Here is a 922,746-nt window from a genome sequence, read left to right on the forward strand (position 1 = left end):
ATGGTCGGGTGTGGTGAGGTTGTCCAGGATGAGCAGCCATTGGTCGTGGGTGGCCAGCCACCGCAGGCTGAGTTCGGTGCGCTGTTCCAGCGGCAGGGTCGCTGTCTGTGGGGCCAGTGCGGTGGCGAGGTCGGCTAGTCCGGTGTCGAGTGCGGTCGGGGAGTCGGCGGGGATCCACCAGATCGGGGTGTAGCGGGTGGCGTGCTGGTGCGCGAAGCGGGCGGTCAGAGTGGATTTGCCGACTCCGCCCAGGCCGTGGACGGCGACGACGACCGCCCGGCCCGACCCTGTCACCGCGGCATCAATGAGGTCCAGCTCGCTGGTGCGGCCGACGAAGAGGTCGGTGTCGGCTGGGATACGGGCCAGGCCGGGGGGTGCAGTGAGAGATTCCATGGCGGGCACCCCCGGCTCGCCCACATTCAGGCCGCTACGCGGTGGCAACGCGCCGAAACGGCGCCGCCCCTCCAGCTCGGGGGTAGTGGCGCGGCTGGCGGTGGTTGAGCCCACCGTACGTGGCAGGGTCTGGTCGAGCGTAGACGCGAGGGCCGCGTGGTGATGTCTCCACTGCTCGAGCAGCACCTCCTGTGGCGGCATCGCCAGGTTCTTGCTCGTGCCGATCTGCACGCACGCGATCACGAAAGCCCGGATCCGCTCCCAGGACGGTGACCGTTTGAAGTCTTCGTTGAGCAACCTGGAGACGGTTTGCGGCACAAGCCAGACCGGATCTTGTGCTTCCAGCGCGGCCAGCGATGGGTGTCCGGCAAGTTCGCGCAACTGCTTGAGCTGGTCGACGAACCGCGCTCGCGGATCCGGCCCCAATCGCAGCAACCCCCTCGTTGCTTCTCCCGAGTTCTCCCGACTCCCAGAACGGGAACTGTAGCGCGACCTGGGACAACAGGTCAGGTGTTCCAGGGTTCGCCCGGAAAGAGGTACCTGACTGGCTGAACGGCCCATCGTGATCACCAGCAGGCCGACTCCCTTTGGCTACCAGGGGGACAGCGGAGCGAGAGATCCGGTGCGGTGGCCTGCGTGGGTGATCTGGTGGGAGGTGAGTGGCGTGATCGAGTTCGTGGAGGTCGAACCGGAGCCGACCTACAGCGGCAACAACCAGAACAGCTGATCTGAGAGGAGGGTGAGCGCTATGTGGCGTCCGAGGATCAAGTTCGAGCACCGGCCGGTGCGGTACGACGATGGGCTGGTGCGTATCGGTGGCAATGTGCCTGGCATCGCACGCGGTTTGCGTGATCCGGACGGGTCGGTGTGGGCGCTGCTGGCGCTGCTGGACGGGTCGCGGACGGTGGGCCAGATCGTGGCCGAGCTGGCCCACCGTTTCCCGGCCCGCACGCCCCGCGAGGTCAAGGAGGCGATCGGCGACCTGAACGACGCGGGCTACCTGGAGGATGCCTCCGAGACGGAGCTGAGCGAGTTCGAGCGGGAGCGCTACAGCCGCAGCCGGGCGTTCTGGCGATCAGTGGATCGCACGCCCGGGCGGGGCCGCTGGGATGCGCAGCTGCGACTGCGGCAGGCGCGGGTTGTGGTGATCGGCGTGGGTGGTGCGGGCTGCGAGGCGGCGCTGGCGCTGGTGATGTCGGGGGTGGGGCAGCTGCATTGCGTCGATCCGGACGTGGTGGAGGTGTCCAACCTCAACCGGCAGGTGCTGTTCACCGAGCAGGACCTCGGTCGGGCGAAGGTGGATGCCGCGCTGGACCGGCTCCGGCGGCACAACTCCCACGTCGATGTGACCGGGACCAGGGAGCAGGTTGAGGGCCCGGAGCAGGTGCGGGCGCTGGCGGTGGCCTGCGACGTGGTGCTGGTGGCCGCGGATCAGCCCTCGGCGGGGCAGATCCGCTCGTGGACGAACCAGGCGTGCCAGGCCACAGGCACGGCGTGGGTGCACAGCGGGTATGACGGGCCGCAGGTCAGTGTCGGGATGTACCGGCCCGGTGCGGGGCCGTGTTACGACTGCGCTCGCGCCGCCGAGCAGTACCGGCTCAGCGTGGTGTCCCCGCGCACCGCGTGGGCGCCCGCGGAGCCGATGGAGCGCGAGCACCCGGCCACCGCGTCATCGGCCAAGTTGGCAGGCGCGCTGGCAGCGCATGCGGTGATGAGCCTGATCACCGGGGTGCCGGCGTTGCCGGTCGACCAGGTGTACGGCATGAACATGGTGTCATTGCGTGGCTACGAGCCGCTGCGGCTGGAGCAGCCCTGGCCGGGCTGCCCTACCTGCGGCCACGACGACGGTTAGCTGCTCGGCGGGGCGGTGGCGCGGGCAGTGACCTCGCGCCACCGCTCTTCCGTGGCCTCCGCGGGGAGCCCGAGCTCGATGTACAGGGTGACGGCGCACTGGAGGTAGTCGGCCGCGCGGGGGAGGTCACCGGCGTGGTCGAGGCAGGTCGCGGCCAGCTCCAGCACCGGTGCGACCAGCTTGCCGGTGCCGGGCAACTCCCGATACCCGGCTAGTGCCTGCTCGGCCAGCTCCAGCGCCGCGGTGTGGTTACCTTGGGCGAGCTGTGCGGTCGCCGCGCGGTAGAAGCTGTAGGCGTGGCCTACTTGGTCTCCGGCTTGGTGACGCAGAGCGCGTTCGCGGTCGATGTGAACCAGGGCCTGTGCGTACTCGCCCAACTCGATGGCGATGGTGGCCAGGTTGCCCTCGATGACCGCCTGAGTGCGCGGCAGGCCGTGGAAGCGTGCCAGCGGAAGCGCTTGCTGGTAGTAGTCGCGGGCTCGCTGGAGTCGTCTCTGCTCGAGGTTGACCTGGCCCAGACCGATGAACGCGGTGTACCGCTCGGGGTTGCGGGGTGTGTCGAGACTGGCGAACCCGGCTTCTGCCTCGTCCCACCGCTCCAGCGTGCTCAGCGTTTCGCTGTGCCGTTCGCGCAGGGAGAACTCGGCGGCGGGATTGTCCAGGGCGCGCGCCGCGGTGATGCCGAGCGCTTCGATCTCCAGCCGCACGGTCCACAGCGGGCGGGGCAGATAGGTCAGGAAGCGCGAGGCGGCCGCCAGCGCCAGCACCGGCGCGTAGATCTCGTACTCCAGCGCGGCCCGCGCCGCGGCGTGCAGTGTGGGTTGTTCGGCCGTGAGCCAGGCCAAGGCCTGGCCCCGGTCGTCCAAGGTCGGGGCAACTCCCACCTGATTCAACTCGACATCCAGCGACGGAAACCCCGAGTAGAGCACCTGGTCGGCGCTCTGCGCGACGTAGGCGTACCAGGTCAGGACCCGCTCGCTCGCGGCGTGCTGCTCGTCAGCGGTGTCGAAGTGGGCGCGGGTACGAGCGTAGGCGTGCAGCAGATCGTGCATCCGATACCGGTGCCGGCCCACCGGTTCGACCAGGTGCAGCTCGGCCAGCGCCTCCAGGCATCTGGTTGTCTCGCGGGGCCTGAGCCTGGACAGGGCGGCCACCGCGGCCACGGAGAACTCCGTGCCCGGATGCCACCCGAGCCAGCGGAAAACCTGGGCCTGCCCGGGGGCGAGACGGGCATAGGACCAGTCGAACACCGCCTGCACCGCTTCCCCCACCATCCCGCTGGTGCCGTCATCAGCGAGCTGATCGTCCCTAATCTCGTCGACGACATCGGCGATCTCCCAATGCGGGCGTGACGCGACCCGAGTGGCCGCGACGCGCACGGCAAGCGGCAGCCCAGCGCAAAGTTCGACTAGCTCGCTCGCGGCGTCCGGCTCATGCTCAAGGCGAGCTGGGCCGAGCACGGCCTGCAGCAAGGCATAGGACTCGGCGGTGGCCAGCAGGTCAAGGCTGATGCGGTGGGCTGATTCAAAGACGAACAGGTCGGTGAGGCTGTCGCGGCTGGTCACCACTGCCATGCACCCCGCTGTCGTGGGCAGCAAGGGGCGCACCTGCTCGGCGGTAGCGGCGTTGTCCAGCACCACCAGAACCCGGCGGGTTGCCAACAACGATCGGAACAACCCGACAGCGGCCTCGAGTTCGGCGGGGACCTGATTCTGCGCCACACCGAGTGCGGCCAGGAAGGAACCGAGCACGACTACGGAATCCAACGGCGCGCTCGGACCGTAACCGCGCAAGTTGACGAACAACGTGCCGTCACGAAAGTGTTCTTGGACCCGGTGTGCCCAGTAGGTGACAAGGGTGGTCTTACCTACCCCGCCGGTGCCGCCGAGAACAACGACCGTGCTGTGGGCGGCGGCGTCATTCGGCAGCATGCTGTCCAGCGCGGCCACCTGGCGCTCGCGGCCGGTGAAGTCCCGTACCGAGGCGGGCAGCTGCCGCGGCACCGGCACGCTTCCCTGAACCGGGACAGGGACGATGACCTGCCCAATGCTGCCCGCTTGCCCTTCCGATCCGGCTACGGACACGCTGGTCGTGTCGCTGCCGGCGCGCTGATCCCCCATGCAGCCAGTCTGACCAGGTGGCGCACACGATGCGACGTGCCTCTTCAGCACCACTCTGATGGAGTATCACGAGGTAGGCCGATCAGCCAGCGCGATGTTCCCACACGGCCGTCGGCCAGGGTGACATCGTCGCGCAATGCGCGGCGCTCGCGGACCGGCGTCCAGCCGCCGGGCCGCAGCCGCCGCCTCATCCAGCGCGGCAGGACCGGCGGGGACGGTCTGGCTGAGCGTGTATACGCGGTAGGTGAAGAAATCGGTGCCGGTCTAGACCCGCACGCACAGCGAGCCACTAGGCAGGCGGTTGCTGGAGCCGCGAGCACCGCGGCGGAGGACAGTAGTACCGCCACGCACTATCGCGAAAATAGTGCAACGATCCTTGCCCTATGACCGTCCAGCGTAGCCCGTTGAACAGCGTTGCTCTAATCAGAAGTGCGCCCTCGGCTGGATTCGAACCTGCGACACCTGCCTCCGAAGAGGAAGGTTCGATCATGGAGGGCCGGAGCAACCCGCGGGTGCCGGGTCCGCGCTAGACAAGTCGTGACTAAGGCTGCGGCAGAGTCGCCGGATCGCGTCGTCGACGTCCGTGCTCCACAGGATGATGGTTTGGTCAGCGCTAGCACTGGCCAGGATTCCATTGCCTTTCCAGCGCGCGCTGGTGATATTTCCGGAGTGGCCGGACAGCGTCGCCCAGCGACTTTCCGTGACTGTATCCCAAATTATGACTACGTCGTCGCTGGAATCGAATGACGCGATGTATCGTCGATCTGGACTGAAATGTATGGAGTTCAGATACGCACCCGGGGTATCTATTTCGGCAACCTTGGAAAATGCGACAGTTTCCCATATGGTTATCTTTCCAGAGGAGAGAAGCTCCGGACTGTTCACCATGAGTCGCGATCCGTCGTCGCTAAATCTATACGTCGGCCATTTAGTGAAAGACACATCGCTGCCCACGACCGTCAAGGTTGCCATTGGAGAGAGGTCGTTGGCGTTGAGAACATTTAGCACTCTGCCATCGGTGACATAAGCAAACATTCGCCCATCTGGACTGTATTGCATGTTGCCGACATCTTGCCCCTCCGCCACCCTATGCGTGTAGCGTTTCTCCTTCAGGTCGTAGAACCAGATGCCTCCCCCGTGCACTCTAGCAAGAGCCAGGATGCGCGAATCGCTGCTTATCGAAGCCGAAATCAAAGAACGACCGTCGACACTGGCGGGCACTTGGGAAACGATAGCAAGGGTGTTCGCGTCGCGGACCAGGCGCTCACCCTTACTCCCGGCAGTGATGACAAAACGTCCATTTGGAGACAACAACGGATATCTCTTGAGCATGTCATCACTGCCGTGGTCAGGCGATGCTGCAGACGCTCGGATCGTCCTGCTGTCGATATTCCATACGGTTGTCGTGCCGTCAGTTTGCCCGGCGACGACTGCATGATCGGAGCCACTGACCTCGACGTGCGACAAAGGCCCGGTGCCGCCGATAAGCGGCAGTTCCGCGCGATCCCATAGAGCAATCCCGTGACTGATCACGCTAGCGATGTATCGCCCGTCCGGGCTCACTGCGCTACGCGAGGCCCATAATGACGCGTCAAGCGTGTTCAGGCGTTTTCTGTGTTCGATGTCCCACAGCGTCACCTTCCCCTGTGTATCGGTCGTGATGAGCCTTGCGTTCGCACGGTCGAGTACCACGCTGGTGTGGGTGGCGGTGGCCCCGGTGAGATCGGTGAGGTGCTGGCTGGTCGCCACGTCCCACAATCGAATCATCGGCGTGGTAGCACTCGTGGTCGCGAGAACACGCCCGTCGGAGGTGAATGCGGCGGAATTCGTCCAGGCGTCGAGAGATGGCAGGGTTCCCGCGCGCGTGCCCGTACGAACGTCCCACAGTGCAACCGCGCCGGTGGTATCGGTGAACGCGAGTAATCCCCCGTCGGGGCTGAAGACCGCGGCCGCGGCGCTGCTGACAACGAAGGACGCGTGAGGTGCCTGATGATTTGTTGCGAGGGTGAGCGGCTCGGCAGGCTTTTCGGTGTTCCACAGGATTACGGCGTTACCCATATCGACGGAGGCGAGCAGTGGCCCATCCGGACCGAATTGCACAGTTCGGATCGCGGTGTTCGTGTCCGCCGCGACCAGAGTGGTGGCGATCATGCGGGAGGCCACGTCCCAGATGTAGATATGTCCGTCGGTCGTTCCTGCCGCCACGCGCTGGCCGTCAGGGCTGAACCCGACCGCGGTGATCCGGCCGGACGGGACAACCACGGTGATCGCGGGGCGGCGGGTGGGCACATCCCACAGTGTGAGTTGGGGCGGTTCTCCTGCTGCGGCGAGCCACCGCCCGTCGGGACTGAACGCGAGATCCATGGTCGTGGCAGGAGGCGAAGGCAAGAGGGCATGGTAGCCGCGTTTGGAGGCCAGGCTGAGCACTGCGCCACGTGCCTCGGGGGTGGGGTAGGCGTGGTAGGCGTCGAGGCCTTTCCGGATCGCTGTCGCGACATCGTATTCGGCTTCGGTCCGGGATTCGACGGCGAGATGGCGAGAGGTGGCGATGCGTTCCTGGGTGAGTGCGCGTTCGCGTTGCTGGACGGCCACGACCGCGACGGTGGTGGCGGCTATCAGGAGCATGGCCAGGCTAGCAGCGAGCCAGCGTAGTTGCCGGGTGCGTCGCCGCTGCCGGAGGTGTTCGAGGGCTTCGGCCGCGCGGCTGGCGTCGAGGAATCGCCGTTCCCGGGTGGTGAGTCGGCCGTTCGCGCTTTGTGCCCATTCCTGGGCGGATGCGAGGCGCTCGCCTCGGTAGAGCACTCCGGGGTCACGATTGAGGTCGTCCCAGATGCCGGCGTCGTCGGTGAGCCGGCGTTGCAGCCGAAGGCTGTCGCGGTTGTCGTCGAGCCAGCCGCGCAGCCGGGGCCATGCGCGGATGAGGGCTTCGTGGGCGATCTCGATGGTGTCGTGGTCGAGTACGATCAGCCGCGCGCTGGTAAGTTTGTCGAGCACCGCTTCCAGGTCGGCGCCGGGCAAATCGAATTCACTGCGACGCAGGCGGCGTTTCGTGTCTTCAGTGCCCTCGCCCAACGCGGTCAGCCGGATGAACAGTTCACGGGCAGTTTGCTGCTGAGCTGGGCTGAGGTCGTCGAACGCGGCCTCGGCCGTCTGGGCCAGCGCGTGACGGATTCCGCCGGCGGCCTGGTAGCCGGTCAAGGACAGCACGGTGCCGCGGCGGCGGCGCCAAGTCTGCAACAAAGCATGGGACACCAGCGGCAGCGCGCCGGGTTCCCCCAGCGCGTCGGCGGTGACCTCGGCCAGCAGAGCGCTTTCGACGCTGAGCCCGGCAGCGGCGGCGGGTCCGAGGACGGCGGCGCGCAGTTGGCCTGACGTCATGGGCCCGACCACGATGTGAGTGCCGTTCATCGCCTGGGCCAGCTCAGGTTGGGCGCAGCAGTGCGTGTAGAAATCCGCCCGGACTCCGGTCACTATGCGGGCACGGCTGGTTTCGGTGGTTGCGGCGGTGATCAGCGCGGCGAGGAAAGCTGCCCGTTCGGCGGCGTCATCACAGAGGGTGAACAGTTCCTCGAACTGGTCGACCACGATCAGCAGGTCACCCTCGATCTCTCGGGCTGCCAGCACTTGCCGGACACCATCGTGCAGGCCGGTGGGATTGCTGGCGACGGCCTCGCGCAATGCGGTGACCGACGCGCCGGACAGGGCGGCTACGGCGACTGAGATCTCTTCGATCGGGTGCGAGCCAGGAGTGATGGCCACCGTCTGGCGCCCGGCCTGCTCCGCGGTGGCGAGGAGACCCGCATGCAGCAGCGACGACTTTCCCGCACCGGACGCTCCGACCACCGTAACGAACCGGTGCCTGCCGACCGCGCCGTGCAACTGGGCGAGCAGGTCGTCTCGACCATGAAACAGCGATACATCGTCCGCGCGGTAGGCGCGCAAACCCAGATACGGTGCCTCGTGCTCGTCCACGCCTCCAGCAGATTCCGCTGTTTCTCCCGGTGAAGTCTGCGTGGCGAGGGCCGAAGCGGCAACGTGCCAGCGCCGTGCCCCCTCATCAACGTCACCACCACATGCCCTCACATATGCCAGCGCAACCTCAAGACTCGGCAACCGGCGCCCACCAGCCGCATCCGACAAGGTCGTCGATGAGTAATGCGCACGCCGCGACAGTTCCCGATACGACGGACTGCCCGCCTTCTCACGGAGTTTTCGCAGCTCAGCAGCAAACTCCGACTGTGGAGACCCATCCTGCTCGAGTGGGCGTTCAGCACGTGGCATTCCCCCTCACCTCCTCCCCGAGGCCGGTAACCGATTGTCCGGACATTGATGTCCGGCGTCCAGCCCACGACACCGGACAACCCATCCGCACTACACCAGGCACAGTGCCTCGCTTCCTCGAAGCACGGCACCGCCCGGACCACCGGGCCACGAAAACATCACGAAAGGTGAAACTCATGCGTTCGCTCAAGGCCGTACCCGCAGTACTCGGGCTCGTCGCGCTGGCCACAGTCGCCCCGGCAACCGCGGCGCAGGCCGCCCCTACGACCCAGAATGACGGCGGTGTGTCGATCACCGCGTACTCGGACTGCCCGTCCGGCTGGTTCTGCGTGTGGGAGCACGCCGACGGCCAGGGCAGGATGGCGCGCTTCCAGATCGGCACACCCCACCTCGGCAACTACAACCTCAACGACCAGGTGTCCTCGGTCTGGAACCGCACCAGCAGCATCTGGTGCACCTACCTGGACATCAACTACGGAGGCGCCGGCTGGCGCGTGTCCTCGGGCTGGCAGGGCAACACCTCGCTGTACAGCCGCAACGACAACATCAGCTCACTGCGCGGCTGCTGAGAACGGAGGCACAGCGATGCACTGGCATACCGGCCTCTCCATCGCAGCAGGGATGGCCGCACTGGCAAGTATGTTGCCGACGAGCGTGGCACAGGCGGGGCCAACGCCGTACCAGCCGGGATTGTCGATCACCGCCTACTCCGACTGTCCCGCCGGCTGGTTCTGTGTCTGGGAGCACCGCGGAGGGACCGGCAGGATGGCCCGGTACCAAAACCCCGTGTTCGACCTGGGAGCGATGGACAACACCATCTCCTCGCTGTGGAACCGGACAGCGGTGACCTGGTGTGCCTATGCCGACGCCACCGGCATCGGTGGCAAGATGCGAGTCGGACCCAGCTGGCAAGGTGACGTTCCCGGGTCGATGAACGACAACATCAGCGCCCTTCGCCCTGGAGGATGCTGACAGTCCGCCACCGGAACGAACACAGGTGGCGTCGAGTGCAGCGGGAAACGCCTCCCAGAGCCACTCGAGGCCAGCAGCGCGGCCCGCGGTCTCCCCGATCGGCCACCGCCAGGTCTGGCTGGCGCGTCCCATCTTTTGTCGGGGCAATTCTTCTCCGCGAGACACTTGAGTCACTTCCTCCACGAACGGTGATCGATTGCTCGCCAGCGCCGGGGAATCTGCGGGCCGCAGACTCTCACGCGGTCTCTGCTGTAGCGAAGGAACACAGCAACAAAGTGAAGGAGGAACACCCATGCGTCCAGGCTTCTGGGCAGCCCTCGGGCTCGCCACAGTGGTCGCCATCGCCTCGGGAACACCGGCGCAGGCGGCGTCCCCGGTGACGCGAGCTGGCGACGTGTCGATCACAGCGTGGTCGGACTGCCCCTCCGGCTGGTTGTGTCTGTGGGAACACGCCAACGGGCAAGGCAGGATGGCCCGCTTCCAGAGCGGAACTGTCGATCTCCGGGACTACAACCTGCAAGACCAGGCCTCGTCCCTCTGGAACCGAACCGAAGTGGCGTGGTGCGCCTACTCCGGAAGCGGCCATATCGGCGACCGCTTGCTCATCGGAGCTGGACAAAGGATCAACCTTGCCGACGTCGGCTGGGACAACAAGATCGACTCAGTGCGTCGTGGAGGTTGCTAGCAGTCCTCTCAGGGAGAACGACTTCCGCAACAAGCGCCGAGTGGGCAGCGGGCGAGGTCCGGCCCACTCGGCGCTGCGGTCGCCAGGGCTGTCCACCGGCACGCCAACCGTGGATCGCGGACCATTACCGCCCAGCGGAAGTTGCGATGAGCGTGCCAGGGCTCGTTGTCTGCTCATGTCGATGTGCGTGCGTCGCGTGAACAAGTATCCCCCGCACACGATCGAGCGGGCATGATCCAAAAGCTTAGTATCCTGGTCCCAACGCATCGAGGTCTGCACGTAACCGGATCACGACAGCGAAGTGGCCCAGTGTCGGAGGGCTCGCTCGGCAAGGAACCGGATGAGTCGGAGATCTGAACCCATGTCGCGAGCCTCGCGGCTATAAGGCTGGATGACCTCTGTCTGATTGGGGCCACCGCCCTCCTTCGCATGAACTATCCGGCATCGGATCTTGTACACGCGCTCCGCGACGTCGGGTCGATAGTCCAATCCTGAAAACGGATTAGAGTTGACATTCGCCTTCAATTCGGGGACATCTGTTATGAGGTTTTTGTCGGCCAGTTTGCTCAATAGAGCGTTGCCGCGGAGGAAACCTTCCAGCTGTGCTGGAGTAATCGTCATCACAGCCAGGGCGCGCAACTTGTCCAGTTCAAATCGAGCTTGATTGCCTTGCGCCGTAGCGTGCTTAGCAGCTCTCGGCATGAAGAATTCCAGTACTTGATAGTACTTCAGATACCTCTCGAGAGGATCGCGTCCTGCAGAATTGGCGGCCGCGTACAGGGTGACAGGGGTGGCGTCGTAGCGCTCGTGAGGAAACCGGATCTTACCGACACTGATCTGTGAAGAATGCCGATACGACGGGTAGTTCGCCTTCCATAGTCGCAGAGATACCCCTGTTGCCCGGACGATCTGGTGAAGGTAGCTGTTGCCGTAGTCGGCCAGCAGGTTTCGTGCGGCGTCGGCATCGGTGGCCTCGAACCCTTCCATCGCCAGCGCAATGGCGGGAGCTGTGCGCAGCCGGTGGGGATACAGCGTCGTGAGCTCCTCGGTCGCCAACATAAGCTTCAGTGTCCGGCCCCCAGGCTTCGAGCCTGCCACGGCCTCAGCTGTCACAAAAGCTCCGCCACTAGCGAAAAGACTATGCACATCTCTGCCGAGCGGGCTGTCCGGAACGGCGTCACCACGTCTTACCTTCGGTAACATTGTTCTCGCGAGGGCCAAGATCAACTGGTCATAGTCGCCTACGACACGAGCTGTGATCACTTTCTTGCTCTGGTCCCACAGCCCTTGATGTTCCGGCAGAGGGTAGGTCGAGTCGAGGACCCTGGTGAGCACGTCCAGTTGATCAGCTGATCGGAAGCGCACCCTGAGCTTGGGAACCCCCGCTCCGTCCAGGAAGACCAGACGCGCATCACCACGCGGTCCACGGCCACCGTACCAGTCGAGGTTAACGTCTCGGCGCACTCGAAGCAGACCTTGTAACTTCTGGATCGCCTCGTGGTACGTCGTCCTTGGCTCGTCCGGCCAGAGTGCGCCATCCCAATCGTCGTCATCGATCCATTGCGGCTGTTCCACGACGCCTCACGGTTCACTCGATTCCATCGTCTGTTGCCACAACTATGACAGGTGGTGGAAACAGGAGTCTCACACTTGGCCCGCCCAGCGACCAAGGTTGCTGCCCTGTCAGCGGGCCCAACTGAGGGCACTCGCGAACGCGCGCTCATGCCGCAGATCGTATGCTGACCGGGTGCGCGCTCATGCCGATGTCAGCGCATTCGGTTCGAGTCTCCACGCGGCCGCGTTCGCGTGCCGACTGTTCCAATGCCGCCCGATCTTTGGCGCTCCGACGCCCCGAGCCAGAACGGCATGTGGTCCTTAAGGGGCCATGCTCGAAGTTGATGCTGTGTAGTAGAGCTCGTACGGCTGGAGGTCGACCACGCGGTTGTGGCTGTCGAGGCAGGCCGCCCGCAGAAACCGCCAGGCATCACCGGTGGTGGACAGCAACGTGTCGCTGACAAGCGACCATGACGCCGTGGAGTTGCTGGTGAAGGATGCCACCAGCAAGTCTGGCTTTCCTGCGTCTGCGTACCAGATCCGCGCCGTGCCGTCGTCACTGGCGGTGGCGAGCCGGGCCCCGTCCAGGCTGAACGCGACACCCTCGACCGAGCCGGCGTGCCCGGTGAGGGTGTGCAGGGTCTCGCCGGTGGCCGCGTCCCAGATCCGCGCCGTACCGTCGTCACTGGCGGTGGCGAGCCGGGCCCCGTCCAGGCTGAACGCGACACCCTCGACCGAGTCGGCGTGCCCGGTGAGGGTGTGCAGGGTCTCGCCGGTGGCCGCGTCCCAGATCCGCGCCGTACCGTCGCCACTGGCGGTGGCGAGCCGGGCCCCGTCCGGACTGAACGCGACACCCTCGACCGAGCCGACGTGCCCGGTCAGGGTGTGCAGGGTCTCGCCGGTGGCCGCGTCCCAGATCCGCGCCGTACCGTCGCCACTGGCGGTGGCGAGCCGGGCCCCGTCCAGGCTGAACGCGACACCCAAGACCGAGCCGGCGTGCCCGGTCAGGGTGTGCACGGTCTCGCCGGTGGCCGCGTCCCAAATCCGCGCGCCGTCGCTACCGGCGGTGGCGAGCCGGGCCCCGTCCGGACTGAACGCGACACCCATCACCAAGCCGACGTGCCCGGTCAGGGTGTGCAGGGTCTCGCCGGTGGCCGCGTCCCAAATCCGCGCGCCGTCGCCACTGGCGGTGGCGAGCCGGGCCCCGTCCAGGCTGAACGCGACACCCCTCACCAAGCCGACGTGCCCGGTCAGGGTGTGCACGGTCTCGCCGGTGGCCGCGTCCCAAATCCGCGCGCCGTCGCCACCGGCGGTGGCGAGCCGGGCCCCGTCCGGACTGAACGCGACACCCATCACCAAGCCGACGTGCCCGGTCAGGGTGTGCAGGGTCTCGCCGGTGGCCGCGTCCCAGATCCGCGCCGTACCGTCGCCACCGGCGGTGGCGAGCCGGGCCCCGTCCAGGCTGAACGCGACACCCATCACCAAGCCGACGTGCCCGGTGAGGGTGTGCACGGTCTCGCCGGTGGCCGCGTCCCAGATCCGCGCCGTACCGTCGCCACTGGCGGTGGCGAGCCGGGCCCCGTCCGGACTGAACGCGACACCCTCGACCGAGTCGGCGTGCCCGGTGAGGGTGTGCAGGGTCTCGCCGGTGGCCGCGTCCCAGATCCGCGCCGTACCGTCGTCACCGGCGGTGGCGAGCCGGGCCCCGTCCGGACTGAACGCGACACCCTCGACCGAGCCGACGTGCCCGGTGAGGGTGTGCAGGGTCTCGCCGGTGGCCGCGTCCCAGATCCGCGCCGTGCCATCGTTACTGGCGGTGGCGAGCCGGGCCCCGTCCAGGCTGAACGCGACACCCAAGACCGAGCCGACGTGCCCGGTGAGGGTGTGCAGGGTCTCGCCGGTGGCCGCGTCCCAGATCCGCGCCGTGCCATCGTCACTGGCGGTGGCGAGCCGGGCCCCGTCCAGGCTGAACGCGACACCCTCGACCGAGCCGACGTGCCCGGTGAGGGTGTGCAGGGTCTCGCCGGTGGCCGCGTCCCAGATCCGCGCCGTGCCATCGTCACCGGCGGTGGCGAGCCGGGCCCCGTCCAGGCTGAACGCGACACCCCTCACCCAGTCGGCGTGCCCGGTGAGGGTGTGCAGGGTCTCGCCGGTGGCCGCGTCCCAGATCCGCGCCGTACCGTCGTCACCGGCGGTGGCGAGCCGGGCCCCGTCCGGACTGAACGCGACACCCTCGACCGAGGCGGTGTGTCCGGTGAGTGGCTGGAGTCGGGTTCGGACGGGTGGCGGCGGGGGCTGTAGTTTGTCGCCGCTGTGAATGTGGCGAAGTTTGTGGGTGTTCGCTCCGGTCAGGTCTGTGTTGTCCAGGCGGCAGTGGTGGAGGAACGCACCGGTGAGGTCGGCGTCGCGAAGGCTTCCGTCTACGAGGGTGGCCTCGTGTAGCACGGCTCGTTCGAGGCGGGTGGCCTGAAGGGTCGCGTGGGTGAGGTTGACGTGGTCCCAGCGGGTGTCGCGCAGATCTGCGCCGGTCAGTGTGGCGGCGGTGAGCACAAGCGGGTTGGCCGGCGTACCGATGAATTGCCAGCCTCGTAGTCGGGCACCGCTGAGGTCGCTGCCGATCAGTGTGGGATGCGGTAGCTCGTGCGCCCGGGCGTGGAGCGCGTACCGGAGCCAGAGCTCGCTGGCTCCTTGCAGGTACGGCGTACGCCACCGGTTCAGGGTGGCCCGGAGTACCTCTTGATCGTCATCGTCGATGATCAACTGGCCCAGGAAGTCCAACGTCTCCACCGACGGGATGGGAAGGCACCAGTCCTCACGGCGGTCATCACGTAGCGCGTCGCACAGGTATTGGGCGAGGAAGTATTCGTGGATGGAGCTGTGCGCGAACTGGAAGTCGGGGCGGTCAGGCCCGTTACGGTCGCTGCGGACCACGAACGTGGCGGTGCGCAGGTCTTCCTCGAGTTGGTCGCGGGAGATGTTCCCGTAGCGCCTGCCCAGCACGGGATCGGTGGCGAGCTGTTCATCGAGCCAGTCGTCCAGATCGGTGCTACCGACCCGCCGGTCACCCCGCCTCCACGACCACGCGGCCAGTCGGGCCATCAAGGTGAGCTTGTGGTCGGGTCGCAGCCGGTGCTTGCCGAGGTCGCGCGCCAGCCAGTCGCGCAGGACCTGCCGGTAGATCGTGGCCGCGTGCACCGGGCGTCGCTGCGAGAGGCGGTCCTCGATGAACGGGACCTGCGCGGCGACCTTGGTCAGGGTGTACGGGCGTGTAGCCAGATCGGACAGGTCGTGTACCGCTCCCAACATGTCCATTACCTGGGTGACGTCCTGGTCCGGTAGCGCCTTCTCCAGGTATCCGCGGATTTGCTCGTGGGTCAACGGCAACAACATCAGCGCGAGGTAGTCCTCGGCGGTGGCGAGATCGCGGTCGTGTTCGAGGAAGTGCCTGGACTGTTCGCGCAGCGAGCGGAAGTAGTGGGTCCGGCAGGACAGCAGGACCTTGGTGTGCTCCCCGGCGAATGGGGCGTGGACCGAGCCCTTGCCCTTTACGCGGATCGGCCGGAGCTTGAGCAACTCGTGAGTGAAGGCGACACCCTGCGCGGCGTCGAGCCGGACCAGGACCTCATCCAAGCCGTCGATGACGAACAGGGTGGGTGCCGTCCTGGCACGTGCGATGACCTCCTCCCCGGACGGTAGCGGCGTGTCGCCGGAGGCCCACCCGTGGTTGATGCACTCGGTGAGGATGGTGGGCAGAGTCGGCACCGCGTCGCTCAGGTTCCCGAGGCGCCGGAGGTCGAAGTACAGCGGCTCAGGCCGCTGCTCGTCTGGCTGGGCCCGCAGTCGTTCGGTCAACTCCTGGCAGGTGATCGTCTTGCCGGTGCCGTACTCTCCCAGCAGCGCGGCAAGCGGAGCGCTGTCCTTATCACGCGCCCACTCCGCGAGGTACGCCACGACGTCCGTGACCCGCTGCTCCTGATCGTGGGCGCCCGCCGCCGTGTCCGGATCCATGCCGCTGGGATGGCCGTGCAGGTTGAAGAACTGGTCCTCGCACTTCTCCTTGAGCGCGCGCCGGTCTTTCGTGCCCATGTCGAGCGGTTTCGTGCTCCTGCGGCCGAGTTGGCGGTGGATGTGCTCGACGAGGCCGTTCACCCAGTTGTCTCGCGCCGCGGGGCTCCTCAACTCACTGAACGCGACGCCCTGAGACGGGCCGGAGTAGACGGTCTTGGTCTCGAACCCACCCGCATGAGGACTCGACGACCGCAGCAGCACCGGCATCACCGTCGGGCCGGAGGAACCGCTGTGAATGCGCAACATCTCACCGAGCGTGTGATCTGCATACCAGGCGTTGCTCACCGCGAGAACCACCAGCTCGCTGTCCGCCACTTCCATGCGGAACCGCTGTTCCCTATCGTCGCCGGTCAGCACATCCTTATCGGACCGCCACACTTCGATTCTGTGCCGGTCGCCGGCCAACGCTTCGACCAGCAGGTCCCACAGTCGTTCAACTCTGCCGTCGTCCGCCGTGGCGTTGCACAGCACGATCCGTCTCGGCCCGAGCACGGTCGCCTGCCGATCCTCGATGAGCACGTCACGAACCGCTTCGCGCTCCCGCAAAGGCGCACCGGCCGCGTCGGCATGCTCTGCCCAGAAGGACAACGTGCGACCGCGCGCGCCGGACTTCTTCGCGCCGTGCACCTGCACCTCAAGGTCCACGCTCTCATCTGCCGCGGCCGAGTTCACCCGCTTGACCCAACGCTCCAACGCTTTCGTCGCGGCCACCGGGGTCCGCTGAGCGAACAGCAGATCTTGCACCTGCTCCACGGACAACTCGTCCGCCGTTCCCATCGCGTCCAGCAACACGCTCATCGCCTCGCGGTCGGCCGCGCTCAACGACACCCGCAGCAACCGGGCGCGAGCCGTGGCGGGAGGTATCCGTCGCATCGTGGGATCACCCTCGCCCGTCGTCGCGCACCGCGTACCGGGCGAGTACCCGGTGCATCTCGGCTACCAAGCCGTTCACCCACGTGTCCCGCGCCGACATCCCGCGCGCCTCGCTGAACGGTCGCCCGTAGCCGTAGATCTGCTTGCTCTTCAACCCGCGCCAGTCCGCCTGCTTGCCGACCTGCCGGAGCAGCACTGGAACCACCCGCTTGCCCGCCACGTCGACGAGCGCGGGCAGTTCCACACCGGTGACGTACTCGCTGGCCAGGAAGGCGTTACTCAACGCGACAACCCCAACGTCAGCCGCCGACAACGCGCCGCGGATCCGGACGTCCCAGTCTTCACCGACCAGAATCGCCTCGTCCGATCGCCAGAGCTGGAACTCATACACCCGATCGATGACCATCGCCTCAGCCAGCAGGTCCCACAAGCGCAGTACCAGCGCTTCATCCCGCCCGGCGAAGCTGAGGAACACCCGCACCAGCGGCTTACCCGAATCCCCCATCTTCAGGCACACCTCGGCTTCGTCCGTGCTCACACTGACCTCCCGCCGGGCCCTGTCGAAATATGTCGCAATAATGTCCGGTTGGTCAAGGCTACTGCATTGGGGAGGTGGCAGGCTGCCCGGACCGGGTGCTATCGGGACAGAGCTTTCTGAGAGCGGTCCACCGCAGCCAACAGGCGCTGCTGATCCTGCTTGAGACGGAGAAAAGCCTCGCGCACGTAATTTACGAACGGGGTACCAGGGTGGCCGATGAGGGCCTTGTCTTGCACGCCTTCGGCCTCGGCCGCCAACACGATCTCCAGCGAGGTCACGTGGGCGCAGAAGTCGCGCAGCGGCCGCGGAAGATCAGGCTCGACCAGGAGGTCGGCGTGCTCGACAATCAAGTCGCGCATCTGGAGATTGACCGGGCGCAACGCCTGGTCCCTCCACCGCCGCCAGTCGCCGTCGGCCCGCAACGGATTCCGATCCGCCTTACCGGGCAACCCTGATTCGCGCAGGGCCTCCCAGACGCGCTCGTTGACCTCCACGAGCGCGTTGAGCGGGCCATACAACTCCCGAAGCTGGCTGTTGACCCTGACCAGCCGGGCCTGCCGCCGTTCCTGCCGGATCTGTGCACGCTGGTTCAGAACAAACACGAGAACCGCAACCAGCACGCTCGCGCTCGCGGTAATCACTGCTGCCGACACGAGCACAGCTTGCCGCATCCACCGATCGGTCACCAACGGCACGTTCCCGACTGACGGAGTGTGATCGCTCACGAACGTCCGCTCATGCCGCAGTGCGGGCTGCCGACAAAATTCGCTCAACAATCGAGCGCGCTGAGTCGGCTGACGCGGAACTCGGGCATGTCTCGGGCCAGAAGTGTGGTGTGGGGCCGAACGCACGTCGACCGGCTGGCCTGGCGTCAGCCTGCGGTGATCCACTCCGCCGGGACCAGGGCGCCTTGGCCATCACGCCACCGCTGGATCACCGCAGATGCGAAGACCGGTTGCTCCAGGTCTGCGTGTTCCATGGCGATGACCTGGAGCTTGCCGTCCGCGGTGGTGATGGTGTCGGCGATGGCTTGGTACGCGCGCAGGAGAGCTGTCCGGTCGGACTCTGCGGCTGGCTGTAGGTCTGTTCCTTTGTAGTCGGCGGGGAAGTAGACCTGGGAAGGCTGGTCGAGAACGAGCAGCTGCGGCACTGGCCGATTATGGTCGATGAACCACTCGTGCAGGCTCAAGAACGCGGCCAGGTGGTAGCCCAGCCAGTTCTGCCCGCCGCCGATCTCCTTGAGGGGGACTGGTCCGTCGTCGGTGTCGGCCACGACGGTGAGGCGGCGCAGGTTGAACCGGATGGAGGCGTCCGAGTGCTCGAGGGCGAGTGCGCGGGCCTTCGCGGTGATCTTCTGGTTGATCAGTGAGAGGCTGCTGTCGACCCGGTCGGCCTGCACGTCGTGGCCGAGGGCGTCCTCCAGTTCCTCGATGGCCGCGCGCATCTCTTCGCGCTGGTCGCGGATGCGGGGGGCGACTGTGTAACGTGCGGCGTTCTCCAGGAACAGGCTGATGCGCCCGCGGACGGCGGCGGCGCGTAGCGTCGTGTCGCGGTACCGTGCGGCCTCGCGCATGCCTGCCTCGAGTGCGTCGCGTTCGTCGTGGTTGGCGCCGAGTGCGCGGCGGTGCTCGCGGAGCAATTCTTCTTGCTCGTCGATGAGGGCCTGGATTTGCGGGGTGTCGTCGCTGACGTGGACGACGTTGGCGTTGAGCTCCTCCAGGTCTGTCCGCAGTGCGGTCGCGACGGCGCTCGGGGCGGTCACTTCGCTGTTGCAGACCGGGCATGCTTCCAGAGAGGTGTCAGGGCTGACTTTGAGCAGTGACAAAGAAGTCAAGCGTTCGCGGTGGTCGAGTGCTTGCGTCAGGAACTCGCTGCGGTCGCGGAGTGCGCTTCTGAGTTCAGCGAGCCGGGCGCGCGTCTGCTGGAAGGCGATGCGCAGTCGATCCCGCTCCTGCGAGAGGGTGGCCAGGGGATCGTCTTCGTCCTCGGGGATCTCGGGCAGACCGGGCAGGGGTGCCGAGGCGGCGGTGTCGAGCAGCGCGAGCGCGTCGTCCAGCGTGAGTTCGTCGGTGTTCAGAGGGTCGAGCAGCGAGGTCTCGACCGCTTCCCTGACCAGGGCGCGGGCCTGTCCGGACGCGGGCGCTGCGGATTCCTGCTGGTTGAGATCTCGTTCATGGTTCCGCAGTTCGGACTTCATCCGTTGCAGCTGTGCACGTTGCACGGCCTGTTCGGGATCCACGGCACCTATGAAGTAGGGGAAGATGTCGCGGATCGTCCTGGGGCCGTGATCTTCCCCCTGCGAGTGGAACAGGTGGTCGGGATTCGCCACCACGTTTTGGGCTTGGATGCAGAAGTACAGGGCATGGCGGATGGACGGGGCCATGGTGTTGCCTCGGGTGGTGGGCAGGCGGATTGAGAGGTCGATGCCCGTGAACTCGGCGAGCAGGCCGCGCGCGGCCTCGATGGTGAAAGTGAACTGCATCTGCTCTGCAGCCAGCGGGAGATCCCCTGGCTGCTGGAAGACCAGGCAGAGCTGGGGGGATGGGGTGGTTCCGCGCGCTGCCGGGCGGGCCACGAACAGCTGGCGGTCGCCGCGGACGATTTGCACCGCGAAAACGTCGACGTACTCGCGCAGCTTGCCCGCGCTGATGGGGTAGTTGTCGCCGCTGCTGGCCATGCAGTAGTTGGTGACGTTCCAGATGGAGGTCTTGCCCGTGAGGGAGTCGCCGGTGACGATGTTGAGTTCGCCGAGGTTGAACTCCAGGCTGCGCACCTGGCCGGGCTGCTTGCCGTACAGGGTGAGGGACTTGAGCTGCCAGGTCACGGTCGTACTCCAAGCAGGGTGAGGACGGTGGCGGTGGGTCCGCCGGTGGGCAGCCACCGGCCGAGCATGTGGGCGGCCTTCTGGACCGCGGCGGCTTCGGCTGACCGGTTCCGGATTCCCTTCGAGATGGCCTTGTCGCGCAGGGTGAGTGCGGCCCCATCTAAAACGAGGACCCGGGTCTGCAGTGCGAACAGCAGTCCGGGTCGCACCACGGTGAGAAGTCCGGGGGCGTTGGCGGACATGTGAACTTTGATGGTCCCGTTGTTTTCCGCCCACTGGGCCATGTTGGCGTTGGCGTTCGGCAGCAGGTCCCGGACCGCGGGTTGCAACGCCATGACAGCGGAGGCGACCACGAGGGGCAGCGGACCGGGGCGTTCGTGCGCGTCCAGGTGGCCTTGGACGACGCGGGCGCAGACCAGGGCGGTGAAGGCCGGGTTGTACAGCGCCCGCTCTTCCCTGCTCCACTCGACAGGGCTGCTCATTTGCTCGACACCGACCCGAGCAGCGCCATGAGGCGCTCCTGGAACTCGGGGTGCCAGCCGACCCGCCGCTCGTCAGCGAGGATCTGGTACGAGCCCTTGGTGACGAACGGCTCGTCGCATCCCGGCCGAATGGGGAACCGAGCATGGTGATCGACCCATCGGTAGATGGCGCGGGCCTCGCGGACCTTGGCCTCCTCCGCGGCCTCTTGCCCCAACTCCTCGCGCATCTCCTCGAAGCGGCTTGACCACTCCTCGACGAGGCGCTTCTCGTACTTGCCCAGCTCACCCGGCCGGAGCAGGTTGTCGTTGACCCACCTCGACCGCTGGGTGAATGCCCGCAGGTAGTCGCTGACCGCCTGCTGGATCCGGCTGTCGCCGACATTCACGAGGCGCAGTTGCCGGACGTAGACCTGTTCTCCGCCGTCGGGGTCCCCGCCGCCTGTCTCAGGCAGGTCGTCGTCGATGGGCAGGCTGTCCGGGCCGAAGCCTTTGCGGCGGTCGCTGAACACCACGTCGAACTCCAAGCCGGTCACCGGCCCCGACGCAGGGTCGCGCAACTGGGCGACGACCCTGCGGAAGAACCACCCGTCCAGGCGCTCCAGAAAGACCTTCGCGTGTTCGTGGCCCACGGCGAGGCCCAGCAGGCGCTGGAGGCGCTCGGTCGTCTCGTCGATGTCAGGCGCCGCGTCGAGCACGCGAATCCGCTCGAGCAGGGATCGACGCTGGTCTGCCGTCAGCCTGTCCCACGCCTCGTACGCGGACTTGTTGGTCTCGTTCCTGGAGGTGCGACGGGCTTCATCTAGCAGCCCAAGCGCCTTCGCTTCGTCCCGGGGGCTGCCAGGGCCCGGAGGCCGGAGATGGTAAGCGGCGCCCTCCGCGGCGGCCTCGGCGGTCGTGAGCAGGAAAAAGGTGAGGCGATCCTGGCTGGCTGCAGACTCGGCCCAACCGGTGGCCCAGATCCGCAGGCTCTTCCACAGGTCAGTGGCCTTGTCAGTCATCTTGGTCCCCGGGGCGCGGTGCTTGAGCTGGTAGAGACCCGGTCCCGCGTCCTCATGGACCTCGATGTCGTCGCCCGCTTCGATGGCCACGGACCAGTCGGGACCGGCTCCTGTCTGTTCGACGCAGAAGTAGAGCGCCTTGCGGAGCTGATAGAGGTAGCCGACCGCCGACGCCGACGCCTCGAACAAGTCGATCTGCTCACCCATCCCGAACCTCCCCGCCGCGTCGCCCGCCGATCACATGATCCGGCCGTCCCGCCGTTAACCGTGGCGAGGCACTCGCGTGTTACACGGCGTTATAGCAGCGATGCACGTGAGGATGGTGCGGACAGGCGTCCAGGACGTCCCCGCCCAGGTTCGTGGCCTGCAGGCTCGCGGTTGACGAGGCAATCGGAGATCGTTGCCGCTGGCTGCTTGATCGCCGCGACGCGCGTTCGGCGTCGACCTCGCGGCGCCGGTTCTCGGCACTGACGCCTGGCCACCACCACCCACCCCGCAGGGGCCGCGCCTGACAACCCCGGCGACCAAGCCGCCCGCCCCGCGCCCAAGCCCACCAGCACGCCCGTCACCACAGCCCTGGCGACCACGCCCCACCTTGCCCTTCAGCACTCGAACATTGTGTGCCACCCGAGCACACATCGATCAACCACCGAACAAGCGAACATCCGCTTCTGCCGCTGAGCGGGCGGCGGTCTGGCGGACGTGGTGACCCGCCCGGTGCTTCTCGGTCAGAGGCACGCCGACGCTGACCTGACAGCGGTAGTTCGCGCTCGACAGAATTTTCCTTGGCCGGGCTGGACGTGGCGGCGGTCTACTGCGGCTGTATGGCTGTGTAGAGCTGTGTGGCCAAGTCTGTCGCACGTGCCCGGCATTGCTCGCCTCGTGGCGGATCCTTCTCGCCGGAGACGTAGAACACGCTGATCACCGCGTTGTCGTCGAGCACCGCCAATCGGCAGCCGGCCCTGCCGCCATCGGGGTCTGACCAGCGGGCCTCCGCTCCGATGCCGAGGTCGCTGAGCTGCTCGTCCTGTGGGGTCGCGCGCCGGTTGAAGTCTTCTTTGGCCCGCTTGTTCCCTGGCTGGGGGCCGTAGGCGTTCTCCGAGTACTCCCAGGCCGCGACACTGAGGTCAGCGTAGGACTCGTCATCGCCGATGCCCCGGAAGGTGCAGCTTCGCCCGGGCGCAATGCCGTTGTCGGTCGAGTCGTTCACCCGTTCGGGCGGCGGTAGCCCGGGTACTTCGGCGTGGATTGTAGCGCAGTTGGGTAATTGGGCGGAGTTGTACTTCAGTGGTGGCGCAGGCGTGGTCGAGGTGGTGGTCGCGAGGGGTGCGGGCCTGGATTGCGGCGGACCGCTGGGCCGGCCGCAGCCGCCGACGAGCGCCGCGATCACCAGGCCAAAGACCGCCCAGCGCCAGGTGCGGGAGAGATGTGTACGCATGACTCCTTCTCGACTATCGCGGGTCAGCCCTCGACCGCCTGCGGCCAGGCCCGGTCGGGCAACGCGGTGTCGGTCATCAGGCTCATGAGCTCGCGCACCTTGCTGAGCGCGGCGACGAACCGCCCCACGATTCCCACCAGATTGTTCATCATGTCAGTGGCGAGTTGGCCGATCGCGCCCGCGAGCTTGTCCACGGCGAACGGGATCTCAATGACCGTAGCCGTCTCGATCGCGACCGTGACGAGCTGGCCCAGGAAGCTGGTGACCACCTCAGCCAGCTTGGTCATGTACTCGACGTTGTACTGGGCGATCTCCATGAGCCATTTGCTGACACTGTCCGACTTGGCCGAGTAGGCCTTGATCGCCTCGTTCTGTGCCGTGACCTTGTCCTGGTACTTCGCCGCGGCCTTGCCCTCCCACTGGTAGGCCAGGTCGGTCTTCTGGTGGGCCAGCCCGTTCACCGGCGCCTGGATCTTCGCCACCCAGTTGAAGGACTGGACGATCAACGACACCACCGGCGCGTGGTGAGTGACCGCGGTCTGGACCAACTGGCCCACTTTGGCCAGATGTTCCCGGATCTCGTCCATCGCCGGTTTGATGAGGAACATCGCCGGACCGAGCATGAACTGCCAGTTCATGATGTGCTGGACAGCGGCGTTGTATTTATCGCCGCACTCGACCACCTTGTCCTCAAGGCCGTTGAACTTGTCGTTGAGCAGGGAAATCATCTCGTCGGACGTGGACATGTCGATCACCCAACCCTAGGCCTCGTAGAACTTGCCGATGTCGATCTCAGTGATGCTCTCGGTGCGGTCGTACTCGTCAGCGATCCGCCGCAGTACGTCACTGATCTGGTTGAACTCCGTGGCCGCACCCTGAAGGGTCTGCTCCATGCAGGCGCGGAACTCCTCGTACTGGTGGGCTTGAATCTGGGCGTTGGCCAGCGCCGGGAACACAGCGACGTCGATCACCGAAAACGCTGTCCAGGTCAGGTAGGTCTCCTTGACCGCTTGCACGACCGGCTCAGTCTGGTCCGCCTTCTGCTGCCAGAGCATGGCCTCGGCCCGCAGCGCGTCGGTGACCACCTTGAAACCATCAGTCATCGTCAGTCCTCGTCATCGAACACGTCGAACTCCGCGAAATAGTCGTCATCCGCCTCGTGGGACACGCTGCGGGTTGCCCGCTCCGGCGCCGGCCGGACCTCGCCCGCCACGCCGAGGCCTGCTCGCGAGAACAGCTGCAGCGCGTCCTCGCCCAGTGCCTCCGCGGAGGGGTTGTCCAGGGCGCGGGGGTCACCGTGTAGCGCCAGTGGGCCGCCGCCGCGCATGCGCAGCGTGAGATAGCCCAGCGGGCTGCGGACCTCGTGGATCTGCGCAAGCGGGGTGTGCTGCCTGCGTCGGATCGCCTCGTACTGCGCGTTGATGGCCTCGGAACGTGCCCGGGTCCGGGACAGGAATTCCTCCACTGACAGCGCCGCCGGGTCCAGCGGGTCCGGGGCCGCGGTGCGCGGCGGGGGCTTCGGGCGATGGATGAGCTCCACCGCGAGCGCCCGCTGCAGCGCCGTCACATACGTGTTGAACACAGCAGCCGGCAAAGCCGCCGGGCCCACCTGACCAACCCAACCCGGCCGGATCCGCACATTCGTGACTTTCGCGGCCTTGTTGACCGTGACGATGACAAACCCACTCGGGTCACGCGCCTCGTAGGTGTCCGCAGGCTCCAGCGGCACGCCACCCGGACGGGTGAGCTCAGCGAAACGAGCTCTCATCCGCGGGTCATCACGAACAGTCACCGTGGCCAGCTCAACGCGCTCAAACGCCATGCCACCACCCCCTTGAACCCCCGACAACTCACCAGGCGACCGTACCCAAACACGCTTAGTGATGGGTGTGGATCACGGGTTCTCACCCTCAACTCGACGACCGAGAACAGGCCGTCATCCGACTAGCGTGTCTGTCCCACCGCGCCGCCTGAAGATCACCCGGGGATGAGGTCCGCGCCGCCGGGCCGAGCAACTGAAGTTGATGACCCTGTTGCCGCGTCGACGACCGACGCGCGACACCGCGAGGCCCTGTTGCCGTGGTGCCCTGAGGAGGGCATCGTGCAAGCACAGCAACGCCAGTGCTCCGCCACTGGTCGCCAGTGGAGAATTCCGGAGAGCCACACATGCGATCAGACACGGCGACCGTGCGGTGGCCCTGGGGTGGTCGTGGGTCGGTCGGCGATGTAGCAGGGCACTAGGCCGCGACGTTCACTGGCTTCGATGCCGGGCGAAGTGGTCGGTGGCGGCGATGATCGCAGCCTGAGTCGGCGCCTGCTGCGAGCTAGTCCGCCTGTTTTCGACCTGGTCAAGGATGATTGCACATTCGGTTCACACCTCTCCGGTCTCATACCCCCGCATGGCCACCACCCTCATCGCCCTCGGGTACCTGCACTGCACAGTGCCCCGCCGCCCGCACATCGAAGACGTGCGCGACCGGCTACGTACCCCGCCGCCGCGGCGCTAGCGCTCGCGCTGACTATTTCCACTCTGTGGAGGTGACGGACGAAACGGCACCTGACCGCGGTAGGACCTGGTTCGGACGCAGCCGGGATGCCGTGGTGGCCCGGTGGCGTGCGGCACCGGTGGCGACCGCGGTAACGGTGTCGCGCTCGTGGGCAGGCTCGTGCTGGTGGGCGCGGTGTCCCGGCCGTGGTGGGGGCCGGTGGCCCGATGGCTGAACCGGTGGTGGCCGATCCCGGTGGCCGTGGTGGGGTTCGCCCTGGTTCCGGCGTTGGTGCCTTATCTGTCCCGTGCGGCGCGCGCCGGCACCTCCACCGGGATGGCTGACGTGGTGAAGCCGGAGCCGATGCGGATGCTGTCGCCGCGGGCAATCACGCTGGGCGCAGTGGTCATCCTCGGGGTACGCGTGGTGGCCGCGGTGACGCTGCTCCACGCCTTTCCCTGCGCCACCCCCAGTTGGACGTGCTACGGACCGCGGCGACCTTCGTCTCCGGAACCGGGGGCGCCGCGGCGCTGTTGCTGGCCGCACGCCGGCAACACTCCACCGCCCTGCCCCTGGCCCACCAGCAGCAGGGCGGGTTGTGCAGGTGCGTCGGCTCGCCAGCAACTCATCGGCCAGAATCCCGCTGGGAGTCGCCGCGTCAGCGGCGGAGTCCGGCTGGGCCGTCGCCGACCTCCTGCTCCGGCCCCATGCCCGGATATCGGCGGCCGGCGCACCGTCGTTGACGTCAACAATGTGCTCAGCGTCGCTCACCGCGCCCCGCTGGCCATAGGCTACTGCGGCGTCGTACATGGCTCATTGTTGTGGGCCGTGATCAGCCACTGCTCCCCAGGTACCGGGCTTCCGGTTTCGTCGACACGCTGCCGAGTAACGGTGAAGGTTCCCAATGGACGGCCGCCCCCCTTGATCTGATACGCACAAGAACTGATCGTGACAACATCACCGGGCAACTCGCCTGGGAGATTGAAAGGCATTGATTCCGCATATTCGGTACGGTTCGAGACCAGCATACTCAGCTCCCGCACAGCCTCTTGACAGTCGCGAAATCCGAGATTTTTAGCGAACTGATTTCGCGTGGCTTCGTCCATGTTATTACAGGCAAGGTCAGGGCGATTCTGCGCGACCTGCTGATATACGAGCTGAACAGCACGGTACGGGTTGGGCTGCAACAACTCCCTTTCGCTGTAAGTGCCGCGGCCAACCTCGGCCGCCGGGAGTTCATTATCAACTTCGGGAGCGCCGAAGAGTTCGGTGTACCAGACTGGTCGGTTGATGCTGACTATTACATAACTGGCGGTACTAACGATTGCCAGCCCGACGATCGCCGCGATGGCCAGCAGCCAGGGCGCACGGATTCCGGCGATGGTCTTGTGGTTAAATGACCCCTTAATTCGTCCGGTATTGGTGCCCACAGCGGAGTTATGCAATCCGTAGGAGCTGGCAGTAACGTTCGTGGTCTCGCTGATTCGGCTGGGGTTGAATTCAGCACGTGCAGCACTAACTGCGTCGGCCAACTCTGCGGCGAACTGGGGATCTTCAGCGACTTCGTCCCTCAGGTATGTGACGACTGTACGTTGGACCTCCTCGTCCCGAGGCTCACGGCAGAACCGGCCCACGGCCTCGCTGGGGACACGACGACGCCCCAATCGATCTTTGATCAAGTCGAAAAGGCGCTGGGACGCATGCTCTTCGGCCTTCTCGACAACCCCGTCCAAAACTGCGCTGGCGTAGCCGGTTAGTAACGAAACCGCATCCCCCGCCAGGTCGCTGATGTCCATCGCTCTCCCCTTCACGATGTAATCGGTCGATTACACATGGCAGGATACTCGCTGAGCAGTCTCGCCGGGTCGCAGGCGAAAGACCAAGTGTCTCCTTCGGCACTCTTCGCCACCGGCCCTCTGCGGCGAAGCATGTTCTGACGCCTGCTCGGCAGTTGATTTCGGATTCTGCGGGAACTTCGACTGATGCATCGCAGTTCGCCGGTCAAATCGAGGGCATCGACCAGCACGGCCAGGTTGTGCGTGGTCAGAATCTGGCTCTGCTCGAGCAGCATGCCGTTCGCCGCGACGGAACCACCCGGGGTACCCGCCCGCGTGCGGCACACAGCTGTGAAGTCCGCGGCGGCCCGCTTGCCCCAGCGCAGGACCGTCTTCGGGGGCTCGGACCAGTCCGCGGGCAGGTCGTAGTAGTTCGCGTAGAGCGTGCCGGCCAGCAGACGGCTCGCCACCGCGGCGGCGTCGCGCCATTTAGTGGTGAACGTGCCCATGAAGATGTCCGCGGCCACTTCCTCCACCAGCGGCAGCTCCAATCCGGCCTGCTTCGCCAGCGTTCTCAGCTCGGACACCAGCGGATTCGGCAGCACGGCGTGCGGGAACGCGGTGAGCGCGAGCATCGTGGTCTGGCGCAGGACGCGGAGTGCGGCCGCGGCGGTGCCCGGCTCGGGTGAGTGGCACGGGGCGAGCGCGTCCACCCACGGCAGCTCGCTGAACCGCACCTGGTGCTCGAGGTTGAGCAACAGCAGGCTGCGGCGGCGCCGGAACGCCGTGTAGGTCTGCTCGTGCAGCCAGGCCACGACCGGGTCCTCGATCCGTGAGGTCAGTTGCGGCAGCACGAGCGCCAGCGTCTCCCCCGAGGCGATCACGCCGAGGCCCACCAACTCGTCCGCCGGTGCTTCCAGCGCCCGTGCTGCCTTGCGCACCAGGTGGCCCGGCATCGGTGTACCGCAGGGGATGGTGGCGGTCGTCTCGGTGTCGGAGACCGCGGCCGTCGCGACCTCGAGCGAGGGCAGACCGCTCTCGGCCGGGTAGCGGTCCAGCCTGCCGGCGAGCACAGCGGCGAGTGCTGCGTTCGTCGGCGCCGTGACGGTAGCGGCCTGGGCGCATCGGGGTTAGGACCGCAGCCCGCATCCTGCTCGAGATCGGCGACGCCTCCAACTTCGCCAGCTCCGCCCACCTGGCCGCCTACGCCGGCATCGCCCCGGTCACCCGCGCCTCGGGCACCAGCATCAAAGGCGAACACCCCGCCCGCACCGGCAACCGCAAACTCAAACGCGCGTTCTTCCTCGCCGCCTTCGCCGCACTGCACGACCCCGCCAGCCGCACCTACTACGACCGCAAAAGAGCCGAAGGCAAGAAACACAACGCCGCCCTCATCTGCCTCGCCCGACGCCGCTGCGACGTCCTCTACGCCATGCTCCGCACCGGCACCCACTACCGACACCCCGAACCAACCCACACCCCAGCAGCCGCTTGACAAACCCATAGGGACACCCCCGCATCGGCGCCGAACACGGTCGGGAACCGTCACCAAGCACGTCCACTCACCGACTCCGACTACGCTCGTCAAGTCCCTCGGGGGCGACAACTACCCCGTACCGAACCGGTTAAGACCTGATCATCAAGGATCTGTCCGAGCCACTGGGGGCGCCCGTCGACGTTAGCAACCAATGCAGCCCGATGCCCTTCCCAATAGTCGCGCTCCGTGGCGACTACGCCGGCGCCGAAACACCATGCCGACCTATCAGGGGTGTCCTGATGGCTGGGAGCGCTTTCGACGACACCGCCGCTGGACAACATGGCCGCGCTGCTCTAATTTATGTTCCACTACTGTCTTCCGCGAGGCGATCCTGCAGCCGTGCGTGCCTGAACTGGTAGACTGGACCGACGGTGCGTAGAACACCGCGGGCACTGGCGTCCTCCAGGAACCGGATCATTCGCAGTGGACCCGACCCGGAGGTTTTCAGCTGGAGAAAGGTCAGGCGTGCTGCCCAGGTTTTTGAAGACACCAGGCCGAACATGAGGCCATAGGGGATTGCACCAGACATGCCGTCGAAGATCTGCATGACGAGGCGGGGGTCAGCTCTAGAATCGAGCCAGTTGGCCCACATCACGACCATGCCGAACGTGAGACCGAGCGCTAGGCCGAAAGCCAGGCGGTACCTTTGTTCGCGGTCCCAACAGGTTTTTGGAGAATTCGGGCTCAGCGGTTCCACCGATGGACGTGCTGCAGAGTAGAAGAACCAAGTAACGACGCCGCAGCAGACCCCTGACAATAGCCCTGCGCGGACTCCGTAGGGATAGCCGAACCAGAAGGTGAACATCGCAGAGAAAACTGAGCCGATGGTCAGCATGAACAGGCCCGCGGTGCGAATGTTCGCAGGCGAGTGAACCTCTGACCAGCGTATTCTCGACCACTGCCTGGGTTGCCCCATCCCCGACCCGTATACGAGTCCCAGCAGGACGCCGACCGCCACGGCATAACTGATCACGACAATGGAAACTCGACCCCCGACGACCAGACTTAGCCCGAACCCCAACGTCAGCAAAATGATCATGCTGGTGGCGACCGCTCGCTGCCAGCGCGGTTGCCACTGCGACATCGTCCACCATGCGAGATTTCGAGTACGGTGTGCCTGCATGTGCGCCGCGATCGTACCGAGCCATCGACTCGCTTCCTCTGGTGTGTAGCGAGGTTTGTCCCGGCCTGGATGTGCGGTATACGCAGTTGTGACGATGCGGTTGAGCAGTTGGTCCTCAACAGCCCTTCGGTTCCTGAAACCGCCAAGGGGAAAGAGGTCTGCTGTGCCCTCGCCTGGCTCGTAGGTGTCTCGTACCAGGCTGAGCATCAACGGATTGTCCAGGGCCTGCGTAAGTGCAGGGTCTCTTTGGTCGCGGATGTGCTCCACGAGTTTGCGCCAATCGGGCGGTGCTGGGTCGATGCGGCAGCGCTGCAGGTAATCCGCCGCCTGCTGAGGCGTCACCGGTTGCAGCTCCAACATGGCTGCTCCTGCGAAATGGACACCTACCCTGACTGCTGCTGCCAGTTTGGTGCTGCGGCTGAGCAGTACTAGTCGTCCGCACGCCTGGTCGTTCAGAGCGCGCAACGCTACCGGTCGCAGTTGCTTCGGCAGATCGTCGAGGCCGTCCAGCAGCAAGGCGACTCGGCCGTTGTCCACGAGCTCCTTGGCGGTGTCACGGCCGAACTCCGCAGCCAGAAGGAACGGGTACTCCAGTTCCATGCGTGCGGATGCCCACGAGCTCAGCGTCTGCCGAGTGGCATCCCATCCAGAAAGACTGAGCATCACTGGAACAGGCGTGCGGCGGCGGTCGGTTGGTTCGACGAGGCTCGCCCGGTGCTCCAACGCGTCCAGCAATAACATGATCGCAGCGCTCGACTTGCCCGAGCCCGCGGCTCCGAGCAGCACGATCCGGCCGGATTCGAGCCCGCCAAAGACCCTGAACAGATCTGACAGGCCACCGTCGTCCGCCTCCAGCGGCCCGATCGGCCCGAGGCCAGGCAGCGCAGAAGTCCTCGTAGGTGTGGAAGGATCTCCGAACACGTCGGTTCGTGGACCTCCGACGATGCGGAAGGACCAGGACCAGCGCACCGGAATCGGCGTCGGATACCGCAGACGACGCTCAACTGCGGCCCGCTCCCACTGGGCTCTCACAGCGATCGCCAAGTTGTCGGCCGCATCGTCCAAATCGATTGTTCCTGTCGCAGAACGCTTCCGGAGCAGCCACATCGCCATTGCTGCGGACGGAACCAGGACTGCTGAGGCGGCCTGAATGACTGTGGCGGTCAAGCTCCGATCCTTTGCCGTGAAAAGGAGCCATAGGACACTCGTCGTCGCCAACGCGAGAAACAGAAACCCGGCTCCTCGCAGCGGGTCGCTGTATCTGGGCTTGGACATGAGGCAGCTCGATCCGATCGTCAGGCTCGGATGCTTCGTGGTCAGCACGAAGCGGTGATCCGACCGCGGGCTGTCATGCCGACCTGGTGCGACATGCTCCCACATCTGTGCCCGCAGGGGCGATCTGTCACCTGAGCGGCCGAGCGCGCGCACGTATTTGCAATGTCACGGAGCAGCTAATTGCGGTAGGTGCAGTAGTACCGCCCTCATCCAGCTCGCCGCCGACTTTCCTGCCGCCGTGTCAGCCGACCTGCTCGGACTCCACATCAACACCGCAGTGCGCTGGAGCGTCATCACCGCTCGGGATCGCTCACACTTCCTCCACGCCCGGCACTCGACCACACACGCAGCCGCGCTGCCGACTTCAGCGGGGCGCCCGGCAGTAATGGACTCCCGTGGCGATGAGCGTGGTGATGTAGCACCGGCTGTACTTGATGCGACTATGGGAGTAATGGTCTGCAGGCGTCGTTGCCCGCAGGGTGAGGGGGAGTATCATGGCGGTGGGGCGGAGTCGTGCCTGGCGGGTGGCCGGTAGCGCTGTCATTGTCGGTGCCATTGCGTGGGCGTTGCTGCAGTTCGGCGTACCAACCGTCCTGTCCGATCCAGAGCATCCGGCGAGGCCCCCACTCGAGGCATCGAGCTGGATCGCCGGGATCGCCAGCCTGGTGGTGGCCTTGGTCGCACTGGTGGTGGCGCTGCGACAAGACCGGCGCCGCCTGACCGAGGACGAGCCCGCCCCGTCCTCGATCTCGCAAACCGCCAGCGGCCACGGAGTAAACTTTGTCGGCAACGTAACCGGCGGCCCAGGACCCGGCTCGACCACGGGAGTGCAGATCAATCAGAGTGGTGGACCGCCGGACCCTCCAATGCCGACGCGGCCCTGACCCCTGCCACGTCGGCGCAACCGTCCCTCACCACACCTCACACCTCGTTCGCCGGAACCGTGACCGGATCCGGACCCACCGTGGGGGTACTTCATGGCGACCTAAACGTCGGCGCGCCGAGGGTACCCGCCATGGAATTCATCACCGCGCCTCCCGGCCTCGCCCGAATCCCCGCCGAAACCGGCCTCTTCGTCGGCCGCACCAGCGAGCTGGACCTCGTGGAAGCCGCAGTGACCAGTTCAGGCCGGGCAGTCGTCGTCGCTGTCCACGGGCTAGGCGGAGTCGGCAAGACCACCCTGACCGCCCGCTTCGCGCACCTGCACGCCACCCGCTACACCCCGGTCTGGTGGATCCCGGCCGACTCCCCGACCGCACTCGACACCGGACTAGCCGACCTCGCCACCGGCCTGACTCCGCAGAGCGCGGCCCTGCCGCTGGAGCAGCGCACCGAACTCGGCCTGCGGTGGCTGGCCACTCATGACCAGTGGCTACTGATCCTGGATAATCTCCCCACACCCGGCCATGCGGCGCCGCTGCTTGATCGCGTCCGCACCGGCACCATCGTCATCACCTCTCGCCACAGTGGGGGCTGGCGAGGCATAGAGACGATCCGGCTCGACGTTCTCCCCCCAGACAAAGCGGTCGAACTGCTGACCCGCCTCGTCCGAGCCGACTGGGCAGACGCGAATCTGGACGGGGCCGAGCAGTTGTGTGGCGAGCTGGGGTGGCTTCCTCTGGCCATCGAGCAAGCTGGTGCCTACATCGCCCAAACCCGCATCGCCCCGCACGCCTACCTCGGCCTGCTGCAGCAGTACCCGGCGCAAATGTTCACCGCCACCGCCGAAGGCGGCGACGCCCAGCGCACCATGGCCCGCGTCTGGCACCTCACCCTCGACAAACTCACCGACACCCCACTCGCCGGGCAGCTCCTGCGCCAACTAGCCTGGTACGCCCCCGACAACATCCCTCGCCACCTCCTCCCCACCGGCTCAGCCGAGCCCCACCTGCTGCACGCCCTGGGCAGACTCGCCGCCTACAGCATGATCACACTCAATGCCGAGACCATCAGCGTTCACCGCGTGGTCCAAGCCGTCAGCCGCACCCCCGACCCCGACGACCCCCACCGCCAGCCCGCCGACATCGACCACGCCCGTGAGACCGCCACCGCGGCGCTTACCGAGGCCCTCAGTGAAGTCGATCCTGGTCGCCCTGCCCACTGGCCAAAGTTCACAGTGGTCATGCCCCACGCCCAGGCACTCCTCGACCAGACCGCCGACGCCACTGACGATGAAACGCGTTGCGATCTCGCCGGATACCTCGGCTGTTATCTCCAGGAACAGGGCGACAACTCAGCGGCGATCACACTGCTCACGCGCGCCACCCGAGGTCGCCAACGTCTCAATGGCCCCGACCACCCTGGCACTCTGGCCTGGCGCGTCCATCTAGCCAGCGCCTACACATCAGCCGGTGACCTCACCCGCTCGATCCCGCTCTTCAAAGCAATACTTACTGACTGCGAACGGGTTCTCGGCCCCGACCACCCCCGCACGTTAGCTTCCCGCAGCAACCTCGCCAGCGCCTACACATCGGCTGGCGACCCCGCCCGAGCCATCCCCCTCTTTGAGGCAAACCTCGCCGACTGCGAACGGCTTCTCGGCCCCGACCACCCCCACACCCTGGTCTCCCGCAACAATCTCGCCGGCGCCTACGAGTCGATCGGCGACCTCACCCGAGCCATTACTCTCCACGAAGCAGCCCTGGCCAACGTCGAGCGAGTTTTCGGCGCCGAACACCCCATCACGCTAGCTTCCCGCAACAACCTCGCCTACGTCTATAGATCGGCTGGCAACCTCACCCGAGCCATCCCCCTCTCCAAAAGAGCCCTCGCCGACTGCGAACGTATCCTGGGCCCCGAGCACCCAGACACCCTGAAATCCCGCAACAACCTCGCGCACGCCTACGATTCTGCCGGTGACCTCACCCAAGCCACCCCCCTCTTTGAGGCAAACCTCGCCGACTGTGAACGGCTTCTCGGCCCCGACCACCCCAGCACCCTGGTCGCCCGCAACAACCTCGCGCACGCCTACAATTCTGCCGGTGACCCCGCCCGGGCCATTCCTCTCCACAAAGCAGCCCTGGCCAACGCCGAGCGAGTTTTCGGCGCCGAGCATCCTCATACCCTGAGCTTCCGCGACCACCTCGCCGGTGCCTACAGGTCGGCTGGCGACCTCACCCGAGCCATCCCCCTCTACGAAACAGCCCTCGCCGACCGCGAACGGGTTCTCGGCGCCGAGCATCCTCACACCCTGGTCTCCCGCAACAACGTCGCCGGTGCCTACGAGTCGGCTGGCGACCTCACCCGAGCCATCCCCCTCTACGAAAAAAACCTCGCCGACTGCGAACGGCTTCTCGGCCCCGACCACCCCAGTACCCTCGCCTCCCGCAACAACCTCGCCGGTGCCTACGAGTCGGCCGGCGACCTCACCCGAGCCATCCCCCTCTACGAAAAAAACCTCGCCGACCGCGAACGGGTTCTCGGCCAGCATCCCAGCACCCTCGCCTCCCGCGACAACCTCGCCGGCGCCTACGAATTGGTCGGCAACCTCACCCGAGCCATCCCCCTCCGCGAAGCAAACCTCGCCGACCGCGAACGGGTTCTCGGTGCCGAACACCCCATCACCCTAGTTTTCCGCGACAACCTCGCCAGCGCCTACGAGTCGGCCGGCGACCTCACCCGAGCCATCCCCCTCTACGAAAAAAATCTCGCCAACGCCGAGCGGGTTCTTGGCCCTGAACACCCCTCGACTGCGACAATCCGCTCTAACCTCGAAGCCGCCGTCGCCAAGCAAGCTAGGTAGGTGTCCGGCGCGAGGCAGACTGCCTTCCCGACGCCTTCGTGGAGGGTGCTCTGCGCGATCAGGCAGGCCCACTACCGTCTTGCCGCCGCCGGTGTTCTGCTTGATCACTACGTCGCGATCGTTCCTGTGGGTGAATCAGCCCTCCAGCACCTCGCCTTGCTCCTGGCGCATGTAGGAGAAACGGCTTGTTCGGCAACGCCGCGAAGATGTCGCGCGGCTGCAGGAGCGGCTGGGGGCTGGTCGAGCCGATCCGGCTCCAGTCCAACGGCACGGGAGCATCCTTTCGCCGGTGCGAGCTGTCGAGGTCGCCGGGTGGGGTTGAGGCGTGATCGTGGTCGCCTGGCGCCGTAGCGGTTCCAGGTGGTGCCGACCTGTGCGGCGATTCTAGTGGTGGGGTAGTCGCCGGAGGAGTCGGCGACCACGGGTGCGGGCGCGGAAGGCGTGAGCGGCTTCTGCGTGGCTCGGCTGCGCAGCCGGCTCAGGACTTCCCACGTAGCGGACCGGCGCACAGGACGCAGCAGTACTGGCGCTGGCGCAGCAGATGCGACCAGCCGTTGTTCGGCCCGGCCGCCCCGAGCCGGTGCCCGGCCGGGCACCTCGGTGCCGGACGCAGGTGACGCAGTCGCCCGAACTCGCCGCGCAAGCCCGACACACCCGCCCCGAGTCGAACGTGTGAGCGAGTAAGCGCTAGTCTGTACTGCAGGCGGGTCGGGACGGGGAAGGTCCCGACCCGCCTCCCTACTGCCGCGCGTCCCTGCCGGGCAGGAAGCCGCGGTGTGGCCGATGACGAGGCCGTGCCCGCCGCCAATGCCGACCTGCGCCACAACGACCGACGAGAACACTAGGCTGGGTGCGACACGCCCGGACCATGCGGAAATTTTGTGACATCAAACGTGACGCGAAACCGGGTTGCCTTGCGGGCCCATAGCGCCTTCTGATGCACTCCCTGTTGATAAAGGCGCAGGTAGGAGCCTTGAGTGGCTCCGTAAGTAACACTTCTAATCTCTAGGTCGCAGGTTCGAGTCCTGCCGGGGGCACCAGAAGGATGGGAACGGGTGTGGTGGTGTTGGACATACCACCCTCCTCGTTCTCGTCGTCGTGTTTGCGCTGGTCATGCTGCCTTTTTGCGTCGAAGGGCAGCACCATGGCCTCTCTGGCCGCCTGACGGGCAGCGGGGACCACCGGACCGATCAAGGTGACCTTGCACCTGAGCTGGTTAGTGCGTTTGTCGTAGTGCAGCTCGAGCCGGAGCGCTTCGAAGAGTCGTCGGGCGACGTCCTCGGGCAGCTCTTCGATCTGGACATCGCTGACGGGGAGCGCGTCGAGCAAGTCCGGGTTCGGCGCCTGCCGGCGCTCGTCCTCGGCCTTGGCGAGGCCAGCTTCCAAAGCGGCCTTGCGCTCACGCAGCTCGGCACGTTGCGCGTTGATGTCGCGCATCAGGTCTTCGGTCGGTTCGTCGATCAGCGCGAAGCTGCGAACGACGTTCTTGATCATGCGGTCGGTGTCATCAATCTCACGTCGCAGGGCAGTGAGGCGCTGTTCACGTTCCCGTTGAGCGGCGACACCGAGGTCTCGGATCGAGCCGTCGAGCAGAGCACGGCGGTAGGTGCCGAAGACGTGGGTCGCGAGGAACTCATTCAGCCTGCCAACGATGACCTCCTCGCGCACCCAGAAGCTCGCGGGGTGGCCGTCCGGGACCTGCCCCTGCTTGGGCGCACACGCGTAGTAGGTGAAGCCGCGGCGGGTCTTGCCATGCATACGTCGTACGCAGGCGCCGCAGAACAGGTAGGTGCGCAGCAGGTACGACCGCTTGGTCTGGGGGTGCTTGGCGTTGATGTTGCTGGTGCTGCGAGAACCGAAGCGGTGGCCGCTGACGTCCTGGGCTTTTAACCACTCCTCTAGCGACACCAGGGGCTCGTGCACCGGAGACTTCGACCAGATCCATTCGGTGATCGGATTGACCTTGTTGTTGCCGGTCTTCCGGGCCTTGCGGTTCCACACCATGTGCCCGGTGTACTTCGGGTTGATGAGGACGTCACGCACAGTGGAAGAGGTCCAGCGACCCACGGCGCGTGTCGCGGGGATCGGGACGGGAGGTGGGTAGCTGGCGAGGTCGCGGTTGAGGCGATCAGCGATGGCTTGGTACCCGAGCCGGTTGTTGACGCGCCACTGGTACATCGTCCGGACGGCAGGTGCCCGGGTAGAGTCGACTTCGAGGAAGGTCTTCTTGACGCCCTTGGCCCGTTTGGCGGGGACAGGGTGCGGAACGTGGCGGGCTCGGTACCCGTAGCAGGGTTTGCCGACGTTGTACCCGGCTTCGGTGTGGATGGCGAAGCCGTCCCACGACTTCTCCAGCATGTCGACGACGTAGAACTCGGAAATGCTCTGCTTGACCCGGCGAGTGAGCAGTTGCGTCGCGACCTTGGGCTTGCGTCCGTCGACACTGCCGAGTTGGAAGTGCTCGTCTGCGGCGAGCAAGCGCACTCCGGCGCGTTCGAGACGGTGCTCGATGGTGGTGCCGTAGTACATGTGCCGGGCGGTGCGCTCGATCGATTCACAGATGACGTAGTCGAAGCGCCGGTCCAGACGTTCGGCTTCGGCGAGCAAGTCCTGCAGACCGCCGTCGCGCTGGATGGGGATGTCGAACTGTTCATGGGCACGGCCGCTCCCGCGAAGGTTCAGGTCCATGCGCCCGGATTCCACGTCGTAGAAGTAGGCCACGATCAGGGCGTCCTCGGGCAGAGCGCGCTGAGACGACCCCAACTGTCGGGGCAAGGACAAGGTCGGGTCCTGCATGTCCTTGGTCGACACCCGGCCGAGCCACGCGAAACGCAACAAGACTGGTTGCGTCGAGCCAGCAGGAGCGTTCGTACCTGCCGCTTCCCCGCCATAGGGGCTTCGGGGGCGCCCTACGCCGCGTTGCCCTGCCCAGACGAGAACCTGTTCCGGACCTGCCATTCGGTCACCTCCCACAGCACTCGTGCCTGCTCGGCAAGCAACCGTTGAGCTTCGACACCCTCGATCATTGTGATCTCGGCCAGCAGAGTCGGCGGGTCGTCAGGAACGAGCCGACCGGTGACCTCGTCACGGAGGTCAGTTCGTCTGCCATGTCCCACTCCCTCCCGCTTCCGCTGAGTCCCCGACCTCTTCACCGCGGACATGGATCGCTCCTCCGTTCCTCGATAACACCGCCGGAAGCGGGCCCTGGAGAGTAGTCGGCGAACTGGGCGGCCCGGAGGCCCCCGATCGGGTGGGCCCGGTCAGGGCAGCGTGGTCAGGCGCCGGAGCGCGATTCGGTGGTATTCGGCGTTGGTGTCGATGCCGGTGAATCGGCGGCCGAGTTCGCGCGCCGCGATGCCGGTGGTGCCGCTTCCGCTGAACGGGTCGAGCACGTGACCGCCCGGCGGACATCCCGCTGCGATGCACCGACGCGGGATCTCGACCGGCGATGGTGCTGGGTGGCCGGAACGCGACCGATCGGGCGAGATGGTCCACACATCGCCGGGTTGTCCGCGCGCGCCCCAGGATCGGCGAACCGAGCCGGTATCGAAGTAGTAGTCGAGCTGGCTGACCAGCAGGAAGATCAACTCGGAGCGGGTGGCCAGCCGGTCTTGGACTTGGGTGGGTGTGGTGTGCGGTTTGTGCCACACGATCGCCGATCGCAGGAGCCAGCCGTCCTGCTGCAGGGCGAACGCGACGCGCCAGGGCATGCCGAGCAGGTTCTTGTGCGGCACGTCAGCGCGCGGCCGGTAGTGCGGCTGGCGATCCTGACCCCGAGCGGCGCACCAGTAGCCGTCGGAGTTGGTGGAGTAGCTGTCACCGAGGTTGAGCCACACCGTCGCCCGCGGAGCCAGCACACGTCGCGCCGCGGCGAACACTGCGCGCAGCGCTGCCACGTACCCATCAGCCGTCTCTTCGAGCCCGATCTGCGAGTGCCCGCCGGCACGCACGCTCGGCGCGTAGTCGCGGAGTCGCCAGTACGGCGGGCTGGTCACCAAGCAGTCGACAGAGCCGTCAGGCAGTTCTGCCATGCTGGCCGTAGCGTCCGCGGTGTACAGGGCGACACCCTCGCTTCGGTGGTACATCGAAGCTTTCATGCCGCCTGGTCTCCGGTGGTGAGACCGAGGCGGCGCAGCCCGATGTCGTGAAATTCCGGATTCAGATCGATGCCGATGTAGGAGCGGCCGAGCTGGCGCGCGGCGAGGCCGGTTGTGGCGGCGCCGCTGAACGGGTCGAGCACGGTTCCGCCGTCGGGGCATCCTGCGGCGATGCACCGTAGTGGGAGGTCGATCGGGAAGGCGGCGAAGTGCGCTTCCCGTAGCGGGCGGGTGGTGATCGACCAGACGTCGCCGGGGTTCTTGCCGCGCGGGTGCGCCGCAGCGTGGCGGGCTCCGGTCGGCACCATCGCCACGCCGTGCTCTTTGCTGACGAAGGGGTCGCGGTGGTGGTACTTGCCGTACACACTTTGCCCGCGGCGGCGGGCGGTGGCGTCGACTCCTGCGCGGCGTCCTTTGTTGGCTCCGCCGATCACGCTGCCTTCCTCGAGTGCCTCGGGGCGGGCGAGTGGCTCGCGGATCGGGTCGAGGTCGAAGTGGTAACGCTGCTGCTTGGCCAGCAAGAACACCATCTCGTACCGGTTCGACAGGCGGTCACGCACGGACTCGGGCATGGCGTTGGGCTTGTGCCAGACGATGGCGTTGCGCAGGATCCACCCATCTTTCTGCAGTGCGAACGCGACGCGCCAGGGCATGCCGACAAGGTTTTTCCTCGGCAGTGCCCGGGTGCGGTGCACTCCGGCGCGGCGGACGGATTCGCGCAGTGTGGCCGCCGCGGCGCGCCCGGACAGGGTGCTCGCGCGCATGCCATCGGCGACGTGTCCGGGCGGTTCGGCGGAGTAGGAGTCGCCGAGGTTCAGCCACACCGTTCCGGTGTCGACCAGGACCCGGGACAACTCGCGGAACACTCCGCGCAGCCGGTCGACGTAGTCCTGCGGAGAGGGTTCCAGGCCGTGCTGCTCGTCCTCGCGGCGGGCCCCGCAGTGGCGGCACTTCGCCGAGTTCGGACGCTGTTGACTCGAGTGTTCGGCACGAGCGGCGTTGTCACCGCGGTCGAGCACGGCCAGGTGTGGGCAGGCAGAATTCCCCCCGGTCCAGCGCGCTGTGCCGTAGTCGCGCAGGCCCCAGTACGGCGGGCTGGTGACCACACAGTGCACCGAGCGGTTGGGCAGGTCGGACAGCACGGTGGTGGCATCGCCGGCGTAGAGCGTGATGCCGTCGTCCTGGAAATAGGGCTGGGACATCGCTACCTCCTTCGATTTCGGTTGAGTCGTGAGCTGGGATAGAGCGCCGCACGTCAGCCAACCGAGCGAGTGCCACTACGGCGGCTGCGACCGGGCTCGCGACGGCGCGTCGAGGTGGCTCGCCGGGCCGGGGCGTGTCGCGGGTCGACCGGCGCGTGGCAGGACACGTGGTGCAGGTGGGCTACGTCGTCGAGGAGCAGACTGAGCGCGTAGGCGGCTTGTGCGGGCATGACGCCGTTGCCCAGCGCCCGCAGTTGTGCGGTACGTGGAAGCCCGAGGTGCTCGGCGGTGACCCAGCCCGGTGGCAGGCCCATCAGCCACTCGACGAAGACGGGTGCGAGGACCGGGCGGCCGTGCCGCCCCGGCTGTGTCGGGTGGGGGGCGGGGCGTCGCAGGAGCAATTCCCAGCGGTGCACAGCGGCGGCGTACTCGCCCCACCGGGCCGGGCCCGGTTCACCGCGGGATGTTCGGGCCGCGGTCACGCTCGCTCACGTCCTTGTCGAGGGCGGGGTGTGGTGACCGCGATGACGACCGGTGGCAACATCAAGTCGCCCTTCGAACCGCGTTGCGCGGGGCAGCCCTTCGTACCAAGGGTCGCGCGTGGAGTCGGCAGGAACGTAAACTGTCCAGCAGGGACGGTCCTCCCCGTCGTGTGGCAGCGGAGATACCGTTGGAAGAACCGTCGTGCGCGGTCGGTGTCGGCAGCAGCGCCCCACGCGCCCGGGGAAAGACAGCTACGAAGCCCCCCCCCCCCCCCCCCCCGAACTTTGTTGCCGCGCAACAGGTTTCGCCCGGCATGTCGGTCGGCGCCGGGCGGGTGAGCTCGGGTTGGGACGGTCCGCCGCCGTGCGCGGTGCAGCCGCAGTTCTTCGCGGCCGAGGCCGTCGAAGTCGACTTTGATTCGGTCAGCATCGCGCAGCCAGCCGACATCGCCCCTGGGTTCAGCACGGGCTGAGCCGGCTCATGCGGCGTCACGACGGAGTTCACCGCGTCGTTGAGATTGACTTGATGACCGCCGGCGCGTCGTCGCGTCGGATCCACCGGTCCGCGGGGTTCGCCGTCGCGGGCTTGCGGGGTGGGCATCATTCGCGTTCCGTCGCGGCTGGGGGACGGCACACAGGAACACGCGTTCACGTCGGTGGGCGGCGCCGATGTCGGCGGCGCGTACGCAACGCCAGACCGCGTCATACCCCGCTTCGGCCAACCCTCCGAGTACACGGTCGAGACCGCCGTTGCGCCAGCGCAAGGCACCGACGTTCTCCACGACGACAAACCTGGGTCGAAGTACGCGAATGGCGTCCAGGATGTTCGTCCACACTCCACTGCGTGCGCCTTTCTCGATACCCGCGCGCCGACCGGCTGCGGAGATGTCCTGACACGGGAAGCCCGCGGTGAGCACCTCGATCGGCTCCACCGCGGCGAAGTCGACGGCACGCAGATCGCCCAGGTTAGGCACGCCGGGCAGGCGGGCGGCGAGGACTCTGGCGGCGTGGGAGTCGATTTCGCTGTACCAGGCGATCCGCCCACCCAGTACCGCGGCGACGCCGATGTCCAATCCGGCGACTCCCGTGCACAGCGACCCGATGACCGGGCCTTCGGTCGCCACGAATCGCAACGTCTCGGGCCTACTAACACTCTGGGGGCTGGCCGGTTTGGGCGAGTTCATCACTGCCGCCGCGTTCAAACGGGTGAATGTCTGCGGCTGCCGGTGTGTGCCAGTTCCGGTTCGGCGCTGGCAGCGATCATGGCTGTCGCGTTCGGCCATGAAACCTCCTCGGAGTCGGAGTCATGAAGAATTCGAGCGGTTCTCCGCGAGGCGACGATTGGGTGCGGATGGATGAGCGGCGTTATTCGAGCCGATCTGGTGTGCGTTCCTGCACGCAGCGACCTTCACGCCGCACGAAGCTCGCTGGGAGGTGCCGTGTCCAGTGCGCGGACAACACGGTCGTGCCAGGCGAGAGCAAACTGCAGGCAGTTGGATTCGCTGCGGTGGCTGGATGCGCAGCCTGGCACGTGCCGACCGCGCAGACTCCACGCTGCTGAATCACTGGATGCGAGTGCGTCGGCATAGCGGGCGAGACCGGTGATCTTGACACCGAACCCGTGCAAGGACAGTCCTCGGGCGGCGAGTGCACGGATGATGCCTTCGACCTCGTTGGTGTGCTGGCTGCGGTTGTCGCGGCAGTGGCCGTGTCCCGTTGTGAGCGTGTCGCGTTGCGACCAGCCAGTGAAGCCCATTGGAGCCGTGTGCGTCCACGTTAGACGATCGGACTTGCGGTCGGTGGGTGGGTGATGTCGTGTCGCGGTACTCCTTTGGAACAGATCTTCGTTCAGCCGCATGGTCCGGTGATCCTCGACTTCCTGGCGGTGGGGAGGGTGCGGACGTTGTTCGGCGAGTCGGCGCGTTGTCGAAGCCGGAGGATCTCTTCGTGCTGCGCGGCGAGTTGTGACAACGCGCGCTCCTTGAACTCGATGAGCTCGGTGATCCGTGCATCGCGTTCCCGGACGCGTTCACGGAGCTTGGCGTTCTCGTCTTGCAGCCTGGTGATCTGCAGTTCGCGCGGGTCTGAGACGGTGCCCGCCTCGCGGAGATCGGCCAGCCGACGCTGAAACTCCTCGGCCAGGTGCTGATAGGGCCCTGGCCGCTGGTTGCCCTGCGGGTCGGTGCGTGCGTAGAAGCCCGTTCTGGCGACGCCGGCTTCTCGTGCGAGAGTCTTGAGGTCGCAACCGCCGCGGGCTGGAAGCTGCCCCAGCAGTAGGCGGTCCATCGCAGCACGGATGCTGGCCTCGTTGCGGCGGCGCTGTTCGGTGGTCAACGGCATGATGTGCTCTCCTGCATTGCGGTCTGCGGAAACATGGCGGAGTTCTGGGCCAGTTGGCGGCCGATGATCGGTCTCTCTGCGTCGGCCGTCCACGAGGTCGTGATCATGGAATATCGTGCCGGTCATGACCACGGATGACTGGTTGGCCGACACCCGAACCTCCTATGACACGGTCGCGGTCAGCTATGCCGACCAAGTGCGCGGCGCCCTCGCCGGACACCAGTACCTGCGCGCGGCTCTGGCGTTGTTCGCCGACAGCGTGCGGATCGCTGGCGGCGGGCCGGTCGCGGACATCGGCTGCGGCCCCGGTGAAGTCACCGCCCACCTGCATGAGCTCGGTGTCGACGCCTTCGGTGTCGACCTCTCCCCTGGGATGATCGACGTGGCCCGGCGCGACCACCCCGGCCTGCGGTTCGAGGTGGGCTCGATGACGGACCTGGACCTCCCCGTCGCTTCGGTGGCCGGCCTGCTCGCCTGGCAGTCGTTGATCCACATCCCTGACGACGAGGTACCGACAGTCTTCGCGCACTTTCGCCGAGTAGTGCGTCCCGGCGGACCGCTGCAGCTCCTGTTTCACGTCGGCGACGAGTCGCGGTTGAAGACGGAGGGCTATGGCGGTCACCCGATGAAGGTCCATGTCCACCGCCGTCAGCCTGACCAGGTGGCATCCTGGCTGCGCGATGCCGGATTCGTGGTCGAGGCTCAGATGCTGCTCGACCCGGATGCGGAAGCTCAGCAAGCGATTCTTTTTGCACGCAGTAAGTCCTAACTTCTGCATATGCCGGGCTCGCCAGTCGGAACCGGAGGACATGCGGGTGTGCTCCCAGCGGTGCTGGTGGCCTCGTCGATGCTGTCGAGCACTCGTTGGACACGGTCGTGCTCGCGCCGAAGCCGGGTCTTCTCCCCCGTGGGGACTCTGGGGTTGCAGGTTGATGTGCGCTGAGGTAGACCTTCATCGGACGAAGACCCGTCGTAGGGCCTGGGCGATGGCGACCACGGCTACGGCGACCAGCGTTGCCGCGACCTTGCCGACGATCTGACCGTCGACTGCCTCCCACGTGCCGAAGGCCAGTGGGGTGAACACCACGCTGTCGACCAGAAGGCCCGCGGCATTCGAGCCGATCATGGCCATCAACCGCGGCCGGTTGCGCAGTGCGAGGTAGACGGTGAAGTCCGCGACCTCAGAGGTGGCGAACGCTGCTGCGCTGGCCATGGCGACGGCTGGCGATGCCAGCAGCCAGGACAGGCCGATGCCGGCCACCATGGCGGTGAGCGCTCCGCGCCAACCGCACCGTTCGTGGACCAGATCCCGCAGGCTGAACGCCAGTCCGGCGCACACGGCTCCGGCCGGCACGTCGAGTTCGCCGAGCGGCACCATTGGCCAGGAGGCAGATGCCCAGTTGGCTGCCGCGATGGTGCCGATGTACGCGACCAACGCGAACGAGGCAGGGCCGAGCGAAAGCTGGATCGAGCGAGTTGTCACGCTGCCACCGCGACCGGCTCAGGGTTCGCTGTCCGCGACCGCCGGCGAGGAACGCCCAAGGGCGGGATCGGCTGGGTCAAGGCCGGATCGGCGGCCTCGGGATCGACTCGGAACACCAGCGCGGTGTGGTGCGCAGGCAGTGCGATTGGGTGGCCGAGTGCGCGTTCGGCGCGGGTGGCCGCGCGTCGTTGGGTGAGGGTGGCGTGGGTGTACACGCGTCCACTGCGGAGTTCGGCGGTGAGGGCGAGGCAGCGCGCGACCGGTAACAGCCCTGCGGTGCTTCCGGCGTCGATGATCTGGCTGGGGACGTCGAGCAGGAAGTGCTGGGTGGGGTGGCGTTGTGGCGGGCAGGTGATGACGACGTGGCCGCCGGGGCGGACGAGCTGCCGGTACTGCGACAGCAACGTCGCGAGCCGGTTCACCGCGTCGCCGGGGCGGGCTGGGCGCAGGGTGGTCAGTATGAGGTCGATACGTCCGGTCAGTCCTGCCGTTGCCGCCGCGGCAGCCGTTGTGGGGCGTCGATCGAGGACGAGGACCATGCCGTCGGCGAACGCGCCGCGGGCTTTGGTGGCGGTGACGTTGGCGCGGGCCAGGCGCCACCATCGGTGCTGGCCGGTCAGCCCGATCGCGTGCCGCCCGGCGCCCAGCGCTTCGACGATGGTCGTCCCGGCTCCGCAGTCCGGGTCGAGCACGATGCCGCCGGGGCGGGTGAACGCCGTGATGGCGTAGCGGGCGATGGCGGGCGTCATCAGGACGTTGTCGGAGTTGGTGGCGGGGTCGTATCCGCCCTCGTTGAGCTGGGTGGTCAGCCTGGTCGTGCCGGTAGGCCACACCGAGGTCACCAGCGGCTCAGTCATCCGAGTTCTCCGGCCGGTCGGTGGCCTCGCCCGTGGTCGCGGTGGTTGCGGGGCGGGTGAACAAGAGGAGGTCGTGGTGGTTCCGGCCGGCTGGCGGGTGCGGTCCGTCGGAAGGCCGAGGAAGTGGTGCGTCGAGCACGGCGATGTGGTCGAGCATCCGGAAGCCGCGATCACCCAGGGTGTTCACGATCGCGGAGTGCGGGTGCAGCAGTCGCGAACCGTGTCGGTGACCGTGCGTGAAAGCCGCGATGAGGCCGCGGGGGGCGACGAGGGTGTCCCAGTCGGTGTGGTGGAGCCAGTCGGCGGAGTCCGGATTGACCGCGGTGACGATCAGAGTGAAGCGGCCGCCGGGGTGGCGGTCGGTGCGCTGGGGTCCGTGTGCCGACTCGACGGCCGACTGGCACGCGGCGGGCTGACCGGGCCGACTGAGTCGGGGTCGCGACGCCGACTCGGCATCGGTGATGCTGGACGGGTCGGCTAGACCGGGTGCGTAGTCGGGTGCGGCTGCAGCGGTCGCGGTGTCTGCGTCGCGGCCGAGCCGTGTCACGTTCCACACGGCCTCGGCGAGGCCTGCGTAGGACTGCTCGCTACGGGCTCGGATCGGGGCAGGCGGTGCGAGGAGAAGGACGCGGTCGCCGGGTCGTGTGTAGGTGGTGACGAGGGTGATGATGGCGCGGCCGAGCCACCCGGCGAGCCGGGCGGTGCCGGGCAGCGGTTCAACGTCGGCGAAGGGCCACAAAGTGGCCGGGCGAAGCCCTCGGTTGGCGGCGGCGCGATGCCAGTTGTGACCGGCGGGCAGTGGTCCGTGGGTACGGCGGTGCAGCGTTCGGACAGGACGGCGACGGCGCGGTGGTGAGGTCATCGGCGGCTCTCCTCGCGGTGTGGTCGGCGTGGTTCGCCAAGTCATCTCAAGAGGCGGTCATCGGGCCCGTTTTTCGACACCGGATTGACGATCTTATGAACGCCCAGCCCGTCGAACTTGATTGACGTCGACCTTAGCAGCGACAAGTTCAGAGACATATTGATTCGCCAGACCGTCTACCGACAAACTCATTAAGACTTGACTAAAACAAATGGTCAGCGCGATCTGCAGACGTCTCGAACATCCGCGCCAGCCTCACGAGATGTGCGCGATTTAGTAAGCTGAGTTCATATTAAGAAGATCATCATTGGTCTTTTCTTGTTGCCGTTCTGGCGTCCTGACTGAGTCGATCACCCGACCCGAACAGGAGCTAGGAAATGTCGAACGAGGGACACGAGTGGCTGCCGCTGGACACAGCGCGCGATGCCTTCCAGTGGCTGGTGACCGGGCCGGAGCCGATGGCCGTGGACGGTGTTCGATTCGCCGGGTTGCCGCGGCGGCCGGTGCCGTTGGATGAGTTGCGGGATCGGTTGCTGAGCAGGCAGTGCCCGGCGCGCACGCGCGATGACGTCTGGGCCTATCTCGTGCTGCAATCGCGGGCGCATGGTGGAGCGTGGACGGTGGCTTGTGCGGGCATGGCGTTGCCGTCGCTGGCGGCGAGTGCGCGGTGGATGGCTGCGCGGTATCGCGGCGATCGAGCTGACGTGCACGCGGCTGTGCTCGCCGGGTTCCTGCAGGCGTTGACGACGGTGGATCTGGCCGATCCCGGGATCATCGTCCGGTTGCACTACGCGGCTCGGCGTGCCGGGCAGGCGGCGTTGGAGGAGTCGCTCGACGCGCCGCTGCCGGTCGGTTCGGGGTATCGCTCGGCGGTGCCGCGGCAGCCGTACGGGCACCCCGACTTGGTGCTCGCGCAGGCGGTCGGTGAGCAGATCCTGACGCCCGTCGAAGCGGAATTGGTCTCGGCCACGCGGCTCGGCGGGACGTCGATGACCGACTGGGCACGCGAGCACGGCAGTGCGCTCAAGACCGCCTTCAAGGCGCGCGATCGGGCCGAGGACCGACTCGTCGCCTGGCTGCGTGACCGCGTCGCCAACACCGACTCGGACGACCCCGTCGCCGACGCCGCGATGGCAGCGGCGGGTGCACGGCGCGCCACCGCCCTTCTCGACGCACCGGAGCCCAAGTCACGGTCTGTGAGTGGTCGTCTGCGCAACGGCCGCCCGGCGAGCCGCGCGAAATCGTCACGGTCGGTGTCGAAAAACGGTCCGGATTCCGGCCTCTTGGGGTGCGGGGAAAGCCGACCCGGTTCTCCGCGTACCGCCGAGCACGAGCCGACTTCGGAGGTGCGCCGATGCGCGTGACACCCCACCACCCGACCGCGGGCACTCCGCCGTTGCAGCGCCGAGCGCGCTCGGTGCCGATGTGGCGCGCCGTCGGCCGGATGGCCGCCGCGGCGGTGCTGGCCGCGGTCGTGCTCAGTACCGCGACGGCGGACTCGGCGCAGGGAGCCACCCACGTCCTGGCGCTCGCGCAGACCGTGAGCGAGGTCTTCGACAACATCCGCAACTGGCTGGTCGGGATCTTGGCCGGGCTGGCGACGGTGTTCCTCACCGTCGGCGGCGTGCGCTACCTGATGGCCGGCGGTGATCCCGGCGAGGTGGAGAAGGCGAAGCAGGCGTTCAAGTCGGCCGGGTGGGGGTACGGGCTGGCCGCGCTGGCGCCGCTCGTGGTGGAGATCCTGCGCGGGATTGTCGGGGCTTGAGGTCATGGTCGAGCCCGACACGGACGCGCCGCGGGGCCGGGTTCTGCTGGCCCCGCCAGTTACCGAGCGGACTGGTTCCCGGCGGCGACTGGTGGCGTTGGTTCTGGCCGTGGTGGCCGTCGGCATCCTGGCGGTCGGCGCCTGGGCGTCGCCGGGCACCGCGGCGCAGCCGCCGGATCTGCCGGTCCCTCCGGTTGACACCTGTGCACCGGGCTCGGTCGAGCCGTGGTGTAAGTTCCCGCCCGCGACTCCCCCGCCGTCGATCCCGCCGGTTCCGCTGCCCCCGATCACCGATGTGCCAACACCGCCAGAGTGCTTCCCGGGTCAGGTCGATTGCGCGCCCGGCGCGCCGCCCCCGCCGTGCGTGGGCGAGGACTGCATTCCGCAACCGACACCTCCGGGGCCGGGCACCGGTGAGCAACCTGGTGGTCCCGATGCGGACGCCGACGACGCCTCCTGCGGGTTGACTGACATCTCCGGGTGCATGGCGAAGGCGATCAGCTCGCTGTTCCGCGACGTCGTCAACGCCGCGCTGGACCCGATCCTCGAACTGCTCGGCAACACGGTGCTGACCACTCCGACGCTGGACCAGCTGCCCGGCGTCGGCGAGTTGTGGAACTCGTCGTGGGAGATCGTGCTCGCCACGTACGGCATGCTGATACTGGTCGCCGGGATCGTGGTGATGTCGCACGAGAGCGTGCAGAGTCGGTACTCGATCAGGGAGATCGGGCCGCGGATCCCGATCGGGTTTCTGGCCGCGACGCTGAGCCTGTTTCTCGTCGAGAAGTTCATTCGCCTCGCTAACGCCCTCTCGATGGCGGTGCTCGGCGACGGGGTCGACCCGCCTTCGCTGGCTTCCACTCTCGATGGCGCGCTCGAAGGGGCGCTGTCGGGCGGGCTGTTCATGGTCATGCTCAGTCTGGTGCTGGTCGTGCTCGGGCTCGGGCTGCTGATCGTCTACGGGGTCCGGGTCGTGGTCACCTTGCTGCTGATCGTCGCGGCTCCGCTGTTCCTGGTGTGCCACTGCCTGCCGCACACCGACGGCATCGCCTGGTGGTGGTGGAGGGCGACCGGGTTGTCGCTCGCGATCCAGGTCGCGCAGTCGCTGACGCTGATCACCGCCGTGCGCGTGTATCTGGCCGGCGGCAGTCACCTGCTCGACTCGCCCCTGTCCGCCGTCGGCATGCTGCTCGCCGCGATCGCCCTGTTCTACATTCTGTTCAAGATCCCGTTCTGGTTCCTGTCCGCGGCCAAGGTCGGCAACGGCCGTTCCTTCATCGGCGGACTGGCCAAGGCCTACATCGCCGCGAAGACGTTCGGCATGGTCACCAACCAGTCCGGAAGACTCGCCCACGCCCGTGCGATGAGCGGAGGCGGAAACCACCAGGGTCGCCGGAACCCGGTTGTCCCGGCGCCGCAGCCACGGCTCGCCTCCACTCCGGCTGCGCTGAATGAGCGGTTGCAGGCGGCGTTCGACGCCGACCGGGCACACGCCGCCCAGCGGCCACGGCCGCCGTCACCACGGCCGAAGTTCCTGCAGCCCGGCCCGCAGGAAACCGTGCACGACCCCGCCGTCGCGCCGGCCGATCCCGTGCCCGCCACTCCCGTCTTCAGCGCTCCGCCGAAGCCCGCTACCCCGCTCCCGACAGCGGGAAAGCGGCCAGTCGCAACGCCCCGGTTCCAGGCACCCGGCGCCCCGGCGCGCAGGCAACGGACTCGACCTCCGGCACGGCCGGTTGCCGTCGCCGCCGTACCGCCACAACTGCGGTTCCGGGCACCCACAGCGGAACCGGGCCACGCCTCGACGCCGATCCGGCCCGCGACACCACCACCGGCCACGCCGGTATTCCGGCCCGCACGCCCCGAACCTCGCATCGGCGACGCCCGCCCGCGCACACAGTCCGTGCCGCCGGTCCTGTTCCGCCCGCCACCGAAGTCCCCGTCTCGCGGAGGTGAGAAGTCATGACTCAGCCTGTGCGCATCCCCGCCGACGTCGACCGCGAAGACCGCGTGCTCGCGAACTTGACCGCGCGCCAGCTGGCGATCCTGGCGGTCACCGGGATCCTGCTTTACGGCGGCTGGACGTTGACCCGCGCCGCCGTGCCGCTGGTGGTCTTCCTCGTCGTCGCGATCCCGATCGGGGTGGGTGCCGCGGTGCTGGCGCTGGGGCAGCGTGACGGCGTCAGCCTGGATCGGCTGCTGCTCGCCGCGGTCCGTCAGCGGCTGCAGCCGCGGCGCCGGGTGGCCGCTCCCGAAGGGGTGCGCGCCGCGCCCAGCTGGCTCGCCGGGCAGACCGAAGCGGAGGTGTCCCCGGCCGCGCTGCGGCTGCCCGCCGAAGGCGTCACCGAAGCCGGTGTCATCGATCTCGGCACGGACGGGGTCGCGGTCGTCGCGGTGGCCAGCACCGTCAACTTCGCTCTGCGCACTCCCGGCGAGCAGGAAGCGCTGGTCGCCGGGTTCGGCCGCTACCTGCATTCGATCTCCGCCCCGGTCCAGGTGCTGATCCGGGCCGAGCGGCTGGACCTGAGCCGCCAGATCGGCGAGCTGCGCGAGGCGGCGGCCAGCTTGGCGCACCCCCGGCTCGAGGCCGCCGCGCGGGAGCACGCGGCCTACCTCGACCAGTTGTCTCGCACCACTGATCTGCTGCGCCGCCAGGTGCTGCTGGTGCTGCGGGAACCGGTGCGTGCGCCGGGACCGGCCGACGGGCTGGGCGGGCCTTCTCCGCTGGCGAGGCTGCGTGCCCGCCGCTCTCGCGCTGCCGAGGTCAGTGACAGCGCCCGCCGGTCGGCGGAGACGCGGCTCGTGCGCCGGCTCGCCGAAGCCGGCGAGTTGCTCGCCCCGGCCGGGATCACGGTCACCACCTTGGATGCCGGGCAGGCCACCGCCGTGCTGGCCACCGCCTGCAATCCCGATTCGCTGCTGCCGCCGTCGGCGGAGCTGGCCGGTGCGGACGAGGTCATCACCACCCCCGGCCACGGCTGGGAAGGCGGTGAGCTGTGAATCCGGATGCCAGCGCGTTCACACCCGACTCGCTGTCCGTCGCGCCCCGGCACCTGGAGATCGGCGGTGACTGGGTGGCCTCGTTCGCGATCACCGGCTATCCGCGCGAGGTGCACCCTGGGTGGTTGCAACCGCTGCTGTCCTACCCCGGCCGGATCGACGTCAGCCTGCACATCGAGCCGATCGACCCGGTCACCGCCGCGAACCGGCTCAAGCGGCAGCTGTCCAAACTGGAGTCCGGGCGCCGGCACACCAGCGAGAAGGGCCGGCTGCTCGATCCGATGGTCGAAGCGGCGACCGAAGACGCCTACGACCTGTCCGCGCGCGTGGCCCGCGGCGAGGGCAAACTGTTCCGGCTCGGGCTGTACCTGACGGTGCACGCCACCAACGAAGACGACCTCACCGAGCAGGTCGGCGCGGTCCGCTCACTCGCCGCGTCGCTGCTGATGAACGCCCAGCCCGCCACCTACCGGTCGCTGCAGGGCTGGGTGTCCACGCTGCCGCTGGCGCTGGATCTGCTCGGGATGCGCCGTACCTTTGACACCAGCGCCCTGGCCGCCGCGTTCCCCTTCACCAGCCCCGACCTTCCCCCTGCGGATCCGGCCAGCGTCGCTGCCCCGGCCGGTGTGCTCTACGGGTTCAACCTCGGTTCGCAGGGGCTGGTGCACTGGGACCGGTTCACCGCGGACAACTACAACAGCGTGATCCTCGGCCGCTCCGGCGCGGGCAAGTCCTACCTGGTCAAACTCGAGGTGCTGCGGTCGCTCTACCGCGGCGTCGAAGTCGCGATCATCGACCCCGAAGACGAATACCGGCGGCTGAGCGAGGCCATCGGCGGCACCTACATTCACCTCGGCGAACCCGGCGTGCGCATCAACCCGTTCGACCTGCCCATCGCGCGGCGCCCCGACGGGCGCCGCACCGCGCCGAAAGACGCCCTCACCCGCCGCGCGCTGTTCCTGCACACCGTGCTCGAAGTGCTCTTGCGCACCGAACTGTCCGCCGCGCAGCGCGCGGTGCTCGACCACGCCATCATGACCACCTACCAGCGCGCCGGTATCACCAGCGACCCGCGCACCTGGTCACGCCAGGCCCCGCTGCTGGCCGACCTCGCCGCCGTCCTCGACCAAGCCGCCGACCCGGTCGCGGCCGATCTGCGCGCCCGGCTGCACCCCTTCCTCGACGGCGCCTTCTCCGCGCTGTTCTCCGGACCCACCACGACCCGGCCCGAAGGGCACCTGACGGTGTTCAGCCTGCGGGACCTGCCCGACGAGCTGCGCCCGATCGGCACCCTTCTCACCCTCGACACGGTGTGGCGGCGGGTGAGCAACCCCGCGATCCGCAGGCCGCGCCTGGTCACCGTCGACGAGGCGTGGCTGCTCATGCAGGACCCGGCTGGAGCGCGGTTCCTGCATCGCCTGGCCAAGTCCGGCCGCAAACACTGGGCCGGGCTCACGATCGCGACCCAAGACGTCGGCGATGTTCTCGGCACCGAGCTGGGCAAGGCGATCATCGCCAACGCCGCCACCCAGATCCTGCTGCGCCAAGCGTCCCAGGCGATCGACGAGATCGTGGCGACCTTCACCCTGTCCGAGGGCGAGAAGCAGTTCCTCATCGCCGCCGACCGGGGTCAGGGCCTGCTCAGCGCGGGCACCCAGCGAGTGGCCTTCCAGGCACTGGCGTCCCCGCAGGAGAACGCGCTCATCACCACCGATCCCGCCGAACTCGCCGCCTCCGCCGAGCAGGACCCGGCCGACACCGACGGTCACGTCGACATCGCCGCTTGACCACCACTCCCCCGCTTGTTCGTGAGGTGCTCCATGCCGTCATCCGAACCCCACCGGCCGGCTCGGTTGCTGACGCAGAACCGCGAGATGCGCGCGATCGGCGTCTGGAACTGGAGCCTGCCCGCCCTCGCCGCCCGGCTGCCTGATGGCCGCACCCAGGTGACCTGCCCCGCGGCCGGGGCGTGCGCCCGGATTTGCTACGGCCGCAACGGAACCTACCGATTCCCCGTCGTGCAAGCCCGCCACCAAGCCAACTTGGCGTTCGTCCTCGACGATCTGCCCGGCTGGGAAAGAGCCATGATCCGCGAACTGTCCGAACGCCGGTTTGGGGGACGGTTCGTTCGCGTTCACGACGTCGGCGACTTTTTCAGTGACGCCTACACCCTGGCCTGGTGCCGCGTGATGCACGCCAGCCCGGCAACAACGTTTTACGCCTACACCAAGGAAGTCCGCCGGTTCAAAAGGCTCATCGAGCCGGATCCGCCACCGAACTTCCTGTGGGTCTACAGCTACAGCGGCCGCGAGGACTCCTTCATCGACCCCGACCGGGACCGGGTCGCCGACGTCTTCCCCGACGAGGACGCCATCGCCGCGGCGGGATGGTCCTCGCAGGAGGCGTCCGACCTGCTGGCCGTGCTCGGCCCGCGCTTGGTCGGGGTGCCCGCGAACCGGATCCCGCAGTTCCTCACACGCCTGGGACAGCGCCGCTTATCGGAGTGGCAGGCCGAACTCGACGCTCAGCGCCGCCGCCGTCACCTGCGTCTCGTTCCCGCCGCCGAGCCTGCTGAACAGCGAGCTGCGTGATGTCCACCCCGGTGCAGGACTATCTCCGCGATCCCGGTGCCGCACTGCGCGCTGTTCTCGCGACGTTGCGGGAGTTCGCCGTAACAGTGGCCCCCATCGCGGGACCCGTGCTTGTTGTTGCCGCAGCGGGCGTGATAGTCGGCCGCCGGTGGTGGGTTCGCCGCTGCCATGACCGGATGGCTGCCGACGCCCGCGTGGTCACGGTGCTCGCACCCCCCACGGTCGACCCCGACGGCGCGGCGGCGCTGTATGCCAACCTCGTCGGCTTACTGCGCCCCGGCTGGAAACGGCGAGTGTTCGGCCAGCCGCATCTGGTGTGGGAATACGTCTTCTCCCAAGCCGGGGTCGCCTTGCGACTGTGGCTGCCGGGAATCGTGCCGCCCGGGATGGCCGAACGCGCGATCGAGGCAGCGTGGCCCGGCGCGCACACCCGCACCACACCCGCCAAGCCGCCAATCCCGCTGTCCGCCCCACCCGGCAAAGTCGTCGAAGCCGTCGGTGGTGAACTGCGGCTGGCCCGCAGCGAAGCCCTGCCCATCCGGTCGGACTTCCCCACCGACCCGGTCCGTGCCTTACTGGGCGCCCCAGCCGGGCTGGCAGCCCACGAACGCGCCGTCGTGCAAATCCTGGCGCGCCCAGTCACCGGAACACGAGTGCGCAAAGCCCGCCGCGCCGCCCGCCGAGTCCGAGCGGGCCGCTCGACCAAGCTCCCCAACCGCCTCCTCGACCTGGCCACCCCCCACAGTGACGCGCGGCGACCGCCAAGGAAGCCGCTGCTGGACAACCAGACGTCACTGGAGAACTCGGCCCAGGACCGGGCGATCGTGGCCAAACAGCGCGGCGCCCAGTACGAAACCCGGATCCGGTACGCCGTGGCCACACTGCTCCCCGAGGGCGCCGAGCAGACTCCCGTGCGCGAGCACCTGCGCGGCCGCGGCCACGCGATCGCCAGCGCCTTCGCCGCGTACAGCGAACACAACTACTACCGCCGCGCCCGACTCCCCCACCCCATCCACGCGGTCGCCGAACGACGCCTGAATACCGGCGACCTACTCTCGATCGCCGAACTGGCCGCGCTGGCCCACGTACCCACCGACGAAGCCATCCCCGGCCTGCAACGCGCCGGCGCCAAAGCCGTCCCACCGCCCCCGGGCATCGCTGCCGAAGGCGCCGGGATCAAACCGGTCGGGGTCAGCGACTCCGGGCACCCGCGGCCCGTCGGGCTCCGGGTTTCCGACGCCCGGCACCACCTGCACATCCTCGGCGCCACCGGGTCCGGCAAGTCCGAGCTGATGGCGCGGATGATCCTCGACGACGCCGAGGCCGGACGCGGGCTCGTGGTCGTCGACCCCAAGGGCGACCTGGTCACCGACGTCCTCATGCGCCTACCGGCGGCGCTCGGCGAGAAGGTCGTCCTCCTCGACGCCGACAGCCGCTCCCGCCCACCGGTGCTCAACCCGCTCGAAGGCCCGGACACCGCCCGCACCGTGGACAACCTGGTCAGCATCTTCGCCCACGTCTACGCCTCCAGCTGGGGCCCGCGCACCGAGGACATCCTGCGCTCCGGGCTGCTGACCCTGCGCGAGCTGCCCGGCGCCCCCACGCTGACCGACCTGCCGAAACTGCTCACCGTGCCCGCGTTCCGCACCCGCGCGCTCGAGCAAATCTCCGACGACGTGCTCACCGGATTCTGGGCCTGGTACGACGACCTGTCCGACGCCGCCCGCGCCCAGGTCGTGGCGCCGCTGATGAACAAGCTCCGCGGCCTGCTGCTCCGCCCCTTCGTCCGCGCCTCCCTCGCTGGTGGCGAGTCCACCGTCGACATGGACCAAGTGCTCGATGGCGGCATCTGCCTCGTCCGGCTGGGCAAGGACGCGCTCGGCATGGACACCGCCAAGCTGATCGGCTCGATCGTCGTCGCCCGCACCTGGCAAGCCGCCACCCGCCGCGCCCGCATCCCCCAGCGCGACCGCCGCGACTGCGGCCTCTACATCGACGAGTGCCACAACTTCCTCAACCTCGCCTACCCCATGGAGGACATGCTCGCCGAAGCCCGCGGCTACCGGATGGCCATGACGCTGGCCCACCAGTACCTGCGCCAACTGCCCCGCGAGCTGGAAGAAGGCATCTCCGCCAACGCCCGCAGCAAGATCATCTTCTCGGCGTCGCCCGAAGACGCCCGCGCACTGGCCCGACACACCGCACCCCGGCTCTCCGAACACGACCTGGCCAACCTCGGCCGCTTCCACATCGCCGCCCGGCTCGTCCTCGACAGCGAGGAAACACCGCCCTTCACCGCCGTCACCAAGAAACTCCCGCCCGCCATCCCCGGCCGCGCCAAAGAAATCCGCCGCCTCGCCCGCATCAACACAAAACCCCGAGCCGCCACCGCACCCAGCGACCGCGCCCGGCCCACCGCGGTCGATCCCCGCCGCGCCGCCTGAACTCGGATCGGCAAAGCGCAAGTATTCCACCCTGTGATATTCACGGGTCGGCCACCAGAGGATTCGCCGCTTAGGACAGTCCGGTTTGGTTCCAGCTGCGCACTGGAAATCGACCGGACATCTGCAAGACGAGCGCGGTGGACAATACAGCGGCAATCAGTCCAAAAGTCCACACAACGATAAGACCGAAACGCGGGAGTGCTGCCACACCAGTTCCGGCAAAGACATACCCGGCAGTCCATCCGAGCGCCAGCACACTCGCACCAACGAAGGTCAGCAGCAGCGGTAATGTCGAGCCCAAGAAGTGAGGACGCCTGCCTTGCCGATCATCCAGCCAGCGCTCCCAGTGTAGCCCTCCAGGAACCCGGCCACTTAACTCTTCCTTAATATACTTCGCCACCCTCAAGGTGCCGAAGTGATGCGCCACGAGACGTCCGCACAGTAGGTACGAACTGAACGGAACTATGAGCAAAAGAGCTGACATGCCGGCCCGTGAGATCGCGAACCCGAATACGGCAGCGGAGAGCGTGAGCTGAAGGGAGAGCATGTGTTGTTGCGATTTGACCCGTTCTTGAATCTCGTCGCGGAGCGCCGAGAACTCAGCTAGCGGACCCTCATGTCCTTCAGCGCCTGCTTCAGGAAGCGTTGCCATGGCGGCAAGGATACGGGCCTGACCCGCAGCAAACCATCACGCGACATGAACCCTACGACGCGCAAACGCACCTTTCACGGCCCGTGTGCGCTGGGCAGTGCAATCTCACCCATTTCCCTGGAGGTGCCGTCCATCATGGTCAGCAACCCGACCCCGCAACGACAACTGCGCGGGCACCGCCCGCAACGCCCGGCACCGCGGGTGCTCAACTCCGCCGAGCACCACGCCTGGCTCACCGGGCATCTCACCGACCGCGACCGGTGGCTGTGCCGGATGCTGTTCGAACACCACGTGCTCACCAGCACCCAGATCGTCGACATCGCCTTCCCCAGCCGCCGCGCCGCGAACCTGCGCCTGCGCGACCTCTACCGCTGGGGAGTCCTGCACCGCTTCCAGCCCCACCGCGACTTCGGTTCGCACCCGATGCACTACGTGCTCGACACCGCGGGCGCCGTGGCCATCGCCCACGAAGCCGGTCTCGACCCGAAGGAACTCGGCTACAACCGCGAACGCGAAGTCGGCCGCGCCTACTCCCTGCAGCTCGGCCACACCATCGGCTGCAACGGCCTGTTCACCGCGCTCATTCGCCGCTCCCGCCAACCCGGCGCGACCGGCACCCTCACCGCCTGGTGGTCGGCCACCCGCTGCGGCCGGCACTGGGGCGACATCGTCAACCCCGACGGCTACGGCCGCTGGCGGCAAGACGGCCGCGATGTCGAGTGGTTCGTCGAGTTCGACTTCGGCACCGAGCAACTGTCTCGCCTCGCAGACAAGCTCACCCGCTACGCACGCCTGGCCGACACCACCGGCATCACCACACCGATCCTGCTGTGGTTCCCGACCGCCACCAGGGAAGCCAGTGCCCGCCGAGCCCTGGCCGATGCACTGCGCGCATTGGACCACCCCGGCCGGGTGCCGGTCGCCACCACCAGCGCCGAGGCCGCCACCGACCCGCTCGACATGGCCGAAGCCCGCTGGCGCCGCGTCGGCGACACCAGCGACGGCCGGACCGCGCTCGCCGACCTGTCCACCCTCTGGCCCGCGCTCCTCCAGCACACCGAACACCGCCCCGCAGCCGATACAGCCCCGAGTACTGGGTTGGCGCCGCCGTCGCCGCAACCTCCGCCCGCCCCCGTGCACCGCTGGTCGTGAGCCACCGTGGGCAAGACCGCGACGTCCATCGCGGCATTCGGCGTCGCGCTCATCATCCTCATCGGCGCCAGCATCATCGCCGTCGTCAAGGCCGTCTTCGACTCAACCGCTGGTACGGGCTGCACACTCGCCGGGCCGGTGGCCAGCGGGCCCACCGGATACGGGCCCGAGCAGATGACCAACGCGGCCACCATCGTCGCGGTCGGCAAGCAGATGGGCGTGCCCGAACGTGGCTGGGTCGTGGCCATCGCCGCCGCCCTCCAGGAATCCGGGCTGCTCAACCTGCACCACGGCGACCGCGACTCCCTTGGCCTGTTCCAGCAACGCCCCTCCATGGGCTGGGGCACACCCGAACAGGTCACCACCCCCACCTACGCCGCCACCAAGTTCTTTGAACACCTGCTGGCCACGCCCGGCTGGCAGCAGATGAGCATCAACGACGCCGCCCAAGCCGTCCAGGGCTCCGGCTTCCCCGACGCCTACGCCAAACACGAACTCGCCGCGCAGGCCATCGTCGCCGCCGTCGCCGGCGCCCATTGCGGCCCGGCTGCTCTGGCAGGCACCGGCACCTGCGACGACATCCAAGCCCCCACCGCGGCGGCCATGGCCGCCATCAACTACGCCTGCGGCCAACGCGGCCTGCCCTACGTCTGGGGCGGCAACGGCCCCGACGGCGGCCACACCGGCTTCGACTGCTCCGGCCTCACCAAAGCCGCCTACGCCGCCGCCGGCATCACCCTGCCCCGCACCGCCCACACCCAGTTCCACGCGGGACCCCACGTCCCGGACGGCCAGCCGCTGCTGCCCGGCGACCTGGTGTTCTACGGCACCCCCGCCAAGGTCCACCACGTCGGCCTCTACATCGGCAACGGCAAGATGATCAACGCACCCACCTTCGGGCAACCCGTTCAGATCGACAATCACCGCCACCCCGACGACGACTACGTCGGCGCCACACGCCCAAGCGATCCGACTTAAGCGATCGGACCCAACGTCACACATGTTGACGAAGCAAAGTCGTGACCTCGAGTTATCCTGCACGACCTCATTTCCGAACCCGGGTCGGGGTGGTTGATCTGGACGACGTTGCCAAAGCACAACCGGTCGTAACCGCGGGCGAGCTGGTCGAAGTTCCAGCCGTCGTTGAGCGGGTGGCACACCGGTATCGGGTTCAGGCCGAGGTCGTGCAGTCGCTGGCGTGTGCGGATCTTGTTGTCTCGCCCACCCTGATCGAGTTCGATGTAGCCCCAGAGCCGGTTTTAATACCGTGTACTGGGAATAGGAAGTCCCCGACGAAGACGGCACCGAGGCGTGGACCATCTCGGCCGAGTACGACGGCAACGCCAAGGACTATTGGGCCGAGATCATCGGCAGCGGCCCGTACGCGTGAGAGGTCGGCGAGTGCCTCCCCGGTGGCCGCATACTGGAGACTGGCAAAGCCGACTCGCTGGAGGCGGCGCAGCGCTAGGCCGAGCAGGCGTTCACGCGGGCGCTCGGTCAATGAGCTGCCCGCCCCGAGGGCAAGCGGGATGGCCAGCGCGTGTCGCCGCCAGACCGCCGCCGCGCCCGGCCTCGACCTCTAGCGGAAAGAATACGGTGGCAAAGTGGACACCCCGGACGATGTGACACGTAGCCTGCTGCTTAGCGCGTCTCGCGCAGCGGCTGGTGACTTCGGAAGCTTCGTCGAAGCCGCACACAACCTACGCGAAGCCGCTGAGGGTCTCGACAAGCCGGACGAGCTGATACTCGACAGACGAGACGACACCACACCCGAGTCGCAGTAATTCAACCCATGCGAGAGCCCCACGGAATTCCTGGGGGCTCTCGCATACCTTCGGCAGCCGATCAGTCGTCGAGCAGCGCCGCCCGGACACAGCAGTCTTTCGCCTCCAGCAACTTGCGCGCCCCGGCCATCAACTTCCGAGTACCGCTGGGCAAGACCGCGCGAGCCTCGTCGGCGGGTTGCCCGGTCAGCGATCTAGAGTGGCCGCACTTCTTCCGCCTGCGGTCCCTTATGCCCTTGAGTGATTTCAAACTCCACGGGCTGTCCCTGCTCCAACGGCCTGTAGCCCGACGCTTGGATCTTGGTGAAGTGGACGAACACATCCGGGCCACCGTCGTCCTGCTCGATGAAGCCATATCCCTTATCGGCGTCGAACCACTTGACTTTGCCCGTCTCTTTTACCTGCTGAATGGCTGCGTGCGAGCGAGGAACAACCGAATCGATGGTTGACATCGCCGCAGCGCTCGACACGCCCGCCACCGGCATCGCCGCGGCAATGGCCACAGCAGCCGCGATCCGCTTCACTGTCCGCATAACACCCACCTCCGTGGGATCGGTCTGTGCGTACTGGACATCCATCGAGTTGCCATCCCCACATGCGGTCAACCATCACACAGCTCTGGACCCACCGAAGGTGTGTACATCACCGAGTCTCTCGGTCGGGTGCCTTCGGTACCGAGTTGGCGAAAGGTGGGACGCCACAAGCGGCGCCACCGGCGCGGTCTGGGCGCCGCCTCCCCCTGGCGATCCCGCCCCCTACCAGAGTCTTCGCTAGTTTGACGTGCCTGTGGTGCGGGTGCCGGTCGACGAGGTGGGACATGGCGCCCGGGTGCTGCGACTTGCCCATGCCTCCGGCTTAAACAGCCAGGCCGGGGGCGCCATCCATCTTCGGCGCCCGGTCGCGGGGGCAGCTCGGCGTCGGGTTCCCGTTCGGGGGCGTTCATCTGGGCTGGTCAACGCTCGTTGGGCGCTCGGCTGTTCCGTACCCGCTTGATCGGCGGCTGGTGTTCGTCGAACCACTGCTCGATCTCGGCGCGGACGTTCGGCTCATCGTCGGAGTCGGTGACCTGGAGCCGCCAGAGGGCGGCCTTCCGGTGGCGCGTTGCGACCTCGGCGCGCAGCAGTTCGGGCAGGCCCGCGCCTTTGGGCGGTCCGCCGTAGAGCAGGCCCTGCAGGGCCAGTGTTCGCCGTTGACCAGGGCGCTGATGATCCACGTGTACGCCGACTGGCCGTCTTCGAGGCGGACACCATTCGGGGGTCGTCCAGATCGCCATGCCGTCTAGTCGAACACTGTGCGGGCGATCGGTAAGGGGTGGCCTATGTGGCTAGGAGTAGAGCCGTGTGAGGAACAACGCTGCTGCTTGCCGCCTGATCACGGTATCTGCCACCGAGTAATCAGCTTGCCTGCGTGGCCAGTACGCATAAGGCCCCGTCTCCCTTGGGCGGCGGGGCCTTTGCGTTTGCACGGTCCCTAGAGAAGGCTGTCCAGGAGGCCACCGACGAGACCGTCTCCACCAAGGAGGCCGCCGACGAGACCGTCTTCACCAAGGAGGCCGCCGACAGGTCCGCTGCCGACCCGGCCGTCTTGCGGGGTGGATGTTGTGGCCGCGCTAGCGGCCGGCGAGAACACGGCAATCGCAGCGGCGGTGAGCGCCGTGGCGGCGACTGCCTTCTTCACGATGTTCATGGTTGGTAAACCGGCTTTCCCTTAGAAGTACGTGCCGGAAGGTCGGCACGCGGCAATCCTTCAGGCCGATCCACAGGGCGTCGATTCCCTGACAGCGTGATCACGCGGCACGCAAGAGTGACTCAGCGCGCGGCCGAAGCGGGTTAGCTGTTCGGGCGTCCGTTGTGGCTGGTCCGGGTGGGCGCAAGGTATCCGGCCACGGCGGACAGCACGACGGGTGACCGCGAAGGTAACGGCTGGCGGCATCTCGATGTGGGCGAGGTCGACAGGGTACACAAAGCTGGTTCATAACCGAAATGAACATTACTGCTGCACAAATTGTCGAAAGTATCGCTGGCATACGCCGCAGCAGCAACTGCAACCGAGATATCGATGGGACAGCAACCCGACCGCCTAAGCTATGCCTTACGAGGCATTGTCATCGGGCTAGTGATGGCGGGCGTTGTAGCACTCGGCATCCTATATTTGGCGACCCGCTAGCAAGGTCAAATCGACCTGAGAAGGACGATACTCCCTAGGTCTCGTTTGATTCCGGTCGCCAACTGGCGTAGCTCTTCTCGTTGAGCGAGCGCACGGCTTTGCCAGTTCGGGGTCAGCGCGTTTCCTGCGTGGAAGACTATGTCGGTGCCGAGTCCCCAGATCATGCTGTTCACGGTGGCGCAGGCGACCGCGAGTTCGTCGAGGTCGCAGCCAACCCACTGGACGCTGCGGGGGTCGTGACCGCGTTCTCGCAGGACTTCGGCGGCGGCGCGCAGCATGCCGCCGGTGCCCATCATCGGCTCCAGTATGGTGCTGCGTCCTTCCAGGTCGGACATTCGGGCGATCAGCTTGGCGACGTCGCCGGGTGTGTAGAACTGGCCGCGGGCTTGCAGGGCGGACTTGGACCGGAGGCCCATGAGGACGTTGCCGAGCAAGTCGGTCTCGAAGCGTCGGTCGGTGCCGGTCAAGTCCGGTTGACTGGTTCGCAGGGCGGCCTGTGCGACGGCTTGCGCGTGTGGGTGCACGGCGGTTTCGGCGTTGTCGAAGAGCCAGGCGATCAGGGGGTAGAGCAGATGCGTGGTTTCCGGCCGTGCGCGGATTATAGATCGCCACGTATGCCGGGCGTATTCGATAAACCCGTCCGTGTTCCACGCGCCCATGGAGGCCACGACGTCATTACCCTGCGAGTCCTTTTGTGGTAGCGCTGCGATCGTCGCGACGGCCGATACCGGTACATCGAGTCGACCGGTTCCGTGGGCGCTGTGCCACGCGGCTTCCACTGCTTCGGCGATCTTACGGGCGTGTGCCTCCGGGTTGGCTGGCGGCGCGGTTCGTTTGTGCAGCCGCGACGAAGTGTGTTGCGTAGCATTCTTCCTGGGTTTGGGCATCGTTATTCAGTCCTAACGTGCGCAAGGAGGCGGTATCCAGAAAGGCGGGGCTCGCGGCACGTCGGCAACCGCCGGGCCGTTCTATGACCGGGTGCGGTGCACTAGAGTGGGAGTCCGCGCACCCTTTTGTTGGTGAGCGGTGTTGGATGCCCGGCGGGTGGGTGTGCCGCACCTCCTCGGAGGTGTTCTCACCCGCCGGGTCCCGCCTTCCGGTCAGACGACCGTGGTAGCCAGTATGTGCGGCGAAGCGTCGGCGGACGGGGGACGTGGCTTGGCGTCCAGGTGGCTGAGGATGGTGTCGGCGACGGCGAGCACCCGTTGTGCGGAGGCCCGTGCGGTGTCGCGGTCGACGGCCCATCCGGCGACGTAGGGCACGGAGTACGCCAGCGTGTCCAGGCCGCAGACGGCGGCGACGATGCAGGCCACCGATTCTGCTTCGACTTCGCCGAGGTGGCGGGGCGCGTCGGTGCGGGTTTCGTGGTCGCAGAGGATGTGGGCGATTTCGTGCGTGAGCGTCTTGGCCGCTTGCGCGGGGTCGATGTCTGCTCGCACACTCACTCGTCGTTCACTCCAGATCGTCCGGCCGTAGGCGTCGCCGCAGTCGTCACGGTCGACCGTATAGCCGCGGTTGGTGATGATCTCGTGGATGCCGTCCCAGAGTCCGGCGGGTGCGTCGCCGGACAGTTCGATCGGTTGCGGCGGTGCCGGGCGGTGCGCCGAGGGATTGCCGTCCAGCTGCGACACGTCGACTACGGGGACCAGCATGAATCCGTGTAGTGCCGTTTTCGCGGTGTTGTCGGTGCTCTGGGTCGTGCTGCTTTCGGTGCTGGCAGGCTCGCCGTCGGCGGCTTCGACCTTGTGGAAGCGTGGTTTCCAGATTTTGATCTTGTGGGTTCCCTTGCGCATGAGGGGGTATCCCTCGCGCTTCCATTCGGACATCGGGCGCACGTCGGTCGCGTGGGGGCACTGCTGCAAGATCATCAGGATGTTGCTGAGGCTGTAGCGGCGCAGCCAGGCGCGGGAGGTGATCAGCTGTTCCCAGCCGTCGGCTGTCATGAGTGTGTCGATTCCGGCGAGCAGCTGTTCCCGTGCGGCGGAGAGCCGTTCGGCGCGTTCCTCGGGTGTGAGAGCGCGCCGAGTTCGCCGGCGTGTTGTGGGCGTGCGACGTCCGGGTGTGCGAGTCATCGCGATCACTCCTGTTGGTGTTCATGCGGTGTTGGTGGTTGCGGCGTGGCGGTCGGGTGTGCCGTTCCCGGTGCGTCACGCAGTGGGCGAAGGCGCGTTCAGAGTCCGTTGTGGCGGGTGTTCGGAGCGGGTGCGGTTGTGGTGCGTTCCCATTCGAACTCGGCGCCGATGGCGTATCGGCCGTCGAGAGGGGCGATGCGCGTGGGCAGGTAGCCGTTTTCGTATCCGGCCAGTCGATCGACCAGGACGAGGACTTCACCTTCCCAGTACGCCACCGCTCCTCCGCCGGGGCAGCGGCGTTCGGTGTCGTTGAGCCAGGCGACCACGACTTCGGCTACTTCCGGCCGGAATCGGGGTGTGCCCGCGCGGCTCCAGCCGAAGTCGGGATCGGGTAGCGCCGGAAACAAGGGGTCGTCGCCGGTGACACCGATGGTCACGAGGATTTCGGCGTCTTCGGGAACGAGTCGCGTGGTGTCGGCCAGCAGAGCCGTTTCAGCGGCTTCGTCCGGTGCCGGGAGACTCAAGTCCCACACCCACGCTGCGGCGCCGAGTGCATAGCGGCCATCCGCTCCGGGCTGGATTCGTTCCGTGTGCTTTTCGTAGGTGTCGGTGAGGACCAGCGTGTCACCGTCGAAGGTGGCGTGGTAGTTGCCGCTGGTGGGATCGTTGCTGGGCTGGCTGTTCAGCCATGTCGCGATGGCTTCGGCGACGTCGCGGGTGAAGTGCGGTTTGACGAAACCGTTCCAGCGCTTGTCGTCGATCACGGCGGGGAAGGCCGTGTTCGTGTCGGCGATAGCGACGTAGACTTCGCCCTCCTGTGCGCGTCGGACGTCTGGCGTGTTCATCGTTTCCTCCTTGGTGTGCTGACTTCAGTTCCCGGATTCACGTATCGGCATGAGCAGGTGGAGAAAGGCGGCGGGGTCGCTTCGTCCGTCGGCGGGGTCGGTGAGCAGCACCGGGCGGTTGGTGTTGGCCTGGACGTGCAAGGTGACGCTGTCTCCGGTGAAGCTGCCGAGTGCGTCGGCCAGGTAGGTCGGGTGGAAGCGGATCAGTGTCCCGTCGGTGATTCCGGCGACAGTGGCTTCTTGTACAGGGGCGGTGACTGCGTCGGCGTGGTCGTTCACCAGCGGCGTCACGGACACTGAGTCGCCGCTGATGGTCAGGCCCACCGGGTGGCCAGCCTGCTTCTTGGCGTCGAGCACTGCGGCGGCCCTGCGGGTTGCAGCGAGGAGTGCGGCACGGTCGGTGTGCACGAGCCCGGCGACGGTTTCCGGGATGAGCTGTCGGTAGGGCGGGAACTGGTGCGTCAAGGTGCGCAGGGAGACCGTGACCGTCTCACAGGTGAGCGCGACGGTTGCCGGGTCGTCCGGGTTGTCGAGTCCGATCCGGACGCGGTCACCGGTGAAACGCTTGACCACGGCGGCAAATACGCTTCCCGGAACCAATGCACGCGCGCTTGCGGCCGCGTGGGCGGATGAGACGGCCGCGATCGGCGCGACGGCCAGTCGGTAACGGTCGGTTCCGGCCAGGGTGACCGTGCCGGGCTCAATTTCCAGATTGATTCCGGCGAGCATGGGGATGGTCGGCTCGTTGCCCACCGCGACCATCACGCGTGCCAAGTCCCGAGCGAGCGCAGCCCGGTCGACTTGGGCCAGCGTTGGCGCCGGAGCCTGGATAGGCGGGTAGTCCTCTACCGGGTATGCCGTGACCGGCATGGTGTATCCGCCGAGTTCGACAACGGGGGTGCCGTCGTCAAGGGTGCGCACGGTGAGCGGAAGCGCGTCGGCGTCCCGTTTGCGAGCGCCCTTGACCAGCGCGCCGAGCAGCTTGGTGATCTCCGCGTGATCTAAAAGCAGGGTGCCGCCGGTGTGGACGGTGCCCGGGACACGGACGGTCACAGCGGCGTCGTGATCGGTGGCGCTGACGGTGAACTGTCCGTTGGCGGCTTGCAGCAGCGCGCCACCGAGCAGGGGTACCGCCGGACGTTTCAGCACGGCGAGGCCCACTGTGGTCAACGCGTCGACCAGCGTTGCGCGGGTGGTGGTGAAGGCCAGCCGGGCGGCCGGAGCGTGCTGGTTCGCCCGAGTGTCGGTGATGGCGGTCATGGTTCCTCCGTGAGTCAGGACGCGTTCGGCGAGTAGGAGCCGACGACGTAGGTTCCGTCGTGCAGCGGGGTGAGTTCCATGTGCGGCGACGGCTGTGTCGCGTACGGGGTGTGCATGATCAGGTGCCCGGCGAGGTGGTTGTCGGCGTCGTCGGGCACGCGGCGAATGGTGAGGGTGAAGGCACCTCGTACGTCGCCGACCGAAATGGAGACGGTGACGGAGTCCTCGGCTTCGTCGGTGTGCACGGCGGCGCTGTTGCACCACGAGACGGGGACGCGTTCCGGATCGTGCGGTGCCTCGCCGGAGTCGATGTCATCGGGCGGTTCGAAGTCGGGGCAGAGGGTGCCGCCGAACTCGTCTTCGTAGCCGTGCGTGGTTTCGTGCAGTTCCGAACCGCAGGCACGGCACCGATGCGTGGCAGCGTCGATACCGAGTTCGAGTGTCACGGTTTCGGGAGGGTCGTCGGGCAGGTCGGCGGGGGTTCCGTCCACAGTGAGTGCAGCAAGCATCACGGACCTCACAGTTCATAGAGGGGGTTCAGGGCAGGAAGCTCAGTGGATGGCGAAGCCCACGCGGCCAGCGCTACAGGCCGGGCATGAGACCGTGCCTGTGGTCTCGTCAACGTCGGCGTCATCGAAGTTCCAGCCGTCGGCGTCGCATTCCTCGGCCCGGAAGTGCCACGAACCGCTCTCCGCCGACCAGCGGGCGCCGCAGCTGCCGCACTCCGCCGAACAGGTCGAAGCGCCGAACCCCTCGAGTTCGAACACGAACCCGTCCGGATCGGCGTTCATCCCCGCCACGCCGGACAGCTCGGCGCGGTAGTCGCCGACTTCCCCGACCAGATACCACCCGGTGGGCACGATGTACGACCGGTCGGTGATGTTCCACTGGTCGGCGTACGCGTGCCCGTACCGGATCGCCCTGCTGTCGGCCTCTCGGGAGAAGCGGTAGTGAACGGCAACCAGCGCGAACGGGCGGACGACGTGCACGGCGGTCACGGCGCGGCCGTCGGACAGATATCCCTCAGAGGAGGTTTCGTGCAGCACGGTCCGCGCGGTGAGGTGTCCGGCCGCCTGCAGGTTGCCCAACACCCCGGAAACGGTGCGGTCGGCGACGTCTGGCCACTGGGGCGCGTCCGGCCGGAAGTCCCGCAGTCCCACGTTCGCGTACGGGCCGACCACGTACGCACTGTCGGCGTAGGTGGCGAGCGACAACGCGTCGTACAACCGCCGTCCCCACGGGTTGTCGGCACCGTCGACCATTACGGCGATCGTGTCGGACGCGTCCACTGAGAGGGAGTAGCGCTCTACTGAAGGTTCAAGGACAGTCATGGCGAGTCACCGTTTCATCGATCGGTGTTGGAGTGGTGAACGAGATTTCGGGTGTGCCGCCCCGTCATCCGCTACACATCAGCCTAGCCGCCGCCAATCGAGAATCAAGGCACTGAGCAGAATTCGCACATGATTCACCCGTTTCGCGAATTTGACAATGTGCGATCAATTCACCATCGCCGACGCTGGAAAGCACTGCACACGCCGGCCGATTCAAGAAAAACAAACTCAAGAGACCAAGGAAGAGAGATGGACATTCCGCAGCAAATAATGAAGCACCCAGCGCGCAGGCGAGGCATAGGTACACAACGCCACCACCGGACACAGACCGGGCAGCCACCAGAGCCGACTGGTCACACGCTTGCCAGCAGCCCAGTTGGAGGGCACGCGAGCAGTACTGAGGGCAAGTCGACCAGGGTTTCGGAGCCCGGCACAGGCTACCCCTCTAAGGGGAAGCACGACAGGAACCAGGACAGGAAGTAGCGCAGGAAGCTCGATGAGAAGCTTGCGACTGAGCACCGCGCACACTCCGCGCCGGCGTCGCCAGCGAGCGAATTCCGTATCGCAGATACGGCGACGAATGCGCTTAATCATGCCGAACTGACAAAAGTCTCAGAAAGATTGTCGGCCAGTATCAGTGTATCCCGACTAGGCCGTTGTTCCAATTCAGCTAGAGAGGTGGCGAGTAGGTGCATTGTTCGCGGGACACTGTCATGTCGGCCAAGCCGAGCCTGTGTTCGCATGAGGTCTCGGTAGATCGCTTCGTTGTACGGGTCGAGATCGCGAGCTCGTTCGAGTAGCGAGAGGGCCTGTTCGGGTTCGTCGTCTCGAATGGCGCGGATCAGAACGCTCATTGTGTCGAGGACGTCGCGGCGAAGTGCCTCTCGGGGGCCTTCGATCCACTCCGCGGAGATGCTGTCGGCGAGTTCGCCCCGGTACAGTTCGACTGCGCGCCGCATCGCCTCGGTGCACTCGGCCGGAGTCGCCGCGTGGCGTCGGGCGGTGAGCGCGTCTTGCAGAGGCCAGAGGTCGACCGTCACGGCCGTGCGGTCGAGGCCGTAGTGGCCGTTCTGGTTGACCACGAAGTTCGCGGTTGCGTCGCCGGTGGCCTCGCGTAGGGCGCGGCGGAGTTGGGACAAGGTCGCGTGGAAGGCGTTGAAGGGGCGGTTGCCCGGAGCGTCCGGCCAGAGCGCGGTGGTGAGGGCCTCGCGGCGGCAGCCGTCGCGGTGCAGAGCGAGGTAGACCAGGACTTCGCGCTGCCGCGGCGCGAGGCGGCCGATGAGGTCATCAGCATCGCGTCCCTGGTGAATCAGGCGAAGTCGCCCGAGGACCTGCAGGTGAAGCATCGATTGCAGACGCTCGGGAGGCCGGTCGGGCTGGGACAGCCGCTCGGGGAGGTCCTTCCTATCGCTACTCGGAGCATCGGCCTTGGCGGGTACCGATTCGATGAACTCGAAGTCGAGGTCAGATCGTGGTTGAGGGGCGTCATGCTCGACTTCTGCGGCGCGCAGCAGGGTGAGCAGGTCGGTGGTGTCGTCGCCGGGCAGGGTGAACAGCCGGGCGCCGACAAGGTCGGTCAGTGTGGGGCTGGTGGCGCCGACGGTGCCGTCGGCGTGAATTCGGGCGGTTTCGCCTGGGCGCCATTGGCCGAGCAGCAGGCCTGCCAGGCCATGGCCGGCGCCGTTGTCGAGGATGGCCTGGGTGCGTCGTGCGGTTTCGGCGCTGGGCGTGGCGACCAGCACGAGACGTCCGTCGTCCGCTGTGTTGTCGTCTCGGAGGCGAGCGAGCAACTCGGTCTCCAGGGAGTCGAGAGCGGCAGCTACATCGTCGACCACGCGTAGTCGCGTGGGCCCGCGATTCGGCTCGGCGCCGAACAGCAAGTGGGCATCGGCTGCCGGGATCACGACCTGGGCGGAAGCCTGCGCGAGCAGCGTGACGATCAGCGCGCGGGCGGCGGCGTGCGCGCCGGGACCGACGAGCCCGAGACCGTGACCGCGGGCCAGGTCGAGCGCGACGGTGTGTCCGTCGCGGATGCCGACCGATGTCTCCTCGTCGTCAGGCAGGACCGCACGCGCGGTGGCCAGCGCGCGGTCGCGGATGGCCGCTTCAGCAGGACGTCTGGCGCCGGGTGGCTGCGCAGGAGGAACTAATTGGCCGTCTTCGTCGCGCGGCAGCGAGGCCGAGTCGTGCGCGATCCGCAGCGCACGCACGACAGGTGCTGCCGTTGGGTCGGCGGGCCGGGGTGATCCGGGTCGGTACCAGCGTCGCTGGTGCAGGCGCACGCTGACCATGGCGAGGGTAATCAGGGCAGCGAGGCCGAGTCCGACGAACGCGCCGGTCGGCAGCGACAACCCCCTGTCGGCGTCCGCGGTAGGCGCGGAGGGCCGTTGCGGGTGTGGCGGCTCGGGGTTCGTGGAGTTCGGTAGCGGTGGCGGTACAGGAGGGTCGAGAACCGGCTGGGGCGAGGTTGGCAAAGTGAGGTGCCAGCCCGGCCGGATGAGGCTCGGGGTGGTGAAGACGGTCCCGTCGCTCTGCCGGATGCCCTGGTTGAGCTGCCAAATCTCCGGCCAGCGGTTGCCGTCGCCCAGGCGACGCCGTGCGATGCGCCAGAGGCTGTCGTGGACGCCATGCTCGGGCAGCCGGACAGTTTCGATGTCGTGCGGGTAGGGCTCCACGTTCCGCAGGTGCACGTCGGCCGTGACGAGTTCCTGCGCAGCATCACCAGCAGGTCGGTAGGGCGCGGTGGCGACTGCGGAGCGGCCGCCGGTGGGGATCTCGAAGGGTGGCGACTGCACCGTGGTGGCTGGTGCGGCGGTGGCGGCGCGGCCGACCACGGCGATCAGCAGGGTGCCCACCAGCACGCCGGCGATCCTTCGCAGCGGTCCGGCTTGCAGCTCGGACCAGCGAGTTCCACGAGCGACCTCCACTGCGCACGCCGCGACGTCGATGGCGAAGGCGGCCCACAGAACCCAGGCCAGGCACGCGAGCACGTCGAGCAGCAGCCTGTTCGTCATCGGTGCCATGAGCACCGCTTCGACTTCGTCCAGCGTGGGGATGCGCTCGGGAAGCGGCCAGCCGACACCGTGAACCAGCGCCCAGGGCAAACCGGCCAGTAGCGCCAGCAGCACCGTTGACGCCAGGATTCCCCGTACTGCTCGCCCCGCGAAGCGGACTGCCGAGGCCATTACGAGTCCGCGGCGATGGGCTTCGGCGAACTGACCGGGCTCCGGTTGTCCCGATCGGCCGGGCGCCGGGCGGGGTGGCTCTCGACGCTCTTTGTGCTCGACCGTCGCCTGCGGTTGCCACGGGCGGGCTTGGCCCCGTCACGCCATCGGGTGAGGGCGCTGGCAGGGACGTCGGTGAACCTGGCCAGCTCGTCGACGTCGATGACGTCGCCGGCCGCGGCCACGGTCTCCCCCAGCTGACGCTCGAGTTCGGCGAGTTGTGCGGCGAGCGCGGTGTGGCGGCGGGCGAGGTCGCCGACCGTCGTGGCTGCTTCGGCGCGGCGCGCCTGGCGGGTGGTATCGGCCTCGTCGACCCGCCGGGCTATCTCCTCCGTTGAACTGACCATCTCGAGAACTCCCTCCTCGTGGACTTCACGGCTCGACTTCGGTCACGCCGCGCTGCGGGTGTGCGGAACCCTGCCCGTGCACCTGGATGTCGTCGATGCCCACGAGCGAAAGCAGCTGCGTCCGGTAGCTGGCGGTGACCTGCACGATCACCGTGTTCCCGGCCACCTGGACCGTGCCGGTGGCGGGGAGGGCGGCGAGATACCTTCGTGCTGCATCCCGCGCCTGCTCCGGTGCGAGCCGGACCTCACCGGTGGCGCGGTAGGCGGCCAGGTCGAGTGCCTGGGCACCGGCGCGGGCCGCTGATTCGGCCTGCCCGCTGGCTCGGACCTTGCTCGCGAGGGCGAGCCCGCCGTCCAGGCTCAGGCCCGCGAGGGCGAGCAGGCCGATCAGCAGGGCGAGGACGAAGGCGGTGATGTGGCCGTCCTCACTTCTCCACCGGTTCATCCTGCGGCCCTCGCGGATCGGTGGGTGTCGACCACTTCGCTGGCCATCGCTTCGAGGTTTTTCGTACCGGGGACCCCGAGCAGGAGCGCTTGCCCGAAGTCCACAGTGCACCGCACGCTCACCGTGACGGTGCTGCCCGGCTGGAGCGTGCCCGTCATGCTCGTGGTCACGTCCCGGCACACCAGTCCGGCGTGCGCCAGCGCGATCGCCGCGGTCTCGCGTGCGGCAGCGAGAGCTGCCGCAGGGTTTCGTTGCAGGCTGGCGGCCCGTGCTGCTTGATGTGCCGCGTCGTCCAGGCGCAGGTGGGCATCGACGCCGCGGTGGACCACGACCGCGACGAACACGAAGAGCATGACCAGCAGCGGTGCCAGCAACGCCGCTTCAGCGGTGATCGAACCGCGCTCATCGAGCTTCCGGTTGGTCACGATGACCTCGCCGGCGTGTGGTTTGTCCGCAGGTGCCGCCGAACTCGGCCGACCCAGCTCTTCGCCGGAGACCGCATCTCCCAGGGGAATGGTCCGGCGTTGGTTACATCGTTGGCGGCGGTGATGTAGGCGAATACGTTCTGGGGCAGCGTTTCGGCGGTGTCGAGCAGGCGGCCGACGACATCGGTGCCCGGTAGCTCGGCGAGCGTGCGGTTGGTGCGTGCAGCGAGATCCGCGTGGCGCAGTTTGCTTTCCCACGACCGTGTGAGCACCAGGCAGCCGTGGACGTGGTTGAGGACTCCTTCGATGCCGCGGTCGATGGTGGAGAGCGCTTCACGTGCTGCCGCGGTCAGCTCCCCGGCCGCCGGGTCGGCGGCGAGTTCCTCGGTGAGGGCGCGGGCGTCACGGGTGCGGTCCAGGCAGGACAGCGCTTCCCAGACGACGCGGTGTACCGCGTCCGGCAAGTCGGGATCGAGCCAGGCGCGTACCGGGGTGCGGTGCAGCTCGTCCAAGGCGGTGAGCAACCAGTGGGCGGTCTCCGTGCCAGCGTGACCGGGTCGCCGGAAGTCGGCGGTTCGGTAGAAGTACGCGCCGCGAGCGCGTTCGAGCCGGCAGTCGACGCCCGGGTCGTGGCAGTGCTCAGTGATCAGGAAGGTCGCTGAAACCCACGCCGAGAGCGCGCTCGCGCCGACGATGACAGCGCCGGCACCGGTCAGCAGAGCGGCCGCGAATCCTGTCGCCGAGCCGATACCGATCGCGATCAGGTGCACGCCGATCAGTCCGATTAGGATGATCGCCGGTCGGCAGGCGGCGCGGAGGCGTTCCTGTCGCCAGCGACTCGGTGCTACTTCGGGGTTGAGCAGGATCAGATCGGGACCGTCGGAGAAGAATCCCCGGTGCACTGGCGAATTCACTTCGTGTCGATTGCCTGACGGCATGGCTTTCTCCTGGCGTGGGAGTGTTGTCACGGCACCGGAGTGGTGTCGGGTAGGAACCGTTCGACTTCGCCGGCGGCTTCGGCGTGCACGGGCAGCCGGAGGCCGGGCAGGACCGCGGCGGCTTCACCGCGGATGCTGACCGATACCGCGGTCGCGCCGCGGGAGACCGTGAGGTGGCGTTCTCGGAGTGGGCCGTTGGCGAGGTCGTCGAGCAGGCGCTCTCCGGCGGTGTGTCCTGAGCTGGCCGTGCCGTTCTGCACCCGTGCGGCGGCGAGGGCTTGCGAGGCCGCCGCCTGCGCCACGTGCGTGGCGTGCGACCACAACGCGAACTGGATGATCCCCAGCAGGGCCAGCAGGAGCAACGGCGTGGCGATGACCAGTTCGACCGTGACTTCACCTCGATCCCCGTTCAGGGCTCGCCGCAGGCGCTCGCGGGAGGGCATGTCAGCCGCCGAGGCCGAGGTCGATCGAGTTCGCTTTGGCGGTGAGCTTCGCGACGATGATCGCGATGATGGCGATGGCCGCGATGGCCATCAGCGCGGTCACGATCACCGTCGTGGTGATCTCGCCGCGGTCGGGCTCGGCGCGCAGCAGGGTAACGCGCGCGCTGATCAGCTTCCGGACAACGTTGACGGAGTGCATTACTTGTCCTTCCTAGAGTCCATTGAGAACCTGAGTGACCGCCGGGTAGGCGATGAATCCGAGGAAGCCCAGGAACAGCAGCGTCACCGGGAGCGCCATGCGTTCGGTGGCGGCCTGTGCTTCGGCCTCGGCGTCGGTGACCTGGTGGACACGCAGAGCTTGGGCTTTCGCGGCCAGCGAGGCGCGGACGCGGGCGCCTTCCGTGCCGGCCAGGGAGATCGAGGCGGCCAGCTCGCTCAGTTCCGCGATGTCGAGTTCCTCGCCGAGTTGGCGCAGGTTGTGCCAGGGTGTGGAGCGCACCAGCTGGGAGTTCTGGAGGGCTTGCCGCAGCAGCCCGAACGAGGGTCCCTGCCCGACTGCCGCGGCCGCGAGCAGCGCGGACTCGACGCCCGATCCTCCGGCGAGGGTGATCCACACCAGGTCCAGGAACGTCGACAGGGCGCTGCGGAACTGGCGGCGCTGCCGAGCCGCCCGTGCTCGAACCTGAACGTCCGGCACGACGAAGCCGAGGGCCGCCAGCGCGAATCCCGCTACCAGCGGCAACTCCAGACTCGGCGCGCCCCCGACGAGGACGAGGCTGGCTTGCAGGAGCCACGGCGTAAGCAGTCCGGCCATGGCCAGCAGGGCCTTCGCAGCGAGGTGGGTGTCGCGTCCGCGGCCGACGAGGCGCAGGTCGCGTTCCAGCTTCGTGCCTGGCAGGCCGACCGCGCGCAAGAACGGTATGAAGGGCCGCCCCCAGGCGGTGACCCATGTGATGTCGGCGGGAGCAGCGATCGCCACGGGAGACGGCTGGAACGTGGCCCCGGCAAGGCGAACACCGAGTGGTTCTCGCCGCGGCAGCGCCCAGTTCAGCACCAGCCACAGGCCGATGCCGCTCCCGGCGCCGAACAGAACAGCCGGGATCATGGGTGCTCACCTCCACGGCCGTCGAGCGAGAGCACCCGAGCCTGCCCACCGCTCTTGGCGATCCTCGTGAGCCAGGTGAAGCCCGCGGCGAAGCACCCACCGAGGGCCAGCAGCACGAGTTGGCCGACGGCGGTGTCGTAGCTGGTCAGGTAGCTGCGGTTGAGCAGCACGACGCCGGTGGCGAAGGCCAAGGTCGTGAGGACGATGACCCGCACCGACGTGCGAGTTCGCGCTCGGCCGGTCTCCACGCGCATACGCATCGCGGCCTGTTCGCGGGCGGTGGTCGCGAGGGAGCCGAGCAGGTCGCCGAGTTGGCGGGCCTGGTGTTCCGCGGCGAGCACCAGCGCCGCGAGCACGAGGTCCGCGGTCGGGTCGGCCAGGTCGCCTGCCAGCCCGCGCAGCGCCGGGGCCAGGCGCTGCCCGCTTTCCAGCTTGGCCGCGAGCGCGCTGATCTCGCGGCGGATCGGGGCAGGTGCGAGTGGTGCGGTGGCGAGGATGGCCTGCTCGAGTCCGGCCGCTGCCGACAGCACATCGCGCAGCATCTCGGTCCAGGAGGCGATTGCTTCGATCCGCGCGACCCGGCGCGCGTGAGCCCTGTCGGGGCCGACCAGCCGGGGAAGGAACCATGCGGCCACACCGGCCAGCACGGCCCCAACCACCCAGCCGGTCGCCACGCCGGCCAACAACCCCGCTCCGGCGGCGATCGCCAGCTTCAGCCTGTTGCCCTGGCTCCACGTTCGGCGCCGCCACGACCAGCGCCCGTTCGCATCGGCAGGCCGTCGCCACGCGGTCGTGACGAGCAGCGTCCCCGCCGCTGTTCCGAGCCCGCAGGCGGCGAGCACGAGCGAGCCGGTGTCGACGGTCATGGTGCCCACCAGCCCTCGGAACGGGTCAGCAGAGTCGCGTCGAACCCGGCTGCAACCAGGTCGTCCAAGGTGTCCGCCCGCAACGCACCGGCGACCGGGACAGCGCGCCGGTCCGGGCCACGGCGGTACACCTCGTTGGACACCACCGTGCCGCCATCGGCATCGACCACTTCCCGGATCGAAGCGACGACCCGGGTCGTCCGGTCCGCAGCGCGGTCTAGGTGCACCACGAAATGCACGGCCGAGGCGACCAGCAGGGCGGTGGCTTCCAGCGGCAGTCGCTCCGGCCCCTGGGCCGCGTAGGAGGCGAGCCTGGTGAAGGCGATTTTCGACGAGGAGGCGTGCAAGGTGGCCATCGAGCCGTCGTTGCCTTGGGACATGGCGTTGCACATCGGGATGACCTCAGCGCCGCGGATCTCGCCAACGATCACCCGGTCCGGGCTCATCCGCAGCGCCCAGCGCACCAGCTCGGCCTGGGTGATCGCGCCGGTGCCCTCCACATTCGGCTCGCGGGCTTGCAGCGCCGTGACGTCGGCGTGCAGCGCCGGGTTGAGGCCGAGTCCGAGTTCGAACGCGTCCTCGATCGTGACGATGCGCTCCAGCGGATCCATCTCGGCCGCCAAGGCGCGCAGCAGGGTGGTTTTCCCGGCTCCGGTCCCTCCGGTGATCATCACGTTCTTCCGCGCCCGCACCACCGCGCGCAGGAACCGCTCCAGTCCGGGGTCGAGCGAGCCGCGCTGACGCAACTGGGCGAGGGTGGCGGTGAGGTAACCGTGCCGGCGGATCGTCAGCGCGGTGACCCCGTCCGCGGTCAGCCCCAGCACCGCGAACAGGCGCTCCCCGCCGGGTAGCTGCAGGTTCAACGCCGGCGCGCCGCGATCGAACCGCCGTTCCTCCGACGACGCCCGCGCGGCAAGCGTGCGCACCAGGTCGGTCAGTTCCTCGTTCGACGACGCAACCGGCGCCACCTGGGCCCGGCTCCCGTCGGAATACTGGACGAAGACCCGGTCGAAGCGGTTCACCGCGATCGTCTCCAGAGAGGGATCCGCCAGCAGCGGCTGCAGCCCACCCAAGCCGAAGACCTCATCGAGCGTCTGCTCGACCAGCTGCTGCTCCACCACCGCATCCAGCAGAGTTCGCCCAGCGAGCAGTTCAGCAGCGGTGTGCGCGTCCAGCGCCTCCTCCAGCACTTCTCGGCCAGTGTCCCGGCGCTGGACCAGGCTCAGCGAACTGCCCGCTGCATCCACCCGGCGAGGCAGCTCGGTAGCGATTGCCTCGCGCAGACGGGCGCGAAGACGCTGCGAGGCAGCGTCACCCAGCGGCTCAGAAACGACGGACTCGGATTGTTCACTGAGACTCATGCCCGGGACCTCGTTCCCTGCTCACCCATCAGCCGATACCCATTGCCGCGGGCGTCCGGTGCGCCGAACACGACACCACCGGGATGGCGCACTTGCTGCGCAGGCACACCGGGCACCGCGGAAAACCCCACCCCCGGAAGCGGTGTGCTCAATGCCCGAGCCACCGCGGCGGTACTGCGAGCGAAAGCGCCACCGCGCCACCGCGCCGAACGGAGCTGGCCCGGCAGAGCCGCCGCGGCGGACTCGTCGTAGGGAACGCGGCCGATCACCGGCACGCCCAGTTCCCGTTCGACCTCATTGGTCGGATAGCCGCGGCCGGTGAGCAGCAGGCCCGAACGCGGGGTCCAGGCAGTGAGTTCTCCCAGGCGGGCCGAAGTGCGAGCAAGGTCTTCGGCACGAGTTCCGCTCACGAGCAGCAGCGCGTCGGCCCGACGAGCGACGGCTTCGGCCGGGGAACCGGGATCACCACGTCCGCAGTCGGCCAGCACCACCGCCCCGGGCTCTCGGCCCGCCGAATCCAGCAACGGACCGACCGGAGCTGCGACCAGGGCTCGCAACGCAGCGTCCGCGTGCGCAGTGACTGGTGGAGCCACCAGCACACGAACCCCATTATCCAGAGCCTGGCTGTGCTGCCACACCACCTCAGGTTCACAAGTACGGCGTGCCGCGGCGGCCAGGCTGACCAGCCCCGGCGCGAGCGGGAGCCCGAGACGCACCGCCAGATCACCACCCGATGGGTCCACCTCGGCCACCAGGCGGCGGACGCGCGCGGCCTCGGGCCATTGCACGGCCAGCGCCACCGCCAGCGTCGTGACACCGGGCGATCCCTTGAGGCTGAGCAAGGCGACAAGCATCAGCGACCACCGCCCGCGGACTGCAACACGAGCACGAGCTGACCGGCCGGCACCTGCGCCAGCTGGACAGCAGAGACAGCGTCCAGCTCCAGCGACACCACGGGAGCCTGATCGGTGCCAGCAGGGATCACACCGACGACCGTGGTGCGCCACAATCGGCCCGGGACCTGCGCTTCGCTCGGAGTCGCTGCGCCGCCCGCGGCGACCACTGCGGCAACCGGGCTTCCCGCTGCCAGCTCAGGTGGGACCTGACCGGGTTTCACCGCCACCACCGCCCGGCCTGCCGCCGGGATCAACGCGTTGCCGACACTGTCCGGGGGCAGAAGCGCTCCGCTGGGAAGGCTGGTCGCCATCGGACGGCCCACCACGGCCACCATCCGCTCGGCCGGCACCGTCGCCACCCCGACCGAGAAGGAGACATCGACGATGCGGACGTCCGCCTCGGAGAGAACGTGGCCGACCATGACCGGTCGCGCCATCGCGAGCACCGCCGACCGATCATGGGCAGCACTGGACCACCACAGCGCTCCCCCGACGCACATCACGATCAGCAGCGCGCCGAGCAGCAACTGCGGAAGCCGGCGCCGGGATCGCCGCGGCGATCCCGGCGAGCCGGTCGAATCCAGCCACGAACCCTGCCGACCGGCAGCCGTATCAGGAGTGGTGTCAGTGCTGATCACGTTGCGCCTCCAGGCATAGCTCACCCACGCCACGATTCCTGCGCGGTCGAGAAAGGAAAAACTGATTCGGTTGAAGTGCGGCGTCAGCCGATTCCGAGCGCCTGCGTTTCGGCGACCCTGAACGCGGTCGACGCGCTGGTCGTCAAGTCGGGCAGCGTGCCGGACGCGCCGGCGCCGGACCAGGTGATCGTCCAGTGCACCGTGGCGATCACAGCGAAGTTCTCGTCCGGGACACCGGCCGACGACCGGTGATAGGTGTGCCCGCAGTCCGGCGACGCGGCATGCGGGCCACCGCCCTCCTGGAACGACGTTCCCGGGCCGGTGCAGGTCAACGTGCTCCCGTCACCCATCGACCACACCGCCTCGGCCGGAGTCGCGGTCACCGTGACCGAAACCCCAGGGACGGACGCGGTCGAGGAATACGGACGCCACGACGCACCATCCAGCCACAGCCACGTCGGCAGCCGCACGAGCTGCGTACCGGCTGGACTCGATGCAATCACGGGACTGGGCAAGCGCAGTTGACCCCGCGCGATACGGGCTACCTCGCCCGGGCTGAGCTGCGGAATCTGCACCGGCAAACCAGCTGCTGACCCGCCCATCGTGCACTCGTGCATGTACCAGGGACCGGACGTCGAGCCCGGCGGTCCGGTGTAGCCGCTGGCGACGTACGTGCAATTCGACGCCGGCGGCCCACCTCCACTCGCCGCCTTCTGTCCGGCGGCGGGCGGCGTCGGCCCGGAATGTCCCGGCGATCCAGAAGTTCCGGCCGCCACATCACACGTGGGCGACGAGCTTTGGCTGCAGTCGATGACTCCCCATGGCCCGGCGGCGGCAGCGATTCCTGCGCCGACCAAGGACAGACCGAATGCGCACGCGGTGGCGCGCATCGCCGCGGTCAACATGAGCCCGGCTCGTGGATGCCGAAGTCCGTAACCCGCCAAGCGCCGTCAGGTTGCCGCTCGACGACGGCGTTGATGTGCCGTCGACCGTCGGGCTCCTCATCCGAGAGTGCCCCGGTGTCCGCGCGGTAAAGCAGCCAATTGCTGCTGTCGCCACAGTCCTCGAGGACGAACTTGCCGGACTCGGCCGTGAGAACCCGAGGGGCATTCACCGGTCGCCCCTTGCTGACGAGCCCCTTGGTCTGGTTCGTGTACAGACCGCGGGTGATGTTGGTGAGCGCGATACTCGTGGCGTTACGACCCAGCCGAGGGTCTTGCCAGTTCGAAGTTTCGCCTGCCACGGCCATGTCGTTCCACATGCCCAGGTAGGCGGCGATGGCTTGCTGTTCGGGAGCAGCCGACCCCTTCGACGAGCTGGGTGGTGTGGTGCTCGACGGAGGCGGCACTGGCATGGCCGATGTCGGTTCTGGAGCTGGCGCCGAGCTACAGCCCGCCGCCATGGTCAACGAGAAGGCAACTCCGATCGTGTTTGCGACCGTCCGGCGCATGTTCCCTCCCACGCTCTCCCCTGCCCTCCACATCACCAGGAGAATCTCGACCCGCTGGCCGATTTGTCCGGCGGTCCACACCTTCGGGTGAACGTTCAAGTGACGGCCAGCGCAAGAAACGTTCCGCCAAGGAGGCCCGGTCCGAACGGAGCCACGCACTTCCCCGACGACGTGTGCTTCACAGTCAGGTACCCCCATGTCGCTGTCGAAGCGACCAGGACCGCCAGCAACGTGGTGGTCCAGCCGCTCCAGCCGGTCACCATTCCCAGAACACCTCCGAGCTTGATGTCGCCCGCGCCGACACCACTCGCGATCAGCACGCCAAGCCCGAACAACAAAGTCGCCAAAGCGATCATCACGGCCGCCGCCCTGAGCATCTTCTCCGGCGCGGCGAACGCCAGACTGGTCAGCAGTATCGGATACAGAGGCATGACCAGCACGTTGGGAAGCCGCTGCTCGACCACGTCGATCACCACCAACGGCCCGGCTACGACCGCCAGCACGCTGAACCCAAGCAGTTCCGGTCGCAAGCCCGGTCGCCACGCGAGCAGCGCGAACAACACCATGGTCGCGACCGCAGTCGATTCGGGCGCCACAGCCCATGGAGGTGGAGACGTAGTGTGCAGCAGGCGCCGAGGAACGGCAGAGCTGAGTGCACCGAGGGCTGCTCCGGCAGCTACGTACCCGGCCGCCCACAGCGAGGTGGTCATCAACACGCCAGCCAGCCAACTGCCTGAGAACGTACATCACTATCTCCAATTCGAGAGATGTTCGTCAGCACCAAACTCCGCCGTTCCACCACGCGCCGGTAACCCGGTACGTCATATACGGCTGGAGGTCGGTCACGCCTGGCCAGACGCAAACTTCACGAATGTTTCCCCAGAGGTCTTGAACGTCGAGCGTCACCGTCGCACCGGAACCCCCGTCACAATGACGGTACTTCGCCCAACCGAGGTAGCCGCACTTCTCCTCCACCCCAGCAATGGAGTTCTCTTCCCCGGCGATGGCCGCTTGCGAGCTCGACAGCAGCAGGAAAGCCACCGACACCGAGACAAGAAGTGAGGACAAGAAAACCGTTGATGACACAGAAGAACGCATAATGATCACCCACAAAGCAGATCGATCCGAGTTCCCGACGCCGATTGATCGCGTCGAGCTGATGACTCAATCATCCACCCGGAACCACGGTCTTCGAAGGCGCGAACGCGCACAGAAATCACACAAATCAGAGAGTCTCTCAACAGGAATAGCATTTCGATCGCCAGGACGTCCTCGAGCGTCGAGGGCTCGTCATGTAGGCATCTGAGGTCGGAGCGCTTGGCGGCGACCCGGTTGGCTCGCGGAGTCAGCAGGCGCGCGGGCGGCCGGTCAGCCCTGTGCTGCGAATCGCGGCCAGACGGGCGCGCGCTTCAAGCGCTCGAGGGTCCCGCAGTTCATCGAACGCCACGACAGCAGCTTCTAATGCGCTTTGCGCGGAGTGTGCATCTTCAATCCCGTTGAACGCATCACTGCGAGCGAGTTGAACATCGGCCTCAGCCCAGCGTTCGCCCGTCGCCCGCCGAAGCGCGAGCGCACGGTCGAGCTGCACGAGTGCCAGCCGGAACTCCTGCTTCGCCAGGTAATGCTCGCCGATCAGGTGGCGGACCAAACCCTCGGTTGGCCTGATCCCCGCCGTGATCGCCAACTCCAGCGCCTGAGTGAGCACTGGCAGCGCATCTACGTCGTTCTGCTGGTCCAACGCCCTGCCCTGCAGCGAGCGTGCTACAGCGGCCCCGAAGGGCAAGCCGGTCTTGAGAAACAGGTGGGCGGCCTTATCGAGCTCCTGGATCGCGGCGACGACCTCGCCTCGCTGGGAGTCGGCACCGCCGAGCCCGAGCAGTACCCAGGCGAGACCGCGGTCGTCACCTGCTTGGACCAGCAGCGGAAGGGCTTCGCCAAAGTTCTGCCGTGCTTCAGGCTCTCGCCTGAGTTCGAGCTGGGCCCAGCCGAGGCTGTGCAGGCTGCGACCGAGACCGACGGGGTCACCGGCTTGTCGAGCTGCTGAGACGCCCATCGCGCCGAGCCGGAGCCACTGCTCCCAAGCTTTGGTGAGATAGAAGTACGGCATGAAGGCCAATGCCAGCTTCCAGACCAGGCCCGACAAGCCGGCCTGCTCAGCTCGTCGTGCGAGCCGGACGGCGGTCCACGCTGATCGTTGGCACCAGGACAGAGCCGACCTGTAGTCGCGCACCCCGGCTGGCCGAAGTGGGGCTTGAACGATGGCGCCACCATCCCAGGCCGGCGCCAAGAGGTCGTTCGCCCCGACGGAGGCGGCGACGAACCACCTCAACAGCCGAATGAGCGCGGCGTGGAGTGCCTCGTCGCCATCTTCGTCGGCTGCCCGGATAGCGGCGAACTCGCGCAGGGGCGCCGCCAGGTCGAAGGTCTGCTTACGCTGGTCGATCAGATGCGAGGCGAGCAGGTACCGGAGAGACTGGCGAACGACATCGCCTTCCTTGCCGACGAGAGCCACGATCACGTCCTCAGTCAGGGGGCCCAGACGGAGGCCGCCGACGAGCCGGAACACCGAGGCCGCCATGGGCCCAAGCGACCGATATGCCTCGCCGAAGCGGCCTTCGGGATCGACTGGAATGGTCGACCGCAGCTCTGCGGCCACCTTCGTCAGTGAGCGGTGCGGCTGGTTGCGGAGGCCTTCCCCGACCGCGCGGATCGAGGCGGGCAGACCGCCGCACGAGGCGACGAGGCGACGTGCCGCAACCGGCTCGGCCTCCATGCGTGCCACACCGACGACTCCGGCGAGCATCGCGTAGCTGACGCTCTGCGCCAGCGGTGGCAGAACGACGTGGGTCGCATTTGATCCCATCGTCACCGGTCCCGAGCGAGTGCTGATCAGGGCCGCCCCTCCAGCCGCCGGTGTCAACGCTCGCACCTCGTCGACGCTGGTGACGTTGTCCAGGACCACGAGCACTCGGTGGCCCGCTGTTGCCGTGTGGAATCGCTCGGCGAGTACGTCGACGTTCAAGTCGCGGCCCGGGTGCTCGCCGAGCGCGCTCAGGAAGCGGAGGAGGACCTCAGCTCGCGTCGGTCGCACACTGGAGGCGGCGAAGTCGGCGTAGAGGCAGCCGCCTCCGAAACGCCAGCTGATCCGGGACGCTAGGTGCAGCTGGGTCGCGCTTTTTCCGACCCCGGGGGCACCTTCGATGACGATCGTCGGCACCTTTGGCCCGGCCGGGTCGGCCACCGATAGTGCCTGGTCCAGTCGATGCAGGATCTCGGTGCGCCCGATGAGGTCGCCGGAAATCGCCGGCAGTTGCTGTGGCCGGCCGAGGCGCTCCGCGTTGGCGCTTCGCTCGGAGAGCCGGCCACCGGCGTGAAGTGCTGTATCGAATTGGTCGACCAGCGCCGGTGTCATCGGACGCTGGCCGGTCAGGAGTTTCGAGAGGTAGCTGACGCTGACGTCCAGCTCGCGAGCGAGGCTCGCCTGCGTGCGGCGTTGCCGCCTCATCAGTGCCCGCAGGGCCATCCTGAATTCTTCTTCTCCCGGCATGTCGTCCTCGAGTCGATCGCACGGCGGCCGACCAAATCCACGGTCGGCCGCCGCTTCCCTCGCGTCACCAGGCAGTCCGTTCCTGGCAGGACTACCTCTACCGGCTCGGGGCCGACTTACCGCAAGCAAAGTGCCCACAGAGTTCGGCCTCCGTGGGCACTTCTCACCCATTCGAGTGCTTCGAAGCCGGGTGGGTGTCGGGATCGGCACGCAGACGGGCAGCAACTCGACTGATCGTGTTAGGTGAGCCTGGTGGAGGGGTGGGATGTTCCGTACCAGCGTGAGTTGAACGACGCGCTGGATGTGCTGCGGCGCCGGTGGACCGTTGCCGTGCTGGCCGCGCTCGCCGGACGCAAGCGCCAGTACACGGACCTGCTGACGGCGATCAACGAGATCGAACAGCGCGCATCAGGGAAGGGCACCAGCGCTCGGCTGTCGGACCGGGTGCTGACTGATACGCTCCGCCGGGCGCGCGAGGACGGGTTGATCAATCGCGAGGCGGAGCCCGGCAACTTCGGCGCCGTCTGGTATCGCCTCACTCCCGCCGGTCGCGAGTTGCTGCGCGCTCTACGGCCGCTGCTGGCGTGGTCGCGCGAACATCGACTGCGCCCGCGCTGAAGGCAACACTTTCAATGCACGTCTCCGACCGAGACGACTTGGTCCCGGCCTAGATTCTTGGCGCTGAAGAGCGCATTGTCGGCCGCCAGGAGCAACTCCTCCAACGATCCGCCGGCACCTGGATAGGCGGCCACGCCGACCGAGGCACAGATCGTGGCCGCAGTGCCCGAATCGCCGATGACCGCGACCGCCTTGATCGCGGCGCAGATCCTCTCGGCGACCCGCACCCCCTCGGCTTCCCCGGCTTCGGGGAGGAACACGACGAACTCCTCGCCACCGAAGCGACCGGCGATGTCGTGCTTGCGCGCCTGCCGTGTGATCGCGTCGGCAGCAAGGCGGAGAACCTTGTCTCCGACAAGATGGCCGTGCTGGTCGTTGATGCGCTTGAAGTGGTCCAGATCGAGCATGAGCACGGCGCAGACGCCGCCGTGTCGATGAGCACGGCCGAACTCCTGCTCGGCCAGCCGATGCCAGCTGATGGCGTTGAGCAGGTCGGTCTTGCTGTCGGTGGTCGCGGCCTGTTCCAGCTGCTTGACCAGCACGCTGCGGTGCAGCACGTACAGCGGCAGCAAAGTCAGCACGACGAGTTCGGGCCGAATGGTCAGCGCCACGGCCACCAGCGCCCCCAACGAGAGAGTGGCGCACTCCAGGGCGTTGTCGCTCCAGCTGCCGACCAGTCGCTTCACCGTCCGATCGCTGCGGGACAGGCCGATCACCACGGCGATCGGCAAGGAGTTGGCGACCCAGTAGACGGCCATCACCACCAGCAGCCCGATCAGCCCTACTGGCCACTGGGCTTGGAGCAACTGCCCTTCGGGGAGCACGCTGGCCGCGGCGGTCGCCGCGAAGCAGGACAGCACCACGACGCCCGTGTTGAAGACCGCTCGGTAGGCCGCCATTCCGGTGATCTCACGCCAGGTCCGCCACCACAAGTGCAGGTACAGCACCACCGCGGTCGCCGCTGCCAGCGTCGGCGCCGTGAGCAAGGCAGCCGAGAAAGTCCATACCGAGCTCAGGTTGACGTGCGGGGTGTCGGAGAACTTCTTGCGGACCCGCTCGACATGCCGGGTCACCTCGGCCGAGGCCAAGCCCAATCCCACCAGGATCGCGAAGGCTTTCCAGTCCGCACTCGTCACCTGGTGCATGGTCGTAACGAGGACCGTAGCGAAAAGGCCGATCAGTTCGATCGCAAGAACAAAGAAGAGCACCTGCGGGGGTAGCGACCACAGTTTCCAATCGCGCGCCCGCCAATACCGACGTCGCGAGTCGTCGGCAACCTTTGCCGCCTGGTCGCACCGCCTGGCCTGCATACTGTTTGTGCTCGCGTCATCAGACAGCTCGCTGGCAGGCGAACTGTCCTCGCAGTCCGTTATCCGGGAGGGGGTTCCAGAGATGTCGAACAAGGAATGGTGATCTGCCCCAGCCGACGGCGCCCCTTGCTCGCTCCCGGCATCACGACGGGAGCGAGCAGCCGACGGCTCTCCCGCATCGTCCTGATACATCGCACCCCCTTACCTCTACCTCAGACAACAACCCACCCCTGGCCGCGGAAGCGCAGGGAACTACGGTAAGCGCGGATCCGCCAAGAATCAGGGACTCAAAACGATGTTCACCCAGACGAATCAGAGTGAACACGTAGAGTTACCTAACACCTAGTGGCCAGTGAAAGCACCTTCATTTGGCTCGCCCCGTCCGCGATTCCGTCACCGACCTCGGTACCACGTCCTCGCCCGGTGTCGCACGACGAGCGCTAGCCTGTCTTTCTTAGCCAACTATTAGCCTGCGGAGCCGTGCACCTGGTTCCGCCGAACGTGGATGGCATTCGTATCGGATGACACTACCGCTCTTCCGCTCAGTGACAGCATCGTCAGGCAAAGCTCGGGACGACGCCTGCGTGCACCAGCCGGTTGCAGGCGGCGATCAAGGGCGCTGGGACGTCCTACTCGATGATGCACCCGGCTGCGGCGTGGCACCAGATTCGATTGCAGGTTGCCCACCATCCTCACGCAGGTTGCATAGCCGGCGCTGCCATGAACGTGCTGATCAGCACCATACTGTCCACCTCGGCGCTCCGCTGTCGCAGCAGTCGCCCGCGAAAACTCGCCCCCTGACCGGTCTTCGCCGCACGCGATTCGACCAGGATTACCTCGTCCGGCACTCCGAGGGCCGAACCTTGCTCTCGCTTCTCGACCCCTCCGCGCAGGAACCGTCGACGGTGGAAGCAATGGCCACCCCGGTGAACACGAGCACCGGGGAGTACTCGCGTGCTGGCCGCCCAAGTTGAACCTGCACAGAGCGGTCGCGACTGACACCGGCCAAGCTGTTGGGCCGAGGTGATGGTAGGCACCCAAATCGCCCGAACATCAGCCCAGTCCTGTGCCGCGACTCCCTGCCGGCCATGCGTGCCGTGCCCCTCGTTCTGCCCCTTGCTCCACGGGTAGGTGCGCCGCTGATCAGCATGCAACCTGGCACTGTGATTCTTCACGGAGTGCCCGACCCCTGGTCGCTGTGCCGCGAACTCCGGCTACCTGCCCGTCCACATCCTGGGGCAGGTGACCGCGGGAGGTGACACAGCCTGCATCACCCCGCGACCGGCCACGCCGTAGTTGCAGCGCGGGCCGGATCCCCGGCGTGCCGCCGAAACGAACAGCACGGCCCGCCACGCGCGCCCACCGCCCGTCGCGCAACGGGCGAACCCCGTGCGGCGGCGTGACCGAGATGACCTGCGCTCCAGTGAGTAGTGAGTACCCTGGGGACCGTATCTCTTCGCGGAGTACATGTCCCCGGTCGACGGGCCGGGGGCTTCGCGGAGAGGTCAACTCCGCGAAGGTGGTGGTCCTGGTGACCGAAGGAACGTTCGGCCAACGGCTGCGGGAATTGCGCGATCGAGCAGGCATGTCCAGGCCGGTGCTCGGCGGCCTCGTGGGCAAGTCGGCGGAATGGCTGAAGGGCGTCGAGAACGGGCGACTCCTGCCCCCGCGGCTACCGATGGTGCTGCAACTAGCGGCGGCACTCGGAGTGAACGACCTCAGCGAACTCACTGGTGACGAGCGGCTGACCACGGCCGCGTTCGGCAAGGCCGCCCACGAGCAACTGCCCGACATCGCGCGCGCCCTTGCCAGCTACCCGGTGGTGCCCCGCGAAGATCCCGTAGACGTGTCTGGCCTGCTCGCCCGCGTGGCCCAGGCCTGGGAGTTGTGGCACGGCACCCGCCGACACCGCAGCGCCATCGCCAGCTTGCTCCCCGGGCTGCTGCACGACGCCCGCACCACGGTGCGCCGGGTCGAAGGCAACGAAAGGCGCGCGGTCCTGGTCGCGCAAGCCCAGGTTTACCACCTGTGTCAGCTCTACCTGTCCTTCCAACCCGTACCCGAGCTGGTGACGCTGACCGGCGACCGGGCGATGACGGCCGCGCAGGACGCTGACAACCCGCACGCCATGGCGGCGGCCGCTTGGTACATGAATCACGTCTACCGCGACGCCGGGCAGCAGCACGAAGCCCGGGTCGAGCTGGCCATGGACACCACCAGCTTGCTGAGCCCAGAGCGCAGCCAGGACGACCGCGCCGCGTACGGACTGCTACACCTCGCGGTCGCGCTGTCACACGCCAAGGTCGGCCATGACGGCGACGCCTGGCGCCACTGGGACGAGGCCGACCGTGCTGTCAATGCTCTGCCGGTCGGCTACACCCACCCGTGGCTCGTGTTCGGGCGCGGCATGGTCGACGCGTACGTCATCACGATGCTGAACGACTTGCAGCGGCCGGGCGAGGCGATGAGGCAGGCTGACGAAGTCCACTTGGAGCGGATGCCGTCCGCCACCCGGCGGAGCTTCCACACCATCGAGGCGGCAAGGGCGTTCCACCAGAACCGGGAACCGGTAGCCGCGCTCCACCTGCTCCGCAGGGCGGAAGCCGAGTCGCCGGAAACGGCGCGGTTCAACCTCTTCACTCGCGCTGCGGTGGCCGACCTCGCGGCGAACGGCGGCGCGACGGTGCGCAGCGATGCACAAGCGCTTTCGCAGCAACTCGGACTAGCCATCGTGTGATGGGGTCCAGTCTGTACCCCATCACGGTCGGGTAATTCTGTACCCGGCGCAACCCCGGCGAGCATTTAACGTGACCTCTTGACCACAGGGAGGTGCGCAAGTTGAGTGCGAGACTTGGTATTGATAAGGCCGGAAAACTGACCGCGCCCGCTTTCTGCCCCCTCCTCATGCACGCCTCACGTGAAATGTGAGCGAGCGACGTTCTGTCGCAAATTTCACGCCCGTCTTGTATTGAATCCGGTGTTTGAGCCCTCCAAATGCCGGATTACATGCGTCTCCGTCGTTTCCTGCGCTGGATTTTCGACGGATGCCTGTACGAGGTAACACACCGTTCGTAGAGCGAATCGAAGGAGCGAGCCGATGTCGGGGGTGCCCGTGGACCCGGAGTTCGACAAGCCGTTACGGGAGGCGCTTGGCCTCCGGCTGCGGTTGCTCCGGCGGGGTCAGGGCCTAGACCGGGAATCGGTATGCGCGCAACTCCACAACGGGATGGCCATCGGCACGCTCGGCGCCTATGAGAGCGGTGCCCGGCGGCTGACCGTGTCGCGGTTCATCGAACTGTGCGACGTGCTCGGCACGCCCGCGCACGAAGTCCTCGCCATGGTCCACCGCGACCTGCAGCGGCAAAGCGGTAGCCGCCTCAGCATCCGGCTGAAAGTGATCGCCGAGGTGCCGGATGCGGAGTTGCGTCCGCTGCGCGAGTGGGCGATAGCCAGAGTCGCGGCCATTCCCCCCACCGTGGACCGGTCGGTCGAGCTGGACGCACACTCCATCGGGCACCTGGCAGCCCTGTGCGACGTGCCCCCGGAGCAGCTGCGTGTGCAGCTGCGGTATCTCGCTGTCGGAGCGGGCCATGACGGCATCGAGTGATCGGACATGGGTCGGCCGTTGCGTGGCACCGATCCGGTTCGCGGTGATGCAGCCTGCATCACCGGCGCCCAGTAAGCGCCCGATACGGCGTCAGCCCGACGAACGCCCTCAGCCCCCGGCGGGTGCGCGCGGTACCCCGACCCAGTGCGCATCCGCCGGGTTCCACACCGGGAGGCGAGTCCGGTGACCACAGACGCCCAGAAGTTGATCGCCGAGCTCGATCAGTTCATGAGCGATGGTGGCTGGGAAGCGATGACCCCGCCCGTCGCCTGCGGACAAGGCCTGACACACGCTTTCGCATTGCGTCCCCACAGCGACGGCACGATCGACGTTCTCGTAGTGCACGCCGTGGGAGCGATAGCCCGCAGGGAAAGCCCGACCGGCCAGCTCTTGTGGTCGTGCCCCGGCCGCCTCGGTGACGTCTTGCAAGCCCTGCGCAAACTTCCCGATCCCGGGCACCCTGACGCACCGAGCGACCCGATGCGCGATCGTGGGGAGGAAGGGCCATGACTCCCGCATCCCGCGACGCGAGCCGGCGGCCGAGTTCTCCCCCGCGTCCGACGCTCGCCGATCCCGAGCGCTGTCCCGGCGTGTTCCGGCCCTTCTATCACCGGATCAGCGCCGAGCGCTTCCTCGTCTACCGGCTTGACGGCCCCGCTGCGGTAGCCCTGGGCTGGGGCGGTCGCTACGTGGTGTTCGCCGCCTGCGGCGCTCCCTGCTGGCCGAATCGCAGCGGCTCCGACATCGCAGACCTGCAGCACTGCCCGACTTGCTGGAGCGCCGCCGGAACGAACGACACGGCCGCCGGGGCGCGGCCGCCGCTGCGACACGCGGACACCGGCGCCGAACCATCCGCCCGCGTAACCGGCGAACTGCGCGCACCGGCGATGATCCCCGCGGCCAGCGCGGTGGCGACCGCGCCACACCGCCCGAGCCCGCGCCCCGGAGCGCTGCCGCTCGGCCACCGCCGCGGCGTCACCCGCCAGTTTTCCCTCTCACCACACCGGACGGGCACCTTCACCATGACCATCCCCGCGCCTGATGCACGCTGCATCACCACCCCACGTACCGCCCCCGACCAGCAACTCGTTGCCGCCGCGCGCAGCGGCAGCAACGACGCATTCGCCGAACTGTTCTCCCGCCACCACCAGGCCATGCTCAGATACGCCCGCTCCCGCTTCCCGCACGTCGCCGAGGACGCCGTGGCAGCCGCGTTCCTGGCCACCTACCTCGCCATTCGCTCCGGGCGCGGCCCCACGGACGACTTCCGGGCCTACGTCACCGCCGTCGTCCGGAACACCGCGAGCAGCTTCGCCGCCGACGCCCAGCGCGCCGTGCCCGTCGAGAACGCCGGCGACCTCATCACCGACGTCTCCTCGCCCCTCGATGAGCTGGTCCTCGTCCGGCTCGACCACGTCCGGCTCGCCATCGCCTACCGGCACCTGCCGCAGCGCTGGCGCACCGTACTGAAGCTGACCGCCCTCGATCGCTTACCGCGCGAGGAAGTCGCGGCCCTGCTCGACCTCGAACCCAACACCCTCTCCGTGCTCGCCCGCCGGGCTCGAAACGGCCTGCGCGCCCAGTACGAGGCCATCGCGGAGAACGTTCCCGACGTTGCTCGGCACCTGCGCACCTGCGGCGACTGCGAACACGCGGCCGCCTGAACAACGCCCCCGACCACACGATGCAGCCCGCATCACCAGGAGCTTCGATGGACGACCCCCAGTTCTCCCACCTCGCCCCCTCCACCCCGTTGCTCCAACGGGTCTCCGGTGTGGCGCTTGCCGAGCGCTGGCCCACCGACGACGACCTCAGTGCCGCCGAGCGCAGGGCGGCGATCGAAGACGCCGCGCCCGACATCGGCTTCATGAAGCGCGTCTACGGCTTGCTCAGGGCATTACCGACCGAGCCGGAGCCGGACGAGCCGCACCCCGGCAGGCATCGCCGGTGACCCGCTTCCCGGGCGCGGTCGCACACGGAGCAAGCTCCCGCAGCCCCGCTGCGCCCCCGGGACATGCCCGGCCTTACCGAGTTCACCGGTAAGGCCGGGCCCCAGGCCACACCACACGAAAGGACACCGACAATGGCTGTGAGCGCTCTCCTGCGCGCCGGCGTGCTTGCCCGCGCTGACACATCCGCGAGGGCCAGCGTGCAGGTCATCGAAGTAGCGACTCGCCACGGCTGGAACAACAACGACTACCGCGACAACGCCCTCATCGGCCCCGCCGTCGCGGGCTCCCCCGACCCCGACCTCGACGCCCGGCTTACGCGCAGCCGCGGCGAAGCGCTCGCCTGGCTGCGCGCACACGCCGTACCACCCGGATACGTGATGATCGACCGCGACAACCTGATCGTGCTGGACCGGCCCGCATGATCGCTCAGGCCTCGCCCGATGAATCCGGCTTCCCTGCCGCCGCGGTGAACGCCACCGCCGACACCGCGATGTACAGGTCGCTGATGCGCAAGATGATCCCCGGCATCGTCCTCACGCGCCTGCTCTCCACCGTCAACTTCGCGCTCTACGTGACCATGGTCTTCATGGCCTGCCTCGCGGTCGGCGGCCTCACCGCCGGACCTCGCGAGCTGGCCCTGGCCTGCCTCGCCCTCATCGCCGCTACCGTGCTCGTCAGCAGCTACCGAGATGCGCAAGAACTACGCGCGGCCCTCGATCAGCCCCAGGACCCGGCTTTACCCGCCGACTGGAAAGAAGCCGCCGCCGAACTCGACAGCCGCCGGGCATGGCGCGGCCGCGCTCTCACCGCTCCCCTGGCCCTGCTGCTCAGCATCCGCCTCACGCAGAGCGGGCTCGTGATCCACCACGCCGCGTTCAGCGCCTTCGCCGTGTGGCTCGCCCCCGACCTGATCAGGCTGTTCAAGGCGAGTGCCCGCATCCGGCTGCACCCGATCGCGTCGATGCTCGAACCCCCAGGGGCCGGAACCCCTCAGAGTCAGAAGCCCTGATGCCCGCCCGCAGTGATGCAGCGCGCATCACCGCGCCTGATCGACGAGAGACCAGCTACGCATGAACTACCGGCAGAACACCGTCCTTTTCGAGATTATCCTCGGTGCTCGGCTGCGCCAGCTCCGTGTGGAGAAGAAGCTGAGCGCCGAGGGCGCGGCCAAGAAAATCCGCGGGCTCAGCACGGCCACGCTCACCGAAATGGAACGGGCAAACCGCCGCCTTTCGGTGAGCCAACTGCACCAGCTCTGCCTGCTGTACGAGCACGGCACCTCCCAGCTCCTGGCGGCTGTCGAGAAAGACATGGAGCGTTGTCCCCTGGTCTGGGTGCGGGCGGAACTCCTGGCCACCATCGACGATCCCGCACTCGCACCGCTGCGCGAGTGCGGGAGGGCCTCCCGCCGACTGGTGCGGCTGGACCGCCCAGCTCTGCAGGACGTGGCGAGCCAGTGCCAGATGGGACCCGCCGACCTGCTGCAGCGAGTGCTGCGTCTCTCCGGCGACGTGGTGGCCACGCACGACATCTGGCCACAGCACCTTCCACGCTCCCCCGCCCACCCGGCCGGATCAGCAGCTTCACGCCGATGCCAGCGCCTTCCGGGTGGTGATGCAGCGTGCATCACCTGAGTAGTCCTGCTGCACAACCTCAACAACGACGCAGACTGAGAGGACGCGACGACATGCCATCCACCCCAGCGCTGGAGAGGGCCGAACTCGTGACCACCGAACCGCTTCGCTTCTATGACGACCCTCTCGCCCCGGTCAGCGCGCAGTTTCCCCTCACCCGGCCCGGCCTGGCCGAGGTCGACAGCATCGAAGGGCCGTCCGGTCCGGACACGCGCCCGTTCGGCCTGCGCCACGTCCGGCCGCTGCCGGCGCCGAAGGTGCCCGCCTACACCTACAGCCACGTGCAGCAGGTCTCCGTCGCCCCAGACGGGAGCGAGCAGCCGATGGTGGAGTTGACCCCCAACGCGGAATGGTCATCGATCACCGACAACGACGGGGACGAAGGTGCCTCCGAGGACTGGGGCAACGACTTCCACCAGGACCACCCGGTGCGAGCATGATCCTCGTATTCGCACAGGACTTCGACCGCACCGCGGATCAGGTCGGGCTCACGTTGAACGAGCGAGACGTCCCGGTGCTGCGGATCGACACGAGCTGGTTCGCATCCACACGATCACCATCCGGAACAGGGGAGTGGGGCGCTCCGAAAAGCGCGAGTTCTGCATCGCCGGTTGAGTGAGCCCAGCGAATCCCGGTCCCGGCTTCTCCGGCGGCCCCGTAATCACCAACGACGGGGCCCACCACCTCCGCACCGGCTGGCTTCTCGTCCAGCAGGTCCGATCTTGGAAACGGCGGCCGAGACGCTGGTCTGTAGCAGCCATCGCGCATCGGATCTCTCTCGAAACGACGGAGCGGCCGGTGCGCTGGCCCAGAGCCGACCCCGACCACGGGCGCCTCGGCGACAACCGCCCATCGCCACGGACGCAAGCCCCCCGCACTCGCCCCTACGTCAGTCGAAGATCGATGCCACGTCCACGCACGACCCCACCACGCTGAGCACGTCACGAAAGGCACATGGCCACACCATCCCCGAGCCCTCCGTCAGCTGAACTCGCCGCGCTACTCAAGCAACTCCGTGTGCGAGCCGATGTCGCACGCCACCAAGCTGCTGAGATTCTCGGCTGTACACCTTCGAAGATCGGCGACCTGGAGACGGCGCGCTCCAGACCGAAGCCGGCGGAGGTCGAAGCCCTGCTGAACCTTTACGACGTTCCGCTGGACAGGCGGGCTTCGATCATGGCGCTGGTGCGCCGCGGAACTGGACGCAGATCCCGTGGTGCCGCCAACGAGGTCGAGGCCTCACCACAGCTGCGCCGGACGGCCGAACTCGAAGGACAAGCCGTCGCCGCCTTCTACTACTCCGGCGAGGTGATCGCTCCGCCCCTGCAAGTGCGCTCCTATGCCGAAGCGCTGTTCAACTGCAGCGAGTCCCAGCCGGACAGAGCACGGAGACTGGCCAACTTCCAGGTGACCCGCCGAGCCCACATCGACGCCGCCGACCGGCCGGGCCTGCGGTACTTCTGTTTCCTCGGGGAAGCAGCACTGCACGCCAGTATCGGAGGACCCGCCACCATGCTCGAGCAGCTCACCTGCCTGCGGGCTCTCGCGGTCCGGCTGTCGCACCTCGAAATCCGCCTGGTGCCCTTCGGCACCAGCAGCCATCCCCTACTCGGCGGCACCACCACGCTGTACCTCTTCAAACGGCCCGCCCCGCCACGAGTCATCTCCGAAGCACCCGAACCACAATTCGCCGACCGCCGCGCCGGCTCGATCAAGCAAACGCTTGCCTCATTCGATCAGCTCGACGCGAAAGCAGTCGGCCGCACCGAAACCGTCGACCGGCTCGACGAGCGAATTTACATACTCAGAGGCACCGTCCGTTCGATCAAGAACTCGGCGAGCCTCCTCAAGAAAATAGGTTTGGGTGGTCCCGTGGACCAAAACGCCTACGAGTCCTGACTTGGTCTTCCCCGCAGTCCATCGAGGGCTAGCCGTCCGGAGCCGACTCGCCGAATTGCGCCACCGCTGGGGTGACAAGTACTTTGCGGTGTACGACCTCGCGGGCTGACGCTTACTCGCGCTCGGCTCCGTCCGGCCAGACGATGGTGACCGGCAGGCCGCGTTCGCGAGCGGCGTCGACCACGTCAGCGGTTCCGCCGTGGCCGCTAGACGGGCCGCCGTCCCAGACTGCCAGCACCACCGGCCTGCCGAGACGCCTGCAGCAGCTCGACACCCGTGTCACCGCGCCCTCGCGCTGCGCTGACGCCGCACTATCCGCCGCCGAAATCTGCACCGCCACCCCTCCGGGACCGACGCCGCCTGTTACGGAGATTCCGGCGGGCCCGCCCGCGTACCAGCTCGTCGGCGGCGCCAGCCGCTCCGCGACCGAGTTCTGCAGCACCGCGCCGGAGGTCCACACCAGCCCGCCGGACTTCCGCGACTGTATCTACCACGTCGCCCGCGCTGACAGCGCCACTTGACCCACGCCCGGGGTCACCGCTCGTCGTCCACGCGGCGCGCGGTGCCCCCGGGCCTGCCGACCTCACCTTCGGGACACCGACGCCGATGAACCACCTCGTCAGCAGCTCACCGACCGCCGGCCCGCGATGGCCAGCACCAAACTTCACCCAGTTCGAAGACCCCAATACCGCCCGCATCTACGACTGGGCCGCCGGGGGCAGCTTCAACACCGCCGCCGACCGGTGCTTCGGCGAACAATTCGCCCTCGTGTTGCCCGTCACGGTCATGGCGCGTCGCAACCTCACCTTCGTCGCCGAAACACTGCACCACGCCCTCGACCACGGCGTCCGGCAAATCCTGGACCTCGGATGCGGCATGCCCACCGGACCCGCCTGGCATTACCGAGCCGCGAGCACACCCGACGTCTGCGCGGTCTTCGTCGACTACGACCCCATCGTTACCAATGCCTGCTCCATCGCGCTCGAACGGAACCCCAACCCGGCCGCCGCCGTGGTCAACGCCGACCTGCGCGACGCCGACACAATCCTGGCCAGCCCGCAGGTGCACGCCACCCTCGACCTCGCACAACCGGTGCTCCTGCTGGCCACCGCCGTGCTCCACCACGTTCCCGACGAACACCGCCCCGGCGAGATCCTCGCCCGCTACCGCGACGTCCTCGCCCCCGGCAGCTACCTCACGCTCTCCCACCTCACCAACCCCGACGACCCCGGCGACCCCGGCGACCACCTGCGCCTGTCGGCCGCACAGAACCTCTACCGCAGCATCGGCCAGCCACTCACCGACCGCCCCGCGTTCGTGCTCCGCGACTGGCTGGCCGGACTCGACTCCGTCCCGGTCAGCCAGGAGGACCCCTACCTGCACTTCGCCGCCGCCCGCGTCCCCAACGCCAGCGTCCCGCGCCGGTGATGGGCAGCCGGGCCGCCAGCGCCGCCGCCCTTGGCACGCGGCTGCCGCCACCGGGCCTGACCGTCCGCTACGAAGCCGGGGAATCCCTGCAGAGCCCCAATTGCAAGGGAAGTGTCGAGTCGGCTACTGTAGGTGGCGAGTCAAGGCGCGTACGCTCTCCGTCGCTGTCACCGCCGACCACGCTGGCCAGGTGACGATGTCGACCCAAGGTCCCTGCGGTCCCGCGTAGCAATAGCTGAACACCTCACGTCCGTACAGATCTCGTCACGGCAGGGTGTGCGTGGTAAACCCTGCAGGAACAGGCGACGATCATGTCCACGAACGACCACTCTGCGCGACGCCAGGACGCCCGGCACCTGGCCCTGCTCGCAGACCTCTCACACCGTGAGGCAGTCAAACGTCTCGCAGATGCCAACGAGACCGAACCTGCGGACGAGACTCGGCGCATCATCGAAAGGTTCCACCAAGAAGCTCGTACGCGTGCAGCGGCCACCGGGCAGTCCGTACGGTCGGCGAAGGAGAGCTTGCTGCACGAACGCGAATTGCTCCCCGCTGACAAAGACTTCCCCATTGTGTACGACGGTGATATCGCCTGGTCTGCCCTGTACGGCGTCCACGTGCGCTGCGAACGTCATATCGAGAACCTCACCAGGGCCCTGGCCGGAGTCGTACTTCCCCCACTGCCCGGCCAACCCGGCTACCAAATGCGCATCGCCTTGACAGCACCGGCCCGCGGCCGAGCGCCCGGAGCGGTGATTGCCACGGACCTGCGCCGCTGGACCATCAATCCCAGCCCGGGTCAACTGCTGGACACGACGTCCCAGTGGACACGCTGCCTCGCGGGCCGGCCGCTGTACACCGAGCAAAGCCTGCCGGTCGGCATCCTCGCCACCACCCGGATGCTTCGTCGCCGGCGACTGATTCCGGCCCGAACCCAGCCACCGATCGCCACCCTGCGAGCCAGGTCGGGGCGGGCTACGCCGCTGTACGCCTCGGCCGATGCGGTGTCTATCCCGGCGACGACCCTGCGGCAGGCCAAGTCGATCCAGCGCTCGCGCACCTGCTCGACCTGCAGCATCACCTCGGCCGAACCTTTCCGCAGTGCGCGCGACGGCCGCCACTACTGCGACGCCCACATCGAAGCTGCCATCGACCGCGTGCGACTCGCCGAGCTGGCCCGCGCACGAGCAGTGAGCACCGTCTGGGCACGCCAGGTACGCGACGACCCGGAGTCCGTGCTGATCGCCCTGCTGGGCAAGCGCCACAAAGACCTCATCGTGCGCATCGAAGACGTCCACGGCGCTGTCCTCCTCGACCAGCGCATCGCTGCCGCGGACCTCCCCGGCGACCGGGACGAGCTGTCAGGGACAGATGCGAGTCGGCGGCTGCCGACGTGGGTAAGCGACCCGATCGTGCAGAACTTGTTGGGGCGACGGCGCTTGCTCTTGGTGGACGCCGGTGCGGACGAACGGTTCGCCAAAGTTCTCAAGGCCGCGGGTGCCACACTGTCCTTCTCCCGGTTTTCCTTGATGCCTCGGAGGGGCGATGAACTGCGGTATCGTTACCGGATCTGGCTGGGAGAACTTGAGCCGCCCCATTACATGACGCGGTGTATCTTTGGGCCAGAATGGGTGCATCCGCCCTTCAGCCGACAGCTGACGGTTCCTGCAGCTGACGCGGTTATCGCGGAGATGCGCACCATGCTCTCCACGATGGCGGCAACCCAGCTGACTGAAGACGAGACAACACAAGCAGAACGCTACCTCCTAGAAGAGTCCAAGCTAGTGGACAGCTCCTCCTCGGGGCGACAGGCGCGAGCGCTCCATGCGGCCGATCTGATGCGCATATTCGGTAGGAGTAACGGTTAGCCAGACTGCGAATACCGAACGGAGGCGCATCCCGAGAATGGGATGCGCCTCCATTCTGCAGCAGGTCTAATTGTGGAATCATCGGACTCCCGATCTACTGGAACCGAGGTAGCCAAGGTCACAGGGGACCTTCAGACCAGGCACTACGCTTCTCACGTGCTAAGAAAGACCCTGCGGCACTTGGAGAGCCTCGACTTGGTCGAGCGCGTCATCGACGAGCACGGCACGCACGTCACAGTCACCGACCGGCACAGACTCGCCGCACTGCGCCGCCGCTGGAATGACAAGTACTTCGCGGTGTACGACTCCGCGGGCTGACGCTTACTCGCGCTCGGCTCCGTCCGGCCAGATGATGGTGACCGGCAGGCCGCGTTCGCGAGCGGCGTCGACCACGTCAGCGGTTCCGCCGTGGTCGCCGGACGGTCCGCCGTCCCAGACTGCGATCATCGCGTCCACGTGGTCCAGGACGTACTCGGAAGCGGCCATATACGCTTCGCGGTTCGACTCGGCGAACGGCATGGTGTGCACGGTCGCCTTGCCGATCAGCTCGTCGAACTCGGCGGCGTTGCTTGGCTTCACCTTGCGCTCGCGGTAGTCGGCCGCAGGCAGTACCACCTCGAACGTGCCGCCGAGGTCGAGCACGACGCGGGCGAATACCTGATCGGCACCGCGGGCCAGGCAGGTCACGCCAACCAGTTCGGTGCCGGAGTGCTCGGCCAGGGCGGCGCGGAGGCCGTCGGCGATCAGCGGCACGGTGGCGGCGGTCAGGTTCGAGTGGCCGGTGATTCCGATACGGGGCAACAGGGTTCCTCTCCTACGCGGCGATCAAGTCAGCGATGTTCTCACGAGCCTCGCGCATGGCGGCGACGCTGGCGAACGGGGCGGCTTCGCGGTGGAAGTCGCGCAGCTTCACCCCGACCCGGCCGGAGGCCCAGGCGCCGGCCAGCGGCACCGCGACTGCGATCAGCTCGGCGGCCCGGTCGGGCTCTCGGCTGACCAGGTGCGCGCGGGCGAGCCCGATCAGGTCGAAAGCGCGGTTCCGGGCGCGGCTGGTGTGGCGCAACTGCAGCGCCCGGCCGATGTAGTTCTGGGCCTGGCGCGCGTGCTTGGGGTCGTAGCGGGCCAGGTCCCGGTAGCGGGCGCCGATCACCCCGGCCAGCTCGGCAGCGTCGAGGCTGCGCGCGGTGGGCGTGGTGGCGTCGCTGTCCTGGGCGCCTTCGGCGTGGTAGTCCTCGGCCAGGCCGACCGCCCGCTGGAAAGCGCGTGCGTCGCCCTGCTGGGCGTAGGCCCAGGCTTCTCGGGTCGCCAGCACAGCCGCAGCGCCTGGGCGGCCTCTAGGAAGGACGGATCGCTGAGCCAGTTCAGTGCCGTTCGAATGATCAGGTCGACCGCAGATACTCTATCTTCCAGCTCGGACTAACTTCACCGTCAGCACATAAGCCATAGCTATTAATCTTGTCCTCCATTCCCACCCTGCCGTGATGTTTGAGGTAATCTTCTAAGGCGGGCACAGCATCCTTGAGACCGCATACAACCGCCAACGTGAGATTACTCAAAGCTTCATCGTGCTGATTCATCCGAGCCAGCAATTGCCCCAGAATGGAAACAGCACTAGGCTCCTTTAATTGAATGGCACGGCGAAGAAGTCGAACCGCAAGCGAGAGTCGCTGAAGTTCATTACGCTCAGCATCAGCATCAGCGGTCAGCTCACTATACGAGAGAGGTTTCGTGATCAATTGAACAAATGATACCACCGCCCCAGCATTACTGAGACTTAACTGCTCTTCAACAAGTTCCAGAATGCCGTCGTAGTTGCCACCAGCACCTCTCCCTTGATTCATGTATACCATAGCTCTAATATAAAGGCTTTCCTCTGCCAACCCTCGCGGACAGAGTTTTCGAAGCAGCCATATGGCATCAGTCGCCCTCCGCAATTCCACCAAGCTACTTGCACCTCGACTGTAGGCTTCCAACAGGCCGTCACTCCCTGCCGATGCAAACAATGAGATCGCGGCGGTTACTTCGCCCGCGGTCATCATAATCTCAGCGACGCGCATTCGAGCATGCGCACGACTGGTCATTGTTGCGTGGACCAGTCTTTCAACCGCGTCATCAACCCGATTAGCTCTAACCAGAGCTGACGCGATGGGAAGTAGCTCATCGGGCTGCGTAGGATTACCATGCCTAAAACCAAATGCAATGGCTTCGTGGTCGTGGCCGTGCTTGCAGAGAAGCGCTGATATATCAGCGCACGAGGGCGCCGCGTCGATCCTGCATGCACGTTCGTGCCAGCCCCGAAGATCTTCAGTCCATCCCCGACGTGCCGCCATTTTTATGGCAGCCGCATAGGCCCCCTTGAAGCCTCCAGCCGCACTGGTTGCATAAGATTCGAAGGCGTTCGCATACATGCCAACTTCCGCAAAAGCATCGCCGACGGTAACATAGCAAGAATAGTCACCAAGTGCAGCGCCCTGCTTCGCGAGATTGTATGCACGGTCCAGCATCCGAGCAGCAACGTATGCCATTACACCAACTGATGCACAGTGGACGATCCCGTATTCACAGCCAGTCGAACTCCAATCAATAGCTTCCGCGAAGCGTTTCTCAGCGAGCAGCATTTCCGCGCCAACCAACAAACATTGCCGCATCTCTTTTTCTACTTGCTCTTGAAGCCAAGTCAGAGCGACTTCCAATCCTTGCCTTTCAGCGATGAGGTCGGCTGCCTCTCTGACGGCTGAAAGACGCCCCGACTTTCCTTCAGAAAGGAGCCATTCTACGGCTTCGGTCAGATTCCCGCGACTGGCCATTAAGAACGCCGCCATGCGCATTGCGGGATCATCGCCCTGTGCGGCAGCCGCCCGAAAGTCAGCAATAGCATCTACATGGCGCCCCAGCGCCATTTTTGCCTGCCCGCGCGTTGTCAACACCTCCCTGGTACACGAGACATCAGGTTCGGAGAGAATTCCAATCAGGTCATTGAAGGAATTGTTTCCTTCACATAGTCGAAAAGCTGGGACGAGCGCTTCCTGGTCACCGCTTTCAATCGCAGACCGATAGCAATTAATCGCAGAGTCGTAAACGCCCAGCTCATGCAGCAGCAAGCCGGCGTTCCTCCAACCCGACCTGTCAGGCCACCGCTCATTACTGTAGAATCTCAGCGCATCTCGATACAACATTCTTCGCTTGACTTCGACCGCCATCGCCGGAAAGAACTCGACCAGACCGTGCGACACAAGCGCATCAATAAGTTGGCGATTTGGCGGTTTCAATACCGACTCTCGAAGTTCACGCTTCTCGATGAAGTCGTGCAGCCTGAATAAGCGGACGGATTTCGGATCTACCGACTCTGCCGAGTCATCCTTTGCCCTTGCCACGACTTCGGCACTGGTTACTACAGCGGCACCTCCATGGCGAATTTCCTCGAGTTCCGCGACAGTTCGGTCGAACCAACCCACACCTAGCGACCTTCTGTCACGTTCTTGGAGGAATGCAGGCGCCGCCGCTTTGATGACTCCCTCGGGTACCCACTGGCCGTGGAGCAGGCTCCTTGCGCCAACCATCACAGCAATGAAGGCCTTCGCTGCCGGACTGGCATAGAGAACGCGGTTAAGAAGATCCGGCACAGCCACTAGGTACTGAACTACTTCATTATTATCGCAGTTTTTCGCCGCTTCTAGTATTCGAGGGTCTGATGACGCAAGCGCCCTGTTGAGTTCATCCGAAGTAAACGCTTCGTCGACCGTAAGGTCGCTTCCTTCGAATATAGCCCGGGTATGAGCACGGTTGTCCCGATGATAGGGCCTTGGGTGCGCTACCAGCTTTTGCCATTCATGAGGTCGCGCGGTCGCGAGAACAAGCACCGGCTCTAGACTTTTGTCGTTGAGGACGTCGCGCAAAGCAATTGCTACCTGCTCACGGAGGTCCGGACGCTCGTCGGGAAAGTAGCCGATCACGTCAGGGAGCCACAGGATACTGAATCTTTTTAGCTCGCTCAGCACAGCAAGCAAGCGATCAGGCGTACTTGGATGATAGGTGGGCCAGACATGCCACGATTCCAAGGAAAGATCGACTTCGTGAAGGGCCTCCCAGAAGCTGCGCTTTTTCCCGGAGGTCGCGTTACTCGTTAACGTAATGACGGTGCTGCGCCGCTCAGAGACCGCGTGCCTAAGCTGCGCTCTGAGCATCTTGTCGTGCTCGCGCTCGACGTAAGAGGTCAGTTCAGGAAGACCATCTTGACCGAGAAATCGTCCTACATCCGCAATTGACAACGACCGGGGCGAGATGTTCTCCGCCGCTGGCAAGCCACTGACCGCGCCCCTCATGCCCTCCTTGTCCAGCCCCAAGCCCCCCTGGCCACTCATTTGATCTTCGCTAGCTGTCGGGCGGCACCTGAGCGGTATGCCGACAGCGTGTCCGGCGCCGAATGCACGTGCATCCTCATATGCAATTCATACCAGAGGGTGATTTTGATCACTAAAGTGGGTGGAGAAAGTGTACTGCCTCGGGCTCGAGGGAGACACACGACCCAGCTCGCCGAGGCAACTCCCCCGTGGCAACAGGGTGCGCCTGCTGCGCGCCGACCACCAGCATGGCGACGCAGGATCACCCGGTTGTGTCGCACCGAGGCCGGGGCTGCCCTGGCCGACGAGGTCGGCTTCGAACGGCTCAGCATGGGCATGGTGGCCGAACGGCTCGGGATCAAGACGCCCTCGCTGTACAAGCACGTCGCCAGCCAGGCCGACCTCGCCCACCGGATCGCCGTCCTGGCCATGACCGAACTCGCGGACGCCATCCGCGACGCCACCCAGGGGCGTTCCGGCAAAGAGGCCCTTGTCGTCGGTGCGCAGGCGATGCGGAACTACGTGGTGGAACACCCCGGCCGCTCTGCCGCCGGCAACGCCGCCATCGTCACCGGGCCGCACGACCCACTGGTCCCGGCCGTCGGCCGCGTCTTCGACTCCTGGACGGCCATGCTGCACGGGTACCAGCTGGACCCCCCAGGAGATCCACGCGCTGAGAATGCTGCGCAGCATCCTGCACGGATTCTCGACCTTGGAAGCGATCGGCAGTTCCCAGCTCAACACCGACGTCGATGACAGCTTCACCTGGATACTCGGCTTCATCGACCAGGGCCTGAAAGCGAAATGGCCCTCGAATCCGCGCGCGAACGAGGCAAACCCCAGGTCACCCCGTGTCGCTGGGCATCCTTGAGCACAGCAGGAAAAAACGGAGACATAACGGAGCCCAGACCGGTCATCAGCAACCACAACATGATCTTAAAGTCCTGAAAGTCGCAGATAGAAGCCTTGTAACCGAAGGCCTTTTCAAGATCACCGCGATCGAACCCGCGGGCTTTTAATCCATAGGTTCCGGGTTCGAGCCCCGGGCGGCCCACAAGTTTCCGCAGGTCACGCAGCCTTCGGGTTCAGTTGGCGCGGTGGCCTCGTCGCGTCAAGTCAGGGCTTGGTGGGCGATCGCGGCCAGTCCGAGCGCGCGGGTCGGTGCCGGTGTGGTCAGAGCAGAGTGGGCTGGAACATAACGGGCGGTGCTCTCGTCAATGTCCGTGGCGGCTGTGACGTCGGCATAGGCTGTGTCAGGTGATTGACCAGTTGACCGTGGAAGCGGCGGTCGCCGATGCCCGCCGTGCCGCGATGGAGTTCGATGATGCTCAGGCGTGGCTGTGCGCCCATCAGACGCTGTTGGAGCCGCTCGCGGCGGAGGTCTGGGTCACCGACCCGACGTACAGCCACGTCCTGCTGGTGCGGCATCGCGTGCGTGGATGGGTCCCGCCTGGCGGCAAGGTCGAGCCGGGCGAGACGCCGCGGGCAGCCGCGGCCCGTGAACTCGTGGAGGAGGCCGGCATCGCGGGCGAGCTGCTGCCTGTCCCGGCCGCAGTCGCCGTCCGCTCCTTCCGTGCCGACTGGGCGCGGACGCTGAGCTTGTCCTACGGCGCCGTCGTCGGCCGTGATGTTGCGCTCGGCGGAGAGGCTGGGCAGCCGTCGAAGTGGGCCGATCTAGACAAGACGTGGGAGAGCGTGTTCCCCGAGGACCGCGAACGTATCCGCGCTTACGTGCGCCGATTGGCAGCGGGGAACGTAGTGGGGGCGCACTGAGGCCGTGGCCGGTCCACGGTCAGAGGACCTTCTCGATCACTTCTTCGGTGACCTCAATGTGGGCGGCTTGCTCGGGCACTGCGTGCTGGTCGACATGACCGGCGACCGGTGCGATCCCCGCCGGGGGCCTCGCCCGTTCGAAGGCCAGCAGACCGGCCGGTGAGGGGCGAGCACACCGACGGCCGCGTGGTCGCAGTACGTTGTCCCACTGCCGCAGCTACTGACCTGCGGTGGGGCGGTCAACGTTGTCCTCTGGGTCGCTGCGCGACCACCACGAGCCAGCTCGTCACGGTCGGCGTGTCGGGTGTGGTCAGCGCGTACGCCTTGTCGAGGATGTCCGTCCGCTGAGCGTGTGTGAACTCGCCGTCGGGGCGAGCGAAGACCGGAATCGACAGCCACGCCTTCTTCTCGGCCATCGTGCTGTGCTGGGCGACGACCTCGGTGTCAAGCACGGTCAGCCCGGCGACTGCCAGGTGCCCGGCGATCGTGTCCACCGACAGCTTGGGAGCTGCCCCGGCGGCTGGAGGCGGCGGGGCGTAGCCGTAGTCACGGGCCGCGACCTGATGGATCAAGGTGTTCAGCGACGGTCCGGTGCGCACGCTGGTCTCGTCGCGGTGGCGAACGCCGGTAAAGCCGCCGCCGACGTTGAACACGAACCGGCCGCCAGGGCGTAGGACCTGATGGACGGCGGCGAACACCTGTGGCACGTCGGTCTTCCAGATCGCGGAGTTACACACCACCGCGTCCACCGCGCCGGGAACGTGGTCGGCCAGTTCTTCGGCTGAGGCGGTGACCCAGGTCAGGCGCGGGTCGGTCAGGGTGCGTCGGCCAACGCGCTGCATGGCAGCGGCGTTGTCCAGGGAGACGACCTGGGCGTCGATCGGGACGAGTTCGAGAATTGCCTCTGCGGTCGCGCCGGCTCCGCCGCACAGGTCGACCACCCGGCGGCCGTCGGTGAGCTCAGCGCGGCGGGCAAGGTCTCGGCTGGTGGCCGCGTACATGGGGAAGTCACGGGTGAAGGCGGCGTACGCCTCTGCGGTGGTGTCTTCATCCCAGCCGAGAAGGGCGTCCAGGGGCGCCATCGTGGCTACCTCGATTCAGGGGGGCAGACCGGGCTCCCGCGGAAGGACGCGACGAGCCAGGCGGAGGCGGCTAGAAGAGAGAGTCCTGGAAGGCGACGACGGGCGAGGTGAACGGGCCGAGCGTGATACGGCGCCCCTTGAGCGTGCCGAGGTCGAGCACGTAGTCCACCCCGTCGGCCCCCTCGACGTCACCGTCCAGGACGGCCAGCACCTGGGTGCCGACACACGAGACGACGGTGAAGCCGTGCTCGCCGCCGCCCAGGTCATGTGGATACAGCACCCGTACACCGCCGGCGACGCGCATTCGGTCGCCTTCGGCCGGAGGAGCCCACTCCTCCAGCGTTGCCGGGGTGTCCATGGCGGCGAGCGCGTCAGCGGCCCGGGCGACGTGGTGGTCGTGGGTCTCGCTCGCGGCGGACAGGTCGGTCAGGTTGGCCAGTGCCTTGAGCTTGGTGGAGGCCCGGACGGTCTGGGGTACCTGCAGGCCGCGGGCGAGGGCGTCTTCGAGGTGCCGTACGGCCCGGCCGTCGGGGCTCTTGGTCAGGTAGGTGGCGATCAGAGCGCCCTGTTCGTCGAGGCGGGATTGCTTGCGTGGTTCGGCTGCGGTGCCGACCTTGGTGATGCCGTCGGCGAAGGTGGCGAGGTAGAGCCAGTGCGGTTGGTCCATGTACTGGCGCAGGGCCGCGGGGACGTTGCCGTCCTGGTGGAACTGGTGGGCGAAGCGGAACTCGTCCTGGCGCAGGCACCGGGCGCACTGGTCGCTCTGCTCGGCCGGCGCGCGGTCGGGGCACGCCAGGGCCTCGACGCGCACCGTGTCGGCGAACCGGTACTGGCCGGTGCACCACCGGCCCCTACCAACCGCAAAGCCGAGTCGCTGGTTCATGATCTCGGCGTACACCAGCGGCCCGCCGGGCAGCGGGGCCAGCAGCAGCCGGGGGTCTCCCCTCGCCCAGGTGATGCCGTGGCACACGTACTCGCCGTCGGTTGGTCGGGTCGCTGGCATGGTGCGTTCCTCGTGGTGGCTGCGGGCGGGGTCAGATGGCGAGCTGGAGGCGGTCGGCGAGCGCGTCGGCGGCGGTCTTGAAGACCGCGTCGCGGTCCATGTCGGTCACGTCCATCGACAGCCATCCACCGCGCTGCTCGTGTTCGTGCAGCTTCGCGAGAACGATGTCCTGGTAGCGGATGAAGTCCTCGTCCGCGCCGCCGGAGTGGCCGGTTTCCAGGGAGCTGAATTCGCCTTTGCGGGTGAGCGCGTCGCGGGCGCTGATGCGCAGGAAGAACACCAGGTCGGGTTCGGTGAGGTGGGCGAAGACCTGCTCGGCCAGGCTGGTGGGGACGTCGGGGTTCACGGCGTAGCGAGCGAGGATCTTGTGGTGGGCGTTGTCGAGGACCACGTGGGTTCCGGCGGCGAGGGCGGGCTGGATGACGAGTTCGTCCTGGAGGGTGTACCAGGCGGCCAGCGCCAGGAGCCAGTAGTGGTCGCCGCACGCCTGGGCGACGCGTGCGTCACGGCGATAGACCAGGGCGTTGAGCCGATCGACGTAGGCGGACAACTCCGGGTCGTTCGGGACTTCGGTGCTGTGCTTGCCGATCAGGATCGCTTCGTGGCCGGCCTCGTTGAGTGCTTGGTGCAGGCGGGCGGCGAGGGTGGACTTGCCCGCGCCGTCGATGCCGACGACGGTGATCTCTCGTCCGCGCGTGGTGTTGAAGGGTTTCGCGTTCGTCATGTGGTTCTCCTTCACGGGGTTCAGGTCGGCCGGGCGGCAAGCCGGTTGGCGATGATGTTTTGGATCTGTCTGATGAGGACGGTGCGCCGTCGGACAACGTCGCGGTGGCGCTCGTTGGACAAGTCCGCGGGGTAATGGCGCGCGAGGTTGTTGGAAATGACATGCAGATATCCGAAGTGGATTCCGGCGTCGCGTGCGGCCATCCCCATGGGGCCGATCTCCGGATCCACGAAGGCGTGCTCGGCGTGCTCGCTCAGCCAGTCCCGGTTCTCCAGCAGGATCGAGGGCGAGGTGACGTGGACGCCGGTGTGCACGCCCGGCTGGGCGGTGGCGAAGTCACCGAAGAAGTCGGGCCACGTGACGACGCTGCCGCCTACGAGGCTTGTGTTTCCAGTGGCCAGTCGCGTGTTGGGCTCGATGTCGGGATTCAGGGCGCCGACTTTGCCGACGTAGACGACGTCGCGGGCACCGAGTTCCGCCAGGCGCGTGACCACGCGCCCGGCGACGTCGCCCCAGATGCTGTGCAGGAAACCGAGGTAGACCACGCGGCGGCCGTGGACCTCGGTGCGTTGCCAGGCGTAGCCGTGCTCGTGGTTCCACACCCCGTCCGGCGGGGCGAGGTGCGCCAGGCCCCAGCCGACGATCACGAGATCGCCGTCGAGGTCGAGGGTGAGTCGCTTCACCGCTTCGCGGGATACCGCGGGGTCGGGAAGCGCGTAGGTGACGGTATCGGCTGCGTTGCCCGTCATGGCCAGGTACGTGGTGATGATCAGCGCGTAGTGATGGACGTAGTCGGTGCCGGGGAATGCCTTGACGATGAGGTCGCGGCCTTGGACGTCGGCGGTGGGGCGTTCGGAGTTGAACAGCTTGCCGGTCTTTTCGTGCGCGGAGATCACCGCGTGGCGGTCGTAGTTGCCGACGACGTGAATGCTGTCCCAGTCGTGGTCTTGGATCAGGTGGTGCACCTTGATCTGGAGGTAGCGCAGAAGGCGGCCCGGGGCCATGGTGTGCCGGTGCACCGCGATGGGGGAGCTGCGCAACGCCGAGTCGGGGTGTGCGGGCAGGACCGCGTTGGCGAGCAGATTCATCAGGCGGCCCCCGGGATACGGACGCTGCTGCCGGCCGCCTCGCGGACGACGGCGATGTTGCGCCGGATCAGGTCGAACCGCTCCTCGGGGATGGGGCCCAGGGCCTCGATCCGAGGAGTTGTGGGCTTCTCGTAGGGGCCGCCGGGCAGCATCGCGATGCCCATCGCGCCGAGGATGACCGGGGCGGCCCCGTCGACCGAGGCGATCCATTCGTGCTCGCGCTGTTCGACAAGTTCGAGATGTCCGGTGCGGCCGAGGCCGAGCAGCCGATAGACGATCCTGTCCTCGATCATGCCGTGGTCTTCCAGGTATCGGGTGGCCGCCCAGCGGGTGCGGCAGAGATGGTCTTCGGGCGCGGGACGCCGGGATGCGGGCAGCGCGATCGCTCCGACGTAGTCGCTGGAAGCGAAGTAGTCGTAGCAGCGCAGCCACGCGTGATCGTCTGCCGCGTGCAGGACGACGCACAGGCGGAACTCGTCGCTGAGGTCGAGGATGTCGCGGGCGGCTTCGTCGCTGGCTTTGATGGTGGCGAGCCCGTCGCCTATGACGTCCGGGAGGATGATCTCGCGGGCGTCGACGATGCGGGCCGCCGCGACCAGGTCGGCGGCCGGCAGGGCGTGGCCGAGATCGAAGGCCCCGTTGTCGACGATGATCTCCGCCCCCCGCTGGGCCTCGCGGTGGAAGAACGCGCGGTAGGCGGCGTCGGTCAGTACACGCTGGGCCGCCACGTGGTGGACGCTGGCGGGTTCCTGGGCGACGAAGGCGTTCAGGTAGTCGGGCGGCGCGATCGCGGAGAAGGCGATGCTCTTGGCCATCAGGCGGCCCTCCACCTGTCGGTGGCGAGGGTGAGGAATTGTTGGGAGAGCACAGGGTCGCTCTCGAATCGGCCACCGGCCTGCAGGGTGGTGGTACGAGTCGCCTCCATGCGCACGCCCCGCGCACTCATGCACAGGTGCGTGCCGCGGACCGCGACGGCCACGTCGGGACTGCCGATCACGACGGCGATCTCGTCCGCTACCTGCCGGGTGAAGCGCTCCTGTATCTGAAGACGACCCGCGTACTGCTGTGCGATGCGGCCGAACTTCGACAGGCCGATCACCTCGCCGTCCGGCACGTAACCGACGGCGAGGTCCAGGTTCATGGGCAGCAGGTGGTGCTCACACAGCGACCAGACGCTCATACCGCCGATCACGACCAACTGGCCGCTCAGTTGCTGCTCGGTGAAGCACGTCGGTGCGGCCGACGGTTCCGGGGACAAGAAGCCGCTCCACCATGCGGCGACCCTGGCCGGCGTGTCTGACAGGCCCTCCCGTGCGGGGTCCTCGCCGATCGCGGTGAGGAGCTGGCCGACAAGATCGGCGACGCGCTCGGTGTCGACCGGGCCCGGCGACACTAGCTCCTGGCTGTCACGGGGAGCCAGCCTGTCGAGGGTGTTGGTCACGGAGTTCGCCTCGCTTCCGGGTTCTAATGGGCCACATGTCAGCAGCGGCGGCTCGTGGTGGCGCGTAGGCGCTGGGCGGCGTGCCAGCGCAGCGGCGCCGATCGCGAGCATCAGGTGGTCTCGGTCTGGTCCTGGGAAAGCGTCCTTCAACAGGAGGTCGCTGAGGTTGTGGACTGGTGCAGGGAAACCGCGTGATCCGGTGCTCGGTATGGGAGTCGGTGTCACCGCGCTCCGGTCAGGATGTGCAGGCGGGTGGAGACGTTCCACCCGCGTGCAGTGGCCGGGCCGTAGAGAGCGTCCATGCCGGCCAGAACCTTTTCCCGGCTGGCGCCTTCCGGCATCACCCACACCGGAGCCAGCTGGTGCTCCTCGACGAGCTGAGCGATCTCGTCGAGGTCGCGGTGGAGTTCGGGTTCGGTGACAACGAATTTGAACACCGCACGGTCTGTCGCGGTCAACCCCGAGAGGGCATCGGGCTTGATTCGGGTGGAGTAGGTCATGCCGGAGTTCGCGAGTTTCGGACTCACCACCCAGAGGTCGACCAAGGAGGCAAGTTCCGGTGTGGGCGCGATCGTGCCGTTGGTTTCGACCTGCACCCGCACGTCCGCCAGGCCGCGGGCGAGGGCGGTCATGGCGGGCTGCTGCAACATCGGCTCCCCACCGGTGATCACCATCATGTCCACGCCGCGCTCACGCACCCACGACACCAGCTCTGCGATGGGGACTTTGTCGCTGACCTCGGCCGGGTTGTATCTGTTCCAGTCCCAGCTCTCCGGGGTGTCGCAGAAGCCGCACCGGAGGTTGCACCGGGAGAACCGGACGAAGACGCAGCGCTGCCCGGTCCATGGGCCTTCGCCCTGGAACGAGGCGAACTTCTCCGTGAGGATTGCGGAACCCTCTCCGAGTTCCGGGGGCATCGCCAGCTTAGTCATGCTGCGGCACCCCGTTCCCACAGCCCCGTAGTAGTCCGTTCCTCAATGCGCAGCGATGCCAGTCTGCCGTGGATGTCAGGTTCGACGTTGTCGATGAACCACCCGGCCAGGTGCGCAACGAGCGCGGGTCCGGCGTGGCGCAGCCTCGTCTCCGTGGAGGGAGATCGGAGATGACGCGCGAACGGTGCCAAATCCCCGAAGTCGGTGACGAATCCGTCATGGTCGAGGGTGTCCGCGCCGAGTACCAAGGTCGCCTCACCGTGAATGGTCTCGAAGCTCTTCGCGATGGTGACCTTCCGGGTGGCGCCATCACACCGGGCCGAAGTGGTCTCGGTCTCCGACACCACCACCTCGCCCAGCGACATCGGCGTCACCGCGGCGATGGTGGCGTCGAACCACTCCGCTAGGTGCACGGCGAGCAGTTCGCTAGTCGGATGGAAGCTCACCTGGTCGTTGAGCAGACGATGGTCGAAGCGCGCGTCCAGGTACTCGCCGAGCGAAGCCAGCGTCTCGGATGCCGCGGCGTCGTGTACCCGAGCCACGACGGTGACCACGTAGTTGTGTCCGTGATTGCGGCGGCATTTGTGTTCCGTAGGCAGCTGCCACAGCTCGTGACTTGCGCTGAACGAAAAACGACGCGTCAACATCATCATCTTTCCCTGCTCATGAGGGTCGTGATCGACGAATTCCATGCAATCTCCCCCGTTCGCGAGGACAACCGATAGGTCAAACACCGCAGCGGGTGCGGCTGGGCCATCCCGGCGGCAGCGATCTCACCAGGCCCCGCCAGTAGCACCGGCTGCACCACAGCACCCGCGTCCGGAGCACTACCCACCGCGCGAGTAACCGTCCCGACAGGACAGTCGCAGGCCGGCGCACGGCTAACCCAGGAATGACAGAATCTCCACGTGCGTTCAAGCCAGCACCCAGCACCAGGGACACGCTGGCCGAGACGCAGCACCTCGCCGCTGTTCCAGGGCGCCCGCTGTAGCTATTCGAGGCGATGCAGGCCGTCGAGGACACGGCAGAGCGTGTCGTGATCAGGAGCCGGCGACCGTGACCCGGCCCGCGGGGGCGGAATGGCTTGCGCGACTCGGCGCGGGAGCGAGCCCGGCTCGGCGCGCGGGCACGGCGGAGGCGTGTAGATCTCTGCCCAGATGACCTTCCCGCCCTCGCGGCACCGGAACACCCCGGTCCGGGCACTGACCTGCTCGACAGCGGATAGCCGACCGGGCGGGGCGGGGTCGGCGTCCCAGACCTCGACGATCAGGCCGCGCCGCGCACGGCATAGTCGAACCTGGATCATGTTTAACTCGTGGAGATTTGACCAGTCTGGGCGCGCGCCAGGCACGCCGGTGGTGGTCACGGCGCGGCGCACGAGTTCCACGGTGACCAACTCCGCCGCTCTCGCCAGTGGCTGTAGCCGCCACGCGTCGACAGTGTGGGCGGTGTGCAGGCGTGCGACCGTGACCGCGGTATCGAGCGCGGCCAGTGTCAGGCCGCTGGTGACCGGGTGAGAATGCGGCGACGACCGCACAAGTGAAAGGTCACCGGCGAGGCGGATCACGGCAGTGGTCACAACGAACTCTCCGAACCGGTAGGCGCGACGCCAGCAGTGGACACGAGCTTGGCTGGTGGGAAGCGCGCGAAGGTGAGGGCGGTCTGTACCGTGCACGTCGACCGGCGCCGCCAGGGCCACCACCAAGTGCGAGGCTGCGGCCGGCACACGGTGCACCGGCGTCGCTCGTCGACGTGGTGCAGTCTCAGCAGGTGCGCCAGCGCCGCCACCATCGCGACGAGTCGCCGCTCGGCCGCCGCGTGCTCGCCGGTGCCGTACTCCCCGGCGAGCAGGTAGGCCAACAGAGCGTCCAACTCGCGTTGCTGCTGGAGATGGCTGACTCTGGCCATGGCAATGCTCATCGCCGCTCACCCGCGCGGAGGCGCTGCCCGCGAGGAGCTGCGCCAGTCGCCCGTGAAGCGGCAGTGACGCAGCGGACACGGAATACACGCGAGATGGGCGCCTCCGGCAGCGGGCGGGATGGTCGCGCCGGAGGCACCCAGTACAGGCGACAGCTCATGACAGCACCGCCAGGTCGTGCTCGGCCAGCCGTACCCGCTCACACGGCCAGGCCAGACCGCAGCAACGGCACCCGCCCCCTGCGTCCGATGGGGCGTTGATGATGTCCACGGCGACCGCCCCGAACCTGTCCAGACCCGCCGGCGGGCGGATGTCCGGCACTGAGGGCGGCGGGGCGACGCTGGTCATGGCGGGCCTTCCGGTGAGTGATCGGTGGGGTGTGGCTGACGCTACGACCGACCGCCTCGCAGACTCCAGAAGTTTGCTACAGTTTGCTCGAATCAGCCCATGATCGATCGCAGATATTGACGGATATACGCAGGTGAAGGCACGATCGATGCTGTTCGAGCAAACTCGCGCACATCGATAGCGGAGGATTCGCCATGCAGTTAACGTTTCTGGGCAAGGCCACACAGGGCGGTGGTTCACCCACGCTGTACGCCACCGACCGGGATACCTACGTGGTGCAGGGGTGGAGGGTGCCAGGTCGTGACGATCACGTCGAGGTTCCGCACCGGCTACTGGTGCACGTGCAGCCGGGCACGTACCTCGGTGCCCGGATGCACGACACCGGGCGCGGCAGCTTCACACTGACCGGACAGCCGGTCGACGACGCGGCGCTGGCGCAGATGGACATCCCGGGACACGAAACCTGCGTCGAGGTCCCGAAGAAGGCAGAGGAGTACTTCGGTGGAGCTGCTACAGGCTGAGGCATTCGACGCGTTGTTCGCCGAGTTCGCACGCGACGCGTTCCATCTGGAAGTTCAAGACACCTACCACACCCCGGACGAAACCGGCCCGTTCCAGCTGTTCTTGACCGGGCAGCCCGACGACTTCGCGTGGCACCGGCCGTGGCTCGATCTCGTCCGCGCTACCACCGCTGCCGGGCGAAACATCCGGCGGGCTCGGGTGGTGTCGGTGCCCCACGTGGACTACACCCGCTGGGGCCTGGCCGTGGCCGAGCACAACATCGCCGCGGGCGAGGACATCCGCTACCTGCCGCGGCACCTCATCGACGCCAGCGCCTTGACCACGGATGATTTCTGGTTGTTCGACGATGACCGCGTGGTGTTCACGGTGTTCGAGCCCGGCGGCCGGTTCGCCGGCGGCGCCGCCACCACCGACCCGGCCATCGTCGGCCACTGCCGCACGGTGCGCGACACGGTCTGGAAGGCCGCTATCAGTCACCGAGACTATCTGGACAGCGAGTACGTCAACGCCTAGATCTCCACGTCGTCGTGACCAGCTCCGTGCACCAAGCCCAGCAAGCGCTGGGCCTTCGGCTGCGTGATCTCCGCAAAGACGCAAAACTCACCGGCCGGCAACTGGCCGACCTTGCCGGGTGGCGGCACAGCTCGAAGGTGACGAAAATCGAGTTGGGCAACCAGAAACCCACCGATGATGACATCCGAGTGTGGTGCCGCCATACCGGCGCAGAGGGTCAGGTCGCCGACCTCATCGCCACCGCGCGCCACATCGAGGCGATGTACATCGAATGGCGACGCAACCTGGGCACAGGCACCAAACGCCGCCAGAACGCCTCTCGCACCCTTGAGGCAAAAACCAAGCTCATGCGCTGGTACGAACCCGTGCTCATCCCCGGCCTGCTACACACCGCCGAATACGCCACGGCGGTCATGCGCCGCGTCATCGACTTCTACGACATCCCCGACGACCTCGACGCCGGCGTCGAAGCCCGCATGCAACGCCAGAAAGTCCTCTACCATCGTGGTGACCGCCGTTTTCATTTCCTCATGGCCCAGCAAGCCCTCGTGACCACCGTCGGCGACGACGAGGTCATGATCGGACAACTCGACCGGCTCCTCGCTGTCATGTCGCTGCCTCGCGTCCACCTCGGCATCATCCCCGCCGACGCCGAGTACCGCGTACCCACGCACAACTTCATCATCTACGACCACCGCATCGTCCACATCGAAAATATCTCCGCAGAGGTGACGATCAACCAACCACGTGAAATCGCCTTACACGAACGGGTTTTCACCGAACTCGCCACCCAAGCAGCCACCGGCCCTACTGCCCGCAACCTCATCACCACAGCCTTAGAGCAACGACGACACAGCCAGCAGATTCGCAAGCGGAGCCTGCCATCATCAGGCAATCAGGTCGAGTAGAGAACGACCTCGACAAGGTCATCGACACCCCTCAACTCCCACGGCTCCGCCTGGCCGCTCATCATCGAAGTCACCGCACCACAGAGGCACCGCCTCCGCCACCCGGCATGTGCCCGTTCCGGCGATCCCGCCAGTCACCTCATAGGGCTTCGTTCTCGGCATCGTCGCCGGTCGGCGCGGGCGCGGGTGTGGCATTGCGGTGGTACTTCGGCGCTGCCCTGCCGCGGCATTCTGTCGGTCGCCGTGTGCTCGACAGCGCATGAAACCTGGCAGAACACGAAAGACGAGGCGGCAATTCAGTGGATGGTCCGATCACGCAGCTGTACATGCAGGTATTCCCCGTTCCCGATCGCGCCCTTGCGGGGTTGGCATTGCTGGTGGGCGTGTGCACCGGGATCACCGTGTGGCGGATGGCGTGGCGCGCCTACATTCCGGGGTTGACGCGCAGCTGGTACTGGTCGCACGTCACACGAGCGGTGCTGCTGACCGGCGTGGCGGTCGTGGCCTGGCCCGCCGTGATCGTCCTGATCACCTTGTGTCAGTTCGACGGCCCGCGAGCGCTGATCGAGCGGTTCGTGTTCGGCAAACGACCGACCGCCGAGGATCCCGGGCAGGCGTGACCGCCCGCTCGTCGTCGCGCGACGTGTCCGCCAAGCGGGGGCGCCGGTGGCGGTCGGAAGGGCTTCTGGTTCAGAGCTGGATTCCGGCCCAGCGGGCGAAGGTGGCCAGGGAGTCGGAGCGGCGGCGGTCGTGGTGGGCGAGGGTGACCACGGTTTCGTGGACCTGCGGGTGGTAGCGGGTCAGCTGCGGTGCCAGGGCGCGGGCGGTGTTGAGTTCGGCCAGGACCTGGTCGCGGCGTCCGTGCAGCAGGGCCGCGCGGGCGAGGTCGACGTGGTGGTGTCCTTTCCGGGAGGCCAGGGTGCCGGGAGGCAACGGGGTGTTGCGGGCCAGCGCGGTGGCGCCGTCGCCGAGTTCGACGGCGGCGGCCACGGAGTGGATGGTCACGTTGGCCGGGTCGAACGCGGTGTCGTAGTAGTCAGCGCCGGGCTCGAGGATGCGGGCGCAGTCGGCGGCTTCGGTCAGGTGTGCGTCGGAGGTGGCGCGGTCGCCGGAGCGGGCGGATAGGATCGCCGAGCGCAGGTGGAGATAGCCGCGCACGGTCAGCGACGCCGGATTGGTGGGCTCGGCCTCGGCCAGGGACCGTCCGGTCGCGGCGAGGCGCTCGGCGGCGGCGTAGGCGCCTCGGTGCATCAAAGGCAGCCCGATCTCGCCCTCGCACAGCGCGGCCAGCAGCGGATCGCCCGAGGCGCCCGCGGCGGTGGCCGCGCGTTCGGCGGCTTGCCCGGACAGTGGTGACCCCATGCGGTGCAGGCAGATCGTGACGCACTGGTAGAGCTGGGTCAGCAACGCGTGCGCCCGCTCGGCCTCGGCTCCCGCACGCGCGTGCGCGGCTGCGGTGTGCAGGGCGGCGAGCAGATCGGGCATCACCGCCGACGAGCGGTCGTACCGCGACCTCCGCTGTAGTTCGGCGACAGTGGCCACCGCCCGCGCCAGCCCGTTCAGGGGGCTTGGCGGGTCATCGGTGGCCAGGGCGGGGCCCGCGATCACGGCGGTTTCCAGCTCGGCGATGCCCTCGCGTTCAGTGCCGAACTGCGGGCTGGGCTGCTCGTAGAGGTCGTAGACGGTCAGGTTCAGCGCCCGCGCCGCCGCCGCGACGAACGATGGAGACGCCGGTTTGCGGCCCTGCTCGACCTGGCGCACCAGCGATACCGACACATGCATCCGGGCGGCGAGCTGCCGCTGGCCCAAATCCGGGTGCAGCTTGCGCGCGGCGCGCACTCGCCGCCCGACACCCGCGGGCCCGCGGTCCTCCTCGGCTGCCATGGCCACGCTCCCTTCCCGGGACACCCCCGCCATTACCCGTCAGGGTAGCTCCGCCGCCCGAAAAACTTCGCCCATGTTGACACCGAACGTGCTGAATAAGTGTCATAGCGTGAGCGATGGTGCTGCTGGCGCTACCGACAGGGTCAGCGGCGGAATCCGCGCTCGGGGTCGCGGGTGGGCACGTTGCCGAACTCGCCGAACCACTCCTCGGCGTCGTCGTAGGACAGCGGGACCGGGTGAGCGAGCAGCCCCTCGTAGTCCTTGTCCTGGAACAGAACCTCCTGCAGGATCGGCCAGTCATAGTCGAACCGGGAGCTTGGGTGCGCCGCCACAAAATCGGCGTGCAGGTCGGGCTCGTCGCGCTTGCACCGTTCGGCATCCTGGATCGCCAGATCCAAGGCGACCTCCTCGGCGGTGCACGCCGGGGTCGGGCGCCTCCCGGCAGCCAGGTCGCAGGCCAGGTCGTCGAAGGCCCGCGCGTAGCGGCGCGAAAACCACGGGTCACGCTCGGCCACGCACGGCGGGACCGTGGTGTCCGCGTCCGCTGCGGGCCCACCGCCGGCCAGGGAAGTCTGCTCGGCGATGTCGTAGACCTCGTCGGCCAACCTGCCCAGGGCCGCGTCCAACGCGGCGGCGGTGCGGGGAGTGATCACCACCGGCAGGCACACCTCGCAGTCGAAGTCGCGGCACCGGGGACACTCGGCGCAATCGTTGCGGCAGGTCCCGCACACCGTCGAGGAACCCATCCCCCCGAACACCACAAAGTCACGCCCTCCACCCCAACAGCCGAGCTCGCCAAGGAGCCGCACTCGAGCGGGCCGGAGCGGACGCTGGCACCCAACACGAGCCACCAGGCCGCGAGGCACACCAGCCGCAGGTCGTTCGCGGTGGTACCGGTGCCGGTCCCAACCGCAACGAGCGCCCGGCACCGGCCAATTCGTCGTCCAACCCGGCCAGCAGCGCAGCCGCGCTCCCGCCGCGCAGGCACACCTGGGCGAGAGATCGACGACCCCCTCGTCCAGCCCGGCCTTCCAACGCCGTCGACCAGGTCAGGGGGACGGTGGGGCGATGCGCTGCAGGCAGGCGGAGAACACCCAGCCGGTGTAGGGGAACCGGACCGGGATCCAGGTGTCGATCGGGACAGTCTGCGCGCTGCACGTGGTGCCGGACTCGGCGTGCTGTGGGGTGCATGCGCCGATCACGACCTGCTCCACCTGGCTGATCGTGTGGAACTCTGTGCCCGTCTTGAAGGTCGGCCTGGGGCGTACCCGGATCGGCGCTGCTACCGGTGAGTAGGCGCACTCGCCGGCAGCTTGCCCTGTGGGGGTGGGTGTGGGTGTGGGCAGAGTAGTCGGCTTTTCCGAGGACAACAGCGCCATCATGCTGGTGCCACCGGCCAGGAGGGTGGCTGCCACGACTGCCGTTCGCCACAGCGGCCACCGTCGGCGCCCTGGCGGTCCGGCGTCGGTGCGGGCCGCCGGCGCGGCGGGCGCGGGGTGGTGGCCGGGGCCGGAGTTGTGGTCATGGACGCGGTCCCAGGCATTCGCCCAGGCCGACAGTTCCGCATGGGGGATTCCGAGCGCTCGCAGGATCGATTCGTAGGCTCCTGGTGGGGGCAGTGTGCGCCCGGCGAGGTAGTTGGCGAGCGTGCTGCGCGGGATGGTGCAGTCCTCGCTTCGGCTCAGCCGGCGAGCCAGGTCCTGGACCGACAAGCGTTCTTTGCCGAGATGACGGCCCTGCGTTCGGCGAAGGGAATCGAAGGCTTCTTTCAGGTCCGGCAGTGAATGGATTCCGGACGGCTCCGTCCCGTTGCTCACTTGAAGTCTCCCCTACCTCATCGTGCACCGTTTCGGCGAGTGGCTGATTTCAGGATGAACGCGGCTGTGGCTCGTTTCCGGCGAAGGCGAGTTCATCACTCGTACGGGCGACCCTGGGTCAGCAGGGCGGCCGACGCCCAGGCGGGGGCGTCCAGCAGCGTCCAGTCATGTCCAAAGGTGTCCAAATCGGCCTGATGAGCAGGGGAAACCGTGTGCTGTGGGCGCGACGGTCATTGCCGTCCCCCACGCACTCAGACCGGCGAAACGGATCACCATGGAAACGGAGAAGGCACTTTGTCCTGCCCAGCGATCGACCCCTCCCCCGGACCTGCGCGGGGAACGACTTGAAATACTCCAGCAACGTTTCGAGGACAGCCACTGGCGTCGTCCGGGTACGGTTCTGACGTTCCACCCAGCTTGCCGGGGCTGTTCGGTTTCACCGAGTGGAACACCTCATGTCTCGTTCTCCTCGGTGGTGGCGGCCGGACTGAATCCGGCCGCCCCGGTAGAATCACACCAAGGCTTCGAGATGGTCCTGGCTCCGTGGACGACGTCTTTCGTGGACCGCGATCTACTCGGATCACCCATCGACGTCCGCCTTGACGGGGTCCCCCGGTTCACCGCACTCCTGGAAGCGATGTGCGGAACCAGTAGCCATTCGGCGCGCCGCCGACTCATCTCCGATGTCCTGATTCCCGGTCATCACCCCACACCATCTGCGCCGGCCATCGTGGCCTCGGGGTGGCGCGTGCTGATGCGCGAACACGGCAAGCGGTCCATCGCTGATCTCACCGCTGAAGTCGGCTGCAGCCATCGGCAACTGTCACGTTTGTTCACCCAGCACATCGGCCTTTCACCCAAACGGGCAGCACGGGCACTTCGCCTGCGCCGCGCCCTGTGCCTGCTGATGCGCGGAATGGACGCGGCGACGGTCGCGGCACAGTGCGGTTTCAGTGATCAGGCGCATTTGAGCCGTGAGTGCCGTCAACTCGCGGACCGATCGCTGCGGCAGTTGAGGTCGGACGGCGACGGTGGCCATTTTCTTCAAGACCTGGCTAGTGATTGACGGTGATTATCTCCTTGTCGGCCCGCCCGGGCCGGATCCCGAAGTGAAGATCCGAGAATTGAGGAGTACGTGATGGACGAGATCTACGAGGCGCCCAGCATGGTGGAAGCCGGCGAATTCGCCGAGGTCACCCAGCTCACCCACGCTGGCTACTGGGCGGACGGCATCTGGGGCTACTTCTGGTTCTGACCCTCGGTCAGCAGGCGGGCGTGGCCGTGTTCGCGCGGCCACGCCCCACCCAAGGAGTACTCGACGAACGGAGTGAAGATGCGATTCCTGGTCCTGCCCGATCACCCCGGCGCCGCCACGGTGATCGGCGGCATCGACCTGGACGATCCAGGGACCCGGATCGTGGCGCACCCTTCGGGAAAGCCGTGGATCGTGGGCCGCTGGCACGAGCGTGATCTGCTCGTCGCCACCGCCGGGGAGGTTTCGGTCGCATTGCTCGGCGCCGCCCTGATCGCCCCCGACGAGCTGGAGCGGCGGCTGCGGTCGATCACCTCGCCGCGTGACCTGGACACTCTCGCCGGTTCGATGGCCGGCGGCCACCACTTCGTCGCGTCGGTGGCCGGCACGGTGCGGGTCCAGGGTTCGCTGTCCACCGCCTTCCAGGTTCACTACGCCACCTGGCACGGCGTGACCGTGGCGTCGAACCGGGCTGAGCCGCTGGTGGACCTGATCGGCGCCGGGATTGACGAGGAACGCGTTGCCCTGGAGTTGCTGGTGCCGTTCGGACCGCCCTGGCCGCTCAACGACCGGCCGCCCTGGCGCGGAGTGCACGTTCCCCAGCTCGGCGAGTGCCTCGAGATCGGGCCCGACGGCGCCGGGCGCACCCGGCGGTGGTGGTCACCTCCGCCCCCGCACCAGCGGCTCGGAAACGGCGCCACCATCGGTCAAGCTCTAGTGGACGCCGTCACCGCGCGCACCCGCGGAGAGGACACGGTGAGCACCGACCTGTCCGGTGGCGTCGATTCGACCACCCTGACCTTCCTGGCCGCCCGGACCGGGACGCGGCTCGTGACCTCGCACTTCCAGGCCGACGGCCGGACCACCGACGACCTGGCATGGGCGCGGCTCAGCGGGCGCCACCTCACCGGCGCCCGACACCTGGTCACCTCGCCGCAGGAGGCACCCGACTGGTACGCACAACCCGACCACGCCCCCCTCGACCGGGAAGGCCCCCACGTACTGGCCCGCGCCTCGGCGGCGACGGACCACTTGGCCGCGCTGGTGGCAGCCGAAGGGTCTCGCCGGCACCTGCAGGGCGTGGGCGGCGACGAGATGTTCCAGCCGGGAACCATGTGCCTGTCCAGCATCGCCCGCCGGAGACCGCTGCTGGCCCTACACCACGCTCGGGCACTGAGGGCACGACGCCGCTGGTCCATGCGTGCCACCGCGGCCGTGCTCGGCTACAGCCAGTCCTATGCCGACTGGCTGACCGGCTGCGCAACCGGGACACCGGACGCCGCGCGAAAGCTCGGCGCGCCAGCGTGGGAGGTGTCACCGACGCTGCCACCGTGGATCACCGCCGACGGCGCCGCCACCATCCACCGGTCCCTGCGCGCCGCCGCCGGTTCCCGCCCCGAACCGCTGTCCACGCTGCCCGTGCAACACGAGATGATCCGGATCAACTGCGTCAACGGGCGCATGCTACGACGGCACTCCCACCTCGCCTCCGCGCACGGGGTCACCTTCCATGGCCCGTTCACCGACGACCGGGTCCTGGAAGCGGCGCTGAGCATCCGCCTGGAAGACCGCATGGACCCCCACCGGTTCAAGCCCGCCCTGGTGACCGCGATGACCGGACTGGTGCCCGGCGACATCCTCGCCCGCACGACCAAGAACGAGGCCAGCGCGGCGATGTACGCCGGAATGCGCAACCGCCGCGAGGAACTGGTGGACCTGATGGCCGACTCGCGACTGGCCCGCATGGGACTGATCGATCCAGCCGCGGTCCGCGCGGTCCTGCGTGGTGCCCACGCCACCGCCCTGACCCTGATGCCCCTCGACGCGACCTTGGCCTGCGAACTGTGGCTGCGAAACACCGGCGAACCCGCCTTGGCGAATCCGGGAGGAACCCCATGGGCTTGACCTTGTCCGCGCACGTGACCATGACACCGGCCGACCGCGGCATGGTGCTGCTCGACGAAAGAACAGGCCGCTACTGGACGATGAACCACACCGGCGCCACGGTCCTGCGCGCACTGCTGACTGGTTCCGACACCGCGAGCATCGTGGCAGATCTCCGCGCTACCTACCCCGCGGCGGGCGACCACGTCGCCGCGGACGTGACGGCGCTGCTGCGCGCACTCGACGACGCGGGGCTGGTCGCGCGATGAGCGGCGTCGAGATGACGCTGGAACCTCGCGTTCGGGTCCCCCTCATCCAGCGGCCCGCCGCCCTGGCCGCGGCCCTCGCCGGTCGGCTGCTGGCCACCGCCTCACCCTCCCGCCTGCGGAAGCTGCTTCAACTCGCCGCCCGAGGAGCTACCCCGGCCACCGCCGAGCAAGCCCTCCGGGCCCGCCGGGCCGTGGTCGCGGTCAGCATCGCCTGCGCGGGCCCTCGTTGCCTGCAACGCTCGATCGCCACCGCACTGCTCTGCCGGTTGCGGGGCACCTGGCCACAGTGGTGCACCGGCGTCGTGACCGAACCCTTCGCCGCACACGCCTGGGTCGCGGTGGACGGGCAGCCGATCGGTGAGGACCCGGACATGGTGAAGCACTTCCACGTCGTCATGTCAGTCGACAGCTAAGCAGTCCGGCGGCACGGCGCCATCGCCGACACAGCGGACCTTAACCACGGCGCCGACGTCGCGGCCTAGCGATCCGGTCAGCAATGTCTGAGCGCCGTGCGGGTGTGCGTCTCCTGCCGCAGCTGGAGCTGGTCCTGGTGGTCAGGCTGCGCTGGCTGATGCTGCGCGTGCTGTTAGTGCGCGCCGCGCTCGGCGCGGTGACCGCATCCGCCGGACTCGCGGTCGGGGTGAGGTGCGGCGATGCACCTCACCCCGATCGGTTCATGCTGTTGGTGCGGTGACCAGCAGGCGGTCGAGCAGGTCCCGCAGGGTGACCAGGCCGATCAGCTCGCCGCCGGATTCGACCAGGGCGAGGTGGTTGCGGCTGTCGCGCATGGTGTTCAGCGCCCGGTAGATCGCGGTGTCGGCGTCGAAGGTGAGGACCGGCCGCATCAGCTCGCCCGCCGTGCCGCCCGGTGTGAGCGCGTCGCGTACGTGGACGACCCCGATCGGGGTGCTGCCGTCCAGCACGACGAGCCGCAGGTGCCCGCTGGTGCGTGCCGCTTCCCGGATGGCCTCCACCGACGCGTCCGCCGGCACGCCGACGAGTTCGTTCCGGGGCCGGGTGATGTCGCGCAACGGCCGGGAGTTGAGTTCCAGCGCGGTGGCGAGCTGGTCGCGCCGGTCGGCGTCCAGTGCGCCCGCCTTCGCCGAGTGGTCGACCAGCTGACGCAAGTCCTCCGGGGTGCGGCCGGCACTCATTTCGTCGACCGGCGCCACGCCGACGCGGCGCAGGCACCAGTTCGCCATGTTGTTCAACGCCACCAGCAACGGCCGTGTCACGCGCATGAAGCCGCGCATCGGGATGGCCAGCATGGTCGCGAACTTCTCCGGGTGCGCGATGGCCCACGACTTGGGTGCCATCTCCCCAACCACCAGGTGCAGGAAAGTGACCACCACCAGGGACAGCACGAACGCGACGATGTCGGCGGTGGCCGCGGGCAGGCCCCAGCCCTCCATCACCGGGGTCATCATGTCGTGCACCGCCGGTTTCGCGATGGCACCCAGCGCGAGGGTGCACAGCGTGATCCCCAGCTGCGACCCGGCGAGCAGCAGCGACAGTTCACGGGCGCTCTTGAGGGCCGCGCGGGCCGACGCGCTGGTCTCCGCGGCCTCTTCCAGGCGGTACCGGCGAGCGGCCATCAAGGCGAACTCGATGGCGACGAAGAACGCGCTCAACGCGATGATCGCCGCCGAGATCAGTGAGGCCATCAAATGAACCAACACCGGAACCCTCTTCGTTTCCCCCGTCCGCGCGGTGCGGTACCGGCCAACCCGACACCGACCATCGAGTACTCGACCGTCGGCATCGTGCTGGCGGCAGTGTCGCGGCCGGTCATGCCGTTCCCGTCCTACGCGCAGCGCCGACCGGACACGAGCTACCGACTCCAAGCCCCTCAACTGCAGTATTCGCCCGCAGGAGAGTTCCCTGTCGATCGCGAAACCGCCACATCGCAGTCCGACCGGGCGCGATGATCACCCGCTTATCCAGGAGGCGTCCGCACCGGGGCTCGGACCGGCGCATGCAGGTCCCCGTGCGGATCGTGCGTCAGTGCTTGTGCAGGAAGGCCGTCGTGACCAGTTCGGCGGCGTCCACGAGCGGGCCGGCGGGGACGGCCATCTCGCCCTGGGTTGTCAGGTCGCTGCTGTCTTCGGTCAGCACCCAGGTCACGCGCACGGAGGTGGCCTGCGGGTCGCGGGCCACGAGCACGTAGTCGCCCTGATCGGTGCGCCACTCCACGTTCGGCCGCAACGACTCCGGCGTTAGCGTTACCTCTGCGCATCTCCGCACTGTGCCACGATTCGTTGCGCGTGTATGCATCACAACCATGGCAGCGTTGGCTGTAGCCACAGCGGCAAACGGGCCGCTTCTTCCGCTAGCCTTCGCCCTGGCAATTTTACTCGGACTGACCGGCGGCATTCTTCTGCTTGTCAGAAGGCCAGATGTCGAACCGGTCAAGCGCCTAACGGAGCTCAATGCGCCACGGTGGGCATCCCCGAATCGGGATGGGACGTCGAGTCGCGCCTACCGAGTGGATGCCAACTTCGTATCCTTCGAGGCCCGCTGATGAACAGGCTCAGCGAGGTGGGACCTAGCGGTGAGCGTCTTCCAGAGGGGTCAGCCCGGGCGCTGGCGGATCTGGCCCGAGCCGCATACCTGCTCCTGAACAAGCCCATGATGCAAGTGAACTTCGAGGTCCACCATGCCGTTGACAACCCCGGCTACCTTAACCGCCTGATATCGACGAAAGAGGAAACGACATTCGTCGAGACAATTTCTTCTCGGGCGAACGGTATAGCCTTAGTCGTGGGCACGAGCGTGGACACATTGCCTGCGGAACTGCTGCATCGAGACCACGGAGGCGGCGCCGTTGTTGAACTCAAGGAGCGTGGCAACGAACGAGGAAAGGCGTTCAGGGGGATCGCGCGTCCGAATTTGACTTTTCTCTACGAGTCCTATCCGCGCATAGAGGGAATTATTGTGGTCGAGGACGAGCCGCGGAAACTTCTTCTCCGTCATGGCCTCGCGGTTCGGGAGGTGCTACGCGAAGTCGCGGAGACCGCAGCGAGGCGACAGCGTCCACTTCTTTCGTTGCAGTGCCCCGTGCAGGTGCCACCTCATGACTACACCGTCGAACGGGATGGCCCGCAGGGAGCTTTCGGAACCTCTCCCCGTGTCGCATCTCTGGCAGTTCGTTTCTCGATCGCTCTGGACACTCCAGGCGCCAAGGTTGGTATAGAGATGTCGGAAAGCCTGTCCAAATTCTGCGAGTCACACGGATACGGGTTCTTTCTGGCGGACACCCGTCCGGGCTACCGGACGGGGAACTGGTTTCTGGTTCGTGCTCATGACCGGAAGCGCGCGCGTTCGAGTTTCAGCCTGGCGGCGGACAGAGGGGCGGTGAGCGGTGCGGAAGGGTGCGTTCCGGTAACTTTTGTTGGCCCCGCCCGCTGGGGGTCAACGCACGCCGTGATCGCATTCCTTAGCCAGTTCCCTGAGGTTGGAATTCTAGCTTGCTCCATCACTCTTCTCGATGATCTAGCCTTTATTCACCTGCAACTGACAATCAATGGCGCATCACGCCCGCTACTCGCAAAATTGAACGAAAAGATAACTAGCTTTGGTGAGCCCGGTGGTGAGCCCGCCGACGTTCTTCGGAAGCTACTTCCCGAACTGACGTACGGAGCTGCCCTTGGCTCACGCGCCTCGAACCTGGAAAAACAACTCGCCGAGAAGGCTGGTGACTTCCACACGATCGTAGGCCCTGCCCTGCCCGTGGTGTCCGACCACAGGTCGCGTCGCGTCGCGGTATGGTTCTCATGGCAGATGCGCCAATCGGACCTCGGCCTGAAGGTGCCGCTCGGCGCATTGTTACGGGCAATTGACACGATCGGCCTGTCTGACGATGTTCCGGCCGACGCCGCAAGTATCGAATATCTAATGAGTCGACATCTAGGAAATGCCGTAATCCGAGGGAAAGGAAAACTTTCCATAGCGCCTGGTGTAGTCGACCGCACGTTCCACGGGTTTCCGCTACAAAGCTCGTTGGCGCGCTTGTGCGTGAGGCTTGAGGAGGCATGGCGGGCGGAACTTCCCCACACGAAAGCCTCCAGCGTCATCGAGGTATCAGTAGAACGACTTGAAAACTGCCTTGGCCATTGGAGCTCGTGGAGTCGGGGGGACGATTGACCGTGGCCAGAAGGTGATGCTCGACAGGGAGATCGTTGGATACACGAGGCCGCGCAGACCGACTCAGGCTGCTGCCACGCCACAACCTACGCCAGGATCACCGTCTATTAGGCCGTAGGCCATTTGAGCTGATCGACAATCGCTTCACGGGGCAGCTTTCTGGGAGGCGGTGGAAACGCGTTGCTGGGTCTGCTTCTTGCCCAGAATTGCGTGTGCCGCAGGGTAAATTTCTGCTCGGCGACTTGCACGAACTCCCGGTGGCCGACTCCGCGGTGGATCTGGTCGTCTGCGCTCTGGCGCGACGTGCTCCGGCAGCAGAGCCGCGGTGCCTGCGACCGACGCGGTCCCCGGGCAAAGCGTGGATCGGGGCATCTCTCTGACACCGTGACTGGGTTGTTCGGCTGCTTGACCGTTTGGCGGGGGTGTGAGGCGCGCTGAGCGGGGTTACTCGCCGAGGACGCTGGGGTAGGCCGGGGCGATGTCATCCATGAGGTCGAGTCCGTCGACCCACCGCACCCGGTGTTCGGTGTCTTGATTCTGGTTGGCGTTCTGCCCGCCCAGCGGCGGGTAGAAGCCCGCGCCGCCGGCAGCGCTGCCACCGCGTGGACTCGCCGCCGCGCTGATGTTGCCTGACCCGGTCAAGGCGGCCGGGCCGCCGGGCTGCCCGGCCAGCGCTCCGGGACCAGCGCCGAGGACGGGGTTGGCGCCCGGCGCCCAGTTCGGGCCGCTGCCGGGGCGCGCGAGGCCGTCGGCGCCGATGAGGCCTGTAGGACCAGGTGTGCCGCCGGGTGCCGTGGTGGTCGCGGCGGCGTGGGTGCTGCCGAAATCCAGATTCTCACCCGCGGCGTCGTCAGCGTCGTTCCTGCGCGGCGGAACGTTCGGCGCGGCGTCGTCGGGCCGTGGCTCAGGCGGGGGCGCTGGTGGCGTGGGTGCCGGGTCGGTGGTGATGACGGGGGTCGCGGCGAACGGTTGCGGCAGGCCGCGGTGGGTGTCGCGGCTGGCGTCCTCGTATTCGGTCATCACCCGTACTGCGTCGTTCTTGGCGTCGGCGGCCTGCTGTTTCTTGGGTAGATGATCGTCGAGCAGGTTGTTCATGAAGTACAACCCATCAGGCCCCTCGAGCGGGCTGACCCCGCGCCCGTCTTTGAACCAGCGTTCAGCGTAGTAGTGCACCGGTTCCGGCATCTTGCGCTGGGCTTCGGAGATGGCCGAGTTGTAGCTGTCCAGGCCGAGGCCCACGCTGCGGGCTTGGTCGCTGGCTGTGCTGGCCCACTGGGTCAGCGTGGACACCGACGCGGCGGCACGCTGCGCGGATGGGCCCTGCCAGGCGAACATCAATTCCTGCATGGTGGCCTGGATGTCGCCGGTAGCGAGGCTGAGTTCGCGAGCGAGAACACCCCAGTGGTGCGCGACCGTACCCACCGCGCCGGGTTCTGCGGATTTGATCATCTTCCACAGTTCGTAATGCTTGTAGAACCGCCAGTTGATCGGTGCGAACACATCGGCGTCGCGTAGATTCTGTTCCCGTTCCCGTTCCCGTTTCCGCTTGACCCGCCGCTTCTTCGCGCGGCGGCGCTCCCGTGCCGACAGCCCCTCGTGGGCGGACTGATCCCGCGCGACGTCGCCTGGATGCCGGGCGTGGCTGGGGCTCACGTCCGCTGTTCCGCTGCCGCGCGGCGCAGGCCGGCGGCCGCGCTCTGGTCGTGCTCCTCATGAGCGGCCCGGACCCCGGCGAGTGTGTGCCGCAGTGACGCCAACTCGGCCAGGTAGCCCTGGAGCGAAGCCTGCACCCCGCCGGGCGCGGCGCCGCCGCGCAACCCGAATGCCTGCCGCATCGGGCGGGTCACCGGGCTGGACCCGTCCTGCAACCTCGCCCCGAGCTGCTGAGCTCCAGGCAAGAAACTCGACAGGTGGTCGTAGTGACGGGCCAGCGCCGTCTCCGCCGCGATCACCTGGTCATAGTCCATGGCCAGCACGTCGGAATACGACGGCACGACCCCAGCTTCGCCTGCCCCGCTCGGGCATTCCACATCAGCAGCCCGCGCCCGGTTGTCGCGCTCGCGCTTCTCGCGGCCGCGCTCGACCCGAGCTTGATCGCGCCCCAGCTCGGCATCTTCTCTGGTCCGCACCCTTGCCATAACCACCATCTTCACATCTCAGCTACCTGAGATGGCACCTTTGCTGCACACGCAGGCACGACCCCTGCACACCTGATCGCCCCAACCCGGCATCCACAAGATCGCCGAGCGCCAGCCACCGCCTCGCCCCGGCGGACGAGGTCGATCAGGTCCGGGATCATTGGCTCCAGGTTTTCGCGTCACGAGGGCGGGGTAAAGGTCCACCCATGTGGTTCGCACTGAGCTTGCCGTTGATCTTGATGGTGGTAGCACTGATGATGGACGGGGTGGAGCGGCGTGTCACCCCCGCCCGAGCCCGCCGTCACTGACCAGACCGGACAACCGCTGACCAGTCGGCAATGCTGGCAACTACTGCACCGCACAGCCGTCGGCAGACTGATCTACACCCGCCACGCACTCCCCGCGGTCTGCCCGGCCCGGTTCACCGCGATAGCCACCCGCATCCTCATGCCCACCACCGAACAACCATGGCTACCCGACCTCACCGACAGATCATCGCAGTGCACGCAGACGAACTGTCGGACACCGGACCACTGTGGACAGTCGCCGTGGTCGGCCACCGTAACTGAAGGACGCCCAGCGAGAAGACAACTTTGGCCGGACAAAAGATCGCCTGACCTGCGAATACGCGCAGGTCAGGCGATCTTGAAAACTGTGGACCTTGGGGAACTTACTACAACACAAAACCCCAGGTAGAAGCCCTGAAGGCGCTGCCGGAAGCTGCCCGACCCCGCCGCGCCCGCTCCGCCGCCCGCTGACCGGTCGAAACCAGGTCGTGCTCGGTAACTCGACGCCGTCCAGGTCAAGGACCTCATCGCTGGATAAAAGCCGGAGCAACCGTGTATGAGCTGGGTATCCGGTTCGGCATCGAACGGCGCACGGTCAGCAACATCCTCAAACGGCACTACGTGCCGATGCGCCGCCGTGGACTCTCCCCCGAGCAGGTCGACGAGGCGATCCACCTCTACAACCTCGGCTGGTCACTAGCTCGAGTTGGCGAACACCTGGGCGTCGTCCGCACCACCGTGCTGTCCAAACTCCGCGAACGCGGTGTCCCCACCCGCGACACACCCATGGACGACCACGATCGTGAACCGGTCAGTTCAAATTTCGGATCCCTCCCAATGTGGCGGCCCGCGACTAACGGGACACGGCTTGCTTGGCGACGCCAGTGGTGTTGTATCGGAAGCGCGCCATCTCGATGGTCACGTCGTACTGATTGGCGATCTGTTCGATCGAGGCTTGGCGCCGCGCAGCACTCAGAAGTAGAGGTCGAGGCAGGAGGAGTGTTCCCCCGAAGGCGGTGGCCTCTTCCTCTTCGTCCGGCTTGCAGGTCCGGAACGGCATCCCGTCGACTTCGCGGATCTCGGACAGATCGTGCTTGAGCATGACGTGCGCGAGTTCGTGTGCGATGTCGCTGTTCTGGCGGCCAGTGTTGCGTAGCGGGCTGACTACGATGATCTTGCGCTGCTCGATCTCGAAGGTGGCTGCGGAAAAGGCAAACGCCTGGAGGCGTTCCAGATCTTCAAGCTCTGCAATGTCTACAAGCTCACCCGCGTCAACGATCGAGACACTGAGGTGCTTGGCGAGCTCTCGCGGGTCAAGGCGATCGTGCGAGGCGAGACCCAGCTCGTTCCGGACCCTTGCCGCCTCTCGTTCGGCTTCAGCCTTGAACCCGCGGCGTAGCGTCACAGCTCCCCGCCGGCCACGCGAGCTGCCAACTTGTCGTGCATCTCACCGAGGAGCGAGTTGAGGCGATGGGGAACCCCAGGGCGAAGTACAGATGCGGCGCGGAGGTGACACGCCACTACCTGCCGCTGCACCGGCGCCTTGGCGAGTACGTCGTACATGTTGCGGAGGACGTCCGCAATCTTCGAGGCGGCGTCCGGCGCCAACCGCGGGTCGGCGGCGAGGTGTGCGATCGCCTCGTCGATCGGGGCGACCTGGCGTTCGGTAACGGGCGTAAAAAACTGCCCCGGGGAGACGCCGAGCCATGCGCATAGGAGGGTGAACGAGGTGAGGTCGGGCTGAGCACCGGCTTCAACGCGAGTGAAGGTACTGAAGCTGACGCCAGCCTCGGCTGCGGCTTGGCGCAGGGACAACTTCCCTCGGCGCTCGCGGAGCATCTCGCCCAGCCGGGCGAGATCGAGCCCCTCCACGCTCGCAGAGGTGTCGGAGGCGCTTGTCACGCTGTCCATGCTGGGCATGCCGACGCTACGAAGTTCCGTTCCATGAAGGTGAGCTTAGCGCGGACCTGTCGCCCCAGTGACACGCCATAGCGTGTCTTGTACTGCGCATTGACGCTTTACTGATACAGTCTGGGCAAAGCCCCACCAGGGGCTCTAGCGCAGGGAGGGGCTATGAGTCCCAGCGGCAACAACCATCCTGGTCACGGCAAGCCCGCCGTGACGATCTTCGTCAACACCCGCGAGTTCCAGTGGGACGAGAAGGAGATCTCCTACGAGCAGGTCTACAACCTGGCATTCCCGAACGAGCCGCTCAACGACGGAGACGTCGCGCGTATCGAGTACTCGCGCGGGCACAACGGCGGCGGGGATGGGTCGCTCCAACCCGGAGGCACCGTCAACGTCAAGAAAGACATGGTCTTCGATGTCTACGTCACCGTTCGATCGTGATCCGTCGACTCGTCGACTGCTCGACGAGGACTACTGCCTCTCGTTCGAGGGCAACCACCTGATCGTCGAGCGAGTCCCGTACGTCACCGCCGCCAAGGCGGTGGCGTACGGGCGGCTCGCCTTGCCGGTCGTGTTCAGCGGCGACATCGTCCAGGACGGCTCCGGCGACCACAGGATCTGGTTCATCGGCGAGCAGCCCTGCGATCAGCGCGGGCAGCCGATCCCGGGTCCATCACCCGAAGGTCACGCCATTACCCCGGAACTCAGCGCGAACTTCATGATCTCCAGCAAGCCGAAGAACGCCGGCGCCTACGCCAACACCTATGACAAGATCACCTCGTACGTGCGGATTCTGAGCCATCCCGCAGAGGCACTCGACCCGACCGTGAAGGCGACGCCGGGTGCAGGCTGGACTGAGGTTCCAGACGACCTGCCGTTCGTGTACCCCGACACTGGCACTGCTCGCGCGGGTCTCGCTGAGATGAACGCGAAGTTCCGAGGCCACCGCATCGGCATCATCGGCCTGGGCGGCACCGGCAGTTTCATCCTCGACCAGGTGTCCAAGACCTGGGTCGACACCATCGAGTTGTTCGACGGCGATGTGTTCGACAACCACAACGCCTACCGCGCTCCAGGCGCTGCCGACATCGAGAACCTCAAGTTGCGTCCGAACAAGGCCGAACACTTCGCCCGCGTCTACTCCCACATGCACACTGGTATCACCGCGCACCCGGCCTTCATCACCGCCGACAACCTTGAACTCCTCAGCAACTGCACCTTCGTTTTCATGGCCGCTGCCGATGCGGACGACAAGACCGCGATCCTCGCTTGGCTCCACGAGCGAGACATCCCCTCGATCGAGGTCGGCATGGGCATCCGAGACGAAGGCGGGAGCCTCTCCGGGCTCTTGGCCGTCGTGAACCACTTCCCCGGGATGTCAGACAGCGCGATTTCCACCGCGACCGGTAGGCCCGACGAGTACGACCGCAACATCCAGACCGCCGACCTCAACTGCCTCAACGCAATGCTCGCGGTGATCAACTGGAAGAAGTTTCTCACGTACTACGCCGAGCTCGAGTCGGTCGATGAGACCGTATACCGGATCTTCACGGGAACCATCCGCAACGGAAATGGGGATGTAGAGGAGGATGCAGCTTGAGGGAGACGCGGATCGTTCCCGAGTTCGTGACGTCGTTTCCCACAGAACTGGAGCCAGGCCACCTCTACGTGTCAGCCCGGTTCTCGACCGCCGCACACCTGTGTGCCTGCGGTTGTGGTCGCGAGGTCGTCACGCCCCTCTCACCGGCTCAGTGGGTGCTCACGTTCGACGGCACGGTCACGGTATGGCCATCGATCGGGAACTGGGTGTTGCCGTGCCAGTCCCACTACCTCATCGATCACGGCAAGATCAAGTGGGCGCGCAACTTCACCCGTGACGAGATCCAGCTGAACCGCGAGTCAGACCACCGCATCCTCAATGCCCTCCCTGCATCCCAGGCCCCTTGGTGGGGTCGCCTGCTTCGACGTCTGACTGGTCGCTGATCCCAGCCGCAGCGGACAGCGACCACAATCGTGAGCCGCTCACCGACTGTCCGACCGGCGGCGACCAGGTCCTCGGTTACGTCCTGCACCACGTCGGTGCTCTGGACTTCAGCAAGGAACTGGCAGCGAAGTCCTCGGCCGGCTTCCGCTCGCTCGGACACGCTTGGGGCACAGCCGTGACCACCAGCCTGCGTGCTCATCACACCATCACCCGAGGCGACCTGCCGACCGCGGCAGACCTCGCCGAGGAGGCGCTCGCGCAATTCCGCGCCCTCGACGACCTGGGCGGCGAACTGCTCACCATCTACCCCAGGGCCGCGTTCGCGGAAGCCATCGGAGACCACGACACCGCTGAGCGGCTGCACCGCGACGGGCTCCGCTTGGCCGAAGAGCTGGGCATGTGGGCCGAAGCCGCGGACCGGCTGTCCGGGCTCGGCAAGCTGGCGATGCTGCGTGGGGACCACGACACCGCGCGCCGCTTCTACGAGCGGGCCAGGGCACTCGCCGCGGAACACAGTTTCAAGCCCGCCGAGGTGGTCGCCATCACCGGCCTCGGCCTGACCGCCCGTCGCACCGGCGACCTCGCCGAAGCCGAAGAGCACCTGCGTGAAGCCGAGAAGTGGCACCGCCGGGCCGAGCGAGCCCCGGGCCATCCGGCTGTTGTCGTCGAACTCGGCCTGCTCGCCCAGCAAGGCGGCGACCACGCCGCAGCGGCGTCTCAGCACAGCTCCGGCACGCGGGGCGAGGGCACTTGAGCAGTTGTCACACCTGCTGATCGGCGCCCGACCAGCCTGCTCACCACGCTCATGTCCTCACTGCACGGCCGGCACGACAACGTCCTGGGCATGCGGCGGCCGTCGCATACGGCGCCGACCACTACCCGCCCTGTTCGCCGACCTCCGCGACGCCGTCAGCTGATGGACACCGTGCCGGTCACCGGGCGCTTCAGCCAAGGATGCCGGGGTGGTCGGCGGGCTCGTGGTGGCGACCGGCGTGCCAGGGTCGGGCAAGTCGGCGCTGCTCGGCGCCCTGGCCTGCGCGGGCCACCCGGACATCGTCGAGGCCGCGCTCGACATCCGTGCGTACCTGGTGGCCCCGTGCGCGGAGGGCACCCCGTCGACCAACGTGTGAAGGGGATCTGATGGTCGCTGTGTGCGACAACGGTCCTTAAGAACTCGGTCCCACAACCGGCTGCACTGCTCGGTCCCCCGACCCCGCCCGTGTCGACACCGACGACGCCTTCGACGAGGCATCCCGGGACTTCGCCGACCGGTTCGACCGCCGGGGCCCCGCTGTCCGCTTCCCTGAAGGTGACCAGGACTGACACCAATGTCAGGCACATTGAGCCCGCCAACCTGCCCCCGCAGCGACGTTGACCAGGTCAGCTCGACAGGCGTTCTGCTGAAGCTGACCGAGCCGCAACTGCTGGCCCGTTCATAGAGCGAACCACTGCCACCAGCTCCCGCGATGTCGCCGCGCCGACCCGCAACTCCTTCCGGAGAGTCTCCGCCGAGATAGGCCGCCGACAACGACGCCAATGCTCAGCGTCCGCGCGACGAGCCAGCTCCAAGAGGGCACCATCCAGCTTGCTCGCTTGGCGACATGCGGGATCCGTCGTTTTGGCGGACTGAGCGACCGCATCTCCAGCCGGTTCCTCCGCTACCTCGTGAACCAACGGCTCTGGCACGTCACTCAGGGCGCGAAGCAAGCCGGGCCCTGCCTCGGCCCACCCGATCAGCAGCAGCGGGCCGACGGCATCGAATGCCGCTTTACCCCAGTGGCCAGCGGCCACCGGGTCGGCGACGTTCAACAGCAAGGTCACCAAGCTCGCCGCCAGGAGCAGGCGGCGAGCTGGTCGTAGAACGTCGTCGCCAGCGCCCGACAACGCCAGGTGACGAGTACCGACGAGTAGACCGAGCACCGTCAGGTCCACAGCCGGCGCCACCAGCGGAGCCACGTAGACCGGCACCCCCAGCTTCAACGCCAGGTTCAGGACGTTGCCGAAGCCGAACAGGAAGGTCAGCCCGATGACCATCCCCATGGTGACCGTGACGAACCGAGCCACCGTCCGCGAGTTCGTGCTCATGACCGGCTCCCCGGCGCCGGAAGATCGAAGACCGCCTCCACCGTCAACGTTCCAGTGAAGAATCCCTGGTCAGGCCCGTTCCCATCCTTCTCGGGTCCCGCCGGGGGCACACGCTTCACCTGCGGTTTCGCCCCGTCCACCAGGACGGGGCGAGGTCGCATGACATCAAACGTGACGCGAACTTGCCTACACTCGCGTCATGGCGACCTACACGCGCTCCAAGACACGGGCCCGCGGCAGTATCGACGTACTGGCCAGCGGCGCCCTCCGTGTGCGCGTCTTCGCCGGTTACGACACGGTCACAAAAAAGCGCCTCTACCTCACAGAGATCATCCCGGCAGGCCCAGACGCTGAGACCTTGGCAGAGAAGGCGCGCGTCCGGTTGGTTCATGACGTCGATGAACGGCGGCACCCGCGCACCACCGCGACCCTCGGCCAGCTCATCGAGAAGCACATCGCCACGGCCGAGCTCGATCCGGGGACTCGCCGCCTCTATCGGCGCGACCTCAGAAACCACATCCAGCCTCGTATCGGCAAGATCAGCCTTGCTTCCCTCGACGTCCACCAACTGGAGTCGTTCTACGCGGAGCTACGACGGTGCCGAGCCCACTGCAACGGCAGCCCACAGGTAGATCACCGCACACCCCGCGAGCACACGTGCGACGACCGTTGTGGCCCACATCGCTGCAAGCCCCTCCAAGCATCGACCGTTCGGAGCATGCACTTCCTCATCAGCGGAGCGCTCAGCCGCGGTGTCAGGTGGAAGTGGGTTTCAATCAACGCCGCCCAGGCCGCGGAGCCACCGCCTGCCCCGAAACCGAATCCGGATCCACCTACAGCCGCCGATGCGGCGCGGATCTTGAACGCCGCCTGGCAAGATCCCGATTGGCACGCGTTTCTCTGGCTCGCCATGACCTCCGGCGCGCGACGAGGAGAGTTGTGCGCGCTGAGGTGGAAGCATGTCGACCTCGAGCGTCGCACGTTGACTGTCCGATACACCATCGACCAGCACGGCGCCACACTGACCGAGAAGCTCACGAAGGATCACCAACGGCGCCAGATCGCCCTCGACCCGGAGACGGTGGCTGTCCTCGAGGCATTGCGCCAACGCAGCCTCGACACCGTCAGCAAGCTCGGCATCACGCTGAGCCTGGATGCCTTCATCTTCTCTGGGCTACTGAGTACAACGACGCCTCCTCAGCCCGACACCTGCACGCAACGGTACGGGCGCCTGGTCAAGCGCTTGAACATCGCCACCTCACTACACAAGCTCCGGCACTACAGCGCGACCGAACTCATCTCGTCGGGCGTGGATGTGCGCACCGTGGGTGGGCGCTTTGGCCATGCTGGCGGCGGAACAACCACCCTCAGGGTCTACGCCGCCTGGGTAGCCGAGGCGGACCAGCGGGCCGCCGCCACACTCGTTGGCCGCATGCCCGAACGACCCACGGTCCCGTTCGACAGGGTTGAGCATGCGAAGACAGACCCTACGACCCCATACGAGCAGGTCGCCGCCGACATTCGCAGCAGAATCCTCGCAGGTGAGCTCCCACCAGGGCAGCCTGCACCTACACAGCTTGAGATCCGCTCGCAATACGCCGTATCGGCTGGCACCGCTAACCGGGCCGTGGACCTCCTCAAGCGGTGGCATCTGATCAACACGTCCAGAGGTCGGCGAGCAACCGTTCTTGCGCCGCCAGTCAATGCCTCGATAAGCCGAGGCGCGGCGCCTACCGGACCGAAGCTGCAGGATGGCCCTGAGGGCATGGCAGACCGAGACTCCGATCCCCTCATCAACACTCCGAAGACGGACACCTCTGGACGTCCCCAGCTACTCGAGGCGCGCCTGCTGGAGCTGGGCTCGGTTGTCAAGGTGTTCACAGCTCAGATCGACTCCGGTGACGCTAATCAGCTGACGCACGTTCTTCAAGGCGCGATACGACGCCACCGGGGCCCTGACGCCGACATCGATGACTTCGAACTCGAAGTGCGCCGGACTGATAGTCAGGAGCTGATTACAACTTTTGCCACCTTCTAGGGCTCTTCGGACGTGGGTGACAAGCCCGGCCAGTTACGGCGGATACCGGGCGAAGCTCCCAGCTGCTCGCTGGCCTCCAGCTCGACCGCGCCTCGGCCTGGCCGGCGCATCCTTCGCAACCGTTCAAACCGCCTCGATGCCGTTGCAGGCAGCTGGATACGCAGCCACGCTCGAGCTGGCACCAGGGAGATCAGCGTGAAGCATGGGCAAGTGCGCCCGTCACGCCTCCTCACCCGGTCACGGGTATGCCACCTAACAGCCCTCCTTCACACAAGTTGGCCAGCCATAACGCTGTTTCGTCTCGTATCATTGCAGGTCACGAAGTGTGGTCCCCGCGCGTGCGGGGGTGGTCCTGACCGGCGCGTTCGGTGGCACCCGCCGGGCTGGTGGTCCCCGCGCGTGCGGGGGTGGTCCGTCGTCGGCCTGGCCCCGCACGTGCGGCACCAGGTGGTCCCCGCGCGTGCGGGGGTGGTCCGCCCAGCAGAGCGTGGCCAGCGCTCGCGCTGACGTGGTCCCCGCGCGTGCGGGGGTGGTCCCATCACACCGGTGAACTCACCACGGGTGCCGGTGTCTTCCCCGCGCGAGCGGGGGTGGTCCAGACAGCACCGCGACCCTGCGGGTCCCTGCAAAGCTTTCACGTCTGGATCTGATGGGGCTTGAGACCGAATGCCCGCCAGATCCGCGACACCGTCGACTGCGACATGCCGATAGCCGCGGCCATCGACCGGGTCGACCAGTGGGTGTCCTGATTCGGTGGTGACTGTTCCAGGGTCTTCACGATCACCGCGTCGACACGTTCGTCGGTGACCGTGCGCGGCGCACCCGGCCGCGGTTCGTCCGACAGACCCTCAAGCCCATCGGAGACGAACCGCGACCGCCATTTCGCCACGGTGTGACGCTTCACTCCGAACTCGGCGGCCACGTCCAAGTTCGACCCGCCATCCGCGCAGCGCAGCACGACCCGCGATCGCAGAGCCAACGCCTGCGCGGTCGTTCGGCGACGCGCCCACCGCAGCAACGTCTCGCATTCCTAGTCGCTCGACACCAACGGTGACAGCTTCGGGTTCGGCATCACAGCACCCTAGCCGCTAGCCCCGAAGTTAAGACTCAGGACACTAGTGTCCTGAGTCGTTGATTCGTTGACAGTATCGGGCGAGGTTGTCGAGGATCTCGTCGGCGGTCTTGGTCCAGACGAAGGGTTTCGGGTCGTCGTTCCAGACGTCGATCCAGGCTTCGACATCGGCTTCGAGTTCGGCGATGCCGCGGTGGGCGCTGCGGCGGAGTTTGCGGTTGGTCAACTCGGCGAACCAGCGCTCGACCAGGTTGAGCCAGGACGATCCGGTCGGGGTGAAGTGCAGGTGGAACCGGGGATGGCGGACCAGCCAGGTCTTGATCTCCGGGGTCTTGTGGGTGGCGTAGTTGTCGCACACCAGGTGCAGATCCACATCGGGCGGGGTGTCGGCGTCGATGGTCTTGAGGAACCGCAGGAACTCCTGGTGGCGGTGGCGGCGCTGGTGCCGGCCGATGACTTTGCCTGTGGCGACGTCCAGGGCGGCGAACAGGCTGGTGGTGCCGTGCCGGACGTAGTCGTGCGTGCGGCGGGCCGGAGTGGTGGGCATGATCGGCAGCGTCGGGGCGGTGCGGTCCAGCGCCTGCCTCCCGGACTTCTCGTCCACGCACAGGACAAGCGCCTTGGCGGGCGGGTCGAGGTAGAGACCGACGACGTCACGGACCTTGTCGATGAACAGCGGATCGGTGGACAGCTTCCAAGTCTGCACCAGGTGTGGTTTGAGCTCGAAGGCCCGCCAGATCCGGGAGATCGCAGTCTGCGACATGCCGGTGGCCCGCGCCATCGACCGGGTCGACCAGTGCGAGTCGTTGCTGGGCGGCGCCTGTTCGAGTGTCGTCACCACGACGTGCTCGACCTGGGCATCGGTGATCTTCCTCGCGGCGCCGGGCCGAGGCTCGTCGGACAATCCGTCCAGGCGGTGCTCGACGAACCGGCGCCGCCACTTGTTCACCGTCGGCGGCGACACACCCAACCGCCGCACCACGTCCATATTGGACACACCCTCGGCGCACGCCAGCACGATCCGCGACCGCAACGCCAACGCCTGCGCCGTCGACCGACGACGCACCCACCCCTCCAGCGTCTGACGCTCGATCTCGGTCAACACCAACTCGGGTAACGCCGGTCCACGACGAGCCATCGCAACAACCTACAACGAATCAACGACTCAGGACACTAGTGCACCGCTGCCATGTGGCAAGCTCGCCGGTGGCCTCTGTGCACTGTCTGGCATGAAGGTCGAAAAGTCAGTTCTCGCGTGCTGGCGTCGGTGGAGTAGATTTCGGCGTCTTGTCCGCGCGGTGTTTCTTGTCGAGTGCGTAGACGACTGCGGGTTTCCCGTCACCGAGGTCGCGTCGGTCCAGTTCGAATAGGGTGGTCGCGGCGATCAGGTCACTGAGTTTGGTGTAGCCGTAGTTTCGTGCGTCGAAGTCCGGACGCTGCTTGGTGATGATGTGACCGACTGTGGCAAGTGCGGCCCATCCATCGTCGTCGGAGGCCGCTTCGACCGCGTTGCGCAACTGCCGGATTAACGCGGTGTCCTGCTTCAGCTGTGCAACCGAGGCACGCAGAAGTGGCTTGCCTACGAGATCCGCCGGGGCCGTCTGGCTTGCGCTGTAAGTAAGATTTTCGGTGTAGATGAACTTGTCGCACGCCACGACGAACGGTTTCGGTGTCTTGCGTTCACCGAACCCGTAGACAGTGACGCCGGACTCGCGCAACCGCGCGGCCAGTCTGGTGAAGTCGCTGTCGCTGGAGACGATGCAGAAGCCGTCGAACCGTTGCGAGTAGAGCAGGTCCATGGCGTCGATGACCATCGCCGCGTCGGTGGCGTTCTTTCCGCTGGTGTAGGCGAATTGCTGAATCGGCTGGATCGACTGCGCGAGCAGTTGGTCCTTCCACCCCCGCAGGTTGGTGCCAGTCCAGTCGCCGTAGGCGCGTTTGACATAGGCCGTGCCGTACTTGGCGACTTCGGCCAACAGCCCGTCAACGATCGTTGGCTGCGCGTTGTCCGCGTCGATGAGGACCGCCAACTTCGCAAGGTTCGCACTCACGAGGTACACGCTCCCTGCGCATCGACCGCCACCGTCTCGACCAACAGTCACAGACTATCGGCGACGCGCACCGCTGACGGGCTTCGACCGACAAACCGGGCGTGTCGACAAAGGAAGCTCCATTTCTAGCGCGGATGCTCGGCAGGGCCGCGTCCCCAAGCCACCTTCACCACCACACGTATTACTGCACGCCACCGATCCCTCCGCCGGTCAGACGTTCCTGTACTCGCCCCGGAACGCGCGCCATGGTGCCGGCCTTGTGCCCTTGCCGACGCAGAGCATCCTGGTTTCTTCTCCTCGGCGAACTCGGCAGCCAGGTCAATGCCGAGGCCTAGATGAGTGATTCCGTGAAGTTGGTGTTAGTGGTCGTAGGCGATGAGTGATCGTTTGCTGGTCAGGCCGGTGGTCCAGTTGTGCCAGATGGCTGCGGCCATGGCCAGCAGGCGCTGGGCGACGCGGGTGAACACGCCGTGCGGGGTGCGTCCGCCGTGCGCTTCGAGATCGAGTTGTCCTTTGAGGGTCTGGTTCACCGACTCGATCCGCTGGCGGACGCCGCCGAGGTTGCCGTTGCGGGAGGTCTCGTCCTTGCGGTCCGGGCGCAGCAGTTCCAGTCCCATCGCCTCGGTCAGCTGCTTGAACTGCTTCCCGGCGAACCCTTTGTCCGCCAGCAAGATCTGGCCGTATCGAATGAGGTGCTGGTTGTCCTCGAGGAGGGCGGCGAGTACCTCGCGTTCGCCGATCTTGGGGGCGGCCAGGCACCACATGATCGGTATTCCGTCTCCAGCGCACACCAGGTACAGCTTCAGTCCCCAGTACCAGCGGGAGTGTGACGCGCAGTATCCGTATCCGGCGTGCCCGGCCAGGTCGGAACGCTTGACCGTCTCGCGGGACATCCCGCAGGGTACGGCGGTGGCGTCGGTGATCCACAGGTCGTCGAACCAGGATGGGCAGCTCATGGCGAGAACGAGGATTGCTTTGCGCAGCAACGGCTCCGCCGTTTTCAGCCGCTTGTGGTAGCCCGATTGCCGGGGCAAGTGAGCGAACCATTCGCGCCAGCGGAGGTCGGTGTGGAGATGACGGATCCACCGTCGCTCGGAGTTGTACCGCAGCAGCACCTGGGCCACCACCAGGGTGATCAGTTCACTGTCCGTGATAACCGGTCGGCGGCCTCGGCCGGTCCGAGGTGGGACCACGTGGTCATCGACCAGCACGTAGAGTGCGGTGAGGAGGGTGTTCAGGTCGTTCGTCACAAAATGATCATGAACACCCTCCGTCTGCTACCCGAACCCGGGCCATCACACATGATCTTCACGGAATCACTCATCTAGTACTCCAGCCGCAGTTCGTGATGCTTGCGGTGTAGTGTGTCGATCTTGCGCTGAGTGATGATGATCTGGCGGCCTGGGTGGCCGGGCTGGACGACCTGTTCGCCCAGGTCGCGGGACAGTTTCATCGGGCCGAACCTCGGCGCAGGGCTCGAGCTTACGTGCGGGGGCTTGCTGGCGCCGCTGGCCGGCAAGAACGGCTGGACGCTGGCTGAGGCCGCCGGTGACATCACCCCGGACGGGATGCAACGCCTGCTCAATGCGGCGGCCTGGGACGCCGACGGCGTCCGTGATGATGTCCGCGACTATGCGATCAGCCATCTGGGTGAGCGTGACGGTGTGCTGATCGTGGACGAGACCGGATTCCTCAAGAAGGGCAGCAAATCCGCTGGGGTGCAACACCAGTATTCCGGCACTGCCGGACGCATCGAGAACTGCCAGCTCGGCGTGTTTTGTGCTTACGCCACAAGCAAAGGCCGCACATTGATCGACCGTGAGCTGTACGTGCCGAAATCCTGGACCGCCGATCGGGAACGCTGCCGCGAGGCGGCGGTTCCCGACGAGGTCGAGTTCGCCACCAAGCCCGTGCTCGCCCAGCGGATGCTCGCCCGCGCCCTGGACGCCGGGGTCCCCGCCACCTGGGTCAGCGCCGACGAAGCCTACGGCGGTGACTCGAAATTCCGTCGCTGGCTGGAAGATCAGCGGATCGGCTATGTCGTGGCTGTGCCCAGCAACCAGACCATCCCCGCGGTAGCCGGCACATCCCGCGCCGACGCGCTCGTCGCCCACGCACCCGATGACGCGTGGAAACGCCGAAGCTGCGGCAACGGTGCCAAAGGCCCACGCATGTTCGACTGGGCCGTCGCCGAGTTGCCTACCCATTCCGACACCACCGCGTCCGACTGGGGACGCGCTGGCTGCTGGCCCGCCGTTCGCTGATCCGAAACGGCAAGGGCAGGCACGAGATCGCCTACTACTTGTGTTGTGCCCCAACGGGAACTTCCGACGAAGAACTAATCCGAGTAGCCGGAACGCGGTGGGCGATCGAGGACTGTTTCCAGACCGCGAAGACCGACATCGGCCTGGACCAGTACCAAGTTCGCCGCTACGACGCCTGGTACCGGCACATCACCCTGGCCATGCTCGCCCACACCTACCTGGCCGTCACCGCCGCGACAGCCCCAAAAGCCCTGGCAGCGGCCTCATCACAGTCACACTGGGCGAGGTCAAGCGTCTCCTGGCACACCTGATCACCACCCCGCTCGACCGCCTCGCAACCTGGGCCTGGTCACACTGGCGCCGACGACATCAGTACCGGGCTCAGCAAGCCCACTACCAGCGAAGACGCACCACCAATCACGAAGTGCGGCTGGAGTACTAGGTCCCTCTCGGCCCCGCAAGGTGGTCCGGGCACCGGTAAGGCTGGTTGCCCGGACCTACCTTGCGGGGCCGAGAGGGACTCCGCTGGGACTGACTATTCGTCCTCTAGAACCGCGATCCCGTTGAACAATCCGCCCTCGCAATAACCGTCGCTTACATGCCCTTGTCCCCACTCGCACGTAGCCGCTGGAATACCCTGGTCCTCGGTGGCTACGGCCGGAGCAGCCGACATCGCCGCACCCCCGGCTGTCATCGCCAGAGCTGCCGTCGCGGTCAAAAGCATCCGTCGAATCATCGTCGCTATTCCTTTTATGCCTTGGGTAACGGCCCTTGAAACCCGTGGCGGGGCTCTTTGATCGGGCCGCTGTGGCTAGTTAATGGGTGCTCCGTCGAACCTTCCGCCGGAACAGTAGGCATCATCCCCATGGCCCGCGATCTGGCCGCCCCCGTGTATGCATCGCATGGGAGGGATCTCCTCAGTGGTCTGCTCGGCCATGGCCGGAGCGGCCGAGACGAGCGCAGCTGCCGCCACCCCGCCTGTCATTGCCAGTGCCGCCGCTGCGGTCGCGAGCATTCGTCGAATTACCATCGCGGTTCCTTCCATCCCTCGGGGGAGGGTTCCCGGAACCCGTGGTGAGGGTTCCTGTCCATCGGCTACCCTGGCCCTCCCGCACCCCTAACCAGCACCCACCACATCCAGCGACACCGACCACGACAGTGGTCCGCCCTGCCTGATTGTCGGTCCCACCCGTTACGCCAGCAGGAATCAAGCGGAATGGACGCAGCGCAAGGGCACGCCGAGGTCACCCAGCCGAGTTCGCGCTGAGCGCGCGGACGAGAACGACAACCGCCGCTTTGGTCTTCAGCGGAGCTGACACGTGCCCGACCGGACATGTCCGGTCCACGCGCAGCTTGCGGATGGGTAGGCCCCTGACTTGCGACACGCAAAGTAGGTCCGGACAACTCCCGGCCGACTGTCCGGACCTACTTTGCGGATTCGGCGTCCAGCGCGGCGGCCTGGGCACACGCAGGCGGCAGCTCGGCCAACGGGACAGTGTCCGGCCGGTGTGCGCCTGACAACCGGCACTGACCAGCTGCAAGACCTAGTGTTCTCGGCTTCACGACCGACCCGGCGCAGCGATGGCCACCTGAACATCAACCGTGGGGAAATTCACCTCTGTAACAACTATCTTGCCTTCTTTTAGGCGTCCTCAACCAATGTCACCGACGAGATCACTGGTGTCGACGTCCCAGTCGTTCTCGTAGTCCGTCTGGAAATTCTTCACGTACAACGCGTACCTGTACTCATCATCTCGCGGACCCCGTTCCCATCGACCTTCGCAACGGTAACCGGACCACCGCTCCCCAAAGTATCCGTTGCTTGCACCTGTCGCGTGGCAGCTGCTCTTGGATTCGTACGAACCCATATATGTCTCACTCGGATCCCAGGCCATAGCGGTTCCGCTTGCGCCCACCATCGTCAACAACACGCCGACTGTCACCGCCGTAATTCGACGAGTATTCATGTTCTTCACCTCTCCAGTATTGGCCAACCGGGTTCCTGGCACGTTGCCTGTTGACCGAAACTTGCTGACATCTCTCAGGTACCCATTACCCTGGCGGCGATTCGCCCAGATCGCCGCATTACGCGCGTACTACCCGAAAGTGGCAGGCCGAAAGCGAGTCCTTCCAGCGCGGGAATAGCCGGAGATCGACCGGAGGCGGTCAAAATCTCTCGACGAGAGAGGTTTTCTCCCTCGGTCACCGGCCCGCAAACTAGACCCGAACCCCGCAGTCGACCCGCAAACTAGGTCCGGAACCCGCAAGGTTCACGCGGACAGGACAGGACATATCTGCTGGTCGGGCACACTTTCACACTAGAGTGACGACGTATGTTGTCAGTGACAACGCACGTAGTCAGAGGGGCAGGGGCACCGTGGACGAGCAGGGTATGGGCCGGAGGAGTCACACGCGCATGGCACAGGATCCGCCTGTCCGTGCTCGACCGCGACCGCTGGGTGTGCCAGCTCTGCGGGCCCGTGAGCAACTCAGGCCTGTGCCCGCCTCACCCGCAGAGAGCCACCGTCACCACACCCGCCTGTCCGACGCGCAGACGTGCCGTTCGGCGTGCGTGTACGCGGCCGCCCGGGTGCTGCCCGGCGACCCGCCGCTCGTGGACGGCCGGATATCTCCCGGTAGATCGTCCGGGTTGTCGTGCGGTGAGGCTGCGCGGCGTGAAGAGCAGCAGGGAGATCATGGAGATCCTCGAGGCGTTTGACCTCACGGGGAGTTATCGTGCGGCGGCGGAGTTGGCGGGGTGTGACCATCACACCGTCGCGCGGTATGTGGCCCTGCGGGAGGCCGGTGAGCCGCCGGTGGCGCGGGAGCATCGTGTCCGCGCGATCGACGAGTACTTGCCGAAGATTGAGGAGCTGGTGGTGCGTTCCAACGGCCGGGTTCGCGCCGATGTGGTGCATCAGCGCGGATCACCGCGATGGGATTCACCGGTGGTGAGCGCACTACCCGTCGGGTGGTGGCGCAGGTGAAGCAGCGGTTGCGGGCTGGTCAGCGGCGGGTGTTTCGGCCGTGGATCGTGGAGCCGGATTTGTGGTTGCAGTGGGATTGGGGCCATGGACCGAAAATTGCTGGCCGGCAGACGCAGTTGTGGTGCGCGTGGCTGGCGTGGTCGCGGTTTCGGGTGGTGATTCCGGTGATGGACAAGACGCTGCCGACGATTCTGGCGTGTCTGGACACCACGCTGCGGCGGATCGGTGGTGTTCCTACGTATGCGTTGACAGACAACGAAAAGACGGTGTCGGTGGACCATGTCGCGTCGCTTGCGGTCCGCACCCGGACATCGTCGAGGTGGGCAGGCATTACGGGATGACGATCCGCACCTGCGTCCCGGCGGATCCGCAGTCCAAGGGCGGGTCGGAAGCGACGGTGCGGATCGCGAAGGCGGATCTGGTGCCCACCGATACCAATCTGCTCGCCGACTACCGCAGCTTCGGCGAGCTCGAGGCGGCCTGCCGCGAGTTCTGCGAGCAGGTCAATGACCGGCCGCACCGCGAGACCCACCGCCGCCCGGTCGAGGCGCTCGCGGAACAGCGAACCAGGTTGCATCCGCTGACCCGTAAGCCTTTCACTGTCGCGTTCGGCACCACCCGACGCGTCAACTGGGACGGCACCGTCTCGGTCGAGGGGGTGCGGTATTCGGTGCCGCACCAGCTGGTCGACTCGCGGGTCTGGGTCCGCTTCCACGGCGACGACCTGATCGTCACCTCCGTCGACGAGAACGGCCCTGCCGAGGTCGCCCGGCACGTCCGCTCAACACCGGGCAATCCCTCGATCCAGGACGAGCACTACCCACCCCGGCCTGATCACCACGGCGACCGCGCACCACGGGCGACCTCGGCGGAGGAAGCGGCCTTCCTGGCACTGGGCAGCGGCGCGGCGGCATGGCTGACCGAGGCCGCGGCCACCGGCGCCCGCCGGATCCGTCCGAAGATGGCCGAAGCGGTCACCCTGGCGAAACTCCATCCCGCTGAGGACGTTGATCGGGCGCTGGGGATCGCGGCGATTGCCGAGCGCTTCGCCGAGAACGACCTGATCCGCATCCTGACCCACAACACCGGCCGCGACGCGGGCGAAGCCTCCCGGGCCAGCGAGGACCACAGCCTGCAGCCGGGCACCTCGGCCTGGTCCCACTTCGGCCTCCCTGTCAGCGACAACGACTCCGAAAGTGATCTGTGATGACCTCTGGACTGCGCGTCGCCGGCCCCGCCGGTGACCCTCTTGCCGAAGCCGTCGAGGTTCATTCCAGACGAGGAATACCACAGCGCACGTTGACCGCGGTCCAGCGGAAGAAGGGTAAGCGGAGCAGGACCGTCTCACGACACGGGCGATTCGTCCAGTTGTCGTCGAGCACGATGGGCGGGATCGGATGGCCGGGCACGGCATCGGGGTCGACGGCGTCGACGATCTTGGAAATTCGCTCGTACACGCGCTGAGCGACAGCTTTCCACGTGAGTCAGAGGGGGCCAAGCGTGGACTGGGCGGGATTGGGGCGCTGAGCAGTGAAGGCAGGTTGTGCCCGGAGAGCGTCACCTCGACCATGCCGTCCGCGCGGGAAGCAACGCGATCTTGAGGGACTTTCAGCACGTACTGGCCCAGTTTCGTCAGGGCAGCCCACGTGTCGCCGTGGCACACCAGGCTCACCGTGCCGATTCCCGCTGCGCGCTGCATCCGCTGTTTGTGCTCCCGCCCGGCGGTTCCCAGGTCGTCGATCAGGTCACCAAGCCACGAAAACAATCCCATGGCCTTGGCTGCTGCCGCACCGCTTCGACCTGGCGTGCCCAACGCGCCACTGTTGTTCCCGGCACGAGGGACCGGCGCAGTCCCAGCACGATGCGTTCCCCGGTACGCGCGAGCAGGAACCGGCCGGCCGCGGTGGATCGAAGCCTGGGTCAGGAACACCGCGGCCAGGTGCCTACGAGCATCCACGGGATGGCCCTGTTCCGGCGTCGGTGACGGCACGGGTGGCCAGCAACGGCTGGAGAAGCCCAGCCCGGGTCAGCGTGAGCACCACCGCCGGCCCCACGACACCCCGGTGACCGGGGACGAACCCCGGCAGGTTCCGGATGCGAGCATGGGTCGCCACGCTGGTCACGCCGACCCCGCTGGTGCTGACCGCGGTGGCACGCTGACCAGGAGGTGGTAGCTGGCGGTGTGCTGCGGTTCGCCGATGGGGTGGCCCTCGACCTGGATCCAGGCGTGGGCGGCGAAGGGGTGGGTGCGCACACCGGTGCACCAGGTGGGCCAGGTGCCGTGGGCGCGGCAGTACAGGGCGGCGGCGATGGAGCGTTGCAGGCAGCCCCGTCCGGCGCAGCGCAGGCTGACCGCGACCACCGCGGTGCGGGCGGCGAGGGCCTGCTCGGCGGTGGCGGGGCGGGCGGCGCGTCGGGCGAACTCCAGTACCCGGCGCAGTCTGGCCGGGGGCAGGCGCAGGAGCAGGCGGGCGGCGCCGACCGCGAGCAGCGCCGGCACCCGGCGGCGCAAGGGCAGGCGGGCACGGGGTTCCAGGGTGACGGGGACGCTCATCGGTCGATCACCAGGTTCGCGGTCCGCAGGCGGTCGACAAGCCCGGTGACGTCGCGTTGTGCCTGGCACGGGTCGACGTGGTGGGTGGTGGCCAGGTTGTCGGCGATCTGGTCGGTGCTGTGCCCGTCGAGCAGGGCACGCAGCACCTGGGTACCGGTGGTGTTGAGTTGGAAGTAGCGGCCGCTGCGTTCGTCGAGCAGGACGGTGCCGTGTTCGGTGTCGGTGGTGGCCACCTCAGTGCGCAGGCGTGGGGTCATCGATGCTCCCGGGTCTGATGGCCCTCGGCGCGCAGGAGGTCGTCGCGCCGGTGGCCTGGATAGTGGTCGTGGTGTGGCGCAGCCAGGTTTCGCAGCCGAGCAGGCCTTCCAGGGCGAACATGGCGGTGTTGTCGCGCTGGGGTGCGAGCAGAGCGGCTCGGAGCTTGTCCGGGTCGATCAGTCCGGCAGTGGCCAGGGCGGAGTCGGCGAAGACCTCCAGCACGGCCGGGAGGTTGCGGGCCAGCCCGTCGCGCACGTCCTGGCCGAACTCGCCCTTGGTGCTCCGGCCGGTGATCGAGGGCGGCAGGATGTCCCGCAAGGCCTCGGCCAGCAAGGGCCGGTACCGCCACGGGCTGCGCCGCTCGTGCGGGAGCACCGCCAGGGCGGTGTCGATGACGCGGTCGTCGAAGAACGGCATCTCCAGGCGCACCCCGGCGGCGTCGAACACCCTGGCCAGTTGCCGGTAGGCCGGTGCGTTGGTGCCGATCGTGGTGAGAGTGGCGTGCTGCCCACGCTGGGGGGCCAGCGGCCGGGCGTGTGCGGCGGTGTCGCGCAGCACCCGACCGGCGGCGGCGAGCGCGGCAGGGGTAGCCCAGGACGGGGCGCGCAGGGGCTGACCCCAGTCCAGATCGGTCGGGGCATACCGCGAGGGCGGCGGATCGGTGAGCCGGTCGGCCTGACGATGCCACCAGCTGTTCAGACCACGCGGGTCGGCCAAGGCTTTCAAGGTTGCCGGCCACGACCAGCTTGCCAGCGCCCGGAAACCACGCACGTGACCCAAAGCACCTGGTAGCAGCCGCCCCCGCCGACGAACACGATCGCGATGTCGGTCGCCCGGTCGTCCCACAGGTGGCGCCAGTACTCGAAGCACTCGCGCGAGAGCCACTGCGCCTCGTCGCACACCAGCACCCGGAACCGCTGGGAGAGCGCCTTCTTCAGCACCGCGTCGAACTCGATCGGCTTGCCCGGCGGCGGCCCGCCGATCTGCAGCGCGTCGTAGAGCACGTGGCGGATGTCGCGCGGGGTCGGCCGGGCCCGGAACGGTCTTCCTGGGATCGCCGTAGTACTCGGCAAAAAAGGGCGGATATGGCACGGCCGCAGCAGGCCGCGCGGGAAGTACGGGCGGAGTCCCTGCGCCGCGCTCCCTCAGACGAGTGAACACCACTCCCGCGCCCGGCTGCTCGCCCGCCGCTGACCGGCCAGGACGGGGCTCGGCCGGTGGCGGGTCACCGTGGTGCCCGGTGTCGCTGGATGGGGTGGGCGCCGGTTGGTGGCGGGGACTGGAGGTAGCCCCACCACAGGAACGCCGCCACGGGGTTCCGGGAACCTTCCGGAAGGATGAAAGGAACCACGATGAGGATTCGACGAATGCTGGTCCCGGTGGTGACCGGCGCGGCAGCGCTGGCGATGACAGGCGGCGCCATGGTGATGGCAGCCGCTCCGGCCGCGGCCTGGGACAGGGTTTCGGCCGTGGACTGCGTGAAGGGAGGCGGCCGGGTCGAAGGCTCCCACACCTTCACGTGGTGCGAAGGCGGGGAACTCCACGGAAGGCGTATCGGCGGGGGATTTCGTCCTCCCATGCCCAACTAGGTGTATGAGGCCATGACGTTGGTGACGCCGGTGTGGAGCCTGGAGGCTGGTGGCTGATCTCCTGCGGCAGTGTGGTAGGTGGTAGCTCCTCTCTGTCAAGCCGCAGCGGGTGTTCCGGCCCGCTGGTCGGCTGTGAGATCCCCACCGACCGGCTGCGCGGCCTGATCGATCGAGCCGACGGCCCGCTGGCTAAGACCGTGTCTCACGTGGCGAGTTTGGTGAGTTGTTTGAAGCAGGTCAGTGCTGCGGCGAGGGTGGCGAAGGCGCCGTAGTTGTCGGCGTGGCGTTCGTATCGGATGGTCAAGCGGCGGTAGCCGGTCGGCCAGGAGATGGTGCACGCACCGGTCATCGATGACATGAGCGCTCTGCAGGGCCCGCTGTTGACCCTGTCGAAAGTGCTGGTCGACAGCCTAGATTCGGCGCAGCTCAGGGCCTCACTGGCGACACCACCGGACAAGCAAACCGCCAGCCTGGGACTGCTGCAGCTCTACCTCGCCCAGCGAGGCGGCCAGCCAGAGACTGTCCAACCCCTCAAGGACCTTCAGCGGCTGCGTTCAAAAGGTGGATTCGCTCACTACGTCGGGGGAGCCGTCAACCTGGAACTCGACGCGATAGCACCAGGCCTCCGCACAGCCGCTGAAGTCTTCGGACACCTCTGCCGTAACCTCATTAACGCGCTCAACGTTGTAACCGAAACGATCTCCACCTTCGCGAAACACAGTCGTAGGAGCTGACAAGACGATCACAGAACGGACGACGCGCCGCACCATCGGTGCCGCTCTAGGTCGAACCCCTGGCCGCGATTCGCGGGGCGGGAAACCGCAGCTCACGGAGCCGATGAACGCATTCCGTGGAACGCTGGGGCCAAGGCAACTAGCGATCGTCCTGCGACAGGAAATCGGCGGCTGCGCGAGCCCGGTCAGCGGCGTACTCGATTCCGAGTTCGGCCAGCCTCGATCGCCACCGTGCCCGCCAAGCGACGCGCTGTGCGTCGTCGGTGAACACGGCATCGATCGTGGATTTCGAGGTGAAGGGCCAGAGTGGATCCGGTTCCGCGGCAAGGCACAGTCGAGCCAGGATCGCGCGCCGGACGAGGTCGCGCATGCGATCGACGGCACGGTCGACGGCGACGCCGAAGGCATGTTCTACTTCCTGGCCCGGCACGGTAGATATCCCGCTGATGGCCCCGCGCAGCTTGTTCAACGAGATTTGGCCACCGTGGACCAGCAGTGAACGCAGTTTGTAGAGGTGCCCGACGTCGTCGAACAACGCCGTTGCCGGATCGGTGTCGGTCGCCAGCAACGTCGCTACGCGGGTCCGGAGGCGTAACGTCACCTCGTCCTTCGGATCCCCTTCGCCGATGAACACGGCCTCCAGCGCCGTGGCAAGGTCGACCAGATGTTCGTACGGGCTAGCGGTGCGGTGTGAGTGGTTGAACTTGGTCAAAGCGACGTCGAAGGAGGTCGCGGCCATCTTGTCGCGCTTGACGTCGGCCGCGTCGATCATGTTGCCGAGTGCGGTGAATGCATCGCCTTCGTGTCCCGTCAGGCGTACGGTGCGCCTGACGGTGGCGCTGCCGAGAATTCCCTTGCCGAAGGTGCGCATGCGCGGAGTCACCCGCGTAACCAGGGTCGTCGTACCCGTCACTTCATAGCCCGACTGCACAGTGCCGGCCGTAACCAGGCGAGCAAGGAACAGGAACCGCTCAAGTCGCTCGGACAAGCGGACGTCGACTGCGTTGTGGTCGGGCTCGTCGGTGGTCTCACGGGTGATCAGCAGCGCATGAGGTGGGTCGTAGACGTGGGGAACCTCCCGATCCCATGCCCGCGAAGCACCGTTGATCTCACGCTGGATGCGGCCGGTGAACTGCCCGAAGACGCCGTCCTGCTCGGGGACGACAGTGATCCCGCTGACCTCCACTTCCTCGCCGCTGGTTGTGGTCAGGTGGGACACGTGGCGGGTGGTGACGATCTCAATGGTCGTGGTCCCCAGCACCGTCAGCAGTTCGCTGATCGACTCGTCGATGCCCGGTGCGTCAAGGTCGAACCTGTCGACGCGTGCGCAGCGGGCGACGCAGGCCTCAAGGAGGGTGAAGATGTACTGCGAGGCGAACTCGCTGTGACGGCGCTTGAGCGGCTCGGCAAAGCGTTCGGGGTAAGTCTCGTCGAGCAGAGCTTCCAATGCTTTGTACTCGGCGAGCGCCATGATGTCGGGGCCGGCGTAGTCATGGCCAGCCGTAATGTAGGGCTGGTAGGTGGAGGGCGGGATGACATGGTCATCCCTGAGTACGTCGAAGGCCCTGGTGATGAAGGCTCGGCAAGCCGCGAGGATGTCTCGTTGTTCGACGACGTCGTTCATGGCCGTGAAGTGTGGCACTGGTCTCCGCCATGCCCCAAGCAGGTGAACCGAGCGTTGGCGGAGCTGTGCCGCGACCGGTGAAGGGGAAGCATGGTCGACGGGCAGCACGGTCGGTTCGACAAGGGAAGTGCCATGACCAGCGGCGGTGGTGACCGATTCGGTTTCGTCACCCTCCAAGACGATCTTGAAGACCAGAACCAATCACTCGGCAGCCACGTCGTCATCATCGACCGAGTACAGCTCGCACCGGCCTGGCGCGGCCTCGGCGGAGTTGGACGGCTGGGCATCAGTTGGGTTCCGCCCCAGCACCGGCAAGCTGTGGATCATGGATCCCGCAGACGGAACCCACGAGAACGCCGTCACCCAAATCGAGAAACCCTTGGAGTATAAAAGCTCCAGCTAAATGTAGGACCACATCCAGATCCTGGTATCGGGTCGATCTGTACGTTCGCGCCTTCACCTTGTCCTTGACACCGACTGAATCGCTTTCTTGGACGGCCTGGCGTAGACGCAATCCCGCCGAGTTCCCCGGTTCCATTGGCGGCGAAGAGTGAACCCGAGGAAATCGAAGCCCTCGTCGATGTGGACCACCCGGGCCCCACACCGCGGACCGAACGCGCCGGGCGTCGAACCCTCCGCATTCGGTGCAGGCCAACCCAGCCGGCCTCGCCTCGACTGCCGCCCGGCCCCTCCGCAGGGTGCTAGCGTCGGTCCATGGTCACCACGGAGGCAACCGAGCGCGCGCGTCACACCCGACATGCACTTCCGTCGACCGGCGCAAACAACACCTGTTCGTCGTTTCCGAAGGGCTGGTGAAATGGCCGGCGGCACGACCAAGCGGCTCGACCTGTCCACCCCGGTCAAGAACCTGCTGTGGTCCGAATCCGGCGGACACTGCCAAAACCCGCAATGCCGCGCCGACCTGCACGTTCTCATCGAACAGCAACACCTGCACCTCGGCGAGCTCGCTCACATCATCCCCGCCCAAACCGGCGGCCCCCGAGCCGACGAGAATCCCGAGCTCACCGAGTCCGACCGAGCACAGCCAGAGAACATTCTCCTGCTGTGCGCAACCTGCCACACCATGATCGACAAGGCTTCACACGCCTACCCAGCCACCCTGCTGCACGAGTGGAAGCAGCGCAGTCAGAACGCCCGAACGCAAGCCTTCGGCACCCCAACTTTCGACACCCGCGCGCAGGCTCGCGACCACATCGAACCGCTGCTCGAGGCCAACAAGGCCGTGTTCGACCGCTACGGCCCCCGCTCCGGAGACTTCGACGACGACCGCGCCGATCAGTGGCAGCGGCACGTCGCTGCCACGATCATCCCCAACAACCAGCAGCTCCAGCGGGTGCTACTCGCCAACCGCCACCTGCTCACCACGCAGGAGAAGACCACATTCCACACGTGGGCGATCCACGCGCAGGAACTTGAAGAGCGTCACCTCAAGGGTGACTGGACCGCCGGCTCGACCCGGTTCCCTCCGGCGATGGGCACCATCCTGGAAGACGAGCAGTGAACAGCCGCGACTGGGTCGTCCAGCAGCTCCGCGAAGACGAGCACGTCGTCGTGCCCATCGGCGACAACGGACTGGCCGTCTCGCGTCCAGGCCGCCCCGACGCCGTCGCCTACTGCTGCGAACGCTCCACCATCAAGATCGTCACCACCGCGGTGGTAGCCCGAGCACTTATCGACCTACCCCAAACACAGATGGTCCTCGTCTTTCTCAGCCAGCAAATCCACACCGACACCTACGAATTCGCCGGCGACCACGGATTGGCCATCGGAACCCTCGGCAATCTGCACGGTGCGCTCCACAGCTGCGACAACATCGGCACCTACCAGGATCGCGAAGAGGCGTACGTGCGCCGACGCATGGCTAGCTTGCGTGCGGTCACTCGTGTACGGCGCAAAGGCCACAGCGCATGGGTGCTCGAACGACCTGGCAAGCTCCGGTCAATCACGATCGTCACCAGCGACGCCTACGAAGTCACCGACCTGGAATTCACCAACGCGTTGAACCAATACTCCACACTTGCCCCGGACGCGTTCGTCGCAACCAGTCCCATCGTTCGGGGCTTCAGCGATCGTGTGTCGGCAACAGCCCGCGACGCTGGCATCAAGCTCCTCACCATGAACGATTTCGTCCGAACGCTGCGCGAGCCATGGACTTAAAGCAGCGTTGGCCGATCCTCGACGAGCTGTGCACATGCGCGACACAGTTTCCCGACCTGCAACTCTGGGTCTTCGGATCCATGCTGCGCACCGACCACCCTCGAGACCTCGACGTGCTGATCATCTACACCGACCCCCAGCACGTCACAGACCTGTACGGCATGCGTCAGTGGGAAGCAACGCTGCCACCACTGCACTTCATCGCGATGAAGCCAGACGAAGAACACGACTACCGCTTCATCCACGGCACCAGAGCAGTCCCGCTGCACCCACCACCGCCCACCCCAAACTCACCGGACTCCGCCACAAAGCCACGAGGTCAGCTAAGCTAAGCTGAGTCGATTTTGCCTGGCCAGAAGCAACAACGTGTCACGTCAATCACGTGCAGGCCGCGGACTCGGCGTACCGGTCCACGATGCCAGCGCACCCAGATCGGCACGCCACCCGCCTCGCGCACGAAGCTCAACTTCTGCGCGCTCCACCCCTTGTTCGTCGAGTCGATCACGATCACCACGTCCGGTAAGGCGGGACGCTCGATAACCAGATCAACGATGCCAGACAACGAGCCACCCTCCCGTATCGTCGGCACGAATACCTCGCGATGACACCGCCACCTCCGCTCACCTCGCCCATGGGCACCCGCCCACCGTTCAATCATCTGCGTCAGCGCGGCCGTACCAGCGGCAACACCATCGCCGGCCACGGCGTTGACCACGAGTTCAGCCCGCGCGCGCAACCGCTGACCAAGCTTCGCCGCCACCACCGAGCCGTCACTGGGAACCGGAGCGTCGACGCCAGCGATGTGGCGGATCCCGGCCATCCAAAACAGCTTGTCCGTTACTCCGACATGCGCCACGCACGGCTGCAGTTCCTCGATACTCGACAGCTTCGCCGCGGCGTCGACGATCTGCTCGCTCGCGCGACGGACAAACCAGCCGAACCCTCGACAGTCTCCCTGCTCCACGCCCACCAGGGCCTCGTCGCCTCGATGCCACCAGAACGAGTGCCACTCGCGGTACAACGAAGCTGGCAACACGGCTGATGCCTTTGCGGCCAGCTCCGCTTTCCACTGTTCGGCCTCTGCCAGCGAGATCTCGAACACCGCGGAACCGCCGTCCGCGACTCGCGTGTACGGGGCGCTGAGCCGTGTCCATGCGTTCTGTGCACACTTCGAACAGCAGCGTTCAGGCCGCGCCTGATACGACTCGACAGTCAACTGGTGCCCACACCGATAGGCCACGGTCCGCCAGCGCCCGGCGCAGTGCGGGCACGCCGCGACATCGCCATTCTTCCACCAATCTGGCCGTACGCGGTCGACGACCGGCTCACGCCACTCGTGCCCGGCGCGGCAACGCCACCACGCGTTGAGGATGCTAGTCGCCGCGGTGTCCGATGGCGGTTCTTCGTCGGGTGCCACGTTGTCGACACCGACGGGTGCAGCGCCGCCAAGGTCTGCTCGGGCTTCAACCCCATGGCCGTGAACGGTACAAGTCGGCACCGACATAACCCTGCTGTCACCGCAATGGGCTACCCACCCTGGCGAAACCGCCTGCGCACCGCTACCGACCCCACCCAAGGCGACCGGCTACGCCACCGCATCGACGACGCCCGCGCCTAACCCGTCAGCCCGATATCAGAGCTGTTGCTTGGTGCGGAGCACGACCGGATCTGGAACTGTTGCACGCACCCTGCGCCTGGCGAAGGCGCGAGCTACGGCAACCTCAAGTTCGAGCGAGGCACTGTGACCAGACCCCACGATATTCCACGCGATCCGCTGCCCGTGTGGGAAGACAACTTCCCCGAACGGCAGCGGCGAGCCGTCGCGGCCGCGCACCGGCTCTCAGCTGACGACCTCGCCGACCACGATGCACCGGTTCTCATCCATACGATCCTGGAGGAACATGCGGCGGCGCCCATCGTCCCGCGGTTCGACCTGAAGTGGTTCCAGGAAGTCGCGCATCCGCCGACTCGCAGCGCTGCGGAAGCACCGACAGCGAGTCCCATGCAGATCGAGCTTGGTGTTCCGATGGAAGGCGCAGGTGCAGTCTTGTTCAGGTTGCCCGATCGCGTCTTATCCTCCGGTGGGAACAACAGAGTACCCGTCGGCGCAGACCATGACTATCCCGTATGGCACGGACTGCTTGTGTTGCCCGTAGCCGATGGCGAGCAGGTGTGGGCCAGCTTCGAACTCTGGCTACGCCAGACCTGGCGGGCATGGGAAGAAGCCCTGACTACCTGCATCGAGACTGCCAACAGCATGATCTATCAGCACCAGGCCGAGGTCGTTGCTGCTATCGCCCCCATCGTCACAACCCGACGGTCACGAGTCGTGGCCCTCCGCTCGGCATCAGCCAACCTGTCGATTCCACTGTTCCCAACTCCGAGATCCTCGGTTACCGTGCCGGTCAAGGCCCGCCAACTGACGCTGGAGCGCGTTGAGCAATTTCGGGCTTCTGGCGTCCCCGAGTACACCCTGGCAGGCGAGATCGCCGACAGCCTGATCGGCATGATCACCTCCTTCGGCCGCGCTCTGGAGCGGCTTCCCAGCGCAGCCGACCGGATCGCCGGCGAGAACGAAGAAGGCATCCGCGACCTACTGCTGTTCATCCTCAACGCCAACTACGGCGGGTTGGCAACCGGCGAAACCTTCGTCGGGAAGGGAAAAACTGACATACTACTGCGCTGGCGCGACAAAGACGCCTTCATCGCCGAGTGCAAATTTTGGAACGGCCCCGCCAAGTTCACCGATGCTATCGACCAACTACTCAGCTACACCGTCTGGCGCGACACGCGCATCGCACTCGTGCTGTTCATCCGAGACCGAACCGACATCACGGCCGTCATCGACAAAGCCAGTGAGTGCCTCCGCCAGCACGAACAGTGCCTATCCCACACCGCCTCCGCGAGCGAAGATGATCCGCCCGAGTTCACGCTCTCCTCGACCAGCGACGCCCGGCGCGCCATCCGGCTCACCCTGCTCACCGTCGCCATCCCACGGCCAACCTCACCGTGACTCCATCCGACGCGGGTCCCGGCAACAGGCGCCCCTTGCGGCTACAGGTCGGTATCCGGCGAGCGCCGGTTTTTGTCCGCACCAGGCAATTCACGAGTCTCATAAGAAGGGCCGATAGCGTGATTATCGGGCCGAGTCACGGACTTGAGGCCTCCGTCGCCCGAACGGCCCAATGTCCGCCCGTGGCCAACCCCAGAGCCGACCTCGATGCCCCTCCCGGCTGGCACCCATCTCGGCTTTGCGGGCATTCTGACCGGCATCACCACCGAACAGGAAGCCCAGCACGCTACCCACGGGATCCAGCATCTCCCCGACGGCACCAGTCTGAGACGGAAAGCACTAGCAAGCGTAACCGGTTGCCCGAAACGAGTGACGATCACCGAAAACGATGTGCCGAGGACAGCGTAGCATGTAGATACATCGGAGTGGACGAAGACGACGAACTACTGGAAGCATGGGATTCTGCAGGGGCGAAGATCCTCATGCTCGCCGAAGCGGGTGTGTTGCCCGGTCGGATGCCAGTCGTCAGGTACTTGGGATTGAAAGCGGCACCATTCTACCGGGTCGTACTCGAGGTACTTGTCGATGAGGAGTCACGACTCGGGCTTCAGCTCCCGACGGCAACCATCGCTCAACGGGTGACGGAACGGCTCGAAAAGGCCGCCGGCGGCCCCATCGACTATCCTCCGGTCGCGAAACTGCTTGAGCAGCTGTGTGAGTGGGGCAACGTCGACCGGATCCACAACACGCACCGCAAGGGCAGCCCTCAGGAATACCTACGGCAGGACTACCTCTACCAGATGACGCCCGCCGGCACGGTCGTCCACCGCGAGCTCACCAAGATCGACCAGGAGCTCGGGATGACCGGCGCGCTCCAAGCATCGATGCTGCCTGAGGTGCGCCAGGCACTGCTGGAACTGGTCGCTGCACTCGGCGAGCCCAGCGCGGCAGACCGCGACCAGCGAGCCTACATCGCCTTCACCCGTGTCGTAAACGGGTTCACGCAGCTGTCGGAGAACGCCAAGCTGTTCGTCCAGGGCTTGAACCGGTCGCTGCATCTCGACTCCACGGCGAAGGCCGAAAGGTTCTTGGCCTACAAGCGGCTCGTGGTCGATTACCTGCAGACCTTCTCGATCGGGATCGCGAAGTTCGCGGCGGGTATCGCCGAAGGGATCGAGGCCGCCGAGCAGCGCGGCATTCTGGCCGTCCTTCCCGATATCGCCGCAGTCGAGGCCGCACCCACGCTGAATGTGTCGACGGAAGAAGCAGCTGTCCGCGACGCAGAGGTGATGCGCGCACAATGGCTCGGGCTGCGGCGGTGGTTTTTTCCAGACGGCGACCGGCAACCGGTGGTGACCACGCTGGCCGACCGTTCCGTCGAGGCCGTCAGCCGGATCATGACCACGGTGCGTCAGCTGAACGACGAGCGCTTCCGGCGGGTGAACCGCAAGGCGGACTTGGTGGCGATGGCGCGGTGGTTCTCCTCGGCCGGCACTGACGTGACCGCCCTGTGGCACGCCGGTTTCGGGCTCTACTCCGCACGTCATCTGGGCGCGCCGCACCCGGCGGAGGCCGAAATCGACATCCGGCAGGGTATCGGATGGTGGGAGGGCGTCGCCCCGCCGATTTCACCGCGCCTGCGCACGCAAGGCCCCCGAGCGAGCGGAGGGGTCGCTTCGCGCCTGCCGAACCAGCGCATGGCGAAGAAGCTGCTCCGGATGAAGCAGGAAGCGGAGGATGCCGCAGTGGAGGCAGCCGCCAAATCTCTCGCCGGTCGTAGCCCATGCTTGTTGTCCAGTCTCACCCATCTCCCGGCCGCGGAGTTCGACCTGCTGCTGCGATGCCTCGACGTCGCGCTCGCCAGCCCTGAGCACAACGGAATCCGGTACGCGGAAACCAGCGATGGGTTGATAAGGGTGACGCTGCGGCAACCCGAGTCCGACGACGTCGCCACGATCACCACACCACGTGGCACCATGGGCATCGCCGACCTCCACATCACGCTGGAGGACATGGGGAGCGCCTCGTGATCCTGGAGGAAACCACACGGGAAGAGCTTCGCCAGGCCACCCGGTTCCTCGTGCTGAACCCCTTACTGCACCCAGGTGGACGTCACGCCAAAATGGCAACACTGGTGCACAGCCACGCCAAGCCGCTCAAGGCCTGGTTCGATGAGTACCTGGGCTGGCCACTGGTGATCGAACGTGACGTCATACGCCTGGTCAAGGTGCCCGAGCCGCAGACCGTGACGCACAGGGACGACGCCCCAAACGCCCGATGCTGTGCCCTGTTCTGCCTCGTGCTGGCCACGCTCGAAGATGCAGGCACGCAGACCGTCATCACCGAACTCGCCGATGAGGTCACCACGATTATCGCGGCCACCGAGGGAATTCCCGCCTACGACTCGACGGAGTACTCTGAACGCAAGGCGTTCATCCAGGCGATCCGGCTGCTGACGACCCATGGTGCGCTGGTTCCCGTGCAGGACAGCGCTTCGACCCACGAAGACGAGAACAGGTACGTCGAGTCCGAGGGAAACGCGCTCTACGACGTGGACCACCGCACAGCGGCATTGCTCCTCGCTTGTCCCACTCCCCCTGCGCGAGCCGCGATCTACCAGCACATCACTCGGCAGTCCTATCCGGACACGGTGGAAGGCGCCAACAGACGACGGCGCCACGCCGTCATGCGGCGGCTCGTCGACCATCCGGTGATGTACTTCGACGAGCTGACCGATGACCAGATCGATTACTTCCGCAACCAGCGCGCCCTCTTCGTCCGCCAGTTACGGGAAATGCTGGACACCCGCCTCGAAGTGCGCGCCGAGGGCGCCGCCATCATCGACGACGAGCTGACCGACCTCGCCTTTCCCAAGGATACCAAGGACCAGTTCGCCGCCCTGCTCTTCGCGCACGCTCTCGCCGACGAACCGAACGCGACGGAGCCGGGGAATCAAGTGGCGGACGAAGTCCTGCACCGAATCGCGGACCAGGTAGCACCACAGCTTGCGGCCCGCGCGATCAGAGCGAGCAGTCCGAGGGAGGTTCGGCAGGCAGCACTCACGGTGCTCACCAAGCTCCGGCTGGTCGAGCCCCTCGACGAAGGTGGCGCCCGTACCCTGCCCGCGCTCGGCCGCTACCGCAACGTCCGAGAACCCATTACAGCACAGCAAGAACCGGCGGCGGCGCTGTTCGCACTGCCCGGCGACGAGGAAACCGATGTCACCCAGTCCTGACTCCCCACACTTACGCGACGCCCAGCTCTCCGCGTTGCTCTCCGGTACTCCCCCGACTCCGACCGGCTCGCGATTCAAGCCATTGCGTATGGGCCTGATGGGAATCTGGCAGTACGCCAACGAGGAGTTCCGCTTGCACGACGGACGGCTGATCCTGCGCGGCCGTAACGGCAGCGGCAAGACCAAGGTGCTGGAGGTGACCAGCCCGTTCCTCCTCGACGCGAACCTCTCGGCGCGGCGGCTCGACCCGTTCGGCAACAACGCCCGGTCCATGCGCGAGAACCTTCTGTACGAGGGACGCACCCACCAGATCGGTTACGTCTGGTGCGAATACGGGCGCATCACCGACGACGGCACCGCCGAGTACCGGACGATCGGGGCGGGCATGCGTGCGCGAGAGACCAAGTCCGGCAGCCCGGAATCCTGGTACTTCATCACGCCGCTGCGCGTCGACGTCGACTTCAGACTCTGCGACCACGCGCAGCGGCCACTCGACGGCAGCGACCTCGCCAAGCGACTCGGGGACTCGGACGACACTGTGTTCACGAAGGCCGAGGACTACCTGGCCAAGCTCGCACGCGAGCTGTTCGGGCTGAGCCCGCAGCGCCTGCACAGCCTGGTGGAGCTGCTGATTATCCTGCGCAGACCCAAACTGAGCGAGAACCTCAGCGTCGAACGGCTCAAGGAGATCCTCTCCAACGGCTTGCCGCCGGTCGACGACGACCTCGTCTCCGGGCTCGCCAAGAACTTCGACGAACTCAAGCAGGACGAGGAAGACCTTAGGAAGTTCGTCAAGGCGCAGGAGGAAGTCGACCTCTTCCTCACCAGCTACCGTGTCTACGCGCGGCGGATGATCCGGCACCTCACCCACGACGTCATCGACGCCGCGGAGAAACTTCAGAAAGTACTCGGCCGTGGCAACCGCGCGGCACAGAATCTCACAAAGACCGAAACCGCCCTCGACGAAGCGGAAACCGAGCTGCGGCGTCTCGGCGCCCAGCAGAACATGCTGCGCGGCCAGATCCGCGCACTCGAGACCAGCCCCGAGATGAAGAACCGTGAGGCGCTCGACCGGCTCAAGTCCCGAGTATCAGATGCGACGAGAACTGCGGGGCAGGCGAAAGGCCGCGCCACACAGACAGGCAACCTGCTGGCCATCGAGCGACGAAGGCTCGAAGAAGCAGTGAACAAGCTCGCTGATGCGCGCGGGAACGCGGCCGAGGCTGAGGCCGAAACGCGGACCCACGCCTCGGCGGCAGGACTTCTCGCTGTTTTCGAGGCCGAGCTGGACGGATTGCGAGAGGGCATGGCGAGCGCACGGAACATCGTGGAGGGCTACATCTCGGCACGCCGTGTGGCTGTGCAAGAGACCCGACGGTTGTACGACCACCGGCAGGAGGCCCAGGTCGTCGCAGACCGGGTGCAGACCACTCACGACGACTTGTCCGCTCGCCGAGTCACCGCGACGGAGCAGGTGGAGACGCTCGAAACGACGTTCGACGACCAGGTGTCGCTGCTGTCGCAGGCGATCGTCTCGTGGTCTGGGGAATGCGTCGAGTGCCCCCTCAGCGACGAACAGGTAGCGCGGCTGGTCTCAGCGGTGGAACGGATTGGAGACGCCGACGTTCCCCGGCTGGCCGATTCGATCGCGGAGCACGTGGACACCGCCCGTGCCAGGTTGCAGGAAAAGCGCAGCACCGTGAAGGCCGGCCGGTCCCGGTTGGCGGCCGATCATGAGAACGTCACGCTGCAACGGGAGCAGGTCGAGGCTGAGACGGACCCGCCACCTCCGGATCCCTTGGTCGCCCGTCGCGACCGCACCGGGGTGGCGGGCGCGCCGTTGTGGCGCCTGGTGGACTTCCATCCCGAGGTCCCGGATGACGCGCGGGCGGGCATCGAGGCCGCGCTGCTCGGATCGGGACTGCTGGACGCCTGGGTCACCCCAGACGGCGCCTTAGTGGACCAGGACAGCTGGGACGCGATCCTGGTGCCGGGTCCGGCCCTGCCCGGCGGTGACTCGCTGGCGAGCCTGCTGCAGGCCGTGCCGCATGAGCATGTCGCGGAGAGTGTGGTCACCGTGATGCTGGCCAGGATCGCGGTGAACGGTGACGATCAGCCGTGGGTCTCACCGGACGGCCGGTGGGCAATCGGCCCGGTTCGCGGGCGTTCTGGGCAGGAAAAGGCCAGTTACATCGGTACGACCGCACGGGAAGCCGCCCGGCAACGCAGACTCGCCACGCTCGACGCCCGGCTCGCCGAGCTCGACGTGCTGATCTCAGGCCTGGACACCGACCTGGAGGTGTTCAACGATCGACTGCACGCACTCGCCGAGGAACAGCGGAAGCAACCCACCGACACCATCGCCCGCGACGCGCTCAGCGAACTCACCGCCGCACGCAAGCAAGCGGACCAGCTCGGCCAAGAGCTCGAGAAATCCGCGACTCGGCTGGGCATCGTCAAACGCACACTCGCTGAAGCCGCCGAGGCACTTCGCGCCTACGCCCACGCGCACCTCACCCCGACGACACCCGACCAGCTCCGCTCGGCGGACTCTGCCCTGACCGACCTCCATCTTGCACTGGAGCGACTCGTGGCCAGGATCGGCACCACCCTGCTTCTGGCCGAGCAGCACGGCGAAACGGAGAGCCGCGTCAACCAGCTAGCGGAAAACCTCAACGAGCAGCAAGAAGAGTCGACGGCCGCGGCGGACCACGCGACCGAACTCCGAGAGGAGTTGGACGAGACGACGCGGTCGCTCGGCTTGGGTATCCGGGAGATGTTGCAGCGGCTGGAGGGCAAGCGCAATGAGCTGGCCGGGACCGAAGGGGCGAGCGGGAAGCTCACCGTCCGGTTACGACAACTGGGTGAGAACCGCGGTGCGTTCAAGCAGGAGGTCAGCACGGTCGGCGAAGAGGTCGCGCGCCTGCTGGAAGTCCGGCAAGCCGCGGTAGCGGAGTTCCGGCGAGCCGGTGACAGAGGGTTCGTCGCGCTGGTCGGCGTACCCGGCGACGACGAGCAGGAACCCGACGCCCTCGCCGAGGCTACCCGGGTCCACACGCTGCTGAACGGCGAAGAGTTCGACGAAAACGCCAGGAACACCGCCCGCAACGACGTCGACCACCAGTTCCGCGACCTGCAGAGAGAGATCGAAGGGCCGGACTGGCGGCCCTGGGGTGACAACGAAGGCGATCTCTTCGTAGTCCAGGTGACGTTCAACGGTGCCGACCACTCCGTGCCCGACCTGCGGGAGCTGATCGCGGCCGAGATCGAAACCCGCAGCACGTTCGTGCAGGCCAAGGAGCGCAAGCTGTACGCCGAGGTCCTGCTCGGCAAGGTGGGTGAGCACCTGCGCCAGCGCCGCTTGGACGCGAGCAGGCTCGTGCGGGAGATGGACGAACAGCTCAAACGCCACCCGACCGCGTCCAAGATGCGGATGAGCATCCACTGGAAGCCCGCGGCGAACGCCGGTAAAGATGTGCACAACGCGATCAAGCTGCTCGACCGAGGGTCCACGAACTTCCTCGCCGAGGAAGCGCGCGACACGCTCATTGAGTTCCTCGGCGAGCAGGTCCGTGAAGCACGTCAGCAAGCCGAGTTCGGTGACTGGAAGACTCACCTCGCCGAGGCTTTGGACTACCGCCGCTGGTCTGAATTCGAGCTCCAGGTCCTGTCCCACGACAATCCCAAGCCGGTAGAGGTGACCGACGAACTGCACAAGAAGAAGTCGGGCGGCGAGAAGGCCGCGATGTTGCAGCTGCCGATGTTCGCGGCGGCCGCCGCCCACTATGCGGGCGCAGCGCCTACCTCGCCCCGGCCGATCTACCTGGACGAAGCGTTCGCAGGCATCGACGCCGAGATGCGGGCGAGCTGCATGGGGTTGTTGACGGGATTCGATCTCGACTTCGTCATGGCCAGCCACGACGAGTGGGGATTCCATACCACCGTGCCCGGTCTGATGACGTACGTGCTGCGCCGCGATCCAGAGATCTCCGGTGTCCTCGCCACCCCGATCGTATGGGACGGAACCCGGCGGCACAGACTGGAGGACCGGTCGCTCAAAGCTGGGCCGACGCCGTCGATTCTCGACACGGACGAACAGGAGTAACTGTGCGACGTGCGGTGGACCCCGCTTTGCTCGCCTGGACAAAAACGGCTGGTGGCAGGGAGTTCTGCACGAAGGCGCGTGAGAAGCTCGTCCGAGGTCGCAAGCTCGACAAGTGGCTCAACTACACCGTGAGCGAGAAGAACCTCGAAGACCTGCAGGCGTTGTTCGGACACGACGAAAATGTCGTCAAGCCAACAGGCATTCAACTGCGCAAGGCGGACTTCGCGCTGCGCCGTACCCGGTTTGGCATCGGCTTACACCAGCTCCTCATCGCCGTCGACGGACCGGTCATCAGCGCGCGTGCGCGGAAACGCTACGACGACCGCGTAAATCTGTTACGCGTGGCAGGACAACGAGCCGACCTATGGCAGGTCATGGTTCCCGTACCGCAGCTCGACCGAGAACGCCGGCTGCTGGAAGCGCTCGAGCTGGCGCCAACCTCGCAGGTGCCACCGGAATCAGCGACCGAGACAAAATCATGGTCTACCTACGAGGCCGCAATCAGAGCCGCAGCCTACTGGTACCCGGAGTCACGGACGCGAGTGCCGTGGGAGAAAGAGGTGGCGTCCAACGCGCTCAGCGGCTCCAAGAGATGGACGATGGCCCAGCTCGAAGCATTCTCCCGGTTGGTGGATACGGGCCTCAAACAAGCTCTGCAGTGGACCGACGCACTGATCCGCGTCGCCGGCCCGCTGTCGTGGACCAACCAGGCCCCTATCGCCGACGCCAGCCTCGCCACACCGTGGATCGACATCCCCGCCCAGGGCTCACTCGAGTCCGGCGAGCTGGTCTGCCCGGCGGACGGGGTATTGCTGGTGGAGAACCAAACGACATTCGAACACCTGCGCCGCAACACCGATCTGACGAGGACATGGCTCTGCGTCTGGCTCGAAGGTAACATCAGCAAGGGACTTATCCCCTTCCTGCGGCACATCGCCCCGCGGCACGTCGCCGCATGGTGCGACCTCGACCCCGACGGCATCGAGATCGTGCAGAGCGTGGAGAACGGACTCGAACGCCGAGTACTCCCGGTAGGCATGACACCCGAGATCTGGGCCAAGGGCAATAAGCTAGCGGAGAAGAAACCGGAAGATCACACCACCTGGCAGCACGCCGCAGCCAAGCTCGCCGACCACGGCCCCGAGTTACTGCGCCCGCTTGCAGCCGCCATCGCGACCAACGGTCACCGCTGCGAGCAAGAGAGCATTCAGTTCGAGACCACACCGATCGTAGTACGGCAGCTCAAGCAACTCGTCGCTTCGCCTGGCGGCTTATGAGCTTACTTGAGATGGCAGTCGGAATATCCGAAGCGTATGGGCCCGCGACGAGGAATGCCACCGCAGAACACAGGTGACAGTCGAGGCGATCGTCCAGATCACCAGTTCGGCATAACCCGACCCGCACACCCATGAGGAGTCCGAGACATCAACGGTTGCATCGCGAAGTTGCTAACCCAGCATGGCCAAGGCCCAGGTCGGCGAGCGCGGGCGGTAGAGAACGAGCGCGCCGTCGAATTCCTGTTCTCGGTGAGTGTACCGAAGGGCGATAAGCCAGCGGCACGAATCGCGCAGGCCGTGGATTGGGAGTACCGCACTCCTGATTGGCCAGTCTTGATCGTGCGCTGCCCGGCCGCCACGTGGTCCCACGCGAGCGGGGGTGGTCCCGGCGCTTGACGCAGCAGTTCGTCAGCCAGGTCGTGGTCCCCGCGCGAGCGGGGTGGTCCCGTGAAGCAGTTGCCAGGTAGGTTCACCCACGGTGGTCCCGAGCTCGAGCCGACCACGCGGGTCACTGTCGATGTGGTCCCCGCGCGAGCGGGAGTGGTCCCGTGGCCGAGTGCCTGACCGGCGCCACCGCGGTGTCGTCCGCGCGAGCGGGGGTGGTCCTGAACGAGATCGCCCTCAACAGCCTTCGGCGACGTCGTCCCCGCGCGAGCGGGGCTGGCCCCTGCGCGTTCGCCCGCTTCGCCACCGATCCGAGGTCGTCCCCGCGCGAGCGGGGGCGGTCCCTCGGGTCCCCGATGAAGGCCAGGCCGATGTCACCCTCCCCGGTAACGGAATGGCGAGGAAGACGCCCCTGACGGGACCTGGCTGGACGACCCGAGGCCACTCCCGCTAGCGTTGGGAAACCTCGGGGCGTGCAGAGCCCGCCAACCTGCCCCGCAACAGCGACGTTGACCAGGTCAGCTCGACAGGCGTTCTGCTGAAGCTGACCGAGCCGCAACTGCTGGCCCGTTCATAGAGCGAACCACTGCCACCAGCTCCCGCGATGTCGCCGCGCCGACCCGCAACTCCTTCCGGAGAGTCTCCGCCGAGATAGGCCGCCGACAACGACGCCAATGCTCAGCGTCCGCGCGACGAGCCAGCTCCAAGAGGGCACTATCCAGCTCGCTCGTGTGGCGGCGTGCGGTACCTGTCGGCTTGATGGACTGAGCGATTGCCTCCCCAGCCGGTTCCTCTTCCATCTGGTGAACGAACGGCTGCGGCACGTCGTTCAGGGCGCGAAGTAAGCCGGGCCCTGCCTCGGCCCACCCGATCAGCAGGAGCGGGCCGACGGCGTCGAACGCTGCCTTGCCCCACTGCCCGGCGGCGACCGGGTCAGCCACGTTCAACAGCAGCGTCACCACGCTGGCCGCCAGCAGCAGGCGGCGCGCTGGTCGCAGAACGTCGTCGCCAGCGCTCGACAACGCCAGGTGACGAGTACCGACGAGTAGGCCCAGCACCGTCAGGTCCACAGCCGGCGCCACCAGCGGAGCCACGTAGACCGGCACCCCCAGCTTCAACGCCAGGTTCAGGACGTTGCCGAAGCCGAACAGGAAGGTCAGGCCGATGACCATCCCCATGGTGACCGTGACGAACCGAGCCACCGACCGCGAGTTCGTGCTCATGACCGGCTCCCCGGCGCCGGAAGATCGAAGACCGCCTCCACCGTCAACGGTCCAGTGAAGAGTCCCTGGTCAGGCCCGTTCCCATCCTTCTCGCGTCCTGCCGGGGGCACCAGCCAGGCGAGTTGATCGCCGGCACAGGAAGCGATCGACCAGGGAGAGCCACCGCGCTCTCCCTGGCGACGACAGATCGTTATTTCGTCGTGCGCCGAGTCCGGCCGCGCCTCTCTTACGTGGAATCTTCCGGCTGATGCCACGCGCGTCCAGTCGGTCACCCTCTGTTGCTCACGAGGAGCTGAATCATGAACTCCGGCAACCCGCCGTGTGGTCGGCGGGCAGGCAACCGGGCCGCCCGCGCGGCGTTCGAGGAGGCCAGGCGCGCCGGTCTCGCTCAACGGCACCTGCACAAGCTCCACTACCTCAGCCATCACCCGCATCGCGCCAGGCTCCCGCCGGAGCCGTCCGAAGCGCGCCCAGTCATCCACCGGCCGCCTGACGGTGTGGACGCATCCGGAACGCGACGACCAGTGTGAGGAGGACGATCACGGCCATGGCCAGGAAGACGTCGGAGAACGCCGCGCCTTCGTGGCTGGTGAACCAGGGGTTCAGAGCGCTGCTGCCGCTTTGCTGCCTCGCGGTCACCAGTACCCCGAACAGGGCCGGGCCGGTGCCGGCACCGAGGAACTGCGCGCCCTGGAGGATCCCCATGCCGACACCGACCTGATCAGCGGGCAACGCACCGGCCGCGGCGCTGATGATCGGGGTGAGCACGGAGATGAAACCCGCACTGAGCCCGAGGATGCCCGCCGCGGCGGGGAGCACCGAGTCGCTTCCGGTGAAGGTCGCGAGGAAGAGGCTGAACAGGCCCATGACCGCCAGGCCGGTCAGCACCAACGGCCGGGTGCCGACGCGGTCGGTGATGCGGCCGATCAACGGTGAGAGGAGGGCGACAGCGATCCCGGCCGGGATCATCACCAGGGCACCCGCCCCCGGGCTGAGGCCGTTGACGTCGACGACCAGCAGCGGGACGAACACCAGGCCGCCGAGATTGACCAGCATGGCGAGGAAGGCGACCACGACGGCGACCCGGTAGACGCGATTGGTGAACAACGCGGGCGGGACGAACGGCTGCGCCACGCGGACGGTTCGCCGGCCGAAGAGCGCGAGCGCGACGATCGCCACCACGAGGCTGGCCCAGGACGAGGGTGCCGAGAACCCGGCGACCTGCGCCTGGGTGATGCCGAAGAGCAAGAGACCGGCGCCAAGGCCCAGAAGGATGCCGCCGGGCAGGTCGAACCGTCCGGTGGCTGCCGGGGGTTCGCCAGGGAGCACCCGCAGCGCGGCGGGAAGCAGGGCCAACGCGGCTACGAGCATGAGCCAGAACAACGCGGGCCAGCCGAGGAGCTGACCGATTCCGCCGCCGATGGCCGGTCCGGCGGCGGTTCCGATCCCGGCGGCCGCGGAGACGACACCGATGCCGGTACCTCGCTTGTCCGCCGGCATCAGCTTGGTGACGGCGATGATCGAGAGCACCGGGATGGCGGCCGCGCCCACCCCCATGACGATCCGGCCGAGCACGAGCACCAGCAGGTCCGGGGCGAGTGCGCAGACCAGGCTCCCGACGGCATAGGCCACGAGGGCGAAACCGAACAGACGCCGCAGGCTCACCCGGTCCGAGATGCGGCCGTAGAACGGGATGCCGACCGCGAACACCAGTAGGAAGCCGGTGACGACCCAGGCGAGTTCCGCCTCGGAGGCGCCGAACTCCGCCCCGATCGAAGGGAGCACGAGAGTGACCATGTCGCTGGCGATGACAGTGACGAGCATCGACGGCAGGAGCACCGCGAGCAGGGCCACCGAGCCGGTGCGGCCAGCGGTGGCCGAAGTGGATGACATAGGGAAGCGTCCTTCCGGGCAGCGCTTACTGCCACCGTTGTGGTTACAGTTTGGGCAAAAAATGAACGGCGGAGGGTTCCGCCGTTGCTCGGTTACGCGTGGGTCTGTTCGATGGCCACTACCTGCCGTGCCAGGTGGGCGATGGTCGTTTTGCCGAGCCGGTCCTCCATGGCGCGTTCCGCGTCCCGGAATTCCACTTCGAGCAGGGCCTGCATGTTGCGGCCGACCTCGCACGCCTCGCTGGGCGGGTGGGCGTGCCTCGAGAGCACCGGACCCTCTTCGACCGCGGTATAGGCGTCGTACAGCGTGATCTCGCGCGCCGGGCGGGCCAGCGACCAGCCGCCGCCACGACCCTCGGTGGCCCACACCAGGCCGGCGTCGCGCAGGTTGCCGAGGATGCGGCGCACCAGCACGGCGTTGCTCGCCAGGCTTTCCGCGATCTCCGCGGAGGTGAGCGAGCGGTCGTCCCAGCGCGCCAGCAACGTCAGGGCGTGGATGGCGACCGCGCTCCTGCTGCTGAGACCCACCACGTTCCTCCCCATGCTCGGCCGAACTGCAATCAACGTAGTTGCAGTTTCAGTGGGCTGTCAATCAGGTTGCTCGATTTCCGGGACGATCACAGTGGGGGTTGACACTTCGCGCCGGGTCACCGTTCGTCACTAAGATCGGTTCGGTGCCCAGCGGAGACAGACGGACCTTGATCAGCACGCTGGTGGCATTGGCACTGGCGATCGCCGCGGTGTCCACCCTGGGGGCGACCGGCACGGTCACCTTCGGCGAAGACCCGGTCGCCGGGCGCGCGGAGGCGATCCTCGCCGAGATCCCGGGGCCGGAGACCGGGCCGGTTTGCCCGCTGGACAAGCGGTACGTCGACGAGCAGGTCGCCGGACTGCGACCGGACGTGCTGGCGGCCTGGGAGCGGCTGCGGGCAGAGGCCGGGGCCAAGGGCATCCAGTTGTGCGTCAACGACAGCAAGCGCAGTCTGGCCCAGCAGCAACGGGAATTCGACCAGGCGGTGGAGAAGTTCGGCACGGCGGAACTGGCCGGGCGATACGTCCTGCCGCCGGAGAAGTCCATGCACGTCCAGGGCATCGCGGTGGACATCCAGCCGCTCGCGTCGGCTGCCTGGGTGGAGCGCAACGGACCGGCGCTGGGCTGGTGCCGCCGGTACCAGAACGAAGAGTGGCACTTCGAGTACAACGCGGACTACCAGGTGTCCGGCTGCCCGGCCATGCTGCCGAGCGCGACGGGCAACTGAGTACCGCGGGCTGGAAGCGCTGACGGCGACCCTGCGTGGGCTTACCGGCGCGCGACCTGCCGGGGGCGTGAGCCGGTGCACCGGGCGCGATAACCCAGCGTGCCCAAGGCAAACTTGCCGCCGGTGCTGTGGACCACATCACATCGGGGCATCCGGCCCCGAGGCACCCCCGTCGAGTTAGATACCTCCTGCCCCGCCCCCGCGAGCCGAGAAAGTTGTCTGTTGGCGACCGAGACCCGCTTCCGTACCGACATCCAGGCACTACGGGCCATCGCCGTTCTCGCCGTGGTGCTCAACCACCTGTGGCCGCTGGGGCTGACCGGCGGTTATGTCGGTGTCGACGTGTTCTTCGTGATCTCCGGCTTCCTGATCACCGCGCACCTGCACCGGGAAGTCGACGGCACCGGCCGCATCCGGCTCGCGAAGTTCTACGCGCGGCGGGCCCGGCGGCTGCTGCCCGCGGCCTTCCTCGTGCTCGCCTTCAGCGCGGTGACCGCCTACTTCCTGCTGCCCTTCCCGCGCTGGGAAGCGAATGCCGGGGAGATCCTCGCCAGCGCCTTCTACGTGGAGAACTGGCTGCTGGCAGCCAATTCGGTGGACTACTCGGCGCTGTCCGCCTCGGCGAGCCTGGCCCAGCACTACTGGTCGCTCTCGGTCGAGGAGCAGTTCTACCTGTTCTGGCCGCTGTTGCTCCTGCTGCTGTTCCGGCTGCGCGGTCGTCGTGCGATGACCGTCGGGATCGCGATCGCGGGCCTCGCGTCGCTGATTTACTGCGTCCACCTCACCGCGGTCTCGAAGGCCGCAGCGTACTTCGTCACGCCGGTGCGCGTGTGGGAGTTCGCCATCGGCGCGCTGATCGCGTTGAGTGCGGCGAAGCTGCGGCTCTCCAAACAGCACGCGGGTATCGCCTCAGGCGTGGGTTTCGCGCTGATCGTCGGCTCGGCGGTGTTCTTCGACCACCACACCCACTTCCCCGGGCTGTTCGCGCTGCTGCCGACGATCGGCACCGGGCTGGTCATCCTCTCCGGGCCGCAAACCCAGTGGCACACCAGGTTCACCGCCGTGCGGCCGGTGCAGTTCCTCGGCGGCATCAGCTATTCGCTCTACCTGTGGCACTGGCCGTTGATCGTGCTGGCGCCGTTCGCGCTGGGATCGCCGAGCCTGTCGCTGTGGCAGCAACTGGGCCTGCTCGCCGTCTCCGTGGTGCTGGCCTGGCTGACGAAGGCCGTAATCGAAGACCGCGGCATGGCGTGGCGGCCGCTGGCGGAGAGTTCGAGGATGACGCTGACCGCGGTCGTCGCCGGTATGGCCGTGATCGCGCTGGCGTCGACCAGCCTCACCTGGGCCTACGACAGCCAGGTCAAGCAGAGCGAGCTGGCCGCGAAACGGGAAGCCGTGAAGACCTGCCACGGTGCTGCCGCGCTGGTGCCGGAAAACGAGTGCGAAGCCCCGTTCGGCCCGGCCAAGGTGCCCCACCTGGGGCCGTCGAGCGAATACCACCAGCGCCCGCCCGAATGCGGCGAATGGCTGGGCACGCACCTGGCCGGGGACAAGAAGACCGTCAGCGTCTGCGACTTCAGCGGTGGCACCCCGCAGCCGAAGGTCGTCTGGCTGGTCGGTGACTCCCACGCGCAGCAGTGGCAGGCACCCGTGTTCGACCTGGCGCGCGAGCACGGCTGGGTGGTCAAGCTCGGCCTGCTCGGCGCCTGCCCGATGGCCGACATCTCCTACCGCGGCTTCCGCGGTGCCACCGGCGACACCGATGTGCCGAAGTGCACGCACTGGTCGCGGGATCTGGCGTCGGCGATCGCGGTCGAGCGGCCCGCGTACGTCTTCACCTCGTTCTACGCCCGGCAGGAAATCGCCGACGACGGCACCGGCCGGTCACAACTGGCCCAGTACCGCGAGGGCCTCGACACCTACTGGAGCGCCTGGACCGCCGCGGGCGCCCAGGTCTACGTGCTCGCTGATCCGCCGCTGAACGGTGACGTCCGAGAAGCCGACTGCGTCAGCATCAACTCCCAGCAGCCCGCCGCCTGCGCGGTGGAACGCAGGCTCGCGCAACCGCCGGATCCGCTCACCGAAGCCGCGCGCACGAGCCGGAACCCGGGCGTCAGCCTGATCGACCTGACCGACTACTTCTGCGACGCGAACCAGTGCCACGGCGTGGTCGGCAACGTGGTCGTCTACTACGACTCCGACCACCTGAACCGCGAGTTCGCCCGCACCCTTACGCCGATGATCGCCGCGGAGGTCGGGCTCACGGAGCGGTGACCCCGGCGCAGGGACGACCGGCGACCTTCGCCCCGGCCGAGGTGGTGATGATGGCGTCGAGCCGGGCCCTGGCGTGTTGCAGGTTCAGCAGCTGGCCGTCGATGCGGTCGCGTTCGGCGGTGAGCCGCTCGAGCAGTTCCGGGGTCACCTCACCGCTGACCACGCACGGCAGCAGCCCGGCGATGGTCCGGCTGGCCAGGCCCGCCGCGTAGAGCTGCTGGATCAGTTCGACCTGCCGGACGGCCTTCTCCGGGTACAATCGCTGCCCGCCCGCGCTGCGCGCCGAGGTCAGCAACCGCTGCTCCTCGTAGTACCGCAGCGCGCGCACGCTCACGCCGGATCGCGCGGCCAGTTCACCGATGCGCATGGACCGTCCTCCTGTGATCGGGATCGCAGCTGCTTGCCTCTCACGCCGGTGTCAGGTTTTAGCGTAGCCAGTGATCCCGTTGTTCCCCGGAGGAGATGATCATGACCTTGGTCCATGGCACCGCCGATGCCCGGTTCGCCGCCGTGCGCGCCACGTTCGAGCAGCACGTCGAGTCCGGTGAGGAACTGGGTGCCTCGCTCGTGCTCGACCTCGACGGCGAGCGGGTGGTCGACCTCTGGGGCGGTTACCGCGACCAGGCGCGGACCACGCCGTGGGACGAGCACACGATCGCCAACGTCTGGTCCTCCACCAAGACCGTGACCAGCCTGGCCGCGCTGGTGCTCGCCGACCGCGGTGAGCTGGACGTCTACGCGCCGGTCGCGCGCTACTGGCCCGAGTTCGCCGCGAACGGCAAGGAGAACGTCGAGGTCCGGCACCTGCTCTCGCACACGTCCGGGGTGTCCGGCCTGGAACAACCCGCCGTCGTCGAGGACCTCTTCGACCTCGAAGGGTCGACCGCTCGCATGGCCGCGCAGGCGCCGTGGTGGACGCCGGGCACGGCTTCCGGTTACCACGCCGCCAACTTCGGGCACCTGATCGGCGAGGTCGTCCGCCGGGTGAGCGGGAAGTCGCTGAAGCAGTTCATCGCCGACGAGCTCGCCGGCCCGCTGGGCGCCGACTTCCGGCTGGGTGCCGAAGAGGCCGACTGGCACCGGATCGCCGACGTGGTCCCGCCGCCCGCGGCGAAACTGGACTTCGCCGCGCTCGGGCCGGACAACATCATGGTGAAGACGCTCAGCGGACCGGCGATCGACCCGAACATGGCCAACACCCCCGCCTGGCGGCAGGCCGAACTCGGCGCGGTCAACGGTCACGGCAACGCGCGTTCGCTGGCGCGCCTGCTCTCGGCGATCCCGCGCGGCGGCACGGTCGACGGGGTGCGCCTGCTCGGCCAGGAGACGATCGAGCTGATCTTCGACGAGCAGGCCAACGGCGTGGACCTCGGTCTCGGCATCCCGCTGCGCTGGGGCATCGGCTTCGGCCTGCCGCGCCAGGACGTGCTGCCGTGGATCCCGGAGGGCCGCATCTGCTTCTGGGGCGGCTGGGGCGGCTCGATGGTGATCATGGACCTGGAGCGGCGGATGACCCTGACCTACATGATGAACCGGATGGCGCCGGGCATCATCGGCTCGGACCGCAGCGCCGCCTACACCCAGGCGGTCTACGACGCGCTGGGCTGAACGACCGGGAGGCGGGCGCAGTGGCGGCAGGCTCGGGCCGATGCCGCCACCACCCCGTGCGACACCACGGTCAGCAGCGCGGCGAGCAGCACAAGCGGCCAGCCGTCGGACGGTGCCGCGATCGCGAGCACCACGGTGGCCAGCGGCATCGCCACGCTGGCGGTGGTGCCGGTCCACGCGGCCACCATCGGCAGCAGCGGCGGCATCGGCAACCGCCGCGCCAGCGCGCCGGTGGTGACCAGGGTGAGCCCGGCGGCCAGCACGGCCGTCACCCCGATCGCGGCCAGCACCTGCGCGGCTTCCGGTAGTTCGGGGCCGCTCCACACGGCCAGCCAGCAGATGATCAGCACCGGCACGACCACCGCCACCATCCGGGCGGTGGCGCGGGTCTGGCCGATGGTCAGTTCACGCTGACAACTCGGCACCAGTTCCTCGACGGTGCCGAACTCGCGCACCGCCAGCTCCGCGGCCTCCCGGGACGACAAGCCTGCGCAGGCGTGATCCGCGACAGCGTCCGCGAGACCCTCACGGATGTCCCCGACCAGCGTGGCCTTGGCGCGGGCGGGACCGTGCAGGGCGGCCGAAAGCGCGGCGGCGTACTCGTCGACCGGATCGCTCACCGCGCACCCCCTGGGTTGAGCACCGACCCTATCGCGCTGGTGAACGCGGCCCATCCGCTGCGTTCGGCGGTCAGCGCGCGCCTGCCCGCGTCGGTCAGTTCGTAACACCGGCGCCTCCGCTCCCCCTCCGCCTGCCAGCCGCTGCGCAGCAGGCCGAGTCGTTCCAGTCGGTTCAGCGCCGGGTAGACGGTGCCCGTGCGCAGCTCCAGCACACCGCCGCTGCGCTGCTGCACCGCGGCGATGATCGCGTACCCGTGCAGCGGTTCCGCTTCGAGCACCGCCAGCAGCAGGCCGTCCAGGTGCCCGCGCACCGCGTCCGCCCTCATAGGTAGACAGTCTACCCATCGATGCAGTAGGAAGGGTACATATTGGCAGCCTACATATAGAGGGGTCCCGTTGACCAAGTTCCTGCTGTCCGTGCACGTGCTCGCGTCCATCCTGGTGGTCGGGCCGATCGCCGTGGCCGCGTCGCTGTTCCCCCGCTACGCGCGCGCCGAAGGCGGCGCGGGCGCGCTGCTGCACCGGATCTGCCGCGGGTACACGGTGGTCGGCATCGCGGTCCCGGTGTTCGGCGTGGCCACCGGCGCGGCGCTCGGCGTGCTGACCGACGCGTGGCTGCTCATCTCGGTGGTGCTGACCGCGGCCGCGGCCGGCATCCTCGCGCTGGCCATCCTGCCCGGTCAGCAGAAGCTGCTCGACCTCCCGGAAAAGGCCGAGCCGGGCCGCATCGCGGCCCGGCTCAGCATGCTCACCGGTGTGTTCAACCTGCTCTGGGCGGTGGTCGTGGTGCTGATGATCGTCCGGCCGGGCTCGACCACCGGCGCCTGAGCGTCAGGGGATGTACACGCCGAAGTCGGCGTTGGCGGTGGCGAAGTCCTGGAAGCCCATCCGCGCACCGGCCGCGCGGGTCACCGTGCCCGCCGCCCGGACCCCGCCGTTGACCTTGAGGTAGACCGAGCCACCGCTGTCCCCGCCGCGCGCACCCGGCTGCCCCTGCTGCTGCTCCACCTCGACGAGGTCCTCCGCGTCCTGCCAGAAGAACAGCACCTTCAGGTCGCACACCGGGTTGCCGGTCTGCTCGGCGCTGGTCACGCCGCTCTGGCAGAGCAATTGGCCGACGAAGACGTGCGTCCAGCCGAGCACCTGCTCGGTGGTGTTGCTGCCGCCGTTGCCCACGTACATGCGGTTGCTCGCCTGGGACGTCGGGATCAGGGCGATGTCGTGGTCGTTGTGGCCCTGCCCGACGTTGCCGATGAACTCGCCGACGCCGTCGGTGATCCGGTGCCCGTGCTGGCCGCAGTGCTCGGCGGTCAGCACGAACTGGTTGCCCGCGCCGTTGCGCACGCCGAACCCGGCCGTGCAGATCGTGCTGGCGGTCTGGTTCCAGGTGCGCGCGCCGCCCTTCCACGGCGGGGAGTCGTCACCGCGGGACACCGGCGCCAGCGGTTCCTCGTGCAGCACGCGCAGCGGAACTCCCGCGACCGGGTCGAGCGCGCTCAACGCGGTGGCGACACCGGGTTTCGCGGCGAGCACGAGTCCGCTGCCGTCACCGGGGCTCTTCACGCCGTACGCCCCGGAATCGGGGTTCTCTTGCAGCCACCGGTTGACCCGGTCGGCGGCGACATCGAGTTCGCGTTCGCTGTAGGCGGCGGAAGCGACCCGGACGGGCGCGAATCCTCTGGCCACGCTCAGGGCTTCGTCGACCGCGGGTGTGGTCGCGCCTTTCCACCACAGCACCACATCCGAGGCTTCGAGCACGATGCCCGCGTAGCCGTCGGCGGAGTCGGCCAGCCGGGCGCGCAGCGCTTCGGCCGCCCCGACGAGCGGCTGCTGGTCCAGCACCCGCTGTTCGGCCGCGGACAGCGTGCGCACGGGCTCCGCCTGCGCGGCAGGCAGCGCGGAAACCGCGGTGAGCACGGCAAAACCGAGGGTCAGTGCGCTGAGTTTCTTGGACAGCACGGAATGCACGGTTCGCTCCTTGGGGACGGGGAGGGGGAACGAGCTGCACCGGCGCGGGTAACAGATTGGCACGAAACGGGGCTGTGGCGTGGAAAAGCACCGTCTTCCGACAAAACCGGCCAGACGAAAGTCGGGTGGATCGGCACCCTAAACCCGTGGGTCGACGTGCACCTTCGGCCCGGGCCCCGGTGGGCGCGCGCCTGCCAGCACCCCGGCGACCTCGTCGAGCCCGACGGTCGCGGCGACCAGCGGCCGTGGATCGACGTGCCCGCTCGCGTAGTGCCGGATCGTCTCGGCCAGACCCGGCGACGCACTCAGCACCCCGACCGCGGTCACGTCCTTGAGCACCAGTTCGCGGGTGTCGATCCGGCTCGGCCGCCCGGCGAGTCCGATGTAGACGATCCGGCCGGATGGTTCGACCACCTCCAGGGCCCACGCGGGCAGCTCGGCCGCGTTGGCGGCGTCGACCACCGCGTCGAACGGCAGCCGGGGCAGCTCGCCGGCGGTCCACACGCCGTCGAAACCCAGTGACCGCGCGAAGTCCAGGGATTCCGGGTGGTTGCCGACCAGGTGCACCTCGGCACCCGCCGCCCTGGCGAACATCGCGGTGAGCAGGCCGATCGTGCCCGGCCCGAGCACGAGCACCCGGGTGCCGGGCCGGGCATTCGCCGCCCGCGCCGCCCGCAGCGCGTTGCCACCGGGTTCGACCAGGGCGCCGAGCGTCGCGTCGACCGAATCCGGCAGCTCGTGCAGCGAACTCACGGGCACCGCCAGCCGTTCGGCGAGCGCACCCGCACGGCCACCGCGGATGCCGACCTCCTGCCTGTCCGCGCAGACGTGCTGGTTGCCGCCGAGGCACCGGCGGCAGCGCCCGCAGCCGAGCATGGTGTCGCCGATGACCCGCCGCCCCAGCCACGCGCGGTCGACGCCCTCGCCGGCTTCGGCCACCGTGCCGGTCCATTCGTGACCGATGCGCACCGGGTAGCTCGCGTGCCCGTCCGCGAGGTACTGCATCTCCCCGCTGAAGAACTCGGCGTCCGTACCGCAGACCCCGGCGCGCTCCACCACGACCACGGCCTCACCCGGCGCCGCCACCGGTGGTTCGACCTCCAGCACCGACGCCTCGCCCGGCGCGGTGACGGCGAACGCCCGCACCCCGTCAGCCCCAGATGAGCGCCGCCGTCTCGACGATGCGTTCCAGCTTGGCCTTCTGCTCGTCCAGGGTCAGGTCGTTGCCCTCCTCGGTCGAGGAGAACCCGCACTGCGGTGACAGGCAGAGCTGGTCGATGTCGACGTACTTGGCCGCGGCGTCCACCCTGGCGCGCAGGGAATCCACGGTCTCCAGCTCGCCGCGTTTCGTGGTGACCAAGCCGAGCACGACCTGCTTTCCCTTGGGCACGAAGCGAAGCGGTTCGAAGCCACCCGAACGTTCGTCGTCGAACTCGAGGAAGTAGCCGTCCACGTTCAGCTCGTTGAACAACGCGTCGGCGACGAAGTCGTAGCCACCGGTGGCGATCCACGACGAGCGGAAGTTGCCGCGGCACAGGTGCGTGGTCACCCGCAGGCCGTCCGGGCGGTCGCGCAGCGCGGCGTTCATCGTGGCGATGTTGCGCACGTGCTGCTTGTCCGGATCCCCGCCGGCCCTGGCCACCATCGCCCGCTGCTCGGGATCGTTGAGGTAGGCGAGGCTGGTGTCGTCGAGCTGCAGGTAGGTGCAGCCGAGCCCGGCCATGCCGGCGATCTGCTGGGCGTAGGCGGTGGCCAGATCGGCGTAGAACTCCTCGAGGTCCGGGTACGCCGTCTCGTCCACCGCGGCGCGCCCGCCGCGGTAGTAGACCATGCTCGGCGACGGGATGGTCTGCTTCGGCGTCACCGACTCGTCCACAGTGGACTTGAGGTAGGTGAAGTCGTCGGCGAAGACCACCTCGTTCAGCCCGATCCGGTCGTTGACGCGGAACGCCGACGGGCTGAACTCGAGGTCGCCCTGCTCGTTGTGGAAGGTGACGTGCAGTTGCTCGTCGCTCTTGCCGATGCCGCGCAGGCGGTAGATGAAGTCCATGTGCCACGAGCCGCGGCGGAACTCCCCGTCGGTGGCCGACCGCAGCCCGGCCGAGCGCTGCAACTCGACCACCTCGCGGATCGCTTCATCCTCCACGGTCCGCAGCTCGACCGCGGTGATCTCGTTCTTGGCGCGTCTCTCGCGGGCGGTTCGCAAGGCGGGTGGGCGGAGGAGGCTGCCCACGTGGTCGGCACGGAACGGCGGTGTCTCGCGCGGAGTCATCACCCCATCGTCGAGCAGGCACGCGCGCCGATCAACCCCCGCTCGGCTTCGTCGAAGTCGGGCAGAACTCCGCACGGTGCTCAGCGGCCCACTGGCGGAACGTCCGCGGCAGGTGCCCGGTGAACCGCTCCACCGTGTTGTTGACCGGGGCGGGCATGGCGATCGCCCGTTCGGCACTGTCCATCACCGATTCGAGGACTCGTTCGGGCATCCAGGGTTCGCGGCGATCTTGGGCCTCCTGCCTGGTCAGCGCGTCGACCGTGAGCGGGCGGCCGAGTTCGCCTGCCAGTATCGCGACGATCTCCGCCTGGGTCAGCGACTCCGGTCCGGTGAGGGCGAGCGTGGTGCCCGGGTAGCGGTCGGTGGTGAGCAGTTCGGCCACCACTTCGGCGATGTCGTCCTCGTGGATCGGGGTGAACTGGCCTTCCGGGTAGGCGATGCCCACGCGGTCCCCGATGCGGATCTGCGTGCCCCAGTCGCGACTCGCGTCGGTGGCCAGCCAGCCCGGGTAGATCACCGTGTACCGCAGTCCGGACTCGCGCACCGCCTGCTCGGACGGCAGGTGACCGAGGCGGATCGGGTTGTCGATCGCGCCCTCGTAGACATCCGGTGAGGACAGCAGCACGACGTAGCGAACGCCCGCTTTCCCTGCTGCCTCAAGGAACTCCGTCGGCGCCGCCCGGGCTGTCGGGTACAGGAAGATCGCTTCCACCCCGGCCAGCGCGGCGTCCGCATTGCTCGGGTCCAGTAGGTCCAACTGCACGGGCTCGACGCCGTCGGGTAGCTCCAGCCCTGTCACGTCTCTCGCCGATGCCCGCACGTGGTGGCCACGACGAGCCAACTCGGCGACCACCCGGCTGCCGACGTTGCCCCGCGCTCCGGTGACGAGAACGGTCATCACGACTCCCTTTTGCTTTGTCTGCAAAATACCTTTGCAAACAAAGCTATACCGTGGACACCAGTTCGTCCAGTACGGACAGCGCCTCGGCCAGATCCGGCTGAGCGGCGCTACCCCGTCGCACGCAGGCGATGAGCTTGCGGACCGGGCGCGGATTCCCGGTCAGCGGCACCCGGACCACCGCGTGCTCGGCCGGGATCGGCACCAGCCTCGGGAGCAGGCAGACACCCAGCCCGTCGGACACCAGCCGGGAGATGGCGAACCACTCCTTCACCTGGTGCGCGACCGCGGGCGTGAAACCCGCGGTGGCACAGGCCGAGAGCAGCAGGTCGTAGGTGTCGTTCTGCCGCGGCTTGACGATCCAGCGCTCGGCGCGCGCGTCGGCGAGGGTGACGCCGGGGCGGCCGACCAGCGGATGTCCTTCGGGCACCAGCAGGTCCTGCGGATCTTCGTGCAGCACCCGCTGCTCGAACCGCGGGTCGTCGACCGGCGGGCTGGCCGGTGTCGGCAGCACCACGGCGAGATCGGCCTGCTCGGCGAGCAGGAGGCGGAAGCAGTCTTCGCTCTCTTCTTCGAGCAGCTCGATGTGACGGCGTTCGTTGCGCAACCTGACCGCGGCGGGGGAAAGGAACGCCGCGATGGCCGAGGACACCCCGCAGAAACGCAAGGTCCGGCGGGCTCCGCCGAGGTCCGCTCGAGCGCGCTCCCAGTGCTCCTGCAACGCGTCCGCGTGTTCGAGCAGCGCATGAGCGGCTGCGGTGAGGCGGACGCGGCGGCCGTCCCGGATGAGCAGTTCGACACCGAGGTCGCCGGCCAGCGCCCGCAGTTGCTGGGACACCGCCGAGGGCGTCACGTAGAGAGCTTCCGCGGCCGCGGTGACCGTGCCCCGGTCGGCCAGTACGCGAAGCACCTGCACCCGTCGAAGGTCCATCATGTAGCCCACGCTAAACGAATTCGGTCGTGAATCCTCGATGGACCTGAACGGTGTGCGGGCGTGAAGCTGGCGGCATGGTTCCCGCACCGCTCCTCGTGCTCACCGCGGCGATCTGCACGCAGACCGGCCAAGCCTTCGGCAAGCAGCTCTCCGGCGAGATCGGCGCGGGCGGGGTGGTCGCGCTGCGACTGGGTTTCGCCGCGACCCTGCTGCTCGTGTGGTTCCGGCCGAAGCTGCCCGAACGGCGGCACCTGCCGTGGATCCTCGGCCTCGGCACCGCCATCGCGGGCATGAACCTGGTCTACCCGGCGATGCGGTACCTGCCGGTCGGCGTGGCGAGCACCCTGCAGTTGCTCGGGCCGCTGGTGCTCGGCCTGTGCACGTCGAGGCGGCTCGCCGACCTCGGCGCCGCCGTGGTGGCCGGTGCCGGGGTCTGGCTGCTGAACGACCCGGCGGGCGGGGCGCTGCCGTGGCAGGGCGTGGTGCTCGCCCTGCTCTCCGCCGTCGCGATGGGCGCGTACCTGGTGCTCAGCCGCAAGGTCGCGCTGCTCACCGGCGGGCCGTCCGGGCTGGCGTGGGGTGTCGCTTTCGCGGCCGTACTCGGCATACCGACCGGACTGCCGGCCGAGCCGCTGGACTGGGCGCCGGGAGTACTGCTGGCGGGCGCCGCCGTCGCGACGTGCACCGCAGTACTCCCGTACACCCTCGAACAGTCCGCGTTGCGGCGGATCAGCGCCGGCACCGTCGGCGTGCTGCTCAGCCTCGAACCCGCCGTCGCCGCGGTCGCCGGGCTGCTCGTACTGGACGAGCAGCTTTCGGCGCTCCGCTGGCTGGGCCTCGGCTGCGTCAGCCTGGTCGCCGCGTGGACGGCTACTTCGCGGCGAGCGCGAGCTCCGGCTCCGCCACCCGCGAACGCTTGACCACCCCGGAGATCGCGACCAGCAGGCCGAGCACGGCGATCCCGGTGACCACGACCAGCGCGGGCGTCAGGCCGTCGAGCACCCCTGCGCCCTCGCCCGCGTTCGCGGTCAGCACCGCGGTCACCACGGCGAGGCCGATGGCGCCGCCGACCTGGACCGAGGTGTTCAGCAGCCCGCCGGCCAGGCCCTGTTCGTTGTCGCTGATACCGGCCGTGGCCTGGATGTTCAGCGAGGAGAACGCCAGCGTGAAGCCGACGCCGAGCAGGATCATGCTGGGCAGCACGGCACCGGCGTAGCTGGAACCCTCGTCGATCCCCAGGAACAACGCGTAGCCCGCGACGTGCGCGGCGACGCCGGCGAGGATGGTGCGCGGGGTGCCGAGGCGGTCGATCAGCGGCTCGATCTTCGGCGAGCCGAAGGCGACGATCAGGGCCGCGGGCAGGAAGCCCAGCGCGGTCTGCAGCGCGGACCAGCCCAGCACTGACTGCAGGTAGAGCATCACGACGAACTGGAAACCGATGTAGGCGCCGAAGAACAGCGCGCCCCCCAGGTTCGCGCGGGCGAGCGGGCCCGAGCGGAGGATGCCGAGGCGCAGCAGCGGGTGCTTCGAGCGCTTCTCGATCAGGATGAAGGCGGCCAGCAGCCCGATGGCGAGCGCGAAGGAGATCAGCGTGCGCGGCGAGGCCCAGCCGATCTCCGGCGCCTCGACCACGGCGAAGACCAGCAGCAGCGACCCGGCGGCGCCGGTGATCGCGCCGGGGAAGTCGTAACCGCCACCGGTTTCCGGGCGGTAGCGCGGGATCAGCTTGACCGCGGCGACCAGCGCGGCGAGCGCGATCGGCACCGGGAGCAGGAAGGTCCAGCGCCAGCCGACCTCGGTGAGCAGGCCGGAGAAGACGAGCCCGGCGGAGTAGCCGCTGGCGCCGAACACGGCGAAGATGCTGATCGCCTTGTTGCGCGCGGGACCCTCGTGGAACGTCGTGGTGATGATCGACAGCGCGGCGGGGGCGGTGAACGCGGCCGCGAGGCCCTTGATGAACCGGCTCGCGATGAGCAGCGGGCCGCTGTCGACCAAGCCGCCGAACAGCGACGCGACGGCGAACACCGCGACCGCGACGAGGAAGACGCGGCGTCGGCCGAGCAGGTCGGCGGTGCGCCCGCCGAGCAGGAGCAGACCGCCGTAGCCGAGCACGTAACCGCTGATGATCCACTGCAGCGAACTGGTGGAGAGGCCGAGTTCGGCCTGGATGGACGGGAGGGCGACGCCGACCATCGACACGTCGAGCGCATCGAGGCCGACGACGGTGGAGACGGTGAGGAGCACGCCCCACAGGCGTGCGTCCCACCGGGTCGAGGAGGTGGACAGGGGTGCGGAAGAGCTCATGACCGAGGACGATACATGCGCGCGCATCTAATGCCAACGCATTAAATGCGTTTGCATCAGATTCGTGTGCATGTTATCTTGGGGCGGTGAGCGATGTGGCCGAGCGAACCCTGGTGCAGGAGTGGCGCGAACTGTTCGCGCGGCACGCCACGGTGTTCAACGCGCTCGAGTGCCGGCTGCAGGAGCAGCACGGGATCGGCATCAACGAGTTCGAGGCGCTGGAGCGCCTGGCCACCTGCGAATTCAAGTGCCGGGGGACGGACCTCACCGAAGCGGTACACCTGAGCCAGAGCGCCACGTCACGCCTGGTGGCCCGGCTGGAGCGGGAGGGCCTGGTGGAACGCGCCATCTGCGACCAGGACCGCCGGGGCATCTTCATCTCCCTCACCGACGCCGGCCGCCAACGCTACGCGGAAGCCAAACCCACGCACCGCGCCGTCCTAGCCAAAACCCTCCCCCACCACTGACCCCGCCCATCCCCACCTCCAGGCACCCGAACCCCACACTCGCGCAGCCGAACCCCGCACTCGCGCACGCGAGTCCCACACTCAGACAGCCGAACCCCGCACTCGGCCAGCCGAACCCCGCACTCGGGTAGCCGAGTTTCACGTTCAGGCAGCCGAACTCCACGTTGGTGCAGCCGAACCCCACACTCAGGCACCCGAGCCCACACCGGGACGCCCGAGTCCCACACTCGGGCAGTCGAACTCCACACTCAAGTAGTCGAACCCCACGTTCGTGCAGCTGAATTCTGCGTTCGGTGGCCGAGTTCCACACTCGGGCAGCCGAGCCCCGCACTCGGCGCGGGATTTGGGAGCGCGCGAGCCCGAGTTCCACGTTCAGGCAGCTGAGTTCCACACTCGGGTAGCCGAAGTCTGCACTCAGGCAGCCGAGTTCCACGCTCGAGTTCTCGTTCGAGCGCGGTCGATCGATTGAGCCCTACGTTCGGGGCCAACTGACGGCTCGCGAGGTTGTTCCGGTCGGCACTTGAGCCTTGGGGACGACACCCGCGCCAACGTGGAGTTCAGCTGCCCGAACGCAGAACTCACGAGCCCGAATGTCGAACTCGGGCTCCCGAACGTGGGGTTCGGAGGTCCGAGTGTGGGACTCGCACACCCGAGTGTGGGATTCGGATGCCCGAGTGTGGAACTCGGGTGCGTGAGTGTGGGGGTCGGGTGCGTGAGTGTGGGACTCGGGTGCGTGAGTGTGGGACTCGCGTGCCCGAGTGTGGGACTCGGGTGCGTGAGTGTGGGACTCGGCTGCCTGAGTGTGGAACTCGGGTGCGCGAGTGTGGGGGTCGGGTGCGGGAGTGGGGTTAGAGGTGGGGGACGGCGGTGAGGGGGCGGTGGTTGAGGGGTTGGGTGGGGCGCGCGTTTCCGGTGGTGAACAGGGATTGGAAGCGGGTGATGGTGGCGGGCGAGACCGTGAGTTCGGCGGTCAGGAACCACTGGACGTCTTCGCTGAACGGGTAGGTCGTCAGCGAGCCGTTGTACCGCAGGGTGCTCAGGTTCGACGGCAGCAGGGACTTCAGGTCGACGTCGTGGATCGCGACCGGGTCGCCGCATTCGGGGGCCAGGGCGGCCAGCACCTTGTCCACTGTGGACGGTGCACCCGCGCGCAGCGGGACGCCGATGACCAGCAGCCTGCCCGCGGCGCTCCGGTGGACGAAGTGCATTTCCAGCGGGTCCGCGTGCCCGGCGAAGTGGTGCTCCGAGGGCGTGTGGAAGTGGAACTGCTCCAGCTCGTACCGCACCCCGGCCACGGTCACGTGCCCGGCACCCGGCGTCACCACGGCTTCTTCGGTCTCTTCGTGGTGCCGCGTCGTGCAGCCCGCCGGGTCGGCCGCGTCTTTCCGGACGTATTCGAGTTCCAGCTCCGAGTGCCCATAAGCGACGTTCAGCCGCGGCTGGTGCGGGTCGAACTTGATGGCACCCGGGGTGACGTTGATCGGGCTCTGCATCGGCAGCTGCGACTGGGCGGCGGTACCACCGGCGGTCAGCGTTGCCAAGGCGAGCCCGAGCGGAAGGAGGATGGCGGTGAAACGTCTGCGTGTCACGCTCAGAACCTTTCGGGGACCCGAAGTCGGTTCACTCTTCAGGAGGAACTCGATCAGGAGCCCATATCCTTCTCCGCCCTCGATCGTTCCCGCAAGCACCCGTAAGCCGGGCAATTGCCCTCATCCGCACCAATTCGCCCGAACGTTTCCGGCATTCGGAAGTGATCTGCGCAACACTCGCCCGGGCTGCACTATTAACAGAACAGCCGTACTGTCCGATTTGTGGCTGTTCTTCCTTTGCTCACCTCCGTACTGCTGACCCTGCCCACCCCGGTCACTCCGGCGGCGGCACCACAGGCCTGCGACGGCGTGACCGTCGCCGTCGCGCTTCCCGGTGAACTGCTGGTCCGCTGCTCGAGCGGGGCCACCGCCCGGGAAGCCCTCGACAACACCGGCCTCGACATCGAGACCGGCCGCAACACCGGCGGCTACGACGAACCCGACTACGTCTGCCGGATCGACGGCTATCCCCAGGCCGACGACTGCGCCGGCCACGAGGACGGCGACCTGTACTGGAAGGTGTGGCGCGTCGGCATCGACCCCGTCGCCTGGCGCGCCTCCCAGACCGCCGGCGGCCCGGCCGCGGTCCCGGTCTGCCCTGGCAGCCTCGTCGGCTTCAGCTTCGGCGGGCAGATGCCGGTCGACCCCACCGGCGTGGTCACGACCCCCGGCTGGCTACCGCCGAACTGCCGCTGAGCCGGGCGACCGGCGTGGCCACCTGTTCCACGGTCACCCACACCGCCAGCACCAGCGCCGCCAGCATCACCATGGCCAGCACGCGGAAGTCCACAGTGGCCAGTGCCGATCCCGGGACCAGGTACGGCAGGTAGGAGAACAGCGACGCGAACTGGGTCAGGATCGGCAACGGCCACAGCACGCGGGGCAGGCAGAACGCGGCGACCACGGTCAGCACGTCGGCGAGGAAGAAGTACCGCTCGTGCATCGCAGGCAGCAGGAACGGCACGAGCAGCGCCGAAACCGTTGCCAGCAGGACCATCCGCGTGGTGGTCAACTCGGTGGCCCTGGCCAGGACGGCGATGATCCCGCCGAGCACCAGCAACCCGGTCAGCGCCACCCCGGCGGCCTTGATCACCTCCGTGCCGGACGCCCCGGTCAGGAACTGATAAGCATTCGGCGCGTTCAGCGTCAACTGGCCGTACGTTTCGGTCTGCGTGGCGTAGATCGTCAGCAACGGCACCGGATCGGCGCCGATCAGCAGCGCCGGGACGTCCAGCACCAGGTAGACCCCCGGCACCAGCAGCAACGCCCGCCACGGGACGCGCTTGCCGAGCACCAGCAACAACAGCACCGGGAACAGGAAGATCGCCTGCAACTTGAACGCCAGCGCCAGGCCGAAAAAAGCACAGGCGAGATACGGCCGGTGACGCAGGGCGAAGTACAAGCCGCCGAGCGCGAACGCGGAGTAGATCGAATCCGCCTGTGCCCACATCGAACTGTTCAGCACCACGGTCGGCAGGAACACCACCACCGCGCCCGCCAGGACCGGCCACCAGCGGCCCGGGTAGCGCAGGTCGACGATGCGGTAAACGAAGTAGGCCAGTAGGAAGTCGAACACCACCGAAATCGCCTTGATGCCGATCAGCGGCGGCACCGGCAGGTAGCTCAGCACCACGAGCAGGTACAGGTACGGCGCGTTGTAGTTGGCGAACTCGTGCCGCAGCGCGCGCCAGCCGCCGTTCTGCTCGATGAACTCGTACCAGCGCAGCAGGAACGCGTTGTAGTCCCCGGAGCGGTGGTCGAAGAACAGGGTGCGCACGGCGACCGCCGCCAGCACCAGGACCACCAGCGCGCCGATCTTCTTAGCCATGGCGGTCAGTCAAACGCGGTCCGCTGTGAACCGGCTGTGCGCCGGGTGTGCGCGAGCTCAGCGGAACAGGTGCTCGATCCGGCTGGAGACCGCGGAGACCAGCGGGGCGAACCGGGGACGGCCGCCGAGCAGGGACTGCACCTTGGACCAGCGGCTCAGCGTCAGTTCGGGGTGCGCCGTGCCCGGCACCCCGCGTTGCAGCGCGCGCATGTCGTCGGCGAGCAGGTTCAGGTTGTCGTCGATGACCTCGCGCTTGGGCACGTCTTCGCGACCGGTCTGCGCACGCAGCCGGTCGAGCAGCACCAGTACTTCGGTCGCGGAATCCGCGGTCGTCCCGGCCTCGATGCTGATCACCCCGCTCTCGCGCCGACGCCGAGCACAGACGTTACCGCGCGCGAAAAGTCGAGGGAACAGGCGGCGAGAAATCACTGCCACCACAATCGAACGGTTACTCACCGCCACCGGCCGGGGTCCTAAGCGGACTGTCCGGTTTGGTAACAGGAATTGCGGTGTCCTCTTCGGACGGGGGAGGGCGAACGGGTGGAACCCAGCGGAACGGACGGGTCGGGGGTCAGCCCGTTCCACCGGGGGCTGTGGGAGCGGTGGCGAACCACGCGCTGGGGTCGGCGTCGGTCTGCGGCCACGGCGTACCACCGCCGTCGCCCGCGCACCGGCATTCGTGAAAGAGGCAGGTCCAGGCGTCGGAGAAGCGCCTGCCGCACCACCGGCAGGTCCGGAAGACCCGGCTGACGAACTCGGCGGGGCTCTCGCCTTCCCCGCGTCGTGGCTCCGGTCTTTCGCCAGGCACCAGCACCTCCCGTGATCGCGTCATCACGCTAGGCGCGGCCGGTGGTGGTTTTGTGCACCAGGAGTGCACACCGGGGGTGGTCTACCCGGTTGGGGCAACGCCCATTCGCCAGGCGAGGCCGCGCAATTCGCGGCCACCGGCATCACGGCGCGCGCTGCCGAGCAGGTCAGCGACGGCCTCCCGAGCGAAAACATTGTTTCGGACCTTTTGCGGCGCCAGCTCTTCCGCTTTCAGCAACGCCGAAAGCCCTTGTTCGCGAGTCTTCCGCTCAGTGAGCAAACCGCGGCCCAGATCCATCCAATAGGCTGATTGCCGCGCCCGCGAAACCCCGACCGGCCGCACCTCGCGGGCCAGCTCGGCGACACCGGCACCCAGCCCGAGTTCGAGCCCGATGGTCACCTGCCAGATACCGACGTTCGTCCGGCCGAAGTTGGTGTCCATCCACGGGCTCACGTCCGGCCCGAGCTGCCCGGCCAGCGCGGCGGCCTCGGCCAGGTGGGTCCGCGCCTGCTCGGCCTGACCGCGGGTGGCCGAGGCCAGTGCCGCGGTCAGGTGCGCCAGCCCCGCCGTTTCGGTGCGCCCGCCGGGCATTTCGGCCACCCGGACGGCCAGGTCGTACTGCCGCTGCCGGTTCGCCCCGGACAGCAGCTGGGCCCGCTGGTAGGCGGCGTAGGTGGTCCACACCGGGTCGTCCAGCCGCTCGGCGGCCTGGTGCATCCGCTCCACCGCGAGCGCGGGCAGCCCGGCGAAGCCGAGGTCGTGCACCAGGTAGGCGGCGGCCTTGTAGGTGCCGATCAGGCCGATCAGCGCCTCCCGGCGGTGTGCCGGGTCGGCCGAGACGACCAGCAGCTCGCGGATCAGCTGCGGGATGAGCACCACCTGCGCGGCGAAGTCGGCGTCCGGCCGGAGCACCTTGTTCAGCCGCCGCACGTCCGCGGCCACCTGCGGCCACGGCCGGACCGGCTGCTCCGGCACCTCGCCGACCCACCAGCCGGTCAGCGCCGCCTCCACCTCCGGCACCCCGGCCCGGATGTCGTCGTCCCGCGGATCCCGTGCCACATAGGGCTTCCCGGTCAGCTCGGTGGGTGAGACGCGCAGGGTGCGGGCCAGCGCTTCGAGCACGCGCCTGCTGTTGACCGGTTTCTCGCCGCGCTCGATCTGACCGAGGTAGGTGAAGGAGTAGCCGGAGAGCTGCGCCACCGCCCGCAGGCTGAGCTGACGCCACCCGCGGATCTCCCGGAGCCGCCGCCCCAGTTCCATCGCGGGTTCCATCGCCCTATGCCACCCTTCGGTCGAAGTGCCACCACCTCCAGGGTAGCCAGCCCTAGATCAGGTGAACACTCCCACCGGGTTACTACGCGTGGTCATCCGGGTACACACGATCGCGTAAAGTACGCAACGCAGACGCTTCTACGACGCCGACGCGATGGCGGCGTCGACATCGGAGCGACGCGGGTTCGGGCGGCCAGTGCCGGTCTCGATCAGCTCACGCAGGCTCGTGCCGATGTAGTGGGTCCACGCGCTGAAGCAGATGTCGTAGCACTCGTAGGCGGGCACCAGGCCGTGGTGGGTGAAGCGGACCCCGGTGCGCTCACCGGCAGGCTCGACCTCGAAGTCGATCGTGGTGCCCACCCATTCGGTCTTGTCCTCGGTGAACTGGAAGTGGTTTTCCAGCACCAGCCACGAGACCTTCCGGCCGGGCACCACCTCGGTCACCCGCACGCGGCAGGTGTGCAGGTCGCCGTTGCGGTAGTCGAACTCGCCACCGACCCGGTCGGTGTCGCCGTCGATGTCGGCCGACCACCAGCCGCGCACGTCGACCACGGCGGCGAAGACCTCCGCCGGGGCCTTGTCCACGGTGATACCGGTGGTGAAAGCGGTGTCGCTCATGAATTCTCTCGTTTCTCTTCGAGATGCGATTTCAGTGCGTCCAACTGGCCGTCCCAGTCACGCGCCAGCGCGGCCAGGAACTGCTGCGCCACCCGCATCGGGGCCGAACGCAGCCGGTACCGCACCCGGCGGCGCTCCCCCGGTTCGGCGGTGACCAGCCCGGTTTCGGTGAGCAGAGCCAGGTGCTTGGCGATCGCCTGCCGGGTGATCGGCAGGCGGCTCGCCAGTTCCGTCGCGGTGGCCGGGCCCCCGGCCGCCAGCGCGGCGAGGATGGCGCGCCGGCTCGGATCGGCCAGCGCGGTGAAGACCTGCTCGGCGACGGCCTCCGGATCAGGCTGCGGCATCGAGGTAGGTCACCAGTTCGCCCAGTTCGGCCGCCCAGCCCTCGGTGTTGCCGTTGAACGCCTTGTCGTAGGCGTCGTCGGTGAGCTGCGCGAAGCCGCTCTCGATCACCGTCAGGCGCGTGCCGGGACCGGCCGGTTCGAGGGTGAACTCGACGTAGGTGCGGCGGGGATCCTCCTCGGGCAGCCCGTAGATGTGCCAGGTGAAGCCGAAGACCGACGGCTCCTCGACCCGCTCCACCCGCAGGTTGGCCTGGTCGCCGCTGTCCCACTTCAACTGCCCGGAGCCGCCGGGGCGCAGGTCGATCGACGCCTCGTTGCCGAACCAGGCACCCAGTCCTTCGGCCGTGGTGAGCGCGGCCCAGACCTTGGCCGGGGGCTGCGCGACGTCGACGGTCCGCTCGATGCGATCGGGGAAAGCCATGGTGTCCTCCACTAAGTAGCAACCAACTGGTTGCGACTCTATGGCAACCAATGGGTTGCGTCAAGCTTCTAGGCATAGACCTTCTAGGCATAGACCCAGCGGCGGCCTGGCTAGCCTCGCCCCATGGCGCACGTGGTGGTCCTGGCCAGCGGGAGCGACGGCGACGTGCTGCCCTACCTCGGCCTGGGCAGGCGGCTCACCGAAGCCGGGCACCCGGTGACCGTGGCGGCGGCGGAACGGTTCGGCAAGGCGATCACCGGAGCCGGGCTGGGCTTCCACCGGCTGTCCTCGACCGATCCGCGCGAGGTGACCGCGGCTAGCCGGAAGTCACCGATGCGGTTGATGGTCGACGGCCTGCGCGAACAGGTGCCGGAAATGATCAACGCCGCCGAGGGGGCTGACGTCCTGTTTTGCCCGATGTCCACGTTGATCTTCGGTACCAGCCTTTCCGAAGCACGCGGCATCCCGTGCCTGGCGGTGCCGTTGCAGCCCGCCGCGCCGACGCGTGAAATGTCGCCCGCGTTGTTCGGCGGCCGCGACCTCGGCCCGTGGCTCAACCGCGGGACCGGCGAGCTGTTCGTCCACTGGGGACCGCGGATGTTCGCGAAACCGCTGGCGGACCTGCGATCGCGACTCGGCCTGAGGCACAAACTCAAGCCGGACCCCCATCGGCGCATGCTGCACGGGGTCAGCCCGAGCGTCGTACCGCGTCCGCGAGACTGGCGGCCGGAACAGGAGCTGACCGGCTTCTGGTGGTCGCACACCACCACCGAACCCCCTGCCGAGCTGGTCGAGTTCCTCGAAGACGGCCCTCCCCCGGTCTACTTCAGCTTCGGCAGCGTGGTCGCGCGCCAGGCCGGTCGGCGACAGCAGGCGATCAGCGAAGCCATCCGGCACACCGGGGTCCGCGCGATCGTCCACTCCGGATGGGGCGAGCTGGACGCCACCGGCGACAACGTGCTCACCGTCGGCCACGTCCCGCACGAATGGCTGCTGCCGCGCGTCGCCGCCGTCGTGCACCACGCCAGCGCCGGGACCACCGCCGCGGTGCTGCGCGCGGGCGTGGCCTCGGTGCCGGTGCCGTTCTCGAGCGACCAGCCGTTCTGGGCGAACCGCCTGGTCGCGCTGGGCGCCGCGCCCGGAGTCGTCCCGGCGCGCAAGCTCACCGCGAGCGGGCTCTCGGCGAAAATCGCCGAGGCGGCCGGAAAGCCTGCCTACACTGAACGAGCCGCGGCGGTCGCGGCGAAGCTGCGGAACGAGGATGGAGCCGCGCGCGTGATCGAAGTCGTCCAAGAGGTCACCGGCGGATGACCGCACGCAGCGCTCGCAGCTGGCGGCGAGCCGCCCGCAACCGATCCGCCGGCGGCGCGGGCATGTACACCCCGCAGCGGCGCAAGCTACTGGCGGACCTCACCGGAACCGTGCTGGAAATCGGCCCCGGCGCCGGTGCGAATGCCACGTACTTCCCGCGCGACGTCCGCTGGCTCGGCCTCGAACCGAATCCCTACTTGCACGATCGCCTGCGTCAGCAGGCCAAGGGCGAAGTCATCGGCGGGACGGCGGAGGAAATCCCGCTGGCCGACCACAGCGTGGACGCGGTCGTCGGCACGATCGTGCTCTGCTCGGTCGAAGACCAGCACCGGGTGCTCGCGGAGATCGTGCGCGTGCTGCGACCCGGTGGGCGGTATGTGTTCCTGGAGCACGTCGCCGCGCCGGAGGGCACCTGGTCACGCCGGGCTCAGCAGGCCGTCGCGCCGGTTTCGCGCTGGCTCGACGGCGGTTGCGACCCCGCACGCGAAACCGGCCGCGCCATCGACGCGGCCGGGTTCGAGCGAATCGAAACCGAGGAATTCCAGCTCCACGGCCCGTTCGGGGTGAAGATCCCCCACCTGACCGGCTGGGCCAGTACGGCCAGGTGAGGGCGGGGCTCACATCCCGAACTTGGACCGCACGTCGGCGACGATCAGGTCGTGGTCGATGCTGAGCGCGACCATGGCGCCCAGCGCGGCGCTGGTGACCGCGTGGATCCACGGTGACGGCCAGTTCGGCAGGCGGGCGGCCTCGCCGGCGGCGTAGATCCGGTCGACCGAGGTGTGCCCGTGCTCGTCGATCCGCACCGAGCCGTCGTCCATCAGTTCGCAGCCCAGCGCTTCGGCGAGTTCGCCGTGCGCGTCGAGCGGCGTCTTGAGGAACATCGCGTCACGGGCCACGGTCTCGCCCGCGATCCGCACGCCGGTGAGCCGGCCATCGGCCCCGGTGACCTGCTCCACCGGCTCCGTCCGCACCTCCACCTCGCACACCTTCAGCGCCGCCGCCGCTTCCTCGTCGAAGTCCGGCGCGCCGTCGGTGAACAGCACCACGTCCGGGCTGTACCGGGTCAACTGCACGGCCAGGTGCGCGGCGGAGGTTTCCGCGCCCAGCACGGCCAGCTTCTGCCCGCGGACCTCGAACCCGTGGCAGTACGGGCAGCCGTAGACGCCCTGGCCCCACAGCTCGGCCACGCCGTCTACCTCGGGCAGCCGGTCGCGGCGGCCCACGGTCAGCAGCACGCTGTGTGCCTGCTCGGTGGTCCCGTCGGCGAGCTCCACCGACGCGCCCGCCTCACCAGCCGAAACCGACGAGACCGCCACATCGCGAACGGTCACCGTCTCGTACTTGGCCAGGTCCTCCCTGGCGATCCGGCGGAACTCGGCGGGGTCGATCCCGTCCCGGCTGAGGAAGCCGTTCATCGCGTGCGCCCGGGCGTTGCGCGGCTCACCGGAGTCCACCAACAGCACCTTCCGCAGCGCGCGGCCCAGGATCAGCGCCGCGTTCAGGCCGGACGGCCCGGCACCTACCACGATCACGTCGTACATTCTTCTCCTCTAATTCCGGGACTAGTCCGGGATCCGGGTGCCGAGTTCGCGGGCGATGCGCTGCACGCCGGGGGAACTCAGCACGGTCTGGTGGTTGCCGGGCACGCCGATGATCTCGAGGCTGCCCTTGACGGTGTTCTCCCAGCCGTACGCGGGCTGGGTGACCGGGGTGTCCGCGGCGCGGAAGAGCACCACGTCCCCGTGGTACCTGGCGGCACGGTGGGAAACCAGCGCCGCGATGTGTCGCTTGTGGACTTCCCGCATGCGCAGCAGCCGGGTCGCGTCGAGCCCGGCAGGCAGCGCGCTGACCGCCGCCGCCTGCTCCATCGCCGCGCGGATGGCCTCGTCGGGCGTCAGCGTGCGCAGGTGCTCTAGGTCGAGCGGCACACCGGCGAAAAACTCGGCGATCACGTCGACGTCGTCCACGTCGCCGTCGACCAGTTCGGGCGCCACCGAGTCGATCATCGCGACCAGCTCGACGCGCTCGCCCTCGTCTTCCAGCCGTGCGGCCATTTCCAGCGCCACCACCCCGCCGAGCGACCAGCCCGCCAGGTGGTACGGGCCGTGCGGCCGGACCGCGCGCACCTCGGCGAGGTAGCGCTCGGCCATCACGCCGATGCTGTCGTCGGCCTCCTGCCCTTCTTCGAGCCCGAGCGGTGCCAGCCCGTAGAACGGCCGGTCGCGGCCGAGTCGCCGGGCCAGTTCGCCGTAGCAGAGCACGCTGCCGCCCGCCGGGTGCACGCAGAACACCGGCGTGCCCTCGCCCGCGGTGATCTCGACCAGTGGCCGCCAGGCCGCGCCACCCCCGCGGACCAGCTCGGCCTCCTGCTCGACCGTGCGGGCGGACAGCTGGTCGGCCAGTGTGATCTTCACGTCGAAGGCCCGCTGCACCTCGGTCGCCAGCCGGATCGCCACCAGCGAATCGCCGCCCAGTTCGAAGAAGTCGTCCAGCACGCCGACGCGTTCAACGTCGAGCACCTTCTCCCAGGTCCGGGCCAGCCGCAGTTCGACCGCGTCCCTCGGCGCCACATAAGGCTTTTCGGACAGGTGCGCGCCACGCGTGGCCCGCAGCGCCTTGCGGTCGACCTTGCCGGAGGTGGTCATCGGCAGGGCGTCGAGCACGGTCAGCGCGGACGGCACCATGTGCGCTGGCAGCTTCTGCGCGAGCTTCTCCAGCAGTCTGCCGCGCAGGTCGGCGCCGAGTTCCTGACGCACCGGCATGTTCGCCGGCTCCAGCAGTTCTTCCGCGGCGGCCGGTGGGCGGAAGTCGGCCCGTGGCTGTCCGGCCCGGCGCAGGATCACGTCGAACGCGCCGTCGGGGTATCCGGCGGCCCAGCTGATCTCGACCTCATACCCGCACGAACGCCCGAGCGCGCGCAGCTTCTCGGGATCGACGGCATCCTCGTCGGTCCCGGCGAGTGCCTCGCTGATCGTCGCGTCTCCGGAGGCGCCGAGCAGGCGTTGCCAGCGGTCGTGGTGCCGCCGGACCCGCGCGTTCGGCACGCGGGCGAGCGCGATCAGTTCCCTGGCCCCACCGCGAACCATGGTGGCCACCGCGTCCCAGGTCAGTTCGCCGCGCTCCCAGCCGAGCCAGCGCGCGTCCACCTGGACGTGCGGGGTGGCCGCCTTCTCCAGCACCACGTCGTAGCGGAACCGGCTCAGTTCATTGTCGTACGAGCCCTCCTTCGGGCTGATCTCGATCCGGCCCAACTCCGGCACCTTCTCGCGCAGGCGGGTGAAGAAGCCGGGATCGACCAGCAGCTCGTTCTCCACCCGCGCCAGGTGCCGGACCCGCTGCACCACGTCAGCCGCGAGCACGTCACCCGGCGCCTGCGCTACCTGCACCGAGGCGTGCAGGGTTTCCAGCAGCCGTAGGTTCCGCACGTCACCGATGAACATCGCGCCGCCGGGGACCAGCGCCTCCATCGCGCCGCGGATGACTTCGACCAGGTAGGCCACGTCGGGGAAGTACTGGGTGACCGAGTTGAGCACCACCACGTCCACGCTGTCCGGCCGGATCCCGGCGAAGTCGACCGCTTCGCGCTTCTCCAGCACCACGTGTTCGTCACCGTGCTCGGCGAGCCTGCCGCGCACGTAGTCGATCGCCGTCGCCGACATGTCGGTGCCGTGGTACGCGCTGACCTTCGGCGCGATCCGGGTGAGCAGGATGCCGGTGCCGCAGCCGATCTCCAGCACGCGCTTCGGTTGCAGGCCGAGGATCCGGTCGACCGTGCGATCGCGCCATTCGAGCATTTCGCCGGTCGGGATCGGCCGGCCGGTGTAGCTGGACAGCCAGCCGGCGGTGTTGAAGTCCGCGTCGACCTCGATCACCGGCTCGGTGTAGATCTGCTCGTACAGCGACTGCCACTGGTCGACGTGCCGCCGCAGCCACGGCGCCGAGGACAGCGACTGGTCGGTGACCGCGGTGAAGTCCGGCTCGACGAACGCCGCGAGCACGTCCTGGTCGGCCACCACGACCGCGTGCTTGACCATCTCGTCGGCCTGCAGCACGGCTTCGATCTCGCCGGGTTCGACGCGCTGACCGCGGATCTTGACCTGGTCGTCGTTGCGGCCGAGGAATTCGATCTCGCCGTCGGCACGCCAGCGCGCCAGGTCGCCGGTGCGGTAGAGCCTGCCATCGGAGAACGGGTCCTTGACGAACTTCTCGCGCGTCAGCTTCGGCCGGCCGAGGTAACCCCTGGCCAGCCCGATGCCGCCGAGGTAGAGCTCACCCGGAACGCCGATCGGGGTCTGCTGTCCGGCGTGGTCGAGGATGCGGCAGGTGGTGTTCGCGATCGGGCGGCCGATCGGCACCACCGGATCACCGGCGTGCTCCGGCAGGCACCGCCAGTACGTCACGTCGATCGACGCCTCAGTGGGGCCGAAGAGGTTGTGCAGCTCGGCCTCGGACAACTGGAAGAACCGGTCACGCAGGTCCGCCGTCAGCGCCTCACCACTGCAGAACACCCGCTTCACCGAAGGCAGATCGGAGACTCCCTCGGCGGCGAGGAAGTACCGCAGCATCGACGGTACGAAGTGGAGGGTGGTGACGCCTTCGTCCCGGATCAACTCGGTCAGGTAGGCGGGATCGCGGTGGCCGTCCGGCTTCGCCAGCACCATGCGTGCCCCGGTCATCAGCGGCCAGAAGAACTCCCACACCGACACGTCGAAGGTGTACGGGGTCTTCTGCAGCACCACGTCCGCCGCGCCGATCGGGTACTCGGCCTGCATCCAGCGCAGCCGGTTCCACACCCCTCGGTGTTCGAGCATGACGCCCTTGGGCTGACCGGTGGACCCGGAGGTGTAGATGACGTACGCCAGATCGGCGGGCTCGCCGACACCCGGATCGGTCTCCGGGCCGTCGAGCTCGGCGACGTCCAGTGCCAGCACGGGACCGGGCAGCCGGTCGCGCAGATCGTCCTGGGTGAGCACCAGCTTCGCGCCCGTGTCGCGGACGAGGAACTCCAGGCGCTCAGCCGGGTATTCCGGGTCGAGCGGCACGTACGCACCGCCCGCCTTGAGCACGCCGAGCAGCGCCACCACCAGCTCGACCGAACGCCGCATCGCGACGCCGACCACCTTGTCCGCGCGCACGCCCTGGCCGATCAGGTGGTGCGCCAGCTGGTTCGCCCGGCGGTCCAGTTCGGCGTAGCTCAGTTCGTCCTGTCCACATCGGACCGCGACCGCGTCCGGGGTCGCCGCGGCCTGCCGGGCGATCACCTGGTGCAGGCACTCGGGTTCGCCGTAGTCGACCGCGGTGTCGGCCCACCGCTCGAACAGCTCCGCCTCGGGTGCGGTGAGCAGGCCGATCTCCCCGACCGCCCGGGTTTCGTCGCCCGCGAGTTCTTCGAGGAGGCCACGCAGGTGCCCGAGCAGTCGTTCGGCGGCCCCGGCGTCGATCCGGGTCTGGTCGAACCAGACCTTCAGCGTGGTCTCCGGCCCGGGGATGATCACCACGGTCAGCGGGTAGTTGGTCTGCTCCATGCTGTGCAGATCCGCCACGCGCAGGCGGCGGACCTCGTCGAGCACGGAGAAGTCGGCCGGGTAGTTCTCGAACACCAGGATGCTTTCGAACAGCGGGACCCCGGCCGGGACCTCGCTCCACTCCTGCACCTTGGTCAGCGGGCTGAACTCGAACTGGCGCTGGTCGATCTGCGCCTGCTGCAGCTCGCTGAGCCAGGTGCCGAGCCGCTCCCCGGCCGGGCACGTGACCCGGGCGGGCAGGGTGTTGATGAACAGTCCGGCGATGTGCTCGGCCCCGGCCAGATCGACCGGGCGGCCCGAGGAGGTCACGCCGAACACCACGTCCTCGGTGCCGGAGTACCGCGAAAGCAGCAGCGACCAGGCGGCCTGGAACAGGGTGTTCACCGTCAACCGGCGGCGGCGAGCCACTTCTTCCAGTTTCGAGCCCAGTTCCGCGGGCAGCACGATTTCGCGGCGGTCGTAGTCCTCGTCCCGGCGTTCACCCTCGGACGGCCGGTCCACCCCCAACGCCGTCGGCTCGGAGACACCGGCCAGCAACTCTCGCCAGTACCGTTCCGCGGCTTCGAGATCCTGCTTCTGCAGCCATTCGATGTAGTCGTGGTACTGACGGACGGGCGGCAGTTCGGGGGGCCGGCCATCGCACAACGGCACGTAGATCTCGAACAGCTCCCGCAGCACGCCCGCGGAACTCCAGCCGTCCAGCAGCAGGTGGTGGAAGTTCCAGACCACCTGCCACGCCTCGTCTTCCAGCCGGAACAACCCGACGCGCAACAGCGGCGCGCGGTTCAGTTCGAACCCGTCCTCGCGCTGCTTGGCCAGCAGCGCGGACAATCGCTCGGCCTGTTCCGAGGCATCCAGATCGCGCCAGTCCTCTTCGGACCACGGCAGCTCGATCGAGTCGAACACCACCATCAGCGGCCGGTCGAGGCCCTCCCATTCGACCGCCGAGCGCAGCGCTTCGTGCCGGTCGACCAGCCGCTGCCAGGATTCCCGGAAGGCTGCCGGATCCAGCTCGCCTTCGAGCCGGACGCTGAACTGTTCGAAGTAGACACCCGAGCCGGGCGCGGACAGGGTGTGGAACAGCAGGCCCTGCTGCATGGTGGTGGCCGGGTACAGGTCGCCGACCAGGCCGTGCGTGGCGGTGATCTTCGCCAGCTCACCCGCGCCGATGCGGGCCAGCGGGAAGTCGCCGGGCAGGTAGGCACGGGCCGTGGACTCGCCCGCGGTGACGGTCAGCGCGTCCAGGTGACCGCGGATCTCGGCGAGCAGGATGTCTACTGTGGACTGTTCGTAGCGGGCACCGGGATAGGTGAGTTCGAGGGTCAGGGCGCCGTCGTGGATCGCGGCGTTGATCTCGACCGGGTGGTGCCGGGTGTTCGACGGCGCGTGCGCTCCCTCGGAATCATCCAGCGCCAGGGTGAATTCACCGCTGCTCACGCCGTCGAGCTGGCCGAGGAAGTTGAACAACACCGCCGGGTTGCCCGGCAGCCGGTCACGGAGCAGGCCGTAGCCGAGACCGTTGTTCGGCGCCTCCCGCAGCGAGTGCTTGACCGCGCGCACCGCGTCGACCTCCTGGGCCGCGCCGACCGGCAGGTGCACCGGCCGCATCACGGTGAACCAGCCGACCGTCCGCGAGAGGTCGATGTCGTCGAACAGCTGCTCGCGGCCGTGGCCTTCGACGTCGACGGTGATGCCGGCGTCACCGGTCCAGTCGGTGAGGCCCTGCGCGCAGGCGGTCAGCACCAGTTCGTCCACCCGCGCCTTCATCCGGCGCGCGGTCTCGGCGAGCCGGGCGGTTGCCTCGGCGGGTAGCGAGATCCGCCTGGTCACGGCGGTTTCCTGGGTGTCGGGGCCTTCGTAGTCGACCGGGAGCGGGGTGATCGTCTCCACCACGCCGCGCCAGTAGTCCTCCTCGGCGGACACGTCGTAGGAGGCGAGCCGCTCGGTCCACTGCGCGAAGGCGGTGGTCTTCGGCGGGAACTCGCCCTGCTGTGTTGTCTGCTCGGGGGACGACCCCCGGACCCCCGAACTGCCGAGGTAAGCGCGTTCGAAGTCCTCGACGATGAACCGCCAGCTCACCGCGTCCACCACGAGGTGGTGACAGGCGAGCACGAGCGTGGTGCCGTGAACCGCCGCCTTCAGCAGCGGACCGCGCTCGATGTCGAGACCGGTGTGTGCCGCCCGGACCGGGTCTTCGCTGACCACCACCGGCACGTCGATCTCGTCGATGCCGACCTGACAAGCGCCTTCCCCGGTGAACCGCGACCGGAGCACGTCGTGGTGCGCGAGCACCCGCTCCAGCGCGGACCGCACGCGTTCCGGCTCGAAGCCGGTGCGCGAGCGCAGGGTGACGCCCTGGTTCCACTGGTCGCGCACCGGCAGGTCCAGGTCGAAGAACCAGCGCTGGATCGGCCCCAGCTCGACCGGCCCGGTCACCGGCTCCTGCGGTGCCAGCACGGCGGGCCCGTGCCCGGCCACCTCGACCAGCCGTGCCACGGTCTGCTCGCGGAACACCTGCGCGGGAGTCAGGTGGATACCGGCTTGCGCGGCCCGCGACACCATCTGGATCGACAGGATCGAATCACCGCCGAGCGCGAAGAAGTTGTCCAGCACACCGACGCGTTCCACCCCGAGCACCTCGGCCCAGATCGCGGCCAGCTCCTGCTCCAAAGAGGACCTTGCCGGGATGAACTCCTCACCGCCCTGCCAAACCGGCTCGGGCAACGCCCCTCGGTTGAGCTTCCCGTTGGAGGATAAGGGAAGACGATCCAGCATCGTGACACCCGCCGGGACCATGTACTCGGGCAGCCGCTGCCGCACCCAGTCGCGCACCTCGTCCGCGTCGACCGCGGGCACCACGTACGCGGCGAGCTGCTGCTGTCCCTCGACCTCGTGCACGGTGACCGCGGCCTCGTGCACGGCGGGGTGGGTCAGGATGACCGACTCGATCTCCCCCGGCTCGACGCGCTGACCGCGGATCTTGACCTGGTCGTCGTTGCGCCCGAGGAACTCGATCACCCCGTCGGCACGCCAGCGCGCGAGGTCACCGGTCCGGTAGAGCCTGCCCTCGGCGAACGGGTCGTCGATGAACTTCTCGGCGGTCAGTTCGGGACGGCCGAGGTAGCCCCGCGCGACGGCGACACCGCCCAGGCAGAGTTCGCCCGGCACGCCGACCGGCACCTGCTGCCCGGCCTGGTCGAGGATGCGGCAGCGGACGTTCGCGATCGGCCGTCCGATCGGCATCACCGGATCACCGGCGTGCTCCGGCAGGCACTGCCAGTACGTCACCTCGATCGAGGCTTCGGTGGGCCCGAACAGGTTGTGCAGTTCGGCGTCGAACAGCTCGAAGAAGCGGTCGCGCAGTTCCGCCGTCAGCGCTTCTCCGCTGCAGAACACCCGCTCGACCGACGGCAGCTCGGAAACCCCGTCGGCGACCAGGAAGTACCGCAGCATCGACGGCACGAAGTGCAGCACGGTGATGGCCTCGTCGCGGACCAGGCGCACCAGGTAGTCCGGGTCCTTGTGCCCCTCGGGCCGCGCGAGCACCAGCTTCGCGCCGACCATCAGCGGCCAGAAGAACTCCCACACCGACACGTCGAAGGTGTACGGCGTCTTCTGCAGCACCACCGCCGAGGCGTCCAGGTCGTAGTGGTGCTGCCCCCAGCGCAGCCGGTTCCACACGCCCGCGTGCTCGACCATCACGCCCTTGGGGTTGCCGGTGGACCCCGAGGTGTACATGACGTACGCGAGGTCGGTCGCGGTGCTGCGCGGGCCGGGCGCCACTTCGGGGTGCGACCCGTACCACTCGCGGTCCATGACGAGCACGGGCACCCCATCCGGCAACCCGGCACGCAGGTGTTCCTGGGTCAGCACGAGGGCGGCACCGGTGTCGCGGAGCATGAACTCCAGCCGGTCCACCGGGTGGTCGGGGTCCAGCGGCAGGTACGCGCCGCCGGCCTTGAGCACGCCGAGCATCGCGACCACCAGCTCGGTCGACCGGTGCAGGCACAGGCCCACCACGCGGTCCACGGTCACGCCCTGGCCGATCAGGTGGTGCGCCAGCTGGTTCGACCGCCGGTCGAGTTCGGCGTAGGTCAGCTCCTCGCCTTCACACCGGACGGCGATGGCGTCCGGTGTCTTCGCGGCCTGGCGCACGACGAGCTCGTGCAGGCATTCCGGGGTGCCGAAGTCCACGCCGGTGTCCGCCCACTGGTCGAGCTGCCGCCGTTCGGGCTCGGTGAGCAGCCCGATCCCGGCGACCGGACGGCCGGGGTCGCCGATCAGCTCTTCGATCAGCGTGCGGAGGTGCCCGAGCAGGCGTTCGGCGACGTCGGCGTCGATCCGGGTCTCGTCGAACCAGACCTTGAGCTTGGTCCGCGCACCGAGTTCGATGAGCAGGGTCAGCGGGTAGTTGGTCTGCTCGATGCCGAACAGTTCGGTCACCCGGAGATCGCGTACTTCGTCGAGCACGGAGAAATCGGTCGGGTAGTTCTCGAACACGAGAATGCTCTCGAACAGCGTGCCGCCCGAAGGCACCTCGCTCCAGTCCTGCACCTTGGCCAGCGGGCTGAATTCGAACTGCCGCCGCTCGGTTTCCTCGCGCTGGAATTCCGGCAGCCAGTCGGCGATCGTGCGCTCGCGCGGGATCTTCACGCGTGCGGGCAGGGTGTTGATGAACATGCCCGCGATCTCTTCGACGCCCGGCAGTTCCACCGGACGCCCCGACGAGGTCACGCCGAACACCACGTCGTCACTGCCGGAATACCGCGACAGCAGCAACGACCACGCGGCCTGGAAGATCGTGTTCACCGTGAGCCTGCGCTGCCGCGCGACCTCGTCCAGCCGGGTGCTCAGCGAGGCAGGGAGCACCAATTCGCGCCGGTCGTAGTCGTCGTCACCGCGGAAGCCGTCCGCGGGACGGTCGATCCCGAGCACGGTCGGCTCCGAGACCCCGGCGAGCAGATCGCGCCAGAACCGTTCCGCGGCACCGAGATCCTGCTGCTGCAACCAGCCGATGTAGTCGCGGTACTGCCGCACATTCGGCAACCGCGGTTCGTCACCCGCGCAGAGCGCCACGTAGATCAGGAACAGCTCCCGCAGCACGGCCGCGGAACTCCAGCCGTCGAGCAGGAGGTGGTGGTAGTTCCAGACCACCTGCCAGGCGTCGTCGGCCAGCCGGTACAGGCCGATCCGCAGCAGCGGCGCGCGGCCGAGGTCGAAACCCTCGACCCGTTCCGCCGCCAGGGTTTCCGACAACCGGGCGGCTTGCTCCTCCTGGTCCAGTCCCCGCCAGTCCTCTTCGGACCACGGCAGCTCGATCCGGTCGAACACCACCAGCACCGGGGTGTCCAGGCCCTCCCACTGCACCGCCGAGCGGAGCACGTCGTGCCGGTGCACCAGCCGTTCCCAGGCACCGCGGAAGGCCCCGGCGTCCAGCGAACCCTCCAGGCGCACGCTGAACTGTTCGAAGTAGACCCCGGAATCCGGCGCCGACAGGGTGTGGAACAGCAGGCCCTGCTGGACCGGGGAAAGCGGGTAGATGTCCTTGATGGTCCTAGGCACCGGCGTTTCCTTCCATCTTGGCCATGAGGTCTTCGAGTGCCTGCTGACTGAGCCCGGCGAGCGGGAAGTCACTGGTGTGCGCGGCGGTGTTGGTGGCGTTGCCGACGCCGGTGTGCTCGTGACCGGCCAGCGCGTCCAGCCGCCGGCGGATGCCGTCGAGCAGTTCACCCGCGGTGGCGTCGCCGTGCCGTTCGGTCGAGTAGGTCAGGTCGAGCACCAGTTCGGTCTCGTGGATGCCCGCGTTGATCTCGAGCGTGTGGTGGCGGGTGTTCTCCGGCGCCTGCGCGGCCCCGGCCCACGCCGGGTTGTCCAGCAGCAGCCGGAACGCCGAGTCGCCGGTCGACTGCTGGTCGACCTGCCCGAGGTAGTTGAACAGCACCGGCGCGTCCGGGAGGCCGAGTTCCTCCCGCAGGAGACCGAATCCGATGCCGTTGTCCGGTGCCGCCCGCAGCGCCTGCTTGACCACGCGGACGGCGTCGGCCGCCTCCGCCTCGCCCACCGGCAGGTGGACCGGGCGGATCACGGTGAACCAGCCCGCGGTCCGGGACAGGTCGATGTCTTCGAACAGCGGCTCGCGGCCGTGGCCTTCGACGTCGATGGTGACGTCCGCGCGGCCGCTCCACTCCGCCAGCCCTTGCGCGCAGGCGGTGAGCACGAGTTCGTCGGTGCGGGCTTTGACCCGGCGGGCGCTGTCCACCAGTCCGGCGGTGACCTCCGCGGGCAGCACCAGACGGCGGGTGACCGCGCTAGCCTGCACGTCCTGCCCCGCGCGGTCCACCGGCAACGGGGTGATGGTGCTCGCCACCTCGCGCCAGTAGTCAGCCTGGTCGCTGACGTCGTGCTCGCGCAGACGCGAAGTCCACTCCGCGAACGAGGTGGTCTTCGGCGGGAACTCACCTTGAAGCTGTGTTGTCTGCTCGGGGGACGACCCCCGGACCCCCGAACTGCCGAGGTAAGCGCGTTCAAAGTCCTCGACGAGGAACCGCCAGCTCACCGCGTCGATCACCAGGTGGTGGCAGGCGAGCACGAGCCGCTGGGCGTCGTCGAGGTCGACCACCACGGCTCGCAGCAGCGGCCCGTTCTCGATGTCCAGCCCGGAATGCGCGGCCTTGACCGCCTCGGCCATCACCACGTCGGGGTCGCGTCCGCTGCCGTCGACCAGTTCGACCGGCACCTCGTCGGCTTCGAGCTGCTCCTGGACCCACTCGACCCCTTCGCGGGCGAACCGCGACCGCAGCACGTCGTGGTGCGCGAGCACCCGGCCGAGCGCCTGCCCGACCAGTTCGGGGTCCAGCTCGATACTGGAATCCAGCACCACGCCCTGGTTCCAGTGGTCCTGGTTTTCCAGCTCCAGGCCGAAGAACCAGCGCTGCACCGGCCCGAGTTCGACCGGTCCGACCACCGGGCCCTGTTCGGCGACCACCACCGGGCCCTCACCGGCCACCTCGACCAAGCAGGCCACCGTCTGCTCGCGGAAGACCTGCGCCGGGGTCAGGTGGATGCCGTGCTGGGCGGCTCGCGACACCATCTGGATCGACAGGATCGAGTCACCGCCGAGCGCGAAGAAGTTGTCCAGCACGCCGATCTCGTCCAGGCCGAGGACTTCGGCCCAGATCGCGGCGAGCACGCGCTCCTGCTCGGAGCGGGCTTCGACGAACTCGTCGGCCGCCTGCCACACCGGCTCGGGCAGCGCCGAGCGGTCCACCTTGCCGTTCGACGACAACGGCAGCCGGTCCAGCACGGTGATCCCGGCCGGGACCATGTACTCCGGTAGCCGCTGACGCACCCACTCGCGCACTTCGGCGAGATCGACTTCGCCGGCGACCACGTAGGACGCCAGCCGCCGGCCGGTGCCTTCGCCGTGGACCACGGTCACCGCGTCGGCGATGGCTTCGTGGGCGGTGAGCGCGGAGTCGATTTCGCCCAGTTCGACGCGGAAACCACGGATCTTGACCTGGTGGTCGACGCGGCCGAGGAACTCGATCACGCCATCCGCACGCCAACGGCCCAGGTCACCGGTGCGGTAGAGCAAGGCACGCGGGTCGTCGGAGAACGGGTCAGACAGGAAGCTGGCGTTCGTCCGTTCCTCGTCGCCCCAATAACCCCGGGCCACACCGATTCCGCCGATGCACAGCTCACCGGCCACGCCGACCGGACACAGCTGCTGCGACTCGTTCAGGATGTAAAAGCGCTGGTTGGACAGCGGACGACCGTAGGGAATGCTCGTCCAGCTCGGGTCCACATGGGTAATCGGATACGAGATCGACCAGATGGAGGCCTCGGTCGCGCCACCACCGCTGTAGATCATCATGTCCGGGTTGATCGCCCAGACCTTGTCCGGCAGCGACACCGGAATCCAGTCACCCGAAAGCAACCCGACCCGTAGTGAGGCCAGGGTGGCGGTGTTCGCCTCCGGCGCCTCGACCAGCAGTTGCAGCAACATCGGCACCGAGTCCCAGACGGTCACCTCGTGCCGGTCGACCAGCTGAACCCAGTGCGATGGGTCCTTGACCCCGTCCGGCGCGGGCAGCACCAGCGCCGCGCCGACGGCCAGCGGGCCGAAGATGTCGTACACCGACAGGTCGAAACTCAGCGACGCCAGCCCAAGAACGCGATCTTCCGGCGTCACGTCGAAACGCTGATTGATGTCGACCACGGTGTTCAGGACCCCGATGTGGTCGATCATCACGCCCTTGGGCACCCCGGTCGAGCCCGACGTGAAGATCACGTACGCCAGGTCGGTCGGGGCCTGCACCACTTCCGGCATGTCCGTCGAGAACTCCGTCAGCTCCTCCACGTCCAGATCCAGCCGGGTTACGCCCGCGGGAACCTCGATCTCGGAGGCCGTCAGCACCTTCGTGACACCGCCGAGTTCGATCAGTTCGGCCAGTCGCGCCTGCGGCAGCCCCGGATCGAGCGGCAGGTAGGCGGCACCGGAAGCGACCACCCCGAGCACCGCGGCGACCTGGTCGGCGCACTTCGGCAGGCAGATACCGACCAGTTCGTTCGTCCGGGCGCCCTGCTCCCGCAACCACCAGCCGATCCGCGACGACCGCGCCAGCAACTCGCGATACGTCAGCTGCCCGTCATGCGCGATGACCGCCGTCGCCTCCGGGAAACGCGCCCCGGCCGACCACACACCCTCGTGCACACACCCAGCCGCCGCGTCACCGAAGTCCACATCGGTGTCATTCCACTCGCGGACCACCTGATCCCGCTCAGCCGGGCTGAGCAACGGCACCTCGCCGACCGCCCGATCCGGGGCCGCGACCACGCCGTCCAGCAGCACGCGGAAGTGCTCCAGGAACCGGTCGACCGTGCTCTCGTCGAACAGATCGGTGTTGTAGTCGACCGAGACCAGGAACCCGTCCTCGGCTTCGGCGACCATCCAGGTCAGGTCGAACATGGACCAGTTGCGCTGGACGGTCGCGGGCTCGACCACCAGCGAGTGCAGCTCGATGGCTTCGCCTTCGCCCACTTGCAGGCGGTTCCCGGCGCCGACGGCCAGCGGCGCCAGCCCCTCGTTGTCGAAGGCCTGCGCCCGCTGCATCACGAACATCGTCTGGTACAGCGGCGAATACGACGAGTCGCGTTCCGGCGCGAGCCGTTCCACCATCTCGGCCATCGGGAAGTCCTCGTGCTCGAAGGCCCCGAGCACCACCTCCTGCACCTGACGCAGCGTGTCCTCAAAGGACATGCCGGCGGTGAAGTCGGTGACCATCGGCAACGGGTTGATGAAGTAGCCGACCACGTTGTCGATCTCCGGCTGCCCGCGTCCCGCGGTCGGCGAGCCGACCACGATCCGGTTCTGCCCGGTCTCGCGGTGCAGGAACAACTGGTAGGCGGACAACAGCACCACGAACGGCGTCACCCCGAGCCGGGCACCGAGTTCCTTCAGCCCCTCGGAAATCTCGGCTCCGACGGTGAAGACCCGGTTCGCCCCACGGAACGACTGGACCGCCGGACGCGGGCGATCCGCGGGCAGGGCCAGCACCGGCAGGTCGCCGTCCAGCCGCTCGCGCCAGTACTCCCACAGGCGCTCGCCGTCCGCCCCGGCCAGGAGTTCGCGCTGCCAGTCCACGAAGTCGGCGTACTCGACCGCCGGCGACGGCATGGTGGCCTCACCCCGGTACTCGAGCGCCAGTTCCTCCAGCAGCACCACGCACGACCAGAGGTCGACGACGATGTGGTGCGCGCAGATCAACAGCACGGACTCGCCGTCGGATCGCTCGAACACCCGGAGGCGGACGGGTGCGCCGCCGTCGAGCACGAACGGGCGGTCGGCCTCGTCCGCGACCATGCCGTCGAAGTCGGCCACTTCGCGGGCGTCCACCACGTCGAAGTCGGCGGCGGCGTTCGGATCGACTCGGTAGTACGGGCCTTGATCGTCCTCTCCGAACACCGCGCCGAGCAGGCTGTGCCGGGAAACGACGGACTGCCAGGCGGTTCGCAGCAGCTCTACGTCCAATGGGGACAGAACGCGCATCGCGGTGGCGACGTGGTAGGCACCTGACTCGTCGGCGAATCGATAAATGGACCAGAGCGCTTCCTGACCGCGTGAGAGCCGGGAAACCTCGCCGGGCGTACGTTCGCGCCGCCGGATCGCCGAATGCTCACCGCCGACCGTCGCCGCCAGGCGCGCCACGGTCTGCTCGCGGAACACCTGCGCCGGGGTCACGTGGATCCCGGCTTGGGCCGCGCGCGACACCATCTGAATGGACAGGATCGAATCGCCGCCGAGCGTGAAGAAGTTGTCGTGGATGCCGACGCGCTCGACGCCCAGCACCTCGGCCCACACCGCGGCCAGCGCCTTTTCGGTGGCCGAGCGCGCTTCGACGAACTCGCCGTCGGACTGCCATACCGGCTCGGGCAGCGCCGAGCGGTCGACCTTGCCGTTGGAGGACAACGGCAACCGGTCGAGCAAGGTCACGCCCGAGGGCACCATGTACTCGGGCAGGCGCTCACGGACCCACTCCTGCAAGGCGAAAACGTCGGCCGACTCGGCGACCACATAGGACGCCAGCCGCCCGCCGTGCACCACGGTGACCGACTCAGTGACCGTTGGATGGGCTGACAGCACCGAGTCGATCTCGCCCAGCTCCACGCGGAAGCCGCGGATCTTGACCTGGTGGTCGACGCGCCCGAGGAACTCGATCACCCCATCCGCCCGCCAGCGCCCCAGGTCACCGGTGCGGTAAAGCAGAGCACGCGGGTCGTCGGAGAACGGGTCGGGCAGGAAGCTCGAATTCGTCCGTTCCTCGTCACACCAATAACCCCGGGCTACACCGATCCCGCCGATGCACAGCTCACCGGCCACGCCGACCGGACACAGCTGCTGCGACTCGTTCAGGATGTAAAAGCGCTGGTTGGACAGCGGACGACCGTACGGAATGCTCGTCCAACTCGGGTCCACGTGCGTGATCGGATACGAGATCGACCAGATGGAGGCTTCCGTCGCGCCACCACCGCTGAAGATCCGCATCTCCGGGTTCAGCGCCCACACCTTGTCCGGCAGCGACACCGGAATCCAGTCGCCGGAAAGCAGCCCCACCCTCAGCGATCGGATCTTCTCGCTGATGGCTTCCGGTGCCTCGACCAAGAGCTGCAACAACATCGGCACGGAGTCCCAGACCGTCACCTGGTGCCGGTCGATCAACTCCACCCAGTGCGACGGATCCTTGACCCCATCCGGCGCGGGCAGCACCAACGCCGCCCCCACGGCCAGCGGACCGAAGATGTCGTACACCGACAGGTCGAAACTCAGCGACGCCAAGCCGAGCACGCGATCTTCCGGCGTCACCTCGAAACGCTGATTGATGTCGACCACGGTGTTCAGCACCCCGAGGTGGCCGATCATCACGCCCTTGGGCACACCAGTCGATCCGGACGTGAAGATCACGTACGCCAGATCCGTCGGCTCCTGCACCACCGGCGGCATCTCCGCCGAATACTCCGCCAGATCGGCAGAGTCCAGATCCAGCCGGGTGACGCTCGACGGCACCTCGACACCGGAGGCCGTCACCACCTTCGACACGCCACCGAGTTCGATCAGTTCGGCGAGCCGCGCCTGCGGCAGTCCCGGGTCCAGCGGCAGGTAGGCCGCGCCCGAGGCCACCACGCCCAGCACGGCCGCGACCTGATCGGCGCACTTCGGCAGGCACACGCCGACCAGTTCATTCGGCCGGGCGCCCTGCTCCCGCAACCACCAGCCGATCCGCGACGACCGCGCCAACAGCTCGCGATACGTCAGCTGCCCGTCATGCGCGATGACCGCCGTCGCCTCCGGGAAACGCGCCCCGGCCGACCACACACCCTCGTGCACACACCCAGCCGCCGCGTCACCGAAGTCCACATCGGTGTCATTCCACTCGCGGACCACCTGATCCCGCTCAGCCGGGCTGAGCAACGGCACCTCGCCGACCGGGCGGTCCGGGGCCGCGACCAGGCCGTCCAGCAGCACTTCGAAGTGCCCGAGCAGGCGGTCCACGGTGTCCGCGGTGAGCCGGTCCGGGTCGTGGCGGGTGCGCAGGGTCAGCCGGTCCAGCGGCTCGACCACCAGCGCGAGCAGGTAGTTCGTCTGTTCGTAGGACTGGTGGTCCGAGACCCGGAGGACTTCGTCGACCTGGAAGACGGACTCGTCGAGCAGGTAGTTCTCCACCACGAAGATGTGGTCGAACAGCGGCGTGCCCCCGGCCACGTCGCTCCACTCGTGCACCTTGGTCAACGGCGTGTTCTCGTGCCGCCGGCGCTCGGTCTCCCCACGTTGCAGGTCACGCAGCCAGTCGGCGACCCGCTGCTCGGCGGGCACCCCGACCCGCGTCGGGAGCGTGTTGATGAACAGGCCGATCATCCGCTCCACTTCGGACACTTCGGCCGGACGCCCGGCGGAGGTGACACCGAAGACCAGGTCCCGCTGGCCGGAGTACCGCGACAGCAGCAGCGACCAGGCGCCCATCAGCACGGTGTTCAGCGTGAGCCCGTGTGCACGGGCGAACTCACGAACGCGGTCCGACAGGTCCTCCGGCAACTCCACAGTGGACTCGGCCGCCTCGGGACGGCGTGCGGTCGAGGCGATGACCTGCTCGATGCCCAGCCGGGTCGGCTCGGTGAACCCGCCCAGATGGGTCCGCCAGTACTCCTCGGCCGCACCGAGGTCCTGCGCTTCCAGCCACGCCACGTAGTCGCGATAGGACGGTGCGGTCACCGCGGGCGGTTCGTCACCGGCCACCAGCGCGCGGTAGACGGCGAAGAAGTCCTCCAGCACCAGCGCCGCGCTCCACCCGTCGAGCACCACGTGGTGGTGCGACCAGACGAGTTCCCAGGTCTCGGCGTCGGTGCGGATCAAGCGCAGGCGCATGACCGGCGCTTCGGACAGCGTGAACCCGGCCGTGCGGTCCTCGCGCAGCAGGTCGCCGAGGTCGTCGCGTACCTCGATCACGATCGGCGCGGCGACCTTGGCGTGCACCACCTGGTACGGCGTGTCGAGGTCCTCCCAGGCGAGGGCGGTCCGCAACGCCGGATGCCGCTGCACGGTCCGCTCCCACGCTTCACACAACGTGGACACCTGTAGCTCGCCGGAAAGCCGCAGCCGAATCTGTTCGATGTAGACACCCGAGTCGGGCGCGGACAACGTGTGGAACAGCAGCCCCTGTTGCATCGGCGTCGCCGGGTACAGGTCGTCGATCGGCCCGTGGTCCGCGGTGATCCGCTCCAACTCGGCCTCGGTGACCCGCGTGAGCGGGAAATCCTCCGGGATGACGGCGGGCCGTGTCGCCTCGGTCAGCGTCGCCAGGTGCCGCCGCACGCCTTCGAGCAGGGCGTCGATAGTGGCCGCGTCGTGCCGTTCGGCGGAATAGGTGAAGTCGATCAGCAACTGCTCTTGGTGCAGCCCGGCGTTGATCTCGAAGGTGTGGTGACGGCGGTTCTCCGGCGCGTACCCGGCGTCGTTGACCGCCGGGTCGTAGCGCAGGGTGAACGCCTCGCCCGACTGGTCGATCTGGCCCAGGTAGTTGAACAACACCGGCACCGGGGGCGCCACCGGCAGCAGGTCGGTGGTGAACCGCAGCACGCCGTAGCCGATGCCCTGGTCGGGCGCCGAGCGCAGCGACCGCTTCACCGCCCGCAGAGCGGCGATCTCGTCAGCACCACCGACCGGCAGGTGCACCGGGCGGATCGCGGTGAACCAGCCCGCGGTCCGGGACAGGTCGATGTCGTCGAACAGCGCTTCGCGGCCGTGGGCCTCGACATCCACGGTCACGCCTTCGCGGCCCGTCCAGTCGGTGAGCGCGCGGGCCCAGGCGGTCAGCACGAGTTCGTCCGGCCGCGCCTTGAGCCGCCTGCCCGCGTCCAGCACGGACGCGGCGGGCAGCAGCACGCGTCGCGTGACCGCGCTGCCGTGCACGTCGTCGCCGGTGCGGTCGGTGGGCAGCGGGCTGACCGTGCTCAGCACTTCGCGCCAGTATTCGACCTGGCCGGTCGCGTCGTAGCCGGCCAGCCGCGAGGTCCACTCCCGGAACGAGGTGGTCTTCGCGGGCGGCTCGCCGAGGCCGAGGTAGGCACGCTCGAAGTCCTCCACCACGAACCGCCAGCTCACCGCGTCGATCACCAGGTGGTGGCAGGCGAGCGTGAGCGTGTTCCCGTCGATCGCGGCCTGCAGCAGTGGCCCGTTTTCGAGGTCCAGTCCGAGGTTCGGGTCACCGGCGACCACCTTGGCGACGGCTTCGGCCAGCTGCTCTTGCTGCCATTGGCCGTTCTCGCGGGTGAAGCGGGAACGCAGCACGTCGTGCCGGTCGAGCACGGTCTCCAGCGCCAGTGCCACGCGCTCGGCGTCCAGTTCGACGCTGGATTCGAGCACCACGGTCTGGTTCCAGTGATCGCGGTCGGCCAGGTCGAGACCGAAGAACCAGCGCTGCACCGGTCCCAGCTCGACCGGCCCGACCACCGGCCCCTGCTCGGCGACCACCACCGGGCCCGCACCGGCCACCTCGACCAGCCGGGCCACCGTCTGCTCGCGGAACACCTGCGCCGGGGTCAGGTGGATACCGGCCTGCGCGGCCCGCGACACCATCTGGATCGACAGGATCGAATCACCGCCGAGCGCGAAGAAGTTGTCGCGCACACCGACGCGTTCGACGCCCAGCACGTCGGTCCAGATCGCGGTCAGCACGCGCTCTTGCTCGGACCGGGCCTCGACGAATTCATCGTCGGACTGCCACACCGGCTCCGGCAACGCCGAGCGGTCCACCTTGCCGTTCGACGACAACGGCAACCGGTCCAGCAGCGTGACGCCGGCCGGAACCATGTACTCGGGCAGGCGGGAGTGCACCCAGTCCCGCAGTCCGGCCGAGTCTGCCGCCCCGACCACATAGGACGCCAGCCGTCCTCCGTGGACCACGGTCACCGACTCGTCGACCGCCGGATGCGCCGACAACACCGAGTCGATCTCACCCAGTTCGACGCGGAAACCACGGATCTTGACCTGGTGGTCGACGCGGCCGAGGAACTCGATCACCCCGTCCGCACGCCAGCGTCCCAGGTCGCCCGTGCGGTAGAGCAAAGCACGCGGGTCGTCCGAGAACGGGTCGGGCAGGAAGCTCGCGTTCGTCCGCTCCTCGTCCCGCCAGTAACCGCGGGCGACACCGATGCCGCCGATGCACAACTCCCCCGCCACGCCGACCGGACAGGGCTCCTGCGCGCTGTTGAGGATGTAGAAGCGCTGGTTGGACAGCGGACGGCCATAGGGAATGCTCGTCCAGCTCGGGTCCACGTGCGTGATCGGATAGGAGATCGACCAGATGGAGGCTTCCGTCGCGCCACCACCGCTGAAGATCCGCATCTCCGGGTTCAGCGCCCACACCTTGTCCGGCAGCGACACCGGAATCCAGTCGCCGGAAAGCAGTCCGATCCGCAGGGAAGCAAGCGTTTGCGCACTGGCTTCCGGGGCTTCGACCAGGAGCTGCAGCAGCATGGGCACCGAGTCCCAGACGGTCACCTGGTGCCGGTCGATCAACTCCACCCAGTGCGACGGATCCTTGACCCCATCCGGCGCGGGCAGCACCAGAGCCGCCCCCACCGCCAGCGGACCGAAGATGTCGTACACCGACAGGTCGAAACTCAGCGACGCCAGCCCGAGCACACGGTCTTCCGGAACGACATCGAAGCGGCGATTGATGTCGACCACGGTGTTCAGCACCCCGAGGTGATCGATCATCACGCCCTTGGGCACACCAGTCGAACCCGACGTGAAGATCACATACGCCAGATCCGTCGGCTCCTGCACCACCGGCGGCATCTCCGCCGAGAACTCCGCCAAGTCGGCATTGTCCAGGTTCAGCCGGGTCACGCCGGACGGCAGTTCGACACCCGAGCGCGTGAGGACCTGCGTCACCTCGCCCAGCTCGATCAGTTCGGCGAGCCGCGCCTGCGGCAGTCCCGGGTCCAGCGGCAGGTAGGCCGCGCCCGAGGCCACCACGCCCAGGACCGCGGCCACCTGGTCGGCGCACTTCTCCAGGCAGATGCCCACGAGCTGGTTGGGCCGCGCGCCCTGTTCCCGCAGCCACCAGCCGATCCGCGACGACCGTGCCAGCAACTCCCGGTAGGTCAGCTCGCCGTCGTGCGCGATGACCGCGGTCGCATCGGGGAAGCACGCCCCGGCGGCCCACACGCCCTCGTGCACCCGCCCGGCCGCGGCGGCACCGAAGTCCACCGCGGTGTCGTTCCACTGCCGCACCATCAGGTCGCGTTCCGCGGGCGCGAGCAGCGGCACGCGGTCCACGCCACGCTCCGGCGCCCCGGCCACCCCGTCCAGCAGCACGCGGAAGTGCTCCAGGAACCGGTCGACCGTGCTTTCGTCGAACAGGTCCGTGTTGTAGTCGACCGAGACCAGGAAGCCGTCCTCCGACTCGGCGACCATCCAGGTGAGGTCGAACATCGACCAGTGGCGCGGCACCGTCACCGGCTCGACCACCAGCGAGTGCAGTTCGATCGCTTCGCTCTCGCCGACCTGCAGGCGGCTGCCCGCGCCCACGGCCAGCGGCGCGAGGCCTTCCTGGTCGAACGCCTGCGACCGCTGCATCACGAACATCGTCTGGTACAGCGGCGAATACGAGGAATCACGCTCGGGCGCGAGCCGTTCCACCATCTCCGCCATCGGGAAGTCCTCGTGCTCGAACGCGCCGAGCACCACGTCCCGGACCTGCGACAGGACGTCCTCAAAGGACATACCGGCAGCGAAGTCGGCGATCAGCGGAACGGGGTTCACGAAGTACCCGACGGTCCGCTCCAGCTCACTCCGGCCACGGCCGGAGATCGGCGAGCCGACCACCACCCGCTCCTGCCCGGTCTCCCGGTGGAGCAGCAACTGGTAGGCCGACAACAACACCACGAACGGCGTCACTCCACATCGGACACCGATGTCCTTGAGCCGTTCGGTCAGCTCGCGGCCGACCCCGAACACCCGGCTGGCACCGCGGAACGACTGCACCGGCGGACGCGGGCGGTCGCCGGGCAGCGCGAGCACGGGAAGATCGCCAGAGAGCCGGTCACGCCAGTAGTCCCACAGCCGGTCGCCCTCGGGACTCGCCAGCAGTTCGCGTTGCCAGTCCACGAAGTCGGCGTACTCGACCGCCGGACGCACCGCCTCGGCGTCACCGCCGTACTCCAGCGCCAGTTCTTCCAGCAGCACCACGCAGGACCACATGTCGACAACGATGTGGTGCGCGCAGATCAGCAGGACCGACTCACCGTCCCCGCGCTGGTAGACGCGCAGCCGCACCGGCACGCTGTCTTCGAGCACGAACGGGCGGTCGGCTTCGTCGGCGAGCACGCGCTCGAAGTAGTCCTGCTCCCGGGCGTCGACGCACTGGAAGTCGATCGCGTGACCGGGCCGGTAGAACGGGCCGCGGTCGTCCTCGCCGAAGGTCGCCCCCAGCAGTCCGTGCCGGGAAACCACGGCTCGCCAGGCTTCTTCCAGCGCGTCAGTGTCCAAAGGCGACAGGACGCGCAGCGCGGTCGCCACGTGGTACGCGCCGGACTCGGCGGCGAATCGGTGGATGGACCACAGCGCTTCCTGGCCGCGGGAGAGGCGGGAGATCTCGTCGGTTCCGCGATCGCGGCGGGAGATGCGGTTCGCCAATCCATCGGCGAACCGCAGCGCGACGTCGTCGGCGAGCGTCTCCACGCTGCGTCCGTCGAAAAGCAGCGTCACCGGGATATCGATCTCCCAGTGCCGCTGGAGCAGTGCCTTCAATTCCATTCCCATGAACGAGTCGATGCCGTAGGAGCGCAGTTCCCGGCTGGGGTCGAGTTCGTCGAGGTCGATTCGCATGACCTGGGCGAGCCACCGGTGCAAAGCCGCGTGAATCGTGCGCTGCCGATCGTCTTCGGCCATTTCCCGGATCTCGGTGCCGGTCGGCGGCTCCAATCGCGGTGGGCACAGTTCACCCGCGCTGAAGGTCCGCATCCGCACGCCGGTCAACTCGGCGACCACGTATCCGTCGACGTCCAGCAGGCCGATGTGAAAGAGCGCCATGCCGGGCAGATCCTCACCGGCATCGGTGCGCACCACGTGGGTCCACGCGACCGTGGCGCCCTCCCGGTGGATTTCGAACCGGTCGATCCCGCCGAGGTACCAGCCACCGTTTTCCCGAGGGCTGAGAAGTGCGAACGCGGGTTGCAGCGCCGCTTCCAGCATGACAGGGTGTAAACGGTAAATCTCGGATTCGGCTTCGGAGACCGCGGAACGCACGGCACCCAGTATTTCCTGGGAGCCACGCCAAGCCGTTTCCACGCATCCGAGCGCGGGCCCGCAGGAAATGCCGAGATCCGCGAGATCGGCGTAGAACTCGGCACGCGAAACGGGCTGCACGCAGCGACGGCGGATGTCAGTCAGCGAAATCGGGTCGGCGGTTTTCTCGGCACTGCTGCCGGGCGCGAACAAAGCCTGCAGGTGCAAGGTCCGCGCCCAGTCGGCGCGGTGGATGCGCACCCCGTACGCGCCGGTCGAGTTCTGGTAAAGGTCCGCCACCAAGCCGACCGTGGAGTTCTCGTCGTGGTCCGTGTGCACCACGGGCTCGGGCAGGCGCACCTCGACCATCGCTTCGCCCTGCTCGGCGATCGCCGCGGTGGCCCCGGCGATCTCCAGCACCACGGCCGACGGCACGACCGGAACGCCCGCCAGCCGGAGGTCCCGCAGGTAGGGCACGGACTCGGCGTCCAGCTCGGTTTCGATCCGGTCAAGGGAGCGCATCAGGTCCCAACCCCATTCCTCTAGCCCTCGCGTGCAGGTTCAGCGGCCGCGCAGCAGCGGGTGCGCGGCACGCGGTTTGACCGGCCGGGTCGCCGGTGCCGGCCGGTGCCGGCCGATCGGCCACCGCTCGTGGTGTTCGAACGGCGTGGCAGGCAGGTGCGTCAGCGGCCGTTCGGCGCCGAGCGCGGCCCAGTCCACCTCGACACCCCGGCAGTGCAGGCCGCCGAGCAGCCGGGGCAGCCCGTCACCGGCGAAGTCGCCGCAGAAGCGGACGACGTGGTCGTGGTCGTGAAGGTCCTGTCCGCCCAGGTGAAGCGGGGTGTCGGGTTCGCCGAACTCCCCGTCGAACTCGTGGGGGTTGATCGCGCCCGCGACGGCGGCCGCGGCCAGTTCGCCCGAGCCGTGGCCGATGACCAGATCCGGGTAGACGCCCCACTCCGCCAGCAGGGTCGCGAGCGCGTACTGCGGCACGAAGCCCGGTGCGTCGATCGTGCCGTCAAGGTCTTCGACGATCAGCTCCAGTGCGGGAATCCGGCGGCACAGGACGTCGAACCAGTCACCGCCGGGCTTGTCGTCGGTGAACTCGAACGCGAGCACCGGCGCCTCCGCGGCCACGAACTGCTCGGCTTCCGCGAGGCTCTCCAGCAGTTCTTCATGGCTTGAGCCCACCGCGAAGAGCCGGTGCGGGTAGTGCGTGCGTGCGACCCGCGCGGTGTGGGCGATGTCGGCGAGCGGCACTTCCGGATGCTCACGCAGAAAGCCCTGGTACCGCAGGGACAGGTCAGTCAGCGAGGAAGCCGAACGGGCCGACAGGACCAGCACTTCCGGACCCTCACTCGGTTCGGCGGTCTCTACGGTTGCTTCGCCGACCACGAGGTGCACGTTGTTCCCGCCGTACCCGAAGGAGTTGATACCCGCGATCCGCGGACCGTCCCAAGTGCACGGTTCGGCCGGGATCTCCACCCCGGACCCGAGGCGGACCTGCGGGCTCAGCCGTTCGACCGCGATCGGCGGGATCCAGCCGTGCCGCAGCACCAGGATCGTCTTGATCAGCGAGATGACGCCGGAGGCCGCTTCCAGGTGCCCGATACCCGCCTTGACCGAACCCAGCCGCAGCGGAGTTTCACGGGTACCGCCGAACACCCGGGACAGGGCGCCGACCTCCACCGCGTCACCGATGGCGGTGCCGGTGGTGTGCGTCTCGACGTACCCGACCTCGCCGGGGTCGACGCCCGCCTTGCGCAGGGCCAGCCGGACGACCTCTTCCTGTCCGGCCGCGCTCGGCGCACCCAAGCCGTTGCCGCGCCCGGAACCCGCCATCGCGGACCCCTTGAGCACCGCACGCACCGGCCCCGGCTCGTCACCGCGGCGCAGGACCACCAGCCCGCAGCCCTCACTGCGCACGAACCCGTCGGCGGCTTCGTCGAAGACCTTGCTGCCACCGGTCGGCGAAAGCAGGCGGGCGTGCGAATTCGCGATGTCCACTTCGGGCGACAGGCACAGGTTCACCCCGCCCGCGATGGCCAGATCGCATTCGCCGTCGAGCAGGCTGCGCATCGCCTGGTGCACCGCGACCAGCGAACCGGAGCACGCGGTGTCCACCACCACGCTCGGGCCACGCAGGTCGAGGGTGTAGGACAGCCGGTTGGCCAGCAGGCTCAGCCCACCGCCGACCAGCGAGTAGATGTCCACTTCGGACCGGTCCTGCAACAGCATCCTGGCGAAGTCGCTGTTGCCGGCACCGATGAACACGCCGGTGCGACTGCCCGCCAGGTCCGCCGGGACCAGCGCCGCGTCCTCCAGCGCCTCCCAGGCGACCTCCAGCACCAGCCGCTGCTGCGGGTCCAGCCGTTCCACCTCACGCGGGGTGATGCCGAACAGATCGTGGTCGAACCGGTCCACATCGGACAGCAGGCCGCCCCAGCGGGAGCAGGTCTTGCCGACCACACCGGGCCGCGGGTCGTAGGTCGCTTCGACGTCCCAGCGCGAGGACGGCACCTCGCCGACTTCGCTGCGGCCCTCGCGGATGAGCCGCCAGAACTCGTCCGGTCCGGCGATCCCGGGCAGGCGGCAGGCCATCCCGGCCACCACCGTGCCGGTCACAGCGCGTCCCCGGTCCCCTCGCCCGCGGCCGCTCGTTGTTCGACCAGGTGGCGGGCGAGATCGCGGATGGACGGGTATTCGTACAGCGCGGCCGCGGGCACGGGCACGCCGAGCAGCACCGAAAGATTGCCGGTGAACTCCGCACCCCGCACCGAGTCCAAGCCCTGCGTGCTGAACGGCTGGGCACGGTCGATCGCGGCGCTGTTCGCGCCGAGCACCCGGCCGACGTTCTCCGCGAGCAGGATCTCCATCGCCTCGGCGGTGCCGGACCAGCCGTCCTCGAGTTCGACCGGACCGCCCGAGCGCTCGCCCGTGCTCGCCCGCCACTCGTGCAACGCCTCCAGGCTGCCCGCGAGGAAACGCGCGCGGCAGGCACGGCGCTGGATCTTGCCGCTGGTGGTCTTCGGCAACGCGGTCGGCTTGGTCAGCACCACCACGTCGACGGTGATCTCCAGTTCCTCCAGCACCCGGCGGCGGACCGCTTCGACGATCGCTTCGAAGTCGCTGTCCCGGCGGGTGCGGACCTCCTGCACCACGACGAGCCGCTCGGCCCCGGCCACGGGAACCGAGAACGCGGCCGTGCCGCTGGCGCGGTTGCGCGGGTGGCACGGGCCGACCAGGTGCTCGATGTCGGAGGGCGCGTAGTTGCGGCCGCGGATGATGATCAGGTCCTTGTACCGCCCGGCGACGTAGAGCTCACCGTCCTGCACCAGGCCCATGTCGCCGGTGCGCAGGTAGTGCGCGTCCCCGCCCGGCAGGGCGGCGCGGAAGGTGCGCTCGGTTTCCTCTTCGCGGTTCCAGTACCCGGCGGGCAGGCTCGGGCCGGTGACCCAGATTTCGCCCAGCGTGCCGTCGGGGCACCGGTCGAGCCGCTCCGGATCGACGATGGCGAGTTCGTGGCCGTCCAGCGGGACACCGCAGCCGACCAGCCGCTTGCCCGCCGCTTCCGGCTCGTCGGTGTCCCAGGTGCGCTCGATGATCACCGGACGGCTGCCCGACAGCGGGACCGCGGCGGCCAGCGTCACCTCGGCCAAGCCGTAGCAGGGCCGGAAGGTCTCGGGCCGGAAGCCGCGTGGCGCGAACTTCTCGGTGAAGCGCTCGATGGTCTCGGCACGCACGGGCTCGGCACCGTTGCAGGCTTGGCGCCAGCTCGACAGGTCCAATCGGGACAGTTCTTCGTCGGTGACGCGCTCGACGCAGAGTTCGTAGGCGAAGTCCGGTGCCGCCACCATCTCACCGCGGTACTCATTGATCGCCTCCAGCCAGCGCGCGGGCCGGGTGACGAAGTCGCGCGGGGTCATCAGCACGGCGTGGTAACCCATCACCGCGGGCATCAGGATGAACGCGATCAGGCCCATGTCGTGGAACGGCGGCAGCCAGGACACCGCCACGCTGTCCGCGGTCAGCTCGAACCGGTCGTACATGTGCCCCACGTGCCGCACGATGTCGCGGTGGCGGACCATCACGCCCTTGGGCGCGCCGGTGGAGCCGGAGGTGTACTGCAGGAAGGCGAGGTCGTCGCCGCCGATCTCCGGCGGGGTCCAGGAGCCGGTCAGCTCGTCGTCCACCGTGTCCACGTCGAGCACGAGGAAGTCCCGCTCTTCCACGGTTTCGGCGAACCGCTCGGCGACCGTGGCCGCCATGCCGCCCGCGGTCAGCACCGCGCCGGCCCCGGAGTCGACCGCGATCGCCGCCAGTTCCCGCGACCGGCCGTGCCGGCGAGGCGGGTAGCACGGGACCGCGGTGGCCCCGGCGTAGAGGCAGCCGAAGAACGCGGCCACGTAGTCCGGGCCGGGGTTGATGGCGAGCAGCACCCGCCCGCCTGCCAGGCCGTCCGCCTGCAAGCGGGCGGCCACGCGGCGGGCGGCGGCGTCGAGACCGGCGAAATCGTAGCGCGCGCTTTCGCTCTCACCATTTTCGAGAAAGGTGAAGGCGGGTTTTCCCGGGGTCGCGTCCGCTGTTCGGCGGACCGCGTCGACGACGGTGGAAAACGGCATGGCACGGCCCCTGTCCCCAGTGGTGGATCGGTTTACGAGCGCGGTTCGCCCAGCGGCAGCACGACCCGGCCGTAGCTGCCGTTGATCAGGTAGGCGGCCCCGGTGTAGAGCCCCAGCAGGGCCGCCACCAGCGCGAACACCCCGCCCACCAGGTCGACGGGCGGCGCGACGGCGTACTGGCCGATGGTGATGAACAAGTACATCAGCGTGGTCAGCACCATGAGGCCGAACACCGCCCGGTTCTGCCGCCGCGCGGCGACGGTGACGAAGAGCGCCACCAATCCCCACGCCAGGGTGAAACTACCGGTGGCGGCAGTGACAGAATTACCAAAGTTCGCCACCAGCTGCGGCAGGAACAGCCAGGTGTAGAGCGAGTAGCTGAGCCAGAACGCGGCGAACGAGGTGAAGGTGACCGCGGCGAAGAAGTTACGCTGGGAAAACGCCCAGATTCCGGCGATGAACTGCGCTACCCCACCGAAGAAGATCGCCGTCGGGAACACCGCGACGATGAAGTTGAACGACACCAGCCCCGCGTGGAACACCGCCAGGATGAACAGGGTCGTCGAGAAACAAAGGTAACCCAGCGCCAGGTAGGCCGAACTCGGCCTGCTCGACGGCGCCGGTTCGGGAATGGGGATCTCGACCGGTGACCCGGCCTGCCGGGGCTCGGCCTGCACTGTTCCTTCGGCCTGCACTGTGGTCATGGGGTTCGCCTTCCGCCGCGGGAAATCGCCGCGGGAGGGCCCGGACCGGTGCTACCCCCAATGCGGCGTTCCTCGATTCGATGCGGCCGATGCTAGGGCGCCGGAAGACGGAACCGAGAGCTACGAAGGCGCGCCCTATTCGTCTCAATCCGTCACCCCGTCGGCGCGCCCCGGACGGGGCGCCCCATCCGGACCCGCGCTCTCCCAGAGCACGCTGAGCATCCGGTGCAGGTTCGCCCGGTCGTCCCCGTCGAGCGGCGCGAGCAGGTCCTCGGCGAGCCGGTGCTGGGCGTCGAACAGGCGCGACATCCGGGCGCGGCTGTCCGCGGTGAGCCGCAGCAGGGTGGCGCGGCGGTCCTCGGGATCGGGCTCCCTGGTGATCAGCCCGTCGCGCTCCAGCGCGTCGACCATGCTGGTCACCGAGCGCGGGCTGACGCCGAGATCGCTGGCGAGCCTGCCCATCCGCGCGGGCTCCAGCTCACTGACCGTGACCAGCAGCCGGGCCCTGGCCTCTGACAACCCGATGGTGGCGCCGAGCAGGCGGTCGGACTGCAGGCACAGCCGGCGCGAGGTGTCGAAGAGGAGCGCGACGATGTCCCTGGCGGGGACTTCGTCACGCACGGTGCCGGGTTGACGACCGGAAGCGGGGGCGGACATACTCCCGATATTAGTGTACTTCCTCACTATCTACTAGTTCACAATGAAATCCACGACGAAATGAAGCCAGGAAGGGGCTCGCCATGTCCGACCAGACACCAGCGCTGGTGGTCGACGGCCTGCACAAGCGCTACGGCGACGTCGAGGCGGTCAACGGGCTGAGCTTCTCCGCCCGGCGCGGCACCGTGCTCGGCCTGCTCGGGCCGAACGGCGCCGGCAAGACCACCACCGTGCAGATCATCTCCACACTGCTCCCGTTCGACCGCGGCACGGTCACCGTGCTCGGCAAGGACGTGGTGCGCGACGCCAGGGCGTTGCGCTCCGAAATCGGCCTGACCGGCCAGTACACCGCGCTCGACGAATACCTCACCGGCTACGAGAACCTGGAGATGATCGGCCAGCTGTACCACCTCGGCGCGGCCGACGCCAAGCGCCGGGCGAACGAACTGCTGGCCCGCTTCGAACTCGTCGAAGCCGGGAAACGGCTGGTCAAGACCTACTCCGGCGGTATGCGGCGGCGCCTGGACCTGGCCGCCAGCCTGATCGTCAACCCGGCGCTGCTCATCCTCGACGAGCCGACCACCGGGCTCGACCCGCACAGCAGGCTGACCGTCTGGCAGATGGTCCGCGAGCTGGTCGCCGGGGGCACCTCGCTGCTGCTGACCACGCAGTACCTCGAGGAAGCCGAGGAGCTGGCCGACGACATCGTGGTGATCGACGGCGGCACGGTGGTCGCACAGGGCACCCCGGATTCACTGAAGACGCAGGTCGGCGGCGCGCGCCTGGAGGTGCACCTGGCGCCGGGCAGCCGGACCACGGTCGCACTGGAGGCGCTCGAGCGGTTCAGCACCGCGCCCGCCGAGGTCCACCCCGGAACCGGGGTGATCACCGTGCCCGCGCTCAAGGAACCGCGCCTGCTGGCGAAGGTGATCCGCGAACTCGACGACCAGGAGATCGAGGTCGAGGACGTGCGCCTGCGCGAACCGACGCTCGACGAAGTTTTCCTCACCCTGACCGGCAAGAACGCCGCCCCCGCCGAACCGCAGCAAGCCTGAGCCCGACCGAGGAGACACCGTGACCACGGCCGAATCCCTCGCCCCCGTCCGCCCGCTCCAGCGCGGCCGGCTCCAGTGGGCGATCACCGACACCCTGGTGCTGACCAAGCGCAGCCTGCGCCACATCCCCCGCATCCCCGACCAGCTGATCTTCGCCACGGTCAACCCGATCATCTTCGTGCTGCTCTTCCGCTACGTCTTCGGCGGCGCGATCGGCACGCCAGGCATGACCTACCCGGACTTCCTGATGGCGGGCATCTTCGTGCAGACCGTCGCCTTCGGGGCGGTCAACTCCGGCGTCGGCCTGGCCGAGGACATGCACCGCGGGCTGGTCAACCGGTTCCGCTCGCTGCCGATGGCGCCGTCGGCGGTGCTCACCGGCCGCATCCTGGCCGACGTGGTGCGCAACTCGATCATCATCGTCACCGGCGTGCTGATCGGGCTGGTGGTCGGTTTCCGGCCGACCGCGGGCATCGCCGGCTGGGTCGGCGCGATCGCGCTGTTGCTGCTGGTCAGCCTCACCTTCTCGTGGGTGTCCTCGACGATCGGGCTGATGGTCCGCAACGCCGAGGGCGCGCAGTCGGCGAACTACATCTGGCTGCTGCCGCTGACCTTCGCCAGCAGCGCCTTCGTGCCGACCGAGTCGATGCCCGCCGGGCTGCGGGTCTTCGCCGACTACCAGCCGATCACGGTGATCGTCGACGCGGTCCGCGGCTTCCTGCTCGACGAGCCGCTCGGCTGGCGCGGCTGGGGTGCCTTCGCCTGGTGCGCGGTGATCGTGGCGATCTGCGCGCCGCTCGCGGTGCGCAAGTTCCAGCGGCGCGCGATGAGCTGACCCCATCCCCCCGCGAACACACCAAGCCCTCCCGCTCATCATGTGGGAGGGCTTGGTTTTCGCTGTGCCAACGTGTTGTTGTGAGTGGAGTGCCCACGCCGTTGAACAATGGTAAGACGACATTTCCGGCGGAGCTGCTACCAAGAGCGATTGCCTGATTACTGCATACCACAGCGCCCACCCGAAGAACAGAGGAAATCTCTCACACCTTCGGGGGTAGGAATGAAAATCAATCCTGCTTTGGGGGCAGGCGTTGTGAATGGGTGAATCCGATGAATCAGGAGAGCTCGAAGAGCATTTCGGTCATCGCTGGGGCTGGAGTGGACATCCGCATTCTCATCGTTGGGCAGCACGAGGTGGTGCGGCGCGGGATCGAGGCGATGCTGCACTCGATCGCCAACGTCCGGAACGTGCTGAGCTGTACCGACCACGACGAAGCCGGGCGGCTGATCGCCGCGCACCGGCCCGACGTACTGGTGGCCGGCCTCGGGGGCGGCCCCGGGCTGGAGCCGCTGCTGGAGCAGGCGCGTCGCGCGCGCACCAAGATCCTGTTGCTGATGCGCGATCCCGGTGAGGCGGAACTGTCGGCCGCCGCGCAACTGCCGGGTGACGGCTACCTGGTCGAAGCGGACCTGACCGTCCCGGTGCTGGAGGACACGCTGCGCCGGCTGCTGGTGGACGAGGTGCCGATGCCTTCGGCGATGGCCCGCGAACTGTTGCACCGGGCCGGGCGCGGCACGTCCGCGGTGCCGACCCCGCGCGGCACCTACCACTCGCGGCTGACCCGCCGCGAACTGCAGGCGCTTTCGCTGCTGGTGGAAGGGATGAGCAACAAGCAGATCGCCCGCGGGCTGGAGATCTCCGACCACGCGGTCAAGCGGGTGATGGCCAGCATGCTGGTGAAACTGAACTGCGCCAACCGGACGCAGGCGGTGGCACTGGCGCTCAAGGGCGGCCTGGCCGGCGCCAGCACGAGATGACGGGGGCCGGCATGGATTTCAGCCTGCTCTACTTCGCCAACCGCGAAGTGACCGATCCACCGAAGGAATACGACCTGCTGCTCGATTCGGCGCGGTTCGCCGACGAGCACGAATTCACCGCGCTCTGGTTGCCGGAGCGGCACTTCCACCCGTTCGGCGGCGCGTACCCGAACCCGGCGCTGGCCGCCACGGCGCTGGCCGTGTCGACCAGCCGGGTCCGGCTGCGGGCCGGGAGCGTGGTGCTGCCGCTGCACGATCCGCTGACCGTGGTCGAGGACTGGTCCTTCGTGGACAACCTCTCCCGCGGCCGGGTGGACCTCGCGCTGGCCACCGGCTGGAACGCCAACGACTTCGCGCTCGCACCGGACCGGTACGCCGGGCGGCGCGAGTACGTGTTCGACCACCTGGACACGCTGCGCGACCTGTGGGCGGGCAAGCCGATGACCCGGGTCAACGGCGAGGGCGCGGAAGTGGAGATCACCACGTATCCGCGCGCGGTGCAGCCGGACCTGAACCTGTGGCTGACCTGCTCGTCGAACCCGCGGAACTTCGCCGAGGCCGGGGCGCGCGGGATCAACGTGCTGACCGCGCTGCTGTTCCAGGAGGTCGACGACCTGGTGCCGCGGATCGAGGCCTACCGCGAGGCGCGGACGGCCGCCGGATTCGACCCGGACGCGGGCACGGTGACGGTCATGCTGCACACCTTCGTCGGCGAGACCGACGACGCCGTGCGCTCGACGATCCGCGAACCGTTCCTGGGGTACCTCGAGTCCTCTGTGGACCTTTGGCGGAGCAAGTGGCCGGAGCTCGACGATGCCAAGCAGGGCAACCTGCTCGACCACGCCTTCGAGCGGTACTTCCGGTCTTCGGCGTTGTTCGGCTCGGTCGCCCGGTGCGCGGACTTCGTGCGGAACCTGTACGAGGTGGGCGTGGACGAGGTGGCGTGCCTGATCGACTTCGGCGTACCGGACCGGCTGACCCTGTCCTCGCTGGAGTACCTGGACCAGGTCCGGCTGGCGGTCAACGCACCGGGAGGGCTGCCATGTCGGTGACCACCGCGTACGTCAGTGACCTGCCGCTGGAGTGGACCTCGCCGGTGCTCACTTCGCGGCCCCAAGCCGAGCCGGGGGTCGTGCTGTGGGACCTGGATCTGGTGCTGCTGCCCTCGCGGAGGCTGGACCGGGAGGCGCACCGGGTCGCGTTCGCCAGGGTGACCGGGAAGCGGCCGGTGCACGAACCGCCGATGCTGGACCAAACGGATCCGCTGTACGCGGTGGACCTGTTGTGCCAGAACGGTTTCGCCCGCATCCAAGCCCGGCGGACATTGCCTGTCTATTTGCCCGCGTTGACAACCGCGTACCGCGCACTGGCGAAGCGACGCCCCTGGCTGCTGCCTCGCCCGTGCCCGGACGCCTTCGCCCGCCTGCGCCGGAGCGCGACGGTACCGGGCGCGTTCATCACGACGAAGCTGCGGCCGAACGCGCTCCTGACCCTCTCGGCGACGGGCTTGGACCAGTACCTGGATCCGTCGGCGGGCGCCTACGGCTCGGACCACGTGGACCGGGCGAAGCTGGCCGAGATCGCGCTGGCCAGGGCGGAACGGAAGTACGGCGTGGAGCGGCTAGTCCTGTAAGCGTGGTCGCTTCGTGATCCAGGGGTTCCTGGCGGTGCGGGCGATTCGGCCTCGTACTGGCCGTACTCGGCCGTGCCGCCAGGGACACCGCCTGGGCGCGGAGAGCGCGACCTCGACTTACCGGTTCAGAGCCTAAGCGCCTGACCCCTCGCCGGTCTCGATGTGCAACGCGCCCTGCTCCGGCCCGGCTGCCTGAGCGCGCCCGGCGTCCTCGGCGATCTCGTCCCTCTCGTTGTCCAGGGGCAGGCCGTCCTGGGTCGGCTGCAACTGCTGGGCAGGCGCTTCGGTGTCACCGGTGGCGACGTCCGGGTCGTCGGCCCAGGCGTCGCGATCGCCCAGCTCGAGCCCCTCGTTCTGCTCGGAACGCATTGCGCGCCCTCCTTCCACTCTTGCGCTCGACTACCACCTCGATGGCGGGGCGAAACCCTCCGGCGGGGACACGAATGTGGCTTTGGGGGCGGATTCCGCCCCCAAAGCCACATTCGTGTCCCCCAGCTGTCCACAGGAGGCCGGTTGTCCACAGAGGCGTCGCTGACCAGCGGCTTCGGAGAGTGGGACGGGATAGGATGGCTGCAGGGGCCGCCCCCAAGGGAGGGTGGGGGGCCGTTCTGGGAGTGGGTGCTCCGTGCAGCAGGGGTGCGCGTCGGGTCGTGAGGGCCCCGGCACGAAGGCGTCAGCTGAAGGTTTTGGTCAGTTCGGCTACCAGGGTGGCGGCGTTCGCGCTGAAGGCGACGTGGGCGTTCGGGGTGCCGGTGGCGTTCGGGCGGGTGTCCATGACGGTGCGGCCCACCGTGAGCGTGCTTTCCGTGTCCACGGTGACGTGCACGTGCTGCGTGCTGACGATGTCCGGGCGCACCAGGTAGGCCGTGCAAACGGCGTCGTGTACTGGAGCGGCGTCGGTGGCGGAGATGCCGCTGCCCGCGCGGTAGGCGTCGATGCGCCGGGTGATCAGGTCCGCGGCGGCGGCGCCTGCCGGGGTGCCCAGTGCCGCCATCGCCGCGCAGTCCGCGCGTGTGACCAGCGCTTGGTGCGTGGCGTCCAGCGGGACCAGTGTCAGCCGTTCGAAGCCTGCGGTGAAGACCATCGCGGCGGCTTCCGGGTCGGCCCAGATGTTGAACTCCGCCGAGGCCGTCACGTTGCCGTGGGCGTGCGCGCCACCCATGACGACCAGCTCATCGACCGCGTCCACCAGCGACGGGTCGATCGCCAGCACGGTCGCGATGTTGCTCAGCGGACCCACCGGCACCAGGGTCAGCTGCTCGGTCGCCGACCGCAGGGTCTCCAGCAGGTACTCCACCGCCGTGACATCCTGTGCCGTGGACCGCGCCTCGGGTAGTGGCAGCGAGGTGCCGTGCATGTCACGAGCGGTGTCGCGCTCGTAGTGCTTCTGGCCGGGGAACCCGCGCCGGGCGATCGGGTGCGCCAGGCCCGCGTACACCGGGACGTCCGAGCGCCCGATCACGTCGAGCACTCGTAGTGTGTTGTCCGTGGTGTTGGCGAGCCCGACGTTGCCGTTGACCGTGGTGACCCCGATCAGCTCCAGCTCCGGGTGCAACGCCGCGTGCATGATCGCCACGGCGTCGTCGGTGCCGGTGTCGACGTCCAGAATCAGCCTACGTACCAACGAAACCCCGTTCCAACCGTGGCCGGACCGCGCGTTCCACCAGCACCGGGATGAAGCTCAGCACCCGGGCACCGGCGAACCGGCCCGCCTCCTGCACCACGCACCGGTGCACGGCTCGCGCCGGGACGTCGGCATAGTCCCGTGAGAGCCGTTCCTCCAGGGCGCGCAGCTGCGTCGACAACTGTTCTCCGTGTAGATCATCCATGGTGGTCACCCGAACCGGTTACCCCCGGTTCTGAACTCAGTATGAACGGCCGGTGAACGCCAGGGGCGAGGTTTCACCCGCGACCGAACGGGAACGCCTTCGCCATGCGATTCGGGTACACACTGATGACCGAGCAGGCCGGCCCCAAGGAGCTGGTGCGCTTCGCCGGGGAAGCGGAGCGGGCCGGGTTCGACTTCGAGGTGATGAGCGACCACTACTCGCCGTGGCTCGACGAGCAGGGGCACGCGCCGTACGCCTGGAGCGTGCTCGGCGCGGTCACCCAGTCGACCGAACGCGTCGAGCTGATGACCTATGTGACCTGCCCGATCATGCGCTACCACCCGGCCGTGGTGGCGCAGAAGGCGGCGACCGTGCAGTTGCTCGCCGACGGCCGGTTCACCCTCGGCCTCGGCGCCGGCGAGAACCTCAACGAGCACGTCGTCGGCCAGGGCTGGCCCCCGGTCAACGTCCGGCACGAGATGCTCGGCGAGGCGCTCGACATCATCAACGGCCTGTTCGAGGGCGGTTACTTCAACTACGCGGGCGAGCACTACCGCGTCGACTCCGCCAAGCTGTGGGACCTGCCCGAGACCAAGCCCGGCATCGGCGTCGCGGTTTCCGGTGAGCAGTCGATCGCCGCGTTCGCACCCAAGGCGGACACGCTGATCGCCGTCGAGCCGAAGGCCGAGCTGGTCCGGTCCTGGGACAAGCACACGGGCGGGAACGGCCGCAAGGTCGGCCAGCTCCCGATCTGCTGGGACCCGGACCGCGGCGCCGCCGTCGAGCGCGCCCACGAGCAGTTCCGCTGGTTCGGCGGTGGCTGGAAGGTCAACGCCGAGCTGCCGGGGACCGCCGCGTTCGCCGGGGCCACCCAGTTCGTGCGGCAGGAGGACGTGGCCGGATCGATCCCGTGCGGCCCGGACGTGGAGCCCATCGTGGAGGCGTTCAAGGGCTTCGCCGACGCCGGGTTCACCGATGTGGCGCTGGTGCAGATCGGCGGTGACCACCAGGACGGGTTCTTCGGCTTCGCCGAGCGCGAGCTGCTGCCCGCCCTGCGCGAAAAGCTGGGGTGAGCGCAGCGGATAATGGGGGCTCCTAGTCCAACCTGGTGAGCCCGAAAGGAATCCGGTGGAAACGCTCGAGTTCCAGGCCGAATCGCGCCAGCTGCTGCAGTTGATGGTCCATTCGCTCTATTCGAACAAGGACATCTTCCTGCGCGAGCTGATCTCCAACGCGTCCGACGCCCTCGACAAGCTCAAGCTCGAGGCGTACCGCAACAAGGATCTGGACGTGGACACGGCCGATCTGCACATCCGGCTGGAGGTCGACAAGGAGGCCCGCACGCTGACCGTGCGGGACAACGGCATCGGCATGTCCCGCGACGACGTGGTCGAGCTGATCGGCACGATCGCCAAGTCGGGCACCGCCGAGGTGCTGCGCAAGCTGAAGGAGGCCAAGGACTCGACCGCTTCGGCCGACCTGATCGGCCAGTTCGGCGTCGGCTTCTACTCCAGCTTCATGGTCGCCGACAAGGTCACCCTGGTGACCCGGCGGGCCGGCGAGAGCCAGGGCACCAGCTGGGAGTCCACCGGCGAAGGCACCTACACCATCGACGAGGTCGCCGACGCCCCCGTGGGCACCGCGGTCACCCTGCACCTCAAGCCCGAGGACGCCGACGACCACCTCTACGACTACACCGCCGACTGGAAGCTCAAGGAGATCGTCCAGCGGTACTCCGACTTCATCACCTGGCCGGTCCGGTTCGGGGACGACACGCTCAACTCGATGAAGGCGCTCTGGGCCCGGTCGAAGGACGACGCGACCGAGCAGGAGTACCACGAGTTCTACAAGCACATCAGCCACGACTGGACCGATCCGCTGGAGACCATCCAGCTGCGGGCCGAAGGCACCTTCGAGTACCAGGCGCTGCTGTTCCTGCCGTCGCACGCGCCGCTCGACCTCTACCTGCGCGAGCGCAAGCGCGGGGTGCAGCTCTACGTCAAGCGCGTGTTCATCATGGACGACTGCGAAGCGCTGATGCCGGAGTACCTGCGGTTCGTCAAGGGTGTGGTGGACGCGCAGGACCTCTCGCTCAACGTCTCCCGCGAGATCCTGCAGCAGGACCGCCAGATCCAGCTGATGCGCCGCCGCCTGGTGAAGAAGGTGCTCAGCACGGTCAAGGCGATGATGAGCACCGAGCCGGACAAGTACGCGACCTTCTGGAAGGAGTTCGGGCCGGCGGTCAAGGAGGGCCTGGTCAACGACGCGGACAACCGCGAGACCCTGCTCGAGATCTCGTCCTTCGACTCCACGAACGACGCCGAGAAGCCGACCACGCTGCGTGAGTACGTGGAGCGGATGAAGGACGGCCAGGAGCACATCTACTACCTGACCGGCGCGTCCCGTTCGATGATCGAGCACTCGCCGCACATGGAAGCGTTCCGCGCCAAGGGGTACGAGGTCCTGGTGCTGACCGACGCGGTGGACGAGATGTGGGTCGAGTCGGTCACCGGGTTCGACGGCAAGAAGTTCCAGTCCATCGCCAAGGGCCAGGTCGACCTCGACTCCGAGGAGGAGAAGAAGGAGGGCGACGCCCGGCAGAAGGACTTCGCCGGGTTGCTGGGCTGGATGGGCGAGACGCTGACGGAGCAGGTGAAAGAGGTCCGCCTGTCCTCGCGGCTGACCACCTCGCCCGCCTGCATCGTCGGTGACGCGAACGACATCTCGCCGACGCTGGAGAAGATGTACCGGGCGATGGGTCAGGAGATGCCGCAGATCAAGCGGATCCTGGAGCTGAACCCGGACCACGAGCTGGTCAGCGGCCTGCGCAAGGCGCACGAGGAGCGCAAGGACGACCCGGCGCTCGCGGAGACCGCGGAGATCCTCTACGGCATGGCGCTGCTGGCCGAGGGCGGCGAGCTGAGCGACCCGCCGCGCTTCATGCGGCTGCTGGCGAGCAGGCTCGCCAGTTCGATCTGACCGGCGGCCCGGGGTGCGATCGCCTCTCGCACCCCGGGCCCCCTGGTCACAGGTGCAGGTAGCCCTGTTCGAGCAGTTGCTCCCCCATCCCCCGGTAGGCCTCCTGCGCCGGCGGCGCGACCGTGGCGAGCCCGTCGACGTAGCGGTTGAACATGCAGAACGCCGCCGCGATGAGCACGGTGTCGTGGATCTCGACGTCGGTCGCGCCCTCCGCGCGGGCTGCCTCGACCAACTCGGTCGTCACCGCCTGGCCGCTTTCCCGGACCGCCAGCGCGATCCGCAGCAGCGCTTTGAGCTTCGCCGGAACCGGGGCCTCGTCGACACTTCGCCAGGCCGCCTCGACCACGCCGAACCCGCCGTCGAGCGCGGCCGCGGCCACCGCGCCGTGGCCCGACGAGCAGAACGTGCAGTCGTTCCCCTTGGACACCACCGCCGCGATCAGCTCGCGCTCACCGACGGACAGGCTGTTCGGCCCGCGCAGGAGTGCCTCGGCGAGGCGCCCGAGCGGATCCGCCGTTTCCGGGCGGAAGGCGAACAACGCGCGGATACCGGGGAGCTGGGGATCGAGTTCGATGTGCGGCAACGGTCCTCCTGGTGTCGGCGGAACTCGCCGATCACCCTAGGGCCGGCCGCACGCGCCGGACTCGAATCAAGCGTCCGGAGATCACCTCAGCTTCTCGCCGTAGACGCGGTTCACCGCCAGCTTCATCAGCACCCGGCGGTCGGAGACCATCACCGACCGGTACTCGTCCCAGTCGGGGTGCTCGCCCGCGGCCTTGCGGTAGTACTCGACCAGCGCTTCGACCTCCGGGCCCCGCGGGTCGGTGCCCGGCCCGACGAGCGTCACCGGGCCTTCGGCGGTCGCCCACGTCCAGCCGTCGGCACTGGTGACCTCCAGCGCGGCCCGCGGGTCCCGGCGCAGGTTCTTCGTCTTGGCCCGCGCCTCGGCCAGCGAGACGTAGACGATGTCGGCCTCGCGGTCGTAGTACGGCGTGACCGGCGAAAGCTGCGGGAGACCGTCGGACTTGATCGTCGCGAGCACCCCGATCTTGCTCTCGGCGAGCAGGTCGCGCGGGTCGTACGGGTCGGCGTTCAAGCCCCCACCTCCGACGGTGTGCGGAACACTTCGATCATGGCAGCGTATCCGTCACCGCCGCGGCCCGCCGCGATGGCGCGGTCGGCGAACGCCTTGATCGACTTCGGCAGTTCCGCGTTGATCCCGAGCGCCTCGCTCTCGTGCACGAGGTGGTCCATGGCGGCCAGGTGGGTGTCGATCGTGGAGTCGTACGCGGGGTAGGCGCCCTCGTCGATCTGCTTCGCGTAACCGGGGGTCCAGTCGGCGACGGTGGCGGCCATCCGCGTGGCCAGGTCGGCGAACGCCGAGGCGGGCACCCCCGCGCTGCCGAGCAGGGCGGCACCCTGCAGGAAGCCGTTCAGCACGCTCCACATCAGCCCGAGCACGGCGACGTCGTGCAGGGCCGACAGGCCGTGGTCGGTGCCGAGGTGCGTGGTCGGGCCGAGACTGCGCAGCACCGGTTCGTACTGCTCGAAGGCCTCCGCCGGGCCACTGTGGAGCAGGACGGCGTCGGGCGTGGCGATGGCCTGGGGCACGGCCAGGATCACGCCGTCGAGGTAGGTGGCGCCGAGCCCGGCCGCCCAGGTGGCGGTCTCGCGGGCCTGCTCCGAGGTGCCGGAGGTGAGGTTCACCAGCACGCGGCCTTCGAGCATGTCACCGTGCGGGTCGAGCAGTGCGTGCAGGGCTTCGTAATCGGAGACGCAGACGACGATGAGCGGGTTGGCGGTGAGGGCGTCCTGGAGCGAACCGGCGAGCGTGGCGCCCTCGGCGACCAGGTCGTCCGCCTTGGCCGCCGTGCGGTTCCACACGGTCGTGGGGTGCCCGTCACGCAGGAACGCCCCGGCCAGTGCCCGGCCCATCAGTCCGAGGCCGAGCACTGTCACCGGGTGCGTGGAGTTCTTGGTGGTCATGGAGCCATCGTGAACCTTCACACCGGTATGAAGGTCAAGGGCAGAAGCTGTCCGATTCCTGGAGCTGCCCGGTGAGCAGGTAGCGGGTCACGGTGTCGTCGCCGCAGGCGTTGCCGTTGGCGCGGTAGGCGCCGTGCCCGCCGGAGTCCACGGTGACCATGCGCGCCCGGTCGCCCAGCGCCCGGCGCATCTCCCGCGCACCGGCGAGCGGGGTCGACGGGTCGCGGGTGTTCTGCACCATCAGCACGTTCGACGGCCCGTCGTCGCTGATCCGCACCGGCTTCACCGGCTCGAACGGCCAGAACGAGCACGGCGTGATGTTCACCGGCATGCCGCCGGTCAGCGGATACCGTTCGCGGCTCTCGGCGACAGCGCGTTCGTGTGCCTTCACCGAACCCGGCCAGTCGACGTCGTTGCACACCGTCGAGACGGCCATCGCGCTGTTGTTCTGCAGCACGTCCTCGGGCGGCTGCGGCTGCGGAGGAACGGGCGAGCCGTCCCTGGCCGCGATCATCAGCTTGGCGAGCGGCTCGAAACCCTTGTCGGTGTACAGGTTCCGCAGCAGCGCTTCCCGCAGTCCGTTGCCGGTCAGGCCGGGGAGCGGCGTGCGGTCCAGTCGCGCGGCGAGGTCCAGGAACAGCGGGCGGATGGCCGCCGGATCGTCGGCCAGGCGCAGTGCGTTGGCCGGATCCGCCGCCCAGCGCGCGAAATCGGGGAACCGGTCCTCGACGCCGATCTGGTAGTTCGCCAGCCAGCCGCGGGCCACCGTGCGCGGGTCGCCGGTGCTGTCCAGCACCACCCGGTCGGTGTGCTGCGGGAACATCGTCGCGTAGACCGCGCCGACGTAGGTGCCGTACGAAAGGCCCCAGTACGAGAGCTTCCGCTCCCCGAGCGCCTGGCGCAGGCGGTCGAGGTCACGCACCTCGTTCTTCGTGCTGATGTGCGGCAGGACCTCGCCGCCGTTGCGCCGGCAGGCGTCGGCGACCCGCTTGCCCTGCGCGACATTGGCGTCGATACCGCCGTCGGGCGCCGGCCACGGCATCGTGCGGCCGTTGTCCTCGGGCGACAACGCGCAGCTGATCGGCGTGCTCTTGCCGACCCCGCGCGGGTCGAAGCCCACCACGTCGAACCGCTCGCGCAGCTCGGCCGGTAGGTCCAAAGTAGAGGGACGATTCAGGCCGGAACTCCCCGGCCCGCCGGGGATGAGCAGCAGCACGCCGTGCCGCGCGTCCGGCCGCTTCGCCGGGATGCGCGACACCCGGACGTCGATTTCCTTGCCGTGGGGCTTCCGGTAGTCCAGCGGAACCCGCAGCGTGGCGCACTCCTGCGGTTCGGCACTACCGGCGACCGGGCACGGCTCCCACCGCAGGGGCCCGGGCGGCGACGCACCCGCAGCCGTCACCGGAACCGCCAGACCCACCAGGCACAAGGCGCTGAGCAAAACCATTCTCATGGGCCCAACCCTGGCCCGGCGCCCGCGCCGAGCCCACCGGGCCAGCCACAGGGTTTACGGTAGGGCGGGCCCCACCGGCATCTGCCGCAGCACGTCCAGCACCACGTCCTCGGGCACATCGCGGACCAGTTCGGCGCCGTTCGGGCCGTCGAGCGTGAACGCCAGGCCCGAGGTCGCCTTCTTGTCCAAGGTCATCAAGCGGACCAGCTCGGCCAGGTCCATCCCGGGTGGCAACTCCGACGGGCAGCCGTATGAGAGCACCACTTCGAGGTGTTCGTCCACGCGGTCCTGGTCGATCCGGCCGAGTGCGCCGGCCAGCCGTCCGGCGAACACCGTGCCGATCGCGACGGCTTCCCCGTGCCGCAGCCGGAAATCGGTGGCCCGTTCCAGCGCGTGCCCGAGGGTGTGCCCGTAGTTCAGGATGTGCCGCAGCCCGGAGTCGCGTTCGTCCTGGGACACGATCTCGGCCTTGCGGCGCACGCTCGCGGCGATCTGGTCGGCCAGCGGCAGCGATCGCAACTCCCCCGCGCCGATGAAGTGCGCGCGGGCGATCTCGCCGTAGCCGTTGATCCACTCGCGTCGCGGCAGCGTCTCCAGGAAGTCCGTGTCGCACAGGACGGCGGCGGGCTGCCAGTACGCGCCGACGAGGTTCTTGCCCTCCGGCAGGTTCACCGCGGTCTTGCCGCCCACACTCGCGTCCACCTGCGCCAGCAGCGAAGTCGGCAGGTGCACCACCGGGATCCCGCGGTGGTACAGCGCCGCGGCCAGCCCGGCGACGTCGGTCAGCGTGCCGCCACCACACGACACCACCGCGTCCGAGCGCGTCAGGCCGAACCCGGCGAACCGGCGGCAGAGGTCCTCCACCGTCGCCAGTGTCTTGTCGTCTTCGCCCTCCTGGCCGGTCAGCACGATCGACTCGACCCCGGGATCCGGCAGCGATTCGGCCGGCCGGGCCGACACGATGGCGGCTCGCCGAACCCCCAGGCCGGCGAGCACACCACCGAGCAGGTGCCGGGTTCCCGCGCCGACGTGCACCGGGTACGACCGGTCACCGAGGTCGACGTCGATCCGCTGCGACATTAGGCACTCGCCTCCACCGCGACCGCGGACGGGCACAGGGCGAGCAGTTCCTCCGGACGTTCCAGCACCACGTCCGGCCCCGCGGCCAGCAGGTCGGCGGTGTTGCCTTCGCAGCCCCACACCGCGGCGATGGCGGTGACCCCGGCGGCCTGCGCGCTCTGCAGGTCGGTGACCGCGTCGCCGATCATCATCGACCGGTCCGCCGGCACGTCGAGCACGTCCATCGCGTGCAGCACGATGTCCGGGGCGGGCTTCGGGTGGGCGATCTCGTCCGAGCCGATCACCACGTCGAACAGGTCGATCAGGCCGAGGGTGGTCAGGAGCGACCGGGCACGCGGCCCGCTCTTGCCGGTGGCCACCGCGATCCGGTGCCCGCGCTCGCGCAGGGTGGCGATCGTGTCGCGCACCCCATCGTGCACCTCGACCTCGCCGGCGAGCCGGTAGCTCTCGCGGACGAACGGCTCCTCCATCGCCAGCGGCAGGCCCATGATCCGCATGATGTCCGGGAAGTACCGGCCGAGGTGCTTGTTGTACTCCTCGAACGGCGGGTGCCCCTCGCCGACGACCTCGGCGTAGGCCAGGTCGAAGGCCTGGCGCATCACCGCGAAGCTGTCCACGATCACGCCGTCGAGGTCGAAGACCACCCCGAGCGGCCGGTTGAGCTGCATCGTCATGCCGACCTCCTGGTGAGGCGCCGCACCGAGCCGTACACGCCTTCGATCACCCGCACGGTCTTGCGGGCGTCCTCGATCGCCCTGCCCTGCGCCGCCGGGTCCGCCAGCAGGCCGGGCAGTTCGTTGAGCTGCCGGTCGTACTCCGAGCCGATCGGCTCGTCGGGCACCGGCAGCACCACGGTTTCGCCGTCGCAGGTCAGGCTCAGCACCGGCCCGTCCTCGCGGTTCGGGCTGAAGCCGAAGGTGCAGCGCAGCCGGGCGGTGCCCTCGCTGCCGTGCACGGTCACGCTGGTCACGTCGCGTTCCTCGTGCGACGCCCAGCTCGCGCGGACCAGCACCGAGGTGCCGTCGTCGGTGACCAGGAAGGCGTTCGCGGTGTCCTCGACGTCGCCGGTGGCACCGGCACCCGCGTCGTGGCGCCACACCGCGCCCCGCGAGCTGTCGTTCACGAAGTCGGCGGACACCGAGCCGATGACCTGGTCGATCTCGGCGTCCCCGAGCAGCGGCCCGGCCACGTCGAGCAGGTGCCAGCCGAGGTCGACCAGCGCGCCGCCACCGGCGTAGCGGCGATCGGTGAACCAGCCGTCGCCGGAGGGGACCCCGCGGGCACGGATCCAGCTCAGCTCGATGTGCCGGATGTGGCCGAGTTCCTTGCGCAGGTCGTGCAGGGCGAGGATGTCGGCGCGGAAGTTGGCCGCGCTGCCCGCGAGCAGGGTCGCCCGCCCGGCGCGCTCGGCGGCGGCCAGCGAGTCGACCTCCGCGGTGGACAGGCAGACCGGCTTCTCCAGGAACACCGAGACCCCGTCGAGCAGCAGGCCCTTGGCCACGTCGTGGTGCAGGTGGTTCGGCACCGCGACCACGGCCAGGTCGACCGGGATGTTCTTCAGTTCGTCCACACTGGACAGCAGGCGGAGGTCTTCGCCGGCTTCGCGGCGCACGGTGCTGCGGATGACCGCCTCGGGATCGACCGCGGCGACCACTTCGAAGGCGGGGTGGGCCAGCAGGCGGGGCAGCCAGATCGACCGCCCCGCCCAGCCGAGGCCGACCACCGCGACGTTGTATCGCCCGGGGGACGACCCCCGAACCCCCGCGAAAGACGAGGAGTTCATCGCGCGGCCAGCACTTCGGCGACGATGGCGGCGGTGTCGTGCATCTGCTGCTCGGTACCCAGCAGGGTCCGGTGGTGCAGCCACACGCAGTCGCGGTAGAGCTCTTCGGTGACCGGGCAGCGCGCGGCGATCTCCTCGACCGTTTCCGCGGGCGCGCCCTTCTCCCAGAAGCCGTCGACGCGGTAGATCGCGCGGAAGGCGGCGAACGCGGGCACGCCGCGCTCGATCAGCGCGTCGACCAGTTCGTTGCGCTGCTCCTCGGTGATGCCCGGGATGCGGATCATCGCCATGTAGTGCGGATTGCGTTCGCAGCGCTCGTCCCGCGACTGCGCGACCACGCCGGGGATCTCGCCCAGCAGTCCGCCCAGCAGGCGCCAGCGCTCTTCGCGGGTGTCGATCTGGCTGTCGAGACGGGCCAGCTGCGCCCGCAGCACGGCGGCGGTGAACTCGTTCATCCGGAAGTTCGAACCGGAGGTCTGGTGCAGGTAGCGGCGGTCGGTGCGCGGGCGGCCGCAGCTGTGGCGCAGGAACGCCTGCTCGTAGGACTCGGAGTCGGGGAAGGTGACCGCGCCGCCTTCACCGGCGGTCATCAGCTTGCCGTTCTGGAAGCTGAACGCGGCGATGGAACCCAGTTCGCCGACGCGCTTGCCCTGCCAGGTGGCGCCGTGCGCGTGCGCGGCGTCCTGGATGATCGCCACCCCGGCGTCGTTGGCGATCTTGGCCAGACCGTCCATGTCGGACATGTGGCCTGCCATGTGCACCGGCATGATCGCACGGGTGCGGGTGGTGATCAGTTCGGCCGCGGCGCTCGCGTCGATGCAGTAGGTGTACGGGTCGACGTCCACCGGGATCGCGGTGCCGCCGAGGCGCTGCACGGCCTGCGAGGAGGAGATGAAGGTGAAGGCGGGCACCAGAACCTCGGTGTCCGGGCCGACACCGAGGACCTCGAGCGCGAGTTCCAGCGCGTGCGTGCCGTTGGTGACGGCGAGCGCGTGCGGGGCGCCGTGGTAGTCGGCGAACTCCTGCTCGAAGGTGTCCACCTCCTTCCCGCCCATGCGCCACCAGCCGTCTTGTTCGAGCGCACGCAGGAGGCCGTCGCGTTCGCCGTCGTCGAACTGCGGCCACGCCGGGTATTGGGGGGCAGGGGTCGGACGAGCATTCATCGGGCTACTCCGGTTCGGGTCGGCTTTGGTGAAAGCTGCAATTCCGCGGTTGTGATCAAGCGTAAGCGCGGGTCAGCGCACCCCCAACCCCGACGACCCCCCTAGGCGATCCGTCCGGCAATTCGTCCGCGATATTCACCAGGAATGGCGATGACTAGTGTTTTCCCCAGTGCTGATTCGCGGCGAGCAACACCGCGCCCTGCAGTGAGGACAGTCCACCGAGGGCGGCCGGCTGGATCGGCACCACCGGTTTTCCTTGGGCGGCCAGGGTTTTCGCCTGCGCCGCGACCTCGGCGGCGAAGCCGGGCAGTGCCGCGGCGAACCCGCCGCCGATCAGCACCCGGGAGGGGTGCGCCAGCTCCGCGATGCCGACGGCGGCGGCCGCCAGCGCGGCACAACTCTCCTGCACCGCGGCCAGCGCCCAGCCGCGGGCGTCCTGATAGGCCTGGTAGAACTCGTCGAATTCCGGTTCGTGGCCGAGGAGTTCGGCGGCACGGCGGAGAGTCGCCGGGCCCGAGGCCAGCGCCTGCACGCAGCCCGAACGCCCGCAGCCGCACGCGGGCCCGTTGCGGTCGACGATGAGATGACCCAGCTCACACGAGCCGCGGGTCAGGCCGGGCCAGGGCCGTCCGCCGGAAACGATGCCGCCGCCGATCCCGGTGCCGACACCGAAGTAGACGAGGTCGGCGCACCCGGCCGCGTCCGCTTCGGCGACCGCGGCCAGGTCGCCGTCGTCGGCGAAACTCACCGGAGTACTAGGGAAAATCTCGTCGAAGAGGGTGTAGAGGTCGGCGCCCGTCCAGCCGGGGCGACTGGGCCAGGTGGTCACCCTGCCGGTGTGGTCCACAGTGGCAGGCATGGCCACGCCGACCGCGTCCGGCTCGCCGAGTTCCCGGACGGCTTCGGCGATTCTTGCCAGGTCGTCGCGGATATCGCGAAAGGGGTTCCAGCGCATTTCACCGGAGCGCTCCCCCATGCGGAAGGCGACTTTGGTGCCGCCGACGTCGATACCGAGGTGATTGGTCATGGCCTTCCCAGCGGACTGAGCGAATTCGGGCGTGGTGCGTGTTAGGACTGCGAGTATGGACGAACTACTGCTGATGAACGGCCCCAATTTGGGCATTCTGGGAAAACGCGAGGTCGAGGTCTACGGCTCCAGCACCCTCGCCGACATCGAGGCGATGGTCGCCGCCGAGGTCGCGGAGCGGGGCTGGCGCGTCACCTCGGTGCAGAACGACTGCGAGGGTGAGCTGATCCGGACGCTGCAGGACAGCTACGACACCGTCGGCGCGATCATCAACCCGGGGGCGCTGATGATCGCGGGCTGGTCCCTGCGGGACGCACTGGCGAACTACCCGCGGCCGTGGATCGAGGTCCACCTGTCGAATGTGTGGGCCAGGGAGCAGTTCCGGCACGAATCCGTCCTGGCCCCACTGGCCAGCGGCGTCATCGTCGGCCTCGGCGCCGACGGCTACCGCCTGGCCGCCCAAGCCCTCCTCCGCACCATCCCCACCTGACCCACCCCCAGTGCGGAACTCAGCCTCCCGAACGTAGGTTTCGCCTGCCTGAACGTGGAGTTCGCCTGCCTGAGTGTGGGGTTCGGCTTCCTGAACGTGGTTCTCACCTGATGCGAACCCCACACTCCCGCACCCGAGTTCCACACTCAGGCACCTGAAACCCACGTTCAGGCACCCGAACCCCACACTCGCGCAGCTGAACTCCACGTTCGCGGGGGGCAATGAATGTGGGTGGGTGTGGCCACATCCATTGCGTGGCCCCCGTGGCACCCCGTGGGGGCTGCGGCCGGGCGGGCGTCCTGGTGGGGCCTCGCGCCGGCCGCGGGTGGGCCGTCCGGTCAGGACATGCCCAGCTCCTCGTCCAGCAGGGCGAACACCTCGTCGTCCGACGCCGAGTCCAGATCGAGTTCGGCGTCTTCCGGCTTGGCCCCGGCACGCTGCGACGCCCACCGCGTGCGCAGCACCTCGAGGCGGCCCGCCACCTGCTTGAACGTCTGGTCGTCGACCGCGGCCCGGCCGATCGACTGCTCCAGTTTCGCCAGTTCCGCCAGCAACGCCGCCCCGGCGTCCACTGTGGACTCCGGCACCAGCTGTCCCCGCAGCAGGGCGACCAGCTCGTTGGGCGTCGGGTAGTCGAAGACCAGCGTGGCGGGCAGTTTCAGGCCCGTCGCCCCGGTCAGCCGGTTCCGCAGTTCGACCGCGGTCAGCGAGTCGAAGCCCAGCTCCTTGAACTGCCGATCCGGCTCGACCTCGCCGCCGTCGGCGTACCCGAGCACCGCGGCCACCTGCTCCCGCACCAGCGCCATCAGCGCTTCCTCGCGCTCCGCGTCGCTCAGCCCGGCGAGCCGCCGCAGCAGGGTGTCCGCCGTTTCGACCCCGGCCGCCGACCGCTTCGCCCGCGTCCGGATCAGGCCCCGCAGCAACGGCGCGACCTCCGGCTGAGCCCGCAGCACCGAAAGGTCCAGCCGCACCGGCAGCAGCGCAGGCTCGGCTGCGGCCAGCGAAGCGTCGAACAACGCCAGGCCCTGCTCGACCGTCACCGCCGGCATGCCCGAGCGCGCCATCCGCTCGGCGTCGGCGCCGGACAGCATGCCCGTCTGCGCCCACGCGCCCCAGCCCAGTGACAGCGCCGGGAGCCCGAGGTCACGCCGGTAGGCCGCGAAGGCGTCCAGCCAGGCGTTCGCCGCCGCGTAGTTGCCCTGACCCGCGTTGCCGAAGACTCCGGCCGCCGACGAGAAGACCACGAACGCCGACAATTCACCGCCGAGCGAGTGCAGGTTCCACACCGCGTCGACCTTCGGCCGCAGCACCGCGCTCAACCGTTCCGGTGTCAGCGAGCCGATCGTGCCGTCGTCCAGCACACCCGCGGTGTGCACCACGGCCCGTACCTCGTGCTTGCCGAACAACGCGGCGACCGCGTCCCGGTCGGTCACATCGCAGGCTTCGATCGACACCGACGCACCCAGCGCGGTCAGCTCGGACTCCAGTTCGGCAGCGCCGTCCGCCGCCGGACCGCGGCGGCTGACCAGCAGCAGATCCCGAACGCCCCGCGAGGCGACCAGGTGCCGCGCCAGTTCCGCGCCCAGCCCGCCGGTACCACCGGTGATCAGCACCTGGCCGTCCCAGGCGAACGGCTCCGCGGTGACCTCGGCCCTGGCGATCCGCGCCGCCAGCGCCAGCCCGTCGCGGATGGCCACCTGCGGTTCCTCCACGGTCAGCGCCTGCGGCAGCACCGCCACCGACAGCCCGCCCGCGTCGAGGTCGATCAGCCCGAACCGGCCGGGGTTCTCCGACTGCGCCGAGCGCACCAGGCCCCAGACCGCCGCGGCCGCCAGGTCCGGCGAGTCGCCGTCCTCCGCGGCCACCGCACCCCGCGTGACGAAGACCAGCCGCGAATCGGCGAACCGCTCCTCGGTCACCCACTGCTGCAGCATGCCGAGCACCCGCGCGGTCACCTCGTGCGCCGAAGCCACCACGTCCTCGGTGCCGGTGATCGGCGCGACCACCGTGCCCGGCACCTCACCGTCCACAATCGAAGACAGATCGGCGTACGGCTCACCGGCCGCCAGCGGCTCCGCGAGCCCCAGCTCATCCGGCCCGACCACGGCGACGGCGAGCATGCCCGGCTCCATCGCCACCGGGACCCAGTCCAGCTTGAACAGCGAGTCCCGCGAAACGTCGGTCACCTGCTCGGCGGACACCCCGCGCACCACCAGCGACGCGATCGAGGCGACCGGCTGCCCGGAGGTGTCGGCCGCGGCGATCGCCATCGTGTCGCCCGCGGTGCGGATGCGGACCCGCAGCGTGCGTGCCCCGGTCGCGTGCAGCGAGACGCCTTCCCAGGAGAACGGCAGCCCGCCCTCGCCGGAACCCGCCAGCAGGGACGCGTGCAGCGTCGAGTCCAGCAGCGCCGGGTGCAGCCCGAAGCCGTCGACCGAGACCTCGTCGTCCAGCGTGACCTCGGCGAAGAGGTCCTCGCCGTCCTTCCAGACCGACCGCAGGCCCTGGAACACCGGGCCGTAGCCGAAGCCGATCTCGGCGAACTTCTCGTAGCAGCCCTCGACCGAGACGGCCTCCGCACCGGCAGGCGGCCAGACGGTGGCGTCGAACTCGGCGCGTTCCACGCCCTCGGCCAGCGAACCGCTCGCGTGCTCGGTCCACGGCAGGTCGACCGCGTCCTCCGGCCGCGAGTACACCGCGACCGAGCGGCTGCCCGACTCGTCCGGCAGCCCCACCGCGACCTGGACCTGCACGGCTCCCGACTCCGGCAGCACCAGCGGCGCGGCCAGGGTCAGTTCCTCGACGCGGTCGCAGCCCAGTTCGTCGCCCGCGCGCAGCGCCAACTCCACGAACGCGGTGCCCGGCAGCATCGGCCGTCCCATCACCGTGTGCTCGGCCAGCCACGGGTGCGAGCCCAGCGAAAGCCTGCTGGTGAACAGCACCCCCTGCCCGGCGGCCAGTTCGACGCCCGCGCCCAGCAGCGGGTGCTCCATCGAGACCAGGCCCAGCCCGGAGGCGTCGCCGCCACGGGAGACCGAGCCCGACGGCCAGAACCGCTGGTGCTGGAAGGCGTAGGTCGGCAGCTCCACCTGTCGTGCCCCCGTTCCGGCGAAGAACCTCCGCCAGTCGACGTCCACCCCGTGCACGTGCAGCCTGCCCAGCGCGGTGACCGCGGCCTGCTCCTCGTCACGGTCCTTGCGCAGCAGCGGCACCAGCACCGCGTCCTCGGGCGCCGACTCGGCGGCCATCGCCGAGACCACGCCGTCCGGGCCCAGTTCCAGGAACGCCGTGACGCCGTGGGACACCAGCGTCTCCACGTTCTCGGCGAACCGGACCGCGTCACGCACGTGCCGCACCCAGTACTCGGGCGAGGTGACATCGCCGCTGGTGACCACCGGGATCTTCGGCTCCGCGAAGGAAAGCCCGGAGACGACCGTGCGGAACTCGTCCAGCATCGGGTCCATCAGCGGCGAGTGGAACGCGTGCGACACGGACAGGCGGCTGGTCTTGCGGCCGTCGGCCTGGAACTTCGCCGCGATCTCGGTGACCGGGTCCTCGGCACCGGCGATCACCAGCGAGGTCGGCCCGTTGATCGCCGCGATCGACACCTGGTCGGTGAGCAGCGGCGTGACCTCGTCCTCGGCGGCCTGGATCGCCACCATCGCCCCTCCGGCAGGCAAAGCCTGCATCAAGCGAGCCCGGGCCGAGATGAGCTTGCACGCGTCTTCCAGCGAGAGCACCCCGGCCACGTGGGCCGCCGCGACCTCGCCGATCGAATGCCCGGCGACGTAGGAAGGCTTGAGCCCCAGCGATTCCGCGAGCCGGTACAGCGCCACTTCGAGCGCGAACAACGCGGGCTGCGCGTTGCCGGTCTGGTTCAGCGCCGCCTGGTCCCGGCCCCACATGGCCTCGCGGACGTCCAGGTGCGCCAGCACCTCGTCCAGCGCGGCCTTGAACACCGGGAACCGCTCGTAAAGCCCCTGACCCATACCGATCCGCTGCGCGCCCTGCCCGGAGAACAGGACCGCCAGCGTGCGGTCGTCGGCCACGCCACGAGCCGCCTCGAACACACCGTCCTCAGTGGACAGCAATACCGCCCGGTGTTCGAAGGAAGAACGTGAGGTGACCAGCGAGAGGCCCACGTCGACCGCCATCCGGCCGTCCGCGAACTCGGTGATCCGCTCGATCTGCCCGTCCAATGCGGCGGGTGTCTTCGCCGAGACCACCAGCGGCACGACCTCCGGCTCGATCTCCGGGACCTCCAGCGGCGCAGTGGTCCGCGGCGCCTGCTCCAGGATCACGTGCGCGTTGGTGCCGCTGATGCCGAACGACGACACCGCCGAACGCCGGGGCCTGGCCACCTCCGGCCATTCGGTGACATCGGTGAGCAGCTCGACCGACCCGGCCTCCCAGTCCACATGGGACGAAGGTGTGCCGACGTGCAGCGTCTTCGGCAGCGTGCCCTGGCGCATCGCCATGACCATCTTGATCACGCCGGCGACCCCGGCCGCGGCCTGCGTGTGCCCCAGGTTCGACTTGATCGAACCGAGCAGCAGCGGGTGGTCGCGGTCCTGGCCGTAGGTGGCCAGCAGCGCCTGCGCCTCGATCGGGTCACCCAGCGAAGTACCGGTGCCGTGCGCCTCCACCGCGTCCACGTCCGAAGTGGACAGACTGGCCGAAGCCAGCGCCTGCCTGATCACGCGTTGCTGCGACGGACCGTTCGGCGCGGTCAGGCCGTTCGACGCGCCGTCCTGGTTCACCGCGGAACCCTTGACCACCGCCAGCACGGTGTGCCCGTGGCGCCGGGCGTCGGAAAGCCGTTCCAGCACCACGAGACCGACGCCCTCGGACCAGCCGACCCCGTCGGCGTCGTCGGAGAACGCCTTGCACCGGCCGTCCGGCGAAAGCCCGCGCTGCCGCGAGAACTCCACCAGCGCCGACGGCGTGGACATGACCGTGACACCACCGGCGAGCGCCAGCGAGCATTCACCGGCCCGCAGCGCCTGCATCGCCCAGTGCATCGCGACCAGCGAAGAGGAGCACGCGGTGTCGATGGTGACCGCCGGGCCTTCGAAGCCGAAGGTGTAGGCGACCCGGCCGGACGCCACGCTCGGCGAGGACCCGGTGCCCTGGTGGCCTTCCATGTCGCCGCCGCCCATTCCGGCGCCGTAGTCGTTGTACATAACCCCGGCGAACACCCCGGTGGAGCTGCCGTGCAGCGAGGTCGGGTCGATCCCGGCCTGCTCGACGGCCTCCCACGCGGTCTCCAGCAGCAGGCGCTGCTGCGCGTCGGTGGCCAGTGCCTCACGCGGGCTCATCCCGAAGAACGCCGGGTCGAACTCGCCCGCGTTGTGCAGGAAGCCACCCGAACGCGAGTACGAGGTGCCGGGGTGGTCGGGGTCCGGGTTGTACAGCCGGTCCAGGTCCCAGCCGCGGTCGGCCGGGAAACCGCTGATCGCGTCGGTGCCGTCGAGCGCGAGCTGCCACAGGTCCTCGGGCGAGGACACCCCGCCCGGGTAGCGGCAGGCCATGCCGACGATCACGATCGGGTCGTCGGTGACCACCTTGGTCACCTGCTCCGACACCACCGCTTCGGCGCCGAGCAGTTCGTCCCGCAGGTAGCCGGCCAGCGCGCCGGTGTTCGGGTAGTCGAAGACCAGCGTGGCGGGTAGCCGCAGGCCGGTCACCGCGCCGAGCCGGTTCCGCAGCTCGACCGCGGTCAGCGAGTCGAAGCCCAGCTCCTTGAACTGGCGGGTGGCCTCGATCTTGGTGCCTTCGGCGTGCCCGAGCACCGCCGCGACTTCGCCGCGCACCAGCTCCAGCAACGCTTCCGTGCGGCCCGCGGTGTCCAACGCGGACAGTCGCTGGACCAGCGAGGCGGCCGTCTGCGAACCGGCCGCCGACCGCCGCGAGCGGGTGCGGATCAGCCCGCGCAGCAGCGGCGGGATCTCCGGTTGTGCCCGCAGCACCGGCAGGTCGAGCTTCACCGGCATGACCATCGCCGCGTCACCGGAAAGCGCCGCGTCGAACAGCGCCACACCGGTTTCCGCGTCGATGGCGGGCATGCCCGAGGGCGCCATGCGGTCGGCGTCGGAGGCGACCAGCATGCCGGTCCCGGCCCACGCGCCCCAGGCCAGCGACAGGCCCGGCAGTCCGGCGGCACGCCGCTGCTCGGCCAGTGCGTCCAGGAAGGCGTTGGCGGCGGCGTAGTTGCTCTGCCCCGGCGTGCCGAACACCCCGGCGGCCGAGGAGAACACCACGAACGCCGACAGCTCGCGCTCCCTGGTCAGTTCGTGCAGGTGCCAGGCCGCGTCCACCTTCGGGCGGAACACCAGGTCCAGGCGTTCCGGGGTCATCGAGCCGAGCACACCGTCGTCGAGCAGACCGGCGGTGTGCACCACCGCGGTCACCGGGTGCTCGTCGAGCAGCGCGGCGACGGCGTCCCGGTCGGCCACGTCGCAGGCCACCAGGTCGACGCTCGCACCGCGTGCTTCGAGGTCGGCGACCAGCTCGCCCGCGCCCTCGGCGTCGTGCCCACGACGGCTGACCAGCACCAGGTCGGTCACGCCGTGCTCGGAGACCAGGTGCCGCGCGAGCACCCCGCCGAGCCCGCCGGTGCCACCGGTGATCATCACGCGGCTGCCGGCGGCCCATTCGACGCGCTGCTCGGGTGCGACCACCCGCGCCACCCGTGGCGCGAACAGCTTGTCCCCGCGGATCGCGAGCTGCGGCTCACCGGCGGCCAGTGCCAGGGTCAGGAGTTCGCCGTCGCCGTCCACCAGCGAGAACCGGTCCGGGTTCTCCGCCTGGGCGACCCGCACCAGGCCCCAGACCGCCGCGGTCACCGCGTCGGGCACCTCGCCATCGGCGGCGGCCACGGCGCCCTGGGTGGCGATCGCCAGCCTGGCGTCGGCGAACCGGTCGTCGGCCAGCCACTCCTGGAGCAGCGTGAGCACCCGGCCGGTCACCTCGCGCACGGCCTCCGGCGCTTCACCGGAAGGCGCCTCGATCCGCGCGATCACGACTTCAGGTATGTCCACAATGGATGCCAGCGAGCCGATCAGCTCGGCGGTCAGCGGGCCCTCTTCGGGCACCGAGACGGGGGTCCAGTCGACGGTGAACAGCGAATCACCGGTGCTGTCCGCGGTCACGACCTCGGCGGCCTTCAGCGCCAGCGTCTCCACCGAAGCGACCGCGCCACCCGACGGGTCGACCGCGGCGATCGAGATGCCGTCGGCCTTGCGGGTCAGGCGAACCCGGAGTGCCGAAGCGCCGGTCGCGTGCAGGGACACGCCCTCCCACGAGAACGGCAGGCCGCCTTCGCCGGAACCGGCGAGCAGCAGGGCGTGCAGCGTGGCGTCCAGCAGTGCCGGGTGCAGGCCGAACCCGCCGGGCTCGACCGGCAGCTCCACCTCGGCGAACGTGTCGTCACCGCGCTGCCAGACCGCACGCAGGCCCTGGAACACCGGCCCGTAGGCGAATCCCGTCTCGGCGAAGGCTTCGTAGCAGCCTTCGACCTCGACCGGTTCGGCGTCGGCGGGTGGCCATTCGCCGGTGTCGAAGGCGAGCTGCCGCTCCCCCTCGGCCAGCACACCGGTCGCGTGCTGCACCCACGGCTGGTCGAACGCGCCTTCCGGCCGCGAGTACACCGCCACCGTGCGACGGCCCGACTCGTCGGGCGCCCCCACCGCGACCTGCGTCTGCACCCCACCGCCCGCCCGTCGCCCACCGCCACCCTCAACGGAGTCGCTCCGCGACGCAGCTCCACCCACCGGCAACACCAGCGGCGCGGCCAGGGTCAGTTCTTCGATCCGGTCGCAGCCGACCTCGTCCCCGGCCCGCAGCGCCAGCTCGACGAACGCCGTGCCGGGCAGCAGCACCTGACCCATCACGGCGTGGTCGGCGAGCCACGGGTGCGTGCCGAGCGACAGGCGGCTGGTGAACAGCTGCCCCTCGCCCTCGGCCAAGCCGACCGCGGCGCCGAGCAGCGGGTGCTTGATCGCCTCCATGCCGAGCCCGGAGGCGTCACCGGGGCGCGAGACCACCGGCGGCCAGTAGGACTGGCGGCGGAAGGCGTAGGTCGGCAGGTCCACGCGCTGGGCGCCGGTGCCGGCGAAGAACGCCTTCCAGTCCACCCGCACGCCGTTGACGTGCAGGCGGGCCAGCGCGGTGACCGCGCTCAGCTCCTCGTCGCGGTCCTTGCGCAGGATCGGCACGGCGATGGCTTCGGGCGCGATCTCGGCGGCCATCGCCGACAGCACGCCGTCCGGGCCGACCTCGACGAAGTGCGCGTCCCCGGCCGCGGCCAGGTTGTCGGCGAACCGCACGGTGTCGCGGACGTGGTTCACCCAGTAGTCCACCGTGGTCACGTCGCCGGTGGTGCGCATCGGGATGCGCGGCTCGTTGAGCGTGATGCCGTCGATGGCGGCACGGAACTCGTCGAGCATCGGATCCATCAGCGGCGAGTGGAACGCGTGCGAAACCTTGAGCCGCGAGGTCTTCTCGAAGCCTTCCGCGATGGCCAGGACCGCGGCTTCCTCACCCGCGATGACCACGGACGACGGCCCGTTCACCGCCGCGATCGAAACGCCTTCGCGCAAAGAGATGTCAGCTTCGGCGGCCTTGATCGCCACCATGGCCCCACCGGTGGGCAAGGCCTGCATCAAGCGAGCACGGGCGGAGATCAGCGTGCAGGCATCCTCCAGCGAGAACACCCCGGCCACATGAGCCGCGGCGATCTCGCCGATGGAGTGGCCGACCAGCTGATCGGCCCGGACGCCCCACGACTCCAGCAGGCGGAACATCGCCACTTCGAGGGCGAACAACGCGGGCTGCGCGTTGCCGGTCTGGTTCAGCGCGTCGGCGTCCTCACCCCACATGACCTCGCGGACGTCCAAGTGCGCCAGCACCTCGTCCAGCGCCGCCGCGAACACCGGGAACCGCTTGTACAGCGCCCGCCCCATGCCGATCCGCTGCGAGCCCTGGCCGGTGAACAGCAGGACCGTCGGCCGGTTCACCGCCGTGCCCCGCGCGATCTCGTCGATCCCGTCCTCTGTGGACAGCAGGACCGCGCGGTGCTCGAAGGTGGACCGGGTGGTCGCCAGCGAGTACCCGATGTCGACCGGGACGCGGCCGTCGGCGAACTCCTCGATCCGCTCGACCTGGGCGTCCAGCGCCTCGGCCGACTTGGCCGACACCGGCAGCGGGACCACCTCAGGCTCGACCTGCGGTGCCTCGATGGTCCGCGAGGGCTGCGGCGGCTGCTCCAGGATCACGTGTGCGTTGGTGCCGCTCACGCCGAACGAGGAGATGCCCACCCGGCGCGGCTTCTCGTCCTGCGGCCACTCGGTGACCTCGGTGAGCAGCTCGACCGAACCGGCTTCCCAGTCCACATGGGACGAAGGTGTGTCGGCGTGCAGGGTCTTCGGCAACAGGCCCTGGCGCAGTGCCATGACCATCTTGATCACCCCGGCCGCACCGGCGGCGGCCTGCGTGTGCCCGAAGTTCGACTTGACCGACCCGAGCAGCAACGGCCGCTCGCGGTCCTGGCCGTAGGTCGCCAGCAGGGCCTGCGCCTCGATCGGGTCGCCCAGCGTGGTGCCGGTGCCGTGCGCCTCGACCGCGTCGATGTCGTGTGTGGACAGACCGGCTGAGGCCAGCGCCTGCCGGATCACCCGTTGCTGCGAGGGGCCGTTCGGCGCGGTCAGGCCGTTCGAAGCACCGTCCTGGTTCACCGCGGAACCGCGCACCACCGCGAGGATCGGGTGGCCGTTGCGCTTGGCGTCCGAGAGCCGCTCGACCACCAGCAGACCGGCACCTTCCGACCAGCCAACGCCGTCGGCCGAGTCGGAGAACGCCTTGCAACGGCCGTCTTCGGAAAGCCCGCGCTGCCGGGAGAACTCGACCAGCGCCGACGGCGTCGACATGACGGTCACGCCACCCGCGAGCGCCAGCGAGCATTCACCGGACCGCAGTGCCTGCGCGGCCAGGTGCAGCGCGACCAGCGAAGACGAGCACGCCGTGTCGACCGTGACCGCTGGCCCCTCGAAGCCGAAGGTGTAGGAGAGACGGCCGGAAACCACGCTGGGCGAGGTGCCGGTGCCCTGGTGCCCTTCGAAGTCACCGCCGTGCAGGATCGACGAGTAGTCGTTGTACATGACACCGGCGAACACGCCGGTCTGGCTGCCCTTGAGCGACAGCGGATCGATGCCCGCGCGCTCGATCGCCTCCCACGAGGTCTCCAGGAGCAACCGCTGCTGCGAGTCCGTCGCCATCGCCTCACGCGGGCTCATCCCGAAGAACTCGGGGTCGAACTCGCCGGCGTTGTGCAGGAACCCGCCGGAGCGCGTGTACGCGGTGCCGGGGTGATCGGGGTCCGGGTGGTACAGCGCGTCCAGGTCCCAGCCGCGGTTGGCGGGGAACTCCGAGATCGCGTCGGTGCCGTCGAGGACCAGCTGCCACAGCTCGTCCGGCGTGGTGACCCCGCCGGGGAAGCGGCAGGCCATGCCGACGATGACGATCGGGTCGTCGGTGACCGCCCTGGTGACCTGCTCGGGGATCGCCACTTCGGCGTCGAACAGTTCGTCGCGGAGGTAGTCGGCCAGCACGACCGGCGTCGGGTAGTCGTAGACCATGGTGGAGGGCAGGCGCAGGCCGGTCGCCCCACCGAGCCGGTTGCGCAGCTCGACCGCGGTCAGCGAGTCGAAGCCGAGCGACTGGAAGGTCTGCTCGCGGTCCACGGCCTCGGCCCCGGCGTGCCCGAGCACGGCCGCGACCTCCGCGCGCACCAGATCGACCAGCAACTCCGTGCGCTCGGTCTCGGTCAGCGTGGACAGCTTCTGCACCAGCGAAGACGCGGTCTCGGTACCGGAGACCGACCGCCGCGAGCGCGTGCGGATCAGCCCGCGCAGCACCGACGGGATCTGCCCGAGCGACCGCAGCGTGGCCAGGTCCAGCCGCAGCGGCACCACCACGGATTCCCCTGTGGACAGTGCGGCGTCGAAGAGGGCCACGCCGTCCTCGGCGGTCAGCGGCGGCATCCCGGTGCGGGCCATGCGCTCGGCGTCCGAGGCGACCAGCATGCCGGTGCCCGCCCAGGCACCCCACGGCAGTGACACCGCGGGCAGGCCGGCGGCCCGCCGGTGCTCGGCGAGCGCGTCCAGGAAGGTGTTCGCGGCGGCGTAGTTGCCCTGCCCGGCGTTGCCGAAGATCCCGGCGACCGAGGAGAACAACACGAACGCGCTCAGCTCCCGGTCGCGGGTCAGCTCGTGCAGGTTCCAGGCGGCGTCCACCTTGGGGCGGAACACGAAGTCCATGCGCTCGGCGGACAGCGAGCCGATCACGCCGTCGTCCAGCACCCCCGCGGTGTGGATCACCGCGTCGACCGGGTGCTCGTCGAAGACCGCGGCGAGCGCGTCCCGGTCGGCCACGTCGCAGGCGACCAGCCGGACCGAGGCACCGCGTCCGGTGAGGTCCTCGACCAGGTCGTCGGCCCCTTCGGCGTCGTGCCCGCGGCGGCTGACCAGCAGCAGGTTCCGCACACCGTGCTCGGACACCAGGTGCCGGGCGAGCACGCCGCCCAGCCCGCCGGTGCCACCGGTGATCATCACCAGGCCGTCGGGGTTCCACTCGAACCGCTGTTCGGGCGCGGGCACCCGGGCGATGCGCGCGGCCAGCACGGCACCGGCACGGACCGCCACCTGCGGTTCATCGGTGCCGAGCGCCTGCGTGGCCGCCGAATCGTCGTCTGTGTTGTCAACGTCGACCAAACCGAAGCGCCCCGGGTTCTCCGACTGAGCGACGCGAACCAGGCCCCACACGGCGGCGGTGGCCACGTCCGGCACGTCACCCTCGGCGGCGGCGACCGCGCCACGGGTGACGAAGACCAGCCGCGAGTCGGCGAACCGGTCCTCGGCGAGCCATTCCTGGAGCAGCCCGAGCACCCGTCCGGTGACCGTCCGCGCGTCGTCACCGGCGACCGGCACGAGCACGACCTCCGGAACGTCCACAACGGACTCCAGCTCGCCGTCCAGCTCGACCGTGGTCGGGAGTTCGCCCGACGCGGACACCGGGGTCCAGGTCAGCTTGAACAGCGAGTCACGTTCGACGCTCTGCTCGGCCAGCTGCTCGGTGGACACGGCCCGCACGATCAGCGACTCGACCGACGCGACCGGCTGCCCGGAGGTGTCGGCTGCCGCGATCGACACGGCCTCGCCGTCCTGCTTGAGCCAGACCCGCAGTTTCGACGCGCCGCTGGCGTGCAGCGAGACGCCTTCCCAGGAGAAGGGCAGCCCGGCGCCGCCGTCACCGGAAGCGGCGAGCAGAGAGGCGTGCAGCGTGGCGTCGAGCAGCGCCGGGTGCAGACCGAACGGGGACGGGTCCACGTCCTCGGGCAGCGAGACCTCGGCGAACAGTTCGTCCCCGCGCTGCCAGACCGCTTCGAGGCCCTGGAACACCGGGCCGTATTCGAACCCGGCCTGGGCGAACTTCTCGTAGCAACCGGCCACGTCGAGGGACTCGGCGTCGGCGGGCGGCCAGGTGGTGGCGTCGAAGGGCGCGGTGTACTCGCCGACGGCCAGCACGCCGCTCGCGTGCTGGGTCCACGGCAGATCGACGGCGTCCTCGGGACGGCTGTGGATGGTGATCGTGCGGCGGTCCCGCTCGTCCGGCGTGCCGACGCGCAGCTGGACCTGGACCGCCGAGTCCTCCGGCAGCACCAGCGGCGCGGCCAGGGTCAGTTCCTCGATGCGGTCGCAGCCGAGTTCGTCGCCCGCGCGCACGGCCAGCTCGACGAAAGCCGTGCCCGGCAACAGGACCCGGCCCATCACCACGTGATCGGCCAGCCACGGGTGCGACTTCAGCGACAGGCGGCTGGTGAACAACGCGCCCTCGTCGTCGGCGAGTTCCACCGACGCGCCGAACAGCGGGTGCGACACCGAGACCAGGCCGAGCCCGCTCGCGTCGCCCGGCCGGATGACCACCTTGGGCCAGAAGCGCTCGCGCTGGAACGCGTAGGTCGGCAGGTCGACGGTCCGTGCGCCGGTTCCGGTGAAGAACTTCGCCCAGTCGACGGTGATGCCGTTGACGTGCAGCCGGGCCAGCGCGGTCAGGAAGGCGAGTTCTTCGCCGCGGTCCTTGCGCAACGCCGGGACGGCGACCTCGGCCACCTCGGCGGCCATGGCCGACAACGTGCTGTCCGGCCCCAATTCCAGATAGGCGGCATCGGGACTCAGCTGCTCGGCGAACCGGACGGTGTCGCGAACGTGACGGACCCAGTAGTCCACGCTCGTGACATCGCCGGACATCGTGATGGTCGGCTCGTGGAACGTCAGGCCCTCGATGGCTGCCCGGAAATCCTCCAGCATCGGATCCATGAGCGGCGAGTGGAACGCGTGCGAGACCTTCAACCGCGAGGTCTTCTCGAATCCGGCTGCGATCTCCAGGACCGCGGCCTCATCACCCGCGATGACCACGGACGAAGGCCCGTTGACCGCGGCGATCGAGACACCGTCCCGGAGCGGGATTTCGGCTTCGGTGGCCTTGATCGCCACCATCGCGCCACCGGTCGGAAGCGCCTGCATCAGCCGCGCCCGAGCCGCGATGAGCGTGCACGCGTCTTCGAGGCTGAGTACACCCGCCACATGGGCGGCGGCGATCTCCCCGATGGAGTGCCCGGCAAGCGACTGCGGCTTGACGCCCCACGACTCGATCAACCGGAACAACGCCACTTCCAGCGCGAAGAGTGCAGGCTGCGCGTTCCCCGTCTGGTTCAGCGCGTCGGCATCCTCACCCCACATGACGTCACGGACGTCCAAGTGCTCGAAGACTTCATCGAGGGCCGCGCGGAACACCGGGAACCGGTCGTACAGCTCACGGCCCATGCCGAGCCGCTGTGAGCCCTGACCGGCGAACACGATGGCCAGCGGGCGGGCCTTTGCCTGACCCCGCGCGATCTCGGTGCTGTCGAGCAGCACAGCCCGGTGGTCGAAGGTCGCGCGCGCGGTCAGCAGGGAGTAACCGACGTCCAGCGGCGATTCCTCGACCGCACGGATGCGCTCGACCTGCGCGCCCAGAGCCTCTTCGGTCCGCGCGGACACCAGCCACGGCACCAGCGCGGGCTCGTCGCGGCGCTCCGGCACCACCATCGGCGGCGCCTGCTCGAGGATGACGTGCGCGTTGGTCCCGCTGAACCCGAACGAAGACACCGCCGCCCGGCTGGCGCGCCCGACCTCGGGCCACGCCGTCGCGGAGGTGAGCAGGTCCACCGATCCGGCTTCCCAGTCCACATGGGACGAAGGAGTGCCGGCGTGCAGGGTCGGCGGCAGTTCGCCGTGCCGCATGGCCATCACCATCTTGATCACGCCGGCGACCCCGGCGGCGGCCTGCGTGTGGCCCATGTTCGACTTGACCGAGCCGACGAGCAGCGGCCGTTCGCGGTCCTGGCCGTAGGTCGCGAGCAGCGCCTGCGCCTCGATCGGGTCACCGAGCGTGGTGCCGGTGCCGTGTGCCTCGACCGCGTCCACGTCCTGGGTGGACAGACCAGCCGACGCGAGCGCCTGGCGGATGACGCGCTGCTGCGAGGGACCGTTCGGCGCGGTCAGGCCGTTCGACGCGCCGTCCTGGTTGACCGCGCTGCCGCGCACCAGCGCGAGGATCTGGTGTCCGTTGCGCTTCGCGTCCGACAGTCGCTCCAAAACCACGAGGCCGACGCCCTCGGACCAGCCCACACCGTCGGCGTCTTCGGAGAACGCCTTGCACCGGCCGTCGACCGCGAGCCCGCGCTGCCGGGAGAACCCGATGAACGCGCTCGGCGTGGACATCACCGTCACACCACCGGCCAGCGCCAGCGAGCATTCCCCGCTGCGCAGGGCCTGCATCGCCCAGTGCATCGCCACCAGCGAAGACGAGCACGCCGTGTCGACCGTGACCGCCGGTCCCTCGAAGCCGAAGGTGTAGGACACCCGGCCGGAGACCACGCTGGAGGACGCACCGGTGCCCTGGTAGCCCTCGTTGTCGCCGCCACCGTCCAGGATGGAGACGTAGTCGTTGTACATGACGCCGGTGAACACGCCGGTCTGGCTGCCGCGCAGGGTCGCCGGGTCGATGCCCGCGCGCTCCAGCGCCTCCCACGAGCTTTCCAGCAGGAGCCGCTGCTGCGAGTCGGTCGCCAGTGCTTCCCGCGGGCTCATGCCGAAGAACGCCGGGTCGAACTCGGCGGCGTCGTGCAGGAAGCCGCCTTCGCGGGTGTACGAGGTGCCGGGGTGGTCCGGGTCGGGGTCGAACAGGTTGTCCAGGTCCCAGCCGCGATCAGCCGGGAACTCGGTGATCGCGTCGGTGCCCTCGGACACCAGCCGCCACAACTCCTCCGGCGACCCAACCCCACCGGGGAACCGACACGCCATCCCCACGATCACGATGGGATCGTCGGCGATGCCGTGAATGTGGCTTTCACGGCGCTTTTCGCCGTGAATGTGGCTTTCACGGCCCAGCAACTCGTCGATGACGTAGGCGACGAGGGCGTTGGCCGTCGGGTAGTCGAAGATCAGGGTGGCCGGCAGGCGCAGCCCGGTCACCGAACCGAGGCGGTTGCGCAGTTCGACCGCGGTCAGCGAGTCGAAGCCCAGTTCCTTGAACGGCCGGGCGGGGTCCACCGCCGCGCCGTCCACGTGCCCGAGCACCGCGGCCACCTGACCGCGGACCAGGTCGAGCAGGATCTCGGTGCGCTGCTCCTCGCCGACCGCGAGCAGGCGGCCGACCAGCGACGCGGCCGTCTCCGAGCCCGCGACCGAGCGCCGCGAGCGGGTGCGGATGAGCCCGCGCAGCAGCGGCGGCACCTCGGCCTGCGCCCGCAGCACCGGGAGGTCCAGCCGCACCGGCAGGACCACCGCGCGGTCGCAGGCGAGCGCCGCGTCGAACAGGGCCACGCCGAGTTCCGGGTCGACCGGCGGCATGCCGGACCTGGCCAGCCGGTCGCCGTCCGCGCCGGCGAGCATGCCGGTCCCCGCCCACGCACCCCACGCCAGCGACACGCCGGGCAGCCCGGCGGCACGGCGGTGTTCGGCGAGCGCGTCGAGGAAGGCGTTGGCCGCCGCGTAGTTCGCCTGCCCGGCGGCGCCGAAGACCCCGGCGGCCGAAGAGAAGACCACGAACGCGGACAGCTCGCCGGTCAGTTCGTGCAGGTTCCAGGCCGCGTCGACCTTGGGCCGCAGGACCGTGTCCAGCCGGTCCGCGTCGAGCGAACCGACTATGCCGTCGTCGAGCACCCCGGCCGCGTGGATCACGGCCTTCACGTCGTGCTGCGACAGCAGTTCCGCCAGCGCCTCGCGGTCGGCCACATCGCAGGCCGCGAGGCGCACGTTGGCGTCGATGTCCGAAACGTCGGCCTGCCCGCGGCGGCTGACCAGCAGCAGGTTCCGTACGCCGTGCTCGTCCACCAGGTGCCGGGCGATGGCGCGGCCCAGCCCGCCGGTGCCACCGGTGATCAGCACCAGTTCGTCCGGGTCCCAGGCGACCGGCTCCTGCGGCGCCACCCTGGCGATCCGCGGCACGAGCACCTGACCGTCGCGGACGGCGACCCGCGGCTCGTCCACGCCGAGCGCTTCCGGCGTCGCTTCCCCTTCGACCAGCCCGAACCGGCCGGGGTGCTCGGACTGCGCGGAACGCACCAGCCCGGCGACGGCGGCCGTCGGCAGGTCGGCGGGGTCACGCAGGGCGAACACCAGGCGTGTGTCGGCGAACCGCTCGTCGGCCAGGAAGTCCTGGACCAGGCCGAGCGCCCGGGCCGTCACCGCGTGGGTCGCGCCGACCACGTCACCGGACGGCTCGATGCCCACCACCACGATGCCCGGAACGTCCACAATGGACGCTAGGTCGCCGTCGAGCCGGACCACGGCCTGCTCGGTCGCGGTGGCGGTGACCGGGGTCCACTCGACCCCGAACAACGCGTCCCGCTCAGCCCGGTGCTGGTCGAGCTGCTCCGCCTCGACCGCCCGGACCAGCAGCGAGTCGATGGACGCGACCAGCTCGCCCGCGGTGTCGGCGACCGCGATGGCGACCGCGTCCTCACCGAGCGGGGTGAGGCGGACGCGGATGCTGCTCGCCCCGGTGGCGTGCAGCGACACGCCTTCCCACGAGAACGGCAGCCCGCCCTGGTTCAGCGGGCCGAACCCGGCCGCGTGCAGGGTGGCGTCGAGCAGAGCCGGGTGCAGTCCGAAGCCGTCGCGATCGGCTTCCTCGGGCAGCGCGACCTCGGCGTAGGTGTGCTCGCCGTGCCGCCAGACCGCTTTGAGGCCCTGGAACACCGGGCCGTAGTCGAAGCCGTTCTCGGCGAACTGCTCGTAGCAACCATCGATGTCGACCGGCTCGGCGCCCTGCGGCGGCCAGACCGCGACCTCGAAGTCCGCGCGCTGCTCACCGGTGGACAGCGCACCGGTGGCGTGCGGGGTCCACGGCAGGTCGACCGCGTCCTCCTGCCTGCTGTGGACGGTCAGCGTGCGGCGGCCGTGCTGGTCGGCGTCGCCGACCCGCAGCCGCACCTGCACGGCTCCCTGCTCGGGCAGGACCAGCGGCGCGGCCAAGGTCAGCTCGTCGACACGGTCGCAGCCGAACTCGTCCCCGGCCCGCAGCGCCAGTTCGACGAACGCGGTGCCGGGCAGCAGTACGCGCCCGAGAATCGTGTGGTCCTCCAGCCACGGGTGCGACCACAGGGACAACCTGCTGGTGAACACCACGTCGCCCTCGGCCAGCTCGACGGCGGCGCCGAGCAGCGGGTGATCGACCGAACCGAGCCCGGCACCACGCACGTCACCCGGCCCGCCGAGCGCCCGCGAGGGCCAGAACCGCTGGTGCTCGAAGGCGTAGGTCGGCAGTTCCACGCGTCGGGCACCGGTCCCGGCGAAGAACGCGGTCCAGTCCACGCGCGTGCCGTTGACGTGCAGGTTCGCCAGCGCTGTGACGATGGACAGCTCTTCGCCGCGGTCCTTGCGCAACGCCGGAACGGCGACCTCGGCCACCTCGGCGGCCATGGCCGACAACGTGCTGTCCGGCCCCAACTCCAGGTACGCGGCATCGGGATTCAGCTGTTCGGCGAACCGGACGGTGTCGCGAACGTGACGGACCCAGTAGTCCACAGTGGTCACATCGCCGGACATCGGGATGCGCGGCTCGTGGAACCTCAGGCCCTCGATGGCGGCCCGGAAATCCTCCAGCATCGGATCCATCAGGGGCGAATGGAACGCGTGGGAAACCTTGAGACGGCTGGTTTTCTCGAAGCCAGCCGCGATCTCCAGCACCGCGGCTTCCTCACCCGCGATGACCACAGACGACGGCCCGTTGACCGCCGCGATCGAGACGCCCTCGGTAAGGGTGATTTCGGCTTCGGTGGCCTTGATCGCCACCATCGCACCACCGGTCGGCAGCGCCTGCATGAGCCGCGCCCGAGCCTCGATGAGCGTGCACGCGTCTTCCAGGGAGAGCACCCCGGCGACGTGGGCGGCGGCGATTTCGCCGATGGAGTGCCCGGCGAGCGACTGCGGCTTGATCCCCCACGACTCGATCAAGCGGAACAGCGCGACTTCCAGCGCGAAGAGTGCAGGCTGCGCGTTGCCGGTCTGGTTCAGCGCGTCGGCATCCTCGCCCCACATGACGTCACGGACATCGAGGTGCTCGAAGACCTCATCCAGGGCGGCGCGGAAGGCGGGGAACCGGTCGTACAGCTCCCGGCCCATGCCGAGCCGCTGGCTGCCCTGACCAGCGAAGACGATCGCCAGCGGGCGCTCGACGGCGACACCCCGCGCGACCTCGGCCCCGTCGATCAGCACGGCCCGGTGGTCGAACAGCGAACGCGTGGTGACCAGCGAGAAACCGGTGTCCACCGGCGAAGCCTCGAAGTCGCGGAGGCGCTCGATCTGACCGTCCAGCGCGGCGGCCGACTTGGCCGACAGCGGCAGCGGCACCACCGCGGGCTCGACCGCCGGCTCTTCGAGCTTGCGCAGGAGTTGCGGCGGCTGCTCCAGGATGACGTGTGCGTTCGTGCCGCTGATGCCGAAGGACGACACCCCGACACGGCGCAACCGGTCGACCTCCGGCCATTCGGCCGGCGCGGTGAGCAGCTCGATCGAACCGGCCTCCCAGTCCACATGGGACGAAGGCGCGTCGACGTGCAGGGTCGGCGGCAGCAGGCCGTACCGCATGGCCATGACCATCTTGATCACGCCCGCCACCCCGGCGGCGGCCTGCGTGTGCCCGAAGTTCGACTTGACCGAGCCGAGCAGCAACGGCCGCTCACGGTCCTGGCCGTACGTGGCGAGCAGTGCCTGGGCCTCGATCGGGTCACCCAGCGTGGTGCCGGTGCCGTGGGCTTCCACCGCGTCGATGTCCGTTGTGGACAGACCGGCCGAAGCCAGCGCCTGGCGGATGACCCGCTGCTGCGACGGGCCGTTCGGGGCGGTCAGGCCGTTCGAAGCGCCGTCCTGGTTCACCGCGGAACCCCGCATCACCGCGAGGATCGGGTGCCCGTTGCGCTTGGCGTCCGAGAGGCGCTCCAGCACCAGCACACCGACGCCCTCGGAGAACCCGGCACCATCGGCCGAATCGGAGAACGCCTTGCACCGGCCGTCCGCGGAAAGCCCGCGCTGGCGCGAAAGTTCGACCAGGGTGCCCGGGGTGGCCATCACCGTCACACCACCGGCGAGCGCCAGCGAGCACTCCCCGCCACGCAGTGCCTGCGCGGCCAAGTGCATGGCCACCAGCGAGGACGAGCACGCGGTGTCGACGGTGACCGCCGGGCCTTCGAGGCCGAAGGTGTAGGACAGGCGACCGGAGACCACGCTCGGCGAGGCACCGGTGCCCTGGTAGCCCTCGAAACCGTCACCGTCGATGATCGACGAGTAGTCGTTGTACATGACCCCGGCGAACACGCCGGTCTGGCTGCCCTTGAGCGAGGCTGGGTCGATGCCCGCGCGCTCGATCGCCTCCCACGATGTCTCCAGCAGCAACCGCTGCTGGGCGTCGGTGGCCAGCGCCTCACGCGGGCTCATGCCGAAGAACGCCGGGTCGAATTCGGCCGCGTCGTGCAGGAAGCCGCCGGACCGGGTGTAGGAGGTCCCGGGGTTGTCCGGGTCCTCGTTGAACAGCCGGTCGAGGTCCCAGCCGCGATCGACCGGGAAGCCGGTGATCGCGTCGGTGCCCTCGATCACCAGGTTCCACAGCTCCTCGGGCGAGCCGACCCCGCCAGGGAAGCGGCAGCCCATGCCGACGATGACGATCGGGTCGTCGGCGACCGCCTTGGCGGCCTGCCGCGGGATCACGACATCCGCGTCGAACAGTTCGTCACGCAGGTAACCGGCCAGCGCGGCCGTGGTCGGGTAGTCGAAGATCAGCGTGGCTGGCAGGCGGAGCCCGGTCGCCGTGGTGAGCCGGTTGCGCAGTTCGACCGCGGTCAGCGAGTCGAAGCCCATGCCCTGGAACGCCTGCTCCGGGTCGACCGACTCCGGCCCGGCGTGCCCGAGCACCATGGCGACCTGGCTGCGGACCAGGTCCAGCAGTGCTTCCGTGCGCTCGGTCTCGCCGAGCACCGAGAGCCGCTGCACCAGCGTCACCGCGGTTTCCGCACCGGCGACCGAACGGCGGGCCCTGGTCCGAATCAGCCCACGCAGCAGCGGGCGGACCTCGCCCTGCGCACGCAGCACCGGCAGGTCGAGGCGCATCGGCAGCACCGCGGGCGCACCCGAGCCGAGCGCGAGGTCGAACAACCGCAGGCCCTGTTCGTCGGACAGCGGTGGCATCCCGCCCCGGCCGAGCCGTTCGACGTCGGTACCGGCGAGCATGCCGCTCTCCGCCCAGGCACCCCAGGCGAGCGAGACCGCGGGCAGCCCGGCGGCCCGGCGGTGTTCGGCGAGCGCGTCGAGGAAGGCGTTCGCGGCGGCGTAGTTGCCCTGGCCCGGCGTGCCGAAGACCCCGGCGCCGGAGGAGAACAGCACGAAGGCGGACAGGTCACCGGTGAGTTCGTGGAGGTTCCACGCGGCGTCGACCTTGGGCCGCAGCACGGTGTCCAGCCGGTCGGCGTCGAGCGAGTCGAGCACGCCGTCGTCGAGCACACCGGCGGTGTGGATGACGGCCTTCACGTCGTGCTGGGACAGCAGTTCCGCCAGCGCGTCGCGGTCCGCCACATCGCAGGCGGCGACCTGGACGTCGGCGTCGATGCCGGAGACGTCCGCCTCACCGCGGCGGCTGACCAGCAACAGGTTCCGTACGCCGTGCTCGTCCACCAGGTGCCGCGCGACGGCCAGGCCGAGCCCACCGGTGCCACCGGTGATCAGCACGAGTTCGTCCGGGTTCCAGGTGGCCCGCTCGCGGGTCTCGATCCGCGCGAGCCGCGCGGCCTTCGCCACGCCGTCACGGACGATGACCTGCGGTTCGTCGATCCCGAGCCCGGGTGCCGGGTCGGCGTCGGTGTCCACCAGGCCGAAGCGGCCGGGGTGCTCGGACTGCGCCGAGCGGACCAGGCCGTGCACGGCGCTCGCGGCCAGGTCGGTGCTCCGGGTGACGAAGACGAGCCGCCCGGTCCGCTCCTGCGCCAGCCACTCCTGCATGGCGCCGAGCACCTCGGCGGTGGCCGCGTGCGCGGCTTCCGCCACGTCACCGGCGGCTTCGACGTGGTACGCCTCGTACTCGTCCAAAGTAGACGAATTCACCGGCACCCAGTCGACGCGGAAAAGCGAGTCGCGGTCGGCATCGGGCTCTTCGACCGAAACCGCGCGCACGATCAGCGAGCCGATCGACGCGACGGGCGCACCGGCGGCGTCGGCCACGGCGATGGACACCGCGTCCTCGCCGGTGGCGGTGATGCGCACGCGGATGGTGGTCGCACCGGTGGCGTGCAGCGACACGCCTTCCCAGGCGAACGGCAGGCCACCGCGGCTGATCACGCCGAGGTCGGCGAACCCGACCGCGTGCAGCCCGGCGTCCAGCAGAGCCGGGTGCAGGCCGAAGTTCGCGCTCTCGGCACCGTCCGGAAGGGACACTTCGGCGAACAGCTCGTCCCCGGCCCGCCACACCCCGCGCAGACCCTGGAACATCGGGCCGTAGTCGAAGCCGTCGGCGGCGAAGCGGTCGTAGGCGCCGGTGAGGTCGACCGGCTCGGCGCCGGCGGGCGGCCAGGCGGTGGCGTCGAAGTCGGCACGCCGCTCGCCGGTGCCCAGCACACCGGTGGCGTGCTGCACCCACGGCGCGTCCACGTCGCTGCGCGAGTGGATGGCGACGGTCCGGCGGCCGCTCTCGTCGGCCTCACCGACGCGGACCTGCAGCTGAACAGAGCCGAGTTCCGGCAGTACCAGGGGCGCGGCGAGGGTCAGGTCCTCGATGCGGTCGCAGCCGACCTCGTCACCCGCACGCAGCGCCAGTTCGACGTAGGCGGTGCCGGGCAGCAGCACGCGGTTCATCACCGTGTGGTCGGCGAGCCACGGGTGCGTCCGCAGGGACAGGCGGCTGGTGAACACGCTTTCGCCGTCGGCCAGCTCGACCGCGGCGCCGAGCAGCGGGTGTTCCACCGACACCAGGCCGAGGCCGGTCGCGTCGCCGGGCCGGACCACCACCGGCGGCCAGAACCAGCGGTTCTGGAAGGCGTAGGTGGGCAGGTCGACGCGCTGGGCGCCGGTGCCGTCGAAGAACCGCCGCCAGTCCAGGGACACGCCGTTGACGTGCAGGCGGGCCAGCGCGGTGGCGAAGGCGGTTTCCTCGTCGCCGTCCTTGCGCAGCGCCGGGACCGCGACCTCGGCCACCTCGGCGGCCATCGCGGACAACGTGCTGTCCGGCCCCAGTTCGAGGTAGGCCGCGTCGGCGGCGAGGTGGTCGGCGAACCGGACGGTGTCGCGGACGTGGCGGACCCAGTAGTCCACGTTGGTGACGTCACCCGGCATCGGGATGCGGGGTTCGCGGAAGGTCAGGCCCTCGATAGCGGCCCGGAAATCCTCCAGCATCGGGTCCATCAACGGCGAGTGGAACGCGTGCGAAACCTTGAGACGCGAGGTCTTTTCGAACCCGGAGGCGATGGCCAGGACCGCGGTTTCCTCACCGGCGATGACCACAGAAGAAGGCCCGTTGACCGCGGCGATCGAAACGCCCTCGGTGAGGGTGATTTCGGCTTCGGTGGCCTTGATCGCCACCATCGCACCACCGGTCGGCAAAGCCTGCATCAGCCGCGCCCGAGCCTCGATGAGCGTGCATGCGTCTTCGAGCGACAGCACCCCGGCGACGTGAGCCGCGGCGATCTCACCGATCGAATGGCCCGCAAGCGATTGCGGCTTGATGCCCAGCGATTCGACCAGCCGGAACAACGCCACTTCCAGCGCGAACAACGCGGGCTGCGCGTTGCCCGTCTGGTTCAGCGCTTCCTGGTCGTCACCCCACATGACGTCACGGACATCAAGGTGCTCGAAGACCTCATCCAGCGCGGCGGCGAACACCGGGAAGCGGTCGTACAGCTCGCGACCCATGCCGAGCCGCTGCGAGCCCTGGCCCGCGAACAAGAACGTGAGCGGACGCTGGATCGCGGTTCCCCGCGCGACCTCGGTGCCGTCGATCAGCACGGCCCGGTGCTCGAAGGTCGTTCGTGTGGTGACCAGCGAGAAACCGACGTCGACCGGCGGCGCGTCGAAGGCGCGGATGCGCTCGACCTGGCCGTCCAGCGCGGCGGCCGTCTTCGCCGAGATCGGCAGCGGCACCGCCTTCGGCTCCACCACCGGCTCGATCACCCGCGGTGCCACCGAGGTCGCCTGCTCCAGCACCACGTGCGCGTTGGTGCCGCTGACCCCGAACGAGGACACCGCGGCCCGGCGCGGGCGGCCGGACTCCGGCCAGTCGGCCGGCGCGGTGAGCAGGTCGACCGCCCCGGCCTCCCAGTCCACATGGGACGAAGGCGCGTCGACGTGCAGCGTCCGCGGCAACTGGCCGTACCGCATGGCCATGACCATCTTGATCACCCCGGCGACACCGGCGGCGGCCTGCGTGTGCCCGATGTTCGACTTGATCGAGCCGAGCAGCAACGGCGTTTCGCGATCACGGCCATAGGTGGCCAGGAGCGCCTGCGCCTCGATCGGGTCACCGAGGGTGGTCCCCGTGCCGTGCGCCTCGACCGCATCCACGTCCGAAGTGGACAGACCAGCCGACGCGAGCGCCTGGCGGATGACGCGCTGCTGTGAGGGGCCGTTGGGTGCGGTCAGGCCGTTGGATGCGCCGTCCTGGTTGATCGCCGAACCGCGGACGGTGGCGAGGATGGTGTGCCCGTTGCGCTGGGCGTCGGACAGCCTCTCCAGCACCAGCAGGCCGACGCCCTCGGACCAGCCCACGCCGTCGGCGGCGTCGGCGAAGGACTTGCACCGGCCGTCCTGCGCGAGCCCGCGCTGGCGGGAGAAGGCGATGAACGAACCCGGCGTGGCCATCACGGTCACGCCACCGGCGAGCGCGAGCGTGCAGTCCCCGCTGCGCAGCGCCTGCGCGGCGAGGTGCAGCGCGACCAGCGAAGACGAGCAAGCCGTGTCGACGGTGACCGCCGGGCCTTCCAGGCCGAGCGAGTAGGCGACGCGGCCGGACAGCACGCTGCCCGCGGTGCCGGTGCCCTGGTAGCCCTCGAACGCCTCGTCGTCGATGAGGGTGCTGTAGTCGCTGGACATCACCCCGGCGAACACCCCGGTCGCGCTGCCGCGCAACGAGGCCGGGTCGATGCCGGCGCGCTCGAAGGCTTCCCACGCGGTGGCGAGCAGGAGCCGCTGCTGCGCGTCGGTCGCCATCGCCTCCCGCGGGCTCATCTCGAAGAACTCGGGGTCGAACTGCCCCGCGCCACCGAGGAAACCGCCGTAGCGGGTGTAGGAGGTGCCGAAGTGGTCAGGGTCGGAGTTGTAGAGCGTGTCGAGGTCCCAGCCGCGGTCCGCCGGGAACTCGGAGATCGCGTCGGCGCCCTCGGACACCAGGCGCCACAGGTCCTCCGGCGAGTCCACCCCGCCCGGGTAGTGGCAGCCCATCCCGACGATCACGATGGGGTCGTCAGTGCCGTGAATGTGGCTTTCACGGCGCGACTCGGTGCCGTGAAGGTGGCTTTCACGGCCGTCGAACAGCTCGTCGGCCAGGTAGGCGGCCAGCGAGGCGGTGTTCGGGTAGTCGAAGATCAGCGTAGCTGGCAGGCGCAGGCCGGTCGCCGTGCCCAGGCGGTTGCGCAACTCGACGGCGGTCAGCGAGTCGAAGCCCAGGTTCTGGAAGGCCTGCTCGGGGTCCACCGACTCCGCGCCGAGGTGCCCCAGCACGGCGGCGACCTGACCGCGGACCAGGTCGACCAGCGCGTCGGTGCGGTCGGCCTCGGACAGGGCGGAAAGTCGCTGCACCAGCGAAGTCGCGGTCTCCGAGCCCGCCACGGCCCGCCGCGAGCGGGCGCGGATCAGCCCGCGCAGCAGTGGCGGGATCTCCGCCCGGCCCCGCAGGACGGGCAGATCAAGCCGCACCGGCAGCACGGCGGCGTCCGCCCCGGCCACCGCGAGGTCGAACAGTTCGAGCCCCTGCTCGATCGACAGCGGCGGCATGCCGGAGCCGGTGATCTTCGTCAGCTCGGCTTCGGACAGCCCGCCGGTGAGCCCGATCGACGGGTCCCAGGCACCCCAGGCCAGTGACACCGCGGGCAGCCCGGCAACCCGGCGGTGAGCCGCGAGTGCGTCGAGGAAAGCGTTTGCGGCCGCGTAGTTGCCCTGGCCCGGCGTGCCGAAGGTGCCCGCCGCCGAGGAGTAGAGCACGAACTGGGACAGGTCGCTGGTGAGCTCGTGCAGGTTCCAGGCCGCATCGACCTTGGGCCGCAGCACGGTGTTCAGGCGGTCCGCGTCCAGCGAGCCGATCACGCCGTCGTCGAGCACCCCGGCCGTGTGGACGACGGCCTTCACATCGTGCTGCGCCAGCAATTCCGCGAGTGCGTCCCGGTCCGCCACATCACAGGCGACGACCTGCACGTTGGCATCGATGTCCGAGACGTCCGCCTCGCCACGGCGGCTGACCAGCAGCAGGTTCCGCACGCCGTGTTCGTTCACCAGGTGCCGGGCGAGCACTCCGCCCAGACCGCCGGTGCCACCGGTGATCAGCACGAGTTCGTCCGGGTCCCAGGTGGCCCGCTCGCCCGCTTCCGTCCGCGCCACCCGCGGCGCGAGCACGCTGCCATCCCGGACGGCGACCTGCGCTTCTTCGGTGGCAAGCGCTTGCGCCACCGACGCGCCGGGCTCGAGTTCCACCAGCCCGAAGCGGCCCGGGTTCTCCGACTGCGCCGAGCGCACCAGACCCCAGACCGCGGAACCCACCAGGCCCGCTTCGGTGGCGAAAACCAGACGGGAGTCGGCGAACCGCTCCTCCCGCAACCACTCCTGCAGCACGCCCAGCACCCGGGCGGTCACCTCGTGCACGGAGGCGACCACGTCGTCCCGCGGGGTTTCCACCGGGAACACCACCACCGGCGGCACGTCCACAATGGACGCGAGATCGGTGTGGGTGGCGAACTCCGGCTCGGCCGCGGCACGCGCGGGCACCCAGTCGAGCTTGAACAGCGAACTGGCCGCGACGCTCGGCTCGGCGATCGCCGTGGCCGCCCGTGCCAGCAGTCCTTCGACCGACGCGACCGGACCACCGGCGGTGTCGGCCACCTCGATCGCCACGGCGTCACCGGCGCCGCGCGCCAGCCGCACCCGCAACGCGGTCGCCCCGGTGGCGTGCACCGAAACGCCTTCCCAGGAGAACGGCAGCCCGCCTCGGCTGACCTCGCCGAGGTCGGCGAATCCGGCGGCGTGCAGGCTCGCGTCCAGCAGCGCGGGGTGCAGCACGAACCGGCCGGCGTCCCGCTCGGCCGACTCCGGCAGCGCGACCTCGGCGAAGAGCACGTCCTCGCCCTGCTTCCAGGCGGCCTTGAGCCCCTGGAAGGTCGGTCCGTGGCGGAAGCCCAGCTCGGCGAAGCGCTCGTAGTGCCCGGTCACGTCGACGGGCTCGGCACCGGCGGGCGGCCAGGCGGTGAAGTCGAACGCGGGTGGCTGCGCGCCCTCGGCCAGGAAACCGGTGGCGTGCGGGGTCCAGGGCAGCTCGGTTGCGCCCTCGGGCCGCGAGTACACCGCGACCGAACGCCGTCCGCCCTCGTCGGGCGCGCCGAGGTGCAGTTGGAGTTGCAGCGCGCCTTCCTCGGGGATGACCAGTGGCGCGGCCAGGGTCAGCTCGTCGATCCGGTCGAGACCGAGGTCTTCCCCGGCCCGCAGTGCGAGTTCGACGAAGGCGGTACCCGGCAGCAGTACGCGGCCCTGCACGTTGTGGTCGGCCAGCCACGAGTGCGTGCGCAGCGACAACCGGCTGGTGAACAGCAGTCCTTCACCGGCGGCGAGGTCGATGGTCGCGCCCAGCACCGGGTGCTCGACGGCCCCCAGACCGGCGGCGCGGACGTCACCCGAGGTGCGCGCGGCCGAAGCCCAGTACCGCTGCCGCTGGAAGGCGTAGGTGGGCAGGTCGATCTTGCGCGCGCCCGTGCGGGCGAACAGCGGCGCCCAGTCCACGGTGACGCCGCTGACGTGCAGCCGGGCCAGCGCGGCGACGGCGGCCGACTCCTCGGGACGGTCCTTGCGCAGCAGCGGGACGGCCACCGCTTCGACGCTTTCCAGCGCCATCGCGGACAGCACGCCGTCCGGGCCCAGCTCCAGGAACGCGGTCACGTCCTGCTCGGCCAGCCTGCGCACGTTGTCGGCGAACCGCACGGTGTCCCGCGCGTGGTTCACCCAGTAGTCCACTGCGGTCACATCGCCGGTGGTGACCAGCTGGAGCTGCGGCTCGTGGAAGGTCAGGCCCTCGATGGCCGCGCGGAAATCGTCCAGCATCGGGTCCATCAGCGGCGAGTGGAAGGCGTGCGAGACCTTCAACCGCGAAGTCTTCTCGAAGCCAGCCGCGATCTCCAGGACCGCGGCCTCCTCACCCGCGATGACCACGGACGAAGGCCCGTTGACCGCGGCGATCGAAACGCCCTCGGTGAGGGTGATTTCGTCCTCGGTGGCCTTGATCGCCACCATCGCTCCACCGGTTGGCAAGGCTTGCATCAACCGGGCGCGGGCTTTGATCAGCGTGCACGCGTCTTCCAGGTTGAGCACCCCCGCCACGTGCGCGGCGGCGATCTCACCGATGGAGTGCCCGGCGAGGTAGTCCGGCTTGATGCCCAGCGATTCGACCAGGCGGAACAACGCCACCTCGATGGCGAAGAGCGCGGGCTGCGCGTTCCCGGTCTGGTTCAGCGCTTCCTGATCGTCGCCCCACATGACGTCGCGGACGTCCAGGTGCTCGAACACCTCGTCCAGCGCGGCCTTGAACACCGGGAAGCGCTCGTACAGCTCACGGCCCATGCCGATCCGCTGCGAACCCTGGCCGGAGAACAGGAAAGCGGTCAGCCGGTCGGACGCGGCGTCCCTGGCGACCTCGGTGAAACCGTCCACCAGCACCGCGCGGTGCTCGAACGCCGAGCGGGTGGTGGCCAGCGAAAGGCCGATGTCCAGCGGCGAGGCCGTCGACAAATCCACAAAGGACCGAAGTCGCCCGATTTGCGCGTCCAGCGCTTCGGCGCTGCGGCCGGAAACCAGCCACGGCACCACCGCGGGCTCGACTTCGGCGGGCTCCTCGACCACCTCGGCGGCCGGGGCCTGCTCCAGGATGATGTGCGCGTTGGTCCCGCTGACGCCGAACGACGAGACACCGGCGCGACGCGGGTGGTCGGTCTCCGGCCAGTCCCGCCGCTCGGTCAGCAGCTCGACCGAACCCGCGTCCCACTCCACATTGGACGAAGGCGCGTCGATGTGCAGGCTCTTCGGCAGCACGGCGTGTTGCAGCGCCATGACCATCTTGATGATCCCGGCGACCCCGCCCGCCGCCTGCGGGTGCCCGAGGTTCGACTTGATCGACCCGAGCAGCAGCGGGATTTCCCGCTCCTGTCCATAGGTCGCGAGCACAGCCTGCGCTTCGATCGGGTCACCCAGGACCGTGCCGGTGCCGTGGGCTTCCACGGCGTCCACATCGGCCGGGTTCAGGCCCGCGTTCGCCAGTGCCGCGCGGATCACGCGCTGCTGAGACGGGCCGTTTGGCGCGGTCAGGCCGTTCGAGGCACCGTCCTGGTTGACCGCGGAACCCCGCACCACGGCGAGGATCTTGTGGCCCTTGCGCTGCGCGTCGGACACCCGCTCCAGCGCGAGCACACCGACACCCTCGGACCAGCCCGTGCCGTCGGCGGCCTCCGCGAACGACTTGCACCGGCCGTCCCCGGCGAGCCCGCCCTGCTGGGTGAACGCGGCGAACCCGGTCGGCGTCGACATCACCATCACGCCACCGGCCAGCGCCAGCTCACACTCGCCCTGCCGCAGCGCCTGCACGGCGAGGTGCAGCGACACCAGCGACGACGAGCAGGCCGTGTCGACGGTGACCGCCGGGCCTTCGAGCCCGGAGGTGTAGGAGACGCGGCCGGAGATCACACTCGCCACCGAGGCGGTGGTGGTGAAGGCGTCACCCTCACCGGACTGCGCGGTCAGAGCTCCGTAGTCCTGGCCGGTGGTGCCGAGGAACACGCCGGTCTGGCTGCCCCGCAGGGAAAGCGGGTCGATCCCGGCGCGCTCCAGTGCCTCCCACGCGGTTTCCAGCACCAACCGCTGCTGCGGGTCCATCGCCACGGCTTCCCGCGGCGAGATGCCGAAGAAGCCCGCGTCGAAGTCGGCCACATCGGACAGGAACCCGCCCTCGAAGGTGGCGCTGCGCAGGGCTTCGACGTCCCAGCCGCGGTCGAGCGGGAAGCCGCCGATCGCGTCGCGGCCCTCGGCGACCAGGTCCCACAACTCTTCCGGGCCGCTCACCCCGCCCGGGTACCGGCACCCGATGCCGACGATGGCGATCGGCTCCACGGCGGACGCCACCAGCTGCTGGTTCTGCTTGCGGAGACGCTCGATCTCCTTCAAGGACGAGCGCAGCGCCTCGACGTACTGGTTGGTGGAGTCGGTCATCAACCCGTCCTTATCCGTCAATTCCGTCGGTAGCCAGCCTCAGCAGGCTTTCGGCGTCCATGTCGTCGAGCGAAACGTCACCGTTGGTCCCCGCGTCGGCCGCGGCGGCTTCCGGTTCGGCTTCTTCGCCCGCCAGCTGGAGGACCATGTCGAGCAGACCGGCCTTGCGCAGCCTGCTGACCGGGATCGAAGCCAGGGTTTCGCGGATCCGCGCGTCCGGGTCGTCGGCGGCGGCCGCGTCCTCCCCGAACAGCTCGGCCTTGAGGAACTTCGCGATCGCGGCCGGGGTCGGGTGGTCGAACACCAGCGCCGCGGCCAGCGACAGCCCGGTGGCCGCCTTGAGCCGGTTGCGCAGTTCCACCCCGGTCACCGAGTCGAAGCCGACCTCGCGGAACGCCCGGTTCGCCGGGAGCGCGTCCGCGTTGTCGTAGCCGAGCGTGGCCGCGGCTTCGTTCCGGACCAGTTCGAGCAGGGCTCGGCCGCGTTCGGCGTCCGGCATCGCGGTGAGGCGCTGCTTGAACTCCGATTCGCCGGACTCGGCCTGGCCGTCCGTCTCCGGCTCGGCCAGCACCGCCGCCACCTCGGGCAGTTCCGAGAGCAGCGGGCTCGGGCGGTTCGCGGTGAAGCTCGGCGCGAACCTGGTCCAGTCCGTGTTCGTCACGGTCAGCGCGGTCTGGTCGTCTTCGAGTGCCTGCCGCAGCGCGGTGATCGCCAACTCCGGCGCCATGGTGAGCAGCCCGCGGCGGGTCAGGTGCTCCCACATCGACGGGTTGTCGTGCACCATGCCCGCCTCGGCCCAGGCACCCCAGGCGATGGCGGTCGCCGGACGGCCCTGCGCCCGGCGGTACTGCGCCAGCGCGTCGAGGAAGGCGTTGCCCGCCGCGTAACCGGGCTGCCCGCCGCTGCCCCAGTTGGCGGCACCGGAAGAGAACAACACGAACGCGTCGAGGTCCATCTCCGCGGTCAGCTCGTGCAGGTGCCACGCCGCGGTCATCTTGGCCTGGAGCAGGGCGTCGAGCTGGTCCATGGTCAGCGCTTCGATCGCCGCGTCACCGACCCCGACCCCGGCGGCGTGCACCACCGCGGTCAGCGGCGTCTCCGCCGGGATGGCGCCGAGCACCGCGGCCACACTGTCGCGATCGGACACATCGCAGGCGGCCACCGTCACGCGGGCGCCGGAAGCTTCGAGTTCCTCGCGCAGTTCCACGGCTCCCGGCGCGTCCAAGCCACGACGGCTGGTGAGCACCAGGTGCTCGGCGCCGCTGGCGACCGCCCACCGGGCCACGTACCCGCCGAGACCGCCGGTGCCACCGGTGATCAGCACGGTGCCGCGCACCTTCCACGGCTCCGCCGGCCGCTCAGCGACCGGGGCCGCGTGCACCAGGCGCCTGCCGAACGTCCCGGCCGAGCGCACCGCGACCTGGTCCTCGCCGGTGCCGGTGAGCACGCCGGACAGCCGGTCGGCGGTCCGCTCGTCGAACTCCTCGGGCAGGTCGACCAGGCCACCCCAGCGACGCGGCAGTTCGAGCGCGGCCACCCGGCCCATACCCCAGAGCGCGGCCTGTTCCGGACGGCTGACCTGGTCGGCTTGGCCGACCGAGACCGCTCCCCTGGTCACGCACCACAGCGGGGCCTCGATACCGGCGTCGCCGAGCGCCTGCACGATCAGCAGCGTCATCGCCAGGCCGACCGGCACGTTCCCGACCGCGGGCGCCTCCGCGATGCCCGCCAGCGAGACGACCCCGGCGAACTCGTTGTGCGCGACCTCGGCGAGTTCCTTGGCCAGCTTGGTCCGGTGGGTGTCCCCGACCTCGACCAGCACCGCGTCGTCGCCCAGCACCGCCAGCACCGCGGTGACCCACGGGTCGCCGGTGTAGCCGGACGGCACCAGCGCCAGCCAGGAGCCGGTGAGCGCCTCGGTCGCGGTGAACGGCGTCCAGGACTCGCGGTACCGCCAGGAATCCACTGTGGACTGCGTGCGCTGACGGCTGCGCCAGCCGGCGAGCGCGGGCACCACCAGTGCCGCGGTGTCGTCGTCCAGTGCCAGTGCCTCGGCGAAGTCGCCGTCCTCGACCAGGTCCCAGAACGCCGCGTCCACCGGATCGGCGGTGGCGATGGCCTTCCGCTTGGCAGGCTCCGGCCAGAACCGCTGCCGCTGGAAGGCGTAGGTCGGCAGGTCGATCCGCCGCGCCCCGCTCCCGGCGAAGAACACGGTCCAGTCCACCGGCACCCCGGCGACGTACGCCTCGGCGAGCGAAGTGGCGAACCGCGCCGGGCCGCCCTCGTCGCGGCGCAGCGAGCCGACCGCGACAGCCGGGATCTCCAGGTCCTCGGCGGTGGCCTGCACGGCCATCGTGAGCACCGGGTGCGCGCTGGTCTCGACGAACGCGCGGAACCCGTCGTCGAGCACGGCCTTGACCGCACCGGCGAAGTTCACCGGCTGACGGGCGTTGTGGAACCAGTACTCCGGCCCGAGTTCGGCGCTGTCGACAAGTCCACCGGTCACCGTCGAGTAGAACGGGATTTCGGCTTCACGCGGGGTGATCTCGGCGAACATCTCCAGGATTGCGTCGCGCAGCGGGTCCACCTGAGCGCAGTGGGAGGCCACTGTGGACGGGACCACGCGAGCCCGGATCTCCTCGGCGACGCAGGCGGCGACGAACTCGTCGAGCAGGTCGACCGGACCGGCGACGGTGAGTGCCTTCGGTCCGTTGATCCCGGCGATCGTCAAGCCCTCCGGCAGACGCTCGCGGAGTTGTTCCTCGGTCAGCGCCACCGAGGCCACAGCGCCATTGCCGACCAACTCGTCGGCGAACAACTGACTGCGCAGCACCACGATCTTCGCCGCGTCTTCGAGACTCAGCGCCCCGGCGATGTAGGCCGCCGGGATCTCACCCTGCGAGGACCCGACCACCGCAGCGGGCTCCACACCCACGGACCGCCACAACTGCGCCAGCGACACCATCACCGCGAACAACACCGGCTGCAGCACCTCGATGCGCTCCAGGCCGTCCCCGCCTTCACGGGACTCCCGCAGCACCTCGACCACCGACCAGTCGACCATGGTCCCGATGACGCGGTCGCATTCGGCCATCCACTCGGCGAACACCGGCGACGAGTCCAGCAGCTCCAGCGCCATCCCGTTCCACTGGGCGCCCTGGCCCGGGAACACGAACACCGGCGCGGAAGCACCCTCCGCGACACTGCCGCGCACCACGTCCGAACCGAGCAGGACCGCTCGCGAGTCGAAGGTCGTGCGGGTGGTGAGCAGGGACGCGCCGATGTCGACCGGATCCGCGTCCAGCGCCCGGATCTTGTCCAGTTGCGCGTCGACCGCGGCTTCGGTCTTGCCGGAGAGCACCCACGGCACCACACCGTCGATCGGCGAGCGCGTGCCCTTCAGCGGCAGCTCCACCGGCTCGGCTTCGGGTGCCTGCTCCAGGATGATGTGCGCGTTCGTCCCGCTGATGCCGAACGAGGACACACCCGCCCGGCGTTCCCGGTTCACCTCGGGCCACGGCACGGTTTCGGTCAGCACGCTCACCGCGCCCGAGTCCCAGTCCACATGGGACGAGGGCTCGTCGGCGTGCAGCGTCTTCGGCAGCACGCCGTGGCGCAGGGCCATGACCATCTTGATGATGCCCGCGACACCGGCCGCCGCCTGCGTGTGACCGAGGTTCGACTTCACCGAACCCAGCCACAGCGGGTGCTCTTGGCGGTGTTGTCCATAGGTGGCCAGCAACGCCTGAGCTTCGATCGGGTCGCCCAGTGCGGTTCCGGTGCCGTGTGCCTCGACCGCATCGACGTCCGTTGTGGACAGGCCGGCCGAAGACAGTGCCTGCCGGATCACCCGTTGCTGCGATGGCCCGTTCGGCGCGGTCAGGCCGTTCGAAGCACCGTCCTGGTTCACCGCGGAACCCTTGACCACGGCGAGGATGTTGTGGCCCTTGCGCTTCGCGTCGGACAGCCGCTCGACCACGAGCAGGCCGACACCCTCCGACCAGCCGGTGCCGTCCGCCGCGTCGGAGAACGCCTTGCAGCGGCCATCGGCGGCGAGCGCCCCTTGCTTGGACAGCTCGGAGAACACCAGCGGCGTGGACATCACCGTCGCGCCACCGGCCAGCGCCAGATCGCACTCGCCCTGCCGCAGCGACTGGACCGCCAGGTGCAGCGCCACCAGCGAAGCTGAGCAGGCCGTGTCGACGGTGACCGCCGGGCCCTCGAAGCCGAAGGTGTAGGACAGGCGGCCGGAAATGACGCTGGCCGCGAGGCCGGTCGCGCCGTGGCCGCCGGTTTCCTGGCCGGTGTTGGCGATCAGCGTGGCGTAGTCCTGGCCGTTCGTGCCGACGAACACGCCGGTCTGGCTGCCGCGCAACGCCGCCGGGTCGAGCCCGGCGCGCTCCAGCGCCTCCCACGAACCTTCGAGCAGCAGGCGTTGCTGCGGGTCCATGGCCAGCGCCTCACGCGGCGAGATGCCGAAGAACGCCGGGTCGAACTCGGCCGGGTTCGGCAGGAAGCCGCCGTAGCGGGTGATGCTCGGGTTCTCGCCGCCGAACACCTCGTCGAGGTCCCAGCCGCGGTCGGCCGGGAAGCCGGTGACCCCGTCACGCCCGTTGACCAGCAGCTCCCACAGTTCCTCGGGCGACCGAACATCCCCAGGGAACCAACAGGACATCCCGACAATCGCGATGGGTTCGTCGGTCCCGCCGTGAATGTGGCTTTCACGGCCGATTTCGCCGTGAATGTGGCTTTCACGGCGACCCAGCAGCTCGTTGAGTAGGTGGGCGGCCAGGGTTCGTGGCGTTGGGTAGTCGAAGACGAGGCTGGCGGGCAGCGCGAGGCCGGTCGCCTCGTTCAGCTGGTTGCGCAGTTCGACGGCGGTCAGCGAGTCGAACCCGAGGTCGCGGAAGGCGTTGTCCACGCCGACCGCACTCGCGCTCGCGTACGCCAGCACCGAAGCGACCCGCGCGCGGACCACGTCGAGCACCGCGTCGAGTTGCTCGGCGTCGGACAGCTCCAGCAGTTCCCGGTGCAGCTCGTTCGCCACGGTTTCGGTGGAGCGGCGAGCGGCTTCGGCCTCGTCCAGCAGGCGCCGGGCGCCGGGCAGGTCCGCCAGCGACGACGTCGGCCGCATCCCGAGCAGCCAGCCGAGCATCTGCGGCTGCCGCAGGTCCGCGACCACCATCGTGGCCGCACCCTCGGCGACGACCTGCCGCAGCGCGACGACCGCCAGCTCCGGATCCATCACCGGCGAGCCCTCGCGGTGGGTCTCCCCCGTCTTTTCGCGGGGGTTCGAGGGTCGTCCCCCGGGCATTCCGGAATCCACGGCCATGCCCGCCCCGGCCCAGGCACCCCAGGCGATCGAGGAGGCGGCGAGGCCGAGCGACCGGCGCCGCCGCGCCAGTGCGTCGAGCACCGCGTTGGCCGCGGCGTAGTTGCCCTGACCGGGGTTGCCGACCGTGCCGGCGACCGAGGAGAACACCACGAACGCGGTCAGGTCCAGCTCACGCGTGAGTTCGTCGAGCACCACCGCGGCGTCGACCTTCGCGCGGTAGACCGTGGCGAAGCGTTCCGGGGTGAGGCCTTCGAGCACGCCGTCGTCGAGCACACCCGCGGTGTGGACCACACCGGTCAGCGGCTGCGCGGCCGGGATTCCGGCGAGCACCTGCGCCACGCTCTCGCGGTCGGCGACATCGCAGGCGGTGATGGTCACGTCGGCACCCAGGCCGGTCAGCTCGTCCCACAACTCGACCGCGCCCGGCGCGTCCGGCCCGCGGCGGCTGAGCAGCACCAGCCGCTCGACACCCCGCCGAGCCAGGTCCCGCGCCACCTGCGCGCCGAGCGCGCCGGTGCCACCGGTGATCAGCACCGTGCCCGAGGGCACCCAGTCACCGGCACCGTCCGGCGCGGGGATGACGCGGCGGCCGTAGAGCCCACGGGAGCGCACGGCGACCTGGTCCTCCCCGGCCGCCCCGGACAGCACGTCGGCGAACCGCTGCGCGACCTGCTCGTCGATCACCTCGGGCAGGTCGACGAGCCCGCCCCACTGCCGCGGCAGTTCGAGCGCGGCCACCCGGCCCAGACCCCAGACCCCGGCCTGCCACGGGTCGCTGACCTGCTCGGACTCGTCGACCGCGACCGCGCCACGGGTGATCGCCCAGACCGGCGCCAGTATCCCGGCGTCGCCCAAAGCCTGCACCAGCGACGCCGTGGCGGTGACCCCGCCGAGGTCGGCGTCCAGCGCGAGCAGCGAGATGACGCCCGCGAAGCCGCCCTCGAAGTCACCGGGCAACCGGGCCGCGATCTCCTCGCGGCCGATCCCGGCCACCTCGACCCGCAGCATGTTCGGGCCGAGCACCGCGCTGAGCCACTCACCGTCGCTGTACCCGGTCGGCACGACCACCAGCCAGGTGCCGGACAGCGCGCCCGACGCCGAGCCCGGCAGCGCGCGCCAGGTCTCGCGGTACCGCCAGGAATCCACAGTGGACTGCACGCGGCGGCGGCTGCGCCACGAGGACAACGCGGGCAGCAGCGCGCCCAGCGAGTCGCGTTCGGACTCGACCCCCAGCTCGGAGGCCAGGCTTTCCAGGTCCTCGCGCTCGACGGCCGCCCAGAACTCGGCGTCGACCGTGTCACCGGCTTCGACCTCGGCCACCGCCTCAACCGGCTCCGGCCAGTAGCGCTCGTGCTGGAAGGCGTAGGTCGGCAGGTCGATCCGGCGCGCACCGGTCCCGGCGAAGATCGCCCGCCAGTCCAGTTCCACGCCGCTGACGTGCAGCTTCGCCAGTGCGCTCACGGCGGCCAGTTCCTCGCCGCGGTCCTTGCGCAGCACCGGCACGGCCACCGGACCCGGCGTGGTCTCGGCCGCCATCGCGGACAGCACGCCGTCGGGACCCAGCTCCAGGAAGGTGTCCACGCGCTCGCCGGTCAGCGTGCGCACCCCGTCGGCGAACCGCACGGTCTCGCGCACGTGCCGCACCCAGTACTCGGGGTCGGCCAGCTGTGCCGGCGTGGCGATTTCACCGCTCGAGGTGGACACGACGGGGATCCTGGGCTCGCCGAACGACAGGCCCGTCACCACGGTCCTGAAGTCGTCGAGCATCGGGTTCATCAAGGGTGAGTGGAACGCATGGCTGACCGGCAAACGCCTAGATTTCCGCCCGCGCTCGGTGAAGCTCGCCGCGATCTCGGCCGTGACCTGCGCGTTTCCGGAGATCACCAGTGAGGTCGGCCCGTTGATGGCAGCGATGGACACCTCGTCGGTCAGCAGCGGGGTGACCTCCTCCTCGGTGGCCTCGATCGCCACCATGGCGCCCCCAGCAGGAAGGGCCTGCATAAGCCGGCCGCGTGCCTCGACGAGCTCGCACGCGTCTTCGAGGCTGAGCACCCCGGCCACATGGGCCGCGGCGATCTCGCCGATCGAGTGGCCGGTCAGGTAGTCGGGCCGGATGCCCCACGACTCGGCGAGCCGGTAGAGCGCCACTTCGAGGGCGAACAACGCGGGCTGCGCGTTGCCGGTCTGGTTCAGGGCCTCCTGATCCTCGCCCCACATGACCTCGCGCACGTCGAGGTGTTCGAGCACCTCGTCCAGCGCCGCCGCGAACACCGGGAACCGCAGGTACAGCTCACGGCCCATGCCGATCCGCTGCGAACCCTGACCGGAGAACAGCACCGCCAGCGAACGCTCACCGGCGACGCCACGGGCGAGTTCGGTGGACCCGTCCACCAGCACCGCCCGGTGCTCGAACGCCGAGCGGGTGGCGGCCAGCGAGAAGCCGACGTCCAGCGGCGAGACCTCCGGGTTGCCGGCCACGAACGCTTCGAGGCGGGCGAACTGCGCGCCCAGCGCCTCGGCCGACCGGCCCGACACCAGCCACGGCACCACGGCCGGTTCCAGGTCGGCCTGCTCGATCACCGGCTCGACGGCCGGTGCCTGTTCCAGGATGAGGTGCGCGTTCGTCCCGCTCACGCCGAACGACGACACCCCGGCCCGGCGCGGGCGGCCGGTCTCCGGCCACTCGGTGCGCTCGGTGAGCAGTTGCACCGAACCCGCGTCCCACTCGACGTTGGACGAGGGCGTGTCGATGTGCAGCGTCTTCGGCAGCACACCGTGCCGCAGCGCCATCACCATCTTGATCACCCCGGCCACGCCACCGGCGGACTGCGGGTGCCCCAGGTTCGACTTGATCGAGCCGAGCAGCACCGGGCGTTCACGATTTTGGCCGTAGGTCGCCAGCACCGCCTGCGCTTCGATCGGGTCACCCAGCACGGTGCCCGTGCCGTGGGCCTCCACCGCGTCGACGTCCGAAGTGGACAGACCGGCGGCGGCCAGCGCCGCGCGGATGACCCGCTGCTGCGACGGCCCGTTCGGCGCGGTCAGCCCGTTCGAGGCGCCGTCCTGGTTGATCGCCGAGCCCTTGACCACGGCGAGGATCGGGTGGCCGTGGCGCTGTGCGTCGGACAACCGCTCCAGCGCGACCACCCCGACGCCCTCGGACCAGCCGGTGCCGTCGGCCGCCTCGGCGAACGACTTGCACCGGCCGTCGGTGGCGAGCCCGCCCTGCGAGCTGAACGCGTTGAAGGCGCTCGGCGTGGACATCACCGCGACGCCACCGGCCAGCGCCAGGTCGCATTCACCCTGGCGCAGGGCCTGCGAAGCGAGGTGGATCGAGACCAGCGAGGACGAGCAAGCCGTGTCGACGGTGACCGCCGGGCCTTCGAGACCGGCGGTGTAGGAGACCCGGCCGGAGATCACGCTGGCCACCGAGGAGGTGGTCGCGTAGACGTCCATGTCACCGTTGTTGCCCGGCAGGTTCGGGTAGTCCTGACCGGTGGTGCCCATGAACACGCCGGTCTGGCTGCCGCGCAGGGACATCGGGTCGATGCCCGCGCGCTCGATGGCTTCCCAGGTGGTTTCCAGCACCAGGCGCTGCTGCGGGTCCATCGCCAGCGCCTCACGCGGTGAGATGGCGAAGAAGCCCGCGTCGAACCCGGCCACGTCGGTGAGGAAGCCGCCCTCGCGGGTGGCGCTGTTGATCGCGTCCAGCGCCCAGCCGCGGTCGGCCGGGAACCCGGCGATCGCGTCGGTCCCGCTGTCGACCAGCTGCCACAGCTCCTCGGGCGTGGTCACCCCACCCGGGTAGCGGCAGGCCATGCCGACGATCACGATGGGGTCGGTGTTGTCCCCACTGCCGTGAAGGTGGCTTTCACGGCCGATTTCGCCGTGAATGTGGCTTTCACGGCTTCCGAACAGCTCGTCGAGCAGGTGCTCGGTGAGGGCCCGCGGCGTCGGGTAGTCGAAGACCAGCGCGGCGGGCAGCGCCAGGCCCGTCGCGGCCTTGAGCTGGTTGCGCAGTTGCACCGCGGTCACCGAGTCGAAGCCGACCTCGCGGAACGCCTTGCCGGCGGGCAGGTCCTCGGCCGCGTCGAAGCCCAGCGTCGCGGCGGCCTCGGTGCGGACCAGGTCGAGCAGCACCCGCGTGCGTTCCGACTCGCCCAGCCCGGCGAGCCGCTGCTTGAGCGCCGACTCCTCCTCCGGCTCGTCGTCTTCCAGCGCCCGGACCTCGGGGAGCTCCGAGAGCAACCGGCTCGCGCGCTGGCTGGTGAAGCTCGGCGCGAACCGCTCCCAGTCGGTGCTGGTGACCGTGATCAGCGTGCGGTCCTCTTCGATGGCCCGCTGCAGGGCGCTGAGCGCCAGCTCCGGCTCCATCGACAGGAGGCCGCGCCGCACCAGGTGCTCGGCCATGTCCTCGTGGGTGGCCATGCCCGCCTCGGCCCAGGCGCCCCAGGCGATCGAGGTCGCGGTGAGGCCCCGCGCGCGGCGGTACTGGGCGAAGGCGTTGAGGAAGGTGTTGCCCGCCGCGTAACCCGGCTGGCCACCGCTGCCCCACATCGCCGCGCCCGAGGAGAACAACACGAACGCGTCCAGCTCGCCGGTGAGTTCGTGCAGGTTCCAGGCCGCGGCCAGCTTCGACCGCAGCAATCCGTCCAGTTGCTCGACGGTCAGCGACTCGGCCGGGGCGTCCCCGACGCCGACACCGGCCGTGTGCACCACGGCGGTCACCGGGTGCTCGGCGAGCAGCTCAGCCAGCGCGTCGCGGTCGGCCGCGTCGCAGGCGGCGATGGTGACGCGGGCGCCCATGCCTTCGAGCTCGTCCCGCAGTTCCGGCGCGCCGGGCGCGTCGAGACCACGGCGGCTGGTGAGCAGCACGTGCTCGGCACCGGTGGTGACCGCCCAGCGAGCGACGTACCCGCCGAGGCCGCCGGTGCCACCGGTGATCAGGACGGTGCCGCTCGGCTGCCACCGGCGCACCTGCCCGGCCGGGGTCGCGTGCACCAGCCGTCGTCCGTAGGTGCCTTCGGCGCGGATCGCCACCTGGTCCTCGTCGCCGGTCAGCACGGCGGCCAGCCGGTCTTCGAGGCCGGCGGGCACATCGACCAGACCGCCCCAGCGGCGCGGTTGTTCGAGGGCCACGGCCCGGCCGAGGCCCCAGAGCGCGGCCTGATCGGGCTCGGTGACCTCGGCGGCCTCCGCGACCGAGACCGCACCACGGGTGACATTCCACAGTGGAGCTTCGAACTCCGCGTCTCCCAGCGCCTGCACCAGGGTCAGCGAACGAGCCAACCCCGCCGGGACGGCGCCGACGCGCGGCGCGTCCGTGGTGCCCAGCAGCGACAGCACCCCGGCGAACTCGCCTTCGAGGGCCCGCAGCGTCTCGGCCAACTCGGCGCGGTCGACGTCACCGACTTCCAGGGTGACGGTCTCCACGCCCAGGTCGACGGGCTCGCCACCCTCGGGCACGACGACCAGCCAGGTGCCGGAGAGCACCCCGGACGGCTTGATCGGCGTCCACGACTCGTCATACCGCCAAGAATCCACAGTGGACTTCGCCCGGCGGCGGCTGCGCCAGCCGGCCAGTGCGGGCACCACCAGCGCGGCGGTGCCGGTGTCCAGGTCCAGTTCGCCGGCGAAGTCCCCGTCCTCGACCAGCTCCCAGAACTCGGCGTCCACCGGGTCCACCGTGGTCGCCGGGGCGAGCGGCTCCGGCCAGAACCGCTTGTGCTGGAAGGCGTAGGTCGGCAGGTCGACCCGGCGGGCCCGCGTACCGGCGAAGAACACCCGCCAGTCCACGCGCACCCCGGCCACGTACGCCTCGGCGAGCGAGGTCATGAACCGCGCCGGACCGCCCTCGTCCCGGCGCAGCGAACCCACCGCGACGGTCGGCACGTCCAGCGACTCGGCGGTCTGCTGCGCCGCCATGGTCAGCACCGGGTGCGCGCTCGGCTCGAGGAACACCTTGAAGCCGTCGTCGAGCAGCACCTTGACCGCACCGGCGAAGTTCACCGGCCGGCGGGCGTTCTGGAACCAGTACTCCGGCCCCAGCTCGCTGCTGTCGACGAGTCCACCGGTCACCGTCGAGTAGAACGGGATCCGCGCTTCCAGCGGCGTGATGTCCGCGAACATCTCGAGGATCGCGTCGCGCAGCGGGTCCACCTGGGCACAGTGAGAGGCCACTGTGGACGGAACCACCCGAGCCCGGATCTCCTCGGCGACACAAGCGGCGACGAACTCGTTGAGCGGCTCCAGCGGACCGGCCACCGTGACCGCCTGCGGGCCGTTCACCCCGGCGATCGTCAATCCTTCCGGCAGGCGCTCGCGCACCTGCTCCTCGGACAGCGCCACCGACGCCACCGCGCCATTGCCGACCAGCTCGTCGGCGAACAACTGACTGCGCAGCACCACGATCTTCGCCGCGTCTTCGAGACTCAGCGCGCCCGCGATGTAGGCCGCCGGGATCTCACCCTGCGAAGAACCCACCACCGCGGCGGGCTCCACCCCCACCGAACGCCACAACTGCGCCAGCGACACCATCACCGCGAACAACACCGGCTGCAGCACCTCGATGCGCTCCAGCAGCGTCGCCGCGGCCGCACCACCGCTGCGCGAGTCACGCAGGACGCGCACCACCGACCAGTCGACCAGCGAACCGACCACGCGGTCGCATTCGGCCATCCACTCGGCGAACACCGGCGACGAATCCAGCAGCTCGACGGCCATCCCGGCCCACTGCGCCCCCTGACCCGGGAACACGAACACCGGCGCCGACGCACCCTCCGCGACACTGCCGCGCACCACGTCCGAACCGAGCAGCACCGCCCGCGTGTCGAACTCGGCCCGCGTGGTCAGCAGCGAAGCGCCGATGTCGATCGGGTCGCCGTCCAGTACGCGGATCCGGTCCAGCTGGGCGTCCAGCGCGGCGGCCGACTTCGCGGACACCACCCACGGCGCCTGGCCCCCGATCGGCGCCGGGTCGCCCGGCAGGTCGAGCACCGGCGCGTCCGACTTGGGCGCCTGCTCCAGGATCACGTGCGCGTTGGTCCCGCTGATGCCGAACGAGGAGACCCCCGCGCGGCGCACCCGGTCGACCTCCGGCCAGTCCGTCGGCCGCATCAGCACCTCGACGTCACCGGCTTCCCAGTCCACGTGGGACGAGGGCGTGTCGACGTGCAGCGTCTTGGGCAGCAGCCCGTGCCGCAGGGCCATCACCATCTTGATCACCCCGGCGACCCCGGCCGCGGCCTGGGTGTGCCCGAGGTTGGACTTCACCGAGCCGACGTACAGCGGCCGGTCCTGACGGTCTTGTCCATACGTGGCCAGCAGCGCCTGTGCCTCGATCGGGTCGCCCAGCGTGGTGCCGGTGCCGTGCGCCTCCACCACATCGACGTCCGAAGTGGACAGACCGGCGTTGGCCAGCGCCTGGCGGATCACGCGTTGCTGCGAGGGACCGTTCGGCGCGGTCAATCCGTTCGACGCGCCGTCCTGGTTCACCGCGGAACCCCTGACGACAGCGAGGATCTGGTGCCCGTTGCGCTTGGCGTCGGACATCCGCTCCAGCACCAGCAGGCCGACACCCTCGGAGAACCCGGCACCGTCGGCGGAGTCGGAGAACGCCTTGCACCGGCCGTCCACCGCGAGACCGCGCTGACGCGACAGCTCGACGAAGGTGCTCGGCGTGGACATCACCGTGACCCCACCGGCCAGCGCCAGATCGCATTCACCCTGGCGCAGCGACTGCGCGGCGAGGTGCATGGTGACCAGCGAGGACGAGCAGGCCGTGTCGACGGTGACCGCCGGGCCCTCGAAACCGAAGGTGTAGGACACCCGGCCGGAGGCGACGCTCAGCGAACCACCGGTCGCCTGGAAGCCTTCGGAGGTCTCGGCGTCCAGGATCGTGGCGTAGTCGCTGTACATGACCCCGGCGAACACGCCGGTCTGGCTGCCGCGCAGGGATGCCGGGTCGATGCCCGCGCGCTCCAGCGCCTCCCACGAACCTTCGAGCAGCAGGCGCTGCTGCGCGTCGGTGGCCAGCGCCTCGCGCGGGCTCATCCCGAAGAACACCGGGTCGAACTCGCCGGCGTCGTGCAGGAAGCCGCCGAGGCGGGTGTAAGAGGTGCCGGAGACCTCGGGGTCCGGGTTGTAGAGCGCGTCGAGGTCCCAGCCGCGGTCGGCCGGGAAGCCGGTGATCGCGTCGGCGCCCTCGGACACCAGCCGCCAGAGGTCCTCGGGCGACCCGACGTCCCCGGGGAAGCGGCAGGACATGCCGACGATCACGATCGGGTCGTCCGAGACGGCCCGCGTGACCTGCCGCGGCACCACCGCGCCCGCGTCGAACAGTTCGTCACGCAGGTGCGCGGCGAGCACCATCGGCGTCGGGTAGTCGAAGACCAGGGTGGCGGGCAGCTTCAGCCCGGTCGCCGTGGTCACGCGGTTGCGCAACTGGACCGCGGTCAGCGAGTCGAAGCCCATGCTCTGGAAGGCCAGCATCGGGTCCACGGCCTCGGCGCCGGAGTACCCCAGCACCACCGCGACCTGGCCGCGCACCAGGTCGGCGAGCGCGTCCGTGCGCTCGGCCTCGCCCAGCGACGCGAGCCGCTGCACCAGCGTCATCGCGGTTTCCGCCCCGGCGACCGTGCGCCGGGAGCGGCTGCGGACCAAGCCGCGCAACAGCGGCCGGATCTCGCCCTGCGCTCGCAGCGCGGGCAGGTCCAGCCGGATCGGCACGAGGGTGGCCTCGGCGGCACCCATCGCGTCGTCGAACAGCGCGAGCCCCTGCTCGACGGTCATCGGCGGCATCCCGGCCCGCGCGAGCCGTTCCAGGTCGGTTCCCGCGAGCATGCCGGTCTGGTCCCAGGCGCCCCAGGCCAGCGACACCGCGGGCAGCCCTTCGGCCCGGCGGTGCTCGGCGAGTGCGTTGAGGAAGGCGTTCGCGGCGGCGTAGTTGCCCTGCCCGGCCGTGCCGAACACGCCGGCGGCCGAGGAGAACAACACGAAGGCGTCCAGGTCGCCGGTCAGCTCGTGCAGGTTCCAGGCCGCGTCGACCTTGGGCCGCAGCACGGTGTCCAAACGGTCCGCGTCCAGCGAGCCGATCACGCCGTCGTCGAGCACCCCGGCCGTGTGGATCACGGCCTTGACGTCGTGCTGCGCCAGCAACTCGGCCAGCGCCTCCCGGTCCGCCACATCACACGCGGCGACCTGCACGTTGGCATCGATGTCCGAGACGTCCGCCTCACCACGACGGCTGACCAGCAACAGGTCGCGCACGCCGTGCTCGGCCACCAGGTGCCGCGCGACGGCCAGGCCGAGCCCACCGGTGCCCCCGGTGATCAGCACCTGGCCGGACCAGGTGAACTCCCTTTCCGGCTGGGTGCGGGCCAGGCGCGGCACCAGGATTCCGCCGTTCTGGACCCGGACGTGCGGCTCGTCCACCGCGAACGCTTCCGCGGGCACGTCCGCGTCGGTCTCGATCAGCCCGAACCGGCCGGGGTTCTCCGCCTGCGCGGTCCGCACCAGGCCGCCGACCGCGGCCGCGGCGAGCCCGCCGTGGGTCACGATCACCAGCCGCGAGTCGCGTTCCTCGGCCAGCCACCGCTGGAGCACGCCGAGCACTTCGGCCGTCGCCGCGTGTGTTTCCGCGGTCTCGACGTGGTAGGTCTCGTACTCGGCCACTGTGTCCAATTCGGACTGTGAAGTGGCGGGCACCCAGTCGATGCGGAACAGCGGGTCGCGCTGCGCCACCGGCTCGGCGACCACCCGCGTGACCAGCGACCGCACGGAGGCGACCGGCGCACCGGCCGGGTCGGCGACCGCGATCGAGAAGCCGTCGCCGGTCGGGGTGAACCGCACGCGCACGGCGGACGCGGCGGTCGCGTGCAGCGAGACGCCCTCCCACGAGAACGGCAGGCCGCCCCCGGCGCCGTCGGTCACGCCGACGAGCAGCGGGGCGTGCAGGCTCGCATCCAGCAACGCCGGGTGCAGGCCGAACTTGCCGGGCTCGGTGCCCTCGGGCAGCGCGGCTTCGGCGAAGATCTCGTCACCGAGGCGCCAGGCCGCGCGCAGGCCCTGGAAGACCGGGCCGTACTCGAAGCCCAGCTCGGCGAACCGCTGGTAGCAGCCGTCCACCTCGATCGGCTCCGCCCCGGCCGGTGGCCAGGCGGTAGTGAGTTCGGCTCGGTACTCCCCTACCGCGAGCACACCGGTGGCGTGCTCGGTCCACGGCTCGTCCACCGCTTCTTCCGGACGGCTGTGGATCGTGATCGGGCGGCTGCCGCCGTCGTCCGCGGCGCCGACGCGAACTTGCAGGCGCACGGCCTGTTCGGTCAGCACCAGCGGTGCCGCGAGGGTCAGTTCCTCGATCCGGTCGCAGCCGACCTCGTCCCCGGCCCGCACGGCGAGTTCGACGAACGCCGTGCCCGGGAGCAGTGCCTGCCCGTTGACCGCGTGCTCGGCCAGCCACGGGTGCGACCGCAGCGAGATCCGGCTGGTGAGCACCTCTTCGCCCTCGGCGAGGCCGACGGTCGCGCCGAGCAGCGGGTGCTCGACCGCACCCAGCCCGGCGGCACGCACGTCGCCCGCGCTACCGGCGGCGTCCGGCCAGAACCGCTCGTGCTGGAAGGCGTAGGTGGGCAGGTCGACCTGCCGCGCGCCCTCGGGGAAGAAGGCGGTCCAGTCCACCCGGACGCCCCGCACGTGGGCTTCGGCGACCGAGGTGGCGAACCGCCGCCAGTCGCCGTCGTCCCGCCGCAGCGTGCCGAGCACGATCCCGGCGATCCCGGCGGCTTCGAGGGTCTGCTCGACCCCGACGGTCAGCACCGGGTGCGCGCTGGGCTCGACGAAGACGCGGTAGCCGTCGTCGAGCAGCTTGCGGGTGGCGCGCTCGAACTCGACGGTCTGCCGCAGGTTGGTGACCCAGTACCCGGCGTCGAGGCGGGCGGTGTCGATCGGCTCGCCGGAAACCGTGGAGTAGAACGGCAGGTCACCGGTCCGCGGGCTGATCGGGGCCAGGTCGGCGAGCACGCGCTCGCGAATGGTCTCCACCTGCGGGGTGTGCGAGGCGTAGTCCACCGAGATGCGGCGGGCGCGGATGCCGTCGGCTTCGCAGGCGGCCTTCAGCTCGTCGAGCGCGGCCCCTTCACCGGCGACCACGGTCGCGCCGGGTCCGTTCACCGCGGCGATCGAGATCCGCTCGCCCCACAGCTTCAGCCGCGGGCGCAGTTCGTCCACCGGCTGGGCCACGGACATCATGCCGCCGTGCCCGGCCAGGAACTCCGCCACCGCGAGGCTGCGCAGGGCGACCACGCGGGCGGCATCCTCCAGGCTCAGCGCCCCGGCGACCACGGCCGCCGCGATCTCGCCCTGGGAGTGGCCGACCACCGCGTCGGGCGCGACCCCGGCCGAGCGCCACAGCTCGGCGAGCGACACCATCACCGCCCACAACACCGGCTGGATCACGTCGACCCGCTCGAGGTCTTCCCGGCCGCGCAGCGCGTCGAGCAGGTTCCAGTCGACGAACGGCTCGAGCGCCGCCGCGCATTCCGCGATGCGCTCGGCGAACACCGGCGAGGATTCGAGCAGCGCCTGGCCCATGCCGAGCCACTGCGAACCCTGACCGGGGAACACGAACACCGTCTTGCCGACGGGACCCGCGACGCCGGTGACCACGCCACCGGCGGGCTCGTCGAGCGAACGCAGCAGTTCGGCCCGGTTGTCCCCGAGGACGACCGCGCGGTGCTCGAAGGCCGTGCGCGTGGTCGCGAGCGAGTAGCCGACGTCGACCGGGTTTTCATCCAAAGCGGACAGACGCATGGCCTGGTCTCGCAGTGCCGCCGCCGACTTCGCCGAGAGCACCCACGGCACGACACCGGCGACCGGCTCCACCTGCTCGCTCGGCCGTGACTCGGGCGCCTGCTCCAGGATCAGGTGCGCGTTGGTGCCGCTGACGCCGAACGACGAAACCGCGGCCCGGCGCAGCCGCTGCACCTCGGGCCAGTCGGTCCGCTCGGTCAGCAATTCGACGGAACCGGCCTCCCAGTCCACATGGGACGAAGGCGCGGTGGCGTGCAGGGTTTGCGGCAGGACGCCGTGCCGTAGCGCCAGCACCATCTTGATGACCCCGGCGACACCGGCCGCGGCCTGCGTGTGCCCGAGGTTCGACTTGACCGAGCCCAGCAGCAACGGCCGCTCGCGGTCCTGGCCGTACGTGGCGAGGAGCGCCTGGGCCTCGATCGGGTCACCGAGCGTGGTGCCGGTGCCGTGCCCTTCCACCGCGTCCACGTCCTGAGTGGACAGACCGGCGGCGGCCAGCGCCTGGCGGATCACCCGCTGCTGCGACGGCCCGTTCGGCGCGGTCAGGCCGTTCGACGCGCCATCCTGGTTCACCGCGGAACCCTTGACCACCGCGAGGATCTGGTGCCCGTTGCGCTTGGCGTCCGAGAGCCGTTCCAGCACCACGAGCCCGACGCCTTCGGACCAGCCCACACCGTCGGCGTCGTCCGAATACGCCTTGCAGCGGCCGTCTTCCGCAAGACCACGCTGCCGGGAGAAGGCGATGAAGGTGTTCGGCGTGGACATCACCGTCACGCCACCGGCCAGCGCCAGCGAGCATTCCCCGCTCCGCAACGCCTGCATCGCCCAGTGCATCGCCACCAGCGACGACGAACAAGCCGTGTCGACCGTGACCGCCGGGCCTTCCAGCCCCAGCGTGTAGGCGACCCGGCCGGAGGCGACACTCGGTGAGGTGCTGGTCGCCTGGTAGTTCTCGAAGTCGTCACCGTTGAGCAGCGAGGCGTAGTCGCTGTACATGACGCCGGTGAAGACCCCCGTCTGGCTGCCCTTGAGCGAAACCGGGTCGATGCCCGCCCGCTCCAGCGCCTCCCACGAGCTTTCGAGCAACAATCGCTGCTGCGAGTCGGTCGCCAGGGCTTCCCGCGGGCTCATGCCGAAGAAGGCCGGGTCGAACTGGGCCGCCTCGTGGAGGAAACCGCCCTCACGGGTGTAGGAGGTGCCCGGCCGCTCGGGGTCCGGGTCGTAGAGCGAGTCCAGGTCCCAGCCGCGGTCGGCGGGGAACTCGGTGATCGCGTCGGCACCCTCGGACACCAGGCGCCACAGGTCTTCGGGCGAGCTGACGCCGCCCGGGAACCGGCAGGACATGCCCACGATCACGATGGGGTCGTCGCCGTGAATGTGGCTTTCACGGCTTACCGCGGTGCCGTGAATGTGGCTTTCACGGCCCAGCAACTCGTCGGCCACGTAGCCGACCAGCGCGGTCGGGGTCGGGTAGTCGAAGATCAGCGTGGCCGGCAGGCGCAGGCCGGTGACCCCGCTGAGGCGGTTGCGCAGCTCGACCGCGGTCAGCGAGTCGAACCCGAGGTCGGAGAACTGCTTGGACGGCTCGATCTCGGTGGTATCGGTGTGCCCGAGCACCCCGGCCACCTGCGTGCGCACCAGGTCGAGCAGCAAGTCCAGCTGCTCGGCTTCGCTTCGCCCGGACAGCCGCCGGACCAGGCTCACCGCGGTCTCGGCACCGGCGACCGACCGACGGGTCCGCGTCCGGATCAGGCCCCGCAGCAGCGGCGGGACCTCGTCCTGCGCCCGCAATACCGGCAGGTCGAGGCGCACCGGGAGGACCAGCGGCTCCCCGGCCACGGCGGCGTCGAACAACCGCACGCCCTGCTCGACCGGCAGCGGCGGCAGGCCCGCACGCGCCAGGCGTTGCGTGTCCGCGTCGCCCGCCATGCCGGTTTCCCAGGCGCCCCAGGCTATCGAGACGCCCGGCAGGCCCTGGGCCCGGCGGTGGGCGACGAGCGCGTCGGCGAAGGCGTTGGCGGCGGCGTAGTTGCCCTGCCCCGCCCCGCCGAGCACCCCGGCGATCGAGGAGAACACGACGAACGCGTCCAGCTCACCCGTCAGCTCGTGCAGGTTCCAGAGCGCGTCGACCTTGGGCTTCAGCACGGCGTCCAGGCGCTCGGGCGTGAGCGAGCCGATGACACCGTCGTCGAGCACGCCTGCGGCGTGGATGACGGCCTTGACGTCGTGCTGCACCAGCAGCGAGGCCAGCGCGTCCCGATCGGCCACGTCACACGCGGCGACCTGCACGTTGGCGTCGATGTCCGACACGTCGGCGCGTCCGCTGCGGCTGACCAGCAGCAGCTCACGCACCCCGTGCTCGGCCACCAGGTGCCGCGCGATCTCCAGGCCCAGACCACCGGTGCCCCCGGTGATGAGCACCTGGCCGTCCCAGGCGATCGGCTCCCCCGCGGCGGCACGGGCGATCCGCGGGACCAGGATCTCGCCCTCGCGGATCGCGACCCGCGGCTCGTCGACCGCGAGAGCCCGCGGCAGCAGGTCATCCGAGTCGGTTTCGATCAGGCCGAACCGGCCCGGGTTCTCCGCCTGCGCCGAACGCACCAGTCCGCCGATCGCGGCTCCGGCCAGGTCACCGGGCTTGGTCACGAACACCAGGCGCGACTCGGCGAACCGGTCGTCACCCAGCCATTCCTGGAGCAGGCCGAGCACCTGGGTGGTCAGCTCGTGGGTCGAGGCAACCACGTCGGCGGCACCCGCGACCGGCAGCACCAAGGTGGCCGGTACGTCCACAATGGACGACAGTGGGCCGTCCAGCGTGACGACCGGCTCCTGCGCCGTCGCGGTGACCGTCCGCCACTCCAGGCCGTACAGGTCGCTCGCTCCGGCGGGCCGCTCGGCCGAGACCGGTCGCGTGACCAGGGATTCCACCGAGGCCACCGGCTCACCGGCGGGGTCGGCGAGCGCGATCGACAGCGTGTCGCCGTCCTGGGCCAGCCGGACGCGCACGGACTTCGCGCCGGTGGCGTGCAGCGACACCCCGGTCCACGAGAACGGCAGGCCCGGGGTCCCGGAACCGGCGACCAGCACGGCGTGCAGGCTCGCGTCCAGCAGCGCCGGGTGCAGGCCGAAGCCGTCTACCGAGGTGTCCTCCGGCAGCCAGACCTCGGCGTAGATCGCTTCATCGGCTCGCCACACGGCCCGCAGGCTTTGGAAGACGGGCCCGTAGGCGAACCCGTTGTCGGCGAAAGTGTCGTAGCAACCGTCCACCTCGACCGGCTCGGCGCCCTGCGGCGGCCAGACCGTGGCGTCGAAGTCGGCGCGGTACTCGCCGGTGGCCAGCGTGCCGGTGGCGTGCTGGGTCCACGGCAGGCCGTCCGCGCTTTCGGGCCGCGAGTACACCGCGAACCCGCCTGCTTCGTCGACCGAAACCTGCACCTGGACCGCGCCCTGGTCCAGGACGAGCGGCTCGGCGAGGGTCAGTTCGTCCACGCGGTCGTGGCCGAGTTCGTCCCCGGCCCGCAGCGCCAGTTCGGCGAACGCCGCGCCCGGCAGGATGACGCGGCCGTTGACCGCGTGCTCGGCCAGCCACGGCTGGGTCCCGGTGGAAAGACGGCTGGTGAACAACGCGCCTTCGCGCTCGGCGAGGTCGACGGCCGCGCCGAGCAGCGGGTGCTCGACCGCGGTCAGGCCCAGGCCGGAGGCGTCGCCGGGGCGGGTGCGCGCCGACGGCCAGAACCGCCGCCGCTGGAAGGCGTAGGTCGGCAACTCGACCTGGCGGGCCCCGGTCCTGGCGAAGATCGGCGCCCAGTCCACCGCGATGCCGTTGACGTGCAGCGCGGCGAGCGCGGTGACGGCGGCCAGTTCCTCGCCGCGGTCCTTGCGGTGGATCGGCACGACCAGCGCGTCGGGGGTGGATTCGCCCGCCATCGCGGCGAGCACCCCACCGGGTCCGAGTTCCAGGAAGGCGGTGATGCCCTCGCCGGTCAGCGTAGTGATGTGGTCGGCGAAGCGCACGGTGTCGCGGACGTGGCGGACCCAGTAGTCCACAGTGGTCACATCGCCGGGCATGGGGATGGTCGGCTCGTGGAAGGTCAGGCCCTCGATGGCGGCCCGGAAGTCATCCAGCATCGGGTCCATCAACGGCGAGTGGAACGCGTGTGAAACTTTGAGGCGCGTGGTCTTCTTGAAGCCCGCCGCGATTTCCAGGACCGCCGCTTCCTCACCGGCGATCACGACCGAGTTCGGACCATTGACCGCGGCGATCGAAACACCCTCGGTCAGGGTGATCTCGTCCTCGCGAGCCTTGATCGCCACCATGGCGCCACCGGTCGGCAACGCCTGCATCAGCCGCGCCCGAGCCGCGATCAGCGTGCACGCGTCTTCCAGGCTGAGCACCCCGGCCACGTGCGCGGCCGCGATCTCCCCGATCGAATGCCCAGCGAGCCGATCCGGCTTGATGCCCCACGACTCGACCAACCGGAACAGAGCCACTTCCAGCGCGAACAACGCAGGCTGCGCGTTCCCAGTCTGGTTCAACGCCTCCTGGTCGTCACCCCACATGACGTCACGAACGTCGAGGTGCTCGAAGACCTCATCCAGCGCGGCGGCGAAAACCGGGAACCGCTCGTACAGTTCACGGCCCATGCCGAGTCGCTGCGAACCCTGGCCCGAGAACAGGAAGGCCAGCGAGTGTTCGCCCGCCACTCCCCGCGCGACCTCGGCGCCGTCGACCAGCACCGCGCGCTGTTCGAAGGTGGACCGCGAGGTCAGCAGCGAGTAGCCGATGTCCAGCGGCGAAGCCTCCAGCGACCGGACGCGTTCGGCCTGCTCATCGAGCGCGGCCTCGGTCCGGGCGGACAGCACCCACGGCACCACGGCGGGTTCGACCTCGGCCGCCGCCGGGGTCACCGCCGTCTCCGGTGCCTGTTCGAGGATCACGTGCGCGTTCGTGCCGCTGACCCCGAACGAGGACACCCCGGCCCGGCGCACCCGGCCGACCTCGGGCCACTCCGTCCGCTCGGTCAGCAGCTCCACCGAACCGGCTTCCCAGTCCACGTGGGACGAAGGTGTACCGGCGTGCAGGGTTTGCGGGAGCACCCCGTGCCGCAGCGCCAGCACCATCTTCATCACCCCGGCGACACCGGCCGCGGCCTGCGTGTGCCCGAGGTTCGACTTGACCGAGCCCAGCAGCAACGGCCGCTCACGGTCCTGGCCGTAGGTCGCCAGCAACGCCTGCGCTTCGATCGGATCACCCAGCGTGGTCCCGGTGCCGTGACCCTCGACCACATCGACGTCCTGAGTGGACAGTCCAGCCGACGCGAGCGCCTGGCGGATGACCCGCTGCTGCGACGGCCCGTTCGGCGCGGTCAATCCATTCGACGCGCCATCCTGGTTCACCGCACTGCCCCGCACCACCGCGAGGATCTGGTGTCCGTTGCGCTTCGCGTCCGAAAGCCGCTCCAGCACCACCAGCCCGACACCCTCGGACCAGCCCACACCATCCGCGTCGTCCGAGTACGCCTTGCAGCGGCCGTCCTCCGCAAGACCACGCTGCCGGGAGAACGAGATGAACGTGCTCGGCGTGGACATCACCGTCACACCACCGGCCAGCGCCAGCGAACATTCCCCGCTCCGCAACGCCTGCATCGCCCAGTGCATCGCCACCAGCGAAGACGAACAAGCCGTGTCGACCGTGACCGCCGGGCCTTCCAGCCCCAGCGTGTAGGCGACCCGGCCGGAGGCCACACTCGGCGAAGTGCTGGTGCCCTCGTAGCCCTCGTCACCGTCGACGAGCTGGCCGTAGTCGTTGTACATGACCCCGGCGAACACGCCGGTCTGGCTGCCCCGCAGGGAAACCGGGTCGATCCCGGCCCGCTCGATCGCCTCCCACGAGGTCTCCAGCAACAACCGCTGCTGCGAGTCGGTCGCCAGTGCCTCCCGCGGGCTCATGCCGAAGAACGACGGGTCGAACTCGGGCGCGTTGTGCAGGAAGCCGCCTTCTCGCGTGTACGAGGTGCCGGGGTGGTCCGGGTCCGGGTGGTACAGCTTCTCCAGGTCCCAGCCGCGGTCGGCCGGGAAGCCGGACACCGCGTCGGTGCCGTCCACCGCCAGGCGCCACAGGTCTTCCGGCGTGCCGATGCCACCGGGGAAGCGGCAGGCCATGCCGACGATCACGATCGGGTCGTCGGTGACCGGCGGCAGCGTCCGCAGCGGCACGCCGGCGTCCGCGTCGGCACCGAGCAGTTCGTCCCGCAGGTATCCGGCGAGCGCGGCGGTCGTCGGGTAGTCGAAGATCAGCGTGGCCGGCAGCCGCAGGCCGCTCGCCGCACCGAGGCGGTTGCGCAGTTCGACCGCGGTCAGCGAGTCGAAACCGAGGTGCTTGAACTGCCGCGACGGCTCGACGCGGGTGGTGCCGCTGTGCCCGAGCACGGCGGCGACCTGGCCGCGCACCAGCTCGATCAGCACCTCGCGGCGTTCGTCCTCGCCGAGCGTGAGCAGGCGGCGCACCAGCGAATCGGCGGCCTCGGCGCCGACGGCGGATCGGCGCGCACGGGTCCGGATGAGGCCGCGCAACAGCGGCCGGACCTCGCCCTGCGCCCGGAGCGCGGGCAGGTCCAGGTGGACCGGGAGCACCAGCGGCTCCCCGGCCAGCGCGGCGTCGAACAGTGCGACGCCTTCCTCGGCCGACACCGCGCGCATCCCGGCGCGGGCCATCCGCTTCGCGTCAGTTCCGGCCATCATGCCGGTGTCCGCCCATGCGCCCCACGCGAGCGAGACGCCGGGCAGACCGGCGGCCCGGCGCTGGGCGGCGAGCGCGTCGAGGAAGGAGTTGGCGGCGGCGTAGTTGCCCTGCCCGGCGGTGCCGAAAGTCCCGGCGACCGAGGAGAACAACACGAACGCGTCGAGGTCGCCTGTCAGCTCGTGCAGGTTCCAGGCGCCGTCGACCTTGGGCCGCAGCACCTTGTCCAGGCTCTCGGGCGTGAGCGAGTCGACCATGCCGTCTTCGAGCACGCCTGCCGTGTGGATGACGGCCTTGACCTCGTGCCGCGCCAGCAACTCGGCCAGCGCCTCGCGGTCGGCCACATCGCAGGCCGCGACCTGCACGTCGGCGTCGATGTCCGACACGTCGGCCTGACCGCTGCGGCTGACCAGCAGCAGATCACGCACCCCGTGCTCGGCGACGAGGTGACGCGCGATCGCCAGGCCCAGACCGCCGGTGCCCCCGGTGATCAGCACCTGACCGGTCCACGTGATCGGCTCCTGCGCGGCGACCCGCGTGAGGCGCGGCACCAGGATTTCGCCGTCCTGGACCCGCACGTGCGGCTCGTCCACCGCGAACGCGTCGGCGGGCACGTCCGCATCGGTCTCGATCAGGCCGAACCGGCCCGGGTGTTCGGCCTGCGCCGAGCGCACCAGGCCGCCGACCGCGGCCGCGGCGAGCCCGCAGCCGGTCACGATCACCAGCCGCGAGTCGCGCTCCTCGGCCAGCCGGCGCTGGAGCACCCCGAGCACCTCGGCCGTCGCCGCGTGCGTCTCGTCGGTTTCGAGGCGGTACACCTCGTAGTCATCCGAAGTGGACTGAATGGCGGCGGGAACCCAGTCGATGCCGAACAACGCGTCGCCGCGCACGCCGGAGGCGCGATCGATCGGCCGGGTGGCCAGTGCGCCGATCGTGGCGACCAGCTGCCCGGACGGATCGGCGACGGCCACCTCACCGGAAGCGGAAAGCCGCACCCGCAACGAGGTCGCCCCGGTCGCGTGCAGGGAGACGCCTTGCCACGAGAACGGCACGCGAGCCTCACCACCACGGTCGGCGAAGGCCGCGGCGTGCAGACTCGCGTCCAGCAACGCCGGGTGCAGGCCGAAGTCGTCCACCTCGACGTCTTCGGGCAGGGACACCTCGGCGAAGAGATCGTCACCGCTGCGCCAGGCGGCACGCAGGCCTTGGAACACCGGCCCGTAGTCGATGCCGAGTTCGGCGAAGCGCTCGTAGCAACCGTCCACATCGAACAGTTCGGCCCCGGCGGGCGGCCAGACCGTCGCGTCGAAGGAGGAGCGTTCGGCGCCGGTGGCCAGCCCGCCGGTCGCGTGCTCGACCCACGGGGAGCCGTCCTCGGTGCGGCCTCGGATGGTCACCGACTGGCCGCTGACCCGCACCTGGAGCTGGACCGCGCCCTGCTCGGGCAGCACCAGCGGGGCGGCGAGGGTCAGTTCTTCGAGCCGGTCGCGGCCGATCTCGTCGGCGGCCCGCAACGCCAGCTCGACGAACGCGGTGCCGGGCAGCAACACCTGCCCGCCGACCCGGTGGTCGGTGAGCCAGGGGTGGGTCCACCGCGACAGCCTGCTGGTGAACAGCACCTCGTCTTCACCGAGTTCGACCGACGCGCCGAGCAGCGGGTGCTCGGCGGAGGTCAGGCCGAGGCCGGAAGCGTCCCCGGTGCCGAGCGCACCAGCCGGCCAGAACCGCTGGTGCTGGAAGGCGTAGGTGGGCAGCTCGATCCGGTGGGCACCGGGGTAGAACGGCTGCCAGTCGACCGGCACACCGTGGACGTGCAGCCGGGCGAGCGCGGTGATGGCCGAGGTTTCCTCCGGCTGGTCCTTGCGCAGGAGCGGCACCGCGAGCGCGGTCTCGGCGACCATCGCGGACAGCACGCCAGCGGGGCCCAGTTCGAGGAAGTACGCGTCACCGATGGCGGCCACGTTGTCGGCGAAGCGCACGGTTTCCCGCACGTGCCGCACCCAGTACTCCACGTTCGTGACGTCGCCCGCCATCGGGATGCGGGGTTCGTGGAAGGTCAGCCCCTCAATGGCTGCCCGGAAGTCGTCGAGCATCGGGTCCATGAGGGGCGAGTGGAACGCGTGCGAGACCTGGAGACGGCTGGTCTTCTCAAAGCCCGCCGCGATTTCCAGCACCGCGGCCTCATCACCGGCGATGACCACCGAGTTCGGGCCGTTCACCGCCGCGATCGACACGCCCTCGGTCAGCGTGATCTCGTCCTCCGCGGCCTGAATGGCGACCATGGCGCCACCGGTCGGCAGCGCCTGCATCAGCCGGGCACGGGCCTCGATGAGCGTGCACGCGTCCTCAAGCGAGAGCACACCTGCCACATGGGCGGCGGCGATCTCCCCGATCGAATGCCCGGCAAGCGACTGCGGCTTGATCCCCCACGACTCGACCAACCGGAACAACGCCACTTCCAACGCGAACAACGCGGGCTGCGCGTTGCCCGTCTGGTTCAGCGCTTCCTGGTCGTCACCCCACATGACCTCACGAACGTCGAGGCGCTCGAAGACCTCATCCAGGGCGGCGGCGAAAACCGGGAAGCGCTCGTACAGCTCACGGCCCATGCCGAGCCGCTGCGAACCCTGGCCCGAAAACAGGATGGCCAGCGGGCGCGACTCCGCCCGGCCCCGCGCGATCTCGGTGCCGTCGAGCAGCACGGCACGGTGGTCAAATGTCGAGCGCGAGGTCAGCAGGGAGTACCCGATGTCGGCCGGGGAGTCGGTCAGCGCACGGCCGCGTTCGAGCTGGTCGTCGAGCGCGGCCTCGGTCTTCGCCGACACCACCAGCGGAACCGCGTGCTCGACCGGAGTCGGCTCAGCGGGCTCCGCCGCCGAAGCCTGCTCCAGGATCACGTGCGCGTTCGTGCCGCTGACGCCGAACGAGGACACACCCGCCCGGCGCATCCGATCGACCTCGGGCCATTCCGTGCGCTCGGTCAGCAACTCGACCGAGCCGGTCTCCCAGTCCACATGGGACGAAGGTGCGTCGACGTGCAGGGTCTCGGGCAGCACCCCGTGACGCATGGCCATGACCATCTTGATCACGCCCGCGACACCGGCCGCCGCCTGCGTGTGGCCGAAGTTCGACTTGATCGAGCCCAGGAGCAACGGCCGCTGACGGTCTCGACCGTAAGTCGCCAGCAGCGCCTGCGCCTCGATCGGGTCGCCCAGCGTGGTGCCGGTACCGTGTGCCTCGACCGCGTCCACGTCCTGAGTGGACAGACCGGCCGACGCGAGCGCCTGGCGGATGACGCGCTGCTGCGAGGGACCGTTCGGCGCGGTCAGGCCGTTCGACGCGCCATCCTGGTTCACCGCGCTGCCGCGCACCACGGCCAGGATTTCGTGCCCGTTCCGCTGCGCGTCGGACATGCGCTCCAGCACGAGCAGGCCGACACCCTCGGAGAAACCCGCCCCATCGGCCGCGTCGGCGAACGCCTTGCAGCGGCCGTCAGCGGAAAGCCCGCGCTGACGCGAGAAGGTGACGTAGGTGCTCGGGGTGGACATGACCGTCACCCCACCGGCAAGCGCCAGCGAGCACTCGCCGGCCCGCAGTGCCTGCGCGGCCAAGTGGAGCGCGACCAGCGAAGACGAGCACGCCGTGTCGACCGTGACCGCCGGGCCCTCGAAGCCGAAGGTGTAGGACAGGCGCCCGGACGCCACGCTCAGCTGCGCGCCGGTGCCCTGGTAGCCCTCGTCGTTCTCGATCAGCGAGCCGTAGTCGTTGTACATGACCCCGGCGAACACACCGGTCTGGCTGCCCTTGAGCGAGGCCGGGTCGATGCCCGCGCGCTCGATCGCCTCCCACGAGGTCTCCAGGAGCAGGCGTTGCTGCGAGTCCGTCGCCAAGGCTTCACGCGGGCTCATGCCGAAGAACTCGGGGTCGAAGTCGGCGGCGTCGTGCAGGAAGCCGCCGGTCCGCGCGTAGGAGGTGCCGGGGTGGTCGGGGTCCGGGTGGTAGAGCCGGTTCAGATCCCAGCCGCGGTCCTCGGGGAACCCGCTGATCGCGTCGGTCCCGTTGAGCACGAGGTCCCAGAGTTCCTCCGGCGAGCTGACGCCACCGGGGAACCGGCAGCTCATGCCCACGATCACGATGGGGTCGTCGGCAACCTGGAGGACCTCGGTGCCGTGAATGTGGCTTTCACGGCCACCGAACAGCTCGTCGCGCAGATAAAGAGCCAGCACGGCGGGCGTCGGGTAGTCGAAGACCATGGTGGCGGGCAGCCGGAGTCCGGTCGCCGCGGTCAGCCGGTTGCGCAGTTCCACGGCGGTCAGCGAGTCGAAGCCCAGGTGCTGGAAGGTCTGCGCCGGGTCGACCGCCGCCGCGCCCGCGTACCCGAGCACCACGGCGACCAGCCCGCGGATCACCTCCTGCAGGGACTCGACGCGCTCGGCGTCGCTGAGCCCGGCGAGCCGCTGCACCAGCGAGTCGGCGGCCACTTCACCAGCGGCGGCACGCCGTGCGCGGGTGCGCACGAGCCCCCGCAGCAGCGGCGGCACCTCGCTGCGCGCCCGCAGCACCACCAGGTCCACGTTCATCGGCAGGATCACCGGCTCGCCGGTGGCCAGCGCCGCGTCGAACAACGCGACACCCTGCTCGGCCGACAGCGGCGGCATGCCGTCCTGGGCCAGGCGCCGCAGGTCGGCGTCGGTCACGCTGCCGGTCAACCCGATCGCGCGGTCCCAGGCGCCCCACACCAGCGAGACGCCGGGCAGTCCGGCGGCCCGCCGCTCGCGGATCAACGCGTCCATGGCGGCGTTCGCGGCGGCGTAGTTGCCCTGACCAGCGCCGCCGAACACCCCGGCACCGGCCGAGTAGACGACGAAGGCGGACAGGTCGCCGGTGAGTTCGTGCAGGTTCCGCGCGGCGTCGAGCTTCGGGCGGAGCACGGTGTCCAGGCGGTCCGGCGTCAGCGAGCCGATCACGCCGTCGTCCAGCACACCCGCGGCGTGCACCACGGCCTTGACGTCGTGCTGGGCCAGCAGTTCGGCGAGCTGGTCCCGGTCGGCCACGTCACAGGCCGCGACCTGCACGTGGGCCTCGATGTCGGACACGTCGGCCTGGCCGCTGCGGCTGACCAGCAGCAGGTTGCGCACGCCGTGCTCGGACACCAGGTGCCGGGCGAGCACCCCACCCAGCCCGCCGGTGCCGCCGGTGATCAGGACCAGTTCGTCGGGGTTCCAGGTGAACCGCTCCGCCGCGGCGGGCACGCGCGCGAGGCGCGGCACCAGGATTTCACCACCACGGATCGCGAGCTGCGGCTCTCCGGTGGCCACGGCCGACGCGACCAGCGCGAGGTCCTCGGCTTCGACCAGCACGAACCGGCCGGGGTTCTCCGACTGCGCCGAGCGCACCAGGCCCCAGACCGCCGCCGTGGCCTCGGTCTGCCCACGGGTGAGCAACACGAGCCGCGAATCGGCGAACCGCTCGTCGGCCAGCCAGCGCTGGAGCAGGTCGAGCGCGTGCGCGGTCAGCTCACGCACCGGGTCCAGCTCCGGCAGCGGCAGGACCACCGCTTCCGGAATGTCCTCAATAGACTCCAGCGTCTCGTGCACCGCCAGTACCGGCTCCGGACCGGCAGCGGGCGCGGGCACCCAATCGACCCGGAACAGGCCGTCGCGCGCGACATCGCCGAACTGGTCGGCGGACACCTCGCGGAGCACCAGCGAGTCGATCGACGCGACCGGGGCACCCGCGGCATCCGCGACCTCGACCGACAGGCCGTTGCCCTCGGCACGCAGGCGCACCCGCACGGTGGCCGCGCCGACCGCGTGCAGTGAGACACCTTCCCAGGAGAACGGCAGCGCCCCACCGCTCAGCACACCCAGCTCGGCGAGGCCCGCCGCGTGCAGAGCGGCGTCCAGCAGGGCCGGGTGCAGGCCGAAGCCGTCCGGCGAAACACCTTCCGGCAGGGAGACCTCGGCGAACACCTCGTCGCCGTGCTGCCAAGCCGCGCGCAGGCCCTGGAAGACCGGACCGTAGGCGAACCCGTCGTCCGCGAAGCGTTCGTAGCAGCCCTCCACCGCGAGGGCTTCGGCACCGGGCGGCGGCCAGTTCACGTGGTCGAAAGTGGACGGACGGCTGCCGTTGCTCAGGAACCCGGTGGCGTGCTCGGTCCACGGCAGGTCGACCGCGTCCTCCGGCCGGCTGTGCACGGTGAGCGGGCGCCGCCCGTGCTCGTCGGCCAGGCCGACGCGCAACTGCAACTGGACGGCCCCCTGCTCCGGCAGCACCAGCGGCGCCGCGAGCGTGAGTTCGTCGACCCGGTCGCAGTCCAGTTCGTCCCCGGCCCGCACGGCGAGTTCGACGAAGGCCGTGCCGGGCAGCAGCACCTTGCCGAGCACGGTGTGGTCGGCCAGCCACGGGTGCGACCGCAGCGAAAGGCGGCTGGTGAACACGTTCTCGCCCTCGGCCAGCTCGACCGCGGCGCCGAGCAGCGGGTGCTCCACCGCGCCCAGCCCGGCCGCCCGCACGTCACCGGCGCCGTTCGCCGCCGACGGCCAGTACCGCTGCCGCTGGAAGGCGTAGGTGGGCAGGTCGACGCGTTTCGCGCCACCGAAGAGGACCGGCCAGTCGACGCGGACCCCGGCGGTGTGCGCCTCGGCGACCGAGGTCAGGAAGCGGAGCGCGCCACCGTCGTCGCGGCGCAGGGAACCGAGCACCACCCCGTCCACCCCGGCGGCTTCGAGCGTCTGCTCGACCCCGACCGTGAGCACCGGGTGCGCGCTCGGCTCGACGAACACGTCGAAGCCGTCGTCGAGCAGGCGGCGCGTGGTGCGCTCGAACTCGACGGTCTGCCGCAGGTTCGTGTACCAGTACTCGGCGTCCAGCCCGGCCGTGTCGATCGGCTCGCCGGTCACCGTGGAGTAGAAGGAAATTTCCCCGGCCCGGGGCGTGATCGGCGCGAGGTCGGCGAGCACGCGCTCGCGGATCGCCTCCACCTGCACCGAATGCGACGCGTAGTCCACCGAGATCCGGCGGGCGCGCACGCCGTCCGCCTCGCACGCGGCGAGCAGTTCGTCGAGCGCGGCCACTTCACCGGAGACCACGGTGGCGCCGGGGCCGTTGATCGCCGCGACGGAAAGCCGGTCGTCCCAGCGCGTGAGGTCCACTTCGGCGGCCGGGAGCGCGACCGAGACCATGCCGCCGTGCCCGGCCAGGGAGTCCGCGACAGCCAGGCTGCGCAACGCGACCACGCGGGCCGCGTCTTCGAGGCTCAGCGCGCCGGACACCGCGGCCGCCGCGATCTCGCCCTGCGAGTGCCCGACCACCGCCTCCGGCTCGACGCCCATCGAGCGCCACAGCTCGGCGAGCGAAACCATCACCGCCCACAGGACCGGCTGCACCACGTCGACGCGATCGAGATTTCCCTGCCCGCGCAGGACGTCCACCAGTGACCAGTCGACGAACGGCTCCAGCGCGGCGGCGCACTCACCGATCCGGCGAGCGAACACCGGCGAGGCGTCCAGCAGTTCACGGCCCATGCCGACCCACTGCGAACCCTGGCCGGGGAACACGAATGCCGTCCGGCCGACAGCCGAAGCCACCCCGGTGACCACCTCGGCGGTGGTCTCCCCGGCGGCGAACGCGTCCAGCGCTTCGCGGTCGAGCACGACCGCACGGTGGTCGAGCGTCGCCCGGGTGGTCGCCAGCGAGAACGCGATGTCCTCAATGGACCCCTGAGCCTCGCGGATGCGCGCGGCCTGCGCGGTCAGCGCGGCTTCGGTCCTCGCCGAAAGCAGCCACGGCACCACTCCGGTCACCGGCGCTTCGGCAGCCGGCTCGTCCTCGACCGGCTCGGGCTCCGGCGCCTGCTCCAGGATGACGTGCGCGTTGGTGCCGCTGACGCCGAACGACGAGACACCGGCCCGGCGCTCGCGGTCCGGGCGCGGCCACGGGCTCTGCTCGGTCAGCAGTTCGACCGCACCGGCGGACCAGTCGATGTGCGAGGACGGCCGCTCGGCGTGCAGGGTCTTCGGCAGTGCGTCTTCGCGCATCGCCATGACCATCTTGATCACCCCGGCGACGCCGGCCGCCGCCTGCGCGTGCCCCAGGTTCGACTTGATCGAGCCCAGCTTCAGCGGGTGCTGCCGGTCCTGGCCGTACGCGGCCATCAGGGCGTGCGCCTCGATCGGGTCGCCCAGTGCGGTCCCGGTGCCGTGGGCTTCGACGGCGTCCACATCGGATGGCTTCAGGCCCGCGTTCGCCAGTGCCGCCCGGATCACGCGTTGCTGCGACGGGCCGTTCGGCGCGGTCAGGCCATTCGACGCACCGTCCTGGTTGACCGCGGTACCGCGGATGACCGCGAGGATGTTCCGCCCGTTGCGCTGGGCGTCGGAAAGCCGTTCCAGCACCAGTTGCCCGGCGCCTTCGGACCAGCCCATGCCGTCGGCGTCGTCGGAGAACGCCTTGCTGCGCCCGTCCGCGGCGAGCGCGCCCTGCTTGGTGAACTCGGTGAACGCACCCGGCGTGGACATCACCGCCACGCCACCGGCCAGCGCGAGCGAGCATTCCCCGCTTCGCAGCGCCTGCACGGCGAGGTGCAGCGCGACCAGCGAGGACGAGCACGCGGTGTCCACCGAAACCGCCGGACCCTCGAAGCCGAAGGTGTAGGAGACGCGGCCGGAGATGACGCTCGCGATCACGCCGGTGGTGGCCTCACCGGCGAGCAGGTTGGCGTAGTCCTGGCCGTTCGTCCCGGTGAACACGCCGGTTTGCGTGCCACGCAACGACTGCGGGTCGATCCCGGCGCGCTCCAGCGCCTCCCACGAGGTCTCCAGCAGCAACCGCTGCTGCGGGTCCATGCCCAGCGCCTCGCGCGGGGAGATGCCGAAGAAGCCCGCGTCGAAGTCGGCGGTGTCGTGGACGAAACCGCCTTCGGTGGCGCGGCTGGCCCCGGTGCGGAACAGGGTGTCGAGGTCCCAGCCGCGGTCGCCGGGGAACTCCCCGATGACGTCGCGGCCGTCGGCGAGCAGGTCCCAGAGCTGCTCCGGCGAGCGCACCCCACCCGGGTAGCGGCAGGCCATGCCGACGATGGCGATGGGCTCGGTGTGCTTGCGCTCCAGCTCCTGGACGCGCTCGCGGGCCCGGCGCAGGTCGACGGTGACCCGCCTCAGGTATTCGACGACCTTGTCCTGCTGCTCATCCTGCTGCACTGGTCCATCCTCTTTCTGCTGACTAGCCAGGAGGCATCACGAGAGGTCGGAGAGTTCCCCGTCGATGATGTCGAGTAGCCGGTCCACCGGGACCGAGTTGATGTCCTCTTCGGACGGACGAGCCGGGGCGGAACCGCGCAGCCGCTGCAGGATCGCCTCCAGCCGCTCGCCGATGGCCCCGCTGTCGGCGTCCTCGGCCCACAGCGCCGCCTCGAACCGGTCCAGTTCGCTGGCCGCCGATCCGCGCGGCTGCCCGGTCACCAGGTTCTCCGCCAGGTAGGCGGCCACCGCCCGCGGGGTCGGGTAGTCGAACACCAGCGCCGCGGGCAGCGAGATGCCCGACTTGGCCCGCAGCCGCTCGCGCATCTCCACCGCGGTCACCGAGTCGAACCCCTGCTCGCGGAACACCTTGTCCGCCGGGATCGCTTGTGGACGGTCGTGCCCGAGCACCGCCGCCGCTTCCGCGCGCACCAGGTCGAGCAGCACGCGGCCGCGGTCGGTCTCCGGCAGGCCCGCCAGCCGCTGCCGCAGTTCCGGCTCCTCGACGGGCTCCGGTTCGACGGTCACTTCCGGCAGGTCCGACAGCAGCGGGCTCGGCCGGGTCGCGGTGAAGCTGGGCGCGAACCGCTTCCAGTCCGTGTTCGTCACCGTCAGCAGGGTTTCGCCGTCCTCCAGCGCCTGCTGCATCGCCACCAGCGCCAGGCGCGGCTCCATCGGCAGCACCCCGATGCGGCGCATGTGCTCGGCCATCTCCGGGTTGTCGGCGCCGAGTCCGGCGTCGGCCCAGGAACCCCAGGCGATCGAGGTCGCCGCCCGGCCTTGGCCGCGGCGGTGCATCGCCAGCGCGTCCAGGAACGCGTTGCCCGCCGCGTAACCGGGCTGGCCACCGCTGCCCCAGCTGCCCGCGCCCGAGGAGAACAACACGAAGGCGTCCAGGTCGCCGGTGAGTTCGTGCAGGTTCCACGCGGCGGCCAGCTTCGACCGCAGCATGCCGTCCAGCTGCTCAGCGGTGACCGAGCCGATCGGCGCGTCTCCGACGCCCACCCCCGCCGCGTGCACGACGGCGTTCAGCTCCAGGCCGTCCAGCAGCGCGCGCAGAGCTTCCCGATCGGCCGCGTCGCAGGCGGCGACGGTCACCCGCGCGCCCTGGCTTTCCAGCTCGGCCCGCAGTTCCGCGGCTCCCGGCGCGTCCGGCCCGCGACGGCTGGTGAGCACCACGTGCTCGGCACCGCTGGCCACCGCCCAGCGCGCGACCTGTCCGCCGAGGCCACCGGTGCCGCCGGTGATCAGGACCGTCCCGCGCAGGCGCCAGTCCTCGGGCCGCGCGCCCGTGGCGGGGGCGTGCACCAGGCGGCGGCCGAAAGCACCGCCGGACCGCACGGCCACCTGGTCCTCTTCGCCGGTCAGCGCGGTGGTGAAGCGCTGCGCGGCCCGCTCGTCGAACTGCTCGGGCAGGTCGATCAGGCCACCCCAGCGCCGCGGCAGCTCCAGCGCGGCCGAGCGGCCGAGGCCCCACAACGCGCCCTGCTCGGGACGCAGCACCTCACCGGGGTTCGCGACCGCCACCGCACCACGGGTGACCAGCCAGACCGGGGTTTCGATCCCGGCGTCCCCCAAGGCCTGCACGACTTCGACGGAGTAGAGCAGTCCGGCCGGGACGGCACCGACCGGCGGCGCCTCGCTCAGGCCGGCCAGCGAAACGACCCCGGCGAACTCCTGCCCGGCGAGGTCCTCGAACCTGGCGGCCATCGCCTTGCGGTCGGAGACCTCGACGCGCACCACGTCCGATCCGAGCGCGGCGAGCACGGCGGTGGTCCACTCGTCCTCGCGGTCCAGCACCGCCAGCCACGGCCGGCCGGGCTTGGTGGAGCGTTCGGGCAGCTTCACCCACGATTCGCGGTAGCGCCAGGAGTCCACAACGGACTGCGCGCGCCGCCGGTTCCGCCAGGTCGCCAGCGCGGGCACCATGGTCGCGGCCGTCTGGGGGTCGACTTCGAGCGCGGAGGCGACGGTGTCCAGGTCGCCGTCGTCGACCAGGCTCCAGAACGCGGCGTCCACCGGGTCCGAGCCCGCCGCGGCGGCCGGGGCCGCGAGTTCCGGCCAGAACCGCTGCCGCTGGAAGGCGTAGGTCGGCAGGTCCACCCGCCGCGCACCGGTGCCGGCGAAGATCGCGCGCCAGGTCACCGGCACCCCGCTGACGTGCAGTTTCGCCAGCGCGGTCACTGCCGCGGTCTCCTCGCCCCGGTCCTTGCGCAGGACCGGCACCAGCGTCGCGTCCGGCGCGGAGTCGGCGGCCATCCCGGACAGCACGCCGTCCGGGCCCAGCTCGAGGAACACGTCGGCGCCCGCTTCGGCCAGCGTCCGCACGCCGTCGGCGAAGCGCACCGTGCCCCGCACGTGCCGCACCCAGTAGTCCGGCGAGCACAGTTCGTCCCCGGTGGCGACGCACCCGGTCAGGTTCGACACCACCGGCACCCGCGGCGCGGTGAACGACAGCCCCGACACCACCGCCCCGAAGTCATCCAGCATCGAGTTCATCAAGGGTGAGTGGAACGCATGGCTGACCGGCAAACGCCTAGATTTCCGCCCGCGCCCGGTGAACTCCGCCGCGATCCGGGCCGTGACCTGCGCGTTTCCGGAGATCACCAGTGAGCTCGGCCCGTTGATGGCGGCGATCGACACGTCGTCGGTGAGCAGTGGCGCGACCTCGTCCTCGGTGGCCTCGATCGCCACCATGGCTCCGCCCGCCCGTCGCCCACCACCACCCTCAACGGAGTCGCTGCGCGACGCTGAATCAACTCCAGGAAGGGCTTGCATGAGCCGAGCCCGCGCGTTGACCAGCGTGCAAGCGTCCTCCAGGCTGAAGACCCCGGCCACGTGCGCCGCGGCGATCTCGCCGATGGAGTGCCCGGCCAGGTAGTCCGGCTTGATGCCCCACGACTCGACCAGCCGGAACAGCGCCACCTCGATGGCGAACAACGCGGGCTGCGTGTGCCCGGTCTGGTTCAGCGCTTCCTCGTCCGTTCCCCACATCACGTCGCGGACGTCCAGGTGCTCCAGCACCTCGTCCAGCGCCGCCGCGAACACCGGGAACCGCTGGTACAGCTCACGTCCCATGCCGATCCGCTGCGAACCCTGCCCGGAGAACAGGATCGCCACCGACCGGTCGCCCGCTTCACCGCGCGCGACCTCGGTCAGCCCGTTCTCCGTGTCGTTGTCGGACAGCAGCACCGCGCGGTGCTCGAAGGCGGACCGCGAGACGACCGTGGAGAAGCCGATGTCGAGCGGGTCGCTGTCGACCGCACGCAGCCGCTCGGCCTGCGCGTCCAGCGCCGCCGCGGACCGGCCGGAGACCAGCCACGGCACCACCGACGGCGTGACCTCGGCGCGCTCGGCCACCTGCGGCTGCGGGGGCGCCTGCTCGATGATCACGTGGGCGTTCGTGCCGCTGATGCCGAACGAGGACACCCCGGCCCGCGCCGGGCGGTCCCGCACCGGCCAGTCCCGCGGCTCGGTGACCAGCTCCACCGCCCCCGCCGACCAGTCCACATAGGAGGAGGGACGATCCACGTGCAGCGTCTTGGGCAGCTTGCCGTGACGCAGCGCCTGCACCATCTTGATCACCCCGGCGACGCCCGCCGCGGCCTGCGTGTGCCCGAGGTTCGACTTCACCGAGCCCAGCAGAAGCGGCTGTTCGCGGTCCTGGCCGTAGGTGGCGAGTAGCGCCTGCGCCTCGATCGGGTCCCCGAGCGTGGTGCCGGTGCCGTGTGCCTCCATGGCGTCCACATCGGACGGCTTCAGCCCGGCGTTCGCCAGCGCCTGCAGGATCACCCGCTGCTGCGACGGCCCGTTGGGCGCGGTGAGCCCGTTCGACGCGCCATCCTGGTTGACCGCGCTGCCGCGCAGCATCGCGAGGATCTGGTGCCCGTTGCGCTTGGCGTCCGACAACCGTTCCAGCACCACGAATCCGACGCCCTCGGACCAGCCCGTGCCGTCCGCGGCCTCGGCGAAGGACTTGCAGCGGCCGTCCGGCGCGAGCCCGCCCTGCAGGGAGAACTCCACGAAGGTCTGCGGGGTCGACATCACCGCGACACCACCGGCCAGCGCCAGGTCGCATTCGCCGTCACGCAGCGACTGCCCGGCCCAGTGCATCGCGACCAGCGACGAGGAGCAGGCTGTGTCCACGGTGACCGCCGGGCCTTCGAGGCCGAGCGCATAGGCGACCCGGCCGGACACCACGCTGCCCGCGTTGCCGATGCCCCAGTACGCCTCCGAACCCTCCGGCGGCTCGGCCAGTCCCCAGCCGTAGTCGTGGTACATCACGCCGGCGAACATCCCGGTCTTGCTGCCGCGCAACGAAAGCGGGTCGATCCCCACCCGCTCGACCGCCTCCCAGGAGGTCTCCAGCACCAGCCGCTGCTGCGGGTCCATCGCCAGCGCCTCACGCGGGGAGATGCCGAAGAACCCGGCGTCGAAGTCGGGGGCGTCGTAGAGGAAACCACCCTGCTGGCAGTAGCTGGCGCCGGACTCGGATCCGAACAGCCGGTCCAGGTCCCAGCCGCGGTCGGCGGGGAAGTCCGAGACCACCTCGGCGCCCTCGGTGACCAGCCGCCAGAGGTCCTCCGGCGAGCGCACCTCACCGGGGTACCGGCAGGCCATGCCGACGATGGCGATCGGCTCGTCCGGGCCGGTCACCGGCTCGTCCACGACGATCGGCGCGGGCTTCTCGTCGAGCAGCACGGCCCGCAGGTGCCGGGCCAGCGCCACCGGCGTCGGGTAGTCGAAGGCCACCGTGGCGGTCAGGTTCAGCCCGGTCGCCGTGGCCAGGCGGTTGCGCAGTTCCACCGCGCTGACCGAGGTGAAGCCCAGTTCGCGGAAGGTCTTACCGGCGTTTGCCGGGGGTACGGGGGTCGTCCCCCGGGAATCACCGGCGTTTGCCGGGGGTACGGGGGTCGTCCCCCGGGAATCACCGGCGTTTGCCGGGGGTACGGGGGTCGTCCCCCGGGAATCACCGGCGTTTGCCGGGGGTACGGGGGTCGTCCCCCGGGAATCACGAGCTCCGGCCCGTTCGCCACCCGAGATACCGGGGATGGTCGCCACCTCGGCGCGGATCAGGTCGACCAGGAAGGTCTCCCGCTCCTCCACCGCCATCGCGGCGACCCGCTCCTTGAGGGACGCCGAATCCGGCTTGGGCGCGGTGTCGACCAGGCCCCGCAGCAGCGCGGGCACGGTCCGCGCGGCGGTCTGCTCGTTCACCCGCATCACCACGGCGTGCGGCAGGTCCATCGCGGTGACCGCGTCGAACATGGCCAGGCATTCCTGGGTGGACAGTTCGGCGGCCTGCGCGGCGGTGCCCAGCGCGACGCACACGGCAGGCAACCGGCGGGCGCGCCGGGCCTGCGCGAGCGCGGTCAGGAAGGCGTTGGCGGCGGCCTGCTCACCGCGCCCGGCGGCGCCGAGCGCACCGGCGACCGAGCCCAGCAGCACGAACGCGGCCAGCTCGGTGTCCTTGGTCAGCTCGTGCAGGTTGACCGCACCGTCCACGACGGACCGGAACGCCAGGCGCCGGTCCCCCGGCGGCGCGGCCGGGTGCTCCACCTCGCCGTCGCAGTGCAGCACGGCGGTGATCGGCCGCTTCAGCCCGCCGAGCACCTCCGCCAGTGCCGCGCGGTCGCCGATGTCGCAGGTCGCCGTGGTGACCCGGGCGCCGAGCTTCACCAGTTCCGCTTCGAGATCGGCGTTCGCCGGGTTGAGCAGCAGCAGGTTCCTGGCGCCGTGCGCGGTCACCAGGTGCCGGGTGAGCGCCACGCCCATCGGGCCGGTGGCGCCGGTGACCACGACCGTCCGCTTGGGATCGAGGTTCATCGGCTCGGCGTCGGTGGTCGCGGTGACGCGCATCAGGCGCGGGCGGAACGCGATCCCGCTGCGGATGGCCAGTTGCGGCTCGTCCGAGCCGACAGCGAACGGCAGCACCGGTGGGGAGTGCTCGTCGAGGTCGACCAGCACGAATCGGTTCGGGTACTCGGCCTGCACGGACCGCAGCAGCCCCCACAGCGACGCGTGCACCAGGTCACCGACGTCCTCACCGGCACCCGTGGCCAGCGCTCCCCTGGTCACCACGACCAGCTTGCACCCGGCCAGCCAGTCGTCGTGGGCCCACGACCACAGCAGGTCGGACAGTTCGCGCATCGCCTCGTGCGCGGCGTCGGTCCCGGTGCGGCCGCTGGGGCAGCACAGCACGGCGACCTCCGGCACCGGCTCGCCCAGCGACGCGGCCACATGCAACGCGGCGGCGTCGGCGTGTCCCGCCACCGACATGCCCGCGGCCACCAGGCCCTCGGCCAGTCCGAAGTGGTCGGTGCCGAGCACGGCCCATTCGGTCGGCAGCGGCTCGGTGCTGGTGCGGACCGACGGCAGCGGCACCCAGTCCGTGCGCAGGAGCGATTCGTGCCTGCCGCCGCTGGCCGCACGCAGGCGCGCCGGCCGGTCGAGCAGCACGTGCCGGGTGATCTTGCCCGACGGCGTCCGCGGCACCTCGTCGATCTCGTACAGCTCTTCGGGCACCTTGAAGTTGGACAGCTGCTCGCGGCAGGCGTCGAACAGGCGCTCGGGGTCGAGGCCGGGACCCGGGACGACGAAGGCGATCGGCACCTCGCCGAGCACGTCGTGCGGCCGCCCGACCACCGCGACGTCGGCCACGCCGGGCACGGTCCGGAGCACTTCCTCCACCTCGCCGGGGTGGATGTTCTCGCCGTTGCGGATGATGAGTTCCTTGATCCGCCCGGTGATCGTCAGGTACCCGGCTTCGTCGCTGCGGGCCAGATCGCCGGTGCGGTACCAGCCGTTGACCATCGCCTCGGCGGTCGCCTCCGGCTGGTTGTGGTAGCCGACCATCACGTTCGGGCCGCGGACCCACAGCTCACCCTCGTCGCCGGGTGTCACGTCCATGCCGGTGTCCGGGTCGACCAGGCGTACGGCCAGGCCGGGGATCGGCAGCCCGCACGAACCGTCCACCCTGGTCCCGGTGATGCTGTTGACCACGAAGGAACCGCAGGCCTCGGTGCTGCCGTAGCAGTCGAGCAGCGGCACGCCGAACACGCGCTCGAAGTCGTGGCGCAGGGCGGCCGGGCACACCGTGCCGCCGGTCATGCAGGCGCGCAGGCTGCTCGCGCGGACCTCGATGCCCTCCGCGGCTTCGAGAAGGTAGTGGTAGAGCGCGGGAACACCGGCCAGGAAGGTGTAGTCGTCCTCGCCGAGGGTGCGCAGCACGTCCTCGGCGGCGAAGCCGTCCATCAGGTGCGCGGTCGCACCCACCGCGGTCACGCCGAGCACGGTGAAGATGTGCGCGAGGCTGTGGTGCAGCGGCAGCGGCCAGAGCACCAGGTCCTCTTCGGACAGTCCGATGACCGGCGCGTAGCAGGCGGCCACCGACCACAGGCAGTTGCGCTGGGTGGACAGCACGCCCTTCGGTTTACCGGTGGTGCCGGAGGTGTAGAGCATCCAGGCGACGTCGTCGAGTTCCTGGTCGTCACGCGCGGGCAGGTCCGGCGGGGTGCTCATCAGGTCCTGGTAGGACACCACGGAACCGTGCTCGGGCAGCGGCTCGTCGCCGGTGACCACCACGCGCAGGTACGGCCGCCCTGGCAGCAGCGCGAGCACCTGCTCCAGGTGCCCGGGATCGGTGATGATCACGCTGGCGCCGCTGTCGTCGACCACGTGCTCGAGTTCGGCGGCCGCCGAGTGCGGGTTGAACGGCACGCCGACCCCGCTGGCCCTGGCGATGGAGAGGTAGCTCTCGATCACCTCGACCGAGTTGCCCAGGTAGATCAGCGCCCGGTCGCCGGGCTGCAGCCGCAGGCCCGCGAGGTGCCCGGCCAGCCGCCCGGTCCGCCGGTGCAGTTCCGCGTAGGTCACCGCCCGCCGGTGGTCGCGGAAGGCGACCTTGGCCGGCAGTCGCTCAGCGTGCGCGGCCAGCAGTTCGGGCAGTGGCCGGATCAGCTCTGTACGCAACATCAGCGGAACTCCCGGAGTAGGCGGTGCAGTTCACCAGCGCGATGCTGCCCGCCGCACAACGGTTATTTCCCTGCATCACCCCCTTATGACCCCCCTATCTTCTGCGGGGTGCAGTCATTTCCCTAGTGTGTGCGCGCTCGCGCCGATCCGGGCTCCGGTGGCTGGTAGCGTCCGTTTTCGTGCACATTTTCCACCGTTGACAGCCCACCAACCGTGTCGAAAAAGGTCAGTGCCAACGCAGGAGATGGTGCCGAATGCAGCCCACCATGCGCCGGATCGGCAGCGGCCTCGATCCGCTTCCCGCGGCCGAGCAGCCGAACTGGCGGCACCACCCCGACTTCGAGCGCACGCAACGGCGGCTGGCGGCAGCCGAACCACTGGTCACCGCGGGGGAACTGGCCGAGGTGAGAGCCGCGCTGGCCGCTGTCGCCGAGGGATCCGCGCGGATGCTGCAAGCGGGCGACTGCGCCGAAAGCTTCGGTGACGCGAGCCTTTCCCGCACAGCCGCCAAAGTCACCGTGCTCAACGACCTGGGCGACCTGTTCGGCAAGAAGCTTTCGCAGCCGGTGGTCCGCTTCGGACGGATGGCGGGGCAATACGCGAAACCGCGGTCGAACGCGTTCGAGACGGTCAACGGCGTCGAAGTGCCGGTGTTCCGCGGGCACCTGATCAACTCCGCCGAACCGGACCACGCGAGCAGGCAGCACGATCCGCGCCGCATGCTGTGGGCCTACCACGCCAGTTCCGAGGTGCTCGGCGCGTTGCGCACGCACTGGGAACCCGAGTCGCACAGCGGCCCGTGGACCAGTCACGAGGCTCTGGTCCTCGACTACGAACGCCCGCTGGTCCGCAGTGGACCGGGCGGCGACTTCCTCGGCTCGACCCACTTCCCGTGGATCGGCGAGCGCACGCGCCAGCTCGACCACGCCCACGTGCACCTGCTGGCGTCGGTGACGAACCCGATCGGCTGCAAGGTCGGCCCGGGCACGGACCCGGAAACCGCGCTGCGGCTGTGTGAACTGCTCGATCCCGACCGCGAGCCCGGCAGGCTGACGCTGATCGTGCGGATGGGCAGCGCGATCGAGCGGGCGCTGCCACCGGTGGTGCGGGCGGTGCGCCAGGCCGGGCACCCGGTGGTCTGGCTGAGCGATCCCATGCACGGCAACACCGTCCGGGCCGAAACTGGGCAGAAGACCAGGTACCTGAGCGACATCATCGACGAGGCCGCCGCGTTCACCCGGATCGTCGAGGAGCAGGGCGCCCACCCGGGCGGGCTGCACCTGGAGGTGGCGGCCGAGGACGTGACCGAGTGCGTCGGCGGGCCGGTGGCCGGCGAGCGGCAGCTCGGTGCCCGGTACCGGTCGCTGTGCGATCCGCGGCTGAACCCGGAACAGGCCTTCGAACTGATCGACACCGTCTACTGATACTGACGCGAGCGGGATGGAACTCATGCCAGAACCCAGGACGACCGCCGACGTGGTGATCGTCGGCAACGGACCGGCCGGTCAGACCCTGTCCATGCTGCTCGCCCAGCGCGGGTGGCGGGTGATCGTGCTGGAGCGCTGGCCGGAGCCGTACCCGTTCCCGCGCGTCAAGGGGTTCGACGGGGAGACCGCGCGCAACTTCGCCGCCGCGGGCATCGGCGAAGCCCTGCCGGAGATCTACGAACGGCTGGGCGAGTACGAGTTCCTCAACGCCGACGGCCAGCGGCTGATGCGCTTCGACGTCCCGTTCGAAACCGGCCGTGACGGCTGGCCACCCGCCGTGGTCATCCACCACCCCACCCTGGAAGCCGCGCTCTCCGAGCAGGCCGCGAAGCTGCCGACGCTGAAGGTGCTGACCGGCCACACCGCCATCGGCCTGGTCGACCACGAAGACCACGTCGAGGTCGAAGCGCCTGGGCCGAACTCCGAATACGACCGGATCACCGCGTCCTGGGTCATCGGCTGCGATGGCGCGAACAGCTTCGTGCGCGAGCACATCGGCTCCACGAACACCGATCTCGGCTTCAAGCAGGACTGGCTCCTGTGCGACGTGCTGTTCAACGAGCCGCGCGAGTTCCACCCGAACGACCGCCAGATCTGCGACCCCCTGCGGCCCACGACGATGGTGGCCAGCGGCCGGGGCCACCGCCGCTGGGAGTTCCGGCGGCTGCCGGGTGAGACGGTCGAGCGGATGAACCGGCCGGAAAACGTGTGGCGCCTGCTCAAACGCTTCGACGCGACGCCGGAGAACGCGACGCTGTGCCGGCACACCATGTACACCTTCCAGGCGCGGATCGCCGACAAGTGGCGGGAAGGCCGAGTCCTCATCGCGGGCGACGCCGCCCACCTCATGCCGCCGTTCGCCGGTCAAGGCATGTGCTCCGGTGTGCGGGACGCCGCGAACCTGGCGTGGAAACTGGACCTGGTCCTGCGCGGCGTCTCCGACCCCGCCCTGCTCGACGAGTACCCCGCCGAACGCGACCCGCAGGTGCGGCACGCGATCAACGTGTCGGTCGAGATGGGTAAGATCATCTCGGAACTGGACACCGTCGCCGCCGCCAACCGGGACGCCCACCTGCTCGGCATGCAAACCGCACCGTCCGCCGACGGCTCCTCCTCGGAGGACTCGTCCTCGTTCTACTCGCTGGAAGCCGGCGTCATCCGCCTGAACTCCTCCGGCGCCCCCTTGGGCCCCGCCGGGGAACTGAGCCCGCAAGGCCAAGTCGCCCGAGGCAGCGCGGTAGGCCTCTTCGACGACATCGTCGGCCGAGGCTTCGTGTTGATTTCGACTTTTGATCCTTTCTCGGTGCTGGACAGCGAAGACCTGGAGTTCCTGGACAACATCGGCGCCCACCTGGTGCGCGTCCTCCCCTCGGACACCTCGCCGGACGACGTGAAACCCCACGAGGTGGTCGACGTGCAGAACGTCTACCTGCCGTACCTGGCCGCGGCGAAGCAGGTCGGTGCCCTGGTACGCCCGGACTTCTACCTCTTCGGCGGCGCCACCGACCGCGCCGACCTGTCCACCCTGGTCCGGGAGCTGCGCACCCACCTCACCGCCCCCGCCAAGGTCCCCGCCCTACCCTGATGTCCCGAAAGCCACATTCGTGACACCGCCGGCCCCCTCCCGCGACACGAATGTGGCTTTGGGAGCCGATTCCGCCCCCAAAGCCACATTCGTGTCATCAGGTGCCCCCGATGCCACATCCGTACCCAGCGCACCCCTAGCCACATTCGCGCCCAAGGCTCGCTCCCGAGCATCCCAACGAAACCACGCTCCCACCGAAACCCAAGCACCCCACCAGCACCACCCACATTCCCCCTTCCCCACCCCGGTCCAAAGCCCAAAACACGGCGCAATAAAAAACCGGGGTGGAGCACCCAATCAAGCCGTCCCAGCCAAATCCGTCAGCAAATCCGCCGGTAAATCCTTCCGGTACTTCACATTCAACTTCCGGTAAACCCGCGTCAAGTGCTGCTCAATAGTACTAGGCGTAATGAACAGCTTGTTCGCGATCTCCCTATTCGTATACCCCACAGCCGCCAGCGCAGCCACCCTCCGCTCAGCGTCAGTCAGGGCATCGATCCCCTTGGCAGCAGGCGTCTTCCGCTTCGACATCTCCGGCTTCGAAGACCGGCTCGGCAACAACTCCTCACACAACTCCGCCGCATCACAGGCGTTCGCCACATGCCAAGCGCGCCGCGCGATCGTCCAAGCCCGGCGATGCTCACGCAGCGCTTGGTGCGTACGGCTCAAGTCGGCCAACGCCAGAGCCAGCTCGTACTGATCCCCGTGTTCCTCCAAAATGGACACGGCTTCCGCCAGCAACTGCGGTCGCGTGTGCGGCTGGCTCGTCGCGGCCAGCAGGCGCAACGCGGTTCCCCGCGTTCGCGAACCGCCCGGGCCCAGTTTCGCCAGTTGCTCGTTGATCAGCCGCCGGGCCTCGTCGCGGTTGCCGTGCCGCAGCCACGCCTCGGCCGCACTCGTCCGCCACGGCACCAGGCCCGGCATGTCCAGGCCCCAGCTCGTCATCAGTTCACCACAGGCCAGGAAGTCCGCCAGTGCCGCGTAGTGCCTCGTCGTGGCCAGGTAGTGCGTCCCGCGCGCGGCCAGGTAGTGCAGTCCGTGCCGGCTCTGGAACATCGCCTCCGGCACCGACTGCTCCAGCTGCTTCGCCGCGTCGGTGTGCCTGCCCATCCGCGTCAGCGCGGTGATCAGCGAGCCCAGCGGCAGGCCCGCGCCCACGCCCCAGCCCGTCGGCGGCAGCAGGTCCAGCGCGGTCTGCGCCTGATCGACGGCCACCGGCAGCTCACCCCGCCGGACCGCGATCTCCGCCCGCGCGGCCGCGAACAAAGCCCGGCTCACCGGCGTCCGCGACTCCGCCAGCAACCGCTCGCATGCCGTCTGCGCGACCTCCAGCCGGTCCGCGTAGACCAGCGCCAGCAACGCGGACATCGCCGTTTCCGGTCCCCACGACAGGCTGTCGCTCGGCCGCGCCGCCTCCAGCACCTGCTCGGCGTCGGTCACCACCTGCTCGCCCGGCCCGTACGCCAGCACGCCCGCCAAGGCCGCGGTCGCCTTCAACGAGGGCCTGGTCGTCAGGTCGAGCGATCGCCTCGCCGAATCGACCGGCACCTGCCCCCGCGTCGCCAAAGCCGGGTGCGAACAGGCCAGCCACAGCTCCATCGCCCGCGCGTCCTCGCCACCCCGACCATCCCACAGCACCGGCCGGTCCTGCTTCTCCACCACTTCCAGCGCCCGCTTGGCCTCGGCGAACCGGCCGTCCCACAACAACTGCCGCACCAACGCCAGCACATCGGGCTCGGCGAGCCGGTCCACCACCTGCACCAGCGGCGGCAACCGCCGGGCCGCCGCCGACGGGTTCACCCGCCACTCCGCGCGCGCCAGCCGCGCCGCGATCGCCGCCCGCTCCTGCGTCCCCGGGCACACGCGGTGCGCGAGTTCGAGGAACCGCACCGCCTCCTCGATCCGCTCGTCCCGCAGAGCGTGATCCGCCGCCTCCACCAGTACCGGCACCGTCCACGGGCTGTGCACGTCCTCGGCGTCGAGCAGGTAGGGCGCCACCTCACCGGCCGACGCACCCTGGTCGTGTCGCAAGCGCGCGGCCGCGAGGCTTCGCGCTCGCCGGTCCTCTGTGGACATGTCCGCCAGTACGGCCGCCCGTGCTTCCGGGTGCCGGAACTGTCCGTGTTCGAGCAACTCCGCCGCGTTGAGCAGCTCGATCGCCGACTCCACCGCGGCCACGCCCAGGCCACCGAGGTCCGCGATCATCGCCGTGCTCGCGGTGTCGCCGAGCACGGCCAGCGACCGCGCCACGGTCAGCACCTCGGGCTCACACCGATGCAGGCTGCTCAGCAATCCCTCGCGAAAGCACGGCCCCGGCACCACCTCGCCCGGCTGCTCCGGCAGATCCGCCAGGATCGCCCGCACCAGCAGCGGACTGCCCCCGGTCACCGGGTACAACTTCGGCGCGAGCCGCCGTGCCCGCCGTCCACCCAGGTGCTCGGCGGCCAGCGCACCCACGCCCTCTTCTGACAACGGCGGCAGCTCCAGGTGCACGCAGCCGTGCCGGGCGAGTTCGTCGTGCAGTGGGGAGTGCCCGGTCCGTGGAGTGTCCACTTCGGTCAGCACGAGCAGGACGTCCGCGTCATCGAGCCGTCGCAGCAGGTAGCACAGCCACTCGACCGATTCGGCGTCCGCGTGCTGGACGTCGTCCACGGTGACCAGGATCGGTGCCTGGTCGAGCAGGATGCGGCACAGCGAATGCCGCACCCGGGCCAGTTGCCGCTCGTCGGCTTCCCCGGCACCGATCTCCAGGACGCGGTCGAGCCGATCCGCGGTTTCCGGCGGCAGGCTCAGCCCGCGGAACAACTGGTGCACCACGCCGAACGGCAGCGCCCGTTCCGCACGCGAGCACGAAGCCGCACAGTGGGGCCGATCCACCGCGTCGGCCAGCGCGCCCAGCAGCTCCGTCTTGCCGGTGGCGACCGGTCCGGTGAGGCGCACCACGTGGCCGCCCGTCCCGAGCAACCCGGTCAGGCGGTCCCACTGGGCTTCGCGCTCGACCAGCCCGGCGGGCAGTTCAGCGCCCCGGTCCGCCATGTTCGCGCACCCCTTGGAATCGACAGGATCGACACCCCTCCACCTGCACTGAATCATGTATTCTCCCAGCACACCCGGGGTACTAGGGGTTTTCCTCGAGTTGCCGTGAGCCCCACGACAAGGCTCCGGCGGGTGCGCCATGCTCCCGGTCATGGCGTCGTCCGAGTACCCGAGTCAGCGCCCCATCCTGTTCGTCAGCTACTCCGAAAGCGGACTGCTGAACCCGATGCTCGTCCTGGCCGAGGAGCTGTCCCGCCGGGGTGTCGCCGACCTCTGGTTCGCCACCGACGAGAACCGCCGCGCGGCCGTCGAGGGCCTGAACGCGGGCGCCCCGGTCGAGTTCTTCTCCCTCGGCGAGCCGATCCACGAACTCTCGTCGACCCAGTGGGATGACGAGACCTACCGCCTGGTCACGCAGAAGTCGAAGTTCAAGGCCCGGCGCGCGGTCATCGAGCAGACCGACGACCCGTGGTTGCGCGTGCCGAAGTACCGCAAGCTCGAAGAGGCCATGGACAAGATCAACCCGGCGCTGCTGGTGATCGAAAGCATGTGCCGGTTCGGCATCGAACTGGCGATCACCAGGAAGATCCCGTACGTGCTGAGCGTGCCGTTCGTGCCGAGCAACGTGCTCACCTCGTACGTGCCGATCGGCAAGTCGTACACCCCGAAGGGTTTCCCGATCCCGCACTCCGGCCTGCCGTTCCGCGGTTCCCTCGCGCAGCGCGTGAGCAACAAGCTGTTCGGGTGGCGCACGCTGACCATGGCGATGTCCAAGGACATGAAGGCACGCCAGGGCGAGGACGCGAAGGTCCGCGCGGAACTCGGCGTCGCTCCGGAGGCGTACGGCCAGTTCGTCCGCGTGGAGCAGGCGGAACTGGTGTTGTGCAACACGATCCCGGAGCTGGACTACCCGTTCGAGCTGCCGGAGAAGGTGCGCACGGTCGGCGCGATGATGCCGCCGCTGCCCGAATCGGCCGACACCGAGATCACGGACTGGCTGTCCGCTCAGGATTCGGTGGTCTACATGGGTTTCGGCACCATCACCCGGCTCACCGCCGAGCAGGTCGGCGCGCTGGTCGAAGTGGCGAGGCGCCTGGACGGCGAACACCAGGTGCTGTGGAAACTGCCTACCGAGCAGCAGAAGTGGTTGCCGCCGGCCGACCAGCTGCCGGGCAACCTGCGCATCGAGAACTGGGTGCCTTCCCAGCTCGACGTGCTCGCGCACCCGAACGTGAAGCTGTTCTTCACGCACGGCGGCGGCAACGCCTACAACGAGGGCGTCTACTTCGGCAAGCCGCAGGTGATGCGGCCGCTGTGGGTCGACTGCTACGACCAGGCCGTGCGCGGGGAGTCCTTCGGCATCAGCCTCACGCTGGACAAGCCGCGGGAGATGGACGTCGACGACGTGCTGGACAAGCTGACCAGGGTGCTTTCCGACGACTCCTTCCGCGCCGAAGCCGAACGGCTCGCCCGGTTGCAGCGCGAAGCGGGTGGCCGCGAGGCGGCCGCCGACCTCATCCTCGGCCTCCCGGCGATGGCGAAGGACTGAACGACGATGGCTTACAAGTACCCGGTTTCCCAGCCGTGGCTGGAAGGCCGTGAGCTGGAGTACGTCACCCGGGCCGTCACCGACAACTGGATCTCTTCCCAGGGCCCGTACGTCCGGCAGTTCGAAGAGGCTTTCGCCGCCTACAACGATGTCGAGCGCGGTGTGGCCTGTTCTTCGGGCACCACCGCGCTGACGCTCGCGTTGCGCGCGCTCGGCATCGGGCCCGGCGACGAGGTGCTGGTGCCGGAGTTCACCATGATCGCCTCCGCGTGGTCGGTCACCTACCTCGGTGCCACGCCGGTGTTCGTCGACTGCGGTGACGACCTGAACATGGATCCCGCGCTGATCGAGGCCAAGATCACCCCGCGCACCAAGGCGATCATGCCGGTGCACGTCTACGGCAGGCGCTGCGACATGGACGCGATCATGAACATCGCGTTCGAGTACAACCTGCGCGTGGTCGAGGACACCGCCGAGGCGCACGGGGTGAAACCGGTCGGTGACATCGCCTGCTACTCGCTGTTCGCGAACAAGATCATCACCTCCGGCGAGGGCGGCATCTGCCTGACGAACGACCACCGGCTGGCCGAGCAGATCGCGCACCTGCGCGGCATGGCCTTCAGCAAGGAACACAACTTCCTGCACAAGAAGCTCGCCTACAACTTCCGCATCACCAACCTGCAGGCCGCGCTGGCGCTGGCGCAGGTCGAGCGGCTGGACGAGATCCTCGAACGGCGCGCGGCGATCGACAAGCGCTACACCACCGGTCTCGAAGGCATCAGCGGCATCACGCTGATGCCGCCGCGGGACGTGCTGTGGATGTACGACCTGGTGGCCGACCGGCGCGACGAACTGATGGCGTACCTCGCCGGCGAGGGCATCGAGACGCGGTACTTCTTCAAGCCGATGAGCCGCCAGCCGGGCTACCTCGCCGAGGGCTGGGAGAAGCTGAACGCGAACCGCTTCGCCGAGACCGGTCTGTACCTGCCGACCTACACCCAACTGACCGAATCGGACCAGGACTTCATCATCGGGAAGATCCGCGGGTTCTACGGGGAAGAGTGACCATGTCGAGTGTCGAACAGCCGCTGGTCCCGTTCATGCTGCGGCGGCCGGGGCAGCCGTTCCCGCCGAACGAGTACGCCCAGTTCCGCAAGCTGGACGGGCTGGTCAAGGCCTCCCTCCCGACCGGCGGCTCGGTCTGGCTGGTCACCCGGCACGAAGACGTGCGCAAGGTGCTGACCGAGCCGAAGATCAGCTCGAACCCGTCGAAGGAGGGCTTCCCCCGGCCCGGCCGCACCGGCGGCGCGCCGTCCGCGCACGAGGTGCCGGGCTGGTTCGTCTCGCTGGACCCGCCGGAGCACAACCGCTTCCGCAAGGCGCTGATCCCCGAGTTCACCGTGCGCCGCATCAAGGAGATGCGCGACGCGGTCGAAACGATCGTCGACGGCGTGCTGGACCGCATGCTGGCCAAGGGGAACTCGGCGGACCTGGTGGCGGACTTCGCGCTGCCGGTGCCCTCGCTGGTGATCTCGTCGTTGCTCGGTGTGCCCAAAGTGGACCGTGACTTCTTCGAATCGAAGACGCAGATCCTGGTCACCATCAGCTCCAGCGACGAGGCGCGCGACGACGCCAGCCAGCAGATCCTGCGTTACCTGAACCGGCTGATCAAGCTGCGGAAGAAGCGGCCGGGCGAGGACCTGATCAGCAGGCTGGTCGCCGGGGACAAGCTCGACGAGAACGAGATCTCCGGCGTGGCCATGCTGCTGCTGATCGCCGGGCACGAGACCACCGCGAACAACATCGCACTCGGCGCGATGACGTTGATCGACAATCCACAGTGGATCGGCGACGAGCGGGTGGTGGAGGAACTGCTGCGTTACTACTCGGTGGCCGACATGGTGGCGCTGCGCGTGGCCGTGGAGGACGTGGAGATCGGCGGTCAGCTGATCAAAGCCGGTGAGGGCGTCGTGCCGCTGGTGGCCGGGGCCAACCACGACGAGACGGTGTTCGAGCGGCCCGGCGAGTTCGACCCCGGCCGGTCGGCGCAGCACCACGTGGCCTTCGGCTACGGGGTACACCAGTGCCTGGGGCAGAACCTGGTGCGGGTCGAGATGGATGTGGCCTACCGCAAGCTGTTCGAGCGCGTGCCGACGCTGAAGGTGGCCGAGGCTCCCGAAGGCCTGCCCTACAAATACGACGGTGTGCTGTTCGGGCTGCATGCCCTGCCTGTTTGCTGGTAGGAGACTGGGGAATGACAACTTCGCAGGAAGAGCTGCCGTCGCTGGCGGCGGAGTCGGAAGGCCTGCTGCGGTTGCGGCCGAGTTCGCTGTTGCGCGGGCTGCAGGAGCGGGCGCCGATCTGCCGCGTGCTGACGCCCGCCGGCGACGAGGCTTGGTTGGTGACGCGTTACGCCGAGGTCAAGCAGCTGCTGATGGACGAGCGGATCGGGCGTTCGCACCTGGACCCGCCATCGGCACCGCGGTACGTCGACAACCCGTTGCTGGACATGCTGATCATCCCCGACCACGACGCCGCGCGGGAGGCGCACAAACAGACGCGGTCGTGGCTGGCCCCGAACTTCACCGCGCGCCGCGTGCTGAACCTGAAGCCGCGCGTGGAGGAGATCGCATCGTCCGTTTTGGACTCCTTCGCCGAGTCCGAGCGGCCCGCCGACCTGCACGCGGGTTTCTCGTTCCCGTTCGCGTTGCTGGTGCTGTGCGAACTGATCGGTGTGCCGCTGGAAGAGCGGGGCCGGATCCTCGAGCCGCTGGAGCAGATGGGCGGCGTCGACGACCGGGACGGCGCCGAAGGTGGGATGGGCGCGATCTTCGCCTATGCCGCGGAACTGGGCGCGCGCAAGCGGGAGAAGCCCGGCGAGGACGTCATTTCACGCATGGTCCAGAACGGCGCCACGGACGAACAGGTCGGCCCGATCGCCGCGAACCTGCTGTTCGCCGGACTGGAGAGCGTCGCCTCGCACATCGACCTGGGCGTCGCGCTGCTTTCGTCGAACCCGGACCAACGCGACGCGGCTTTGTCCGACCACCAGCACCTGACCAACGCCGTCGAAGAAATCCTGCGCGCGGCGAAGGCCGGCGGCTCGGCGCTGCCACGGTATGCCAGCGAGGACATCGAAATCGGCGGCGTCACCATCCGCGCCGGCGACCTGGTGCTGATCGACTTCACCCTGGCGAACTTCGACAGCCAAGCCTTCGACGAGCCCACACGCTTCGACGTCACCCGCTCGCCGAACGCGCACCTCACCTTCGCCCACGGCATCTGGCACTGCATCGGCGCGCCGCTGGCACGGGTACAGCTGCAAGTCGCCTTCTCCACCCTGTTCACCCGGCTGCCGGACCTCACCCTGGCGATCCCCGTCAGCGACCTGCACATGCGAGGCAGCGGCCTGGCCGACGGCCTAGGCGGCCTCCCCGTCACCTGGTAGCCGATGTCACCCCCTCGCCAACGTGGAACTCAGCCGCCCCAACGTGGAACTCAGCTTCCCGAACGTGGAACACGCCCGCCCCCAGCGAGTCCCACACCCGCGCAGCCGAACCCCACACTCGTGCAGCCGAATTCCCCACTCGTGCAGCCGAGTTCCACACTCGCGCCCACCTGAGGCCGCCCGCCGGACATACGCACCCCGGGGCGTGCCCAGTGGCATACCGAGCCCCGGGATCCGCGACCATGCCGTGAATGTGGCTTTCACGGCGGAATGTGCCGTGAAAGCCACATTCACGGCGCGCGGGCGCGAAGGGACCATCGCCATGACACGAATGTGGCTTTGGGGGCCAAATCCGCCCCCAAAGCCACATTCGTGTCCCCCAGCACAGCCGAGCCCAGCGACCCGCGAACCCCGGCCCAATCGAGCCCAGCAAGCCGCAGCCAGCGACCCAGCAGCCCGGCGACCACCGAGCACCAAGCCACGAGCCACGAGCATCAAACGGCCATCCGAGCAGCTCAACTTCAGTGGCCGCCCACCCCTCCCCCATCCCCGGTCCTAAGCCAAAAACACGGCGATGGTCCCTTTGTCAAGGCATCTTTCCCGCCTTGACAAAGGGACCATCGCCGTCGTCACACTAAAACACCGGGGTGGCCACCCCAAATCACAACGTACTCAGCCAATCCTCGATTACATCCGCAGTAAGCCCCGAAGCTTCCTTCACCATAGCCATATGGTCCGCCTCGATCATCCGCACCTCGGTCGTCGGGATCGGCACCTCGGTCATGGCCGTTTCCAGCTCCGTACCGTCCACCTCCACCGCGCACCGGATCAACAGTTTCGGTGCTTCCGGATGCAAACCAATGTCCGTCATCTTCATGAACCAGTGGGCCATCGCCGAAAGTCGTGCGCTGTTCATCTTGACCGCGGGCGAATCCATGGTGTTGAAGTAGTTGTTCGAGACCGCGTCGAAGTTGATGCCTTCGTTCGTGTCGTAGCGCAGGCTGAGGGTGTCCAGCAGGATGACCGCCTCCGGGCTCACGCCCCAGGTCTGCTCGAGCACCGCCGCCGCGAAGTAGGCCAGGGTGCCGCCCGTCGAGTGCCCGACGAGTACGAACGGCTCGCCATCACTGGCCTCCAGCACGCTTTCCGCGACGACCCGCGCCGCGGCTTCGGTGGTCGCGGGCAGTGCCTCACCCGGCGAGAAGCCCACCAGCGGCAACGCCGAGACGTGTCGCTTCCCCCGCAGGTGAGCGGCGATCCGCGCGTACATGTGCACACCGGCGCTCGCGCCCGGCGCGCTGATGCAGATCAACCGCGGCGTCGAGGGGCCTTCCGCCAGGGTCACCGCGGCGGGCAACTCCTCCAGCTCCGCCGGCGTGTCGAAGGTCGGCCGCAGTTGCGCGACGAACTTCAGCATCCGCAGGCCTTCCACCGCCTTGCCCTCGTTCACCGCCTTCATGAACAAACCCTGCACGGTGTCGTTCGGGTCCACCAACTGGGCGCCGGCACCACTGGAAACCGAAGCGGAAGCTGCCTCCGCGGGCAGTTCGCCCTGCAGCCATTCCGCCAGTTTCGACGACGTCTTGTTGTCGAACACGACCGAACTCGGCAGCTTCATCCCCAGCAATTCCGAAAGCTGGTTCCGCAACTCGACCGCGATCAGCGAATCGAAGCCCAGCTCGAGGAAGTCCCGCTCCGGATCGACCTCACCTGCGTCATTGTGCCCCAGCAACACCGCCGAAGTCTGCACGACCAGCTCCTGCAACGCGTCCTGCTGCCCGGCCGGGTCCATGCCGCGCAAGCGGTCCAGCACCGTCACCGACGCCTTGTCCGCGGCAGCCGGAACCGGGTCGCCGAGCAGACCCCGGAACAGAGGAGCCGCGCCGCCCTGTGACCGCTGGCCCTCTTCGTTGAAGTGCATCGGCACCACGAACGCGTCCGACCGCGAGATCGCCGCCTCGAACAGGGCCATGCCCTGGTCCGGCGTCAGCGGCGGCATACCGGAGCGCATGATCCGCTCCATCGCGGCCTGGCTCAGCCCGCTGGTCATGCCGCTCTCCTGCGCCCACGGTCCCCACGCCAGCGAGGTCGCCGCCAGGCCGAGCCCCTGCCGGTGCTCCGCCAGCGCGTCGAGGAAGGCGTTCGCGGCGGCGTAGTTGCCCTGGCCGACGGCACCCGTCACCGAGGACACCGACGAGTACAACGCGAAAACCGGCAGGTCCATCGAACGGGTCGCGACGTGCAGGTTCCACGCCGCGTCCACCTTCGGCCGCAGCACGGCGTCGAGCCGCTCCTGCGTCAGCGAGCCGACGAGACCGTCGTCGAGCACCCCGGCCGCGTGGATCACCGCGGTCAGCGGGTGCTCGGCCGGGATCGACTCCAGTGTCTCCGCCAGCGCGGCCGCGTCGGCCACATCGCAGGCGACCACCTTCACCGAAGCACCCAGCTCCGAAAGCGACGCCTGCAATTCGGCCGCGTCCGGCGACTGCGGGCCACTCCGCGAAGCCAGCAGCAGGTGCCGGACCCCGCGTTCCGCGACCAGGTACCGCGCGAGCACCTTGCCCAGCCCGCCGGTGCCCCCGGTCAGCAGGACGGTGCCCTCCGGGTCCAGCTCACGCGGCGGCAGGTTCTCCACGTCCAGCCGCGCTAGGCGCGCCACCCGGACGCTGCCCTTGCGCAGCACCACCTGCGGCTCGTCCCAGGACAGCAGCGACGGCAGGACCGCCGGCGAGGTTTCGGTGTCGTCGAGGTCGACCAGCAGGAAGCGGCCGGGGTTCTCCGACTGCGCCGACCGCACCAGCCCGCAGGCCGCCGCGGCGCCGACGTCGGTCACCTTCTCCCCGGGCAGCGCGACCGCGCCACAGGTGATGAAGACCAGCTTCGAGTTCGCGAACCGCTGGTCCTCCAGGCTTTCCTTGATCAGCGCCAGCACGCGCCCGGTCAGCTCGTGCACCGAGGCGGGCCCGCCGGAGTCCAGCCGCCCGGCGACCGACACCAGGAAGACGTCGGGCGTGAGACCACCGTCGACCAGGGTGTCGCCCAGCTTCTCGCCGTAGGCCGTGATCGTCTCGCCCGCGCCGTACATCTTGTGCGCCATGTCGAACTCGTCCGCGCCGATGACCGCCCACCGGGCACCACCGGCCGGGGTCAGCGCGGCCGAAGCGGGCGCCCAGTCCAGGTGGAACAGCGACGGGTGACCGCTCGGCAGCTGCGGCGCGCCGCCGCTCTCCGGCCGGGCACCGCCGGTCGGCCAGAAGCGCTGGTGCTGGAAGGCGTAGGTCGGCAGGTCGACCCGCTTCGCGCCCATCCCGCTGAAGTAGGCGGGCCAGTCCAGCCGCACCCCGCTCACGTGCAGGCGGGCCAGCGCGGTCAGCACCGACTTCTCCTCCGGCCGGTCCTTGCGCAGCATCGGCACGACCGCGACCTTGCGCGGCGCGTCTTCGAGGCTTTCCTGCGCCAGCGCGGAAAGCACCCCGTCCGGGCCGAGTTCGAGGAACGCGCCGACCCCGTCGGAGACCAGGGTGCGCACGGCATCCCCGAAGCGCACGGCGTCACGCACGTGCCGCACCCAGTATTCGGGCGAGGTCACGTCGCCACTGGTGACCACCGGGATTTCCGGCGCGGCGAACGAAAGTCCGGAGACCACCGCGCGGAATTCGTCCAGCATCGGATCCATCAGCGGCGAGTGGAACGCGTGCGAGACGTGGAGCGAACTCGTCTTACGCCCTTCACCCTCGAACTTCGAAGCGATGGCGGCGACGGCATCCGAATCCCCGGACACCACCACCGACGACGGCCCGTTGATCGCGGCAATCGACACCGCATCGGTGAGCAGCGGAGTGACTTCCTCTTCGGTGGCCTTGATCGCCACCATGGCACCGCCCGCCCGTCGCCCACCACCACCCTCAACGGATTCGCTGCGCGACGCTGAATCAACTCCAGGCAGAGCCTGCATCAGCCGCGCCCGCGCGGAAATCAGGGTGCACGCGTCTTCCAGCGAAAGCACCCCGGCCACATGCGCGGCCGCGATCTCGCCGATCGAGTGCCCGGCCAGGTAATCCGGCGCGACACCCCAAGACTCGACCAGCCGGTACAGCGCCACCTCGATGGCGAACAACGCGGGCTGCGCGTTCCCCGTCTGGTTCAGCGCGTCGGCGTCCTCGCCCCACATCACCTCACGCACGTCGAGGTGCGCGAGCACGTCGTCCAGAGCGGACGCGAAAACCGGGTAGCGGGCGTAGAGCTCGCGTCCCATGCCGATCCGCTGCGAACCCTGGCCGGTGAACAGCACCGCGAGCGAGCGGTGCGAAGCCGTGCCGCGGGCCAGTTCGGTGGAGCCCACGAGCACGGCCCGGTGCTCGAACTGCGAGCGCGTGGTGGCCAGCGAATAGCCGACGTCGACAGCGGAAAACTCGGAAAGCGCCGTCACCCGCGAAATCTGCGCGTCCAGTGCGGCTTCGGACTTGCCGGAAACCAGCAGCGGCACCAGATCCGTGCGCACGCTCGCCGGTTCCGCGGTCACCTCGACCGGCGGCGCCTGCTCCAGGATCACGTGGGCGTTCGTGCCGCTGACCCCGAACGAGGACACCCCGGCACGCCGGACCCGCCCGGCGTCCGGCCACGGCGTCGGTTCCTTGAGCAGCTGGACCTTGCCCACCGACCAGTCCACATGGGACGACGGTTCGGTGACGTGCAGCGTTCGCGGCAGCGTGTCGTGCCGCAGCGCCTGCACCATCTTGATCACCCCGGCGACACCGGCCGCGGCCTGCGTGTGCCCGATGTTCGACTTGACCGCGCCCAGCAGCAACGGCCGGTCCTGACGGTCTTGTCCATAGGTGGCCAGCAGCGCCTGCGCCTCGATCGGGTCACCCAGTGTGGTGCCCGTCCCGTGTGCCTCCACCGCGTCCACATCGGACGAAGAAAGCCCGGCCGAAGCCAGCGCGGCCCGGATCACTTCGCGCTGCGCCGGCCCGTTCGGTGCGGACAGCCCGTTCGACGCGCCGTCCTGGTTCACCGCGGAACCCCGGATGACCGCGAGCACCTCGTGCCCGTTGCGCTGCGCGTCGGACAGCTTCTCCAGCAGCAGTACGCCGATGCCCTCGGACCAGCCGGTGCCGTCGGCGCTGTCGGAGAACGCCTTGCAGCGCCCGTCCGGCGCGAGCCCGCCCTGCCGGGTGAACCCGGCGAAGTTGGACGAGGTGGTCATCACCGTCACGCCGCCGGCCAGCGCGAGCGAGCACTCCCCGTTGCGCAGGGCGTGCCCGGCCAGGTGCATCGCCACCAGCGAGGACGAGCACGCCGTGTCGATGGTGACCGCCGGGCCTTCCAGCCCGAAGGTGTAGGACAGGCGCCCGGAGATCACGCTGGCCGAGGTGCCCATGCCGGCGTGGCCTTCGACGTCCTCCTGCGACGCGATCAGCACGTGCCCGTAGTCCTGGCCGTTGGTCCCGGCGAACACGCCGGTCCGGCTGCCGCGCAGGGAGACCGGGTCGATCCCGGCCCGCTCGATCGCCTCCCACGACACCTCCAGCAGCAGCCGCTGCTGCGGGTCCATCGCCAGCGCCTCACGCGGGGAGATGCCGAAGAACCCGGGGTCGAACTCGGCGGCGTCGTAGAGGAAACCGCCCTGCAGGGTGGCGCTCTGGCCCTGGCCGTCCCCGGCCAGCACGCTGAGGTCCCAGCCGCGGTCGGTCGGGAAGCCGCCGATCGCGTCGGTGCCGCCGTCGAGCAGCGACCACAGGTCCTCCGGCGAGGACACCCCGCCGGGGAAGCGGCACGCCATGCCGATCACCGCGACCGGTTCGTGCCTGCCCGCCTCCGCCTCCTCGAGGCGCCGCCGGGTCTCGTGCAGATCGGCGGTGACCCACTTCAGGTATTCAACGAGCTTCTCTTCGTCGGGCATCGTCGGAAAACCTCTCCTATCAGCGGTCAGCCGAGCCGCGGCCTAGTTCGTTGTCGATGAAGGCCAGCACCTCGTCGGTGCTCGCCGCGTGGATCCGCTCCGCCACCGGGGCCGCCTCTTCGGCCTTGCCCGCGCCGCCGACCTGGGCGAGCAGGTTCCGCAGCCGCGCGGCCACGCCCGCCCTGGCCAGTTCGCCCGCGTCGCTGGCCGAAAGCGCGCTCTCCAGCCGGTCGAGTTCCGCGAGCAGCGAGGGGCCCTCGTCCGGTGCCGTGCCGAGCAGTTCGGCCACCAGGAACTCGGCGAGCGCGGTGGGCGTCGGGTAGTCGAAGACCAGCGTGGCCGGCAGCACCGCGCCGGTCGCCGCGGCGAGGCTGTTGCGCAGCTCCACCGCGGTCAGCGAGTCGAAACCGAGCTGGCGGAACTCGCGGTCCGGCTCGATCGCGTCGGCCGAGGCGTGCCCGAGCACCACCGAAGCGTGCGTGCGCACCAGGTCCATCACGAACCGGACGCGCTCGTTGTCCCGCATCCCGGTCAGGCGCTGGGCCAGTCCGGCACCGCCACCGGCGCGGCCACCCGCGGTCCGGCGGCCGGTCCGCACCAGGCCACGCAGGATCGGCGCGATCGGCGCGTCGGACCGGGCGTTGCCGGTCCGCACCCGCAGCGGCACCAGTACGGCGTCGTCGCGGGCGGTCGCCGCGTCGAACAGGGCCAGGCCCTGTGCCAGCGACAGCGGCGGGGTGATCGAGCGCTCCATGCGCTCCACCGCACCCGCGTCCAGGCCGCTGGTCATGCCGCCGTCCTGGGTCCACGGGCCCCACGCCAGCGAGGTGGCGGGCAGGCCGAGGTCCCGGCGGTGGCGGGCCAGGGTGTCGAGGAAGACGTTCGCCGCGGCGTAGTTGCCCTGACCGGCGCTGCCCAGCACCCCGGAAACCGAGGAGTAGAGGACGAACGCGGCCAGGCCGAGGTCCTTCGTGGCCTCGTGCAGGTGCCAGGCGCCGTCGACCTTCGGCCGCATCACCGTGTCCAGGCGGTCCGGGGTGAGCGAGGCGACCACACCGTCGTCGAGCACACCGGCGGTGTGGATCACCGCGGTGAGCTCGCCGGAGATGCCCGCGAGCAGGGCGTCCACCGAAGCCCGGTCGGCCACGTCGCAGGCCACCACGTCCACGTCCGCGCCGTGGGCGGTCAGCTCGGCACGCAGTTCGAGCGCGCCGGGCGCGTCCTGGCCACGCCGCGAGGTGAGCACCAGGTGCCGCACCCCGCGTTCGCCGACCAGGTGGCGGGCCAGTTCCGCGCCGAGGCCGCCGGTGCCACCGGTGACCAGCACGGTGCCTTCGGGGTCCCAGTCCGGCGCCGGGGTGCCTTCGGCCGCCCTGGCCAGCCTGCCCACGCGTGGCGTGCCGTCGCGGACGACCACCTGCGACTCTCCGGAGGCGAGCAGCGCGGGCAGCATCGGCAGCAGGTCGAGCGAGTGGTCCTCGCCGTCCACGTCCACCAGCAGGAAGCTGCCGGGGTTCTCGGACTGGGCGGTGCGCACCAGGCCCCAGATCGGCGCGGCGGTCAGGTCACCACCACCGCGGGTCACGAAGAGCACGCGGGAGCGGGCGAACCGGCTGTCCGCCAGGTACTCCTGCACGATCCCGAGCACGCGCCCGGTGGTCTCGCGGACCAGTTGCGGCACGTCACCCTCGGCGCCACCGGTCACCGGCACGAGCACCAGGTCCGGCACGCCGTCCGATTCGGCGATCGTGTCCACCAGGGACTCGGCCGACGCGGAGACGTCGAACCCGGCGGACTTCACCGCGGCCCCGACCCCGAGTTCGTCGGCGCCGACCACGGCCCAGCGGCTGCCTTCCGGCACCGGCGCCAGTTCGGCGGGCACCGGCACCCAGTCGACGGTCAGCAGGGCTTCCTGCTGCGTACTAGCGGTCTCGCGGACCGCGACCAGCGGGCGCATGGCGAGCGATTCGACCGAGAACACCGGAGCGCCTTCGCCGTCGGCCGCGGCCAGGGAGACCGAGTCGCGGCCGGTCCGCTTGAGCTTGACGCGCAGCACCGTGGCACCGGAGGCGTGCAGCGACAACCCGCTCCACGCCGCGGGCGAGAGCCCGGCATCCAAGCCGTCCACATCGGCCAGATCGACCGCTTGGACCGCGGTGGCCAGCAGGGCCGGGTGCAGCCCGAAGTAGGCCGCGTCCGCCAGGTCCTCCGGCAGCTCGACCTCGGCGTACACCTCGTCGCCGGACAGCCACGCCTCCTTGAGGCCGCGGAAGGTCGCGCCGAACTGCGAGTCGTCGTACCAATCGGCGAGGTCCACGGCTTCGGCACCGGCGGGCGGCCATTCGGCGGGGAACTCGGCGATCCGCTCGCCGGTGGTCAGCACCCCGGTGGCGTGCGTGGTCCAGGTCTCCACCGATGTGCTGGCGTCGGCGGGCCGCGAGTAGATCTCGACGGCCCGGCGGCCTTGTTCGTCGGCGGTCCGGACCCACACCTGCAGCGCGACCGCGTCGCGTTCGCCCAGCACCAGCGGGGTGGTCACGGTCAGCTCCTCGACCCGGTCGCAGCCGACCTGGTCGGCGGCGCGGATCGCGACCTCGGCGAACCCGGTCTCCGGGAAGGTGGCCACGCCGTTCACCACGTGCTCGGAGATCCACGGCAGGGCCGACGGCGCGATCCGGCTGGTGAACACCACCCCGTCGGAACCGGCCACCGGCATCGCCGCGCCGAGCAGCGGGTGCTCGGCGGCGACCAGGCCGATGTCACCGACGTCGCCGCGGCGCGCGCCGGCCGTGGTCGGCCAGAAGTCCTCGTGCTGGAAGGGGTAGGCGGGCAGGTCGACGCGGCGGGCACCGGTCCCGGCGAACAGCGGCCGCCAGTCCACGCCGACGCCGCTCACGTGCAGCTTCGCCAGCGCGGTCAGTGCCGCCGTTTCCTCGTCGCGGTCCTTGCGGCACACCGGCACCAGCACGGCCTCCGGTGCGGACTCGGCCGCCATCGCGGTGAGTACCCCGTCCGGGCCCAGTTCCAGGAACGCCGTGACGCCCGCCTCGGTCATCGTCCGGACGCCGTCGGCGAACCGCACGGTGTCCCGCACGTGCCGCACCCAGTACTCCGGCGAGGTCACGTCCCCGCTGGTCGCCATCTTCAGCCGCGGCTCGGCGAGGGTCAGCCCCGCCACCACGGCACGGAAGTCGTCCAGCATCGGGTTCATCAAAGGTGAGTGGAACGCATGGCTGACCGGCAAACGCCTAGACTTGGCGAACTTCGCGGCCACCGCCTCGGCGGCTTCCTCGTCTCCGGCGATCACCAGCGACCGCGGCCCGTTGACCGCCGCGACGGACACGCCCTCGGGGAGCGTGAGTTCGTCCTCCGTGGCCTGGATCGCGATCATCGCGCCACCGGCCGGAAGGGCCTGCATCAACGAAGCCCTGGCGTTGACCAGCTTGCACGCGTCCTCCAGCGAGAACACCCCGGCGACGTGTGCGGCGGCGACCTCACCGATCGAGTGCCCGGCCAAGTAGTCCGGCTTGATGCCCCACGACTCGATCAACCGGAACAGCGCCACTTCGACGGCGAACAACGCGGGCTGCGCGAAACCGGTCTGGTTCAGCGCTTCCTGGTCCTCGCCCCACATCACGTCCCGCACGCGCGGGTCCAGCTGCGCGAGCACCGCGTCGAGCGCGTCGGCGAACACCTCGAAGCGGGCGTGCAGTTCGCGGCCCATGCCGATGCGCTGCGAACCCTGGCCGGAGAACAACACGCCGAGCGAGCGCTCGGTGGCCGACCCGCGCGCCACCTCGGTCGGACCGTCCTCAGTAGACAAGAGGACCGCGCGGTGGTCCAGGTTCGCCCGGCCGGTCACCACCAGCGAGTAGCCGGTGTCCAGCGGGTTTTCCTCGACCGCACGGATGCGGTCGAGCTGGGCATCCAGCGCGGACCTGGTGCGGGCGGACACCGGCAGCGGGACCACCGAGGGCGCCACCCGTGCCTGCTCGATCACCTGTGCCTGCGGCGGCGCCTGCTCCAGGATCACGTGTGCGTTCGTGCCGCTGATGCCGAAGGACGACACCCCGGCGCGGTACGGCCGGTCGACCTCGGGCCATTCCCGCGGCGCGGTCAGCAGCGACACCGCGCCCGAGGTCCAGTCCACATGGGACGAGGGGCGGGTGACGTGCATGGTTCGCGGCAACACGCCGTGCTGCATGGCCAGCACCATCTTGATCACGCCCGCGACACCGGCGGCGGCCTGCGTGTGGCCCAGGTTCGACTTCACCGAACCCAGCCACAGCGGTTCGTCGCGGTTGCGGCCGTAGGTCGCCAGCAGCGCCTGCGCCTCGATCGGGTCACCCAGCGCGGTCCCCGTGCCGTGTGCCTCCACCGCGTCCACATCGGACGGTTGCAGGCCGGCCGAAGCCAGCGCCTGGCGGATGACCCGCTGCTGCGAGGGGCCGTTGGGCGCGGTCAGCCCGTTGGACGCGCCGTCCTGGTTGATCGCGCTACCGCGGACCACGGCCAGGATCTTGTGCCCATTGCGTTCCGCGTCCGACAGCCGCTCGACCACCAGCACGCCGACGCCCTCGGACCAGCCCGTGCCGTCCGCGCCGTCGGCGAACGCCTTCGACCGGCCGTCCTGCGCGAGCCCGCCCTGCCGGTCGAACCCGCCGAAGCTGGACGGCGTGGTCATCACCGTGACACCGCTGGCCAGCGCCAGCGAGCATTCGCCGTCGCGCAGTGCCTTGGCGGCGAAGTGCAGTGCCACCAGCGAAGACGAGCACGCGGTGTCCACGGTGACCGCCGGGCCTTCGAAGCCGAAGGTGTAGGACAGGCGCCCGGAGATCACGCTGGCCGAGGTGCCGGTTCCGGCGTGGCCCTCCATGTCGTCCTGCGAGCGCATCACCAGGTGCTGGTAGTCCTGCCCGTTGGTACCGACGTAGACGCCGGTCCGGCTGCCGCGCAACGAGGTCGGGTCGATGCCCGCGCGCTCGATCGCCTCCCAGGTGCTCTCCAGCAGGAGCCGCTGCTGCGGGTCCATCGCCACCGCTTCACGCGGGGAGATGCCGAAGAACGAGGCGTCGAACCCGGCCACCCCGGGCAGGAAGCCACCGCGGCCGGTGGCACCGCTGGACGGGCCGTCGCCGGTGAGCCAGTCGCTTTCCCAGCCGCGGTCCTCGGGAAACTCGCTGATCGCGTCGCCGCCTTCGACCAGCAGCTGCCACAGGTCCTCGGGCGTGTCCACGCCCCCGGGGAACCGGCAGCTCAGGCCGACGATGACCACCGGTTCGTCGGTGACCTCCGCCGCGGCGGCGGGCTCGTCGAGCATGGAGCCCTCGCCGAGCAGTTCGGCGAGCAGGTATTCGGCGAGCACCTGCGGGGTCGGGTAGTCGAACACCAGGCTCGCGGGCAGCGTCAGCCCGGTCAGCGCGGCGATCTGGTTGCGCAGCTCGACCGCGGTGAGGGAGTCGAAACCGAGATCGCGGAACGCTTTGTCGACGCTGACCGCTTCCTTTCCGGAGTGCCCGAGCACCTCCGCGGCGCGGGTGCGCACCAGGTCCAGCACCGGCTCGACCCGCTGCTCACCGCTGAGGCCACGCAGGCTGCGCTGCAGGTCGGAGGCAGCGGAGGCGGCCTCGCGGCGCTCGTTCTCCACCTCGTCGAGCACGCGCCGGGCTTCGGGCAGCTCGGACAGCAGCGGGCTGGGCCGCATGCTCAGCAGGCCGTGCAGGAGCTGCGGCTGACGCAGTTCGGCGACCACCGTGGTGGCCGACGCGTCGGCGACGGCCTGCCACAGCGCGGTGATCGCCAGCTCCGGGTCGAGCGTGGCGGCCCCGGCGCGCTGCATCGCGTCGCCGGTCTTGCCCTGGTCGGCCATTCCGCCGCCGGCCCAGGCGCCCCAGGCGATCGAGGTGGCGGGCAGGCCGCGGTCGCGGCGCTGCTGGGCGAGGGCGTCGAGGACCGCGTTGGCCGCGGCGTAGTTGCCCTGGCCCGGGTTGCCGACCGCGCCGGCGACCGAGGAGAACAACACGAACGCGGCCAGGTCGCGGTCGCGGGTCAGCTCGTCGAGCACGTGGGCCGACGCGACCTTGGCCGCGAAAACGGCCTCGAAGCGTTCGGGCGTCAGGCTTTCCAGGACGCCGTCGTCGAGCACACCGGCCGTGTGCACGACCGCGGTCAGATCCGGGAGCCCGTCGAGCAGGGCGGCCACCGCGTCGCGGTCCGCCACGTCGCAGGCCTCGATGGTGACCTCGGTGCCCAGCGCGGTCAGCTCGTCGCGCAGTTCGGTGGCGCCCGGCGCGGCCGGACCGCGTCGGCTGACCAGCACGAGCCGGTCGATGCCCCGGCGGGCCAGGTCACGCGCCACCCGCGCACCCAGCGCGCCGGTGCCACCGGTGATCAACGCGGTGCCGGTCGGCTCCCAGATCGCGCGCTCACCCGAGGCCGCGATCAGTCGGCGGCCGAACACCCCGTGCGGCCGGACGGCCACCTGGTCCTCGGTTCCGGCAAACACCGCGGGCAACCGGCGCAGCACGCGGTCGTCCAGCTTCTCCGGCAGGTCGACCAGGCCGCCCCAGCGCTGCGGCTGCTCCAGCGCGGCGACCCGGCCGAGGCCCCAGACGGCGGCCTGGTCGGCGTGCAGCACCGGATCGGTGCGCCCGATCGACACGGCACCGCGGGTGACCGCCCACACGGGCGCGAGCACCCCGGCGTCACCGAGTGCCTGGAGCAGGGTCGCGGTCTCGGTGACCCCGACCAGCGAAAGCACGCGGTCGGCTGTGATCCCGGCCAGTCGCCCGGCCAGCGACGCGCGATCGGTGACCTCGACACGCGTCACGTTCTCGCCGAGCGAGCCGATCAGGGCGCCGGTCCAAAGGTCATCCGTGGTGTCGGCAGGCACGGCAACCAGCCAGCTGCCGGACAGCCCGGCGTCGGCGGGCGTGAGCTGCTGCCATTCCTCGCGGAACAACCACGAATCCACTGTGGACTGCGCGTGCCTGCGGGTGCGCCACGCGGAGAGCGCGGGCACCACGGTGGACACCGTGTCGTTGTCCAGTTCCAACGTCTCGGCCAGGCTTTCCAGGTCCTCGCGTTCGACCGCGGCCCAGAACGCCTGGTCGACCGGGTCCTGCCCGGCGCTGAACCGCGTGCCGAAGCCACCGCCCTCGACCCAGTAGTTCTCGTGCTGGAAGGCGTACGTCGGCAGGTCGGCCTGCTGCGCGCCGGTGCCGTCGAACCAGGCGGCCCAGTCGATCCGCACCCCGGCGACGTGCAGCCGGGCCAACGCGGTGAGCAGCGCGGTCTCTTCGTCGCGGTCCTTGCGCAGGGCCGGGACAGCGAGTTCGGCGACCGCGGCGGCCATGGCCGAGAGCGTGCTGTCGGGGCCCAGCTCGAAGTACGTCGTCTCGGCGTTCAGGTGGTCGGCGAAGCGCACGGTTTCCCGCACGTGCCGGACCCAGTAGTCGACGTTCGTGACATCGCCGGACATGGGGATGGTCGGCTCGTGGAACGTCAGGCCCTCGATGGCCGCCCGGAAGTCGTCCAACATCGGGTCCATCAACGGTGAGTGGAAGGCGTGCGAAACCTTCAACCGGCTGGTCTTCTCGAAGCCCGCCGCGATGGCCAGGACCGCGGCTTCCTCACCGGCGATGACCATCGAATCGGGGCCGTTGACCGCGGCGATCGAGACACCCTCGGTCAGGGTGATCTCGTCCTCGCGAGCCTTGATCGCCACCATGGCGCCACCGGCCGGCAGCGCCTGCATCAGCCGCGCACGAGCCTCGATCAGCGTGCACGCGTCCTCAAGCGAGAGCACACCCGCCACATGCGCGGCCGCGATCTCCCCGATCGAATGCCCAGCCAACGCATCCGGCTTCACGCCCCACGACTCGACCAACCGGAACAGAGCCACTTCCAGCGCGAACAACGCAGGCTGCGCGTTCCCAGTCTGGTTCAACGCGTCGGCGTCCTCGCCCCACATGACGTCACGGACGTCCAGGTATTCGAAGATCTCATCCAACGCGGTCCTGAACACCGGGAAACGCTCGTACAGCTCCCGGCCCATGCCGAGCCGCTGCGAACCCTGACCGGCGAACAGCAACGTGAGCTTGCGCGTGCCCGCGGTTCCCCGTGCCACCTCGGTTCCCCCGGCCAGCACCGCCCGGTGCTCGAAGCGGGAACGGCCGATGGCCAGCGAGTAGCCGATGTCGACGGGAGAACCGCTCAGCGCCCGGACGCGCTCGATTTGGTCGTCCAGCGCGGCCTCCGACTTCGCGGAGACCAGCCACGGCACCACCGCCGGGGTGAACGTGGGCTTCGGCTTGGCGATCTCGGTGACCGGCGCCTGCTCCAGGATGATGTGCGCGTTCGTGCCGCTGATGCCGAACGAGGAGATCCCGGCGCGATACGGCCGGTCCACCGCAGGCCATTCCCGCGGCGCGGTCAGCAGTGAGACCTTCCCGGCGTTCCAGTCCACATGGGACGACGGTTGCTCGACGTGCAGCGTGCGCGGCAGCACCCCGTGCTGGAGCGCCATGACCATCTTGATCACGCCCGCCACCCCGGCGGCGGCCTGCGTGTGGCCCAGGTTCGACTTCACCGAACCCAGCCACAGCGGCTCGTCCCGGTTGCGGCCGTAGGTCGCCAGCAACGCCTGCGCCTCGATCGGGTCACCCAGCGCGGTCCCCGTGCCGTGTGCCTCCACCGCGTCGACGTCCGAAGTGGACAGACCGGCGGTGGCGAGTGCCTGTCGGATCACGCGTTGCTGCGAAGGACCGTTGGGCGCGGTCAGCCCGTTCGACGCGCCGTCCTGGTTGATCGCCGAACCCTTGAGGACCGCCAGCACCTTGTGCCCGTGGCGCTGTGCGTCCGACAGCCGCTCGACCACCAGCACGCCGACGCCTTCGGACCAGCCGGTGCCGTCCGCGCTGTCGGCGAACGCCTTGCAGCGGCCGTCCTGCGCGAGCCCGCCCTGACGGGAGAACTCCATGAACATGCCCGGCGTGGCCATCACCGTCACACCACCGGCCAGCGCCAGCGAGCACTCCCCGTTGCGCAGCGCCTGCGCGGCGAAGTGCAGCGCCACCAAGGAAGACGAGCACGCGGTGTCCACGGTGACCGCCGGGCCTTCCAGCCCGAAGGTGTAGGACAGGCGCCCGGAGATCACGCTGGCCGACGTGCCGGTCCCGGCGTGCCCCTCCATGCTTTCCTGCGCGCCCATGACCAGCTGCGAATAGTCCTGGCCGCTCGTGCCGACGTACACGCCGGTCCGGCTGCCGCGCAGCGAACCCGGGTCGATGCCCGCGCGCTCGATCGCCTCCCACGAGGTCTCCAGGAGCAACCGCTGCTGCGGGTCCATCGCCACCGCTTCACGCGGGGAGATCCCGAAGAAGCCGGGGTCGAACCCGGCGACCCCGGGCAGGAAGCCGCCCTGGCCGGTGACGCTGCTGCCGGGACCGCCGCCCGCGAGCCACTCCAGGTCCCAGCCGCGGTCGTCGGGGAAGCCGCTGATCGCGTCCCGCCCGTCGACCAGCAGCTCCCACAGCTCCTCCGGCGAGTTGATGCCGCCGGGGAAGCGGCAGCTCAGGCCGACGATCACGATCGGCTCGTCGTCCACCTTCGCCGGTGCGGGCGCCTCATCCACGGGCTCGTCGTCACCGAAGACCTCCGTGTTCAGGAAGTCCGCGAGCACCAACGGAGTCGGGTAGTCGAAGACCAGCGTCGCGGGCAGGCTCATGCCGGTGGCCTGACCGAGGCGGTTGCGCAGTTCGACCGCGGTCAGCGAGTCGAAGCCCAACTGGCGGAAGTCGCGTTCGGTGTCCACCGCGTCGGTCGAGTCGTGGCCGAGCACGGCCGCGGCCTCGGTGCGGACCAGCTCGACGAGCGCCTTCACCCGCTCCTCGCGGCCCAGGCCCTCCAGCTTCCGCAGCGCGCCGCTGTTGCGCCCGCCGGCGGCGGCCTTGCGACGGCCCGTGGTCATCAGGCCGCGCAGCATCGGCGGCACCGCGAACGGCGCCGCGCTCGAACTGGTGACGATGCTGGCCGGCACGACCAGCGGCTCGTCCACGGTGATCGCCGCGTCGAACAACGCCAGGCCGAGCTCCACCGACAGCGCCGGGGTGCCCGCGCGGGCCATCCGCTCCAGCGCGGCGGCGTCCATGTCGCTCGCCATCCCGGCACCGGCCCAGGCACCCCAGGCCAGCGAGGACGCGGGCAGGCCCTCGGCCCGCCGCTGTGTGGCGAGCGCGTCGAGGTAGCTGTTGGCCGCCGCGTAGTTGCCCTGACCGGCCGCGCCCAGCACGCCGGAAATCGAGGAGTAGAGCACGAAATCGGCGAGGTCGAGGTCACGGGTCAGCTCGTGCAGGTGCCAGGCGGCGTCCACCTTGGGCCGCAGCACCTTGCTGATCCGGTCCGGGGTGAGTGAGCCGACCACCCCGTCGTCGAGCACACCGGCCGTGTGCACCACCGCGGTCAGCGGGTGCTCGGCGGGAATGCCCGCGAGCAGTTCGGCGACCGAATCGCGGTCGGCGGCGTCACAGGCCACCACGTCGACGTCGGCGCCGTGGGCGATCAGTTCGGCCTGGAGTTCGACCGCGCCCGGTGCGTCCGGGCCGCGGCGGCTGGTCAGCAGCAGGCGCCGGACCCCGCGGCTGCCCACCAGGTGCCGGGCCAGTTCCGCGCCGAGACCGCCGGTGCCACCGGTGATCAGCACGGTGCCCTCGGGCGCCCACTGGCCGGGCACGGTCAGCACGATCTTGCCGATGTGCTGGGCGCGGCTCATGAACCGGAACGCGTCCTTGGCGCGGCGCACGTCCCAGGTGCGGATCGGCAGCGGCTCGATGGCGCCGCTCGCGAACAGCGCCTTGAGCTCGTCGTGCATCTGCTGGACCCGGTCCAGCTCCACCCAGCCGAGGTCGAAGGCCTGGTAGGCGATGCCCGGCAGGCTCGCCGGGTCACGCAGGTCGGTCTTGCCCATCTCCAGGAACCGGCCGCCCTCGCCGAGCAACCGCAGCGACGCGTCGATCAGCTCCCCGGTCAGCGCGTTGAGCACCACGTCGACCTGCGGGAACTTCGCCTCGAAGCCCGCGTCACGCGAAGACGCGATGTGGTCGTCGTCGAGGCCGAGGCCGCGCAGGGTGTCCCACTTGCCCTCGCTGGCGGTCGCGTAGACCTCCGCGCCGAGGTGCTGGGCCAGCTGGATGGCGGCCATGCCGACGCCACCGGCACCGGCGTGCACCAGCACCTTCTCCCCCGGCTGGACCGAGGCCAGGTCGTGCAGCGCGTACCAGGCGGTGAGGAACACCAGCGGGTACGAGGCACCGGCCTCGAACGACCAGTCCTCCGGCAGCTTGGTCAGGAACCGCTCGTCGACCACGCCCTCCGGGCCGAACCCGCCGAACAGCATGCCCATCACCCGGTCGCCGGGCTGGAGGCCGACCACGTCCGGTCCGGTTTGGACCACGATCCCGGCGGCCTCGGCGCCGAACACCCCGGCCTCACCCGGGTACATGCCCAGCGCGTTCAGCACGTCGCGGAAGTTCAGGCCCGCCGCGCGGATCGCCACGCGCACCTGGCGCTCGGCCAGCGGCTCCAGCAGGTCGGGGCAGGGCGCGAGGATCAGCTCGTCCAGGCTGCCCTTGTTCACCGTGGCCAGGCGCCACGGCGTGTGCTCCGGCGGCACCAGCGCCGGGCTGGCCGAAAGCCGGGCGAGGCGGCCGAGGTGAGCGGCCCCGGCCCGCAGCGCGACCTGGGTCTCCCCGAGTTCCAGCAGTTCGGTGAGGTTGTTCAGCACGGCCGCGGATTCGGCCGTGTCGTCGAGGTCGGCGAGCAGGAAGCGGCCGGGGTTCTCCGCCTGCGCCGAGCGCACCAGGCCCCAGACCGCCGCGGCGGCCAGGTCGCGGACCGCTTCACCGGCGACCGCGGTCGCACCCCTGGTCACCACCACGAGCGGCTTGCCGGACTCGTCCGCCAGCGCGTCGCGGACGACTTCCTGCGCGCGGGCGGTCAGTTCGTGCACGGCTTCGATGCCTTCGGAACCGGCGAACTGCACCAGGAGCGCTTCGGCTTCCTCGGCTGCGTCATCGTCGATGGTCGCGGTGAGGCCGAAGAGATCCTCGCCGAGGAGTGCCCACTTCGCGGCGGGCCGGTCGGCGGCGAGTTCGGCCGCGGACCAGTCGACCACGAACAGCGAGTCGCCGACCCGGCCCTGCTGCTGGGGTGCCTCGTCGACCGAGGAGTGCCGCAACGACAGGGATTCCACCGAGAGCACCGGCGCGCCTTCGACGTCGACCGCGGTCACGGACATCGAATCGGTGCCCGTGCGGGAAAGCCGGACGCGCAGCACCGAAGCGCCCACCGCGTGCAGCGACGCGCCGTGCCAGGCGAACGGCAGGCCGTGGTCCTCCTCGTCGAAGAAGACGATGGCGTGCAGGGCGGCGTCCAGCAGCGCCGGGTGCAGCCCGTAGGCGGCCGCGTCCTCGACGTGCTCCGGCAGTTCGACCTCGGCGTAGACCGCGGATTCGGTGCGCCAGACCGCCTTCAGGCCCTGGAACACCGGCCCGTAGCTGAGGCCGCCCTGCTCGGCGAGGCGGGCGTAGTGCCCGTCCAGCTCGACCGGCTCGGCCCCGGCGGGCGGCCATTCGTCGATGCGCTCGGCCTCGGATTCACTGTTGCTCAGGGTGCCGCCGACGTGGTGCGTCCACTCGCGGCCGGTGCCGTCGGCGGGCTGCGCGTACACGCCGACCTCGCGGCGGCCGTGCTCGTCGACCTCGCCGACGCGGACCTGCACCGCGACGCCCGAGCGGTCGTCGAAGGCCAGCGGCACCATCAGCGCCAGCCCTTCGACGCGGTCGCAGCCGACCAGGTCGCCCGCGCGGATGACCAGGTCCAGGAAACCGGTGCCGGGGAAGACCACCCGGCCGCCGACCTGGTGATCGGCCAGCCACGGGTGCGTGTTCAGCGCGAGCCTGCCGGTGAGCACGATCTCGTCCGAACCGGCGACCGCCATCGCGGCGGTCAGCAGCGGGTGCTTGGTGGAGAACAGGCCCAGCCCGGCGACGTCCCCGGCGCGCCCGCCGGTCGCCATCGACGGCCAGCACTTCTCGTGCTGGAAGGCGTAGGTCGGCAGGTCGACGCGGCGCGCGCCGGTGCCGGTGAACCAGCTCTTCCAGTCCACCGGGACGCCGTTGACGTGCAGTTTCGCCAGTGCGGTCAGCGCGGCGGCCTCTTCGGGCCGGTCCTTGCGCAGCACCGGCACGACGACCGCGTCCGGCGCCGACTCGGCGACCATCGCGGAGAGCACCCCGTCGGGGCCGAGTTCCAGGAAGACGCCGACGCGCTCGGCGGCCAGGGTGGACACCGCGTCGGCGAACCGCACGGTGTCGCGGACGTGCCGCACCCAGTACTCGGGCGAGGTCACGTCGCCGCTGGTGATCACCGGGATCCGCGGCTCGTGGAAGGTCAGCCCCTCGATGGCCGCACGGAACTCGTCCAGCATCGGGTCCATCAGCGGCGAGTGGAAGGCGTGGGAAACCTTGAGCCGCGAGGTCTTCTCGAAGCCTTCGGCGATGGCCAGCACCGCGGTCTCGTCACCGGCGATGACCACCGACGACGGCCCGTTGACCGCCGCGATCGACACCCCATCGGTGAGAAGCGGGGTGACCTGCGCTTCGGTGGCGCGGATCGCCACCATGGCTCCCCCGGTCGGAAGCGCCTGCATCAATTTCGACCTGGCGGTGACCAGCGTGCAGGCGTCCTCAAGCGACAGCACTCCGGCGACGTGCGCGGCGGCGATCTCACCGATCGAGTGGCCCGCGAGGAACCGCGGCTTCACGCCCCACGACTCGACCAGCCGGAACAGCGCCACCTCGATGGCGAACAACGCGGGCTGGGTGTAGCCGGTCTCGTTCAGCCGATCAGCCGACCCGCCCCACATCACCTCGCGCACGTCCGGGTCCAGGCCCGCGAGCACGCTGTCCAGCGCCTCGGCGAACACCGGGTACCGGGCGTGCAGTTCGCGGCCCATGCCGAGCCGCTGCGAACCCTGGCCGGAGAACAACACGGCCAGCGGGCGCTCGGCCGCGGTGCCCCTGGCGACCTCGGCCAAACCATCCTTTGTGGACAGCAGGACCGCGCGGTGCTCGAGTTCGGTGCGCGTGGTGACCAGCGAGTACCCGGTGTCCAGCGCGGAATCGCCACCCAGGAAGGCGCGGACGCGCTCCAGCTGGCCGTCGACCGCCTCCGGGGTTTTCGCCGAGACCACCAGCGGCACGATCTCCGGCTCGTCCCGCTCGGGCAGTTCGGCCTCGACCACCGGCGTGTGCTCGAAGATCACGTGCGCGTTGGTACCGCTCAGGCTGAACGAGGACACCCCCGCGCGGCGGGCGCGGTTGACCTCCGGCCATTCGGTGGCCTCGGTGACCAGCTCCACCGCACCGGCGTTCCAGTCCACATGGGACGTCGGCTGGGCCACGTGCAGCGTCTTCGGCACCACGCCGTGACGCAGCGCCAGCACGGTCTTGATCACCCCGGCGACACCGGCGGCGGCCTGCGTGTGGCCCAGGTTCGACTTCACCGACCCGAGCAGCAGCGGGCGCTCACGGTCCTGGCCGTAGGTGGCCAGCAAAGCCTGCGCTTCGATCGGGTCGCCCAGCTTGGTACCGGTGCCGTGGGCTTCGACAACGTCCACATCGGACGCGGCGAGCCCGGCTCCGGCCAGCGCGGCCCGGATGACCCGGCGCTGCGACGGCCCGTTCGGCGCGGTCAGCCCGTTCGAGGCACCGTCCTGGTTGACCGCGCTGCCGCGCAGCGTGGCGAGCACCTGGTGGCCGTGGCGGCGGGCCTCGGACAGGCGCTCCAGCACCAGCACACCGACGCCCTCGGACCAGCTCGTGCCGCCGGCGTCGTCGGAGAAGGCGCGGCACCGGCCGTCCGGCGCGAGCCCGCCCTGCGCGGTGAACCCGGCGAAGCTCATCGGCGTGCTCATCACCGCGACGCCACCGACCAGCGCCAGTGAGCTTTCCCCGGTGCGCAGCGACTGCGCGGCCAGGTGCAGCGCGGTCAGCGACGAGGAGCACGCGGTGTCGATGGTCAGCGACGGGCCGACGAAACCGAAGCTGTAGGAGACGCGGCCGGAGATGACCGCGGCGGCGAGACCGGTGCTGGCGTGGCCTTCGAGGTCCTCGTTGGCCCGCAGCACCACGTTCGTGTAGTCCTGCCCGCCGGTGCCGATGAACACCCCGGTCTGCGAGCCGCGCAGGTCGGCGGCGTCGATCCCGGCGCGCTCGATGGCCTCCCAGGACACTTCCAGCACCAGGCGCTGCTGCGGGTCCATCGCCTTGGCCTCACGCGGTGAGATGCCGAAGAAGCCGGTGTCGAACCCGGCCATGTCGGCGAGGAAGCCGCCCTTCGCGCCCTCGGTGCCGCCGGTCGGGTCGGACTCCCAGCCGCGGTCCGGCGGGAAGTCGGTGATCGCGTCCCCGCCGTCGAGCAGGAACTGCCAGAGGTCCTCCGGCGAGTCGATGCCACCGGGGAACCGGCAGCTCATGCCGACGATCACCACCGGGTCGTCGGCCGTCCCGGTGCCGTGAATGTGGCTTTCACGGCCGATTTCGCCGTGAATGTGGCTTTCACGGCTTCCGACCAGTTCGTCGAGCAGGTATTCGGCCAGCACGCGCGGGGTCGGGTAGTCGAAGACCAGCGTGGCGGGCAGGGTCATGCCGGTGGCCGAGCCGAGGCGGTTGCGCAGTTCGACCGCGGTCAGCGAGTCGAAGCCGAGCTGGCGGAACTCGCGGTCGACGCCGATCGCGTCGGGCGAGCTGTGCCCGAGCACGGCCGCCGCTTCGGTGCGCATCATCTCGGTCAGGTGCCGGATCCGCTCGTCCTCCGGCATGCCGAGCAGTTGCTGGGCCAGGCCCTCGCCACCGCTGGTGCCGCTGGCCGCGGTGCGGCGGCCGGTGCGCATCAGGCCACGCAGCAGCGCGGGCACGTGGCCCTGCGCCGGTCCGGCCTGGCCCGCGCCGCCGTTGAGCGCCACCAGCAGCGGTTCGTCGCAGCCGATGGCCGCGTCGAACAGGGCCAGGCCCTGCTCGACCGACAGCGGGTTCGTCGACTCGCTCATCCGCCGCATGTCGGCGTCGCTGACCGTGGCGGTCATGCCGATCTCCGGCGTCCACGCGCCCCACGCCACCGAGGTCGCCGCCAGTCCTTCGCTGCGACGGCGGTGGGCCAGCGCGTCCAGCCACACGTTCGCGGCCGAGTAGTTCGCCTGCCCGGCACTGCCCATCACCCCGGAAACCGAGGAGTAGAGCACGAAACCGGCCACGTCGAGGCCGCGCGTCAGCTCGTGCAGGTGCCAGGCGGCGTCCACCTTCGGCCGCAGCACGGTGTCCAGGCGCTCGGGCGTCATCGAGCCGACGATGCCGTCGTCGAGCACCCCGGCGGTGTGCACCACGGCGGTCAGCGGGTGCTCGGCGGGAACGGTCGCGAGCAGGCTTTCGAGCGCGTCGCGGTCGGCGACATCGCAGGCGGCGATGGTGACACTGGCGCCGGCCTCGATCAGCTCGTCCCGCAGTTCCACCGCCCCGGCCGCGTTCTCCCCGCTTCGGCTGACCAGCAGCAGGTTGCGCATGCCGCGGGTGGTGACCAGGTGACGCGCGAGCACCCCGCCCAGGCCGCCGGTGCCACCGGTGATCAGCACCGTGCCGTCGGGGTCCCAGCCGGGCGGCACGGTCAGCACGATCTTGCCGATGTGCTGGGCGCGGCTCATGAACCGGAACGCGTCCCGCGAGCGGCGCACGTCCCAGCTGACGATCGGCAGCGGCCGGATCGACCCGGCGGCGAACAGCTCCTTCAGCTCGGCCAGCATGGCGCCGATCCGGTCCGGGTCCACCCAGCCGAGGTCGAACGCCTGGTAGCGGACCTCGGGCAGGCTTTCCGGGTCTCGCAGGTCGGTCTTGCCCATCTCCAGGAAGCGCCCGCCCGGCACGAGCAGCCGCAGCGAGGCGTCGATGAACTCGCCGGCCAGCGCGTTGAGCACCACGTCGACCTGCGGGAACTTCGCCTCGAAGTCCAGCGAGCGCGAGGAGGCGATGTGGTCTTCTTCGAGACCGAGTGAGCGCAGGGTGTCCCACTTGCCCTCGCTGGCGGTCGCGAAGACCTCCGCGCCGAGGTGCTGCGCGAGCTGGACCGCGGCCATGCCGACCCCACCGGCACCGGCGTGCACCAGCACCTTCTCGCCCGGCTGGAGGTCGGCGAGGTCGACCAGCGCGTAGTAGGCGGTGAGGAAGACCAGCGGGATCGACGCGCCGGTCTCGAAGGAGAACTCCTCGGGCAGCTTGGTCAGCAGGCGTTCGTCGACCACGCCCAGCGGGCCCATGCCGCCGAACAACATGCCCATCACGCGGTCGCCCGGCCGCAGATCGGTGACCTCGGGGCCGGTCTCGACCACCACACCGGCGGCCTCGGAGCCGAACAGGCCCGCGTCACCGGGGTACATGCCCAGCGCGTTCAGCACGTCGCGGAAGTTCAGGCCCGCCGCGCGGACGGCGATCCGGACCTGACGGCCCTCCACCGGGTCCAGCAGTTGCGGGGCGGGTGCCAGGGTGAGGCCGTCGAGGCTGCCCTTGCGTCCGCTGTCCAGGCGCCACGGCACGCCGACCGGCGGCACCAGCGCGGTGCCGGCGGCCAGCCGTGCGAGCCGTCCGACGTGCAGTTCCCCGTCGCGCGCGGCGATCTGGGTCTCTCCGTTGGCGCGCAACGCTGGCAGGATGCCCAGTACGTCGGTCTCGGCTTGGTCGAGGTCGAGCAGCAGCAGGCGGCCGGGGTTCTCCGACTGGGCCGTGCGCACCAGGCCCCACACCGCGGCGGCGGGCAGGTCGTCCACGTTCTCGTCCCCGGCGGCGACCGCGCCCCGGGTGACCACGACGAGGCAGGAGTCACCGAAGCGCTGGTCCGCCAGCCAGTCCTGGACGGTGCCGAGCACGCGGGCGGTCAGCTCGTGGACGGCTTCGGCGCCGTCGCTCTCGCTCGCCACGGGCCACAGCACCATGCCCGGCACGCCGCCGGAGAGCTCAGCCAGTTCGTCGAGCGACGCCACCCGGGAGCCGCCGGTCGCGGCGACCGCGGCACCCAAGGCCGCTTCCCCGGTACCGAGCACCGCCCATCGAGTGTCCTCTGTGGACTTCGCACCGGGCTGGGTGACCCAGTCCAGGCGGAACAACGAGTCCAGCTCACTCTGCGCGCGGGCGGTCGATTCGGCCGTGGCCGAGCGCAGCGCCAGGGATTCCACGGACAGCACGGGCTCGCCCTGGACGTCGACGGCGGTCACCGAGATGGCGTCGTCGGCCGTGGCGGCCAGGCGCACGCGCAGCGTCGAGGCGCCGGACGCGTGCTGTGAGACCCCGCTCCACGAGAACGGCAGCAGGCCGCTGTCCTCACGGTCGGGGTGCACGAAAAGGCTGGCGTGCAGGGCGGAGTCGAGCAGCGCCGGGTGCACGCCGAACTCACCGGCGTCCTCGACACTGTCCGGCAGGGCCACTTCGGCGAAGATCTCGGCAGTGTCTCCACCGCCCTGCCACACGTTCTTGACGCCCTGGAACACCGGCCCGTAGGTCAGCCCGGTCTCGGCGAAGCGCTCGTAGAACCCGTCCAGGTCCAGCGCCCGCGCCCCGGCGGGCGGCCATTCGGCGGCGTCGAAGGGGGCGACCGCGGCACCGTCGCTGAGCGTGCCGCCGGCGTGCTGCACCCACGATTCGGCGTTGCCGTGCTGCGAGTGCACGCTGACCGGGCGACGGCCGGCGGCATCCGGCGAACCGACCCACACCTGCACGGTCACCGAGGTCTTCTCGGCGAGCACCAGCGGGACCACGAGGGTCAATTCGTGCACGCGATCGCAGCCGACCTGATCGGCCGCACGCAGGGCGAGTTCGAGGAAACCGGTGCCCGGGAACAGGACCGCGCCACCGACGGCGTGATCGGCCAGCCACGGGTGGCTCTCCAGCGACAGCCTGCCGGTCATGATCAACTCGCCGGAACCGGCCACCGTGGTGGCCGCGCCGAGCAGCGGGTGTTCCGCGGAGTCCAGGCCCAGCCCGGAGATGTCGCCGGAGCGCACGGACACCGACGGCCAGTACTTCTCGTGCTGGAAGGCGTAGGTCGGCAGCGCCACGCGACGCGCACCGGTGCCGTCGAGCACCGCGCTCCAGTCCACGGTGACGCCGCTGACGTGCAGTTTGCCCAGCGCGCCGAGGATCGCGGCTTCCTCACCGCGGTCCTTGCGCAGCGCCGGGGCCACGGGCAGGTCCGCGCTCTGCTGCGCCAGCCCGGCCAGCGCGCCGTCCGGCCCGAGTTCCAGCAGCACACCGGCACCGGCGGCGGCCAGCGCCCGCACCCCGTCGGCGAAGCGCACGGCTTCGCGCACGTGCCGCACCCAGTAGTCCGCCGAGCGCAGTTCGTTCGCGGTGGCGAGTTCGCCGGTCAGGTTCGAGACCACCGGGATCGTGGGCTCGGCGTAGGCGATGCCCTCGGCGAACCGGCGGAACTCCTCGAGCATCGGGTCCATCAGCGGCGAGTGGAACGCGTGGCTCACCTTCAGCCGCGTGGTCCGCTCGAAGCCTTCGGCGATGGCCAGCACGGCGGCCTCGTCACCGGCGATGACCACGGACGACGGCCCGTTGATCGCGGCGATCGAGACGCCTTCGGTGAGCAGCGGGGTGATCTCGTCCTCGGTGGCCTTGATCGCCACCATCGCCCCACCGGTCGGGAGCGCTTGCATCAACCGCGCACGAGCGGCGACCAGCCCGGCGGCGTCCTCCAGCGAGAACACCCCCGCGACATAGGCGGCCGTGATCTCGCCGATGGAGTGCCCGGCGACGAAATCCGGTGCCAGGCCCCAGGATTCGGCCAGCCGGAACAGCGCCACCTCGATGGCGAACAACGCGGGCTGCGTCCAGCCGGTCTGGTTCAGGAGTTCGGCGTCGTCACCCCAGACGACGTCCCGCAGCGAGCCGTCGAGGTGCCGGTTCAGCTCGGCGAGCACCTCGTCGAAGGCACTGGCAAAAGCCGGGAAGCGGCCGTACAGCTCCCGGCCCATGCCGATCCGCTGCGCGCCCTGACCGGAGAACAACACGCCCAGTTTGGCGCGCCCGTTGACCTCACCGGTCACCACGCCCGGCGCGGTCCCGTTCTCGACCCACCCCGAAAGCGACCCGCGCAGTTCCTCCAGGCTCCCGCCGACCACGGCGAGCCGGTGTTCGAAGCTGGTCCGGGTGGTAGCGAGTGAAAACGCGAGGTCCACCGGCCGCTCGGAGTCCACAAAGGACAACAGCGAGGAGACCTGGTCCTGCAGCGCCGACGGCGTCCGCCCCGCCAGCACCCACGGCACCACAGCGGGCACAGGTACGTCGGGCAGCGGCTCAACGGTCATCGGCGGCGCCTGCTCGATGATCGCGTGCGCGTTGGTGCCGCTGACCCCGAACGAGGACACGGCCGCGCGGTACGCCCGGCCGGTCTCCGGCCACGCCGTGGCCTCGGTGAGCAGCCGGACCGCGCCGGTGGTCCAGTCGACGTGGGTGGACGGCTTGGCCACGTGCAGTGTCTTCGGCACCAGGTCGTGCCGCATGGCCATGACCATCTTGATCACCCCGGCCACGCCCGCCGCCGCCTGCGTGTGCCCGAGGTTCGACTTGATCGAACCGAGCAGCAGCGGGTGTTCGCGGTTCTGGCCGTAGGTGGCGAGCAGGCTGCGCGCCTCGATCGGGTCACCCAGCGGGGTGCCGGTGCCGTGGGCTTCCACGACGTCCACATCGGCCGGTGCCAGGCCGCAGCGGTCCAGCGCCTGCCGGATCACGCGCTGCTGCGCGCGGCCGTTGGGCGCGGTGAAGCCGTTCGACTCGCCGTCGGAGTTGACCGCGGAACCCCGCACCACGGCGAGCACCTCGTGCCCGTTGCGCTGCGCGTCGGACAACCGCTCCAGCACCAGCAGGCCGACACCTTCGGACCAGCCGGTGCCGTCGGCGTCATCCGAAAACGCCTTGCAGCGGCCGTCGCGCGCGAGCCCGCCCTGACGGCTGAACTCCACCAGCGAACCCGGGGTGGCCATGATGTTCACGCCGCCCGCCAGCGCCAGCGAGCATTCGCCGTTGCGCAGTGCGTGCGCGGCCAGGTGCAGGGCCACCAGCGAGGACGAGCACGCGGTGTCGACGGTGACGCTCGGGCCTTCGAGGCCCAGTTCGTAGGAGACGCGGCCGGAGATCGCGCTGGCCGCGATGCCGGTGCCGATGTCCCCGGTGGCGTCGGCCACCGAGCGGACCATCAGGTGCGAGTAGTCCTGCCCGTTGGTGCCGACGAACATGCCGGTCCGGCTGCCGCGCAGCTTCGACGGGTCGATCCCGGCCCGCTCGATGGCCTCCCAGGTGGTCTCCAGCAGCAGGCGCTGCTGGGGGTCCATGGTGACCGCCTCACGCGGCGAGATGCCGAAGAAGCCGGGGTCGAAGTCGGCCACCCCCGGCAGGAACCCGCCCTGCAGGCTCATGCTGGTGCCGCGCTCGTCGGTCTCGGCGGACGCCAGCGACTCGGTGTCCCAGCCGCGACCGGCGGGGAAGCCGGAGATGGCGTCCCCGCCGGAGGCCACCAGCTCCCACAACGCCTCGGGCGAGTCGATGCCGCCGGGGAAGCGGCAGCTCATCGCCACGATCGCGATCGGCTCCGAAGCGGCGGCCACCAGTTCGCGATTCTGCCGGCGCAGCCGCTCGGCGTCCTTCATCGCGACCCGGAGCGCTTCGACAACCTTCTCGTTGGGCGCGTTCATGCTCTGACTCACTTCCAGGAAGGTTCGGACTCGTCGTCATGGCCGTTGTCCTGGCCGCTCAGCGCGGCCTGCACCAGGTCGTCCACCGTCATCGTGTCGATGGAGGCGCCTTCGCCGTTCTCCTCCGGCCCACCGCCGGGGCGGGCCAGCCGCAGGAGCTGGTCGAGCATTCCGTGCTCACGCAGCTTCGCCAGCGGCACCGAAGCGAGCAGCTCGCGCACCTCGGCCTCTTCGGTGCCGGCGCTCGCGCCCTCGGGCACCAGCTGTTCGAGCAGGTGCTCGGCCAGTGCCTTCGGGTTCGGGTGGTCGAACACCAGCGTGGAGGCCAGGCTCAGCCCGGTCGCGGCGTTGAGCCGGTTGCGCAGCTCCACCACCGCGAGCGAGTCGAAGCCCAGGTCGCGGAACGGCCGGTCCTCGCGCACCGCGTCGAGATCGGCCTGCCCGAGCACCTCGGCGGCCCGGGTGCGCACCAGCTCCAGCACCACCTCGTAGCGGCGGGCCGGGGCCAGCTTGAGCACCTGCTCGGCCAGTTCCGGTTCGGCGGGCGCGGCTTCGGTGACCGCGCCCGGCGCGGGCGCCAGCTCGCGCATCAGCGGACTGGGCCGGAAACCCGAGGTGAACCGGCTCTGGTCCACCGCGGCGACCACCGCGGTCGGCTCGCTCTCCGCCGCCAGCTGCCGCAGCACCTGGCACGCCAGCTCGGGTTCCATCATCGCCACCCCGGCGCGGCGGGCGGTTTCCATGGCGTGGTCGGTATCGGCCATGCCGCCACCACCCCAGGCGCCCCAGGCGATCGAGGTCGCCGCGTGACCGTCGGCGCGTCGGCGCTCGGCCAGTGCGTCCAGCACCGCGTTCGCCGCGGCGTAGTTGGCCTGACCGGGGTTGCCGATCGCGGACGAAGCCGAGGAGAACAACACGAACGCGCTCAGGCCAGCCTCGCGGGTCAGCTCGTCGAGCAGCAGCGCCGAGTCCACCTTGGTCCGGAACACGTCCTGGAACCGGTCCGGGGTGAGCCGGTCGAGGATGCCGTCGTCGAGCACCCCGGCCGCGTGCACCACGCCGGTCAGGTCCGGGATCGTGCCGAGCAGTTCGGTCACCGCCGCGCGCTCGGTGACATCGCAGGCGGCCACGGTCACCGCCGCCCCGAGCCCGGCCAGTTCGGTCCGCAATTCCTCGGCGCCCGGCGCCTCGGGGCCGCGGCGGCTGACCAGCACCAGGTGCCGCGCCCCCGCCCCGGCGAGGGTGCGGGCCACGTGCCCGCCCAGCGCGCCGGTGCCGCCGGTGATCAGCACGGTGCCGTCCGGGTTCCACTCCTGCGCCGGAACCGGTGCGGGCGCCGGGAGCAGGCGCCTGCCGAAGATCCCGCTGGTGCGCACGGCCACCTGGTCCTCGCCGTCGAGTCCGGAAAGGACGGACGTGAGCCCGCGGACCACGCGGTCGTCCAGTTGGGCCGGGACGTCGACGAGCCCGCCCCAGCGCTCCGGGTACTCCATCGCGGCGACCCGGCCGAGGCCCCACACGGCGGCCCGCTCCGGGTTCGGCACCGTCTCCGAGCGGCCCACCGAGATCGCCCCGCTGGTCAGGCACCACAGCGGCGCGGTGATCCCCGCGTCGCCCAGCGCCTGGACCAGGGTGGCGGTCAACAGGACCCCGGCCGGTGCGCCACCGCCGGTGGATTCGGCCATCGCCAGCAGGGAAACCACTCCGGCGAACTCGGTCTCACCGTGTGCCTTGAGCGCTTCGGCCACCTGTTCGCGGTCGGGCGCCGCCACCTCGACGCGGGTGAAGTCGCCGTCGATCGCGTCGAGCAGCGCCCCACCGCCCGCCGGGACCACGGCGAGCCAGGAGCCCGCCAGCCGGTCGGTCTTCCTGCCGCCCAGCGGCTTCCACCCGATCCGGTGCCGCCAGCTGTCCACAACGGACTGGTCCTCGCGCTGGCGCCGCCAGTCGAGCAGCGCCGGGAGCACCTTCGACAGCGACTCGCCGTCCACGTCGAGCACCGACTCCAGCGAAGCGAAGTCCTGCTGCGCCACGGCCTCCCAGAGACCCTGGTCGGACACGCCGTCGGTCTCCGCCTTGGGCGCGGCAGGCACCGCGTCCGGCCAGTACCGCTGCCGCTGGAAGGCGTAGGTCGGCAGGTCCACCCTGGCCGCGCCGACACCGTCGAAGAACTCGCGCCAGCCGATGCGGACCCCGCGGGTGTGGATGCGGGCGAGCGCGGAGACCAGGCTGTTCTCCTCACCGCGGTCCTTGCGCAGCACCGGCACCACCAGCGCCTGCGGGGAGATCGACTCGCGGGCCATCGCCGAGAGCGCCGCGTCCGGGCCGAGTTCGACGTAGGTGGCCACGCCCCGGCTGTCCAGCGAGCGCATCGCGTCGCCGAAGCGCACGGCGTCGCGCACGTGCCGCACCCAGTACTCGGGGGAGGTCACGTCACCGTCGGTGGCGATCGGGATGCGCGGTGCCGAGTAGGTCAGGTTCTTCGCGACCGTCCGGAAGTCCTCCAGCATCTGGTCCATGTGCGCCGAGTGGAAGGCGTGGGAAACCTTGAGACGCTTGGCCTTCCACGGTTCGGCCACCTTCTCGACCAGCTCCGCGTCCCCGGCGATGACCACCGAGTTCGGCCCGTTCACCGCGGCGATCGACACCCCGTCGACCAGGTACGGCAGCACGTCCTCCTCGCTCGCCTGCACCGCCGCCATCGCCCCGCCGGCCGGGAGGGCCTGCATGAGCCGGGCGCGGGCGGAGACCAGCGCGCAAGCGTCGTCGAGGGTGAGCACCCCGGCGACGTGGGCCGCGGACAGCTCGCCGATCGAATGCCCGGCGAGGAAGTCCGGCTTGATGCCCCACGACTCGAGCAGGCGGTACAGCGCCACCTCGACCGCGAACAACGCGAGCTGCGCGTGCCCGGTCTGGTTCAGCGCCTCAGCGTCGTCGCTGCCGTCGCCCCACATCACGTCGCGGATGTCGCGGCCGTCGAGCTCGGCCAGCACCTCGTCGAGCGCCGCGGCGAAGACCGGGAAGCGGTTGTACAGCTCCCGGCCCATGCCGATCCGCTGCGCGCCCTGTCCGGTGAACAGGAACGCGAGCTTGCCGGAGCGGGCCGCCTCGTCCCGCAGCACGTGCGGCGCGTCCCCGTCTTCCGCCAACGCCACCAGACCGTCGACCAGCTCGTTCTGCTGCCCGGCGAGCACCACCGCGCGGTGTTCGAACGCGGCACGGGTGGTCGCCGCGGACAGCGCGATCCCGGCCAGGTCGTCGTTCTCGCGAGCCAGGTCCAGCAGGCGGGTCGCCTGGGCCCGCAGCGCCGCCGGGGTCCGGCCGGAGACCAGCACCGGCATCACCTCGGGCTTGCGCTCGGGCGCCACCACAGCGTCCCACTTGGTCGGCGGCACGGTTTCGGCCTGCTCCAGGATCAGGTGCGCGTTCGTGCCACTGGCCCCGAACGAGGAGATCCCGGCCCGGCGCGGACGGCCCACCTCGGGCCACGGCGTGGTCTCGGTCAGCAGCCGGACCGCGCCCGCGCTCCAGTCGACCTGGGTGGTCGGCCGGTCCACGTGCAGCGTTCGGGGCAGCCGGCCGTTGCGCATGGCCATGACCATCTTGATCACGCCGGCCACGCCCGCCGCCGACTGCGTGTGCCCGATGTTGGACTTGACCGTGCCCAGCAGCAGCGGCTGTTCGCGATCGCGGCCGTAGGTGGCCAGCAAAGCCTGCGCCTCGATCGGGTCACCCAGCTTGGTGCCCGTGCCGTGCGCCTCGACCGCGTCCACATCGGACGCTCCCAGCTTCGCGCTGGCCAGCGCCGCCCGGATCACCCGCTGCTGCGCGGGACCACTCGGCGCGGTCAGGCCGTTGGAGGCGCCGTCGGAGTTGATCGCCGAGCCCCGGACCACCGCGAGCACCTCGTGCCCGTTGCGGCGGGCGTCGGACAGCCGCTCGACCACCAGCATGCCCACGCCCTCGGACCAGCCGGTGCCGTCGGCGGTGTCGGAGAACGCCTTGCAGCGGCCGTCCTCGGACAACGCGCCCTGGGCACTGAACTCGACGAAGCCCACCGGCGTGGACATCACCGTGACCCCACCGGCCAGCGCGATCGAGCACTCGCCGTTGCGCAGTGCCTGCGCGGCGAGGTGCAGCGAGACCAGCGAAGACGAGCACGCGGTGTCGACCGAAACCGTCGGGCCCTGGAAGCCGAAGGTGTACGCGAGCCGCCCGGAGAGCAGGCTCGCCGACTGCGCGGTCTGCCACTCGTGCCCGGCGGTCTCGGCGGGCAGGCGGTACTCACCGCTGCCGCCGCCGATGAACACCCCGGCGTCCGTGCCGCGCAGCGTCCCCGGGTCGATCCCGGCGCGCTCCATCGCCTCCCACGCCGACTCCAGCAGCACCCGCTGCTGCGGGTCCATCACCAGCGCCTCACGCGGCGAGATGGCGAAGAAGTCGGGATCGAAATCCGCCACGTCGTAGAGGAAGCCACCCTGGCGGGTGATGCTTTGCTTGCTTCCGAACAACTTGCCGAAGTCCCAACCACGGTCTGCGGGCATCTCACCGACCGCGTCCACACCCCCGGTGACCAGCTGCCACAGGTCCTCCGGCGAGCGCACCCCACCGGGGAACCGGCACGCCATGCCCACGATCGCGATCGGCTCATCCGCCGATGTGCCGTGAATGTGGCTTTCACGGCGCACCTCCGTGCCGTGAAGGTGGCTTTCACGGCTTCCCACCAGCTCTTCGAGCAGGTAGGCGGCCAGTTCCGTGGGCGTCGGGTAGTCGAAGACCAGGGTGGCGGGCAGGCTCAGCCCGGTCTCGGTGTTCAGCTGGTTGCGCAGGTCGACCGCGGTCAGCGAGTCGAAGCCCAGGTCGCGGAACGGTGAGCCGTCCTCGATCGCGTCGGTGGTCGAATGCCCGAGCACCACGGCGATCTTGTCCCGGACCACGGCCAGCAGCACGTCGCCGCGGTCCTCCTCGGGCAGGGCCAGCAGCCGCTGCCGCAGCTCCGAGTCCACTTCGGACTCCACCGCGGCCGAAGCCGCCTCCGGCAGGTCGGCGAGCAGCGCACCGGGCAGCGAAGGCGCGAAGGTCTCCCACCGCACGTCCGCCACGGTCACCGAGGTGTCCCCGGCGGCGACCGCGCGGCCGAGCGCGGCGAGCGCCAGTTCCACGTCCATCCCGGGCAGCCCGCTCAACCGCAGGTGCCGCGCCATCTGGCTTTCCGGCGACTCCGCAAACGGACCCCAGGCGAGGTACAGCGCCTTCGCCCCGCGAGCCCGCCGGGCGCGGACGACCGCTTCGAGGTAGGCGTCCACGGCGGCCTGCGGGCCGCGGCCACGCACACCCCACGTCCCGGCGATCGAGCCGAGCACCACGAAAGCGTCCAGCGGCCGGTCGCCGAGCAGTTCGTCGAGATTGCGCACCCCGGCCACCGCGCCTTCGAGGTCCTCGGCGGCCTCCCCGGCGTGGACCACGGCGGTGAACTCGTGCTCGCCCAGCACCGCGGCCAGCGCGTCGCGGTCGGCGGCGGTGCCGGTCACCACGGTGGCGCCCGCGCTCGTCAGCCAGCCGGAAAGCTCCTCGTTGCCGCCGACGAGCAGGATCGTGCCCGCCGGAGTCCAGGAACCGGCGGCCCCGGCCGCCCGGACCAAGCGCCTGCCGAAGATCCCGTTCTCGCGCAGGGCGACCTGGTCCTCGGTCCCGGCCAGCACCGCGGCCAGTCCGCGGGCGGTGGTCAGGTCGACCAGCCCGCCCCAGCGGTCCGGCTGCTCCAGCGCGGCCACCCGGCCCTGGCCCCAGATCGCGGCCTGGCCGAAGTTCTCCGCCACCTCGTCACCGACCGCGACGGCACCGCGGGTCAGGCACCACAGCGGCGCGGTGACGCCCGCTTCGCCGAGCACCTGGAGCTGTTCGGCGGGCCAGGCGTGGCCGGGCACCTCGGCGCCTTCGGTCGCCAGCAGCGAGACCACGCCGTCGAACCCGGTCTCGTTCACCTCCACCAGCAGCCCGGCGAGTTCGGCGCGGCTGCGCACGTCCAGGCAGACGGTGTGCTCACCCAGCGCCTCCACGATCTCGGAGGTCCACTCGTCCTCGGCCGTCTCCGCCGGGAGCAGCACCAGCCAGCGGCCGGTGAGCGTGCCCTCGTCGTGGATCGGGACCCAGGTGGTCTCGTACCGCCAGCCGTCCACAACGGACTGTTCACGACGGCGGCGGCGCCAGGACGACAACGCCGGGACCATCGCGGTCACCGTCTCGCCGTCCAGCTCCAAAGTGGACGCCACGGAGTCGACGTCCGCGCGGTCCACCGCGGCCCAGAACTCGGCGTCGGCCGGGTCACCCATGCCTTCGGGCGGGCCCATCGCGATGGTGCCCTCGGGCCAGTAGCGCTCGCGCTGGAAGGCGTAGGTCGGCAGCGCGACGCGGGAGGCGCCGGTGCCGGCGAAGTAGTTCTCCCAGTCGACCGCCACGCCGTTCGCGTGCAGCGTGCCCAGCGCGGCGGTGATCGCCAGTTCCTCGTCGCGGTCCTTGCGCAGCAACGGGACCACCAGTGCGTCGGGAACAGACTCCGCGGCCATCGCCGAGGCCACGCCGTCGGGACCCAGCTCGATCATCGTGGTGACACCGGATTCGGCGAGCGTGCGCACGTTGTCGGCGAACCGGACGGTGTCGCGCACGTGCCGCACCCAGTACTCCGGCGAGGTCACGTCCCCGGTGGCGACCACCGGGATCCGCGGCTCGTGGAAGGTCAGGCCCTCGATGGCCGCGCGGAACTCGTCCAGCATCGGGTCCATCAACGGCGAGTGGAAGGCGTGCGAGACCTTCAGCCGCGAGGTCTTCTCGAACCGCTCGGCCACGGCCAGCACCTCGGCCTCGTCACCGGCGATGACGACCGACGAAGGCCCGTTGACCGCCGCGATGGAGATGCCGTCGGTGAGCAGCGGGGTGACCTGCGCTTCGGTGGCGCGGATCGCCACCATCGCGCCCACCCGTCGCCCACCACCACCCTCAACGGAGTCGCTGCGCGACGCGGCATCACTCGAGGTCGGCAGCGCCTGCATCAACCGGGCGCGGGCGGCGACCAGCGTGCACGCGTCCTCCAGGTCGAGCACCCCGGCGACGTGGGCCGCGGCGATCTCGCCGATGGAGTGCCCGGCGAGCCGGTCGGCCCGCAGGCCCAGCGATTCGGCCAGCCGGTAGAGCGCCACCTCGATGGCGAACAACGCGGGCTGGGCCCAGCCGGTCTGCTGCAGCAGCTCGGCGTCCTGACCCCAGACCACGTCACGCAGCGGCCGGTCCAGTTCGACGTCGAGCCGGGCCGCCACCGCGTCGAAGGCGTCCGCGAAGACTCCGAACCGGTCGTACAGCTCGCGGCCCATGCCGAGCCGCTGCGAACCCTGGCCGGTGAACAGGAACGCGGTCTGCCCCTCGCCCCGGCGCACCGACGCCCGCGCGCCCTCGGTCACCTCGCCGCCGCTGACCAGCAGCACCGAGCGGTGCGCGAAGGTCGAGCGGGTGACCGCGAGCGAGTACGCGATGTCCACTGTGCACAGTTCGGGATGCTCGGCGGCGAAGGCGCGCACGCGCTCGGTCTGCGCCGCCAGCGCTTCCTTGGTGCGGCCGGAGACCAGCCACGGCACCACGTTCGGCGTGACCTCGGCGGGCTCGACGGCCTGCTCGACCACCGGCGCCTGCTCCAGCACCACGTGCGCGTTGGTCCCGCTGACGCCGAACGCCGAGACCCCGGCGCGGCGCGGGCGGTCCACCTCCGGCCACGGCCGCGGTTCGTCGAGCAGCGAGACCGCACCCGCACTCCAGTCCACATGGGACGAAGGCGCGTCCACGTGCAGCGTCTTCGGCAGCACGCCGTTGCGCATCGCGAGCACCATCTTGATCACGCCGGCGACCCCGGCGGCGGCCTGCGAGTGCCCGATGTTCGACTTGATCGAGCCCAGCCAGAGCGGTTCTTCGCGGTCGGTCCCGAAGGTGCCGAGCAACGCCTGTGCCTCGATCGGGTCACCCAGGGTGGTGCCGGTGCCGTGCGCCTCGACCGCGTCGATCTCGGCCGTGGTCACCCCGGCGTCGGCCAGCGCCTGGCGGATCACCCGCTGCTGCGAGGGACCGTTGGGCGCGGTGAGGCCGTTGGAAGCGCCATCGGAGTTGACCGCCGAGCCCTTGAGCACGCCCCAGACCTCGTGGCCGTTGGCGAGCGCGTCGGACAGCCGCTCCAGCACCAGCATGCCGGCGCCCTCGGCCCAGGCCGTGCCGTCGGCCGCCTCGGCGAACGCCTTGCAGCGCCCGTCGGCGGCCAGACCGCCCTGGGTGGTGAACTCGATGAACGAGTCGGGGCTGGCCATCACCGAGACACCACCGGCCAGCGCCAGCCCGCATTCCCCGGCCCGCAGCGCCCGGGTGGCCCAGTGCATCGCGACCAGCGAGGACGAGCACGCGGTGTCGACGGTGACCGCCGGGCCTTCCAGCCCGAGGGTGTAGGACAGGCGGCCGGACATCACGCTCGCGGTGTTGCCGGTGGCGACGTACCCCTGCACGTCGGCCGAGGCGCGGCGCAGCACGCTCGGGTAGTCCTGGCCGTTGGTGCCGACGAACACGCCGGTCTGGCTGCCGCGCAACTTCGCCGGGTCGATCCCGGCGCGCTCCAGTGCTTCCCACGCGGTCTCCAGCACGAGCCGCTGCTGCGGGTCCATCGCCAGCGCCTCACGCGGGCTGATGCCGAAGAACGTGGCGTCGAAGTCGGCGACCCCGCTGAGGAACCCGGCCTCGCGGGTCGCCGAGGCGCCCTGGGCGAGCATGCCGAGGTCCCAGCCGCGGTCGTCGGGGAACGCGCTGACCCCGTCACGGCCCTCGGCCAGCAGCTCCCACAGCTCCTCCGGCGAGGTGACCCCGCCGGGGAAGCGGCACCCGATCCCGACGATCGCGATCGGATCGTCCGAGACCGCCTTGGTGCCGTGAATGTGGCTTTCACGGCTCGCGTCCGTGCCGTGAAGGTGGCTTTCACGGCTTCCGAGCAGCTCGGCCAGAAGGTGTTCGGCCAGTGCACGCGGGGTCGGGTAGTCGTAGATGAGGGAGGCGGGCAGGGTGAGGCCGGTCGCGGCGGCCAAGCCGTTGCGCAGCTCCAGCGTGGTCAGCGAGTCGAAGCCGAGGTCGCTGAACGCGCGGTCCGGCTCCACCTCGCTCGCGTCGGCGTGCCCGAGCACCGCGGCGACCTGCGTCCGCAGCATCTCCAGCACCTTGCGGGACCGCTCGGCCTCCGGCAGCCCGGCCAGTTCGTGCCCGGCGGGCTGTTCGGGAGCCGGCGCGCCGACCTCGCGCATCCGCCGTACTTCCGGCAGGTCCGCGGCGAACGGCGCCGGGCGCAGCGCGGTCAGCGCCGGGTAGTAGCGGGTCCAGTCGATGTCGGCGACCACGAGCGTGGTCTGGTCGTGCTCGATGGCCTGCTTGAGCGCGGAGATCGCCAGCTCGGGCGCCATCGGGCTGAGCCCGCCGCGCCGCAGCCGGTTCGCCACCGCGTCGGCCGAGTCGGCGACCATGCCGCCTTCGGCCCACGGGCCCCAGGCGATCGAGATCGCCGGGAGGCCCTGCGCCCGGCGGTGCTCGGCGAGCGCGTCGAGGTAGGCGTTCGCGGCGGCGTAGTTGGCCTGGCCCGCCGCGCCGATCACCCCGGCGGTCGAGGCGTAGAGCACGAACGCCGACAGCTCGCCGGTCAGCTCGTGCAGGTTCTTCGCGGCGATCGCCTTGGACCGCATGACCGCGTCGAAGGACTCGGGGGTGAGGGCGTCGACGAGCCCGTCTTCGACCACGCCCGCGGTGTGGATCACCGCGGTCACCGGGTGCTCGGCGAGCACCGCGGCCAGCGCGTCCCGGTCGGCCACGTCGCAGGCCTTGATGGTGATGCGCTCGTCCGCGAGTTCGGCCGCACCGGGTGCGTCCGGCCCGCGACGGCTCAGCAGCAGCAGGTGCTCGGCGCCGTTGTCCAGCAGCCAGCGGGAGATGTGCTTGCCGAGACCGCCGGTGCCACCGGTGACCAGCACCGTGCCGCTCGGCTCGAAGCTCGTGCGCGGCTCGGGACCGGCTGGCCGGTGCGTGAGCCGGCGGGCGTAGACCCCGGACGGCCGCACGGCCACCTGGTCCTCGTCGCCCGCGAGCACGCCGGGCAGCCGCCGCAGCGTCGCGCGGTCCAGCTGCGCGGGCAGGTCGAGCAGGCCACCCCAGCGGTCGGGGTGCTCCAGCGCGACGACCCGGCCGAAGCCCCAGATCGCGGCCTGCTCCGGCTCGGTCACCGCCTCCGACCGGCCCACCGACACCGCGCCACTGGTGACGCACCACAGCGGCGCGTCGATGCCGGTGTCACCCAGGGCCTGCACGGCGGCGGCCGTGGCGGTCAGGTCGAGCAGGGACAGCACCCCGCCGAGGCGGGTACCCGAGACACCGAGGTCACGCAGGCGCTCGGCCAGTGCGACCCGGTCGTCGCCGGGGACCTCGACCAGCGTGGTCTCCACGCCGAGGCCGTCGGCGATCGTGGTGGCCCGCTCGTCGGCGACCGGCACCAGCACCAGCCACGGCCCGGTCAGCGGCTTGGTGCCCGCCTCCACCGGCTTCCAGGTCACCGCGTAGCACCAGCCGTCCACAGTGGACAGCTCTTGGCGCTTGCGGCGCCAGGTGGACAGCGCGGGCACCATCGCGGTGACCGTGGCGCCGTCGAGGTCCAGCGTCTCGGCGAGCGTGGCCACGTCGGCGCGCTCGACGGCCTGCCAGAACTCGGCGTCGACCGGGTCACCCTGAGCTGGGGCTTCGGCGGTGCTCTGCTCCGGCCAGTAACGCTGGTGCTGGAACGGATACGTCGGCAGTTCGACCGGCCGTCCACCGGCCTTGGCGAAGAACGCCGTCCAGTCGACGCGCACGCCGTGGACGTGCAGGCCGGTCAGGGAGCCCAGCAGCGCGGTCACTTCGGGACGGTCGCGGCGCAGCGCGGGCAGCAGCAGCGCCTCCTCGCCCAGGGTCTCCCGCGCCATGCCGGACAGCACGCCGTCGGGCCCGAGTTCGAGGAAGGTGCGCACGCCCTCGCCCGCCAGCCACGAAACGCTGTCGGCGAACCGGACGGCGTCGCGCACGTGCCCGACCCAGTAGTCCACCGAGGTGACGTCACCGGTGGTGGCGATGGGGACGCGCGGTGCCTCGAAGGTCATATCGGCGATCGCGGCGCGGAAGTCGTCGAGCATGGCGTCCATGCGCGGCGAGTGGAACGCGTGCGAAACCGTGAGCTGCTTGGTCTTGCGGCCGTCGAACTGGGCGACGATCGCCGCTACGGCATCCTCGTCACCGGAGATCACCACGGAGTTCGGGCCGTTGACCGCGGCGATCGAAACGCCCTCGGTGAGCAGCGGGGTGACCTCTTCTTCAGTCGCCTCGATCGCGACCATCGCGCCCCCGGTCGGCAGCGCCTGCATCAACCGACCGCGCGCGGCGACCAGTTTCGCGGCGTCCTCAAGGGACAGGACACCCGCGACGTGAGCCGCGGCGATCTCGCCGATCGAGTGCCCGGCCAGGTAGTCCGGCTTCACGCCCCACGACTCCACCAGCCGGAACAGCGCCACTTCGAGCGCGAACAACGCGGGCTGGGTGTAGCCGGTCTCGTCCAGTGCTGAAGTGTTTCCAGTGTCTGCCCACATCACCTCGCGCAGCGGCCGGTCCAGCTCGGTGTCGAAGTGCGCGAGCACGGCGTCCAGCGCGTCGGCGAACACCTCGAACCGGTCGTACAACTCGCGGCCCATCCCGGCCCGCTGGCTACCCTGGCCGGTGAACAGGAAGGCGAGCCTGCCGCGGGTGGCGGTCCCGCGGACCAGTCCGGCGGCCGGCTGCCCGTCACGCAGGGCGGTCAGCCCGCGCACCAGGTCCTCGGTGTCCTCGGCCACCACGGCGGCGCGGTATTCGAAGGTGGAGCGCGTGGTCGCCAAAGCGCCGGCGACATCCGTCAGGTGCTCGGATTCCACAGTGGACAGCAGGCGCCCGGCCATCGCGCGCAGCGCGTCCTCGCTGCGGGCCGAGACCAGCACCGGCATCGGGCCGGACTCGGTGACCACGGCCGGTGCCTCGGCCGGTTCCGCCTGCTCCAGGATGGTGTGCACGTTCGTGCCGCTGAGGCCGAACGAGGACACCCCGGCGCGGCGCGGGCGGGCGGTCTCCGGCCACGGCGTCGACTCGGTGAGCAGCTGGATCGCCCCGGCGCTCCAGTCCACGTGGGACGAGGGCTGGTCCACGTGCAGCGTCTTCGGCAGCACCCCGTGCTTCAGCGCCAGCACCATCTTGATCACGCTGGCCACGCCGGAGGCCATCTGCGTGTGACCGATGTTCGACTTGACCGAACCCAGCAGCAGCTGCCGGTCGGTGACCTGGCCGTAGGTGGCCAGCAGCGCCTGCGCCTCGATCGGGTCGCCCAGCGCGGTGCCGGTGCCGTGCCCGTCCACCGCGTCCACTTCGGACGGGTCGAGCTTGGCGTTGGCCAGCGCCTGCATGATCACCCGTTGCTGCGAGGGACCGTTGGGCGCGGTCAGGCCGTTGGAGGCGCCGTCCTGGTTCATCGCGCTGCCGCGGACCACGGCCAGCACCTCGTGCCCGTTGCGGCGGGCGTCGGACAACCGCTCCAGCAGCACCAGGCCGACACCTTCGGCCAGCGTCATGCCGTCGGCGGCGTCGGAGTAGGCCTTGCAGCGGCCGTCCTGGGCGAGCGCGCGCTGACGGCTGAAGCCGACGAACGCACCCGGCGTGGCCATCACGCTGACGCCACCGGCGAGCGCGAGAGAGCTTTCGCCGCCACGCAGCGACTGGCAGGCCAGGTGCATCGCGACCAGCGAAGAGGAGCACGCGGTGTCGATGGTGACCGCGGGGCCTTCGAGCCCGAACAGGTAGGACACCCGGCCGGACAGCACGCTCGACAGCGTGCCGGTGATCATGTGCCCCTCGGACGCGCCGGCGGCGTCCGTGCCGCCGGTCGAGTAGTCCTGGTAGCTGGCGCCGATGAACGCGCCGGTCAGGCTGCCGCGCAGCGAGGCCGGATCGATCCCGGCCCGCTCGAACGCCTCCCAGGCGGTTTCGAGGAGCAGGCGCTGCTGCGGGTCCATCGCCAGCGCCTCACGCGGGCTGATGCCGAAGAAGCCGGGGTCGAAGTTCGCCACGTCGTGCAGGAACCCGCCCTGCACCGAGTAGGTGCCGCCGGGGCGGTCGGGGTCCGGGTCGAACAACGCGTCGGCGTCCCAGCCGCGGTCGGCAGGGAACCCGGAGATCGCGTCGACCCCGCCGAGCACCAGCTCCCACAGGTCCTCGGGCGAGCTGACCCCGCCCGGGTAGCGGCAGCTCATGCCGACGATGGCGATCGGCTCGTCGTCGGTCGCCGAGGTGACCACCGGCGCGATGGACCGGCCGCCGCCCTCGATCTCGCCGAGCAGGAACTCCACCAGCGCGATCGGGTTCGGGTGGTCGAAGACCATCGTGGTCGGCAAGGTCAGCCCGGTCGCCGCGGCGAGCCGGTTGCGCAGGTCGACCGCGGTGATCGAGTCGAAGCCGATCTCGCGGAAGGCGCGGTGCTCGGACAGCTCGTCGGCCGAAGAGTGGCCGAGCACGGTGGCGACCTGCGTGCGCACCAGGTCGAGCAGCACGCGCTCCTGCTCGGCGGCGGGCAGCGAGCGCAGCCGGTCGGCGAACCCGCCGTCGTCCTTGGGCGCGGCGTTCGCGGCCTCCTCGGTGAGCTGCCGGACCTCGGGGATCTCGTCGAACAGCGTGGTCGGCCGGGTCGCGGTGAACACCGGGTGGTACCGGTTCCAGTCGACGTCGGCGATGGCCACGTCGGTGTCGTTCTCGTCGAGCGCGCGGCCCAGCGCGGACAGCGCCAGGCGCGCCTTCATGAACACCAGGCCGCTGCGGCGGATCTGCTCCGGGTCGACGCGGCCGAGGCCGAGGTCGTCGGCCCAGATGCCCCAGGACACCGCGGTCGCGGGCAGGCCGCGGCCACGCCGGTTCTCGGCGAGTGCGTTGAGGTAGGCGTTGGCCGCGACGTAGGCGCCGTGCTGGCCACTGCCCCACATGCCGGAGATGGACGAGAACATCACGAACGAGTCGAGTTCCTCGTCGATCAGCGCGTCCAGGTGCTCGGCGCCCCGGACCTTGGCGTTCACCACCTGCCCGAAGGCGTCCGAAGTGGACTCGGCGAGCGAGTGCAGGCCGATCACCGCGGCGGTGTGGATGACGTTGCGGATCTGGTGGCCGTCGGCACGCAGGCCGCCGAGCATGGCGGCCACCGCGTGGCGGTCGGAGATGTCGCAGGAGACCGCCGAGGCGTCGGAACCCAGCTCGCGCAGGGCTTCGACGAGTTCGGGGGCGCCGGGCGCCTCGATCCCGCTGCGGCTGATCAGCACGATCCGCTCGGCACCCTGGTGGGCCAGCCAGTGCGCCACGTGCGGGCCGAGCGTGCCGGTGCCGCCGGTGATCAGCGTGGTGCCGCGTGGCTGCCACTCGCGAGCGCGGTTCGGCCGGGCCGGAGCCCGCACGATCCGGCGGGCCAGCGTGCCCGAAGCGCGGATGGCGAACTGGTCCTCGCCCGCCGGGTCGGCCAGCACGGCGGCCAGCCGCTGCCCGGCCCGCGAGTCGAGCTGCGCGGGCAGGTCGATCACGCCGCCCCAGCGCTGCGGGTGCTCCAGCGCCGCGGTCCAGCCGACGCCCATCACCTGGGCCTGCGCGGGGTTGGTCAGCTTGTCCGACCGGCCGGTGGAAACCGCGCCGCGGGTGAGGAACCACATCGGCGTTTCGGTCGTTTGCACGAGCTTGACGCTCAGGTCGAGACCACGGGTCAGCGCCGGTTCGGTCTCGCTCGGCGCCTCGTCCATGGCCAGCAGCGACACCACACCCGTGATGCCCTCGGTGTCCACAGTGGAGCCGTCGAAGACCACGCGGCGCACCTCGGCGCCGTTCTCGGTCAGCGCGTCCGCGACCTCCTGGTCGTCGATGCCCTCGGCGGTGACCAGCAGCCAAGTACCGGAGAGCGTGGCCTGCGTGGTGCCGCTCAACGGCTTCCAGGTGACGCGGTAGCGCCAAGCGTCCGCGGTGGACTGCTCACGGTGCTGCTGGCGCCACGAGTTCAGCGCGGGCAGCACAGCGGCGAGCGACTCTTCGTCCACGTGCAGGCTGGAGGTGAGCGTCGCGAGGTCGGCGCGCTCGACGGCCGCCCAGAACGCGGCGTCCACCGGGTCGGCCCCGGTCGGCTGTTCGGGCATTTGCGGCCCGCCGACCCAGTACCGCTCGTGCTGGAAGGCGTAGGTGGGCAGGCTGATCCGGCGCGCGCCGGTGCCTTCGAAGGCGGCCTTCCAGTCGACGGCCACCCCGCGCACGAACACCTCGGCGATCGAGGTGAGCAGCCGGTCCACTCCGCCGAGATCGCGGCGCAGGGTACCGGTGACCACGCCCCGCGCTCCGGCGTCCGCGAGGGTGTCCTCCACCCCGACGGTGAGCACCGGGTGCGAGCTGACCTCGATGAACGCCTGGTGCCCGGCGGTCACCAGGTCGCGGACGGCACCCGCCAGGTGCACGGTCTGGCGCAGGTTGCGGTACCAGTAGTCGGCGGTCAGCTCCGGGCCCTCGACCCAGTCGCCGGTGACCGTGGAGCGGAACGGGATCCGCGGCCGCTGCGGGTCGAGCCCGTGCAGGTCGCGCAGGATCTCGTCACGGATGTCTTCGACGTGCGCGGAGTGCGAGGCGTAGTCCACCACGATCCGCCGCACCCGCACGCCTTCCGCGGCGAGCGTTTCGAGCAGTTCGTCCAGTGCCTCGGGATCACCGGAAACGGCGACCGTGCGCGGGCCGTTCTCGGCGGCCAGCGACAACCGGCCATCCCACGCGGCCAGCCGCTCGACGACCTCGTCGGCGGGCAGCGCGATCGACGCGATGCCCCCGCGCCCGGCCAGTTCACGGCCGATCGCCTGGCTGCGCAGCGCGACCACCTTCGCAGCGTCCTCCAGCGACAGCGCGCCGGAGACGCAGGCGGCCGCGATCTCCCCCTGCGAGTGCCCGACCACCGCGTCCGGCACCACACCGTACGAACGCCACACCTCGGCGAGCGACACCATCACGGCGAACGACGCGGGCTGCACCACGTCGACGCGTTCCAGCGAGGGCGCGCCTTCCACCCCGCGGAGCACGTCGAGCAGCGACCAGTCCAGGTAGGGAGCGAGCGCGGCGGCGCATTCGGCGATCCGCGCGGCGAACACCGGCGACTCGTCGATCAGCTGCGCGCCCATGCCCGCCCACTGCGCACCCTGGCCGGGGAAGACGAAGGTGACGCGACCGTCCAGATCGGCCAGTCCGCGGACCTCGGCCGAGCCGATCAGCACCGAGCGGTACTCGAACTTCGAGCGCGTGGTGGCCAGCGAGAACCCGACGTCGACCGGGCGCTCGCCCTCGACCGCGGGCAGCAGGTTCGCGATCTGCGCTGCCAGCGCGGCTTCGCTGCGGGCCGTCAGCACCCACGGCACGACGCCGCCCGGCTGCTCCACGACCACCGGCGCCAGCTCGGCCGAAACCGGCGGCGCCTCTTCGATCACCGCGTGCGCGTTGGTCCCGCTGACCCCGAACGAGGACACCGCGCACCGGCGCGGTCGGCCGTTCGAAGCCCATTCGACCGGCTCGTTCAGCAGCGACAGCGCACCCGAACTCCAGTCCACGTGCGACGACGGTGTGTCGGCGTGCAAAGTCCTCGGCAGCAAGCCGTTCTGCAGCGCCATCACCATCTTGATCACGCTGGCCACGCCCGCGGCCGACTGCGAGTGGCCGATGTTCGACTTGACCGAGCCGAGCAGCAGCGGCCGCTCCGGGTCGCGCTCGCGGCCGTAGGTGGCCAGCAGCGCCTGCGCCTCGATCGGGTCACCCAGGGTGGTGCCGGTGCCGTGCGCGTCCACGGCGTCCACATCGGACGGTTCGACACCCGCGTTGGCCAGCGCCTGCATGATCACCCGCTGCTGCGAGGGACCGTTCGGCGCGGACAGCCCGTTCGAAGCGCCGTCCTGGTTGACCGCGGAACCCCGCACCACGGCGAGGATCGGGTGCCCGTTGCGCTCGGCGTCCGAAAGCTTCTCGACCAGCAGCATGCCGATGCCCTCGGACAGGGTCATGCCGTCGGCCGAGTCGGAGAACGCCTTGCAGCGGCCGTCCTGCGCGAGCGCCCGCTGGCGGCTGAAGGCGATCAGCGGCTTGGGGTTCGGCATCACCGTGGCGCCGGCGGCCAGCGCCAGCGTGCTTTCCCCGCTGCGCAGCGACTGGCAGGCCAGGTGCAGCGCGACCAGCGACGAGGAGCAGGCGGTGTCCACGGTGACCGCCGGGCCTTCGAGGCCGAAGACGTAGGACACGCGGCCGGACAGCACGCTCGGGCTGCTGCCGGTCACCGCGTAGCCCTCGGATCCGCCGCCGTCCACAGCGCCGTATTCGGAGTAGCTGGAGCCGATGAACGCGCCGGTGCGGGTGCCACGCAGCGAGGCCGGGTCGATCCCGGCGCGCTCGATGGCCTCCCACGTGGTCTCCAGCAGCAGGCGCTGCTGCGGGTCCATGCCGACGGCCTCACGCGGCGAGATGCCGAAGAAGGCCGGGTCGAAGTCGCCCGCGGTGTGCAGGTAGCCACCCGCGGTCGAGTAGGTGGTGCCCGGGTTGTCGGGGTCCGGGTCGTAGAGCATGGCCATGTCGAACCCGCGGTCACCGGGGAATTCGGTGATCGCGTCGGTGCCTTCGGCGATCAGGCGCCAGAACTCCTCCGGCGTGTCCGCGCCACCGGGGAACCGGCAGGCCATGCCGATGATGGCGATCGGCTCGTCGGTGGAGCCGCCGTTGTTCGCCTGCCACACCACGGCTTCGGCGGCCGAGCCGAGCAGTTCGTCGTGCAGGTGGTCGGCCAGCACCTTCGGCGTCGGGTAGTCGAAGATCAGCGTCGCCGGCAGCGTCAGGCCGGTCGCGCCGCCGAGTCGCTGACGTAATTCGACCGCGGTCAGCGAGTCGAAGCCGATCTCCTGGAACGCCCGCTGCTCGCCGACCTCTTCGGCGGAGCTGTGCCCGAGCACCGCGGCGGCCTCGGCCCGCACCAGCGCGACCAGGCGGCGGCGCTGCTCGGCCTCGGGCAGCTCACGCAGTTCGGCGGCGAAGCCGGACGACTCGCCCGTCTGCTTCTCCTCGGCTTCGGCCAGCGCCTTGACCTCGGGCAGGTCGCTGAGCAGCGCGCTCGGGCGGCGCGAGGTGAACAGCGGGTGGTAGCGGTCCCAGCTGACGTCGGCCACGGTCACCGTCACGTCGTGCTGGACGACCGCGCGGTGCAGTTCGGCGATGGCGGGCCCGGCGTCCAGGAAGGCGAGGCCCTGGCGCAGCAGGCTGCCGGACATCTCCTCGTGCGTGGCCATGCCGACCTCGGCCCACGGACCCCAGGCGATCGAGGTCGCGGTCAGCCCCTGGGCGCGGCGGCGCTCGGCCAGCGCGTCGAGGTAGGCGTTCGCGGCGGCGTAGGCGCTCTGGCCACCGCTGCCCCACACCCCGGCGATGGACCCGAACAACACGAACAGGTCCAGCTCGCGATCACCGAGCAGCTCGTCCAGGTTCCGCGCGCCGAGCACCTTCGCGGACATGACGTCGGCGAACTCCGGCAGCCCGGTCAGCTCCAGCGGCGAGGACTGCCCGACGCCCGCGGTGTGCACGACCCCGGTCAGCGGCATGGCGGGCGGGATGTCGGCGAGCACGGCGGCGAGCGCGTCGCGGTCGGCCACGTCGCAGGCGACGATCTCGACGCGCGCACCCAGTTCGGTCAGTTCCGCGCGCAGTTCGGCCGCGCCCGGCGCGTCCAGGCCACGGCGGTTGGTGAGCACCAGGTTCTCCGCGCCACGACCGGCCAGCCAGCGCGCGACGGCGGCCCCGAGACCACCGGTACCGCCGGTGACCAGGACCGTGCCGCCCGCGGTGAAGTCGTCGGCGGCGGGCAGCGCGTCCACCGGCCGGTGGGCCAGGCGGCGGCCGAGCACGCCGGTGGCGCGGATCGCGGTCTGGTCCTCGGTCCCGGTGAGCACGCCGAGCAGCCGCCGCAGCGCGTTGGCGTCGACCTCCTCCGGCAGGTCGACCAGCCCGCCCCAGCGCTGCGAGTACTCCAGCGCGGCGACGCGGCCGAAGCCCCACACCGCGGCCTGGGCGGGCGACTCGACCTCGTCACCCTGGCCGGTGCTCACCGCACCGCGGGTCAGCGTCCACAGTGGAGCGTCAAGGGTGCGCAGGACCGAGATGGTCAGCGCGAGACCGGTGGAGAGCACCGGGTGTGGTTCGTAGGGGCGCTCGTCCAGCGCCAGCAGCGAGACCACGCCGGCGACCTCGCCGACCTCACCCAGCCGCTCGGTGATCGGCCCCTGCTCGGCGCACGCGGCGTCCAGTTCGAGCTGACGGGCGTCGGCGCCGTGCGCGGCCAGCAGGTCGCGGACCTGCCCGGCCAGTTCGGCGTCCTGCTCACCGGTGAGCACCAGCCACTGCCCGCTGAGCACCGGGGTGACGCCGGTCCGCAGCGGGGTCCACTTGATCCGGTAGCGCCAGGAGTCCAGAAGGGACCTCTGCTGGTTGCTCTGCCGCCACGACGAGAGCGCGGGCAGCAGCGCGTCGAGGGAGGACTGCTGCTGCTCGCCGAGGTGGAGCAGGGCGGCCAGTTCGTTCGCGTCGCCGCGTTCGATCGCCGCCCACAGCCGCTCGTCGCTGGGGTCGCTGGAGAAACCGGCGGGCAGCTCCGGCGCCTGCGGCCAGTAGTACGAGTGCTGGAAGGCGTAGGTCGGCAGCTCGACCCGCCGCACCCCGCGGCCCTCGAAGAAGCTCGGCCAGCCGACCCGCACGCCGTGCAGGTGCATCCGGGTCAGCGCGGAAACCACCGCGGGTTCCTCACCGCGACCGGACCGCTGGGCGGCCACGATGTTCGCGTCGTCGTCACCCAGTACTTCCTGGATCATCGGCGACAGCACGCCGTCCGGCCCCAGCTCGACGAACATCCGCACGCCCGAGTCGCGCAGGGTGCGCACGCCGTCCGCGAACCGGACCGCCTCGCGGACGTGACGCACCCAGTAGTCCGGCGACGACATGGCGTCGGTGTCGAAGTGCCCGGTCAGGTTGGAGACCACCGGGATCTTCGGCGCGGCGAAGGCCAGTTCCGCGACGACCTGCCCGAACTCCGCCAGCATGTCGTCCATGCGCGGCGAGTGGAAAGCGTGCGAAACGGTGAGGCGCTTGGTCTTTCGGCCTTCGAAGCGCGCGACCACGGCGTCCACGGCGTCTTCGTCACCCGAGACGACCACGGAGTTCGGGCCGTTGATCGCCGCGATCGACACGGTGTTGGTCAGCGGGCCGGTCAGCAGCGGCGCGACTTCGTCCTCGGTGGCCTGGATCGCCACCATGGCCCCACCGGTGGGCAAAGCCTGCATCAAGCGGCCACGCGCGGCGACCAGCTTCGCGGCGTCTTCCAGGGTGAGCACCTCGGAGACGTGCGCGGCGGTGATCTCGCCGATCGAGTGCCCGCCCAGGAAGTGGACCTTCACGCCCCACGAGCGCACCAGCCGGAACAACGCCACCTCGACGGCGAAGATCGCGGGCTGCGCCCAGCCGGTCTGGTCCAGCAGACCGGTCTCGTCGTCCCACATGACCTCGCGCAGCGGGTGGTCCAGGTGCGCGTCGAGCGCGTCGGCCACCTCGTCGAAGGCCTCGGCGAACACCGGGAACCGCTGGTACAGCTCACGGCCCATCCCGGCGCGCTGGCTGCCCTGCCCGGTGAAGATCATCGCGATCTTGCCCGACACCGCCTCGCCGGTGAGCGCCCCGGCGTCCGGGGAGTCGGCGGCGAGTGCGGCCAGCGACCGCAGCAGGGACTCGCGGTCCTCGCCGACCACGGCGGCGCGGTGCTCGAAGGCCGACCGAGCGGTCGCCAGCGAGTAGGCCACGTCGGCGGGCTCCAGCTCCGGCTTACCGTCCACATAGGACAAAAGCCGGGCGGCCTGCGCGCGGACGGCGTCGCGGGTCTTGCCCGACAGTACCCACGGCACGGTCCCGTCCAGGGTCGGCCGCTCCTCGACGACCACCGGCGCGGGCTGCTCCAGGATCACGTGCGCGTTGGTGCCGCTGATGCCGAACGACGAGATGCCCGCGCGCCACGGGCGGCCGACCTCGGCCAGTTCCGCCGGCTCGGTGAGCAGCCGCACGTCACCGGCGGTCCAGTCCACGTGGGACGACGGCTCATCGATGTGCAGTGTCTTCGGGAGGACGCCGTACTTCAGCGCCATCACCATCTTGATCACCCCGGCCGCGCCGGCGGCGGCCTGCGTGTGCCCGAGGTTCGACTTGACCGAGCCGAGCAGCAGCGGGCGGTCGCGGTGCTTGCCGTAGGTGGCCAGCAGCGCCTGTGCCTCGATCGGGTCGCCGAGCGAGGTACCGGTGCCGTGCGCCTCCACCGCATCGACGTCCGAAGTGGACAGCCCGGCGCTGGCGAGCGCCTGCTGGATCACGCGTTGCTGTGAGGGTCCGTTCGGCGCCATCAGGCCGTTCGACGCGCCGTCCTGGTTGATCGCCGAGCCCTTGACCACGGCGAGCACCTCGTGCCCGTTGCGCCGCGCGTCGGACAACCGCTCCAGCACCAGCACCCCGACGCCTTCGGACCAGCCGACGCCGTCGGCCGAGTCGGAGAACGCCTTGCACCGGCCGTCGGGGGAAAGCCCGCGCTGGCGCGAGAACTCGATCAGCGCGATCGGCGTGGACATCACCGTGACGCCACCGGCCAGCGCCAGCGAGCACTCGCCGTTGCGCAGCGCCTGCGCCGCCAGGTGCAGGGTGACCAGCGAAGACGAGCACGCGGTGTCCACGGTGACCGCGGGCCCCTCCAGACCCAGCGTGTAGGACACGCGGCCGGAGACGATGCTCGGCGAGGTGCCGCTGCCCTGGTAGCCCTCGGACGCGCCGCCCATCGAGCCGCCGTAGTCGTTGTACATCACCCCGGCGAACACGCCGGTCTGGCTGCCCCGCAGGGAAACCGGGTCGATCCCGGCCCGCTCGATCGCCTCCCACGACACCTCCAGCAGCAGCCGCTGCTGGGAGTCGGTGGCGACCGCTTCACGGGGGCTCATGCCGAAGAACCCGGCGTCGAACTCACCGGCGTCGTGCAGGAAGCCGCCGGAGCGGGTGTAGGAGGTGCCGGGGTGGTCGGGGTCCGGGTGGTACAGCTTCTCCAGGTCCCAGCCGCGGTCGGTGGGAAAGCCGGAGATCGCGTCGCCGCCGTCGAGCACCAGCTGCCACAGGTCCTCCGGCGAGTTGACCCCGCCCGGGTACCGGCAGCCCATGCCGACGATCACGATCGGGTCGTCGCCGGTCCTGGTCACCGGGCGGACCTGCTCGGGGATCACCGCGTCGGCCTCGAACAGTTCCCCGGCCAGGTATCCGGCCAGCACGTTCGGCGTCGGGTAGTCGAAGACCATGGTGGCCGGCAGGCGCAGGCCGGTGACCGCGGTCAGGCGGTTGCGCAGCTCGACCGAGGTCAGCGAGTCGAAGCCGAGGTCCTTGAACTGGCGGTCGGGCTCGATCTCCGCGCCCTCGGCGTGGCCGAGCACGGCCGCCACCTGGTCGCGGATGATCTCCAGCAGCACATCGCGGCGCTCGTCCTCGCTGAGCCCGGAAAGCCGGCGCACCAGCGTGTCGGCGGCCTCGGAACTGGCCACCGCGGACCGGCGCGAGCGGGTGCGGATCAGCCCGCGGAACAGCGGCGGGATCTCCGGCTGCGCCCGCAGCACGGACAGGTCGAGGCGCAGCGCCAGCACGGCGGCGTCCTCGGTGGTCAGCGCGGCGTCGAACAACGCGACGCCCTGGTCGACGGTCAGCGCGGGCATGCCGGAGCGCGCCATGCGCTCGGCGTCCGCGCCCGACAGCATGCCGGTCTGGTCCCACGCGCCCCAGCCCAGCGAGGCCGCGGGCAGCCCTTCGGCGCGGCGCCGGGCGGCGAGGGCGTCCAGGAAGGCGTTGGCGGCGGCGTAGTTGCCCTGGCCCGGGTTGCCGAACACGCCGGCGGCCGAGGAGAACACCACGAAGGCCGACAGCTCGCCGGTCAGCTCGTGCAGGTACCAGGTGGCGTCGGCCTTGGGCCGCAGCACGGTGTCCAGGCGCTCGGGGGTCAGCGAGCCGATCGTGCCGTCGTCGAGCACCCCGGCGGTGTGCACCACGGCCTTGATGTCGTGGCGCGCCACCAGTTCGGCGACCTGGGCGCGGTCGGTCACGTCGCACGCGGCGACGTGGGCCTCGGCACCCAGCTCGGCGAGTTCGGCGACCAGTTCCCCGACACCCTCGGCGTCGGGACCACGGCGGCTGACCAGCAGCAGGTCACGCACGCCGTGTTCGGCCGCGAGGTGCTTGGCGATGACGCTGCCCAGGCCGCCGGTGCCGCCGGTGATCAGCACCAGGCCGTCCCAGTCCAGCTGTCGCGACTGCGGCAGCGAACGCGCGAGCCGGGCGGCGAAGACCTTGTTGTTCCGGATGGCCAGTTGCGGCTCGTCGACCCCGATCGCCTTGGTCAGCGGCGAGCCGGCGTCCACATCGATGAGGCCGAAGCGGCCCGGGTTCTCCGACTGCGCGGACCGCACGAGACCCCAGACGGTCGCGGCGGCCACGTCGGGCAGGTCGCCCTCGGCGGCGGCCACCGCGTCGCGCGTGACGAAAACCAGGCGCGAGTCGGCGAAACGCTCGTCGGCCAGCCATTCCTGGAGTACCCCGAGCACGTGCGCGCTGACCGCGTGCGCCGCTTCGACGGTGTCCCCGCTCGTCTCGACGGGGTACAGCACCCAGTCCGGCACGTCCACAATGGACGCCAGGTCCGTGGTCTCGACCGAGGTCGGCTCGGTGGTCGCGTGCTGCGCGGCCACCCAGTCCAGGCGGAACAGCGAGTCGCGGCCCAGCAGCGCGGCATCGTTCAGCTGCTCGGTGGCGACCGCGCGCAGCACCAGCGTCTCGACCGAGACGACCGGCTCACCGGCGGCGTCGGCCACGGCGATCGACATCGCGTCGTCACCGATCGGCGAAAGCTTCACCCGGACCGTGGAAGCGCCGGTCGCGTGCAGCGACACGCCTTCCCAGGAGAACGGCAGGCCACCCTGGCTCTCCGGGCCGAACTCGACGAACCGTGAGGCGTGCAGAACCGCGTCGAGCAGCGCCGGGTGGAGCTCGAACGACTCGTTGTCAACGTCCTCAGGCAGCGAGACCTCGGCGTAGACATCCTCACCGAGCTGCCAAGCGGCCCGCAGGCCCTGGAACGACGGACCATAGGCGAAACCGTCAGCGGCGAGGCGGTCGTACAGGCCGGTCAGGTCGAGCGGCTGCGCGTCCTTCGGCGGGAACTCGGTGGCGTCAAAGGGAACCTGCTTGGACCCGGCACCCGACACAGTGAGCACACCGGTGGCGTTCGGCGTCCACGGCTGCTCGTCGTCGAGGTCCAGGCGCGAGTAGATGTCGACGGTCCGGCGGCCGGCCTGGTCGGGACGGCCGACCCAGATCTGCACCTGCACGCCGCCCTGTTCGGGCAGCACCAGCGGACCGGTCAGGGTCAGCTCTTCGACCCGGTCGCAGCCGACCTCGTCCCCGGCGCGGATCGCCAGCTCCAGGAACGCGGTACCGGGCAGCAGCACCCGGCCGGACACCGCGTGGTCGGCCAGCCAGGAATGCGTGTGCAGGGAAAGACGGCCGGTCAGCAGCGCGCCATCGGAGTCGGCGAGCGAGACGGCCGCGGCCAGCAGCGGGTGCCGGGCGGCGCCGAGGCCGTTCGACCGCGGGTCCCCGCCGAAGCCGAACCCACCGCCCTTCGGCCAGAACCGCTTGGTCTGGAAGGCGTAGGTCGGCAGCGGCAGGCGAGTCGCGCCGGTGCGGTCGAAGTACTCGCTCCAGCGCACCGGGATGCCGCTCACGTGCAGGGTCGACAGCGCGGCGGTCGCGGTCTCGGCCTCGTCACGCCCGGCTCGCAGCACCGGCACCGCGACTGTGCCGTTCACGTCATCCAGGCACTCCTGGACCATCGCGGACAGCACACCGTCCGGCCCCAGCTCCAGGAACGTGCCGACGCCGTGGCTCCTCAGCCACGCCATCCCATCGGCGAACCGGACCGCCTGGCGGACGTGGTCCACCCAGTAGTCCGCGGAGGTGACCTGCTCGACCCGCGCCAGCTCACCGGTGAGGTTCGAAACAAACGGGATGAGTGGCGCCTGCAGGTCGAGTTCGGCGACCACGGCACGGAAGTCGTCGAGCATGGCGTCCATGCGCGGCGAGTGGAACGCGTGCGAAACCGCCAGCCGCTTGGTCTTGCGCCCCTCGAACTGGGCGACGATCGCTTCGACGGCGTCTTCGTCCCCGGAGAGCACCACGGAGTTCGGGCTGTTGATCGCGGCGATCGAAACGCCCTCGGTCAGCAGCGGGGATACTTCGTCCTCGGTCGCCTGGATCGCGACCATCGCGCCCGCCCGTCGCCCACCACCACCCTCAACGGAGTCGCTCCGCGACGCCGGGTCATTCCCCGGCAACGCCTGCATCAGCTTGCCGCGCGCGGTCACCAGCTTCGCGGCGTCCTCAAGGGACAGGACGCCCGCGACGTGAGCCGCGGCGATCTCGCCGATCGAGTGCCCGGCGAGGAAGTCCGGCTTCAGCCCCCACGACTCGGCCAGGCGGAACAACGCCACCTCGATGGCGAACAAGGCGGGCTGCGCGTTCCCGGTCTGGTTCAGCGCTTCGGCGTCCTCGCCCCACATGACGTCACGGACGTCGAGGTGTTCGAGAACCTCGTCGAGCGCCGCCGCGAACACCGGGAAACGCTGGTACAGCTCACGGCCCATGCCCAGCCGCTGCGCGCCCTGGCCGGTGAACAGGAAAGCCTGCTTCGACCGGCCGTGCGTGGTCCCGGTGAGCGTGCCCGGCGCGACCTCACCCGCGGCCAGCGCGGTCAGCCCGGCACGCAGGTCGTCCAGGGTCGCCGCGGGGACCACGGCCCGGTGCTCGAAGCTCGCCCGCGTGGTGGCCAGCGAGAAAGCCAGGTCCAGCAACGGCGGTTCGTCATCCAAAGTAGACAGGACGCGCTCGGCCTGCGCCCGCAGCGCGTCCCGGTTGCGGCCGGAGACGAGCACCGGCACCGACCCGGCTTCGACCAGCTCCGGGGTCTCTTCCGTTTCACCTTCGACGACCAGTTCGGGCGCCTGCTCGATGATCGTGTGCGCGTTGGTCCCGCTGATGCCGAACGAGGAGACCGCCGCGCGCTTCGGCTGGCCGGTCTCCGGCCACGGCGTGTTCTCGGTGATCAGCTCGACCGCACCGGCCGTCCAGTCCACGTGGGACGTCGGCTCGTCGATGCCCAGCGACTTCGGCAGCACGCCGTGCCGCATCGACATGATCATCTTGATCACGCCTGCCACGCCGGCCGCGGCCTGTGTGTGGCTGATGTTCGACTTGATCGAGCCCAGCAGCAACGGCCGCTCACGGTTCCGGCCGTACGTGTTCAGCAGGGCCTGCGCCTCGACGGGATCGCCGAGCGTGGTGGCGGTGCCGTGCGCCTCCACCACGTCGATCTGGTCCTCGGACAGCCGCGAGTTGATCAGCGCCTGCTGGATCACCCGCTGCTGCGACGGGCCGTTCGGCGCGGTCAGCCCGTTCGACGCGCCGTCCTGGTTGACCGCGGAACCCCGCACCACGGCGAGGATTTCGTGCCCGTTGCGCTGCGCGTCCGACAGCCGCTCCAGCACCAGCACGCCCGCGCCCTCGGCCCAGCCGGTGCCGTCGGCCGACTCGGCGAACGAGCGGCACAGCCCGTCCGGGGACAGCCCGCCCTGCCTGCTGAACTCGACGATCGTGGTGGGGCTGGACATGATCGTGGCGCCACCGGCCAGCGCCAGTTCGCACTCGCCGTTGCGCAGCGACTGGGTGGCCAGGTGCATGGCGACCAGCGAGGACGAGCACGCGGTGTCCACGGTGACCGCCGGGCCGACGAAGCCGAAGGTGTAGGAGATCCGGCCGGACAGCACGCTGTTGGAGTTGCCGAGCAGCTGGAAGCCTTCGCCGCCCTCACCCGGGCCGACCTGGTAGTCCTGCGCCATCGCGCCGACGAACACCGCGGTCTGCGAGCCCTTGATCGAGGTCGGGTCGATCCCGGCGCGCTCCAGCGCCTCCCAGGTGACCTCCAGCAGCACGCGCTGCTGCGGGTCCATCGACAGCGCCTCGCGCGGGGAGATCCGGAAGAAGTCGGCGTCGAACTCCGGGGCGTCGTGGAGGAAACCACCGGAGCGGGTGTTCGACATGGCCAGCATCTCGGGGTTCCACCCGCGATCGGCCGGGAACTCGGTGATGCCGTGTTCACCGGCGATCACCATGTCCCACAGCTGCTCCGGGGTGCGCACGCCACCGGGGTAGCGGCAGCCGATGCCGACGATGGCGATCGGCTCCTGCGAAGCGGCCTCGATCTCGGTCAGCCGCTGACGCGTCCGCCGGAGATCCGCACTCGCGCGGCGGAGGTAGTCCCGAAGCTTCTGTTCGTTGTCCATCTCAACTCAACCCATCTCGACAACCGGACGGCCGGGCAGGAACGGCATGACAACCAACCCGGTCCGCGGACTCCGGGCGAAGGCGACTTCGATCCTGGTCGCGCGCTGAGACCACCATGTACGCAGTCTCGCCGCGATCGGGCTGGGAATTCCCTATAACCAGGGCAGAGCTCACCAGTTGGCGGCGTGGAGCAGGTCGGCGTACTCGTGCTCGCGCAACGCCTGCTCGAGGTCGGAATCGACCATCATGCGCATCAGTTCGGGGAAGTCCACTTCGGGCTCCCAGCCGAGCGCGGCCTTGACCCTGGTGGTGTCGGCGCAGAGGATCTCCACCTCGGCCGGGCGCACCAGCGCCGGGTTGATCACCACGTGGTCGCGCCAGTCCAGGCCGACGTGGTCGAAGGCGATCCGCACGGCGTCGCGCACCGAGTGCATCTCCCCGGTGCCGACCACGTAGTCGCCCGGCTCTTCCTGCTGCAGCATCAGGTGCATCGCGCGCACGTAGTCCCCGGCGAAACCCCAGTCGCGCACCGCGTCGAGGTTGCCCAGCTCGAGTTTCTCCTGCAGGCCCAGCTTGATCTTCGCGACGGCGAGGGTGATCTTGCGGGTGACGAACTCCGAGCCGCGGCGCGGGGATTCGTGGTTGAACAGCATGCCCGACACCGCGTACATGCCGAAGGACTCGCGGTAGTTCTTGGTGATGAAGTGCCCGTAGGCCTTCGCCACGCCGTACGGGCTGCGCGGGTGGAAGCTGGTGGTCTCCTTCTGCGGGGTTTCGGCGACCTTGCCGAACATCTCCGAAGAGGACGCCTGGTAGAAGCGGATCTGCTTGCCCACGTCCACGCGCTGCGAGCTGTTCAGCCCGCTGACCATCCGGATGGCCTCCAGCACGCGCAGCACGCCCATGCCGTTGACCTCGGTGACCAGTTCGGCCTGCTGCCAGGACATCGGCACGAACGAGATGGCGCCGAGGTTGTACACCTCGTCCGGCTGCACCTTGTCCACCGCGGAGACCAGGCTGCCCTGGTCCATCAGGTCTCCGTCGACAAAGGACAGATCGGCCACCAGGCGGCTGACCCGCGACTTGCGCGGATTGGCCTGCCCGCGGATCAGGCCCCAGACCTGGTATCCCTGGCTCAGCAGGTACTCGGCCAGGTAGGACCCGTCCTGCCCGGTGATCCCGGTGATCAAAGCTCGCCTGGACATCGTCTCCCTCTCCACTACTTCCAGCACTTCGGGTCGACTCCGCCCACCGCCACCCGGGCTCCGGCCGCGGCTTGCACGGTAGGCGCGCGGGCACTAGGGAATGTTCGAGATTCGAGCCTTGCCGCCCCAGCAGCCGCAACCCTGCCCCGCGGACCGCCCGCCGGGGGCCGACGAACGGCGAACACTAGGGAATTCCCAGCTCAGCGAGCCGACGATCAAGACTAGGGATTTTGTGGTTTTCTGTGGGTTCGACTGTGGCTCCGCCCGGTCGACCCGGAGAGTGCCGTGCTGCCCAAGCCGTCCAAGCCGTCCCTGCCGGCCACCGTCCTGCCCCGGCTGCGGCCCTACCGCCGCCGGATCGCCGTCCTGCTCGCGCTGCAGCTGTGCCAGACGGTGACCACCCTGCTGCTGCCCACCTTCAACGCGCTGATCATCGACTACGGCGTGGTCCGCGGGGACGTGGGCTACATCTGGACCACCGGGGTGATGATGGCCGTGATCGCGGTGGCGCAGATCGCCGCCGCCATCGCCGCCGCGTTGCTCGGCGCCAGGATCGCCGCCGCGGTCGGCCGCGACCTTCGCTCCGCGGTCTTCCGCCGGGTGCTCGACTTCTCCGCCCGCGAGGTGGGCCGGTTCGGCACGCCTTCCCTGATCACCCGCACGGTCAACGACGTGCAGCAGGTGCAGAACCTGGTGCTGACCACCTTCGACGTCGCGGTGATCGCGCCGATCATGGCCGTCGGCGGGCTGGTGCTGGCGTTCAACCAGGACCTGCCGCTGGGGTTCGTGATGATCGGCCTGATCGTCGCCGTCGGCGTGGCCATCGCGCTGATGCTGGCCAGGATGGGCCCGGTGTACTCGGCCATGCAGCGCTGCATCGACCTGATCAACCGGCTGCTGCGCGAACGCATCGCCGGGGTGCGCGTGGTCCGCGCGTTCGTCCGCGACCGCCGTGAGCACGAGCGCTTCGGCGAGGCGAACGAGGAGATGTACTCCCATTCCCTGCGGGTCGGCCGGTTGATGGCGGCCATCCCGGCCGTGGTGATCATCGTGCTGAACGTGTTCACCGTCGGCCTGGTCTGGCTGGCGGGCTGGCGCATCGACAACGGCACGCTGCAACTCGGCGCGATGACCGCGCTGCTCGGGTACCTCGGGCTGATCGTGATGTCGGTGGTGATGCTGACCATGGTGTTCACCAGCGCGCCCCGCGCGATCGTCTCCGCCGGGCGCATCCAGGAGGTCATCGACACCGAAGTCAGCGTGATCGTCCCGGCGCACCCGGTGCGCGCGGCCGGGCGTGGCCGCCTCGAATTGCGGAACGCCGAATTCGGTTACCCCGGCGCGGAACAACCCGTGCTGCGCGGGATCAACCTGGTCGCCGAGCCCGGGGAGAAGGTGGCGATCGTCGGCGGTACCGGCAGCGGCAAGACCACGCTGCTGAACCTGGCGCTGCGCCTGTTCGACGTCACCGGCGGTGCCGTGCTGGTCAACGGGGTCGACGTGCGCGAGCAGGACGAGGAAGCGCTCACCCGGACCGTCGGTTTCGTGCCGCAGAAACCGTTCCTGTTCTCCGGCACGGTCGCGAGCAACCTGCGCTACGGCCGTCCCGACGCCACCGACGACGAACTGTGGCACGCGCTGGAAGTGGTGCTGGCCAAGGAGTTCGTCGCCGACATGGACGGCGGGCTGGAGGCGTCGATCTCCCAGGGCGGCACCAACGTCTCCGGCGGCCAGCGGCAACGGCTCGCCATCGCGCGAACCCTGTTGCGGCGCCCCGACATCTACCTGCTCGACGACTGCTTCTCCGCGCTCGACCACCGCACCGAAGCGGCGTTGCGCGCGAACCTCGAACCCGAACTCGCGGAGGCGACCGTGTTGCTGGTGACCCAGCGCGCCAGCAGTGTGGACCGCGCGGATCGCGTGGTGGTGCTCGACAAGGGCCGGGTCGCGACGTGACCGCCCGCCGCCTGCTCCGCCTGCTCTCCCCGCACCGGCTGCTCGTCGCCGCCGTGGTCGTGCTCGGCGTGGTCTGGATCGCGCTGAACCTGCTCGGCCCCAAGCTGCTCGGCTACGCCACCGACCTGATCTTCGCCGGTCTGCTCAGCACCGGCTACCCGGCCGGATCGTCCAAAGAGGACGTTATAGCCCAGCTGCGCGCCGACGGGCGCGACACCCTGGCCAACGTCTTCAGCACCACCGACATGGTGCCCGGCGAAGGGGTCGACTTCGCCGGCCTCGGTGTCGTGCTGCTGATCCTGCTCGCCGTCTACCTGGTCGCCGCGATGTTCATGCTGTGGCGCGGGCGGCTGGTGGCGACCATCGTGCAGCGCGTGGTCCGCGGGCTGCGCACGCAGGTCGACGCGAAGCTGAGCCGGTTGCCGATGGGCTACTTCGACCGCCACGCCGGCGGTGACGTGCTCAGCCGCGCCACGAACGACATCGACAACCTGCAGATGAGCTTCCAGCTCACCCTCGGCCAGCTGATCAACTCGGTGTTCACCATCCTCGGCGTGCTCGCGGTGATGCTGGTGCTCTCCCCGACGCTGGCGCTGATCGTGCTGCTCAGCGTGCCGGTGGCGGCGGTCATCGCTTGGGTGATCAGCAAACGCGCCCAGCCGCGGTTCGCCGAGCAGTGGGGCGCCACCGGTTCGCTCAACGCGCACATCGAGCAGATCTACACCGGGCACTCGCTGGTCAAGGGCTTCGGCAGGCGCGAACTGGCCGAGCGGGAGTTCGACCAGCACAACGAAGCCCTGTACCACTCCGGCTCCCGCGCGCAGTTCATCACCGGCATGATCGAGCCCGCCGCGCGTTTCGTCACCGACCTGAACTACGTGCTGGTCGCGGTGGTCGGCGCGCTGCGGGTGGCGAGCGGTTCACTGTCCATCGGGGACGTCCAGGCGTTCATCCAGTACGCGCAGATGTTCAGCAGGCCGATCGTGGACCTGGCGAACTTCTCCGGTCAGCTGCAGTCCGGGCTGGCTTCGGCCAAGCGCATCTTCGAACTGCTGGACGCCGAGGAACAGACCGCGGACGCCGACCCGCCGCTGCGCCCCGGCCCGACACGCGGGCACGTGGTCTTCGACCGCGTCAGTTTCCGTTACCTGCCAGGCAAACCGCTGATCGAAGACCTGTCGCTGACCGCGGCACCCGGGCAGATCGTGGCGATCGTCGGCCCGACCGGCGCGGGCAAGACCACGCTGGGCAACCTGCTCATGCGGTTCTACGAACTCGACGGCGGCCGCATCCTGCTCGACGGCGAGGACATCGCGCGGATGACCAGGGAGGACCTCCGCGGCCGGATCGGCCTGGTGTCCCAGGACGCCTGGCTGTTCCACGGCACCATCGCGGAGAACATCGCCTACGGCCGCCCGGACGCGACCCGCGCGGAGATCGTGGCGGCGGCGCAAGCCACTCGCGTGGACCGGTTCGTGCACACCCTGCCCGACGGGTACGACACCGTGCTCGACGACGAGACCTCCACCGTCAGCGCCGGTGAGAAGCAGCTGATCACGCTGGCCAGGGCGTTCCTGATCCGGCCGTCGCTGCTGGTGCTCGACGAGGCGACCAGTTCCATCGACACCGAAACCGAAGCACGCGTGCAGGAGGCGATGAGCTCGCTGCGCGAAGGCCGCACCTGCTTCGTCATCGCGCACCGGCTGTCCACCGTGCGCAACGCCGATCTCATCGTGGTGATGGAAGGCGGGCAGCTGGTCGAACGCGGCACGCACGCCGAACTGCTCGAAGCGGACGGCACCTACGCACGCCTGCACGCGGCCTCCTCCGCCACGCCGGTCGATCTGATCTCTTAGCAAATGCACTAGCGGTCAGTTCGGATACTGGAAGTACCTGGGGAACGATCGTGTCGCGGCGGCGAGTGGAGGGTTCCGAGGATGACGGCGCTGAGCGTTGGCCAACCGATCGACCCGGGTTCCGTCCAGTTCGTGTCCTGTTCGGACACTCCCGGCGAACCTGCCTTCGCCCGACCCCGCGCCGCCCGCAGACGGCCGCGCCCCGTCGTTCCCAGCCGCCCCGGCCGTGTCGTGGACGACACCACCCCGCTGTGAGCAGGTAAGAGAGCGAACAGGGGTTTCGTAGGGGGTATGCACAGTGTATCGGTTTCCTTACAGTCACTTGCGTGGCGAAGTTGGTTAATCACGCCCCACGTCCGGTTTCGAGGGAAGAAGTAGGGCCAGCCGCATGAACGAAGCGCTCGCAGAGAAGCAGACCTGCCCGTTCCCGCTGGCGCGGGACGCCGACCACGTGCTCGACCTCCCGCTGGACTATCGGCGGATGCGCCAGGAGGAACCGATCGTGCGCGTCACGCTGCCGTCGGGCGAGGTCGCCTGGCTGGTCAGCCGCTACGCCGACGTGAAGCTCGTGCTGTCCGACGAACGGTTCAGCTCCCGAGTGGCCGCTCCCGGTTTCCCCAAGGGTTTCTACTTCCCGGTGGACCCGCAGCCCGGCGCCTTCGTCGCGGTGGACCCGCCGGAGCACACCCGGTACCGCCGCATGATCATGGGCCAGTTCACCAAGAAGCGCGCCGAAGCGCTGCGCCCGGAGATCCAGCAGATCGTCGACGAGCACATCGACAAACTGCTCGCCGGGCCCAAGCCGGTCAACCTGGTCACCGCCTTCGCCCGGCCGATCCCGTTGATGGTGGTGTGCGACCTGCTCGGCGTGCCCTACGGCGACCGGCTCGCCTTCGGCCGCTGGATCAACACCCTCGTCGAAGCCAACCCGAGCCCGGCCGCGCGCAACGCCTCGGCCGCCGCGTTGTTCGGCTACATGAACAAACTGGTCGCCGACAAGGAACGCAAGCCGACCGACGACGTGCTCGGCAGGCTCGCGAGCGAGCAGATCCGCAAGGGCGAACTGAACCGCAACGAGGCCGTGGTCATCGGCATGATGCTGCTGTCGGCGGGTTACGACACCACCGCCAGTTCGCTGTCGCTGAGCGTGCTTTCGCTGTTGCAGAACCCGGATCAGATGAAGCTCCTGCGCGAGGAGCCGGAAATCGCGGTCAGCGCGGTGGAAGAACTCCTGCGTCACCAGAACGTCATGCAGCACGGCGTGGCGCGGGTGGCGGTCGAGGACGTGGAACTGGCCGGGCAGACCGTGCGCGCCGGCGAAGGCGTGATCGCGCTGACCTCGTCGGCCGACCGCGACGACGAGATGTACCCCGACGCCGACCGGCTCGACCTGACCCGCGGCGGCAGCAACCCGCTCGCCTTCGGCTTCGGCATCCACAGTTGCATCGCGAAGTTCCTTGCCCGCGTGGAGATGCAGATCGCGCTGGGCACGCTGGTGCGCCGGATCCCGACGCTGGAACTGGCCGCCAAGCCGGAAGAACTGGAGTTCCGCAACCCGTCCGCGATGGTCTACAGCGTGAACGAGCTGCCCGTGACGTGGTGAAGGTGTTTTCTGCGCGCCAAACGTGATCGCGCACACACGAGAGCCGAAACCGGTCGCGTTCTGTCGGTGCCCGCCCCTAGCATCGGCGACCGTAATCACCGACCGTGAGTCAGTCCGGGCTTCTTCCGCCCGGGCGTCGTGGGGGCCAGCGGCGGGGATTCCCGGCTTTCGATCGCGCGACGTAGCAGCGCTCGATCACCCGACCACGCCCGAACGGACTCCGATGACGACCACAGACCAGGGCCCACCGGCGGCTCCGGTGCCCCAGACCGACAAACTCGACAGCGCCGTGCTCAAGATCGCCGCCGTGGTGGTGCTCGGCTCGATCATGGCGATCCTGGACACCACGGTGGTCAACGTCGCCCTGCAGGCGCTGACGCTGGAGTTCAAGACCTCGCTGGCCACCATCCAGTGGATCGCCACCGGCTACATGCTGGCGCTGGCCACGGTCATCCCGGTCACCGGCTGGGCCTCGGACCGGTTCGGCACCAAGCGCCTCTACCTGGTGGCGATCACCCTGTTCCTGTTCGGCTCGATGCTCGCCGGGCTGGCCTGGAACATCGAGTCGCTGATCGCCTTCCGGGTGGTCCAGGGCCTCGGCGGCGGCATGCTGATGCCGGCGGGCATGACGATCCTGACCAGGACCGCGGGCCCGCACCGGGTCGGCCGGGTGATGGCGGTGCTCGGCGTGCCGATGCTGCTCGGCCCGATCGGCGGCCCGATCCTGGGCGGCTGGCTGGTCGACTCGGTCAGCTGGCGCTGGATCTTCTACATCAACGTGCCGATCGGCATCGTCGCCCTGCTGCTGGCGTGGCGGCTGCTGCCCTCGGACAAGCCGGAGCCCGCGGAGAAGTTCGACTTCGCCGGCATGCTGATGCTCTCGCCCGGGCTGGCGGCGCTGATCTACGGCGTGTCGGACATCCCGTCGGCGGGCGGGGTCACCGAGGTCAGCGTGTGGCTGCCCGGCCTGGCCGGGATCGCGCTGATCGCCGGGTTCATCGTGCGTGCGCTGCGCGTGCCGAACCCGCTGGTGGACCTGACGTTGTTCCGCAACCGCACGTTCACCGTCGCGATGATCACCAACACGTTCTTCTGCATCGCCTTCTTCGGCGCCATGCTGTTGTTCCCGACGTACTTCGTGCTGGTGCGCGGGGAGTCCGCGCTGCAGGCCGGGTTGCTGCTGGCGCCGCAGGGCATCGGCGCGATGCTCACCATGCCGGTCGCGGGCAGGCTGGCGGACAAGATCGGGCCGGGCAAGGTGGTGCTGCCCGGAATGGTGCTGATCGTGGGCAGCATGGTCATGTTCACCATCGTCGGCGCGGACACCCCGTACTGGCAGCTGCTCTCGGCGCTGTTCGTGATGGGGATGGGCATGGGGTGCACGATGATGCCGATCATGACCGCCGCGCTGCAGACGCTGACGCCGAAGAAGATCGCGCGCGCCTCCTCGGCGGCGAACATCGTGCAGCAGACCGCCGGCGCCATCGGCTCCGCGGTGATGTCGATCATCCTGGCGGGCCTGCTCGCCGGCAAGTTCGGCGTGCCGACCAGCGAAGGCCAGCTGGCCGCCACCGCCGCACTGATGAACCCGGCCACCCACGACCAGGCCGCCGTCCTGGCCGCCGACTCGTTCGCCTCCACGTTCATCTGGGCCGGCGTCCTGATCGCCCTGTGCTTCGTCCCGGCCCTGTTCCTCCCGCGCAAACCCCCCACCCCACCCACCCCCGACGCCACCACCGACACCGACGCCCCCCACCCCGCCCCACCCATCCTCACCCACTAACCCTCCCCCTCACTCCACCCAAGTGCGGCGCCCCCGGCGCCGCACTTTCCCTTTCCCCTCACACCCCCGCAAACCCACCCACCCGAACGCAGAACTCACCTCCCTGAATGCAGGACTCACCTTCCTGAACGTGGAACTCGGCCACCTGAACGTGGAACTCGGCCACCTGAACGCAGAACTCACCAACCGAAACCCTCCCGCCACCCCCACACTCAGACAGCCGAGTCCCACACTCAGAAAGCCGAGTCCCACGTTGGGACTGTTCCAAGATCGGTGTTTCCGGCCCGACACGCCGGGCTGAGGTCCGGCGGGATGGGCACTGTGAGTGATGACATCTGAGGTTGTGAGTCCACGTAAGCGTGAGGGCAAGCCGGCGCGGGAGCTGTCGCCGGAGCAGGCCGCTGCGGCGGCGATGGTGGCCGAGGCCAAGGCCCGGGGGCTGGCGCTGACCGGCCCGGACGGCTTGCTGAAGCTGTTCACCAAGAATGTGCTGGAGACCGCGCTCAACGAGGAGATGACCGAGCATCTCGGGCACGAGAAGAATCGTGCCGAGGCGGACCGGGCCTCGACGAACGTGCGGAATGGGGCACGGCCGAAGACGGTGATCTCCGATGCCGCCGGCGAGGTCGGCATCGAGGTTCCCCGAGATCGGGAAGGCACGTTCGAGCCACAGATCGTGAAGAAGCGGCAGCGACGGCTCACGGATGTGGACGAGATCGTGTTGTCGCTGTATGCGAAAGGCATGACCACGGGTGAGATCTCAGCGCATTTCGCCGAGATCTATGGTGCCTCGGTGTCGAAGGAGACGGTGTCGCGGATTACCGACAAGGTCGTGGCGGAGATGAACGAGTGGGCCAACCGGCCCCTCGATGCGGTGTATGCGGCGGTGTTCATCGACGCGATCCATGTCAAGGTCCGCGACGGCCAGGTCGCCAACCGTCCGGTCTACGCGGCTATCGGGGTCACGGTGGACGGGCGCAAGGACGTCCTGGGTCTGTGGATGGGCACTGGTGGTGAGGGCGCGAAGTTCTGGATGAGCGTGCTGATCGACCTGAAGAACCGTGGCATCGGTGACGTGTTCTTCCTCGTCTGCGACGGACTGAAAGGCCTGCCCGAAGTGGTGGCGAATGTGTGGCCGCAGGCTGTCGTGCAAACCTGCATTGTTCACCTGATCCGGAACACATTCCGGCTGGTGTCCCGCAAAGACTGGGACGCGGTCAAACGAGAGATCAAACCCATCTACACCGCGCCTAATCCCGCCGCCGCGCTCGCCGCGCTGAACGATCTCGACGAAACCTGGGGAAGAAAATACGCGGCGATGATCCGGCTCTGGCGCAACGCCTGGGACGAGTTCATTCCGTTCCTCGACTACGACGTCGAGATCCGGCGCATGATCTGTTCCACGAACGCGATCGAGTCGCTCAATGCCCGCTATCGGCGGGCGATCCGCGCACGCGGGCATTTCCCGACCGAGCAAGCGGCGATGAAGTGCCTGTACCTTGTGACCCGCAGCCTGGACCCGACCGGGACAGGCCGCACCCGATGGACGATGCGCTGGACACCCGTGCTCAACGCCTTCGCCATCACCTTCGGTGACCGCTGGCCGGCCGCCGAAACCTACTGATCAACAACGCCGGAAACACCGATCACGGGATAGACCCCATTCAGGCGGGCGAACCCCACATTCGGGCACGTGAGTTCCACGTTCAGGCATGTGAGTTCCACGTTCAGGCGGGCGAATCCTGCATTCGGGCGGGCGAGTTCCACACTCAGGCGCATTCGGGTGGGCGGGCTGGGCGCGTGGGTGGGTGAGTTCGACGTTCGGGAGTCGGGTTCCGCGCTTGGGCGGGGTGGAGCCTGCGGGGGCGGGAGCTGCGCCGGGTGGTGAGGACGGGGTCAGTGAAAGCGGGCATGAGAGAAGTCGGGCGAAACCGGAGAGAGGAACCACGAAGCCAGACAAAAGGTGAGACGGCAACGGGCCGGGGGGTGTCCGTGCAGATCCTCCCCATCCCGGTCCAAAGCCAGAAACACGGCGGGGATTGGTTTGTCAAGGCACGCTTTCCCGCCTTGACAAACCAATCCCCGCCGTAGTCACACTGAAAAACCGGAATGGACACCCCCACCCACAGCCCATCCACAGCCCACCCCGACGACCCGAAAACCCACCAACCGGGGCACCCGACCAGCCACGAAGGCAGCATTCCACCCACCCGAAAACCGAGCCCCCACGCTCAGCAGCAGCCGAATTCACTCGTTGGGGAAGCGGGTGTCGCTCTCCTGGCCGTTGCCCCGCCCCGCCCCCAGGTGCCAGCGTTTTCACCGGAAGCGCCGAAGCCACAGAGAGCGGGTATCACGAATGCAGGCATTCACCCTGCCCGAGTTCTACATGCCCTACCCGGCCAGGATGAACCCCCACCTCGAGCGCACCCGCGCGCACAGCATGCAGTGGGCCCGCGACATGGGCATGCTCGACTCCCTCACCCCCGGCGGCGGCCTGGTTTGGGACGAACCCGCGCTCGCCAAGATGGATTACGCGCTCATGTGCGCCTACACCCACCCCGACTGCGACGGCACCGCCCTCGACCTCATCACCGACTGGTACGTCTGGGTCTTCTTCTTCGACGACCACTTCCTCGAAGAGTTCAAGTACTCCCGCGACCTCACCGGCGCCAAGGCCTACCTGGACCACCTCGAACTGTTCATGACCGACAACCCGCCCGAGCCGACGAATCCCGCCGAGGCCGGGCTCAAGGACCTCTGGGCCCGCACCGTCCCCGCCATGTCCGAGGACTGGCGCCGCCGGTTCGTCACCAGCACGCACAACCTCATGGTCGAGTCCATGTGGGAACTCGACAACATCAACCGCGGCCGGATCGCGAACCCGATCGAGTACGTGCAGATGCGCCGCCGGGTGGGCGGGGCGCCGTGGTCGGCGAACCTGGTCGAGTGCGTGGCCGCCGAGGTGCCGGAAGCGCTCGCCTCCACGCGACCGCTGGAGGTCCTGCGCGACACCTTCTCCGACGCCGTCCACCTGCGCAACGACCTGTTCTCCTACCAGCGCGAAGTCCAGGAAGAAGGCGAGAACTCCAACGCCGTCCTGGTCTTCGAGAAGTTCTTCGGCTGCACCACCCAGGAAGCCGCGGAACTGGTCAACGAACTGCTCACCTCGCGCCTCCAGCAGTTCGAGAACACCGCCCTCACCGAGATCCCCGACCTCCTCGCCGCCAACGGAACCCCGCCGCACGAAGCGCTCGCCGTCGGCGCCTACATCAAGGGCTTGCAGGACTGGCAGTCCGGCGGGCACGAGTGGCACGCGCGCTCCAGCCGTTACATGAACGAGGGCGCCGCCGGTGACCCGCTCGCCGGGCCGACCGGCCTGGGCACCTCGGCCAGCAAGCTCGTCTTCGAACCCGGCGCGCGCACCTGGGTCCGCCAGCACTCGAACCAGCCGCACCAGCCGGTCGGCCCGCTGCCGCTGCCCGAGATCCACATGCCCTTCCCCATCCACACCAGCCCGAACCTGCCCGCCTCCCGCGAGCACACCGTCGCGTGGGCCAGGGAGATGGGCATGCTCGACGCGAACCCGATCCGGGTGTGGGACGAGCGGCGGCTGCGCGGCATCGACCTCCCGCACTGCGCCGCGATGATCCACCCCGACGCCAAGCCAGCCCAGCTCGACCTGTCCTCGGACTGGCTCGCCTGGGGCACCTACGGCGACGACTACTTCCCGCTGCTCTTCGGTACCCGCCGCGACCCGGTCGCCGCGCGCGCCTGCAACGCGCGGCTCTCGCTGTTCATGCCCGAGCCGGGCCAGCCGACCCCGGCGCCGGAGAACCCGGTCGAGCGCGGCCTGGCCGACCTCTGGCAGCGCACCGCGGGCCCGATGTCGGACGGGCACCGGCGGCAGTTCCGCCAGGCCGTCGAGGACATGACCGCGAGCTGGGTGTGGGAGGTGGACAACCAGGCGCAGAACCGCATCCCCGACCCGATCGACTACGTGGAGATGCGGCGCAAGACCTTCGGTTCGGACATGACGATGAGCCTGGCGAAGCTGTCCCATTCCGTCGAGGTGCCGCCCGAGGTCCACCAGCACCGCACCATGCACGAGCTGGAGACCGCCGCCCAGGACTACGCCTGTTTCGCCAACGACCTGTACTCGTACCAGAAGGAGGTCGAGTTCGAGGGCGAGGTGCACAACCTCGTGCTCGTGGTGGAGAACTTCCTCGGCGTGGACAGGTTCAAGGCCGCCGAAGTGGTCGCGGACCTGATGAAGGCACGCATGGACGAGTTCCAGCACATCGTCGCGGACGAGCTGGAGGTGATGTACCACGAGCTGGACCTGTCCGAGGAGGTGCGGCGTGTGCTGAGCGCGCACGCCGAGCACCTCAAGGACTGGATGTCCGGCATCCTCGAGTGGCACCGCAAGTGCGTGCGCTACACCGAGCCGGAACTCCGGCAGATCCAGCAGGACATGGTGCCGAAGGCCGACTTCACCTTCCGGCCCACCGGTATCGGGACCTCCGCCGCGCGGATCCAGGACGTGCTGGCGGTCAGGTGAGGACGCCCGGGCCGCGCCAGGTGATCAGGGGCGCTTGGCGCGGCTCGGGGCCACACGGGGAGGTTCGCCGGGCTGCTTGGGGTAGACCGGCGGCCACGGCGCGTCCATCAGGCCGCCGGCCAGGTCCCGCCGCGACCACGCCAGCAGCGTTTCCAGTGACTGCGGCCGGTCGTTCATGCCCGCCCACGGGTCACCGCGCTCGGCGACCAGCGCGGGCACGGTCGCGAGGGTCAGCCCGTCGGGTTCGACGGTGCCGAGTTCGTCCCAGCGGATCGGCGTGGACACCTGCGCGCCGGCACGCGGTCGCACGCACCACGCCCCGAACACCGTCTTGTGCGGCGCGTTCTGGTTGAAGTCGACGAACACGCGAGAGCCGCGTTCCTCCTTCCACCACTGCGCTGTGATCAGCTCGGGGTGCCGCCGCTCCAGCTCGCGCGCCAGGGCCACGGCTCCGGCCCGCACCTGGTAGCCGTCCCACCGCGGTTCCAGCCGGACGTAGACGTGCAGCCCGCGCGAGCCCGAGGTCTTCAGGTGCGCCTCGATGCCCAGTTCGCCGAGCAGGTCCCTGGTCAGCCCGGCCGCCTCCCGCAGTTGCGCGAATCCGACCCCGGGCGACGGGTCCAGGTCGATGCGCAGTTCGTCGGTCACCTCCGGGGTGTCCGCGTGGTACGGCCACACGTGGAACCCGAGGCAGCCGAGGTTGACCGCCCACAGGATGTGCGCGAGGTCGGCGGCGACCAGCGCGTCGCTCGTGGTCCCGTTCGGCGTGGACACCACGGTGGTCCTCAGCCACGGCGGCACCGATTTGGGCACGCGCTTCTGGAACCAGGATTTGCCGCCCGCGCCCGCCGGATACCGTTCCAGCAGCAACGGCCGCCCCTGGATGGTGTTCAGCAACGGCCCGGCGACGGCCTCGTAGTACCGCGCCAGATCGAGCTTGGTTTCGGCGCGCTCGGCGAAGAACACCTTGTCCGGCGAGGTGATCGCCACGTCGACCCCGTCCGTGGTGAACACCACCGCCTCGCTCATCCGGCGGTCCCGGACGCGGCTTTCCCGAACAACGCCGTCAGTTCCGCCGGCGCGACCTCTTCGAGCTGCGCGTAGGTGCAGGACGACGGTTCGCGGTCCGGCCGGAAGCGGACCAGCCTGCCGCCGTGCCGGAACCGCCCGGCCATCACGTGCTCGTAGCGCACCTCGGCCACCCATTCGGGCCGCAACGGCTCCCACGAAAGGTCCTTCTTGCCGGTCCACCGGCTCACGCCGCCCGGCATCCGGCCACCCAGGTGCGCCTGCGCCTCGGCCCATTCCGCCCACGGGTGCGCGGCCAGGGCGTTCTCCCGCAACGGCGCCAGTTCGTCGACCAGCTCCCGGCGCCGGGCGGCGGTGAAGCTGCTGGCCACGCCGACGTGGTGCAGCCTGCCGTCGTCGTCGAAGAGCCCGAGCAGCAGCGAACCGACGCTCTCGCCGTCCTTGTGCCAGCGGAACCCGGCCACCACGCAGTCGGCCGTGCGCTCGTGCTTGACCTTGAACATCACCCGCTTGTCCTGCTCGTACGGGAGGTCGCCCGGTTTGGCCATCACCCCGTCGAAGCCGGCACCCTCGAACCGGGTGAACCAGTCCTCGGCCACCGCGGGATCGTCGGTGACCGGCGTGAGCACGATCTGCGACAGCGCGCCGGAGAGCAGGCTCGCCAGCAGGCGGCGGCGTTCGGCGAACGGCTCCTCGGTCAGGTCGCGATCGCCGAGCGCGAGCAGGTCGAAGGCGACGAAGCTGGCCGGCGTCTCCACGGCCAGCTTCTCCACGCGGGAAGCGGCGGGGTGCAGGCGGTTCTGCAGGGTGTCGAAGTCCAGGCCGGAGCCGGTGACCACGACGATCTCACCGTCCACCACGCACCGCGGCGGCAACGCGGCCCGCAGGAGATCGACCAGTTCGGGGAAGTACCGGGTGAGCGGCCGGTCGTTGCGCGAGCCCAGCTCGACCTCGTCACCGTCGCGGAAGACGATGCAGCGGAAGCCGTCCCACTTCGGCTCGTACAGCACGCCGGTGCCGCGCGGCACCTCACGGACGGACTTGGCCAGCATCGGCTTGACCGGCGGCATCACGGGGAGCTCCACGCTCGGATCGTAGGCCGTGATCAGCGGTTATGCGATCACGAAACGTCAGCCAACCGGGCAAGCGCTCCCACCAGGGGCGCCAGCTCGGGCAGTTCCCCGGCCTCGGCCAGCGCCCGCGAGAGCGTCCGGTCGTGGGTCGGGCGGGCCTCGGCGAGCAGCGCCTGACCGGACGCGGTCACCTCGGTGTAGATGCCGCGGCGGTCGGTCGGGCACAGGTAGCGCTGCAGCAGGCCGCGGTCCTCCAGCCTGCTCACCAGCCGGGTGGTCGCCGACTGGCTCAGCACCACGGCGTTGGCCAGCTGGGTCATCCGCAGGTGGAAGCCGTCCTGCCGGGCCAGCACGTCGAGCACGGTGTACTCGCTGACCGACAGCTCGTGCTCGCGCTGCAACGCGCGTTCGAGCTGGTCTTCGATGCGGGCGTGCAGGGCGGCCAGGGTCCGCCACCCCTGGGCGCGTGCCTCCACGGCGTCGTCCGGCAGTGACACGGTTCACCACTCCTCGCCCGGCATCGCCGATCGTTGCCTGCTAGCGTATCCATCGTTGGCAATTACCCGCGCCTGCAACTATTGCTCACGCTGGTATCCGCTCCGCCCAAGGATACCTGCCGGAGTGAAGGAGCGGATTTCCTGCCCGTCGCCCTGTCCGCTCGGCTGGCGCTCCACGTTCTGGGTGGTCAGCGCACTCGGCGGGATCGGGTTGATCGGCATGGATCGGGGCCCTGCTAGCCGCCTCCGGGCTGCTGGTGGCGCTGTTCTCCGGGATGCTGGACCGGCAGCGGTCCCCCGGGTGCGTCACCGTCCATTGAGGAGAGAACAGAGAGAGGAAAGGTTTTCATGACCGGCATTCCCACCGTCACCCTGAACAACGGCGTAGTCATGCCGCAGCTGGGGTACGGGGTGTTCCAGGTGCCCGACGCGGAGACCACCGCCGCGGTGACCTCCGCCCTCGAAGCCGGGTACCGCAGCATCGACACCGCGACCGTGTACGGCAACGAGCGCGGCGTCGGGCAGGCACTGGCCGACTCCGGCCTGGCGCGCGAGGACCTGTTCATCACCACCAAGGTGTGGAACTCCGATCAGGGCTACGACAAGACGCTGCGGGCCTTCGACAACAGCGTCGGACTGCTCGGGCTCGACTACCTCGACCTGTACCTGATCCACTGGCCGACGCCGGAACGCGGCCTGTACGCCGAGTCCTGGCGGGCGCTGGAGAAGCTGCACACCGACGGCCGGATCCGCGCGATCGGCGTGTCGAACTTCCAGCCGTCGCACCTGGACGAGCTGGCGCGCACCAGCTCGGTGGTGCCCGCGGTGAACCAGATCGAGGTGCACCCGTACCTCCAGCAGACCGAGGTCCGCGAGTACGACGAGAAGCACGGCATCGTGACCGAGGCGTGGAGCCCGCTGGCCAAGGGCGGCGACCTGCTCGCCGACCCGGTGGTGCGCGAGCTGGCCGAGAAGCACGGCCGTACCCCGGCGCAGGTCGTCCTGCGCTGGCACGTGCAGCTGGGCAACGTGGTCATCCCCAAGTCGGTGACCCCGTCGCGCATCCGTGAGAACACGGCGCTGTTCGACTTCGAGCTGGCCGACGAAGATGTGGCCGCGCTGGCGTCGCTCGACCGCGGTGAGCGCACCGGCCCGGACCCCGACACCTTCAACGTGGCCTGAGGGGCGTCGGGGATGCACTTGGATCTGAGCGGCAAGACCGCGCTGGTCACCGGGTCCAGCCAGGGCATCGGCCTGGCGATCGCGACCGGCCTGGCCCGCGCGGGCGCGCGGGTGGCGGTGAACGGGCGCAAGCAGTCCACTGTGGACGAGGCGGTGGCGCGGGTGCGCGCCGCGGGCGGCGAAGCGGTGGCGGCCGTCGCCGACGTGGCGTCCGAGCAGGGCGCCGCGGACCTCGCCGCCCAGCTGCCCGAGGTCGACGTCCTGGTCAACAACCTCGGCATCTTCGGCGCCGAGGCCCCGCTGGAGATCAGCGACGACGAATGGCGCCGGTACTTCGAGGTCAACGTGCTCACCGCGGTCCGGCTCACCCGGACCTACCTGCCCGGCATGACCGGCCGCGGCTGGGGCCGCATCCTGAACATCGCGAGCGACTCCGCACTGGTCATCCCGGCCGAGATGATCCACTACGGCGTCTCGAAGACCGCGCTGCTCGGGGTCTCGCGCGGGTTCGCGAAGGAGGCGGCGGGCACGGGCGTCACCGTCAACTCGGTGATCGCCGGGCCGACGCACACCGGTGGCGTGGAGGACTTCGTGTACCAGCTGGTGGACCGCTCGCTGCCGTGGGCGGAGGCGCAGCGGGAGTTCATGCGGCTGCACCGGCCGCAGTCGCTGCTGCAGCGGCTGATCGAACCGGAGGAGATCGCGAACATGGTGGTCTACCTGAGCTCGCCGCAGGCGTCGGCGACCACCGGCGCCGCCGTCCGCGTCGACGGCGGCTACGTCGACTCCATCGTCCCCTGACCCCCCGCCGAACGCTATGAGTGGGGCATTACTTGCGTTCATTGCAAGTAATGCCCCACTCATAGCATCTGGCTAGCCCGGCGGTGTCACGCGATCCGCCGGCCCAGGCCGCCGTCGACGGGGAGTTTGACGGCGGTGGTGAAGGTGGCGTCGAAGGCGAGGAACAGGGCGGCGGCCGCCACCTCGTCCGTGGTGCCGTGGCGCTTCATCGGCGTGGCGAGGTCGCCCAGTTCCGAGAACGCCGCCCGTTCCTCCGCGGTCGCGTCGGTCAGCCCCATGGTCGGGGTGTCCACGAAACCCGGCGCCACGGCGTTCACCCGGATCCCCCGCGGCAGCAGTTCCGCGGCCAGCACCTGCGCGAACGACCACAGCGCCGCCTTCGAGCCCGAGTAGGCGGCCATGCCGGCCGCACCACCCTCGTCGGCCACCGAGGTGGTGAACACGATCGAGCCGCCGTCACGCATCAAGGGCAGCAGCCGCTGCACGGTGAAGAACGCGCCCTTGGTGTTGACGTCGAAGATCCGGTCGTAGGTCGCTTCGGACACGTCCGCGAACGGCTGGTTGATCGCCACCCCGGCGTTGACGAACACCGCGTCCACCGAGCCGAGCCGGTCGGCGACGATGCCGCCCAGCGCGTCGATGTCGGCCATGCTCGCCGCGTCCGACCGCAGGACGAACGCCCGCGGACCCAGCTCGTCGCGTGCCGCCTCGACCTTGCGCTCGTTCCGGCCGGTGATCAGCACCTGGCCTTCCCGCGCCAGGACCCCTTGGGCGATCGCCAGGCCGATCCCGTGCGTCCCGCCGGTGACCACCACCCGCGGGCTCATGCGCGCTCCTGCAGGAGCCGCACCACACCGACCCCGTCCTCGTCGCCGTGGCCCTGCGCCACCCGCTCCTGGAACAACCGCAGCACCGGCTCCATCAGGTCGGGCCGCACGCCCTGCTCCTTGCTGGCCTCGATCAGGTTCGGGAAAGCCTTCGTCTGCATGGCGAGGTTCGACACGACGTCCTTGGTGAACTCGTCGCGGTCGATCCGGTCCGCCGCCTCGGTGACGAACCCGGACATCGCCTGCAGCCACGGCACCAGCAACGCGGAGAAGTCGGTCGCCGAAATCCCCTCCGAGCCGATGAGCGCGTAGGCGTGCATGACACCCGCGTGCAGCCCGTACATGCCGCTCAAGAGAGCCAAGTCGTACAGGGACGCCAGCCCGGTGTCCTCGCCGACGAACTGCACCCCGCCGAACGCCTCGAACAGGTCGCGGTTGGCCTTGAAGGCACTCTCCGAACCGGAGTACAGCACGAACGACTGCTCGGTGCCGATGCCCGGCGGGATCGCCATGATGCCGCCGTCGACGTACTCCGCACCCAACGCCGTGACGCGTTCCCCCAGTTCACGGGCCTGTCGCGGGGTGCCGTTGGTCAGGTTGACCAGGGTCCGCCCGCGCAGGCGGTCACCCGCCGCTTCCAGCAGTTCGTCGACCGCCGCGTTGTCGATCACGCACAGGATCACCACCTGGCTCGCCTCGAACGCTTCCGCCAGTCCGGCCGCCTCCCGCGCCCCCGCCGCGGTCAGCGCCCCGGCCCGGCCCGGCGTGCGGTTCCACACCGTGGTCGAGAACCCGTTCCGCAGCAACGCCGCGACCAGCGCCTGCCCCATGTCGCCCAGCCCGGCGACCGTGGCGCGGGTGGTGAAGTTCTCCGTCATCGTTCCTTCTCTCGTTCGGTCTCCCCTGACGAGGTCCACCGTGCGGGCGGCGGCTTTCGGTCCGGTTCGGATCCACTCACGGGAAGCTGTCGGTCCCTCCGGCTACGCTGGCTTTCGTGCGTTTCGGGGTGCTTGGTCCGCTTGAGGTGTGGACGGCGGATCAGCGGCCGGTGAAGGTCCCGGAGGCGAAGGTCCGCGCCCTGCTCGCGGACCTGCTGGCACACCGCGGTCGCCCGGTTTCGGCCGACCGGCTGGTCGACGACCTCTGGGGCACCGAGCCGCCGGCCAATCCGATCGGCGCGCTGCAGACCAAGGTGTCTCAACTGCGGCGAGCGCTGGAGCAGGGTGAGCCGGGTGGCCGGGAACTGGTGGTCTCCGGCCCGTCCGGGTACACGCTGCGCGCGCCCGAGGTCGACGCCGGGCGCTTCGAAAGCCTGCTGGACCAGGCGCGGCAAGCCGGTGATCCCCGCACGAGGGCGTCCCGGATCGGCGAAGCGCTCGCGCTCTGGCGAGGCGCCGCCTTCGCGGACTTCCCCGATGCGGACTTCCTCGCCCCGGTGGTCCAGCGGCTCGACGAACTGCGGCTGGTGGCGCTCGAAGAGCAGGCCGAAGCCCGGCTGGAGCTGGGTGAGCACAGCGAACTGGTGGGCGAGCTGACCGATCTGGTCGCGCGGCACCCGTTGCGCGAACGTTTGCGCCGCGCCCACCTGCTCGCCCTGTACCGCGCCGGACGGCAGAGCGAAGCGCTCGCCGGGTACGCGGAGCTGCGCGAGCGGCTCGCCGATGAACTCGGGCTTGATCCGAGTCCCGAGCTGGCCGAGCTGTACCAGTCGATGCTGCGGCAGGATCCCGCGCTCACGCCGTCGGCCCGGCGCACCACGAACCTGCCAGCCCCGCTGACCGAGCTGATCGGCCGCGACGGCGAGGCCACCGGGGTCGGCCGCCTGCTCGGCGCGAACCGGCTGGTCACGCTCGCCGGTCCGGGCGGGGTCGGCAAGACGCGGCTGGCCATCGAGGCCGCGTCCCGGCTCACCGGCGATTTCCCCGACGGCGTGTGGCTGGTCGAGCTGGCCGGGCACTGGACGCACGGCGCCCCGGAGGCGGCGTGCTCGGTCGCCGAGGTCACCGCGAGCACGCTCAACCTGCGTGAGAACGCGGTGGCGGGCGCCCTGCCGACGCCGTCGGACCAGCTGGCCGAAGCCCTGCGCGATCAGCACCTGCTGCTGGTGCTGGACAACTGCGAGCACCTGGTCGAGCCGGTCGCCGAGCTGGTGCAGTCGCTCCTGCTGGCCTCCCCCGGCCTGCGCGTGCTGACCACCAGCCAGGAGCCGCTCGGGCTGGCGGGCGAGGTCGTCTACGGCGTTCGCCCGCTGGAACTGCCCAGCGCGGTGGAGCTGTTCAGCACGCGCGCGGCCGCGGCCGCCCCGGGTTTCGCGCTGTCCGACGAAAACACCGACGCGGTCGCGGAGATCTGCCGCAGGCTCGACGGCATCCCGCTGGCGCTCGAACTGGCCGCGAGCCGCATCCGGGTGCTCGGGGCGGGCGAGCTGCTGTCCCGCTTGGACGACCGGTTCCGCGTGCTGACCAGCGGGCATCGCGGCGCGCCCGCCCGGCAGCAGACGTTGCGCGCGATGATCGGCTGGAGCTGGGAGCTGCTGACCGAGGCCGAGCGAATCGTGCTGCGGCGGCTGGCCCTGCACGTCGAAGGCTGCGACCTCGAAGCCGCCGAGGTGGTGTGCGCGGGTGAGGGCGTGAAACCGGCCGAGGTGCTGGACCTGCTGGCGCGGCTGGTGGACCGGTCGCTGGTCGCGGTGACCGAAACGCACGGCCGCACGCGGTACCGGCTGCTGGAATCCGTCGCGGCGTACTGCGTCGAGCGGCTGCACGAGGTCGGTGAGTTCGCTTGCGTCCGGCGGCGGCACAACCGGTACTACCTCGAATTGGCCGAACGCGGTGAGCCGCAGTTGTGCGGTTCCGAGCAGCGGGCCTGGCTGGACCGGCTGGATGCCGAGAGCGCCAACTTCCGCGCCGCGCTCGAAGGCGCCGAGCTGGATGGGGACGCCGAGCTGGCGATCCGCCTGGTCAACGCGCTGGGCTGGTACTGGTTCCTGCGCGGCAGGCTGCGCGAGGGGCACCGGTCGGTCAACGCCGCGCTGGCCATCGACGGGCACGCCCCGGACGCCGCGTGGGCTGCGGCGATGGCCTGGCAAGCCGGGTTGATGGGCCTCATCGGCGAGGGCCCCGGCCTGCACGAGCGGGCTGAGAAGGTGCTCGCGCTCTACGACGACATCGACGATCCGCTCGGCCGGGCGCGGGCGGAGTGGTTCCTGAGCTTCGCGCTGATCGGCGCGGGCGACCTCTCACTCGGGATCGCGCGGGTGGACCGCGCGCTCGCCGGGTTCCGCGCGCTCGGCGATCGCTGGGGTGAGGCGGCCGCACTCGGCTTGCAGGCCATGCAGGCGCGCCCGCGTGGTGGCCTGGTTCAGGCGAGGCGCGACAGCGAACGCGCCATCGAGTTGTTCCGCGAAGTCGGCGACCGGTGGGGCGAGGTCAAGTCGACCGACACGCTCAGCTCGCTGGCCGAGATCACCGGCGACTACGAGCGCGCGGAGAGCCTGCACCGCAACGCCCTGCGGCTCGCCGAGGAGCTCGGGTTGTGGAACGAGGTGTCGTACACGCTGTCCGGCATCGGGCGGATCGCGTTGCTGAAGGGCGAGTTCGCCAAGGCCGACGAGTACCACGAGCGCGCGCGGAAGCTGGCCGCGCAGCACTCGCACAAGCGCGGGGAGCAGTTCGCCGAGATCGGGCTCGGGCTCTCCGCGCGGCGGCAGGGCCGGTACGCACAGGCCGAGGTCCACCTGGAGCGGTGGCTCGACTGGTGCCGCCAGGTCGACGGCGACCTCGGCACCGCGTTGCTGCTGGCCGAGCTGGGGTTCGCGGCCGAGCAGCGCGGGGACACCGCGCTCGCGCTGGCCCGCCAGCGGGAGGGCTTCGCCGCCGCGTCCGCCACCGGCGATCCGCGCTCGATCGCACTGGCGATGGAGGGGCTCGCGGGCGCCACCGCCGCCGTCGGCGACCACCGGCTGGCCGCGCGCCTGCTCGGTGCCGCGGTCGCGACCAGGGATTCCGTCGGCACCCCGCTGCCCGAGGCCGAACGCGGCGACGTCGACCGCGTCACCGCCACCGTGGTAGCCGCGCTCGGCGAGGCCGGGTTCGCCGAGGAGTTCGACCGCGGCCGCGCTGAACCCTCCTTTGTGGACATTCAAGGGTGACAGTGGTGGTGCCCGCCACCGAGGGGATGTCAGGATGGCTGAATGCTGACGTCCGGGATGCGAACAGCGGAACAGGACATCACCATCGCCGTCGCGTGGCACGGTGGTGCGGTGGAACTGGCGGTGACCGGCGAGCTGGACACCACCACCGCGCCGCTGCTCGAAGAGGCGATCGCCTACGCGGTCAAGGAGGATCCGACAGCGCTGGTGGTCAACCTCGACGCCGTGCAGTTCCTGGCGAGCGCGGGGATCTCGGTGCTGATCGAGGCGAACTGCCGGCTGCCGGAGCTCCTGCGCGTGGTCACGGTCAGTGAGATCGTGCTGCGGCCGCTCACCATCACCGGCCTGGACCGCGTCCTCCCGCTCTACCCGACCACCCGCGCCGCCCTCGCCCCCTGAACCACCGCTTCAGCCTCGGCCAAATGCTATGAGTGGGGCATTACTTGCGTTGAACGCTAGTAATGCCCCACTCATAGCGTTCGCCTTTCCGACTTGGCTGGCCTGAACGTGGGGCTCGGCTGTCTGGACGTGGGGTTCGGCTGCGGGAATGCGGGACTCGGTTGCGGGAGCGTGGGGTTCGGTTGTCTGAGTGTGGGGTTCGGCTGTCTGGACGTGGGGTTCGGCTGCGGGAATGCGGGACTCGGTTGCGGGAGCGTGGGGTTCGGTTGTCTGAGTGTGGGGTTCGGCTGACCGAACGTGGGGCTCGGCTGCGCCAACGTGGAACTCGGTCGCGGGAGCGTGGGGTTCGGCTGCCTGAACGTGAGGCTCGGCTGCGGGAACGTGGGACTTGGTTGCGGGGGTGTGGGGGTCGCGGAGGGGTTAGAGGGTGGAGTGGGTGGCGGCGGCGGAGCGCAGGGCGATGACGGCGGCTCGGATGGCCGGGCGCCGGGCCGCGCTGGTTCGCCACAGGGCGTGCACCTGGCGCGCGGGTGCCGGGTCGATGGGCACCACGCGCACCCCGTCCGGCACGTGGTCCCGCCCGAGTCGCGGCAGCAGGGCGACGCCCAGACCGGCGGCGACCAGCGCGAGCTGCGTCGAATGCTCCGAGGCGGTGTGCACGATCCGCGGCTCGCCGAGCGTGCGCGAGAGCCAGTCGTGGCAGAGCTGCCCGCTGGTCCAGGTGATCCACTCCTCGTCGGCCAGTTCCGCCCGCGGCTCGTGGTCCACGGGCACCGCCAGGTCGAGCGGATCGTGGAGCAGGGTCTCCCGCGACAACCCCTCCGGTAGCTCCAGCGGCGACTCGGGCCAGTCCTGCACCACGGCCACGTCGACCTCACCCCGGCACAATCCGCTGATGGCTTCCGGCGGCTCCCGTTCGTCCAACCGGACCCGCAACCCCGTGTGGTCCGCCCGCAGCGCTCGCAACGCGCCGGGCAGCAGACCCCGCGCGGCTGTCGCGAAGGCCGCCATCGACAACGCCCCGGCGACCGCGCCCCGGTGCCGGGCGAGGTCGGCCTCCACCCGTTCGACCTGTGCCAGCAACCGGTCCGCGTGCGCGGCGAGCAGCGCGGCCGCGTCGGTGAGCCGGATGCCGCGGCCGTTGCGCTCCAGGAGCGGCTGCCCCACCTCGCGTTCCAGCCGCGCCAGCTGCTGCGAAACCGCCGAAGTGGTGACGTGCAGTTGTGCCGCCGCGCCGCTCACCGAACCGGTCGTCGAGACCGCACGCAGCACGCGCAGGCGTTCCAGGTTCAACACTTAAGTGATACTACGCGGTATGTCCAAGAATGACTCGCTTGTCTAAACAACAGGGCGGCCCCAGAGTGAGCGCATGACCATGACGAACCACGCCACGCTCACCCTCGGCGGCGAACTGACGGTGAACCGGCTCGGCTTCGGTGCCATGCGACTGGGCGGGGCGACCACCGCGGAGCGCGCGGAATCGATCAGGATCGCCCGCCGCGCCGTCGAACTCGGCGTCGACTTCCTCGATACCGCCGACTCCTACGACCTCGGCCTGAACGAAGAACTGCTGGCCGAAGCGCTGCACCCCTATCCTCGTGGACTGGTGATAGCCACCAAGGGCGGGCAATGCCATCCCGGCGACGACTGGATTCCGCTCGGCCGCCCGGAATACCTCCGCCAGCAAGCGGAACTGAGCCTGCGCCGGTTGCGAATTCCGCAAATTGAACTTTACCAGTTGCACCGGATCGACCCGCTCGTTCCGCTGGCCGACCAGATCGGTGCGCTCACCCGGCTGCGGGAAGAGGGCAAAATCCGGCACATCGGCCTGTCCGAGGTGAGCGTGGCCCAACTCCGCGAGGCCGAATCGATCACGCCGATCGCGAGCGTGCAGAACCTGTACAACCTCGAACAACGAAGGTCTGAACCAGTGCTCGAGTACTGCGAACGCCGTGGTATCGCGTTCATCCCGTGGTTGCCGATCAAGCCGAGCACGCGCTCGGACGGCGTGGTGGCCGCGGTCGCGGCAGAAGTCGGGGCCACCCCGGCGCAGGTGGCGCTGGCCTGGTTGTTGCGGCGTTCACCGGTCGTGTTACCCATTCCGGGGACTTCGTCACGCCGCCATCTGGAGGAAAATCTGGCCGCACTCACCCTTTCACTGTCCGATCAGGACTACACCAGGCTCGATTCCGCGACCCGGAAACACGACTGAGCACGCCGAATACCGCAGTTGTACACCGATCGTCTATCGTGCCAAGAGGTGGCGGACCAGGGGGTGCGCCGAAATCGTCTTGGGAGCGGGAGACGTGGCACAAAAAGTTTCCGTGGTGATGTCCGACGACATCGACGGGTCGCCGGCCGACGAAACCGTTCATTTCGGCCTGGACGGGGTCGATTACGTGATCGACCTCTCCGCCGCGAACGCCGACGAACTGCGGGACGCGCTGTTCCGGTTCGTCGAGGTCGCCCGCCGGGTCAGCGGGCGCAAGAAGCGCGGGTCACCGCCCATGCCGAACGCCGGACCGGCGGTGGGGACCTCGGCAAGGCGGGCGCGGGCCCAGGCGATCCGGGCCTGGGCGCGCGAGCACGGATTCGAGGTCTCCGAACGCGGCCGGGTTTCGATCGAGGTCGAATCGGCGTTCGTCAAAGCCACCGAAGACGGGCAGCACTAGTCCGGTGAAAGGCCGCCCGGCGCCGGGCGGCCTTTCGTTTTTTCACCGCTGCCGATCCGATGGCGAACGCAGGTCCGCACGTGAGTGCAGATCGAGTTTCCGCAGCACGTTCGCCACGTGCTGTTCCACGGTCCGCCGGGAAAGGAACAGCACTTCGGCGATCTCGCGGTTCGTCGATCCGCCCGCCACCAGTCGCGCCACATCCCGTTCCCGCGGCGAAAGTTCGTTGCCGTACCCGCGCCTGCCCCGCCGCGAAGGCGCCACCACACCGCTCGCGCGCAGCAGGTGGCGGCAGCGCGCGGCGTCCCTGGTCGCCCCGAGCGCGGTGAACTCCTCGGCCAGCGCCGCGAGTTCACCGTCGGGCGCCGGTGCGTTTTCCAGCAAGCGGACCCCGACCAGTGCGGCGTAATACGGCGCGGGAAGGGCCGCGTAGCCCGCGCGCGCCTCGGTGAGGAAGTCGATCGCCGCAGCCGGGTTCTGCCGGTGCAGTTCGACGATGCCGCGGGCTTCGGCGAGCGCCGCGTCGGCCATCGGGGTGTCCCTGCCCTCGATGCCGTCGGCGAACTCGGTGGTCAGCGCGGCCGCGGCGTCGGTCCGGCCCGCGGTGCAGTAGGCGATCACCGCGGGTGGCACCAGCTCCCCCGCCCAGGCCCAGACTCCCTTGCGCCGCAACAACCGCAGCCCGTCGTCGGCCGCCGAAGCCGCCGCCGCGACGTCCTCCTTGGCCAGCAGCACCCGGATCGTGCCGCCCCAGGCGTCGAGCACCACCGGCGTGACCGCGTTCTCCGCCCGCCCGGTGCCCGAGTCGATGAAGTACCGCTCGGCGCGTTCCCATTCGCCCTTCGCCACCGCGAGCGAGCCGAGGACCAGGGACAACTCGTCGGCCACCGGCCGCAGTTCGTGGTACTCCTCCAGCAGCCGCCGCGCCCGCTCGGTCACCGAATCCCAGTCGCCGGTCAGCCAGTCCAGGTGCATCCGGGTGGCGCTCGCGATGCTCACCAGGAACGAGGCGCCGCCCTCGTGCGCCAGCCGGATCCCGGTGCGCAGGTGGTTCTCCGCCTTGCGCAGGTGCCCGGTCCAGGCACACGCGTCGCCGATGTTGCAGTGCGCCCTGGCCAGTTGCTGCTGTTCGGCCCGGCTTTCGGCCCGCACGGGCAGCCGGGTCAGCAGTTCCCAGGCGCCGGGGTCGCCGATGTGCAGCCGCGACGGGCCGTTGCTGGCGATCAGCGTCAGCAGCACCCCCGGATCGGTCACGTCCTCGATCAGCGTGTCCACTTTGGACATCCAGCGCAGGTGCTCGGCCAGCGGGGTGGTGCCGATGAACGGCTGCGCCAGCGCGGACATGCCCCGCAGCGCCAGCGCGTCGCGTTCGCCGAGCTCGTGGATGGCCATCTCGATCTCGGTGCGCCCGGACTCCTGCCCGCCCTCCTGGCGGATCAGCAGCAGGCCGAGGTTGAGCCGCACCTGGCCGTGGCTGTCCGGCGCCAGCCGCCGGTCGTTGAGCAGGCCCTCCAGCACCTCGATCACCTCGTGCTGCTGCGCCACCCCGAGCACCGCGACCCGGCTGAGCTTGACCGCCAGCCGGTCGACGTCGGCGTCGGCGAGCAGGCCCTCGGTGAGCAGGTCCTTGAGCAGGCCGGTGGCCGTGGACGGGTCGCCGACCTCGACGGCCCGGTCCGCCGCCGCCTCGCCGTGGCGCAGCCAACCGGCCTGGTCGCCACCGCGGCGGCTGTGCTCGGCCAGCCGGACCAGCGGTGGCGGTTCCGCCGTGGCCAGCGCCACGGCCGCGCGCTGGTGCAGCGACTGCCGATCCGGCCCGGCGAGCGTGCGGTAGACCGCCTGCTGCGCGAGCGTGTGCCGGAAGCCGTACCGGCACGGCCCGCTTTCGAGCAGCACCTGGGTGTCGAGCAGCCGGGTGAGCGCCTCGTCGGCCCGGGCGGGCAGCAGTCCGGCGACTTCGGCGAGCACCTCGCGAGTCGCCGGTGTGCCGAGCACGGCTGCCGCGTACGCCAGCCGGCGCGCGGGGATCGGCAGTCCGGACAGCCGTTCCAGCATGGCCTCCCGCAGCAGCGCGGGCACCTCCGCGGTGTCCAGCAGGCGTTTCGCGGTGGCGCCGTCGGAGTGCACGGCCCCTTCCGCGCCACGCAGGGTGCGCAGGGTTTCCTCGACGACGAACGGGATCCCGGCGGTGCGTTCGTGCAGCAGCGCGGCGAAATCCGGCGAAACCTCACGCCTGCCGAGGATCGCGGTGGTCAGGCGGCGCACCCCTTCGGCGTCGAACGGGGTCAGCTCCACGACCTCGCTCGCGGTACCCGGCGCCGGGCGGAACGCGCGGCCGAGGGTGATACCGCCGGGCAGTTCCTCACGCCGGTAGGTCAGCAGCAGGCTCAGCCCGGGCGGCAGGTCGGCGGTGAGGAAGCGCAGCAGTTGCCGCGAACCGTCGTCGGACCAGTGCAGGTCCTCGACCACCAGCACCGCGGGCCCGAGCACGCCGAGCAACTCCCGGACCGCACGGAACATGCGGTGTCGTTCCGACCGCGAGTCCGCCGCCTCGGGTGGGTCCGGCAGGAACGCGGCCAGTTCCGGCAGGTACGGCCGCAGCACACCGGTGACCGGGCTCAGCTCGGCCGTGGCCAGGTGCGAGCCCGCCTCACGCAGGGCTTCGAGGACCACGCCGTACGGGAACGGCTCGCGCATCGGCTGGCAGTACCCGACCAGCAGGCGGCGCGCGGCCACCTCCGGCAGGCGCAGCAGCTCGGTGAGCAGGCGCGTCTTGCCGATGCCCGCCTCGCCTTCGAGCAGCACCACGGCCGGCGGCCGGGTCACCGCGGCGGCCAGCGCCCGCAGTTCGGCCTGACGACCGACCAGCACGGGCGAACTGGATTCCGGCACCGCGTTCCGCGACATCACCACTCCCGGAAGATTCTCCGGACCGCGATGTCCGGATCACCGCCGAAGCTTAGGCGCTGTCCGGTGAGTTTGGTCGATGGGCTTCGTGATCCAGGTGGTTCCTGGCGGTGCGGGCGATTCGGCCTCGTACTGGCCGTACTCGGCCGAACTCGCCCGTGCCGCCAGGGGCCACCTGGGCGCGGAGAGCGCGACCTTGGCTTGCCGGACCGCGCCTAGCTCGGCTGCCAATAGTTACGTACCTGTACGGAACATCGCCTCGCTTGTTCGCGCTGTTCAACCGCCCGACGCTGATCACCTGGTCACCGCCACCGGGTGGCCGAGCGGAGAGGAGTGGGTGAATGCGTGCACAACACCGGGCCTGGTCACGGGCACTGGTCGCCGGATCGGCCGCGCTGGTCGTCGCCGGGCTGGCGAGCACCACGGCACAGGCTCAGGAGGGCGCGGTACGGGGGGCCGGGCAGCCGGGAGCGATCGACGGCAGCTACATCGTGGGGCTGAAGGACGGAGCCGGGATCAGCAGCGCGGGCGCGCTGTCGAGCCGGTACGGCGCCGAGGTGAAGCTGACCTACCAGACCGTGCTCAACGGCTTCTCCGCCCGGATGGACGCGGGCGACGCACGGCGGCTCGCGGCCGATCCCGCGGTCGCCTACGTGCAGCAGGACGGCATCGCCCGCGCCGACGGCACCCAGGACAACCCCACCTGGGGTCTGGACCGGATCGATCAAGCGGCGCTGCCGCTGGACAGGAAGTACACCTACCCGGACCACGCGGGCGCGGGCGTGACGGCCTACGTGCTCGACACCGGCGCCCGGCTGAGCCACCAGGAGTTCGAAGGCCGCGCGCAGAACGGCTACGACTTCATCGACGGCGACGCGGTCGCCAACGACTGCAACGGCCACGGCACGCACGTCGCGGGCACCATCGGCGGCAAGAGCTACGGCGTGGCCAAGAAGGTGAGCCTGGTCGCCGTGCGGGTGCTGGACTGCCAGGGCAACGGCGAGTGGTCGCAGGTCATCGGCGGCATCGACTGGGTGGCCAAGAACGCGAAGAAGCCCGCGGTGGCCAACATGAGCCTCGGCGGTGAGGCGAACAGCGCGGTCGACGACGCGGTGAAGAAGGCGATCGGCGCCGGGATCACCTTCGCGGTGGCATCGGGCAATTCGAACACCAACGCGTGCAGCACCAGCCCGGCACGCACGCCGGAGGCGATCACCGTCAACGCCACCGACAGCTCGGACAACCGCTCCTCGTTCTCGAACTACGGCAACTGCACCGACATCTTCGCCCCGGGCACCTCGGTCACCTCGTCCTGGTACACCGGGGACACCGCGACGAACACGATCAGCGGCACGTCGATGGCGACCCCGCACGTCGCGGGTGCCGCGGCGCTGCACCTGGCGGCGAACACGTCGGCGACCCCGGCGCAGGTCCGCACCGCACTGGTGCAGGGCGCCACGCACAACGTGGTGAAGAACCCGGGCTCGGGCTCGCCGAACGAACTGCTCCGCGTCACCGGCGCCACCCCGCCGCCGACCTGCGCGGGCGCGACGAACACCGACGACGTGGCCATCCCGGACGCCGGGGCGGCGGTCACCAGCTCGGTGGTCATCGCCTCCTGCGAGGGCAACGCCACCTCGGCCACCAAGGTCGCCGTCTCGATCCGGCACCCGTACACCGGTGACCTGGTGATCGACCTGCTCGGCCCGAGCGGCAAGGCCTACAACCTCAAGCAGGCCGGCGGGAACAGCTCGATCGACCTGAACTCCACGTTCAGCGTGAACGCCTCGGCCGAGCCGAAGTCGGGCACCTGGACGCTGCGGGTGCGGGACGTCTACGCCTACGACATCGGTTCCATCGACTCGTTCGGGGTGAGCTTCTGAGGCGCGCGGATCTGGGTCTCCTCGGCTCGGCGCGTTGCCGGCCGTGCAAGATTGGTCCACTGTGGAATCCGCGGCCGTGTCGCTGACCGCTCGCTACGGCGGTGAGGCCTTGCCGGTGACCGTGATCCGATAAATGCCGGCCGCCTCGGCGAACCGGACCGCGGACCTCACGCTGGTGGCCGGCGGGTGACGTGAGCGTCGCGGCGTCGCCGTCCTCGGGCACCGGCGGCTTCGGCGACCAGGTGAGCACCACGGTCCACACCCTGACCACCAAGTAGCTCCACAAGGGACGGTGGCGTCCGGTGCGCCACCGTCCTCCCGCGCGTCAGGACGGGCTCATCTCCCGCAGCCGGTCGTTGGCCTCGCGCAGTTCGGGGGTGAGCGCGTCGCCGAAGTCGTCGGCTTCGACCACCTGCCGCAGTTCCAGCACGGTCCGGCCGTCCGCGGGTGCCGGGCAGCGCCGCGCCCAGGCGACGGCCTCTTCCCGCGACTTCACCTGGATCAGCCAGAAACCCGCGACCAGTTCGCACGGCTGGGGGAACGGCCCGTGGTCCACCACGGTCTCGTCCGCGGTGAGCGTGACGCGGGTCCCGCGCGAACTCGCGTGCAACCCCTCCCCGCCGAGCAGCACACCCGCCTTCACGAGCTGCTCGTTGTAGCTGTACATCGCGGCCAGCTCGGCTTCGGTGGCGGCCTCGCCCGCCTCGCTCCGCTCGTCCGCCTTCATCAGGATCATGAACCGCATGACGTCGACCTCCATCTTCGGCGTGGTGTTGCCGACGCGTCGAACTCGCGTGGCCCGGATCGACAGCGACCCGTTGACAAGTTTTTTCTTCGGTGGAACGGTGGCCGGATGCCCCGCGAGTTCGAGATCAGCCGCCAGGTCACGCTTCCCGCGACGCCCGCGCAGGTGTGGGCGGCGATCACCGCGGGCACCTCGGGCTGGATGTTCCCCACCGAATCCGACGAGGAGGCGGAGGGCTACCGCCTCCTCGACGACCACCAGGTGCTCGACTGGACGCCGCCCGAGCGGTACGCCCTGCGCGCCGAGCAGCCGGACGGTTCGTTCAACGCGCTGGAGTGGGTGATCGAAGGCCGCGCGGGCAGCACCGTGCTGCGGTTCGTGCACAGCGGGATGCTCGCCGACGAGGACTGGGACCACGAATACGACGGCGCGGCCAAGCACACCGACTTCTACCTGCACACGCTCGGCCAGTACATCAGCCACTTCCCCGGCCGCGCGGCCACCTACGTCGCGGCCGACGCGCCCGACGCTTCCTCGGCACCCGACGGGTTCACCCGGCTGCTGCGGGCACTGGGCGTCAGCGAAGTCGGCGACAAGCTCGAAGTCGGCCTCGCCGGCGAACCGCGGACCGCGGTGGTCGACCACCTCGACGACTGGTTCCTCGGCCTGCGCACCGACGACGCGCTGTACCGGGTGTTCGGCCGCAACGCCTGGGGCGCCCCGGTCGGCGTGAGCCTGCACCTGTTCTCCCGCGACGCCAACGCGGTCAGCAGCGGCAAGGCCCTGCGCGGCTGGCTGGACACCGTGTACCGGTAGGCGTGTCCAGCGCCACAATCCACCTCGCGTCACGCTTTCGTGGCGGCCGCATCCCACTCCCGACCGCTCGACGGGAAGGGGACAGATGATCGCCGCGCACGCCACGCCCGAGGACTACGCGCGCTCCCGCGCGTTGCCCGCACCGCCCGAGGGCCTCGAGCCCACGTTGCGCCAGGCGTCCGCGCTGGTGGACGGCTTGCTGATGACCGCGACCTACACCCCGCCGCGCCCCGGTGGCCCGATCGCGCGGCGCGCGTTGCGGGAAGCCACCTGTGCCACGGTCGCCTGGTGGACGCACACCGCGGGGTCCGGGCCGAGGCGCTACGACACGATGGCGCAGGTCCGTTCGAGTGGCGCCCAGGTCGCCAGGGTCGGCCCGGAAGCTGTGCGCATCCTCACCGCGGCCGGGCTCCTGGGCGATCCGCCGGTCCGGAACTGGGGTGCGGCGTGGCGGTGAGGTCGCAGTACATGATGTGCAGCCCGACGCGACCCAGCTCGGGGTGTTCGAAGGCACCGGGCACGGTCCCGACGATCTCGAACCCGAGCCGCCGGTAGATCTCCACCGCCGAGGTGTTGGACTCGGCGACGGCGTTGAACTGCATCCCGGCGAATCCGCTGGTGCGCGCCCACTCCAGCACGTACCGGCACAGCTCGGTCCCCACGCCCTTGCCGCGCACCCGGGCGTCGACCATCAAGCTGGCCGTGGCCACGTGCGCGCCGGGCCCTCCGCGGTTGGCGCCCATCTTGGCCGTGCCGAGCACGCGACCGTCCTCCACCGCGACGACCGTGCGCCCGGGCGGCCGCTCGATCCAGCTGTCGTGCGCCTGCTCGGCGGTCATGGCCGGGTCGTAGGTGTAGGTGTCGCCCGCCCGCACGACCTCCTCGACGATCGGCCACACCTGGGCCCAGTCGGCTTCGGTGAAGTCACGGATCTGCACGAAGTTCCCCCTGGTCCGCGTGGTGGATGTCCCGGTAGAGGGCTCGAGCTCGCCGACGCCGTCGAACCGGTGCGGGTCGAGCATGCCGCCGGGTTCGTCGTCGATCAACTGCTTTGCCCGCAGCGGCGACATGCGTGACAACGAACAGCCGTGTAAGAGCCAGAACACACAATGATCTCGTGTTTTCCGCGCCAGGAACGGCAGTTACCGTGTGCCGATGCGTCAGCGAACAGATCCAGCCCACCCCGGGCTCCGCGCCGCCCTCACCCGGCGCAAGCCGGTGGACGTCCTGCTCGCCGAAGGCGGCCACGGGGAGGGCGGCACGCTCCGGCGCACGCTCGGACTGAGCCAGCTCACCATGCTCAGCATCGGCGCCACCCTCGGCAGCGGGATCTTCGTCGTACTGGGCGAAGCCGTGCCGGTGGCCGGGCCCGCGGTCGTGCTCTCGTTCGTCCTGGCCGGGATCACCGCGTTGTTCTCGGCGCTGTCCTACGCGGAACTGGCCGGGATGATCCCGTTGTCCGGTTCGTCCTACACCTACGCCTACGCCACCCTCGGCGAACTGGTCGCCTGGGTCTGCGGCTGGTGCCTGGTGCTGGAGTACGGCGTCTCCGTGGCCTCGGTCGCCGTCGGCTGGGGCCAGTACCTCAACGAACTGCTCGACCTCACCCTCGGCGTGACCATCCCCGCCGCGCTGAGCAGCCCGCCCGGCGACGGCGGCCTCGTCAACCTGCCCGCCATCGTGATCGTGCTGCTGGCCATGGTGCTCCTGCTCGCCGGCGCCAGGGAGAGCGCGCGGGCGAACGCCGTCATGGTGGTGATCAAGGTGGCCACGCTCCTGCTCTTCTGCGTGATCGCCTTCTCGGCGGTCCAGGCGGGGAACTTCAGCCCGTTCCTGCCGCTCGGCCTGGCCGGGATGAGCGCGGGCGCGGCCAAACTGTTCTTCTCCTACATCGGTTTCGACGCCGCGTCGACCGCGGGCGAGGAGGCCAAGAACCCCCAGCGCGACCTGCCGCGCGCCATCCTGCTCTCCCTGGGCATCGTCACCCTGCTCTACTGCCTGGTCGGCCTCGCGGCGGTCGGCGCGCTGAACTGGACGCGGTTCGAAGGCTCCGAAGCCGCGCTCGCCCACGTGGTCACCACCGTGCTGGACAACAAGGTCTGGGCCGCGCTGCTGGCCGCGGGCGCGCTGGTGGCGATCTCCAGCGTGGTGCTGACCGTCCTGTACGGACAGACCCGCATCCTCTTCGCCATGTCCCGCGACGGCCTGGTCCCGAAAGCACTGTCCAAAGTAGATGCCAAGTCCGGGAGCCCGCGGATCAACACCTACGTCGTCTCCGGCTTCGTCGCGGTGCTCGCCGCGTTCATCCCGCTGGGCAACCTCGCCGACGCCACCAGCATCGGCACGCTGTTCGCGTTCGGCCTGGTCAACGTGGCCGTGGTGGTGCTGCGCCGCCGCCGTCCGGACCTGCCACGCACGTTCCGCGTGCCACTCGCGCCGGTCACGCCGCTGCTCGGCGTGCTCTGCTGCGGGTACATGATGTTCAGCCTGGACGTCGCCACCTGGCTCACCTTCGCGGGCTGGATGTTGTCCGGCCTGGTGCTGTACTTCGCCTACGGCATCCGGCGATCGAAGCTGGCCCGCGCATGATCGTCGCCGCATTCCAGGGTCCCGCCGAGGATTTCCTGCCCGAACTCGCCGAAGCCGCCGCCCGCGCCCGCGGCGGCGGTGCCGAATTGCTGATCTGCCCCGAAATGGCCACCACCGGCTACAACATCGGGGAGTCGATCGAGGACCTCGCGGAACAGGCGGACGGGCCGACCGCACGCCGGATCGCCGAGATCTGCCGCGAGCACCGGCTCGCGATCGCCTACGGCTACCCCGAACGCGGCCTCGGCACCGTCTACAACAGCGTCCAGCTCATCGACGCGGACGGGCGGATCCGGGCCGGCTACCGGAAAACCCACCTCTTCGGCGACCTCGACAAAGCCCATTTCTCCGCCGGGGACCGGGCCGTCGTGCAGGCCGAGGTCGGCGGCCTCACTGTCGGGCTGCTCATCTGCTACGACGTCGAATTCCCGGAAATGGTGCGAGCACACGCCCTCGCCGGGACGGAACTGCTCGCCGTGCCGACCGCGTTGATGCGCCCGTACGAGATGGTCGCCGATGTCGTGGTTCCGGCCAGGGCCTACGAGAGCCAGCTCTTCCTGGCCTACGTCAACCGGTGCGACACCGAGGGCGAGCTGACCTACTGCGGCCGCAGCGTGGTGATGGCACCCGACGGCACCGAACTCGCGCGTGCCGGTGGTTCGGCCGAGTTGCTGCTGGCCACCGTCGACGCCGCCCGGCTGGCCGCGTCCCGCCGGGAGACCACCTACTTGGCCGATCGGCGGCCGGAGCTGTACGGAAGAAAGGCGCAAGCATGACCTCCGCCGTGCCCACCGCGATCCACACGCCCGAACCGCCGGGCGGGCCGATCACGATGTTCGGCCCGGACTTCCCCTTCGCCTACGACGACTACCTCGCGCACCCGGCCGGGCTCGGCTCGGTGCCGCCGGAGCACCACGGCCGTGAGGTGGCGGTCATCGGCGGCGGCCTGTCCGGCCTGGTCACCGCCTACGAGCTGATGAAAATCGGGCTGCGGCCGGTGGTCTACGAAGCCGACCAGCTCGGCGGGCGGTTGCGCTCGGTCCGGTTCGACGGCTGTCCGCCCGATGTGGTCGCCGAGATGGGCGCCATGCGCTTCCCGCCTTCGTCGACCTCGCTGTTCCACTACATCGACAAGGTGGGCCTGAGCACCAAGGCCTTCCCCAACCCGCTGGCGCCGGAAACCCCGAGCACGGTGGTGGACCTCAAAGGACAGAGCCACTACGCCACCTCGCCCGCCGATCTGCCCCCGGTCTTCGGCGAGGTGTCCGCCGCCTGGCACGCCACGCTCGACAGCCGCGCCGCGTTCGGCGAGATGCAGGACGCGATCCGGCGGCGGGACGTCAAGCGCATCAAGGACATCTGGAACGAACTGGTGGAGAAGCTGGACAACCAGACGTTCTACGGTTTCCTCTGCGACTCCCCGGCGTTCGCCTCGTTCCGCCACCGCGAGATCTTCGGGCAGGTCGGATTCGGCACCGGCGGCTGGGACACCGACTTCCCCAACTCCATCCTGGAGATCCTGCGCGTGGTCTACACCGGCGCGGACGACGAGCACCGCAGCATCATCGGCGGCAGCAGGCAACTGCCGCTGCGCCTGTGGGACCGCGTCCCGGCGCGGATGACGCACTGGCCGGACGGCACCAGCCTGCGCTCGCTGCACGGCGGCGCGCCGCGGCGCGGTGTCGCGCGCCTGCACCGGACCGCGCCGAACAACATCACCGTCACCGACACCGACGGCGGTATCCGCACCTACCCCGCCGCGGTGTTCACCGCACAGAGCTGGCTGCTGCTGGCCAAGATCTCCTGCGACGAGTCGCTGTTCCCGATCGACCACTGGACCGCCATCGAGCGCACGCACTACATGGAGTCCTCGAAGGTCTTCGTGCCGGTGGACCGGCCGTTCTGGCTCGACCCCGATCCGGTCACCGGCCGCGACACGATGAGCATGACGCTCACCGACCGGATGACCCGCGGCACCTACCTGCTCGACTCCGGCCCGGACGCGCCCGCGGTGATCTGCCTGTCCTACACCTGGGCCGACGACTCGCTGAAGTGGCTGCCGCTTTCGGCGGGCGAACGGGTGGAGGTGATGCTGCAGTCGCTGCGGGAGATCTACCCCGGCGTGGACGTGCGGCGGCACATCACCGGCGACCCGGTCACCGTTTCGTGGGAGGCCGAGCCGCACTTCATGGGCGCGTTCAAGGCGAACCTGCCCGGGCACTACCGCTACCAGGAACGGTTGTTCACCCACTTCATGCAGGACCGGCTGCCGGAGCGGTACCGCGGCCTGTTCCTCGCCGGTGACGACGTCTCGTGGACCGCGGGCTGGGCCGAGGGCGCGGTGCAGACCGCGCTGAACGCGGTGTGGGGCGTGCTGCACCACTTCGGCGGGCACACCGATCCGGACAATCCCGGACCCGGTGACCTGTTCGACGAAATAGCCCCGTTGGTACTGCCCGACTGAAGTCGCCCTACCCGGCGGTAGCCCCCGTTGGCGCGGGTGCGGGCGGCCGGTTCGTGCGAAAATGCCGGACATGACCACGGAGTCCGCACCCAAATGGCGAAGACTGGAACCGGACGCGAGGAAGGAACAGATCTTCGACTGCGCGGCCGAGCTGTTCGGCCAGCGGCCCTACGCCGAGGTGTCCACTTCGGACATCGCGGCGGAGGCGGGCGTGGCCAGGGGCTTGATCAACCACTACTTCGGCACCAAGCGGGAGCTGTACCTCGCGGTGATCCGGCGGGCGCTGACCGTGCCGCACTTCGCTGTGGAGATCCTGCCCGAAGGCACGCTGGAGCAGCGGGTCGACGCGGCGGTCGGCTGGTTCCTCGACATGGTCAGCCGCCAGGAGAACCTGTGGCTGGCCGCGATCGCGCCCGAGGGCATCGGGCGGGACCTGGCGGTCGAGCAGATCCTCGAAGAGGCGGATCGCGAATCGGCGGACCGGGTGCTGGAAGCCGTCGGCATCGCCGCCGACGACCCGTGCCACAGCGAGCTGAACGCACTGGTCCGTGCCTACGGCGGCATGGTCAAGGCAGCCGGACGGGAATGGCTCGTGCGGGGCGCACTGACGCGTGAACAGGTGCACGCGCTGCTCAGCAAAAGCCTGCTCACCCTGGTCAGCGACGTCTTCGAGGAAATCCGGAAGCCCTGATCGGCGGCGTGGTCGGAGGAGACCCGTGAGCCGTGGTCAGGCGGGGACCACGCGGCTCGCTGATCCGGCAAGCAGGCATCCACCTTGCCCCGAAAGCGCCCTCATCGGCGAGACGGCCGAGGCCACCCCGCAAACCGTGATCACTCGGCGCCCTGACCTGGCAGGCAGCCTCCCTGCCCGCGAAAGCTCGTCCTCATCGGCGAGGTAGTCGAAGCCACCCCGCAAGCCATGGTCAGTCGGGTCAGTGAGGTGGCCGAAGCAAGCCGTGGTCAGGCGGGTGAGCGTCGCGAGCGTGGCGGTCCTGGCGGGGTGACCGGGCCGCTGTGGGCGGTGCGCGGTACGGGCATCACCTCGGCCAACCGGTACCGCGCCCAGGCGCCGTTGGGGCCATCGCCTGTCTCGCGGCCGTCTCGGGCGATGCCCGGTCGGGGTTCGCTGCGCAGGATGAGCTCCATCTCGAACCGCGCGTCCGGGTCCTCCAGGCTTTCGCCGAAGGTGGCCTGCAGCTGGCGCATCCGGTACCGCACGGTCTGCGGGTGCACCTTGAGCCGCTCGGCGATCTCGAGCACATTGCCCTGGGCGTCCAGCCAGGCCCGCAGCGTCTCGGTCAGCCTGCCGCGCTGTTTGTCGGTCATCCCCCGCAGTGGGGCGAAGTGCCGCTCCCGGAGCTGCGCGATCAACCCCTCGTCGGAATGCAGCAACACGGTGGCCAAGTGCTCTTCGGCCCGGATCAGCCGTCGCGCCGGGAGCAGGCCTTCGCCGGTCAGCGCCAGCGCACGACGCGCCCAGCGCAGCGAATCTCCCGCCGCCTCCAGCGGGACCGCAGGACCGGCCGACAGCCGGTACCCCGGCAGCGCGTTCTGGATCGCCGCCAGCCGGGTGTCCGCGGGCTCGCCCGGCACCAGCAGCAGCGGTTCGGGTGCGTCCAGCTCGGCGAGGATGTCCTCGTCCAGCGCGGGCATCCGGCGTGACACCCCGCCGGGTGTGCGGACGGCCACCGCGAACAGCTTCGCGGGCATCGTCCACCCGATGAGCTGGGCCAGTTCGGCGATGGCTTCGCGCGGCGGCTGCGGGCGCTCCAGGATCAGCTGCAGCAGTCGCCGGCGCCAGGTCTCCAGCGCGCCCGCCGAGCAGGCCTTGGCCTCCAGGTAGCCGTCCAGCGCGATCGAAGCCAGTTCGTCCATGAACGCGAGCATCGCGTCGGCCAGTTCCGACATCACCGCCGAGGACAGGCCCGCCCGCCTGCCGACCAGCATGATCCGGCGCCAGGCCACCCGGGCGCCGACCCGGTAGGCGGCCTGCAGCGTGTCCAGGCTGCGGCCCTCGCGCATCTCCAGCTGGCCGAGCTTGCGGTGCACGTCGAGCAGTTCCTCCTTGATCGAGCCGGGATCGGCGATCTGGTCGACGAACAACGACATCGCGCAGTCCACCCCGGCGCGGATGGAGCGCCCGTACGGACCGTCGAGCGGACGGCCGTACTCGGGGATGACCGTGCGGATCTCCTCCACGATCTGCCCGCCGAGCGTGGGCAGTTCCGGGCGCAGGATCTCGGCCAGCCGCCGGGGAAGTACCGGGCGGGTTTCCACGGAGTTCAGCCCGCGCTCGACCGTCATCGCAGCTCCTTTGCTCCGCTCGTTCCCCGCGACGCCCCTCTGCCGAGGCCACCGACGCACTTCGGGGTGACGTCGAGCACATCGGAAAAGTAACCCCAAACGTGTCACGAAACCCAGAAGAAACCGATTTCTTGTCACCGGGGTGACAAATCACCGCGTCAGACTGTGGGCGCGGTGACAATAACCGCCCGGTGAACGCCTTCGAGGGCCGGTTTCACACCGCTCACCGGATCGACTGATGATCGGGTCCGGAAAAGTACCCGGCAAAGATCGTCTGCCATACGGCCGAACGGACGCAATCGACTATGTTGGGCGGATGGCGGACGCGCTCTCTTCGGCGAAGGCCGTGCACGCGATGCTGAACGGGCAGTCCGAGGACACCCGGGACCGCCCCGTGCAGCCCAACGGGCACCGGATTCCGCTGCCGGACCTCGAGCCACCCCGGGTGGACCTGGTCGGCACGCTGGTGCAACGCCGGTCCGCGGTGAAGTTCGCCGACCGGCCCCTCGACATGGCCGCGTTGAGCGCGCTGCTGCGCTTCGCCCTCGGCGTGCAGCGGTTCGTGCAGGCACAGGGCGTGGAGAAGCACCCGCTGGGCATGGCCCCGAGCGCGGGCGGCCTGCTCTGCCTGCGGGCCTACCTGCTGGTCCGCCACGCCGACGGGGTCCCGCCCGGCATCTACCGCTACGAGTCGGTCTCGCACCAGCTGATCGAGATCAGCGCGGACGACCCGACGGCCCAGCTCACCGAGGTGTTCCTGCAGCCGGAGTTCGCCTCGACCGCGCCGGTGACCATCGCGCTGACCGCCCGGCTGGACGTGGCCTTCGCCCAGTACCCGCTGCGGCACTACCGCACGCTGCACGTGGACGCCGGGGTCGCGGTGCAGAACCTCTACACCGTCGGCACCGCGCTGGGCCTGGCCTGCTGCGCGGTCGCCGCGTTCGACGACCGCGCACTGGGCTCGGTGCTGTGCCTACCCGATTCGGAGATCGCCACCATGCTTTTCAGCGTGGGGCAAAAGCCGTGACGACCGGCGGCTGAGCCGATTACCTTCTCCGTGACGGGCCGTGACGCGTCCGTCACCACTGGGGAAGGGAAACACCGTGCTTTCTAAACTCACCCAGCTCGTGGCCACTGTGCTGTTCGCGCTGGCGCTCGCTCCCGCGGCCGCCTCGGCGGCGGAAGCGGACGGCGTCAACGACTGCCCCGGCAACTGGATCTGCTGGTGGAGCCAGGACAACTACAACGGCCAGCGGGCCGGTGGCGCGCACGGGGCAGACGGGTGCTGGAACCTGGTCGGGCCACCCTCGTTCGCCTACTCGATGACCAACAACACCAACGTCAACATCACCATGCAGTCGAGGCCGTGCGGTGAGTCCGGCCAGCAGCGCGCGGACCTGTCCCGGCAGAGCACCACCTCGAGCACCCCGTTCCAGGTCCGCTCCTTCCTGCGCTGCGCGGCCTGCTAGATCAGGACATCCCGGATCGCTTCCAGGACCGGGACGAGCTTGCGCAGTTCGTCCCGGTCGGCGGTGACGCATTCGGTGACGGCCGCGCCGATCACCTCGAACTCCGCCAGTGAGCGGATCGCGGCGACCAGTTCGGGCACGCTCAGCCCGTCCGGCTCGGGGTAGTTGAGCCCGTCGAACTCGCCGGGATCGAGCACGTCGAGGTCGAGGTGCAGGTAGACGGACTCCGCGCCGCTGTCGCGCAGCCGCGTGGGCAGGTCGGCGGGCGGGGCGACCACGGCGAGGCCACGGTCGATGGCGTCCTGCTCGGCGGGGTCAATCGAGCGGGTGCCGACCAGCACCGCGCGGCCCGGCACCAGCGCGGGGTCCGCGGCGAACTCCGGGTCGCCCTCGCCGAACAGCGAGCGCAGGACCATGCCGTGGTACGCGCCGGACGGTGAGCTGTCCGCGGTGTTGAGATCGGGGTGGGCGTCGAAGTAGGCGACACCCAGGCCCTCGCCGTGGCGGTACCGGGCCACGCCGATGGGCGCCAGCTCCACCGCGCAGTCGCCGCCGATGGTGATCACCTTCGCCGCGGGTGCTTCCAGCGCGGCGAGCTGCCCGGCCCGGTTGCGCACCAGCGCGTCGCGGTTGGCGATACCGTCCACTACGGACGGATCGGAGGAGGGGTCGACGGGGACCTCGGTGGCCAGCACGCCGAGCACCTCGGCGGCCAGTGCCCCGAGCCCGCGGGCCCCGTCGGCGAGCTGGGCGGCACGCGGGGTCAACGCGCCCTGGGTCTGCGGCACAACATGAATACGCACCCCGCCAACGTAACGACTCCCCCGCCGGCTCGCGCGCGAATTCAGCGGGGTGCGGCGATCCTGGTGGCCTCGGTCCGCCCGCGCAGCACCGTTTCTTCGATCTGCTGCCAGCACCGGCCTTCGCCCTTCGCGGCGGCCTCCACCGCGGCCATCGAGGCGACCACCCGCCCCGGCACGGCCTTCGCCAGCTCGGTCAGCCGGGCCGCTTCGTTCACCGGGTCGCCGATGACGGTGTACTCGAACCGGCTCTCGTGGCCGATGTTCCCGGCCACCGCCGGTCCCGCCGCCACCCCGATGCCCGCCTGGCAGTCGGGCACCTCGTCGACCAGCCGCCTGCCCATCTCCCTGGCGGCCGCGAGCGCCTGCCCCGGCGCGTCCGGCTGGTCCACCGGCGCGCCGAACACGGCCAGCGCCGCGTCGCCTTCGAACTTGTTCACGAACCCGTCGTGCGCGTGGACCGCCGACACCACCACCGCGAAGAACCGGTTGAGCAGCTCGACGACCTCACCCGGCGGCCGCGTGGCCGCGAGCGTGGTCGAGCCGATCACGTCGACGAAGAGCACCGCCACCTCACGGACCTCGCCGCCCAGCCCGGCCTGACGCTCCAGCGCCTTCTCGGCGACCTCCTCGCCGACGTGCCTGCCGAACAGGTCCCGGATGCGCTCGCGCTCACGCAGCCCGCCGACCATGCGGTTGAACCCGGACTGCAACTGCCCCAGCTCGGTGCCGTCGAACACGGCGACCTCGGTGTCCAGCTCGCCCTTCTCCACCTTCGCCAGCGCGGCGCGCACCGTGCGCACCGGGGCCGCGGTCGCCCTGGCGGTCAGCGTGACCAGCAGGAAGCCGAACACCCCGATCACCGCGCCGAGCACCAGGACCGCCAGCGACAGCTGCTCGGTCGTGACGTCGTCCCGGATCAGCGCGAACACCGCCACCAGCATCAGCCCGAGCACCGGCAGCCCGGTGCCGAGCAGCCAGGCCAGCAGCATCCGCACGGTGATGCCGGAGATCACGCGGCGGCGCATCGGCGGCCCGGTGGACAGCACCCGCGCGGCCACCGGCCGCAGGGCGAACTCGCTGAGCAGGTAGGAGTTCGCGCACACCACGATGCCGCCGAACGCCACGGTGAAGCCGACCTTGAACGCCGCGCCGGGCAGTTCCAGCGCGGTCACCGTGGTGAACAGCAGCGTCGCGCCGAGCCAGAACACCGCCTGCACGCGGGCCAGCCGGATCGGTACGCGCAGCGCGGTGCGCCGCTCACGCTGGCTGGGGGCACGGCCTTCGAACACCCAGCTCAGCGTGCGCACGGCGCGCCTTCGACCCCAGACCACCCCGACGAGCAGGGAGAGCCCGACGTAGATCGGCAGCACGACCGCCTGCCAGAACACCAGGTCGGGGGCGAACACGCTGGGGCCGGGGATGACCAGGACCACCAGCGCGATCACCACCAGCGCGCCGATCACGTTCGCCAGCACGATCGAGGTGATCAGCAGCAGGTTCAGCCGCACCCGCAGGACCGCGTCGCGCTGGTCCGCCGAGCCGAGCAGCCAGGAGCCCAGCGGGCGCGCCGTGGTCGTCACGCGGTCATTCCAGCACGACGAGCAGGTCGCCGCCCTCCACCTGCTGCACCGAGTTGATCGCCAGTCTGCCGACCTTGCCGCCGCTGGGCGCGGTGATCGCGGCCTCCATCTTCATCGCCTCGATGGTGGCCACGGTCGCGCCGGCGGAGACCTCGTCGCCCTCGCTCACCGACAGCGTGACCACCCCGGCGAACGGCGCGGCGACGTGCTTGGAGTTGCCCTTCTCCGCCTTCTCGGTGGCCGGGATGTCCGAGGCGATCGAGGTGTCGCGGATCTGGATCGGCCGGATCTGCCCGTTCAGGCTGGACATCACCGTGCGCAGGCCGCGCTCGTCGGCCTCGCCGATGGCCTCCAGTTCGATCAGCAGCCGCACGCCCGGTTCCAGGTCGACCTGGTACTCCTCGCCCGGGCGCAGCCCGTAGAAGAAGTCCTTGCTGGGCAGCACGCTGGTGTCGCCGTAGGCCGCCCGGTGGTTCTCGAACTCCTTGGTGGGCCCGGGGAACAGCAGCCGGTTGAGCGTGCGGCGCGGTTCCTTCGCCAGCGCCTCACGGTCCTCTTCGGACAGTTCGGCGACCGGCTTGGCCGCCGCACGGCCTTCGAGCGCCTTGGTGCGGAAGGGTTCCGGCCAGCCGCCCGGCGGGTCGCCCAGCTCACCGCGCAGGAAGCCGATCACCGAGTCCGGGATGTCGAACTTGCTCGGGTCCGCCTCGAAGTCCGCCGGCGAGACCCCGGCGCCGACCAGGTGCAGCGCCAGGTCCCCGACCACCTTGGAGGACGGGGTGACCTTGACCAGGTGACCGAGGATCTTGTCCGCCGCGGCGTACATCACCTCGATGTCCTCGAACCGGTCGCCCAGCCCCAGTGCCACGGCCTGGGTGCGCAGGTTGGACAGCTGCCCGCCGGGGATCTCGTGGTGGTACACGCGACCGGTCGGCGAGGCCAGGCCCGCCTCGAACGGCGCGTAGACCTTGCGCACGGCTTCCCAGTACGGCTCCAGGTCGCCGATGGCGCCCAGGTCCAGCCCGGTCGGGCGCGCGGAGTAGTCGGTCGCCGCGACCAGCGCGGACAGCGACGGCTGCGAGGTGGTGCCCGCCATCGAAGCGACCGCGCCGTCGACCGCGTCCGCACCGGCGTTGATGGCGGCCAGGTAGGTGGCCAGCTGCCCGCCGGGGGTGTCGTGGGTGTGGATGTGCACCGGCAGGTCGAATTCCTTGCGCAGCGCGGTGACCAGCTTCACCGCTGCGGGCGCCCGCAGCAGCCCGGCCATGTCCTTGATGGCCAGGATGTGCGCCCCCGCGCCGACGATCTGCTCCGCCAGCTTGAGGTAGTAGTCCAGGGTGTACAGCTTCTCCGACGGGTCGGAGAGGTCCGAGGTGTAGCAGAGCGCGACCTCGGCCACCGACGAGGTCTCCCGCACGGCGTCGATCGCCGGGCGCATCTGCTCGACGTCGTTGAGCGCGTCGAAGATGCGGAAGATGTCGATGCCGGTCGCCGCGGCCTCCTGCACGAAGGCGTTGGTCACCTCGGTCGGGTAGGGCGTGTAGCCCACGGTGTTGCGCCCGCGCAGCAGCATCTGCAGGCAGATGTTCGGCACGGCTTCGCGCAGCGCGGCCAGCCGCTCCCACGGGTCCTCGGCGAGGAACCGCAGCGCGACGTCGTAGGTGGCGCCGCCCCAGCACTCCAGCGAAAGCAGTTCGGGCAGCGTGCGCGCCACCACCGGGGCCACCGCGAGCAGGTCCTTCGTCCGGACGCGGGTGGCCAGCAGCGACTGGTGCGCGTCGCGGAAGGTGGTGTCGGTGACGCCGATGTTCGGCGACTCCCGCAGCCAGCGGGCGAACCCGGCCGGGCCCAGCTCCACCAGCTTCTGCTTCGACCCCGGCGCCGGCTCGTGCTCGGGGACCGCGGGCAGCTTCTGCACCGGGTTGATCGAGCGCGGCCGCTCGCCGTTCGGCTTGTTGACGGTGATGTCGGCCAGGTAGGTGAGCAGGCGGGTCCCGCGGTCGGCGGAGTGCCGCGCGGTCAGCAGGTGCGGGCGCTCGTCGATGAACGAGGTGGTGACGCGGCCTTCGCGGAAGTCCTGGTCGTCCAGCACGGCTTGCAGGAACGGGATGTTCGTGGCGACCCCGCGGATCCGGAACTCGGCCACCGCGCGGCGGGCGCGGCCCACCGCGGTCGGGAAGTCGCGGCCGCGGCAGGTCAGCTTCACCAGCAGCGAGTCGAAGTGCGCGCTGATCTCGGTACCGGCGAAGGCCGTGCCGCCGTCGAGCCGGATGCCCGAGCCGCCGGGCGAGCGGTAGGCGCTGATCATGCCGGTGTCCGGGCGGAAACCGTTGGCCGGGTCCTCGGTGGTGATCCGGCACTGCAGCGCGGCACCACGCAGGTAGATCTTGTCCTGCGACAGGCCGAGGTCGGCCAGTGTCTGCCCGGCCGCGATGCGCAGCTGCGACTGCACCAGGTCGACGTCGGTGACCTCCTCGGTCACCGTGTGCTCGACCTGGATGCGCGGGTTCATCTCGATGAACACGTGCTTGCCCTCGCGGTCGAGCAGGAACTCGACCGTGCCGGCGTTGCGGTAGCCGATCTTCTTGGCGAAGTTGACCGCGTCCGCGCAGATCCGGTCCCGCAGTTCGGCGGGCAGGTTCGGCGCCGGGGCCAGTTCGACCACCTTCTGGTGCCGCCGCTGCACCGAGCAGTCGCGCTCGTACAGGTGCACCACGTTGCCTTCGGCGTCGGCGAGGATCTGCACCTCGATGTGCCGCGGCTGGACGACCGCCTTCTCCAGGAACACCGTCGGGTCACCGAAGGCCGACTCGGCCTCCCTGGCCGCGGCCTCGATCGATTCACGCAGCGTGGAGGCGTCTTCGACCCGTCGCATGCCGCGGCCGCCACCTCCGGCGACGGCCTTGACGAACACCGGGAAGCCCAGGCCCTCGGCCGCCGCGACCAGCTCGTCGATGTCGGAGGACGGCTGGGAGGAACCGAGCACCGGCACCCCGGCTTCGCGTGCCGCGGCCACCGCGCGTGCCTTGTTGCCGGTCAGCTCGAGGATGTCCGCGCTCGGCCCGACGAAGGTGATGCCCGCTTCCTCGCAGGCCCGCGCCAGGTCCGGGTTCTCCGACAGGAAGCCATAGCCCGGGTAGACCGCGTCGGCGCCCGCCTTCTTCGCGGCCCGCACGATCTCCTCGACGGAGAGATAGGCGCGGACGGGATGTCCCGGCTCGCCGATCTCATGCGCCTCGTCGGCCTTGAGCCGGTGCAGCGAGTTGCGGTCCTCGTGCGGGAAGACGGCGACGGTACCCGCGCCGAGTTCGTAGCCCGCCCGGAACGCCCGGATCGCGATCTCACCACGGTTGGCGACGAGCACCTTGCGGAACATGCCCCGGTCCTTCCTCTTTTACGGATCGGTAGGTCGGTTCAGGCACGTTACCGTGTTAGTCCCGCACACCGGGAGTTGAAGTCCAGGTGATGGACATCATTCACCGTACGGGTTGCGCCCCAGGTCAGGGCGTGAGTGCCCTCCCGCCACCCACCACCACCCTCAACGGAGCTGCGCACTGACCAGCGAAAAGAGGAGCCGGTTGGGAGTACCCGCGGGAACCCCCGCCAGCTTGTCCTTCGTGGCCGCGTCGACCACGGCCTGGGCAGCCTGCGGCGCGGTCGCGGTGGGGTGCAGCGCCCGGTAGAGCGCCGCCGCGCCGGTCACGTGCGCGGCCGCGGTGGACGTCCCGGAAAGCACCCGGACGCTGCCGTCGGGCGCGGGTGACGGAATCGACACGCCGGGTGCGTACAGGTCCACCGATGCCCCGTAGTTCGACGAACTCGCCGCCCGATCCCGATGATCGGACGAGGCCACGGTCAGCGCCTCGGCCACCCTCGCCGGGGAGAACTTGCCCGCGTCGCTCGCCGAACCACCGGCGGGCACGGCGACCGGCACCACGGCGGCCAGCCCGCGCACGGCGTTGTCGATCGCGGTGTTCGGCGAACCGCCGACCCCGAGCACCGCCACGGCGGGCTGCACCGCGTTCCTGGCCACCCAGTCGATCCCGGCCACCACGGTCGACACCGAGCCGCTGCCGTTGGCGTCCAGCACGCGCACCGGCACGATCTTCACGTCCTTGGCCACGCCGTACTGCTCGCCGCCGATGATCGACGCGAGGTGCGTGCCGTGCCCGTTGCCGTCGGCCGCGTTGTCGTCGCCGTCGACGAAGTCCTTGCCCGCCAGCAGTTGCCCGGCGAGGTCGGGCACGGTGCTCACGCCGGTGTCGATCACGTACGCGGTCACCGTTTCGGCACGCGTCTCGTAGCGGTAGAGCTGGTCGAGCCCGGCCCGCTGGTCGATCCGGTCCAGGCCCCAGCTCGGCGGGTTCGGCTGCTCACCGGGGCCCGCGTGCGCGGGCGCGGCGAGGGCGAGCAGAGCGACAGCGCTGACCATGGTGACGGCTCGTACCCGGCGAAGTGTCATGAACTCCTTTTACGCGGCGGACGCGGGGAAGGACACCTACCAACGGCTGGTCCACCGCCCGTCAGTAGAGCACGTGCTTGCCGCCGTCGACGATGACCGCCTCACCGGTCACCAGGTCCATCATCAGCACCCCGAGCACCGCCTGCGCGACGTGCTCCGGACCGGAGATCTCGCGCAACGGCACCGTTTCCCGCTCGGCCCTGGCGCGTTCCTCGAAGGCTTCGGCGCCGTGCAACCCGGTCTGCCACCGGGTGGCGACGGTGCCGGGCGCGATCGCGTTCACCCGGACGTGCGGCGCCAGGCCCACCGCGAGGTTCCGGGTCAGCTGCAGCAAGGCCGCCTTGCTCACGCCGTAAGCCACCGAGGAGCCACCCGCGCGGTATCCGGCGATCGACGCCACGTTGACCACCGCACCCCGTGCTTCGGTCAGCGCCGGGGCGAACGCGCGCACGCAGTGGAACGGGCCGAGCAGGTTCACGTCGAGCACCTGGTGCCAGACGTCGTCGGTGAGCGAGTCGAGATCGGCGTGCGGCGCGCGGAAGGTCGTACCGGCGTTGTTGACCAGCACGTCGACGCGACCGAAACGGTCGAGCACGCGCCCGGCGAGCGCCCGCACCTGCGCGTCGTCGGCCACGTCGGCCTGCTCGGCCACCGCGTCGCAGCCCAGCGCGGCGAGGTCCGCCACGGTCTGTTCCGCGTCTTCGGCCGACCGCGAGTAGTTGACCACCACGCCCGCCGCCCCGGCTTCGGCCAGCGCCAGCGCGGTCGCGCGGCCGATCCCGGTGCCACCGCCGGTCACCACGGCGACCGTTCCCTTGAGCCGCACTCAGTTCCCCTCTTCCGTCATCCGGCGCACGGTGGCCCGCACCCCGTCCACCTCGATCGCACGCAGGGCGTCCGCGATCAGGTCGCGGAAGGTCCTCGACGCACGCAGGTCCTCCGGGCAACCCCGCCACGCCGCGAGCAAGCGGTCGAGGCCGGGCGCGGCGGCGAGTTCCCGGCTGTCGTCGTCGAGTTCCTTGGCACCACGCAGGAAACTGATCCAGCCCGCGATGCCGAGGCAGATCAGCCGCGGCTCCTGGCCCGCTTCGATCAGTTCACGGGCCGGTTCGAGCAGGCGCTGCGGGAGTTTTCGCGCGCCCTGCGCGGCGATCTGCGTGAGCCGGTGGTCGATCCGGGGCGTGGCGAGCCGCCGCAGGAGCCGGTCCGCGTCGTCGGTCGCGACGTCTCCCAGGCTGGGACCCGTTTCACCGCACACGAGCGCCCGGACGTACCCGGCGAAGTCCTGTTCCCGCACGAGTTCCGCGGTCGTCTCGAGTCCGGCGAGCAACCCGAGGTAGGCGATCGCGGAATGGGTTCCGTTGACCAGCCTCAGTTTCCGGGCCTGCGCGGCGGAGATGTCCGGCACGAACCGGGCGCCGACCCGGTCCCAGGCCGGGCGCGGGCCGTCGAAGTCCTCGATCACCCACTGCCGGTAGCCCTCGCCCGCCACGGCGGCCAGGTCGACCAGGCCCAGCCGGGCCTCCACCTCGCGCAGGCAGTCCTCTGTGGTCGCCGGCACGATCTGATCGACCACAGTGGACGGAAAGGCCACGTGGTCGTGGATCCACCCGGCGAGCGCGGAATCGCCCAGCCTGCCGCAGAAATCCTGCACCAGGCCCGCGACCACCTTGCCGTTGTCGAGCAGGTTGTCGCAGGAGAGCACGGTGATCGGCGCGTCCTCCCCGCGGGAGCGCCGCGCACGCAGGCCGTCGACCAGCTGGCCGATCACCGTGCGCGGCGGGCGCCCGGCCAGATCGGCGGTCAGCTCCGGATCGTCGTGCCGGAGCAGGTTCGTGGCCGGGTCGTGGTGGTAACCCGCTTCGGTGACCGTGATCGTGACGATCCGGCACTCGCTCGAGGCGAGCGCGGCCCGCACCGCGTCCGGCTGCTGGTAGAGCACCTCGCGCACGCAGCCGACCAGGCGGAACCGCTCGTTCGGCCCGCGCTCGACCACGGTGAACAGGCCGTCCTGCGGGTTCAGCGCGTCGGCCGCGCCGCTGCCGCGGTAGCTCACCCCGCGGATCGCCCAGTCGCCCGGCTCGACGAGCAGCGCCTGCTCGGTCAACGCCGCCTGGTGCGCGCGGTGGAAGGCGCCGATGCCCAGGTGCAGGATGCCCGCGCCGATGTCGTCGGCCTGCACGCTGTCGAGCAGTTCGGGCCGGCTCGCACCCAGCGTCGTCCGGCTCAGCCGCGACACGGCCATCGTTGACTCACCTATCCGTTCCCTCCGACAAAAGTGCCCGGAGCCCGGCCAGGTCGTGCTCCGGGATCGGCACCCCTTCCGCGGCCCGGCGGCGGCGGACGAGCTCTTCCGGCTCGCCGGGTACCCCGGAAAGGCTCTCACAGAACGTTTCCGCCTGTTCCCGGAAAACCGCCGGGTTGAGGAAGGCCGCGATGTCCACCGCCACCAGCACGGTACCGGCGTCGCTGTCGTAGCCGGGCATCCCGGGCAGGCCGTGCCCGGAGAGCAGGCCGCCGACCAGCGCGGCGAAGATCTCGGCACCCGGCGAGGCGGCGCCGTCGAAGATCAGCGGCGGGCTGCCGGTAGCGCGCGGCAACGCCCACGCCACCGGGGTGGTCTCGGCGTTGCCGAAGGCGAGCGCCACCAGTCCGGTGTCGGCCAGCGCGCCGACGTATTCGCCGAGCCTGCCCACGTCGTTGCCGTCCCGGATCGCCGCGACCCCACTGCCGTGCTCGACGGCGAGCACGCTCAGCTCGCGCACCGCGTGCACGGCGCAGAGCTGCCCGAAGGCGCGCTGGCCGTGCACGATCACCGCGCCGGGGCGGATCGCTTCGGCTTTCGGCCGGGCCCGCGGGTCGATTTCACCCGAGCGCACCTGCGGGATGTAGGTGAGCAGCCGCCGGACCCCGAGCGCGTCGTGGCCGAGCAGGTTGGACCGGACCAGGGAACCGGCCACGACCGCCGCCTGCGCCGGCGGGGTGCCCGCCACCTGGAGGATGCCGTCGGCCAGCGAATGCAGCAGCCCGGCGGCCAGCAGTTGGCCCGAGTTGTCCATACCACCCCGTTCCTCGGCGTTGACCAGCGGGGACGGGGGATTTTGCCAGGTCGGGCCGCTGTTGGGAAGCGGAGGGTTCCACGTCCTGCCTGTCCGATGTGGACAGACTGGGTCAGCGGTCGTCGCGGGCGCGGGCGATCCGGTCGTGGATCCAGCGCCGGAGGTGGCTGCCGTCCGATGGTACGAAGTGCCGCCGCTTCGAGCCGTCGGAGAGCTTCTCGCCGATGATCACGAACCGGCCGCCTCGTGTGTCGAACAGTTGCACCCCGCCCTGGGCGTTGAGCCTGCCGTCGCGGCCGCGGACCCACAGGTCGAACACACCGAACCGGCCGACCGGCCAGCTGAAGAAGGCCTGCGCGGCCCGGTGGTCGGCGGGTTCGGTCTCCCCGTAGGCGTCGATGAGATCGCGGGGGTTGATCTCGTCCTCTTCGACCGGTTTGACGCGCTTGGGCTGCTCGGTCACCGCTACCGGGCGCAGGTTCACCGGGCCGAGGTGCGGCAGGTAGCGCATCAGCCCGGCGACCAGGTCGTCGGCGTGGCAGGCCTCGAAGGAGATCTGGTCGCCGACCTGGCCGCTGAGCACGCCGGCGAGGTGCTCGGAGACGGCGCGGTAGCGGATGTCGCGCTGGCCTTCCTCTTGGTTGAGACGGCCGGTGATCAACACCTCGGGGCGGTACCAGACGCGGAGCAGGTTCTCCACGTCCGGGTCGAGCTTGTCGCCCTTGGCCAGGCGGGCGTCGCGCAACTGCTGCCAGGCCTTTTCGCGCACGCGCTGCCGTTCACCGGTGGTCGACCCGGCGTAGGGCACCTCGAACGGCGGCGGCACCAGCGCGGTGCCGAACCGCTCGCCGAGCACGTCGATCACCGTTGTGGGCAGCCAGAATTCCATCGGCACGGCGGTTTTCGGGCCTCTCGGATCAGGAGCCGATGACCGGCGGCACCGGCTTGGCGCCGTCGATGCCTTCGGCGGGCTTGGCGTCGAACAACTCGTCGGGGTCCTCGCCCTGGAGGTAGTCGGGGCGCTTCTTGTCCTTGTCCTCTTCCTTGCCCTTGCCCGCTCCGGCGCCCATGCCACCGGCGCCCATGCCGGTGCCGGTCTTGCCCCCGGTCGAGGCCGCCGCGGCGGCACCGCCGCGCATGGTCCCGTCCTTGGGCACGGCGCCGGATCCGGAGCCGGGCCCTGAGCCCGTGCCCTTGCCGGCACCCGCGGCCTGCTCGCCCGCCTTCGGAACGCTGCCCGCGGGAGTGCCGCCCAGCCGCCCGGCGGCGCCGGCGGACCCCTTCGGCGGGTTGTAGGTGCCACCGCCGGACACCCGCGCCCCGGCGCTGGGGTTGCCGAACTTCATGCCGCCCTTGCCGGTCGGCGTACGGGTCTTCTCCGAACCGAGGCCCCCGAGGTTGCCCCCACCCATCTGCCCCGCGATCGCCGGCGGCGTCGCACCCTTGAACCCGCCACCAGGCGGCGTCCCCCCGGTGACCGGCGCGGGCCCGCCCGTGTTGTACCCGGGTCCCACACCACCGGGCCCGGACCCGACGTACCCACCGCCGGGAAGCCCGCCGCCGGTCGGCGCCGGCGTCCCGCCCCCCACCACGGACGGCCCGGCGACCGGCGTGCTCGGCTGCCCACCCCCCAAGCTCGGCGGCGCGGCGAACGAGGGCTGCGTGGAGCCGGTCTCGTAGAGGGTGTTGTCCATCGTGTGCATGACCTGCGCGGCCTGCTGATGCGCGGCCTGGGAGGCTTCCTGCTTGGCGCTCATCTCCTCGAGCGCCTTGACCCCCTGCATGCTGGCGTCGAAGCCGCCGCTCTGGAAGGCCTGCTGCGCCTTGGCCATCTCCTCCGCCTGATTGAACGGCAACGGCTCAGGCATCGAATTCTGCGCGTTCACCACAGCCGCCGACTGCTGCGAATACCGGTTGGACGCGAGGTCGACCCCGTGAGCCGTGCTGTCCACCCAGTCGGCACTCTGCTTCACGAACCCGTGCACTTGAGCGGCGCCCTCGCCCTGCCACAAGGCCTGCTCATTGTTGACAGCGGCGGTAAGGTCGTCGCTGAGCGTCTTGAGCGCGTCCCTGGTCTCGGCGAGGACCCTGCCTTTGGCATCGATCAACTCGCCGTTGCCGGAATGCGCCATCGCGTAGAGGGCGTCGTGCTGATGACCGAGGTAATCCTGGTCGGAGACCTCGAGGCCTTCACGGAACGCCTGATCGCGGGTGAGTGCTTGCCCGCGCGCGATCGAATACGCCTGCGCGGTGGCCCGCGCGTCCCCCATCGCCGTCGGCTCGGCGAAGATGTTGCCCTGCCCACCGCCCGCGTCCGTATACGCCTTCGAATACACGTCGGCTTCGTACGCGGGCCCCTGCGAACCGTCTGCCATATTCGCCGTCCTAAGCCTTCGGAAGTTGCGGTTCGACAGCCTGCGCTACGGAGAAAGCGTCATCGCAAGCCTGGTTAGTACTTCCCTGCGTCCCGAGCGTGACCGAAACCATCGCACGAGCCTTCGCCGACACTTCGAGCAGGACCAGGCACGTTGCCTCGCTACCGTCGATTTCCTTGACCTGGCGGATGCGACGGCCGTTGATCTTTCCGTCATAAGCTTTACTGGGGTCAGCCGCCAGATCATCAACCCCTTGTTTGTCGTCGAGATTCAGGGACATCGCCGAACCAAATTTGTTCGTACTGCAACCGTTACTACTACCGACATTGTCGGCCTCACTCGCGGGGTAACCCTGACCTTCTAAAGCTTTATCCAGCAGGTCGCAGGACTTCAAGTCGCCGAAGCCCGCCGGCGAACCACCTGGCGAGACAGAAGACGGTGAAGCATCGAGAGTCCGCACCGGCTGCGGCCTACCTTCCTCGTTCGGCGTGCAACCAGCGGATAGAACAGTCAAAGCAGCGACAGCGATCACCGACAGCCGTATACGCATAATCACTCTCCACCCAAGGCCTTAAAAGAGATGCTGTTCGCCTCGTCTTCCGCACGATAGGACTTCATCGCGGCGTCGATACCCTCGCGCAGCAAAACAAGGGCGTCTTTCAACGATGCGAGATTTGGCGCGAGCGATTCGTTGTCCCCATCCATGACTTTTTGGTCGTGACCCGCCACGCGTTCGGCATAGGGGCCATTGCCGAGCTCCGGGCGTGAGCGCAACTCCACCAGGTCGTCACGAATCTTCAGCCAGTTCACCTCGATGAAATTGTCGATGGCAGCGATGAACTTCTGGCCGGCCTCCGGCTCGACGGCGAATCCGCCGCCTCCAGGCCCCGCCGTTGCCAGGTCCTTGACCCGCTGAGCATCCGCATTGAAAGCTTTCACCGAATCGGTATCCATCGGATCGAGAGCACTCAACATGTTGCTGAGAAAGTTGTTCCCCGCATCGCCCGCAGCTGGCGGAGAAGGGGGCGCGCCCCCCGGCGCCTCAGCTTGCGACTGCGTGTCGACGTATGTGTCCTCGGCCATGGCGACCTGTCCTCACCCTCCCTGCAAGACCAACCCCGGCGACCGCTTGTGTTCAGCCCAACACGCTAGCAGTCATGCCCGGGTGAAGGGAGCGTTCCCGCCCAAGTCCGGTGGTCGACCGCCGGCCGGAAACGCCTGTTCAGCGTGGGTTCACCCGGTCGGGCGTCGGGCAGGTCACTGTCCTGGGCTTTTCCTGAGGCCCGAGTGGATGCGGGGTTGCATGCCGGCGGCGCGGGCCAGCGAAGCGGCTTCCAGGCGACTGTGCACCTTCAACTTGCTGAAGATGTTGTGCGTGTGCGTCCGCACCGTGTTCACCGACAGGAACAACTCCGCCGCGATCTGGCTTCCCCGCTTCCCCTCGACAATGCCCAGCAGCACATCCCGCTCGCGCGCGGACAGCACGTCCAGCGGGCCGTTCGAGTCCCGGACCCTCTGCACATCCGCACGCAACTCCGCCAGGACGAACCCCAGCAGGTCCGGCGAGAAGTACGCCTTCCCCACACAGACCCCGTGCAGGACCGCGACCAGGTGCTCCGTCGAACTGTCCTTGCCCACCCACGCCGTCGCACCCCAGCGGGCCGCGACCACGGCCTGCACCGGGTCGTGGCTGCCGGTCAGGATTACGATGCGGGCGTCGGGGGCCGCCGCGCCCAGGCGGCCAAGGAGGTTGGCCGTCGCCGGGCCGACGGGCTGGATGTCGACGGTGATCACGTGTGGTCTGGCTCTGGCCACCGCGTCCACCAGCCCGGGGTCCGCGGTCGAACTGCGGCCCACCACCAGCAGGCCGCCCACGGCGGACAGCTTGGCCGCCAGCGCCTCCGCCAGCAGCTCCTGATCATCGACGAGAAAAGCACGCACCGGATTCACCCGAACACCCTGCGACACCACCGCGTGATTGTCCTCATCCAAGTGCACGAGAATCACGGACTAGTCCGCCTGGCCGGACCCCGAATTCCGGCGCTGGCGCGGGGATCTTTAAAGTGGACCGGTACGCGGTTGAGCAAGCAGCCGCAGCGAGACGCTGCGTGTCGTGCTGCCGCTGCCTTCAGCCCGCATGTCACCCCGGCGTCCGCACGCCTGCCGACCGAGGGGAGACAACTCATGCCCGAAAAACCGCACCGCCGACGCTCCTGCGCGCGCTGAACCCGGGCGGGCACCTCGAGGTGGTGGCTACTGACGAAACCGGCGTCGACGAACTGCAGCGCCGGGTCAAGGAACTACAGGCGGAACTCGACGGGCTCCGCCGCGCCCTGCGCAGCCGCGCCACCATCGAGCAGGCGATGGGCGTGCTCGTCGTCGCTCACCGCTGCACCCCGCAGCAGGCCTTCCGCCTGCTGATCCGGTTGTCGCAGCAGCACAACGTGAAACTGCACCGGGTGGCGGGCATGCTGGTGCAACTCGCCGCCAAGGCCGAGACGCATCAGCTCGAAGCACTGCTGAAGCAGGCGTCGGCCACCGAAGGCACGGAAGAGGCGGGATCCGGGGCCGGCGAGCTGGACACCGCTCTGGTCGAAGCGGCACGCAATCTCGACGGCGGTTCCCCGGAAGCGCTGGCGGAGCTGCACAAGCTCCTGCTCGACCGGGGCTGGATCCCGCCCTACACCGTGCTGGCGGCGGCGCTGGAGTGACGCTGAGCCGGGCTCAGGCCACCGGGAGCTGGCGCCGCCGCGCGATGGCTTCGCGGCGCTCGCTCTCGTCCAATCCGCCCCACACCCCGAACGGTTCTTCCACCGTCAGGGCGTGGTGCCTGCATTCCACGATCACCGGGCAGCTCTGACAGATCTGTTTCGCCCTGGCCACCCGGTCGGCGCGCGCGAAGCCGCGCTCCCCGTCCGGGTGGAAGAACATCGAGCTGTCGAAGTTCCGGCAATTCCCCTTGCGCTGCCACTCCCAAGTCTCCGCGACGGGCTCGGGGAGCCGAGACGTGTCCGCCATGAAGATCACCTCCGCCATCAAGCTGGGTCGCTGACGCGGTGTTACCCACTTCCCCCGATTGCTACACCTCGGCTGGGGAGACCGCGTCCGGACGGAGCAGTCCCGAGTCCGCCAGATCCGGCCAAACGGACGCGGGCACCGGCCGCCGTGCGCGCGCCAGATTGGCGCTGACCTGCGCCGGAGTGTGCGCGCCGAGCACCACGGCGGCCACCGCGGGATGCCCGGCAGGCAACGCGATCGCGGCTTGCGGGAGTTCCACATCGTGGTGGGCGCAGACCTCGGCGATCCGCTCCGCCCGTGCGATCAGCTCCGCCGGAGCCTCTGCGTAGTCGTACATTCTGCCGGGAGTGGGCGTGGCGAGGATGCCGCCGTTGAACACCCCCGCCGCCACCACGGCCACCCCGCGCTCCCGGCACAACGGCAGCAGGTCGTCCAGTGCGCGCTGGTCGAGCAAGGTGTACCGGCCGGCGATCAGCACCACATCCAGGTCGGACCGCCGGACGAACTCGGCGGGCATCGCCGCCTGGTTCATGCCGACGCCGACCGCGCCGATCACGCCCTCGTCCCGCAGCTCGATCAAGGCGGGCAAGGCTTCGTCGAGCGCGGCGGCGAAATGCGCGTCGGGGTCGTGCACGTACACGATGTCCACCCGATCGAGACCCAGACGCCCGAGGCTCTCCGCCAAGGACCGGCGCACGCCGTCGCGGCTGAAGTCCCACACACGCCGATGGGCCGCGGGCACGTCGAACCCTTGGTCGTCACGCCGTCCGGCTCCCGGCGGATCGGGTTCCAGCAATCGGCCGACCTTGGTGGACACCACGAACTCGTCACGGGGAAGGCCGGCGAGCACGGCACCGAGGCGCCGTTCCGACAACCCGAGGCCGTAGTGCGGCGCGGTGTCGAAGTAGCGGACACCTTCCTCCCACGCCCGTTCGACCGTCGCCGCCGCGACTTCGTTCGTGATCGCCGTGTAGAGGTTGCCGAGCTGGGCGCAGCCGAGCCCCCAGCGTCCGAGACGGGTCAGCGGCATCGGCCGGCTCCTTTCGTGGCAATCTGGCAGCACACCGGAAACATCCGAGGTCTGGGGGAAGGCGAGGGGCGCACGATGCCGGTCACCGACGAGGCCATCGACAAGATCAAGGGCATGATCATCTCGGGCGAGCTGGCCCCCGGCGACCGGCTGCCCAAGGAAGCCGAACTGGCCCAGCGGCTCGGCCTGTCCCGCAGTTCGCTGCGCGAGGCGGTCAAGGCGCTGTGCCTGATCCGGGTGCTCGACGTCCGCCAGGGCGACGGCACGTACGTGACCAGCCTCGAGCCGAACCTGCTGCTGGACGCGATGACCTTCGTGGTCGACTTCCACCGCGACGACACCGTGCTCGACTTCCTCGCCGTGCGCCGGATCCTGGAGCCCGCCGCGACCGCGCTGGCCGCGCAGCACATGACCGAGCCGGACCTCGTCGAACTCCGGAAGCTGCTCGACGAACTGGAAGAAGCGCCGAGCGTGGAAGCGATGGTGGCCAACGACCTCGCCTTCCACCGGAAGATCGCCGACGGCTCGGGCAACCCGGTGCTGTGTTCACTGCTGGACAGCCTCTCCGGGCCGACCACGCGCGCCCGCATCTGGCGCGGCCTCACCCAGGAGGGCGCGGTCGCGAAGACCAGGGAGCAGCACGAGGCCATCTACGAAGCCATCGCCGCCCGCGAGCCGGAGCTCGCGCGGTCCTGGGCCACCGTGCACGTGGCCGGGGTGGAGCAGTGGCTGCGCAACGCGCTGGGCACCGCCGAGCACCCCGCCTGAACCCCGGTCACGTCTGTGGTTTCCCGCCGGTGAAGCGCGCGATCATCAGCGCGACGAGGATGATGCCGCCGTAGAGCGCCTGGATCCAGAACGAGGGCACCTGCGCCAGCGTCAGCAGGTTCTCCACCACGGCCAGCAGCAGCACCCCGGTGAGCGCGCCGAACATGGTGCCGCGCCCGCCGTCGAGCGAGATGCCGCCGATCACCGCGGCGGCGAACACGGTGAAGATCATGCCGTCGCCCTGGTTCGCGTTGATCGCGCCGACGTACCCGGTCATCACCAGCCCGCCCAACGAGGCGAGCACACCGGCCACCACGAAGACCAGCCACGAGATCCGGTCGACGCGGATGCCCGCGGCCCGTGCGGCTTCGCGGTTGCCGCCGATCGCGTACAGCGCCCGGCCGACCCGGTGGTACCGCAGGACGAACCCGGTGATCGCGTAGGCGGCCGCCGCCAGCCACACCGACGCGGGCAGGCCGAGGAAGGTTTCGGTGGCCAGCGCGAAGAAGGCGTCCGGCATTTCGAAGAGCGTCTTGCCTTCGGTCAGCCCGACCAGCAGGCCGCGCAGCACGATCAACATCGCCAGGGTCACGATGAACGCGTTGAGCTGCAGCTTGACGATCAGGAACCCGTTGAACGTCCCGATCACCGCGCCGACCAGCACGATCACCAGCAACCCCACCGGCGTGGGCAGTTCGGTGCCGAACCCGGCGGCCAGCGCCGGGATCACCAGCATGGCGCCGAGCACCGGCGCGATGCCGACGGTCGACTCCAGCGACAGGTCGAACTTGCCGGAGATCAGCACCAGCGACTCCCCGAGCACCACCAGCGCCAGCGCGGCGGACGCGCCGAGGATGCTGATCAGGTTGTCCGTGGTGAGGAAGCGGTCGTTGACCAGCCCGCCGACCACCAGCAGCACACCCAGTGCGGGCAGCAGCGCCAGTTCCCGCAGCCGCGGCAGGTGCCGTCGTCGCGGGGCCGCCACCGGCGCGGCCTGATGCCGGGTCGCCGTCTCAGTGTGGGTTTCGGTCATCGCGTTGCACCCCTTCGATGTCCGCGACCAGTTCGCCATCGGACCAGCCCGCCCGGTGTTCGGCGACCAGCCGCCCGGCCCGCAGCACCAGCACCCGGTCGCTCGGGCGCAGGTCGTCCAGTTCGTCGCTGACGATCAGCACCGCCTTGCCCTCGGCACGCACCCGGTCGACCACGGCGAGCAGCGCCTCCTTCGACTTCACGTCCACCCCGGCGGTGGGGTTGATCAGCACCAGCAACGCCGGATCGGTGGCCATCGCCCTGGCCAGCACCACCTTCTGCTGGTTGCCCCCGGACAGGTCGGACACCGGCTGGTCCGGCCCGGCGGCCACCACGCCGTAGTCCGCGATGGACCGCTCGGTGACCGCCCGGCGCGCGTTCGGCGGCGCGGTGCCCGCCCGGCCCAGCCGGTCGAGCACGGTCATCGTGGTGTTGTCCGCGATGGACAGCCCGAGCACCAGGCCCTGGTGGTGCCGGTCCCGCGGCACGCAGCCGACACCCGCGGCCAGCGCGGCGCCGACATCTCCGGCGGGCAGCGGCTTCCCGGCCACGCGCACCGATCCGGCGGCCGGGACACGCAGGCCGTAGACCGTCTCGGCGAGCTGGTGCTTGCCGCTGGCGTTGCTCCCGGCCAGCCCGAGCACTTCCCCGCGCCGCACGCCGAAGGACACGTCCTCGAAGGAATCCCCGGACAGGCCGTCGACTTCCAGCGCGAACCCGGTGTCTTCGGGCAGCGGCTCGCGTGCGGCACCGTCGGCGACCGCGAGACCGCCTTCCTCGCCGGTCATCGCGTCGACCAGCTCGGCGCGGCCGATCCGGTCGACCGGCGCGGTCAGCACGTGCCGCGCGTCGCGCAGCACGGTCACCGCCTGGCAGACCTCGTGCACCTCCTGCAGGTGGTGCGAGATGTAGAGGAAGGTCACCCCGCCGGCCTGCAGCTCCCGCATCCGCGCGAACAGCCGGTCGATTGCCTGGCTGTCCAGTTGCGCGGTGGGTTCGTCGAGCACGATGAACCGGGCGCCGTAGGACAGCGCGCGGGCGATCTCCACCAGCTGGCGGTCTTCGACGGACAGCTCCCCCGCGGTCAGGTCCGGGTCCACCGACACCCGCCACGACTCCAGCAGGTCCGCCGCCTGCCTGCGCAGCTTCGACCAGCTGATCACGAACCGGCCGGTCGGCTGCCGGTTGAGGAACAGGTTCTCCGCCACGCTCAGGTGCGGGATGACCGTGGAGTGCTGGTAGACGCAGGCGACCCTGGTCCGCCACGCCTCGCGGTCGGCCACCGGCGGGGCCGGGCTGCCGCCGAACTCCACCGTGCCGGTGTCCGGTTTGGACAGTCCGGTGAGGATGGACACCAGGGTCGACTTGCCCGCGCCGTTGCGGCCAACCAGCGCGTGCGACTCCCCCGGCCGCACGGTCAGGCTGACCTCGTGCAGCGCGGTCGTCGGGCCGTAGCGCTTGCCAACGCCCAGCACGCTCGCGACCGGGGCGCTCACAGCTGGTTGCCCCAGAGCCCGGGATCGTCCACGTTGTCCTTGGTCACCACCGGCGCGGGCAGCTGGTCCTCGAGGATGCCGGGCCGGGTTTCCACGATCGTGCTGCCGTGGTCGGTCGGGCCCGGCCGGAACACCTCGCCCGCCATCGCCCGCTTGACGTAGTGCAGGCCGTACTTGGCGTAGGCGTCGGCGGGCTGGGAGACGGTGGCGTCCAGTTCGCCCTTGCGGATCGCCTCGAGTTCCTGCGGGATGCCGTCGTTGCTCACCAGCACCACGTGCTTCGGGTCGCCGACCGGGAAGTAGAGGTTCTTGCGCTGCAAGGCTTGCACGGTCGGCGCCAGGTAGACCCCGCCCGCCTGCATGTACACCGCCTTGACGTCCGGGTTCGAGGTGAGCACGCCCTCCAGGCCGGACGCGGCCTTGTCCGCCTTCCACTCCGCCGGGACTTCGAGCACCTGCAGCGCCGGGAACTTGGTCTTCACGCAGTCGCGGAAGGCTTCCGAGCGCTCGCGCCCGTTGACCGAGGCCAGATCGCCCATGATCTGGACGACCTTGCCTTCGCTGACCTTGCCGCCGATGTGCTCGCACGCTTTGATTCCGTAGGCCTTGTTGTCCGCGCGCACCACGATGGCCACCTTGCCGCCCTCGGGCGCCACGTCCACCGCGACCACCGGCACGCCCTTGCGCTCGGCCTGCTCCAGCCCGGCGACCACGGCCGCCGAGTCCAGCGGGGTCACCACCAGGCCCTTGACGCCCTGGTTGAGCAGGTTGTTCAGGTCGGTGATGAGCTTGGTCGGATCGCTGTTGGCGTTGACCGTGGGCAGCGCCTCGACGCCCTCGGCGGTGGCCATCTGCGGCACGTAGTTGTTGTAGGCCTGCCAGAACGGCGAGGTCAGCAGCGGCACGGTCGCACCGACCTGCCCGCCGCCGCCCGGAGCCGGTGCGGCCGCGTCCTTGGTGGAGCCGCAGGCGCCGACCGCCAGCGTGAGCACCGCGGCCGTCGCCGCGGCCTTGATCACCTTGTTCCGCACCGCATCCTCCTTGATGCCAGCTGGCTAGTGATTCTTGACCGGCCCCCGGGGACGCAGGCCGTACATGCCGCCGTCGACGGCCAGTGCCGTGCCGGTGGTGGAGGCCGCCGCCGGGCTGGCCAGGTAGACGATCGCGTGCGCGACCTCGTCGGCGGTGACCAGCCTGCCCATCGGCTGCCGCGCTTCGAGCGCGGCGCGTTCGGCTTCCGGATCGGCGGCCGAGTCGAGCAGCCTGCCCACCCACGGGGTGTCGGCCGTGCCGGGGCACACGCAGTTGACCCGGATCCGGTCGGGCAGGTGGTCGGTGGCCATCGCCAGGGTCAGCGCCAGCACCGCGCCCTTGCTCGCCGAATACAGCGCGCGGCCCGGCAACCCCTGCCACGCCGCGATCGAGCAGGTGTTGACGATGACCGCGGCGTCGGAGCGGCGCAGGTGCGGCAACGCGGCGCGGCTCACCCTGGCCATGCCGACCACGTTGACGTCGAGCACCCGGTGCCATTCCTCGTCGTCGTTGGCGGCGACGTCACCCTGCGCGCCGATGCCGGCGTTGTTCACCAGCACGTCGATGCGGCCGTGGCGCTCGGCCACCGCTTCGATCGCCGCGCGCACCTGCCCGTCATCGCTGACGTCACAACGGAAACCGTCCGCGCCGGGGTTCAGGTCGAGCACGGCCACTTCCGCCCCGCGCGAGGCCAGCGTGGCGGCGACCGCCGCGCCGATGCCCGAGGCGCCACCGGTGACCACGGCGACGCGGCCCTCGAAGTCGTTAGGGGGGCCGGGGGTCGTCCCCCGTGCGGACAGCACCGAGTCAGTCATGCGTTCTCCGTCCACTCAGGACCGTCCGGGAACCGGAACCGCCGGAGCGTGGCGTCGTGCATCCGGGCGGAGAAGCCCGGTTCGTGCGGCGCCAGGTACCGCCCCGCGCGCACCTTCGCCGGATCGGTGAAGTACTCGTGCAGGTGGTCGACCCATTCGATGGAGCGGTCGCGGTCGGTGGCCGAGACCGCCACGTAGTCGAACATGGACAGGTGCCGGACCAGCTCGCACAGCCCGACCCCACCGGCGTGCGGGCAGACCGGGATGCCGAACTTGGCCGCCAGCAACAGGATCGCCACGTTCTCGTTGACCCCGCCGACCCGGCACGCGTCCAGTTGCAGCACCGAGATCGCACCGGCCTGGAGCAGTTGCTTGAACACCACGCGGTTCTGCACGTGCTCGCCGGTGGCTACCCGGATCGGCGCGATGGCCTCGGCGATCGCCTGGTGCCCCAGTACGTCGTCGGGTGAGGTGGGTTCCTCGATCCAGTACGGGTCGAACGGGGCCAGCGCGGCCATCCAGCGCACCGCGGCGCCGACGTCCCAGCGCTGGTTGGCGTCGACCGCGATGCGGACCCCGTCGCCGACGGCCTCCCTGGCCAGCTTCATCCGGCGGATGTCGTCTTCGACGTCGCCGCCGACCTTCAGCTTGATCATGTCGAAGCCGTCGGTCACCGCCTGCCTGGCCAGCCGGACCAGCTTCTCGTCGGAGTAACCCAGCCAGCCCGGCGAGGTGGTGTAGGCGCGGTAACCGTTGGCCAGCAGGTGTTCCGTGCGCTGCGCGCGGCCCGGTTCGGCCTGCCGCAGGATGTCCAGCGCGTCCTGTTCGGTGAGCGCGTCGCTGAGGTAGCGGTAGTCGACCAGCCCGGCGATCTCCTCCGGGCTCATCTCCGCGAGGAACCTCCACAGTGGACGCCCGGCGCGGCGGGCGGCCAGGTCCCACGCGGCGTTGACCACCGCGCCGACGGCCATGTGCGCCACGCCCTTTTCCGGCCCGAGCCAGCGCAACTGGGAATCACCGACCAAGGCGGCGGACAACGCGGCCAGGTCGCCCGCGGTTTCGGGCACCTCCTTGCCGACGACGTGCCCTTCGAGCGCCTGGATCGCCGCGGCCTGCACGTCGTTGCCGCGGCCGATGGTGAAGGTGAGGCCGTAGCCGTCGGGGCCGCCGTCGGTGTGCAACACCAGGTAGGCCGCCGAATAGTCCGGGTCCGGGTTCATCGCGTCCGAGCCGTCCAGCTCCCGCGAGGTGGGGAACCGGACGTCGAGCACTTCCATCCCGGTGATCCGCGCCATCAGGCGGACTCCAGTGCCTGGCGTTGCCTGCCCAGCCCGGCGATCTCCAGTTCCACCACGTCCCCGGCCCGCAGGTACGGCTTGGGCTCGGGCTGTCCCATGGCGACGCCCTCCGGCGTGCCGGTGTTGATCAGGTCGCCGGGCCGCAGCACCATGAACTGGCTGATGTAGTGCACCACCTCGGCGACGGTGAAGATCATGTCCTTGGTGGTGGACCGCTGGCGCACGACTCCGTTGACCGACAGGGAAAGCGCGAGGTCCTGCGGATCGGCGATCTCGTCGGCCGGCACGAGCCACGGCCCGAGCGGGTTGAAGTTCTCGCACGACTTGCCCTTGTCCCAGGTGCCCCCGCGCTCGAACTGGTACGCGCGCTCGGTGACGTCGTGGGAGATGGCGTACCCGGCGACGTGCGCGAGCGCGTCCGCCGGGCTGTCGAGGTACCGGGCGGTGCGGCCGATGACCACGCCGAGTTCGACCTCCCAGTCGGTGGCCGTGGAGCCGCGTGGGATCAGGATCGGGTCCTCCGGGCCGACCACCACGTCCGGCGCCTTCATGAACAGCACCGGTTCGCTGGGGATGGGCGCGCCGGTTTCCTCGGCGTGGCGCCGGTAGTTCAGCCCGACGCAGACCACTTTGCCCGGCCGGGCGATGGGCGGGCCGACCCGCAGTCCGGCTTCGCCCGCCGAGGGCAGTTCACCGGCGTCGATCGCGGCGCGGGCCCTGGCGAGGCCGTCCGCGGCCAGGAAGGCGCCGTCGATGTCGGCGGTGAGCGGGCTCAGGTCGTGGAGGACGCCGTCCACCGAACGCGCGTAGGGCCGTTCGGCTCCAGGGTCACCGAGGCGCAGCAACTGCACAGGTCTTCCTTCCTCGAGCAGACATCCGATGTATACCGCAACGCAGTACGCATATCTAGAGACGACCCGGGACGAACCCGCAGAGTGATCCGATCAGTGGCGGGTGGACAGAACTACTCCCCCACTCCAGCACGCGGCGTCGAGCGCCGACAAGTCCGCGTTCCGCCAAACCGGTGGCCGATCGGCCCGCCACCCGCTAGTTTCGGCCGTTCCAACCGACTGGGGGTAAATGAAATGAAGAACGCCGTCGCCAGACTCGGCGCGACCACGCTGGCCGTGGCCGCCCTGTTCGTCACCGCACCGGCCGCGAACGCCGGGCAGACGCCACCTGTGCTCGCGCCGATGAGCCCGTCGAACTGGGATTCCACCCACCCCAACCAAACGTCCTGCGAGATGGCGGGGCAGTGGCTGCAAATGGGCAACTCGGGGCTGACCTACCGCTGCTTCCTGCGGGGCAACCCGCCGCGCTGGGAACTGTGGGTCAACCAGCCGGGCTGACTCAGAGGGCCCGCTTTACCACCGCGCTGACGACGCGCTGGTAGGCCGAGCCCAGCACCCGGGGCAGGGCGTCGAGCAGGTAGGCATCCGGACCGACCAGGATCTTGGCCTGCTCGCGCTCCACCCCGCGGAGGATGATGCGCGCGGCCGTCTCCGGCGTGGTGAGGGCGATTTCGTCGAACCGCTTCCCACCGCGCTCCGCTTCCGGGATGCCGCGCGCGTCACGGGCGATGTTCGTCTTGATCCCGCCGGGGTGCACGCAGCTCACCCCGACCCGGTGCCCGGCCAGGCGCATCTCCTGGCGCAGCGACTCGGTCACCCCGCGCACGGCGAACTTCGTCGCGTTGTACGCCGACTGCGTCGGCACCGCGATCAGGCCGAACACGCTGGAGATGTTGACCAGGTGACCGTCGCCGGAGTCGATCAGGTGCGGCAGGAACGCCTTGCTGCCGTGCACCACGCCCCAGAAGTTCACCCCGACGATCCAGTCGAGGTCGTCCCAGCTCATCGAGGTGAAGTCCGACATCAGCGCCACGCCCGCGTTGTTCACCACCAGATTGACCTGGCCGAAGTCGGCGCGGACCGCGTCGGCGTGCGCCAGCACCGCGGCGCGGTCGGCCACGTCGAGCACGTAGGACCGGGCCTCGGCACCCGCCTTCTCGCAGTGCGCCGCCGTTTCCGCCGCGCGTGCGACGTCCACATCGGACACCGCGAGCCGCGCGCCGCGGGCGGCCAGGTTCAGCGCCAGCGCGCGGCCGATGCCCGAACCGGCACCGGTGATCACGGCGACCTTCCCCGCGAACTGGCGCATGACGTGCTCCTCTTGACGGGATCCTGCTCTTTACTGGGTACTGCCGGTACCTGTTACCTGAAGTACTATCCAAGGCATGCCGGAGGGTGTCAACCGGGTCGACGGCCGGTCGGAACGCTGGCGGGCGCACCGGGTGGCGCGCCGCGCCGAGTTCGTCGACGCCGCCTTCGCCGCGCTCGCCGAGCACGGGCCCGGCGTCGGCATGGCGGAGATCGCCGCGGCCGCTGGGGTGTCGAAACCTCGGCTGTACCGGCATTTCGCGGACAAGGCCGAGCTGTTCGGCGCCATCGTGGACCGCACCTCGCGCCTGCTGTGGCAACGGCTGGAGCCGGCGCTGACCGAGCCGGCGCCGATCCACCAGCGCGTCCGTCAAGCACTGGAGGCCTACCTCGGCCTGGTCGACGAACACCCGCAGGTGTTCCGCTTCATCGGCTCCCGGCGGCGCCGCGACCTCGGCGACGGCGCGGATCCGGTGGCCGAGGACAAGAAGGTGCTCGCGGCGGTGATCACCACGATCTTCACCGACGAGCTGCGGGCCCGCCACGCGGACAGCGGTGGCGCCGAGGTGTGGGCGCACGGCATCGTGGGCGCGGTCGAAGCCGCCACCGAGTGGTGGCTGGAGCGCCGCACGATGAGCCGCGAGAGCCTGACCGAGTACCTCACCGTGCTGTTGTGGAGCGCGGTCGACGGTGCGCTGCGCACCCAGGGCATCGTGCTCGACCCCGACCGGCCGGTCGTGGTCAGCGAGCGGACCCTGCGGCTGCTGTCCGAACACGAGTGAAAGGGAGCGGATGGACCGCCAGTACGACGTGACCCTGTTCGGTGCCACGGGTTTCACCGGTGCGCTGACCGCCGAATACCTGGCGCGGCACGCCCCGGCGGGCTTCCGGCTCGCGCTGGCCGGGCGCAACCGCGCGAAACTGGAGTCGATCCGCGACCGGCTCGCCGCGATCGATCCGCGCTGGGCGGAACTCCCGTTGCTGCACGCGGAAATCGGGGACGCGGCGTCGCTGGCCGCGGTCGCCGCCGCCAGCCGCGTGGTCGCCACCACCGTCGGCCCGTACCTGACCTACGGGGAGCCGCTGGTCGCCGCCTGCGCCGAGCACGGCACCGCCTACGCCGACCTGACCGGTGAGCCGGAGTTCGTCGACCGCATGTACCTGCGCTACGACCGCCGTGCCCGCGAGACCGGCGCACGGCTGGTGCACGCCTGCGGGTTCGACTCGATCCCGTACGACCTCGGCGCCCTGTACACCGTGCAGAAGCTGCCGCGGGATTCGGAGATCGAGGTCAACGGGTACGTCCGCGCGGGCGCGGCGTTCTCCGGCGGCACCTTCGCCTCGGCGATCACGGTGTTCTCGCGCTTGTTCGAAATGACGCACATCGCGAAGAAACGCGCCCGGGCGGAGACCCGGCCGGCTGGCAGGCGTGCCCGCGCCGAGGTCGGGACTCCGCACCGGGACGCGGAATCCGGGCGGTGGGCGGTGCCGATGACCACCGTCGACCCGCAGATCGTGGCGCGTTCGGCGGCCGAACTCGACGAGTACGGGCCGGACTTCACCTACCGACAGTTCATGTCGGTGAAGCGGCTGCCGACCGTGCTCGCCGGAGCCGCCGGGCTGGGCGTGGTGTTCGCGCTGGCACAGGTGCCCCCGGCCCGCAAGGCGCTGATCAAGCTGGTCAACCCCGGTGGCGGACCGGACGAGGAGAAGCGGGCGCGGTCGTGGTTCAAGGTCCGGTTCCACGGCCGGGGCGGCGGCCGCCGCGTGGTCACCGAGGTGGCCGGTGGCGATCCCGGCTACGACGAGACCGCGAAGATGCTCGGCGAGTCCGCGATGTGCCTGGCGCTCGACGACCTGCCCGCGGTGTCCGGCCAGGTCACCACGGCCGTCGCGATGGGCGACGCGCTGGTGAAGCGGCTGGTGGACGCGGGGATCGTGTTCCGGGTGGTACGGAACTGAGTTGTCGGCCGGCGCCTCCGGCGCGGCGGCGAGGTCGCTTTGGAGCCGGTCATTGGAGCGGGGCACGCCGTGCCGCTGGACGGCCTGACGCGCCCCGCTCCAATGACCGGCGCGACCTCGCGCGAGTCATCGGGGAAAGATCGGGGACCATCCACTGGTGAGCGCCTAGGCTGATCCCATGCCCAGACTCACCCGCGCGGAAAGCCAGGCCCGTACCCGCGAGCAGCTGATCGCCGGCGCGAAAGTCCTGTTCCTGCGCGAGGGCTACACCGCGACCTCGCTGGAGAAGGTGGCCGACGAGGCCGGGTACTCCAAGGGCGCGGTCTACTCGAACTTCCGCAACAAGGACGAGCTGTGCCTGGCCGTGCTCGACGCCATCCACGCCGAGCAGGCCGAACAGCTGTCCGCTTCGCTCGAAGGCGTCACCGAACTGGACGCGATGTTCGACGCCTTCCAGCGCTGGGCGGAACGCAGCATCGGCGATCAGGCGTGGACCGCGCTGGAGGTGGAGTTCGCCACCAACGTGCGCCGGGACCCGCGGCTGCGCGACGAACTGGCGATCCGCGACAAAGCCATCCGCGACACCATCACCGGCGTGCTGAAGACGCACACCGACGAGTTCGGCATCGAGCTGCCCATGCCCGCCGAGGACTGCGCGACCGCGCTGCTCAGCCTCGGCATCGGGCTCGGGGTGCAGCGGGCGATCGACCCTGGCATCCCGGTCGGCGTGCTCACCGAGGTCATGCGGATGTTCGCCGGAAGGCGCTAAGCACGCGGCTGGCGCCAGGCCAACAGGTCGTCCGCGGTGAGCGTGTTGATCACCTGCCCGATCCCGACTCCGCATTCCAGCGCCCGCGCGCAACCGTGAGCCTTCCACGCCAGCTGACCGGGTGCGTGCGCGTCACTGTCGATGGCGAACTCACAGCCCAGCTCGACGGCCTGCTTGAGCAGCCGTTTCGGCGGGTCGAGCCGGTCCACGCGCGAGTTGATCTCGACCGCGACCCCGTTCTCCCGGCAGGCTTCGAACACCTTCTCCGCGTCGAACTCCGACTCGGGCCGGTGGCGCCCGGCGACCCGGCGGCCGGTGCAGTGCCCCAGCACGTTGACCCGCGGATTGGCCACCGCGGCGAGCATGCGCGCGGTCATCTCCTTGCGCGGCATGCGGAGTTCGGAGTGCACGCTCGCGACCACGAAGTCCAGCTCCCACAGCAGGTCCTCGTCCTGGTCGAGGGCGCCGTCGAGCAGGATGTCCACTTCGATGCCGGTGAGGATGCGGAACGGCGCGAGTTCCTCGTTCAGCTGGGCCACCACCACGAGCTGCTGGTTCAGCCGTTCCGCGGACAGCCCGTTCGCCACGGTCAGCCGGGGTGAATGGTCGGTCAGCACCATCCATTCGTGGCCCAGTGCCCTGGCCGCCTCGGCCATCTCCGCGATCGGGCTGCCACCGTCCGACCAGTCCGAATGCGTGTGGCAGTCCCCGCGCAACGCGGGCAGCAGCGCACCGCCGTCCGGCAGCTCCGGTGCCTCCTCGGCCTCGACCTTGCGCAAGTACTCGGGCACGTTGCCGGCCAGCACGTCCTCGATCACCGACGCGGTCGCGGCGCCGATGCCCTTGAGCGCGGTCAGCCTGCCGGTGCGCGCCAGTTCGGCGAGGCGTTCCGGCGTGAGTTTGTCCACCACCGACGCCGCGTTGCGAAAGGCGCGCACCCGGTAAGTGGGCTCCCCGCGCTTCTCCAGTTCGTAGGCGATGTCTCGCAAGGCACTGGCAGGTTCCATACCGGTGATTCTGCCGGATCACCGCACCACAGCAGGGTGAGGCAAAGCCCGGATATCGCCGCCACGTATCTTGTGGTGGACGCCCGAGCCCGAGTTTCCCGACGGCGCCATCGCGAACAGGAGCAAGTCTTGCCGCAAGACAGTCAGTGGCCCGGTTCCCGGTCCGAGGAGACCGACGTGTTCCCGGCGGTCTCCGGCGAGCTCACCGATCCGGACCAGACCGACGCCCTCGGCACGCGGTCCGCGTACGTGCACCCGATCGAACCGGAGGAGCCGGGCGCGGGTGCCGACCGCAGGCGCAAGGTCAAGCGCGCCGGGCTGATCGCCGGTGCCGTACTGGGCGCGTTCGTCGTGCTCTACGGCGCCGATCTGCTGATCAACTCCGGTGACGTGCCGCGCGGGGTGACCGTCGCGGGCGTGGACGTCGGCGGGATGAGCCGCGAGAACGCCGAGCAGGAGCTGCGCGGGCAGCTCGAGCCGCGGCTGAACCAGCCGGTCCGGGTGCGCGCCGGGGACGTCGAGCACACGCTCGACCCGCGCGAGGCCGGGCTGATCCTGGACTGGCCGGCCACCCTGGACCGCGCGGGCGAGCAGCCGCTGAACCCGTTCGCCCGGATCGCCTCCTTCTTCACCACCCGGGAGACCGGGCTGGCCACCAACGCCGACCAGGCCATGCTCACCGTCGCGATGGACGGGCTGCGCGGCAAGGTCGACCGCGCGCCGGTCGAGGGCACGATCGCCTTCGAAGGCGCCACGCCGGTCCCGGTGGACCCGAAGCAGGGCCAATCACTCGACGTGCCCGGCGCGTCACAGCTGCTGCTCTCGCAGTGGGCCTCGGGCCAGGTGCTGGACCTGCCGGTCGGGCTGACCCCGGTGAAGTCCACGCCGGAGACCGTGCGCGCGGCGCTCGAGCAGTTCGCGAAGCCCGCGGTGTCCGCGCCGGTGACGGTCAAGGGCGAGGGCAAGGACGGGAAGCTCGCGCCGGAGGCGATCGCCAAGGCGCTGACCTTCGAGGTCATCGACGGCGGTGTGCTGGTCCCGAAGATCGACAACGCGAAGATCGCCGAAGCGGCCGGTCCGCAGCTCGCCTCCACCGAGAAGGAGGGGCGCGACGCGGAGATCGTCTTCGAAGGCGGCAAGCCGACCGTGCACCCGTCCGAGGACGGCAAGAAGATCAACTGGGACCCGACCCTGGTGCCGCTGCCCGAGGTGCTCAAGCTCGCCGACGGCCGCGAGGTGAAGGCGGTCTACGAGAACAAGCCCGCCAAGGTGACCACCGAAGAGGCGAACAAGCTCGGCATCAAGGAAGTGATCGGCGAGTTCACCACGAAGGGCTTCGCGCAGGACTCCGGCGTGAACATCCGCGTGGTGGCGGAAAAGGTCGACGGCGCCATCGTCAAGCCGGGCGACACGTTCAGCCTCAACGGCTTCACCGGCCCGCGCACGAAGGCGCAGGGTTACGTGGAGGCGGGCGTGATCTCCGACGGCCAGCCGGGGCGCGAGGTCGGCGGCGGCATCTCGCAGTTCGCGACGACGTTGTACAACGCGTACTACTTCGCGGGCATGAAGGACGCGGGGCACAAGGAGCACAGCTACTACATCAGCCGCTACCCACCGGCCCGCGAGGCGACGGTGTTCCAGAACCACAGCGGTGGCAGCGTGATCGACCTGAAGTTCACCAACGACAGTGACACCGGGGTGGCGATCCAGACCATCTGGACCTCGTCGACCATCACGGTGAAACTGTGGGGGACGAAGCGGTACACCGTGGAGTCGGTGCCCGGTGAGCGGCACAACTTCACCGAGCCGCAGGAGAAGCCGGGCCCCGCGGAGAACTGCACGCCGAGCGAAGGCGCCCAGGGCTTCACCGTCAGCGACACCCGGATCCTGCGGGATGCCGCTTCGGGGCGGGAAGTGAAGCGGGAACCGCGGAACGTCCGCTACAACCCGCAACCCAAAATCGTCTGCCCCGGCACCTAACCCGCTCCCCCTCAAACACCTGAACGTGGCACTCAGCCGCCCCAACGTGGAGTTCGGCTGCCCGAATGTGGAGTTCGGGTGCCTCAGTGTGGAACTCAGCCACCCAAGTGTGGAACTCGGCTACCTGACCGCAGAACTCACCCCACCCCGACCCCCACACCCAAGCACCCGAGTTCCACAGTGGGGCACCCGAACCCCACGTTCAGGCACCCGAACCCCACACTCAGGCAGCCGAACCCCACGTTCAGGTAGCCCAAGCCCACCTTGGGACAGCCGACTTCCACACTCGGGCACCTGAAACCCACGGTCAGGTAGGCGAGTTCCACGCTCGGGCGGGCGAGTGCCACGTTCAGGTGGTTGAAACCCACGTTCGGGTAGGTAAGTTCCATGCTTGGGTGCCTGGGTGCCACGTTCAGGCGGTCGGATTACACGTTCGGGTGGGATTTCGATCGGCGGGTGAGTCCACGTCGGGTGGGCGAAGCTGTGTCGGGCGGCGAGGGGCGTACTTGGGTGGGGGTGTGGCGGGGTTAGAAGTGGGTCAGCCAGTGGGCGGTTCGGTCCAGGTAGGCGGTTTCGGCGTTCGTGCCGGTGTGGCCGTAGGCGCCTTCGTAGGTTTGGTAGCCGTGGCCTGGGGGTGGGGCGGAGGTGGCTGGTTCCAGCGTGGAGCCTTCGTGCCATTCGTTGAACGAGGTGATCGACACCCAGTCCGGCTCCCCGCCGTTCGCCGGGTTCAGGACGTTCGACCATTGCGTGTCGTACGTCCGGCCATCGTCGCGCGCCAGGGTGGGGGTGGTGTTCCCCGGCACGGCACGGTCGTCGACGTAACCCGGGCCGACGGATGGCGCCCACACCAGGCCGTTCGCCCGCGCGTAGTCGGCGATTCCCTTCCACCCCAACGGGTTCATCGTCGCCAGCACGTCGTAGGTGTAGATCCCGCCGAAGTGCGTCACGCGGCTCAGGTCCGTGGTCTGCGCGAGCACGATGTTCCCCGAGCTCAGGGGGCCGATCGGCGACCAGTCCGCGATGCTCAGGCTGTCGAACACGTAGAAGGCCGGCCGGTTGCCGTGTGCGGTGTCGCGGTAGAACGCCGGGCTCGAACCATAGCGCGAGTTGATGTACGCGATGTCGTCCACAGTGGATTGAGCAGTCCGGCCACCGTAGGGCTCCAGGTGCCACGCCACCTTCAGCCCGTACTTCGCCGCCGCGGCCAGCACGCCCGGCACCAGACTGTCCTCATAGGACCCCCGGCCCCACCAGCTGTACACCAGCGTGCCGACGCCCGCCCGCTGGATCCACGCCATGTGCTGGTCCACCGCCCCACCGAAGTCGCCCGAGTCGTACGGGCCGAGCGCCGGGTACAGGTCCGCGCCGATGTCCTGCGGTGGCTGGTGCCCACCCTGCGGCCAGTGCCGATAGGACCCGTGCACCGCCGGATTTCCGTACCAAGGGTAATAGAAGATGTGCGTCTTCGGCGAAAGAGCCGAAGCCGAAGCCGGGGCCGTGAGGGCGGCCAGCGCCAGGACCACCGCGAGCAAGATCCTCATGACAGCTCCAACCAGACAGCAGTATCGGCGGGCAGCTGCCCGCCGTCCAGTGGCCCGCTCGCGAGCAGAACCTCGCGGTGCGAAGGCAGCGGAACCGCCTGCCCCGAGAAATTGAGCAGACAGGCGAACGAGTCACCACGCCGGAACGCGAGCACCTCCCCCGGCTGCTCGAGCCAGTGCAACTCCCCCTGCGCGAGCTTCCGCAGGCGCAATCCCGACCGGTAAAGGGAAAGCACCGAACCGGCATCGCCTGCCTGCGCCTCGGCCGTGTACGAGACCCATTCCGCCGGCTGCGGCAGCCAAGGCTCCTTCTCCGCGTCGTCCGGACTGAACCCGAACGGCGAGGACGACCCGGACCACGGCATCGGCACCCGGCACCCGTCGCGACCGGGATCGGCGTGGTCGCTGCGTTCCCACACCGGATCCTGCCGCAGCTCGCCCGGGATGTCCTCGACCTCCCACAACCCCAGCTCCTCCCCCTGGTACACGTAGATCCCGCCGGGCAGGGACATCGCCAGCAACGCCGCCGCCCGCGCCCGCCGCGTGCCGAGCGCCCGGTCGACCGGTGTGCCGTGCAACCGGTCCGCGAAGCTGAAGCCGGTGTCGCCCGCTCGCCCGTACCGGGTGACCGGACGTGTGACGTCGTGGTTCGACAGCACCCACGACGGCGGCGCGCCGACCTCGTCGTGCGAATCCAGCGTCCGGTCGATCACGCCACGGAACCGCCCGGCGTCCCACGGGCAGACCAGGAAGTCGAAGTTGAACGCCGCGTGCATCTCGTCCGGTCGCAGGTACCGCGCCGACCGCCGCAGGTCCGGCAACCACATTTCGCCCACCAGCAGGCGTTCGTCCGGGTAGCTCCGCGCGATCCGCCGCCACGCCCGGTAGATCTCGTGCACGCCCTCGCGATCGGAGAACGGGGTTTCGTCGCCCGGTTCGACGTCCGGCAGCAGTGGATCCTTGACCATGCCGTCGGCCACGTCGATGCGGAAACCGTCGACCCCGCGGTCGAACCAGAACCTCAGGATGTCCTCGAACTCGGCGCGGACCTCCTCGCTCTCCCAGTTCAGGTCCGGCTGCCGCGAGCTGTAGAGGTGCAGGAACCACTGGCCGGGCGAGCCGTCCGGCTCGACCACCCGGGTCCAGGCCGGGCCACCGAAGCGCGAGCGCCAGTTGTTGGGCGGCTCGGCACCGTCCGGGCCGCGGCCGTCGCGGAACCAGAACCGCTCGCGCTCCGGCGAGCCCGGCCCGGCTTCGAGTGCGGCGCTGAACCACCGGTGCGTGTCCGAGCAGTGGTTCGGCACGATGTCGATGATCACCTTGAGCCCGAGTTCGTGTGCCTCGGCCAGTACGCGCTCGGCGTCGGCGAGCGTGCCGAAGGTCGGCTCGATGTCGCGGAAGTCGGCGACGTCGTAACCACCGTCGTCCATCGGGGACGGGTACCACGGGGTGAACCAGATGGCGTCCACGCCCAGGTCCGCGAGGTAGCCCAACCGGGCGCGGACACCGGCGAGGTCACCGATGCCGTCCCCGTCACCGTCGGCGAAGCTCCGCAGGTAGACCTGGTAGATCGCCGCCTGACGCCACCACTGGGATTCGGTCACAGCCGCACCTTTCTCCACGTTCCGGTCTCCACGTTGCGGGCTCAGCCCTTGAGGCTGCCCGCGGTCAGTCCGGCGAGGATCTGCTTCTGGAACACCAGGAACAGCCCCACCATCGGCAGGCTGGCCAGCACCAGCCCGGCCACCAGCAGGTCCAGCCGCAGGTCCGGCGCCACCCGCTGCAGCACCACGGACAGCGTCTGCGTGCCGGGGTCCTGCAGCACCAGCAGCGGCCAGATGAAGTCCTTCCACGCGGCGACCACGGCGAAGATGGAGACCACTGCGAGCACCGGGCGCGAGATCGGCAGCACGATCCGCAGCAGGATGCGCACCGGCCCGGCGCCGTCGATGGTGGCGGCCTCGACCAGCTCGTCCGGGATCTGGTCGAAGAACCGCTTGAGCAGGTAGATGTTGAACGCGCTGGCCGCGGCGGGCAGCCAGATCGCCGCCGGGGTGCTGAGCAGGTTGACCCCGAGCAGCGGCACGTCGGCCACGGTCAGGTAGGTCGGCACCAGCAGCGCCGAGGCCGGCAGCATCAGCGTGGCCAGCATCAGCCCGAGCACCACGTTGCCCAGCACCGGGCGCAGTTTGGACAGCGCGAACGCGGCGGGCACCGCGACCGCGAGCTGCAGCAGCCACGCCCCACCGGCCACCACGATCGTGTTCAGGAAGTACTTGCCCAGGTCGAGTTCGTTCCACGCCTGGGCGAACGTGCCCGGCTGCCACTGCTCGGGCACCAGCGTCGGCGGGATGCGCGCCAGCTCGTCCGGCGACTTCATCGCCCCGGTCACCGCCCAGTACAGCGGGAACAGGAACGCCAGCGTGAAGGCGACCATCACCAGGGTGAAGACCACCCAGTAGACGATCCGGCCGCGGGTGCTGCGCAGCTGCGACGGCGAGACCAGCGTCCGAGGACCGGGGGCGCCCCTCATTCCGCACTCCTCCTCGTGAGCCGGACGTACGCGGCCGAGAACACCCCGAGCGCGATGAACAGCAGCAGGCTCAGCGCGCTGGCGGAGCCGAAGTCGTTGTAGACGAAGGCGTACCGGTAGAGCAGCAGGAGCACGGTGACGGTGGAGTCGTCCGGGCCACCGCCGGTCATCACGAACGGCTCGGTGAACACCTGCATGGTCGCCACCACCTGCAGCAGCAACAGCACCAGCAGCACGAACCGGGTCTGCGGCACGGTCACGTGCCACAGCCGCCGCCAGATCCCGGCGCCGTCCAGTTCGGCGGCCTCGTACAGGTCGCCGGGGATGGTCTGCAGCGCGGCCAGGTAGATCAGCGTGGTGCTGCCCATGTTCGCCCAGGTCGACACCAGCACCAGCGAGAGCATCGCGGTGTCGCTGGAGTCGAGCCAGGCCGAACCGGACAGCCCGGCCGCGCGCAGCCCTTCGTTGAACAGGCCGGGTCCCGGATCGAAGAACCACTTCCACAGCAGCGCCGTGACCACCGGAGGCAGCATCACCGGCAGGTAGACCACCAGCCGGAAGTACGCCCGCGCGTGCCGCAGTTCGTTGAGCAGGACCGCGGCGAGGAACGGGATGGCGAAGCCGAAGACCAGCGCCAGCCCGGTGAACAGCAGGGTGTTGCGCCAGGCCACGGCGAACAGCGGGTCGGAGAACAGCAGCTCGAAGTTGGCCAGGCCGACCCATTCCGGGTCGTCGACGAAGTTCACCTGCTGGAAGCTGAGCACCACCCCGCGCACGATCGGGAACCAGGAGAACAGCGCGAAGACGACCAGTGCGGCGCTGAGCAGACCGTAGGCCGTGACGTTCTCGGCGAGCCTGCGGCGCCGCCTGGCCGGGGCGCTCACCTGACCTGGGCAAGGGTGGCGTTGACCTTCGCCTCCGCGGTGGCGAGCAGGGCGGCGGGATCGGCCGCCGGATCGGTCAGCACCGCCTGCATCACCGTGTCGAGCGTGGCGTAGACCTGCTGGGCGCTCGGCGGTTCGAGGTGCCCCTTGATGGTGGCCGCGGCGTTCAGGTAGGGGGCGTAGTTCTGCGCGGGCACGTTGGCGTACTTGGCCTTCACCGCTTCCTGCTGCTCACGCAGGGCGCCGGTCCAGATGTCGGGGTTCGGCAGCGCGGGCAGCCCGACCGGCTGCTGACCATCGGCGTAGCGCTTGGTGAAGGAGTCGAACCGGTCCGGGTTGAGGTACTTCCACTGGATCCAGGCGAGGCCCGCTTTGATCTTCTCCGGCGACGCCTTGGGGTTGACCATGTAGCCCTCGCCGCCGATCAGTGTGCCCTTGCCCTCGGGCACCGGTGCCAGCCCGTAGTCCTCGTACTTGCCGTTGAACTGCTTGACCAGCACCGGGATGTTGTCCGGCGCGGCGAGGTACATGCCGAGCTGTCCCGAGCCCATCATGCGCTGCACGTCGGCGTCGGTGAGCAACTGCTTGCTGCCCATCGAATCGTCGGTCCAGCGCATCTGCTTGAGGTTTTCGAGCGCGGTGCGGCCTAGGTCGTTGTTGAAGTCGGCCTTCCAGCTGTCACCGTCCTTGCGGGCGATCTGGCCGCCGAGCGAGTTGAGCCAGGCGGTCAGGTGCCAGCCGCCCTGGTTGCTCTTGCTGAAGTCCGCGTAGCCGACCACGCCGTCGCCGAGCGCGGCGATCTTGTCCGCGGCGGCGCGGACCTCGGCCCAGGTGCGCGGCGGCTGGTCCGGATCCAGCCCGGCCTTGGCGAACAGCGGGCGGTGGTAGACCAGGCCCATCGAGTAGTTCGCCGTCGGCAGGCCGTAGAGCTTGCCGCCGCCGTCGCGGAACACGTCCAGCAGCTGCGGCTGGAGCTGGTCGACGTGCGGCAGGCCCTTGACCGCTTCGGTGATGTCGGCGGCCTGGCGCCGGGCGATGATCTGCGCCGGGTCGGTGAAGTAGACGTAGAAGACGTCCTCCAGCTGGCCGCCCGCCAGCTTCGCGGAGAACGACTCGACCTCCATGAACCCCTCGTGCGGTTCGAGGTCGATGTCCGGGTGGGCGGCCTCGAACTCCGCCACGTCCTGGTCGAAGATCGTCCGTTCGAAGGCCTGGGTCTGCGGTGGCTGGCCGTTGATCGAGACCTTGAGCTTGCCGTCGGCCGAGCGTTCCTCCCCGGATCCGCCCGAACAAGCGGGCACGGCGGCCAGCAGGCCGATCGCGGCGAGTGGAACCAGGACTCTGCGCGAGCGCGGACTCTTCATTCGGGCGCCTTCTCTCGGCCGGCCTCCTGTGACGGCAGTCACTCTAAAGTGTGAGCCCATCGAATGCAAGAACCGAACAGGTGCCTGTAATTCTCAGACAAATACTCAGCTGGGCACCCTGCCAGTGGAGCTGCGGACCACGAGTTCGGGAGCGAACAGCAGTTCCTCGGCGGGGACCTGCCCGCCGTTGATCTTTTTGACCAGCAGTTCCACCACCGCGCGGCCCATCGACTCGATCGGCTGGCGGATCGTGGTCAGCGGCGGGTCGACGCACTGCATGAGCGCGGAGTCGTCGTAGCCGACCACCGAGATGTCCTCGGGCACGGAGAGCCCGTGCCGCCGGGCGGCCCGGATGGCGCCGAGCGCGAGCGGGTCGCTGGCGCAGAGGATCGCGGTGACCCCGCGCTTGAGCAGCCTGGCGGCGCCGGCGTGCCCGCCTTCCAGCGAGAACATCCCGTGCGCGACGGCCTCGGGATCGGCGTTCAGCCCGGCCGCGGCCAGGCAGGCGTTGAACGCTTCGTGCTTGCGGCGGGAGGGCACGTGGTCGGCCGGGCCGAGCAGCAGGCCGATGCGCTCGTGCCCGAGGGAGAGCAGGTGGCCGATCGCCTGCTCCACGGCCATCGCGTCGTCGCACGAGACCTGCGGCATGCCGAGTTCGCCGACGGCGGCGTTGAGCAGCACCGTCGGCAGGCCGCGTTCGACGAGCCGGTGGTAGTGCGCGTGCACGGCGTCGGCCTGCGCGTACTGGCCACCGGCGAAGGCGACGCCGGAAACCTGCTGCTGGAGCAGGAGATCCACGTAGTCCGCTTCGGACACCCCACCGGCGGTGCGGGTGCAGAGCACCGGGGTGAACCCTTGCTGCGCGAGCGCGTTGCCCATCACCTCGGCGAGCGCGGGGAAGATCGGGTTCTGCAGTTCGGGCAGCACCAGGCCGACCAGCCGCGCCCGCTCGCCGCGCAACTGCGTCGGCCGTTCGTACCCGAGCACGTCGAGCGCGGTGAGCACCGCGGTCCGCGTGCTCTCGGCGACTCCCGGCCTGCCGTTGAGCACCCGGCTCACCGTGGCCTCGCTGACCCCCACCTGCTTCGCGACTTCCGCGATCCGACGCTTCATGACCGCAATTATGGGACAGCCCGCTGCAAATCCGCGTACACAGCTGATGAACAGGTCCGCATCAGGACCACCACAGGATGTCCGGTCATGCTCGGAGCCACGGGGGATCCGCGTCACCAGGGGAGCAGGAGATGACCGAGAAAGAACACCGGAGCCCGGGCGAGCAGCCCGCCGACCAGCCGAACGCCGAGCAGCCCACGGTCGAACAGCCCAGGGCCGCGGCGTCGGACGCCGCAGCTCAGCCGGACGCCGCCGACCAGACGGCGGCGACCCATCAGCCGGGCGCGGCACAGCAACCAGGCGCGGCACAGCAAGGTGCGGCCGACCAGACCCCGGCGATCCAGCAGCCGAGCACCGGGCAGACAGGCGCCGGGCCAACCGGCGCCCCCGACCAGACAGCGGCGTTCCAGCAGCCGAGCGCTGGGCAACCGGCCGGGCAGCCGGGCGCCGCCGAGCAGACCGCGGCCTTCCAGCAAGGTCCGGCGGCCGGGCAGGCCGCGGATCAGACCGCGGCCTACCGGCAGCACGGCGCCGGTCCGGTGCCGCCTGGATATGCGCTGGTCAAGAAGCCGGGCGGGTTCGGGCGCTTCGTGCGGCACCGCGCCACCGGGCTGGTGGCGGCCGGGCTCGTGGGCCTGCTGGTCGGCGGCGGGATCGTCGGGCTGGTCGCGGCGTCCGACCACGACGGTCCCCGCGACGGCAGGCCGGGCATCGCCCGCGAGTTCGGGGACGGGCCCCGCGGGCACTTCACGCCGCCCGACGGGTACTTCCCGCGTGAGGACCGCGGCGAGCGGCCGGGCGGCGGCTGAGCTACGGGTGGATCCGGGTGAGCCGGCGCTCCAGGCCGTCGAGGGCGATCTGCACCGAGTAGTCGTAGAACTCGGTGAAGTGCGCGACCAGCCGCTCCGGGTCCTTCACCCGCTCGTAGACGTTGAGCCCCAGCGCCGCCAGGCCGGGCTGGTCCTCGCTGTCCCGCGCTTCCGCGTAGGTCTCGGGGCTGTCCGGCTTGATCAGCGGCTGCGCGAGGTGGTCGTCCTCCTTGGACACGAGCGCGGCGGCGGTGCCCAGCAGCAGGTTGTACGCCGTCACGCTCTCCTCGCCGAACCCGTCGCGCTGGAGCACCCGCACCCCGCGGTCGATCAGCGGTTTGATCGACGGGATCAGCGGCCCGTACAGCGAGAACCGCCTGGCCACGCCCGGGTACCGGCGCAGCACCACGCGCAGGTCGGCGAGCAGTTGCCAGTAGAAGTCACGCCAGTGCAGGTTCGCGTCGGGCAGCGGGATCTCTTCGCCGACCCGCTCGATCACCGCGCGGACCACGGACTCCCGGTCACCGACGTGGTGGTAGATGACGGCCGGGTAGGCCTCCACCGCCGAAGCCAGCTGGCGCAGGGTCCAGCTGTCGAGGCCGCGCTCGACGGTCAGCCGCAGCGCCGCGTCGACGATCCGTTCCGCGGTCACCGCAGGCAGGCCCGCCGCGAACCTCGACCGGGGCCGCTGCTGGCCTGGCAGCGGCGAGGGACTCTCTGGGGCTCCAGCCATTCCGGGAAGCTTAATGCTCATCGGATGACCATGCTTGACAGCGTGCCAAAAGTTGCTGTTTTGCCTGTTCAGCGAGACATTCGGTGATCATCTTCCGATGCCTGTCCAATCACGATCGCCCGGTAATCGTCGAGTGGATCATGCCGGATTGGGGGAGTATCAACAAGTTGTTTCGTACCGCTGTTGCCCGCTCACCGGCGGTCATCTCCGGTGGCGTCCCCGGCGACAGCGCGGCGCCCTCCGATACGTTCTCCCCCCGGGTAAGAGCGTGCCGGATCGCGGACGCCGCGTCATCGACCGGTCGCACACCGGCCTCGGCGCGATGTGCACCTGTATCGACGCCGCGTCCACCACAACGGTTCCCCTCAGTTGAAACCGAGTTGATCAGCCCGCACCCAGGTGGCGTGGAAACCCAGTGGAACCCGTTGCGGCAGCAGCACTCGCGCCACCGGCCCGGCCGCCAGGTCGCCCGCGTCGAAGATGTCCAATTCGGACAGTCCCTCGCGTTCGTCCTGCACGAAGGTGACCAGGTAGCCGTCGCCCTCCACGGTGGCGCCGTCGCGCGGGGCGAACGGCGCCTCGCTCCCCCAGCGCCCGGGACCGAAGGAGTGCTCGGCCTTGATCCCGGTCGCGTTGTCGTAGCGGACCAGCCCGTCGAACTTCAGCGTCGACTCCGGCGAGATCCGCACGTGGTAGGCGTACCGGCTGAGCCTGCCGACCTTGCGCGAGTCCACGCTGGGGAACTCGGTGTTCGCGTCGTCCATCGCCGACTCGCTGACCGCGCCGGTGCGCAGGTTGAACCGGTAGCGGTGCAACCGCGCGTCGAGGCGGAGGTAGGACAGCATCTTCGCCAGCGGGGTGTGCGCGTCCGCACGGGGCTGCGGCCGGTCGACGCGGCAGACGTCGAGCACGATCTCCTCGCCCGCCTCCCACGAGTTGACCACGTGGTAGATGTAGCAGGGCGAAGCCTCGAACCAGCGGATCTGATCCCCGGTGCCGTAGCGCGGCAGCACGCCGAACCGGGCGGGCAGCGACCGGTCGAAGACGATCTTGTGCCTGCCGTGCCTCGCGGCTTCGGGGTCCTGCAACAGCGGCAGATCCATCAGCACCGCGTGGTTGTCGGTGATGGCCATGTCGTGCGGCAGGCGCGGGCCGGGCAGCGTGACGTCGGTGGTGTGCACGACCCGGCCGTCCGCGCCCACCACGCCGTAGCGCAGGTACGGCGGCGTCGGGCCGTAGTCGAACCAGAACAGCTCGCCGGTGCGCTCGTCCACCTTCGGGTGGGCCATCATGTCGCCCACCAGCGTGCCGAGGAAGTCTTCCGCGCCAAGGGTTTCCAGCGACAGCGGGTCGAGCGCGTACGGGCTGCCGCACAGGTACCAGGTGGTCAGCACCTTGCCGCGGTGGAAGATCACGTCGGTGTTGGCCGCGTCCTTGAGGCCGAGCCCGTGGTGGTTGCCGAACGGATTGCCCTTCGGGTTCTCCAGCACCCCACGCCACAGCGCGCGGCCCGCCTCGGACTCGGCTTCGAAGGCCTTGGTGCGGATCCAGCGGTTGCGGTAGCGGGCGCGGCCGTTCTCCAGGTGCACCGCGTGAACCATGCCGTCGCCGTCGAACCAGTGGTAGCGCCCGTCCGGGCGGTGCCGCGGGTTCGGCCCGTTGCGCAGGTAGACCCCGTTGAGGTCACGGGGGATGCGGCCGATGACCCGCAGGTCGCCGCTGTCGATTTCGGTGGTCACCGGCGCGTAGACGCCGAGCAGGTAGGGATTGGGCTCGTCGGTACCGGCCACGAGCACCGGCTGGTCGTGGCTGCTGGTCAAGGCGGCCTCCCAGGCTGGACGGCGAACCCCAACCCTACGTTTTCCCGGGCGGGTGGACCACCCGCTCAACCGGTACGGCCGAGTGCGCGGGCGTACGCCGCCGGGGTCACGCCCTTCCAGCGCTTGAAGGCGTAGATGAAGCTGGACGCCTCGGCGTACCCCAGCCGCACCGCCACTTCCTCCACCGAGAGCACCCCGGTCGCCAGCAGTTCCTCGGCCAGCGCCTCGCGGACTTCGTCGACCAGCGCGCGGTAGCTGGTGCCCACCTCGGTGAGCCGGCGCCGCAGCGTGCGGGGGCTCATCATCAGTTCCCTGGCGATGGCGTCCATGCCGGTGTCGGCGCCGCCGAGCCGGATCAGCCGTTCCCTGACCTGGTGGGAGATCCCGGTGCGCGCACGGCGGCGGGTGACCATCTCCCGGCACTGCGCCTCGCAGATGGCCACCGTGTGCAGGTTCGCCTGCGGCAGCGGGCGGTCCAGGTACGCGGCGTCGAGGGTGACCAGGTTGACCGGGCCGCCGAACGCGGGCCGCACCCCGAAGGCCACCACATACGGGTCCACAGTGGACGGTTCGGCGAAACGGAGTTCCACGCGCCGCAGGGTGATCGGCGAGAGCAGGTCGCCCATCACGGTGTAGATCGCGGACAGGTCCCGCAGCACCAGGAACCGGGCGACGTCGGCGGGCACCAGTTCGTCGTGCAGCACCAGCCGGATCTCCCCGCCGCCGACCGTCACGTGCGGGATGGAGAAGGTGAAGCTCAGGTCCAGGTACCGCAGCGCGAAGGCCATCGTGTCGGCCAGCGTCGGGCTGCTGATGCAGGCGAAACCGAAGATGCCGAAGGTGGTCACGTGGTAGCGGCGGCCGAGCGCGATCGCCGCGGCGTCCAGGTCCTGCCCCGGCGGCAGGCCCGCCTGCAGGTTCCGCACCACGGTCAGCTCCTGGCCGGCGTCGATCTGCGCCTGCGGGTCCCGGACCTGCTCCGGGGTGAGCGAGGTGCCCGCCAGCACCGCGGTGTCCCCGTGCTCGGCGGCGAACGAGGACATCAGCAGCACACTCGCGGTGCTCCGCGGAAAGTCCCAGTCGCGCACCGCGGGTGCGGCGAACTCCACCATGGCCGGAATTATCGATCCGGCCGCCCGGCGGGCGCCACCCGCCTCCCCTGGCCGAAAGTCTCGATCGGCTGGCCGGTGGCACCCTTCCCCCGATTGGCGACCTGCCAGTAACTTCACCGGGCATGAGCACAGCGTCCGTTCTCATCGCCGGCAGCGGCTTCGGCGGCATCGCACTGGCCATCGAGCTGAAGCGAGCCGGGCTGCACGAATTCACCGTGCTGGAGCGCGCGGACGAGCTCGGCGGCGTGTGGCGCGAGAACACCTACCCCGGCGCGGCCTGCGACATCCCGTCGCCGCTCTACTCCTTCTCCTACGAGCCCAACCCCGACTGGCCGCGGCGGTATTCGGGCCAGGCGGACATCCACGCCTACCTCAAGCGCGTGGCCGCGAAGTACGGGGTCGACCGCCACATCCGCTTCGGCACCGAGGTGACCAGCGCGAGCTTCGACGAGAAACGTGGCCTCTGGAAGGTGGACACCAGCACCGGCGAGACCTTCGAGGCGACGGTCTTCGTGCCCGCCACCGGCCAGCTGTCCCGCCCGGCGCAGCCCGACATCCCCGGTCAGGACACCTTCGCCGGGCCGTCGTTCCACTCCGCGCGCTGGGACCACGACGTGGACCTGACCGGCAAGCGGGTGGCGGTGATCGGCACCGGGGCGAGCGCCATCCAGTTCGTGCCGGAGATCCGCAAGGCCGCCGGACAGGTCACCGTCTACCAGCGGACCCCGCCGTACATCATGGCCAAGAACGACACGGTGTACCGGCCGTGGCACCGCTTCCTGTTCCGGCACCTGCCCGCCACCCAGCTGCTCGGCAGGCTGCGGATCTGGCTGCTCGCCGAGTACGCCACCTATGCGATGACCCGGCACGGCACGCTGACCAAGCCGTTCGAACTGCGGACCGCGCAACTGCGGCGGCGTCACATCAAGGACCCCGAACTGCTGGCGCGGATCACCCCGGACTACCCGATGGGGTGCAAGCGCATCCTGTTCACCAACGACTACCTGCCCGCGCTCGCCGCACCCAACGTCGAGGTCGAGACCAAGCCGATCACCGAGATCACCCCGGCGGGCGTGCTCACCCAGGACGGCGTCGAGCACCCCGCCGACGTGCTGATCTACGGCACGGGATTCGCCGCGCTGGACTTCCTTGACTCGCTCGAGATCCGGGGACTCGGCGGTCGTGACCTCAGCGAGGTCTGGTCCCGAGGCGCCCGCGCGCACCTGGGCATGACCGTGCCGGGCTTCCCGAACCTGTTCTGGATGTACGGGCCGAACACCAACCTCGGCGCCGGCTCGATCGTCTACATGCTGGAGCGGCAGGCGCGCTACATCCGCCAGGCCGTCGAGCACCTGTCGCGGCCGTCGGTGTCCTACCTGGACGTGCGGCCGGAAGTGGAACAGCGCTACGACGAGGAAATCCAGTCGCGCCTGGCAGGCAGCGTGTGGACCGGCTGCACCAGCTGGTACCGCCAGGACGACGGCCGGGTCTCCACCAACTGGCCCGGCCTGGTCTCGGAGTACCACCTCCGGACGCGGCGGCTGCGGCTTTCCGAGTTCAGGACGGTGGGTGGGTGATGGGCGAGTTCGCCGACCGGTACGACGTGCTGGTGATCGGTTCCGGTTTCGGCGGCAGCGTGTCCGCGCTGCGGCTGACCGAGAAGGGCTACCGCGTCGGCGTGCTCGAGGCCGGGCGCCGCTTCGCCGACGACGAGTTCGCGAAGACCTCGTGGCGGGTGCGCAAGTACCTGTGGGCCCCGCGGCTCGGCTGCTTCGGCATCCAGCGGCTCACCATGCTGAAGAACACCTTCGTGATGAGCGGCGCCGGGGTCGGCGGTGGTTCGCTGGTCTACGCGAACACGCTGTACGAGCCCGGCGACAAGTTCTACGCCGATCCGCAGTGGGCGCACATCACCGACTGGAAGACCGAGCTGGCCCCGCACTACGACCAGGCCAAGCGCATGCTCGGCGTGACGGAGAACCCGGCGACCACGCCCGCGGACCGCGTGCTGCGCGAAGTCGCCGCGGACATGGGGATCGAGCACACCTACCGGCCCACCCCGGTCGGCGTGTTCTTCGGCGAGGGCGCCGGCGAAGAGGTGCCGGACCCGTTCTTCGGCGGGACCGGGCCGTCGCGGCGCGGGTGCAGCCACTGCGGCGAGTGCATGACCGGCTGCCGCCACGGCGCGAAGAACACCCTGGTCAAGAACTACCTGTACCTCGCGGAACAGGCCGGGGCGAAGGTGCACGAGCGGAGCACGGTCGTCGACGTGCGCCCGCTGCCCGAGGGCGGGTACGCGGTGAAGACCGTGCGGACCGGGCGGTTCCGGCGGCAGACCTTCTACGCCGACCAGGTGATCTTCTCCGCCGCCGCGCTCGGCACGCAGCGGTTGCTGCACCGGCTCCGTGACCGGCGCTCGCTGCCGGAGATCTCCCCGCGGCTCGGATACCTCGCACGCACGAACTCCGAGGCCGTCCTCGCCGCCCGCTCCCTGCGTGACGACACCGACTTCACCCGTGGCGTGGCGATCACCTCGTCGATTCACCCGGACGAGGACACCCACGTCGAGCCCGTGCGCTACGGCAAGGGCAGCAACTTCATGGGCCTGCTCACCACTGTGCTGGTCGACGCCCAGACCGGCAAGCGGCGCTGGGTGCTCGGGCTGCGCGAGCTGGTCCGGCAGCGGCGGCACCTACACAAGCTGCACAACCCGCGCCGGTGGTCGGAGAAGATGATCGGCCTGCTGGTGATGCAGAACCTGGACAATTCGGTGACCACCTACACGCGGCGCGGGCTGCTGGGCAGGCGGATGACCACGCGCCAGGGCGACGGCGAGCCGAGCCCGGACTGGATCCCGGTGGGCAACGAGATCACCCGGCGGGTGGCGGAGAAGATCGGCGGGCTGCCGCAGGGTTCGTGGACCGAGCTGGCGAACATCCCGATCACCGGGCACTTCATCGGCGGCTGTGCGATCGGCGAGTCGAGCGAGACCGGCGTGGTCGACCCATACCAGCGCCTCTACGGCTACCCCGGCCTGCACGTGGTGGACGGCTCGACGATTTCGGCGAACCTGGGCGTGAACCCGTCGCTGACCATCACCGCGCAGTCCGAGCGCGCGATGGCGTTCTGGCCCAACAAGGGCGAGCCGGACCCGCGCCCGCCGCTGGGCTCGGCGTATCAGCGGCTGGCCGCGGTGCCACCGGCGCACCCGGTCGTGCCCCCGAGCGCGCCGGCCGCGCTGCGCCTGCCGATCCGGCCCGTCTGGTCCGGCGATCAGGGGATCGCGAAGTAGCGGGTGTTCTGGAAGGACTCCTGCAGCCACTGCCCGTGCCGCCGGACCAGCAGGTTCGTGTTGGTGGACAGCGAGTCCGGGCGGCAGTCGGGCACGTCGCCCTCGGTCAGGCAGGACGAGCGGACGATCAGCGCGGTGTTGCGGTCGAGGTAGCGCACCCGCTCGCTCAGCCGCTTGAGCCGGCTGCCGTCGATGAAGTTGTCGAAGTAGTACTGCATGCCGCGCGCGATGCCCTCGCGGCCGTGCAGGTGGTCGCCGTTGAAGGTGACCACGTCGCCGTCTTCGGTGTAGGTCGCGGCGAAGGCCGCGCCGTCCTCGTCGGCCCACGCCTGCGCCTGCAGGTCGTGCAACCGGTCGAAGGCCGCCTGGTCCCCCGGCCGGTGGTCCTCGACCGCGGTGGCGGGCACCGCCGTGATCAGCAGCACTGCCACCGCGGCCGCCACCCCGCCGAACCGTCGCTTCCCCATGGTCCCTCCAGGTGTTTTGATAAGTAGTGTCGCTACATGTACCGACGCTACTTACAACCCCGGCGGGGTGCAACCGGGCAAAATCCGCTCGCCAACAGCGCGAACGACTGACAGGCTGGCCGGTGACACACGACGTTGTTCGGAGGTTTCACATGTCTGACACGCAACCCACGCCGGAAACCGGCGAGGAGGACGACGTCAAGCGCAAGTTCCGCGAGGCGCTCGAGCGCAAGCAGGCCCAGGCGAAGGCGCGCGACTCGCACGAGGACCGCGGTTCGAAGGTCCACAACGCGCACGGCCCGGCGGGTGGCAAGCGCGAGTTCCGCCGCAAGAGCGGCTAGGACGGCGCTAGGGCGCGAACACCTGGCGGTGGTCGACCACCCGGAAGGCACTGCCCTGGCCGGCCGCGGTCACCGCGTCCCGCAGCTTGGCGAGCCCGCCCCAGTCCCGGGCGGGCTCGTCCAGCGGGAAGTCGAAGTCGTCCCAGTGGGTCGGCACCACGTAGGGCGGGAAGCCGAGCGTGCGCAGCAGCCGCGGCACGTACTCCGCCACCCGATCACCACCGGCGGGCAGCAGCAGCACGTCCGGGCGCAGTCCGGCCAGTTCGCTCTCCACGTAGTTGGAGCCGCCGAAGTTCAGCACGCTGAAGCCCGAGGGGCTCTGCACCTGGTAGGCGAGCGTGCCGCCTTCGAGCAGGTCGCTGATCACCCGCGGCCGGTCACGCCGGGACAGCGGCCGGGTGCCCGCGAAGGCGATCTTGGCCCGGTCCCCGCTCGCCGAATGCAGTGAGCGCAGCACGCGGATCGCATAGCCGTCGAAGGTGTGGAACTCGCCGCCGGTCGCGATCGCGAGCTGGTCCTCGGGAGCGCCGAGCGCGAGCAGCAGGCTCAAGTGCGTCTCGGTGCCGATCACCGTCGCGCCGGTCTTCCTGGCCAGGTAGGGCACGTCGGTGATGTGGTCGTAGTGGCCGTGGGTGACCAGGATGTGGTCGGCGCGGAGTTCACCGGAGTCCACCAGTCCGTCGATCAGCTGCCGGTCGACTTCGATGCGGGTGTCCGGGTCGGCGCCCTCCTTGGTGTAGGTGCCGGTCTTGAACCGGGTCAGCCACGGGTCGATCAGCACGACCTTGCCGCCCGGCAGCCGGATTTCCCAGCTGTTGTTGCCCCACCAGCGCAGGGTGGTGTCGGCCTTCGGGCGCGTGGTCAGCGCGCTCGCGGTCGCCGGGATGCCCGGCAGGCTCGCGGCCAGTACCGCCGAGGCACCGAGGAATCCACGCCTGCCGATTCTGTTCTTGCCTTCGCTCATGATCGACAGCCGAACACGGCGGGCCGGGCGCTGTCCAAGATCACGACCAGCGCGCGGCGATACGCGATTCGATATCGTCGCAGCGTGGAACCCCTGCGCGCGCTGCGCTACTTCATCGCGGTCGCCGAAGAACTCCACTTCGGCCGCGCCGCCGACCGGCTCGGCATCGCCCAGCCACCACTGAGCCAGCGCATCAAGCGGCTCGAACGCGATCTCGACGCGAAGCTGTTCGACCGCGACAGCAGGCACGTGGAGCTGACCGAAGCCGGGCAGGTGCTGCTCGCCGAAGCCCGGGACCTGACCGCGCGCTGGGACCGGATGGTCGCGCTCGTCGGCGCGGCCGGAAGCGGCGAACTCGGGGCGCTGCGGGCCGGGGTGCCGCCGGAGATGCCGGGCCGCGCGCTCGCCGGGATCCTGACCGCGTTCGCCCGCGAGCGACCCGGCGTCCGCGTCGAACTTCAGGAGCTGACCACCACCGAGCAACTCCGCCTGCTCACCGACGGGCAGCTGGACATCGGACTGCTGCACCAGCCGGTGGACGTGAGCGGCCTGGAGCTGGGTGCGGTGATCTCCACGCCGCTCGGTGTGGTGCTGCCCCGGGATTCACCGCTGGCCGCGAGCACGGAAATCGACCCGGCGGCGCTGGCCGGTCAGGGGCTCGTGCTCTTCCCGCGCGCGTCGGCGCCCGGGTACTACGACGCGTTGCTGCGGGCGTGCTGGGACCACGGCTTCCGGCCGTCGGCGGTGCACCACGCGCGGAACCCCGAGTTCGTGCTCGGCATGGTGCTGGCCGGGCACGGGGTCGCGGTGGCCGAGGGGACGGTGGCGCAGAAGGAGCCGCGCGTGGTGTGGCGGCCGGTCACCCCTGGCTCGCTGGTGCGGCACCTGCGCTTCGCCTGGCCGCCGGGCAACGCGGACGCCCGCGCCTTCGCCGAGGTGGCTTCGGCGAACCTGCGCGGAGACACCCCGGACGCGCCGGCAGCCGGTCCGGCCGGCCTGCGCCCGTGGACCGTGGTCTACGGCGAGAGCTGACCACCCAGTTGCCCGACCGCGGCCGCGGCGGCGGCGCCGATCGCCTGCTCGACCGCGGGTTGCCGCTGCACCAGTGAGTCCGAACGGGTGAACACGGCGACCGCGAACCGGGCGCCGTCCGGATATTCGACGACGCCGATCTCATTGCGGATGCACGGCAGCGTGCCGGTCTTGCCCGAGACCCGGACCTCGGGCGGGAAGGCGCAGCCGAGCCGGGACCAGAAGACCTGCTGCCCCATCCACTGCCGCACCTGGCGCGCAGCCTCGCCCTCGTCGGCCCAGAGCTGTTCGAGCAACGACGTCATTTCACGCGGCGTGCTCGCGTTCGTCCAGCCGGGGTCCAGCGCGCGCATCGCCAGGACCCGGTCGGCCGAAAACGTGCGGAACAGCCCGGCGAACCGTTCGGCCCCGCCCGCGTCCTCGACCATCGACGCGACGATGTCCCGCGGCGCACCCGCGATCCGCGTGCGCGTCAGGCCCAGTTCGCGCAGCAGTGAGCGCACGTTGTCCAGGCCGACCCGGTCGCACAGCACGTCGGCCGCGGTGTTGTCGCTGACCGTCATGGCGAAGTAGGCCGCGTCCCGCAGGCTCAGCTCGACGTCGTCCGCGCAGCCCGCGGTGCCGGAACCGCCCAGCCGGTCGCGCGCCCCGATGCGCACGCGATCACGCGGGTCGAGCTGCCCGGCCGCCACCTGGCGCGCGAACTCCAGCACCAGCGGCACCTTCACCACCGACGCCAGCACCACCGGCTCGTCGGCGCGGACCCCGCATTCGGCTCCGGTACCGAGACGGCGGGCGTGCAGCCATCCGCGCACGCCCGCCGTTTCGAAAAGCTTTTCGATCACCCCAGATGTATAGACCTCAGCGAGCCGATCTCGGACATCCGCCGCTCGGCGAGCCGGTCGGCCGCGGTGGCCGCGGGCACGCCCTCGGCCGCGGCCAGCGCGAACACCGACTTCGTGGTGTCGAAGATCTGCGCGGTCTTGCGCTTGGCCCTGGCGAAGTCGAACCCGTGCAGCTCGTCGCTGACCTGGATCACGCCGCCGGCGTTGACCAGGTAGTCCGGCGCGAACAGGATGCCGCGGTCGTCGAGCAGCTTGTCGATGCCGGGGTGCGCGAGCTGGTTGTTCGCCGCGCCGCAGACGATCTTGGCCCGCAGCACCGGCACCGTCTCGTCGTTGAGCGACCCACCCAGCGCGCACGGCGCGAACACGTCGAGTTCGGCGCGAATCAGCTCGTCGGCGCTGCCGAGCACCTCCACCTCGGGGTGCTTGGCCCGGGTGCGCTCGATCGCGGCGGCGGAGACGTCGCTGACCACCACCCGGGCTCCGGCGTCGATCAGGTGCCCGACCAGGATGTGCCCGACCTTGCCGACCCCGGCCACGCCGACCCGGCGCCCGGCCAGGTCGGGGCTGCCCCACAGGTGCTCGGCGGAGGCGCGCATGCCCTGGAAGACGCCGAAGGCGGTGAGCACGGAGGAATCGCCCGCACCGCCGTCCTCGGGCGAGCGGCCGGTCACGTACCGGCTCTCGCGGGCGACGACGTCCATGTCCTGCACGTAGGTGCCCACGTCGCAGGCGGTGATGTAGCGGCCGTTGAGCGACTGGACGAACCGGCCGTAGGCCCGCAGCAGCGCCTCGGACTTCACGGTGGCCGGGTCGCCGATGATCACGGCCTTGCCACCGCCGAGGTCCAGCCCCGCGAGCGCGTTCTTGTAGGCCATGCCCTTGGACAGGGCGAGCACGTCGTCGAGCGCGTCGGACTCGGAGGCGTAGGGGTAGAACCGGGTTCCGCCGAGGCCGGGGCCCAGTGCGGTGGAGTAGATGCCGATGATGGCCTTGAGACCGCTGGCCTTGTCGTGGCAGAAGACAACTTGCTCATGGCCGGAATCGCGGCCGAATACACCGTCCGTCACGGTGGTGACTCCTTCGTTGGGCACCGGCGCGTGGCTTGTGGCGCACGCGAGGTCGGGGTTGCAACCGGGATCGCGCCCGCCGGGAAGGTCGTTCCCCGCGGGCGGAGGGTCCCACCGAGAACCGTAGAGGGGGAAGATCCCCACGCCAAGGGGGTGTTTCACCAGAGTTCAAGGTGCCCGTTCGACCAGGTACCGCCGCAACACCGGGCCGACCCAGGCCACGACGGCCGCGCGGTCCATGGCCACCACGGGCGGCAGGGCGAGCACGTACCGGCACAGCGCCAGGCCCAGCACCTGACTCGCGACGAGCCCGGCGCGGGTGGCGAAGTCGGTGTCCGGCGGGTCGAGCGCCTCGATCACCGGCACCAGCTGGGCGGCGAAGATCCGCTGCATGCGCTCGGCGGCGGCCGGGTTCGTGGCACCGGCTCGGAGCAGCAGCTGCAGCGTGTCGTCGTCTTCCCAGCGCTCGAGGAAGTGCGCCACCAGCACCTCGCCGACCTCCTCGCGCCGCGCCTTCGTCAGGTCCGGCAGGCGGAGGTCGAACTCGGCGGCGGCGGCGAACAGGCGCTCCTTGTTGCCGTAGTAGCGCATCACCATCGACGGATCGATGTTCGCGTCCGCGGCGATCGCCCGGATGGTCGCGCGGTCGTAGCCGTCCTTGGCGAACCGCTCCCGCGCCGCCACCAGGATCGCCTGCCGTGTCCGGTCGGACCGGCGTGCTGTTTCGGTCATGCCAACAACCGTAGGCCAACACGTGTTGACACGCCAGGAGCGCGCGGGCTACTTTGCCAACAGGAGTTGGCCAACAGTTGTTGACTTCGGAGAGAGGCGGCCGAGATGATCCCCCGGGAAACGACGGTGCTGGTGGTGGGTGCGGGCCCGGTCGGGCTGGCCGTGGCGGCGAGCCTGGCCCAGCAGGGCGTCGAGGTGACGGTGGTCGACCAGCAGGCGGAAGGCGCGAACACCTCGCGTGCCGCCGTGGTGCACCCGCGCACGATGGAAGCGCTGGACCGGCTGGGCGTGGCGGACCGGCTCGCCGGGCTCTCGCTGCGGGCAGGCCGGTTCACCATCCGCGACCGCGACCGCGTGCTGGTCCCACTGGAGTTCGATAAGGTGCCCAGCCCGTACCGGACGCTGTTCATGGTTCCGCAGCCCACCACCGAGCGCGTGCTGCTCGACCGGTTCGTCGAACTCGGCGGCCGGGTGCTGCGCCCGCACCGGCTCACCGCGCTGGAGCAGGACGCGGACGGCGTGGTCGCCACCATCGACGACCGGCACCGGATCGGCGCGCGATACGTGATCGGCGCCGACGGCATGAAGAGCGCGGTCCGCACGATGGCCGGGATCGGCTTCGGCAAGGACAGCGCCGGCGAGTCGTTCACCCTCGCCGACGTGCGGTTGCACGACGGCGGCCTGCCGGGCGAGGAGGTCGTGCTGTTCTTCTCGGGGGCGGGCATGGTGGTCTCGGCACCGCTGCCCGACGGCTCGTTCCGGATCGTGGCCGAGGTCGAGGACCCGCCGGAGCACCCGGACCTGGCGTTCGTGCAGGACCTGCTCGACCGGCGCGGGCCCGCCGCGGGCACCACGCGGATCGCCGAGGTGATCTGGGGTTCGCGGTTCCGCGTGCACCACCGGGTCGCCGACCGGTACCGCGCCGGGCGCGTCCTGCTGGCCGGGGACGCCGCGCACGTGCACAGCCCCGCGGGTGGGCAGGGCATGAACCTCGGCCTGCGGGACGCGGTCGCGCTGGGCGAGGCGCTGGGGGCCGTGGTCCAGGGCGGGCCGGAGAGCCTGCTCGACGAGTACGCCGCCACCCAGCGGCCGAAGGCGGAGGAGGTGGTGAAGTTCGCCGGACGCCTGACCCGGCTGGCCACCGCGAGCCCGATGCTGCGGCCGGTGCGCAACGCCGCGCTGTCGGCACTGGCGAAGGTGCCCGCTTTCCGGGTGATGCTGACCAAGCGACTCGCCGGTGTGGCGGACCGGTAGTGAGGTCACCGTCTCGGCGGAGCCGAGACCGACAACACTGGCAAGATTTCCTCATGACCAGCGATCTGTTCGTCCGCCGTGGTGGTTCCGGAGATCGGACGCTCGTGCTGCTGCACGGGCTGGGCGCGACCGGCGAGGTGTGGCAGGGGCTGACCGACCGGCTGCCCGCTGAGTGGAACTGGGTGGTGCCGGACCTGCCGGGGCACGGGCGCTCGGCCGCGCTGCCGTCCTACTCCTTCGGCGGGCTCACCGCGGAGATCGCGAAGTCGCTCAGCGGGGACGTGGTCGTGCTCGGGCATTCGCTCGGGGGTGTGCTCGCGCTGACGCTGGCGAGCGGCTGGTTCGGCCCGTCGGTCTCGGCGGTGTGCGGGCTCGGCATCAAGGTGCGCTGGACCCCGGAAGAACTGGAGAAGGCCGCCGCCGTGGCGGCCAAGCCCGCGCGGGTGTTCGCCACCCGCGAGGAGGCGGCGGACCGCTGGCTCAAGGTGTCCGGCCTGGTCGGGCTCGTGCCGCTGGAGGCGGTGAGCGCGGGCGTGGTCCAGGACGGCGACGGCTGGAAGGTCGCACTGGACCAGCGCGCGTTCGGTGTGGGGGCGCCCGACCTGCGCGGCCTGCTCGCCGCGGCCCACGGTCCGGTGCTGCTGGCCGCGGGCGAGCACGATCCGATGTGCCCCGCCGAGCACCTGCGCGAACTCGTGCCGGACCCGGTCGTGCTGCCGGGCCTCGGGCACAACGCCCACGTCGAGCGCCCCGAATCGCTGCTCCCGCTGCTGGACCGCCTGCGTTAGCCGGTCGCGACGGCGTCGTCGAGAGAGACGCGGGCCTCCCACTCGATGTGGTGCTTGGTCAGCCAGTCGGCGTTGTTGCGCGGCCCCTTCTTCAGCACGCGCGGCAGGATGGCGTCGCGCACCATGCGCTTCAGCGGGCCCGGCACCGCGGTGCTGCCCATGCGCGCGCTGGTCGCCACCACGCGTTCCACCCGCTCGCGCCGGAGTCCTTCGTACGCGCGGAAGGCGTCGCCGATGTGCGCGACGTCCCGTAGGCAGCGCGCCAGCGTGACCCCGTCCTCGACGGCCATCGACGCGCCCTGTCCGGCGTTCGGCGCGGCCACGTGCGCGGCGTCGCCGACGATCACCATCGACCTCGAGTGCCAGACCGGGGCGGACGGGATGTGGTACGAGTTGCTGGCCATCACCTCGGAGCCGGTGGCCCGCACGATCTCCGCCGCGGGCGTGTTGTCCCTGGCGAACAGCTCCAGCGCCCGTTCCTTCCACTCCTCGGCACCGATCGCCGCCAGTTCCGCCTTGCCCAGTTCGGCACCGGGCGCGTTGGTGAACCACCAGGTCTCACCGTGGGGCGCGGTGACGTAGCCGAAGAAGGCACGCTTGCCGTAGACCATCCGGTACGCACCGGGCGGCGCGGGCGAGGGCGCGTCCTGGGCGTACCCGCAGATCGTGGTGTTGCCGAGGTGCCTCGGCCGGGGCGCGGTCTCGTCGATGAGGGCGCGGGTGGTGGAGTGGATGCCGTCGGCGCCGACGAGCAGGTCGCCCTTGGCCTGGTCGCCGTCGGCGAAGGTGGCCACCACGCCACCATCGGAGGTGCTGCGCGCACCGGTCAGCCGCTTGCCGTGCTCGATGCGGATGCCGCGCTCGGCGAGTTCGTCCTGCAGCACGCGGTACAGGGTGGCGCGCTTGAGCGTGCGCGGCCCGAGCACGCCTTCGCGGCGCAGCGGCACCTCGCCGAGGAACTTGCCGGTCCCGCTGAGGAACTCCACCTTGCCCGCCGGGAACGACTGGTCGGCGACCCGCTCGTGCACGCCGATCGCGCGCAGGGCGTCCTGGCCGTTGCTCATCAGCGTGAGGAAGGCACCGACGTCGTCGGCGCCGGTCGGGTAGGCCTCGTAGACCACCGAGTCGATGCCCGCCTTCCGCAGCGCCATCGCGGTCACCGGCCCGGCGATGCCACCACCGATGATCAGCGCGTGGGTCATCGGCTCGCCTGCAACGCCCTGGACAGGGCCGCCAGTTCGCGGACGTCGGCGTCCAGCCCCTCGGCCTCGGGCATGGCCACCGGCACCGCCTGCTTCGGCACGGGGTCGCCGGAGGACCGCTCGCGCAGCGCCTCCTTCAGCTTGCCCGCCAGGTTCTCGTGGGTCACCGGCTGTTCCCGCACGTCAGCGAGGTACGGGCTGATGCGGACCAGCCCGTCCCGGCATTCGATCACCCGCCGGTAGTAGCGCCGGTGCACGCCGGTCACGCTGAGCAGGTCGCGCCAGCGACCGGCGGGCACCCGGCTGAGCGCGTCCTCCGGGAACTCCTGGTGCAGCACCGTCCACAGCGGACCCAGGCGGTGGTACATCCGGCGGTGGTGCAGCCACACCCCGGCCGCGGCCAGCTTCCGCGCGGCCGCCGGGTAGGTGAACCCGATCAGGAAGATCACGATGCCGGGCAGCAGGAAGAACATCGCGCCGATCGAGCCGATCGTGGTCTGCGCGGTGCCGTCGGCGCCCGGCGCGGCGGCCATGCCGAGCCAGCGCAGGACCACCGCCGGGATGAACAGGCAGTCGGCCACCACGATCATCGACATGCCGACGCCTGCCATCCGCAGCCCGCGCCGGACGCTGCGCTCGGCGCCCTTCGCGGACCGGAACGCCCAGCGCGCGGCCAGGCCGAAACCGAGCCCCATGTAGGCGTCCGCGGTGACGAAGAACAACGCCACCCCGGTCACCCGGTGGTCGTTCGTGGCCACCCCGGCCGGGGTGATCGCCGCGGCGACGACCAGCACGACTTCGGCGATGCCGAGCGGGATCAGGTACCGCGTGGTCTTGCGCAGGGCCTCGCGCTGGTCGAGCGCGGAGAAGAGGAAGAAGGAGATCAGGCAGTTGACCGCGACCAGCAGGATCCCGTGCTGGATCAGCCGGGACACCATCGGCGGCAGGCCGAGGAAGACCTCGTTCTCCCCGGCGATCAGGCCGAACGGGTAGGCGATGGCCAGGCACGCCACCGCGATCGTCACGCACCACAGCGGGGCCGAGCGCGGCGAGCGGACCAGCCGGATCAGCAGCCAGGTCAGCGCGGCGACCGCGACGATGCCGTAGGCGAGGAGTCCGGCGCTCACAGCCACCCCAGCCGGTCGGAGAGCGCGGCCTCCATCCGGCGGGTGGAGGGCGCGTGCGCGCCTGGGGCGACCCGGTCCAGCACCGACGCCCATTCGAGGATGATCGTGGCGACGGTCTCCGCCTCACGCTCGTGCTCGGTGTCGTAGGAGGTGCGGCGCAGCGCGCGGCGCACCGCGTCGGACTCCAGGTCCGGGTACCGCTCGCGCAGCGCGTTGGGCTCCACGTCGGGGTACAGCTCGGCGAGCAGCGCGTCGTCGCCCTCGTCGCTGTGGTGCCCGGCCAGGATGTGGCCGAGTTCGTGCAGGATGATGTGGCCCTGGTGGGCCTTGCTGGTCTCCTGCTGGTACAGGATGTAGTCGGCGGAGCGGGTGGTGATCCAGACGCCGAACGGACCGGGCACCGGGATGGCGTGCGCGATCAGCCGGATCGGCTTGCCCCGGCGCTCACCCACCCTGCGGCACAGCTCGGTGACGTCCAGCGGCGGGCGGATGTCCAGCTCGTTCAGCAGTTGCCTGCACTGCCGCCGTAACGCTCGCTCGCGCACCGGATCACTCCTCCGTGTCGGCCCGGGCGGCCTGCTCCTCGCGGTAGACGACGTTGAGCAGCTCCATTACCAGGCGGCGGCGTTCCGGCGACAGTTCACCGGCCCGCATGGCCATGAGTTGAGCGTCGCTGCTGCCCGCTATCTCGTTGAGGCGCGCCTGCTCGGACTTCAGTTCCGCCAGTTGCCTGTCGACCCTATCGGTGACCGCGTCGTCGAAGAAGTAGCTCGCCGGCACGCCGAAGAACCCGGCCAGCGCCTGCAGGTGCTTGAAGGTCGGGTTGTCCTTCTTGCCCTTGCGCAGCTGCCAGATGTAGCTCTGCGAGATCTTGACCTCGCCCTCGGCGCAGATGGTCGCCGCGACGTGCTCGTTGCTGTACTCCTGCCCGTCACGCGGTGTCTGGTTGGCGAACAAGTGGTTGAGCTTGTCCGCCAGGCTCCGGCTACCCCGATCCACCGTGTCCACCTCTCCACATTTCGACTGAGGAAGAAGTCGATCCTGTCGGTTTTCTTCGCTCCAGTTGAAACCACCGTCCGCGCCCATTAGTCTCCAGAGCGTGACCGGATTGACTGATGCGAAAGAGGGTAGCAGCCGGACACTGTATGTGAGTACAAGCGGACGAGATCGATCCGCTGCCACCGTGCCCGGCGCAGTGCGCACCGCCGACCGCGGCCTGTGCTGCGAACTGTGCGGCGAACCGCTGGGCTACCGCGCGATGGACCGGCTCACCGGCCTGCCGGGCCGCTGGGAATGGGACCACCAGGCGGGGCACGCCCTGCAGGGCCTGGCCCACCGCCCGGGGGTGGTGCTGCTGGTCGACCTGGACCGCTTCCAGGCCATCAACGATGCGCACGGTCATCTCGCCGGTGACACGGTGCTGACGTCGGTGGCCCTCGCGCTGCGCAACACCGTGCGCGACGGCGACATCCTCGGCCGGTTCGGCGGGCACGACGGGGACGAGTTCCTCGTGTTCCTGCCCGCCACCCGGCTCGAACAAGGGCTCTCGGTCGCGCGGGACATACGTACCAGGATAAGGACCATCGTGGTCACCGTGCGATCCGCGATCGGCCACACGGTGGTCATCGAGGAGCTGACCAGCTCGATCGGCGTCGGCCTGCACCACCCCGGACTGGGCACCGGCCTGCGGGAACTCGTCGGCGAAGCCAGTTCGGCCCTGCACATCGCGAAGCGCTCGGGCCGCGACCGGATCTCCCTGCCCCCGGTGACCTGACCTGCGGGAAACCGCGAACCCGCACGCCATTCCCTGATCCAGACCCCATGCAGCCCCCGGCCCTTCCCTGGGGGGCGTCCCCGAACCCAGCGTACCCAGTCCCCCCGGCGCGCAGGGGGTGCGCGCCGGATCTGTGGACAACCGGGGGTGTTGTGGATGGCGGGCTAGCGTCGGCACACCTCGCCCAGGGCGGTCATGGCGGCGTCGAGCTGGCTGTCGGCCAGGTAGGGCGCAGGGCCGAAGCGCAGGTACTCGCCCCGGCTGTCGGTTCGGACACCGCGTTCCGCCAGTTCGGCGCAGAACTCCCCCGCCCGCGGACTCCGCAGCGCGAGGAACCCGCCGAAAGCTTCCCTGGGCGAAGACTCCCGGGTGATCATCGTCGGCGGCAGGTCCAGCGCATCGAAACGCTCGGCCAATCGAGTGGTTTGCCGCAGCGAGATTTCGCGCAGCCGGTCCGCGGTCAGCCCCTGCTCGGCGAAGAAGGCGGCCACCCTCGCGGCGCGGTAGTGGCTGGTCGGGTCGTAGGTCGCGCCCGCGAAGCGGTCCGCGCCGGTGGCGTAGGCGACCGCGTCCGGCCGCTGGGCATCGGCGATGGCACCGAACTCGGCGAACCACCCCGTGACCACGGGCCGCAGGCCGGCGGCGTGCGGCGGGACGCGCAGGAAGCAGTTTCCCTCGCCGAACTGGAGGTACTTGTACCCGCCGCCGACGATCCACGCCTCGCTGAGCCCGTCCATCGAGAACGGCACCGCGCCGAGCGCGTGGTAGGCGTCGACCACCAGCTCCGCCCCACGCGCGGCACACCGTTCGGCCAGGTCATCGAGGCCGTCCACGATGCGTGAGGTCTCGAACAGCACCTTCGAGACGAACACCGCGCACGTCCGGTCGTCGACCTCGACGGCGAGCCGCGCGGCCAGCGAGTCGACCGGCGACGCGGCCACCCGCACAACCTCGACGCCCTCCTCGGCCAGCCTCCCGAGCTGCCGCCGCAGGGTGTGGAACTCGCCGTCGGTGGTCACCAGCCGAGGCCGTCGCCGCAGGTCCAGCGCGGAAAGCAGGCGGATCACCAGCTCGTGGGTGTTCGCGCCGAGTGCCAGCTCGGCCGCCGGGTCGCCCAGCCAGCCGCGGAACGCGGCCCGCACCTCGTCCGCCTTCGCGAACGCCCGGTCCCACTTGGCGTCGACCTCGAGCGCCGCGTCCTCGAACGCTTCGACCTGACCCTCCAGCGCCACATCCGGCCAGGCCTGGTGCGAATGCGCGGAGAGCAGCAGGCGCTCGTCCACCCGGAAGCGCCGGTAGTGCGCGGCGAGCGGGTTCACAGCCGGCTCCGCACGGCCCACAGGTCCGGGAACATCGGCTGGAACAGGGTCTTCCGCAGGTAGTGCGCCCCGGACGAGCCGCCGGTGCCGGTCTTGTCGCCGATGGTCCGCTCGACCATCTTCACGTGCCGGTACCGCCACTCCTGCACGCCTTCGTCCAGGTCCACGAGGTGTTCCGCGATCGTCGAGGGCCCGCCGTCGTCCTGGTACACCTTCAACAGCACCTCCTGCAGGTCCTCCGACGGCTCCAGCGGTTTGCTCACGTCCCGGCCGGTCGGCACGTCGTACCCGCACTTGGCCAGGTAGGTGATGAAGGAGTCGAACACCGAAGGCCGCGTCATCGCGTCGGTGACCCGGTCCCGGGCCTCCGACGGCGGGTGGTGCCGCACCACGCGCTCGTCGCGGCGGCCGAGCACCGACTCCAGCTCGCGGAACTGCGCCGACTGGAACCCGCTCGAGGCGTCCAGCCGCTCCCGGAACCCGGTGAACTGGCTCGGGGTCATCGTCTCGAGCACGTCGATCTGCGCGACGATCACCTTGAAGATGGTCAGCACCCGGCGCAGCGAACGCACCGCGTGCGCGGTCGCGCCGGCCTCCAGCCGCCGCTGCAGCTCGGCCAGTTCGTGCAGGATCTGCTTGAACCACAGCTCGTAGACCTGGTGGATGACGATGAACAGCAGTTCGTCGTGCTCCTCGGACCGGGTGCGCTGCGCGTTGAGCACCTCGTCCAGCGCCAGGTAGGAGGTGTAGGTCAGCGCCGCGTTGTTCTCGGGGCTCTCGGTCATGGGGTGGTCACCTCGTCGAAGTGTCGTTGCGCGGCGGGCGCCAACGCCGCCTGCAGGTCATGGAACAACGCCACCGCCCGGTCGCGCGCGGCGGGCGCCGGCACGATCTCCCCGGGCAGCTCCGGATCCCTGGCCGGGAATTCCCGGAAGAGGTGCAGCAACCGCGTGCGCAGGGCGAACGCGGCCGCGTCGTCGAGCCCGGCGCGGGCCCGCTCGTCGGCGTAGGCCTCGAACTCGGCGACGAAGGCGCGGTAGCGGGCGGCCAGGCCGTCGAGGTCCCAGGCTCGGGCGGCGAAGACGCCGATGTCCAGTCCGGTGGACGGCTTGCCGAGCATCAGCCCGGCGTGCGCGGTCACGTCCAGTTCGCGCAGCAGGTCCAGCACCTCCTGCTCCCGATCGTGCGGCGCCAGCCAGGTGCCGTCCTGCACCGAGCCGAAGCCGAGGAACCGCAGCCGCCGCACCAGCCGCTCCCGCGCGACCCGGCGGTCGTCCGGGATCTGGTGCCAGAGCACGGTCCAGTCACCCGCGCGCAGCCGGGTGCGGCCGAGGGAGAAGATCCGCCGGTCGCCGTCCTCCAGCACGGACAGCGTGCGCCGGGTCAGCCGGTAGTAGACGAGCCTGCCGTCCTTGTGCCGTTCGAGCAGGTCGCGGCGGACCACGCGGGTGAGCGCGATCCGGGCCGCGCCCTCGGAGAAGCCCAGCTCGGCCAGCAACGCGACCAGCCCGCCGGACCAGACCCGGCGCGTGCGCCGGGGTTCGGCGTACCCGCCGAGCAGGGTCATCACCAGCTCCTGGGGCGCCGGCTCGAAAGGGCTGTGCACCCCTCTGACTCTATACACCCCACCCCGCTGCGGTGTAGGTTGATTTCGATGAAGGTCGGAATCGGGCTGCCGAACACCACGCCGGACGCGACCGGGCGGCTGCTGGCCGAGTGGGCGCGGCGGGCCGACGCGGGTCCGTTCTCCACCATCGCCGTGCTGGACCGGCTGGTCTACGACAGCATCGAGCCGTTCACCGCGCTCGCCGCGGCGGCCGCGGTCACCGAGCGGGTGCGCTTGGCCACCAACATCGCCATCGGTCCCCTGCGCAGCGCCGCGATGCTGGCCAAGCAGGCGGACTCGGTGGCGCGGCTGAGCGACGGCCGGTTCACCCTCGGGCTGGGCGTCGGCGCCCGGCGTGACGACTACACCGCCGCCGAGGCCGACCACCGCACCCGCGGGGAACGCCTGTCCGCGCAGCTCGCGCACCTGCGCGCGGAGAACACCGAGATCGAACTGCTCGTCGGCGGCAGCAGCGGCGCGGCTTTCGCCAGGATGGCGCGCTACGCCGACGGGTTCGCCCACGGCGGCGGCCCGCCACGCGCGTTCGCGTCCGCGGCGACCAGGGCCCGCGCCGCCTGGCACGACCTCGGGCGGCCCGGCGCGCCGAAGCTGTGGGGCCAGGGCTACTTCGCGCTCGGCGACCCGGACCGCGGCTCCGCCTACCTGCGTGATTACTACGCCTTCACCGGCCCGTTCGCCGAGACCATCGCCGCCGCCAACCTGACCAGCGCCCGCGCCATCAAGGACTTCGTGCGCGGCTACGCGGCCGAGGGCTGCGACGAGCTGATCCTCCACCCCACCGTCTCGGACCTCGACGAACTCGACCGGCTCGCCGAGGTGCTGGCATGAAGGTCTGCGTGCTGGGTGCCGGGCCGGCCGGGCTGTACCTGTCGATCCTGCTCAAGCGCGCCGATCCGGCACACGAGATCGAGATCTTCGAGCGCAACGCGCCGGGCGCCACCTTCGGCTGGGGCGTGGTGTTCTCCGAGGAGACCCTCGGCGAACTGCGCGACGCCGACTACGCCACCTTCCTGCGGATCACCGACACCTTCGCCCGCTGGGACGCGATCGACATCCACTACCGGGGAGAGGTGCTGCGCTCGCGCGGGCACGGGTTCTCGGCGATCGCGCGCAAGAAACTGCTCGCCATCCTGCAGGAACGCTGCCGCGAACTCGGCGTGGTGCTGCACTTCGAGACCACGATCGAGGATCCGGCGCAGCTGCCCGAAGCCGATCTCGTAGTGGCGGCCGACGGGGTGAACAGCCTGCTGCGGCGCTCGGGAGACTTCGGCACGCGCTCGGCACCTCAGGGCTGCAAGTACATCTGGTACGGCACGGACCTGGTGCTCGACGCGTTCCGGTTCAGCTTCGCCGAGACCGAGCACGGCCTGATCCAGACCCACTCGTACCCCTTCGACGAGCACACCAGCACGGTGATCGTGGAGTGCCCCGAGCCGACCTGGCGGGCGGCGGGCCTGGACCGGATGAGCGACGAGGAGAGCATCGCGTTCTGCGAGAACCTCTTCGCACGCGACCTCGCCGGGCACCGACTGCTGTCGAACAAGTCCGCCTGGCTCAGCTTCCCGCGCATCCGCAACCGCCGCTGGAGCGACGGCAACGTGGTGCTGCTCGGCGACTCCGCGCACACCGCGCACTTCTCCATCGGCTCGGGCACGAAGCTCGCCATGGAGGACGCGGTCGCGCTGGCCAACGCGTTCGTGCGCCGCGGGCACCACGACCGGGCCTCGATCCGGGCCGCGCTGGTGGACTACGAACTGGAGCGCCGCCCGATGGTGGACCGCTTCCAGCAGGCCGCGGCCGACAGCGCCGGGTACTTCGAACGCGTCCGGCACCACACCGGCCTGCCGCCGCGGCAGTTCGCGGTCAACCTGCTCACCCGCAGCGGGCGGATCAGCCACGCGAACCTGGCGGTGCGCGACCCGGAGTTCGTGCGGCGGGCGGACCTCGACTTCGCGGGTGAGCCGGACCGGCTGTTCGCGCCGCCGCCTTTTCTCACTCCACTGCACCTGGGCAAGACGCTGATCCCGAACCGGCTGGTGGTGACCGGGGAACCGCGGGGTGCGGGGCTGGTGCGCACGGCACCGATCGCGGTCTCCGAGGACGGGCGGATCACGCCGGACACCCCGGTCGGTCCCGGTTCCTGGCCGGTGGACCCGGTGCACGAGGCGGGCGCGCTGGCGATGGCGTGCCTCACGCACGCCGGGCGCCGAGGTGCGACCCGCCCCGCGCGATTCGGGGTCGACGTCCCGTTGCCGCCGGACGAGGCCTGGCCGTTGCTGTCCGCGTCGGCGGTGCCGTTCGGGCCGCTGAGCCAGGTGCCGAAGGCCGCCGACGACGAGGACCTGGCCCGGGTCCGCGACCAGTTCGCGTCGGCTGCGGCCGAGGCGGCGACCGCCGGTTTCGACCTGCTGGAGCTGGACTTCGCGCAGGGCAGGCTGCTCGCGAGCTTCCTCTCGCCACTCACGAATCCCGCCGAGGACCGGCTCCGCTTCCCCCTGGAAGTCCTCTCCGCGTGCCGGGAGGTGTGGCCGGACGAACGCCCGCTCGTGGTCCGGCTGACCGTCACCGACTGGGCTCCGCGAGGTGCCACGATCGACGACGGCGTCGCGTACGCACGTGCCTTCGCGGAAGCCGGCGCGTCGATGATCCACGTCGAAGCGGGTCAGACGGTGGCCGAGAGCAGACCGGTCTACCGCCGGGGCTTCCTCACCACGATCAGCGACCGCGTCCGCGCCGAGGCCGGTGTGCCCACGCTGGTCGGCGGTCACCTGACCACCACGGACGAGGTCAACACCGTGCTCGCGGCCGGGCGGGCCGACCTGTGCCTGCTCAGCTTGGAGACGTGAAATGCATTTCGCCGAGCTGACCTCACCGGAGGTCGACGCCCTGCTCACCGGATCCCGCGTGCCGGTGTTGTTGCTCCCGGTCGGCGCCGTGGAACCCCACGGTCCGCACGCGCCGCTCGGCACCGACCCGCTGATCTCGCAGGGCATGTGCGAGCGCGCGGCCCGGCAGCTCTCGGACGATCCCAAGGTGCGCGTGCTGATCCTGCCCGCGCTCCCCTACGGCGTGACGAAGTTCGCGCGCGGCTTCGCCGGTGGGGTGCACATCGGCGCGGACACCCTGTTCTCGCTGGTCGTCGATGTGTGCCGGGCACTGGCCGAGCAGGGTCTCGGCCGTGTGGTGATCGTGAACAACCACTTCGAACCCGAGCACGTGGCCACGCTGCGCCGCGCGGCGGAGGCCGCGGGTGCCGCCTACCTGGATCTGGTGCGCCGACGCAACGCGGAACGGCTCACCGAGGAGTTCCGCAGCGGTTCCTGCCACGCCGGGCAGTACGAGACCTCGCTCGTGCTCGCCGACCGCCCCGATCTGGTCGACACCGCGGCCATGCGCGAACTGCCCGCGGTGCCGGTCGATCTGCCGTCGGCGATGCGTGCCGGTCAGGCGGATTTCCGGGAAATGGGCATGGGCGCGGCCTATTGCGGCGCACCCGCCGAAGCGACGGCCGAGGAAGGCGTGGAAACCTTCGCGAAGCTGACGGAAATGCTCGTCGAAACCATTCGCGCGACCGCGAAGGAGGACTGATGTATTCGAACATCACCTCGTACTTCCTGGACCGCAACGAGGGTTCGCGAACGGCATTGATCACCCCGGACCGCACGGTCACCTATGCCGAGCTGAGTGCGTTGAGCAATCGCGCGGGCAACGTGCTGCGCGCGCTTTATGTGGCCGGCGGGCAACGCGTGCTGCTGGCGTTGAACGACGGCATCGACTTCGTCGCCGTGTGGTACGGCGCGCAGAAGATCGGCGCGGTCACCGCCGAGGTCTACACCTTCCTGCAGCCGAAGGACTACGCGTACTTCCTGGACTACACCGAAGCGGTCGTGGTGGTCGCCGATGCCACCACGCTGGGGCCGTTGCGGGAAGCCGGTGCGCGCAGCCTTCTGGTCGCGGGCGTGGACGAAAGCGAACTGCGGCCCGGCGAGCATTCCCTGAGCAAACTGATGGCGCAGGCATCCGACCGACTCGCGCCGGTGGAGGCACCGGACGAGGCCACCGCGATCTGGAAGTTCACCACCGGCAGCACCGGCGCGCCCAAGGCGTGCACGCACACCCGGCGGAGCCCCATCCGCAGTTTCGAGTTGTACGCCAAGGAAATACTCGGCATCACCGCGGACGACAAGGTGCTCGGCGTGCCGAAGCTGTTCTTCGGTTACGCCCGCGACCTCGTCGCGATGTTCCCCTTCGGCGTGGGCGGCTCCGGCATCGTCTTCCCCGAGCGGACCACGCCGGAGCTGCTCTTCCGGCTGATCGCCGAGCACCGGCCGACCATCCTGGTGAACGTGCCCACGATGATGAGCGCGATGCTGGCCCACCCGGCCGCAGCCGAACAGGACCTGAGTTGCCTGCGATTGTGCACCTCGGCAGGAGAGGCTCTGCCCGCTGAAGTTCACCGTAAATGGGATGAGACCTTCGGTGTCGAAGTGGTCGACGGAATCGGTTCGTCGGAGGCTTATCACATCTTTTTGTCGAACAGGCCCGGCTCGGCCAAACGCGGCAGCCTCGGCCGGGAGGTGCCCGGGTATTCGGCACGGGTGATCGACGAATCAGGCACCGGATTGCCGGACGGCGAGATCGGCACGCTCGAGGTCACCGGTCCGACGATCGCCGCGGAGTACTGGGGCGACCCCGAGAAGTCCGCGCGCACTTTCGACGGTGACACCCTGCGTTCCGGTGACCTGTTCAGCCGCGACGCCGACGGTTTCTTCACCCACCACGGCCGCGCCGACGACCTGCTCAAGATCGGCGGCATCTTCGTGGCCCCGAGCGAAATCGAGAACTGCCTGCTGGGCCATCCCGAGGTGGTCGAATGCGCGGCACTCGGTTACGAACAAGAAGGCCTGACGCGGGTTCGCGCGTTCGTCGTGCGGAACGGGACCGTCACCGAGGACGAACTGCGCGAGTACGGGCGAGAGCGCCTCGCCGGGCACAAGTACCCGCGCGAGATCGTCTTCGTGGACACGCTCCCCCGCACGGCCAACGGCAAACTGGATCGGCGCGCGCTGCGGACGGAGGCCCGATGAGCAGGCTCGTGGTGGTCACCGGCGGCACCCGCGGCATCGGCGCCGCCATCGCCGCGCGGTTCCGCGAAGCCGGTGACCAGGTGGTCGCGCCGGGCCGCGCGGACTGCGACGTGACCGACGAAGCCGCGGTGACGGCGTTCTTCGCCGCGCTGGGCCCGGTCGACGTGCTGGTGAACAACGCGGGCATCTCGACGAGCGCGCCGCTGGCCCGCACTTCGCTGGCGGACTGGCAGGCGCAGCACGAGGTCAACGCGACCGGCGCGTTCCTCTGCACGCGCGCCGTGCTGCCGGGCATGCGCGAGCGCGACTCCGGCCGGATCGTCACCGTGGCCTCGACCGCCGGGCACGCCGGTTTCAAGTACACCGCCGGCTACACCGCGTCCAAGCACGCCGCGGTGGGCCTGACCAGGGCGGTCGCCGCCGAGGTCGCGGGCACCGGGGTCACCTCGAACGCGGTCTGCCCGGCGTTCGTGCGCACCGACATGACCCGCACCTCGATCGCGCGCATCAGCGGCTCGACCGGGCGTGACGAGGCCGAAGCCGAAGCGGCGCTGGCTGCCGCGTCCCCGCTCGGGCGGCTGCTCGAACCCGAGGAGGTGGCCTTCGCGGTCGCCTTCCTCGCCGCACCCGAGGCCGCCGTGGTCAACGGGCAGACCATCGTTCTCGACGGAGGTGGGATCCAGTCATGAGCCCGTTCCGCGCGTCCCCCGGCTTCACCGGGAAGTGGGCGCACTTCGACTTCGAGGTGGACGACGGCGTCGCCACCGTGACGCTGAACCGGCCCGAGAAGCTCAACGCGCTGACCTTCGACGTCTACGCCGACCTGCGCGACCTGCTCGCCGAACTACCGCACCGCGGTGACGCCAAGGTGCTGGTGATCGCCGGGCAGGGGCGGGGTTTCTGTTCCGGCGGCGACGTCGAGGAGATCATCGGCGAGCTGCAGAAGTTCGAGACCGCGCAGCTGCTGGAGTTCACCAGGATGACCGGCGCGGTGGTCAAGGCGCTGCGCGAGTGCCCGCTGCCGGTGATCGCCTCGATCAACGGGATCGCCGCGGGCGCCGGGTCGGTGATCGCGCTGGCCAGCGACTTCCGGCTGATGGCGCGCTCGGCCGCGTTCGCTTTCCTGTTCACCAGGGTCGGGCTGGCCGGCGCGGACATGGGCTCGGCATACCTGCTCCCCCGCGTGGTCGGGCTCGGGCGGGCGACCGAGCTGCTGATGCTGGGCGACAAGATCCGCGCGGAGAAGGCCGAGCAGATCGGCCTGGCCTCGCAGGTCGTCGACGACGAGCAGCTGCCCACCGCCACCACCGAGCTGGCCCGGCGGCTGGCCGACGGCCCGGCACTGGCGTACTCGACCACCAAGGTGCTGCTCACCAGGGAACTCGACATGGACCTCGGCAGCTCGATCGAGCTCGAGGCGATGACCCAGGCGCTGCTGATGACCAGCAAGGACCACGGCGAGTTCTACCGCGCGTGGACGGCGGGGAGGAGTCCTCAGTGGACGGGCAGGTGAGCGGGCACCGGATCGTGGTCGCGCCGGAGCTGGCCGAGCCGGTCGGTTTCGCGCACGCGGTCGTGGCCGCGCCCGGCCGCACGGTGTACCTCGGCGGGCAGACCGCGCAGGGCCGTGACGGCGAAATCGTCGGCGGGACGATCACCGAGCAGTTCGACGTGGCCGCCGGGAACGTGGTCGCCGCGCTGCGGGCGGCCGGTGGGCAGCCCGGCGACCTGGTCTCGCTGCTGTTCTACGTGACCGATGTGCCCGCCTACCGCGCGGCGCTGCGGGAGCTGGCGCCGCTCTACCGCAAGCACTTCGGGCGCCACTACCCGGCGATCGCGCTGCTCGGCGTGGCCGAGTTGTTCGACCCGGCGGCCAAGCTGGAACTCGTCGGCACGGCGGTGATCGCGGATGGGTGACCTGCTGGCGCGGGCCGAGCAGATCGGCGAGGAACTGCGTGCGCTGGCCCGCGAGGACGGCCGGATCAACCGGCCGCTGGTGCGGGCGCTGGCCGAGCACGGCCTGCTGGACCAGGTGTTCGTGCGCGACGGCTCCGGCTACCGGCCGGTGACCGCGATGGTGCTGTGCCTGCTGCGCGAGGGCCTGGCCCGGCACTGCACCGAGGCCGAGACCGCGTTCGCGGTGCAGGGCCTCGGCTCCTACCCGATCCTGTCGGCGGGCACGCCGGACGTGGTCGACGAGTGGATCCCGCGGGTGGCCGCCGGTGAGGCGGTGGCCGCGTTCGCGCTGACCGAGCCGGGCGCCGGGTCCGACGTGGCCTCGCTCGCGTTGCGCGCCACCCCCGACGGCAGCGGCTATCGGCTCGACGGCGAGAAGGTCTACATTTCGAACGCCCCGGACGCCGACGTCTATTCGGTGTTCGCGCGGACCGGGGACCCGGGTTCGCGGGGCATCACCGCGTTCTGCGTGCCCGGCTCGGCACCCGGCCTCAGCGGCGAGCCGATCCCGCTGCTGTCCCCGCACCCGATCGGGCGGCTGGTCTTCGAGGACGTCTTCGTGCCGCGCAGTCACGTGCTCGGCGACGTCGGCGGTGGCATGCGCGTGGCCATGGGCACGCTGAACCTGTTCCGCCCGAGCGTCGGCGCGTTCGCGGTGGGCATGGGCCAGGCCGCGCTCGACGCGGCCGTGGCCTATGCCGGTGCCCGCGAGGCCTTCGGCAAGCGGCTGCACGACTTCCAGGCGGTGTCGCACTCGCTGGCCGAGGTCGCGACCCGGCTCAAGGCGGCGCGCCTGCTGGTGCACGACGCGGCCGCCGCCTACGACGAGGGCCGCTCCGAGGTCGCTTCGGCGGCCGCCATGGCCAAGTTGTTCGCCACCGAGACCGCGCAGTACGCGGTGGACGCCGCGATCCAGGTCCACGGTGCCCGCGCCCTCGAACGCGGGCACCTGCTCGAACACCTCTACCGCGAAGTGCGCGCCCCGCGCATCTACGAAGGCGCTTCCGAGGTGCAGCGCGAGATCATCGCTCGCGGGCTGTTCCCCAAGCCGCGGTGACGTCCAGTTCGACGAGCTGGCCCGGATAGCCGAGCACGGTCACGCCGGTCAGCGTGCTCGCGCTGGTGAAAGCCTCGGCCAGGGCGGAGGCGGTGAACCGGTCCCAGACCGCGGACAGCTCGTCGGCCGAGGTGGTCGCCACGTAGATCACCGTGCGCACCACGTCCGCGGGTCCGGCGCCGGCGGACTCCAGCGCGGTGAGCGTGTTGGCCACCACCTGGTCCACCTGGGCGAGCAGCCCACCCTCCACTGTGGACCCGTCGGCGGCCAGCGGGCACTGCCCGGCGAGGAACACCAGCTTCTCGGGCTGGGCGACGGTGACGTGGTGGTAGCCGGGCGGGACGTGCAGGGCAGGGGGATTCGTCCGGAGGATGCTCACCCGCCCGTTCTTACCCGAGGGAGTCGATCACCGCCAAGGCGATTTCCTGGGTGCTCGCCGTGCCCCCGAGGTCGCGCGGCAGCACCCCGGCCGCCGTGGTCGCCTCGATCGCGCGCTCCACCCTGGCGGCTTCGGCGGGCAGGCCGAGGTGGCCGAGCATCAGCGCCGCGCTGCCGATGGCGCCGATCGGGTTCGCCACCCCCTGCCCGGCGATGTCCGGCGCGGAGCCGTGCACCGGCTCGAACATGCTCGGGAAGCGGCGTTCCGGGTTGTAGTTCGCGCTGGCCGCCAGGCCGAGACTGCCGGCGAGCGCGCTGCCGAGGTCGGACAGGATGTCCGCGTGCAGGTTGGAGGCGACCACCACGGACAGGTCCTCCGGCCGCAGCACGAACCGCGCGGCCATGGCGTCGACCAGGCAGTTGTCGCTCCCGACGTGCGGGTATTCGGCGGCCACGCGGCGGAACACGTCGTCCCAGAGCACCATGCCGAACTGCTGCGCGTTGCTCTTGGTCACGCTGGTCACGTGCTTGCGCTCGCGGGTGGCGGCCAGTTCGAAGGCGTACCGGATGATCCGCTCGCAGCCCGCCTCGGTGAACAGCGACGACTGGATCGCGACCTCGTTGCCCGGTCCGCGCGCGGCCAGGTTGCGCCCGCCGAGCCCGGCGTACTCGCCTTCGCTGTTCTCCCGGACCACGACCCAGTCCAGCGGCACTTCGGCCGCCTTGCGCAGCGGGCTGGTCACGCCGGGCAGGAAGCGCACCGGCCGGACGTTGGCCCACTGGTCGAAGCCCTGGCAGACGGCCAGGCGCAGGCCCCACAGGCTGACGTGGTCGGGCACCGAAGGCCAGCCGACCGCGCCGAAGTAGACCGCGTCGAACTCCTTGAGCCGGTCCAGGCCATCCTCGGCCATCATCCGGCCGGTGCGGTGGTAGTAGTCGCACCCCCAGTCGAATTCCGTCCAGTCGAAGGTGAAGGCGGAGGCGGACTCGGAGGCGAGCGCGTCGAGCACCTCACGCCCGGCGGCGACCACCTCGCGGCCGACCCCGTCGGCGGGAATGGCGGCGATGCGGAAGGTCTGCATAGGGCCATCAAACAAGCGCCTCGCCACCGCCGTCCAAGACCAAGTGATGATCCACTTGGTAGGTCCGGCCTATCTATCCGAGCGCGGTCGCGACGAAGTCCTGCGCACCGGGCGTGAGCCCGCCCCGCCGGTGGATCAGCGAGATCCGCAGGCTCGACGGCGGATCCAGTTCGAGCACGCGCGCCCCGGCCCGGCGCGCGAGCCACGCCCAGGCCTGCGTCATCACCGCCACGCCGACCCCGGTCAGCACCAGCGGCAGGATCGCCTCCCGGTGCGCGGTCTCCACCACGATCCGCAGGTCGACGCCCGCCGCCTGGATCTCGTCGACCACGTGGCGCATCCGGTTGCCCAGCGGCGCGGCGATCACCTTCGCCCCGGCCAGTTCCTCGCGGCGCACCCGCCCGCCGCTGCCCAGCTCCGAGTCCGGCGGCGCGACCAGCACGAACGGCTGCTCCTCCACCCGGTGCACGCGGACCCCCGGCATGGCGACGTCGTCCGCGGCGCCGAGCAGGCCGATCTCCGCCTTGCCCCCGCGCACCGCCTCGACCACCGACTGCGGCGTGAAGCAGGCCTGGATCACCACGAGCACGCCGGGGTGCCGCTGGTGGAAGCGGGTGACCATGGTGCTCAGCGGCTCCACCGACTGCGACGGCATGGACGCGACCTCCACCCGCCCGGTCCGCAGCCCGGCCACCGAACGCACGGTCGACCTGGTGGTGTCGAGGTCACGCAGCACCTGGCGGGCCGGCTCGATCAGCGCGTGCCCGGCCTCGGTCAGCACCGCGCGCCTGCCGATGCGGTGGAACAGCTCGACTCCGAGGTCGCGCTCGAGGGTGCGGATCGCCTGCGAGAGCGAGGGCTGGGCCAGGTGCAGCCGCTCGGCGGCGCGGTTGAACCCCTGTTCGTCCACGATCGCGAGGAAGTAGCGCAGCTGCCGCGCGTCCATCCGGCCCTCCCGGGGTTGAGCTGATAGGTAATCCCTACCACCCTGGTAGCGAAGTGGTCTTGGACACACCCCGGCCACCGCCCTTCAATATCGGACATGGCACCGAAGCCGTCGGCCACCGACGTGAAAAACGTCCTGCTCTCCGCCCACCGCGAGAGCCTCGGCTCGGAACGCCTCTCGGCGGGCGAAGAACGGTTCGAACGAAGGCGCAAGACCACCGGTCTGTGGCTGGCGCCGCTGGTCACCGTGGTGTTCCTGCTGCTGCCACTGGACCTGGCAGGCAACCAGCAAACGCTCGCCGGAATCCTGCTCGGGGTGGTCGTGCTGTGGGTGTGCGAACCGCTCCCGCTGCCGGTCTCCGGCTTCATCGGGGTCGCCGCCACCGTGGTGCTCGGCGTGGCCCCGGTCGACGACGTGCTCGAACCCTTCGGCTCGTCGACCATCTTCACCTTCATCGGCGCGTTCGTGATCGCGCAGGCGATGCTCAAGCACGGGGTGGCGCGGCGGTTCGCCTTCCGGGTGCTGTCGCTGCCCGGCGTGGGCAGTTCGACCACCCGGATCGTCATCGCCTTCGGCGCGATCACCTGCCTGCTCTCGGCGTTCGTGTCGAACACCGCGACGGTGGCCATGTTGCTGCCGACCGCGCTCGGCATCCTGACCGTGATCGCGAAGCTGATGCAGGACCGCGGGGTGGTCGCCGCCGACTTCGACCCGCGCCGCCTGCGGGTGGGCACCGCGCTGATGCTCATGCTGGCCTACGGCGCGAGCGTCGGCGGCCTGCTCACGCCGGTCGGTTCGCCGCCGAACCTGATCGGCCGCGCCCAGATCGAAGAGGCGACCGGGGTCCGGATCTCCTTCCTCGACTGGCTCCTGTCCGCGCTGCCGGTCTGCCTGCTGATGTTCGTGGTGCTCGCCGTGGTCCTGTTGCTGCTGAACAAGCCGGAGATCCGCCGCATCGAGGGCGTGCGCGAGTACGTGGCCGAGGAGCGGGAGAAACTGGGCGCGCTGACGCGGGCGGAGAAGAACACGCTGATCGCGTTCGGGTTCACCGTGACGCTGTGGATCGTGCCGGCGATCGTCGGCCTGATCGCGGGCAACGACTCGGCGTTGTACAAGACCATCAGCGACCGGCTCGACGAGGGCATCGTCGCGGTCCTCGGTGCGTCGCTGCTGTTCCTGCTTCCCGTGGAGTGGAAGCGCCGGGCGTTCACGCTGTCCTGGCCGGACGCCGCGCGCATCGACTGGGGCACGATCATGCTCTTCGGCGCGGGCATCATCTTCGGTTCGCTGCTGGCCTCGTCCGGTCTGGCGAAGACGATCGGCGAGTCCACCTCGGGTGCGCTGGGCCTGGCGAGTTCGCTGCCGATCACCCTGTTCGGGGTGCTGCTGGCGATCCTGGTGTCGGAGACGACCAGCAACACCGCCGCCGCGTCGGTGGTGGTGCCGATCGTCATCCCGATCGCGGTGGCCGCCGGGGTCGACCCGCTGATGCCCGCGCTGGCCGCCACCTTCGCCGCTTCGTTCGGCTTCATGCTGCCGGTCGCGACCCCGCAGAACGCCATCGTCTACGGCTCGGGCACGGTGCCGATCACGCGGATGATCCGGTCCGGGGTCGCCTTCGACGTCTGCGGCGCGATCCTGATCGTGGCGGTGCTGCCGCTGACGGTCGCACTGGTCGGCCTCGGCTGAGCTACCTTCGGACCATGGGTTCGGTTGACCAGCGCACCATCGACTGGGACGACGGCGTGGTGGTGATCGTCGACCAGTGCGCCCTGCCCGGTGAGTACCGGCTCCTGCGGCTGGGGACGGTCACCGAGCTGATCGACGCGATCCAGCGGCTGGCGATCCGCGGTGCCCCGGCCCTCGGCGCGGCCGGTGCGCTCGGGGTCGCGCTCGCGGCTCGGCACGGTGTGGACGTCGAAGGCGAAGCCGAGCGGCTGGCGCAGGCGCGGCCCACCGCGGTGAACCTGGCCTGGGGCGTTCGACGGGCGTTGGCGAAGCTGCCGTCCGGCGCGGACGCCGTACTCACCGAGGCGCTCGCGGTCCTCACCGAAGACGAAGAACTGTGCCGCACGGCGTCGGGTCACGCCGCAGACCTGATCCGGGAGTTGTGCCCGCGACGGCCGCTGCGGCTGCTCACCCACTGCAACGCGGGCCGCCTCGCGACGGTCAGCTGGGGCACCGCGCTCGGTGTGGTCTGGCACCTGCACGCGGCCGGGGAGGTCGAATACGTGCTGGTCGACGAGACGCGGCCACTGCTGCAAGGTGCGCGGCTGACCGCGTGGGAACTGGCGGACGTCGGTGTGCCCTACCGCGTGCTGCCCGACGTCGCGGCGGCGTCGGCGATCGCCCGCGGCCTGGTCGACTGCGTGGTGGTCGGCGCGGACCGCGTCGCGGCGAACGGCGACGTGGCGAACAAGGTCGGCACCTACGGGCTCGCGCTGGCCACCGCCCGCCACCGCGTGCCGTTCCTCGTGGTCGCGCCTTCGTCCACGGTGGACGAGCACACGCCCAGCGGCGACCTGATCGAGATCGAGGAACGCGCGGCGGACGAGGTGACCTCCTGGGGCGGGGTCCCGACCGCGCCCGCCGGCGCGCCGGTGTTCAACCCGGCCTTCGACGTGACCCCGGCCGAGCTGATCACCGCGGTGGTCACCGAGCGCGGTCCCGGATGACCTCCATCGCGCGGTAGAGCTCCTCGAACCCGGTGGTCAGCGGCGAGAGCCCGAGCCGGATGCCGTCGGGTGGGCGGAAGTCGACCAGCACCCCGGCCTCGATGAGCGCGGCCGAAAGTTCGCGTGCGTCGGCTCGGCGGATCGTCACGTGACCGCCGCGCAGGTCCGGGTCCCGAGGTGAGCCGAGCGCGAAGCCCAGTGGCGCGAGGTGGTCGTCGAACAGCTGGACAGCGAACTCGGTGAGCGCCACCGCCTTGGCCCGGATGCCGGGCATGCCCGCTTCGGCGATCAGCTCGACGCCGGCCTCCACGCCCGCCAGCCCGACCACCGGCGGCGTGCCGGAAAGCAGGCGGCGCACCCCGTCCGCCGGTTCGTAGCCGGGTCCCATCTCGAACAGGTCCCGCCTGCCGAACCAGCCCCAGATCGGCTGGCGCACCTCGTCGACCAGATCCCGGCGCACGTACGCGAACGCGGGTGAGCCGGGTCCGCCGCAGAGGAACTTGTAGGTGCAGCCGACTGCGAAGTCCACTTCGTCGGAATCGAGCGAAAGCGGGATCGAGCCCGCGCTGTGGCAGAGGTCCCAGACGACCAGCGCCCCGGCGTCGTGGACCAGCCGGGTGATCGCGGGCAGGTCGGACACGTGGGCCGACCAGTAGTCGACCTGGCTCAGGGTCACGAGCGCGGTGTCCGGCCCGACGACCGCGGCGACCTGCTCGACGGTCGGCCCGGCGTCGAGTTCGGTTTCCACCCAGCGGATCCGGCAGCCGAGCTCCTCGGCGATGCCTTCGACCAGGTAGCGATCGGTCGGGAAGTTGTGCCGGTCGGTGACGATCTCGCGCCGATCGGGCCGCAGGGCCCGCGCGGCCCGCAGCAGCTTGTACAGCCAGACCGAGGTCGACTCGCCGAGCACCACCTGGCCGGGCGCGGCCCCGAGCACCACCTCGCCGAGCCGGTCCCCGAGGCGGGTCGGCAGCTCGGTCCACCCGTCGGCCCAGCCGCGGATCAGCCGTCCACCCCAGTTCTCGCGCACCAGCGTTTCGAGTCGTTCGAGCGCCGCGCGGGGCGGGCGGCCGAGCGAGTTGCCGTCGAGGTAGGCCACCATTTTTTCGTCGGCGGGCAGGAACCGGTCGCGGAAGGCGTAGAGCGGATCGGTCTCGTCGAGTTCACGCGCGCGCTGCAGGGTCACCGGGCCACCATAATTCCGTCGCGGTCGTCACCGCGGTGTTCTACGGTCCGCGCATGCCGTTCTTTCCCGAGGCCGGGACCGAGAAGCAGTTCGAAGCGCTCGCCGACGAGCAGGTGCGGCCCGGGGTCGCCGCTCTGCTGGACGAACTGGGCCTGGCCGACCGGAAGGTCGAACGCTTCGGGAGCGGCTCACTGCCGGTCTACGCGGTGGGCGACGACCTGGTGCTCAAGCTCTTCCCGCCGGTGTACCTGAACGAGGTCGGCACCGAAGCCGGGGTGTTGCGCGCACTGCACGGCAAGCTGCCGATTCCGACCGCGCAACTCGACCGCACCGGCGAGTTCGACGGCTGGGGTTACGTGCTGATGAGCCGCCTGCCCGGCGAGACACTCAGCAGCGTCTGGCCGCTGCTCACCGATTCGGACAAGGAATCGCTGGCCCAGCGCCTCGGCGAAGCCCTCGCCGCGCTGCACCGCACGCCGGCTCCCGGCCTGGGCCCGGCCAACTGGTCCGCGTTCCTCGAGACCCAGCGCGCGAACGCCGTCCGGCGGCAGGAGAAGGCGGGGCTGGCCGACGAGTGGCTGGCGCAGATCCCCGGCTTCCTGGCCGAAGTCGAACTCGGCACCCCGGAGCCCGTGCTCCTGCACACCGAATTCATGCGTGATCACCTGCTCGTGCGCCGCGAGGCCGACGGCTGGGCGGTGACCGGGCTGTTCGACTTCGAGCCCGCGATGCGTGGGGCACCGGAGTACGACCTGGTCGGCGCGGGCATCTTCGTCGCGGGCGGTGACCAGGCGTTCTTCCGCCGCATGCTGCTCGCCTACGGCTACGCCCCCGGCCGGCTGGACGCAGATTTCGCCCGCCGCTGCCTCGCGTACACGCTGCTGCACGTCTACAGCAATCTGCCGTGGTACCTGAAGGTCATGCCGGAACCCGAGCAGCCGACCCTGGACGCGCTGGCCCAGCGCTGGTTCGGCGTCTGATCAGGGCTTGCCTCCCGGCAACGCTCGCCTCAGCACCTCGGCCAGGTGCACCGCCTCGCGGTCGGACTCCTGCGCGATCTGCGTGCGGCAGCTGAACCCGTCCGAAATGATCAGCGTGTCCGGGTCGGTTTCCCGGAGCGCGGGCAGCAACCGGTCCTCGGCGCAGGCGACCGACACCTCGTAGTGCCCGCGTTCGAACCCGAAGTTCCCGGCCAGCCCGCAGCAGCCCGAGTCCAGCGCGGAGTTGCGCACCCCGGCCCCGGCGAGCACCCGCTCGTCGGCGTCGAAGCCGAGCACGGCGTGCTGGTGGCAGTGCACCTGGCTCACCGCGTCCTGGTCCAGCGCCTCGAACTCCAGCGGTGAATCGGCCACCAGTTCGGCGAAGGTCCGCGTGCGCTCGGCCAGCACCGCCGCGAGCGGGTCGTCGGGCAGCAGGGCCTTGAGGTCACCCCGGAACAACGCGGTGCAGCTCGGTTCCACGCCCGCGACCAGGTAACCGGCGTCGAGGTAGGGCTCGAGCACCGAGAGCGTGCGCCGCAGCACCTTCCGCGCCACGCCCAGTTGCCCGGTCGACACCCAGGTCAGTCCACAGCAGACGCCCTTGCCGGGCAGCACGACGTGGTAGCCGGCGGCGGTCAGCACCTCGGCCGCGGCGTCGAGCACGTGCGGGGTGAAGTAGTTGTTGAACGAATCCGGCCACAACACCACGTTCCGGCCTTCGCCCGAGTCGAGCGCCCGCCTGGTGAACGGGCGGGCGAACGTCGGCAGGTCGCGTTCCGGCGCGATGCCACCGAGCCGCTTCAGCAGCCGTGCCAGCCGAGGCCGCTTCACCACCGCGTTGGCCAGCCGGGGCGCGAGGGCGGCGACACGCAGCCACATCGGCAGCCAGCCCATCGAATAGTGCGCCGCCGGGCGGAGCCTGCCGCGGTAGTGCTGGTGGTAGAACTCCGCCTTGTAGGTCGCCATGTCGACATCCACCGGGCAGTCCGACAGGCAGCCCTTGCACGAAAGGCACAGGTCGAGCGCCTCGCGCACTTCCTCGGACCGCCACCCGTCGCGGATCACCTCGCCGTTGATCATCTCCGCGAGCAGCCGCGCGCGGCCCCGGGTCGAATGCTTCTCGTCCAGCGTCGCTCGATAGCTCGGGCACATCACCCCGCCGCCTTCGGTGTTGCGGCACTTCGCGACCCCGACGCACCGGCGCACCGCCTGCCCGAAACTGCCGCGGTCCTCCGGATAGCCGAGGAAGGTCACCGAGTCGATCGACGCCGGCGCGGTCCGCACCCGGATGTTCGCGTCCAGCGCGCGGGGCTCGACGAGCACACCGGGGTTCATCATGCCGCCCGGGTCGAAGATGCCCTTGAACCGCGCGAACAACGCCATCATCTCGGGGCTGTACATCCGCGGGAGCAGTTCCGAGCGCGCCTGCCCGTCACCGTGCTCACCGGACAGCGAGCCCCCGTGGGCCGCGACGAGGTCCGCCGCTTCCTCCAGGAACTTCCGGAACCCGGCGAGCCCCGGCCGCGACAGCATGTCGAAGTCGAGCCGCATGTGCAGGCAGCCTTCGCCGTAGTGGCCGTAGACCACGCTCTGCCTGCCGTGCGCGGCCATCAGCTGCTTGAACTCACGCAGGTAGGCGCCCAGCCGTTCGGGTGGGACCGCCGCGTCCTCCCAGCCCGGCCACGCCTCCGACCCGTCCGCGAGCCGGGTCGCCAGCCCGGCGCCCTCCTCGCGGATCCGCCACAGCTGCCGCTGCGCCTTCGCGTCAGTGAGCACCACGTGCCCGGTGATCCGGTCGGCGACGTCCCTGGTCAACGCCCGCGCGCGGTCGATCGCCTCCTCCTGCGTCTCCGCGCCCATTTCCACGTAGAGCCAGGCTCCGCCTCGCGGCAAGTCCGCGTGACGTGAAGACCCCAGCAGCGACACCAGTTCCGCGTCCACGCCTTCGACCGTGAGCGGCGACCACGGCAGGATCGACGGCACCGCGTCCGCCGCCGCGATATCCGATTCGAAGCCGAGCACGGCGAGCACCCGTGCCCTGGGCAGCTCGGCCAACTCCAGTTCGGCGCCGAGCACCGTCACGCAGGTGCCTTCGCTGCCGACCAGCGCTTTCGCCAGGTTCGACCCGTTTTCCGGCAGCAGGTGCTCCAGCCCGTACCCGGAAACCCGGCGCGACCACGGCGACAGTTCGGTGCGCAGCAGCGCGAGGTGGTCGTGCACCAGCGTCCGCAGCTCAGGTGGCGACCCGGCGTCCGGGCCGACGGTCAGCCGGGTGCCGTCGTAGAGCAGCACGTCCATGCTCCGAACCGCGTCGACGGTCCGGCCCCAGGCCACCGAATGCGAGCCGCAGGCGTTGTTGCCGATCATGCCGCCGAGCGTGCAGCGGCTGTGTGTGGACGGATCGGGCCCGAACCGCAGCCGGTGCGGCGCGGCCGCCGCCTGCAGCCGGTCGAGCACCACGCCCGGTTCGGCCCACACCGTCCGGTTCGCCGGATCCACTTCGCCGAACCGGTTGTAGTAGCGGGAGAAGTCCAGCACCACGCCCGGCCCGCAGGAGTTGCCCGCGATGCTCGTCCCGCCACCGCGGGCGACGATCGGCGCGCCAACCTCCCGGCAAGCGGCGACGACCTCCTCGGTCTCCTCGGCCGACCGCGGCCACACCACCCCGATCGGCTCGTGCCGGTAGTTCGAGGCGTCCGTGCTGTAGAGCGCGAGGGCGGCCGGATCAACGGCCACCCTCGCGCCCAGTTGGGCCCGCAACGCCGCTCGCTGTCGAAGCATCACCCCATTCAAGACAAGATCGAGCGGCACCGCGACCGGTTCTTCTTCAGCGCCTCCGTTGGGCTTACCGTCCAGATAGGACGACAACAGTTGCTCATGTCGGTGCGTTCCAGCAGCCGCCGTCGTCGTAGCGGTCGTGCCGATCCGCAACTCGGTGCCGTCGTGGGAAACCGTTATCTCGGTCCCGATCGCCTGAGGGTCGGCCACCACCTGGTAGGCCGCGCCCTGAGCCGGAACCCGTTGGGCGGCAGCGGATTGCGCCGCGCCCTCGGCCGCTGTCGTGGAAGCGGGCCCGGCGAGGACACCGGCGTGCGGGTGCCGCCGACCAAGCCGAGTACCGCGCCGAAAAGGACAATTCGGCCAGCCCGCGTCCGCGCCGTAGGCCTGGCGGGGATGGCCCCAGCGACCTGTCGACCGGATGACCCCTGCGCCGTCGCCGCCGAGAACGCCACCCGCCGGCCGGGCCTGCGCGAGTTACCGCGCGATTGGCTTCCGGGTGATTTCCGGAGCCGGAGCCGAACCCGCTCGACAGCCACCACACACCGTAACGATCAAGTTGGCCGGATACGCGATCATCCGCGCAGGTCAGCGGCCTCTTCGAGAGCCGGACCCCGCTTAACGCCGATGTTACCCGGCCGTCAACCTCGGCGTGGCATTTCCCACGCCGTGACCGCGACGTGTCCCGATAATGGAAATTTCACACTACTGTCATAAGACCCGGCGAACCCGGGAGTAGGTAGCGCACGCCGAGCAGACCACCACCACACGGATCTCGGCCACCGCGCTTACCCACGTGTGCCCAGCACACACCGACGTCGTGCACAGCGCGGTGCACAGGCCACCCAGTGCCGTGTGGCTCCTGTCGATCAGCGTGCCCAGGATTTCCGGGCTTACGCGTTTCGCTCTCGACTGACCATCGCAGTCCGGGGTCCACCTGTTAGCCGAGTCCGCCAGACCGGCCCCTATCGGGTGACGCCCGGCACTGCCTACGCCCGAGGAGGCGGCCAGCCGTGACCCGCCATGATCAGCACCACCGCAGGCCAGGAGGCCTGTACGACCCGCAGTTCGAGCACGACGCCTGCGGGGTCGCCTTCGTCGCGGATCTCACCGGGAGACGAGACCACCAGATCGTCCGCAAGGCGCTCATCGCACTGCGGAACCTCGAACACCGCGGCGCCCGCGGCGCCGAACCGGAAACCGGTGACGGCGCGGGCCTGCTGATCCAGGTCCCGGACGAGTTCTTCCGCGCCGTGACCGAGTTCGACCTGCCCGCCCCCGGCGAATACGCCGTGGGCACCGCCTTCCTGCCGGTCGACGAGACCGCCCGCCGCCGCGCGGTGAGCGCGATCGAGCGGATCGCCGCCGAAGAAGGCACTGAGGTGCTGGGCTGGCGCGAGCTGCCCGTGCGCACCGAGCACACCGGACCGACCGCGGCCGCCACGATGCCGCACTTCAGCCAGCTCTTCCTCGGCTCGCGCTCCGCGGATCTGACCGGACTGGCGCTGGAGCGAGCCGCGTTCTGCGTGCGCAAGCGCGCCGAGCACGAGCTGGTCGAGGACGAGGTCTACTTCCCGAGCCTGTCGGCCCGCACCATCGTCTACAAGGGAATGCTCACCGAAGCCCAGGTGGAGAGCTTCTTCCCGGACCTCGGTGATGAGCGCGTCACCAGTTCCATCGGCCTGGTGCACTCGCGCTTCTCCACCAACACGTTCCCGTCGTGGCCGCTGGCGCACCCGTACCGGTACGTCGCGCACAACGGTGAGATCAACACGCTCCGCGGCAACCGCAACTGGATGGACGCCCGCGAGTCCATGCTCGCCAGCGACCTGATCCCCGGTGACCTCGAGCGGCTCTACCCGGTGATCACCCGGGGCGCGAGCGACTCGGCCTCCTTCGACGAGGTCCTCGAACTGCTCCACCTCGGCGGCCGTCCGCTGCCGCATGCGGTGCTGATGATGATCCCCGAAGCGTGGGAGAACCACGAGGAAATGGACCCGGCCCGCCGGGCGTTCTACGAGTTCCACTCCACGCTGATGGAGCCGTGGGACGGGCCCGCGCTGGTCGCGTTCACCGACGGCACGCAGATCGGCGCCGTGCTCGACCGCAACGGCCTGCGCCCGGCGCGCTACTGGGTCACCGAAGACGGCTTGGTCGTGCTGGCCAGCGAGGTCGGCGTGCTGGACATCGACCAGTCGTCGATCGTCCGCAAGGGACGCCTCGAGCCGGGCCGGATGTTCCTGGTGGACACCGCCGAGGGCCGCATCATCGACGACGACGAGATCAAGGGCGGGCTCGCCGCTGAGCACCCGTACCAGGAGTGGGTCCAGGAGGGGCTGCTCCAGCTGGAAGACCTGCCGGAGCGGGAGCGCGAGGTGCCCCCGCACGCCGCGCTGGTCCGCCGCCAGCAGGTGTTCGGCTACACCGAAGAAGAACTCGACGTCCTGCTCGAACCGATGGCCCGCACCGGCGCGGAGCCGATCGGCTCGATGGGCAACGACTCGCCGCTCGCGCCGCTGTCGAGCGGTTCGCGGCAGCTGTTCGACTACTTCACCCAGCTGTTCGCCCAGGTCACCAATCCCCCGCTGGACGCGATCCGCGAGGAACTGGTCACCGCGCTGGGCGCGCAACTCGGCGCCGAGCCGAACCTGCTCACCGCCGACGGCGCGTCCTGCCGCCGCATCGTGCTGCCGTTCCCGGTGGTCGACAACGACGAGCTGGCCAAGCTGGTGCACATCAACGACGATGGCACCCTGCCGGAGTTCAGCGCGGTCACCGTGTACGGCAAGTACGAAGTGGACGGTGGCGCCGAGGCGCTCACCCGGCGGCTCGACGAGATCCGCGCCGAGGTGTCGCAGGCCATCGCCGAGGGCGCGCGGCTGATCGTGCTGTCCGACCGCGGGGTCGACGAGAAGCACGCTCCGATCCCCTCGCTGCTGCTGACCGGCGCGGTGCACCACCACCTGGTCCGCGAGAAGACCAGGACGCAGGTCGGCCTGCTGGTGGAGGCAGGCGACGCCCGCGAGGTGCACCACATCGCGCTGCTCATCGGCTACGGCGCGGCCGCGGTGAACCCGTACCTCGCGATGGCGACCGTGGAGGAACTCGCCTCCGGCGGGCACATCAGCGGCACCGACGCGAAGCAGGCCACCCGGAACCTGATCAAGGCGCTGGGCAAGGGCGTGCGCAAGACGATGTCGAAGATGGGTGTGTCCACCGTGGCCTCCTACACCGGCGCGCAGATCTTCGAGGCGATCGGGCTCGGCGAAGAGGTCATCAGCACCTGCTTCACCGGGACCACCTCGCGCCTCGGCGGCATCGGGTTCGAGACCATCGCCGAGGAGGTCGCGCGGCGGCACCGGCGGGCGTTCCCGGCCGACGGCGTGCGGCCCAGCCACCGCGAACTCGAGACCGGCGCCGACTACCAGTGGCGCCGCGAGGGCGAGCCGCACCTGTTCAACCCGCAGACGGTGTTCAAGCTGCAGCACTCCACGAGGTCCGGCAAGTACGAGGTCTTCAAGGAGTACACCAAGCAGGTCGACGACCAGGCCGAGCGCCTGCTGACCCTGCGCGGGCTCTTCGGGTTCAAAGAGGGCGCCCGCCCGCCGGTCCCGCTCGAAGAGGTCGAGCCGGTGTCCGAGATCGTCAAGCGGTTCGCCACCGGCGCCATCTCCTACGGCTCGATCTCCAAGGAGATGCACCAGACGCTGGCGATCGCGATGAACCGGCTGGGCGGCAAGTCCAACACCGGTGAAGGTGGCGAGGACGCCGACCGGCTCTACGACCCGGAACGCCGCTCGGCGGTCAAGCAGGTCGCCAGCGGGCGGTTCGGGGTGACCAGCGAGTACCTGGTCAACGCCGACGACATCCAGATCAAGATGGCGCAGGGCGCGAAGCCCGGCGAGGGCGGTCAGCTGCCCGGCGCGAAGGTCTACCCGTGGATCGCGAAGACCCGGTACTCCACGCCGGGCGTGGGCCTGATCTCGCCGCCGCCGCACCACGACATCTATTCGATCGAGGACCTGGCGCAGCTGATCCACGACCTGAAGAACGCCAACCCGAACGCGCGCATCCACGTAAAGCTGGTGTCCGAGGTCGGCGTCGGCACGGTGGCCGCGGGGGTGTCGAAGGCGCACGCCGACGTGGTGCTCATCTCCGGGCACGACGGCGGCACCGGTGCTTCGCCGCTGTCGTCGATCAAGCACGCCGGCGGACCGTGGGAGCTGGGCCTCGCGGAAACGCAGCAGACGCTGCTGGCGAACCGCCTGCGTGACCGGATCGTGGTGCAGACCGACGGTCAGCTCAAGACCGGCCGGGACGTGATCATCGCCGCGCTGCTCGGCGCGGAGGAGTTCGGCTTCGCCACCGCGCCGCTGGTGGTTTCCGGCTGCATCATGATGCGGGTGTGCCACCTGGACACCTGTCCGGTCGGTGTCGCCACGCAGAACCCGGTGCTGCGCGAGAAGTTCAACGGCAAGGCCGAGTACGTGGTGAACTTCTTCGAGTTCATCGCGCAGGAGGTGCGGGAGTACCTGGCGCAGCTGGGCTTCCGGTCGATCGCCGAGGCGGTCGGGCACGCCGAGCTCCTCGACACCCGCAAGGCGGTGGACCACTGGAAGGCCTCCGGCCTCGACCTCTCGCCGATCTTCCACGTGCCCGAGCTGGAGCCGCGGGCCGCGCGGCACCAGCTCGTCACACAGGACCACGGCCTGGACAAGGCGCTGGACAACACCCTGATCCAGCTGGCCGAAGGCGCACTGAACTCGGGTGACAAGGTGCGGCTGGAACTGCCGGTGCGCAACGTCAACCGGACCGTCGGCACCATGCTCGGCTCGGAACTGACCAAGCGCTGGGGCGGCGAAGGCCTGCCGGACGGCACCATCGACGTCACCTTCACCGGCACCGCAGGCCAGTCGTTCGGCGCGTTCGTGCCGAAGGGCATCACGCTCCGGCTGATCGGCGACGGCAACGACTACGTGGCGAAGGGCCTCTCCGGCGGCCGCGTCATCGTTCGCCCGCCGCAGGAAGCCCAGTACGCCGCCGAGGACCACATCATCGCCGGCAACGTGATCGGCTACGGCGCCACCAGCGGGGAAATCTTCATCCGCGGGCGCGTCGGCGAACGGTTCTGCGTGCGGAACTCGGGCGCGCTGGCCGTCGTGGAAGGCGTCGGCGACCACGGGTGCGAGTACATGACCGGCGGCCGGGTGGTCGTGCTCGGCACGGTCGGGCGCAACTTCGCCGCCGGCATGTCCGGCGGCATCGCGTACCTGCTCGACGCCAACACCAAGCGGCTCAACACCGAAATGGTCGAGCTGGAACCGCTCGGCGACGAAGACACCGAACTGCTTCACGACGCGGTCGAACGGCACTACGACGAAACCGAGTCGGCCGTCGCCCGCGAGCTGCTCGCCGACTGGGACACCGCGGTCACCAGGTTCGGCAAGGTGATGCCGAAGGACTACAAGCGAGTACTGCTCGCCCAGGCCGCCGCCGAACGCGAAGGCCGCGACGTGAACGAGGCGATCATGGAGGCCGCACATGGCTGACCCCAAGGGCTTTCTGACCACCGAACGCGAACTGCCGCAACGACGGCCGGTCGATCTCCGGCTGCTCGACTGGCGGGAGGTCTACGAAGATTTCGCGACCACCAAACTGGAAAAGCAGGCGGGCCGCTGCATGGACTGCGGCATCCCGTTCTGCCACCAGGGCTGTCCACTCGGGAACCTCATCCCGGAGTGGAACACCCTGGTCTGGAAGGAAGACTGGCGCGAGGCAAGCGAACGCCTGCACGCGACCAACAACTTCCCGGAGTTCACCGGCACCCTGTGCCCCGCGCCCTGCGAAACCGCCTGCGTCCTCGGGATCAACAACGACCCGGTGACCATCAAGCGCGTGGAAATCTCCATTATCGACCGGGCCTTCGAGGAAGGCTGGGTCACCCCGCAAATTCCGGAGAAGCGCACCGGGAAAAAGGTCGCCGTCGTCGGCTCCGGCCCCTCCGGCCTCGCCGCGGCGCAACAGCTCACCCGCGCCGGCCACACTGTGGTGGTCTACGAACGAGCCGACGCCATCGGCGGCCTCCTCCGATACGGCATCCCCGAATTCAAAATGGAGAAGCATCGCCTCGACCGCCGCCTCGACCAGATGCGCGCCGAGGGCACCGAGTTCCGCACCAACGTGAACGTCGGCAAGGACCTGTCGGTCGACGACCTGCGAGCCAACCACGACGCCGTGGTCCTCGCAGGCGGCGCAACGGCCTGGCGCGACCTGCCCATCCCCGGCCGCGAACTCGACGGCGTGTACCAGGCGATGGAGTATCTGCCCCCGGCGAACCGAGTCGCCGCCGGCCAGCTCACCGAGTCGCCGATCAACGCCAACGGCAAAAACGTCGTGGTGATCGGCGGCGGCGACACCGGCGCGGACTGCGTCGGCACCGCCCACCGCCAAGGCGCCGCCTCGGTAACCCAGCTGGAAATCATGCCCCGCCCGCCCGAGCTCCGCTCTGACGCGAACCCCTGGCCGACCTACCCGATGATCTACCGCGTCTCCTCCGCTCACGAGGAGGGCGGCGAGCGGCTCTACTCGGTGAACACTCAAGAGTTCCTCGCCGACGACTCCGGCCGCGTCCGCGCGCTGAGCCTGGTAGAGGTGCGCTCGGAGAACGGCAAGTTCGTCCCGGTCGAAGGCACCGAGCGCGAACTGCCCGCCGAACTGGTGCTCCTCGCCATGGGCTTCGTAGGCCCGGAACGCCCCGGTCTCCTGGAGAACCTCGGCGTGGACCTGGACCAGCGCGGCAACGTCGCTCGCAACGCGAAGTTCCGGACCAGCCTCGACGACGTCTTCGTCGCCGGCGACATGGGCCGCGGGCAGTCGCTCATCGTGTGGGCGATCGCCGAGGGTCGCTCCGCCGCCGCCGCGGTGGACGCCCAGCTCACCGGCCGGGACATCCTCCCGGCACCGATCGCGCCGACCGACCGGCCGATCTCCTGAGCCGGCGGAGGAGCCTCGGTGCCAGCGTCGTCGCCGGGTCTCCTCCGCTTCTTCACCTGTTTCACCCCCTCCGAACTCCGGCCCCGCTCAGCCCCGGCCGATGTACGGCATGTTCGTGGCAGTGATGGTCATGAACTGAACGTTCGTGTTGAGTGGCAGGCTCGCCATGTAAAGCACCGCACTCGCCACATGAGCGGGGTCGAAAGTCGGCTCGGCCATGATCGTCCCATCGGCCTGCGGCACACCATCGGCGATCGCCGCGGCGAGGTCGGTTGCGGCGTTGCCGATGTCAATCTGGCCACAAGCGATGTCGTAGGCACGGCCATCCAGCGAGATCTGCTTGGTCAGTCCGGTGATCGCGTGCTTCGTCGCGGTGTAGGCAGCTCGCTGAGGACGCGGTGAGTGCGCTGACACCGAACCATTGTTGATGATCCGGCCGCCGCGCGGTCGTTGCTCCTTCATCAAGCGCACAGCATGGTGCCGCAGAGGAACGAACCGGTCAGATTGATCCCGACCGTATTCGCCCAGTCTTCCGGCGAGATCTCGTCGACGTCCCCAGCTGGCCCGGACGTTCCAGCGTTGTTGAAGAGCAGGTCTACACGGCCCCACTTGCTGTGAACGATGTCGAACAGCGCGGCGACGGACTCGGCCGACGCCACGTCGGTGGGAATCACCTCGGCCCCATCGAACCCGGCCGCGGTCTCGGCCAGCGGCTCCGGCCGCCGACCGGCTAGTGCGACCTGGTATCCGTCCTCCAGTAGTGCCTGCGCCACCACCCTGCCGATACCGGAACCCGCTCCGGTCACCACCGCGACCCTCTCCGTCGAGGCCATCCACCGTCTCCTTCCCAAGCCGATCATCGAGCCAACCGGAAATCTACGCGGTAGCTCGGTCTGGAGCGCGGTGAGCGACGTTGTACTGCGGTGTCTGTGCCGGATCGAGCCATCGCGGCGCGTAGAAAGCCGGGCGTCCGCTGATCATGTGGACTCGCCAATCCGTGTGGTGGATGACGCGGTGGTGCTGGCCGCACAGCAGGACGAGGTTGTCCAGATCAGTCCGCCCGCTGTGCGTCCAGTAGACGACATGGTGCGGTTCGGTCCACTTAGGAGTACGCGTGCAGCCCGGGAATGCGCACCCGTGGTCACGGACCGCAAGCGCCTTTCGCTGCGCCTTACTGGCCGTGCGATTCGACCTGCCGAGCGTCAGGTTCTCGGCGCCACCGCTGAAGATGGCCGGCGTGACGGCAGCACCACTGCAGCAGATCCGACGGGCCGTGTTCATCGAAACGTAGGTCGAGTCGTTGACCAGCACTGGCTGGTTGGTCGTCATCGCGTCCAGGTTGACTCTCAACATCAAGGTCGCCGACTCACCTCCCTGTACTGGGAGGTCATCGCAGCGGGCAGCCAACTCCAGGATCTCGACCAAGGCGTCTCCTTGCCGCTCAGCCGTGGACCGCGGATCGGGGGCACCGGTGGCCGCGTCTTTGGGCTTCGGCTTGGCCAAGACCCCCAGCAGTCCTTGCAGGGTCTGCGCATTGACGCGGTCGAGAGCGCCCCGCAACTGCCAGCGACCGTTCTTGGCCTGCCACACGCTCAGCTCGCATTGCGGGTTCACCTGTTCCCGGTCGTCGTCCTCGGCAGACTTGCTGTTTTGTTCGACGAAGTCCACGATCCGCCGTCCCACCTTGCGAACTTCGTGCGGTCGCGCCTGCTGCGCCAGGACAAGCAGGGTCCGCTGGTGTGCTGCCAAGTCCGCGACAGGCACTTTGTCCGACAGGATATTCGTCACCTTGCAGATTTCAGCCACATGTTCTCGATTGATCATGCCGTTGGCCAGCGCTTCCCCTACCTCGGCCAACGGTGGTGGATCAGGACCTCGTTGCCGGTACAGCAAATCAGCTGCCCGTTCTCGCGCGAGCGCTTCTCCCTTCGTGATGCGATCGATTTCCGTCTGAAACTGAGTGAGGCTGCTGAAGCCTTTGTCCAGCCCGCGATCCTGCATCTCTGCGATGCCGCGGAGAAGCTCCGCGTAGGCCATGTCGAGCTTGCGTACAGCATCGAGGTGACTCGCGGCGAGTTCGTCGTCGGAAAGATTCCGGGAGTTGTCGGACACGTAACTACGGTAAGCAGCAGAGAGTCCACGTGTCGACTACCGAATTGAGAAAGGGCCTCGAACGGAACAGGTCATGGGGAAAAAGCGCGGCAACGGACCGTTCGCGTAGTTGGGAATCGACATCTGAGTACCACTCGTGTATGAAGGGCTGAGCAATGCACAGCAAGACCGACACCTACGCGTCGCAGACCACCGATGTAGGCGTGCGGTTCGCCGATCTCGTGGCACGTCTCGGCTATCTCGAACTGGCAGTCACAGACTGAGTAGTGCGACGAGCGACCGACCCGGACCCTGAACCGTGACCGATTGGCCAAGCGAATGAACAAGCAGTCGATGACTACCGCGTCGCTGAGGATCGATCTCGAACTGGTACCGGATGGGCATACAGGGAGGTAGAGACTACCGGCCGCATGCGCGGCGAGCGGGGTGGTGTCTGACGGATGGTGTAACGGCTTCGGTCGATAGTACGAATCATGAATAGCGACTGGTCCTACCTGGGCCAGTCCTGGCGAGAGGGTGTCACCATGCGCCGGAACCGACCACTGCTCGCTGCTGCGCTCTTGAGCGGACTCACAGCATTGGTGGGTGCCGCGCCGGCAGGCGCCGATCCGGCAGAGGTTCAGGTCTCCGCCTCGGCCTCCACCGTGCACCCAGGCGGAACGGTGGTTGTCACGGAGACCGTCACGAACGTCCACGGTTTCACTGTGCTGCACCCGACGGCCCGCCTGTTCAGCAAGCCGCAGAGCCTGCCCTCATACACCACGCTGGTCAGCTGCTCCGGAGTCATCTGCTCCACTGTGGACAGTCCTAACGGACCAGTCGGCTATCTGGGCACGCTTCCCGAGGCCCTGTCCGCGGGTGAGTCAGCGCAGGTCACTTTCACGTTGAAGGTCGCGGCCAGTGCGCCGGACTTCACCCACCAGTTGCAGGGCCAGCTCCTCGGCAGCAACTACGCGACCGAGCGTGTCGATGGCCCCGCCCTCACAGTGGACGCGAGGGCGGACCGGACGATCAAGCTCACCGGCACTCCGAAGCCCGGACTGCTGGGTGGACGGGTCGACTTCACCGTGAGCGTCACGAACAACGGTCCCGACCCGGCTACGAGCACGACGGTGACCACATCCCTGCCGGCGGGCCTGCAGGCGACTGCCGGAACCAACTGCGTGCCTGCGCCGGGCAAAGCGACCTGCTCTGTGGGCCAGCTGGCGAACGGCGGGAAAGGCACCGCAGCGTTTTCAGTGCCCTACGGCCTGCTGACCATCGGGCTGCCGTTCACCTTCACGGCGAACCGTTCCGGCGCAGTGCCCGAAGACCTCAATGCAGCGAACGACACCTCGTCGGTCACCTGCACCGTGATCACACCGTTGTTGGCCAGCTGTGGCTGATCGGCAACTAGCTGCGGGCGCGCCACCGCACGGCGAGCAGCCAGGCGAGGTAACCGCCACCGAGGACGCCAGTGGCGATACCAACGGGTAGTTGCTGTGACGGGAACAGTCGCTGGATTCCGAGGTCGCTGGCGACCAGGAGGAACGCGCCCATCAACGCCGACGCGAGGAGGTTGGGGCCGGCAGCACGGGTCAGCTTGCGGGCGAGTTGGGGGCCGGCCAGAGCGAGGAAAGTGATCGGACCGGCGGCGGCAGTCGCCACTGCGCAAAGGGTCACGCTGACCCCGAAGAGGACCAGCCTGCTCCGTTCGACGGGCACGCCGAGGCCCTTGGCCGCATCGTCGCCCATCTCCAGCATCGAGAGTCGACGCCCGTAGTACGCAGCGATCGGAAGGAGCACAGCCAGCGCGATGGCTACCGGTTGCACGTGTTCCCAGCCGCGTCCGTTCAGGCCACCGACTTGCCAGGCCTGAGCGGAGACGGCGTCCTGCAGGCTCGCCCTGGTGATCAGGTAGGAGTTCGCGGACAACAGCATCGAACTCACGCCGACGCCGATAAGCACCATGCGCAGGCCGTGCATGCCCCGTTTGAAGGCAAGGAGGTAGACGACGATCGCGGTGATCATGCCCCCGACCAACGCGCCCAGCGCGGTCTCCAGCATGCCGCCCGTAGTGGTGATGATGACAATCAGCGCGCCGGTCGCGGAGCCGTGGCTGAAGCCGATGATGTCGGGGCTGCCGAGGGGGTTGCCGGAAAGGCTTTGCAGGATGGCACCGCTCACCGCGAGTGCCGCGCCGACCAAGAGGGCAGCCAGCAGACGTGGGAGTCGCAGAGTGGTGACGATGAAGTCGGCGCCGGGTGGGCCCTGGCCGAAGAGCGTGGCCACCACTTCGGGCACGGAGAGTTTGTAGTCGCCGGTGGTCAGGCTGACCACGGACACGATCGTGACGGCGATCGCCAGCACGGCGCAAACGATGACCGCACGAGTGGGGACGCGCAGCGAGATTCGGCCGCCGGGGGCGCGCAAAACCCTGGTGGCGGCGGAGTTCTTGAGGGCGTTCACAGCCGCGCCGGCTTCCGGCGGCGGCACAGTGCGATGAACACCGGCGCACCCACGATCGCGGTCATGATGCCGACCTGCACCTCTTCCGTGTCGTCGAAGGTTCGGCCCAGCACGTCGGCACCGAGCAGCAGGATCGCGGCGAGGACCATTGAATAGGGCAGGCCCCAGCGGTGGTCGGGGCCGACGATCAGGCGCGCGGCGTGTGGCACGGCGAGGCCGACGAAACCGATCGGGCCGATCGCTGCGGTGGCGCCGCCGCACAGGAGGGTGACCGCGATGGCGCCGGCCACTCGAGTCGCGGTGACGTGGGCGCCGAGGGCGCTGGCCGCCTGGTCGCCGAGCGCGAGGGCGTTCAGCGGGCGGGCGAGGACTAACGCGATCAGCACGCCGAGCGCGATGAAGGGCAGGACTTGGAGCAGGGTGTCGGTGCCTCGGCCGACGAGGGAGCCGACGTTCCAGAAGCGGAACTTGTTGAAGACTTCGACGTTGAGGAGGACCACCGCACTGATGAAGGCGAACAGTATTGCGGTCACGGCCGCACCGGCGAGTACGAGGCGGTCGGGTGAGGAGCCGCTGCGGCCTGCTGAACCGAGTACGTAGACGACCACCGACGCGGCTGCGGCGCCGGCGAAGGCGAACCAGACGTAACCGAAGATCGAGGTGACTCCGAGGAAGGCGATGCCGATGACGATCGCGGCGGCGGCGCCGAGGTTGATGCCGAACAGGCCGGGGTCGGCGAGCGGGTTGCGGGTCAGTGCCTGCATCAGCGAGCCGGACAGGCCGATCGCGGCGCCCATGGCGATCCCGAGCAGTGTGCGCGGGATGCGCAGCTCGTGGATGATCACGGCCTCGCTGGAGCCGTCGTTGTTCCACAGGACGTGCCACGCGGTCGCGAGGGGGATGTCCTTGGTGCCGATCGCGATGCTGAGGATGAACACGAAGCCGAGCACACCGAGGGCGAGCACGATTCCGACCACGCGTAGCAGGTTCGTGCGTGCTCCGGCCGGTTTGAGCTGCTCGGCCTCCTCGGCAGGTGGTGCGACTACCAACCCGGCCTCCAGCCTCTGACGAGCATGACGACGGCAGCTTATAGGCTAGCCTTACCTAGCTATTCCGCAGGTGAGGCAGGGAGGCGCCGTTGACCGGCCGGGACGTGCTCCGACGCGCGATCGGCGGGCACAAGGGACGCATCACCGCGGCGTCCGTGCTCGCCGCGGCGCATCAGGGCTGTGAGGCGTTGGTGCCAGTGTTGATCGGCGTGGTGGTCGACCGGGCTATCGGGCCGGGTTCGACGGGTGAGCTGGTGACCTGGCTGATCGTGCTCCTGGTGCTGTTCGCCGCTTTGTCGAACACCTATCGGCATGCGCTGCGCTTGGCCGAGCATGCCGCCGAGTACTCCGCGCATCGCGTCCGGCTGGACCTGAGCGAGCGGATTCTGCATCCCCGCGGTGGTGCGGAGGCCGGACACCTGCCCGGGGCGCTGGTGAACATCGCCACGGAGGATGCCCGGCGCGTGGGGTCGGTGTACGGGATCCTGCCGTTCGGCATCGCGGCCGCCACGGGCATCGTGGTCAGCGCGGTCTTCCTGCTGGTGGTCAGCGTGCCGCTCGGGTTGCTGGTGCTGCTGGGGATTCCGCCGTTGCTGTGGCTCGGGCACCTGATCGGCAAACCGCTCGAGCGGCGCAGCGGGGTCGAGCAGGAGCGGGCCGCGCACGCGTCGGGGATCGCCGCGGACCTGGTGGCCGGGCTGCGCGTGCTCAAGGGCATCGGGGCGGAGCCTGCTGCGATCGATCGGTATCGCCGCACCAGTCAGGATTCGCTGGGCGCGACGTTGCGGGCCGCGCGGGCGCAGGCTTGGCACAGCGGCGCGGTGCTCACGCTGACCGGCATCTTCATCGCCGTGGTCGCGCTGGTCGGCGGCAACCTGGCGATCAGCGGCACGATCAGCGTGGGTGATCTGGTCGCGGCGGTCGGGCTCGCGCAGTACCTGCTCGGACCCTTGAGCGTGCTCGGCTGGGCCAATGCGGAACTGGCGCAGGGGCGGGCGTCGGCGGCTCGGGTGGCGGAGGTGCTGGCCGCGCCGCAGGCCGTTGAAGGGGGAACTGGGGAGGCGCCGGCGGAGGTCGCGGGGGAAGTTCGGCTGACTGGGGTGCGGCATGGGGCCCTTAGGGGCGTGGACCTGGAGATCGCGGCGGGTGAACTGGTGGGAGTGGTGACCGGGGATCCGGCTGCGGCGACGAGTTTGCTCGACTGCTTGGGGCGCGACGCCGATCCCTCGGAGGGCACTGTGTTCCTGGACGGGGTGCCGTTGTCGTCGATGGATCCGTATGAGGTTCGCGCCGCGATCCTGGTCGCCGCGCATGATGCCGACTTGTTCGAGGGCAGCCTGCTGGACAACGTCGGCTCCGAAGAGGTGCTGGCCGCGGCCGCGGCGGATGAGGTCGCGAGTGCGCTGCCCGACGGAGTGCACACCGCGATCACCGAACGCGGGCACTCGCTGTCCGGCGGGCAGCGGCAGCGGGTCGCGTTGGCTCGCGCGCTCGCGGTGGATGCGCCGGTGCTCGTCGTGCACGATCCGACGACTGCCGTGGACACGGTCACCGAGGCGCGGATCGCTGCCGGGCTGGCGCAGGTCCGGCGGCAACGCACCACGGTGCTGGTCACGACCAGTCCGGCTCTGCTGGCCGAGACGGATCGGGTGGCGTTGCTCGAGGACGGCGTGGTGAGCGCTGTCGGGCGGCATGCCGATCTGGTCCGCGATCTGCCCGCTTACCGTGCGGCGGTGCTCTCGTGAGCGCGGATCGTCCCCTGCTGCCGATCGCGACCGGCTCGCGGACTTGGGCGGTGGTCGCGGGGCTGTTGCGGGAGCAGCGCGGGCGGGCACTGGGCACCTTCGCGATGCTCTTCGTGGCGACGGCTGTCGGGTTGGCGATCGCGCCGCTGCTCGGCCGGATCGTGGACCTGGTCGCGAACAAGGAATCCGCTGACGCGCTGGTGGCGCCGGTGGTCGCGCTGGGCGCGGTGGCCCTGGTGCAGGGGTTCGCGATGGCGATCGGCATCTCCATGGTGGCGCGACTCGGCGAGACCATGCTCGCGGCGTTGCGGGAGAGCTTCGTCGCACGGGCGCTGAACCTGCCGCTGTCCGAAGTGGAGCGCGCCGGGTCTGGCGACCTCACCTCGCGGGTGACCGGCGACGTGTCGGTGATCGCGCGTGCGGTGCGCGAGGCGCTGCCGGAGCTGTCCCGGTCGGTGCTGACCATCGTGCTCACCTTCGGCGCGCTGGCGTTGCTCGACTGGCGGTTCCTGCTCGGGGCGGTGCTCGCGGCGCCGATCCAGGTGTTCGCTGTGCGGCGGTACACGCGCCGGGCGATTCCGCTGTACGCCGACCAGCGTGTGGCCTCGGGTGCGCAGCAGCAGCAACTGCTCGACACGGTCGGCGGTGCGCGGACGGTCCGGGCGTTCCGGCTCGCCGACAGCCACGTCGAGCGGGTGCGCAAGCGGTCCGATGCCGCGGTCACGCTGTCCCTGCGCGGGATCCGGTTGGTGACCACGTTCTTCGCCCGCCTGAACTACGCCGAATTCATCGGCTTGGCGGCGGTGCTGATCACCGGGTTCCTGCTGGTGCGCGGCGGGGGCGTGACGATCGGGACGGCGACGGCCGCGGCGCTGTACTTCCACGGTCTCTTCGGGCCGATCATGACCGCGCTCGCCCTGGTCGACGACGCGCAGGCGGCGACAGCGAGCCTCGCCCGCCTGATCGGGGTCGCCGACCTGCCCGCCACTCCGGAGCCCGAGCGCTCGCCCGTTCCGGTGGACGCCTCGGTGAAGACGGCCGAGGTCGGCCACGCCTACGTCCCCGGCCACGAGGTGCTCCACGAGGTCAGCGTGCACATCGGCACCGGGGAGCGGGTCGCGCTCGTGGGTGCCAGTGGTGCGGGCAAGACCACGCTGGCGAAGCTGATCGCCGGTATCCACCCGCCCTCGAGCGGGTCGATCTCGCTGGGCGGGGTGCCGCTGGCCGAGCTGGGTCCGGCGGCGACGCGGCGCGCGGTCGCGTTGATCAGCCAGGAGGTGCACGTGTTCGCCGGGCCGCTGGCCGATGACCTGCGCCTGGCGAAACCGTCGGCGACCGACGAGGAGCTGCACTCCGCACTGGACGACGTCGGTGCCCTGGACTGGGCGACCGCGTTGCCCGACGGGCTGGCCACCGTGGTCGGCGACGGCGGGCATCGGCTCACCGTCGCGCAGGCGCAACAGCTGGCCCTCGCGCGGCTCATCCTGGCCGATCCCCCGATCGTCATCCTCGACGAGGCGACCGCGGAGGCAGGTAGTGCGGGGGCGCGTGTGCTGGAGGCGGCCGCGGCCGCGGCGTTGCAGGGGCGCACGGGACTGGTCGTGGCGCACCGGCTCAGCCAGGCGGCGGCCGCCGACCGGATCGTGCTGCTCGACGACGGCCGGGTGGCCGAGTCGGGGACGCATGCGGAGCTGGTCGCGGCGGGTGGGCGGTACGCGCGCCTGTGGGCGGCGTGGTCCGGTCAGCGACAGTGACAGTGACAGTGACCAAGCTGTGCTGCGAGGGCGGCCACTGGGGACTTGACGAACATATTTGGTTAGGCAAACCTGAGTTGCCCCGCCCTTCAACCCCTAAGGACCTGATGATGGATCGATCCCCGACCCGCCGCGTCCGGCGTTTCGCCGGAATGCTGACCACGGCGCTGGTGGCTGCCGCCACGCTGGCCGGCTGCGGTAGTGAGGAAGCGCCCCCGGCGCCGACCGTGCCTGGCGCCGCCCCGGTCGAAGCCGCCGCCTTCCCGGTGACGATCGACCACAAGTACGGGTCCACGGAGATCAAGGCGGAGCCGAAGCGGATCGTCACGGTCGGGCTCACCGACCAGGACGCGCTGCTCGCCGTCGGTGTGGTGCCGGTGGCCACCAGCGAGTTCGTCGGCGAGTTCCCCGGCGCGATCGGGCCGTGGGCGTCGGCGAAGCTGAACGGCGCGCCGCTGCCCGAGGTGATGAAGGGCACCGCCGACCCGCAGTTCGAGAAGATCGCCTCGCTGCGCCCCGACCTCATCCTCGGCCTCTACTCCGGGCTGACCCAGGAGCACTACGACAAGCTGGCGCAGATCGCGCCGACCGTCGCGCAGCCCAAGGAGTTCAAGGACTACGGCGTGCCGTGGCAGGAGAGCACCCGCCGGATCACCAAGGCCGTCGGCCGGGCGGCCGATGGTGAGAAGGTGATCTCCGACGTCGAGGCGAAGCTGAGCCAGGCCAAGCAGGAGCACCCGGAGTTCGCGGGCAAGAGCGCGTTGATGGCGACCACCTACCAGGGCTACTTCATCTACGGCAGTGAAGACCCGCGCTCGCGCGTGCTGTCCTCGCTCGGCTTCGTGCTGCCGCCGGACCTGGACCAGGTCATCGGCGACAAGTTCGGCGCGAACATCAGCCCGGAGCGCACGGACCTGCTCAACGTGGACGTGCTGTCGTGGATCGTGGCCGGGGTGGCCGAGGGCCAGGCGACGCTGAGCAAGGACACGCTGTACTCGGGCATGCGGGTGGCGCAGGAGAAGCGCGAGGTGCTGATCGACGAGGCCAGCGCGTACGGCGCGGGCATCTCGTTCGTGTCGCCGCTGTCGGTGCCGTGGGTGGTCGAGCGGCTGGTGCCGCAGCTGACCGCCGCGGTGGACGGCGACCCGGCGACCGAGGTCAAGCCCGTCACTTCCTGATCCTCGTAGCAAAAGAGCGGGGCACCTCGTGGTGCCCCGCTCCTTTTTGTCAGCGCAGCGTCAGCGCAGAGAGGCTGGGCGCAGGTCGGTCCAGTTCGTCTCGACGTAGTCCAGGCATTCCTGGCGGGCGGCGGGGCCGAAGGCGACCGTCCAGCCGGCCGGCACCTCGGCGAACTCCGGCCACAGGCTGTGCTGCTGCTCGTCGTTGACCAGCACCGAGAACGTGCCGTCGGGGTTGTCGAAGGGGTTGCTCATCCTCTGTTCTCCTTAACGGGGGTTTCCGGGGCGGCCACGACCTCGGCCAGCACTTCCAGCAGTGCACCGGCGAGCCGTGTGGCGGTGCCGGCGTCGAACAGGTCGGTGGCGTAGCTCAGGTAGCAGGGCACCGCGCCGGGGGCTTCGAAGAAGCTGAGGGTCAGCTCGGCGTGCGTGGTGCCGAGGCGGACCGACTCGTAGCGCGCGTCCTGCCCGCTCAACTCCAGCGCGGCGACGGACTCATGGTGCACGAGGACGACCTGCGGACCACGCCAGCCCGGCACCTCGGCCAGCACGTCGGCGAAGGCGGCGTCCTGGTGTTCGAAGGCGCTCAGGTCGGTCTCGCGGACCCGGGCGAGCAGCTCGGTGAAGGTCGGTTCGCCGTTTGTGTCGGTGCGGAGTACTACGGTGTTGAAGAAGCAACCGACAAGATCGGTCAGCCGGTCGTCCTCACGACCGGCGACCAGGGCACCGATGGGGAGATCGGTACCCGCACCGAGCCTGGTGAGCAGCGTGGCCAGGGCAGCTTGAAGCACCATGAACAGGCTTGTGCCGGTCTGCTGGGCGAGTGCGTCGAGGTCATCGTGGAGGTCAGGCTCGATGGTGAACTCGACGAAGTCGCCCCGGCGGGCTGGGTCCGCGGGACGCGGGCGGTCCACTGGCAGCGCCAGGTCGGTGGGCAGGCCGCGGAGCACCTGGCGCCAGTAGCCGAGGTGCCGGCCGTCGTGCTCGCGGGCCCAGCGGCCGTAGTCCGCGTAGCCGACGGGCAGGGGCGCGAACTCCGGTGCGCGCCCGGCGAGGCGAGCGGCGTAGGCGGTGTCGAGGTCGCGCAGGAGCGGCACGACCGACCACTCGTCGACGCCGACGTAGTACGCGGTGAAGAGAAGGGCCTGCTCGCCGGAGTCGAGTGGGACGAGGCGGAAGCGCGCGGGCGGGTCGGTGGTGAGGTCGCCACCTTCGAGCACGAGGGCTTCGAGGTCGCCGTGTGCGCTTTCGAGGATGCGGCCCGGGTCGCGGAGTCGCTGCCAGACTTCGCCGTCGGCCTCCTCGAAGACGGTGGACAGGGGTTCGTGCCGGGTGAAGACGTCGTGCAGGGCCGCGTCGAGGGCGGCTTCGTCGAAGGCCGGTGAGCGCATGGCCATGGCGATGTCGTAGCCGGGTCGCGGGCCGGCGGTGCGGTACTCGGCCCAGCGGTGCCGTTGGGCCGGGGCCAGCGGCACGCGCTCGGGACGTGGTTCCGCACGCAGGTCGGCGCGGGTGGACGTGGACGCGGTCGCTGCCGTGAGGAGGTCGGCGAGGCCGGCCACGGTGGGGGCGTCGAAGACGTCGCGGATGCGGAGCTGGGCGCCGAGGTCGGCGCGGATGCGGGCGATCAGGCGCATGGAAGCCATCGAGTGGCCGCCCAACGTGAAGAAGTTGTCGTGCAGGCCGACGCGCGGCAGGCCGAGCACTTCGGCGACCAGGGTGGCGATCGCCTCCTGGGTCGGGGTGGCGGGCTGGTCGTCGCCGGTCAGCGCGGCGAAGTCGGGGGCGGGCAGTGCGCGGCGGTCCAGCTTGCCGTTCGGGGTGAGCGGGAGCGGGCCGTCCAGTTCGATGAGCAGCGCCGGGATCATGTACTCGGGCAGCAGCTCGGCCAGGTGGGTCCGTAGGTCGCGTTGGTCGACCTGGCCGGGAGTGGTCGGCACCAGGTAGCCGACCAGCCGGGCGACATCGGCGGTCTGGTCGACGGTCACCGCGGCTTGGGCGATCGACGGGTGCCGGGTCAGCGCGGCGGCGACCTCACCGGGCTCGATGCGGAAGCCGCGGATCTTGACCTGGTCGTCGACGCGGCCGAGGAAGTCGAGGTTGCCGTCCGCTCGCCAGCGCGCGCGGTCGCCGGTGCGGTACATCCGCGAGCCCGGGGCGCCGAACGGGCAGGCGACGAACCGTTCCGCCGACAGGCCCGGGCGGCCGAGGTAGCCGCGGGCGAGACCGCGACCGGCGATGTACAGCTCGCCGACCACACCCGGAGGAACCGGGCGCAGCGCCGAGTCGAGCACGTACGCCGTGGTGTTCGGGTCGGGCACGCCGATCGGCACGGCACCGCGGTGGCCGTGCTCGGCCCGCCACAGCGTCGAGTTGACCGTGGCCTCGGTGAGGCCGTAGGCGACGAGCAGGTCGAGCCGGTGGGCCCAGCGCTCGATCACGTCCGGTGGCACGACCTCGGTGCCGACCAGGATCGTCGAGCCGTCGGGCAGGTCGCAGTCCGGCGGCAGGGCCGAGACCAGCGAGGGCGGCAGGATCATGTGCGTGATCCGGCGTTCCCGCAGGAAGTCGGTGAGCTCGGGGCCCGCGACGCGCACCTCGTCCGGCGCGACGACCAGCCGCCCGCCCACGCACAGCGCCATGGTCAGCTCGAACGCGGCGACGTCGAAGCCGACCGAGGCGAACTGCAGCACGCGGCTGTCCGCCGACACGTGCATCCGCTCGACCGCGGTCGCCGCCAGGCTCGCGATGCCCTCGTGCGGTACGACCACGCCCTTGGGCCGGCCGGTGGACCCCGAGGTGTAGATGACGTAGCAAGCGGAGTCCAGCCTCGCCGGACCGGCGCCGAGGACAGGCGCGTCCGGTAGGTCGACCGCGTCGAGGTCCAGGCGGGCGACGCCGGCGACTGAGGGCAGGCGGTCGGCTCGGGTGGCGACCACGAGTCGTGCGCCCGAGTCGGTGAGCAGGTACGCGATGCGGTCGCCCGGGTGCGCGAGGTCCAGCGGCAGGTAGGCGGCGCCGAGCTTGAGGGTGGCCAGCACGGTGGCCACCATCTCGATCGACTTCGGCACCGCGATGCCGACCACGCTCTCCGGTCCGGTGCCGTGTGCGGCGAGCAGCGCGGCGACGCGGTCCGCCAGCTCGTCGAGCTGGCGGTAGGTCACCGAACGCGCGCGATCCACCACGGCCACCGCGTCCGGCGCGAGCTGCACTCGCCGGACGAACAGCTCGGTCAGCGTCTCGGGCGGCACGGCACGAGCGGTGTCGTTGAACTCGTGCAGGACCTGATCGCGCTCGGCGTCGGTCAGGACTTCCAGGGTGGCGACCGGACGGCGTGGCTCGCGGCCGGCCTGGTCGAGCACCTGCACCAGGCGGTCCGCCAGCGACTCGGCGGTGCACGCGTCGAACAGCTCGGCCGAGTAGTTCACCTGCACGCTCAGCTCGCCGGCTTCCGGCCGATCGATGACCACGAAGCCGAGGTCGAACTGCGAGACGCCGAGGTCGGTGTCGAGCCATTCCGTGGGCAGGCCCAGCACGTCGGGCTCGCCGCCGGGACGGTGGTGGTAGGCCACCATCACTTGGAACAGCGGGTTGCGCCCGGTCACGCGCTCCGGGTTCACCACCTCGACCACGCGCTCGAACGGCAGGTCCTGGTGCTCGAAGGCGGCGAACGACGCCTCCCGCACCCGGGCCAGCACCTCACCGAAAGCCGGGTCGCCGCTGAGGTCGGCCCGCAGGACCAGCGTGTTCACGAAGAAGCCGACCAGGTCCTCGAGTGCGGCGTCGGCGCGGCCCGCGACCGGGGCGCCGAGCGGGATGTCGGTGCCCGCGCCCAGCCGGTGCAGCAAGGTGGCGACCGCGGCGTGCGCCACCATGAACATGCTCGCGCCGGACTCGGCGGCCAGCTCCCGCAGCGGACGCGCGATCCGATCCGGCACCTCGATCCGGACCCGGCCACCGCGGCCCGTGGGCCGGGCGGGACGCGGGCGATCGACCGGCAACAGAATTTCGTCGGGCAGCCCGCGCAGCGTGTCCGCCCAGAACCGTTCCTGCCGCTCACCGGAAGGTCCACTCAGGAGCGCGCGCTGCCAGAGGGTGTAGTCGGCGTACTGCACCGGCAGCGGCGACCAGGCCGGGGCCGCGCCGTCGAGCCGCGCGCGGTAGGCGGTCGCGAGGTCGGCGAGGAACGGCCGGTCCGACCACTCGTCGGTGGCGATGTGGTGCAGCAGGATCGCGAGCACGTGGTCGTCAGGGCCGAGGCGCAGCACGTCGACCCGGATCGGCACCTGCCTGCCCAGGTCGAAGGGGCGGCGGACGAGTTCGTCGAGATCCGGCACCTCGGGCACGTCCCGCACCACGAACTCCGGCTCGGGAGCGTCCAGCACCAGCTGGTGCGGCTCGCCGTCCCGCTCGGGGAACACCGTGCGCAGGACCTCGTGCCGCCGCAGGACGTCACCGAGCGCGGCCCGGAGTGCGTCCACGTCGAGCGCGCCGGTCAACCGGACCACCAGCGGGAAGTGGTACGCCGCACCGCCGCCCATCCGGTCCAGCAGCCAGAGCCGCTGTTGCGCCGACGAGAGCGGGACCAGCGATGGACGTTCGACCGGCTCGATCGCCGGGCGGTCCGAAGTGGAGCCTGTGCGCAGGGCCAGGTCGGCGGGTGTCGGCGCCTCGAACAGGTCGCGGATGGCCAGTTCCGCGCCGAGGTCGGTGCGTGCCCGGCTGATCAGCCGGGTGGCCAGCAGCGAATGCCCGCCGAGGTCGAAGAAGTTGTGCTCGACGCCGACCTCCGGCAGGCCGAGGACCTCCGCGAAGAGCGTGCACAGCACCTCCTCGGCCGGGGTCCGCGGCGCCCGCGACTCGGTGAGCCGCACGGCCGGGTCCGCCTCCGGCAAGGCTTTGACGTCGAGCTTGCCGTTGTCCGTCAGCGGCAGTTCGTCCAGGACGACGAGCGCCGAGGGCACCATGTAGTCCGGCAGGCTCTGCTTGAGGTCGGCGCGCAACTTCGCGACGAGCGCCCCGGTGCCGCGCGCGGCGGACGGGTCGTTGGCGTGCTCGCCGGCGCCGCCGGGCCGGTACAGCCCGGCCGTCGGACCACCCTCCGAGGTGAACACCGCCTCGAAACCACCGTCTGACCAGGTGGTGTGCACGTGATAGCCGAGCGAGGTGCCCAGCTCGTGCACGTCCTCCTGCTCGACCGCGCCGGGTGAAAGGCGCGCGTCCGGGATCGGGCCGACGCGGACCGGGCCGGTGTGCTCCTCCCGTAGCCGCGCCTCGAGTTGCTCGACACCCGGCCACGGCTCGCGAGGAACGTCCGCCAGGTCGACCGTGGAGGCCGGCTCGCGCCTCAGCACCACGTCGTACCGGTACCGGCTCAGCTCGTTGTGGTGCCGAGCGCGCTTCGTCCGGATTTCGGCTCGCACGCCCGGGACCTCGGCCGCGAGTGCGGCGAAGTAGTCGGGGTCGAGCAGCAGTTCCTTCTCCATCGCGACGCTGCGTTCGACCGCCGCCGCGTCCTCGCCACCGCGGATCGCGGTGTGGAAGTGCGTGATCAGGCGCAGGTTCCGCACGTCACCGACGAACAACGCACCACCGGGCGCGAGCAGGTCGAGCGCGCCCGTGAGCACGCGGGTGAGGTACTCGGCGCTCGGGAAGTACTGGATCACCGAGTTGATCACGATGGTGTCGAAGCGCCCGATGGGCAGGCCGTCCAGCTCGTGGGCCGGGCGGCAGCGCAGGTTCACCTTGGCCGCGAGGTCAGGTTCCGCCGCCAGCTCGGCACGCAGTTTCTCGATCACCGGCGCCGCGAAGTCGGTGCCCCAGTACTCCTCGGCCAGCGGCGCGAGCTTGCCCAGCAGCAGGCCGGTACCGACGCCGATTTCCAGCACGCGCCGCGGTCGCAGCTCGCTGATCCGGTCCACTGTGGCCTGCCGCCACTCCCGCATGTGCTCGAGCGGGATCGGCAGGCCGTCGTAGCTGGAGTCCCAGCCGGCGAAGTCCTCCTCGAAGACCGCGACCGGGATCTCGGTGTACTCGTCGGAGTAGACCTGCTGCCACTCGCCGATCTGGGCCGCCTCGGCCTCGGCATGCGCTTCGCCGGTCGGCCGGGCCGGGACGACGTACCCGACCAGTCGTTTGAGCCCCGGCGCCGACGGGTCGGGACGCGCGATCACGGCTGCACGCGCCACCTCGTCCAACCCGCCGAGCACGGACTCGATCTCCCCGAGTTCGACCCGGTAGCCCCGCACCTTCACCTGATCGTCGGTGCGGCCCAGGAAGTCGATGATGCCGTCCGGCCGCCGGCGGACCAGGTCGCCGGTGCGGTACATGCGCCCGCCTCCGGCGTCCCCGAACGGATCGGCGACGAACCGGTCCGCGGTCAGCGCGGGCCGACGCAGGTAACCGCGGGCGAGCCCGGCACCGCTGATGTACAGCTCCCCCGCCACACCGTCGGGCACCGGCCGCAGCCAGGCGTCGAGGATGTACGCGTCGGTGTTCCAGATCGGCCTGCCGACCGTCGGCGTGCGGCTGTCGGTGGTGCCGCCGCCGAGGGTGTTGATCGTGTATTCGGTGGGGCCGTAGAGGTTGTAGCCGTAGGTGTCCTCGGTTTCGAGCAGTCGCGACCACACCTGGTCGGAGACAGCCTCACCGCCGAGCAGCACCAGTACCGGCCGGTGCCGACCCTCGCCGCGCTCCAGCAGGCCCTGTTCGAACAGCAGGTGCGCGTAGGTGGGCGTGACGTTGACGACGTCGATGCGGTGGTTGTCGCAATAGGACACCAGCGCTTCGGCGTCTCGGCGCAGTTCCTCGTCGCAGATGTGCACCTCGTGGCCTTCGACGAGCCACAGCAGCTCTTCCCACGACATGTCGAAGCCGAAGGAGACGGTGTGCGCGATCCGCAGCCGCCGCCCGCCCGCGCCGGCCACCGCCGGGCCGAAGATGGCCTCCTGGTGGTTCAGCTGCATGTTGGTCAGCCCGCGGTAAGGGGTGACCACGCCCTTCGGCCTGCCGGTCGAGCCAGAGGTGTAGATGACGTACGCCGGGTGCTCCATGCGGTCGGCCCGGTCCCGTTCGAAGCCCGGACGTTCCACATCGGACAGTGCGTGTCCCGCGTGGGATTCGAGATCCAGCTCGTCCAGCAGCAGCCAATCACGAGCATGGCCGGTGGACAGCTGTGCGGCCCGGACGCCGGAGGTGGTGACCACGCACCACGGCTCGGCGTCGTCCAGCATCAGCGCGAGCCGGTCGGCCGGGTAGTCCAGCTCCAGCGGCAGGTAGGCCGCACCGGTGCGCAGCACCGCGAACAACGCCACCACCATGTCGATCGACCGCGGCAACCCGAGCGCCACCACGCGCTCCGGCCCGGCGCCGTGCGCGAGCAGCAGCCGCGCCATCCGATTGATCTCGGTGTCAAGTTCGGCGTAGGACAGCACCTCGTCGCCGAACACCAGGGCTGTCACGTCGGGCGTGCGTCCGGCCTGCGACTCCAGGAAGTCCGCCACGGTGTCGCACGGCAGTTCGTGCCGACGGCCGGACCAGGTCGCTTCGAGTTCCCGCCGCTGCTCCGGCGTGGGCGCACCGAGCGTGCCCACTCGCGCGGACAGGTCGCCGATCATCTCCCTGACCAGCCCGGTGTACCGCTCCAGCAAGGCGGCAGCGGTTCCCGGTTCGAGCACATCGTCCCGATAGGACAGTGTCACGCCCATTCGCTCGCCGGGCGTGAGCACCAGCGTCAGCGGGTAGTGGGTGGCGTCGAAGTTGGCCAGCGCGGTGACGCCGTGCCGGTCCCGCAGTTCGGCGAACCGGTCCTCGCCGTCGGCGTTGCGCAGGACGAAGAGCGTGTCGAAGAGCTGCCGGTGCCCGGATTCCGACTGCACCACGCCGAGGCTCATGAACTCGTACGGGTTGAGCGCCATCCGCTCGTCCTGCTGCCGCCGCAGCAGGTCGGCCACCCGCTCACGCGGATCCAGCGTCACGCGCACCGGCACGGTGTTCAGGAAGAGGCCGACGATCGATTCGATGTTCGGCACGCCGGTGGGTCGTCCCGCGACGGCCGCGCCGAACACCACATCTTGGCGCCCCAGCACCCCGGAGAGCACCAGCGCCCAGGCGGCGTTCAGCACGCTGTTCATCGTCACGCCGTGCAGGCGCGCCTGCTCGCGCAGCCGGTCGGTCTCCTCCGCGGTGAACAACGCGTCCAGGTTCGTCGGGGTGACCGGGTCGCCCGGCCGCTCCGCCGGACCGATCAGCGTCGGCTCTTCGAGACCCGTCAGCGCTTGGCGCCAGGCCGCGGTGGCGACCTCGATATCCTGGTTTTCCAGCCACACCAGGTAGTCGCGATAGGACCCGGGCGCGGGCAGGGCGGCATCGGCGGAGTAGAGCGCCAGCAGTTGCTCGATGAACAACCACGCGGACCAGCCGTCCCACAGCAGGAGGTGGCGGTGCAGCACCACGCGGTCACGGCCGTTGCCCAGCCGGATCAGCAGCACGCGGAACAACGGCGGCGCGCTGAGGTCGAAGCGCAGAGCCCGGTCTTCGGCCATCAACGCGGCCAGCCGCTCGGCTTCCTCGTGCGCAGGTAGCCCAGACAGGTCCACTTCGGACACCGGTGGCTCGGCCTCGGCGAGGACGAACTGGACCGGCCGCGGAAGCCCTTGGCTGGTGAACCCGGCACGGACGCTCGGATGCCGGGCCAGTAGCGTCGCGCACGCGGCACGCAGGCGGTCGACGTCCAGTCGGCGGTCGAAGTCGATCGCCTCCTGGACGGTGTAGACGTCGATCCCGGAGTCGTCGTAGGCCGAGTGAAAGAACAGGCCTTCCTGCAAGGGCGACAACGGCCAGACCTCGGCGACCGGACCCGGGCTGGTGCGCTGGATCTGCGCCTTTTCCGCGTCGCTCAACTCGATCAGCTCGACACCGTAGTCCACAGTGGAACCGTTGGTCACCGTCGCGTGCTCGGCCAAGGCGGCTGGAGTGCGCCGGGCGAAGACATCGCTCGGGCTGAGCACCAGTCCGGCCGCGCGCGCCCGGCTGGACACGCTGATCGACGAGATGCTGTCGCCGCCGAGCAGGAAGAAGTCGTCGTCGGCGCTGACCGAGGCCAACCCGAGAACCTCGGCGAATATTTCGACGAGCAGGCGCTCGCGGGCTGTCTCCGGTGCCCGCTTGCCGACGCTGCGAGGCTGTTCAGGTGCGGGCAGCGCCGCAGTGTCCAGTTTGCCGCTGGGTGTCAACGGCAGCTCGGCGAGCTGCACGAACGCGCTCGGGATCATCGGCGCGGGCAGGACTTCCGTGAGTTCGTCCGGCTCGCACGAGCCCACCACGTACGCGACCAGCCTGCCGTTCTTGGCGACCACCGCCGCCCTGGTGACGCCCGGCCGCGCGGCGAGCGCCGCCTCGATCTCGCCCAGTTCGATCCGGTTGCCCCGGATCTTCACCTGGCGGTCGGTGCGGCCCAGGTAGTCGAGCACGCCGTCCGCTCGCCGGGACACCAGGTCGCCGGTGCGGTACATCCGCGAACCCTGCGCCCCGAACGGATCGGCGACGAACCGGTCCGCCGTCAACCCCGGACGCGCGTGGTAGCCGCGCGCCAACTGGACACCGGCCAGATACAGCTCGCCCGGCACGCCGTCGGGCACCGGGCGCAACGCCGGGTCGAGCACGTAGAGCCGGGTGTTCCACACTGGACGGCCAATGGGGACGGTCGTGTCCCGTGTGCCGTCGAAGCGCTGGTAGGTCACGTCCACGGCGGCTTCGGTCGGCCCGTAGAGGTTGTGCAGGGGAATGCCGGTCAGCGCGTCCCAGCGGAACGCGGCAGCGCCGGGCAGTGCCTCCCCGCTGGTGAAGACGCGGCGCAGGCTCGCCGCCCAACTCGGATCGGCGGTCACTTCGTCGGCAGCGAGGAAGGCGGCCAGCATCGACGGCACGAAGTGCATCGTGGTGACCCCGCGCTCGCGGATCAGGTCCGCGAGGTAGGCCGGGTCGCGGTGGCCGTCCGGCCGGGCGAACACCACGGCGGCGCCCTCGCAGAGCGGCCAGAAGAACTCCCACACCGACACGTCGAAGCTCGACGGCGTCTTCTGGAGCGCTCGGTCTTCGCTGGTCAAACCGTATTCGTCCTGCATCCAGGCGAGCCGGTTGACGATCGCGCGATGGGTGACCACCACGCCTTTCGGCCGTCCCGTGGAACCGGAGGTGTAGATCAGGTAGGCCGGGTTGTCCGGCCCAGCGGGCACACCGCCGACCACCGGCTCTGCCGGTCCGTCCACCGGAACCGGCTCGATGTCGCCCAGCGGATCACCCACGATCAGGCGGGCACCGGAATCGGCGAGCATGAACGAGATCCGGTCGGCCGGGTAGTCCGGGTCGACCGGCAGGTACGCGGCACCGGACTTGAGCACGCCCAGCAAGGCGATCATCAGCTCGGCCGAGCGCGGCACGGCCACCGCGACGATCTCCTCGGGACCGGCGCCGCGGGCACGCAAACGGTTCGCCAGCGCCTCCGCTCGAAGGTCCAGTTCCGCATAGGACAGTGCGGTGTCACCGGCGATCACCGCGGTCGCGCCCGGCATGCGCGCAACCTGTTGCGCAAACGCTTGCACCAGCGTCTTTTCCGGCACGTCCCGCGTGGTCACATGCCGGCTCTCGATCCGCTCATGCTCAGCTGCGGACAGCAAGGAGATCCGCGCGACGGGCTGATCCGGGTCCGCCGCGATGGCTTCCAGCAGCCGGACGAACCGCGCGGCGAGCGCCTCGGCTTGCGCCGGTGCGAGACGGGCGGCGTCGTACTTCAGACTGAATTCGAGTCGCTGACCCGGCGTGACGATGAGCGCCACCGGGTAGTGCACGGCGTCAACGATTTCGACGCCGGTGACGCGCAGCGTGCCGCCGACCTCGCCGGCCTGCGGGTAGTTCTCGACCACCACGAGGGTGTCGAACAGCTCCCCCTGCGCGCCGGTCATGCGCTGTAGTTCGGCCAGGCCGAGGTGCTGGTGATCGAGCAGCGCCGCCTGTTCCCGCTGCAGCCGGGACAACGTTTCGGCGAGCGTGTCACCCGGCGCGAACCGGAAGCGCAGCGGCACGGTGTTGATGAACAGGCCCACCGCCGATTCGATGCCCTCGACCTCGGCACCACGACCGGAGACCGTGTTGCCGAACACCAGGTCGTCGCGGCCGGTGAGGTGCCCGAGCAGCAGACCCCAGGCGCCGTGCAGCACGGTGCCCATGGTCAGGCCGCGCTCCCGGGTCCGGCTCACCAGCCGGCTGGTGGTGCGCTCGCTCAGTTGCAGGTGGACTTTCTCTGGCTGCCTGCGCGCACTTTCCCGCGCGGGTTCCACGAGCAGCGTCGGCTCGTCCACTCCGGACAGTGCGGCACGCCAGGCCGCGCGAGCCGCGTCGTGGTCACGGGCGGCCAGCGACGCCAGGTAGGCACGGCGGGAGCTGGTCGGCGGCAGTTCGGCGGCGGGTGCGTAGCGCGCGAGCAGTTCACGCACCAGCACCACCACGGACCAGCCGTCCGCGACGATGTGGTGGAACGTGATGGCCAGCCGCTCACCACGGACGAGCGTGGCTCGGATCAGCGGCGGGCGTTCGAGGTCGAACGGCTTCGTCCGGTCCTCGGCCAGCTCAGCCTCGGACTCCACCTCGCGCCACGGGAGTTCGGCGTGCGCGGCGACGATCTGCACCACCTGGCCGTCCTCACGCTGCCGGAAGCCGGAACGCAGGGAACCATGGCGATCGAGCAGATCCTGGACGGCTTGACGCAAGGCGGAAGCGTCCACCGGACCTTCGAGGTCGAAGATCTCCTGGATGGTGTAGACGTCCCCGGCGTCCGGATCGAACCGCGCGTGGAAGAAGAATCCTTCCTGCAACGGAGTGACCGGTAGGACTTCCTCGACTTCGCCGAAGCCTGCCAGTTCATCCTGACTCAGCTCGATCGTCGCGATTTCCGGTTCCGGAACGACTTCGCCGGTCTTGGCGACCGCCACGCCGGCGAGCTTTTCCACGGTGCGGTGGCTGAACACCTGCCGCGGAGTGAGTTCCAGGCCGAGCCGGGCGGCCCCGAGCACCAGCCGGATCGAGGTGATGCTGTCGCCGCCGAGCATGAAGAAGTCGTCCTCGATGCCCACGGTTTCCAGGCCGAGCACGTCGGCGTACAACTCGCACAGCAGGTGTTCGCGCGGGGTCCGCGGCGCGCGGCCGGTGCTCAGCGCGCCGAAGTCCGGCATCGGGAGTGCGGCGCGGTCGAGCTTGCCGTTGGTCATGATCGGCAGGCTTTCCAGCGGCACGAAGGCGGACGGCACCAGGTACGCGGGCAGGCGGTCTTCGGTGTAGGTCCGCAAAGCCTTCATCAGCAGGCCCGCGTCGCGGAAGGCCGCGGGCGTGTTGGCGTAGGCGGCTGGGTCGCGGAATTCGCTGGCAGCGGGCCGATACACCGTGCCCACGGGAACACCGGGCGCGGTCAGGACGGCATCGAACTCGCCGTTGAGCGCGTCACCGGACCAAGTCAGCGCGGTCTCGTAGCCGAGATCGGCAGCCAGTTGGGCGACCGCCTCGGGATCGACACCGGCTGGTGGCTCGTCACCGCCGTCGACGGCTCGCAAGGCAGCCAGGTCCGATGCGAGCCGCGCATTGGGAATGCTGTTCAGGCACAAGCTTTCCGGCTTCTCCGTGGTCAGGCGCTCGTGTAGGGCATCGAGTCCTGGCCATGCGACATCTACTGTGGACTGTGCATTGTCTACCGGATTCAGTCGTAGTACCACGTCGTAGCGGTGACGGCTCAGCTCGTTGTCATAGTCCGCCCGCTTCAGGCGTACGTCGGCGCTGCCGCCGAGTTCGGCTGCCAGTGCGGGAAAGAAGTCGGGATCGAGGAGCAACTCGCCTTCCCAGGCGACCGCGGCGTCGACCGCGACCGCGGAGGCGTTTTCCCCGTGGCGTTCCACCTCGACAGCCGCCCTCAAGGCGCGAAGGGTACGCAGGTTCCGGATGTCACCGAGGAAGAGAGAACCGCCCGGCACTAGAAGACTGGCGGCCTGGCGCACCACGTCGGCGAAGTAACCGGCGCTCGGGAAGTACTGCGCCACCGAGTTGATCACCACGGTGTCGAAGAAATCCGAGGGCAGACCGGAGAAGTCGTGCGCGGGTTGCGCACGCAGTTCGACCTTGTCGGCCAGGTCTGCGCTGAGCCGCTGCCCGAGCACCTCGATGACCTCTTCGGACAGATCCAGGCCCCAGTACGCCTCACACGAGGGCGCGACTTCCGACAGGATCAGCCCGCTGCCGACGCCGATCTCCAGCACCCGTTGCGGCCGCAGCTCGCGGATGCGGTCCACTGTGGCCGCTCGCCAGGATCGCATGTCTTCCAGCGGCAGGGCTTCGCCGTCGTAGGTGCTGTTCCAGCCGCTGAACCCCTCGTCGTCGGCGACGGAGTACAGCAGCTCGTGCAGTCCCTTCCACTGACTCACCTGCGCCAGTTCGGTTTCCGCGTTCTGCTCGGCCGTTTCCGGGACCACGTAGGCGACGAGCCGCCGGTCGCCCGGCTTCACTTCACGAGGCACGACGGCCACCCGGGCCACGGACTCGTGCCCGGCGAGCACCGACTCGATCTCACCGGGTTCGACGCGGTGGCCGCGGATCTTGACCTGGTGGTCGGCACGGCCCAGGAAGTCGATGTTGCCGTCCGGGCGCCAGCGGGCGCGGTCGCCCGTGCGGTACATGCGGTCGCCAGGGTCGCCGAAGGGATCGGCGACGAAACGTTCGGCGGTCAGCCCCGGACGGCCCGCGTACCCGCGCGCGAGACCGCGGCCGGCGACGTAAAGCTCGCCCTCGGCACCGATCGGCACCGGGCGCAGCTCGTCGTCCAAGATGTAGCAGCGGGTGTTCGGGTCCGGTTTGCCGATCGGCACCGGGCCGGTCCACTCCGGTTCGGCGAGCCACAGCGTGGAGTTCACCGTGGCTTCGGTGAGGCCATACGCGGCGACCACGCGCAACCGCCGCGACCAGCGCGCGATCAGTTCCGGCGGCACGGTTTCGGTGCCGACGACGAGCACCGCGCCCTCGGGCAGCTCGCACTCCGGCGGCAACGCGGCCACCAGCGACGGCGGCAGGATCATGTGCGTGGCCCGGTTTTCCACGATGTAGCCGGTCAACTCCGGACCGGCGACGCGGCGGTGTGACGGCACCAGGACCACCCGGCCGCCCACGCACAGCGACATCACCAGATCCCACACGGCCACGTCGAAGCCGGCCGACGCGAACTGCACCACGCGGCTCTCCGGCCCGATGCCGAGGCGGTCGGTGGCCGTGGCGATCAGGCTGCCGATGCCGTCGTGGGACAGCACCACGCCCTTGGGCCGTCCGGTGGAACCGGAGGTGTAGATGACGTAGGCCGCCCGATCCAGCTCTTGTGGACTGTCCACATCGGCGTCTTCGAACGCCTCCAGAACACGGTCGTCGAGCAGGACGGGTTCGACACCCGCAGGCAACTCGCCCGCCAGATCCCTTGTGGACAGCACCTGCCCGGCACCGGAGTCGGTGAGCATGTAGGCGAGGCGGTCTTCGGGGTGGTCGAGGTCGAGCGGGAGGTAGGCCGCGCCCGCCTTCATCACCCCGAGCAGCGCGATCACCAGCAGCGGTGTGCGCGGCAACGCGACACCGACCACGTCCTCCGCGCGGACCCCGCGGTGGTGCAGCAGGCGCGCCAGCCGGTTGGCCGCCGCGTCCAGCTCGCGGTAGGTGAGGCGTTCGTCCTCGCACACCAGCGCGATCGCGTCCGGGGTGCGGCGGACCTGCGCCTCGAAGGCGACCGGCCAGGTCAGCTCGGGCACTTCGCGGTCGTCACGGCCGAACTCGGTGATGAGCCGGACCTGTTCCGCGTCGAACCGGCCCGGCTCGGTGTACTGCCCGGTCACCGAGAGCCGGCCCCGGTGCCCGCGTATTCCGGCTCGGGCGCGGCCGCCCGGCGGGCCAGCAGCGAGTCGAGGATTTCCCCGACGCGGATGGCGGTGTTGGACAGCAGGGAGGAGGTGATGCCGTGCGAGTGCTCGGTGCCGCCCTGCAGGTAGATGCCGCCGTGGACCTCGTCGCCGGTGCGCAGCCGGTAGTCGCGCTCGATCAGGAGCCTGCCGTCTTCGTCGCGGTGGCAGTGCGCGGCCAGCTCACCGAGCAGCGGCGAGGGGTCGGCGGGCCGGTACCCGGTGGAGTAGACGACCACGTCGGCGTCGAGCACGGTCTGCTCGCCGGTGGTCAGCGTGACGATCGTGGCGCGCACGCCCTCCGGGGTCTCGATCACCTCGACCGGGCGGGACACGTTGAACATGCGCAGCCGCTCGACGCCGAGCACCTTTTCCCGGTACACCCGGCGGTACAGCTCGTCGATCAGGTCGAGGTCGACCGCGGAGTAGTTGGTGTTGGCGTGGTAGCCGACGAGCCGCTGCTTGAACGCCTCCGGCGAATCGTAGAAGTGGTCGACCGCCTCGGGGTCGAAGATGCGGTTCGCGAAGGAGCTGTCGTCGGCCGGGCTGTAGCCGTAGCGCGCGAACACCGAGCACACCTCGGCGCGCGGGAACCGTTCGTGCAGGAAGGCGGTCACCTCGGCGGCGCTCTGCCCGGCACCGACGACCACGAAGCGCGAGGGGTCGGCGGCTTCGAGCTTTTCCACCCGGTAGAGCAGTTCGTGGTTGTGCCAGATCCGTTCGCTCGGCACCACGCCTTCGGGCAGGTTGGGGCGCAGGCCGGTGCCGATGGCGAGGTTGCGGGCGCGGAACACGGACTCCTCGCCCGACCGCGAACGCACGCGCACGTCGAAGTAGTCGACCGCGTCACCGTCGGTCACCGGTTCGATGGCGACCACGTCGTTGTCGTAGGCCACCAGGTCGTCGACCTTCGCCGCGCACCACTCGAAGTAGTCGTGGAACTCGAGGCGCAGCGGGAAGAGGTTCTTGTGGTTGATGAAATCGACCAGCCTGCCCTTGGCGTGCAGGTAGTTCAGGAAGCTGAACTCGGTGGTCGGGTTGCGCATCGTGGCCAGGTCCTTGAGGAAGGAGACCTGCATGGTCGCGTCCTCGATGAGCATGCCGCGGTGCCAGCCGAAGCGGGGCTGGCGCTCCAGGAACTGCGCCGTCACCGGCTCGCCGGGGCCCGCGTTGTGCTCGGTGAGGGCGATCGCGAGTGCGAGGTTCGACGGGCCGAAGCCGACCCCGACGAGGTCGTAGACCGGGATCTGCGGTCCGGCGTGCGTAGTTCCGGTCTCTGGCATACCCGTCCCATTCCGGCGGCTGGTGGCCGCGACCTCGACGTAATACAGCGCGTACCTAGGGGACCCTAACCTAACTTAGGCGAGCCTCTACTAGTACGTTCGTGGGTGATGTACCTCTCCGCTCGACAAGCTTGCGGTTCTTAGGCGAGGCTTGCTTAACTGCCCCGGTTTGCGCCGCCGCCGACTTTGAGGAGCCTCATGCGTGTCGCGATGTTCGGGTACCAGACCTGGGGGCATCGCACCCTCGAAGCCCTGCTCAGCGGGGGGCACAAGGTGGTGCTGGTGGTCACGCACCCGAAGAGCGAGCACGCCTACGAAAAGATCTGGTCGGACTCGGTGGCCGACCTCGCCGAGGCGAACGGCATCCCCACGATCCTGCGCAACCGGCCGGACGACGAGGTCGTGCGCCGGCTGACCGAGGCCGCGCCGGACCTGATCGTGGCGAACAACTGGCGCACCTGGCTGCCGCCGGAGATCTACGACCTGCCTCGCCACGGCACGCTGAACGTGCACGACTCACTCCTGCCCGCGTACGCCGGGTTCTCACCGCTGATCTGGGCGCTGATCAACGGGGAACCGGAGGTCGGCGTGACCGCGCACATGATGGACGCGGACCTCGACGCCGGGGAGATCGTGCTGCAGCGGGCGATCCCGGTGGGGCCGAAGGACACCACGACCGACCTGTTCCACCGCACGGTGGACCTGATCGGGCCGATCGTCACCGACGCGCTGGAGCTGATCGCGAGCGGGACCGTGGAGCCGGTCAAGCAGGACCGGTCGAAGGCGAGCTTCTTCCACAAACGGTCCATCGAGGACAGCCGGATCGACTGGACCTGGCCGGCCGCGGACATCGAGCGGTTGATCCGCGCGCAGTCGGACCCGTACCCGAACGCGTTCACCTACCACCGGGGTTCGCGGCTGCGCATCGTGAAGGCTTCGGTCTCGGCGGGGCGGTACGGGGGCACGCCGGGGCGCATCTTCATCCCGGAGGGCGACGGCGTGGTGATCGTGGCCGGCGCCGACGCGCGGACCGGGCGGAACCACGGGCTGCTGATCGAGCGGGTGCGCACGGAGGACGACCGGGAACTCGCCGCCACGGACTACTTCCGGACGATGGGCGGATACCTGACCGGGACCCCGTGATCGCGAGTTGTACACAGGTGCGGGGTTGTCCCCAGGGCCCCTGTCGACCAGCCCGTTCGGGGGTGGGGGCGGGATAGGATGGTTGCAGGGGCCGCCCCCAGGGAGGGTGGGGGGCCGTCTGCTGCTGGATTTCCGCGGCTGAACAGTGCGTCGCGGTTGGCCCGGTTCACGGTTTCGTGGGCCGGGCCGTTTTGCTGCCCGGGGGTGGTGTTTGTCCAGAGTGGACTGAAGTTGAGGGGGCATTGCTCCCTGCCCCCTTCAACTTATAGCCGATACCGGGGCTTGCGGCAAGGCCGGGGTCGTCCCCCACAATGCTCGGTCTGAGGCCGGTACCAGGGGAAATGGAGCACCAAAGTGCGTGTCTTGATGACGACGTGGGGATCGCGCGGGGACGTCGAACCGTTGGTGGGGCTCGCGGTGGCGTTGCGCGGGCTCGGCGTGGAGGCGCGGGTTTCCGCGCCGCCGGATGAGGATTTCGTGCGGTTGCTGGGTCGGGCCGGGGTGCCGCACGTGCCGCTCGGGCCGACGGTGCGGTCGGTGGTCGCCAATCCGAAGCCGCCGACGGGGGAAGACGCGTTCCGGCTCGCGCCCGCGCTGGTCGCGGCGCGGTTCGAGACGCTGGGCGCGGCAGCCGGGGAAAGCGACGTGCTGCTGGCGACCGGCCTGATGCCGGCCGGGGCGCGCGATGTGGCCGAGCACCAGGGCATTCCGTACGTGTACTCGTGCTTCCACACCTACGGGCTGCCGTCGCGGCACTTCGCACCGGGGATGCGGCCGGGCACGGCGGACGCGCCGGAGGCGACCGACAACCGGGCGCAGTGGGAGCAGGACGCCCAGCGGGTTAACGCGTTGTACGGCGAGGCGGTCGCCCGTCATCGCGAAGCGCTCGGCCTGCCGCCGGTGGACAACGTCCGCGACTACGTCTTCACCGAGCAGCCGTGGCTGGCGGCGGATCCGGTGCTGTGCCCGTCGGACGGCTTGACCGACTACGACCTCGTGCAGACCGGCGCGTGGATCCTGCCCGACGACCGCCCGCTGCCCGGCGACCTCGAAGCGTTCCTCGGCGCCGGTCCACCGCCGGTGTACGTGGGCTTCGGCAGCATGGCCGCGCACGCCCCGAAGGACGCCGCCCGCGTGGCCATCGAGTCGGCCCGCGCGCACGGCCGGCGGCTCGTCCTCGCCAGCGGCTGGGCCGGATTGGCCGCGGTCGACGAGGCCGACGACTGCTTCGTCGTCGGTGAGGTCAACCAGCAGGCGTTGTTCCGCAGGGTGGCCGCGGTCGTGCACCACGGCGGCGCGGGCACCACGACGACGGCCTCGCGGGCGGGCGCGCCGCAGGTGGTGGTCCCCCAGATCGCGGACCAGCCGTTGCTGGCCGCCCGGGTGGCCGAACTGGGCATCGGCGTGGCACACGACGGCCGCACGCCGACCACCGAGTCACTGACCGACGCGTTCACCACGGTCCTGGACCCGGAAGTCCAGGCGCGGGCCAAGGCCGTGAGCGAGACGATCCGGACCGACGGCGCGATGGTGGCCGCGAAGCGGCTCGTCGACGTGGTCAAGGGCGCGTGACCCACCGGGCCGCGATCCTCAGTGCACGGCCGGTGAAACTTCCGAATAATAGGGAACTCGGCACTCCGAAGCGGAATGTTCCGGTTTGCATGTTGCATATTTCTTCGGGTCATTGACGGCCCATTACCCGACCGGGTCGCGGGGATGCCGCCGTGCTCCGGCGGCGGTATGCTCCCCCGCGTTCTCGGGATGGGAACAGGGCATACCGGTGCATGGGGTTGAGGTGGTCTGGGTGACTTCAGGGAAGATCCTGCGGTTCGACGAGGTGCGGGGATACGGCTTCATCGCGCCGGACGAGGGCGGCGAAGACGTATTCATGCACGCCAATGATCTGCGCGACGAAAAACATCTGTTCCAGCCGGGAATGACGGTGACCTTCGACGTGGAGGACGGGGGCCGCGGACTCAAGGCCTCCAACGTCCACCTCGCCGATCGCGACGCCGCCACGGCCGCGGCCCACCAGCCCGCCCGCACCACGCGCGTGGTCGAGGACGGGCTGGCGGATCTGCTCTCGCAGAGCGAGTTCCGCCAGGAACTCACCGAGGCCATGCTGGAGTCCGCGCCCACCCTCACCGGCTCCCAGATCGTGTTGTTGCGCCGGAAGATCGTGCAGCTCGCCCAGTCGCACAACTGGGTGGAACATTAGAGCCGCTGCAGCCCCCGGCTCCCGGCCTGCACCACATAGCTGCGGTCCGCGGTGATCTGCACCTTCGCCGGGTCCAGTTCGAGCGCGCTGGACACCCGCATGAAGTCGGCTCGCGTCTGCGCGGGCGTGGTGGTCACCCGTACGTAGCCCCGCTCGCCGAGGCAGTACTTGACGTGCGGGTTGTGCGAGAGCCACGCCGAGCTCGGCGGCGCGGAGCCGACGATCGGGTCGCTGTGGTCGAAGTAGTCCTGCCGCAGGTCCGCCGCCCAGTGCCGGTGCACGTCGCCGGTCAGCACGATCGGGTTGGGCACCCCGCGGTCCACCCAGCCCTTCGTGATCCGGTCGCGCGAACCCTCGTAGCCGTTCCACGAGTCGGGTGATTCGCAGGTGTCCTTCTTGCCGTCGCCGTCACGCTGCGCGAAGAACACCTGCTGTCCCAGGAAGTCCCACGTGGCCGGGTGCGTCTCGAGGGCCTTCAGCAGCCACTGCTCCTGCGCGGTCCCGGTGAGCGTGCGCTTCGGGTCGCGCATCGTGGCGCAGCCCTGCGCGCTGGTGGCCTGCACGCTGCGGTGCTGCCGCGTGTCCATCAGGTGGAAGCGCGCCAGGTTGCCCCACCCGAACTGGCGGTACAGCTGGATCGACGACCCGCTCGGTTTCGCGGTCGACCGGATCGGCATGTTCTCGTAGAACGCCTGGAACGCGGCGGCCTTGCGGGCCGCGGTGGCCGGGGCGGTGCTGGAGTTCCAGTTGTTCATCACTTCGTGGTCGTCGAAGACCAGCATCCACGGCGCCGCCGCGTGCGCGGCCTGCAGGTACTGGTCGGTCTTGTGCTGGGCGTGCCGCGCCCGGTAGTGCCCGAGCGAGGTGGTCTCGGCGCTGAGCGCCATCGCGCGCACCCGCGGCACGGCGGCGTTCGTCGACGGCTTCTCGTACATGTAGTCGCCGAGGAACAGCACCAGGTCCGGGTTGTCGGCGGCGATGCCGCGGTGCGCGTGGTACCAGCCCTCCTCCCAGTGCTGGCACGACGCCAGGCAGTACTTCAGCTGGTTGACCGCGGCACCGGCGGCGGGCGCGGTCCGGGTCCGGCCGACCGGCGAGAGGAAGCCCGCGGTCTTGAAGCGGTAGAAGTAGCCGCGTGCCGGGTCGAGCCCCTTCGGTTCGACGTGCACGCTGTGCCCGACCGCCCGGCTGGTGGCCACGGTGCCCTTCTGCACCACCGAGCCGAACGCCTGGTCGGTGGCGATTTCCCAGTCCACGTTGTACGCCGCGTCCGGCATCCCGCCGAAACCGTCCTGGCTCAGCGGGGCCGGCGCGAGTCTGGTCCAGAGCACCACGCTGTCGGGCAGTGGATCACCCGAAGCCACGCCGAGCTGGAACGGGTCGCGGATGGCCGGGGCGGCGATCCGCGTCCGGGTGTTCGCCCACGAGGGCACCGACGCGGCGGTGACCAGCCCGCCCGCCGCGGCCAGTCCGCCGAGCAGCACGAGCCGCCGATTCACCTGGGTCATGACAAGGTCCTCCCTATCGGGTCGCCTCACGAGGCGAAGTCGGTGATGCCGTCGCTGCAGGTTTCGAGCACGGGGCTGGTCGCCGAGTAGTTCGCGACGCAGGTCTTGTAGTGCACCCAGCCGCCGTCCGGCACGCTGACCACCTTGTCCACCTGCGTGCCGTTGCCGTTCGAGTTCCAGGCGTAGAGCGGCCCGATCCCGCCCTTGAGCCAGTACGCGACCACCGCGGACTTGCCGTCGGCGTCGCGGTCCCACACCGAGAAACGGGCGTCCGATGAGCGGAAGAGGCCTTCAGCCGCGCAGGCGCCGGTCGAGCATTCGGCGCTGCCGCTGCCGACCCCGCAGTCGGGGGCGATCCGGCCGTCCGAGCCGGTTTTCACGTAGGTGTCGGAGAGGTAGCCACCGAGTGCGGGGATGTAGTCCCACAGCGTCGAGGTCCCGAGCGGTCCGGTGACCGAAGGGCCGGTGGTCTGGCAGTCGATGCTGACCGCGGCGCCGTTGGCCACGGTGCGGACCACGGTCGCGGCGGTGGTCGGCGCCCGGCGGACGTTGAGCGGATCGCCGGCCGTCTGCACGGTGCCGGGCGCGGCCGCCAGCGCCGGAGCCGCGTTGACCAGCGACAACGCCGTGGCGGCGGTGAGCACGGCCACCGCCGCGGCGGCCGATCTGCGGATCGAAGAGGGCATCATCGGCTCAGCGTGCGAGCAACTGGTACACAATGCGTACAAACCCGTGCCCGCTACGCTGTATAGCCTGCTCGGGGGATGACCAGCGGGCCCCCGGACTACTCCGGGCGCCGGTGTAAATACCCACAAATGGCACTAGTCAACAGATCACGGACCCCCATACGATCCGGTTTGTTCTACTCCAGGCGGGCGGTGCTGTTGACTGCGATCTCGTTTCGCGTACTGGGGCCGCTCGAGGTCATCGTGTCCGGCCGGGTGCTGCCGTTGGGTGGGCCCAAGCCGCGATTGCTGCTGGCCACGCTGCTGCTCCAGCCGAATGTGGCGGTCTCCGCGGACACGCTGATCGACGTGCTGTGGCCGGAAAAGGCACCTCGGTCCGCGGCCGCGAACATCCGCACCTACGTGCACGCCCTGCGCCGGCGGCTGGCCGAAGGTTCGGCCGATGTCGCCGAACGCATCCAGAGCCGGTCCGCCGGTTACACCCTCACCGCCGACGCGGACGAATTGGACGCCACCCGGTTCCAGGAACTGGCCGCCCGCGCGCAGAAACTGGAGCCCGCGAAGGCGCTGGCGCTGCTGACCGAGGCCGATTCGCTCTGGCGCGGCGAGGTGCTCGAGGACCTGCCGCACAGCCACACCTGGGGCTCCACCGTGGCGCGGCTCAACGAACTCCGGCTGTCCACGCAGGAACAGCGCCTGAAGACCCGGGTCGAACTGGGCCACCACACCGACGCCATCGTCGAACTGCGCGGCCTGCTCGCCGACCACCCGCTGCGCGAGGAACTGTGGGAGCAGTTGATCATCGCGCTCGACGCCGACGGGCGGAACGCCGAGGCGCTGCGGGCCTACGCCCAGGTCGAGCAGGTGCTGCTGGACGAGCTGGACACCGAGCCGGGACCCCGGTTGCAGGGCCTGCACACCCGGCTCCTCGCGGCGAACCGGCACAACGGGTCGAGACCCGTGGCGCCCGGACCGAGTCCCTTCCCGATCTGCCAGCTGCCGCTGGACCTGCCCGACTTCACCGGGCGCGCCGAGGTGGTCGGTGATCTGGTCGTCCTGCTGCGGCAACAGCGGGCCAGCGGCTCGCCCGCGGTCGTCGTGCTCTCGGGTGCGCCGGGCGTCGGCAAGTCGTCCATCGCCGTGCGGGTGGCCCACGAACTCCGCGCCGAGTTCCCCGACGGGCAGTTGCACCTCAACCTCGGCGGCACTTCGCCGTCCCCGCGCACCCCGATGGAGGTGCTGCCGGAGATCCTGCGCGCGCTGGGCGTCCCGGACCCGGCCATGCCGCGCACGCTGGCGGAACGTTCGGCGTTGCTGCGTTCGCGCTTGTCCCGGCGGCGCATGTGCCTGGTGCTCGACGACGTCGGCAGCGCCGCGCAGATCCGGCCGCTGCTGCCCGGAGCCGGGGCGTGCGCGGTGCTGATCACCAGCCGCACCCGGCTGCCGGACCTCGCGGGCGCGCGGCCGATCGACGTCGAGGTGCTGCCCGACGAGGACGCCATCCGGCTGCTCGCCGGCATCATCGGCAACGACCGCGTGCGGGACGAGCCGGACAGCGCCGCCGCGATCCTCAAGGCGTGCGGGTACCTGCCGCTGGCGATCCGGATCGTCGGCGCGAAGCTGACCCACCGGCCGTCGTGGACGCTGCGGATGCTCGCCGACCGGCTGCGCAACGAACGGCGAAGGCTCGACGAGCTGCAGGTGGGCGATCTGGCCGTGCACGCCAGCGTGACCTTGAGCTACGACATGCTGCCCCGGGGCGCGGCGCAGGCGTTCCGCGGCCTCGGCCTGCTCGGTCCCGTCCAGTTCCCCACCTGGGCGGTGGCCGCGGTGCTCGACCGCGAAGAGGCCGACGGCGTGCTCGACGTGCTGGTCGACGCGCACCTGGTGGAACTGGTCAGCTCCGACGCCAACGGCCAGCCGCACTACCGCCTGCACGACCTGCTCCGGGTGTACGCGGCCAGGCAGGGCGAGGTCGACGACAGCGAGGACGACCGCCGGGCCGTGCTCCGGCGGGTGCTGGAGGGCTACCTCTGCCTGGCGACCAGCGCGGTCGCGCGGATGCCGCTGCACTTCTTCGGGCAGCACACGGTCGGCGGTCCCGATGGCTGGCACGTGCCGGACGCCGACGAGGTCGTCGGTGACCCGCTCGCCTGGTTCGACTCCGAGCGGCGCACGGGGGTGGCGGCGGTGGCGCTGGCCGCCCAGTGGGGGCTGGACGACCTGGCCTGGCGCCTGACCGCGGCGTTCACCCCGTACTTCGACCTGCGCGGACACCAGGCCGACTGGCAGCACACGCACGCCATCGCGCTGGCCGCCGCTCGGCGCACCGGCGACCTGCGCGGGCAGGCCATCGTGCAGCGCAACCTCGGGCAGATCCACCTGTACCAGGACGCCTACTCCGACGCGGTCACCGGTTTCCAGGAGTCGTACCGCCTCTTCCAGCAGGTCCCCGACGACCGCGGGGCGGCCATCGCGCTGGCCGGGCTGGGCAGCGCGCTGCGCATCAGCGGACGCCGCGAGCAGGCACTGGATCCCAGCCTCGAAGCGCTGCACCTGTTCCAGCGCGCCGGTGACCCGCACGGCGAGGCGGTCGCGAAGATCGCGATCGGGGCGTGCTGGCTGGCGGTGGACGCCTTCGACGAGGCCGAACGCTGGTTCGTCGAGGCGTACGACCTGTGCGCGCTCATCGGCGACCGGCACCGCGAAGCACACGCGCTCAAGCGCATCGCGATGCTGCACCAGCGCCGCGGCCACCTCACCGAGGCACGCGAGCAGGTGAGCCGGGCGATCGCGATCTTCGAAGAACTCGGCGACGACCACTGCGTCGGCTACGCGAACCAGAACCTCGGCGAACTCTGCCTGCAGAGCGGCGACCTGGCCTACGCGCAACTGCTGCTGGTGAACTCGTTCAGCGTGCACCGCCGCAACGGGGACCGGCGGTCCGAGGCGGAGGTCACCGACCTGCTCGGCCGCCTGCACCAGGCGCTCGGGCAGCCGGAACGCTCCCGCGGGTACTTCGAGCGCTCGCTGTGCATCTGGCGGGAGCTGGCTGCCGACAACGAGGCCGCCGCCGTCGCCGCGCGGATGAACGGCCTGCCGCGACTGGCCGCGCCGCGCAAGCGCAGGCACATCGCCTCCGCGTGAGATTTTTGTTTGTATCGATCGTGTACGAGCCTTCCGCAGACTTCGGCCGACCGATTTCCCCACCTGGTGGAAGGTCATCGCGATGGGCAAGTGCGGTGGCCGGGAACTCAACTACGTCAGCGACGTCGACGTGGTCTTCGTCGGTGACGGCGACCTCCAGGTCGCCACCCGCATCGCCAGCAAGATAATGGGCGTCGTCGGCAAGGCCTGCTTCGAGGTCGACGCCGCCCTGCGCCCGGAAGGCAAGGCGGGCGCGCTCGTCCGCACCCTCGAGGGGCACGACGCCTACTACAAGAAGTGGGCGCGGACCTGGGAGTTCCAGGCGTTGCTCAAGGCTCGGCCGGTCGCCGGTGACGAGGAGCTCGGCGGGCAGTACTGCGAGCTGATCGCGCCGATGGTGTGGGCCGCAGCGGAACGGGAGAACTTCGTCGGCGACGTGCAGCGCATGCGCCGCCGGGTCGAAGGACATGTCCCTTCCGAACTGGTCGAGCGCGAGCTGAAACTCGGCCGCGGCGGTCTCCGCGACGTGGAGTTCGCCGTGCAACTGCTGCAACTCGTCCACGGCCGGGTCGATCCCGACCTGCGCTCGTCGTCCACTTTGGAGGCTCTGGCCGCGCTCGGCGAGAGCGGGTACGTCGGCCGGGCGGACGCGGCCGAGCTGGAGGGCTCGTACGAGTTCCTGCGGTCCATCGAGCACCGGCTGCAGCTGCGGCGGTTGCGCCGGACGCGGCGATCAAGGGGCTCGCGGCGAACAACGCCAAGGTGCTCATCGAGTGCTACGTGGAAGGCGAGACGGTCACCGGGACCTACGGCACCAGCAACATCTGGAACCGCATCGGCACCGGCCACTACATCTCCGACACCTACGTCTACACCGGCTCCGACGCCCCCATCGCCCCTGAATGTGCTGAATTTTCTGCCACGCCTCCGGCGTGGCGGCTAGGTCGCTTCTGAGCCGATCACTGGGCCGAGGTACACCAGGCCGCTGGGGCGACCTGGCGCACCTCAACCCAGTGATCGGCGCGACCTAGCGGGCGGGGCAGGTTCTCACGGGCGAATCAATGCGTGGGGCGGGTTTCGGGGCTGTCCGAGGTGGTGGGGGGCTCCGGGGACTTCGGCCAGATGGCGGCGCAGCGCGTGCCGGGGGCCGGGGTCTTCAGGGCCACCAGGTAGGTCTCCACCTGTTCGCGGACGCAGGTGCTCCGCCCGAACTGCCCGTGCCCGATGCCGTCGTACTCCAGCAGCGCCGCGTTCCGCAGCTGGCGTGCGACCTCGTAGTTCCACGCCCGCGGCGTGGCCACGTCGTACTTCGCCTTGGTGATCAGGATCTTCGGGGCGTCACGCACGTTCAGGCGGTGCTGCGGGTTGCGCACCTGCGACGGCCAGCCGAGGCAGCTGGTCACGTCGCTCCAGAACGGTGAGATCCGCGTGTACGGCGCGACTTTGGCCGCGCGTTCGGCGTAACGGGCCAGTTCCCCGACCCCGCGGACGTCCCATTTCCAGTCCTGGCACCAGATCGCCTGGTAGGAGTTCTGCCCGGTCTCGCCCTTCGGCTCACCCGGCGCGGCGGGCGTCTCGACGCCTTCGGCGAGTTCGCGCAGCCTCGTGGCGAGCGGGAACCACTGCTTTTCCGGCGAGTACATGCCGTTCATCAGCTCACCGCGCAGCTGTTCCGCGCTCACCGGCAGCTGCCCGGCCTCGGCCTTGGCGTGCAGCTCGGTCCACACCTTGCGCACGTTCCCGTCCCGCAGCGCGCAGTCCGGCGTCCTGGCGCACCAGTCGGCGAAGGCGAGGAACGAGCCTTCGAGGTCGGCGCTCGCGGTCTCGATGTACTTCGCGCCCGAGGTGATGCTGTGATCCATGTTCGAGTCGATGGTCATCGCGCGCACGCGGTCGCCGAACAACTCGGCGTACTGCTGACCGACCTGCGTGCCGTAGGAAGCGCCGTAGAAACTGAGCTTCTCCTCGCCGAGCGCGGCGCGGATGGCGTCGATGTCGCGGACCACGCTCTCGGTGTCCACGTGGTCGAAGACCGCGCCGGTCAGCTCACGGCAGTCCTCACCGAGGCGGCGGTTGTAGTCGAGCAGCTGCTCGTACTCCGCCTGGGTCTCCGGGTAGTCCGCCGGTCGCTGGTCGAGCAGCGCCTGCGTGCACCGGACCTCGTTGCTGCGCTTCACCCCGCGCTGGTCGAAGGTGACGATGTCGAAGCGGTCGCGCAGCACGCTGTCCTCGGGGATACCGGGGTTCAGCGTGTACCGGTCGATGCCGGACGAACCGGGCCCGCCGGGCGCGACGAAGAGCACGCCGACGCGCTTGGCCTGGTCCCGCGCGGGCAGCCTGCCGATCGCCAGCTGGAAACTGCCCTCCGCCGGATCGGCCCAGTCGATCGGCACCTCGATGGCGGCGCACTCACCGGTCAGCGTGCCGCACGTCTCCCATTCGACCGGCGGCGCCGCGGTGGCGACCCCCGCCAGCGGCAGGAGCGCGAGCACCGCGGCGACCACGCCGAGTTTGCCTGAACTACGCAAAGTTCCTCCCAGACGGCGCTTTTCGTGAGCACCGTGAACGTCTGGGACGAGCTTATCGTTGGCTCACCGGGAGACTTCAAGCGGTAAATGCAGCCGCAGACCCGACGAGGTGCCGGATCCCGTTGCCAGCGCGGCGATTTCCGCGGTCGTCAGCGCACGGCCGTACAGCCGGATTTCGTCGAGTGAGCCCTGCAACCGGAACTGGCCGTCGAGCCGCTGCCCGAGGTGGATCGCGAACGGCCGCCCCGGGCTCACCGAGCCGGTCAGCCCCGAAGCCGAGGCCGCGAGTTTGCCGTCCAGGTACAGCGAAGCCGTGCCGCCGGACCGCGTCAGCGCGAAGTGGTGCCACTTCCTGTCGTTCAGCGCGGCGGGCGCGTCCACGGTGACGTGCCCGGTCGGCCCGTTCTCCAGGTGCGCGCGGATCCGGCCGTTGCCCGGCTCGGCACGCAACCAGACCTGCGAGAAGTCCTCGCCGAGGTTATAGGCCCACAACAGGGATTGGCTCGCGGTCGAAGCGCCGTAGTTGAACCAGCCGGACCAGGTGAAGTCACCGCCACCGGTCGCCAGCGCCTCGGAGAACGGCAGTTGCAGGTAGTCGTCCTTGCCGTCGAGGGCCAGCGCCTTGCCGAAGCGCCCGGCGCCCAGCGTCGCGCCCCCGCGCAGGTAGGCGTGGTGGGCACCGGCGGAATCCGGGGTCACCGGCAGTCCCGCGGTGTTGCCGTCCGGCAGGCCGAGCGCCGACTCCGACAACGCGGCCCAGCGGATGGAGGCGTTGGCGTGGAACTCGGGCCCGGCCTCGAACAGCAGGCCGACGCTCGTCGCGCTCAACGGCACCAGGTCCGAGTAGGCCGCGTCCTGACCCCAGACGAGCACGCCGGGTGACTGCCAGTTCACGCCCTCGTCGTAGGACGACCGGACCCGCAGCTCCTTGCGTCTGTCGCATGTGGACGGAGCAGCGAACAGCACGCGGTTGTACAGCGAGCCTTGGTCGACCGCACGCAGCCGGACCGTGGAACCCTGCACGGTCGGGGTGACCAGGTCCGGTACGAAGGCGAACTTCTTCGAGAAGGTGACACCGCCGTCCGAGCTGATCGCGAACGCGCGGTTGTCCCTGCCCTGGTTGACGCACTTGGTCCCGGAGCTGTTCCAGTCGTTGCGCGCGGCGGCGTGGACGCGGCCGTCGGTCAGCTCGACCGGGCTGATCTCCTGCGGCTTCAACCCCGCCGCCGGGGTGTCCACCGCACCCCGTTTCCAGGTGGCGCCCTGGTCGTCGCTGTAGATCAGCGCGCCCGAATGCGCGGAACCGATCGAGTAGTTCAGCCCCGCGACCAGCCGGCCCTCGTGCTCCCCCCGGGTGAGCACGATGCCGTGCGAAGGTCCGGTCGCCAGCCACGGCGGTGGCGAGCCGAACCCGAGTTCCCGCGTGATCTCGCGTGGCGCCGACCAGGTGACGCCGTGGTCGTCGCTGATCGACACCCTGGGCTTGCGCCCGCAGGCCGGTGGCTTCACGCACTCGTAGGTGGACAGCAGCACGATCCGGCTGGTGCCGGGCACCGCGATCGGCACCGGGTTGCCCTTGGTGTCACCGAAACCCTCGATGACCACCTTCAGCGGTCCCCACGACTTCCCGCCGTCGGCCGACCGCTTGTACACCAGATCGATGTCCCCCGCGTCGGCGCAGAACTCCGCGCCGCCGTTGCGCCCTTCGGCGAAGGCGAGCAGGTCACCGTTGCCCGCTCGCACCACCGCCGGGATGCGGAAGCAGTCGTAGCCCTCCGACCGCTCCTGGTACACCGGCGTGCTGGCCACCTCGGCGTCCGCCGAAGCGGTGCTCGCCGGGGTGGCCACCAGCGAGCCCATGATGAGCGCCGGCAACAACGTCAGCTCGGTCAGCAACGCCGGCCGGCCCTTCTTCACCACCATCGGACGCTCATGCCCCGCAGTGTTCGAACGGGCTCTCGTAGGACGACGCCCCGGCCGATCCGCCCCACTTCACGCACTTCGCCGGCGCCGAAGCGGTGACCGGTCCGGCGTAGTACTCGAAACTGCCGCTGTCGGACTTGCGTGCCGACCCTTCGACCTCGAGGAAGGCGGAGAGGGCGCTCGCGGTGCCGACGCTGGTCTTCTTGATCGTGGTGACGCAGTTCGAGGAGCCGTTGTAGAGCAGGTAGGCGGTGCCCGCGGTGCCCAGCGCCTGCTCGTCGATCACCTTGTAGCCCGCGCCGCAGACTTCGGCGGGCTCGTACGGGTTCGGGTTGCCGCCGCCGCTGCAGGTGTTCTTCGAGGTCAGGGTCTGGTTCGGGTAGCCGAAGGCGACGCCGTTGAAGTAGGCCTTCTTGATGTTCGACGGATAGGTGCTGTCGGTGGTGCGGACCTCGTAGTGCAGGTGGGGGCTGATGTTGTTGCCCGGCTTGCTGCTGTTGCCCAGCGTGCCGATCTTCTGGCCTTGGGCGACCTGCGCGCCGGCGTTGACCGAGCGGTTCTGCAGGTGCGCGTAGTAGGTGGACCAGCCGCCGCCGTGGTCGATCTTGATCAGGTTGCCGTAGCCGTTGGCCGAGCCCTGGTGCGCGGAGGTGACCACCTTGCCCGCGGCGGCGGCCACGATGGTGTCACCGAGGTCGGCGCCTGCCGTGCTGCCGCGGTTGAAGTCGATTTCGTAGGCGCGGTGGGCGCTGGAGTTGTCGTTGTCGCCGTTCCAGGCCTGGTTGCACGGGAAGGGCAGCTGGAAGTTCGGCTGCGGTCCGGCGGCCGCCGCGGGTGAGGCGGTGGCGACCACGCCCGCCAGGCCGACCAGCAGTCCGAATCCGGCGGCGAGCACGCGTCTGACTCTCATCGAGGGTCCCTTCTCCTGCGCGACTACCTGCGGGCTGAAGCATCGTGATGCCGCGCATAAAATGCGTACAAGCCCCAGACCTGGGACAATCCCGCGCCGCGCCCTCGCCGAGCCCCAGCCGCCGCTCCGACCCGGCCCCGGCCCCGTTCTCGGCCGAACGCTATGAATGCGGCATTACTTGCATTGAACGCAAGTAATGCCCCACTCATAGCGTTCAAGGGGTCTCGGGGGCTGCTGTTCGGGGCGCCCAAGGTTCCTCTAAGCCCGGCTGGCTACCTTCGGCTCGCCGGGAAGGAGGACGGGTGGGTGAGCACCAAAGGCTTGACCGGGGCACCGCGGCAGGTGATCTTCGGACCGCTGCGCGAAGGCGGCCGGGTGGCCGTGGTGGCCCGGCGGATCAGCCAGGCGATCGGGCTCGGCCTGATCACCGACGGCGAGCAGTTGCCCAGCGAATCGGCGCTGGCCGACTCGCTGAAGGTGTCCACGGTGACGCTGCGCGAGGCGCTGTCGTCACTGCGCGAGCAGGGGCTGCTGGAAACCCGGCGCGGGCGTGGCGGCGGCAGTTTCGTGCGCACGCCGACCGAGCCGTCGGCGGCGCGGATGCGGAGTCTGCTGGGTGAGCTGTGCCCGCACGAGCTGCGGGAGATCGGTGACCACCACGTGGCGGTGTCGGGCGCGGCGGCCAAGCTGGCCGCGGAACGCGCGGGGGCCGAGCAGCTCGCGGTGCTCGGCAAGCTGATCGGGCACCTGGCCGCGGCGAGGACCATCGGTGAACGGCGGCGGGCGGACGCCCGGTTCCACGTCGGCATCGCGGCGGCGGCGCGGTCGAACCGGCTCACGCGCGACGAGATCACGCTGCAGGGCGAGGTCGGCGAACTGCTGTGGCTGCCGTCGGGTGGCGACTGCCCGGACCTCGGCTCGGCGGTCGAACAGCACAGCGACATCCTCGTCGCCATCGAGAGCGGCGCCGGGCACCTGGCCCGCTCACGGGCCGAAGCCCACGTCGACCTGGGCATCACGCGGCTGATCGACCTGCGCCGCCGCCTGACCTAACGGGGCAGGCGCCGCCAGATCGCCCGCGGCAGGTGACGCATGACCGCGAACACCGGCCGCAGCACGCCGGGCACCCACACCTCACCGCGGCCCTTGCGCAACGCCTTGACCGTGGCGTCGGCGACCTGGTCCGGGGTGCTGGAGAACGGTGCCGGGTCCATGCCCTCGGTCATCCTGCCGACCACGAAACCGGGCCGGACCAGCAGCAACCGGACACCGCTGCCGGTCAGCGCGTCGGCGAGGCCGCTGGCGAACCCGTCCAGCCCGGCCTTCGCCGACCCGTACACGTAGTTCGCCCGGCGCACGCGCACCCCGGCCACCGACGAGAAGACCACCATGCTGCCGCCGCGCTGCGCCCGCAGCACGTTCGCCAGCTCGGTCAGGATCGAGACGTGGGCGACGTAATCGGTGTGCACCACGGCGAGCGCGTGCTCGGCGTGTGCCTCCGCGCGCTGCTGGTCCCCGAGGATGCCGAACGCGGTGACCACGACCGCCAGTTCGCCGTGCCGCTCCACGATGCCGTCGAGCACCTCGCGGTGCCGGGACACGTCGTCGGCGTCGAACTCGACGCGGTCCACCGTGGTGGCACCCGCGCGACGCAGCGCGGCCTCCTGTTCGTCGAGGTCCGCACTGCGCCGCGCGGCCAGGACCACCGTGCGGGCACCGCCCGCGACCAGCCGTTCGGCGACCGCGACACCGATTTCACTGCGGCCGCCGAGGACCACCACCGTTCCGCTCACGCGGAGCAGTGTGCCGGATCAGGCGACGGCGGCCACGGGCGCGGTGCTCAGCGCGCTGGTGCCGGTCGGCACCGGGAGCTTGTGCCCGGGGACGCTGGTGTCGCCGCCCGGCAGGACGCCGCGCACCAGGTAGTCCGCGCCGATCCGCTGCGCGTCCGGGTTGGTCACCGCGATCGGGTTGGCGAACACGCAGTGCTTGCCCGAGTCGCGTTCGGTGACCAGCACCGAGCCCGGCAGGGCCTGGTGCATCTTCAGCGCGCCGGCGTACGGCGTGGCCGGGTCCTTCTCGGTCTGGAACAGCAGCGCCTTCGGCAGCCCGTTGCCGGTGATCTTCACCCGCTGCTCGGCGGGCGCGGGCCAGGTGCGGCACGCGGCGCTCGACCACAGGTTGGACCAGGCGAACTGCGAGGTCTTGGCGACCTTGGCCGCGTCGGCCTCCCACACCGCGGGGTCGGCGGGCCACGGCGCATCGAGGCAGGTGACCGCGTTGAAGATGGCCGTGGCCTGCTCACCGGCCTCGGACGGCACCGGGGAGGCCCAGTCGAGCAGCCCCTGGTCGTCACCGTCGTTGACGTAGTCGCTCAGCGCGTGCGCGAGCCCTTCCCAGCCGCTCTCGGCGTACATCGTGCCGAAGACCGCGCCCAGCAGTTCGTACGCGCCGACCGGCCCGTGCGGGGTGGCGCGGAAGTCGGCCAGCGTCTTGTTCCACGCCGCGCGCGTCTGCTCGACCGAACCGCCGAGCCCGAACACCGAGTCGTACTGCGCGATCCACGCCAGCCAGTCCTCGACCCGCTGCTGGACGGCGGGTGACTGCGAGAAGCCCGCCTGGTACCACATCTGCTCCGGTTCCGGGTTCACCAGCCCGTCGAGCACGATCCGGTCGGTGCGGCCGGGGAACAGCTCGCCGTACACCGGGCCGAGGTAGGAACCGTAGGAGAAACCGAGGAACGAGAGCTTGTCCTCGCCCAGCCCGGCCCGCACGCGATCCATGTCCCTGGCCACGTTCTTGGTGCCCAGGTGCGGCAGCACGGTTTTGAGCTCGGCGCCGCACGCCTCGGCGTACCCGCCCCACACCTTCCAGTACTCCGCGCGCGAGGCCGGTGCGTCCGGGTCGGGCTGCGGTGCCTGGAAGTAGTCCGGTTCCACGCAGCTGATCGGCGAACTGTGCTCGACCCCGCGCGGGTCCATGCCGATCAGGTCGTAGGCGTCGAGCACGTCCTTCGGCAGGCGCGTGGTCCCCGTGGCGTCCGCTTTGGACAGACGGCCGACGTACTCCGCCGCGCCACCGCCGGGACCGCCGGGGTTGACGAACAGCGATCCGCGCTTCTTGTCCGGGTTCTTCGACGGGATCTTCGAGACCAGCAGGGAGATCTGCCGGCCGAACGGCTTGGTGTAGTCCAGTGGCACCTGCACCGTGGTGCAGGTCATCTCCGGGTAGACCCCGGCCAGGTCCTCGGGGCAGGCGCCGAACGACAGGCCCGCCTGCCGCGCCCCGGCGGGCGCCGCCGTTCCGGCGACGACCCCCAGTGCCACGGCCACCGTCATGCCGACGGTGAGCAACTTTCTCATCGAACCCCCAAAATTCCGGCAGAACAGCCGGATGCTAGCGAGCCGGAAGGCCCACGACGGGGGTTTAACGGAGAAGTGAAGAGACAAACGGCCAGGTGTCACGAATGTGGCTTTCGAGACGAAAAACGTCCCGAAAGCCACATTCGTGACATCAGTTCTCCGGGCGCGGCGGTCCCTGCTGGTCGGCGAGGAACTGTTCGAACGCCGAGCCCAGTTCGTCGGCGGTCGGCATGTGCTCGACGGTTTCGGCGAGCAGGCTGTCCTTCTCGGCCTCCGCGTCGGCGAAGGTGTCGTACTGGCGTTCCAGGGCCCGCACCACGTCGGCGACCTCGTCGGATTCCTCGACCTGGCGGTTGATCTCAGCGTCCGTGGTGCGCGCCGACTCCCGCATGCCGTCGGCGGACAGCGCCAGCCCGGTGGCGTCGATGACGGCTTCGAGCAGCCGCAGCCCGGCCGAGGCGTAGGACGCCTGCGCGAGGTAGTGCGGCACGTGCGCGGCGAAGCCCATCGCGTCGTGGCCGTGCTCACCGAGGCGCAGCTCCAGCAGCCCGGCGATGCTGCCGGGCACCTTGAGCCGGTCCGACAGCGGCTGGTAGCCGCCGACCAGCTCCGGCCGGGTCGCGTGCGCGGTCAGCCCGAGCGGCCGGGTGTGCGGCACGCCCATCGGGATGCCGTGGAACCCGACCGTGAGCCGGACGCCCCAGCGCTGGACCAGCTGCCGCACCGCGGCCGAGAACAGTTCCCACTCGCGGTCCGGCTCCGGGCCGGTGAGCAGCAGGAACGGCGTGCCGTCGTGGTCGTGCAGCAGGTTGACCACCAGCTCGGGCGCCCGGTATTCCGACCAGTGGTCCGTGACGTAGATCATCGGCGGGCGCCGCGCCCGGTAGTCGATCAGGCGGTCCACGTCGAACCGTGCGACCACCCGGTGCGCGAACTCGCTCAGCAACTGCTCGGCCACCAGCCCACCGGCCGAACCGGCGTCGACGAACCCGTCGAAGTGGTGCAGGAGCACGGCCCCGGCCAGGTCCGGGACATCGGAGTCCACCTCGTACAGCTCGTCCGGATCCAGCGCCACTACCGCCTCCTGCCACTCGTCTGCCGCCCGTTCCGGCTACAACGCGAAACCGCGGCGAGTTCATCCCGCCCCGGGCTCCCACCGCACCCGGTGGCGTCAGCCTGCCAGGTCGCCCGCACCCCCCGCACCGGCCCCTACGCACCTCGGGCGCGCCGGGTAGGGGGTTGTCCGCCCGGAGCCCGCCTGCCACGTTGAAGCCGAGGCCGGCCGAGTGCCGGTACCTGGAGATTATCCCCCCAGTCCACCTCATCCGCGGGCGGAGAAACCAGCGATGTCCCTGACTGCCACCTCCAGCGAGACCGCACCGGCCGACCACCGCCACCCGGCGGTGCGCCTGGCGAAGCTGCTGGACGAGGATTCGATCACCCCGTTGCAGCCCGCCGACGACAGCGGGGTGTTCTCGGTGCGCGGCCGCATCGACGGCGCCACGGTGATCGTCTACTGCACCGACGCGACCCGGATGGGCGGTTCGCTGGGCGCGGCGGGCTCGGACCACATCATCGCCGCGATCGAGACCGCCGTGCGCGAGCGGCGCCCGGTGCTCGGGCTGTGGCACTCCGGCGGGGCGAAGCTGGCCGACGGCGTGGAGTCCATGGACGGCGTCGGGCGCATGTTCGCCGCGATGACCCGCGCCTCGGGCAAGGTGCCGCAGCTGTCCGTGGTGCTGGGTCCGGCCGCCGGAGCCGCCGCCTACGGTCCCGCGCTGACCGACGTGATCGTGATGGCCGAGACCGGCCGGGTGTTCGTCACCGGGCCCGAGGTGGTCCGCAGCGTCACCGGCGAGCAGATCGACATGGCCGGGCTCGGCGGGCCGGAGGCCCACGGCAAGCGGTCCGGCGTGGTGCACGTGACCGTGCCGACCGAGGAGGACGCCTACGCCAGCGCCCGCGAGCTCACCGGGTACTTCACCCGGCCCGGACTGTTCGACCTGGCCAAGGTCGAAGAAGAACGGGATCTGCGTGCCTTCCTGCCGGAGTCGCCGCGGCGGGCCTACCCGGTGCACCCGCTGGTCCGCGGCCTGCTCGACGACCACGCCTTCCTGGAGTTGCAGGCCAAGTGGGCGCCGAACGTGGTGATCGGCTTCGGGCGGCTCGGCGGGCGGTCGGTCGGGGTCATCGCCAACAACCCGCTGCGCAAGGGCGGCTGCCTCGATTCGCTGTCCGCGGAGAAGGCTTCGCGGTTCGTGCGGCTCTGCGACGCCCTAGGGATTCCCCTAATCGTGCTCGTCGACGTCCCGGGCTATCTGCCGGGTGTCGGGCAGGAGTGGGACGGCGTCGTGCGGCGTGGCGCGAAGCTCCTGCACGCCTTCGCCGAGGCCGTCGTGCCGCGGGTCACGCTCATCACGCGCAAGTCCTACGGCGGCGCCTACATCGCGATGAACTCGCGCTCTCTCGGGGCCACCGCGGTGTTCGCCTGGCCGGACGCGGAGGTCGCGGTGATGGGGGCGGAGGCCGCGGTGGGCATCCTGCACCGCAAGAAGCTGGCCGCCGCCGCGGACCACGAACGGGAGGAACTACGGGCCGGGCTGGTCGCCGAGCAACAGCGGATCGCCGGTGGGGTGGGCCGCGCGCTGGCGATCGGGGTGGTGGACGAAGTCATCGATCCGTCGAATACTCGGGCGAGGCTCGTCCGCGCGCTGGCCGCCGCGCCGGCCGGACGGGGACACCACGGGAACATCCCGCTCTAGCAGCGACTGAAGGGACGGAGCATGACCGCGAGTACCGCCGAGGACTGGGTACGCCGGTTCCACCCCGCACCCGCCGCCCCGCACCGGCTGCTCTGCCTGCCGCACGCGGGCGGCTCGGCCAGCTACTTCTTCCCGGTCTCGCGATCGCTGTCGCCGGGCATCGAGGTGCTCGCCGTGCAGTACCCGGGCCGCCAGGACCGGCGCGCGGAACCGCTGATCGACTCGATCGAAGTGCTGGCCGACCGGGTGACCGAGGCGGTCGAGGGCTGGACCGACCGGCCGCTGGCGATCTTCGGGCACAGCATGGGGGCCACGCTCGGCTTCGAGGTGGCCAGGCGGCTGGAGAAGCGCGGTGTGGTGCCGGCGGCGTTGTTCGCTTCCGGCCGCCGGGCGCCGTCCACGCTCCGCGACGAACGGTTCCACGAGGGCTCGGACGCCGAGCTGCTGGCCAACGTGCGCAGCCTGGCCGGTACGGAACAGGCCCTGCTCGGGGACGACGAGATCGTGAAGATGGTGCTGCCCGCCATCCGCGCCGACTACCGCGCCGCCGAGACCTACCGCTACCCCGAGGGCCCGGACCTGAGCTGCCCGGTCTTCGCCATGGTCGGCGACGACGACCCGAAGGCGACGGTCGAGGAGGCAGGCGGCTGGGAACGGCACACCAGCGGCCCGTTCGAGCTGAAGGTGTTCCCCGGTGGGCACTTCTACCTCAACGAGCACACCCCGGCGATCCTGGACACCATCTCCACCCACCTGCAGTCGACCAGCAGCCGAATCTGATCCGAGGGAAACGAATGTGGCTTTCGGGGCGGAATACGCCCCGAAAGCCACATTCGTGTTCTCGGCTGTTTTTCGCCCGATAGCTGGGTTTTAGGTCAGCTTTGGGCAAGCGGTTGACCATGGGGGCATGAATGACGTCGAGGAGCTCAAGCAGTTCGCCCTCGTGCACGCCCGGACCCAGGGGATCCCGCCTGAGCTGACCGAAGCGGTGCTCGGCCGGATCACCTCCGACGACGCGGCGCACCCCGGTTCGTGGACGGGCGAATGGTCCCGTGCCGCCGAAGCACACGAGGCGCGGCAGGAACTCCTCGAAGCGAGCCGGCTCTACACGATGGCCCGCTTCCCCTTCGTCGACGGCCCGGCGCGGCAGCACGCGCTCGACAAGGCCATCGACACCTTCTCCCGGTCCGGCTCCGGCCTCGAACCGTTCCAAGTGGACACTCCGAGGGGCGTGATCCGCTGCTGGCGCGGCGGCACCGGGCCGCTCCTGCTGATTTCCGGGGGCATCGTCAGCATCAAGGAACAGTGGGCGGGCCTGCTGCTCCAGCTGAACAAGGCCGGGCTTTCCGGCGTGGTCACCGAACTTCCCCAGGCCGGCGTCAATTCGCTGCCCTACGACGCCGAGAGCTGGCGGATGATCCCCGCGATCCTCGACGCGCTCGGCACCACGGAATCCACCGGGGCCTACGCGATGATGATGAGCTTCAGCGGCCACCTCGCCCTGCGTGCCGCGGCGAACGACCCCCGCATCAACGGGGTGCTGACCGTCGGCGCGCCGGTCAGCGGGTTCTTCACCGACGCCGGGTGGCAGCAGGCGCTGCCCCGCGTGACCGTCGACACGATCGTGCACCTGACCGGTGAGAAGCCCGGTGGCCTGGCCGACTGGGCACTGCGGCCGGAGGAACTCCGGTCGATCGACGTCCCGGTCGCCTATGTGGCCAGCAAGCGCGACGAGATCATCCCGCCGCACGACATCGGCCTGCTCGCCACGCACGTGCGCCGGTTCAGCCTGCTGGAGCACGACGACGTGCACGGCTCGCCGGCCCACACCGCGGAGACCGGCGCGTGGCTCACCCGATCCCTCCAGGCAATGACAAGCAATTGACCACCGCCCCATCACCGAAAGGCCGTCCGTGAACGAGATCGCGATCGTCGGACTTTCCTGCCGCCTGCCGCAGGCCCCCGACCCCCGGCGCTTCTGGGCGCTGCTGCGGGACGGGGTGGACGCGATCACCACCATGCCCGGCGAGCGCTGGGACAGCGACACCCCGGTGCCGCCGGGCGCCGAACACGGCGGTTTCCTGGACGGGGTGGGCGATTTCGACGCCGCGTTCTTCGGCATCTCCCCGCGTGAAGCGGCGATCATGGACCCGCAGCAGCGGTTGGTGCTGGAACTGGCGTGGGAAGCGCTGGAGGACGCGGGCATCGTGCCCGCCGCGGTGCGCGGGGCGCAGGCGAGCGTGTTCGTCGGCGCCATCGGCAGCGACTACGGCACGCTCATGCAGCGCGCGGGCGCGGACACGATCAACCAGCACACCATCACCGGCACCAACCGCGGCATCATCGCGAACCGCGTGTCCTACACCCTTGGCCTGCGCGGGCCGTCGGTGACGGTCGACGCGGCGCAGTCGTCCTCGCTCGTCGCCGTGCACCTGGCCTGCGAAAGCCTGCGCAGCGGCGAAGCCACGCTCGCCCTCGCTGGCGGGGTGAACCTGAACCTGGCGCCCGAAAGCACGCTGACCGCGGCCCGGTTCGGCGGCCTGTCCCCCAGCGGCCGCGCGTACACCTTCGACGCCCGCGCGGACGGTTACGTGCGCGGCGAAGGCGGCGGGCTGGTGGTGCTCAAGCCACTGGCGCGGGCGATCGAGGACGGCGACCGGGTCTACGCGGTCATCCGCGGCGGCGCGGTCAACAACGACGGTGCCGCCGACGGCCTCACCGTGCCGAACGCGCACGCGCAGGAAGCGTTGCTGCGCAAGGCTTACGAGGACGCGGCACTGCTGCCGTCGTACGTCGAACTGCACGGGACGGGCACGCGCGTCGGCGATCCGATCGAGGCGCGGGCGCTCAACGCCGCGTTCGGGGACCACCGGCTGCGCGTCGGCTCGGCCAAGACCAACGTGGGGCACCTGGAGGGCGCGGCGGGCATCGTCGGGCTGCTCAAGGTCGCACTGAGCATCCACCACCGCGCGCTGCCGCCGAGCCTGAACTTCGCCACACCCAATCCGGCGATCGACTTCAGCCACCTCGCGGTGCAACAGGAACTCGAAGAATGGCACGGCCCGCGCGTGGCCGGGGTGAGTTCGTTCGGCATGGGCGGCACGAACTGCCACCTCGTGCTGACCGAAGGCCCGGAACGGATCACCACACCTTCGCCGGAGCCCGGCGTTGTTCCGGTGCTCCTTTCGGCGAAGTCGGCTTCGGGCTTGCAGGCCCAAGCGGACAGGCTGGCAGAATTCGTCACCGACCAGTCCCTCGGCGACCTCGGTCATTCGCTGGCTTACACCCGGACCCACCACGAACACCGGGCCGTGGTGCTCGCCGAATCGCTCGAAGAATTGCGCGAGAACCTGAAAGTGCTGCGGCCGGGTGTCGCCGGAGAGGCGAAGGTCGCCTTCCTGTTCCCGGGTCAGGGCAGCCAGCGCGCGGGCGCCGGTCGTGAACTGTACGAGCGCTACCCGGTTTTCGCTTACGCCGTCGATGAGATCTGCGCGCGCTTCGACCACCACCTGGACCGGCCGCTGCGCGAGATCATGTTCACCGACGCGGAAGCGCTCGGGCAGACGCACTACACGCAGCCCGCGTTGTTCACCTTGGGCGTCGCGTTGTTCCGGCTCGCGGAATCCTGGGGCCTGCGCCCGGATTTCCTGCTCGGGCACTCGATCGGCGAACTGGCGGCCGCGCACGTCGCCGGGGTGCTCACCCTGCCGGGCGCTTGCTCGCTGGTCGCCGCCCGCGGCAGACTGATGCAGTCGGTGACCGAGCACGGCGCCATGGTTTCCTTCAAGGGCACCGAAGACGAGGTCCGGGCACTGCTCACCGACGGCGTGGACGTCGCGGCGATCAACGGTCCCGATTCCGTGGTGCTTTCCGGCGATCACGACACCGTTCTCGAACTGGCGCGCGCGTGGAAGGCCGACGGCCGCAAAGCCAAGCAGTTGCGGGTGAGCCACGCCTTCCACTCGCCGCACATGAATTCGATCCTGGACGAATTCCGCGCACTGGCCGCCGGACTCGATTTCGCCCCGGCGACCTTGCCGATCGTCTCGAACATCACCGGCGAACCCGCCACCGATCTGAGTTCACCGGACTACTGGGCCGACCACATCCGGCACGCCGTGCGCTTCGCCGACGGTGTGCGTTTCCTGGCCGGCGCCGGGGTCACCGATTTCGTCGAACTGGGTCCGGATCCCGTGCTCGCCGGAATGGCCCGCGACACCGATTCGACCATCACCATGGCGTCCATGCTGCGCAACGGTCGCAGCGAGGAACGCAGCTTCCTGAACGCTCTCGCTTCCGCGCACAACTCCGGCGCCGAGGTCGACTGGTCGCAGGCGTTCGGCACCGCCCGGCGCATCAGCCTGCCCACTTACGCCTTCCAGCGGGAACGGCACTGGTTCGGCGAAACCACCCGGCTCAAGGCCGAAACGCCGTCCTCGCCGTGGGCGGAACGCCTCGGCGGACTCAGCGATGCCGGGCAACACGAGGTGCTGCTCGACCTCGTCCGCGGCTCGATCGCGGCGGTCCTCGGGCACAGCAGTGCGGAAACGGTCGACATCGGGCACACCTTCAAGGAACTCGGCTTCGATTCGCTGACCGCCGTCGAACTGCGGGACCACCTCAGCGCCGCCACCGGCCTCCGGCTGCCCGGCGCGCTGATCTACCACCACCCCACCGCGACCGCGCTGGCCCGCCACCTGCGGACCGAACTGCTGGACGCGCCGGAAACCGTGACCACCGCGGTGACCACGTCGGTGACGACGGTTTCGGACGAGCCGATCGCCATCGTCGCGATGGGCTGCCGCTACCCCGGCGGCGTCACCACCCCCGAGGAACTGTGGCGGCTGGTGGCCGACGGCGTGGACGCGATCACCGAGTTCCCCGGCAACCGCGGCTGGGACCTCGACGGCCTGTACGACCCGGACCCCGACGAGCCCGGCCGCTCCTACACCCGGCACGGCGGTTTCCTGCACGACGCCGACACCTTCGACCCGGCCTTCTTCGGCATCAACGCCCGCGAGGCCGCCGCGATGGACCCGCAGCAGCGGTTGCTGCTGGAGACCTCGTGGGAGGCGATCGAACGCGCGGGCATCGACCCGGCTTCCCTGCACGGCAGCGGCACCGGCGTCTTCGTCGGCGCGATGGCGCAGGACTACGGCCCGCGGCTGCACGAAGGCACCGAGGGCGGCGGCTACCTGCTCACCGGCAACACCACCAGCGTGGCGTCCGGCCGGATCGCCTACACCTTCGGCTTCGGTGGCCCGGCGGTCACCGTGGACACAGCCTGCTCCTCGTCACTGGTCGCGCTGCACCTGGCCGCGCAGGCGCTGCGCCACGGCGAATGCTCGCTGGCGCTGGCCGGTGGCGCGACGGTGATGGCGTCGCCGGGCATGTTCGTCGAGTTCAGCCGCCAGCGCGGGCTGTCGGCGGACGGCCGGTGCAAGGCGTTCGCCGCGGGCGCGGACGGCACCGGCTGGGCCGAGGGCGCCGGCATGCTGCTGCTCGAACGCCTCTCCGACGCGCGGCGCAACGGGCACCCGGTGCTCGCCCTGATCCGCGGCTCGGCGATCAACCAGGACGGCGCCTCCAACGGCCTCACCGCGCCCCACGGCCCGTCGCAGGAGCGGGTGATCCGCTCGGCGCTGGCCATGGCCGGGCTGGAACCGTCCGAAGTGGACGCCGTGGAGGCACACGGCACCGGCACCTCGCTGGGTGACCCGATCGAGGCCGACGCCCTGCTCGCCACCTACGGGCGCCACCGCGGCGACCACCCGCTGCTGCTCGGCTCGTTCAAGTCGAACATCGGGCACACGCAGGCGGCGGCCGGGGTCGGCGGCGTGCTCAAGATGGTCATGGCGATGCGGCACGGGGTGCTGCCGAAGACGTTGCACGTGGACGCCCCTTCGCCCCACGTGGACTGGTCGGCCGGTGGCGTCGAGCTGCTGACCGAGCCGGTCGCCTGGGAGCGCGACCGCCCACGCCGCGCCGGGGTGTCTTCGTTCGGCATCAGCGGCACCAACGCGCACCTGATCCTCGAACAAGCCCCCGACGAGGCTCCCGCGCCTGCTGCCGAGGTCACCGGCACGATTCCGTGGCTGCTGTCGGCCAAGACCGAGGGTGCGCTCCGAGCCCAGGCCGCGCGCCTGCTGGACCATCCGGGCAGCGCCGCGGAAATCGGCTTCTCTCTGGCCACCACCAGGCCGTCTTTCCCCCACCGCGCGGTGGTCCTCGGCGACACCGAGGCGGACCTGCGCGCGAACCTAGCACTGCTAGCGAATGGCACCGAGAATCCGCTAGCAGTGCTAGGAACCGCACGCCCCACTGGCCGCACGGTCTTCGTCTTCCCCGGTCAGGGTTCCCAGTGGGCGGGCATGGCGACGGCCCTGCTCGACACCTCCCCCGTCTTCCGCGAGCGAATGGAAGCGTGCGCCGAAGCCCTCGCCCCCTACGTCGACTGGTCGCTGCTGGACGCCGTCCGTGGTGAAGGGCTCGACCGGGTCCAGGTGGTGCAGCCGGTGCTCTGGGCGGTGATGGTTTCGCTGGCGGAGCTGTGGCGATCCATCGGCGTCCAGCCCGACGCGGTCCTCGGCCACTCCCAGGGGGAGATCGCCGCCGCGTATGTGGCCGGAGCGCTCTCCCTCGAAGACTCCGCACGCATCGTCGCCCTTCGCAGCAAGGCGATCGTCGCGCTCGCCGGGACCGGTGGCATGGTCTCCGTGCCGCTGGCCGCCGCTGACACCGGGCAGCTCCTCACCCGCTGGCCCGGCCGCATCCACATCGCCGCGGTCAACGGTCCCGGATCCACCGTGGTCGCCGGTGAACCGGCCGCGCTCGGCGAGCTGCTGGCCGACGAAACCGTGCGCGCCCGCCGCATCCCCGTCGACTACGCCTCCCACACCCCGCACGTCGAGGCCATCCGCGAGGAACTGCTCGAAGCGCTCGCCGGGATCACCCCGCGCTCCGCCGAGACCGACTTCTACTCCACGGTCACCGGCGACCGCCTCGACACCACCGAGCTGGACACCGCCTACTGGTACCGCAACCTGCGCCAGCCCGTCCTCTTCGAGCAGGCCACCCGCAAGCTCGCCGACGACGGCCACCGGACCTTCATCGAGTCGAGCGCGCACCCCGTGCTGACCAACGGCATCAACGAAACGCTGGAGGACACCGCCACGGTCACCGGCACCCTGCGCCGGGACGACGGCGGCTGGGACCGCTTCCTCAAGTCCGCCGCACGCCTGCACGTCGAAGGCACGCGGATCGACTGGGATGCGCTCTTCGCCCCCGGCACCCGCGCGATCGAGCTGCCGACCTACGCCTTCCAGCGGCAGCGGTACTGGCTGGACGTCCCGGCACCGGCCGGCGACCCGGCCGCCTCCGGTCTCGACGCCGCCGAGCACCCGCTGCTCGGCGCCGCGGTCGCGCTCGCCGAGGAGAACCGGCTCGTGCTGACCGGCAGGCTGTCCCTGCGCACGCACCCGTGGCTGGCCGATCACGCCGTGCGCGGCACGGTCGTGCTGCCGGGCGCCGCCTTCGTCGAACTCGCCATCCAAGCCGGTGACCAGGCCGGATACCCGGTGCTGACCGAGCTGACCCTGCGCGCTCCCCTGCTCCTGCCCGCGGAAGACGGCGTCCGGATCCAGGTCGTGGTCGACGGCGAAGAGGTCAGGATCTTCTCCCGCACCGGCGAAGAATGGACTCTGCACGCGACCGGCGTGCTGGGCACCGAGGCCGGTGAGGTCGAGCAGCTGACCGGGGACTGGCCGCCCGCGGGCGCCGAGCCGGTCGACCTCAACGGCATCTACGACCAGCTCGCCGAGAGCGGCTACGACTACGGCCCGGCCTTCCGCGGCCTGCGGTCGGCGTGGCGGCTCGGCACCGACGTCTACGCCGAGGTCCGGCTGCCCGAGCCCGAGGGCGCGGCCGACTTCGGGCTCCACCCGGCCCTGCTCGACGCCGCGCTCCACGCGGTGGTCGGGCTGGTGCCGCTGTCCCGGGCCGACGGCGAGATCCCCCTGCCGTTCTCCTGGGACGGTGTGCGACTCGGCGCGGCGGGTGCCGCCGCGCTGCGTGTCCGCGTCGCCCCCCACGGCGCGGACCGGGTGGCACTCGCACTGGCGGACTCCTCGGGACTCCCGGTGGCGTCGGTCGACTCCCTGCTGCTGCGGCCGATGCCTGCCGAGCTGCTCGCCAGTGCGGGTGCCACTCCACTCGACTCGATGTACACAGTGGACTGGATCGAGGTCGCGGGCGCCGAGGCGGCCGAGGCCGTCACCTTCGGCGGCGAGGACGTGCACGCGGTGACCGCCGCCGCCCTCGAAGCGATCCAGGCGCACCTGCGCGAGGACTCCGAGGCGCCACTCGTCATCGCCACCCGCGGCGCCGTCTCCACGCGGCCCGGTGAAGGGGTCGACGACCTGGGCGCGGCCGCCGTCTGGGGACTCGTCCGCTCCGCCCAGACCGAACACCCCGGCCGCTTCGTCCTGGTCGACACCGACGGCCCGATCCTGGTCACCGGCGAACCGCAGGTCGCCGTGCGCGACGGCCGGGTGCTCGCCCCGCGCCTGGCCCGCGCCCGGCTCGAACCGGCGGGCCGGGTGCTCGATCCGGACGGCACGGTGCTGATCACCGGTGGCACCGGCGTGCTCGGTGCGCTGGTCGCGCGGCACCTCGTCCACCAGCACGGCGTGCGGCACCTCGTGCTGACCAGCCGACGCGGGCAGGCCACCGGACTGCACGACGAACTCCGGGCGGCAGGTGCCGCGGTGAGCGTCGTCGCCTGCGACGCGGCGGACCGCGAAGCGCTGAAGGCCGTGCTCGACGGCATCCCATCGCTGACCGCGGTCTTCCACGCGGCGGGCGTGCTGGACGACGCCGTCGTCACCGCGCTCGATCCGGAGCGTCTGTCCAGCGTGTTGCGCCCCAAGGTCGACGCGGCGCTGCACCTGCACGAACTCACCCGGGACCGCGACCTCGCCGCCTTCGTGTCGTTCTCCTCGGTCACCGCCACCATCGGCAGTCCCGGCCAGGCGAACTACGCCGCCGCCAACGCCTTCCTCGACGGACTGGCCCACCACCGGCACGCCCTCGGCCTGCCCGCGACCAGCCTCGCCTGGGGCCTGTGGGCCGAAAGCAGCGGCCTGACCAGCGCGATGAGCACGGGCGACCGCGCCAGGATGGCCCGCACCGGCATCGCGCCCCTGCCCACCGACCAGGGCCTCGCGCTGCTCGACGCGGCGCTGGCCGCTGACCGTCCCGCGCTCGTCCCGGCGAAATTGGACCTCAGCTCCGGCACGCTGCCGAGCCTGTTCCACGGCCTTCGCCGCCCTGCGCGCCGCCGCGTCGAGGACCGGCCGGAAAGCGACGGTTCCTGGTCCCAGCGCATGCTCACGCTCTCGTCCGCCGAACGGGCGCGCGCGGTGACCGAACTGGTCCGCGCGCAGGTCGCCGTCGTGCTCGGGCTCGACGCGAACGCCACCGTCGAGCACACGCGGGCGTTCAAGGAGCTGGGCTTCGACTCGCTCACCGCGGTCGAACTGCGCAACCGGCTCAACACGGCGACCGGACTGCGCCTGCCGACCACGATGGTCTTCGACCACCCGAGCCCGGCGGCGCTGGCGGAGTTCCTGCACACCGGACTCGGCGGCACGGCACCCGCGCCCACCACGGCAGTGTCCACAGTGTCCACAGCGTCTAGAGGGTCCAATTCGGACACCGGCGAGCCGATCGCCATCGTCGCGATGGCCTGCCGCTACCCCGGTGGCGTCCGCACCCCGGAAGACCTGTGGCGCCTGGTCGCCACCGGGACCGACGCGATCGCCGAGTTCCCCGGCGACCGCGGCTGGGACCTCGAACACCTCTACCACCCGGACCCCGAGCACAACGGGACCTCGTACGCCCGGCACGGCGGCTTCCTCTACGAAGCCGCGGACTTCGACGCCGAGTTCTTCGGCATCAGCCCGCGTGAGGCGACCGCGACCGACCCGCAGCAGCGGCTTCTCCTGGAGACCGCGTGGGAGGCCTTCGAACGCGCCGGCGTCTCGCCGCAGGACCTGCGCGGCAGCGACACCGGGGTGTTCGCCGGGGTCATGTACGACGACTACGGCACCCGGCTGGGCAGCGCACCCGACGGCTACGAGGGCCACCTGCTCACCGGCAACACCACCAGCGTCGCGTCCGGCCGCATCGCCTACACCTTCGGCTTGGAGGGCCCGGCCGTCACCATCGACACCGCCTGCTCCTCCTCGCTGGTCGCCATGCACCTGGCCAGTCAGGCGCTGCGCGGCGGCGAATGCTCGCTGGCGCTGGCCGGCGGGGTCACCGTGATGGCCACGCCGAACGTCTTCGTCGAGTTCAGCCGCCAGCGCGGGCTCTCGGCCGACGGCCGGTGCAAGCCGTTCGCCGCGGCGGCCGACGGCACGGGCTGGTCCGAAGGTGCCGGGCTGGTCCTGCTCGAACGGCTTTCCGACGCCCAGCGCAACGGCCGCCGGATCCTCGGTGTGCTGCGGGGCTCGGCGATCAACCAGGACGGGGCGTCGAACGGGCTGACCTCGCCGAACGGCCCGTCGCAGCAGCGGGTCATCCGGCAGGCGCTGGCCAACGCCGGGCTACGACCGTCCGATGTGGACGTCGTCGAAGCGCACGGCACCGGCACCACGCTCGGCGACCCGATCGAAGCGCAGGCTCTGCTCGCCACCTATGGACAGCGCAGCCAGGACCAGCCGCTCCGGCTGGGCTCGGTCAAGTCGAACCTCGGGCACACCCAGGCCGCCGCCGGGGTCGCCGGGGTGATCAAGATGGTCGAGGCCATGCGGCACGGCGTGCTGCCGAAGTCGCTGCACGTGGACGCACCTTCACCCCACGTCGACTGGTCGGCGGGCGCGGTCGAGCTGCTGACCGAAGCGCTCGACTGGGAACGCGACCGCCCGCGCCGGGCGGCGGTGTCCGCCTTCGGCATCAGCGGGACGAACGCACACGTGATCCTGGAACAGGCGCCGGAGCCCGAGATGCAGCCGACCGCGACCGGGACCGTGCCGTGGGTGGTGTCGGCGGTGAGCGAGGAGTCGTTGCGCGCGCAGGCACGCCAGTTGCGCTCGCACGTCGCCGACCTGCCGGAGCCGGACCTCGGCGGGATCGGGGCGGCGCTCGCCCGGCGTGCGGTGCTGCCGCACCGCGCGGTCGTGCTCGCCGCCGACCGGGAGGACTTCCTGCTCGGCCTGGACTCCATCGTCGCCGGAGACACCGCCTCGAACGCGGCGCTGGGCTCGGTCACCACCCCGGGCAAGACCGCCTTCGTCTTCCCCGGCCAGGGCTCGCAGTGGGCGGGCATGGCCGTCGACCTCCTGGACCGCTCCCCGGTTTTCCGCGACCAGATGCTCGTCTGCTCCGACGCCCTCGCCCCGCACGTCGACTGGTCGTTGCCGGACGCGCTTCGCGGCGAAGGTCTGGGGCGCGTGGACGTTGTACAGCCGGTGCTTTGGGCCGTGATGGTTTCGCTGGCTGCGTTGTGGCGGTCGGTCGGCATCGAGCCGGACGCGGTCGTCGGGCACTCGCAGGGCGAGATCGCGGCCGCGTATGTGGCCGGAGCACTGTCCCTTGAGGACTCCGCCCGCGTGGTCGCGCTTCGCAGCAAGGCGATCCGCGAAATCTCCGGGCTCGGCGGCATGGTTTCGGTGCCGCTCGGCGCCGAAACCACCGAAGCGCTCCTGATGGGCCGTGACGGCCTGGGCATCGCGGCGGTCAACGGTCCATCGTCCACCGTGGTCTCCGGTGACGCCGCCGCACTCGACCAGTTGCTCGCCGACTGCGAAAACAGCGACATCCGCGCACGCCGCATCCCGGTGGACTACGCCTCGCATTCGGCGCACGTGGAGACCATCCGCGAACAGGTGCTCGCCGATCTCGCCCCCATCCGGCCACGCACCTCGGATCTCGCGTTCTACTCGACCGTGACCGGCGAGCCGATCGACACCGCCGAGCTGGACGCCTCCTACTGGTACCGCAACCTGCGTCAGACCGTGCTCTTCGAACCGGCCACCCGCAGGCTCGCCGACGACGGCCACCGGGCCTTCATCGAGTCGAGCGCGCACCCGGTACTGACCGTCGGGCTCCAAGGCACGCTGGACGCGCTCGAAGTCGACGCCGTGGTGACCGGTTCCCTGCGCCGCGACGAAGGCTGGGCGCGGTTCCTCGACTCGGCCGCCAGGGTGCACGTCCGCGGCACGGCCGTCCGCTGGGACTTCGACGGCGTCCGCCCCGCCGAGCTGCCGACCTACGCCTTCCAGCGGCAGCGGTTCTGGCTGGACGCCCCCGAGCGCAGCGGTGACGTGACCGCCGCCGGGCTCGACGCGACCGCGCACCCGCTGCTCGGCGCGACCATGCACCTGGCCGACGGCGACCGGCTGGTGCTCACCGGACGCCCGAACCCGCGCTCCCTGCCGTGGCTCGCCGACCACCGGGTGTTCGACACCGTTCTGCTGCCAGGCGCCGCTTTCGCCGAGCTGGCACTGGAAGCGGGCCGACTCGCCGACTGCGAGCAGCTCGCCGAACTGACTCTGCACGCACCGCTGGTCCTCACCGAGCACACGCGGCAGCTGCAGGTCACCGTCGCCGGCCCGGACGACGACGGCCGCCGCCCGGTCGAGATCCACTCGCGAGCCGACGGCGAACCGTCGGTCCGTCACGCCTCCGGCCTCCTTTCGCCGGAACCAGCCGAGCCCGGGCCCATGCCGGACTGGCCGCCGGAGCACGCCGAGCGGATCGAACCCGCCGAGCTGTACGAGAAGCTGGCCTTGCGTGGTTACGACTACGGCCCGGCGTTCCAGGGCGTGGTCGCCGCCTGGCGCGGTGACGGCGAGCTGTTCGCCGAGGTCCAGCTGCCGGAAGGGCTGCCGGCGCAGGCGTTCGGCCTGCACCCGGCGTTGCTCGACGCCGCACTGCACACCGTGGCGCTGGCCGCGGACGGCGCGGCGGCCGGTCAGGTCATGCTGCCGTTCTCGTGGTCCGGTGTCTCCCGGTTCACCACCGGCGCGACCGCCCTGCGCGTGCACGTCACCCAGGACCGGGACACCTTCACGCTGCGGATGTCCGACCCCGGCGGCACCCCGGTGCTCACCGTCGATTCGCTGGTGACCAGGCCGATCGACGCGAGCAAGTTGAAGCCGGGCGCCGAACGAGAGCTGTATGCGGTGGAGTGGTCGCGGCTCGAACCGGGCACCGACTCCGCGCCCGAGTTCGAGGTTTTCGAGTGCCTCCCCGGTGAGCACGGCGTGCCCGCGAACACCCACGAGACCGTCCACAATGTACTAGCCAAGCTGCAGGAGTGGCTTGCCACCGAGCACCCCGCGAAGCTGATCGTGCTGACCCGGGGCGCGATCGCGCTGCCCGGCGAGGCCGTCGAAGACCTGGCCGGCGCCGCCGCGTGGGGCCTGGTGCGCTCGGCGCAGACCGAGCACCCCGGCCGGTTCGTGCTCGCCGACGTGCGGGACGCCACGGCGGACGCGCTCAACGCCGCGATCGCCTCCGGCGAGCCGCAGGTGGTCCTCCGCGGAGACACCGCCTACGCCCCGCGGCTGGTCAAGGCGCCGCCGGAGCGGCCGGAGCTGGGCGACACCGTGTTGATCACCGGCGGCACGGGCGTGCTCGGCAGCCTGCTCGCCCGGCACCTGGTAACCACGCACGACGTCCGGCGCCTGGTGCTGACCAGCCGCCGCGGCCTCGATGCCCCGGGTGCCGCCGAACTGCGGACCGAGCTGACCGCGCTCGGCGCCGAAGTCGACATCGCCCGCTGCGACGCCGCCGATCGCGACGCCCTCGCCGCCCTTCTCGACACCCTCCCCGGCCTGACCGCGGTGGTGCACGCGGCAGGCGCGCTTGACGACGCCGTGCTCACGGCTCTGGACTCCGAGCGCCTGTCCACCGTGCTGCCACCCAAGGTCGACGCTGCCTGGCACCTGCACGAACTGACCCAGGACCGCGAACTGTCGGCGTTCATCCTGTTCTCGTCGGTGGCCGGGACCGCGGGCACCGCCGGACAGGCCGGCTACGCGGCCGCCAACGCCTTCCTCGACGCGCTCGCCGCCCACCGCCAGGACCTCGGCCTGCCCGGCACGAGCCTGGCCTGGGGTTACTGGGCCGAGGAGACCGGCATGACCGGTCACCTCACCGAGGCCGACCGCCTGCGCCTGGCCCAGAGCGGGTTCGCCCCGATGGACACCGGCGAGGGCCTGGCCCTGTTCGACTCGGTGCGCCAAGGGGTTCGCGTGCCCGCGCGGCTGGACCTCGCCGCCTTGCGCGGCCGGGCCGCCGCCGGCACCCTGCCGCCGCTGTTCGCCGGGCTCGTCCGCGCGCCCGCCCGGCGGGTCATCACCGGACTGGCTCAGCGCCTGGCCGACGCCGACCCCGCCGAGCAGCTCAAGGTGCTGACCGAACTGGTCCGCACGCACGCGGCTGCCGTGCTCGGGCACTCCGGCGCCCAGCAGGTCCCGGCCGAGCGGGCCTTCAAGGACCTCGGCTTCGACTCGCTCACCTCGGTCGAACTGCGCAACCGGCTCAGCGAAGCGGCGAGCACGCGCCTGCCTGCCACGCTGGTGTTCGACCACCCCACCCCGCAGGCCGTCGCCGTGTTCCTGCGCGAACACCTCGGCGGCACCCGCACCACCCGCGCGAAGGCGAGGGCGGCCACCGGGCACGACGAGCCGATCGCCATCGTCGCGATGGGCTGCCGCTTCCCCGGTGGCGTGCGCTCGCCGGAGGACCTGTGGCGCCTGGTCGACGCGGGTACCGACGCGATCTCCGAATTCCCGGTCAACCGCGGCTGGGACCTGGACCGCCTCTACGATCCCGACCCGGATGCGCAGGGCACCTCGTACGTGCGCCACGGCGGTTTCCTGCACGACGCCGACGAGTTCGACCCCGAGTTCTTCGGCATCAGCCCGCGTGAGGCGTCGGCCACCGACCCGCAGCAGCGGCTCCTGCTCGAAACCGCGTGGGAAACCTTCGAACGCGCGGGTCTCGACCCGGCTTCCCTGCGCGGCAGCGACACCGGCGTGTTCGCCGGGATCATGTACGACGACTACGCCTCGCGGTTGCTGAAGAACCCGCCCAAGGACGTCGAGGGCTACCTGGTCAGCGGCAGCGCGGGCAGCGTGGCGTCCGGCCGCGTCGCCTACACCTTCGGGCTGGAGGGCCCGGCGGTCACCGTCGACACGGCGTGCTCGTCCTCGCTGGTCGCCGTGCACCTGGCTGCGCAGGCCCTGCGCAGCGGCGAATGCTCGCTGGCGCTCGCCGGTGGGGTGACCGTGATGGCGACCCCGGCGGTGTTCATCGAGTTCAGCCGCCAGCGCGGCCTTTCGCCGGAGGGCCGGTGCAAGTCGTTCGCCGCGAGCGCGAACGGTGCCGCGTGGAGCGAGGGCGCCGGGCTCATCCTGCTCGAACGGCTCTCCGACGCCCAGCGCCACGGCCACCAGGTACTCGGGGTGATCCGTGGCAGCGCGGTCAACCAGGACGGCACGAGCAACGGGCTCACCGCGCCCAACGGCCCGTCCCAGGAACGCGTGATCCGGCAGGCGCTGGCGAACGCGGGCCTGCGGCCGTCCGATGTGGACGCGGTGGAAGCCCACGGCACCGGCACGACGCTCGGTGACCCGATCGAGGCGCAGGCTTTGCTCGCCACCTATGGGCAACGCAGCCAAGAGCGGCCGCTCCGGCTCGGCTCGATCAAGTCCAACATCGGTCACACGCAGGCCGCCGCCGGAGTCGCCGGGATCATCAAGATGGTGCAGGCGATGCGTCACGGCGTGCTGCCGCGGACCGTGCACGTCGACGAGCCGTCACCGCACGTCGACTGGGCCACGGGTGCCGTCGAACTGCTGACCGAGCCGGTCTCCTGGGACCGCGACCGCCCGCGCCGCGCCGGGGTGTCTTCGTTCGGCATCAGCGGTACCAACGCGCACCTCATCCTCGAACAGGCACCGGAAACACCCGAACAGCCGGCCTCCGAGCACACCGGTCCGCTGCCCTTCATCGTCTCCGCCAAGTCCGACGCGGCGGTACGGGAGCAGGCCGCGCGACTGGCCGAGCACGTGCGGGAACACGCGCCGGTCGACCTCGCGCATTCCCTGCTGACCACCCGGCCCCTGCTGGATCGCGGGGCCGTGGTGGTGGCCGCGGACCACGACGAACTCCTGTCCGGTTTGGACCAGCTCGGCGCGACCGTGGCCCGGGAGGACGAGGGCGGACTCGCGTTCCTGTTCACCGGTCAGGGTGCGCAACGGCCGGGCATGGGCCGTGACCTGTACGAGCGCTTCCCGCGCTTCGCCGAGGCACTGGACGCCGCCTGCGCATACCTGGACACCGAGCTCGACCGTCCACTGAAGACGGTCATGTTCACCGGTGACGAGCTGGACCGCACCATCTACACCCAGCCCGCGTTGTTCGCGCTCGAAGTCGCGCTCTTCCGGCTCTACGAGTCACTGGGCGTCCGCCCGTCCTATGTGGTCGGACATTCCATCGGTGAACTGGCGGCGGCCCACGTCGCCGGAGTGCTCTCGCTCGAAGACGCCTGCCGCCTGGTCGCCGCCCGAGGGCGGCTCATGCAGAGCCTGCGTGACGACGGTGGCATGGCCGCGATCGAGGCGACCGAGGAAGAGGTGCTCGCGTCACTGCGCGGCATCGCGGGGGTGTCGATCGCCGCGCTGAACGGCCCGTCCGCGACCGTGATCAGCGGCGACCGCGACGCCGTGCTCGACGTCGCCGCGACCTGGAAGGCACAGGGCCGCCGGAGCACCCGGCTGCGCGTGAGCCACGCGTTCCACTCCCCGCACATGGACGGCATGCTCGGCGAATTCCGCCGCGTCGCCGAAAGCCTGACCTACCACAAGCCGGAGATCGCGGTGGTCTCCAACCTCACCGGCGACTTGGCCACGGACGAACTGCGCGAGACGGAGTACTGGGTGCGGCACGTGCGGCACGCCGTGCGCTTCGCCGACGGCATGCGACGGCTGCACGAACTCGGCGTGCGCACCTTCGTCGAACTGGGTCCGCAGCACACGCTCACCGCGATGGGTGGGGACTGTGTACCTGACGGGGGTTCGGGGGTCCGGGGGTCGTCCCCCGTGCGGACAACACAGTCTGACCTCTTCGCCACGTTGCGGTCCGACCGCCCGGAAGACCGCGCCTTCCTCACCGCGCTCGGCCGGATCCACCTGCGCGGCACCGATGTCGACTGGCCGCGGTTGTTCACCGGCCGGCGCGTGGACCTGCCGACGTACGCCTTCCAGCGCAGCCGTTACTGGCTGGACCTGCCCGAGGACAGTGGCGACGTGACCGCCGCCGGGCTCGGCGCCAGCGCGCACCCGCTGCTCGGCGCGGCCGTCACGCTCGCGGGTGGCCGGGGGCTGCTGTTCACCGGTCGGCTGTCCCGGAAGTCCTGGCTGGGCGAACACACCATCGACGGCACCGTGCTGGTCCCCGGCACCGCGCTCGTCGAGCTGGCCCTGCACGCCGGTGACCAGGCGGGCGTGCCGGAATTGGAGGAGCTGACCATCCAGGCTCCGCTCGTGCTCCCGGAAACCGGTGCCGTGCAACTTCAGGTCGCGCTGAACGCCGGAACCGTGACGATCCATTCGCGGTCGGCAGAGGACGAAACCTGGACGCAGCACGCCGAAGGCACCCTCCGCGCCTCGACCACCACACCGGTGGCCTGGGAAATGCCCGCGGACGCGACCGAAGTGGAACTCGGGGACGTCTACGGCCGTCTCGCCGCATACGGGTACGAATACGGCCCGGCTTTCCAGTGCCTCGGTTCCGTGCACGAGCACCACGGCGAGCGGTACGCCGAACTGCGCCTCGACGCCGAGTCCGACGGGCACGGCATCCACCCCGCGCTGCTCGACTCTGCGTTCCACCTCCTGGCGCTCGATGCCACGGAGACCCGGGTGCCCTTCGCCTGGCGTGATGTCGCCCTGCACGCGACAGGCGCGCGGTCGCTGCGGATCCGGTTGACCCCGGCGGGTGATGGCGCGTATGCGATGTCCGCCGTCGATCCGGCCGGGCAGCCGGTGCTCACCGTCGGCTCGCTGGAAACCCGGCCCGCGGACCTGGGTGCGGCCAAGCGGCTCGACCTGTACCGGGTCGACTGGGCACCGGCTCCGCAAGCGTCCACAGAGGAAACCGAGGTCCTGCACGCCACCGGTACCGACGTCCACGAGACGACCTGGCGCGTCGCCACCGCGCTCCAGCAGCACCTCGCCCAGGACGACGGACGGCGGCTGACCGTGGTCACCACCGCGGGCGAACTCGCCGGAGCCGCGATCCACGGCTTGGTTCGCGCTGCCCAGCGCGAACACGGCGACCGGTTCGCCCTGCTCGACACCGACCGGCCGGACGCGATTCCGCCGGAGGCCCTGAGCGGCGCACCCGAACTCCGGGTCCGCGCCGGTGAAGTGCTCGCGCCACGGCTGATGCGAGCCGGCGCGACCGGCCGCAAGCTCGATCCCGAAGGCACGGTCCTGCTCACCGGCGGCACCGGCGCGCTCGGCCGCCGCATCGCCCGGCACCTGGCGCACCACCACGGCATCCGGCACCTCCTGCTGGTCAGCCGCACCGGTGGCGAGGCACCGGCGGACCTCGGCCCGGACGCGCGGGTGCTCGCCTGCGACACCGCCGATCGCGGCGCGCTCGCCAGGGTGCTCGCGGACATCCCGGCCGAACACCCGCTCACCGCGGTGGTCCACGCCGCGGGCGTGCTCGACGACGCCGTGCTGACCTCGCTCACCGAAGAGCGGTGGCACGCGGTCGCGCGGCCCAAGATCACCGCCGCGCGGAACCTGCACGAGCTGACCCGGCACCTGGACCTCGAGGCCTTCGTGTTGTTCTCCTCGATCGCGGGCACGCTCGGCAGCGCCGGTCAGGCCGCCTACGCCGCCGCGAACGCCTACCTCGACGAACTCGCCCGCCACCGCCAGGCGGACGGCCTGCCCGCGGTGTCGCTGGCCTGGGGACTGTGGGCCGAAAGCGGCGGTATGGCCGACAGCCTGTCCACTGTGGACCAGGCACGGCTGGCCAAGCTCGGGGTTTCGCCGCTGCTGCCCGGTGACGCGCTCACCCTGTTCGACGCGGCACTGAGCGGTGAGCACCCGGCGCTGGTCGCGGCGAAGCTGGACTTCACCGCCGCGCACCCGCTCTACCGCGGGGTGGCGCGCACGCCGGTCCGCCGGGCCGCGAACAACACGGAAGCGCTGGGCGGGTTGAGCGAAGCCGAGCAGCGCAGGCGGTTGCTGGACCTGGTCACCACCACGGTGGCCGAGGTGCTCGGGCACGCCGGCACGGACGGCATCGACGCCGACCGCGGCCTGCTCGCGATGGGCTTCGATTCGCTGACCGCGGTGGAGTTCCGCAACCGGCTCGCCGCGGAAACGGGCCTGCGCCTGCCGTCCACGCTGGTGTTCAACCACCCGACACCGGGGGCGATCGCCGACTACCTGCGGGCCGAACTGGCCCCGGCACCGGCGGGCGAACTGGACCGGCTGGAGGCCGAACTGGCCTCGATGGCTCCGGCCCGCCAAGCGGAAGTGACCGCGCGGCTGGCGGAGATGCTGCGCAAGTGGGGCACGAACGGTACGGGCAACGGCGCCTCGGCCGACCTCGATTCGCTGAGCGACGACGAGCTCTTCGACGCTCTCGACGAAGAACTGGGACAGAGGGGCAACGGGAGAAGATGACGACCGAAGACAAGCTGCGGGACTACCTCAAGCGCGCGACGGCCGAACTCCGTCAGGCCCGCGAACGCGTGGCCGAGCTCTCCGGCCGCGCCGCCGAGCCGATCGCGATCGTGGCGATGAGCTGCCGCTACCCCGGTGACGTGCGCTCACCGGCCGAGCTGTGGGAACTGGTCGCCTCGGGCACGGATGCCATCTCCGGGTTCCCGGCTGACCGCGGCTGGGACGTCGAGCACCTCTACGACCCCGACCCCGAGCGGGTCGGCACCAGCTACACCCGCCAGGGCGGCTTCCTCGCGGACGCGGACCACTTCGACGCCGACTTCTTCGGTATCAGCCCGCGCGAGGCACTGGCCATCGACCCACAACAACGGCTGCTGCTGGAAACCGCGTGGGAAACACTGGAGCACGCGGGCATCGACCCGCTTTCCCTGCGCGGCAGCCGGACCGGCGTCTTCGCGGGGGTGATGTACGACGACTACGCCTCACGCCTGCACCGAGCGCCCGCCGGGTTCGAGGGCTACCTGGGCAACGGCAGCGCGCCGAGCATCGCGTCCGGCCGGGTTTCCTACACCTTCGGGCTGGAAGGCCCCGCGGTCACCATCGACACCGCCTGCTCGTCTTCGCTGGTGGCGATCCACCTGGCCGCGCAATCGCTGCGGCAGTCGGAATGCACGCTTGCGCTGGCCGGTGGCGTCACGGTGATGGCCACCCCGAGCACCTTCGTCGAATTCAGCCGCCAGCGCGGACTCTCCCCGGACGGCCGGTGCAAGTCGTTCTCCGCTTCGGCCGACGGTACCGGGTTCGCCGAGGGCGCCGGGCTGATCCTGCTGGAGCGGTTGTCCGACGCCGAACGCAACGGGCACCCGGTCCTCGCGGTGATCCGGGGCAGCGCGGTCAACCAGGACGGTGCCAGCAGTCAGCTTTCGGCGCCGAACGGGCCGTCGCAGGAGCGCGTCATCCGGCAGGCGCTGGCCACCGCCGGTCTGGAACCGTCCGAAGTGGACGCGGTCGAAGCACACAGCACCGGCACCACGCTCGGCGATCCGATCGAGGCGCAGGCGTTGCTCGCCACCTATGGACAGGATCGACGGGAACGCCCGCTCTGGCTGGGCTCGATCAAGTCGAACATCGGGCACACCCAGGCCGCCGCCGGGGTGGCCGGGGTGATCAAGATGGTGCTGGCGCTGCGGCACGGCACGCTGCCCAGGACCCTGCACGCCGACCAGCCGAGCCCGCACATCGACTGGGCGGGCGGCTCGGTCTCGCTGCTGACCGAGCCGGTGCCGTGGCCGGAAAACGGCACGCCCCGGCGGGCCGGGATTTCCTCGTTCGGCATCAGCGGGACCAACGCGCACCTGATCCTGGAGCAGGCCCCGGCCGTCGAACCCTCGGCCGAACCGCCCGCCGATTCGCGTCCGGTGCCGTGGTTGCTGTCCGCTCGCAGCGAGCGGGCGCTGCACGTCCAAGCCCAGCAATTGCGGCGGCACCTGGTCTCGTCCACTTCGGACCCGGCGACCGTCGGATATTCGCTGGCCACCTCACGATCCACGTTCGCCCATCGTGCCGTGGTGGTCGCCGACAACCGCGAGGACTTCCTGCACGGGCTCGACCGGCTCTCCCGCGGCGAATCGGCGACCGGGCTGATCACCACGCCCCATGGTGCGCAGAACCCGGTCGCCGGTGCCCGTGAACCGGTCTTCGTGTTCCCCGGCCAGAGTTCGCAGTGGGCCCGGATGGCGGTCCCGCTGCTCGGCACGTCCACGGTGTTCCGCGAGCAGATCCAGCTCTGCGCGGACGCGCTCGCCCCGCACGTCGACTGGTCCCTGCGCGACGTGCTGGAGGGCACGCCAGGAGCCCCACCGCTGGAGCGGGTCGACGTGGTGCAGCCCGCCTTGTTCGCGGTGATGGTGTCGCTGGCGCGGCTGTGGCAGTCGATCGGCGCGAAGGCGAGTGCGGTGATCGGGCACTCGCAGGGGGAGATCGCCGCCGCGCACATCGCGGGCGCGCTCACGCTGGAGGACGCGGCGCTCATCGTGGCCAGGCGCAGCCAGGCCGTCTCGGCGCTGAGCGGGCGCGGTGGCATGGCTTCCGTGCCGCTGCCCGCGTCCCGGATCCACGAGCACCCAGCACTGCTGGACGGGCGGCTCGGCATCGCCGCGATCAACGGTCCGGAGTCCACTGTGGTCTCGGGCGCGAAGCAGGCGATCGACGAGCTGCTCGCCGAGTTCGAAGCGGCCGGTGTCCGCGCACGCCGGATCGCGGTCGACTACGCCTCGCACTCACCGCACGTCGACAGCCTCCGTGAAGCGCTGCTGGAGATGCTCGCCGAGGTCAAACCGCTGCGGGCGGAGATCCCGTTCTACTCGACCGTCACCGGCGAGCCGATCGACACCACCGAACTGGACGCCGCGTACTGGTACCGGAACCTGCGGGAGACCGTGCAACTCGACAGCGCTGTCCGTGCCCTGCGCCGGGACGGGCACCGGTCCTTTGTGGAGACCAGCCCGCACCCGGTGCTCACCATCGGCATCCAGCAGACGCTCGATGAGACGCGAGAAGACGGCGTCAGCACGGTGTGCGGCACGCTCCGCCGCGACAACGGCGACTGGAAGCAGTTCCTCGCCGCGGTCGCGCAGGCCCACGTCAACGGCGTCGACCTCGACTGGACCGCGGTCTTCGCGCCGGGCACCCGGAAGCAGGTGGACCTGCCGACGTATCCGTTCCAGCGCAAGCGGTACTGGCTCGACGCCCCGGCGGGCGCGACCGATCCGACCGCCGCCGGTCTCGACGCCGCCGACCACCCGCTGCTCAGCGGCGCGCTCGAACTCGCCGACGGGGAAAGCACGGTGTTCACCGGCCGCCTGTCCCCGCACGCGCAGCCGTGGCTCGCCGACCACACCGTGCTCGGCACCGCCTTGCTGCCGGGAAGTGCCTTTGTCGACATGGCGTTGTTCGTCGCCGAGCGCACGGGCTGCGGGCGGCTGGAAGAGCTTCTGCTCCAGGCACCACTGGTTCTCCCCGAGCAGGGCACCCTCCGGTTGCAGGTGGCGGTCGGTCCCGTCGACGACGATCGGCGCGCGCTGACCGTCCACTCGCGACCCGAGGACGCCGAGCCGGACGACCCGTGGACCCTGCACGTCACCGGTTCGCTGAGCACACTGGCACCCGAAGTGGCCGGTGACCTGTCCGGCGCCTGGCCACCGGCCGGGGCACAGCCGGTCGAGATGGACGAGTTCTACGACCGGCTGCAGGACGAGGGGTACGGCTACGGCCCGACCTTCCGCGGCCTGCGCGGCGTCTGGAAGCTCGGCGACGACTTCTACGCCCACGTGGTGCTGCCGGAAGAGCAGCACGCCGACGGCGAGCGGTGTGCGCTGCACCCCGCGCTGCTCGACGCCGCGCTGCACCCGCTCGCCCGTGAATCCCTCGGCGGCGACGGCATCAGCCTGCCGTTCTCGTGGAGCGGCGTGAGCCTGCGCACCAGTGGCACCACCGCGCTGCGCGTCCGGCTGACCCCGGTGGGCACCGACAGCTACCGCGTGACCCTGGCGGACAACGTGGGCGCCCCGGTCGCCTCGATCGACACCCTCACCGCGCGCCGGATCAACCCGGCGATGCTCGGGTCCGGCGGTCACCGCTCGATGCTGTTCCACGTCGAGTGGTCACCCCTGCGCGACACCGAACCCGCGTCGGAGGTCGTGCCGGAGCTGGTCGAAGCCGCCGATGTCCCGGCCGCGCTCCGGCTGGTCCAGGACGCGATCGCCGCGGACAAGCAGCTGGCGTTCGTCACGCACGGCGCGGTGTCGGCCGAGCCCGGCGAGGACGTCACCGACCTGACCGGCGCGGCGGTGTGGGGCCTGGTGCGCTCGGCCCAGACCGAGCACCCCGACCGGTTCACCCTGGTGGACACCGACTCCCCGCAGTCGGTGCCCGCCGCGCTGGCCACCGGGGAGCCGCAGGTCGCCGTCCGGAACGGCAAGGCGCTGGTGCCGCGGCTCGCCCGGACCGCGGCCGAGCCGGCGCACACCACGTTCGATCCCGAGGGCACCGTGCTGATCACCGGCGGCACCGGCGTGCTCGGCGGCCACCTCGCCCGGCACCTGGTGCTCAACCACGGCGTGCGGCACCTGCTGCTCACCTCGCGTCGTGGCCTGGACGCCCCCGGCGCGACCGGCTTGGCCGCTGACCTCGCCGATCTCGGCGCGGAGGTGACCGTCGCCGCCTGCGACGCGGCGGATCGCGCCGCACTGGAGTCCCTGCTGGCGAGCGTTTCCCGGCCGCTGACCGCCGTCGTGCACGCGGCCGGGGTGCTCGACGACGCGACGATCACCGCACTGACCCCGGAGCAGCTGGCGAACGTGTGGCGGCCCAAGGTCGACGCGGCCCGCAACCTGCACGAACTGACCGGCGAGCTGAGCGCGTTCGTGTTGTTCTCCTCGATCGCGTCGACCATCGGCACCCCTGGCCAGGCGAACTACGCGGCGTCCAACGCCTACCTCGACGCGCTCGCCGAGCACCGGCGGACACAGGGGCAGCCCGCGATCAGCCTGGCGTGGGGCTACTGGGCCGAAACCACCGGCATGACCGGGCACCTCGATCACGCCGACCACACCCGGATGGCCCGCGCGGGCATCATCCCGCTGGCCACCGCCCAGGGGTTCGAGCTGTTCGACGCCGCGCTGACCACCGGCCGCGCGGTGGTCGTCCCGGCCAAGATGGACACCGCCGCGCTGCGGAACCAGGCCACCGCGGGCACCCTGCCGCGGTTGTTCCAGAACCTGGTCAAGGCCCCGGCCAAGCGCGCGGGCGGCGGGCTGGCCGACCTGGCGCAGCGGCTGGCCGACCTCGCCGAGTCCGAGCAGCAGGCCCTGCTCATCGACGTGGTGCGCGGGCACGTGGCCACCGTGCTCGGGCACACCGATCCGGACACCATCCCGACCGGGAAGGCGTTCAAGGAGCTGGGTTTCGACTCGCTGACCGCGGTGGAGCTGCGCAACCGCCTCACCGCCGCGACCGGCCTGCGGCTGCCCGCGACCCTGGTGTTCGACCACCCCACGCTCGCCGGGCTGGCCGGGTACATGCGGGCGGAACTGGCGCCGCGGACCGAAGAGCCCGACCTCGCTTCCGCCGTGCTGGAGCGGCTCGACGGCCTGGAGGAGGCGTTGATCGGGTTGTCCGACCTGCGGGTCACCGACCGGCTGCGGGAGCTGCTGGCGGTGGCCGGCGGCACGGACGCCGGTCTCGGCTCGGCCAGCGCGGACGAGTTGTTCGACTTCATCGACGGCAAGCTCGGCAGGAAGGTGGAGACCGCATGAGCACCGGCCCGACCGAGCAGAAGCTGCTCGACTACCTGAAGTGGGTGACCACCGACCTCGACCGCACCCGCGGGCAGCTGCTCGACCTGGAGGAACGGGCCCGCGAGCCGATCGCCGTGGTGTCGATGAGCTGCCGCTACCCGCACGGGGTCGGTTCGCCGGAGGACCTGTGGGAACTGGTCGCCTCGGGCCGGGACGCCATCTCGGACTTCCCGGCCGATCGCGGCTGGCCCGCCGACGTCTACGACGCCGATCCCGACCGGCGGGATCGCCCGCACGCGGGTGGTTTCCTCTACGACGCCGCCGAATTCGACCCCGGCTTCTTCGGCATCTCACCCCGTGAGGCACCCGCGATCGATCCGCAGCAACGATTGCTGCTGGAGGTCGCGTGGGAAGCCTTCGAACGCGCCGGATTCGATGCCGACGCCTTGCGCGGCAGCAGTACCGGCGTGTTCACCGGCGTGATGTACAGCGACTACGGCAGCCGCCTGCAGGACCGCGCGCCGAAGGGGTACGAAAGCTACCTCGGCAACGGCAGCGCGGGCAGCATCGCGTCGGGCCGGGTCGCCTACACCTTCGGGCTGGAGGGCCCGGCCGTCACGGTCGACACCGCGTGCTCGTCTTCGCTGGTCGCGCTGCACCTGGCGGCACAGGCGCTGCGCAACGGCGACTGTTCGCTGGCGCTGGCCGGCGGGGTGACCGTGATGGCCACGCCGATGGTCTTCACCGAGTTCGACCGGCAGCGCGGGCTGTCCGCGGATGGCCGGTGCAAGTCGTTCGCCGCGGCGGCGGACGGCACCGGCTTCGCCGAGGGCGCCGGACTCCTTTTGCTGGAACGGCTTTCCGACGCTCGCCGGAACGGGCACCAGGTGCTCGGCCTGGTGCGCGGCACCGCGGTCAACCAGGATGGCGCTTCCAACGGGCTCACCGCACCGAACGGCCCTTCGCAGGAGCGGGTGATCAAACAGGCACTGGAGAACGCTCGTGTCGCACCCTCCGAAGTGGACGCCGTGGAAGCGCACGGCACGGGCACGACGCTCGGCGACCCGATCGAAGCGCAGGCTTTGCTGGCTACCTATGGGAAGTCGCGGGGTGAGAAGCCGCTGTACCTGGGGTCGGTCAAGTCGAACATCGGGCACACGCAGGCCGCGGCCGGGGTCGCGGGCGTGATCAAGATGCTCATGGCGATGCGGCACGGCGAGCTGCCGCGCACGCTCCACGTGGACGAGCCGAACCCGTTGGTGGACTGGGCTTCGGGCGCGGTCACCCTGCTGACCGAACCGGCGAAGTGGCAGCAGAACGGGCACCCGCGCCGGGCCGGGGTGTCGTCGTTCGGCATCAGCGGGACCAACGCGCACGTGATCCTGGAGCAGGCACCGTCGGACGAACCAGCCGGTGAGCCGTGCGTCGCGCCGGGTCCCGTGCCGTGGGTGCTCTCGGCGAAGTCGCCCGCCGCGGTGAAGGGGCAGGCCGAGCGCCTGCTGAACCACCTCACGCTGCACCCCGGGCTGAACATCGCCGATGTGGGGCATTCGCTGGCGGTCTCGCGTACTTCCTTCCTCCATCGGGCCGTCGTTTTCGGGGACCGGCAGGAGGAGCTGGTCAAGGGCCTGTCCGGGCTGGCGCACGGCACACCCGCGACGAACCTGGCGCACGGGCAGGCCTCCGGCGGCAGGACCGCGTTCCTGTTCACCGGCCAGGGCAGCCAGCGGCCGGGCATGGGCCGTCAGCTGTATGAGACCTACCCGGTCTTCACCCGCGAACTGGACCGGGTCTGCGCATTGCTCGACGGCCTGCTGGACCGGCCGCTGCTGCCGATCCTGTTCGCCGAGCCGCGCACGCCGGAAGCCGCGCTGCTGGACCGGACCGCGTACACCCAGGCCGCGCTTTTCGCGTTGGAGACGGCTCTGTACCGGCTGGTCGAGTCGTACGGGGTCGTGCCGTCCTTGGTGGCCGGTCATTCCATCGGCGAAGTGACCGCGGCGCACATCGCCGGAGTGCTGTCCCTTGAGGACGCTTGCACCTTGGTGGCTGCTCGTGGGAGCTTGATGGAAGGTGTCCGTGACGATGGCGCCATGGTCGCGATCGAAGCCCCGGAGTCGGCGGTTCTTCCCCATTTGCGTGATTCAGTGAGCCTGGCCGCGGTGAACGGGCCCAACGCGGTGGTGCTCGCAGGTGACGCCGAACCGGTGCTGGCCATCGGTGCCGAGTTCAAGGCACGCGGGATCCGGACCAAGCGGCTCACCGTCAGCCACGCCTTCCATTCGGCGCACCTGGACTCGATGCTCGACGAATACCTGCGGATCGCCCGTGGACTGAACTACTCGGCACCGCGCATTCCGGTGGTGTCCACTGTGACCGGTCAGCTGGCCGAAGAACTGACCTCACCGGAGTACTGGGTGCGGCAGGTCCGCCAGCCGGTGCGGTTCCACGACGGGATGCGGACTTTGCACGCTTCCGGGGTGCGCACGTTCCTCGAAATCGGGCCGGATGCCGTGCTCACCCCCGCCGCGCAGGCCTGTGTGCCGGAGGCGGAGCCGGGCGCGATCATCCCGGCGCTGACGTCACGGCGGCCGGAGCCGCGCACACTGGTCACCGCGCTGGCGAAGGCGCACGTGCGGGGCGTGCCGGTGGACTGGACGGCCGGCTTCACCGGCGCGAAGCGGGTCGACCTGCCGACCTATGCGTTCCAGCGATCGCGGTACTGGCTGGACCCGGAAGCGCGATCCACGCGGTTCGACCTGACTTCCGCGGCGGATGCGCTCGGCCTGACCGAGGATCAGCGGGCCGCGCTCGCCGCTTGGACGCGCCAGGCCGAATGGTCGTACCGAATCGCCTGGCGTCCGCTGAGGACGGTCGCGGCCAATTCCTCCTTGGGCACGTGGCTGGTTCTCGGCTCGGACGAGTTGCGTGACCTGCTTCGGGCCCAGGGGGCACACGTGGTCACCGAGCCCGGTGAGCCGCTGACCGGCGTGCTCTCCGTCGGCGATCCGGGTGGCGAGTTCGATGCCCCGGTGTGGCTCGTGACCACCGGCGGAGCGCCGGTCGACGGCCCGGCTTCGCCCGAACAGGCCCAGTTCTGGGGCCTTGCTCCGGATCGTTTGGTCGACCTGCCCGCTGCTCCCGCTGAGCAGGAGTGGACGCGGCTGGTGGACCTGCTGCGCTCCGATGTCTCCGAAGCGCGGCTGGCCATTCGCGGTTCGGAGGTGTTCACCGAGCGGCTGGAACGGGCGGACCTCGCCTCCGGCTGGCAGCCGGATGGCCCAGTGCTGATCCGCGGTTCGGACTCGTTGAGCACGCAGGCGGCTCACTGGTTCCGCGCTCAGGGGGTCGAGGTGGTCACGGAGGCTTCGGCGGTTTCCGCTGTCGTCGAGGTGGTCGGCCCGGACGAGACGGTCGACGCCGTCCGCGAACGGCTGCAAGCCCTGGAGGACCTCGAAGCCACGTTCTTCGTGTTCACCACGCGCACGCCGTCACCAGCCCAGTCCTACGCGACGGCTTGGGCCCGAAGCCGGCCCGTGCCTTCGGCAGCCATCGCCTGGGACCTGGCGAGCCCGCAGGCGGTCGGCCTGGTCCTGCGTCAGGGCGCTTCAGCTCCGGATGTGGTCGCCGAATTGGACCTGGAGACGCCCGTCGTCCCCGCGGACAACCGCCTGCTGACCGCGACCGGCACCGAACGGGCGCAGCTGGTGACCGAACTGGTGCGGTTCCACGCCGCGGACGTGCTGGGCCACGCCAGCCCGGACGCGATCGGGGTGGAGGACAGCCTGCTGGACCACGGGTTCTCGTCGTTCACCGCGCTGGAGCTGAGCAACCGGCTGCAGGCGGCCTCGGGGGTGCAGATCCCGCCCGTGGCCATCTACGACCAGCCGACCCTGGCCGCGGTGATCACGCACCTAGGCGACGCGCTCGCTGAGCTCTCGTAACTCCCGCAGGTACGCGGTGGTGTCCGGGTGCCAGGTCGCGATCATCGCCGCGGTCGCGATGCCTGTGGGCACCAGGAGCAGGATCGGCAGCGCGCTGTCGAGCTCGCCGCGGACCCCCAGCACGATGATCACCACGATCCCGCCGATGAACTGCAGAACGCTCAACCCGTAGAGGGCGGTCAGCCACACCCGGGCGCCGCGGTACCCCGCGCGGAGGTTGATCGCCGCGAACACGACCACGATGCCGACGATCCCGATGACCAGCGGTATCCCCAGCACCATCCACAACACGAACGCGATCCGCAGACTCCGGGGCCGCTCCGGTCCCCACACCCAGCCCTCGCGCAGTTCCTCGGGTTCCGGGCGATCACCGGATCGCCTGGCCTCCCTGCGTTCAGCCCACTTGTCGCCCATCCGACCACGGTAACCACCCACCCCGGGAGCCCTCCCGGACGTCCGCAAGCTGCCACCCGAACGGGCCGGGCTCGCAGGGCGTGCGAGCTCCTGGCGGGTCGATCATCGGCGGCCTAAGCTCGGCGGATGAGCAGGTTCGTGAAGCACCGCCTCGATCGGGTCCACCACGCGATGGCCCGCCACGTCGACTCCGGACTGCTCCCGGGGGCGGTCACCGTGCTGAGCAGTGGCGACGAGGTGCACGTCGATGCTGTCGGGAACGCCCAGCGCGACACCATCTTCCGGATCAGCTCGATGACCAAGCCGATCGCCGCCGCCGGGGCGATGGTGCTGGTGGAGGAGTGCGTACTCCGCTTGGACGATCCCCTCACCGAGTTCCTGCCCGAGCTGGCCAACCCGCAGGTCCTCGAAGACCCCGCCGGACCGCTCGACCGCACCACCCCGGCCCACCGCGAGATCACCTTGCGTGACCTCCTCACCTTCCGCAACGGCATCGGCATGCTCCCCGGAGAGTCCCCGATCAATGAAGCCGCCGCCGAACTGCGGACCTTCGGCCCGCCGAAGCCGATGACTCAGCTCACCGTCGACCAGTGGCTCAAGAAGCTCGGCGAACTGCCCCTCATGCACCAGCCCGGCACCCGCTGGCTCTACAACACCGGCTCGGACATCCTCGGCGCGCTCCTCGCCCGCGCCTCCGGCCAGGACCTCGAGACCTTCCTGTCCGAACGCGTTTTCGGCCCGCTCGGCATGGTCGACACGGCGTTCAGCGTGCCCGCCGGGAAGCTCGACCGCTTCGTCGTCAGCTACATGCCCGACCTGCAGACCGGCGAACTCGAGGTCTACGACGAGATCGACGGCGCCTGGAGCAAGCCACCCGTCTTCCCCTCCGCCGCGGCCGGGCTGGTCTCGACGGCCGACGACCTGCTGGCGTTCGGACGCGCGTTCCTCGGCAACGACCTGCTTTCCCGCGCCTCCATCTCCACGATGACCGCCGATCACCTGACACCCCGGCAGAAAGCCGAATCCGGCTTCTTCCCCGGGTACTTCGACAACCGCGGCTGGGGCTTCGGCGTCGCCGTCAACACTCGGCGCGACGACATCTACGAGATCCCCGGCCGCTTCGGGTGGGACGGCGGGCTCGGCACCTCGTGGGCCACCGATCCGGCCGAGGACCTGGTCGGCGTCCTGCTCACCCAGCGCGCCGACTTCCCCGACCACAGCAAGCCCCACCGGGACTTCTGGACCTCGGCCTACCAGGCGCTCGCATGAAGCGCGCCGAGTTCCCCGCGCTCCAGGACGGCTACGCCTACCTCGACGGCGCCGCCGGCACCCAGGTCCCGGCGAGTGTGATCGACGCGATCGCGGAGACCTACCGCCGCGGCATCGGCAACGTCGGTGGCGCCTTCCCGGCCAGCCACCGCGCCGACGAGATCGTCGCGAACGCCCGGCAGGCGGTCGCCGACCTGGTCGGTGGCGACCCCGGCGGTGTCATCCTCGGTGCCAACATGACCACGCTCACCTACCGGCTGGCGAACACGCTGGCGACCGGCTGGCAGCCGGGGGACGAGGTCGTCGTCACCCGGCTCGACCACGACGCCAACGTCCGCCCCTGGGTCCAGGCCGCCGCGAAGGCCGGTGCCACGGTGAAGTGGGCGGACATCGACCGCGGCACCGGTGACCTGCCGACCGGCCAGTTCGACGCCCTGCTCTCCGAACGCACCCGCCTGGTCGCGGTCACCGCGGCGAGCAACGTGCTCGGCACCCGCCCGGACGTCGCCTCGATCACCGCCGCCGCGCACACCGCCGGCGCGCTCACCTATGTCGACGGCGTCCACGCCACCCCGCACGGCCCCACCGACCGCACCGCGCTCGGCGCCGACTTCTACGCGACCAGCGCCTACAAGTGGTGCGGCCCGCACGTCGGCGCGGTCGTCGCCGACCCCGCGCTGCTGGACACCCTGCGCCCCGACAAGCTCGCGTCGTCCAGCGACGACGTGCCCAACCGCTTCGAGACCGGCACGCTGCCCTTCGCCGACCTCGCCGGGGTGACCGCCGCCGTCGACCACCTCGCCGGGCTCACGGACGCCACGGGCACTCGCCGCGAACGGCTGCTCGCCTCGATGACCGCCGCGGAAGACCACGAACAACGGCTCTTCGCCCGGCTGCTCGACGGCCTGCGGGAGATCCCCGGCGTCACCCTGCACGGCGCGCCCCGGCGCCGCACCGCGGTCGCCTACTTCACCGTCGACGGTCAGACCCCGCGCCAGACGGCGGAAACCCTGGCCGCCGCCAAGGTGAACGTGTGGAACGGGCACAACTACGCCTGGGAGCTGACCGGTGCGCTCGGCATCCGCGACGCCGGCAGCGCGGTCCGCGCGAGCATCGTCCACTACAACGACGGCACCGACGTGGACCGGCTCCTCGACTGTCTACAACGGACCTAAGCGACGGTGTGCTTGAGCAGTTCGTCGCCACGCAGGATCGCGCCCTGCAGTTCCCGCAGCGGACGGCACGGCTCCAGACCCAGCTCGGCGTTGAGCCGCTCACGGGCGTGCTGGTAGACCTTCAGCGCGTCGGCCTGCCGCTCCGAACGGAACAGCGCCAGCATCAGCTGCCGGTAGAACGACTCCCGCAGCGGGTGCTCCCCGGTCAGCACGTACAGCCTGCCGACCACCTCGCGGTGCCTGCTCAGCACCAGGTAGGCGTCGTTGAGCATCTCCACGCACTCCAGCCGGGCCTCTTCCAGCCAGGTCACGTACCAGTAGAGGATCGGCCCGTCCTGCACGTCGTTGAGCGCGCGGCCGCGCCACAGCGACAGCGCCCCCTCGAAGTGCGCGACGGCTTCCTCGTGGCGTCCCCGTTGCGCCGCCTCGCGGCCTCGGTTCACCAGGCGCTGGAAGTCGTTGACGTCCAGCGTGTCCTCGCCCAGGTGCAGCAGGTAGCCCTGCTGGCGGGTGACGATCGGGCTGGCCGAGCGGCCCGGCCGGTCCAGGAACTTGCGCAACTGCGAAATGTAGACGTGCAGCGCGGCGTTCACGCGCTGCGGCGGGCGATCCCCCCAGATCTCCGCGATGAGCTGATCGGTGGTGACCACCTGGTCCGCCCGGCCCAGCAGGACGGCCAGCAGCGTTTCCATCTTGCGAGCGGTCAGCGAAGTGGAACCCTCGTCGTCGACCACTCTGAGTCTGCCCAGGATTTCGTATCTCAACTTGCCCTCCGGTGACTCGTCTTCCCCCGACCGGGTCGTTGTCAATGCCGGTGAACGCGACTTTGCCACTGTTCGAAGGATCACCCAAGCCCCTAACCGCCTCGTGAAACCGCCCCCTACGCACCGACCGGCACTCCCCTGGGCCGTCCCCGCGCGGGGCGGTCAAGCACCGGGAAAGCGCCGCTTTAGCCCGGCTCCCGACGATGAATCGTCACCCAGCGAAACCATCCGGGGAAAGGACGGTGCCATGAGTGATATCGGACCCAACGTGGTGCTGCGCGGCGGACCGCTCGCGTTACCAGGCGGAAACCCGCGCTTCCACCGCGTGCCCGACGAGGAGCTCCCGTTGAAACTGGTGAACGGGAATCGTTACGAGCACTTCCGCCCGACCACCGAGACCGAACTGCACGCGGGCCGTCCGCTGCGGGTCTTCGAATGGATCGGGCGCACCTACGTCGCCGAATAACGCGGGGGCGGGCCGGGCGGTGAGCACCGTTGCTCACCGCCCTTTTTCCCGTTCGGCGGAAGTCAGCGGCCGAATGCCAGCAGCACGAATCCCTTGTCGCTCGGGTAGAGCGGGCGGAAACCGGACATCACGTAGAGCATGCCGTCGGAGACCACCGCGCCACCGGCCGCCGCCAGTCCGCCACCGCGCCCGACCAGCCCGTTGACCCCCTGGAAGTCCTGGATCGTGTCGAACTGCCAGAGCACCTTGCCGTCACGCGCGCGGTAGGCCCGGATCTTGCCGTCCGAGCTGCCCTCGTAGACGACGCCGGGGCTGCTGCTCACCGCCGGCGCGTGGGCCAGCAGGCAACTGGCCGGGGCCAGCGCGGCACCACCCCAGGAGCAGCCGTCGGCCGGGTTCGGCGTGGTCCACAGCAGTGCCCCGGTTTCCGGGTCCAGTGCGTGCAGCGCACCCGGGTTGCCCTGGTTGGTGGCCACGTAGAGGCGTTCGCCGTCGTAGCTGGCGCCCCACTGGATGCCGGACTCGGAGTAGGTGGTGTCCCCGGAGGAGAGCAGGCGCTGCCAGACGATCGCGCCGGTCCGCGTGTCGAGCACGTGGTAGACCCCGCTCTTCTGCCCGACGCCGACGTAGGTGCGGCCCTTGACGGTGAAGACGTTGGGGGCGGTGCCGATGTCGAAGTCCAGCGCGGACCCGTCCTCCAGCCCGGGGCAGTACCCCGGCGGGGCCTTCGGGTCGGCGCACAGCACGCGCCAGGTGTCGGGGTGGGTCAGCTGGTTCTTCCACCGGACGGCACCGGTCTGCACGTCGAGCGCGAGCACCGAGTCGGAGTCGCCCTCGGTGCCGGTGTAGTTCTGCCCGGTGCCCACGTAGAGCGTGCGCGTGGCCGGGTCGATCACCGGGGAACTCCACACGCCGACGCCCGACGGCGACCAGTGGATCGCGCCACTGGGCCAGGTCCCGACCGCTTTCGGCTCGGGAACCGTGTAGTAGCGCCAATCCAGCTCACCGGTCTGCGCGTCGAGCGCGTCGACGTGACCGCGGAAGGTGCAGCACGCCGAGTCGACCCCACCGGTGTTGTCCGCGCTCGCGACGCCGACGTAGATCCGGCCGTCGAAGTGGATCGGGGAGCTGGTGAGCCGGGCGGCGGGGTTCGTGTCGAGCCGCTTGAACCATTCGAGCGCGCCGGTCTGCTGGTTCAGCGCGTACAGGTAACCACGGCCGTCTCCGAAGTAGACGCGTCCATTGGCGACGGACGGGCTGTCGCGCACCATCTTGGCCTGCCCGACCGCCGGGTCCACTGTGCTCAGGTTGAAGGTCCACAATGTCTGGCCGGTTTTCGAGTCCAGCGAGTAGAAGAGACCGTCCGGGCCGCCGAAGTACATCCGGTCGCCGACCACCGCGGGCTGACTGCGCAAGGTCTGCCCGAAGCCACGCGGGAAGGCGTGCGCCCACTTCACCTCCAGATCGTCCACAGTGTACACATTGATGCGCCGCTCGGCGGCGTTGTGCCTGCTCCCCCTGGCGTCCTTGGTCCACGTCGGCCAGTCCGTACCGGCGGCCGGGTCGACGGCTGGGATGCTCACGGCGGAAGCGGGAGCCAGCACCGCGAGCAGTGCGCACACCACCGGGATCACCCACGCGACCGGGCGCCATCGAGCCGTTCTGGATCTGGTCATGGTCTCCCTCTTCTCCCACGCGAGCGCGTGCGGACAGCGCCTAGACCATGCCAGTCCGAACTGTCGCTCCCAAGCCCCCTGTTACTCCCCTATGGACCGGCCGGGGCGGAATATTCCGGCCTAAGGCACGGTTTAGCGCCCGCTCCTAGCCTCGAGCCGCCGAAAGGAGAATCATGCACATTTTCCGCAAGAAGGCGCGACGGCGCAGAAGCCTGATCGCGCTGGTGACGGGGTCGTTCGTCGTGGCTTCACTGGCCGTTCCGGCGACCGCGGGCGCGAGCACGGCGACCGGCGTGCCGCACGACTGCGTCAACCACAACACGCTCACCGAAGTGATCGTGGAGAAGTACCCGATTTTCCCCGATCCCACCAATCCGCCGGTCGGCAGCAGGCTGCAGGTGGGGCACCAGGTCTACTTCAAGGCCGAGCTCCGCGACCCCGCGGGCAACTGGGTGGCCACTTCGAAGGGTTATTCCTATGTGCCCTACCGCGATGACAAAGAGGACGTGATCCTGCAGTACGCGCAAGAAACCATCGAACTCGCCGACGGGGTCATCCGTACCTCCGGCGTCTACAGCGTCACGCCGAACAACTACAACGAATGGAACTACATCTCCGCGGAAGGCGTCAGCGGCCGGTACGTGGGCATGGTCGGCGCACGCACCTTCCAGATCACGCAACTGGGGCTGAGCCTGAACGCCGGGCTGTACCTGTGCGGCGGGCTCGAAGAGAACTGGAACTGGAACCCGAAGCAGCCGAAGGCCGAGGAAACCCTGGCGGACAAGCAGTCCAACGCGCTGGCCGCGCTCGAGGCGGCCGAGCCACCCAAGGATCCCGCCGACAGCCCCGTCCCCCCGAACGACTGCGAGGTGCACGTCGGCCTCCGCGAGGTGCTGACCGAGGAATACGGGCCCGCCCCCGGTGACGGCGGCGAATGGCCACCGGGCGCCGGATCGTCGATGCACTACAAGTCCGAGTTCCGCAAGGACGACCGGCTCGTCGCCATCTCGAAGGGGTATTCGTACACGCCCTTCAAGGACCCGGCGAACGACATCGGGCTGAAGTTCGTGCAGCAGACCATCACCTTCCGCGACGGCACCATCCGCACCTCGGGGGTCTACAACCTGACCCTGAGCAACGTCTACGAATGGCACGCGATGTGGGCCGACGGCGTCAGCGGCCGGTACGCCGGCATGGTCGGCAGCCGGATGTTCAAGGTGACCGGCCAAGCCGACCTAGACGGCCAGATCTTCATGTGCAACGACCTAGTCGAACACTGGACCTGGGACCCACCCACCACCTAACCCCCGGGTCTGAATGCTATGAGTGGGGCGCGGTGTCTAGCGGTGGTTGCAACTCCTGAGTGAGGAGGGGTTGTGATGGGTCGTCGGTTGTTGCCGGTGGGTGTGGTGGCGGGGTTTTGGGAGGGGGTGCGTGCGGGGTTGTCGGTGCGGGCGGCGTCGCGGGTGGTGGGCGTGTCGCACGAGACAGGGCGGCGGTGGTTCGCTCAGGCTGGTGGGGTGAGCGCGAACGCGAGGATTCCCCGGCCGGGGTCGGGCCGGTTTTTGAGCCTGGCCGAGCGGGAGGAGATCGCGGTGGGGATCGCCCGGGGTGAGTCCAACACGCAGATCGCCGCCCGGCTGGGGCGGGACAAGTCCACCATCGGCCGGGAGATCGACCGCACCGTGGGCCGGGTGCTGGGCACCGAACACGCCGGCACCGATGTGCGAGAACACTACCGGGCCTCGGTCGCGCACGAACTGGCCCGCGAACGCGGCAAACGGCCGAAACCGGCGAAACTGGCCGTGCACCGGCAACTGCGTGAGCAGGTCCAGGCCGGGCTGAACCAGAAATGGTCCCCCGCGCAGATCAGCGCCACCCTGCCCGAGCAGTTCCCCGACGACCCCGGCATGCGCATCAGCCCGGAAGCGATCTACCAATCACTGTTCGTCCAGGCCCGGGGTGCGCTGCGGCGGGAACTGGCCGCCTGTTTGCGCACCGGGCGGGCACTGCGGGTCCCGCGTAACCGGGCCCGCGCCCGCGCGCAAACCTCGAAACTGGGCCACCCGATCCCGATCTCCCAGCGCCCCGCCGAAGCCGCTGACCGCGCAGTACCCGGACACTGGGAAGGCGACCTCATCCTCGGCACAAACAACGCCTCAGCGATCGGGACCCTGGTCGAGCGCTCCACCCGTTTCGTCATCCTGCTGCACCTACCGGATGGTCACAGCGCCGAACAGGTCCGTGACGCGATGATCCCCGCCATCACCGCCCTGCCCCAGCATCTACGCCGCTCGCTGACCTGGGACCGCGGCAACGAAATGGCCCGCCACCCCGACATCACCCTGGCCACCCGGATGCCCATCTACTTCGCCGACCCCTCCAGCCCCTGGCAACGCGGCTCCAACGAGAACACCAACGGCCTGCTGCGCCAGTACTTCCCCAAACACACCAACCTGACGACCCACACCGCCGACGACCTCGCCCACGTCGCCGCCGAACTCAACAACCGCCCACGCCAGACACTGGGCTGGCACACACCAGCCCGATGCCTACGTGAACTACTATCCCAACCAACCTAAGTTGCAACCATCGATTGAGACCACCGGGCATTACTTGCATTGAACGCTAGTAATGCCCCACTCATAGCGTTGGCGGGACCCGCCCGGCGGGGGCGTCCAGGGCGAGTCCCACGTTCCTGCACCCGAACCCCACACTCACGCAGCCGAGTCCCACACTCAGGTAGCCGAGTTCCGCACCCGGGTAGCCGAGTCCCACGTTCAGGGTTTCGAGCCGGCGTCGGCGTGAGGCCGTCACACGGGGACTGCGACCTTGGTGCCGACGGGGAGGTCGCCGGTGACCTGTACGAAGCCATCGCCCCATTCGCCCAGCTTCACCGGTACCTGCTTCGTGGTGCCGTCCGGGGTGACCACAACCACCGCGTTCCCGCCACCGGCCATACCGATCACCGAGGACACCGGCACCGAAAGCGCCTGCTGCGCCACGGTTCCCACGTAGTGCACGGTCACCGGCGCCAGCGCCAGCCCGTTCACCTGGTCCGGGGCGTCGAGCGAAATGGTGACCTTGAAGACGCCCTTGTTGTCCGCGTTCATCTCCAGCGTGGTGCTGACCGACTCGATCTTGCCGGGCGCCTTGTCGCCACTGGGCAGCTCGACCTCCACCGCCTTGCCGACCTCGATCAGATCGCGGTCCAGCGGTTCGAGTTCGACGCTGACCACGCGATCGGTGCTCTGCACGGTCAGCACCGGCGCCGACGGCGAGGTCGTCGCGCCTTCGTGCGCGTTGAGCTTGGCGATGTGCAGGTCGCCCTCGGCGAAGACCACTTCGCCCAGCGACAGCACCCCGTCGTCCGCGGCGCCCATCTTCTTCTGCAGCTGCTTGACCGCGTTGGTGGTCTTCGAGCTCCAGTCGTCGTCGGGGTAACCGGCGACGGGCTTGCCGAAGCCCAGCGCCAGCAACGCCGTTTCCAGCTGGTGCACGTCCGGGCCATCGGTGACCGCGGAGTTCAGGTCCCGCCAGGCCGGTACCACGCCGTTGAGCAGCACCACCGGCTTGTCGTTGACACGCATCAGCACATCACCGCTGGTCAGCTCGGTGCCGACGGACGGCAGCTCGGTGATCACGCCGCTCTGCGCCGCCGAGAGGTCGCGCATGTCCTGGTACGCGACCACCCCGTTCAGCTTCTCCGTGCGGGTCAGGTCGCGGACCGCGACGTCGGCGGTCTGCGCCGCGCCCACGGCCGGAGCCGCGGGCTCGCCACCGCTTTCGGCGACCACCCACACCCCGGCTCCGGCGACGAGCACCAGGCCCAGCGCCACCGGGACCGCGACCTTCTTCTTCACGACCTCACCCCTGCGACGGCGCGGCCGACTGCTGGCAGTCCTTGAGCGCCTTCGACGTGGCCGGGTCGGTGCGGTCCAGCTTGTCGCCGAACGGGGTGTCCGAGCCGGGAACCGGGTCCGGTACGTCGATGCCCTTCTCCCGCAGGCACTTCGCCAGCGCGAGCATCTCTTCGTCCTGCTGGGCCTGGTCGCCGGAGTCCTGGTTCTGGCGGTCCTGCACCACCCCGTCGAGGAAGTGGCCGCAGGTCTTGTTCGCCGCGACGAACGCCGCCGACTCCTTGTCCACGCCCTCGTACATCGCGCCGGGGCTGCCCGGCTGCGGGTCCGCCAGCTGCACCCCGTTGTCCCGCATGCACTGGGCGTACTGCAGCAGGCTGTCCTGGGTCTTGTTCTCCTGCGCCGGCTCGCCCGAGTCGCTCCCGCCACAGGCGGTCAACGCGAACAGCAGGGCCAGCACCGGCACGCCGCCCTTGATCAACCGCTTCGACATGGCCGTCCACCTCCATGGAACTTCTGGTTTCGTTGACTGACTGTGCCGATCCAGCCTTGGACCGGCCTTAACGCGCCTGTGAACCCGCTGAACCGCTCAGGCGGGCCGGACCGCTTCCGCCGGTTCGAGCCGGGCCGCCCGGCTCGCCGGGTACAACCCCGCCAGGCCGCCGACCAGCAGCGCGGCCAGCACGCCGCCCGCCAGTCCGACCACCGGCAGCACGATCGGCCACCCCATCACCAGCGCGTAGACGATCGTCACGCCGGCGCCGAGCAGCACCCCGGCGAACCCGCCGAGCCCGGCCTGCACCAGCGCTTCGACCAGGAACTGCGAGCGGACGTGCCGCCGGGTGGCGCCCAGCGCGCGCCGGACGCCGATCTCATTGCGTCGTTCCAGCACCGAGATCACCATGACGTTGGCGATGCCGACACCGCCGACGAGCAGCGCGACCCCGCCGAGGCCGAGCAGCAGCGTGGTGAACGCGGTGTCTGCCGCGGCCCGTGCCTCCAGCGCGTCCGACGGCCGGGTCACCTCGACCTCCTGCGGGCTTTCCGGATTCGCCGTCGCGCCTGCCACGTCGCGGACCGCGTTGATGTCGTCCGGGTTCGCCCGCACGTAGACCGTGGTGGGTGAACCCTGGTAGCCGAACTTCTGGGTGGCGATGGCGGTGCCGATGAGCGCCGCGCTGTCCAGCTCCGGCGCCAGCGGCATCGCCTGCAGCACCCCGACCACGGCGAACCACTGTTCACCGAGCCAGACCAGCTGCCCGCCTTCGCTGATGTCCACGCCGTGGCGTTGCGCGGCGGTCGTGCCGAGCACCACGGTCGGATAGCCGGACAACCCGGCGTCCAGCCAGCGACCGGAAGCCATCTTCCCGTTCAATGTGGACAGTAGGTTCGCCTCGGCGGCGAGCACCACGACACCGCGGGTGTCGGTGACGGGCATCTGGTCGGTGCGGCGCACGGTCACGTCGAGCTGCGCCACAGTGGACACCGCCTGCACTTGATCCAGAATGGACAGACGGCCACCGGACTCGGCGGGCAGTTCGACGTCCTCGTCGCTGCTGAACGACTGGCCCGGCTTGACGGTCAGGTAGTTCGTACCGAGATCGTCCAGCACCTGCAACAGGTTCGCCTGCGAAGAAGCGGAAATCCCGACCACCGCGACGATCGCGGCGATGCCGATGGAGATGCCCACGGCGGTCAGCATCGCGCGGCCCCGGCGGCCGAGCACACCGAGCTTGCCCAGTGCGACCGCGTCCCGGAAGCGCAGCACGGATTTCTCCAGCCGCGGTGGTTTTTCCTCGGTGATGGTCATACCAGTGCCCCCTGGATGATCTGGCCGTCGCGGATGTGCACCCGGCGCGGGGCGGCGCGCGCGATCTCCTCGTCGTGCGTGATGAGCACGAGCGTGGCGCCGTCGGCGTGGAGTTCGCCGAACAACCGCATGATCTCCTCGCCGTTGCGCGAATCCAGGTTGCCGGTCGGCTCGTCGGCCAGCACCAGCGCCGGATCACCGACCAGCGCCCGCGCGATCGCCACCCGCTGGCTCTCACCGCCGGACAACTGCGAGGGGCGGTGACCGAGCCGGTGCCCGAGCCCGACCCTGGTCAGCGCCGACTCCGCACGGCGGCGGCGTTCGCCTGCCGGAACGCCGCGGTACATCAGCGCGGTGCCCACGTTGTCCAGCGCACTCAGGCTCTGCAGCAGGTGGAAGGACTGGAACACGAAGCCGAGCGACCGGCCGCGCAGCGCGGAAAGCTTCTCGTCGTTGAGCTTGCCGACCTCGTGGCCGTCGATCCGGACCGAGCCGGAGGTCGGCTTGTCCAGTGCGCCCATCAGGTTCAGCAGGGTCGACTTGCCGGAGCCGGACGGTCCGACGATGGCCACCCATTCCCCGGGCATCACGGTCAGGTTGACGCCGTTGAGCGCGCGAACCGGTGGCACACCGGGGTATTCACGAACCGCGTCGACGATTTCGAGCACCGGCCTGGTCATTTCGGGACCTCCACCTTGTCGCCGGCCTGCACGCCACCGGTGACCACCACGAAGCCGTCGCCCCAGGCACCGAGTTCGACCGGGGTCCGGACACTGGCGCCGCCCTGGGCGGGAAGCACGTCGACGGCGTAACCACCGCCGGGCACGCCGACCACCGCGGCCACCGGCACGGTCAGCGCCTGCTGCGCGACCACCGTCGTGTAGCGCACGGTCACCGGCGCGAGGGCGAAACTCTCGCCGGCGGCGGCGTCGGCCAGCTTCACCTTGAGCTTGTAGACCTGTTTGCCTTCGGCGTCGGCTTCGAGCGCGGTCCCGACTTCCTCGATGGTGCCGTCGATCTTGTCGCCGCTCGGGGGTTCGACCTTGACCGCGGCGCCGATCGTCACGAGGTCGCGGTTCACCGGGTCGAGGTCCACGGTGACCAGGCGCTCGGTGCTGGAGACGGTGAGCACGGCCTGCCCGGGCACCACCGGCGCGCCGATCGTGGTGTTCCGCTTGGCGACGCGGACGTCGCCGGGGGTGAAGACGATGTCGCCGAGGGAGGCGGTGCCGTCGATGACCGCGCCGACGTCCTCCTGGTACTTCTTCAGCGCGGTGGTGGTCACCGAGTTCCAGTGCGCGTCGGGGTAGGTGCTCGACTTCTTGCCGTAGCCGAGGTTGACCAGGGTCTCCTCGAGCTGCGCGACGTCGGGTCCGTCGGTGATGCCGGGGCCGAGGTCGCGGTAGGCGGGGATGGTGCCGTTAAACAGGACCACCGGCCGCTCGTCGACCCGCAGCAGCACGCCACCGGACTTGATCGTGTCACCGACGTCGGGCAGCGTCGTGGCGATACCGCCCTTGGCCGCGGGCAGGTCGCGTTCGTCGCGGTAGGCGATGACGCCGTTCATGGTCTCGGTCCGGCTGAGGTCGCGGACGGCGACCTGCGCGGTGTTGGTCGCGGGCTGCCCGGCCCCGGCGGGTGGCGCGGGGCGGGTCGCGGTCAGCAGCACCGCGGTGACCGCTCCGGCGACCACCACCGGGACCGCGATGAGGGCGATCGTGCGCTTCTTCATGGCGTTTCGTCCTTACTTTCCGGCGGTGGCGCAGGTCTTGAGCGCCTCGGCCGTCGCGGGATCGGTGCGGTCGAGGCCGGGCCCGAAAGCGCCGCCCGGCTGTCCCGGTACCGGATCGGGCACCTGGATTCCCTGCTCGCGGAGGCACTTGGCGAGGGCGAGCAGTTCCTCCTGCTGGTGCTTGAGCTGCTCGGGGTCTTGCTTCTGGCGCTCCTGCACGACGTCGGCGAGGATGGCGCCGCAGGTGCGGTCGGCACTCTCGAACGCGGCGGAGGCGGTGTCGACGCCCTCGTACATGGCGCTCGGGTCGTCGGCGCGGGGGTCGGGCACCTGGACGCCGTTGTCGCGCATGCACTGGGCGTACTGGAGGTAGACACTGCTCTGTTGTTGCTGCGGCGGTTGCTCGGGCGCCTCACCGGCGCAGGCGCTGAGGGCCAGCGCCAGGCACACCACCATCGACGAGCGGAACATCGCCGCACCCCTTCTCCACTGATTGCGCTGGTCGTTGTGCAGATCACTCTGCCGACCAGGCCTTGGACGGGACTTAGCCGCGCTGAGGAGAAGCTGAACGGCAGGATTGACGCCGGCCCCCGCAGGTGCTATCCGGCATGCCGTGAATGTGGCTTTCACGGCGCACGATCACTCGACCCCGCCTACCTGAGTGCGAACCTCAGCTCCTGCATGCGGCACGCGCCCGCCCACGCTCGAAACTCAGCCACGTGACCGCAGAGTTCGGGTGCGTGAACGTGGAGTTCGTCTGCCTGAATGTGGAACTCGAGTGCACCAACGTTGAACTCGGCTGCCTGAGCGGGGGCTCGCCTACGCAAACGTGGGGGTTCGGTTGCCCGAGCGCGGCGCTCGCCCATCCGGGTGTGGGACTCGACTGCGCGAACGTGGGGTTCGCCTACCTGAAGGTTGAACTCGAGTGCCTAAGTGTTGAACTCGGCTGCCTGACTGCGGGACTCGGCTGCGCGAGCGCGGAACTCAGGTGCCCGAATGTGGAACTCGGCTGCCTCAACGTGGGACTCGCTTGCGCCAACGTGGAACTCGCCTGCGCGAACGTGGGGTTCGGCTGCCCGAATGTGGCACTCGGGTACTCGAACGCGGGGTTCGGGTGCCCGAACGTGGGACTCGGCTGCCTGAGCGTGGAACTCGGGTACTCGAGCGTGGGGTCGGCTACGCGAACGCAGGGTTCGGGTGCGCGAGTGCAGGACTCGGGTGTTTGAACGTGGGGGTGAGGGGGTTAGGGGGTGGGGAGGCGGGTTTCGAAGCGGGCGCCGCCTAGGGTGGGGGACGTGGTGACGGTGACGTCGCCGCCGTGGCTTCGGGCGATCCGGCGTACGAGGGCGAGGCCCAGGCCGACGCCCCCGCTGGCCCTGTCCCGGCTGCCGTCGACGCGGAAGAAGCGGTCGAACACGCGTTCCCGCTGGTCCGGCGGCACACCCGGGCCGTCGTCCTCGACGGTGAAGACGACCTGCCTGCCGTCCTGCCGCAGGTGGACGGCGACCACCCCGGCGGCGTGCTTGTCCGCGTTGTCCAGCAGATTCCGCACCAGGCGCACGAGTTCGGGCACCACGCCGGTCACCCGCACCGGTGTCAGCGCGGGCCGCACTTCCGCATGCCGCACCGCGCCGATCTCGCCCGCGACGATCTCGTCCAGCTGCACGGGTTCCGCTCGCCGGGAGACCGCGGCGTCGTCCAGGCGCGCCAGCGTCAGCAGGTCGCCGGTGAGCCGCTCCAGGCGGCGGTGGTCGTCGAGCAGGCGCGTCGCGACGTTGCGCCAGTCGGCGTTGTCCCGGTGCGCAAGCGAAACCTCCAGTTCCGCCCGCATCGCGGCCAACGGCGTGCGCAGTTCGTGCGAAGCGTCCGAGACGAATTCCCGTTGCCGTCGCGCGCCCGACGCGATCCGGTCGAGCATGCGGTTCAGTGTCCGCGTCAGCCTGCCGACCTCGTCGCCGGTGTCCTGCTCCGGCAGTCGTTCGTCCAAAGTGGAGTGACTGATCGCCTCGGCCCGCCGTCGCACCGCCTCGATCGGGCGCAGCGCGCGGTCCACCGCGAACCAGGTGAGCCAGCCGACGAAGACCGTCAGCACCGGCGCGGCCACCAGCAGCGAGTTCACCACCAGGTCGATGCTCTGGGTGATCTGCCCCGACCGCGAGATCGCGCGCACCGTGCGGGCGTCGCCCTGCGGGGTGGACACCGTGCGCGCGGGCACGATTTCGAAATCCTCCGCCGGCGGTATGTCGTCGGCGCTCGCCTCGGTCGCGCGTGTGCGCCCCGGCGGCACCGGCCGGTCGGCGACCGCTTTCGCGCCGGTCTCCGGCACCGACGCGACCACCTTCCCGGTCTGGTCCTCGATCCGGATCAGGGTGGCCGCCGACGGGTCCTCCGGCGGCAGCGGCTGCCCGTGCTCCAGCGCGTCGGCCACCTTGTCCACCTGCACCGCCGCGGCGTCGGCCATGCCACCGAACAGCGTGTTCGACATGCTGTTGACCAGCACGAACGAGGCCACGGTCAGCGCGAAGCCGACCGCCAGCGTGACCACCAGGGTCAGCCGCAACCGCAGTGAGCGCGGCCGCACCCTACGCATCCGGGTCCACCAGCCGGTAGCCGAGGCTGCGGATCGTCTCGATGCGCGCCGCGCCGATCTTGCGGCGCAGGTACGACACGTACACCTCGACCAGGTTCGTGTCCCCCGCCGAATCCAGCCCCCAGACCGCGTTGAGCAGGCGGTCCTTCGACATCACCCGGTTGCGGTTGCGCAGCAGCGCCTCCAGCAGCGCGCGTTCCCGCGGCTGCAGGGTCAATTGCTTGCCATTGACCATGCATTCGCCGGACTCCGGGTCGAGCGAGAGCCCGCCGTGGCTGAGCAGCCGCGGCCGCGGTGTCGCCCCGCGCCGGGCCAACGCCCGCAGCCGGGCCACGAGCACCACGAACGAGAACGGCTTGCGGAGGTAGTCGTCCGCGCCGACGTCCAGCCCGTCGGCCTCGTCGTATTCGCCGTCCTTCGCGGTGAGCATCAGCACCGGCGTCCAGACCTCCTCGGCCCGCAGCCGCTTGGCGACGGTGTACCCGCTGATCGAGGGCAGCAGCACGTCGAGCACGACCACGTCGTGCGCGCCTTCGCGGGCCTGCCAGTAGCCGTCGAACCCGTCGTGGACCACGTCCACGTCGAAGCCCTCGGCCGTGAGGCCCGACGACAGCACCTCGGCGAGGCGGACGTCGTCCTCGACCACCAGAACCCGCATAGCCCCCGCCTTCCGCGCCATCGGCAAATCCCCATCGAATGCACGATCGCACAGCCTTATTAGACCTTCCTGAGTCTTTGGCCGCGCCTCCGGCGCGGCGGCGAGGTCGCTTCGAGCCGGTCATCGGGCTGGGGCACGCCGTGCCGCTGGACGGCCCGTCGCGCCCCAGCCCGATGACCGGCGCGACCTCGCGGGTCGTGAGCCGGGGGGGGCGGAGGCACGGCGAAAGACGCAGGAAAGGCGGGGTTTAGGCGCTCAGCCGAGCATGAGGGCGAATTCTCGGCAGGGAGGAAACTCGATGGGCGCCCGTCAAACGTACGTCCTGGCCGCCGGCACGGCCTTTCCCGGGCCGCTGGTGGACAACGCGGCGCTGGCCGCCCGGTTCGGCACCACCGGCGCGTGGCAGCAGTGGGTGGACACCTTCATCGGCACCCGGACCCGCCACCTCGCGGTCGACCCGGAGACCGGCAAACCGCACGCGAGCCTGGCCGATCTCGGGGAGGAAGCCGGGCGCAAGGCGCTGGCCGGGGCCGGGCTGGGCCCCGGCGACATCGACCTGGTGGTGATGGGCAGCGCCACCCCCGACCAGCTGATGCCCGCCACGGTGAACCTCATCGCCGACCGGCTGGGCATCGACCAGGTGCCCACCTACCAGCTGCAGTCCGGCTGCACCGGCGCGGTGCAGGCCCTCGACCTGGCACGCCAGTTGCTGTCGACCGGGCGGCACCGCAACGCGCTCGTGCTCGGCGGCGACGTGTGCGTCAAGCACCTCGACTTCGACACCGACTTCGCCACGCTGCCCCCGGCGCAGCAGGTCAATTTCATCCTTTTCGGTGATGGCGCCGGGGCGACCGTGCTCAGCACGGACCCGGGGCCCGAGGCGGTGGAACTGCGGCACGTGTTCGTCCGGCTGGTCGGGCTCGGCAGGCCGCCGGGGCAGGTCGTCGAGTGGTTCGGCGTGGCTGACCGCGACGACGACCGGGCGCCGGTGCTGGAGGACTACAAGGCGATCGAGGAGTCGGTGCCCGGGATGGCCGCCGAAGTACTGGACGAGCTGCTCGGCGAGCTGGACTGGTCGCAGGCCGATCTCGACTACCTCCTGCCGCCGCAGTTGTCCGGGAAGATGACCGCGAACATCGTCGAGCGGCTCGGCGCGCCGGACGCGCACGAGGTCAGCTGCGTCGCCGAAACCGGCAACATCGGCAACGCGATGCCGTTCGTGCAGCTGGAAAAGGTCCTGCCGTGGCTCGTGCAGGGCGATCGCGTGGCCGGTATCGCGATCGAATCCAGCAAGTGGATCAAATCCGGCTTCGCGGTGGAGAAGCACTGATGGACTTCTTCACCGCCTACCGCGACGGCCTGCTCGCGGACGCCTACCACCGCGTGCCCGGACTGCTCACCGGCCTCGACTCGGCCGAACTCGCCCGTGCCGGGCGGCTCCTGGCGAACCTGGCGGTCGACGACACCCAGGCGACCGTGGTCCGGGTGGCGATCACCGGCCACGGCACCCTGTCCCCACTGGTGCCCTCGTTGACCGCCGAAGCCGCCCGGCACGGGTTGCTGCTCCGCCCGACCGTCGGTGACTTCGGCGGCTACCTCACCGAACTGTCCGATCCGGACAGTGAGATTTACCGCGCGGGAGCCGAAATCACGCTCTGCGTACTCGACGCGGAAGTCGTCTTCGACGAAGTCCCAGTGCCGTGGCGACCCGCCGACGTACGCGCGGTGCTCGACGAGAAACTGGCCTTCCTCGACAAACTGGCATCGATCTTCGAAGCGAACAGCAAGGGCACCCTGGTGCTGAACACCTTGCCGTTGCCACATCGCTTCACCGCGCAACTGGTTGACCACCGGTCACGCGCCGAACTCGGTGCCTTGTGGCGCGAGGCGAACGCACGCCTGTTGCGGTTCGGTGAACAACACCCCGGCGTGCTGGTGGTCGATTTGGACCCCTTGCTGGCCGAGGGCATTCCGGTCGAAGACCCACGCATGGCCGTATACGCCAAAATGCACCTGTCGACCGAACTGCTCGCCCGGTACGCCCGCGAAATCGGGCACCTGGCACGGAACACCGCCGGACGCACCAAGAAATGCCTCGTCCTCGATCTCGACGGCACGGTGTGGGGCGGCATCCTCGGCGAGGACGGGCACAACGGCGTCGAAGTCGCCGAAACCCACCACGGCGAGGCGTTCCGCGCGTTCCAGCGGGTAGTCAAGCAGATCGGCGCGCAGGGTGTGCTGCTCGCGGTGGTGAGCAAGAACGACCTCGAACCGGTACGCCGGACGCTCACCGAGAACCCGCGGATGACCCTGGGCGAGAACGACTTCGTCCGGATCATCGCGAACTGGCAGCCCAAGCACGACAACCTGAAGCAACTGGCCGCCGACCTCAACCTCGGCGTGGACGCGTTCACCTTCGTCGACGACAGCACGCTCGAATGCGGACTGATCCGCGAGGAACTCCCGGGCGTCGCCGTGCTCCCGGTGACCGAGGACCCGGCGCTGCACGTCGGCACCCTGCTCGCCGACGGCTGGTTCGACGTGCGCGAGCTGACCGTCGAAGACCGGGCCCGGGTGGACAAGTACCGCGAAGACCTGTCCAGAAAGGACTTCCTGGACAACTTCGACTCGATCGAGCAGTACCTGGCGGAGCTCGGCGTTCGAGTGCGGTTCGCCCCGGCGACCGAGAAGGAACTTCCGCGCGTGTCCCAGCTTTCGTTGCGCACCAACCAGTTCAACCTGACGACCCGGCGACTGCAGTTGCCCGAGGTGCGCGAGCTGGCCGGCGATCCCGCGTGGCACGTGCTCGCCATCTGCTCCAGTGACCGGTTCGGCGAGAACGGCCTCGTCGGCGTCATCTTCGCCCGACGCGAAAACGATGCACTCCACCTCGAAAACTTCATCCTCAGTTGCCGCGTGTTCTCACGCGGCATCGAACAAGCGTGCCTTTCGGCGCTGCTGCACCACGCCCGCGAGCACGGCCTGACCGAAGTCTTCGGCAGCTACCGCACCACCGCGAAGAACGGCAAGGTCGCCGACTTCTACCGCCGCTACGGGTTCACCACCCTGCCGGGGTCCGGCGACGGGGTCACCCGCTTCCGGCACGACCTCGGCGAGATCACCGAAGCCCCCGCCCACGTCGACCTCGACTTCGGAGGAACCCTCCAGTGAACACAGTGGACGATCTGGTCATGCTGGTCCGTGACGAGCTGGGCCTGCCGGTCACCACCTCGGACGCCGGGCGCAGCCTGGACGAACTGCCCGGCTGGGACTCGGTGTACCTGCTGTGGTTGCTGACCGTGGTGGAGAAGAAGACCGGCCGGCCGGTATCCCTGCCGGACCTGCTCGAAGCGGGCAGCCTGTCGGACGTGTACTCGCTGGTGGCGGCATGAGCTTCCCGGCGATCGCCCGCGAACGGCGGCACACCCTCTACTTCCTGCGTGAGATCCGGCGGTTTTCGCCGGTGTTCCTGGACACCGAGATCGACATGTCCGAAGTGGCCAGACACCGGACGGAAGCCAAGGCGGCGGGCGAGCGGTATTCCGTGGTCACCTACGTGGTGCACGCCGCCGCCCGCGTGCTCGCGCGGCACCCCGAAGCGAACGCGGCCATCCGCGGCGGGCTCTTCGCCAAGGTCGCGCGGTTCGGTGGCGTCGACGCGAAGGTGACACTGGACAAGCACATCAACGGCCGGCGCGTCGTACTGTCCGCTGTGCTCGATGGCGTGCACGAGGCGAGCCTCGCCGACATCCAGTCCAGAGTGGACCACTTCCGCGACGGTGATCCGGGCACCATGCCCGAATTCGCCGGCGCGCGGAAACTGCACCAGTTGCCGCCGTGGCTCGGGCGGGCGCTGTTCGCGATGGCGGTGCGCCCGCTCTCGGTACGGGCGGCGCGGTTCGGCACCTTCGCGGTCACTTCGCTGGGTCACCGCCCGGTGGACGGCTTCCACTCGGTCGGCGGTACCACCGTCACGCTCGGCCTCGGCCGGATCGCCGACCGCCCGGTGGTCCGCGACGGCGAGGTCACCATCGCCCCCCTCATGCGGCTGAACCTGGCCTTCGACCACCGCGTGATCGACGGCGCCGAAGCGGCGGACGTCCTCGCCGAAGTCAAGGAAGAGTTGGAAAAGTTCACCGCCCCGCCCATCCCCACCGCCGCGAGGTCGCGCCGGTCGCTGGATTGAGCCGCGGCCGGCCGCCCAGCGGCTGACCGCGGTTCGGTCCGGCGACCGGCTCCCCAGCGACCTCGCCGTCGCGCCGAAGGCGCGACCGAATACACAGGAGTGCCCTCATGACCCAGGATCCGGCGGCCGAGGTACCGGAGTTCCCGATGGCCCGCAGGTGCCCGTTCGACCCCCCGTCCGAGTACGCCAAACTACGGGAGACCGAACCGGTGTCCCGCGCGCAACTGCCCGACGGCACCCCGGCGTGGCTGCTGACCAGGTACGCCGACGCCCGTGCCGTGCTGGCCCACCCCACGGTGAGCGCGGACATCACCAAACCGGGTTTCCCGCCGCTGATCCCGATCCAGAAGGACATCGTCAAGCAGGGGCACAAGCCGCCGTTCATGCGGCAGGACCCGCCGGAGCACACGGTGTACCGCCGGATGCTCATCCCGGAATTCACCGTGCGGCGAATGAAGGTGCTGCGCCCGGCCATCGAGCAGATCGTCGACGACCAGCTCGAGCACCTGCTGGCGCAGGACCGGCCCGCCGACCTGGTCGCCCACCTCGCGCTGCCGGTGCCCTCGCTGGTGATCTGCCGGACGCTCGGCGTGCCCTACGCCGATCACGAGTTCTTCCAGGACAAGACCGGCATCCTGCTCTCCTTCGACAGCACGCCGGAGCAGGTGGCCAAGGCGATGACGGAGATCAGGGCCTTCCTCGGCGACCTGATCTCGGAGAAGCAGCGCACCCCGGACGACGACCTGGTCAGCAGCCTGGTGCACAACCACCTGGAGAAGGGCGAGGTCACCAGGGAGAACCTGCTGGCCACCATTCTGCTGCTGCTCAACGCCGGGCACGAGACCACCGCGAACATGATTTCCCTCGGCACGCTGGCACTGCTGGAAAATCCCGAGCAACTGGCCGCGTTGCGCGCCGATCCCGAACTGGTCGGCCCGGCCGTGGAGGAAATGCTGCGGTACCTGAGCATCGGCGACATCGTGCCCGCGCGCATCGCCACCGAGGACATGGAGGTGGGCGGAACAACGATCAAGGCGGGCGAAGGGCTCATCGCGTTGCTCGGTGCCGCCAACTGGGACACTGGGGTTTTCCCCAGTCCTGAAGCGTTCGACATCCGCCGCGGGGCGCGCCACCACATCGCCTTCGGGTACGGCGTGCACCAGTGCGTCGGGCAGAACCTGGCCCGCCTCGAGCTGGAAATCCTGTTCCGCAAGCTGGTCTCGCGTGTTCCCACGTTGCGGCTGGCGGCACCGGTGGAGGACCTGCCGTACAAGCGGCAGGGCGCCGTGTACGGATTGCACGCCCTGCCGGTCAGCTGGTAGCAGCCCGCTCCCGGGTGAACTTCGCCCGCCGAATCGAGAATTCCGGACTTCGTCCCCCACGGACCCAGACCACGCGGTACGCTTACCCAGTCGGCCACCCCCCTCGGCCGACCTTGAGCCCCCGGCGCCACCTCCCCCTCGAGCGCCGGGGGCTTTCTTATGCGCGCACGATAACCACCGTTATGCCAGGCGGATCCGCGGTGCCGGTTCGGCACGCAGGTCCAGCGGGAGATCGTTGCGGCGTTTCACGTTCAGCTTGCGGTAGACGCGGGTCAGGTGCTGTTCCACCGTGCTCGCCGTGATGTGCAGTTTCCCGGCGATCTCCCGGTTCGTGTAGCCGATCACCGCCAGCGCGGCGACGCGGCGTTCCGAACTGGTCAGTGAGGTGATGCCGGCGCTGTCCTCCCCGGCACCGGCCCCTGTGGACAGATCGCTGCTCGCGGACAGCAGGTCCGCGCATAGCGGTTGCGCATCGCACACCTTCGCCAGGTGCCAGGCCCGCCGGAAGACCTTCCGCGCACGGCGCTTGTCGTCGGCCTCGTAGTGCACGCGGCTCAGATCGACCAGTACCCGCGCCTGTTCGTAGCAATCCCCGGCGGACTCGAACAGTTCCAGCGCTTCGGTGAGCAGTGACAGCCGTCGTGGTGACGGGCTCAACGCCGCCAGCAACCGCAAAGACGCCCCGCGCGTGCGGAAGCCGTCGGTACCCGGCTGGGCCAACTGGTCGTGCACGAGCAGCCGTGCCTGCTCCAGATTGCCCAGCCGCAGCCACGCTTCGGCCGCCGAAGTGCGCCACGGCACCAGTCCGGAGACCTCCAGCCGCCAGCCCTGCATCAGTTCCCCGCAGGACAGGAAGTCCGCGAGCGCGGCGTGGTGGTGGTTCGTGGCGAGGTAGTAGTTCCCGCGCGCGTACAGGTACGGCAGGCCGTACCGGCTGCCGAACATGGCGTCCGGCACGGTGTAGGTGAGCAGTTGCGCGGCCTCCTCGAACCGGCCCATCCGCGTCTTCGCCAGGATCAGGCTGCCCAGCGGCAGGCCGATCGCCACACCCCACGACTTGCGGGCCAGCTGGTTCAGCGCCACCTCGGCGTACTCGGCCGCCGCGGCCAGTTCGCCCTGGCGCACCGCGATGGTGGCGCGGGCGCTGGCGAACATCGCCCGCCAGACCGGCGCCCGCCTGCCTTCGGCCGCGCCGAGCAACCGGTCGCACCACTCGGCCGCGCTCTTGGCCTGCCCCGCGCTGATCAGCACCAGCAACGCCAGCATGGCCGACTCCTCGGCCCAGGACGTGCTGCGGTTGAGGTCGATGTCCCGCAGCACCAGCTCGGCCCGGTCCAGGGCTTCGTGACTGCGGCCGCGCGCGAGCATGTCCGCCAGCATCGCGGTGGACTGCAGCCCGGGATCGGCCTTCGGCGTCACCAGCGCGGGGTCCGCCCCCGGCTGGCGGACCGGCGGACGGCTCCGGCGGGCCAGCGGCGGGTGCACGCTGGTCAGCCACAGCTCGGTGTGCCGCAGTTCGGCCGCGGCCTCGGGGTGCTGCCCGGCCACCGAGCCACGCAACCGGTCGAGCAGGTCCTTCGCCTCGTCGGCCCGGCCGTGCCAGAGCAACTGCCGGATCAGCACCATGCAGTCACGGCGGTTGAGCTGGTCGGCGCGCATGGCCGCGACGAGCGGATCGAGGTGCTCGGCCGCGGCGGCCGGGTTCACCTGCCATTCGGCGTAGGCGAGCCGCGCGCGGATGGCCGCCCGATCGGCCTCGCCGAGGCTGGCGCGGTGGGCCAGCCGCAGCGAGTCGGCGGCCAGCTCCATCCGGTCGGACAGCAGCGCCTGCTCGGCGGCCTCCAGCAACACGGTCACCGCCCAGGGCGGTTCCACATCGGCGGCCTCGATGAGGTGCCCGGCCACGGTCAGGGCCAGCGCGCCCTGTTCGTGCAGCAGCCGCGCCGCCCGCCGGTGCAGGTCGATCCGGTCGTCGGGACCCAGGTCGTCGAGCACGGCCTGCCTGCCCACCGGGTGCCGGAACACGCCGTCGCCGAGCAAGCCCGCCGCGGTCAGCGCGGCACAGCTCTGCCGCACCACGTCCGGATCGGTGACGGCCAGCGCGGCGAGCACCTCGGGCGAGCCCTGCCCGCCCAGCACGGCCACCGCACGGGCCACCCGCGTCCGGACCAGGTCCCCCCGGTGCAGGCAGCTGAGCACGGCCAGGCCGTACCCCTCCGGCCGGGCGGTGCCCACCTCGCGGTGGTCCTCGGCCAGCGACGCCAGCAGGAGCGGGTTGCCGCCGGTGGCCGCGTGGAACTCCGGCGCCAGCCTGGCCGGCAGGTCGCCGCGCGCCAGCAGCCCGGCCACCCCGGCCTCGGACAGCGGCGCCACCCTGATCCGCCGGAAGTGCGGCTGGCGCAGCAGTTCCCCGCCGAACGGGCGCTGCGCCGGCGCCGGGTCGATGTCGTCGGTCAGCACGGCCAGTATCCGGGCCGACCGCAGCCGCCGGATCAGGTACAGCAGGCACTGCAGGGACAGCGTGTCGACCTGGCGCAGGTCGTCCACGCCGATCAGCAGCGGGTCCAGCGCGGCCAGCTCCAGCAGCGCCAGTGAGATGCCGTGGAACACCTGCCCCAGCTCGGCGGGTTCACCGCGGGACCGGGCGGCGAGCGCCTCGGCGACCCCTTCGTCGACCAGCCGCACCAGCCGCGCCTGCAGGTCCACCGGCAGGACCGCGCTGTGCACCAGCTGGCTGATCACGCCGAAGGGCAACGCCCGCTCCGAACGGGAGCACGACGCGCTCAGGAATAGCACCCCCGATTTCTGCGCGCGTTCGGCGAACACCCGCAGCAGTTCCGTTTTACCACTCGCGGCCGGGCCGTCGAGCAACGCGACCTGACCTTTCCTGACCAGTGTTTCGTTGAGCAGCAGCTCGAGTACACGCAACTGCTCATCGCGTTCCACCAGTTCCATCGCCATCCCCCCCGGATCGCTCGGCACCGCGGCAACGGTGCTGCTTTCCACTGCAGACCAGCAGCGCCCCGTTGCACTGTTGAACAAACTAGCAACTTTCGTAGGAAAGTCGGGAAAACTGACCCATTGGCCGGAAATTCGGCGCACATCGAGGTCCGGGCGGGCCCGAATCTGATGATGATGCACTAGCTCGTATTAACCCGAACGGGTCAGTCATTCTCGGTGCACGTTCGATTATTTTCCGTACTGATACCCTCTTTCATCAGGCCCGTCCCTCCGCTCCACCGGCGCCCGGCACCCCCAGGGAGCGGCCCAATCCCGACAGGTGGACCGCGACCGGTTGGTTATAAGCATTTTCTAAGTTAATAATTGACCAAGCACATTAATCGCCGACTGAACCCCTTCACATCATGTACCGCGTTCGGTAGGCTTTCTGAGAAAGTCCGCCCCGATCGGGCGCCGTACTGACGCACCTGTCCAGTCTTGAATACGAAATCACCGACCGAGGGCGGACGGTCATGCGATTCAATTTGCTGGGTCCGCTGGAGGTGTTCTCCGGCGACAATCCGATCGGCATCAGCGGGCACAATCGGCGGGCGACTCTGGGGTTTCTGCTGTTGCACGCGAACAACGTGGTGGCCACCAGCAGGCTGTTGCAGGCGGTGTGGTCCGGGGCTGCCCCGCAAACCGCAAGGAAGATATTGCACAATGCGATCGCCGACCTGCGCGGGGTGCTGGCAGGCGCCGGTCCCGGGGCGCCGGAGCTGCTCACCACCGCACCCGGCTACCTGCTCCGGATCGACCCGCGGCAGGTCGACCTCTTCCGCTTCCACGAGCTGGTCGAGCACGGCCGGGCCGAGCTGACCGCCCGGTCCTTCGACACCGCCGCGGCGACCCTGCGCGAGGCGCTCGCGCTCTGGCGCGGTCCGGCGCTCGCCGACCTGATCGAGTCCGGGGTCCGCTGGCCCGAGCTGCTCACCGTGCAGAACGCCAAGCTCGCCGCCATCGAGGACTGCATGGAAGCCGAGCTGGCAGGCGGGCGGCACCACGAGGTGATCGGCGAACTGGAGGCCGTCGCCGAGGCCGAACCGCTGCGGGAACGGCTCGCCGGGCAGCTGATGCTCGCGCTCTACCGGTGCGGCAGGCAGGCCGACGCGCTGACCGCCTACCGCCGGACGCGCACCGCGCTGGTCGACAGCCTCGGCCTCGACCCCAGCCGGGACCTGCAGGCGTTGGAGCGCGCCATCCTCAACCACGACCCGTCGCTCTCGCTGCCCGCCGAGGTCACGGAGATCCCGCCCGCGCTGGCCAGCATCGCGCGCCTGGAGTTCGGCGAGCCGCCCCCACGCCCGGCCGCCGGTGTGACGCTGGAACGCAAGCGGGTCAGCGCGGTGCTGGTGCGGTCCGAGCCGGACCCCGCCACCGAGGATCCGGAGGACCTCGGCGAGCTGCACGACGAGCAGACCGAACTGGTGCACGCAGAGGCCAGGCGGCACGGCGGCAGCGTGCGCGGCTCGATCGGCTCGACCTGGCTGGTGTTGTTCGGCGTGCCGCGCACCGGCGAGCACGACGCGGTCAACGCCGTGCGGACCGCGCTGGCGTTGCGCGACCGGCTCTGCCGCGCGCACGCCATCGTCACCACCGGCGACGCACTGGTGTCGCTGTCCGGGCGGCGGGCTCCCGAAGTGGCCGGTGGGCTGCTGGCGACCGGACTGCGGTTGCTGCCGGAAGTGCCATTCGGCGAAGTGCGCGCCTGCGCGGCCACCCGGGCCTCGACCAGTCACGCCTTCGACTTCACCGACCAGGGCGACACGGCACGGGTGGACGGGCCGGTCACCACCACGGTCCGGCCCTTCACCGGGCCGATGATCGGCCGGGACCGCGAGCTCGGCCGCCTGCACGGGCTGCTCGACGAAGTGCGGCGGTGGCAGCGTTCGCACCTGGTCGCGGTCCTCGGCGAGCCGGGCATCGGCAAGAGCAGGCTGCTGAGCGAGTTCGGCCGCTCGGCACGGGAACTCCGCGAGCCGGTGCGCGTGGTGCGGGCCGGCGGCGGGGAACCGCTGGAGGTCTTCGCCGAACTGGTGCGCTCGTGTGCCGGGATCGACGCGGAAGACTCCTTCGCCACCGCGGCCGCGCGGCTCGCCGAAACCGTGCACCTGCTGCTCGGCACCGGTCATGCCGCCGCGTGGGCGGCGGCGCACCTGCGCACCCTGCTGTGGGAACCGAACAACGCCACGCTCGCCGACTCGGTGCCCGCCTGCCGGGCGCTGCTCGAAGGCGCCGCGGGCACCGCGCCACTGGTGGTGCTGCTGGACGACCTGCACCTCGCCGGCGAGCCGGTGCACCGGTTCGTCGAGGACCTCGCGCGGCCGGTGCCGCTGCTGGTGGTCACCACGGGACAGCCGGAACCGGCCCGCCGCGACACCACCACGATGACGCTGGAGCCGCTGTCCGACGCCGCCACCGCGCGGCTGCTCGGCACGCTCACCGGGCGGCCGGGCAGGCAGTACGAGCACCTGGTGCGGCGGATCGGCGGCAATCCCCGCTTCGCCACCGAGTACGCGAGGGTGCTGCCGGAGGCCACGCCCTCACCGACGTGGCGCTGGGCGGTGTGCCAGGCACCGGCCGTGCCGCCGGCCGTGCACGCGATGCTCGCGGCTCAGCTGGACGCGCTGCCGCCGGGTGAGAAGGCGGTTCTGCGGGACGCGGCCGTGCTCGACGATCCGTTCACGCCCGAAGCCGTCGCGGCGCTCGGCGAGTACGACCTCGGCGAGGTGGTGAAGCTGCTGGAGACGCTCGGGCGGCAGGACCTGCTGCGGACGCAACGACGGCTGGCCGACGGCGTCCGCGTCGAATTCTCGTTCCGCAGCCCGCTGCTCCGCGAGGTCGCGCGCTCCCAGCTGCCCCGCCGCGTGCTCGCCGAAAAGCAGGCACGGGCGGGCGAATGGGCCGCGCCGCCGACCGAAGAAGCCTCATCTTGCTCGTAGGCGGTGGGCGAGGGCGGTGTGGCGGCGGCCCGCGCCGACCGTGCGCACCGCCTGCCCGATCGCCTTCTTCGACCCGACCAGCACCACGAGCTGCTTCGCCCGGGTGACCGCGGTGTAGAGCAGGTTGCGCTGCAACATCATCCACGCGCTGGTGGTCAGCGGGATGACCACGCACGGGTACTCGCTGCCCTGCGAGCGGTGGATGCTCACCGCGTAGGCGTGGATGAGCTCGTCCAGCTCGGCGAACTCGTACTCGACGTCCTCGTCCTCGTCGGTGCGCACCAGCAGGGTCTGCTCGTCGAGGTCCATCGCGACCACCACGCCCTGGGTGCCGTTGAACACGCCGTTCGCGCCCTTGTCGTAGTTGTTCCTGGTCTGCGTGACCTTGTCGCCGACGCGGAAGGTCCGCCCGCCGAACCGCCGCTCCGGCACCCCGTCCTTCGGCGGTGTCACCGCTTCCTGCAGCAGCGAGTTCAGCGCGCCCGCCCCGGCCGGACCGCGGTGCATCGGCGCCAGCACCTGCACGTCACGCCGGGGGTTCAGGCCGAACTTCTTCGGGATGCGGCGGGCGACCACGTCCACGGTCAGCTTCGCGGCCTCCTCCGGATCGTCCACGCTGAAGTGGAAGAAGTCGGTCAGGCCCTGCGTGATCGGGAAGTCGCCGCCGTTGATCCGGTGCGCGTTGGTCACCACCCCGGATTCGCCTGCCTGGCGGAAGATCTGGGTCAGCCGGACGTGCGGGATCGGCGTGCCGGGCGCCAGCAGATCACGCAGCACCTCACCCGCGCCGACCGAGGGCAACTGGTCGACATCACCCACGAGCAGCACGTGCGCGCCCGGCGGGATCGCCTTGAGCAGCTTGTTCGCCAGCAGCACGTCCAGCATCGAGGCTTCGTCGACCACCACCAGATCCGCGTCGAGCGGCCGGTCCTTGTCGTAGGCGGCGTCCCCGCCCGGCTTCAGCTCCAGCAGCCGGTGCACGGTCGCGGCCTCGTGCCCGGTCAGTTCGGTGAGGCGCTTCGCGGCACGGCCGGTGGGCGCGGCGAGCAGCACCTTCGCGCGTTTCGCCGCGGCGAGCGTGACGATCGACCGCACGGTGAAGCTCTTGCCGCAGCCCGGACCGCCGGTGAGCACGGCGACCTTCTCGCTCAGCGCCAGCTTGACCGCTTCCTCCTGCGCCGGGGCCAGTTCCGCCTGGGTCTGCCGGTGCAGCCAGGTCAGCGCCTTGCCCCAGTCGACACCGGCGAAGGCGGGCATCCGGTCGGCGCTGGTGTGCAGCAACCGCATCAGCTGCGCGGCCAGGGAAAGCTCGGCGCGGTGGAACGGCACCAGGTAGATGGCGGAGACCCGGTCGTCGCCGTCGGGCAGTTCCTCGCGGACCACGCCCTCCTCGTCGACCAGCTCGGCCAGGCACTCGATCACCAGCCCGGCGTCCACCTGCAGGATCTTGATCGCCTCGGCGATCAGCTCGGTGTCGGGCAGGAAGCAGTGACCGCTGCCGGTGGCCTCGGACAGGGTGAACTGCAGCCCTGCCTTGATCCGTTGTGGACTGTCGTGCGGGATGCCGACCGCCTTCGCGATGGTGTCGGCGGTCTTGAAGCCGATGCCCCAGACGTCGGTGGCCAGCCGGTAGGGCTCGGTGCGCACCACGTCGATCGAGCGGTCGGCGTACTGCTTGTAGATCCGCACCGCCAGCGAGGTGGACACCCCGACGCCCTGCAGGAAGACCATCACCTCCTTGATCGCCTTCTGCTCCTCCCAGGCTTCGGCGATCAGCTTGGTGCGCTTCGGGCCCAGCTTCGGCACCTCGATCAGGCGTTCCGGGCTGTGCTCGATCACCTCGAGCGAGTCCAGGCCGAAGTGCTCGACGATCTTGTCCGCCAGCTTCGGCCCGATCCCCTTGATCAGCCCGGACCCGAGGTAGCGGCGGATGCCCTGGACCGTGGCGGGCAGCACGGTCTGGTAGTCCTCGACGTGGAACTGGCGCCCGTACTGCGGGTGCGAACCCCAGCGTCCACGCAGCCGCAGCGCCTCCCCCGGCTGCGCGCCGAGCAGCGCGCCGACCACGGTGACCAGGTCACCACCGCGCCCGGTGTCGACCTTGGCCACGGTGTAGCCGGTCTCCTCGCTGGCGAAGGTGATCCGCTCGAGCGTCGCCTCCAGCGTGGCGTGACGGAACGGCTCGGTCATGCCCGGACCCTACTAAGGCAGACTTCCGGCGGTGAGGAAGATATCGGTGATCGGGATCGGGGCCGGCGACCCCGATCAGCTGACCGTGCAGGCGATCCGCGAGATCGAGCGGGCCGGGGTGTTCTTCGTGCTGGACAAGGGCGCGGCCAAACGCGACCTGGTGGACCTGCGCGAGCGCATCCTCGAGCGGTACGGCCGCGACTACCGCGTGGTGCACGCCGAGGACCCGGCCCGCGACCGCGAGCCCGCCGACTACCGCGCGGCCGTCGCCGACTGGCACCGCCTGCGCGTGGCGCTGTACACCCGGCTGATCCGCGACGAACTGCCCGAGGACGGGCACGGCGCGTTCCTGGTCTGGGGCGATCCCGCGCTCTACGACAGCACGATCACGCTGGTCGAAGCCGTGGCCGGACACATGGAGATCGAGTACTCGGTCATCCCCGGCATCAGCAGCGTCTCCACCCTGGCCGCCCGGCACCGGATCCCGCTGAACCGCATCGGCGAGCCGGTGCAGTTCACCACCGGCCGCCGGCTCGCCGAGGGACTGCCCGGTGACGCCGTGGTCCTGCTCGACGCGAACTGCACCTTCCAGCAGTACTACGGCGAAAACCTGGACATCTTCTGGGGCGCCTACCTCGGCACGGAGGACGAGATCCTGCTCTCCGGCCCGATCGCCGAGGTGGGCCCCGAAATCGAGCGGCGCCGGGCCGAAGCCAGGGCGGAAAAGGGCTGGATCATGGACACCTACCTGCTGCGTGCCGGCCGGGACCCTTCGGGCTAACGACACGGGCGCACTGGCGTGCCATCGTTGTTTCCGCCGCACTCGGGCCGGGTACGCGAAGTGGAAGATCCCGATCTTTCCAGGAGGCAGGCGGAATGGCACGGAAACGGGTGGTCGTCGTCGGCGGCGGGTTCGCCGGCTACCACGCCGCGAAGGCACTGGCCAAGGAGCTGAACTCCGACGAGCACGAGATCGTCCTGGTCAACCCCACCGACTACTTCCTCTACCTGCCGCTGCTGCCCGAGGTCGCGGCGGGCGTGATCGACCCGCGGCGCGTATCGGTGTCCCTGCCCGCCACGCTGCGCGGCGTCCGGCTGGTGCTGGGCGAGGTCACCGACGTGAGCCTCGACGCACACGAGCTGACCTACCTCGATCCGGAGGACGAGGAGCACAAGCTCGGCTACGACAAGCTGATCCTGGCCGCGGGCAGCGTGAACAAGCTGCTGCCGATCCCCGGCGTCACCGAACACGCGCACGGCTTCCGCGGCGTGCCGGAGGCGCTCTACCTGCGTGACCACATCACCCGGCAGATCGAGCTGGCCGCGGCCACCGACGACCCGGTCGAGCGCACCAAGCGCTGCACCTTCGTGGTGGTCGGCGCCGGGTACACCGGCACCGAGGTGGCCGCGCAGGGACCGGCGTTCACCAAGGCGCTCGCCGCCCGGCACCCGGAACTGGCGGACCAGCCGATCCGCTGGCTGCTGCTCGACCTGGCGCCGAAGGTGCTGCCGGAGCTGGACGAACGCCTTTCGCGCACCGCCGATCGCGTGCTGCGCGGACGCGGGGTCGAGGTGCTCATGGAGACCTCGATCAAGGAGGCCGAGAAGGACGGCGTCCAGCTCACCAACGGCGACTACGTGCCCTCGCGCACACTGGTCTGGTGCGTCGGTGTGCGCCCGGACCCGCTGGTCTCCGGCCTCGGCCTGGACACCGAGAAGGGCAGGCTGGTCACCGACGCCTGCCTGAACGTGCCGGGCCATCCGGACGTGTTCTCCTGCGGTGACGCGGCGGCCGTACCGGACCTGACCCGGCCGGGCGAGATCACCGCGATGACCGCGCAGCACGCGCAGCGGCAGGGCAAGCTCGCCGGGCAGAACGTCGCCGCTTCGCTGAAGGGCGGGCAGCTGAAGAAGTACCGGCACCGCGACCTCGGCTTCGTGGTCGACCTCGGCGAGTGGCAGGCGGCGGCGAACCCGCTGCACATCCCGTTGTCCGGGTTCCCGGCGAAGGTGGTCACCCGCGGCTACCACCTGATGGCCATGCCGGGCAACCGCCTGCGCACCGCGGTGGACTGGGCGCTGGAGGCGGTCGGGAAGCGGCAGACCGTGCAGCTGGGCCTGGTGCGCTCGGGCACCGTGCCGCTGGACACCGATTCGCCGGAACTGCCGCGGCTCAAGCGCTAGTTCTCCGGCAGCGGCGCGAGGACGTTCTTCGCCAGGTGCTGGAACACGATCGACGTGCGGAAGCTGACGATCTCGCGCCGCTTGGCCAGCCGGTCCACCAGGAACGAGTGCAGGTGCTCGATGTCCTGCGCGGTCACGTGCAGGAGGAAGTCGTCGCTGCCCGCGGTGACGAACACCGACAGCACCTCGGGCAGCTTCGCCACGGACTGCCAGAAGGTGTCGATCACCGTCCGGCTCAGCGGGCGGACCTGCGCGGTGACGAGCGCCTGCACCCCGCGGTTGAGCGCGGGCAGGTCGATGTCCGCGTGGTACCCGCGGATCACCCCGCGTTCCCGCAGCAGCCGCGTCCGCTCCAGGCAGGTGGACGGCGCGATGCCGATCTTGCGCGCGATGTCGCGGTTCGACTGCCGTGCATCCTCCTGCAGAAGCCGGACGATCGCCGAATCAAGTTCGTCCAGCATGCCTTGATCCTCTCCGTGCCGAATATCGTTCGGTGATCATGCCTGTCGGCCGCGCTTCTGACTAGCTTCGGGCTTTGCTGATTGTTCAGTTTCGAAGCGGGAGGGCGATTTGTCGACCACAGGGATTTGGGAGCACGAAGAGGTCGTGCTTCGCCGCGGGGCGAGATCAGGGCTGCAGCTCACCGTCGCCGCGCACTCGCGAGCACTCGGGCCCGCGATCGGCGGCTGCCGGGTGCGGCACTACGCGGACTGGCGCGACGGCCTGGCCGACGCGCTGCGGCTGGCCAAGGCGATGACGTTGAAGTGCGCGGTCGCCGGGGTGCCGTTCGGCGGCGGGAAGAGCGTGGTGGCCCTGCCGCCTTCGGCGTCACCGGAACTGCGGCTCGCCGCGCTGGAGGACCTCGGCGAGCTGATCGGCTCGCTGGGTGGTTCGTACATCCCGGGGCCGGACGTGGGCACCGGGCCGGACGACATGGTGGTGCTCCGGCGGCACGCGGCACAGGTGTTCTGCCTGCCGCCCGCCCACGGCGGCGTCGGCTCGTCGAGCGCGCCGACCGCGGTGGGCGTGCTCGCCGCGTTGCGGGCGGGGGCGCGGCACGTGTTCGGCAGCCCCTCGGTGGCCGGGCGCAAGGTGGTGATCAGCGGGTTCGGCGCGGTGGGCAGCCACCTGGCCACCGCACTGGCCGCGGACGGCGCCGCGGTCACCGTGTCCGATGTGGACGATGCGAAACGCTCGCGGGCGGCGGAACTCGGCCTCGGCTGGGTGCACCCCGACGACGCACCAGCCGAACCGGCGGACATCTTCGTGCCCGCCGCGGTCGGCGGCGTGCTCTCGCCCGAGGTGATCAGCCTGCTGACCGCGCCACTGGTCGTCGGCCCGGCGAACAACCAGCTGACCGAGGACTCCGTGGCGCACCGGCTGGACAGCCAGGGCTTCACCTGGATCCCGGACTTCGTGGCCGGCGCCGGGGGCATCATCTACACCCTGGCCAGGGAGATCCGGGGCCTGAACCACGGCAGCGCCACAGCGGAGGTCGAGGGCATCGAGGAGACCACCGACCTCCTGCTGACCAGGGCCCGGTCGAACGGCACCACCCCACTGGCCGAAGCCATCACCCTCGCCACCACCCGCACCACCCCTGACCGCTCCCCGGCGAACCCCACGTTCCCGCACCCGAACCCCACGTTCAGGTAGCCGAGTTCCACGTTCAGGCACCCGAACCCCACGTTCAGACGTGGGAAAACGCTCTGAGTGGGGCATTACCAGCGTTCACCGCAAGTAATGCCCCACTCAGAGCATCCGGCTCGGTCAGCGGGAGCGGTTGATCCGGATGTTGCCGTAGCCGCTGCGCGCCCGGACCTCCACGGTCTCCACCGGCTCACCGGCCGGCTCACCGGCCGGCTCACCGGATTCGCCGAGTTCGCTGGTCACCTTGCCGAACCCGGTGCTCACGTCGAGCCAGGCGGCGACGCCCCGGCGGATGCCGACCTCGATCTCGCCGGAGGAGGTCTCCAGTTGCACCGACCCGCGCACGACCTCGCCGATCCGGATGTCGCCGTACGCGGTCCTGGCTTCGACCCCGGCACCGGCGCGGTCCACGGTGATGTGCCCGCTGGCGGTGTTGAGCCGCACGTCACCGTCGGCGCGGCCGATCCAGCAGGCACCCGAGGAGTTCCGGATCGACGCGCCGCCGGTCACCTCGCGGATGCGCACCTCACCGGAGGCCGTGGTGATGTCGACCTCGCCGTCCACGTGGTCGGCCACGACGTCACCGGCGCTGGAGTCCAGCGAGAGCGAGCCGGTCCGGTGGAGCTGGACCTCCCCGCCGGTGGTGAACCGGCACTCGCCGAGCGTGCCCTCGGCGCGGAAGGTGGTCCACTGCGAGTCGGCGCGCACCGACGAGCCGGTGGGCAGCTCCACCCTGACCCGCACGGCGCTGGTCCGGCCGAACAGCGAGGATTTCGGCGCCGGGGCGCGGACGACCAGCCTGCCGCCGGTGAAGTCCACGGTCGTCCGCTCGGCGGCCTCGACGTCGTGCCGCTTGGCCGGGTTGGCCGGGTGCACCTCGACCACGGTGTCGGTGCGATCGGCGGCGATGATCGTGGCGTCGCCGACCGGGAGGTCGATGCGCACGGAGATCGGGCCGGGCGTGGCGAATTCAGGCATGGTCGTCCCCTGACGGTGTCCGGTGTGGTGAGCGGCTCAGCGGACCCAGCCGGTGAGGTGCTGGCCGGTCCAGCTGTCGCGCTGCCCGGAGCCGCGGCGGCCGCTCGGCGTGAGGGCCGCACTGGCGGCCCGGACGAGCCAGGCGTTGATGGACAACCCTTCCGCGCCCGCCGCCTCTTCGATCCGGAGCTTGAGGTTCTCCGGCAACCGGAGGTTGATGCGGGCCGAGGGGCCCTCGTCGTCGGCGACCGGTTCGGGCGCGGGAGCCTCGGTCGGCGGCGCGGCGGGCTGGGTGACCACGAAGTTCGGCGTGTTGCGCCCCCGCAGGCGCAGGTCCACCGACCCCGGGGCGAGATCGCGGGTGATCTCCTCCGCGGCCGCGGTCAGCGCCTCCAGCAGGGTGAGCCGCACGGCCGACTCGAGCGGCGCGGTCAGCCGCTCGGCCAGGGCGCGGGCTTCTTCCCCGCCCGCCTCGGCGGCCAACGCCAACTCGGTGCGGAGACTGTCGACATACGGCGTCAGGTCCATGGCACTATTATGGCACCATCGTGGCACCATTACAACTCGATCAGTGGCTCAGTCTTCTTGTGCGGCGCTGCTGGCCGGTGGTGTGAGCACACTCAGCGGTGGCACCGCGCCTTCATGCCGGACGATCTCGACGCGGGTGTGCGCGCCGGCGCAGCCCTGGGCCAGCGTCGAGGTGGGCACGTCGGCGAAGAGCACGTTCGGATTGCCGTGGCGGCAGAACGCCGGGTCCTCGGGATCCGGGTCGTACCAGGCGCCGGTGGACAACTGGACCACGCCGGGCCGCAGCGCGTCGGACAGGCGGACCGCCGCCAGGCACGACCCACGCTCGCCACGCACCAGGGCGATGTCGCCGTCGGTGAGACCCCGGTCGGCCGCGTCCGCCGGGTGCATGCGCAGCGGTTCGCGATCGCGGTGCTTGGTGGCGCGGCTGTGCGCACCGACGTCGTGCTGGCTGTGCAGGCGTGATTTCGGCTGGTTCGCGAGCAGGTACAGCGGGCGGTCGGCCGGTTCGGGGTCGGGCTCGAGCCACACGGGGTGCCCGGGGCAGTCGGGGTAACCGAAGCTCTCGATGGTCGATGAATGGATCTCGATCCGGCCGCTCGGCGTGGGCAGCGGCGCGGCCTCGGGGTCGGCGCGGAAGTCCGCGAGCAGCACCTGGTCCTGCGGGCGCATCGGCAGTTCGGCGACGCCGGTGGCGAAGAAGGTCTCGAAGTCCGGGAGATCCCTGCGCCAGGACGAATACAGGTGCTCCAGCCAGGCACGGGCGTCGCGGCCCTCGGTGAACTCGCGCTCGACGCCGAAGCGGGCGGCCAGCGCGGTGAAGATGGCGTAGTCGTCGCGCGCCTGCGCGTGCGGGGCCGTGAGCGCGGGCATGGCCCACAGCTCGGCGTCGGCGTTGCCCATGCCGAAGTCGTCGCGCTCCACGGTCATCGTCGACGGCAGCACGAAGTCGGCGTGGCGCGCGGTGGCCGTCCAAAAGGGATCGTGCACCACGACGGTCTCGGGGCGGGTGAAGGCTTCTCGCAGCCGGGCGAGGTCCTGGTGGTGGTGGAACGGGTTGCCGCCGCACCAGTAGACCAGCCGGATGTCCGGGTAGGACAGTCGCTGCCCGTTGAAGTCGTAGGGCGCGCCGGGGTTGAGCAGCATGTCGGAGATGCGGGCGACCGGGATGAACTCACGGACCGGGTTGTGGCCCTGCGGCAGCGCGGGCAGGGAGATCGCCGAGCCGCCCTCGCCCGGGTAGGCCGACGAGCCGTAGCCGTGGCCGAAGCCGCCGCCGGGGAGGCCGATCTGGCCGAGCATGGCGGCGAGCACCACGCCCAGCCACAGCGGCTGCTCGCCGAAGCGGGCGCGCTGGAGCGACCAGCTCACCGAAATCATCGTGCGCCCGGCGGCCATCTCCCTGGCCAGCCGGTGGATGCGCTCGGCGGGCACCCCGGTGACTCCGGCCGCCCACTCCGGCGTCCGCCCGTGGGCGAGCACGTCAGCCGTGAACTTGTCGAAGCCGACGGTGTAGCGGTCGAGGAAGGCGTGGTCGGTCAGTTCCTCGGTGATCAGCACGTGGGCGAGGGCGAGCATCAACGCCGCGTCCGTCCCCGGGCGCGGCGCAAGCCACTCCGCCTCGGCTTCCACGGGTGTGTCGTCGGCGATCGGACTCACGGAAACAATGCGCGTCCCGGATGCCCTGACTCGCCTGAGTCGCTCCCGAATCCGATGCCGCGCGACGCCGCCGGAAGACATCATCGCGTTCTTGGCGGAAATCCCGCCGAACGCGACGATCAGGTCGGTGTGGCGCTCGACCTGCTCCCAGGCGGTGGAGCCGCGGATGATGGCCCAGGCGTCGCCGAGGATGTGCGGGAGGAGGGCTTCGCTGGTGCCGTAGCTGTAGGTGCCGAAGGAGCGGACGTAGCCGCCGAGGGTGTTGAGGAAGCGGTGGACCTGGCTCTGGGCGTGGTGGAAGCGACCCGCGCTACCCCAGCCGTAGGAGCCGCCGAAGACGGCCCGGCCGCCGTGCTGCCCGTAGACCCTGCGCAACTCGGCTCCGAGCAACTCCTCCGCACGATCCCAGTCGAGCGGCACGAAGGGCTCATTCCCACGGTTCTTGGACGGACCGGGGCCGTCCTCGAGCCACCCGGCGCGTACGTAGGGGCGATCCACCCTGGTCGGATGGTGCTGAGCGGAGGCCACGTTGTGGATGAGCTCGTTGGGTTCCGGGTCCTCGGGGAACGGCTGCACCTCGGACAACCGGACGCCGTCGGACTTCGCCTGGAACGCCCCCCAATGGGTCAGGTGCGGCCTGCTCATACGGGCCACGCTACCCACCCGGCCCTACATTGCCGCCCACCCCGCGACCAATCCCACACCCCTCGGGGGACTGTGGCCTTCACGGCTGCCGTCGCACGGTCCTTGCTCTCTCGACTGTGGACTTCGCCCGCACCAACGCGGCACTCGCCTACCCGGCCGCCCGAACGCAGGCCCCGGCTACTCAAGCCACGCCCCGGCTGCGTTACGAGGGGATCGTCCGCGGGCACCCCGAAGATTGCGAACGAGGAACCCGCCTGCCCGAACGCGGAACACGGACGTCCGAACGTGGGGTTCGGCTACTCGAGTGTGGGGTTCAGCTACCTGAGTGCGGAGTTCGGCTGCCTGAACGTGGGACTCGCCCGGGCAGCGCGGGCACAGCCGCCCGGAGTCGCATTCGGCTGCGCCAGCAGCACTCAGCGGTGCAAGGTGGAACTCGGCTGCCCAGACGTGGGGCTCGGCTTCCCGAGTGGGGCTCGGCTTCCCGAATGTGGACCTCGGCTGCCTGAACGTAGGGTTCGGCTATCTGGGTGTCGAACTCGGCTGCCCGAATGCAGGACCCGGGCGCCTGAACGTGGGGTTCGGCTGTTCGACGTGGCGCTCAGGCGCCTGAGTGTGGAACTCGGCTGCCTGAGTGCGGGAGTCGGCTTCCCGAGTGGGGGGTTCGGGCGCCTGAGTGTGGGAGTCGGCTTCCCGAGTGGGGGCATCTGGGTGGGCGGGGGCCGGGGGTGGGGTTAGGGGTGGGTGGAGGTGAGTAGTAGGCGTAGGTGGGCGGTTTGCCAGGTGGTGGGGAGGTGGGGTGGGGCGGGGGTTTGGAGGGCGTCGCGGAGGGTGGTGAGGGTGGTGGCGGCTTGGGGGAAGCCTGCCTCCGTGAGGGCGGTGGCGACGCGCGTGAATCTGGTGGTGGGGCGTTGCGCGGTGCGGATGAGGCCGGTGTGGGCGGCGGAGGCGAGCAGGTCCAGGGCCTCGGCGACCGGGTCCGGGGGTGTTTCCGGGGCCAGGCGTAGTGGGGCGTCGCGTACGTCGGGGGCCAGGTCCGGGTGGGTCAGGCCGGAAGCGGTGAGGACGGCGATGGGGTCGATCACGAGTGCGCCGCCGGAGCGGTGGACGGTGCCGCTCAGGTAGCGCGGGTGCGAGGCGAGGGCATCCGCCAGGGCGTCGAGGGCGCCTGGGCGGTACTCCGAGTAGTGGGCGGAGACGGTGGCGGTGGTGCCCGTGGCGTCGGTGATTTCGGCGTCCAGGCGTTGGTCGCCGGGGTGGTAGGCGAGGCGCCGGACTTCGGCGATGTGCACGATTCGCACCAGTTCGGCGGCGACCCGGGGGCGGATGAGCCGGGGTGGCAGTGCGGCGAGTTCGGCGGCGAAGGCGGCGTAGTCTCGGACGACCAGCGCGTCCGGCAGGCTCGTCCACGACGCGCCGACCGGCGTGGTGGTGGTCCGGCCCACCCGCGCCGAGACCAGGCGCAGGACGCGGCTCGCGCTGCGGTGGGCCGATTCGGACACGACGTTCGCCGAGGCCAGGCACCGCAGCGAAGTGCCGCTGATCCGCTGCCCGGCGAGGTCGTGCCCGGTGCACTTCTCCCCCGGACCGACCGTCCACGAACGCCGGAGCACCAGCACCGACGCCGTGCGGGCATCGGCGAAGTACAGCTCCGCCAGCCGCTCGCCCAGCACACCGGAAATCCGGCAGCCGAGGCTGGTGAGGCGCACCCGCCGCAGGGGCGTCTCGCTCGGCTCGTCGGTGCCCAGGATCCGCGACCGGGGACTTGTGCCACCGATGGCCGCTCGGTGGCGGGCATGCAACTCCGTCAGCAGTTCGGCGAAGCGGCGGGCGCGGTAGTGCGCACTCCGGGCACGGTGGAAGTCGAGCTGCTCGGCCAGTTCGGCGACGGCGGCTGCGGGCCAGCGCAGCTCGGCCTCCTCCAACTCCCCGTGCAGTCGCCGCAGGCTCGCGAGCAGGACCGGGCTGGCGTCGGCGGCGCCTTCGAGCAGGAGCTTCTCGACTAGCGCCAGCGCCGGTTCCAGGCCGGAGGCCACCCGCGCTTCCGTGCCACCGACATCGATGCGGACCTCCGGAACGTTCGGAGCGCGTTCGTCGGCTGCCCGGAACGCCCACACCGCGAGCACGATCGTCTGTTCGCGCTTCGCCGCGGCGGCTTCGGTGTGCACGTAGCCCAGCTCGCCCGGGACCAGGAAACGCACCGTGCACGCCGGTAGTTCGACTTCGGCGACCGGGTCGGCCGCGCTCGGGCGCCGGACACGGGCCGAGTATCCGGCGCTGTGGATTCGCCTTGCCGCTGCCAGCACGCGGGTGCCGAAGGCGGCGGTGAGTTCGTCGTCGGTGATCGCGCCCGGTGAGGAGAGCATCAGCTCACCCGCCGGATCTTGCCGTTGGTAGGCAAGTACCAGGCCGACTCGGTGACGACAGGTGCTCATGGCGCCACACGAGCATCGGGCGCCGTCGAAACCCTTGTCCGCGGGCAGAACGGCCACCGAGCCGTCGGCGAATCGGCCGTGCAGTGTGCCGTCGTCGGCCACGTCGAGTACCGGGACCGTGCCCGCGTCGAGTTCCTTGACCGCCCGCTTGACCAGCCCGCGGTTGGCGAGCGAGACCAGCGCGTCGGGCGTGAGGGCCAGCAGGTCGGGACGGCTCATCGGGCGATCCGTTCCGCGACGAAACCGGCCAGCTCACCCGGTGTCATCGCGCCGACCCTGGCGCCGGCGTTGGCCAGCCGCTGGGCGAGTTCGCGGTGGTAGGCCGGGTTCGCGTCCTCGTCCAGCGCGGCCAGCCCGAGCACCTGCGTGCCCTGGCCGGTCAGTCTGGTCACCGCGCGGATCAGCTCCTGTTCGTTGCCGCCTTCGTAGAAATCGCTGATCACCGCGACGATCGCGCGTCGTGGGGTGTCGATCAGCGAGGCGGCGTAGGCGACGGCGCGGGCGATGTCGGTCCCGCCGCCGAGTTGCACCTTCATCAGCAGTTCCACTGGATCGGTCACCTCCGAAGTGAGGTCGGCGAGTTCGGTGTCGAAAGCCACCAGGTGCGTGCTGAGGCCCGGCAGGCGCCACAGGCAGGCGGCGGTGACGGCGGCGTGGATGACCGAGCCGGCCATCGAGCCGGACTGGTCCACCAACAGCACCAGCTGCCACCTCTCGGACTGGCGGCGGACGCGGGAAACGAACCGCGGGCTCTCGATCGCGATCCGGCGGGTTTCGGGCCGGTAGTGCGGGAGGTTCGCGCGGATCGTGCCGTGGAAGTCGAAGTTGCGGGCCTGGCGGAACGGGGACGGCCGCCGGGTCCTGGTGCCGGTGAACGCTTGGGCGACCTCGGTCGCCAGCTTCCTGGTCAGCTCGCCCACCACGGTCTCGACGATGCGCCGGGCCTGGGCGAGCACCCCTTGGTGCATCAGGTGCTTGGTGCGCAGGATCGCCCGCAGGAGGGTGGTGTTCGGCTCGATCCGTTGCAGCACTTCGGGGTCGGTGACCACGTCGTGGATTTCGTACCGTTCAATCGCGTCGCGCTCCAGCCGCTCGACGGTGGCCCGGGGGAACAACCGGTGGATGCCGTCGAGCCAGTCCACTGTGGCCAGCACGGGGGCGCCGGAGCCGCCGCGGCGTTCACCTCGTTCGGCTAGCTCTGGTTCGCGGCCGTACAGCCAGTCCAGTGCGGTGTCCCGCTCGGCGAGGTCGGTGGGGAGCGGGCCGGTGTGGGGGGTGGCTGGTTCGCCGAGGATCAAGCGCCAGCGTGGCAGGGTCACCACAATCCCTCCTCTCGGAGGATGGAATCCACAGTGGATTCAGTGGCAAGGGATTTGGCTGCGGCCAGGGGGTTGGCATGGGGGCGGGCTGAGCCGTCGCGACGTTCGGCCCGCTCGGTGGGGAACGGGCCAGCGTGAGGGGTGGCGAATTCACCGAGGACCAGGCGCCAGCGTGGCTGGCTCATCACAATCCCTCCTCTTGGAGATCGAGTCCACTGCGGACTTGATGGACGAGGATCCGGCTGTCGCCAGGACTGAAGTGGAGGCGGGCTGAACCGCCACGGCGTTCGGCTCGCTCGGTGGGGAGTGGGTCGGTGTGGGGGGTGGCTGGTTCGCCGAGGATCAAGCGCCAGCGTGGCAGGGTCACCACAATCCCTCCTCTCGGAGGATGGAATCCACAGTGGATTCGGTGGCGAGGGATTTGGCTGTGGCCAGGGGGTTGGTATGGGGGCGGATTAAGGAGCGGGCTGAGCCGTTGTGGCCGTGGTGGGTGAGTAGGGCGCGAGCGAGGGCTTCGCGTTCGTAGGGCGGGAAGTAGGCGAAGGCGTGTCGCAAGGCGGGTAGCGCGATCAGGAAGTCGTCCTCGGCCATGCCGGAGACCAGGTCGTCGAGCACGCCGAGTACGCCGTGGTCCTCGGCGAGCACTTCTTCCCTGGCGAGCGCGAACAGCCCGGCCAGCCAGTCGCCGAGGGTGGACGGGCCGCCGTGGATCGCGCGGGCGGGATCGCAGGGTGCGCCCGATGACCAGCCCAGGCCGAAGGCGGCGCCTCGGAGGTCGGGTGGGGCGCCTGGATCGGCGGCGATGCGGCGGCAGGCGGCGAGCACGACCTCAGGATCGAGGTCGAGCACCGGCGCGGCGTAGCGCACGGTGTCACGTAAGGCCACCATGGCGTTGAGCCGGGCGGGGTCGGCGGGCGCCGGACCACCGCGGACGCCTTCGGCCAGCCACAAAACTCGGGGCACGGCGGCGGCCAGCACCACCGCGAGCGAGGTGCTGCCCGAGGTGTTCCAGAGGTCGTCGTGCCGCCACAGGCCGAGCGCGCCGGCCAGGACCCGGCCCAGTGCGCCGAGGTCGTGTGCGGTGGAGATGCCGGACCGAATTTCCTCGACCACCCGTTCCGCCAGGTCGGCGACTCCGCACAACACCGCGTCGAACAGCACCTCGGCCAGCTCGCCGATGTTCGCCTTGGCAGCGCGTTCGGCGAGCACGGCCGCCGCGGCGTCCGCCGGGGTGCCGCCGTGGGCGCCGGCCTCGATCAGCATGGGCAGGCGCAGTTCGGTGACGGTCAGCCGCCAGTGTTCGGACCTGCTCGGATCGCCTCCGGACGCCGGGCCGGAGCGGCGCTCGAACCCGGGGATGTCCAGCACGCGCAAGCGATGCAGCAACCGGCTGTGCTGTCCGTCGCTGGCGAGGTCGAGGTGGGCCGAACCGTCGCGATCGAGCCCCAGTTCGGCGAGTTCGGTGGTGACCGCGTGGACCAGTGGCGGGGCCGGGGTGTCCGGATGCAGACGGCCGACGCGGTCGCCGGTGAGCGCGGCGACCATCTCGGCCACCACTGGATGCGCGCCGGGACGCAGCGGGCCGTGGGTGCGCCACGGGTGCCGCTGGCCCAGGTCGTCGGTGATCAGGGCGCTCGCGAGTGCGTCGAGGATGTCGGCGCGGGCGGGGCGTGGGTGGCCGCGCAGGTTCGCCAGCCCGGCGGCCAGTGCGTAGGCGGTCACCAGGTCGGCGGTCGACGCCGGGAGACCGCGATGGCGGAGGCGGGTCAGCACGGTGTCGATCAGGCTGTCCGCCGCCGGACCCGGGCCGCTTTCCCAGAGCCGCTGGTAGTACTCGGGCGAGGGCATGCCGGACTGGTAGCCGGTGAACGCGTCCAGCCTGGCGAACGAGTAGGGCACCAGGAAGCTCTCGCCGATGGCGCCGTCGGGCAGTGGTGGCACTTCAGGCCAGCCGGTCGGCCCGCCCGCGGCCAGGCGTTCGAGGGCTGGGCGGTGGAAGCCGCCGGTGACCACCACGACCGGCTCCGGCCCGGCATCGGCGACCGCCGCGCGCACCCACGAAGCCATGTAGCGCTCGCGGGCGGCGTCGTCCTCACCGACGGCGGATTCCCCACGCAGCAGGTCGAAGTAGGCGGCCAGCCGCTCCGGCAGCCCGTCCGGTGGTGCGATCTCGAAGAGGTGATCCCACAGGGAGTCCACATCGTCGACGGCGAAGCTGGAGCAGAGGCGGGACACGGCCTCGGCGTACCTCTCCTCCGCGTCGGTGTAGCGGTTGCGGCGGGCGGCCAGCGCGGGATGCCAGGCGGGCAGGTCGATGAACCGCACCTGCGCACCGACCGCACGGCCGGTGGTGAGCGCGGCCCATTCCGGTGAGTACTCGCAGAACGGGCTCCAGGAGGCCAGCGAACGCGGCCCGTCGCGGTAGTGGCTGAAGATCGCGATGGGCAGTTCGTGGCCGAACAGCAGTTCATCCAGCCGGTCGTTCAGCTCGGCCGGCCCTTCGACGAGCACGTACGCCGGGCGCAGGCGCTCGATCACGGCCGTGGTGAGCCGCGCGCACGCCGGGCTGTGGTGGCGGACGCCGATGAAGGTGGCGGGCATCAGCCGGGCAGCCGATCACGAGCCTCGTGCAGGGCGCGCCAGGACGCGCCGTGCTTGCGAGGGACCTGTTGTTCGAGGTAGCGGCGGAGCCGGGCGAGGTCGTGCTCGCTGTCCTTGACCGCGGTTCCGGCGAGGCATTCGACCAGGTCCGCCGGGGTGCCGGGGGCACCGCGCAGGTACCAGCCACGCACGCCGACCGCGTGTGCCACCGATACCGCCTCGGCGGTGCTCAGCGCGGCGGACAGCCGTTCCATCGAGCGGCCGTCGGCTGTGGTGCCCTCGCGCAGCTCGCGGAAGGTGGTGACCAGCACCTCCAGCACGTCGCGATCCGGTGGGGTGCCGACCCCGGACTGGCTGAGCAACTCGGCCGACTCGGCGCGGACCAGTTCCAGTTCGGTGGCGAAATCGGCGATCGGGAACACGGTCTCGAAGGTGAACCGCCGTTTGAGCGCGGTGCTCATCTCGTTGACCCCGCGGTCGTCGGTGTTGGCCGTGGCGACGACGTTGAAGCCCTGCTCGGCGAAGGCCATTCCGTGCTCGCCGGCCAGCTCCGGGATCGCCAGTACCCGTTCGGACAGCAGGGAAAGCAGGCAGTCCTGCACTTCCAGCGGGCACCGGGTGAGTTCCTCGAAGCGCACGATGCGGCCTTCGCGCATGCCGCGCAGCATGGGCGCCGGGACCAGGGACCGGGGCGACGGGCCTTCGGCGACCAGCATCGCGTAGTTCCACGAATACTTGATCTGGTCCTCGGTGGTGGCCGCGCCGCCCTGCACGGTGAGCGTGGAATCCCCGCTGACCGCGGCCGCGATCAGCTCCGACAGCAGGGATTTCGCCGTGCCGGGACGGCCGAGCAGCAGCAGGCCGCGGTTGGTGGCCAGCGCCACCAGCGCGCGGTCCACCAGTGACGGATCGCCGACGAACTTGCGCCGGATGCCGGCCTGCTCGTCACCGATGATGAACCGGCGCGCGGCACGCAGGCTCAGTGCCCAGCCGGGTGGACGCGGATCGTGGTCGTGTTCGCGCAACCGAGCCAGTTCGGCGGCGTGGCGGCGTTCGGCTGGCGGGCGCTGGATCTCGGGTTTCATCGGACCGGCTCCACCAGTTCGGTCAGTTCGGCGAGCACCTCGGAGGTCAGCACCGGGTCGAGGTCGCCGAAGCGCAGGCCGGTCTCGCGGGGGTACCGTTCGCCCTCCGGGTGGTCGGACAGCCAGACCGCGGTGATCCGCTGCTCGGGGAACTCGTCGAGCTGCCCGGCCACGATGCCGGGATCGAGGCTGATGACCACCGCACGGGTGCCGTGGAGCTGGCGGAACAGCCACGGCTGCACCCCGTTGTCCCGGGGCGCGGGGCGTTCCCAGCCGTAGCGGGCGAGGCCGAACAGCCTGCCGGCGGGCACGGTGCGTTCGGAGAACCGGTCCAGCCTGCTCTTCGCGCGCTCGTCCGCTGTCAGCTTGTGCACCTCGCGGCCGAGCTGGCGGAACGGTTGCAGGATCTCGTAGTCGGCGAACACCTCGGCCCACGCGGCCACGGTTTCACCGAGGTGCAGCGGATGGGCGATGCGGACGGCATCACGCTCGGCGAGGGTGAGCTGGTTGTCTTCGAGATCGGCGAAGGTGCGGTCCTCGGCGATCCGGAACGCCCGTGTGCTTTCGGACTCGGCGAGCCAGACCAGGCGGCGGCCGATGTGCCAGAGCAGCGGGTGGTCGACGAACAGCAGGCGGAACTCCTCGACCGTCCACTTGCGACCGTGAATCATGGCCTGTTCCAGGCGGCGGACCTGGTCGGCGGCGACCGTGCGCACGTCCTTCTTCACCGTGGCGAACCGCTCGCGGGCGGCGGGCGCCAGTTCGGGATCGTCGCGGATGCCGGGTTTGGGCAGCTCACGACGGCGTTTGCCGTTCACGTCGGTGACGAAGGGTTTGAGCTGCTCGTCGAACCCGACGAAGAACTGACGCGGCCCGTAGTCCAGCCGGAGCTTGCCATCGGCGGACAGGCCGAAGTCGGGCACCAGGCGGTCCGCCAGCTGATCGATGGTCAGGCCGAGGCCGGTGGCGACCTCGAGGATCTTGTCCGCGGCCCGCAGTTTGAGCGCCTTGAACTTGACCTTCCGGGAGATGGCGTGCAGCTGCATCAGCGCGGTGTCGGTGCCCAGCGCGGCCAGTACGTCCAGGCCGAGCACCGCCCGGCTGTGCCCGCCCTCGCCCGGCCAGGCGCGGATCACCCTGGCGAGTTCGCGGGCGCACCTGTCGTCACCGAGCCAGCCGAGCGCGGTGAGCGGCCAGCCGTGCGCGCTCGGCGCTCCGGCCGCCTGCCAGGCCTCGAACAGCTCCCAGCCGAAGCGGGCCAAGGACGCGGAATCGGCGAAGTCGACGACCTGGCGGACGCCCGCGTACGGTTCGTCGGGCCGGGACATCGCCAGCATGGTGAGGAAGTGGCGGACCGAGGACGCGGGCAGTGCGCTTTCGCCGCCCCGGAGCAGGATCTGGGGCAGGGCGGCCGGTTCCGCCCAGTCCGGCAGGTCGGGGATGCGGGCGGGCAGCACGTCGAGCGGGTCGGTGGCGAGCAGCTTGCCGATCGCCGCGGTGATCTCGCGGCCGTGCTCGCGGGCGGCCTCGTCCACAATGGATGGATCGAGGGTGAGCAACGCGGCTTCGGCGGCGGACCGCAGCCTGCCCGGCTCGCCCAGCGCGGCCGGGATCAGCAGGCGTGCGGCGGTGCTCCTGTGCCGGGCCAGCCAGTGCATCGCGACTTCGCGGGCGGGACCTTTGAGGCGGGCCAGCCAGTCGGCCATCGATTCGGCTACTTCGGGGCTCGTGAACGGCAGCAGGAACATGCCCGTGGCCTGCGGGGTCATCCTGGCCACGTGCAGGGCGAGCGGCAGCGCGTCCAGCTCGTAGCGGGCGAGTGCGGGCGGCAGCCAGGATTCGGCGAACCAGAGATCGGTGGGGTACCACCGCGCGAGCAGTTCGCGGCCCACGTCTTCCGGGCCGTGGGCGAGCAACTGGCCGGTCAGGTGGGCGTCCAGCACGCCGGCCCGTAGTTGCTCGATGGCTTTCGGCAGGGCGTTCGGCTGGCGGAAAGCCCAGGTTTCCTCGGCACGCCAGGCTTCGCGTTCTCCGGGTGCCCAGGCCACCAGCGGTTCGCCGAGTTCGAGATCGTCGAGAATCACCCGTTCGGTGAGCGCGCGGGGTCTCGTCCACGGTGGCGCGGTGAGTAGTCGGGGCAGGGCTTCGGCCGGTGCCTCGGGCAGCGGGCGGTGGTCCGCGCGGATGGTCTCGATCATGGCCTTGGCCTGCGGATCGAGCGCGGGTAAGGCGGCATCGACGCCTCCGGGGTCCGTCAGCACCCGTGCGGTCAGCAGGCGGGCGGCGAACCGGGCCGGTCTCGAGCTGCCGGGGCAGCGCCGGGCGAGCACCCGGAGGGCACGTACCGGGAATCGGCGCATGGCGGCGGGCAGCGCTTCACGCGCCGGACGCTGATCGGCCAGGTCGAGCAGGCTTTCGAAGGCTTCGTCGGCGGGGAGCGCGGCCAGCGCGTCGGCGATCCGCTTCGCTGGTTCGGCGCCGTAGTACATCGCCCATTCGGCCAGTGCGGGGACCGCCTCGACGCCGACACCGTCCACCAAGGTCGGGATCACGCGGGGATTGCGCAGGGCCCAGGCCAAAGCATCGGTGTCACGCACGGCCTCCAACTGCGGGCCGGTGCCCAGCATGCACAGGAGCGTCTCGGCCGGGGCGCGGTGGCCGAGATCCAGCGCTTCGGGGACGAACGCGTCCACCCAGGCTGTTTCGCCGGGCGCGAGGAATGCGGCTATTCGGCGTTGTCCCAGCGTGTGTCGTTGCTCGGACAGGGCGGAGACGGCGGTCTGGTAGTCCACTTCGGACGCTTCGGCGAGGTGCGCACGCAGGCGGTACAGCAAGGGATCGGCGAGCAGGCCGCTGCTCAGCGGCTCCGGCGTGTGCTCACGGACGTGGAAACTGATCGATTCCCAGCCCGCGCTGAGCAACGGCAGACGGCAGGCGGCCTCGGCGGCGAAGGCGTAGCCGTGGTCGAGCAACCAGACGTCGGCGAGGGCTGAGAACCGTTCGGCGGCGGCTTTTTTCGGCGCCGGGCCGAGTTTCACCGCGGCCATGGCGGCCAGCGCGGCCGCGCCCAGCGGGGTGGGCTCACCGCCGAGGAAGGCCAGTGCGGCCTTGGCGGGGGCGGGCTCGCCGAGGTGGTGGTCCACCGCGCCGCGGAAGTGCGGCAGGAGTGGTTCCAACTCGGCGAGCGCCTGTCTGCCGGGGTGCAGTGGCGGGCCCTGCGCACCGCCGCGGCGCGGGTGGATCAGCCGGAGCCAGTGCGGCGGGCGGAGGAAGATTTCCTCGCTGTAGCTAGGGTTTTCGGCGTCGACGGGGCTGGTGGGGTGGTGGTCGGTTCGGTGCATGGTTTCCCCCTTGGGTGGTGATGGGGGGAGATTAGGGTGGGGGTCTGACAGAACTGGGGGGATGACGGGATTCGGGTTGTTTCGTTCGTGGGGGCGGGGGTCGTTCACACTGGGGGGATGGATGGTGGGAACTTGTTCGGCGAACTCGCCGGGCTGGCCGCGGCGCTGGTGCCGGGAACGGCGCTGACGCCGGCGGCGATCCTTCGCACGGCCGCCGAGCGGATGACCGGGCGGCGGCTCACCGTGCGGGTGGACGGCCACGACGTCCGCTTCACCGTGACCGCGCTGGACTACGAGGCGGACACGCTGCGGCTGGCCGCGGGCAGGCTCGGGGACGTGCGGCTGGTCGCCGACGACGTGAGCTGGCCGGACTTCCCGCTGCGGCGGGTCACCGTGCTGGGGAAGGACGTCCGCGTCCGGTCGCTGCCGGTGATCACCGCGACCCCGGCCTCGGTGGAACTGGAGGTCAGGGTCGCGGCGGAGGTGGTCACCGGGCGGCTCGCCGAACTGCGGCCGGATCTCGTCATCGAGCTGGCCGACGGGTTCGCGCGCGTCCGCTGGGCGAAGGTGCCCGGGCTCGGTCACCTCGATGTCGAGCCCACGCTGGCCGAGGACGCGGTGGTGCTCGTCCCCCGTGGACTCCGCGTCGCCGGACTCCGGCTGCCACCCCGAATCGACCCGATTTCCGTTGCACTGCCTGAGTTCCCGGAGGGATTGCGATTGACCGGGATCGAGCCACACCCGGACGAACTCGTGCTCCGGCTCAACGCCGCGCAGTGGCCCGAGCGCCTTTCCCGGGTGCCGTTGCTCGACCTGCTCGGCTGGGTGCTGCGCCCTAGCGGCTGAGCCGCCGGTACGCCCGGACCGACAGCGGGAGGAACACCGCGAGCAGCACCAGCGGCCAGGCCAGCGCCATTTCGGTGGCGTGCCGGACCACCCACGAATCCCCGGTCACCCCGGGATTGCCGAACAGGCCGCGGATCGCGGTCGAGGTGGCCGAAAGCGGGTTCCACTCGGCGATCGCGCCCAGCCAGCCGGGCATGGTGTCCGGGGAGACGAACGCGCTGGAGAGGAAACCGACCGGGAATTCCAGCGTCTGCACGCCGGTCATCGCCTCCGGGCCGCGCAAGGTCAGTCCGATGTAGACACCCACCCAGATCAACGCGAAGCGCAGCAACAGGATCAGCGCGAAGGCGGTCACCGTGCCGGCCGCCGATCCGTGCACCGACCAGCCGATGGCCAGGCCCGCCAGCACCATCACCACCAGCGTGACCGCGGCCAGCACCAGGTCCGCGACAGCCCGGCCGACCAGCACCGAACCCGAGGCCATCGGCATCGCGCGGAAGCGGTCGGTGACGCCGCGTTCGACGTCGGCGAGCACCGCGGAGGCGGTCATCCCGACGCCGAAGAGCATGGTCATCACGAACATGCCCGGCATCAGGAACTCGCGGTAGTCGCCGCCACCGGGGACCTGCATGGCGCCGCCGAACAGGTAGGCGAACATCAGCACGATCAGCACGTTGAACAGCAGGCCGAAGATGACCGGCCCGGGGTTGCGGGCCCAGTGCGCGAAGCCGCGCTGGGTGAGGGTCCAGCTGTCGGCGAGCAGCCAGCGGGAGCCGTGGTCGGCGACGGTCATACGCGGGCCTCCGTGAGCTGCAGGAACACTTCGTCGAGCGTAGGCAGGCGCAGTGCGAGGTCGTCGAGCCGGACGCCGGCGTCGTCCAGCGCACGCACCACGGCGGGCAGCGCGGCGGCGTGCCCGGTGACGCGGACGCTGATCCGGCGGGTGTCACCGTCGACGTCCGGCTCGCCGCCGACCACGGTCTTCAGCGCTTCGGCGGCCTTGGCGAGATCGGCCGCGTCGTGCGGCACGACGTCGATCCGGTCGCCGCCGATCCGCGATTTCAGCTCGGCGGGACTGCCCTCGGCGATGACGCGGCCGTGGTCGATCACCGCGATGCGATCGGCGAGCTGGTCGGCCTCGTCGAGGTACTGGGTGGTGAGCAGAACGGTCGTGCCGTCGGCGACCAGCTCGCGCACCGCCTCCCACACCTCGTTGCGCCCACGCGGATCCAGGCCGACGGTCGGTTCGTCGAGGAAGAGCACCGCCGGGGCGAGGATCATGCTCGCCGCAAGATCCAGGCGACGCCGCATGCCACCGGAATACGCCTTGACCGGCTTGTTCCCGGTGTCCGCGAGGCCGAAGCGGGCCAGCAACTCGGTCGCACGCTGCCGGGCCGCTCGCTTCTCGAGGTGGTGGAGACGGGCGAACATGACCAGGTTCTGGTAGCCGCTGAGCACCTCGTCGACGGCCGCGTGCTGCCCGACGAGCCCGATGGTGCGGCGCACGCGATGTGGCTCGGTCGCCACATCGAACCCGCCTACGCGCGCCCGCCCCTCGTCAAGGCGGACGAGGGTGGCGAGGATGCGCACCGACGTGGTCTTGCCCGCACCGTTGGGGCCGAGCAACCCGCACACCGATCCACGGGGTACGCGCAGGTCGAAGCCGTCGAGGGCGCGCTTGTCCCCGTACCTCTTGCGCAGGCCGTCAGCTTGGACGGCGAACTCAGTCGTACTCATCCCGAACTCCCTTCCGTGCGGCGTACCGTACAGCATACGGTTAACCAACCGGAAGGGCGCCCAGCCAGGCCTCAGGGCAGCCGAAGAGGTCCCAGGGATGTCACGAATGTGGCTTTCGGAGCGGATTCGGCCCCCAAAGCCACATTTGTGTCACAGGAGCCCCCCGTCGAGCCGACACGAACCCCACCGACACCAAACGAGCCCCACCACCCAACCGACACCCGGCAACGGGACCCGACCACCCCGCGTCCCAGCCCCTCCCCTTCCCCGGCCCAAAGCCAAAAACACGGCGAACTAAAAATCCGGGGACAAGAACAACACCCCCTAAGCACTCCAAACGTAGTAGTCTCAAACCCATGCGCCGCAACCAAGCCAGGCGAGAAGCGCTGGTCGACGCGACCATCGAGGTGCTCGCGCGGGAAGGCGCCCGTGGGCTGACCTTCCGCGCCGTGGACGCCGAGGCCGGGGTTCCGGTCGGCACCGCGTCCAACTACTTCGCCAACCGCGACGACCTGCTCACCCAGGCCGGGCAGCGCATCCACCTGAGACTCGGCCCCGAAGCCGAGGAACTCGAGCAGATCATGCGCGCCCCCAGGGATCGGGAGCTGGTGAACCGCCTGATGCACGACATCGTGCGGCGGCTGTCCGACGGGCGCAGCAACTACCTCGCCCTTCTCGAACTCCGCCTCGAAGCCACCCGGCGCCCCGAGCTGCAGGCCACGCTCACCGAGACCCTCAAGGCGAACCTCGCCCAGAACATCGACTTCCACCTCGAAGCCGGCCTCCCCGGCGACCGCGACACCGTCCTGCTGCTCTACCTGGCGATGACCGGACTGGTGGTGGAGCACCTGACGCTGCCGGAGGTGCTCGCCCCCTTTCCGCTCGACGAGGTCATCGACACCCTGGTCGCGCGCGTGACCCCTGCAGGAACCGGCCGGGCGGTGGCCAAGCCCACCGGCGACCCGCGATAGTGGTGCCATGGAGACGATCGGCGAGGGACCGGTCGCGGTGGTGTACGCCGACGGCGACAGCGCGCTCAAAGCCTTCCCCGAGCCGCTGACCAGGCAAACCCGCGCGAACCTCGACCACGAGCTGGCGACCCTGCGGACCCTCGACGGCGCACGGCCGATCCTGGTGCCCGACGGCGTCGAAGAGCTGCCCGACGGCAGGCCCGCGCTGCGGATGGAGCGCTGCGCGCAGTCACTCGCCCAGCTCGTCGAACACAACGGCCCGCTCTCCGCCGAGGACACCATCACCATCGGGCTGACGCTGTCCGCCGCGCTGGCCACCGCGCACGAGGCCGGGGTCGTCCACGGCGGCGTGCACCCGGCGAACCTGCTGTTCCGCGACACCGGTGAGCTGCTGATCGCCGACTTCGGCGTGGTGCTGCGGGCCGCTTTCCCCCGCGATGTGCTGCCCGGTCTGGAGTTCACCGCCCCGGAGACCGTGCTCGACGGCACCGTGGACGAGGCGGCCGACCTGTACGGCCTCGGCGCGGTACTCCAGTTCGCGCTGACCGGCGAGCCACCTTTCCGCTTCATCCCGGGAGAACAGTCCGGCGAGCGCGTGATCAAGGTGCTGCACTCGCCACCCGCGCCCGTGGAGGACGAACGACTCGGTGCGCTGATCGGCCACTTGCTGGCGAAGCAGCCCGAGGACCGGCCGGACAACGCGGCGGCGGTCACCGAGGAACTGTCGTGGCTGCGTGCACCCGACCTGCCGCGCACCCCGGTCAAGATGATCAAGCCGGTGGCGGTGAAACGGCGGGCACCCGAGGACCGCCAGAACAAGCTCGGCCTGATCCTCGGGATCGCCGCCGCACTCGCGTTGCTCGCCGCCGCCCCGATCCTGTTGCTGTCCCAGCGGTCCGCCGATCCGCCCGCGGCCGCGTCCGGTGGTGCGGCGGTGCCGTTGGCGCCGCTCGTGCCCACCCCGCCCAAGCCGCTGGAGCTCACCCTCGCCGAGCCCGAGGATCTCGGCGACACCGTGCGCCTGACCTGGACCAGCCCGGAGGTACTGGATTTCGTGGTGGTCGTCGCGCCAGCCGGGCAGCGCAACAATTCGATCTACGTCGAGCGCAAGCGCACGTTCGACGTGACGGTGTCCCCCGGCCTCCAGTACTGCTTCGCCGTGCAGGGGACGAACGGCGCGCAGACCATCGAAACGCCGCCGAAGCCGATCCGCGGCGCGACCTGCACGCCCTAGGACCGCAGGCCGCGGGGATCCAGTGCGGCCCGGATCCGGGCCCGCAGCGGGCGTCTCGACAGTCCTCTCCGGACGGACTCCTCCGCCTTCCACGCCCACTCGGCCAGGTCCGGACCGGTGCGCGAACCCGACCACAGCGCGGTGTCCACCGCACCCGCCAGCGCCCGCACTCCATCCACAGTGGACTGATCAGCCACTCCGGCGGTGGCGTCGGCCAGCTCGCGCACGGTCATCCCGGGACGCACCGGGACCCGATGCGCGCGCAGGCGGTCCCGGACCTCGGCCCACGCCCCGGCGACCGCGCCGGTGCCCGGGGCACGACGGCGGCGCCTGCGGCGAAGTCGTTTCAGCAACGGCACCCCGGCGAGCCAGCCGACCGGCACAAGCAACACGGGCACCAGCAGCAGGACGAACGACGGCGCGCCACCGCCTGCCTCCGCCGCTTCCTCACCCGCGGGTGCTTCTTCGTCGTCGGAACCAGGCCCCTCCAGCGCTTCCGGCGGGGGCAGGCGGTCCCGGGCCTGCGCGGTGACCTCGCCGAGCCCGCCGCCCGCCCGGCTTTTGGCCGCGTTGCCGGTGGGATCCAGCGCCACCCAGCCGACGCCTTCGATCGCGACCTCCGGCCAGGCCAGCACGTCGGCGTTGCGCACCTGGAACACCCCGTCCGGGCCGGGCAGCGGCGGTGACTGGAAGCCGACCACCAGCCGCGCCGGGATGCCCTCGATCCGGGCGAGCGCCACGTAGGCCGCGGCGAACTGCTCGCTGGTCCCCTGCTTGCTCTCCAGCAGGAAGTGCCGCAACTGCGGCCAGGAGTGCCCCGTCGGCCGGTCCGGGCCGCGGACCTCGCGGTAGTTCTGGCTGAAGAACCGTTCCAGCTGCATCGCCGTCTGGAACGAAGGCCGCTGTCCTCCAGTGGCCTGATCGGCCAGCTCGCCGATGCCGGGCGGGATGATGCCGACCTCGCCGAACCCGCCGGGCGCGTCGGCGTCCACCGGCGCGGCTTCGAGCAGCTTCGCGTCGACCTGCGGTTCCCACCAGCTCAGCTGGTAGCCGACCGGGGATCCCTGGCCGAGCAGGGTGCCGCGGCCCTCCTCGACGAACGGCTCGGCACCGGTCACCGAAGCGGGCCACGCCTGGCTGGGCAGCCAGGGTCCGTCGAGCCCGTTCGTGTTGACCGCCGCCTCGCGCCTGGTCACCGGCGCGGTCAAGCCCGGACCGGGCGGGATCTCCACGCCGAGGCGGCGGAACTCCCCGTCCGGCTTCCAGTTCACGCCGTCGAAGGAATCGAGCACGACCAGCGACCACCGGTCGACCGGGGCGGGCGCGGTGTACCGGAACAGCGGCACCTCCGGATCACCGAGCCGGGCACCGATCTCGGCGAGCGGACTGGCCACCCTGGCCGGTGGGATCGGCGCGGATTCGTCCTGCTTCAGCGAATACGCGGGCTTTCCCGCCGGATCGAACAGGGCACCCGCGGTCGCGCCGCCGACGGCGACCACCACCAGCGCCACCACGGCCGCGACCGCCGCCTTCGACCAGCGCGCCGAAGCCGCCAGCCCGATCGCCGCCGCCGCGGCGTACCCGAGCGCACCCGGCACCGCCGACGTGCCCGGCATCGCCGAGTAGAACTGGCTCAGGCACAACACCGCCAGGCTCGGCAGCAGCGCGAGCAACGGCTTGCGCGTGCGGTGCAGCAGTTCGATGCCGAGCACGGCGGCCGCCAGCACGGCCAGCGGCACGAAGAGGAACAGTTGCGCGTCCGGCCGCGCGGGCCAGGTGGACTGGAGCGCGAGCCGCCAGGATTCGGTGAGCCCGGCGGACAACGCGCCGAACGTCTCGCCGGTGGGCAGACCAGCGGCGGTGGTCGGGAACAACGCGGCCTCGATCAGCCCCAGCAACCCGGCCAGGGAGACCAGCAGCGGACGCCACGGCACCAGTGACGGCTTCCGCGCGACCAGTTCGGCGACCCCGAAAGCCAGCAGCGTGAGCACCAGGATCGGCACCAGCAACGGGACGAGTCCGAAGACCGGGGTGAACAGCAGCCCGGCGACCGCGCCGGCGAGCAGCACGCCCGCGGTCTCGACGCTGGACTTCACGCGACCACCCCGTTCCACCGCTGGAGCAGACCGGACGCGGACGGGCCTTCGAGCACCCGTGCGCCGGGCACCACCATCCCCTTGCCCCCCAGTGAAAACACGGTGAACACCGGGTAGAACGGCTTCAACCGGGTCAGCGCACCGGCGTCCGACTCCCCGGTCGCGACCACCACCAGCGCCCCACCACGCGAGCGGGCCAGCGACAGCGCGGGCGGCACCAACGGCACCTGAGCCGGTTCCGGCACGGCCACGCACAGCTCGTCCAGCAACCGCCTCGCCGCGTGCGGACCGTCCGGAGTGGACAGATCGAGCCCGGCGGGCGTGACCAGGCGGCAGCGGTGACCGGACAGCGCCGCCGCGTTCAGCATCGACGCCGCCACTTCGACGGCCTCTTCGAACCCGCGTTCCTGCCGCGTGTCCAGCACCAGCGTGAGCCGCGGCTGGTCCGGGTCGGCGAACTCGCGGACCATCAGCCTGCCGGTGCGCGCGGTGGCCTTCCAGTGCAGGTGCCGCACCTCGTCACCGGGGACGTACTCGCGCACCTCCCGCAGGTCCAGCGAACCATGCAGGGCGTCGTCGGCGGCCCGGCCTTCGTGGTGGTGCCGCGGCTGACCGCCGGAGACCGCCCGCACCGGGTGGCGCCGCGGGTGCACCCACAACATCACCGGCTCCCCGCTGGCGAGCCGGTTCCTGGCCAGCCCGAGCGGATCGGACCGCTCCAGCACCAGCGGCCCCACTTCGAAGCGGCCACGCCGTTCGGTGGGCAGTTCGTAGTGGTAGCGGGCTTGCGCGCCGGGCGCGAGTGCCCGCACACCGACCGTCCGCACCCCGGAACCCACCCGGTCCCCCGCGGTGAACCCGGCTTGCCGCCGCGTGCCTTCGTTGCGCACCAGCAACCGCGCGAGCGCCGGACGCCCGCGTTCCACGCGGTCCGGGTAGACCTCACGCGACACCGCCACCCTCGGCCGGCGCCCCACCAGCACCACGGCCACGAGCACCGCGCCCACGCAGATCCCGCCGAGCGCGCGCAACATCGGGTGCCCGACGAAGATGCCGGCGGCGAGCAGCACCACGGCGAGCACGAGCACGGCCACCCCGCGCCGGGTCAGGCGCATCGCTCACCGGCCCGAGGCGTTGGCCGACGGGACCGGCACGGAAGCCAGCACCTCGTCGAGGATTTCCGTCGCGCCGCGCTGGTTCAGCTCGGCGTCCGCGGTCAGCACGAGCCGGTGCGCGAGGACCGGCTTGGCCACGTCCTTGATGTCGTCCGGTGTCACGTAGAGACGGCCGTCGGTGGCGGCGTAGGCCTGCGCGGCCCGCACCAGCGCGATGCTGCCGCGCGGGCTGGCGCCGTAGCGGACCGCCGCGTGCACGCGGGTCGCCGCGGTCAGCCGGGCCGCGTACTCGCAGACCGCGAGGTCGATGTGCGAGGCGCGCACCTCCGCGATCGCCTGCTGCAGGCGCGGGATGTCCACCACCGGCGGCAGTTCCTCGGGGTTGATGCCCGCGCAGTCGCTCATGATCACCAGCACCTCGGCGTCGAGGTCCGGGTAGCCGACCGAGATCCGCATGAGGAACCGGTCGAGCTGGGCCTCGGGCAGCCGGTAGGTGCCCTCCATCTCGATCGGGTTCTGCGTGGCCACCACCAGGAACGGGTGCGGCACCTCGTGCCGGACCGAGTCCACCGTCGCGGTGCGCTCGGACATCACCTCGAGCAGCGCGGACTGCGTTTTCGGGGTCCCGCGGTTGATCTCGTCGGCCAGCACCACGTTGGCGAAGATGCCGCCGCCGTGGAACTCGAACCGCTCGTCCTTCTGGTGGTAGACCATCACGCCGGTGATGTCGCCGGGCAGCAGGTCCGGGGTGAACTGGATGCGGTTGAACGAACCGCCGACGCTGCGCGCCAGGCAGCGGGCCAGTGTGGTCTTCCCGAGCCCCGGCACGTCCTCGACCAGCAGGTGTCCCTCGGCGAGCAAGGCGGTGACCGCCAGGCGCACCACCTCGGGCTTGCCGCGGATCACCTGCTGCACGTTGCCCGCGATCAGTTCGTAGACCTCGGCCGACTTCGGCTGGGTCACCCTGCCTCCCACACAATGCGATTCGATTCGATGCCGTCCGCGGTGACCCACACCGTGCGGCCGACCTGTCCGAAGTGGAACGCCTCGAAGGTCTGCGTGCCGTCCGAGTCGATTTCCATGGTCTTGCCCGGGTTGGTGTACGAAGAATTGGCGTGCGGCGTGAACTTGACGCGGCTGCCCGCCTCGAATCCCTTGGCCACCACCCGGATCAGCGCGCAGTCGGGCAGCTCGCACTCGTCGTTGAATGCCTCCGGCGTGCCCCGCGAGATCGTGATCGACTTCGGCGACGACGGGGTCACCCCCGCCGACTTGGCCCCGGCGCCACGGCCCGCGGAGTTCTCCGCGGTCACCGTGATCACGTAGGTGGCGTTGTTGGTGAGGCCGCTGAGCGTGGTCGACCGGACGCCGCCGCCGACGGTCTTCTCCCCGCTGCCCGCGCTGGAGGTCCAGGCGACGTGGTAGTTCGAGACGGCACCGCCGTTGGGCGCGGCGGCACCCCAGTTGACCGTGATCACGGCGTTCCCGGCGGTGGCCTTGACCCCAGGGGGCGCGCCCGGCGGACTGGCCGGTTTCTGCGCAGGCGGCGCCGGTTTCTGCACGGGCGGCTGGGGAACCGGATTTTCGCGCTGCGGTTGCGGCGGCGATTGCGGTTGCGGCTTCGGCTGCTGCGGTTGAGGCTGCGCCGGTTGCGGTTGTGCCTGCTGCTGCACGGGTGGCGGCGCGGTCCGCCCCTGGTTGCCGACGACCGGGACCGGCTCGACCGAGCCGTCGTTGTCGACCACCAGCACGTGCCCGCCGTCCGCGCTGTCGACGTAGACGCGGGAGTCCTCGCCCTTGGCCAGGTGCGGCCGTCCCGGCGGGATCGGCGTGCTCTTGTGCTGCTTGCCGTCGCGGTCGTAGGTGAGCACGGCGTTCTTGGCGCGGTCGAGCAGCACCACGGCCTGGCCGGAGGAAGCGACGTCGGTGTAGTCACCGGCCGGCAGGTCGACGGTGACCGGATCGGCCTTCGCGGGCGTGGTGTCGACCAGGTGCATCCGGTGGCCCTGGCCGTCGAGCACGACGATCCGGCCCGCGACGTCGGTGCCGGCGAACCGCGCGGTCGGCGGGGCGTCGACACCGAGCGCGGAGCCCTCGCCGAGGCCGTCGTCGCCGAGCGGGTGCACGGTGTCGGTGGAGGTGTCGATGAAGACCGGCTGGTCGGCGACCACGCTCAGGCCGCCGGTGTGCCCGCTGGGCGCGTTGTCCGGGCAGTCGAGCCGGTCGGCGTCGCGCGCCAGTTCGCAGAGGGCGTTGCTTTCCTTCTGGTGCAGCCAGACATCACCGGCGGAGGTGGCCACCGGATCGTTCAGCTTGCCGCCGGTGGGCAGGGTCAGCATGGTGTCGCCGAGGCGCACGACCTGCCCGGACTCGCGGTAGACCAGGTACGGCCCGCCCGCGACCTCCAGCGCCACCGGGCGCTCGTCGGCGGGCGGGGTGAGCGTCTTCTCCACGGCCAGATCGGACTTGCCGAACTCGATGATCCGGTTGCCGCCGACCACGTACCCGCCGGTCTCGCCCTGGACCACCTGACTGCCCGGATCGGCGCCCGGCAGGCCGAGCTGCGCGTCGATGGCGCGGCTGGCCCCGTCGATGTGGAACACCGTGCCCAGCAGGCCGTTGAACACCCAGTGCCCGGACTGGAAGAAGTCCACGCCGCCCTCGGGCTTGGCCGCCCCGGAGACCGCGACGCCCACCGCCGTGGCGATCGCGACCACGGTGACCACCAACGGTGCCCGCCCACGCCACCGGATCCGTCCCCTCACCGTCACACAGCGAGAATAGGCCAACCGGTCCAGTGACGATCCATTACCGGTACATTCTTTTCCCCGCTCGCCGAAGAGACCCGCTTCACCCGGCCAGGGCGGCTCAGTCCCGGAGCACCGGCAGGCTCAGCTCGAAGATCGCGCCGCCTTCTTCCGCGTTGTAGACGCCGAGCGTGCCGCCGTGCGCCTGCGCCACCCACGCGACGATCGGCAGGCCAAGCCCGGACGAGCCGCCCGCGCTGGCGAACCGGTCGAACGCCTCCTCCGCCAGCGCCGCGTCGATGCCGGGCCCGTGGTCGGCGACGGTGACCCGCCCGCCCGCGACCGTGACGTGCACGATCGCCGGCTGGTCCGGCAGGCGCCCGTACCGCAGCGCGTTGTCCAGCAGGTTGCCGATCGCCCGTTGCAGCAGCGCCGGATCGGCCGAGACCTTGGTCGCCGCCGCGGTGACGGTGACCCGGGCGCCGTCCTGCGGGAGCTCCTCGACCAGCCCGGTGACCAGCTGGTCCAGCCAGACCGGCTGGACCGCCAGCTGCTCCACCCCGGCCGCCAGCCGCGCCCGGACCAGCAGGCCGTCGATGATGCCGCCCATCCGCCCGGCCAGCCGGACCGTGCGCGGCAGCAGTTCCGCGCGCTGGTCGGGGTGCCGCAACGCGGTTTCGGCCAGCGCACGCAGCGCGGCGACGGGCGTGCGGAGGTCGTGCGCGGTCTCGGCGAGCAGCACCTCCTGCTGTTCGAGGGCTGCCGCGGCGGGCCGGATCGCCCGTCCGGACAACGCGTGCCCGGCCAGCGCGACCGCCGCCACCAGCACCGCGCTGCCCGCTATCACCCCGATGAGCAGGCGCTGGTGCTGGGCGTCGACCTGCGCGGTGTCCACCCAGGCGACCACCGCGCCGACGTTCTGGGCGAACTCGTTGCGCAGCGGTTCCGCCCGCACGCGCACCCCGCCGTCGTTGAAGTAGGTGGACAGCGCGAGGTTCTCCCTGACCGCCCGGGTGGCGAAGCGGTCCAGCTCACCGCGGTCCACTTCGGCGCAGACACGCGCGCTGTAGAAAGGCGCGAACGGGGCCGCGCCCCCGGGCAGCACGGCGAACTGCGGGCACCCGTCGTTCAGCACGTCCTTGCTGATGTAGTCGGTGATGATCGAGTCGCCGTACTGCACCACCCGCGAGGCGGTGGAGGTGACGCGGGTCAGTTCACCGTCCAGCGTGCGCTCGCCGTGCGCGCTGTCGAGCTGCACGACCAGCCACGCGAGCAGGATCAACCCGGCCGCGTTGAGCGTGGTGAACAGCAGGGTGAGCAGCAGGCGCAGGCGCCGGAGTCGCTCGGCGGACGGGCTCTTCACGAGGCCGCCAGCCGGTAGCCGTGCCCGCGGACGGTGTGGATCAGCTCGGGTTCGCGCAGTTTGCGCCGCAGCCGCCCGATCACCACGTCGACCACGTTGGACATCGGGTCGGCCTCGGCGTCCCAGCAGTGTTCCAGCAGGTCGGCCCGTGGCACCGCCTGTTCCGGGTGGGCCGCGAGGTATTCGAGCACGGCGAACTCCCGGCTGCTGAGCGTGAGCAGCACCCCTCCCCGGCGGACCTCGCGGCGCGCGCAGTCCACTTCGAGATCCGCGTGCCGCAGCACCGACGGCCGCCCGGCTCCCGCGCGGCGGCACAGCGCCAGCACGCGGGCGGTCAGTTCCTCCGGCGCGAACGGCTTGACCAGGTAGTCGTCGCCGCCGTGGGCGAAGCCGTCGACCCGGTCGGCGAGCGTGTCGCGGGCGGTCAGGAACAACACCGGCACCGCCCAGCCCGCCTGCCGCCGCTGGTACACGTGGGTGATCGCGTCGCCGTCGGGCAGCATCCGGTCGTACACCGCGCAGGACAGCGGTTCCGCCACCCGGACGGCGCCTGCCAGGTCGGCGGCGGTGAGCACCTCGAGCCCGGCGGCCCGCAGCTCGGCCGAGACCGCCACGCGGAGGTCCTCGTCGTCCTCGACCACCATGACCCGCTTTGTCATCGAATCCTCATGTGTGCTGCTGGAAGGTGGGCCGCAGATCATCGAACGAGGAGGTGCGGCGTGCTGTTCCGGGTGCTCGGTCCGCTCGAGGCACGAACGCCGGCGGGGGCTGTGCTCGAACTGGGGGCCAGGAAACCCACCAGGGTGCTGGCCGCCCTGCTGCTGAACCCTAACGGCTGGACCAGCGTGGCTCAGCTGATCGGCGCGACCTGGCATGAACAGGCCGCGCCCGCTTCGGCCGAGGCGAACCTGAAGACCTACATCTGGCAGCTGCGGCGGGTGCTGCCCGGCGACCGGATCGAGAGCAGGCCCGGTGCCTACCGGCTGCGCGTCGAGCAGGGCGAACTGGAAACCGACCTGGTGGCGGCCGCGGTCCCGGCGGCCCGGCGGGCGCTCGCCGCTGGTGACGCCCTGGAAGCGGCGCGGTTGTACACCGAGGCACTGGCCCGGTGGCGCGGTCGTCCGTTCGACGGGCTGGAGGCGGACTTCGCCGATCCGGTGCTCGCCCGTCTCGAGGACCTGCGGTTCGAACTCCGGCTCGGCCTCACCGACGCCTGGCGTGCCGCGAACCGCTTCGAGGACGCCATCGCGCTCCTGCACGAACTGACCGACGAGAACCCGTTGCGCGAGGCCGCCTGGGCGCGGCTGGTGCGCGTGCTGCACCGGGCGGGCAGGCGCGACGAGGCCATCACCGCCTTCGGCCGGGCGCGCACGCTGCTGTCCGCGGAGCTGGGCATCGAGCCGGGTCCCGAGTTGAATGCCGCGTTCACCGAGGCGCTGGAGCCCGGTGGCCGTCGCCGCTGCTGCGACCTGCCGCGGGACCTGCCGACGTTGACCGGACGCGAGACCGAACTGGACTCCCTGCTGGCGCAGCGGCGGACCGGCGGGCCGGTGCCCGTACTGGTGGTGGACGGCATGGCGGGCGTGGGCAAGACCGCGCTGGCCGTGCGGTTCGCGCACGAGGTTTCCGGCGACTACCCGGACGCCCGGCTGTTCGTCGACCTGCGGGCACGCAACGCGCCACTGTCCCCGGAGGACGCGCTGGCCCGGTTGCTCCGCGCGGCCGGTGTGCCCGACTCGGCCATCCCGGTCGAACTGGACGAACGCGCGGCGTTGTGGCGCGGGGAATTGGCCGGGCGGAAGGTGTTGCTGGTGCTCGACGACGCGGCGGAGGCGGCCCAGGTGGTTCCGTTGCTGCCGGGCACGGGCGGCTGCCTGGTGCTGGTGACCACCCGGAACCGGGCACTGGCGGTCGAAGGCGCCCGCGGGCTGACCCTCGCGCCGCTGGACACGTGGTCCGCGGTGGAGATGTTCCGCACCAGCGTCGGCGATTGGCGCTCGGACGCGGAACCCGCGGCGGTGACGGAACTGGTCGGGTTGTGCGGGGGCCTGCCCGCCGCGTTGCGCGCCGCCGCGGCCCGGCTGCGGTCACGTCCACTGTGGACCGTCGGCAGGCTGGTCACGCGATTGGCCGCCGAACCGCTGCCGGGCATGGCCGAACTGCTCGAACCGTCCTGCCGCCTGCTGGCCGAACCCGAGCGACGGCTGTTCGCCGGGCTCGGCCGGTACGCCGAACTGGACGTGCAACTGGCCGCGAAGCTGGCGGGACTGAGCCGTGCGGATGCGATGCGGGCACTGGAATCGCTGGCTGACCGGCACCTCGTCGACCCGCGCGCGGGCGAGGTCTACGCCTGTCACCCGGCGGTCCGCTCGGTGGCCGCCGCCGGGCTCCCGGCCAGGGTGGCGTGATGGGGGTCGCCATCCTGACCCGGGGGCACCGGGAACTGACCGGCCTGCTGGCTTCGGCCACCGCCGAGGTGCTGGTGATGAGCACCGGTTCGCTCGCGCTGGCGCGCCCGCGCGAGGTCGACCGGCACAACCTGCGGCGCGGCGTCGCCTACCGCGTGCTCTGCCCCGGCGAATTCGCCCTGCCCGGCAACGCGGAAATCCGCACCGCGCCCGAGGTGCCGTCGGACGCGATCGTCGTGGACCGCGGGTTCGCCGTGCTTCCCGCTGAGCGCAACGGATTCGCCGTGTTCGAACTGCCCGGAGTGGTGAGCACGACGGTCGAGCTGTTCGAGCGGATCTGGGCGGTTTCCGCGCTGCGCGGGGAGGAACTGCCGACCGAACGCGAGCGGGAACTGCTGGCACTGCTGTCCAGGGGCAGCACCGACGAATCGGCGGCGCTGCGGCTCGGCATCTCGGTGCGGACCGTGCGCCGGACCGCGGCCGACCTGATGCTGCGGCTCGGCGCGCGCAGCCGGTTCCAGGCGGGGGCGCGGGCGGCGGACCGCGGCTGGCTGCCGCCCGGCTCGCCGGGACCCGCTCCCGTAGCATCGGTGAGTGCGTGTGCTGGTGGTCGAGGACGATGAGGACATCCGGGTAGCGGTGGCGGCGGCCTTGCGCGGCAGCGGTTTCGCGGTCGACGCGGTGGCCGATCTCCCGCCGGCCGACGAGGCGCTGTTCGTCAATTCCTACGACTGCGTGGTCTTCGACCGGATGCTGCCCGGCGGCGATTCGCTGTCCTACGTGCGGGCGCGGCGGCAGGGCGGCTGGGCGGTTCCGGTGCTGTTCCTGACCGCGCTCGACGCGGTCTCCGAGCGGATCGCGGGCCTGCGCGACGGCGGGGACGACTACCTGGTCAAGCCGTTCGCCGTGCCGGAACTGGTGGCGCGGGTGGGCAGCCTGTGCCGCCGCATGGGCGCCGGCCCGCCGCCGGTGCTGCGGCGCGCCGACCTGGAACTGGACACCGGCCGCCGCGAAGTGCGCCGCGGCGGGGTACTGCTCACCCTGACCCGCACCCAGTTCACCGTGCTGCGGCTGCTGCTCGCGGCGGAGGGGAAGCCGGTGCCGCGGGACGAGCTGATCCGGACGGCGTGGGACGAAATGGCGAATCCGGCGTCGAACGTGCTGGACGTGGTGATCGCGCAACTGCGGCGCAAGCTGCGCGATCCACCCCTGATCCACACCGTGCGGAACGTGGGATACCGGCTCGGCGAGTAGAACAGGTGTTCGATCATCGTGTAGGGTCGGAGGCATGTCCACAGAGCTGCAGGGTTCCCTGTTCGACACCGGGGCGGAGGTCGGCCTGCGCCCGCTCGACGGCATCGAGCGCACCACGCTGGGCGACGGCGCCTGGATCGACGTGCTGCCCGGCTGGCTCACCGGGGCGAGCGAGCTGTTCGAGCGCCTGGTGCACGAGGTGCCGTGGTACGGCGAGCAACGCTGGATGTACGAGCGCATCGTCGACGTGCCGCGGTTGCTGTGCTTCTACGAGGAGTCCCAGCCGTTGCCGCACGCCGTGCTCACCGAGGCGCGGCGGCGGTTGAGCGCGCACTACGCCGCCGAACTCGGCGAACCCTTCCGCACGGCGGGGCTGTGTTACTACCGGGATGGACATGACAGCGTCGCCTGGCACGGCGACACCATCGGCCGCGGCAGCAGCGAGGACACGATGGTCGCGATCATCTCCGTCGGGGCTCCGCGCACCCTGGCCCTGCGACCTCGCGGCGGCGGCGAGTCGATCAAACGGCCGCTGGGCCACGGCGACCTGATCGTGATGGGTGGTTCGTGCCAGCGCACGTGGGAGCACGCCATCCCGAAGACGAGCAAGGCGGTGGGGCCGCGCATCAGCATCCAGTTCCGCCCGAGGGGGGTGCGCTGACGATCGGCCATTGACCCAGCCACCGGCCGGATGGCAAATTAGAACACGTTCTACCGATTGCGGAGGAGCGTGGGCCGATGGCGGCGAGCACGTACCAGCTCACCCACCTGCGTGCCCTCGAAGCCGAAGCGGTGCACATCATCCGCGAGGTGGCGGCCACCTTCGAGCGGCCGGTGCTGCTGTTCTCCGGCGGCAAGGACTCCGTGGTCATGCTGTACCTGGCGACCCGCGCGTTCTGGCCCGCCCCGCTCCCCTTCGGCGTGCTGCACGTGGACACCGGGCACAACTTCGACGAGGTGCTCGAGTTCCGCGACCGTGCCACGGCCGAGCTCGGCGTGCGGCTGACCGTGGCCAAGGTGCAGGACGACATCGACGCCGGGCGCATCGCGGACGAGCCCAGCCGCAATCGCCTGCAGACCACGACCCTCCTGCGGGCGATCGCCGAGAACCGGTACGACGCGGTGTTCGGCGGCGCCCGCCGTGACGAAGAGAAGGCCCGCGCGAAGGAACGCGTGTTCAGCTTCCGCGACGAATTCGGCCAGTGGGACCCGCGCAACCAGCGTCCCGAGCTGTGGAACCTCTACAACGGCAGGCATCGACGCGGCGAGCACATCCGCGTGTTCCCCCTGTCCAACTGGACCGAACTGGACATCTGGCAGTACATCGCCGACGAGCGGATCGAGCTGCCGCCGCTCTACTACGCGCACCGGCGCACGATCTTCCAGCGCGACGGCATGCTGCTCGCGGTCAACCCGCACCTGAGCCCGAACCCGGACGAGCAACCGTACGAAGCGCTGGTGCGCTTCCGCACGGTCGGCGACGCGACCTGCACCGGTTGCGTGGCCTCCACCGCCGCGACACCCGAGGCGGTGGTCGCCGAGGTGGCCGCCAGCCGCGTCACCGAACGCGGTGCCACCCGCGCCGACGACCGGATTTCCGAGGCAGGCATGGAAGACCGCAAGCGGGAGGGGTACTTCTGATGAGTACCGAACTGCTCCGCATCGCCACCGCGGGCAGCGTGGACGACGGCAAGTCCACGCTCATCGGGCGGCTGCTGTTCGACTCCAAGGCCCTGTTCACCGACCAGCTCGCCGCGGTCGAACGCACCAGCCGCGAACGCGGCGAGGACCAGCCGAACCTGGCGCTGCTCACCGACGGCCTGCGCGCGGAACGCGAACAGGGCATCACCATCGACGTGGCCCACCGCTACTTCGCCACGCCGCGGCGGAAGTTCATCATCGCGGACACCCCGGGCCACATCCAGTACACCCGCAACATGGTCACCGGCGCGTCCACCGCGGACCTCGCGCTGATCCTGGTCGACGCCAGGAAAGGCATCCTCGAGCAGTCACGGCGCCATGCGTTTCTGGCTTCGCTACTGGGGATTCCGCACCTCGTGCTGTGCGTGAACAAGATGGACCTGGTCGGCTGGTCGCGCGAGCGGTTCGACGAACTGCGCACCGAATTCGGCCGGTTCGCCACCAAACTCGATGTGCACGACCTCACCTTCATCCCGCTGTCCGCGCTCACCGGCGACAACGTGGTGCACCGCGGCACGGCGATGCCCTGGTACGAAGGCACTTCGCTGCTGCACCAGCTCGAAGAGGTGCACGTCGCCTCGGACCGCAACCTGATCGACGCCCGGCTGCCGGTGCAGTACGTGATCAAGCGCCAGCAGGAAACCGGCTACTTCCGCGGTTACGCGGGCACGATCGCGGGCGGGGTCTTCAAGCCCGGTGACGAGGTGCTCGTGCTGCCGTCGCGCACGAGGACCACCATCACGGCGATCTCCGGCCCCGGCGGTGAACCGCTGACCGAGGCGTTCCCACCGCAGGCGGTGACCGTGCAGCTCGACGGGCAGCTCGACGTCGGCCGCGGTGACCTGATCTGCCGCCCGCGCAACCAGCCGCACGTCAGCCAGGAGCTGGACGCGATGGTCTGCTGGCTGACCGGCGGCGCCGAGCTGACCGAGGGCACGAAGTACGTCATCCGGCACACCACCCGCAGCACCAGGGCACTCGTGCGCTCGGTGGACTACCGCCTGGACATCACCACGCTGCACCGCGAGGAACACGCGGATTCCCTGTCCCTCAACGAGATCGGCCGGATCAGCCTGCGCACGCAGGAACCGCTGCTCTTCGACGAGTACCGCCGCAACCGCGCCACCGGCGGCTTCATCCTGATCGACGAGCAGTCCGGCGCCACCGTCGCCGCGGGCACGATCCTCGCGCCGGGCGGCACGGCCGACGTGGTCTGGCAGGCCACCGCGGTCGCCAGGGAGGAACGCGGCACGCGTGGCGCCACGATCTGGCTGACCGGGCTGTCCGGCTCCGGCAAGTCCACCGTGGCGGTGGAGCTCGAACGGCAGCTGATCGACGCCGGCCGTCCCGCCTACCTGCTCGACGGCGACAACCTGCGGACCGGCGTCAACGCCGGGCTCGGGTTCAGCGCCGAGGACCGCGCGGAGAACGTGCGGCGCACGGGCGAGGTGGCGAAGCTGTTCGCCGACGCCGGGGTGGTCGCCGTGGTCTCGCTGATCAGCCCGTACACCGCCGACCGGGCGAAGGTGCGCGCCGCGCACGAACTGGCCGAGCTGCCGTTCCTGGAGATTTTCGTCGACACCCCGCTGGAGATCTGCGAGGACCGCGACCCGAAGGGCATGTACGCCAAGGCTCGCGCGGGCCTGATCAGCGGTTTCACCGGCATCGACGACCCGTACGAGGCCCCGGCCGAACCCGATCTCGTGTTGCGGCCGGAGGACGGCGATCCGGCCGCGATGGCCGCGCAGGTGCTCGCGCTGCTGCGGTAACCAGCGCTTCCCTTGCTATGTTCGACCGCAGGAGGTCGACGATGATCAAGGGCGCTGCCCTGCGCACCCGGGTCGCCGCGATGCCGGGGGTGCGCCGGTTGCGCCGTCCCGTCGGTGACGGGCGTTCGTTCGACCTGCACTACGTCCGGGCCGGGCCGCCGGGCGACTGCCCGCTGCTGATCATCCCGGGCGGCCCCGGGCTGGCGTCGGTCCTGCCGTACCACCACCTGCGCAAGGAGGCTGCGGCTCGCGGTCTCGACGTGGTGATGGTCGAGCACCGCGGCGTCGGGCTGTCGCGCACCGACGACGACGGCGCCGATCTGCCGTTCTCCGCGCTGACCGTCGAGCAGGTGGTCGACGACCTGGCCGCCGTGCTCGACGACTGCGGGGTGCGGCGCGCGGTGGTCTACGGCTCGTCGTACGGGACCTACCTCGCGCAGGGGCTCGGTGTGCGGCACCCGGGCCGGGTGCAGTCGATGGTGCTCGACTCGCCGATGCTGTCGGCGCACGACGACCACGCCCAGCGGACCGCGTTGCGCGCGCTGTACCTGGACGGTCCGCTCGCCGGACTGATCGACTCCGGGGTGGTGGCGGCCGAGGAGACCGGACAGGTGCTCCAGGTGGTGCACGAGTTCGGCGGGCCGCGGCAGGTCGACCGGCTGCTGCGGCTGATGGCAGGCGGGCGCGGTGAGCGCGTGTGGCGGTGGCTGGTCGGGCTCGGCGAACTGGAGACGGCCAAGGTCAACCGGTTCGTGATGGAGTTCGACCTGGTGGGGGTGATCGCCTTCGCCGAACTCGGCTTCACGCCGAAGCCCGACGGCAGGCCGCTCGACGTGAACCTCTACTACGGCGACCTCGCGGCGGCGTACCCGCCGTTCCGCGGGGAGCCGTTCGACCTGACCAACGCCCTGCGCCGGTTCCACTGGCCGGTGGCGGTGCTCTCCGGCGACCACGACATCCGCACGCCGCGCTCGATCGCCCAGCGCGTCGCCGCGCTGGCACCGGACGGGGTGCTGGTGCCGCTGACCGGAACCGGGCACAGCGCACTCGACACGCACCGGCTCGCCGCGCTGACCACCGCGCGGATCGTCGTCGGCGGCAGGCACCGGGAGCTGCCGAGGCTGGCCCCGCGGCTCGCCGACCTGCCGCGCCGCGGGCCGGGCAAGGTGCTCAGCAGCCTGCTCACCGCCCGGCTCGCCCTCGGCCGGTTCGTCTCACTCTGAGCAGCTCGATCCTATGATCGGTCCGTGGAGCTGCGCGAGATCGAGATCTTCCTGACGCTGGCCGAGGAACTGCACTTCGGGCGGACGGCCGAGCGGCTGCGGGTGTCGCAGGCGCGGGTCAGCCAGTCGATCCGGAAGGCGGAGCGGCAGATCGGCGCGCCACTGTTCGAGCGGACCAGCCGCCGGGTGGCACTGACCCCGATCGGCGCCCGGCTGCACGGCGACCTGCGCCCGGCGTACCGCCGCATCGAGGAGGGCCTGGCCCGCGCGAAGGCGGCCGGGCGCGGGGTCACCGGCGTGCTGCGACTGGGTTTCGAAGCTCCCGGCGTCGCGGACCTGATCTCGTCTACTTTGGACGAGTTCCGCACCGGGAATCCGGAGTGCGAGGTGCAGATCCGGGAGGCCGACTTCACCGATCCGTTCGGCAAGCTGCGGGACGGATCGGTGGACGCGCTGATCACCCTGCTCCCGGCAGGCGAACCCGGCGTGATCACCGGTCCGACCGTCTACAGTGAACACATGGTGCTGGCGGTCTCGTCGCGGCACCCCTTCGCTTCCCGGGAGTTCGTGACCCTTTCGGACCTGGCCCGCGACACCGTGCTGCGGGCCGCGCATCCGCCCGCGCCCTACTGGCAGGACGAGCCCTGGTACACCCCGGACGGCCATCCCGTGCGCCGCGGGGAGCCGGTGGGCACCTTCCAGGAACTGCTCTCCGCGGTGGCGACCGGCGCGGGCATCTGCCCGCTGGCCGCGCACGCCGCCGACTACTTCGGCAGGCCGTCGCTGCGGTTCCTCCCGTTCCGGGACGCACCGGCCGTGCACTGGGGCCTGGTGTGGCTCGCGTCCGGCGAAACCACGCGAATCCGCGCGCTGGCCGCGGCTTGCGCGTAACCGATCTTTTCGGGCGCTAATGAATCTTCACGGGTGTCAACCACCGGTCTTTCACAGTTTTAACGCGCCCGAAACCCACGGCCCGCGGCATCCTAGGCACGCCGCTGAAGCCCTGCTTAAGCCCGCCTGACCTGGCCTCTTGGCCGAGGTTGGTCACCCACAAGGCGTAGCGGGTACGTTACCGGGAAAAAACCACCGGAAAGTCGGTACTTCCGGGGAATCAATTCTGCTGTAGTCAACCGGTCACACTTCTCCTCCCCCTCCCCGCTTCCAGCGGTCACCGGAAGGAACGCCCGAATGAAGACCAGCAGGTGGGCCAGTCTGCTCAAAAAGTCCGCGATCGTCGTGGCCGGGGCCGCGACGGCATTCGGCCTCGCCACCGCGCCGGCGGTCGCCTCGCCTCCCACGCCGGACGGCGGCGTGCAGCCGACGGTGGTCGGCGGCACCAGGGCGGCGCAGGGCGAGTTCCCGTGGATGGTGCGGCTCTCCATGGGCTGCGGCGGGGCGCTGTACAAGCCGAACGTGGTGCTGACCGCGGCGCACTGCGTCAGCCGGACGGGCGCCAACACCAGCATCACCGCGACGCTCGGTGTGGTGGACCTGCAGAGCTCCAGCGCCATAAAGGTGAAGTCCACCTACGTGTACCGCTCGCCGACGTACCCGACGTCCACCGGTGGTGACTGGGCGCTGATCAAGCTGGCCTCGCCGGTGAACAACGTCCCGCTGCTGCCGATCGCGACGACCAACGCGTACAACAGCGGCACCTTCGACGTCGCCGGCTGGGGCGCCGCCACCCAGGGCGGGGCGCAGCAGCGGTACCTGCTCAAGGCCAAGGTCCCGTTCATCAGTGACACCCAGTGCCGCTCGGCCGGTGGCAGCTACTCCGGCCTGATCGACGCCGCCGAGATCTGCGCCGGCGTGTGGGCCACCGGTGGCACCGACACCTGCCAGGGCGACTCGGGCGGCCCGATGTTCCGCCGCGACAACAACAACGCGTGGATCCAGGTCGGCATCGTCAGCTGGGGCGAGGGTTGCGCACTGGCCAAGAAGCCGGGCGTCTACACCGAGGTGAGCACCTTCGCCTCCGCCATCGCCTCGGCCGCGAACAACATCTAACCCCTACGTCGGGTGTCACGAATGTGGCTTTCGAGACGTTCCACGTCCCGAAAGCCACATTCGTGACTTCACCCCCCACAAGGACCCCGGCACCCGAACGCAAAACTCAGCCACCCGAGCGCAGGTTTCGGCTGCACGAGTGAGGGTTTCGGCTGCACGAACGTGGAGTTCGGCTACCTGAACGTAGAACTCGGCTGCACGAGCGTCGACCTCAGCTGCTTCCGAGTCCCACACTCAGGCAGCCGAAGTCCACACTCAGGCACGCGAGTTCCACGTTCGGGCGCCTGAGTTCCACACTCAGGCAGCCGAAGTCCGCGTTCGGGCAGGCGAGCCCCACGCTCGGGAACCCGAACGCCACACCCGGGCGCCCGAGTCCCCACACTCCCGCAGCCGAGTTCCACGTTCGGGTAGCCGAAGTCCACACTCAGGCAGCTGAGTCCCACGTTGGGTGGGTGAGGGGCGCGTTGGGGCGGGTGGGTCAGCCTCGTTCTATTAGGTGGCCGATTACGTCGGGGCCGGGGTGGGGGGCGCCGGAGCCGTCTCGGCGGGGGTCGGGGTCGGGGAGTTCGACGGGCGAGCCGCTGTTCGAGGAGCCGGCGGGGCGCGAGCCGATCCAGCCGACGACCAGGCCGGTTTCGCCCTTCAGGAAGCGGTGGGCCCGCACGCCGGCCGTGGCCCGGCCCTTCGCCGGGTACTCCTCGAACGGGGTCACCTTCACGCTCTGCCCGGTCGCCGTGACCACCAGGGGCTCGCCGTGCTCGTTGTCGTCCGTGCGCACCGCGGCGAAGAACACCACCCGCGAGTCCGCGCCCACGTTGATCCCGGCCACGCCACCGCTCTTGAGTCCCTGCGGCCGCACCAGCGAAGCCGAGTACCGCAGCAGGGATGCCTGCGACGTCAGGAAAGCCAGCGTCTCGGACCCATCGGCAAGCCAGGTCGCGCCGACCACCTCGTCGCCGTCCTTGAGCGAGATCACCTCGAACTCGTCGGACCGCACGGGCCACTCCGGCGCGCAGATCTTCACCACGCCGTTGCGCGTGCCGAGCGCGAGACCCGGCGAACCGGCGGCTTGCTCGCCCAGCGGCGCCACGCCGATCACCCGTTCACCCTTCTCCAGCGGCACCAGTTCACTCGCCGCCATGCCCCCGCGCAGCGACACCGTGCCGACCTGTTCCGGCAGCACCGGCAACGGCAGCACGTCGGTCTTGAACGCCCGCCCCCGGCTGGTGACCAGCAGGATCTGCCCGCGCGCCGTCGAGTGCACCACGGCCGCGACCGCGTCATGCCGGGCGCGGCCGTTGCGCCGCCGTCCTTCGGAGACCTCCTCCGACTCGGCCGCCGTCCGCGCCACCAGGCCGGTGGCGGACAGGATCACCTGGCACGGGTCGTCGGCAACCTCCAGCGGCCCGGCCGGCTTCGAGGCGGCGAGCACCTCCTTGAGGTCACCGTCGATCAACGCGGTCCGCCGCTCGCTGGAGAACTCCTTGGCGATCTTGCCCAGCTCGGTGGAAACCACCTTCTTGAGCACGGCGTCGTCGTCGAGGATGAGGGTCAGCTCCGCGATCTCCTCGCGGAGCTTGTCCTGCTCGGCTTCCAGCTCCAGCCGGTCGTACTTGGTCAGCCGGCGCAGCGGCGTGTCCAGGATGTAGGTCGCCTGGATCTCGGACAGCTTGAACTGCGTCATCAGGCCGTCCTTGGCCTCCTGCGCGTTGTCGCTGTTCCGGATCAGCCGGATCACCTTGTCGATGTTCAGCAGCGCCTTGAGCAGGCCCTCGACCAGGTGCAGCCGTTCCTCGCGCTTGCGGCGGCGGTACTTCGTCCGCCGGGTGACCACCTCGTACCGGTGCGCCAGGAACACCTCCAGCAGCGCCTTCAGCCCGAGCGTGCGCGGCTGGCCGTCGACCAGCACCAGGTTGTTGATGCCGAACGACTGCTCCAGCGGCGTCAGCCGGTACAGGTCGGCGAGCAGCGCCTGCGGGTTCACCCCGACCTTGCACTCGATCACCAGCCGGGTGCCGTTCTCGCGGTCGGTCAGGTCCTTGACGTCGGCGATGCCGGTGAGCCGCTTGGACTTGTTGACCTCGTCGGTGATCTTCTCGATGATCCGCTCGGTGCCGACGCCGTAGGGCAGTTCGGTGACGGTGATCGCCTGGCGACCGCGGCTGCCCTCCAGCGGACCGGTCTCGACCTTGGCACGCATGCGCACCACGCCGCGGCCGGTTTCGTAGGCCTTGCGCACCTCGTCCAGGCCCAGCAGCATGCCGCCGGTGGGCAGGTCCGGCCCGGGCACGAACTCCATCAGCTTGTCGAGCGTGGCGTTCGGGTGGTTGATCAGCCAGCGCGCGGCGGTGATCACCTCGAACATGTTGTGCGGGATCATGTTCGTCGCCATGCCGACGGCGATCCCGGAGGTCCCGTTCACCAGCAGGTTCGGATACGCCGCGGGCAGCACCGACGGCTCGGCCAGCGAACCGTCGTAGTTGGGCCGGAAGTCGACGGTGTCCTCGCCGAGTTCGCCGACCAGCAGCATGGCCTCGCGCGACATCCGCGCCTCGGTGTACCGGCTCGCCGCCGGGCCGTCGTCCGGGCTGCCGAAGTTGCCGTGCCCGTCGACCAGCGGCACGTTCATCGAGAAGTCCTGCGCCATGCGGACCATCGCGTCGTAGATCGCGGTGTCGCCGTGCGGGTGGTACTTGCCCATCACGTCGCCGACCACGCGCGAGGACTTCACGTAGGCGTGCGTCGGGCGGTAGCCGTTCTCGCTCATCGAGAACAGGATGCGGCGGTGCACCGGCTTCAACCCGTCGCGCGCGTCGGGCAGCGCGCGCGAGTGGATGACCGAGTAGGCGTACTCCAGGTACGAGTCTTCGATCTCGGTCTTGACCGGGTTGTCGTAGACGTTCGCGCCTGCCCTGTCGAAGGCCGACGGGTCGATCTTGGTCGTGGTTCCCTTGCGGCGAGCCATTTCTCTCCTTGTAAATCCCCTCGGGGGACGCCCCCGGGCCCCCGGAAAAGACAGTGGGATCGACGCGAGTTACGCGTCGATGGCTTCCTGGTCGACCCGGTGCGAGGACTCGACGAGCCAGTTCCGGCGCGGTTCGACCTTCTCGCCCATCAGCAGTTCGAGCGCGGCTTCGGCGGCTTCGGCGTCGTCGAGGGTGATCCGGCGGACCGAGCGGGTGGCCGGGTTCATCGTGGTGTCCCACAGTTCGTCGGCGTCCATCTCGCCGAGCCCCTTGAACCGCGGCACCGGCGTGACGATCTGCTTGCCCGCCGCCTCCAGCCGCTTCACCGTGCTCTCCATCTCGCGCTGGGTGAAGGTGAAGATGGTCTCCGGGTTGCGGCCCTTGGTGACCACCTTGTGCAGCGGCGGCATCGCGGCGTAGAGCCTGCCGTCCTCGATCACCGGCCGCATGTACTTGGCGAACAGGGTGATCAGCAGCGTCCGGATGTGCGAACCGTCCACATCGGCGTCGGCCATCAGGATGACCCGGCCGTAGCGCATCGCGGGCAGGTCGAAGGTGCGCCCGGTACCGGCGCCGAGCACCTGCACGATCGAGGCGATCTCGGCGTTCTTCAGCGTGTCGCCGAGACTGGCCTTCTGCACGTTGAGGATCTTGCCGCGCAGAGGCAACAATGCTTGGTATTCGGACACTCTGGCCATTCGCGCCGAGCCGAGGGCGCTGTCGCCTTCCACGAGGAAGAGCTCGGCTCGGGAGACGCCGGTGGAGCGGCAGTCGACCAGTTTCGGCGGCATCGCGGCGCCTTCGAGCGCGGTTTTCCGGCGCGCGGCGTCCTTCTGCTGCTTCTGGGTCAGCCGCACGCGGGAGGCGTCGACGATCTTCTGCAGCACCGTCTTGGCTTCGGTCTTGGTGCGGCGGTCCTCGGTCCACGCCTTGATGTGGCGCTCCACCACACCCTGGATCACCTTCGTGATGCCCGCGGTGGACAGTTCGTCCTTGGTCTGCGAGGTGAACTGCGGTTCGGGCAGGCGCACGTGGACCACCGCGGTCATGCCCTCGAGCACGTCCTCGAGGGTCGGCGGGTCCTCCTTGGGCTTGAGCAGCCCGCGCGTCTTCGACACCGCCTCGTTGACCGACTTCACCACGGCGCGGTCGAAACCGCGCTTGTGCGTGCCGCCGTGCACGTTGCGGATGGTGTTGGTGAAGCACTCCACCGTGCGCTCGTAGCCGGTGCCCCAGCGCAGCGCCACCTCCACCTCGGCGCGGCGCTCCACTTTGGACTGCATCACGCCGTTCTCGTCGGCGGCGTTCTCGCGGTAGGTGCCCTCACCGGTGATCAGCAGCGTGCCGGAGACCGGCTTTTCGTTGTCCGGCGAGAGGAACTCGACCATGTCGCGGAGCCCGTCCGGGTAGTGGAAGGTCTCCTCGCTGATCGCGTCGTCCACCGCGGTGCGCAGCACGTAGGTGACCCCCGGCACCAGGAACGCGGTGTTGCGCAGCTTGTTCCGCACGCCTTCGGTGTCCAGCGCGGCGCCGTTCTCGAAGTAGCGCGTGTCGTACCAGTAGCGGGTCGAAGTGCCGGTGCGCTCGCCGCGCTTCATCTTGCCGGTGACCTGCAGGCCGGAGCGCGGGGTGAACTTCGCCTTCGGCCCCGGACCCTCGAACACGCCCGGTTTCCCGTGCGAGAACGACATCTGGTGCACCTTGCCGTCACGCTTGACGGTGACGTCGTACCGGTGCGACAGCGCGTTCACCGCCGAGGCGCCGACGCCGTGCAGGCCGCCGGAGGTCTTGTAGCCGGAGCCGCCGAACTTGCCGCCCGCGTGCAGCCGGGTGAGCACCAGCTCGACCCCGGACAGCCCGGACTTGGCGTGCACGCCGGTGGGGATGCCGCGGCCGTCGTCGTCGACCTGGACGCTGCCGTCGGCGTGCAGGGTGACCACGATCTTCGTGGCGTGCCCGGCCACCCCCTCGTCCGTGGAGTTGTCCACCACCTCGGCGAACAGGTGGTTGATACCACGGCTGTCGGTGGACCCGATGTACATGCCGGGCCGCTTCCGGACCGCTTCCAGACCCTCCAGGTGGGTGAGGTCGTCTGCCCCGTAGAGGGACTCAGCAGAAGCAGTCACAGGGTCGTTCTCCCAGCTCACGGCGTGCGAGGCACGCCTGATCTCGACATGCGGGGTGGCGCGCGGCGGCGACTCACCCCACTCGAGACTAGCGGGCACCCCCGACCATATGTTCGGTCAGAGGGTACCCGCGTGTCAGCCGGAGCGAGCCGAACTCACCCACGCACCGCGCGATGGTACTGCGAGAGCACCTCCCAGCGGGTCACCGCGCGGTCGAGGAACATCAGGCTGTCGAACCCGCAGTCGCACGGGTTCGCCTCCCGGTCGTCCTGCGGGAAGCTGCCGCCGATCTTGATGCCGCGGGGATCGGTCGGCGAGCTGACGTGCGGGCCGGGGCCCCCGAGCTGCCAGGGGTCACCCGGGGTGACGTAGAACCCGGGCAGCGGCCTGCCGTTGCGGTAGAGCGCCATCTCACCGGTGCCGAAGTCGAAGGTCGCGGCCAGGAAAACCCACTCGTCCGGGGGCAGGATGCTCCGCCAGTCCTCCCGGGCGGCGAAGGTCTGTGACGCTCCGCTGTCGAGTCGGCGACCGAGCGCGACCACCTTCAACTCGCCGTTAACCTGGATCAGCTCCAGCAGCGCCCGCACGCCGTGGCCGTCCGATGTGCCCGAGAGCACACCGGCGAGGCCGACGGCGTTGTAGAAGTCGCCGGGTGCCGGCGTGTTGGAGTTCGGTGCCGGGTTGTCCGCCGACATCCGGAACCAGCCCATCACGGTGGTCTCGCGCACCGCGTTGAACGCGCGCATGCTCGGCACCCCGGTCGGCGAGTAGAGCCCGGCCTTCCAGTCGTCGTTGCCCGGCGCTTCCGGCGTGACCTGCTTCGTCGTGAGGTGCGTCGCGCTGGCCGGGTGGGCACCGCCCGGCGTCCGCATCCGCTCGCCCCCGTTGACCAGGTCCAGCGTGGTGCCGGAGAAGCCCTGGTCCTGCTCGCGCCCCGGAGCCCCGGGCACCGGGTGCTCGAAGTCGTAGTAGGCGACGAGGTCGGGCTTGAGCGACGGCAGCACGTACTCGGAGGCCGCCGAGGCCGGGGTGGTCAGCGAGAGGCAGCCGAGCACCACGAGCGCACCCGCTACCGCCCGCCTAGACATGCTTCACTTCTACGATGCGCCAGATCTTGCCGTTCGCCTTGGCGAGGATGAACATCTCACCGGATTCCTGGACGCCGAAGCGCAGGTCGATCCGCTTGTCCCCGGCGAAGTCGGCCATCGTCTTCTCGGTGCCCGCGGTGTCGAACAACCGTAACTGGTGCATGGTGGCCAGCCTTCTGACTCCGTGCCGCATCTCGCCGGATTCGGTGTACCAGATGCGGCCGTCGACGAGGTCGCCGAACAGATATTTCCCTTGCAGGTCGGGAATGTCGCTGCCGCGGTAGACGAAACCACCGGCCACCGCGTGCCCGCTGTCGGCCCCGCACGGCAGGCCGGGCGGCGGGTCGTGGTCGTAGGCGGCGACGGGGTAGGTGTAGCGGTACTTCGCGTCGTCGGCGGGCAGCGGGTAGAGGTTGCACTTGTCGGATCGCTTGAACACGAATGGGCCTTCGCGCTCGCCCCAGCCGAGGTTGTCGCCTTCGCGCACGTCGTAGATGGACTCGATCTCGTGCTCGCCGATGCTGCCGACGTAGAGCCGGTTGCGGCCGCCGGTGTCGAAGCTGAACCGGTGCGGGTCGCGGAAACCGTAGGCGTAGATCTCGCCGAGCGCACCCGGTTGACCGACGAACGGGTTCACCGGCGGGATGCCGTACTTGCCGTTCGCGCTGTCGGTGCCGCGTGGGTCGATGCGCAGAATCTTGCCCTGGGGCACGGCCAGGTTCTGCGGGTCGTCGCTGCTCACCCCGCGTCCGCCGTCCCCGACGGCCAGGTAGAGCAGGCCGTAGTCCTCGGCTCCTGGCTTCGCCACCGGGTTGAAGCCGATCTGCTGGATCGCGTGGATGTAGCTCATGAACCCGATCCGCAGCATTTCCCGTTTGGTACCGCGGAAAACCGGTGCGGTGGGATCGTCGGCGGTCCACTCGGTGACCACGCTGTGGATGACCGTGTTCGGCTGCGGCCAGAGGTCCGGCGGCTTGGTGGTCAGCGCGGCGTCCGCCTCGGTGTGGGTGGTGTAGAACCGGCCGTTCCTGGCGAATTCCGGGTCGAACGCGACGAAGCCGAAGCCGCTGCCCAGGCCGCGGTGGGACCAGAAGTCCGGTTCGAAGGTGTTCCCCACGTCCAGGTACACCTGGGGCACGCCGTCCTGCAGCAGGTACATCCTGCCGTTGAGGTCGGGCACGTACAGCCGCCCGGAGCCGTCGGGGACCTCGCCGACGTAGTTGATCCTGGCGTGGCGCCGCATCCGGGCGTCCGGGGTCGGCGGCACCGCCTCGGTCTTCGGCATCTGGACCACTTCTTCGAGCACCAGGCCGAAATCGGCGAGGGCCGGGTCCTCCGGGAACGGGTCGGTGATCGGGTCGTCCTGCTGCGCGAGCGCGGGCGGCGCGGTCAGCAGCAGCACCGTGAACACGGTGAGCAACCAGCGCGCGGGCCTCGAACTTCCGCTCATCAGCTACCTCCCACGACGTCGTGAAAGCGCTTTCAAAGACCAGCGGAAGCTGACATTACCCAGCGGGGCCCGGTCAGGGCAAGGATGGGCCGCCGAGCTGTCCGATTGCGGACACCGGTCTACTTCGGACTGTCCGCCAGCGCTTCGTCCCAACCGGACCCGGCGGCGAGCAGCGCCCGCCACTGGCGCACGGACTTGGCGCGGCGCACCCCGAGCACCCCGGTCAGCCGGTTTCCCCTGCGGTACAAGGCGACGAACTCACGATCGGCGATCGCGCCCTCGACCACCCTGACCTCGTCCGCCCCGCGCAGCAGGCCGAAGGCGACGATCTTGGTGTCGTACTGGTCGGACCAGAAGTAGGGCACCGGGGTGAACGGCTCGCCCGCCTGCCCCAGCAGCGCCTTGGCCACGTACAGGCCCTGTTCGGTCGCGTTCGTGCGGTGTTCCAGGCGGACCCGGACCCCGGCCCGCTCGTGGAACCACGACGCGACGTCCCCGGCGGCGTACACCCCGGGTGCGGCCGAACAGTGGGCGTCGCACTCGATGCCGTCACCGAGCGTGAGCCCGGACCCGGCCAGCCAGCCGGTGGCCGGCACCGAGCCGATCGCCACGACCGCCAGGTCGCAGCGCAGTTCCGTACCGTCCGCGAGCACCACGGCTTCGACCGTGCCCGCGTTCACCTTGAAGTCGCGGACCGCGGCGGCCGGCCCGGTGTGCAGGTGGACGCCGTGCTCGCGGTGCAGCCCGGCGACGAATTCGCCGACCGCCGTGCCCACCGCGATGCCGAGCGGCACGGGCTCCGGCTCGACCAGCCACACCTCGGCACCCAGCGTGCGGGCGGCAGCGGCGATCTCGGTGCCCAGGAAGCCCGCACCGATCACCACGAGCCGTGAGCCGGGAGCCAGTTCGGCACGCAGCGCGAGGGAGTCCTCGAGCGTGCGCAGCGTCCTCAGGCCACGCAGGCCGCCGGTCCCCGGGAACGGCCGCGGCACGACGCCGGTGGCGAGCACCAGCTGCTCGTAGGGCAGCACGCTGCCGTCGGTCAGCGCCAGTTGCCTCGTGGCAGTGTCCAGCCCGGCCGCCGGGGTGCCCAGGCGCAGGTCGAGGCCGAGTTCGGTGGCCTTGTCGGGCCGGCACAACCGGATGCGGTCGGCCTCCCACGACCCGGTGAGCACCTGCTTGGACAGCGGCGGGCGGTCGTAGGGCAGTTCCGGTTCGGCGCCCACCAGGGTGAGCGCCCCGTCGTAGCCGTTGCGGCGGAGTCCCTCGGCCGTGGCGAAACCGGCGGCCGAGGCGCCGACAACGACAACGCTCACTCGGTGACTTCGATCGTGGCGGTCGGGCAGACCGAAGCCGCTTCGCGGACCGCCTGGTGCTGCTCGGGAGCCGGCGACTCCTGCAGCACGATGACCAGGCCTTCTTCGTCGTCCTGGTCGAACACGTCGGGTGCGGCGAGCACACACTGGCCCGCGCCACAGCAGCGGTCGCGGTCGATCGTGATCTTCATCGGCGCCTCCGTCCTCCTCGGGAGAACCATTGTTTCCACCGGAACGTCGCAACATTCCCAGTGTCGGGTTCGGGTCACACGCTATCGCGGATCGGGTTGTCCCGGCGTGAGTGCCCGCGGTGGCGACCACTCGGGGGTCCACGGCCGCGGCCCGGCCCGCTCGTGGAGCCTGCGCAGGAACCCGAGCACCCCGGCGGCGCCGCCCGCCCAGCTCCCGTCACCGGGCAACAGCGGCTTGTCGTAGCCGCCGCCGGACCGGAGGAGGACCAGTTCGGCGACCCGGGCGGCCCCGGCCCAGAACTCGTCGTCCCCGGTGGCCAGCGCGACGTCGACCAGCGTTTCGCCGATCCCCGCCAGGCCGTGGGACTGGCACACCGACGGCACGCGCGGTGCCGCGCTCAGGCAGGCCCGCGCCCCCTCCTTGGCCAGGTCCAGGTAGCGGGTGTCGCCGTAGGCCCGCGCGGCCGCCAGCAGCGGCGGGATGAGCCCGGCCATGCCCTCCCACCAGGTGGCGGCCCTCGCGGGCGCGGTCCGGCGGCGCAGCACCCTGGTCCGCTCGGCCACCTCGGCGCGCAGCAGGCCGAACAGCCGGATGGCGGCCGAGCCGGTGGCGGGATCACCGGTGGCGCGGTGGTGGGCGAGCAGGAAGGTGGCGATCCCGGCGTGCCCCCTGGCGTACCCGCGCTCGGTGCCGGTGTCGGTCAGGAGCAGGCGGGCGCACTCGTCGGCGATGGTGAAGTTCTCCGAGCGCTCGGCCACGGACTGCAGCAGCAGGTGGCCGATGCCGATACCGGCCGCGCCGTGCACGTAGTCCTGGCCTTCGTCCGCGGCCAGTTCGAGCGTCGGCTGGGGCAGTCCGGCGGTGGCCAGGAACAACGCGGTGCCGGTGCGGCCGGAGAACAGTCCGTTCGGCGGGGGCGCCGGTGGCGGGCGCTCGACGGTCCGGCGCGCCAGCTCGCGCGCGACGGCCTCCCCGCCGGGGTGGTGGAGCAGCTCCATGCCGATCCCGGCGGTCCCGCGGTGGACGTTGGTGGCCAGCGGCTCGGTCTCGACCAGTTCCTCGGCGTGCCGCACGCATTCGGCCACGGTGAAGTCGATGGCCGATTCGAGCAGTTCCGGGGTGATCTCCGGCCCGTCGGAAGTCCACCGGGGCGCGCGACGACGCCGGCCCGCGCGGACGCCGGCGACCGCGGCGGTGCGCTGCGCCGGATCGAGGCTGAGCAGTCGCGGCACCAGGCCGCCGGACTCGACGCGCCGGTAGGCCAGCAGCGTGCGGTCGAGGTTGCGCAGCGGATCGGGGTCGGCGGTGACCGGGTCCAGGCCGGTCGCGGCGAAGAACAGGGTGGCGCCGAGGGAGAAGTAGTCGTCCTCGGGCACGGCCGCGCGATCGGTGCACTGGTCCGGCACGCTGTAGCCGGGCGTCCAGCCGGGCAGCTGGTACCCGTCGTAGCGGCTGGTGCCGAAGTCGACCAGCGTGCACCCGCGGTCGCCGAGCACCACGTTCTTCGGGGACAGGTCGCGGACGACCACCCCGCGGGCGTGCACGGCGTCGAGCACGCCGACCAGGTGCGCGGCCAGCGGCCCGACGCGGCGGACGGGCCCGGCCTCGGCGAGGCTCCGGTCCCCCGCGTCGGTGGTGACCAGGTACTCGTTCTCGTCGATGCGGAAGTGGTCGAGCAGGCTCGGCACCCCGTCGACGCCCGCGAGCGCCTGCAGCACCCGGCGTTCGTTGCGCAACTGCCAGCGCAGGTCGATGCCCTCGTCGTCCTCCCCGACGAACGCGCGGGCTCGTTTGACCACCACGGGGTCACCGGACACCCCCAGGGCCCGGTAGACGTTCCCGTGCGGGCCGGAGACCACGCGGTAGCGGCCGATCCGCCCGGTTTCGGCGACCGGATCGGCGCGGGGGAACGGGTCGTGCGCCCACGGCGGTGAACCGGCCGCCTCCGGCACCACCTCCCCGCCCGGCCCGCGCACCACCGCTTCGAACTCGCCGTACTCGTCCACCCGGAACTGCGGGGTGAACGAGCCGAAGCGGTAGTACACCGGGGCGTCCGGCCGGAACCGGCGTGCCCCGGTGACTTCGGGGGCGGCCAGTCCGGTGAGCGCCGTGGCCAGGTCCGCGATCAGCCGGACGGCCACCTCGTCGGCGGCGTGCACGGTCAGCGCGTGGCCGGTGGCCGAATCGCCCGCGTTCAGCTCGCGCAGCACGCGCGCCGACCGCACCACGGAGAATTCGCATTCCGCGGCGAGCAGGACCGGCAACACCAGTTCGACGGTCTGCCCGAGCGTCACCGGCCGGGCGGACACGTGGATCTTCCAGCCCTGCAACGGGATCCGGGTGCCAGGCGCACGGACCGAGGCCCACTTCCCGTGCACTGCGAGCTGCCGGCCCTCGGTGATTTCCCCGAGCCGGTCGAGCACTTCGTCTGCCATTTTCGCGCACTGACCCCCTTCCCCGAAATTCCCGCACATCGGGCATTTCGCGTCCAGGCGCCGAACGGTCCAACACCGCTTTGACGAATAACACTGGTGTGGGTCAGGAACTCGCCGGGCGCAGGTGGCGCAGTGCGGTGAGCACCAGCGCGATGAGGACCAGCGCGAGCGCGCCGCTGACCATCGCCGCGGCCTGGAAACCCGTGGTGAAGGCGGTTTCGGCCTCGTCGAGCAGGGCGGCCGCCTGGCCGGGTGGCAGCTCGGCCGCTGTGGTGAGGGCGCCGCCGATGGTGTCTTCGGCACCCGGCGTGACGACTTCTCCCCGGTACACGGCCACGGCGACGCTGCCGGTGACCGCGATGCCCAGCGCCAGCCCGAGGTCGTAGGCGGTCTGGCCGGTGGCGGCCGCCGCGCCCGCCTTCTCCGGTGGAGCCGCGCTGACCGCGAGCGAGGTGCCGAGCACGGTGATCGGCGCGACGCCGAACATCACCACGGTGAGCCCGAAAGCCGCCACCGCCACCCCGGAGGCCACCGCCATCGCGGCCAGGCCGAGCAACGCCACCGCCAGGCCCGCCGCGATCACGTAGGCGGGCCGGAGCCGGGCGGCGAGCACCGGTGTCAGCTGCGAACCCACGATCAGCCCGGCGGCACCGGGCAGCAGCCACAACGCGGTTTCCATCGGCGACAGCCCGGTCACGAACTGCAGGTACTGCGGCACCAGGTATTCGACCCCGTTGAGCGCCATCAGCCCGAGCAGCAGCACCACCAGCGCGGTGGCGAACGTGCGATCGGCGAACAACCGCAGGTCCAGCAGCGGCGCCGCCGAACTCCGCTGACGGCGGGCGAACCACCAGCCGAACGCGACGCCGGTCACGAGCGCCCCCAACACAATCCATTGTGGACCATGTTCGGCGAGCCGTTTGACGCCATAGACCACCGGCAGCACGGCGGCCAGGAACAACACCACGCTCAGCGGGTCGAGCCGCCCGGCACCGGGATCGCGGTACTCCGGCAGCAGCACCGGCGCGGCGACCAGTGCCAGCACCATGATCGGCACGCCCATCAGGAACACCGAGCCCCACCAGAAGTGCTCGAGCAGCACCCCGCCTGCCACCGGCCCGAGCGCCACCCCGGCCGACAACGCGGTGACCCACATGGCGATCGCCGTCGCCCGCTGACGCGGATCGGTGAACAGGTGGCTGATCAGGGCCAGCGTCGACGGCAGCACCGCCGCCCCGGCCACCCCGAGCACCGCGCGGGCGGCGATCAGCAGTTCCGGCGAATTCGCGTAGGCGGCCAGCAGGGAGGCCGCGATGAAGCCCGCCGAACCGGCCAGGAGCAGCCTGCGGCGGCCGAGCCGGTCGCCGAGCGTGCCCATGACGACCAGGAACCCGGCGGTCATGAAGCCGTAGATGTCGGTGATCCAGAGCAGTTGCCCGCTGCTGGGGCGCAGGTCGGCGGTCAGGTGCGGGGTGGCCAGCCACAGCACCCCGAGGTCGGCCGTCATCAGGGTGACCGGGAGCAGCAGCAGCGCCAAGCCCGCCCACTGCTTCACCCCGGCCCGTTCGTCCTTTTCGGACAGTGCGGTCCCGGTCATGGTCAGATCCCCAGCCCGGAGCCGCCGCTGGCGTCGAGCACCTGACCGGTGATCCACCGGGCTTGCTCGGAGGCGAGGAAACCGACCACCTCGGCGACGTCGTCGGGCCGGCCGACGCGGTCGAACACGGAGAATTTGGCTGCCACGGCCTTCGCCACCGGATCGGCCATCCACGGGTGGATGTCGGTCTCGATGGTTCCCGGGGCGACCGCGTTGACGGTGATCCCGCGGGCGCCGAGGTCCTGCGCGAGGGTGAAGGTGAGCGCCTCCAGCGCGCCCTTGGTCGCCGCGTAGGCGGTCATCGCCGGGAAGGCCACCTTGGTGACGCCGGAGGAGATCGTCACGATCCGGCCGCCGTCGCGCAGGCGGTCCAGGCCGTGCTTGATGAGGAAGAACGGCGCCTTCACGTTGACCGCGAACACCCGGTCGTAGCTCGCCTCGTCCACCTCGTGGATGCGGCCGTTGGCGGACACCCCGGCGTTGAGCACCAGCACGTCCACCCCGGGGCGCTCGGCGAACTCCCCGATCCGCTCGTCGAAGGCGGCCCACAACGCCTCGGCGTCCCCCTGCACGCCCAGTTCGGCGCGCAGGGTGAAGGCCACCCCGCCGTCTTCCTCGATCAGCGCGACGGTCTGCTTGGCCGCCGCCTCGTCACTGCCGTAGTGCACGGCGACCACCGCGCCGTCGCGGACCAGGCGGCGCGCGATGGCCCGCCCGATGCCCCGGCTGCCCCCGGTGACCAGTGCTGTTCTGGCTGTCCTGGCTGTCCTGTTCATGTTCGCTCCCATCTCGGTTGATGGGACCGAGCCTGCGCGGCGGCCGTGTCGGAATCGTGTCGGTTAGCGTGTCGGCGTGCGCTTCGGAGTGCTGGGCCCGCTGGCGGTGTGGACGGACGGCGGCGAGCCGGTGCCGGTGCCGGAGTCGAAGGTGCGCGCGCTGCTGGCCCTCCTGCTCGTCCACAAGGGACGGGTGGTGTCGCGGGAAACCCTGCTGGACGGGCTGTGGGGCGAACGGCTGCCCGCCGATCCGGGTGGCGCGCTGCGGCTCAAGGTCTCGCGCCTGCGGCAGGCGCTCGCGGCGGGCGAGCCGGGAGGGAAGGAGCTGGTGCTTTCCCGTTCGCCGGGTTACCTGCTGCGGGCCGGGTCGGTGGACGCCGAGCGGTTCCGCGCGCTGCACGCCCGCGCTCGCGACACCGCCGACCTGCGGGCACGGGCGGAGTTGCTGGAGGAAGCGCTGGGGCTGTGGCGCGGTCCCGCGTTCGCCGATTTCGACGAGCCGTTCGCCACTGCGGCGATCACCGAACTGACCGAAGCGCGGCTGCTCGCCGTCGAAGACCACCTCGAAGTCCGGCTGGACCTCGGTGAGCAGGTGCTCGGCGAGGTGGCCGGGCTGGTGGCCGAGCACCCTTTGCGGCAGCGCCTGCGGGCGGTCCGGATGCGTGCGCTGTACCGGGCGGGACGGCAGAGCGAAGCCCTCGACACCTACACCGACCTGCGCGAACGCCTCGCCGACGAGCTCGGCCTCGATCCGTCCCCGGAGCTGGCCGAGCTGCACCAGGCGATCCTGCGGCAGGACCGCGTGCTGGCGGTGACGCCGGATCCACTGCCCGCGCCGCTGACCGGACTGGTCGGCCGGGACCGCGCGCTGACCGAGGTCGGCGCGCTGCTGTCGGCGTCGCGGCTGGTCACACTCACCGGGCCGGGCGGGGTCGGCAAGACCCGGCTCGCGGTGGAGGTGGCCCGGCGGCAGGCGTTCCCGGACGGGGTGTGGCTGGTCGAACTGGCGGGAGCCACCGAGGTCGCCGGGGTCACCTCGGCCGCGCTGGGGCTGGCCGAGCTGCCGCCGGTCGCGGGCGGGCCGGTGGATCCGGCCGGGCGGCTGGCCGCCGCGCTGCGGGGCAATCGCCTGCTCCTGGTGTTCGACAACTGCGAGCACGTGGTCGGCCCGGTCGCCGAGTTGACCGAACGGCTGCTGCGGACCGCGCCCGGCCTGCGGGTGCTGACCACCACGCAGGAGCCGCTGGGCATCACCGGTGAACAGCTGTGGCCGGTGCCGCCGCTCGACGAGGACGCGGCCGTGCGGTTGTTCACCGCCCGCGCGCCCGGGTTCACGCTGACCGGCGAGAACGCCCCCACGGTCCGTCGCATCTGCCGTCGGCTGGACGGCATCCCGCTCGCGCTGGAACTCGCGGCGGCACGGGTGCGGGCGATCGGGGTGGCCGAGCTGGCGGCGCGCCTGGACGACCGGTTCCGGCTGCTGACCGCCGGTCGCCGGGACGCGCCCGCGCGGCAGAAGACGCTGCGGGCGGTGATCGACTGGAGCTGGGAGCTGCTGTCCGAGCCGGAGCGCGCGGTGTTGCGCCGGCTGGCGGTGCACGCGGACGGCTGCACGCTGGAGGCCGCCGAAGCCGTCTGCGGGGGTGACGGGCTGGACGTGCTGGACGTGCTCGCCCGGCTGGTCGACCGGTCGCTGGTCGTGGTGGTCGAGACGGCGGCCGGGGTGCGGTACCGGCTGCTGGAGACGGTCAAGGCGTACGGGCTGGAGCGGCTGCGCGAAGCCGGTGAGGACGTCCGCGAGCGGCACCGGCGGTACTACGCGGACCTGGCCGCCCGCGCCGAGCCACACCTGCGCGGGCACGGGCAGCGGCACTGGCTCGAAGTGCTCGACGCGGAGACCGCGAACCTCCGTGCGGCACTGGAGACCACCCCCGAGGCATCGGACCTGCCGATTTCCCTCGCCTGGTACTGGTTCCTGCGCGGCAGGCTCACCGAAGCCGTGCGTGCCTTCGAACTGGCCTCACCGACCCCGGAGGTCTCAGCGTGGCTGACGGGCTTCCGGCTGCTGCTCGGGCACGCCGTGGAGTTCGAAGCCGTCGCCGACGCGCGGTTGTGCTGGTTCCTCGCCTACGCGCACCGGGGTTTCGGCGACCTGCCGACCACCGCGAAGCTGAACGACCAGGCGCTCGCCGACCTCCGCGCGCAGCGGGATCGCTGGGGTACGGCCGCGGCGCTGAGCCTGCGGGCGACCCTGAGCCGCGCCCACGGTGACCTGGCCGACGCCGAGCGGGACGCCGAAGCCGCCGACGCGTTGTTCCGCGAGCTGGGCGATCGCTGGGGCCTGCTGAAGGCGACCAACAGCCTCGCCGAACTGGCCGAGATCGCCGGTGACTACCCGAAGGCCAAGCGCCTGCACGAGGAAGGTTTCCGGTGGGCGGAGGAACTGGGGCTCTTCGACGACGCGAGCTTCCGGCTGTCCGGGCTCGGCCGGATCTCCCTGCTGCAACGGGACCACGCCCAGGCCGCGGACTACCACCGGCGCGCGATGCGGCTGGCCGTGCGGCAGTCCAACGTGGTCGCCGAGGAGTTCGCGGAGATCGGGCTGGCGCTCGGCGCCCGGCGGCAGGGCGACCTGGACGCCGCCGAGCAGCACCTGCGCCGCTGGGTCGACTGGCTCCGGCAGGTCGACGGGGAACCGGGGCTCGCGCTGGTGCTCGCCGAACTCGGGTTCGTCGCCGAACAACGCGGTGACGCGGCCGCGGCGCTGGCCCTGCACACCGACGGCCTGGCCGCCGCGCACCGCATCGGCGACCCACGCGCGGTCGCACTGGCGCTGGAGGGCCTCGCCGGGGCCGCCGCGATCGGCGGTGACCGCGCCGAAGCCCGGCGGCTGCTGGCGGAGGCGGAAGGGTTGCGCGAGTCGGTCGGCGCCCCGCTCCCGGCGGCGGAACGGCTGGACGTCGACCGGATCCGCGCGGTGCTCGGCGGGTGATGTGGTCCAATCAGCCCATGTCACGGAAGAACCGGGCGTGCCCCTGCGGCACGGGTGAGCCCTACGCGCGGTGCTGCGGCCGCCTGCACCGCGGTGAGGCGACCGCGGCGACGGCCGAACAGCTCATGCGCTCGCGGTTCAGCGCGTTCGCCGTCGCCGACGAGGAGTACCTGCTGCGGACCTGGCACCCGGACACCCGTCCGCCGTCGATCGAGTTCGACCCCGCGCAGCGGTGGACCTCGCTGGAGATCGTCGGCCGCACCGGCGGCGGATTGCTGCACCGCGAGGGCACCGTGGAATTCGTGGCGCGCTACCGGATCGGCGGGCAGGACGGCGAGATGCGGGAGAACAGCCGATTCCTGCGTGACGGCGAGCAGTGGCTGTACCTGACCGCACTCGGCACCCGCTGAACGTGAACAGAATTCGTCACTACCTCTTCGAGTGAAAACCCCCGGCGGCCCGCGTGGATTCCCGTTCCGTGGCAATACGGTAAAAATCGGACACCACGGTCGGGACGGGAGGCGGACATGTCGCCGAGCACGGCGCCGGAGAACGCGACGGGCGTGGAAGCGCCGGAGGACGACGACGGCATCAGGGACTTCCGCCTGCGCTGGACGCTGACCGGGTCGAGCGGGGGCAGCGTCGAGTTCGAACTCGCCGGGCTGGTCAGCCTCTACAACGACAACCACAGCTACCTGATCGACGGCAGGCTGCGCATTCTCGGCGGGCACGCCTACTACCGCGAGATCGGCAATCCGCGCATGTTCGTCCGGCGCGACGGGTGCGAGGCCAGCGGGCGCCAATGGGGCTGGGACATAGTCAGCCAGAAACGCACCTGTGAAAAACTGTGCACGATGGAAACGTATTTCCAGCGCATCGGTTATTGGGCACCGTCCGACCGCAGCATCCTGCTCGCCATCGGTGCCGAACAGGGCTGGTCCAAGCGCACGCGGTTCAGCCGGCCGGTCGAAGTCCGGATGTGCTGAAAGCACGCAAGATCGAAGAAGCCCTCGGTGACCGGCGGTGCACCATGAGTAGGTGCACGCGGTTGGGGTCGGGAGTGGGTGGCTTCGGGGCGTGCTTCGCCGTGCTCCTTTGTCAGGATCGGCTGGAGCTCGTTGGAGGAGGCCGGCCAGATGACCATGAGCGCCAGACTGCGGTCCGGGATGCGCGTGATCGAGCACTGGGCGGCCGACGCGTACCAGGCGGAGAAGAACGCGCTGTACACCGCGCTGTTCACCGTGCTGGACGGCTCGGTGTTCCGCACCTACGAGATCATCGATGACGACGAACGGGCCGAGGAGTTCTACGTCCGGGTCCGGCCGAAGCTGCTGATGAAGATCCGGCTGCACCACTTCGACTCGTTCGGCGTGGTGTTCATCGGCACGCCCGAGGACGCCGGGCTGCCCGAGACACCCCCCGGCGCGGCAGGCGAGCCCGAGGCCCCACCGGCCGCGGCTTAGCCCGAACCGACGCCGCGACAATGGGCCGAATGGCCTAGTCGCGCTGGCCCCCGGATGAGAATTTCACATTCTCGCATGACGGCCAATCGGAGGGATAACCGACTCCTTGACAGCCCCCTGACCATGTGAAACTCTTTGTTTCGGTTGATAAATGGGGCGTTCTTCGCCGGGAATTGCGAGGAGTAATTAAAATGGAGTCACCGGAAAACCCGGAATTTCCCGGCCTCGATGTTTCAGGCCGTGTTCGAGCGCGTGACATTCAAATGGCGGGCGTCGCGGACGTCGGCCGCCGGGTGCTGATGATCACCGGCGCGATCGACACCACCGACCACGACGTCTCGGTCACGGTGAACCTGCCGGAGCCGGGTCGGTGGCAGATCATCAAGTCCGAGACCAACCTGACCGACAAGACCTGGGTGGCCATGCAGGTCACCACCGACGAGGACTCGGTCATCGTCAACGACGCCGACACCATGCTGATGTCGCGCCAGTTCGCGAAGAGCTTCATGACCCCGGACCAGCGGCGGGTGACCTTCTACGACGGTGAGGTCCGCCCCGGCGAAGCGGTGCTGAAGGTCTACACGCTGGAGACCGGCGGCACGAACCCCGCCTACGCGTACTCCCGGTACAGCCCCATCGCCACCGACAGCGCCGAGAAGTCGGCCGAGACGCTGGACGGCCTGATCACCAACGGCATGCCGCAGCGCCAGGTCGTCGAGCTGATCGTGCCCGTGACCATCGTCGGGTGACGAGTGCCGACCCTCTTCGTCCCGGAGCCACACCTCCTGGACTCCCCCCGCGGCCGTGACTGGCCGCTGCCGACCGCTCTCGGCGGTGCGGCGAGGCTGGACGAGCCTCCCCGCACCGCCGACGCGGTGATCGTCGGCGCCGGCCCGGCCGGCCTGGCGGTCGCCGCCGCACTCTGGCACCACGGAGTGCGCGACGTCGTCCTCTTCGACCGGGGAACGCGCCCGTGCGGGCAGTTCTTCGACCGGGTGGACACCCTCGGGCAGCGAGTGCTGCGTTCCCCCTACGAGCACCACCCCGGCGCGGAGGGTTACCGCGACTGCGAGCTGCTGGACTTCGCGCGGCTGAACTGGGCGCGGCTGACCCCGGTGGAACGCCGGGAGGTCCGGATGTCTCAGGCCGGGCACCGCTCCGTGGTGCCGATCGACGTGTTCGAGGCCTACTGCCGCCAGGTCGCCTCGACCCACGGGGTGACCGAACGGACCTGGCAGGCCAACGTGCACGCGGTGCTGCCGGGGCGGAACTCGGTCACCGTGTGCGCGGGCGAGCACGAGGTGTCGGCGCGGTTCGTGGTGCTGTGCACCGGCGAAGAGCGGCGGCAGGCCCCCGGCGGCTGGTGGCCGGGGCTGGAGACGCCCCAGGGTGTCCGCTACTGGGACGAGCGGGCGCCGGAAGGGGTCGAAGAGCTGGTCGTGGTCGGCGCGGGGTTGTCGGCCGCGCACCTGATCTCGAACGGGCTCGCCGAGGGCGCGAAGGTGCACTGGGTGCTGCGGGAGACCGGCGAGCGCTACCAGTGCGCGGACGTGAACTCGTCGTTCTTCCGCCCGGAGGGCCGCAACCGGTTCGACAGCGTGTCCTGGGAGGACCGCCTCGGCCTGATGCGCATGTTCCGGCGGGCGTCGGTGATGTTCGAGTTCCGCCCGGGATTGCAGCGGGCGGAGGCCGAAGGCAGGCTGGTCGTGCACCGGGGGCAACAGGTCACCGGGGTGCGCACCGGCGAAGTACGGCTGGCCGGCGGCACCGCGGTGCACGGCGACCACGTCGCGCTGGCGCTGGGCACGGTCCCGTGGATCGGCGACCAGCTGCTGCCCGAAGAGGCGGTCGGCGAACGCAACGGCTGGCCGGACCTCGACGAGCGCTCGCTCGCGTACTGCCGGGCCCCGCGGGTGTTCGCGGTCGGCGCGGCGGCGGGCATGGTGCTCGGCCCGGCGGCGCGCAACATCGACGGCCACCGCGTGGCCACCGCCCGGGTCGCGGCCGCGGTCGCGCACGGGGTGCAGCGCGGCGAGCCGTTGCCGTCGGTGAAGGCGGTCGCCGGTGTCTAGCGGGCACGACACGCGGTTCTCGCTGCCGTCGGTGGACGGCTCGGCGTCGGCGGAGGTCGGCGTCATCCTGATGGGGCTGGACGCCCGGCGCCTGCTCGCCGGGCTCGGGCTCGCCTCCCTGTTCGACGATCCGGGCCAGGTCACCCTCGCCGTCGACCACGCCAGGCACGACGCGCCACTGCAGTTCTCCTTCGACGGCCTGGTGGCCACCGGCACCACCCGCTGGCTGGCCGCCCGCGACACCCTGGCCGCCGCCGGCGGCCCGGCCCCGGACGCCGCCTCGCTGCGGCTGGCCTGGGAGCAAACCCTGCGGCTGCTGAACGACTGCGACCTCGGCGACGCGGGCCCGGCCACCGTGGCCTACCTGGCGGCCTGCTGGCTGCGACGCGAGGAAATCGACCGCCACTCTCACTAGGGGTTCATGCCGATGTCTTATCTGAAGTCATTGGGCGCGGATTCGGCCCTGCTCTCGGTCTTCCGCAAATTCCCGGCGACCGCCCGCCCCCTGCTCGATTACCACGAACTGGTCATGCGCGCCCCCTCCCCTTTCTCGGCGGGCGAACGAGAACTGATCGCCGCTTATGTTTCCGGCCTCAACAATTGCGATTACTGTCACGGCGTGCACACCGTGACCGCCGAACAGTTCGGCGTCCCGGAAGGCCTGCTGACCGCGGCCCTGGCGGACCTGGACAACTCGCCGGTGGACGCCCGGATGAAACCGGTGCTGCACTACGTCGGAAAACTGACGCGCACCCCCTCCCGCATGACCGAAGCCGACGCCGAGGCCGTCTACGCCGCCGGCTGGTCCGAAACCGCCCTGCACGACGCGGTGCTGGTGTGCGCCCTGTTCAACTTCATGAACCGGATGGTGGAAGGCCTGGGCGTCGAAGCCTCCCCGGACTACTTCGGCACCTCCGGCAAACGCCTGCACGAGGGCGGCTACACCGGCCTAGCCACCCTATTGGACTAACTACCCGTGTCACGAATGTGGCTTTGGGGGCGGATTCCGCCCCCAAAGCCACATTCGTGACACCCCAGGGACCCAAGCCGCCGCCGCCCCCTCTCGAGAGGCCACCCATGCCGTGAATGTGGCTTTCACGGCACATTCCGCCGTGAAAGCCACATTCACGGCACCCACCGCGCCACCACCACCACCAAACGAGCACCCGGGAACCAAACCCGAGCATCAGAGCACCCAACCGGCGCCCGGCAACGGGAGCCGACCACAAGCCCATCCCCACCTCCCCCATCCCCGGTCCAAAGCCAAAAACACGGCGAAGGCCACTTTGTCAAGGCATCTTCCCAGCCTTGACAAAGTGGCCTTCGCCGTAGTCACACTAAAACACCGGGGTGGCCCCACATCACCAGAACCCCCGCATCACCGCGAAGGCCGCTGCAAAGCCCCAGCCGAGAACGACACAAACGACGGCCCCATAACCTTATCCGCGAAATCCCCGAAATTAGTCACCACATGATACTCAGGCCCAAACCTCGCAGCCGCCGCATTCAACGCGTCCGCACCGGTATCAGGCCACTTCCCCGTCTCCACCCGAGCGAACATGGTCTGCAAGCTCACGATTTCCTCAGCCCCGCTGAACGCGCAGTGGTTCCCCCGCGCCGAGAACACCTGCCTCAGCCGATCCTCGCCACCCCGCGCGGCAACCTGCGCGCCGTACCAGTTCTCCTGATCCGTCGAAGCCCCACCATCACCCGTGTTGTGCAACGTCAGCACCGGCGCGGGCGTGATCCCATGGGGCACCGCATACCGGTACATGTACCCCGTCGCCCACGGGTCCGCGGCGATCCGCGGCTCGGCTGCCAGTCGTTCCAGGTCGTTCCGAACATCAAGACCAGCCGCCCGATATGCCTCTTCGACCAAACCCCGCTGACTCGAACGAGCCAGCTGACGCCCGTAGTCCACCCCCACATTCCAAGCCGGATTCCCGCCGGCCCGGCGTTCCAGGTCAGCCCGGCCGGCCGGACCCAACGCCGAAGCGGAACTCGAAGCCCACGCCGCCTGCTGCCGGATCCGTTCCACCAGCTGAACCGGCGGCGCGTGGTGCGCGTGCCGCCAGGGCGGCAGGTTGCCGAAGGCGCCGGCCAGCGTCAGCCGTGCCCGTCCCTCCGGTGTGGTCAGCGCCCGCTCGATGACGCCCAGCAGCGCCTGCGTGCTGGCCGCCGGATCGTCCGCGAGCACCAGGTCGATGTCCTCGTCCGGCGCCAGGAGCGTGCGGAGGGCGAAGGTGACGTCCAGGGACATGTTGTACGGCGCCAGGTGGTCGATATCGGCACACGTGGCGACCACGCCGGAGATCCGGCGCGGGTTGCGCTCCGCCAGCAGGACCGCGATCCCGCCACCCATCGACATTCCACTCGCGACGGTCCGCCGCGGCTTGCCGATGTGGCGCTCGAACCAGTCCAGCACGGCGATCTGGTCCCGCAGCGCCGGTTCCACCGCGAACCCGAACCGGCCCTCGTAGTCCGACGCGGCCAGCGCGTACCCGTTGGCCAGCAGCCAGTGCTCGGTCTCCTTGCGGTTCGCCAGCCACACCTCGGGCGGGATCGGCAGCCCGGCGCTGAAGTACGCGTGGCTGTAGAGCACGAGCGTGCCGTTCCAGCGCTCCGGCGTTTCCACGCGGAAGGCCGCGCCGCCGAGTACCCCGGTGTGGGTCTGCCGCCCCGGAGCCGCGGCGGTCGCGGGCGTGGCGATGAGCAAGCCGGCGAGCAGGACGACCACCAGCAGCACGGCCCTGCCCCACCTCCTCGAGCGCAGGTCCATGGTCTCCGTCCTCGCAGGTCTGCGGTGGCCGGGCACGCGACCCGGCCACCACGGGGTTCAGCCCGCCAGTGGCGCCCCGGTCTCCACCAGCGACTTGAGGTCGCTGAGCACGAAGGACCAGCCACCACCGGCACCGGTGTGCTCGAGCGCCCCGCTGACCAACTCCGCCAGCTTCGGCGCCCCGCTGAGCTCGTGGGTCACGGTCAGCTTGCACACACCGTCGAAACTGGACTCAATCTCCCACGTCAGGCGGGTGAACCCTTCTTCCTTCGTGCCCTGGTCCATGCACATCCGCCAGGTCTGCACCAGCTTGTGCGGCGGGTCGGCCTCGACCACCTCGCCGTCCACGCAGATGTCGCCGAGGTTCGGGTCGTAGGCCTTCATCTCCTCGGTGGCGTACGCCTCGTACTTGCCACCGGGACGCAGGTCGTACTTGGCCGGGGCGCCGTAGCCGTACTTGCCGTTCCACTCCGGCGAGGTGATGGCCTCCCAGACCCGCTCCGGGGTCGCCTTGATGTAGACACGGTTGATCTGCACGGTGTCGGTCGCGGTGGTGTTCGTCATCGGTCTTCCTCCAGGTCGGCCAGAGCCCGGAACACGGGGTCGTCGGTCACCACGACAGGTTATGTGACCAGAAGGTCACATGTCAACCCGCGGTCGCCGTGCACACTGGGGGCATGCCGGAAAGCTGGGTCCTGCACGTCGATCTCGACCAGTTCATCGCCGCGGTGGAGGTCGCACGGCACCCCGAGCTGCGCGGGAAGCCGGTGATCGTCGGCGGCAACGGTGACCCGGCCGAGCGCGCGGTGGTGGCCACGGCCTCCTACGAAGCACGCGCCTTCGGCATCGACTCGGGCATGCCACTGCGGCTGGCCGCCAAGCGCTGCCCCGAAGCGGTGTTCCTGCCGACCGACCCGCCCGCCTACGAAGAGGTCTCCGAGCGGGTGTTCGCCGCCGTGCGCGAGTTCCCGGTGGTGGTCGAGGTGATGGGGTGGGACGAGGGCTTCATCGGCGCGCGGACCGGCGATCCGGAGGAACTGGCCGGGCGGATCCGCGCGGCGATCACCGAGCGGACCGGACTGTCCTCTTCGGTCGGCATCGGCGACAACAAGCTGCGCGCGAAACTGGCCACCGGGTTCGCCAAGCCCGCCGGCGTTTACCGGCTCACCGAGGAAAACTGGGCCGAGGTGATGCACGAACGCCCCACCGAGGCGCTGTGGGGCATCGGGCGGAAGACGTCGAAGAAACTGGCCGAGCTCGGTGTGTCCACAGTGGCCGAACTGGCCGCGGCGGACCCGAAGGCGCTGGCCGCGCGCTTCGGGCCGACCATGGGGCCGTGGTACCGGATCCTCGCCCTCGGCGTCGGCGACACCGAGGTGACCAGCACGCCGTGGGTGGCGCGCTCACGCAGCCGGGAGACCACGTTCCAGGAGAACCTCACCGATCCGGCGGAAATGGCGGCGGAGATCCGGAAACTGGCCGAGCGCGTCACGCGGGACGTGCTGGCCGAGGGGCGGCCGGCGGTGCGGGTCGCGGTGAAGGTGCGCTTCGCGCCGTTCATCACGCAGACCCGCAGCCTGACCCTGCCCGCCCCGACCACCGACGGTGACGAACTGGAACGAGCGGCGCTGGCGGTGTTCGACCGCTTCGAGGTGCGTCAGCCGGTGCGACTCCTCGGCGTCCGCGCCGAATTCACCCCACCGGCTGACGGGTAGCCTCCCGTACGGCCGGCGCGATCTCCTCGGCCCACCGCCCCAGGGTGACCGGATCCGCCGGTCCACCGGTGGCCGGATCGAACAGGATGAAGCCCGCCGCGCCGTGGTCCACGACGGCGCCGGTCAACTCCTCCACCCACTGCTCCGGCGAGCCGCCGAGCCAGCGGCCCCGGTCGTCACGGGTGGCGGGCAGCGGGCGCTCGGTGATGCGGCCAGGCAGGTTGTAGATCGTCCGGATGTCAGCGGGATCGCGGCCCACGGCCGCCGCGGCCTCGTCGATCACCGGCCGCGACTCGCGGTAGCGCTGGCTCAGCCAGTCCGCCGCGTGCCCCGGGATCCACCCGTCGGCCACCCGGCCGGTGGCGGCCAGCGATTTCCGGCCGACCGAACCGGTCCACACCGGCGGCGCGGCCACCGGCGCCGGCTCGATGCGGTTCACCCGGTAGTGCCTTCCTTCCTGGGTGATCGCCGGTCCGCCGCCGGAAAGCTGCCTGATCAGCGTGATCGCCTCCTCGAAGGCGTCCACCGCCTCACCCGGCGAAAGCCGCGGCACGCCCAGATCGGCGATCCGATCCCAGATCCCGCCCGCGCCCATGCCGAGCACGAGCCGTCCCTCGGACAGCGCGGCCAGCGAGGTCACCGTCCGCGCGAGCATCGGCGCGGGCCGCGTGGGCAGGTTGGTGACGTTGACCAGGCCGGAGATCCGTTCGGTGCGAGCCAGCGCGAACCCGACCACGGCGTAGGCGTCCAGCCTGGCGCCGAGATAGGGGTGATCGCTCAGGGAGAACAAGTCGAGACCCGCCCGGTCGGCCCGCTCGACGCTGCGGAGCAGTTCCGCGCGGTCGGCGACGTCGTGCAGCGTGCCAAAACCGAATACCACGGACATGACAGACCCCCAGAATTTGAGTTCGTACTACGAACCATATTAGTTCGTGTTACGAACTTCAAGTTCCGGGAACGCCGAGCGCACCAGCCCCGCCACCACCCGCTCGCCCATCAGGCGATCAGTTGTAGCCCAGGACGATCGGGCCTTCGACGTACTGGCGCGGCGAGGGCACCACGGTGGTCTCGTCCACGCCGAAAGCCTCCTCGATGAGGTCGGGCGTCAGCGTGGCGGCCGAGTTCTCCCCCGGTTCCGAGTACTCCATCAGCGGACCTCCGTAGCCGTCTGTGCTTGTCCACCCAGTGTGCCGCAGCTCACTGATTTCCCGCTGACGTCCCGCTTGATCCGGAGGTTCTCCCTAGGAGTTCCAGGCACCGGGAGCGTGCTGCACCGGGATGCCCAGCGTGCGGGACCGGTCGGCCCAGCCACTGCGCGGCTCCGGTACCACCGGCTCGCTGGCCGCCGCCAGCAGCGCGGCCACCACCACGGTGACCGCGGCGAGCTCGAAGTCGTCGGGCTCGCCGCGGACCACCCGCACCAGCGGTTCCCCGCCGGTCACAACGGGACGTTCCCGTGCTTGCGCCGCGGCCGCTCGGTCCGCTTGTCCCGGAGCATCGCCAGCCCGCGCGCGATCGCCGCCCGGGTGTCCACCGGGTCGATCACGTCGTCGACGAGGCCGCGTTCGGCGGCGTAGGCCGGATCGAGGAACTCCTCGGTGTAGGCCCCGATCAGCTCCTGGCGCAGCGGCTCCGGGTCCTCCTCGGCCGCCAGCTCCTTGCGGAACAGCACGTTGACCGCGCCCTCGGCACCGAGCACGGCGATCTCGTTCGTCGGCCAGGCCAGCGACAGGTCGCAGCCGATGGACCGCGAGTCCATCACGATGTACGCGCCGCCGTAGGCCTTGCGCAGCACCACCTGGATCCGCGGCACGGTCGCCTCGCAATAGGCGTAGAGCAGCTTCGCGCCGTGCCGGATCACCCCGTTGTGCTCCTGTTCGGTGCCCGGCAGGAAGCCCGGCACGTCGACCAGGGTGATCAGCGGGATGTTGAACGCGTCGCAGAAGCGCACGAACCGCGCGGCCTTCTGCGAAGCCTCCCGGTCCAGCACGCCGGCCAGCACCATCGGCTGGTTGCCGACCACCCCGACCACCTCGCCGTCCACCCGCCCGAACGCGCACACCACGTTGCGCGCCCACAGCTCGTGGATCTCGAAGAAGTCCTCGTCGTCGACGACCTCGGCGATCACCTCGCGGATGTCGTAGGGCTGGTTCGGCTCCACCGGCACGATCTCGGCCAGCCGCGGCCGCACCTCGGACCCGGCGCCGCTGCCCACCGTGCGGGGTGCCGGTTCGAGGTTGTTGCGCGGCAGCATCGACACCAGGTACCGCACGTCGGCGAGGCAGCTCTGCTCGTCGTCGCAGACCACCGCGGCCGAGCCCGACAGCTCGCCGTGCACGTCGGCGCCGCCGAGTTCGTCGTGGCTGACCCGCTCGCCGCTGACCACCTCGACCACGTCCGGCCCGGTCAGGTACATCCGGGCGGTGTCGCGGACCATGAAGGTGAAGTCGGCCAGTGCCGGCGAGTACGCGGCACCACCGGCGCACGGCCCGAGGATCACGCTGATCTGCGGGATCACCCCGGACGCGGCCGCGTGCCTGCGGAAGATGCCGCCGTAGCCGTGCAGCGCCTCGACACCCTCCTGGATCCGCGCGCCCCCGCTGTCGTTCAGCCCGATCAGCGGCGACCCGGTGGCCAGCGCCAGGTCCATCACCTTGTGGATCTTCGCCGCGTGCGCCTGCCCGAGCGAGCCGCCGAACAGCGTGAAGTCCTGCGAGTAGACGAAGACCCGCCGTCCGTCGATGGTGCCGGACCCGGCCACCACGCCGTCGGTGTACGGCCGGTTGTCGCCCAGCTTCGGCCCGCTCAGCTGGTGCCTGCGGTACAGCTCGACCTCGGTGAACGAGTCCTCGTCCAGCAGCAGGTCGAGGCGCTCGCGCGCGGTCAGCTTGCCGAGCTTGTGCTGGCGTTCCGGCTTGCCCTCGATGATCTTGGCGCGCTCGGCGTCGCGCTCCTCGCGCAACCCGGCCATGGTGCGCCCGGCACGGGAGAAGTCCCGGCCGGGCTCGCGGACGGAACGCTGCCGCCCGCCGGCCGGGGCGCGCCCCGTTCGCCCCGCTTCGGTGCGGTGCCGGGGAAACGGCACAACGACGTCGTCACCCCCCACCGCGCGCGCGGACCCGGGGCGCCCGGCGGGAGCCGCCTGGCCGGGGTCCAGCGCGTAGGCGTTGGCGTCCGTCCGCTCGCTCACGCCGCCCTCCTGGCCTCTCGCTCGGCGTGGTCGGCCTCCATCTGCGCGACCAGGTCGCTCCAGCGCAGGCCCCGGCCCAGCCGCGGCACCGAGGGGTACGGCGGGCCGCTCAGCCAGCGGGGGTCGGGCGCGTCGTGCGCGTCGGCGGGCACGGCGGGCGGCTCGGCGCGGCCGAACAGCGGGATCGGCTCGGTGCTCTCGTCGTTTCGCTGGGGAACGGATTCGGCGCTCATCGGACAGCCCTTCCTGGTGACAACGACATCGGCAGTGGCGTGCCCAGCACGCCAGCCTGCCGATCGGACAGGTGGCCGGCGCGGTGCAGCCACCGCACCGCGTCGGTCAGGGTCGCGGCCAGCGGCCGCGGGCTCAGGCCGGCGGTGGGCACGGCGTCCCCGACCCGCGCGTCGCACGCGCAGGCGTAGATCGCGCCGTACTCCGCCGGGATCCGCCACGGCCAGACCCGCTGCGCGAGGTCGGCCAGCCTGCCCACCGGGACCAGCGCGGCCGGTGGCAGGAACAACGCGGGCAGCGCGCGGCCGGTGACCTCGCGCACGGCCGCCACGTAGTCGCGTGTGGACACCGCGCGGCCGGGGCCGAAAACCCGGTTGTGGCCCGGGAAATCGGTCAGCACACGCGCGTGCAGTTCGGCGGTGTCGCGGACGTCGCCCATCGGCAGTCCGCCACGCGGCCAGAACGGCATCAGCCCGCGCAACACGTTGCGCAGCCGGGCGTTCTGGTCGCCGAGTTTCGGGTCGTGCGGGCCGAGCATGGCCGGCGGATAGGTGATCACCACCGGCGCGCCCTCGGCCTGGTGCCGCCGCGCGACGACCTCCGCGGCGGCCTTGGTCGCCATGTAGGCCTCGCGCGGCTCGCCCACCGGCGAGTCCGGGCCCAGCGGTTCGCGCGAGGGGAACAACGCGGCGACGCTGGACACGTGCACGATGCGCCCGGCGCCCGCTCGCCTCGCCGCCGTCAGCACGACCTCGGTGCCGCGCTCGTTGACCGCGCGCATCACCGCCCGCTGACGGCTGTCGAACGAGTAGACCGCGGCCGCGTGCAGCACGGCGTCGGCACCGCGGACCGCGGCGGCCACCGCGGCTTCGTCGGTGACGTCACCGGCGACCACCTCGACCGCCCCGGGGTCCACGCCCAGCGGCTCCAGCGCGGGACCGGCCGAAGCCGGGTCCCGCGCCAGCAGCCGGACGCGGTGCCCGCGGGCGGTGATCGCCGCGACCGAGTGGGCACCGGCGAACCCGGTGCCCCCGGTCACGGTCACGGTCAACCTAGGCCGAGGCGCGGACATCCGGGCCCACCTGGTGGTAGTCGCCACCGAAGAAGGTCAGCGCCTGCGGCCCGGTGCCCCGCTTGGAGCTGACCACGTTGCCGAGGAAGATCGAGTGGTCGCCGCCCTCGTACACCTCGGCCAGGCTGCACTCGACCCACGCCAGCGAGCCGGACAGCAGCGGCGAACCGGTGTGCGGGCCGGGGTACCAGTCGACCGAGTCGAACTGGGCCAGCCCCCGCGGTCGCCGCCAGTCGGCGAAGTACCGCGCCAGCTCGCGCTGCTCGGCACCGAGGATGGACACGGCGAACGCCTTCGCCGACAGGATCGCGTCGTGCATCCGGGCCGCCCGCGAAACGCAGCACAGCACCATCGGCGGGTCCAGCGACACCGAGCTGAACGCGTTCGCGGTCATCCCGTGCCCCCGCTCGCCACCGGCGGTGATCACCGTGATCCCGGTGGCGAACTGGGACATGACCTCGCGCAGCGTGGTCGGCGTGGACAACCGCTTGCGGCGCTGCGACGGCAGCACCGAGAGCGATTTCAGCGGTGCCACCGGAGCGGGCCTGGCGGCAGGCTCCACCAGCTCGGCCGCTGCCTGCACGGTTTCCGACACGGTCAGACCCCCTTGCTCCTGGCCGCCGCCGTTGCGGCAGTGTCCTTGACGGCAGCCGCGGCCTTCGGACCTTCGGCGTAGGGCGCGAGCGCCTCACGCAGCTGCTCCGGCACCCGGGACGGGACGGTGTTCGTGTTCGGGCCGCGCATGCAGGCGATGCGCTGACGGCCCCTGGCCACCAGGTTCTCCTGGCCGCCGGTGATCTGGACGTAGTCGAAGCTGAACTGGATCTGCGTCTGGGTCAGCTCCTCCAACCGCATCCGGATGGACAGCTCGTCGAAGGCGGTGATCTCGGAGAAGAACTCGCACTCGACCTTCAGCGTGAACAGCTTCAGGTCGTCGCGGACGTCTTCGAGCACCGCGGGCGCCTTCTCCTTGAGGAACATTTCCCGGCACCGGCCCTGCCAGCGCAGGTAGTTGACGTAGTAGACGTTCCCGACGAGGTTGGTCTCCTCGAACCCGACCGTGTGGCGGATCTCGTAGTAGCCCGGCGTGTTCGCCATTCTCAGCCTTCCTCTCCTTCGAGTACCGCGAAGACCACGGGGTCCGGCCGGTCTTCGATCGTGGTGGTCCAGGTCGCGATCCGGGCTTCGCCGCTGGACAACAGCGCCCACCCGTCCGGGTGCACCTGCTGCACGGTCAGCGCCTGGGTCATCTCGCCGGTCTTCCGGATGCACTCGAGCGCGCTCCACACCCGGGTGCTCGCCGCGGCGATCGACTCACCGGTCTCGGCGGCCAGCAGGTCCCGCACCGCCAGCAGTTCGCTGCCGAGCAGGCCCGCCCAGTCGTCGTCGGTGCGCTCCACCACGGTCTCCACGTCGCAGGTGAGCTGCCCGAAGCCGGCGACCGCCAAGGTCAGGCGCGAGCTGTGCGAAGCGGAGATCTCGAAGCCGTCGGTCTCGGGCTTGCCGTCGGGCCGGTACTGCACCTCGGCGGGACGGCCCAGCGCCCGGGAGAGCGCCAGCTTCGTCTGCGCCCGCCGCTCCGGCGTGGCCCCGACGTCGACGCCCAGCGGGTCCGGCTCCACCACGACCGCCCTGGTGCCGCCGAGCACGCGCTCGCAGGCCCGCTCCAGGTAGGAGCCCAGCATCGCGGGCGTCCACGGACCGGCCCCGTCGCGCTTGCGGACCGCCCGCAGCGACAGCCCTTCCCAGCGCTCCACCAGATCGCCACCCGGCTCGCGGATGTCGAGGTCGTAGACGTAGGTGTCACCGTCCTGCGAGCGCTCACGGGCGTCGAGCACCACGAACTCCACGTCCTGGTCGGCCGGGTCGGCCAGGTACAGCCGCTCGATGCCCTGCGGCAGCAGCGTCGCGTCCGGGACGCAGCACTGGATCGCGTGCATCATCGTGTCGCGGGTGCCCGGGTCGGCCAGCAGTTTCTGCTGCGGCAGGAAGGGCGCGAACCAGGAGTGGCCGGCGTCGGCGGACACCTCGGCCACCGCGTGCCGGGCGCTGGCCCGCCGGTAGGCGGTCAGCTTCTGGAACCGCTTGCCCTGGAACAGGACCGTGCCGTAGAGCTCGGTCACCGGGTCGACCGGGACCAGCGGCAGCGGGTTGCTCAGGTCGGCGAAGGCACCGGGCTCACCGGCCAGGTCCGGCCTGCCGAAGCGCAGCCGGGCGCGGAAGTGGTCGGCGCTGAACCCGGTGTCCTCACTGCGGATCACCACGTCCACCGTCTCGCCGTTGCGGGCGAGCGCGGCCAGCCGGATGGTGGTCGAGCCGCCGGGCGAGACCACGATCGGCCGCAGGAACTCGACGTTCTCCAGCACCGGCGGGCCGCTCTGGCCGGTCACCGCGGCGGCCACCTGGGTCATCGCCTCCATGCCGATCACCGCGGGGAAGAGCAGGTCCCCGTCGAGCAGGTGGTCGGCCAGGTACGGGTCGCTGCCCGCGGACAGGTCGGCCTCGGTGATCAGCTCGACACCCGGGTAGTGCACCACCGCGCGGTCGACGAACCGGGTCAGCGGCAGTTCCTGGCGCTCCACCGGCAGGGTGGCCAGGCCACCGGTCCGCCCGCAGACCACCAGCACCGGCGGCGAGTCCGGGTCGGCCAGCACCTGGCGCAGCATCTCGATGCCGTTCTCGGTGGGGATCGGCGTGATGCCGTCGCGCATCAGGGCGCCGACCACACCGAGCTTCTCGCCCATGCCCGCCCCGGACCAGACCGACCACTCCAGCGCGAGCACCTTCGCCTTCGGGTGCTCCTTGCCGAAGCGCAGGGTCAGCTCGGTCATCCAGTCGTTCGCGGTGGCGTAGTGCGCCTCACCGCGGAGCCCGGCGCGGCCGATGATGCTGCCGAAGGTGACCAGCAGCTTGATCTTGTCCTCGTCGACCGCCGCGAGCACCGCACGGAGGCCGTCGATCTTCGGCGCCAGCGTCTTCTGGAAGGTTTCTTCGGTCAGGCTGAACAACGCGCCCGGCTCGTTGCGGCCCGCGCCGTGCAGGATCGCGGTGACCGGGCCCAGCTCGGCCTGCATCTTGTCGACCGCGTCCTTGATCTGCTCGGCCGAGGTGACGTCCGCGGATTCGTAGCGGTAGTCGATGCCCGCCGCGCCCATCCGGCCGAGGTTCTCCGCCAGTTCGGCGTCGTTCTCCGGCAGGCTGCGGCCGAGCAGGGCCAGCTTGGCGCCGGACTCCTTGGCCATGGCCAGCGCGCTCTCCGCGGTGATGCCCTTGCCACCACCGGTGACCAGCAGCACGTCCCCGGCGGACAGCGGCGAGGGACCGGGGTCCTCCGGCGGCGCCGGCAGCGGCTTGAGCACCGGCACCCAGCGGTTGCCGGCCCCGTCGTAGCGGGCCTCCGCGAAGTCCACTGTGGACGCGACCTCGCTGACCACGAAGCCCATCGCCTCCTCGACGGCCAGCGGGTTGGTGGCCGCGGCGTCGGGCAGCTCGACGATCGTGGTGCGGATCGAGGGGTCCTCCAGCCGCAGGGTCTTCGCCATGCCGGAGGCGCCGAGTCCCTGCTGCACCAGCACGAAACGGGTACCGGAGGGGGCGCCCATCACCGCGCGGCCGGCGTCGAGGAACAACCCGACGTGGCTTTCGTCGGCGTCCGGCGGCAGGCAGAGCAGCACGCCGTCACCGATGCCCGCCGCGGCCAGCGCCGACCGCAGCGGCTCGGCCAGCGGGTGGTCGTCGGTGGAGAACACGGTCCACTCGGCGGTGGTGCCGCCGGACCCGATGTCGGCGAAGGGGCGCGGGGCCCGCACGTACTGCACCGCGAACGGCCGCACCCACGGCGCCACACCCGGGACCTCGCCCTTGGGGGAGTCGTCGGAGCGCTGCGAGGTCTCCGCCAGCTCGTCGATCATCTCGGCCAGTTCGCCGAGGCAGACGGTGGCGAAGTTCGGCATGCCCTCCAGCGGCGGGCGGCCGAGCGCGCGGGTCACGTCGTTGACGATCTGGCCCACGGTGATCGAGGACAGGTGCAGGTCGTCGAGCGGGTGCGTGTCCGCGGTGACCGTCTCCAGCGGCAGCTCCACCCGTTCCGCCGCGAGCTTGCGCAGCAGGTCGAGGGTGCTGCCGGCGTCGGTGTCGACGGCCGAGTCTGCCTTCGAAGCCGCGGTCGCCTTGGCCTCGGCGCTCTGCTGGCTGCGGAGCAGCTCCAGGTCGATCGACGGCGCGGCCTCGCAGGGGCTTTCCAGGAAGGACATCTGGCCGTCCAGCGGCAGCGGCCGGACCACGCGGCCGGCGAACAGCGCCGCGGTGTCGAGCGCCGCGCCGAGCGCGAAGGCCGCACCGGCCACGCCGAGGATCGCGGAGAGCGAGCCGCTGTCGGTGTCCACCGAGAGCACCGGCGTGTCCGGGGCGATCTCGCTGAACAGCCCGGCCAGCACGCGGCCGGGGCCGACCTCGATCACCAGGTCGCTGCGCTCGGCGGCCTTCGCGGCGGCCTCGCGGAAGCGGACCGGCTGCACGATCTGGTCGCGCAGCAGTTCGGCCACGTTCTCCGCGGCGTGCAGCACGTCGCCGGTCACCGTGGAGATCACCGGGCGGTTGAGCCGGTCGAAGCCGAAGCCCTCGAGCTGCTCGGTCATCGCCACCGCGGCCGGTTCGACCAGCGGCGAGTGGAAGGCGTGGGAGACGTTGATGCGGGTGGCGGTCACGCCCTGGGCGCGGGCCTTCTCGCAGACCCGGTCGATCGCGTCGGCCGGTCCGGAAAGGACGGTCTGGCGCGGGGCGTTGTAGCCGGCGATGACCACGTCCTCGCCCTCGGCGAAGCGCTCGGCCTGGTTGGGCTCGGCCTGCAGCCCGGCCATCGCGCCACCGCCGTCGCTGGCCGAGGCCATCACCTTGCCGCGGATCCCGGCCAGGCGCAGGACCTGCTGCTCGTCCATCGCGCCGCCCCAGTGCAGGGCGGTCAGCTCGCCGAGGCTGTGCCCGACCGCGGTGTCGGCCTCGATGCCGAGTCCGCGCAACACGCGCAGCGCGGCCAGCGAGCCGGTGACGATCCGCGGCTGGGCGACCTCGGTGGCCACCTGGTCGCCGCCCGTGGGCAGGCCGGCGGCCTGGAAGATCTCGTCGGCGGCGGTGAACCGGCGGCGGATGGCGCCCGCCGCGCCGCGCCCGGAGCCCTGGCCGGGGAACAGGTAGGCGATCTTCGGGGTGGCGTTGCGGTTGCCCGCGTAGATTCCCTCCGAAGCGCTGAAGATGCTCGTCTCACCGCCGTCGAGGCGGCCGCGCAGCCGGTCCAGCTTGCGGGCGGCGTCCTCCGGGTTGGTGGCGACGATCGCGGCGCGGGCGGCGCCGCCGGACAGCTCCCCGGCCAGCGTGCCCGCCAGGTCGGTCAGCTCGGCCATGGACAGCTTCGCCGCGACCGCGACCAGGTCGGCCACGCGGTCGCGCAGCTGGGTCAGGTCCTCGGCGTCGAGCAGCAGCAGCTCGGCGTCCTGGCGGCCGGTGACCAGCGCGCGGGTGCGCTCGTCGAGGTCCTCGCGGCGCTGGATGTCCGGGCCCTGCTCGACGGTGACGTGCGAGTTGATGCCGCCGAAGCCCATCGCCGAGACACCGGCGCGCATCTGTTTGCCCGCCGGGAAGAGCCCGGCTTCGCGCGGCACGTACATGGTGGCGTCGTCGGCGGTGAGCAGCGGGTGCGGCTCGTTCTGCCCGGTGCCCGGCGGGATGACCTGGTGGTAGACCGCCAGCGTCGCCTTGATCAGGCCGGCGATCCCGGCGGCGGCCTTGGTGTGGCCGAAGTTGCCCTTGATGGTGCCCAGCGCGGCTTTCTCGGCCGACGGGTCGGCGTCGCGGCGGGCGCCGGACAGCGCGATGATCTCGGTCTCGTCGCCGAGCGCGGTGCCGGTGCCGTGGCCCTCGAAGTAGGACACGGACTCCACGCCGTACCCGGCGCGGTTGTAGGCGCGGGTCAGGGCGAGGCGGTGCCCGGCGGCCTCGGGGCGGGTGATGCCGCCCTTGCCGTCGGAGGAAACGCCCCAGCCCGCCAGGGTCGCGTAGATGCGGGCGCCGCGGGCGATCGCGTCCTCCTCGCGCATCAGCACGACCATGCCGGAGCCCTCGCCGGGCCAGAACCCGTTGGAGTCGGCGTCGTAGACCTTCATCTCGCCGGTGGCCAGCGCGCCGGTCTTGGCGAAGCCGATCACCTCGAAGGGGTCGATCGAGAGGTCCACACCACCGGCCAGCGCGACGTCCACGTCGTGCTCGACGAGCGCGTTGGCCGCGGTGACGATGGACAGCAGCGAGGACGAGCAGGCGCCGTCCACGGTGAACCCGCCGCCGCCGAGGTCGAAGTAGTTGCAGATGCGCCCGGCGATGGTGTTGGCCAGGCCGCCGGCCAGGCTGTCCTCGTTGATCTCGGGGAACGGCGCCTTGTACTGGACTTCCAGCTCACCCAGGAAGGTGGCGATGTCCTCTTCGCCCCAGCCCTTCTCGGCCAGCGCGGCGGCGACCGTGCGGCGGACGTACGGCCACCGCAGGCGCATGATGTTGGCGCGGGAGAACTCACCGGTGAGGCTGTTGCCCAGCACCACGCCGGTGCTCAGCTTCGGCAGGCCCTCGCCCTCGGGGAACCCGGCGTCCGCCAGCGCCCTGGCGGCCACGTCCAGCGCCAGCCAGTGGGTCATGTCGGTGGTGCGGAAGGTGCTGCCCGCCACCTTGTACTTGACCCGGTCGAACTCGAAGTCCCGCAGCACGGCGGCCTTCTCCGCGTAGAACCGGTCCGGCGCCTCGGGGTCGGGCGAGTAGTAGTCCTCGCGGTTCATCCGTTCGTCGGGTAGCCGGCGGAATGCTCGCCGCCCCGCCAGCACGTTCTCCCAGAGCTCGTCCGGAGAACTGGCGTCGGGGTAGCTGAGACCGATGCCGACAATCGAAATCCGCTCAACACTCACGCCGCACTCCCCATCAGTCCTTTTTCGTCTCACCGCGAGGTTCACACGATCGGGCTCCAGCATGCAGGGGGGAGTTCGGCGGCGTCTTCTCCCATTGTGCCCAGCGCTTCGAGGCCTTCGTGCAGGTCAGCGGTACTCGAGCGAGCTTCTTCCCGCACCGGCTATGCGATCTTCACGCACGCGCGGGGACCCGGTCACGCGAACCGCGAGTGAATCACCGGGGCAATGCCCCGGTCAATCCCGCGGGCCTACACCGGCAATAGCGGAGAATGACCCATCTTCTCCATTGCCGAATTACTCCGAATGCCTTCTCCGGCCGAATTCCCGGCCGTAGCATCCGCTGTGGCTACAGCCCCGACGGCATTCCGGGGGCCTTTGGCACGATCCGGGAGAAAATGATGGAGAAACGCTGCCCCTACGCCCTCGACACCACCGGCCGGGACATCCACGCCGAAGCCGACGGCCTGCGCAAGCAGGGCGCGGCCGTCCAGGTGGAGCTGCCCGGCGGTGTGGTCGTGTGGTCGCTCAACAGCTACGCCGCGATCAAGCAGGTGCTCACCGACCCGCGGGTGACCAAGAGCGCGCGCAACCACTGGCCCGCGTTCATCGACGGTGACATCCCGCGCGACTGGGAAATGATCAGCTGGATCGCCATGGACAACATGGTGACCGCCTACGGCAAGGACCACGTGCGGCTGCGCCGCCTGGTCGGCAAGGCGTTCACCCGCCGCCGCACCGAAGCGATCAAGCCGCGCATCGTCGAGCTGACCGAGATGCTGATCGGCGCGCTGGAGCAGGTGCCCGCGGGTGAGGTCGTGGACCTGCGCGAGCGCTTCGCCTACCCGCTGCCCGCGATGCTGGTCGCCGACCTGATCGGCATGGGCGAGGCCGCGCGGCAGAGCACCGCCAAGGTGATCGACATGATGGTGGACACCACCGTCACCCCGGAGCAGGCCCAGGCGATCCTCGGTGGCTGGCGTGGCGCGATGGCGGAGCTGATCGCCGAGAAGCGCGCGAACCCCGGTGAGGACATCACCAGCGACCTGATCGCCTCGCGCGACGAGGACGGCACGCGCCTGTCCGAGGAAGAGCTGACCGACACCATCTTCGCCATCCTGGGTGCCGGTTCGGAGACCACCATCAACTTCTTCGACAACGCGATCACCGCGCTGCTGACCCACCGGGACCAGCTGAACCTGGTCACCAGCGGCGAACTCTCGTGGGACGCGGTGATCGACGAGACGCTGCGCGTGGAGTCCCCGCTGGCCCACCTGCCGCTGCGCTACGCCGTAGAGGACATCGAACTGGACGGCGTCACCATCCCCAAGGGCGACGCCCTGCTGGTGAACTACAGCGCCATCGGCCGCGACCCCGCCGTGCACGGAGACAGCGCCGACGTCTTCGACATCACCCGCGAGGACAAGGACCACCTGTCCTTCGGCCTGGGCCCGCACTTCTGCCTCGGCGCCGGCATCGCCCGCGCGGTCGCCACGATCGGCCTGTCCACCCTGTTCGCGCGCTTCCCGGACCTGGACCTGGCCGTCTCGCGCTCGGACCTGGAGCCGCTGCCCACGTTCATCATGAACGGCCACCGATCCCTACCCGTCACCCTGAAGCCCAGCGCCTGACCCTCCCCCTCCGATGTCACGGTGCCCCAGTGCCGTGAATGTGGCTTTCACGGCGGAATTCGCCGTGAAAGCCACATTCACGGCATCAGCACGCCCCCCTCCTCCGACCTGGACACGAATGTGGCTTTGGGGGCGTATTCCGCCCCCAAAGCCACATTCGTGTCCTCAAGCCGGGCAGCCGAGCCCAAGTTCCCCAACAACGAAGCCCCCCTCGCCAACCGCCGCCCGGCCACAAACCCGAGCCAACGAGCCACCCAGCCCTCCCCATCCCCGGTCCCAAGCCCAAAACACGGCGAGGACCCCTTTGTCGAGGCATCTTTCCCGCCTTGACAAAGGGGTCCTCGCCGTCGTCACAATGAAAACCCGGGGTGGCTCACTCCTCCGAAACCAGCAACGAATAAGGGTCTTCCATTTCGTACCACCCCAACCCCGGCGGGCACCGGTCATACCCCAGCAACCGCCGCACTTCCTCCGGGTAGGCCAGCACCATCTCCCGCGGCACCGCCAGGTACTGGTTCTCCTCCTGCCGCAGGTTCCCCAGGTCCAGTGCGATCGTCATCCCGGTCCGGGGAGAATCTCCCACGTTCTTCCCGCCACCGTGGTAGACCCCGCCCAGCCAGATGAGCGCCCCGCCCGCCGGCATCTCCGTCGGGATGGCCTCGCTCGCCAGCGGCGGCCGTTCGTCGTCCCAGTGGTGGCTGCCCGGGATGACCAGCGTCCCCCCGTTTTCCGCGGTGAACTCGCTCAGGCCCACCATGATCTGCACCCGGCTCGTCGGCCCCGGGTGTCGCCGCAGGTGCAGCGCGTCGTCGCGGTGCAGCGGCTGCTTGCCCTGCCCCGGGTGGATCTGGATCAGCTGCGTGCCGCTGATCTGGATGGTCGGCGTCATCTCCACGCGCGACCGCCCCAGCCAGATCGGCACCGGCTTCTGCATGATCCGCCGCGCCGCCCCCAGGTACAGCGGGTGCGTCACGATCGGTGTCAGTTCCTTCGTGCGCCCGAACAGCGAGGACACCCGGCGGGTCTTCGTGCCGTTGTACCAGTCGTCGCCGTAGTCCTGTGCCTCCAGCGCCGGCCGGAAGTCGGCCAGCAGCGCCTCGCGCGTGATGTCGTCGGCGAAGTCCTCGACGATGATCGCGCCATCGCGTTCGAGGATCTCTTCGACGTCGTCGAGGCTGTGGCCGGACCGGACGCGGACCAGACCGCTCACCGGGCGGCCGCCTTCGCCACCACGTCCTTCACCAGGACGGCCAGCGAGGGGTCCTCCTCGAAGATGTCACCGACCTCGATCTCCACGCCGATCTCGTCCTCGATCCGGGAGACCAGGCGCACCGCGGTGATCGAGTCGCCGTTGAGGTCGAAGAAGGTGGCCTCGCCCTTGCCGTCGGGCACGCTGAGCACCTCCTTCCAGATCTTCCCGACCGTCTGCTCGAGGTCCAGGTTGCTCGTCATCTCGCCCATCCTCCGGGTGTCATCGGCCAGCGCCGCGTCGGCTAGATCTGGTCCAGCGGGGTGTCCGGCGCGCCGACGGTGTTCTTCAGCGTGCCGAGGAAGTTCGCGGCCAGCTCACGCATGCCGTCCGCGTCGTACAGGTTGGTGTTGAAGCCGAGGGTGCCCGCCATCTCACCGTCGAACTCCATGTCGATGTGCCACATCGAGCCGTCCGGGATGTCCCCACCGGCGGCCTGCGGCAGCAGGCGCCGGCGAATCTCTCGATAGGTGAACCCGCCCGCGTCCCCGGTCGCCGCGAACGGCGAGCGGAACACCTGGAAGGCGCACGGCGCGCCGTCGTCGGCCATGCCCGGCCCCATCAGCTGCGGGGCCTGCGCGGCGATCTCCCCGAACGGGATGTCCTGCGCGTAGGCCCGCAGGCAGGTGCGCCGGGTGCGGCTCACGACGTCGGCGAAGGTCTCGCAGCCGCTGAGGTCGGTGCGCAGCGGCAGGTAGTTGAAGAAGGCGCCGACGGTGTCGTGGAAGGAGGCCTCGCCACGACCGGAGGTGAAGGTCATCACGACCACGTCGGTCTCACCGGTCAGCTTGTGCAGGAAGGCGTTGTACGCGGCGAGCAGCACCATGAACGGTGAGCTGCGCGTGGTCTTCGCGGTGCTCAGCAGCGCCGCGCCGAGGTCCTCGGCGATGGAGAAGCGGTGCCAGGCGGTGGTCTTGTCGCGGCCTTCCGAGCGCGGGAAGTGCGTCTTCAGCGGCAGGATCTGCGCGCCTTCGAGCTCCTTGGCCCAGAACTCGCGCGACTTCGCGGCGGAGTCGCTGGTCAGCTTCTGCTTCTCCCACACGGAATACTCGGGGTACTGCCGGGCGTCGGTCAGGCCGTGCGGGCGGTTCTCCAGGCGGCCGGCGTAGAAAGCGGCCAGGTCGCGCATGATCAGCGGCATCGACCACTCGTCGGCCGCGGTGTGGTGCACGATCAGCACGAGCACCGCGTCGTCCCCGTCGAACCGGCCGAGGAACGCCCGGATCAGCGGCAGCTCCACCGCGCTGTACGCGCCCGACTCGATCTCGCCGATGAACTGCTCGGCACGCAGCTGGCGGTCGGCGGCGGGCACGTCACCCAGGTCGCTGACGAACAGCGGCACCTGGCTCGGCGGCAGCACCTTCTGGTACTTCTCGTCGCGGATCACCAGGGTGCGCAGGGCTTCGTGGCGGACGACCACATCGTCCAAAGCGGACTGCAGCACGCCCTCGTCGACGCCACCGGTGACCCGGACGCCGAAGATGATGTTGTACTTCGGCCCGAACGGCCCCGCCTCGTCGCCCTGGTCCCACATGCACAGGAACTCCTGGTTGAGCGACAGCGGGATCCGGTCCTCTGCAGTACTCATGTTCTCCCGAACCCTTCTGGTGGTTCAACCGGCGACAAGCGGATCGTAGCCAGCCGCGAACGAGCGGCGCTTCTCCCGAATTGCCTGGCAGGGGCGGCAATCGAGAAGACTCCGCCCGGTCCGCGCGAATGCGACCATCGGGAGGATTGTCGGGTGATTCTCGGCTGATTGTTTTCTAGGAGGAAATACTGATGACGACGATCGATCTTCCGACGCGGGAGCAACTTGTTCGTCGCGCGTCCGAGCTTTCGCCGCTGATCAAGAAGCACGCGGCCTGGGCCGAGGAGAACCGGCGCATCCACGACGAGTCGATCGAGGCGCTGGCCGACGCCGGCGTGTTCAAGCTCCGCGTGCCGAAGCGCTACGGTGGCTACGAAGCCGACACGCGCACCCTGGTCGACGTGGCCACCGAACTCGGCCGCGCCGACGCCTCCACCTCGTGGACCGCGTCCGTCTACTGGATCCCCACCTGGATGGCCTGCACCTTCCCGGACGAGGTCCAGGACGAGGTCTTCTCCACGCCGGACGTGCGCATCTGCGGCACGCTCAGCCCGTCGGCGATGGCCGCGCCGGTCGACGGCGGCATCGTGGTCAACGGCAAGTGGAGCTTCATCAGCGGCGCGCACCACGCGCACTGGCAGGAAATCATCGCCGTGCTGGTGGCGCCCGACCAGCAGCCGGTGCCGGTGATGGCGCTGGTGCCGATGTCGGAACTGCAGATCGTCGACGACTGGTACACCTCCGGCCTCAAGGGCACCGGCAGCGTCAGCACCGTCGCGCAGGACCTGTTCGTGCCGTCGGCTCGGGTCATCCCGCTGCCGCTGGTGCTCCAGGGCCAGTACGCGTCGCAGCTGAACGCGAACTCGCCGATCTACCGCAACGCGCTGCTGCCGGTGGCTTCGGCCTCGTCGGTGGGCACCGTGGTCGGCGTGGCGCAGGCCGCGAAGGAGGCGTTCTTCGAGCGCGTCGGCAAGCGCAAGATCACCTACACCGCCTACGAGAACCAGGCGGAAGCGCCGCTGACCCACCTGCAGGCCGCGGAAGGCACGCTGAAGGTGGACCAGGTCGGGTTCCACGCGCACCGGCTCACGTCCCTTGTGGACAGCAAGGGCGAGCAGGGCGCGGAGTGGAAGCTCGAGGAGCGCGCCCAGGCCCGTGCCGACATGGGCGCGGTGGTGCGGCTGGCCAAGGAGGCGGTGGACATCTTCGCCACCGCCAGCGGCGGGTCGTCGATCTACAGCGACGTGCCGATCCAGCGGATCGCGCGGGACATCCAGGCGGTCAACCTGCACGCGCTGATGCACCCGAACACCAACAACGAGCTGTACGGGCGGGTCCTGTGCGGGCTCGAGCCGAACACCCTGTACATCTGAGCAGCTGAGCCGAGGGAGCCAACGGAGATGACCACTGCCGCAGTCCGGACCACCCCGTCCGCCGGGGACCAGGCCGCCGTCGCGCACATCCCGCAGCGGATCATCGCGGCCTGGGCCGCGCACGACGCCGACGCCTTCGCCGAGGTGTTCACCGAGAACGGCACGATGATCCTGCCGGGCCTGTTCCGCAAGGGCAAGGACGAGATCCGCGCGTTCATGGCCGGCGCCTTCGCCGGTCCGTACAACGGCACCCGGGTCACCGGGCAGCCGATCAGCATCGAGTTCTTCAGCGCCGAGGCGGGCGTCCTGATCACGCAGGGCGGTGTGCTCCACGGGGACGAGGCCGAGGTCGCCGATGAGCGGGCGATCCGCGCTTCGTGGGTCGTGGTGAAGGAGGCCGGCCAGTGGAAGCTGGCGGCTTATCAGAACAGTCCGCGGGGGTAGGTTGTTCGGGTTATTCGGGGGCCACCCCGGTGTTTTAGTGTGACGACGGCGAAGGCCCTCTTGTCAAGGCTGGGAAACGTACCTTGACAAGAGGGCCTTCGCCGTGTTTTGGGCTTGGGACCGGGGATGGGGAGGGCTGGGTGGCTCTGGTGCTCGGGTTTGTGTGGCCGGGCGCCGGTTTGGTGGTGGGGGGCAGGCGAAGTTCTTGGGCTCGGGTTTGCTGGCCGGGCGCCGGTTTGATGGTGGTGGTGGGGGGGGCGGGCGAGGTTCTTGGGCTCGGGTTTGTGTGGCCGGGCGCCGGTTTGGTGGTGGGGGGGCGTGCAGGTGCCGTGAATGTGGCTTTCACGGCGTAATTCGCTGTGAAAGCCACATTCACGGCATGTCGGGGAGGGGGGATGACACGAATGTGGCTTTGGGGGCGTATTCGGCCCCCAAAGCCACATTCGTGTCCTGTATGAGGTGTCAGCCGTTCAGGATGTTGCCTCGGAACTGGCGTAGTTCATCGAAGTTCGACAGGTCCGGCACGGTCCAGCCGTTCAGGTCGTACTCCGACATGCACTGGTCCACGAAGGCCTTGTACCCCTCGACTTCGCCACTGGCCAGCTGCGCGTTGAGCAGCTCCACCCGGGTGTTCTCGTGGTTCCCCGCGTAGTTGCGCTCGTACAGCTCGTGCCGCCCGCCGAACTCGGTGCCGACGGCGTCCCAGAGGAGCTTCATCACCTTCATCCGCTCCACCGAGTCGACCCCGTCCGAACCGCGCACGTACTTGTCCAGGTACGGCCGGATCTCCGGGTTCTTGAAGTCCTCGGCGCTCGAGTTCGAGTAGATCAACCCACTCGCCACGTCCTGCATCACGATCTCCCGCACCCGCGGGTACCCGATCTGCATGAACCACCGGTACGCCTGACCGTACGCCGGGTTCGGCAGCACGGCACCGTTCTTCCACGCCACCGGGTTGCGCGCCGCGGCATCGGACAGGCCCCAGAACAGGTTGCGCCAGGCGAGCACCTCACCCAGTCTGCTCTGCACCCCGCGGAAATCCTTCGTACCGGTGATCTCCAGCGCCTTCGCCAGCAGGCCGGCGATGAATTCCAGCTTCACCGCGAGCCGCGTGCAGCCGTGGAAGGTGAAGCGCTCGGGGAAACCGGACCGGCCGGTGAACAGCTGCACCTTGCCGATGTGCCCGTAGATGAACACGTTCTCCCACGGGATCAGCACCTTGTCCAGCACCAGGATGGTGTCGTTCTCGTCCAGCCTCGACGACAGCGGGTGGTCGAACGGGCTGCCCATCACCGCGCTGGTCGCGGTGTAGGACGGGCGGCAGATCAGCTTCATCCCCGGCGACCCCATGGGCACCGTGGCGACCAGCGCGAACTCCTTCTTCTTGATCGGCAGGCCGTAGTGGGCGATGAAGTTGTAGTGCGTCAGCGCCGAACCGGTGGCCACCACCTTCGCGCCGCTGACCACCAGGCCCGAGTCGGTCTCCTTCTCCACGTGGATGAAGACGTCCTCGACCTCGTCCGGCGGCCGGTTGCGGTCGACCGGCGGGTGCACGATCGCGTGGTTCCAGTACAGGACCTTTTCCTGCGACTCCCGGTACCACCGCCGCGCGTTGTCCTCGAACGGCGCGTAGAAATCGGCGTTCGCGCCGAGCGTGCCGAGGAACGACGCCTTGTAGTCGGGGCTGCGGCCCATCCAGCCGTAGCTCAGCCTCGACCACGCGGCGATCGCCTTCTGGTCGGCGACCAGGTCCTCGGCGCTGTGCGGGGTGGTGAAGAACCGGTGGGTGTACCCGTCGGACCCGGTGTCCGTCGGCGCGGTGAGCACGCCCTGCTGGGCGGGGTCGTGCAGCGCGTCGTAGAGCCGGGCCGTCATGCGGATCGGGTTGCGGAACGCCGGGTGCGTGGTCACATCCTTGACCCGGTCGCCGTAGATGTAGATCTCCCGTTCGTCCCGCAGGCTTTCGATGTACTCGTCACCGGTGAACGGGCGCGTCTTGCGCACGCCGTCCTGCTCGTCCGTCATCGGACTCTCCCTTGTGGATTGCTCAGCGCAGTTCGACGCCGCTCTGACGGGCGGCATCGACGAACTCGCCGCGGGAGATCGCCGCGGCCACGGCCTCGATGTCGTCGCTCATGAAGCGGTCGCGGTCCACCTTGGGCACCAGCGAGCGCACCATCTCGTAGGTCGCCTTGGAAACCGGGCTCAAGCCCGTGTACCGGCCGGACAGGTCCACCGCCTGCGCCGCGGCGAGGAACTCCACGGCCAGGATGTAGTTGACGTTGCCGAGCACCTTGCGCGCGTTGCGGGCGGCGATCAGGCCCATGCTGACCACGTCCTGGTTGTCGCCGTTGGACGGCACGCTCTGGATGCTGGCCGGGCCGATCGTCCGGTTCTCCGCGACCAGCGCGGTGGCCGGGTACTGCGCACCGGCGAAGCCGCTGTTCAGCCCCGGGTCGCCGGCCACGAGGAACTCGGGCAGGCCCTCGCTGAGGTAGCGGTTGAGCAGCCGGTTGGTGCGCCGCTCGGAGAACACGCCCAGCTGGGTCAGGCCCAGGTTCAGGAAGTCCATCGCGAAGGCGATGGGCTGGCCGTGGAAGTTGGCGCCGTGGAAGATCTCCTGGCCCTCGAAGAACAACGGGTTGTCGTTGCTCGAGTTCAGCTCGGTGGTCAGCTTCTCGGTCGCGTGGTAGATGGTGTCGCGGATGGCGCCGACCACCTGCGGGATGGCCCGCAGGGTGTACGCCTTCTGCAGGTACACCTCGGTCTTGGTGACGCCGGTGTCGTCGCGGGCGGCCTCGGCCTGGCGGCGCAGTTCGGCGTGCTCCAGCGCGAGCGCGGTGCCCTTCATCAGCGCACGCATGTTGAACGCGGTGTCGATCTGGCCGCGGTGCGGGCGGGCGACGTCGTGGCCCTCGGCGAGGAACGGGCTGGTGGAGGCCTGCAGGGTCTCCAGCACCAGCGCGGTGACGATCTCGGCCTGGCGCACCTGGTCCAGCGCGCGGCCGACCACCAGTGAGCCGAGGCCGGTCATCGCCGAGGTGCCGTTGATCATCGCCAGGCCCTCTTTGAACCGCAGTTCCAGCGGCTTGATGCCGTGCGCCTTGAGCACCGGGCCGGTCTCCACCCGCTTGCCGTCCTTGAGCAGGTAGCCCTCGCCGATCAGCGTGATCGCGATGTGCGAGAGCGGCGCGAGGTCACCGCTGGCGCCCAGCGAGCCGATCTCCGGGATGGCCGGGGTGATGCCGAGGTTCAGGTACAGCGCCAGCCGGTCGAGCAGTTCGGGGCGCACCGCGGAGTAGCCCTTGGCCAGCGCGTTGAGCCGCGCCGCGAGCATCGCGCGGGACTCCTCCTCGGAGAACAGCGGACCGACCCCGGCGCTGTGGCTGCGCACCAGGTTGGTCTGCAGCTCCACCTCCTTCGAGACGTCCACCTGCATGTAGATCATCTCGCCGTAGCCGGTGGTGACCCCGTAGACCGGCGCGCCCTGGTTGACCGTCTCCTCGAAGATCTTGCGACTGGTCGCGGCCTTGGCCATGGACTCCGGGGATACCGTGCACAACACCTCGCGCGCGGCGACCCGGCGGACACCGGCGATGTCGAGGCTTTCGCCGTCGAAGGTAACCGGCATCTCGGCGTCGACCACAGAATCAGTCACGTTCCTCACTCCTTTTCTGCTCCATCAGCGGGAAGAACTCGGGACACGGCCGCAGCCAGCCCGGCGGGCGTCGGATCGGCGAAGTAGTCCCACAGGGACAGTTCGGCGCCCAGGCGCACGCGGATCAGGTGCAGCAGCCGCGGCAGCAGGACCGAATGGCCGCCCACGGCGAAGAAACCGTCGTCCGCGCCGACTTCGGCGGCCTCGGTCAGCTCCTCGAAGATCGCCGTGATCGTGCGCCGCAGCGGCCCGTCCGGCTCGGCGCGCGCCACGGCCGGGGCCACTTCGGGGACCGGCAGCCGCCGCCGGTCGATCTTGCCGCCGACGTTGCGCGGCAGCGCGTCGACGGTCTGGTAGGTCAGCGGCAGCAGCGTCTTGCCGAACCGGCGCACCAGGTGCCTGCGCAACTCCGGCACCGGCGCCTCCCCCGGCTCGGCGAGCACCAGGTAGGCGAGCAGGCGGGACACCAGCCCGTGCGCACCGGGCACGCCGATCACCGCGCAGTCGGCGACCGACGGGTGGGCGGCCAGCGCGGCCTCCACCTCGCCGAGCTCCATGCGCATGCCCAGCACCTTGACCTGGGCGTCGCGGCGGCCGCGGAACTCGAGGACCCCGTCGTGCCGGACCCGGCCGAGGTCGCCGGTGCGGTAGCAGGCACCGCCCACCACCCCGAGTTCCGGCCGCGGGCGGAGCGGTTCGAAGGCGTTCGTGGTGACGTCGCCGAGGTAGCCGGGGGTCAGGTACGGGCTGCGCAGCACCAGGTGGCCGGTCACGCCGGCCGGGCACGGGCGGTCCTCGCCGTCCACCACCAGCACCTGGCGGCCGGGGATCGGCCTGCCGATCGGCGCGACCCCGTGCAGCGTGACCGTGACGTCGTACCAAGTGGCCAAAATGGACTCGGTGGGCCCGTACAGGTTGACCAGCCGCGCCGACGGCAGTGCCGCGCGCAGGCCGTTGGCCAGGTCGGCGGGCAGCGCTTCGCCGGCGAGCAGGAGGTGGTTCAGCGCGGGCAGCCGCTCGCCGGTGCGGGTCAGCACCCCGAGCACCTCACGGGCGAAACTGGGGACCGTCTGGAAGTGCGTGATCTCCTCGGCGGCCAGCCAGGTGGTCAGCTTCTCGGGGTTCGCGCGGATGCGCTCGGGCACCGGGTGCAGGGTCGCGCCACTCGTCAGCGCGGCGAACATCTCGCACAGACTGGCGTCGTACCCCGGGGCCGCCCACTGCGCCACCCTGGTGCCGGGGCCGATGCGGAACTCCGTGGCGAACCAGCCGGTGAACTGCGCGAGCGTGGCGTGGTTCTGCGTGATGCCCTTGGGCTTGCCGGTGGAACCGGAGGTGTAGGCCACGTAGGCGAGATCGGTCAGCGCGACGGCCATCGGCCGGGGTGTCGCCGGTTCGAGGGCACGGACGTCGACGACCGTGCCATCGAGCTCTTCCGCGTACCAGGCCGCGATCGGGTCTTCGGCCACGCCGTCGACCAGCAGCACGGCGGGCTTGATGTCGGCCAGCACCGACCGCGCCCGCTCCCCCGAGTCGCTGGCGGCGAGGCAGACCACGTGCGCCCCGGCGGTGAAGGCGCCCAGCACGGCGGCGGCCTGCGCGGCACCGGTGGCCATGCGGATCGCGACCGGGCCCGGCGGCAGGACCGCCGCGATGGCATCAGCACGAGCGAGCAGCTCGTCGTAGGAAACCCCGGGCAGCGCTTCCCCGGAGTGCGTGCGGGCCTGCGCGGCGACGGTGGCGGTGACCGGCGCGGTGGCCTCGATCCGGTCGGCCGCCACGACCGCGGTCCGGATCCGGGCCGGGGCGTCCAGCGGCAGGTTCGCCACCGGCATGTCCGGGTGCGCCAGCGCCGCTTCCACCAGCGTGCGGAACTGCACGGCGACGAACCGGGTGATCCGCGCGTCGATCATGGCCGTGCGGTAGCGGAACCCGCCGCTGATCTCCGGCTTGATCTCGTCGACGGCCAGGGTGAAGTCGGCGTCGGCCCACAGCGGGTCGAACTTCTCGCGCCGCACGGTACAACCACGCAGGCGCAAGGCCGGGTCCTTCACCTCGACCCCGCGCACCAGGCCGTCCGACTCCACAATGGACTCGTGCTCGCGGTAGACGAAACCGGCGTCGAAGAACGGGCTGTGCCGCGGGTCCCTGGCCGGGTTGAGCGCGCGGGCCAGCTGCCCCTCGGTCGGACCGCCGTGCGCGGACGCCTCCCGGAGCTGGATGCGGACCCGGTTCAGCACCTCCCGGAAGCTCGGCCTGCCGGTGAAGCCGGTGGTGAGCACCAGCGGTGAGTCGAAGGGGCCGACCGCTCGGTCGAAGGCCGACCACGGCCGGGCCCGCACCGGCAGGCCGACCGGGATCCGGTCCACCGCGCTGAACCGGTGCAGCACGCAGGTGAATGCGGTCAGCAACACGGCGGCCGGGTCCACGCCCTGCTCGCGGGCGAACGCGGCCAAGGCGCCGGCCAGTTCCGCGCCCCAGTTGAACCGCACGGTGCCACCGGTGGTCGACGGGCCGGCGGGCCGGTCGCGGTGCAGCGGCAGGGTCAGCGCCGGGGGCGCCGGCGTGAGCTCCCCGCGCCACCAGTCCAGCAGCCGCGCGTGCTCGACCGAACCCTCGCGTTCCCGTTGCCAGCGCGCGAATTCGCCGTACTGCAGCAGCGGGGCACGCAGTGCGTCACGGAGCGGGCGGCCGGTGACGCCCGCGGTGTAGAGGCGGGACAGCTCGTCGAGCAGGATGACCATCGACGATTCGTCGGCCACCGCGCGGTGTGCCACCAGCACCACCACGTGCTCGTCGGGCGCGGTGCCCGCCACGGTGAGCCGGGCGAGCGGGCCTTCGCCGAGCCAGAGCGGCTCACCGATGATGTCGGCGCACAACTCGTCTTCGGCGTCCTCCGCGTCCGGCACCAGCCCCATGTCCACAAAGGACTTGCCGATCTGGTCGGCGGCGGCGATGCGCTGCACCGGCCGCCCGCCGACCTCGGTGATGCTCGCCCGCAGGATGTCGTGCCTGCGCACCACTTCCTGCCAGGCCCGGCCCAGCAGTTCGACGTCCAGCGGACCGGAGACCCGGTAGGCCCGGCTGCGGGAGGCAGCCGGGGTCCCCGGGTCGAGCCGGTCGGCGAACCACGCCTCGTCCTGCCGGACGGAGGTGACGGCGGAGATCTCGGGAAGCGCGCGACCGCGGTTGTCCTCCGACACTGCTGTTCCTCCGTTCCGGTATCGGGCGAGGGCGAGGCGCTAGGCGCTGTCCGGTAAGTCAAGGTCGCGCTCTCCGCGCCCAGGCGGCCCCTGACGGCACGGGCGAGTTCGGCCGAGTACGGCCAGTACGAGGCCGAATCGCCCGCACCGCCAGGAACCACCTGGATCACGAAGCCCATCGACCAGACTCACCGGACAGCACCTAGGCCGCCTTCTTCTCCTCGGCCACCGCGTTGTTCCCTGGCAGGGCGGTGACCTTCGGCGACGCGGCGCTGCGCGGGACGGCCTGGTTCTTCCGGCCGAACAGCACCGCCTTGATGATCTTGAACAGGATCTTCGGCTGCATCAGCGATTCCGGCTTCGCGACCATGCCCGCGGTCTTCATGTACGCGGCGGCCACATCACCGTCGCGCGAGGCGGCGGTCTGGGTCAGCGACAGGAAGAACTGCTGCACCTTCAGCGCGAAGGTGCGGTTGCCCTCCACCCCGGGGAAGCTGAGGTCGACGGTGTTGGTCATCTCCCACGGCGGGTCGATGACGTCGCGGGCCAGGTCGGCGAAGTACAGCTTCGGGTCCGGGGTGGCCCCGCTGTGCAGGTGGCCGCGGATGGTCAGCGCGGACAGCGCGGACACCGTCATGCCCTGGGCGTACACCGGGTTGAAGCAGGTCACCGCGTCACCGACGACGAGCAGGCCGTCCGGGAAGCGGTCCATCTTCTCGTAGCGGCGGCGCAGCGTGGTCGGGAAGCGGAAGGCGACCGGCTCGTCCAGGATCTCCGCGGTCTTCACCGCGTTGTAGATGTCCTGGGTGGACAGCGTCTTCAGCCACTCGAGCAAGCCGGCCTGGTCGGTGGGGGGGTGGTCGCCGAGCAGGCCGTAGGTGGTCAGCTCGACGCGGCCGCCGTCGGTCTTGGTGAAGATGGCGCCACGCGGCAGGGCCGCCGACGCGACCGGGTTGATCGACAGGTCACCGTGGTAGGGGTCCTCGGTGAGCCGGTAGTGCTGGGTGACGTAGCCGAGACCGATCTTCTTGCGCTCCTCCTCGACCCGGCCGTACCCCAGTTCCTCCAGCCAGATCGGCGTGCGCGAGCCGCGGCCGGTGGCGTCGACCACCAGGTCGGCGCTGAGCACCTTCTCCGCGGACTTGGTGCCGAGGCGCTGCACCTTGACGCCGGTGATCCGGCGCTTGTCCTCGCTGGTGGTCACCCCGAGGATGTCGTGCTTCTCCACGAAGGTGACGTTCTCCAGCGCGTTGGTCCGCCGGCGGATGTGCTTCTCCAGCATCGGCCTGCTGGCCGAGACGCAGGTCAGCCCGGCGTCCTGCTGCTTGATCGGCTTGCCCTTGAAGTACCAGCGCACGTCGCCGGCCAGGTCACCGGTGGGCACGCCGTCGGCGAAGATCTCCTCGGTGATGCCGGGGAACATCTCCTCCATCGCCAGCTGACCACGGGCGAGCAGGCCGTTGATGTGCTTGCCCTGCGGGCAGGACCGCCGCGGTCCGTCGACGCCGATGAGCGCGTCGCGGTCCACGATGAGCACCTCGTCGTAGGCATCGGCGAGCACCCGGGCGGCGAACAGCCCCGCGATGCTCCCGCCGAGCACCACCGCGCGTGTTTTGGTCACGTCGGCCATAACGGTTGTCTCCTCGAAATCCGCAGATAGTGATCAGGTGCCGACGAATTCCGGCGAACCATCGATCTTCACCACGACATCGTCACGCGGCGGGGTGACCCGGCGCATCTCCTGGACTGCGGGGCTGTCACGGCCGGTGATCCGCGCTCCCTTCTCCGTCATTGCGGGACCGCGTTCGGCGCGCTCACAAACGACTTCCGTTGTCGTAGGCTGATTTTCGGTGCTGGAAATCCCCATTGGAGACGAGCGAGGAGCGCGGGCGCATGTGCGGAATCGCGGGATCGGTCGCCCTGCCCCACGCCCGGCCGATCGCGGCCGCCGAACTGGGCCGGATGACCGCCGAACTGGTGCACCGCGGCCCGGACGAGGACGGTTTCTTCCTCGACGGCCCGGCCGCGCTGGGTTTCCGCAGGCTGAGCATCATCGACCTCGGCGGCGGCAGCCAGCCGATGTTCAGCGAGGACGGGGAAGTCGCGCTCGTCTGCAACGGGGAAATCTTCAACCACCGCGAACTGCGGGCGGAACTGGAAGCCAAGGGGCACCGCTTCCGCACCGACTGCGACGTCGAAGTGGTCGTTCACCTGTACGAAGAAGAAGGGCCGGAATTGCTGAACCGGCTCAACGGCCAGTTCGCCTTCGCGCTCTACGACCGCCGGGAACGCCAGCTCTTCCTGGCCCGCGACCACGCCGGCATCGCGCCGTTGTTCTACACCAGGACGCACGACCACTTCGTGTTCGGTTCCGAGGTCAAAGCGATCCTGCAGCACCCCGGCGTGCCGCGCGCGGTCGACCTGACCGGGCTCGACCAGGTGCTCACCTTCCCCGGTCTGGTCAGCCCGCGCACGATGTTCCGCGGGGTGTCGAGCCTGCCCGGCGGCCACTACCTCCTGGTGCGCGACGGTGAAGTGCGCGAAACCCGGTACTGGGACCTGGACTTCCCGGTCGAGGAAGAGCAGGCGCAGCCGGACGAGTACTACGTCGAGAAGCTGCGCGAGCTGCTGACCGCGTCCGTGCGCCGCCGGCTCCAGGCCGACGTCGGCGTCGGGTTCTACCTCAGCGGCGGCCTCGACTCCTCACTGATCGGCGCGCTCGTCGGCGAAGTCGTGCGGGACCCGCATTCGTTTTCCATCACCTTCCCTGAAGCCGACATCGACGAATCCGGTCACCAGCGGCTGATGGCGGACAAGATCGGCTCGATCCACCACGAGGCACCGTTCTCCGACGACGACATCGCCACCGAACTGCGGCGCATGGTGGTGCACGCGGAAACCCCGGTGAAGGAGACCTACAACACCTGCTCGATGGTGCTTTCCGCGCTGGCGAGGGAACACGGCGTCAAGGTCATCCTCACCGGCGAGGGCGCGGACGAGCTGTTCGGCGGCTACGTCGGCTACCGGTTCGACGGGCTCGGCCGCGGCGCCGGGCGCACCGGCGACCCGCTGGAGGACGCGCTCGAAGACAGCCTGCGCCAACGGCTCTGGGGCGAGTCGGACCTCTTCTACGAGCGGCAGTACCACGCCTGGCGCCAGTCCAAGATGGACATCTTCAGCGAGGACCTGCAGGCGTCGTTCGGCGAGTTCGACTGCCTGGCCGAGCCGGTGGTCGACACCGCCATGCTGGCCGGGCGGCCCCGGCTGAGCCAGCGGTCCTATTTGGACTTCAAGCTCCGGATGTCGGACCACCTGCTCTCCGACCACGGCGACCGGATGGCGCTGGCGAACTCGATCGAGGCGCGCTACCCGTTCCTGGACCGCGACGTGGTCGAGTTCGCGCGGACCGTGCCCGCCCACCTCAAGGTGCACCGGCTCGGCGAGAAGTTCGTGGTGAAGCAGGCCGCGCAGGGCCTGGTGCCCCCGGAGATCATCGGCCGGGAGAAGTACGGGTTCCGCGCGCCGGGCAGCCCCGGTCTGCTGCGCCGGAACCTCGAGTGGGTCGGCGACCTGCTCTCCCACGACCGGATCAAGCGGCAGGGCTACTTCGACCCGCACGTGGTCGACCACCTCAAGGCGCGCTACCTGCGCGACGGCTTCGAGGTCCACCCGCATTTCGACGACGACCTGCTGCTCGTCGTGCTGACGTTCGGCATCTTTCTTGACGAGTTCGGGTTGCCCCACTAGCGGTTCGGGGGTCCGGGGGTCGTCCCCCGTGCAGACAGCAGAGCTAGAAGGAGACACGATGGCTTCGGAGGCTTTCCAACCGATCCAGGCGCTGGTGGCGAAGGCGATCCGGCGCTTCCCCGACCACATCGCGGTGGAGTGCGCCGACGGCAAGCTCACCTACGCGGAGCTGGACCGGCGGGCCGACGACATCGCCGCCGCGTTGCAGGAAGCGGGCGCGGCACCCGGTGCGCTGGTGCCGGTGCTCGCCGAGGACCGCCGCGAGCTGGTCGCCGCGGTGCTCGGGGTGCTGCGCATCGGCGGGGTGGTGGTGCCGCTGGACGCCACCGCGCAGCAGCGGCGGCTGGAGCAGGCGCTCAACGACACCGACGCCTCCTGGGTGGTCACCGGCTCCGACCTCGGCGGGCTGCCGGCCAAGGTGCTCGCCGCGGCGGGGGCCACCGAGACCACCCGGATCGACATCGCCGACACCGCGGGCACCAGCGCGCGCCGGGCGGTGGTGGCGCACGAGCCGTCGCCGGACGACCCCTGCTACGTCTTCTTCACCTCCGGGTCCACCGGCCGCCCCAAGGGCATCGTCGGCAGGCTCGGCTCGGTCGACCACTTCATCCGCTGGGAGACCGGCCTGCTCGGGGTGGACCCCGGGTGGCGGGTCAGCCAGCTGATCAGCCCGGCCTTCGACGCCGTCCTGCGCGACATCTTCGTGCCGCTGACCACCGGCGCGACCCTCTGCGTGCCGCCGCCGGACACCCTGCTCGACCCCGCCGAGCTGAGCCGCTGGCTGGAGGCGTCGGACATCTCGCTGGTCCACACCGTCCCGTCGCTGTTCCGCAGGCTGGCCACCGCGCCCGGCGAGCACGGGTTCGCCGCGCTGGAGTGCGTCGCGCTGTCCGGGGAGAAGCTGGCCCCGCGGGACGCGGCGGGCTGGTTCGACCGCTTCGGCGAGCGCACCAAGCTGCTGAACCTCTACGGGCCGTCGGAAACCACGATGACCAAGACCTTCCACTTCGTCACGCGCGCGGACACCGAGCGGGAGTCGATCCCCATCGGACGCCCGATGCCCGAGACCGAGGTGCTGGTGCTCACCGACCGCGGCCAGGTCGCCGCGGCCGGTGAGGTCGGCGAGATCTACCTGTGCACCCCGCACCGCTCGCTCGGCTACCACCGCCAGCCCGACGCCACCGCCAGGGCGTTCGTGCCGGACCCGCGCGGCGGCTCGGCCGAGCTGGCCTACCGCACCGGCGACTTCGGCCGTCTCTCCGCCGACGGCGTGCTGGAGTACCTGGGCCGCAAGGACCACCAGGTCAAGATCGGTGGCGTGCGCGTCGAACTCGGTGGCGTGGAGAGCGTGCTGCGCAAGCACCCCGCGGTCGCCGAGGCTGCCGTGGTGGCGGGGGAATCCGCCGACGGCACGCCGTTCCTCTGCGCTCACGTGGAGCAGGTCTCACAGGGCGGGAGGGAGGGCCAAAACAGCGCTGCCGTGGATTCGGCGCTGCTGCGAGCTTTCCTGCGCGAGCGCCTGCCGGAAGCGGCGGTTCCGGCGGTCTTCGTGCCGACGGCCGAACTCCCCCGCACGATCAGCGGGAAGATCGACCGCCGCGCGCTGCCCGCGACCGCACCCGCCCAAGCCGCGTCGGCCGACGTGCTCGCCCCGCGGACGCCCGCCGAGCAGGCCATCGCCCGGATCTGGGCCAGCGTGCTGCCCGGCCTCGCTGGTGCGGTGGACATCCGGCAGGACTTCTTCGACGCGGGCGGCAGCTCGCTGCTGGTCATCGAGCTGCTGTCCCGGCTTTCCGCCGAGTTCGGGGTTTCCGTCCCGTTGCACGAATTCCTCTCCGCGCCGACCGTGTCCGCCGTCGCCGGGCTGATCGAGGGCTCCCTGATCTCCGACGACACCGACGACCTCGGTCTTTGACGGCCCCGAGCCGACCTGAGCCCCTGGAGGCTGAACGATGACCGAACCGAATCTGCTGTCGACCGATCCCGCCCAGGCCCAGGTGATCGAGCAGGAGGTCGAGGCCGCGCTGCTGCGCCAGGAGGGCGTCGCCGACGGCGCGGTCGTCTTCGCCGGCGTCGGCGAGTCGGCCCGGCGGAACTGCGTTCGCTGCGGCATCACCGGCAAGTACCCCGGCCTGACCTTCGACGAGGCGGGTGTGTGCTCGCTCTGCGTGCTCTACGAGGAAAACCGCGAGCAGATCGACGCCTACTGGGGTGACATCTCGGAACTGGCGCCGAAGCTGCGTGCCAAAGCCGAGGCGGCCGGGTCGGAGTACGACTGCCTGCTGCTGTTCAGCGGTGGCAAGGACAGCACCTACGTGCTCTACCGGCTGGTCGACCTCGGCCTGCGGGTGATGACCTTCACCTTCGACAACGGCTTCATCTCCACCACCGCGCTGCGCAACGTCGAAGAGGTGACCGGCGAACTCGGCATCGAGCACGTCACGAAGACCAGGGCCGACCAGAACAAGATCTTCCTGCTGAGCCTGCAGGAGCACAAGAGCGTGTGCAACGGCTGCTTCCGCTCGCTGCTGGACCTGAGCACGGAACTGGCGCACCACCGCGGCATCCCGAGCATCGTCACCGGGCTCTCGCGCGGGCAGATCATGGACGAGCGGCTGTCGTGGTTCCACCAGCAGGGCATCTTCGACCGCGACGAGATCGAGGAGAAGCTGGCGCTGGGCCGCCGCGTCTACCACCAGTCCAGCGGCACCGGTGCGGAGGCCGCCGCGGTGGACGCGGTCGAGGTGGTCGACTTCTACCGCTACTCCGAGGTGACCAAGGACGAGATCCGCGCGCTGCTGAAGTCGCGGTCGAAGATCTGGGCGCACCCGGAGGACACCGGCTTCTGCAGCTCGAACTGCCTGATCAACGACGTCGGCGTGTACGTGCACGCCGCCGAGCGCGGGTTCCACAACTACGAGGCACCGACCCGCTGGGAGGTCCGGCTCGGGCACCTCGCGGTCGCCGAAGCGGACGCGGAACTCCAGGGGCCGGTGAACTCGACGCGGGTCAAGCGGATGCTGGCGAAGATCGGCTACCCCGACCCTGCCGAGCACAAGCACCTCGGACCGCGCATGACCGCCTACTACGTGCCGCGCGACGGTGTCGCCGAAGAGGTGATCCGCGCGTCCGTGGCCGCGGTGCTGCCGGACGGACTGGTGCCCGAGCGCTGGGTGGCGGTCGACGAGATCCCGCGGCGGGCTGGCGTGGTGGACCGGTCGGCGTTGAAGGCCCCGGTCTCGACCCGCTTCGGGCGTGGCAAGGAGGACTCGTCGCACCCGCTCACCCCGTCGCAGAAGCGGGTGACCGAGCGAACGCCGCTGGCCGAGCAGGCCCGCGCGCTGCTGGTCACGCTGCCGGGCGCGGTGGACACCGCGAAGGTGAAGAAGATCGTGCTGCAACTGCTGATGCAGCACGACGCCCTGCGCATGCGGTTCACTCAGGACGAGCACGGCTGGCGGCAGCAGCCGGTCGGCGCGGGTGGCACGCTGCCGGTGGTCCGGCTCGACCTGTCGGCGGTCGCGGCGGAGCAGGAGCCCGCGCTGTTGCGGCGCGCTGTGGCGAAGCTGCGGGCGCGGCTGGACCCGGCGGAGGGGCGTGTGCTTCAGGTGACCGCGCTGGAGCGCGGGCCGCGCCCGGCCGGGTTGCTGCTGGTGCTGCACGAGCTGGCGGCCGACACCGCGTCGTGGCGGCTGATCCTGGAGGACGTGGTCACCGCCTGCCGCCAGATCGGTGCTGGTGAACCGGTCGAACTGGCGCGATCGGAGCCGTTTCCCGGTACCGCGCCGGTGCTCGACGAAGCCGCCGCCGATCCCGGCCCCGCGCTCGGCGTCCTGACCGCGCTCGGCGAGGTGCTGCCCGCCGCGCTGGGCCGGGAGTCGGTGACCATCGACGTCGCCGACCACACCGCCCCGCACCGCCGGACCGGGCGCATCGTCGGCCGCCTGTCCGATGTGGACACCTGGCGGATCGGGCCGGGTTTGCTGGAAACCACTTCCGAGCCCGCCGAAATCCGGTACGACCACTTCGGCGACGTGAGCACACTGCTGCCCGCCGGGTCGCCGGTGACGGTGTCGGACGTGCCCGAGGTCGACTTCACCGAGCTGCCGGGCACCGGACCGCACGGGATTTCGATCGCCGGTGCCGTCCGGGACGGGCGGCTGCGGCTGACGTGGCGTGGCGCACCCGAGGGGGTTCCGCAGCGGGTCGCCGATCGGCTGGACTGACGTGACCGCCACGCTGGGCGTGCTCGGCGGCATGGGACCCGCGGCCACCGCCGAGTTCCTCCGGCTGCTGGCGCTGCGGGTCCCGGCCCGCACCGACCAGGAGCACCCGCGGATCGTGCTGCTGTCCGAGCCGTCGGTCCCCGACCGGACCGACGCCCTGCTCGCCGGCGAGGACACCCCGCTGCGCCCGATCCGCGAGGGGCTGCGGACGCTGGTGGGCTGGGGCGCGGACCTGCTGGCCGTGCCGTGCAACACCGCGCACGTGTTCATCGACCGGATCAGCGCGCAGCTGCCGGTCCCGGTGGTGCACATCGTGGACGCCACGCTCCGGGCGGCGCGGCGGGCGAGCCCGGCCGGTGCGTGGCTGACCGCGACCACGGGAACCGTCACCAGCGGGCTGTACCAGGAGCGCGCCGCTTCACTGGGCTACCCGCTGCTGGTGCCCGACGAGCCGCTGCAACACCGCATCCACCGGGCGGCGTCGCTGGTGAAGGCCAACCGCACGCCCGAGGGCGGCGAGGTGTTCGCGGACGCGGTTTCCCAGCTGTGGCAACGGGACCGGCGTCCGGTGGTGACGGCGTGCACGGAGTTGCCCATCGCCTACACCGCGGCCGGGCTGCCGCCGGAGTCGATGGTGTCCAGTTTGGACGCGCTGGCCACCGCCTGCGCGGAGGAGTTGTACCGGGCGGCGGCCCCGCTCCGGATCGCTGTGTGAGGAGTACTGATGGCCGGATCGTGGACGGCGGTGCTGCGTGCCGCCCAGGGGACGCCCGAGGCGCGTGTGGTGCTGATCCCGCACGCCGGTGCTGGGCCGAACGTGCTGATGCCACTGGCCGAACGGCTGCCGCCGCGGTTCGAGGTGCTGGGCGTGACGCTGCCGGGCCGCGAACGCCGCTTCTCCGAGAGCTTCAAGGAAACCCCCTCGGACCCGCACGCGGTGGTCGAGGGCGTACTGGGCGAACTCGTCGCGCTGCCGTCGCTGCCGACCGTCCTCTTCGGACACAGCATGGGCGCCGCGGTGGCCGCCGCGATCGCGCTGGCGAAGCCGGAACCGTTCACGGGCCTGGTCCTCAGCGCCTATCCGTCCGGTGGTTCGGCGGCCGAGCGGGCGGGCCGCTGGAGCGACGACGACCTGGTCAAGATCATGCGGGCCGGCGGGGGCACCCCGGACGAGATCCTGGCGAGCCCGTTCTGGCGTGAGCACGTGATGGCGCTGCTGCGCTCGGACCTGACGCTGGGCTTGCGGCTCGCCCAGGTGAGCTTCCTCGGCCCGGTCGCGGTGCCGCTGACCGTGCTCGGCGCCCACGACGACCAGCTGGTGCCCTCGGCCGAGCTGCCCGCGTGGCGGGACCGGGCGGGCGCGGGCCTGCGCACCCGGATGTTCGACGGCGGGCACTTCTACCTGCTCGACGAACCACACGTGGGCGAGGTGGCCGCCGAACTCGCTCGAGCCTGCCTCGGCAATCGGGAAGACGCACAGGTCGAGGGCGATAATGGACCCTGGTCGCATGACTGAGTTCGAAGGCAAGTCCGTACTGATCTCCGGTGGTGGCAGCGGTATCGGCCTCGCCACCGCGCAGCGGCTGGTCGCCGCCGGCGGGCGCGTGGTGCTCGCCGGTCGCAGCCGCGAACGACTGAACACCGCGGTCAAGGAACTCGACGCGGGCGACCGCGTGGTCGCCGTGCAGGCCGACGTGGCCAGCACCGCCGACCTCGACGCGCTCTTCGCCCAGGTCGGTGAGACCGTCGGCAAGCTCGACGGCGTGTTCGCCAACGCGGGCACCGCCTCGGCGGGCCTGCTCGGCGACGTCTCCGAGGAGGAGTTCGACCGGGTCGTCGGCACCAACTTCAAGGGCACCTACTTCACCGTGGCCAAGGCCGTGCCGTTCCTCAACGAGGGCGCTTCGGTGGTGCTCAACGGTTCCTGGCTGGTGCACCGCGGCATGGCGCCGGGCGCGCTGTACGCGGCGAGCAAGGCCGCCGTGTTGAACCTGGCCCGCTCGCTGGCCGCCAACCTGGCGCCGCAGGGCATCCGGGTCAACGCGGTGACCCCCGGCCACACCGAGACCGAGATGTTCGACCAGGTCGCGCCGAACGAGCAGGTCCGCGAGTTCTTCCGCAGCCAGGTGGTGCTCGGCAAGCTGGGGCAGCCGAGCGACGTCGCGGAGACCGTCGCCTTCCTGCTCTCGGCCAAGTCGGCCTACGTCACCGGGCAGGAGTTCGTCGTCGACGGCGGCCTGGTGACCGCCGTCGCCGCCTGAGCCGGGGAGCCCGACCGTGATCGACTACCGGTTGCCGGAGGAACACGAAACCCTGCGCAAGACCGTTCAGGAATTCGCCGCCACCGAGGTGGCCCCGGTGATCGGGGCGATCTACGAGCGCGGCGGGTTCCCGTACGAGCTGGTCGCGAAGATGGGCCGGATGGGCTTGTTCGGGTTGCCGTTCCCCGAGGAGCACGGCGGCATGGGCGGCGACTTCTTCGCGCTCGGGCTGGCGCTGGAGGAACTGGCGCGGGTGGACTCCTCGGTGGCGATCGCGGTCTCGGCCGGGGTGTCGCTCGGGGCCATGCCGCTGTACAAGTTCGGCACGCCGGCGCAGAAGCAGCGGTGGCTGCCCGCGTTGTGCGCTGGCGAGGCACTCGCCGGGTTCGGCCTGACCGAGCCCGGTGGCGGTACCGACGCGGGCGCCACCCGCACCACCGCGGTGCGGGACGGGGACGAGTGGGTGATCAACGGCAGCAAGTCGTTCATCACCAACTCGGGCACGGACATCACCGCACTGGTCACCGTCACCGCGGTGACCGGCGTGACCCCGGAGGGCCGCAAGGAGATCTCCGCGATCATCGTCCCGTCGGGCACGCCCGGCTTCGCGGTGGCACCCTCGTACTCGAAGGTCGGCTGGTGCGCATCGGACACGCATGAACTGTCCTTTTCGGACTGCCGGGTCCCGGTGTCGAACCTGGTCGGCGAGGAAGGCCGGGGGTTCGCCCAGTTCCTCTCGGTGCTGGACGAAAGCCGGATCGCACTGGCCGCTGTGGGCACCGGCTTGGCGCAGGGCTGCGTGGACGAATGCGTGCGGTACGCCCGCGAACGCGAAGCTTTCGGCCGCCCGATCGGTGACCACCAGGCGATCGCCTTCAAGATCGCCGACATGGAAGCCCGGGCGCACACCGCGCGCCTGGCCTGGTACCACGCCGCCGCCCGCCTGGTGGCCGGCGAACCGTTCAAGCGAGAGGCGGCTATCGCCAAACTCGTCTCCTCGAACGCCGCCATGGACAACTCGCGGGACGCCACCCAGATCTTCGGCGGCTACGGCTTCATGAACGAATACCCGGTGGCCCGCTTCTACCGGGACGCGAAGATCCTGGAAATCGGCGAAGGCACGAGCGAGGTACAACGCATGCTCATCGCCCGCTCCCTGCTACACCCTTAGCCCGGTCCCTGTCACGAATGTGGCTTTGGGGGCGGATTCGGCCCCGAAAGCCACGCGGTGTCTAGCGGTGGTTGCAACTCCTGAGTGAGGAGGGGTTGTGATGGGTCGTCGGTTGTTGCCGGTGGGTGTGGTGGCGGGGTTTTGGGAGGGGGTGCGTGCGGGGTTGTCGGTGCGGGCGGCGTCGCGGGTGGTGGGCGTGTCGCACGAGACAGGGCGGCGGTGGTTCGCTCAGGCTGGTGGGGTGAGCGCGAACGCGAGGATTCCCCGGCCGGGGTCGGGCCGGTTTTTGAGCCTGGCCGAGCGGGAGGAGATCGCGGTGGGGATCGCCCGGGGTGAGTCCAACACGCAGATCGCCGCCCGGCTGGGGCGGGACAAGTCCACCATCGGCCGGGAGATCGACCGCACCGTGGGCCGGGTGCTGGGCACCGAACACGCCGGCACCGATGTGCGAGAACACTACCGGGCCTCGGTCGCGCACGAACTGGCCCGCGAACGCGGCAAACGGCCGAAACCGGCGAAACTGGCCGTGCACCGGCAACTGCGTGAGCAGGTCCAGGCCGGGCTGAACCAGAAATGGTCCCCCGCGCAGATCAGCGCCACCCTGCCCGAGCAGTTCCCCGACGACCCCGGCATGCGCATCAGCCCGGAAGCGATCTACCAATCACTGTTCGTCCAGGCCCGGGGTGCGCTGCGGCGGGAACTGGCCGCCTGTTTGCGCACCGGGCGGGCACTGCGGGTCCCGCGTAACCGGGCCCGCGCCCGCGCGCAAACCTCGAAACTGGGCCACCCGATCCCGATCTCCCAGCGCCCCGCCGAAGCCGCTGACCGCGCAGTACCCGGACACTGGGAAGGCGACCTCATCCTCGGCACAAACAACGCCTCAGCGATCGGGACCCTGGTCGAGCGCTCCACCCGTTTCGTCATCCTGCTGCACCTACCGGATGGTCACAGCGCCGAACAGGTCCGTGACGCGATGATCCCCGCCATCACCGCCCTGCCCCAGCATCTACGCCGCTCGCTGACCTGGGACCGCGGCAACGAAATGGCCCGCCACCCCGACATCACCCTGGCCACCCGGATGCCCATCTACTTCGCCGACCCCTCCAGCCCCTGGCAACGCGGCTCCAACGAGAACACCAACGGCCTGCTGCGCCAGTACTTCCCCAAACACACCAACCTGACGACCCACACCGCCGACGACCTCGCCCACGTCGCCGCCGAACTCAACAACCGCCCACGCCAGACACTGGGCTGGCACACACCAGCCCGATGCCTACGTGAACTACTATCCCAACCAACCTAAGTTGCAACCATCGATTGAGACCACCCCACATTCGTGTCCCATCCGGGGGCTCCCGGGTCACCGAAGCGGTCGTGCCGTGAATGTGGCTTTCACGGCGGAATCGGCCGTGAAAGCCACATTCACGGCACCAAGCACCCCCCACCCCAAGCGAGCCGGGCACCGAACCCCGCGCCCATCCACACTCCCCCTTCCCATCCCGGTCCCAAGCCCAAACGCGGCAGCGGCTCGGTTGTCAAGGTATCTTTCCCGCCTTGACAACCGAGCCGCTGCCGTCGTCACAATGGGCCGCCGGGATGGGAACCACCCTCAAGCGTGCTTCGTCTCCAAGAGCCCCTGAAGACCCAGGATCTCGATAGCCCGTTCCCGCATCTCGACCTTCCGCACCTTCCCCGAAACGGTCATCGGGAACTCGTCGACCACGTGCACGTACCGCGGTATCTTGTGCCGAGCCAGTTCCCCGCTGCAGAAAGCACGCAACGAGCCGGCATCCAGGACGGGCGTCCCCGGTCGTAGCCGGACCCAGGCCATCAGTTCCTCGCCGTACTTCTCGTCCGGCACGCCGATCACCTGCACGTCCACGATGTCCGGGTGCGTGTGCAGGAATTCTTCCACCTCGCGCGGGTAGATGTTCTCGCCACCCCGGATCACCATGTCCTTGATGCGCCCGGTGATGTTCAGGTACCCGTGCTCGTCCATCACCCCGAGGTCACCGCTGTGCATCCAGCCCGCGGCGTCGATGGCGTCGGCGGTCTTGTCCGGCTGGTCCCAGTACCCGGTCATCACCGAGTACCCGCGCATGCACACCTCCCCGGCCTCCCCGCGCGGCACGGTCAGGCCGGTGCGCGGGTCGACCACCTTGATCTCCACGTGCGGTCCGGCGCGGCCGACGGTGGACACGCGGCGCTCCAGCGAGTCGTCCGCGCGCGTCTGGGTGGCGACCGGCGAGGTTTCGGTCATGCCGTAGCAGATGGTCACCTCGGTCATCCCCATCAGCTCGACCACCTGCCGCATCACGTCGACCGGGCACGGGGTGCCGGACATGATGCCCGTCCGCAGCGAGGACAGCTCGAAACCGGCGAAGTCCGGGTCGGCCAGCTCGGCGATGAACATCGTCGGCACGCCGTACAGCGAGGTGCAGCGCTCGGCCTCGACGGCCTCCAGCGTGGCCCGCGCGTTGAACACCGGCGCCGGGATCACCACGCTCGCGCCGTGCGTCATCGCGGCCAGGTTGCCCATCACCATGCCGAAGCAGTGGAAGAACGGTACCGGCACGCAAACCCGGTCCTCCGGACCGTAACCGCACAATTCACCGACGGAGAAACCGTTGTTCAGGATGTTGTGGTGCGAAAGCGTCGCGCCCTTGGGGAAGCCGGTGGTACCCGAAGTGAACTGGATGTTGATCGGCTCGTCCGCGTGCAGGGAAGCGCCGACCTTCGCCAGCAACGCCGGATCGCCGCGGCGACCGCGGTCCACCACTTCGTCCCACGAATTCCCGTTCAGCAATACGACCTGCTCCAGCGCCGGGCAGTCGATTTCGGCGATCATCCTCGCGTAATCCGAGGTTTTGAACCGTTCCGCGGAGACCAGCAGGCGCACCCCGGCCAGGTTCAGCACGTATTCGATCTCGTGCCTGCCGTACCCCGGGTTGAGGTTGACCAGGATGGCGCCGATCTTCGCGCAGGCGTACTGCACGATCACCCATTCCGCGCAGTTCGGCGCCCAGATGCCGACCCGGTCCCCCGGCTGGATGCCGTGGTCGAGCAGGCCGAGCGCGAACACGTCGACCTCGGCGCCGAGTTCGGCGTAGGTCCACCGGCGTCCGGTCGGCCGGTCCACCAGCGCGTCGCGGGAACCGAAGTCTTCCACCGCGTTGTCGAAACAGGCGCCGATCGTCTCACCGAGCAGGGACTTGGCCGAGGCGCCGGACGAATAGCTCGGCAGCACCCTCGAACTCATGCCGCACCCAACCGCGCCTGGCTGTATTCGCGCTGCGCGATGGCGGAAAGGAAGACCGAAATGCCGGCGTGGCTGTGCTGCATCGAAAGATCACGCCAAACCCGTTCGACGCGGGCGCCGTTGCGGACCGCGCTGGAACCGGCGGTCGGCACCAGGTGCGCCTGCACCGCGTCGAAGCTCAGCCGCACCACTTCCCGGCAGATCAACGCGATCCGCAGTTCGCGCTCGGGCGTGAACGCCGCCGAGCCCTCCGAGCACGCCTGCTCCCACTGCTGGATCGCGTTGTGGAAGGCCGCTTCCGCGGTGGCGATCATGCCGGTGGCCTGGCCGAACCGGAACTGGTAGTCGGGGTCCTGGGCGCGGCCCTGGATCGGCGGGAAGATCGTCGAACGGGTCTTCATCAGCTCTTCGCACGCTTCGAGCGCGCTCTGCGCCATGCCGACCGCGAGCACGGCGTCTTCCAGCACCATGAAGCTGAGCAGGCCACCGCCGTAGAAGGTGTTGCCGTGCAGGGCGAACCCCGGCGTGCCACCGGAAACGTCGACCTGGCTCAGGTGCATGTCGAACATGTGGTGCGCGGGGATGTGCGCGTTCTCCATGCTGATGCTGTGCGAGCCGCTGCCGCGCAGGCCGAGCGTGGTGTTCCAGTCGTCGAGCCGGGTCCACTTCTCGCGTGGCACCACGAACATCATCGGCGACGGCGTGCCGTCCTCGCCGAAGTTCAGCGTGTGCCCGATGAAGTGGGTGGCATACGGCGAACCCGAGCAGTAACCCCAGGTGCCGCTGAGCCGCCAGTCGCCGTTCTCCAGCCGTTCGGCGGTACCGCCGGGGGCGACCGTCGCGGGGCAGATGAAGTCGCCGCCGGCGAAGATTTCGTCCTGCACCCGCTGGTCGAAGATCGACGCGGCGGCGTGCGCGTGCGCGGCGCCGAGGCAGTACATCCAGCCGGTGGACGGGCAGCCCCTGGTCAGCGCTTGGACCACGCGCATGAACGTGCCCAGGCCGAACTCGTAGCCGCCGTAGCGGCGGGGCACCAGGATCCGGTAGAACCCGGCTTCCCGGAACGCCTCGTGGGTGTCTTCGGCGTAGTAGCCGCGCTTCTCGGTCTCCGCCTGGCGTTCGACGAGCGTGGGCGCGATCGCCTCGGCCCGCGCGACGACCTGGTCCGGAGTGAGCTCCGGTTCGGGAATATCCACCGTGGCTGTCATCGCTGCACGAATCCTTTTCTCCGGCGGCCTGGCTGGCTCCGGTTACCGTCACATCCGCCCGCGCGCGACCACGTCTCCCGGATTGCGCTCTGCCACCCCGCGGCGCCTGGAACAGCAAGGATGAACAACCACCGCGCCCGGTATGAGGAATACATAGAGCATCGGTGCACGCGGCACTGGTCGCGCCGGCCGCGCCGCTGACAGAATCCGATAACGGACAGATGACGTACCCACGCTCACCGAGTCCGAACTGGCCGGCGTGCCATGACCGCGTTCACCGCCCGGACCGCATCCAGAGAGGAACCCCCATGACCGAAGAGCGCACGATCCGCGAGATCAAGATCAACCGCACCATCGACGCCAAGCCCGAGCAGGTCTTCAAGGCCTGGACCGAACCGGAGCACTTCACCCACTGGTTCGGGGCGCCGCTGCCGACGATCTCGATGGACGTCCGTCCCGGCGGCAGCTGGAAGGCCACCCTCGACTACGAGGGCACCGAAATCCCCTTCCACGGGATCTACAGCGAGGTCGAAGAGAACTCCCGACTGGTTTTCTCGCTCATCGACCCGAACGACCCGGAGTTCGAGGAGAAGCAGGCCCGCGGCGAGAACGAGGAAGCCGTCACCCTGACCTTCACCGAGTCCAACGGCAAGACCAAGCTGGGCTTCCGCCAGACCGGTTACCTCCCCGAGGAGGAACTGCCCCAGGCCAAGGAAGGCTGGGTCTCCTGGTTCGACGCCCTGGAAGAGTACCTGACCAAGAAGTCCTGAACGTAGTACCGACGGTTCGCTAGGAACGCGGTGAACTGCGCCACCCGGCGGGGGTGGCGGAAGACGGGGATTCCCCTGTTTTCCGCCGCCCCCGCTTCGGTGTTTTTCACGCCTTCCGCGCGCCGCAATCGGGAAGACGCGACCGGGGACGGCCGTGCGAAATCGTGGGGGGAGGAAACGATCGGGAAGCCGTGCGTGCTCGCAGGAAATCCAGGAGGAGAGATCGAATGAGTAAAGTGGTCATCGACGTCTGGGTCCCCGATCTGACTTTTCCGGGCTGGATGGACCGCTGGTTCCAGCTGGGCAAGGACTTCGAGCGGGCGTATCCGCAGTACGAGGTCCGGGTGCAGGGCAAGGACTTCTGGACCTTCCCGCAGGAGGTCTCCCGCGCCGCGGCGGCCGGCACCCCGCCCACCCTGGCCGAGCTGTACTTCTACATGGGCCAGGTGGCCCGCGACCTGCGCCACGCCGACGGCCGCCCGCTGTTCACCTCGGTCGAGCAGGCGGTGGACGGGCGCTCGGAGATCAACGGCGAGCCGGTGGTGCTCGGCGACCTGATGAAGCCGTTCCGCGAGTACTACACCGTCGGCGGCGACCTGATGTCCATGCCGTCGGTGTGCACCACGAGCCTGCTCTACGCCAACACCGACCTGCTGGACAAGGCGGGCGTCACCGAGCTGCCGGAGACCTGGGCCGAGGTCACCGCGGTCTGCGAGCAGATCGCCCGCGCCAAGGGCGCGCCGAAGAACGCCATCACCTGGTCCAACCACGGCACCTTCTACCAGCAGGCGATCGCCACCCAGGGCGGGCTGCTGGTGAACAACGACAACGGCCGCTCCGGGCGCGCCACCGAGGCCGAGCTGGCGTCGAAGGAAATGCTGGCGTGGGCCGAGATCTGGCGTGAGCTGCACCGCGACGGCCACTACCTGCACACCGGCGGCATCCCCGACTGGGCCCAGACCCTGCGGGCCTTCGCCGAGCAGGACGTGGCGATCCGGATCTCCTCGTCCAACGACGTCAACTACATGGTGCAGGCGGCCAAGGACAACGGCTTCGGCATCGAGGTCGGCCTGTTCCCGTTCAGCGACCAGCTGCCGTACGTGGGCAACGCCATCGCCGGGACGTCCATGTGGCTCACCAGCGGCCTGGACGAGGCCACCCAGGACGGCGCGCTGACCTTCCTGCAGTACATGCACAACACGCGCAACGCCGCCGACCGGCACAAGGCGAACAGCTTCGCCCCGGTCACCCACGCCTCGTTCGACCTGCTGGAGCGGGAAGGCTGGTTCGAGCAGCACCCGTACCACCGGGTGGCCAGCGACCACGTGACCCGGTTCCCGGCCAAGGCGGTCCGCCCCGACGGCGTGCCCGCCGACGCGGTCCCGGCCCAGCAGGGCGCGGTGTTCGGCGACTTCGCCGGCAACCAGGACGTGATGACCCGCGCGATGGGTGACGTGCTCCGCGGTGCCGACCCGATCACCCGGTTCACCCAGGCCACCGAGGAGGCGCAGGCGCTGCTGGACACCTACAACGCCTACGCGCTCGGTGACTGGCCGCGCGACCCCGACGGCCCGAACAGCAGCCACAAGGTGGAGTACTTCACCACGCTGATGGCCGGTCGTGACTATTCGGCGGCCGACCTGGAGAACGTGGTCAAGCTCAACCGCTGACGGCATTCCCGTACCCCGGCCCGGTATCGGCGTTCACCGCCGGTGCCGGGCCGTTCCCATTTCCGGCTCTTCCCCGTTGTGCAGTTTCCGGGCCGCAATCGGAGAGATGCCCCGGGCCACCCTTTTGGCCGAAGCTGTCCGAGTCTGATTAATCCGTGAGGGAGCCGTTATGGTGACAACGAGCGCGGTGGACCCACGTCCTCGGGTCCGCTCTACGAAGCGCAGATTTTTCCCGCAGCTGGAGGGTATGCGCGGACTGGCCGCGCTGGGTGTGCTCCTCACCCACGTCGGTCTGTACTCGGCGCAGGTCAGCCTGTCCGATTTCCCCGGGATGGAGCAGCCCGGCAACGGTTTCGCCGGGGTCCTGCTGCAGCAGCTGCACGTGAGCCTGCCGATCTTCTTCGTGCTGTCCGGGGTGCTGCTGTACCGCCCGTGGGTGCTGGCGGCGCTCGGGGGCACGAAGAAGCCGGGGGTCAAGCCGTACCTGTGGCGCCGGGCCCTGCGGACGCTGCCGGCGTTCTGGGTGACGCTGGCGGTGGTGCTGATCGCGTTCAACAGCGAGGGCATCCAGAACGTCTGGCACGTGGTGCGGCCGTTCCTGCTGCTGCAGGTGTACGAGAGCGAGGCGTACCTGTTCGGCCTGGAGCAGAGCTGGAGCCTGGCGACGGAGATCGCCTTCTACGCCCTGCTGCCGGTGCTGGCCTGGGCGCTGAACCGGGTGGCCCGCGGCGGCGCCGACGTGGCCGCCAAGGCCCGCCGGATCGTGCTCGTGCTGACCGCGGTCGCGGTGGCCGGGTTCGCCTTCGCGGCGTACACCTTCACCGACTCGATCGGCATGTGGCCGATCGAGGACAAGTGGCCGCTGAAGTGGATGGGCTTCATCGCCGCCGGCATGGCACTGGCCACGCTCTCGGCCGCCGCGGAGATCGCGCCGGAGAAGTCCCCGCGGCTGTACCGCTTCCTGGCCCGCAAGCCGGCCTCGGCTTGGGTGGCGGCGCTGGCCGTGTACCTCATCGCCTGCTTCCAGCCCTTCGGTGAGCCCGGGAGCGCGAACTACCCCGGCATGGCGCAGGGCCTGATCGAGCACGTGCTGTACCTGTCGTTCGGCCTGCTGGCGGTGGCCCCGCTGACCCTGCCGAACTCGCGGTCGAAGCTGATCGACGCGGTGCTGACGAACCCGGTCATGCTGTACCTGGGCAAGGTCTCGTACGGCTTGTACCTGTGGCACATCGCGATCATCTACTTCTACAACGAAGGCGTCTTCGGCGCTGACGGCTTCTGGGAACTGCTGGGCATCTGCTTCTTCGGCAGCCTGGTCGCGGCGACGCTGAGTTATTACCTCATCGAAAGCCCCGCGATGCGCCTGCGGGAGAAACTGGGGAAGGCGCCGAAGGAAGCGAGCGTGGCTACGTTCGACCGTTCGGACCGCCTGACCTCGGTGCGGTAGCCGGTTCATTCGGGTACCCACCCCGGTCTTTGATTGTTACGACGGCGAAGACCCCTTGTCAAGGCGGGAACGATGCCTTGACAAGGGGTCTTCGCCGCGTTCTTGGCTATGGACCGGGATGGGGAAGGGCCCCTGTGTCCGGTCACCAGGGCTCCCCTCTTCCCGTGTCACGAATGTGGCTTTGGGGGCGGATTCGGCCCCAAAAGCCACATTCGTGTCATCGCCCCCCGCCGCTGTGCCGTGAATGTGGCTTTCACGGCACATTCCGCCGTGAAAGCCACATTCACGGCACCCAACACCCCCACCCCCTCACCCAACAGGCGCCCGGCCACAAAACCCGAGCCAACGAGCCAGCCAGGCCTCCCCCATCCCGGTCCCAAGCCAAAAACACGGCGAGGCCCTCTTTGTCAAGGCATCTTCCCAGCCTTGACAAAGAGGGCCTCGCCGTAGTCACACTAAAAAACCGGGATGGAGAACCCCACTACGAGGGCTTGACCGCCCAAATCACCCGATTCAGCAGCTCAGCCGGCGGAGTCTCCACGATGTGCGCCTCCGCGAACCCGGCGCTCAGCAGCTTCTCCGTCCAGAACTCCGGCGTGGTCAGGATCTCGCCGTCCTCGCGCATGAACCGCGGCAGCAGGTCGATCTGCAGCAGCATCCGCTCGAAGCTCGCGTGCTCCAAGTAGTGCTTCGCCTTCGCGGTGAGCAGGTCGAGCACGTCCTTCGCCCGTTCCGGGCTGCCCGCCGGGCCCATAACGCGGCAGAACTGGTCGGCGTTGACGAAGCGCCCGCCCGGGCGCAGCACGCGGAAGAGCTCCGCGGCCGCCAGCTTGTACGTGTCCAGCTCCAGGTGGTGCAGGGCGAAGCTCGAGATCACCGCGTCGAAGCTGTTGTCCGGGATGAACGACAGGTCCTCCACCAGGCCACCGGCGAACGAGACCTTCGGGTCGTCGGCGAACTTGATCTCGGCGGCTTCCACCATCGTCGGCGCCGGGTCGACGCCGAGGATGGTGGCCTCCGGCAGCGCCGCCCGGACCAGCGACGTCAGCCGACCGGTGCCGGCGCCGATGTCGAGCAGGTCCTTGGTGTCCGGCGGCAGCAGGCCGACGGCCGCGGCCAGCAGCTTGACGTTGGACTCGTCGGTGTTGAGCACCTTGTCGTAGTCGATGCCGACGTCGTTCCAGTGCGTGGTCGATTCACTCATTCATCGCTCCCAACATCAAGCGGCGCGGGCCTGCTGCGCCTGCGACCCCAGTGATTCCCAAATGGACAGATACCGCTCACCGCTGTCCGGCAGCACGGTGACGATGGTGGCCCCGGCCCAGCGGTCGCTGGCGGCGAGCACGCGGGCCGCGTGCACCGCGGCCCCGGACGAAACCCCGACGAACAACCCCATCGAGCGGGTCAGCTCCTTGGCCGAGTCCGCGGCGTCCTCGTCGGCCACGGTGATCACCTGGTCGATGCAGTCGACGTCGGTGACCGGGTTGATGAACCCGCCGCCCATGCCGGGGATCTTGTGCGGGCCCCGCTCACCGCCGGAGAGCACCGGCGAACCGGTCGGCTCGACCGCCACGGTGTGGATGCTGCGGCGCTCCTTGAGGAACTTGGTGATCCCGGTGAGCGTGCCGCCGGTCCCGACCCCGCACACCACCACGTCGACCTCGCCGCCGGTGGCTTCCCAGATCTCCGGCGCGGTGGTGCGGTAGTGGGCTTCCACGTTGACCGGGTTGGCTTCCTGGCCGCACAGCCACGAACCGGGGATGGACTTCGCGATGCCCGCCGCCTTGGCGATCGCCGCGGGCAGGCCCTGGGTGTGGTCGGCGAGGACCAGTTCGGCGCCGTACGCACGCAGGATCGCCTTGCGTTCCTCGGTGGCGTTGTCCGGCAGCACGATCACGCACCGGTGCCCGCGCATGGCGGCCAGCGCGGCCAGCGAGATCGCGGTGTTGCCCGAGGACGCCTCCACGACGGTGCCGCCGCCTTCCAGCGGCAGCTTGCCGGTGCGCTCGGCCTCCCGCAGCATCCACAGCGCGGCGCGGTCCTTCACGCTCGCCAGCGGGTTGAGCATTTCCACCTTCGCCAGCAACCGCACGTGGTCCGGCACGTCGGGCAGCCGCAGCCGCAGCATCGGCGTGCCACCGACGAGGTCCTCCAGCCCGGAAATGATGCCAGGCCCGAGCTTGGAATCGGTCATCACTGCACTCCTTCGATATCGGTACTCGGCCGCCAGCCGAAAAGCCGGGCGAATTGGTCGTCCGAAGTGGAAAACTCCACGGCGCGTTCGTAGTCCACGCCGCCGGTGCGGCGGGACAGCAGCACGATCTCGCGGGTACGCGGCGCGCGGAGGCGCTCGTAGTCCGCGAGCGAGTCGTTCGCCAGGCACGCGGTCAGCACGGCGGCGTCCTCCAGCGCCATGCCCGCGCCCTGGCCCAGTGTCGGCGCCATCGGGTGCACGGCGTCACCGAGCAGGGTCACCTGGCCCTGGGTCCACTGTGGAACGGGGTCGCGGTCGACGATGTCGGTCATCACCACACCCGCCGCGGTTTCGGTCGTCTCGACCAGCTCGCGCAACGCCGGATCCCAGCCGGCCATTTCGACCAGCAGGTCACCCAAAGCTTCCGAAGGCGTCTTCGCGGGCCAGACACCCTGCGGCGCCACGATCTTCGCGGTCCAGTAGAGCAGCCCGCCACCGACGGCACCGACGAAGAGGTCGATACCGGGACCGGCCGCCGTGACCCCGACCGGGAAGTTGTGCGACGCCGCGGTCCGCCCGCGCACCGACGAGTACCCCCGGTACCGGATCGGCGTCGGGCCCAGCAGCCGCTCACGCACCCCGGACCGAAGCCCGTCGGAGCCCACCAGTACCGAACCGGTCACCGTCGAACCGTCCGAAAGGGACACCGACACCGAGGAGCCGTCGTCCTCGTGCCCGACGACCTCCCGGCCGATGCGCAGATCGACGTCCACCGCCAGCGCTTCGTCCAGCAGCGCGTTCTGCAGGGCCGAGCGCAACAGCATCACGTGCGGTGTGCCCCAGCGGTTCTCCAGGTCACCGATCGGGTCCGACGCCAGCACCACCCCGTCGGACCGCAGGTGCGGGCGCACGTCGCCGGGCGCGGCCACGTGACCGGCGGCGCGCACGGCCTTGCCGAGCGGCGCGCTGATCGTGTCCAGCGCCCGGATCCCGTTGGGGTAGAGCACCAGGCCGGCGCCGACGTCGGCGATCCGGTCGGCCCGTTCGACCACCGTCACGCCGAACCCGGCCCGCGACAGGCCGATGCTCAGTGCCAGGCCGCCGATGCCCCCACCGGCGACCACGACCGAATCACGCCCGGGAGACGACCCCCGGACTCCCGAAGAGGGTCTGAGTTCAGGCATCACCCAACACCAGCCCGTCGAAGAACCACGTCTCCAACTCGTTCAGCCGGTGCTGCACGGTCGCCCGGTCCGGCCCGGAGACCAGGTACGCGGCCATGAAGTCGGCCGAGTACCGCGGCACCGGCATGACCTCGCCGACCTCGACGAAGACCTTCTGGCGCTCGACCCAGTCGAACGGCGGCTCGCCGCGCACCGCGAGCACCTTGCCCGGCCGCTTGCCGAGCACCAGCTGCCCGGTCATCTTGGCGGGCTGCAACCGCCCGCCGCCGGTTTCGATCGGCAGTGGCAGGCCGACGTCGGCCCGCAGCCAGCACTCGTTCAGCTCCACACCGAACAGCGTCTGGATCACCGCGCGGGTCTGCGCGCCACCGGTGCGCCCGGCGATCTCACACAGCACCAGCCGGTCGTCGGGCGTCCGGAAGACCTCGCAGTGGAACACGAAGTTCGGCGGGGCGGGCAGCGCCTCGATCACCCGGTCGACGAACTCGATCATGCGCTGGGCCAGCGGGTCGTCGCGGTCCATGGTGACGTCGTGCCGTCCCCCGCGCTCCTCCTTGAACGAGGCCAGCTGGAACAGGTACTGCGACGGCCAGGAGAAGACCACCTCGCCGTTCACCACGAGCCCGTCGACGTGGGCCATCGAGCCGGGGACGAACGCCTCCACCATCAGGTTCGACTGCAGCGGGCCGTAGATGTCCAGGTCCTCGTCGAGGAACGCGTCCAGTTCGGCGGCGTCGTTCAGCACCTTGACGCCGATCGAGCCGGCCCCGTCACGCGGCTTGACCACCACCGGGAACCCGTGCCGCTCGGCGAAGACGAGCAGGTCCGCCGCGCACTCCACCGGCGCGTGCGGCGCGACCTCGATACCGCCCGCCGCCGCGATCTCCTTCATCACCAGCTTGTTGCGGAACGGGACCGCGCTCTCCAGCGTCTGGCCGGGCAGCCCGAGCAGTTCACGCAACTGCGCCGCGCGCTCCAGGTCGTGCTCCTGGAAGGTGAAGATGTGCTTGACGTCGTACTTGCGCGCGAGTTCGAGCACGCGCTCCTCGAGCACCCCGCCGACCTCGTAGTCGTCGATGGCCTCCATGTGCCGGTAGCCGTGGTCGTCCCCGGTGGGCAGGTCCTCGCCCACCCAGCCGAGGTGCTCGCGCGAGGCGATCAGCACCACGTCGCCGTCGTACCCGGCCAGCCACTGCGGGTACGGGCAGGCCGCGAGGGAGCTGCGGTGGTGCAGCACAAGGACGGTCATCGCTTCACTCCTGTCTCAAGCCCGGCCTGCACGCGGACGGCCGTCCGGTGCTCGTCCTCGTCGGCCGTCTCCGCGCCGACCCCGTCCACCAGCCAGCGACCGTCGGTGGTGTGCACCACCTCGACCGCGTACGGCTGACCGGGCACCACCGGCAGGGCGGCCAGCGTGGCCTCCACGATGGACAGCAATTCCGCACGCTCGCCCGAGTCGTCGGGGATCGGCGCGACCACTCGGTGCCGCTCGCCGACCACCCACGGCTCGGCGAACAGGCTCGGCACCGAGATCAGGTCCGGGGTGAGCCCGCCCTGGGTGTAGATGCGGACCTCCGCCTCGTCGTTGAGCACCGCGGCGGTCGGGCTGCCGGGGATCTTGCGCTCGCGGATCCGCACCGGGTAGCCGAACTTCGCGGCCGCCGCGTAGACGTCGGTGATCCGCAGCACCGGCGAGGCGCCGACCACCGGCACACCGGCCGCGGCCAGCCGCTCGCGCACGGCGACCGGGTCGGCGAGCACCACGGCGTCTTCGCGGCTCTGCCCGGCGATGCCGAAGTAGTCGCGCAACGCGCCGCTGCGCACCAGGTCCGGCGTCTCGGTCGCGACGATCGCGGACAGCTCGGTGCGCTGCCCGAGGTTCAGCAGCAGCCGGTCGACCGCGGCCGAGTTTGCATAGCCGTCGACCACCTCCACGCGGTGGTAGCCGTCGCCGATCTCGTCGCGGGTGCGGCCGGTGACCAGCAGCAACTCCTTGTCGCTGTCCCGCAGCCAGTCCGCGTAGGGCGGCAGCGGACCGGGGAATCCATCCAAGATCACGATCGTCATTTCGGCACCACCTGGATCCGCAGGGTGTTTTCGATCAGTTCCTCGCAGAGCTTCACCGCGGCGTCGCCGGTCGGGCCGGTCGCCGCGACCAGCGCGAGCCGGTCGTTGTTGTCCCGCACCGCGTGCACCTCGTCGCCCACCGAGACCAGCGCGTCGGCGGCGATCACCTCGGACCGGGATCGCAGTTCGCCGAGCCCGTCGATCGAGACGACCGTGCCTTCAGTCGCTTCGACGAACCGCACCGCTGCGCCACCGACCGCCTTCGGCCGGTCGCGCAGCTCGTCGACCAGCCCGAACGGCCAGCCGACCGCGTAGTGCGCCAGGTCGATGCCGTAGACCGCTTCGACCAGGTCGCCGATGCGGTCGCCGCCGATCCGGTTGTGCGACTCGATCACCACCGGACCGCGGCTGCCGAATTTGATCTCGGTGTGGCTCGGCCCGTCGGTCAGCCCGACCGCGTCCAGGAACTCCCGCGTGGCACCGAGGATCCGGTTCTCGCGGAACCGGTCGATCCGCGCGGGCACGGTGTGGCCGAGTTCGGCGAAGTGCCCGGTTCCGGTGGACTTCTCGGTCACCGACACCACCACGTGCCGCCCGCCGAAGCTGAACGACTCGACGCTGAACTCCGGCCCGTCGACGTACTCCTCCATGATCACATCGGTCACGGTGAAAAAGCCGCCGCAGCCAAGCCCCGAGCCGCTGCCGCGCAACGCCTCCAGTTCTCGCCACACCCGGTCCACATCGGACGGTGTGCCGACGCGGAAGACACCGAGACTGGCGGCCGCGTCGGTCGGCTTGACGACGAACGGGTAGCCGAACTCCGCGCCGAACTCGGGCAGGCTCTCCTTGTCCACCAGCAACCGCGCGCCGATGGCCGAAGCCGCCCCGGCCTCGGCCAGCCGCTGCCGCATCAGGAACTTGTCCTGAAACAGCCGGCAAACCGCGTAGCTGGTGCCGGGCAGGCCGAACAGGTCGTTGATCCGCGCGGTCACGTCCAGCGCCGGATCGGTCAGGCTGAGCGCGGTGGCGAAACCCCAGCGCTCGTAGGCCGCTTCGGCCTGCGGGCGGACCGCGGCCCAGTCGGTGTAGTCGGCGATCAGCGTCGCGTCGGCCAGCTCCGCCTGCTCGGGGGTGAACTTGTTCTTGTGCTGGATCAGGATGACCGACAGCCCGTGGGCCTTGGCCGCCTGCAGCACCTTCACCGTGGCGCCGACGAGCAGCACCGTGTTCTCGGGGGTCACCGTTCGCTCTCCTTAGTTCTTGCCCGCGGTGGCGAGCGGGGCCTGGACGCCGGCCGCACGGCCCGCGTCGCGGTCCCGGATCACCAGCTGGACGAGGACGAGGGAGCACAGGCCGAAGACCGCGTAGAGCAGGCTGATGACCACCGACGAGACCTGCGTGCCCAGCGTGATGAACAACGGGCCCACCACCAGCGCGACGCGGAACTGCAGCTGGTAGACCGCCATGTACTTGCTGCGCGCGTCGGGGTGCACCACATCGGCGAGCAGCGCCTGCCGCGACGGCGAACAGACGATCTCGCCCAGTGCGAAGACCGCCGCCGCCGCGATCAGCAGCCACGGGTCGTTGGACACCGCGACCACCATGTACCCGGCGGTGAACATCAGCGTGCCGGCGGTCTGCTGCCTGCCGTCACTGGTCTTCGCGAGCAGTTTGCGGGCGTACAGCGCCAGGCACACCACCAGGAAGCAGCTGATCGAGCGCAGGATGCCGAACATGTTCACGCCGTCCACGTCGAGCTGCCAGAACCCGAGGTCGAACAACCGCTGCGGGCTGAACTCCTCGGCCAGGCGGACCGCGATGTAGGACGAGAGCTGGACCTGCACGCAGGTGAACAGCAGGATGCCGAGCATCAGCTTGGCGAACACGGGGTCCTTGAGCACGTCCACGTACCCGCGCAGCATCGAGCCCAGCCAGTTCCGCTGCGTCTCGGCCGGGCCCGAACCCTCCGGTTTGGTCTCCGTCACCCACAACCAGGTGACCACCGCGACCACCGCGGTGGCCACGGCCGCCGCCCAGAGCAGCTCGGTGAGGCTGCTGTACAGGAAGGCACCGACCAGCGCGCCGACCACGAAGGCCACGTTGGTGGACCAGTAGATGACCGCGTAGACCGCTTTGCGGTTCTCCGGGTCGGACGCGTCGATGACCATCGCGTCGCTGGCGGGCCGCACGATGGCGATCAGGCCGGTGTTGGCCAGGTAGAACAGGTAGACCGCGATCCCGGACTCCCACCACGCCGAGTTCGCCAGCGCCATGCCGACGAACGCGACCAGGCTGCCCGCCTCGCCGATGAGCAGGGTGCTGCGGCGGCCTCGGACGTCGGACAGGTGCCCGCCGAGGAAGGTGCAGCCGATCGCCACCGCGGCGGCGATCATGGTGAGCGCACCGGCCGTGGCCGCGCCGTAGAGCTGGGAGAAGTAGATCACCATCAGCGGGATCAGCATCACGTCCAGGAACCGCTGGACGAAGCCGACCCCGATGCGGATCTTGATGTTGCGGTCCATGCCCTCGAACATCAGAACCTCCCTGTCAGCCAGCGGCCGTCGGGTTCGCCGAAGGTGCCGGTGGCGGCGTCCCAGACCACCTGCCCACCCCGGATCGTCTTGCGCACCCGGCCCGACATGGTCCAGCCCTCGTAAGCCGACCAGCCGCACTTGGCGTACACGTGGTGAGCCGAGAGCATCCAGGTCTCGGCCGGGTCGAAGAGGGCGAAATCGGCGTCCGCGCCCGGCTCGATGCGGCCCTTGCCCGCCAGGCGGAACAGTTCGGCGGGCTTGGCCGAGAGCACCTCGGCGAGCCGGGCGGCCGAGACGTCTTCCGGCTCGTCGAACCGGCGTCGCATGCCGGTCCACACCGCGGTGCCCAGCTCCTGGACCCCCGGCAGCCCCGGCGGCGAGTCGGCCACCGAGCGGGTCTTCTCCTCGACCGTGTGCGGGGCGTGGTCGCTGCCGATGCTGCCCACCTCGCCCGCGCGCACGGCCGCCCACAGCCGGTCCTGGTCGGCCTGGGCGCGGATCGACGGCGACAGCCGGGTGCGCGCGCCACCTCGGCAGGTGTCGGCGTCGGTGAAGGACAGGTGGTGCCCGGTCACCTCGAAGGTCACGGGCAGCCCGGCGGCCTTGGCCGCGCACACCAGGTCCGCCTCCTCGCGGCTGGACAGGTGCAGGATGTGCGCCTTGGTGCCGTAGCGCCGCACCAGCTCCAGCACCCTGGCCACGGCGGCGATGCCACCGCTGCGCGGGCGGCGCTGCTCGTACTCGGCGTAGGAAACCGGCGGGCCCTGCCACTGGTCGAGCAGTTCGAACAGCGAGTCGTCCTCGGCGTGCAGCACCAGTTGCAGGTCGCTCCCGGCGGCGGTGGCGAAGATCTTCTCCAGCGCGGCCGGGTCGCGGACCACGGTCGGCGCGGTGTGGTGCCCGGCCATGAACACCTTGGCACTCACCGCGATCCCGGGGTCGAGCCCGGCCAGCACCTCCGGCCGTTCCGGGTCGGCGCCGATGTGGAAGCGGAAGTCCACCAGCGAGTTGCCCCGCACCAGTTCCGCCTTGGCCACCACGGTTTCCGGGTCGAGCGTGGGCGGGATGGTGTTCGGCATGTCCATCACCGTGGTCACGCCGCCCGCGACGGCCGCGCGGCTGCCGTGCGCCCAGTCCTCCTTGTGCAGCAGGCCGGGTGTGCGGAAGTGCACGTGGGTGTCGATCAGGCCGGGCAGCACGTACGCGCCCTTGGCGTCCACAATGGACTCGGCAGCCGGTGCGGTGTCGGTGATCGCGGTGATCCGGCCGCCGTCGACGACCACGTTCGCGGCCCGCACGCCGTCCGGGGTGACCACCCGGCCGCCGGTGATGACCAGGTCGGACTTCAGCTCACCCATGACGCGGACACCAGCTCTCGGCAGAGTTCGTTCGTCGGGCCCATCAGCGCCACCGCTCTGGCATCGGAGATCAGCCGGTTCAGCTGGTGGTTGACCAGGTACGCGGCGGACCCGAGCATGCGGGCCACCTCGAAGCACACGTGCTCGGCGGTGACCGAGGCGAACAGCTTGCTGCGCAGGGTGACCGCGCCCGGGTCCTCCCCGCGGCGGGTACCGGCGAAGTTGACGATGGCGCGGGCCGCCTCGACCTGCACGCTCAGCTCGGTCACGCGGTGCCGGACGGTCGGTGCCTCCAGCGCGCCGGTCTTGGTGAAGTGCGCGAGCGCCACGTCCATCGCCGCCTGGGCCACCCCGACGGAGACCGCGCCGAGCGTCGCACCCGACTGCCGGACCCCGGCGATGATGGCCGGGGCGTGCCCCACCGGGCCGAGCCGGTCGTCGTCGGAGACCACGCAGTCCTGGAGCGAGACGAACCCGGTGGCCGAGCCGCGCATGCCGGCCAGCTCCAGGCCGAGGTTCGCGATCAGGCCCTCGTTCTCCTTACGCACCAGGAAGAACGTCTGCCCGGCGGAGCCGTAGACGTTCTTCGTGTCCTGCGCCTGCTCGGCACCGGCCGAGGTGCCGACCAGCACCAGGTAGATGTCGGCGACCCCGGCGCCGGTGGTGAAGGACTTGGCGCCGTTGAGCAGCCAGCGACCGTCCTCGATCCGCTCGGCCGAGGTCGCCAGGTTCTTCTTCGCCGCGCCCGCCCCGGTCTCACTCCACGCCGAGGCGCCGAGGGTGTCGCCGGTGGCCATCGAGGGCAGCCACAGCTCCTTCTGCTCCGGGGTGCCCCACTCGTTGATCCGGGCGCAGACGGCGAAGTGCTGGAACATGATGATCGCCATCGAGGGGTTCACTTCGGCGACCTTCGAGACGAGTTCGTTCAGCTCCACGGTGTCCGCGCCGCTGCCGCCATAGGTGGCGGGCACGGCGGTCGCGAGCAGGCCCGACTTGCGCAGTTCGTTCAGCGCCTGGTCGTCGGGCACGTTGGTGTCGTCGGACCGCGTCGCGGCCTCTCGGAAGATCTCCAGCGTCGAAGCGAGGCCAGTCATGCTGCTGACTCCGACAGGCATTCGGACGTCTCCTTGAATTGGAAGTGGGCGAGCGGTTCGATGAAGAACGAGCCGTGGAAGTCGACCCGCTTGTCGCCGACGGTGATCCAGGCGACGTGCCGCTCGTCGTCCTGGATGCTCATGGCGGCGAAGACCTCGACCACCCCACCGGGGGTGACCACGCTGATCACGTTCTCCCCGCAGCCCGCCTCCTGCGCGGCCTGCCACGGGATGGAGCCCTCGATCCCGGCCGCCACGCCGAGGCAGGCGGTACCGGTCATGGCCAGCGTCGGGTGCCACGAGGGCACCGAAATGGCCCGGACGACGAGCTTGCCGTCCTCACCGGGGATGGTCACCGCGATCTTGGGGAACACGCTGTCGGTCGGCATGCCGAGGTGCTCGGCCGCGGCCACGCGGATGCGGCCGAGCCGGTCGAACAACACCGGGTCGTCGGCGAACAGCTCGTCCGCGTTCTCCACCCCGGCGCCCTTCGAGCCGACGAACACGTACGGGTTCCCTGCTGACACCAGCGAAACGTCGACGTGCGTGCCGTCCACTTCGAGCGTGGTCACCGGGGAGCCGTCGAGCAGCATGGCCGACACCGGCCGCGGCGGGGTCTGCAGGAAGTGCATGGTGAACCGGGTGCTCTCCTTGGTCACCTCGTCCACCTCGCAGGCGAGGTAGTCACCGTTGTTCAGCACGTTGACCCGCACCCGCTGGCCGGGCACCAGCCGCGGCACCATGCCGCTCTCCGCGGCCGAGGTGATCGCCGAGAGCACCGAGTGCCCGCACGAACCGAGCAGGTCGAACTTGCCGTGGTCCTCGGGGAGCGCCTGGATGAACCGGTAGTCCAGATCGCACAGCGGGTGCTTGGACGGTTCGATCAGCGCCACCTTGAGCACGTGGTCACCGCCGGCGTCGGACATCCACCGCCGGGCGTCGCCGAGCGCGGCCAGCAGCGCGTCGCGGTCCCGCGGCAGGTGCCGCGCGTCCAGCACCAGGGTCGGACAGGGACTGCCAACGGCATAGGCGAGATGGCCGATCATGCCGCACCTCCATCGGGCTTGTGGACCTTGCCCATTCTGTTGGGGCGATCAACGCGGGGCTTCTCCGTCGCTGCGGTTGTCCACCCGGCTCAAGCGACCTTCGAGCGGATCCGGTGCGCGCCATCAGGTCGACGGCGCGGGAAGACCACCCGGCTCGATTTCCGCCTGCGTCAGGAAATGCAGTACCCCGTCGAATTCCCTGGCGAGGATGCCGACACGCCTTCTTGCTTGCCGATCCGGCTATTTCCGGCGATGATCAAAAAGACTTCCACTCCCGGTGTGCACCCTTCATCCCGGTGATGTGAGAAACGCACGTCGAGTTGGGTAACGGGACACTGGCGAAGCGTTACGGCTGACGCCGATCCTGTTAGGTGACTGATTTGTCCCGACGACCCGGACAAAACCATTACGGAGGGAATTTCTATGGACACGACCGCCGACGCCGGGTCCGGTGCGCGGGCCGGGCGGCGAGAATGGCTGGGGCTGGCAGTGCTCGCACTGCCCACCCTGCTGCTGTCGCTGGACCTCAGCGTGCTGTACCTCGCGCTACCCCACCTCAGCGCGGACCTGGGCGCCACCGGCACCGAGCAGCTGTGGATCACCGACATCTACGGCTTCCTGATCGCCGGTTTCCTGGTGACGATGGGAACCCTGGGTGACCGGGTCGGTCGCAAGCGGCTGCTGATGATCGGCGGGGTGGCCTTCGCCATCGCCTCGGTGCTGGCCGCCTTCTCGGTCAGCCCGGAGATGCTGATCGCGAGCCGGGCGCTGATGGGCATCGCCGGTGCGACCCTGATGCCGTCGACCCTGGCCCTGATCAGCAACATGTTCACCGACCCCAAGCAGCAGGGCACCGCGATCGGTGTCTGGATGGCCTGCTTCATGGGCGGGATGGCGCTCGGCCCGGTCTTCGGTGGCGCGCTGCTCGACGCCTTCTGGTGGGGCTCGGTGTTCCTGCTCGCGGTGCCGGTGATGCTGGCACTGGTCATCTTCGGCCCGGCGCTGCTGCCGGAGTACCGCGACGAGAACGCCGGAAAGCTCGACCTGGTCAGCGTCGCGCTGTCGCTGGCCACCATCCTGCCGGTCATCTACGGCCTCAAGGAGCTGGCCAAGCTCGATGTCGGCGTCGTCAGCATCGGCGCCATCGTGGTCGGCCTGGTTCTCGGCGTGGTGTTCGTCAAGCGCCAGCGTTCGCTGGAGAACCCGTTGCTGGACCTGCGGTTGTTCAACAACAAGACGTTCACCGCGGCCATCGCCATCACCACCGCCGGTGGCATCATGAGCGGTAGCTACCTGCTGATCAACCTCTACCTGCAGACGGTCGAGGGCCTTTCGCCGCTGCAGGCCGCGCTGTGGCTGCTGCCCTCGGCGGCGACCACCGTGGTCAGCGTGATGGTGGCGCCGATGATCGCCCGCAAGATCCGCCCGGGCTTCGCCATCGCCGGCGGTCTGGTCGCGGTCGCCGCGGGTTATGTGCTGATCACCTTCGTCGACGGCCCCGGTGGCCTGGCGATCGTGGTGGCCGGCCTGGTCCTGTCCGCGGCCGGCGCGGGCCCGCTGGGTTCGCTCGGCACCGGGCTGGTGTTCTCCTCGGTCCCGATGGAGAAAATGGGCTCGGCGTCGTCGCTTTCGGAGACCGGTGGTGAGTTCGGCATCGCGATGGGCGTGGCCACCATGGGCGTCATCGGCACCGCGGTCTACCGCGGCGAAATGACCGACGTGGCCATCCCCGCCGGGGTGCCCGCCGAGGCGGCCGAGTCGGCTCGCGAAAGCATCGCCGGTGCCGCCGCGGCTGCCCAGTCGATCGCCGGTTCCGCCGGTGAGGGTCTGCTCGCGGTGGCGCGCACGGCCTTCAGCAACAGCCTGAGCGTCACCGTGACGGTCAGTGCCTCGATGGCGCTCCTGCTGGCCATCGTCGCCGCCACCGTGCTGCGCCACGCCCCACCCACGGGCGCCGGTGACGGCGGTGAGGCCCCGGAGGGTGCCGAAACTCCGGACGAGACGAAGGACGAAGCCGCCGTTCCGGCCGGCTGAGGCAATTCCCCGAGAGCGACCCCCGTCCAGGCAGTCCGGGCCTGGACGGGGGTCGCTTTCTTCTATCTTGCCAAGATCAACTGTTTTGGTGGACCCCTTTGCCCGGTAGCCGATAACTTCGTTGGTGGATAACCACCCATTCACGAAACGGAGTCGACTGTGCAGAACGGGACCAAACTGATCGCCAAGACCGCCGCCGCTTTCGCGCTGGCCGCCGGTCTCACCCTCGTTTCGCAGGCGGGCGCCACCGCCGCGGCCACCGTCACGGTGACCCCGGCCTCGGCACTGACCGACGGCGCGACGGTGACCGTCTCGGCGACCGGCCTGGCCGCGAACGAAGCACACTTCATCGGCCTGTGCGGCGTCATCGGCAGTGATTTCGCCTGCGACGCCACCGGAGTCGCCCCCGTCACCACCGACGGCACCGGCGCCGCGACCGCCCCGCTCACCGTGCGAAAGTCGTTCACCGGCACCCTCGGCAGCGGCACCACCACCCCGGTCGACTGCGGCGCCATCACCTGCATCATCGGCGTCTACAACGCGGACGCCAGCGCCGGCGCCAACACCCCCGTCACCTTCGGCTAACTCGCCGGGCACACGACACGAATGTGGCTTTGGGAGCGGATTCGGCCCCCAAAGCCACATTCGTGTCACTCCCGGGCCGCCCCCTGTCACGAATGTGGCTTTCGAGACATCCAACGCCCCGAAAGCCACATTCGTGACACCGGCGATGTCCCAACCCTCACACTCGCGCTCCGCGCCCCCGCCCCCATGCCGTGAAAGCCACATTCACGGCCGATTACGCCGTGAAAGCCACATTCACGGCACCCCCACGACCCACCCGGCGCCCAGCGACGGAAGCCCGCCACGAGGCCGGCCATCAGGGAACACAGCGAACCGGCGCCCGGCAACGGGAATCGCCCCGGCAACGAGCAACCGGCACCCAGCCACAAACTGAGCATGCGAACCCCAGCCAGGCCCCCAGAAACCGACGCCCAGCGACGGAAGCCCGCCACGAGCCCCAAGCCCCAAGCGCCATCAAAAGAACCCAGAGAACCGGCAGCCAACGACAAAAGCCCGCCACAAGACCGAGCATGCGAACCCAGCCAGGTCCCCAGAAACCGGCGCCCAGCAACGGGACTCGCCAAGCCCCCAGCGACATCAAAAAGCACCCGGGCGCCAAACGCGAGCACCAGAAACCCCAGCTCTCCCCATCCCCGGTCCCAAGCCCAAAACACGGCGAAGGCCTCGATGTCAAGGCATCTTTCCCGCCTTGACATCGAGGCCTTCGCCGTAGTCACACTAAGAAACCGGGGTGCCCCCAGCCTCCCCCTCCACCGCAGCAGAAGCCCCAGGCGAAACATCCCCCGCGAAAACCCCGTCCGGATCCACCAACGCCCGAACAGCGTCCACCCGCCCCACCGAAGAATCCGAGAGATGCCGCTGCGGCTGCCGCCAGTTCTCCACGAAACTGGGCACAGTCCACCCCGAGTCCCAAGGAGCCAGCGCCGACCGCACCACCGAACAGTGCTCCTCCACAGCCGCCGCCGACGAGTCGTCGACCACCAGCCCAGCCCCCGAATACGCGAAGCGACCAGCGAACGAAGAAAGCGCCCCACCGCCCGGATCGGCCACCGAGTACGCCCCGCCCAGCTGCCGCATTCCCGCGCTGATGAACGGCGAACCCGAGTCCGGCCCCACCACGCGCAGGAACTCCGAGGCCCCAGCCTCGTCCAGGTCCGTCAGCAGCAGGTGATCCCCGGCGATCGGCACCGGGTCTTCCGGGTCCATGTGCGCCTCGAGCACCGCCGACGGCTTGGTCAGCGCCCAGCTGTCCATCACCGGCTCGGCCACCGAACGCAGGCGCCCCAGCAGTTCGTCCGCCTGGGCCTGCGCCACCGGCACGCCGTCCTCGGTCACCGCCAGCACGGCACCGTCCACACTCAACACCGGGCCCGATCGCAGCACTTCGGGGATCTCCGGCAGGTCAGGCAAGTTCATGATCTGCAGCGAAGTCGTCGCCTCCCAGGGGGCGTTCTCCGACCAGCGCAGCCACTCCCGCAACAGCTCCGGCGCGTGCTCACCAGCCCAGAAGGCCGAGCCCGTGATCACCTTCGCCGCGGGGAACAGTTCCACTTCGATCGAAGTGACCACACCGAATCCGCCGCCCCCGCCGCGGATCGCCCAGAACAGCTCCGGGTTCTCCGCAGCAGAAGCCCGCACCAGCGAGCCGTCCGCAGTGACCAGCTCGACCGCGCGCACCAGGTTCGTCGCCACGCCGAGCTGACGCCCGTAGTAGCTCATCCCGCCACGCAGCAGATACCCGACCACGCCGACGGTCCCGGACGAACCATGCGGGGCAGCCAAACCGAAAGGCGCGGCAGCCTCAGCGACCGCACCCCACAAGGTCCCCGCGGGCACCCGAGCCACCCGCCGCGAAGCGTCGACCTCAACCGGACCCGAAGGACGCACCTTGAGCAACAGCGCAGAAGACATCGGCCGCTGAGTCGGCGAAGCATGCCCGGTCGTGTGCACGCGCACGCCCAACCGGAACGACCGCGCATACTCCAGCGCCGCGCGAATTTCGTCCACAGTGGACACGACGACGGCCGCTGCCGGGGCGGGCGGAGCCGTCAGGTTGAAGACCGCCGTCGCCGCGTCGTACCCGGGCTGCCCCGGCAACCGGACGGCCATCAGATCCGCTCGGCGGTGAAGAAGACGAACGTCTCCGGCCCGGACAGCTCGACGATCCGCAGCCCGGCCCGCTCCAGCCACGCCTCGATGTCCTCGAGCTCGAACAGCAGGTGCCCGGCGGGACGGCTGGGGAAGAAGTGCGACTTCTGGAAGTGCCGGTAGATCGGGTCCTGGCCGAACAGGAACGTCATGCAGGTGAACGTGCCACCCGGGCGCAGCACCCGGCCGACCTCGAGGATCGCGGTCTCCGCGTCGTCGGGGAAGGCCTGCAGCGCGTTCCACATGTTCACCGCGCCGAAGCTGGAGTCGGCGAACGGCAGGTCGAGCGCGCTGCCCTGCACCGCGGGCACCTCGGGCAGGCGGCTGCGCAGCACGCTGAGCATCGGCAGGCCCATGTCGAGCGCGAGCAGGCGGTCCGGGCCGACGGTGTCGGAGACCACCGTGGTCCAGCGGCCCGCGCCGGCCGCCAGGTCGAGCACCGGGCCGTCGACCGGCTCGATGTGCGTGGCGATGTAGGCGTCCTCGTCGGACGGGGTGATCGCGCCGCCCCAGTTCGACCCGGCGATCTGCAGGTAGGCCGGGCGCAGCACGGATTCGTAGTACAGCCCCATGGTCGGCATCTCGGCCAGCTTCTGCAGCAGGTCCGCGGTGTCCTCGTCGTTGCCGGTGCTGATCGTCTCGGCGATGCCGGCGGTCAGGTCGAGCACGCCACCGGCGACCGGGTACGAGGTGGCGCACTCGGGGCAGCGGACGACCTCGTCGCGGATCTCCAGCGCACCCGAGCAGTTCGCGCAGCGGAACGCCTCGACGTGCGCGCCGAACAGGCCCGAGGTGCTCGAGTCGATGTCCTCGTCCGAGTCCGAGCGCGACGGCGGGTTCTGCGCCACCTGCACCGGGTCACCGTTCAGCACCGACCAGTACGCCTTGGCGCCGGAGAAGCCGAACACCGTCTTGGTGTCGTTCTCCCAGTTCGTGGTGATCTGCTCGGTGGACAGGTCGTTGATCCAGCTCTGGTCGAAGTCCTGCTCGGAGGCGTTGAGCGCCCAGATCGACGGCGCGGGCCACACCCGGCCGAGGTCCGGCTTCGCCAGGTCGAGCGAGGCGAGCGCGCGCTCCAGCCGCGTCTGCTCCTCCGGCCCGAGGCCGATACCCGCCACCGCACCGAGGATGCGCTCGCGGTCGGCGGGGAAGTGCGAGAGCAGGTAGAGCAGCGCGAGGGTGAAGGCCTGCGTGTTCGACTCGCGCGCGACCAGCGCCAGGTACTGGTCCAGCCCCGCGCGCACCGCCTGGTTGACCGGGCCCAGCTCGGGGTATTCGGCCTCGGCGAGCAGGCCGAGCAGCACCACGAGGCGGCCCTGGTGGTCTTCGGTGACCTGGTCGAGCACGTCGACCAGCACCGGCGCGGCGGGCAGCGCCAGCTCGGTCAGGACGCCCTCGCGCCACACGGCACCGGCCAGGTTCTCGAACTCGGCCTGGAGCTGCTCGGGCCGGGCGCTGGCGAACGCCTTCACCAGTTCGGCGATGGTCGAGTCCGTTGCGGCGTCAGTCATTTCAGCGCGTCCTTTCGAGGGAATCTGTTGCTCAGCCTGGCTTGCGGGCGGAGACGATCACGTACCCGATCTGGTCCTTGCGCGGCGCGAAGAAACCCAGGTGGTTGCGGGAGAACTCGCCGACCGCCGACTCGCCGAACTTGGCGGTGATCTCGTCCCGGCTGCGCATCGCGGTCTCCAGGTACTTCGTCTTCATGCCGAACGCCCGCGGCCCGCACTGGGTGTACTCCTCCACCACGAACCCGGCGGCTCGCGTGAGGTCGAGCCACTCGGGCAGGGTCGGCAGTGCGCCCAGTTTCAGCGTCTCGACGAACTTGGCCACCCGCGCGGGGTCGTGATCGGACTCCAGGCTGAAGTCGGAGAAGGTCAGGCGCCCGCCGGGGCGCAGGACCCGGTAGAACTCGGCGAGCACGGTCGCCAGGTCGGGCGCGTTCTGCAGGGATTCCAGCGCCAGCACCGCGTCGAACGAGTTGTCCGGATAGGACAGTGCGGTGAAGTCGCCGTACTCGAACCAGGCGCGGTCGGCCACGCCCGCCGCCTCGGCCCGCTTGCCGCCCTGCGCGATCTCGTACGCGCTGAGCGTGATCCCGGTGACCCGGATGCCGAACTCACCGGCCAGGTAGACCGCGGTCTCACCGGGGCCGCAGCCCGCGTCGAGCAGGTGCTCGCCGGGGCGCAGGCCCAGGGTGTCGGTGACCTTGCGGCTCATCCGGTGCACGGCCTCGGGCAGCGTGGCGTCGTCGTGGCGGTCGAACCAGTACCACATGTGGATCTGGCCGTCGCGCAGTTCGTCGCCGATCGGCGAGCGCTCGTCGTAGTGCCTGCCGATCTCCTCGGCCCCGGAACTCATGAGAACTGCCCGGGCCGTCGACCCTCCCCCGCCGGGCCGCGGTAGGCCTGGGCGAGGTCCAGCCAGCGGCCGGCCTCGGCACCGGTGGCGGTCAGGTCCAGGTCGTCGGGGTGACGGCGGCGGGTGACCAGCAGGCAGAAGTCCCACGCGTCGCCGGTGATCCGCTCTTCGGACTCGGCCGGGCCGAACGCCCACTGGGCACCGGACGGCGAGGTCAGCTCGAAGCGGAACTGGACGTCGGGCTCGGGCAGGTTCCGCGCCTGGTAACCGAAGTTCCAGGTGCGCACGGCGAAGCCGACGAGGTTCGCGACGCGGTCGGTCTTCTCCCGCGTGACGCCGAGCGCGTCGGCGATGTCCTGGCCGTGGCCGAACAGCTCCATCATGCCAGCGCAGGCCAGCACGGCCGGCGGCAGCGGGTTGACCAGCCACGGGACCACCTGGTCGGCGGGGACCGCGGCGAGCGCCTTGATGCCGGTGTCGCGCTCGGCCCGCCAGCGGGTGAGCACCGACTCGGCGGGGTCGTGGATGTACTCCTCGAGGGCGCCGTTCACCGCGGCTTCGAAGCCGCCGGGCCCGATCTTGGAGGTGATCGCGTTGAACACGGCGGGCTCGGCGGCGGCCAGTCCGGCGATCTTGAAGATGAACGCCAGGTGCCCGACCTGGTGCTTGACGCTCCAGCCCGGGGCCGGGGTGGCCTTGGCCCAGTCGGCTTCGGCGAGCTCCGCCACCAGCCCGTCGAACGCTGCAGCCTCGGCGGTCAGATCGGCGATCACCTGCTGGAAGTCCTTCACCCGTCCGTCCTCTCTGTCGCATGTGGACATGACGCGCGCCGTGCACCCGCGCGGGGTGCACGGCGTTCGCCGGGGGGGCGCAGATCGCGGAGGACGCCTTCGCACAAGCCGAACCGTCGTCGAAGTGGTGTGGCGGTCTCGCTTGGACCGGGCGAGCGATCTGACACCTTCGAGTATGGCGGCCGGATCAGCGGGGGGTCTTCTCCTTTCCCGCCTTCACCAGCCGCAGTTCCACCGCGCGGCGGGCCGCGGAAAAAGCAGCCCAGGAGGTGATTTCCACGATCGCCGCGTCGTCGCTATCAACTGCGTTCACCATGGATTCGTCGACCTGGAAAGCCGAAAACGCGACGAGCAGGGCGAGGCGGGCGGACGCCTTATCAGGCTCGGGCAGCTCTGCCACCAGCGGCTCCACCCAGGCGCGACTGAGTCCCATCGGCTCACCGGCCCAGTCGCGCAGCCGATTCTCGACCAGTTCTCGAACGGTGCGCGAAAGCGCGCGTTCACCGGCTGCTTCGAATGCCTGAGCCGCGCGCCCGAATGCGTCAGCGAGTACTCCGTCCGCCCATTCCGGCGCGTTTCCCCCGGGCGGCAGCAATTCCAGTGCCGCCCCCGGCGCCGGGGGCGTGCCGGGCCGCAGGAACTTCCCGAGCATGCCGCGCACGAACTTCGCCGCGCTCTCCGGCACTTCCGGCGGCAGCGGCGACGGCCCGAGGAAGACGTGCACCATGCGGTTGAGGTATTCGAAGGTGAACGCCACCGCGAGCAGCTCGGCCGCCTGCTCGGCGGGCAGCTCCACCGAGTCGTCCCCGCGTGCCCAAGCGGCCACCGCCCGGATCTCCGGATCGGAAACCGACCCGATGTGGTCTCCGGTGATCGCGGCAGCGTCCTCTGTGGACACAAGACCGTCCATTGTGGCGCCGTGCACTTCGACGCAGTACGGGCAGGCGTTGCGCACCGAGACCGCCGATGCCACGGCTTCCTTCGCGGCCCGGCTCGCCCGGCCGCCGGCGATCAGCGACTCGCGCAGGATCGTCCAGGCCGCGGCGAGCACTTCCGGTGACGGTGAGTGCAGGGCGGTCGGCGGGGCGAGCATGCCGAAGTCCCGCTCGACCTGCCGGTACACCGCCCGCACCAGCCCGGTCGCCGCACGCGGGTGGACCGGTCGCACGTGGCGAACCTGCTTGAGCGTGCGGCGCAGCGCGAGCCGGACCGGTGTCGGTGTCATGGCGACCCCTTCGTTTCGGCGGGCCGCCGAGGCGCTATCCGGCGGCCACGGTCAAGGTGGCGACGTGTGCGGTACCCGCGACCACGACGCTGGCCAGCGCCCAGCCCACGCCGTTGACCAGCGCCCTGGCCCGGCCGGGCGCCGGGCGCCAGACGGCGAACCAGGACAGCCCGACCATCGCGATCACGAGCCCGGTGTTGAGCAGCACTCCAGCGCGGTCCGGGCCCGCCCCGAGCCAGGCTCGAGCGAACTCGACGCTCGCGCCGGCCGCCGCGGCGAGCAGCACCCACGGCGTGAGGTGGTGCAGCACCCGCAGTGGCGCCGTGCCGTGGTCGGGGTGACGCGCCAGGAACAGCGGCACGCCGAGCCCGGCGAGGAACAGCACGGCGAACTGCTTCGGCAGGTCGAGGCCTTCGGTGAGCAACAGGGTGAGCACGCCGGCCACCGCCGCCGCCCAGGCCACCGCCTCGCGCGCGGCCCGCTCCTGTTCGGTGAAGAACGGGCGGACCAGCGCGCAGGCGGCGACCGTGAGCGCGGCGGCGACCAGCAGCACCTGCAGCCAGAGCGTGCCGGTGGTGACGCCGAAGGTGATCACGTGGTCGTGTGGACCCTGCGTCACCCTGGTCATCGTCAGGCCACCCCGGCCTTGGCCTTCGTCGCCGGTTCGGTGTGCCGCAGGGCGCAGGCGCAGCGCATCATCGCCCGCTCCTCGGCGCTGGGCCGCAGGTGGTAGACCATCGCGATCACCATCGGGATGAAGACGATGGTGTTGTAGAACAGGTGCAGCTCCACCCGCGGGATCAGCAGCTGCACGATGCTGCTCGGCTTCGCCGCACCCATCAGGTTCGCCCCGGTGAGCGCCTGCAGCAGCAGGAGCAGGTGCTCGAAGTGGTGCCAGATCTGGATCCACATGGCGACCTTCCACCACGTCTTCGCCCGGCCGACGAAACCGTGGCGCAGGATGATGAAGCCCACCATCATCAGGATGGCGTAACCGTAGTGCATCCATTCGGAGGTGACCAACCAGGGAAATGGCATACCGAGCACGCCCCTGGCTTCCGGAACCGTCCAATCCAGCACGTAGATCTGGATGGCCTGGGCGATGTGCTCGGCCCAGTGCGCCAGCACCACTACCGTGTAGACCAGCAACGCCGCCTTGTGCCAATCGGTGTTCAGCTTCTCGCTGAACGCCTTCCAGCCACCCACCCGCTGTGTTTCCACCATTCGTCAGTCTCCCGCCAGACTCAAAGCCAACTTGGTGACACCCCGCCGCCCGTTGATCGCGCCGTCCGGGGACGGTGCGCCGTACTTTACGTCGATCCCGCGGTTTTGTGCGGCCTTGACAATTCCGGGAACAGCACGTTCGGCCAGCGCCGCGATGGTCATCGCGGGGTTGACGGTCAGCGCGCCCGGCACCGCGGAACCGTCCGTGACGAAGATGCCGGGGTGGTCGCGCAGCTCGTGGTTCGGGTGCAGGGCCGAGGTGGCCGCGTCGTCACCGATCCGGCAGGACGCCAGCGGGTGCACGGTGTACGCCCCGACCACGTCGTTCGTCCACGGCGCGATCTTCGCCAGACCGTCCTTCTCCATGATCTCCTTGACTTCGGCGTCGGCCTGGGCCCAGCCACTGAGCGTGTTCGGCGTCGGGTCGTACTTCAGCGCGCCCCGGCCGAGCATCTGCTGCGAGACGCGGAAGGCGTTGCCGGTGGGCGGCGGCGGGCCGAAGACGCCCTCGTTGTCGTCCTCGGTCATCAGGAAGATCGTCAGCCACGACTTCCAGCGCTTGAGGATCTCCTTCTTCTCCTTGCCGAACCAGGTCGGCGAGTCGCCGCCGGGGACCTGGGCGAGGATGGTGCCGAGGCCGGGCGGGAAGTACAGCTGCTCCATCGAGTAGCGGGAGTACTCGGGCAGGCTTTCGTCGAGCCGGTCCCAGCAGGCCACGGTCGGGCCCTTGCCGATCTGGTTCGCCTCGTAGGCCAGACCGTCCTCACGGGACAGTCCGAGCACCTCGCGCACCTTGTCCTCGTTGAGGATCGCGGTGTTCAGCCGTTCGCCGTTGCCGGAGAAGTAGCGGCCGACGCCGTGCGGCATCTTGCCGAGCGACTCCTCCGAGCGCTGCAGAATCACCGGGGTGGCCCCGGCGCCGGCGGCCAGGATGACGATCTTCGCCTCGATCACGCCGCTCTCGCTGTGCACCCGGTAGTCGACCTCGTCGACGATGTTGTAGTGCACGCGGTAGCCGCCGTCGGGCGTGCGCTCGATCTTCTGCACCTCGTGCAGCGGGCGGATGGTGGCGCCGTGCGCCAGCGCGGCGGGCAGGTAGTTGGTCAGCAGCGAGCGCTTCGCGTCGAACCGGCAGCCGCCCATCATCCAGTTGCAGTTGGTGCACTTGGCGTTGTCGATGGCGACCGGGGTGGGGTTCGCGGTCCGGCCGGAGTGGTGGCAGGCCGCGGCCCACAGCCCACCGGAGTAGGTGACGTCGTTCCAGTCCTGCTGGGACACCGGGATCGACTCGGAAACCCGGTCGTACCAGGGTTCGAGGGTGTCGCGGCTGATCTCGGCAGGCCACATGCGACGGCCGATGCTGCCGTGGCGCTCGAAGACGAACTTCGGCGCGCGGGGCATCGCGGCGAAGTACACCACGCTGCCGCCGCCGACGCAGTTGCCGCCGAGCACGCTCATCCCGTCACCGACGACGAAGTCGAACGCCCTGGTGTAGGAGGACCCGAGCAGGAAGTCGTGGTCGAAGTCCTTGCTCTCCAGCCACGGCCCGCGCTCGAGCACGGTGACCTTGGCCCCGCCGGCGGCGAGGTGGTAGGCCGCGATGGCACCGCCGAATCCGCTGCCGACGATGAGGACCTCGGTCTTGTCGCTGGTCATGCGGGGCTCCCTGAAGGCGTGGTGTCCGGGTGGAGTTCGGCCAGCTTCCGGCCGTAGGAGTAGTTCGGGAAGCGCCAGAGACCGTCCTCGTCGGGGGTGGAGATGCCCATCGCGACCAGGCCGGGGTGCCCGTCGGCGAGGGCCTGCGCGGTGCTCAGGTGCGGGGCGCTGTCGAAGGCCATGTTGCAGAACAGGGCGAGACTGACCCAGCCGTCCTTCTCGGGGTGACCGTTCTTGGTCAGCCGGAGAATGAGCTGAACCCGGTCGTCGTAGGACAGCGCGACGAACTCGGGGAGGCTCGGGTCCAGGTCTCGGTGGTGTTCCTCGGCGTAGGCCTTGGCGTGCCCGTTGAGCATCGGCACCAGGAAGTCGAGCCCCGCGGTGATGCCGGTGGCCTCGGTCTCCAGCAGCTCGATCGCCCCGGCCTCGACCGACCCCGGCCCCTCGGACACCCCAGCGATCGCGTGGTCGTCGGGATGGCGCTTCTCGCCGGGAACGATCGTGTCGGCGTACGCCTCGAGCGTCATCACCTTGACTGCACGCGCGTCGGGATTGGCCGCGTCCACGGGCGTCTCCTCATTTTCGGCTACGGACCTTGGGTCAATGAGATCAGGACGCGGGGGGTGGTTTCGTCTTCTGAGTTGCGTCCTGGGGCTGCCACCCCGGTTTTTGAGTGTGACGACGGCGAAGGTGTTCTTGTCAAGGCTGGACTGATGCCTTGACAAGAACACCTTCGCCGTGTTTTGGGCTTGGGGCCGGGGATGGGGAGGGGTGGGTGGCTCGTTGGGTCGCGTTTTGTTGCCGGGTGGCGGTTGGTGGCGGGGCTCTGGAGCTCGGGTTTTGTGGCCGGGCGCGGTTGGCGGTGGGGTGGCTCGTGTGGTCGCGTTTTGTTGCCGGGCGGCGGTTGGTGGCGGGGGCGTTGGGTGCCGTGAATGTGGCTTTCACGGCGGAATCGGCCGTGAATGTGGCTTTCACGGCATCTGCGGGGGGGGCGCGGGGGGTGAATGTGCCCGTTGGGACATGCGGTGTCACGAATGTGGCTTTCGGGGCGTGTAGCGTCTCGAATGTGGCTTTCGTGACATGGGGCGGGCCCGAGACTGGCGGCGGCGTCGCGAATGTGGCGGTTGGGACATAGCGGGTGACACGAATGTGGCTTTGGGGGCGTATTCGGCCCCCAAAGCCACATTCGTGTCGTGGGTCGTGCTCAGGTGGCCTTTCGTACGGTCATCGGCAGGCCGCCTTTGGCGCGTAGTGAGAGCATGGGTTCGGCGATCACCTGGTGGCCTGCCACGCCGGTGAGCGTCAGTTCCCTGGCGATCATCGCCAGCACGAACACCGCCTCCATCAGGCCCAGGCTGTTCCCGACGCAGAACCGCGGCCCCGCACCGAACGGGATGTAGGCGTACCGCGGGCGTCCCGCGGTGGCGTCCGGGGCGAAGCGGTCCGGGTCGAATTCGGCCGGGCGGTCCCAGAACGCCGGGTGCCGGTGCATGGTGTACGGGCACACCACCACATCCGCGCCCGCTGGGACGTGGTAGCCGGCGATCTCGTCGTCTTCCAAAGCGAGCCTGGGCAGGATCCACACCGGCGGGTACAACCGCATCGCTTCGGAGATCACCTGGTTCGTGTAGACCAGTTTCCGGATGTCCTCGTGCTGCGGCAACCGGTCGCCGAGCACGTCGATCGCCTCGGCCCGGAGGCGTTCCGCGACCTCCGGGTGCCGGTCCAGCAGGTGCAGCGACCAGCTCAGGGTGCTCGCCGTGGTCTCGTGCCCGGCGAGCAGCAGCGTGACGAGTTCGTCGCGCATGCGCTGTTCGCCGACCGCGGGATCGGCTTCCTCCCTCGTGGACACGATCAGTCGCGAAAGGACATCGTCGCCGATGGCGCCGCCTGAGGCGTCGCGGTGGGCGACCAGGGCGTCAACCACGCGTTGCAGTTCCCGCCGGGCCGCGCGGAAGCGCAGCTGCTTGGGCAACGGTACCCACATCGGCACCATCGACAGCGTGACCATCTCGAACATCGCCTGGTCCTGCACGGCTTCGAACGAGTGGCCCACGGCGTCGAACGCGCCGAGGTCGGCGTCGAGGAGGGTTCTGCCGAGGACCCCGAGCGTGAGCCCGGTCATCTCCTGCGTGATGTCGATCGGCCCGCCACCGGCGTTGGATCGCAGGCGGTCGACCAGTTTCGCGCCCTCTTCGGCCACGATGCCCGCCTGCGCCACGATCCGCTTGTGCTGGAACGCCGGCTGGATGATCTTCCGCTGCTTGCGCCAGAGCTGGCCCTCACTGGTGAGCAGGCCGTCCCCGAGCGCGCGCTTCGCCTGCGCCAGCCCGATTCCCTTGTGGTAGTTGGCCGCGTTGTCGGCCAGCACGTGTTTCGCGGGATCCGGGTGGTTGAAGAAGTAGAGCGTCTTCGGCCCGATGGCCATCCGGACGGCGTCGCCGTAGGTGCTCGCCGCCTCCGACATCAGCCGGAGGCGGTCGCCCGCCAGGTGCTTGAGCAGCCGGAAGGTAGCGGACCGGGGCGGGCCTGGCGGCACCCGTCGAAGGGTGCCGCCAGGGTTCCGAGTCCGCTTGAGCAGGCTCACGCCGCCTTCTCGGCCGGTGGCGGGTCGGCCGCCTTCGCCGCGATGGAGACCGGGGCGGGAACCGCCTCGACCACCGGGGGCGCGGCTTCCAGTTTCGCCTTCTCCGCCAGTTCCTTCTGCTGGGTCTCGAACTGCACCCGCGCCTTGTTGACGAAGTGCAGCGCCCAGAGGAAGCCACCGCGGATCAGGCAGACCGCGGCCGTGGCGAAGAACAGCCCGTAGGCGATCCCGGCGCCGGTGAGCACGCCGTACAGGGTCGCCACCCCGGCGCCGAAGGCGAACTGCGAGGCAGGCTTCGACGGTGAGGTACCCGGGTCGGTGATCATGTAGTTGGTGAACAACACGAACGCCACACCGGTCATCGTGCCCAGCGCACCGAGGATCGCGGTGTCCAGCAGCCAGCCGCGGACCACCGACTGCAGCACGAAGAAGCTCAGCCAGCCGAAGATCAGCCACATCCGGCCGGTCAGCTTCGCGTTCAGCATGGTGCCCGCGGCGATGATCAGCACCGGGATCAGCCAGTCGATCACGCCGGAGACGTTCTCGGTGAAGTGGTAGGGCGGCGCGATGCTCGCCCACGGGAACACCAGCAGGATCACCGCGATGCCGAAGTTCGACGGGTTCATGTAGTGGCGGAGCCTGCCGCGGACCGGGGCCCGCAGCACCCACTTCGCGCCGACCGCGACCACGATGCCGAACAGCATCACCAGGATCTGGTCGTTGGGGTAGGTCAGCATGTTCACCGCGAGGCTGGTGATGTGCGCGGGGAAGAGGAACTCCACCAGGCCCTTGAACCCGCTACCGAGGAAGCGCGGCGCGCGCCCCTCAACCCTGGCGTTGATCATCTCCAGCCCGAGTTCCACGGAGTAGCCCGTGGCCAGCGCGATGAACGGCCACAGCCAGGGCTGCTCGAACCCGAGCACCGTGTAGCCGAGGATGTTGAACACCGTCATCGAGATCGCGAACCGGCGCAGGGCCGTGATCACCTTCGGGTCCCGGGGCGGGCCACCGGAGTTCTGCTTCGGGGCGGCGGGCGCCTGCGGCGGGCCACTGGGTTTCTGTTCGGCCATGACTCACCTCTCCTGGGCCTGCGCACCGAGCTGGAGCGAGTGCCAGCCCGGGGTCAGCTTGAGTTCCTGCTCGTGGGCCTGACCGGTGCGGTCACGCCACCACAGCTTGACTTCCTGGGCACCCCGCACATCCCCGAGTCCTATGTGGACATCGTTGCTGCGCTTGCCGGAGTGCCCGCTGCCGCCGTCGACCCGGCCGACGATCGTCCGGCCGTCCGCGGTCTTCACGCACACCTGGGCCCCGACCACCGGCGCACCGTCCGGGTGGGTCAGCTTCAGGCCGAGGAACTGACCGGCCTCCGGCGCGGTGTTTTGGTAGAAGACCGGCTGGTCCCACTGGCGGGCCACGGCCATGTCGATCCGGCCGTCGCCGTCGGCGTCACCGGTGGCGATGCCGCGGGTGGGCACCGGGACCCCGAGGCCGAGCTGCTCGGACAGGTTGACGAAGCTGCCGTCCGACTTCGGCACGAAGAACGCCAGTCGCTGGCTGCCCGCCACGTCGTCGCCCTTGACCATGTTCGGCCACCAGGCCGGGTCGCGCACCGTCAGGTCGTTCGCGGTGGCCAGCTCCTGCAGCTGCGGCCAGCGGTTGACCTCACCCTTGACGAACCCGGTCGCCTGGGCGATGGCCGGCTTGCCGCTGTTGTTGAAGTCCTCGGACTTGATGTCCCAGGCCCAGCCGGACCACGCGGTGCCGAGGTCGGTGCTCTTGTCCTCCCACGGCGCGTCACCGGCCTGCAGCTGCGCCCGCAGTTCGGACTGGCTGCCGGAGGTGTTCATGAACTGGAAGTTGCTCTCCTCGATGCCGAACGAGGTGGTGATGTTGCTGACGAACAGGTCGTACAGCCCGTTGCGGTCGAGGTCGGCCCATTCGGCGGACATGCCCTTGAACGAGTCGCCGCCGATGCGCTTGGACTTCGGCACCAGCGGGGTGCGGGAGTCCACCAGCGGCTCGAACCGGATGTTGCCCGGCGTGGACCGGTTGTGCAGCATCGCGTCCTTGCCGTGGTCCTGCGCCAGGTAGAGCTCGGGCAGCAGGTCGCCGTCGACGTCGTTCGCCGCGGCACCCAGCACCCAGCCCTTGGACAGGTCGATCGGGATGACGCTGTCGAGCTGCTGGTACTGCACGCCGGTGGCGTTCGCGCCGGTCCAGCGGAAGAAGTAGTCCTCACCGCCGTTGGAGGCGTTCGACAGCGAGTCGTTCATCTCCACGCCGCCCTTGACCGAGGGGTCGAGGACCGGGCTGTGCGGGAAGTAGTTCCCGAGGTAGATGTCGATGTGGCCGTCACCGTCGAAGTCGTCGATCGCGACCGCGTTGCTGTTCCACTGCGGGCCGTTGTACTTCGCCGCGGTGGAGCCGGGGACCAGCTCGGCCGGGACGAAGGCGTCGGCGGTCAGGGCGGGAGCACCCGCCTTGCCGAGGAACACGATCGGCGTGCGGCCCCAGTAGTAGACCAGCAGGTCGGTCCGGCCGTCCTCGTTGAAGTCCGCGGGGGCGCAGCCCATCGGCGCCATCACGTCGTTCATCGGCAGCGAGCCGGTCTTCAGCGCGAACGGCTCGTACCGCTGGTCGCCGGCGCCGGGCGTCGGGGTGATCACCACCTGGTCGATCCGCGGGTCGGTGATGCACAGGTCGTTCGCGAGCCCGTCGCCGTCGACGTCGTTCATCGCGATACCGGCGCCCACCGAGGAGATCCAGGCGTCGATGTTCTTGTAGTCCTGGTTGACCTTCCGGATCTCCTGCTGCGGGAAGCCGCTCGGCATGGCGATCGACTTCGGCGCGAAGCCGTAGCCTGCGGCCAGCTCGTCCTGCTCGGCCGCCGACGTCTCCGGCAGGCTGCTGACCAGGAACATGCCCGCCACGAGGACGAGGGCAACGATCCCGGCCAGCTGCTTGCGCAGCCAGTGGACTGTCGCGGTCATAGGTGAACACCTCCAAGGGAAACGAACTCGTTTGCGATCTGCTGACGCCAGGTCTCGAAGGCCGGCACCTCGCCGTCGACGGGCTTGGCGGGCCGGACGTCCTGGGTGACCTTCGCGGCGGTGACCGCGTCGGTGCCGCAGAGGATCTCCGCGGCGGCTTCGGAGTGGGGCACGAGCAGGCCGACGCGCACCCGGGCCTCGGCGGCGAAGGCCGAGCCCTGCGCGAGCAGGCCGCGGTGCTCACCGGCGTGGTCGCGCAGGTACCGCAGCTCGTCCGGATCGGCGCCACCGGCGTAGGTCGCGGCCAGGCCGATCCCGCCGTAGAGGTCGGAACGCCGCTGTTCGGGGAAGTCCCGCACCATCGAGGTGACCAGCCTCGCGTCGGTGCCGCCGATGAACCACAGCGCCCGGCCGATGCCCTGGTCGATGGCGCGGTTGGTGTACGGCGAGGCGACCGGCCAGGCGAACCGCTCGTCCTGGTACTGCTCGTCGATGTACTTCCGCGTGCGGAAGTACGCCTGGTGGAAGCCGTAGCCGTCGAGCACCAGCCAGCGCAGCAGCGGGTCGAAGGCTTCGGGGTCGGGCCAGCGGAACTTCGGCAAGCGGGCCATCGCCCAGCCGACGCCGACGTAGATCAGGTAATTGTGCGGATCGCCGCCGCTGACCAGGCTTTCCTGGGTACGGCCCTTACCCGGCAGCGGCAGGCCGTCGAGCATCGCCCAGCCCATGCCGGCGCCTTCGTAGGCGAACCCGCGGAACCGCTCCGGGATCTGGTCCAAGCGCTCCATCGCGTCGGCGGTCGTGCGGGCTTCGACCGCGTACCCGTACCCTTCGAGGAAGATCCTTCCGACCTTTTCCAGCAGTTCCTGCGCGGCCGGGCTCTTCTTGTGGAAACCTCGTTTGTCCAAAGTGGTTTCCACCACGTTCGGAGTCAGAATGCGGCGCCGAAGCGCGCGCCAGCCATTACCCAACTCGCTCTCCCCCTATCGGGTAGAATCGAATTCCGAAGCACTCGTGACCTTTACTTTCCCAAGAAGCGACCGGCGCGTTCTACTCCATCCTTGCCGAAGGTCCGCAGGTCAGAAGGGTGCACATGGAAGCGGCCGCCGCTCCACGGGAGAGAGCGGCGGCCGCGGTCGGGATCGGCTCCGGCTGGTTCAGGCCACTGAGCGCAATTTCGAGGTGGAGAATTCACGGCGAATGCGTTCCCGCCAGATCTCGTAAGCCGGGGTGTTCGCGTCCCCGGCGTCGTGCGCCACTTCGGTTTCGTCGGCGATCCGCACGGCGTCGGAAATGGACACCCCACCCAGTGCCCGGATGCCGGTCTCGGTGTGCGGCGGCACGAATCCGGAATAGGTACGGGCCTTGGTCGCGAAGACCGCGCCCAGTGCCAGTTCCGGCGCGTGCTCGCCGGCGGGTGCCTTCAGGGACGCCAGCCCCTCGGCGTCGGCGCCGCCGGCGAACGTCGCCGCCAGGCCCACGCCACTCCACAGGTCCGCCTGCCGCCCTGGCACGAAGCGGGCGACCGCGGCCGCCACGTTGCCGGGGTGCCCGCCGTTGATGAACCACAGCGCGCGCCCGATGCCCTGGTCCACCGCGCGGCTGAAGTAGCCGGGGTGGCCGTCCCACGGGTACGGCTTGAGCAGGTGCTGGCGGTCGACGATCTTCCCGGTGTCGAAGTAGGCCCGGTCGAAGCCGTAGCCGTCGACGGCCAGCCAGCTCATCGTCGGGTGGTACGGGGTGCCGCTGATGTCCGGCACGATCTTCTTCCACAGCGGCCGGGGCAGCCGCGCCATGGCGAAGCCGATGCCGATGTAGGTCAGGAAGATGTGCGGCTGCCCCGGGCCGAGCAGCAGGTCGCGGGTGCGGCTGGACGGGCGGAAGCTCATCGCGTCGAGCACCGCCGACGCCATCGTCGCGCCCTCGTAGGCGAACCCGCGGTACTCGGCCTCGACCAGGTCGAGCCGCCGTTCGAGGTCCCACTGACCGGGGCTGTCGATGCCCCATTCGAACCCGGCGACCACGGACTGCGGAATGGCCTCCAGCCGCGCGGTGGCCTCGGTGGGTTCCACCGCGAACCCGCGACCGGCGAAGCTGACCGCCTTGAACGAGGGGGCCAGCACCCGCCGTCGCAGTGAGCCGAGCAGAGTCGACATCGGACACGTCCTCGCTTTCGGAAGGGTGGGCTCAGGCGACGGCCGGGAGTTCCTGGATCCGCGGCATCGCGACGGCGCCGACCTCGGGGGTGACCCGCGAAGCCAGGGTGATCGCGATCGGCGGGTCGGTCGGCCGGACCGGGCGCAGCCGCAGGTTCACCGCGGCCGTCTCGTCCCCGGCGATGGTGATCGCGGAGTTCGTGGCGATCGAGTACGACTTGCCCTCGCCGAGCGCGCCGTTGTGCTCGGCCACCGCGATCACGTGCCAGCGGCCCGGCGGCACGTTGTTGAGGATCAGCTCGGTCGGCCCGCTGTCGGCCATGCCCTTGAACGCGACCGGGCCGCACTGCGGGATGGCCTCGGCGAACACGCCGATCAGCACGTTGCCGGTGGTCTTGCCGGGGGGCATGTCCAGCCTGCCGACCACCGAACCGCCCGCGTTCTGCGGTGCGGCGCAGCTCTGCCCGGCGTCGCGCAGGGTCTTGAGCGAGGGCAGCCGCTGGAAGTGCGGGGCCATCGCGATCAGCAGTTCGCTGACCATCGGGTCGCGGTACTGGGTGGGGCTCATGCCGACCGCCCTGGTGAAGCGGCTGGTGAAGGTGCCGACGCTGCTGTACCCGACGCTGCAGACGATGTCGGACACGGTCAGCGAGGTGGTCAGCAGCAGCCGCTTCGCCTCGAACAGCCGGACCGCGGTCAGGTAGCGGCCGGGGGTGACCCCGGTGGCCCTGGAGAAGATCCGGGAGAAGTGGAAGGGGCTGACGAAGACCTCGGCGGCCAGGTCGTTCAGCGTGATGGGCTCGAAGTAGCGCTCGTGCATCGCGGCGATGGCTTGGCGGACGGCCGGTTGCATGATGGGCACTCCCTGGTTGGAATCGTTGGCGAGCTCACCGCGTCGGTTCACGCGGCGCGCTCCGGCCGGTACCGTTCGGCTGCCCGCGGTGCGGGCAGCCACGCGTGTCCCGCGTCGCAGCTCAGCCGCGGCGGCGGAAGCACGGAGTTGGCGCGGACCGCGACGCGGACCACCCGGTCGCAACCGGGGTGGCGGCACGGTCCCAGTTCGGTGTGCATCAGCGGATTGGGGTGCGCGACCAGCCGGGCCGCCGCGATCAGGGCTTCGAGCCCGTCCAGCAGTTCGCCTGCCCGGGGGTGGCGCACCAGGTCGTCGAGCCGTCCGGCGAGGAACGCGGCCATCGCGAGGGAGCCTTCGACGGGGACGTTCGTCACCGTCCGTTCGCACCAGGTGCGGAGGAATGTCTGCAGCGAGGTGCAGAGTTCGGCGGCCGCGGTGGCGGCCCGGCGCCCGGACGGCCCACCGATCTGCGGCCGTCCGGCGGTATCGGTGCCGCCGTTCGCCAGCACCCTGGCGCACCGGGCGTACCAGCCGGGCACTTCCCGGAAGGCGTGCTCGAGGCGGGACCGGCAAGGTGCGCACAAACGCGGACCTGGGATGATCGAGGCCATGGTGCCGGTTCCGCTCGCGGTCCGGCAGGACGCCGAAGTGCAGAGGTTCGTTCCCACAGGCCCTCCCCAGCGTCCCTACCCGACTCGACTGCTGGGAGTAAGCATGCATTCGGTGACTCGAGCCGAGGACGAAACGAAGCCGAGACCCAATGGGGTTGCACATAGTCAGATCGGGTGGGAAATAGTGCACCCTCGGTATAACAACTGCCGGACTTTTTTCTCGTTCGCAGGACACGGAGAACACCGATGAGCGATTATTCTGAGGGGGCGATTACGTCGAGCGAAAGGCGCGAAGTGATCAATGTTCTACTGGCCGAGGACATGCACATGCTGCGCGGCGCACTGGTCGCCCTGCTGAACCTCGAGGCCGACATCACCGTGGTCGCCGAAGTGGCATCCGGCGACGAGATCCTGCCCGCCGCGCAGAAGCACCAGCCCGACGTGGCCATCATCGACATCGACCTGCCCGGCAAGGACGGCCTGACCGCGGCCACCGAGCTGCACGCCAGCCTGCCGGACTGCCGGACCCTGATCCTGACCAGCCTTGGCAGGCCGGGCACCGTGCGCCGGGCGCTGGACGCCCGGGTCAACGGCTTCATGCTCAAGGACGCGCCCTCGAAGAAGCTCGCCAACGCGGTGCGCCAGGTGGCCGTCGGCAGGCGCGTGATCGACAGCGAACTCGCGCTGGCGGCGTGGGACACCGAGGACTGCCCGCTGGCCGCGAGGGAGATCGAGATCCTCCGGCTGGCCGCCGCCGGTCAAAATGTGGCGGACATTGCGGCACAGTTGTTTCTTTCTCCCGGGACCGTGCGTAACTACTTGACTACCGTGGTGACCAAGCTCAATGCCCGCAATCGTGTCGACGCCATCCGGATCGCCAAGGAAAACGACTGGCTGTGATCGCCGGGCGCTTTACCTGAATGGCGACGGCACAAATACCGGCGGACGGCATTCGCGACGATGACAATCATCATCGGCACGCCCTTTTCCCGAGTGGAACATACCGGCGAGTAGGCATCTTCGGCGAACGTCGTACGCCTTCCGGCTGGCCGCGCCCCGAGATTCACCCACATGAACTCTTGCGCGGCTCCCGGATGCCTATCTCAGCTACCTGAAGTGGCCACTTCGGCACGGGGACGCTCCGCCGCGGGGGAAAGCTCCCACCTGCGGCCGGCCGCCACCCGCACATCCGCCAGCCCGCGCCGGGACAGCACCAGCACGTCTTCCAGTTCCTGACGCGTCCGCTCCGGGAATTCGGGCAGCAGCCGGTTCGCCAATTCGGTCTTCAACGTGATCGCCGACAGGCTCAACCCGAGCAGGTCGTGCACGTCACGGGAGAACCGCAGCCGCTCCTCGGCCACCGCCATCCGGCTCAGCTCGTGCCGCGCCCCGTGCAGGTCACCGACCAGCCGCACCAGCCGCGACAGGCCGAACACGACCAGCGTGGTGATCAGGTTGCCCACCACCACGAACAGCACCGAGTACCAGGTCGTGATCCCGGTCAGCCCGGCGAGCAGTTCGAGCGTCCCGATCGCGACCACCGCCACCGCGGCCAGCGGCACCGCCGCCAGCGTGGGCAGCAGCACCAGCGCGCTCCCGGCGAACAAGCCGGCCAAGCCGTGCCACAGCGCGCCGAAGTGCAGGATCGGCAGGAACACCAGTGCCGCCTGTGCCAGCAGCACGAGCGTGGTCCGCATCGGGGTCCGCGTCGCGCCCGGCCGGGAGACGTAGCCGAACTGCAGACCGGCCAGCAAGCCGACGAAGGTCGCGCTCAACAGCCCAGGCCAGAAGGCGCCGGCGGTGACGGCGATCCCGACGCTGGTGTTCACCGCCATGGCGCTGAGCACCGCGACGAGGATCGCGGTGGCCATCTTGGGCGCGATGCCGGGCTGCCGGAGGCGCTGCACGGCGATCCGCTCGCCGGGTTCCTCCGCGCGCGCCACCAGCGCGGACACCGGCACGTCCACCCGCAGCCGGTACCGTCCGTCCACTGAGGACGTGGTCAGCTCACCGTCCACCTGCGAGACCCGGTGCGACAGGTTGCGAAGGCCGTTGCCCGCGCCCGGTGCGGTGTCGGCGCCTTCCCCGGTGACCCCGTCGTTCGTGATGACCAGCCGGAAGACATCGTCGACCTCCTGCACGGAGATCTCGCAGTACTCGGCCTCGCTGTGCCGCAGCACGTTCGTCACGCCTTCGCGCAGGACCGTCGCCAGTACCGTGCCCACCCGCTCGTCCAGTTCCCGGTGTTCCCGCGAGATCCGCACGTTGACCTCGGCCGCCGACAACGCGGACTGCGCTTGATCGCACTCTTCATCGAAGGACAGCCGCCGATGCCCGCCTGCCACCATGCGCACGTCCGCCATCGCGCGACGCGAGATCGCCAGCACGTCTTCGAGTTCCTCGCGCGCCCGCTCGGGTTGCTCGGCCAGCAGCCGGTTCGTCAGCTCGGTCTTCAACGTGATCGCCGACAGGCTCATCCCCAGCAGGTCGTGCACGTCACGGGAGAACCGCAGCCGCTCCTCGGCCACCGCCATCCGGCTCAGCTCGTGCCGTGCTCCGTGCAGGTCACCGACCAGCCGCGTCAGCCGGGTGAGGCCGTAGGTGATCATCGCGGTCAGCAGGGTGGCGACCATCGCGCTGGTCACCGCCCACGGCGCCGGGACCAGGCCGGAGCCGCGGGTCAGTTCGAGGAAGCCGACCGCCGCCACCACCCCGGCCAGCACCGGCCACGCCACCACCGCCGGGAGCAGCAACAGCACGCTGCCCAGGAAGACCCCGGTGAACCCGTGCCAGCGCGGGCCGAACTCGAGGATCGGGAAGCCGACCAGCAACGCCTGTCCCGAGAGGACCAGCGCCGTCCGCCGCCTGGTCCGCGCCACGCCGGGCCGGGAAACGTAGCCGAGTTGCAGCGCGGTCATCGCGAGCACGCACAGGACGCAGAAGAGGACGTCGGAGGGGGTGCCGATCCGGAAGATGACGCCGAGCGTGGCGTTGACCGAGAACCCGGCCAGTACCAGCGCGAGGATGCCGTAGGCGTAGCGCGCACCGAGGTCGCCCCGCTCGATGCGGGGAACCGCTGTCATCGGGTGGTCCCGTGATCAGTGCGCCGCGGCGGCGGCGAGCGGGACGTCGGCTCGCAGGCGGTACCGCCCGTCCGGCTCGGTTTCCACGGTCAACTCCCCGCCGAGCCGCGAAACCCGGTGTGACAGGTTGCGGATGCCGTTGCCCGCGTTGGGCGCCGGCGCGGAACCGTTCACCGAAACCCCGTCGTTCGCGATCACCAGGCGCATCGACCCGTCGACCTCGTGCACCGAGATCTCGCACCACTCCGCGTCGCTGTGCCGCAGCACGTTCGTCACGCCTTCGCGCAACACCGTCGCCAGCACCGTGCCCACCGGACCGTCCAGCTCCCGGTCGTCGCGCTCGATCTTCACCTCGACCTCGGCCGCCGACAACGCCGACTTCGCCTGGCGGCACTCCTCGTCGAGGGACAGCGCGCGCTTGCCGCTGGCCACCATCCGCACATCCGCCAGCGCCCGCCGGGACATCACCAGCATGTCCTCGAGTTCCTTGCGCGCCCTGTCCGGGTGCTCGGTCAGCAGCCGGTTCGTCAGCTCGGTCTTCAACGTGATCGCCGACAGGCTCAACCCGAGCAGGTCGTGCACATCGCGGGAGAACCGTAGCCGCTCCTCGGCCACCGCCATCCGGCTCAGCTCGTGCCGCGCCGCGTGCAGGTCGCTGACCAGCTTGACCAGCCGCGACAACCCGTAGATCACCAGCGCGGTGATCATCGTGGACACCACGATGTAGGTGACCGCGTACACCGGGCCGACGATGTTGGCGCCCCTGGTCAGCTCGAAGAACACGATCATGCCCAGCACCAGCACCACGGTCGGCCACGCCACCAGCGCCGGGAGCAGCACCAGCACACTGCCGGCGAGCAGCCCGGTGAACCCGTGCCAGCGCGGGCCCAGCTCGAAGATCGGCGCCCAGACCAGCACCGCCTGCGCCACCAGCACCACCGCCGTCCGCCGCGGTGTCTTGCGCGCCGACGGCCGGGAGACGTAGGTGAGCTGCAACGCCACCAAGGCGAGCACGCACGAAATGCTGATCGCGATCGGCCAGAAGGTACCGGTCTGGAAGATGATGCCGATGGTCGCGTTGAGCGCGATACCGGCCAGCACCGAAATCAGGATCGAGTTGGCGACCTTCGGCGCGATGTCCGGCAGCCAGATCGTCGCCTGGCCGGTTTTGCCCGTGCGGTCGGCTTCCGGTTCCTCGCCCACACTCTCGCCGATGGCGCTGGACCGGGCGGATCCACTTGCGATACTCACCGGGAACTCCCCTCGTGACCAGCGGCGGCGTACGCGCCGAAAGCCCTGCCGAGGCTACCCAGCGGCATTCTCGGCGAGCAACCACGTAGGGGTCGGGGGCCACTCATGTGAGTGCGTCCAGCACGCATTCCCCTACCCCGATCTCCGCGGGCCAGTCGAGCCCCAGCACCCGGTCCACGGTGTCGCTGGCGTCGACCGGGACCGCGTGCGCGGCCAGCCCCATCGCCTTGGCGCACAGGTAAAGCGTCTGCTGCAGCGCGCCCACGTGCATCAGCGTCACCGCGTAGGCGGCACCACCGAGCACCCAGGCCGTCCGTTCCATGCGCGCGGTCACCGAGATCATCGCGGCGGGACGCCGCACGCTGCCCGCCGCGACCTTGGCCAGATCGAGCATCGCGGCGAGGTGACCGGGGTCGTCGTCGATCAGCGTGAGCGCGTGCCCGTCCGGGTCGTAGTGGTAGATGGCGCGCGGCAGGCCCGCACACCGGTCGATGCTCAAGTACAGCTCGAGTTCGTAGAGGCAGGCGATGGCGAAGTACGGGCGTTGCGTCGCGTCGTGCCCCGGCGGGATCGGCGGGTGGGCCGGACCGGCGGACCGGATGCGCGCGCTGCGGAACAACAACTCGCCCAGTTGCTCGCGGGTGAGGTCCACCGGCGAGAACTTCGGGCACTCGTGGTCGTTCTCCAGCAGCTCGGTCAGCGACGGCGAAGCGGCGCCCAGGTCCGGTGCGCCCAGCGGGAAGCGCTCGCCGTCCGGTGCCGGCTTGGTCAGCGGCGGGGGGTGCTCGGTCGCCTGCTGGTAGGCCGCTTCGGAGACGATCTCCCCGCGACGGCTGCGGCTGTGCGTGTGGAACAACAGCTCGTGGTGCGACCAGTGCCTCAGCGCGGCGTCGGCGTCCTCGGCGAAGTGCTCCTCGTCGTCGCCGGAAAGCACCACGCCCGCGGCGGTGAGGAAGGCGACCACGTCGGCGACCACGTGCTCGGGCACGCCGGTCGACCCGGCCAGTGCCCCGACCGTCGCCGGGGCGGCGAGCGACGAGGCGATCCGGACCGCCTGCGGCTGGCTGAGCACCACCCGGAACTCCGCGCGCGGCGACTCCAGCAGCAGATCGCCGTCCTCCGGGCGCAGCACGGCGAACCGGGAGAGCCGGTTCAGCACCCGGGGCCCGACCTCGGTCAGCCGGAAGGCGGGCGAGGCCACCACCGGGACCACCGAGAGCAGCGGGCGCTGCCCGTCGGCCAGGCCGAGCGAGTGCACCACCGAACCGCTGACCTGGTCCAGCACCCGCTCCAGCCCGGCGAGGTCGTGCAGCTTGCGCGCCGGACCGGCCTTGCGCGCGGTCACCACGTTCTGCAGGGACACCGGGCCGAGGCCCATCCGGCGCAGCGACTCGATGGCGAAAGCGCCCGCGCTCTCCACGTTCAGCTCGCCCCACCTGGTGACGACGTTCAGCGAGCCGGCTTCGTCACCCTCTTCGACCAGTGCGTCCTCGCTGAGCGACCACAGCCGGACCGTGGTCATGACGTCGTCCGATGTCGAAATCAACTCCGGCTCCTGCCCGCTCGGGGATCCGTTCACAGAAAGAGTGGCATGGGATTGAGCTGGTGATAAGGCGTCGGCGCGGAAAGCCTGCCCAGCCGGACCGGGACGTCGAACAGGCGGCCGGGGGCGAACCGGGCCCAGAAGTGCCGGATGCCCGGGATGACCACCTTGACCACCGGCAGGCCGATGTCCGGCCGCGTCTGGTCGAGCACCAGCAGTTCCAGGCCGCGCTCGGCCAGCAGGGCGGCGAGCGCGTCGACGTCCTCCCTCACGTCCTCCCGTGGCACGTAACCGAAGTCGGCGGGTCCGCGGGCGGGTACGGTCTCATCGGGTAGCAGGTAGGGCTGGTTCGCCACGGTGGCTCCACCCAGCCACGCCGCCGCATCCGGGTCCTCGGGCTGGAAGCTGTCGTCCAGTCCGCCCGGCAGCAGCTGGTTCAGCTCGGTGAGCGCCCGGCGCAGGGCGGTGCGGGGGTCGAGGTGCGCGCCGAAGCCGAGCATGATGCGCTCGCCCGGCCGGTCGATCCGGCGCGAGACGGCCACCATCACCGGGGTGCCGAGGTCGGCGGTCGCGTCGAGGACCCAGACCTCGCGGCCCAGGCGGGCGTAGTGCTCACGCAGTTCGGTCAGCCACGGCTCGGCGAAGGCGTCGAGGTCGACCTCGGGCAGGCGCAGGCGGTTGTACCACCAGATCGCCACCGCGTCGCGTTCCACCAGTTCGAGGGTGCCCTGCAGGATCGCGTCCTCCAGGCTGCTGCCCGCGGCGTTGCCGTTGGAGTCGGCCGAGAGCGACCGGTTCGGCGGCGCGCCGAAGTAGAGCATCGCGGTGGGCAGCATCCGGTGCCTGCCCTCGGTGATGGACCACAGCGGGGTCCAGTCGGTGACCTCGTCCTCGTCGAACGGCTCGCCGACGTGGTTGAACGGGGAACGCCGCGGGTTCCAGCTCTCGCGGGTGGCGTACTGCCGCTCGTCGAAGAGCAGGCAGTCGTTCGGGTGCATGGCCAGCTCACCCAGCGCGCGGAAGCTGGCCCGGATGCGGAACTCGTCGCCCTGGAAGGTGCCGGAGAAGCGTTCGATCGCCTCGCACAGCGCGCCGACCTCGGCGTCCAGCGGGGTGAGCCCCTTGCCGCCGTTCTCCGAGCGCAGGTTCGCCCGGAAGGCGTTCAGGCCGGTGACGTTGCGCGAGACGTTCACGCCGGAGCGGTAGGCGTTGATGAACGCGGGCACGTTGGGGTCCTGCTTGATCTCCTTGATGATGCCGGTGACCGGGCTGACCAGGTGCCGGTAGCGGTCGAGCACCTGGGCGGGCATCAGGGTGCGGTGCCCGCCACCGGACGAAGAAGCCTTGCGCGCCGGGTTCAACTGCACCGGCTTGCAGGCCCGTGACGTGAACAGGGCGGCGTCACCGCAGTTCGCGCACTGCGGCCGGGCACGCAGTTCGTGCCTGTTGCCCTCGAAGTCCTGGGTGTCGAAGGTCCACACCGAACGCTGCCCGGGGTAGCGGTGCCCGGCCAGCCACTTGGTGACCTCCAGCGCGATCAGGTGCCCGGCCGCCGCGGCCAGCGGCGGCAGCGACGGCACCGGCCGGGACGCGGGCCCCTGCCTGCCGAGCGAAGCCTGCACGCAGGCTTCGGCGTGGCGGTGCCCCCAGAGCCGGTTCGACAGGCAGTGCCAGCAACCCGGCTGGTCCGCTTCGAAGAACGGCCCGAGCCAGACCCGAGTGCCGGCCGGTTTGGCCAGCAGCCACGGTTTCCCCATCGCGCGCTGGGCCGCGTCCACGGCCGCGAGGCCGGGATCGAGGTAGTCCTCGCAGATCACCACGGTCAGGTCGGCGGTGGCGCTCGGTCCGGAGTGGACGTCCACTCCGGTCTCCCGCAGCGCCCGTTCCACCTGGGCGAGACCGGTGGTCGCGTTGACACCGACCAACGCGACCGTGGCGACCGCGGCGCGGGCGGCGTCCGCGGCAGCCACTCCGCAGGCGTCCCAATACGCCTGCGCTTGTTCGTCCACTTCGGAGTCCTCCGGGGCGCGGAGGCTGACCAGCCCGGCGTCGACCAGCTGGCCGATCAGGTTCGTCACCTGGTCCGCGTCCATGCCACCGGGCTGGGCGCGGAGCAGACTGCCGAAGTCGTGGTTCCCGTCCAGCAGTGCCGCGAGCGAAGCGATCCGGGCCCCGCGCAGTGCGGTGACCCCGTGCTCCGAGAACAGGTAGGCGCCCTCGCCCTCGTTCACCTCGGCACGCAGGTGGCTTTTGAAGACCGGGACTCTCGCCGCGACACCGCCGTCCATCAGGCGGCTTCCGGGAAGGTGGTCGTCGGGTTGCCGGAGGTCCAGCACTGGGTGGGCACCAGCGCCAGGCCGGCCTGGTTGTGCCACTGGTCGAAGCGGTCGATCACCAGCACGACGTTGTCCTCGCGGGGCAGCTCGACCACGTTCAGCTTGTCCATCTCATCCTCCGATTTGCAGGGTGTTCGGGGTGATGGGAGAATCCTCCGTCGATTGCCGGTCGCACTTCCAGTGCCGCCCACATGGGTCCGATATGTGTTTCTCACATCGGCCCCGGCCATATTCACGTCACGATCGGTGCCCCTCTCACTGCCGCTGACCAGGGCCTTTCTGTCAATCTTCGAGAAACGCACGACTCTCGCCGGAGGAGCACGGACGCACTGGGGAGCAGTCGGTTCACGCGGAGAAGTCGACTGGGAGGGAACGTGTTGGTTTCCGAAGTTCCGGCCGGGAGTGGCAGCCCCGGCGGCACGGCCGAAAGCGCGGTGACGTTCACCCTTCTCGGCCCGCTGGAAGTGCTCAAGGACGGTATCGACCACGCGCCGACGGCGCCGAAGATCCTGCAGCTCATGGCGATGCTGCTGATGCGGCCGGGCAAGGTCGTGCAGATCGAGTCCATCATCGCCGAACTCTGGGCGAACAAGCCACCGCGCAGCGTGCGCACCACCATGCAGACCTACGTCTACCAGGTGCGCCGCTGCATCGAGCAGAACGGGCTGGCGGCGGACCCCGAGTCGATGCTCGCCACCAAGCCGCCGGGGTACGTCTTCCGCATCGACCCGGCGCAGGTGGACGTGTACGAGTTCCAGCAGCTGTGCCGTCGCGGCCGCGACGAGATGGAGGCGCGGCGCTTCGGCGACGCGGCCCGCTCTTTCCGCGGCGCGCTCGGCCTCTGGTCCGGACCACCGCTGGCCAACGTCAACTGCGGTTCGGTGCTCGCCGCCTACGCGGTCGACCTGCAGGAACAGCGCCGGGCGGCGCAGCACCTGCGGATCGAGGCCGAGATCGAGGCCGGCATGCACCGGGAACTCGTCGGTGAGCTGCGCTCGCTGGTCACCTCCAACCCGCTCGACGAAGGCCTGCACGGGCAGCTGATGCGGGTGCTGGGACGCAGCGGCAGGCGGTCCGACGCGATGGCCACCTACCGGCAGCTGCGCACGCGGCTGACCACGGAGCTGGGCGTGGAGCCCTGCGACGAGCTGCAGGTGTTGCACCACGAACTGCTTTCGGCCGGAGACCCGTCCTGATGCGTTATCTCCTCACCGGGAAAGCCGTGGAGAGGGTAAAGCGTTTTCGCAGTGTGTCAATTCGGGCACGAGCACCGTGTGCAGGTGCTCGTTCGGGTGTCGAGCGGATTTCGAGCCGGACAACAGACTCTGGAACCCAGCTGTGGCGCGACTGCCCGATCATCTCCGTCCAACCGAGGTCTCAACCAGACGAAAATGGGGATACACGATGAGTCGAAAGTACGGACAGTTCTGCGGCCTGGCACGTGCCATGGAGATGGTGGGTGAGCGCTGGGGCATGCTCGTGGTCCGCGATCTGCTGCTCGGCCCGAAGCGGTTCACCGACCTGCGCGCGGGGCTGCCGCGCATCCCGTCGAGCATCCTCTCGGCGCGGCTGAACGAGCTGGAGGAAGCCGGCGTGGTCCGGCGGCGCGTGCTGCCGCAGCTGGACGCCTCGGTGGTCTACGAGCTCACGGAGTACGGCGCCGAGCTGGAGGCCGTCGTGCTGCAGCTGGGCCTGTGGGGCGCCCGGTCCCTCGGCACGCCGGGTGAGGAGGACGTGTTCACCCTGGACACCGCGATCCTGTCGCTGTACACCACGTTCCGCCCGGAGCTGGCGAGCAACGTGCGGGTCAGCTACCAACTGCACTACGGCCCGGAGATGACGCTGCACGTGCTCGTCGACGGCGAGGACCTCAAGGTGGGCGAAGGCCCGTACCCCGACGCCGACCTGACCGTCACCTGCTACGGCTCCATCAAGCCGGTGTTCGCCAAGGAGATCTCCCCGCGGGAAGCCCTGGACCAGGGCGTCCTGAGCATCTCCGGTGACCCGGCGCTGCTCGAGCTGTTCGCCGACCTGTTCCACATCCCGTCCGCGCCGCGCAAGGTCGAAGGCCTCGCCGTCCGCTGACCCCCCGAGCCGGGGCCCGGCCCCCCGGACCCCGGCTCCCCTCCACCCTCCCTGCCCCCACGCCGGTGCACCCGACCCCCACATTCGCGCCCCGAACCCCACGTTCGCGCCCGAGTCCCACGCTGGTGCACCCGAGTCCCACGTTGGTGCAGTCGAGTTCCACACTCAGGCCCCCGAGTCCCACACTCGCGAGCCCGAGTTCCACGTTGGCGCAGCCGAACCCCACATTCACGAGCCCGAGTCCCACACTCGCGCAGTCAGCGAAGTCCACGCTCGTGAAGCCGAGTTCCACACTCAGGCAGGCGAACCCCACACTCGGGCACCCGAGTCCGCCACTCGAGCGCCGAACCCCACCTTCGGGCACGCGAACCCCACACTCCAGCAGCCCAACCCCACACTCGCGGAGGCTCCACTGTGGAACTCGGCTGCTTGAACGTAGGATTCAGCCGCGCGAACGCAGGACTCGGCTACGCGAATGTGGGGTTCGGCTACGCGAACGCAGGACTCGACTGCCGGGACGTGCGACTCGGGCGCCCGAGTGTGGAACTCGGCTGCACCAACGTGGAACCCGGGTGTACGAGCGCGAGGCTCGCGTGGCACCAACGTGAGACTGGGCGAGACCCGGGTGCGCGAACGTCGGCTTCGGGCGCCTGAACGTGGGACCCGGGCGCGCGAACGCGGGTTCGGCGGCGCAAGTGCGGGACTCGGCTGCCTGAACGTGGAACTCGGGCGCGTGAACGTGGGACTCGGCTGCCTGAGTGGAACTCGGGCTCGCGAATGTGGGACTCGGCTGCCCGAACGCGGGGTTCGGGTGCGCGAGTGTGGGGGTCGGGGGCGGGTGCAGTGAGTGGGGCATTACTTGCAATCGATGCAAGTAATGCCCCACTCATTGCACGAGGATCAGCTGGCCCGTGGTAGCTGTACCACGGTGTTCGTGTTCCGCTGCACCACATTCCCCGCAGGGGCCCGTACGTGGGCATCGGCCGGTACGTCCTGCAGCACGAGCGACTGCGCCCCGATGAGGGCGTTGTCCCCCACGGTGATCGGTCCCAGCAGGCTCGCGTTCGCGCCCACGGTGACCCCGTTCCCCAGTTGCGGGTGCCGCCGGCCGTCGGCGCGGCCGCGGTCCTGCCACCAGCCGTACGAACCCAGCGTCACCTGGTGGAACAGCGAGACGTCGTCGCCGATGATCGCGGTTTCCCCGATCACCACGCCACAGCCGTGGTCGATGAAGAACCGCCGCCCGATGCGCGCGCCGGGGTGGATCTCGATGCCGCCGGTGAGCACGCGCGTGAGCATGCACACCGCGCGCGCCGACTTGAACCTTTCCTTGCGGTACAACCGGTTGCCGACCCGGTAACCGGCCAGCGCGAGCACCGTCGGGTGCAGCAGCGCCTCGCTGCGCGAGCGGATCGACGGGTCCCGGTCGATGATGACGTCCAGCAGTTCCACGCTCGCGGCCGCCGCCCGGCGCAGCCGCCCGATCAGCCCCGCCATCAGCGGCCCCGCTTCGTGCCGAAGAACTGCTCCCGCCAGATTTCGTGCACCGCCAGCGCCCAGATCGTCAGCGCCGTGGTGTCCTCCGGCTCGGTCGCCTGCCGGGCGAACAGCCGGTCGACCGCGCTCGCGTCGACCTGTCCCGCCGCTTTCAGCCGTGAGCCGGCCAGCAGGTCCCTGGCGTACTCCCACAACGGCCAGCCGGGCGTGAGCATCGCGGTGATCGGCAGGGTGAACGGCTGCTTCGGCCGGTTCAGCACCTCGTCCGGCAGCAGTCCCGCGGCCGCCGCGTAGAGCGTCCGCTTGACGCCCGTGTCGTCGATGCGCTGCCGGTCGGACAACGCCCGCCCGAGCGAGATCACCGAACGCTGGCAGAACGGCAACCGCGCCTCCACCGAACCGGACATGCTCAGGTGGTCCACCCGGCGCAGGTGGTAGGCGGGCAGCCGGTGCCCGAGCTCGAACTCGGTGATCCTGGCCAGCACCGAGCCCTCGCCGGTGGCCAGCTTGGCGGTCGCCTCGGCCGGGATGGCCGGACCCGAGTCGGCCAGGACCGCCCGGTAGTCGTCGGTGTACAGCTCGTGCCGGGCGGCCGCCGGCAGCACGCCGAGCGCGTCGAGGTAATTCTCGTACCAGGGTTTGTCCGTGACGGAGGCCCGCGTCGCCGCGGCCATCCGGGAGTAGCCGCCGAACACCTCGTCGGCCGCGTCACCGGTCAGCGCGACCTTGAACCCGCTGTCCCGCACCGCGTTGAACAACGCGTAGGTGCTCAGCGTGATCGGGTCGGCGTTCGGCTGCCCGAGGTGCCAGACCACATCGGACAGCAGGTCCGGGAAGGTCGCCGGGTCGATCTCCACCTGGTGGTAGTTCGTGCCCGACCGTTCGGACACCTGGCGCGCGAAGCGGCGCTCGTCGGCGGGCCAGTTGCCCGTGTAGGCGATGTTGAACGTGTGCAGTTCGGTCTCGGACTCGGCGGCCAGCGCGGTGACCAGGCTGGAGTCGAGACCGCCGGAGGTGATGGTGGCGACCGGCACGTCCGCGACGAGCAGCTGCCCGACCTCGTACCGCAGGCGCTCCTGCAGATCACGCGCGACAGCCGCGCCGTCCTCCGGCAGCACCTCGGTGACCGCCGGCTGACGGCGGTAGGTGCGCAGCCCGGAGTACTCGGTGCAGATCATGGTGGTCGACTGCGGCATGACCTTCACGCCGTCGAACATGGTCTGCTCGCCGAACGGGGTTTTCGTGGCCAGGTAAGCGTCCAGCCCGGCTTCCCATTCGGACGGAGCCACCTCGCCGAAGCCCAGCAGTGCCGGCAGTTCCGAGGAGAAGTGCAGCGAGCGCGCCGCCGCGTTCCACCGGTAGTACAGCGGTTTCATGCCGATGTGGTCGGTGGCCAGCAGCAGCCGGGGTTCGGCGCCACGCTGGTCGACCACCGCGATCGCGTACATGCCGTCGAGGTGGTCGACGAAGGCGTCCCCGTAGGCGTGGTACAGCGCGGGCAGCACGTTGCCGTCGCAGTGGTCGGCGAACCGGTAGCCCTTCGCGACGAGTTCCGCGCGCAGGCGCACGTGGTTGTAGATCTCCCCGTTGAACACGACCTTGATCGCGTCGAGTTCGTAGGGCTGCGCCCCGCCGTCGAGGTCGACGATCGCCAGGCGGTTGTTCCCGATCCCCCAGCCGCCGGCGCGCGCGGCACCGCGGCCGTCCGGGCCGCCGTGGTGTTGCAGGGCGGCGACCGTGCGCAACTCGTGCGGTGTCGCCTTCGCGTTGAAAAAACCGTAGATTCGGCACATGGGCTTTCGCTCTCCAGCCTCACAAGCGGCACGTCGATCACAAAGATCGCGTAAACCGCTCGATGGAGTGTCGAGCCCGGCTGAAGGCGCTATTCCTCCGGCAGGAAACGCAACACCGTGAGCATGGCCTGCGAATCCACCTTGGCGGGATCGGGTTCTTCGCAGCCGCGCAACTGTTCGCGGATCCGCGCGCCGTCGATTCCGGCGCCGATCAGCACCAGGCGCGTGGCCGGGCGTTCGCCCGATGCCCAGCCGGATCGGCGCAGCCGCAGGAAAGCACCCACGGTGTGCAGCGTGTACTTCTTGTCGTGGCCGGGAAGCCCGAGGTTCACCTCACCCTTGATCCGGTAGATCCCGGCCGGCCGGTTTTCCAGGAATTCCATGAACCGCCTGGGGTGCAGCGGCACCTCGGACTCGAATTCGACGCTGTCGTAGGTCGCGTGCGCGTGCTGTGAGTGGTCCTCTTCGGACAGATCGAGGAAGGACAGCTGCCGCGCGTGTTCCTCGCGCCGCTCGGGGAGTTCGAACAACAGCGACGGATCGATCCGGCCGTGGTCGACCGCGAGCACCGGCACGCCCTGCGCCAGTTCCTCGACGACCTCCCGCACGCCTTCGGCGCTCCGGTCGATCTTGTTGAGCACCACCAGATCCGCCAGGCGCACGTGGTCGGCCAGTTCGGGGTGGCGCTCGCGGACGGCGGTGAACTCGGCGCCGTCGACCACTTCGACCAGCCCGCCGTACTCGATGTGTTCGTGCTCACTCGAAAGCAGCAGCCGGATCAGCCCGCGCGGCTCGGCCAGTCCGCTCGCCTCGATCACGATCACGTCCAGGTCGGCGCCGCTCAGCCGGGCCAGCATGCCGTCCAGGCCGCTGGCGTCCACCGCGCAGCACAGGCAGCCGTTGTTCAGCGACACCATCGAGTCGACCTGCCCGGCCACGGCCATCGCGTCGATGCCGATGCTGCCGAAGTCGTTGACCACCACGCCGATGCGAGCACCGGAACTGTTGTGCAGCAAGTGGTTGAGCAGGGTCGTCTTGCCGGCGCCGAGGAAACCGGCGACCAGCACCACCGGGATCTGCTTCCGCATCGCCTCACCCTACCGACGGCGTTGACAGCCCCCGGCCGGGGCTGCAACCCTGGAGGCGGAGGCCGAGAGGCGCTGCGACGGACCACGGGTCCGCCACGCTCGGCCTTCGCGGGACGAACGCACAAGGGCGCCTCCGAATCCGGAGGTGCCCTTTTTGTTCGCCCGTTGAACTTCTGCCACGGCGAATCGCGGGGTAGCGCCGTTTGCTGGATCAAGCGGCCCGTAGTCATCCGCGGCGCCGGTTCGCTTGGTCCAGCGAACGGCTCCAAAGCGACCTCGCCGCCGTGCCGAAGGCGCGGCCGGATTACTGAGCGCACCGACGCGGTGCGGCGATGAATGCCGCCCGGAAACACCTTGCGGGAGTGACTCCGAATGAACGTGAAACTGCAGAAGGTGAACGGCCTCGAGTTCGCGGTGGCCGATCTGGCGCTGGCCGAATCCGGCCGCCACCAGCTGCGCCTCGCCGAGCACGAAATGCCCGGCCTGATGGCGATCCGCGCCGAGTACGCCGGCTCGAAGCCGCTCAAGGGCGCCCGGATCGCCGGCTCGCTGCACATGACCGTGCAGACCGCCGTGCTGATCGAGACCCTGGTCGACCTCGGCGCCGAGGTGCGCTGGGTGTCCTGCAACATCTTCTCCACCCAGGACGAGGCCGCCGCCGCGGTGGTCGTCGGCCGCGACGGCACGCCGGAGCGGCCCACCGGCACCGCGGTGTTCGCCTGGAAGGGCGAAACCCTGGACGAGTACTGGTGGTGCACCGAGCAGCTGTTCACCTTCCCCGGCGGGCACGCGCCCAACATGCTGCTCGACGACGGTGGCGACGCCACGCTGCTGGTGCACCAGGGGGTGGAGTTCGAGGCCGCGGGCGCGGTCCCGCAGGCCACCGACGAGGACCCGGACGAGTACCGGATCGTCCTGCGCACCCTGCGCGACAGCATCGCCGCCGACCCCCAGCGGTTCACCCGGATCGCCGCCGAGCTCAAGGGCGTCACCGAGGAGACCACCAACGGCGTGAAGCGGCTCTACAAGCTCGCCGAAGAGAACAAGTTGCTCTTCCCGGCGATCAACGTCAACGACTCGGTGACCAAGTCGAAGTTCGACAACAAGTACGGCATCCGGCACTCGCTGGCCGACGGCATCAACCGCGCGACCGACGTGATGCTCGGCGGCAAGCTCGCGGTGATCTGCGGTTACGGCGACGTGGGCAAGGGTGCCGCGGAATCGCTGCGCGGCCAGGGCGCGCGCGTGGTGGTCACCGAGGTCGACCCGATCTGCGCGCTGCAGGCGTCGATGGAGGGCCTGGAGGTGGTGCGCCTGGAGGACGTGATCGAGAAGGGCGACCTCTTCATCACCACCACCGGCAACCTCGACATCATCATGGCCGCCGACATGGCGCGGATGAAGCACAACGCCATCGTCGGCAACGTCGGCCACTTCGACAACGAGATCGACATGGCCGGGCTGGCGAAGGTGCCGGGCATCCGCAAGGTGGAGATCAAGCCGCAGGTGCACGAGTGGGTCTTCCCCGACGGCCACGCGATCATCGTGCTGTCCGAGGGCCGCCTGATGAACCTCGGCAACGCCACCGGGCACCCGAGCTTCGTGATGTCGAACTCGTTCAGCAACCAGGCGATCGCGCAGATCGAGCTGTTCACCAAGCCGGACGAGTACGCCATCGACGTCTACCGGCTGCCCAAGCACCTCGACGAGAAGGTCGCGCGGCTGCACCTGGACGCGCTCGGCGTGCGGCTGACCGAGCTCACCAAGAAGCAGGCCGAGTACATCGGCGTGGAGGTGGCCGGCCCGTACAAGGCCGACCACTACCGCTACTGACCCACCGGGGCGAGGCTCACCGGGACGCCGTTGAACACGGCGTTCCCGGAGAGCACGTCCACCACCCGCTCGTCGGTCAGCGTGTTCGCGTTCACACCGGGATCGGTGGTCGCGACGCGCTGGCCGCGGCCGGTGTGCCCCCAGCCGTGCGGCAGGCTGACCACGCCGGGCATGATCCCGTCGTTCGGCTCGACCGGCACCACCAGTTCGCCGGCCGATGACTTGATCACCGCCTGCTCCCCGAGGCCGAGGCGCTCGGCGTCGGCCGGGTTGATGTGCAGCGTGCACTGGTTGCTGCCGCCGCGCAGGCCGGGCACGTTGTGCAGCCAACTGTTGTTGGACCGCAGTTGCCGCCGCCCGATCAGCAGGAATTCCGGCGCCGGTTCGGCGAGCCGGGACCGCAGGCGCACGAGGTCGCCGGTGATCGGCGGCGGGGTCAGCTCGACTCGGCCGGACGGGGTGCAGATCAGCTCCTTGACCCGCGGCTCCAGCGGGCCGAGGTCGATGCCGTGCGGGTTCTCCCGCAGCTTCCGCAGGGAAAGTCCGTACGGGCCGAGTTGCAGCATCGCGTCCAGCATCAGCTCGGGACCGCTGTCGCCGGTGAGCCCGGCGCGCATCTCCTCGGAACCGCCGGTCAGCTGGCCGACGATCATCTCGTCGAGCACGGCGGCCGGGGTGCTCGCGGGCTGCCCGGACACGATCAGCGTCAGCTTCGCCATGATCTCGGCTTCGGAGAGCTGGTCGTCTTCCAGCGGCAGGATCGCGGGCGAGAACCGCGTGTAGTTCCGCACGGTCACCGTGAGCAGCAGGAAGTCGTAGTGCGGCATCTGCAGCATGCGCGGCGGCGGCAGGATCACGTTGGCGTGCTTGGTGGTCTCGTTGAGGTACGGGTCCACGCAGACCATGAAGTCCAGCTCCGGCAGCACCTTGTCCAGGCGCGGGCCGTTCGGCGCGGAGAGCACCAGGTTGCCCGCGATCGAGATGAGCGCCTTGACCTGGCCCTCCCCCGGCGTCTCGATCTCGTCGGCGAGCGTGGCCACCGGCAGCTCACCGAGCGCTTCGGGCAGCCCACGCACGCGGCTGTGGAAGTTGCCGGTGGTGAACGCCTGGCCGGTGCGGAAGACCTCCAGCGCGGCGGTGCGGGTGAACATCACGCCGCCGGGGCGGTCGAAGTTGCCGGTCAGGATGTTGACCAGGTCGACGAGCCACTGGGTGAGCGTGCCGAACTCCGAGGTGCAGGTGCCGATCCGGGTGTAGACGGCGGCGGTCGGCGCGGCGGCCAGCTCGCGGGCGGTCCGCGCGATGTCGCCGGCGGCGATGCCGCAGATCGGCGACACGGCGGCCGGGGTGAACTCGGCGGTCAGCTCGCGCAGTTCGTCGAGGCCGTTGACGTCCAGGGTGACCGTGTCGAGGTTCTCGGCGAGCAGGGTGTGGACGATGCCGAGCAGGAAGAAGGCGTCGGTGCTGGGCCGGATGAACAGGTGCTCGTCGGCGAACTTCGCGGTGCGCGTGCGGCGCGGGTCGACCACGGTGATCTTGCCGCCGCGACGGCGCAGCGCCTTGAGCCGGCGCGGGAAGTCGGGGGCCGCGCAGAGCGAGCCGTGCGACTCCAGCGGGTTCGCGCCGATCACCAGGAGGTGGTCGGTGCGGTCCACGTCGGGCACCGCGATCGCCATCGGGTCGCCGAAGAGGTACCCGCTGGCCACGTGTTTGGGCATCTGGTCGATGGTGCCCGCCGAGTAGACGTTGCGGCTGCCCAGCGACTGGGTCAACGGCACCCGGTACATGAACCCGGCCATGGTGTGGAAGGTCGGGTTGCCGAAGTAGACCGACAGCGCCTCGCGCCCGTGCCGCTCGACCACCCCGGTCAGGCCGCGCTCCACCTCGGCGAACGCTTCGTCCCAGCTGACCTCGTGCCAGGTCTCACCACGCCGGACCATCGGGTGCCGCAGGCGGTCCGGGTCCTCGTCGAGCTGGCCGAAGCTGGCGCCCTTGGGGCAGACGTACCCCTGCGAGAACGGGTCGTCCGGATCGCCCTTGACCGAGGTGACCCGGTTGTCGTCGTCCAGCGTGAGCCGGAGGCCGCAGACGGCGTCACAGATGGAACAGGTCCGGTGCGCGGTTCTCATCGCCTACTCCCAGGGGTGGTGGTCCTTGCATCATTGCCCGGGGTGCCGGGCCGGGGTTCCTCTCGACTGCGGTGTTGGCCCGGCTGGCGTGATCATGAAGGTTTCCTCATCATCGCTTCATCGGGCATTGGCCGGGCGGGCGGAAGGTGGGGGTATGACGAAGGCGTCGCGCTTGATCGCGCTGATCGCCGCGCTCGCCCTGCCGGTGGGTGCGGCGGTGGCGCTGCTGCTGCTCGCCGATCCGGAGCCGCCGCGGGAACCGGCGACCGTGCGGATCGGCGAGTCGGCCACGTTCACGCCGCCCCCGCCGACGTCCACGGCGCCGCCGCCGAGCAGCGCCGCGCCCTCCGATACCTGGCTGCCCCCGCCACCGCCCGTGGACGATGACGACCTGGACGACAACCTGGACAACAACGACGATGACGACGACTGATCCGCGCCGCATCCCCGCGCGGGTCCGCATCATGGGCTGGTTCGTGCTGGTCATGGCGGCCGGGCTGGCCTCGGTGGTGCTGCTGGTCTCCGAGTTCGAGTACGACGCCATCGACGACCGGGTCAACCGCAGCCTGGACCAGGACTCCGAGGAGTTCCGCACCTTCGCCGCGAACGCGATCACCGCGGACGGGCAGCCGCTGCGCGACCCGGAGCAGATCCTGCGCCTGCACCTGCAGACCCAGTACACCGATCCGGCCGAGGTGCTGATCGGCGCGGTCGGCACGCCCGAGGTGCCGAACCTGATCGGGCAGGGCCGCACCGGCGGCAAGGGCATCGACACGAACGTGGTGCGCCAGATCATCACCACCGAGCAGTCCACCGGCACGGTGGTGACCTCGGCCGGTGAGCTGCGCTGGTCGCGGGTGGAGATGCTGCCGCCGGAGCAGGGCGACCAGCCCGCCGGGTGGTTCATCAGCGGTTTCTTCACCGACGCGGAACGACCGGAGGCGGCGTCGACGGTGCGGTCGCTGATCGGCGTGTGCGCGATCGCGCTGGTGCTCGGGGCCGGGATCTCGTGGTTCGCCGCCGGGCAGATCCTGGCGCCGATCCGGACCGTGCGCCTCGCCGCCGCGCGGCTGACCGAGCACGACCTCACCCACCGCATCCCGGTCGACGGCCGCGACGACATCGCCGCGCTCGCCGAGCAGTTCAACGCCATGCTCGACCGCCTCGACCAGGCGTTCCGCACCAAGCGGGAGTTCCTCGACGACGCCGGGCACGAGCTGCGCACGCCGATCACGATCGTGCGCGGCCACCTGGAGTTGCTCGGCGACGACCCGGCCGAACGCGCCGAGGTGGTCCGGCTGTGCACCGACGAGCTGGACCGGATGGCCCGCATCGTCGACGACCTGCTCCTGCTGGCGAAAGCCGGTCAGCCGGACTTCCTGCGACCGGCGTGGACCTCGGTGCCGGAACTGACCAGCGACCTGGACGCGAAGGTGCGGGCGATCGCGCCGCGGGCGTGGTCGCTGGAGGCGATCGGCGAGGGTGAGGCGTGGGTGGACGGTCAGCGCGTGACGCAGGCGGTGCTGCAGCTGGCGCAGAACGCGGTGCAGCACACCTCGGCCGGGGACGTCATCCGCCTCGGGTCCGCGCTGGCTGGTGGAGTGGTTTCGTTCTGGGTGACCGACAGCGGCGCCGGGGTGCCGCCGGAGGAGGCGTCGAAGATCTTCGAACGTTTCTCGCGGGGCGCTTCGGGTAGTCGTGATCCGCAGGGCGCGGGACTGGGGCTCGCCATCGTGAAAGCCATCGCCGACGCCCACCACGGCCGGGTGCTGGTGCACTCGCCGCCGGGTGAGGGCGCGACTTTCGGCATCGAGTTGCCTGGGGGTTCGCGGTGAGCCGCATCCTGATCGCCGAAGACGAGCTGCGCATCGCTTCCTTCGTGGAGAAGGGCTTGCGTGCCAACGGATTCAGTACCACGGTGGTCGCCGACGGCGACGCCGCGCTGACCAGCGCCGTGTCGGACGACTTCGACCTGGTGGTGCTGGACCTGGGCCTGCCGAAACGCGACGGTTTCGACGTGCTGCGCGCCATGCGGGCCGCCGGGACGCAGACCCCGGTGATCATCCTGACCGCCCGCGGTTCGGTGGGTGACACGGTCGCCGGCCTGGAGGGCGGCGCGGATGACTACATGACGAAGCCTTTCCGGTTCGAGGAGTTGCTGGCGCGCATCCGGCTGCGGTTGAAGCCCGCGGGCGGAGCGCCGGAGTTGACTGTGTTGCGGCACAACGGTTTGTCGCTGGACCTGCGTACCCGGCGCGCCCAGACCCCGGAGTCGACGACCGATTTGACGGCTCGGGAATTCGCATTGCTGGAGTTGTTTCTGCGGCATCCGGGGCAGGTTTTGTCGCGGGAGCAGATTTTGTCGCATGTGTGGGGTTACGACTTTGATCCGGGGTCGAATGTGGTGGATGTCTATGTGCGGACGGTGCGGCGGAAGGTGGGGCAGGAACGGATCGCTACGGTTCGGGGGATGGGGTATCGGTTGGTGTGATTCGTTTGGTGTGATTCGGCTGGTGTGATTCGGCTGGTGTGATTCGGCTGGGGGGCCACCCCGGTTTTTATTGTGACTACGGCGAAGGCCTCGATGTCAAGGCGGGAAGGATGCCTTGACATCGAGGCCTTCGCCGTGTTTTGGGCTTGGGACCGGGGACGGGGAGGGGTGGGTGGCTCGTTGGGTCGCGTTTTTGTGGCCGGGTGGCGGTGGCTTCTATGGTCGTTTTTTGTGGCCGGGTGGCGGTTTGGCGGCTCGCGTGGTCGCGTTTTTGTGGCGGGCGGCGGGGCGACGGGGGGGCGTCGGGGGTGCCGTGAATGTGGCTTTCACGGCGTAATTGGCCGTGAAAGTGGCTTTCACGGCATGGGAGCGGGGGGCGCATGTCACGAATGTGGCTTTCGGGGCGCAATCGGCCCCCAAAGCCACATTCGTGACATCGGGAGAGGGGGCTAGGGCAGTAGGCCGGCGGCGGCTTGTACGCGGTTCCGGCCCCGGTGTTTCGCGGCGTACATGGCGGCATCGGCGGTGGTCAGCAGGTCCTGCACGCTCTGCCCGTTGTCCGGCGCCAGTGCGGCGCCGATCGAGATGGAGACGTGGCCGGTCGGGACCTCCAGGGTGGCCACCCCGCGGCGCAGCCGCTCCCCGACGGCCAGCAGCTCACGCGCGGTGATGTCCGGCAGGGCGACCACGAACTCCTCCCCGCCGAACCGGCCGACCAGATCACCCGATCGGACGCCTTCCGAGATGGACTTCGCCACGGCCTTCAACACCACGTCACCGGCGCCGTGCCCGTGTTCGTCGTTGATGCGCTTGAAGTGGTCCAGGTCGATCATCAGCAGGCCGAACGTGCTCCCGCGGCGGCTGGTGCGTTCCAGCGCGTGCGTGGCGAACTGCGTCCACGCGGTCGCGTTGAACAGCTGCGTCTTGCCATCGGTCTCGGCGGCCTTCCGGAACTGCGCCACCTGCGCCGACCGTCCCAGGACCACCAGCACGGCGGGCACCCCGACCAGCAGCACCGCGGGTGTCTGCAGCACGCACGCCGCCAGCAGGCCCAACCCCATCGCGCCGACTTCGAGGATCTGTTCGCCGAACCCGCCGACCACGTCCCGTACGCGCGCCCGCGGCTCGGACAGCAGCTTCACCGCGCAGATCAGCGCGTAGTTCGCGAACCACCGCACGGCACCGGCGGCCACCACCACCGCGACCGCGGTCGCCGAGGTGGGTACGCCGGGCGCCAGGGCCAGCACCACCACCGCGGCCTGGTTCGCCAGCAGCACCGTGCAGGCCGAATACCACCACCGGTGCGGCTTCATCGTGCCGCGGCGGTGCCACACCCGGAACCACATGTAGCCGTAACCGAGCAGCACCATCGCGCTCGCCAGCGCCGGGGGCAGCACGATCACCCCGGCGAAGTTCCACACGCTCGTGGTGCTCAGGTACGGCCCGGAGCCGGCGGCGATCTCCCGCTTGCGCTCGACCGTCCTCGACAACTCGACGTGCGCGACCAGGCAGGCGCCGAGCAGTCCGAACCGGAGCAGCCCGGCGGTGTCCACCGGCGCCAGCGCAGCGGTGCCCGCGGTGGCGGCCAGCGCCACCACCTCGACAGCGAGGACCCACACCACGACCTGGCGTGGTGCCGCCCAGAGGGCCCACCCGGCGGTCCGGCGGAACGAACCCATATCTTCACCGTAACCAACCGATCACGGTTTGTGTACAGGGCCGCTCATACCCGATGCTGAAACCACCCGGACAGCCGAGTGGCTCCGGGATCCGCCGCGCGAGGGGAGGTGAGCGGCCATGCGCGAGAACAACTGGTGAGCCCAGTCCAGGCCCGGTGCCGTGCACTCAGTACGAGAAGAGGTGACATTCCCCATGCGCAAGCAGGAGAACAACTGGTGACCGAGCAGCGGCCGCCCCCCGTCCGGGACTGTCAGCCAGCAGCCGCGGACGGGGATGCCGACGCCCGGTGCCAGGCCCCGGCCGCCACCACGGCGGCCAGCGTGCCCACGGCGGCGGTGAGCCCGATGGCCGCGGCGGGACCGGTCAGCCCGGCCAGCGCGCCGGTCGCGACGATGCCGAGTCCCTGCGCCACCCGCAGCGCCGCGCCCGCGAGGCCGAACGCCTGCCCCAGCTGCTCTTCCGGGGTTTCCCGGACGAACGCCGCCTGCGTGACCATGTCGTGGGCGGACGCCACCCCGCACAGTGTCCACAACAGCAGGGAAATCCACAGCGTCGGCGCGGCGAAGCAGGGCAGCAGCACCACGCAGCTGACGATCGCGAGTGGACCCAGCAACCGCAGCCGCCAGCGTTCCGGCACCCATCGGGCGAGCACCAGGTTCCCCAGCACGGTCCCCGCCGGGTTCGCCATCAGCAGCCAGCCCGCGCCCGCCGCACCCGCGCCGATCTGCTCGGCGTACGGGATCGCGAGCCCCTCCGGCGCGGTGTAGAACCCCGCCACACAAGCCAGCACCAGCAGCGTCCGCAACTTCGGCCGTCCCGCGATCAGCCGCGCGCCCGCCCGCGCCCGCCGCCACGGGGTCATCCCGGCGCCCGGTCCCATCCGCACCTCGGCCCGCACCCCGACGCCGATCACCACCGCGGACACCAGGAAGGTCGCCACGTCGATCACCAGCACGGCAGGCACCCCGAGCAGCGCGACCAGCCCACCACCCAGCGGCAGCCCGACCAGCAACGCCACCTGGAAAGTCGTGCTCACCACGCTCACGCCCAGATCGTGCAAACCCCGTGGCCGCAACCATTTCACCAGTAGCGAGGCCCGTGCCGCGGAGAACGGCGCGGACAGCAGCTGCACCGCGAACACCGCCGCGCACAACCCCCAGATCGGCAGCCCCGGCACCAGCATGAGCGCGACCAGCCCGGCCCTGGCCAGGTCGGCGGCGATGAGCACCGCGCGCGCCGGGTAGCGATCCGCCAGCCCGGCCAGGAACAGCCCGCCGAGCAGGTCGGCCAGGAAGGTCAGCGACCAGGCGAGCGCGGTCCACGCGGCCGACTGCGTGCGGTCGAAGACCAGTACCGCGAGCGCGACCCTGGCCAGTTGGTCGCCTGCCACCGAGACCACCTGCGAGGCCCACAGCGCGGTGAAGGACGGCACCCGGAACACCGCGGCGTAGGACGCGCGGGCCATGGCCGGTTCACCGCCGTCCGGCCAGGCCGAAAATGTCGTCCGGCGGTACCGGCCCGGTCACCGGCGCCGCGTCGGTGAGCGGTTCCGCCTTGCCGCGCAGCGATTTCAGCTCGTCGTCGGCCAGGCAGCGGGCGGGGAAGGCGGCTGAAGCGGACCGGCGGGCGACCTCGGCGAACGGCAGTTCCACCGCCGAGGCGGCCAGCACCAGGTTCCCGAACCGCCTGCCACGCAGGATCGCCGGTTCGGACAGCAGCAGCGTGTGCTCGAACACCGAGGTCACGGTCGCGATGACCCGCCGGGCAAACCGCAGCCCGGGACCGTCGGAGACGTTGACGAGGTAGGTGCCGGACGGCCGCAGCACCCGCGCGACCTCCCTGGTGCACTCCAGCGTGGCCAGCCTGCTCGGCAGCGACGCGCGCTCGAAGGCGTCCAGGACCACCAGATCGGCTGAATCGTCGCGACGGCTGGCGACACCTTCGCGGCCGTCGGACTCGCGCACCCGCAACCCCGGCACGGACCGGAGGTCCAGGTGCTCACGCACCAGTTCGATCAGCGGACCGTCCGCTTCGAACACCAGCTGCCGCGAACCCGGCCGGGTGGCCGCGATGTAGCGCGGCAGCGTGCACGCCCCGCCGCCGACGTGCAGCACGTCGAGCGCGAGCCCCGGCAGGCAGTCGACCACGTCGCCGATCCGCCGCACGTACTCGAACTCCAGGTGCGACGGCCGGTCAAGATCCACATAGGACTGCGGGACGCCGTCCACGCTGAGCTGCCAGCCGTTGGCGCGTTCGAGGTCGCGGATCAGTTCGGCGGTGCCGAACCGCACCGGGTACCGCCCCGGCACCGGCGCGCCCGCCTGCGTTCGACGCCCCATCACCGCTCACCCCTTCCACCCGATCGGGTACTCAACGTTAACCGCTGCGCAGCCGTCGAGCGGCCTCGTTCTCGTGGGCCAGGCGCCGCAGGGCGCTCAGGATCGCGTCGCCGACCACGGTGCCGATCACCATCCGCTCCACCGCGCCCGCCCGGCCGTCCCCGCGGCGGGTGTAGTCGATGTCGACTTCGGCGATGCGCTCGGAGGCCTCGGCGTAGGCGTCGAGCAGCTCCAGCAGGTCCTCCCCCTGCAGCTCGATCAGCGTCGCCAGCGCCGCGGTCAGCACCTCCAGCTGCGGGGCGCCCGTCTTCACCTGCCACTCACGCCGCTCGATCAGCTCGTACGCGATGCGGCTCGCCTTCTCCTGCGCCTCGCCGTCGCCGGCGGGGAGGTCGGCGCCCAGGTTGCGCTGCACCGTGCCGAGCACCTCGTACATCGACTCGTCGGCGTCGGCCATGGTCTCCAGCACGTCGCGCACGGCGGCGATGGACAGGCCGCCCACGTCGATCAGCGCACGCACCAGCTTCAGCCGCCGCACGTGTTCGTCGCCGTAGCGCGCCTGGTTCGGGCTGGTCAGCTCGCCGGGCGGCAGCAGTCCCTCGCGGAGGTAGTACTTGATCGTCGGCACCGCGACCCCGGTCCGCTTGCTCAGTTCCGCTACGCGCATCCCGCCTCCCGTTCGTCCCGATCAGCCTACGGACACCCCCGCTATCCGTTTTCTCTTGCCTTTCACTCGAGTCGAGTGGATAGTGTCAGTATCCGATAGTAGACAGCGCCACTATCCATAATGGAGGAACGATGGACCTGCGCTCGATGCGCGAGTGGCACCGGCCACTCATGGTCTTCACCGTGGCGATGGCCGTGACGACGGTGCTCACCGCGGCCGGACTGGTGCTCGACGACCGCGTGCTGCTGGGGGCGCCGATCTGGCTCAAGCCGTTCAAGTTCGCCGTGTCGCTCACCGTCTACGCGCTGACCTGGGCCTGGATGCTCACCTTCCAGACCCGCTGGCCGCGCCTGGGCTGGTGGACCGGCACGGTGATCGCGGTGGCGGGCACCCTGGAGATGGTGGCGATCTGCGGTCAGGTCATCCGCGGCGCCCGCAGCCACTTCAACGTGGCCACCGCGTTCGACGCGATGGTGTTCCGGGTGATGGGGACGACCATCTCGGTGCTGCTGATCGCGCACTTCGTGCTCGGCGCGGTGCTGCTGGTGGGCAAGTACGCCGATCGAGCCGCGGCCTCGGCGATCCGCCTGGGCATGCTGCTTTCCGGCATCGGCCTGGCGCTGGGCGTGCTGATGGTCCTGCCGTCGGCGAACCAACTGGCCACCGGCATCACCGACACCGTCGGCGCGCATTCGGTCGGCGTGCCCGACGGCGGGCCGGGCATGCCGGTCACCGGCTGGAGCACCACCGGCGGCGACCTGCGCATCCCGCACTTCGTCGGCATGCACGCCTTGCAGGTGCTGCCGCTGCTGCTGCTCGCGCTGACCGCATCGGCGAGCCGGGTGCCGGTACTGGCCGACGTCGAGGTCCGCAGGCGGCTGATCCGGGTGGCCGCCGGTGCCTACGCCGGCTTGCTCGCCCTGGTCACCTGGCAGGCCCTGCGCGGTCAGCCGCTGACCGAACCGGACGTGCTCACCCTCGGCGCCTTCGCGCTGGTGGTGCTCGCCACCGCCCTCGCCGCCCGCAAAGCCCTTGTCCCCCACCGAGTTCTGGAGCACCAGCGATGATGCCCACCCTGTTCAGCCTGACCTTCGTGCTGGCCGCGCCGTTCTGGGCGCTGATGATCCTGGCGCCCGGGTGGTCGTGGACCCGGCGGATCCTGTCCTCGCCGCTGGTGTTCGCCCCGCCCGCGCTGCTCTACCTGGTGATCGCCGTGCCGCGGCTGGCCGAGGTGCTGCCCGCGGTGGCGCAGCCGTCGCTGACCGGCCTGCAGGAGCTGATGGCCGAGCCGGGCGCGGCGACCCTGGTGTGGGCGCACATCATCGCCTTCGACCTCTTCGTCGGACGGTGGATGTACCTGGAGAACCGGGAGGTCGGCGTGCACCCGCTGCTGATGGCGCCGCTGCTGGTGCTGACCATCCTGCTCGCCCCGATCGGCGCACTGGTCTGGCTGGTCATCCGCTCGGTTGCAGGGCGATCGCGAGCAGATCGCGAGCCGGTCCTCGCGGGGCCCGGCCGGACGGCCAAATAGCCCGCAGGCGCCTGCCCAGGTCCAGGTCGGGCACCCCGAGCCGGACCAGCGTGCCCGCCGCCAACTCGGGAGCGACGGCGTGCGCGCTGAGCACGGCAGGCCCGATCCCGCCGACCGCGGCGGCTTTGATCGCGGTGGTCGACGACACCTCCAGCGCGGGCTCTGCGAGCGCACCACCGACGTGCGCTCGCAGAGCCCGTTCCAACGCTTGGCGCGTGCCCGAACCGGGTTCGCGGCTGACCAGCGGCGTCGCCGCCAGCTCAGCGGCCCGCGGGCGACGGCGGCGCGTGGCCCACGGGTGCGACGGCGCGACCACGAGCACCAGTTCGTCGCGGGCGACTTCCTTGGCCTGCAAGCCTTCCGGGATGTCCGGGCTCTCCACGAAGCCCAGTTCGACCTCTCCCGCGAGCACCTGCGCGGCGACGTCCGCGGAGTTGCCGGAGGTCAGTGCGACCACCGTGCCGGGGTCGACCGCCTTGAGCGCGATCAGCCAGCGCGGCAGCAGGTATTCGGCGACGGTGAGGCTGGCCGCGATCCGCACGTGACTGTCGCGATCGGCCCGCAGCGCGGCGATGCCGGTCTCCAGGTCGGACGCCGCGTCGAGCACCGGCTGAGCCCAGCTCGCGACCAACTGCCCCTCGGTGGTCAGCCGCGCGCCACGAGCGCCGCGGTCGAGCAACGGCGCGCCCGCCTGTGACTCCAGCTGCCGCAGCCGCACGCTCGCGGCCGGCTGCGACATGCCGTGCGCCCGCGCGGCACGGCCGATGCTGCCCAGCTCGGCGACGCTGAGCAGCAGGTCGTAGCTGGTGAGGTCGCTCACGCGCGCGGGCAGGGGCATAACGGCAGTTTATGCATCCATAGCATTTTGGGGACTACTGCCCGGCGCCGTTCACCCGGAGGGTGAGGCGGTGACCAGCACGCTGAACCGCCCCCTGCCGACCTGCGCGCCCGAATTCGGCCCCAACCTCTTCGCCTCGATCATGGGCACCGGCATCGTGGCCACCGCCGCGGCCTCCCTGCCGCTGAGCTTCCCCGGCCTGCGCCCGGCCGCGACCCTGGTCTGGGCCGTGGCCGCGGTACTGCTGGTGGTGGTCTCCGCGATGGCGCTGACCCGGCTGCGGCGGTCGTCGCTGGACGACCCGGTGATGGCGCAGTTCTGGGGCGCGCCGCCGATGGCCCTGTGCACCGTGGGATCCGGGGCCCTGCTGCTCGGCAAGGATTGGATCGGCCTGGACGCCGCGCTCGCCGTCGACTGGACACTGTGGACGGTGGGCACGGTGATGGGTCTGGGCACGGCGATCTGGGTGCCGGTGAAGATGATGACCACGCAGCAGGTGCGGGAGTCGCACACCTTCGCGGGCTGGCTGATGCCGGTGGTGCCGCCGATGGTGTCCGCCTCCGGTGGCGCACTGCTGGTGCCGCACCTGCCCGCCGATTTCCGGCTCACCATGGTGCTGGGCTGCTACGCGATGTTCGGGGTGAGCCTGTTCGCCACGTTGTGCCTGTTGCCGCAGATCTGGCAGCGCCTGGTGCTGGGGCGGTCGGACAACGTGCCGACGGTGTGGATCGTGCTCGGGCCGCTGGGGCAGTCGATCACCGCCGCGAACCTGCTCGCCGGGCCGGCTTCCACGGTGCTGCCCGCCCCCTACGGCCAGGCGGCGGTCGCCTTCGGCCTGCTCTACGGCGTGCCGACGCTGGGTTTCGCGCTGGCGTGGTCGGCCATCGCCGCCTTGCTGACCGGGCGCGCCGCCCGCCGCGGGCTGCCGTTCACGTTGTCCTGGTGGAGCTTCACCTTCCCGGTCGGCACCGTGGTGACCGGGGCGAGCGCACTGTTCGCCCGAGTCCACTCCGGACTCTTCGCGGCGGTCGCCGTCGCGGGGTACGTGGTGCTGGTGGCCGCTTGGCTCACCGTCGCGCCGCGAACACTGCGCCATCGCCGCAGCCTGTGGGGGACTACGAGAGACTTGAGCCGTGGCTGGGCACGCTGAGCTGCGCTAAGCCACCACGTGGCCGGTGGTTTCGTCGACGTGTTCGGGGACCGGGTCGTGCTGGTCGCCGACGGAGAGGGTGCCGGTCGGCTCGAAGAGGAGCACGGATGCACCGTCCACAGAGGACGGCTTGTGGTACACGCCGCGTGGCACGACGAAGGTGTCCCCCTTGCGCAGCACGATCTCGCGTTCTTCGCCGTCACGTAGGCCGATGCGGATTTCCCCGTCCAGCATCAGGAAGAACTCGTCGGTGTTTTCGTGGACGTGCCACACGTGCTCGCCGGCGAACTTGGCCACGCGCACGTCGTAGTCGTTGACGAAGGCGACGATGCGGGGGCTCCACGCCTGGTCGAATCCGGCCAGTACGTCGTCGAGGGAGGTGGGTTGCTTGCTCATGAGTTCAGCATGGGCGCTGGCTTCCGACGCCCGTGAGTGCTAGGAATCGCATATGTCGCGTGAATCCTCGCATCGAGTCGTCGCCATCGTCGACGACGGGTCCAACCCGTTCGAACTGGGTGTGGCCACCGAGTTGTTCGGCCTGCGGCGGCCCGAGTTGGACCGGCCTTGGTACGAGTTCGCGCTGTGCGCGGCCGAACCGTCGGTCCGCATGCACGAGGGGTTCTTCACGCTGTCGGGCGTGCGCGGGCTCGAAGCCGTGGACGAGGCGGACACGGTGATCGTGCCGAACCGCCCGGATCCGGAATCCGCACCCGACCCGCGGGTGCTCGACGCGATCCGGCGTGCCGAGCGCCGGGGTGCGCGCCTGATGAGCTTCTGCACCGGCACGTTCACCCTCGCCGCGGCAGGCGTGCTCGACGGACGACGTGCCGTGACGCACTGGCGGTGGGCCTCGGTGTTCACCTCGCGCTACCCCGAAGTGGACCTGGTGCCGGACGTGCTCTTCGTGCACGACGGCAACGTGCTCACGGCCGCCGGGAGCGCCGCCGCGCTCGACCTGGGGTTGTACGTCATCCGACTGGACCACGGCGCCGAGGTCGCGAACGCGGTCAGCCGCCGCCTAGTGTTCGCCGCACACCGCGACGGCGGGCAACGGCAGTTCATCGAACGCCCGGTGCCGGAGGTCCCCGACGCGTCGCTCGCGCCGGTGCTCGCCTGGGCGCAGGAACGGCTGGACCAGCCGCTGACCATCGGCGACCTGGCCACCTTCGCCGCAGTCAGCCCGGCGACGCTGCACCGGTGGTTCCGCGCGGAACTCGGCACCACCCCGCTGGCCTGGCTGACCGCCGAACGCGTGTCGCTCGCCTGCCGCCTCATCGAACGCGGTGAGCAACGACTGGAACTGGTCGCCCGCGCAAGCGGCCTCGGCACGGCGTCGAACCTGCGCACCCAGATCCGCCGGCGAACCGGCCTGACCCCCACGGCCTACCGACGCCGGTTCAGCACCCTCTCCGTCTGACCGCCACGCACCTGCCGACGCTTCCAGCGCACCCGACTGCGGACCTCAACCCCGCGCGAACGGGGAACTCGGCTGCGTGGGTGTGGAACTCGGGTGTCTGAACGTCGATCTCGGCTGCCTGAGTGTCGAACTCGGCTGCCCGAACGTCGAACTCGGCTGCCCGAGTGTGGAACTCGGGTGCCCGAGTGTGGAACTCGGGTGCCTGAACGTCGAACTCGCGTACCTGAACGTGGAGCTCGGCTGCCTGAGTGTGGAAGTCGGCTGCCTGAAGGTGGAACTGGGCGCGTGAGGGGGCTCAGGTGCCTGCACGTGGAACTCGGATGTGGAAGTCGGCTGCTCGCACGTGGAACTCGGGGCCTGAGCGTAGGACTCGGCTGCCCCCACCGTGCGGCGAGGCCCCCATGTATAACTCGCCTACCTCAACGTAGAACTCGGCTGCCTGAGCGTGGAGCTCGGCTGCCCGAACGTCGAACTCGCATACCTGAACGTGGAGCTCGGCTGCCCATGCAGGGCTCGCGTACCTGAACGTGGAGTTCGGGTGTCTGAACGTGGAACTCGATCGCAGGAACGTGGAACTCGGCCTCGCGAATGCGGAACTCGGCTCCCGAACGTGGGGTTCGGATGCAGGAGCGTGGAGGTCGGGTGCCTGAACGTGGGACTCGGCTGCCCGAACGCGGCACTCGGGCGTCTGAACGTGGGACTCGGGCGTTTCAACGTGGGGTTCGGGGGGCTGAACGTGGGGTGGAGGGGTCAGGGTTGGCCGTGGGTGCGGAGTTTGTCGTGGACGCGTTCCAGTTCGATCTTGGGGAGGACGGCGGGGGCGCCGGCGGAGCGGGCGAGGAGCCAGACTTGGCAGCACCACTCCAGTTGCTGCGCCCGGTGGTAGGCGGCGGACAGGCTGGAGCCGTAGGTGATGGTGCCGTGGTTGGCCAGCAGGCAGCCGCGGCGACCCTCGATGGCGGCGAGCATGGTCTGCGCGAGGGCGTCGGTGCCGTAGGTGGCGTAGTCGGCCACGCGGACGGAGGGACCGATGTCGGCCAGCATGTAGTGGATCGGCGGCACCTCGTCGACCAGCGTGGACACGGCGGTCGCGTGGATCGGGTGGGTGTGCACGACGGCGGTGATCGGGGCGTCGTCCGGGTCCGCGGCTCGGCGGTAGAGGCCCAGGTGCATCGGCAGTTCGCTGGTCGGCCGCAACTCGCCGTCGACGGGGGAACCGTCGAGCGCGACGACCGGCACGTCCTCCGGCCGCAGGTTCGCGTAGTCCACCCCGGTCGGCGTGACGGCGACGTGCTCGCCCACCCGCACCGAGATGTTCCCCGACGTCCCGACCACGAGCCCGTCCGCGGTCATCCGCCGCGCGTATTCGCAGATCTGGGCGCGCTCGCCGGCGAGCAGCATCTACCGCCTCCACAGGGCTCGGGCCGACCGCCGGAATTTCGGTGTGTGAAGCGAATTATCCGGGTCGGCCCGCCGCTGTTCAAGGGGCTCGACCTAAAGCGCGGCCAGCCGGCGGTAGGAGTCCAGCAGCTGTTCGCGGTCGAAACCGCTGGTGGTGATCAGGAATTCGTCCGCCGCGGTGAGGTGGGCGAGCTTTTCGAGTGCCTGCGCCACTTCGTCGGCGGTGCCGTAGATCTGGCCGCGCAGGGAGTCCTCGAAGTATTCGCGTTGCCGGTCGGTCATTTCCAGCTCACGCACTTCCGCGGGCGGGAGCAGCGGCGGGAACTCGCCGCGGGTGCGCGAGTAGGCGCTCGACCACGCTTCCGAAGCCAGCAGATCCCGCGCCTGCTCGGTGGTTTCCGCGACCGCGACCGCCCGGCTGACCACCACGTAGGGCGCCGCACCCCAGGCACTCGGGCGGAAGCGCGAGCGGTAGCGGGCGATGGTCTCCGCCATCCGGTCGTCGCCGCCGATCGCGGCGATCACCAGTGGCAGGCCGAAAGCCGCGGCGTTATCGGCGCCGGCGCCGGTCGCCAGCACGAATGGCGCAACCCGTAGGCCTTCGGCAGGACGGGCGTGCACGGAGGGGTGCGCCTCCTGGTCACCGGTGAAGTAGCCGAGCAGCTCCCCCAGCTGTTCGGGGAAGCGCTCGGCGTCGGCCTTGTCGTGGCCGAGTGCGCGGCGGACGCCACCGGTGAAACCCACCGAACGGCCGAGTCCCATGTCGATCCGGCCGGGGCTCAGCGCCTCCAGCACGCCGAACTGCTCGGCGACGACCAGCGGCTGGTGGTTGGGCAGCATCACGCCGCCGGTGCCGACGCGGATGCGTGAGGTGGCGGCCGCGACCGCGGCGGCGAGGACGGTCGGTGCCGAACCCGCGATGCCCGGCACCGAATGGTGCTCGGACACCCAGAACCGGTGGTACCCCAGCCGTTCCAGCTCGACCGCGAACCGCACGGTGTCGCGCAGGGCCGCCGCGTGCGTCGAGCCACGCGGCGTCGGCGAGCGGTCGAGCACCGAAAAGCGGTCCGGAATGGTCACACCCGGTTCAACGCTAGTCAGTACCGGACATTCCCGTTGACCAGCGGTATTCGCCTGCTTACCGTCCGAAATGCTCCCCTTCCCCCTTCCGGAGGTCTCAATGGCGAGATCACTGCCGGGTGCCGTCGTGTCCGCGGCCGCCCTGCTCGTCCTCATTCCCGTCCCGGCGCAAGCCGAACCGACCGAACAACAAGCCGCGCCGGCGGCCGTCATCTGCAACCAGCACTGCGAACCCCGCGATCCCGCGCTCGCGCCCCAACCCCGGCAGTCGGTGACCGCGGACCTCGCGGGCCGCCGGTACACCCTGTACTTCGACGACTCCACCGCGATGGGCTGGGCCGCGGTGTCCGGTGGTGCGGCGGGCGACGAGGTGTGGCTCGACCGCTCCTTCGACGGCGGCACCACCTGGGCCTCGGGCAGCAGGCTCGGCGCCACGAAGACCCCCGCCGGGGCCACCGGCTGGCGCACGCTGATGTACAACGTCGACGACTGGGCCAACCGGGGTGTCGGCGCGCTGCGTGCCTGCGGCAAACCGGCCGGGCAGACCGGCGTCACCTGCACCGCCTGGGCGCGGACCACCTGGAACGCCTGGGATCGGCGGACCGCGGCGGCCACCGCGCTCATGCAGTTCTACGACAACGGCACCGGCCTCTTCCGCACCACCGGCTGGTGGAACGCGGCGAACGCGCTCAACGGCATCATCGACGGCATCCGGGTTTCCGGGATGACCAGCTACCAGTACGCCATCGCCAACACCTACGACCGCAACCGTTCGGCCCACGACGGTGAGTTCCGCAACGAGTACCTCGACGACACCGGCTGGTGGGGGCTCGCCTGGGTGGCGGCCTACGACCTGACCGGCGACAGCCGTTACCTGACCACCGCGCGGATCGACGCCGAGCACATGGCCGCGTACTGGGACGGTGTGTGCGGCGGCGGGGTGTGGTGGCGGACCGACCGGCCGGTGAAGAACGCCATCACCAACTCCCTCTACATCCAGCTCAACGCCGCCCTGCACAACCGGATCCCGGGTGACACGGTGTTCCGGCAGCGCGCGAGCGCGGGCTGGGCCTGGTTCAGCGCCAGCGGCATGATCAACTCGTCGAACCTGGTCAACGACGGGCTGACCAGTACGTGCGTCAACGACGGCAAGCCCGTGTGGTCCTACAACCAGGGCGTGCTGGTGGCCGGGCTGACCGAACTGAACCGCGCCACGGGGGACCCCGCGCTGCTGACCAGGGCCCGCCAACTGGCCAACGCCTCCACCACCGACGGCACGCTGAACCCCGGCGGCGTCCTGCGCGACCCGTGCGAACCGGCGAGCTGCGCCGCCGACGGGCCGAGCTTCAAGGGCGCCTACACCCGCGGGCTCGGCAAGCTCAACAACGCGCTGCCGGACCGTCCTTACACGACATACCTGCGGCGGCAGGCCGATTCGGCGCACGCGCACAACCGGACCGCGCTGAACACCTACGGGCTGCGGTGGGCCGGACCGTTCGACGTGGCCGACGCGGCCCGGCAGCACAGCGTGGTGGACCTGCTCAACGCCACGCCGTAGCGGCTCAAATTGCGCGCCCAGTACCCGGCGCGTAGCCTCGCAGGAAACCGGCCTATCAGGTGATTTCCTTACCAGCTAGACAAAACAACGGTTCTTCCCTGCCGAGGTGGTGTTGTGCGGGAATACGAGGGGGCGTACCGCGACGCCCTGCCCGCCGATCCGGCGGCACTGGCTCCGGCCAGGCACGCGCTGCGTGCCTGGCTCACCGGCGGCGGACTGTCCGAGGACGACGTCCAGGACGTGCTGATCGCCGCCGGTGAAGCCTGCGCCAACGCCATCGAACACGGTTACCGCGGCTCCGGCGAGGACAGCGAGGGCAAGGTGCTGGTGCACGCGGTCTTCGAGGCGGGAAGGCTGGAGATCACCATCAGCGACCGCGGCACCTGGCGGCCCCCGCCCGCGGATCGCGGCAGCCGCGGGCACGGCAGGCTGATCATGGAACAGCTGATGGACAAGGTCACCATCGAAGGCACCGGGGCAGGCACCACGGTGCGGCTGGTCAAGGACCTGCCGACCGGCTGATCAGCCGGTTTCGGCCGACATCTCGGTGACGAACCGCTGCGCGATGGTGTGCAGTTTGACGTTCTCGCTCTGCGAGCGCTCCACCAGCACCTGGAAGGCAGCGTCGGCGCTGAGCCCCCGCGCCGCCATCAGGATGCCCTTGGCCTGCTCGATCACCGCGCGGGACTCCATCGCCCGGCGCAACTGGGTGACGTGCTCGCGGGCGTGGAGGTAGCGGCGTGTGCCGCGCACCGTGGTCTCCACCATGACGGTGTAGAGCTCCAGGTACTTCTCGTCGAGTTCGCGGAAGCCGTGCTTGCCGAAGCCGAAGAGGTTGATGGCGCCGACGAGGTCCGAATCCACGGTCAGCGGCGAGGCCAGGTAGCTGGCCACGCCCAGCTTGCCGGCCACCTCGGAGAACTCCGGCCACAGGCGCACGGCCGTTTCGACCTCGACCCGGACCACCTTGCCGGTCTTGATCGCCCGCAGGCAGGGGCCGTCGTCCTGCTCGTACTGCTTGCCGTCGATCTCGGTGGCGCGCTCGTCGGTGGCGGCGGCGGTCTGGTAGCCGTCACCCGAACGAAGGGTGATGCTGGCGACATCGGCTCCGGGCACCACCCGGATCACCTGCTCGCACACGGCCTGCAGGACCGGGCCCATCTCGTTGGCTTCGCCGAGTGCGGTAGCCAAGTCCTCCAGTGCCCCGGTGACCTCGTCGAGGTGTCTCAAGGACTGCTCCACAGTGTCCATCTCAACCCGTCCCAGCATGCGAACCGGGAGTCGCCCGCGCGCGAACCCCGGACATCCATCCGAACCTCGGCCGCTGCGTCTCAACGGAACCGAAGTGATACTAGCCGAGATCGCGGCGACCACGTCGACGCTGCCGGTGCCGCTGCACCCCTAGGGTGGCGATCACACCGGTGAGCACGCCGGCGGCGGCGGGCAGCGCCGAAGCGGTGCGCCGGGGTGGCAGCACCGGCCGGATCACCACCGGTTCGGGCGGGCGCACGGTGACCGGGGCGTCGCGGGCGGTGGCCGTCCACGCGGTGAGGAAGACCAGCATCCGCGAGACCAGCGAGATGAACACCAGTACACCGATGATCGAGCCGAAGGCGGCACCGGTCGGCGAACTGCTGACCAACCGCAGGTAGATGCCACCGGCGTGCTTGAGCACCTCGAATCCGATCGCCGCGGCGATCGCCCCGCGCACGGCGCTGCGCGTGCCCACCGACTGCCGCGGCAGCTTCACCAGCACCCAGAGGAACACCAGCGCGTCGGCGACCAGCGCCAGCACCACCGTGCCGACGCCCAGCAGCCCCGGCCCCCATCCGGTGTGGTCCAGGCCGGTCAGCCGCAGGGACCAGTCGCCGAAGGCGCCGCCGATGACGGTCAGCGCGAACGACACGATCATCGCCGCGACCAGGCTCAGCAGCGCCAGGAAGTCCTTGACGATCATCAGGAAGAACGGCGGGTCGGTGCGGTCCTGGTCCCACATCGCGGTGAGCGCGTCACGCAGCGAGTTGATCCAGTTCCAGCCGGAGTACAGCCCGATCAGCAGGCCGAACACGCCGACCGAGGTGCGCTGCTCGATCAGCTTGCCGAGCAGTTCACCGACGCCCTCCCCGAGCGGGCCGGGCACGACGCGAAGGATGCCGTCGGACAGTTCCTGCAGCAGTTGCGGCTGCCCGGCCAGCACGTACCCGGCCACCGAGAACGCCACCATCAGCATGGGCACCACGGACAGCACGCTGAAATACGTGATCGAGGCGACGTAGTGGTAGCCGTGGTAACCGATGTACCGGTCGACCGCACGGAAGATGTGGTCGATCCACCGATGACGGGCCCGGAGTCGCGCGGGGAGAGTGTGCACGGACCATTACTAACCGCTGCACGCGCCCGGCGCGCGCAGGACCCGCCCGGATGAGGGAGATCGGTACGGCGGCTCGACGCCCGTACCGGCCTCCGGCGGACCGCCCGCCCGTCTGTCCGAAGTGGACACGAACTACCCCGCGACCCGGGCCCAGAAGTCCAGGCGGTGCTCGGCGGCGAAGTCGACCGGCCGGATGCCGTCCGGGCCCGGCGCGAGCGATTGCACCTGCCCCCGCGGCCACGGCGGCAGGCCGCCCGCGGCAGGCGCGCCGGTCCGAGCGAACCCGGTCCAGTAGCGGATCATCGCGTCGGACAGGTCCTTCTGCGGCTGCGTCGAATCCTGCTCGAAACCGGCGTCGCGGAACAGGTACGGCACTTCGGCGGCGTGGTACGCGCCGGTCGGGAAGGTGTCCGGGAACGGCAGGTACGACGGCGCCTCGCGGTCGGCGAATTCGTAGGTGTAGAGCGGGTTCCTGGCGCCGATCAGCTCGCCGAGGCGGCTGGTGCCGCGAGCCCACATCCGGTCGGTGAGCACATCGGCCCAGGCCACACTCGGCGACGGGTAGGCGCTCAGCGGGTACTCGGCGGCGATCTGCTCGGCCTGGTCACCGAACGCGGTCCGCAGCAACTGCGGGTACTGCCCGGCCGTCACCGGCTGCCCGGCGAGGTCGTAGAACAGGCCGACGAACGCGCGGTGCTCGTCACGCGTGGTGCCGAGCAACACCGGGACCTGGTGGAACTTCCCTTGCGCATAAGCGGAATCCGGTGCGCCGGGCAGCACCTCGTTGCCGTATGCGGCCGCCTGGAAGACCCGCATCAACGGGAAGAGCTGCTCCACCGGCAACGCGCGCAGGCAGTCGACCGCGGTGGCCGGATCGGCGCAGCCGAACTGCGCGGCCATCGCGGCACCCACCCCGGTCACCTCTTCGGTGCTGCGCCAGGCCAGCCACGGACCGGCTTCGAGACCGGGCATCAGCGCACCGGCGGGCATGTCCAGCAGGGTCATCGGGCTCTGCATGACGGCCTTGTGGAACAACCCGGCCGACGCGGGGGCGAGCAGGTGCGCGCTGACCGACTGGGCCCCGTACGACTCGCCGATCAACGTCACGTTGCCGGGATCACCGCCGAAGGCCGCGATGTTGTCGCGCACCCAGCGCAGTGCGGCCTGCTGGTCCCGCAGGCCGAAGGTGCCGGAGCCGGCGAGCCCCGGGTAGCCGAACGCGCCGAACACCCCGAGCCGGTAGTTGACCGTGACCACCACGGCGTCCCCGGTGCGCACCAGCGCGGCCGGGTCGAACAGACTGCCGCCGCCGACCACGCCGTCCCCGTGGATCCACACCAGCACGGGCTTGCCGTCACCGGTTTTCGGCGCGGTGACGTTGAGGAACAGGCAGTCCTCGTCGGTGCTGGAGACCTTCGCGTACTCGGTGCCTTCCTGTGGGCAGAGGCTGCCGGGCTTGGTGGCGTCACGGGTTTCCGTCCACGGCGCGGCGGGCTGCGGTTCCTGCCAGCGGACCGGTTTCGCCGCGTAGGGGATGCCGAGGAACTGGCGCTGGTGCTCGGTGACCAGTCCACGCACCGGCCCGGCCTGCGGGTGCGCGAGGTCCGGCGGCTCGGGTGCGCTGGCGCAGGCGGTGCTCAGCAGGAGCAGCGCGGCGAAGGCGGCGGCGATCCTCATGGGTTCCTCCGGGTCGCGAGGTCGAAGAGGGTGACCAGTTCCCCGGTGTAGGCGTCGAGGTCCAGGTCCGGCTCGGTGCGCAGTTTGAGGAGCAGGCCGTCGCGCGTCGAGCGGATGGCCATCGCCATCACGTCGGCGTCGAAGTCGCGGAACTCGCCCAGCCGCTGCCCGGCGCGCAGCAGGTCGGCGAGGCCGCGCAAGTCCGCTTCCAGCACGGGATCCGAGCCGTCGCCGGGTTCGGCGCGCGCCACTTCGAGCATCGCCACCAGGTGCGTGCGCCGCTCGCTCGCGAACTCCACGTTCGCCGCGATGAACGCCCGCAACTGGGCGGCGGGCCCGGCCACGCCGTCCGTGCGGGCGAGCACGAACTCGGTGAAGTCGGCCAGGACCGTGCGCACCACCTCGTCCATCAGCTCGCGCTTGTTCGCGAAGTGGTACGAGATCAGGCCGGTGCTGCTCAGCCCGGCCTGCTTGGCGATGCGGCCGAAGGACGCCTTCACGTAGCCCTCGGTCGCGATCACCACCACGGCGGCGTCGACGATCTGCTTGCGACGCGCCTGTTCGGTCACGGATGCCATATTTGCTCACTCAAGCTAGTTTTTGCTCAACTGAGCAAGACGGTACACGAGCAAGGCTCGCTTGTCAGAACAGGACAGAAATTTTCCACCCGCAAGCCTTGTCTCCACCGACCCTGCGGGCTAATTTGTTGTGGCTAGCAACAAACGGAGCTCCGCCCCCACCCGCGTCCCCACGAGGTGAGAGCTGATGTCGATGAAGATGTCGAAAGCCGCCCGGCGGCTACTGGTGCCACTGGCGGTGCTGGCGACCGCCGGCGTGCTGACCGTCCCCCTGAGCAACGCCGCGCCCGCCGAACCGGCGGCCGTGGTGTTCGAGGACAACTTCGACGGCCCGGCAGGCGGTGCCGTCGACGGCGGCAAGTGGCAGCTGGAAACCGGTGACAACGGCGGCAACAACCACGAGTTGCAGTACTACACCAGCGGCACCGGCAACGCCGCGCTCGACGGTGGCGGCAACCTGGTGATCACCGCCAAGAAGGAGAACCCCGCCGACTACAACTGCTGGTACGGCCGGTGCGAGTACACCTCCGCGCGGCTGAACACCGCGGGCAGGTTCACCCAGACCTACGGCCGGTTCGAAGCCCGGATGAAACTCCCGCGCGGGCAGGGCATGTGGCCGGCGTTCTGGGCGCTGGGCGAGGACATCGGGACCAACCCCTGGCCGAACTGCGGTGAGATCGACTTCATGGAGAACGTCGGCTTCGAGCCGAACAGCGTGCACGGCACCCTGCACGGCCCCGGATACTCGGGCTCCGGCGGCATCGGCGGCGTGTACAACGGCCCGAACTTCTCCGACGACTTCCACACCTTCACCGTGGACTGGGCGCCGGACAAGATCACCTGGTCCGTGGACGGCAACGCCTACCAGACCCGCACCCCCGCCGACCTCAACGGCAACCGCTGGGTCTTCGACCACCCGTTCTTCATGATCCTGAACCTCGCGGTGGGCGGTGACTGGCCGGGTTCCCCGGACGGCAACACGCAGTTCCCGCAGCAACTGGTGGTCGACTACGTGCGCGTCACCACCTGATCCCCGTGGGCGCCCAGCGCCTGGCTCGAATGCTATGAGTGGGGCATTACTTGCGTTGAACGCTGGTAATGCCCCACTCATAGCATTGCCGGGCGGCTACGAAGGGTGGGCGTCGACGGTCACCTTGGAATGTCCACAGTGGAACCGGGGCGAGCCGCTTCCCTCATCCTGCTCGCGCGACGGGCACCGAGCGCGGCGGGCACGATCAGCAGCGCGACCACCCCCGCCACGGCCATCGCCACGGTCAACTCGGTCAGCGTGGCCACCCCGCCGATCACCGGCGGCCCGCCGAGCAGGCCCGCGTAGGCGACCGTGGTGACGAAGCCCAGTTCGCGTTCACCCCCGGTGCCACCTGCTTCGCGGCCCGCCGCCCCGGCCAGGTCCATCGCCAGCGGGAAGCAGAACGCCAGCCCGATCCCGGCGAGTGCGAATCCCAGGTAGGCCGCCACGTCGGACGGGACGACCGCGGCCAGGAACACACCGGACGCGGCCAGCGCCCCACTGCCCACCAGCAGCCGGTACGGGCCGAACCGCCGCTGCGCCCGTTCGCCGGTCAGCCGGGTCACCGCGATCGCCACCGCGAACACCGAGTAGGCGGCCGCCGCGCCTGCCTCACCGAATCCGCGTTCGTCCACCAGGAACAGTGCCGACCACTCCGCGCAAGCACCCTCCGCGACCGCCGCGCACACCGCGACCCCGGCCAGCAACCACAATCGGCCGCGCGCCATCACCTCGCGGTAACCACGGGCCGGGCGTTCCCCGGCGGCCGGGCGTTCCCCGGGTACCGCACGCACGGTCACCAGTACGGCGATCAAGCCCACGGCACCGACCACGGCGAACTGCACCCCGGGCACCACCGCGAGCGCCGCCGCACCCGCCGCGCCGAGCGAACCGGCCAGCCCGCCGAAGCTGAACCCCGCGTGGAAGACCGGCATCAGCGGCCGGTCCAGCTGGTGCACCACGGCCACCGCGCCGATGTTCATCGACACGTCCACCGCGCCCATCAACCCGCCGAGCAGCGCGAGCGCCAGCCCGAGTGTCCACACCGAACCAGCCAGGCCGAGCACCGGCAGCAGCAGGCAGGCGACGGGCAGGCAGACCGCGAGCACCGGGCGCGCACCCCAGCGGGCACAGGCCTTCGCCGCCGGTGAAGCGGTCAGGATCATCGCCACGCTCGGCCCGAGCAGGGCGAGCCCGAGGCCGCCGGTGCCCACACCGGCCTGGTCGGCGAGCGCGGGCACCCTGGCCGCCCACGAGCCGTAGAGCGCTCCATTGACCACGAAGGCGACGGCCACCGCGGTGCGCGAAGAAGTCAAATCAGGACACTCCCACTAGTGCGAAACGACGTATTCATCCGTAACATCGAACTCACCCGACGACAACGTTGCCCGACGATGCCAGGGGGAGTGAGCGCGAGCCCATGACAGCCCTCTGGGGAATATCCTTCGACGGTGCGCCGATCTCCGGATTGATCGTCGAGTTCGTCAAGACCGCGCGATTGTTCCACGACCGGGGCATTCGGGTGCACCTCGACCTCGGCTACGACATCAAGGCGGACAAGAACGCCTTCTTCCGCCCCTACACCGACGAGGCCGAGCTGCTGCCCGAGTGGATCGAGCTGGACCGGATCGAAGCTGTGCAAGGGATCGACGGTTACACACCGGAGCTGGTCACCGCGGTCCTGCGTGAGGTGATCGGCCGCGGCGACGACTCGCGACTACGGTCGGTGATGAATTCGGTGACCGCCACCCTGCGTGACCGAATTCTCGCCAAGTGGACGGAACTCGGCATTTCTTTCGTACTGGTGGAGAATGGGACGCTGCCGGAGAACGTCATCTACACGCGCGCGCTCTACCAGGCGATCGAGGAATACGGCAACCGCCATCGGCTGGGTTGCTTCGTGCTCTGGCGAGATCACGACCTGATGTGGCAGAGCGAACCGAGCAGCGGCAAGTACGGGCAATTCCCCTATCCGCACACCCCGCAGCCGGTGAACAGCCCGTTCATCCACTACGCCGCCCTCCACGAGGAGGCCCGGCGCCGGACGCTGGCCTGGGCGCCGCACCTGCGCCAGCTCAGCGTGCTGCCGAACACCTTCACCCACCGGCTGGCCGTGGTGGACGAGCACAACGCCGGTTTCCGCGCCGAGCACGGCATTCCCGAGCACGCGCCGCTGATCGCGCGGTTCACCCGGATCGTGCCGCAGAAGCGCATCGACCGCGACCTGCACCTGATCGCCGCGCTGCCCGGCGTCCACCTCTTCGTGGCGGGCGAACCGGGAGAAAACCCCGGGGAATTCACCAGACTCACCGAACTGGCCACCGAACTCGGCGTGCGCGACCGCGTGACCTTCGGCGGCGGCCTCGCCCCGCACGACGCCGAGGTCGGCAGACCTGGTTACTCCGTGCGAGATCTCCTCGCCCACGCGCAGCTGGTCTCCTTCCTGACCTCCTACGACTACGAGAGCTACGGCAACCCGATCGGCGAGGCCATCGCCTCCGGCGTGCCGTACGTGACCAGCCGTTACGAACTGTACGAGACGGTCTACGGCGACAAGGGTTTCCGCGCACCGGTGCTGGACGTGCGCCGGCACGACCTGCCCACCGCGTCCTTTGTGGACGAGGTGGCCGAACTGCTCACGGACGAGACGAAACGGGCGAAGATGGCGGAGCACAACTACGCGCTGGGTCAGCGGCACTTCGGCGAAGGGCGGGCCGAGCGCCTGCTGGACCGGCTGTTCCTGGCGCCGATGGACGAGCGCACCCGGATCAGCGTGGTGCTGCCGGTGTACAACGAGGCGGCGAACCTGCCGTCGGTGCTGGACTCGCTGTACCGGCAGCGCGGCATCGACCGGTCGGCGTACGAGGTCGTGCTGGTGGACAACAACTCCACCGATGACACAGTGGACATCGCCCGCCGGTTCGCCGAGGAGCACCCGGACCTGGCCGTGCACGTGGTGCCCGAGCCGGAGCAGGGCGTGGCGTGCGCGCGCCGGACCGGCATGGACTTCGCCAGTGAGCGGAGCAAGAACCGCGGGTCCGCCGCCGAGGAGCGGTTCCTGCTGGTCTCCGCGGACGCCGACTGCCGCGTCGACCCGGACTGGCTGGCCGAACTGGCGGCCGCGATGGACTCGAGCAAGGCCGCCATCGGCGTCTGCGACTACTACTATTCGCCGGAACACTTCACCGGGCGGCCTCGGCTGTGGGACGCGATCTCCCGCACGTTGCGCTGCCGCGCGGTGACCTTCGCCCTGTTCGGCGGATTCCCCGACGGCAAGGGCTTCGCCGTGGACCGCGACGCCTACGACCGGGTCGGCGGCATCGAGATCTTCTACCAGCTGCAGGACGGGAAGTTCGTCAACCACCTCTCCGACGACTGGGACTTCGGCATCAAGGTCCGCGGCTCGGGCGAGGAGATCGCGTACGCGCCGAAGTCACGGGTGGAGATCAACCCGCGGCGGGTCGACCACGCCATCGACGAGGTGATCACCGGCCGCGCCTACGGTTCGGACGGCATCATCGTGATGCGCGACATCCGCGTCGAGGATCCGCGGCCCGCCAGGGAAAGCGACCTGACCGAAGCGGAAGCGCTCCAGGCGTGGGAGTTCTCCATCAAGGACTTCACGCCGAAGAACACCATCCTGCCGGTACTGCTCACCCCGTCGCTGCTGGACGACGACGCGGTGATCGAGTTCTTCGGCGCGGACCTGGCCGACCGCCTCGGCAGGCGGATCGCCGAGCTCAAGGACGAGATGCGGGTGGTCGACTTCACCCCGATCCACTCGTACAAGACGCCCTGCTACCGCCTGTACTTCGAGTTCGCCGACGAAATCTTCGCCCGCCTGCGTGCCACGGTCGGTGCGGACATCGGCCACCCGCCGCCGCTGCCGTCCTGCTTCGACGACGTGCCACCGGAGCGGTTCGCGGAGTTCGTGAAGTACTACTGCGAGGACCGCGAATCCGGGGACGCGCACAACTACTTCGGCAACGGAGGGGTGTTCTGATGACGATGAGCTACGAGCAGGCCCTGGCTTCGCTGCGGCAGACCGATCCCACGGCACCCGAACCCGCCGTGCTCGGCGCGCTTTCGGCACCGGAGAACCGGCACCTGCTGGAGTACGTGGTCGAGGACCCCTTCGGCGCGCACGTCTTCCCCGGCAACGAACCGGACTACTCCCCCGAGTCCTTCCTGGCCGATCTGGACGCGCAACTGGCCGGCTCGGCGCCCATCCACCTGTGGTCCTACATCCCGACCTGCGCCTACCGCTGCCGCTTCTGCCAGTACCCGGTGGTGCTGGTGAAGGGCAGTCCCGAGGTGACCGACGCCAAGGCGAGCCAGTGGGTCGACTGGAACATCCGCGAGGCGGAACTCTGGCTCGAGCAGGTCCCCTCGCTGGCCTCGGCGCCGGTCGGCGAGTTCAACGTCTTCGGTGGCACGCCGTCGCTGCTGCCGAAGCACGCGATCCGCCGGCTGCTCGAGTTCTACCGCGAGAACTTCGGCTTCGGCCCCGAGACGACGATCCGGTTCGAAGGCGACCCCAGCACGTTCACCCCGGACAAGCTCGAACTGCTCGCCGAACTGGGGTGCACCAAGCTGTCCAGCGGTGTGCAGTCCTTCGACGACCCGGTGCTGCGGCAGTCCGGTCGCGAGCACAGCGCCGAGATGTGCGTGGAGTTCATCCGCAACGCCCACCGCACCGGGTTCGAGTGGATCAGCATCGACCTGATGTACGGACTGCTGGACCAGACCGTGGACAGCGTGCGGCGCGACCTGGACATCGTGCTCGCCGAACAACCGACAGCGGTGGTCTGCACCAAGCTGCACCTGAAGTCCTACACGGACACCCGCACCGGCGTCGCCGGGGTGCAGCCCGCCGCCTGGCAGCTGCCCGACTACCGTGACCGGCTGGTCCGCGACGGGCACCGCTGGCCGCCGCTCGGTGAGCAGTACCAGATGCGCGAAGTGCTCACCGAGGGCTTGCGCGCGGGCGGGTACACCGAGCACCCGACGATGTACTTCGCCAGGGACGGGCTCGGCCCGGAGAAGTGGAAGTCCATCATGGTCGACCAGCACCGGCAGGAGGCCGAGGTGGCGATCGGGCTCGGCGGCAGTTCCAGTTGCCGCGCCTCGGAAGCCATCACCGACGTGCACTGGAAGCGGTACTCGGAGGCGGTCGAGGCGGGTCGTATCCCGCTCGGCTCGGCGACCGGGTTCTCCGCCGCCGCGCAGGAAGCGCGGGCGATCAAGATGGCACTGTCCACATTGCAGCCGCTCGACGACGAACTGCACCGGCGCCGGTTCCCCGGCAGTTCGCTGCTCGCCGAGCCGTGGCGCGCGCAGTTCGACTCACTGGCCGAACGCGGACTGCTGCGGGTGGACGAACAGGCCGGGCGCGTCGAGCTGACCCCGGACGGCGAGGTGCTGGTGGAGGCCGTCATCAACACCGAGCTGGACGCCGTCCCCGCGCTGTCACCGTAAGCTACCGGGGTGCCTGCCCCCCGGAAGCGGAAGCCGACGCTCGACAGCGTGGCCGAGGCCGTCGGTGTGTCCAGGGCGACCGTGTCGAACGCGTTCAACCGGCCCGACCAGCTGTCCGCCGACCTGCGCGAAGAGGTCCTGCGGGTGGCTCGCCGCCTCGGGTACCCGGGGCCGAACCCGGTGGCGCGCAGCCTGGCCACCAGCCGCACCGGCGCGATCGCCTTCATGCTCGACACCCCGTTGCGCGCGGCCTTCTCCGATCCGGCGCTGTCGATCACGCTGGACGCGCTGTCCACCGAAGTGGACACCGAGGGCTACGCGCTGCTGCTGTTGCCCGGCGGGGACGACGGCGGCCCGCGAGCCGACCGGGTGCTCGCCGCGCAGGCCGATCTCGCGGTCGCGTACTCGCTGGCGGACGGCGCGCCCGCGCTCAAGGCGGTGAAGCAGCGGCGGCTGCCGCTTGTGGTGATCGACCAGCCGGTCGTTCCGGGCGCGGCGGTGGCCGGTATCGACGACCGCGGCGGCGCCTCTGCGGCTGCCCGGCACCTGCTCGACCTGGGGCACCGGCGGTTCGGAATCCTGTCGGCGCAATGCCTTTCCGCACCCCGCGGTGGTCCGTTGTCCGTGGAAGACGCGGTGCGCAGCCGATTCCGCGACAACCGCGAGCGCATGATCGGCTATCTCGACACGCTCTCCGCGGCGGGCATCGATCCCGCGTCGGTGCCGATCTGGGAAACCTCGGGCCTGTCCCGGACCGAGGCCCAGGTCAGCGCGCGGGCCGTGCTGGCGTCGACCCCGCGGCCGACGGCCGTGCTGTGCATGTCGGACGAACTGGCGATCGCCACCCTGGCCGCGGCAGGCGAGCTGGGCCTGCGTGTGCCCGCCGACCTGTCGGTGATCGGCTTCGACGACACCGCCGAGGCGGGCTGGGCCACGCCCGCGCTGACCACCGTGCGCCAGGACCTGGCGGGCAAGGGCCGGGCCGCCGGGCGGATGGCGCTGGACCTGCTGGCCGGGCGCCCGGTGAAGCAGCCGGTGGTGCTGGACACCGAGCTGATCGTGCGGGGCTCAACCGGACCGGCGTAGGTCCGCTTCGACGTGCGTGGTGCCGGAGGACCGTGGACCGCGCGCTCGGCCACGGGGATCCACGGCGGGATCATGGCCATCGACCTCCGACTCGAGCGTGCAGCGACGCGCGGTCGGAACGCCTACTTGGCGAGCCAGAAGGTGAGCAAGGTGAGCGCCGCACCGATCACGATGCCGGCCAATCCCCAGTTGCGCTGCGAACGACCACTACGTTCTTCCAGCTCTTTCAACTTCCTGATCAGCTTCGTGATCTCGTCCACCATCGCACGCTGCAGGTGCGTGGTCGCGAGGGCGACCGCCTGACCATTCACGTTGAGGCTGTGGTTGTGCGACTCCTCCAGCCAGCGCATGTAGATGGCGAGCTGGGTCGCCAGGTCGGGGACACCTCCGTCGGTCTCGGGCCCGAACTCCGGCACGGGCGGAACGCAAGCGCCGATCGACTTCGCCTTCCGGTACGACCGGTACGCGAGGAAGAACGTCGTGATCACCAGCGCGATGATCACCACCACCAGGAAAACCGCCACGATGCCGAGTGGGACCATCAAGAGGGGCATACCCACCACCTTTCCGCTCCAGCGCCGAACACGCTGCTACAGCGGAAACTCCCGAACCTCGCGGATCTCTCCGGCCATCACCCGAAGGAGGAGCATCTTCACCACCTTGGCAGAGCGCCGCACACCGCACATTGCGCAGAGTACGACCATGAAGACTTCGCGACGCCCGCGAAAAGTAATATTCGTCAATTCACACCTCGGAAGCCACCTCAGGACTGTCACGAATGTGGCTTTCGAGACATCGAACGTCCCGAAAGCCACATTCGTGACATCGGCGCCGTGGTCAGCTCTCCAGGAGCGGGATCAGCTGGGTTTCTTCGTAAGCCAGGTGGCGTTCCAGTTCCTCGGTGAGCCGCTCGACCTCCGGCAGGACGGTCATCGGCTCGGCGCCCTCGGTCGAGATGACCGCCTGCAGTTGGGCGACCAGCGCCGCGATCTTCTCGTGTTCGCCGGACAACCGGTCGATCGTCGGGGCCATTTCGGGGTAGCGGTCGGCCAGGTACGGGAAGATCGCGGTGTCCTCCCCGGCGTGGTGGTTGCGCAGCCCCTGGCACAGGGTCAGGCAGTTCATCCGCAACTGCACCCCGAGCGAGGCCCCCGAATCCGCGAACTCCTTGCGGATCAACGAAAGCTCGCGCCGGAACGCGTCGTGCACCAGCTTGAGGGCGGCGCCGGGGGAGGACGCGTTCGGCGGGCCGCCGGACACGGTTTCCAGTGCCACCACGGGAAGTACGCGGGTGGTCATCGACTGGTAGTTGCGCCACCCTTCGTCGGCTTCGGCGGCACGCGCGAAGACGCGGTCACGTTCCTCCCCGGAAAGCACGGTGGCTTCGGCTTCGTAGGTGAACACGCCGTCCTCGACGGTGGCACGGGGATCGGCGAGCAGGTTGTGGTACCAGGCCGGGTGCCGCGGTGAACCACCGGCGCTGCCGATGATCAGCACGCGCTCGCCACCGTCGGGCAGGTAGGCGAGCGGCACGGTGTGCGGTTTGCCGGAGCGCGCGCCGGTGGTGGTCAGCAGGATCAGTCTGGCGCCTTCGAAATAGCCGCCGACACGGCCGCCGTTGGCACGGAACTCTTCGATCACGGGCAGGTTGAAATCGTTGGGCATGTGACTCCTCAAGGGTTTTGGGCACAGGTTTTGGCACAGGGTTTTGGGCACGACGAAGTACCGCCGGAAGGGCGGAGGAGAAAAGGCAGGATTCAGCACGCGCGCGGGTTTCAGCGCACGGCAACGGAAATCACGCGAAAGGAAGAAAGGAGAAGGAAACGGAGGCGGCGGGGCTCTCGCCCGCCGAGCGCTCACGCCTCGGCCGGGAACCCGTCTCGAATTTGGCCCAAGGCCGACCCGGCAGTCACGATCACGACTTTAGAGCAACGCCTGCCGCACTGGCAACCGCCCCGTTAGGGTCGTCCCATGCGCCTGCTGCCCCTGCTGCTGCTCGCCTTCGTCCTGTCGGCCTGCTCCGCCGAAGTCCCCGGTGACGCCACCCCGGCGCCGGTGTTCACCGCGGGCACGCCCGTGGAACTGCGGGTGGTCACCCCGGGCGGCGGCACCACGCTGCCCGACAAACAGGGCATGTCCTACGAAGTGGGCCCGGTGGCGCTGGTGCTCGACCGGTTCACCGAGGTGAGCGCGAGCTACCGCCCCGAGATAACCGGGTGGGTGGTCGACGTCGCGCTGCCGTCGGACCTCGCGGAGAAGTTCGGGAAGCTGACCCAGGAACAGGTCGGGCAGCAGGTGGCGATCGTGGCCAACGGCGTCGTGCAGTCGGCGCCGTCGATCCAGCAGCCGATCACCGGCGGGGAAATCCAGATCACCGGCAAGTTCTCCCAGGAGGACGCCGAAGCACTCGCCACCGCGCTCGGCGGGAACTGACGCGCTGGTGTCCTGCGCCTGAAATTCGTTGAGACGCTGACGCGCTGGGCGCGGCGGGCGAAGTCGTCGCAGGCGTTGGCGCAGCGGTGTCGGATCGTGGTGAGCTGCGCTGACGGCAGGTCCAATCAGGATGTCGCCAGACGCCGACCGCCGGCACCAGGCGCCGTGTACCCCCGGCCACGCGAGCCGGCGCAGGGCTGCCACCCCCAGACCCTGTGCCGGCTCAAGCGGACGAACGCGATGCTCAAGACGTTGTCCCCGCAGATCCTGGTCAGCTGATCGGGCCTGCTCGGAACCGGATCGCGTGCGCTGAGCCGGGCGCGAGGAAGTCCAGCAGCCGAGCGCCTTCCTCGGCGACGGCGTCCACCTCGGCGGAGTCGATGACCAACGTCGCGCGGTCGACGTTCCAGGTTCCCCGGAACTCGCCGTCGATGAGGAGGGTGCCGCGGCGCGCGCCGTTGCCCGGCGGGAGGGGGACGCGGCGGCCGTCGGGGATGACGCGGGTGCGGTCGGCGTGGGACAGCAGGACGTTGTCGTACTCGGGGAGGAACCGCGGCGGCGCTGGGGTGTCGGGGTCCGGCCGGGGCGCGTCCGGGAGGTCGAACAGCTCCTTGCCGGTGACGTCGGCGAAGACGCGCAGCCGCGGGCGCAGGCGGTCGAAGACCTCCGTGAGCCGGGTGAGCCCCGACCAGACCTGGGCGTCGCGGACCGTCGCGGGTCCGAACGCGGCGAGGTAGCGCAGCACCAGTTCGTCGAGTGGCAGGCCCGCGTCGACCGGGCGGTTCAGCCAGGCGTCGATCGTCGTGTGCGCGGCCGGGCCGCTCTGCCGCCAGAGGCCGCGCGGGGTCACCTGGACGGTCGGAACCAGATAGCTGACGGCGTACGCGAGCGCGACGGGATCGGTGCCCGGCCACCGATCCGCGAGCGCCCGGCCGAGTTCGGCGCGGGTGAGCGGGCGCCCGGTGAGCAGCGCCCGCCCCGCTTCGGCGACGGCGGCGACGTCGAGCCCGGCGATGTCTTTCGCGTAGTGCCCGCGCAGGCCGCGTTCCAGCACCGGGCTGATCGCGGGCCACAGCGCGAGGCAGTCCTCGGCGGTGACGAGGTGAACGGTTCCCCGCATCAGCAGCGCCCGGACCAGCTCCCGGTCCGCCAGCGGCTTCGCCAGCGCGTCGGGCTGGAAGTCCCGCAGCCGCGACCACAGGCCGACGTAAGGCGCGTCCGGCGCCTGCCCCTGCAGCCCGGCGAGCCGTTCGACCGCCGTCACGGCGGGCAGGCCGGCCCGGTCGAGCAGCAGCTGGCGGGCCAGGGTCGCCCGGTTGAGCGCCCGCGGGGTGAGGACTTCGGCCGCCATGTCAGCGGTGCTCGCGCAGGAAGGCGCGGAGGTCGCCGGTGAGCAGCTCGGGGACCTCCATCGCCGGGAAGTGCCCGCCCGCGTCGTACTCCGACCAGTGCTCCAGCGGACCGTCCTGCAGAGCGCGGATGGTCGTGTCGCCCGCGAAGACGGCGATCCCGCGCGGCGGGGCGGGAGGCATCTCGCCTGCCCAGCCGTCGGTGGACTCCGTCATCTGGCGCCACGCCGCCATCCCCTCGTACGTGGCGTGCGCCGAGGACGCGCCGGACCCGGTGAACCAGAACAGGCTGACCAGGGCCAGCAGGTGGTCGCGGTCGACGGCGTCGTCGGGCCGGGCCGCGGCCGGGTCGGTCCACTCGGCGAACTTCTCGACGATCCACGCCAACTGCCCGGTGGGCGAGTCGTTCAGCGAGTAGGCCAGCGTCTGCGGGCGGGTGGCCTGCAGGTGCAGGTAGCCGAGCCCGTCAGCCTGGAACCGGTTGAAGCGCTCGCCGCGCTCGCGGTCCTCATCGGACAGCTCATCCAGCTCGACGGCGGGGCCGAACGGCATCCCCGCGCTGGTTCCGGTGAGGTGCACGCCGACGACGCGGTGCGCGGCGAGCATCGACAGGGCGCCCGCGACGCCCGCGCCCGCGTCCGTGCCGTGCACCGCGAACCGCTCGTACCCGAGCCGGTCCATCAGGGTCACCCACGCCTGCGCGACGCGGAACAGGTTGCCCCAGCCCTGGCCGTGGACCGGCGTCGAGAAGCCGTAGCCGGGAAGAGACGGGATGACGACGTGGAACGCGTCGGCCGGGTCGCCGCCGTGCGAGCGCGGGTCGGTCAGCCCGGCGATCACCCGGCGGAACTCGAACGGCGAGCTCGGCCAGCCGTGCGTGAGGACCAGCGGCAGCGCGTCCGGCTCGGGGGAGCGGACGTGCAGGAAGTGGATCCGCTGGCCGTCGATCTCGGTCAGGTACTGCGGGAACGCGTTCAGCTCGCGCTCCTGGGCCCGCCAGTCGAAGCCGTCGGCCCAGTACGCGGCGAGGTCCTTGAGGTAGTCCAGCGGGACGCCGCGGCTCCAGCCCGCGCCCGGGTCGCTCGGCCAGCGGGTGCGGCCGAGGCGGTCGGCGAGGTCGTCCAGCTCGGCCTGGTCGATGGCGATGCGGAAGGGCGTGATCTCGGTGTTTTCGCTCATGGGGCTACCCTCCCAGTAATCGCGGAAAGGATCGTTCCGCATTACTCGGCAGGATCGGATTTCATGACGGACACCTCGGCGAGACTGCTGCGCATGCTGTCCCTCCTGCAGGCGCGACGCACCTGGACCGGCCCCGAACTCGCGGACCGCCTCGACGTCACGACCAGGACCATCCGCAACGACGTGGACCGGCTGCGCGGCCTCGGCTACCCGGTCGACGCGACCCCGGGCGTCTCCGGCGGCTACACCCTCGGCGCCGGGGCGGCCATGCCACCGCTGCTGCTCGACGACGAGGAAGCGGTCGCGATCGTGGTCGGCCTGCGCACCGCGGCGGGCGTCGAGGGCATCGCGGAGACGTCGGTGCGCGCGCTGGCGAAGCTGGAACAGGTGCTGCCCTCGCGGCTACGGCACCGGGTGGAAGCCCTGCAGACCTCGACCATCGCCGTCCGGGGCACGGGCCCGGCCGTCGACCCGGGTGTGCTCACGGTCCTCGCAGGCGCCTGCCGCGACCGCGAGACCCTCCGCTTCGACTACGCCAACCACGACGGCTCGGAGTCCCGGCGGCAGGCCGAGCCGCACAGCGTGGTGCACATGGGCCGCCGTTGGTACCTCGTCGCCTGGGACGTCGACCGCCAGGACTGGCGCACCTTCCGCGTCGACCGGATCCGCCCGCGAACCCCGAACGGCCGTCGATTCGCCCCTCGGCAGCCCCCCGAAGGCGGTGTCGTCCACTACCTCCAGCGCGGCGTCGGCGCCGCCCTGTGGCGCCACCACGCGACGATCCGCGTGCACGCCCCGGCGTCGGCCGTCGCCGCCAAGGTGCCGCCCGCGGTGGTGGTCGAGGCCGTCGATGAGCACCACTGCCTGCTCAAGGCAGGCGCGGACACGCTGGAGTACCTGGCGCTCTACCTGGGCCTGCTCGACGTCGACTTCGACATCGTGGACTCACCGGACTTCGCCGAGCACCTGCGGAAGCTCATCGACCGCTTCGGCCGCGCCATCGCCTGAGACACGCGGTGGTCAACCGCGCTCTTCGCCGGTCAACACCACGGCGGCCACCGGCCGACCAGTACGAGCCAGCCGAAAATCCGCACATACGCAACGAATTTAGGCGCAGGACACTAGGACCCCTTGTTCCCGGCGAACCGGTAGTGCTTGAGGTCGAACCGCGCACTGGTCCACATGGTTTCCAAGGTCAGTGACGGCCGGAACGGCACGTCGCCGTGCTTGTCGAAGTAGTAGCTGTTGGCGTCCCCGCAACCACCCTGGAAGAACACCTGCTGCGGACGGCGGCTGAGCATGTGCTCGAAGTACTCCCGGTTCGCCTCCGGCGTCACCTCGACGCGGGTCGCGCCCGCCCGCCGCGCTTCGGTCAGGCAGCGCACGATGTGCCTGCTCTGCGTCTCGATCAGGTTGAAGTAGCTGGCGCCGTTGTAGCCGTAGGGCCCGAGGATCATGAACAGGTTCGGGAAGCCCGGCACGCTGACCCCTTGGTACGCCTGGAAACGGTGGGTGTCCCACCAGGACTCCAGGTCCGTGCCGCCCACCCCGGTGGTGGCGAACGGCGGCATGTTGCCGGACTCGAACACCTTGAACCCGGTGGCCAGGATGAGCACGTCGACCTCGTGCTCGACCCCGTCGGCCGTGCGGATGCCCTTGGGTGTCACGCGGTCGATGCCCGAGGTTTCCAGCAACACGTTGTCGCGGTTGAAGGTTCGCAGGTACTCGTTCGAGAAACTGGGGCGCTTGCAGCCGAGCGCGTACCGCGGCGTGAGCTTGTCGCGGACGACCGGATCGGCGACCTCCTTGCGCAGGAACCGCTTGGCCAGCTTCTCCCCCAGTTTCGCCACCGGGACCACGCCGGTGAAGTGCGCCGCCACCGGGAAGTTGGCCTCCACGTAGGCCTGGCTGAGCACCCGGGTGAGCCGTTTCGCGCCCGGCACCCGACGCAGCGCCGCCCGCAGCGGGCGGGCCAGCCGCGCGTCCGGTTTGGGCAGGCACCAGATCGGCGTGCGCTGGAAGACCGTCAGGTGCGCCACCGCCTCCGCGATCGACGGGATCACCTGGACCGCCGACGCGCCGGTGCCGATGATCGCGATGCGCTTGCCCCGCAGGTCGACGCCGTGGTCCCAGCGCGCGGTGTGCATGAGCGTGCCGCCGAAGTCGTCCAGCCCGTCGATGGCGGGCGGTTTCGGCTGGGTCAGCACGCCGGTCGCCACCACCACGTGCCGCGCGGTGACCTGGTCGCCGCCGGAGGTGCCGAGCTTCCACTGGTCGTGGGCCTCGTCGAACTCGGCCGAGGTGATCCGGGTGCCGAGCCGGAGCCTGCCGCGCAGGCCGTAGCGGTCCACGCAGTCCTCGGCGTAGTTCTTCAATTCGTCGCCCGGCGCGTAGACGCGGGACCAGTCGTCACGCTTGTAGAACGAGAACTGGTAGCTGAACGACGGGATGTCCACGGCCACGCCCGGATAGGTGTTCCAGTGCCAGGCCCCGCCGACGCCGTCACCCTCCTCCACGATCAGGAAGTCCTCGAACCCCGCCTCGCGGAGCTTGATCGCCGCGCCGATTCCGGAGAACCCGGCTCCGACCACGATCACCTCGTAGTGCGTCATCGTCACTCCCGACCGGCGTAGCTGACAGGGCGTCCTGTCAACAGAGGCTCACACCTGACCGGTACGTCTGTCAAGATGGGGGCATGCCTCCCGTCGTCCGCCCGTTCCGCGGGGTCAGCGCCGAGGACCGGCGTGCCACCCGGCGCGGTCAGCTGCTCGAAGCCGCGCTCGACGTGCTCGGCGAACACGGGCGCGACGGCTTCACCATGACCGCCGTCTGCCGCCGCGCCAAGCTGACCGAGCGGTACTTCTACGAGAGCTTCGCCAACCGGGACGAGCTGCTCATCGCGTTGTTCGACGAGCTGGCCGGGCGGGTGAGCGAGCAGGTCCTGCGGGCGGCGGGCGAGGTGCCCGCCGACGCCGACGTCGCCACCCGGTACGCCGCGGCGCTCCGCCCGATGATCGGCGCGATGGTCGCCGATCCCCGCCAGGCCCGCGCCTACGTCGAGTGCTTCACCTCCGACCTGCTCCGCGAGCACCGCGCCCAGGTGGTGCGGACCTTCGCCGCGGTGATCACCGAACAGGTGCTCGCGCTCAGCGGGACGCCCGCGCGGGCCCGCGTGGAGGCGACCGCGCTGCTGCTCATCGGCGGCATCCACGAGGTGCTGCACGGCTGGCTCACCGGCGCGGTCGAACTGACCGAGGGCGAACTGGTCGCCGAGTTCGCCGGCATCGGCGCGAACCTCACCGAGCGGCTCATCTTGCCTTGACGCAGGCGTCAACGTTTACCGTCGGCTCATGAGAATCGGCGAACTGGCCAAGAAAGCCGGGACGACGACGCGCGCACTGCGGTTCTACGAAGCGCAGGGCCTGCTCGACGCGCCACGCACGGCCAACGGCTACCGCGACTACGGCGAGGAACACGTCCGGCTGGTCAGCGAGATCCGGACGCTGCAGGCGGCCGGGCTCTCGCTGGACGACACGCGGCCCTTCGTCGACTGCCTGCGGTCCGGGCACTCGGCCGGTGACTCGTGCGCCGATTCGATCGAGGTCTACGAACGCAAACTGGCCGAGGTGGACGCCTGCCTCGACCGGCTCAACTCGGTGCGGGCCGACCTGCTGGCCAAGCTGACCGCGGCGGTGGCGCGGCAGCCGGACCCCTGCCGGGTGACCGACGACCGGGAGGCACACACATGATCGAGACCATCACCGACGCCACCTTCGACGAGGCCGTGCTGCGCCACGACCGGCCGGTGCTGGTGGACTTCTGGGCGCAATGGTGCCCGCCGTGCCACATGATCACGCCGGTGCTCGCGGAGATCGCCGCCGAACGTGCCGGTTCGCTGACCATCCGCAAGCTCAATACCGACGAAAACCCGCTTTCCATGCGGAACTACCAGGTGATGTCGCTACCCACGCTGATCCTCTTCCGCGACGGTGTCCCGGTGCGTTCACTGGTCGGTGCGAAGCCGAAGGCCAAGCTGCTCGCCGAACTGGACGCAGTGCTCGCTCAACCGGCCGACAGCCAGCGGCGGATGCCGCCGAGCGCGTCGGTTTCGTAGTCCTCGCCGACCTGGTGCGCCAGGTCGGCGATGGTCACTTCACGCAACGCCTCGCGCCAAGCGCGATCGGCCGCGGACATCGCGCGGCTGATCGCGCACGGCCGCGTGCACGCTTCGGGTGCGGCGGCCAACGGCCCGCGCTGCCGGATCTCCGTGCAGGTGAACGCCGGGCGCGCGCCGTCGACCGCTTCCACCACGTCGAGCACGGTGATCTCCGCCGGTGCCCTGGTGAGCACGTACCCGCCGGCGTGCCCCTGCACCGAGCGGACCAGCCCCGCCCGAGACAGGCCCTGCAACTGCTTGGCCAAGTAGCTGGCCGACACGTCGTGCAATTCGGCCAGTCGCGCCGCCGGGACCGGGTGGTCGACGGCGGTCAGCACCACGCAGCAGTGCAGCGCCCATTCGACTCCGCCGGACATCTTCACCCGGCCAGCCTACTTGACCCGGACACGAGTTGTCCGAGTAGTATCGACCTCAACCCGGACAACAAGTGTCCGAGATCAAGGCGAACGGAAGTCAGCCATGAGGATCGTGGTCATCGGCGGTACCGGGCTCATCGGCGGCAAGCTGGTGGAGAAGTTGACCGCGCGCGGGCACGAGGCGGTCCCGGCGGCGCCGTCCACCGGGGTGGACACGCTCACCGGCGAGGGACTGGCGGAGGCGCTCAAGGGCACGCGGGTCGTCGTCGACGTTTCGAACTCACCGTCCTTTGAGGACACCGCGGTACTGGAGTTCTTCACCGCGAGCACGCGCAACCTGCTCGCCGCCGAGGCCGAAGCAGGCGTGGGGCACCACGTGGCGCTGTCGGTGGTCGGCGCGGAACGGTTGCCGGACAGCGGATACATGCGCGCGAAGGTCGCCCAGGAGGAGCTGATCAAGGACTCGGGCGTGCCGTACTCGATCCTGCGCGCCACCCAGTTCTTCGAGTTCCTGGACGGCATCGCCGCCACGAGCACGGACGGATCCGCGGTCCGGCTGTCCGGGGCCCTGTTCCAGCCGGTCGCCGCCGAGGACGTGGCCGCCACCCTGACCGACGTCGTGCTGGCCGACCCGGCGAACGGCACGGTCGAACTGGGCGGTCCCGAATCACGCGGCCTGGCCGACCTCGTGCGGGAACACCTTGGCCGCCAAGGAGATCCTCGCGAAGTGGTGGCCGACGACGCGGCCGGCTACTTCGGCGCGGTGATCGACGACCAGTCACTCCGGCCAGGCGAGAACCCCCGCCTCGGCGGCATCACCTACGACAAGTGGGCCGGTCGCTAGCGGCGGCTTCGAGTGCGGGCACCCGCGCGGCACCCGCCCTTTCGGTACCGTGGGGGCATGCTTTGACGCTGGCCCGGCAGCCGGGCACCCCCAGTACCTCCTTCGTCACGCACCCGAAAAGATCCGACGAAGGAGTCCCATGAACATCGACGTGCCCCAGCAGCTCGTCCAGTCCCACGGTGCCGAGCACCCGGAGTGGCTCGCCGCGCTTCCCCGCCTGGTCACGGATTTCCTCGGCCGCTGGTCCCTGCGCCGCGAGGGTCCCACCTGGCACGGTTGCGCTTCGCTCGTGCTGCCGGTGGTCCGCGCGGACGGCACTCCCGCCGCGCTCAAGTTGCAGCCACCCACCGAGGAGAACGCGGGCACCGCGCTCGCGCTGCGGACGTGGAACGGTGACGGCGTCGTCCAGTTGCTCGAGTACGACCCGCCCACCAGCACGCAACTGCTGGAACGCCTGGACGAAACCCGGCCCCTGTCCGCGGTTCCGGACGACACCACGGCGATCACCGTGCTCGCCGAACTCCTCGCGCGGCTGACCGCGGTGCCCGCCCCCGCGGGCATGCGCCGCCTCGCCGACGTGGCCGCCGCGATGCTCGACCAGACCCCGGACGCCGTGCCCGCGCTGCGCGATCCGGCCGAGCGACGGCTCGTCCAGCGGTGCGCCGGCGTGGTGGCCGAGGTGCTCGGCGAGCCGGGTGACCGGCTGCTGCACTGGGACCTGCACTACGACAACATCCTCGCCGGTGCGCGGGAGAAGTGGCTCGCCATCGACCCGGAACCGCTCGCCGGTGATCCGGGCTTCGACCTGCTGCCCGCGCTGGACAACCGGTGGGACGACGTGGTCGCCTCCGGTGACGTGCCGGGGACGGTGCTGCGCCGGTTCGACCTGCTGACCGAGGCACTCGGCCTGGACCGGCGGCGCGCCTACGCCTGGTCGATGGCCCGGGTGCTGCAGAACGCGCTGTGGGACATCGAGGACGGGGAGACCGCGCTGCAACCGGTGCAGCTCGCGATCGCCGAAGCGCTCGGCGAGCGGTCATGACGGGACCTTGAGCGGCAGGTGGGCCGTTCCGCGGTGAGGCATTTCGTGGTCGGGCGCCCATCCGGGATCGGCGTCGGCGATGCTGTGGGCGTGGAGTACGTGTCCAGAGTGCCGAGACCACCGCTGGACGGGCTGATCGACGACCTCTACTACCTGGAGGGTGCGCCGCCGTACGCCCGGCTGATGCTGCCGCCGATGCCGTCGGCGTTGCTCATCGTCAACCTCGGGGCGCCCTTCCGCATCCGCGCGGGCACCGACATCGAGACGGCCGAGTACGCCGACGGCTGCGTGGTCACCGTGCCCACCCGCGCGCTGGAGTTCGGCTACCCGCTCCGGACCCGGTCCGTCGGCGTGCACTTCAAGCCGTGGGGACTGGCGCCGTTCCTGCCGATGCCCGCGGCCGAGCTGCGCGACCGGCTGGTGACGGTGGAGCAGGTCTGGGGCCGTCCGGCCATTGCCGAGCTGCGAGACCGGCTGGCCACGGCGGGCGGACCGCACGAGATGCTGACGCTGCTCGAGGAGGAGCTGCTGCGACGGCTGGGCGAAACCGCCGGCCTGGGACTGGTCCGCCATGCCAGCAGCGTCATCGCGGCGACCAGCGGGGCGGTGGCGATCGGCGACCTGAGCGTGGCAGCCGGTGTCAGCAGCACTCATCTGGCACAGCGGTTCAAGGAGCTCATCGGCGTCACGCCGAAGCGGCTGGCCCGCACCTACCGCTTCGCCGCCACCGTGTTCTCGATCGACCCCGCCGGACCGATCGACTGGGGCGAGCTCGCCGGTGGCGCGGGCTACTTCGACCAGGCCCACTTCGGCCACGAGTTCCGGGCGTTCACCGGGCTCACGCCGACCCGGTACATCGAAGTCCGGCGGCGGTTCCTGCGCGAACACCCCGGCCACGTGCTGGACAGCTGGCCGCTGCCCGCCGATTGATTTCTTACAAGAGCGACGGCTCACGACACGCTAACTTGGCGGCACCCAAGCAGAGGAGAGCCCCGTGGGCAAGGTAGTCATGTACAGCTCGGTGTCGGTGGACGGCTTCGTCGCGGACGAGAACGACCAGCCCGGACCGCTGTTCGACTGGTTGTCCGGCGGTGACGTCCCGTTGGACGAGAGCGGCGAGGTGAAGGTGTCGCAAACGTCCTACGACTACACGCGGCCGTACTGGGACCAGATCGGGGTGACGCTCGTCGGCCGCCACGTCTTCGACATGACGGACGGCTGGGACGGGAAGCCGCCGGGCGGGATCGACCACGTGGTCGTCGTGACGCACCGGCCGGCGCCCGAGGGCTGGGACCCGGAGGCGCCGTTCCACTTCGTCGACGGCGTCGAGGCAGCCGTGGCCAAGGCGCAGGAGCTCGCGGGTGACCGCCTGGTCGAGGTCGCCGCCGGCGAGGTCGGTGGCCAGGCGCTGGCCGCCGGCCTGGTCGACGAGGTGCGCATGGACGTCGTACCCGTGGTGTTCGGGTCCGGCAAGCGCTACTTCGGGTCGGTCGACGCGCAGCACCTGTTGGAGGATCCTGACGTGGTCATCCAGGGCAACCGGGTGCTTCACCTGCGCTATCGGGTACGCCGTTGACCGATCACCGCGATAGAGGCACTTTCGCCTCGGCCGGATCCCGGTCGGGGCGAAGGCCTCGCCACGCCGTGTGCCGCAGGCGGCCGTCCGAGGTGAACCGCCGGTAGACCACTTCGCCGACCAGCCGGGGCTCGACCCAGTGCGCGCCCTTGGCCCGGTCGCGCGGCACCTGCTCGGCGAACGGACTGGTCCTGCGTTCGAGCTCGCGCAGGCGGGTGTGCAGGTCGTCGAGGGTTTCGTGGGTGAAGCCGGTGCCGACGTCACCGAGGTAGCGCAGGTCGCCGCGGTCGTCGTGGGCACCGAGCAGGAGCGCGCCGAGCGTCCCGGCCCGGCGGCCTTCACCGGGGCGCCAGCCGCCGAGGACCACCTCCTGCGTGGTGATCAGCGCGTGCTTGATCCACTCCGGACTGCGGCGTCCGGGGTGGTACCTGGCGTCCCCTGCCTTCGCGACCAGTCCCTCCAGTTTGGACTGACGGGCGACGTCGAGCAGGCCCTGCGGGGTGAGGCCGGTGGCGGACAGGTCGGCGTGGCTGTAGGCGGGCGGGATGGCGAACAGGTTCGGATCCCCTGGCTGCAACTGGACGAGCAGGTCACGCCGTTCGCGGTAGGGGCGGTCCAGGAGGGTGTCGCCGCCGAGGTGCAGGAGGTCGAAGGCGAAGAAGCTGAGCGAGTGGCGGCGGGTGCGCCGGTTCTGCAGGAGGGTGAAGTCCGGCACGCCCCCGTCGTCGAGCGCGACGATTTCGCCGTCGAACACGGCGGGTCGCCCGGCGAGCATGTCGCCGAGGCCGCCTGCCAGTTCGGGGTACTCGCTCGTGACGTCGTTCCCCCTGCGACTGTTGAGCCGGACCGCGCCATCCGCGCCCACCCGGAAGCACGCACGGTAACCGTCCCACTTGAACTCGTAGACGTAACCGGAGTCGTCGGGCAGGGTCCCGGCCTGCGCCAACATCGGCTCGACGGCCGCCGGTACGTGGGAGTCCGCCATCTCCGCCCTCCGTTCCCTCGAACTCAAGGTAACCCGGATGGCCCATTCCGCGCCCGCTCGAAACCGACCGGGTGATCAGGCGACCGAGATCCCCGGGATGCCCTTCAGCTCACCGAGCAGCATCGAGCTGAGCCGGACGGGGTAGTCGTCGAGCGCGTACCGCCGGACTCGCTGCCCGGCGACCAGTTCGACCCGCACCGGGGTGTCCCCCGCGTGCGCGAGCAGCGCCGACTTCAACTCACCGACCACCTCGCGATCGAGCTTGTCGGCGCTCGCACGCACCACGAGCGGCGCTTCCTCGCTCAGGTTCGAGATGTCGAGCGGATCCACGCCCGCGCCGAACACCGACATCTTGCCCTCCCGCCAGTTGACCCTGCCCTTGACCACCACCGGGTTGTCCTCGGTCAGCTCGGCCGAGAACAACGCGTAGGACTTCGGGAAGAACAGCACTTCCAGCGATCCGTCGATGTCCTCGACCGTGCTGATCGCCCACGGCTCGCCCTTCTTGTTGACCCGCCGCTCCAGCGCGGTGATCAGGCCCGCGACGATCAGCTCACCCTCCCGCGGCGGGTCGGCCAGTATCGCGCCGATCGGCTTCTTCGCGTGCTTGCGCAACAGGGCTTCCGCGCCGTCCAGCGGATGCGCGGAAACGTAGAGCCCGAGCATTTCCCGTTCGTAGCCGAGCATTTGCCTGCGCGGATATTCGTCCTCACCGAAGCGCAGGTGCGTCAGCGGTGACGAAGAAGGCCCGGCTTCGGTGCCGAACAGGTCGAACTGGCCCATCGCTTCACGGCGTTTGAGCGGCACCACCGCTTCCACGGCTTCTTCGTGTACCTGGACCATGGACAGCCGCGTGTGGCCGAGCGAGTCGAACGCACCCGCCTTGATCAGCGATTCGAGCACGCGCTTGGTGCACACCACCAACTCGGACCGGTCCAGGAAGTCGGTGAACGAGGAGTACTTCCCCGTTTCCTCCCGGGTCTTGATGATCGACTCGACCACGTTCGTCCCGACGTTGCGCACGGCGCCCATGCCGAAGCGGATGTCGTCCCCGACAGCCGCGAAGCGCACCACCGATTCGTTGACGTCCGGCGGCAGCACCTTGATCCCGAGGCGGCGGCATTCGGACAGGTAGATCGCGGACTTGTCCTTGTTGTCCCCGACCGAGGTCAGCAGCGCGGCCATGTACTCCGCGGTGTAGTTCGCCTTGAGGTACGCGGTCCAATAGCCGACCAGCGCGTACCCGGCCGCGTGGGACTTGTTGAACGCGTACCCGGCGAACGGCAGAATCGTGTCCCACAACGCCTGCACGGCTTCGTCGGAGAAACCGTTGGCACGCATCCCCGCCTGAAAGCCTTCGAACTCCTTCTCCAGCACCTCTTTCTTCTTCTTGCCCATCGCCCGGCGCAGCACGTCGGCCCGGCCCATGGAGAACCCGGCGACCCGCTGGGCGATCTGCATGATCTGTTCCTGGTACACCACCAGGCCGTGGGTCTCGGCGAGGATGTCCCGCAGCGGCTCGGCCAGTTCCGGGTGGATCGGCTCGATCGGCTGGCGCGCGTTCTTGCGGTCGGCGTAGTTGTTGTGCGTGTTCATCGCCATCGGGCCCGGCCGGTACAGCGCGTTCACCGCGATGATGTCGCCGAACCCGGTGGGCAGCATGCGGCGCAACAGGTCCCGCATCGCCCCACCGTCCAGTTGGAACACTCCGAGGCTGTCCCCGCGCGCGAGCAGTTCGTAGGTGGCGGGATCGTCGACCTTGAGCGTGTCGAGGTCGATGTCCTCGCCGCGGTTGGCCTTGATGTTGTCGATGGCGTCGCCGATGACGGTCAGGTTGCGCAGGCCGAGGAAGTCCATCTTCAGCAGGCCGATGGCCTCGCAGGACGGGTAGTCCCACCCGGTGATGATCGAGCCGTCGTCGCGTCGCCACAACGGAATGGTGCCGACCAGCGGTTCCGCCGACATGATCACCGCGCAGGCGTGCACGCCGGCGTTGCGGATCAGCCCTTCGAGGCCGCGGGCGGTCTCGAAGATGGCGGAGACCTCGGAGTCGGTCTCCACCAGCGCGCGGACCTCGGCCGCCTCGGCGTACCGCTCGTGCTGGGGGTCGACGATACCGCCGAGCGGGATGTCCTTGGCCGCGACCGGCGGTGGCAGCGCCTTCGAGATCCGGTCGGCGATGCCGTAGCCCGCTTGTCCATAGTGGACGCGTGCGGCGTCCTTGATCGCCGCCTTCGTCTTGATGGTGCCGAAGGTGATGACCTGCGCGACCCGGTCCGCGCCGTACTTGTCGGTGGCGTAGCGGATCATCTCGCCGCGGCGGCGGTCGTCGAAGTCCATGTCGATGTCCGGCATCGAGACGCGCTCGGGGTTGAGGAACCGCTCGAACAGCAGGCCGAGGTCGATCGGGTCCAGGTTCGTGATGCCCAGCGCGTAGGCGACCAGCGAACCGGCGGCCGACCCGCGACCGGGGCCGACGCGGATGCCGACTTCGCGGGCGTGGCGCATCAGGTCCGCGGTGATCAGGAAGTACGCCGGGAAGCCCTTCTGCGTGATCACGTCGATCTCGAATTCAGCCCGCTCGCGGTACGGCTCCGGCACACCCCCTGGCAGGCGCCAGGCCAGGCCGTCCATGACCTGCTTGTGCAGCCAGCTCGCTTCGTCGTGCCCGTCGGGAACCTCGGTCTTCGGCATCCGGTCGCGGTGGGCATAAACGTCCTCGTAGGACTGGATGCGGTCGGCGATGAGCAGGGTGGAGTCCGCCGCCCCGGGGACCTCGGTGTCCCAGTACTGGCGCATCTCCGCCGCGGACTTCAGGTAGTAACCATCACCATCGAACTTGAACCGGTTCGGGTCATTGAGCGTCTTCCCCGCCTGCACACACAACAACGCCGAGTGCGTATCCGCCTGATCCTGCGTCACATAGTGCGAATCGTTGGTCGCCAGCGGCGCCAGACCCAGCTGCTTACCGATCTCCAGCAGACCCTCACGCACCGACCGCTCGATCGGCAACCCGTGATCCATCAACTCCAGGAAAAAGTTGCCCGCCCCGAAAATATCCTTGTAATCCGACGCCGCCTGGATCGCCTCGGCCTTCTGCCCCAGCCGCAACCGCGTCTGCACCTCACCCGACGGGCACCCCGTCGTGGCGATGATCCCCTCATGATGCTCGGCGATCAACTCCCGATCCATCCGCGGCTTGCGGTAATACCCCTCCAGACTCGCCAGCGACGACAACTTGAACAGGTTGCGCAACCCCGCCGCGTTCTCCGCCAGCATCGTCATGTGCGTATACGCACCCGCACCCGAGACATCACCACCCTCACCCAGCTCATCCGCCCCACGCTGGTTCGACTGACCCCAGAACACCGGCTTCTTGTGAAACCGCGACTCCGGCGCCACATACGCCTCGATCCCGATGATCGGCGTGATCCCCGCCTTGCGCGCCTGCTGGTAGAACTCATCCGCCCCATACATGTTGCCGTGGTCGGTCATCCCCACCGCCGGCATCCCCAGCCGAGCCGCCTCCGCGAACAACGGCGCGATCTTCGCCGCACCATCCAGCATCGAGTACTCGGTGTGCACATGCAGATGAACGAAAGAATCCAAGGTCGACTCCCAGTGGTTGTGGGGGCGGAATCCGGCCCACGCATTCGACCCGAGCCCAAGAGCCGCTGTCCAACAACCGACACACCGAACATGGACAACCGGTGGTTGTCATCGCAGGCCGGACCCAGGTTGCCGATTCACCGGGTACGCAGCACTTTGGTCGGCGGATCACCATACTTTCGACCGGTCTGGTCTTCGCCCGCTTGTGCGAGTCTCGCCGGAGCAGAACCACGCCGATACGCGTGGTGACAATTCCACGAGGGAGTGACCTTGCCGAGAATCGCAGGGAGCCGGGTGGGTGCGGTGGCACTCGCCGGCGCGCTCTTCGCCGGCGCGCTGAGCGGGCTGTCCGGGACCGCGGTCGCCGCGGAAGAAGCCGGCCCGAAGCCCGCGCAGGTGGGCGCCACCGCTCCGGTCGACTGGGGTGCGTGCACGAAGGAGACGCTGGCGGGCGTGCCCGCCGACCAGGTCGGCCTGTACAGCTGCGCCCGGTACCGGGTGCCGATCGACCACGACAACGCCTCGCTGGGCACCATCGACATCGCGCTGCTCAAGCGCGCGGCGAAGGTGACCGGTCAGCGCGTGGGCTCGCTGTTCCTCAACCCCGGCGGGCCCGGCGGTTCCGGGCTGCGGATGCCGATCAGCGGCCAGTTCTACTTCCAGCAGCCGGTGCTCGACCGGTTCGACCTCATCGGCTTCGACCCGCGCGGGGTCGGCGCCAGCAACCCGCTGCGGTGCTTCACCACCGCCGAGGACGCCGACGAGGTCAACGGCGCGATGATCGGCGTGCCGCAGAGCCGCGAGGAGATCTCCGGCACCCTGGCCGCCTACCGCGACTACGGCCAGTTCTGCAAGAACAACGCCGGTTCGCTGCTCAACCACATGTCCACCAAGGACGTGGTGCGCGACCTCGACAAGCTGCGCGCGGCGGTCGGCGACCAGAAGCTGAGCTTCGTCGGCTTCTCCTACGGCACGCTGATCGGCTCGACCTACGCCGGCATGTTCCCGAAGCAGACCCGCGCGCTCGTGCTCGACGGCAACGTCGACCCGAAGCTGCGCACCAGCGACGGCGTGGCGTACGACCAGCAGCGCGCCGACGGCTTCGAGATCGCCCTGGACGCGTTCCTGAAGAAGTGCCAGCAGGTGGGGCCGAACTGCGCGTTCAGCTCCGGCAACCCACGCGCCAAGTTCGACGAAGTGGGCGATCACCTGCGCAAGCAGCCGATCGGCTCGACCGACCTCAGCTTCTTCACCGGCGGTGTGGGCAGCGCGCTCTACGCGCCCACGCGGTTCCCCGGCCTGGCCGAGGACCTGCAGGCGCTGTACGAGGCGATCCAGCCGAGCACGGACGCGGTCTCGGTGACCGCGGCCCCCACGATGAAGGTGCTCACCCCGGGCAAGAACGGTCTCGCCGACATCGACCCGGAGAGCCCGTACACCTCGGACGACTCGTACTTCGCGGTGAACTGCTCGGACAAACCGATCAAGATCAAGCAGAGCAAGGTGCCCGAGATCGCCGCACAGACCGAGCGGAAGTCGCCGACCTTCGGCCGCTACCAGGTCTTCGCCGACATCGCGGCCTGCCCGGTGTGGCCCGCCAAGAACCCGGACGCCTACCGCGGCCCGTGGCGCGCCAAGACCGACACCCCGGTCCTGGTGGTCGGCAACTACTACGACCCGGCCACGCAGTACAAGTTCTCCCAGCGCATGGCCGAGCAGCTGGGCAACGCGCGGCTGCTCTCGGTCGACGCCTTCGGCCACTGCATCCTCGGTGACGCGGCCGGGGTGGACAAGATCGCGACGGACTACCTGATCGACCTCAAGGTGCCCGCCGACGGCCAGGTGTTCCAGCCGAACGTCCAGCCGTTCAGCTAGGCCGACCGAAAGCGGGGCGGGTCGACGGTGACCCGCCCCGCTTTTCGATGCCGATATTGCACCGTTCGTTCTCAACAGCGTACGGTGGTGGACGTGGCACGGCACAAGGAGTTCGACCCGGAGGCGGTACTGGCCCAGGCCATGGTGCTGTTCTGGGAGCAGGGCTACGAAAAGACCTCGATGCAGGACCTGGTGCAGCACATGGGCGTGCACAAGCGCAGCATGTACGACACCTTCGGCGACAAGCACACGTTGTTCCTCAAGGCGCTGGACCACTACACCAGCCGCGCCGAGAACACCTTCCGCGCCGCGGTGGACGCGCACGCGGACGGCAAGGCGGCGTTGCGCGCGCTGATCGAAGGGTCGATCGAAGCAGGCACCGAGCACGGCCGCGGCTGCATGCTGGTGAACTGCGCGACCGAACTGGCCCCGCGTGACGACGAAGCGGCCGAGCAGGTCGAACGGCACTTCGAGCGGACCAGGCAGTTGCTGGTCGACCTGGTCGCCCGTGACCGGGCCCGGCGGGACGCGGAGACGCTGGGCACCCTGCTGTTCAACGCCTGGCTCGGGCTGCGGGTCCAGGCTCGCGCGGGGCAGTCGCCCGCGCAGCTGCGCCGGATGGCCGAAAGCCTCTACGCCCTGCTCGACTGAAATTTTTTTTGGTTCGATTCTGCACCGTTCGTTCTCAACAGAAGGAGCTCCGATGAACCTCGAACTGGCGACCGCGGTCGCGGTGGTGACCGGCAGCAACCGTGGCCTCGGCAGGCGGTTCGCCGAGCAGTTGCTCGCGCGGGGCGCCAAGGTCTACGCCACCGCGCGGCGGCCGGAAGCGGTCGACCTGCCCGGCGCGATCCCACTGCGACTGGACCTCGGCGACAGCGGGTCGATCGAGGAGGCCGCACGGGTCGCCTCCGACGCCACACTGCTGATCAACAACGCCGGGATCTCCACGATGACCCCGCTGATCGGCGGCGACTTCGCCGACATCCGGCGGGAAATGGACACGCACTACTTCGGCACGCTCGAGGTGACACGGGCCTTCGCGCCGGTGCTCGAAGCCAACGGCGGCGGCGCGGTGCTGAACGTGCTGTCGGTGTTGTCCTGGGCGCACCTGCCGGACCTCGGTGCCTACAGCGCCGCGAAAACCGCGTCGTGGGCGATGACGAACCTGGTGCGCCAGCAGCTCGGGCCGAAGGGCATCCACGTGGCCGGACTGCACGTCGGCTACCTCGACACCGACATGGCGGCGAACGTCCCCGCCGACCAGAAGTCCGACCCCGGCGAGGTCGCCGCACTCGCGCTCGACGCACTCGCCGCGGGCGAACCGGAGATCATCGCCGACGACCTGAGCCGCCAAGCCAAAGCCACCCTGAGCGCCTAACTCCTTGCCGCCCACGCCCCTCCCCCAATGCTATGAGTGGGGCATTACTAGCGTTCATTGCAAGTAATGCCCCACTCATAGCATTGCCGAAGGCGTTGAGCGGCGGGGTCGCGGCGGCTAGCGCTCCCACCGTTCCGAGAACAGGTCGTAGCTCGGAGGTTCCCCTGGAAGCGGGTGGGCCGCCGTCGCGCGGAGGCCGTCCAGCGCGATGGCGTTGATGCGGGCCCGCGCGTCACGCGCCGCCTCGATCAGGTCGGTCCGACCCTGGCTGCCGAGCTGGTCGAGCAGCGGCGACTTGGCGAGCTGCTCGACCAGCAACGCCAGGTCGACCATGGTCACGTCGGGCCGCAGCACGCCCGCCCGGTGCGCACGCTCGACGAGTGCCGCCACCGCGCCGTCCGAGCGCGCGTTCTTGTCGGCCATCTCCTCGGTGATCTCGATCATCCCGGCCAGCGGCGCCAGTGAGCCGGGGCCGATCTCGATCGCGGTCCGGATGTAGTGCGCGAGCCCTTCCCACGGGTCCTCGTCCGCGAGCCCTTCCTCGGCGGCGCGCAGGTAGTCGTCCAGCGCGATCACGCACAGGCGCTGGAACAGTTCCTCCTTGGTGCGGTAGCGGCGGTACAGGCTGCCGATACCGACCCCGGCGCGCGCGGCGATCGCCGCCACCGACGCGTGCGCGCCCTCGACCGCGAGCACCTCGCGCGCCGCCCGCAGCAGCGCTTCGTCGTTGCGCTCGGCTTCGGCCTTCCGCCCGTGCTTCGTCATCTCCCCGAGTTTATCGCCCTTGCGGAGCGATCCGCTCCGCGCGTACCGTGGAAGCCAACCGGAGTGATTCGCTCCGTTAGAGCCGCAGGGAGCTGCCATGCCGGACACCGAGGCGATCCGCCAGACCATCGCGAACGCCGAAAAGCACCAGAACAACCTCGAGGAGTTCGTCGGCCTGCACACCGCCGACGCGCTCATCGTCAACATCGCCGGTCGCCGTGTGCTCGGTCGCGAGGCGATCCGGGAGGCGATGGCGCACGCGCTCGCCACCCCGCTGGCGAAGGTCCTGACCAAGACCGAAATCGTCGACATCCGGTTCACGACACCGGATGTCGCGCTCGTGAGCTGCGTCAAGCAGGTCTTCGACGAGCGTGAGGAGCCCGGCGGCCTGCCGGCCCGGGGCAGCCTGACCTACGTGGTGGCGCGCGAAGGCGACGACTGGAAGATCGCCCTCGCGCAGACCACCCCGGTCCTCAGCTGAGCAGCCGGTTCAGTTCGCCGTAGTCGAAGGACTCGGCGAGCGCGGCGTACGTGCCGCCGGTGAGCAGTTCTCGGGTGCTCCGGTGGACCACCGCGTAGGCGGCCTGGCTGATCGCCGCGCCGAGGCTGATCCGGGCGACGCCCAGCGCGGCCAGCTCCGCGACCGGCGGCGCACCGGGGCCCACCATCACGTTCACCGGCGCGGCCACGCCCTTGACCAGCGCGGACACCGTTTCCGGAGCCACGACGCCCGGCACGAAGACGCCGTCGGCACCAGCGGCCAGGTACGCGGTCGCACGCTCCAAAGTGGACTCGAGATCGCCGCCGGTGAGGAAGGTGTCGATCCGGGCGTTGAGGAAGAACTCGTCGCCCGCCTTGCGAGCGGCGGCGATCCGCGCGCACTGGTCGTCGACCGGCCGGGTGCCGTCCTCGAGGTTGATGCCGACGGCACCGGCTTCGAGCGCGAGCGCCACGGTCTCGGTCACGCCGTCCGGGGTGCTCGCGAACCCGCTTTCCAGGTCGGCGGTGACCGGGACCTCGACCGCGGCGGCGATCCGGGCGATCAACGCCAGCGCGCTGTCGCGGTCGAGCCGGTCACCGTCGGGCGCGCCGAGGCTCCACGCCACGCCCGCGCTGGTCGTGGCGATCGCCCGCGCCCCGGCGGCTTCGGCGATCCGCGCGCTGGCCACGTCCCAGGAATTGGCCAGCAGCAACGGGTCGCCGGTGTGCAGTGAGCGGAAGAGTGCGGCCTTGCCGGTAGTCATGCCCGGAAGTCCAGCAGAACGGCTCCCCGCCGTCCGGCGGTTTTACGACAACACCCCCGCGAGCAGCCGGGCACGCACCGCCTCGGCCTCCGGCGCCGAAGAACCGCGCCAGGCGACCACGTGGTCCGGGCGCAGCAGGAGCTGGTCACCGTCGAATTCGGTGACCGTCCACTCCGGACCGGCGAGGTCGAGGGTCGAGCGGGTGCGCGCGTCATCGAGCCAGCGGTGCGGGATGCGCGTGCCGACGCGCCCGGCCGGTGCGAAGTCGATGGTCGGTTCCGTGGAGCCGTCGGGCACCAGCGCGCCCGCCGGGTACTGGAACCCGCCCGCCGCCAGCACGTACGGGTGCGCCAGCATCGGATCCTCCTTGCCGGTGAGGAAGGTGTCGGCCCGCCGGGTGGACTCGTCGGCGACGAACCAGCCCGCAGGCCGCCGCTCGGCGTCGTAGCTGTCGAGCAGTTCCGGTGCCGCCTCCCCGCGCAGCACGGCGGCGAGTTTCCAGCCGAGGTTGTGCACGTCGGCGATCCCGGTGTTGGCGCCGCTTGCCGCGAACGGCGGCATGACGTGCGCGGCATCGCCCACCAGGTGCACGCGCCCGGCCGAATACCGGTCGGCCACCAGCATTTCCGCCTGCCAGCCCAGCACGCTCAGGATTTCGAGGTCCGGCACCGGCACGCCGAGCGCGGTCCGCAGGACAGCGGGCCAGTCCCGGTCGGTGTCCCCACCGGCCGCCATGAACACCCAGCGGCGCCGCCCGTCGACCGACGCGAGCGCGCCACCGGCGTCGGGGTGGGTGAGCCGGCACAGGTTGAACTCGCGCCCGCGCACCACTTCGGCGAGGTCCGCGTGGAAGTAGACGTTCACGCTGGGTTCGCCGACCGCACCCCGGCCCGAGCGCGTGATGCCCAGTGCTTCACGGCTTCCGCTGCGTGCCCCATCGGCCGCGATCAGGTACCGCGCCCGGATTTCTTCGCCGTGGAGTTTGGCGGTCACCCCGTCGGCGTCCTCGTCGAACCCGAGCATCTCGGTGTCGAACCGCACCCGCGCCCCGGCTTCGACGGCGGCGTCGCGCAGCACCGGTTCGAGCACGTCCTGGGCGATCAGGCAGGGCGGCTCCGGGCTCACCTCCACCTCCGGGCCTCCGCCGGAGGGCTGCCACAGCGGCAACTGCTCGGACTCGGCGAGCGTGCGCCCGGTGGCCATGTGGTCGTGCCCGGCGAGGTCCTTGGCGGCTTCGTGCACCAGTCCGGCGAGCCCCAGTTCGCGGAAGATTTCCATGCTGCGGAAGTGGAAGCGGCGTGCCTTCGGCTGCGGTGAGGTGGTCGACCGGCGTTCGAGCAGGGTCACTTCGACGTCGTGGTGCCTCAACACCAGCGCGGCGGTCAGCCCGACGAGGCCCCCACCGACGATCAGTACAGGTGTACGTTGTCCACTCATGATGTACGTTGTACACCGACTGCTAGCCTGACGTCCACCATGAACGAGAAACTGGTGTGGTTCGACGAACCCGCGCCCCCGCGCACCACGGAACCGCTCAGCCGCGAGCGCATCGTGGCCGCCGCCGTCGACCTCGCGGACGCGCAGGCGAACGGCGAGATCACCATGCGCACGCTCGCGCAGAAGCTGGGCGTGCGGAGCCCGATGGCGCTCTACCGCTACGTCGGCAGCAAGGACGGGCTGGCCGACCTGATGGCCGATTACGCGTATGGCCTGATCACCGTGACCGGCGGCGAAGGCTGGCGGCCCGCGTTGCGCGCGCTCGGCCTGTCCGGCTGGGAAGTGGTGCAGGCGCACCCGTGGTTCGCGCGGCTCGCGTTCAGCCGCCCGCCACTGGGCCCGAACGCGATGGCGCTCTACGACGCCGCGCTGGCCGAACTGGACGCGCTCGACCTGCCCGCGGCCACCAGGATGGGGTTCATCAGCACCGTGCTCGGGCACGTGCTGGGTTCCGGGCTGGCGCTACTGGAGGAACGCACGATGCGGGCGGGCATCGGCGGCGCCACCGACGAGGACCTGGCCGAGGCGGCGCAGCCGTACCTCGACCGGGTCGCCGCCGAGGGCCGGTTCCCGCACTTCCTCGAGTGGGCCAACGATCCCGAGCGCGAAGCCACGCCACCGCAGACCTTCGAGAAGATCCTCGACTGGCTGCTGGACGGGCTCGCGACGGAGGTCTAGCGGCGGGAGCGGCGCTTGCGGCCGGTCACCTTGTTGAAGATGACGAGCACGATGATCGCGCCGACGATGGACCCGATCCAGCCCGCCGGCTCGAAGCCGCGGAAGCCGCCGGTGAACAAGCCGTACAGGAAACCGCCGACCACCGAACCGACGACACCGAGCAGGATCGTCGGCAAGCAGCCGATGTCGTCCTTGCCCGGCACCACTGCGCGCGCGATGAAACCGGCGATCAGACCGAACACCAACCAGCCGAGAATGGTCCACAACACGGCATTCACCTCACGCTCGGACGGGTGCTGACAATGATCACGCTACCCGTTCGGGGGATGCGGTGCCGCCGGTAAGGGTTGACACGCACCACACCCCTGACCGAAGTTGGACTGGTGGAGCACACGTGGGAAACGGTGACCCGCCACCGCCGGGTCCGGCACCAGGCCTGCCGCTGCGGCGCCTGGCGCGTGCTGCACGGCTGGCGGGAGCATTGGCGCTCAACGGAAGCCGCGTGTTCCTCGCCGCCGGTGTTCCCGCGCGGGTGGCCGCACCACAAGGCCCACGGCGAAGCCGGCTTCTTCGGCGGCTGACCGGTTCTATACTCGAGCCGGTCATGACCGCGCACCCCGATTTCCCCGCTGAGCAACTCCTCGACGTGTTCAAGGCGCTCGCCAACCCGGTGCGCCTGCAGGTGCTGCAGTGGCTGCGGGAGCCGGAGCGGCACTTCCCGGTCGAGCAGGGCATCGCCGATCCGCACGAGGTCGGCGTGTGCGTGAGCCACATCCAGGCCAAGGCCGGACTCGCGCAGTCGACGATCTCCGCGTACATGGCTTCACTGCACCGCGCCGGCCTCGTGCGGGCGACCCGCGTCGGCAAGTGGACGCACTACCGGCGTGACGAGGAACGCATCGCCCAACTCGTCGACTCACTAGGCCGCTCGCTCTAGTCCTGGCCTTGGAGCCTGGGCGATCACCCTTGACACATCATATCGACTTTCTGCGATACTACGATCCATGAGTGAGCTGGCACCGGGGCGCTTCGGCGTGTGGACCTTCGACTTCGAGCACCTGGCGGCGAGCCGGATGCGGGAGTCCGTCCAGGAACTCGAAGAACTCGGCTGGCCCGCCTTCTGGGTGCCGGAACTCTTCGGGCGCGAAGCGCTCACGCACGCCGGATTCCTGTTGTCCTGCACCGAACGCATCACCGTGGTCAACGGCATCGCGCAGATCCGGTCGCGCGAACCGCGGTGGACGCTCAGCGGCGCGAAACTGCTGGCCGATGCCTACCCCGGGCGGCACGTGCTGGGCCTCGGCTTCGGTGACGCGCGGCCGGGAACCAAGCCACTGCAGGCGATGCACGCCTACCTGGACGACCTCGACGCGGCGGCGACCGTCAACCCCGAGCCGCAGGTGCCGATCCGGCGGATCCTGGCGGCCTACGGGCCGAAGATGCTCGAACTCGCCAGGGACCGGGCCGCGGGCGCGCACACCTACCACGTCACGGTGGAGCACACGGCCGAAGCGCGGGAGGTGCTCGGCGACGCCTTCCTCGGCGTCGAACACGCGGTGCTCTTCGAAACCGACCCGGGCAAGGCGCGGGAAATCGCGCGCGAGCACCTGCACCCCTACCTGACGCAGAAGTACAACGTCGCCAAGTTCCTGCGCCTGGGCTACACCGACGCCGACCTGGACCACGGCCGCGGCAGCGACCGCCTCGTCGACGACCTCGTCTTCTGGGGCGACCTGGACACGATCAGCGCGAAACTGCACCACCACCTCGACGCCGGCGCGGACCACGTCGGCATCCAGGTCATCGGCACCCGGCCTGGCGAATCCGCCATGCCCCACTGGCGCCTCCTCGCCGACGCCCTCCTGCCCCGCTGAAACACCCAACCCGCCCGGCCGGCTCTGCCACTATCGGGCCGATGAAGCGAATGGTGTTGCTGGGCTTCGCCGCGTTGTTCGGGTGGGGCGAGGTCGTGCACTGGCGTGCGTCCCGCGCGCTGGTGCACCCGCCAGGATCCGCGCGCTCCGAGGCGGTGGTCGTGCTCGGCTACCGCAATCGGCGCGGTGATCGGGCCAACGCGCTGAACCGGTGGCGGGTGCGCGCGGCGCTGCGGTCGATCGATCCCGCGCTCGACTCCGTGTTGATCTGCTCGGGAGCAGGCGCCGGGCCGGTTTCCGAGGCCGAGTTGATGGCCCGGTACGCGGTCGCCGAGTGCGGCTACTCCGGCGACGTCCGGCTCGAAGACCAGTCGCACAGCACGTGGCAGAACATCCACCACCTGGCCCGGCTGATCGACGGCGTGGACCAGGTCAAGATCGTGTCGCACCCGCTGCACGCCCGGAAAGCCCGGCTCTACCTGCACCACCAGCGCCCTGACCTGGCCGCGCGGCTGGTGCGCGGCGCCGACTACCGCCCCGGCGAGGCGTTCCTGCTCAAACCACTGCTCGCCGCGTACGGCCTGCGTCAGCTCGCGCGCGGCAAGCGGCACCTGGCCCGGATTGGGAATCGCGATCCCGGGTACCTCGAGGGCATGACCGGTCCCGAACAGCAGGACGAGGCGTTCGACGAGCGCAACGCCATCGAGGAACGAGCGACCACCCGGTCGGTCCTGCTGCCCGAGGAACAGGCCGCGGGCAGCGAGGACGCTGAAGCGCAGGCGAAGGAAGTCTTACGGGACTCCGAACACCGCGTGGAGGACTGACCTTCATGTAGTGGTTGTCCACAGGGATATCCACAACATGTGGACAGACCTCAGACGGCGAACACCTGGCTGTCGTCGGCGAACGCCTTGAACTCGAGCGCGTTGCCCGCGGGGTCCAGCAGGAACATGGTCCACTGCTCGCCCGGCTCGCCCTTGAACCGGACATAGGGCTCGATCACGAACTCGGTGCCCGCCGCGCGCAAGCGGTCGGCCAGCTTGCCGAACTCTTCGACGGTCAGCACCAGGCCGAAGTGCGGCACCGGCACGTCGTGCCCGTCGACGGGGTTGTGGATGCGCCGGGTGCCCTCGCCCGCGAGGTGCGTGACGAACTGGTGGCCGTGCAGGTTCCAGTCGACCCAGGTGTCCGAGCTGCGGCCCTGCTCCAGGCCGAGCACCTCGCCGTAGAACTCGCGCGCGGCGGCCAGGTCGTCGACCGGCATCGCCAGGTGGAACCGCGGGATGGGGGAATCGAGAATCGTCATGTCTCAATGTTAACATTCAGACATGACGCTCCCGCCCACCGTGGCCCCAGCTCGCCGGCGCGGTCTCGCCGACGAGGTCGCCGACCGCATCCGCGAGGCGATCTTCAACGGCAGCTATGCCCCGGGCACGCAGCTGCGTGAGGTCGAGCTGTCCGGCGCGCTGGACGTCAGCCGCGGGCCCGTGCGCGAGGCCCTGCTCCGGCTCGAACGCGAAGGGCTGGTCCGCAGCGAATGGCATCGCGGGGCGACGGTCACCGACCTCACACCCGAAGACGTCGCCGAACTCGACAGCCTGCGCGGCGCGCTGGAAACCCTCGCCGTCCGGCTCGTCGTCGAACGCGCCACCGACGCGGACCTCGATCAGATCGACCAAGCGGTGGTGCGCATGGAACGCGCGGCCGACGCGCACGAGATGGTCCGCGGTGACCTGGCCTTCCACGACGCCGTCTACGCGGCGGCCCACCACCGGCGCCTCGGCGAGGCCTGGGCGGCCATCCGCAACCAGGTCCACCTGTTCCTGCTCACCCGGATCAACCGCAGCACCCAGGACTACCTCAACCACATCCCGGCCGAGCACCGGGCACTGGTCGAATCGTTGCGCGCCAAGGACACCGAAGCCGCGCTGGCCGCCTTCGCCGAACACCGCCACCACGCGTTCGACATCCTCAACCGCTGACCAGCACCTGCGGCGAAAGCGTCTTCAATATCGAGTTGGACCACTTGAGCTGCCGCAACGTCTGCCCGAGGTGGCCTCGGTGTCGCCTCGGTGTCCCCCTAGCCACCGACGAGACGGGCTGAGCCAGGTTTCGGGTGCCCCCGTCCGGGGTAATCGCGCGGTGCGAAGAACAGGGGGTCCCCACCAATGCGAAGATCAACGGACGTCGCCGGTCACCTGGCGAACCTGGGACTCCTCTCCACCGAAGTCGATCTGCTGCCGCCCCTGCTCCCCACCACGGGCCCGTCGGTTCAGGCATTCCGCCACCGCGAAGACGCCACCCCGATGAACGCCTCCCAGCTGCGCGGATTGCTGAACCGCTGGCTGCGCGGCCTCGGCTTGACCGGTGACCTCCTCGAAGACGTGGTGCTCGCCGCGTACGAAGCGATGGCCAACGTCGTCGACCACGCCTACGCCGGCGATCCCGGTCCGCTCGACCTGCACGCGCACGCCCACGCGGGCACCTGCACGATCACCATCGCCGACCAGGGCCGGTGGCGCACGGCGCCGCCCACTTCCGGCTCGTTCCGCGGTCGGGGGCTCGGCATGATGCACGAACTGTCGAACGAGGTGCTGATGCGATCGAACGAGCGCGGCACCACGGTCCGAATGATCTGGCGCGACGCCTATCCGGCCTGATCCGGGCGCTTTGCCCGGGCCCACCGGGGTGGGTTACCCGTGTCCGCTTTCCCGTGGCCCGGCATCCGGTTTGCGTTGCACCCGCTAACGCGGGGTATGCGGTTTCGACTCGGCCACCCCGGCCGTGGCTCGACGACTCTGCCGTTCGATACGTTCGGTGATCATGATATGAGCAGTCGGTGATCGGCACCTTTGCCTAATCGCTTCACGGCTTCTACGGTGGGTCCACGGTTCAAACCACGTGCCGACCCCGGGAGGTCTCGCCTCGGTTGGGTGCTGCCTCCGCCCCGTCACCACGGAAAGAGCCAGCATGGACGCCACGCCACCGCTGTTGACCGTCGCCAGTCGCCTGCTCGGTGACACCGTCCGCCTGATCTCGGTGTGCGGTGAGGTCGATGTGACCACCGGGCCACAGCTGGACAGCGCGCTGGCCCTGGCCTGGAAACCCCCGTCGCCGTGCGCTCTGCTGGTCGACCTGGGGAACATCACGTTCTTCGGCAGCTCGGGCCTGCGGTGCCTGCTGAACGCGGACCACGAAGCTCGCACGCACGGCGCCACCTTCGGCGTCTGCAACCCGTCACGCCCGGCCCTGCGAGCCCTGAAAGCCGCCGCCCTCGACGGCGTCTTCCCCCTCTACACCACCACCTCCGCCGCCCTAGCCCACCACACCCCCTAACCCCACCCTCAACACCCGAACCCCACACTCAGACATCCGAACCCCACGTTCAGGCACCCGAGTCCCACACCCACGCAGCCGAACCCCACGTTCAGGCACCCGAGTCCCACGTTCAGACACCTGAGTTCCACACTCATGCAGCCGAACCCCACATCTGCGCAGCCGACTCCCACGTTTGGCCTCCCGAGTTCACCCTCAAACAGCCGAGCTTGCACCCGGACAACCGAGTCCCGCGCTCCCGTAGCCGAAACCCGCACTCGCGCAGTTGAACTCCACACTCAGGCACCGAAGTCCACGCTCATGCAGCCGAGCCCCACGTTCAGGTAGCCGAGTCCCACGTTCAGGTAGCCGAGTGCCACATTCGCGTAGCCGAAACCCGCGCTCGCGTAGGTGAACCCCACATTCAGTCAGCCGGAACTCACGTTCGGCGGACGGCTGGCGCGCCCGCGAATGTGGGACTGAGCTGCCTGAACGTGGAACTCGATTGCCGGAACGTGGGACTCGGATGCAGGAATGCAGAACTCGCGGACGCGCGGTTGGGCTGGCCGAGAGCAGAACTCGCGCAGCTGAGCGCGGGAACTCGGCCACGCGAACAAGGACATCGGCTACCTGAGCGTCGACCTCGCGACCGCGAGTCCCGAGTGTGGAACTCGGCTGCATGAGTGCGGGGTTCGGCTACGTGAGTGTGGAACTCGGCTGCCCGAACGTGAGGTTCGGGTGCCCGAGCGTGGGGCCGGGTGCGTGAACGTGGGGTTCGGCTACCTGAATGTGGAGTTCGACTACCTGAACGTGGGGCTCGGCCGTGAACGCGGAGTTCGGGTACGTGAGTGTGGAACTCGGCTGCCTAAGCGTGGGATTTGGCTGCATGAGTGTGGGGTTCGGCTGCGTGAGCGTGGGGTTCAGGTGCGTGAACGTGGGATTCGGGCGTGAGTGGGGATCGGGTGCGTGGGTGGGGTTAGCGGTGGCGGGAGCGGTGGCGGGCTACGTTGGTTCGGTTTCCGCAGATGTCCGGCATGCAGTATCGACGCCGGCCCGCGCGGCTGCTGTCGACGAAGACGCCCCGGCAGGTGTCCGCGGCGCATGCGCGGAAGCGCTCCGGGCTCAGCGAGCGCAGGACGCCGAGCAGGCCCACCCCGGTGAGCAGGGCGAGCGACTCCCCGGCTGAAGCGTCCGGAGCACGAAGGGCCCACTTCCCCTCGGACAGAGTGAGCGAGCCGCAGGAGACGAGCGACTCCAGGGCATCGAGGACCACCTCCCCCGCGATCACGGCATCGATCACCGACCGCAGGCGCGTACGCAGCGCCACCACGTCGGCCAGATCCGAGGCATCCACGTCCAGAGGAAGGTCGTGCGAGCCCAGGAAGGCGGCCAAGGCAGGCACCCCGTCCAGGGCATCGCCGCTGCGCAGCAGGACCTCGCCGGAGGTGTTCACCAGGGCGGTCGCCAACGCGGCACCCCGCGCGTAATCGTCTAACTCGACTTGCACCCCTTACCAACCCTCCCTAACGTAAGGCGTATAAGCGGACTTTACCCCTGACACAGGAGGCAGCCATGCAAGCCGGCCGGATCGCCACCCGCGTGCTCGGCAGCGGACCCCCGATCGTGCTCACCCACGGCACCCCGACCTCGTCCCACCTCTGGCGCCACCTCGCCCCCACCCTGGCCGAGACGCACACCGTCCACCTCTGGGACCTCCCCACCTACGGCGACTCCGAGGGTGAGAACCCCACCGTCGCCCAGCACGCCGCCACGCTCGCCGAGCTGGTCGACCACTGGAACCTCGATCGCCCCACCCTCATCGGCCACGACATCGGCGGCGCCACCGTCCTGCGCGCCCACCTGCTGCACGGCACCCCCGCCGCCCGCATCGCCCTGCTCGACGCCGCCGTGCTCGCGCCGTGGGTCACCCCGGTCGCCCAGCACATGCAGCGGTACGAGCAGGCCTACCGCACCATGCCCGTCCACGTGTTCGGCGAGATCGTCGCCGCTCACCTGCGGACCGCCTCGGTGAAGCCGACCGAGGACGTCTACCTCGACCACTTCGCCGGCGAAGCGGGGCGCGACCGCTACCTCGACCAGGTCCACGGCTTCAGCGAGGATGACACCGAGCCGGTGGTCGCCAAGCTGGCCGGAATCCGCGTGCCGGTGCGCGTGTTGTGGGGTGCCGAAGACCAGTGGCTCTCCGCCGACACCGGCCGCAAGCTCGCCGAAGCCATTCCTGGCGCGGGATTCACCGCCGTGCCGGGCGCCGGGCACTTCCTGCCGGAGGACGCGCCCGAAGAACTCGCCGCACTCCTGCGCGACTGGCTCAGCGACTGACCAGCTGTTCCCGCACCGCGATCAGGAACCGCGCCGAGTCCTCTTGGGACAGAGCGAGTTCGTCCAGCTGCGCCCACGCCTTCCGGTACTGCTTCAGGTGTTTCTCCTGGTTCAGCAACGACTTCCCGCTCGGGTACTCGACGTAGACCAGCTCGCCCTCGTCCGGCAGCCGCAGCATGGTGAAGTCCAGTTCCGGGTACAGCGTCGCGCTGTACCGCAGGATCCGGACGCACACCTCCGGCATGTCCCCGCACTTGAGCAGGTGCTGCACCTCGTCCAGCACCATCGCCGGATCCGCCCAGCCGCGAAGCCGATCGAGCGCGGACTCGCTGAGCAGGAACTCACGGCGGCCCTCCCGGTCGAACACACGCTGCCGATCCATGCGCGCTTGCACCAGGTCGTCCACGTTCGGGCAGCCCGCGGCCTCGAACTGCGCCACCATGTACTGCTCCGACTGCAGCACCCCGGGAATGCGTTCCCCGGTCCACGACCGGATGTCCGACGCGCGCTGCTCCAACTCCGGGAACTCGCCGAACCACGAGGGCCCGGCCCGGCGGACGGGCCGGGCACGGCCGGTGTTGTGCTGCCGCATCCAGTCCGCGGTTTCCCCGTCCACGCCGAGGAAATCGATCAGCCTGTCGAGGTTCGCCGCGGAGATCGTCGTGCTGCCGTTCTCGATCTTGGTGACGGTCGACTGGCTGCACCCGAGCACGTCCATCACCTGGACCTGGGTCACCCGCGCGGCCCGGCGGGCGGTCTTGATCCGCGCGCCGAGGCTGCGACGCCGCATGCGCACCGATTCGGGCGGGCTCACGAGAACCTCCCCGAACCATTCCGGGCCGCACGGGCGATCAGCCGAACTGCCCCGCGCGCACCGACGCGACGAAGTCCTCCCACTCGCGGGCGTCGAACACCAGCACCGGTGAGTCCGGCAGTTTCCCGTCGCGCAGGCCGATCGATCCGCGATCGGCCAGGTTCACTTCGACGCAGTTGGCGCCGTTCGGACCGCAGGTGGCCGGGCGCTGCCAGTCCGCGGCCGCGAACCGGTCGCCGATCGAATACGGGTCGTAGGTCTGCATGAGTCCCCCTCGCTGCTCGCCTGTGCGGAAGATCCACTCGATTCCAGAATGTGTATCGAATATTCGATGCGCAAGCCCGTACCTCGGCTGTGGTGGCGGATTCCGGCATCATTCACTCCATCGGGGTTCGGAAGGCGGCGCCGAGCCGGAAGGCCCGGCGCCGCACGGTTTTCACTCGTCGACCTCGGCCGGGCCGGGCGGTGGCTCCCGTCGCCGCAGGCACGCGAGCACGATCGCCGCCGCGAGCACCGAGCCGGAAATGCCCGCGCCCGCGGAAGCGCCGAAGAACACCACGCCGACACCGCCGAAGACCACGGCGGCCAGCAGGGCGACGCGCAGGGTGGTGGCCCAGCCGCCGAGCACCTCCGCCGCCAGTTCGGGCCACGAACGCGGGGGGCGCCGGTGGCGGGAGGGGCCACGCCTGACCGCGCGGACAGGGGGAACCACGGGGTCCTCGTCCGGCAGCGCCGGGCTCGCCGGATCTACAATCGTCAAGTTGCGCTCCTCGAAAGATCGATCCACTGGTGTGTGACTCCGGCGTGGCTCCCAGCCGACGGGAGCCACGCCCTGCCGATCCCCGAGCCCTCGGTGCGGCGTCGAATATTCGACCACCGTAAGTTACGCTCGTAAGATCCGACGCATTTTTACACACATCCCTTATTGCGCGCAGCAACCGGGGCGGAATTCGCCAACAACCTCGGTGAAGATCATTCAGGAATATTCGATCATAACTCGATCGAGTGATGAGTGCGCACCAAGTGCGCAGCGTGCCCGGGTTCTCGACCACTAACGGGGAGCAGCGGGCAGCAATTCGAACAATGCGAAATCGAATATGCGCTCAACAAAAAGCGCACCATTTTCCGGCACGCGCCGCCGCTTGGAGTCCGGCGGCGCAGATACCCGGAGGCCGACGAGGCCAGACACCCATCATGGCACAGATCGGCCGAGATTGCACACGCAGATGCACGTGCATGAGCTAGTGCATCCGCAGGTCCTCGCCGGAAAACGACTTTCCGGACAGAAGGGGGGCGTGCCACCATCCGCCGGTGCCTGCCTCACGTACCGAGCTGCTCAGCTGGCAGTTCGAGCTGACCTGGTCCCTGCTCGAACTCCACCTCGACGAACTCGATCCCGCCGACTTCGGCTGGGAGCCCGCCCAGCACCACTGGACCATGCGCCCCGGCTCGGATCAGACCTGGGTGCCGGACTGGTCGGACGGCGAACCGTCGCCGATCCCGGTGCCGACGCTCGGGTGGGTCACCTGGCACCTCGGCTGGTGGTGGTCGGTCACCCTCGACCACGTGAACGGGCGCACCCCGCGCGAGCGCGAGGAAATCGGCTGGCCCGGCCCGGGTCAGCCGACGATCGACTGGCTGCGCGGGCTCCGCGACGAGTGGACGGCCGTGCTCGCCCGCCTCACCGACGCCGACCTCGACGCGCCGGCAGCGTTCCCGTGGCCGGACGACCCGGAGAAGACCGTCGCGCACATGATCGCGTGGGTCAACGCGGAGCTGATGAAGAACACCGCCGAACTCGGCCAGCTCCGCCTGCTGCGCGCGGCGGCCTGAAAGCCGGGGCTACCGCGCCCGGAAAGCCGCGACCGCGGTGTGCTGCGGGGTGCCGGCCGGCGCGGGGTCCAGGCTGTAGAGGACCTCGACGGTCATCGCGCCCTGCGGCACCGGCTTCACGTACGGCCGCGCGGGATCCACGCGCTGCTCGCCGTACGAGGCGAGTTCGGCGTGGCCGGTCTCCGGGGTGGGCCCGAAGAACTTGAGGTGGTGCACGGTGAACGAGACGAAACCGAGGCTGATCACCAGGTCCGCGGGGGTCGCGGGGCAGACCAGCGTTTTGCTCACGGTGATTCCCGGACCCAGCTCCATGTGGCTCTCCTCCTCGATGGTCGGGTCTGCTCCCGGCGGTGCTCCCCCGCCGAGCAGGGCGGCGAACTCCTGCCTGGTGCCGCGGAAGGCGTTGAGGTCCAGCGGCGCGTACCCGGCCACCCGGCCGGAACTGGAGAACTGCAGCAGCGCCACGCCCAGTCCGCCGTAACCGTCCCAGTAGTGCGCCGGCACGTCGGCGTATTCGTCGGCGATCGAGCCCTGCGCGTTGTCGGGGTAGCGCGAGGACCACAGCGGCGGCAGGCCGGCCAGCGACGGGGAGCCCAGCTGCTGCCAGTACCAGCGCGGGAGGTACGTCAACGGCACGGGATAACCGGCCGACCGCAACAGGTTCACGATCTCCCTGGTCAGCCCGGCGCTGCCGCTGTTGCCCTCCACATCGGGGATCACCGGCATGCCCGGCGGCACCACGCGGCGCACGTTGTCCACCTGCGCCGCGGCCGAAACCCCGGCGCGCTGGTAGTGGTAGGCCGCGACCAGCAGGCCCGCGTTCTGGGCGCGCGAAACGTTCTGGTGAAAGCGCTGGTCGACGAAACCGGAGCTTTCGGTCGCCTTGCAGATGACGAATTCCACGCCTTCCGCGCGCGCTTGGTGCAGGTTGGGATTGCCACCCTGGTGATGGCTGATGTCGAGGCCGAACAGGACCATCGTCGTGCTCCCATGCGTTTCGCCGGCGAGCCGCTCATTACCGTTGCCGCGGCATGGAAATCCCGTACCGCGGCAACGATCCTAGCGTGCCGCCGCCGGTTCCGCGCGGCTTCACCGCGCCGCGTGCACCCGTTCGGCCGAGCGGCGGAAGAACACGGCGGCGGTCACCGCCGCGAGCGCGACGAAACCGGCACTCAATCCGTACGACAACTGAAAACCTGCTGTCAGCGCAGTTTTCTCCGGTACTCCCGCGTCGAGCAGTCCGGCGCTGTGCGTGGTCGCCGCTGTCGCCAGTACGGCGGTACCCATCGCGGCGCCGACCTGCTGCGTGGTGTTGATCAGGCCGGACGCGATCCCCGAATCAGCCTCGGTGGCACCGGACATCGCCTGCCCCATCAACGCCGGCATGGCCGTCCCGAAGCCGGCCCCCATCAGCACCAGCACCGGTAGTACGTCCACTGTGTACTGTCCGTTCTCGGGCACCCTGGCCAGCCAGGCCAGGGAAATCGCCACCAGCACCAGTCCGCCGGCGAGCACGTGCCGGGCACCGAACCGCTCGGCCAGCCGGGCGGCGAACCCGAGCGAGAACACCGCGATGGTCACCGGCGCTGGCAGGAAGGCCAGCCCGGTCCACAGCGCGTCCAGCTCCATCACCCGCTGCAGGTACAACGCGGTGATGAACTGGAAGCCGAACAAACCGGCGACCATCAGCACCATCACCAGGTTCGCCCCGCTGACCGCCCGTGCGCGGAACAACCGCAGCGGCAGCAACGGTTTGTCCGCTTTCGCCTGCCGCACCACGAAACCGGCCAGCAGGGCGAGGGAAAACGCCAGCAGGCCAAGGCTTCGCGCGCTGCTCCAGCTGTGTTCCTTGGCCTGCACGATGGTGTAGACCAGCAGCATCAGCCCACCGGTGACCAGTCCGGCACCGGCCAGGTCGGCGCCCTCACGCACGCCGAGCCCCCGGTCGGCGGCGACCAGCCGCCAGGTGAGCGCGATCGCGGCCACGCCGATCGGCAGGTTGATGAAGAACGCCCAGTTCCAGCTGAGCCCCTGGGTGAGCACCCCACCGGCGATCAGCCCGATCGACGCCCCTCCCGCCTGCACGAAGCTGTAGACCCCGATCGCCTTGGCCCGCTCACGCGGTTCCGGGAACAACGTGACGATCATGCCGAGCACCACCGCCGACGCCATCGCGCCACCCACGCCCTGGAGGAAGCGGAAGACGACCAGCGCGGTCCGGTCCCCGGCGATCCCGCACAGCAGCGAGGTCACGGTGAACACCGCCATGCCGAGCAGGAAGACGCGGCGGCGGCCCACCAGGTCGCCGAGCCGTCCGGCCAGCATCAGCGAACCGGCGAAGGCGATCAGGTAGGCGTTGACCACCCACGCCAGCCCCGCCTGGGAGAAGCCGAGGTCTCGCTGGATCCACGGCAGCGCGATGGTGACCACCGAGCCGTCGAGCACCACCATCAGCGTCGCCGCGCTGAGCACGCTCAGCGCGAACCACCTCGAGCCGCCGTTTCCGGACATGATCCATCCCCTCGACAAGGCGAATTCACAGAGTTTCCCCTGGCCAGCGCCAGGGCACTTCTTGTTACAGCGACCATCATGTGTGACCATGGGGCCCGGCGGAAGGAGGCACTTTCATGTCCCAGGGGAACACCGATGTGTCCGAGCACGTCAGCTCGGGCGAGGCCTGCACGGTGCTCGAAGCACTGCAGCGGGTGAGCGGGAAATGGGCCATCGGCATCCTGCTGGAGGCGTCGAACGGGCCGGTCCGCTTCACCGAACTGGAACGCAAGGTCAAGGGCATCAGCCGCCGCATGCTGACGCTGACCCTGCGCAACCTCGAACGCGACGGCCTGCTCATCCGGACCGTCCACCCGACCGTGCCGCCGAAGGTCGAATACACCTCCACCGAGATGGCGCTGGAGTTGTACGGGTCGTTGCGCGGGTTGACCCAGTGGGCCGAGCGCCACCGCGAGACGATCTCCGAGGCACGCGCGCGTTACGACGCCGCCGGGGTGACCGCCGCGAGCTAAGGTGGCGCCCAGCAGGAGGTGATCGGTGCCCGCGAAGAACCCGTTCCGCTGGCTCGGCGCGTGGGCCGACTGGTTCGAGGCCCGCGGCGTCTACGTGCCCGGTGAGGACACCCGGCCGGTCAACCCGTGGCGCGACTTCGGCTGGCTGGTGGTGACCTGGCTGGCGGGCCTGGCGATCTTCGTGCTGTTCTTCGCGCTGGCGGTCTGAGGCGGCTCTTCTGAACACTGACACTTGCGTGACGACTGTCACCCCGCGTACGGGATCGGTCACGGATCGGCCACGGCCCGACGTCAGCTCCGCGTCAACCACCCCAGTCGGCTCGCACGTACCGCACGGTACGTAGAGAGTGGAGCGCGTCGGCCGAAATACCTACGCCGAACGGACCATCGAGGCCCGTCGACACGATCGAGTGATGAGGAGAAGCGCCAGTGCGCTCGCGGAGACCCCTGCTGCTCGCTTGCGTACTGCTGGCGACCGCGGGCTGCGGCGCCGCCCCGATGGACGCGAACACCGCGATGACCCTGCCGGCCACCGAACCGGCCGCGCACCAGGCCATGGTGCCCGCCGAGAGCCGCGTCGACTTCGGCCGCGAGTTCCGCTTCCCGGACGGCGTGACCGTGCTCGTGTCCACCCCGAGGACCTTCCAGCCCAGCGAAACCGCCTATCCGCGGTGCGCGCGGGCGGTGGCCTTCGAGGTGAACCTGCTCAACGAGGGCGAGCAGCCGTACCGCCTCTCCGGCTTCTCCGCCTCGGCCACCGTCTCCGGCGAACCCGCCAAGCAGGTGGTCGACTCCGCACAGGGGTTCACCGGCATCGTCGACGCCGCGAAGGACGTCGAGCCGGGTCGCAACGTCCGGCTGAACTTCGCCTTCGCCATGCCTGCCGACCCGGTGGAGCTGAAGATGTCCGTGCGGACGGGGCCGGAAAGCGTGGCTTCCGCGCTGTACACCGGACAGGCCTGAGCCTCCGGGTCCTCCGGGGGTCCGGGGGTCGTCCTCCGTGCGGGCGGCACAGTAATCTGCCGGGCATGAGCGAGCAGCAGCGGCTTTCCCCCGGCGACGCGGCCCCCGGCTTCACCCTGACCGACAGCACGGGCGCCGAGGTCTCGCTGTCGGACTTCCGCGGGCAGTACGTGATCGTCTACTTCTACCCGGCCGCGAGCACCCCGGGCTGCACCAAGCAGGCGTGCGACTTCCGGGACAACCTCGGCGAGCTGAACGGCGCCGGGTACCAGGTGCTCGGCATCTCCCCGGACAAGCCGGAGAAGCTGGCGAAGTTCGCCGAAGCCGAGGGGCTGACCTTCCCGCTGCTGGCCGACCCGGAGAAGACCGTGCTCACCGAATGGGCCGCGTTCGGCGAGAAGAAGAACTACGGCCGCGTGGTGCAGGGCGTGATCCGGTCCACCTTCGTGGTCGACCCCGACGGCAAGATCGCCAAGGCGCTGTACAACGTGCGGGCCACCGGGCACGTGGCGAAGCTGATCAGGGATCTCGGCGTCTCCGCCTGACGTGGCCGGTCTGGAAGCCGCGGCGCTGAAACTGGGCGGCTCGGTCGCGCAGTACGCGGCCCGGTTCTGGCTCCAGCGCCGCAAAGGCCGGTTCGAGCGGTCGGCGAGCCTGGCGGAACTGGCCGAGCAGGAGCTGGGCGGGCCGCTCAAGCGCCGCAACCTGGACAACCTCGTCGACCGCGTCGAAACGCTGGTCGCCGAGCAGCTGGCGCCGGTGCTGGAAAGCCGGTTCGCCGCGTTGCCGGACAACGAGGTCGAGGCCGCCGTGCTGGCGGTGACCGACGTGCTCCGGCAGGTCGACCTCTCCGACGAGGCACTGCTGGCCGACGACGCCGATCCGGAGGCGCTGGCTCGCCGCGTGCGCGCCCAGTTCGCGGACCGGCCCGCGCAGGTGGCGCTCGCCGAACGGGCCTGGCCGCTGTACGAGTTCGCGCTCGACCAGTCGTGCCGCCACCTGGTGCAGGTCGTGCGGTACCTGCCCGCGTTCCAGCCCGCGGCGCTGGCCGAGGTGCTGGCCCGCCTGAGCCGGCTGGAGGACCTGCTCACCAAGGCGCCGGTCACCACCCTGCTCGCGCCGCGCGGCACCGATCACGACACCGAGTTCCGGCAGACCTACCTGCGGGCGCTGGCGAGGTCGCTGGACCGGCTGGAGCTGCTCGGCCTGCCCGCCGACGAGCAACCGCGGCTGCCGCTGACCGTCGCGTACCTGAGCCTGCGGGTGTCCACTCCGGTGACGCACCAACACGATCTGCTCGAAGAGCTGTTGCGCGGGGAGATACCGGTCGAATGGGCTGTCGGCCGCACCGGGCGCACGCTTCTGCGGGGAGAAGCCGGTTCGGGCAAGACCACGCTGCTGCATTGGCTCGCGGTGACGGCCTCACGCTGCGAGTTCGGCGGCGAGCTGCGCGGCTGGAACGGGCTGGTGCCGTTCGTGGTGCGGTTGCGGACCTTCGCGAGCGGCGACCTGCCCGCACCGGAGGAGTTCGTCGCGCACGGCGTGAGCGCGATCAGCGGGCTGATGCCGCCCGGCTGGGTGCACCGCGTGCTGCACACCGGCGCGATCCTGCTGGTCGACGGCGTGGACGAGGTTCCGGCGGCCCGTCGTCGTGAGGTGAAGGCCTGGCTGCGGCAGCTGCTCGACGCCTATCCCGAGGTGAAGGTGGTGGTCACCGCCCGCCCGGCGGCGGCCGACCAGGGGTGGTTGTCCGAAGAGGACTTCACCGCCGTGGTCCTCGATCCGATGGGACCGACGAACGTCCGCGCCTTTCTCCAGCGCTGGCACGACGCCGCCGAATCCGCGGGCGTGCGGGCAGACGTGGCGACCGCGCACCGGCGGCTGATCGCCCAGCTGGAACGCCCGCACCTGCGCGAACTGGCCGCGAGCCCGTTGCTGTGCGCCATGTTGTGCGCGCTGAACCTGGCGCACCGCGCGAGCCTGCCGACCAGCCGGATGGACCTGTACGCCAAGGCGCTGGCGATGCTGCTGCACCTGCGAGACGCCGAACGCGGCATCAGCGCCCTGCTGGCGGACGCCGAGAAGCGGGTCCTGCTGCGTGACCTCGCTTGGCGGCTGACCCTGGCGAACCGCGTCGAACTCGCCCGCGACGACGCCCTGCGGCACCTGACCGCCAAGCTGCCCGCGATGCCGAACGTCACCGCGGATCCGGAGGCGCTGCTGACGCACCTGCTGGAACGCAGCGGCGTGCTGCGGGAGCCGGTGCCCGGACGGGTGGATTTCGTGCACCGGACGTTCCAGGAGTACCTGGCCGCCGACGAAGCCGTGCAGCAGCACCACATCCCGACGCTGCTGGCGCACGCGCACCTGGACACCTGGCGGGAGACCGTGGTGATGGCCTGCGGTCACGCGACCGCGCGCCAGGCGAGCGAACTGGTCGACGGCCTGCTGGACCGGGCCGCCGAAGAACGCCGCCACGCCCGGCGCCTGCGGTTGCTGGCGGCCGCCTGCCTGGAAACCGTGCAGGACATCGCTCCCACCACCCACACCCGGGTCGACGAGGCACTCCGGAAACTGGTGCCACCGCGGGATTCGCGGGAAACGAGTTCACTGGCCACGGTCGGGCACCGGCTGCTGAAGCACCTGCCCACGGACCTCTCGGAACTCTCCGACGCCAAAGCGGCGGCGACGGTCCGAGTCGCCGCTTTGACCGGTGACGATGCCGCCCTCCCGTTGCTCGCCGGTTACGCCCAAGATCCGCGGGATGGAGTGCAGGAGGAACTGCAGCAGGGCTGGCTGTACTTCGAACCGGAGCGGTACGCGGACGAAGTGCTCGCCGATGCCCCCTTGCGCAAGGGCTGGCTGGTCGTCCGTTCGCTCAAGTGCCTGCCCTACGTGTCCAGACTCGCGCACCTCGGGCAACTCTCGGTCTATGCCGACCCACCCGAGGATTTCCGCGACCTCGGCGACCTGTCGAAGCTCGACGACCTGATGTTCTTCGGCGACCCGAACCACCCGATGGACCTGCGCTGGCTGGGCGACTACCCGAAACTGCGGCGGCTGCGCGTGTACCGGGCGCACCACTTCACCGGCCTGGCCACCCTCGCCGACCTGCCCGACCTCGTCGAACTCGGGCTCAGCCAGACCGAACCGTGGGGTGACCTGGACTTCCTCCGCCACACGCCGCGCCTGTTCTGGCTGGGCCTGGACGACACCGGCACGCTGCCGAACCTCGACGCCCTGCACGCCTTGCCGGAGCTGCGCATGCTCGTGCTGACCAAGTACTCCGGCGCCTGCCTGGCCGCGACCAGGCCACTGCCCGAGGTGGAGAGACTGGCGTTGTTCGACCAGAAACCGGAACTGGCCGCCGTACCGACGGCCTTCCCCCGGGTGACCTACCTCAACATCCGCCCGGTCGGCAGGACAGATCTCTCCCCGCTTCGCGCACTGCCGCTGGAAGAACTGATCCTGCAGAACTACGACGGTGCCGACCTCAGCGTGCTGGACCCGAACGTCAAGATCGAGATCATCTAGCCCGCCCGTCGCCCACCACCACCACCCTCAACGGAGCGCTTCGCGCCACTATCCAATCAGCGAACGCAGGTGCGGGAGCAACGCGCGCATGGCCCGGCCCCGGTGGGACAGAGCGTCCTTTTCGGACGGATCCAGTTCCGCCGAAGCCCGTGTTTCCCCGTCCGGGACGAAGATCGGGTCGTAGCCGAAGCCGTTGCTGCCGCGTTCTTCCCGCAGCAGCACACCTCGCCATTCACCGCGGACCACGAGTTCTTCGCCATCCGGGATCACCAGGGCGGCGGCGCAGACGAAAGCCGCGCCTCGGCGGTCGTCCGGGGTGTCGGAGAGCTGCGCCAGCACCAGGTCCAGGTTCGCCTGGTCGTCCCCGTGCCCGCCGGACCAGCGCGCCGACAGCACGCCCGGCATGCCGTTGAGCGCGTCGACCGCCAGGCCCGAGTCGTCGGCGACCGAGGGCAGGCCGGTGGCCGCCGCCGCGTCGCGGGCCTTGGCGAGCGCGTTCTCCTCGAAGGTGGCCCCGGTTTCCGGCGCCTCGGGGAACTCCGGCACGTCACCGAGGCCGACGACCTCGATGCCGCCGAGCCCTTCCGCGTCCAGGATCCGGCGCAGTTCCCCGAGCTTCTTGGCGTTGCGGGACGCGACCAGCAGCCTGGTCACTTCTTGGCCTTCTTGTCCGGCTTCGGCTCCGGCAGTTCACCGGGGTACGGCAGCGCCAGCGCCTCGTTCTGCTTCTCCACCAGCTGCGCGCACCCGGCCAGCGCGAAGTCCAGCATGGTGTCCAAAGTGGACCGCTGGAAGGTGGCGCCCTCGCCGGTGCCCTGGACCTCGATCAGCGTGCCGGCGTCGGTGGCCACCACGTTCATGTCCACTTCGGCCCGCGAGTCCTCCTCATACGGCAGGTCCAGCCGCACGCGGCCGTCGACGACGCCGACGCTGACCGCGGCCACCGAGGTGGCCAGCGGCTGCGGGTCGGCCAGCCGGTTCGCCGCGCCGAGCCAGGTGATGGCGTCGGCGAGGGCGACGTAGGCGCCGGTGATCGCCGCGGTCCGGGTGCCGCCGTCGGCCTGGATCACGTCGCAGTCGATCATGATCGTGTTCTCGCCGAGCGCGGCGAGGTCGATGCAGGCGCGCAGGGACCGCCCGATCAGGCGGCTGATCTCGTGCGTGCGGCCGCCGACGCGGCCCTTGACCGATTCGCGGTCGCTGCGGGTGTTGGTGGCCGAGGGCAGCATCGCGTACTCGGCGGTGATCCAGCCGAGCCCGGAGCCGGCCCGCCACCTCGGCACACCCTCGTTCACGCTGGCCGCGCAGAGCACTCTGGTCTTGCCGAATTCGATCAGCACCGATCCGGCCGGCCACTGCTGGAAGCCGCGGGTGATCTTGACTTCGCGGAGCTGGTCGTCGTTCCTGCCGTCTTTTCTCGCCACCCGTGCACTCTAGAACGCCCTCCCGGGTACTTGTTGACCGGTGCGGACGCGATTACCGTCTGCGTGCGTCGAACTCACTGGGGAGGTCCGATGAACCGGATCCGCGCCGTCCTGCTCACCCTGTTGAGCGCCCTCCTGATCGGCGGTGCGGCACCGGCCGTGGCGCACGCCGAGGACTGCACCGCCACGCTCGAATGCACCGCCGAGGACATCAACCTGATGAGCATGCCCGAGCGGCTGGCGTTCGTGCGCGAGATGTCCGCCGGGCCCGCCGCGGAACTGCTGCCGGGGTACGCGCCGCGCTGGCGCAACATCGAAGGCATCATCGGCTTCTTCCGCGACCACCAGATGGGCGCGCCGGGCAGCTGGGTGTCCTATGTGGACGCGGGCATCGTGGAGGGCATCGAACGCGGGCTGGTCATCGCGCTCGGCCGGAGCACCGACACCTACGGGAACCCGGGTTCGGCACTCTGGGCCGACTACCTGACCAAGCTGCGCAACGGAAAGCTGACCGGCCGGGCCGCGCACGACCGAGCCTGGAGCCTGGCCGAGCAGGCCTCCACCGAACACGGCGTGCGGCTCGCCGAAGACGTCCACGGCGTGGCCGCGAACGCGGTGGAGGAGCGGTTCTTCGCCTACTCCGAGTTCTACCGCTGGGTGCTGCGCAACCGGCCGCCGCTGCTGGACCTGCTCTCCCCGGGCGGCGTCCCCGGCTCGCCGCAGCAGATCACCTTCCTCGACTGGTTCACCGACGTCACCAACGAGACCCCGTCGCGCAAGGGCGCCGAACTGGCCCTGGACCTCGCCGAATTCGACCTGCCGGGCGGCACCATCAGCATGCTCTGGCTGGCCAACGTCTACTTCCACGAACTACTGGACGACTACCTGGCCGACCTCGGCTAGACCTCGTACTTGTCGCCGACTTCGACCAGGCAGGCTTCGCCGTCGAAGGTGGTGTGGGCTTCTGCCAGGACGGCGTCGCCGTCCGTCCACGGCAGGACGTGGGTGAGCAGCAGCTTTCCGGCGCCTGTCCGCGTGGCCAGGGCCCCGGCTTCGATGCCGGAGAGGTGCATACCGGCTGGTCGGGCGGGGTCGTGCGTCCAGGAGGCTTCGGCCAGGAGCACGTCCACGCCGTCGGCCAGGCGGTCCAGCTCGTCGGAGACGGCGGTGTCGCCGGTGAAGGCGAGAGTCCTTCCACCGGCGGTGATCCGGAAGCCGTATGCCTCGCAGGGGTGCACGACCGGCACCGGCAGCACCTCGAACGGCCCGAGCTGGAACGCCTCCCCGTCGAGCGGGCGGAAGTCGAAGACGTCGGCGAGGTCGGTTTCGGCGAGTTCCTGCGCGTCCGGCGCGTAGGCCCTGGCCAGGCGCGTCGCCGACTCCGACGGGCCGTGCAGCGGCAAGCGCGGCACGGCCTGGCCGCCCAGCACCGAGGGGTGGAACCGCCGCAGCACGGTCAGCGCGGTGACGTCCGCGCAGTGGTCCGCGTGCAGGTGCGACAGGAGCATCGCGTCCACCTCGAGCGGGTCCGCGTGACGCTGCAGTTCGGCCAGCGTCCCGTTGCCGAGATCCATCAGCAGCCGGAAACCCGAGGCTTCGAGCAGGTAGCCGGAGGCCGGCTTGTCCGGACAGGGCACGCTGCCCGAGCAACCGAGGATCGTCAATCGCACCCCCGGCACTCTGCCATGAGGACCCGCTAACCGCTCATGGCCGAGAACACACCTGGGGTGAATCCCATGAATCGCTGCGCCAGCCGGGTGAAGGGTTCAGCGGAGCCCGTGGCGGTGAACTCGTGCCGCGGCGGTTCGCCCGGCTCGGCCAGCAGGTCCAGCTCGGTGAGCACGCGGACCACGTCCTTGGCCGTCTCCTCGGCGCTGGACACCAGCGTGACTTCCTGGCCCATGACGATCTGCAGCACACCGGTGAGCAGCGGGTAGTGGGTGCAGCCGAGCACCAGGGTGTCGACCTCCGCCCGCAGCAGCGGCTCGAGGTAGCCCTGGGCCAGGCCGAGCACCTGGCGCCCGGAGGTCACGCCGCGTTCGACGAAGTCGACGAACCGCGGGCACGCGACGCTGCTCACCCGCACGTCCTTGGCCGCGGCGAACGCGTCCTCGTAGGCGCGGGAGCGGATGGTGCCTTCGGTGCCGATCACGCCGATCCGGCCGGAGTGCGTGGCGGCGACCGCCCGCCGCACCGCCGGGAGCACGACTTCGACGACCGGCACGTCGTACCGTTCGCGGGCGTCGCGCAGGCAGGCGGCCGAGGCCGTGTTGCAGGCGATCACCAGCGCCTTGACCCCGCTGGCAACCAGGTCGTCCAGCGCGGCCAGCGCCAGCTCGCGGGCCCGCGCGATCGGCAGCGGGCCGTAGGGGTTGTGCGCGGTGTCGCCGACGTACCGGAGCTGCTCCCCCGGCAGCTGGTCGACGATCGCCCTGGCGACCGTGAGCCCGCCGACGCCGGAATCGAAGACGCCGATGGGAGCACGGGAGTCGGTCACACGTCGAGATTACCGGGGGTGGCCGGTCCGGGCTTGACCGCTCGTTTGCGGCTGACCAGCCACGCCGCGAACACGCCCGAGAGCGCCCCGAACAGGTGCCCCTGCCAGGAGATGTTCGGATCGGTGGGCAGCACGCCCCAGATCATCCCGCCCCAGATCGCGAGCAGCGCCAGCGCCACGCCCAGCTGCGGCCAGCTGCGGTTGAACAGCCCGCGCACCAGCAGGAAGGCCAGCCAGCCGAAGGCGAGCCCGGAGGCACCGACGGTCACCGCGTCACCCGGGCCGACCAGCCACACGCCGAGCCCGCCGACCACCCAGATGATGCCGGTGACCACCACGAACCGGCCGATCCCGCCCGCCATCGCGAGGAAGGCGAAGACCAGCACCGGGATGGTGTTGGCGAACAGGTGTCCCCAGCCGTCGTGCAGCGCGGGCGCCCAGATGACGCCGTCGAGGCCGCCGAGCGTCCGGGCCTGGATCCCGCCGTTGTCCAGGTTGGCAGGCAGGATCACGTCCACCAGTTCGACCAGGTAGAGCAGGACGACGAATCCCAGCGCGAGCAGCGCCGCGGCCTTCGGCTTGGCGGGCAGGACGCGCTTCGCCGGATCGGTGGCCGGCGTGCCGCCGCCGGTGGGCTGCGCTGGGAGTGTGCTCACGAACTCCAGGCTAGGCGCCCGAGGCGGGCCCCGCCTCGGGTGAAATCCCTGATGTCGGAATCAGGGAAGTCGATCTGGACGGGACATGCGCGTACCGGCATAGTTTGCGCGGGAGGTGGTGGGAATGTCACCCGAAAGCCTGTCCCGCCGTCAGATGTTCCTTCGCAGCGGCCTGCTCGCCGCCGGTCTGGGCGTGACCGATCCGCTCGCCGTGGCGCTGGCCGGGGAACCCGACGGCCTCACCGAAGTCGACGGCCGTGCTGGGGTGCGGCTGCGAGAAGGCACCAATTTCTCCGTCACGCCGTCCCCCGACGGCAGCACGCTGGCGATGGACCTGGTCACCGGCATCTGGCTGCTGCCAGCGGCCGGCGGCAAGGCCCGTCGGCTGACCGATGACCTGCAGGACGCGACGCTGCCGTCGTGGTCACCGGACGGCCGGTCGCTGGTGTTCCAGTCCTACCGAGACGGCAACTACCACCTGTATTCGCTGGAGGTCGCGGGTGGCACACCGCGTCAGCTCACCAGCGGTCCCCACGACCACCGCGAGCCGGTCTTCTCGCCGGACGGCGAGCGGATCGTGTTCAGCAGCGACCGCGGCGGCAGCTACGGCATCTGGCTGCTCGACCCGGCGTCCGGCGCGGTCGAGGCGCTGACCGACACCCCTGCCGAGGAGAGCGCGCCGCGCTGGTCGAGGGACGGGCAGCGCGTGCTGTTCACCGTCGACGAGACAGCCATCGACGTCGTCACCGTGGCCACCGGCGAACGCACCACGGCACTGACCGCGCCCGCGGGCAGCAAGGTCTACGGGCCCGCCTTCGGTCCCGACGACCGGACCGCCGGCTACCTGCTCCTGCGCGGCGCCACCGCCGACCTGATGCTCGGCGACCAGCGGGTGACCCAGGGCGAGGACGTCTTCGGCTTCGCCGCGACCTGGACCACCGACGGCGTGCTGTACACCGCCAACGGCCGCATCCGCCGCCGCGACGGTACTGGGTCCACTGTGGACATCCCGTTCGAGGCGGTGGTGCCGATCACGCGGCGCGACTACCGCCACCGGGTGCGGGACCTCGATTCGCTCGCGCCGCAGTCGGTGCGCGGCATCGCGAGCCCGGTGGTCTCCCCGGACGGCAAGCAGCTCGCCTTCCGCGCGCTGAACGCGCTCTACCTGGCGCCGACCGGCGGTGGCAGGCCGCAGCGGCTCACCGAGGACCAGTACTTCAGCTCCGATCCGGACTTCTCACCGGACGGCAGGACCCTCGTCTACGCCAGCGACCGGCTCGGCACGGCCGACCTGTGGCTGCGCGACCTGGCGTCGGGCCAGGACACCGTGCTCACCGCGCTGCCCGGCGCGCAGGTCGCGCCGCGCTGGTCACCGGACGGCGGCCGGATCGCCTACACCGACCAGGACGGCGCGTTGTGGACGCTGGACGTGGCCACCAAGGAGGTCAGGCAGCTGACCCCGGCGTTGTTCATGCCGGGCAGGCCGAGCTGGTCGGCCGACGGCAGCACGATCGCGCTCGCCGCGGTGAAGCCGTTCTCCAAGCGGTTCCGCGAGGGCACCAGTCAGATCCTGACCGTGCCGGTGGCGGGCGGCGAGCTGATCTACACCGAGCCGATGCCGTTCCGGTCGCTCGCGACCCGCGGTGACGACGGCCCGCTGTTCTCGCCGGACGGCAAGCGCCTGGCGTTCACCGTGGAGAGCACCGCGTGGGTGGTCCCGGTCGACGGCAAGGGCACGTTCCTCGGCGAGCCGGTGCAGGTCACGCGTGAGGTCACCGACTCGCTGGCCTGGCTGGACAACGGCACGCTCGTCTACCTCTGCAAGGGCGAGCTGCGCCGGATCGCCGTGGACGGCGGGAAACCACGCACGATCCGGCTCGACTTCAGCTGGCGCAGGCCGAAACCGGCCTCGCGCACGGTCATCCACGCCGGTGGGTTGTGGGACGGGACCACCGAGAAGCTGCGTGAGAACGTCGACATCGTGGTGGAGGACGGGCGGATCGCGGCCATCCGGCCGCACACCGGCACCGCCGACGTGGACGCGTCCGGGTTGGTCGCGATGCCCGGCCTGATCGACGCGCACAACCACTGGCACCTGCGCGGCAAGCACTGGGGTGACCGGCAGGGCAGGCTGTGGTTGTCCTACGGCGTCACCACCACGCGCTCCCCCGGCGACCCGGTGTACCAGATGATCGAGACGCGGGAAGCGCTCGAATCCGGCGCCCGCATCGGGCCGCGGTTCTTCGGTACCGGGGAAGCCATCGACGGCTCGCGCGTCTACTACAACTTCATGCGCCCGACGCTCTCGCCCGAGCAACTCCGGCTGGAACTGGACCGCGCGGTCTCCCTCGGGTACGACCTGATCAAGACCTATGTGCGGCTGCCGGTCCGGCTGCAACGCGAGACCGTGGAAGCCGCGCACCGGGCGGGGATCCCGCTGTCTTCGCACTACCTGTTCCCGGCGGCGAACATCGGCATGGACGGGATGGAGCACACCGGCGCGACGAACCGGCTCGGGTACTCGCACACGGTGAGCCGGACCGGACGGGCGTACCAGGACGCGATCGAGCTGTTCGTGCGGTCGGGCATGTCGCTGACGCCGACCTTGTTCAACTCCAAGGCGCTCTACGCCGACGACAAGTCGCTCGTGGAGGATGAACGGACGAAGGTGCTGTTCCCGCACTGGGAGTACGACCGGCTGGTGGCCGACGCGAACGCGGCGGGCAGGCCGGAGAACGCCTACGTGCGGGAGGTGCTCGCCGCGAACGTGGACATGGTGCTGCGCGTGCACCGCGGTGGCGGGTTCGTCATCAGCGGCACGGACACCCCGCTGGACAACATCGCGATCTCGCTGCACCAGAACCTGCGGGCGATGGTCGAATTCGGCTTCACCCCGTACGAAGCGCTGGTCACCGCGACACGCAACCCGGCGCGACGGCTGGGCCTGAGCGGGCGGCTGGGTGAACTGCGGCCGGGTGCGTACGCGGACATTTCGCTGGTCGACGGCAACCCGCTGGCGGACATCCGCGCCGCGGCGGCCGTGCGGCAGGTGCTCGTGGGTGGCCGGTTGTCGGTGGTGGACGAACTGCTGGCGCCGTTCCGTTCACCGGGCCGCGGGGACGTGACGAACCCGGTGCTGCCGGCGAGCAGTTCGGCGCAGCGCACGCACTGGTGGCACCAGCCGGAGTGGTCCGAGCACGTCTGCTGTGGGATCTAAGGGTTTATCGCTGGTTGCGGCTTGGGTGGGCGGACCGACTTGCCGACCATCCAAGCCGCGAGGATGCCGCCGATGGCGCCGCACAGGTGGCCTTCCCAGGAGACGCCGGGTTCGGTCGGGAGCACGCCCCACAACGCGTAGCCGTAGACCAGGAAGACGCCGACGGCGATCAGGATCTGCAGGATGCTCCGCGCGAACAGGCCGCGCACGAGCAGGAAGCTGAGCAGGCCGAAGACCAGCCCGGAGGCGCCCGCGTGCACGCCTTCGCTGCCGATCAGGAAGGTGCCGAAGCCGGCGCAGAGCCAGATGATCGTGGTCACGCCGAAGAACTGCCGCAGGCCGCCGGAGGTGGCGAGCACGCCGAGCACGAGCAGCGGCACGGAGTTCGCGGCGAGGTGGTCCCAGCCGTAGTGCAGCATCGGCGCCCAGATCAGGCCGTCCCACTGCTCGATGGTGCGCGGCCAGACGCCGTCGTCGTCGAAGGGGTGCGCGAGCACGGTGTCGACGGCTTCGATCACCCAGAGCAGGGCGACGAACCCGACGACCACGACGAGGGAGGCCAACGGTTTCGACGGCACGATCCGCTTGCCGGGCGGCACCGGCGGTTTCGGCGGCTTGGGCGCTCTGGCGGGTTCGGGTGCTGGTACTGGCTCCACGGTGGTGAAGCTACCGGGCGGCACCGACAAAACGGGTGGGTTCGCGGATTTTGTCGGTGGTCACCGGATAATGGGCGGCATGGAGACGGTGGCGTTCGGCAGCCTGGCGACCGAGGTGGGGAAGGTGCTGGTGGCGGTCACGCCGGCCGGTTTGGCGGCCACGGCCTTCGACGACACACCGGAGTTGCGGGAGCGGATCGCCTCACGGCTCGGCCTGCCGGTGGTTTCGGATTCGGCGCGCGTGGCGCCGGTGCTGGCGGAACTGCGCGAGTACTTCGGCGGCGTGCGGGAGCGGTTCGACTTCGCCGTCGACTGGCGGCTGTATTCGGTGACGCAGCAACGGGTGCTCGGTGCGCTGTACGAATCCGTGCCCTACGGCAAGACGGTCACCTACGGCGAACTCGCGGAACGCAGCGGCACCGGCGTGCCCGCACGCGGGATCGGCTCGATCATGGGCAGCAATCCGATTCCGATCGTGGTGCCGTGTCATCGGGTGCTGGCCAGCACTGGTCTAGGGGGTTTCAGCGGCGGGGAAGGCGTTCCGTCGAAGCGGCAGTTGCTTACGTTGGAAGGGCACTTGCCGCCTGGGCTGTGGTGATTCTCTTCGGGGGGCCACCCCGCTTTTTCATTGTGACGACGGTGGAGATGTCCTTGTCAAGGCTGGGAAGCGTGCCTTGACAAGGACATCTCCACCGTGTTTTGGCTTGGGATCGAGGTGGGAGGGGGAGTGTGGGTGCTCCCCCTGTTTGCTGCCCGGCTCGCCTGTGGTGTCTGAGGGCGGTGCCGTGAATGTGGCTTTCACGGCGCGTGTCCGGCGGGCTCTTGTGTCACGAATGTGGCTTTCGGGGCGTTATTCGCCCCGAAAGCCACATTCGTGACATCGGTGCACTCTTCAGCTGGCCGAGGGGAGGCGGAGCTCGCGGATGATCGTCGCGGCGGCCTGGTCGGTGGTGAGGTGCGTGTTGTCGATCTTGAGGTGGCCGTGGCGGTCGAGGAGTTGCTGGGCTTCGGCGCAGATTCCGGCGCCGGTGTTCATGGTGTAGCCGCGGTCCAGGTGGAGCAGGTTCTCGCGGGAGGCGGCGAGGTCGCGCTTGCTCGGCTTCCGTTCGAGGCGGAGGTCAGTGGTGTTGCGCTCGAGCCGCACGTCCAGGTCCGCGGCCAACTCGACGAAGCGCATCGGCCCCCGCGTCGTTTCCGCGTGGGAGGCGACGAGCTCGGCGTCCTCAGGCAGTTCGAGGCCCCAGACGAAGGTGAACACCATGCCGGGTAGGTGCGCCGCCGCGCCCTCTTCGAAGATGCGGCGGCGGAATTCGCCCGTCAACCGGTTGAACGGCGTTGAGCCGTAAGGGAAGACGGTGAGCAGGGGCTCCATCATCAGGTGGTTGTGCACCAGCGAATACCCGGTGCGCCGGCACAGCTCCTCGCCGACGGCCATCTTGCCCACCGCGGGCGGTCCGAAGATGACGATCAGGTCCATCCACCCATGGTGACGGAACACCGACTGTCACGAATGTGGCTTTCGGGGCGTTATCCGCCCCGAAAGCCACATTCGTGACACCGACCAGAAGCCGGGGTCAGGCCCAGAGTTCGCCGTCCAGGCGGGCGGCGGCGTCGTCCAGGGTGCCGCTGTAGGCGCCGGTGGACAGGTACTTCCACCCGGCGTCCGCGACCACGAAGGCCACGTCCGCCGGTTCACCGCGAGCGGCTGCCTTCTCGGCGACCGCCAGTGCCGCGTGCAGCACGGCGCCCGTCGAGATGCCCGCGAAGATGCCTTCGTGCTCCAGCAGCTCCCGGGTCCGGCGCAGCGCGTCGTAGGCGCCGACCGAGTATCGCCCGTTCAGCACACTCGGGTCGTACAGCTCCGGCACGAAGCCCTCATCGATGTTCCGCAGCCCGTACACCAGCTCCCCGTACCGCGGCTCGGCGGCGATGATCTGCACGCCCGGCTTCGCCTCGTGCAGGTACCGCCCGACGCCGACCAGGGTGCCCGTGGTGCCGAGCCCACCGACGAAATGGGTCAGCGTGGGCAGGTCCTTCAACAGCTCCGGCCCGGTCCCCCGGTAGTGCGCGTCGGCGTTGGCCGGGTTGCCGTACTGGTAGAGCATCACCCATTCGGGATTGGCCTTGGCCAGTTCCTTCGCCCGCCGGACCGCCTCGTTCGACCCACCGGCCGCCGGGGAGAACACGATCCGCGCGCCGTAGGCCTGCAGCAGCTGCTTGCGCTCGGCCGAGGTGTTCTCCGGCATCACGCAGACCAGCCCGTAGCCCTTGAGCTTGGCCGCCATCGCCAGCGCGATCCCGGTGTTGCCCGAGGTCGGTTCGAGGATGGTGGCCCCACGCCGCAGCGTGCCCTCGCGCTCGGCGGCCTCGATCATCGCCAGCGCGGGCCGGTCCTTGATCGAACCGGTCGGGTTGCGGTCCTCGAGTTTGGCCCACAACCGCACGTCGTGGGTCGGCGAAAGCCGGGGCAGCCCCACCAGCGGGGTGCCGCCGAGCGCGTCGAGCAGCGACTCGTAGCGCGCCATGGCCTAGCGCGCGCCGCCGGCCACCGCGGGCAGGATGGTCAGCGTGTCGCCGTCCTTGACCTCGGCCTCCAGCCCACCGGCGAAGCGCACGTCCTCGTCGTTGACGTAGACGTTGATGAACCGGTGCAGCTTCTCGTCCTTGACCAGGCGTGCCTTGATACCGCCGTGGCGGCTCTCCACGTCGTCGATCACCTCGAGCACCGTCTTGCCGGTCGCCTCGACGGACTTCTCGCCGCCGGTGTGCGTCCGCAGGATGGTCGGGATGGACACGTTCACGGCCATGGATCTCTACCTCCGCTTGGGATCTCTCGTAGTGGGCTGACGTTCGGGCGAGGGCGGTTATTCCTCGATTTCGACCGGCTCCTCGGTGATCTCACCGTCGACGATCCGGTACGACCGGAATTCGTGCACCTCGGGGTCCCTGGTGGAGACCAGGACGTAGTGCGCGAACGGTTCGGACGCGATGGAGGCGTCGGTGCGCGAGGGGTAGGCCTCGGTGGCGGTGTGCGAGTGGTAGATCACCACGGGCACCTCGTCGTTGGCGGCCATCTCGCGGTAGAGCTTGAGCTGATCACCGGAGTCGAACTGGTAGAACGTCGGCGAGCGCGCCGCGTTCAGCATGGGGATGAACCGCTCTGGGCGGTCCGAGCCGTCATCCGGCCCGGCGATCACCCCGCACGCCTCATCCGGGTGATCCCGGCGGGCGTGCGCGACGATCTCGTCGACTAGTTCACGGCGGATCCGAAGCACGATCACATCCTATGTGCTGGACAGCAGTGGTCCACCCAGTGAGACAGACCCCTCGGACGCTTGACGTCAGCCGCCGAAGGCCTCCGGCCAGACCTCGCGGTAGGCCTTCAGACCACCGGCGCCCGTGGCCGCAAGCAGGCCGCGCACCATCGCCCTCGCGAACACCCTGGCGGCGGCCGAACACAGCTGGTCGAGCGCGCCCGCGCGCGAGGCGTCGGCAAACGGGCCGCTCACCACGGGCAGCGGCCGCGCCCCGGTCGCCAGCGCGAAGACGGTGTCGCCGTCGAACATCGTGTGCGCGGGCCGCACAGCGCGGGCGAGGCCGTCCTGCGCGGCGACAGCCAGCCGCCGCGCCTCGGCCTTCGACAGCGCCGCGTCCACCGCGACCACGCCGATCGTGGTGTTCAGGTCGGTCGGCGCCGGGGTCACCTCGCCCGGCCGGTCCGGCCAGCGCACGCCGAATTCGCCGTCGACCTCGTGGTCCGCGGCGAAGGCCCGGCCGGTCAGCAGGTCCACGGCCTCGCCGGAGGCGTTCACCGCGGCCAGCGCGCCGACCACGAACTCGCCGACCCGCTCGGAAGCCGAGCCGATACCGCCCTTGAGCGAGCCGACCGCCGCCCCGGCACCCGCACCGACGGTGCCCAGCGCGAATTCACCCGCAGCGGCTGCCTCGCAGGCCGCGTATCCGAAGGAGGCGTCCGGCCGGTTGCCCCACTCGCTGCGCGGCAGGTCGAACAGCACCGCGGCGGGCACGATCGGCACCACCTCGTGCGGCTGCTGCCCCACCGGGAAGCCCATCGACCGCTCGCCCAGCCAGCGCATCACGCCGTCCGCCGCGGCCAGGCCGTACGCGCTCCCGCCGGACAGGCAGACCGCGTTCACCCGCTGCACCAGGTTCTCCGGCTCCAGCAGGTTCGTCTCGCGGGTCCCCGGCGCGCCACCGCGCTGGTCGACCGCGCCGACCGCGCCGTCGGGCACCAGCACCACCGTGGTGCCGCTGGCCCAGCCGCCACCCACGCGCTCGTGGTGGCCAACCAGCACGCCAGGCACGTCGGTGAGGAGATTCACTCGGTCAGCGCCTGTACCAGGCTTTCCTGCACCCAGGTCAGCCAGTGGTAGACGCCGAGGTGCGGCGCGCGCGGGTCCTCCGGCGGCAGCTCGTCGGGCATTTCCTCGGTGACGTCGAGCGCGGTGCCCAGCGCCAGGCGCACGTCGTTCAGCGCGGACAGCCAGGCGTCGGCCTGCTCGAAGCTCAGCCGCACCTCACCGCCGTCCGGCGACAGCGTCTGGAGCACCACCGCGGCCACCCCGACCTTCGCGTCCAGCAGCTCCGGCTCGTGCAGCGAGCGCAGCGCGGCGGCGGAGTCGAGGTCCTCCTTGGCCGGGTTGTCCGGGTCGAGGCGGTGGAAGTCGGGCAGCAGCCGCGAGAGCACCGGGTCGTTCGGGGCCTCGCTCGGGCCGGTGCGGATGCCGGTCAGCTCGGCCAGCTCGTCCTGCGGGGCCTCTTCCGACCGGGCCCGCAGCATGTCGTCGACCTGGCTGACCAGGCCACGCAGTACCGCGGCCTCCTGCTGTTCGAAGCCCGCCTGCAGGCGCGCGCCCTTGCGGCGCCACGGCTTCACGACGGGTGCTCCATGGTCGCCCAGAGCCCGGCCGCGTGGAGTTTCGCCACGTCGCCCTCGACCTTCTCCTTGCCACCGGAGGAGACGATGGCCTTGCCCTTGTGGTGCACGTCGAGCATCAGCTTGGTGGCGTGGTCACGGCTGTACCCGAAGAGCTTCTGGAACACGTAGGTCACGTACGACATGAGGTTCACCGGGTCGTTCCAGACGATGGTTTGCCACGGTTTGTCCTCAGCCCCCAGGTCGGCCGCGGACGGCTCCACCATCGGTTCGGCGGCAGGCGTACTCATGGCCTCCATGGTGTCACGTCGCCCACATCCCGTGGTCCGGGAGGTCAGCCCATAGGGTTGGACCATGGCCACTGAGCGAACCGGCAACGGCGGGAGCACCGCCCTGCTCACCGACCACTACGAGCTGACCATGCTGGGCAGCGCGCTGGCCGACGGCACCGCCGACCGGCCGTGCGTGTTCGAGGTGTTCGCCAGGCGGCTGCCCGCCGGGCGGCGCTACGGGGTGGTCGCGGGCACCGGACGGGTGATCGACGCCATCGGCAACTTCCGCTTCACCGACGCCGAGCTGAGCCAGCTCGAGTCGACCGCGGTGGTGGACGACTCGACGCTGTCCTGGCTGGCCGACTACGAGTTCGCCGGGGACATCGACGGGTACGCCGAGGGTGAGCTGTATTTCCCCGGTTCGCCGATCCTCACCGTCCGGGGCAGCTTCGCCGAGGCCGTGGTGCTGGAAACGCTGGTGCTGTCCATCCTCAACCACGACAGCGCGATCGCCTCCGCGGCGGCGCGCATGTCCAGCGCCGCGCACGGCAGGCCGATCATCGAGATGGGCGGGCGCCGCACGCACGAGTACGCCGCGGTCGCCGCCGCCAGGGCCGCCTACCTGGCCGGATTCGCCACCACCTCGAACCTGGAGGCGGGCCGCCGCTACGGCATCCCCACCCGCGGCACCGTCGCGCACGCGTTCATGCTGCTGCACGACGACGAGGAGCAGGCGTTCCGCGCGCAGGTGGACAAGCTCGGCGCGGACACCACCCTTCTGGTGGACACCTACGACATCACCGCGGGCATCGAGACCGCGGTCCGCGTGGCCGGTGCGGAGCTCGGCGCCATCCGGATCGACTCCGGCGACGTGGGCGTGCTCGCCCGCAAGGCCCGCGAGCAGCTCGACGCCCTCGGCGCCAAGGACACCCGGATCGTGGTCTCCGGCGACCTGGACGAGCACGCCATCGCGGGCCTGCGTGCCGAGCCGGTGGACGCGTACGGCGTGGGCACCTCGGTGGTCACCGGCTCCGGCGCGCCGACCGCGGGCATGGTCTACAAGCTGGTCGAGGTGGACGGCCGCCCGGTGGCCAAGCGCAGCACGCACAAGGAGTCGCGCGGCGGCCGCAAGGGCGCGTTCCGGCGGCACAAGCCGACCGGGACCGCGCTGGAGGAGGTCGTCTACCCGGCGGGCGGGCCCGCGCCGGACCTCGGCCCCGACGACCGCGAACTGCAGATCCCCCTGGTGCGGGCTGGACAGCCCGCCGACGGCCTGCCCACCCTGGACGACGCGCGGCAACGCCTGCGCAAGGGCCTGGTGAGCCTGCCGTGGGAGGGCCTCAAGCTGTCGCACGGCGAGCCCGCCGTGCCCACGGTTTTCCGCTGAAAGGGGCTGGCTGATGGCTAAGGCGCTGATCGTGGTGGACGTGCAGAACGACTTCTGCGAGGGCGGGGCACTGGGGGTGGCCGGCGGCGCCGACCTGGCCGCCCGGATCTCCGGTTTCCTTCGGGAGAACGCCTACGACCAGGTCGTGGCGACCAGGGACTACCACATCGATCCCGGCGCGCACTTCAGCGACGAACCGGACTTCGTGCGGTCGTGGCCGCGGCACTGCGAGGCGGGCACGCCGGGTGCCGCGTTCCACCCCGCGCTCGACGTGGCGCCGATCTCCGCAGTCTTCTCGAAGGGGCAGTACAGCGACGGCTACTCCGGCTTCGAGGGCAGCACCGAAACCGGGGAGAACCTGGCGGACTGGCTGCGCACGCGGGAGGTGGACACCGTCGACGTGGTGGGCATCGCCACCGACCACTGCGTCCGGGCGACCGCGCTGGACGCCGCCGAGGCCGGGTTCACCGTGCGGGTGCTGCTCGACCTGACGGCGGGCGTCTCGAAAGCCACCGTGGACACCGCGCTGGCGGACCTGCGCGCCGCCGGCGCCGACCTCACCGGCACCCCGGTGGTCAGCGGCTGACCAATGTTATGAGTGGGGCATTACTTGCATCGAACGCTAGTAATGCCCCACTCATAGCATTCGGACGGGGTCGGACGGGGCCGGGGCCGGGGGGGTCAGTTGCCGTAGGGGTCGCAGTCGGCGGTGCCGACGATGATCTCGCCTTCGACCGGGCCGCCCTCGGGGAACAGTTCGATGCGCATGGCGTGCGTGGTCAGGCTGCCGTCGGCCACCTCTGGCACGACCATCTCGTTGAGCACCACCTTGGCCACCGTCGTGCCGTCGTCCCCCGGGACCAGCACGGTGTGGTTGGCCGGGATGGTCGACGGCACCTCGATCCCGGAGACCTCGCTCAGCTCGACCACGCCGCTGGCCCCGTTGGCGCTGGTGTCGCACCGGGCGCTGTAGTTGCGCACCTTGATCGTCGGCCCGCCGTAGTCGCGGAGCACGCCGGTCTCGAACCGCTGCCCGCGCACCATGGAGGTGGCGAACCCGGTGTCCGCCGCGCGCGAGCACTGCGACTCGCTCTTGCCGTACTTGGTGGCGCCGGCGGTCTGCCCCGGCGAAGTCCCGGTGTCCTGCTGGCCCAGCCGGCATTCGCCGATCCGGTTGGTCTGCACGGTCTGCTCGCCCCGCACGTCGACCGAACCGGCGCTCGCCGACGCGGTGGCCACCGGCGCCTGGGCCTGCGCCGCCGCCGGAGCCACCACCAGCCCGCCGCAGGCACACACCACCACCGCGATCTTCCTCATCCTCGACACCGTGTCACTCCCTCCAGCCGGAAACGTGAAACCCCCTCCATCGCCATCGACCGGCGAGATCAACAGCCGAACCCCGCCGGGGCCCGCACCACCCGGACGAGTGGCACAGTGAGCCAACAGTGAGCTAGCCGACTTCGGGGGAAATTGCCGGTGGAACGGCGTTAGCCTGCCGGGAAGCTCTGTGCACAACGTTCTCGCATGTGGAGGCCGCCTTGTCGACGCTGACCCTCGCCGCCCGCCGTCCGGTGCTGGCGGATCTCATCCCCGGTGCGCTGGTTCGCGACATCACCCTGGTCGCCGCGGGCGCCGGGCTCACCGGCCTGGCCGCGCAGCTGGTCATCCCGGTGCCGGGCAGCCCGGTGCCGATGACCGGCCAGACCTTCGCCGCCCTGCTCGTCGGCGCGGCGCTGGGCTGGCAGCGCGGCGGTGCCGCGATGCTGGTGTACCTGCTCGTGGGCGCGGCCGGCGTGCCGTGGTTCAACGGCGGCACCTCCGACATGTTCGGCGCCAGCGCGGGCTACATCGCGGGCTTCGTGCTCGCCGGTGCGCTGGTGGGCGCGCTCGCGGGCCGCGGCGGTGACCGCACGCCGGTGCGCACCGCGGGCACCATGGTGCTGGGCAACCTGGTGATCTACGCGGTCGGCGTGCCGTGGCTGATGGCCGCCGCCTCGATGGACCTCGCCACCGCCTTCGACAAGGGCGTGCTGCCGTTCCTGCTCGGCGACGCGCTGAAGATCGTCGTGGCCGCCGGGCTGCTGCCGGTGACCTGGGCGCTGGTGAACCGCTTCCGCCGCCAGAACTGACGGTGGTCCCCGGTACCGTTGCTCCTCGTGCCGAAGTCAGCTGAACTCACCGCCGCACGCAAGGACAGCTTTCCGGGGGTGCTGGAGCTGCTCACGCACGCCGTGGAGTCGGTGGGCGGCGCCGAGCGCGCCGGTCAGGTCGAGATGGCCGACGCGGTCGGCCGCGCCATCCGCACCGGTGAGCACCTGGCCGTGCAGGCGGGCACCGGGACCGGCAAGTCGCTGGCCTACCTGGTGCCCGCGATCCGGCACGCGGTGGAGAAGGGCACCACGGTGGTCGTCTCGACCGCGACCATCGCCCTGCAGCGCCAGCTCGTCGACCGCGACCTGCCCCGGCTGGCGAAGGCGCTGAAGAAGCCGCTCGGCCGCGAACCGACCTTCGCCATCCTCAAGGGCCGCCGCAACTACCTCTGCCTGCACCGGCTCGACACCGGCGCCCCCGAGGAGCCGGAGGACCAGGGCCTGTTCGACCCGTTCGCGGTGTCGCGCATGGGCAAGGAGGTCAAGCGGCTGCACGAGTGGTCGTCGGACACCGAGACCGGCGACCGCGACGAGCTGGTGCCCGGCGTGTCCGACCAGGCGTGGCGCCAGATCTCGGTGTCGGCGCGCGAATGCCTGGGTGTGTCCCGCTGCCCGATCGGCACGGACTGCTTCGCCGAACGCGCGCGGGCCGAGGCCGGGCGCGCGGACGTGGTGGTCACCAACCACGCGCTGCTCGCCATCGACGCGCTGCAGGGCTACCAGGTGCTGCCCGAGCACGACCTGGTGATCATCGACGAGGCGCACGAACTGGTCGACCGGGTCACCTCGGTGGCCACCGCCGAGCTGACCAGCCCGATGGTCTCCACCGCCGGGCGCCGCTGCGGCAAGCTGATCGACGCCGACCTCGCCGACCGGCTGATGGAGGCCAGTGACGGGCTGGCGCTGGTGCTCGACGACCTGCCCGCCGGACGGCTGGATTCACTGCCGCAGCCGCTCACCGGCACGCTGCCGATGATCCGCGACGCCGCGCACACCTGTCTCTCCGCGCTCGGTTCCGACCGCAAGGACGACGCCGCCGACGACGCGACCGCCCGCAAGCTGGCGCGCACCCTGCTCGAAGAGGTGCACGACACCGCGGTCCGGCTGCTGGAGGCCTTCGACGAGGACCAGGCGCACCGGCCGGACGTGGTCTGGCTCAGCGGCGACCCGTATTCGTCGAACCCGCGCCCGCCCGCGCTGCACGTGGCTCCGCTGAGCGTGGCCGGGCTGTTGCGCGAACGGGTCTTCGGCCAGACCACCACCGTGCTCACCTCGGCCACGCTCGCACTCGGCGGCACCTTCGACACGCTGGCCCGGCAGTGGGGGCTGCCGCCGTCGCAGGCCGCCGAGCGGAAGTCCGATCCCGGCACGGCCACCGAGAAGGCGGCGCCGTCGGACAAGGAGACCATCCGCTGGACCGGCCTGGACGTCGGATCGCCGTTCGACCACCGCAAGAACGGCATCCTCTACATGGCCAAGCACCTGCCGACGCCCGGCCGCGACGGGCTCGCCGAGCGCACGCTGGACGAGATCGCCGAGCTGATCGACGCCGCCGGCGGGCGCACGCTCGGGTTGTTCTCGTCGATGCGCGCGGCGAAGCAGGCGACCGAGGAGCTGCGGGACCGGGTCAAGCACCCGATCCTGTGCCAGGGCGACGATTCGACCTCGCTGCTGGTGCGCAAGTTCAGCGAGGACACGCGCACCTGCCTGTTCGGCACGCTGTCGCTGTGGCAGGGCGTGGACGTGCCCGGCCCGTCGCTGCAACTGGTGCTGGTGGACCGGCTGCCCTTCCCGCGACCGGACGATCCGGTGTCCTCGGCCCGGCAACGCGCGGTGGAAGCCCGCGGTGGCAACGGTTTCCTCACCGTGGCCGCCACGCACGCGGCACTGCTGCTCGCCCAGGGCGTCGGGCGGCTGCACCGGTCGACCAGCGACCGCGGCGTGGTGGCGATCCTGGACTCGCGGCTGGCGAACGCCCGGTACGGCAGCTTCCTGCGGGCCTCACTGCCGCCGTTCTGGCCGACCACCGACCCGGAAGTGGCCAGGGCCGCGCTGCGCAGGCTCGACGCCGCCGCCCCCGCCTGAGCCCGGGTTCTTCGCGGCAGTACCGTAAACGGAACGCAAAGACGAGGGAGCCGTAGTTGTCCCAGGACTCAACCCACGCGCAGTCCCGCTCGGTCGGCGTCGACGACACCGGAGTCCGCCGCCTGCTCGCCGACGGCACCGAGGAGTCCGTCACCTGGGCCGAACTGTCGGCCGTGGTGATCAGGGTGATTCCCGAAGGGCCCTGGAAAGAGGACGTGTTCATCATGCTGGCCGGTGCCGAGGGCAAGGGCACGGCCATCCCCAGCGGCGACCCGGCGGCCGACGCGCTGATCGAACGCCTGCAGGCGCTGCCGGGCTTCGACAACGAGAAGTTCGTCGAGGCCATGACCACGGACGCCGACGAGGCCTACGTCGTCTGGAAGGCCGGCGAAGCCGAGTCCTGAGCGCGTCACCGCTGGGCGAGCCGGCGGGTCGGGCGCGGTGCGGCTTCGGGGATTCGCGCCGACAGCAGTAAGGCGACGGCCACCAGCATTCCGGCCGCGGTGCTGAAGTGCCAGCCGAAGGCGGCGGCGACGGAACCGTGGCTCAGCACGATCAGGCCATCGGTGAGCGGCACGACGGTCACGGCGAGCATCACCCAGCCCAGCGCTCGTCGCTGCCCCAGTGCGAAGAGGGTCAGCACGACCAGGCCGGAGGCGATGTCCCGGATCCCCTTGGCCCACAGGAAAGCCTGGTACTCCCCGGCAGCCGAGACCGGGACGCCGTAGCCCGCCGCGGAGGCTTCCGGGGTGAGCAGGAAGCGCGCGCCGATGAAGATGATGCCGATGCCGACCAGCAGCACGATGCCGTTGGCGATCTTGGTGCCCACGAGGTCCTCCACTGAAATCTAGCGTTGCTAGCTTTTCTAGCGACGCTAGCACGAGCGGCGCTAGATTTGCTAGCGATGCTAGATTCCAGGGCATGTCCGATCGCCGGGCGCGGGAGCGCGCCGAACGCCATCAGCTGATCATCCGCACCGCCCGCGAGATCGCGGAGCGGGAAGGGTGGGACGCGGTCACCACCCGCACGCTCGCGCAGCGGATCGGCTACAGCCAGCCCGTGCTCTACAGCCACTTCGCGAACAAGGAAGCCATCGTCACCGCGGTGGCGCTCCAGGGCTTCGAGGAGCTGTTCGAAGCGACGCGAGCCGCCTTCTCGGTCGACTCACTGATCCGCGCCTACACGCACTTCGCCCTCGACAACCCCGTGCTCTACGAAGCGATGTTCACCCTCAACACCGAGCTGAAGTTCGGCCCCGAAGCACCCGAGCTGCTCAAGAACACCTTCGCGACGCTCCACCAGGTCTTCGCCCCGCTCGCCGGCGATCAGGACCCGGAGACGTTCACCGAAGTCGCCTGGAGCGCGATGCACGGACTCGTCACCCTCACCCGCGACAGCAGGCTGCGCGACGGGCTCGGCGAGGAACGCGTCGCGCTGCTGGTCACCCTGCTGGGAAGCGCTCCGTGACCGGGATGCCCTTCTTCAGCGTCCGGCTCACCGTGCACAGCCGCTCGATCGCGCGGTCCACCGCCACCGCCAGCGCCGCCCGCCGCTCGTCGTCCAAAGAGGACAGATCGACGTCGAAGGACACGTGGATGGCGTCCAGTTCGGAAGCGGCGTCGTTCCGGTCGGCGGTCACCTCGACGAGGAACTTCGCCTCCTCGCCGGTCCGCCGCACCACCAGGTCCTCCGCGGTCACCGCGGCACAGCCGGCGGCCGCGATCTGCAGCAGTTCCGCCGGGGAGAACACGTCCGCCTGACCCTTGCGGCCGATCCGGACCTCGGCACCCCGCTCGTTGCGCCCGGCGAACACGTGCTCACCGATCCGCTCCACCTCGAGACCCATGGACCCCTCCTCTACCGCCACTGGGCAAGCACCGTGACCGTACCCGGATCCACCTCGGTGAACCCGGCGTCCCGCACAGCGATCACCGAACGCTCCGACCAGGCCTGGGCCGGAGCGGGGCCGGGATGCAGTTCAGCCCATTCCCGCAGCCCGGGAACCCGGACTGCGCAACGGAAACCGCGCTCCGCCCACGCCGAGAGCCGGTGCTCGTCCAGCAGGGCGGCCAGCAGCATGGTGCCGTGCCCGACCTGCGCCGCCGCCTTGCCCACGGTCATCGGCACGCGCGGGTTGAGCATCAGCACGGGCGTCGAAGCGGGCGCCGGCCCCGGCTCGTCCGGCGGCAGCTCGCTCCCGGAGATCTGCAACCGCGAGACCTCCTTGGGCACGTCGACCACCCGCCCCGGCACCAATGCGCGGGCCTCCGCGCCCTCGATCGAGACGGTCACGCCCGGCAGTTCCTGCGCGGCCTGCCAGTGCGTCCCCCTGGCCCGCCGCGCGACCTTGCGGATGTGCCCGGAAACCCAATCCCGCACCGGTTCGTGCCACTCCCCGCCCGGCTTCGCGCGCTCGTCCAGGCACACCGCCAAAGCAGCGGCGGCCGCGGCTTCCAGCAACGGCGTGCGCGCGGGCGGTGCGGACTTCTCCATGCGCAGGATGACCGGCATCGCTCGGACCTCGTCCGGCGACGCCTCCGGCAGAGCGGTTTCCTCCGCGGGCAGGCCCAGCCACGACGCGTACCGCGCGGCCAGAGGTTCGAGGATCATGGCCGTTCCGGCTCCAGGCCGTCGGCGGCGTCGGCGGCTTCCACTTCGGCGCGCGTGATGCCCAGCATGAACAGCACCGCGTCGAGGAACGGGTGCGAGAGCGCGGTGTCCGCCACCTCGCGCAACGCGGGCTTGGCGTTGAACGCCACGCCCATCCCCGCTGCAGAAAGCATGTCGATGTCGTTGGCGCCGTCGCCGACCGCCACGCACTGGGTCAGCGGGATGCCGTAGTCGACGGCGAACCGGCGCAGCGCGACCGCCTTGCCCGGCCGGTCGATGACCTCGCCGATCACCTTGCCGGTCAGCTTGCCGTCGACGATCTCCAGCTCGTTCGCCGCGGCGAAGTCCAGCCCCAGGTCGTCGACCAGCTTCTGGATGATCGTGGTGAACCCGCCGGACACCACCCCGCAGCGGTACCCCAGCCGCTTGAGCGTGCGCACGGTGGTGCGGGCGCCCGGGGTCAGCTGCAGTGACGCCGCCACCTCGTCGAGCACGGTCGCGGGCAGGCCTTCGAGCAGCGCGACCCGCCGCTCCAGCGACTCGGTGAAGTTCAGCTCGCCGCGCATCGCGGCCTCGGTGATCTCGCGGACCTGCGGCTCCACCCCGGCGAACGCGCCGAGCATCTCGATGACCTCGCCCTGGATGAGCGTGGAGTCCACATCGAACACGATCAGCCGCTTGGCCCGCCGCGCCAGCCCGGCCCGCTCGACCGCCACGTCGAGCCCGCCGCGCGAAGCCACGTCGGCGAGCGCGGTGCGCAGCGCCTCGTCGGAGGCCTCGGTGTCCTCGGCGACCGAGACGTAGACCTCGAGCCCGGTCACCGGGTAGTCGGCGATGCTGCGGATCGAGTCGATGTTCACGTTCAGCGCCGCTAGCCGCCGCGCCACCTCGGTGAACGCCCGTGCGGTGAACGGCAGGCCGAGCACCACCAGCACGTGGCTGGAACCGTGGCGGGCCGGCGCGAACGGGTCCTCGCCGATCGCCGAGCCGATGCTCACCTCGACCTGCATCGACACCGAGTGCATGGCCTGCTCGACCAGCTCTTGCAGGCCTTCGGGGTCGCTCTCCACGGCCACCAGCACCCCGAGCACCAACTGCCCGCGGATGACCACCTGCTCGACGTCGAGCAGGTCCACCCCGTGCCGGGTCAGCGCGGCGAACAGCACCGAGGAGACGCCCGGCTTGTCCGGGCCGGTCGTGGTGATCAGAACTGGGGTCTTCGTCACGGCACCCTTCCCTCAGACAGAAACGAAGCGCGCACCCCGGCGATCCGGGATGCGCGCTTCGCGATCACTTAGCTCACTGCTCGCCCGCGTTGTCCTTGGAGTGGTTGCCCGGGATCGCGGCTTCGGTGAGCACCTGCGACGGTGCCTTCGACTCGCCGTGCAGCTTCGGCTTGCCGGTGAAGGTGATCTCACCTTCCTTGTGGATCCGCTCGACCATGTGCGGGTAGTGCAGCTCGAACGCCGGGCGCTCCGACCGGATGCGCGGCAGCTCGGTGAAGTTGTGCCGCGGCGGCGGGCACGAGGTGGCCCACTCGAGCGAGTTGCCGTAGCCCCACGGGTCGTCGACCGTGACGATCTCGCCGTACCGGTAGCTCTTGAAGACGTTCCACAGGAACGGCAGCGTCGAGGCACCGAGGATGTAGGCACCGATCGTGGAGATCGTGTTCAGCGTGGTGAACCCGTCGCTGACCAGGTAGTCGGCGTACCGGCGCGGCATGCCCTCGTTGCCCAGCCAGTGCTGGACCAGGAAGGTGCCGTGGAAGCCGATGAACGTGGTCCAGAAGTGCAGCTTGCCCAGCGGCTCGTCGAGCATCCGGCCGGTGATCTTCGGGAACCAGAAGTAGATGCCGGCGAAGGTGGCGAACACGATCGTGCCGTAGAGCACGTAGTGGAAGTGCGCCACCACGAAGTAGCTGTCCGAGACGTGGAAGTCGATCGCCGGGGCGGCCAGCAGGATGCCGGACAGTCCGCCGAAGAGGAAGGTCACGATGAAGCCGACGCTGAAGATCATCGGCGTCTCGAAGCTCAGCTGCCCCTTCCACATCGTGCCGATCCAGTTGAAGAACTTGACCCCGGTCGGGACGGCGATCAGGAAGGTCATGAAGGAGAAGAACGGCAGCAGCACCGCGCCGGTGGCGTACATGTGGTGCGCCCACACCGCGATCGACAGCGCGGCGATGCCCAGCGTCGCCCAGACCAGGCCCTTGTAGCCGAAGATCGGCTTGCGGCTGAAGACCGGGAAGATCTCCGAGACGATGCCGAAGAACGGCAGCGCGACGATGTAGACCTCCGGGTGCCCGAAGAACCAGAACAGGTGCTGCCAGAGGATCACCCCGCCGTTGGCCGGGTCGAACACGTGCGCGCCGAGGTGCCGGTCCGCCAGCAGGCCCATCAGCGCCGCGGTCAGGATCGGGAAGGCCAGCAGGATCAGGATGCTGGTGACCAGGATGTTCCAGGTGAAGATGGGCATCCGGTACATCGTCATGCCGGGGGCGCGCAGGCAGACCACCGTGGTGATCATGTTGACCGCGCCGAGGATCGTGCCGAGACCGGACACCACCAGGCCGGAGATCCACAGGTCGGCGCCGACGCCGGGCGAGTGGATCGCGTCCGAGAGCGGGGTGTAGGCGAACCAGCCGAAGTCGGCGGCGCCACCCGGGGTGAGGAACCCGGACATCACGATCAGGCCGCCGAAGAGGTACAGCCAGTAGGAGAACGCGTTCAGCCGCGGGAACGCCACGTCGGGCGAGCCGATCTGCAGCGGCAGGATGAAGTTCGCGAACCCGAACAGGATCGGCGTCGCGTAGAGCAGCAGCATCACCGTGCCGTGCATGGTGAACAGCTGGTTGTACTGCTCCTGGGAGAGGAACTGCTGTCCCGGCCGGGCCAGCTCGCTCCGGATCAGCATCGCCATCGCGCCGCCGACCATGAAGAAGGCGAACGAGGTGACCAGGTACATGATGCCGATTTGCTTGTGGTCCGTCGTGCGGAACAACCGCAGCAGGTACGAACCCTTCACCGACTCGCGCGCCGGGTACGGGCGCGTGGCGATCGGCTTGGGGGCTACGGCCGTCACTCCTGCCTCCTGCACTGCTCTGTGATGCACTGCGCATGCAACTGTGGTGGTCCCGGCAGCGGACATGCCGCTGGCCGAGTGGCTACGGGGATCGTAGCCCGCGCCCGCAACGGGGGCGCGCACCGGCTGGCAAGATCGCGGGTTCGCGCCTTCCCACCCGCGCTGACCCGCGCGAATCCACCCCGTCCTGACCAGCGGCGGCGACGCCGACCACGGGTTTTGCCCGATTCCGGGCGCGATGTGGGGTCCCTCACGCCAACACGCGCGAAAAGCGGCTACTTCTTCCGTAGGCGCTCAGGACCTGGTCCAGGGCTGCAACCAGGGCGACGCGGGCCACTGCTCGGCGGCGGCCAGCAGCGGCATCGCGGTCGCGCCGTCGAGGTGCTCGCGGACGATGTCGGCGTGCCCGGCGTGGCGCGCGCTCTCCTCGATCAGGTGCAGCAGCACCCAGCGAATCGACCAGGCTTCGAGCTCGTCGGGGTACCAGGGCACGTTCTTCGGCACCGGGACCGGTTCACCCAGGTCGGCGACCCCGCCGATGACCCGTTCGGTCCGCCGGGCCACCTCGGCGTACATCTCGAGCACGCCCGCCAGCGTCTCGTCGGCACGCAGGGTGAACGCGTCGGCGTAGTCCTCCATGGCAGGCTGCGGCGGGTCGTCGAACTCGATCAGGTCGATCCAGCTCCGCTCGGTGGTCGCCACGTGCTTGACCAGCCCGCCGACGGTCAGCGCGCTGCGGCTCGGCGCCCGCCGCGCCTCTTCGTCGGTGAGCCCGTGCGCGGCGATCTTCAGCACGCGCCGCTGCTGTTCCAGGAAGGCCAGCAGGCCTTCACGTTCGTCGGCCACCGGTCCGGTGTTGGCATCCCTCACGACATTCCCCCAGTTGGTTCGGCTGCCGCATCATGCCACCCGGCGGAGCCTTTCGGCACGGGGCAGATAAGCCGCGCCCACCACCAGGAGCACGGCCATCGCGGTCGACTGCAGCCTGGTCGCCAGCCCGGCCAGCGGCTCGACGAAGTGCACGCCCACCTCGCTGACCGCGACCAGCACGAAGACCACCACGGCCACCGACCGCCACCGCGGCGGCCACCAGACGATCAGGCTGCCCGCGCCGATCAGGTAGATGACGGTCAGCACCTCGGTGAGCACCAGGTGCGCCTGGTGCGACGGCGAAGTCCCCTGGCACAGCGCGTTCACCGACATCGCGCAGTCCAGCGGCAGCAGGGCGTGCGCGATCAGCGTCACGCCGAAGACGCCGACCGCGACCACGGACAGCCGCGAGAGCCAGTGGATCGGGGCGAGCCGGTTCAGCGGCGGCACCGCGATGATGAACATGATCCCGGCGGCGATTTCCGCGATCCGGAAGAGATCGCGGTACGGCCGGTCCCGCGCGGTCGCCTCGTCCACCGGCGAGCGCAGCACGGACAGCCCGGTCGGCACCACCAGCTCCCATAGCCACGCCGAGTAGGCGACGACGGCCAGCACGAGCAGCGCCACCGCCATCCGGCGCACCGGCCGCAGTCCCCTCACGCGCACAGGGTGACACGGCAGTCGAGGGAATTCAGCCCCTGGTCCGGACGAACGGGAAGACCACCGTCTGGCGGATCGAGGCGCCGGTGAGCAACATCAGCAGCCGGTCGACGCCCATGCCGAGCCCACCCGTCGGCGGCATGCCGTGTTCCAGCGCGAGCAGGAAGTCCTCGTCCAGCTCCATCGCTTCGATGTCACCGCTGGCCGCACGCAGCGACTGCGCCTCCAGCCGCCGCCGTTGCTCGATCGGGTCGGTCAGCTCGCTGTAGGCCGTGCCGATCTCGGCGCCGAAGGCGATCAGGTCCCAGCGCTCGGCCAGCCGCGGGTCCAGCCGGTGGCGCCGGGTCAGCGGGGAGACGTCGGTCGGGTAGTCGGTGTAGAAGACCGGGCTCAGCGTGCGCGGCTCGACCAGGTGCTCGTGTGCCTTGAGCACCAGGTCGCCGTGGCCCGGTTCGTCGGCGCCGTCGAGCGGGACCCCGGCCTGGCGGCACAGGCGGCGCAGCTCGGAGACCGAGGTGCCCGCGTCGATCCGCTCGCCCAGCGCGTCGGAGACGGCGTCGTGCACGGTGATCACCGGCCAGTCGCCGGAGATGTCGACCTCGCCGACGTCCGGCCGTCGCACCACCTGGCTGCCGTATGCGGCCTCGGCGGCGCACTGCACCAGTTCGCGCGTCAGCCGCCGCATGGTGCCGTAGTCGGCGTAGGCCTGGTACGCCTCGAGCATGGTGAACTCGGGGTTGTGCGTGGCGTCCACGCCCTCGTTGCGGAAGTTGCGGTTCAGCTCGAACACCCGCTCCACCCCGGCCACGCACAGGCGCTTGAGGTACAGCTCCGGCGCGATCCGCAGGTACATCCGCATGTCGTAGGCGTTGATGTGGGTGACGAACGGCCGGGCGTTGGCGCCGCCGTGCACGGTCTGCAGCATCGGCGTCTCCACCTCGAGGAATTCGCGCTGGTGCAGGCGTTCCCGCAGCGCGCGCACCACCGTGCCGCGCAGCCGCAGCATGGCCGCGGAGTCCGGGTTGACCGCCAGGTCGAGGTACCGCTTGCGGACGCGGGTCTCCGGATCGGACAGTCCCTTGCGGCGGTCGGGCAGCGGGTGCAGGCACTTCGCCGTGACCGTCCACTCCGAAACGAGCACGGACAGCTCGCCGCGGCGGGAGGTGATCACCTCGCCGGTCACGCCGACGTGGTCACCGAGGTCCACACCGGATCGCCAGTCGTCCAGCGGCACCACGTCGGCGGCGAGCATGAGCTGCAGTTCGCCGCTGAAGTCCTTGATCCGGGCGAAGCAGAGGCCGCCGAGGTTGCGCAGGGCGATCACGCGCCCGGCCACGCTCACCCGTTCGCCGGTGTGCTGATCGGCCTCCAGCCTGCCGAACCTCGCGACCACGTCGCCGAGCACCGAATCGCGGTCGAAGCCGACCGGGTACGGGTCCACGCCCGCCGCCCGCAGCCGGTCGAGCTTGGCGATCCGCACCCGCACCTGCTCCGGGCGCCGCACCGGTTTCACCGCCACCGCCGCGCTTTCCTCGATCCGCCGCACCTGGCCGACGAAGTCCTCGGTGACGGTCTCCAGCCGCAGCGCCCGATTCGCGCCGAGACCGGGGACGAAACCTTCCAGCGCACCGGCGACGAGGCTCACCTTCGGCAGTCGCCGCGTGGAGGCGTAACAAAGGAAACGCGGTTCCCATTCGGGTCCGTACTTGGCGTTCGCGCGGTACAGCGATTCGAGTTGGAAGAATCGGGAGAACACGCTGAGCACGGCACGCCAGGCCCGCAACACCGGTCCGGCGCCGATTCGCTCGCCACCGGCGAAGACCGCGCGGAACATCGCGAAGTTGAGCGAGATCCGTTGCGCGCCAAGCCTTGAGCAGGCGGCGACCAGTTCGGCGAGCAGGAACTCGTTGAGGCCGTTGCCCGCGTCACGGTCCCGGCGCATGAGGTCCAGCGAAAGGCCGCGGCGTCCCCAGGGAACGAAGGAAAGCAGGCCGCGGAGTTCACCGTGGGCGTCGAAGGCCTCGACCATCACGCAACGGCCGTCGGACGGATCGCCGAGCCGTCCCAGCGCCATCGAAAATCCGCGTTCACTTTCCCCGCCGCGCCATTGTTGCGCTTTCTTGAGCAGAGACTGCATTTCCTCGTCCGAAATCTCGGAATGCCGCCTCACGCGACTGGAAAACCCGGCTCGTTCGATTCGGCTCACGGCCTGGCGGACGGTTCGCCGATCGGGTCCACTCAGACTGAACTCGCGCACGTCCAGAATTGCCTCATCACCGATTTCCAGCGCTTTCAACCCGGCCGCGGTGTAGACCTCCGCACCACGGCGGCTCGCACCGAGCACACCGGGAACCCAGCCGTAGCGCCGTGCTTCGGCCAGCCACTCCCGCACCGCCGCCGGCCACGCCTCCGGGTCGCCGACCGGGTCCGCGCTGGCGATACTGGTGCCGCCCAGCACGCGGTAGGTGATCGCGGCACGCCCGGAAGGCGCGAAAGCCACGCTTTTGTCCCGGCGTGTGGCGAAATAGCCGAGTGAATCCGGCTCACCGTGTTCGGCGAGCAGTTCCCGCAGCCGCAATTCCTCTTCGTCGGTGCGCAGGTGTTGCGTGCGCACTCCCCGGAAGAACACGAACAACGCGGCGACCGTGGCGAAGGTGCCACCGAGGTCGAGCAGCACGTCCAGCCAGTCCGGCCCGTGACCGACACCGAACCGGCCCAGCCGCAGCAGTTCACCGGTGGAGTGGTTGGCCGCCCAGACGAACCGTTCCCAGTTGCTCGCGAGCGTGCCGGGGAAGATTTCGGCGAGGATCCAGCCGCCGACGGTCACCGTGGCCATCCCGGCGAACAGCACCACCAGGCCGTGCCGGAACGCGCCGGGCGCCAGCCGGGCCGGGAACGCCGGGCGCAGCGCGAGCAGCAGGCCGATGAGCACGGCGGCGACGATCTCCAGCCCGCCGATCACGGACACGATCGCCGGGATCTGCACGGCGTCGCCGGGTTCGAGTTCGACCAGGTCCGGCGCCCACAGCAGGAGCAACTGCCCGGCGACCATGATCGACAGCCCGCCGACCTGGAACAACACCAGCGCGTAGAGCGCGGCCCGTTTGCGGCGGCGCAGCGCGGCGCCGAGCACCACGAGGACCAGCGCGATCACCAGGTTCGCGTCGGCGGGGATGCTGAGCAGCCAGAACACGCCCGTGAGCACGTGGCGCAGCCAGCGGCCGTCATCGCCGAGCAGCAGGAACAGCAGCGACGAGAAGGCGCCGAGCTGCACGACGGTGGCGACGAGCCCGGCGGCCCTCGCCTTCCACCTGGGCACGGGTGGGTTGCTCACGGTCGGTTTCCCCGTCGTCCTGGCCGGCATCTGGAGTTTCCTACTCAACCCGCGCCACCCCTCATCCGACATCGTCCGCGAGTCTGATCGCCGGGAGCGATCCTTCCTTCGTTCGGGGGACCCGCCGGTAGCGGGGGCGACGGTACCGGTGTGAAGCTGGTCGCAGCTTGCTTGGGGCCGCCCCCGCGTGGTGTCACGCTGGTCGTTCCACCCGCTCATCCGGTCAACGAGGGAAGGGACGGTCGACGACGATGTCTGCCCCCGGCACTGAAGGCGAACTGACCGCACCGTATGGCTCCGGACCCTCGGCTGGCCCAGCCGCCACGCCCCGCAGGAAGGTGCGCGTGCACCACCTGCGTGAGCTGAAGGAACGCGGCGAAGCGTGGCCGATGCTCACCGCTTACGACATGTACACCGCGGAACTGTTCGACGAGGCCGGGATCCCGGTGCTGCTGGTCGGCGACTCCGCGGCGAACAACGTGTTCGGTTACGACACCACGGTCCCGGTGACGGTGGACGAACTGCTGCCGCTGGTGCGCGCGGTGACCAGGGCGGTGAAGTACGCGCTCGTGGTGGCCGACCTGCCGTTCGGGTCGTACCAGCTGTCGCCGGAGCAGGCGCTGGCGACGGCCGTCCGGTTCATGAAGGAGGGCCGGGCGCACGCGGTGAAGCTCGAAGGCGGGCGGAAGTTCGCGCCCCACGTGGAGGCGCTGACGTCGGCGGGTGTGCCGGTGATGGGGCACATCGGGTTCACCCCGCAGAGTGAACACAACCTGGGCGGTTACCGCGTGCAGGGGCGCGGGGAGGCCGGGGAGGAACTGGTCGCCGACGCGCTGGCGCTGCAGGAGGCGGGCGTGTTCGCGGTGGTGATGGAGATGGTGCCGGCGGAGGTGGCGAAGCAGGTCACGCACTCGCTGCAGATCCCCACCGTCGGCATCGGCGCGGGCCCGGACTGCGATGCCCAGGTGATGGTGTGGCAGGACATGGCCGGCTTGCGCCGGGGCAAGGCCCCGCGCTTCGTGAAGCGCTACGGCGATCTCGCCGGCGCCCTCAGCGACGCCGCCACCGCCTTCGCCGCCGACGTCCGCCGAGGCGAATTCCCCACCCCCGACCACTCCTTCCACTAACCCACACTCACGCACCCGAGTCCCTCGTTGAGGCACCCGAACCCCACACTCAGGAAGCCGAGTCCCACACTCGCGAGGCCGAGCCCCACGTTCAGGCAGCCGAGCCCGGCGCTCGCGCCGCCGAGTCCTGCGTTCGAACAGGCGAGGCCCACACCCAGGAAGCCGACTTCTACGTTCGGGCACCCGAACTCCACACCCGGCGGCCTGCCCCGAACGTGGGGGTTGACTTCCTGAGTGTGTTTTCGGGTGCACGAGTGTGGAATTCGGCTTCCCGAACGTGGGGTTCGGATGCCTGAACGTGGGGTTCGGATGCCTGAACGTGGAGTTCGGGTGCCTGAGCGTGGAGTTCGGCTCGCGAGTGTGGAGCTCGCCTGCCTGAGCGTGGGGTTCGGCTTCCCGAATGTGGAGCCCGGGTGCCCGAGTGTGGGATTCGGATACCCGAACGTGGGGTTCAGCCTCGCGAGTGTGGAGCTGGATGTCCGAACGTGGGGTTCGGCTTCCTGAGTGTGGAGTTCGGGTGCCTGAGCGTGGGGTTCGGGTTTGGACGTGGGGTTCGGGTGCCTGAGTGTGGGGTTCGGATGCTTGAACGTGGGGTTCGGGTGGGGCTTGAGAGGGCGGCGGGGGGTGGTTGAGCCATGTTCGGGTATGTGAACATTCGTCACATGCTTGACTGTATTCAGTCAGTGGCTTAGCGTTTACCCACCGCCGCCACGGGTCCTCGAAGAGGAGGAGACGATGCGCGTAACGCGCGCCGCGACAGCTGAGCGTTGCCGGAGCTCCACGCCTACTCCCTGAAATCCCCACTGACCGGGGGCTCGTTCAGTCTGGCGGCGGGAGCGAGCCCCCACCTTCTTCCGCGTGCACCACTGTGCCCGGCCGATGAGGCACAGTGGTGCGCATGGAAGAGCTGTACCCGCCGATCGAGCCGTTCCGGACCGGGCTGCTCGAGGTCGGCGACGGGCACCTCGTGCACTGGGAGACGTCCGGCAATCCGGAGGGCAAACCGGTGGTGGTGCTGCACGGCGGGCCCGGCAGCGGGCTGACCCCGTTGTCGCGCAGGCACTTCGACCCGTCGGCGTACCTCATCGTCCAGTTCGACCAGCGCGGTTCCGGGCGCAGCACGCCGAGCATCACCGACCCCGAGGTGGACCTGTCGGCGAACACCACCTGGCACCTGGTCGCCGACCTCGAACTGTTGCGCACGCACCTCGGCATCGACAGGTGGCAGGTGTTCGGCGGTTCGTGGGGTTCGACGCTCGCCCTCGCCTACGCCGAAACGCACCCGGGGCGGGTCAGCGAGATCGTGCTGCGCGGCGTGTTCACCGCCCGGCAAAGCGAACTCGACTGGATCTACCGCGACGGCGCTTCCCGGATGTACCCGGACGCGTGGGGCGCCTACCTCGCCCCCATCCCCGAAGCCGAGCGCGACGATCCGATGGCGGCTTACCGCCGCCTCGCCTACCACCCGGACCGCGGCGTACGCGAGGCCGCGGCGATCGCCTGGAGCGCTTGGGAAGGCGCGATCGTCTCGCTGGTTCCGCAGCCGAGCTACCTGCAGAACTACAGCCGCCCCGGCTTCGCGCTCCCGTTCGCGCGGATCGCGCTGCACTACTTCGCCCACGGTGCCTGGCTGGACGACGGCCAACTGATCCGAGACGCCGCGAAGCTGACCGGCATCCCGGGAGTCCTGGTGCAGGGCCGCTATGACGTGGTCTGCCCACCGACCACCGCCTGGGAACTGCACGAGGCGTGGCCGGGATCAGAATTGAAACTGCTGAACACCGCAGGCCATGCAGTGAATGATCTCGGCGTGCTCGCCGCGCTCAAGGCCGCCACCGACCGCTTCCGCTGATCGCAGCACCCCGCCGCGACACGAATGTGGCTTTGGGGCACCAAGCCCACTAGAGGCTCGAGAAACTGGAAGCGACCCGCGAAACGCGCGATCGAAGCCGCGAACCGGAACTGGGACCGAAGACCGAGGACCGCGAGCCAAGAGACCGAAACCCAGGAACCGCGAACCGGAAGCCCAGCCGCAACCGAATCGGGAGCCGGGAGCAAAGGAGAGCACCCACTCTCCCCCTCACCCCGGTCCTAAGCCAAAAAGACGGCGGGGATCAGGTTGTCAAGGCATCTTTCCCGCCTTGACAACCTGATCCCCGCCGTAGTCACAATGAAACACCGGGGTGGGCGCCCCTGACCGAAAGAGCCACCCAGAATTCAGCCCGAACCCCAGGCGACGACAGACTCTGCCCCGTCAGTGACTCGACTCTGCGCAGCCAGTTCCGCAGCGTATGCCGATGGATGCCGAGGCGCGTCGCCGCAGCGTCGTTGTTGCCGTGTTCTTCCAGCCAGCAGCGAAGAGCCTCGATCAGATCAGCGCTCAGCGGCGAGAGCAGGGATTCCGCGAATAGAGCGGCGCTCTCCTTCGGGAGCAGTGATAACAAGCCCGAACCGGCGTACTCCTCGAAGTCCAACAACGGCACGCGTCGGGCGCGGGCAGCTTGGGCGGCGTGGGAGGCTTGGCGGTAGGCGATCGGAGCAGCGGAGGCGGGCGAGAGGCCGGCGTGCAGGCCCAGGCGGCGCGCCAGGGGTTCAACCTGTGAAGGGTCCGCACCGACCACCACCAGCATCGACTCCCGCGCCACGCAGAAGGACTCCGCCATGGCGTCCGCGAAGGCTCGCCGGGCGGGGGCGGCGCCCACGACGACCGCGAAGCGCCACGGTGGCGCAGGCAGCGACGGCCACAGGCCCCGGATCGTCCTCACCGCCAGGTCCTCATCGGACAGCAGCAGGTCCAGCAGGCCCGAGCGCAATCGCCCCAGTACCCCGCTCTGCTCCCGGTTCCGTTGCAAAGCCAGCGAAAGCAGCGAAGCCGCCGTGTTCACGATGAACTGGTCGGCGGCATCCAGCGCTTCCGGCCGGCCGACCGCGAGGACCGTCCGCGCGTCCAGCGAATGCAGGACGACCTCATCACCCGAAGGCAGCCGGACCCCCCGCGTTCCCCGCAGGTCGGAGACCTCCAGGTCAGCGGCGTGTGCACGCGCCGCCGCCGGGGCGGCTTCGACCGGTGTGCCCGAGTCCAGCAGCAGCACCCAGCCGTCCACCAAACGCGCCAGCCGACGCACCACCGCCGCCGGGCCGCCGCGGCCGACCGCCGCTCGTGTCAGTTCCTGCTGGCCACGGCCCGTCCGCACCACGGTCGCGTACTCGTCGGCCGCCACCGCCGCCGAGACCGCCTTGGTGATCGCGATGAACGGCGTCTCCCGCGGCACCTCCAGCAACGGCAACCCGGCCGACTCGGCGGCCGCGACCAGGTCCGGCGGCACCCGCGGGTGGATCACCCCGCTGCCGAAGCCGATACCGGCGACCCCCGCCGCCACCAGCCGATCCACATAGGAACCGAAGACGGCGTCCAGCGCCAGCCCGGTGGTCAGCAGCAGCTCACCGCCGTCCAGGAAGGCCGTCGGGTCGAGCAGTTCGGTGGGGTGCACCCAGCCGATCGTGCGGTCCAGCCCAGCCGAACCAGCCAGCACGCGCAGCCCCTCGGCCTCCGCGAGCTGCCGCAGCGAAAGTGCCATAGTGGTGAATCCTACCCACTGGGTTGTCCAAGTTGGCACCTGACGACCGTCCACGCCGGTCGCATCCTGAACCCATGACCGCCCAGCTCACGCAGCGCAGGCTGCTGACCGAGATCCCCGGCCCGGCCTCCCGTGCCCTGCAGGAACGCCGCGGCGACGCGGTCGCCGCGGGCGTCGGCTCGGTGCTGCCCGTCTACATCGCCTCCGCCGCGGGCGGCCTGCTCACCGACGCCGACGGCAACACGCTGATCGACCTCGGCTCCGGCATCGCGGTGACGAACGTCGGCCATGCGGCTCCCGCCGTGGTCGACCGCGTCCGCGCGCAGGTCGCCGAGTTCACCCACACCTGCTTCATGGTCACGCCGTACGAGGGTTACGTGCAGGTCTGCGAGCAGCTCAAGGACCTGACGCCCGGCGACCACGCCAAGCGCTCGGTCCTGTTCAACTCCGGCGCCGAAGCGGTGGAGAACGCGGTGAAGATCGCCCGCGTGGCCACCGGCCGCCAGGCCGTCGTGGTGTTCGACCACGCCTACCACGGCCGCACCAACCTGACCATGGCGCTGACCGCGAAGTCGATCCCGTACAAGCACGGCTTCGGCCCGTTCGCCCCCGAGGTCTACCGGGTGCCCGGCTCCTACCCCTACCGCGACGGCCTGACCGGGCCCGAGGCCGCGGCCGCCGCGCTCGACCGGATCGAGAAGCAGATCGGCGGCGACCAGGTCGCCGCCGTGGTGATCGAGCCGATCCAGGGCGAGGGCGGCTTCATCGAGCCCGCGCCCGGCTTCCTGCCCACGCTGGCCGACTGGTGCGCGCGCCACGGCGTGGTCTTCGTCGCCGACGAGGTGCAAACCGGTTTCTGCCGCACCGGCGACTGGTTCGCGTCGAACCACGAGAACGTGGTGCCGGACCTGATCGCCACCGCGAAGGGCATCGCCGGCGGGCTGCCGCTCGCCGCGGTCACCGGCCGCGCCGAGCTGATGGACGCCGTGCCGTCCGGCGGCCTCGGCGGCACCTACGGCGGCAACCCGATCGCCTGCGCCGCCGCGCTCGGCTCGATCGAAATCATGCGGACCGACCGCCTGGACCTCGCCGCCCGCGACATCGCCGAGACCGTGCTGCCGCGCCTGCACCGGATCGGCGACCGCACCGGTGTCATCGGTGACGTCCGCGGCCGGGGCGCGATGATCGCCGCCGAATTCGTCAAGCCCGGCACCGAGGAGCCGGATGCGGCGCTGACCGGTCGCGTCGCCAAGGCCTGCCACGCGGCGGGCGTGGTGGTGCTGACCTGCGGCACCTACGGCAACGTCGTGCGCCTGCTGCCGCCGCTGTCCCTTTCCCCCGAACTGCTCGACGAGGGTCTTTCCGTGCTCGAGCAGGCAATTGTCGCGGAGGCCGGAAAATGAGCACGTTCCCGTTCTGGGTCGCCGGAAAGCCGGTGACCGGCGGCGAAACCGCCACCATTCACAGTTCCTACGACAACTCGGTCGCGGGCCGGCATTTCATTCCGGGCGATACCGAAGTCGAAGCCGCGGTCCAGGCCGCCGACGACGTCAAGAAAGAAGCAGCGGCCACCCCCGCCCACGTGCGCGCGGCGGCACTCGACCACATTTCCCGGCGCATCACCGAACGCGCCGAGGAATTCGCCCGGCTGATCACCGCGGAGTCGGCCAAGCCGATCAAGTGGTCACGCGGCGAGGTCGCCCGTGCTGCTTCGACGTTCCGCTGGGCCGCCGAGGAGGCTCGCCGGTTCTCCGGTGAGCTGCAGCGGCTGGACACCGACCCCGGCGGCACCGGCCGGATGGCGCTCGTGCGGCGCGTGCCGAAGGGCCCGATCCTCGGCATCACCCCGTTCAACTTCCCGCTGAACCTGGTGGCGCACAAGGTGGCACCGGCGATCGCGGTCGGCGCGCCGATCGTGCTCAAGCCCGCGCCCGCCACCCCGCTCACCGCGCTGCTGCTCGGCGAACTGCTCGCGGAGACCGCACTGCCCGCGGGCAGCTGGTCGATCCTGCCTTCGAGCAACGAGGTGGCGGCGCGGCTGGTCGCCGATCCGCGGCTGCCGGTGGTCTCGTTCACCGGTTCCGTGCCGGTGGGCTGGGGCATCCGGGACAGCGCGCCGCGCAAGCACGTGGCGCTCGAACTGGGCGGCAACGCGGCCGCCATCGTCTGTCCTGATTGGACGGACCTGGACTTCGCCGCGCAGCGCATCGCCACCTTCGCGATGTACCAGGCCGGGCAGTCGTGCATCTCGGTGCAGCGGGTCTACGCGCACGCCGACGTGTTCGACGAACTGGCGGAGAAGGTCACCGCCGCGGTCGCGGCGCTGGGTGTCGGCGACCCGAACGACGACGCCACCGACGTCGGCCCGCTGATCAACACGGCCGCCGCCGAGCGGGTCGAAGCGTGGGTCCGCGAAGCCGGTGGCGAGGTGACCCGCGAAGGCGCGACGCTCACGCCGACCGTGCTGACCGACGTCGCCGAGGACGCCAAGGTGCTCGCGGACGAGGTGTTCGGCCCGGTCGTCACGCTGAACCGCGTCGACTCGGTGGCCGAGGCGTTCGACCGGGTCAACGACTCGCGGTTCGGCCTCCAGACCGGGGTGTTCACCCGCGACCTGCCGACCGCGTTCGAGGCCGCGTCCCGGCTCGACGTCGGCGGGGTGGTGATCGGTGACGTGCCGAGCTTCCGCGCCGACCAGATGCCCTACGGCGGGGTGAAGGACTCCGGCGTCGGGCGCGAGGGCCCGGCCGCCGCGATGCTCGACTTCACGGAAGAGCGGGTAACCGTGCTGACAGGGCTGCCGCTGTAGCCGGGTGCGCTTCGACGAGTGACGGGCCGTACCAGGTCAGGAACCTCCCGGAGACCAGCACGTACGGCACTCCGGGGAAGGCCTCCGGCCCGTCCTCGTCGGTGAACAGGTAGGGCTCGTCGGGCAGCACCAGCAGCTCCGCCGCGCCACTGTCGAACTGCGCGCGCAGCTCGTCCAGCGTGGGACGCGGGTAGCGATCGGCGTGGTCCGCGTAGGTCAGGTCCACGCCGAGGCGGCGCAGCACGTCACCGCCGAAGGTGTCCCGGCCGAGCACCACCCACGGCTTGCGCCAGACCGGCACGACCGCCTTCGCCCGCACCGGCGGGGTCTCGCGCCACAGGTCCTCGGCCCGCACCAGCCAGTCCGGCTCGTCGAGTTCGAGGCCCTGGGTGAGCAGCCGGCGCAGGGAGCCCAGCGCGGCGGGCACGGTCGCCGCCGCGGCCATCACCCACACCGGGACCCCGTTGGCGCGCAGGCGTTCGACGTCGTCGGGGCGGCTCTCCTCGGCGTTGGCCAGCACCAGGTCCGGGCGCAGGTCGAGGATGCGGTCCACCTTGGGGTACTTCGAACCGCCGATGCGCGGGAGGTCCAGCTCCGGCGGGTGGGTGCAGTAGTCGGTGACACCGACCAGCGTGCCCGGCGCGCTCACCGCCACCGCCTCGGTCAGCGACGGCACCATCGAGACGATCCGGCCCGGCGCACCGGTCAGCGGCACGTCCTCGCCGAGGTCATCGGTCATCCGCATGCGTTCACACCCGCTCGAAGCTCACCTTGCGCTTGTCCACGTCGACCGCGGTCAGCCGGATGGTCACCCGGCCGCCTTCGTTGAAGTTCTCCCCGCTGCTCTTGGCGATCACCGGCGGGTCCTCCAGCAGGACCTCGGCCCGGGCTTCCTCGGCGCGCAGCACCACCGCACCGAAGGTCTCGCCGATGCGGTCGGCCAGGATCCACGCCTCGACCTGGTCCACGCAGGCGCGTTCGACCTTGCCCGCCAGCGTGTCCGACGCGCTCATGAACTCGGGCAGCCGGCCGAGCGCCGCGCGCACCCACTCCGGGACCGGCCGGTCGGCGGTCACCGCGAGGCAGATCTCCGTGGCGAAGCGGTCGACCAGGCGGCGGATGGGCGCGGTGACGTGCGCGTACGGGCCGCCGATGCCCGCGTGCGTGATCCCTTCCGGGGCGCCGCCGTCGAAGGCGGTGTACCCGGCGCCGCGCAGCAGGCGGGTGGTGTCGGCGTAGAGCGCCAGCGATTCGGGCTGCCGCGGGTCCAGTGTGGACAGCAGTTCGGCGACCCCGGCCTCGGCGGGCCAGTCGATGCCGAGCGCGCGGGCCGAGCGGCGCAGCCAGTTCACCGCGTCCGGCTCGGCCTCGGGCAGCGTGCGCAACACGCCGACGCCCGCGTCGATCATGATCTTCGCCGCGCTCATGCCGGTGAGCAGGGAGATCTCGGCGTTCCAGGCGTCGACGTCGGTGCGGGGACGGCGCATCAGCCGCCAGTTGCCGTCCTCGTCGGCGCTGATCTCCTGCTCCGGCAGTTGCAGCTCCAGCGCCCCGCGGTGCACGGCCAGCTCGCGACGCAGGCGGCCCAGCTCCGGCAGGACGGCGATCGACGGGTGCGCGCGGCCCGCGTCGGCGGCGGCCTGGACGGTTTCGTAGTCGAACTGCTCGGTGGACCGGACCAGCGCGCGGCGGACGTGCACCGACTTCGGATCGCCGTCGGCGTCGGTGTCGATCGTCCAGAGCACGGCGCGGCGGGTCTCGCCGGGCAGCAGGCTCGCCGCGCCTTCGGAGAGCACCGGCGGGTGCAGCGGAACGTTGCCGTCGGGCAGGTAGAGGGTCTGACCGCGGCGGCGCGACTCGCGGTCGATGGGGCCGCCGGGCGCGACGAAGGCAGCCAGGTCGGCGATCGCGTAGTGCACGCGGAAGCCACCGGGACGGCGTTCGACCAGCAGCGCCTGGTCCAGGTCCTTCGACCCGGGTGGGTCGATGGTGACCAGCGGCAGGCCGGTGGCGTCCTCGCGGTCGCCGTCCTGCGGCAGCGGGTCCATCACCGCGGCCTCGGCCTCGGCCAGCACGTCGGGGCCGAAGCCGTCGGGCAGCGCGAACTCGGTGCGCAGCCGGCTGAAGTCACCACCGGCCGGGTGCGTGCGGATCACTGCGGGGGCCACCACACGACCCTAACCCGAGTCGTGCCTGATCCGGGCCCTTCCCGCAGGACAGCGCCTAATCCTCGTCCCATGAGCGGTCGGCCTTGTCGGCGGCCTTGGTGCGCTCGCGGGCGATCTCCAGCGCGCGCCGGGCGGTCGCCTCGTCGGGGTACGGGCCGAGCAGGTCGACCGAGCGGGCGCGCTCGAGGTGCTCCACCTCGTTGGTGCGGGTGTTGTAGTACCAGCCGGGATCGGGGTTCGGGTCCTTCGCCATGGTTCGAGCCTGGCACTTCCTCGGCTCGCGCGCGACCCGTGCGGTATTCCCCGAATGGTCCAGACCTCTTGACAGGCATCCCATTGGTCTAGTCCAATTTAAGGTGACCTGCGTCACGATCTTCCGGGAGGCACGGATGAGACGACTGTTCACCGCACTGCTGCCGGTGCTCGCGCTGCTCCTGGTGACCCCGGCGACCGCCGGGGCCGCGCTCCCGAAGCACGTGCTGGTCGGCTACCTGCACGCCAGCTTCGCCAACGGCTCGGGGTACGTCCGGATGCAGGACGTCCCGGACGAATGGGACATCATCAACCTCGCCTTCGCCGAGCCGACCTCGGTCACCTCGGGCGACCTGCGCTTCTCGCTCTGCCCGGCGGCCGAATGCCCGAACGTGGAGAGCGAGGCCGCGTTCACCCAGGCGATCAAGGCCAAGCAGGCGCAGGGCAAGAAGGTGCTGATCTCCATCGGCGGGCAGAACGGCCAGGTCCAGCTGAGCACCGCGGCCGCGCGCGACAGATTCGTCAGCTCGGTCGCCGCGATCATCGACCGGTACGGCCTCGACGGGCTGGACATCGACTTCGAGGGGCATTCGCTCTCGCTCAACTCCGGCGACCGCACGCTGGCGAACCCGACCACGCCGGTGATCGTCAACCTGATCTCCGCGCTGAAGTCGCTGAAAGCCCGCTACGGCGACGGGTTCGTGCTGACCATGGCGCCCGAGACGTTCTTCGTGCAACTGGGCTACCAGTTCTACGGCCGCGGCGTGCACGGCGGCGCCGACCCGCGGGCGGCGGCGTACCTGCCGGTGATCCACGCGCTGCGGGACAGCCTGACGCTGCTGCACGTCCAGGACTACAACTCCGGGCCGATCATGGGACTGGACAACCAGTACCACACGATGGGCGTCGCGGACTTCCACACCGCGATGACCGACATGGTGCTGGCCGGGTTCCCGATCGAGGGCAACCCGGCGAACCCGTTCCCGCCGCTGCGGCCGGACCAGGTCGCCTTCGGCCTGCCGGCGAACACCTACGCGGGCAACGGGTTCACGCCGGTCGCCGAGGTGCACAAGTCGCTGGACTGCCTGATGAAGGCGCAGAACTGCGGTGCCTACCGGCCGCGCGGGGTGTACCCGGAGCTGCGCGGGCTGATGTCGTGGTCGATCAACTGGGACAAGTTCAGCGGCCAGGAGTTCTCGAAGGCGCACCGGGCGAAGCTGCCCCGGTGACCTACTTGCGGTAGCGGTACGGGATCTCGGTCGGGTCGCCGCTGGGGCCGAACCCGGTGTCCTCCGGCGGCGCCGGCGGCTCGGACGAGGACGCCGCCGACGCCGAGTCCGGCAGCTCGTCGAACCAGCCGCGATCGTTGAGCGGGATGCGCGTGCCGCGAGGCGGGGTGTCGGTGTCGGGATCGACCTCCACCACCGGCGACGGCACGGCGAACGGCTCGTCGAGCTCGGTGACGAGCCGGGCCGTCGACGGGGGCACCACGGGGAGCTGGCCGGAGGTCGAGACCGCCGACTCCTGTCCTGGGTGGGGCTGGTGCCGGGCCTCGGCCTGGGGCTGCCCGGCTGGTGGCTGCTCGGCCACCGGCGGCAGGGGCTCGGCGGCGGCTCGCTGGAACTCGGCGGCTGGTGCCTGGGGAGCCGGTGTCTGGGGAGCCGGTGTCGCGGCAGCGGGAGGCTGCGAGAGCGGAGGCTCGGCGGTCGGTGATGCGGGGGTTTCGGCGGCCGGCGACGGTGGCTCGCCGAACGGTGGCTGGGCGGCCGAAGCTCCGACGGGCGTAGCTGGGCTGACCGGCACCTCGGGCTCAGCGACCAGAGGCGGCGGAACCGGAGCCTCGGCGGCAGGCGGCTTCGGAACCTCCGGCTCGGCGATCGGCTGCGACGGCTCGGCAATCGAGGACTGCGCGGCCGGAACCGGAGGCTGGGTGACCGGAGGCTGCGGTGCCGCAGCCTCGGCGACCGGCGGCTGCGGCTCGGCAGCAAGCGGCTGGGCAGCAAGCGGCTGGGCAGCAAGCGGTGGCTGCGGCCCGGCGGCAGGCGACTGGGCAGCGGCAGGCGGAGGCGCGGCGGCGGGTGGCTGCGGCGTGGCTGCGGGCTGCGGCGGAGTGGCGACGGGTGGTTGCGCGGGTGGCTGGGCCGTTGATGGCATGGCCGCCTGCCAAGGCGACTCGGTGGCCCGCCAGGGCGACTCGGCCGCGGGTGGCGTGGTCGATTCCGCCGTCGAGGAGCCCGCGGCTGGAGCGGAAGGCTCGACGAAGGTCGGCTGCGCGGCGGGTTCCGCCACCGGGGGTTTGGCGACCGGCTCCCACGGGAGTTTCTTCGGCGCGGCCGAACCCGGTGGGGCGGCGACGTTCTTCGGCGGCTCCGGCACCGGCAGCGGCGGCGCCTCCGGCGACTTGGCCGGAACCGTCCGCCAGACCGGGGCGGGCGGCAGGTTCATCGGCACCGGCGCCCGCGAACCGCCTTCCGCCGGGGTTTGCGGCCGTGGTTGCGCGGGCGGGCGCTGCTGCACGATCGGGTCCAGGGTGGCGACGAGAACCGTGGTCTGCTCCGGGTTTTCCACCCGGCGCCCACTCCGCTCCCGGTAGACCAGATCACCGTCGAAGTCGATCTCGACCAGGTAGCCCGCTTCGGCGAGTTGCTCCTCGTCCAGATCCACCAGGCGCTCATACCGCGACGGCGTCACGCGGTAGATCGGCCACGAAAGACCGCGATGCGTGCCGTGGAATTGCGAGAGCAGTTCGGCCGTCTGCTGCTGCCACGGCAACGACATGGCCTCGGCCAGGGACCGGGGCAGCACCACGTAACCGTCGTCGACGCCGGGCCAGCCGCGGTTGAGGAAGTCGGCCAGCGGGGTGCTCGACGCGGGCGGCCCGCCGCGGCGCGGCATGGGGGGCCCGAACATGTTCCTCGGGTCCTCCGGGGCGCCCTTCTTCTTGCCGCGCTTGCCGAACTTCTTCGCCACCAACCACTCCTTAAACGCCGGGCCGGACGGCCTGGGCGACGAGCTCGCCTTCGTCCCAGGAAACCTTCCTGGTGTGCACCGGGACGCCGCTCTGCTGCGCCTCCACCATCTTCCCATCCCCCAGGTACATCGCCACGTGGTGAATGGTCTTGGGGTTCGACGGGTCGTAGGCCCAGAACAGCAGGTCCCCCGGCTGCGCCTGCTCCACCGGGAGCATCGCGCCCGCCTTGTACTGGTCCCGCGAAACCCTCGGCAGGGTGACGCCCGCCGCCTCGTACGCGCGGAGCATCAGGCCCGAGCAGTCGTACGAGTTCGGCCCAGTGGCCCCCCAGACGTAGGGCTTTCCCTGTTCCCCCAAGGCGAATTCGATCGCCTTGGCGGCGGTCTGGCTGGGCGGCAGCACCGCGCCGGTGCCCTCGCCGCAGCCGGCGGCGTCGACCACCTCACCGACGTTCTCCACCAGGTGCACGGCCATCGGTTCCCACTTGTGATACCGATCCGGGAAACCCGAGCGCTCCACGGCCTGCGCCGCGTCGCCGGGCCGCATGGTCTCCCAGCCCTTCACCGCCAGCAGCACGTCGTAGAACTTGTTGACCTGGTACGGCGGATCGGTCACCTGCGCGACCGTGCCCCAGCCCATCGACGGCCGCATCTGGAAGATGCCCAGCGAGTCGCGGTCGCCGTAGGTCAGGTTGCGCAGGCCGGACTCGGTCATCCCGGCCTGGATCGCGATCTGCCACGCGCGCGGTGAGAGCTGGCGCTGCTTGCCGATGGTGATGATCAGCGTGACGATCTGCAGCTGCTCGTCCTTGAGGTTGCCCGCGTCCGTGGCGCCCTTGCCCTGCTGGCCGGGCTGCGTCGGGCCGATCGCCGCGTCGCAGCTGAGGTTGACCACGCCGAACGCCTGCTGCTCCTGCTGGTTGTCCACCACCACCGCGACCGTGCCGGTGGTGACCACGGCCGCGAACAACACGGTGACCAGCACCCCGACCAGCATGCCGACTTTCACGGCTCAGCCCGCCTGGTCGAGCGCCGATACCCGCCAGCCGACGTTCGTGCTGACCACGGTGATGGACAGTTTGGGCCCGTCGGTCGGCACTTCTGCCTCCAAGGAGCTGGTCAGCGAGGTGAGCGGGACCGGCTGCCCGGTGATCCGGGTGGCCGGGATGTTCGCCGGGTCCACAGTGGACATCGTGGGGAGGAACTCGTCGGTGCTGAACGGCTTGAGCCCGGCCAGCCACTGCTCGTTCGTGATGCCCTGCGGGTGGTTCACCCAGGCCGCGGCGAACTGCTCGGCCACGCGCATGGCGTCACCGTTCGGCGGGGCCGTGGTCGGCGACTCCCGCGGCTCGGACAGCCGCGTCGGCAAGGGGCCGGAGGTGGTCCGCGACGAACCACCCGGCGCGGCGGCCTTGCCGTCGTCCGGGTTCACCGAGATCTGCCCGGCGCGCCCGGTGCGCGGATTGTTGTCGCCGATGACCTTCGGGATCAGCACGCCGGCCGCGATCATCAGCACGGCCAGCACCACCAGCGAGATCGTCAGGTGGGTGGTGGAGCGCAGGGGCCAGCCCCACAGCCTGCGGTAGACCGCGGCCCGGCCGCGGTTGGTGCGAATCGGCATCGGTTACCCCCTCACGGCACGGTCGGTGTCACGGAGGTCTTCACGCACCTCGAGTCCGCGCGAGGGGCGGTAGATCACGTGCACCGGCTTGCCGCCGACCACCTCCGCGTCCACGCGGCGGGCCTGGCGGGGAACCGGCATGCTCGGCGCCGCGACCGGTGGCGCGTAGGCGGCTTCCGGCTGCGGCCCGGCGCCCGGGGTCATCCGGGACGGGATCACCACCGGTTCCGGGTCGTCGCCGCGGTCCCAGCCGCGGTCGAACACCGGTGAAGTGTCCACCCGGCGGCTGGCCGGCTGCGGCAGCTGGTTGCCGGGCATCGAGCCGCCCGGCACGAACCCGCCGAACACGGGCATGCCACCGGCCCCGGCTGGCAGCTCGGCGTGGCCGTTGGCGTTGGGCAGCGCGCCGGGGATGGCCCCGGACCACGCCGCCGCGGGCCGGGTGGCCAGGTTGGCGTTGTCCAGCCGCTGCGCGGTGGCGAACACGGTCGCCTCCGGGCGGAAGCGGCCACCGCCCGCGGTCGCGCCGATCGGCCCGCGCTGGTCGGTGCCGGTGGTCTCGTCGGTGTCGCGGACGTTCTGCCAGAACTCGTCCTGCGGGCTGGGTTCGCCGTTGTTCTTGCGGAAGCGGGAGAACAGCCCGCCGCGCGGGGTGGGCACCGCCGAGCCGACCATGCTCACCGACATCTCCACCATCTGCCACAGCCGGCGCCCGGGGCGGCCGACCAGGAACAGCAGGATGGTGACCAGCCCGGCCATCGCCATCTGCACCAGCATCGACAGCGAGTTGCCCGCGTCGAAGATCGCCTGCAGGAGCAGCGCGTGCACCCCGGCCAGCACGGACAGCACGATCAGGTTGAACGCGACCGCCCCGAGCACCCGCGCCACGCGGCGCAGGATGTCGTGGTGCAGGATCGCCACCAGCCCGATCAGCGGCGCGGTCAGCGTGAACAGGCGGACCAGCACCTGGGCCAGCAGCACGGCGGCCTTGGCGAACAACTGGAAGAGGGAGTAGACCAGGCTTTGGAGGAACGCCAGGAAGCCGGCGCCCGTGCGGCTGCCGTCCTCGCCGGTGAAGTAGCCCGTGACCGGCCCCAGCTGGGTGGAGATGTTCTTGAACTCCCCCTTTTTCGCGTCGACCACGGCTTGATCGGCGTCCGCGCTGCTGCGGAGTTGGTCACGAGTGAAGGCCTGGGCATCGAGCAGCTTGCGGCCGAACTGTTCGGCTTGCGGCGAGTCCGGGTCACCGAACTCACCGCGCAGCCAGTTGTTGTAGACGACCTGGTTGTGGAGGTTGGTCGGCAGCACGTGGCGGACGACGGTGTTCTCCGTGTCGTCCACGAAGCCGGCTTGGATGTTGGTCGTCGTCTGCACGATCGCCTGGTCGATCGGATCGAAATACCGCAACAGGGCCAGCGAGGAGGCAGCGAGCCAGATGCCCCCGAGCGCGAACAGGGCGCGCTTGCTCACGGTCGCGAGATCACCACGCCAGATGTTGCGGAACATCATGATCGCCAGCACCAGGGCAGCGAGGCCGAACAGCTGGGCGTAGATGTTGCCGTAGATCTTTTCGGCACCCGACTTGACGGCGTTGTACAGCGGCGTGAGCAGGCCGCCCTCCATCACCGTGTAGTGCAGGGAGTTGGTGGCCCCGACGATGTTCTTGCCCATGTTGAAGAGCTGGTTGCCACCCCAGGTGTCGATCGTCGAGTTGGGGTCGGTGAGGCCGGCCATCGGACTGCAGTTCGTCTCGAAGACGTGCCAGACCATGCCGGCGTAGCTGTACTGGTCGTAGGGGCTGTCCGCCATGCCCCGGGTCTCATAAGCCGGGTCCAGCGCGCCGACCATGCCGGAACCGGGGCGTTCCGGGTTGGGGGCGGCGCCGCATTCGGCGGCCATGGCCTGGGGGGCGGTGACCACGGCCTGGATGCCGAGGATCGCCACCACCATCAGCATGGCCGCGCGCTTGCGCCGGGCCGGTGAGGGTTCCCGCCGCTTGCGGCGGCGCAGGAGGTGCCAGGCTCCGGCGATCGCCAGGAGCAGGAGGACGGTGATCATGCGTCACCCGCCGCCGCGCCGCGCGCTCGCCTGTGCCCGCGGCGGGCCGTGGCCGCCGCTCGCCGGAGGTGGCTCATGCCGCGTCCCGGCCCGGACCACCCTGGGAGCCGGCCGAGGCCCGCACCCCGCCACCGCCGTCCGGCCCGCGGCCGTTGCCGTTCCCGCCGTCGGTTTCCGGTCCACCCGGCACCGGTTCGGACAGCACCTGCTCCTCGGTCAACCCGACCTCCAGCTCCGCCGCGAGTTCGAAGTCCGACTCCGCGTACCCGGCGGAGTCGTCGTCCGGTGGGACCGGGACGTGGCGGGGCTCCGGATCCGGAGCGGGAGAGGGCCGGGAGTGCCCGGTGCCGGTGGCTTCCTTCGAACCCGGCGTGGTGTCCATCGCGTTGCGCAGGTGCTCGAGGTGCGGTCCGGAGAAGTCGACCCGGATCCGCTCCACGCCACCGGCGCCGTCGCCGAAGATGAACTGCCGCGGCTCCCGGTCGCGTTCGGTGTCGCGATGGGCGCCCGGGCGGCGGCCGAGCGCGGCCACCACCTGTTCGTAGCCGACGCCGATCGGCACCTTGAGCAGACGCAGCGCGTCCGCCTGGGCGTCGTCGTCGTCGAGCCTGCCGACGAAAACGGAGTCGAGCAGGGCCACGAAGCCCTGCATGCGCAGGAAGTCCGCCGGGATCTGCGAGGACAGCAGCACCCGGACGTTCCACTTGCGCGAGTCACGGGCGAACCGGTTCATCAGCACGCGCCCGGTCGGCACCTCGGAGAGGAAGAACGCCTCGTCGATCCAGACGCCCTTGCGCAGTTCCTTCGGCCGCTCGTAGACCGACCGCTGGGTCAGCCACGCGGCCAGGTTCAGCATCTCCACGCCGAGCGCTTCGGCGTCGGTCCAGTGCTCGCGGCCGACCCCGTCCTTCGGCAGCGTCAGCCCGGCCATGGTCAGCACGGTCATCCGGTCGTCGCGGGTCTCCGCGTACGGGTCCTCGTTCTGCTCGGGGATGAGCAGCGACATGCGCTCGCGCATCTCGTCGAGGAAGTCGGCGACCACCACCGCGTGCTCGTGGTGCTCGCTGGAGTCGCGGCGCAGCGCGTCGATCACCTGGCCGGGGTCGGCGTCGAACCGGCCACCGACCGCGCGGACCGCGCGCAGCAGCACGATCCGGCTCTGCGGCATCCGGGCCACCTCGTAGGGCAGAACGCCGGTCAGCACGTCCAGCACCAGCCGCCGCCGGGTCGCACCGGCCAGCGCCTTCTCCCGGCGCCACGAGCGCTCCGGGTCGTCCTCGTCCATGAAGTGTTCGAGCAGCGGCTCGGCCACCACGCGGTACGGATTCAGAATGCCGGGTTCGGCGTTGAGCAGGTTGATCGGCCGCGCGTACGGGCGGATCTCCGGCAGTTCGCACAGGCGCGACAGCGGGCCGGACGGGTCGAGGATGGTCCAGTGCGCCCCGGCACGCAGGGTCTTGTAGACGATCCCGCCGCCGAGGAACGACTTGCCGCCACCGAGGCCGGCGACCATCGCGGTCAGGCCGGAACCGTCGCGGATCTCCTGCGCCATCCACGGGTCCCAGGCCACCGGGCGCCGGGTCGCGGTGCAGGTCTCGCCGAGCAGGATGCCGCGGCGGTCGCCCACCTCGGCGGTCGCGGTCGGCACCGCGGCCGCGGCCCAGACCACCGAACCGCGGCGGGTGTAGGCGCCCGACGCCAGCGGCTCGCCGGGGATGAACTCCCTGGCCATCGCGTACTGGGCTTCGGGGTGCTCGATGGCGATCTTCGGCTTGTACAGGTCGAGCAGCTGCTGGGCCAGGCGCAGCGCGTCGCGCTCGGTCGGCCCGGACACCGCCAGCCGCCACCACGAGCGCACCCGGGTGGCCAGCGCGGTGAAGCCCGACGTCATCTCGTCGTCGATCTCGAGCACGCGCGACGCCTGCCGCGCCAGCGATTGCGGTGGCTCCAGCTCGTGCTCGTCGGTGTAGTGCTTGACCTGCGAGCGCACCTTGTTCATCTGGCGCTGCAGCTCACCGGCGACCTCTTCGGGCCGCCGCACGTAGATCCGCGCGGACCACTCCACCGAAGCGGGCAGCCGGTCGGCGTGCTGCACCCAGGGGTCGTCGATCTCCGGGATCTGCAGGCCGTGCATCTGGCCCACGGTCAGCACCGCCAGGCTGCGGGTCACCCCGGCGTTCGAGCCGGTGCGCCCGCGGACGGTGACCGTGGGGGCGTACGGCTCGGCGTGGAAGTCGGCGGCGTCGGTGAAGCTGGCCAGGTCCTCCGGCTCCCAGGCGGCCCCGGGCACGGCGGGCATGTTCCGCGGCGCGGGCAGGCCCAGCGAGCACGACCGGTGCATCAGCCACGACATCTCGTCGGCGTGCGCGGGCCTGCCCTCCAGCCCGGCCGAGCCGAGCACCTGGTCGAGGTGCTCGACCTCGGAGTCCAGCGCCATCAGCTCGGCGTCCACGGCCTCGGGCAGGATCTTGCGCAGCAGCGGCGCGGCCCGCTCGACCGCGCGGTCCACCGCCCGGCGGGTCTGCACCTGGACGCCGAGGTAGACCTCCTTCTCCGCCATCGACCGGCCCATCAGCTGCTGCTGCTCGCCGATCAGGTAGTCGTCGAAGGAGAGCGCGCCCGGGGTGTCCTTGGGCCGGTCGTGGGCGTTGTGCACGTGGGCCTCGGCCCACATCCGGATCGGGTACGGCCGGTTGGTCACCCGCAGGTGCAGCCAGCGGCCCGCGAGCTCGGCGTACTGCCCGGCGATGGCCGCGATCAGGTCGCGGCGCTGCGAGTCCGAGCGGAACGACCAGCGCTGCGGCGCCAGCCGGTACCAGGCGTAGACCTCGTGCCCGGTGCGCAGGAGGTGCCCGTCGATGCTGCGCGCGGCGATCGACGGGGTGTACGAGGGCACCGCCTGCTCTCCGGGCAGTCTGCGGCCCCGCCCGCCGCCCCCGCCCTGCTTGGGCTGGACGGGGCGCTTGTCCCGCTTACCTCGGCTACCGCCGCGACCGGACAACGACTACCTCCCCGTCACGGCGTGGGTGCCGCCGCGACGCGCTCGGGTGCTGCTGGCTCGTCCGCGAGCACCCCGGGGCCGGGGCCGTTCGGCCCGCACCCGGACCTTGCTCGCGCTGACCGCACCACCGTTGCCGGTGCTGCGCTCACGTGGTGTGTTCAGTTCCCGCACCCACATGGTGAGCACGGCACTGAGCGGGCGTTCGTGGCTGATCTTGGCCGTGATCAGCCGCGTGATCACGATGGTGGCGACGAACGCCCACGCTGTCGAGAAGAAGCCGAAACCGAAGCCGAGCTGGCGTTCGATGGTGAGCACCACGAGGAAGACCGGGATTCCGACCGCCCAGGCCACATAACGCGCCCGCCAGGGGAAAGTCGCCTTCGGCGGGCCGAGCCAGACTGCGTCGACGCGGTAGACCTCGTCGTCGGTTCGGATGCGCACGGGTGCCTCAGCCCGTGAACAAGCCGGCGATCCATTCGCCGACGTCCACGCCGAGGCCGCTGACCGCGAGGCCGATGATCGCCAGCGCGATCACCACCCCGGCCAGGCGCTTCATGACGCCGGCGTTGTCACCCTTGCCACCACCCAGCCAGAGCAGCAGCAGTGCGACGGCCAGCAGGACAAGGGGGATGATGTTCTCGATCATCCAGTCGCGCACACCCTTGGTGCCCAGTTCGCCATCCTGGGCCAGGGCCGCGAGGGTCATGGTGGTCATCGCTTAACTCCTGAGTACAGCGGGACGTGGCCGGGACGGGCCCGGGTCCGCCGGCCCACCGTGATCGCCGAACGTGCCGAACCTACTACTGTGCGCGAGAATCATGATGGCGCCGCGAGATGCAGGGGTCAAAGGGCGCCCTGCGGATCTGCCCGCTCCACGTCCGCTCCCGCACGCAGCGGACGAGGACCACTCTCACCGATACCCATCCCCTCCATCATCGTTGCCGGGACGTCCAGGATTAACCCAGTCCACCCGGATTTCCTAGTGTGCGAATCGACTCACTCACAGGCGAGGATTTTGGCTACTCCGGGTGGCCGAGTTGGGTGGCGGATCGCGCCGGGAACAGTGTGGCATGCCCCGTTCGGTCCCTTCTGCGGCCTCCATGGCGTGAACACGCTTCACCAGGACTTCACATTTGCGGGCTCACCCGTTCGAACAGCGACAACGTTCCGCGCGCGACCGAGACGGCTCGCTTTCCCTCACTTTCGGTCATCCGGCGCCCTTCTCGGTGATCTTGCTCCGGCCGCCTAGCTGCGGCGATGAGTTTATAACAGCAGGATAACGAACAGGCCTCGTTTCAGTCCACCGCGCGCGGAACGGCCGTATCCCCGAGCGGCGCGCCCCCAGGACCCACTTCCGCCGAACATGAGGTGACACAGTCGATGGCCCGAGACAGCTACGAGGGAAGGCACCGCGTTTCCCGCAAAGCCAAACTGACCACCGGAGGCCTCGGCCTGGCGGTGCTCACGGTCGGTGCGCTGGCCGTCTTCACCACGACGGGCTCACCCCCGCAGGCCAGTGCCGACAACCCCGACCAGAGCCAGTTCGTCGACATCACCACCGTCGAGCCGAACGTCAACGAGCCGGAAGCCCAGGAGGGCGCGTCCAGCGGCACGTTCACCGTGGACTGCGGCCGCAACGAGAACGGCCACTTCAACCCGGACAACTTCATCGCCCAGCCCGGCGTCCGCAACGGTGCCCAGCACCTGCACGACTACGTCGGCAACCTGTCCACCGACGCCGACTCCAACAACCAGAGCCTGCAGGCCGCCGGGACCACCTGCGCCAACGGCGACAAGTCCGCGTACTTCTGGCCGGTCGTCCGGATCGACACCGACGACGCGGCGGAAGGCGAAGCCGAGCAGCAGCAGGACAACGCCGAGGAAGCCCAAGCCGAGCAGGCGGGCCAGAGCGGCAGCCAGAACCAGGACGGCAGGCAGGCCGGGGACGGGCAGGCCGCCGAGGCCGACCCCGCCGATGCTGACGCCGCCGATGCCGGGGCCGCCGGTCAGGACGGGGCTCAGGAGCAGGACGGCCAGGCTGCCGAGGAGCAAGGTGCTCAGGAGCAGGGTGCCCAGGGCCAGCGTGGCCGGGGCCAGGGCGGCCAGGACCAGAACGGCGGCCAGGGCGACGACCAAGGCCAGGGTCAGGACCAGCCGGGCGGCCAGGGCGATCAGGGCCAGGGCGGTGACCAGGACCAGGGTGATCAGGATCAGAACGGTGATCAGGGTCAGGGCGGCGACGAGAACGGTGGCGGCCAGGAAGAGGACCCCGCACTGCCCCCGCAGGACGAGAATGGTGAGCTGCCCGGCAACGAGGGCGAGATCCAGCGTCCGGCGAAGGTCGACATCACCTTCCGCGGCAGCCCGGTGACCGAGGTCGAAGCGATGCCGAAGTTCCTCCGCGTGCTCTACGGCGACGCGAAGGTCACGACGAACGGGCCGGGGAACGCGCAGGAATCGTGGACCTGCAGCGGTTTCGAGGACCAGGTTCGCATCGACAAGTACACGATCTGCCCCGAGGGCAGCGACGTGATGCGCGTGCACGACTTCCCGAGTTGCTGGGACGGGGAGAACATCGACAGCGCGAACCACCGCACCCACATCGTCTACCCGAACGAGAACGGGCAGTGCGAGGACGGGTTCACCGCGGTGCCGCAGCTGCGGATCAGCCTCACCTACGAGATCCCGCGCGAGGTCCAGCTCGCCGGACAGTACAAAGTGGACGCTTTCCCGGAGGAGGACCACAACCCCTTCTCCGACCACGACGACTTCGCCAACGTGATGTCGAACGCGATCATGAACCGGGTCGTGGACTGCATCAACTCCGGCCGCACCTGCAACGAGTAGAAAGGAGGGCCCCGTCAGGACACTTCCACGCACGAGCACTCCGTTACCGGTAAGGCCACCGCGGCGTCCCCCGACTCGGTCGCGGTGGCCTTCCCGTACGGCCCGGGGCATCCGCCGCCCCGGGCCACTTTCATGCGTCGGCCCCCGCCCCGGACACGAATGTGGCTTTGGGGGCATTATCCGCCCCCAAAGCCACATTCGTGACACCAACCCCCTAGCTCGCCTTTTCGGAGCCCGTGCCGAAGACGTTGCCGGGGAAGGCACCGTTCTTGACGGCGACGCGGCTCAGCTGCCGTCCCAGTTCGTGCAGCCGGTCCGCCTTGTCGGCACCGAAGCGGCTCCAGGGCGAGGCGGCCGAGAAGTTGGTGGTGTCCTCGATGCCCTCCCGCAGCTGACGCCCCTGCTCGGTGAGCACCCCGTCGGCGTCCAGGATCCCTTCGGTGCGCAGGTAGTCCGCGGCGGCGTCCCACTGCTCGTCCGACCAGCCCCGGCTCTTCTTCGCCGCGGGCTCCAGGAAGCCCTTCCCGGTCGCGGTGTGTGTGACCAGCGCGGTGATCCCGTTCAGCCCCGCCCCCACCAGCGCGGCGATGTGCCCGTCACCGCGGAACTCGCGCAGCAGCGACACCGCGTGCCACAGGACCAGCAGCGGCTCATCGGGCCAGTCGAGGTCCGCGTGCGCGGCGTACAGCGGGCGTCCTTCCGGCACACAGCCGTCGGCGACCTCGCGCGCCAACTCGGCGGCTTCGGCGACCACTTCGGATTCGGCCAGCTCGTCCCCGAGCAGCCGCCGCAGTGCCGCGTCCGCCGCGGCGAAGCGGGCCGCGAGCACCTCGCGCGGGTCGGCCAGCGTCCACGCGCGCGGGATGAAGCGCGCGACCAGTTCCGGGTTGAAGTTGAAGAAGGTGGCGGCCACCGGGCCGGGGCCGACCGCACCCATCGGCGCCGACCGGCTGGCGAAGTAACCCATCCGGCCCGGCCGCAGCCCGACCTCGGTGAAGCGTTCCTCCGCCTCGGGGGCGAAGTAGATCATCGCGTGCAGCGGCTCGAGCACGCGGTGGCAGCGGTACGCGATTTCCTTGGCCTCGGCGAGTTCCATGCCCGCAGGCTACCGCCGGGTAGGCCGGTCCAGGAACCGGAGAAAAGGACGAGCTGGCATGTAAGCCGGATCCTGTCCCCACGAACCCCGGCGAGCCGGGGCCGCGGTGGGCGGCCATCCATCTCGGCCTGCCGTCGCCGGCAGGCTCCAGCGGCCTACCCGCAGGCATCGGGCGGGCCGCCCTCGATCGCCTGCGCAGGAGCTCGCGCTCCCTCTTGGCCTTGCTCCGGGTGGGGTTTACCGAGCCGTCCCGGTCACCCGGGACGCTGGTGGTCTCTTACACCACCGTTTCACCCTTACCCAGCCGCGAACGGCTGGGCGGTCTGTTTTCTGTGGCACTGTCCCGCGGGTCACCCCGGGTTGCCGTTAGCAACCACCCTGCCCTGCGGAGTCCGGACTTTCCTCGAAACCCGCTCCCCGAGGGGAACGGATCACGCGGCCGCCCTGCCAGCTCGTCCAGCTCACCAGGGTACTCACCCGCCCGCGGCAGCCGCGCGCTGGTTGCGCTCGCCGTCCGGGCGCACGGCGAACCACTGGCCATCACGCCCGTGCCCGCTCCAGTCACCGGCCGTCCGGTCACCGGCGAACCGGTACAGCGGCCGCCCGGCCAGGGTGACCTGCCAGCTGCCGTCGGCCCGCCGCACGGTGCCGACCAGCTCCGGCGCGACCCCCTCCACCGTCGCCTGCCGCTCGGTCAGCACCGGCGGCCAGGTCTTCGCGCAGTCGCCTTCGCACAGCGACTTCGGCGGCCCGGTCCGGTCCCGCTCGAACCGGTAGAGCACCGCGCCGCTGCCGTCGGTCACCGTCTCGCCCATCGACGGCACGTCGCGCGCGACCAGTTTCACCGCCTTGCCGGACCCGGCAGGCGGCAGCGGCATGGTTTCCTCGGCGTCGGTTTCCGGCGCGCGGACGCCTTCGTCCAGCTGCGCCATGTCCGGTGCGCTCGGGTCGTCCGACGCCAGCTCCGGCGGCTTCACCAGCGCTTCCGAGGTCTCCAGCGTTTCGGACGCCACCGGCTGCGGCACGTCCTCGCTGTCCGCGCCCCACCAGTTCAGCGCGCCCACCACCAGCAGGGCACCGACCGCGCCCATGGCGACCTTGCCCGCCGTGGTGGCGAGCCCGGCCCGCCTGCCGAGCTCGCCGAGATCGCGCAACCAGAGCACGGTGGCGCGACGCAGGCCGCCCGCACCCCGGCGGGCGGCCCGCCAGGACCCGGAGCCCCGCGGCCGCTGTCCGGCGCCGTGTCGAGCCGACACTGGAGTCCCCCTCGTCTACCGGCCGGCGAGGATCCTCGCCCGGCTCATCTCTCCCGTGCTGAACACCGGCCGGTCCGGCACCTCGAGCTCGCCCGGCACCGGGCACTGCCGGTCCAGGTCCGCCGCCCAGGCCAGCACCGCCGACGGGCTGTTCATCCCGACCACGCCGAGCAGGCGGCCGTCCCGGACGTATCCGGTCACGGTCCGGCCGCCTCCGGCGGGTGGACTGAGGGCCACCGTGTCGGTGCCGAGCTTCGGCACCCCGGCGGCCTGGATGCGGACCCCGTGCTGCTCGGACCAGAACCGCGGCATCGGCGTGAACGGCTTGGCCGCGGCCGGTCCGGCGAGCAGGTTCTCCGCGGCGGCCCGGCCCATCTCGATCGCGTTGAGCCAGTGCTCCACGCGCCGTGGCACCGCGTCGAAGCGCAGGTTGGGCCACTGGGCGACGTCACCGGCGGCGACCACGTCGTCCGCGCCGATGACGTGGCAGGTGGATTCGCACACCACCCCGTCCGAGATCCGGAGCCCGGCACCACGCAGCCACGACACCGCGGGCACGGTGCCGACCGCCGCCACCACGCAGGAGGCGACGAGCATCTGCCCGTCGGAGAGCCGGATGCCCATGCCGGTGTGGCCGGGCAGCCAGTCCTGGATCGAGGCGCCCAGCGCCAGCCGGACGCCGTGGTCGCGGTGGAGCTGGGTCAGCCGCTCCCCGAGGTCCTCGCCGAGCACGTTGCCCATCAGGTTCTTCGACCGGCCGATGATGGTCACCTCGCGGTCCATCTCACGCAGGCTGGAAGCGATCTCGCAGCCGGTGAACCCACCGCCGATCACCGCGACCGGGCCACGCGTGCCCGCCAGGTTCTTCTGCAGCCGCTGCGCGTCGGACAGCGTGCGCATGACCACCACGCGCGGGTGGCCGTGCGGGATGTTCGCCGCGCGCTTGGGCTCGACCCCGGTGGCGATGATCAGCCCGTCGTAGCTCATCTGCTCACCGCCGGGCAGGTGCACCACCCGCCGCCGCGGCTGCAGGTGCAGCGCGGTGGTGTCGAGCCGCCAGACCGCGTCGAGCTCCTGGTACTGCTGCAACCGCAGGTCACCGGGGCTCATCGCGCCGCTGAGGAAGCCCTTGGACAGCGCGGGCCGGTGGTACGGCCGCAGCGGCTCGCTGCCGATGAGCACGATCTCGCCGTCGAACCGCAGTTCGCGCAGGCGCTCGGCGGCGCGCAGCCCGGCCAGGCCGGCACCGGCGATGACGATGCGCTCGGCGGATTGTCTGGCTCTCATCACTGATCGACCCCCTGGAGTTGGATGGCGCGCATCGGGCAGGCGCGGGCGGCGGCCTGCGCCTGGTCGTTCTGCGCGGCGTTGGGATTGCGGGTGTAGCGCAGGCGGCCGTCCTCGCGGAGCTGGAAGACGTCGGGCGCCTCCGCCTGGCAGATGCCGTAGCGGCGGCAGCGCTGGTTGTCCACGCTGACCCGCATCACCACGGCCTTGCCGGGTTTCGCGGGGCCCACCGGCGGGGCGTCGAGCAGGCCGATGCGGACCAGGTGCTTCGGGGGCATCAGGCGCAGCACGCTGAGCGTGAGCGCCGGTGCCAGCAGGGTGATGCCGCCGAGCCACAGCAGGGCGAGGTTCCCGTTGGCCGCGGCGCCGAACCAGGCGTGCACCACGGTCATCGCCACCGCCGGGTAGGCCAGTTGGTGGAACCGCAGCCAGTTCAGGTACTTCACCGTGCGGTGCAGCCCGGCGGTCAGCGCGATGGCGACCATCAGCTCCAGGCCGAGGATGCCCAGCGCGTGCCGCGCCAGGCCGCCGTCGGCGAACGGGACCAGGATCTTGGTCAGGCCGAAGTCGATGTCGTCGAGGAAGGAGAACGCGGCCGCGTGCGTGACGCCGGTGGCGATGGTGAACGAGGCCAGCATCTGGTGGCCGCCGCGCAGGGCGTGGTGGCCGGTGAGCCGGCGCACCCAGCCGGTGGCGGTGAGCACGCCCCAGCACAGCGTCAGGCACATCGCGACGTAGGACATCCTCGCGGACAGGGCTGCCATCTCGCGGACACCGGCGTCGTGCGGGGAAGTGGCGACCTGCAGGAGCAGGGGGTCGGGCATGGAGTGTCTGCCTCCGGATCGGGAGAACTCGGTCTGCGCCTTCGGTAGCGGGCGGCGAGTTCTCCGTGAGGGCGGTGGTGGGCTTAGTCGCCGGCGTGGCGGGAGCCGCGGCGGTAGGCGCCGAACCAGCGCACCAGGCCGAGCGTGGCGGCGATGGCCACCAGTCCGGCCAGCACGCCGAGCACCACGCTGCCGAAGCCCAGTTCGTCACCGGTGTTCTGCACGGCGGCGCTGGTCACCGGCCGGCTGCCCGCCACGCCCGCCTGCTGGCCCTGGGCGGCGGCCGGGGCGGCGGACTGGGCAGGCGCGCTGGTCAGCGAGTCGGCGCGGGCCAGCCCGGTGCTCTCCAGCAGGGTCATGTGGCGCATCACCGCGTTCACCGCCTTCTGCGCGAAGGAGCGGACCGCGTCGTTCTTGGTGGTCGCGCGCACGGTGGAGACCAGCGGGAAGACCGTGCCGTGCGCGGCGCGGGCGAGGTTGACGTAGGTGCGGTCGGCGTCGGCGCCGGTCTTGCCGGAGATCTCGTCCATCCAGCCCTGCTGCTGCGCGGTCGGCTGGCTGGGCAGGCTGACACCCACCTGCGCGGCGGTCTTCTGCACCTCGCCGTCGAGCACCGCGTGCTCCTCGGACAGGTGCTTGCCGACGTCCTTGACCTTGGGGTTGGTCGAGCGCTCGGACATCAGCTGGCTGATCGGGCCCTCCCACAGTCCGGCCAGCCGCACCTTGACCAGGATCTCCTCGTCGCTCGGGCTCAGTTCGCCCTGCGCCGAGGCGAGGGAAGCACCACACAGCAGAGAGGCCACGCTCAGCAGGCACACCGCGAGCAGGGAAAGCAGCCGGCGCGGGCCGGGGGGTACCGCGGGGTTGGCCATGGCATGCCCTTCGGGGGAAAGGTTCGTGCGTTTCGGGGGATTCACCACCAGGTACGGCAGTGATCACCACCTGGTTCGGTCCGCAGTTCACCAAAATGGTGTGACCTGGATCACATCCGGTTACGCTCTGTTCCTGTCGGAAATACGGATGTGAACCTGGTTCACTTCCAGATGATGCAGTATTGTGATCGCACCGCCCGAGCGCGATCGGATTCCCCCGACTCCGCATTCGACGCGCCGCGGTAACGAACTCTTTCACCTCGCCTTCAGGGAGGCAGGTCGCTTCATGGAAATTACCGGAATGACCCGAAACGGTCCCGACGAAGAACTGGTGACGATGCTGTATCACCAGTTCCGCGACAGACTTTTCAGCCATGTGCTCCGACTGACCAATTATGATCGGCAGTGGACGGAAGACGTCGTCCAGGAGACGCTGATCCGCGCCTGGCAGAACTCCGCCACGCTGACCAGGGAACCCGGCATGCTCAGGGGCTGGTTGCTGACCGTCGCGCGGCGCATCGTCATCGACGGCTGGCGCTCGCGGCAGGCCCGTCCACAGGAAGTCGAACTACTTCGTCCAGAAATGGCGGGGTGTCCGGACGAGACCGATCAATCGCTTTCGGTCATGGTGATTGTCGACGTCATCAGCAGGCTCAGCAACGAGCAGCGGGCGGCCATTTATCAAACGTATGTGAAAGGTCACACCGTGCGGGAGGCCGCCAAAATTCTGCAGGTTCCCGAAGGCACCGTGAAATCGCGGCTGCACAAGTCCATGCGGCTGATCAGGAATGCACTGCAGGAGTGGAGCTGAGGGGACCGTGAGGTTATGGATGTGCTGAATTCACGGCATTCCGCGCTCGCGGCGTACGCAATGGACGCGCTGGACGAGAGCGGGGCCAGGAAATTCGAGCGGCACCTCTCGCGGTGCCGGCGCTGCCAGGGGGAGCTGACGGACTACCACCGGGCGGGGCTCTTCGGCCTGCTCCACGACGCGGCGGAGAGCGGCATGCTCAACCCGCTGCTGGACACCATCCCCCACCAGCGGACCCCGGAAGCAGCCGACGAGCCCCCGGCGGTGCCGTTGCGGCGGCGACTGCTGTCGTGCCGGTCTCGGCTGCGCCGGGTGCTGCTGCTGGTGGGAAGGTGACCGGGCCGGCGACCGCGGCCGCACCGGGCCGCGCCGCGCTCTCCTGGCTGCCTGGCGCCATGCGGGTTACCACCATCTCGACGGGTCCGGCCGGTGCACCCTGGGTGACCGGCACTACTGAGGTTGGGTCAATTCTGCCGCCGTTCGGCCCGCGGGTCTCTACGGTAGGCACCGTAGAAAACACGGAGAGTTGGGCGATCGGCCCTTCGGTACCTCCGCTGGTCACCCTCGGTGGCCTGGACAACCCACGAGAGAATGGTGCATTCTCCGGGTCCCACGCGCGTTCACTCCGTAGGGGATACCGAGAGCGGCCGAGGTGTCGCGGATCGGAGAGCTACACGTGACAACGTCTTCCGCGCTGGCGCCTGCCCGAAGACCAGCCGAGCTGGTGGGCGCCGGGCCGTTCTTCGGCCGCGAAAAGGAGCTGGACACCATCGGCGGCCTCCTCGCGCGCGCCGGAGAAGGCCTCGAGTCGCACGTCATGGTCTTCGGCGAGTTCGGTGGCGGCAAGACCGCGCTGCTCGACGCCGCCGCCCGCCGCGCGCGGGCGCAGGGCTTCACCGTGGCCATCGCACGCGGCGCCCGCCTGGAGGTCCGCCTGGCAGGCGGCATCCTGCACCAGCTTTCCGACGCGCTGCTCGAGGTCATCGACAGCGACGGCACCGCCGCACTGCCCGCCCCGGTCCGCTCGAACTCCGAGTTCGACGCGCTCGAGTCCTTCCAGTTGCTGGTCCGGACCGCCGCGGCCCGCCGCCCGCTGTTCCTCGCCGTCGACGACGTGCACCTGGCCGACGCCTGGTCGATGCGCTGCCTGGCCTACGCCCGGCCCCGGCTGACCGGGCACCGCGTGGTCATCGCCACCACCGCGAACCGCGGGCTCGCCCCGCTCAGCGAGATCTCCCTGCCGGAGCTGACCGGCACCACGCCCGAGGTCATCGACCTGGGCGGGCTCGACCTGCCCGGGGTGGCAGGCCTGGTGCGCGCGGCGACCGGACGGCAGGACGCCGGGTTCGCCGCGGCCTGCCGCGAGGTCACCGGCGGCAACCCGTACCTGCTGCGTTCGCTGCTCAGCACCCTGCAGCACCGGACGCACAAGATCGGTGAGCTGACCGCCGAGCAGGTCCGCGCGGTCTCCGTGCCGCTGATCGGCGAGATCCTGCGCGTGCGGTTGCGCGGCCTGCCCGGCACCACCGACGTGGCACGCGCGGTGGCCGTGCTCGGCGAAGACGCCACGCTCGAAGCCGTCGGCGCGCTGGCCGGGTTGTCCCCGCGCGCGACCCTGCGAGCGGTGGACACGCTGGTCCGGCTGCACGTGCTGGCCGACAGCTATCCCCCGGAGTTCACCTATTCCTACGTGCGCAACGGCGTGCTCGATGACATGTGCGTCGCCGAGCAGGCCGCCAGCCACGCCACCGCCGCCCGCCTGCTGTTCGACGCGGGCGTCCCGGACGAGCGGGTCGCCGCGCACCTGCTGGAAGCGGGCCCGATCCGGCTGCCGTGGGGCGTGGAGGTGCTGCGCCGGGCCGCCCGGCGCGCGGTGCACCAGAAGAACCCCGACCTGGCCGGTGCCTGCCTGCGCCGCGCGCTCGACGAGCGGCTGCCGCCGGACCGGCGGCTGGCCGTGCAGCTGGAACTCGGGCACGTGGAGTTCGGCCTGGACCGCTCCGCCGGGCGGGCACGCCTGCGTGACGCGCTGGCCATGGCCGAAGACCCCGGTGCGGCGGCGGAGGTCGCCGAGACGATGGTGCTCGGGTCCTGCGGCGACGCGGCGAACCGGCTGGCCATCTCGGTGGCCACCGAGGTGATCGCCCGGCTCGGCTCCGCCCAGCGCGAAGTGGCCCAGCGCCTGCGCTACACCACCTACCTCGCCGCGGCCGGTGGCTCGCGGCACCCGTCGGCGTGCGCGCAGCGGGTCTTCGACGACCTGCGCGCGGAGATCCCCGAGAACGACCAGCTGCGGCGCATCCACGCGCTGCTGGTCGCGGTCGCGCACGCCAGGGAGGCCGGTTCCCACGCCGACTTCCTGCGGTACGCGGCCGAGGCGCTCGACGGCGACTCGATACCGGCGTTCGGCCAGCCGTACGTGTTCGCCCTGTTCAGCGCGGCGCTGGCGGACGAGCCGGAGCACGCCGAGCGGTTCCGCAGGCTCGTCGAAGGCATGCGCGAGCCGCACGACTACCACCTGCGCAAGGGCATCGCCGCGTCACTGGCCCACGGCATGGCCATTCACCTGCTCGGTGACCTTCCGAAGGCCCGCACGTTCTTCGCCTCGCCGGTGCGGATGTTCCTCGACTCCGGCGCGGCGGATGACTGCCCGATGGCCACGCTGTGCCTCGCCTGGCACGCCGAGGTCCTGGTCGACCTCGGCAGGCTGGACGAGGCGACCGCGATGCTGTCGCACGTCACCGTCGGCGAACTGTTCTCCGACGCCTACCTGCTGTTCTCGCGCGGCAAGCTCCGGCTGGCCGCGGGCGACGGCCAGGGCGCGCTGGACGACCTGCTCGACTGCGGGAAGCGACTCGAAGAGCGCGGGCTGATCAACCCGGCCGTGCTCGCCTGGCGCGAGCAGGCCGTGCGCGCGCACCTGCTGCTCGGCGACCGTGATCAGGCCGCCGAACTGGCCGCGGAGAACCTGCGGCTGTCGAAGCTGTGGGGCACCCCGCGCGTGGTCGGCACGGCGTTGCTGGCGGTCGGCATCGCGGGCGACGACGGTGACGACGCCGAGCACGCCCTGCGGTCGGCGATCGAGTCGCTGTCGGCGTCACCGGCGAAACTGCGACTGGCCGAGGCGCTGTACGAGCTGGGCTCGCTGCTGCGGCGGCGCGGGCACCCGGAGAAGGCGGTGCCCCAGCTGCGGCGGGCGGTGGACCTGACCGCGCAGTGCGCGGCGGAACCGCTGTCGAGGCTGGCCGGGCGCGAGCTGCGGGCGTGCGAGTCGGCGCTGAGCGAGACGAAGACCAGCACGCACGGGCTCACCAAGCAGGAGAACCGGGTCGCGGCGATGGCGGTGCAGGGGCTGACGAACCGGCAGATCGCCGACGCGCTGCACCTGACCAGGCGGACGGTGGAGCTGCACCTGTCCGGCGCGTACCGCAAGCTCGGGATCTCGGGCCGCGGCGACCTGTCAGCGGCGTTCCCCGGCTAGCTCGTCCAGTGCTTTCCGGACGAGCACGGCCGGCGGCTCGGTGATGTCGAGCACCTGGCCCCGCTCGTCGGCGCCCAGCGGTTCGAGGTCGGCGAACTGCGAGTCCAGCAGCGACGGCGGCATGAAGTGGCCCGACCGCCCGGCCAGCCGCTGCGCGATGACCTCGCGCGGGCCGTTCAGGTGCACGAACCACACGTCGCCACCGCCGCGGAGCACGTCGCGGTACCGCCGCTTCAACGCCGACGAGGTGACCACGCCGCCGGTCTCCCCGTGCTCGCGGATCCAGCCGGCGATGGCTTCGAGCCAGGGCCCGCGATCCTCGTCGTCGAGCGGGGTGCCCGCGGTCATCTTCTCGATGTTCGCCTCCGGGTGGAACGAATCCGCCTCGGCGTAGGCGACGCCGAGCGCCTCCGCCAGCGCGGTGCCCACGGTGGTTTTGCCAGACCCGGACACGCCCATCACGACCACGACCGTCATGTCGGGCATGTTCCCACAGGCGGCTCGAAGGGGCTGGCAACCCGCGCAGTAATCTGGGCGTTCAACACAGGTGACATGGGGCCAGGCGAACGGGAGCCAGGGGTGAGCGCGGGGCGCGCGATCGGACTGTTGCTGGGGGTGGCCGCGGACGGCATCGTCGGGCACCCGAAAGACGGCCGTCCGGTCGCCGGGTTCGCCCGCGTGGCGCGGGCGCTGGAAAAGCGGATCTACGCCGACCACCCGGTGCCGGGCGCGGTGCACGCCGGCCTGCTGGCCGGGGGCGCGGTGGTGCTCGGCGTGCTGACCGAGCGCGCGGGCCGCCGCAGCCCGGTGCTGCAGGCGACCGGCACGGCGATCACCACGTGGGCCGTGCTCGGCGGCGCGGCGCTGGCGATCGACGGCACCGAACTGGCGCGCGACCTGGAGACCGGCAGGCTGGACTCCGCGCGCGACACCCTGTCCGAATTGGACCCGCGGGACACGGACGGGCTGACCGTCATCGCGCTTTCGCGGGCTTCGGTGGAGACGGTCGCGGAGGGCACTTCGGACGCCGTGGTGTCGCCCCTGTTCTGGGGCGCGGTCGCGGGAGCGCCGGGGTTGCTGGGGGCGCGGGCGGTGAAGGTGCTGCGGCGGATGAACTCTTCGCCGTCGAGGAACCAGCGGTTCGGCTGGGTCGTGGTCCGGCTGGACGAGCTGATCAACCTGCTGCCGACGCGGCTGGCCGCCGCGCTGACCGTCAGCGGCGCGCCGGTCGTGGGCGGCTCGGCCGCGGGTGCGTGGCGGGCGTGGCAGCGGGATGCCTCCGCCCACCCGAGCCCGAACGCGGGCCGGGTCGAAGCCGCCTTCGCCGGCGCACTGGAAATCCGCCTCGGCGGCCGGACGGTCTACCCCCACGGCGTCGAAGAACTCCCGGTCCTGGGCGACGGCCGCAACCCGGACGCCGGCCACGTCACCCGAGCCGTCGAACTCTCGCGCGTGGTCGGCTGGCTGGCCGGCCTCACCTCCGCCCTCCTCGCCCTCCTAATCGGCCTACGCCACCGCCGCCACCCCTAACCCACCCTCGTACAACCGAACCCCACCCTCGTGCAGCCGAACTCCACGTTCAGGCAGCCGAGTTCCACGTTCGGGAGCCTGACTTCCACGTTCAGACGAGCGAGCCCGCATCCAGGCAGCCGAGTCCCACGCTGGGCAGCCGAGTTCAACGTTCCAGCAGCCGAACCCCACGTTCAGAAGCCTGAGTCCCACGTTCGGGCACGCGAGTCCCACATTCAGGCGCCCGAACCCCACACTCGTGCAGCCGAGTTCGACGCTCCAGCAGCCGAGTTCCACACTCAGGCAGGCAAGTTCCACGTTCGGGGCAGTCCGAGCTCGCCAGCACAGGCTGGGGCTCGAGGCTCCCTCGCCAAAGGCTCACTCGCCGAGTGTGGAACTCGGCTGCCTGAACGCAGGACTCAGCCGCCCGAATGCGGGATTCACCTGCCTGAACGTGGAACTCGGCTTCCGGAGCGTGGGGCTCGGCCGCCCGAGTGTGGAACTCGGCTGCCCGAACGTGGGGTTCAGCTGCCTCAACGTGGAACTCGGCTGCTCGGGCGTGGAACTCGGCTTCGCGAACGCGGGGTTCGGCTGCCCCTACGTGGGACTCGACCGCCTGAGTGTGGGACTCGGCATCCCGGGCGTGGGGTTGGGCTGCCTGAACGTGGGGTTCGGATGCGCGAGTGTGGGACTCGGCGCGCGAACGTGGGGTTCGGGTGCCTGAGTGTGGGGTTCGGGTGTGTGAACGTGGGGTTCGGGGGTTACTTCGGATGGGCTGGTTGGGGGTAGCTGGTGGGCCGGGTGGCGGTGGGCGTGCTGGGTGGGGGATGGGCCGGATGGGGGGCTACTGGGGAGTTGGTTGCCGTGGGGGGTGAGGGGGTACCGAAGGTTTCTTCGTCGTCGTCTTCGGCCAACATCTGGGCAACCGTTTTCCGGCGATCCGAGGAGCCCGAGCGCGGATCCCCGGCCAGCGCGCCCCCCGGCTTCAGCTCCCGCACGGTGAAGTACAGCCACCCCAGCACCGCCATGGTCCCGAAAGCGATCCACTGCAGCGCGTACGAGAAGAACGGTCCCGCCTCCAGTTTCGGCAGCGGCAGCGGTTCGAGCCCACCCGGCTGGTTCTCGTCCAGCTGGAAGTACCCCGGCCGGATCGGCAGCCCGGTCGCCCGCGCGACCACCCGCGAATCGACCGTGTAGCTGTGCAGCCGCCCATCCGTGGACTCGTCCGCGAAGGCGTCCCGCGCCTTCGGGTCCGTCTCGTCGATGCGCACCCGCGCGACCACGGTGACCGGCGCGGCGGGCGGCGCCGCGTAGGCCGGGACCCGTGTGCGGTCGTCCGGCCGGACCACGCCCCGGTCCACCAGCACGATCTGCCCGTCGGTGGTCCGCATCGGCGTCAGCACCTCGAACGCGGGCTCACCCAGTACGGTCCGCAGCCGCGCGATCACCTCGGCGTCCGCCACATAGGTGCCGGTGAACGTCACCCGGTCCCACTGCGTGTCCTCGGTCGGCGCGGCCCCGCCGGGCAGCACGGCCTCCACCGAACGCGGTTCCGCGGTGAACGACTCCTGCAACGCGACGTTCTGCGTCTCGCGCTCGCTGTCGCGGCTGAACTGCCAGGGCGCCAGCAGCGTGTAGCAGGTGGCGGCGAACGCGAACACCACCAGCGTCAACGCCAGCCAGCTCGGCCTGAGCAGGAACTTGAACCGCACCCCTCAACCGTAAGCCGTCGCCCGCGTCACGTTCACCCAACCCCGCGTGCGATGGCCAGCGCCTGCCCCGCGTACCCACCGCCGAAGGCCGCGGCGTGCACCAACAAGGGGAACAACTGGTGCAGCCCGACCCGCTCGCGCCACCCGTCGCCCAGCGGCGCGGCCTCGTCGTACGCGGCGAGGATCCGGTCCAGCTGGGGCGTGCCGAACAGCGCCAGCATCGCCAGATCCCCCTCCCGGTGACCACCGTGCGCGGCCGGATCGATCAGCCACACCCGGCCGTCCGCCGACCACAGCACGTTCCCGCTCCACGCGTCGCCGTGCAGCCGGGCCGGTGGTTCCTCGGGCACCCCCAGCTCGTCGAGCCGACGGCAAAGCCCCTCGAAGACCGCGACCTCGTCACGTCCGTACAACCCCCGGTCCGCCGCGGACCGCACATACGGCGAGATCCGCTCGGCGGCGTAGAAGGAGGCCCACCTCTCGTGCCCGACGTTGCGCATCGGCTCCGGCCCGATCCACGCGTCGACCGGACCACCCGGCGGCGGCGCGCCGAACGCCTCGGCACCCCGTGCGTGCAAAGCCGCGAGCCCCCGCCCGAACTCCTCGGCGGCCCCAGCGCTAGGGCTGCCGCTCTCGACGTACGAGGTGATCAACCACTCATCATCCGCAGCGAGCACCTCCGGCACCGGGACGTCGCCGTACTCCGCGAGCCACCGCAGCCCTGCGGCCTCGGCCTGGACCGGCCCCCGCTTGGCGACCACGATCCGCGAGCCGGTCTCGACCCGATAGGCCGCGCCACCGAGCGGGGACGACCGCGTGACCGGCTCCCCCAGCAGCCGCTCGACCGCCTTCACAGCCGCTCGCGCACCCAGTCCAGCAGTCCGGGCATGCTCCGCTCGATCATGCCCAGGACGTCGGTGAACCCGTCGTTGCCGCCGTAGTACGGGTCCGGCACCTCGGCGTCCGGCCCGGCGGACGGGTCGAAGTCACGCAGCAGCCGCACCCGTTCCGGGTCGTCGACCTTGCGGCGCAGCTCGGCGAAGTGGCTCTGGTCGGCCGCCAGCAGCAGGTCCGCGGCGAGGTGGTCGGCGTCGACCTGTGCGGCGATGTGGTCGACCGGGTACCCGGCGGCGGTCAGCGTCGCGCGCGCCCGGCCGTCGGCGGGCTCGCCGACGTGCCACGGGCCGATGCCCGCGCTGCTCACCCGCACCCGGTCGGCCAGCCCGGCCCGGCGCAACTGCTCGCGGAAGACCAGCGCCGCCATGGGTGAGCGGCAGATGTTGCCCGAGCAGACGAAAGACACGTGGAGACTCACCCCGCTAGTGTCCCTCGCAGGCGGAGTCCAGTGATCGGCGGAGGGCACGCCGGTGCAGCTCGTAGAAGTTCAGCTCGCGATCGACCGCCCGGATCGCCAGCGCCAGCCGCACCCCGCACGACGGCTGGGCGCGAATGGCCGAAGTGGCCGCCAGCTCGGTGAGCAGCCCCTCGTTGATCCGGTCGATCACCGGCCGGATCCCGGTCGGCAGGTCGGGGCGGTGGGTCGGCGCCTGCTCGGGGTTCGCCGTCCAGTAGTCGTACAGCCCGCGCTGGACCACCTTGTTCGCCTCGATCTGGTCGCGGAAGAACTCGACCGCGGCGGCCGGGTCCAGCCCGAGCCCGGGTGCCTTGGCCGCCACCCCGTCGAGGATCTGCTGCTCGCGCACCGGATCGTCGATGGGCTGGGTGCCGAACTTCGCGGCGGCGATCTTGTTCGCGATCTGCACGCGCTCACCGGACAGCTCGGTCAGCGGGTACAGCGCGGGCGGCGCGGCCACCGCGGCGGGCGCGGTCAGCAGGAAGGCGGCGGTGAGCAGGACGGTGGTGAACCGACGGCGCATGGACCAGCACGCTACATGCGAGGATCACCGGCATGCCTGTCCAGCTCGCCGACGTCATCACCGCGCTCGAGACCGCCTACCCGCCTGAACTGGCCGAACCGTGGGACGCGGTCGGCCTGGTCTGCGGGGATCCCACCGAACAGGTGACGCGGGTGCTGGTCTGCGTGGACCCGGTGGCCGCCACCGTCGACGAGGCGCTGGAGCTGGGCGCGGACCTGATCGTCGCGCACCACCCGCTGCTGCTCAAGGGCGTGCACGGGGTGCCGGCCGACACCACCAAGGGCAAGCTCGTGCACCGGATGATCCGCGCGGGCATGGCCTTGTTCTGCGCGCACACGAACGCCGACTCCGCCAGCCCCGGGGTCTCCGACGCGCTCGCCGAGGCGATCGGCCTGCGGGTGCTGAGGCCGCTCGCGCCGACGCGGGAGGACAGCGTCACCGGGCTCGGCCGCATCGGTGAACTCCCCGAGCCGGAGCCGTTCCAGCGGTTCGTCGAGCGGGTGTCCGCCGCGCTGCCGCGAACCCGCGCCGGGGTCTACGGCGCCGGCGACCCGGGCCGCGAGATCCGCACGGTGGCGGTGTCCGGTGGTTCCGGTGACAGCTACCTCGGCGCCGCGACCGCCGCCGGGGTGGACGCCTACGTCACCGCCGATCTGCGCCACCACCCCGCCGGGGAGCACCTCGAAGCCGGGCCGTCCGTGCCCGCGCTGGTCGGCTTGACCCACTGGGCCAGCGAATGGCCCTGGTGCGGGCAAGCCTCGGCCGTGATGCGGCACGCGCTTGCCGGTAACGTCGACATCCACGTCTCCACGCGGTGCACCGACCCGTGGACGATCCGCGCTTGAAGTTTCTGAGGGAGTTGACGACACCGTGAAGGCCGAACCCGCCGTGCAACGCCGCCTGCTGGAGCTCGCCAAGGTCGACGCGGAGCTGTCGCGGCTGGCCCACCGGCGCCGCACGCTGCCGGAGCTGGCCGAGATCGCCGAGCTGGAACAGGAACTGCAGGCGAAGAAGGACGCGCTGGTCTCCGTGCAGACCAGCGCTTCGGACCTCGATCGCGAGGTGGCCCGCCAGGAACGCGAGATCGACTCCGTGCGCACCAGGACCGACAAGGACCGCAAGGCGATGGCGTCCGGCGCGGTCGGCGCCAAGCAGCTGACCGAGCTGCAGCACGAGCTGGAAAGCCTGCAGCGCCGCCAGAACGCCCTCGAAGACGACCTGCTGGAGCTGATGGAACGCCGCGAGGCGCTCGATCTGGACGCCCAGCGCACCGGTGCCGAGGTGGACAAGGTCACCGAGCAGCTGGAGCACGCCGGCCGTCGCCGGGACGAGACGCTCAAGGACATCGACACCACGCAGGCGCGCCGCGAGCAGGACCGCGCCGAGCTGGCGCCGAAGTTCCCGGAGCCGCTGGTCAAGCTCTACGAACGGGTGCGCGCGCAGCGCGGCATCGGTGCGGCGCTGCTGCGTTCCCGCCGCTGCGGGGCCTGCCACCTGGACCTGGACCGCTCGACCGTCTCGGAGATCAAGACCATGCCCGAGGACGAGATCGTGCAGTGCGAGAACTGCAACGCGATCCTGGTGCGCACCATGGAGTCCGGTCTGTGAGGGTGGTCGTCGAGGCCGACGGCGGTTCGCGGGGCAACCCGGGGCCCGCCGGGTACGGCGCGGTGGTCAAGGACGCCGAGACCGGTGAGGTGCTCGCCGAGCGCCGGGACGGGCTCGGCGTGGCGACCAACAACTTCGCCGAATACTCCGGCCTGCTCGCCGGGCTGGCCGCCGCCGCGGAGCTCGGCGCGTCCACTGTGGACATCCGGATGGACTCGAAGCTGGTGGTCGAGCAGATGTCCGGGCGCTGGAAGATCAAGCACCCGGACCTGCAGCCGCTGGCCGCGCGGGCGCGGGAACTGTCGGAAAGCTTCGAGCGCGTGCGGTACGAATGGATCCCGCGCGCGAGCAACTCCCACGCGGACCGCCTCGCCAACGAAGCGATGGACACCCAGGCGGGCAAACCGCCGAAGACGCAGGATCGCGTGTCCCCGGCGAAGTGGAGTGGTGCGGTCGGCACGCCGACGAAACTGCTCCTGCTGCGCCACGGTCAGACCGAGATGTCGGTGGAGCGCCGGTATTCCGGGCGCGGCGACGTCCCGCTCACCGAACACGGCCGCCGCCAGGCCGACGCCGCGGCGAAGCGGCTCGCGGGCATGGACGGGCTGATCGTCGACGGCGAGCCGTCGCCGGTGATCGCATCACCGCTGCTGCGCACCCAGCAGACCGCGCAGGCTGTCGCCGACGCGCTGGGCGGCCGGGTCGAAACCCACCAGGGCCTGATCGAGACGGATTTCGGCAGCTGGGAAGGGCTGACCTTCGCCGAAGCCGCCCAACGCGACCCGGACCTGCACTCGAACTGGATCAGCGATTCGTCCGTCCCCGCACCGGGCGGCGAAAGCTTCGACGTGGTGCACCGGCGCGTGCGCGCGGTGCGCGACGACCTGGTCGAGCGGTTCGCCGGGCGCACGGTCGTGGTGGTCAGCCACGTCACGCCGATCAAGTCGCTGCTGCGGCTGGGCCTGGACGCCGGGCCGTCGCTGCTGTACCGGCTGCACCTGGACCTGGCCTCGCTGTCCATTGTGGAGTTCTACCCGGACGGCAACGCCTCGGTCCGCCTGGCGAACGACATCTCCCACCTCACCTAGGCCCCGGCACCTCCCCCACGGCCAACGCTATGAGTGGGGCATTACTAGCGTTCTACGCAAGTAATGCCCCACTCATAGCATTCAGGAGGAGGCGGCCCAGGCTTCCAGCATGACGCGGGCGATGGAGGAGTTGCCCGGCATGACCAGGCGGTCCGGGTCGAATTCCGGGTCCTCCGGGTCGGGACGGCTGCCGCGGCCCAGTTCGAAGGCTTCGAGCACCTCCGCCCGGGTGACCCAGCGCGCCGACTCGATCTCGCCGTCCGCCGGCACCAGGGGCTTCGACGCGTCGGCGCGGGCGGTGAAGCCGAGCATGATCGACCGCGGGAACGGCCACGGCTGGCTCCCCAGGTACCGGATCGCCCAGACCTCGGCGCCGACCTCCTCGCGGATCTCCCGCTCCGCACAGCCTTCCAGCGACTCCCCGGCTTCGACGAACCCCGCCAGGATCGAGTACCGCCCCGGCGGCCAGGTCGGCTGGCGGGCCAGCAGCACGCGCTCGCCGTTGACGCCGACATCATCGTGCACCAGGCAGATGACCGCCGGGTCCGTGCGCGGGTATTCCTCGTGCCCGCACCGGGTGCACTTGGTCGCCCACCCGAACTGCGCCAGCTCGGTCGTGCCACCGCACCGCGCGCAGAAACCCGCGCGGTGGTGCCAGTTCCGCAACGCCATCGCCGTGGTGAACAGCCCGGCCGAAGTGTCGTCGAGCAGATCGCCGTGGCCGCGCAGGTCCACCCAGACCTCGCCGTCGGCCAGCGGTGCCTGGTCGCGCAGGCCCCAGCTGCCGGTCAGCGTCACCCACTCGCCGTTCTCCGGCGGCGTGCCGGGCAGCGTCCAGTAGTCCACGCCCTCCCATTCACCGAGGAAGGCGGCGTCTTCCGGCGGCACGTCCCCGAAGGACACCGCCTTGCGCGTGGCCAGCGCGTCGCCGTCCCGCGGCACGGGGGTGCGGCCGGACTTGGCGTCCAGCAACACCACCCGCGCGTCGGACCAGCGGGCGTGCAGCCGTTCCGGGTCACCGCGCAGGTTCTCCTGACGGTCCACAGTGGACCGGGAGAGCGTCGGCAGCCGGTCGAGCTGGAAGGGCTGGGTCATACCTCTCCGATCGTGACCCCGCCGAGCGACTGGAGCCTGCGGCCGATGGTGTCGGCGTCACCGACGACCACCCCGGTGAACCGGTTCGGGGCGAAGAAGTCCAGTGCCGCCTCGGCGACCTCCTCCGCGGTGACCGCGGCCAGCCGCTCCGGGTGCCCGGCCAGCCACTCGAAGCCGAGCCCGGCCTGCGCCAGCGCGGAGAGCTGCCCGGCGAGCCCGGTCTGCGAGGAGGTGGAGATGCCGAGCGAGCCGATCGCGTACTGGCGCACCGATTCCACCTCGTCGGCGGTCGGCGGCACCAGCCCGAGCCTGGCCAGTTCGTACCTGGTCTCCAGCAGGGCCGCGGCGGTCACGTCGGTGGCGGTGTCCGCGTCGACGAGCAGCGTGGCGGAGTTGCCGGTGAACTCGAAGCCGGAGTGCGCGCTGTAGGTGTACCCCTTGTCCTCGCGGATGTTCTCCACCAGGCGCGAGGAGAAGTACCCGCCGTAGGCCAGGTTCGCCAGTTGCAGGTGCGCGTACCGCGGGTCGGTGCGGCGCAGCGCCTGCGCGGACAGCCGCAGCTGCGACTGCACCGCGCCCGGTCGCGGCACCAGCAGCACGTCACCGCCGGTCAGCTCGGGCAGGTCCGGCAGCACGGTGGCCGCCTTGTCCGAGGCCCAGCCGCTCAGCGCGCGCTCGAGATCGGCGACGACCTGCTCCGGGTCGATATCCCCGACGATCACCATGGTGGAGTTCTTCGGCAGCACCGCATCGGCGTGCAACTGACGCACGCCCGCCGGGTCCACCTTGGTCACGTCCTCGGCCTGCGGCACCTCGAAGGTGGCCGGGTGGTTGCCGTACCGCCTGCGCTGCAGGGCTTCGCGGGCGATCGTGCGCGGCTGCGTGCGGGCGATGGCCAGCCGCTCGATCAGCCGTGCCGACTCCCTGGCCACCTCGGCGTCGGCGTAGGACGCCTCGGTGAGCAGGTCGGCGACCACGTCGAGCAGCGTGGGCAACCCGCTGGCCAGCGCGCTCGCGCTGAGCGCCAGCCGCTCCGGGTCGACCACGGTGCTCAGCTCGCCACCGATCAGCGCGAGCTCGGTGTCGATGGCCACCCGGTCGCGGCGGGCGGTGCCGGTGATGATGGTCTCGGCCAGCACCTCGGCGGTGGCCGGGTGCAGTGGATCGGTGCCGGCGAAGGGAATGCTCAGCCGGAGTTCGACCAGCGGCACGGTGTCCTTGCGCACGGCCAGCACGCGCAGCCCGTTCGCCAGCTTCGTGTCCACATGGGACAGATCGGCGGCGGCGCGCTGCTCGCCGAGCGGGGGTACCGGGCGCGGGCCGCGTTCGGTGCGGCCGATCTCCTCGGCACTGCGGTGGTCCGTGCGCTCGACGGCGGTCACTTGCTTCCTCCCTGCTCGGGCTGGACGACCAGCACCGCACGTGAATCGGGGCGCAGCGCCTTGGCCGCGGCGGCGACGTCGTCCGCGGTGACCGCGGCGAACCGGTCGGCCAGGCCGTGCACCAGGCTCGCGTCGCCGTAGAGCAGTTCGAAGGAACCCAGCGCGAGCGTGCGCGAGACCATCCGGTCGTGCTCGGAGTGCATGCCCGCGGCCCAGCGCGAGGTCACCCTGGCCAGTTCGCGCGCGTCCGGCGGCGTGGCCGCCAGCAGGTCGATCTCCTCGTCGATGGCCTTGAGCACGCGGTCACCGGTGACGTCCGGGGCGTGGATCGCGGTGATCGAGAAGGTGTCCGGGTCACGGGCCTCGAACGGGCCGAACAGCCCGGCGCCGGCGCCGATGTCGGTGACGATGGCGTCGCGGTGGACCAGCCGCTGCTGCAGCCGCGAGCCGTCGCCGTCGGTCAGGATCCCGGCGAGCACCAGGTTCGCCAGGTAGGCGTCCAGCTCGCCGACCGGGTCGGGCATGCGGTAGCCGACGGCCAGCGCGGGCAGCGGGGCGTGCGGGTCGGTGTGGTGCCCGCGCAGCTCCTCGGTCGGCCGCGGCTCGGCGAACGAGCGGCGCGGCGGGGCCGGGCGGAACGGCACGTCGCCGAAGTGCTTCTCGACCAGTTCGCGTGCCCGGTCGACCTCGAAGTCACCGGCCACGGTGAGCACCGCGTTGGCCGGGGCGTAGAAGGTGTCGAAGAAGGCGGCGCAGTCGTCGAGCGTGGCCTGCTCGAGGTCGACGAAGTCGCCGTAGCCGTTGTGCGCGTTGGCGAAGGTGGAGTACAGCACCGGCGGCAGCAGGATCCAGGGGAACCCGCCGTACGGCCGGTTCAGCACGTTGAGGCGGATCTCCTCCTTCACCACGTCGATCTGGTTCGCCAGGTTCTCCTGCGTCAGCTTCGGCGCGCGCATGCGGTCGGCTTCGAGGAACAGCGCCCGTTCGAGCGCCGCGGCCGGCAGCACCTCGTAGTAGTCGGTGTAGTCCGGGTGCGTGGACCCGTTGAAGGTGCCGCCACTGGACTGCACGTGCCGGAAGTGGGCCAGCTTCTCGAGGCTCTCGCTGCCCTGGAACATCAGATGCTCGAACAGGTGCGCGAACCCGGTGCGTCCCTCGGGCTCGGAGCGGAAGCCCACGTCGTAGTGCACGCTGACACCGACCACCGGTGCGGTCGGGTCCGGCGCGAGCACCACGCGCAGCCCGTTGTCCAACTTGAACCTGTGTAGCTCGGGTACGGCCATGACCGCCACCCTACGGGTTAGCCCGGTCACGGTGGGAGCGACCGGCGAGGGCCGATACCAACTCGTCGGCCGCGCCCGGCCGGTACCGCTCGGCGAGCCCGCGCAGCGCGGCCGTGCCCTTCACCGTGCGGGCCGGGAGCGCCGCCGCACCGAGCGCGAGAGCCGCCCCCGCGACCGACAGCACCACGCCGAGCTGGGCATATCCCACGGTCAGCGCGAGCAGCGCGGTCAGGAAGAGGCCGTAGAAGATGATCCGGACCCCGGCCCGCCGCAGGCGCGGGGTGCGCAGGAGGCCGTCGCGCCGGAGGTCGGCGCGGACGAACCGGTCGAGTTCGGCCAGGTAGATCCGCACCTCGTCTGTCTGTACTCGTTCTCCACTGGCGAACACCTGATCCAGCACGACCTGCTCGAACTCTCGCAGCGGCTCGCCGGACTCGGTGCGGGTCAGCGTCCGGTCCGTGGCGGTCAGGTGGCCGCGGTCGCGGAGGTCGGCGACGGTCAGGGCGGCGTCCATCGCGTCGGTGCGGCCGTCGGCGAGCGTGCCCGCGTACCCGGGCGGATGACCGTCCGACGCCCGGGACGGCCACCAGCGCCGCAGGAAGACGATCGCCCCGGCCCAGCAGAGCACCAGGAACCCGAGCGCAGCCCACGCCCAGGCGACCGGCGCGGTCAGCAGGAAGGCACCGCCGAGCGTCGCGGACGGCACGAGCCGCTCGTTCGCCGGAACCGAGTCCGGCGGCAGCTCGACGGTGATCATCATCCGCTGCCCCGGCGCGAGGTTGCGGTGGCTGAACCGGGTCAGGCCGACGTGGTCGATCTGCGCGGCCAGGCACGGCTTCGGGCCCGCGACGCAGCGGACCGCCTCCGGGATCTTGGGCGCCGCCAGCGAAGCGCGGACGAACTTCAGCTCGGTGTTCCAGCCCTGCGCCAGCGACCAGGACACCTGCGGGCCGACCGGGCTCGCCGTGAGCGCCCCGTCCACCGTGTACCGGACCACCGCCGTGCCGGACAGCTCCACGGTGAACGCCTCGGCGGTCAGCTCGGCGTGCCCGTCGCCCTCGATGACCACGTCCCGGACGGTGAGCACCCGGTCCTGGTCCCCGCCGATCGGCTGGCGCAGCGGCAGCTCACGCGTCATCGGCTCGGTCGCGGAGAGCGCCTCGGTGACGGTGAGCGCGCCGTCGCGCTCGACCCGCAGTTCGATCTCCGCGCTCTGCGGCAGCGTCGGCAGCGGTGGGGTGGCCGCGAGCAGCGTCGCGGCGACGAGCGCGATCAACGCAACGACCGGAGGTGCCCTGCCTCGGCGAGCACGCCGTCCAGTGCGGTCAGGAGTGCGGGCAGGTGCGTGCCGAGCCGTTTGAGGTCGCGTTCCCCTTCGAGGCCGCCGAACCAGTACAGCCCGGCCGCGCCGTCGGCCTCCGGATCGAGGTCGGCGAAGGTGTTGAGCCAGCGTTCGGTCTCCCCGAGCACCACGGCGTAGGGCAGCGAACGCGAGAACACGAGTTCGCGGTCCGCGTCGGGGATCTCGTCGGCCGGGACGCTCTGCAGGTAGCCGATGAGGCCGCGGATCTGCCCGGCGAGCGCGCGCCCGCGGGCGGTGCGCCTGGGCAGCAGCCCGGCACCGGCGCTGATCGCCAGGCCGAACACGATCAGCGCGAGCCCGAGCAGTGCGTCCCCTTCGGACAGTGCGAGCACCACGGTGAGCAGGAAACCGAGCAGCGCCAGCACCACGCCTGCCAGTCCGGCGAAGCCGCGGCCGGGGCCGGGGCTTCGGGAGAACCAGCCGCGCGCGACCACGTCGGCGTACATCGCCTCGTCGAACGGCTTGAGGTCGAGCCCGCGTCCGGTCCGCAGTTCGGACAGCAGCGAGGTGTCGGCACCCGAGGGCAGCACGGCCTGGAACACCGCGCGCTCGTAGGGGTGCAGGCTCTCGTCGGGGTCGTTGCGGCGGGAGATGCGCCAGTCGGTGATGCCGTCGGCGTCGCGCACCGGGGCGATCAGCAGGTAGTTGCGCACGGCGAGGTCGACCACGGTGGCGGTCACGTCGACCACGTCCGCCTTGCCGTCGACGATGGTGCCGACCTGACCGGGCAGCACCCCGTCCGGCGAGGCGAAGAAGACGCGGTCGTCCTCGTGCACCAGGATCTTCGACGGCTCGGCTGGCGCGTCGGGGACGCTCGCGTCCCGGCGGCGGCTCCAGAACAGGAATCCGCACCACAGCAGGATCCCCAGCCCGGCGAGGGTGAAGCCGAAGACCGCGGTGGTGGTCAGCACGAAGGCGTTCGCCAGGGTGGCCGTGTCGGCGAACCGCGCGTTCGCGGGCACGGTGGCCGAAGGCAGGCCGACCGCCAGATCGACCGGGTCACCGGCCTCGAGTCCACTTTGCTCGATCTTGATCACGCCGCCGTCGACGGTCTCGGCCGACTCGCACTGGCGGCCGGACCCACCGGCGAGGCAGCGGATCGAGGACGCCTCCGGCACCGGCGCGGCGAAGGACCCGGTGACCTCGGCCAGCTCGGTGTCCCAGCCACCGGCCAGCCGCCAGCGGATCTCCTGCTGGTCGCGCAGCTCGGCCACCGCTCCGTCCACTGTGTACTGGACGGTGGTCTTGCCCTCCGGGGCGCGGATGACGAACTCGTCCCCGGCCACCTCGGCGGCCCCGGCGCCGTCGGTGGTGACGTCGCGGACGGAGAACACCCGCTCGGTGTCCTCGCCGACGAGCAGGCGCAACGGAGCGTGCCGGGTGGCTTCCTGTCCACTCGGGACGGTCACCGTCTCGACCACCGACAGCAGGCCGTCCGGCTCGACCTTCACCTCGACCCCGACGGTGACGCCGGCGTCCTCCTGGCTCTCCGGCTGCTCCTGGGCCCCGGCGGCCGCGCCGCCGCCCAGCACGAACGCGACCGCGGCGGCGACGGCCCCCACATGCTTGAACACGGTGCTAGACCCTAGACCACGCCACGGGAACCGCGGTCCGTTTCGCGAAGTATTTTTACCGGCGTTCGTCCTCATGGTCCCCACGGCTCAGCTCGGCGGGGCGAAGGGTTGCGCGCCGGACGGCGGCCCGGGCGGCGGCAGCGTGGGACCGGGCGGCTGCTGGGCCCACGCCTGGGCGTGATCACGCCGCCGTCGTTCCGCGAGCACGGCGGACAAGTAGGTCCAGTACGGCATGCCGGGCGGCACCGGCGTCCCGATGGCGTCGGCGATCTCGCGGGAGATCTGGAAGCCGAGCTGCGACCTGGCGTCCTCGCTGAAGTCGCTCCAGCGGCCGAGGTACTGGCGTGCCCGCAGCGCGGCGTCGTCCGGCAGGTGCGCGAGGTCCAGGTGCGCGGCCCAGCTCTCCAGGCCGGGCGGCATCACGATCACCGGCGTGACCGCGGCCGGGGTGCGCTCGGAGATCACCACGGTGCCCGCCAGGTAGTCACCGACCCGCTTGCCGCGGCCGGAGAGGAAGGCGACCACCAGCGCCACCGCGCCGGCCAGGCCGAGCGCCCAGAAGTCGACGAAGAACCCGGCCAGGCCGCGGGTGAGCGCGTGGCGGAACCGGATCGGGCCACCGTCGTCGCGGACCACACGCAGGCCCAGCGCCATCTTGCCGAGGGTGCGGCCGCCCGACAGGCTTTCCATCGCCACCGGGTAGCCGACCAGGGTGAGCACCACCAGCACCAGCGAGACGGTGAGGAACAGCGCCTCGTCGAGCGTGGTGGCCAGCGCCAGTCCGGCGACCAGCAGCAGCCCGAACAACACCGCGGCCTGCAACAGGACGTCGAGCAGGAAGGCCAGGCAGCGGGTGGGCACGGCGGCGACGCGCAGCCGCAGCACCACGGCGTCCCCGGTGACCAGTTCGGACATCGCGCTCCCTCGCAGGCATTGGGTTCGGCCCGAGAGTAGTACTGTCGGACGGACTGGAACCGAGGGGAACGGACCGGGATTGGACGTCGACGTCTTTGTCGCCACGCACCGGCCCGCGTGGGACCGGCTCGAGGAGCTGACCAAGCGCAGCCGCAGGCTGACCGGTGCCGAAGCCGACGAACTGGTGCTGCTCTACCAGCGCACGGCCACGCACCTGTCCACGCTCCGCGCGAAAGCCCCGGATCCGGCGCTCATCGAGCACCTGTCCGCGTTGGTGATCCGCGCGCGCTCGGCGGTCACCGGCACGCACAGCCCGGCGTGGCGGGAGTTCGGCCTGTTCTTCACGCGCCGCTTCCCGGCGGCGGTCTACCGGAGCTGGCACTGGTGGGTGCCGGTGATGGTGGTCTCACTGCTGGCTTCGGCCGCGGTTTCGGCGTGGATCGCGATGAACCCCGACGTGCAGGCGAGCGTGGCCGCGCCGGAGGAGATCCGGCAGCTGACCGCGCCCGGCGGTGACTTCGAGTCGTACTACTCCAGCGACCCGGCGGCCTCGTTCGCCGCGCGGGTGTGGACGAACAACGCGTGGGTGGCGGCGGGCTGCCTGCTGCTCGGGGTGCTGTTCGGCCTGCCGGTGCTGTACATCCTGGCGACCAACGTGCTCAACGTCGGCATGTCGGGCGGGCTGATGGCCGCGGCCGGGCGGCTCGACATCTTCCTCGGCCTGATCACCCCGCACGGCCTGCTGGAGCTGACCGCGGTCTTCGTCGCCGCGGGCACCGGCCTCAAACTCGGCTGGACGGTGATCGACCCCGGCCGCCGGACGCGAGCCGCCGCCCTCGCCGAAGAGGGCCGGACCGTGGTGCTGATGGCGCTGGGACTGGCTTGCGTACTGCTGGTCACCGGGGTGATCGAAGCCTTCGTGACGCCGTCGGGCCTGCCGACCTGGTCGCGGGTGGGCATCGGAGTGGTCGCCGAACTCGTGTTCTTCGCCTACGTCTTCATCGTGGGCAGGCGAGCCGCGCTGGCCGGGGAAACCGGAGACCTGGACACCCGCCTCACCGCCGACACCGCCCCCACCTCCGCCTGACCCCTCTGCCCGTGTCACGAATGTGGCTTTCAGCTACCCCAGTGCAGAGTTCAGCTGCCCGAACGTGGAGTTCGGCTACCTGAATGTGGAGTTCAGCTGCCTGAGTGCAGGACTCGCGACAAGACCCACAAACCCGAACCCCACGCTCAAACAGCCGAACCCCACGTTCAAGCAGCCGAGTCCCACACTCGTGCAGCCGAGTCCCACGTTCAGCCAGCCGAGTCCCACACTCGGGAAGGCGAGTTCCGCACTCGGGCAGCCGAGTCCCACACTCAAGCAACCGAGTCCCACGTTCCGGCAGGCGAGTCCCACACTGAGGCAGGCGAGTTCCACATTCGGGCAGCCGAGTTCCGCACTCAGGTAGGCGAGTTCCACGTTCAGGCAGGCGAATTCCGCACTCGGGTGGGCCCGGAGCTTGGGGTGGGTGAGGGCTGCGTTCGGGTGCGAGGTTGAAGCTCGGATGGGCGAGGTCGGGTGGGCGAGGTGGTGGGACGGGGGCGTGGAGTGGATGGGAAGGGCGTGGGGTGGGTGGAAGGGCGTGGGTCAGAGGCGGCCGGCGGCTTTCAGGGCCAGGTAGCGGTCCGCGAGGGCGGGGGCCAGTTCGGCGGGCACGGCGTCCACCACTTCGACGCCCCGGCTGCCGAGCAGGCTGGTGACCTGCCGTCGTTCCGCGAGCGTTCGTTCCGCGGCCGCGGCGTCGTAGACGGCTTCCGCGTCGCCCCGCGCCCGCGCCATTTCCCACACCCGCGGATCCGCCACCGCCGCCACGAGTACCTGATGCCGTGCGGTCAGCGAAGTGAGCACCGGCACCAAACCGTCCTGCACCGGCGCCGCGTCCAGGCCGGTGAACAGCACCACCAGCGACCGCTGCCCCGCCCGCCGCAGCACTTCGGTGACCATGCCGCGCAGGTCCGGCTCGACCAGTTCCGCCTCCAGCGGCGCCATCGAGTTCACCAGCGACGGCCCCGCCCCCGACGCCGAAGCGCGCAGGACGCGGTCATAGGCGATCAGCTGTACCCGGTCCCCCGCCCGCTCGGCCAGCGCGGCCAGCAGCAGAGCCGCGTCCATCGAAGCGTCCAGCCGCGGCACATCGCCGACGCGGCCCGCCGACACACGGCCGGTGTCCAGCACCAGGACCACGTGCCGATCCCGTTCCGGCCGCCAGGTCCGCACCACCACGTCGGCGGACCGAGCCGAGGCGCGCCAGTCGATCGAGCGCACGTCGTCGCCGATCACGTACTCGCGCAACGAGTCGAATTCCGTGCCCTGCCCGCGAACCAGCACCGCCTGCCGCCCGTCCAGCTGCCGCAGTCGCGATAGCCGCGCGGGCAGGTGCCGACGGCTGTGGAACGGCGGCAGCGCCCGCAACGTCCACGGCACCTCGTGCGAACCCTGCCGCGCGGCCAGCCCCAACGGACCGAACGATCGTACGGTTACCGCCGCGGCCCGCCGATCACCACGACGCGTCGGCGTCAGCACGGCCACCACGCGACGGCTCTCCCCACCGGGGATCACCACGGAATGCCGATCCTCGGCGATCCCCGCGCTCGGCTGCCACGCGTCCCGAAGCCGGCCGCGCAACGTCCGCGTCCCCGGGTTCTCCACCGTCAGCGTCACCTCGGCGGTCTCGCCCAACCGCACGGAATCCGCACCAGAGCGCGAAAAAGTCAGTGCCCGGACGCTCGCCGCGAGCACCAGGTCGACCCCGATCGCCAGCAGCAGCACCAAAGCCAGCACCAGCAAGGTCAGCCCGGACGGCCACAGCACCGCCACCACCACACCCGCCAGCGCGACCAGCCCGGCGCGCCCGGTGATCGCCATCAGCGCGGCACGGGCACCGAAGCGAGCACCCGCTCCAGCACCCCGTCCGCGGTCGCGCCCTCCAACTCGGCCTCCGGCCGCAGCCCGAGCCGGTGCCGCAGGGCGGGCCTGGCCAGCGCCTTCACGTCGTCCGGCGTCACGTAGTCGCGACCGGCCAGCCACGCCCACGCCCGTGCCGCCGCCAGCAACGCGGTCGCCCCACGCGGCGAGACCCCGAGCCGGACCGACGGCGAAGTCCGCGTCGCCCGGCACAGGTCGACGATGTAGGCGATCACTTCGGGCCGCAGCTTCACATCCGCCACCGCGGCCCGTCCGGCGGCCAGTTGCGCGGGCCCGGCGACCGGCTTCACCCCGGCTGCGGTCAGGTCGCGCGGATCGAAGCCTTCCGCGTGCCGCAAAAGGATTCCGTACTCGTCCTCGCGCGAGGGTTCCGGCATGGTCAGCTTCACCAGGAACCGGTCGAGTTGCGCCTCCGGCAGCGGGTAGGTGCCCTCGTATTCCACCGGGTTCTGCGTGGCGATCACGATGAACGGATCCGGTAGCGCACGCGGCTTGCCGTCCACCGAAACCTGCCGCTCCTCCATCGCCTCCAGCAACGACGACTGGGTCTTCGGCGGCGTCCGGTTGATCTCGTCCGCGAGCAACAGGTTCGTGAACACCGGACCCTCGCGGAAGGAGAAGTCCGCCGTGCGCGCGTCGTAGACCAGCGAACCGGTCACGTCGCCGGGCATCAGGTCGGGGGTGAACTGCACGCGCGTGGTGGTCAGGTCGAGCGCGGCCGCGAGCGAGCGCACGAGCAGCGTCTTCGCCACCCCCGGCACGCCTTCGAGCAGCACGTGCCCGCGGCAGAGCAGGGCCACGATCAACCCGCTCACCGCGCCGTCGTTGCCCACCACGGCCTTGGCGACCTCCGCACGGAGCGCGATCAGTGCCTCGCGGGCGTCAGCAGCGGACGTCATCGGTCGTCGACCTCTTTCTCGAGTCGGTCAAGTTCATCGGCGAGCCGGACCAGCGCCGGATCGTTTTCCGGCGGCGGACCGTAGAGCAGGACGTGCACCTGCGCGCCCGGCCTGCCGGTCCGGGTCGCGAGCGCGCCGATCAGCGCGGGCGGTTCGACATCGGGCGCCAGGCCGACCCGCGGCGCGAGCCGGGTTCGGGCGGCGTGGCGCAGCGTTCCGGCGGCGTGCGCGGCCGCCCCGGACCGGCGGTAGAGCCGCGCCCGGCCTTCCACCGTCTCGGCCGCGCGGACCACCACCGGCAGCGGTTCGTGCACCACCCGTCCCAGCCGCCGGGCCCGCCACAACGCCAGTACGACGGCGGCCAGGAACAGTTGCACCAGCCCGAATTTCAGCCCCGCGGGAACGAGTTCGGTGAAGGACTTCTCGTCACCGCGCAGTGCCGCGTCGGTCGCCGAAGGCAGGTACCAGACCAGGCGTTCGTT

654 protein-coding genes, 1 other RNA gene, 13 pseudogenes and 1 CRISPR repeat array (2 of these 669 only partly in view) are annotated in these 922,746 nt (G+C 69.9%); of the genes and pseudogenes, 274 read left to right on the plus strand and 394 right to left on the minus strand.

The window, feature by feature from the left end:
- On the minus strand, positions 1 to 828 hold the beginning of the coding sequence (fxsT, locus tag L3Q67_RS01935) for a tetratricopeptide repeat-containing protein (protein WP_499187875.1). The gene continues 2,721 nt to the left of window position 1, outside the view; 828 of the gene's 3,549 nt are visible here — the first part of the coding sequence; the start codon lies at positions 826 to 828; its stop codon lies beyond the left edge, outside the window.
- A 313-nt stretch (positions 829 to 1,141) separates the two neighbouring features.
- Here fxsT (L3Q67_RS01935) and L3Q67_RS01940 point away from each other — a divergent pair, with 313 nt between their 5' ends.
- Positions 1,142 to 2,245 (plus strand): ThiF family adenylyltransferase, encoded by a 1,104-nt coding sequence (locus L3Q67_RS01940; protein WP_499187876.1) that lies wholly within the window; start codon positions 1,142 to 1,144, stop codon positions 2,243 to 2,245.
- On the opposite strand, the gene L3Q67_RS01945 is transcribed toward L3Q67_RS01940, so the two are convergent.
- The 3 genes and pseudogenes from L3Q67_RS01945 to L3Q67_RS01955 all read right to left on the minus strand — a co-directional run.
- Positions 2,242 to 4,419 carry a tetratricopeptide repeat protein gene (locus tag L3Q67_RS01945; RefSeq protein ID WP_499187877.1) on the minus strand — a complete coding sequence of 726 codons (2,178 nt, stop codon included), beginning with the start codon at positions 4,417 to 4,419 and terminating at the stop codon, positions 2,242 to 2,244. The two genes, L3Q67_RS01940 and L3Q67_RS01945, sit on opposite strands and share 4 nt — an antisense overlap.
- Before the next feature lie 432 nt (positions 4,420 to 4,851).
- Positions 4,852 to 8,337, minus strand: coding sequence for an NACHT and WD repeat domain-containing protein (locus L3Q67_RS01950; protein WP_499191412.1), 3,486 nt, complete (start codon positions 8,335 to 8,337; stop codon positions 4,852 to 4,854).
- A 141-nt stretch (positions 8,338 to 8,478) separates the two neighbouring features.
- Positions 8,479 to 8,646, minus strand: a pseudogene (locus tag L3Q67_RS01955) (helix-turn-helix domain-containing protein); the annotation flags it as partial.
- Positions 8,647 to 8,822: 176 nt separating this feature from the next.
- Between L3Q67_RS01955 and L3Q67_RS01960 the strand changes: the two are divergent.
- The 3 genes from L3Q67_RS01960 to L3Q67_RS01970 all read left to right on the plus strand — a co-directional run bounded on the left by L3Q67_RS01960 (position 8,823) and on the right by L3Q67_RS01970 (position 10,303).
- On the plus strand, positions 8,823 to 9,215 hold the full coding sequence (locus tag L3Q67_RS01960; RefSeq protein WP_499187878.1) for a peptidase inhibitor family I36 protein: 393 nt from the start codon (positions 8,823 to 8,825) through the stop codon (positions 9,213 to 9,215).
- Positions 9,216 to 9,231: 16 nt separating this feature from the next.
- Positions 9,232 to 9,618 (plus strand): peptidase inhibitor family I36 protein, encoded by a 387-nt coding sequence (locus tag L3Q67_RS01965; protein WP_499187879.1) that lies wholly within the window; start codon positions 9,232 to 9,234, stop codon positions 9,616 to 9,618.
- Positions 9,619 to 9,910: 292 nt separating this feature from the next.
- Positions 9,911 to 10,303, plus strand: a complete 393-nt coding sequence (locus L3Q67_RS01970; RefSeq protein ID WP_499187880.1) for a peptidase inhibitor family I36 protein — start codon at positions 9,911 to 9,913, stop codon at positions 10,301 to 10,303.
- Positions 10,304 to 10,591: 288 nt separating this feature from the next.
- Here the strand turns inward: L3Q67_RS01970 and L3Q67_RS01975 are convergent, their stop codons facing one another.
- The 13 genes from L3Q67_RS01975 to L3Q67_RS02035 form a co-directional block, all read right to left on the minus strand.
- Positions 10,592 to 11,878, minus strand: a complete 1,287-nt coding sequence (locus tag L3Q67_RS01975; protein WP_499187881.1) for a hypothetical protein — start codon at positions 11,876 to 11,878, stop codon at positions 10,592 to 10,594.
- Positions 11,879 to 12,178: 300 nt separating this feature from the next.
- Positions 12,179 to 16,798: a WD40 domain-containing protein gene (locus L3Q67_RS01980; protein WP_499187882.1), complete on the minus strand. Its 4,620-nt coding sequence runs from the start codon at positions 16,796 to 16,798 to the stop codon at positions 12,179 to 12,181.
- Between the two features lie 7 nt (positions 16,799 to 16,805).
- Positions 16,806 to 17,336 (minus strand): toll/interleukin-1 receptor domain-containing protein, encoded by a 531-nt coding sequence (locus tag L3Q67_RS01985; RefSeq protein ID WP_499187883.1) that lies wholly within the window; start codon positions 17,334 to 17,336, stop codon positions 16,806 to 16,808.
- A gap of 98 nt (positions 17,337 to 17,434) precedes the next feature.
- Entirely contained in the window at positions 17,435 to 18,022 is a 588-nt protein-coding gene (locus L3Q67_RS01990; protein WP_499187884.1) for a hypothetical protein, read from the minus strand.
- Between the two features lie 185 nt (positions 18,023 to 18,207).
- Complete coding sequence (locus L3Q67_RS01995) at positions 18,208 to 20,160, minus strand: DUF3732 domain-containing protein (RefSeq protein ID WP_499187885.1); 1,953 nt, start codon at positions 20,158 to 20,160, stop codon at positions 18,208 to 18,210.
- Positions 20,157 to 20,642 carry a three component ABC system middle component gene (locus L3Q67_RS02000; RefSeq protein ID WP_499187886.1) on the minus strand — a complete coding sequence of 162 codons (486 nt, stop codon included), beginning with the start codon at positions 20,640 to 20,642 and terminating at the stop codon, positions 20,157 to 20,159. Before L3Q67_RS02000 ends, L3Q67_RS01995 begins: the two co-directional genes overlap by 4 nt.
- A complete protein-coding gene (locus L3Q67_RS02005) occupies positions 20,639 to 21,847 on the minus strand; it encodes an ABC-three component system protein (RefSeq protein WP_499187887.1) in 1,209 nt (402 codons plus the stop codon). The genes L3Q67_RS02000 and L3Q67_RS02005 overlap by 4 nt, the downstream gene beginning before the upstream one ends.
- 604 nt (positions 21,848 to 22,451) lie before the next feature.
- A complete protein-coding gene (locus tag L3Q67_RS02010; protein WP_499187888.1) occupies positions 22,452 to 23,078 on the minus strand; it encodes a hypothetical protein in 627 nt (208 codons plus the stop codon).
- A gap of 23 nt (positions 23,079 to 23,101) precedes the next feature.
- Positions 23,102 to 23,824 carry a hypothetical protein gene (locus L3Q67_RS02015; protein WP_499187889.1) on the minus strand — a complete coding sequence of 241 codons (723 nt, stop codon included), beginning with the start codon at positions 23,822 to 23,824 and terminating at the stop codon, positions 23,102 to 23,104.
- Positions 23,825 to 23,839: 15 nt separating this feature from the next.
- The gene (locus L3Q67_RS02020; RefSeq protein ID WP_499187890.1) at positions 23,840 to 24,181 is read right to left on the minus strand and encodes a WXG100 family type VII secretion target; all 342 of its coding nucleotides are present in this window, start codon (positions 24,179 to 24,181) and stop codon (positions 23,840 to 23,842) included.
- Positions 24,182 to 24,183: 2 nt separating this feature from the next.
- The gene (locus L3Q67_RS02025) at positions 24,184 to 24,900 is read right to left on the minus strand and encodes a hypothetical protein (RefSeq protein WP_499187891.1); all 717 of its coding nucleotides are present in this window, start codon (positions 24,898 to 24,900) and stop codon (positions 24,184 to 24,186) included.
- A 1,455-nt stretch (positions 24,901 to 26,355) separates the two neighbouring features.
- Complete coding sequence (locus L3Q67_RS02030; protein ID WP_499187892.1) at positions 26,356 to 27,360, minus strand: hypothetical protein; 1,005 nt, start codon at positions 27,358 to 27,360, stop codon at positions 26,356 to 26,358.
- A gap of 11 nt (positions 27,361 to 27,371) precedes the next feature.
- Positions 27,372 to 28,412 carry a hypothetical protein gene (locus L3Q67_RS02035; protein ID WP_499187893.1) on the minus strand — a complete coding sequence of 347 codons (1,041 nt, stop codon included), beginning with the start codon at positions 28,410 to 28,412 and terminating at the stop codon, positions 27,372 to 27,374.
- Positions 28,413 to 28,462: 50 nt separating this feature from the next.
- On the opposite strand from L3Q67_RS02035, the pseudogene L3Q67_RS02040 reads away from it, so the two are divergent.
- Positions 28,463 to 28,834 (plus strand): annotated as a pseudogene (locus tag L3Q67_RS02040) (transposase); the annotation flags it as partial.
- A 340-nt stretch (positions 28,835 to 29,174) separates the two neighbouring features.
- Here the strand turns inward: L3Q67_RS02040 and L3Q67_RS02045 are convergent.
- Positions 29,175 to 31,166, minus strand: coding sequence for an NACHT domain-containing protein (locus L3Q67_RS02045; RefSeq protein ID WP_499187894.1), 1,992 nt, complete (start codon positions 31,164 to 31,166; stop codon positions 29,175 to 29,177).
- Positions 31,167 to 32,289: 1,123 nt separating this feature from the next.
- Here L3Q67_RS02045 and fxsT (L3Q67_RS02050) point away from each other — a divergent pair.
- Positions 32,290 to 35,016, plus strand: a complete 2,727-nt coding sequence (gene fxsT, locus L3Q67_RS02050; RefSeq protein WP_499187895.1) for a tetratricopeptide repeat protein — start codon at positions 32,290 to 32,292, stop codon at positions 35,014 to 35,016.
- Between the two features lie 1,005 nt (positions 35,017 to 36,021).
- Here fxsT (L3Q67_RS02050) and L3Q67_RS02055 read toward each other — a convergent pair.
- The 4 genes from L3Q67_RS02055 to L3Q67_RS02070 form a co-directional block, all read right to left on the minus strand.
- On the minus strand, positions 36,022 to 37,974 hold the full coding sequence (locus tag L3Q67_RS02055; RefSeq protein ID WP_499187896.1) for a recombinase family protein: 1,953 nt from the start codon (positions 37,972 to 37,974) through the stop codon (positions 36,022 to 36,024).
- A 302-nt stretch (positions 37,975 to 38,276) separates the two neighbouring features.
- Positions 38,277 to 39,047 carry a DNA-methyltransferase gene (locus L3Q67_RS02060; RefSeq protein ID WP_499187897.1) on the minus strand — a complete coding sequence of 257 codons (771 nt, stop codon included), beginning with the start codon at positions 39,045 to 39,047 and terminating at the stop codon, positions 38,277 to 38,279.
- A 62-nt stretch (positions 39,048 to 39,109) separates the two neighbouring features.
- Positions 39,110 to 40,315 (minus strand): DNA-methyltransferase, encoded by a 1,206-nt coding sequence (locus L3Q67_RS02065; RefSeq protein ID WP_499187898.1) that lies wholly within the window; start codon positions 40,313 to 40,315, stop codon positions 39,110 to 39,112.
- Positions 40,316 to 40,368: 53 nt separating this feature from the next.
- Positions 40,369 to 40,797 (minus strand): hypothetical protein, encoded by a 429-nt coding sequence (locus tag L3Q67_RS02070; protein ID WP_499185357.1) that lies wholly within the window; start codon positions 40,795 to 40,797, stop codon positions 40,369 to 40,371.
- Positions 40,798 to 41,111: 314 nt separating this feature from the next.
- On the opposite strand from L3Q67_RS02070, the gene L3Q67_RS02075 reads away from it, so the two are divergent.
- Complete coding sequence (locus L3Q67_RS02075) at positions 41,112 to 41,270, plus strand: hypothetical protein (protein ID WP_499187899.1); 159 nt, start codon at positions 41,112 to 41,114, stop codon at positions 41,268 to 41,270.
- A 6-nt stretch (positions 41,271 to 41,276) separates the two neighbouring features.
- Here the strand turns inward: L3Q67_RS02075 and L3Q67_RS02080 are convergent, their stop codons facing one another.
- From L3Q67_RS02080 to L3Q67_RS02090, 3 genes are all read right to left on the minus strand, one after another.
- Positions 41,277 to 42,080, minus strand: a complete 804-nt coding sequence (locus tag L3Q67_RS02080; RefSeq protein ID WP_499187900.1) for a DNA cytosine methyltransferase — start codon at positions 42,078 to 42,080, stop codon at positions 41,277 to 41,279.
- Between the two features lie 125 nt (positions 42,081 to 42,205).
- Positions 42,206 to 42,655, minus strand: a complete 450-nt coding sequence (locus L3Q67_RS02085; RefSeq protein WP_499187901.1) for a deazapurine DNA modification protein DpdA family protein — start codon at positions 42,653 to 42,655, stop codon at positions 42,206 to 42,208.
- A complete protein-coding gene (locus L3Q67_RS02090) occupies positions 42,646 to 43,290 on the minus strand; it encodes a hypothetical protein (RefSeq protein ID WP_499187902.1) in 645 nt (214 codons plus the stop codon). Before L3Q67_RS02090 ends, L3Q67_RS02085 begins: the two co-directional genes overlap by 10 nt.
- Here L3Q67_RS02090 and L3Q67_RS02095 point away from each other — a divergent pair.
- On the plus strand, positions 43,262 to 43,906 hold the full coding sequence (locus tag L3Q67_RS02095; RefSeq protein WP_499187903.1) for a class I SAM-dependent DNA methyltransferase: 645 nt from the start codon (positions 43,262 to 43,264) through the stop codon (positions 43,904 to 43,906). The two genes, L3Q67_RS02090 and L3Q67_RS02095, sit on opposite strands and share 29 nt — an antisense overlap.
- A 183-nt stretch (positions 43,907 to 44,089) precedes the next feature.
- On the opposite strand, the gene L3Q67_RS02100 is transcribed toward L3Q67_RS02095, so the two are convergent.
- Genes L3Q67_RS02100 through L3Q67_RS02110 form a run of 3 tightly spaced genes read right to left on the minus strand, consistent with a single transcriptional unit; the run spans position 44,090 to position 46,339 of the window.
- Positions 44,090 to 44,620, minus strand: a complete 531-nt coding sequence (locus tag L3Q67_RS02100; RefSeq protein ID WP_499187904.1) for a VUT family protein — start codon at positions 44,618 to 44,620, stop codon at positions 44,090 to 44,092.
- Positions 44,617 to 45,477, minus strand: a complete 861-nt coding sequence (locus tag L3Q67_RS02105; protein ID WP_499187905.1) for a TRM11 family methyltransferase — start codon at positions 45,475 to 45,477, stop codon at positions 44,617 to 44,619. The genes L3Q67_RS02100 and L3Q67_RS02105 overlap by 4 nt, the downstream gene beginning before the upstream one ends.
- The gene (locus L3Q67_RS02110) at positions 45,470 to 46,339 is read right to left on the minus strand and encodes a hypothetical protein (protein ID WP_499187906.1); all 870 of its coding nucleotides are present in this window, start codon (positions 46,337 to 46,339) and stop codon (positions 45,470 to 45,472) included. The genes L3Q67_RS02105 and L3Q67_RS02110 overlap by 8 nt, the downstream gene beginning before the upstream one ends.
- A gap of 377 nt (positions 46,340 to 46,716) precedes the next feature.
- Between L3Q67_RS02110 and L3Q67_RS02115 the strand changes: the two genes are divergently transcribed.
- From L3Q67_RS02115 to L3Q67_RS02145, 7 genes are all read left to right on the plus strand, one after another.
- A complete protein-coding gene (locus L3Q67_RS02115) occupies positions 46,717 to 47,703 on the plus strand; it encodes a hypothetical protein (protein WP_499187907.1) in 987 nt (328 codons plus the stop codon).
- The gene (locus L3Q67_RS02120; RefSeq protein WP_499187908.1) at positions 47,694 to 48,104 is read left to right on the plus strand and encodes a pilin; all 411 of its coding nucleotides are present in this window, start codon (positions 47,694 to 47,696) and stop codon (positions 48,102 to 48,104) included. Before L3Q67_RS02115 ends, L3Q67_RS02120 begins: the two co-directional genes overlap by 10 nt.
- 484 nt (positions 48,105 to 48,588) lie before the next feature.
- Positions 48,589 to 50,070 carry a TrbL/VirB6 family protein gene (locus tag L3Q67_RS02125; protein WP_499187909.1) on the plus strand — a complete coding sequence of 494 codons (1,482 nt, stop codon included), beginning with the start codon at positions 48,589 to 48,591 and terminating at the stop codon, positions 50,068 to 50,070.
- Complete coding sequence (locus L3Q67_RS02130; protein ID WP_499187910.1) at positions 50,067 to 51,104, plus strand: PrgI family protein; 1,038 nt, start codon at positions 50,067 to 50,069, stop codon at positions 51,102 to 51,104. The genes L3Q67_RS02125 and L3Q67_RS02130 overlap by 4 nt, the downstream gene beginning before the upstream one ends.
- Positions 51,101 to 52,891, plus strand: coding sequence for a VirB4 family type IV secretion system protein (locus L3Q67_RS02135; protein ID WP_499187911.1), 1,791 nt, complete (start codon positions 51,101 to 51,103; stop codon positions 52,889 to 52,891). The genes L3Q67_RS02130 and L3Q67_RS02135 overlap by 4 nt, the downstream gene beginning before the upstream one ends.
- A gap of 33 nt (positions 52,892 to 52,924) precedes the next feature.
- Positions 52,925 to 53,695: a GP88 family protein gene (locus tag L3Q67_RS02140; RefSeq protein WP_499187912.1), complete on the plus strand. Its 771-nt coding sequence runs from the start codon at positions 52,925 to 52,927 to the stop codon at positions 53,693 to 53,695.
- On the plus strand, positions 53,695 to 56,139 hold the full coding sequence (locus L3Q67_RS02145; protein ID WP_499187913.1) for a serine-rich family protein: 2,445 nt from the start codon (positions 53,695 to 53,697) through the stop codon (positions 56,137 to 56,139). The genes L3Q67_RS02140 and L3Q67_RS02145 overlap by 1 nt, the downstream gene beginning before the upstream one ends.
- A 70-nt stretch (positions 56,140 to 56,209) precedes the next feature.
- On the opposite strand, the gene L3Q67_RS02150 is transcribed toward L3Q67_RS02145, so the two are convergent.
- Positions 56,210 to 56,791: a hypothetical protein gene (locus L3Q67_RS02150; protein ID WP_499187914.1), complete on the minus strand. Its 582-nt coding sequence runs from the start codon at positions 56,789 to 56,791 to the stop codon at positions 56,210 to 56,212.
- A gap of 135 nt (positions 56,792 to 56,926) precedes the next feature.
- Here L3Q67_RS02150 and L3Q67_RS02155 point away from each other — a divergent pair, with 135 nt between their 5' ends.
- Complete coding sequence (locus L3Q67_RS02155) at positions 56,927 to 57,943, plus strand: replication-relaxation family protein (RefSeq protein ID WP_499187915.1); 1,017 nt, start codon at positions 56,927 to 56,929, stop codon at positions 57,941 to 57,943.
- Positions 57,944 to 57,949: 6 nt separating this feature from the next.
- Positions 57,950 to 58,921, plus strand: coding sequence for a C40 family peptidase (locus L3Q67_RS02160; RefSeq protein WP_499187916.1), 972 nt, complete (start codon positions 57,950 to 57,952; stop codon positions 58,919 to 58,921).
- Between the two features lie 1,000 nt (positions 58,922 to 59,921).
- Here L3Q67_RS02160 and L3Q67_RS02165 read toward each other — a convergent pair.
- The 26 genes from L3Q67_RS02165 to L3Q67_RS02290 form a co-directional block, all read right to left on the minus strand.
- Complete coding sequence (locus tag L3Q67_RS02165) at positions 59,922 to 60,137, minus strand: cold-shock protein (protein WP_499191413.1); 216 nt, start codon at positions 60,135 to 60,137, stop codon at positions 59,922 to 59,924.
- Between the two features lie 542 nt (positions 60,138 to 60,679).
- A complete protein-coding gene (locus tag L3Q67_RS02170; RefSeq protein WP_499187917.1) occupies positions 60,680 to 60,940 on the minus strand; it encodes a hypothetical protein in 261 nt (86 codons plus the stop codon).
- A gap of 257 nt (positions 60,941 to 61,197) precedes the next feature.
- On the minus strand, positions 61,198 to 61,413 hold the full coding sequence (locus L3Q67_RS02175) for a hypothetical protein (protein ID WP_499187918.1): 216 nt from the start codon (positions 61,411 to 61,413) through the stop codon (positions 61,198 to 61,200).
- A gap of 485 nt (positions 61,414 to 61,898) precedes the next feature.
- Positions 61,899 to 62,780 (minus strand): DNA methyltransferase family protein, encoded by an 882-nt coding sequence (locus L3Q67_RS02180; protein WP_499187919.1) that lies wholly within the window; start codon positions 62,778 to 62,780, stop codon positions 61,899 to 61,901.
- 213 nt (positions 62,781 to 62,993) lie between these two features.
- Positions 62,994 to 63,836 (minus strand): hypothetical protein, encoded by an 843-nt coding sequence (locus tag L3Q67_RS02185; RefSeq protein WP_499187920.1) that lies wholly within the window; start codon positions 63,834 to 63,836, stop codon positions 62,994 to 62,996.
- A gap of 227 nt (positions 63,837 to 64,063) precedes the next feature.
- Positions 64,064 to 64,810, minus strand: coding sequence for a hypothetical protein (locus L3Q67_RS02190; protein WP_499187921.1), 747 nt, complete (start codon positions 64,808 to 64,810; stop codon positions 64,064 to 64,066).
- Positions 64,811 to 64,834: 24 nt separating this feature from the next.
- Positions 64,835 to 66,070, minus strand: a complete 1,236-nt coding sequence (locus L3Q67_RS02195) for a DNA polymerase III subunit beta (protein ID WP_499187922.1) — start codon at positions 66,068 to 66,070, stop codon at positions 64,835 to 64,837.
- 14 nt (positions 66,071 to 66,084) lie between these two features.
- A complete protein-coding gene (locus L3Q67_RS02200; RefSeq protein ID WP_499187923.1) occupies positions 66,085 to 66,579 on the minus strand; it encodes a hypothetical protein in 495 nt (164 codons plus the stop codon).
- A 42-nt stretch (positions 66,580 to 66,621) separates the two neighbouring features.
- Positions 66,622 to 67,359, minus strand: coding sequence for a hypothetical protein (locus tag L3Q67_RS02205; RefSeq protein ID WP_499187924.1), 738 nt, complete (start codon positions 67,357 to 67,359; stop codon positions 66,622 to 66,624).
- Between the two features lie 632 nt (positions 67,360 to 67,991).
- Positions 67,992 to 70,529 carry a BTAD domain-containing putative transcriptional regulator gene (locus L3Q67_RS02210; RefSeq protein WP_499187925.1) on the minus strand — a complete coding sequence of 846 codons (2,538 nt, stop codon included), beginning with the start codon at positions 70,527 to 70,529 and terminating at the stop codon, positions 67,992 to 67,994.
- 56 nt (positions 70,530 to 70,585) lie between these two features.
- Positions 70,586 to 70,972, minus strand: coding sequence for a hypothetical protein (locus tag L3Q67_RS02215; protein ID WP_499187926.1), 387 nt, complete (start codon positions 70,970 to 70,972; stop codon positions 70,586 to 70,588).
- Between the two features lie 25 nt (positions 70,973 to 70,997).
- The gene (locus tag L3Q67_RS02220) at positions 70,998 to 71,417 is read right to left on the minus strand and encodes a pilus assembly protein TadG-related protein (RefSeq protein ID WP_499187927.1); all 420 of its coding nucleotides are present in this window, start codon (positions 71,415 to 71,417) and stop codon (positions 70,998 to 71,000) included.
- Positions 71,414 to 71,842: a TadE/TadG family type IV pilus assembly protein gene (locus tag L3Q67_RS02225; RefSeq protein WP_499187928.1), complete on the minus strand. Its 429-nt coding sequence runs from the start codon at positions 71,840 to 71,842 to the stop codon at positions 71,414 to 71,416. Before L3Q67_RS02225 ends, L3Q67_RS02220 begins: the two co-directional genes overlap by 4 nt.
- Positions 71,839 to 72,744: a hypothetical protein gene (locus L3Q67_RS02230; RefSeq protein ID WP_499187929.1), complete on the minus strand. Its 906-nt coding sequence runs from the start codon at positions 72,742 to 72,744 to the stop codon at positions 71,839 to 71,841. The genes L3Q67_RS02225 and L3Q67_RS02230 overlap by 4 nt, the downstream gene beginning before the upstream one ends.
- A 62-nt stretch (positions 72,745 to 72,806) precedes the next feature.
- Entirely contained in the window at positions 72,807 to 73,223 is a 417-nt protein-coding gene (locus L3Q67_RS02235) for a TadE/TadG family type IV pilus assembly protein (protein ID WP_499187930.1), read from the minus strand.
- 1 nt (position 73,224) lies between these two features.
- Positions 73,225 to 73,422 carry a hypothetical protein gene (locus L3Q67_RS02240; RefSeq protein ID WP_499187931.1) on the minus strand — a complete coding sequence of 66 codons (198 nt, stop codon included), beginning with the start codon at positions 73,420 to 73,422 and terminating at the stop codon, positions 73,225 to 73,227.
- 12 nt (positions 73,423 to 73,434) lie between these two features.
- Entirely contained in the window at positions 73,435 to 74,328 is an 894-nt protein-coding gene (locus tag L3Q67_RS02245; RefSeq protein WP_499187932.1) for a type II secretion system F family protein, read from the minus strand.
- Positions 74,325 to 75,194 carry a type II secretion system F family protein gene (locus L3Q67_RS02250; protein WP_499187933.1) on the minus strand — a complete coding sequence of 290 codons (870 nt, stop codon included), beginning with the start codon at positions 75,192 to 75,194 and terminating at the stop codon, positions 74,325 to 74,327. Before L3Q67_RS02250 ends, L3Q67_RS02245 begins: the two co-directional genes overlap by 4 nt.
- The gene (locus tag L3Q67_RS02255) at positions 75,191 to 76,441 is read right to left on the minus strand and encodes a TadA family conjugal transfer-associated ATPase (RefSeq protein ID WP_499187934.1); all 1,251 of its coding nucleotides are present in this window, start codon (positions 76,439 to 76,441) and stop codon (positions 75,191 to 75,193) included. The genes L3Q67_RS02250 and L3Q67_RS02255 overlap by 4 nt, the downstream gene beginning before the upstream one ends.
- 110 nt (positions 76,442 to 76,551) lie before the next feature.
- Entirely contained in the window at positions 76,552 to 77,409 is an 858-nt protein-coding gene (locus tag L3Q67_RS02260) for a CpaE/TadZ family protein (protein WP_499187935.1), read from the minus strand.
- Positions 77,409 to 78,089 (minus strand): SAF domain-containing protein, encoded by a 681-nt coding sequence (locus tag L3Q67_RS02265; RefSeq protein ID WP_499187936.1) that lies wholly within the window; start codon positions 78,087 to 78,089, stop codon positions 77,409 to 77,411. Before L3Q67_RS02265 ends, L3Q67_RS02260 begins: the two co-directional genes overlap by 1 nt.
- A gap of 83 nt (positions 78,090 to 78,172) precedes the next feature.
- A complete protein-coding gene (locus L3Q67_RS02270; RefSeq protein WP_499187937.1) occupies positions 78,173 to 78,472 on the minus strand; it encodes a hypothetical protein in 300 nt (99 codons plus the stop codon).
- Positions 78,473 to 78,987: 515 nt separating this feature from the next.
- Positions 78,988 to 79,539 (minus strand): hypothetical protein, encoded by a 552-nt coding sequence (locus tag L3Q67_RS02275; RefSeq protein WP_499187938.1) that lies wholly within the window; start codon positions 79,537 to 79,539, stop codon positions 78,988 to 78,990.
- A gap of 95 nt (positions 79,540 to 79,634) precedes the next feature.
- Entirely contained in the window at positions 79,635 to 80,105 is a 471-nt protein-coding gene (locus L3Q67_RS02280) for an A24 family peptidase (RefSeq protein WP_499187939.1), read from the minus strand.
- A 208-nt stretch (positions 80,106 to 80,313) separates the two neighbouring features.
- Positions 80,314 to 80,637 carry a DUF6355 family natural product biosynthesis protein gene (locus tag L3Q67_RS02285; protein WP_499187940.1) on the minus strand — a complete coding sequence of 108 codons (324 nt, stop codon included), beginning with the start codon at positions 80,635 to 80,637 and terminating at the stop codon, positions 80,314 to 80,316.
- Positions 80,638 to 80,884: 247 nt separating this feature from the next.
- Positions 80,885 to 83,086 (minus strand): helix-turn-helix domain-containing protein, encoded by a 2,202-nt coding sequence (locus tag L3Q67_RS02290; RefSeq protein WP_499187941.1) that lies wholly within the window; start codon positions 83,084 to 83,086, stop codon positions 80,885 to 80,887.
- A gap of 243 nt (positions 83,087 to 83,329) precedes the next feature.
- On the opposite strand from L3Q67_RS02290, the gene L3Q67_RS02295 reads away from it, so the two are divergent.
- Positions 83,330 to 83,704, plus strand: a complete 375-nt coding sequence (locus L3Q67_RS02295; RefSeq protein ID WP_499187942.1) for a winged helix-turn-helix transcriptional regulator — start codon at positions 83,330 to 83,332, stop codon at positions 83,702 to 83,704.
- A gap of 11 nt (positions 83,705 to 83,715) precedes the next feature.
- On the opposite strand, the gene L3Q67_RS02300 is transcribed toward L3Q67_RS02295, so the two are convergent.
- On the minus strand, positions 83,716 to 85,206 hold the full coding sequence (locus L3Q67_RS02300; protein ID WP_499187943.1) for a sensor domain-containing diguanylate cyclase: 1,491 nt from the start codon (positions 85,204 to 85,206) through the stop codon (positions 83,716 to 83,718).
- Positions 85,207 to 86,545: 1,339 nt separating this feature from the next.
- Between L3Q67_RS02300 and L3Q67_RS02305 the strand changes: the two genes are divergently transcribed.
- From L3Q67_RS02305 to L3Q67_RS02355, 11 genes and pseudogenes are all read left to right on the plus strand, one after another.
- Positions 86,546 to 87,751 carry a helix-turn-helix domain-containing protein gene (locus L3Q67_RS02305; RefSeq protein ID WP_499187944.1) on the plus strand — a complete coding sequence of 402 codons (1,206 nt, stop codon included), beginning with the start codon at positions 86,546 to 86,548 and terminating at the stop codon, positions 87,749 to 87,751.
- Between the two features lie 360 nt (positions 87,752 to 88,111).
- Entirely contained in the window at positions 88,112 to 88,621 is a 510-nt protein-coding gene (locus tag L3Q67_RS02310) for a helix-turn-helix domain-containing protein (protein WP_499187945.1), read from the plus strand.
- 183 nt (positions 88,622 to 88,804) lie between these two features.
- A complete protein-coding gene (locus tag L3Q67_RS02315) occupies positions 88,805 to 89,131 on the plus strand; it encodes a hypothetical protein (protein WP_499187946.1) in 327 nt (108 codons plus the stop codon).
- Entirely contained in the window at positions 89,128 to 90,285 is a 1,158-nt protein-coding gene (locus L3Q67_RS02320; protein WP_499187947.1) for an RNA polymerase sigma factor, read from the plus strand. The genes L3Q67_RS02315 and L3Q67_RS02320 overlap by 4 nt, the downstream gene beginning before the upstream one ends.
- Before the next feature lie 47 nt (positions 90,286 to 90,332).
- Positions 90,333 to 90,572, plus strand: a complete 240-nt coding sequence (locus tag L3Q67_RS02325; protein WP_499187948.1) for a hypothetical protein — start codon at positions 90,333 to 90,335, stop codon at positions 90,570 to 90,572.
- A 132-nt stretch (positions 90,573 to 90,704) separates the two neighbouring features.
- The gene (locus L3Q67_RS02330) at positions 90,705 to 90,995 is read left to right on the plus strand and encodes a hypothetical protein (protein ID WP_499187949.1); all 291 of its coding nucleotides are present in this window, start codon (positions 90,705 to 90,707) and stop codon (positions 90,993 to 90,995) included.
- The gene (locus L3Q67_RS02335) at positions 90,992 to 91,582 is read left to right on the plus strand and encodes a hypothetical protein (protein ID WP_499187950.1); all 591 of its coding nucleotides are present in this window, start codon (positions 90,992 to 90,994) and stop codon (positions 91,580 to 91,582) included. The genes L3Q67_RS02330 and L3Q67_RS02335 overlap by 4 nt, the downstream gene beginning before the upstream one ends.
- A gap of 61 nt (positions 91,583 to 91,643) precedes the next feature.
- Complete coding sequence (locus tag L3Q67_RS02340; RefSeq protein WP_499187951.1) at positions 91,644 to 92,207, plus strand: helix-turn-helix domain-containing protein; 564 nt, start codon at positions 91,644 to 91,646, stop codon at positions 92,205 to 92,207.
- Between the two features lie 53 nt (positions 92,208 to 92,260).
- Positions 92,261 to 92,647, plus strand: a complete 387-nt coding sequence (gene tgmA / locus L3Q67_RS02345; RefSeq protein WP_499187952.1) for a putative ATP-grasp-modified RiPP — start codon at positions 92,261 to 92,263, stop codon at positions 92,645 to 92,647.
- Positions 92,648 to 93,161: 514 nt separating this feature from the next.
- Positions 93,162 to 93,317, plus strand: a pseudogene (locus tag L3Q67_RS02350) (helix-turn-helix domain-containing protein); the annotation flags it as partial.
- A 198-nt stretch (positions 93,318 to 93,515) separates the two neighbouring features.
- Entirely contained in the window at positions 93,516 to 94,106 is a 591-nt protein-coding gene (locus L3Q67_RS02355) for a DUF5753 domain-containing protein (protein ID WP_499191414.1), read from the plus strand.
- 112 nt (positions 94,107 to 94,218) lie between these two features.
- Here L3Q67_RS02355 and L3Q67_RS02360 read toward each other — a convergent pair whose 3' ends face one another.
- Positions 94,219 to 94,548, minus strand: coding sequence for a hypothetical protein (locus tag L3Q67_RS02360; RefSeq protein WP_499191810.1), 330 nt, complete (start codon positions 94,546 to 94,548; stop codon positions 94,219 to 94,221).
- Positions 94,549 to 94,712: 164 nt separating this feature from the next.
- Between L3Q67_RS02360 and L3Q67_RS02365 the strand changes: the two genes are divergently transcribed.
- The 3 genes from L3Q67_RS02365 (at position 94,713) to L3Q67_RS02375 (ending at position 97,720) form a co-directional block, all read left to right on the plus strand.
- A complete protein-coding gene (locus tag L3Q67_RS02365) occupies positions 94,713 to 95,534 on the plus strand; it encodes a class I SAM-dependent methyltransferase (RefSeq protein ID WP_499187953.1) in 822 nt (273 codons plus the stop codon).
- Positions 95,535 to 95,845: 311 nt separating this feature from the next.
- On the plus strand, positions 95,846 to 97,402 hold the full coding sequence (locus tag L3Q67_RS02370; RefSeq protein WP_499187954.1) for a hypothetical protein: 1,557 nt from the start codon (positions 95,846 to 95,848) through the stop codon (positions 97,400 to 97,402).
- Positions 97,403 to 97,558: 156 nt separating this feature from the next.
- Positions 97,559 to 97,720, plus strand: coding sequence for a hypothetical protein (locus L3Q67_RS02375; RefSeq protein ID WP_499187955.1), 162 nt, complete (start codon positions 97,559 to 97,561; stop codon positions 97,718 to 97,720).
- A 3-nt stretch (positions 97,721 to 97,723) separates the two neighbouring features.
- Here L3Q67_RS02375 and L3Q67_RS02380 read toward each other — a convergent pair whose 3' ends face one another.
- The 3 genes from L3Q67_RS02380 to L3Q67_RS02390 form a co-directional block, all read right to left on the minus strand.
- Positions 97,724 to 98,206: a hypothetical protein gene (locus tag L3Q67_RS02380; protein ID WP_499191415.1), complete on the minus strand. Its 483-nt coding sequence runs from the start codon at positions 98,204 to 98,206 to the stop codon at positions 97,724 to 97,726.
- A 10-nt stretch (positions 98,207 to 98,216) separates the two neighbouring features.
- Positions 98,217 to 98,714, minus strand: coding sequence for an NsdA family TPR-like regulatory protein (locus tag L3Q67_RS02385; RefSeq protein ID WP_499187956.1), 498 nt, complete (start codon positions 98,712 to 98,714; stop codon positions 98,217 to 98,219).
- A gap of 67 nt (positions 98,715 to 98,781) precedes the next feature.
- Positions 98,782 to 101,703 carry a tetratricopeptide repeat protein gene (locus L3Q67_RS02390; protein WP_499187957.1) on the minus strand — a complete coding sequence of 974 codons (2,922 nt, stop codon included), beginning with the start codon at positions 101,701 to 101,703 and terminating at the stop codon, positions 98,782 to 98,784.
- Positions 101,704 to 102,012: 309 nt separating this feature from the next.
- Between L3Q67_RS02390 and L3Q67_RS02395 the strand changes: the two genes are divergently transcribed.
- The 4 genes from L3Q67_RS02395 to L3Q67_RS02410 all read left to right on the plus strand — a co-directional run bounded on the left by L3Q67_RS02395 (position 102,013) and on the right by L3Q67_RS02410 (position 103,678).
- Positions 102,013 to 102,498, plus strand: coding sequence for a TetR/AcrR family transcriptional regulator (locus L3Q67_RS02395; RefSeq protein WP_499187958.1), 486 nt, complete (start codon positions 102,013 to 102,015; stop codon positions 102,496 to 102,498).
- Positions 102,422 to 102,613, plus strand: a complete 192-nt coding sequence (locus tag L3Q67_RS02400) for a TetR-like C-terminal domain-containing protein (RefSeq protein WP_499187959.1) — start codon at positions 102,422 to 102,424, stop codon at positions 102,611 to 102,613. The genes L3Q67_RS02395 and L3Q67_RS02400 overlap by 77 nt, the downstream gene beginning before the upstream one ends.
- 386 nt (positions 102,614 to 102,999) lie before the next feature.
- The gene (locus tag L3Q67_RS02405) at positions 103,000 to 103,515 is read left to right on the plus strand and encodes an NUDIX hydrolase (RefSeq protein ID WP_499187960.1); all 516 of its coding nucleotides are present in this window, start codon (positions 103,000 to 103,002) and stop codon (positions 103,513 to 103,515) included.
- Positions 103,516 to 103,519: 4 nt separating this feature from the next.
- A complete protein-coding gene (locus tag L3Q67_RS02410) occupies positions 103,520 to 103,678 on the plus strand; it encodes a hypothetical protein (protein WP_499187961.1) in 159 nt (52 codons plus the stop codon).
- Between the two features lie 76 nt (positions 103,679 to 103,754).
- Here the strand turns inward: L3Q67_RS02410 and L3Q67_RS02415 are convergent, their stop codons facing one another.
- From L3Q67_RS02415 to L3Q67_RS02460, 10 genes are all read right to left on the minus strand, one after another.
- Positions 103,755 to 104,597, minus strand: coding sequence for a class I SAM-dependent methyltransferase (locus L3Q67_RS02415; RefSeq protein WP_499187962.1), 843 nt, complete (start codon positions 104,595 to 104,597; stop codon positions 103,755 to 103,757).
- Between the two features lie 70 nt (positions 104,598 to 104,667).
- Positions 104,668 to 105,600 carry a DUF2797 domain-containing protein gene (locus L3Q67_RS02420; protein WP_499187963.1) on the minus strand — a complete coding sequence of 311 codons (933 nt, stop codon included), beginning with the start codon at positions 105,598 to 105,600 and terminating at the stop codon, positions 104,668 to 104,670.
- Between the two features lie 31 nt (positions 105,601 to 105,631).
- Positions 105,632 to 106,324: a dTMP kinase gene (locus L3Q67_RS02425; protein WP_499187964.1), complete on the minus strand. Its 693-nt coding sequence runs from the start codon at positions 106,322 to 106,324 to the stop codon at positions 105,632 to 105,634.
- Positions 106,325 to 106,344: 20 nt separating this feature from the next.
- On the minus strand, positions 106,345 to 107,343 hold the full coding sequence (locus tag L3Q67_RS02430; RefSeq protein WP_499187965.1) for a nucleoside phosphorylase-I family protein: 999 nt from the start codon (positions 107,341 to 107,343) through the stop codon (positions 106,345 to 106,347).
- 68 nt (positions 107,344 to 107,411) lie between these two features.
- Positions 107,412 to 108,227 (minus strand): hypothetical protein, encoded by an 816-nt coding sequence (locus L3Q67_RS02435; RefSeq protein ID WP_499187966.1) that lies wholly within the window; start codon positions 108,225 to 108,227, stop codon positions 107,412 to 107,414.
- A complete protein-coding gene (gene folE, locus L3Q67_RS02440; protein ID WP_499187967.1) occupies positions 108,227 to 108,853 on the minus strand; it encodes a GTP cyclohydrolase I in 627 nt (208 codons plus the stop codon). Before folE ends, L3Q67_RS02435 begins: the two co-directional genes overlap by 1 nt.
- Positions 108,854 to 109,074: 221 nt before the next feature.
- Complete coding sequence (locus L3Q67_RS02445; RefSeq protein ID WP_499187968.1) at positions 109,075 to 109,785, minus strand: 7-carboxy-7-deazaguanine synthase QueE; 711 nt, start codon at positions 109,783 to 109,785, stop codon at positions 109,075 to 109,077.
- Entirely contained in the window at positions 109,782 to 110,477 is a 696-nt protein-coding gene (locus L3Q67_RS02450; RefSeq protein ID WP_499187969.1) for a 6-pyruvoyl trahydropterin synthase family protein, read from the minus strand. The genes L3Q67_RS02445 and L3Q67_RS02450 overlap by 4 nt, the downstream gene beginning before the upstream one ends.
- Before the next feature lie 299 nt (positions 110,478 to 110,776).
- Complete coding sequence (locus L3Q67_RS02455; protein WP_499187970.1) at positions 110,777 to 111,364, minus strand: hypothetical protein; 588 nt, start codon at positions 111,362 to 111,364, stop codon at positions 110,777 to 110,779.
- Positions 111,361 to 111,705, minus strand: coding sequence for a hypothetical protein (locus tag L3Q67_RS02460; RefSeq protein WP_499187971.1), 345 nt, complete (start codon positions 111,703 to 111,705; stop codon positions 111,361 to 111,363). Before L3Q67_RS02460 ends, L3Q67_RS02455 begins: the two co-directional genes overlap by 4 nt.
- Positions 111,706 to 112,245: 540 nt before the next feature.
- Between L3Q67_RS02460 and L3Q67_RS02465 the strand changes: the two genes are divergently transcribed.
- The 4 genes from L3Q67_RS02465 (at position 112,246) to L3Q67_RS02480 (ending at position 114,614) form a co-directional block, all read left to right on the plus strand.
- Complete coding sequence (locus tag L3Q67_RS02465; RefSeq protein WP_499187972.1) at positions 112,246 to 112,572, plus strand: hypothetical protein; 327 nt, start codon at positions 112,246 to 112,248, stop codon at positions 112,570 to 112,572.
- Positions 112,573 to 112,585: 13 nt separating this feature from the next.
- On the plus strand, positions 112,586 to 113,086 hold the full coding sequence (locus L3Q67_RS02470) for a DUF6879 family protein (RefSeq protein ID WP_499187973.1): 501 nt from the start codon (positions 112,586 to 112,588) through the stop codon (positions 113,084 to 113,086).
- A 14-nt stretch (positions 113,087 to 113,100) separates the two neighbouring features.
- Entirely contained in the window at positions 113,101 to 113,994 is an 894-nt protein-coding gene (locus L3Q67_RS02475) for a helix-turn-helix domain-containing protein (RefSeq protein ID WP_499187974.1), read from the plus strand.
- 299 nt (positions 113,995 to 114,293) lie between these two features.
- On the plus strand, positions 114,294 to 114,614 hold the full coding sequence (locus L3Q67_RS02480) for a hypothetical protein (RefSeq protein ID WP_499187975.1): 321 nt from the start codon (positions 114,294 to 114,296) through the stop codon (positions 114,612 to 114,614).
- 70 nt (positions 114,615 to 114,684) lie between these two features.
- Here L3Q67_RS02480 and L3Q67_RS02485 read toward each other — a convergent pair whose 3' ends face one another.
- From L3Q67_RS02485 to L3Q67_RS02495, 3 genes are all read right to left on the minus strand, one after another.
- Entirely contained in the window at positions 114,685 to 115,878 is a 1,194-nt protein-coding gene (locus tag L3Q67_RS02485) for a helix-turn-helix domain-containing protein (RefSeq protein ID WP_499187976.1), read from the minus strand.
- Positions 115,879 to 116,021: 143 nt separating this feature from the next.
- Positions 116,022 to 116,534, minus strand: a complete 513-nt coding sequence (locus L3Q67_RS02490) for a hypothetical protein (RefSeq protein ID WP_499187977.1) — start codon at positions 116,532 to 116,534, stop codon at positions 116,022 to 116,024.
- 393 nt (positions 116,535 to 116,927) lie between these two features.
- Positions 116,928 to 117,695, minus strand: coding sequence for a helix-turn-helix domain-containing protein (locus tag L3Q67_RS02495; protein WP_499187978.1), 768 nt, complete (start codon positions 117,693 to 117,695; stop codon positions 116,928 to 116,930).
- A gap of 274 nt (positions 117,696 to 117,969) precedes the next feature.
- Between L3Q67_RS02495 and L3Q67_RS02500 the strand changes: the two genes are divergently transcribed.
- From L3Q67_RS02500 to L3Q67_RS02525, 6 genes are all read left to right on the plus strand, one after another.
- On the plus strand, positions 117,970 to 118,761 hold the full coding sequence (locus tag L3Q67_RS02500; RefSeq protein WP_499187979.1) for a helix-turn-helix domain-containing protein: 792 nt from the start codon (positions 117,970 to 117,972) through the stop codon (positions 118,759 to 118,761).
- A gap of 72 nt (positions 118,762 to 118,833) precedes the next feature.
- On the plus strand, positions 118,834 to 118,950 hold the full coding sequence (locus L3Q67_RS02505; protein WP_499187980.1) for a lasso RiPP family leader peptide-containing protein: 117 nt from the start codon (positions 118,834 to 118,836) through the stop codon (positions 118,948 to 118,950).
- A 78-nt stretch (positions 118,951 to 119,028) separates the two neighbouring features.
- Complete coding sequence (locus tag L3Q67_RS02510; protein WP_499187981.1) at positions 119,029 to 120,852, plus strand: macrolactam cyclase family protein; 1,824 nt, start codon at positions 119,029 to 119,031, stop codon at positions 120,850 to 120,852.
- Positions 120,843 to 121,100 carry a lasso peptide biosynthesis PqqD family chaperone gene (locus L3Q67_RS02515; protein ID WP_499187982.1) on the plus strand — a complete coding sequence of 86 codons (258 nt, stop codon included), beginning with the start codon at positions 120,843 to 120,845 and terminating at the stop codon, positions 121,098 to 121,100. The genes L3Q67_RS02510 and L3Q67_RS02515 overlap by 10 nt, the downstream gene beginning before the upstream one ends.
- Positions 121,097 to 121,513, plus strand: a complete 417-nt coding sequence (locus tag L3Q67_RS02520; RefSeq protein ID WP_499187983.1) for a transglutaminase-like domain-containing protein — start codon at positions 121,097 to 121,099, stop codon at positions 121,511 to 121,513. Before L3Q67_RS02515 ends, L3Q67_RS02520 begins: the two co-directional genes overlap by 4 nt.
- 104 nt (positions 121,514 to 121,617) lie before the next feature.
- On the plus strand, positions 121,618 to 121,794 hold the full coding sequence (locus tag L3Q67_RS02525) for a hypothetical protein (protein WP_499187984.1): 177 nt from the start codon (positions 121,618 to 121,620) through the stop codon (positions 121,792 to 121,794).
- On the opposite strand, the gene L3Q67_RS02530 is transcribed toward L3Q67_RS02525, so the two are convergent.
- Together L3Q67_RS02530 and L3Q67_RS02535 are read right to left on the minus strand one after the other, a co-directional pair.
- Positions 121,775 to 122,764 (minus strand): hemolysin family protein, encoded by a 990-nt coding sequence (locus L3Q67_RS02530; RefSeq protein WP_499187985.1) that lies wholly within the window; start codon positions 122,762 to 122,764, stop codon positions 121,775 to 121,777. The genes L3Q67_RS02525 and L3Q67_RS02530 overlap by 20 nt on opposite strands.
- Before the next feature lie 337 nt (positions 122,765 to 123,101).
- On the minus strand, positions 123,102 to 123,305 hold the full coding sequence (locus L3Q67_RS02535; RefSeq protein WP_499191811.1) for a hypothetical protein: 204 nt from the start codon (positions 123,303 to 123,305) through the stop codon (positions 123,102 to 123,104).
- A 315-nt stretch (positions 123,306 to 123,620) separates the two neighbouring features.
- Between L3Q67_RS02535 and L3Q67_RS02540 the strand changes: the two genes are divergently transcribed.
- Positions 123,621 to 125,243, plus strand: coding sequence for a hypothetical protein (locus tag L3Q67_RS02540; protein ID WP_499187986.1), 1,623 nt, complete (start codon positions 123,621 to 123,623; stop codon positions 125,241 to 125,243).
- A gap of 444 nt (positions 125,244 to 125,687) precedes the next feature.
- Here the strand turns inward: L3Q67_RS02540 and L3Q67_RS02545 are convergent, their stop codons facing one another.
- From L3Q67_RS02545 to L3Q67_RS02560, 4 genes are all read right to left on the minus strand, one after another.
- Entirely contained in the window at positions 125,688 to 126,743 is a 1,056-nt protein-coding gene (locus L3Q67_RS02545) for a PPE domain-containing protein (RefSeq protein WP_499187987.1), read from the minus strand.
- Positions 126,744 to 126,892: 149 nt separating this feature from the next.
- A complete protein-coding gene (locus tag L3Q67_RS02550) occupies positions 126,893 to 127,381 on the minus strand; it encodes a hypothetical protein (protein ID WP_499187988.1) in 489 nt (162 codons plus the stop codon).
- Between the two features lie 1,140 nt (positions 127,382 to 128,521).
- Entirely contained in the window at positions 128,522 to 129,073 is a 552-nt protein-coding gene (locus L3Q67_RS02555; RefSeq protein ID WP_499187989.1) for an ImmA/IrrE family metallo-endopeptidase, read from the minus strand.
- Positions 129,070 to 129,579 (minus strand): helix-turn-helix domain-containing protein, encoded by a 510-nt coding sequence (locus L3Q67_RS02560; protein ID WP_499187990.1) that lies wholly within the window; start codon positions 129,577 to 129,579, stop codon positions 129,070 to 129,072. Before L3Q67_RS02560 ends, L3Q67_RS02555 begins: the two co-directional genes overlap by 4 nt.
- Positions 129,580 to 129,741: 162 nt before the next feature.
- Here L3Q67_RS02560 and L3Q67_RS02565 point away from each other — a divergent pair, with 162 nt between their 5' ends.
- From L3Q67_RS02565 to L3Q67_RS02585, 5 genes are all read left to right on the plus strand, one after another.
- Entirely contained in the window at positions 129,742 to 130,017 is a 276-nt protein-coding gene (locus L3Q67_RS02565) for a multiubiquitin domain-containing protein (protein WP_499187991.1), read from the plus strand.
- Positions 129,992 to 131,176: a ThiF family adenylyltransferase gene (locus L3Q67_RS02570; RefSeq protein ID WP_499187992.1), complete on the plus strand. Its 1,185-nt coding sequence runs from the start codon at positions 129,992 to 129,994 to the stop codon at positions 131,174 to 131,176. The genes L3Q67_RS02565 and L3Q67_RS02570 overlap by 26 nt, the downstream gene beginning before the upstream one ends.
- Positions 131,173 to 131,559 (plus strand): ubiquitination-like system serine protease family protein, encoded by a 387-nt coding sequence (locus tag L3Q67_RS02575; RefSeq protein WP_499187993.1) that lies wholly within the window; start codon positions 131,173 to 131,175, stop codon positions 131,557 to 131,559. Before L3Q67_RS02570 ends, L3Q67_RS02575 begins: the two co-directional genes overlap by 4 nt.
- 176 nt (positions 131,560 to 131,735) lie before the next feature.
- Positions 131,736 to 132,314 (plus strand): tetratricopeptide repeat protein, encoded by a 579-nt coding sequence (locus tag L3Q67_RS02580; protein ID WP_499187994.1) that lies wholly within the window; start codon positions 131,736 to 131,738, stop codon positions 132,312 to 132,314.
- Between the two features lie 208 nt (positions 132,315 to 132,522).
- On the plus strand, positions 132,523 to 132,690 hold the full coding sequence (locus L3Q67_RS02585; RefSeq protein ID WP_499187995.1) for a hypothetical protein: 168 nt from the start codon (positions 132,523 to 132,525) through the stop codon (positions 132,688 to 132,690).
- Between the two features lie 250 nt (positions 132,691 to 132,940).
- Here L3Q67_RS02585 and L3Q67_RS02590 read toward each other — a convergent pair whose 3' ends face one another.
- Entirely contained in the window at positions 132,941 to 133,645 is a 705-nt protein-coding gene (locus L3Q67_RS02590; protein ID WP_499187996.1) for a hypothetical protein, read from the minus strand.
- A 199-nt stretch (positions 133,646 to 133,844) separates the two neighbouring features.
- Between L3Q67_RS02590 and L3Q67_RS02595 the strand changes: the two genes are divergently transcribed.
- Positions 133,845 to 135,683, plus strand: a complete 1,839-nt coding sequence (locus tag L3Q67_RS02595) for a site-specific integrase (protein ID WP_499187997.1) — start codon at positions 133,845 to 133,847, stop codon at positions 135,681 to 135,683.
- A gap of 325 nt (positions 135,684 to 136,008) precedes the next feature.
- Positions 136,009 to 136,280: a CRISPR direct-repeat array (repeat unit 28 nt; unit sequence GTGGTCCCCGCGCGTGCGGGGGTGGTCC).
- Positions 136,281 to 136,317: 37 nt separating this feature from the next.
- Here the strand turns inward: L3Q67_RS02595 and L3Q67_RS02600 are convergent.
- From L3Q67_RS02600 to L3Q67_RS02620, 5 genes are all read right to left on the minus strand, one after another.
- Complete coding sequence (locus L3Q67_RS02600) at positions 136,318 to 136,605, minus strand: helix-turn-helix domain-containing protein (protein ID WP_499187998.1); 288 nt, start codon at positions 136,603 to 136,605, stop codon at positions 136,318 to 136,320.
- A 193-nt stretch (positions 136,606 to 136,798) separates the two neighbouring features.
- On the minus strand, positions 136,799 to 137,893 hold the full coding sequence (locus L3Q67_RS02605) for an IS630 family transposase (protein WP_499187999.1): 1,095 nt from the start codon (positions 137,891 to 137,893) through the stop codon (positions 136,799 to 136,801).
- A gap of 106 nt (positions 137,894 to 137,999) precedes the next feature.
- Positions 138,000 to 138,785, minus strand: coding sequence for an NYN domain-containing protein (locus L3Q67_RS02610; protein ID WP_499188000.1), 786 nt, complete (start codon positions 138,783 to 138,785; stop codon positions 138,000 to 138,002).
- A 380-nt stretch (positions 138,786 to 139,165) separates the two neighbouring features.
- A complete protein-coding gene (locus L3Q67_RS02615) occupies positions 139,166 to 140,056 on the minus strand; it encodes an IS982 family transposase (protein WP_499188001.1) in 891 nt (296 codons plus the stop codon).
- Positions 140,057 to 140,130: 74 nt separating this feature from the next.
- Positions 140,131 to 140,259 (minus strand): hypothetical protein, encoded by a 129-nt coding sequence (locus tag L3Q67_RS02620; RefSeq protein ID WP_499188002.1) that lies wholly within the window; start codon positions 140,257 to 140,259, stop codon positions 140,131 to 140,133.
- On the opposite strand from L3Q67_RS02620, the pseudogene L3Q67_RS02625 reads away from it, so the two are divergent.
- Together L3Q67_RS02625 and istA are read left to right on the plus strand one after the other, a co-directional pair.
- Positions 140,200 to 141,512 (plus strand): annotated as a pseudogene (locus tag L3Q67_RS02625) (IS701 family transposase). The gene L3Q67_RS02620 and the pseudogene L3Q67_RS02625 overlap by 60 nt on opposite strands.
- Positions 141,513 to 143,745: 2,233 nt before the next feature.
- Positions 143,746 to 145,258 (plus strand): annotated as a pseudogene (gene istA / locus L3Q67_RS02630) (IS21 family transposase); the annotation flags it as partial.
- A 67-nt stretch (positions 145,259 to 145,325) separates the two neighbouring features.
- On the opposite strand, the gene L3Q67_RS02635 reads toward istA, so the two are convergent.
- The 6 genes and pseudogenes from L3Q67_RS02635 to L3Q67_RS02660 all read right to left on the minus strand — a co-directional run.
- A complete protein-coding gene (locus tag L3Q67_RS02635) occupies positions 145,326 to 145,514 on the minus strand; it encodes a hypothetical protein (RefSeq protein ID WP_499188003.1) in 189 nt (62 codons plus the stop codon).
- Between the two features lie 662 nt (positions 145,515 to 146,176).
- Positions 146,177 to 146,611: a transglutaminase-like domain-containing protein gene (locus L3Q67_RS02640; protein ID WP_499188004.1), complete on the minus strand. Its 435-nt coding sequence runs from the start codon at positions 146,609 to 146,611 to the stop codon at positions 146,177 to 146,179.
- The gene (locus tag L3Q67_RS02645) at positions 146,608 to 146,868 is read right to left on the minus strand and encodes a lasso peptide biosynthesis PqqD family chaperone (protein WP_499188005.1); all 261 of its coding nucleotides are present in this window, start codon (positions 146,866 to 146,868) and stop codon (positions 146,608 to 146,610) included. Before L3Q67_RS02645 ends, L3Q67_RS02640 begins: the two co-directional genes overlap by 4 nt.
- Complete coding sequence (locus L3Q67_RS02650; protein ID WP_499188006.1) at positions 146,846 to 147,586, minus strand: adenine nucleotide alpha hydrolase family protein; 741 nt, start codon at positions 147,584 to 147,586, stop codon at positions 146,846 to 146,848. The genes L3Q67_RS02645 and L3Q67_RS02650 overlap by 23 nt, the downstream gene beginning before the upstream one ends.
- Positions 147,587 to 147,591: 5 nt before the next feature.
- On the minus strand, positions 147,592 to 147,942 hold the full coding sequence (locus L3Q67_RS02655) for an ATP-binding protein (protein WP_499188007.1): 351 nt from the start codon (positions 147,940 to 147,942) through the stop codon (positions 147,592 to 147,594).
- Positions 147,943 to 148,660: 718 nt separating this feature from the next.
- A pseudogene (locus L3Q67_RS02660) lies at positions 148,661 to 148,789 on the minus strand (IS5/IS1182 family transposase); the annotation flags it as partial.
- Positions 148,790 to 148,814: 25 nt separating this feature from the next.
- On the opposite strand from L3Q67_RS02660, the gene L3Q67_RS02665 reads away from it, so the two are divergent.
- The gene (locus tag L3Q67_RS02665; protein ID WP_499188008.1) at positions 148,815 to 149,192 is read left to right on the plus strand and encodes a hypothetical protein; all 378 of its coding nucleotides are present in this window, start codon (positions 148,815 to 148,817) and stop codon (positions 149,190 to 149,192) included.
- A gap of 139 nt (positions 149,193 to 149,331) precedes the next feature.
- On the opposite strand, the gene L3Q67_RS02670 is transcribed toward L3Q67_RS02665, so the two are convergent.
- A complete protein-coding gene (locus tag L3Q67_RS02670; protein ID WP_499188009.1) occupies positions 149,332 to 150,816 on the minus strand; it encodes a hypothetical protein in 1,485 nt (494 codons plus the stop codon).
- Positions 150,817 to 151,633: 817 nt separating this feature from the next.
- On the opposite strand from L3Q67_RS02670, the gene L3Q67_RS02675 reads away from it, so the two are divergent.
- From L3Q67_RS02675 to L3Q67_RS02685, 3 genes are read left to right on the plus strand one after another with little or no spacing between them, the layout of a single operon-like run.
- Entirely contained in the window at positions 151,634 to 152,338 is a 705-nt protein-coding gene (locus L3Q67_RS02675; RefSeq protein WP_499188010.1) for an HNH endonuclease family protein, read from the plus strand.
- Positions 152,335 to 152,994, plus strand: a complete 660-nt coding sequence (locus L3Q67_RS02680; protein ID WP_499188011.1) for a hypothetical protein — start codon at positions 152,335 to 152,337, stop codon at positions 152,992 to 152,994. Before L3Q67_RS02675 ends, L3Q67_RS02680 begins: the two co-directional genes overlap by 4 nt.
- Positions 152,985 to 153,326, plus strand: coding sequence for a nucleotidyltransferase domain-containing protein (locus L3Q67_RS02685; protein WP_499188012.1), 342 nt, complete (start codon positions 152,985 to 152,987; stop codon positions 153,324 to 153,326). Before L3Q67_RS02680 ends, L3Q67_RS02685 begins: the two co-directional genes overlap by 10 nt.
- On the opposite strand, the gene L3Q67_RS02690 is transcribed toward L3Q67_RS02685, so the two are convergent.
- Together L3Q67_RS02690 and L3Q67_RS02695 are read right to left on the minus strand one after the other, a co-directional pair.
- A complete protein-coding gene (locus L3Q67_RS02690; RefSeq protein WP_499191812.1) occupies positions 153,323 to 154,096 on the minus strand; it encodes a hypothetical protein in 774 nt (257 codons plus the stop codon). The genes L3Q67_RS02685 and L3Q67_RS02690 overlap by 4 nt on opposite strands.
- A 207-nt stretch (positions 154,097 to 154,303) precedes the next feature.
- Positions 154,304 to 154,498: pseudogene (locus L3Q67_RS02695) on the minus strand (zinc-ribbon domain-containing protein); the annotation flags it as partial.
- 237 nt (positions 154,499 to 154,735) lie between these two features.
- On the opposite strand from L3Q67_RS02695, the gene L3Q67_RS02700 reads away from it, so the two are divergent.
- The 5 genes from L3Q67_RS02700 to L3Q67_RS02720 all read left to right on the plus strand — a co-directional run bounded on the left by L3Q67_RS02700 (position 154,736) and on the right by L3Q67_RS02720 (position 164,624).
- Positions 154,736 to 156,007: a hypothetical protein gene (locus tag L3Q67_RS02700; protein WP_499188013.1), complete on the plus strand. Its 1,272-nt coding sequence runs from the start codon at positions 154,736 to 154,738 to the stop codon at positions 156,005 to 156,007.
- A 425-nt stretch (positions 156,008 to 156,432) separates the two neighbouring features.
- Entirely contained in the window at positions 156,433 to 158,037 is a 1,605-nt protein-coding gene (locus L3Q67_RS02705) for a DUF2397 domain-containing protein (protein ID WP_499188014.1), read from the plus strand.
- Positions 158,034 to 159,242: a TIGR02678 family protein gene (locus tag L3Q67_RS02710; protein WP_499188015.1), complete on the plus strand. Its 1,209-nt coding sequence runs from the start codon at positions 158,034 to 158,036 to the stop codon at positions 159,240 to 159,242. The genes L3Q67_RS02705 and L3Q67_RS02710 overlap by 4 nt, the downstream gene beginning before the upstream one ends.
- Before the next feature lie 88 nt (positions 159,243 to 159,330).
- Positions 159,331 to 163,347, plus strand: a complete 4,017-nt coding sequence (locus tag L3Q67_RS02715) for a TIGR02680 family protein (RefSeq protein ID WP_499188016.1) — start codon at positions 159,331 to 159,333, stop codon at positions 163,345 to 163,347.
- Between the two features lie 2 nt (positions 163,348 to 163,349).
- Entirely contained in the window at positions 163,350 to 164,624 is a 1,275-nt protein-coding gene (locus tag L3Q67_RS02720) for a Wadjet anti-phage system protein JetD domain-containing protein (protein ID WP_499188017.1), read from the plus strand.
- A 902-nt stretch (positions 164,625 to 165,526) separates the two neighbouring features.
- Here the strand turns inward: L3Q67_RS02720 and L3Q67_RS02725 are convergent.
- From L3Q67_RS02725 to L3Q67_RS02735, 3 genes are all read right to left on the minus strand, one after another.
- Positions 165,527 to 166,231 carry a hypothetical protein gene (locus L3Q67_RS02725; protein ID WP_499188018.1) on the minus strand — a complete coding sequence of 235 codons (705 nt, stop codon included), beginning with the start codon at positions 166,229 to 166,231 and terminating at the stop codon, positions 165,527 to 165,529.
- Positions 166,232 to 166,705: 474 nt separating this feature from the next.
- Positions 166,706 to 168,124 carry an efflux MFS transporter permease gene (locus tag L3Q67_RS02730; protein ID WP_499188019.1) on the minus strand — a complete coding sequence of 473 codons (1,419 nt, stop codon included), beginning with the start codon at positions 168,122 to 168,124 and terminating at the stop codon, positions 166,706 to 166,708.
- 92 nt (positions 168,125 to 168,216) lie between these two features.
- Positions 168,217 to 168,651 (minus strand): Rrf2 family transcriptional regulator, encoded by a 435-nt coding sequence (locus L3Q67_RS02735; RefSeq protein ID WP_499188020.1) that lies wholly within the window; start codon positions 168,649 to 168,651, stop codon positions 168,217 to 168,219.
- A 146-nt stretch (positions 168,652 to 168,797) separates the two neighbouring features.
- Between L3Q67_RS02735 and L3Q67_RS02740 the strand changes: the two genes are divergently transcribed.
- Positions 168,798 to 169,382, plus strand: coding sequence for a M15 family metallopeptidase domain-containing protein (locus L3Q67_RS02740; RefSeq protein ID WP_499188021.1), 585 nt, complete (start codon positions 168,798 to 168,800; stop codon positions 169,380 to 169,382).
- A gap of 222 nt (positions 169,383 to 169,604) precedes the next feature.
- A complete protein-coding gene (locus L3Q67_RS02745) occupies positions 169,605 to 171,656 on the plus strand; it encodes an acyltransferase family protein (protein ID WP_499188022.1) in 2,052 nt (683 codons plus the stop codon).
- Here the strand turns inward: L3Q67_RS02745 and L3Q67_RS02750 are convergent.
- Positions 171,643 to 172,023 carry a MerR family transcriptional regulator gene (locus L3Q67_RS02750; protein ID WP_499188023.1) on the minus strand — a complete coding sequence of 127 codons (381 nt, stop codon included), beginning with the start codon at positions 172,021 to 172,023 and terminating at the stop codon, positions 171,643 to 171,645. The two genes, L3Q67_RS02745 and L3Q67_RS02750, sit on opposite strands and share 14 nt — an antisense overlap.
- 101 nt (positions 172,024 to 172,124) lie before the next feature.
- On the opposite strand from L3Q67_RS02750, the gene L3Q67_RS02755 reads away from it, so the two are divergent.
- A complete protein-coding gene (locus tag L3Q67_RS02755; RefSeq protein ID WP_499188024.1) occupies positions 172,125 to 173,264 on the plus strand; it encodes a serine hydrolase domain-containing protein in 1,140 nt (379 codons plus the stop codon).
- Here the strand turns inward: L3Q67_RS02755 and L3Q67_RS02760 are convergent.
- Together L3Q67_RS02760 and L3Q67_RS02765 are read right to left on the minus strand one after the other, a co-directional pair.
- Positions 173,246 to 173,884 carry a permease prefix domain 1-containing protein gene (locus tag L3Q67_RS02760; protein ID WP_499188025.1) on the minus strand — a complete coding sequence of 213 codons (639 nt, stop codon included), beginning with the start codon at positions 173,882 to 173,884 and terminating at the stop codon, positions 173,246 to 173,248. The two genes, L3Q67_RS02755 and L3Q67_RS02760, sit on opposite strands and share 19 nt — an antisense overlap.
- Positions 173,881 to 174,210, minus strand: a complete 330-nt coding sequence (locus L3Q67_RS02765; protein ID WP_499188026.1) for a helix-turn-helix domain-containing protein — start codon at positions 174,208 to 174,210, stop codon at positions 173,881 to 173,883. Before L3Q67_RS02765 ends, L3Q67_RS02760 begins: the two co-directional genes overlap by 4 nt.
- Before the next feature lie 70 nt (positions 174,211 to 174,280).
- On the opposite strand from L3Q67_RS02765, the gene L3Q67_RS02770 reads away from it, so the two are divergent.
- Positions 174,281 to 174,712 (plus strand): hypothetical protein, encoded by a 432-nt coding sequence (locus tag L3Q67_RS02770; protein WP_499188027.1) that lies wholly within the window; start codon positions 174,281 to 174,283, stop codon positions 174,710 to 174,712.
- 3 nt (positions 174,713 to 174,715) lie between these two features.
- Here L3Q67_RS02770 and L3Q67_RS02775 read toward each other — a convergent pair whose 3' ends face one another.
- The 5 genes from L3Q67_RS02775 to L3Q67_RS02795 form a co-directional block, all read right to left on the minus strand.
- Entirely contained in the window at positions 174,716 to 175,852 is a 1,137-nt protein-coding gene (locus tag L3Q67_RS02775; protein ID WP_499188028.1) for a chymotrypsin family serine protease, read from the minus strand.
- A gap of 138 nt (positions 175,853 to 175,990) precedes the next feature.
- Positions 175,991 to 176,998, minus strand: a complete 1,008-nt coding sequence (locus L3Q67_RS02780; RefSeq protein WP_499188029.1) for a zinc-dependent alcohol dehydrogenase — start codon at positions 176,996 to 176,998, stop codon at positions 175,991 to 175,993.
- A 4-nt stretch (positions 176,999 to 177,002) separates the two neighbouring features.
- On the minus strand, positions 177,003 to 178,124 hold the full coding sequence (locus L3Q67_RS02785) for a uroporphyrinogen decarboxylase/cobalamine-independent methonine synthase family protein (RefSeq protein WP_499188030.1): 1,122 nt from the start codon (positions 178,122 to 178,124) through the stop codon (positions 177,003 to 177,005).
- Positions 178,125 to 178,155: 31 nt separating this feature from the next.
- Entirely contained in the window at positions 178,156 to 179,022 is an 867-nt protein-coding gene (locus tag L3Q67_RS02790) for an SDR family oxidoreductase (protein WP_499188031.1), read from the minus strand.
- Between the two features lie 46 nt (positions 179,023 to 179,068).
- Positions 179,069 to 179,956: a LysR family transcriptional regulator gene (locus L3Q67_RS02795; protein WP_499188032.1), complete on the minus strand. Its 888-nt coding sequence runs from the start codon at positions 179,954 to 179,956 to the stop codon at positions 179,069 to 179,071.
- A 74-nt stretch (positions 179,957 to 180,030) separates the two neighbouring features.
- On the opposite strand from L3Q67_RS02795, the gene L3Q67_RS02800 reads away from it, so the two are divergent.
- Positions 180,031 to 180,876 (plus strand): EamA family transporter, encoded by an 846-nt coding sequence (locus tag L3Q67_RS02800; protein ID WP_499188033.1) that lies wholly within the window; start codon positions 180,031 to 180,033, stop codon positions 180,874 to 180,876.
- Here the strand turns inward: L3Q67_RS02800 and L3Q67_RS02805 are convergent.
- On the minus strand, positions 180,827 to 182,260 hold the full coding sequence (locus L3Q67_RS02805) for an MFS transporter (RefSeq protein WP_499188034.1): 1,434 nt from the start codon (positions 182,258 to 182,260) through the stop codon (positions 180,827 to 180,829). The genes L3Q67_RS02800 and L3Q67_RS02805 overlap by 50 nt on opposite strands.
- 86 nt (positions 182,261 to 182,346) lie before the next feature.
- Here L3Q67_RS02805 and L3Q67_RS02810 point away from each other — a divergent pair, with 86 nt between their 5' ends.
- Positions 182,347 to 182,727: a MarR family winged helix-turn-helix transcriptional regulator gene (locus tag L3Q67_RS02810; protein ID WP_499188035.1), complete on the plus strand. Its 381-nt coding sequence runs from the start codon at positions 182,347 to 182,349 to the stop codon at positions 182,725 to 182,727.
- 848 nt (positions 182,728 to 183,575) lie between these two features.
- On the opposite strand, the gene L3Q67_RS02815 is transcribed toward L3Q67_RS02810, so the two are convergent.
- Positions 183,576 to 184,316, minus strand: coding sequence for a carbonic anhydrase family protein (locus L3Q67_RS02815; RefSeq protein ID WP_499188036.1), 741 nt, complete (start codon positions 184,314 to 184,316; stop codon positions 183,576 to 183,578).
- Between the two features lie 222 nt (positions 184,317 to 184,538).
- On the opposite strand from L3Q67_RS02815, the gene L3Q67_RS02820 reads away from it, so the two are divergent.
- A complete protein-coding gene (locus tag L3Q67_RS02820; protein ID WP_499188037.1) occupies positions 184,539 to 185,012 on the plus strand; it encodes a hypothetical protein in 474 nt (157 codons plus the stop codon).
- Here the strand turns inward: L3Q67_RS02820 and L3Q67_RS02825 are convergent.
- The 6 genes from L3Q67_RS02825 to L3Q67_RS02850 all read right to left on the minus strand — a co-directional run bounded on the left by L3Q67_RS02825 (position 184,975) and on the right by L3Q67_RS02850 (position 189,607).
- Positions 184,975 to 186,144, minus strand: coding sequence for a putative hexosyltransferase (locus L3Q67_RS02825; RefSeq protein ID WP_499188038.1), 1,170 nt, complete (start codon positions 186,142 to 186,144; stop codon positions 184,975 to 184,977). The two genes, L3Q67_RS02820 and L3Q67_RS02825, sit on opposite strands and share 38 nt — an antisense overlap.
- 57 nt (positions 186,145 to 186,201) lie before the next feature.
- Positions 186,202 to 186,498: a hypothetical protein gene (locus L3Q67_RS02830; protein WP_499188039.1), complete on the minus strand. Its 297-nt coding sequence runs from the start codon at positions 186,496 to 186,498 to the stop codon at positions 186,202 to 186,204.
- A gap of 535 nt (positions 186,499 to 187,033) precedes the next feature.
- Positions 187,034 to 188,224: a helix-turn-helix domain-containing protein gene (locus tag L3Q67_RS02835; protein ID WP_499188040.1), complete on the minus strand. Its 1,191-nt coding sequence runs from the start codon at positions 188,222 to 188,224 to the stop codon at positions 187,034 to 187,036.
- A gap of 138 nt (positions 188,225 to 188,362) precedes the next feature.
- Positions 188,363 to 188,842: an SRPBCC family protein gene (locus L3Q67_RS02840; RefSeq protein ID WP_499188041.1), complete on the minus strand. Its 480-nt coding sequence runs from the start codon at positions 188,840 to 188,842 to the stop codon at positions 188,363 to 188,365.
- Entirely contained in the window at positions 188,839 to 189,186 is a 348-nt protein-coding gene (locus L3Q67_RS02845) for a metalloregulator ArsR/SmtB family transcription factor (RefSeq protein WP_499188042.1), read from the minus strand. The genes L3Q67_RS02840 and L3Q67_RS02845 overlap by 4 nt, the downstream gene beginning before the upstream one ends.
- A complete protein-coding gene (locus L3Q67_RS02850; protein WP_499188043.1) occupies positions 189,173 to 189,607 on the minus strand; it encodes an SRPBCC family protein in 435 nt (144 codons plus the stop codon). The genes L3Q67_RS02845 and L3Q67_RS02850 overlap by 14 nt, the downstream gene beginning before the upstream one ends.
- Positions 189,608 to 189,730: 123 nt before the next feature.
- Between L3Q67_RS02850 and L3Q67_RS02855 the strand changes: the two genes are divergently transcribed.
- Together L3Q67_RS02855 and L3Q67_RS02860 are read left to right on the plus strand one after the other, a co-directional pair.
- Positions 189,731 to 190,918, plus strand: a complete 1,188-nt coding sequence (locus tag L3Q67_RS02855; RefSeq protein WP_499188044.1) for a glycosyltransferase — start codon at positions 189,731 to 189,733, stop codon at positions 190,916 to 190,918.
- Positions 190,915 to 191,526 (plus strand): class I SAM-dependent methyltransferase, encoded by a 612-nt coding sequence (locus tag L3Q67_RS02860; protein ID WP_499188045.1) that lies wholly within the window; start codon positions 190,915 to 190,917, stop codon positions 191,524 to 191,526. The genes L3Q67_RS02855 and L3Q67_RS02860 overlap by 4 nt, the downstream gene beginning before the upstream one ends.
- Before the next feature lie 9 nt (positions 191,527 to 191,535).
- Here the strand turns inward: L3Q67_RS02860 and L3Q67_RS02865 are convergent, their stop codons facing one another.
- From L3Q67_RS02865 to L3Q67_RS02895, 7 genes are all read right to left on the minus strand, one after another.
- The gene (locus L3Q67_RS02865; RefSeq protein WP_499188046.1) at positions 191,536 to 192,453 is read right to left on the minus strand and encodes an NAD(P)/FAD-dependent oxidoreductase; all 918 of its coding nucleotides are present in this window, start codon (positions 192,451 to 192,453) and stop codon (positions 191,536 to 191,538) included.
- 30 nt (positions 192,454 to 192,483) lie between these two features.
- Positions 192,484 to 202,008 carry an amino acid adenylation domain-containing protein gene (locus L3Q67_RS02870; RefSeq protein ID WP_499188047.1) on the minus strand — a complete coding sequence of 3,175 codons (9,525 nt, stop codon included), beginning with the start codon at positions 202,006 to 202,008 and terminating at the stop codon, positions 192,484 to 192,486.
- Positions 202,001 to 215,254, minus strand: a complete 13,254-nt coding sequence (locus tag L3Q67_RS02875) for an amino acid adenylation domain-containing protein (RefSeq protein WP_499188048.1) — start codon at positions 215,252 to 215,254, stop codon at positions 202,001 to 202,003. Before L3Q67_RS02875 ends, L3Q67_RS02870 begins: the two co-directional genes overlap by 8 nt.
- A gap of 39 nt (positions 215,255 to 215,293) precedes the next feature.
- Positions 215,294 to 217,357, minus strand: coding sequence for a type I polyketide synthase (locus L3Q67_RS02880; protein WP_499188049.1), 2,064 nt, complete (start codon positions 217,355 to 217,357; stop codon positions 215,294 to 215,296).
- Positions 217,354 to 219,354, minus strand: coding sequence for an AMP-binding protein (locus L3Q67_RS02885; protein ID WP_499188050.1), 2,001 nt, complete (start codon positions 219,352 to 219,354; stop codon positions 217,354 to 217,356). The genes L3Q67_RS02880 and L3Q67_RS02885 overlap by 4 nt, the downstream gene beginning before the upstream one ends.
- A gap of 32 nt (positions 219,355 to 219,386) precedes the next feature.
- Positions 219,387 to 220,058 (minus strand): acetate uptake transporter family protein, encoded by a 672-nt coding sequence (locus L3Q67_RS02890; RefSeq protein ID WP_499188051.1) that lies wholly within the window; start codon positions 220,056 to 220,058, stop codon positions 219,387 to 219,389.
- 144 nt (positions 220,059 to 220,202) lie between these two features.
- Positions 220,203 to 220,715 carry a MarR family winged helix-turn-helix transcriptional regulator gene (locus L3Q67_RS02895; protein ID WP_499188052.1) on the minus strand — a complete coding sequence of 171 codons (513 nt, stop codon included), beginning with the start codon at positions 220,713 to 220,715 and terminating at the stop codon, positions 220,203 to 220,205.
- Between the two features lie 83 nt (positions 220,716 to 220,798).
- On the opposite strand from L3Q67_RS02895, the gene L3Q67_RS02900 reads away from it, so the two are divergent.
- The 5 genes from L3Q67_RS02900 to L3Q67_RS02920 all read left to right on the plus strand — a co-directional run bounded on the left by L3Q67_RS02900 (position 220,799) and on the right by L3Q67_RS02920 (position 225,218).
- Positions 220,799 to 221,770, plus strand: a complete 972-nt coding sequence (locus L3Q67_RS02900) for a DrrA family ABC transporter ATP-binding protein (protein ID WP_499188053.1) — start codon at positions 220,799 to 220,801, stop codon at positions 221,768 to 221,770.
- 19 nt (positions 221,771 to 221,789) lie between these two features.
- A complete protein-coding gene (locus L3Q67_RS02905; protein WP_499188054.1) occupies positions 221,790 to 222,605 on the plus strand; it encodes an ABC transporter permease in 816 nt (271 codons plus the stop codon).
- A gap of 272 nt (positions 222,606 to 222,877) precedes the next feature.
- Positions 222,878 to 223,585 (plus strand): response regulator transcription factor, encoded by a 708-nt coding sequence (locus L3Q67_RS02910; RefSeq protein ID WP_499188055.1) that lies wholly within the window; start codon positions 222,878 to 222,880, stop codon positions 223,583 to 223,585.
- Between the two features lie 11 nt (positions 223,586 to 223,596).
- Positions 223,597 to 224,637: an LLM class oxidoreductase gene (locus L3Q67_RS02915; protein WP_499188056.1), complete on the plus strand. Its 1,041-nt coding sequence runs from the start codon at positions 223,597 to 223,599 to the stop codon at positions 224,635 to 224,637.
- Entirely contained in the window at positions 224,628 to 225,218 is a 591-nt protein-coding gene (locus L3Q67_RS02920) for an HAD family hydrolase (protein WP_499188057.1), read from the plus strand. Before L3Q67_RS02915 ends, L3Q67_RS02920 begins: the two co-directional genes overlap by 10 nt.
- Before the next feature lie 132 nt (positions 225,219 to 225,350).
- Here L3Q67_RS02920 and L3Q67_RS02925 read toward each other — a convergent pair whose 3' ends face one another.
- From L3Q67_RS02925 to L3Q67_RS02935, 3 genes are all read right to left on the minus strand, one after another.
- Positions 225,351 to 225,587, minus strand: coding sequence for a hypothetical protein (locus L3Q67_RS02925; RefSeq protein ID WP_499188058.1), 237 nt, complete (start codon positions 225,585 to 225,587; stop codon positions 225,351 to 225,353).
- A gap of 304 nt (positions 225,588 to 225,891) precedes the next feature.
- Entirely contained in the window at positions 225,892 to 226,842 is a 951-nt protein-coding gene (locus L3Q67_RS02930; protein ID WP_499188059.1) for a nucleoside hydrolase, read from the minus strand.
- A complete protein-coding gene (locus tag L3Q67_RS02935; protein WP_499188060.1) occupies positions 226,832 to 227,047 on the minus strand; it encodes a three-helix bundle dimerization domain-containing protein in 216 nt (71 codons plus the stop codon). The genes L3Q67_RS02930 and L3Q67_RS02935 overlap by 11 nt, the downstream gene beginning before the upstream one ends.
- A gap of 104 nt (positions 227,048 to 227,151) precedes the next feature.
- On the opposite strand from L3Q67_RS02935, the gene L3Q67_RS02940 reads away from it, so the two are divergent.
- Together L3Q67_RS02940 and htpG are read left to right on the plus strand one after the other, a co-directional pair.
- Positions 227,152 to 228,120, plus strand: coding sequence for an LLM class F420-dependent oxidoreductase (locus L3Q67_RS02940; RefSeq protein ID WP_499188061.1), 969 nt, complete (start codon positions 227,152 to 227,154; stop codon positions 228,118 to 228,120).
- Between the two features lie 103 nt (positions 228,121 to 228,223).
- The gene (htpG, locus tag L3Q67_RS02945; protein ID WP_499191416.1) at positions 228,224 to 230,026 is read left to right on the plus strand and encodes an Hsp90 family chaperone protein; all 1,803 of its coding nucleotides are present in this window, start codon (positions 228,224 to 228,226) and stop codon (positions 230,024 to 230,026) included.
- Positions 230,027 to 230,072: 46 nt separating this feature from the next.
- On the opposite strand, the gene L3Q67_RS02950 is transcribed toward htpG, so the two are convergent.
- From L3Q67_RS02950 to L3Q67_RS02990, 9 genes are all read right to left on the minus strand, one after another.
- A complete protein-coding gene (locus L3Q67_RS02950) occupies positions 230,073 to 230,609 on the minus strand; it encodes a carboxymuconolactone decarboxylase family protein (protein ID WP_499188062.1) in 537 nt (178 codons plus the stop codon).
- 81 nt (positions 230,610 to 230,690) lie between these two features.
- The gene (locus L3Q67_RS02955; protein ID WP_499188063.1) at positions 230,691 to 231,122 is read right to left on the minus strand and encodes a PPOX class F420-dependent oxidoreductase; all 432 of its coding nucleotides are present in this window, start codon (positions 231,120 to 231,122) and stop codon (positions 230,691 to 230,693) included.
- Positions 231,119 to 232,012, minus strand: coding sequence for an NAD(P)-dependent oxidoreductase (locus L3Q67_RS02960; RefSeq protein ID WP_499188064.1), 894 nt, complete (start codon positions 232,010 to 232,012; stop codon positions 231,119 to 231,121). The genes L3Q67_RS02955 and L3Q67_RS02960 overlap by 4 nt, the downstream gene beginning before the upstream one ends.
- A 34-nt stretch (positions 232,013 to 232,046) precedes the next feature.
- On the minus strand, positions 232,047 to 233,465 hold the full coding sequence (locus L3Q67_RS02965; RefSeq protein ID WP_499188065.1) for an alpha/beta hydrolase: 1,419 nt from the start codon (positions 233,463 to 233,465) through the stop codon (positions 232,047 to 232,049).
- A 54-nt stretch (positions 233,466 to 233,519) separates the two neighbouring features.
- Positions 233,520 to 234,545, minus strand: coding sequence for a 3-dehydroquinate synthase family protein (locus tag L3Q67_RS02970; RefSeq protein ID WP_499188066.1), 1,026 nt, complete (start codon positions 234,543 to 234,545; stop codon positions 233,520 to 233,522).
- A complete protein-coding gene (locus L3Q67_RS02975; RefSeq protein ID WP_499188067.1) occupies positions 234,545 to 235,219 on the minus strand; it encodes an HAD-IA family hydrolase in 675 nt (224 codons plus the stop codon). The genes L3Q67_RS02970 and L3Q67_RS02975 overlap by 1 nt, the downstream gene beginning before the upstream one ends.
- Entirely contained in the window at positions 235,216 to 236,268 is a 1,053-nt protein-coding gene (locus L3Q67_RS02980; RefSeq protein ID WP_499188068.1) for a Gfo/Idh/MocA family protein, read from the minus strand. Before L3Q67_RS02980 ends, L3Q67_RS02975 begins: the two co-directional genes overlap by 4 nt.
- A 56-nt stretch (positions 236,269 to 236,324) precedes the next feature.
- Positions 236,325 to 237,491, minus strand: a complete 1,167-nt coding sequence (locus L3Q67_RS02985) for a DegT/DnrJ/EryC1/StrS family aminotransferase (RefSeq protein ID WP_499188069.1) — start codon at positions 237,489 to 237,491, stop codon at positions 236,325 to 236,327.
- Positions 237,492 to 237,645: 154 nt separating this feature from the next.
- The gene (locus L3Q67_RS02990) at positions 237,646 to 238,518 is read right to left on the minus strand and encodes an ROK family protein (protein WP_499188070.1); all 873 of its coding nucleotides are present in this window, start codon (positions 238,516 to 238,518) and stop codon (positions 237,646 to 237,648) included.
- A 55-nt stretch (positions 238,519 to 238,573) separates the two neighbouring features.
- Here L3Q67_RS02990 and L3Q67_RS02995 point away from each other — a divergent pair, with 55 nt between their 5' ends.
- Entirely contained in the window at positions 238,574 to 239,008 is a 435-nt protein-coding gene (locus L3Q67_RS02995; protein ID WP_499188071.1) for a type II 3-dehydroquinate dehydratase, read from the plus strand.
- Positions 239,009 to 239,346: 338 nt separating this feature from the next.
- On the opposite strand, the gene L3Q67_RS03000 is transcribed toward L3Q67_RS02995, so the two are convergent.
- From L3Q67_RS03000 to L3Q67_RS03010, 3 genes are read right to left on the minus strand one after another with little or no spacing between them, the layout of a single operon-like run.
- Complete coding sequence (locus L3Q67_RS03000; RefSeq protein ID WP_499188072.1) at positions 239,347 to 269,037, minus strand: SDR family NAD(P)-dependent oxidoreductase; 29,691 nt, start codon at positions 269,035 to 269,037, stop codon at positions 239,347 to 239,349.
- A gap of 10 nt (positions 269,038 to 269,047) precedes the next feature.
- Positions 269,048 to 302,116 carry a type I polyketide synthase gene (locus L3Q67_RS03005; protein WP_499188073.1) on the minus strand — a complete coding sequence of 11,023 codons (33,069 nt, stop codon included), beginning with the start codon at positions 302,114 to 302,116 and terminating at the stop codon, positions 269,048 to 269,050.
- A 36-nt stretch (positions 302,117 to 302,152) separates the two neighbouring features.
- Positions 302,153 to 310,129 (minus strand): type I polyketide synthase, encoded by a 7,977-nt coding sequence (locus L3Q67_RS03010; protein WP_499188074.1) that lies wholly within the window; start codon positions 310,127 to 310,129, stop codon positions 302,153 to 302,155.
- Between the two features lie 254 nt (positions 310,130 to 310,383).
- On the opposite strand from L3Q67_RS03010, the gene L3Q67_RS03015 reads away from it, so the two are divergent.
- Both L3Q67_RS03015 and mhpA read left to right on the plus strand, forming a co-directional pair.
- Positions 310,384 to 311,553 (plus strand): 3-deoxy-7-phosphoheptulonate synthase class II, encoded by a 1,170-nt coding sequence (locus L3Q67_RS03015; protein WP_499188075.1) that lies wholly within the window; start codon positions 310,384 to 310,386, stop codon positions 311,551 to 311,553.
- 25 nt (positions 311,554 to 311,578) lie between these two features.
- Positions 311,579 to 313,201 (plus strand): bifunctional 3-(3-hydroxy-phenyl)propionate/3-hydroxycinnamic acid hydroxylase MhpA, encoded by a 1,623-nt coding sequence (gene mhpA / locus L3Q67_RS03020; protein ID WP_499188076.1) that lies wholly within the window; start codon positions 311,579 to 311,581, stop codon positions 313,199 to 313,201.
- A gap of 297 nt (positions 313,202 to 313,498) precedes the next feature.
- On the opposite strand, the gene L3Q67_RS03025 is transcribed toward mhpA, so the two are convergent.
- Positions 313,499 to 316,237, minus strand: coding sequence for a helix-turn-helix transcriptional regulator (locus L3Q67_RS03025; RefSeq protein WP_499188077.1), 2,739 nt, complete (start codon positions 316,235 to 316,237; stop codon positions 313,499 to 313,501).
- Positions 316,238 to 316,388: 151 nt separating this feature from the next.
- On the opposite strand from L3Q67_RS03025, the gene L3Q67_RS03030 reads away from it, so the two are divergent.
- From L3Q67_RS03030 to L3Q67_RS03045, 4 genes are read left to right on the plus strand one after another with little or no spacing between them, the layout of a single operon-like run.
- A complete protein-coding gene (locus tag L3Q67_RS03030) occupies positions 316,389 to 317,786 on the plus strand; it encodes a glycosyltransferase (RefSeq protein ID WP_499188078.1) in 1,398 nt (465 codons plus the stop codon).
- Between the two features lie 6 nt (positions 317,787 to 317,792).
- Positions 317,793 to 318,851, plus strand: a complete 1,059-nt coding sequence (locus L3Q67_RS03035; protein ID WP_499188079.1) for a DegT/DnrJ/EryC1/StrS family aminotransferase — start codon at positions 317,793 to 317,795, stop codon at positions 318,849 to 318,851.
- Between the two features lie 2 nt (positions 318,852 to 318,853).
- On the plus strand, positions 318,854 to 320,029 hold the full coding sequence (locus L3Q67_RS03040) for a cytochrome P450 (protein WP_499188080.1): 1,176 nt from the start codon (positions 318,854 to 318,856) through the stop codon (positions 320,027 to 320,029).
- A gap of 11 nt (positions 320,030 to 320,040) precedes the next feature.
- Positions 320,041 to 321,234 (plus strand): cytochrome P450 family protein, encoded by a 1,194-nt coding sequence (locus tag L3Q67_RS03045; RefSeq protein WP_499188081.1) that lies wholly within the window; start codon positions 320,041 to 320,043, stop codon positions 321,232 to 321,234.
- A gap of 661 nt (positions 321,235 to 321,895) precedes the next feature.
- Here L3Q67_RS03045 and L3Q67_RS03050 read toward each other — a convergent pair.
- From L3Q67_RS03050 to L3Q67_RS03065, 4 genes and pseudogenes are all read right to left on the minus strand, one after another.
- A pseudogene (locus L3Q67_RS03050) lies at positions 321,896 to 327,136 on the minus strand (SDR family NAD(P)-dependent oxidoreductase); the annotation flags it as partial.
- Positions 327,137 to 327,155: 19 nt separating this feature from the next.
- Positions 327,156 to 348,932: a type I polyketide synthase gene (locus L3Q67_RS03055; RefSeq protein ID WP_499188082.1), complete on the minus strand. Its 21,777-nt coding sequence runs from the start codon at positions 348,930 to 348,932 to the stop codon at positions 327,156 to 327,158.
- Positions 348,933 to 348,940: 8 nt separating this feature from the next.
- Complete coding sequence (locus L3Q67_RS03060) at positions 348,941 to 376,519, minus strand: type I polyketide synthase (RefSeq protein WP_499188083.1); 27,579 nt, start codon at positions 376,517 to 376,519, stop codon at positions 348,941 to 348,943.
- 171 nt (positions 376,520 to 376,690) lie between these two features.
- Complete coding sequence (locus tag L3Q67_RS03065) at positions 376,691 to 377,725, minus strand: GDP-mannose 4,6-dehydratase (protein ID WP_499188084.1); 1,035 nt, start codon at positions 377,723 to 377,725, stop codon at positions 376,691 to 376,693.
- Positions 377,726 to 378,010: 285 nt separating this feature from the next.
- Between L3Q67_RS03065 and L3Q67_RS03070 the strand changes: the two genes are divergently transcribed.
- The 6 genes from L3Q67_RS03070 (at position 378,011) to L3Q67_RS03095 (ending at position 389,481) form a co-directional block, all read left to right on the plus strand.
- On the plus strand, positions 378,011 to 379,681 hold the full coding sequence (locus tag L3Q67_RS03070; protein WP_499188085.1) for an ABC transporter ATP-binding protein: 1,671 nt from the start codon (positions 378,011 to 378,013) through the stop codon (positions 379,679 to 379,681).
- Positions 379,678 to 381,537, plus strand: a complete 1,860-nt coding sequence (locus tag L3Q67_RS03075) for an ABC transporter ATP-binding protein (protein WP_499188086.1) — start codon at positions 379,678 to 379,680, stop codon at positions 381,535 to 381,537. The genes L3Q67_RS03070 and L3Q67_RS03075 overlap by 4 nt, the downstream gene beginning before the upstream one ends.
- A 388-nt stretch (positions 381,538 to 381,925) precedes the next feature.
- Positions 381,926 to 383,140: a cytochrome P450 gene (locus L3Q67_RS03080; protein WP_499188087.1), complete on the plus strand. Its 1,215-nt coding sequence runs from the start codon at positions 381,926 to 381,928 to the stop codon at positions 383,138 to 383,140.
- 223 nt (positions 383,141 to 383,363) lie between these two features.
- Complete coding sequence (locus L3Q67_RS03085; RefSeq protein ID WP_499188088.1) at positions 383,364 to 384,923, plus strand: efflux MFS transporter permease; 1,560 nt, start codon at positions 383,364 to 383,366, stop codon at positions 384,921 to 384,923.
- A 328-nt stretch (positions 384,924 to 385,251) separates the two neighbouring features.
- Entirely contained in the window at positions 385,252 to 386,547 is a 1,296-nt protein-coding gene (locus L3Q67_RS03090) for an IS256 family transposase (protein ID WP_499183566.1), read from the plus strand.
- Between the two features lie 732 nt (positions 386,548 to 387,279).
- On the plus strand, positions 387,280 to 389,481 hold the full coding sequence (locus L3Q67_RS03095; RefSeq protein WP_499188089.1) for an isoprenoid biosynthesis enzyme family protein: 2,202 nt from the start codon (positions 387,280 to 387,282) through the stop codon (positions 389,479 to 389,481).
- 24 nt (positions 389,482 to 389,505) lie between these two features.
- On the opposite strand, the gene ligD (L3Q67_RS03100) is transcribed toward L3Q67_RS03095, so the two are convergent.
- The 3 genes from ligD (L3Q67_RS03100) to L3Q67_RS03110 are packed head-to-tail and all read right to left on the minus strand — an operon-like array spanning position 389,506 to position 392,080.
- Positions 389,506 to 390,510 (minus strand): DNA polymerase domain-containing protein, encoded by a 1,005-nt coding sequence (gene ligD, locus L3Q67_RS03100; protein ID WP_499188090.1) that lies wholly within the window; start codon positions 390,508 to 390,510, stop codon positions 389,506 to 389,508.
- The gene (locus L3Q67_RS03105; protein WP_499188091.1) at positions 390,507 to 391,595 is read right to left on the minus strand and encodes an ATP-dependent DNA ligase; all 1,089 of its coding nucleotides are present in this window, start codon (positions 391,593 to 391,595) and stop codon (positions 390,507 to 390,509) included. The genes ligD (L3Q67_RS03100) and L3Q67_RS03105 overlap by 4 nt, the downstream gene beginning before the upstream one ends.
- Before the next feature lie 35 nt (positions 391,596 to 391,630).
- Entirely contained in the window at positions 391,631 to 392,080 is a 450-nt protein-coding gene (locus L3Q67_RS03110) for a MarR family winged helix-turn-helix transcriptional regulator (RefSeq protein ID WP_499188092.1), read from the minus strand.
- A gap of 348 nt (positions 392,081 to 392,428) precedes the next feature.
- On the opposite strand from L3Q67_RS03110, the gene L3Q67_RS03115 reads away from it, so the two are divergent.
- Together L3Q67_RS03115 and L3Q67_RS03120 are read left to right on the plus strand one after the other, a co-directional pair.
- Positions 392,429 to 393,262 (plus strand): aldo/keto reductase, encoded by an 834-nt coding sequence (locus L3Q67_RS03115; RefSeq protein ID WP_499188093.1) that lies wholly within the window; start codon positions 392,429 to 392,431, stop codon positions 393,260 to 393,262.
- A 12-nt stretch (positions 393,263 to 393,274) separates the two neighbouring features.
- Positions 393,275 to 394,063: an SDR family NAD(P)-dependent oxidoreductase gene (locus tag L3Q67_RS03120; protein WP_499188094.1), complete on the plus strand. Its 789-nt coding sequence runs from the start codon at positions 393,275 to 393,277 to the stop codon at positions 394,061 to 394,063.
- Between the two features lie 86 nt (positions 394,064 to 394,149).
- Here the strand turns inward: L3Q67_RS03120 and L3Q67_RS03125 are convergent, their stop codons facing one another.
- Together L3Q67_RS03125 and L3Q67_RS03130 are read right to left on the minus strand one after the other, a co-directional pair.
- Positions 394,150 to 394,890: an SDR family oxidoreductase gene (locus L3Q67_RS03125; RefSeq protein WP_499188095.1), complete on the minus strand. Its 741-nt coding sequence runs from the start codon at positions 394,888 to 394,890 to the stop codon at positions 394,150 to 394,152.
- On the minus strand, positions 394,887 to 395,768 hold the full coding sequence (locus tag L3Q67_RS03130; RefSeq protein ID WP_499188096.1) for an NAD(P)-dependent oxidoreductase: 882 nt from the start codon (positions 395,766 to 395,768) through the stop codon (positions 394,887 to 394,889). Before L3Q67_RS03130 ends, L3Q67_RS03125 begins: the two co-directional genes overlap by 4 nt.
- Before the next feature lie 116 nt (positions 395,769 to 395,884).
- Here L3Q67_RS03130 and L3Q67_RS03135 point away from each other — a divergent pair, with 116 nt between their 5' ends.
- Both L3Q67_RS03135 and L3Q67_RS03140 read left to right on the plus strand, forming a co-directional pair.
- Positions 395,885 to 399,040 carry an AfsR/SARP family transcriptional regulator gene (locus tag L3Q67_RS03135; protein ID WP_499188097.1) on the plus strand — a complete coding sequence of 1,052 codons (3,156 nt, stop codon included), beginning with the start codon at positions 395,885 to 395,887 and terminating at the stop codon, positions 399,038 to 399,040.
- A 42-nt stretch (positions 399,041 to 399,082) separates the two neighbouring features.
- Positions 399,083 to 399,439, plus strand: a complete 357-nt coding sequence (locus L3Q67_RS03140) for an STAS domain-containing protein (protein ID WP_499188098.1) — start codon at positions 399,083 to 399,085, stop codon at positions 399,437 to 399,439.
- 420 nt (positions 399,440 to 399,859) lie between these two features.
- Here the strand turns inward: L3Q67_RS03140 and L3Q67_RS03145 are convergent, their stop codons facing one another.
- Positions 399,860 to 400,735 carry a LysR family transcriptional regulator gene (locus L3Q67_RS03145; RefSeq protein ID WP_499188099.1) on the minus strand — a complete coding sequence of 292 codons (876 nt, stop codon included), beginning with the start codon at positions 400,733 to 400,735 and terminating at the stop codon, positions 399,860 to 399,862.
- 73 nt (positions 400,736 to 400,808) lie between these two features.
- Between L3Q67_RS03145 and L3Q67_RS03150 the strand changes: the two genes are divergently transcribed.
- Together L3Q67_RS03150 and L3Q67_RS03155 are read left to right on the plus strand one after the other, a co-directional pair.
- Positions 400,809 to 401,651, plus strand: coding sequence for an aldo/keto reductase (locus tag L3Q67_RS03150; protein WP_499188100.1), 843 nt, complete (start codon positions 400,809 to 400,811; stop codon positions 401,649 to 401,651).
- Between the two features lie 94 nt (positions 401,652 to 401,745).
- Positions 401,746 to 402,111 (plus strand): histone-like nucleoid-structuring protein Lsr2, encoded by a 366-nt coding sequence (locus L3Q67_RS03155; protein ID WP_499188101.1) that lies wholly within the window; start codon positions 401,746 to 401,748, stop codon positions 402,109 to 402,111.
- Between the two features lie 42 nt (positions 402,112 to 402,153).
- On the opposite strand, the gene L3Q67_RS03160 is transcribed toward L3Q67_RS03155, so the two are convergent.
- Entirely contained in the window at positions 402,154 to 405,018 is a 2,865-nt protein-coding gene (locus L3Q67_RS03160) for an ATP-binding protein (RefSeq protein ID WP_499188102.1), read from the minus strand.
- Between the two features lie 341 nt (positions 405,019 to 405,359).
- Here L3Q67_RS03160 and L3Q67_RS03165 point away from each other — a divergent pair, with 341 nt between their 5' ends.
- Positions 405,360 to 406,901, plus strand: coding sequence for a S8 family peptidase (locus L3Q67_RS03165; RefSeq protein WP_499188103.1), 1,542 nt, complete (start codon positions 405,360 to 405,362; stop codon positions 406,899 to 406,901).
- A 325-nt stretch (positions 406,902 to 407,226) separates the two neighbouring features.
- On the opposite strand, the gene L3Q67_RS03170 is transcribed toward L3Q67_RS03165, so the two are convergent.
- Positions 407,227 to 407,646, minus strand: a complete 420-nt coding sequence (locus L3Q67_RS03170; protein ID WP_499188104.1) for a YciI family protein — start codon at positions 407,644 to 407,646, stop codon at positions 407,227 to 407,229.
- A gap of 108 nt (positions 407,647 to 407,754) precedes the next feature.
- Here L3Q67_RS03170 and L3Q67_RS03175 point away from each other — a divergent pair, with 108 nt between their 5' ends.
- Positions 407,755 to 408,462: an SRPBCC family protein gene (locus L3Q67_RS03175; RefSeq protein WP_499188105.1), complete on the plus strand. Its 708-nt coding sequence runs from the start codon at positions 407,755 to 407,757 to the stop codon at positions 408,460 to 408,462.
- 85 nt (positions 408,463 to 408,547) lie between these two features.
- The gene (locus L3Q67_RS03180; protein WP_499188106.1) at positions 408,548 to 408,919 is read left to right on the plus strand and encodes a hypothetical protein; all 372 of its coding nucleotides are present in this window, start codon (positions 408,548 to 408,550) and stop codon (positions 408,917 to 408,919) included.
- On the opposite strand, the gene L3Q67_RS03185 is transcribed toward L3Q67_RS03180, so the two are convergent.
- A complete protein-coding gene (locus L3Q67_RS03185) occupies positions 408,858 to 409,532 on the minus strand; it encodes a GNAT family N-acetyltransferase (RefSeq protein ID WP_499188107.1) in 675 nt (224 codons plus the stop codon). The two genes, L3Q67_RS03180 and L3Q67_RS03185, sit on opposite strands and share 62 nt — an antisense overlap.
- Before the next feature lie 85 nt (positions 409,533 to 409,617).
- Between L3Q67_RS03185 and L3Q67_RS03190 the strand changes: the two genes are divergently transcribed.
- The 4 genes from L3Q67_RS03190 to L3Q67_RS03205 all read left to right on the plus strand — a co-directional run bounded on the left by L3Q67_RS03190 (position 409,618) and on the right by L3Q67_RS03205 (position 414,206).
- Complete coding sequence (locus L3Q67_RS03190) at positions 409,618 to 411,051, plus strand: amino acid permease (protein WP_499188108.1); 1,434 nt, start codon at positions 409,618 to 409,620, stop codon at positions 411,049 to 411,051.
- Positions 411,048 to 411,827, plus strand: a complete 780-nt coding sequence (locus L3Q67_RS03195; RefSeq protein WP_499188109.1) for a carbon-nitrogen hydrolase family protein — start codon at positions 411,048 to 411,050, stop codon at positions 411,825 to 411,827. Before L3Q67_RS03190 ends, L3Q67_RS03195 begins: the two co-directional genes overlap by 4 nt.
- A complete protein-coding gene (locus L3Q67_RS03200) occupies positions 411,824 to 413,515 on the plus strand; it encodes a flavin monoamine oxidase family protein (RefSeq protein WP_499188110.1) in 1,692 nt (563 codons plus the stop codon). The genes L3Q67_RS03195 and L3Q67_RS03200 overlap by 4 nt, the downstream gene beginning before the upstream one ends.
- A gap of 70 nt (positions 413,516 to 413,585) precedes the next feature.
- Positions 413,586 to 414,206, plus strand: a complete 621-nt coding sequence (locus tag L3Q67_RS03205; protein WP_499188111.1) for a TetR/AcrR family transcriptional regulator — start codon at positions 413,586 to 413,588, stop codon at positions 414,204 to 414,206.
- A 269-nt stretch (positions 414,207 to 414,475) separates the two neighbouring features.
- Here the strand turns inward: L3Q67_RS03205 and L3Q67_RS03210 are convergent, their stop codons facing one another.
- Complete coding sequence (locus tag L3Q67_RS03210) at positions 414,476 to 415,819, minus strand: PucR family transcriptional regulator (RefSeq protein ID WP_423581563.1); 1,344 nt, start codon at positions 415,817 to 415,819, stop codon at positions 414,476 to 414,478.
- Between the two features lie 316 nt (positions 415,820 to 416,135).
- On the opposite strand from L3Q67_RS03210, the gene L3Q67_RS03215 reads away from it, so the two are divergent.
- Both L3Q67_RS03215 and L3Q67_RS03220 read left to right on the plus strand, forming a co-directional pair.
- Entirely contained in the window at positions 416,136 to 416,846 is a 711-nt protein-coding gene (locus L3Q67_RS03215) for a SagB/ThcOx family dehydrogenase (RefSeq protein WP_499188112.1), read from the plus strand.
- A 76-nt stretch (positions 416,847 to 416,922) separates the two neighbouring features.
- Entirely contained in the window at positions 416,923 to 417,288 is a 366-nt protein-coding gene (locus L3Q67_RS03220; RefSeq protein WP_499188113.1) for a hypothetical protein, read from the plus strand.
- On the opposite strand, the gene L3Q67_RS03225 is transcribed toward L3Q67_RS03220, so the two are convergent.
- The 12 genes from L3Q67_RS03225 to L3Q67_RS03280 form a co-directional block, all read right to left on the minus strand.
- Entirely contained in the window at positions 417,285 to 418,091 is an 807-nt protein-coding gene (locus tag L3Q67_RS03225) for an arginase family protein (protein WP_499188114.1), read from the minus strand. The genes L3Q67_RS03220 and L3Q67_RS03225 overlap by 4 nt on opposite strands.
- A gap of 41 nt (positions 418,092 to 418,132) precedes the next feature.
- On the minus strand, positions 418,133 to 419,671 hold the full coding sequence (locus L3Q67_RS03230; RefSeq protein ID WP_499188115.1) for an adenylate/guanylate cyclase domain-containing protein: 1,539 nt from the start codon (positions 419,669 to 419,671) through the stop codon (positions 418,133 to 418,135).
- A gap of 4 nt (positions 419,672 to 419,675) precedes the next feature.
- Positions 419,676 to 423,047: a pyruvate carboxylase gene (locus L3Q67_RS03235; protein WP_499188116.1), complete on the minus strand. Its 3,372-nt coding sequence runs from the start codon at positions 423,045 to 423,047 to the stop codon at positions 419,676 to 419,678.
- A 162-nt stretch (positions 423,048 to 423,209) separates the two neighbouring features.
- Positions 423,210 to 424,133 carry a S8 family peptidase gene (locus L3Q67_RS03240; RefSeq protein ID WP_499188117.1) on the minus strand — a complete coding sequence of 308 codons (924 nt, stop codon included), beginning with the start codon at positions 424,131 to 424,133 and terminating at the stop codon, positions 423,210 to 423,212.
- 61 nt (positions 424,134 to 424,194) lie between these two features.
- Positions 424,195 to 424,959, minus strand: coding sequence for an SDR family NAD(P)-dependent oxidoreductase (locus L3Q67_RS03245; RefSeq protein WP_499188118.1), 765 nt, complete (start codon positions 424,957 to 424,959; stop codon positions 424,195 to 424,197).
- A complete protein-coding gene (locus L3Q67_RS03250; protein ID WP_499188119.1) occupies positions 424,960 to 426,378 on the minus strand; it encodes a mannitol dehydrogenase family protein in 1,419 nt (472 codons plus the stop codon). It lies immediately after the preceding gene.
- 7 nt (positions 426,379 to 426,385) lie between these two features.
- Positions 426,386 to 427,192 carry an Ldh family oxidoreductase gene (locus tag L3Q67_RS03255; RefSeq protein WP_499188120.1) on the minus strand — a complete coding sequence of 269 codons (807 nt, stop codon included), beginning with the start codon at positions 427,190 to 427,192 and terminating at the stop codon, positions 426,386 to 426,388.
- A 112-nt stretch (positions 427,193 to 427,304) separates the two neighbouring features.
- A complete protein-coding gene (locus L3Q67_RS03260; protein WP_499188121.1) occupies positions 427,305 to 428,081 on the minus strand; it encodes an ESX secretion-associated protein EspG in 777 nt (258 codons plus the stop codon).
- Positions 428,082 to 428,109: 28 nt separating this feature from the next.
- Positions 428,110 to 429,567, minus strand: a complete 1,458-nt coding sequence (locus L3Q67_RS03265; RefSeq protein ID WP_499188122.1) for a hypothetical protein — start codon at positions 429,565 to 429,567, stop codon at positions 428,110 to 428,112.
- 10 nt (positions 429,568 to 429,577) lie between these two features.
- Positions 429,578 to 430,117, minus strand: a complete 540-nt coding sequence (locus L3Q67_RS03270) for a hypothetical protein (protein ID WP_499188123.1) — start codon at positions 430,115 to 430,117, stop codon at positions 429,578 to 429,580.
- Between the two features lie 2 nt (positions 430,118 to 430,119).
- Positions 430,120 to 430,650, minus strand: coding sequence for a hypothetical protein (locus L3Q67_RS03275; RefSeq protein ID WP_499188124.1), 531 nt, complete (start codon positions 430,648 to 430,650; stop codon positions 430,120 to 430,122).
- Positions 430,651 to 430,824: 174 nt separating this feature from the next.
- On the minus strand, positions 430,825 to 431,574 hold the full coding sequence (locus L3Q67_RS03280; RefSeq protein WP_395895301.1) for a LuxR C-terminal-related transcriptional regulator: 750 nt from the start codon (positions 431,572 to 431,574) through the stop codon (positions 430,825 to 430,827).
- A 242-nt stretch (positions 431,575 to 431,816) separates the two neighbouring features.
- Between L3Q67_RS03280 and L3Q67_RS03285 the strand changes: the two genes are divergently transcribed.
- Positions 431,817 to 432,278 carry an ANTAR domain-containing protein gene (locus L3Q67_RS03285; protein WP_499188125.1) on the plus strand — a complete coding sequence of 154 codons (462 nt, stop codon included), beginning with the start codon at positions 431,817 to 431,819 and terminating at the stop codon, positions 432,276 to 432,278.
- Positions 432,279 to 432,291: 13 nt separating this feature from the next.
- Here the strand turns inward: L3Q67_RS03285 and L3Q67_RS03290 are convergent, their stop codons facing one another.
- Together L3Q67_RS03290 and L3Q67_RS03295 are read right to left on the minus strand one after the other, a co-directional pair.
- The gene (locus L3Q67_RS03290; RefSeq protein WP_113698167.1) at positions 432,292 to 432,585 is read right to left on the minus strand and encodes a WhiB family transcriptional regulator; all 294 of its coding nucleotides are present in this window, start codon (positions 432,583 to 432,585) and stop codon (positions 432,292 to 432,294) included.
- Between the two features lie 61 nt (positions 432,586 to 432,646).
- Complete coding sequence (locus L3Q67_RS03295; RefSeq protein ID WP_499188126.1) at positions 432,647 to 433,615, minus strand: aldo/keto reductase; 969 nt, start codon at positions 433,613 to 433,615, stop codon at positions 432,647 to 432,649.
- 75 nt (positions 433,616 to 433,690) lie between these two features.
- Here L3Q67_RS03295 and L3Q67_RS03300 point away from each other — a divergent pair, with 75 nt between their 5' ends.
- Entirely contained in the window at positions 433,691 to 434,383 is a 693-nt protein-coding gene (locus tag L3Q67_RS03300) for a FadR/GntR family transcriptional regulator (protein WP_499188127.1), read from the plus strand.
- 7 nt (positions 434,384 to 434,390) lie between these two features.
- On the opposite strand, the gene L3Q67_RS03305 is transcribed toward L3Q67_RS03300, so the two are convergent.
- Genes L3Q67_RS03305 through L3Q67_RS03330 form a run of 6 tightly spaced genes read right to left on the minus strand, consistent with a single transcriptional unit; the run spans position 434,391 to position 440,907 of the window.
- Complete coding sequence (locus tag L3Q67_RS03305; protein ID WP_499188128.1) at positions 434,391 to 435,416, minus strand: ABC transporter permease; 1,026 nt, start codon at positions 435,414 to 435,416, stop codon at positions 434,391 to 434,393.
- A complete protein-coding gene (locus L3Q67_RS03310) occupies positions 435,397 to 436,911 on the minus strand; it encodes a sugar ABC transporter ATP-binding protein (protein ID WP_499188129.1) in 1,515 nt (504 codons plus the stop codon). Before L3Q67_RS03310 ends, L3Q67_RS03305 begins: the two co-directional genes overlap by 20 nt.
- Positions 436,908 to 437,942 (minus strand): sugar ABC transporter substrate-binding protein, encoded by a 1,035-nt coding sequence (locus tag L3Q67_RS03315; RefSeq protein WP_499188130.1) that lies wholly within the window; start codon positions 437,940 to 437,942, stop codon positions 436,908 to 436,910. The genes L3Q67_RS03310 and L3Q67_RS03315 overlap by 4 nt, the downstream gene beginning before the upstream one ends.
- Before the next feature lie 24 nt (positions 437,943 to 437,966).
- The gene (locus L3Q67_RS03320; protein WP_499188131.1) at positions 437,967 to 438,758 is read right to left on the minus strand and encodes an SDR family NAD(P)-dependent oxidoreductase; all 792 of its coding nucleotides are present in this window, start codon (positions 438,756 to 438,758) and stop codon (positions 437,967 to 437,969) included.
- Positions 438,755 to 440,053, minus strand: a complete 1,299-nt coding sequence (locus L3Q67_RS03325) for an enolase-like domain-containing protein (RefSeq protein WP_499188132.1) — start codon at positions 440,051 to 440,053, stop codon at positions 438,755 to 438,757. The genes L3Q67_RS03320 and L3Q67_RS03325 overlap by 4 nt, the downstream gene beginning before the upstream one ends.
- Positions 440,053 to 440,907, minus strand: coding sequence for a fumarylacetoacetate hydrolase family protein (locus tag L3Q67_RS03330; protein ID WP_499188133.1), 855 nt, complete (start codon positions 440,905 to 440,907; stop codon positions 440,053 to 440,055). Before L3Q67_RS03330 ends, L3Q67_RS03325 begins: the two co-directional genes overlap by 1 nt.
- A 234-nt stretch (positions 440,908 to 441,141) precedes the next feature.
- On the opposite strand from L3Q67_RS03330, the gene L3Q67_RS03335 reads away from it, so the two are divergent.
- On the plus strand, positions 441,142 to 441,405 hold the full coding sequence (locus L3Q67_RS03335; protein ID WP_499188134.1) for a hypothetical protein: 264 nt from the start codon (positions 441,142 to 441,144) through the stop codon (positions 441,403 to 441,405).
- Between the two features lies 1 nt (position 441,406).
- Here the strand turns inward: L3Q67_RS03335 and L3Q67_RS03340 are convergent, their stop codons facing one another.
- Positions 441,407 to 442,216, minus strand: a complete 810-nt coding sequence (locus L3Q67_RS03340; RefSeq protein WP_499188135.1) for an SDR family NAD(P)-dependent oxidoreductase — start codon at positions 442,214 to 442,216, stop codon at positions 441,407 to 441,409.
- Between the two features lie 76 nt (positions 442,217 to 442,292).
- Between L3Q67_RS03340 and L3Q67_RS03345 the strand changes: the two genes are divergently transcribed.
- The 3 genes from L3Q67_RS03345 to L3Q67_RS03355 all read left to right on the plus strand — a co-directional run bounded on the left by L3Q67_RS03345 (position 442,293) and on the right by L3Q67_RS03355 (position 444,946).
- Positions 442,293 to 442,997: a TetR/AcrR family transcriptional regulator gene (locus L3Q67_RS03345; RefSeq protein WP_499188136.1), complete on the plus strand. Its 705-nt coding sequence runs from the start codon at positions 442,293 to 442,295 to the stop codon at positions 442,995 to 442,997.
- 10 nt (positions 442,998 to 443,007) lie between these two features.
- Entirely contained in the window at positions 443,008 to 444,177 is a 1,170-nt protein-coding gene (locus L3Q67_RS03350; RefSeq protein WP_499188137.1) for a saccharopine dehydrogenase family protein, read from the plus strand.
- A gap of 178 nt (positions 444,178 to 444,355) precedes the next feature.
- Positions 444,356 to 444,946 (plus strand): TetR/AcrR family transcriptional regulator, encoded by a 591-nt coding sequence (locus tag L3Q67_RS03355; RefSeq protein ID WP_499188138.1) that lies wholly within the window; start codon positions 444,356 to 444,358, stop codon positions 444,944 to 444,946.
- Here L3Q67_RS03355 and L3Q67_RS03360 read toward each other — a convergent pair.
- Positions 444,943 to 445,953 (minus strand): PHP domain-containing protein, encoded by a 1,011-nt coding sequence (locus L3Q67_RS03360; RefSeq protein WP_499188139.1) that lies wholly within the window; start codon positions 445,951 to 445,953, stop codon positions 444,943 to 444,945. The genes L3Q67_RS03355 and L3Q67_RS03360 overlap by 4 nt on opposite strands.
- Positions 445,954 to 446,082: 129 nt before the next feature.
- Here L3Q67_RS03360 and L3Q67_RS03365 point away from each other — a divergent pair, with 129 nt between their 5' ends.
- The gene (locus L3Q67_RS03365; protein ID WP_499188140.1) at positions 446,083 to 447,933 is read left to right on the plus strand and encodes a VanW family protein; all 1,851 of its coding nucleotides are present in this window, start codon (positions 446,083 to 446,085) and stop codon (positions 447,931 to 447,933) included.
- A gap of 527 nt (positions 447,934 to 448,460) precedes the next feature.
- Here the strand turns inward: L3Q67_RS03365 and L3Q67_RS03370 are convergent.
- The 6 genes from L3Q67_RS03370 to L3Q67_RS03395 all read right to left on the minus strand — a co-directional run bounded on the left by L3Q67_RS03370 (position 448,461) and on the right by L3Q67_RS03395 (position 455,371).
- Complete coding sequence (locus L3Q67_RS03370; RefSeq protein ID WP_499188141.1) at positions 448,461 to 449,477, minus strand: glycoside hydrolase family 99 protein; 1,017 nt, start codon at positions 449,475 to 449,477, stop codon at positions 448,461 to 448,463.
- Entirely contained in the window at positions 449,474 to 451,081 is a 1,608-nt protein-coding gene (locus tag L3Q67_RS03375) for a glycoside hydrolase family 13 protein (protein ID WP_499188142.1), read from the minus strand. The genes L3Q67_RS03370 and L3Q67_RS03375 overlap by 4 nt, the downstream gene beginning before the upstream one ends.
- A gap of 41 nt (positions 451,082 to 451,122) precedes the next feature.
- The gene (locus tag L3Q67_RS03380; RefSeq protein WP_499188143.1) at positions 451,123 to 452,010 is read right to left on the minus strand and encodes a carbohydrate ABC transporter permease; all 888 of its coding nucleotides are present in this window, start codon (positions 452,008 to 452,010) and stop codon (positions 451,123 to 451,125) included.
- The gene (locus L3Q67_RS03385) at positions 452,007 to 452,894 is read right to left on the minus strand and encodes a carbohydrate ABC transporter permease (protein WP_209664692.1); all 888 of its coding nucleotides are present in this window, start codon (positions 452,892 to 452,894) and stop codon (positions 452,007 to 452,009) included. The genes L3Q67_RS03380 and L3Q67_RS03385 overlap by 4 nt, the downstream gene beginning before the upstream one ends.
- Positions 452,891 to 454,258 (minus strand): ABC transporter substrate-binding protein, encoded by a 1,368-nt coding sequence (locus tag L3Q67_RS03390; RefSeq protein ID WP_499188144.1) that lies wholly within the window; start codon positions 454,256 to 454,258, stop codon positions 452,891 to 452,893. Before L3Q67_RS03390 ends, L3Q67_RS03385 begins: the two co-directional genes overlap by 4 nt.
- A 105-nt stretch (positions 454,259 to 454,363) precedes the next feature.
- Positions 454,364 to 455,371: a LacI family DNA-binding transcriptional regulator gene (locus L3Q67_RS03395; RefSeq protein ID WP_499188145.1), complete on the minus strand. Its 1,008-nt coding sequence runs from the start codon at positions 455,369 to 455,371 to the stop codon at positions 454,364 to 454,366.
- A gap of 131 nt (positions 455,372 to 455,502) precedes the next feature.
- Here L3Q67_RS03395 and L3Q67_RS03400 point away from each other — a divergent pair, with 131 nt between their 5' ends.
- Positions 455,503 to 456,180, plus strand: a complete 678-nt coding sequence (locus L3Q67_RS03400; RefSeq protein WP_499188146.1) for a hypothetical protein — start codon at positions 455,503 to 455,505, stop codon at positions 456,178 to 456,180.
- 1 nt (position 456,181) lies between these two features.
- On the opposite strand, the gene L3Q67_RS03405 is transcribed toward L3Q67_RS03400, so the two are convergent.
- The 3 genes from L3Q67_RS03405 to L3Q67_RS03415 form a co-directional block, all read right to left on the minus strand.
- Positions 456,182 to 456,913, minus strand: coding sequence for a TetR/AcrR family transcriptional regulator (locus tag L3Q67_RS03405; protein WP_499188147.1), 732 nt, complete (start codon positions 456,911 to 456,913; stop codon positions 456,182 to 456,184).
- Positions 456,914 to 457,278: 365 nt separating this feature from the next.
- A complete protein-coding gene (locus tag L3Q67_RS03410; RefSeq protein WP_499188148.1) occupies positions 457,279 to 458,733 on the minus strand; it encodes a carotenoid oxygenase family protein in 1,455 nt (484 codons plus the stop codon).
- A gap of 65 nt (positions 458,734 to 458,798) precedes the next feature.
- Positions 458,799 to 459,845, minus strand: coding sequence for an AraC family transcriptional regulator (locus L3Q67_RS03415; RefSeq protein WP_499188149.1), 1,047 nt, complete (start codon positions 459,843 to 459,845; stop codon positions 458,799 to 458,801).
- Positions 459,846 to 459,967: 122 nt separating this feature from the next.
- Between L3Q67_RS03415 and L3Q67_RS03420 the strand changes: the two genes are divergently transcribed.
- Positions 459,968 to 461,422 carry a flavin-containing monooxygenase gene (locus L3Q67_RS03420; protein WP_499188150.1) on the plus strand — a complete coding sequence of 485 codons (1,455 nt, stop codon included), beginning with the start codon at positions 459,968 to 459,970 and terminating at the stop codon, positions 461,420 to 461,422.
- Positions 461,422 to 463,137, plus strand: coding sequence for a GMC family oxidoreductase (locus L3Q67_RS03425; protein WP_499188151.1), 1,716 nt, complete (start codon positions 461,422 to 461,424; stop codon positions 463,135 to 463,137). The genes L3Q67_RS03420 and L3Q67_RS03425 overlap by 1 nt, the downstream gene beginning before the upstream one ends.
- Here the strand turns inward: L3Q67_RS03425 and L3Q67_RS03430 are convergent.
- A complete protein-coding gene (locus L3Q67_RS03430; RefSeq protein ID WP_499188152.1) occupies positions 463,119 to 463,604 on the minus strand; it encodes a nuclear transport factor 2 family protein in 486 nt (161 codons plus the stop codon). The two genes, L3Q67_RS03425 and L3Q67_RS03430, sit on opposite strands and share 19 nt — an antisense overlap.
- Positions 463,605 to 463,756: 152 nt before the next feature.
- Here L3Q67_RS03430 and L3Q67_RS03435 point away from each other — a divergent pair, with 152 nt between their 5' ends.
- Positions 463,757 to 463,945, plus strand: coding sequence for a DUF5302 domain-containing protein (locus tag L3Q67_RS03435; protein ID WP_423581643.1), 189 nt, complete (start codon positions 463,757 to 463,759; stop codon positions 463,943 to 463,945).
- 7 nt (positions 463,946 to 463,952) lie between these two features.
- Here the strand turns inward: L3Q67_RS03435 and L3Q67_RS03440 are convergent, their stop codons facing one another.
- The gene (locus L3Q67_RS03440) at positions 463,953 to 464,909 is read right to left on the minus strand and encodes an MBL fold metallo-hydrolase (protein ID WP_499188153.1); all 957 of its coding nucleotides are present in this window, start codon (positions 464,907 to 464,909) and stop codon (positions 463,953 to 463,955) included.
- Positions 464,910 to 464,993: 84 nt separating this feature from the next.
- On the opposite strand from L3Q67_RS03440, the gene L3Q67_RS03445 reads away from it, so the two are divergent.
- The gene (locus L3Q67_RS03445; RefSeq protein ID WP_499188154.1) at positions 464,994 to 465,941 is read left to right on the plus strand and encodes a LysR family transcriptional regulator; all 948 of its coding nucleotides are present in this window, start codon (positions 464,994 to 464,996) and stop codon (positions 465,939 to 465,941) included.
- Here L3Q67_RS03445 and L3Q67_RS03450 read toward each other — a convergent pair.
- The 3 genes from L3Q67_RS03450 to L3Q67_RS03460 form a co-directional block, all read right to left on the minus strand.
- On the minus strand, positions 465,926 to 466,783 hold the full coding sequence (locus L3Q67_RS03450; protein ID WP_499191417.1) for a serine hydrolase: 858 nt from the start codon (positions 466,781 to 466,783) through the stop codon (positions 465,926 to 465,928). The two genes, L3Q67_RS03445 and L3Q67_RS03450, sit on opposite strands and share 16 nt — an antisense overlap.
- On the minus strand, positions 466,783 to 467,856 hold the full coding sequence (locus tag L3Q67_RS03455) for a Glu/Leu/Phe/Val dehydrogenase dimerization domain-containing protein (RefSeq protein WP_499188155.1): 1,074 nt from the start codon (positions 467,854 to 467,856) through the stop codon (positions 466,783 to 466,785). Before L3Q67_RS03455 ends, L3Q67_RS03450 begins: the two co-directional genes overlap by 1 nt.
- A 168-nt stretch (positions 467,857 to 468,024) precedes the next feature.
- A complete protein-coding gene (locus L3Q67_RS03460) occupies positions 468,025 to 468,588 on the minus strand; it encodes a TetR/AcrR family transcriptional regulator (RefSeq protein ID WP_499188156.1) in 564 nt (187 codons plus the stop codon).
- Positions 468,589 to 468,693: 105 nt separating this feature from the next.
- Here L3Q67_RS03460 and L3Q67_RS03465 point away from each other — a divergent pair, with 105 nt between their 5' ends.
- The gene (locus L3Q67_RS03465; RefSeq protein WP_499188157.1) at positions 468,694 to 469,842 is read left to right on the plus strand and encodes an FAD-dependent oxidoreductase; all 1,149 of its coding nucleotides are present in this window, start codon (positions 468,694 to 468,696) and stop codon (positions 469,840 to 469,842) included.
- A gap of 53 nt (positions 469,843 to 469,895) precedes the next feature.
- Positions 469,896 to 470,630, plus strand: a complete 735-nt coding sequence (locus L3Q67_RS03470; RefSeq protein WP_499188158.1) for an alpha/beta fold hydrolase — start codon at positions 469,896 to 469,898, stop codon at positions 470,628 to 470,630.
- On the opposite strand, the gene L3Q67_RS03475 is transcribed toward L3Q67_RS03470, so the two are convergent.
- Genes L3Q67_RS03475 through L3Q67_RS03490 form a run of 4 tightly spaced genes read right to left on the minus strand, consistent with a single transcriptional unit; the run spans position 470,627 to position 473,967 of the window.
- Positions 470,627 to 471,832 carry an FAD-dependent oxidoreductase gene (locus tag L3Q67_RS03475; protein WP_499188159.1) on the minus strand — a complete coding sequence of 402 codons (1,206 nt, stop codon included), beginning with the start codon at positions 471,830 to 471,832 and terminating at the stop codon, positions 470,627 to 470,629. The two genes, L3Q67_RS03470 and L3Q67_RS03475, sit on opposite strands and share 4 nt — an antisense overlap.
- Positions 471,829 to 472,959 (minus strand): MAB_1171c family putative transporter, encoded by a 1,131-nt coding sequence (locus L3Q67_RS03480; protein WP_499188160.1) that lies wholly within the window; start codon positions 472,957 to 472,959, stop codon positions 471,829 to 471,831. The genes L3Q67_RS03475 and L3Q67_RS03480 overlap by 4 nt, the downstream gene beginning before the upstream one ends.
- Positions 472,956 to 473,504 (minus strand): zinc metalloprotease, encoded by a 549-nt coding sequence (locus tag L3Q67_RS03485; protein WP_499188161.1) that lies wholly within the window; start codon positions 473,502 to 473,504, stop codon positions 472,956 to 472,958. Before L3Q67_RS03485 ends, L3Q67_RS03480 begins: the two co-directional genes overlap by 4 nt.
- 4 nt (positions 473,505 to 473,508) lie before the next feature.
- Entirely contained in the window at positions 473,509 to 473,967 is a 459-nt protein-coding gene (locus L3Q67_RS03490; RefSeq protein WP_395895234.1) for a helix-turn-helix domain-containing protein, read from the minus strand.
- A 175-nt stretch (positions 473,968 to 474,142) separates the two neighbouring features.
- Here L3Q67_RS03490 and L3Q67_RS03495 point away from each other — a divergent pair, with 175 nt between their 5' ends.
- A complete protein-coding gene (locus L3Q67_RS03495) occupies positions 474,143 to 474,733 on the plus strand; it encodes a GGDEF domain-containing protein (RefSeq protein ID WP_395895233.1) in 591 nt (196 codons plus the stop codon).
- A 164-nt stretch (positions 474,734 to 474,897) separates the two neighbouring features.
- Here the strand turns inward: L3Q67_RS03495 and L3Q67_RS03500 are convergent, their stop codons facing one another.
- From L3Q67_RS03500 to L3Q67_RS03510, 3 genes are read right to left on the minus strand one after another with little or no spacing between them, the layout of a single operon-like run.
- Positions 474,898 to 476,052 carry an aminotransferase class V-fold PLP-dependent enzyme gene (locus L3Q67_RS03500; RefSeq protein ID WP_499188162.1) on the minus strand — a complete coding sequence of 385 codons (1,155 nt, stop codon included), beginning with the start codon at positions 476,050 to 476,052 and terminating at the stop codon, positions 474,898 to 474,900.
- A complete protein-coding gene (locus tag L3Q67_RS03505) occupies positions 476,049 to 476,837 on the minus strand; it encodes a tryptophan 2,3-dioxygenase (RefSeq protein WP_499188163.1) in 789 nt (262 codons plus the stop codon). The genes L3Q67_RS03500 and L3Q67_RS03505 overlap by 4 nt, the downstream gene beginning before the upstream one ends.
- Positions 476,834 to 477,619 carry a PaaX family transcriptional regulator gene (locus L3Q67_RS03510; RefSeq protein WP_499191418.1) on the minus strand — a complete coding sequence of 262 codons (786 nt, stop codon included), beginning with the start codon at positions 477,617 to 477,619 and terminating at the stop codon, positions 476,834 to 476,836. Before L3Q67_RS03510 ends, L3Q67_RS03505 begins: the two co-directional genes overlap by 4 nt.
- 87 nt (positions 477,620 to 477,706) lie before the next feature.
- Between L3Q67_RS03510 and L3Q67_RS03515 the strand changes: the two genes are divergently transcribed.
- Genes L3Q67_RS03515 through L3Q67_RS03550 form a run of 8 tightly spaced genes read left to right on the plus strand, consistent with a single transcriptional unit; the run spans position 477,707 to position 485,779 of the window.
- Positions 477,707 to 478,507 carry an LLM class oxidoreductase gene (locus L3Q67_RS03515; RefSeq protein ID WP_499188164.1) on the plus strand — a complete coding sequence of 267 codons (801 nt, stop codon included), beginning with the start codon at positions 477,707 to 477,709 and terminating at the stop codon, positions 478,505 to 478,507.
- Entirely contained in the window at positions 478,504 to 480,525 is a 2,022-nt protein-coding gene (locus tag L3Q67_RS03520; RefSeq protein ID WP_499188165.1) for an FAD-dependent monooxygenase, read from the plus strand. Before L3Q67_RS03515 ends, L3Q67_RS03520 begins: the two co-directional genes overlap by 4 nt.
- Position 480,526: 1 nt before the next feature.
- Complete coding sequence (locus L3Q67_RS03525) at positions 480,527 to 481,267, plus strand: creatininase family protein (RefSeq protein WP_499188166.1); 741 nt, start codon at positions 480,527 to 480,529, stop codon at positions 481,265 to 481,267.
- Positions 481,267 to 482,766 (plus strand): acyl-CoA synthetase family protein, encoded by a 1,500-nt coding sequence (locus L3Q67_RS03530; protein WP_499188167.1) that lies wholly within the window; start codon positions 481,267 to 481,269, stop codon positions 482,764 to 482,766. Before L3Q67_RS03525 ends, L3Q67_RS03530 begins: the two co-directional genes overlap by 1 nt.
- Entirely contained in the window at positions 482,763 to 483,455 is a 693-nt protein-coding gene (locus L3Q67_RS03535; protein WP_499188168.1) for an SDR family NAD(P)-dependent oxidoreductase, read from the plus strand. The genes L3Q67_RS03530 and L3Q67_RS03535 overlap by 4 nt, the downstream gene beginning before the upstream one ends.
- A complete protein-coding gene (locus tag L3Q67_RS03540) occupies positions 483,452 to 484,279 on the plus strand; it encodes an enoyl-CoA hydratase family protein (protein ID WP_499188169.1) in 828 nt (275 codons plus the stop codon). Before L3Q67_RS03535 ends, L3Q67_RS03540 begins: the two co-directional genes overlap by 4 nt.
- Entirely contained in the window at positions 484,264 to 484,683 is a 420-nt protein-coding gene (locus tag L3Q67_RS03545) for a RidA family protein (RefSeq protein ID WP_499188170.1), read from the plus strand. The genes L3Q67_RS03540 and L3Q67_RS03545 overlap by 16 nt, the downstream gene beginning before the upstream one ends.
- Complete coding sequence (locus L3Q67_RS03550; RefSeq protein WP_499188171.1) at positions 484,676 to 485,779, plus strand: acyl-CoA dehydrogenase family protein; 1,104 nt, start codon at positions 484,676 to 484,678, stop codon at positions 485,777 to 485,779. Before L3Q67_RS03545 ends, L3Q67_RS03550 begins: the two co-directional genes overlap by 8 nt.
- Here L3Q67_RS03550 and L3Q67_RS03555 read toward each other — a convergent pair.
- The 3 genes from L3Q67_RS03555 to L3Q67_RS03565 all read right to left on the minus strand — a co-directional run bounded on the left by L3Q67_RS03555 (position 485,745) and on the right by L3Q67_RS03565 (position 488,185).
- Positions 485,745 to 486,158 (minus strand): RidA family protein, encoded by a 414-nt coding sequence (locus tag L3Q67_RS03555; protein WP_499188172.1) that lies wholly within the window; start codon positions 486,156 to 486,158, stop codon positions 485,745 to 485,747. The two genes, L3Q67_RS03550 and L3Q67_RS03555, sit on opposite strands and share 35 nt — an antisense overlap.
- Positions 486,159 to 486,168: 10 nt before the next feature.
- A complete protein-coding gene (locus L3Q67_RS03560) occupies positions 486,169 to 487,239 on the minus strand; it encodes an isocitrate/isopropylmalate dehydrogenase family protein (RefSeq protein ID WP_499188173.1) in 1,071 nt (356 codons plus the stop codon).
- A gap of 73 nt (positions 487,240 to 487,312) precedes the next feature.
- Positions 487,313 to 488,185 carry a LysR family transcriptional regulator gene (locus L3Q67_RS03565; RefSeq protein ID WP_499188174.1) on the minus strand — a complete coding sequence of 291 codons (873 nt, stop codon included), beginning with the start codon at positions 488,183 to 488,185 and terminating at the stop codon, positions 487,313 to 487,315.
- A gap of 96 nt (positions 488,186 to 488,281) precedes the next feature.
- Here L3Q67_RS03565 and L3Q67_RS03570 point away from each other — a divergent pair, with 96 nt between their 5' ends.
- The gene (locus L3Q67_RS03570) at positions 488,282 to 489,874 is read left to right on the plus strand and encodes an SLC13 family permease (RefSeq protein ID WP_499188175.1); all 1,593 of its coding nucleotides are present in this window, start codon (positions 488,282 to 488,284) and stop codon (positions 489,872 to 489,874) included.
- Positions 489,875 to 489,888: 14 nt separating this feature from the next.
- Positions 489,889 to 490,860 carry an S-methyl-5-thioribose-1-phosphate isomerase gene (gene mtnA, locus L3Q67_RS03575; protein WP_499188176.1) on the plus strand — a complete coding sequence of 324 codons (972 nt, stop codon included), beginning with the start codon at positions 489,889 to 489,891 and terminating at the stop codon, positions 490,858 to 490,860.
- Here the strand turns inward: mtnA and L3Q67_RS03580 are convergent.
- Positions 490,838 to 492,046, minus strand: coding sequence for a kynureninase (locus tag L3Q67_RS03580; RefSeq protein WP_499188177.1), 1,209 nt, complete (start codon positions 492,044 to 492,046; stop codon positions 490,838 to 490,840). The genes mtnA and L3Q67_RS03580 overlap by 23 nt on opposite strands.
- 53 nt (positions 492,047 to 492,099) lie before the next feature.
- Between L3Q67_RS03580 and L3Q67_RS03585 the strand changes: the two genes are divergently transcribed.
- Positions 492,100 to 493,026: a phosphotransferase family protein gene (locus L3Q67_RS03585; RefSeq protein ID WP_499188178.1), complete on the plus strand. Its 927-nt coding sequence runs from the start codon at positions 492,100 to 492,102 to the stop codon at positions 493,024 to 493,026.
- Here L3Q67_RS03585 and L3Q67_RS03590 read toward each other — a convergent pair whose 3' ends face one another.
- Positions 493,027 to 495,807 carry an FAD-binding and (Fe-S)-binding domain-containing protein gene (locus tag L3Q67_RS03590; RefSeq protein ID WP_499188179.1) on the minus strand — a complete coding sequence of 927 codons (2,781 nt, stop codon included), beginning with the start codon at positions 495,805 to 495,807 and terminating at the stop codon, positions 493,027 to 493,029.
- 1,010 nt (positions 495,808 to 496,817) lie between these two features.
- Here L3Q67_RS03590 and gltB point away from each other — a divergent pair.
- Positions 496,818 to 501,353, plus strand: coding sequence for a glutamate synthase family protein (gene gltB, locus L3Q67_RS03595; protein ID WP_499188180.1), 4,536 nt, complete (start codon positions 496,818 to 496,820; stop codon positions 501,351 to 501,353).
- A complete protein-coding gene (locus L3Q67_RS03600; RefSeq protein ID WP_499188181.1) occupies positions 501,346 to 502,797 on the plus strand; it encodes a glutamate synthase subunit beta in 1,452 nt (483 codons plus the stop codon). Before gltB ends, L3Q67_RS03600 begins: the two co-directional genes overlap by 8 nt.
- A gap of 87 nt (positions 502,798 to 502,884) precedes the next feature.
- On the opposite strand, the pseudogene L3Q67_RS03605 reads toward L3Q67_RS03600, so the two are convergent.
- A pseudogene (locus tag L3Q67_RS03605) lies at positions 502,885 to 503,630 on the minus strand (SDR family oxidoreductase).
- A 43-nt stretch (positions 503,631 to 503,673) separates the two neighbouring features.
- A complete protein-coding gene (locus tag L3Q67_RS03610) occupies positions 503,674 to 504,909 on the minus strand; it encodes an HNH endonuclease signature motif containing protein (protein ID WP_499188182.1) in 1,236 nt (411 codons plus the stop codon).
- A 473-nt stretch (positions 504,910 to 505,382) separates the two neighbouring features.
- Here L3Q67_RS03610 and L3Q67_RS03615 point away from each other — a divergent pair, with 473 nt between their 5' ends.
- Positions 505,383 to 506,294, plus strand: a complete 912-nt coding sequence (locus tag L3Q67_RS03615) for a DUF11 domain-containing protein (RefSeq protein ID WP_499188183.1) — start codon at positions 505,383 to 505,385, stop codon at positions 506,292 to 506,294.
- A 7-nt stretch (positions 506,295 to 506,301) separates the two neighbouring features.
- Here L3Q67_RS03615 and L3Q67_RS03620 read toward each other — a convergent pair whose 3' ends face one another.
- Positions 506,302 to 507,357 carry a FecCD family ABC transporter permease gene (locus tag L3Q67_RS03620; protein ID WP_499191419.1) on the minus strand — a complete coding sequence of 352 codons (1,056 nt, stop codon included), beginning with the start codon at positions 507,355 to 507,357 and terminating at the stop codon, positions 506,302 to 506,304.
- Complete coding sequence (locus L3Q67_RS03625) at positions 507,354 to 508,406, minus strand: FecCD family ABC transporter permease (protein ID WP_499188184.1); 1,053 nt, start codon at positions 508,404 to 508,406, stop codon at positions 507,354 to 507,356. The genes L3Q67_RS03620 and L3Q67_RS03625 overlap by 4 nt, the downstream gene beginning before the upstream one ends.
- 89 nt (positions 508,407 to 508,495) lie before the next feature.
- Here L3Q67_RS03625 and L3Q67_RS03630 point away from each other — a divergent pair, with 89 nt between their 5' ends.
- From L3Q67_RS03630 to L3Q67_RS03640, 3 genes are all read left to right on the plus strand, one after another.
- A complete protein-coding gene (locus L3Q67_RS03630) occupies positions 508,496 to 510,151 on the plus strand; it encodes an ABC transporter ATP-binding protein (RefSeq protein ID WP_499188185.1) in 1,656 nt (551 codons plus the stop codon).
- Positions 510,148 to 511,905 (plus strand): ABC transporter ATP-binding protein, encoded by a 1,758-nt coding sequence (locus L3Q67_RS03635; RefSeq protein WP_499188186.1) that lies wholly within the window; start codon positions 510,148 to 510,150, stop codon positions 511,903 to 511,905. The genes L3Q67_RS03630 and L3Q67_RS03635 overlap by 4 nt, the downstream gene beginning before the upstream one ends.
- Before the next feature lie 110 nt (positions 511,906 to 512,015).
- The gene (locus L3Q67_RS03640) at positions 512,016 to 513,083 is read left to right on the plus strand and encodes an iron-siderophore ABC transporter substrate-binding protein (protein ID WP_499188187.1); all 1,068 of its coding nucleotides are present in this window, start codon (positions 512,016 to 512,018) and stop codon (positions 513,081 to 513,083) included.
- Positions 513,084 to 513,143: 60 nt separating this feature from the next.
- Here the strand turns inward: L3Q67_RS03640 and L3Q67_RS03645 are convergent, their stop codons facing one another.
- Genes L3Q67_RS03645 through L3Q67_RS03655 form a run of 3 tightly spaced genes read right to left on the minus strand, consistent with a single transcriptional unit; the run spans position 513,144 to position 529,338 of the window.
- Positions 513,144 to 513,338, minus strand: a complete 195-nt coding sequence (locus L3Q67_RS03645; RefSeq protein WP_499188188.1) for an MbtH family protein — start codon at positions 513,336 to 513,338, stop codon at positions 513,144 to 513,146.
- Positions 513,335 to 528,019 (minus strand): amino acid adenylation domain-containing protein, encoded by a 14,685-nt coding sequence (locus L3Q67_RS03650; RefSeq protein WP_499191420.1) that lies wholly within the window; start codon positions 528,017 to 528,019, stop codon positions 513,335 to 513,337. The genes L3Q67_RS03645 and L3Q67_RS03650 overlap by 4 nt, the downstream gene beginning before the upstream one ends.
- Entirely contained in the window at positions 527,989 to 529,338 is a 1,350-nt protein-coding gene (locus tag L3Q67_RS03655) for a lysine N(6)-hydroxylase/L-ornithine N(5)-oxygenase family protein (protein WP_499188189.1), read from the minus strand. Before L3Q67_RS03655 ends, L3Q67_RS03650 begins: the two co-directional genes overlap by 31 nt.
- Before the next feature lie 198 nt (positions 529,339 to 529,536).
- On the opposite strand from L3Q67_RS03655, the gene L3Q67_RS03660 reads away from it, so the two are divergent.
- From L3Q67_RS03660 to L3Q67_RS03670, 3 genes are all read left to right on the plus strand, one after another.
- Positions 529,537 to 530,481, plus strand: coding sequence for a methionyl-tRNA formyltransferase (locus L3Q67_RS03660; protein ID WP_499188190.1), 945 nt, complete (start codon positions 529,537 to 529,539; stop codon positions 530,479 to 530,481).
- A 366-nt stretch (positions 530,482 to 530,847) separates the two neighbouring features.
- Positions 530,848 to 532,053, plus strand: coding sequence for a glycosyltransferase (locus L3Q67_RS03665; RefSeq protein ID WP_499188191.1), 1,206 nt, complete (start codon positions 530,848 to 530,850; stop codon positions 532,051 to 532,053).
- Between the two features lie 232 nt (positions 532,054 to 532,285).
- Positions 532,286 to 532,699 (plus strand): cold-shock protein, encoded by a 414-nt coding sequence (locus L3Q67_RS03670; RefSeq protein WP_499188192.1) that lies wholly within the window; start codon positions 532,286 to 532,288, stop codon positions 532,697 to 532,699.
- Here the strand turns inward: L3Q67_RS03670 and L3Q67_RS03675 are convergent.
- Positions 532,696 to 534,207, minus strand: a complete 1,512-nt coding sequence (locus L3Q67_RS03675; RefSeq protein ID WP_499188193.1) for an alkaline phosphatase D family protein — start codon at positions 534,205 to 534,207, stop codon at positions 532,696 to 532,698. The genes L3Q67_RS03670 and L3Q67_RS03675 overlap by 4 nt on opposite strands.
- A 26-nt stretch (positions 534,208 to 534,233) precedes the next feature.
- Positions 534,234 to 534,896, minus strand: a complete 663-nt coding sequence (locus L3Q67_RS03680) for a hypothetical protein (protein WP_499188194.1) — start codon at positions 534,894 to 534,896, stop codon at positions 534,234 to 534,236.
- A 195-nt stretch (positions 534,897 to 535,091) separates the two neighbouring features.
- Here L3Q67_RS03680 and L3Q67_RS03685 point away from each other — a divergent pair, with 195 nt between their 5' ends.
- The 3 genes and pseudogenes from L3Q67_RS03685 to L3Q67_RS03695 form a co-directional block, all read left to right on the plus strand.
- Positions 535,092 to 538,040 (plus strand): AfsR/SARP family transcriptional regulator, encoded by a 2,949-nt coding sequence (locus L3Q67_RS03685; protein WP_499188195.1) that lies wholly within the window; start codon positions 535,092 to 535,094, stop codon positions 538,038 to 538,040.
- A gap of 73 nt (positions 538,041 to 538,113) precedes the next feature.
- Positions 538,114 to 538,767 (plus strand): annotated as a pseudogene (locus L3Q67_RS03690) ([protein-PII] uridylyltransferase family protein); the annotation flags it as partial.
- Positions 538,764 to 538,994, plus strand: a pseudogene (locus tag L3Q67_RS03695) (hypothetical protein); the annotation flags it as partial. The pseudogenes L3Q67_RS03690 and L3Q67_RS03695, both read left to right, overlap by 4 nt.
- Positions 538,995 to 539,098: 104 nt before the next feature.
- On the opposite strand, the gene L3Q67_RS03700 reads toward L3Q67_RS03695, so the two are convergent.
- The 3 genes from L3Q67_RS03700 to L3Q67_RS03710 form a co-directional block, all read right to left on the minus strand.
- On the minus strand, positions 539,099 to 540,568 hold the full coding sequence (locus L3Q67_RS03700) for an alpha/beta hydrolase (protein WP_499188196.1): 1,470 nt from the start codon (positions 540,566 to 540,568) through the stop codon (positions 539,099 to 539,101).
- Between the two features lie 63 nt (positions 540,569 to 540,631).
- Positions 540,632 to 542,491, minus strand: a complete 1,860-nt coding sequence (locus tag L3Q67_RS03705) for a sialidase family protein (protein ID WP_499188197.1) — start codon at positions 542,489 to 542,491, stop codon at positions 540,632 to 540,634.
- Between the two features lie 7 nt (positions 542,492 to 542,498).
- Entirely contained in the window at positions 542,499 to 543,401 is a 903-nt protein-coding gene (locus L3Q67_RS03710) for a M23 family metallopeptidase (RefSeq protein WP_499188198.1), read from the minus strand.
- 306 nt (positions 543,402 to 543,707) lie between these two features.
- On the opposite strand from L3Q67_RS03710, the gene L3Q67_RS03715 reads away from it, so the two are divergent.
- Positions 543,708 to 544,454 carry a FadR/GntR family transcriptional regulator gene (locus tag L3Q67_RS03715; protein ID WP_499188199.1) on the plus strand — a complete coding sequence of 249 codons (747 nt, stop codon included), beginning with the start codon at positions 543,708 to 543,710 and terminating at the stop codon, positions 544,452 to 544,454.
- Here L3Q67_RS03715 and dprE2 read toward each other — a convergent pair.
- From dprE2 to L3Q67_RS03730, 3 genes are all read right to left on the minus strand, one after another.
- Positions 544,451 to 545,194 carry a Rossmann-fold NAD(P)-binding domain-containing protein gene (gene dprE2, locus L3Q67_RS03720; protein ID WP_499188200.1) on the minus strand — a complete coding sequence of 248 codons (744 nt, stop codon included), beginning with the start codon at positions 545,192 to 545,194 and terminating at the stop codon, positions 544,451 to 544,453. The two genes, L3Q67_RS03715 and dprE2, sit on opposite strands and share 4 nt — an antisense overlap.
- An 18-nt stretch (positions 545,195 to 545,212) precedes the next feature.
- Positions 545,213 to 546,763 (minus strand): alpha/beta hydrolase, encoded by a 1,551-nt coding sequence (locus tag L3Q67_RS03725; RefSeq protein ID WP_499188201.1) that lies wholly within the window; start codon positions 546,761 to 546,763, stop codon positions 545,213 to 545,215.
- Positions 546,764 to 546,914: 151 nt separating this feature from the next.
- Positions 546,915 to 547,838: a proteasome assembly chaperone family protein gene (locus L3Q67_RS03730; protein ID WP_499188202.1), complete on the minus strand. Its 924-nt coding sequence runs from the start codon at positions 547,836 to 547,838 to the stop codon at positions 546,915 to 546,917.
- 271 nt (positions 547,839 to 548,109) lie between these two features.
- Between L3Q67_RS03730 and L3Q67_RS03735 the strand changes: the two genes are divergently transcribed.
- From L3Q67_RS03735 to L3Q67_RS03760, 6 genes and pseudogenes are all read left to right on the plus strand, one after another.
- Positions 548,110 to 549,525 (plus strand): acyl-CoA carboxylase subunit beta, encoded by a 1,416-nt coding sequence (locus L3Q67_RS03735; protein WP_499188203.1) that lies wholly within the window; start codon positions 548,110 to 548,112, stop codon positions 549,523 to 549,525.
- A 21-nt stretch (positions 549,526 to 549,546) separates the two neighbouring features.
- A complete protein-coding gene (locus L3Q67_RS03740) occupies positions 549,547 to 550,305 on the plus strand; it encodes a thioesterase II family protein (RefSeq protein ID WP_499188204.1) in 759 nt (252 codons plus the stop codon).
- Positions 550,306 to 550,432: 127 nt separating this feature from the next.
- Positions 550,433 to 551,410: an alpha/beta hydrolase family protein gene (locus L3Q67_RS03745; protein WP_499188205.1), complete on the plus strand. Its 978-nt coding sequence runs from the start codon at positions 550,433 to 550,435 to the stop codon at positions 551,408 to 551,410.
- Positions 551,411 to 551,438: 28 nt separating this feature from the next.
- On the plus strand, positions 551,439 to 569,246 hold the full coding sequence (locus L3Q67_RS03750) for a type I polyketide synthase (protein ID WP_499188206.1): 17,808 nt from the start codon (positions 551,439 to 551,441) through the stop codon (positions 569,244 to 569,246).
- 14 nt (positions 569,247 to 569,260) lie between these two features.
- Positions 569,261 to 574,561 (plus strand): type I polyketide synthase, encoded by a 5,301-nt coding sequence (locus tag L3Q67_RS03755; RefSeq protein WP_499191421.1) that lies wholly within the window; start codon positions 569,261 to 569,263, stop codon positions 574,559 to 574,561.
- A 44-nt stretch (positions 574,562 to 574,605) separates the two neighbouring features.
- Positions 574,606 to 578,487, plus strand: a pseudogene (locus L3Q67_RS03760) (type I polyketide synthase); the annotation flags it as partial.
- Here the strand turns inward: L3Q67_RS03760 and L3Q67_RS03765 are convergent.
- Complete coding sequence (locus L3Q67_RS03765; protein WP_499188207.1) at positions 578,458 to 578,901, minus strand: hypothetical protein; 444 nt, start codon at positions 578,899 to 578,901, stop codon at positions 578,458 to 578,460. The pseudogene L3Q67_RS03760 and the gene L3Q67_RS03765 overlap by 30 nt on opposite strands.
- Positions 578,902 to 579,027: 126 nt before the next feature.
- On the opposite strand from L3Q67_RS03765, the gene L3Q67_RS03770 reads away from it, so the two are divergent.
- Positions 579,028 to 580,170, plus strand: a complete 1,143-nt coding sequence (locus tag L3Q67_RS03770; protein WP_499188208.1) for a serine hydrolase domain-containing protein — start codon at positions 579,028 to 579,030, stop codon at positions 580,168 to 580,170.
- The gene (locus L3Q67_RS03775) at positions 580,167 to 581,345 is read left to right on the plus strand and encodes a PLP-dependent aminotransferase family protein (protein ID WP_499188209.1); all 1,179 of its coding nucleotides are present in this window, start codon (positions 580,167 to 580,169) and stop codon (positions 581,343 to 581,345) included. The genes L3Q67_RS03770 and L3Q67_RS03775 overlap by 4 nt, the downstream gene beginning before the upstream one ends.
- On the opposite strand, the gene L3Q67_RS03780 is transcribed toward L3Q67_RS03775, so the two are convergent.
- Complete coding sequence (locus L3Q67_RS03780) at positions 581,342 to 582,109, minus strand: AfsR/SARP family transcriptional regulator (protein ID WP_395895180.1); 768 nt, start codon at positions 582,107 to 582,109, stop codon at positions 581,342 to 581,344. The two genes, L3Q67_RS03775 and L3Q67_RS03780, sit on opposite strands and share 4 nt — an antisense overlap.
- A gap of 247 nt (positions 582,110 to 582,356) precedes the next feature.
- Here L3Q67_RS03780 and L3Q67_RS03785 point away from each other — a divergent pair, with 247 nt between their 5' ends.
- On the plus strand, positions 582,357 to 582,575 hold the full coding sequence (locus L3Q67_RS03785; protein ID WP_499188210.1) for a DUF5988 family protein: 219 nt from the start codon (positions 582,357 to 582,359) through the stop codon (positions 582,573 to 582,575).
- Positions 582,576 to 582,637: 62 nt separating this feature from the next.
- Here the strand turns inward: L3Q67_RS03785 and L3Q67_RS03790 are convergent, their stop codons facing one another.
- On the minus strand, positions 582,638 to 584,251 hold the full coding sequence (locus L3Q67_RS03790; RefSeq protein ID WP_499188211.1) for a PQQ-binding-like beta-propeller repeat protein: 1,614 nt from the start codon (positions 584,249 to 584,251) through the stop codon (positions 582,638 to 582,640).
- A 173-nt stretch (positions 584,252 to 584,424) separates the two neighbouring features.
- On the opposite strand from L3Q67_RS03790, the gene L3Q67_RS03795 reads away from it, so the two are divergent.
- Positions 584,425 to 585,555 carry an allene oxide cyclase barrel-like domain-containing protein gene (locus tag L3Q67_RS03795; RefSeq protein WP_499188212.1) on the plus strand — a complete coding sequence of 377 codons (1,131 nt, stop codon included), beginning with the start codon at positions 584,425 to 584,427 and terminating at the stop codon, positions 585,553 to 585,555.
- A 75-nt stretch (positions 585,556 to 585,630) separates the two neighbouring features.
- Positions 585,631 to 586,833 (plus strand): IS30 family transposase, encoded by a 1,203-nt coding sequence (locus tag L3Q67_RS03800; protein WP_499183822.1) that lies wholly within the window; start codon positions 585,631 to 585,633, stop codon positions 586,831 to 586,833.
- A 231-nt stretch (positions 586,834 to 587,064) separates the two neighbouring features.
- Here the strand turns inward: L3Q67_RS03800 and L3Q67_RS03805 are convergent, their stop codons facing one another.
- From L3Q67_RS03805 to L3Q67_RS03830, 6 genes are all read right to left on the minus strand, one after another.
- The gene (locus L3Q67_RS03805; protein WP_499188213.1) at positions 587,065 to 588,114 is read right to left on the minus strand and encodes an efflux RND transporter periplasmic adaptor subunit; all 1,050 of its coding nucleotides are present in this window, start codon (positions 588,112 to 588,114) and stop codon (positions 587,065 to 587,067) included.
- Between the two features lie 4 nt (positions 588,115 to 588,118).
- Entirely contained in the window at positions 588,119 to 588,604 is a 486-nt protein-coding gene (locus L3Q67_RS03810) for a hypothetical protein (protein WP_209664618.1), read from the minus strand.
- Positions 588,605 to 588,700: 96 nt separating this feature from the next.
- Entirely contained in the window at positions 588,701 to 589,921 is a 1,221-nt protein-coding gene (locus L3Q67_RS03815) for an ABC transporter permease (protein ID WP_499188214.1), read from the minus strand.
- Complete coding sequence (locus tag L3Q67_RS03820) at positions 589,918 to 590,601, minus strand: ABC transporter ATP-binding protein (RefSeq protein ID WP_499188215.1); 684 nt, start codon at positions 590,599 to 590,601, stop codon at positions 589,918 to 589,920. The genes L3Q67_RS03815 and L3Q67_RS03820 overlap by 4 nt, the downstream gene beginning before the upstream one ends.
- Positions 590,598 to 591,653, minus strand: coding sequence for an RND family efflux transporter (locus L3Q67_RS03825; RefSeq protein WP_499188216.1), 1,056 nt, complete (start codon positions 591,651 to 591,653; stop codon positions 590,598 to 590,600). Before L3Q67_RS03825 ends, L3Q67_RS03820 begins: the two co-directional genes overlap by 4 nt.
- A 12-nt stretch (positions 591,654 to 591,665) precedes the next feature.
- Positions 591,666 to 592,124 (minus strand): hypothetical protein, encoded by a 459-nt coding sequence (locus L3Q67_RS03830; protein ID WP_499188217.1) that lies wholly within the window; start codon positions 592,122 to 592,124, stop codon positions 591,666 to 591,668.
- A 248-nt stretch (positions 592,125 to 592,372) separates the two neighbouring features.
- On the opposite strand from L3Q67_RS03830, the gene L3Q67_RS03835 reads away from it, so the two are divergent.
- On the plus strand, positions 592,373 to 592,879 hold the full coding sequence (locus L3Q67_RS03835; RefSeq protein ID WP_499188218.1) for a hypothetical protein: 507 nt from the start codon (positions 592,373 to 592,375) through the stop codon (positions 592,877 to 592,879).
- 17 nt (positions 592,880 to 592,896) lie between these two features.
- Here L3Q67_RS03835 and L3Q67_RS03840 read toward each other — a convergent pair whose 3' ends face one another.
- Both L3Q67_RS03840 and L3Q67_RS03845 read right to left on the minus strand, forming a co-directional pair.
- Entirely contained in the window at positions 592,897 to 594,243 is a 1,347-nt protein-coding gene (locus tag L3Q67_RS03840; RefSeq protein ID WP_499188219.1) for a sensor histidine kinase, read from the minus strand.
- Entirely contained in the window at positions 594,236 to 594,901 is a 666-nt protein-coding gene (locus tag L3Q67_RS03845; RefSeq protein WP_153035353.1) for a response regulator transcription factor, read from the minus strand. The genes L3Q67_RS03840 and L3Q67_RS03845 overlap by 8 nt, the downstream gene beginning before the upstream one ends.
- A gap of 298 nt (positions 594,902 to 595,199) precedes the next feature.
- On the opposite strand from L3Q67_RS03845, the gene L3Q67_RS03850 reads away from it, so the two are divergent.
- The 5 genes from L3Q67_RS03850 (at position 595,200) to L3Q67_RS03870 (ending at position 600,409) form a co-directional block, all read left to right on the plus strand.
- Entirely contained in the window at positions 595,200 to 596,231 is a 1,032-nt protein-coding gene (locus tag L3Q67_RS03850) for a 3-oxoacyl-ACP synthase III family protein (RefSeq protein WP_499188220.1), read from the plus strand.
- Positions 596,231 to 598,072, plus strand: a complete 1,842-nt coding sequence (locus L3Q67_RS03855; protein WP_499188221.1) for an HAD-IIIC family phosphatase — start codon at positions 596,231 to 596,233, stop codon at positions 598,070 to 598,072. The genes L3Q67_RS03850 and L3Q67_RS03855 overlap by 1 nt, the downstream gene beginning before the upstream one ends.
- Entirely contained in the window at positions 598,069 to 598,293 is a 225-nt protein-coding gene (locus L3Q67_RS03860; protein ID WP_499188222.1) for an acyl carrier protein, read from the plus strand. Before L3Q67_RS03855 ends, L3Q67_RS03860 begins: the two co-directional genes overlap by 4 nt.
- Entirely contained in the window at positions 598,290 to 599,087 is a 798-nt protein-coding gene (locus tag L3Q67_RS03865) for a 2-oxo acid dehydrogenase subunit E2 (protein WP_499188223.1), read from the plus strand. Before L3Q67_RS03860 ends, L3Q67_RS03865 begins: the two co-directional genes overlap by 4 nt.
- A gap of 107 nt (positions 599,088 to 599,194) precedes the next feature.
- Positions 599,195 to 600,409, plus strand: a complete 1,215-nt coding sequence (locus L3Q67_RS03870; RefSeq protein WP_499188224.1) for a cytochrome P450 — start codon at positions 599,195 to 599,197, stop codon at positions 600,407 to 600,409.
- A gap of 180 nt (positions 600,410 to 600,589) precedes the next feature.
- Here the strand turns inward: L3Q67_RS03870 and L3Q67_RS03875 are convergent, their stop codons facing one another.
- Positions 600,590 to 603,391, minus strand: a complete 2,802-nt coding sequence (locus L3Q67_RS03875) for an ATP-binding protein (RefSeq protein WP_499188225.1) — start codon at positions 603,389 to 603,391, stop codon at positions 600,590 to 600,592.
- 491 nt (positions 603,392 to 603,882) lie between these two features.
- On the opposite strand from L3Q67_RS03875, the gene L3Q67_RS03880 reads away from it, so the two are divergent.
- Positions 603,883 to 606,351 (plus strand): ATP-binding protein, encoded by a 2,469-nt coding sequence (locus tag L3Q67_RS03880; protein ID WP_499188226.1) that lies wholly within the window; start codon positions 603,883 to 603,885, stop codon positions 606,349 to 606,351.
- Here L3Q67_RS03880 and recD2 read toward each other — a convergent pair.
- Positions 606,337 to 608,541: an ATP-dependent RecD-like DNA helicase gene (gene recD2 / locus L3Q67_RS03885; protein ID WP_499188227.1), complete on the minus strand. Its 2,205-nt coding sequence runs from the start codon at positions 608,539 to 608,541 to the stop codon at positions 606,337 to 606,339. The genes L3Q67_RS03880 and recD2 overlap by 15 nt on opposite strands.
- A 31-nt stretch (positions 608,542 to 608,572) precedes the next feature.
- On the opposite strand from recD2, the gene cobF reads away from it, so the two are divergent.
- Both cobF and L3Q67_RS03895 read left to right on the plus strand, forming a co-directional pair.
- The gene (cobF, locus tag L3Q67_RS03890; RefSeq protein ID WP_499188228.1) at positions 608,573 to 609,322 is read left to right on the plus strand and encodes a precorrin 6A synthase; all 750 of its coding nucleotides are present in this window, start codon (positions 608,573 to 608,575) and stop codon (positions 609,320 to 609,322) included.
- Positions 609,323 to 609,417: 95 nt separating this feature from the next.
- Positions 609,418 to 610,725 (plus strand): NAD(P)/FAD-dependent oxidoreductase, encoded by a 1,308-nt coding sequence (locus tag L3Q67_RS03895; RefSeq protein ID WP_499188229.1) that lies wholly within the window; start codon positions 609,418 to 609,420, stop codon positions 610,723 to 610,725.
- Here the strand turns inward: L3Q67_RS03895 and L3Q67_RS03900 are convergent.
- Entirely contained in the window at positions 610,722 to 611,183 is a 462-nt protein-coding gene (locus tag L3Q67_RS03900) for an Lrp/AsnC family transcriptional regulator (protein WP_499191422.1), read from the minus strand. The two genes, L3Q67_RS03895 and L3Q67_RS03900, sit on opposite strands and share 4 nt — an antisense overlap.
- A gap of 112 nt (positions 611,184 to 611,295) precedes the next feature.
- Here L3Q67_RS03900 and L3Q67_RS03905 point away from each other — a divergent pair, with 112 nt between their 5' ends.
- Entirely contained in the window at positions 611,296 to 612,381 is a 1,086-nt protein-coding gene (locus L3Q67_RS03905) for a Glu/Leu/Phe/Val dehydrogenase (RefSeq protein ID WP_499188230.1), read from the plus strand.
- A gap of 114 nt (positions 612,382 to 612,495) precedes the next feature.
- Here L3Q67_RS03905 and L3Q67_RS03910 read toward each other — a convergent pair whose 3' ends face one another.
- The 8 genes from L3Q67_RS03910 to L3Q67_RS03945 form a co-directional block, all read right to left on the minus strand.
- Positions 612,496 to 613,353 (minus strand): DUF4097 family beta strand repeat-containing protein, encoded by an 858-nt coding sequence (locus L3Q67_RS03910; protein ID WP_499188231.1) that lies wholly within the window; start codon positions 613,351 to 613,353, stop codon positions 612,496 to 612,498.
- Between the two features lie 36 nt (positions 613,354 to 613,389).
- Positions 613,390 to 613,881: a type II toxin-antitoxin system HicB family antitoxin gene (locus tag L3Q67_RS03915; RefSeq protein WP_499188232.1), complete on the minus strand. Its 492-nt coding sequence runs from the start codon at positions 613,879 to 613,881 to the stop codon at positions 613,390 to 613,392.
- 48 nt (positions 613,882 to 613,929) lie between these two features.
- On the minus strand, positions 613,930 to 616,185 hold the full coding sequence (locus L3Q67_RS03920) for a molybdopterin-dependent oxidoreductase family protein (RefSeq protein WP_499188233.1): 2,256 nt from the start codon (positions 616,183 to 616,185) through the stop codon (positions 613,930 to 613,932).
- Between the two features lie 731 nt (positions 616,186 to 616,916).
- A complete protein-coding gene (locus tag L3Q67_RS03925) occupies positions 616,917 to 618,836 on the minus strand; it encodes a YehQ family protein (protein WP_499188234.1) in 1,920 nt (639 codons plus the stop codon).
- Positions 618,833 to 619,936, minus strand: coding sequence for a vWA domain-containing protein (locus L3Q67_RS03930; protein ID WP_499188235.1), 1,104 nt, complete (start codon positions 619,934 to 619,936; stop codon positions 618,833 to 618,835). Before L3Q67_RS03930 ends, L3Q67_RS03925 begins: the two co-directional genes overlap by 4 nt.
- A gap of 363 nt (positions 619,937 to 620,299) precedes the next feature.
- A complete protein-coding gene (locus L3Q67_RS03935; protein ID WP_499188236.1) occupies positions 620,300 to 622,537 on the minus strand; it encodes a DUF5682 family protein in 2,238 nt (745 codons plus the stop codon).
- On the minus strand, positions 622,537 to 623,622 hold the full coding sequence (locus tag L3Q67_RS03940) for an ATP-binding protein (protein ID WP_499188237.1): 1,086 nt from the start codon (positions 623,620 to 623,622) through the stop codon (positions 622,537 to 622,539). The genes L3Q67_RS03935 and L3Q67_RS03940 overlap by 1 nt, the downstream gene beginning before the upstream one ends.
- The gene (locus L3Q67_RS03945) at positions 623,619 to 626,963 is read right to left on the minus strand and encodes a DUF4132 domain-containing protein (protein WP_499188238.1); all 3,345 of its coding nucleotides are present in this window, start codon (positions 626,961 to 626,963) and stop codon (positions 623,619 to 623,621) included. Before L3Q67_RS03945 ends, L3Q67_RS03940 begins: the two co-directional genes overlap by 4 nt.
- A 117-nt stretch (positions 626,964 to 627,080) precedes the next feature.
- On the opposite strand from L3Q67_RS03945, the gene L3Q67_RS03950 reads away from it, so the two are divergent.
- A complete protein-coding gene (locus L3Q67_RS03950; protein WP_499188239.1) occupies positions 627,081 to 627,809 on the plus strand; it encodes an LmeA family phospholipid-binding protein in 729 nt (242 codons plus the stop codon).
- On the opposite strand, the gene L3Q67_RS03955 is transcribed toward L3Q67_RS03950, so the two are convergent.
- On the minus strand, positions 627,799 to 628,602 hold the full coding sequence (locus tag L3Q67_RS03955; RefSeq protein WP_499188240.1) for an ABC transporter permease: 804 nt from the start codon (positions 628,600 to 628,602) through the stop codon (positions 627,799 to 627,801). The two genes, L3Q67_RS03950 and L3Q67_RS03955, sit on opposite strands and share 11 nt — an antisense overlap.
- Positions 628,599 to 629,546, minus strand: a complete 948-nt coding sequence (locus tag L3Q67_RS03960; RefSeq protein WP_499188241.1) for a DrrA family ABC transporter ATP-binding protein — start codon at positions 629,544 to 629,546, stop codon at positions 628,599 to 628,601. The genes L3Q67_RS03955 and L3Q67_RS03960 overlap by 4 nt, the downstream gene beginning before the upstream one ends.
- A gap of 356 nt (positions 629,547 to 629,902) precedes the next feature.
- Between L3Q67_RS03960 and L3Q67_RS03965 the strand changes: the two genes are divergently transcribed.
- Both L3Q67_RS03965 and L3Q67_RS03970 read left to right on the plus strand, forming a co-directional pair.
- The gene (locus L3Q67_RS03965; protein ID WP_499188242.1) at positions 629,903 to 630,517 is read left to right on the plus strand and encodes a TetR/AcrR family transcriptional regulator; all 615 of its coding nucleotides are present in this window, start codon (positions 629,903 to 629,905) and stop codon (positions 630,515 to 630,517) included.
- Positions 630,518 to 630,524: 7 nt separating this feature from the next.
- Positions 630,525 to 631,751: a serine/threonine protein kinase gene (locus tag L3Q67_RS03970; RefSeq protein WP_499188243.1), complete on the plus strand. Its 1,227-nt coding sequence runs from the start codon at positions 630,525 to 630,527 to the stop codon at positions 631,749 to 631,751.
- Here the strand turns inward: L3Q67_RS03970 and L3Q67_RS03975 are convergent.
- The 6 genes from L3Q67_RS03975 to L3Q67_RS04000 all read right to left on the minus strand — a co-directional run bounded on the left by L3Q67_RS03975 (position 631,748) and on the right by L3Q67_RS04000 (position 639,731).
- Positions 631,748 to 633,847 (minus strand): transglutaminase TgpA family protein, encoded by a 2,100-nt coding sequence (locus tag L3Q67_RS03975; RefSeq protein ID WP_499188244.1) that lies wholly within the window; start codon positions 633,845 to 633,847, stop codon positions 631,748 to 631,750. The genes L3Q67_RS03970 and L3Q67_RS03975 overlap by 4 nt on opposite strands.
- Positions 633,844 to 634,962 carry a DUF58 domain-containing protein gene (locus tag L3Q67_RS03980; protein ID WP_499188245.1) on the minus strand — a complete coding sequence of 373 codons (1,119 nt, stop codon included), beginning with the start codon at positions 634,960 to 634,962 and terminating at the stop codon, positions 633,844 to 633,846. Before L3Q67_RS03980 ends, L3Q67_RS03975 begins: the two co-directional genes overlap by 4 nt.
- Before the next feature lie 3 nt (positions 634,963 to 634,965).
- Positions 634,966 to 635,925, minus strand: a complete 960-nt coding sequence (locus tag L3Q67_RS03985) for an AAA family ATPase (RefSeq protein WP_209664585.1) — start codon at positions 635,923 to 635,925, stop codon at positions 634,966 to 634,968.
- Positions 635,922 to 637,733: a fibronectin type III domain-containing protein gene (locus L3Q67_RS03990; protein WP_499188246.1), complete on the minus strand. Its 1,812-nt coding sequence runs from the start codon at positions 637,731 to 637,733 to the stop codon at positions 635,922 to 635,924. Before L3Q67_RS03990 ends, L3Q67_RS03985 begins: the two co-directional genes overlap by 4 nt.
- 97 nt (positions 637,734 to 637,830) lie before the next feature.
- Entirely contained in the window at positions 637,831 to 639,072 is a 1,242-nt protein-coding gene (locus tag L3Q67_RS03995) for a sensor histidine kinase (RefSeq protein WP_499188247.1), read from the minus strand.
- Complete coding sequence (locus tag L3Q67_RS04000) at positions 639,069 to 639,731, minus strand: response regulator transcription factor (protein WP_499188248.1); 663 nt, start codon at positions 639,729 to 639,731, stop codon at positions 639,069 to 639,071. The genes L3Q67_RS03995 and L3Q67_RS04000 overlap by 4 nt, the downstream gene beginning before the upstream one ends.
- A gap of 60 nt (positions 639,732 to 639,791) precedes the next feature.
- Between L3Q67_RS04000 and L3Q67_RS04005 the strand changes: the two genes are divergently transcribed.
- The 9 genes from L3Q67_RS04005 (at position 639,792) to L3Q67_RS04045 (ending at position 649,434) form a co-directional block, all read left to right on the plus strand.
- On the plus strand, positions 639,792 to 641,480 hold the full coding sequence (locus L3Q67_RS04005) for an AfsR/SARP family transcriptional regulator (protein WP_499188249.1): 1,689 nt from the start codon (positions 639,792 to 639,794) through the stop codon (positions 641,478 to 641,480).
- On the plus strand, positions 641,480 to 642,103 hold the full coding sequence (locus L3Q67_RS04010) for a helix-turn-helix transcriptional regulator (RefSeq protein ID WP_499188250.1): 624 nt from the start codon (positions 641,480 to 641,482) through the stop codon (positions 642,101 to 642,103). The genes L3Q67_RS04005 and L3Q67_RS04010 overlap by 1 nt, the downstream gene beginning before the upstream one ends.
- Positions 642,075 to 642,734: a response regulator transcription factor gene (locus L3Q67_RS04015; protein ID WP_499188251.1), complete on the plus strand. Its 660-nt coding sequence runs from the start codon at positions 642,075 to 642,077 to the stop codon at positions 642,732 to 642,734. Before L3Q67_RS04010 ends, L3Q67_RS04015 begins: the two co-directional genes overlap by 29 nt.
- Positions 642,735 to 642,768: 34 nt before the next feature.
- The gene (locus tag L3Q67_RS04020) at positions 642,769 to 643,395 is read left to right on the plus strand and encodes an alpha-ketoglutarate-dependent dioxygenase AlkB family protein (protein WP_499188252.1); all 627 of its coding nucleotides are present in this window, start codon (positions 642,769 to 642,771) and stop codon (positions 643,393 to 643,395) included.
- Between the two features lie 77 nt (positions 643,396 to 643,472).
- A complete protein-coding gene (cysD, locus tag L3Q67_RS04025) occupies positions 643,473 to 644,375 on the plus strand; it encodes a sulfate adenylyltransferase subunit CysD (RefSeq protein ID WP_499188253.1) in 903 nt (300 codons plus the stop codon).
- On the plus strand, positions 644,375 to 646,204 hold the full coding sequence (cysC, locus tag L3Q67_RS04030; RefSeq protein ID WP_499188254.1) for a bifunctional sulfate adenylyltransferase subunit 1/adenylyl-sulfate kinase: 1,830 nt from the start codon (positions 644,375 to 644,377) through the stop codon (positions 646,202 to 646,204). Before cysD ends, cysC begins: the two co-directional genes overlap by 1 nt.
- Before the next feature lie 41 nt (positions 646,205 to 646,245).
- A complete protein-coding gene (locus L3Q67_RS04035) occupies positions 646,246 to 647,427 on the plus strand; it encodes an alpha/beta fold hydrolase (protein WP_499188255.1) in 1,182 nt (393 codons plus the stop codon).
- Between the two features lie 24 nt (positions 647,428 to 647,451).
- Positions 647,452 to 648,318, plus strand: a complete 867-nt coding sequence (locus L3Q67_RS04040; protein ID WP_499188256.1) for a LysR family transcriptional regulator — start codon at positions 647,452 to 647,454, stop codon at positions 648,316 to 648,318.
- A 297-nt stretch (positions 648,319 to 648,615) separates the two neighbouring features.
- Entirely contained in the window at positions 648,616 to 649,434 is an 819-nt protein-coding gene (locus L3Q67_RS04045) for a S1 family peptidase (protein WP_499188257.1), read from the plus strand.
- Between the two features lie 478 nt (positions 649,435 to 649,912).
- Here L3Q67_RS04045 and L3Q67_RS04050 read toward each other — a convergent pair whose 3' ends face one another.
- The 9 genes from L3Q67_RS04050 to L3Q67_RS04090 all read right to left on the minus strand — a co-directional run bounded on the left by L3Q67_RS04050 (position 649,913) and on the right by L3Q67_RS04090 (position 663,380).
- Positions 649,913 to 652,399 carry a DNA gyrase/topoisomerase IV subunit A gene (locus L3Q67_RS04050; RefSeq protein ID WP_499188258.1) on the minus strand — a complete coding sequence of 829 codons (2,487 nt, stop codon included), beginning with the start codon at positions 652,397 to 652,399 and terminating at the stop codon, positions 649,913 to 649,915.
- A gap of 69 nt (positions 652,400 to 652,468) precedes the next feature.
- Positions 652,469 to 654,526 (minus strand): DNA gyrase/topoisomerase IV subunit B, encoded by a 2,058-nt coding sequence (locus tag L3Q67_RS04055; RefSeq protein ID WP_499188259.1) that lies wholly within the window; start codon positions 654,524 to 654,526, stop codon positions 652,469 to 652,471.
- 155 nt (positions 654,527 to 654,681) lie between these two features.
- Positions 654,682 to 655,614: a LamG-like jellyroll fold domain-containing protein gene (locus L3Q67_RS04060; protein ID WP_499188260.1), complete on the minus strand. Its 933-nt coding sequence runs from the start codon at positions 655,612 to 655,614 to the stop codon at positions 654,682 to 654,684.
- On the minus strand, positions 655,607 to 657,064 hold the full coding sequence (locus tag L3Q67_RS04065; protein ID WP_499188261.1) for a PQQ-dependent sugar dehydrogenase: 1,458 nt from the start codon (positions 657,062 to 657,064) through the stop codon (positions 655,607 to 655,609). The genes L3Q67_RS04060 and L3Q67_RS04065 overlap by 8 nt, the downstream gene beginning before the upstream one ends.
- A gap of 119 nt (positions 657,065 to 657,183) precedes the next feature.
- Positions 657,184 to 658,380 (minus strand): NAD(P)/FAD-dependent oxidoreductase, encoded by a 1,197-nt coding sequence (locus L3Q67_RS04070; protein ID WP_499188262.1) that lies wholly within the window; start codon positions 658,378 to 658,380, stop codon positions 657,184 to 657,186.
- Positions 658,377 to 658,571 carry a ferredoxin gene (locus L3Q67_RS04075; RefSeq protein WP_209664567.1) on the minus strand — a complete coding sequence of 65 codons (195 nt, stop codon included), beginning with the start codon at positions 658,569 to 658,571 and terminating at the stop codon, positions 658,377 to 658,379. The genes L3Q67_RS04070 and L3Q67_RS04075 overlap by 4 nt, the downstream gene beginning before the upstream one ends.
- Positions 658,572 to 658,652: 81 nt before the next feature.
- A complete protein-coding gene (locus L3Q67_RS04080; protein WP_499188263.1) occupies positions 658,653 to 661,007 on the minus strand; it encodes a class III lanthionine synthetase LanKC N-terminal domain-containing protein in 2,355 nt (784 codons plus the stop codon).
- Positions 661,008 to 661,110: 103 nt separating this feature from the next.
- Complete coding sequence (locus L3Q67_RS04085; RefSeq protein WP_499188264.1) at positions 661,111 to 662,604, minus strand: MFS transporter; 1,494 nt, start codon at positions 662,602 to 662,604, stop codon at positions 661,111 to 661,113.
- Between the two features lie 2 nt (positions 662,605 to 662,606).
- On the minus strand, positions 662,607 to 663,380 hold the full coding sequence (locus L3Q67_RS04090; protein WP_499188265.1) for a Rossmann-fold NAD(P)-binding domain-containing protein: 774 nt from the start codon (positions 663,378 to 663,380) through the stop codon (positions 662,607 to 662,609).
- A 76-nt stretch (positions 663,381 to 663,456) separates the two neighbouring features.
- On the opposite strand from L3Q67_RS04090, the gene L3Q67_RS04095 reads away from it, so the two are divergent.
- The 8 genes from L3Q67_RS04095 (at position 663,457) to L3Q67_RS04130 (ending at position 670,877) form a co-directional block, all read left to right on the plus strand.
- Positions 663,457 to 666,372 carry an AfsR/SARP family transcriptional regulator gene (locus L3Q67_RS04095; RefSeq protein WP_499188266.1) on the plus strand — a complete coding sequence of 972 codons (2,916 nt, stop codon included), beginning with the start codon at positions 663,457 to 663,459 and terminating at the stop codon, positions 666,370 to 666,372.
- A 17-nt stretch (positions 666,373 to 666,389) separates the two neighbouring features.
- Positions 666,390 to 666,782: a YchJ family protein gene (locus L3Q67_RS04100; RefSeq protein WP_499188267.1), complete on the plus strand. Its 393-nt coding sequence runs from the start codon at positions 666,390 to 666,392 to the stop codon at positions 666,780 to 666,782.
- Positions 666,783 to 666,899: 117 nt separating this feature from the next.
- Positions 666,900 to 667,358, plus strand: a complete 459-nt coding sequence (locus L3Q67_RS04105; protein WP_499188268.1) for a hypothetical protein — start codon at positions 666,900 to 666,902, stop codon at positions 667,356 to 667,358.
- A 150-nt stretch (positions 667,359 to 667,508) separates the two neighbouring features.
- Positions 667,509 to 667,835: a DUF6235 family protein gene (locus L3Q67_RS04110; protein ID WP_499188269.1), complete on the plus strand. Its 327-nt coding sequence runs from the start codon at positions 667,509 to 667,511 to the stop codon at positions 667,833 to 667,835.
- A gap of 263 nt (positions 667,836 to 668,098) precedes the next feature.
- Complete coding sequence (locus L3Q67_RS04115) at positions 668,099 to 668,584, plus strand: DUF6423 family protein (RefSeq protein ID WP_209664563.1); 486 nt, start codon at positions 668,099 to 668,101, stop codon at positions 668,582 to 668,584.
- A 3-nt stretch (positions 668,585 to 668,587) separates the two neighbouring features.
- Positions 668,588 to 669,907: an NAD(P)/FAD-dependent oxidoreductase gene (locus tag L3Q67_RS04120; protein ID WP_499188270.1), complete on the plus strand. Its 1,320-nt coding sequence runs from the start codon at positions 668,588 to 668,590 to the stop codon at positions 669,905 to 669,907.
- Positions 669,900 to 670,322, plus strand: coding sequence for a DUF6187 family protein (locus tag L3Q67_RS04125; RefSeq protein WP_499188271.1), 423 nt, complete (start codon positions 669,900 to 669,902; stop codon positions 670,320 to 670,322). Before L3Q67_RS04120 ends, L3Q67_RS04125 begins: the two co-directional genes overlap by 8 nt.
- Positions 670,323 to 670,334: 12 nt before the next feature.
- A complete protein-coding gene (locus tag L3Q67_RS04130; protein WP_499188272.1) occupies positions 670,335 to 670,877 on the plus strand; it encodes a carboxymuconolactone decarboxylase family protein in 543 nt (180 codons plus the stop codon).
- A 408-nt stretch (positions 670,878 to 671,285) separates the two neighbouring features.
- On the opposite strand, the gene L3Q67_RS04135 is transcribed toward L3Q67_RS04130, so the two are convergent.
- Both L3Q67_RS04135 and L3Q67_RS04140 read right to left on the minus strand, forming a co-directional pair.
- A complete protein-coding gene (locus tag L3Q67_RS04135; protein WP_499188273.1) occupies positions 671,286 to 672,686 on the minus strand; it encodes an alpha/beta hydrolase family protein in 1,401 nt (466 codons plus the stop codon).
- Between the two features lie 57 nt (positions 672,687 to 672,743).
- The gene (locus L3Q67_RS04140; RefSeq protein ID WP_499188274.1) at positions 672,744 to 673,250 is read right to left on the minus strand and encodes an SRPBCC family protein; all 507 of its coding nucleotides are present in this window, start codon (positions 673,248 to 673,250) and stop codon (positions 672,744 to 672,746) included.
- A gap of 113 nt (positions 673,251 to 673,363) precedes the next feature.
- On the opposite strand from L3Q67_RS04140, the gene L3Q67_RS04145 reads away from it, so the two are divergent.
- Positions 673,364 to 674,401 (plus strand): DNA polymerase IV, encoded by a 1,038-nt coding sequence (locus L3Q67_RS04145; RefSeq protein ID WP_499188275.1) that lies wholly within the window; start codon positions 673,364 to 673,366, stop codon positions 674,399 to 674,401.
- On the opposite strand, the gene L3Q67_RS04150 is transcribed toward L3Q67_RS04145, so the two are convergent.
- The 9 genes from L3Q67_RS04150 to L3Q67_RS04190 all read right to left on the minus strand — a co-directional run bounded on the left by L3Q67_RS04150 (position 674,379) and on the right by L3Q67_RS04190 (position 685,838).
- Positions 674,379 to 675,287 carry an LLM class flavin-dependent oxidoreductase gene (locus L3Q67_RS04150; protein WP_499188276.1) on the minus strand — a complete coding sequence of 303 codons (909 nt, stop codon included), beginning with the start codon at positions 675,285 to 675,287 and terminating at the stop codon, positions 674,379 to 674,381. The genes L3Q67_RS04145 and L3Q67_RS04150 overlap by 23 nt on opposite strands.
- A 118-nt stretch (positions 675,288 to 675,405) precedes the next feature.
- Entirely contained in the window at positions 675,406 to 675,549 is a 144-nt protein-coding gene (locus tag L3Q67_RS04155) for a hypothetical protein (RefSeq protein WP_499188277.1), read from the minus strand.
- 93 nt (positions 675,550 to 675,642) lie between these two features.
- The gene (locus L3Q67_RS04160; protein ID WP_499188278.1) at positions 675,643 to 675,843 is read right to left on the minus strand and encodes an acyl-CoA carboxylase subunit epsilon; all 201 of its coding nucleotides are present in this window, start codon (positions 675,841 to 675,843) and stop codon (positions 675,643 to 675,645) included.
- The gene (locus L3Q67_RS04165; RefSeq protein WP_499191423.1) at positions 675,840 to 677,372 is read right to left on the minus strand and encodes an acyl-CoA carboxylase subunit beta; all 1,533 of its coding nucleotides are present in this window, start codon (positions 677,370 to 677,372) and stop codon (positions 675,840 to 675,842) included. The genes L3Q67_RS04160 and L3Q67_RS04165 overlap by 4 nt, the downstream gene beginning before the upstream one ends.
- A gap of 215 nt (positions 677,373 to 677,587) precedes the next feature.
- Positions 677,588 to 677,824: a DUF6222 family protein gene (locus tag L3Q67_RS04170; protein ID WP_209664547.1), complete on the minus strand. Its 237-nt coding sequence runs from the start codon at positions 677,822 to 677,824 to the stop codon at positions 677,588 to 677,590.
- Positions 677,821 to 678,867, minus strand: a complete 1,047-nt coding sequence (locus L3Q67_RS04175; RefSeq protein ID WP_499188279.1) for an NAD-dependent epimerase/dehydratase family protein — start codon at positions 678,865 to 678,867, stop codon at positions 677,821 to 677,823. The genes L3Q67_RS04170 and L3Q67_RS04175 overlap by 4 nt, the downstream gene beginning before the upstream one ends.
- 7 nt (positions 678,868 to 678,874) lie before the next feature.
- Positions 678,875 to 679,348: a flavin reductase family protein gene (locus L3Q67_RS04180; RefSeq protein ID WP_499191424.1), complete on the minus strand. Its 474-nt coding sequence runs from the start codon at positions 679,346 to 679,348 to the stop codon at positions 678,875 to 678,877.
- A 143-nt stretch (positions 679,349 to 679,491) separates the two neighbouring features.
- Positions 679,492 to 679,992 carry an acyl-CoA thioesterase gene (locus tag L3Q67_RS04185; protein ID WP_499188280.1) on the minus strand — a complete coding sequence of 167 codons (501 nt, stop codon included), beginning with the start codon at positions 679,990 to 679,992 and terminating at the stop codon, positions 679,492 to 679,494.
- A gap of 2 nt (positions 679,993 to 679,994) precedes the next feature.
- A complete protein-coding gene (locus L3Q67_RS04190; RefSeq protein ID WP_499188281.1) occupies positions 679,995 to 685,838 on the minus strand; it encodes a type I polyketide synthase in 5,844 nt (1,947 codons plus the stop codon).
- 398 nt (positions 685,839 to 686,236) lie between these two features.
- On the opposite strand from L3Q67_RS04190, the gene L3Q67_RS04195 reads away from it, so the two are divergent.
- The gene (locus tag L3Q67_RS04195) at positions 686,237 to 687,466 is read left to right on the plus strand and encodes a cytochrome P450 family protein (RefSeq protein ID WP_499188282.1); all 1,230 of its coding nucleotides are present in this window, start codon (positions 686,237 to 686,239) and stop codon (positions 687,464 to 687,466) included.
- Between the two features lie 373 nt (positions 687,467 to 687,839).
- Here L3Q67_RS04195 and L3Q67_RS04200 read toward each other — a convergent pair whose 3' ends face one another.
- Genes L3Q67_RS04200 through L3Q67_RS04210 form a run of 3 tightly spaced genes read right to left on the minus strand, consistent with a single transcriptional unit; the run spans position 687,840 to position 690,303 of the window.
- Positions 687,840 to 688,676, minus strand: coding sequence for a phytanoyl-CoA dioxygenase family protein (locus L3Q67_RS04200; RefSeq protein WP_282772820.1), 837 nt, complete (start codon positions 688,674 to 688,676; stop codon positions 687,840 to 687,842).
- Complete coding sequence (locus L3Q67_RS04205) at positions 688,673 to 688,918, minus strand: phosphopantetheine-binding protein (protein WP_209664541.1); 246 nt, start codon at positions 688,916 to 688,918, stop codon at positions 688,673 to 688,675. The genes L3Q67_RS04200 and L3Q67_RS04205 overlap by 4 nt, the downstream gene beginning before the upstream one ends.
- 41 nt (positions 688,919 to 688,959) lie before the next feature.
- Positions 688,960 to 690,303, minus strand: a complete 1,344-nt coding sequence (locus L3Q67_RS04210) for a condensation domain-containing protein (RefSeq protein WP_499188283.1) — start codon at positions 690,301 to 690,303, stop codon at positions 688,960 to 688,962.
- A 191-nt stretch (positions 690,304 to 690,494) separates the two neighbouring features.
- Between L3Q67_RS04210 and L3Q67_RS04215 the strand changes: the two genes are divergently transcribed.
- Together L3Q67_RS04215 and L3Q67_RS04220 are read left to right on the plus strand one after the other, a co-directional pair.
- Positions 690,495 to 691,676, plus strand: coding sequence for an acyl-CoA dehydrogenase family protein (locus L3Q67_RS04215; protein ID WP_209664539.1), 1,182 nt, complete (start codon positions 690,495 to 690,497; stop codon positions 691,674 to 691,676).
- A 27-nt stretch (positions 691,677 to 691,703) separates the two neighbouring features.
- Positions 691,704 to 692,120: an SgcJ/EcaC family oxidoreductase gene (locus L3Q67_RS04220; RefSeq protein ID WP_209664538.1), complete on the plus strand. Its 417-nt coding sequence runs from the start codon at positions 691,704 to 691,706 to the stop codon at positions 692,118 to 692,120.
- Positions 692,121 to 692,582: 462 nt separating this feature from the next.
- Here the strand turns inward: L3Q67_RS04220 and L3Q67_RS04225 are convergent, their stop codons facing one another.
- The 5 genes from L3Q67_RS04225 to L3Q67_RS04245 form a co-directional block, all read right to left on the minus strand.
- On the minus strand, positions 692,583 to 694,145 hold the full coding sequence (locus L3Q67_RS04225) for a 4-hydroxyphenylacetate 3-hydroxylase N-terminal domain-containing protein (protein ID WP_499188284.1): 1,563 nt from the start codon (positions 694,143 to 694,145) through the stop codon (positions 692,583 to 692,585).
- A gap of 22 nt (positions 694,146 to 694,167) precedes the next feature.
- On the minus strand, positions 694,168 to 695,778 hold the full coding sequence (gene cmdF, locus L3Q67_RS04230) for a lyase family protein (RefSeq protein WP_499188285.1): 1,611 nt from the start codon (positions 695,776 to 695,778) through the stop codon (positions 694,168 to 694,170).
- A 5-nt stretch (positions 695,779 to 695,783) separates the two neighbouring features.
- Entirely contained in the window at positions 695,784 to 698,981 is a 3,198-nt protein-coding gene (locus tag L3Q67_RS04235) for a non-ribosomal peptide synthetase (protein WP_499188286.1), read from the minus strand.
- Between the two features lie 202 nt (positions 698,982 to 699,183).
- The gene (locus L3Q67_RS04240; protein WP_499188287.1) at positions 699,184 to 700,611 is read right to left on the minus strand and encodes an FAD-dependent oxidoreductase; all 1,428 of its coding nucleotides are present in this window, start codon (positions 700,609 to 700,611) and stop codon (positions 699,184 to 699,186) included.
- A 33-nt stretch (positions 700,612 to 700,644) separates the two neighbouring features.
- Positions 700,645 to 700,773: a hypothetical protein gene (locus L3Q67_RS04245; protein WP_499188288.1), complete on the minus strand. Its 129-nt coding sequence runs from the start codon at positions 700,771 to 700,773 to the stop codon at positions 700,645 to 700,647.
- 101 nt (positions 700,774 to 700,874) lie between these two features.
- Here L3Q67_RS04245 and asnB (L3Q67_RS04250) point away from each other — a divergent pair, with 101 nt between their 5' ends.
- The 8 genes from asnB (L3Q67_RS04250) (at position 700,875) to L3Q67_RS04285 (ending at position 711,689) form a co-directional block, all read left to right on the plus strand.
- A complete protein-coding gene (asnB, locus tag L3Q67_RS04250) occupies positions 700,875 to 702,728 on the plus strand; it encodes an asparagine synthetase B family protein (RefSeq protein WP_499188289.1) in 1,854 nt (617 codons plus the stop codon).
- A 58-nt stretch (positions 702,729 to 702,786) separates the two neighbouring features.
- Complete coding sequence (locus L3Q67_RS04255) at positions 702,787 to 704,643, plus strand: non-ribosomal peptide synthetase (RefSeq protein WP_499188290.1); 1,857 nt, start codon at positions 702,787 to 702,789, stop codon at positions 704,641 to 704,643.
- A gap of 37 nt (positions 704,644 to 704,680) precedes the next feature.
- Positions 704,681 to 706,954, plus strand: coding sequence for a condensation domain-containing protein (locus L3Q67_RS04260; RefSeq protein ID WP_499188291.1), 2,274 nt, complete (start codon positions 704,681 to 704,683; stop codon positions 706,952 to 706,954).
- A 1-nt stretch (position 706,955) separates the two neighbouring features.
- Complete coding sequence (locus L3Q67_RS04265; protein WP_499188292.1) at positions 706,956 to 707,669, plus strand: aspartate/glutamate racemase family protein; 714 nt, start codon at positions 706,956 to 706,958, stop codon at positions 707,667 to 707,669.
- A gap of 9 nt (positions 707,670 to 707,678) precedes the next feature.
- Positions 707,679 to 708,470, plus strand: coding sequence for a thioesterase II family protein (locus tag L3Q67_RS04270; protein ID WP_499188293.1), 792 nt, complete (start codon positions 707,679 to 707,681; stop codon positions 708,468 to 708,470).
- Complete coding sequence (locus L3Q67_RS04275) at positions 708,463 to 709,215, plus strand: SDR family NAD(P)-dependent oxidoreductase (RefSeq protein WP_209664530.1); 753 nt, start codon at positions 708,463 to 708,465, stop codon at positions 709,213 to 709,215. Before L3Q67_RS04270 ends, L3Q67_RS04275 begins: the two co-directional genes overlap by 8 nt.
- 16 nt (positions 709,216 to 709,231) lie before the next feature.
- On the plus strand, positions 709,232 to 710,386 hold the full coding sequence (locus L3Q67_RS04280; protein ID WP_499188294.1) for an acyl-CoA dehydrogenase family protein: 1,155 nt from the start codon (positions 709,232 to 709,234) through the stop codon (positions 710,384 to 710,386).
- Between the two features lie 100 nt (positions 710,387 to 710,486).
- A complete protein-coding gene (locus L3Q67_RS04285) occupies positions 710,487 to 711,689 on the plus strand; it encodes an IS30 family transposase (RefSeq protein ID WP_499183822.1) in 1,203 nt (400 codons plus the stop codon).
- Between the two features lie 306 nt (positions 711,690 to 711,995).
- Here L3Q67_RS04285 and L3Q67_RS04290 read toward each other — a convergent pair whose 3' ends face one another.
- Entirely contained in the window at positions 711,996 to 713,645 is a 1,650-nt protein-coding gene (locus tag L3Q67_RS04290; RefSeq protein WP_499188295.1) for an AMP-binding protein, read from the minus strand.
- Positions 713,642 to 714,853, minus strand: a complete 1,212-nt coding sequence (locus L3Q67_RS04295; RefSeq protein WP_499188296.1) for an acyl-CoA dehydrogenase family protein — start codon at positions 714,851 to 714,853, stop codon at positions 713,642 to 713,644. Before L3Q67_RS04295 ends, L3Q67_RS04290 begins: the two co-directional genes overlap by 4 nt.
- A gap of 308 nt (positions 714,854 to 715,161) precedes the next feature.
- On the opposite strand from L3Q67_RS04295, the gene L3Q67_RS04300 reads away from it, so the two are divergent.
- The 3 genes from L3Q67_RS04300 to L3Q67_RS04310 all read left to right on the plus strand — a co-directional run bounded on the left by L3Q67_RS04300 (position 715,162) and on the right by L3Q67_RS04310 (position 718,740).
- Entirely contained in the window at positions 715,162 to 715,623 is a 462-nt protein-coding gene (locus L3Q67_RS04300; protein WP_209664526.1) for an SRPBCC family protein, read from the plus strand.
- Between the two features lie 227 nt (positions 715,624 to 715,850).
- On the plus strand, positions 715,851 to 717,293 hold the full coding sequence (locus L3Q67_RS04305) for a type 2 periplasmic-binding domain-containing protein (protein ID WP_499188297.1): 1,443 nt from the start codon (positions 715,851 to 715,853) through the stop codon (positions 717,291 to 717,293).
- Between the two features lie 247 nt (positions 717,294 to 717,540).
- Complete coding sequence (locus L3Q67_RS04310; protein ID WP_499188298.1) at positions 717,541 to 718,740, plus strand: acyltransferase family protein; 1,200 nt, start codon at positions 717,541 to 717,543, stop codon at positions 718,738 to 718,740.
- Positions 718,741 to 719,221: 481 nt separating this feature from the next.
- On the opposite strand, the gene L3Q67_RS04315 is transcribed toward L3Q67_RS04310, so the two are convergent.
- The 10 genes from L3Q67_RS04315 to L3Q67_RS04360 are packed head-to-tail and all read right to left on the minus strand — an operon-like array spanning position 719,222 to position 730,217.
- The gene (locus L3Q67_RS04315; RefSeq protein WP_209664523.1) at positions 719,222 to 719,944 is read right to left on the minus strand and encodes a class I SAM-dependent methyltransferase; all 723 of its coding nucleotides are present in this window, start codon (positions 719,942 to 719,944) and stop codon (positions 719,222 to 719,224) included.
- Between the two features lie 15 nt (positions 719,945 to 719,959).
- Positions 719,960 to 720,934 (minus strand): PLP-dependent cysteine synthase family protein, encoded by a 975-nt coding sequence (locus L3Q67_RS04320; protein ID WP_499188299.1) that lies wholly within the window; start codon positions 720,932 to 720,934, stop codon positions 719,960 to 719,962.
- The gene (locus L3Q67_RS04325; RefSeq protein WP_499188300.1) at positions 720,934 to 722,118 is read right to left on the minus strand and encodes an FAD-dependent monooxygenase; all 1,185 of its coding nucleotides are present in this window, start codon (positions 722,116 to 722,118) and stop codon (positions 720,934 to 720,936) included. The genes L3Q67_RS04320 and L3Q67_RS04325 overlap by 1 nt, the downstream gene beginning before the upstream one ends.
- Positions 722,111 to 723,367, minus strand: a complete 1,257-nt coding sequence (locus L3Q67_RS04330; protein ID WP_499188301.1) for an ATP-grasp domain-containing protein — start codon at positions 723,365 to 723,367, stop codon at positions 722,111 to 722,113. The genes L3Q67_RS04325 and L3Q67_RS04330 overlap by 8 nt, the downstream gene beginning before the upstream one ends.
- Positions 723,364 to 724,185: an ATP-grasp domain-containing protein gene (locus L3Q67_RS04335; RefSeq protein WP_499188302.1), complete on the minus strand. Its 822-nt coding sequence runs from the start codon at positions 724,183 to 724,185 to the stop codon at positions 723,364 to 723,366. The genes L3Q67_RS04330 and L3Q67_RS04335 overlap by 4 nt, the downstream gene beginning before the upstream one ends.
- Positions 724,182 to 725,426, minus strand: a complete 1,245-nt coding sequence (locus L3Q67_RS04340) for an ATP-grasp domain-containing protein (RefSeq protein WP_499188303.1) — start codon at positions 725,424 to 725,426, stop codon at positions 724,182 to 724,184. Before L3Q67_RS04340 ends, L3Q67_RS04335 begins: the two co-directional genes overlap by 4 nt.
- Positions 725,427 to 725,438: 12 nt before the next feature.
- Positions 725,439 to 726,719 carry an MFS transporter gene (locus L3Q67_RS04345; RefSeq protein ID WP_499188304.1) on the minus strand — a complete coding sequence of 427 codons (1,281 nt, stop codon included), beginning with the start codon at positions 726,717 to 726,719 and terminating at the stop codon, positions 725,439 to 725,441.
- Positions 726,719 to 728,077 carry a dihydroorotase gene (locus L3Q67_RS04350; RefSeq protein WP_499188305.1) on the minus strand — a complete coding sequence of 453 codons (1,359 nt, stop codon included), beginning with the start codon at positions 728,075 to 728,077 and terminating at the stop codon, positions 726,719 to 726,721. Before L3Q67_RS04350 ends, L3Q67_RS04345 begins: the two co-directional genes overlap by 1 nt.
- Positions 728,065 to 729,192, minus strand: a complete 1,128-nt coding sequence (locus tag L3Q67_RS04355; RefSeq protein WP_499188306.1) for an acyl-CoA dehydrogenase family protein — start codon at positions 729,190 to 729,192, stop codon at positions 728,065 to 728,067. Before L3Q67_RS04355 ends, L3Q67_RS04350 begins: the two co-directional genes overlap by 13 nt.
- Positions 729,168 to 730,217, minus strand: coding sequence for a 2-methylaconitate cis-trans isomerase PrpF family protein (locus L3Q67_RS04360; protein WP_499188307.1), 1,050 nt, complete (start codon positions 730,215 to 730,217; stop codon positions 729,168 to 729,170). Before L3Q67_RS04360 ends, L3Q67_RS04355 begins: the two co-directional genes overlap by 25 nt.
- 423 nt (positions 730,218 to 730,640) lie before the next feature.
- Here L3Q67_RS04360 and L3Q67_RS04365 point away from each other — a divergent pair, with 423 nt between their 5' ends.
- Positions 730,641 to 732,251, plus strand: coding sequence for an MFS transporter (locus L3Q67_RS04365; RefSeq protein ID WP_499188308.1), 1,611 nt, complete (start codon positions 730,641 to 730,643; stop codon positions 732,249 to 732,251).
- Between the two features lie 159 nt (positions 732,252 to 732,410).
- The gene (locus tag L3Q67_RS04370; protein ID WP_499188309.1) at positions 732,411 to 732,836 is read left to right on the plus strand and encodes an enediyne antibiotic chromoprotein; all 426 of its coding nucleotides are present in this window, start codon (positions 732,411 to 732,413) and stop codon (positions 732,834 to 732,836) included.
- 717 nt (positions 732,837 to 733,553) lie between these two features.
- On the opposite strand, the gene L3Q67_RS04375 is transcribed toward L3Q67_RS04370, so the two are convergent.
- The 16 genes from L3Q67_RS04375 to L3Q67_RS04450 all read right to left on the minus strand — a co-directional run bounded on the left by L3Q67_RS04375 (position 733,554) and on the right by L3Q67_RS04450 (position 751,498).
- A complete protein-coding gene (locus L3Q67_RS04375; protein ID WP_499188310.1) occupies positions 733,554 to 734,945 on the minus strand; it encodes an FAD-binding oxidoreductase in 1,392 nt (463 codons plus the stop codon).
- Positions 734,945 to 736,495, minus strand: coding sequence for a class I SAM-dependent methyltransferase (locus L3Q67_RS04380; protein ID WP_499188311.1), 1,551 nt, complete (start codon positions 736,493 to 736,495; stop codon positions 734,945 to 734,947). The genes L3Q67_RS04375 and L3Q67_RS04380 overlap by 1 nt, the downstream gene beginning before the upstream one ends.
- Positions 736,496 to 736,526: 31 nt before the next feature.
- On the minus strand, positions 736,527 to 737,345 hold the full coding sequence (locus L3Q67_RS04385) for an SAM-dependent methyltransferase (RefSeq protein WP_499188312.1): 819 nt from the start codon (positions 737,343 to 737,345) through the stop codon (positions 736,527 to 736,529).
- Positions 737,342 to 738,136 carry a TIGR03084 family metal-binding protein gene (locus L3Q67_RS04390; RefSeq protein WP_499188313.1) on the minus strand — a complete coding sequence of 265 codons (795 nt, stop codon included), beginning with the start codon at positions 738,134 to 738,136 and terminating at the stop codon, positions 737,342 to 737,344. Before L3Q67_RS04390 ends, L3Q67_RS04385 begins: the two co-directional genes overlap by 4 nt.
- A gap of 187 nt (positions 738,137 to 738,323) precedes the next feature.
- Complete coding sequence (locus L3Q67_RS04395; protein WP_499188314.1) at positions 738,324 to 739,361, minus strand: carboxymuconolactone decarboxylase family protein; 1,038 nt, start codon at positions 739,359 to 739,361, stop codon at positions 738,324 to 738,326.
- A 34-nt stretch (positions 739,362 to 739,395) separates the two neighbouring features.
- Entirely contained in the window at positions 739,396 to 739,989 is a 594-nt protein-coding gene (locus tag L3Q67_RS04400) for a DUF6239 family natural product biosynthesis protein (RefSeq protein WP_499188315.1), read from the minus strand.
- A 2-nt stretch (positions 739,990 to 739,991) separates the two neighbouring features.
- Positions 739,992 to 740,585 carry a hypothetical protein gene (locus L3Q67_RS04405; RefSeq protein WP_499188316.1) on the minus strand — a complete coding sequence of 198 codons (594 nt, stop codon included), beginning with the start codon at positions 740,583 to 740,585 and terminating at the stop codon, positions 739,992 to 739,994.
- 3 nt (positions 740,586 to 740,588) lie between these two features.
- Positions 740,589 to 742,241 carry a GMC family oxidoreductase gene (locus L3Q67_RS04410; protein ID WP_499188317.1) on the minus strand — a complete coding sequence of 551 codons (1,653 nt, stop codon included), beginning with the start codon at positions 742,239 to 742,241 and terminating at the stop codon, positions 740,589 to 740,591.
- Positions 742,238 to 742,768 (minus strand): DUF5987 family protein, encoded by a 531-nt coding sequence (locus L3Q67_RS04415; protein ID WP_499191425.1) that lies wholly within the window; start codon positions 742,766 to 742,768, stop codon positions 742,238 to 742,240. The genes L3Q67_RS04410 and L3Q67_RS04415 overlap by 4 nt, the downstream gene beginning before the upstream one ends.
- 677 nt (positions 742,769 to 743,445) lie before the next feature.
- Positions 743,446 to 744,780: a cytochrome P450 gene (locus L3Q67_RS04420; protein ID WP_499188318.1), complete on the minus strand. Its 1,335-nt coding sequence runs from the start codon at positions 744,778 to 744,780 to the stop codon at positions 743,446 to 743,448.
- Positions 744,781 to 744,824: 44 nt separating this feature from the next.
- Positions 744,825 to 745,898 (minus strand): RnfABCDGE type electron transport complex subunit D, encoded by a 1,074-nt coding sequence (locus L3Q67_RS04425; RefSeq protein WP_499188319.1) that lies wholly within the window; start codon positions 745,896 to 745,898, stop codon positions 744,825 to 744,827.
- A gap of 3 nt (positions 745,899 to 745,901) precedes the next feature.
- Positions 745,902 to 747,821, minus strand: a complete 1,920-nt coding sequence (locus tag L3Q67_RS04430; RefSeq protein WP_499188320.1) for a CRTAC1 family protein — start codon at positions 747,819 to 747,821, stop codon at positions 745,902 to 745,904.
- The gene (locus L3Q67_RS04435; RefSeq protein ID WP_499191426.1) at positions 747,818 to 748,759 is read right to left on the minus strand and encodes a DUF1702 family protein; all 942 of its coding nucleotides are present in this window, start codon (positions 748,757 to 748,759) and stop codon (positions 747,818 to 747,820) included. The genes L3Q67_RS04430 and L3Q67_RS04435 overlap by 4 nt, the downstream gene beginning before the upstream one ends.
- A 219-nt stretch (positions 748,760 to 748,978) precedes the next feature.
- Positions 748,979 to 749,977 carry a DUF1702 family protein gene (locus L3Q67_RS04440; protein WP_499188321.1) on the minus strand — a complete coding sequence of 333 codons (999 nt, stop codon included), beginning with the start codon at positions 749,975 to 749,977 and terminating at the stop codon, positions 748,979 to 748,981.
- Positions 749,978 to 750,008: 31 nt separating this feature from the next.
- Positions 750,009 to 750,830, minus strand: coding sequence for a helix-turn-helix transcriptional regulator (locus tag L3Q67_RS04445; protein ID WP_499188322.1), 822 nt, complete (start codon positions 750,828 to 750,830; stop codon positions 750,009 to 750,011).
- Between the two features lie 47 nt (positions 750,831 to 750,877).
- Complete coding sequence (locus tag L3Q67_RS04450; protein ID WP_499188323.1) at positions 750,878 to 751,498, minus strand: hypothetical protein; 621 nt, start codon at positions 751,496 to 751,498, stop codon at positions 750,878 to 750,880.
- Positions 751,499 to 751,735: 237 nt separating this feature from the next.
- Here L3Q67_RS04450 and L3Q67_RS04455 point away from each other — a divergent pair, with 237 nt between their 5' ends.
- On the plus strand, positions 751,736 to 752,341 hold the full coding sequence (locus L3Q67_RS04455; RefSeq protein ID WP_282772790.1) for a response regulator transcription factor: 606 nt from the start codon (positions 751,736 to 751,738) through the stop codon (positions 752,339 to 752,341).
- Positions 752,342 to 752,544: 203 nt separating this feature from the next.
- Here the strand turns inward: L3Q67_RS04455 and L3Q67_RS04460 are convergent, their stop codons facing one another.
- The 5 genes from L3Q67_RS04460 to L3Q67_RS04480 form a co-directional block, all read right to left on the minus strand.
- A complete protein-coding gene (locus L3Q67_RS04460) occupies positions 752,545 to 754,524 on the minus strand; it encodes a sensor histidine kinase (protein WP_499188324.1) in 1,980 nt (659 codons plus the stop codon).
- A 15-nt stretch (positions 754,525 to 754,539) separates the two neighbouring features.
- Positions 754,540 to 755,775: a sensor histidine kinase gene (locus L3Q67_RS04465; protein WP_499188325.1), complete on the minus strand. Its 1,236-nt coding sequence runs from the start codon at positions 755,773 to 755,775 to the stop codon at positions 754,540 to 754,542.
- Positions 755,776 to 755,878: 103 nt separating this feature from the next.
- Positions 755,879 to 757,321, minus strand: a complete 1,443-nt coding sequence (locus tag L3Q67_RS04470; protein WP_499188326.1) for a nitroreductase family protein — start codon at positions 757,319 to 757,321, stop codon at positions 755,879 to 755,881.
- Between the two features lie 29 nt (positions 757,322 to 757,350).
- Positions 757,351 to 759,606: a YcaO-like family protein gene (locus tag L3Q67_RS04475; RefSeq protein WP_499188327.1), complete on the minus strand. Its 2,256-nt coding sequence runs from the start codon at positions 759,604 to 759,606 to the stop codon at positions 757,351 to 757,353.
- Positions 759,606 to 759,764 (minus strand): hypothetical protein, encoded by a 159-nt coding sequence (locus L3Q67_RS04480; protein ID WP_209664494.1) that lies wholly within the window; start codon positions 759,762 to 759,764, stop codon positions 759,606 to 759,608. Before L3Q67_RS04480 ends, L3Q67_RS04475 begins: the two co-directional genes overlap by 1 nt.
- Positions 759,765 to 760,031: 267 nt before the next feature.
- Here L3Q67_RS04480 and L3Q67_RS04485 point away from each other — a divergent pair, with 267 nt between their 5' ends.
- Positions 760,032 to 760,850 (plus strand): AfsR/SARP family transcriptional regulator, encoded by an 819-nt coding sequence (locus L3Q67_RS04485; protein ID WP_245370279.1) that lies wholly within the window; start codon positions 760,032 to 760,034, stop codon positions 760,848 to 760,850.
- Positions 760,851 to 761,058: 208 nt separating this feature from the next.
- On the plus strand, positions 761,059 to 761,739 hold the full coding sequence (locus L3Q67_RS04490; protein ID WP_499188328.1) for a winged helix-turn-helix transcriptional regulator: 681 nt from the start codon (positions 761,059 to 761,061) through the stop codon (positions 761,737 to 761,739).
- Between the two features lie 900 nt (positions 761,740 to 762,639).
- Here the strand turns inward: L3Q67_RS04490 and epsC are convergent.
- The 3 genes from epsC to L3Q67_RS04505 form a co-directional block, all read right to left on the minus strand.
- Positions 762,640 to 763,236, minus strand: a complete 597-nt coding sequence (epsC, locus tag L3Q67_RS04495) for a serine O-acetyltransferase (protein WP_499188329.1) — start codon at positions 763,234 to 763,236, stop codon at positions 762,640 to 762,642.
- The gene (gene asnB / locus L3Q67_RS04500) at positions 763,236 to 765,029 is read right to left on the minus strand and encodes an asparagine synthetase B family protein (RefSeq protein WP_499188330.1); all 1,794 of its coding nucleotides are present in this window, start codon (positions 765,027 to 765,029) and stop codon (positions 763,236 to 763,238) included. The genes epsC and asnB (L3Q67_RS04500) overlap by 1 nt, the downstream gene beginning before the upstream one ends.
- 89 nt (positions 765,030 to 765,118) lie before the next feature.
- Complete coding sequence (locus tag L3Q67_RS04505; RefSeq protein ID WP_499188331.1) at positions 765,119 to 766,117, minus strand: CobW family GTP-binding protein; 999 nt, start codon at positions 766,115 to 766,117, stop codon at positions 765,119 to 765,121.
- A 372-nt stretch (positions 766,118 to 766,489) separates the two neighbouring features.
- On the opposite strand from L3Q67_RS04505, the gene ahcY reads away from it, so the two are divergent.
- Positions 766,490 to 767,950 (plus strand): adenosylhomocysteinase, encoded by a 1,461-nt coding sequence (ahcY, locus tag L3Q67_RS04510; RefSeq protein ID WP_499188332.1) that lies wholly within the window; start codon positions 766,490 to 766,492, stop codon positions 767,948 to 767,950.
- On the opposite strand, the gene L3Q67_RS04515 is transcribed toward ahcY, so the two are convergent.
- Positions 767,944 to 770,079 (minus strand): molybdopterin oxidoreductase family protein, encoded by a 2,136-nt coding sequence (locus L3Q67_RS04515; RefSeq protein ID WP_499188333.1) that lies wholly within the window; start codon positions 770,077 to 770,079, stop codon positions 767,944 to 767,946. The genes ahcY and L3Q67_RS04515 overlap by 7 nt on opposite strands.
- Before the next feature lie 154 nt (positions 770,080 to 770,233).
- Here L3Q67_RS04515 and L3Q67_RS04520 point away from each other — a divergent pair, with 154 nt between their 5' ends.
- The 3 genes from L3Q67_RS04520 to L3Q67_RS04530 are packed head-to-tail and all read left to right on the plus strand — an operon-like array spanning position 770,234 to position 772,570.
- On the plus strand, positions 770,234 to 770,512 hold the full coding sequence (locus L3Q67_RS04520) for a hypothetical protein (protein ID WP_282772783.1): 279 nt from the start codon (positions 770,234 to 770,236) through the stop codon (positions 770,510 to 770,512).
- Complete coding sequence (locus L3Q67_RS04525; protein WP_499188334.1) at positions 770,499 to 771,914, plus strand: sensor histidine kinase; 1,416 nt, start codon at positions 770,499 to 770,501, stop codon at positions 771,912 to 771,914. The genes L3Q67_RS04520 and L3Q67_RS04525 overlap by 14 nt, the downstream gene beginning before the upstream one ends.
- Positions 771,911 to 772,570 (plus strand): response regulator transcription factor, encoded by a 660-nt coding sequence (locus tag L3Q67_RS04530; RefSeq protein ID WP_499188335.1) that lies wholly within the window; start codon positions 771,911 to 771,913, stop codon positions 772,568 to 772,570. Before L3Q67_RS04525 ends, L3Q67_RS04530 begins: the two co-directional genes overlap by 4 nt.
- 449 nt (positions 772,571 to 773,019) lie before the next feature.
- Here the strand turns inward: L3Q67_RS04530 and L3Q67_RS04535 are convergent, their stop codons facing one another.
- The 4 genes from L3Q67_RS04535 to L3Q67_RS04550 form a co-directional block, all read right to left on the minus strand.
- Positions 773,020 to 774,249, minus strand: coding sequence for a GGDEF domain-containing protein (locus L3Q67_RS04535; RefSeq protein ID WP_499188336.1), 1,230 nt, complete (start codon positions 774,247 to 774,249; stop codon positions 773,020 to 773,022).
- A gap of 251 nt (positions 774,250 to 774,500) precedes the next feature.
- Positions 774,501 to 775,715: an MFS transporter gene (locus L3Q67_RS04540; protein ID WP_499188337.1), complete on the minus strand. Its 1,215-nt coding sequence runs from the start codon at positions 775,713 to 775,715 to the stop codon at positions 774,501 to 774,503.
- A 7-nt stretch (positions 775,716 to 775,722) separates the two neighbouring features.
- Positions 775,723 to 776,589: a spermidine synthase gene (locus L3Q67_RS04545; RefSeq protein WP_499188338.1), complete on the minus strand. Its 867-nt coding sequence runs from the start codon at positions 776,587 to 776,589 to the stop codon at positions 775,723 to 775,725.
- A gap of 37 nt (positions 776,590 to 776,626) precedes the next feature.
- The gene (locus L3Q67_RS04550) at positions 776,627 to 777,256 is read right to left on the minus strand and encodes a MerR family transcriptional regulator (protein WP_499188339.1); all 630 of its coding nucleotides are present in this window, start codon (positions 777,254 to 777,256) and stop codon (positions 776,627 to 776,629) included.
- A gap of 131 nt (positions 777,257 to 777,387) precedes the next feature.
- On the opposite strand from L3Q67_RS04550, the gene L3Q67_RS04555 reads away from it, so the two are divergent.
- Both L3Q67_RS04555 and L3Q67_RS04560 read left to right on the plus strand, forming a co-directional pair.
- Positions 777,388 to 778,323: a hypothetical protein gene (locus tag L3Q67_RS04555; RefSeq protein WP_499188340.1), complete on the plus strand. Its 936-nt coding sequence runs from the start codon at positions 777,388 to 777,390 to the stop codon at positions 778,321 to 778,323.
- Complete coding sequence (locus tag L3Q67_RS04560) at positions 778,320 to 778,787, plus strand: ABA4-like family protein (protein ID WP_499188341.1); 468 nt, start codon at positions 778,320 to 778,322, stop codon at positions 778,785 to 778,787. Before L3Q67_RS04555 ends, L3Q67_RS04560 begins: the two co-directional genes overlap by 4 nt.
- Here the strand turns inward: L3Q67_RS04560 and L3Q67_RS04565 are convergent.
- A complete protein-coding gene (locus L3Q67_RS04565; protein ID WP_499188342.1) occupies positions 778,711 to 779,625 on the minus strand; it encodes a LysR family transcriptional regulator in 915 nt (304 codons plus the stop codon). The two genes, L3Q67_RS04560 and L3Q67_RS04565, sit on opposite strands and share 77 nt — an antisense overlap.
- Positions 779,626 to 779,695: 70 nt before the next feature.
- On the opposite strand from L3Q67_RS04565, the gene L3Q67_RS04570 reads away from it, so the two are divergent.
- On the plus strand, positions 779,696 to 780,775 hold the full coding sequence (locus L3Q67_RS04570; RefSeq protein WP_499188343.1) for a TDT family transporter: 1,080 nt from the start codon (positions 779,696 to 779,698) through the stop codon (positions 780,773 to 780,775).
- Between the two features lie 6 nt (positions 780,776 to 780,781).
- On the opposite strand, the gene L3Q67_RS04575 is transcribed toward L3Q67_RS04570, so the two are convergent.
- Positions 780,782 to 781,171 (minus strand): cupin domain-containing protein, encoded by a 390-nt coding sequence (locus tag L3Q67_RS04575; RefSeq protein WP_499188344.1) that lies wholly within the window; start codon positions 781,169 to 781,171, stop codon positions 780,782 to 780,784.
- Positions 781,172 to 781,223: 52 nt separating this feature from the next.
- On the opposite strand from L3Q67_RS04575, the gene L3Q67_RS04580 reads away from it, so the two are divergent.
- Positions 781,224 to 782,192 (plus strand): helix-turn-helix domain-containing protein, encoded by a 969-nt coding sequence (locus L3Q67_RS04580; RefSeq protein ID WP_499188345.1) that lies wholly within the window; start codon positions 781,224 to 781,226, stop codon positions 782,190 to 782,192.
- Positions 782,193 to 782,274: 82 nt separating this feature from the next.
- Positions 782,275 to 782,481 carry a hypothetical protein gene (locus L3Q67_RS04585; RefSeq protein ID WP_499188346.1) on the plus strand — a complete coding sequence of 69 codons (207 nt, stop codon included), beginning with the start codon at positions 782,275 to 782,277 and terminating at the stop codon, positions 782,479 to 782,481.
- A gap of 461 nt (positions 782,482 to 782,942) precedes the next feature.
- Here L3Q67_RS04585 and L3Q67_RS04590 read toward each other — a convergent pair whose 3' ends face one another.
- Together L3Q67_RS04590 and L3Q67_RS04595 are read right to left on the minus strand one after the other, a co-directional pair.
- Positions 782,943 to 783,593 (minus strand): class II aldolase/adducin family protein, encoded by a 651-nt coding sequence (locus L3Q67_RS04590; RefSeq protein ID WP_499188347.1) that lies wholly within the window; start codon positions 783,591 to 783,593, stop codon positions 782,943 to 782,945.
- Positions 783,594 to 783,686: 93 nt separating this feature from the next.
- A complete protein-coding gene (locus L3Q67_RS04595; RefSeq protein WP_499188348.1) occupies positions 783,687 to 784,673 on the minus strand; it encodes an LLM class oxidoreductase in 987 nt (328 codons plus the stop codon).
- Positions 784,674 to 784,773: 100 nt separating this feature from the next.
- On the opposite strand from L3Q67_RS04595, the gene L3Q67_RS04600 reads away from it, so the two are divergent.
- Positions 784,774 to 786,231 carry a glycoside hydrolase family 76 protein gene (locus L3Q67_RS04600; RefSeq protein ID WP_499188349.1) on the plus strand — a complete coding sequence of 486 codons (1,458 nt, stop codon included), beginning with the start codon at positions 784,774 to 784,776 and terminating at the stop codon, positions 786,229 to 786,231.
- A gap of 114 nt (positions 786,232 to 786,345) precedes the next feature.
- Positions 786,346 to 786,753: an ATP-binding protein gene (locus tag L3Q67_RS04605; RefSeq protein ID WP_499188350.1), complete on the plus strand. Its 408-nt coding sequence runs from the start codon at positions 786,346 to 786,348 to the stop codon at positions 786,751 to 786,753.
- Here the strand turns inward: L3Q67_RS04605 and L3Q67_RS04610 are convergent, their stop codons facing one another.
- From L3Q67_RS04610 to L3Q67_RS04625, 4 genes are all read right to left on the minus strand, one after another.
- Complete coding sequence (locus L3Q67_RS04610; protein WP_499188351.1) at positions 786,754 to 787,482, minus strand: GAF and ANTAR domain-containing protein; 729 nt, start codon at positions 787,480 to 787,482, stop codon at positions 786,754 to 786,756.
- 100 nt (positions 787,483 to 787,582) lie between these two features.
- Positions 787,583 to 788,602: a YihY/virulence factor BrkB family protein gene (locus L3Q67_RS04615; RefSeq protein ID WP_499188352.1), complete on the minus strand. Its 1,020-nt coding sequence runs from the start codon at positions 788,600 to 788,602 to the stop codon at positions 787,583 to 787,585.
- Positions 788,603 to 788,734: 132 nt separating this feature from the next.
- Positions 788,735 to 790,279 carry a carboxylesterase/lipase family protein gene (locus L3Q67_RS04620; RefSeq protein WP_499188353.1) on the minus strand — a complete coding sequence of 515 codons (1,545 nt, stop codon included), beginning with the start codon at positions 790,277 to 790,279 and terminating at the stop codon, positions 788,735 to 788,737.
- Positions 790,276 to 790,857: a TetR/AcrR family transcriptional regulator gene (locus L3Q67_RS04625; protein WP_499188354.1), complete on the minus strand. Its 582-nt coding sequence runs from the start codon at positions 790,855 to 790,857 to the stop codon at positions 790,276 to 790,278. The genes L3Q67_RS04620 and L3Q67_RS04625 overlap by 4 nt, the downstream gene beginning before the upstream one ends.
- 199 nt (positions 790,858 to 791,056) lie before the next feature.
- Here L3Q67_RS04625 and L3Q67_RS04630 point away from each other — a divergent pair.
- Positions 791,057 to 791,881 (plus strand): annotated as a pseudogene (locus tag L3Q67_RS04630) (glycoside hydrolase family 16 protein); the annotation flags it as partial.
- A gap of 125 nt (positions 791,882 to 792,006) precedes the next feature.
- Here L3Q67_RS04630 and L3Q67_RS04635 read toward each other — a convergent pair.
- The gene (locus L3Q67_RS04635; RefSeq protein ID WP_499188355.1) at positions 792,007 to 793,203 is read right to left on the minus strand and encodes an MFS transporter; all 1,197 of its coding nucleotides are present in this window, start codon (positions 793,201 to 793,203) and stop codon (positions 792,007 to 792,009) included.
- Between the two features lie 104 nt (positions 793,204 to 793,307).
- Between L3Q67_RS04635 and L3Q67_RS04640 the strand changes: the two genes are divergently transcribed.
- From L3Q67_RS04640 to L3Q67_RS04650, 3 genes are read left to right on the plus strand one after another with little or no spacing between them, the layout of a single operon-like run.
- Complete coding sequence (locus L3Q67_RS04640; protein WP_499188356.1) at positions 793,308 to 795,890, plus strand: glycosyltransferase; 2,583 nt, start codon at positions 793,308 to 793,310, stop codon at positions 795,888 to 795,890.
- Positions 795,890 to 797,365, plus strand: coding sequence for a radical SAM protein (locus L3Q67_RS04645; protein ID WP_499188357.1), 1,476 nt, complete (start codon positions 795,890 to 795,892; stop codon positions 797,363 to 797,365). The genes L3Q67_RS04640 and L3Q67_RS04645 overlap by 1 nt, the downstream gene beginning before the upstream one ends.
- A gap of 9 nt (positions 797,366 to 797,374) precedes the next feature.
- Positions 797,375 to 798,451 (plus strand): LacI family DNA-binding transcriptional regulator, encoded by a 1,077-nt coding sequence (locus L3Q67_RS04650; protein WP_499188358.1) that lies wholly within the window; start codon positions 797,375 to 797,377, stop codon positions 798,449 to 798,451.
- 122 nt (positions 798,452 to 798,573) lie between these two features.
- Here the strand turns inward: L3Q67_RS04650 and L3Q67_RS04655 are convergent, their stop codons facing one another.
- Positions 798,574 to 798,975 carry a hypothetical protein gene (locus L3Q67_RS04655; protein WP_499188359.1) on the minus strand — a complete coding sequence of 134 codons (402 nt, stop codon included), beginning with the start codon at positions 798,973 to 798,975 and terminating at the stop codon, positions 798,574 to 798,576.
- Between the two features lie 313 nt (positions 798,976 to 799,288).
- On the minus strand, positions 799,289 to 800,116 hold the full coding sequence (locus L3Q67_RS04660) for a nitroreductase/quinone reductase family protein (RefSeq protein ID WP_499188360.1): 828 nt from the start codon (positions 800,114 to 800,116) through the stop codon (positions 799,289 to 799,291).
- Positions 800,117 to 800,422: 306 nt separating this feature from the next.
- On the opposite strand from L3Q67_RS04660, the gene L3Q67_RS04665 reads away from it, so the two are divergent.
- Positions 800,423 to 800,884 (plus strand): preprotein translocase subunit SecD family protein, encoded by a 462-nt coding sequence (locus tag L3Q67_RS04665; protein ID WP_499188361.1) that lies wholly within the window; start codon positions 800,423 to 800,425, stop codon positions 800,882 to 800,884.
- 271 nt (positions 800,885 to 801,155) lie between these two features.
- Here the strand turns inward: L3Q67_RS04665 and L3Q67_RS04670 are convergent, their stop codons facing one another.
- On the minus strand, positions 801,156 to 802,235 hold the full coding sequence (locus L3Q67_RS04670) for a winged helix DNA-binding domain-containing protein (RefSeq protein WP_499188362.1): 1,080 nt from the start codon (positions 802,233 to 802,235) through the stop codon (positions 801,156 to 801,158).
- Position 802,236: 1 nt separating this feature from the next.
- Positions 802,237 to 803,412 (minus strand): epoxide hydrolase family protein, encoded by a 1,176-nt coding sequence (locus L3Q67_RS04675; RefSeq protein WP_499188363.1) that lies wholly within the window; start codon positions 803,410 to 803,412, stop codon positions 802,237 to 802,239.
- Positions 803,413 to 803,475: 63 nt separating this feature from the next.
- Here L3Q67_RS04675 and L3Q67_RS04680 point away from each other — a divergent pair, with 63 nt between their 5' ends.
- Positions 803,476 to 804,420 (plus strand): helix-turn-helix transcriptional regulator, encoded by a 945-nt coding sequence (locus L3Q67_RS04680; protein WP_499188364.1) that lies wholly within the window; start codon positions 803,476 to 803,478, stop codon positions 804,418 to 804,420.
- 113 nt (positions 804,421 to 804,533) lie between these two features.
- Here the strand turns inward: L3Q67_RS04680 and L3Q67_RS04685 are convergent, their stop codons facing one another.
- The gene (locus tag L3Q67_RS04685) at positions 804,534 to 806,024 is read right to left on the minus strand and encodes a flavin-containing monooxygenase (RefSeq protein WP_499188365.1); all 1,491 of its coding nucleotides are present in this window, start codon (positions 806,022 to 806,024) and stop codon (positions 804,534 to 804,536) included.
- 83 nt (positions 806,025 to 806,107) lie between these two features.
- On the opposite strand from L3Q67_RS04685, the gene L3Q67_RS04690 reads away from it, so the two are divergent.
- From L3Q67_RS04690 to trxA, 3 genes are read left to right on the plus strand one after another with little or no spacing between them, the layout of a single operon-like run.
- Complete coding sequence (locus tag L3Q67_RS04690; protein WP_499188366.1) at positions 806,108 to 806,734, plus strand: TetR/AcrR family transcriptional regulator; 627 nt, start codon at positions 806,108 to 806,110, stop codon at positions 806,732 to 806,734.
- 28 nt (positions 806,735 to 806,762) lie between these two features.
- Positions 806,763 to 807,161 carry a MerR family transcriptional regulator gene (locus L3Q67_RS04695; protein WP_499188367.1) on the plus strand — a complete coding sequence of 133 codons (399 nt, stop codon included), beginning with the start codon at positions 806,763 to 806,765 and terminating at the stop codon, positions 807,159 to 807,161.
- A complete protein-coding gene (trxA, locus tag L3Q67_RS04700; protein ID WP_499188368.1) occupies positions 807,158 to 807,526 on the plus strand; it encodes a thioredoxin family protein in 369 nt (122 codons plus the stop codon). The genes L3Q67_RS04695 and trxA overlap by 4 nt, the downstream gene beginning before the upstream one ends.
- Here the strand turns inward: trxA and L3Q67_RS04705 are convergent.
- Positions 807,475 to 807,945 carry an RrF2 family transcriptional regulator gene (locus L3Q67_RS04705; protein ID WP_499191427.1) on the minus strand — a complete coding sequence of 157 codons (471 nt, stop codon included), beginning with the start codon at positions 807,943 to 807,945 and terminating at the stop codon, positions 807,475 to 807,477. The genes trxA and L3Q67_RS04705 overlap by 52 nt on opposite strands.
- A gap of 103 nt (positions 807,946 to 808,048) precedes the next feature.
- Here L3Q67_RS04705 and L3Q67_RS04710 point away from each other — a divergent pair, with 103 nt between their 5' ends.
- The 4 genes from L3Q67_RS04710 (at position 808,049) to L3Q67_RS04725 (ending at position 811,407) form a co-directional block, all read left to right on the plus strand.
- Positions 808,049 to 808,789: an SDR family oxidoreductase gene (locus L3Q67_RS04710; RefSeq protein ID WP_499188369.1), complete on the plus strand. Its 741-nt coding sequence runs from the start codon at positions 808,049 to 808,051 to the stop codon at positions 808,787 to 808,789.
- 139 nt (positions 808,790 to 808,928) lie between these two features.
- Complete coding sequence (locus L3Q67_RS04715; protein WP_499188370.1) at positions 808,929 to 809,831, plus strand: aminoglycoside phosphotransferase family protein; 903 nt, start codon at positions 808,929 to 808,931, stop codon at positions 809,829 to 809,831.
- Between the two features lie 108 nt (positions 809,832 to 809,939).
- The gene (locus tag L3Q67_RS04720) at positions 809,940 to 810,761 is read left to right on the plus strand and encodes a helix-turn-helix domain-containing protein (RefSeq protein ID WP_499188371.1); all 822 of its coding nucleotides are present in this window, start codon (positions 809,940 to 809,942) and stop codon (positions 810,759 to 810,761) included.
- A 64-nt stretch (positions 810,762 to 810,825) separates the two neighbouring features.
- Positions 810,826 to 811,407 carry a dihydrofolate reductase family protein gene (locus L3Q67_RS04725; RefSeq protein ID WP_499188372.1) on the plus strand — a complete coding sequence of 194 codons (582 nt, stop codon included), beginning with the start codon at positions 810,826 to 810,828 and terminating at the stop codon, positions 811,405 to 811,407.
- A gap of 4 nt (positions 811,408 to 811,411) precedes the next feature.
- On the opposite strand, the gene ligD (L3Q67_RS04730) is transcribed toward L3Q67_RS04725, so the two are convergent.
- Positions 811,412 to 812,392 carry a non-homologous end-joining DNA ligase gene (gene ligD / locus L3Q67_RS04730; RefSeq protein WP_499188373.1) on the minus strand — a complete coding sequence of 327 codons (981 nt, stop codon included), beginning with the start codon at positions 812,390 to 812,392 and terminating at the stop codon, positions 811,412 to 811,414.
- Between the two features lie 75 nt (positions 812,393 to 812,467).
- Positions 812,468 to 815,959: a DNA polymerase III subunit alpha gene (gene dnaE / locus L3Q67_RS04735; RefSeq protein WP_499191428.1), complete on the minus strand. Its 3,492-nt coding sequence runs from the start codon at positions 815,957 to 815,959 to the stop codon at positions 812,468 to 812,470.
- A 336-nt stretch (positions 815,960 to 816,295) separates the two neighbouring features.
- Between dnaE and L3Q67_RS04740 the strand changes: the two genes are divergently transcribed.
- The 3 genes from L3Q67_RS04740 (at position 816,296) to L3Q67_RS04750 (ending at position 819,257) form a co-directional block, all read left to right on the plus strand.
- Positions 816,296 to 817,876, plus strand: coding sequence for an alpha/beta hydrolase (locus L3Q67_RS04740; protein WP_499191429.1), 1,581 nt, complete (start codon positions 816,296 to 816,298; stop codon positions 817,874 to 817,876).
- A 93-nt stretch (positions 817,877 to 817,969) separates the two neighbouring features.
- Entirely contained in the window at positions 817,970 to 818,527 is a 558-nt protein-coding gene (locus L3Q67_RS04745; protein ID WP_499188374.1) for a TetR/AcrR family transcriptional regulator, read from the plus strand.
- A 52-nt stretch (positions 818,528 to 818,579) separates the two neighbouring features.
- Positions 818,580 to 819,257, plus strand: a complete 678-nt coding sequence (locus tag L3Q67_RS04750) for an SDR family oxidoreductase (RefSeq protein ID WP_499188375.1) — start codon at positions 818,580 to 818,582, stop codon at positions 819,255 to 819,257.
- A 117-nt stretch (positions 819,258 to 819,374) separates the two neighbouring features.
- On the opposite strand, the gene L3Q67_RS04755 is transcribed toward L3Q67_RS04750, so the two are convergent.
- On the minus strand, positions 819,375 to 820,022 hold the full coding sequence (locus tag L3Q67_RS04755) for a TetR/AcrR family transcriptional regulator (protein ID WP_499188376.1): 648 nt from the start codon (positions 820,020 to 820,022) through the stop codon (positions 819,375 to 819,377).
- Positions 820,023 to 820,119: 97 nt separating this feature from the next.
- Between L3Q67_RS04755 and L3Q67_RS04760 the strand changes: the two genes are divergently transcribed.
- Positions 820,120 to 820,503, plus strand: coding sequence for a nuclear transport factor 2 family protein (locus L3Q67_RS04760; protein WP_499188377.1), 384 nt, complete (start codon positions 820,120 to 820,122; stop codon positions 820,501 to 820,503).
- On the opposite strand, the gene L3Q67_RS04765 is transcribed toward L3Q67_RS04760, so the two are convergent.
- Positions 820,496 to 821,266 carry an isocitrate lyase/PEP mutase family protein gene (locus L3Q67_RS04765; protein WP_499188378.1) on the minus strand — a complete coding sequence of 257 codons (771 nt, stop codon included), beginning with the start codon at positions 821,264 to 821,266 and terminating at the stop codon, positions 820,496 to 820,498. The genes L3Q67_RS04760 and L3Q67_RS04765 overlap by 8 nt on opposite strands.
- A gap of 42 nt (positions 821,267 to 821,308) precedes the next feature.
- Positions 821,309 to 822,703 carry an FAD-dependent monooxygenase gene (locus L3Q67_RS04770; RefSeq protein ID WP_499188379.1) on the minus strand — a complete coding sequence of 465 codons (1,395 nt, stop codon included), beginning with the start codon at positions 822,701 to 822,703 and terminating at the stop codon, positions 821,309 to 821,311.
- A 39-nt stretch (positions 822,704 to 822,742) separates the two neighbouring features.
- Between L3Q67_RS04770 and L3Q67_RS04775 the strand changes: the two genes are divergently transcribed.
- The gene (locus tag L3Q67_RS04775) at positions 822,743 to 823,441 is read left to right on the plus strand and encodes a TetR/AcrR family transcriptional regulator C-terminal domain-containing protein (protein WP_499188380.1); all 699 of its coding nucleotides are present in this window, start codon (positions 822,743 to 822,745) and stop codon (positions 823,439 to 823,441) included.
- Here the strand turns inward: L3Q67_RS04775 and L3Q67_RS04780 are convergent.
- A complete protein-coding gene (locus tag L3Q67_RS04780) occupies positions 823,438 to 823,710 on the minus strand; it encodes a GlsB/YeaQ/YmgE family stress response membrane protein (RefSeq protein WP_499188381.1) in 273 nt (90 codons plus the stop codon). The genes L3Q67_RS04775 and L3Q67_RS04780 overlap by 4 nt on opposite strands.
- 114 nt (positions 823,711 to 823,824) lie before the next feature.
- On the opposite strand from L3Q67_RS04780, the gene L3Q67_RS04785 reads away from it, so the two are divergent.
- The 4 genes from L3Q67_RS04785 (at position 823,825) to L3Q67_RS04800 (ending at position 826,139) form a co-directional block, all read left to right on the plus strand.
- Positions 823,825 to 824,022 carry a hypothetical protein gene (locus L3Q67_RS04785; protein WP_499188382.1) on the plus strand — a complete coding sequence of 66 codons (198 nt, stop codon included), beginning with the start codon at positions 823,825 to 823,827 and terminating at the stop codon, positions 824,020 to 824,022.
- A 23-nt stretch (positions 824,023 to 824,045) separates the two neighbouring features.
- Positions 824,046 to 824,378: an ArsR/SmtB family transcription factor gene (locus L3Q67_RS04790; RefSeq protein WP_499188383.1), complete on the plus strand. Its 333-nt coding sequence runs from the start codon at positions 824,046 to 824,048 to the stop codon at positions 824,376 to 824,378.
- 67 nt (positions 824,379 to 824,445) lie between these two features.
- Positions 824,446 to 825,315, plus strand: a complete 870-nt coding sequence (locus L3Q67_RS04795) for an LLM class oxidoreductase (RefSeq protein WP_499188384.1) — start codon at positions 824,446 to 824,448, stop codon at positions 825,313 to 825,315.
- A 41-nt stretch (positions 825,316 to 825,356) separates the two neighbouring features.
- A complete protein-coding gene (locus L3Q67_RS04800; protein ID WP_499188385.1) occupies positions 825,357 to 826,139 on the plus strand; it encodes a YdcF family protein in 783 nt (260 codons plus the stop codon).
- A 50-nt stretch (positions 826,140 to 826,189) separates the two neighbouring features.
- Here the strand turns inward: L3Q67_RS04800 and L3Q67_RS04805 are convergent, their stop codons facing one another.
- Entirely contained in the window at positions 826,190 to 826,621 is a 432-nt protein-coding gene (locus L3Q67_RS04805) for a VOC family protein (protein ID WP_499188386.1), read from the minus strand.
- A gap of 22 nt (positions 826,622 to 826,643) precedes the next feature.
- Between L3Q67_RS04805 and L3Q67_RS04810 the strand changes: the two genes are divergently transcribed.
- From L3Q67_RS04810 to L3Q67_RS04820, 3 genes are all read left to right on the plus strand, one after another.
- Positions 826,644 to 827,297: a GntR family transcriptional regulator gene (locus L3Q67_RS04810; RefSeq protein WP_499188387.1), complete on the plus strand. Its 654-nt coding sequence runs from the start codon at positions 826,644 to 826,646 to the stop codon at positions 827,295 to 827,297.
- Positions 827,298 to 827,483: 186 nt separating this feature from the next.
- Positions 827,484 to 827,975 (plus strand): ATP-binding protein, encoded by a 492-nt coding sequence (locus L3Q67_RS04815; RefSeq protein ID WP_499188388.1) that lies wholly within the window; start codon positions 827,484 to 827,486, stop codon positions 827,973 to 827,975.
- Positions 827,976 to 828,285: 310 nt separating this feature from the next.
- The gene (locus L3Q67_RS04820; protein ID WP_499188389.1) at positions 828,286 to 828,651 is read left to right on the plus strand and encodes an STAS domain-containing protein; all 366 of its coding nucleotides are present in this window, start codon (positions 828,286 to 828,288) and stop codon (positions 828,649 to 828,651) included.
- Positions 828,652 to 828,929: 278 nt separating this feature from the next.
- Here the strand turns inward: L3Q67_RS04820 and L3Q67_RS04825 are convergent, their stop codons facing one another.
- Both L3Q67_RS04825 and L3Q67_RS04830 read right to left on the minus strand, forming a co-directional pair.
- A complete protein-coding gene (locus L3Q67_RS04825; RefSeq protein WP_499188390.1) occupies positions 828,930 to 829,052 on the minus strand; it encodes a hypothetical protein in 123 nt (40 codons plus the stop codon).
- Positions 829,053 to 829,606: 554 nt separating this feature from the next.
- Positions 829,607 to 830,098, minus strand: a complete 492-nt coding sequence (locus tag L3Q67_RS04830) for a CGNR zinc finger domain-containing protein (protein ID WP_499188391.1) — start codon at positions 830,096 to 830,098, stop codon at positions 829,607 to 829,609.
- A gap of 104 nt (positions 830,099 to 830,202) precedes the next feature.
- Between L3Q67_RS04830 and L3Q67_RS04835 the strand changes: the two genes are divergently transcribed.
- Positions 830,203 to 830,970 carry an alpha/beta fold hydrolase gene (locus L3Q67_RS04835; protein ID WP_499188392.1) on the plus strand — a complete coding sequence of 256 codons (768 nt, stop codon included), beginning with the start codon at positions 830,203 to 830,205 and terminating at the stop codon, positions 830,968 to 830,970.
- On the opposite strand, the gene L3Q67_RS04840 is transcribed toward L3Q67_RS04835, so the two are convergent.
- The 3 genes from L3Q67_RS04840 to L3Q67_RS04850 all read right to left on the minus strand — a co-directional run bounded on the left by L3Q67_RS04840 (position 830,960) and on the right by L3Q67_RS04850 (position 832,544).
- Complete coding sequence (locus tag L3Q67_RS04840; RefSeq protein WP_499188393.1) at positions 830,960 to 831,784, minus strand: helix-turn-helix domain-containing protein; 825 nt, start codon at positions 831,782 to 831,784, stop codon at positions 830,960 to 830,962. The two genes, L3Q67_RS04835 and L3Q67_RS04840, sit on opposite strands and share 11 nt — an antisense overlap.
- A gap of 37 nt (positions 831,785 to 831,821) precedes the next feature.
- The gene (locus L3Q67_RS04845; protein ID WP_499188394.1) at positions 831,822 to 832,049 is read right to left on the minus strand and encodes a DUF397 domain-containing protein; all 228 of its coding nucleotides are present in this window, start codon (positions 832,047 to 832,049) and stop codon (positions 831,822 to 831,824) included.
- A gap of 171 nt (positions 832,050 to 832,220) precedes the next feature.
- Complete coding sequence (locus L3Q67_RS04850; protein ID WP_499188395.1) at positions 832,221 to 832,544, minus strand: hypothetical protein; 324 nt, start codon at positions 832,542 to 832,544, stop codon at positions 832,221 to 832,223.
- 551 nt (positions 832,545 to 833,095) lie between these two features.
- On the opposite strand from L3Q67_RS04850, the gene L3Q67_RS04855 reads away from it, so the two are divergent.
- Complete coding sequence (locus L3Q67_RS04855) at positions 833,096 to 833,617, plus strand: DinB family protein (protein WP_499188396.1); 522 nt, start codon at positions 833,096 to 833,098, stop codon at positions 833,615 to 833,617.
- Positions 833,618 to 833,626: 9 nt separating this feature from the next.
- Here the strand turns inward: L3Q67_RS04855 and L3Q67_RS04860 are convergent, their stop codons facing one another.
- Entirely contained in the window at positions 833,627 to 834,595 is a 969-nt protein-coding gene (locus L3Q67_RS04860; protein ID WP_499188397.1) for a glycoside hydrolase family 25 protein, read from the minus strand.
- Between the two features lie 111 nt (positions 834,596 to 834,706).
- Entirely contained in the window at positions 834,707 to 836,128 is a 1,422-nt protein-coding gene (locus L3Q67_RS04865; protein WP_499188398.1) for an MFS transporter, read from the minus strand.
- Between the two features lie 116 nt (positions 836,129 to 836,244).
- Here L3Q67_RS04865 and L3Q67_RS04870 point away from each other — a divergent pair, with 116 nt between their 5' ends.
- The 5 genes from L3Q67_RS04870 to L3Q67_RS04890 all read left to right on the plus strand — a co-directional run bounded on the left by L3Q67_RS04870 (position 836,245) and on the right by L3Q67_RS04890 (position 841,137).
- Entirely contained in the window at positions 836,245 to 836,640 is a 396-nt protein-coding gene (locus L3Q67_RS04870) for a winged helix-turn-helix transcriptional regulator (RefSeq protein WP_499188399.1), read from the plus strand.
- Positions 836,641 to 836,665: 25 nt separating this feature from the next.
- Positions 836,666 to 836,848, plus strand: a complete 183-nt coding sequence (locus tag L3Q67_RS04875) for a hypothetical protein (RefSeq protein ID WP_499188400.1) — start codon at positions 836,666 to 836,668, stop codon at positions 836,846 to 836,848.
- A gap of 221 nt (positions 836,849 to 837,069) precedes the next feature.
- The gene (locus L3Q67_RS04880; protein ID WP_499188401.1) at positions 837,070 to 837,603 is read left to right on the plus strand and encodes a hypothetical protein; all 534 of its coding nucleotides are present in this window, start codon (positions 837,070 to 837,072) and stop codon (positions 837,601 to 837,603) included.
- Positions 837,604 to 837,668: 65 nt separating this feature from the next.
- Positions 837,669 to 838,148: a peroxiredoxin gene (gene bcp / locus L3Q67_RS04885; RefSeq protein ID WP_499188402.1), complete on the plus strand. Its 480-nt coding sequence runs from the start codon at positions 837,669 to 837,671 to the stop codon at positions 838,146 to 838,148.
- 1 nt (position 838,149) lies between these two features.
- Positions 838,150 to 841,137, plus strand: coding sequence for an NACHT domain-containing protein (locus L3Q67_RS04890; RefSeq protein ID WP_499188403.1), 2,988 nt, complete (start codon positions 838,150 to 838,152; stop codon positions 841,135 to 841,137).
- Positions 841,138 to 841,185: 48 nt separating this feature from the next.
- On the opposite strand, the gene rdgB is transcribed toward L3Q67_RS04890, so the two are convergent.
- A complete protein-coding gene (rdgB, locus tag L3Q67_RS04895) occupies positions 841,186 to 841,791 on the minus strand; it encodes a non-canonical purine NTP pyrophosphatase (protein WP_499188404.1) in 606 nt (201 codons plus the stop codon).
- Positions 841,788 to 842,561 carry a ribonuclease PH gene (gene rph / locus L3Q67_RS04900; protein ID WP_209664421.1) on the minus strand — a complete coding sequence of 258 codons (774 nt, stop codon included), beginning with the start codon at positions 842,559 to 842,561 and terminating at the stop codon, positions 841,788 to 841,790. The genes rdgB and rph overlap by 4 nt, the downstream gene beginning before the upstream one ends.
- Before the next feature lie 90 nt (positions 842,562 to 842,651).
- Between rph and L3Q67_RS04905 the strand changes: the two genes are divergently transcribed.
- Positions 842,652 to 843,464, plus strand: coding sequence for a hypothetical protein (locus L3Q67_RS04905; RefSeq protein WP_499188405.1), 813 nt, complete (start codon positions 842,652 to 842,654; stop codon positions 843,462 to 843,464).
- Here L3Q67_RS04905 and L3Q67_RS04910 read toward each other — a convergent pair.
- Genes L3Q67_RS04910 through L3Q67_RS04920 form a run of 3 tightly spaced genes read right to left on the minus strand, consistent with a single transcriptional unit; the run spans position 843,461 to position 845,714 of the window.
- Positions 843,461 to 844,231 carry an MBL fold metallo-hydrolase gene (locus L3Q67_RS04910; RefSeq protein ID WP_499188406.1) on the minus strand — a complete coding sequence of 257 codons (771 nt, stop codon included), beginning with the start codon at positions 844,229 to 844,231 and terminating at the stop codon, positions 843,461 to 843,463. The two genes, L3Q67_RS04905 and L3Q67_RS04910, sit on opposite strands and share 4 nt — an antisense overlap.
- Positions 844,232 to 844,257: 26 nt before the next feature.
- Positions 844,258 to 845,058: a glutamate racemase gene (gene murI, locus L3Q67_RS04915; RefSeq protein WP_209664419.1), complete on the minus strand. Its 801-nt coding sequence runs from the start codon at positions 845,056 to 845,058 to the stop codon at positions 844,258 to 844,260.
- Positions 845,055 to 845,714, minus strand: coding sequence for a rhomboid family protein (locus L3Q67_RS04920; RefSeq protein WP_499188407.1), 660 nt, complete (start codon positions 845,712 to 845,714; stop codon positions 845,055 to 845,057). Before L3Q67_RS04920 ends, murI begins: the two co-directional genes overlap by 4 nt.
- A gap of 124 nt (positions 845,715 to 845,838) precedes the next feature.
- Here L3Q67_RS04920 and L3Q67_RS04925 point away from each other — a divergent pair, with 124 nt between their 5' ends.
- The gene (locus L3Q67_RS04925; RefSeq protein WP_499188408.1) at positions 845,839 to 848,931 is read left to right on the plus strand and encodes an amidohydrolase family protein; all 3,093 of its coding nucleotides are present in this window, start codon (positions 845,839 to 845,841) and stop codon (positions 848,929 to 848,931) included.
- Here L3Q67_RS04925 and L3Q67_RS04930 read toward each other — a convergent pair.
- Positions 848,928 to 849,587, minus strand: a complete 660-nt coding sequence (locus L3Q67_RS04930) for a rhomboid family intramembrane serine protease (RefSeq protein WP_499188409.1) — start codon at positions 849,585 to 849,587, stop codon at positions 848,928 to 848,930. The two genes, L3Q67_RS04925 and L3Q67_RS04930, sit on opposite strands and share 4 nt — an antisense overlap.
- 79 nt (positions 849,588 to 849,666) lie before the next feature.
- Between L3Q67_RS04930 and L3Q67_RS04935 the strand changes: the two genes are divergently transcribed.
- Entirely contained in the window at positions 849,667 to 850,185 is a 519-nt protein-coding gene (locus tag L3Q67_RS04935) for a methylated-DNA--[protein]-cysteine S-methyltransferase (protein ID WP_499188410.1), read from the plus strand.
- Positions 850,186 to 850,479: 294 nt separating this feature from the next.
- Here L3Q67_RS04935 and L3Q67_RS04940 read toward each other — a convergent pair whose 3' ends face one another.
- From L3Q67_RS04940 to clpS, 7 genes are all read right to left on the minus strand, one after another.
- On the minus strand, positions 850,480 to 851,064 hold the full coding sequence (locus L3Q67_RS04940) for a DEAD/DEAH box helicase family protein (RefSeq protein WP_499188411.1): 585 nt from the start codon (positions 851,062 to 851,064) through the stop codon (positions 850,480 to 850,482).
- Positions 851,065 to 851,161: 97 nt separating this feature from the next.
- Positions 851,162 to 852,112, minus strand: coding sequence for a PLP-dependent cysteine synthase family protein (locus L3Q67_RS04945; protein ID WP_395908365.1), 951 nt, complete (start codon positions 852,110 to 852,112; stop codon positions 851,162 to 851,164).
- Between the two features lie 3 nt (positions 852,113 to 852,115).
- A complete protein-coding gene (locus L3Q67_RS04950) occupies positions 852,116 to 852,394 on the minus strand; it encodes a MoaD/ThiS family protein (RefSeq protein ID WP_499188412.1) in 279 nt (92 codons plus the stop codon).
- Positions 852,395 to 852,451: 57 nt separating this feature from the next.
- Entirely contained in the window at positions 852,452 to 852,862 is a 411-nt protein-coding gene (locus tag L3Q67_RS04955; protein ID WP_499188413.1) for a M67 family metallopeptidase, read from the minus strand.
- A gap of 66 nt (positions 852,863 to 852,928) precedes the next feature.
- A complete protein-coding gene (locus L3Q67_RS04960) occupies positions 852,929 to 853,912 on the minus strand; it encodes a P1 family peptidase (RefSeq protein ID WP_499188414.1) in 984 nt (327 codons plus the stop codon).
- Between the two features lie 14 nt (positions 853,913 to 853,926).
- Positions 853,927 to 854,484, minus strand: a complete 558-nt coding sequence (locus L3Q67_RS04965) for a DUF2017 domain-containing protein (protein WP_209664412.1) — start codon at positions 854,482 to 854,484, stop codon at positions 853,927 to 853,929.
- Positions 854,481 to 854,774 carry an ATP-dependent Clp protease adapter ClpS gene (gene clpS, locus L3Q67_RS04970; protein ID WP_209664411.1) on the minus strand — a complete coding sequence of 98 codons (294 nt, stop codon included), beginning with the start codon at positions 854,772 to 854,774 and terminating at the stop codon, positions 854,481 to 854,483. The genes L3Q67_RS04965 and clpS overlap by 4 nt, the downstream gene beginning before the upstream one ends.
- A gap of 64 nt (positions 854,775 to 854,838) precedes the next feature.
- Between clpS and L3Q67_RS04975 the strand changes: the two genes are divergently transcribed.
- The gene (locus tag L3Q67_RS04975; RefSeq protein ID WP_499188415.1) at positions 854,839 to 856,143 is read left to right on the plus strand and encodes a nicotinate phosphoribosyltransferase; all 1,305 of its coding nucleotides are present in this window, start codon (positions 854,839 to 854,841) and stop codon (positions 856,141 to 856,143) included.
- A gap of 13 nt (positions 856,144 to 856,156) precedes the next feature.
- On the plus strand, positions 856,157 to 856,729 hold the full coding sequence (locus tag L3Q67_RS04980; protein WP_499188416.1) for a cysteine hydrolase family protein: 573 nt from the start codon (positions 856,157 to 856,159) through the stop codon (positions 856,727 to 856,729).
- Between the two features lie 95 nt (positions 856,730 to 856,824).
- On the opposite strand, the gene L3Q67_RS04985 is transcribed toward L3Q67_RS04980, so the two are convergent.
- Entirely contained in the window at positions 856,825 to 857,460 is a 636-nt protein-coding gene (locus L3Q67_RS04985; RefSeq protein ID WP_499188417.1) for a hypothetical protein, read from the minus strand.
- Between the two features lie 221 nt (positions 857,461 to 857,681).
- Here L3Q67_RS04985 and L3Q67_RS04990 point away from each other — a divergent pair, with 221 nt between their 5' ends.
- From L3Q67_RS04990 to L3Q67_RS05000, 3 genes are read left to right on the plus strand one after another with little or no spacing between them, the layout of a single operon-like run.
- On the plus strand, positions 857,682 to 858,272 hold the full coding sequence (locus L3Q67_RS04990) for a biotin transporter BioY (protein ID WP_499188418.1): 591 nt from the start codon (positions 857,682 to 857,684) through the stop codon (positions 858,270 to 858,272).
- A gap of 27 nt (positions 858,273 to 858,299) precedes the next feature.
- Entirely contained in the window at positions 858,300 to 860,378 is a 2,079-nt protein-coding gene (locus tag L3Q67_RS04995) for an ATP-dependent DNA helicase (RefSeq protein WP_499188419.1), read from the plus strand.
- 56 nt (positions 860,379 to 860,434) lie between these two features.
- Positions 860,435 to 860,782, plus strand: a complete 348-nt coding sequence (locus L3Q67_RS05000; RefSeq protein ID WP_499188420.1) for a hypothetical protein — start codon at positions 860,435 to 860,437, stop codon at positions 860,780 to 860,782.
- A 5-nt stretch (positions 860,783 to 860,787) separates the two neighbouring features.
- On the opposite strand, the gene L3Q67_RS05005 is transcribed toward L3Q67_RS05000, so the two are convergent.
- Positions 860,788 to 861,207 carry a DUF4267 domain-containing protein gene (locus L3Q67_RS05005; RefSeq protein ID WP_499188421.1) on the minus strand — a complete coding sequence of 140 codons (420 nt, stop codon included), beginning with the start codon at positions 861,205 to 861,207 and terminating at the stop codon, positions 860,788 to 860,790.
- A 92-nt stretch (positions 861,208 to 861,299) separates the two neighbouring features.
- On the opposite strand from L3Q67_RS05005, the gene L3Q67_RS05010 reads away from it, so the two are divergent.
- A complete protein-coding gene (locus L3Q67_RS05010; protein ID WP_499188422.1) occupies positions 861,300 to 861,845 on the plus strand; it encodes a TetR/AcrR family transcriptional regulator in 546 nt (181 codons plus the stop codon).
- Here L3Q67_RS05010 and L3Q67_RS05015 read toward each other — a convergent pair.
- The 7 genes from L3Q67_RS05015 to lysX form a co-directional block, all read right to left on the minus strand.
- Positions 861,820 to 862,224 (minus strand): OsmC family protein, encoded by a 405-nt coding sequence (locus tag L3Q67_RS05015; protein WP_499188423.1) that lies wholly within the window; start codon positions 862,222 to 862,224, stop codon positions 861,820 to 861,822. The two genes, L3Q67_RS05010 and L3Q67_RS05015, sit on opposite strands and share 26 nt — an antisense overlap.
- Positions 862,225 to 862,235: 11 nt before the next feature.
- Positions 862,236 to 862,988, minus strand: a complete 753-nt coding sequence (locus tag L3Q67_RS05020) for an aminoacyl-tRNA hydrolase (RefSeq protein ID WP_499188424.1) — start codon at positions 862,986 to 862,988, stop codon at positions 862,236 to 862,238.
- Positions 862,985 to 864,214, minus strand: a complete 1,230-nt coding sequence (gene serB, locus L3Q67_RS05025; protein ID WP_209664400.1) for a phosphoserine phosphatase SerB — start codon at positions 864,212 to 864,214, stop codon at positions 862,985 to 862,987. Before serB ends, L3Q67_RS05020 begins: the two co-directional genes overlap by 4 nt.
- A gap of 73 nt (positions 864,215 to 864,287) precedes the next feature.
- On the minus strand, positions 864,288 to 866,069 hold the full coding sequence (ctaD, locus tag L3Q67_RS05030) for a cytochrome c oxidase subunit I (RefSeq protein ID WP_499188425.1): 1,782 nt from the start codon (positions 866,067 to 866,069) through the stop codon (positions 864,288 to 864,290).
- A gap of 294 nt (positions 866,070 to 866,363) precedes the next feature.
- Entirely contained in the window at positions 866,364 to 866,939 is a 576-nt protein-coding gene (locus L3Q67_RS05035; RefSeq protein ID WP_499188426.1) for a DinB family protein, read from the minus strand.
- 30 nt (positions 866,940 to 866,969) lie between these two features.
- Positions 866,970 to 867,599 carry a DUF998 domain-containing protein gene (locus L3Q67_RS05040; protein WP_499188427.1) on the minus strand — a complete coding sequence of 210 codons (630 nt, stop codon included), beginning with the start codon at positions 867,597 to 867,599 and terminating at the stop codon, positions 866,970 to 866,972.
- A 31-nt stretch (positions 867,600 to 867,630) separates the two neighbouring features.
- The gene (gene lysX, locus L3Q67_RS05045; RefSeq protein WP_499188428.1) at positions 867,631 to 870,933 is read right to left on the minus strand and encodes a bifunctional lysylphosphatidylglycerol synthetase/lysine--tRNA ligase LysX; all 3,303 of its coding nucleotides are present in this window, start codon (positions 870,931 to 870,933) and stop codon (positions 867,631 to 867,633) included.
- Between the two features lie 251 nt (positions 870,934 to 871,184).
- Here lysX and panB point away from each other — a divergent pair, with 251 nt between their 5' ends.
- A complete protein-coding gene (gene panB / locus L3Q67_RS05050; RefSeq protein ID WP_499188429.1) occupies positions 871,185 to 872,060 on the plus strand; it encodes a 3-methyl-2-oxobutanoate hydroxymethyltransferase in 876 nt (291 codons plus the stop codon).
- A gap of 898 nt (positions 872,061 to 872,958) precedes the next feature.
- Positions 872,959 to 873,912, plus strand: a complete 954-nt coding sequence (gene pip, locus L3Q67_RS05055; RefSeq protein WP_499188430.1) for an alpha/beta hydrolase family protein — start codon at positions 872,959 to 872,961, stop codon at positions 873,910 to 873,912.
- A 313-nt stretch (positions 873,913 to 874,225) separates the two neighbouring features.
- On the opposite strand, the gene L3Q67_RS05060 is transcribed toward pip, so the two are convergent.
- A complete protein-coding gene (locus tag L3Q67_RS05060; RefSeq protein ID WP_499188431.1) occupies positions 874,226 to 875,638 on the minus strand; it encodes a PucR family transcriptional regulator in 1,413 nt (470 codons plus the stop codon).
- A 74-nt stretch (positions 875,639 to 875,712) separates the two neighbouring features.
- Here L3Q67_RS05060 and gabT point away from each other — a divergent pair, with 74 nt between their 5' ends.
- Both gabT and L3Q67_RS05070 read left to right on the plus strand, forming a co-directional pair.
- The gene (gene gabT, locus L3Q67_RS05065; protein ID WP_499188432.1) at positions 875,713 to 877,041 is read left to right on the plus strand and encodes an aspartate aminotransferase family protein; all 1,329 of its coding nucleotides are present in this window, start codon (positions 875,713 to 875,715) and stop codon (positions 877,039 to 877,041) included.
- Positions 877,038 to 878,447, plus strand: a complete 1,410-nt coding sequence (locus tag L3Q67_RS05070; RefSeq protein WP_499188433.1) for an aldehyde dehydrogenase family protein — start codon at positions 877,038 to 877,040, stop codon at positions 878,445 to 878,447. The genes gabT and L3Q67_RS05070 overlap by 4 nt, the downstream gene beginning before the upstream one ends.
- Here the strand turns inward: L3Q67_RS05070 and L3Q67_RS05075 are convergent.
- The 3 genes from L3Q67_RS05075 to L3Q67_RS05085 form a co-directional block, all read right to left on the minus strand.
- The gene (locus L3Q67_RS05075; protein WP_499191430.1) at positions 878,404 to 879,186 is read right to left on the minus strand and encodes a helical backbone metal receptor; all 783 of its coding nucleotides are present in this window, start codon (positions 879,184 to 879,186) and stop codon (positions 878,404 to 878,406) included. The genes L3Q67_RS05070 and L3Q67_RS05075 overlap by 44 nt on opposite strands.
- A 10-nt stretch (positions 879,187 to 879,196) precedes the next feature.
- Entirely contained in the window at positions 879,197 to 880,603 is a 1,407-nt protein-coding gene (locus L3Q67_RS05080) for a ribonuclease R family protein (protein ID WP_499191431.1), read from the minus strand.
- A 67-nt stretch (positions 880,604 to 880,670) separates the two neighbouring features.
- A complete protein-coding gene (locus L3Q67_RS05085) occupies positions 880,671 to 880,868 on the minus strand; it encodes a hypothetical protein (RefSeq protein WP_499188434.1) in 198 nt (65 codons plus the stop codon).
- Positions 880,869 to 881,004: 136 nt separating this feature from the next.
- Between L3Q67_RS05085 and L3Q67_RS05090 the strand changes: the two genes are divergently transcribed.
- Positions 881,005 to 882,096 carry a chitinase gene (locus tag L3Q67_RS05090; protein WP_499188435.1) on the plus strand — a complete coding sequence of 364 codons (1,092 nt, stop codon included), beginning with the start codon at positions 881,005 to 881,007 and terminating at the stop codon, positions 882,094 to 882,096.
- Between the two features lies 1 nt (position 882,097).
- Here L3Q67_RS05090 and L3Q67_RS05095 read toward each other — a convergent pair whose 3' ends face one another.
- The 7 genes from L3Q67_RS05095 to L3Q67_RS05125 all read right to left on the minus strand — a co-directional run bounded on the left by L3Q67_RS05095 (position 882,098) and on the right by L3Q67_RS05125 (position 891,232).
- Positions 882,098 to 883,837 carry a hypothetical protein gene (locus L3Q67_RS05095; RefSeq protein ID WP_499188436.1) on the minus strand — a complete coding sequence of 580 codons (1,740 nt, stop codon included), beginning with the start codon at positions 883,835 to 883,837 and terminating at the stop codon, positions 882,098 to 882,100.
- Positions 883,838 to 883,847: 10 nt separating this feature from the next.
- Positions 883,848 to 884,846 carry a C40 family peptidase gene (locus tag L3Q67_RS05100; protein ID WP_499188437.1) on the minus strand — a complete coding sequence of 333 codons (999 nt, stop codon included), beginning with the start codon at positions 884,844 to 884,846 and terminating at the stop codon, positions 883,848 to 883,850.
- Positions 884,847 to 884,849: 3 nt separating this feature from the next.
- A complete protein-coding gene (locus L3Q67_RS05105) occupies positions 884,850 to 885,458 on the minus strand; it encodes a hypothetical protein (RefSeq protein ID WP_499188438.1) in 609 nt (202 codons plus the stop codon).
- A gap of 3 nt (positions 885,459 to 885,461) precedes the next feature.
- The gene (locus tag L3Q67_RS05110) at positions 885,462 to 887,516 is read right to left on the minus strand and encodes a magnesium transporter (protein WP_499188439.1); all 2,055 of its coding nucleotides are present in this window, start codon (positions 887,514 to 887,516) and stop codon (positions 885,462 to 885,464) included.
- A 73-nt stretch (positions 887,517 to 887,589) separates the two neighbouring features.
- Positions 887,590 to 890,517 carry an ATP-binding protein gene (locus tag L3Q67_RS05115; RefSeq protein ID WP_499188440.1) on the minus strand — a complete coding sequence of 976 codons (2,928 nt, stop codon included), beginning with the start codon at positions 890,515 to 890,517 and terminating at the stop codon, positions 887,590 to 887,592.
- Positions 890,518 to 890,520: 3 nt separating this feature from the next.
- A complete protein-coding gene (locus L3Q67_RS05120; protein ID WP_499188441.1) occupies positions 890,521 to 890,958 on the minus strand; it encodes a hypothetical protein in 438 nt (145 codons plus the stop codon).
- A gap of 7 nt (positions 890,959 to 890,965) precedes the next feature.
- Positions 890,966 to 891,232 (minus strand): hypothetical protein, encoded by a 267-nt coding sequence (locus L3Q67_RS05125; protein WP_499188442.1) that lies wholly within the window; start codon positions 891,230 to 891,232, stop codon positions 890,966 to 890,968.
- Between the two features lie 665 nt (positions 891,233 to 891,897).
- Between L3Q67_RS05125 and L3Q67_RS05130 the strand changes: the two genes are divergently transcribed.
- Complete coding sequence (locus tag L3Q67_RS05130; RefSeq protein ID WP_499188443.1) at positions 891,898 to 893,364, plus strand: DUF1996 domain-containing protein; 1,467 nt, start codon at positions 891,898 to 891,900, stop codon at positions 893,362 to 893,364.
- 214 nt (positions 893,365 to 893,578) lie between these two features.
- Here the strand turns inward: L3Q67_RS05130 and L3Q67_RS05135 are convergent, their stop codons facing one another.
- The 6 genes from L3Q67_RS05135 to L3Q67_RS05160 all read right to left on the minus strand — a co-directional run bounded on the left by L3Q67_RS05135 (position 893,579) and on the right by L3Q67_RS05160 (position 898,699).
- On the minus strand, positions 893,579 to 894,460 hold the full coding sequence (locus L3Q67_RS05135; protein ID WP_499188444.1) for an SCO6745 family protein: 882 nt from the start codon (positions 894,458 to 894,460) through the stop codon (positions 893,579 to 893,581).
- A 45-nt stretch (positions 894,461 to 894,505) separates the two neighbouring features.
- Positions 894,506 to 894,915, minus strand: an RNA gene (rnpB, locus tag L3Q67_RS05140) — RNase P RNA component class A.
- Positions 894,916 to 894,933: 18 nt separating this feature from the next.
- Complete coding sequence (locus L3Q67_RS05145; RefSeq protein WP_499188445.1) at positions 894,934 to 895,716, minus strand: COG4315 family predicted lipoprotein; 783 nt, start codon at positions 895,714 to 895,716, stop codon at positions 894,934 to 894,936.
- Between the two features lie 15 nt (positions 895,717 to 895,731).
- The gene (locus tag L3Q67_RS05150) at positions 895,732 to 897,003 is read right to left on the minus strand and encodes an NAD(P)/FAD-dependent oxidoreductase (RefSeq protein ID WP_499188446.1); all 1,272 of its coding nucleotides are present in this window, start codon (positions 897,001 to 897,003) and stop codon (positions 895,732 to 895,734) included.
- On the minus strand, positions 897,003 to 897,827 hold the full coding sequence (locus L3Q67_RS05155; protein ID WP_499188447.1) for a ferredoxin: 825 nt from the start codon (positions 897,825 to 897,827) through the stop codon (positions 897,003 to 897,005). The genes L3Q67_RS05150 and L3Q67_RS05155 overlap by 1 nt, the downstream gene beginning before the upstream one ends.
- An 83-nt stretch (positions 897,828 to 897,910) precedes the next feature.
- The gene (locus L3Q67_RS05160; RefSeq protein ID WP_499188448.1) at positions 897,911 to 898,699 is read right to left on the minus strand and encodes a DUF4142 domain-containing protein; all 789 of its coding nucleotides are present in this window, start codon (positions 898,697 to 898,699) and stop codon (positions 897,911 to 897,913) included.
- Positions 898,700 to 898,985: 286 nt separating this feature from the next.
- Between L3Q67_RS05160 and L3Q67_RS05165 the strand changes: the two genes are divergently transcribed.
- The 3 genes from L3Q67_RS05165 (at position 898,986) to L3Q67_RS05175 (ending at position 902,991) form a co-directional block, all read left to right on the plus strand.
- On the plus strand, positions 898,986 to 899,510 hold the full coding sequence (locus L3Q67_RS05165; protein ID WP_209671102.1) for a sigma-70 family RNA polymerase sigma factor: 525 nt from the start codon (positions 898,986 to 898,988) through the stop codon (positions 899,508 to 899,510).
- Between the two features lie 15 nt (positions 899,511 to 899,525).
- Positions 899,526 to 899,846, plus strand: coding sequence for a zf-HC2 domain-containing protein (locus L3Q67_RS05170; protein ID WP_499188449.1), 321 nt, complete (start codon positions 899,526 to 899,528; stop codon positions 899,844 to 899,846).
- Between the two features lie 340 nt (positions 899,847 to 900,186).
- Positions 900,187 to 902,991, plus strand: a complete 2,805-nt coding sequence (locus L3Q67_RS05175; RefSeq protein WP_499188450.1) for an ATP-binding protein — start codon at positions 900,187 to 900,189, stop codon at positions 902,989 to 902,991.
- Here L3Q67_RS05175 and L3Q67_RS05180 read toward each other — a convergent pair.
- Positions 902,971 to 903,468 (minus strand): gluconokinase, encoded by a 498-nt coding sequence (locus L3Q67_RS05180; protein WP_499188451.1) that lies wholly within the window; start codon positions 903,466 to 903,468, stop codon positions 902,971 to 902,973. The two genes, L3Q67_RS05175 and L3Q67_RS05180, sit on opposite strands and share 21 nt — an antisense overlap.
- Positions 903,469 to 903,570: 102 nt before the next feature.
- Here L3Q67_RS05180 and L3Q67_RS05185 point away from each other — a divergent pair, with 102 nt between their 5' ends.
- Entirely contained in the window at positions 903,571 to 904,521 is a 951-nt protein-coding gene (locus L3Q67_RS05185; RefSeq protein ID WP_499188452.1) for a cobalamin biosynthesis protein CobD/CbiB, read from the plus strand.
- 740 nt (positions 904,522 to 905,261) lie between these two features.
- On the opposite strand, the gene L3Q67_RS05190 is transcribed toward L3Q67_RS05185, so the two are convergent.
- The 4 genes from L3Q67_RS05190 to L3Q67_RS05205 are packed head-to-tail and all read right to left on the minus strand — an operon-like array spanning position 905,262 to position 908,089.
- Positions 905,262 to 906,212, minus strand: a complete 951-nt coding sequence (locus tag L3Q67_RS05190; RefSeq protein WP_499188453.1) for an SURF1 family protein — start codon at positions 906,210 to 906,212, stop codon at positions 905,262 to 905,264.
- Between the two features lie 32 nt (positions 906,213 to 906,244).
- Positions 906,245 to 907,066, minus strand: a complete 822-nt coding sequence (locus L3Q67_RS05195) for a fructosamine kinase family protein (protein WP_499188454.1) — start codon at positions 907,064 to 907,066, stop codon at positions 906,245 to 906,247.
- Positions 907,063 to 907,476 (minus strand): low molecular weight phosphatase family protein, encoded by a 414-nt coding sequence (locus L3Q67_RS05200; RefSeq protein WP_499191432.1) that lies wholly within the window; start codon positions 907,474 to 907,476, stop codon positions 907,063 to 907,065. Before L3Q67_RS05200 ends, L3Q67_RS05195 begins: the two co-directional genes overlap by 4 nt.
- A 55-nt stretch (positions 907,477 to 907,531) precedes the next feature.
- Complete coding sequence (locus L3Q67_RS05205; RefSeq protein WP_499188455.1) at positions 907,532 to 908,089, minus strand: chorismate mutase family protein; 558 nt, start codon at positions 908,087 to 908,089, stop codon at positions 907,532 to 907,534.
- A 32-nt stretch (positions 908,090 to 908,121) separates the two neighbouring features.
- Here L3Q67_RS05205 and L3Q67_RS05210 point away from each other — a divergent pair, with 32 nt between their 5' ends.
- The 3 genes from L3Q67_RS05210 to L3Q67_RS05220 are packed head-to-tail and all read left to right on the plus strand — an operon-like array spanning position 908,122 to position 910,785.
- On the plus strand, positions 908,122 to 908,934 hold the full coding sequence (locus L3Q67_RS05210; RefSeq protein WP_499188456.1) for a Nif3-like dinuclear metal center hexameric protein: 813 nt from the start codon (positions 908,122 to 908,124) through the stop codon (positions 908,932 to 908,934).
- 25 nt (positions 908,935 to 908,959) lie between these two features.
- Positions 908,960 to 909,697, plus strand: a complete 738-nt coding sequence (locus L3Q67_RS05215) for a zinc ribbon domain-containing protein (RefSeq protein WP_499188457.1) — start codon at positions 908,960 to 908,962, stop codon at positions 909,695 to 909,697.
- Positions 909,698 to 909,699: 2 nt separating this feature from the next.
- Positions 909,700 to 910,785: a bifunctional RNase H/acid phosphatase gene (locus L3Q67_RS05220; RefSeq protein ID WP_499191433.1), complete on the plus strand. Its 1,086-nt coding sequence runs from the start codon at positions 909,700 to 909,702 to the stop codon at positions 910,783 to 910,785.
- Between the two features lie 81 nt (positions 910,786 to 910,866).
- On the opposite strand, the gene nudC is transcribed toward L3Q67_RS05220, so the two are convergent.
- The 6 genes from nudC to L3Q67_RS05250 form a co-directional block, all read right to left on the minus strand.
- Positions 910,867 to 911,880 (minus strand): NAD(+) diphosphatase, encoded by a 1,014-nt coding sequence (gene nudC / locus L3Q67_RS05225; RefSeq protein WP_499188458.1) that lies wholly within the window; start codon positions 911,878 to 911,880, stop codon positions 910,867 to 910,869.
- Positions 911,877 to 913,262 carry a M16 family metallopeptidase gene (locus L3Q67_RS05230; RefSeq protein WP_499188459.1) on the minus strand — a complete coding sequence of 462 codons (1,386 nt, stop codon included), beginning with the start codon at positions 913,260 to 913,262 and terminating at the stop codon, positions 911,877 to 911,879. Before L3Q67_RS05230 ends, nudC begins: the two co-directional genes overlap by 4 nt.
- On the minus strand, positions 913,259 to 914,545 hold the full coding sequence (locus L3Q67_RS05235) for a M16 family metallopeptidase (RefSeq protein WP_499188460.1): 1,287 nt from the start codon (positions 914,543 to 914,545) through the stop codon (positions 913,259 to 913,261). The genes L3Q67_RS05230 and L3Q67_RS05235 overlap by 4 nt, the downstream gene beginning before the upstream one ends.
- A gap of 10 nt (positions 914,546 to 914,555) precedes the next feature.
- Positions 914,556 to 915,821 (minus strand): DUF2207 domain-containing protein, encoded by a 1,266-nt coding sequence (locus L3Q67_RS05240; protein WP_499188461.1) that lies wholly within the window; start codon positions 915,819 to 915,821, stop codon positions 914,556 to 914,558.
- A complete protein-coding gene (locus L3Q67_RS05245) occupies positions 915,818 to 917,482 on the minus strand; it encodes a DUF2207 domain-containing protein (RefSeq protein ID WP_499188462.1) in 1,665 nt (554 codons plus the stop codon). Before L3Q67_RS05245 ends, L3Q67_RS05240 begins: the two co-directional genes overlap by 4 nt.
- Before the next feature lie 87 nt (positions 917,483 to 917,569).
- On the minus strand, positions 917,570 to 918,397 hold the full coding sequence (locus tag L3Q67_RS05250) for an RDD family protein (RefSeq protein ID WP_499188463.1): 828 nt from the start codon (positions 918,395 to 918,397) through the stop codon (positions 917,570 to 917,572).
- A 79-nt stretch (positions 918,398 to 918,476) separates the two neighbouring features.
- On the opposite strand from L3Q67_RS05250, the gene L3Q67_RS05255 reads away from it, so the two are divergent.
- The gene (locus tag L3Q67_RS05255) at positions 918,477 to 919,484 is read left to right on the plus strand and encodes a stage II sporulation protein M (RefSeq protein WP_499188464.1); all 1,008 of its coding nucleotides are present in this window, start codon (positions 918,477 to 918,479) and stop codon (positions 919,482 to 919,484) included.
- A 543-nt stretch (positions 919,485 to 920,027) separates the two neighbouring features.
- On the opposite strand, the gene L3Q67_RS05260 is transcribed toward L3Q67_RS05255, so the two are convergent.
- The 3 genes in view from L3Q67_RS05260 to L3Q67_RS05270 are tightly spaced (each overlapping or abutting the next) and all read right to left on the minus strand, a layout consistent with a single transcriptional unit that may run on beyond the window.
- The gene (locus L3Q67_RS05260) at positions 920,028 to 921,305 is read right to left on the minus strand and encodes a DUF58 domain-containing protein (RefSeq protein ID WP_499188465.1); all 1,278 of its coding nucleotides are present in this window, start codon (positions 921,303 to 921,305) and stop codon (positions 920,028 to 920,030) included.
- Complete coding sequence (locus L3Q67_RS05265; RefSeq protein ID WP_209664359.1) at positions 921,305 to 922,264, minus strand: AAA family ATPase; 960 nt, start codon at positions 922,262 to 922,264, stop codon at positions 921,305 to 921,307. The genes L3Q67_RS05260 and L3Q67_RS05265 overlap by 1 nt, the downstream gene beginning before the upstream one ends.
- Positions 922,261 to 922,746 carry the 3' end of a DUF4350 domain-containing protein gene (locus L3Q67_RS05270; RefSeq protein WP_499188466.1) on the minus strand. Its footprint extends 651 nt past the window's final position, so only the last 486 of its 1,137 coding nucleotides appear in the window; its start codon lies off the right edge, out of view; it ends in the stop codon at positions 922,261 to 922,263. The genes L3Q67_RS05265 and L3Q67_RS05270 overlap by 4 nt, the downstream gene beginning before the upstream one ends.

The sequence above is a fragment of the Saccharothrix sp. AJ9571 genome (genome assembly GCF_021725495.1).
GTDB classification, from domain to species: Bacteria; Actinomycetota; Actinomycetes; order Mycobacteriales; family Pseudonocardiaceae; genus Amycolatopsis; species Amycolatopsis magusensis.

What these genes read in the sequence shown, in the direction of transcription:
- L3Q67_RS01940 (WP_499187876.1), top strand. Translation starts at nt 1,142, where the DNA reads ATGTGGCGTCCGAGGATCAAGTTCGAGCACCGGCCGGTGCGGTACGAC.
- L3Q67_RS01960 (WP_499187878.1), top strand. Translation starts at nt 8,823, where the DNA reads ATGCGTTCGCTCAAGGCCGTACCCGCAGTACTCGGGCTCGTCGCGCTG.
- L3Q67_RS01965 (WP_499187879.1), top strand. Translation starts at nt 9,232, where the DNA reads ATGCACTGGCATACCGGCCTCTCCATCGCAGCAGGGATGGCCGCACTG.
- L3Q67_RS01970 (WP_499187880.1), top strand. Translation starts at nt 9,911, where the DNA reads ATGCGTCCAGGCTTCTGGGCAGCCCTCGGGCTCGCCACAGTGGTCGCC.
- L3Q67_RS01980 (WP_499187882.1), bottom strand. Translation starts at nt 16,798, where the DNA reads ATGCGACGGATACCTCCCGCCACGGCTCGCGCCCGGTTGCTGCGGGTG.
- L3Q67_RS02000 (WP_499187886.1), bottom strand. Translation starts at nt 20,642, where the DNA reads ATGAGCAGCCCTGTCGAGTGGAGCAGGGAAGAGCGGGCGCTGTACAAC.
- L3Q67_RS02005 (WP_499187887.1), bottom strand. Translation starts at nt 21,847, where the DNA reads ATGGGTGAGCAGATCGACTTGTTCGAGGCGTCGGCGTCGGCGGTCGGC.
- L3Q67_RS02010 (WP_499187888.1), bottom strand. Translation starts at nt 23,078, where the DNA reads ATGCGTACACATCTCTCCCGCACCTGGCGCTGGGCGGTCTTTGGCCTG.
- L3Q67_RS02015 (WP_499187889.1), bottom strand. Translation starts at nt 23,824, where the DNA reads ATGTCCACGTCCGACGAGATGATTTCCCTGCTCAACGACAAGTTCAAC.
- L3Q67_RS02020 (WP_499187890.1), bottom strand. Translation starts at nt 24,181, where the DNA reads ATGACTGATGGTTTCAAGGTGGTCACCGACGCGCTGCGGGCCGAGGCC.
- L3Q67_RS02025 (WP_499187891.1), bottom strand. Translation starts at nt 24,900, where the DNA reads ATGGCGTTTGAGCGCGTTGAGCTGGCCACGGTGACTGTTCGTGATGAC.
- L3Q67_RS02030 (WP_499187892.1), bottom strand. Translation starts at nt 27,360, where the DNA reads ATGGACATCAGCGACCTGGCGGGGGATGCGGTTTCGTTACTAACCGGC.
- fxsT (WP_499187895.1), top strand. Translation starts at nt 32,290, where the DNA reads ATGGAATTCATCACCGCGCCTCCCGGCCTCGCCCGAATCCCCGCCGAA.
- L3Q67_RS02055 (WP_499187896.1), bottom strand. Translation starts at nt 37,974, where the DNA reads ATGGCAGGTCCGGAACAGGTTCTCGTCTGGGCAGGGCAACGCGGCGTA.
- L3Q67_RS02060 (WP_499187897.1), bottom strand. Translation starts at nt 39,047, where the DNA reads ATGGCAGAACTGCCTGACGGCTCTGTCGACTGCTTGGTGACCAGCCCG.
- L3Q67_RS02065 (WP_499187898.1), bottom strand. Translation starts at nt 40,315, where the DNA reads ATGTCCCAGCCCTATTTCCAGGACGACGGCATCACGCTCTACGCCGGC.
- L3Q67_RS02075 (WP_499187899.1), top strand. Translation starts at nt 41,112, where the DNA reads ATGTCGGTCGGCGCCGGGCGGGTGAGCTCGGGTTGGGACGGTCCGCCG.
- L3Q67_RS02080 (WP_499187900.1), bottom strand. Translation starts at nt 42,080, where the DNA reads ATGGCCGAACGCGACAGCCATGATCGCTGCCAGCGCCGAACCGGAACT.
- L3Q67_RS02085 (WP_499187901.1), bottom strand. Translation starts at nt 42,655, where the DNA reads ATGCGGCTGAACGAAGATCTGTTCCAAAGGAGTACCGCGACACGACAT.
- L3Q67_RS02095 (WP_499187903.1), top strand. Translation starts at nt 43,262, where the DNA reads ATGACCACGGATGACTGGTTGGCCGACACCCGAACCTCCTATGACACG.
- L3Q67_RS02105 (WP_499187905.1), bottom strand. Translation starts at nt 45,477, where the DNA reads ATGACTGAGCCGCTGGTGACCTCGGTGTGGCCTACCGGCACGACCAGG.
- L3Q67_RS02110 (WP_499187906.1), bottom strand. Translation starts at nt 46,339, where the DNA reads ATGACCTCACCACCGCGCCGTCGCCGTCCTGTCCGAACGCTGCACCGC.
- L3Q67_RS02115 (WP_499187907.1), top strand. Translation starts at nt 46,717, where the DNA reads ATGTCGAACGAGGGACACGAGTGGCTGCCGCTGGACACAGCGCGCGAT.
- L3Q67_RS02120 (WP_499187908.1), top strand. Translation starts at nt 47,694, where the DNA reads ATGCGCGTGACACCCCACCACCCGACCGCGGGCACTCCGCCGTTGCAG.
- L3Q67_RS02125 (WP_499187909.1), top strand. Translation starts at nt 48,589, where the DNA reads ATGGCGAAGGCGATCAGCTCGCTGTTCCGCGACGTCGTCAACGCCGCG.
- L3Q67_RS02130 (WP_499187910.1), top strand. Translation starts at nt 50,067, where the DNA reads ATGACTCAGCCTGTGCGCATCCCCGCCGACGTCGACCGCGAAGACCGC.
- L3Q67_RS02140 (WP_499187912.1), top strand. Translation starts at nt 52,925, where the DNA reads ATGCCGTCATCCGAACCCCACCGGCCGGCTCGGTTGCTGACGCAGAAC.
- L3Q67_RS02145 (WP_499187913.1), top strand. Translation starts at nt 53,695, where the DNA reads ATGTCCACCCCGGTGCAGGACTATCTCCGCGATCCCGGTGCCGCACTG.
- L3Q67_RS02150 (WP_499187914.1), bottom strand. Translation starts at nt 56,791, where the DNA reads ATGGCAACGCTTCCTGAAGCAGGCGCTGAAGGACATGAGGGTCCGCTA.
- L3Q67_RS02155 (WP_499187915.1), top strand. Translation starts at nt 56,927, where the DNA reads ATGGTCAGCAACCCGACCCCGCAACGACAACTGCGCGGGCACCGCCCG.
- L3Q67_RS02175 (WP_499187918.1), bottom strand. Translation starts at nt 61,413, where the DNA reads ATGAACATCGTGAAGAAGGCAGTCGCCGCCACGGCGCTCACCGCCGCT.
- L3Q67_RS02180 (WP_499187919.1), bottom strand. Translation starts at nt 62,780, where the DNA reads ATGCCCAAACCCAGGAAGAATGCTACGCAACACACTTCGTCGCGGCTG.
- L3Q67_RS02185 (WP_499187920.1), bottom strand. Translation starts at nt 63,836, where the DNA reads ATGACAGCCGACGGCTGGGAACAGCTGATCACCTCCCGCGCCTGGCTG.
- L3Q67_RS02190 (WP_499187921.1), bottom strand. Translation starts at nt 64,810, where the DNA reads ATGAACACGCCAGACGTCCGACGCGCACAGGAGGGCGAAGTCTACGTC.
- L3Q67_RS02195 (WP_499187922.1), bottom strand. Translation starts at nt 66,070, where the DNA reads ATGACCGCCATCACCGACACTCGGGCGAACCAGCACGCTCCGGCCGCC.
- L3Q67_RS02200 (WP_499187923.1), bottom strand. Translation starts at nt 66,579, where the DNA reads ATGCTTGCTGCACTCACTGTGGACGGAACCCCCGCCGACCTGCCCGAC.
- L3Q67_RS02215 (WP_499187926.1), bottom strand. Translation starts at nt 70,972, where the DNA reads ATGGTCAGTTCAACGGAGGAGATAGCCCGGCGGGTCGACGAGGCCGAT.
- L3Q67_RS02220 (WP_499187927.1), bottom strand. Translation starts at nt 71,417, where the DNA reads ATGAACCGGTGGAGAAGTGAGGACGGCCACATCACCGCCTTCGTCCTC.
- L3Q67_RS02235 (WP_499187930.1), bottom strand. Translation starts at nt 73,223, where the DNA reads ATGCCCTCCCGCGAGCGCCTGCGGCGAGCCCTGAACGGGGATCGAGGT.
- L3Q67_RS02240 (WP_499187931.1), bottom strand. Translation starts at nt 73,422, where the DNA reads ATGCACTCCGTCAACGTTGTCCGGAAGCTGATCAGCGCGCGCGTTACC.
- L3Q67_RS02245 (WP_499187932.1), bottom strand. Translation starts at nt 74,328, where the DNA reads ATGATCCCGGCTGTTCTGTTCGGCGCCGGGAGCGGCATCGGCCTGTGG.
- L3Q67_RS02250 (WP_499187933.1), bottom strand. Translation starts at nt 75,194, where the DNA reads ATGACCGTCGACACCGGCTCGCTCGTGCTCGCCGCCTGCGGGCTCGGA.
- L3Q67_RS02260 (WP_499187935.1), bottom strand. Translation starts at nt 77,409, where the DNA reads ATGCTTGTCGCCTTGCTCAGCCTCAAGGGATCGCCCGGTGTCACGACG.
- L3Q67_RS02275 (WP_499187938.1), bottom strand. Translation starts at nt 79,539, where the DNA reads ATGCGCCGGACGGTCGCAAACACGATCGGAGTTGCCTTCTCGTTGACC.
- L3Q67_RS02280 (WP_499187939.1), bottom strand. Translation starts at nt 80,105, where the DNA reads ATGGTGTTGTTCGCGCTGCTCGCGTGGCGACCGGGCTTGCGACCGGAA.
- L3Q67_RS02285 (WP_499187940.1), bottom strand. Translation starts at nt 80,637, where the DNA reads ATGCGTTCTTCTGTGTCATCAACGGTTTTCTTGTCCTCACTTCTTGTC.
- L3Q67_RS02290 (WP_499187941.1), bottom strand. Translation starts at nt 83,086, where the DNA reads ATGCCGGGAGAAGAAGAATTCAGGATGGCCCTGCGGGCACTGATGAGG.
- L3Q67_RS02300 (WP_499187943.1), bottom strand. Translation starts at nt 85,206, where the DNA reads ATGTATCAGGACGATGCGGGAGAGCCGTCGGCTGCTCGCTCCCGTCGT.
- L3Q67_RS02310 (WP_499187945.1), top strand. Translation starts at nt 88,112, where the DNA reads ATGTCGGGGGTGCCCGTGGACCCGGAGTTCGACAAGCCGTTACGGGAG.
- L3Q67_RS02320 (WP_499187947.1), top strand. Translation starts at nt 89,128, where the DNA reads ATGACTCCCGCATCCCGCGACGCGAGCCGGCGGCCGAGTTCTCCCCCG.
- L3Q67_RS02325 (WP_499187948.1), top strand. Translation starts at nt 90,333, where the DNA reads ATGGACGACCCCCAGTTCTCCCACCTCGCCCCCTCCACCCCGTTGCTC.
- L3Q67_RS02330 (WP_499187949.1), top strand. Translation starts at nt 90,705, where the DNA reads ATGGCTGTGAGCGCTCTCCTGCGCGCCGGCGTGCTTGCCCGCGCTGAC.
- L3Q67_RS02335 (WP_499187950.1), top strand. Translation starts at nt 90,992, where the DNA reads ATGATCGCTCAGGCCTCGCCCGATGAATCCGGCTTCCCTGCCGCCGCG.
- L3Q67_RS02340 (WP_499187951.1), top strand. Translation starts at nt 91,644, where the DNA reads ATGAACTACCGGCAGAACACCGTCCTTTTCGAGATTATCCTCGGTGCT.
- tgmA (WP_499187952.1), top strand. Translation starts at nt 92,261, where the DNA reads ATGCCATCCACCCCAGCGCTGGAGAGGGCCGAACTCGTGACCACCGAA.
- L3Q67_RS02365 (WP_499187953.1), top strand. Translation starts at nt 94,713, where the DNA reads ATGAACCACCTCGTCAGCAGCTCACCGACCGCCGGCCCGCGATGGCCA.
- L3Q67_RS02370 (WP_499187954.1), top strand. Translation starts at nt 95,846, where the DNA reads ATGTCCACGAACGACCACTCTGCGCGACGCCAGGACGCCCGGCACCTG.
- L3Q67_RS02400 (WP_499187959.1), top strand. Translation starts at nt 102,422, where the DNA reads ATGCTGCGCAGCATCCTGCACGGATTCTCGACCTTGGAAGCGATCGGC.
- L3Q67_RS02415 (WP_499187962.1), bottom strand. Translation starts at nt 104,597, where the DNA reads ATGGCGCCCCTGGACGCCCTTCTCGGCTGGGATGAAGACACCACCGCA.
- L3Q67_RS02420 (WP_499187963.1), bottom strand. Translation starts at nt 105,600, where the DNA reads ATGCCAGCGACCCGACCAACCGACGGCGAGTACGTGTGCCACGGCATC.
- L3Q67_RS02425 (WP_499187964.1), bottom strand. Translation starts at nt 106,324, where the DNA reads ATGACGAACGCGAAACCCTTCAACACCACGCGCGGACGAGAGATCACC.
- L3Q67_RS02435 (WP_499187966.1), bottom strand. Translation starts at nt 108,227, where the DNA reads ATGGCCAAGAGCATCGCCTTCTCCGCGATCGCGCCGCCCGACTACCTG.
- L3Q67_RS02445 (WP_499187968.1), bottom strand. Translation starts at nt 109,785, where the DNA reads ATGACTAAGCTGGCGATGCCCCCGGAACTCGGAGAGGGTTCCGCAATC.
- L3Q67_RS02450 (WP_499187969.1), bottom strand. Translation starts at nt 110,477, where the DNA reads ATGGAATTCGTCGATCACGACCCTCATGAGCAGGGAAAGATGATGATG.
- L3Q67_RS02460 (WP_499187971.1), bottom strand. Translation starts at nt 111,705, where the DNA reads ATGAGCATTGCCATGGCCAGAGTCAGCCATCTCCAGCAGCAACGCGAG.
- L3Q67_RS02465 (WP_499187972.1), top strand. Translation starts at nt 112,246, where the DNA reads ATGCAGTTAACGTTTCTGGGCAAGGCCACACAGGGCGGTGGTTCACCC.
- L3Q67_RS02485 (WP_499187976.1), bottom strand. Translation starts at nt 115,878, where the DNA reads ATGGCAGCCGAGGAGGACCGCGGGCCCGCGGGTGTCGGGCGGCGAGTG.
- L3Q67_RS02500 (WP_499187979.1), top strand. Translation starts at nt 117,970, where the DNA reads ATGGAAACGGAGAAGGCACTTTGTCCTGCCCAGCGATCGACCCCTCCC.
- L3Q67_RS02505 (WP_499187980.1), top strand. Translation starts at nt 118,834, where the DNA reads ATGGACGAGATCTACGAGGCGCCCAGCATGGTGGAAGCCGGCGAATTC.
- L3Q67_RS02510 (WP_499187981.1), top strand. Translation starts at nt 119,029, where the DNA reads ATGCGATTCCTGGTCCTGCCCGATCACCCCGGCGCCGCCACGGTGATC.
- L3Q67_RS02515 (WP_499187982.1), top strand. Translation starts at nt 120,843, where the DNA reads ATGGGCTTGACCTTGTCCGCGCACGTGACCATGACACCGGCCGACCGC.
- L3Q67_RS02520 (WP_499187983.1), top strand. Translation starts at nt 121,097, where the DNA reads ATGAGCGGCGTCGAGATGACGCTGGAACCTCGCGTTCGGGTCCCCCTC.
- L3Q67_RS02530 (WP_499187985.1), bottom strand. Translation starts at nt 122,764, where the DNA reads ATGGCCTCACTGATCTCGGCGGCGATCATCGCGTTGAGCGCGTTCTTC.
- L3Q67_RS02540 (WP_499187986.1), top strand. Translation starts at nt 123,621, where the DNA reads ATGAACAGGCTCAGCGAGGTGGGACCTAGCGGTGAGCGTCTTCCAGAG.
- L3Q67_RS02550 (WP_499187988.1), bottom strand. Translation starts at nt 127,381, where the DNA reads ATGGCAAGGGTGCGGACCAGAGAAGATGCCGAGCTGGGGCGCGATCAA.
- L3Q67_RS02560 (WP_499187990.1), bottom strand. Translation starts at nt 129,579, where the DNA reads ATGGACAGCGTGACAAGCGCCTCCGACACCTCTGCGAGCGTGGAGGGG.
- L3Q67_RS02565 (WP_499187991.1), top strand. Translation starts at nt 129,742, where the DNA reads ATGAGTCCCAGCGGCAACAACCATCCTGGTCACGGCAAGCCCGCCGTG.
- L3Q67_RS02570 (WP_499187992.1), top strand. Translation starts at nt 129,992, where the DNA reads ATGTCTACGTCACCGTTCGATCGTGATCCGTCGACTCGTCGACTGCTC.
- L3Q67_RS02590 (WP_499187996.1), bottom strand. Translation starts at nt 133,645, where the DNA reads ATGAGCACGAACTCGCGGACGGTGGCTCGGTTCGTCACGGTCACCATG.
- L3Q67_RS02595 (WP_499187997.1), top strand. Translation starts at nt 133,845, where the DNA reads ATGGCGACCTACACGCGCTCCAAGACACGGGCCCGCGGCAGTATCGAC.
- L3Q67_RS02605 (WP_499187999.1), bottom strand. Translation starts at nt 137,893, where the DNA reads ATGGCTCGTCGTGGACCGGCGTTACCCGAGTTGGTGTTGACCGAGATC.
- L3Q67_RS02620 (WP_499188002.1), bottom strand. Translation starts at nt 140,259, where the DNA reads ATGAAACTGTCCCGCGACCTGGGCGAACAGGTCGTCCAGCCCGGCCAC.
- L3Q67_RS02640 (WP_499188004.1), bottom strand. Translation starts at nt 146,611, where the DNA reads ATGAGCGTCCCCGTCACCCTGGAACCCCGTGCCCGCCTGCCCTTGCGC.
- L3Q67_RS02645 (WP_499188005.1), bottom strand. Translation starts at nt 146,868, where the DNA reads ATGACCCCACGCCTGCGCACTGAGGTGGCCACCACCGACACCGAACAC.
- L3Q67_RS02665 (WP_499188008.1), top strand. Translation starts at nt 148,815, where the DNA reads ATGAGCGCTCTGCAGGGCCCGCTGTTGACCCTGTCGAAAGTGCTGGTC.
- L3Q67_RS02670 (WP_499188009.1), bottom strand. Translation starts at nt 150,816, where the DNA reads ATGAACGACGTCGTCGAACAACGAGACATCCTCGCGGCTTGCCGAGCC.
- L3Q67_RS02675 (WP_499188010.1), top strand. Translation starts at nt 151,634, where the DNA reads ATGGCCGGCGGCACGACCAAGCGGCTCGACCTGTCCACCCCGGTCAAG.
- L3Q67_RS02685 (WP_499188012.1), top strand. Translation starts at nt 152,985, where the DNA reads ATGGACTTAAAGCAGCGTTGGCCGATCCTCGACGAGCTGTGCACATGC.
- L3Q67_RS02715 (WP_499188016.1), top strand. Translation starts at nt 159,331, where the DNA reads ATGGGCCTGATGGGAATCTGGCAGTACGCCAACGAGGAGTTCCGCTTG.
- L3Q67_RS02725 (WP_499188018.1), bottom strand. Translation starts at nt 166,231, where the DNA reads ATGAGCACGAACTCGCGGTCGGTGGCTCGGTTCGTCACGGTCACCATG.
- L3Q67_RS02730 (WP_499188019.1), bottom strand. Translation starts at nt 168,124, where the DNA reads ATGTCATCCACTTCGGCCACCGCTGGCCGCACCGGCTCGGTGGCCCTG.
- L3Q67_RS02750 (WP_499188023.1), bottom strand. Translation starts at nt 172,023, where the DNA reads ATGCGCATCGGTGAACTGGCCGCGCGATCCGGCGTGAGCGTGCGCGCG.
- L3Q67_RS02755 (WP_499188024.1), top strand. Translation starts at nt 172,125, where the DNA reads ATGACCTTGGTCCATGGCACCGCCGATGCCCGGTTCGCCGCCGTGCGC.
- L3Q67_RS02765 (WP_499188026.1), bottom strand. Translation starts at nt 174,210, where the DNA reads ATGAGGGCGGACGCGGTGCGCGGGCACCTGGACGGCCTGCTGCTGGCG.
- L3Q67_RS02785 (WP_499188030.1), bottom strand. Translation starts at nt 178,124, where the DNA reads ATGACTCCGCGCGAGACACCGCCGTTCCGTGCCGACCACGTGGGCAGC.
- L3Q67_RS02790 (WP_499188031.1), bottom strand. Translation starts at nt 179,022, where the DNA reads ATGACCGTTCTCGTCACCGGAGCGCGGGGCAACGTCGGCAGCCGGGTG.
- L3Q67_RS02795 (WP_499188032.1), bottom strand. Translation starts at nt 179,956, where the DNA reads ATGATGGACCTTCGACGGGTGCAGGTGCTTCGCGTACTGGCCGACCGG.
- L3Q67_RS02800 (WP_499188033.1), top strand. Translation starts at nt 180,031, where the DNA reads ATGGTTCCCGCACCGCTCCTCGTGCTCACCGCGGCGATCTGCACGCAG.
- L3Q67_RS02805 (WP_499188034.1), bottom strand. Translation starts at nt 182,260, where the DNA reads ATGAGCTCTTCCGCACCCCTGTCCACCTCCTCGACCCGGTGGGACGCA.
- L3Q67_RS02825 (WP_499188038.1), bottom strand. Translation starts at nt 186,144, where the DNA reads ATGGCTAAGAAGATCGGCGCGCTGGTGGTCCTGGTGCTGGCGGCGGTC.
- L3Q67_RS02835 (WP_499188040.1), bottom strand. Translation starts at nt 188,224, where the DNA reads ATGGAACCCGCGATGGAACTGGGGCGGCGGCTCCGGGAGATCCGCGGG.
- L3Q67_RS02840 (WP_499188041.1), bottom strand. Translation starts at nt 188,842, where the DNA reads ATGAGCGACACCGCTTTCACCACCGGTATCACCGTGGACAAGGCCCCG.
- L3Q67_RS02845 (WP_499188042.1), bottom strand. Translation starts at nt 189,186, where the DNA reads ATGCCGCAGCCTGATCCGGAGGCCGTCGCCGAGCAGGTCTTCACCGCG.
- L3Q67_RS02850 (WP_499188043.1), bottom strand. Translation starts at nt 189,607, where the DNA reads ATGGCTTTCCCCGATCGCATCGAGCGGACCGTCGACGTCGCGCAGCCC.
- L3Q67_RS02855 (WP_499188044.1), top strand. Translation starts at nt 189,731, where the DNA reads ATGGCGCACGTGGTGGTCCTGGCCAGCGGGAGCGACGGCGACGTGCTG.
- L3Q67_RS02860 (WP_499188045.1), top strand. Translation starts at nt 190,915, where the DNA reads ATGACCGCACGCAGCGCTCGCAGCTGGCGGCGAGCCGCCCGCAACCGA.
- L3Q67_RS02875 (WP_499188048.1), bottom strand. Translation starts at nt 215,254, where the DNA reads ATGCGCTCCCTTGACCGGATCGAAACCGAGCTGGACGCCGAGTCCGTG.
- L3Q67_RS02885 (WP_499188050.1), bottom strand. Translation starts at nt 219,354, where the DNA reads ATGCCGTTTTCCACCGTCGTCGACGCGGTCCGCCGAACAGCGGACGCG.
- L3Q67_RS02890 (WP_499188051.1), bottom strand. Translation starts at nt 220,058, where the DNA reads ATGACCACAGTGCAGGCCGAAGGAACAGTGCAGGCCGAGCCCCGGCAG.
- L3Q67_RS02895 (WP_499188052.1), bottom strand. Translation starts at nt 220,715, where the DNA reads ATGTCCGCCCCCGCTTCCGGTCGTCAACCCGGCACCGTGCGTGACGAA.
- L3Q67_RS02900 (WP_499188053.1), top strand. Translation starts at nt 220,799, where the DNA reads ATGTCCGACCAGACACCAGCGCTGGTGGTCGACGGCCTGCACAAGCGC.
- L3Q67_RS02910 (WP_499188055.1), top strand. Translation starts at nt 222,878, where the DNA reads ATGAATCAGGAGAGCTCGAAGAGCATTTCGGTCATCGCTGGGGCTGGA.
- L3Q67_RS02915 (WP_499188056.1), top strand. Translation starts at nt 223,597, where the DNA reads ATGGATTTCAGCCTGCTCTACTTCGCCAACCGCGAAGTGACCGATCCA.
- L3Q67_RS02920 (WP_499188057.1), top strand. Translation starts at nt 224,628, where the DNA reads ATGTCGGTGACCACCGCGTACGTCAGTGACCTGCCGCTGGAGTGGACC.
- L3Q67_RS02925 (WP_499188058.1), bottom strand. Translation starts at nt 225,587, where the DNA reads ATGCGTTCCGAGCAGAACGAGGGGCTCGAGCTGGGCGATCGCGACGCC.
- L3Q67_RS02935 (WP_499188060.1), bottom strand. Translation starts at nt 227,047, where the DNA reads ATGGATGATCTACACGGAGAACAGTTGTCGACGCAGCTGCGCGCCCTG.
- L3Q67_RS02940 (WP_499188061.1), top strand. Translation starts at nt 227,152, where the DNA reads ATGCGATTCGGGTACACACTGATGACCGAGCAGGCCGGCCCCAAGGAG.
- htpG (WP_499191416.1), top strand. Translation starts at nt 228,224, where the DNA reads ATGGTCCATTCGCTCTATTCGAACAAGGACATCTTCCTGCGCGAGCTG.
- L3Q67_RS02960 (WP_499188064.1), bottom strand. Translation starts at nt 232,012, where the DNA reads ATGACCACCAAGAACTCCACGCACCCGGTGACAGTGCTCGGCCTCGGA.
- L3Q67_RS02965 (WP_499188065.1), bottom strand. Translation starts at nt 233,465, where the DNA reads ATGAGAATGGTTTTGCTCAGCGCCTTGTGCCTGGTGGGTCTGGCGGTT.
- L3Q67_RS02970 (WP_499188066.1), bottom strand. Translation starts at nt 234,545, where the DNA reads ATGTCGCAGCGGATCGACGTCGACCTCGGTGACCGGTCGTACCCGGTG.
- L3Q67_RS02975 (WP_499188067.1), bottom strand. Translation starts at nt 235,219, where the DNA reads ATGACGATGCAGCTCAACCGGCCGCTCGGGGTGGTCTTCGACCTCGAC.
- L3Q67_RS02985 (WP_499188069.1), bottom strand. Translation starts at nt 237,491, where the DNA reads ATGAATGCTCGTCCGACCCCTGCCCCCCAATACCCGGCGTGGCCGCAG.
- L3Q67_RS02990 (WP_499188070.1), bottom strand. Translation starts at nt 238,518, where the DNA reads ATGACCAATCACCTCGGTATCGACGTCGGCGGCACCAAAGTCGCCTTC.
- L3Q67_RS02995 (WP_499188071.1), top strand. Translation starts at nt 238,574, where the DNA reads ATGGACGAACTACTGCTGATGAACGGCCCCAATTTGGGCATTCTGGGA.
- L3Q67_RS03000 (WP_499188072.1), bottom strand. Translation starts at nt 269,037, where the DNA reads ATGACCGACTCCACCAACCAGTACGTCGAGGCGCTGCGCTCGTCCTTG.
- L3Q67_RS03010 (WP_499188074.1), bottom strand. Translation starts at nt 310,129, where the DNA reads ATGTTGCGTACAGAGCTGATCCGGCCACTGCCCGAACTGCTGGCCGCG.
- L3Q67_RS03015 (WP_499188075.1), top strand. Translation starts at nt 310,384, where the DNA reads ATGCAGCCCACCATGCGCCGGATCGGCAGCGGCCTCGATCCGCTTCCC.
- mhpA (WP_499188076.1), top strand. Translation starts at nt 311,579, where the DNA reads ATGCCAGAACCCAGGACGACCGCCGACGTGGTGATCGTCGGCAACGGA.
- L3Q67_RS03025 (WP_499188077.1), bottom strand. Translation starts at nt 316,237, where the DNA reads ATGGCGGACCGGGGCGCTGAACTGCCCGCCGGGCTGGTCGAGCGCGAA.
- L3Q67_RS03030 (WP_499188078.1), top strand. Translation starts at nt 316,389, where the DNA reads ATGGCGTCGTCCGAGTACCCGAGTCAGCGCCCCATCCTGTTCGTCAGC.
- L3Q67_RS03035 (WP_499188079.1), top strand. Translation starts at nt 317,793, where the DNA reads ATGGCTTACAAGTACCCGGTTTCCCAGCCGTGGCTGGAAGGCCGTGAG.
- L3Q67_RS03040 (WP_499188080.1), top strand. Translation starts at nt 318,854, where the DNA reads ATGTCGAGTGTCGAACAGCCGCTGGTCCCGTTCATGCTGCGGCGGCCG.
- L3Q67_RS03045 (WP_499188081.1), top strand. Translation starts at nt 320,041, where the DNA reads ATGACAACTTCGCAGGAAGAGCTGCCGTCGCTGGCGGCGGAGTCGGAA.
- L3Q67_RS03055 (WP_499188082.1), bottom strand. Translation starts at nt 348,932, where the DNA reads ATGAACGCGCCCAACGAGAAGGTTGTCGAAGCGCTCCGGGTCGCGATG.
- L3Q67_RS03060 (WP_499188083.1), bottom strand. Translation starts at nt 376,519, where the DNA reads ATGGACAACGAACAGAAGCTTCGGGACTACCTCCGCCGCGCGAGTGCG.
- L3Q67_RS03065 (WP_499188084.1), bottom strand. Translation starts at nt 377,725, where the DNA reads ATGTCCAGGCGAGCTTTGATCACCGGGATCACCGGGCAGGACGGGTCC.
- L3Q67_RS03080 (WP_499188087.1), top strand. Translation starts at nt 381,926, where the DNA reads ATGAACGAAGCGCTCGCAGAGAAGCAGACCTGCCCGTTCCCGCTGGCG.
- L3Q67_RS03085 (WP_499188088.1), top strand. Translation starts at nt 383,364, where the DNA reads ATGACGACCACAGACCAGGGCCCACCGGCGGCTCCGGTGCCCCAGACC.
- L3Q67_RS03090 (WP_499183566.1), top strand. Translation starts at nt 385,252, where the DNA reads ATGACATCTGAGGTTGTGAGTCCACGTAAGCGTGAGGGCAAGCCGGCG.
- L3Q67_RS03095 (WP_499188089.1), top strand. Translation starts at nt 387,280, where the DNA reads ATGCAGGCATTCACCCTGCCCGAGTTCTACATGCCCTACCCGGCCAGG.
- ligD (WP_499188090.1), bottom strand. Translation starts at nt 390,510, where the DNA reads ATGAGCGAGGCGGTGGTGTTCACCACGGACGGGGTCGACGTGGCGATC.
- L3Q67_RS03115 (WP_499188093.1), top strand. Translation starts at nt 392,429, where the DNA reads ATGACCGGCATTCCCACCGTCACCCTGAACAACGGCGTAGTCATGCCG.
- L3Q67_RS03120 (WP_499188094.1), top strand. Translation starts at nt 393,275, where the DNA reads ATGCACTTGGATCTGAGCGGCAAGACCGCGCTGGTCACCGGGTCCAGC.
- L3Q67_RS03125 (WP_499188095.1), bottom strand. Translation starts at nt 394,890, where the DNA reads ATGAGCCCGCGGGTGGTGGTCACCGGCGGGACGCACGGGATCGGCCTG.
- L3Q67_RS03130 (WP_499188096.1), bottom strand. Translation starts at nt 395,768, where the DNA reads ATGACGGAGAACTTCACCACCCGCGCCACGGTCGCCGGGCTGGGCGAC.
- L3Q67_RS03140 (WP_499188098.1), top strand. Translation starts at nt 399,083, where the DNA reads ATGCTGACGTCCGGGATGCGAACAGCGGAACAGGACATCACCATCGCC.
- L3Q67_RS03150 (WP_499188100.1), top strand. Translation starts at nt 400,809, where the DNA reads ATGACCATGACGAACCACGCCACGCTCACCCTCGGCGGCGAACTGACG.
- L3Q67_RS03160 (WP_499188102.1), bottom strand. Translation starts at nt 405,018, where the DNA reads ATGTCGCGGAACGCGGTGCCGGAATCCAGTTCGCCCGTGCTGGTCGGT.
- L3Q67_RS03165 (WP_499188103.1), top strand. Translation starts at nt 405,360, where the DNA reads ATGCGTGCACAACACCGGGCCTGGTCACGGGCACTGGTCGCCGGATCG.
- L3Q67_RS03170 (WP_499188104.1), bottom strand. Translation starts at nt 407,646, where the DNA reads ATGCGGTTCATGATCCTGATGAAGGCGGACGAGCGGAGCGAGGCGGGC.
- L3Q67_RS03175 (WP_499188105.1), top strand. Translation starts at nt 407,755, where the DNA reads ATGCCCCGCGAGTTCGAGATCAGCCGCCAGGTCACGCTTCCCGCGACG.
- L3Q67_RS03180 (WP_499188106.1), top strand. Translation starts at nt 408,548, where the DNA reads ATGATCGCCGCGCACGCCACGCCCGAGGACTACGCGCGCTCCCGCGCG.
- L3Q67_RS03185 (WP_499188107.1), bottom strand. Translation starts at nt 409,532, where the DNA reads ATGTCGCCGCTGCGGGCAAAGCAGTTGATCGACGACGAACCCGGCGGC.
- L3Q67_RS03190 (WP_499188108.1), top strand. Translation starts at nt 409,618, where the DNA reads ATGCGTCAGCGAACAGATCCAGCCCACCCCGGGCTCCGCGCCGCCCTC.
- L3Q67_RS03195 (WP_499188109.1), top strand. Translation starts at nt 411,048, where the DNA reads ATGATCGTCGCCGCATTCCAGGGTCCCGCCGAGGATTTCCTGCCCGAA.
- L3Q67_RS03200 (WP_499188110.1), top strand. Translation starts at nt 411,824, where the DNA reads ATGACCTCCGCCGTGCCCACCGCGATCCACACGCCCGAACCGCCGGGC.
- L3Q67_RS03205 (WP_499188111.1), top strand. Translation starts at nt 413,586, where the DNA reads ATGACCACGGAGTCCGCACCCAAATGGCGAAGACTGGAACCGGACGCG.
- L3Q67_RS03210 (WP_423581563.1), bottom strand. Translation starts at nt 415,819, where the DNA reads ATGACGGTCGAGCGCGGGCTGAACTCCGTGGAAACCCGCCCGGTACTT.
- L3Q67_RS03215 (WP_499188112.1), top strand. Translation starts at nt 416,136, where the DNA reads ATGGCGGACGCGCTCTCTTCGGCGAAGGCCGTGCACGCGATGCTGAAC.
- L3Q67_RS03235 (WP_499188116.1), bottom strand. Translation starts at nt 423,047, where the DNA reads ATGTTCCGCAAGGTGCTCGTCGCCAACCGTGGTGAGATCGCGATCCGG.
- L3Q67_RS03240 (WP_499188117.1), bottom strand. Translation starts at nt 424,133, where the DNA reads ATGACACTTCGCCGGGTACGAGCCGTCACCATGGTCAGCGCTGTCGCT.
- L3Q67_RS03250 (WP_499188119.1), bottom strand. Translation starts at nt 426,378, where the DNA reads ATGGCCGTGTCGCGGCTGAGCCGGACGACGCTGGGTGCGAGCCGGCCC.
- L3Q67_RS03255 (WP_499188120.1), bottom strand. Translation starts at nt 427,192, where the DNA reads ATGGACAACTCGGGCCAACTGCTGGCCGCCGGGCTGCTGCATTCGCTG.
- L3Q67_RS03260 (WP_499188121.1), bottom strand. Translation starts at nt 428,081, where the DNA reads ATGGAATTCTGGCTGCCCACAACGGTGATCGACGTGCTCGGCGAGCGG.
- L3Q67_RS03265 (WP_499188122.1), bottom strand. Translation starts at nt 429,567, where the DNA reads ATGGCAGACGGTTCGCAGGGGCCCGCGTACGAAGCCGACGTGTATTCG.
- L3Q67_RS03270 (WP_499188123.1), bottom strand. Translation starts at nt 430,117, where the DNA reads ATGCGTATACGGCTGTCGGTGATCGCTGTCGCTGCTTTGACTGTTCTA.
- L3Q67_RS03275 (WP_499188124.1), bottom strand. Translation starts at nt 430,650, where the DNA reads ATGGCCGAGGACACATACGTCGACACGCAGTCGCAAGCTGAGGCGCCG.
- L3Q67_RS03290 (WP_113698167.1), bottom strand. Translation starts at nt 432,585, where the DNA reads ATGGCGGACACGTCTCGGCTCCCCGAGCCCGTCGCGGAGACTTGGGAG.
- L3Q67_RS03295 (WP_499188126.1), bottom strand. Translation starts at nt 433,615, where the DNA reads ATGCCGCTGACCCGTCTCGGACGCTGGGGGCTCGGCTGCGCCCAGCTC.
- L3Q67_RS03300 (WP_499188127.1), top strand. Translation starts at nt 433,691, where the DNA reads ATGCCGGTCACCGACGAGGCCATCGACAAGATCAAGGGCATGATCATC.
- L3Q67_RS03305 (WP_499188128.1), bottom strand. Translation starts at nt 435,416, where the DNA reads ATGACCGAAACCCACACTGAGACGGCGACCCGGCATCAGGCCGCGCCG.
- L3Q67_RS03320 (WP_499188131.1), bottom strand. Translation starts at nt 438,758, where the DNA reads ATGACTGACTCGGTGCTGTCCGCACGGGGGACGACCCCCGGCCCCCCT.
- L3Q67_RS03325 (WP_499188132.1), bottom strand. Translation starts at nt 440,053, where the DNA reads ATGGCGCGGATCACCGGGATGGAAGTGCTCGACGTCCGGTTCCCCACC.
- L3Q67_RS03335 (WP_499188134.1), top strand. Translation starts at nt 441,142, where the DNA reads ATGAAGAACGCCGTCGCCAGACTCGGCGCGACCACGCTGGCCGTGGCC.
- L3Q67_RS03340 (WP_499188135.1), bottom strand. Translation starts at nt 442,216, where the DNA reads ATGCGCCAGTTCGCGGGGAAGGTCGCCGTGATCACCGGTGCCGGTTCG.
- L3Q67_RS03345 (WP_499188136.1), top strand. Translation starts at nt 442,293, where the DNA reads ATGCCGGAGGGTGTCAACCGGGTCGACGGCCGGTCGGAACGCTGGCGG.
- L3Q67_RS03350 (WP_499188137.1), top strand. Translation starts at nt 443,008, where the DNA reads ATGGACCGCCAGTACGACGTGACCCTGTTCGGTGCCACGGGTTTCACC.
- L3Q67_RS03355 (WP_499188138.1), top strand. Translation starts at nt 444,356, where the DNA reads ATGCCCAGACTCACCCGCGCGGAAAGCCAGGCCCGTACCCGCGAGCAG.
- L3Q67_RS03360 (WP_499188139.1), bottom strand. Translation starts at nt 445,953, where the DNA reads ATGGAACCTGCCAGTGCCTTGCGAGACATCGCCTACGAACTGGAGAAG.
- L3Q67_RS03370 (WP_499188141.1), bottom strand. Translation starts at nt 449,477, where the DNA reads ATGAGGATCTTGCTCGCGGTGGTCCTGGCGCTGGCCGCCCTCACGGCC.
- L3Q67_RS03380 (WP_499188143.1), bottom strand. Translation starts at nt 452,010, where the DNA reads ATGAGGGGCGCCCCCGGTCCTCGGACGCTGGTCTCGCCGTCGCAGCTG.
- L3Q67_RS03390 (WP_499188144.1), bottom strand. Translation starts at nt 454,258, where the DNA reads ATGAAGAGTCCGCGCTCGCGCAGAGTCCTGGTTCCACTCGCCGCGATC.
- L3Q67_RS03395 (WP_499188145.1), bottom strand. Translation starts at nt 455,371, where the DNA reads ATGAAGCGTCGGATCGCGGAAGTCGCGAAGCAGGTGGGGGTCAGCGAG.
- L3Q67_RS03400 (WP_499188146.1), top strand. Translation starts at nt 455,503, where the DNA reads ATGACCGAGAAAGAACACCGGAGCCCGGGCGAGCAGCCCGCCGACCAG.
- L3Q67_RS03405 (WP_499188147.1), bottom strand. Translation starts at nt 456,913, where the DNA reads ATGGCTGGAGCCCCAGAGAGTCCCTCGCCGCTGCCAGGCCAGCAGCGG.
- L3Q67_RS03415 (WP_499188149.1), bottom strand. Translation starts at nt 459,845, where the DNA reads ATGGTGGAGTTCGCCGCACCCGCGGTGCGCGACTGGGACTTTCCGCGG.
- L3Q67_RS03420 (WP_499188150.1), top strand. Translation starts at nt 459,968, where the DNA reads ATGAGCACAGCGTCCGTTCTCATCGCCGGCAGCGGCTTCGGCGGCATC.
- L3Q67_RS03425 (WP_499188151.1), top strand. Translation starts at nt 461,422, where the DNA reads ATGGGCGAGTTCGCCGACCGGTACGACGTGCTGGTGATCGGTTCCGGT.
- L3Q67_RS03430 (WP_499188152.1), bottom strand. Translation starts at nt 463,604, where the DNA reads ATGGGGAAGCGACGGTTCGGCGGGGTGGCGGCCGCGGTGGCAGTGCTG.
- L3Q67_RS03435 (WP_423581643.1), top strand. Translation starts at nt 463,757, where the DNA reads ATGTCTGACACGCAACCCACGCCGGAAACCGGCGAGGAGGACGACGTC.
- L3Q67_RS03440 (WP_499188153.1), bottom strand. Translation starts at nt 464,909, where the DNA reads ATGAGCGAAGGCAAGAACAGAATCGGCAGGCGTGGATTCCTCGGTGCC.
- L3Q67_RS03460 (WP_499188156.1), bottom strand. Translation starts at nt 468,588, where the DNA reads ATGACCGAAACAGCACGCCGGTCCGACCGGACACGGCAGGCGATCCTG.
- L3Q67_RS03465 (WP_499188157.1), top strand. Translation starts at nt 468,694, where the DNA reads ATGATCCCCCGGGAAACGACGGTGCTGGTGGTGGGTGCGGGCCCGGTC.
- L3Q67_RS03470 (WP_499188158.1), top strand. Translation starts at nt 469,896, where the DNA reads ATGACCAGCGATCTGTTCGTCCGCCGTGGTGGTTCCGGAGATCGGACG.
- L3Q67_RS03475 (WP_499188159.1), bottom strand. Translation starts at nt 471,832, where the DNA reads ATGACCCACGCGCTGATCATCGGTGGTGGCATCGCCGGGCCGGTGACC.
- L3Q67_RS03505 (WP_499188163.1), bottom strand. Translation starts at nt 476,837, where the DNA reads ATGACCGAGAGCCCCGAGAACAACGCGGCGCTGACCTACACCTCCTAC.
- L3Q67_RS03510 (WP_499191418.1), bottom strand. Translation starts at nt 477,619, where the DNA reads ATGACCCTGCTCGGCGGGTACGCCGAACCCCGGCGCACGCGCCGGGTC.
- L3Q67_RS03515 (WP_499188164.1), top strand. Translation starts at nt 477,707, where the DNA reads ATGAAGGTCGGAATCGGGCTGCCGAACACCACGCCGGACGCGACCGGG.
- L3Q67_RS03520 (WP_499188165.1), top strand. Translation starts at nt 478,504, where the DNA reads ATGAAGGTCTGCGTGCTGGGTGCCGGGCCGGCCGGGCTGTACCTGTCG.
- L3Q67_RS03525 (WP_499188166.1), top strand. Translation starts at nt 480,527, where the DNA reads ATGCATTTCGCCGAGCTGACCTCACCGGAGGTCGACGCCCTGCTCACC.
- L3Q67_RS03530 (WP_499188167.1), top strand. Translation starts at nt 481,267, where the DNA reads ATGTATTCGAACATCACCTCGTACTTCCTGGACCGCAACGAGGGTTCG.
- L3Q67_RS03535 (WP_499188168.1), top strand. Translation starts at nt 482,763, where the DNA reads ATGAGCAGGCTCGTGGTGGTCACCGGCGGCACCCGCGGCATCGGCGCC.
- L3Q67_RS03540 (WP_499188169.1), top strand. Translation starts at nt 483,452, where the DNA reads ATGAGCCCGTTCCGCGCGTCCCCCGGCTTCACCGGGAAGTGGGCGCAC.
- L3Q67_RS03550 (WP_499188171.1), top strand. Translation starts at nt 484,676, where the DNA reads ATGGGTGACCTGCTGGCGCGGGCCGAGCAGATCGGCGAGGAACTGCGT.
- L3Q67_RS03560 (WP_499188173.1), bottom strand. Translation starts at nt 487,239, where the DNA reads ATGCAGACCTTCCGCATCGCCGCCATTCCCGCCGACGGGGTCGGCCGC.
- L3Q67_RS03565 (WP_499188174.1), bottom strand. Translation starts at nt 488,185, where the DNA reads ATGGACGCGCGGCAGCTGCGCTACTTCCTCGCGATCGTGGACGAACAG.
- L3Q67_RS03570 (WP_499188175.1), top strand. Translation starts at nt 488,282, where the DNA reads ATGGCACCGAAGCCGTCGGCCACCGACGTGAAAAACGTCCTGCTCTCC.
- mtnA (WP_499188176.1), top strand. Translation starts at nt 489,889, where the DNA reads ATGGGTTCGGTTGACCAGCGCACCATCGACTGGGACGACGGCGTGGTG.
- L3Q67_RS03585 (WP_499188178.1), top strand. Translation starts at nt 492,100, where the DNA reads ATGCCGTTCTTTCCCGAGGCCGGGACCGAGAAGCAGTTCGAAGCGCTC.
- L3Q67_RS03590 (WP_499188179.1), bottom strand. Translation starts at nt 495,807, where the DNA reads ATGCTTCGACAGCGAGCGGCGTTGCGGGCCCAACTGGGCGCGAGGGTG.
- L3Q67_RS03600 (WP_499188181.1), top strand. Translation starts at nt 501,346, where the DNA reads ATGGCTGACCCCAAGGGCTTTCTGACCACCGAACGCGAACTGCCGCAA.
- L3Q67_RS03615 (WP_499188183.1), top strand. Translation starts at nt 505,383, where the DNA reads ATGAATAGCGACTGGTCCTACCTGGGCCAGTCCTGGCGAGAGGGTGTC.
- L3Q67_RS03640 (WP_499188187.1), top strand. Translation starts at nt 512,016, where the DNA reads ATGGATCGATCCCCGACCCGCCGCGTCCGGCGTTTCGCCGGAATGCTG.
- L3Q67_RS03645 (WP_499188188.1), bottom strand. Translation starts at nt 513,338, where the DNA reads ATGAGCAACCCCTTCGACAACCCCGACGGCACGTTCTCGGTGCTGGTC.
- L3Q67_RS03655 (WP_499188189.1), bottom strand. Translation starts at nt 529,338, where the DNA reads ATGCCAGAGACCGGAACTACGCACGCCGGACCGCAGATCCCGGTCTAC.
- L3Q67_RS03660 (WP_499188190.1), top strand. Translation starts at nt 529,537, where the DNA reads ATGCGTGTCGCGATGTTCGGGTACCAGACCTGGGGGCATCGCACCCTC.
- L3Q67_RS03665 (WP_499188191.1), top strand. Translation starts at nt 530,848, where the DNA reads ATGACGACGTGGGGATCGCGCGGGGACGTCGAACCGTTGGTGGGGCTC.
- L3Q67_RS03675 (WP_499188193.1), bottom strand. Translation starts at nt 534,207, where the DNA reads ATGACCCAGGTGAATCGGCGGCTCGTGCTGCTCGGCGGACTGGCCGCG.
- L3Q67_RS03680 (WP_499188194.1), bottom strand. Translation starts at nt 534,896, where the DNA reads ATGATGCCCTCTTCGATCCGCAGATCGGCCGCCGCGGCGGTGGCCGTG.
- L3Q67_RS03705 (WP_499188197.1), bottom strand. Translation starts at nt 542,491, where the DNA reads ATGGTGGTGAAGAAGGGCCGGCCGGCGTTGCTGACCGAGCTGACGTTG.
- L3Q67_RS03710 (WP_499188198.1), bottom strand. Translation starts at nt 543,401, where the DNA reads ATGAGAGTCAGACGCGTGCTCGCCGCCGGATTCGGACTGCTGGTCGGC.
- L3Q67_RS03725 (WP_499188201.1), bottom strand. Translation starts at nt 546,763, where the DNA reads ATGAGAAAGTTGCTCACCGTCGGCATGACGGTGGCCGTGGCACTGGGG.
- L3Q67_RS03735 (WP_499188203.1), top strand. Translation starts at nt 548,110, where the DNA reads ATGTCCCTGACTGCCACCTCCAGCGAGACCGCACCGGCCGACCACCGC.
- L3Q67_RS03740 (WP_499188204.1), top strand. Translation starts at nt 549,547, where the DNA reads ATGACCGCGAGTACCGCCGAGGACTGGGTACGCCGGTTCCACCCCGCA.
- L3Q67_RS03745 (WP_499188205.1), top strand. Translation starts at nt 550,433, where the DNA reads ATGAATGACGTCGAGGAGCTCAAGCAGTTCGCCCTCGTGCACGCCCGG.
- L3Q67_RS03765 (WP_499188207.1), bottom strand. Translation starts at nt 578,901, where the DNA reads ATGGGCGACAAGTGGGCTGAACGCAGGGAGGCCAGGCGATCCGGTGAT.
- L3Q67_RS03770 (WP_499188208.1), top strand. Translation starts at nt 579,028, where the DNA reads ATGAGCAGGTTCGTGAAGCACCGCCTCGATCGGGTCCACCACGCGATG.
- L3Q67_RS03775 (WP_499188209.1), top strand. Translation starts at nt 580,167, where the DNA reads ATGAAGCGCGCCGAGTTCCCCGCGCTCCAGGACGGCTACGCCTACCTC.
- L3Q67_RS03785 (WP_499188210.1), top strand. Translation starts at nt 582,357, where the DNA reads ATGAGTGATATCGGACCCAACGTGGTGCTGCGCGGCGGACCGCTCGCG.
- L3Q67_RS03790 (WP_499188211.1), bottom strand. Translation starts at nt 584,251, where the DNA reads ATGACCAGATCCAGAACGGCTCGATGGCGCCCGGTCGCGTGGGTGATC.
- L3Q67_RS03795 (WP_499188212.1), top strand. Translation starts at nt 584,425, where the DNA reads ATGCACATTTTCCGCAAGAAGGCGCGACGGCGCAGAAGCCTGATCGCG.
- L3Q67_RS03800 (WP_499183822.1), top strand. Translation starts at nt 585,631, where the DNA reads ATGGGTCGTCGGTTGTTGCCGGTGGGTGTGGTGGCGGGGTTTTGGGAG.
- L3Q67_RS03810 (WP_209664618.1), bottom strand. Translation starts at nt 588,604, where the DNA reads ATGTCGAAGCGGTTGATCAAGGGCGGCGTGCCGGTGCTGGCCCTGCTG.
- L3Q67_RS03815 (WP_499188214.1), bottom strand. Translation starts at nt 589,921, where the DNA reads ATGACCATCACCGAGGAAAAACCACCGCGGCTGGAGAAATCCGTGCTG.
- L3Q67_RS03820 (WP_499188215.1), bottom strand. Translation starts at nt 590,601, where the DNA reads ATGACCAGGCCGGTGCTCGAAATCGTCGACGCGGTTCGTGAATACCCC.
- L3Q67_RS03825 (WP_499188216.1), bottom strand. Translation starts at nt 591,653, where the DNA reads ATGAAGAAGCGCACGATCGCCCTCATCGCGGTCCCGGTGGTGGTCGCC.
- L3Q67_RS03830 (WP_499188217.1), bottom strand. Translation starts at nt 592,124, where the DNA reads ATGTTCCGCTCGTCGATGGTGGTGTGCCTGGCGCTGGCCCTCAGCGCC.
- L3Q67_RS03840 (WP_499188219.1), bottom strand. Translation starts at nt 594,243, where the DNA reads ATGCGTAGGGTGCGGCCGCGCTCACTGCGGTTGCGGCTGACCCTGGTG.
- L3Q67_RS03845 (WP_153035353.1), bottom strand. Translation starts at nt 594,901, where the DNA reads ATGCGGGTTCTGGTGGTCGAGGACGACGTCCGCCTCGCCGAGGTGCTG.
- L3Q67_RS03850 (WP_499188220.1), top strand. Translation starts at nt 595,200, where the DNA reads ATGGGCGCCCGTCAAACGTACGTCCTGGCCGCCGGCACGGCCTTTCCC.
- L3Q67_RS03855 (WP_499188221.1), top strand. Translation starts at nt 596,231, where the DNA reads ATGGACTTCTTCACCGCCTACCGCGACGGCCTGCTCGCGGACGCCTAC.
- L3Q67_RS03865 (WP_499188223.1), top strand. Translation starts at nt 598,290, where the DNA reads ATGAGCTTCCCGGCGATCGCCCGCGAACGGCGGCACACCCTCTACTTC.
- L3Q67_RS03870 (WP_499188224.1), top strand. Translation starts at nt 599,195, where the DNA reads ATGACCCAGGATCCGGCGGCCGAGGTACCGGAGTTCCCGATGGCCCGC.
- L3Q67_RS03880 (WP_499188226.1), top strand. Translation starts at nt 603,883, where the DNA reads ATGCGATTCAATTTGCTGGGTCCGCTGGAGGTGTTCTCCGGCGACAAT.
- recD2 (WP_499188227.1), bottom strand. Translation starts at nt 608,541, where the DNA reads ATGACCGAGCCGTTCCGTCACGCCACGCTGGAGGCGACGCTCGAGCGG.
- L3Q67_RS03895 (WP_499188229.1), top strand. Translation starts at nt 609,418, where the DNA reads ATGGCACGGAAACGGGTGGTCGTCGTCGGCGGCGGGTTCGCCGGCTAC.
- L3Q67_RS03910 (WP_499188231.1), bottom strand. Translation starts at nt 613,353, where the DNA reads ATGCCTGAATTCGCCACGCCCGGCCCGATCTCCGTGCGCATCGACCTC.
- L3Q67_RS03915 (WP_499188232.1), bottom strand. Translation starts at nt 613,881, where the DNA reads ATGGACCTGACGCCGTATGTCGACAGTCTCCGCACCGAGTTGGCGTTG.
- L3Q67_RS03920 (WP_499188233.1), bottom strand. Translation starts at nt 616,185, where the DNA reads ATGAGCAGGCCGCACCTGACCCATTGGGGGGCGTTCCAGGCGAAGTCC.
- L3Q67_RS03925 (WP_499188234.1), bottom strand. Translation starts at nt 618,836, where the DNA reads ATGAGCCGTCCCGACCTGCTGGCCCTCACGCCCGACGCGCTGGTCTCG.
- L3Q67_RS03935 (WP_499188236.1), bottom strand. Translation starts at nt 622,537, where the DNA reads ATGCCCGCCACCTTCATCGGCGTCCGCCACCACAGCCCGGCGTGCGCG.
- L3Q67_RS03940 (WP_499188237.1), bottom strand. Translation starts at nt 623,622, where the DNA reads ATGAAACCCGAGATCCAGCGCCCGCCAGCCGAACGCCGCCACGCCGCC.
- L3Q67_RS03945 (WP_499188238.1), bottom strand. Translation starts at nt 626,963, where the DNA reads ATGCACCGAACCGACCACCACCCCACCAGCCCCGTCGACGCCGAAAAC.
- L3Q67_RS03950 (WP_499188239.1), top strand. Translation starts at nt 627,081, where the DNA reads ATGGATGGTGGGAACTTGTTCGGCGAACTCGCCGGGCTGGCCGCGGCG.
- L3Q67_RS03955 (WP_499188240.1), bottom strand. Translation starts at nt 628,602, where the DNA reads ATGACCGTCGCCGACCACGGCTCCCGCTGGCTGCTCGCCGACAGCTGG.
- L3Q67_RS03960 (WP_499188241.1), bottom strand. Translation starts at nt 629,546, where the DNA reads ATGAGTACGACTGAGTTCGCCGTCCAAGCTGACGGCCTGCGCAAGAGG.
- L3Q67_RS03965 (WP_499188242.1), top strand. Translation starts at nt 629,903, where the DNA reads ATGCGCCGCAACCAAGCCAGGCGAGAAGCGCTGGTCGACGCGACCATC.
- L3Q67_RS03970 (WP_499188243.1), top strand. Translation starts at nt 630,525, where the DNA reads ATGGAGACGATCGGCGAGGGACCGGTCGCGGTGGTGTACGCCGACGGC.
- L3Q67_RS03980 (WP_499188245.1), bottom strand. Translation starts at nt 634,962, where the DNA reads ATGCGCCTGACCCGGCGCGGGGTGGCCGTGCTCGTGCTCGCCGTGGTG.
- L3Q67_RS04000 (WP_499188248.1), bottom strand. Translation starts at nt 639,731, where the DNA reads ATGACAAAGCGGGTCATGGTGGTCGAGGACGACGAGGACCTCCGCGTG.
- L3Q67_RS04010 (WP_499188250.1), top strand. Translation starts at nt 641,480, where the DNA reads ATGGGGGTCGCCATCCTGACCCGGGGGCACCGGGAACTGACCGGCCTG.
- L3Q67_RS04020 (WP_499188252.1), top strand. Translation starts at nt 642,769, where the DNA reads ATGTCCACAGAGCTGCAGGGTTCCCTGTTCGACACCGGGGCGGAGGTC.
- cysD (WP_499188253.1), top strand. Translation starts at nt 643,473, where the DNA reads ATGGCGGCGAGCACGTACCAGCTCACCCACCTGCGTGCCCTCGAAGCC.
- cysC (WP_499188254.1), top strand. Translation starts at nt 644,375, where the DNA reads ATGAGTACCGAACTGCTCCGCATCGCCACCGCGGGCAGCGTGGACGAC.
- L3Q67_RS04035 (WP_499188255.1), top strand. Translation starts at nt 646,246, where the DNA reads ATGATCAAGGGCGCTGCCCTGCGCACCCGGGTCGCCGCGATGCCGGGG.
- L3Q67_RS04045 (WP_499188257.1), top strand. Translation starts at nt 648,616, where the DNA reads ATGAAGACCAGCAGGTGGGCCAGTCTGCTCAAAAAGTCCGCGATCGTC.
- L3Q67_RS04050 (WP_499188258.1), bottom strand. Translation starts at nt 652,399, where the DNA reads ATGGCTCGCCGCAAGGGAACCACGACCAAGATCGACCCGTCGGCCTTC.
- L3Q67_RS04060 (WP_499188260.1), bottom strand. Translation starts at nt 655,614, where the DNA reads ATGTCTAGGCGGGCGGTAGCGGGTGCGCTCGTGGTGCTCGGCTGCCTC.
- L3Q67_RS04065 (WP_499188261.1), bottom strand. Translation starts at nt 657,064, where the DNA reads ATGAGCGGAAGTTCGAGGCCCGCGCGCTGGTTGCTCACCGTGTTCACG.
- L3Q67_RS04075 (WP_209664567.1), bottom strand. Translation starts at nt 658,571, where the DNA reads ATGAAGATCACGATCGACCGCGACCGCTGCTGTGGCGCGGGCCAGTGT.
- L3Q67_RS04080 (WP_499188263.1), bottom strand. Translation starts at nt 661,007, where the DNA reads ATGGCAGACGAAGTGCTCGACCGGCTCGGGGAAATCACCGAGGGCCGG.
- L3Q67_RS04085 (WP_499188264.1), bottom strand. Translation starts at nt 662,604, where the DNA reads ATGACCGGGACCGCACTGTCCGAAAAGGACGAACGGGCCGGGGTGAAG.
- L3Q67_RS04090 (WP_499188265.1), bottom strand. Translation starts at nt 663,380, where the DNA reads ATGAACAGGACAGCCAGGACAGCCAGAACAGCACTGGTCACCGGGGGC.
- L3Q67_RS04100 (WP_499188267.1), top strand. Translation starts at nt 666,390, where the DNA reads ATGTCACGGAAGAACCGGGCGTGCCCCTGCGGCACGGGTGAGCCCTAC.
- L3Q67_RS04105 (WP_499188268.1), top strand. Translation starts at nt 666,900, where the DNA reads ATGTCGCCGAGCACGGCGCCGGAGAACGCGACGGGCGTGGAAGCGCCG.
- L3Q67_RS04110 (WP_499188269.1), top strand. Translation starts at nt 667,509, where the DNA reads ATGACCATGAGCGCCAGACTGCGGTCCGGGATGCGCGTGATCGAGCAC.
- L3Q67_RS04115 (WP_209664563.1), top strand. Translation starts at nt 668,099, where the DNA reads ATGGCGGGCGTCGCGGACGTCGGCCGCCGGGTGCTGATGATCACCGGC.
- L3Q67_RS04130 (WP_499188272.1), top strand. Translation starts at nt 670,335, where the DNA reads ATGTCTTATCTGAAGTCATTGGGCGCGGATTCGGCCCTGCTCTCGGTC.
- L3Q67_RS04135 (WP_499188273.1), bottom strand. Translation starts at nt 672,686, where the DNA reads ATGGACCTGCGCTCGAGGAGGTGGGGCAGGGCCGTGCTGCTGGTGGTC.
- L3Q67_RS04140 (WP_499188274.1), bottom strand. Translation starts at nt 673,250, where the DNA reads ATGACGAACACCACCGCGACCGACACCGTGCAGATCAACCGTGTCTAC.
- L3Q67_RS04145 (WP_499188275.1), top strand. Translation starts at nt 673,364, where the DNA reads ATGCCGGAAAGCTGGGTCCTGCACGTCGATCTCGACCAGTTCATCGCC.
- L3Q67_RS04150 (WP_499188276.1), bottom strand. Translation starts at nt 675,287, where the DNA reads ATGTCCGTGGTATTCGGTTTTGGCACGCTGCACGACGTCGCCGACCGC.
- L3Q67_RS04155 (WP_499188277.1), bottom strand. Translation starts at nt 675,549, where the DNA reads ATGGAGTACTCGGAACCGGGGGAGAACTCGGCCGCCACGCTGACGCCC.
- L3Q67_RS04165 (WP_499191423.1), bottom strand. Translation starts at nt 677,372, where the DNA reads ATGGCCGGGTTGCGCGAGGAGCGCGACGCCGAGCGCGCCAAGATCATC.
- L3Q67_RS04170 (WP_209664547.1), bottom strand. Translation starts at nt 677,824, where the DNA reads ATGAGCGCCGAATCCGTTCCCCAGCGAAACGACGAGAGCACCGAGCCG.
- L3Q67_RS04180 (WP_499191424.1), bottom strand. Translation starts at nt 679,348, where the DNA reads ATGTCCCAGTTCGCCACCGGGATCACGGTGATCACCGCCGGTGGCGAG.
- L3Q67_RS04185 (WP_499188280.1), bottom strand. Translation starts at nt 679,992, where the DNA reads ATGGCGAACACGCCGGGCTACTACGAGATCCGCCACACGGTCGGGTTC.
- L3Q67_RS04195 (WP_499188282.1), top strand. Translation starts at nt 686,237, where the DNA reads ATGGAGAAACGCTGCCCCTACGCCCTCGACACCACCGGCCGGGACATC.
- L3Q67_RS04205 (WP_209664541.1), bottom strand. Translation starts at nt 688,918, where the DNA reads ATGACGAGCAACCTGGACCTCGAGCAGACGGTCGGGAAGATCTGGAAG.
- L3Q67_RS04210 (WP_499188283.1), bottom strand. Translation starts at nt 690,303, where the DNA reads ATGAGTACTGCAGAGGACCGGATCCCGCTGTCGCTCAACCAGGAGTTC.
- L3Q67_RS04215 (WP_209664539.1), top strand. Translation starts at nt 690,495, where the DNA reads ATGACGACGATCGATCTTCCGACGCGGGAGCAACTTGTTCGTCGCGCG.
- L3Q67_RS04220 (WP_209664538.1), top strand. Translation starts at nt 691,704, where the DNA reads ATGACCACTGCCGCAGTCCGGACCACCCCGTCCGCCGGGGACCAGGCC.
- L3Q67_RS04225 (WP_499188284.1), bottom strand. Translation starts at nt 694,145, where the DNA reads ATGACGGACGAGCAGGACGGCGTGCGCAAGACGCGCCCGTTCACCGGT.
- L3Q67_RS04240 (WP_499188287.1), bottom strand. Translation starts at nt 700,611, where the DNA reads ATGGCCGACGTGACCAAAACACGCGCGGTGGTGCTCGGCGGGAGCATC.
- L3Q67_RS04245 (WP_499188288.1), bottom strand. Translation starts at nt 700,773, where the DNA reads ATGACGGAGAAGGGAGCGCGGATCACCGGCCGTGACAGCCCCGCAGTC.
- asnB (WP_499188289.1), top strand. Translation starts at nt 700,875, where the DNA reads ATGTGCGGAATCGCGGGATCGGTCGCCCTGCCCCACGCCCGGCCGATC.
- L3Q67_RS04255 (WP_499188290.1), top strand. Translation starts at nt 702,787, where the DNA reads ATGGCTTCGGAGGCTTTCCAACCGATCCAGGCGCTGGTGGCGAAGGCG.
- L3Q67_RS04260 (WP_499188291.1), top strand. Translation starts at nt 704,681, where the DNA reads ATGACCGAACCGAATCTGCTGTCGACCGATCCCGCCCAGGCCCAGGTG.
- L3Q67_RS04270 (WP_499188293.1), top strand. Translation starts at nt 707,679, where the DNA reads ATGGCCGGATCGTGGACGGCGGTGCTGCGTGCCGCCCAGGGGACGCCC.
- L3Q67_RS04275 (WP_209664530.1), top strand. Translation starts at nt 708,463, where the DNA reads ATGACTGAGTTCGAAGGCAAGTCCGTACTGATCTCCGGTGGTGGCAGC.
- L3Q67_RS04285 (WP_499183822.1), top strand. Translation starts at nt 710,487, where the DNA reads ATGGGTCGTCGGTTGTTGCCGGTGGGTGTGGTGGCGGGGTTTTGGGAG.
- L3Q67_RS04290 (WP_499188295.1), bottom strand. Translation starts at nt 713,645, where the DNA reads ATGAGTTCGAGGGTGCTGCCGAGCTATTCGTCCGGCGCCTCGGCCAAG.
- L3Q67_RS04295 (WP_499188296.1), bottom strand. Translation starts at nt 714,853, where the DNA reads ATGACAGCCACGGTGGATATTCCCGAACCGGAGCTCACTCCGGACCAG.
- L3Q67_RS04300 (WP_209664526.1), top strand. Translation starts at nt 715,162, where the DNA reads ATGACCGAAGAGCGCACGATCCGCGAGATCAAGATCAACCGCACCATC.
- L3Q67_RS04305 (WP_499188297.1), top strand. Translation starts at nt 715,851, where the DNA reads ATGAGTAAAGTGGTCATCGACGTCTGGGTCCCCGATCTGACTTTTCCG.
- L3Q67_RS04310 (WP_499188298.1), top strand. Translation starts at nt 717,541, where the DNA reads ATGCGCGGACTGGCCGCGCTGGGTGTGCTCCTCACCCACGTCGGTCTG.
- L3Q67_RS04315 (WP_209664523.1), bottom strand. Translation starts at nt 719,944, where the DNA reads ATGAGTGAATCGACCACGCACTGGAACGACGTCGGCATCGACTACGAC.
- L3Q67_RS04320 (WP_499188299.1), bottom strand. Translation starts at nt 720,934, where the DNA reads ATGACCGATTCCAAGCTCGGGCCTGGCATCATTTCCGGGCTGGAGGAC.
- L3Q67_RS04325 (WP_499188300.1), bottom strand. Translation starts at nt 722,118, where the DNA reads ATGCCTGAACTCAGACCCTCTTCGGGAGTCCGGGGGTCGTCTCCCGGG.
- L3Q67_RS04330 (WP_499188301.1), bottom strand. Translation starts at nt 723,367, where the DNA reads ATGACCGTCCTTGTGCTGCACCACCGCAGCTCCCTCGCGGCCTGCCCG.
- L3Q67_RS04335 (WP_499188302.1), bottom strand. Translation starts at nt 724,185, where the DNA reads ATGACGATCGTGATCTTGGATGGATTCCCCGGTCCGCTGCCGCCCTAC.
- L3Q67_RS04345 (WP_499188304.1), bottom strand. Translation starts at nt 726,719, where the DNA reads ATGTTCGAGGGCATGGACCGCAACATCAAGATCCGCATCGGGGTCGGC.
- L3Q67_RS04350 (WP_499188305.1), bottom strand. Translation starts at nt 728,077, where the DNA reads ATGGGTGAGCTGAAGTCCGACCTGGTCATCACCGGCGGCCGGGTGGTC.
- L3Q67_RS04355 (WP_499188306.1), bottom strand. Translation starts at nt 729,192, where the DNA reads ATGCCTGTCGGAGTCAGCAGCATGACTGGCCTCGCTTCGACGCTGGAG.
- L3Q67_RS04360 (WP_499188307.1), bottom strand. Translation starts at nt 730,217, where the DNA reads ATGATCGGCCATCTCGCCTATGCCGTTGGCAGTCCCTGTCCGACCCTG.
- L3Q67_RS04365 (WP_499188308.1), top strand. Translation starts at nt 730,641, where the DNA reads ATGGACACGACCGCCGACGCCGGGTCCGGTGCGCGGGCCGGGCGGCGA.
- L3Q67_RS04375 (WP_499188310.1), bottom strand. Translation starts at nt 734,945, where the DNA reads ATGGCCGTCCGGTTGCCGGGGCAGCCCGGGTACGACGCGGCGACGGCG.
- L3Q67_RS04380 (WP_499188311.1), bottom strand. Translation starts at nt 736,495, where the DNA reads ATGACTGACGCCGCAACGGACTCGACCATCGCCGAACTGGTGAAGGCG.
- L3Q67_RS04385 (WP_499188312.1), bottom strand. Translation starts at nt 737,345, where the DNA reads ATGAGTTCCGGGGCCGAGGAGATCGGCAGGCACTACGACGAGCGCTCG.
- L3Q67_RS04395 (WP_499188314.1), bottom strand. Translation starts at nt 739,361, where the DNA reads ATGACACCGACACCGGTCCGGCTCGCGCTGCGCCGCACGCTCAAGCAG.
- L3Q67_RS04400 (WP_499188315.1), bottom strand. Translation starts at nt 739,989, where the DNA reads ATGACCAGGGTGACGCAGGGTCCACACGACCACGTGATCACCTTCGGC.
- L3Q67_RS04405 (WP_499188316.1), bottom strand. Translation starts at nt 740,585, where the DNA reads ATGGTGGAAACACAGCGGGTGGGTGGCTGGAAGGCGTTCAGCGAGAAG.
- L3Q67_RS04410 (WP_499188317.1), bottom strand. Translation starts at nt 742,241, where the DNA reads ATGACCAGCGACAAGACCGAGGTCCTCATCGTCGGCAGCGGATTCGGC.
- L3Q67_RS04415 (WP_499191425.1), bottom strand. Translation starts at nt 742,768, where the DNA reads ATGACGCTCGAGGCGTACGCCGACACGATCGTTCCCGGCGAGAAGCGC.
- L3Q67_RS04425 (WP_499188319.1), bottom strand. Translation starts at nt 745,898, where the DNA reads ATGGCCGAACAGAAACCCAGTGGCCCGCCGCAGGCGCCCGCCGCCCCG.
- L3Q67_RS04430 (WP_499188320.1), bottom strand. Translation starts at nt 747,821, where the DNA reads ATGACCGCGACAGTCCACTGGCTGCGCAAGCAGCTGGCCGGGATCGTT.
- L3Q67_RS04440 (WP_499188321.1), bottom strand. Translation starts at nt 749,977, where the DNA reads ATGTCGACTCTGCTCGGCTCACTGCGACGGCGGGTGCTGGCCCCCTCG.
- L3Q67_RS04445 (WP_499188322.1), bottom strand. Translation starts at nt 750,830, where the DNA reads ATGCAACCGGCCGTCCGCCAAGCCATCGCCGCGATGCACGAGCGCTAC.
- L3Q67_RS04460 (WP_499188324.1), bottom strand. Translation starts at nt 754,524, where the DNA reads ATGACAGCGGTTCCCCGCATCGAGCGGGGCGACCTCGGTGCGCGCTAC.
- L3Q67_RS04475 (WP_499188327.1), bottom strand. Translation starts at nt 759,606, where the DNA reads ATGGACGGCGGTGTCGCGGCGAGAGTCCCGGTCTTCAAAAGCCACCTG.
- L3Q67_RS04480 (WP_209664494.1), bottom strand. Translation starts at nt 759,764, where the DNA reads ATGGACAAGCTGAACGTGGTCGAGCTGCCCCGCGAGGACAACGTCGTG.
- L3Q67_RS04490 (WP_499188328.1), top strand. Translation starts at nt 761,059, where the DNA reads ATGAGTCGAAAGTACGGACAGTTCTGCGGCCTGGCACGTGCCATGGAG.
- epsC (WP_499188329.1), bottom strand. Translation starts at nt 763,236, where the DNA reads ATGGCGGGGCTGATCGGGCGGCTGCGCCGGGCGGCGGCCGCGAGCGTG.
- asnB (WP_499188330.1), bottom strand. Translation starts at nt 765,029, where the DNA reads ATGTGCCGAATCTACGGTTTTTTCAACGCGAAGGCGACACCGCACGAG.
- L3Q67_RS04505 (WP_499188331.1), bottom strand. Translation starts at nt 766,117, where the DNA reads ATGCGGAAGCAGATCCCGGTGGTGCTGGTCGCCGGTTTCCTCGGCGCC.
- ahcY (WP_499188332.1), top strand. Translation starts at nt 766,490, where the DNA reads ATGAACGTGAAACTGCAGAAGGTGAACGGCCTCGAGTTCGCGGTGGCC.
- L3Q67_RS04515 (WP_499188333.1), bottom strand. Translation starts at nt 770,079, where the DNA reads ATGAGAACCGCGCACCGGACCTGTTCCATCTGTGACGCCGTCTGCGGC.
- L3Q67_RS04520 (WP_282772783.1), top strand. Translation starts at nt 770,234, where the DNA reads ATGACGAAGGCGTCGCGCTTGATCGCGCTGATCGCCGCGCTCGCCCTG.
- L3Q67_RS04525 (WP_499188334.1), top strand. Translation starts at nt 770,499, where the DNA reads ATGACGACGACTGATCCGCGCCGCATCCCCGCGCGGGTCCGCATCATG.
- L3Q67_RS04535 (WP_499188336.1), bottom strand. Translation starts at nt 774,249, where the DNA reads ATGGGTTCGTTCCGCCGGACCGCCGGGTGGGCCCTCTGGGCGGCACCA.
- L3Q67_RS04540 (WP_499188337.1), bottom strand. Translation starts at nt 775,715, where the DNA reads ATGGCCCGCGCGTCCTACGCCGCGGTGTTCCGGGTGCCGTCCTTCACC.
- L3Q67_RS04545 (WP_499188338.1), bottom strand. Translation starts at nt 776,589, where the DNA reads ATGGGGCGTCGAACGCAGGCGGGCGCGCCGGTGCCGGGGCGGTACCCG.
- L3Q67_RS04550 (WP_499188339.1), bottom strand. Translation starts at nt 777,256, where the DNA reads ATGCGCGTAGCGGAACTGAGCAAGCGGACCGGGGTCGCGGTGCCGACG.
- L3Q67_RS04555 (WP_499188340.1), top strand. Translation starts at nt 777,388, where the DNA reads ATGGACCTGCGCTCGATGCGCGAGTGGCACCGGCCACTCATGGTCTTC.
- L3Q67_RS04560 (WP_499188341.1), top strand. Translation starts at nt 778,320, where the DNA reads ATGATGCCCACCCTGTTCAGCCTGACCTTCGTGCTGGCCGCGCCGTTC.
- L3Q67_RS04565 (WP_499188342.1), bottom strand. Translation starts at nt 779,625, where the DNA reads ATGCCCCTGCCCGCGCGCGTGAGCGACCTCACCAGCTACGACCTGCTG.
- L3Q67_RS04575 (WP_499188344.1), bottom strand. Translation starts at nt 781,171, where the DNA reads ATGAGCAAGCAACCCACCTCCCTCGACGACGTACTGGCCGGATTCGAC.
- L3Q67_RS04580 (WP_499188345.1), top strand. Translation starts at nt 781,224, where the DNA reads ATGTCGCGTGAATCCTCGCATCGAGTCGTCGCCATCGTCGACGACGGG.
- L3Q67_RS04590 (WP_499188347.1), bottom strand. Translation starts at nt 783,593, where the DNA reads ATGCTGCTCGCCGGCGAGCGCGCCCAGATCTGCGAATACGCGCGGCGG.
- L3Q67_RS04600 (WP_499188349.1), top strand. Translation starts at nt 784,774, where the DNA reads ATGGCGAGATCACTGCCGGGTGCCGTCGTGTCCGCGGCCGCCCTGCTC.
- L3Q67_RS04610 (WP_499188351.1), bottom strand. Translation starts at nt 787,482, where the DNA reads ATGGACACTGTGGAGCAGTCCTTGAGACACCTCGACGAGGTCACCGGG.
- L3Q67_RS04620 (WP_499188353.1), bottom strand. Translation starts at nt 790,279, where the DNA reads ATGAGGATCGCCGCCGCCTTCGCCGCGCTGCTCCTGCTGAGCACCGCC.
- L3Q67_RS04625 (WP_499188354.1), bottom strand. Translation starts at nt 790,857, where the DNA reads ATGGCATCCGTGACCGAACAGGCGCGTCGCAAGCAGATCGTCGACGCC.
- L3Q67_RS04640 (WP_499188356.1), top strand. Translation starts at nt 793,308, where the DNA reads ATGACAGCCCTCTGGGGAATATCCTTCGACGGTGCGCCGATCTCCGGA.
- L3Q67_RS04645 (WP_499188357.1), top strand. Translation starts at nt 795,890, where the DNA reads ATGACGATGAGCTACGAGCAGGCCCTGGCTTCGCTGCGGCAGACCGAT.
- L3Q67_RS04660 (WP_499188360.1), bottom strand. Translation starts at nt 800,116, where the DNA reads ATGCCCAACGATTTCAACCTGCCCGTGATCGAAGAGTTCCGTGCCAAC.
- L3Q67_RS04665 (WP_499188361.1), top strand. Translation starts at nt 800,423, where the DNA reads ATGCGCCTGCTGCCCCTGCTGCTGCTCGCCTTCGTCCTGTCGGCCTGC.
- L3Q67_RS04670 (WP_499188362.1), bottom strand. Translation starts at nt 802,235, where the DNA reads ATGGCGGCCGAAGTCCTCACCCCGCGGGCGCTCAACCGGGCGACCCTG.
- L3Q67_RS04675 (WP_499188363.1), bottom strand. Translation starts at nt 803,412, where the DNA reads ATGAGCGAAAACACCGAGATCACGCCCTTCCGCATCGCCATCGACCAG.
- L3Q67_RS04680 (WP_499188364.1), top strand. Translation starts at nt 803,476, where the DNA reads ATGACGGACACCTCGGCGAGACTGCTGCGCATGCTGTCCCTCCTGCAG.
- L3Q67_RS04685 (WP_499188365.1), bottom strand. Translation starts at nt 806,024, where the DNA reads ATGACGCACTACGAGGTGATCGTGGTCGGAGCCGGGTTCTCCGGAATC.
- L3Q67_RS04690 (WP_499188366.1), top strand. Translation starts at nt 806,108, where the DNA reads ATGCCTCCCGTCGTCCGCCCGTTCCGCGGGGTCAGCGCCGAGGACCGG.
- L3Q67_RS04695 (WP_499188367.1), top strand. Translation starts at nt 806,763, where the DNA reads ATGAGAATCGGCGAACTGGCCAAGAAAGCCGGGACGACGACGCGCGCA.
- trxA (WP_499188368.1), top strand. Translation starts at nt 807,158, where the DNA reads ATGATCGAGACCATCACCGACGCCACCTTCGACGAGGCCGTGCTGCGC.
- L3Q67_RS04705 (WP_499191427.1), bottom strand. Translation starts at nt 807,945, where the DNA reads ATGTCCGGCGGAGTCGAATGGGCGCTGCACTGCTGCGTGGTGCTGACC.
- L3Q67_RS04710 (WP_499188369.1), top strand. Translation starts at nt 808,049, where the DNA reads ATGAGGATCGTGGTCATCGGCGGTACCGGGCTCATCGGCGGCAAGCTG.
- L3Q67_RS04715 (WP_499188370.1), top strand. Translation starts at nt 808,929, where the DNA reads ATGAACATCGACGTGCCCCAGCAGCTCGTCCAGTCCCACGGTGCCGAG.
- ligD (WP_499188373.1), bottom strand. Translation starts at nt 812,392, where the DNA reads ATGGCGGACTCCCACGTACCGGCGGCCGTCGAGCCGATGTTGGCGCAG.
- dnaE (WP_499191428.1), bottom strand. Translation starts at nt 815,959, where the DNA reads ATGCTGGATGGTGCGGCGAAGATCGCGCCGTTGTTCGCGGAGGCGGCT.
- L3Q67_RS04750 (WP_499188375.1), top strand. Translation starts at nt 818,580, where the DNA reads ATGAACCTCGAACTGGCGACCGCGGTCGCGGTGGTGACCGGCAGCAAC.
- L3Q67_RS04755 (WP_499188376.1), bottom strand. Translation starts at nt 820,022, where the DNA reads ATGACGAAGCACGGGCGGAAGGCCGAAGCCGAGCGCAACGACGAAGCG.
- L3Q67_RS04760 (WP_499188377.1), top strand. Translation starts at nt 820,120, where the DNA reads ATGCCGGACACCGAGGCGATCCGCCAGACCATCGCGAACGCCGAAAAG.
- L3Q67_RS04765 (WP_499188378.1), bottom strand. Translation starts at nt 821,266, where the DNA reads ATGACTACCGGCAAGGCCGCACTCTTCCGCTCACTGCACACCGGCGAC.
- L3Q67_RS04770 (WP_499188379.1), bottom strand. Translation starts at nt 822,703, where the DNA reads ATGAGTGGACAACGTACACCTGTACTGATCGTCGGTGGGGGCCTCGTC.
- L3Q67_RS04775 (WP_499188380.1), top strand. Translation starts at nt 822,743, where the DNA reads ATGAACGAGAAACTGGTGTGGTTCGACGAACCCGCGCCCCCGCGCACC.
- L3Q67_RS04790 (WP_499188383.1), top strand. Translation starts at nt 824,046, where the DNA reads ATGACCGCGCACCCCGATTTCCCCGCTGAGCAACTCCTCGACGTGTTC.
- L3Q67_RS04795 (WP_499188384.1), top strand. Translation starts at nt 824,446, where the DNA reads ATGAGTGAGCTGGCACCGGGGCGCTTCGGCGTGTGGACCTTCGACTTC.
- L3Q67_RS04800 (WP_499188385.1), top strand. Translation starts at nt 825,357, where the DNA reads ATGAAGCGAATGGTGTTGCTGGGCTTCGCCGCGTTGTTCGGGTGGGGC.
- L3Q67_RS04805 (WP_499188386.1), bottom strand. Translation starts at nt 826,621, where the DNA reads ATGACGATTCTCGATTCCCCCATCCCGCGGTTCCACCTGGCGATGCCG.
- L3Q67_RS04810 (WP_499188387.1), top strand. Translation starts at nt 826,644, where the DNA reads ATGACGCTCCCGCCCACCGTGGCCCCAGCTCGCCGGCGCGGTCTCGCC.
- L3Q67_RS04815 (WP_499188388.1), top strand. Translation starts at nt 827,484, where the DNA reads ATGCGAAGATCAACGGACGTCGCCGGTCACCTGGCGAACCTGGGACTC.
- L3Q67_RS04820 (WP_499188389.1), top strand. Translation starts at nt 828,286, where the DNA reads ATGGACGCCACGCCACCGCTGTTGACCGTCGCCAGTCGCCTGCTCGGT.
- L3Q67_RS04835 (WP_499188392.1), top strand. Translation starts at nt 830,203, where the DNA reads ATGCAAGCCGGCCGGATCGCCACCCGCGTGCTCGGCAGCGGACCCCCG.
- L3Q67_RS04845 (WP_499188394.1), bottom strand. Translation starts at nt 832,049, where the DNA reads ATGCAGACCTACGACCCGTATTCGATCGGCGACCGGTTCGCGGCCGCG.
- L3Q67_RS04860 (WP_499188397.1), bottom strand. Translation starts at nt 834,595, where the DNA reads ATGGTCCTGTTCGGCCTCGACATCAGCCATCACCAGGGTGGCAATCCC.
- L3Q67_RS04865 (WP_499188398.1), bottom strand. Translation starts at nt 836,128, where the DNA reads ATGTCCGGAAACGGCGGCTCGAGGTGGTTCGCGCTGAGCGTGCTCAGC.
- L3Q67_RS04870 (WP_499188399.1), top strand. Translation starts at nt 836,245, where the DNA reads ATGTCCCAGGGGAACACCGATGTGTCCGAGCACGTCAGCTCGGGCGAG.
- bcp (WP_499188402.1), top strand. Translation starts at nt 837,669, where the DNA reads ATGAGCGAGCAGCAGCGGCTTTCCCCCGGCGACGCGGCCCCCGGCTTC.
- L3Q67_RS04905 (WP_499188405.1), top strand. Translation starts at nt 842,652, where the DNA reads ATGAACCGGATCCGCGCCGTCCTGCTCACCCTGTTGAGCGCCCTCCTG.
- L3Q67_RS04925 (WP_499188408.1), top strand. Translation starts at nt 845,839, where the DNA reads ATGTCACCCGAAAGCCTGTCCCGCCGTCAGATGTTCCTTCGCAGCGGC.
- L3Q67_RS04935 (WP_499188410.1), top strand. Translation starts at nt 849,667, where the DNA reads ATGGAGACGGTGGCGTTCGGCAGCCTGGCGACCGAGGTGGGGAAGGTG.
- L3Q67_RS04940 (WP_499188411.1), bottom strand. Translation starts at nt 851,064, where the DNA reads ATGGACCTGATCGTCATCTTCGGACCGCCCGCGGTGGGCAAGATGGCC.
- L3Q67_RS04945 (WP_395908365.1), bottom strand. Translation starts at nt 852,112, where the DNA reads ATGGCGCGCTACGAGTCGCTGCTCGACGCGCTCGGCGGCACCCCGCTG.
- L3Q67_RS04950 (WP_499188412.1), bottom strand. Translation starts at nt 852,394, where the DNA reads ATGGCCGTGAACGTGTCCATCCCGACCATCCTGCGGACGCACACCGGC.
- clpS (WP_209664411.1), bottom strand. Translation starts at nt 854,774, where the DNA reads ATGAGTACGCCTGCCGCCGAACCGATGGTGGAGCCGTCCGCGGCCGAC.
- L3Q67_RS04975 (WP_499188415.1), top strand. Translation starts at nt 854,839, where the DNA reads ATGGCCACTGAGCGAACCGGCAACGGCGGGAGCACCGCCCTGCTCACC.
- L3Q67_RS04980 (WP_499188416.1), top strand. Translation starts at nt 856,157, where the DNA reads ATGGCTAAGGCGCTGATCGTGGTGGACGTGCAGAACGACTTCTGCGAG.
- L3Q67_RS04985 (WP_499188417.1), bottom strand. Translation starts at nt 857,460, where the DNA reads ATGAGGAAGATCGCGGTGGTGGTGTGTGCCTGCGGCGGGCTGGTGGTG.
- L3Q67_RS05010 (WP_499188422.1), top strand. Translation starts at nt 861,300, where the DNA reads ATGTCCGATCGCCGGGCGCGGGAGCGCGCCGAACGCCATCAGCTGATC.
- L3Q67_RS05015 (WP_499188423.1), bottom strand. Translation starts at nt 862,224, where the DNA reads ATGGGTCTCGAGGTGGAGCGGATCGGTGAGCACGTGTTCGCCGGGCGC.
- L3Q67_RS05020 (WP_499188424.1), bottom strand. Translation starts at nt 862,988, where the DNA reads ATGATCCTCGAACCTCTGGCCGCGCGGTACGCGTCGTGGCTGGGCCTG.
- panB (WP_499188429.1), top strand. Translation starts at nt 871,185, where the DNA reads ATGTCTGCCCCCGGCACTGAAGGCGAACTGACCGCACCGTATGGCTCC.
- pip (WP_499188430.1), top strand. Translation starts at nt 872,959, where the DNA reads ATGGAAGAGCTGTACCCGCCGATCGAGCCGTTCCGGACCGGGCTGCTC.
- L3Q67_RS05060 (WP_499188431.1), bottom strand. Translation starts at nt 875,638, where the DNA reads ATGGCACTTTCGCTGCGGCAGCTCGCGGAGGCCGAGGGGCTGCGCGTG.
- gabT (WP_499188432.1), top strand. Translation starts at nt 875,713, where the DNA reads ATGACCGCCCAGCTCACGCAGCGCAGGCTGCTGACCGAGATCCCCGGC.
- L3Q67_RS05070 (WP_499188433.1), top strand. Translation starts at nt 877,038, where the DNA reads ATGAGCACGTTCCCGTTCTGGGTCGCCGGAAAGCCGGTGACCGGCGGC.
- L3Q67_RS05075 (WP_499191430.1), bottom strand. Translation starts at nt 879,186, where the DNA reads ATGACCGATGACCTCGGCGAGGACGTGCCGCTGACCGGTGCGCCGGGC.
- L3Q67_RS05085 (WP_499188434.1), bottom strand. Translation starts at nt 880,868, where the DNA reads ATGGCGAAGGACCCGAACCCCGATCCCGGCTGGTACTACAACACCCGC.
- L3Q67_RS05090 (WP_499188435.1), top strand. Translation starts at nt 881,005, where the DNA reads ATGAGACGACTGTTCACCGCACTGCTGCCGGTGCTCGCGCTGCTCCTG.
- L3Q67_RS05105 (WP_499188438.1), bottom strand. Translation starts at nt 885,458, where the DNA reads ATGCCGATTCGCACCAACCGCGGCCGGGCCGCGGTCTACCGCAGGCTG.
- L3Q67_RS05110 (WP_499188439.1), bottom strand. Translation starts at nt 887,516, where the DNA reads ATGATCACCGTCCTCCTGCTCCTGGCGATCGCCGGAGCCTGGCACCTC.
- L3Q67_RS05125 (WP_499188442.1), bottom strand. Translation starts at nt 891,232, where the DNA reads ATGACCACCATGACCCTCGCGGCCCTGGCCCAGGATGGCGAACTGGGC.
- L3Q67_RS05130 (WP_499188443.1), top strand. Translation starts at nt 891,898, where the DNA reads ATGGCCCGAGACAGCTACGAGGGAAGGCACCGCGTTTCCCGCAAAGCC.
- L3Q67_RS05135 (WP_499188444.1), bottom strand. Translation starts at nt 894,460, where the DNA reads ATGGAACTCGCCGAGGCCAAGGAAATCGCGTACCGCTGCCACCGCGTG.
- L3Q67_RS05150 (WP_499188446.1), bottom strand. Translation starts at nt 897,003, where the DNA reads ATGAGAGCCAGACAATCCGCCGAGCGCATCGTCATCGCCGGTGCCGGC.
- L3Q67_RS05155 (WP_499188447.1), bottom strand. Translation starts at nt 897,827, where the DNA reads ATGCCCGACCCCCTGCTCCTGCAGGTCGCCACTTCCCCGCACGACGCC.
- L3Q67_RS05160 (WP_499188448.1), bottom strand. Translation starts at nt 898,699, where the DNA reads ATGGCCAACCCCGCGGTACCCCCCGGCCCGCGCCGGCTGCTTTCCCTG.
- L3Q67_RS05165 (WP_209671102.1), top strand. Translation starts at nt 898,986, where the DNA reads ATGGAAATTACCGGAATGACCCGAAACGGTCCCGACGAAGAACTGGTG.
- L3Q67_RS05170 (WP_499188449.1), top strand. Translation starts at nt 899,526, where the DNA reads ATGGATGTGCTGAATTCACGGCATTCCGCGCTCGCGGCGTACGCAATG.
- L3Q67_RS05180 (WP_499188451.1), bottom strand. Translation starts at nt 903,468, where the DNA reads ATGACGGTCGTGGTCGTGATGGGCGTGTCCGGGTCTGGCAAAACCACC.
- L3Q67_RS05200 (WP_499191432.1), bottom strand. Translation starts at nt 907,476, where the DNA reads ATGGCGGCGCTGGTCTTCCGCGAGCAGTTGCGCCGGGCCGGGCTGGCC.
- L3Q67_RS05205 (WP_499188455.1), bottom strand. Translation starts at nt 908,089, where the DNA reads ATGCGCCGTCGGTTCACCACCGTCCTGCTCACCGCCGCCTTCCTGCTG.
- L3Q67_RS05210 (WP_499188456.1), top strand. Translation starts at nt 908,122, where the DNA reads ATGCCTGTCCAGCTCGCCGACGTCATCACCGCGCTCGAGACCGCCTAC.
- nudC (WP_499188458.1), bottom strand. Translation starts at nt 911,880, where the DNA reads ATGACCCAGCCCTTCCAGCTCGACCGGCTGCCGACGCTCTCCCGGTCC.
- L3Q67_RS05235 (WP_499188460.1), bottom strand. Translation starts at nt 914,545, where the DNA reads ATGGCCGTACCCGAGCTACACAGGTTCAAGTTGGACAACGGGCTGCGC.
- L3Q67_RS05250 (WP_499188463.1), bottom strand. Translation starts at nt 918,397, where the DNA reads ATGTCCGAACTGGTCACCGGGGACGCCGTGGTGCTGCGGCTGCGCGTC.
- L3Q67_RS05260 (WP_499188465.1), bottom strand. Translation starts at nt 921,305, where the DNA reads ATGGCGATCACCGGGCGCGCCGGGCTGGTCGCGCTGGCGGGTGTGGTG.
- L3Q67_RS05265 (WP_209664359.1), bottom strand. Translation starts at nt 922,264, where the DNA reads ATGACGTCCGCTGCTGACGCCCGCGAGGCACTGATCGCGCTCCGTGCG.